We start from the raw sequence: 922,746 nt of genomic DNA on the forward strand, positions 1-922,746 counted from the left end.
GAGATTTTACCAATAATCTCAGGCACACTAGGCAGACACATTAAGAATATAAATATTGCCAAAAACCATTGCTTCAAGATAAGCGTGACAATAATGAAAATACTTAAGAGAATAGCTCCGATAATAAGGTTTACAATAAAATTGCTCTCTGCAAGCACAATCCCTGGATGATTTCGGATAATAAATTGTCCGCCGACCAGAGCAGCCATGTAAGGAGCATAAAATAAAAACAGTCCGATGTAGGTTTTTTTACTGTCTCCATATTTTTGAACGATTTTTTTTAAGGAAATGATAGTAGCCGCTGTTCCGATAATCAGCACTGCAAGGTTATACAGGATAACACTTGTATTTAATTCAAAGTCTCCGCTGATTAGGTCAGGAATGATAAATACCCCCAGCAAATAGACAAGTAATAAAATACTATATTTAATAAAACCTTTGTTTCGCGGAAGTTCTTCGGAAATAGACCGGATATACGCCTTCACAGAATTTCCGGTAATACTTCCTACACTTTGCCCATTTGCTTCCGCTTCTATTAAATGATCTCGCAGTTCTGCTTCAATTTCTTGAATATCTTTTTCTCTTTTACCGCGGCTTATTAGCTCTAAACGTAAATTCAGCAAAAATTTTTCTGCTTCTTTACTTAGCATCCTCCACACTCCTCATCAAGTTATTCATCCCTTTATTCAGATAGGACCATTTATTCCGAAATACGGCTAATTCTTCCAAGCCTTTATCTGTGATTGTGTAGTATTTTCGTTTTGGCCCGCCTGTATCGGATTTTTTCAGTTCGGTTTGGACATATCCTTTTTTACTTAAGCGCAGAAGTACAGGATAAATACTTCCGTCACTGATTTCCGGGAAATCCCGTTCTTTTAATTTCTCTAAAATTTCATATCCATAAGTTTCACCTTGAGAAATTAGTCCTAAAATTGCTCCATCTAATAATCCCTTCATCATCTGATCAGATACTGACATGCCGTACCTCCTTGACTATCTTGTAATATACTATAGTTGATTAAAAGGTAATTGTCAACTATCTTATATAAAAAGATAGTTGAGTTTTTTCTTTTACTTTAGGGATAGGTAAAGACGATAATAATGGTGTAATTCAAAGTAGCTGAAATTTTTATTTATAGATTTGAAGTGAAGGGGAAATGATAAATCCATTTACATAAGAAAAACCAAGAAAATCACTTGTTCTTTAAAACACTGGTGTTCTTGCCAAGGAGATGTCCGCTACGGGAAGCGTAGTGTATTTCTGGAGCGGCTATCTCCAGCATTTTTTATACTTTCTTACTCTTTAAAAAAAAGAAACCCGGGCATGCCCGGATTTCCTTTTAACAATTTACTTCAATTTATTCTGCAAATACCTTATGCCATTCTGCTTTATGTTCCAGTAATTCTTTTGCTAATTCTTTGGCACCTTCTAAGCTGTGGCTCGCAGCCCAGCCGCATTGAACTTCATTACATGCGGGAACTTCTTCAGCATTTAATACATCTTCTAAAGTTTTTTCTACTGTTTCCAGAAGTCCATCATAGTTGTCATCGTTTAAAATAGTTAAATAGAATCCAGTTTGGCAGCCCATTGGACTAAAATCTACTACCGTATCATGATGGTTTCTAATTAATTCAGCCATTAGATGCTCCAGTGAATGAAGTGCAGGCATATCCATATGTCCTTTATTCGGCTGTTTTAAACGCAGGTCATACTTATAGATAACATCTCCATTTGCACCTTTTGTTGTTCCAGCCAAACGGATATAGGGTGCTGCCACTTTTGTGTGATCCAGATTAAAACTTTCTACATTCATTGCTTTTACCATAATTGATACGCTCCTTCTTTTTTCTTTAGTTTAACATGTTATTCTTTATTTTTTTAGTTTCCAGCTTTTTTAAATCTGGGAAAGCCTATTAATATAGCAATGATACCACAAATTCCTAATGTCATTGGGTAAATAGAATAAGGTATGATGCTTACTGGTGAAATAGCTGCAAGACCGGCAGCCGCCAGCATTTGCCCTCCATAAGGAACGAGCCCTTGCCAGCAGCTTGAAAAGATATCCAGCAGACTGGCAGACTTTCGCGGGTCAACGTTATATTCATCGGCAATATTTTTTGCTAGTGGTCCAGTCATAATAATCGAAATGGTATTGTTTGCTGTTGCGATGTCGGCGGCACTTACTAACCCGGCAATACCAAATTCCGCTCCTTTTTTCGTTCTTATTCTGCTGGTTACAGTATTGAGCAGCCACTGAATACCACCATTATATTGGATGATGCCAATCATTCCGCCAATGAAAATAGCAACTAGTGCAATATCCTGCATGTTTAAGACCCCTTGAGAAACGGCTTGGATAAGTCCCGTTCCGGTAAAAGAACCATTGAGCAATCCAATAATACCGGCTAGAATAGTTCCTCCGAATAGAACAATGAGTACATTGATTCCGATAAGCGCACAAACTAATACAGCAATATAAGGCAAAACTTGAATAAATTCATAAGGATATTCACCAGCTAATTCAACGGAGCTCCCACGAGTGATAAACCAAAGAATAATAGATGTAACTATTGCTCCCGGTAAAATAATAAAAAAGTTTGTCTTAAATTTATCACTCATTTTTGTATGCTGTGTCCGTACGGCAGCGATGGTTGTATCTGAAATCATAGATAAATTGTCTCCGAACATTGCTCCACTGATTACTGTCCCCATTGCTAGTGCCAGTGGAATGCCGGTTTGCTCAGCAATACCTATGCCGATAGGGGTAAGTGCAGCAACAGTTCCCATAGAAGTCCCCATGGAAAGAGAGATAAAACAACCGACAATAAACAGGCCGACCATCAAATAATTACTTGGAATGAACGACAGCCCCATATTAACTGTTGATTCAACGGCACCCATTTCTGAAGCGGTCTGGGCAAATGCCCCAGCCAAAATAAAAATAACTACCATTAACATGATATTTGGATGTCCTGCACCTTTGGTGAATATCTCCAGCTTTGCAGTAAGTTTTTCTTTTCGATTCATTGCTAGTGCCGCAGCTGATGCAATAATGATAGCAACATTAATTGGCATGTTGGAAAAGTCGCCTGTGATTAATCCAGTGCCAATAAATAAAAGTACAAAAATAAGTAATGGTAAAAGCGCCAATAAGCTTCCTTTATTTTCTTGATTAGCCATTGAAATCCTCCTGATTTTTTATCTGTTTAAGATAATGGAATATAAAAAACGATTAGTTCATGGTCATACCGCCGGTAACATTTACTCCTTGCCCTGTCATATAATCCGAATAAGTGGACGCCAAAAAGATAACAACATTTGCAATATCCTGCGGAACCCCTGTTCTTCCTAAAGGGACCTGAGAATTATCCTCGAGTTCAATTGCCTCCGCATTAACTTTTCGAAGCTCACCGCCAATCGTTCTTTCTGTCCTCTTCATATCTGTTTCAACGATACCTGGGCAGACGGCGTTCACATTGATTTTATCCTTAGCCAGCTCTAGAGCAGCAACCTTGGTCATACCAAGAACAGCATGCTTTGAAGCGACATAGCTCCCCATAAGCCGGTATCCGTTTTTGCCGGCCTGTGAAGAAATATTGATAATTTTTCCGCCTTCTCCCTGCTGTTTAAGGGCATTAGCCGCCGCCTGCATACAGAGGTAGACTCCTTTTGCATTAACATCCATTGTTTTATCCCAATCATTTTCCTTTATATCAACAAAATAATCCATTGTAGAAATTCCAGCATTATTTACTAAGATATCTAATCTGCCAAAATGATCTATCACATGCTTGACCATATTGTCTATCTGATCACTTTTTGATACATCGGTGGCAATATATAAAACATTAGCTGCTGCATTTGCAGGCGCATCTATTTTGTCAGCTACAGCAACCTTTGCCCCGCAATCCAGAAGTGCCTCTACAATTGCCTTGCCAATTCCGTTAGCTCCACCAGTTACAATCGCAACCTTACCTGTTAAATCCATTGTGTACATCACGAACATTCCTTCCCTTCATTGCTGGAATAAAAAGCAAAATAAAAACCCCTTCTTAAATCAAAAGAAGAGGTAAAAATGAAATAAATTATTTTTCTCTTCCTATCTCTAAGCTTTGATGCTACTGGAATTGGCACAGTACTAATATAGTCCGCTGCCGAGGCTTCGAAGGGCCAGTCCCTCCACCTCTCTAGATAAGAAATTATATACTTATAGAATATGAATTTTGTAATTAATAGTAATAAGATACAAGAAATAAATTTGAAAGTCAATATTTGTTGTGGAATTACCTTTCCAATTTTGTTCTTTTCGAATACCCTGTTTAACTGTAGTTTAGAAGCAAATAGACCTTAAGGCTTAGACAAAGATATTTCTCAGGCTCATTACGGGGAAGTGCCAAAACCGATAAGATAAAGATACGATAACGAAAGGGGAAAAACAAAATGAAAAAATTCATGTTGTTTGTCGGAGGACTGATCGCGGTGCTTGTCCTTCTAGCAAATTTAGGTCCAATGGTATTACTGGCATTAAGCGTATGGCTACTATATATATGCTTTAAAAAATTTATGAGCACAGATTCAACTGCTGCAAAAGTAGGTTGGGCGATACTCGGATTAGTTGTAGTGAGCATTACATTCTCTAATATTTATGCTGTTTTAGGTGTTGCAGCGGCATATGCGCTTTACCTTATCTATAAAAATTGGAACACACCGGAAAGCTCTGTTGTCCACGAAATAAAAGAAGATGAAGACCCATTTACGAATTTTGAAAAACAGTGGGCGGAGTTAAACAAATAAAAATCATAAAAGGAGAGATTGATTATGTCAACAAATATTTTCACTCGAATGAAGGATACGATTTCAGCAGATTTACACACAATGATGGATAGAAAGGAGCAAAAGAATCCAATTGCTGCGCTTAATCATTATTTACGCCAAAGTGAACAGGAAAAAGAAAAAGTAAGAAAGCTGATTGACCGCCAATATAAATTAAAAGAAGAGTTTGCACGTGAGTATATGAAAGCACAGGAACTTGCGGATAAACGCTTAAATCAAGCACAAATCGCAGATCGTGCTCAGGAAGAGGAAATGCATGAATTTGCTCTAAAAGAGCATGAAGAATATCAAAACCGTGCAGATCGTATGAAAGCATCCAGAGAAGTAGCTATTACCGAGCTTGAAAACCTGGAGCAGAAATACGAAGAGATGAAGCACCGCTTAAAGGATATGCACCTGCGCCGTATGGAACTGATGGGACGTGAAAATATCGCAAAAGCGAATCATCAAATTAATCGGGTAGTGGAAGAGTCACCAGAAAAACCATTCTCTAAGTTTGCAGAAATGGAGCAGTATATTGAAAACCTGGAGTACAAAGTAAACAGCTCATACTATCGAAGCACGTTTGACAACAAAATTGCAGCAATTGAGAAGAATTTAGATGAAAAGGAAACAAACTAGAGCGCATAGACAGAAGCGAAAAAATTAAAAAGTGTTCTTAGCAGCTCAAACAGCACTCCCCTCATTGCCAATTGGTAATGAGGGGAGTGCCTATTTTGAAAACCAAAATAATTGCAGTATAAAAATTAATTAATAAAATTAGTATGGCGTACTTTCCAATCTTCCAGTTTAATAAACACCCAGAATCCATAGATACCTAATGTGATAATCGTTAAAAGCCACCATTTGATCCAGTTGCCGAAAAGGCCAACAGCTGAACCTGAAAAATGCATCCGTTTGCCATCAATAACTGTATGATTTATTCTCCAACCATAAATCATTGTAATTGACCACGGATAACAAATTCCTAGTGTAAAGACCGTCACTAATGTCCCAAGAATAACCCAGCCAATGAATTGAAGTAATCCACCATCAAAGAAGCTGGTTCTTCCTTTAAATGTTTCTACTCTCTCATTCTCCACCATTAACTCCCTGCTCTCTATGTAAATGATGCTGTATATTCTACCAGAAAATAGAAGGGATTATCGATACTTAATTGTATTGTAGTAGATTTTCTGTGGGAGTATTTGTAAAATAAAGACAATTCAAATGAAGGGAGTGTGCCATTGTTTACAACGCCCATCATTTTAGAAGAAAAAACAGACTACATGAAGCATGATCGGCTGACGAAAAAGCTCATACAAGAGTTTTTTGAGGAGTTCATCGAAGGCTTTTCCCCCGAACTTTACCCCTATATTGATTTCTCCAAGGTGACATTCCTTGAACAGGAAGTATACTTGGACTACATCAATGGCCGCAGGAAGGAAATAGATATTCTCGCTGAAGTAAAGCTGAATCACCAGGACAAAATCCTCCATATTCACACCGAAGCACAGTCAATTCATGAAGATGATTTCCCCGAAAGAATGTATCTCTATTTTTCTTACCTCTACGCCAAACACCGCAAACCGATTCAACCCATCGCCGTTTTGAGTTATACTAGAGAAAAAGAAGAACCGACTCAATTCCAAATTAATACACCTACACAAAACGTACTTCAATTTAATTTTTTACAATTACATTTAACCAAGAAAAAGTGGAAGGAATATATTCAATCAGACAACCCGGCGGTGGCAGCGTTACTCAGTCAAATGGGCTATGAAGAGCATGAACGTGCTTAGGTAAAGCTAGAATTTCTGCGCATGATTACCCGAATGAAAATAGATCCAGCCAAAACAACATTTTTATATGGATTTTTTGAGACTTATTTGAAGCTAAATAAAGAGGAGGAAGCGCAAATGATGGAGAAAATCGAAAACTTGCCGGAAGAGGAAAAAGAAATGGTACTTCATCTTCCTAATTCATATTTTGAGAAGGGGTTGGAAGAAGGAAAACAAGAAGGAAAGCGGGAAGGGATAGCAGAAGGCAGGAAAGAAGGTATACAAAAACGGAATCAGGAAGTAGCGTTGAAAATGATTGCAAGAGGAATGCCGATCAATGAGATAGCAGAAATCACAGAGCTGAGCAAAGAGGAAATTAAAAATCTTGCTGATAAATAGACGGGTATAGCTGAGCTAAAAAGTGAGCGACTCTAATAAGGAGTAATGCTTGCTTTTTCTTTTCTTATCTAAAAAAGTTAAACCGGCTAATTTCTTCAAAAGCTTTTATCAGATCGTCATAAGAGTGTTTAAAGTCACTATCCACCCATTTCATCAGAATATTCCACATTCCGCCCGCATTAAAAGCTAAAGCAAACTCCATATACGCTTCATTCATGGAGTAGGAAAATTTGTCTTTAGTCAGTCTGTGGATAGATGGTAAATGCTTATTAAAAGCCTTTAATAGCAAGCTGTCTAAATCATTTTTTCTAGTCAGCCGAATAAAGTCTATATGCTCTATCCAAAATGCGACAAAAATTTTGGATACTTTCCCCATGTCCATATTTTCTCCGGCTTCCAGTCTTCGCAGGTACTCCTGAGCCAAGGAATCAAGGTATTGTTCCAGTAAAGCTTGTTTGGAATCGAAATGACGATAAAAGGTACTTCGATCTAAATTTGCTTTTTCAGCAATTTCCTTAATAGAGATTTTATGATATGGCTTTTCTTCCAAAAGAGACAAAAGCGCCTCTATCAGCCATTTCTGGGATCTGATGGCAGAGGGGTTGTTACTTGTATGCGTCATCTTGGCTCACTCCTCTTTGTAAATCCAACAAATAAAGGCGGTTTGTAGGACTTATCGAGATTGTATTGCTAATTCGCTAATGCTAGTATACGATAACCTTAAAAATGCAACAAATGTTGCACTTATTTCAGGAAAAAAGAAGAAGGTTTTCATGGAGACAGGCAGATTTTACAAATATCTAAAAAAGGAGAAAGGGTATGGCAAAACTGATCAGTAAAGGTATTGTAAAAGCAGCGGGAATGATGAAAATGGATAACCGAATCAACTATTTTAAAGTGGACCCGGCAGCATTGGAAACGATTATGGATGCTGAGAAATATGTACGGAAAACCTCCATTGACAGGAAGCTGAAGGAGCTTATTAAAATCAGGGTTTCACAAATTAATGGATGCTCTTATTGCTTGAATATGCATACGAGGGCAGCCAAAAAGTTAAAAGTCTCTGATGAAAAGATAGATATTTTGAAGAATTGGAGAGAAGCAGAGACCTTTACAAAAGAGGAAAAGGCGGCATTGGCATTGGCCGAAAATATGACACTGGTTTCGGAAAACGGTGTCAGTGATGAACTATATGGACAGGTGAGAGAACATTTCAGTGAAAAAGAATATGTGGAACTGGTAATGGTTATTATTCAAATTAATACGTGGAACAGGTTGTCCATTGCGATGGGGAATCATGCTGAGGTATAAGGAAATGAATACAGCATGTAGTACAAGAGGCTAAATGATGAAGAATCTCAGTTCCACTTACTTGATATTTCAATTTATCAGCTGTTTCGTATAAAATGAAATGTAAAAAGGGAGGAAGACAAATGCATTTTCAGTTTGACCACCTTGTTCATTTTGTTGATAGTCCGGAAGAAGCCAGAGAGGCGTTGAAGGAGCTTGGCCTCCATGCTGTTGATGGCGGAAAGCATGATAATGGCGGAACATACAACGCGCTCAGTTATTTTGATTTAAGCTATATCGAGCTGATTGGAGTGTTTGATAAGCATTTAGCTGATCAGCCTGCTGAAAAATACAGCCTGGGGTATACCTTTCAAAAAGATAATTATGCATCAGGTTTATCACGAATTGCATTAAGGTCCCGCAATCTTGAGAAGGAAGCTGAACGATTGAAATCACTTGGTCTGGAGGTAATTGGTCCTGTTCCTCTTGGCAGAAAAAGACCCGACGGCAGTATGATAAGCTGGAAGCTGCTATTTGCCGGGGATCCGGAGGAAGAGCTGGCCTGGCCATTCTTTATTGAATGGGAAGAAGCAGACGAAGAACGCAGGCAAGGCTTAAAAGAGCAAGGAACGATTTTCGTTCATAAAAGGGGAGCTCTTTCGCTGGCATCTGTCGGAATTGCTGTGAAAGAGGCGAAATCTATAATAGAAAAATGGTCAGCTTATTTAAATTTGGAGCAGGGAGAATCCTTTATCGATGAAGCTTTATGTGCAACAGGATACCGTTTGAAGCTGAAAGGCGGAGATATTATATTTTATGAACCCAATGGAGTGGGAATGGTTGCTGATACATTGAAGCGGAGAGGAGAGAAACCTTTTCTTGTCAATTTTTCAGGAGGAAGCACTCAAGAACAATTTGAAGTAAAGAATGCTTTGTACCGATTTATTTAAATTGCTGCTCAGCTGGCTTAATCTAATATACAGATTAATGTGTTTAACGAAGTATAACCTCTCATATTCTGGGGTTATTTTTTTTGGAACGGAGAGTGTGAGGATTTGATTTCTAATTTAATTATATAAACAAAAAATTTTTTGATTAGTCTTAAATCAGGTACGGTTTACTGTCTTTTGGCTATTGAAAAGGTTCTGTTACATAATATTTTAGCATTTTCTTATCTGAAATATGGTACAGTAATATAAATGGTATTTCTAAGAAAAATTAATGTTTACAATTCCTAGAGGTAAAGTTATAATTGAGTCGTTATTCATTATATAAACAGATTTTATAGTTTCTAAATTATACATATATAGAAAGGATGTACTCTAATTTTTCAGGATTTTAACTGGATTTGAAAAATCTGTTTCCATTTTTTTATGAGTCAAAATGAAACAGAGACAGCGAAGAATAGATGTGGGATGGGGAAGCTTGTTGAAAAGAATAAGATACATATAAGGGGGCACGATCAGTGAAAAAGAATCAATGGTACAATAACCAGATATTTCCTTGGTTATTGCCGATTGTTATTGTGATTTTATGGCAGGTGCTTGGCCAGCTAAATCTAATTAAATCCACTATGCTGCCGACGCCATTTGAGGTGGTTGAAGCAGGAATCCGCTTATTTCAAACAGGAGAACTGCAGGAGAATGTGTACATTAGTACGAAGCGTGCTGTAATCGGCTTTGCGATAGGCGGTGCAATCGGCTTTCTGCTCGGTTTATTTAATGGAACGATTCTGTTTTTTGAAAAATTGACGGATACCTCTATTCAAATGATACGGACTATTCCGCATTTAGCGCTTATTCCGCTAGTAATTTTATGGTTTGGAATTGGAGAGAGTGCTAAAATATTTCTTGTTGCGGCTGGGGTTATGTTTCCCATCTATATCAATACGTTTAGCGGTATCAAAAATGTAGATCGTAAATTAATTGAGATGGGAAAAGTATATGGTATGTCGAAATGGCAATTGTTCACCAATATCATTTTGCCTGGTGCGATGCCCAATATTCTGGTCGGGATTCGCTATGCGCTCGGAGTAACATGGATTTCTTTAATTGTGGCGGAAACCATTGGCGCTGAAGGAGGAATAGGATATATGGCGACAACAGCCCGTGAATTTATGCAGATGGATGTTGTTGTGCTGACGATTGTGCTTTATGCGATTTTAGGAAAGCTGTCCGACTTTATTGCGAAACTCTGTGAACAGCGTTTGCTGAAATGGAACCCAGCTTACCGGAAGAATTAACTGACAGGGACAGTTTGGAGGGGTTAGATGTTTGGTATTGAGTTACAAAGTGTAGGGAAAAGTTTTGGTAATAACGTGGTTCTGAGAGACATTAATTTATCCATACCCAAACGAAGTTTCACAGCGATAGTAGGAAAAAGCGGCTGCGGGAAAAGTACATTGTTAAGAGTGATTGCCGGATTAGAAAATGTGACAAGCGGTTCTTTAGCTTATACGGGTGAAGAAGCAAAGAAATCAAATATACGTATTATGTTTCAGGACGACCGTCTTCTCCCCTGGAAAAGTATTTTAAAGAATGTCGCTATTGGCGGCGTGGGTATGAAGGAAGCAGAAGAAGCATTAGAAAAAGTAGGATTAGACGGTAAAAAAGATGCCTGGCCGGATGAATTATCCGGCGGACAGAAGCAGCGTGTAGCCCTTGCAAGAGCGTTAGCCAGTAAACCCGATGTTTTATTATTTGATGAACCCTTGGGGGCGCTGGATGCGTTAACACGGATGGAGATGCAGCATTTAATTGAAGGACTGTGGCAGGAACAAAAATTCACTTCTATTTTGGTGACACATGATGTATCCGAGGCAGTACACTTAGCGGATCGTGTTATTGTGCTGGATGAGGGCGGCATTCAAATGGATAAGCAGATAGATTTACCGAGGCAGCGGGAACGGGATGAAAAGTTTACAAGCTATGAAAAAAATATACTGGATAAAATCGTAGGGGGATAAAGAATGAAGAAATTACTCTTTGCACTTATTATATTTAGTTTAGCAGCTGTAACGGCAGCTTGTGGCAATGATCCGGCTTCAGATGCGGCTGAAGATGTTGAGACGATTCGGTTAGGTTATCAAAAAGGGAATACAATGAATCTGTTAAAAGCGCGTGGAACCTTAGATGAAGCACTAAATGAAGCCGGATACAATGTGGAATGGAGAGAATTTTCGATGGGCGCACCGCTTATCGAAGCATTAAATACAAATAATATTGATTTTGGTCATTCTTCAGATGTACATAGTGTTCTCATGCAATCCGGAGGGCATAATGTTAATTATGTGGCCTCTGAGTCACCTTACCCAGAAGGTGTTGCATTATTGGCACGGGAAGGCTCTGACATTGAAACGTTAGAAGATTTAAAAGGGAAAGTAGTCGGTGTAACCAATGGCGGGAATCAGCACTATCTTCTATTAGAATCCTTAAAGCAGGCCGGCATCGGCTGGGACGAAGTAGATATGAAGTTTTATAAGGATGCATCAGAAGGTTTAATTGCATTTTCAAATGATGAATTTGATGTTTTTGGAATCTGGGATCCATTCTATGCGATTGTAGAGGATCAAAATGAAACACATATGATTCTTGATGGAACAGACTTAATCGAAAATCGTACTTTCTATTTAGCAAGAGATAATTTTGCTGAAGAACAGCCAGAAGCACTTACCATCATTTTAGAGGAATTAGAAAATATGGATCAGTGGGCAAATGAAGAAAAAAGAGAAGCAGCTGAAATATTGGCAGATGAGTTAGGATTAGAGCCTGAACCGCTGGAGGTTGCGAATGAACGCCGTCATTTCGGTGTGCAAAGGATGACAGAAGAGGTTATTGCGAATCAGCAGCAGCTGGCAGATACATTTTATGAAGCCGGATTGATTGATAATGAAATCAGTGTGCAGGAAGCGGTAGATGCATATGGTTTAGATGAATCTGTTTTTCCTGATAATATTGAATAGTTTAGAGAAATAAAAAAGAGGCTGTCAGGGCCTCTTTTTCAATACTTGAAGAAGAATATAGTTATTTATCTTGAAGCGGGCGCAAATAGAGTTGCTTGTTCAAAAATACTGATGGAGCAGGACTTAAGCGCAGTTTTAAGATAAAAGACAATGACATCAGCTGTTAGATTTGCAGCGTGCATCGTTTTACAGATATGATGCAAATGATTTACATATTTCTACAAATTTTATCGCTGCCGGAGATGGGGAGGTATTTCGTTTATAGGCAATCCCGACTGATCGTGCATAGTGCTCTGAAAAATTCTTTTGAACAAGATCTGCCGGTGCATGGCGAAGAATAGACTTTGGAACAATCGAAATGCCCAGGTTTTCCTTTACCATAGTTAAAATAGCTTGATCGACAGATAATTCATATATTACATTCGGATTGATTTTATGCTCTGATAAGATGCGCAGTACATCCCGGTCAATATTCTGTTTCGGCATAATCCAGCGTTCATCCTTTAATTGATGAAGTGTCAGATTCTTTTCATCAGCCAGAGGATGATTTTTTGCCATAATGCATAGAAGCTCATCATCAAAAATAAAATCAAATACTAAATTTTCAGGTGCTGGCTGCGCAATAAATCCAATATCTATTACACCGTGCTGTAGCCAATTTTCAATTTGGTCATAATCTCCCTCCATCAGACGGATAGTAACATCTGGATACTGCTGTTCGAAATAGGATAATACCTTTGGAAGCAAGACTAAAGATATGCTCGGAAGTACGCCGACTGTTATTGTTCCGCTGATCAGATTTTTTAAATTGGCTACGGTATTTTCAAGCTTCTGCTGTTCCTGCAGTATTTTCAAGATGTGTTCGTAGACGATTTTTCCATTGCTTGTTAAAATAATGTTATTTCTATTCCGGATGATTAAAGGGATATCCAGCTCTGCTTCTAAATTATTCATCGCATGCGTAATCGATGATTGGGTCAGGTTTAGCTTCAACCCGGTTTCGGTAAAGCTTCCTGTTTCAATTAACATATGAAAAGCGAGATATTGGGATAATGTAGGCATAATACACTTCCTTTTATTAATTTTTTTCATAGTTACAAATAAAAATATTCATTAGATTTATAGTTTGTTTTATTTTATAATAGAATGAAAACCAAGTAAATTAATAAGAATTTAAGGGAGATAGATAGGATGAGTGAAGAAAAGCTAATGATGAAAGCTTTGTCAATGGATATTATTACAGCGAAAATGTTTACTGAACTTCATCTCTCAATAACAGAAGCATATGGTGAAGATGAAGGACGGAAGCTTGTGCACAAAGGTTTGGAAGCATTTGGACTGAGAGATGCAGAAACAATGGCGAAAAAAGCTACAGCAGAAGGGCAAAATCACGCCTTTTATGAATATTTACCACAGGTTGTTGAGGGCGAAGAAAAATATGCAGACCTGACGACCTTTGCGCGTTTTTCAAAAATGTTTGCCCAGATCTCCAAACAGGTAGTTGATAAATATGAGGAAGAGGGCGAAGATGTTATTAGACGTGCTGTAGAGCGATACGGCAGAAAGCGCGGAGAGGGTATTGCCCAGCGTGCCCGTTCAAATGGTTTAGAAAATAACTCTGATAATTATTTGAAAAACTATGATATGGCCCGCAGTGAATTATTTGAAGTAGATACGGTGTATAAAGAGAATGAAGTGGAACAAACCTTTACGTATTGCCCATTTGGCCAGCAATGGGCAGACGATGATATGGGGAAATATGGCATTCTTTATTGCCAGGTTATTGATCCTTCTGTAGCGAAAGGCTATAACGAAAATTTTGAAGTAGTACATGATCAATATGTACTGCGTGAAGGGCAATGTCACTTCCAGTTTCAAATGAAGAAGTAAGTTAGGAATAGATGAAGAGAGGCTGAAATAAAGTCTCATCTCAAATGAAAAATAGTGATTTTCCAACGGTGGAGAATCACTATTTTTCTGTAATTGACCTTTGGAAGAAAGCTGATCTCTCTGCTTCTGCTACGAAGCCAAACTTGATACTGATAGAGAGTCCGCCTTAGATGTGACGGGCTTTTTTGCGTGTTTCCCTTTTTATACATCCAAATGATTATGTTACCTCACGATAAAAACTGTGATCAAATGTTCTTTATTATAGAAAGCGATTACAATAAACTGATATTAATATAACATCCCGGTGAATATGGCTACACAGATTTTGTATTTAGCTGAAGACTGAGCAAGACAAAATCTTTTGCTGAGAAATAGTAAGTCAGCAGCATACAATTCTATGCTGGATGTTGGAAAGGAGGGTATTGGGATAGTGAAAGAAAATGAAATAAATACACTATTTAAAAAAGAACTGATTCGTCTCAATGAAAAGTTTACTTCCCAAGAAGATTTTTTTAAGAAAGTAAGCAAATGGCTGACAAAGAAAGGCTATGTAAAAGATACATTTTATCAGGCTATCTATCATCGTGAACAGGAATCACCTACCGGGTTACATACACCGACTTTCGATGTAGCAATTCCGCACACAGATCCGGAGTATGTTTATGAAGCCTTTATAGCTGTTATTCGGCCAGAACAGCCTATCTCCTTTCGGGAAATGGGAAATTTGCAGGGAGCAACAGAGCCACAGCTATTATTTGTTATCGGCTTTAAAGAAAGCAAAGATCAATTGTCAATTTTACAGAACCTGATGAAGATGTTTCAGGATCAGAAGGTAATGGATTTCTATCTGCGTTCCAATGATACAGAAGAAATTTATACAACAATAAATGAATATTTAAGAACAGCAGCTTACAAGGCTTAAATAAGATGGAAAAGTAAGTTCATCATTAAAAATTAATTTATAGAGGAAGTTCAAATAGAACGCATATCTCAAGGAGGAAGAAAAATGAAGAAATCAATTAACGTATTGTCCGTATGTGGATCAGGAACAGTAACAAGCTCAATGATTGCAGGTAAGGTGACAGATATTTTGAAGGAAAACGGGTATAACGCGAAAACAACAGAAACCAATCCAAATGGTGTGGAATCTGAGCTTTCCAATGGCAGCTGGGATATTATCGTTCATACGAGTCCGCTGAAGTCAACCTACAATGTTCCTTCTATTAATGCAGTCGGCCTTTTAACAGGAATGGATGAGGAAGGATTTATTGAAGAGCTTTTAGACGCTGTATCAAAATTAGAGTAAAAAATATAAAACTGAAAAGGGGAAATGAACATGCAAAATGTTTTGGATACGTTATCGAATATTATGGACGCATTTGGTGCATCCATTGTCGTACCTGTAGTACTTTTTATTATCTGTTTGTTTATGAGACTTCCTGTTAAGAAAGCTTTTCAGTCCGCTTTGAATGCGGGTATTGGTTTAATTGGCTTTAATCTTTTGATTGGTGCATACACTCCGATTGTGACACCTACTGTAGAAAGAATGGTAGAAACAACAGGGATTAATTTAAACATTCTTGATACAGGATGGCAGGCAACCAGTGTTGTTGCATACTCCACAGAAGTAGGAATGATTTTCTTAGGGCTTGGAATCATTCTGCAGACATTATTATTTGTAACCAAATATACGAACATTTTTATGCCATCCGATTTATGGAATAACTATTCCTTTATGCTTTGGGGGTCAATGTTATTTATTGCAACAGGAAATCTGTGGCTGGCTATTCTGTTGATGGTAGTAACAAACCTTTACACATTAGTTTTTGCGGAGCTATTATCAAAAAGATGGTCAACCTACTATGGGTATCCCAGAACAACTATCGTAGCTTCTCACGATGTAGGAGCTCTTCCGCTGGGGCTGGCAATGGATTGGATTTTAACCAAGCTTGGAGCTAATAAGGTGAGATGGAGTCCGGAAAACCTTCAAAATAAATTAGGATTTCTAGGTGAAGCAACAACGTTGGGCTTGGTAATCGGCTTGATTTTAGGTCTTGTTGGTAACTTTACTAATCTGAATACATTGGAAGGCTGGGGAGAAGCCACTATGGTTGGGTTGCAACAGCAGCAATTATGGCAATTTTCCCACGAATTGCCGGTATTTTTGCATCAGCATTTACCAGTATTACAGATGCTTCTAAGAAAACGGCAAAATCAGCTGGAGGCAAAGGGCGGGTCTGGTATTTGGGAATTAATGACGCTGCGGGGTATGGAGAATCTGCAACCCTATTAACAGGAATGCTGTTAATTCCGACAATTATTATACTATCCGTAGTTTTACCGGGGAACCAGGCTTTGCCGATGGTCGATTTGATTGCTATACCGTATATGCTGCAGGCAATAGTACCACTATCTAATGGGAATATTTTAAAAGCATTTATTTCAGGTACTGTTTACTTATCTATTGGTCTATATCTTGTTACTGCTGTAGCTCCAATATTTACAGAAGTAGCAACAAGTGTCGGCGTATCTTTACCTGCCGGAGCAGTAATGATTTTCAGTTTAGCAGTAATGACGAATCATTTGGCAGGATTATTATTCCTGCTCTTTCTGACACAAAATCCAGTCTGGATTATTTTATCGATTGCTGTTTATGTTGTTTTATATATTGTAGTCCGCCTGAAAAAAGAAGCTATTCAAACCTATATGGAACGTCAAGCATTGGGAGATGAATTTGAGGAGCAGAAGGCAATTAATTCATAGAGGTGATCAAAGTGAAAAAAATAATTGTTGTTGGTGATGCGCTTGTCAGCAGTGAGACACTGGAAGATGCAGCATATCAACTAGATTTAGATGAACCTGTCGAAGTAAAGCGATTTGAATGGTACTCCAATTTACAAAAAGAGCAGTTTCAGGAAAAGATACTTCAGATTGAGACAGGAGGGTCAGAAGCTGTCGATATACCTGAAGGCATCCTGGAGGAGATACCGACAGCTGATTATCTTTTAGTCCATATTGCGCCAATATCTGAGGAAATGATTCAAGCAGCTGAAAAACTAAAATTTATTGGAACCTGCCGCGGAGGATTAGAGCATATCCATTTAGAAGCATGCGACCGCAAGCAAATACCGGTAATCCATGTTATTCGCAATGCAGAGCCTGTTGCCGATTTCACTCTCGGTCTGATGCTGGCAGAAACCAGAAATATTGCCCGTTCCCATCATTATATAAAACAAGGGAAGTGGGTCAAGGCTTTTGCGAATGATCCTTATAAAAAAACACTCAGCCAGCATACAGTAGGATTGTTAGGGCTGGGATATATAGGGAAGCTGGTATTAAAAAGGTTAAATGGGTTAGGGGTAAATGTGATAGCTTACGATCCTTATGTTGATGCAGAGAAATTAAAGAGAGAAGATTTGCAGGCGGAATTAGTAGGGTTAGAGGATTTATTCCGTCAATCAGATATCCTCTCCATACACGCCAGGCTGACAGATGAAACCGAAAATCTTGTTAACAAATCTTACCTGCAGTTAATGAAGCCAAGCAGTTATATAATTAATAGTGCCAGGGCGGGTCTGGTTAATAGAGAAGACTTGCTGAATGTGTTGAAAGAGGGAGCAATTGCCGGAGCTGCATTGGACGTGGCCTGGACGGAGCCCCTTGAAGAAAACGATGATTTCTTAAGTCTGGAAAATGTAACGATGACTTCGCATATTGCTGGAGATACAGTGGATGCAATTCCAAGATCTCCTTATTTATTAAGGGATGTATTAAATGATTACTTGAAAAAAGGAATGAGTGACATGCTGGTCAATTTAAAGGAATAAATCTGTTGGAAGACTGCTTAAGAATGAAATGAAGTGCGATAGATAAAGGAGCATATAAAATGGATAAAAGAGTAAGGAAACTACTCAACGATATTGTATATCAACCAGGGGTTTCAATGAAGGAGCTTTCGATTAAACATCATCTCAGTCTTGCCCAAATTGAATACGCTATAAAAAAAGCAAACCAATTGTTAAAAGAATATCAATTTAAAGAAATACAACGAATAAATAACCATTTGTATGCTGCTATATCACAAGAAGAATATGCAAAAATGATGAAGCAGAAAAGTGAGAGCTTAAACGACTATTTTTATGAAGTAGACAGACAAAATATGATTTTACTGATGCTGCTCCTGGAAAGAGATATTTCATTAATATCTCTTTCGCTTGAATTGGGAGTAAGCAAAAATACCATTCTCAAGGATTTAAAAGAGGTTGAATTAACACTGAAGCCTTATCGGTTATCACTGATTTATACACGAAAAGCAGGATACGTGATTAAAGGGCCAGAAATAAGAATACGTCAGTTTATGTTGGAGTTAATTAACCATTATGATTTTAATGATGGATGGTTTCACAAATTTATTAATCTGACTAACGATAAGAAATCCTTTTTTGCTGCCCTTTTTGAGGGAATAGAAAGAGAATTAAAAGTCCGCTTTTCCGATGAAACGATAGAAAAGCTTCCTATTATCATCACATTGATGCGAAGGCGTGTATTAAATGATTCTCCGTTATCTATGAGAGATATGCCGGATTTAGAAATGCTGTGGAAAGAAAATGCCTATAAATCTGTAAGTAATATATTGCATGAAAACGGGCTTACTGAATCACTGAATAAGTATGATATTTCTTTCATGGTGATACAGATCCTGGGTGGGAATCTATTATTAAGTAATAGCAAACTGCAGGAAAACAGCTTGTATTTTCAAGCTATCCAAAAAATGGTACATCGTTTTGAGAGTATGATGACAGCTACTTTGGCGGAGAAAGAGGACTTATACCAGAAGCTTTATCAGCATCTTATTCCAGCGATGTACCGGATAAAATACGGTGTCCCTTTGACAAATCCAATTGCAGATCAAGTTAAAGAGAAATATGGATTTATTCACAGCATTATACAGAAAGCAATTGAACCTGTGGAAGAAGTAATGGGATGCAGATACAGTCAAGATGAATTAGTTTATATCACCATGCTGTTTGTAGGTGCTTTTTCTCATTCTAATCAGAAGCAGGGAGAAAGGTTAAGAGCAATTGTCCTTTGCGAAAACGGTGTTTCTATCTCTTATTTACTTACCAATGAATTAAAGAAGCTATTTCCCGAGATAACATTTGAACGCTATATGTCAAAAAGGGCATTTTTAGAAGAAAACATAAAGGTAGACTTGATTTTTTCAACAATTTATATGCCTTTGGATATCCCCTGCTTTCAGGTCACACCATTCTTAAGCGATGAGCAAAAGCAATACCTTCGCCATCGGGTCTTCTATCAAATGGAAGGAATGACGAATAAGCAGATTACAACATCGACGCTTATGAATATTATTAAGCAGCACGCAGATATCAGGGATTATGACAAATTAAAACAAGATATACAGAAATATATTTTAGAGGTGGAGACAAATCCGGTAAATGACATGCCGTTTTCTTATTCTTCGGATCCACAGCTGTGTGATTTGATTACAGAGAACACGATACAAATTGCAACAGAGCCGCTTCAATTTGAAGAAGCTATCCGGAAGACTGCAGAACCATTAATTGATCAGCAATTAATCAGCCCCAAATATGTTGACCGGGTGTTAACGAATTATAAAAATGCAGAATCTTATTTTGTTATTAGTCAGAATGTTGCGATTCCCCATGTAGCAAATGAAGGAGATGTTTTTAAACTAGGAATGAGTTTACTGAAGCTGGATGAGCCTATTTATTTTGCGAATGAAGGACACTGGATTCAAATTGTTATTCTCATTGCTCCCTTTGATAAAGAGCAGCATATGGATGCGATAGCGGAGCTGCACCAGCTGGTTTTAAATCAGTCAAATGTAGAAAGAATCATTGCAGCCGAAACGAAAAGTGAAATCATCGATTGTTTATATAAATTACCTCACTAAATTTTACGAAGAAAGGAAGGTTATTGTATGCTATTAAAAGAAGAAAGAGAGCAGATTGTAGCGTATGGAAAGAAGTTGATAGAAAGTGGATTGACGACAGGAACAGGCGGTAATATCAGTATTTATCATCCAGAGGAAGATTTAATGGCGATCAGTCCAAGCGGAATTGATTATTTTCAAACAAAGCCTGAAGACATTGTGGTGACAAAATTATCAGGAGAGACCGTTGATGGAGACCGGAAACCATCCAGTGAATTGGATATGCATCGGATCTTTTATCAAAGAAGAAAAGATATTCGGGCAGTTGTCCACACGCATTCCACATATAGTACAACATTAGCAACCCTGCGCTGGGATTTGCCGGCCTCTAATTATTATCTGGCTATTGCTGGTGGTAACAATGTTAAATGTGCTGATTATGCATCATTTGGAACCTGGGATCTTGCGGAGAAGGCTTATGAAGCAATGCAAAGCAGATATGCCTGTTTTTTAGCAAATCATGGTCTATTAACTGGAGCTATCGATCTGCCTAATGCTTTTTCCATTGCGGAAGAGATTGAGCGTTGTGCGGAAACCTATTATCGTGCAAAATCGATTGGAGAACCAGTGCTGTTAAGTGATGAAGAGATGGAATTTATGCTGGAAAAGTTTCAGACTTATGGTCAGGTGAAAGCTTAAATTATAAAAAAAGATAAGCTGATAAAATGAAAAATAATAATCTCTTTCATGCTTTATATAATAGGTAATGAAAGGGGTTATTTTTTCTTAGCGATGGTAGAGAGGAGTGCTATTTAAAAGCAGAGAATAAATATGTAGTAAAATAAGATTGATTTTTATTTTAGTTCACAGGACTTTTGATGTGTTATTTCGAAGTATAAAACTTACGGCCTGTTTTTTGTCATATACCTTCTTTTCTTCCCTTTTCGCCTGTTTTTGGGTTTGAAAATTTTTAATTTATGCTAAGGTAATCTTATATACTGTAATAACAATCATGATAAAGGATTAAAGGCTTTTTCATCATGATTTATTTAATAGTATAAATTAAAAACATGAGGTGATAGGATGGAGAAAGATGATAAGAAGCAGGACAAAAAGGTAGAAGAGGAAAATGCTCAGCCAACGCCTAATGAAGAAAAGGTGAATGAGGAAATTGATCAGGCAGAAGTTTTTAATGAGGGTGCCCCTAATCAAGCCGAAACAAATGATATACATGCAGACCAGAGTCAGCAGGGAGAAGAACAGAGCAGCGCAACTGTAACTGAACAACCCAAAAAAGAAAAAACTTCCCAATTTGATTTTCAGGAAAGCTTTAGTGAAACAAAAGGTATTGCATTAGGCGCGATATTAAGGCCGGGTGCTCTTATTCACTCCAGTCGGGCAATCAAAGTAGAAACAAGTGTCATTATCTTCGCTCTATTAGCTGTACTTATCAGTGTTTGTCATTATTTATTTTATAAATATGGATTTGACGGAGCTCTCTCTTATTTTAGCGATATTAATTTCACATTTTTTCTAAAAACGTTTGTATCCTGGCTTATTACATTTGCTATCGGTTATTTCTCACTTTACATTTTACTGAAACATTTTGGAAACCGGTCGATGGAGCATAAAGATTTACTGACGAAGTATGCGATTGTCAATATTCCATATGTTCTTGTCTTTTGTTTAGTAACATTATTTTTCGGGTTAGTACTTATCGATGTATTTATCGTGACATACGTGTTCTCATTATTATTATTTGGATTTATACATGTTTATTTATTTTTAGCACTAATGGAAAAATCCCGTTATGATATTTTCTGGACGCTGGCAGTGTATCAGCTGGTGCTTATCGCAGCGTCGTATTACTTAGTTGGTATGGACTTTTGAAGGATTTTAATAAATTATCGTGCAAATACCAGAGCAGTCTCAGGATTGCTCTGGTATTTTGTTTGTCTATGAATAAAGTCTTTATCTAAGAAGGCTTCCTTTTCACAAGAATTTTTCTTTATTCATTGCTGTTGTTTCTTTCTATATAAGTAGTAAATATTCCTTGATTTCTATTATCGTAAAGCAGGGCAGCAGCCATTATTGGCCAATGACTGGGTAAATTATTAAAAATAGACTATCATCTCAAATTTTAAAATATTTATCAGAATTTTACATAAAAGTATTGTCACAGAATGTTCAATGTTGTAATATTGTATTACAAGTTAACTTGAAAGCGCATACAAAGAGGTGTTTGAATGAAGGGCAGTAAGATATTTTTATTTGCAGTACTTATTTTTACCTTTGTTTTATCCGGATGTAATTTTGAGAAGAAAGAAATTTACAACATAGCAACAGGAACTACTGGAGGTACATATTATCCGATTGGTGTTGGAATGGGGCAGCTTTGGACAGAACATTACCGGGATGAGAACATAAAATTTAATGGGCAGGCATCGGCGGGTTCTGTAGAGAATATTGATTTACTCCGAAACGGAGAAGCTGATTTTGCTATACTCCAGGGGTTGCTCTCTACACAGGCGGCAGAAGGAAGCGGTATTTATGAAGGAAATCAGTATGAGGAGCTTCGTGCTGTAGGGATGATTTGGCCAAATGTAGAACACTTTGTATTAATGGAGAATTTCGTAGAGTCAGGTGATATCTCTGATATCGATGGGAGGTCATTCTCTGTCGGCCCTCAGGCAAGTGGAACAGAGCAGTCTACAGTAACAATGATGGAGGGTATAGGACTTGATAAAAGTGATATTAGAACAGAATACCTTGGATATGACGATACCATTTCTTCAATGAGAGATGGCAGGCTAAATGGCGGCTCTCTTCCGGCAGGTGTGCCGGTGTCTGCAATTACAGATATGTATGCAAGTGGATTGAATGCAGCCATTTTAGATGTTACTGATGAACAAATGGCTGATATTAATGGCATCGTCAATACCTGGTACCGCTATACAATTGAAGCAGGTACCTATCCAAGGCAGGAAGAAGATATAGAAACAATTGCCCAGCCTAATGTATTAGTGACAACCTCGGACATGGATGAAGAATTAGTTTATAACTTAACAAAAATACTATTTGAAAATCGTGAATACATGATTAACATTCATAATTCAGCCCGGGAAATGCAGGTGGAGACAGCATTGGAAGGTTTGAATACTCCGCTTCATCCTGGTACTTACCGCTATTTTGAAGAACAGGGTGTAGAGATTGAAGATCATCTTAAGCCAGAAGAGTTAAGGGAGGAGGGGAATTAATGGGGAACGCGCAGGCAAAAAAGGTAGATGTAGAAAAAAGCTTAAAAGAAGAGCCGGTTATAGACCGTAAATCATTGCGTAACAAAATCATTGCTATTGTCGGGATTATATTGTCTATCTTTGTTTTGCTGACATCCAGCTATTTAAACATTCAGGAGTTTTATAGAAATACCATATTTTTAATTTTAATTTTTGTCATGGGTTTTTTACTGCATCCATCAAACAAAAATAAGACCGGGAAAATATCATCGATTGATGTTATTATGATTTTCCTTTCAATTATTTCAATTGGCTACATTACCGTAACATACACAAATCTCCATGTAGACCGGCTTTCGCAGGCGAATACAATAGATTACCTATTTGCAGTTTTATGTATTTTGATATTGTTTGAGATAACACGGCGATCTATTGGCTGGTTTATTCCGATTTTAAGTGTCTTAGCTTTGCTTTATGGGGTCTATGGTGCATATTTCCCTATTGATTTTGCTCATTCAGGCTTTACATTCGAAAGGCTGCTATACCGGATTTACATGACATCTGACGGGATTTTTGGCAGTACGTTATCCATTGCTTCTACTTATATAGTATTGTTTATCTTATTTGGTTCATTCCTTACAGTGAGCGGTGCAAGTAATTTGTTTAATGATTTGGCGCTGGCGATTGCCGGGCAGCGTCGGGGCGGTCCTGCACAGGTTGCTGTTATTACAAGTGCGCTGACAGGATCATTAAACGGAAGTGCTGTAGCCAATGTGGCAACAACGGGTGCGTTTACCATCCCGTTAATGAAAAGTATCGGGCTAAAGCCAAGATTTGCTGGTGGAGTAGAAGCTGCTGCTTCTACTGGGGGCATGCTGATGCCGCCTATTATGGGAGCTGCTGCATTTATTATGGCAGGGTTTTTGGGGATTCCTTATACAGCAATTGTTTTAGCCAGTATTCTGCCATCCCTGCTATATTTTATTGCCTTAGTATTTGCAATTGACACAGAGGCGAAGAAGCTTGGGTTGAAAGGTATCAGCAAAGACAATATTCCAGATATCAAGAAAGTGTTATTGGAAAGAGGAGCATTACTTCTGCCTATTGTTGTTGTCATGGGAGTGCTTCTATTAGGAAGAACAGCAATTTTTGCCGGGTTTGCCGGAATTATTGCTACAATTGTTACTTCTTATTTAACCAAGGATAAAACGAACAGAATTACTATCTCTAGGTTTTTTGAAGCACTTGTCGACGGAGCTAAAAACTCGGTCCAAGTTGCTATCGCTTGTGCTTCTGTAGGTATTATTATCGCCGTTGTATCCATGAGTGGTGTAGGTTCCATGCTTGCTTATAATGTAGCAGACCTTGCAGGAGGAAATCTGTTTATTATATTAATGCTGGTTATGATTACTTGTATTGTACTCAGCTTGGGATTACCATCGACGGCTTTATACATTGTGGTAGCAGTAACAGCTGCTCCAGCACTTGTTCAGGTAGGAGTCAATCCGTTAGCAGCTCACTTTTTTGTGTTTTATTATGGTGCAATGTCTAATGTGACTCCTCCTGTAGCTTTGGCTGCATATACCGGGGCTGGAATTGCGAAAGCGAATCCGATGCAAACAGCCTGGACAGCCTTACGTTTGGCATTACCTGGTTTTATTATTCCAATTATTATTGCGTATGATCCAATCCTGCTGTTACAGACGGATGACGGCCCAATTAATTACTTTGTATTAGCACAGGCATTTATATCTGCTGTTATTGGTGTCTATGCACTCGCGGTTGGATTCGGCAACTATATTCGAGTAAAATTAAATATAGTAGAAAGAATCTTATTAATTGGAGTAGCCTTCTTATTGATTTCAACGAATCAATTATTAGACATTATTGGATTAGCATTATTTGCATTAGTTCTTACTTTCCATTTTATAAGAAGCAGGCGGCTCTTGGAGGCAGGATGATGGAATGAAACCGTTTAAAAAAGAAAAGTTATCTGATATTATTTTTTCCCAGTTAGAAAATATGATCAAAACCGGCGAATACTCAGAAGGACAAAAGCTGCCTTCTGAGAATGAACTGGCAAAATATTTTGATGTCAGCAGAGTCCCAATTCGTGAAGCAATCAGTAAGCTGGTCTCTGTAGGATATGTAGAGTCTATGCAGGGAAAAGGGAGCTATGTCAAGCGTCTGGATGCAGCAGATGAATTTAAGGCGTATACGTATGGCGAATTTACAAAAAAAGAGTTATTTGATCTTTTGGAAATGAGAGCACTGCTGGAAGTAGAAGCAACGGGATTCAGTGCAGCGAGACGGACGCCAAAAGCACTTCTGGAAATTGAGCTGGCGCTGAAGGATTTTGAAGAAATTACAAGTAATGAATATTCGATTGGGTTAAAGGCCGATTATAATTTTCATAAAGCAATTATTCAATCGACAGAAAATAATTATATTATCCAAACCTTTCAAAACTTAGAGCGTGTGCACAGAAATGCTTTGGAGTATTCACTGAAGCTTAATGTAGGTAAACCCAGAAAAAGAGAAGAAGTTTATAGTGAGCATGAGCGTATCTATCTGGCAATAAAATCTCAAAATGCAGCCGAAGCAAAAGAAGCAATGAGATTACATCTGCAAAACATGCGCAGGAAATTAGGTGACGACAGAATATAGGTGGGTTTAGTGATGAAAGAAAAAATAATAGAAAAATTATCGGAAATCGTAGGAGACCGGCTGCTGACAGATATTGATGAGCGTGTGTCCTATGGGTATGATGCATCCTTTGGCCAATATATGCCTGACTATGTTGTTCAGGTGATGTCGGCGGAAGAAGTGCGGGAAATCATCCAATTGGCTAATACTTATGAAATCCCTATTTATCCTAGAGGAGCGAGTACAAGTCTTTCTGGAGGGCCGTTGCCTGTACATGCCGGGATTGTGATGGATTTTTCACAATGGAATCAATATCTGGAAATATTCCCGGATGATTTATTAATTAAAGCAAGTCCTGGTGTGAAAACAGGAGATATTCATCAACTAGCGGAGGAGCATAATTTAATGTACCCTCCCGATCCTTCCTCTTCTTCTATTTGTACAATTGGAGGGAATTTAGCAGAAAATGCAGGTGGCCCCCGCGGTGTAAAGTATGGTGTGACAAAGGACTTTGTATTAGGTCTGGAAGTTGTTACTGCTGAGGGAGAGATCATTCGCACAGGGGGGAACACTGTAAAAAATGTAACTGGCTATGACTTAACGAAGCTGTTAATAGGCTCAGAGGGGACGCTTGGCATTATTACAGAAGCAACATTAAGACTGATTCCGAAGCCTATGGATACGAAAACAGCAATGGTTATATTTGATGACTTATATACAGCAGGGAAATCTATTTCCAAGATATTAACATCTGGTGTAAGACCATCTAAAATGGAAATCCTTGATCAGAATGCGATAAATAAAGTGGAAGACTACGCCAGGCTTCATTTACCTAGAACAGCTGCAGCAATCCTGCTTGTGGAAGTGGACGGAGATCCAGATGCGCTGACAAAGGAATTAAATGTTATTCAGCGTGCACTCTTAGAAATTGAAGTAGATAATGTGCAGATTGCGAAAACCAAAGAGGAAGAAGCAAGGCTATGGCAAGTGAGGAAACTAGTTTCACCTGCAATTGTCCAAAGCGGTTATACCAAAATATCAGAGGATGCCACTGTTCCCCTTAGCAAGATTCCGGACATGTTTCGGAAAATTGATGAAGTGAAGAAAAAGTATAATCTGAATATTGTTGTATTTGGACATGCGGGAGACGGCAACCTTCATCCAACAATTAATACCAATATGCGGGATGCAGAAGAAGTTTCCAAGGTGGAAGATGCAGTAGAAGAAATTTTTCGTTATGCGATTGAATTAGGCGGAACGTTATCGGGTGAGCATGGAATCGGGACGATGAAAAAACCTTTCTTCCCTGTAGAAGTTGGAGAAGCAGGTATGCTGTTTCAAAAGGCAATTAAACAAGCGCTTGATCCGAAGAATATCTTGAATCCAGGAAAAATATTCCCGGAAGCGGGAGAGAAAAGGTTAGTGTTAAAAAATGACTGAAACATTGATTGAAAAGTTAGATTATCAGGCGACTTTTGACTGTGTGCAATGCGGCTATTGCCTGCCTGCATGTCCTACTTATCTGGCTTTCAAAAAGGAAAAGCATTCTCCAAGAGGCCGTATCAATTTGGTGAAGATGGCTGCCGAGGGGAAGATTGGTATAGAGGATATGCGGGAAGGTATCGATTTATGTCTGGGCTGCCGGGCCTGTGAGACAGTCTGCCCAACGAATGTCCGCTATGGAGACATCCTGATGTCAGCAGTCGAGGTATTGAAAGATAATAAAAAAATGGGGATCTTTGAAAAGGGTGTAAGAAGGGCTGCATTTAAAGTGGTTCTTAAGAACAAACAGATTCTGAGACTGGTAAACAAAGGATTATATGCCTATCAAATTTCAGGAGTGAAACGTCTGATTAATCGTCGTAATCTTCTGAAGCCAATGGAGAAATATCGTGATCTAAATAAAGCAATGCCAGATGTACGGTTGAGCAGACGTTTGAAGAATCCGCCCAATCCATTTAGAAAATCGGCAATTCAGGTCGGTTTCTTTCAAGGCTGTATTATGGATGTATTTTTCAATCGTATTAATGATTTGGCTGTCAAAATATTGAGCAGACACGGAATGGAAGTGACGAACATTCCATCGCAAGCATGCTGTGGTGCCCTGCAGCATCATGCAGGCGAGCATAATCAGACAGTAGAGCTGGCGAAGAAAAATATTGAAGCGTATGAAGCATATGACTTTGATTATATTGTAAATACGATTGGTGGATGCGGAGCGACGTTAAAAGAATATCCTAAGCTATTCAAGGAAGGTACAGAGTGGCACCGACGGGCGGTAAATTTTACGGCAAAGATTAGAGACATTTCCGAGATGATGGCAATAGTGGATTTGAATTTTCAATATGAAGTTTCTAAGAATGCCATATTTCAGCCGTCATGTCATTTGGAAAATGTTCAGCAGGTGTTTGAGGATCCGTTAAAAATAATTAAAAGCATTCCTGGCTTAAACTATATAGAGCTAAAGGATAAAGCGCTCTGTTGCGGATCAGCAGGAATTTATAATATCCTGCACTTCGAGGAATCCATGCAAATTTTAGATATGAAGATGAAAAATGTCAAAGTGGCAAGGCCCGAATTAATTATTACTTCCAATCCCGGCTGTCATATTCAAATGCAGTTAGGTGTAGAACGAGAGGGCTTATCTGATGAAATTTCCGTAAAGCATATTGTGGAAGTGGTTGCGGAGGCTTGTGGTATTTAAAAATTGGCAAAAGACAGGAGGGGGTAAAATGAAGGTAGATGTCCTAATTGTTGGAGCAGGAATTATTGGCTTAAGCACTGCTTATCAGCTATCAAAAATCCATCAGGATAAAAAAATTGTTGTTGTAGATAAAGAAACAGAGGTGGCGAAGCATCAGACGGGACATAATAGCGGTGTGATTCATTCAGGAATCTATTACAAACCGGGGTCCTATAAAGCAAGATTTGCCCGGAATGGCTCCAAGTCGATGGTAGAATTCTGCGATACACATGATATAAAGTACAATCAATGCGGCAAGGTGATTGTGGCTACCGACGAGTCTCAGATCGCAAATATGAATAAGTTATATGAAAGAGGAATAGAAAATGGTTTAGATGTAGAGCTCTTAAACAGTGATGAGGTTAAAGAAATAGAACCATTTGTAAATACAGTCGGCGGAATACATGTTAAAAATACAGGAATCGTTGATTTTAAAAAGGTTACTGAGAAGTATGGAGAGCTTTTCGTAGAGAATGGCGGGGAACTGCGTTTACATAATGAAGTAAAAGATATACAAATTGAGAAAGAGATAATAACTGTAGTAACCAGCCAGGAGAAGTATGAAGCAGATTATTTGATTAATTGTGCCGGGTTATATAGTGATAAACTGGCACGTATGGCTAATATCAAGACAGATGTTCAAATTATTCCATTTCGAGGCGAGTATTTTGAATTAGATGAACGTATTGAACATTATGTAGAGACACTTATTTATCCGGTACCCAATCCTGATTTACCATTTTTAGGCGTGCATTTTACAAATATGATTAGCGGCGGGGTAGACGTCGGACCTAATGCAGTGCTTGGGTTTAAAAAAGAAGCGTATCAAAAAATCGGTTTTAATTTAAAAGAAACATCGCAAATCCTCACCTTCCCCGGTCTTTATCGAATGGGCTTAAAAAATATCAGGGAAGCTGTCGGTGAATACTATCGTTCATTTAGTAAAAAAGCATTTGTAAAGGAAGCGCAAAAATTAATACCTTCATTAAATGCAGAGGATATCAGGCCGATGGAAGCTGGAGTCCGCGCACAAGCAATGAAGCCTGACGGGACTATGCTGGATGATTTTTATTTTGAAGAAAATGCGTACAGTCTGCATGTATTGAATGCTCCATCTCCTGCTGCTACATGCTCAATTGAAATTGGAAAAGAAATAGCTAAACGATTTAATCAAAAAATGGAATCAGTAATATGAAATCAATTTTCTTGAACAATTATTTAAGGGCTGCCTTCTCGTGTACAAGAGGAGGCAGCCTTTTTTAGGTTTAAATAATTATTTATTTTTTGGATGTGTACGAGTCCAGGAAATAATCACCATCAGTATAAGAACAGCTGTGGAGCTGATAAAAGCAGCCAGACTTATATCACCTATAAGAGATTCCTCTCTTCCCTCAAAGAAATAACTGAGGAATATACAAATCAAACTGAGTGAGCTGACAACCATTGGCGGTACGATTCGCTTCTCTTTTAAAAATATACTTATTAGAAATAGAATAGCACCAATACCAATCATGATTGGTAAGTATCCTGTTAAAAATTCCATTCTTATCACTCCAGTAACTGACTAAATTTTAACCTTCCTTGTATATAGTTTCCCAAGTGTGAATGTAATTAATCTAATTTCTTTTGTTCTGCTTTATTTACTTTCTAATTAAGGCAGTTATTTTACAGGATTGGAACTTGTTAAACCAGACTCCGGTTTTTTTGTTTAAGTTGGAAATAAAAAAGGAACGATAATATTAAGAGATATTATTTATGGAGGGTGAATTAAAATGTCGGAGACACATATGCCAAAAGACAAAGGTCTGGATCATACGCTGAAGCTTTTAGATGAAGGGTATCGTTTTGTAACCAATCGCTCGGATAAATTTGAATCACGTATATTTGAAACAAGACTTCTAGGTGAAAAAACCATTTGTATGGTAGGTGAGAAAGAGGCAGAGCTTTTTTATGATAATACCAGGTTCTCCCGGAAAGATGCCACCCCTGGCCGGATTCAAAAGACATTATTTGGAGAAGGGGGAGTTCAAGGATTAGACGGTGCAGAACATCACCATCGAAAAGCTATGTTTATGTCGCTTATGACAAAGGCAGGTCTGGAAGAGATGTCTGCTATTATTCGGGAAGAATGGGAGAGGGAAATAAAACAACATTCCAATACGGAAATACAAATTTATCAAGCGGCAAAACATATATTAACGCAAGCCGCCTTACGCTGGACGGGAGTACCTTATCAAGAAGCGGATGTGCCGGAATGGGCTGATCAATTAAGTGACATGTTTGAAGAAGCCGGGACAGTTGGATGGAATCATTGGCAGGCAAGAAGCTCGAGGGCCAAAGCAGAGGAACGGATAGCGGGCTTGTTAGAGAGAATACGCAAAAAATCTGCAGAGGTCAGTAAGGATAGCCCGGTATACCATTTTGCAATGCATCGTGATTTAGATGGTGAATTACTTGATGTTCAAATCGCTGCAGTCGAATTATTAAATTTATTGCGCCCAATTACAGCAATTGCTGTGTATATTGATTTTGTTCTTCTGGCTGTTCATGATTACCCGGAGGAAGTGGAAAAATTGGCTTCAGATGAAGACATACAGCATTTTATTCAGGAAGTAAGACGATTCTATCCATTTTTCCCTGTTGCTCCTGCGCGAGTTAAAGAAGATTTCAACTGGAATGGATATACTTTTGAAGAAGGAACATTAACCTTATTAGATTTATACGGTACAAATCACGACCCGGATATTTGGGATAGACCGGATAGCTTTCAACCAGAACGATTTCAAGCATGGAAGGAATCGCCGTTTAACTTTATTCCACAAGGTGGAGGAGAATTTAATATCGGTCATCGTTGTGCCGGTGAGTGGATGACAATAGATGTATTAAAAACAACACTGGATTTTTTCGTGAACAACCTTTCTTTTGAATTTACAGAGCAGGATTTAAGCTATGAAATGAATGATATTCCGCCGGTTCCGAAAAGTGGAGTAATTATCAAAGAGGCACAGTTGAAAAAGTGATGAGATTAAATAGTATTTGAATAACCTTAAAGGCTCCTTGTTAAAAATAATGCTTTAAGGTAAGTTTGTATTTTAAAAAAGCTGCCCATCAAAAATACCCTGGCAATCGGGTTACCGTCTGTCAGGGACTTTTTGATGGATAAGAATAGAGGAGAAATTCCTGAAAAATAGGTCTTTATATCAAACCGACTATGATGAGTGTACATAGTCTATAGAGAAAGATTAAAGAAATGGAAAGGAGGTCCTTTACGGTGAGAGGTAGTAAACATCATCAAGGACAATTCAATCAAGGCTGGGGGAACCAACAGGTACAAGGAGCTTCTATGAAAGGGAATTGCAATAATATGTCACAGCAAATGCCAATGCAGCAAATGCCGCAGCAACAAATGCAACCGGAATTTTGTGCTCCACAAGTATCACCTACGCAACAAGGTCCGACACAAGTGTCTCCAACAAAGCAATACGTAAAAACAAACGTTTCTAATACTGAGGTAAAGCATATCCATCCTAGTCATACTACAAATGTTAACAAACATATGACAACACACAAACACTATTTTCCTCATACAGAATCTGTTGTAAATGATATTAAAGAACAGCATGTTATGTGCGGAAAACCGCATCATCCTTGCCCACCCCAAGGCCCTTGTGGATGCTGAAGGATTAGGATCTGAATAAAAAATCATCAATTCGCAGTCTGATGTGATGCTGCGGATTGGTGATTTTTTTATGAATTTTGAGCAACCTAGTATAGTCTGAATTGGCATGTTGATTCGTCTGACTTATCTCATTATTAAGAAAAGAAAACGTGAGGGTTGGTTTCTACAGAAGAAATCCGTTATAATAAGAAAAGATTCAATTTAAATTTTTTAGGCAGAGAGGAAAGAGTATATATGAAGCAGGAAATTGGTGTTATCGGTCTAGCCGTGATGGGAAAAAATATTGCATTAAATATAGAGAGCCGAGGCTTTGCGGTTTCTGTTTTTAACCGCACCTATGAAAAGACAGAACACTTTATGGAAAACGAAGCAAAAGGAAAAAACTTCTATGGTGCAAAAACAATTGAAGATTTCGTTCAATCACTTGAGAAGCCCCGCAGAATTATGCTTATGGTGAAAGCTGGCCCTGCAACAGATGCAACTATCGCATCCCTGCAGCCATATTTAGAGGATGGCGATGTCTTAATTGATGGTGGAAACACCCTCTATGAAGATACAATGCGCCGTAACGAAGAATTAGATAAAACGGGTATTCATTTCATTGGAACTGGTGTATCCGGCGGGGAAGAAGGAGCTCTCAAGGGGCCTTCTATGATGCCTGGCGGACAAAAAGAAGCTTATGATCTGGTTGCACCAATCTTTGAAGCTATTTCTGCCAAAGTAGATGGTGAGCCATGTGTTACTTACATTGGACCAAATGGTGCAGGCCATTTTGTGAAAATGGTTCATAATGGTATTGAATATGGAGATATGCAGTTGATCGCTGAGGCATATGATCTAATGAAGAATGTTGCCGGTTTAGATGCAAAAGAGCTGCATGAAGTATTTAAAGAATGGAATAAAGGAGAGCTGGACAGCTTCCTGATTGAAATTACTGCAGATATTTTCACGAAAGTCGATGATGAAACCGGGAAGCCGTTGGTTGAAGTGATTCTTGATAAAGCAGGACAAAAAGGTACTGGAAAATGGACAAGCAAAAACGCACTGGACTTAGGTGTACCACTTCCATTAATTACAGAGTCCGTGTTTGCCCGTTTTATTTCTTCCTTAAAAGAAGAACGTGTAAATGCAAGCAAATTACTCTCCGGCCCTGCTAAAGCAGAAGTATCAGAGAGCAAGGAAGAGCTTATCGAAGCAATCCGGCAGGCACTTTACATGAGTAAAATTGTTTCTTACGCACAAGGCTTTGCACAAATGCGTGCGGCTTCTGAAGCAAATAACTGGAACTTGAAATATGGTGATATCGCAATGATTTGGCGCGGCGGATGTATTATCCGTGCAAACTTCCTGCAAAAAATCAAAGATGCCTATGATCGTGAGGAGGATTTACCAAACCTTATGCTTGATCCTTATTTCAAAGAAATTGTAGAAGGATACCAAGCTTCTCTTCGTAAGGTTGTTTCTTTAGCAGTTCAGCATGGGGTGGCAGTACCGACATTTGCAAGTGCAATTGCTTATTATGACAGCTATCGTTCAGAGAATCTGCCTGCTAACTTAATCCAGGCACAGCGTGATTACTTTGGTGCGCATACGTATGAACGTAAAGATAAAGATGGTGTCTTCCACTCTCAATGGTTTTAATGGCCATGTAAAAAAAGTTTCTTGTGTTTGATAATGAAAGAATGTCCTGGAATCAAATAGCTTTGATTCTGGGATTTTTTTATAAGTGAGAAAGAAGTTTGTAAGCTATATTTAAAGTATCTGTTGGGGATGGGGTAAATTTGAGAAAAAGATTAGGCTGCTTACATGCTCATTATTCAAATATAGGATATATAGATGAGGCATTTTCCGCGTATGATATTGAATTGATTCATTTTACTGATCCAGGATTAATGCATCGAGTTACTTCAGATGAAAAATTTCAAGAAGCAGATGCTCAAAATAGAGTGAATGAACAAATAGAGTGGATTGCTCAATGTGATGTTGATGCTATCCTTATCACCTGTACAAACTATATTGCTGTTTTAAAGGAAGATCAGCTTTCTATCTCTGTTCCAATTATTAAAATCGACGAGCCTTTCTTTGCTTTTATCTCTAATATAGAGCAGCCCCAGAAAATTCTTTTTACAAATCCGGCAACAATTCAAGGAACAATAGATCGGCTTAAACAGTATGCTGATTACCATCAAAAATCTTTAGATTTAGAAGTTGCGGTTATCGGCAATTCGTTTGACTTGATCATGCGGGGGCTAAAGGGAAAATACAATCAAAAAATTTACAAATATTTAGACCAGGCTGTGAAGGAAGAAAATAAAATTATTTCCATTGCTCAATTATCCATGGTTGATGCAGCTAAGCAAGTTGAAGAAAAAACATCGAAGACAATTATTAACCCGATGAATACACTGGTACCGTTTATTGTGAATCATTTAGTATTAGAGAAGAACGAATAGGCATTATTTAATTAAAAGGAATAAAAAAAGCTTTTTTAGGATTAACGGGCCTTCTTGGTAAAAAGTGATGCACAATGATATATTTGGATGAAGCAGGGAGTGAATATAGTGGCGATTATAGATAAATTAAATCTCAATAAGTACAAAAACATGGCTGTCATCAATCAGCCAAAAGATTATGATATATTTACAGGACAAAACCAGACACTTGAGCAAGAGCATGATGCTATTTTTATTTTTGTAGAAACCCTGGATGAGATGGTTGTACATACAAAGGAAGTTATAGAACGCCAGTTACTGCTTCCAAAGGGTTACTTATTTTTTGCCTACCCCAAAAAGGGGAATAAGCGCTATAACATGTCTATCCACAGGGATGAGATTTTTCCGGCAATGAAGGTGGACGAGGAAGGTTATGTACCTCATAGTGATTTGAAATTTTCCCGTATGGTGCGTATGGATGATGTATTTACTGTTATTGGCTTAAAACGCGAGCAGCGAACAAAGAAGAAAACAGTCTCTGCAAGTCAGCGTGTGGCGGATTACGCTGAAAATATAAAAGATATTGAAGCATTATTAGCTGATGATCCAGATATACTTTCATTTTATCAAAGTTTGACACCAGGTTATCAAAAAGACTGGGCTCGTTTTTTATTTTCTGCAAAACAGCAAAAGACACGTGCTAAGCGTAAACAGCAGATGTTTGATATTTTGTCTCAAGGGTATAAATCGATTGATCTGTACCGGCAACAGAAGAAGTAAGTCAGTTTTATCGAAAAGAGGAGGATGGTTATGATTCAACAGATTCCAATCACAAATGATGAAATTTATGAGTTATCCGCTTTTGCCTTTCAATTTACACCTGCACCGGAAGAAATAGAAAAGAAAAAGGAAGCAAAAAAACATGAAACGGTATGGGGATGGCTGGAGGGAGAAAATCTGGCTGCCAAGGTTCATCTTATTCCATTAGAAACACGTATTCATGGAAAAATCATAAAAACTGGGGGCATTTCTTCAGTTGCCACATGGCCTGAATATCGAAGGAAAGGTGCTGTTCGTCAACTGCTTATCCATGCTATTAGAGAAATGAAGAAAGAAGGCTATCTTGTTTCTTACCTGGCACCATTCAGTGTTCCATTCTACAGAAAATTCGGCTGGGAAATGACAATCAATGAAATGCAGTTTACAATTCCGATGGAGCGCGTACCAAAGTTTAAGGGCATAAATGGTAATGTACAACGCATGAAGGCAGGAGAAGAATCCGTTTTAAAGGAAGCTTATCAGGAATATACGAAGCAGTATACAGGTATGCTCGCCCGCGATGATCATTGGTGGGAGCATAAAATCTTCAGCAAGAAAGAGCTGAATACAGCGATTAGTTATGATGATAAGGGAAACGTTGACGGCTATATACGCTATAAAGTAAAAGATAGCAAGATGAATATTGATGAATGGGTTGCGATTACTCCAGACAGCAAAAAAAGGCTGCTTCAGTTTATTTCCAATCATGATTCTATGGCAAAGGAAGTACACTTGACGCTCCCAGATGATGATTTACTTCCGCTTTTTATGGAAGAGCCAAGAGCAAAGCAGGAGCAAAAACCATATTTTATGACGAGAATTGTAGATGTAGAGTCTTTTCTAAAGGTATATCCATTTTTAAAGCAGGGGGACAGGGAAGAGACTTATACCATTAAAGTGAAAGATGAAATTTGTGAGGAAAATAGCGGTTTTTATCAGATTCATTTTCAAAATGGAACTCACCACATAGAAAAAACAGAAAATCCGGCAGAACAGAATTTGACTGCATCGTTGAGTATTCAGCAATTAGCAATGCTTTTATTAGGGAAAATAACGCTGGAGCAGCTATATCAGCAAGCGTTTATTTCTGGTGACTTGGATAATATAGTAAAGCTGGACACGTATTTACCTAAAAAACAGCATCCATACCTGGCCGACTTTTTCTAGAGAGACGCAGAAACATTCCTATAAGTGAAAACAAAGCCCTGACTTCATTATAAAAAGACAGGGCTTTGTTTAATTATTCTTCCTTACCAGCTGCAGTTTCTTCTCTAGCTTCCGTGGAATCATCTACTTTTTTCTGGTGATACATACTATTTAGCAAGGCCCCTACCAAGAGGATAACACCTGTTAAGAAGAACCAGATCATCAGGATGATAATTCCCCCAAGACTTCCGTAAGTAGCTGAGTAGTTGCCAAAATTAGATACATAAATAGAAAAAGCAAATGAGCTTACTAACCATAGAATACTTGCTGTTAATGTACCTGGAAGAATATGCTTGAAAGAAAGCTTCTTATTTGGAGCAAAACGATACAATCCCAATAAGATAGCAGTAACAATTACAATTACCATGATTAAACGTGATATTTGCAGAATAAGTCCTGTTCCTTCACTGATGCCGACAAAGGAGATTAAGAAATTAACAATAACATCACCGAAAACAAGCAGAGTGATAGATGAAATTGCTGCTAAAAGTAATCCGATAGTCAACAGGACAGCTGTTCCGCGCACCTTAATGAACGGTCTTGTCTCTTCCACTTCAAACGCCTGGTTTGAGACTTGAATAAATGCATTAATTCCATTTGATGCAGACCAGATAGTACCTAAAATCCCCACGGTTAACAATCCGCCACGGGGTGTTTCCACCAGACTGACGATATTTTCTTCGAAGGTTGAAGCTAATTCTTGCGGTAAGATGGATCCAATAAATCCAACAGCGTCGTCCGGGCTTATGTTAAAATAGGGAATAATTGCAAAGCCAACGATAAGAAGCGGGAAGACGGCTAATAGAAAATAATAAGCAAGTGCAGCTGCAAGTAGTGTCGTATTATTCTCAGAAAAACGTTTCATAAATTCTTTACCAAATTGTTTTATATCCATAGTCGCCTCCAATGATAAATTTTTATACCTTTTCCATTCTAGTGCTATTCCCTGAAAAATGGAATAAATATATTCATAAAGTTTAGGAAAAGATAATGGTATATGAACTCTATACCCGAAAATGAAAAGAAATAATCTTGGTGGATGGGAGAAATGATAAAATTCCTGTTTGTACGGTGAATAGAACGTCCTAATATTCGCATTCGCCCTAAGGGTTTTCTATGAAATGAGCAATCGGAGTATTGACAGGGTTGTATGGAATTAACCGCTGCATTCGCTTTGAAACATAAGTCTGATTGCGTTTTTGTAATATTATAGAGAAGAAACGTTTTATTTATTTTGGCAGGTGGTATAATATTGACTATAGAGGCTGTTCAAAAAGTCCGGTAAAAAATGAATGTATAAAAGAAATGCGGGCAAGTGCCTGGAAGAAACGGCAAGTTCATTATATCCTTTTGAACATGCAATGAAAAAGGAGGGGATTTTTACATATGCCTATTATTTCTGTAGGACTTTTACTTATTGCCATCGCGTTCGCTGTCGTTTGCTGTTATATAGCATTTACATTAAATCGACTTTCCTATAATATTCGTTCGCTCGGCAGGTCAGTTGTAAAAATGGAAGAGGAAATGAATCATATTACACCTGAAATTTCGACATCTTTGCAAGAGGTGAATCATTTAATTGATGATACGCACAAAAAACTGCAGGCAACAGACAGTGTCTTTGGATCTTTAGAGGATGTAGGCACTTCTGTTCAGAGCTTAAACGAGGCTTATAAAGTGAAGCGGCAGGCATTGGATGATGGTAAACTCGAAGAAAAATTAAACCTGGCGATGAAAGGTATCACTTGGAGCGAAGCAGCGATACAAATTTATAAGAGCTATCAGGCAAGTAAAATGAATAAAGTCAATCAGCAGAGGGAGGAAGTAAAATGACATTGATAGGGATTGGCGTCATTATTATTGGAGTCGCATGTGTTATTTTAGCTATTTTTATTGGTCATTTATTAAATAACTTAGCAAGTGTATTAAGTGGCGTTGACAAGACGGTTCAGCAATTACCAGAACAATTGGATGGCATTTTAAAAGAGACAACAAGTATTATTCATGAAAGTAATCAGGCTTTAGCGGATATAAATGATAAGATGGAGCAATTAAGCCCTCTATTTTATATTGTTGGCGATGTTGGAAGTGCTACAAGAAAACTTTCTTCTTCTCTAGTAGATGTAACCAGCTCTGTGAAAACAAAAACAGAGGTAGGTCAGGAAGTTTCAGGTAAAAATAACTTAGGCGGTGTATATGGTGGAGTTGCTCTTGGTTATTATTGGTTAAAGAAAAAAAGAGATTTAAAACGCGAGAAGCGGGCATATACACATGAGCAGTAAAGCGTATAAAGCCGGGATTGTTGCCACTACAGTTGTTGGAGCTGCGTTAGGCTGGACTGCAGGTGCATATGTGAAAAAGAAGCGGTCTTTAGAAGAAAACCCATCATTATTAACCCGTCTCCGTGATTTCGAACAGCGTCTTTATCATGACGGCTTTCAAAAATCAACAGAGCTTCAGGAGATACGGCAGGAAGTTGAAAATAGAATTGCAGAAGAGAAATAAGAAATCCGCTTGGAACCTCGGTTCCAAGCGGATTTCTTATTTTATGACATTATTTCTTGTTCAGCTTTACAAGGAAATAACCGATAGTTGCTAAGCCGTAAATTCCCTGCAAATTTTTATTTGCTATTGTCAGATTAGCTTCTTCTGTTTTTTCCTGTAATTGATTTGCCGTTTTAAGTACAGATGATGTCATATTATGTGTAGCTCGTCCAGCGTCACCAACCAGATAGAACAAAGGAGATAATTCCTTGATTTGTTGATTGACCTGCTGCAATGTTTCGTTACCTGTTTTAAGGACATCCGTTATTTGCGAGGTAATTCCCTCTACCTGCTCTGGTAACTGATCCGTAGTTTTTTGAGCACTGGCAATGAGCTTGCCGGCTCCTCCAAGCTTTAGGAATAGAAAACCAGCTACTGCCATTAAGCCCAATCCAATCAGAACAGCTCCAATACCTAATAAAATTAATATCCAATCAGCCATAATTATACCTCCGAATCATTATTCCTATATATACAATATCACATGAGGAATAGTTTAAAACATTTATTTTTATTTTAGCATACAAGAAAAGATAAGTCATAAACCTAGCAATAAGCCCATAAATTTTAAATAAAAGGAGTTTGCTGTTTAATTTTTATAAAGTTGTACATGCTGTATCAAACAGTATTGAAATAACGGTATTCTTTGAAGTTTGCATTTCCAATCGCGGTAAGCAATACAAATTTATGCCAGAAAGGAACGAAGCGATATGTCAAAAAAGAAGAAGCTGGCTTTTTGGTTTCTAGGTTTATTTTTACTTATTTTCTTATTACAGTATCCCACAAGGGAAGCAATTAATTCTTCTAATTCCACCTGGGCATTGCCATTAAACGGAAAAGTTATTGTGATTGATCCCGGGCACGGCGGCCCGGATGGAGGAGCCGTGGGCTCAGACGGGACAGTGGAAAAAGATATTGCATTGTCAGTATCCAAGATGGTTCAATCCTACCTTATGCAGCACGGCGCGCTGGTTTATTTAACACGCGAGGAGGATGTTGATTTAGCTTCTGAGGGGACAAGCGGTCTAGCTAACCGGAAGTCGGAGGACATACGGAATCGATTAGCATTTATTCATGAAAAAGAGCCGGAATTCTTTATTTCCATCCATTTAAACGCATTGCCTTCCAGTCAGTGGCATGGCGCCCAGACCTTCTATTATCCAAAATATGAAGAGGGGGAGCATCTGGCAACGATGATTCAGGATGAAATTATCCGTAATTTGGAAAACACGGATAGACAGCCGCTTGCTATTGATCATATGTACTTATTAAAGCATGCAGAGGTACCCGGTGCATTAGTAGAAATCGGGTTTTTATCAAATGTGACGGAACGTGAGCAGTTAAAGGATGAAACATATCAGCGTCAAATGGCAGCCAGCATTTATGAAGGGATTTTGCGATATGTTACGGAAGAAATGCAGACAGAAGAGAGTGAGTAAGGTATTATCTTTTTGTTTTAAAACTTTTAATAAGTGTAGAGATGAAGAGGCTGATATTAAGCCTCTTTATTTGCTTAAGCTGTATTGCCTAAAGACGTCTTCTGATTGTATTGCTGCTGACTTATATCCTTTCAATATGAAGCAGGCAAACCGCCTGAATGAAGTTTTGTTTTATCACAGCATGAGCGTCCGTAATTTCTCCGGCTGGGAAGGGAGAAGAAAAGGTAATATAAATGGAGAAAAACGGACACTACATCTCCTGATTAACTCAACTACCATTCAGCCGGTTGAAGAGCAAACCGCCTGAATGAAGTTTTGTTTTATGTTATACTAGCTCATGGATAGATTCATATAAGGATGGTGAAGACATGTTAATACAAGAAGAGGTTATAGAGTTGCTTAACTCTGTAAAGGATCCTTTTTTACATAGAAGCTTAGAGGAATTAAATGCTATACAATCCGTTACGATTAAGGAAGAGAAAAAGCATGTCAGTGTGAAAATTGGAATTTCCAAAATGAATACTGGCGAACAAATGCAGTTGCAGCAAGAGATTGTAGGTATTTTAAAACGTAATGGTGCCAATACAGTAGGGCTGCGATTTGAACAGCTGCCAGAAGAAACGATAAAGAAATATCAGTCTGAAGCGGAAAAAGCAAAAGAAGAAACGTTAATCAGTGGTGCTTCCAATACACAATTTGTTGCTGTAGCAAGTGGAAAAGGGGGCGTTGGTAAATCAACTGTAACCGTTAACTTAGCGGTTTCCCTAATGCGTTTAGGTAAAAAAGTAGGAATTATCGATGCGGATATTTATGGTTTTAGTGTACCGGATATGATGGGTATAGAAGAAAGACCGGTTGTTCGCGGGGAAAAGATCATTCCTGTTGAGCGTTTTGGTGTCAAAGTTGTCTCCATGGGCTTTTTTGTGGAAGATAATTCACCGATTATCTGGCGTGGCCCAATGCTTGGCAAGATGTTAAACAGCTTTTTCACAGAAGTGGAGTGGGGAGAATTAGATTATCTATTGCTTGATTTACCACCTGGAACAGGGGATATTGCAATGGATGTCCACGAGCTCTTACCATCTTGTAAAGAGGTTATTGTTACTACACCGCATCCAACAGCAGCTTTTGTAGCAGCACGTGCGGGACAAATGGCTTTGAAAACAGATCATGAGATTCTTGGTGTTGTTGAAAATATGGCGTACTTTGAAAGCAAGAAAACAGGTGAGAAGGAATACGTTTTTGGAGAAGGCGGCGGCAAGAAGCTTGCTGACGTACTGAAAACAAAGGTTCTTGGCCAGTTGTCACTCCAACAGCCTTATGAAGAAGAGGATGAGTTTGCTCCATCTGTTTACCAGGAGGATCATCCTAATGGAAAAGAATATCATAAAATTGCCGCAAAAATTATTGCGAAATTAGAGGGGTAAGATAGAAAAAGATAGGACACTTGTTTTGACAGCAGCGTTCTATCTTTTTCGTGTTTTAAAGAGGAAATACATATGCAGGAAAGTTTATTCAAGTACTAACTGGATGAATCATCACTATTTTCATCGCCGTTAGATGAATTTTGGTTACTTTCCTCACTGCTGCCACCGGATGAATCTTTCTTTGCAGCTTCTTCTAGAGCCTTGTTTATCTTTTCCTGGAATAGCGGAGATTGAAGTGTTTCTTGTATGGTTTTTTCAAGATGGGCGCGAAATGCCTGGCTTGTCAAAATAGAAAGCATCTGCTTATCGACCTCAGGGTTTTTCAATATTTCAATCATTTGTTCCTGGAATTGGCTGTCATGCATGAGATCCTTCATAAGGTTTTTTTGCTCACCGGAGATGGACTTCGCATAAGTTTGTATGAATTCAGGATCTTGGAACATTTTCTTCCAATTTTCTTTACTTTCTTCAGATGATATAGCCTTTGTTACAGTTTCTTTTACTTCATCAGATTCTATAACCAAAAGCTCCTGTAATTCTTTATCGGCTAGTAAATCCTTTAATGCTTCCTTACCTTCCTCTGTCTGAAGAATATCAATGACCATCTTTTTAGTGGTTTCATACTCTGCTTCATGAGAATCATCATTGTTTCCGCAAGCAGAGATAAAGAAAATGGATAAGACTAGGAATAAAATGGATATGTGACGTTTCATAAAATACGCTCCTTTCTTTATGAAATAAGAAAGTAAAAACTTTTTTCATGCATGTATTCTTTCATTAAGGATAGGGCTGTTTTAATTTTCAGCGCCTGCTCAAGCAATAAAGACAGGTACAATTCCAGTGTCGATTTGATGAGAAGGTCTGTAATGAGAACATAATCTATATACTCTTAATATGTTTGATAATTTAACAAAATATACACAAGCAATGAAGAAAAATCGGACACTTCATGATAAAATACGAGTGGTTACTTCTTTAGGAGGTGAAAAATTGAACACAAGAATATTAGTTAATTTCTTTTGGAAAGCATTCTGGTTTGGTGGGCTTGCCGGATTAATTGCAAGCTTTTTTATACGACCAGAGGAATATCTTACATATATGTCTCCATTTGATGCATTGGAGTTACTCGGGGTATTTCTTTTCTTCTTAGCGCTTGGTCTGACATTTGCGGCAGTAAGTATGACTGGTTTTTTTGCATATTTATTTGTGAATCGGATGGGGCTGAATTTATTTAAAGGGTATTGGCCAACAGTACAGGTTGGTCTGATTGTCTTTGTTTTATTTGATCTTATCTACTTCCCGTATCGTGCTGCAGAGGGAAATGCAGCGATATATTGGTTTATACTGATTGCAGCAGCGATGCTGGTGATTGGATGGAGTGTTGCAAAGATAAAAGCAAAAGAAACCAATTCGACAGCTTTTGTTCCTGCACTTTTTTTCATGATTGTTTTTACAACGGTCGAATGGGTACCCGGATTAATGGTGGACAGTATAGATTATGCCTGGTTGATGGTTGTACCATTATTAGTTTGTAACACTTATCAGATCTTAACACTTCATCGGTTGCCTTTCGTGGAAAAAGAACCGAAAAAAGGGCAAACATCTATATCAAAATCTAAAAAAAATTCAACTAAAAAAGCGTAAAGCAACTTCATATAAATAATTATATGGCCTTTCCTTTGCTCTGCCGTATTGTGATTTCTTTCTTCTATTATGATAATTAAACAGGCAGCTCCTTTCTATATAGAAAGGAGCTGCCTGTTTAATGTTTACAAACTAATCTATATTCAAAAGACCGGCATATTGCCTAGATCTAAATTTGTGAATAAAACTTTATCTTTTAAGAAACAGCATTCAGAAATGACAGAATGAGTTAATCAATCAGCTCCGCGTCTGCTTTTGCCTGGTTAATCATCTCAGATATAGTAATCAGTCCAAACCCTTTATTTTTTAAGCCCGGTAGAACTGTTTCCAGAGCTTCAGCCGTTTGTTTAGCGCTGTCAGAAGCATGTAAAAGTATGATATCACCGTTTTCTGTTTGTTTCATAACCTCATCAATAATTACTTCTACTCCAGGGTTTTCCCAGTCATCCGGATTCACATTCCAATGAACAACCTGAAATTGCATACCCTCTGCGAGTTCAATAATTTCCTCGTTTAAATGGCCGTGTGGTGTACGAAGAAGCTGAATATCCTCATACCCTAATTTATTCATTACTTCCTGTGCTTTTATCAAATCCTTTCTTATTTGTTCCGGCTCTTGGTCTAAATAACTTTTGTAACGATAGCCGAGCAGGCCGATTTCATGTGCTCCTTCAGAAATAGCTTCCAATAAATCTGGATGACGCTCAGCCCATTCACCGCTGACAAAAAACGTAGCCTGTACATCTTCATTTTCTAATACTTCAAGGATGCTTTCTACTTTTTCTTCTCCCCAGCTAATGTTAAAGGTGACGGCAACATCTTCTAAATCTTCATTTCCTTTTGATAGAGCTGCAGGTTCATCCTTAGTAAAAATAGCCATGATAGAGGAGGTTTGCGTCCAAATAAGAATTGCTGCTGCGAAAACAATAGCTGTTATTAATAATATTTTCTTCCGGTTCAAGCGAATTGTATAGAAGTGATTCAATTTTGTTCCTCCTTTTTTTGTTGTATTAAATTAAGAATTAGTTGAAGTAGTGCGAAATAGTTTGTTCTAGTCTATATATATGTTGTATATTTTGAGATATGTACAAGCATGCATTATTCTATAGAGAAAATTATGATAGAAGTGTGGGGGAAAGGAATGAATCAGTTGATATGGTGTACTCTTGGTGAAATAGATAACAGGAGACAAGAGAAGGGGGCATGAGAGAGCAGCATTCATTGTATAAATGGTTGTAAAAGGTATAATTTCTTGGTGAAAAGGGAATAGAGTATCTATATGTAGAGAGTTCTATAATGCTTTATCAAGAAGAAAATGAAAAAAGTAATTTGTTTAGTTTTTTTGTGGAAAAGTATTGCCCTTCTCCATTTTCTATGGTATATTAATTTCTGTTGTCAGAAGCGAACGAATCAAAACGAAATTACTTCGACAAAACACTTCAAAAAAAGTGTTGACAACAAAAACGAAACATGATAAATTATATCTTGTCGCGAAAAACGACAGATTAAAAATTGCTCTTTGAAAACTGAACAAAACAACCAGTACGAAAGAAGAAAAACACCTCGTTTTTCTTGAATATTTAAGTCAGAAGTTGACTTCTGAAAGCTAAAGAAACAAACACTTTTATGGAGAGTTTGATCTTGGCTCAGGACGAACGCTGGCGGCGTGCCTAATACATGCAAGTCGAGCGCGGGAAGCGGACAGAACTCTTCGGAGGGACGTTCGTGGAACGAGCGGCGGACGGGTGAGTAACACGTAGGCAACCTGCCTGTAAGACTGGGATAACTCGCGGAAACGCGAGCTAATACCGGATAATACTTATCATCTCCTGATGGTAAGTTGAAAGGCGGCTTTTGCTGTCACTTACAGATGGGCCTGCGGCGCATTAGCTAGTTGGTGGGGTAATGGCTCACCAAGGCGACGATGCGTAGCCGACCTGAGAGGGTGATCGGCCACACTGGGACTGAGACACGGCCCAGACTCCTACGGGAGGCAGCAGTAGGGAATCTTCCGCAATGGACGAAAGTCTGACGGAGCAACGCCGCGTGAGTGATGAAGGTTTTCGGATCGTAAAACTCTGTTGTCGGGGAAGAACAAGTATGATAGTAACTGATCGTACCTTGACGGTACCCGACCAGAAAGCCACGGCTAACTACGTGCCAGCAGCCGCGGTAATACGTAGGTGGCAAGCGTTGTCCGGAATTATTGGGCGTAAAGCGCTCGCAGGCGGTTCTTTAAGTCTGATGTGAAATCTTGCGGCTCAACCGTAAACGTGCATTGGAAACTGGAGGACTTGAGTGCAGAAGAGGAGAGTGGAATTCCACGTGTAGCGGTGAAATGCGTAGAGATGTGGAGGAACACCAGTGGCGAAGGCGACTCTCTGGTCTGTAACTGACGCTGAGGAGCGAAAGCGTGGGGAGCGAACAGGATTAGATACCCTGGTAGTCCACGCCGTAAACGATGAGTGCTAGGTGTTAGGGGGTTTCCGCCCCTTAGTGCTGAAGTTAACGCATTAAGCACTCCGCCTGGGGAGTACGGCCGCAAGGCTGAAACTCAAAAGAATTGACGGGGACCCGCACAAGCGGTGGAGCATGTGGTTTAATTCGAAGCAACGCGAAGAACCTTACCAGGTCTTGACATCCTTTGACCGCTCTGGAGACAGAGTTTTCCCTTCGGGGACAAAGTGACAGGTGGTGCATGGTTGTCGTCAGCTCGTGTCGTGAGATGTTGGGTTAAGTCCCGCAACGAGCGCAACCCTTGATCTTAGTTGCCAGCATTTAGTTGGGCACTCTAAGGTGACTGCCGGTGACAAACCGGAGGAAGGTGGGGATGACGTCAAATCATCATGCCCCTTATGACCTGGGCTACACACGTGCTACAATGGACGGAACAAAGGGAAGCAAGCCCGCGAGGTCAAGCAAATCCCATAAAACCGTTCTCAGTTCGGATTGTAGGCTGCAACTCGCCTACATGAAGCCGGAATCGCTAGTAATCGCGGATCAGCATGCCGCGGTGAATACGTTCCCGGGTCTTGTACACACCGCCCGTCACACCACGAGAGTTCGTAACACCCGAAGTCGGTGAGGTAACCTTTTTGGAGCCAGCCGCCGAAGGTGGGACGAATGATTGGGGTGAAGTCGTAACAAGGTAGCCGTATCGGAAGGTGCGGCTGGATCACCTCCTTTCTAAGGATTAAAAAGGAACGTCGATGAAGTTCGCCACGTCGTGTGGCAACATCGACATAACCCACATCGTGTGGGCCATCGTACTTGGTTGTTTGGTTCAGTTTTGAGAGAGTAATTCTCTTTTAAAAATTAGATGGGCCTGTAGCTCAGCCGGTTAGAGCGCACGCCTGATAAGCGTGAGGTCGGTGGTTCGAGTCCACTCAGGCCCACCATCTAAATTATATATTATTATGGGGCCTTAGCTCAGCTGGGAGAGCGCCTGCCTTGCACGCAGGAGGTCAGCGGTTCGATCCCGCTAGGCTCCATTTTGTACCTTGAAAACTAAATAAGAGTAACAACGACATCAAACTTTAGAAATAAGGCAAAAAAAGCTATTGATATAGCAACACAACTGATTACGAAGTAATCAGCAAACTTATTCCAAAACTTTAGTTAAGTGAATAAGGGCGCACGGTGGATGCCTTGGCACTAGGAGCCGATGAAGGACGGGACTAACACCGATATGCCTCGGGGAGTTGTAAGTAAACTTTGATCCGGGGATTTCCGAATGGGGGAACCCACTGTTCGTAATGGGACAGGACATCTATCTGAATACATAGGGTAGATGAGGCAGACCCGGGGAACTGAAACATCTCAGTACCTGGAGGAAGAGAAAGAAAAATCGATTTCCTGAGTAGCGGCGAGCGAAACGGAAAGAGCCCAAACCAAGAAGCTTGCTTCTTGGGGTTGTAGGACACTCCATTGGAGTTACAAAGAAATTCTTTAAACGAATCGACTTGGAAAGGTCAGCCGAAGAAGGTAACAGCCCTGTAGTTGAAAAGGAATTTCCTCCGGAGTGTATCCTGAGTACGGCGGAACACGTGGAATTCCGTCGGAATCCGGGAGGACCATCTCCCAAGGCTAAATACTACCTAGTGACCGATAGTGAACCAGTACCGTGAGGGAAAGGTGAAAAGCACCCCGGAAGGGGAGTGAAATAGAACCTGAAACCGTGTGCCTACAAGTAGTCGGAGCCCGTTAATGGGTGACGGCGTACCTTTTGTAGAATGGACCGGCGAGTTACGATTGTATGCAAGGTTAAGTGGAAGACACGGAGCCGTAGCGAAAGCGAGTCTGAATAGGGCGAATGAGTATGCGGTCGTAGACCCGAAACCGTGTGATCTACCCATGTCCAGGGTGAAGGTCAGGTAACACTGACTGGAGGCCCGAACCCACGTATGTTGAAAAATGCGGGGATGAGGTGTGGGTAGCGGTGAAATTCCAATCGAACACGGAGATAGCTGGTTCTCTCCGAAATAGCTTTAGGGCTAGCCTCAAGATCGTGAGTACTGGAGGTAGAGCACTGATTGGACTAGGGGCCCCTACCGGGTTACCGAATTCAGTCAAACTCCGAATGCCAGTTACTTCAACTTGGGAGTCAGACTATGGGTGATAAGGTTCATAGTCGAAAGGGAAACAGCCCAGACCGCCAGCTAAGGTCCCAAAGTATACGTTAAGTGGAAAAGGATGTGGCGTTGCACAGACAACCAGGATGTTGGCTTAGAAGCAGCCATCATTGAAAGAGTGCGTAATAGCTCACTGGTCGAGTGACGCTGCGCCGAAAATGTACCGGGGCTAAACGTATCACCGAAGCTGCGGATTGTTCTTACGAACAATGGTAGGAGAGCGTTCAAAGTGCAGAGAAGTCAGACCGTGAGGACTGGTGGAGCGCTTTGAAGTGAGAATGCCGGTATGAGTAGCGAAAAAAGAGTGAGAATCTCTTTCACCGAATGCCTAAGGTTTCCTGAGGAAGGCTCGTCCTCTCAGGGTTAGTCGGGACCTAAGCCGAGGCCGACAGGCGTAGGCGATGGACAACAGGTTGATATTCCTGTACCACCTCATGATTGTTTGAACAATGGGGGGACGCAGGAGGATAAGGAGTGCGCACTGATGGATGTGCGTCCAAGCATGCGAGGAAGTCAGATAGGCAAATCCGTCTGACATATTTCTGAGCTGTGATGGGGAGGGAAATATAGTACCGAAGTTCCTGATTTCACACTGCCAAGAAAAGCCTCTAGTTAGATCATAGGTGCCCGTACCGCAAACCGACACAGGTAGGCGAGGAGAGAATCCTAAGGTGAGCGGGAGAACTCTCGTTAAGGAACTCGGCAAAATGACCCCGTAACTTCGGGAGAAGGGGTGCTCACTTGTGAGTGAGCCGCAGTGAATAGGCCCAAGCGACTGTTTAGCAAAAACACAGGTCTCTGCGAAGCCGAAAGGCGAAGTATAGGGGCTGACACCTGCCCGGTGCTGGAAGGTTAAGGGGAAGAGTTAGCTCTTCGGAGCGAAGCTTTGAACCGAAGCCCCAGTAAACGGCGGCCGTAACTATAACGGTCCTAAGGTAGCGAAATTCCTTGTCGGGTAAGTTCCGACCCGCACGAAAGGTGCAACGACTTGGGCACTGTCTCAACGAGAGACCCGGTGAAATTATACTATGCGTGAAGATGCGCATTACCCGCGACAGGACGGAAAGACCCCGTGGAGCTTTACTGTAGCCTGATATGGAATGTTTGTGCAGTTTGTACAGGATAGGTGGGAGCCTTTGAAGCGTGAGCGCCAGCTTACGTGGAGGCACCCGTGGGATACCACCCTAACTGTATGACCATTCTAACCCAGGACCGTAATCCGGTTCGGAGACAGTGTCAGGCGGGCAGTTTGACTGGGGCGGTCGCCTCCTAAAAGGTAACGGAGGCGCCCAAAGGTTCCCTCAGAATGGTTGGAAATCATTCGTAGAGTGTAAAGGCAGAAGGGAGCTTGACTGCGAGACCTACAAGTCGAGCAGGGACGAAAGTCGGGCTTAGTGATCCGGTGGTTCCGCATGGAAGGGCCATCGCTCAACGGATAAAAGCTACCCCGGGGATAACAGGCTTATCTCCCCCAAGAGTTCACATCGACGGGGAGGTTTGGCACCTCGATGTCGGCTCATCGCATCCTGGGGCTGTAGTCGGTCCCAAGGGTTGGGCTGTTCGCCCATTAAAGCGGTACGCGAGCTGGGTTCAGAACGTCGTGAGACAGTTCGGTCCCTATCCGTCGTGGGCGTTGGAAGTTTGAGAGGAGCTGTCCTTAGTACGAGAGGACCGGGATGGACACACCGCTGGTGTACCAGTTGTTCCGCCAGGAGCATAGCTGGGTAGCTACGTGTGGAAAGGATAAGTGCTGAAAGCATCTAAGCATGAAGCCCCCCTCAAGATGAAACTTCCCATCACTTCAAGTGAGTAAAATCCCTCAGAGACGATGAGGTTGATAGGTCCGAGGTGGAAGCGTGGCGACACGTGCAGCTGACGGATACTAATCGATTGAGGACTTATCTAAGTTTTTTGATGTCACGTTACTCTTATTTAGTTTTCAGGGTGCAAATCCTAAATAAATAAGTCTGGTAGCGATAGCGAAGAGGTCACACCTGTTTCCATGCCGAACACAGAAGTTAAGTTCTTCAGCGCCAATGGTAGTTGGGGGCTTCCCCCTGCAAGAGTAGGACGCCGCCAGGCTTATTTTTTTACCTAAATTTAATTTGTATTCCACAGTAGCTCAGTGGTAGAGCAATCGGCTGTTAACCGATCGGTCGTAGGTTCGAATCCTACCTGTGGAGCCATTTGCTTCCATAGCTCAGCCGGTAGAGCACTTCCATGGTAAGGAAGGGGTCAGCGGTTCAAGTCCGCTTGGAAGCTTTACTAAAAACGCTGATATAAAAGGGCGTGCTTCAATTTGAAGCACGCCCTTTTATATCTATGTATCAATCCTGCCAATCAAAATAATAGTTTTAAGGAATTTTAAGGGTTTTAACTGATTTATTAAAATGGAAAATATCCACCATTTCAGCTTCATGAAGTAATCAAAGAAGAGCATTCCCATTTAGATTTGGGAATGCTCTATTAAAATTGACCACAATTAGGAATAATTAGTGTATTTAAGTGCAAATATAAGATCTTCAGGTCTTTTATATACTCAATAGCGCTCATATTATAATGATTGAACATTTGAAAAGTCTGCTTTATTTAGCATCGTGCATATTGTTTTTTATAGCTTAGAAAGTACTATTCTTTTGGTTCTAAATCTTCGAGAGAATCAATATCCATATAAGCTGGTACAGCTAAGCCGGTCTTGGCACCCTCTAAATTAGGTCCCAAATCTTCAAAATTACTTTCGTATTGCTCATATAATTCGGCATGTGTCACTGGCATCCAGACTGCTAATGACGCATCAGCGCTCCCTGTTGCTATCGATTCAAACATAATAGCTGGATCAACCTGTGTCAGTGTCACATTAAAGCCTTGTTGTTCTAGTGCAATTTTAGCAACGTTTGCTGTGAAAATGGCATCATCCCAAGGTAAAAGAGCCAGTTCTATAGAAGTTCCATCCACAGAGCTTACCCCTTCCGTCCATTCTGCAACAATATCCTGATTAGCATCTGCCCAATCTTGTGCTACTTCAGCAAAGTCCTTTTCCTGGGATTCTAATAATGCTTCTTCTAAATCTGGAAGCTCTAATTGTATACGATCAAGAACGGTATAAGCTTCAGGCATATCATTCTCCAAGCCTTCTCTTATAATCGTTGTGATCTGTTCTTCATCTCCATGAATACCCTGTGGATCATCTAAATATTTTATATCCCACTTGGCAAACATATAGTGCGGAGACCATGCACTAAAGACGATTGGTTCTTCATTGTCAATCGCATCACTTAATTGTGTTAACATTGCTCCTGCTGAAGACAGTTCCTGTTCCCAGCCGGCAAGGTTATCGTATGAAGCTAAAACTTCTTCATTTTTTTGAGTTTGTCCAGCGCCGGGTTCGGTACCAGTAATTGTATAATCCAGTTCTTCACTAATACTAGATTCAGATTGTGCGCTCTCATCATCGGAACCGCAACCTGCGACAATTAGAGATAAGGATAGACCAGCTATTATCCCCAGCCTTTTCCATGTAAAGTTCATCATATGTAAAAATATCCTCCTATTATATATTACTTTTTTAATAGCTTCATCAACTGCGGCACAACTATGATATTTATTACGAGCAAGCAAACTTAATGCTATACTTATTAGTCTTTTAACTCAAACGTTAAAACCAGTTATTTCTGTGCAAATAATTTGCTAAAACATGGTTAGACATAGTTTTCTAGAAAAGAACAGCTTTTTACTCCGATTATCTCTGTATTACACATTTTTAGCGTATTTTAGTTAAAAGCTTATGCTGTAACAGGTATGATTTGTCGGAAATACAGCAAATAGACAGGGAGAAGGTGTAAGATTTAGTATGTTGTTAATAAAAGCATTTTACTATAAATGATTTTATAAAAAGAAGTATAGGTTATGCTATCTTACATGAAGGAAAAGCAGCTTCTGCAGCAACCCCATTGAGTATAAATGACGATGATATTGAGATTGCCACACATCCTCAATATAGAAAAAAAGGTTTGGCGACTATAGCAGCCTCTGAGCTTGACTTGATAATGAATAAGTACCCAAGCCAGGATAGGTCAAATCGAGAATCCTTAGAACCAGCTAAAAAGCTGGGCTATAAATTTAAGAATAAGATCTTTTCAGACCAGGATGTATCATGAGTATTGAGGATAATGATATATACCTGTTACCAGTCAAAAGAAAGTATTATATATACAAAAAAGCAAAACCTTTAACATGTAAGGAATTGCTTTTTTATTTAGAAATTTCTATTTCCGTATTCCAGATAAATGAACATATACATGAGATTTTCTCAAAATTTATCTTAGCTAAAACATATTAAGGTGCAACCAATTCTACTTTCACTCTATCCGGATCCTCAAAATAAACAGCATAATGATTCTCTCCTCCCGCAAATGGGTGGCGGTCAGAGTATAGAATAGTAACTCCTCTTTGCTGAAGCTTTTTCGTCATTTCATCTACAAATTCCCGTGAGCTTGCATGAAAGGCTAAATGATTTAGACCGGTCCGGCATCGATGATAGGGAATGTCTAAAAACCTTTCTTCTGTCTGCACAAATACAAGATAAGTATCTTCAAGCTTCCAGCTCTGACCACCTTCCCATTTTTGGAAAGACGTGTATCCGAGTTCTCTTAAGAACCAGCCCCAAAAGGCAGTGGATTTACTCAAATCAGAAACATAAAGCTCAATATGATGGATTAAACCATGAGTCAAAAAATCTTCCCCCTATTCATTCCAGATATCTTTACAGCTTGTTGTAGCTCCAAAGAATCCTAATTTCTCTGCTTTGTCAAAGTCTTCTTTCTCACTCATAAAACCACTTAAAATATAGGGGACATCACGCGTTTGATGGAATTCTTGAAAAAACTTCATACCAAAAAGGCCCGGTCTTAGCTCAACCATATCAGCTTTTGATTCTTGGACAATTTTCAGAGCTGCATCCAATGCAATGGAATCCTCCAAAACGATACGCTGGATAGTCATTAAACCGGCAGTTTTTGCCATACTTATTTTAGAGGTCCCTTTTGCAATGATAAGGTCCACCTTGAAATGTTGTTTTAATAATTTAATTCCGATAGAATCTGCGTTAAATCCACTAAGCAATTCAAGATTAACAATTACTTTTTTATTTGCCTGATGACATAAATCAACTAAATTTTTCAAATTACCAATATGTGCATTTGTAAGAGCAATATACTTATGTGGGCTTTTTAATGCATCAGAAAGATATTTTAAATCTTTAACAGAAGGTATAACTTCTAATGATTGATAAGTGCTCATAAAAGTTTATCCAACTCCAATCCTGCTTCAGTACTATAATGTTATAGAATACCTGTGACAATGTCAAAAATTTAAATGAAATAAAAATTTATATCGAAATATACCATTATTTTGTTGGAGGAAATTTACATCTGATAATAATTTTTGTTTTCTGACAAATTTAATGACGTATATCTTGACAGATAGATTATGTCTCATGTAATATAAATTTAAATAAAGTGTAAGCACTTTCTTTTACAACAAAATATATTGAAGTTGAATAGTGAGATGAATTCAGCTAAAGACCCACATCTTGTCAGGCGGTATTATAGTGGGGTCTTTAGCTTTTTTATTTTTAAATTGTAAGGGTTTTCAAAAGGGGGAGAAAAAGAATGTATTTAATTGGTATTGATGCGGGAAATACATCTATTAAGACAAATCTTTTTGATACAAAGGGGAAGGTTATTGCTTCATATGCAACGAGCAGTATGCGTTTACGACCACGGGGGAAAGGCTTTGAAGAGTTTGATGTAGATGCTTTAGGTGATTCTACTTATGAAAGTATTAGAGAAACAATTAAACAGGCCAACATAAATCCTGCTGAGATTAAAGGTGTCGGGATTACATCTTTTGGAAATGGTCTAGTAGTTCTAGATAAAGATGGAAGTACGATAGCACCGGGCGCTTTCTCACAGGATTACCGTGCAACGGACATTGTTGAACAGATGATAGCAGAAGGCAAAGCAGCTCAGGTTAATAAAATTACAAAGGCCTCTTTATTTGCTGGACAGCCTGGTCCATTATTAAGATGGTTTAAAGATAATGAACCACATGTTTATAGTAAAATAGGAACTATCCTTATGTTTAAAGACTATCTTGTTTATAAACTGACCAATCAATTTGCTGCAGATGCTAATAACTTCGGGGGATCCAATTTATTAAATATGGAAACACTAGATTACTCTAAAGAGTTGATGGATATTTTTGGTGTTCCTGAAATGTACGAAGTATTACCAAGGTTAGCAAAGAAGCCGGAAGAAATTATTGGAGAAGTAACCGATGAAGCAGCAGCAAAAACGGGTCTGTTAGCCGGTACCCCTGTTGCTGCTGGTATGATGGATGTATTTGCTTCTCTTGTCGGAGCTGGTGCTACGGATGAGGGGACATTTACTGCTGTAGCAGGAACATGGTCCATTAACCTGGCACATACCGACAAAATGGTAGAGGGGGCTTCAGCAATCATGCCTTACTTAAATAGTGAAGAATACCTGGTCGGTTCCTGGTCAGGTGCATCAGGTGCAAATTATGAGTGGTTTACCAGAATTCTTGGCGGGAATGCAAAATTAGAAGCACAGGAAAGAGGTATTTCTTATTATGAGGTGCTTGATGAGCTGATCGATCTTGTTCCCATTGAAAGAACAAAAGTTATCTATCACCCATTCGTGGCGCAGCCAAGTCTGCATACAGAAGCAAAAGCAAACTTCTTTAATGTTGATCAGAACACGACGTATGCTGAATTTGCTTATGCAGTAGCAGAAGGAGTGTCCTTCGTGCATAAGTACCATATCGATATTTTACGCAATGCAGGTATTAAAGCAGATAAATTACGATTAACTGGAGGTATTGCACGCAGTAAAGTATGGGCTAGGATATTTGCTAATGTACTTGAGCTGCCTATTGAAGTAGTAGATTGTGAGGAGGTCGGCGCATTAGGAGCTGCTATTGTTGCGGGTGTAGCAACAGGCGTTTACGAAAGCTATGAGGATGCTTTTGCAAATGCAGTTAATGTTCTTCCTGCTGTTAATCCAGATGCTTCAACCTATCCTTTATATGAAGCGCGTTATAAAGAGTGGTATACATTAACTGAAATTATGAAATTATACTGGGATAAAAAACGTGACAACGAAATTTAAGTAAACTATTAGAAAAAATATAAAAATATCCATTTTATAAAGGAGGATGACAATGGTTGAACGCACTGTAAAGCTGGAGAAGATTAATGATGTAAAAGAATTTGTAGAGACGATGACAAAATTTGATTATCAGGTGGATATTATCTCCGGCAGATATGTAATGAATGCAAAATCTATACTGGGAATATTTAGTTTGGATCTTACACAGCCTTTAACATTAAAGATACATGCTGATGAATGTGATGATTTATTGGCAGCAATTAAACCGTATTTAGTTGATTAATAAAATGAAATAATAGCAGCTATTAAAAGAATCAATATTACTTGTGTATCTGGTGTTTTGAAAAGTTTACAAAGTACTAGAGGAATGAGAAAATAAAGATAACTATTGTCCAAGTATGATAGCAAGGATACATAGTTTGGACACAATAATAGCTGCTCCTGTAAGCTATGATAAAGGAGGCAACAGGAGGTATAAAGGAGGAATTTGATGGTTGAGCGTTATGTCAGCTTAGAAAAGATTAATGATGTAAAGGATTTTGTAGAAATTGTATCACGTTATGATTATAAGGTAGATATTATTTCAGATACGTATGTATTGAGTGCTAAATCAATCATGGGTATATTTAGCCTGGACTTGACGAAGCCACTAAAGTTAAGAATCCATGCAGACAGCTGTGATGATTTATTAGCAGATATTGCACCTTATCTCAGTGAACAGATATAAAGCAAAGCAATGAATAAGGATGTTCATCAGCAGTTATCAGAATAAAATAAAGAGATGCGTCACCCTGCAAAGAAGACTTGCATTATTATTCGGCTAATGTCGATCCTCTCTCAAAGGACGGGGCGCAATCTCTATGTTTTTGGTGTACATGACATTACGGTGCAGATATTGTGACAAATATTTTCGGTGGAGCGAGTAACCGCACAGCGCCAGTCTTGGCACTAATTCTGGGATGGAACATTCTCAATCTGTAAAGACGTTTTGCTTTTCGAATTTTCTTGGCTGCAATAATGCAGTAAATGCAAAGATATTCTTAGTAAATCGAATTGAAATAAAAACAAATAAAAAAATATGCAGATTTCGAAAAAAAGTGATATGATATTACTATAAATATATGTTCAAAAAACTTGGATAAACAAAAGACTTTTTGCCGGGTATTTTGAATAGCTGTAAATGTTAAGTATAAGTTTATCACTTTGATAAAGGAGAAATAAACGATGGCAAATAACGCTCAATCATCCGTAGGTATTGTTTTGGTATCACACAGTCAAAAGGTAACAGAAGGATTGAAGGATCTTATCCTCGAGATGAATGGTGATAATGTAAACGTTCACTCGGCCGGAGGTACAGATGATGGCCGTCTGGGAACCAGCGCTACAATCATCATGAGTAAAATTGAGGAGCTTCAGGATTGTGAAAACATCTTGGTTTTCTATGATATGGGAAGTGCGTTGTTAAGCGCAGAGACTGCAATTGATTTATTAGATGAAGATTTACAGGCAAAATGTAAAATTGTAGAAGGACCAATTGTAGAAGGCGCGTTTGTTGCTTCTGTACAATCAACCATTACAAATGATATTGACGCAATTATTGAAGAAGTGTCCAAGCTGTAACAGCTTGCCTTCTTATACGCCATACTGAAAGGGTTTTCAATTCGTTTTGAAATAGGTTATAAAAATATATATCTAGGAATTGGAGGAAAATAAAATGAAACGTTTAGTCAATGATGGTTATGAGGTTGTTGAGGAGCTGCTGGAAGGGTTTACTAAAGCAAATAGTGATTATGTAGAGCTATTAGAACATGATAAACGTGTTGTTGTCAGCAAGAAACGCGGTGATAAAAGCAAAGTAGGAATTATCATTGGCGGTGGATCAGGACACGAGCCATTGTTCATTAACTATGTAGGTGAAAACTTTGCAGACGCTTCTGTAGTCGGTAACGTAAATACTTCTCCCTCTCCAGAGCCTTGCTACAATGCTGTAAAAGCAGTAGATACTGGAAAAGGCTGCCTTTACATGTACGGTAACTATGCCGGTGACGTGATGAATTTTGATATGGGTGCTGAAATGGCTGCTGATGAAGGCATTCAGGTAGAAACAGTAACAATAACGGATGATGTATATTCTTCTGAAAATATAGAAGACCGCCGTGGTGTTGCCGGCGATATCTTTGTATTTAAAGCTGCAGCTGCCGCGGCTGCAAAAGGATTAGAACTTCCAGAGGTAAAGGCTGCAGCTGAAAAGGCAAATGCTGCTACCAGATCAATGGGGGTTGCATTATCCTCTTGTACATTACCTGCTACTGGTAAAAATATCTTTGAAATGGAAGAAGGAGATATGGAAATCGGTATGGGTATCCATGGTGAGCCTGGAGTAAGAAGAGATAAGATTCGTCCCGCTGACGAAGTGGTTGATGAACTTTTAGGATATATTTTAGAAGACCACAGCTTAGACAGCGGCGATGAAACTTATGTGCTTGTTAACGGACTTGGCGGATTGCCGTTAATGGATCAATATATCGTATATCGCCGTGTAGAGCAAGTATTAAGTGAAAAAGGCATTAAAGTTTATAAAAACCTCGTAGGGAACTACGCAACATCCATGGACATGGTAGGGATGTCTATCACACTGGTAAAATTAGATGATGAATTAAAAGAATTATTGGACTATCCAACGGATATTCCAAACATCAAATTCTAAGCAATAATTAGCATATATTCTTCAATTTGAGAATATGATGGAGGGAAATTCTATGTCAACACTTGTATTAGATAGAGAATATTTTATAAATGTTTTTCGTGATATGCTCCCGTTTGTAGACAAAGAGTCAGAGCATTTGCAGCAGTTGGATTCTGCAATTGGAGATGGCGATCATGGTATTAATTTAACAATCGGTTTTCGGGAAGTAACAAAGCAGTTAGACACGATTAATGAGAATGCAGCAGACATCTCAACCATCTTTAAAAAGGTAGGTATGCTTCTTCTCGGTAAAGTCGGGGGTTCTTCTGGTCCGCTTTACGGCAGCTTTTTCATGAAGGCTGGCAAGGATGTTACCGGTAAAAATGAAGTTACCTTCGATGAATTTTGCGGCATGCTTTTAAATGGTATCGAATCTATTCAGCTTAGAGGGAAAGCTGAACTTGGTGATAAAACAATGATTGATGCTTTTCTTCCTGGAGCTGAGGTGCTGAAGCAAGATTCTCCAGAGGATCCTGTTGAGAAATTTACTGCTTTTGTAGAAGCGATGAAAGAAGGCGCTGAATCAACGATACCCCTTATTGCTAAAAAAGGCCGCGCTATGCGTTTAGGCGAGCGTGCTATCGGTCATAAAGATCCAGGGGCGGAATCCGCCTGGATGATGATGGAAGTGTTCTTAAAACGTTTGAAAGAGGCGGCTTCTGCATGATGAGGAAGCCAGTCGTTGGAATCAGCTATAAAACATATGTCAATACGGTCGATAAGGCAACGGAATTGGTGAAGGCTCTTGCCGAGGTTACCACAAACGAAAAAGATGTAGAAAAATTCGTCTTTCCGTCCCTGGGAGTTATATATCCTGTGGCACAAGCGTTAAAAGGATCTGAAATTGCTTTTGGAGCACAAAATATTTCCCCTTATGAAAATGGAGCTTATACAGGAGAGGTTTCTATTGAGTCCATTATCGATTTGGGCGGGACGCATGTTGAAATTGGACATGCAGAGAGACAGCGTATTTTTCATGAAACACTTGATATGATTCATTTAAAAACAAAACTCACCCTGGAAAAAGGGCTGACTCCGGTATTATGTATTGGGGAAGGAGTGCGTCTGGATAACAGGGCAGAGCGGAAACAAGAACTAAAGAAACAAATTCTTGCTTCTTTTGGTGAAGTGAATGAAGCCCTTATTGAAAAGGTTATTTTAGCCTATGAGCCGGTGTGGGCAATCGGGAAGGCAGAAGCAGCTGATGCAGCATATGTACATCAGACCCATGAATTAATCCGGGAGATTGTTAAAGAATCATACAGCACAGAATTAGCAGAATCTGTCCGCATTATCTATGGCGGATCAGTAAGCAAGGATAATGTTTATGAGATTACTTCTCATGATGATGTGGATGGAGTATTTATTGGACGGTTCGGACATGATCCGGCCAACTATAAACAAATTCTTGATACTGTGAAGCAAGTGAAATTGAAGGGTTAATTACTTCATATATTTTATATGAAGAACATATAAAAGGAGATGGTAATTAATGAGTAAGAAATATATTCTATCCATTGACCAGGGCACTACAAGTTCACGCGCTATTTTATTTGATCATGACGGCTCCATTGTTGAGGTTGCTCAAAAGGAATTCGAACAATTCTTCCCGCATCCAGGCTGGGTAGAACACGATGCGAATGAAATCTGGACATCTGTACTAGCCTGTATTGCTGAGGTTTTACGAAAATCGGATATAGATCCCGATCAGGTTGCAGGTATTGGTATCACCAATCAAAGGGAAACAGCAGTAGTTTGGGATAAAAATACAGGCAGACCGGTTTATAAAGCGATTGTCTGGCAATCACGGCAAACAGAAGGCATTTGTAAAGAGCTTAGAGAAGCAGGCCATAATGATTTATTCAGAGAAAAAACAGGGCTGTTACTGGATCCTTATTTCTCCGGAACAAAAGTAAAATGGATTCTTGATAATGTAGAAGGCGCCAGAGAAAAAGCGGACAAGGGCGACTTGTTATTCGGCACAATCGATACATGGTTAGTTTATAAACTATCAGGTGGAAAATCTCATATTACCGATTACTCCAATGCATCCCGCACACTCATGTTCAATATCTATGATTTGAAATGGGATGATGAGCTATTAGATATTTTAGGCGTACCGAAAAGTATGCTCCCAGAGGTAAGGCAATCCTCTGAAGTTTACGCTAATACAGTGGATTATCATTTCTATGGACAGGAAGTTCCGATTGCAGGAATCGCAGGAGACCAGCAGGCTGCATTGTTTGGTCAGGCATGCTTTGAAAGAGGGATGGCGAAGAACACGTATGGTACAGGCTGTTTCATGTTAATGAATACAGGTGAAAAAGGTGTTGCATCTAAAAACGGTCTTTTAACAACACTTGCTTGGGGGATTGACGGCAAGGTAGAATATGCACTTGAAGGAAGTATTTTCGTAGCTGGTTCTGCAATTCAATGGCTGCGCGATGGTCTGAAAATCATTGAAAATGCTCCAGCAAGTGAAGATTTTGCTAAAAAAGTTGATTCTACAGACGGTGTTTATATGGTCCCGGCATTTGTCGGTCTAGGTACACCTTATTGGGATAGTGATGCACGCGGTGCTGTGTTCGGCTTAACACGCGGTACTTCGAAAGAGCATTTTATCCGTGCAACATTAGAGTCTCTTGCTTATCAGACAAAAGATGTGCTGGATGCAATGATTACTGACTCTGAAATTGATTTGAAGGCTTTACGTGTTGATGGAGGAGCAGTAAAGAATGATTTCTTAATGCAATTCCAAAGCGATATTCTGAATGTTCCAGTGGAACGTCCTGTTGTACAGGAAACAACAGCACTAGGATCTGCTTATCTGGCAGGGTTGGCTGTAGGGTATTGGAAGGATAAGGATGAAATCGCAAAACAATGGCAAAATGAAAAGACATATGAAGCAGAAATGGATAAGGCAGAGAGTGATAAGCTTTATAAAGGATGGCAGAAAGCTGTAGAAGCTACCCGGGTATTTAAATAATAGTTGGTTAAAAGAGAGCACCTTTCCTTCCGTAGAATAAAAGTCCGTAAAATGGATTCTGATTCGAAAGAGGAAGGGTTTCTTTCATTTATTGTTGAATTGATTAAAAACAATAAAAAAAGTTGATAAAAGAAAAGCTAAGGTATATAATGAAAATAGATAAAATAAATGAGAGGAGCTTTCATAATGAAAATTGGTATTGGTGGAGATCACAACGGATATGGATTAAAAGAAACGTTAAAGAAATTTATTGAAGAATCCACAGATCATGAAGTAGTAGATTTTGGAGCTCATTCCAGTGAAGCTGTTGACTACCCGGGAGTTGCTTTTGAAGTAGCCGAGGCAGTCAGTGAGAAGAAGGTAGACCGCGGTGTACTTGTTTGTGGTACAGGTCTTGGCGTTGCTATTGCAGCTAACAAATACCCAGGAATCCGTGCAGCAACAACACATGACACTTATTCTGCAGAACGTGCTCAATTAAGTAATAACGCTCAAATCATTACACTTGGCGCTCAGGTTATTGGGCCGGAATCAGCGAAAAAAGTAGTTGAGGCATATTTAAATGTAGAATGGGCTGGCGGCTCTCAGCGTAAAGTAGATCAGATTGTAGACAGAGAAAGCCAATTTCTTGATCAAAACTTTAAAGATGCGGCAAAAGGCTCCTGCTAATGGCTTTTGCGTAAATAATAGAAGCACTGTATGAATGTTGATACAGTGCTTTTTTATCGTTCAGGATTGTCTGTAACAAAATTCCCGTTGAATCGGATTTTGTTTTTATGTGCCGCAACTTTATAATCAATGCTGATAATTATAATGCAGAAACGACTTGAATATTATGCTTGGCAAGCACCTGTTCGATATCTGGATCAATTGCATTATTCGTAATAAGCACATCTACCTGTTCTGTACTTGCAAATGGAGCACTGGAAGTAATTCCGATTTTAGAATGATCAATGACAGCAACAATTTTCTGTGCTCTATTAACCATCTGTTTTTTTAATTCTACCTCATATAAATTAAAATCAGTCAGACCATTTTCTACTGAAAAACCATTGGCAGATGTGAAGAGAATATCGATATGAAGCTTGTCTAACAACTCTACACCTAATGTACCTTCAATAGTTGAAGACCCTTTTGTCACTACACCACCAATTAAAATAACCGTAATATTTGGGTTGTCCTTTAGCTCTAACGCTGTCTGAATTCCGCTTGTTACAACTGTCAAGCGAATCATTTTCTGGTTAAGATACCGTGCTAATTCAAGAGCAGTTGAACTGGCATCGAGCAAAATGCATTGCTTTTCCTCAATAAGATGGAAAGCTTCCTTTGCAATTAATGATTTTTCTTTCCGGTTTTGCTTTTCACGCACAGAAAAACTTGTGTCAAAGTCGGGCTGGTTTTGTTGGGTTAACATCGCACCGCCATGAGTACGCGTCAGAAGGCCATCCTTCTCCATTTTGTTTAGATCCGTACGCAGGGTTGCTTCAGATACACCAATTTGCTCTGATAATTCTTTAACAGTCAGCCGCTGCTTATCATGCAGGAGCTCCATTATCTTATTTCTTCTTTCCGTCACAAACATTTTCATTATCCGTCATCCTCGTATAAAATTATCTATTCTTAACTCCTAATTTATCACTTAATAACCATTCGTCAAATTCTTACTACTCAAATAAAGAAGAATAAATTAATTTTCAGAATCACTCTATAAGTAAACGCTCTAAGTGGGACGAATAAACGCAGCTCTGGCCCCAGTCCCAGCTTAGTTCTGATCAGTAAAAAAACCTTTGAGTAAATCCTCCTTTTAGCGGTAACTATATATTGTATTGTATCACAAAATGAACAAATAAAATAATAAATGAAAATGTTTGACAAGTTTTTGATAAGTGATAAAATTAAATTGTAAGCGCTACATCAAGGTTTATCAGCTATAAAAGTTTTTAGTCATAAATTAAAAAGGGAGTGTTCATTAATGAGTTTCCAAGGTTATGACAAGGATTTCAAAATTACAGACAAAGTAGCTATTATTACAGGCGGAGCGAGCGGAATTGGACAGGCAATTGCAGAGTTCTATATTGAAAAAGGTGCAAAGGTAGCGGTTTTTGATGTAAAAGAAGATGTTGCGGACGCTGCTAAAGAAATTGGCGGAGAGAATGCTATTGGGGTAAGAGTAGACATTACAGACGGTGAAAGCATTCAGGGAGCAATTGATCAAACCGTAGAACATTTTGGAAAAGTAGATATCCTGGTAAACTGTGCAGGTGTAGCTTTACTGGATGATGCAGAGAACATTTCTGATGACTATTGGCAAAAAACAATTGATTTAAACTTAACAGGTACATTTAAAATGTCACAGCTTGTTGGTAAGCAGATGATTGCACAGGGACATGGCGGAAAGATTATTAACATGGCTTCTCAGGCAGCAATTATTGCACTCGATAACCACGTAGCATATTGTGCAAGTAAAGCCGGGGTTGTTAGTGTAACGAAGGTATTAGCTTATGAGTGGGCACAATTTAATATTACTGTAAACGCTATTTCTCCAACAGTTATTTTAACAGAACTGGGTAAGAAAGCCTGGGCTGGTGAAGTAGGGGAGCAGGCAAAACGTGAAATTCCACTTGGCCGTTTCGGTTATCCGGAGGAAGTTGCGGGTATCGCATTATTCTTAGCAAGTGATGCTGCAAATCTGATCACAGGTGAGAATATTGTAATTGATGGTGGAAATACAATTAAGTAAATAAAATATATACTAAAACAAAAGCAACAGCTTCGTTACAGTAACGGAGCTGTTGCTTTTGTTTATACAGTTTCCTGCTTTTCCTGTATTTCTTTTAAATCTTTCATGACATGGAATAAATGTTTAAATCCAAATTCATCATGAAGCTTGTTATAAATTTTAAAAAGCTCTTGATATTTTTCTACATTTTCAGGGATGGGCTCTACTGTTTTCAGGAATGGCTGCTTCATTTTTGAAATGGTTGTATCCATATCCTTATGAGCGTCCCCTGCAACAGCCCCTAGAATAGCTGCACCAACGCCAGATGCGTAATCACTTGCTGAAACTGTGATTGGGCGGTTTAGCACATCTGCATAGATTTGCATGAGCAGATCAGATTTTTGAGGGAGACCGCCTGATGCGAAAACGTCGTCAACCTCCATGCCCCAGTCCTCATAGGATGCCATAATAATTTTTGTTCCAAAGGCCGTTGCCTCCATATAAGCGCGGTAGATATCTTCCGCTTTTGTATGAAGTGTCAGTCCGATTAAAAGCCCGCTTAAATTACTGTCACTGAGTACAGAACGGTTTCCATTATGCCAATCTAATGCAAGAAGACCAGATTCTCCAACTTCTTTTTTACTTGCCTTTTCTTCTAGCAATTCATAGATACTGATACCGCGTTCTTCGGCTTCATCAGTGTACTCTTTAGGAGCCTGCTTTACCGCGTATCCAAATAAATCACCAACAGCTGACTGACCTGCTTCATAAGCATATAAACCAGGGATAATAGAGTCTTTTACACTGCCGGATATTCCAGGGATTTTTACATGCTTCTCATGGAGCATAATATGACATGTGCTTGTTCCCATAACGAGTGTTAATTGATTTTTCTTTTTGGAGCCGATGCCTAATAACCCGGAATGCGCATCAATGATAGCTGGTGCTACAGGAAGTTTTTCTGGAAGGCCCAGCATCTTACTGAATTCATCGGTAAGTACCCCAGCCTGCTCACCAATTTTTACAAGGCGTCCTTCTAATTTTTCTCGGACGATCGCTGGTAATTCGGGATCCAGTTTTTCATAAAAATCATAATAGAAGCCTTCTTCTTCATTCCAAAATGTCTTAAATCCCCGGCCGCAATTACTGCGGACATTCTCATCGATAAGGTTGGAAATAACCCAATCCCCGGCTTCCATCACATAAGCGGTCTGCTCAAGCATGTCTGGAGCATGATTTTTTACTTCCAGCAGCTTTGGAATCAGCCACTCACTGCTGACATTAAAACCATAATAACCAAGCCAGCGGTCTTTATCCTTTACGGCGGTATTAAAGATGTATTTTGCTTCCTCTTCCGCACCGTGATGTTTCCATAGCTTTGTATAAGCATGGGGATTATTTTTATTTTCTTCTTTTTCATTTAAAGGTGTTAAATTTTTATCTGCAAATACGACAGTGGAGGCTGTAAAGTCAATTCCTAAACCAACAATTTCATCAGGATTTATATTTGCTTCTTTTAAAGCTGCGGGTACTCCGCGTTTAAGAACATCGATATAGTCAGTTGCATCTTGTAATGAGAATGAGGATGGGACAGGGTTCCCGTTTAAGTTTTCTTCTATCGTTCCGGAACGGTAATCTATAACACTCATAGCTGCAATTTCCCCGCTGTTTGTATCAACAATCATTACTCTGCCGGAGCCGGTTCCAAAATCGACACCAATGGAATAGGTCATTTAAAAAATCCTCCCTTTTTGTAAGCGTTCTCTAATTTGATTATACTTTAATAGTGTGAAATTTGCTAGTAAATGAATGTAAATGAGAGAAAATAAAAAAGAAAAAATTGACGTGTCTCCATAATCGATTTACTATTAAGATAGAAAGATTTTATCCATAATAAAATGCCTATCAGGCTTTTATATGAAATGTACAAAACTGGGAATTTCGATTTTATTTAAAAAACCAAAATAAAGGAATGAGGTATGCTACATGTCACTAAATGTTATTTCGAATGTCTACCGTTTAACAGCTCCAGGAACTTTTGAAGCAGTAGAGGTGGAACGCACGGTAAGTGGTAATGATGTTGTTGTTCGTCCACATATTGTAAGCGTTTGTCATGCGGATCTTCGTTATTATACTGGTAACCGCAGGAAAGAAGCGTTAGAGGCTAAACTGCCAATGGCTTTATTTCATGAAGGTATTGGAACGGTGACTAATTCAAAACATCCTTCTTTTAAGGAGGGGGATCGTGTTGTTATCGTACCAAGCATTCCAGGTTTTGTTTTAAATAATATATCAAAAGAAGAATGCTGTCGAAATTGCCGTGATGGTGGAGATGATAACTATTGCTTAAATGGTGAATTTCTTGGAAGCGGATACGACGGAATAGGTCAAAGTGATTTAGTTATCAGCGGTGAAAATCTTGTACTTGTTCCAGATGAATTAGAGGACGATACAGCCATTCTGGCAGAATTATGCTCTGTATCGCTTTATGCAATTAATAGAGTGGGAAAATCTTTAACAACAGCAAATTCTCCAAAAGTTGCTGTATTTGGTGATGGCCCTGTAGGTTATTTAACAGCTGCTGCACTACATTTTGTCTGTGGAATCGAGAAGGAGAATTTACTTGTGTTCGGCGCAATTGAAGATAAAATTGCTCAATTTGAAAGCTTCGCAACAACAGCACTTGTTCATGACTATGATTTTAAAGCTGTCGAAGGAGTAAATACCGTATTTGAATGTACCGGCGGCAAATTTAGCTCATCTGCTATTAATCAATCTATCGATTTATTAGATTATGATAGCAATCTTGTGTTAATGGGGGTAACGGAAGACTTAGTACCAATTAATACAAGAGATATTCTTGAAAAAGGAATTACTGTAAAGGGAAGCTCTCGCAGTACAGGGAAGGAATTCAGGCAGCTGATGGAGGCATTTAAAAATCCGGGCTACCGTGAAGTTTTAAGTAAATTAATTCCGGAAGAGCATTTTATTGTAGAATCTCCAGAGGATATGCGAAAAGCGATGGAGCATGATGCAAATTATCGCGGCTGGATTAAAACATATCTTACATTAAAATGGTAGAAGCTGAAATAATAACAGCCTTCATTCAATCTGAGAATGAAGGCTGTTATTATTATTTTATTAAACTAAAGTATATCCGCCATCTACTATAAAGTCAGATCCAGTTGCATAGGAGCTGACGTCGCTTGCCAGGAACAGAGCTATTGCCTGCAGCTCTTCTGGTTTTCCAAGACGTTTTTGTGGTGTTGCAGCTTCCCATTCAGCAATTAACGGTTTTAGCTTTTCATTTTTATATAGTAAATCTGTGCCGATATATCCCGGGCTGATTGTATTTACACGAATATTATGATCCGCCCACTCTACTGCCAGTGATTTAGATAAGTGAATAACAGCCGCTTTAGAAGCGTTGTAAGAGCTTTGAGGCTGTGGAATATTAACAATACTTCCTGACATAGAGCCTGTGTTGATAATAGATCCGCCATCGCCTTGTTTAATCATCTGTCTGCCGGCTGCTCTGTTTGTTAAGAAAACAGCGTTTAGATTTAGATTAATGACTTTATTCCAGTCTTCAAAAGACATTTCTTCAGCTGGGATATTCATTGTAATGCCTGCATTGGCAAAAGCAATGTCGATTCTGCCGAATTCGCTTACAATAGTTTCAATCATTGTGTTAACAGCATCTTCATTTGTTACGTCAGCTTGTACAGCAATAACCTTTGGGCCGATAGAAGAAAGCTCTTCAGCTGCTGCCTGGGCAGTTTCTAAATTAATATCGACAATAGCAACATCAGCACCTGCTTCTAATAGTCCTTTTGAAATCGCTTTCCCAATTCCGCCTGCTCCACCAGTGATAAATGCTTTCTTGCCATCTAAACGAAACTTTTCAATAATTCCCATGAAATACAGCTCCTTTTTAAGTGTCAGTCCTGTTTAATCTATTCTATTTTACCATTTTAACTGGTAATTTCCAATTAAAGTACTTTGAATAGACTAAATTATCACTCAAAAGGTAGAGACTTTTTACTCTAAATTATAAAAGAATTTTAAATTAATGGCGCAACAATCCCTAGAATAACAAAGCTCCATATTGCGATTACAATTGCCGGCATATCGACGTGCGTATCAACATGTGTATTGAACAGCCGCTGTACATATTCTCCTGTGATAACGGCAAATAGACCGAATAGGGCTGCCAGCCACGGACTTCCCAGTGCAATTGCTGCAAAACCCGCAACCATGGATACGTGGTGGGAGACAGGAAATTTTAATCCAAAATATAAGAAAATCAGAGACGCTGCACTAATGGTGAAACCGATGTTGTTTATATCTAAGGCAATTGCTGCATAACCTACCAGACCTGCAAATGAAAATCCCCAAATAGCGTTGAAAAGTAACATTTTTCCTGAGAACGGAAAGCGTTTTTCATTCGCAGGGAAGATACCTGTTAAACCGGAATGACCGAATAAGAAACGCGTAATAATAGCAAAAGTAACAACGGTTAAAGCAATGGTATCAATCGGAATATCTAAAACAGGTCCATATAAATATTGAACTAAATAACCTAAAATACCAAATATTCCCCCAACGATAAGCACCATTGGATCTGTTGTTTTAAACAATGGAACAGTTGTATCTGCACCGTCAACATGTCTGTCATCTTCAGCAAAAATTTTCTCTTTATCCTCATGATCTCCAAGAACAGTCTTTGCATCGACTGGATTAGTAAGAAATGCAGCATTCTCTAAACGTTTTTTACTGATTCTGCCTGCATATGCAGCCGCTGCCACAGCGCCGACAAAGGCTACATGTGGACCGAAAAACGGACCGAAAGCAACATGATCTAAGATCAGTGTACTGCCGGCTGCTACAGCTGCAGCAACGCCGGCCATTCCTAGGAACCCGGTAAAGATAAAGGCTGTCGTACCCCCGATAAGTGCACCAAATACACCGCCGCCAAAAGCAGCTAAAATCGCAACTAAAGTCATTCTAATTCCTCCCTAAATGCATGTTTTTGATAAAAATGGATATTTACTAGGTTTTTATAAATGGTAGTAAATCAAGTTATTTACGTCCAATACAGCTTAAGGATTTAAAAGTTATATTTCTCCATAATTTGGATAAGGGAAAATATTGTGGACGCTTACAACGCGATAAATTAATTATATAACTTGGTAAGAATCTTGTCTACATCTAATTGAAAGCACTTTCATTAATGGTTTAACAGTACAAAATTCTTAATGAAAACTTTCTTATTTATCTAAGAAAGTTACTGCTTTATGATGTGTATATAACGTTTTTCTTTTTTGTTCGTCCATAGTATTTTTGTCCCAATTAAGCAGTTCGGCCATTTCCTCAGCTGCTGCATTCAAGGTTTCTAATACTTTATTTGGTTTAAATAAGACATAGCTTGTACGACGATCATAGAAATCTGTTAACGTAGCAGCCATTTCGTTCTCGACAGTGTATTTAACTTCTGCACGTATATTGCGGGATTTTTTATCAAAATCTTTTTTGTCATAGTCTGCTACCTCTTTTAGAAACACCTCTGTATTAGAACCATAACGTTCAACATAGTCTGATATTTCTTGTTTAGAGAAACCGAGCTGCCGGTAGCTTCCATAAAGCTTTTGAATGAGCTGCTCTATTTCCTCAGAAGATGAAAACTTTCCGCCGGTTAAGTGGACAGATTCTGTGATAGAAGCAGTCTTTTTCTCTTTATTCTTTTTTTCTATATATTGCATGATACGCTCAGCCATTTTTCGGTAGCCGGTTAATTTTCCTCCGGCGATGGTAATAAGCCCAGTGTCTGATTCAAATATCTCGTCATGTCTGGAGAGCTCAGCTGAAGATTTTCCTTCTTCGCCAATTAATGGCCGAACCCCGGCCCAACTGGAGATAACATCTGAAATATTTAAGTTTACAGCTGGGAACATGTCTTTGAGGCAGTCTAATAGATAAGTAACCTCAGATTTATTAACATGAATATCCTCGATATCTTCTGTATAAATAGATTCTGTCGAACCGACATAGGTAGTGTCTCCTCTTGGAATAACTGCAATCAACCGGCCCTTATGCTGAAAATACGTGGACGATTGTACAGGCAATTTATTTCTATCGAAGACAATGTGAATTCCTTTAGCAAGAACCATATATTTTCCTTTGATTGGCCGATCCTTTTTCCTGACAAAATCTACCCAAGGGCCGGCTGCGTTGACGATATAATTTGCTGTGATTTTCAGTGTTCTTCCGCTTAATTCATCCTTAGCGACAATTCCTTTCACCTGGTTGTCAGGATTTTGGATGAAGTCTGTCATTCTTACGTAATTAAGCAGCTTTGCCCCGCGTTCTTGGGCCGTCTTTGCAACTTCCAGCGTGAGACGGCTGTCATCAGTGCGATATTCTACATAGACACCACTTCCTTGAACAATTTTCTTGTTGAAAAGAGGCTCGTTTTTCATGGTTTTGCGTTTTCCATAAATGGTATGACGTTCATCTTTTCTTACACCAGCCAAACGATCATATAAAGTCAGCCCTGCTTTTAAGGTTGCCAGATTATAAGATTCCTTTTTGATAAGCGGAAAATTCATCCAGATAGGGTGCACAAGATGTCTGGCATTATTAAATACAATTTCGCGCTCGCTTCCGGTCTCTTTTACTACCGGGAAGTCAAAATTTTGCAGGTATTTTAATCCACCATGAATTAATTTAGTAGACCTGCTGCTTGTACCTGAAGCGAAGTCATTCTTCTCAATGAGGGCTACCTTGAGACCCCGTGTAGCAGCATCAAGTGCAATTCCAGCTCCTGTAATACCGCCCCCGATAATTAATACATCAAATTGCTCCTGCTCCATTTCTTGGATGACGGAGGGACGTGATAAAGTTGAGAAAGCTTTTTGTTCCATATATATGCTCCTTTACAGATCAAATATTTCTTTATTTTAATGATTAAATAAATCAGATTCCTTTAATAAACGGGTCATTAATAAATCAGGTGTATTTTTAAAGGCATCATTAGTGCTTCCAGCAAGATGTGTTGTCACTGTTACATTATCTAATTGCAGGAACGGGCTGCTTAAAGGAAGCGGCTCGTCATCAAATGTATCAATCGCAGCGCCCATAATTTCTTTTTTTTGTAATGCTTGAATGAGGTCTTGCTCATTTACAAGGCCAGATCGTGCGGAATTAACAAAGATTGCGGTCTTTTTCATTTTTTCAAAATGCTCGTAACGAATCATATGCTTCGTATCTTCTGTTAATCTGCCATGCAGCGTAACAACATCTGCTGTTTCAAGTAACGTATCGAGCTTGTCCACTTGCTGGAAATTTGTTTCTCCTTTGAAATATGGATCATAAAAGACGACGTTCATATCAAAAGCTGCTAAAAACCTCCCTACAAGCTGTCCAATATTTCCATATCCGATAATACCTGCAGTCCGACCGCCTAACTCAGGGATTGTCTCACTATTTGGGAAATTCTTACGCCAGTGTCCATTCCTTAAAGCTGTATGTGCGCGTGTAATATTTCGAATTTCAGAAAGGATTAACCCAACTGCGAATTCAGCAACACTGCGGGCGTTTCTTCCAGGTGTGTTGAAGACAGATATATTTAAATCATTTGCTACGTTATGATTGATATTTTCTGTGCCGCCACGAAGAACCCCGACCAGCTTTAGATTCGTAGCAGCTCTTAATACTTTTTCATTAATTGGAGCAAATTGTGTAATGATGATATCAAATGTATCAATATCACCAAGCAGCGAATCAGGGAGGGAAATGACTTCACTGCCGCCTTGTTCCACGGCTAAGTTATCCTCCTGCAGTGCCTCAATATTTTTATGTGTCCATTCACGGACAGTTACTTCAACACCTTGATTTTCTAATTTTTTAAGTCCGGCCTGCATCATTTCTTTTGGAATGAATAAGTCGGCAAATGCTAAACACTTCATTTACTGGGCATGTTTCTCTTGTTGTCAGGCTCCAAGTGAAACGCCCTTCACCTCTTTTCTTTTTTACATTTTCATCTATTTTTTAATAAGAATCATCGCATCAGCATCCCGCCAGTAGCATCAATTGTTGCTCCGGTGATATAACCGGCTCTTTTTGAAACTAAGAAGGCAGCAATATCAGCAATATCACCAGGCTGTGCAACTCTGCCAAGCGGAATCCGATTCACATAATAAGAAGCGTCCTTTTCTAATTTTTCACGAATCATATCTGTTTCTACAATGCCAAGCGCAAGGTTATTGACGCGGATACCATCCTTTGCATGTTCGCGTGCCATGGATTTTGTGAAAGCTATCATTCCCGCTTTGCTTGCGGCGTAATGTGAATGACCGGTGGTTGAGCCGTGGAAAGCTGCCTGGGATGTTATATTAAGAATTTCTCCTGGCTGTTCTATTTCTAAACAATGGTTTAAGAACGCCTGGGATGTCAGAAATACAGAAGTGAGATTCACATCTAAGGTTGTATTCCAATCTTCTAATTTAATAGATTTCACATAGCCTGTAGGCCAGATTGCTGCATTATTTACCAGAATATCTAATGTTCCGAATGCTTTGATGCTTTGGGAAATAATAGAAACTGCATCATCTGCATTTGCCAGGTTTGCATGAATAGCAAGCCCTTTTTGTCCGGTAGCCTCAATAGCTTTTACCACTTCATCGGCTTTTTCCCGATTGCTTTGATAAGTAACAACAACATTTGCACCTTCATTTGCAAGAGTTAAGGCGATTTCTTTTCCAACACCTCTGGACCCGCCAGTGACAATCGCTGTTTTATTTTTAATTCCTAAATCCATCTTTTTCATTCCTCCTCACTTTTTAAATAACCTCTTGGAAGAAGCTATTATGATGAGTAGTCGTTATACACTTTATTTGCTTCTTCGGCTGTCGCTTCATGATGGATGATCTGGTTTAATGCGGCTACGACAGCTGCAGGGTTTGGGTTCTGAATAATATTACGTCCTACTGCGACACCGCTTGCTCCAACATCCATACAATGGCGGACAAAAGCAAAATAATCAATGATGTTCTCTGTTTTTGGGCCTCCCAGAGCAACTACCGGTGCATTTGCTGATTCTACAATTTCACTATCCTCCGGCTTTCCTGAAAAGCGGGTTTTGATAATATCCGCACCAAGCTCTGTTCCTACGCGGGCTCCAGCAGCAATATAGGGAGCCTGATTAGATTCCTCATTCGTTACTGGATAACCAAAAGGTAATGTTTCGCACATAAATACAGTGTTCCAAGTTTCAGAATCTCTTGCTAATTCACGGGCGATGTTATGAGAGCTTGCTTCATTATCAGCCCCCGGGAAGGTCATGTTAATAACTCCATCCGCACCAAGCTTTAACGCATCTTCAACGGATGCAACATAAATTGTATCAGGAACAGAAGGGTCAAGCAGGCTGGAAGACATATCAGCACGGATCAACATCCCCACATCAGCAAAGGCATACGCGTGCTTTTTCGCCATTCCGGGTGTAACCAATACTGCATCAAGGCCGTTTTCAACAAGTTCCGGCATTTGAGCAATGGTTTTGTCGATTCCTTGTGTTTGATTTGTAAAGTAGTAACCGTCTAACGCTAAAGTAAGCGTTTTCTTATCTTTTGAAAAAATACGTGCTAATCTTCTGCTTTTAGACATATTATCGCTCCATTCTTACCTTATTTAGTACAGATAATAAAAAAATCCCCCACAAAAAAGACAGATGACTGTCGTTCTTCGTGGGGAATCTTCTCGTTATCCCGTACTTCTATTTTGTTATATCTTCATATTAACGAATGAATAAGATTCTGTCAATTTAAATCTAAATATGTACGTTCGTGGAAATTATGGGAGAGGTCATATACCTATTTTTTCCTTCTGCTCTTTTTGAAAAGTATATAATCATATATATCCTGAAATTCCTCCGTAGTGAGGCCCGCTAAATCGCGAAACATAGCATCTGCATCCGGGAATTTTTTCTGAATGCTTGTAACAGAATCGTTTTGCTGATTTGAAACACTGGAGGCCGCACCCTCTGTTCGGCCTAGTAAGTAGTCTGCTGTAACCTTCAGAACATCTGCAATCGCTGTTAATTCACTTCCTTTGATGGGGCGGTCACCGGACTCGATTCTATTCATGACACTAACATTAATATTGACACGTTTAGCCAATTCTTTTTGCGTCCAATTATTTTGAAGGCGTAATTGTATAATTCGTTGACCGGTATTCATGGTGCACCTCTTAATTTCTGTTTTAGAAATTAATTATAACATATGGGAAGCATGAAATTTAATTATAAAGAATTTTTGGATAGATGAGCAAAAATATAGTATAATCAACTTACCTTTAGATGAAAGAATTTATATATTGATTGATCCAGAACGATAAATAACTTTTCAGAAAAATAATAAAGTCTACAGGACTTGTGGTACATAAGTTTTTGAAAATCCTTCTGGAAAAAGTTTCGTTCTATTTTAATTTGAATTAATTTACCAAGGGAGAGACTTCAATGAGAAGAATAGGAATCCTCTTTATTACCATAGGTGTTGTCTGTTTAGGCGTTTTCGGATATCAAATTATAGGGCACGAACAATCACAGAAACAATCTTTAATTCAGGCGGAGGAAAGAATAGAGCAGGGAGCCAACACGCAGGGTGAAGCCGATCAGGACATAGAAGAAACAATAGAACAATTTGAAGCGGAGACGGACGAAGCGTTCGCTACTTTAGAAATACCAAAACTGGGGAAAATACTGCCTATCGTTGAAGGGACTGACCCGGATTCATTAGACAAAGGAGTCGGGCATCTTTCTAACTCTGTTTTACCTGGACAGGGTGAGCAAATTCTTTTATCAGGACATCGTGATACCGTATTTCGTGATTTTGGTGATCTGGAAATAGGGGATACGTTTGTCGTACAGATGCCGTATGGAGAGTATACGTATGAAATAAGAGAAACAGAAATTGTTCCAGAGGACGATACTTCTGTTATCCGGGAAATGGGAGAAGAGGTGTTAGTGGTTACGACATGCTATCCATTTCACTTTGTAGGCAGTGCGCCGGAACGTTTCGTCGCCTATGCTTATCCAGTTTCTGAATAATAATGAAACAGCTTTCTTCCAGAGAAATACCATTTCATTGGAAGAAAGCTGCTTTTTAATCGTTTAGCACTGTTTCTAAAGTTTCAATATTTTTTTGCATTAAGCTGAAGTAATCCTCACCATTTTCTATATCTTCTTCAGTAATGGTCTCCATATTACTGAGAACAGCACTTTCGGCACCAATTTCATCCTGGATAATCTCGCTTATTCTGCTGCTGATATTTCTTTCGAATACAACATACTTCAAATCATATTCACGGGCTTTATCAACAATTTCTACTAATGCAGCTTGGGAAGGCTCCTGTGATGATGATAAGCCATGGATACTGATTTGTTCTAATCCATATCGATCTTCCCAATAGCCATAGGCAGCGTGTGATACAATCATTTGCGGATGGTCTGCGTCACCGATGGTTTGTGCTAATTCTTCATCCACTTGTTCTAGCTGTCCTTTTAATTCCTCAAAATTCTCAGTGAAATAGTCTTCATGCTCCGGCATTTTTTCAACAAGAAGGTCTTTAATATTTTCAGCTAATTGAATGCTTATTACTGGATCAAGAAAAACATGTGGATCGCCAATGCCGCTCTCGCCATCATGATTATCAATGAGTAAGTCAACGACACCGGATTCCGTAATTACTTCTCCATTAGCATCTGTGAGCTCCAGCTTCACTTCTAAGGTATCATTAATTTGTGTTTCAAATGAAGGACCGTCTGCATCTTCATTCAGCTGCCAGTCCTCTGAACCCTCTGTACGGAAATACCAGTTCCATTCTTCAATGTCTTCATCGATCGTTGTTTCCGCTTCTAATGAAGCTGTATCGCCACTGTGATAATGGTCATTTATACCGTTAATAATAATATCTCCATTATCTTCTGCTTTTTCCTCGTGATGATGTTCTTCACCTTCATGGTCATGATCATGTTCTGCTTCTCCGCGAAGGTGGATATCCTCGCCAATTGCGGCGACTTCTACCTTTTCACCTTCCAGAATATCCTTTGCTTTTGATGCGAAAGGTTCCATGCCAACGCCGGAATAAATGAATAAATCCTTCTTGGCTAGATCAACCATCTCACGTGAGCTCGGTTCGTATGTGTGCGCGTCTGCATTTGGCGGGTAGATGCTTTCTACATCAACAAATTCTCCGCCAACTTTTGAAATAAAATCTTCTAAAGCAAAAATAGTTGTAGAGATCTCCAGCGTTTCTTTATTTTCTTCCTGACTATTATCAGCTGATTGGCAGCCAGCAAGGAAAAGTATGAGAAAGCTGGCAAAAATAATTGTCCGTTTTATCATGAAATGTACCTCCGTTGTTTAATATTAGAATAACCAATTTAGTTCTTTAAAAAATAAAAAAGCAATGCTGCATAGAATTGCTTCGTTTTGAGGCGCTTTGTGATTGTAGTTTACCCAGTAAAAGTAAAGTAGATTAAATTAAGTTGTGTTGTGAAGATTATTCGTAATCGTTACGATTTAAAATTTACAGGTTTTTAGAACGGATGTCAAGCAATTTTTATACTTTTAACATTAAAAGTTTACTACGCTGAAATGATTTATTTGAAGTTGTGGTTATGCAATATCAAAGAGGCATGCTGAAATTCAATACTTTTGAACACAAAAAAATCAGCAGCATAAGAGCTGCTGAAAATAAGATCAGTATTTAAGAGGGTAAGCCTGTAATTGTTTTTACTTCTAAGAATTCCTCAATACCGTAGTCTCCCCACTCACGTCCAACTCCGGATTGCTTGTAGCCGCCGAATGGAGCAGTGAAGTCAGATTGTCCATCATTGACAGTGATTCTGCCAGAGCGGATACTTTTTGCGACATGGGTTAAGGTGTCCGGGTTATTTCCGATAACATAACCTGCTAAACCATAAACAGTACCATTGGCTATATCGATTGCCTCATCTAAATCCTTATAGGTGATAACAGAGAGTACAGGTCCGAAAATCTCTTCCTGAGCAATCTTGTCTTCAGGCTTTACATTGGTAAATACAGTCAGCTTGGAATAATAACCTGTCTCCAAGCCTTCAGGTTTACCGGTTCCGCCGGCAACGAGTGTCGCATCGCTGTCTATTCCAGTCTGGATATAATCCTGTACAGTGTTCCATTGCTTCTCCGATACCTGTGGGCCAGTAAAGGTGGATTCATCTTTTGGATCACCTATAGGAAATTCAGATAGATGACGTTTGATTGCTTCGATAAAATCATCATGAATAGATTCAGGGACAATTGCACGTGTTCCTGCTGTACAAACCTGACCTGTATTGCCGGCAATATTGGAAATCGCCTTTTTAGCAGCATAATCGATGTCTGTATCATCTAATACAATGATTGGAGATTTACCGCCAAGTTCCAGCGCTACTTTTTTAATATCTGGTGCTGCATTTTCCATAATTTTAGTTCCAACTTTACCGGATCCGGTGAAAGATACGAAATCAATATCCGGGTGAGAGCTGATACCATTACCAATTGTATCGCCTGTTCCGGTTACAAGGTTGAATACTCCTTCAGGAACGCCGGCAGCTTCCATCGCTTCGGTAAGCAGCATTGCCGCAAATGGCGTTTCTTCAGACGGTTTTAATACCACTGTGCTGCCAGCTGCAAACGCGGAAGCTAACTTCGTAGAAACTTGGTTTGTAGGGAAATTCCATGGTGTGATTAAACCGGCAACGCCAATAGCATCTTTTTGGACCAAAGAGTTTTCCCGTTTTTCGGTAAACTCAAAATCGCGTACTAGCTTTGCTGCTGTGCGGAAATGGTTTAATCCCATTTGATATTGTACATTTGTGGTAAAAGTTACTGGAGAGCCAAGCTCTGCTATGATTATTTCAATAAACTTGTTTTTCCGTTTCTCATATTCATCTGCAATGCGGTCTAACAATGCAGCGCGTTCTTCTTTGGTTGTTTGTGAAAAAGCCGGGAATGCAGCTCGCGCAGCTTTTACTGCTTTATCGAGATCCTCTTTCGTCCCAGAGCTGATTTCACCAATTTTTTCTTCCGTTGCAGGGTTGATCACATCAATTTTCTCGTTTCCAGTGGAATCAACCCACTGACCGTTAATATAATGCTGTATATAGTTATACATTTTATTACACCCCTTTATATATTTTCCATTAATACTGATTCCCGCTATAAATAGTTATTAAACATAGAAGAAAACTTTGTTTTCAGCCAAAAAAAAACTGCCTTCTCTTTTTAAGAGAGGCAGTTTTGTATATTTTGTAGGAATCAGCCGCCGATAATGTTAAAACCGGCATCCACATGCAATACTTCCCCAGTGATTCCGCGAGAGAGTTCACTAAGGAAGAATAAAGTTGCATCTCCAACTTCATCCTGATCAATGTTACGGCGCAGTGGAGCTTTTTCTTCCACAACATGTGATTTTTCATTAAAATTAGCAACTCCCTTTGCAGAGAGTGTGCGGATTGGGCCTGCTGATACAGCGTTCACGCGAATTCCGCGTTTACCTACATCTTCAGCTAAATAGCGGACGCTTGCTTCCAAAGATGCTTTAGCAACACCCATAACGTTGTAGCCTGGAACAACCTGCTCCGCTCCAATATAAGTTTGTGTGACAATTGAGCCGCCTTCAGTCATTAATTCCTGTGCAGCCTTTGTAACAGATACCAGCGAATAAGCGCTGATTTCTTGTGCCAATAAAAAGCCGTCGCGAGAAGTATTTACATATTCACCTTGCAGTTCTTCACGTTTGGCAAAAGCAACGGAGTGAACTAACCCGTGAATTACACCGACTTTTTCTTTTATTTCATTAAAAGCCTCCTGTACACTCTCATCTGATGCTACATCGCAGGAAACAACTGCTTTTGGTTCAATTTCATGCTTATCTAAAAGTTTGGCTAGTTTTTTATAGGATCTTTCTTGTCTATTCGTAAAAATAAGGTTGGCTCCAGCATTATGTAGAGATTTTGTGATACCCCAGGCGATACTTCTTTCATTAGCAACACCCATTACAACAATATTTTTACCTTCTAATAGTTTTGTCATTTTCATCCTCCATTCAACATTTAACTTAGCACCTATTATAACTGATTAGTACCAGGTGATAAAGTGATAATCTGTTTTTCCTTTTAGATAGAAGAGCATATGTAAATAAAAATTCAGCCTGGGCAAGACTATTACGGAAATATATTTTACTTTCCCGGGAGGACTATCGGTGTATTTTTTAACTGGTTACATGTTTCATTTTATTTTTGTTGAAAAATTAAAGGGTATTATTTAGTAATTTAGCTTATAAAAAAATTTCATTCAGCAGGGAATCATGGTTATTAGTCATAAATAGAGAAATCACTCAAAAGTTGTTTATATTATAGAAGGAAATATTCAAAAGCATGGAATATGTGATGGAATTAAAGCCTCTAAAAACAGCATTGGAATAAGGGACAGGAGGTAATCGAGGAGCTTTTAAAAAATAAAATAAAGTTTTTTTCATTTTTCTCTTTACAAACGGTTGGTTACTCGATATAATAAAATTCGTCAGTTTGCGAGAGATACTTACATAAAGCTTCTCAGACAACGCATCATGGCCCGTTGGTCAAGCGGTTAAGACACCGCCCTTTCACGGCGGTAACACGGGTTCGAATCCCGTACGGGTCACCAATAATGGAGGATTAGCTCAGCTGGGAGAGCACCTGCCTTACAAGCAGGGGGTCGCAGGTTCGAGCCCTGCATCCTCCACCATTATGCCGGCCTAGCTCAACTGGTAGAGCAACTGACTTGTAATCAGTAGGTTGGGGGTTCAAGTCCTCTGGCCGGCACCATTTTTTGTGTATATATTTGAAAGTATGGTTAACAATAATATGGAGGGGTAGCGAAGTGGCTAAACGCGGCGGACTGTAAATCCGCTCCCTCAGGGTTCGGCAGTTCGAATCTGCCCCCCTCCACCATGTTTTTTGTTGGGCCATAGCCAAGCGGTAAGGCATCGGGTTTTGATCCCGTGTACCCTAGGTTCGAATCCTAGTGGCCCAGCCTTTTTTTTATGTCTTTTTTAGGCGGATAGCTTAAATAACAGGAGTCATTAGCTCAGTCGGTAGAGCATCTGACTTTTAATCAGAGGGTCGAAGGTTCGAATCCTTCATGGCTCATTACAAGAATGACAAGTATAAAACACTTTAGGAAAACGGGATAATATTATCTCGTTTTTTTCTTTATAAATAAGTAAACTGTTTTATCCTTATATATATGTATTCAGGTCACTGAGGATTAAAATATATGAAGCGGGAAACAAATCATTAAAGCTCTTGCTTTTTGATATTACGCATAAGAAATAAATCATGAGAAAGTATATATTATAGAAGCATTGTAAGCATATAGACTGGTGTTGTGCATTTTTTTACTTTTAATAAAGTAAAAATTCTTATTTTATTACGATAAAATGATTAACATAATTCCAGTAACGAAATAAGTATCTTCTAAATGAAAAAACGGTAGAATTCGTGTTATAATCAAATATAGTTTAATTTAGTACTTAGTAATAAAAAACATATTTAGATATGATAAATAAAAAGGATGAGCTAGGCATGACCTCTTCAAGAATACCCGGTTTTTATAATATGACGGTAGAAGACAGGCGCGCATTATTACGTGAAGCCTTTTCTTTAACGGATGCAGAAACGCAAAATTTGTCTAACGCAGACGCGCTTACTATTGAAACAGCAGATAATATGATTGAGAATGTCATTGGTACCTATCAATTACCATTTGGATTAGGATTAAATTTTTTGATAAACGGGAAAGGATATGTAGTACCAATGGCTATTGAAGAAGCTTCTGTCGTTGCTTCTGCAAGCCATATTGCAAAAATAGTCAGAGAAGCTGGCGGATTTCAGACAGAGTCAAAGGAAAGACTGATGATTGGACAGATTCAAGTTGTTGGATGTCCTGATTTTCAAGAAGCAAAGCAAAAAATTTTTCAACAAAAAGATATATTAATGCGTGCCGCTGATGATGCTTATCCAAGTATTGTCAATCGCGGCGGCGGTGTGAAGGATTTGGATGTCCGGATTCTGAATGAAGAGGATTCTTCGTCATATAGTAAAATGCTGGTTATGCATATCTACGTAGATACCTGTGACGCAATGGGTGCTAATATGATTAATACCATGGTAGAATCTATTGCTCCAATCGTGGAAGAAATAACCAGGGGAAAGGTTTATTTGCGTATTTTATCAAATTATGCAGACCGCAGCCTTGTAACAGCGAAATGCTTTATACCTCCACATCTGCTGAAAACAGGTTCGTTTTCTGGGGAAGAGGTAAGAGACGGTGTTATTCATGCCTATGAATTTGCTGCTTCTGACCCCTATCGTGCTGTAACGCATAACAAAGGGATTATGAACGGGATTGATCCTGTTGTGATAGCGACAGGAAATGATTGGCGGGCAGTAGAAGCTGGAGCACATGCTTATGCTGCGAGAAATGGTCATTATGGATCTATGACTACATGGTCAAAGGATGAAGAAGGTAATCTTGTTGGTGAAATTGAATTACCAATGTCTATAGGAACAGTCGGAGGAGCAACACGTGTGCATCCGCTCGCTGATTTTTCTTTATCCATTATGCATATTGAATCAGCAGAAGAGCTTGCGCAAGTAATTGTGGCAGTTGGTCTCGCTCAAAATCTTGGAGCGCTCAAAGCGTTGGCAACAGACGGTATTCAGAAAGGTCACATGGCACTTCATTCACGTTCTGTTGCGATTGCCGGAGGAGCAACTGGGGAGATGATTGATGTGATAGCAAAACAATTAGTAGAACAACAAGAAATCCGTGTGGGAAAAGCTAAAGAATTGGTGGAACAGTATAAACAATGAGTGCAGAAAAAGTAACAGCGTCGGAAAAAACAGCTATTGGTATAGCTCATAGTAAGGTCATTTTAATTGGAGAGCATGCGGTTGTACACGGACAGCCGGCAATTGCTATCCCATTTCCTTTAATTGGTGTAGAGACGGTGATTGAGTATGTTCCTGGGGCGGTGAAAATGGACAGTACTTTTTATCACGGTCCCCTGAAGCATGCCCCGAAAGAGCTGGAAGGAATTGTTGAATGTGTATCCAGTTCCTGTGAATACCTTGGGATCCCTTATAAAGACTTATTAATACGAATTAATTCTTCTGTCCCTCCTGGGAAAGGCCTTGGATCCAGTGCATCTGTAGCTATTTCTGTCATTCGCTCTATATTCAACTACTGTGATAAGGAATGCTCAGTAGAGGAATTGCTTCAATTAGCAAATGTTGCAGAAACTTATGCGCATGGAGCTCCCAGCGGGTTAGACACATTGACCATTACCTCAGATAAACCAGTCTGGTATAAAAAGGGAAATCCTGTAGAGCACATCGAATTAGGAGAAGATCTTCATTTTATTGTTGCAGACTCCGGCAGGATTGGTGATACCCGTACATCGGTTGAATCTGTAGCAAATCTGCTAAAAACAGCTCCACAACGTATTCATTCAAAAATAGAACGAATCGGAGAACTGACGCATAATGCGAAAGAAGCCTTAGAAAAGGCGAGTAAACACATTCTTGGGCAGCTGTTAAATGAAGCACAAAAAGAATTGGAAGTATTAGGTGTAAGTGATGCCGGTTTAAATAAATTAATTCACTTTGCCCGTGAAGAAGGTGCTTTGGGGGCAAAACTGACAGGTGGAGGAAATGGCGGCTGTATTATTGCGCTTGCTCAAAATGAAGTGCATTCGAAACAGTTAGCTGAAAAATTACGCCGATTTGGTGCTGCGGCAGTGTGGCCATTTGTATTAAAGAAATAAAGTGAAACTTTATTCAGTAGAAGGTTCTTTTTCACTGCAGTAAATGAATGTTTTGACAGGTATGTAGAAAAGGGGGTTCAAATATGAAGGCGACAGCAAGGGCGCATACGAATATCGCTTTAATTAAGTACTGGGGAAAGCGGAATGAATCATTAATTCTCCCTACCAACAGTAATCTTTCTGTTACATTAGACGGCTTTTCTACAGAGACAACAGTGCATTTTCAAGAGGACTTAAAGAAAGATATCTTTCTCTTAAATGAACAGAATGTAGAAGGGAATGCTCTTGAAAAGGTAGCAGTATTTTTAGATAAGGTGCGGGCTCTTTCTGGAAAAGAACTATATGCACAGATTCAATCAGTAAATCATGTCCCTACTGCTGCCGGATTTGCTTCCTCTGCATCCGGTCTTGCAGCATTGGCTGCTGCAAGTGCGAAAGCAATAGGGATCTCCTTGGATGACACAGAATTATCAAAATTAGCCCGGCAAGGCTCTGGTTCTGCTTGCCGCTCTATTTATGGCGGTTTTGTTGAATGGCAGATGGGGGAGCGTGAAGATGGAGCTGATTCCTTTGCAGTACAAGTTGCAGGCAAGTCTCATTGGGATATTCGAATTGCGGCTGTTGTTTTATCAAAAACAACGAAAAAGGTCTCGAGCCGAGAAGGGATGCGCCGTACGGTAGAAACCTCTCCTTTTTATGCAGGCTGGCTGGAGCAGACACCCAAGGATTTACAAGAAATAAAACAAGCAATTGCTGAAAAAGACTTTGAAAAAATGGGAAGCATTGCAGAAGCAAACTGTCTGCGGATGCATGCGACAACATTAGGAGCTAATCCGCCTTTTACATATTGGCAGGACACAACAATGCGAGTGATGCAGACTGTGCAGAATTTAAGAGAAAAAGGGATTCCTGTGTTTTTTACAATTGATGCAGGTCCGAACGTAAAAGTATTATATTTATCAGAAGATGAGGATAAAGTAAAAAAACGTCTGCAATCCATTGAAGGCGTAGAAGATATTATTGTTAGCAAGCCCGGAAGCGGAATCAGCTATCTATAGGAGGAATATACGGTGGCAAAATCAATTACAGTCAAAGTACCAGGAAAATTAATGATTGCAGGAGAGTTTGCCGTATTAGAGCCTTATCAGGATTTGGCGGTGATGGCTGTTAATCGTTTTGTGTATGCTAACGTTTCTGATGCGGACAGTCACCAGCTGACTTTATCCGATTTTTCACTTCATAAAGTCCCGTGGTCATGGCGGGAAACAGATATACATATTGAATCTGGCGACCCCCGGCTGTCTTTTGTGAAGGAAGCACTCCGGGTTACTTATCGTTATTTGGAAGAACAGGGATTACCTATTCGTCCGATGCATGTATCAACACGCAGTGAATTAGATGATACCTCTGGTGTAAAATATGGTTTGGGTTCAAGCGCGGCGATTGTTACTTCAATTGTAGCAGGAGTATTACATTTCCAGGCCCCAAAACTGGCAGAAAAAGATACCATTTTTCGTTTGGCTGCGTTATCTCATGTAATTACGCAGGGGAATGGTTCGGGTGCAGATGTAGCTGCATCCACGTATGGCGGACTGCTGCAATTTTCATCCTTCCAGGCAGATTGGCTTCTTGAGGCATACAAAGAGACAAATTCTATCACTGAGATGCTAAAGAAGGATTGGAAATACTATAAATCCAAGCCGATCGCCTTACCGGATAATGTTTACTTCTGTGTGGGATGGACGGGCAGCGCAGCCTCTACGAAGGATTTAGTGAATCAGGTCCGTTTATTGAAGGTGAATAATGCAGAAGCTTATAATAAATTTTTAGAAGACAGTAAAAATGCAGTCTCCAAATTCTTAACAGGAGCAGAGAATGGCGACCTGCTCCAATTATTTCAGGGGATAAAAGCAAACCGAAAAGCTTTGGATCAAGTAGGAAAAGCAGCTGATACAAGTATTGAAACGCCTGACTTGGCAGTATTGTGTAAGCTTGCAGAGCATCTTGGAGGCGCCGGGAAACCTTCGGGAGCCGGGGGCGGGGATTGTGGAATTGCTTTTATGCCTTCAGAAGAAACAGCAAAAGAATTAGCGCTCGCCTGGGAAAAAGAAGGAATTAAAGTTTTGACGATATCACCTTCTATTGGTGGAGAAATGGTGATTGAAGAGAATGATTCTATATAAAGTGAGAGCCGTTTTGCAATGTATATATTGTAAATCGGTTCTTTTGTTTATGATTTTAAATCACTATTATCTTTAGATTGATTTTGAAGGATTTTATAAAAATAAAAAAAGACTAATGATATGAAGGGAAAAATAGGATATTATTATTCGTAGAGATATACTCGGTTAAAAAAGGATACATTTGGATATATGCAGCTAAAAAGAAGCACAAAAAAAGACATACCTAATACATGTCTTTGAAAAGAAGAGCAGACTCTCAAGAAGATCTTTTTAAATAGGCATAGATTAATGCATCAAGTTTTTCGCTTGTGGCTAAGACGGCTTCGGAGCTTAAGCCTTGCTCTTTAGATAAGGTCATCATTTCTTCTCTGTATTGTTCAATTTTTATGAATAATGTTTTCTTATCCACAAAAGTCACTCCTTTTTTAGTATACTTATCGTTAGGTATACCCTGCCTGAAAAAAAATAAACATTCTTTTGAAAAAGTGAAACCTTACAAGCGGTTGTTTCGTATAGAGAGTACCGCATAATGCGGAGGTAATTAGATGGAACAATTTATAAAGAAAAAAATTATACAAGTAAAAAAAGGAGATCAGTCTGCTTTTTCAGATGTAGTAGCCTTTTATCAGGATAAAATATACCAGCATTGCTACCGCATGCTTGGCAATAAGCATGAAGCGGAGGATATGGCACAGGAAGCATTTATACGTGCTTTTGTGAATATTGATTCATTCGATGAGAATAGAAAGTTTTCTACATGGTTATACCGGATTGCTACAAATTTAACCATCGACCGTATGCGCAAGCGCAAGCCGGATTATCATCTCGATGCGGAAGTAAAAGGAACAGATGGACTTGATATGTATTCCCAGCTTGCCAGCACGGAACGTCTTCCTGGAGAAGAAGTAGAGAGCAGGGAACTGCAGCGGTATATTCATCAAGAGATTTCACAGTTGCCTTCTAAATATCGAAGTATTATCATGCTCAGATATTTAGAAGAATTTTCTCTAAAAGAAATCAGTGAGATTCTTGATGTCCCTCTTGGTACGGTAAAGACGCGGATTCATCGGGGGAGAGAGGCCCTTAGAAAGAGGCTTCGACATGTGTAAAGGAGCGTGCTTGATGTGAGTTGTAATGAAAAATATATAAAAAGAATGCATGACTATTTAGACGGGGATATTTCTGCAGAAGATGAAAGCCTACTAAGAAGGCATCTTGAAGATTGTGAGGACTGTCAGAAGCATTTTCATGAACTTAATCGGACGATTACTTTAATTCGAAGTGCGGAGCGGATGGAAGCGCCGGCAGGGTTCACCGAGAATGTTATGAGTAAACTGCCGACAGAGAAGAAATCCATGAAGTACAAGCGCTGGTTTAAACGTCATCCAATTCTTGTGGCGGCCGCAATCTTTTTTCTGCTGATGATAGGCAGTCTGTCGTCTACTTTTAATCAAGGAACAGATCAACTTGTGGTTTCAACGCAGGAAGAGCTTGTTATTGACGGAGATACAGTTATTGTACCGGCAGGGGTAACTGTTCCAGGTGATGTCTACGTGAAGAACGGTGATTTGTTAGTGCTTGGAACCGTTGATGGTAATGTCACCTTATTTAACGGAGAGCTCCTGGATAGTGATTCCCAGCTCGATGGAGGCAACCTAATGGCGTCTGCCGGAGGTGTGAATGGGGATCTAGAGACTGTTGATCAAACGTTTGAATGGATTTGGTACCATGTAAAGAATTTTTTTAAAGGATTATTCTCGTTCTAATTAAAAATAGATAAGTATTGAAGAAGAGAGCATTTATATCGCTCTCTTTTTTAAAAGGACACGAACCCTCATGTACTTTGACTGGAAAGAACATCCTTACATTGTTATACAAGTATAAAAAATATGAAGCAGAAAAATGATAATAAACGAAACTACAGACAGGTCTGTTTTTACAAATTTATGATATAATAATTACCGACTGCAATTTCATATAGTCAATGGTAATATAAATAATTTTAAAAAATAAACAGGTAATTCTATTGGGTAAAGGATGTGTGAACATGCTTGATGGGGGATTTGACATTTTAAATCTGCTGCGGATAGGCGTTGATATCGCTCTCGTCTGGTATGTATTATATAAATTAATCATGCTGATCAGAGGAACAAAAGCTATTCAGCTTTTAAAAGGGATAGCGGTTGTATTAGTTGTGTGGGGAATAAGTGTACTGTTAAACTTACAAACCATACAATTTATCACGGGCCAAGTTATTAATTGGGGTGTTGTTGTCATTGTTATTTTATTCCAGCCGGAGCTGCGGAGAGCACTGGAGCAGCTGGGAAGAGGTAATATTTTCGTCAGGTCTGGAAGCACAGCTGAAGAAATTATACAAAATGAAATTGAGGCAATTGTTACATCCTGTAATTACATGGCAAAAAGAAGAATTGGTGCTCTTATTTCCATTGAAAGAGAAACTGGAATTGGAGAATATGCGGAGACAGGAATTCCGATTAACGGAAAGCTTACCCACCAGCTTCTGACAAATATATTTACACCGAATACACCATTGCATGATGGGGCGGTAATCATAAAAAATGAAGAGATTACAGCTGCAGCTTGCTACCTGCCTTTATCCGAGAGTCCATTTATCTCAAAAGAATTAGGCACCAGGCACCGCGCAGCGATGGGGATTAGTGAAGTGACAGATGCCCTGACAATTGTTGTTTCTGAGGAAACTGGATCCATCTCTTGTACAAAAAATGGTGAATTACATCGTGATATTAATGAAGAAAAATTAAGAGAAATGCTTTTAACACATTTATCAATTGTGCCGAAAACCTCTGACAAAAAATTATGGAAACGGGGGAATGGTAAACGTGGATAATTGGTTTAAGAGTAAATGGTTTGTTCGTGTCCTTTCTTTGGCTTTTGCCGTAACACTTTATGCATTTGTCAATGTATCAGAAAATCCAAATTCAGATGCTACGTTCTCCGGTTCAAGCGATGCTACAGAAACCCTGGATAATGTACCGGTCGATATAAGAATTGATCGCGATAAATATGTTGTCAGCGATGTTCCAGAAGAGGTTCAGGTTACTTTACAAGGGAACCGGGGCAGTTTGACGCCGTATTTACTTCAGCGTAATTTTGATGTATACGTTGACTTAGAAGGTCTGGGAGAAGGACCGCATGATGTAGAGCTGGAGCATAATATACCGGGTGATGTGGAAGTATTTATTGAGCCGAAGACGGTTCAGGTCAACATAGAAGAAAGGGCATCTCAAGAGTTTACTGTAACTGCCGATCTTATTAATCAGGACAAAATGGCAGATGGTTATGAGGTAGTTGACTACAGCATCAATCCGGAGACGATAACAATAACGAGTTCCCGGAATGTCATTAACTCTATTGGTTCCGTAAAGGTTTATGTAAATATGGAAGATGTAGATGAGTCGATTAATAATCGCGAGCTTCCAGTGAATGTATATGATGTCCAGGGTAATGAATTGAATGTCAGAATGGAGCCGGAAAGTATTCAGGTTTCCGTGGAAGTAGATAATCCGAGCAAGTCTGTACCACTCTCTGTAGAGACAACAGGCGAATTAGAAGAGGACCTTGAGCTTGGTTCTATTTCTGCGAACACAGATGAAGTAGAAATTTACTCACAAAGTGATGTTCTTGATGATATTTCTGAAGTTAATACAGAACCGGTAGACCTGTCAGAAGTTGAAGAATCTGGCACAGTAGAAGTTCCACTTGATTTGCCGGAAAACGTACAATCACCTGAAACAAATGAGGTGGAAGTAACGATTGAGGTAGAAGGAACAAAAACGATTGAAGATGTACCTATAGAAGAAGAAGGTTTAGGAAATGGACTGGAAGTCTCGTACCCCGACTCTTCACTTGATGTGGAGCTAAAGGGAGATTCTTCACTGGTGAATGATTTAACCGCAGATGATATTCGAGCAGTGCTGGATTTCTCTGATTTGGAACCGGGGGAGCATGAAGTCCCTGTTACGATTGAGACACCTGATGATGTGACTGCTACAGGAAGTGTAGAAGAAATAACGGTTGAAATAATTGATCCAGCTGAAACGGCAGAAGACTAGTTGTATATTGGATGGTCAAAGGAGAGGTATAATAATGGGTAAATATTTTGGAACAGATGGTGTCAGAGGAGTAGCGAATGAAGGCTTAACTCCTGAACTGGCATTTAAGCTCGGCCGCTTTGGCGGTTACGCGTTAACAAAAGGCAGTGAAAAACCGCGAGTCTTAATTGGCAGAGACACACGTATTTCCGGACATATGCTGGAAGGTGCATTGATTGCCGGTTTATTATCCACAGGCGCTGAAGCTATGAGACTTGGTGTTATCTCAACTCCTGGAGTCGCTTATTTAACAAAAGTGATGAGTGCACAGGCCGGGGTTATGATTTCTGCATCCCATAATCCAGTGGAAGATAACGGGATTAAGTTCTTTGGACCGGACGGATTTAAGCTGACAGATGAACAAGAAGCAGAAATTGAAGCTTTATTAGAAAAAGAAGAGGATGATTTACCTCGTCCGACAGGCCCTGCTATTGGGTCCGTAAGTGATTATTTTGAAGGTGGACAAAAATACCTATCCTTCTTAAAAGACACGATTGATAATGATTTTGATGGAATACGCATTGCAGTCGATTGTGCGCATGGAGCAACTTCCAGTCTGGCTACTCACCTGTTTGCAGATTTAGAAGCAGATATTCATTCTATGGGCTCCACTCCAAATGGTCTGAATATCAATGACGGTGTTGGATCGACACATCCTGAAGGCTTGCAGCAATTTGTGCTGGATAAAGAGGCTGATATTGGACTGGCTTTTGATGGAGACGGAGATCGTCTTATTGCTGTTGATGAAAAAGGAAGAATCGTGGACGGCGATAAAATCATGTTTATCTGCGCGAAATATATGAAAGAAATTGGAATGCTTCGCAAGGATACAGTAGTATCCACTGTTATGAGTAATTTAGGCTTTTATAAAGCATTGGAAGAAGCGGGTCTGAAAAGTGATAAGACTGCAGTAGGTGACCGCTACGTTATGGAAGAAATGCGTAACAATGGTTATAACTTAGGCGGAGAACAATCTGGCCATATTATCTTCCTGGATTATATTACAACAGGAGACGGGCTGTTATCCGCATTGCAGCTTGTAAATGTTATGCGCGAATCAGGCAAGCTTTTGTCAGAGCTGGCAGATGAGATGACTATTTTTCCTCAGACATTAATTAATGTTCGGGTAACAGACAAAAATGAAGCTTTGACAAGCCCGATCATCTTAGATGAGGTACAGGCTGTGGAGGAAGAACTGGGAGAGAACGGACGTGTTTTAGTTCGGCCATCAGGAACAGAACCGCTTGTTCGTGTCATGGTAGAAGCGAAGACAGAAGAGGACTGCAAAACATATGCAGAGCGAATTGTAAAAGTGATTGAAAATCATTTAGGTGCTTAAGATAGTAAAAAAATCGTATGAATGCTGCTCATTCATACGATTTTTTTATTGTTTTCGATTAGAAGCCGTAAGAATCCTCTTTCCTTTTTCTAACACATTCGACTGCCTCAAAAGTATCTAAGGTATCCTCCACTAAACGCTCTAAACGAAAAGATACATCATCATCGATTAATTCCTTTTGCTGAAAACTTTTTTCCTCTATATAGACATAAGTTTGGACGATCTGCGCTTTCATATAGGCCAATGTAGGCTTTAATTGATAGTCAGCTACTAAGTAATGCTTGGAAGAACCAGCTGTGATAAAGAAGCTAACCACCTTATCACGAAATGCACCTGCAGGAAGCAAATCAAAAATATTCTTTAAGCTTGCCGGAATAGATGCCTGGAATACAGGTGTGCCGATAATAATTACGTCTGCCTCCATAATCTTCCTGGTTACCGAGGCTGTATCTCCTGAATAGTCCAGATAGTTACGGCCGTCACTGAATTGCAAATCATAATCTTTTAAATCAATCAGTTGAAATTCTGCTTCTGGATACTTTTCATTGATTTCTTTTGCAACTACATCCATTGCTGTCCGTGTTTTGGATCCGACAATGGATCCAGATAAACCAATAACATTCATTTGTTATTCCCCCTGATTCTTTCCTGTGTACTTGCGAATAGCTGGAAGGATTTCTTCGGCAATGACTTCGATATTTTTTGCCAATTGTTCGAAGGGGACACCGCCAAAGTCCATTTGGGCAAGGTAACGCTGATGTCCAAAAAGCTCATACTGATAAAGGATTTTTTCAATAATCTCCTGTGGACTGCCGACATTGATAACACTCCGTTTATCCTTGGCCTGTGCAAATGCCTGCTTTGGAAAACCTTGACCATTGGTCAGCTTCATTCCTTCATTAATATAAGGGTATATCTGCTTCAGGGCATCCTGGCTTGTTTCTGCCACATGGAAAAAACCAGTAACACCAACCGGAAGCTCTGCTGTATCATGACCGCTCCTTTTTGCTGTTTCCCGATATGCATCAATAACATTTTTAAAAGCACTTGCAGGACCGCCGAGTGTTGCCAGCATCATGGGAACACCGGTATAACCTGCCTTCATCGCGCTGGCAGGAGTTCCCCCGACTGCACGCCAGATTGGCAGTGTGTTATCTTTCGGACGGGGCAGCACTTTCGCATCTTTTAACGGTGCCCGATATTGACCTTCCCAGCTGAGCTTTTCATTTTCATTGATTTGCAGCAGCAGATTAAATTTTTCTTCAAATAATGCTTCATAATCTTGCACGTCATAGCCTAATAAATCAAAAAGTCCAATCCGGGAAGCTCTTCCCGCGATAATCTCAGCACGTCCATCAGAAATTAAATCAATCGCGGCAAAATCTTCATAAACCCGAACGGGGTCAGAGGTGCTGATAATGGTAGACGAGCTGCCAATCTTAATATTATTTGTTGCCTGCGCGATAGCAGCTAACACAACACTGTGCGCCTGTGTGGTGAAATAATCCTGATGACTTTCCCCGACACTGAAAAAATCCAGCCCGGCTTGCTCGGCTAATTTTGCTAATTCAATAATTTCCTGAATACGCTGCTGTGCAGAAATTCGTTTTCCAGTGAAAGGATTGGCTATATGATCTCCCAGGGTGTAAAGTCCGAACTCCATTCCTTTCTTTTGATCAATACGGTATTTTTCCATCATATTTGCTCCTCTAGTGTTTTTAGGTTTTATTTTCTATGCGTTGTTCTGTCCAGCTTAAGTGACAGTGGACTATTTATTATGAAAATACAATTGAAAGTAAGCGGATTGCTGAGTGAAGTATATGGATTGAAAGCAGATGAATAACCAAATCTCCTTCCACAGCTTCTCTTGTTCCGCAATCTGTTATACCTATCACTTTACTATTCAATTGATGAAAATGCAATTAAAGTAGCTTGAATTAAAGATAGTTTATTTTCCACATATCCGCCTTAAGATGGAGAGGAGAAAAGACCGGAGTCGCTGGTTCATTTCACAAATGATGGTATAATATAGAAAATACAGAAAAAAGGAGTGTAAATAGAATGATCAAATTTCCTAATCCGAAAGTAGAACAGTTCTTTTATACGTATAGTATTTATCACTTTCAATTAAGCAAAGATGAAAAAAAGCTGGTATTCTCAACTAACTTGAGTGGAAAACGTAATCTATGGGCATTAGACTTAAGTAAAGAGCATACATATCCGTTTCAATTTGCCCAAAAGGATGAAGCCTCCTTATTTGTTCAATTTGATCCGAATGGGCAGTACGTGTTAACAAGCTTTGATTCGGATGGAGACGAAAATTATCAAATTTATGCATTGCCTCCAGAGGGAGGCTTGCCGCAGTCGCTGATTACCGGAGCAGAGAATGAAAAGTATTTATTTGCGCATTTGAGTAGAGACGGAAAACGTATTTATTATAATACATCCGAGAACAATCCGAGCTTCTTAAACACACGTGTACGTCATCTGGATACAGATAAAGATGAACTCCTGATAGAAGGAGAAACAGCGCCGACCACGCTTGCGGCTGTATCTGAAGATGAGAAGACCTTGGTATATGAAAGCATGTTTGCGAATACCTATAATAATATTTTCATTCAAAAGGAAGACGAAAAAATTTATCTTACTCCTGATCCAAAAAAAGTGCATGTATCCTATGAACCGGTTTTCACGGATAATAACACAATTTATTTCCCGACGGATTATGAAAGTGAATATACGTATTTAGCAAAGTATGATATCAAGCAAGGGGAATTTTCCAAGGTTCTTGAAATCGAAGAAGAGTCGATAGAGATAGTAAAATACGATAAAGCATCAAATTCACTATATTTGGTAACGGAAAAAGGTGTTGTAGATAAGCTTTATCAGTATAAAGTGAAGTCCGGAGAGCTGAAAGAAATCAGAAAGCCATTTGATATGATCGATCAAGTGACAGTAACAGAATCAGGGGCAGTTTATCTTCTTGGACGTTCAGCGGTAAAACCGGATAATATCTACCGCCTGACGAACAGTGAAAAATGGGAACAGCTCACAGATAATCGTGTTTTAGGAGTTTCCGAAGAGGAGCTTGTTGACCCTGAAATTGTAACCTATAGTTCTTTTGACGGGATGGAAATGGAATCATTGCTATTCAGAGCGAAGCCAGAAAATGCCAATGGCTATACAGTATTTTGGCCACACGGCGGACCGCAGGCAGCTGAGCGGAAATTTTTCCGTGCCATGTTCCAAAGTATTCTAAATCGCGGTTATCATATTTTTGCGCCGAACTTCCGGGGAAGTACAGGTTATGGCTCTTCCTTTGTTAAACTCGTTGAGCAGGATTGGGGACATGGACCACGGCTTGACAATGTAGAAGGTATCAAATGGCTGTTCGACCAGAAAATTACGGATCCAGACCATCTATTCCTGGTAGGGGGAAGCTATGGCGGTTACATGGCACTGCTCTTACATGGACGTCATCCGGAATATTTTAAAGCAGTAATTGATATCTTTGGACCATCTGATTTATTTACTTTTGTCAATTCTGTACCGCCACATTGGAAGCCAATTATGGAAAGATGGCTCGGCGATCCGGAGCGGGATAAGGAACGATTTGTGAAGGATTCGCCAGTTACTTATTTAGAAACAATGACAAAACCAATGCTAGTTATCCAAGGTGCAAAAGACCCTCGTGTCGTGAAGGAAGAGTCGGATCAAATTGTTCAGAAGCTCCAGGATAAAGGCCGGGATGTCGAGTATCTTGTGCTGGAGGATGAAGGACATGGATTCTCAAAAAAAGAGAATGAAATTAAAGTTTATAAGCGGATGTTAGATTTTATGGAGAAGCATAAGTAAGAATAAAACATCAGCAGAGCTCCGGGCAAGGCAAGGAAGGATAGCCTGGAGAGCTGCTGATGATTTTTTGAATCAATAAATTTTTTCAAGTTATCTAATGTGCTTTATCTGTGTTTTTATGCGGTCTATTCTTCTTTTTAGATGGGAGCGATTGTCTTCTTTTAATACTAAATTTGCTTTTGCTGCAATGATTTCTACAACGCCATCGATGGATAAATAATCTGTCTCTATTTTTTCTCCAAAGGCTTCATCAGCCAGGCTTGTGATACATCTGTCGATTTGCTTAAAGCCCCATGAATTTTTTCTCTCAAGACGTTTCTTTAGCCTGCTTTCAATGACTTCTTTGGAAGCAGATAAAACAAATTTATGCAGCTCGATTTTTTCAGATTCGAGATTTCCAGTGATTTCTTCAAAGTAAGATATATCTGTGATTGTCATAGGAACAATAATTGTTCCATCATGGTTTTCAACGATATATTTTATAGTTTTGCGGTTAAATTCTCTCCACATTTCGTAATCTTGAAAGTCTTTCTTTTTTAACTCGCTAGGCAAATTTTGATTGAAGAAGAAGCCGATATTTTCCGGATCATAAACGAAGGAATTTTCTAATCTTCTATGTAATTCATAGGCTGTCTGTGTTTTACCTGCTCCAAAAGCTCCGTTAAGCCAGATTATTTTTGTCATGGGGAGGCTCCTTTTTGGTGTGGTTTATGTAGAGGTAGATGGAAAGAGATGAGCTTGGTTCTTCTTATCTACCTCATATTTATATTCTGTTTTTTTGAGCATTTCTTTGTTGTAGCACCATTTCAATTCGCATAATCGTATAGGATGCGAAACTTTACAGAAGTACCGTCACTAGCTGGCACGATTATTTCAATCCACTCACCCATATAAGGTGAGAATTGGAGATAGCAAAAAAGCAATCGCTTATGCAGAATTTCAATCCACTCACCCATATAAGGTGAGAAGAGATTTTGGCATAATAAAAACGTTGCAAATCCTATATTTCAATCCACTCACCCATATAAGGTGAGAACAATGCCAGTACTTCCGTTATGCGGTGACAATATTTCAATCCACTCACCCATATAAGGTGAGAACCTCCCTTAGTATTATTATATTCGACAAATAGGGATTTCAATCCACTCACCCATATAAGGTGAGAAAAGCCATGACAGCTATTGGTGTTATATCCAACTGATTTCAATCCACTCACCCATATAAGGTGAGAATTAAAGCTTTTGCTTTATCTATAACACCAGTAAAGATTTCAATCCACTCACCCATATAAGGTGAGAATAAAATGTTGATCTATGCAAAGCCTGGTACTGGATTTCAATCCACTCACCCATATAAGGTGAGAAGAAAAACTAGGAATCACTCCTGGTTTACTCGAATGATTTCAATCCACTCACCCATATAAGGTGAGAAGGATAAACAGATTCAATCTAACGATTATAATAAAATTTCAATCCACTCACCCATATAAGGTGAGAACTTCAGATGGTAAAATATCATCTGAAATGTTGATATTTCAATCCACTCACCCATATAAGGTGAGAATGCAAAGATTTTAAAACTTGCTTTAGCATCGACTATTTCAATCCACTCACCCATATAAGGTGAGAAGCGTGATAAAAATAGTAAGTGGTTAGATAAATTGATTTCAATCCACTCACCCATATAAGGTGAGAAAAAACGCAAGAGGGTGGCTCTTACGGGCTTATCGATTTCAATCCACTCACCCATATAAGGTGAGAATAACCTAGGAAAGGCGGTTCCTGCTGACGTATTAATTTCAATCCACTCACCCATATAAGGTGAGAAGTTAAATGGGTGCGGCTGCACGAAGGTAATTGCGATTTCAATCCACTCACCCATATAAGGTGAGAAGATATAACGGTAAATAAAGATAGAAATACATAAAATTTCAATCCACTCACCCATATAAGGTGAGAAAAGTACGTTAAAAAGGGGAAGGGTGAGGGAGAATATTTCAATCCACTCACCCATATAAGGTGAGAAATCTATCCTTGCAGTATGGTATTCTGCTTGTGATATTTCAATCCACTCACCCATATAAGGTGAGAAAGCGGACAACATAACCCCTTGTCCAGCAAGCTTTCAAATAATAAAAAGTGCTAACCTTTTATAAAAAGGAACATAAAGAAGCATTATCCTTAACAAATCCCGTTAGAACCTTATACACATTGAGGTGCTAACCTCCTTAGTAATTCATGTTTGCTTAAGGTTAGCACTAATTTATCCATCCAACTAAAAATTTTCCTGAATCCTTCTTAATATTTTTAATTATACCATTCTGTTCTAATCCTCTTCAAACATTCTTCTGGTCATACTAACCTGCACCTATCCAGTCATTTGTGTATATTCTGCAACATTTCTAAAAGGATTTCATAAACTATTTTAATCGGAAAGGAAGAAAAAGGTTGACCTATAATATGACTTTCCGATAGAATATAGAAAGTTCTTGTTTTCCAAATGTAAAAGTCCGTTTGACAAGAGCAAATAAAAATGGAGAGGAGCAGAAAGAATACAAAACGGAATCTATAATAACAAGCGCCAGGACTATTCTACGGACGGTAAGGAAGAATAGTTGACGAGGTCGGGGGTTATCGAATTATTCGGCGGGTGCCTCCCAGCTGTACATCGCAGCTGCTGCTTTATCTTTAAACCATCAGGGTGACTTGGTGAACAAAGAGATAAAGAATGATGTCTTATAAAAAAACAAACACGAGAAAGGGGCAGAACAAGGCCCCTTCGCTTCGAATCGGTCTTTTGTTCCTGCCCCTTCAAACAAGGAGGACATCGACATGTGCGGAATCGTCGGTTATATTGGACAAAATGATACGAAAGAAATTTTATTAACAGGCTTGGAAAAATTAGAATATCGCGGTTATGACTCTGCAGGTATTGCAACTTTAGGTGAAGAAGGTGTACACGTAACAAAGGTAAAAGGACGTATTGCAGTGTTACGTGAAGAAGTAGATAGCAGTGTGGAAGCTACAATTGGTATTGGTCATACTCGCTGGGCTACGCATGGTGTGCCAAGTGTGCAAAATGCACATCCACATCAAAGCTCATCAGAACGATTTACTATTGTGCATAATGGTGTTATTGAAAACTATATCGATCTAAAGAAAGAATTCCTGGCAGATGTTGACTTTGTGAGTGAAACAGACACAGAGGTTATCGTACAGCTTATTGAAAAACTTTATGAAAAGCATAAAAATACCAAAAAAGCATTTGGTGAAGCAATGAGCCTGCTAAAGGGTTCTTATGCTATTGGTCTGATTGATGCAGAAGATCATGATACTTTATATGTATCCAAAAATAAAAGTCCGTTATTGGTTGGGTTAGGAGAAGGATTTAACCTGATTGCCAGTGACGCAATGGCAACGTTGAAGGAAACTAACGAGTACTTGGAAATCTATGACAAAGAAATTGTTCTTGTCAATCGCAGCTTTGTAGAAGTGCAGACATTAGATGGAGAAGTCATCCAACGTGAACCATTTATCGCAGAAATTGATGCAAGTGATACAGAAAAAGGAACATATCCTCATTTCATGCTGAAAGAAATTGATGAGCAGCCAATTGTTATGCGTAATATTATTCGTGAATATCAGAATGAAAAAGGCGAATTAAAGTTAGACAAAGATATTCGTAAAGCCATGGAAAAAGCAGATCGCATTTATATCATTGCAGCAGGAACAAGCTATCATGCCGGATTAGTTGGAAAAGAATTTCTTGAAAAGCTTTCTAACATCCCCGTAGAAGTACACGTTGCAAGTGAATTTTCATATAACATGCCGCTGTTGTCTGAGAAACCATTGTTTATCTTTATTTCTCAAAGTGGTGAAACAGCAGACAGCCGTGCTGTATTAGTTAAGATAAAAGAATTAGGACATCCAGCACTTACATTAACAAACGTGCCCGGATCAACCCTTTCTCGTGAAGCAAATTATACTTTACCTTTACATGCTGGACCAGAAATTGCTGTGGCTTCCACAAAAGCATACACAGCACAAATTGCTGTTTTAGCAGTTCTTGCAGTAGATACAGCGAGAGTAAAAGGTATTAAATTAGATTTTGATCCATTACAAGAGCTTGCCATTGTAGCGAATGCAATGGAGGTTATTACAAACCAAAAAGAAGAGCTTGAACAGTTAGCAAGAGATTATTTTGCTACAACACGCAATGCTTTCTATATTGGCCGCAGTACAGACTATCATGTTGCTCAAGAAGCAGCATTGAAGCTGAAAGAAATCTCTTATATCCAGGCAGAAGGTTTTGCTGGAGGAGAATTGAAGCATGGAACTATTGCTTTAATTGAAGATGGTACACCGGTAATTGCTTTAACAACACAGGAAAATGTAAACTACTCTATTCGTGGAAACGTGCAGGAAGTAGTTGCCCGTGGAGCACATGCACTTATTATCAGCTCAAAAGGCTTAGAACAGGATGAGGATGCTTTTGTATTGCCTCCGGTTCATGAGCTGTTAACTCCATTAGTAAGTGTTATTCCAATGCAGCTTCTGGCTTATTATGCAGCACTTCATCGTGATTGTGACGTGGATAAACCACGTAACCTGGCGAAGAGTGTTACAGTGGAATAGGTATAGAAAAAAATATTAATGTATATGTTGAGTGACAATAAAGTCGTTTAATTACAAATAAAGTTGTTTAATTTACAATAAAGATGTTTAAAAAACACGCGTTATCGATTATAATTAATGTAATCGAACGTGTGTTTTTTATTGCATTAAAATATGAGGTGATAAATACGTGGCTAATGCTAAATACAGGATCAAAAGAAGAAAAAATGCTTTGAAGGAGCTAAATGAGCTAGTAGAAAGACACTCTAATCTATTAATTATCCATTACTCTTGCGAAAGTTTTTATAATATTAAAGATGGGAGAACGCCACGTATTACATCTATTGCAGTAAGGTATTTCAATACAGGACAAACTATTTCCTTTTCAATTCATAAAGTGGCGGAGAAACAAGGTAAATTGAATAGCATTGAAGATCACTATAATGAATTAGAAAAATCCATGTTAGATGAATTTTATCAATTTGTTTCAACTCATATCAACTTTAAATGGATCCATTGGAATATGAGAGATATTAATTTTGGATTTGAGGCCATTAACCATCGGTATAGCGTTCTTGGTGGAACGCCTTCTATTATCCATGACAATAATAAGTATGACTTGGCTAGAAAAATGGTTGATATTTATGGAACCTACATTAAAGAACATCCAAGATTTGAAAAATTAATTGAAAAAAATAACATAACCAAGAAGGATTTTCTCAGTGGTGCAGCTGAGGCGGAAGCATTTGAAAATAAGGAGTTCGTAAAGCTTCACCAATCAACATTAAGAAAGGTGGATATACTGCATATTATTGTTGAAAGAATTATTGAAAATAACTTAGAAACCGATGCTACTTTAAGAGAAATCTATGGTTTTACTCCACAAGGGTTGTATGAATTAATGAAGGAAAATTGGGGGTATAATCTTTTGATATTCCTTTTAGGAGCTGTACTCTCGGGAGTAGTTGGATATATAATTACCTTTTTATTAATGTAGAAGGAGGTTGCTAATATGCCTAAACGCCAAACAGGTTGGACTGAAAAGAAAATAGCTCGTTATTATAAAGAAGGTCGTGGCCAAGGAGAATTAGGAAATTATAAGCCTTGGATAACGATTCAAGATGTTCCGTCCAGTGGTCGCGCTCATCGAGACATCGGTTGGAAAACAGAACGTGAGCATCATCTTTTATCTGATCTTGAATACAACTATTTTTGCTTACTTGATTGGTCAGATAATGTAATAGATATTAGAGAGCAGTTTCCCATCAATAGGGAAATCACCACAAAAATTGCTGAAGACATGAACATTACGCACCCCATAGAATCTACAACACAGACCCCGATCGTAATGACAACAGATTTTCTTATTACATTACGGTATGATTCAAAAGTTAAGTATATTGCCAGAACTATTAAACCAGAAAAAGAGCTTAATAGTTCTGGAGTTATTGAAAAATTTGAAATTGAACGTGCATATTGGGAAAATCAAGATGTTGATTGGGCTATTGTAACAGAAAAAGATCTTCCCAAAACAATAATTGAAAATATAAAATGGCTGCGATCTTCTTATATACTCGCTGACACTACAGATAGTAGCTTTATATCTATCCTTTTAGAAAGACTAAAAACAGGTAACGGAACAATTTTAAATGCTTTAAAAGAGTTTGATGAACACTATCACCTTGAAAAGGGAACAGCTTTAGCCCTTTACCGTCACTCTATTGCGAAAAAGTTAGTCAAACTAGATATGACACAAAAGTTTGATTTAACTTCTGACCTATCAACTATTAAGGTATTATCTCTGATCCCGAAGAAGAGAGGTGGGCTACATGAATTTCTTTATTAATGAAATTCTACAGGATGTTACGAATGATAAAATATCCCGTATTTTGTGGATAGATGATAACAATACGATAGCTTATATCATTGATTTAAACGACGATAAGGCACTTCCTGTTAAACGAATGATCTTAGAAATAAGGGAAGAGATTGTTACTGGAAGTCTAATTAAACTTAAAGAGGATCCCTTCATCGTTAATACCATTGAAGAATACACGCAGAAGCACATTGATTCTCGTGATCAAGCATGGCAAATCATTAAAGAAATGGTTCTAGACGAGCCTGGGATTTATGAAAAAAATATAAGAGCTACCTATATAAAAAAAACAAGAGAGACCTATGGTGTTTCTTACCCTACTGTAAGAAAGTATTTGTGCAAATACTGGCAAAGGGGGAAAACAATTAATGCTCTTTTACCAGACTATCAAAACTCAGGAGCTAAAGGTAAGGAAAGAACTTCTGGAACAAAAAAGAGAGGTAGACCTCCGAAATATGCGGCGACAGGTGTTAATGTAGATGAAAAAACAAAGAAATTGTTTCGTGTTGCCCTTGAAAAATATTATTTAACCTCCAAAGAAAATAGATTAACTGATGCTTATAAAATGATGGTAAAAGAATTTTATGCAAAGGATATTTACTATGAAAATGGTATTGAGAAGGTGATTATTCAAGACGAAGAAAAAATGCCTAGTATTCGCCAATTCCGTTACTGGTATGAGAAAGAATATACTGTACCGGAATCACTGAATGCTCGAAAAGGAAGGAAAAAATACAATAAAGATCACCGAGCTGTGTTAGGCTCCTCACTTTCAGAAGTGTTTGGACCTGGATCCCGTTATCAGATTGACGCAACGATTGGGGACGTGTACTTAATTTCAAAACACAATCCAAACTGGATAATTGGACGTCCTGTGATCTACTTAGTGATGGATGTTTTCAGTCGTATGGTTGTAGGTAATTATATAGGCTTGGAAGGCCCATCTTGGATTGGCGCTATGATGGCTTTAGCAAATACAGTAATGGATAAACAGGAATTTTGCGCCCAGTATGGCATTGAAATATCGAAAGATGATTGGCCTTGTGAGCACTTACCTGAAATACTATTGGCAGATAGGGGTGAATTTGAAGGTTTTAATGTAGAACGTTTAATCGAGGCATTTAATCTTCATGTTGAGAATGCTGCACCATATCGTGCTGACTGGAAAGGAGTAGTTGAAAAGCATTTTGATTTGATTCAGATGAAAGTTAAGCCAATGCTTCCTGGTTATGTAGATAAAGATTTTCAAGAGCGTGGTACAAGGGATTATCGTTTAGATGCAGTTTTGACATTAGATGAATTTACAAAAATTATTATAAAGCAAATTTTATACTACAATCAAAAGCACTATTTGAAAGATTACGTACGTGATGAGGATTTAGTTCATGATGATGTATTGCCTATTCCACTTAAACTTTGGAATTGGGGAATGGAAAATCGGACGGGCAAACTCAAGTATTTTCCAGAGGACATTGTAAAGTTACATTTAATGCCAAGAGAAACCGCAACTGTTACGTATAAAGGTATCCGAATGAAGGGGATTTATTACAGTTGTGAACGGGCAGTAAAAGGGTTATGGTTTGAAACTGCTAGACAAAAAGGATCATGGAAAGTTGAGATTGCATATGACCCAAGGGATATGTCTATTGCCTATTGGATTGATAGTTATTCCAATGAATATGATAAATGCTTTATGCTTGAACCATCTAAACGATATGAACATTCAAGTTTAGAGGAAGTAATGTATCTAGTGGAAAAAGAAAAACAATTAGCCCAAAGTGTGAGTCACCAGCAACTGCAAAAAGACGTTGATTATATAGCTGAGGTAGAATCGATCGTAGCTAATGCTTCTAAAAGAAAAGAGAAATTAAAAGATCAAACATTAAGCAAAGCGGAGAAAGTAGGGAGTATAAAGGAGCACCGCAGAAATGAAAAGCGAAGTCTGAAATCTGAAGAGGCTTTTCAACTGGAAAAAGACAAAGAAGAACAAATGAAAGAAACGGAAATACTCTCTTTTCAATCCAATAAAGAAAACAATCAAGACTTTTCAAGGCCGAATGTAAGGGAGTTATTTAATAGAAGAAAGGAAGAAAGGGATGAGTGAAGAACAGCGGTTAGTCAGTGCTGAAGTAGCTAATTATAGACAGCAGCAAGTAATTGATTTCAAGGGTAATCAACTAATCGAAGCATTGCCTAATATTTTATCTCCGGAAGAATCCTTTGATGCACTCAGTTATTATCCTAATTATGATGAACAAGAGAGGTTCCTACCTACTCATATTCGTTACCATGCTATACCGAGACTTAACCGTTTCTTTCAACCGGTTATGCAGCATTTAGACTTAGAGCAACGCTTTTCTCGTCTATTAAGGCATGGGTATATAAGTCGAAACCCGTTAACTCCTGAATTTACTAAAAGCCTTGCGACTGGGCATCAACAGTTACACGGATTAGAAACAAAAAACGATATACGTTCTACTGCATCAAGTATGACATTAATGGGGTTTTCAGGAATAGGGAAAACAACAGCGATTGAGCGAGTCCTATCATTATATCCACAATTAATTATACACAAGCACCCTTTAAATATTACCCAGGTTGTCTGGTTGAAGTTAAATTGTCCTCACGACGGTTCACTGAAATCATTGTGTATGGACTTTTTCTTGAAAATGGATCAACTTCTAGGATCAAATTATTATGAACGATTCGGAAGTAGAAGAAACTCCATCAGTTCGATGGTAACAAGGATGGGGCAAATTGCTAGATTGCATTGTGTAGGAGCCCTTGTAATAGATGAGATTCAACATTTACTGGCAACTCGGGATAATAACTCGGAAAAAATGATGAATTTCTTTGTAACCCTTGTTAACGAAATTGGAATACCTGTCATGATGATTGGAACGATGCGTGCTAAAAGCGTTCTACAGCAGGACTTTAGGCAAGCCAGAAGAGGCAGTGGTCAGGGTGATATGGTGTGGCAGCAAATGGAGAAAAATGATGATTGGGATTTGCTGATTGAAAGCATGTGGGAGTATCAAGGGCTTCAAAACAAAGTCGAGTTGACAGATGAACTTAATAAAGCGATTTATGAAGAGAGCCAAGGCATTATTGATATTGCCGAAAACTTTTTGCTTTATCGCAAGGGAGAGCTATTGAAACGGGGGTAGAAACAATAACACCTTTACTTATAAGTAAAGTAGCTAAAGATGACCTTAAGCTAGTACAGCCAATGTTAAAGGCACTAAAAGATGGTCAATTGTCTGAACTGGAGAGGTATGAAGATATTATGCCAATGGACATTGCTGATTATTTGAAACATCACGAGTCTAAAATTGATTTGCGTGCGTCCATTCAAAAGAAAAAGGAACAAATAGCGAATAATCGAAAAGAGCAAAAAACGTCATTGATTAAAAAAGTGATACTAACGTTAATCAACCTAAATATCGAACCTTCACTTGCCGAAAAATATGCAGTCAAAGCCATCAATGAATTGCCCGGCAGTGCTGAAGCTGAAGTTACTGGACGAGCATTACAAATGTTCACAGAGAAGAAAGAGACAAAGAAAACCAAAAGAGATAACCCTAAGAAGAACGAATTACAATTGATAATAGATAAAGGAAAAAGGAATCAGAAATCAGTTTATGAATCTTTAAAAGAAGCTGGTTTCATCAAATCGCCACTGGATGATTTTGCAATCTAAGGGGGAAAACAAATGCATGCCTATTTTCCAACACTTTATGAAGATGAGTTGTTGTACAGCTGGTTTGCTCGTTATCATGTTCATTCCGCAAATGTCAGTCCAAAACAAACGATGAAGGAATTGTTTGGAACGACCAGTGCTGTGGCTGTTCCAGATTTACCAACACAATTAAAGCAGGTTTATGACCGCATCAGGCACTTTGACATACAGTCATTAGACAACCTTATTTTGAATCATACGCTGTTTCGTTATTATACAGCTTTTCAACCGGAGTCCGTAAGAGAGAAAGTATATCAGGCAATGGTTGAAGGAAATCAACCGGGTGCTATTCATACGATGACGGGAATAGCAGCGAGTGTGGTACAGGAGTGGACGTTTCTCCGGTTTTGTCCGACATGCCTTCAAGAAGACATGCAAAAGAAGGGGGAACCTTACTGGCATGTATCACATCAATTTCCAGGTGTTTTCACTTGTTTGAAACACGGTGATTATTTATGTGATTCAACAGTAAGATACAGAAACACTGAAAAACATAAATTTGTTGCTGCCACAAAAGATAACTGTCCAAGTATTTTTCTACAGGCTTCATATTCGGACAAGACTAAAGCTTTTTTAAACATGATTGCTAGACAAAGTCAGGAACTTATATCGTCTGATTTCCTGTTTACATTTGAAGGCATCCAAAAAGCCTATCAATATCTTTTAAAAGAGAAAGGTTTTTCAAATATTAACGGAAAAGTCGATCAAAAAAGGTTAGCTGAGCAGTTTCAGTTGTTTTATGGCGAGGAGCTTTTGAGTGTCGTCCAATCTTCAGTCAGTTATGAAAATTCATTTTGCTGGCTTAAAAACATCACTCGAAAGCACCGTAAATCCTTTCATCCTTTGCGTCATATTTTATTTATTCATTTTCTTGGTGAGTCAATAGAGACATTTTATAAATTTGCATCTAAAGAGTATCAGCCATTCGGAGAAGCCCCCTATTATTGTTTAAACCCTGCTGCGGGTCACTTTAAGGAAAGATTCATTACAGATTTGCGAATGAGTTTATGCACAGATACAAGACGCCCTGTGGCTACATTTAGTTGTTCCTGTGGTTTTGTTTATTCAAGACGAGGACCTGATAAAGTTAAAGAAGATAAATTAAAGGTTGGTCGTATTAAACAATTTGGAGATGTATGGGAATCAAAATTAAATAAGCTAGTTCATATAGAAAAGAAAAGTTTGAATTCAGCTGCAAAGGAATTGCAGTGTGATATAGGGACGGTTAAGAAATACACAACTAGTCCCACTTTTAAAGATGTAAGCATTTTTGAAGAATCTACTGAGGATATGACTTCAACTAAGCAAAAGAAATGGCTGGATTTGATACAAATGCATCCAGAAAAATCAGTTACTCAATTAAGAAAAATAGTACCTGCCTTATATGCTTGGCATTATCGAAACAATAGAAAATGGCTTAAAGAGCATTCACCGAAACAAGAAAGAAAAGCTGACACTTTAAGAAGAGTGGACTGGACAGAAAGGGATGAAGAAATATTACTTCAAGTACAGCAGACAATCAATAAGTTGTACGCTTATGATAAACCAATTTATGTGAATAAAACTCGTATTGGCAAAGAAATCAATCAGTTATCGTTCATTGAAAAGCATTTAGCAAAATTACCAAAGACGAAAAAGTATATAGAAGATCATATTGAATCAAGATATCAGTTTCAAATAAGGAGAATTAAATGGGCATGCGGACAATTGGAAGTTAAAGGGGAAGAAATTATAGAGTGGAAAGTAAGACGTTTAGCCGGAATCCGTAATGACGTAAGCGAGGAAGTACAAATTGCATTGCAAACAGAAATATTGAACTACAAAGCAGGTGATCAAGATTCTAAAAATCAGACCATGGCCTTTTAAAAAAGAAGTAGCAACATTGCATTGGATTGGAAATGTAAAATTGGAAAATAAACAATGGCGCATACAAGCTGCGTTTGTTTATAGAAATGATTGCATAATTATTTCTCTACCTATTGCAGCCCTACCTTTGTTAAGAATAGGTACTCCTTATCACGATGGATTGCCAATACAAACACAAAAGATAGGTACATTATACGAAATTCAAGTGGATAACTTGAAAAATGGATTCATTTCGAAAGCGATTAATGTTTGTAGGAACTTTAATTATTTTCTTTATAAGAAACCAGTGTTAATGAATCAACATATGTGGTCATTTCAATCAGGTGGTATAACGTATCATATTCCACAAACAGAATTGATAAGAGCATTGTTTGCAATTAATAAGATCCTTACAAATGCATTGTTGCGACCAAACGGGCTAGATCTTTTAGTAAATAAAGTATCTATCAATCAAAACCGAAAAGCAGCGATTAATTTTTCCGATGAAATTCCTGGCACAATAATGACAGATGATTTTGCACGTTATTTTGGATGGCTATATTTACATCCTGAAATGAAACAATCGTATTCTTCCATTCAAAGTAATGCTTATGCAATGATAATAAATGGTCCAAATTTAAAAGGAACTCCAATGGAAATGACAATGCCAGATACAGAAGAATTCAACCTAACCGTTAGAGGATTACGAAAAAATGACGAAATACTAATATTAGAATGGCTGGCATCAGACCTTGCTGATCCACCATTTAAAGAATTAAATATAAAACATAAATCAATAAAAAGACGTTTGTATACACCAGATAAAAGAAAAAAGCGACTGTCAAAACAAAATCAGCCGCAGGAACATGTATTAAATGAAAACAGCGGAGAGCGATCACGAGAGGATGCAAATCAACCGGTCATTGATATAGAACTCACTCAGATAGCTTTCCGTCAATCAACTATAGTAAATAGAATACCAAAACAAGAACAAAATGTGAACCAAGGAGATGAATATATTTCAAACTCTGGCCGTGGGGGAGGAATGAACCAGAGTGTTGCTGGATTAGACGAATCAATATTTGGCGGTAAAATAACGCCTATAGAGTTTAAATCCATGGAAATCGCAGATACACATATGAACTATGGATTGGATAAATTCATTGCGATGATTAAGTATCTTGCTGCTAATTATAGCCATTTGAGTGTATCCATAAATTTTGTTTACCTTCCTTTAGGACGGAAGTTTTCGTATTTGCCAGACGGGAGAAGAAGAATTTGTGCTATTGTTAAAGTAAATAATGGAATGAAGGAGTCCTTTATAGTTGAAGTGGCTGTGCCAGATAATCGTTCCTTATCAACGTTAATTATACCCTCATCGGGATCAGTCCATAAAAGTGAAATTCATATTCAAGGATTATTAACAAAGTTGGTTTTTAATAGTGGAAGTTGGAGTAATTCATTCTTAAAAAATCAGGTACACAACAAGATCAGACATTATAATGAGACCGTGAAGAATTGGACCCAAAGGATAATATGCTACCTATAGTTGTTGATTTAAAATAAAGTCGCGGCCATTCTTAAAAAAGATACGAATTTGTATCCCCTTGATGTATGCCTTTGTCAAAAGCGTCTTTTTGTGGTAAAAATAACTTAATATTCTTTAGCAACCGGACCAGTTCGTAGTATAAGGTCAATCAGATCTTTATTTTCAGGTTGGCCATTTTTAATGGTTTAATCGAGGTAGCCGGAGGGGAACGAAGGAGCCGGTGGGACTTTAATTGATCCCGTCCACAAAAATGTTACCCTCTACTTACAGGAACATGGGTGAGGCTGATTGGGGGATTATCAGATGATCTCGTATAACAAGAGAGTAGAAGACAAACCCCATAAAGTTGTGATGGGGGCCTGCATGAATAAGCTGATTCATTGATTTTTTTACATGCTTAAGCGTATAGAAGCCTTTGTAGAGGTATAAACAACGGGAACTTCTATTCCCTAGTGTACCTTCCTATCCGGAAGGCTCTTGTATCATAGTAGAACTTTTTTACCCTTATGGTGTAAATATCCACATTATTTCAGTTTCACATTAGCACAGTAATTCAGATTGAAGAATGCTAAGAAAAATCGGTGACACGGCTTTACATAGAGAAGTGGGCATGGTAGGCTATACGCCTTGTGAAATCGGTGTTTTGCAGTTATCTGCTTTCACAACGACCCATGGTCACAGAGGCTATATGTCAAGCCGGCAACACATAATTGCAATTAAATGGTAATCTATTTGTGTATTACGCCAGATTTTTGCCGAAATAACATGAAAATATCCGTTCTAATTTGCAAAAAATCACCCGTTTCTGGCTGGAATAGTGTGCAACTTTACACTTATGGGTTGACTTCTTATTAGCTGGTATTATGGAATAAATCATCAATCATGAAAGTGAAGATTATTGGGTAAAACCACCCTTAATGATGTGGAAAGGATATGTTCAAAATGGAAATTAAGAATTTGATTGGAGTTAAGACAAGACGGGAATTAAGAAGTTAGCTTGAGGAAAATTCAAATACAGATAGATTTGCTCAAGAAGTGTGGTTGGATGAAAATAAAAGAAGGTATTTATTAATGGGATCACAGGATATCCCTGTAAGCCAGTGGCAAGATACCTCAAATTCTTAAATAACACTGGAAAGAGTAGCGATACTCAAAAGACGTACTGCTGTTATGCCTTGAAACAGCATTTTGATTACTTAGGGGAAATTGACAAGGATTATATGGATATCATCTTCATAGGTTCGAGATTTATTTGGTGTTCTAATATATCTATAAGTATAGAGCAGGCCTGCTTGGGCTTTCCATTGATTATTATTGAACAAGCTCCACACACTTCTTCTAGTCAGCTCATGTCCCCACAACGGGGGCGTTTCCTTTCCCTTTTTATTTATAGGGTTCATCCGGGTGTCTATTAAGGCGGCAATTACTTACACCTTTGGCCGATGATTAATAGAGAACGATTCTAAAAAAAGTCTTGACCCAGAGGATTATCTTGTCTAAAAATATCGATTTGAATATCTTCCGCCATTTCTACACCCCAAGCGCTCTCGTCGGATTGGGACGAAGTGCGCTATTCTCGTGGTGTCACCCAAATTGATCGAACAGCATAACTGTCTAATATCTTTAGTTCCGCAGTAACAGGCGGGTCCGATTAACTTAGGAAGAACGACTTTCCCTTGACGAAAACGCCTCCGAGTTGGATTCTCTTCATCGTTCTGATGTCATTATTTTTTATAGTATATTTTAGACTGCTCAATGTATTCAAGGTTGAGATCTACCGGTACCCTTTAGCATCTGCAGGCTTGCCTACATCCTGAACTTCGACGATGTAGCGCCATGCATCCGGTCGAGATCCGTCGAGATCCGTTATTCCGTATTCGTTTGCAAGCTCACCGCTTGAGGTGGATTGTCCGCTCCAGCGCGCGACGTCAGGATCATTAGCCAATGCTGCGATCCCGCGACCAATGAAGCGAGGCGTTTCGGAAATGATGAAATGCGGTTCGCGGACGAGCGCATCTCTCCAGTTTGCTTCGGTTACGCCGTATTCCTCCAGCATGATTTCGGAGCGCAGCCAGCCTGGCGATACGGATAGGACAGTTCCTTGGTAGGGGGCGAGTTCATGTGCCAAAGACTTGGCCATTCGTATGACGGAGTTCTTCGCCAAATCGTAGAATAACGACAATCGGTAGTTTGTTTCATTATAGGTTTTCGTGCCGTCCGTGACTTCCACAACGAGTCCGTTGGGCTTGCGGATTAGCAGCGGCAGCGCGTAGTGGCTTGTAATGATATGGGTATCAATGGCCAAATGCAGCATGTGCAAACCGTTTTCCAACGAATGCTCCCATACAGGAACATTCCACTCCACCATATATTCGCCGCCCCAGATATCATTAACCAAAATGTCCAGTTGACCTTGTTCGCGTTCGATTCTTGCGATTAAAGCTTGAACCTGAACGGGATCGAGATGATCGACTTGTACCGCAATCCCGATGCCGCCCGCCTGATCAACTAGTTCAGCAGTTTCTTCAATGGTTTCTGGACGATTATATTCAGAGGGACTCATCCGTGTTGTACGGCCAGTCACGTAGACAGTTGCTCCTGCTGCCCCCAACTCAATTGCGATGCCTCTGCCTGCTCCCCGGGTCCCTCCAGCAACCAACGCCACTTTTCCTGATAAAGGTTTCATAATTAGCGACCTCCCTTCCTCTAATAATCGATTTTATCATAGTGCTAACTCTTTTTTAAATTTAAGTAGTAATCCTTTGTATTTTTATCAAACTTCTCGATAGCGTATCTTAATGTGACTCTAGGCATGGTGCGAGTGTGCTTATTCAGGAAAGATTTCAGCTTGTCCTCGTCTTTTTTACCTGCTTCACGAATGAAACTGCCAACGGCCTTATTGATCAATTCCTCCGGATCGTTTATTAGTATCTCAGCGATAGCAAATGTGTCCTTCGTGTTTCCGGCTTTGATAAAGCTATACGTACTTACCATAGCTGTTCTTCGTTCCCAAATATTAGAAGAGTGTGCCATTTCGTATAGTTTATCCTTCGGTTTATCCAGCAAATAAGTTCCGATTACAGAAGGAGCGGCACGATCAACGAAATCCCAGTTGTTGATTCGATCATGTCTCCGTATATACAGCTCGTACAAAGCTTGCCTGTTTTCCTCCGGTAGTTTCTTGGCTTTGGCTTGAAAATCCATAATGCTCACGGCGCCCATTCTCACTTCATAATAATCGCTTTCCAGCAGCCGTTCGACTTCGGTTAAAGGCATATCCGTAAATTGCTTAGCAATTTGGAATACCGTACGCATGTTAAGACCTAAGCACTTCGTGTTTTCATCTGAACCTTTAAAAAACTTTTTCATTTTTTCTATTTCTGCTTCATTTTGATGCTGCTTCAATTCCTGAATAAAACCATCAGCGGTATGATTTGTCATTTGGTTAACCTCTTTTCATTTAATAATAAAGTTTTAAGCCCCAGTAAAAGGTTGACAACTTACTTTCCATTTTTGCTTGATTCCCTCAGGCTGTTCGTTTTTTGCAAGAATACGCCAATAAAAAAGAGGCGAAATGTTAATTTTATAAAAACGTCCATCTGGCGTGCTGCTTGCCATCCTGCGTTGACTGTATAAAGAGCATATTAGTCTTTAAATAACATTTAAATCACCTCACAATCAAAATTCCGAATCCACTCATGATTATTATAACAGTAGTTTGAGGGTGAAATTTCTTTTATATTGCTAAATCACACATCAAGTAAAACATTTTCGATCTCTTCAACGGAACTGTAAACAGTGATAGAAAAATATTAAAATGATTCCAGTTGCAGCTTTGCAAAACGCCTTGCAAACTTGGATTTTTGCAGAAAAATACAAGCATTCATTTTTGAAAAAGACTGATTTTCTTTCACTTAAGCTCTTCCATTAAAATATCATTGACTTAAGCCCCTAAATATTTTTTTCAGTTTATCTGTAAAATCCAAATACTTGTACGTGACATTGGCACTATCTACGGAAGCATATTCTGTAATTCAAAAAAGTTAAGTGTGCTCAATGTAACAGAGATGATCAACAATATGAACGCTGGTATGGATTTACTGTACGAGTCTTTTACTCTGATGTGTACGATGACTCCAATCAACATAGTAATTGCAAACCATAGTCCTGCGATGACCACAACCCACGGTAACCAAAAACCAATAATCAATCCCACAACACCAGCTACCTCTACCCAACCGGTTACTACCCGAAACCACTGAGGAAGTTTTAGATGCTTAAAAATGGAAATCTGTTGTTCATGCCCCAATATTTTTTGTATGCCAACACTTACAAATATAACAATCAGTATAAACTGCAAAACAAAAGAAATAACCAAAATAATCCCTCCATACATTTAATTTTTGAATCTTATTTAGTAATATTAGCAAATTATATCTCTCCGGTTTTTTCCGCTGTAACAATAGAAAGAAAGACACTAAGACTTCCTAACAGACACAGCACCACAAGAACTAGGTTAAAATTAAGGTTTAACATTGATGAGAGGTATGATGATTGCATCGTAACAATAGCAACAATTACAGTTGGAACTGTCGCTCTTTTCCAAACTCCCAAATAAAAGAGCGGAATAAAACTAATCAAGGTAATCATCAATGAGCGAAAAATCATCTGACTAAAAAAAGTGATGATATCTGAAAATGTCGGATCACCGTTTATAATTGAATGGACTTGATCATAAAAATAAGTGACAATACCTGTTAATAAATAAGAGGCCATAGTAAGGAGAAATACAAACATTGCAATAAAAAGTATTTTCGCTGCAAACAGTTTTTTTCGGCTGAACGGATAACTAAAGGATAAAGAAATCGTTTTATTTTTATATTCATCAATAAAAACTTGGTTGATTAAAGAGGCTCCAAATAAGATAAATCCCATTTGAATGAAGAAATTCAACTCAATAACTGCAGCATAACTCTGACCAAAATCATAGTTAAGGACTTCTATAAAGAAAATGGGCAAAAACATTATTATAAGTGGATAGACTATCACTTCCCCAATCACCGATTTTTGTTTTAGCTTTCTCCACTCTAATCGCATTAATTTAATCATCGCCATTTCCTCCATTTATTTGTTGGTAAAAATAATCTTCCAATGAATTGGAATGTTTCTTTATTTCTTCAATTTCAATATTATGAAGAATAAGTGTTTTTGAAATTTCGTTTGGAGTAAAGGCCGTATCATAAATGCGAATTTTACGATCCTGAATAATTTTCATATTCGAAAGGTGGAGATCGTTTTCAAGTAAATAAACAGCCTGTTTAACATCCGTCACCACAAGCTCGATATAATCAGAACGTTCATTTCGAATATCTGCCAAAGTGATCTCATTTAATAATTTTCCATGATGAATCACACCAACTCTGTCAACAATTTGCTCTAATTCTCCTAATATGTGACTTGAAAGAACAAAAGTCATCCCATATTCTTGATTGAGCATTCCAATTAAATGACGCATATCTTTAATCCCAATTGGATCTAGGCCATTTGTCGGTTCGTCTAAAACGATTAGTTCAGGTTTTGTGATAATCGCTCTCGCAATCCCAAGCCGTTGCTTCATTCCAAGAGAAAAATCTTTTACAGTTTTTTCTTCAATTCCTTTTAAATTTACCAGTTGTAACGCTTGTTTCATCTCATGTTCGTCAAAAAACCCTAAATACTCACAATGCAGCTTTAAGTTTTCAAATGCAGTTAAATGTTCAAAAAAGACCGGATATTCAATAATACTGCCCACTCTTGCCAATACGGATTTTGTTTGTTCCGCCAATCTCTTATTCAAAATTAAAATTTCTCCCTTTGTAGGTCTTGTTATACCCGTAAGCATCTTCAAAATGGTTGTTTTACCTGCCCCATTCGAACCGAGTAACCCATAAATTTCACCTTTTTTAATATGAATGCTTATATCGGATATAAGCTCTTTCTCTTTAATTTTTTTCGTTAAACGATTCATTTGAACGATATATTCCATGATTTAGCCCCTCCTTAACTATATCTTATTGTAATAATTGAAATTAATTTTTTTCTTTCTCATTCCTTACAAATTTCTTAAGTTTGCGTTAATTACAAAAAAGAGGCTGTTCCTGATGAACACCCCTTTGGAAGTCTCTAATACGTTATTCTCTTAAAAATACATGTAAACACTGTTTTTTTATACGGTCGGCTGATTAGTTTAATCTCACCATTCATTGCTTCAGTTAAACGTTTAGTAATACTTAAGCCAAGGCCGCTCCCTTGAAATTCTGGATTTCTTGCATCATCCATCGTATACAATCTTTCGAATACACAATCTTGATGTGGTTCTGCAATCCCTTTACCTTCATCCCAAATATCAATAGCAATATTCTCACCTACTTCTCGAATCGTTAAGCCAATTACACCGCCATCACTTCCATAATGAATCGCATTTGAAATTAAATTGCTCAAAATACGATTCAACGAGTTCTCATTACCTAGAATAAAATAATCCTGTTCTGGAATGTCTACCTCTACACGGAGACCTTTTTCTTGTAACAAGTGATAAAACTCCAATACATTCTTCCGGCAGATTTCGTTGACTGATAATCGACCGATTGGAAAATCATCGTCACCTGACTCTAGCTTAGCAAGGTCAAAAAATTTGTTCATCAATCCGATGACATTTAGTATTTTTTCATGAAGGCGCGTCATTATCTCATATCGCTCTTCTTCCGAAACTGTCTCATCCTTGTTTAACTTCTCTATGTATACAAGAATAACGGTTAGTGGTGTTTTTAAATCATGCGACATATTGGAGAGCATTTTTTTCATACTTGCTTTTGTTCTGACGTTATCAGCAACCACCTTTTGGTTATGGCTTAAAAGACGATTCACTTGAATAAGCATTTGCTGAATAGATGTCCGATTCGTTTGCATTAACACTTTATTAGCTGATTCCTGTTCGATAATATTAGATAATTTATCATGCATTTCGTTAAGTTCACGTTTCAATTTTTGCATGGACACATATTTCCATCCGATGACGAGTAGCAAAAAAATAATTATTACTATTAGAAAAAAACTCATACCTTACTCCCCTAATTTATAGCCAATCCCCCAAATTGTCCGTATATATTGCGGATTTGATGGATCTTTTTCAATCTTTTCACGCAACCTTCGAATATGAACATTAATGGCATTCTCATTACCAAAGTAATCCTCTTCCCATATTAATTGATATATTTGTTCTTTCGTAAAAACTCTGCTTTGATTCTGCATAAAAAGCTTTAAAATATGGAATTCCTTTGACGTGAGTTGGATATTTTTCTCGTTTAATTTTGCTGAAAACGCATCCAAGTCAAGCGTCAGTGCTTTAAATTGAATGATATGTGAAGAAGATTCCCTTGCTCCAGGAAGATACTGCGTAGCTCTGCGAATAGCAGCATGAATCCTTGCCGTTAATTCAACAATGGAAAATGGTTTGCTGATATAATCATCCGCACCTAAACCAAGACCTAACGTTTTATCAACATCACTTTCTTTGGCTGAAATAATCAGTACTGGAACAAAGCTTCTCTCTCTCATTCTCTTTAACAACTCTATTCCATTCAGCCTTGGAAGCATTAAATCGAGTAATACAAGGTCAACTGGCGTATTTTCAAAGAGTTCAAGTGCCTCTTCACCGTCAAAAGCTGTCAGCACTGTGAAATTTTCCTGTACTAAGTGCCCTTTAACCACTTCACTTATTTCCATGTCATCTTCTACAATTAATATCTTCTTTTGCATAATCAAACATCCATTCTTTTATGATTAAAACTACACGATACTTTAGCGAAAAGTACAAGGACACGCTTTTTACTATATGCAATTAAATCATTCTATCCTAAAAAGTTTGGTTATTCTGTATGTTCTCTTCTATAATAATTGGTCTGATCGCATAATATGCTTTCTCTAGAAAAACGTCCTTTTAGATTATCATATCTAAGGAGGTTAAACTTCGCAACTTTATTTTCAGCTTTTAGGAGGTGCATGTGAATGAATACCTAGAATAATGTAGAATAGAGATATATATACGTTTGGCTGTAAAAATCAAAAAAGATTTTTGGAGCAGGACATGCGATTATTTATTTTTGTATCCGTAATATTTTTATCGGACCAGCAAAAAAACAAAAAATAGCATTAAAAGAGGATTTCACGGACGAAAAAAGTCGTTAAGTTTGATAAAATCAAACAGTAGTATTGATAACTGAAATGTTTAAAAAGATGCCTATACATCATTCCATTTTTTTTGCTTTTTAAACAAATCATAGAATCTAAGCCATGTAAGGCCAAAATACATGTAAAGGGGGAGAAAAGTGGTAGACAAGAAGAAAAAGAAAAAACGGGCCCAGCTTCCTGTGCGTATGAATATCCTTTTCTTTGCCATCTTCTTATTATTTTCTGCACTCATACTCCAATTAGGTGTTGTTCAAATTTTAAACGGAGAATCTTATCAGGAAGAAATTGAGAGAACGAATTTAGACACAACAAGTGTGCCGGTGCCCCGGGGGAAAATCTATGACAGAAATGGGAACATCATAGTCGATAATGAAGCTATGTATTCCATTACATATACGCCCCCTAAGGACGTTCAGGCAAAGGACCGATTAGAGGTAGCTGAAGCTTTAGTTAAATACATCGATATGAGTGACGAGAAAAAAATCGATCGAATCACAGATAGAGATAAAAGAGAGTATTATTTACTGCTTCATCAAGAGGAGATAGAGGATCGGCTGAAAAAAATTGATACAGAGGAGATGGATGCTTCAGAGGAATATGCTGCCACATTGGAATTAATTACCGATGAAGAAATTGCAGATTTTACCGATGAAGAATTAGAAATTATTGCTACAAAAAAAGAACTGGATAAAGCATATGCACTGACGCCGCAGATAGTTAAAAATGAGGGCGTAACAGCAGAGGAATATGCTTCTGTTGCTGAGCATCTGGATGAACTTCCCGGAATCAATGCAACAACAGACTGGAATCGCGTTTATCCGAACGGAGATACATTATCAACTATTTTAGGGAACATTTCCAGCCAGGAACAGGGAATTCCGGCAGAGGATATGAGCACTTATCTGACGAAAGGCTACAGCCGGAATGACCGCGTCGGCAGAAACGGTCTGGAAGAACAATATGAAGACTTTCTGCGCGGACGTAAAGAGCAGATTCAGTATACGACGCGTCAGAATGGGACCATTATCGGTTCAGAGACTATTGTTGAGGGCCAGCGTGGAAAGGATTTAGTTTTAACAACTGACTTAGAATTCCAACAGGAAGTTGATAAAATTGTCCTGGAGGAGCTGAAATCAGCAAAAGCGAGTAATCCTTATGATAACCGGTATTTAACAAATGCTTATGCGGTTGTGATGAATCCCAAAACAGGAGAACTCCTGGCTATTTCCGGTGTGAATTATGATAAAGAAAAAGACGAATATACCGATGCTTCCTTTATGGCTTTATCCAATGCTACGGAACCTGGTTCAAGTATTAAAGGAGCCACCGTTCTTGCCGGATATGATTCGGAAGTTATTTCACCTGAAACATTTTTCTATGATGCACCAATAACACTGGCAGGAGGAGTAACGAAAAAATCTTTTCAAAATATGGGAAGTGTAACTGACCTGGATGCATTGAAACGATCTTCAAACGTTTATATGTTTTATGTTGCCTTGCGTCTGGGCGGAGATTACCGCCATCCATTACCTGGGAATGCCAATTTAAATATAAATAAGGCTGAAACCTTGCAGAGCTTACAAAATTATTTCAATCAATTTGGTTTAGGTGCATCGACAGGAATTGATTTCCCATATGAAAGTACCGGAGTAAGAGGCCAGACACCGGAAAATCCAGGAAATATTCTTGACTTTGCCATCGGACAGTATGATACGTATACAACACTGCAGCTGGCGCAATATGTATCCACCATTGCCAACGACGGTTACCGTGTCCAGCCGCACTTTTTAAAAGAAGCCCGTGATCCAATTGCCTCTTTAGACGAGCTTGGACCATTGTATTATACAAAAAATACAACGGTAATGAATCGGATTAAAATGACTAACGATGAAATCAGCAGGGTGCAGGAAGGGTTCCGCCGTGTGTTTCAAGAAAATGGAGGAACAGGATATAGCTATTTTAATGGTAAATCATACAACCCGGCTGGAAAAACAGGTACAGCACAGACTTCAATTTATGAAGATGGACAGAAGTTGGCAGATCTCAATAACCTGACATTAGTCGGCTATGCGCCGTTTGATGAGCCGGAGGTTGCTTTCGCAGTAGTTGTGCCAAGTGTAGGAATAGATACAGGAGACGGGATTAACAGTAAAATTGGTTCGCGAATTTTAGATACGTACTTTGACATAAAAGAAGATCATGATGAAGAAGCAGAAGTTAGTGAAGAGGAATAATAAAAAACTTCCGTCCAATTAATTGGGACGGAAGTTTTTTCGATATGCCAGGTTATGCTGAAGCGGTTTCAACTAGGTGTCCCACCATTAATGCTCACTTAACGAGTGCTTGCAACGAGAAAAATCGCGATGCTACGCAAAAAAAGAAGGTGCAACCGTAAAATGGCAAGGTTGCAACCTCTGATAGGTAGAAGGATAATGGCCGTCGGTTTACTATAAGAGTGAGGTGAAGAGGATGAAATTTTATCAAAAACTAAAAAAACTGAGAGCACAAAAAGGGTGGTCCCAAGAGGAATTTGCCGAAAAGCTTCAAGTCTCCAGACAAGCGGTAAGTAAATGGGAGAACGGTCAAGGCTTTCCGGAAACAGAAAAACTGGTGAAAATGAGCAGGCTATTCAAGGTTTCGCTCGATTACCTATTAAAGGATGAGGATCAGCCCTTTGGGGAACAAGGAACGACTGAGGAAGGCTATTATGCCAGTCAGGAAGTTGTGGAAGCCTATCTGTTAAATAAGAAGCAGGGCGCAAAAAATATCGCAGCTGGAGTAGCTATTCTTATAGCCTCGATCTTATTACCTATGTATTTTCAAGAAACGTTTAGCTATGTGTTGTTTATGATGGTTGTTGCTGTTGGAGTGGCTATCTTGGTGTGGCAAGGCTTAAGCGTAAAAGCGTACAAGGAACTTGAAACACAGCCATTAATTTTTGATGATTCTTTTATTCAAGATTTTAGACAGAAAAGCTTGGCCAACCGTAAAAGGTATGGAATATTAATCGTCACCGGAATTGTGATCATTATATTAAGTTTTGGGATACCTTTTTTGACTAACGACACAGGTCATGCAGACAGAGATCCCCTCTTAGCACTAATGCCGCTAACATGGGCATTTGCTGTGTACTTGTTCATTATTGCAGGGTCGGCAATAGAGGGCGAGCGATTGGTTACCAACAATGAAGAATATGTAAAGGAATATGAGAAATATGAGAAATCGAGCAAACATGACTGGATTCATGCGGTAATTTGGCCATTGGCGACTGTTATTTTTCTGGCAATCGGTTTTATTTGGAATGCCTGGCATCCTGGGTGGTTGGTGTTTCTGGGTGCCGTCGTTTTTACAATCGCTTATACGGCCTGGAAAAGTAGCAAAGATTGAAGCAAGAGGCTGGGACAAGACTAGCCAAAAAATAGCGTCAGAAAGGCACACATCTAAAAAACGCTATCACCGACCCGTTGGTCATGAAGCCAAAGACATCTAATAGGGTCAGCAAACCTGCAATTTGGGTAAGTAGAACGGCGTCAATGCAGCTACCCTGACCTATGGTTTAAATATATTTGTTCTTGTATCTAGGCTTTTTTAGTCTCATTAAAAAATAAGTAGGTAAACAAAAGGTATGAGATACCTATAGAAGCCAATTGTTAGAAATTTAACTGTCAAAAAGGACAAATAAACTTGGCGAAATTTGAAGGTAGAGAGTTCATCAGATCTTCCTCAAACAGGCGCGATTGTAGAATAACTTTAAACAACTTTTTTACCACAAATTCTGTCCATAATTATGAATCGAACATGAAAATTAAACAACTATTTTTTGAGAAAGTCGAACCTTTCAACGGAAGAATGCGGTTTTTGACTTTCAAGATTAAACGACTTTATTTTCATTGAACAAATTGGGCAACTGTAACAGAGGAAGAAATTCATAAGACAATGGCTAGAAATATTAGTTATATCCATGATTATTTTGATATTCGTAGCTATGATGTTTATCAAGAAATGGATGACCAACATATTGAGGATTTATCCATGTCTCTTATGAATCGCCTATTGAATAATTCACGAAGTATCCGTGAAATTACTAATGGGTTTGATGCAGATACACACTTGCCTTTTGGAAGTGGTGTTACACTATTTTATCACTTGCTTGCTAGAAAAATTGTAGTCATTGATATGCAAAAGCCGATTGATTTAGAGCAAACAATTGATATTAAGTGTATTGATGAAGGTAATTTAGAGAAGGTGAAATACGGATGATTTATATTAATCAAGTATTTCAATATGTAATCGATTCGAAAAGGATTCGGGTAATTTATATTAAAGAACCACATGTCTATATTGTTAATATTGACACGAGTAGTGCTATGCCGCAGAGGGAGCTATATTCCAACCTAATTACAGATATGAATCAAGGAGAGCTACTTGCGATTAGTGATCCTTATGCAAAAGTGATTTATGAAAATGATTTAACAGAAGTGCAAATTCGTAAGCGTGAAGAAGATTGGGAAACTATACAAAAATACTGTGTTCCGAATATGCAAGATTTGCTCTACAAAAGAGGAAGAGAAAATAAAATTCGCGAAATCGTTCGGGACAGCAACTTAGGCAAGACAAAGGTTAAAAAGTTACTAACTCGCTATTGGCAACGAGGTATGACCAAAAATGCCATGTTACCTGACTACTCTAATTCGGGTGGTAAAGGAAGAGCGAAGGCTCTAACAAATGCGAAAGTGGGTCGTCCTAGAAAGATAAACATAAATAATGAATATCAAACCGGTATTAACATTACTGACGAGGTAAAGGTCCAAATTGAGCACGTTATCAACAAGTACTACAGGAAAAAGAATAATTACTCTTTAAGAGATGTTTATAATTTCATGCTGCGTGACTTTTACTCTGATCGCTATAAGGAAAATGGTGAGCTAAAGTACCGTATTTGGGAGGCCACTCGAATTCCCTCGTACCATCAGTTTTACTACTGGTTTAAAAAGCTTGAAGACCCGAAAAAGGATATTCAGTTCCGTAAAAGTACAAAGGAATATGAATTGAAACATCGTCCGATTTTAAGTGATTCCAAATCAGAAACAAATGGTCCGGGTACAAGATTTCAATTTGACGCAACCATTGCAGATATTTATTTAGTTAGTTCACTTGACGTAAATAAAGTAATTGGGCGACCAGTTATTTATGCAGTACTTGATGTGTATTCACGTATTATTACAGGTCTTTATGTTGGACTAGAAGGTCCATCATGGATCGATGCAATGATGGCTTTAGATAATATGGTTGCTGACAAAGTAGGGTTCTGTAAGCAATATGGAATTAATATTACACCTGAGCAATGGCCAACACATCATTTGCCTGAAATTATTATCGCCGACCGGGGTGAGTTTGAAGGCTATTCTGTAGAGAATTTAATTAACAATCTTAATATTAAAATTGAGAATACTACAGCTTATCGTGGAGATTTGAAAGGGATTGTTGAAAGGAAATTCCGTACGTTTAATGGGAAGGTAAAGCAAAAAGCTCCCGGAGCAATTCAAAAGGAATATAGAGAACGTGGAGATCAGGATTATCGCTTAAATGCTACGCTGAATTTAAGGGAATTTACATCTCTAATTATTACAATGGCGCTTCATCATAACCAAAAGGTCATTGATAAATATCCTGTTGAAAAAGAAATGGTGGCTGATGGACTAGTGCCAACTCCGATTAACTTATGGAATTGGGGTATTCAAAATCGTAAAGGAAGGTTAAGAACAGTTGATCGAAATATTCTTCGTCTGAACGTGCTTCCACGTGGGAAAGCGACAATTTCAAGAGCTGGAATTAAGTTTAAAAATCTTCTTTATGGTTCTCGTCAAGCTATTGAAGAGCAATGGTATTTAAAGTTGAAAAATAGAAGTCTAGAAATCGTTTATGATCCACGACATATTGAAAAAATCTATATTCCCCACGATAACGGAATAGATTTTGAGACGTGTATTTTATTAGAGCCTAGTCAGCAATATAAAGGTGACTTCTTGGAGGAAATTGTCTTTCAGCAACATCTTCGGAATGAACTAGAAGAAATGGAACGAACAAATCAAATTCAGCTTACGGTAAATACTGATGCAGCATTGGAAGAGATTATAAAAAAAGCCGTGAAGAACAAAAAAGAATCTTTCAATCAGCCAACTAGTAAGAAAGCTAAAATAGCAGCTATTCGTGAAAATAAGGATGTTGAAAAACAGTTAAATCGTGAAGCTGAAAAGTTTGATTTATTACCTAATAAGGCTAGTGAATCAGCTGACGTAATCGACTTTGTTACAAAAGAGAAGATTGATGAAACACCACCTAAGAAACCAGGCTCACGTCTTATGGAAAAACTAAAGAAGAAGCGAGATGAGGAATTTGGGAAAGACAAATGACATGGTTGTCTTAAAAGGGGATTTTGAGAAAGCTGTCTATAAGGAGCAACTTTTAAATGAATATACCAATAATCCTTTCATCGAAGCTCTTCCACCTATATTTAATGAGGATGATGTGCTAGAGCGATTTATGGTGACTCCACGAATTAGTGAGCAAGATAAGTTAAGTGAAACGAATATTCGTTATCACGTCTTAAAACGTGTAAGGAATTTTATCCAGCCGTTACCGATTCATTTCGAGGTAGAACGTCGATTGTCTACATTGATTCGAAGAGGTTACTTGGCGCGAAATCCATTAGATAGAACATTTCTAGAGCGTGTTCGGGTGTTGCATGAATTGCGTGAAGAAGAGGAAACAGCTCACAAATATATAGATGAACGACTAAATTATATTCGTTCAACTGCCGATAGCTTATCCATTATCGGTATTTCAGGAATTGGTAAAACAACAGCAATTGAACGTCTTTTGCTTATGTATCCACAAGTGATCAAGCATGAAGAATACAAAGGACAACCGTTTAATCGAACTCAAATTGTTTGGCTTAAAATTGACTGCCCGTATGATGGAAGTTTATCTACACTTTGCAAAAGCTTTTTCAAAGCAATTGATGATTTACTAGGCACTCGATATTTAGAAAAGTACGGTTATTTGAACCGTGTGACATCGACAATGTTATTGCACATGACATCGTTAGCAAGTATGTACGGCATCGGTGTTCTAGTAATTGATGAAATCCAGCACTTACTACATTCCAAAAATGAACAGGAAGAAATGTTGAATTTTTTTGTAACACTGTCTAATACAGTTGGTATTCCTACGGTTTTAATCGGAACTTCTAAAGCACAAAAACTATTCAAAGGAAACTTCAGACAAGCAAGACGGGCAGCGAGTGATGGAGCTATTATTTGGGATCGTATGGACGAAAATAGTGAAGAGTGGGAGTTTTTCCTAGAGACACTTTGGGAATTACAGTGTTTAAAAACCCATTCTGAGCTTACAGAGGAGACAAAGAAGGCATTTTATTATGAATGCCAAGGGATTACTGCTGTTGCCGTGAACCTATTTATTCTAGCGCAAGAACGAGTATTATTTGATGAGGACAACCCGGCTGAAATCATTACACCACAAGTATTAAAAAAGACTGCTAGGGAAGATATGCAAACGATTCAACCAATGATGACAGCTATTCGGACGAACAATTTTGCCGATATGATGAAATATGAAGATATTATGATTAACTTGGATGAAGTCATGCTGAATCACAAGCGAAATACTGAAATGACAGGACGTATTCAAGAAGCATTTAAAGAGCGCCAAAATACAATCGAGTATAAACGTCAAGACATGATTGGGAACTTAAGTGTTGAAGTGGCAGCCCTTGGTATTTTTGATAGTTTGAAAGAAAACGATATTAAAAAGCTCGCACAAAAAATAGTTGAGGAAAATCCACTTGATACTGAATTTCATCAACTTAAATCAGATGTGATTCAGCAGGCGATTGCATTAAATCAACAAAAGAAAGATCAAAAAGCAAAGGCAAAAGCAAAAAATGCAGAGATTCTACCATTGCTAAAGCTAAGAAAGCAAGCGTTAGACAAAAAGAAACACCCCTATGAATTATTAAAAGCAAATGGATACATTAAAAATCCTTTGGAGGAATTCTACTAGGAGGGAACGCATGCTGCCATTCTTTACGGATCCATATCCAGATGAATTGATATATTCGGCGATTGCGCGATATCACTTTTACAGTGGAAATATTGATTACAAAGATACATTGGAAGAAGTGTTTCAAAGTCGTTCTGTAATACCGAGTGTAGAGATTGGTAGTCATTTTTCTATATTAGCTGAGCAATTAGGCTCCAACTATTCTGTTGAAAGCTTATTAGCTAAGCATACGATCTACCCTTACTATGCTTCGTTTCTTTCCAAGCAACGCCAGAAAGAACTTCTACAAGATGTTCAAGTAGATGGAAAAGGACTTTATACAAGACTTGGCATAGTTGCAGGAAGCATTTGCAGAAAGAATGGACTCTTTTATTGCCCAGAGTGTGCAACTAATGATATTGAGCAACATGGAGAACCCTATTTTCATCGTGAGCACCAGCTACAAGGGATTGATTTCTGTGCACATCATGAACTGAAATTAATGAAGTATCCTATCGATTTTTCAAAGCAAAGTCGAATTGAGTTTATTCGATTTGATAAAAAGCTATTGAACTTATCAATGATTCAAGAAGTTGAACTAAAAGAGTTTATAGCCATTCAAATTGCTTTAGCAAAGATGGCTTATCAACTGCTGCAAGTTCCAATACATCAATTTTCAAGAGAATCTATTAATCTTAAATATCGTGTTCTTTTACGGGAGCGTAATTTAATAACAACGTCTAATCGAATTCGGCAAAAGGAGCTATACAAAGCATTTCAATCAAAGTTCCCAAAAGGCTTTTTAGATGAGTACGAATCAGCAATCAATGTAAATGATGAATACAATTGGCTGAAGGTCATTACACGCAATCTAAAACGTCATGTACATCCTTTCCGTCATTTGCTTATTCTTTATTTCTTAGAACAAGATTTGGAGTCCTTTTTACAAATTGAAGCTGATACAGGTCCTTTCGGTAGTGGCCCATGGCCCTGTTTAAATAAAGCAGCTAATCATTATAAGGAATTTGTGATTCATGAAGTAAATGTTACAAGGGATTTTAAATCAAATGCACCCATTGGCACGTTTGAATGCTCTTGTGGCTTTATTTACGCTAGAAAGGGTCCTGATAGATTATCTGAAGATAAATATCGTATTGGACGTACAAAAGCGTATGGAGATGTCTGGAAGGCTAAATTACATGAATTAGCAGTTGATGGAACCTACAGTATAAGAGCATTAGCTAGAATGCTTGGCGTGGATTCGAAAACAGTTAAAGGACATCTTGCCTCAGTTGAGAAAATAGAGAAATTACCTGATAAAGTTTTTCCACCAATGTTACATATGTATCGAAAGCAATTATTAAAAGGAATGCAGCAATATCCAAGTTACTCGAGAACACAAATTCGTCAATGTTTACCGAAAGAATATATTTACTTATATCGAAATGATAAAGAATGGCTGTTTGAACAGTTACCTATAATTCAGGCGAAGGAAAAGCCAAAATCAATTGTCAATTGGGACGTACGTGATCGAGAATATCTTTCTAAAATTAAACAGCTTTACAAAGAATTAATTGAACTGGAAAAGCCCGTACGTATCACGATTTCGATAATTGGGAAACGTCTAGGAATCTTATCAAATTTGGAGAAACATCTTGATAAGCTGCCACAAACTGAAAAATATCTAAATAAAATTACGGAATCTATACAACAGTTTCAGATTCGACGATGCTGTAAAATTATTGATCGTATGTTGCTGGAGCAAGAACCAGTTTTATTATGGAAAGTACAGCGTATTGGCGCTGTTAAGTCACATCATTTTCACGAAATAAAACCGTATTTGGAAGAGTATTTACGAACAAAACAGGAAGTGAAAAGTTATGAGCAAACAACAGGTTAAACTAGCTTGGCCTTTTGCTAAAGGTGAAAAAGCACAACTAATATGGATTGGTGAGCCATTTCGATATGATCATAAAATGATAATCAAAGCTTATTTTCGCTCACAAGGTCGTACAGAAGGTATATTAATGGATTGGGGTACATTACCATGCTTAGCAATCCAACATTATTATACTGATGGCATCATAACGGCTAGTCAAGTTTCTGAAAGTGTACAAGAAATCGATATGACTATTTATCCTAATAAAGTTAAATTTCACGAACGCCCTTGGTCTATTCAAGGAAGCAGTGATCCTGCAACTTCCCGTAGTTTCGTGTTCTCTTTTGATGGAAAGAATGTGATTTTACCAGTCATTGAAGTATTGCGTAGCATTTTAGCTCCGAACGGCTTCCTTTTATATCGCTTGTTTGAATCGAATTCATTTCCTCAGTTCTTCACAGAAACATATGAACCTAATAAAATCCATCTTAGCTTTTCATCACAATATGAATTGAAATACACAAAGACAACGTTCATTTATCAATTGGTGTGGTTGCTAACGAATCGAGACCTACGACAAGCCTATGAAAATATAGCATTTACTTGGTTGCAGGAAAAGACTTTGAAGTTCGAATGGAACTTTACACAACCGATTACAATAACAGCTCGTGTAAAGGAGAAGAATAACACGTGTACAGTATTACAAATTGTTAATGTGAAAAATAAAGATATTCCGTACCAACATATTTCGATTTCGCATCCAGAAATACAAAATCAAGAGAAATCCAATGAGGCAAAGAAATACACTTATCGTTTTCTAAATAGACAGGGTGATGAAGAGGGCTTTACATTAGATGAACAAGTAGATGGTTCTACAGAAGACTTTGATCTTGTACAAATGAATCAGTTGAAACATGAATATACATCGGTACCCAAAATCAAACGAATTAAAAGTAGTTCCTCAAAGCAGCGAACGAAAGAAGATGAAAATACTAAGAAATACTATGGCAGCAATGATTCAATTCGATCTACAGCAGACACTGGAGGTCAAAAACTAGCAAGAGGAATAGAACATCAAATGTTATCTGAAATTCAAGTACAAGGTGAATTGCAAGATTTCATTAATGTCCTTAGAATAATGGAGCAATATCCAGAAGTAAGTGCGATACGAGCATTTATAGATGTGTTACCAGAGGGAATTGGAGACCGCAGATTTACGAAATTGAGTGATAATATCACGAAACGACGTTATGTGATTGCAGAAGTATATATGATAAGTGGGAAGAAATTCAATATTATTGAAGTTGAGCGAGAAGATCGCTCTTTATCAATGCTAATTTTATCATCACTTGCAATAAATGATTGGAAATCGATTTATGATAGATTGTTAGTAAACCTTGTGAATGATAGTGGTACGTGGACAAGTAAGTCGCTGAAAAGTATTGAGGAGAGTAGGGTTACAGTGATGAAAGCTAAACACAGTTCTAAAGGGGTTAAGCATAAGGCTGAAATTCTATTAAATAAGTTAGAATAGCAGTGAAGATTTGAGTAAAGGAATAAATGAAATACCTCTTCCCTCAAAGAATAATCCAAATATTTCCCCGAATTAATTCACGCTATATACACTTACAATAACTAATTCGAGAGCTATCACCAATACTTCGTAATCAAAACGGTGCGACTTCTTTAACTTACATAAAACAATTACGCTAAGAGTGACTAAGTATATTATTTACTTTCTTTGTTAACAATAGTTAAGAGTGTTAACAGTATTAGAAATAGGAGGGTGCATTTATGAAGGCTGTAACTTATCAAGGACCAAATCATGTACAGGTTAATCAAGTAGAGGATGCAAAATTAGAAAAAAAAGACGATATTATAGTTAAGATTACTTCTACTGCTATTTGCGGATCTGATTTGCATTTATATCAAGGTAACATGCCATTACCCCCAGGATATATTATTGGCCACGAACCAATGGGTATTGTGGAAGAAGTTGGACCTGAAGTCACAAAAGTAAAAAAGGGAGACCGTGTTGTCGTTCCCTTTAATGTTTCATGTGGACATTGCTTTTATTGCCAACATGAAATGGAAAGCCAATGTGATAACTCAAACCCTCATTATGATTCTGGCGGATACTTTGGTTATACTGAGAAGTTCGGTAACCATCCGGGTGGTCAGGCTGAATATTTAAAAGTCCCTTTTGGAAACTTCACTCCCTTTGTTATCCCGGAGTCATGCGAATTGGAGGATGAGTCACTGCTCTTTTTATCGGATGTTCTGCCAACAGCTTATTGGAGTGTAAAAAATGCAGGTGTAAAATCAGGCGATACAGTTATTGTTCTTGGATGCGGACCTGTTGGGTTGATGGTACAAAAATTTGCCTGGATGGAAGGTGCAAAGCGTGTAATAGCAGTTGATTACTTGGATTACCGGATCAATCATGCGAAAAAGATGAACAATGTTGAGGTATTTGAGTTCACAAAATACCCTGATATGGGCGAACATTTAAAAGAGATCACACATGGTGGGGCAGATGTCGTCATCGATTGTGTAGGTATGGACGGAAAGAAATCACCCCTAGAGTTTCTGGAACAAAAATTCAAACTGCAGGGCGGAACCCTTGGACCTATTCAAATTTCTACTAAAGCTGTCCGAAAGTATGGGACAGTGCAAATGACTGGTGTTTACGGGGGTAACTATAATCTATTTCCATTAGGTGCATTTTGGATTAGAAATATTAATCTTAAAATGGGACAGGCTCCAGTCATTCATTTTATGCCAGAATTGTTTAAAAAAATAACAAATAACGAATTTGACCCAAGAGATATTATCACACACAAGATGTCCCTTGAAGAAGCAAGTCATGGTTATCGAATTTTTAATAATCGTGAGGATGAATGTATAAAAGTCGTTTTAAAACCGTAATCCTCTTCTCTTTCCAAAAAGACTTCATACTTTGTATAGAAGTCTTTTTATTCGACCATTTAGCCAAGAAGGTCAAAAAGTAATTGATAGATACAATGAATAAACTCGCATACAGTAAAGACGAACCTGCTGACCTAGTCAATGTAGCAATTGAAGAGCTAATACATCAAAAATATGAACTTCCCATCTACAATACTTAAAAAGATGCAGCCAATGATGTTCGAAAAAGGTCTTATCGTATGATTTATCATAACTTACTTAATGAAAATCAAAAAGAGAGCGTGAATCAACTTTTCGAGGTATCAGAAGGTTCTACAAACAGTCCATGGAATCAATTGAAAGAGGATGCAAAAAGAGCGACTTTATCACATTTAGAACTCTCGTTGCTCGCCGAGATTGGTTAATGGAAACTGAACATCTCTACAGAATTACTTCATGATATTAAGAATTTGTGGAACAACAAAACGTATTTTTTGTTATTCAGCAATAGGGTCAAATCGTATTATGTGGTTAGCCGGTTTTTTCTGGTTGACCTATTTTTTTAGGTACTATTCTTGAGGTAGCCGGGATTAAAGAACTGTTAAGTAAAAATAAGTTGATCCGTTAAAGGGGTAGAATATTGAGTAAAGCTCCTTGTCCTAAAGGTCAGTTCAATAAAGAAAAAAGGTGTCTCTTTTGAGGAAGAATAAGCTTCTGTGTTGAAAGTAAACCACTTTTTTCAAACTTTTTTAATTTATTTGTAGTGAACAACATAAACATTCTATAGAAGAAAATTATTTCTATAGGAGGTTTCCATGGATCAAAAGGATCAAAGTCGTCAATTAGACCAAATAAAGCAAATGCAACAAATGTTTAAAGCGAACATGAAAACTCAACCTTATCCCATGTACCCTAACTATGGGAAAATCACACGTTACGAAGAAATTCCGATAAGTTTACCTGAACAGCGCCAGCTGCGCCATCCCGGAGTGGAAAAATTTATGGTACCCCTTCCAATTATCGAAAACCCGAACTATAAAGGGAGTGAAAAGTTAACAGGAAAAGTAGCACTTATTACAGGGGGGGACAGTGGTATTGGTGCAGCAGTAGCAATTGCGTTTGCTAAAGAAGGCGCAGATGTTGCTATTTCATACTTAGATGAACATGAGGATGCAAATAGAACAAAAACGAGGATTGAACAACTCGGACAACGTTGTTTTCTAATGCCTGGGGACTTGCGAGACAAACAACAGTGTATCTCCATTGTAGAACAAACAGTAAATACGTTTGGACGTCTCGATATTCTTTGTAACCACGTTGGTATCCAATTCCAACAACTAAGTCTGCTTGACATTACAGATGAGCAATTCGATGACACCTTCAAAGTTAATATATACTCTCATTTTTACACAACAAGGGCAGCGCTTCCTCATTTAAAACCAGGCAGCTCAATCATTGGCACTTCTTCAGTGGTGACGTATGTAGGTGAGCAGCAAATGATTGATTATACGGCCACAAAAGGCGCAATAGTTGGTTGGACACGTGCCTTGGCTAAAAATGTCGTGAAACAAGGGATCCGAGTCAATGCCGTCGCCCCCGGCCGAATTTGGACCCCACTTATTTCAGCAAGTTTCTCGTCAGACCAAGTCGCTGTATATGGAGCATTTAATCCAATGGAACGAGTTGCCCATCCATTTGAACTCGCACCAACCTTTGTCTATCTTGCTTCTGATGATTCTCGTTTTGTTACTGGTCAAGTTCTTCATGTTGATGGGGGAGAATCCACACATTCCTAATGGAAGGGGGTTACCATTTTGAGATATGAATTTAATCCAGAAGTAAAGCTATTGCTAGTAAACCATTCAAATGAAAAAGTAAGGATGGTCTATATGGAGGATTCCTGGCCCATGCCAAAAATAGGACTGAGACCACCATATTATTGCTACCCAAGTTACGAGCTGAATTATCCAATAATCTAAATAATAACAGACAAAAAGACTTCTATACACAGTGTGGAAGTCCATTCAACATTTCGCTTAGGGTTCGCAATTATGCTAACTTTCAATTCATCCATTTAAACTAATAGGATAACGGTTTTAAAACGACTTTTATACAGTCGTCCTCACGATTATTAAACATTTGATAACCATGACTTGCTTATCCAAGGGCCACTTTGTATGTGGGTCAAACTCGTTATTCGTTATTTTTTCAAAAAATTCAGGCATAAAATGTATGACTGATGCCAGTCCCATTCTCAGATTGATATTCCTAACTCAACCCAATGGAAACACATTATAGTTGCCCCCATAAACATCTATTAATTGGACCGTTCCATATTTTTGCACAGCTTTTGTAGAAATTTGAATAGGTCCAAGGGTTCCACCTTGGCAACTTTAATTTTTGTTCAAGAATCTCCAAAGATGATTTATTCCCGTCAATACCTACACAATTGTGGATTTGAAATAAAGTCGTACCGTTTATAAAAAAGATGTACCGTTTTAAAGAAAGTTATACCGTTTACAAAAAAGTTGCACCGTTTTATTCCTTTTCGATTAAAGGATTCTATGTGAGTTTTAATTAAACTTTTTTATAAAAAGGAATGTTCATTCAAAAAGAAAAGAACCCATTTTGATCAATCTTTTTTCAAAATGGATTCTTTTCTTTTACCGTAAAATATGGATTTGTCGAACGTTTTTGATCAAACTTTATTTTAAAGTTACAAATTTGTGTGCTGTAGAAATTTAAAGCTGCTTAAATAAAATTAACGTTCCTTATAAAAAATAACGTTCCCAAACCCGAAGGTCATCCTGTGCCGATAGAAAATTAAAACGGCTTAAATAATAAAAGCGTACCTTATAAAAAAATAATGTTCCCAAACCCGAAGGTCATGCCGGTATATTCCCACCGAACCTTCGGGTTTTTTACGTTCAAAATTAGTAGAAAATCCAAAAATAGATCCCGCTCCATTTCATCCGTTCTCCCGCTGCTACAGTCCCAAATAATCACTCAATATCCCTTCAATATTTTTTCAATAAGATTTTTCCAATACCAATCCAATATATAATCCGCTTCTATTTTAACCCGCTTCAATCCCTTGTCAGGCATGTGTTCAATATGATTTCCAATATCTTTTCTGCTGTCTTTTTCATACATAAATCCGAAGGATTGTTCCGTCTTTTTCCTCTGTTTTTCTGTTCAATATTCTTCAATACGAATCCAATATTATTCCAATATTTTCGAAAGACCAACACCTTTTCTTTGTTCATTTTCGGATGAAAAGCGGGTGGATAATACCGGAGGTATTCCAGTAGAAAAACCACCAGAAGGAACGTAATTTTTTTATACAAAAGGGTGAAAATTTGGTACACAAGTGGCTGAAAAGCGGCCAAAATGGAGGAACGTAATTATTCTATTGAAGAATTTGGAAATGAGGGGTGAGAGCTTGGGGGAGAAGCGGTTGAGGGGGATTTTGGTGGGGTGTTGGGTGGTAACGTTAATTTTCGATGGGGACATCTCTTAACGTCTCTCGCTTTTTATAGTCCAATTTGAACTTGAATAATTATATCCGTTATTAAGCTACAATTCATAGCGAGAAGGTGAAAAGGAATATTAAAAATAATTTCTTTTAGTATGTTTGTTAGTTGACAAAGTCAATTATTGATAATATCATTTGAATTGAGGTGACAATAATGAATACAGAAACAATTGAAATAAGAGAAATTCTTCAACAATTAGTTCGGGATTTTGGTTTGTTACAGCGTGAGGGGTCTGAATGTTGTGGGATAACAGTTCAGCAAAGTCATATTATTTATGAGTTAGATAAATATCCTCGTATCTCTTTGATGGACTTAGCTGAGAAATTATCAATGGATACTGGAATGCTTAGCAGACAAATTAACAAATTGGTGGAATTAGATTATGCATCTCGAATGTCTGACCCAAATGATAGACGCTATATAGTCTTGTCACTTACTGAAAAGGGACAAATGAAGGCAAATGAAATTTCTGATCAAATGAATCAATATATTGAGCAGATACTAGGGCAAGTTCCAACTGATAAAAGAGATCAAGTTATAGATAGTTTGCAAATTCTGCAAGTTGCTATGAAAAAGAATGAAGGTTCAGGGTGTTGTGCCACTATATAAATAGTGGTTTCTTTATTGATATATAATTGACTTTATCAAATATTGACATAAACAAATATGTCTAGGTGATACATAATGAACCATAAAAAGCTATAAGCAGAGATTTAATTCAATGCTTAGATATTTAATTAAGAAGACGTGTGACCATGAAAAATAATAAGTAAAAATTTAGGAGGATGATGAACATGAAACAATATATAGAAATTAAAACAAATTGTTGCCAACCGCCGCAAGAAGAAAGACAACAAGTAAACAGTAATCAAAATAACTTGCATCTACCTATTGCAGTTATTGGTGCTGGTCCAGTAGGTCTTGCCGCAGCATCCCATTTGGCCAGTTACGAACAACCTTTTATTTTATTGGAATCTGGTTCTCAGGTGGGAGATAATATCTTAACATGGGGACATATTCAAGTCTTTTCACCTTGGAAATATAATATGGATAAGTCGGCATTAAAACTTCTTAAAAAGCAAGATTGGAATGTACCGAATCAAGATGAATTGCCTACTGGTAAAGAGTTAGTTGAACAATATTTAAAACCGTTAGCGAATACACCGGAAATCAATAATTCCTTGTTTATGAATACAAAGGTTATTTCCATTAGCCGCAAAAATACAGATAAAATGAAAACAGCTAATCGAGCTCAACAACCTTTTGTAATTTATGCAGAACAAGGTAACGAACTGGTACAATTTGAAGCAAAAGCGGTCATAGATGCGACCGGAACCTGGGGAAACCCTAATCCTGCAAATTCAAATGGAATATGGTTAAAAGAAGAGAAAGTTATAAAAAATCAAATTTTCTATGGCATTCCAGATATTCTTGGTAAAGATAAGGACTGTTATCTAAACAAGCGTGTTGCTGTTGTTGGAAGTGGTCATTCTGCTATTAATTCGTTATTGGAATTAGCAAAATTAAAAGAAGAACATCCTGCAACGGAAATTATATGGGTGTTAAGAAAAAATAGCGTAAAAGAGGCATTTGGAGGAGAAGAACTGGATGCACTTGAAGCAAGAGGAGCATTAGGAAGTCGTATACACAACTTAGTAGATGCAAATATATTTGAAGTAGTTACTCCTTTTAGAATTCAACGTATACATGGAAAAGAAGGCAAAATAGAGCTGACAGGAGAATCACATGGAGAGTTAAAAACTATTTCAGATATAGATGAGATGATTGTTAACACTGGCAATCGTCCAGACTTCTCATATTTGAGTGAGCTGAGAACCAGTTTTGATACAGCAACAGAAAGTGTTAAAGACCTTGCGCCTTTGATTGATCCTAATCTCCATAGTTGCGGAACAGTACGCCCGCATGGAGAAAAAGAGTTGCGACAACCTGAAAGGGATTTTTATATTGTGGGAGCAAAAAGCTATGGGCGGGCACCAACATTCCTAATGGCAACTGGACATGAACAGGTTCGATCCATTGTAGCTTATTTATCGGGGGATTATGAAGCCTCTGAGAAAGTCGAACTGGAATTACCTGAAACGGGTGTATGTAGTACGAATTTAAATGCAGCTCATTCGTGTTGCTGAAATAAAAGAAAAAAGGGAAAGTATCATTTACTTTCCCTTTTTGGAGGTGGTCTGAATGATTATTAATAAAGGCGGAGATTTAAGCAAAGAATACTTTATGGCATATTTTTCTTTGCTTATGAACAGCAGACAATGTACCTTAGAGAAGGCAAAGGAAATAACGTTTGATCGTCTATTTCGCAATGATGAAAATACGTTTGGAAATATTTCTTTTCAACATTTTATGGAAGCCTATGAGGAATTAAAAGAATAGGGAATAAAAATTGCACTAAATTTTTTTATTTGAATATATAAGTGTATAGTTATATACTTATATTATTATTTAATAAAAAGGAGGAAATCAAATGCTGCAAACTACAATCGAATTGGAGAAAGCTGCCAGTATTTTAAAACTACTGGGCGATAAAACAAGGCTCACTATGCTGAAATTAATTGATGAACAAACTTGTTGTGTTTGTGAGTTCGTTGAAATATTTCAGTCCAGTCAACCATCCATTAGCCAACATTTACGAAAACTGAAAGATTTGGGGTTAGTGAAGGAAGAAAGAAAAGGACAATGGATATTTTATACGGTTAATAGTAAGAGTGAGTATTATTCATTTATCAAACCGATTTTGGATCAATTACCAGATCAAGATGATAAATTAAAAGAACTGGAAGAGAAAGGTACACGCATTTCCTGTTGTTAGGTTTGGAGGTCTTATTTTGTCAGCAACACTTATACTCGCCATTATAATTTTTGTTTTAACCCTAGTTCTGGTCATTTGGCAGCCAAAGAATTTAAATATCGGCTGGTCTGCCATGGGAGGAGCTGTTATTGCTTTACTCGTAGGAGTAGTGGGATTTAGTGATGTATTGGAAGTCATTGGTATCACATGGAATGCAACATTATCATTTGTAGCCATCATTCTTATTTCATTAGTATTAGATGAAATTGGATTGTTCGAATGGGCGGCATTACATATGGCACGAATTGCAAAAGGGCATGGAATCAAAATGTTTGTCTATATTAGCATTTTGGGTGCGATTGTCGCAGCTTTATTTGCGAATGATGGTGCAGCACTTATTCTAACACCGATTGTACTTGCAATGGTACGTCATTTGAATTTTAAAGAAAAAATGATTTTTCCATTTATCATGGCAAGTGGGTTTATCGCTGATACAACATCCCTGCCGTTTATTGTTAGTAACTTAGTGAATATCGTTTCAGCCGATTTCTTTGGTATTGGATTTGTCGAATATGCTTCAAGAATGATTATTCCAAACTTATTTTCTTTAATCGCAACGATTTCGGTATTATTAATTTATTTTAGAAAAAACATACCTAAAAATTATGATGTATCAAAATTAAGAACACCTAGTGAAGCGATTCAGGACTTAAAAATGTTTCGTTTATCATGGTTTGTACTTGGTGTATTAGTAATTGGGTACTTTACGAGTGAGTTTATCCATGTACCTGTTTCCATTATTGCTGGGATCATTGCGATTTTCTTTATTATGATGGCAAGACGCAGTACCGCTGTTAATACAAAAGAAGTAATTAAAGGTGCACCATGGAATATAGTATTCTTCTCCATTGGAATGTATGTAGTGGTCTATGGACTCGGTAATGCTGGATTAACATCTGCGTTAGCAGGTATAATTCAAACCGTAGCCGATCAAGGCCTATTTGTTGGAACAGTTGGTATGGGATTTATTGCAGCGTTTCTATCCTCCATCATGAATAATATGCCCACAGTCATGATTGACGCGTTAGCCATTGCGGAAACCAATACATCTGGTGTGTTACGGGAAGCTCTTATTTATGCGAATGTAGTCGGTTCAGATTTAGGACCAAAAATCACACCCATTGGTTCTTTGGCAACATTAGTATGGCTGTATGTACTATCACAAAAAGGCGTTAAAATATCATGGGGGACTTATTTTAAAACAGGTATAATTTTAACCCTTCCTATCTTATTAATTACATTAGTAGGATTATATTTAACACTGATTCTATTTTAACAAGGAGCATGATTATGTCTAAAAAAACAATTTATTTCTTATGTACTGGGAATTCTTGCAGAAGCCAAATGGCTGAAGGTTGGGCGAAAAAACACCTTGGAGATACTTGGGAAGTGAAAAGTGCAGGTATTGAAGCACATGGTTTAAATCCAAATGCAGTAAAGGCAATGCAAGAGGTCAATATTGATATTTCTAAACAAACCTCCGATATTATTGATCAGGAAATCTTAAATAATGCAGACTTTGTTGTCACTTTGTGTGGGGATGCTGCGGATAAGTGCCCAATGACACCACCACAGGTAAAACGTGACCATTGGGGATTTGATGACCCAGCAAAAGCTCAGGGGAATGAAGAAGAAAAATGGGGAGTATTCCAACGGGTTCGTGATCAAATAGGAGAAAGAATCAAGCGTTTTGCGGAAACAGGAGAATAATAAAAGTATATGTTTATTTTATATTAAATGGAGGGATTTAGTTGAAAAAAGTTGAGATATTTGATCCGGCAATGTGTTGTTCAACAGGTGTATGTGGTCCATCGGTTGATCCTGAGTTAACGAGAATAGCCTCTGCGGTATATTCTTTAGAAAACAAAGGATTTAATGTGAAACGGTATCAATTAACGAATAATCCTGATAAGTTTGCTCAAACACAATCAGTAAATAGCGTTTTGCATGAAAAAGGCCCGGACGCATTACCTGTTGTTTTAGTAGATGATCAGGTTGCGAAGGTTGGGACCTATCCAACGAATGAAGAACTTGCAGATTGGCTGGGTGTAGCAGCGGAAGAATTAACTGAAAAAACCAAAGTCCGACTTTCATTAAATCTAAAAAAACAATAAACAGAAAGAAGTGAAAATATGTTTCCGTCTTTCAAACCTCAAGATGTTGTACAGACACCGTTTTTATTTTTAACTGGAAAAGGTGGAGTTGGAAAAACGTCAACTGCATGTGCAACAGCTGTAGAATTAGCGGATAGTGGAAAAAAAGTTTTACTAATCAGTACCGATCCAGCATCTAATTTACAAGATATTTTTGGGATTGAATTAACAAACTCCCCAAAATCCGTTCCTTTGGTAGAAAATTTATATGCCAGTAATCTAGATCCTGAAGCATCAGCCAAAGCATATCGTGAAAAAGTAGTTGGTCCATATCGCGGCGTATTGCCTGACACCGTTGTAGCTACAATGGAAGAGCAGCTATCAGGAGCGTGTACGGTTGAGATAGCTGCATTTGATGAATTTACAACGTTACTAACAAATACAGAAGTGATAAATCAATATGACCATATCATCTTTGATACTGCACCAACAGGGCACACATTACGTCTTCTGCAACTACCGACTGCCTGGAACGGGTTCTTAGAAGAAAGTACACATGGTGCTTCTTGTTTAGGGCCTTTATCCGGGCTTGCAGATAAGAAGAATCTTTATTCCAATACTGTTGATGTTCTTTCAGATGCTGATAAAACCAACCTTATATTAGTAACAAGACCGGATACTTCCTCTTTAATAGAAGCAGATCGGGCATCGAAGGAACTTAAAGAGATTGGTATAAAAAATCAAACGCTTATTGTTAATGGGCTTCTTCAAAGCTATATGAAAGGTGATGAAATATCATCAGCTTTTTATCAGAGGCAAAGAGATGCTTTAAATCAGATGTCTGTTAATCTAAAACAGATAACAAGTTATTCGTTGCCGTTTGTCTCTTATTCTTTAACAGGAATTGAGAATTTACGTTATTTATTTAAAGAACACGTCATTTCTGTAACAGAAGAAAATCAGGAGAATAAAATAGGGGAGCTACCAAATCTAAATGATGTTATAACGGATTTTTCATCTAGTAACACCAGAATAATTTTTACGATGGGCAAAGGAGGTGTAGGTAAAACTACCGTTGCTTCTGCCATTGCCGTTGGTTTGGTAGAAAAAGGGCATCGTGTTCACTTAACAACAACCGACCCTGCGGCTCATTTGCAATACCAATTCCAAAACTACGAATTAAATCAGAACCTAACAATTAGTAGTATTAATCCTAAAGATGAAGTAGAAAAATATAAAACAGAAGTATTGACTAATGCTGGTAAAGATTTAGATGAAGAAGGTCTGGCTTATTTACAAGAGGATTTAAATTCACCATGTACCGAGGAAATTGCAGTCTTTCGTGCATTTGCTGATGTAGTAGCTCAATCGGAGAATGAAATTGTTGTCATTGATACTGCCCCGACTGGTCATACCTTGCTTTTATTAGACGCAGCACAATCATATAGTAAAGAAATAGCAAGATCTACTGGTGAAGTACCAGAAAGCGTAACAAAACTGCTTCCTAAAATTCGGAATCCTAAAGAAACTTCGGTTGTCATTACTACTTTAGCTGAAGCTACTCCTGTGTTGGAGGCTTCAAGATTACAAGCTGATCTAAGACGGGCAAATATCCATCCAAAGTGGTGGGTAATTAATCAAAGTTTATTTGCCACTGATACAATGGATCCTATTTTAAAAGGTAAAGCGGCCTCAGAGAGTGAATGGATTCATGAAGTTAATCAAAATTTAGCTGATAGATGTGCTGTTATTCCTTGGCTTAGTGAAGAAAAAGTAGGTTATGAGAAGCTAAAAGATTTCATTAAGTAGCATACTAAGAAGTACTGTGAAAAAAATTTAAAGAATAGGAGTGGATTTTTCATGAAGATTACTGATACTGCCAAGCAATTATTGGAAAATGTATTAACAGAGAATAATGCGGAGGGTATACGCTTATCTTCAGTAGCCGGCTGTTGTGGACCGCAATTTGAATTATCTTTAGATACACCTCAAGCGGATGATAAGCTGGAAACGATTAATGGCATACAGGTAGCCATTGATGCACAAATTTCAGGTACAGAGGAATTAACTTTAGATAAAGAAGAAAGTCAGAATGGTGAAGGATTGGTACTAATAGGTGCCAGTAACTGTTGTTAAAACATAAGGTGAGGTAGTATTTTCTAGCTGTTTCTCTTCTACACTGTCCCTATATAAAATTAACATTCCTTAAATATTAAAAGCGTACTTTATAAAAAAATAAAGTTCTCAAACCCGAATATCTTCCCGGTATATTCCCACCGAACCTTCGGGTTTTTTCACGCCCAATTTCAGTAGAAAATCCACAAATAATCCCCGCTTCAAATCGTCCGTTTTTCCCGCTACTACAGCCCAAAATAACCACTCAATATCTTTCCAATATTATTTCGATAAAATCTGTCCAATACCAACCCAATAATCAATCCGCTTTTGTTCCAAACTGCTTCAATCCCTCGTCATGCATGTGTTCAATATCACTTCCAATATTTTTGAAAGATCAATACCTTTCTTTGTTCATTTTCGGGTGAAAAACGAGTGGAAAATACCGGAGGTATTCCAATTGAAAAACCATCAGAAGGAACGTAATTTTTTTATACAAAAGGGTGAAAATTTGGTACACAAGTGGCTGAAAAGTGGCTAAAATGGAGAATGTAATTATTATATTGAAAAATTTGGAAATGAGAGGCGAGATCATGGGGGAGAAGCGGTTGAGAGGGATTTGGGAAGGGTGCTGGGTGGTAACGTTAATTTTCGATGGGTACAGTAGCTTTAAAAAAAGTTGCACTGTTTTCCCCCTTTGGATATGCTTATTTAAAGGGGCGTTTTTATGGTGAAAAGGAAGAGAAAATGAATTTTTATCAGACCTTGAGAAAAACCGCTTTATTTATCTGAATTTTCCAATCGCATTATAGATATTAGAGAGCAATTCCCTTTGTTGCCCATAGGAGAAACAATTTTAATTGCAGAAGAGTTGGGTATTGAACATCCGAATCACCCTCAAACCTGTGAAGATATTGTCACGACTACCGATTTTCTTCTTACTGTGAATAATGGGAACCAAGTTGTTGATGTAGCAAGCACCGTAAAAGCAAAGATGCCTTGATGGATAAACGTATTATTGAAATAGAAGATGATGCAGTGTTTTTAGTAGACATTGATGCGGCAAGCTCTATGCCGAAAAAAGAGCTAATTATGAATTTAATGTCGGAAATCCAACAATTTTATTCTGATCATTATAAATAGGACGGATTAGTAAAATACCGGATTTGGGATACAAATCGTGTACCTTCATAGTAACCAGTTTTACTATTGATTTTAAAAAATAGAATATTCAAAAAAGTATATTCAGTTCAGAAAAAGTGCTAAGGAATATGATTTAAAGTATCGCCCTTTGGTTAGTGATTCGAAGATGGAAACAAACGGGCCAGATTGTTGGGGAAATAAGGGCTGTATTTGGAGGGGATTTTAATGTATAACGTTGGAATAAGAAGACCACGAATTGAGGACAGTGAAGAGCTGAACCAACTTTTTAGTACAGTGATAAGGGATACATTTGCTAGAGAAGGTTTATCGGAATGGCATGATGATATAGAAAATGAAATAGAAGCCAAGAAGCAATACTTGAAGTATGACCTTGATAGCAACGGGAAGAGTCGCTATTTTTTAATTGCGTGTGATAAAAAAAGTAATAAGGTTATCGGTACAATTGAATACGGTCAAGCCAGTGAACTGATTAATATTTGTACAAATGGAGCTTTAAAAGGGATGTTTGAAATCGGGACTGTGTTTGTGCTCCCTGGTTATCAAAGCCGTGGTATAGGAACTTTGCTTTTAAATACAATGTTTTTGACCTTTCTTGGGAACGGGGTCCAAGAATTTTGTCTAGACAGTGGATATACCAATTCACAAAAAATATGGGAAAGGAAATTTGGCAAACCTGATTATTTACTAAAGGATTATTGGTCACAGGGAACAGACCATATGATTTGGAGGAGAAGTACTAAGGATATGACTATAATATTTAAGTAACACAATACATTAGTTAAGCCTATACAACAAACGAGCGATTGTGGTGCAAAGATTTGTCTTTTAAACGACCTTATTGATACTTCCATAAGCTCCCAGTTAGTAATTATACAAGAAATTAGACAACATTATTTTTACACCGTCCGAAAGTGTGTACGGCGCAATGCGTCTTTTTAGCTTCAAAATAAACAACTTAATTGTGACTCAACAGTAATTTAAAAAAGTAGCGAAGCTTTGCCCCTTTAGATGTAATTTTGTCTATAGGGGTTTTTTATGGTAAAAGTAAAATAAAGATTATACCGAAATCGGAACAAATTGTGTAGTATAATTATGTTAAAGTAGATGAAATTAAAACTTAAAGGGGAATGACCTATGAGTACTTATTTTGTGAAAGTAACTCAACCAACTTCAAAACTTGTAGATATTTTTAATCGCTGGGAGAATGATCCTGATTTGATTCCCCTGACACGGCGCAACTCAAACCAATCTGAATTGGAAAGTCGGCAAATCGTTACGTTGGAGAATCTGGCGCAGCGCTTAAAACGTCAATATCTATATCTTATATACGATGATAACCATTTAATTGGCGAAATGAACTACATGATTGATCCAAACCACCTTTACAAAAAGGAATCGGGAACTGCATGGATAGGGATAACGATTGGCGATTCTGAAGGTCGAGGCAGAGGAATAGGTTACGAAGGACTGCAATATTTGGAGGCAAAGATTAAGGAGAGCGGACTTAAGCGTATTGAATTAGGCGTGTTTGAGTTTAATATAGCAGGACAGAAGTTGTATCAGAAGCTTGGTTATAAAGAAATTGGAGGTATAAAAGATTTTACCTATTATCAAAATAAAATGTGGTCTGATATCCGTATGGAAAAGTATTTATAAAATAAACGCTTTCCCTGATGTAAAACGATCTGTCATTAACGGGCGTGTTTGCGGAAGATCAACAATAGAAAATGATCAATTTTTTTCAAAAACAGGCGCTTCCTTTGTAGTCAAATCAGGTTTTAAAGGCTCTTTTTGATTAAAAATTATTATAAATTAACAACTGTCGTTAAAAGGAAATAAAGTTATTCGAATAGCACTTATTTGTTAAAATGACAATAGGTGCTATTCAATTTGAAAAATAAAGTAAACGGTTACATCGGCTGATAAAAATGCACACTGTTAAGAATCAGAAATTATGATTTATGTTTTTTCAGTAAAGACAAAAGCCTATGTACAGGAGATAGGTTAGGTTAATTAATGGAATATTTTCCCACTTTTGACATTGAAGAGGCACTCCAACTCTTTTATGATAGGATGCAATAGGATTTATTAAGAAACCCAAACGGATAGGAAACGGTAAAATTGAACTATGTGGAAGAGAATTAGCTGGGGCGTTGCTTTATCATAAACTCATTGATCAATTAGTACCAAAGGTTAAACCCATTAGAGTCGGTGAAGATATTTCTCTATTGGAAAGCGTAAAGCCACGCCTTAATTTGAAATTAATGGATATGAAATAATACTCTAATGGAATTTTCAAACCAGCTTCCAATATTATTATTTACATTTAGGGATATCATGGAAAATCCTCTGTCTTTAATTAATTTTCAACAATAAAATTTCAATCAATTGTTCAATAAAAGGGTGCAGTACTGGAACAAAGGATCAGCGCCCAATATCCAAGAATCGGGTCATTTTGTGGAATAAAGAAGTTTAGCAACCAAGAAGAAATTGCTGACGGTTATGTGTGCTAAACTTTACTTTGACAATAACGTTAATAATTTTAATGAAAGGAGCAATCATGTATTTAGAAATTTATCTTTATCCAGTACTGGAAGAAAACAAGGAACAATTTTTAAAAATTAATCGAGAAGCTGAACGTATTTACAAAGAATATGGAGCAATCGACAGTGAAACATATACTGCTGCATCAATTTATCCGGAATATGGTTGTGCAGGGATGATATCGGCAGTTGAACTACGCGAAAGCGAGATTCTAATGTTAGAAGTTAATTGTTATTATAATAAGGATCATCATAATCAGGTTTTGGAGAAAGTTGATAATGATGAACAAATTGAAAGGTTATATAATCAAATGACAAAGGTAATCGATGTTAGTCGTACTGTCCGCGGTGAATTTGAATAGCTATAGCAGAAAATGAATTTGGACATAATACGATATGGCGCAATCGCGGAGAAATCGTAAGAAGTATACGGTGTTACGCCCCAGGGGGACCATAACAATAACATTTACCCAGGAAAGGAGACAGAACGATGTCGGAAAAGAATGTACCATCACCAAAAATTGTATCATGGGATGAGTGGCACGTTGAGCGTGAAAAACTGCTCGTTAAGGAGAAGGAGCAAACTCGTGCATTAGACGCATTAGCTGCCGAACGCCGCAGGCTTCCAATGGTTCAGATCGATAAAGAATATATTTTTGAATGGTCAAATGGAACAGCAAGTCTAATTGATTTATTCGATGGACGCCGTCAGCTCATTGTTTACCATTTTATGTTTGATCCTGATTGGTCAGAGGGATGTGATGGCTGTTCAATGGTAGTTGATAATATAGGGCATCCGGCTCATTTACATGCACGAGACACATCCTTAGCTTTGATTTCTCGTGCACCACTTAAGAAGATTGAACCGTTTAAGAAACGAATGGGATGGACAATACCCTGGTACTCCTCATTTGAAAATGATTTTAATTTTGATTTCGGGGCAACGACAAAAGATGGAGAAACACACCTCTGCAGTGTTTTTTTACGCGACGATGAGGATCGGATTTTTCTTACGTACTCCACTGGTGCCCGAGGGGTTGAATATTTGGGAACTAACTGGAGTTATCTTGATATAACACTGTTCGGGAGACAGGAAGATTGGGAAGATTCACCTGCATGGGTGCCGCAAACACAACCTTATCTGTGGATTCGTCTCCATGACAAATATGATAAATCTGAGGGAGAGAGCTCCTGTTGCAATTCTTAAGTTAACAGCTTGATAAACGATTTAAAGGGACGTTTTGCTTTCCAATAAAAGAATTAACATTTCCAACTCCGAAGGTTATTATATTATTGCTTTTGAGAAAATTGCTATCTACAGAAGTAAGACAGAATAAAATGTTTTAGTGTGGTGATGGAGGGTAACCTGGTAAAGGAAGATGCACAAATGAAAAATATATTTAACCCAGTTTTTATGCAGGAAATCTTAGAGCGTATCGATGAATTAAGCCCAGAGTCAAGAGGCCAATGGGGAAAGATGGATGTTGCTCAAATGTTAGCTCATTGCTCAGCGTTCCAAGACATTGCAATGGGGGATTCTTTCCCAAAGAGAGGATGGTTAGGAATAGTGGTAGGACGGTTTGCCAAACCAATTTTTTATAATGATAAACCGGTAGCTCACAATATGTCCACTATACCGACCATTTTGATTACAGAGGAAAAAGAATTTGAAACAGAAAGAGAAAAGCTGAAACAAAAAATTATAACGTTCCAAAAGAATGGACCCGAAAAGTGTACCACTCACCCGCATGCTTTTTTCGGTAAATTCACCCCGAGCAATGGGGGAAAGGAATTTACAAGCATCTTGACCATCATTTAACCCAGTTTGGAGTTTAGTTAGTATTTATATATATAAATAAAAAAGTTGACCAAAGAGAAAAGTAATAAATTGCATTATCGACTTAGAAATAAATAAATAACATAGACAAACCCGAAGGTCTTCCAAGTATATTTCCGCTGGACCTTCGGGTTTTCTATTGAAGTTACATTTGTTTAAATTTTCAAATCAAATAACATTCAAGATAGGATACAGCTAGCACTTTACTGGTCAGTGTAATCAAGAACTCGCAGGAATAGCCGACAGTTCCAGTTAGTGTAGGATTTTTAAAATTTGGGTATAGTAATTATGGACAACTTAATAAAAGATGAAAATATGAAATACTGGTAAAGTGACCTGAGTTTGATGATTGACCGGCATTTTTTTGCCGGAACCACTGTTAGACGAAGACGACCTGTTGATTTCATATTGGAAGACAGAAATTAACTTTTCTATCAAACTCAACTTACCTTATAAAGGTTTTAAAGGAGATGAGATTGTGACTGTTAATAATAATGGTTTTACTCTAAATGACGGTTCCGTGCTTCCTGCTGTAGGATTAGGCACGATTGGTATCGATGGTGACCAGGGAACATTTGAAATTTTAAATGCCTTAAACCTGGGCTACCGTTTAATCGATACGTCAACAAACTATAACAATGAAGGTATTGTCGGTGAGGCTGTGCGCCGATCCGCGCTTCCTAGAGAAGAAATTTTAATCAGTGCGAAATTGCCCGGCTCTCACCATGAATATGACAAGGCGTTTATCTTTATTCAAGAATCTTTACGCCGCACCGGACTAAAATATTTTGACAAGTATTTAATTCATTGGCCGAATCCCAAAGACGGCAAATATGTAGAAGCTTGGAAGGCTTTAGTGGATGCTCAAAAACAGGGATTAATCAGAACCATCGGTGTTTCGAATTTTGAACCAGAACATCTGGACAATATTATCGAAGAAACAGGTGTGACTCCTGCTACAAACCAGGTGGAGCGTCAGCCGTATTTTAATAATAACCGTATGGTTGAAGAAAATAAAAAACGGGGGATTCTTACGGAAGCTTGGAGTCCTTTTGGCCGGGGTTATCTGAATGATGTGCTGGAAAATGCCACAATTAAAGAAATTGCAGATAAATATGATAAGACTCCGGCACAGATTATTTTAAACTGGAATTATCAGCCCGGCGTATTTGCTATTCCTAAATCAAGTAATCCAATGCATCAAAAAGATAATATCAATAGTACCAGCTTTGAATTAGGTCCTGAGGATATGGAAAAAATGGATTCATTGGATAAAGGGGAAGCCGGCCGTGTAGAAGGGCAGGATCCCTATGAATATCACGAATATGTATAGACTGGAGACCGTATGAACATCGTATTGTGTTCGGTTTGAAGCTGAAAAATACACTACCTGAGTTAACTATTCTTGGGTAATAGATAAAAGGCAGATCTGTTTTAAGCAGACCTGTCTTTTATTTTTAAAATTTTTCCGTTCTTTTTGACCGTTCACACGTAATAAAAATTTTAAGGATTATTTCTTTAACAAATCCAATACTTCTTTCATAGTGGATTCTTTTTTTAGATTTTTTTGAGTGAATATATAAATATGATGAGCAGGCATTTCAAATTCACTTTCTAGGTAATACAGCTTTTTATTATTAATAAATGGCTGAACTATCTTAGAAGGCAGCAAAGTAAAATAATCTTGTTCTTCTATCATTTTTAACAAGATTGCAGTTTGATTCATTGATAGGGCAGGTAAGTGATTAATGCCGGTAAGCTCCATGAACCATTCAAAGAAAGCATCTCCCCAATTGTTTAATATAAACTTTTTACTGCTTAAATCATCAACTGTAATCGGTCTATGCAGCTGGAATCTGGAAACAAATTTAAAACGATCCTCAATGTGTTCATGTATCAGTAAATTTGGATGTGTTGGTTTTGTATAAGATATTCCAAGGTCTATAATGCCGTCTAACACTTTGCTAATGGTATTCTCTGATGAATGTGTTTTAAGTTCTAAGGATACATTTCTATTTTCCATGGCAAAAGTGGATAAGGCGTCTCTATAGATGTAGTTCCATGCTGACGAAGGCCCTCCCAATACTAATCGATCGATATACTGTCCATCTAAAGCAAGCTCTTTTTTACTTTCTGCAAATAATTCAATGATTCTTTTGGCGTAGGGTAAAAATATTAATCCTGAGGGAGTAAGCTCTACGCCTTTGTTTGTTCGTCTTAGCAGTGTTTTTCCCAATTCAAGCTCAAGACTTTTTAGCCTGGCTGAAACAGTTGATTGGGCCACATGTAACATTTCAGCACTTTTTGTAAAGTTTTTATAGTTTACTAATGATAAGAATGTGTCTAATTGTTCTTTATCCATGTCTCTCATTCTCCCGTCTACAATCGAAAAATACGATTATAGCAATCTAATATATTCGTTAAACAAATAATACTATATAGGATACAATTTAAACAAAGATATTATTTTACAGGAGTGATATAGTATGTTCCATTATTTAATTTTTGATGTGGACGGAACGATTTTAGATACCGAAGCAGCAATATTAAAATCTCTGCAAAAAGTGTTGGCGCGTGAAGGTGAAGAATATCAAATGGAGGAATTGAGATTTGCTTTAGGAATACCAGGGAAAGAAACACTACGAAGACTAAAATTGACTGATGTAGAACGCATTCATTTAGAGTGGGCGAAGGAAGTATTAGAATTTTCCGGAGAAGTAAAGGTATTTAAAGGGCTAAAAGAGATACTAAAAGTTCTAGCTGATAAATCTGTTAAAATGGGTATTGTTACTTCCAAAACACACCAAGAATTAAAGGATGAATTTGATCCATTCGGATTAAGCTCTTATTTTCAATACACAATTAATGCGAATGACACCGAGAAGCACAAACCACATCCCGATCCCTTGTTAGCTTGTTTAGAAGGTTTAGGTGCTACTCAACAAGATGCCATTTACATTGGGGACTCCATCTATGATATGCAATGTGCAAAGAGCGCCGGGGTGAAATTTGCTCTTGCCTTATGGGGAGCTAAGACGGTAGAACGATTTGAATCCGCAGACTATATATTAAAAGAGCCGAAAGATATTTTAACTTTAATAAATCATTAAAACTATAAAATATCAAAATTAATTAGAAGGGGAGAAAACTTTCCATGAAATATATATTGGATAGAGAGTATGCAAAAGAGCTAATGGAATGGGCATATGCACAGAACCCGGGGCCCTGGTATAAGCATTCGGTCAATGTTGCAAAAGCAACGGAAAATATCATAATGGAATTAAATAAAAATGGATATGAACTTGATGTTGATTTGGGTTATAATGCTGCTCTCTTGCACGATATCGGAAGGTACAAAGGATTTACTAAATCTGTTATTCATTCATATGACGGCTACATTTATTTTGAAAAATTAGGTTTCCCTAGTAATGCAAATGTTTGTGTCACATATTCATTTCCCAACAAAAATAAACATATAGAAATAGCAGCTGATTGGAGCCTTGTTCCTGAACATATGAAGTTGAAATTGGTTGAAATCCTGGATAAAAACAGGACATACGATATTTACAATAAAGTAATCACTTTATGTGATGCTCTTGCTGATTCGGAAGGATTTACTACGCTTGAAAGAAGATTGATATCAGTTGGTTTACGTCATGGAACCAATTCACATACTTCCCTTCATTGGAAGGGTTTTTATACAATTAAAAATGAGCTGGAAGAACTGCTCGATATGAGCATATACAAACTACTGCCCGGTGTAGAAGATTCAATTTATACTAAAGTAAATTATTAAAGATTTAGGACGTTTATAAAAATTTTAATAAAGGATGTGTAATTATGAAAGCAATTATTTTTGATTTTGATGGTACTCTTGCCGACACTTTGCCAATTTGTTTTTATGCATTTCAAGCTGTATTTAAGGAATTTGATAACATGGAAGTTACTTCAGATCAGATTAAGACGATGTTCGGTCCATCAGAGACGGGAATTATCAGAGAAAATCTTAAAAATTCCAATCATGAAAAAGCAATCGAATTATATTATGAGAAATATAGTGAAAAGCACAGAGAACTTGTTTTGGATAACAAGAAAATGAATGACTTACTTCTGCAATTAAAAAGCGAGGGTTATAAATTAGGAATTGTGACAGGGAAAGCAAGAAGAAGTCTGCTTATTTCTTTAGAATGCCTTTATATGAATGACCTATTTGATGTAATTATTACTGGTGATGATGTTGCTATACCTAAGCCTCATCCAGAGGGAGTAAATAAGGCTTTGGAACAGCTTAACATAAAAAATACTGAGGCTGTTTTCCTGGGAGATAGTGATGCTGACATTTTGGCTGGGAAACAAGCCAATGTACACACAATCGGAGTCCAATGGCTGCCAAACTACCAGACACCAGAGTTTCGTATGCAGCCTGACCAAATGTTTAGTAGTATAGACGATTTCATACAATACTTACAAACTATAGATAGGAACAACTGTGAATGTGAGTAAAGTTATGGACCTGGCTTTTTAGTTGTATTGACAAGGTCTTTAATGGGATATTCTTTCATGACCGGAAAGATTGGACTTGAGTATGCTGCACTGATTGTGTTGGTTGCGCTATAATCCCGTTGGGCAGGCTGATTTTAATTTTTTACAAACAGGTATTGCTGGCAAGACAAGTGCATAGCTTCATTTTTCATTGTACGCATGGGTTGGATATTATTTTGGATCAGATAATTGATGGAGATGCTTTATTTTTACTTTTGCTCATCCTATTTAACGGCATCCAATGTGCCGCTAGAATATCTATAGTTAGCTTTTTTACCTTGGTAATTTGATAATGTTTGCGGTTCTAATAGAACTCCGATTTTTAGCGCTGCTTTCGTACCATGAAAAAAGGCCCTTCACCTAAGGTTTCTTTATTATCATTCATACAGATACACCTCTTATATTTTTAGATTTGTATATAACAGTATAGTCGGAATTGTAGAAAGGATGGTCTATAAACGGTTTATAAATAATGGTATAATTTACTTAATTTAAATGAAAGGTGTGATGGCTTATGGTATATAAACCAAATTTTATTAACGTAGCGATTGATACATTGGCCACTGGAAAAAACTATGCTAAGGAGGCATCACACATTGGAAACAGAAGGGAAAAAACTTCAATCAGAAACGGAAAGATTGGTATTAAGACCTTTACAAAATGAGGATTATAATCGTTGGTTTGAGGGTTGTCGTGACAGGCTTCCTTCCCAGTATAAATACGACAATAATAAAATAGATTTGAGCGGATGGACGCAACAGAAATTCAATGAGGAAGTAGTTTCAAAGTTTAAAGGGTATGCTGATCGGGACAAAGTGTATGTATTTGGTGTATTTCGAAAGTCAGATCAAAAACAAGTTGGTAAGGTTGAAATCGAGACGATTATAAGAGATGAATTTCAGTGGGGGCTTTTAGGATATACTATTCACAACCAATTTTGGCGGAATGGTTATGGAAAAGAAGCGGTAAAAGAGGCGCTTAATATCGCTTTTAAAAACCTTGAATTCCATCGCGTTGAGGCTCATATCAATATTGACAACGAACCTTCCTTAAAACTTGCAAAGAGCGTAGGTATGGAATTTGAATGTATTAGAAAAGGGTTTATATTTGAATTTGACGAATGGACCGATAATATCGTGTATTTTATGAATTCCAAATAAGCGGTTAGTACAGACGTAATTCAATTTATTTGAATTACGTCTGTTTTATGCTTGGAGAGGGATACAAGTAAATAACTCCATCAATATATTCTAAAATTTCATCGGTTTGCTGTTGTTTCTCTTCGAATTCTTCATAGGTGTTGAAATTTTATTTGTTAAACACAATTCAATCACTATCTTTATTAAAAATAAACTGATACACCTATTAGTTTACCCCCGAATAAAAGAATTTATTTTGAACCTTACTTTCCAGGCATTTTTTTAATCAATAGCCACAACAGAAAGAACAACCCCATATAGCCAAACAATGGATACAATACCGACAGTAATTTTCCGTATCCCACCTGACTGATTAAAAAGATGGCAGACAGGATCAGCAAGACAGCATGCTGATAACGAAGATGGAATGCCGACTGCAGCTGCCGTGTTATGCCAAACACATTTCCGACAACCGTATTGAAAATCTCACCGTAAATAACAATTAAGAACAGAACGTGAATAAGCGTTCCAAAATGCTGAACGATCTCCGCCATTGGAATTTCATAAAGAAATGTTTCCGGGAAGACAGATAATAAAAAATGAATTGCTACCAGGAGAAAAAATAAAACCAATCCACCCAAAAATCCGCCCCAGCGCAGGATATGCTCATCCTGGATTTCCTTCCCAAGCGGTACAAGGACAACTTGAGCTGTCATCAGATTAAATGCTGCATAGGCAAAAGGGGAGCCTGCCCACGAAAGGTTGTCCGATAACTGAACAGGGAGAAGCTTTTCTGCCAGCAGATGTGGATGCTCGCCCGCAATGGAACCAGCTACAAACAGGACGAAAAGAATCATTAATGGCACAATGTAGGAGTTGATGGCAAATAATCCATTCAATCCTTTCATTACAACGATATAAGAAAGAATGAGTGTAAGGATAATTCCCATTTGAAACGGAAGGCCAAGCTGTTCATGAAATACAGCGCCTGCTCCTGAAAGCATGACAGAAGTGACGCCAATAACGACGATGAAAATAAAAAGATTAACCACCCTGGCAATGCTTTTTCCGAATAAATATTCATTTAGTTCTTGATAAGAATAGGCCTGGATTCGGGCAGATATAATCATTATTTTGGTTCCAATCAGAATAAATAACAACCCGCTGACTGCAATGCCAATGGTCCCTAAAGCTCCATAGACACTGAAAAAAGTGACAATTTCTTTTCCAGATGAAAAGCCTGCTCCAATAACCGTTCCAACATATGTTGCAGCTAACAGTAATATAGAAATTCTTCGATTTCGCATCACGCCACCTCCTCATCATTTCTATGATAATGGATGCGGGTAAAGACCAGCTTTTCAAATTTTAACCTGGAAAAAGCGGAAAATGCTCCGGATGATGACGAGAAACAGCAAATACCCAAAAAAAGAATAAGCATGATTCCAGTCTGGATGATGGACAAACCATCCCAGCTGTTCCGAGGCTTTTTCGATAAAAACCACAGCTATACCAATACCAAGAATCATGATGCACCGTGAAAGAAATCTCATCCGGTCAGCCATATACAAAAATAGAACGGCAGAGACAGGAAGAACCAGCAGGGTAAATACAATATTAACCGAAAATATTTCTGGAAAGAGCCTCATAGGAAAATGATACATGCCGATGCCAACAAAAAATAAGTCTAAGTAAGTTCCAATAAGGGAAGAAAAGAGAGCAGCTATGATATACGCCTGCCGTTCTTTATTCCTGTCTGAGAAAGATTGCTTTTTTTGCAAGGATGACAAGCTCGATTTTTTCCATTGCTTTGCAGTATTTTTCATGAATTTCCCCACCTGTATTTTTTTCGTCCTTTACTAAATAATCAATCACACTTAGATCGTTAAACCAGTCACCTTTTTCAGCCGGTGTGTGATCAACATTTTTCCAGGCATATTTCAACCGAGGACTGTAGATTCGGGGCATCCCCTTTTTACGTTCACAATGCTTTGTTTTTCGCTGGTATACCGCACCTGGAGCAGATTCATTCACAGAATGGAACAAATCCTCCCAATAATCTGCTCTGGAGCCTGTATGAGGATGCTTTCCTGCCCATAACAGAACATCTTTTAAGACAGATGTTTGTTGAAAAAGGATGGCATATAAACGCTTCCCTAACATGATCCGCTCATAGAGAGAGCCGAAATGGTACAGCGTATCGCCAATCAATGCGGGTTTCTTTTCTATTTTTTCATGCTGATAAAGTGGGAAAATAATATGGTTAAAGCGCAAAAAATCATACAGTTTAAAACCTAATGTATCTAATACCGTTTCTTTAAAATGGGGATGATGCACCACTCTTTCTTCTAAATAGCTTTGTTCATTAATAATGGTTGCGATGGCTAACAGATAGCGGTCACCATACTCCCAGAAATGGTTCCATATCACTTCCATAAATACAGAGACGTTCAAAAAAGGAAGAAGATGAAAAAGATTTCGATTTATTTTTACACTTTGCTGATACAACAATAATTGTGGATAAACATCCTGGAATATTAACCAATTACCCCGCTCTAAAAATAAATAGAAGTTATTTTGTTCTTTTTCAGACAACAATCGCGCCAGGAGATCACCCTTCAAATCAGTCATATTCCAGCCGCCGTTTCTTGATACCATATGTCCTAATAAAGCCCAATGGATTTCAGGATGCTGTATATAAAAATCGAAGTAAGCCTGTGTTCGGGTTACGTTATTTTTATTCCATTTATTTGTTATTTGATGAATGCTGTGAATTAACATTCTTTCACCTTTTGGCAGCATGTATAAGGATAGGCCGTTTGCTTTTTGGTTCCTTTTCTTTTTCAGCTCTTTTTTTATATCAAGAATGGATCTTCCGAACGCTTTCTTCTTTTTGAAACAGCCAATCGTCATCCAGTCGCCTCCTTATCTAAGGAATATGCTTACGCCGTGTGGCATATGTATAGAAAAATAGTTTCTATAAGAGAGGTTTTCTGATGAAAGAAAAGGTGGATGCAGAAATAAATCAACTGGTTGACAGGCTTACAGAAGAACAGACACTTGACGGATCCTGGACGTATCCCTTTGAAACGGGGATATCAACAGATTGTTATATGATTATTCTCCTATGTACACTGGAAATGGATGATGAAGACCTCATCGATGCGCTGGTAAGCAGAATTCTTCGTAAACAAGGTAAAAATGGTGCGTGGAAAATATTCCACGATGAAGCGGAAGGGAGTCTCACGGCGACGGTGGAGGCCTGTTATGCGCTCCTATACTCCGGCCGACGAAAAAAGGAAGACAAGGAGATTCGTTTAGCAACAAGATTTATCCAGCGGCACGGCGGCTTAAAAGAAATTAATATGTTTGCAAAAGTTATGCTGGCTCTGACAGGGCAGTACAAATGGCCGCGTTATATTCCTGTTCCGGTTAAAATCATTCTTTTTCCGGTTTTCTTTCCTCTCAATATATTTGACTTATCTCTGTACGCAAGGTCAAATTTGATCCCTATATTAATTACAGCAGATTATAAATTCAGCCGGAAAACAAAGCGTTCGCCCGATTTGTCTGATTTATTCCTACAGCGGGGAGATGATGGCGATTGGGAAAAGGAGTTAAACAGCTGGCGCTCCTTTGAAACTCCATTTCAACGGGGGATTAGCAGTCTGATAGGGTTGCCGGAACAACTCCATGAATTGGCCTTGCAGCGTGCGGAGGAGTATATGCTAAATCGGACAGAGTCAGACGGCACGTTTTACAGCTATTTCAGTTCGACGTTTTTGATGATATTTGCTTTGATGGCCAGAGGTTATTCGAAACAGAATCCTATTATTATCAAAGCTGTAGAGGGCCTGAAGTCGTTTAAAACCAACATTGGAAAACAAACGCATATGCAGTATACGACCGCAAACGTCTGGAATACTGCTTTGATTAGTCATGCTTTGCAAAAGGCTGGCTTATCCCCGTCCACAAAGGTAATTGACAAAGCAAATCAATATTTGCTGAAGAGACAACAGATGAAATACGGCGATTGGTCGATCCATAATCAAGACGTGATACCTGGCGGATGGGGGTTCTCCGATATTAATACGATTAACCCTGATTTAGATGATACAACAGCTGCATTAAGATCTATTCGTTCTTTCGCCGGTGAAAATACCGTTTATCGCCAAGCTTGGGACCGTGGGACCCATTGGGCAGTTTCTATGCAGAATGATGATGGAGGCTGGCCTGCCTTTGAGAAAAATGTAGATAATACATTGCTTTCCTGGCTGCCGATTGAAGGAGGAGGCTCGATGCTGCTGGATCCTTCAACGGCGGATTTAACGGGGAGGACATTGGAGTTTTTCGGAAATAATACCCATACAGATACGTATCAGCCCTTTATTAAACGAGGAGTGAAGTGGCTGCTGCAAAATCAGGAAAAGGACGGCTCCTGGTATGGCAGATGGGGAATCTGCTATATATACGGAACTTGGGCAGCTGTTACAGGGTTAGCGGCAGTTAAAACAAATAGCGATCACCCGCAGATTCAAAAAGCAATTAAATGGTTGTATGCCATTCAAAATCAGGATGGCGGCTGGGGAGAATCTTGTAAAAGTGATATAGAGAAAAAGTATGTTCCACTAAAGGTGAGTACGCGTACACACACAGCCTGGGCAATAGATACATTGATCGCTGCAGAAGAAAAAGCAACGCCTGAGATTGAGCGGGGGATTTCGTATTTGCTGGAGACTTCTGAGAAAGATGATTGGACGACAGCCTATCCGAAGGGGCAAGGGCTGCCGGGAGGATTTTATATTCACTACCATAGCTATGAATTTCTGTTTCCGTTGCTTGCTTTGGCAAATTATCGGGAGAAGTTTTGTTGAAGTAAGCATGCGGATGTGCAATAACGATAGAAATGTGTGAGGTGCTGGATATGATTCATACAGTTAAAACAGGGGAAACACTCCACCAAATAGCAAGGGATTATCGTATATCAATACAGGCAATCATAAACGCTAATCCAACCGTAAATCTAAATGTCATTTATCCGGGACAGTCTATCATCATACCAGGCTTTCCTCCTGCCAATACACTTCCATATCAGATCGATATATCTGTCAATAATCGGAAACTGGTTTTATTAAGAGAGGGTGTGCAGCAAAAGGAATATCCTATTGCAGTGGGAAGAATGCTGCATGGTACACCGATAGGGAATTATATTGTGATTAATAAAGCGCCCAATCCAGGCGGTCCATTCGGTACAATGTGGATGAGCTTGTCAAAGGAACACTACGGTATTCATGGAACGAACGATCCAAGTTCAATTGGCAAAGCCGTATCACATGGTTGTATTCGAATGTACAATCAGGATGTGGAGGAATTGGCGAGGATTATTCCAATTGGAACGCCGGTTTTTATACATCCGTAATCTGTATAATCAATAAAAACGCCATCTGATATAGTAGGATGGCATTTTTGTATCCATTTTTAATAGCCAAATAGGTTATAGTTTTAGCCTGCAAAAATTTTACCCCGGGTTTAATGGGGGGATTATTGCTGGCATATGTATTCTCCTTTAATGTAAAACAATTGATACAGCGCTATATACCAATGCTAATGCTATAATAATATTAAACGTTTTTCTCATTATTTTCTATCTACTGAATTTAATTATGATATCGTCCAGGATAGGAGAGCTGTCAAATGACAAATTACTATTACTTAGCATCAGATCAAAAGATGGGACAAGGTAATGGCACGCTTGATTTTATAGAAATCAATGAAGTTATTCCAGGGTTTGATTATCCAGTTCAAATCGAAATATATAATGGTTTGGAAAAAGAGTGGGAGCTCCGGGCGTTATTACAATATATCCGCAATCACACAGAATCTTATAAAGTTTGTACAGTGCAAATAGCACATTTAATCAGCTCAAATCATTTTGAACTGAAGGCGCGGAGAAAATCAAAAGTACTGTTACATGAGATTGTTGATCCGATGCAATTGTTGCTGCAGGAAGGGGAGTTATTGACGATCAAAAAAGTCCCGGCAGAAAGATCACTATCCATAAGTTATTGTTGTGAAAATAAAGAACCCGACGATTTAAAGATAGAAGGAGATATGGGTGCAGATCCATTTTGGTGTAACAGGTGCGGCAGTAATCTCGATATAAAAGATATTCCAATTTCAAGTCAATTAGAAGAAGAATTACTATCTTGGGCAGCGAAGTATGGAGAATGGATAGATTGGGATACTGATAAATTACTTCCTGACGGGATTGAAATGGAAGATAAATTCAACCGCAGAGGCTTCGCTTTAATGAAAAAAGTGAAGCAAGAAATGGGAAGCAGTTATACGATAAACTTTATACCATCTGTCAGTGCCAGATTTTATAATCAACGAAAATGATTTTTCAAAATAAGGGGACAGCTTTGGATAAAGATTATAAAAAGGAGTATTAAAATGATAGTATTGCAAAAAGACGCAATGGGAACAACTTATCAAGATTTAATAGATGTATGCTTTGATATATGTGATCAATTTCATCTTGTTTTAAGAAAGGATATGGGTCCTTTAAAGAGCTTTGATACGTTTTTAAAAACAATTGATTCTGCTTTAATTACCATGAAAGAAGAGTCCGAGTGGGCAAGTACGATTTTAGGCGATGGGCAAACAGCTAAGGTGTATTACTACCATACAAAGGATGAAAAGGTTAAAAAAATTATTAAAGAAAAAGTTACATCTCTATATGAGTGGGAGATGCCAGAGCATCCTGAAGACTTATCGTTTTTCAAAGATGGGGAAGTCTGGCTGGCGACAACCAGTCATGAAGAAGAGTGTTATATTTTCCCTGGCAGTGAAGAAGAGACTAATAGAATAATGAATATAAAAGGAATAGCTGCTGCGATTGAAGAAGATGAATGATGAAAAGATAGGCCAGACATTCGGACATTAAGAAAAAGGAGCTGCCGTCAAAAGTATATCATTCGTTTTGCGGAGCTCCTGTAATTTTATTTTTTAACTTCCGGATGCTGTTAAGTGAAATTATATGTAAAAATATAGATGAAATGAATATATTTACAAATGAGGTGTGGCATTTCAACATCAAACCCTATGGCGAATAGCGTGTTCTAATATCGGTGTTGGCTGAGTGCGGAGGCCTTTCTTAGTTAAAGAACCCATTTTGATTATTGTTTCAAAATGGGTTCTTTTCATTGGAAGTATAATACGACTTTGCGAAAAGAATTTGATCAATACCTTAACCAGCGTTATTTCCCGCAGCTTCCAGCACACGTTTCTCCTTCTCGCTCTCAAGCCCTGCTTTCCAGTTTCCATTCCGCTCATGTAAGCTCCATTCGAGTGTATCCAAAATCGTTTCCTGCATTGGACGAAAGCTTAATCCTGCTTCTATAGCCCTCTCATTGTTCACATCCATCATCCCATTCATATTTAAAGAGTCAGGAAGCCAAAAAGGAAGTTCTACCCAGGGCTGCACCTGATTTTCTTGTAAAACAGATTCCTCTGCCCAGCAAAGCTCTGTATTTGCTGGTGAAACTAATTTTTTGCAAGTTAAAATAAAGGCTTTATACCCCAAATTCTCTCTCGGACCAGTTGCATTAAATGTTCCTTTTACTCCTTGTTCAATAGCCTTAATAATCCATGATGCCAAATCACGCACATCAATAAACTGAACTTTTTTATTATCACTGACATTTGGGACGAGTATTCTCCCGCCCTGATTTATTCTCCATGGCCAATAGGTAAAGCGATCTGTCGGGTCGTCTGGTCCAACAATAAGACCTGACCGGACAATAAGTGAGTTATCATAAAACTCCCTGTTTACAATGACCTCGCAAGTAACCTTATTGCTGCCGTAGTCGCCTTTATCCAGTTCATTGAGTGCATCGGTTTCACACACAGGTCCTTTATTCAGATACTTATATGCGTTGATGCTGGAGATGTAAATATAAGTATTGCAACGATCCTTTAATTGATTTACCGAGCGTTCTACATCATTTGGATCTGTACCTGGATCAATCACCACGTCCCAGTGATCTGTAAGTTTTTCGATATCGTCTGTACTGCGATCACCAGCAAGATGCGTGACACCTGGTACATCTTTTAGAAATTCCGGGTTTGTTTTTCCACGATTGAATAATGTGATATCCATTCCTTTATTCAAAGCCTGTTCTGCGATATGTTTTCCTAAAAATAACGTGCCGCCCAGAAGTAGTACCCTCATTCGTCTAATTCCTCCCCCTTAAAGACAGTGTCTGTAACCAGCTGTTTTTCAGTAATTAAGCCGTCATTTGGCAATCTAAAGTATTAGTGACTTGCTGCTGTTGAACATATAAGGCTGGAATGCACGCATTGTCAGTAAGAAGATTGGCAATAAGCTGGGTATCCCCATTTTGCAAAGCTTGGCTGTACAGTTGTACGCGAAGTGCTTCTTCTTCATCTACAGAGTGGAGCTCTTCTATATTGTCGCGAACTTCATTTATTACCTTCTGTCTTGCCCGAAAAAGAGCTGCCTTCACAGCTCCAACACTCATATTCGTCAAAAATGCTATTTCTTTCAGACTGCATCTGCATACATCAGATAAAAGAAATAATACTTGCTGGTTTATGGTTAGTCTGGTGACAAGTATATTTAAAACATGTGTGAAATTTAAGGAAGTTTCTAATTCAGTAGAGTCTCCGAACTGCTGATAGTTGTCTTCATATGGAATGGTTGGCAGTTTCCGTTTGCGAGTCTCATCAATCCATGTATTTTTTGCAATGGTGGTAAAGTATGCCCTTGATAGTGACTTAGGCTTCTTTCGCCAACTTATGTAGGCTTTTATCCAGGTTGTCTGCATAAGGTCCTCTGCATCGTGGGGATTGCTGGTAAAATGCAGACAAGCCTTCCATATCGAAGAAGCATAGTCTTCCCAAGCCTGATTAAACTTTTGATTCATGATTTACACTCCTTTTCAAGCGCTCCTTTCAATCCTTTTAACGATAAACAGAAAGAAAAGGATACGATTTGGGGTAAAATATTTGAATACGAAAAAGTTCTGGTGATTATTAATTATATTATCAATATTATTGCGGATATATGTAACATTCACAAGTGATATAGAGCAAGGATGTAAATTTAGTCTGTTACGCTCTTTTATTCGTTACATTTTGTTAAAGTCTGAGAAACTTGAATCATTTTAAAATCTGTGTATAATGATAAGAAATTAAAGGAATAGAGTTAAGCAAATGTTTTCTAGGGTTCCGCAATTCTAATATTGGTCTGGACCGAGAGAAAACACACAGTGAACTGCTGTGTCACGGAGGGATAAAAGCCCGGGAGAAACTGTATCTACAGTTATCTCTCAGGGCTTTTTTGTTTTTTTAGTCTTTTTTGGTAAGAATAAAATTGGAGGTGTTTTCGTTGAGTCGAAACTGGATTAAAGTGTTTATTGCCGCCTTTTTGGAGATTTTTTGGGTGATTGGATTGACCCATTCTTATGATTTTTGGACCTGGACTGGAACAATAATCGCTATTATTGTCAGCAATTATTTAATGATTACAGCAGCACAGGTGCTTCCGGCTGGAACGGTATATGCCGTTTTTGTAGGATTAGGAACAGCAGGTACTGTTATTGCGGGGATTCTTTTCTTTGGAGAAGCATTCCAATGGATGAAAATTCTTTTGATAGCAGTACTATTATCTGGAGTGATGGGCTTGAAATTAGTTACACCTGATAAGGAAAAGAAAGGAGCTGAATCCTGATGGCCTGGTTTACTTTGATTATAGCGGGATTACTGGAGACATTTGGTGTTGCAATGATCAATCAGCTTTCTGTAAAGCGAAACTTGCAAACCGTTGTTTTACTCATTTTAGGGTTTGGTTCTAGTCTTGCTTTACTCAGTTATTCATTGCAATTCATTCCTATGGGAACTGGTTATGCCATTTGGACAGGAATTGGTGTAGTCGGTGGGGCGCTTATTGGTATGATATTTTATGGCGAATCAAAGGATTGGAAGAGGCTGGTTTTTATAACAATGGTTTTATGCTCAGTGATTGGGCTTAAACTTATTTCGTAATATTATGAGAGATATAAACAAAAGATTCGTTTTTTGAGGATCTGAAATAGAAGAAACTGGGGTTATATGTTCGTGAGCCTGTTTTGAATGATTTTTTCAAATACAGGCTCTTATTTTTGGAATGATACCTTGATAAGTTCATTTTTGATTAAACTTTATTTTAAGCAGACAGCTGTTTAGTGTAAACTGAATTTATAGAAATATTAGAAACAATATATGGATGAGTAAGTAACTAGGTGTTGGAAAGAGGTTGAGGATAACATATCGTTCTTTTTAAATTAGGGAATGAGATAGAGAGGGGGAATTGATTTATGTATAATAATCAGGATAAAAATTTTCATTGTGACCATTGCGATAAGATTATAGAAACAGGTGAAAAGTGCTGGATAAAATGGAATTTTCCTCCCAGCCATTTGAAGACCCAGACTATGCCCAGGAAGAGCTTTGAATGGGAGAATGTTCCTGTAATCTGCAGCCAATGCTCGAATAAGGATATTAAAATGTCTGATTATTAAACTGTATCTTTTAGTAAGTTTTTATTGATCACATAGCATGGCTGAAATTAATTAACATGATATTGCAGTCGCCGTAACATTTTGCATTGGATTGTTACGTGGACTGGTGGAATTATTGAAGAGGGCAATCTTTTTCAGTACAACAAGAAGTTTTTTCGATAAAGCTGAAACTAAATGGGACTGCATTCGTCTATTTAATTAAAAAGGAGGGCGATTCATGAAAAAACGATTACTTTTTATTTTACTCTTACTTTTTCTAAATGCATGCAGCCAATCTGATGAAACAAATGAAAACAAGCCGACTCAAGTTGATCCTTCTGTAAGAATGCCAGAGAATATGCCGGATGACTTTGATTTCTCTATTCAATTTGGTGTAGGAAAAAATAATGAAATTAACACTTTTGAAGGTACAGTGACAAAGGATTTAATAGCAGATGGAACAGCAACTGCAGAGGTGACCTTAACAGAGGAAGAAATGAAAGCTATTTATGGGAAAATGAAAGAAATCAATATTGTTGAAACGAAAGAATTTATACCTGAGCCTGTAAACGAAACGATGTGCAATATAGAGCCACACGAAGATGACAAGTGGGAAATTATTATTAATGGTGAAACAATAACACATTCTGTTTCAGGAGCCTACTGTGAACCAACTGACGATACAGAGCAGCTAATTGGATTACGCAATTATGTATTTAGCATTATCAGAGGGAAGGAAGCGTATAAAGAGCTGCCGGAATCCAGCGGAGGTTATGAGTAAAAATTATTCCTGTAACTGATTCAATGATGAAAGAACAAGAGTCTGAAGTCAATTATATAATAAAATGAATAACATCTATCAGTTTCAGATTTTTTATAAGGGTATAATTTTTGGGGGAATGGAATGAAGCAAATAAGACTAATGAAGTGGTTGTTAGAAGTTGACCTGTATAAAACAGAGAAATTCTATACAAAGGATATAGAGATATGTGATTGTTTATATTGCAGGAATTTTATAGAAGCAAGTAAACATTTTAACCCAGCAATAATAGAAGTATTTACTGGACTAGGAATTAATCTTTCCAAACCAAGCCATTTATCTGAGTTTGGTGAACAGGAGGATGGTTTACGGCTTATACTCGGGGAGCTATCATCTAAGTGGGAAATTAGTAGAAGGAGAATATTGTGCTGATTCAGACTGGAATGATACTAATACAGTTAGCGCTGGGAATTTCACCATTGGTTTTGGGAAAGAATTAACGTTTTTAAAGTATGAATCTCCTCGGCCAAGCTCTGCAATTAGAATTTGAAGCTCGTATGCCCTGGGTGTTAACTGAAAACCCTGAGGATTAAATATAATTGCAAAAGGTAAAGGACTATTAAAGTTTCAGAAATATATACTGCCAGCTCTGAATTTAGTATAATTGCTTCAAAAAGATGTAAATTATCTAAAAACAAAAGTATATATTACTATAGAGCGTAACTATTATCCTGCTAGATCGCAGAATACGAACAGGGGGAAGAAATAGACGTATGTCAGAAAATGAAAATGATTCCTTTCGTGATAAGAACGTAAAGGAAAAAATAATAGCAATTATAGGAATAACACTGCTTATTGTTTTGGCAGTGGGCTTTGTATTTGGGCTTTATTTTTTTGGCCTGGCAGGAGTTTTTAAAATGCTCGGCGTTCAGTATGACTCAATTTGGTCCTTGGTTATTTTTGTTATCTGCATGTTTGGCGTAGGTCTCATACTTGAATTGGTTACTAAATCAATTTTCGTGTTGTTTACCCGAAATATGACGGAAAAAACAAAGATACTTTTTATCCGGATTATTATTGAATTCACATCGAATTGGCTTGTCCTGTTTACCGTGGACGAGTTGATGAATAGTATTACGCTTTCTGTGCAAACAGAGGTTGTGATTGCAGCATTGCTTACCGCAATCGAAATTATTTTTGATGATGACGACAAAGAGAATGAAGAAACAATAAATGAAACGAGGAACTAAATATGATCGGTTTACTTAATATTGGCAGTCTCATGCTTGGACTGATTGCGTGGATACTTCCTGCTCTTGGCTGCTTATTATTTATGCTGACTAAGTTATTTAAAAAATTTGATGACATTACAGTTAAAAACAAAATAATATAATCCATTCCTGCTTTTATTATAACGGTATTCTTTCTGGGGATTATATTATCGAGTTTTGATATACAATGATTTTCTAAACTGGAGGAGCATTCGAATGAACTATAAAAAAAGAATCTAGTTTATTAATGTATTTATAAGTCTATACAAGAAATATGTAGTCTTTAATTAATCGAGATTCAAGATAATGCCAGCATACATTCGAATAAGGAAATTCAAAGCCAATTAAAGCAATGGGTGGCTGATTCCTCTAATTTTATATACCTGTTTTAATGTGCGAAAGTAAGTTGTTATATGTTATTTAATTAAGCTGCAAACTATACTGGTACCATTATCTGCGTAATATTAACAGAGTGAAAAAGGAATTTAATTAGTTATAAAAGAATGCTGCGATAATTGGCTATTTGATAGAGTGGATTAAAAAAATTAAAAAAATGATTGCTTTTTAGTTTGATAGTGTGGTATGATTCTTTTTGTGCTTTTGAAAAGGCGATAACAACTAAAGAAAACTTTAAAAAAGTTATTGACAATAAATCCAATGCATGATATATTAATTTGGTCGCTGTTTTTAAAAGCGACAAAGAAATTGCTCTTTGAAAACTGAACAAAACAACCAGTACGAAAGAAGAAAAACACCTCGTTTTTCTTGAATATTTAAGTCAGAAGTTGACTTCTGAAAGCTAAAGAAACAAACACTTTTATGGAGAGTTTGATCTTGGCTCAGGACGAACGCTGGCGGCGTGCCTAATACATGCAAGTCGAGCGCGGGAAGCGGACAGAACTCTTCGGAGGGACGTTCGTGGAACGAGCGGCGGACGGGTGAGTAACACGTAGGCAACCTGCCTGTAAGACTGGGATAACTCGCGGAAACGCGAGCTAATACCGGATAATACTTATCATCTCCTGATGGTAAGTTGAAAGGCGGCTTTTGCTGTCACTTACAGATGGGCCTGCGGCGCATTAGCTAGTTGGTGGGGTAATGGCTCACCAAGGCGACGATGCGTAGCCGACCTGAGAGGGTGATCGGCCACACTGGGACTGAGACACGGCCCAGACTCCTACGGGAGGCAGCAGTAGGGAATCTTCCGCAATGGACGAAAGTCTGACGGAGCAACGCCGCGTGAGTGATGAAGGTTTTCGGATCGTAAAACTCTGTTGTCGGGGAAGAACAAGTATGATAGTAACTGATCGTACCTTGACGGTACCCGACCAGAAAGCCACGGCTAACTACGTGCCAGCAGCCGCGGTAATACGTAGGTGGCAAGCGTTGTCCGGAATTATTGGGCGTAAAGCGCTCGCAGGCGGTTCTTTAAGTCTGATGTGAAATCTTGCGGCTCAACCGTAAACGTGCATTGGAAACTGGAGGACTTGAGTGCAGAAGAGGAGAGTGGAATTCCACGTGTAGCGGTGAAATGCGTAGAGATGTGGAGGAACACCAGTGGCGAAGGCGACTCTCTGGTCTGTAACTGACGCTGAGGAGCGAAAGCGTGGGGAGCGAACAGGATTAGATACCCTGGTAGTCCACGCCGTAAACGATGAGTGCTAGGTGTTAGGGGGTTTCCGCCCCTTAGTGCTGAAGTTAACGCATTAAGCACTCCGCCTGGGGAGTACGGCCGCAAGGCTGAAACTCAAAAGAATTGACGGGGACCCGCACAAGCGGTGGAGCATGTGGTTTAATTCGAAGCAACGCGAAGAACCTTACCAGGTCTTGACATCCTTTGACCGCTCTGGAGACAGAGTTTTCCCTTCGGGGACAAAGTGACAGGTGGTGCATGGTTGTCGTCAGCTCGTGTCGTGAGATGTTGGGTTAAGTCCCGCAACGAGCGCAACCCTTGATCTTAGTTGCCAGCATTTAGTTGGGCACTCTAAGGTGACTGCCGGTGACAAACCGGAGGAAGGTGGGGATGACGTCAAATCATCATGCCCCTTATGACCTGGGCTACACACGTGCTACAATGGACGGAACAAAGGGAAGCAAGCCCGCGAGGTCAAGCAAATCCCATAAAACCGTTCTCAGTTCGGATTGTAGGCTGCAACTCGCCTACATGAAGCCGGAATCGCTAGTAATCGCGGATCAGCATGCCGCGGTGAATACGTTCCCGGGTCTTGTACACACCGCCCGTCACACCACGAGAGTTCGTAACACCCGAAGTCGGTGAGGTAACCTTTTTGGAGCCAGCCGCCGAAGGTGGGACGAATGATTGGGGTGAAGTCGTAACAAGGTAGCCGTATCGGAAGGTGCGGCTGGATCACCTCCTTTCTAAGGATATATAACGGAATTTTGTACTTGGTTGTTTGGTTCAGTTTTGAGAGAGCAATCTCTCAAGGAACTTCTGTTAAAACCGTCACGTCCATGTGACAACACAGAAGTCACCACATCCGTGTGGAAGCTTGTACCTTGAAAACTAAATAAGAGTAACAACGACATCAAACTTTAGAAATAAGGCAAAAAAGCTATTGATATAGCAACACAACTGATTACGAAGTAATCAGCAAACTTATTCCAAAACTTTAGTTAAGTGAATAAGGGCGCACGGTGGATGCCTTGGCACTAGGAGCCGATGAAGGACGGGACTAACACCGATATGCCTCGGGGAGTTGTAAGTAAACTTTGATCCGGGGATTTCCGAATGGGGGAACCCACTGTTCGTAATGGGACAGGACATCTATCTGAATACATAGGGTAGATGAGGCAGACCCGGGGAACTGAAACATCTCAGTACCTGGAGGAAGAGAAAGAAAAATCGATTTCCTGAGTAGCGGCGAGCGAAACGGAAAGAGCCCAAACCAAGAAGCTTGCTTCTTGGGGTTGTAGGACACTCCATTGGAGTTACAAAGAAATTCTTTAAACGAATCGACTTGGAAAGGTCAGCCGAAGAAGGTAACAGCCCTGTAGTTGAAAAGGAATTTCCTCCGGAGTGTATCCTGAGTACGGCGGAACACGTGGAATTCCGTCGGAATCCGGGAGGACCATCTCCCAAGGCTAAATACTACCTAGTGACCGATAGTGAACCAGTACCGTGAGGGAAAGGTGAAAAGCACCCCGGAAGGGGAGTGAAATAGAACCTGAAACCGTGTGCCTACAAGTAGTCGGAGCCCGTTAATGGGTGACGGCGTACCTTTTGTAGAATGGACCGGCGAGTTACGATTGTATGCAAGGTTAAGTGGAAGACACGGAGCCGTAGCGAAAGCGAGTCTGAATAGGGCGAATGAGTATGCGGTCGTAGACCCGAAACCGTGTGATCTACCCATGTCCAGGGTGAAGGTCAGGTAACACTGACTGGAGGCCCGAACCCACGTATGTTGAAAAATGCGGGGATGAGGTGTGGGTAGCGGTGAAATTCCAATCGAACACGGAGATAGCTGGTTCTCTCCGAAATAGCTTTAGGGCTAGCCTCAAGATCGTGAGTACTGGAGGTAGAGCACTGATTGGACTAGGGGCCCCTACCGGGTTACCGAATTCAGTCAAACTCCGAATGCCAGTTACTTCAACTTGGGAGTCAGACTATGGGTGATAAGGTTCATAGTCGAAAGGGAAACAGCCCAGACCGCCAGCTAAGGTCCCAAAGTATACGTTAAGTGGAAAAGGATGTGGCGTTGCACAGACAACCAGGATGTTGGCTTAGAAGCAGCCATCATTGAAAGAGTGCGTAATAGCTCACTGGTCGAGTGACGCTGCGCCGAAAATGTACCGGGGCTAAACGTATCACCGAAGCTGCGGATTGTTCTTACGAACAATGGTAGGAGAGCGTTCAAAGTGCAGAGAAGTCAGACCGTGAGGACTGGTGGAGCGCTTTGAAGTGAGAATGCCGGTATGAGTAGCGAAAAAAGAGTGAGAATCTCTTTCACCGAATGCCTAAGGTTTCCTGAGGAAGGCTCGTCCTCTCAGGGTTAGTCGGGACCTAAGCCGAGGCCGACAGGCGTAGGCGATGGACAACAGGTTGATATTCCTGTACCACCTCATGATTGTTTGAACAATGGGGGGACGCAGGAGGATAAGGAGTGCGCACTGATGGATGTGCGTCCAAGCATGCGAGGAAGTCAGATAGGCAAATCCGTCTGACATATTTCTGAGCTGTGATGGGGAGGGAAATAGAGTACCGAAGTTCCTGATTTCACACTGCCAAGAAAAGCCTCTAGTTAGATCATAGGTGCCCGTACCGCAAACCGACACAGGTAGGCGAGGAGAGAATCCTAAGGTGAGCGGGAGAACTCTCGTTAAGGAACTCGGCAAAATGACCCCGTAACTTCGGGAGAAGGGGTGCTCACTTGTGAGTGAGCCGCAGTGAATAGGCCCAAGCGACTGTTTAGCAAAAACACAGGTCTCTGCGAAGCCGAAAGGCGAAGTATAGGGGCTGACACCTGCCCGGTGCTGGAAGGTTAAGGGGAAGAGTTAGCTCTTCGGAGCGAAGCTTTGAACCGAAGCCCCAGTAAACGGCGGCCGTAACTATAACGGTCCTAAGGTAGCGAAATTCCTTGTCGGGTAAGTTCCGACCCGCACGAAAGGTGCAACGACTTGGGCACTGTCTCAACGAGAGACCCGGTGAAATTATACTATGCGTGAAGATGCGCATTACCCGCGACAGGACGGAAAGACCCCGTGGAGCTTTACTGTAGCCTGATATGGAATGTTTGTGCAGTTTGTACAGGATAGGTGGGAGCCTTTGAAGCGTGAGCGCCAGCTTACGTGGAGGCACCCGTGGGATACCACCCTAACTGTATGACCATTCTAACCCAGGACCGTAATCCGGTTCGGAGACAGTGTCAGGCGGGCAGTTTGACTGGGGCGGTCGCCTCCTAAAAGGTAACGGAGGCGCCCAAAGGTTCCCTCAGAATGGTTGGAAATCATTCGTAGAGTGTAAAGGCAGAAGGGAGCTTGACTGCGAGACCTACAAGTCGAGCAGGGACGAAAGTCGGGCTTAGTGATCCGGTGGTTCCGCATGGAAGGGCCATCGCTCAACGGATAAAAGCTACCCCGGGGATAACAGGCTTATCTCCCCCAAGAGTTCACATCGACGGGGAGGTTTGGCACCTCGATGTCGGCTCATCGCATCCTGGGGCTGTAGTCGGTCCCAAGGGTTGGGCTGTTCGCCCATTAAAGCGGTACGCGAGCTGGGTTCAGAACGTCGTGAGACAGTTCGGTCCCTATCCGTCGTGGGCGTTGGAAGTTTGAGAGGAGCTGTCCTTAGTACGAGAGGACCGGGATGGACACACCGCTGGTGTACCAGTTGTTCCGCCAGGAGCATAGCTGGGTAGCTACGTGTGGAAAGGATAAGTGCTGAAAGCATCTAAGCATGAAGCCCCCCTCAAGATGAAACTTCCCATCACTTCAAGTGAGTAAAATCCCTCAGAGACGATGAGGTTGATAGGTCCGAGGTGGAAGCGTGGCGACACGTGCAGCTGACGGATACTAATCGATTGAGGACTTATCTAAGTTTTTTGATGTCACGTTACTCTTATTTAGTTTTCAGGGTGCAAATCCTAAATAAATAAGTCTGGTAGCGATAGCGAAGAGGTCACACCTGTTTCCATGCCGAACACAGAAGTTAAGTTCTTCAGCGCCAATGGTAGTTGGGGGATTCCCCCTGCAAGAGTAGGACGCCGCCAGGCAATCCTTATTTCACAGTACCTTAATGGTAGAACTTCGGTTAATAACCGACTGGTCGTAGATTTGAAGTTTAACTTTTAAAATCTGCCTGTGAAATTATTTATTTTCCTATTAACTGGAAAATAATACCTGGCCCGTTGGTCAAGCGGTTAAGACACCGCCCTTTCACGGCGGTAACACGGGTTCGAATCCCGTACGGGTCACCAATAATGGAGGATTAGCTCAGCTGGGAGAGCACCTGCCTTACAAGCAGGGGGTCGCAGGTTCGAGCCCTGCATCCTCCACCATATAAGACTTATAAATTCATATCGCGGGGTGGAGCAGTCTGGCAGCTCGTTGGGCTCATAACCCAAAGGTCGCAGGTTCAAATCCTGCCCCCGCAACCAAAATGGTCCGGTAGTTCAGCTGGTTAGAATGCCTGCCTGTCACGCAGGAGGTCGCGGGTTCGAGTCCCGTCCGGACCGCCATATACCACCTTGGATCAACTGATAGAACCGCTGACTTGTAATTAGAGAGTCACAGGTTCGAATCCCTTTAATTCTTCCATACATAATAGTTAATTGGCTTGGTAGCTCAGTCGGTAGAGCAGAGGACTGAAAATCCTTGTGTCGGCGGTTCGATTCCGTCCCGAGCCACCATCTTAAATATGCGGGTGTAGTTTAGTGGTAAAACCTCAGCCTTCCAAGCTGATGATGAGGGTTCGATTCCCTTCACCCGCTCCATTATTAAAGTGGGCCTGTAGCTCAGCTGGTTAGAGCGCACGCCTGATAAGCGTGAGGTCGGTGGTTCGAGTCCACTCAGGCCCATTACTTATATATATTTATGATGCAAATCTCATACATTTGTATGTTAATATAAGAATTATCATGATGACCTTAACTCATGCCCAACAGCCTTCTAAGCTGCGGGTCAATGATTTAAACCCTCTCTATGAGGTCTTTTTTTAGGAAAATTACTCGATGACTGGAAGCTACTCCCGTAAAGAAGACAAGTTGTGAGAGAGTTTTTTTTTTGCATACATATTTATAACTTTCCCTCTTTGTTTGCTCCATTTTTCTCTTCAAAATCCTTTTTGCCGTATATAGCACATTCAATCGAAATTTATTTCAAAATAAAATTAGCCCTCAGCTTCAAACTAAATTATGAGGATGCTATAATTGGTTTTTCAAACTATCTTTAAAGGGAGAAATATACATGCAATTATACGACAAACCAATGAGAGCGTATTTACATAATGATTTAGCAGCCTTTGAATCAGAGGAAAATGACAAACATCTTATTTATTTTTTTGAAAAGGGTTACGTAACAGTTCTTGGTGAGTTTGATTCTGATAAGCATGCTGGAGGAAAAGCCTGTATTATTTTTAATCAGGATGATGTGATATCTGTTGAAAAAGGAATGCTGCGTTTTATTGATGTTAAGAGTTAATGAAAATAATAATAGAGCTAATGTTGAAAAATGAGCTTATTTGTGCTGTTAAAACTGCATTGCAGCTAGATGGGATGATCAAGTAGCCATTAGAAGAAACATCTTTTAGTTCGGCATTCAAAAATGTGACAGATAAGTTTATCGTGCCCCTTTCAATAGTAACGGAAGACCAAAATAAATGTTAAACTGGAATAATATATTTATTTCCCGGAAGGAGTTTAGTTACCCATGAGTAGTCCACTTCCTAAAATCGGTAAGCCTGCAATGAATGCCCTTCATCATATAAATATTAAAACAATTGAAGATGCTGCTAGGCTTGATGAAACAACACTGCTTAAAATTCATGGTGTCGGACCAAAAGCAGTCAGCATATTAAGGGATACACTAACAGAAAAAGGATTAAAGTTTGCGGAGAGTAATCAGCTCTCATTCACTCCTGACTTTGCAGTTCTTGGTGATTTAAAATGTGACAATGCCCCCAAAAGAAGAATTATTCGTGATTTTATTATAGGGCGTGCCGCCGGCAAGGAAGAAATATTAAAAGATGTCTTAACGGAGGACGTTATATGGTGTGTGATTAATAGGGAGGAGATTCATGGATTTCTGAACTTTTCTCAAAAAGTATCTGAAACAGATTACCCTGTCAGCAGCGTGGAAATAGCTATGAATCTTACCCATGGTAAAGAAGGAGCTTCACATACAACCATGACGTTAAATGATGGCAGACAGATTTATATTGCAGATTTTTTTGGGTTTGCCAGCAATAAAAAAGACGCTAAGATTAAAATGATTACAACTTATTTTGCGGGCCAATATTAATTCGGTTTCATGATCGACAATGCTTTTTGGATTAATTTGTGTGGAAGTCAAGAAAACCGGTGTTTCGTATAAAAATCCGGTTTTCTTGACTATTAAAAAGTTATTTGTATCGTTTAATTGACAAAGAGCATCTAAAGTTTTTTAAGATAGACTCTTGCCCTAATTTGTAATAGTAATCTAAAAGAATAAACAGCTACCTTTTATCTGACCAAGCCTCTGCAACTGCTAACAAATCTTTACCGGATTTATTGTCAATTGCCAGCAATAATAATCCAGTGGAGACACACTGAAGGAAGCCCCATTCCCAAATGGCTTGTTTGTCCACACCTGTTAGCATACTCAAATGGGCACACCGTTCCATACCTTTTTCTACAGGATGGTGCTTGTATTCTTCAGTCCATTCTCTCATCAAAACACCTAAATCATAAGCTTTTTCGTAGATTATGCCATCTGGATCAATCAATTTAAACTGATTTTCTTTGGATGTATCTTGTAAAATATTCGTGTTATGGGCATCCCCGTGAACGAGTACATGATTTTTCGGATTCTCTTCCTTATGTCTTGAGTGGAGAAAACGATAGGCAAATGCAATCGTCCCCTCTGAGCATGGGTAATTTAACGATTTCCAGGTGCTTTCAATAAACCCGCTAAACCAAGAAAAAACCTCTTTGTTGCTTTGCAATGTGGAATGCTGGAAAGGAACAGTCCATGTTTTTTGTAAGGTTGAGCAAATAATGTTAATCTGCTCAAGAACTGGTTTGCCAGTCTCTTTTAAAGGTTTCCCGAGGCGTCCTAATAAAGAAGCCTTTTTATCGTAATCATAGGCAAATAATTTTACATATCCATTGCCGTTTGCCAGCTCTAAAGCTTTTATCGCATTAGAAAAATCAACTTGCCAGACACTATCAGGCATTTCCATTTTTATTACATACTCGTTTCCTTGCCCGTTTACTGCATTTGCTACAAAAGCAGTTGAACCGCCAAATAAGGTTTGTCCAACTTTAATTTTCCATTGGTTTTCAAGTTCTAAAATAACATCGTTCAGTTTCTCCAGCCATTTTTTCCCGGCTTCACCATTGGCAGTGGCTCTGCTGATTACAAGTGGTGGAATTTCTCTTTCATACTTCATATAACTTTATTTAATGTAGATAATAAGATGTGGTAGAAAGCTTCTTTATCTACCGTTCTTGCAATGTCTACATTTCCATTTTTATTTGTTGTAAAGAATGTGGAACCCATCGATGATTCCTCATTTGTTTCAACGGCGACAAAGCCTTTTTCAAATTGGCATATTTCCGGGTGGAAAATGGAAACGGCCACTAAAGGGTCATGTAACGTTAATTGATTGGAGCTTTCTAACCAGGCATTCCCAAAGTCGAGAACTGCTTTGGTTAAACTTGAATTTGTGTGAAACAATTCATTTGCCCGTGCTGCTTCAATAGTAAGCCTCCCCGTAACCTCAAGTGGAATAGCTTTATGGGCTTTTACGTTGGAAGCAAACACGATTTTTGATGCCAGTGGATCTGCCCAGGAGTTCCAATTATACCAAGGCTCAGGCAATGGTTCTTTTGCAAAATATCCATTCATCAGATATAGACCTTTTAATAGACCGGGAGCGTCCGGATAGTCACGAAATAGAGCAGCAATATTCGTCATATTGCCAATACCGATTAGAGTAATGTCATGTGGATGGTCTTTAATCTGTTGATACATGAACGCTGGAGCATCCGCTTTTTTATAGGTATTATGCTTCCAATTAGATAATGCCGAAGCACCGTCCGGCGTTGGATATACCGGTACAGGTTGCAGTGTTGTATCCAGGCCTGCAACAATTGAGATTTCCCGGCCAGCTGCTTTGCAGATCGCATCAGCAACAGCGGCTCTTTTTTCTGGTTCACCGCATACGGTTGTAATCCCCATTAAACTGCATTGAGGTTCATTTAATAAGTATGCCAGGCACACTGCATCGTCAATATCGCCGCCAATATCTGTATCAAGTAATATTTTTTTCATAATAAATACCTCCTGTAATAATAGAAATTCTTAATACAAGAGTTCTTTGCAAATCCCCATGCTGCACCTCCTTTTTCATGATTGTATCATACGTAACAAATGATGTTTAGAGCCAGTGAGGTTAATTTTAGGCATTCTTTGGGATACAAAATTCATAAACGTTCAGTTGGTGGAGGTATTTTTATATGAAAACTTATATTATTTGCTAACAGATGTAATAATAGCTTGATTTTTATAAACCACTATGTTTAAACTTAAAGCAGATAAACGTTGAAAGGGTGAAAAGAGTACATGATTTATTAATCCTATTTATAAGAAAAACATTCGTTATAGGTCACGAAACGTTTTCTGGATAGGATAAGTCTGTGCTTTTTTACTCCAATAATACGAAACAGAAAAATATTGGTACATCATCCTCCTATTCAGAAACCTGACATTTATAACATTGCATTTTCCGAATAGGATTCATCATGTACTTCATAATAATCAAAAGGTATTTTCTTTTTGTTATTTATGATTACCTCCTGTTCAGAATATGAATTGGGGGTTTTTAATATGTCTATCTCTATAATAGCTGGATAATACGTTTAAGAAGCTCGTTAAAAAATCTAATGGTTAAATGGAGGAATAGGATGAAAATGAATATAACAGAATTTACAATCGCTAAAGCTGATTCCGGTCCTTATGGTATTGCTGCAGCAAAAGACGGAAATATTTGGTTTACCCAATATAAAGCAAACCAAATAAGCTGCATCAATAAGAATGGGGAAATAAAAGAGTATGAAGTACCCACTCCAAACGCAAAGCTGATGTGCTTAACTGTCTCATCCAGCGGTGATATCTGGTTTACAGAAAATGCTGCCAATAAAATAGGGAAACTGACAACAGCAGGTAATTTTACAGAATACTTATTGCCGTATCCTGATTCAGAACCGTATGGAATAGCAGAGGGACTAAATGGTGATATATGGTTTACGCAAATGAAGGGAGCCCGTATAGGAAAGCTGAACGCTGATGGTATGATTCATGAATATGATTTGCCCAATAAGGAATCCTATCCTGCTTTCATTACTTTGGGTTCAGACAACGCACTTTGGTTCACTGAAAATTAAAATAATGTCATTGGAAGGATTACAGATGCAGGGGAGCTAACAGAGTATCCTATACCAACAGCATCATCAGGCCCGGTCGGTATTACTACTGGTTCAGATGATGCTGTCTGGTTTGTCGAAATCATTGGAAATAAAATAGGGCGAATCACGACAGATGGGAAAATTACAGAATTTGATATACCAGCTTCAAATGCACGTCCGCATACGATTGCTCCAGGAACAAATAATGATATATGGTTTACGGAGTGGGGACAAATAAAATTGGTCAGATTTCGCTTACAAATGGAAAGATAAATGAATATGACATTCCAACATCAACCTCAGAACCTCATGGCATCACATGCAATGAAGATGGAGAGATATGGTTTGCGTTAGAGTGTAATAAAATAGGCTGTATTAGAAAAAATTCATAAAAAGGGCGTGAATATATGACAGAAATAATAAAAGGGCCGGATCCAAATCAAATATATCCGATAGCTGGAAATAAAAATGTTCAGTTTATCAAACCATTGCTGACAAAAAAGAATATCGAAGCTGGTGAATACACGTATTATGACAGTAAGAATGGAGAGTCTTTTGAAGATCAAGTTTTATATCTTTATGAATTAATAGGGGATAGATTGATTATCGGAAAGTTTTCTTCGATAGGGCCTGGAGTTACTTTTATCATGAATGGAGCGAATCATCGCATGGATGGTTCTACTTACCCTTTTAATATATTCGGAAATGGCTGGGAAAAGCATACACCCTCGCTGGATATGCTGCCTCTAAAGGGAGATACAATTATTGGTAATGATGTCTGGATCGGTATGGATGCTATGATTATGCCTGGTGTAACCATAGGGGATGGAGCGATTATTGGAGCCGGCTCAATCGTAGCAAAAGATGTTGAACCATATACCATTGTGGGAGGAAATCCTGCTAATCAAATCAAAAAAAGATTTTCTGAATCTAAAATAAAAGAGTTGTTACAGATAAGGTGGTGGGATTTAGATATTCAGGTTATTAACAATCATATGGATGCTATTCTTGGTTTAGATATGGAAGTGCTTAGGAAGGTTTCTAAGGGCGGTTATTAAATAAATTTATGTTCATTTTATAATTCCGAAAGATGTATATGATTTACAGGAGAGATCAACCCTGTAACGGCTTTGGAAACAATTCTGTTTTCAATACCATGTTAAAAGTATCTAAAGCGGTTTTTTAAAGTTAAACAATTATATATGGTAAGTGAAAAAAGGAGATGATTCCAGTGAGTTCGAGAGTTCCAATGATTGGTATGGTACTTGTTAAACTCCACGCAAAGTCTATATTATGAACAATAGTGGTACTTTGTGTGGAGTAAAATAATAACCGCCTAACTGGCCTGATAGGAACAGTTTATAGTATAAACTTTGCTGCTTTAAAATTAATTACATTTTTAAGAGGCGGAGTTAGAATGAGATATATAAAAGCTGATTATGTTTTCCCAGAAGAGTTACTTAAAGAAATACAGAGATATGTACACGGCGAGTTAATTTATATTCCGAAAATGCGGGAGGAAAGAAAAAATGGGGAGAAAAAACAGGGGCCAGAGAATATCTGGATCAAAGAAACGCTGAAATTAGCAGGAAATTCAGTGCTGGAATATCTATTGATAAACTCTCAGAAACTTTTTGTCTTTCCTATGATAGTATTAAAAAAATTGTTTACTCAAAAAATACAAAATAACAAAGGGCTTGAGGAGAAAATCATCCTCAGGTCTTTTTTGTGCATACTTGATTATAAATTATTTTATATATAGATGAAGTATAAAAGCTGTTATACAGCTCACCCCTCGCCCTTATTAGTATGGGAGCCAGTTATTTTATCATTGCATTTGAATGATCTTTCCTCCATTTTATGTGCCCAGACTAAGTACAGATAAGCTATAGACGAGGATAACATTGTCAACAGCAGGAAATACAAGATAGCTATTTTAGATTCGAAAAAATGTAACATGATAGAAACAATCATAATCCCGATAATACTGCCCATTTGACGAAGTAGATTAACCAAAGAAGAAATTTCATTGTGGTACATTTTGCTCGTCGTCAAAAATGCTGTATTCATTAGTACCGGTGCTATTGCCCCGGAGAAACCTAAAAGAATGAAACTAATTAAAATGAAACTGGGCACACCCGAAATTCCAAAATAAATGCACAATATGGAACTGCCGCAAATAATTGCAAATAAACACAGCTGTTGTGTAAATGTTTGCCCAATCCTGTTAACTAATATTAGTGATAAAAATGAGGATATCAACATGGCTGATACGGTTAAGGGCAGAAATTTAATACCTGTCTCCAGTGAAGATAGATATAGGTTATCTTGGAAATAAATAGACAGAAAATACATTATCCCATATATCGAAAAATTGTATGTGAATCCATTTAATAAACTGGAAATGTTTAGCCTTGAAAACATTTGTCGTTGTATAACATGCGTAAGGTTTTGTTGAAACTTCCTGCTATAAATACTTCCCAAAATCAGCAGCAAAAGAATTCCTGCTATCAATAAAAACGGGGTCTCATACATTCTTTTGTATTCATGAGTAATATATACAAATGTCAACATCAACAGAACAATCATTATCTGTTCCTTCATAAATAGCGATGTTTGTTCCTTTTTTACGTCTTTGATAGCTATGATGCGGTTAAAATAACGATCAAAGAAAAAGGAATATTGATTAAAAAGACACTCTGCCATCCCCACAGCTCATTTAAAAATCCGCCGACCATTGGTGAAAATGCGAATACCATACCTGAAGTACCTGACCATACGCCAAAAGCAATAGCTCGTTTTTTAGGCTCTGTTACGGTAGATGATAAAAGCTTTGTTGCGATAGGTGCGAACAAAGCAGCACCAATTCCTTGAATAATACGAGCAATGACTAGCTCTACATAGACATCTGATAAACCACATAATATGGAGCCAATCATAAAAATAGTAATTCCAAAAATAAATGCATTTTTTGCACCTATTCGCTTACTGATTCTGGCGAATAATAATATCAACGAAGCGAATGCCAGAACATAGCTATTGACGATCCATGATGTTTGGGAGATTGTTAAATCCATTTCTCTTCGTAATTCAGGAATAAGAATGTTTACAATGTTTGTATCCAAGATAATTAAAAAAGTGCCAATACAAATACTTACTAAACTAATCAGCTCTTGCTGTGAATATTTCATAGAAATCAACTCATTTCAAATATATTTGAAATGTCAAGAGAAAAAGATTATAATAAAGCTATGAATAATATTAAAGTAACAGACGTCTTTAAAGTACTTCAGGATCCAATACGTGTTCGGATAATTGAGATGTTGCGATTTGATCAGGAAAGGAGAGTTTTTTTACCGGATACACTCGAATCAAAAGATGGGTTTTGTCCAGAGGATATATTGAATATTTTACAAGCAGAGGAGGTCCAAATTTCAAATACTAAATTGTCTTATCATCTCAAAGAACTGAGAAAAAATGAAATAATTTTTTTAGCCAAGGAGGGAAAAAGGAATTTTTATCTTTTTAACCAAAATGGGTTAAGACCAATTCTAAATTGGATGAATCTTATCCATAAATAAATGTAAAATCAAAGTAATTAAATAATGATTTATCGCCTTATAGGAGGTTATTGTGAAAAGATATCAAATTTATCAAGTAGATGTTTTTACGCAAGAAAAGTTTCAGGGAAACCCTGCTGGAGTAGTTCTGGACGCAGAAGGTTTAGATGTTAATCAAATGCAAAATATCGCCCGGGAAATTAATTGTTCGGAGACGGCTTTTATTTTTCCTCCAGAATCATCTAATCATGATTTTAGGGTACGGTATTTTACGCCAACTACCGAAGTTCCTGTTTGTGGACATGCCACCATAGCTGCTCTCTATGTATGGGCGCATCACAATAATATGACTGATTTTTCAAGAATCAAAATTAAAACGGAAGCCGGAATATTACCTATAGAGATTACAGAAAAAAATAATGATTATCAAATCGTTATAACGCAAGAGAAAATTGAATTTGGACCGATCATTAAAGGAATTGATAAAGAACGACTGCTTTCTGCCTTTGATCTTACACCGGATGCACTTCATAATCAGTGTCCGATTCAAATCGTTTCGACTGGACACTCGAAAGTACTGATTGGTATTAAATCAAGAGATAAGCTTAATCAATTATCTCCTAATATGAATTTGCTTGTTAAGCTTAGTAAACATATTCAGTGTAATGGATACTTTGTTTTTACACTTGATTCAAAAGATACCAATATATTAACTTACGGAAGAATGTTTGCACCGGCTATCGGAATAAATGAAGATCCTGTTACCGGAAATGCCCATGGTCCTGCAGGTGCTTATCTAGTTCAACATCAGTTGATGCCATTAAAAGGGAGAATGTTTCATTTCTCAGGAGTACAAGGTGAAGCAATAAAACGTACAGGGATAGTGGATGTTACCGTTCATTGTAATAATCAAAAACCGGTACAAGTTCAAATTGGAGGTTATGCAGTTATCGTTTTTCAAGCAGAAATCACGATTGGAAATTAGTTCTGCAGCCAATTCATATAATATATTATTGTGTAGAGGAGCAATCCAAAAGAAGTGGAGAGAACCAGCAAATGGTATAGTAAAGAAAAATAACGGAGGTATCCTGTATGAAAATGACAAAAGGAGAATTTGGTGGTGGAAATAACATAGCTTTAAAAATTCCTAAATTTAAATACAACGAGACAGTGCATTTTTATAAGGAGGTAATAAAACTGCCGTACTTGGGTTTCATGTCGGATTCACATGCCTTTCAGTTAGGCGAAGCTACATTGTGGCTGGATTGTATGGATAATTATTCTCAACAGGATGTATGGCTAGAGCTTCAGACAGACGATGTTAAGCACGCAGCAGAGTACTTACAGGAGAATCATGTTGATAGAAGAGATGAAGTGGAATTATACGAGAACTCAGATGGTTATTGGATTTCGGATCCTTGTGGAACAATCCTTAGAGTCAATTTACGAAAACAGAATTAAAATAATCCAGGTATGTAAGTTTATGCGGCCGCAATTGAGCTGATTGAATCGGGTGTTATAAGCTTAATTTTTTGATTTTTATAATAAAATTGCACTGTTTTGCCTCTTTGGTTATGATTTTACCTAAAGGGGGATGAAAAAATATCTAAAATTGATATGTTGGTTAAAGAAGGAAGAGCATCTGGAAGTAAGGTAGACGGTTATTTATGGCCGAGAATTCAAAATGTTTCCCAGCTTGAAAGGAGAAGCCTCTTATGATGAAACTCAGAGAACATAAAAGCTTTGTTCGTTTTTGGGTAGCTTCGGCCAGTTCGACCTTTGGTATGTTTATTTTGACTCTGGCTCTTCAGGTATTGGTAGTGGTTAATATGGGAGGAAGCGCTGTAGATGTTGGCTGGGTATCAGCATCCAGGTGGATTCCTTATATACTACTTGGATTACTGGCAGGGGTTTTGATTGACCGTTTCCATCGAAAGACTGTGCTGGTAGTCACTAATATTGGGCGTGGCATGCTGCTGGTTATGATTTGCCTGCTGGCAGTCACGGAGGTAATCAATATTGGCTGGTTAATGATCATGCTGATTCTATTTGGTGTCATGTCGCTATTTAATGATGCTGCGTACCAGTCCTTTGTGCCACAATTAGTTCCTCGTCCCTTGCTAATACGGGCTAATGCACGGCTGGAGCAAGTTTCAGCTGTTGCCGAAACGAGCGGGCCAGCAATTGCCGGTGGACTCGTCTCTTGGATTGGTGCTCCGTTTACTATTCTAGTAAACGCTGTTTCGTATTTATTTTCAGGAGTTCTAATGGCAACAATAAAGCATAAGCCTTTAGAAAAGTCTGCAACGGATGGCCGAATTGGCAAACAAATTAAAGAAGGTCTGCAATGGATGTACCGGCACCAATACCTTCGAACGCTTGCTTTAAATACGCATGCTTGGTTCTTATTTCATAGCATGATGATTACCATATTCGTGACATTTATTTTAATCGAACTGGGTTTTAAGGAATCCCTTCTTGGATTTTTACTTGCAGCAGGAGGAGTTGGTGCTGTAATTGGTACCTCCTTATCCAATCGAGCTGGCATGCGCTTCGGTGTTGGAAAGTCTATGGCTTTTTCCCGGATTCTTTATGGGCCGGCAGTGATTCTGATGGTACTTTCCCCGGCAGCGAATGACTCTGATACGCAGATTATTGCACTTATATTTGTGATCTTAGGTCAGCTTTTTTATGGTTTTGCTATGGGAATTGAAGGACCGCTTGAAATGGGATATCGCCAATCTGTTACTCCTTTGCACTTACAAGGCCGTATGAATGCCACTTTAAGATCGATCAATCGTAGTATGGTGGTAATTGGTGCACCATTAGGTGGTGCAATTGCTGACGGGATAGGTTTTCGACAGGCTTTGTGGATTTCGATTGTTGGACTTATATTATGTGGGCTATGGTTCGCGCTATCATCAATGCGGAAAGCTCAGTTTAAAGAAGATGATGAGTAATATTTTCGATTTATGATATGATATTTGTAAAGTATTCGTGGAAAGGAATGATTATAATGCCCATTCCAAATAAAAAAAATATTCGTATGCTGATTATCTGACCTGGGATGAAGGGGGAAGACTTGAATTAATTGATGGCGATATTTCAATATGTCACCTGCCCCTTCACGCAGGCGTCAGCAGGTTCTCAGAGAGCTATCTACTGCTTTTTCTGTTTTCTTAAGAGAAAAGGAATGTGAAGTATTTTTTGCTCCTTTTGATGTGCGGTTATTAGTGGATAATAAGCAAGACAATGATATAAATAATGTTGTTCAACCTGATTTATCTATTGTATGTGATCAAGAAAAACTGGATGACAAGAGGTGTAACGGATCACTAGATATTTTTATGTGATAAGCTTTAGGGGAAAAATAGGAGGAAAATATATGAAGGTTCAACGAATAGATCATATAGGTATCATTGTAAATGATCTTCCTGCTGCTAAAGCCTTTTTTCTTGAGCTTGGACTTAGAGAGCTTGGGGAGGCGGAAGTGGAAGGAGAATGGGTGGAACAGATTATTGGGCTTCCTGATGTGAAAGAAACGGTAGCTATGTTAGAAGCACCCGGTGGGGAAGCAAAGATAGAACTGGTTAAATTCCATTCACCATTAGACGAATATGATGTTCAGCATCCACTGCCAAATACACTGGGACTCAGGCATATTGCTTTTGCTGTTGAGAATATAGAAGCTATTGTTGCCAAATTGGAAAAGGCAGGCGCAGAAATCTTTGGTGAGATACAAAACTATGAAAATGTTTATAAATTATGCTACATTCGCGGGCCGGAGGGAATTATATTAGAATTGGTGGAGGAAATTGGATAAAATAATGAAAGATAATAGAACAACAGGTGACCAGCTGAGCAGGATATATTTCTGAAAATAAGGAAAAGCCTTTTTCACGAATATATCCTGCTTCTTTTTAGGAGTAAAGTGAATGAATTTTCATAGTTGCAAAATCCACAAATATGGATTTCTACCTTCATCAGGTTAGCTTTTAAATGCCTGAAATTCTATCACACGTTTCATTTCTTCTATTTTTCCGATATGAATGGCCTCATGAACATTTACAAAACCAGCTAACTCTCCAAAGGTTTCCAGGCCAAAGAAAGGTTTTTCAATTCTTTCCTGTAATTGTCTGGGAGGAATTTGTTTGAGACGCTGTAATTGATCCTTCAGCTGAGCAATCAGTGTATTTACATCCGGTATATCTCCATTCCAATCAGCGGGCTTTGTACCTGTTTCAAATAATGCAACATAGTTGTCAGGAAGGTTGTTCATTTTTTCGGGAAAGTCAAATATTAATTGTTCACAGGCCGTTAAAACATGACCTATATGCCAATGGATATTATTATTAAAAACATCTGGCTGTATATTTGCTATTTCTTGAGGAATGGATTCTGCAACCTTAATAAACCAGCCTCTGGTCATTTCAAATTTCTTAAAAACTAATTCAGTCATATGATTATCTCCTCTTTAAAAAATATCGACCTTATCGCAATCTTCCCGAAGATATCAGGTAATAAAAATCATATAATCCATTTTGGAGTATGCCTATTAATTATCATATTTATGATGAAGGCGCCACCACTGATATGGCTTTGTTTTTGGCCATCCATCCGGTGAGTTTTCCCAGGTTTCCTGGCGTCCAAAAGGTGTCAGGTCCAGGAATGTCCAGTTACTGCCGAGCGTCTCGATACCGCGCCAGGATGTAAAGTAGGTTTGGTAAATACTGCTGCCGGCACGAAGGAAAACACTCAGACCGAAGCCTGATCCAGCACCGCTATCTGTGTTAAAATCCTTATGACCAAACGTGGAGTACCATGGAATTGTCCACTCCATTTGCTTCTTTACCTGGCCAATTTCAGCATATGGTGCGCGAGATATAAGCGCGAAGGAAGTGTCACGGGCATGCAGGTGGGCAAGGTGGCCAATATTGTCTACAAACATCGAGCATCCAGAACAGGGTGCTTCATCTCCTGGTTCCAACATAAAGTGATAGGTGAGAAGCTGACGACGTCCTGCAAATAGATCTAATAAACGGATTGTACCGTTCGGACCTTCAAGCATGTATTCTTTCTCCAAAGGGACCATTGGCAGCCTGCGGCGTTCTGCAGCTAACGCATCTCGAGCACGAGTGGCTTCCTTTTCTTTTTTTAGCAATTCCTTGCGTGCAGTATGCCATTCATCACGGGAGACAATCTCGGGCAATGCTGTGTTCTTTTCTGGCATGACGAATCTCTCCTTTCATAAGTAAATGATATGTTGCTTTGTATAGATATGGACTGTTTTGATGCTTCTTCTTTATCTTAGCATTCTTCGTTTTTATATAATTCTTCTCAATTGCTATGTTCCTGCTTGTTTTGGATCAAATCATTGTTATTCAGTGCGGTGACTGCTAAGACGATGTCCCATTTAATTTTTTCCACATACATAATGAATGGAAGATGGAATGCGTTTGCCAAAAAAATTCTAAAACAAAAAAATCGCTATTAATTTCCTGTTAATAGCGATTTTTTTATTTCAAAATAAGTTATATTCATAAAACTTACTAAAAAACACATGTAGCATTTTTTCTGACCATTTAAAAAAATATTAATCTGTACTGGATGTTTCCAAATACATCCTCCTGTAATATCCATGGTTTTTCATCAATTGTTCATGCGTGCCAATTTCCTCAATCCCTTTATTAGAAAAAACGTATATCCTATCCGCATTTCTAATCGTTGAAAGGCGATGAGCAATGACAATCGTCGTGCGGTTCTCAGACAATCGTTCTAATGAATTTTGTACGATTCTCTCACTCCTATTATCCAATGAACTCGTAGCCTCATCAAAGATGACTATTTTTGGGTTCTTTAAAAAGACTCTAGCAATACTAAGTCTTTGCTTTTGCCCACCGGATAATTTAGCTCCTTTTTCACCAATTAATGTTTGATAGCCATGGGGCAGCTGCATTATAAAATCATGTGCATTGGCTTGTTTTGCTGCCTCTATAACACTTTTCTCATCTGCATTTGGTTTCCCGTATTTTATATTATCTATTATTGTACCGGAATACATATAAACATCTTGCTGAACGATACCAACCTGCTTCCTTAATGCAGTTAATTCCAAATCTTTGATATCCATACCATCTATTTGTATCTGCCCATATTGTATATCATAAAATCTTGGTATTAACGAGGCTATCGTCGATTTCCCTATTCCGGACGGTCCAACGAAAGCAATGTACTCACCCGCATTGATTTTGAGATTTAAATGATTAATTATATTTTTCTCGTTATAACGGAAGGTAACATTTTTAAATTCTATATTGCCACGTATATTGTCTAATTGTTGTGGTTTCGCTGAGTTTTTAATAGCTGGATCGATTTGTAAAATCTCATAAAATCGATTAAAACCGGATATTCCTTCTCTATATTGAACAGTCAGCTTAACAAACACTTGAATTGGTGTTGTGATATAAGTTATATATAAAATAAACGTTAATAAGTCAGTAATTGTAATGTCGTCCTGTAAAATTAATAAGGAACCGGTTACGATTATGATGATCGGAAGTGCTTGTGTGAGCGAATTTATTGATTCACTATAAAATGCTTCATTTTTGTGAACCAGCTTTTTAATTTCAATAAGCTGTTTATTATAAACTTTATACTGTTCCAATTCACTTTTTTCATTTGTAAATGCCTTTGTAACCTTGCTTCCGTTTAATGAATTCTCCAGAAAACCGCTAATTTCTCCCGTCATTTCTTTGTCAGACTTATAAACATGGAAAAGCTTTCTTTGGAAATACCATGTGATGCCCAAAAAAATGGGGACGAAGAGAAGCAGTACGAGTGTCAGCTTCATACTTATAAAGGAAAGTATGATAATAGCCCCGAAAAATCTTAATATATACATTAACAAATCTTCCGGACCATGATGATATAATTCGGATAAATTATATAAGTCATGCGTTAATCTGGATAATAAATTACCTGTACTGTTAGTATCAAAAAACGAATGTGGCTGCCGGTGTATATGGTGAAACAGTTCTTCACTCATATCCTTTTCCATTCTGTTCCCCATAACATGCCCATAATAATCAACAAAAATATGAGCAAGAAATTGGATCAGGATTAGCGCAATCATGGATGCCCCTAACAAATAGATAAAAGATACATTTTCCTGAGAAAAGTTATTTATCAGGTTATCCGTCATATATTTTATGATTAGCGGAATCGAGAGCGTAATAATTGTGACTAATAATGACGCAAACAAAGTACCAGCAAAAATCTTCTTATATGGCCTGTAATAAGATATAAATTTTTTAATTTTCATTAATGTCTCCTTAATATGTTTGGTAATGATTTACCAATAAATTAAGGATGTTTATTTTATTGGTAAATCAACATCGTAAACACTCCAAAAAAGTTCCGTATATGCGATCAATCACTGTGTTTGTTTTATTTAGCCTCATTTTATTTCCTCCCAACTCTTATTAATTGCATTTATTATAACAGGGTAAAAATAATAGTCAATTCCGTAAATTCTTATAATTATTATGGCTAGGTACTGTGAAAAGGATTGCTCTGAAAGGTGAAATACAATAAATTTAACTTAATAGATAAAAAGATACTGTAAAAAAGATTGAACCCTTCAAGAATTACGATTGAGATTACATAAAAAGACTTGAATAAAAAAGAATTGAGGGATGATATGGATCGCAAAGCACTCATTAAAAAGTTTGATAAGCAGGCCGGAAAATATGATAAAAGACGAAAGAATGACCAATGGTCCAGGTTTCGCCAACGAATTTTTCAGGAAGCAGAGGGAAAAGTGCTGGAGGTTGCTATTGGATCAGGTCTTAATTTCCCTTTTTATCGCAGTGATATTGAATTGACAGGGGTGGACTTTAGTTATGAAATGTTGATAATGGCAGAGCGTGCGGCAACAGATTACCCTTTTCCATCTACATTTATACAAAAAGATGTTGAAACGATGGCGTTTAACGATAATAGCTTTGATACAATTATATCCTCCACCAGCTTTTGTGCTTACCAGAAGCCTGTCGATGTCCTGAATCGGTTTCAAAAGTGGTGTAAACCAGAAGGTAAAATACTGATGCTGGAGCATGGTATTAGTACAAATAAAATCCTGGCAGGGATACAAAAACTGATAGATCCTTTGGCGGTAAAGGTTGAAGGATGTCATCAGAACAGAAATATTTCTGATATTGTAGATAGCTCTGACGTAAAGCTTATCAAGGAAGAGCGTTACTTGGCAGGTGCTTTATATCTGATATGGGCAAAACCAAGTTGATAAATAAAAACACATTTTTTTAGCATCATGACTGGAAACCTTGTTGTGCAGCGCGCATAGTTTTGACTGCAAATGTGATTCGGTTTAGAAAAGCAAGAAGAGATACGAGGAGTGTTTAATGTATGCCATTGGACAAGTAGCTAAATTTTTAGGTGGACCCAGAGATACCTTAAAGTTTTATGAAGAAAAGGAGTTAGTAAATCTTGAGCAGGATACATGAGATGAGTTTGCTTATAGTTGCAACACGTACTAGGCTAATCACTAACCCGCATATATTTTATGCGGGTAATTCAACATGTCATACATATAACTCTGCATGTTATACCATACTCTTCCGCACCATCCCGTTCCTTTGTCATAATAGAGTTGAAAGGAGATGGTGACCATGCTGACAATTAATAACGTAACAAAGCATTACGATAAAACAGAGGCTTTAAAACATGTTTCCATTACCATTCCTGGAGGAGCCTGCTATGGGCTGGTCGGCCCCAACGGTGCAGGTAAATCCACATTAATTAAAATGATTACATCTATTATTCGCGACTACGAAGGAAAAATCGAATTTAATGAAAAACGAATCACTGACAAAACAAAGCAGAAATTAGGCTATGTTCCACAGGATATTATTTTAGAAGAGGACATCTCAGCATTCAGTAATTTACAGCTGTTTGGCAGGTTATACAATTTAAAAGGAAACAGTCTGAATCAGCGGATAAAAGAAGTGCTGGCACTAATTGGCCTCAGTGAGAGGGGGAAAGATAAAGTATTTGCGTTTTCAGGAGGGATGAAGCGCAGGCTAAATATTGGGTGTGCACTGATGCATAACCCAGATCTGATTATCATGGATGAACCGACTGTCGGCATAGATCCTCAATCAAGAAAATATATTTTTAAAATGATTGAAGATCTGAAAACAGCTGGAAAGACAGTAATCTATGCCAGTCATTATATGGAAGAGGTTGAAAAGCTCTGTGATTACGTAGCATTTCTTGATCGCGGAGAAATGATTGAAAACGGCGCAATAAGTGAATTACTCCAGCAATATGCTGTTCCCTCCATTTATGTAAAAGGAAGCGGCATTCCTCAGGACAAATTAGAACAATATGGAACCGTATCGCAGGAAGATGGGGCATTTATACTTTATACAGAAAAAGCCCTGGAGGCAATGGAGCATATTATTTCCTACTGCAGGGAGAATCGTCTGGATGTAGAAAGAATGGAGCTTGTTCATCCCCGGCTGGAAGATGTTTTTTTCAGATTAACTGGAAGTAACTTGAGAGACTAAATAAGGAGGTGTTACAATGAATGCAATTATGATCGTTGAATTAAAGAAGCATTTGCAGGATAAAGGGCTTGCTTTTTGGATGCTGATTCTGCCTATTTTATTTACTGTTTTATTTATTTCTGTATTTACAACAGGTGATAATGAAGTAGTCAATCAGGAAATTATTCAGTCCATTGTGCCGGGATATATCGTGATGTTTGTATTTTTTATTATGATTTCGATGGTGCAGGTGTTTATTAAAGATAGGAATAGAGGGATGACAGCCAGGCTTGCAAGCACACCGCTCAAAAGCTATTATTATCTGCTTGGAAAATGGCTTCCATTTACTTTTATTGTGATTATTCAGATTGTTGTGTTATTTTTATTCGGAAAAGTAGTTTATGATGTTTCATTGGGGCAGCCAATCATTTTGTTGATTTTGTCCTTGTTCATTACGTTTACAGTGACAGCAATTGGGCTCGCAATGGCGCTTACTGTAAATACAGAAAATATGGGAATTGCACTCACACAAATCATTGCTCTGGGTGGAGCGATGCTGAGCGGATTATGGATGCCGCTTGAAATGATGCCGGACTTTATGCAGACAATCGCTCACTTTCTGCCTCAGTACTGGGCACACCAGTCTTTTCAGGATGCTATGGCAGGAACGACTCAGGTACCGGAGCTTCTCCAGACTTTGGTTGTATTATTTGCAATCGGGGCAGCAGCATTTATTATTGCCATCATCCGCTATCCCTATTTTCTGAAAAGAGCCGTAAAATAGCGGGAGATATGGGGGAGATGGAATGAAAATAAACATCGATATCGATGATAGCCATGAAGAGACGCGGATAACCATTCAAGCGAAGGAATGGACACAGGAGCTGCAGGAGCTCGTAAATATGATCAATAAGAAAAAACAGCAGCGTTTACCAGGTGTAAATCAGGAACAAACGGTGCTTTTGGAGCCAAAGGAAATTGATTACATTTATGCCGAGAAAAGAAAAATATATGCTGTGTCCAAGAGTTCGCATATTGAAGTGAAAATGAAGCTCTATGAAGTGGAGGAATTCCTGATTTCCTATGATTTTATGCGCTTTTCAAAGTCTGTTATCGGAAATATTCATCGTATTGAAAAATTTGAAGCCTCCTTTAACGGAAATTTATGTGTTTATTTTCAGTCCGGAAGCAAGGAATATATTACACGGAAATATGTAAATGCCATTAAAGAAAAATTAATTCAAGGAGGGCAGTAAAATGATACTCGAAGCTTTAAAGCGGTCTGTTGTTGGAATAGCTTTTGGAGGTATATTAACGTTTATTGCCCTCACTATTATGAAATTTAATGAATACGAAGCCAACGTTTCAGAAATTTGGATGCATATGGGAGCCAGTATGCTATTAGGAGTATACTTTGGTGTCTCCTCGCTTATTTTTGGAGACAGCGGCAGCAATCTCGTTAAAAAGTCCATTATTCATTTTATTCTCTCTTATAGTGTCTGGCTTATTATTGCCAGTATAGTTGGCTGGATACCTCTTAATGCACCAGTTATCTTAGGAAGCAGTCTGTCATTTAGCTTATTATATCTGCTAAACTGGTTTGGATGGTTCCTTTACTTTAAGAAAGTGGAAACAACTTTAAATAATTATCTGACAAAAAATAAATAAACAGAGTTACACTTCTTATGAAAGAACTCATCCTGAAAAAACATTTTCAGAAAGGGTTCTTTTTATTTTCTGGTGTGTTAATATAAGAATATACGTTCTGATTAGCCGGTTGTTTAAATATGAGGGAGGATAAGTATGACTGAAACAAAGTATAAAAAAGTGTGGAATCTGGATAATTTGTTTCCAGGTGGAAGTGAGTCGCCATCATTTAATAACTATGTAAAACAATTAGAATTGGAAATCACTAAAATGGAAGAAAAATTAAGTCTCTTTGATAATCTCTTAGAGATAAATCAATCACTAGGAATTGAATCAGTCATAAAGAACATAGGAGATATTCAGGAAAAGTTATCTCAAGCTAATTCTTTTATAACCTGTCTTACCGCGCAAAATACAAAAGACCAGGGTGCTGTAGTACTTAGAGGGGTTACCTCTGCGATGAATGCCCGTTTTGAATCAGTTATCAAAAAATTTCAACATATTATTTTGGAAACAAATGAAGATCTGTGGATCGAAATAATAGAAACAAAAGCTTTAAATGAATATAAATTTATTCTTACAATGTGGCGGGAAAAAGCAAAGATGTTACTTTCCGAGAAGGAGGAAAGACTGGTTTCAGACCTGATGATGGATGGGTACCATGCTTGGCGGCAGTTTTACAATTCACTGATAGGAAGAATAAAGATTAACGTGCCATTCGGAGAAGAATCCAGGGAGCTATCTATCGGTCAAACCTTTAATTTACGGTCTCATCCCGACGAGGATATCCGTAAAGCAGCTCATATTGCTTTAGAGGATGCTTTGCAGGAAAAAGAAGAGCTGTTTGCACAAATATTAAATAACATAGCAGGTTTCCGGCTACAGGTGTATAAAAACAGAAAACTCCCTCATATATTAACAGAGCCTTTAATAGAAAATCGTTTGAAAGCGGAAACATTAAATGCGATGTGGTCGGCTATAAATAAATATAAAAAACCATTTACCAATTATTTAGAGGGAAAGGCAAAAATGTTCGGTGATACAAAAATGCAATCGTATAACTTTTGGGCACCGGTTGGAGAGAGTAAGCAAAGGATGAGCTATGGTGAAGCAGTGAGTTTTATTTTGGAAAGCTTCAGCCATTTTGGAAATGAGTTGGGGGACTTTGCCTGGAAAGCCTTTGAAAAGGAGTGGGTAGAGGCCGAAAACCGTGCAAATAAATCGACTGCAGGATTTTGCGCGAGCTTTCCACGTACTGGTGAATCAAGGATTTTTTTGACATATGAAGAAGGGATTACAAGTGTACTAACTTTGGCACATGAATTGGGTCATGCTTTCCATAACGATGCGATGAAAACAGTGGATGGAAGCAATAGACAATATCCATTAAGTATTGCGGAAACGGCTTCCTTTTTTGCAGAACAGGTCATACTAGATGCCGTATTAGAAAAGGCAGAATCGAAGGAAGAAAAATTGTTTTTACTTGATGAAAAATTAAAACGAAGCGTGATGAATTTTATGAATATCCATTCCCGCTTTCTGTTTGAAAAGAATTTTTATGAAGAGCGCAAAAAAGGAAGGCTTTCGGTCGAGCGTTTAAATGAACTTATGAAGGAAGCCTTTAATATGGCTTATGACAGGTCATTTGATAATCCTTCATTGCGCTCTTGGATATGGACACCGCATTATTATATTACAACATCGCCGTTTTACAATTTCCCCTATACATTTGGATATTTATTCGCACTCAGTCTCTATGCAAAATCGAAAGAAATAGGAAAGTCATTTGAAAAGGAGTATATCGCATTACTTCGGGATTCGGGAAGTATGTCATTAGAAAATTTAGCTATGAAGCATTTGGGAGAGGATATTACTACTGAGGATTTTTGGGGAAAGGGGATAAAGTTATGTGTGAAGGATGTTGAGGAGTTTATGAGCCTTATATCCTGATGAACGATATCGTGTGAGTGGTTAATGAAAGTTCAGGTTTAAAAGCAAATATTATAATACAAAATGATTCTGAAATGGAGGACTTTATCATGTTAAAACTGTTTCAATATAACTGGCAGGTTCGTGACGATTGGTTTAAGTGGTGTGAGAGTGTCTCTGAAGAAGAATTATTAAAGGAGCGGGCGGGAGGAGTGGGAAGTATCCTCTACACGTTGTTTCATATTATAGACGTGGAATACAGCTGGATTTTAGAATTAAAAGGTGAGCCCTGTCCTGAGGAGCCGCCGTTTGAATCTTATGCAAGTCTAGCAAAAGTGAAGGAATTTTCAAGGATGTGTCATCAGGAGATTGAACCTTTTGTTATTTCCTGGACCAGCGAAATGGAGCATCAAATCCTTTCAGAAACGGATTCCAGCGGGAAGACAATTTGTTTTAAGTATGGAGAAATTATGCGTCATGTCATTGCACATGAAATACATCATATTGGTCAGCTGTCTGTATGGTCACGTGAACTGGGGAGATCACCGGTAACAGCGAATTTGATAAGAAGAGGGTTATTTGATGAGTAGGATTCCTTTATATTAATTATCCGGCATGAATCATTACCCAGAATAATATGTTTTTGACAGGAGAGAAAATGCGATGAAGGAAGAACAATTATTTCAACAAATGAAATTATGGCGTAACTGGACTGTGGAGTTTCTTCTTACCATTCCTGAAAAATTAGCTGATCAGGTGCCGGAGGGGCATAATAATAGTATTCGATGGAATGCCGGCCATATTTTAACAGGATGGGATAATACAATGTTTCCAGGCGTTAATAAGGAGAGACAGCTCCACCTGTCTTATCATTTGCTGTTTCCGAGAGGCAGTAAACCAGCGCATTGGACAGAACAGCCTCCGTCAATGAAGGAGATAATAATGCAGCTTGAAAAGCAGCCGGCTGTTATTGAACAGGCATGTAAAGGGCACCTGAATGATCCATTGAAAGAGCCTTTTCTGGGCATGGAAACATTAGGTGAGATGTTTGTTTTTCATATGAATCACGAAAATCTGCACATGGGTATTATAAAAAGTATGAAGCAATTACTTTTAGAAGGATAACTATCTGCCGGATCCAGTGTTAATACCTTATTTGATATTAAAAAAAGTAAATGAAATAAATATCAGGAGTGAGAAAGGGGATTTTAAATGAGCGAACAATTATTAAGAGTTGGAACTGCTTATATTCCGGTAACAAATGTAGAGAAATCATCTGAATGGTATGTGGATAAATTAGGTGCAGATGTATCATATAAAGATGAGGATAAAGCTATATTAAACCTGGCAAATCAAAGTATTTTTCTGGTGAAATCAGCCAAAGATCAAACCTCGAATTTTACTGATATTTATGGTGAAGAACGCTTTTTCTTAACATTTGAAGTAGACGGGTTGGAATCTTTGCAAGCATTGCATGAAGAGTTGACAGCCAGTGAGGTTAGAATTGGAGAGGTTGAAAACAGAGGACATGCAGGAAGGAATTTTGTTTTCTATGATTTAGATGGTAATAAATTTGATGTGTGGAGCGAGCTTAGTCCGCAGTTCAAGGAAAAATATTTAGAAGAAAGATAGCAATGATTTAACGGGAACGCGTAGAAAAGAGTATTCAAAAAGATTGGCTTTAAAGCTCCAAAGCTCTTTTTTGATTGAATGCGTGCAAATCGTAATCAAGTCTTTTTGTACACACCAACCCTCTTGTGATAATATAATCATGGACAAAATAAAAAAGAAGCAGAGTCTATTACTGCTTTACCACATTGGATAAGTGCATAATTTATTATCCAATGATAAATGAGAGGATTGAAATTAAGAAATGGCAAATAATTTTTGGCGTGATTTACCACGACCGTTTTTTATATTGGCGCCGATGGAAGATGTAACAGATGTTGTTTTCCGTCATGTTGTAGCTGAAGCAGGCCGCCCAGATGTATTTTTTACAGAGTTTACGAATACGGAGAGTTATTGTCACCCTGAAGGAATTTATAGTATGCGGGGACGTTTGACCTTTACGGAGGATGAACAGCCGATGGTAGCCCATATTTGGGGAGACAAACCAGATAATTTTCGGGAAATGAGTATTGGTATGGCGGAAATGGGGTACAAAGGGATAGATCTTAATATGGGATGTCCTGTTCCTAATGTTGCTTCCAAAGGAAAGGGAAGTGGCCTGATCCTTCGTCCGGAAGTGGCAGCAGAAATTATTCAGGCCGCAAAAGCCGGCGGAATTCCTGTCAGTGTTAAGACAAGGCTGGGTTATTCGAATATAGACGAATGGCGTGACTGGCTGCAGCATGTATTTAAGCAGGACATAGCGAATCTTTCCATTCATTTGCGTACGAGAAGAGAAATGAGTAAAGTCGATGCGCATTGGGAACTAATCGGAGAGATTAAAAAGCTCCGTGATGAGATTGCTCCTGATACGATGTTAACGATCAATGGAGATATTCCGGATCGGGAAACAGGACTGAAGCTTGTAGAAGAGTTTGGTGTAGATGGTGTGATGATTGGACGCGGTATTTTTAAGAATCCATTCGCATTTGAAAAAGAGCCGCGGGAGCACAGCAGTGAGGAGCTGTTAGACCTGTTAAGATTACAGCTAGATCTCCATGATAAGTATTCAGAGCTGGAGCCTCGTGCTTTCAAGCCATTACGGCGATTCTTTAAAATTTATGTCCGCGGGTTCCGAGGAGCTAGTGAATTAAGACATCAATTGATGAGTACAGAAACTACGGATGAAGTTCGCGAGTTATTGGATACATTTCATTTGGAAACAGAAGATGTAGTAACTGAACCGTAAAAGGAGGCTATGCCATGGTAAAACATCGTATTTACACAATGACTTTCGCTAGCGTTTATCCTCATTATGTGAACAAAGCGGAGAGGAAAGACCGTACAAAAGAAGAAGTCGATGAAATCATCACTTGGCTGACAGGTTATAGCCAGGAAGAACTGGAAACTCAAATTGAAAATGAAGTGACCTTTGAGTCATTTTTTGATGAGGCTCCCCAGATGAATGATTCACGCTCCTTGGTTAAAGGTGTGGTTTGCGGGGTGCGGGTAGAAGATATTGAAGCCCCGCTGATGAGGGAGATTCGTTATTTGGATAAGCTGATTGATGAGTTGGCGAAGGGTAAGGCGATGGAGAAGATATTAAGGAAATAATTATGAACGTAAAGAGATACTGGTTCGGTATAAAAGAATCAGTGTCTCTTTATTCATAGAATCAAAAATCATTTGATATAGCTTGAAGCTATGATAACAGATAGATTTTTAGTGTTAGGATATATCAAAGCATCCTTGTATACTTACTTATAATTAAGAAAACGAATTTGAAGGAGGAGCGTATATTATGACAAGTAAATTACCTTTAAAAGCAGATCATGTGGGGAGTTTTTTAAGAACTGATCCTGTCAAACAGGCGAGAGCAAGCTATGCGAACGGAGAAATTAATCGAGCGGCGTTAAGAGAGGTAGAGGATCAGGAGATTGAAAAGCTTGTTAAGAAGCAGATTGATGTAGGGTTAAAAGCAATTACAGATGGAGATTTTAGACGAAGCTTTTGGCACCTGGATTTCTTTGTCAGTTTAAAAGGAATAGAAAAGGTAGAAATAGATCGTGGCTTACAGTTTGCTGATGGTATTGAAGTTCGCAGAGTGAGCTATGAAATTAAGGATAAAATTGAATTTGATGAAAATAATGCCCTTATTAATGATTTCTTATATCTTAATGACCTAGTGAAGAAATATGGTGATGGGACACAAGTTGCTAAAGTCACTATTCCGGCTCCGGGTGTTATATTTTACCGGAATGTAACTGAAGATGAGAAGAAAGTATATGCTGATGCACGTGCATTATTCCGTGACTTAGGGAAAGCATATCGTGAGGTTATTCGGCAATTATATAATGCTGGCTGCAGATACATTCAATTCGATGAAACAACATTGACTACTTTTGCTGATGAGAACTTTGTATCTTTGATGACAGGAATTACTGATTTATCAAAAGAAGAAGTACTTCAACTGATTATTGATGCAACTAATTATGCTTTAGAGGATAAACCGGCAGACCTTCTTGTTTCCGTTCATATGTGCCGGGGCAACTTTAAATCAAAGCATATTCACGCTGATGGCGGCTATGATTATGTTGCACCATCCTTTGATAAACTGAAGTATGATGCATTTTTCTTAGAGTATGATAATGAGCGGAGTGGTGATTTTAAACCATTGGAGAATATTCAACGCCGTAATGCTGAAGTAGTGCTTGGCGTGTTTACATCTAAGTTTCCAGAGCTGGAGGATGAGGATGTAATTAATAGAAGAATTAAAGAAGCTAGTCAATATATTCCTTTGGAAAATATAGCATTAAGCCCGCAATGTGGATTTGCCAGTACGGAGGAAGGGAATATTTTAACGGAAGAAGAGCAGTGGAACAAGGTGAAGCATATTATTCAAATAGCTGAGAATGTTTGGGATAAAGCATCTATTGATAAATGAACGCAAGCTTAACACGTTGTCCTTATAGTTATTGTTTGCAGGTTACCTCTTTAAAATTAAAATAAAACTGCATCTTTTAACCCTTTGGATAGGATGAATCCAAAGGGTATTTTTATGGAAAAGAATAATATAATTCCAGTTTCTTTGTAGTTAGGTGAAGAATATGTGGGATAAATGTTGAAGTGGGGAATTAGATATTCAGTTTATCAGTATAAAAGAAAAGTGAGCGAAGGAAGCATTATGAGGAACCTCGTAAAAAATCCGAACGAGTCCAGATTTTGATGGAACGTTCGGATGTGAAGAAGAAAGATAACTCATGTTTACATATTAATTTTTCGTACCCTCAAGACAACGCTCAATTGTCTCGACAATTGCCTGGCGGATATCTGCTTTATTATATTTTAAGAGCGGCATTGTATCATTTGGATCTATATATGCATCACGATTTTGAATTTCCGCAGCAACAGCTTGATGAATTCCGTGTTCTTTTCCTTCAGCAGCTGTTTTTTTATCATATTGTGCCATAGCAGGCTTCATTTGTTCGAGTGGAACGACTTGGATTACGGTATCGTTTTGTCCGAGTTCATCAGCAATCATTTGGAAGAAATCTTTATGTTTCATATTTGTATCTGAGATGGCATAGTGCTCGCCGTGCCTGCCGTATTCTAAAGCTCCGATAGTTGCTTCAGCCACCTGCTGTACAGTAACCATAGCTGTTCCTCCGCCAAGTACCGGTACAACTTCTTTTCCTTGAATTTGCGGGAGAAACATTGCCCACAGCGGAGTGCGTCCCGGCATTGTTCCAAAAATATATGGAAGGCGTAGAGACATAACATCCATTTGGCCTTCTCCTTCCATGAAGGCTATTTCTTCCTGCAATAGTCTTGTTCTTGGATAGGCCTGTTTTTTCAGATTAAGCTCTGGCCATTCTTCCGCAAAATGCGCAAAGTAAGAACCGTAAATGACGAGTTTTTTTACTCCGGCAGTTCTTGCGAGACGAGCTAAACGCTGTGTTGGAAGCACGTTTGCTTCGTAGAAAAAATGAGTCGCTGGTATTTCAGGAACCATTCGTTCATCTGCTCCTGCAGCGTAAATAAACATATCCTTACCAGCTAATATATCTAAAATTTGTTCATCGGTCATTTCGTTGATATCTCCAAGATGACACTCAACTTCTGGCGGTAACAATTCTGGCGCCGGCATTGGAGGCAGTGCGACCGTAGATACTTTGTACTCCCGTTTCAGTAATTCCCGGACGGTATGGTACCCGAGTAATCCTGTACCTCCTAAAATAAAAACGTTTTTCATATGTGAACTCCTCCTTGTTTGTGAATGTTTGATCAATGTTTCTATCTTTAGTATAGCAGGTATAAATGGGTGTGAATGTGCAGGTTATGGCATATTTGTGAAATTATTCACAAATACATGTAGGAATATAATTTAGAAGTGAAACCTCAACTGAATGAGGTTTCACTTTACGTAAAGTATTTTGCTATATCTAACTTACCTATCCATCTGTATTTTCTATATAAGTAATGGACACTTTTAAATTAGCATTTTTTTCGCGAATATGATCCAGCAATTCTTTATCAGCGACTTCATTTTTCATGCGGATAGCATAAGTGTACAAAATCATTGTTCCAAGGTTAGTAGTTTCTACCTGGCGCAAAGAAGAACTTAGTGTATATTCAGCAAGCACGTCATGCATCAAATTTTCATAATTCAAGTTTTCCGGTACAGTTACCTTCAAAATTTGTGTATCTTTCCCTTTTCCATATTCAAATTTATAAAGCAAATAAAGAACTAAACAAGCAAATAAAGTGAGTATGATTGCTAAATCGAATCGAAAAAGTCCGCATGTCATGCCGGCACAAAGACCAAAGAAAATATACGCAATATCTTTAACATTGGTGACAGCGCTTCTGAATCGAATCAGTGAAAAAATAGCAAATAAGCCAAATGCAACGCCGGCATTGTCACTAACTACATTCATAATCACAGAGACAATAATACTCAAAATAATAATGGTGTGTACGAATGATTGTGCATAACGTTCGCCTGTAAATGTGATTATGTATATCTTCGTAATAATCAAACTCAATAAGGTTGCCATGACTAATGCAAGTAATATCATATAAACGCTAGATGGCTCACTAGCTTGTAAATCGAATATTTTATTAATAAAATCCATTTTATATACCTCCTATTGATACGTATTCTCTTTCAACATCACCCGGGAGCTGATTTCTCTGTAACAATTCCATGCTGGTACAGTATTTAGAGGCACTTCGCTGTTCGCATTGAAGCGCCTGCAAAATGCGGGTTAACCATAATGGAACACTATCATTTACTTTTACTTCCAATACAATTAGATTGCGATTAATAAAATACTCTCCTTCAGAACCATGTTCCAGGAGCAGATCATCGTTGCGGCAGCACAGGTCAAAATCAAATGTAATACGCAGATCAGGATCATCTATTCCGTGAAGTGCATGTCGGTCATAACTAACAATCATTTCTGGTTTTAATTCGTATAATGTTCGAAAATGATCGATTTCACGAAGTACTTGTAAATTAGATGTATGAAAGCTGTTTAAATGCTGCTCATCCCTTTTTTCCATATAGAGGTATGCTTCTTGTAATGGAAGTAACATCCTGCGTTTGTTGACTACTTTGTTATGTTTTTGTTTCACCTCAAAAAAAGCGGTTCCATCAATGCCTGTTTCATTATAGGTGCGCAGGCGCAGTTTTTGCCTGAAAGCCAATTTATTCTTTGTTTCAAAATAAATTTTGTAATCATTGCTATCAAAATATAAGCTGCTAACAATATATTTTCCATCTGTTCCAAATGTATCTGATCGCATATAAGGCATTATTTGTTCCAGTAAGAGAGAATATTGTTCTAACGTAATCAGATATTTTTGCTCTTTCCTTTTGAAAATTTCTATTGCCAATTTTTTCACCTCCCTTTTATATAACAGCTTAAGTGAACTGGGTAAGAAGGCGATTAAAATTTGGTTAGAACTCTATGAGAAAATAAATGTAGCTCATTCGTTACTGGGCAGCCTAATATACTCAAGCGGTGTTCTCCGGTTTTTAAAAGATTGAAATTTAGAGCTTTTGATCCAAATGCCTTCAGTGTAAAAATGAACATTATTATTTAAAAATTAATTAATGAAGAGAATTGTTAGAAAAGACAATATGAGTGGATAAATAAGTGGGCGGAAATGGCGAGGGAAAGAGCGAATAAATGCCCAAACAAACCATCCATTGTTTATAAAAAAATGGATGGTTTGTAAAACCGTATATAAACAGGAAAAAATGTTTTTTTAAACAAAAGGAAGATATGAATCAACAATCTCCTATTTTACCAATATTGAAAGCCTGCAAAAATAATAAACGCACGATTGAATTATCTTTCATTCAATCATGCGTCAATAGCGAGCATTTATTTTTTTCGTGACTTTATAAATCCATCCACAGCATCCCACACTAAACCGACAATAAATAGAATAAGAATCCAAAATGTAGATTGATTCCAAATCGTGGTTACTGTATCAAATGCTTCAGAACCAGCCGTAACCACACCAGCTTCTACTAATTGGTTCATAAATTCAGGGTTCCAAAAATCTGGTCCGCTAATCATAAATAGTATTGCTGCCATCGATATGACATTTACAACTGTTGTATAAGCAGCTAACCTATACGTCCATTTCCCGGCAACGAGCTTAAGGCATTCTTTGATAATTCCAGCTCCGAATATGAGAAAAATAAACAATAAGTAGGAGCCATAGGTTTGTTCATTTAAAAATGGAACAACACCATTAAATTCATCCTGAAACACCCAAATTCCAAAGTACTCATTCGAAAAGGCAAGAAATACAATGATAATCGTGTAGAAAATAATACCGACAATTGACTCGCTGCGTTTGATTTGTTTCTTTTCATCTGGAATGGGCGGTAAGTCAGCAGGCTTCCATTCCTTTCCGATTAAATCTTTTTGCTTTGTTCCACCGTATAGCTCACCGATAGCAAACCAAAATGTTGCCCAGCCGAAAGCCTGAGGAAGTTCTGTAACGGCAGAAACAATCATATCAATAAAATGATCTAAAATAGACATAGGCTCTAAAATAGTTTGGATGATAAATCCAATACCTATTAAAGAACTCATAACAATGAGAACAATCTTCACCACTAAAATATAGGTGTCAAAAAGCTCCGGGCCAATGATATATTTCTTTTTCCCCCGATATTTATCAGCTAATGACCTTGGACTGCCCAGCTCCAGCAGGACCTCTTCTACATCATTTTCTTTACCGTTCCCTTGCTCTGCCCGCTCCTCCAGCATATCTTCAATTAACCCGCGCAGTTCAATTGCAATATCCTCCCGCTGGGATTGAGGAAGCTTTTGAGTAACCGCATAAATATACCGATTAACCATCTCCATTTTCGTCACCTCTCTTATTTTCTATGATCTGATCCAGACTTGCAGCAATACTTTTCCATTCTGTAACCAGTAAATCAAAAACTTCTTTTCCGGTTTTACTCAGTAAATAATATTTCCTCGGCCTTGATTCGTTTGTATCCCATTTACTCTCCAGGAGTCCCTGTTTTTCCAATCTTCTCAGCAAGGGATATAACGTTCCGGGCTCAACATGTATTCCTTTATCACTGAGCATTGTTACGAGGGAATATCCGTATTGTGGCTCTGAAAGCTGGCTTAGTGCGCCAATTGTAATGGTTCCTCTACGCAATTCCTGCATGATTTTATCTAAATGTTCCTTTGCATCAATCATGTAATCAACTCCTATATTCATTATAGTGTATGCCACACAGTATTGTAAAGTGCATATTAAAGTTTGATACAAAATATTTTATTAGATAAGCATTTGTTCTCATAAAAATCGGAAAGTTATCAAATAATTTGATACAATGATGTAGACAGATTTGGCTTCAAATATTGAAAGAGGAGTATTCTAAGGAGGGATTTCTTTGGAATTTAAAACGGAAAGATTATTAATCAGACCATTCAATGAAGAAGATTTAGAGGATGTATTTCATATTTATAATAACGATGCTACCTGTAAATATCTCTTGAATGATAAGTGGACGCATGAAAATAAACAGAAGGAGTTTCAGAGAAAGCTGGAGAATAATGTATTAACTAAAGAAATTCCTTTAAGCCTGGCGGTACTAAGCGGTACAAAAGTAATCGGTGATTTGGCTGTATGGTATACAGAGATGAAAGATACAGTTGAAATTGGCTACACCTTCTCTCCAGAAGCTTCGGGAAAAGGCTATGCAACAGAAGCTGTGAGCAGTTTAGTGAATAAGCTGTTTAGTGAATTTAAGGTACATCGTATACAGGCTAATCTGGATGCAAGAAACGAAGCATCGCAAAAATTATGTGAGCGTATAGGTATGCGAAAGGAAGCACATTTTATACAGGATTACTGGAGTAAAGGGGAATGGACAGACAGCTTAGTGTATGGAATGTTATCCTCGGATTTGAAATAAGGTTACGTATTTATTATTTTTTAAGGAGAACTAATCATGGAATTAGAAACGGAAAGACTTAAGGTTATACCATGTACGGAAGAAACGGTTGAAATCGCTATTAATCAAAAATATGATAGCGGACCGCAGATCTCAACTCACTTGAAAAAGTTAAATGAAGATCCCTCTTTACTGTATTGGGGGCCGTGGTTTGTTGTCCGGAAATCAGACGGGTCTATCCTTGGTGATATAGGATTTAAAGGGAAGCCGGATAAGAACAGAGTAGTAGAAGCAGGGTACGGTTTCCTGGAAAGCTATTGGGGAAATGGTTATGCAACTGAAGCTATGGAAGTGCTGATTCAGTGGGCTTTCAAAACATCAAAAGTAGACAGAGTAATAGCTGAAACACTTCAGGATAACTACGGTTCTATTCGTGTGCTGCAAAAATTAGGTATGAAAAAAATAAGTTCAACAGAAACAATGATTCATTGGGAAATAGGAAATTCTGATTGATTTTCAAACGGTTTTATAGCTTCCATAAACATACTCAAATTAAATGAATTACAGAAATGCTGCTTTTAGTTTTTTCTATTGGTAGCATGTTTATTTAGGTATCAAAAATTTATTGTTTCCAATTAGGTGTTGATTAAAAATGAAATTATCTTATGAATGATAAATTTATGACTCTGTTGGGATTTCATTAATTTTATCATTCATCTATTCCTCTTTTATTTAATTTTCTCAGTACATCATTTACAGATTCCTAAACATAAAAGGATTCTTCCAAAACCTTACCGTCAATTTTTTATTTTTACATTTTTTATAAACTTCGCATCAAAGTATTCATAGAAATGACGTGTACTGTTTTCTTTTAGAACATCTATTTTAAATTTCACTTTATAATGGTTGTAATTTGTTTCATCAAAAATAATAAAATATGTTTGTATCAAATGAAAGTTTTTATTTAAAAGGTCGAGGGGCGTTATGTTTTCATACAATTTAAGGTAATTTATCTTCAAATTTCCCGTCTAAATTACTATCTGTATAATAACAGTATGATAGAATTTGAATGTAAGGGCATACAATTATAAGGAGGTAATGCTGTTTTTTTGTTGATACCAGTTCAAATTAGGAAAGGAAGGATAGACATGAGAGATTTAATTGCAAAGCAAAATTTTACGGATGAGGAATTAAAGACATTTAAAAATAACTCCTCATGGAGCTGTGATACCTTTGTTATTATGCCAGATGTTTCAGAAGAAGAGGCTACAATTCTTTCAAAAAATAGTGATAGAGTTGAGTATGATGCGCAACCATTAATGTATTATCCGAAAAAGACATATGGCCCTAATGAAAAATTAAAATTAGGAAATGTCACGATTGGTCAAGTAGAAGAAACTTATGAACATATAGGCTCTTCCCCTTATTGGTGCTGGGGTTATGAGGAAGGTATAAATGTCCATGGTGTAGCGATTGGAAATGAAGCTATTTTTACAAAAGATGTCGCTGAGAAAATGCAAGCAGTTAAAGATGGAGAGAATGTAGAATATGGAATTATTGGGATGGAATTTATCCGCTTAGGACTGGAAAGAGCTAAAAGTGCTCGTGAAGCAGTAAACGTAATCACTAGTTTGCTTGCAGAATATGGTCAATTTTCTTCTGGAAATCCGGCCGTCCAGCCGGAAGATGGAGCTTACGATAACTCTTTTATTATCGCTGATAAAGACGAGTCCTATGTTTTAGAAACTGTTGGTAAGCACTTTATGGCTAAAAGGATCTCTAAGGGAACTAAAGCAATTTCTAATGAACCTAGTATTCGGACAGAATGGGATCTAGCATCTGATGGCATTATTGATTATGCGATTGAAAAGAGATGGTGGAAAGAAGAACGTCGGTCGGAATTCGATTTTGCGAAGGCTTTTCTAGATTTTGAAAAACCATTACAACTGTCTCATATCCGTGTGCAACGAATGAAGCAGCTATTGAAAGAAGGCTTAGATAATAATCAGGGCCGAATCGGTTTACCTTGGTCAAGACGGATTATGCGTGACCATTATGAAGATACTTTTTTAGAAGGGCCATATATGAATGCTGCGTTACCCGATTTTTTAACTGTCTGTATGCACCATTCACCAGCAGAATTTACTTGGGGGAATACAGCGTCATCATCCCAATTTATTTTACCTAAGGAAAAGGATCGTTTTCCTGTAATGTGGTGGTTGGCAGGAGTGCCATGTACTGGTGTTTATATCCCGTTTTATCCTGAAGCAGGTCCAATAAATCCAATATTATCTAAAGCTGGTGCTTATGGTAAACATGCTATGGCGCCTCAAGATGCTGAAATAGACACTTATAAGGATGATTCTTTCTGGTGGATTATGCGTGATTTACTAGAGACTGCTAAAGGTGATGCCTATGGCGGGAAATTCAATATACGCCAGCCAATTATTCGAGAAGTATATAATGATTTGGAAAGAAAATGGCTCTTAGAAGCTAAAATTATAGAAGAAAAAGCGATGAACTTAAAGCGGGAAAATGGTGAAGGCTATAAACAGGTTTTGAGTGAGTTTACAAATAAATGTGTTACAGAAGCACTTAAGACAACAAAAAAACTAAAGACTATTATCCAAGAAGTGTAAATTTTTAGATGGGAAAATATAATAACAAACAACTAATAACCATAAATTTTTGCAGTTATCAGCTGTTTGACCATGAGCATATTAGGTATCTTGTCTATATTCATGGGGGTAATCTGTATTATTATTTTCCTTATTAAAAAAACTGATGCGGACATTTAGTAGCAATGGGAATAAGCGAACCGTAACAATTCATTTAAAAATTATAGAAGAGAGGTACTTTAATGAGCAATCCTATTTTAAACCAAATTGGAACAGTATTTATCCCGGTCAGCGATATTGAAAAAGCAAGAGATTGGTATTGTGATATTTTAGGATTAAAATCAGATGGGGAAATACTTTTCGACCATTTATATGTTATCCCTATGGAAGGCACAGGAATTGTATTGGATAGTAAGATTTACGCAAAGGATAAAATTTTTAAAGCACCGGCATTTCACCTGAATACCAAAAACATTGAAGAAGCATTTCAATATATGAAAAATAAAGGCGTTCATTTGATGACAGAGATTGAACATAATCATTATTTTAATTTTCAAGATCCGGACGGGAATATGTTAATGATTAGTGAATGTTAGCTTCAAAAGGTAAAAAAACGAAGCAGGAATGGAGTGGTGAAAATAGAAAAATTAACATTGCAAAAACACATCAATTACTCCTCAGAACTCCATTTTACAGGCGGTCAAATAACGAGAGATGGAGATTTATTACTGATTGAAAGAAATGTAAATGAGGAGGAGCTGGATCCATTTGACCGTCCAGTACTAAAACGGGATTGGACAATCCGGATTATTAAGAACGAAAAAATAAAAACCGTTCAATTAACAAACGTACCGCTGATTCCTGAGCACATTGATTTATTTTCAGATGGAACTCTATTAATTGTCCAGGCCCGTTGTTTAAAAGATGGTGAATATGCAGAGCGGAATGCCAGAAGATACAATATGAATGGTCAATTGATTGAAGCCTTTACACTTGGCGATGGAATAGAAAATATGCAAATTGATGAAAAGGATACTATTTGGGTAAATTATTTTGATGAAGGGATATTTGGAAATTTTGGCTGGGAACAGACGATGGGGAGAGACGGCCTTGTTGCATATACCATAAATGGAGATAAATTATGGGGAGCAAGGGAGTATGACATTATTGATGGCTGCGCTTTAAATGTTGTCGATTCCAGTGAAATTTATTTTTATTACTATGATGATTACTTCCTGGTTCAACTGGATAATATGAAAGAAAAAAATCGATACAGGATGGAAGGACATCATTGGCTGAATCAATTTTTGTTTGCGCAAGGTAATTTAATTGCACAGATGGATATGAACAAGTTGACACGCTTTAAGATAAGAAATCAGACGATAACAAAAGGGGAAGGGCTGGAACTTGTTGATGAACATGGAAAGCATATAGCCGGTCCGGTATTTTTGAGAGGGAAATTCCTTTATGTATATGGAAGGAAAGGAATTTATAAGAGGGAATTTTAATTATTTTTTAAGATTGATTATATTGAAAAGCCGGGTTTAGTTGTTAAAAATCGGAACGAGCTAAAATCTCATTCCGATTTTTAGTCTTAAGACTGTTGTATAAATCTTCATTATTTAATTCAGCTCTAAAGATAAAAAAGCATAATCTCCATCTCTAAGAATCGCTCCTTTACGAACAGAAACAGGATATTTAAAGATAGGGCCGTCTAATACAGTTGTATGGAACTCTCCACCTTCTCCGCAGGGATCAATACCGCGATTTTGAAGCTCTCTCACGTATTCATGGTCTAATGTTCTTCCTAAATCTTCTTCCTGCATACCAAGTGATAGATTAACAGTTACAACTATCGCAATAAATCCCAGGTCAATGAATTCTCTGACAGCTTGGCGGTGATCCATTTCCCATAGAGGCATGGCCAGCTTTAATTCAGCTTTTTTTGTGACCTCATCGTGCCAGCAGCCATTTGCAGGCATATCCAAGTCGCCGGTAACCAGCACTTCTGCATGCTGCTTTTTCGCTTTTTTTAAAAGATTAATAAATACCTTTTCATATTCTGCCCAGCTTGCAGCGGCAGTGTATACCGGCAATCCAATCGAGTCAGCCTGGGCTTGTATAATCGCTGGAGGCATGCCATGAGACCGGGAGCGATTTCCTTCTTCCTCCATCATGACAATGAGCCCAAGAGCTTCTCCAGCCTTCATTGATTTATAAAGAGCCAGAGAGCCGTCCTTTCCTCCGCTGAAGGAAGCGATAAATTTATGACCATGAGCATTATTTTTCCAGTTTCCTAAGTCCGTCATTTATATCCTTCTCCTTTATATGAGCAACATTTACAAGCCTTCTATCTTCATTTTATCAGCTCTGCTTATTTTTCGTCATTTTTGTTCTTAATCACCTGTTTATCTCGATGTAAAACTATTCTTAATAAAATTCACAAGAGAACCGGCTGCTCCTGTAATTGCACCTATTACGATACCGGTTGTTACGCTGCTGAGAAACGCAAATATACGGGCAATGAGGTTTACTGCGGTTTGTGGCAGATTACTTAAGTTGCCCCCAAATTGAATAGGCGTATCTAAGGCAGTGCTCCATAAAATTTGATGAACGGCTGCTAAAAATATCCCGTAGAAAAAACCGATTAATAGCAGTGATAAAAAGGTTTTCTTTATATTTTTCAAATTGGTATACATAATCCATATAATAATTGGGGCAAAGACCAATATGCTGTTTACCAGGCTGCCCTCCTCAATAATAGATAGATCATGGGCAATGACACGAGGAACACCTAGCAGGGAAAGCATGATTAAAGTAAATAAAGGCACACCTAAATAATTATTTATCCTTTGAATAGACAATAAGAAAACTCCTCTCTTTTTTTGAATATAACTATTATTTCTAGTGCTGCTTCATATAATAGGATGAAGAGCTTAAAGAAATCTAAAGGATTTATTAAATATTTATTAAATTGTGTTTGTGATTAATAAATGGACTTCAACTATTTTTAAGTTAGAATATACAGATATTTTCAAAAAAAGATGAATACAGTATTGATTCAGGTTACAATAATGATATATATACTCCATTATTTTAATAGGGGAGGGATGGTATGGTTATCGGTGGTTTTATGTGCTTGGGAATAGGTATCGGTTTTTATACAGGGAATATTCCGGCGGGGACAATGATAGGAATAGGGATAGGTCTGGTTGGAGAAGCAATATATCAAAAAATGGGAAAGCACTCTCCGGAAGAGGAATAAGGTTTGGGTGAGCGTTTTTCAAAAGCTGTGAGGTTGAAATAAAGTATTGAAAGCAGTTAAATAAAAAGAATAATTCACGTTTCTTAAAAGGAATAAGATAAACGTATTGGATGGATTGAGGTTAAACTTGATTCCATTCAATGCGTTTTTTTATGGTGAAGAAATAAATTTTGGGGCAGACAGTTTAAAAACAGTATGTTAAAATTAAATTGATTAACCGATCAAAAAATTATATATTTAATCAATTTCGTGTGAAGGAGATCATAAATTGGACATACAAAGAGAAACTCAAACTTCTAAAAAAAGAGCAATTTCCTTAGATTTAGCCAGAGGATGGATGCTGTTATTAATTGTTCTTGCTCATGCTCCCTTATTTTTATATAATGCTGAGCCTGGTGTGATGAGCCGTCCGGAAAACATTACTTTTATCGATACAATCGTCAATACGTTTGGAGAATTATTTATAGACAATCGTGCGCGTCCTCTGTTTGCGGTTTTGTTTGGCTATGGACTGATGATGATTTTTGAGAAACAGATTTTAAGAGGGAATTCCCAAAAAGCAGCGCTTAAAACAATCCGGCGAAGATGTTGGTATTTAATATTATTCGGAATTATATTTGCCGTAGTAATCGGCGGGCAGGATATATTGATGGCTTATGGGATTGCTGGTCTTTTAACAGCTTGGCTGCTGCCACGGAATAACAAGGCCTTAATCAAAGTTACCAATTTTATCACTTTGATTATTTTGCTCTATCTTCCTTTATTATGGGGCGGTTTTTTGAAAGAAATGGGCAGTTATGGATTCGGAGTGGAAGTTACACCGGATATTGGGTATCTGCAATTCTTTATAGAAGCCGCTCTTTCTTTTCCAATCATCCCGATATTTATTCACTTTCTTTTTCCCGTTCTTCCTTCTGTTCTTATAGGCATGTGGGCCGGCAAAAAACATTTGCTGGTTAATTCCCAGCAGCATCATAAGACATTAAAGAAAATTGCTGTGATAGGAATAATGACATCCATTATCGGAGCATTCCCCTTATTGATGATCGATAAAGTATGGTGGCCAAGCCTTCAAACAGCAGGGATTATATGGGGGCTTCATATCATAACAGGGATGGCTGCTGGAATAGGCTATGCAGCTCTGTTTGGAGTAATAGCTAACTATATTAAAAATCCTGGCTGGCTAACCTATTCATTGGCTGCTCTAGGGAAGCGTTCACTCACTTTTTTCATTTTTAACGAAGCCTTGCTAGTTATCCTGTTATCTCCGGTATTTTTTGATTTAGGCGGGACATTAGACAATATTGGAGTCACGATTATTGCTATAGCCATATGGATAGTAGCTGTGGTTTTGGCAGCCGTTTTAGAAAAGCTTTGTATGAATGGACCTTTGGAAAGCGCTATGCGTTATTTAGCTTATCAAAAGTATAAAGAAAATCCGGAAAAACAAAAAGGAGTCAAATACTAGAAGATATTTGGCTCCTTTCCACATTTTACAGCCTTCTGCAGTTTCAAAATTAATTATAGATTTGGCCTCCTGCGCAATTGACAGTAGATCCGTTTAAAGTCTTAGCTCTGTTCATAGCAAAAATAACAACATCGGCAATTTCTTCCGCAGTTGCCGGAATATTAGGCCCTGTAGAGGCAGCGATTCCCGCACCAATTACTTCTGTATAAGTAGTTGATGCGGCAGCGGAAATATTCGTCTGCATCGTATTAGGTGCAACCCCCACTGCGAAAATATTCAAGTCCTGATAGTCTTGGCCGATAGATTTAGTTAATCCGGCAAGTGCATGCTTGGAAGCAGCATAGACACCGTTAAAGGCTGTCGGTTTAAAGGAATTGGATGAAACAGTATTGATGATGGTACCGCCGTTATTTTCTATCATTACAGGAATAACATATTTGATTCCTAAGAATGCCCCTTTTACATTAATATTCATTAAGCGGTCATACTCTTCACTTGAGTACTCATGAAGCAGACGGAATGGAATCATAATTCCGGCGTTATTATGGAAATAATCTATGGTTCCGAAAGCCTCAACCGTTTGTGCTACATAATTTTTAACGTCTTCTTCATTGGAAACGTCAGCCTTTACAAAAATAACTTCGGCACCCAGCTTTTTAGCGCCTTCAGCAGTAGCCTGTCCGTCCTTTTCGTTATAATCCACCAGGCTTAAACGATGCCCCTGTTCTGCCAATTTTAATGCAATAGCCCGCCCGAGACCGGTTGCTGCCCCGGTGATTAAGTAAACCTTGCTCATAAGAGCTCCCCCTTTTAATAGCTTACAATGTTCAACAGCTGTCCATGTATTCTCTCTCTATTTACCTTAAATAAAACGCTTACAAACTTTAGTATAAACTAAAAATATTGTTTTAATGTACAACTGTCTATTATGATAGTAGCATAGGATAAAATTCTAATTCAATAACCAAAAAAATGGAGAATGTTGCTTAATGAACGATTTTTGTGAAAAATGTCTATTAAGAGGTGAAGCAGCTTGAATTTAAATGATTTAAGAGTTATTAAAACGAAGAAGACATTTCATGAGGCATTAGTGAAGCTTTTGATGGATAAACCGATGGAGTCTATTTCTGTCTCTGAAATTTGTAAACTGGCAAAAGTAAACAGAGGGACATTTTATTTGCATTATGATCAGAAAGAGTGCTTATTTGAAGAATATTTTAAGGTAGTTATGGAAGATTTGGAGGACTCCTATCAGGGGGCTTATCGTGATTTGCAGGTCCAGCCGCATGAAGTAGATCCATCTTCTTTACGTATCTTTCATCATGTAAAGAAATACGGTGATTTTTATAAAATTGTTTTTACAAATAAGGCATCGCTTTCCTATTACTATTTATTTTATGAAAAGATAAAGCTGCTGCTTGGTGAGGTTTTAAAGCTGTATAAGAATGAGGATATTGATATTCAGCTCTACACTGCCTATCAGGCAAATGCACTTGTTGGTATGATTATGTACTGGGTTGCTGATGATTTTTCTTACAGTTTGGATTATATGAATGAGCAATATGCGCTGTTTTATAGAATGAGTATTTAAATATATATAAGGGAGAAATATTTTATTAATAAATCAGATTATTAAACTCTAGGAAAAAGCAGGTGTGGGAATAATCTTGTGAAAAAAACTATAGGCAGGAAAGATGTTATAAAAGAAGCAAAGGAAGCCGCAATCAAAGCTCCTTTACTTTTTTTATTAACAAACACTTATCTGATATACGAGTCTACCAAAGATTCCATGGGTATTTATCCGGCGGCTGAGACTTAACCTTAATCTCTTCTTTTTTCGTTGGATGCTCTATTACGAGCGTTTCTGACCATAATGCAATCTGTTCTCCGGTTTGGTTAACCTTTTCTCCGTATTTTTGATCTCCATAAAGCGGTAAATCACGGGAGGAGAGCTGAACACGAATTTGATGCGGCCGACCGGTATGCAGTTTGATAGAGAGCAGGCTCAAATTTTCTTTACTGCCGATAACTTCATATTCTAGCTTGGCTTCTTTAGCATTCTTATTCTCCGGATGTGCTGTATACACTTTGTTTTCACGTTTATCCTTTACCAGGTAATCTTTTAATAACCCATACTTTTTCTTAGGCTTTCCTCTTACCACAGCTAAATATTTCTTTTCTACTGCCTGTCTTCGAATTGCGTCAGATAAGCGGGAAGCAGCTTTGGATGTTTTTGAAAAGACCATTGCTCCTCCTACAGGGCGGTCCAGGCGATGAACCATTCCCAAATATACATTTCCCGGTTTTTGATAGCGGATTTTTAAATCTTCCTTCAAAAGATTAAGTAAATCCTGGTCCTTTGATCTATCCTCCTGTACGGGAATGTTGACAGGCTTTTCTACAAAAAGTAAATGATTGTCCTCATAAAGTATTGGAACATTCACGGGTAAAACTCCTTTATTTCATACTGAGGCAATGATAACATAGCAGATTTTTTAATCAAGGGAGCATCTTCTTAATAGCATCTCAGCAGTAAATCAATCGTTTGTTTGAATTATAAAATGAAGTCTACGTAAAACTGCTTCTGCGATGATATTTAATTAGAAGGTTATGCTTTCTTGCTTATTTCTTGTTTATATATGGAATTATGGTATATTAAAAAACCAATGAAATTCTATAAAAAGGCGAAAGACATTTAGTTGGAGGGGAAAGATGGAAGAGAACGTATTCAATCAAATGGCAAAAAAATATGATACAGAAGATCGAATAAAGTTGGCAAATATTATTGCCGGAGAGATAAAGAAAGTCTTGGCCGGCAAGCAATATCATTCCATCCTGGATTATGGGGGAGGGACAGGTTTGGTGACATTTCAGCTTGCTGATCAATTTGAAAAGGGATGGCTGATAGATGCTTCTCAGGAAATGATTCAGGTTGCCCAAGGTAAAATAGAGAAGCAGCAATTAACTCATTTTGAAGCAGTAGAATTTAATTTAGTGGAAGATGACGGTTTGGACTTGAATGCAGATGTCATTATCTTATCGCTTGTTCTGCTGCATGTTCCAGATATAGAGCCACTTCTGCAAAAATTAAGTACAATGCTAAATCCAAACGGCATGCTTATTATCGTCGATTTTGATAAAAATGAAAGAATCCAGCATCCAAAAGTGCATAATGGTTTTACTAAAGAGGAAATAAGCAATGTATTAAACGATGCTGGTTTCCAAAATATTGAAATGAATACTTTTCATCATGGGAATCATATCTTCATGAAGCAAGATGCCTCTCTGTTTATAGCGACAAGTACAAAATAGTTAAAAGGCAAGGAGATGTTCCCCTTGCCTTTTAACTATTTTAAGAGACTCGTGTGCCATTTGGAACGTGTTCATCTGGACTCAGAAGAACGACATCTCCATCTTCTGGAGTACCGCCGATAACAAGAACCTCTGATTTGAACCCCGCAATACGCATTGGCGGGAAATTAACGACTGCTGCAACCTGACGCCCATTGAGCTGTTCGGGAGTATATCTGCGTGTGATTTGAGCAGAAGAATACTTTGTTCCAATCTCTTCTCCAAAATCGATTTCTAATTGGATTGCCGGCTTTTTTGCTTCCGGAAAAGGTGCAGCGTATCGAATGGTGCCAATTCGAATATCCAGTTTTAAAAAATCCTCTATCGTTGCCATTTTTATGTTGTCTCCTTTAATCAATTTATTTAGGCTGAGGTCATCGTTGTAGATTTATTTTTACGATTCATCGCGTTGGATGATCCAATTAATAATACAATCCCGATAATTAAAAGTGAGATACCTAGCCAGGCGGTTGTATTTAAGCTTTCTCCTAATAGGAGCACTCCTAATAATGCCGCTGTTAAAGGCTCTGCCAAGGCAAGCGTTACCGCAGTTGAGGAAGAAACTTTAGTCAGCCCTTTGGCAAAAAGAAAGTAGGCTATCCCAGTAGCTATAACTCCAAGCTGAATACTTACACCAATCCCCTGCAAGCTCTTCACCCAAGATATATCGAAGATAAATAAAAACGGAGCTAAGAAAATCGCACTGAGCGTAAAAATAACCGCAACAACATTTAAGGATGGGAATTTTTGAACCATATCTCTGCTGGCAAGTGTGTAAATGGCAAAGGAAAGTCCTGCTCCCAAAGACATGATGACACCGACAGGATCTACATAGGCTGCCTCTCTGTTTACAAACAAAAGAATACAGCCGGAAATGGAAAGAACAGTGGAGCACCACCAGATTTTTGATGGGCGGGATTTAAAAAATATCCATTCCAGCAGCCCTGATAAAATCGGTGCACTTCCTATTGCTGCTACTGTTCCGATAGCCACTCCGGTGATAGTAACGGCAGAGAAAAACAATGGCTGGTATAGAGCCATGCTCAAAGCTGCCAAAATAGTTGCTTTCTTTGGCCAATTTTTTAACTCTAATTTGCCAAACAAAAAAACCAGAGATAATAAAAAGAGCCCTCCGATAGCTAAGCGGATTGTTCCAATCGCTATAGGGTGCGCACTTTCAGGTGCAAAAGCCTGCGTGGTGCCTGTTGTTCCCCAGAGGACAGCTGCCAGCAGGATTAGCAAAGCGGAAAGTTTTCCTTGCATTTGACCCACTCCAAAAAAGAATATTAAATTCATCATAAAAAATTGTTGATGCATTTTCTATACCTGATTTAACATTCTTTTATCTGTTTTAAAGAAATCTATATTTTTTTGGAGCTGTTCCCTTGTGCCTGACAAACCATCTTGTAAAGGAAGAAGCATTCTCAAAGCCCAATTCTTCACTGATCCGGGACATGGACCATCCGGTTGAAAGCAATAAATGCTCTGCTTCTTGTAAACGAAGCTCTAAAATATAAGCTTTTGGACTTTTACCGGTTCTTTTCTTAAACCATTCCGAATAATAAACTGGATGATAATGTTCTATTTTTGCCAGAGTTTCTATTCGAATCGGCTCTTTGAAATGCCTGTGAATATAATCAATAGAAGGGGGATTGGAAGTCTGCAGTTTTTTTGCAATGTACCTGGTTAAATCTGACAAGGGAGATAAATCATTTTTCGAAGCTGCCTCTTCCAGCAATAAGTAACGGATAGAAGTCCAGTGTTCATCTAATCGGATATGTATGCTTTCAGAGCCATCTGATAAATAATGTAAGGGAATATCCAATATTAAAAATTCATTTCTGTCTACAGAGCGGTAGTGGTGTTGAAAGTTTGGTGGAAGATAGAAACAGTAATCTGGTCCGAGGTTTATTTTCTGCTGCTGTGTCCGGATATCCAAAGAACCGTGCAGCGGGAAGAGAAACTGTCCAAATTCATGCTGGTGTGAATGGAATTCTCTAGAGTAGGATCTTTTTTCACAAACAATTTGCTGGCTTCTTTCCATTATGTTTTCTCCCTTCAAGGTTAAATTTAAAATATCGTATCATTAATTTGCAGTAAGGTAAATGAATTGAAAGAAATTTTTATTAACTCTTTGCTTATTCTATTGCTGGAAATTCGGTATCAAACCAGTTAATTTTCTTTAACAATTGATCCGCGTCATTTTGCTTGTTTAGAAACACGATACATGAAATCGTTTTAGCAATAAAGTATAAGGTTTTAAAAATTAAATATGATTCTATAATTAATCATATTTACATACATACTGTATGTATGTTAAAGTGAATATAAATTACAATAAGGAGTGAAAAAAATGAAGCTTAGCGGTTTTTATCCAGTATTAATGACGAAGAATGTAAGTGAAACCAGTACATTTTATTTACAACATTTTGGATTCTCCATCGTTTTCGAAGCGGATTGGTATATAAGTTTGAAGCAGGAAGAGACAGGAGGGGAGTTAGCAATCCTTCAGGCAGATCATGAAACAGTACCTTCTTCCTTTGGAAACACTGTCCAGGGTTTAATCCTTAATTTTGAGGTAGAAAATGTCGATGAAATCTATGAGCGATTAGTTAAGAAACATAAGTTGCCTTTGCATCTCGATTTACGTGATGAGGCATTTGGTCAAAGGCATTTTATTACGAGTGACCCGAGTGGTGTATTGATTGATGTGATTACAGTTATTCCTCCTGATAAATCCTTTCAAGATTATTATAAAGAAACGGAAACAGGAGAACAGGGATTATCATGAGCGAGTATATAGCTTTAAAATATTATTTTGATAAAGAACTGGCTCTCAGGCTGGCTGATTTAATTGAGCCGCATTATCCTCCTTTTTCTAAATATGATTTTGTAGATGCGGTGAGGGCAGAAGTAGAGGATAAAGAGTTGAAGGCACGTGTAGAAGTAATAACGGACAATTTAAAGCAATATCTTCCTGCAGATTACGAAGAAGCTTTAGCTATCTTATTAAACATTCTGGGACCAGAGAATGAAACAGAAGAAGGGATGTTTACCAAAGGTTATTTCCTGATGCCTGTTGCCCTTTTTGTAGAAAAATATGGATTAGATTATTTTGATTTATCCTTTCAAGCCATGTATGAAATTACGAAACGCCATACATCGGAGTTTGCTGTCAGAGCCTATTTAATGGCAGATGTTGATCGTTGCATGAATTATTTTCAAAATTGGATAGGAGATTCTAACCCGCATATTAGACGCTTAGTAAGCGAAGGAACCCGGCCGCGTCTTCCATGGGCTAAAAAGATGCCTCCATTAAAAAACGATATACGAAATAATTTATATCTGTTAGAAAAATTAATGTGTGACAGGTCTCGTTATGTTCAAAAATCTGTGGCTAATCACATAAATGATTTAACAAAAGAGAATCCTGCAGCAGTTCTCGAATGGATGGAGCAATATGTATCAAATAAGGAGAATATAAATTCTAAAATAATTAAAAATGGATTCAGAACATTAATAAAATCAAAGAATGAACATGCAGTGGAATTATTGCATCAAGCTGAGCAGAAAGGAGAGCCGACATGAAGAAAAATAAAGCAGAAACAGAGCAAACGATACAGAATTTAATAAACATAGCACGGCACCACTTTACAGCATATGGATATGCGAATGCTTCTTTAGAAGAAATCGTCAAAGAAGCAGGCTTAACAAGAGGTGCTTTATATCATCATTTTAAGAATAAAAAAGGACTTTTTCTTGCCGTATTTGAAGCAGTTCAAGAAGAAGTAGGAGGCTATGTAGAGGCAGCTGCAGCGCAAAGTAAGGATAGCTGGGAGCAATTAGTCAATGGATGTCAGGCTTTTCTGGAAGGAGCCGTAGAATCACATAACCAGCGTATCCTCTTAATTGATGGACCAGCAGTATTAGGCTGGGATACATTTCGGAAAATGGACGAAAAATATTCAATGAATTCTTTAAAAGAACAATTACAATCAATGCAGGAGCAAAACCAAATAAAGTCTCTTTCTGTAGAAGCGATGACACATTGTCTTTCCGGAGCAATGAATGAAGCGGTATTATGGATTGCTAACCATCTTGACCGGAACATGGATGTAATAGAAGAAGCGATGATTGTTTTACGGCATTTGTTAGAAGGATTAAGAGAAGAACAAAACAAATGAAAACCTGACAATTAGAAGTGGAAAATGTATAATAACCTTGCAAAATAGCGAAGGGGACAGTTATGGCATGACTAACAAATTTAAAGAGCTTTAAAGCCCCTTAAAGCTTGTATCCTCTTTTTTATGTAAAAGATTAATAAAAATGAAGTATAGTAAATATTAAATGAACGGTTAATAAATCAAAGCCGTAAGAAAATGAATAGACTTCTGTTTGCTATAAAATAACACAAATTTTTAACTTTATATGTTAATTTTCAGACCCATTTAATAGCCTTAACTGTTGTACCTTTTCCACTTCCTGATTGGATTTCAAATTCATCCATCAATCGCTTAACACCTGGAAGTCCTGCCCCGAGACCTCCCGAAGTAGTATAGCCATCCTGCAATACTAACTTGATATCGCTGATCCCCGGGCCAGAGTCAGCAGCGATCATAATTATGCCTTTTTGATTAAACGCGTCAATGACTTCAAAGGAAATCTGTCCTTTACCTGCATATAGATAAATGTTGCGGGCCAATTCAGATATTGCCGTGGTAATACGTGCCTGATTAACCGTACTGAAGCCAATCTGTTTTGCTATATTCCTGCCTACCTGTCTGGCCTGAACAATATCTAATTCCTTATTGATGTTCACAGTTGATTGAGTTTTCATAGTCTAGTCCTCCAGTTCTTGATAAAGTTTTATATTCCTTGCTTCAGATTAAGAACGATTGGAAATCGCTGGAGATGTATACCTGAATCAATCAGTATTATTGCGAATGAAAGCCAAATACCAGTTTGCCCCTTTTAATGAATAGTGTATCTATAATCATTGTTCTCACTGTCTGAATTCCTTTTTATTATTTAATTTAATTTTAAAAAAAGCCGAAAAGGATACGATACCCTTTTCGGCTTATGTCTTAGCTCTATTGTCTAGACATTTCCACCATATTATTTTTTGGTTTAAGTATAAAGATAACAAAGCCTGTATCATTTTCAAAATCCCAGTCTACGAATACATCTTGTATTTCCTGATGAAGTACAGACTCTAAGAATTTTTTATCAATTAAACTCTTTTCCAGCTTCCGTTTTGACAGCCTGAGCTGATTTTCAAAGCCGGAACGGATAAGCTCCTGTTCAATCAGGACAAAAATGTCCTCCCGTCTGGAGACTAATGTGCGAGAGTTGAGCATACATGATGTAAGCTTTCTTGGAGACTTTTGCGCTTTTTGTGTAAAACGGCTAATCTCCGCGTGAACCTGTTCTTTTGCTGGATAACTAAGATAGTTCCCGGTTGTTTCATCTAAGTTGGAATTAAGTTCTGCAAAGAGAATTCCGTTTCTATTTTCTGTTGACCAGTCATAGTAGATTTTGTCTACTTGTACTCCTGCCTGTGAGGAAATAATAGATTGTATTTCCGGCGTCAGTTCCTTCATTAACAGGTCACGGGTTTCCTGAAATTTTAATTCGTTTTCCTGCTTCAGCAGAATTCTTTCCATTGGAGCTAAAAAGTTTCGTAAATAAATAGTGATGTATGGTTTTGCTATAGATACAAAAATTGCCTCCGGTCCTTTTCCGAAATTATCTCGAAATAGTTTACCGATTGCACTGGATATTCCAGATTCTACTGTTTTTTCCACTTGTTTTCTCCTTTTGGGTATAATCAATTTATATCTATATTCGCCGCGAAAATAGGAGTATGCTTCGATTTCTATTAGTATGATTGATAGAGCATGAAAAAACATTTTAAGGACCGTACATTATTTTACAATCCCTGTGATAACTATACCATTAATTTTGTGTGTTGGAAAATTATTTTGATTCAAAAAATATAGCGGTATCTTTTATGTGATAGAAATTTTGGTGCATTATTCCCTTGGGGAAATTCCTTTTTTTGGTACCATATGAATATATGATGAAAAAATTGAAAAAATAACCACTTGTCAATTAATTTACATTAAACTTTCATAGTGTTATCATATTCAGTATTCGACTTTTACGCATGGAAATAAACGGGAGAAGCAGTACCACCTGACGAGCCAAAAGCAAGTATGCGAAAAAGGTTTTATTTTCAAAGCAGGGAGTAGAAATCCATTTGAAAATAGAAGCAGTGCAATTAAAGAAAAACAATGTCATTGCTGCATGACATAAATATTTATATATGTTTATTTTTTAAAGTTGATTTTATTTCATTTTAGCATTTGCTTATATGGTCATCAATCAAGGGTACCTCTTCTATTTGGCAGTTTTACGATTTCAGTAAACGAAAACCAGACGGTGAGGTATTTTTAAATTGTTAGAATATTTATTTAAGAGTATCAATTTCTCTAATTTGATGCTGGAGTAATATTTGAGGCTATATTATGAATTGCGAAGGGTGAATCAATTTAAATAGAAAGGGACAGGAAATATTATGACAACAAAAAATTCAGAAGATATCCTTAAGAGTATTCCGCAAAAAGGTTTTTTCGGACATCCTAAAGGTTTGTTTACATTATTCTTCACAGAGTTTTGGGAGAGATTTTCATACTATGGTATGAGAGCAATCTTACTTTACTATATGTATTATGCAATAAAAGATGGCGGGCTGAATCTGGATAAAGGAACAGCTGCTTCCATTATGGCTATTTATGGCTCACTTGTATATATGTCAGGAATTATTGGCGGTTGGATTGCTGACCGCTTGCTTGGTACAAAGAGAACTGTCTTCTATGGCGGAATATTGATTATGGCAGGTCATATTGCCTTATCTTTCCCAGGAGGAGTCACAGCTCTGTTTGTATCCATGGGCTTAATTGTTATTGGTACAGGACTGTTAAAACCGAATGTATCTAATATCGTCGGAGATTTATATGATAAAGAAGATCCACGTACCGATGCCGGTTTTAGTATATTCTATATGGGTATTAACCTTGGCGGTTTAATTGCACCATTTATTGTCGGAACACTCGGGCAAAAATATAATTTCCATCTTGGATTTGGGGTAGCAGCCCTGGGTATGCTTGTTGGGCTTATTATTTTCTTGGCTACCAGAAAGAAATATTTAGGGATTGCCGGTTCTTATGTGCCTAACCCATTATCACCTGAAGAAAAGAAATCTGTATTTCTGAAATTTGGAATCAGTGCCATCGTAATTGTTATTGTTGGTGCTATTCTGATTTCTAACGGTATTTTAACCATTGATGGATTTATCATGTTAGTAAGTATACTAGGGATAATTATTCCTATTATTTACTTTTTAGTGATGTATTTCAGCAAAAAAACAACAAGTCAGGAACAAAAGAGTTTACTTGCTTATATTCCATTATTCCTTGCAGCAATGGTGTTCTGGGCAATCCAGGAGCAAGGGGCAGTTATCCTGGCACAATACGCTGATGAACGGACAAGGTTATCATTTGCCGGTTTTTCCTTGCAATCATCTTGGTTCCAATCATTCAACCCATTATTTATTGTATTGTTAGCACCAGTATTTGCAGCGCTATGGATGAAGCTTGGCAAAAGACAGCCATCTACACACAAAAAATTCTCATTAGGTTTGATTTTTGCTGGCCTTTCTTTCTTGATTATGATCATTCCTGCAATTTATGCAGGGCCTGATGCGCTTGTCAGCCCAATATGGTTAGTGCTCAGCTTTTTAATTGTTGTCTTTGGTGAATTATGCTTGTCACCTGTTGGTTTAGCAGCCACAACGAGGATGGCTCCTGCGGCATTCTCCGCACAGACAATGAGTCTATGGTTCTTATCTAATGCTTCAGCACAGGCAATTAACGCACAAATCGTTAAATTATATAGCCCTGAAACAGAGATTATGTACTTTGGAATCATTGGCGGAATTGCTGTATTGCTTGGTGCTGTTCTATTCTTATTCTCCTCTTTCTATAAAAAAAGAGCGTAGCATGATTGAATCGAGCATATCCAAAAAATAGTCAGGTCACGGCTTACCAGACAGTTAGGTGACAGCTCTTAAAAAGGGGCAGGTCATTATATATTTCTTAAAAAAACCGCTTCTGCTTATCAAGTATGGAGCGGTTTTTTGGGGTTAACGAATAGTAATGTAATAATTGAATGATGGAGAAAATGAAATTCTATGTATTACTATATTTGACAGAGCTCCTTTTTTAACGTAAAACAAAGAAGAGCTTGGACATTATTGCTTAAACTTTATTTAAAAGTAATATTTGATTTGTTTATGATTTCAGAAAGAGGTGTACATATGTCGGTATATATCATGCCAATCCAAACAGCGGCTATCATATTTCTCCTATTGTCCGTATTTCTAACAATCCCTTGGCTGATCTATGTTTATAGAAAATATGGTTACTTAAGTATTTGGGCTTCTATCGTAGCTTTTTCTTTTATTTTTTACCTGTTATCCGCTTTATTTTTAGTGCTGCTGCCTTTACCGGATACTCGAAATACCTGTGCTTTGCAGCCGCCCGACACAGTACATTATTCGCTTACACCATTTTCTTTTATAACAGATACAATAAATAGCAGCAAAATTATTTGGACACAACCTGCAACCTATATGCAGATATTTAAACAGAGTGCATTTTTGCAGGCAGCCTTTAATATTCTGTTACTATTGCCGTTGGGAGTCTATTTAAGATACTTTTTCCAGAATAAACATTATTGGAAGCGTGCGTTAGGGTTGGGGTTTGGTTTGTCTCTTTTCTTTGAGATTACACAGGTAACAGGAATTTACGGAATATATAATTGTCCTTACCGTATATTCGATGTGGATGATCTGATTTTAAATAGTGCAGGGGCATTATTTGGGTTTCTTATTGCTCCAATGATACTTGCTTTATTCCCGTCTAAAAAAAATCTTCTTGCCAAGAGGGATAAAATACAGGAGAGCCAAGTAGTCCGCCCATTAGCTCAGCTGCTAGCAGTTTTCATCGATTTTATGCTTGTTCATATCAGCTGGAGTCTGACATTAGGGCTATTTATATCGAATGAGATGGTTGAATTTATTTATAAAACAGCCGGCTTTCTTGTTGTTTATTTTATTGTGCCTCTTTTATGGGATGGGAAAACAGCAGGGACAGGTATTCTGAGATTTGAACTTACTGACTCAGAAGGCGATGTACCTAAATGGCAGGCTATGTTTAAAAGGATGTTTGCCCTTTTTGTACCTTGGGTATTATCCGCATTTTTAAATATATTGACGGCAATTGAACTGGATATGAATTCGGAGATGTATGTTTATCATGTATGGCTTACAGTGGCTGTGTTCGGTTTTCTCGTTATAATGTGGATGGTTTTAGTTATTCATGCTATTTACATCATTTCTAAAAAAGGAAAGCGTACCTTTTATTACGACTACGCCTCTGGTATAACACCGAGAAAAGACTTGGATTAAGGACTCACATAGCAGGCTGAGAAAATGAAATTATCCAGCTTGGTTGCAAAGCTTTCCATGCAAAATCAATACAGATTAGGACTAAACTCTATCGGGGTTTAGTCTTTTTGTGTGAAAAAAACAGAGCAGCAGTACAAAGCCTGAGGCAAAAGAGATTCCTTTATAGTACAGGACAAATAAATTTATTCTGATATAATAGTAAAAAAGTAAGCCGTTAAATAAGCTGATTTTCCATTAACAGCCCAGATATTCTCAAAGAAAATGATTGAAAACGATAAATCAATATGATATAGTAATCCAAAATCAGAGGTGGACATTATGGATTTCGTCAACACACTATATTCATTCTCACTATTACATCATATCAGATAGCCTTGCTAACGATTTTAATTTTGAAAAAATCGAATTAGGAAGGCTATTATTCATGAAATCGCATTTGAATTAAGTTTAATACTTAACTCAAATGCGATTTTTGTCTATAAAACAGGAGGCCGGGGAAATGAAGAAAATGAATTATCAAAATGTAAAAGGAACACAGGATTATTTACCAGAGTCGGAAAGCATACGGAGAAATATCAGGAGGACATTAGAGGATGTATTCGTCCAATATGGCTGTCAGCCGTTAGAAACACCTATCTTAAATTATACGGAATTACTTGCTTCTAAATATGGCGGCGGAGCGGAAATATTAGAGGAGATGTATACCTTAACGGACAGAGGAGAAAGAGATTTAGCATTACGGTATGACCTCACTATCCCATTTACAAAAGTCGCAGCAATGAACCCGACATTGAAGATGCCCTTCAAGCGGTATGAAATTGGCAAGGTATTTCGGGATGGCCCAATAAAAACAGGAAGGCTTCGGGAATTTACACAGTGTGATGTTGATATTGTCGGGGTAGATTCACAAATAGCAGAAGCGGAATTAATGACGATGGCACTGGATGCTTTTGATAAACTTGGACTAAAAGTGAAAATCCAATTCAATAACAGGAAACTATTAACCGGGGTGCTTGAACTGTTTGGTGTGGAAGCGGCAAAAATAAACAAAGTAGTACTGATATTGGATAAGCTTGAAAAAGTAGGAGTAGATGCTGTTATAGGTGAGCTTGATAAGCAGGGACTGTCAGGTGCATCCATCCGCTCGATTAAACAGTTTTTGACAGATGGAAATAATACTAGTTTCGGCTATTTTGAAACTCTCTTTGCCCCAAATGAACAGATTAAACAGGGGCTCCAGGAGCTGAAAGAGCTAAAGTCGTATGTGGACTATCTTGATATCAATGAGCAATGTGAGTTTAATCCATTTTTAGCAAGGGGATTAGATATATATACAGGTACCGTTTATGAAGTATTCTTAGCCGATCAATCTATTACATCCAGCATAGGAAGCGGTGGAAGATATGATAATGCAATCGGCGGACTGATGGGGGCGGATGAAACCTTCTCTACCGTTGGAATCTCTTTTGGGCTGGACGTGATTTATACAGCTATGTCAGCATCTGGTGCAAGCCGAAAGCCTGGCAAAGAGATAGATTATTATATTATCCCGTTAGGCACACAAAAAGAAGCTTTATTAGTGGCCAAACACATAAGAAATAAAGGGTATAAAGCAGAGGTGGAGATGGGAAATAAAAAGATAAGCAAAGCGTTGGAAAGAGCGAATAAGGAAAAAATCCGCAATGTTATCATTATTGGAGAAAACGAAGTGAAAAATAACCAGTTTAAGGTGAAGAATATGCTGTTGGGAGAAGAAATTATAGAGCCATTTCCGTTTCTTTGAATAAGCTGCCAGCTGTAATATATTTAAATTTATGAAGGCAGGAAACCATTTTGAGGATTTCTTTAAAATAGATTCCTGCCAACTGTTTTGAATCAAATCTTATTTCATTCTGTTCTAACAGATTTTTTACCCATTCTTTATACCAACGACACGGAGTCTCTTATAATCCGCAATCCATTGGCCATCTTGGTTTAGAGTTTCCTTTAGGTTATTTTCTACGTGTATCATTACATGCTCTTGTATAGCTTCCGGCTGGTTTTCGAAGATATTTCCACAGAACATTTTCATCCAATTCCGCAATCCCGTCTCGCCTTCTAAAGGTGTCGGCCGGTCGAAATGCTGGGCAAATGCCACGTGGAATCCGGTTTTCTCCATCAAGGTTGTGTACTCGCCGATGCTTGGGAAGTACCAGGGGAATTGGTCTGGTGTATAGGGAATTCCTGCTTTTTTTATCTGAAGGATAATTTCATTTGTAATGATTTGAACATTATCTTTACCTCCAAATTCTGCAACAAACCTCCCGCCGGATTTCAGGCTGTTATAGATGTGTTGAAGTGCCTCCTCAGGCTGTTTTACCCAATGAAGTGTTGCATTTGAGAAAACGGCATCAAAAGAATTATTGTATTCAAGCTCTAGAACATCTTTCGCTATAAACGTTACATCAGGATATTTAATGTTTGCCTGATGAACCATGTTCTCTGATTTATCAACCCCTGTTACACGGGCACCATGCTGATAGATTTTATGGGCCAGGTCTCCTGTACCGCACCCTATATCGAGAATCTGCTCTTCTTCTACAGGGGATAAAAGCTCTAATAAATGACTGCCAAACTTTGATACAAACGAATGATTTCCGTCGTACAAATCTGCATTCCAAATATCTTTTACATGATGATGTTCCATAACCGCTCCTCCTTAAATTGTAACCATGGACTAAATTTGCAAGTATTAATTGTATTATAGTGAATTTAGCTTATAATGAAAAATAAAATAATTTATATATTTTAATAACGGATTGTTATAAGTGTTCGGGAGGAGAAGTATTAAAGTGGATATTAAATGGCTAAAGACCTTCGTTGTTGCAGCGGGATTTGAGAATTTTAGAAAAGCCTCTGAGGAATTATATCTGACCCAGCCTGCCATTTCAAAGCATATAAAACGTCTGGAAGAGCATCTTCAAATCGATTTATTTGAACGAAGCGGGAAAAAAGTGATACTGACAGATGCAGGACACCACTTTCTCCCATTTGCCGAAGAGCTGATTTTAAGCTATGAAGAGGGAATGGAGCGTTTTGATTCATGGAAGCAAGGCTATCATCGTAAATTAACCATTGCAGCTGCTCCGCAAATCGCATCCTCCTTTTTACCTCCGCTATTACGGACATTTATGGATGAAAATGATGATATAGAAGTACTGATAAATGTTGTAAATTCCTTTGAAATAGGTGATGAAGTGAATACAGGAAGAGCTGAACTCGGTTTAACCAGAGTAATTCCAATCCAAACGAATTTAAATGCTGAAGCAGTGCATAATGAACCTGTTATTCTAGTAGGGACTAACGTAGAAGGAAAAATAAACAGCATAAAGGAAAGCCAAGTTTTATCCGATTATCGGCTGATCACCAATAATCATCCGGATTACTGGGATACTTTGTTAAAAGATGTTAAGAAACATTATCCAAACGTCCGGACGATGGCAGTCAATCAGATAGAAGTAACAAAAAAATTTATCGAAAATGGTCTTGGTGTTTCCTACTTACCGGTTTCTATGGTGAAGGATGAAATAGAAGCGAATAAATTAATAGAAATAAAACCGGAAAAAATAGCTGCGCCCAATTCAGAAACGTACGTTTTAACAAAGATAGAGACAGAGGAAGCCAGAAGTTTTATTGCTTTTTTAAAGGAATCATTATAAAAGATTTAAAGCCGCTAATGGTATTCTGGTTAATATCATAACAGTAACAACAGCATTTTAGTTAACAGAAAATATTGTTGACATAACACCTTTTAGCGTTATATCATAAAACGAAACCAAAAGGTGTTACATTAAATGTGAAGTGAGGAATATAAGCATGGAGAAACTTAGAGATATAAAACAAACAACTATTTTTAATGCTCCTATCGAGAGGGTTTGGGATAAAGTATCCACATCAGAAGGGATGGCTGCCTGGTTTATGCCAAATGATTTTAAAGCGGTAGTGGGGCATGAATTTACTATTCAATCACCATTTGGCCCATCCCCCTGCAAAGTGTTGGAGGTAGATAAGCCTAACAAAATATCTTTTGCATGGGATATAGATGGATGGGTTGTTTCGTTTATCTTAAAGGATTTAGGTGATAACACAGAATTTACGGTTATTCACGGTGGCTGGAAAGAAGCAGAGACAGTGATCACCAAACCAAATGAGAAGAGCGGTGTTATCAGAGAGAGAATGAACAATGGATGGGAAAGCATTGTTGCTGAAAGACTGAAAAAGGTGGTTGAGGCCTAAATGTCAGCTTTAAAAAAACATGATGTGTTCCAAGCTGTTGCTGATCCGACTAGAAGAGAAATTCTGCATTTGCTTTCCAAGCAGAACTTAGCTATTTCAGAGATTACATCTCATTTTTCAATTACCCGGACAGCAGTAGTAAAGCATCTTACTATATTATCTGAGGCAAATCTTGTTTCCGGGAAAAAGAGCGGCAGAGAAAAAATTTATCATCTACATCCAGAGCCTTTAATGGACATAAAAGACTGGGTTTCTTATTTTGAACAGTTCTGGGATAATAAGTTGTCCATGCTGAAGTATTTAGTAGAGAACGAGGAAGATAAGAAAGAATAGCAAATTCTAAAGGATGTGCTGGTACCGATGGAACAATAGCTCATACTTTTATAAATAAGTCCCTGAAAAGCAGGAATTATTGCATGAAACCGCGAATGGATGATTAAGCCCTAAAAAATATAACTCCTGGGAGGATTATAAAATGGACTTTCATCAAGCCTTGGAACAGCATATGCAGGCCATGAAACAAAAAGATATGGAGAGCTTCACGGACACGATTCATCAGAAAGATATTACCCTTATTCTGCCGAACGGGAAGCTTATTCAAAATCGGAAAGAATTCATCCAGTTTAATCAGGACTGGTTTTCAGATCCAGATTGGAAAATAACATATGATGTCATTAAAACAAAAGAAAAAAAGAGTGTAGGTTACGCGTTACTGTTTATTCATTACGACGATTTAGATGAAGATGGGAATCCTTATCATCAGGATTATTATCTCCATCTCGTGTTTGAAAAGGAAAACGAGGATTGGCTGCTGACTTATGATCAAAATACTTTTATACGATAAAAAGTAAGATATCATTATTTTCAGCATATGAAATATAAGATGAAAGAAAAAATCTCCGAAGCTTAAGGAGATTTTTTTGCTGTTATTACCAATAAAAATGACCTGTTCCATCAATTTGATAATTGTCTTTTTAAACTTGCTCACTATATGTTTTAAAATTATCTAATATCGCCTGCCAGCCACTTTTTTGCATCTCTATCGGGTTTTCAGGTTCCGCTTCAAAAACTTCAGTAATCTTTGTCACGTTTCCTTGCCTGGTAAAAGTAATGCTGACTTTCCGGCCATCCCCAAGTGTATAAGAAATAAATTCATTTGTACTTACCTCATCATATACACCACTAAAGTCAAATCCAAAACTTCCATCCTTTGCTTCCATTCTTGTGGTGAATTTTCCATCAGCCCTGAGATCATTTTCAGCACTTGGTGCATGCCATTCATCTGAAGCAAAAGACCACTTAGTTATATGCTTTGGTTCAGTCCAATGAATCCATACTTTCTCAACAGGTGTAAGGACTGTTACTTCAATGGTTATCATTTCTGGTTTATCAGCTTCCATTACATAACCTCCGTTTTTAAAATTTATTTATATCTATAATAATAACACTCTGTTCTTAGATAGGTTCTCTTAAATGCTATTTTAATCAGGAAGATATGTGATAATATAATTATTTATAAAAGCTTCGTCGAATACTGGCTGGAACTATCAAAATCCCGCCGCACTCTATATTTTGAAGTACAATAATGTTAGGAGAGGAAGAAAAAATATGATACGAGAAGCAACGGCGAAAGATTTAACGGATATTTTAGATATATATAATGATGCCACCCTTCATACTGCTGCTGTATATACTTATAAACCGCAGACACTTGTAAACAGGCAAGTTTGGTATAAACAAAAAATGGATGCGGGCTATCCAATCCTCGTAAGTGAACAAGATGGCAAAGTAGCAGGATTTGCAACATTTGGTCCTTTTAGAGACTGGCCAGCTTATAAATATTCTATTGAGCATTCTGTTTATGTAGATAAAGGGTATCGCAAAAAAGGAATTGCAAGTTCTTTAATGAAAGAAATTATTGCTGTTGCGAGAGAAAGGGAATACAAAATGATGGTTGCCGGGATTGATGCAGAAAATGAGAAAAGTATTGCCATGCATGAAAAATTCGGCTTCGTGCATGCAGGGACTATAAAAAATATCGGCTTTAAATTTAATCAATGGAGAGATCTAGCTTTTTATCAATTAGAATTAAATGGTCCGGAGAAACCTACGGAAGAATAATGTTATTTGCTATTTGTTAAAGGTTTGGGTTTGTCAGGAAAATCAGGAAAAGGAGTTTTTATCTTGGTACGATTAGAATACTTTTCAAAAAAAGATTTTCAGCAATTAATCGATTGGATGCCAGATGCTTCATTTGTTTTACAGTGGAGCGGGCCGACATTCAGCTATCCTTTGACAAACGGGCAGCTGGAAAAATATATGGAAGGTGCAAATAAACCAGATGCTACTACATATATATTTAAGGTGATGGATGATACAATTAATGAGGTTATTGGGCATGTTTCTCTGGGGAAAGTGGATAGAAATAATTCTTCAGCAAGGATTGGCAAAGTATTAGTTGGTGCTGCTGATAGCAGAGGAAAAGGCTACGGAAGTCAGATAATACATGCAGCGTTAGCATTTGCGTTTGAAGAATTAAAATTGTATAAAGTAAATCTGGGTGTGTTTGATTTTAATATGTCAGCTATAAAGTGTTATGAAGCAGCCGGGTTTCGAAGAGAAAGGTCTATAAAAGATGCTGCAAAAATAGGAGACGAGTATTGGACTTTGATTGAGATGGGAATTTTATATAATGATTGGGAAAATAGAATATCTTAGAAAAAGCAAAATAGATAAAAAAGCTCCGTCCATAAAGAATGAAGCTTTTTTACCTTGTCAGTTATGGAATGGGTGTCAAATACCTTTTACAGCGCTTGCCTATTTTATTGATTATCAATGTTATATACCTGCTGCAGAATAATATAATGTGTTACCCTAAGCAAAACCAGTAATGAAAAAGGAGCTGGAAGTATTGGAATTAAAATCCGGATATGGCCTGGATCCTGATGGGTATATTATAAGTGATGTAAGTATGGACAAAATTGACTTAAGATATATGCCTTGTATAGAAGAAACTGTGGATTGGCTTAAAAATTTATACCAACAGCAATTGCATAGTGTCTATCTTTACGGCAGCGTTCCAAGAGGAGACGCTGTTCTTATAAAATCAGATTTAGATATTATAGCTATGTTTCGCACTAAATTGACCGCTTCTCAATTGGATGAATTAAAGAAATTGGCCGGTAAACTAACAAAAAAATATCAATCTTTGGTACGTGAGGTTGGGATAGCTATTGCTGATTATGACTATACCTTTGATACCTCCAACTACTATGAAAATGCTTTTTTGAAGGAAATCTGTGTTTGTGCATATGGAGAGGACGTAAGGGAATATTTTGGTCCATACAAACTGACACCGGAGATACCAATTTCTTTCAACGGGGATATTTGTGAGGTCCGCAATCGGGTTTTAAAAAGGATGAAAGCAGCTTCTGATGAAGATTTTAAAATACTCCTACAAGGTTTTTGCCGTAAGCTTATCCGGACATATTATTCTATGACAATGGTACGATCTCAAATCTGGACGACACGCCTGTATGAACAATCCAAGGTGGTTGTGCAGTACTTCCCTGAAAAAGAGGATGTTATCCATACTTTGTTAAATTGGATAGAAGAACCTCCTGCAGACCGGAACCCTGCATATAAATTGCTTCACAAGGAAGGGGAGTGGACTTGCAGGAACTTTATAAAGGAAGCAGGTAAATTCTGTTAAATGCACGGAAGCGACATAACGCTAATCTGTTTTAAATGATGTGTGTAAATATACAGCAATCAAGAAGAAATACAGCATATTTTTACGTGATAAACTGGCATTAAGAAGGTTTTGCAATGAGCAAGGTGACTCTAAATATCTCTATGCCATTAGACAGGTTTATAGCAGGGGCCAATGATAATCCTCATCAACCTTTGGGAGATCAGGGTGATATTTTGCAGGCCTGGAGTTTTCCGGGGAAGAAACGAGCGAAACAAATTCCTTTTTCAAGCTTTCCGGCAGTTTATGCGCATCATTTTTCATTAAAAATTATATCAACATGCTTGCATTGAGTAAAAAAAAGAGTTAAGCTATTTTTGTAATTGATTAATCACTAAATTTGGGCAGGTGCACTGATATGGCAAAATCAACAAAGGAAAATCGTAAGGAAGAGATCCTGGAGGCAGGATTGGAAGTATTTGCAGAAAAAGGCTATTATAATGCAACTACCGCTCAGGTTGCGGAAAAAGCAGCTATCTCCCAGCCTTATGTGTTTAGATTCTTCAAAACAAAGGAAGAATTATTTATCGCTGCTTTAGATCGGGCATTTGAAAGAATCCTTCAAACATTTAAAAATGTGGAAGCAAAACCGTATCAGCTTGTTGCGAAAATGATTGAAGCTTACGAGGAGCTGTCCGAATTGCATCCTAATGAGATTGCTGTACAGGTAATAGGTGTTTCTGTAACAGAAAAGCCTATACAGGACATTGCCAAAAAAGGATTATCTCAAATTAGAAGATATACTTTGGAAAGATTCAAGGCTGCTGGAGTAAAGGATGCAGAAAGAGAAGCCAGTACGTTTTTAGCGAGAGGAATGCTCTGTAATATATCTTATTTCTTAGACCTTCCTGAGCTTATTGATGGGAAAGGAAAATAAATAATCAATAAAGTTGATTATTTATTTTTTATAACAGTTAGTAATTGATCAATCAATAAATATAATGATTTGGAGGTGGAAAAGTGAAATTAAGCAAGGTTGATTATGTTTTTATTGGAGTTATTGCCGTCTGTATTATCAGCTGGCTGGATTAATTATTTACTAATCAATGATGAAAAGGAGGCAGAGAAAACGTTGAAGAAGAATAAAATAGAAAACACAGTTTCCGGATTATCTGTAGAGTTAGGAATTACTGCTCTTGTCATTGTATTGTTCACATATTGGGATTAACCCCGGCATTTATCAGGAATAAGTTAAATCTGGCCTTACCATATAAATAACAAATATATTTTTTATCATTTAGTTATTGATTAATCAATAACTAAATAGAAGGGAGTTTTGAAGATGAAAAAAGCAATCGTATTAGGTGCCACTGGAGGAACTGGTCAAGTAATTGTTTCGGAACTATTAAACAGAGGAATAGAAGTCATTGCTTTCGGGCGTTCACAAAATAAATTGGAAGCATTGTTAGCTGAATACAATCATCATTTGAGTCTTACCTATAAGCTGGGAGATATATTTGATTACCAAACAATTGTAGACGCTGCTAAAGATGCAGATGTTATCTTTCAATGTGCGAATGTTAAATATCAGGAAATGGCAGAAAAACTGATGCCATTGGGAGAAAGTGTAATGAAAGCGGCAGACGCTTTGGGAAAAAGAATCGTGATTGTTGATGGGATTTATGTATATGGACATCAGGTAGCGAAAGGAGACGAAAATCATCCTCAAAATCCGCATACGAAAAAAGGTAAACTTAGAGTAGTATTCGAGCAGCTGATATTTAGCGAGAAATGGAAGAGAGCAGAGGCTTTAATTGTCAGATTACCGGATTATTATGGACCAACATCACAAAATTCTTATTTACAGCCTACACTCGATGGGGTGGCTGCAGGTAAAGCATCCATTTTTATTGGGAATTTAAAAACACCCCGGGAATATGTTTATTTACCAGATGCGGCTAAAATGATTGTAAATATAGCAGAAAAAGATGATTCCTATGGTGAAAATTGGAATATACCAGGAGCTGGATTGATTTCAGGTAAAGAGATTATCCGAATCGCCCGGAAAGTAACAGGAAACCAAAAGGCTGTTATTCCTTTGACTAAAAATGTTATCCGTCTGGTTGGCTTGTTCGATGAATTCATGAGAGAAATAGTTGAAATCATGTATCTTACCAAAGAAGGATTCATTTTAAGTGGAGAAAAATATGAAAAGAGGATTGGTGCTATTCCGGCAACTCCTTTTCAAAAAGGTCTGGAAAAAACATTACAAGCTTTAATGGACAAAAATAATTAATGTTTCGCAGTTGATAGAAGCTGACGATGCTGAAGCAAGGCTATGAAGTAGAATTGTATATTATAACTGTTAATGCGTCACATATCATGTGACGCATTATTTTTTTGTCTGGAATGATTTTTATTTTTCACTTTATGAGATCCTGCTAATGGTTCGCCATAAGGCTGCTTTGGACTTTGGGGTAAATCAGGCTGTTCCTGCTGCTTTGGTCCTTTTCGATTTTTAGTCATCTATATCCATCCTCCATAGTTGTAATTATTGCGCATTTGTATTTGCAAAAGTATTTTCATCCTCAATTAAACCGCATGCTCCGCACTGTATCCTTTTATCCGGACCGTTGTAAGCAATATGAAAAACCTCTAATGGATCCTGCTCATAATCATTTAACACTGCACCGGTGTTGGCATCCAATTTGACCGGATTTGCTATTTGTTCAATGATATTAAATCGGGAACGGTTTGTTTTACATCTGGGGCATTGGTAAGGCTGGTTCATATATAACACCTCAATTTTTAATCATTTTGCTCGAAGCTTAGCCTTATTTTCTCTGATTTACGCTAATTTATACGGGAATTTTAAATGGAGTCTGTGCTTTGCAGGTTTAATTTAGACTGATTCTTTATCTTCCATACAAAAGTTTAGTTAATAATTTGTTGACAAATAGAAATATAAAGCCTATAATTATATTTAATTCAATATAAATTAATTAAATAAGATTGAATTAAATGCAATTAAGGAAAAAATTATCTTTAAAACGAATTATTGCTTTAATTTGGTCCATGTTTTCTGAGAATCTTCGGCAAAGCTTATAAAACCTTATGATTAAACCCGGTACCTTTGTATGCTGATTTATTTAGCAAAATAAATTGTATTTGGTATAAAAATTAATGAATGAGGGATAAAAAGAATGATGTCAGATATCGGAGGACAGGGCTTGCGTTGAAAGAGGTGCAGCAAATGGGATTTTTAGATAAATTATTTGGAAAATCAAATGAATCGAAGGAGATGGAAAGTATGTCAAATACAAAAGTAGCAGTTATTTTTTACAGTATGGGTGGTACCAACTACCAAATGGCAAAATGGGCAGCAGAAGCGGCTGAAGCTAAAGGTGCTGAAGTAAGAGTATTAAAAGTACAGGAATTAGCTCCAGAATCAGTTATTGAAGGAAATCCGGTATGGAAAGCTACAGTGGAAGCAACAAAAGATGTTCCGGTTGCAGCTTCAGAAGATCTTGAGTGGGCAGATGCAATTATTTTCAGCACACCAACACGTTTCGGAAACATGCCTTCGCAAATGAAACAGTTTTTAGATATCCAAGGCGGGCTTTGGGCAAGCGGAAAAACCGTTAACAAAGTGGTCAGTGCGATGTCTTCTGCACAGAACCCGCATGGCGGTCAGGAAGCAACTATTCTGTCACTATATACCAGCATGATGCACTGGGGAGCAATCATCGTTCCTCCAGGTTACTCTGATGAATCTGTATTTGCAGCTGGTGGAAATCCATATGGAACTAGTGTTACTGTCGATCAGGATGGAAAAATGGTTGAAGATGTACAAGCTGCTGTGAAACATCAGGCAGAGCGCACAGTTACAGCTGCTGAATGGGTTAAAAAAGGAAATCAGTAATTAATGACATTAAAAAAGATGGTACCTCTTTCTATTTGGGGTATTGTCTTTTTTATTAGTATCAACATAGCTTGGTGAGTGTCGGTAATTACTTACATAAAAAATGAATCCTTTCTTGGTGCTTTATCGTAAATATAGATACAGCAATAAGAGAGGAAGAGCAGAAGATGGGAATTTTATTAGCAACTTTAATAAGTATGATTTTATACGTGATTGTAGCAGTTGTAGTAGCTTTTGCTTCATCGGTACAAACAGGGCGGGCGCTGAAATTTGCTTTTGGATTATTTGTTTTTGGTTTTATTGTTTTAGCCGTCATTAACTATTTTATGATGCCGGCAATTACTATTCCGAATATGCTATTGATTAATTTAATTACTGCTATTGTCCTTGCACCGGCTTTGACGGCAATATTAAAGCCGAATAATTTTATGGAGAAAAAGCTGTTTATACCATTGTTCAGCATTTTTGGATTAGGACTGTTATTATTTATCGCTGTAATCATTACCGGTTTTACAGTATTGGACAATGCACATAATACGATCACAGTAAATGAAGAGTCCGAGGCAAAGCCGTTATCTAAGGATGAAACACCGATTACAGTGGCCCCTGAATTTGCACGTAACAAGATTCAAAAGGCAATGAGTGTTGTGCCAAACGCCCAATTCTATGACTTAGGCAAGCTACAGGTACAGCAGGTGAGAGATGAAATTGTTTACGTTGCTCCTGTTGAATTCGCCGACTTTTGGAAGTTTGTCCGTGGAAAAGAAACAGCTGGGTACTTTACGATTTCTGCAACAGATGTAAACGCACAGCCAACGTTTGAAGAGGAGCCTATGGAATATACAAATTCCAGCTATTTTCATAAATATGTGCAGCGTGTAATTTATAATAAGTTTCCGCAATATATACAAGGTGGAGAAGCACAAATAGAAGTGGATGATGATGGAAAGCCATGGTATGTTCAAACCATTTATAAGCCGATGAATATTACAAATAAACCAAACCTGGATAAGCTTCAGGTTGTGGTGATTGATCCGGTCACTGGTGAAATGAATGCTTATCAAACAGACGAGGCTCCAGACTTTATTGAAGGATCTGTAAGCTCAGAAATGGCTACGTTAACGAATGATTATTATGGGAAATATGTTCATGGCTGGTTAAACAGCGTCTTTGGCAAGAGAGATGTGAAGCTGCCTAACCAATCTGGCACGGAATCTGGGGTTACACCAATGTTTGATGAGAATGGAGATATGTTTTATTTTACCGATATGACCTCCCCGAAGGAAAATATCGATTCTGCATTAGGCTATACATTAGTTAATGCACGAACCGGAGAGCTGACCTATTATGGCGGTAAGAAGAACAACGGTATTATGGACAGTGAAGGAGCAAAGCAAATCGTTAATAAGGAATTCCCGGAGAAGAAATGGGAAGGGTATATGCCTGTTCTATACAATGTTGACGGAAATCCAACCTGGGTTGTCAATGTACTGGATCCGAATGGATTGCATAAGCAGTATGCCTACATTAAAGCGAATGATTCAGACTTTGTCGTGTTTGGCGATACCGCAAATGCTGCTTTGGATGCCTATCGGATGGCTCTGTTACAGGATCCTGGAAACACGGGAGCTACTGGTGATACTGTCACTGAGACTGTTCAAGGAACCGTCAGTCGTGTAGTTGTGAACTCGACAGAGCAGGGGCAGATTATCCAATTTTTACTTGAAAACGATACAACGATCTATACTGTAAATGCCAGCAAGGCTCCATTAGCAATCTTTCTGGAACAGGGAGATAATATCGAGGCAGAAGCACAGCTGATGGATAATGGTACTGCAACCATTGAAGTGATGGAGATTGATGGTTTAACAGAATAGCAGCTAGATATACGCGTACCAATCCCTTATTGTTAAAAACGGCAATAGGGGATTTTTTTGATTTGTTGAAAGATGACTTTTCCATGTAGTTTAAGTATTGAGATTAGAATAATAAGAAATATTTTTTTTAGAATATCAAAATGGTTGTTGACTCTTGCCTTAGGTAGGAGTCTATTGTTTATTTATGAGGAGGTGAGTTTCATATGCTGACGGTTAAGCAAGTAGCTGATTTAACCGGAATAACGATCAAAACACTTTATCATTATCATAAGATTGGACTGTTAGAGCCGAGGGAAATCACAGAAGCTGGATATCGTTTATATGGGAAAAAGGAATTAGAAAAATTACAGCATATTTTGTTTTATCGTGAATTAGATTTTTCATTAGAGTCTATTCAGAAAATATTGTATGAGAAAAAAAGCCGTTACGATATGTTAATGGAACAAAAGAGACTGATAGAAGACAAGAGAGAACGAATGAATCTGATATTAAATACTCTTAACGAAACTATATATTTTGAGGAGCGTGGAGAAGTGATGGATAATCAAAATATGTTTAAAGGGTTAAATCAAGAACAATGGCAGGAACAGTTAAAAGAGCAAAATGAATATCTGCAGGAAACTTATCAATACGAAATCCCTGTAGATAATATTGAAGCGGAGGAATTAAATGAATCAGCCAGAGAATCGAAAGCGTTTATGGATAAAATGGCTTTTGCTTTAAAAAAGGGATGGACAGTAAATGATGAAAGGGTCAAGCAGCTTATCTCTGAGCATATTAAGTATATCAATGACAACATTATGAAGGTAGACTCACAAGGGTTTGTTGAATCAACGTGGTTTTTTATTACTGATGAATTTCACAAAAATATGTTAGAGAATCAACAAACAGGATTAACTTATTATTTGTATGCTGCTTCTGTTAACTATGCAAAGCAAGGCTAGACAAATTATTCATAAGCAGAAAAAAGAGAGACTGTAAAAATAACTTTGAAAATAAAAAATTATATGTTATCCTTTAATTGTAATTCGAAAATTAAATAGTCAACACTAGGGGAGCTTTTGGCTGAGACGAATATTCGGACCCTTTGAACCTGATCTGGTTAGCACTAGCGTAGGGAAGTGGCAGGAACATGACGATATATAATTCGATCGCTGAATTTTTATATAATCAGGGCCACTTATCCAATGGATGAGTGGCCTTTTTCGTTTCTTCCGCTGATTCTCGGGAAATGAAAGAAAGGAGCAATGGCATGGGCAAACAATTACATCTTATCAGTGATGGAAATTTTACTAAACAGCATTTGCAAATAATTAAGCGGATTCATAGAGATATTGATTTTCTGCATATCCGGGAGAAAAAGAAGACAGCAAAGGAAATCATGGAAATAATTGAAGCATTAGAAAGCATCGAATTTCCATTAGCGAAAGTAATTGTAAATGACCGGGCTGATATCGCTGTGATGAAACAGTGTGCAGGTGTCCAGCTGGCACATCACAGTCCTTCCATGCCGCTTGTGAAAAAGTGCTTCTCTGCGCTCTTAACAGGGAAGTCTGTTCATTCCTTACTGGAAGCAGAACAGGCTCAACGGGAAGGGGCAGATTATGTGCTGTATGGTCATCTCTATCCCAGCAGGTCCAAGCCTGGCCAGCAGCCGAGAGGATTAGCTGACCTTCGGGAAATCACCAATGTATTATCTGTTCCGGTCTACGCTATTGGCGGGATTACTCCGGAACGAACGAAAGAAGTAATGAAGGCAGGGGCAGCCGGGGCAGCGATAATGTCCGGTATTTGGAAGGCGGATAATCCGGTGCAAACTGTCGAGGCTTACCGGGAAGTGTTGGATACTTGGGAAGGTGGGTGAAGGTGAAAAAACAGTTTGATCAAATTATTGTAGGCGGTGGGGTAATTGGCTGTTCTATTGCTTATCAGCTGGCTAAAAGAGGCTATCGGGTGCTGATAGTAGAAAGGGATCAAATCGGATGTGAGGCATCAAGTGCTGCAGCTGGAATGTTAGGAGCTCAAGGAGAATTTGCAGAGAAGAGCCCTCTTTTCCAATTTGCACAAGAGAGCAGAGCATTATTTAAAGATTTATCCGAAGAGCTGTATGAAAAATCAGGGATTGATATTCAGTATATTCATAAGGGGATTATGAAGCTTGCTTTTCATCAGCATCAGTACAACAAGCTGAAAACAATCGCTGCATTTCAGAGAGAAGAGGATAATCCTGCTTATTTGCTGTCCGTAGAAGAAGCAAGGAAGATGGAACCAGGCTTAACAGAGAATCTTCATGCTGTTCTTTATCTGCCCAATGATGGTCAGGTTTCTGCCCGTCATCTTACGGAGGCATTCACCCTGGCTGCCTATCATCATGGTGCAGCTTTGCGTGAACAGGAAAAAGTAATTGAGCTGTTGATAGAAAATGGAGCAGTTCATGGAGTCCGGACAACAAAGGGAGCTTATTATGCTGATCAAATCGTTATTGCAACAGGTGCCTTTGGAGATGAACTGCTGCCTGAAGATTATGGCACAATTCCGGTGAAGGGGGAATGTCTGCTGCTGGAATTAGAAGAGAATTTATTTCAAACTACGCTTTGGATGGATGGCTGTTATCTCGTTCCAAAGCAAGGGGAAAAAGTGATTGTTGGAGCATCTTCCATCCCCGATAAAACAGATAAGCATGTTCATGCTGCGAGCGTTCACAAGCTATTGTCACGAGCACAGAAAATGGTTCCGCGGCTGGGAGAAGCGAGGATAAGCAGTTTTTGGGCGGGAGTCAGACCTGCCACAGCTGATGAACTTCCATACTTGGGAGAGGTTCCAGATGTTGCTGGTTTATATACGGCAAAGGGACATTACCGGAATGGCATACTGCTATCGCCAATTACGGGAATCTATATGGCAGATTTAATAGAGAATAAACCGGTTAATCCATTTTATTACGATAGCTTTAGCTTGAATCGTCAAGGCAATAAACTGGAAAAGGCAGGTGAGTCACAATGAAAATAACAGTGAACGGCAATGGATTAGAAATTCAGGATGAGGTAAAGCACATCAAAGGTCTAATTGATTTTCTGGAATTGGAAGATAAACCTTTGATCATTGAGCATAATCAGCAGATATTGCAAAAGGAAGAGCATGAAAAAGCTGTACTGGAAAATGGAGATAAGGTTGAGATCGTTCATTTTGTTGGAGGGGGTTAAGAAATGCTTAAAGTTGGAAACTATCAATTTAAATCTCGTTTATTTTTAGGAACAGGAAAATATCCTGATTTCGATATTCAAAAGCAGGCGGTAGATAAATCAGGGACAGAGGTACTCACCTTTTCTGTAAGAAGGATGAATATTTACGATCCCTCACTGCCAAATTTTTTAGAAAAAATTGATGTGGATCGATATACGTTTTTACCAAATACGGCAGGTGCGAAGGACGCAAAAGAGGCCGTGCGCATTGCTAAACTAGCTGCTGCTTCGGGACGATGTGATATGGTGAAAGTGGAAATTATTGGATGTAATAAAACATTGCTCCCAGATCCTGTTGAGACATTAAAAGCTACAGAAGAGCTGGTGGCAGAAGGCTTTACCGTACTTCCATATACATCAGATGATGTTGTGCTGGCCAAAAAACTGGAGGAAGCAGGTGCGCATGCAGTGATGCCCGGAGCTTCACCAATTGGAAGTGGTCAAGGGATTATCAATCCTTTAAATCTCTCTTTTATTATCGAGCAGTCATCAGTACCTGTTATTGTTGACGCAGGTATCGGATCGCCGGCTGATACAGCTTATGCCATGGAACTGGGAGCAGATGGCGTTTTATTGAATACAGCAGTTTCTGGAGCGGATAATCCTGTGAAAATGGCTGAAGCGATGAAATACGCAGTGGAGGCAGGACGGCTGGGATATGAAGCAGGAAGAATTCCAAAGAAAGACTATGCTGTAGCCAGCAGCCCTGAGGAAGGGATCAGCGTTGGAAACTAATCGTTATCACCGCCAAATATTATTTGCTCCAATTGGTGAAGCCGGTCAGGAAAAACTGATCCGGAGTCATGTGCTGATTGTCGGTGCAGGCGCGCTGGGATCAAGCAGTGCAGAAGCGTTAACCCGTGCCGGTGTTGGTCAACTAACAATAATTGACCGGGATTATGTAGAAGAAAGTAACCTGCAGCGGCAACAGCTGTTCAGTGAAGCGGATATGAAGCAGAAGATGCCAAAAGCGGTTGCCGCCAAACAAAGGCTTTCTGAAGTGAATAGCCACGTTAAAATAGACGCAATTGTTGGAGATGCCGAGATAGATATACTAAGGGAAATCGTACCTGAGACAGATTTGATCATCGATGCTACGGATAATTTTGAGACGAGGCTTTTACTGAATGATATCGCGCAAAAGTATCAAAAGCCCTGGATTTACGGAGCAGTTGTAGCCAGCTATGGAGTTACCTTTACTGTTCTACCTGATAAAACGCCTTGTTTACAATGTCTGCAGGAATATATTCCTGCTAACGGTGCTACCTGTGACAGTGTCGGAATTATTCAGCCTGTTGTGCAAAAAGTTGTTTCCCAGCAAATAACAGAGGCGCTAAAGCTATTAACAGGTAACGAAGCAGCTTTATCAGGAAAGTTTATATCTTTTGACCTTTGGAAAAATGAGCATACGGAAATGGAGGCAGAAGCATTACGCAAACCAGATTGCCCATCATGCTCATCGAAAAGAAGCTATCCCAATTTAGCCTATGATTCCCGGCTGAAAACAGCTGTGTTATGCGGAAGAAATACAGTCCAGCTACGCCCGCAGCGTAAACAGACGGATTTGGATGAAGTGGCAAAAGAGCTGAAGAAAAATAAACAAATTAAATTGTTTCAAAATCCTTATTTGCTTTCGTTTGAAGTTGATTCTTTCCGGATTGTTCTTTTTCAGGACGGAAGAGTATTGGTTCATGGGACAATGGATTCGATAGAAGCAAAAAATATTTATCACCGCTATTTGGGGTGAGAGTACTAAAATAAGAAGATGCTGGTGTTTCTTAGAAAAAAAGCCATATTTTATTCCGTCCTTATTATCATCGCCTCTTGTCTTTACAGGGGCGATTTTTTCTCGTCAATAATAATGAAAACTGTATGTGGATTAAACAAAAAAATCTATTTATAAGAATGAAATTATTATTCGATATGGATATAATGGATAATACATAAACAGGATGCAATTGTCTTAATAAAAATTGAAGGAGAATAGATATGACAAAAGAAAATAAAAAAGTACTTTTTCAAGAGGAACAGGAAGAACTACTGAACAAATTAAAGACACGCTTTGAGAAAAATATGAATCGTCATGAAGGTCTTGACTGGAAGCAAATCCAAACAAAGCTGGAAGGCAATCCAGAAAAATTAGCTTCTCTATATAAAATGGAGAAAACGGAAGGGGAGCCTGATTTAGTCGGCTATGATAAGGAACAGGATGAATATATCTTTGTTGACTGCTCCAAAGAAAGCCCTAAAGGACGAAGAAGTATCTGTTACGACCGTGCGGCACTGGAATCGAGAAAAAAGCATAAGCCAGAAAATAATGCGATAGATATGGCGGCAGAAATAGGTATTGAGATGTTAACAGAAGAGCAATATCGGGAGCTTCAAAAGCTAGGAACATTTGATACAAAAACATCGACCTGGGTGAAGACACCTGATGATATTCGAAAACTTGGCGGGGCAGTCTTTTGCGATTTTCGTTTTGGACGTGTTTTCTTATATCATAACGGTGCGGATTCTTATTATGGTTCCAGAGGATTCCGGGGCATGTTAAGAGTGTAGTTGTAAGCAGGAGAAGAGTATGGAGAATCAGGAATGTATAGAGATTATAAATTCTTGGTTCTTTTTTATTTGATAGTAACTCAACTTTCGCACTTTAAAAAATAACTTTCTTTCCATAGGAACAGATGTTGAACGTTTCTTCCATATATTTGTTGACAAAGATTAGAAAGTAAAGTGTAAGGTGACCGCTGCGGCGGGCCGTTTTGCTTTCCTAGGTGCGAAAGTTGAGATAGTAAGTTTGAAAATTCAGACGGAAACAAGTGATGGTATGATGGACACTATTATGGAAAATGTAAGAACAGCAGGAGCTTACGTTTTATATAATGATCTGTTTGTTTTTCAGGTCGGCCCGACGAAAAAAGGAAATAACCTCGGTATAGTGCGGTTAGGAGGACATAGAGAAGCAGGAGAAAGGCCTTTGGAGACAGCTGAAAGAGAAGTGATAGAGGAAGCGGCAATAAAAATCAATCCAATAGATTCTCCGATCACATACCTTTTAAAGAATTGGGATGAAAAGGGAAGTACGATCCAGCCAGAAGAGGAAATCAATCCATTTCTGATTAAAGGAAATCAAAAAGCAGGATTTACTGTTATGTATATGTCTTTTGCGGAGAATAAGCCCAAACCGTCTTCTGAGTCAAAAGGGATTTTAATGCTGTCTCCAAAAGAGATTGAATTTATTTGTAATCACAAAGTTACGTTAAATGAACTGGTACAGCAAAAAGGGAAGGCAATATTAACAGAAGGATTTAACAAAGATTTAGTTTTGGAGCCTTTTCCGCAGCTATTATTCTTATCAAAAATATTAAAGCAGAAGCTTGGCTATATGAATACGTTCTTTCAAAATTTAAGGAAAGAATAACTATATAGGGAGGAGCATTTATTTGCGAGTTCACAAATGGTGGCTTACCTTAGGTGTTGTTTGGTCGATTACTTTTGCAGGTATGAGCTTTTATTGGGCAATGGGCGGATTGTTTGGTGTCAGGTCTCTGGGGGGAGTAATTTATGAAATGTCACTTAATCCTGAGCCTTCCTTTATTCTGATTGTATGGCTGACGGGCTTTGCAAAATTATTAGGAGCAGTGTTATTATTGCTTCTACTTGTTCCATGGAGAAACGCCGCAGTCTCCAAAGTGCTTTACTACATTTCAAAAATTGCAGGAGTATTCTTATTTGTATATGGTTTCTTAAATTTTATTACTATTTCGATGAGTGCCTTTGCTATTTTAGATATGGATTTAGAAGCTCACGCAATCTTTTGGAGATTAGTATTCTGGGAGCCATTTTGGATGGCTGGTGGCATTTGTTATTTTTTCTCAGTCAAAAAACAACGTTCTATTTAGGTTTTTAATTTTGCATCAGGTATACTTTGATAAAGTTATTAGAAAAACGAAAACTATATTATATAAAGAGGTGATTCTATGCAACTAAATCATTTAAATTTAACGGTAAATGATGTGGAAGCTTCACGGGAGTTTCTGGAGAAATATTTCGATATGAAATGTGTGAACAGTCGCGGAAAAGGGTTTGCAGCTATGTTTGACGATAATCAATTTGTTTTGACGCTTATGAAAGGAAAAGATGTTCAATACCCGAAGACCTTTCATATTGGTTTTCCTCAAGTAAACAGAGAGAAGGTGGATCAAATAAATAAACAGTTGAAGGAGGATGGCTATGAAGTAGATCCCCCTATTGAATCTCATGGATATACATTCTATGTAAAAGCACCTGGTGGATTTACTGTGGAGGTTTTGTCTGATTAGAATAAAAATTGAATTTTATCCTCATAGATTTAAACTATCCAAAAATCCCGGTGAATGCGAGTTTTATAACACACTCAGCTATTCACAGGGATTTTTTTAAGAGTATAAGAATTGTAGCAATTCTTATACTGAATCCTTACTTGAAATATACTTCGTCCCCGGGATAAATCAAATGCGGATTTGGAAATTGATTGATTTCCTGCAGCGTAGTCCATAAATAATTGTATTTCAGGCCAATTTCAAACAATGTATCCCCAGACTTTATCGTATACTTCATATCGTCCGGCTGATTTTGGCTGATTTCTCCGCCCAGTTCAATTCCTGCAGCTTCAGCGATGATTTTTGGTAAATCTGTATTATCAAGAGAACCTGAAAATTGGTCAGATCCTGGACCATATGCGTAGACTGGGATATCGACTCCTGTGTGGTTCGTGCTTGTCCATCCGACATTGGCCTTCGCGCTGATTACTGCATTGATTGCCGATTTTGGGTCTTCAGCTTCCTGAATGGATTGAATTTCTTCTTCTGAGAATTCCATATCTGTATATTCACTTACTACTTCGCTTGTGTTGGAACGGTCATCATTCAACTCTGCAGCGATGTTCTCACCAGTTGCTGTTACACTATGAAGCAGCTCCGGGTTTGCAGTTCCTGAACCATTGGCACCTGCAGTCATACCGCCTGTTTCATGGTCTCCACCAACAACGACTAGTGTATTACCATCTTCTTTAGCAAAATTAATTGCTTCCTGGACCGCTGCTTCAAAGGCACCAACATCTGTCATCGCCCATGCCGCATCATTATCGTGACCTGCCCAGTCAATTTGGCTTCCTTCTACCATAAGGAAAAAGCCGTCTTCATCATTTTTTAGTGTATCAATAGCAGTTTGTGTCATTTCTGCAAGACTTGGTTCTTCCTCTGTGTTACGGTGCATTTCTGGTGCCAAAGCATCATCTGCGAATAAGCCTAATAAATTTTCGCTGTCTAAATCAATATCAGCTTCCAACAATTGATTGCGATTTTCTACGAGCTGGTACCCTTGCTCTTCTGCTTGCTGGAGGACATTGACTTCTGTCTGATTTCCGCCTTCTGATTCTGGAATAAAGTTATTTTTACCGCCGCCAAGTAGAACATCAATCTCGTTGTCTATTAATTGTCGGGCAATTTCTGTTTCGTTGTTGCGGTCTTCTACATGTGCACCAAAAGCAGCTGGAGTTGCATGTGTGATAGTGGAAGTAGCAACGAGTCCTGTTGACATGTCCTTATCTTTTGAGGCTTCTAAAATAGTCTGCTGTGGATTACCTTCTGGATCCAATCCAATGATGCCATTATTCGTTTTTACTCCTGTTGACATTGCCGTACCTGCCGCCGCGGAGTCTGTAATATTGGAATCAGCGGAATATGTAGAATACATGCCCTTCAAATGATTATCCCACACTGCGTCTTCTCCCTTAAAATGCCGATAATTCGTTGCGTAATCCGCATTAAAACCGTCTGGAATCATATAAATGATATTTTTCGTTTTGTCCCCATTGTTACTGCTGTTATTCATCTGATTATTTCCATCTGCACTTGCCGCTGTAACACTAATTCCTGAAAAAATAAGTCCCGCACTTAACGCAGCCACTCCGAGCTTTTTTATCATTCCATCATCCTCCTAAATTTAACCTAATCTCATTGTAGGTGAGAATCATTAATTGAGGATGAATAGAATGTAAATAGTTTGTAATTTTCTGTTTTTACTAAGTTGCATTTTAATATATGAGAGAAGGATAAAACTAATATTTAATGACTAAATTTGTCCAAATTGTATCCCATTTTTTATGTTGTATTCTCTCAGTATAAATAGTATGGAGCTCAGTGTCTTTTAAATAATACGGTGTCGGTTTGACAATCCCATTAAATAAATCCTCCAAACCATAGGGAGCCATTATTTTTATCTCCTGTTGACACAGCTGTGCAGCAACAGCAGTAGTTGTTTCAGGAAAGTGAGAAACACCATCGAAAGAAGATGTGTAAGGGAGATTATTATTTTTTAAATGCATTCTCGCCTGATTTTTTACAGACCATGGTTGTTCAGGCATCCACTTTTCTAATTTTGATTCTAGTTTTTTCTCTGTATCTTTAGAAAGGTCTGTTTGATCAAAATAAATGACATCAATATCGTTTATTTTTGTATGGCAGTTTTGTAAAGTATCCCAAACTTTATTTCTGATTAATCCGGCAGCAACCCAGCAATCGTTTAGCTCCAATTTCTCCACTGTTTGTAAAACTGATAAAATGTAGCTATCTTCTTTGAGAAAATTTATTAATCTTTCTTCGTGTGCTGTCATATATGTATCATCTCCCTCTATCTAGTTTTATTGTATAGCAAAATCTGGTTGAATGAAATTCTGCATAAACGGTTTTGGAGGGAATTTTAACATCAAATAAATGATAGAATAGAGAAGTATAGAAAGTTAACTTATGAAATAGAAAGGAAGCACCTATGAGTAAATATAAAGTAATTTTATTCGATTTAGACGGGACACTCTCTGATCCAAAAGAAGGTATAACAAAATCGGTTCAATATGCATTAGATAAAATGGGAAGTGTAGAACCTGATTTGGATAAGCTGGAATGCTTTATTGGTCCTCCTTTACAAGTATCATTTACTGAATATTACCATTTTAATGAACAAGAAACGCAAAAAGCTATCCAGTTTTACAGAGAAAGATTTAAAGAAAAAGGGATGTATGAAAATACGTTATATCCTGATACACCTTGGTTATTACAATCACTGCAGGGGCAAGGATTTATTTTAGCAGTCGCAACGTCAAAGCCGACTGTTTTTGCAGAGCAAATACTGGAGTATTTCCAAATCAGCAATTACTTTGAAATGATAACAGGGAGCAATTTGGATGGGACAAGATCGGCAAAAGCAGAAATTATCCAATATATTATAGATAACTATCCCAAATATAAGTTGGAAGAATTTATCATGATTGGTGACAGAAAACATGATTTGATTGGAGCCAATAAAACTGGAATAGATTCCATCGGGGTGACATACGGATATGGTTCAGTGGAAGAGCTGAACGATGAAAAGCCTGCATATATTGCAGATAGTCTTAATCAAGTAAATATGATTCTGATGTAGAAAACTTTCTCTTAATCAATCTCTATCTTTCAGGCAAATGGAGGCAGCACTATGTCCAAAACAAAACGTTTAATCGAAATAATGATAACAGTGAACGCAAAACGCAAATTTACAGCACGAGAACTGGCAGAAGAATTTAATGTCTCCTATCGTACAATTCTTAGAGACTTGGATGAATTAAGTGAGCTGGGGGTTCCGCTTTATTCAGAAGTCGGTGCGGACGGCGGTTACTATGTATTGAATGAGCGGATGTTGCCTCCGGTTTTATTAAAAGAGTCTGAGGCGATTGCGCTTTATTTTGCTTTTCATTCCCTGCAATTTCTAGGAGCTCTCCCATTTGAAACGGAAGTGGGCTATGTTTTAAAGAAACTATATAACTATCTGCCTGGAGACGCTAAGCTGCGTATTAATACAATGAAAGACCGGATTGTTTTTTGGAATCCCAGCCGTGTTCAGACAGCAAATGAGCTGGATATAATATTAAATGCAGCGGTAGACCAATCCATCGTGACTATCCAATACGACAGTCAAAAGGGAATAAAAGAGAGAATGATTCAGCCAATCGGTTTGTATAGTCATAATGGTTTCTGGTATTGTCCGGCTTATTGTTTTCTGCGCGAGGAAATTCGTTTGTTTCGTGCGGATCGAATAAAAAAAGCAGTACATACAGATAAAAAGAGGCGTAAATTGCCTTATCAATCTATTATGGAATGGATTGAGCTGTCAGAATCCGAAGTTTCTAATCCGGTTACTTTTTTGGTAGATTTGACAAGAGAAGGAGTACGGCGTGCAATGTCAGAGTTAGATTTGGAGAGGCATGTTCAAAGACGTGAGGATGGGACAGGCTGGATAAAAATGAGTATACCTGAGTCAGAGTTAACATATTTTGTTGATTTGGTCTGGAATTTTGGCAGTGAAGCACATGTGTTGGGACCAAAAGAAGCGATAACCTCTATGAAAAGAAAGCTGGAAACCCTGCTGGAGAAGTACAAATAAATTTTAAAATATCTTTATTAATGATGACATCATCTGTCATGATTCCATGGTACGTTAAGGTAGAAAAAAGAATGAAAGGGTGAATGTAATGCATGCTGTATCTGTGTTAAGAAACGAGTTATTAGCTGAGCTGGAGCTTGGTATCAGGTCCATGGAAGGGTTATTGAAGAAGGTGGAGAACAAGGAATGGAGCTACCGCCCGGCAGAAAATATGCGTAATCTCGGGGAGCTTGCCAGACATACTGTTTCTATACCGGAAGTAGACTTGAACCTTTGGCTGGAGAAGGATGAGAGGACGATTCGGGATCTGGAGTCAAAGTATGAGAAGCTGGAATCTGCTGAGGAATTGATTGAAGCAATGAACCAAGGCTTTCAATTGTTTAAAACGTATATGCTGTCTTTATCGGATGAGGATTTTTTAACTAAAAAGACAAAGCCGTTTTATTTAGAAGAGGGTGAAACACAGGCACATTGGCTTGTAGAGGAGGTTTCTCATCTGTTCCATCACCGGGCACAGTTCTTTAATTATTTAAAGCAGCTTGGTTACGATATAAATATGTTTGATCTTTATGTTTAACAGAGAAGAAAGAGAACTAGGAGGTGAATCATATTTGAATAAAGAAAAAATAATTTGTGAGCGTTTGCATAGACAGGGATTAATGGCGCAGCTTGAGGATATCCATGATATAAAATCCTATAAACAGTTATTTCAGAGATTACAGCCGGTAGCTCCAGTTTTTAACAGTCGTCCAGGTGAGGCCTCAAAGCTGGTGCATAGGACAGTTTTTAATGATGCACTCCTGGCAGAAGAATTACGAAAAAAACATCAGCTGGTAAAAGGGCGTTTTCAGGGCGGACGCATCGGATATGTTCTGGAAGAAGATCTGGGGCTATACAGCACTATTTTTCGAAAGCCTGTTCAAAAAATAACAGAGCTTCATGAAGAGGTTTTATCCATGATTCAATCGTCAGGCGGTATATCCAAAGAGCAGTTAAAAGAGGAGCTGCCTTTTAAAGCAAAAGAAATCACTGCTGCTTTAAAAAGACTCCAGGAAGCTTTTTTAGTATATGAATCACAGATTGATACGGATTGGAATACAGGCTGGTTTGACTTTAAAACTGAATGGTCGGAAATCAAATGGGCAGAGGATCCGGTTTCTGCTGTAGCAGAAATGCTGCTGCATTTTTTGGATGCTGCTGTATTTGCTACTTTAGATCAAATTAAAAGCTGGTCGCAGTTAAAGCATACAACAATACAAAGTGCTTTAAATGCATTAATGGAAAGAGAAGCAATTGTAAAAATAAAAGTGGATGGACTTGGCGAAGGGTTTATGCAGAAAAAAGATTTATATTTAACCAATGAAGAAATTACTCCATCTGTGTTTATGCTGGATAACTCAGATTTTCTGGTCAGAGCAGAAATTGTTGAATTGAAAGAGAAATTTAAAGGGAAAGAAGTTCTTCAGTATCTCTTAATAGATGGCGAATTTAAAGGAGCGGTGCTTGGACATTGGAGAATTGGTCCGCACGATATTGAAGATATTGCACTGTGTCTTGGAGAAGAAGAAATAGAAACGAGGAAAGAAGAAATCATTTCTGCCGTCAAATCTGGATACTCAGTGAAGACAACCCATATTTTGCGTTTCAATGGAGAGAATCTCTGATGAGAAGGGGAGGATGATAGAGTGGGGCTGATAAGAAATAACATTGTGGTGGAATATAATGATAAAGGATATTTAATGTACGCTGAAAGTTTTCCGGGAGCATATACAAGGGGCAGAGAGCGTGAAGAAGCGCTCTCTAAGTTTCCTGCTGAGATTAAAAGGTATTGCAGGTGGACTGGGATAGATTATGCTGAAATAGATGTTGTTGAATCTGTCGTTGTTCAATCAAAAGAAAGCAATCTCGAAATACACGAAGCAGATTCCGACATCATCTTTTTATCGGAACAGGATCCATTATTGGTGGAGGAATATGAGCTGATAAAAAAGCTGGTATTAAAATCTGCACATGATTTTCAGCTTCTTTACGACTCTATTCCAGTTAAGACATATACTTCTTTACCGAAAAGAAAATCTTTTTATGGTGCTGTGCCGATTACTCCTGAAGAGATGTATGAGCATACAAATGGTGTTACGAATTATTATGTAGGAGAAATTGGTGTGAAGATAGATAATATAGATCTAATCTACCAAAACAGAATGCAAGCATTAAAAGCGATAGAAGAAGCTGATGACTTTTTGCAAAATAAAACGCTCCATGGCAATTATGGAGAACAGTGGTCGCTGCGGAAGGTATTAAGAAGATTTATTTGGCATGACCATATTCATGCGAAAGGTATGTACCGTATGGCTGTGAAAAGATGGGGAGATAGTGAAATTGAAAATCCGTATTATTTTTGATGATGAAGGATAGGCAAATAAAATCATAAGTTAATAGAATATAAAATTAATAATTGCACCTTTCTAAAAAATAATCTAATGATTTATCGAAAGTGTAAAAGAAAGTGGGGGAAGGTGGATGAGAAAGCATTTTATAGAAATTATTAATGAGTACCCAATACAAGAAATTATACAAATAGAAGCTTTAGATAAGGGAAATACTTCTGAAGCAAATATAGTAATAAGCACAGAAGGTAAATACATATTAAGAAAATTAAAAAGTAATCAGCAAGCAAGAACAGAATACTTTATATCTAACATCTTATCGGATGCTCATGTTTCCCCTAAAGTCCTGTTGACAAAGAAAAACAAGTCTTTTGTAGAAAAAAATGGAGGAATTTATAATCTCCAGCAATATATAAATAATAAAAGCGTATTAAATAAAAATATTCATTTTCAGAATTTAGGTAAAGCTATTGCTCTTTTCCATCATAAGATGAATACTGTAAATGAAATAGAAGAACAAGAGGACAGATTTTCACTGGAACAATTATGGGGCAAAGTAATGGAGCAGCCACACCTTTATAGATTGATTAAGTTACATGGGGTTACACAGCTTGTTCATCAAATATTAAACTATCAGCATAAAGATAATTGTTACATTCATGCGGACTTGGGAAAATGGAATTTATTATTTAATGAAGACGATGTATATATTATTGACTTTGGTGAGGCGAGAAGAGGGAACTATCATTTTGATGTAGCTGCAGTAATTGCTTCTACTATAGATTTAAACCAGACCAGTGAATCTATTTTAAAAAATCTAGTGCAGCTGGAAAAAGGGTATGTGGAAAATCATAATAAGATAAATTGGACATCAGTCATTGAAAATCTCTATTTATGGAATATTAGAGGTATGCTTGCCTTTCTGTGCTTTCAAGGGAAAAATAATCAGCAAAATAGTCTTATAATAAAACAGGTGCTTGATAGGAATGAGAGGCTAACAAGTTTGATTGAGCGCTTTTTTATTAAGGATGAAGATTGAGAAGGAAAATAAAACGTTTTAGCAGATAATAACAAAAAGAATGAACGGAGAGAGTTGTTGTGGGAATGGATCAGAAAAAATATCATGTCCGAAACGTACATTATCTAATAAGAACTGCTGAAGAAAAAGATGCAAAAAGGTTATCTGCTATCAGATTACAAATTGATGGAGAAACAGAAAATATGGATAGAGAGAAAGGTGAGGCCTACATAGATGAAGAGGGATTTAAACATATCATTAAAAATGCTGCTGAGAGTCCCAATAAATTATTTTTAGTAGCTGAAGTAGATGGAGAAGTAACAGGATTCTCAAGATGCGAAGGTAATACATTAAAAAGAACCTCTCATCAGGTAGAGTTCGGAGTCTGTGTACTAAAGGAATATTGGGGGTATGCTATTGGACAAAATCTTTTAAAAGAATCGATTCATTGGGCCGAACTCAATGGGCTAAAGAAAATAAATTTGAGTGTCCTTGAAACGAATGATAAAGCGATAAAGTTATATGAAAAGTATGGTTTTGAAACAGAAGGTGTATTGAAGAAAGATAAAAGATTATCGGATGGGAATTACTATAATACAGTGCTGATGGGGAGATTCATAGATTAATAAATAGTAAACGGGATTTAAATGATATAAATACAAAATGATTGCATTGGACAAACAATCATCTTGTATTTATATTGAAATTTTTATTTATCTAATCAGGAAAATGAGAGGTGTCATTAAACTTATGTATAACTCTTTGATGATAATGATTTTGACCAAGAACAGTAATACCGCCAGCTGATGAAGAGAAGTAGGCATTTATAATCATTTCGGGGGTAAATTTCATCCACCAGGCTGTGATATATCCCAGTGTACCACCATGCGTGACGATAAAGATATTTTTCTTTTTTTCTCGATCATAGATATTATTCATACAGTGACAAACACGGGCATAAAATTCTCTCTTTGTTTCTCCATGTTGAAATGCTCGATAATCCAAATCAATACCGTTGCTTTTTCGTGGCTGTCTGTGAGCATTTGCCCAATCCTTTGTTTTTCCAGCCGCAACGCCAGTATTTATTTCCCGGAGCTCTTTATCTTGAATGACTTCAAGATTGAGCTTCTTGCTAATGATTTCTGCTGTTTGTGCTGCTCTTAGTAAATCCGATGAATAAAGAACATATTCTGCATCATTAGCTGCTGCTTTTTGTAATTTGTCGCCTATCGATTTTGCTTGTTTTCTTCCTAGATCTGTTAAAGGGGTATTTGTCCATCCGCCTGACATGTTATTTACATGATGCTCCGATTGACAATGCTGTATTAAGGTAATATTGCTCATGCATTTTTCCTCCCAATTAGTGAATAGAATCTATTTTATTATAAACTTTATTCCCATTAGAAGGAATTATCATTATATTTGTGGAAGAATGATAGAAGATAATAATAAATGGAGCGTGAATATATTTTTAAGTGATGTATGGAGGTGACAGCATGGATTTGAATATATTGGCAGCCAAAGCTGCAAAAGTTTATCAATTAAACCCCAAAATAGAAGCGGTTATATTAGGTGGCTCCGTGTCAAGAAACTGGCATGATTGTTATTCAGATATTGAGCTGTTTATTTTTTGGAATGAACCTCCGACAGATGAGGATAGAAAATTTCCTATTACCAAGCTGGAAGGGGAAGTCATTGATTTTTACCCTTACGAAGAAGAGGAATGGTCAGAAAGCTATATTGCTGAGGGAATAAAATTAGAAATAAGTAATTTTCTAACAGCCAGCATAGAAGGCATCATAGATGACGTTGTTGTATCTTTTAGTCCGGATGTATATAAGCAATGTCTTGCAGCGGCTGTATATGATGGCGTGCCCTTAAGCGGCGAAACACTTATTAAACAGCTGAAGGAAAAGATAGAACAGTATCCGGATGAATTAAGTATCGCAATGATAAAAGAATATATGTATTTAGGGAATGACTGGACGAATCGGGAAGCTTTACTAAATCGTGAAGATTGGCTGATGCTGTATAAGGTAATAACAGATGTACAAACAAATATCATGGGAATGCTGTCCGGGTTAAATAAGCAATATGTGCATCATCCTGCTTTTAAATGGCAGAAGCAGACATTGGAATCAATGGCTATAGCTCCTAAAAATATATCCAGTCGTCTAGAATCTGTTTTTCTGGGTGGTCCTCAAACTTCCTTACGTGAATTAGAAGGTATCGTTCTTGAGGTTTACCAGCTTATACAACGTGAGTATCCGGAAATGGTTCTATCATCGGTCATTGGCAAATCACTATTTTTGCGACCCGAGCATGGAAAATAATAGAAATTGACTGTGTAGAGATGATACTCTGTAATGAATATTGGATGAGGAGGAAGCTTGATGGGGCAAAATAAATCAGAAACCTTTACACCGCCAAAGCATATTGTATCTGCAGCAACGATTGTACTTAATGACAATAATGAGCTTTTGTTAATTAAAGGACCCAGGAGAGGATGGGAAATGCCCGGCGGCCAAGTAGAAGAAGGCGAATCCCTGAAAGAAGCTGCTATTAGAGAAACAAAGGAAGAATCAGGAATTGATGTAGAAGTTTTAAAGTTCTGTGGAATATTTCAAAATGTGGATCGATCCATTTGTAATACATTATTCTTAGCTAAACCAATTGGAGGAGAATTTACAACCTCATCAGAAAGCTTAGACGTTGGATTCTTTCCCGTTGAGCAGGCTTTGGAAATGGTGAAGAATGGAAACTTTAGAGAAAGGATTGAGCTTTGCCTGGATGAAAGCAAGCATCCAATCTATGTGGAATTTTAAAAAGGGGATAATAGAAAATAAAAAGGAGTCAAGCTATGTATGATAAAGAAAAGCTTGGCTCCTTAAGTTTATAGTATGCAGCCAAGTCATGCTAACAAATGGCTTAAAAACTTGTCAGCTGCCAATGATAAAGAAGTATCTTTTTTTGTTGCCAATCCAATCTTTCTCTTTTCAATAATTTCATCTATGTCCACTTCAAATAATTGTTGTTCAGCCAGTTCCTTTAACACAAGCTCTTTTGTCACAAATGCAATACCCATGCCAATTTTGGCGCATTCGATTAATAATTCCACGCTGCCAATTTCAATATCCGGTTTGATCTCCAGATTTTGCTTTAGAAAAAGCTGATTAAGGAACTTTCTGGAGCTGCTTGCTTCTGAAAAAGAAATAATCGGATATGCTTGTATGTCCGACAAAGAAAGTTGTTCTCCTGTCAGGTGCTGAAACCTTTTCCCGACAACAAATGTGCTGTTAATACTTAAAAAATCCGTTATGGAAGCATTGCTTTGATTAGCTGGCAAGTGAATGATCCCAATATCAATTAACCCAGCTTCCAATTTATCTAAAATCTGTGGTGTAGAGCCATGCTGTAACTTAATTTCGATTTCAGGATACAACTTCTGGAAGCTTTGGACATAGGGCAGCAAATAGTGTTTGCAGGTTGAATCACTTCCTCCGATTGTAACAGAGCCCCTCTGTAAGTTTTTCATTTCCATTATTTTCTGTTCTGCATTATCAATTAAATCAAACGCTTGTTTGAGATAATCAAATAGTACCTCACCCTCCTTTGTAAGCAAAACTCCCTTGGACGTTCTGGTGAAAAGCTGGATTCCGAGCTCATTCTCTAATTGCTTTATAGAATGACTGACACTCGGCTGTGTAATAAAAAGCCGTTTTGCTGCTTTACTAAAATTCTTTTCGATTGCTGTTATATAAAATACACGGTACAAGTCTGTATTCATGATATAGATACCACCTATAGCTACTGTTGGAAATATTAATTTCATTTATATCATAACCTTGATTATAATGAATAACAAACAGCATCAACTGAAGAGGGGGATAAAGATGAGAGAAGATTATAAATTTGATATCAAAGCCAGAAGCCCCTGGTCGTCTTTAAATGGGATAAATAAGATCACAATTTCACCTGCCAAGCAAGGAATAGAGGCTGCTATCACCATTCCAGGAAGCAAAAGTCTGACGAACAGAGCACTTATAATGAGTGCTTTGGCAGATGGAAATTCCAAAGTGAGCGGTATTTTAAAAAGTGATGATTCGTACTGGTGTATCGAGGCTTTAAAACAATTAGGAGCGGAGATTGAGCTGCAGGATGATATAGTGTACATCAAGGGAAGCGGCGGTCATCTGAGGTCAAATGATTTATATATTGGTGCAGCAGGAACAATTGCAAGATTTCTGCCGGGAGTATTGGCGGCCTCCCGGGAAGGCGAGTGGAATCTGGAGGCAAGTGAAAGTATGAGCAAAAGACCAATTGCGCCGCTTATCCATGCCCTGAGACAGCTCGGTGCTGAAATCGACTATTTGGCAAAAAAGGATTATTATCCGTTACGTATCAAAGGGAAATATGTAAAAGGCGGAGAAGTAAGTCTTTCAGGCTCGATATCCAGTCAATTTATCAGTGGGGTGTTAATTGCAGCACCATATTTCAATGAAACAACAAGAGTAACTATCAAGGATGGAATTGTCCAACATGCTTACGTCTTTTTAACCCTTGATTTAATGAAAGAGTTTGGTGCAGATGTGCAGTATGACAATGCACTCCAGCAAATTGTTATAAATCCTTCTCCCTACAAAGCGAAAGATATTCTGCTGGAGTCAGATGCTTCTGCAGCCTGCTACTTTTTGGCACTGGCTGCGGTAACAAATGGGAGAATACGGATAAATGGCTTAACAGAGAAGACAAAACAGCCAGATATTCAGATGCTGGATGTTTTTGAAAAGATGGGATGTAAGGTTATAAAAGGTGCTTCCTTTATTGAAGTGGAAGGCGCTCCTCAATTAAAAGGCGGTTTTGAAATATCCATGAAGGAGATATCTGATCAGGCATTAACTTTAGCAGCAATTGCACCATTCGCTGATAGTCCGATTACTATTAAGGACGTCGCCCATATCCGTCATCATGAATCTGACAGAATAAGTGTTATTTGTGAAGCTTTAAAGGAATTGGAAATTCGGACAGAGGAATTTGAGGAGGGGTTAATAGTCTATCCGGGATCTCCGAAACCAGCTAGTCTAAACACCTATGATGATCATCGGGTTGCGATGGCGTTGGCGCTGATCGGGTCAAAGGTTGAAGGGATTCAATTAAATGACCCAGGTTGTGTATCTAAAACATTTCCGGAATATTTTTCATTTTTGGAGGAGTTGGGGTTGGGGGTAAAAAGGCAAGAAGCTATATAATAGAATCAATTATTATAAAATAACGATAGTAAAGAGGGGCTGCTGTGACTAAATGTGAAAATCATTATACTGGGAGCAATGCCAATATAACAATAATCAAAGCAGGTGGTTATACTAAACCGGAATTAATTCAAAAAATGAAAGAAAATAAGATATTGTTAAATGTGCTTGCTGAGAAGCTGATAGCCAGCGATTATTTTGAAGTGTCCAAGGAATGCTATCAAGCTAAAATTGTAGAGCTCGCTGTAAAGGATCTTGATTTTGTTGATGGAGCTACGACATCCCAACTTTTTAGCAAAGCTGCTAATCTTAAATTACAGCTCTGCCCGCTTGAGTTGGCTCCCTATATAAGACTGGCGTATTTTAATCAAGGAGAAGGATATGATGCACACCAGCTGAAAAATCAGGCTCCTAATGGTTCAATAACAATAGCATCAGAAATTCTAAGTGAGGATCTGGATGTTCCAAAAGGCTTTTATCTTCGCCGAATCCAAGGGAATTTATGGCTGCGCGGGTATATTGCGGATGAAGAACATGTTTGGAATCCGAATGATCATTTTATATTTTGTATTGCTGAAAAATAATAGGATACCTATACGATAAAAACAGCCTTTCCCCAAAATACAGAGAAAGGCTGTTTGCAATTTGGTTTATAACGTTTCTTTTTTATGATTATTATATAAATCTTTAGCTGCTTTTGGTGCTGTCCAGAATGTCGTAATCAGCAGGAATACAACAGGTACAGCGGTCACCACAATAAAGGATTGCAGGGCGTCCACGCTTCCTTCACCGATGGTAACTAATACAATAGCAACAAGACCCATGACCAATGCATAAAAAGCTCTTAACCAGCTTGGAGGATTCCCTTCTCCGGTAATAGCCATTGAAATAGACAGGGCCATAGAGTCTGCCGTAGTTAATACGAAAATAACGGTAGCCAGCAAGAACAAGGCTCCGAAAATCATAGGAAATGGCAATTGCTCTGTAATGGCTATCATCGCAGCAGGAGGACCTGCTTCATTTAGGGCAGTTGATATCGAGCCAGAATCATTTAGTTCATAAAAGATTCCTGTTCCGCCAACGACAGTAAACCAAAAAGTTGTAATAATAGGCGCGATAACAGCAACTGCAATAATTAGCTCACGAATGGTTCTTCCGCGTGAAATTCGTGCTGTAAATAGCGCCATAATCGGGCCATAGCCAATAAACCAAGCAAAGAAAAATACAGTCCATAAGCCAAGCCATTCTTCATCACCGCGGAAGGTACTGGAAGAAATAAAATCATTTACGTAAAGACCAAAAGCTTCAAAATAATTGTTAAAGATAAAGAAACCTTGTCCGAGTAATAAGATTCCAATGATTAATCCAAGTGCCAAGAGAACATTAAAGCTGGTTAACAGCTGAATTCCCCGATGGATTCCTGTTACAGCGGAGATTGCTGCACCAATAACGATAACGATAATAATGATAATTTGAATAACTAAGGTATTTGGTAAACCAGTTAATGCATTTAATCCATAACCTGTCTGTAAACCCAAGAACCCAATCGGTCCAATCGTTCCAGCAGCAACAGCAAGAATAGAAAAAGAATCAACAAGTGTTCCTAATACACTTTTTTCATGATTTTTTCGCCGGAAATTGGATATAGTAAAGATCTTGGCTTCAACGGCATGCCTTTATGATAGTGGGCATACATTAATACGATAGTGCCTAATGTACCTAAAATTGCCCATGACAGAAAACCCCAGTCTACAAAACTGGATGCCAGAGCAGGTACAACTGCTTCCAGTGTGCCATTCTCAATCCCTGAGAAGCGGGGAGGTACGGATATAAAATGGGATAATGGTTCTGCAGCAGCCCAAAATATTCCTCCTCCTGCTAATAAAGTACACATAATAATACAAATCCATTTAAATGTACTCATTTCTGGTTTTTCCATATTACCTAAACGGATTTTTCCGTATTTAGAAAAAGCTAACCCTAACGCAATAAAAAATGTGACTAATACAGTCATTTGGTAAACTACACCAAAATAAGTAGCAGACCAGCCAAATAAGGTATCAACCATATCAGCGACAAAGTCAGCATTAATAAATGCGGCTATGACAAATAGTACGAGTGCGCCGCCACTTATAATAAATGTTGGCAGATCTAGCGAAGTCTTTTTTCTATTTGAACCTTTCATTATTTCTTTTCCTCCATCTTGTTAAGTTTAATCATAGTTGTTTGATTTCCTTTTAGTCTTTCTCTGAACCCCGTTTTTTATCTAATGGATAATATCTTTTAACCACATTGAAACGCCTGTAAGTATCCTGACTGAAAAAACTTGGCCAGGGATAAGCGAATAAATTGTTACAATAGGGTGCTTGCAAACAACAAACATTCCGAGGGGGGAAATATGAAAAGCTCCTCGGAATGTTTGTTGTTTTATTATCATGCAAATACAAAACGGAAATGCAGTAAAAAACAAAATAGTGGAATCATACTCCAGCAGTTGAAGTATAATTCCACCGTTCTATACCCTAAAACAATTTTAATACGTTGTCAATCATACGTACTTAATTTAAAATAATCTCTCTTTTCCAAAAAAAGTTAGCGGGTAATATAGTGACCAAATACGACTAATTATTAAAGCATTATAAAAATGATAGCTTGCATTTTATTTTTTAAACTGATATTATCAGTTTTAACATATTAGCATATGTAACTAGATTTTTTTGGCAGGGTTTATGAAGATATAACAGGATACTGACACTTCAGTTGAGAGGCTGTAAACACTTATAGAATGCTAAGTTAGATTATGTAAGGTAAGAAAGAGTAATATAAAAATTTAATATCGTTTCTTCGGGGCAGGGTGTAATTCCCGACCGGCGGTGACAAATCCTTGAGATTTGAAGTCCGTGACCCGCGTATCGCGGTGGATCCAGTGAGATTCTGGAGCCGACAGTTAAAGTCTGGATGGGAGAAGAAAACTTACGTCAGCACATGAATGGGTGAAGTGTATTCTTTTAAGGTACATGAAAATCTGTTTCAGTGTATAGACATGGTTTATTTAAGTACGCCCCGTGGAGATCATTCACGGGGCTTTTTGGTGTTTTAAGAAAGGAGGAAGCACATGGACACACTGTATATGGAGCGGGCAATAGAGCTCGCAAAACTGGGGCAGGGAAACACACATACCAATCCTTTAGTCGGTACAGTAATTGTGAAAGATGACACTGTTTTAGCTACTGGGTTTCATCAGAGATATGGCGAAAAGCATGCAGAAAAAATGGCTATCGACCAATGTGAAGCTCCCGAAGATTTAATTGGTGCAACAATGTATGTGACGCTGGAGCCGTGTAATCATACAGGAAAACAGCCTCCCTGTACCCAAATGATTATAAAAAGCGGCATTTTCAAAGTTGTGATTGCACAGCTTGACCCTAATCCCGTTGTAGCTGGTAAAGGAAAAGCCTATCTAGAATCACAGGGAGTACAAGTGATTTCCGGTGTGTTGCAGGAGAAGGCAGAGGCATTGAATAAGCATTATAACTATTTTCATAGGAGACAGCACCCTTATATCGTATTAAAGCAGGCCGTCAGTCTGGATGGGAAAATTTCTGTCCATTCGAAGCAGCGGACGTATCTTACTGGAGAAGAAACATATAAAAGAGTACATGAGGAAAGGCAATATTTTCAGGCTATTATGGTAGGAAGCGGGACAATTTTAGCGGATAATCCAAAACTGCTGCCGAATGTAATTACTGATTTTCCACCTATTCGGATTATCCTGGATCGGAGAGGGAAAACAATGGATTTTGCGAAATATCAGATTTATAGAGAAACTGTTCCTGTATGGGTGTTTACAACATCAAGTGCTATAGAGGATGTACCTGAGCATGTACGATTGATACCGGACATGCATTGGACAATCTCAAAAGTAATGGAGTATTTACAGAAGGAGGGGATTCAATCCGTTTATGTAGAAGGGGGAAGCAGAATTCATGATGCTTTCCTGGCAGAAAATTTGTTTGAAGAGGTAATTACGTATATCTCTCCCAAGCTGATTGGCGGTAATGGAGTATCTGCCTTTTCCAGTGATAGAAATGTTTTATCTGCAGTACCTTTAACATTACAAAGCGCGGAAGCAGTTGGTGAGGATATACGAATAGTCAGCGGGAGGGGAAAGAAGGATGTTTACAGGATTGATTCAGGAAACAGGAACAGTCAAACGAATCAAAAAAGTGAGTCAGCATATTGAGTTAACATGCTCTGCCTCCAGAGAGCTCTTGCAGGATTATAACATTGGCGACAGTATGGCAATCAACGGTGTCTGTTTAACTGCTATAGAAGTAACTGATTCAGATTTTACAGTGGACATTATGCCGGAAACATTTCAAAAATCGATATTCTCTGATTTGCGGGTGAATGCGGTGGTGAATCTGGAACGGGCAATGTCTGCAAGAGGACGCTTGGAAGGGCATATTGTATCAGGTCATGTAGATACAACGACGCGGTTAATTAAAAAGGTGAAAAAAGAGAATTCCATTATTCTCACATTCTATTATCCGCCACAAGTACAAGGAGAGATTGTAGCCCAAGGATCTGTGGCGATTAATGGAACAAGCTTGACCGTATCAGCTGTTACGGCAGGATCATTTAGTGTGTCACTCATTCCTTATTCCATGAATCATACAAATCTGGGTCAATTAAAACAAGGTGAATTTGTAAATATAGAAACCGATATACTCGGAAAATATATTAAAGCTATAATGGGCACGGAAAAGACTCAGATTTTAAGCAAATACACAGGAGAATAGAGGGGAAAATATGACTGTACAAAATATAGAAGCAGCTGTTACAGCTTTGAAGCAAGGACGATTGATTATTGTTGCTGATGACGAGAACCGGGAGGCAGAAGGTGATTTAGTCGGTCTTTCCAGTAAAGCTGCGGCAGAAACAATAAATTTTATGACAAAACATGCCCGGGGTTTGATTTGCGCTCCTGTCTCCGAACAGATTGCTAAAAATCTAAACTTGTGGGAAATGACCAAAGAAAACACAGACGAATATCAAACAGCTTTCACCATCAGTGTCGACCATAAAGAGACAACCACAGGGATTTCCGCATTTGAACGGGCAAAGACAATTCAAGAGCTGGCAAATATTCATAGTCAAGCAGCTGATTTCAATAGGCCGGGGCATATTTTCCCGTTAATAGCGAAGAACGGAGGGGTGTTGGAGAGAAGAGGTCATACAGAGGCAGCAGTAGATTTAGCAAAGCTGGCAGGAGATACTGAAACAGCCTATATTTGCGAAATTTTAAAGGAAGATGGAACGATGGCCCGGTTCCAGGATTTAAAACAGATTGCGGCAGAATGGAATATGCCTTTGGTTACTATAGAAGAGCTTGCTGATTATTTGGTTTATTCCAGTATCAAGGTAAATGCAAAAGTGAAGCTGCCCACGAAGTACGGAGACTTCGATTTGTCCCTTTATAAGGATAAAGAAGGAAAAGACCAACTTGTATTATCCATGGGGCAAATGAAAGATACTGAAGAGCCTGTCTTAGTTCGAGTACATTCGGAATGCCTGACTGGAGATATTTTTGGTTCCCATCGCTGTGATTGCGGTGAGCAGCTGGAGAAAGCAATGCAAATGATTGCAGCTGAAGGTCGAGGCGCCATTCTGTATTTGAGACAGGAAGGAAGAGGGATAGGACTGCTCAATAAATTAAAAACGTATGAACTGCAGGAACAAGGTGCAGACACCTATGAAGCTAATGTTTCTCTTGGTTTTTTACCTGATGAACGCCGCTATGATATCGCTGCATGGTTGCTGAAAAAGGAAGGAATATCGAAAGTCCGATTACTGACGAATAATCCAGATAAAGTAAAGGATTTACAGCAATATGGTATTGAGGTAGCTGAACGAATTTCGATAGAAACAACCATTTATCATGAAAATAAACATTATTTAAAAGTAAAGAAAGATAAGTTTCATCATTTATTATCTATAGAAGGAGAATGATTATGACTGTATATGAAGGAATGTTTCAAGGAGAACAGTTAAAAGTAGCAATAACCGTTTCACGATTTAATGAGCTGATCACTTCTAAATTACTGGAAGGAGCCAAGGATATTTTAAAAAGACATGGAGTAAAAGAAGAGGATATTGATGTTTATTGGGTCCCGGGCGCTTTTGAGCTTCCATATATCACAAAGCAGGTAGAAAAAACAAAAAAGTATGATGGTATTATTACACTTGGAGCGGTTATTCGCGGGGCAACCACACATTATGAGCTGGTCAGTAATGAAGCAGCTAAGGGTATTGCGCAAATTGGTCTGAATGCAGAAATTCCAATTATTTTTGGTGTGCTGACAACAGAAACAATTGAACAGGCATTGGAGAGAGCAGGTACAAAAGCAGGTAATAAAGGTGGAGAGGCAGCTCTTGGGTTATTAGAAATGATGTCTTTAAATAAATTGATTTATTCTTAAATAGTAATTAATGAAGATTGAGGGAAGAAGGTTATCTGTATAAAGGATAGCCTTCATCTGGTTACTAGTATCATCTTGAAAAATATCATATCTAAGCTACCTTTTTTACTTAATTAATAAGTAGAAATTACGTGTAATGAGAAAATCTGCTTGCATATTTGATGAGTTAAGATGAATAAGAAAATTATAAGAAATATAAACTATATTTATAAGAAGGGAGTTAGAAAAAAGTGAATGATCAAAATAATATATCATTAATGGATAAACTATCAAATTTTTATATGGATATTAAATTTATTATATTTGCATTTAGTCTAATATCATCAGTACTGGGGTTTTTAGCAGTATATATGTTTTTATATGGATTTTATTTTGGGGGAGATACTGAATTTAAGCTTTCTAATTTTTATATAATATCAAATTTTATTCCATTCGATTTTCGTACTTTGAGTATGTTATCAATTTACTTTATATGTATTTTTAACATCATTTTAGGTGTACTATCTTTATTAAAGAAAAGACCTGATAATAAGGCAGGTGGGATAGTGATAATATCTTTTGCGATTGTTTTAACTCTTATGCTGACACTTTTTTTCGCAAATGATTTTGCAATAGAGAATGTAGTGAGTTTTTCATTATTATGGTTATTTATTGGTATAATTGTATGGTTTACATATATATTAATTAAAATTATGTTAAAACCCAATCTTCTTTTCACTTTTTCATATGGAATTATATTATTTATATGTATTTTTATAATATCAAGTATGTTATTAAAAGAATTAATACTTAATGATGTATTGTATAAGCAGATATCATTTTTTGCTTATATATTACTATGGATGGTAGTATTTACTTTACTAATCCATTTTAATGATAAAAAGTGGATGTTTTATTTAAAATGTTTACCGGCTTCCTTTACTCTTTACGCAGGAATTATATTAATTTTAGTAGATATTAATCTTAACAATTTTCTGCATGTCATATTTATTTTAATCATCAATATATGGGCTTATTTAGTCGGATTACATGTGAAGTCGAAGGAATACTTCAAAAAAATAAAATTAAAAGAAAAATTGGACAACATAGAAGCTAAAGTTCTGGAACCAAGAAAAGATGTTAATACAGAGGATATCAGAATTGATAAGGAAAGAGGTATTTTGTACAATATGATATTTGGTATATATCAAGTAATGGTTAGTAAAAAAGACCTCAAAGTGCTTTTCGTAGTAGTGCTATTAATAGCGTTTATTTTCATACCTCAATTTTCTATGTCTTTTGGTCAAATTATAAGAGAGTTAGCTATATTGGACAATCCAGGGTTAGAAATAGTGTACACGAATTCAAATAGTGAGGAGAAGAGTATACTTGTTAATTACTATATTGAGGATGGTTCCACACTATATATATCTAATGAAGAATGGAAACTAGAAGTAATTAAGCCTGCGAATTATCATATTAAACCGAATGAATGATTTAGGATAGCCTATAGTTAATTCTATTTTGTATAATAAAGGTTATAGAATCATAAGCTGCTATATATGGAATTAGGAGAAAGGTTGGGACATCAGAGATTTAGTTTTTTTCTATTATTAAATTGAATAAAATTATTTAGAAACAATTTATTATAACGCTAAACTAAAATATATTTAATTAAATATATTTTAGTTGCGCTTTTATCACTTGAGGTGTAAAATGAGATTAACGAAAGGGGATGAGGCTAATGAAAAAAAATACACTTGGCTCATTAATTTGGCTGCGTATTGCCCGTTTTATGCATCAGAGCAATCTGCTGTCCAATGACTTTCTAAAGCAATTTGATATTACCGTTGCCCAATTTGATGTATTAAACCAGATCTGGTCTTATCAGCCTCTCACACAAAGTGAGCTTGCTGCCCGGGTGACAGTGTCAGAGGGCGGCATTTCACGTATGCTTAGCAGACTGGAACAGGAAGGATATATCCAGCGTAAGCAGGATTGGAAAACAAAATGGATCAGCCTGACGTCAAAAGGAGAAGCTAAGATAGAGGAAGTTTTTGAACATCAGCTGGCTTTTCAAACTTCTGTTGTCAATGATTGTTTAACAGAAGAAGAGCAAAGAACATTATATATGCTTATGTCGAAGCTGCAGAAGAATACAGAAAGCAAATTAAAAAAATAATAGCTCTATTATTTTTTTAATCATAACTTGATTAGTAAACTGATAAAGGAGGAATGGTTTATGTATACTATTCCAGGACATCATCATATTTCGATGGTTACAAAAAATGCAAATGAAAATAATAGATTTTATCGTGAGGTACTTGGTTTACGTCGTGTGAAAATGACGGTGAATCAGGACGATCCTTCCATGTACCATCTATTTTACGGTGATAAAACAGGAAGTCCCGGTACAGAGTTAACCTTTTTCGAGATTCCGATGGTTGGCCATACGCATAGAGGCACAAATGCAATTACCCGAATTGGATTATTGGTTCCATCAGAAGAGAGTCTGCATTATTGGGAAGAGCGATTTGATAAGAACAATGTGCTGCATAGCGGAATAACAACCTATGCCAATCGCATTGCGATGAAATTTGAAGATCCAGAAGGACTGCAAATGGCATTGCTCGTGGCTGATGGAGAAAAAATAGATCACTGGGAAACATGGGAAAAGTCAGATGTTCCAGCTAAACACCAGATTCAAGGGATGGGTTCAGTGGAAATAACAGTAAGGAGACTGGATAAGCTGGCGTCTACATTAACAGATATGCTTGACTATACAGAAGTGAGTCGGAACGAGCGGGAAGCGATTTTCCAATCAGTCCCGGGGCAGGTTTTTGGAGAAATCGTTGTGAAGTATTTAGAAGGTCCATCCGAAAGACCGGGGCGTGGCAGTATCCATCACTTAGCTATTCGTGTGAAAAATGAGGAAGAGCTAAGATTTTGGGACGAACAAGTAAAAGAACGTGGTTTCCATTCGTCTGGTATCGTCGACCGCTTCTATTTTAAAAGTTTATATTTCCGTGAATCCAATGGTATTTTATTCGAAATTGCAACAGACGGACCAGGATTTACCGTTGATGGGGATGTGGAGCATTTAGGAGAAAAACTAGATTTACCGCCATTTTTAGAAGAGCGCCGGACAGAAATTAAAGCAAAATTAACTCCAATAGAATAAAGAAAATATAAAAACGATTTCCAGGAGGCAAAATAATATGAATCATTTAAAAGGAATCCACCACGTAACAGCAATTACAAGCAGTGCAGAAAAGAACTATGAATTTTTCACTTATGTTTTAGGCATGCGTTTAGTGAAAAAAACAGTGAATCAAGACGATATTCAAACGTACCATCTATTCTTTGCAGATGATAAAGGCAGCGCCGGTACAGATATGACTTTCTTTGATTTTCCGGGTATCCCAAAAGGAGTACATGGTACAAATGAAATTTCTAAAACTTCCTTTCGCGTACCAAGTGATGCCGCATTAGATTATTGGGTGAAACGCTTTGAGCGTTTGGAAGTTAAGCATAAAGGAATCCAAAAGCAATTTGGCAAGAAAACACTTTCCTTTGTTGATTTTGATGATCAGCAATATCAATTGATTTCAGATGAATTAGATGAAGGTGTAGAAGCAGGAACACCTTGGCAAAAAGGCCCGGTTCCATTGGAATATGCAATTACCGGGCTGGGTCCTGTCTTCGTTCGAATTGCAAATTTTGATTACTTTAAAGAAATGATGGAAAAAGTATTAATGTTTAAAGAAAAGGCGAAAGAAGGTTCCTTCCATCTGTTTGAAGTTGGAGAAGGAGGAAACGGGGCCTCTGTGATTGCAGAGTATAATAATATCCTTCCTCAAGCCCGCCAAGGGTATGGAACAGTGCATCACACTGCTTTTCGTGTAGAAGATCGTTCTGTATTGGATGAGTGGATTAACCGGATGAATGATTTTGGGTTCAATACATCCGGCTATGTGAATCGTCATTTCTTCGAGTCTTTATACGCAAGAGTAGCTCCACAAATTTTATTTGAATTTGCAACAGAAGGTCCCGGATTTATGGGAGACGAACCTTATGAAACACTTGGAGAAAAGTTGTCTCTTCCTCCATTTCTGGAAGCCAAACGTGAACAAATTGAAAAAGCAGTACGGCCAATTGATACCGTGAGAAGTACAAAAGAATTTGTTAAAGAATAAAGCAGCTTACTAAATAGTATTGAAAATTACTTTATTCAATGAAGAAGCAAGGATAAAAAAATCTATCCCTGCTTCTTTTTTATTTTGCAATTGTAATAAGCTCCGTTAAATGATTAATTTCGTACGTTGGCTGGATACCAATCCCGTTTTCTTTATGTTCAGGGTTAAACCAGCATGTATCCATTCCGAAATTTATTCCGCCCTGTATATCGGACGTCAAAGAATCACCAACCATTAATGCATTAGCATCTTCTGTAAGTCCAAGCTTGGAAAGAGCATAATCAAAAATTCGGCTGTCAGGCTTCTGAAAACCCGTTTCCTCTGAAATAATGATTGCTTCAAAAACATTCTGAAGTGGAGAATTTTCCAGCTTAGATAATTGTACATGCTTAAAACCGTTTGTGATAATTGCTGAGCGCTGTTCGGAAAGAGAATCAAATAATTTCACAGCACCGTCTACTAAATAGATTTCTTTTCCTAAATTTTCAAGATATGCATGATTAAAATCTGCTCCATCCATTTGTAGATCATATGCTGCAAATAACCTTCTAAAACGCTCTACACCCAATTTCGTTATTGGCAGTTTTCCCTGCTCTAATTCTCTCCATAGCACATTACTGATTTCGCGGTAGCTTGCCTGGTAATCTGCAAGCCCATCAGGTAATCCAAATGCTTCAAATGTTTTATGTAAAGCAGCTTTTTCTGATTTACCAAAGTCAAATAACGTATCATCTATATCAAAAAAGATCACATCGTATTTCATTTTTATATACTTCCTTTCATCTCATCGTTGAAAACGTTGCTTATCCATTATAGCAATAATGAGAAAAAGTTACGATTGTAGGAGATGGATAATGATGATTAGTTTCAAATAATTTAAATGGGAACTTTATCATAATTAAAACCGTATATAAGATAATTCAAATGGTGGTTACCCCTGAAAGTTAGATTTTCACTCTAACTTTCAGGGGTAGGTACCAATCAAAATGGAACTATACTAAAATGGAGAGGAGCTTGAACATGGGGAAATCAAGGTTTCGCACCTTAGGAATTGTTCTAGGGATTGCAATTGGTGCGAGTATAGGAACTGCTGTTGAACAGATTGCAATCGGCGTTGCTGTTGGCGTTGTCTGTGGTTTTATTCTTGGTTTCATTTTGGATAATAGACGGTCATAATAAGGTTAAAGTGAATGAGAAAGGAGTATATATGGAGCAGATGAATGAATTGACAACATTGGAGCAGTGGAATAAGATCTGGGAGCGTTCAATGAACATGCCAATATTTGTCTTTAAGCATAGTACTTCTTGTCTGATCAGTGCAAGAGCATTTAAGCAAGACAAAGCTTTACCAGAGCGTGGTAAAGCAGATTGTTATCTGGTGAAAGTCATTGAAAGCAGAGAGGTGTCTAACCAGATAGCTGAAGATACAAGTATTACGCATAAATCTCCCCAAATTTTTCTTATCTACAAAAAGAAAGTGCTATGGAATACATCCCATTGGAAAATAACGAAGTCTAATATGGAGAAAGAAGTCAGCAGGGTATTCGAATAGAGCATACAGCCAAAAATTATCAAATGTTCGATAAATATTTATAATCGTAAAATAAAAAAGCTATATAAAAATAACTCCTGTAGAAGTATACAACTTCCTGCAGGAGTTATTTTAACAGTCTATATTTTAGTTTCGTTACTGATTTTATTTAAAACGACAGCTTTCAATTTATCTGGATCATCCGATTTAATGGCTACCTTAGAGTATTCCTTTTGGATGCCCATAAATATAGTTGCTTGTACAGGCTTTTTCATTTTTAAAATCATATCCGGATAAACCTGCTCAAAGTTCTTTGCAATAAAATCAATTGTGTCCTTTGAAATTTTACTTTTCAAAGCGGTGTCATCCTCTATCATCCTCTCAATATCCTGGAAATCTATTTTTACACGCTTTAGTATTCCAAATGAAACATATATAGCTTTCTCATCCGTATATATTGGATTTAAGCGGATGGATTGAATACAGGCTATCAAGAAAATCACCGAGTAAATATTAAGTATCAATAGAACAATGGAAATAACAATCGATTTGCTATGGAGCCACCAGTGAATGGCAAATGTTTCAACGATAATTGCATGAATCATCATTATTTGAAAGGCGATAAAGTTAGATTTTTTATGCAGAGTTATTCCATCGGGAGGTGTTTTCTTCCAGCTGCAAAGTGCATAATAAAGCGCTAAAGACTCCGAACAAATCACATGAATAATCGGGTTGTTCTTTACATATTTGTCCACTGCGCTTGGAAAAGAAAAAATAACAGGCAATGTGCTTGCTTTCACTTTTTGTATAATCCTGGGCAGATACCGGAAAAAAGCAATAACAAATAAAAGCTCAAAGATAATCAAGACAGCTTCTGCGGCTATTCCGGCCCAAGTGATGGTGGCAAAATGTCCTAACAAATGAGTGGGGATAAAAAACCTTGCTAATATACATCCAGCTGCAGCTAGCAGAATAGCGGTTTTAATGGAGAATTTCTTTCTGTACAGCATAAAAAATACTGGCCCCATAATAACCAAATCAATTAGCGAGCCTAATACGACAAGGTTTGCCTCAGGCGGTAGAATAGTTGCACCTATTGATGTCTGATACAGCATATAATTACTGCTTAAAATAAGAACGATCATCAGCAGCCAAAAGTACTTTCCTTTCTGAATTATGTACATTTGACGAACCTCCTTTATTAAAATAAATTCTTAATATTTGGATATTTCAATTATAAAATGAATTTTAATAGAAGTATATTAGGAATAGGTTGTTTTACTTTATTTCTTATTAGATGTTACAAATTTCTGAATTTACGGCTGTTTTTGATTAGAAAGTTGATTTATTTCTACGGTTCTTTACCATATCAATATCCTTATTGTGAGTTCTCTCTTTATCCTTTAGATTGCTTATGGCAGTTATCTGCTTTTCTCGAAAGATAAAGAAATCTGAAAGGATAAGGAATGGATTTAGTAGGGGAGAAATAATTTTGCAGGTGTGGGTAAAGCAGGTTATATCTAAAAAAATAGAAAAACCCAATTCATCCTGCAGAAAGATGAATTGGGTTTTAAATTGACTGTTCCCAACAATTAATTCTATTTTCCTTTCTTCTATCTGAAAAGAAAAAATAATTAGAAACTGACTAAAATAATTGGTATAATAATTAAATCGACATTTAGGCAAAAGGATATAAATAACTTTTATAAAACGTATATTGCAGGACAAGTTTAACGATTAAAATTGCATGGCTTAGGCAATTGGCAGAATAAAATCTGCCATGTAAACAGTCTTTACAAAGATATTGGAGGAATACAAATGATTTTTGGTGTATTAAAGGATAAGAAAATAGGAGAATATCGTGTGGTATTAACTCCTGTCGAGGCAGCAACTATTAAAGAAGATGGACATACTGTTTTGGTTCAAAAAGATGCAGGGTTGGCAGCTGGTTTTACCAATGAACAATATAAACAGGAAGGTGCGGAAATAGTAGAGTCCACTGAGGAAATGTACAAACGATGTGATTTTCTTGCCAAGGTGAAAGAAATTGAAGAAAGTGAATATGGATTATTAAGAGAAAACCAAATTGTATATACGTGTATCCATCCGGCAGCGCATCCAGAGCAAGTACAGGCTATTCTTGATAGCAAGAGTATAGCCTTCACAGCAGAGGATTCGCATCGTTTTGGCTCCGTTAACTGTGAAGCGGCAGGAAAACAGGGGGCATTAATGGGATTAAATGCCATGTTGACCATTAATGGCGGAAAAGGAAAGTTTGTGAGCGGGCTTGCTGGTGCTCCTGGTATGAAAGTATTAATTCTGGGTGGCGGATTGGTAGGACGCTCTGCATTGCAGGTGCTGCAATCCTTAGGTGCCTGGTGCACAGTAATGGACGTTAACTACGGTGTACTTAGAGATATCGGCAAGACTTATAATGAAAAAGTAAACACTCAGCTGTCTACAAAGCAAAATATAAGAAAACTGCTGCCAGAAATTGATATGGTCATTAACTGTGTGAAATGGCCAAAGGAAAATAAAGATTTCTTAATTGATCGTGATATGCTTCATTTAATGGAAAAGGGCTCTGTACTTGTCGATATCAGTAATGATGCAGATGGTGCGATCGAGTCCTTCTGTGAAACAACACATGAGGATCCGACCTATATTGAAAATGGTGTTGTTCATTATTGTGTAAGTAATATCCCGGGAGCAATTGCTAATTCTACATCTGTTGCTTATGCGGCTTCGATATTGCCTCATTTACGTTCTATTTTAAATAATGGTGTTAAAGAGGCTTGTATCCGTGATGGCTTTTTAAGAAGAAGCTTAACGGCTTATAGAGGATATCTCACACACGAGGAAACTAGTGCGATTCAAGATCGTCCTTGGGCTCGACCTGAAGATGTATTGCATATACAAGAGGAAAAACTTGACTTTGCACCGCCGGCAACTCCAACAAGATCGACAAATTTTTTAGAGCTTTAATGCAACCAGGAAAAGGGGAAACTAGATGACGATAAACACATTATTAGTAGATTTTGCCTGTGCAAGTATTCTTATTCTAATAGGAATGTTTCTCAGAGCAAAATTTAAATTTATCCAAAGAAGCTTTATTCCGGCGAGTCTGCTGGCAGGGTTTCTGGGGCTGGCCCTGGGGCCCAGCTTTTTAGATGTTTTGCCACTTTCTGAAAATATTGGTTCTTATGCGGGTGTTATTACCATATTAGTATTTGCGGCGGTAGGGATTAACGGTTTTTCCTTTTCTCCGGGCAACATGAAGAAAGATCTTAACCGGATGGGTGCATACGCGATTTATAAGATTCTCGGTATCGCACTTCAGATGTCTATTCCAATTATTTTTGCAATAATTGTTATTTCAAAATTTATCCCGGAGATTAATTATGGGTTTGGATTACTGCTGGCTGCCGGGTTCTATGGAGGGCATGGAACGGCAGCAGCAATAGGGACAACATTTGAAAACTTAGGCTGGGAAAATGCAACTGATTTAGGTATGACAGCAGCAACCGGTGGTATGCTTATTGGTATTTTTGGAGGGCTTATTTTTATTAAATGGGCGACAAGGAAAGGCTATACGCAGTATGTAAAGGATTTCTCAGAGATATCAGAGGATTTGAAAACCGGCTTAGTAAAGCCTGAAAATCGAACATCTATGGGGGATGATACAGTATCGCCTATTGCACTTGATCCGCTGGCTTTTCATGTAGCATTATTAGTGGTTCCTGCCGGCTTAGGTTATTTATTAAATAATTACATTGCAGAGACCTGGAATTTAGAATTTCCGACATTCACAATTGCATTTATTATTGCATTGCTGATGTATGTTGTCCTAGGAAGAGGGAAAAAAGGTATCTATAAATATGTGGACAGTAAAATAGTAGATCGGATCGGCAGCTCTGCAACTGACTATCTTGTATTCTTCGGGGTGGCGTCAATTCAACTTCCAGTTGTTAGAGAATACTGGCTTCCATTAACGTTATTAATGATTTCAGGTCTTGTTGTCGTTGTGCTGACACTTGTGTTTATTGGACCTGGTATGAATTATGAAAGCTGGTTTGAACGTTCTATCTTTGTATATGGCTACTCCACAGGTGTTTTTGCAATTGGACTTACATTATTAAGAGTTATTGACCCGAATAATAAATCAAAAACACTGACAGATACAGCGATTGTTGGTCCGTTAAACACTCCCTTGGAGCTATTTGCGTGGTCAGCAGGGCCAATTATGCTGATGACAGGTCAGCATTGGGCATTTGTTGGAATCTATTTAGCAATTTCGATTGCCTGTATTATCATAGCAAGAATATTTAAATGGTGGTATTGGAAGATACCGCTGGGAGATCGGCCGCCGGTTCCTTTGGATAAGGATGAGTAATATATTTGAAAATAGAATAGTAGAAAAGAAAAGGCCGGGGTGACACTTTCTAAGGAGATCCCCAGCTTTTTTGTAAATTATCAATAGAAGTTTAAGAAGTGCTTATAAGGATTTTTAGAATCTAAAGGAGAATGTTCGACAAATTGAATGAGAGGATATAACCGGTTATTCTACTTATAATTTAATAGATATAAAAAAACTAGCATATCACCATTTGGTTGCGTGCTAGTTTTTCATATCTGCTATTTCTTCTTCCGCAAATTTCTTTTCTCCTGTCGGCTAAGTCCGGCAGTCAACTGTTCAAATAAGCTATCCCATTGGTTCTGATAAGATTTATAAATGAACGGATATTTTTTCTTTAATTGCAGGATACCTGCAGCATAGCTCTCTTTGTCACTCTCAAGCTGTTGTCTGACATAGGCAGGTAATTCATTCATAACTGCAATTACTTTTGCTGCCGCCATTTTCCCAGTATAAAACCATTCATATGCTCTATAGTAAAGCAGCTGATAGGCATTTTCATCATGGGACAGCTTGCTGATTTCTTTTTGTAGACGAGCTTGTTTTTTTGTTTCGTTATGAGCTTTTCTTATGTCATTATTATTCTTCTGTGTGATAACGTCAGCTAAGCTGATGTAAATCTCTGCTTCCTGAAATAATGCTCCTTTATGGAAATACATATATTGTTCCATTAGCTCATCCTGCAATCTTTTAAAATCTTGTTCATCCGAGATAGTTTTTATATGCTTTTTAAATTTTGATAGTACCTTGGATAATACAGACCATTTTTCTGTAGTAATGATAATATTAATCCAGGATAGATAGAATGCTGTAGCAGTTTTTGCATCGTCCGCTTCTGTCGGCTGGGATTGCTCCATTAAATTGGTAACTTTATCTGAATATGCTGTATTTATATAAAGATGTGCTAAACCAGGGGCGAACATTGCTTTTTGTTCAGGAAATTTCTCCAATAAATCTTCATATGTTTCGATAGCTTTGTCGGGATAGCCGTTATTCTGATAAATATCAGCTTTTAAAGTATAAATAATTTGCAGCTCTTCATCACTTGCAGTAAGAGGGATGATTTCTGAAAAAATCTTTTCCATCTCATCAACATCGCCATTCAGACTCGCCAGCTTTAATAGCTTGAACTTAATTTCGCCGCTGTCGGGTACGAGTTGGTTTAATTTTTTATAGACTTCAAAGGCTTTTTGATTATCTCCACGATCTATTAATTTCTTCGCATCAATGATTAATTGTTCCGCCTCATCAAATTGTTTAACTTCATTTGCTATTGAGTCTGCTTCAGATGTATTATTTTGCTCAGCTTTTACAGACATTGCTTTATCGGCTTTTTTTTGTTGCTTGTCTGCCTTCTTGCCATGTTTACGGGCATCGTCATAAGCAGCTCTTTTCTCTGGATCATTCAAAACTTCATAAGCTTCCTGTACTTTGGCATAACCTTCTGGATCTGTTTCCTGCGGATGCTTCTCTAGAGCCTCCAGATATTTTTCCTCGATTCTTGCCTGGCCAATATTTGCTGTTGTACCAAGAATCTTATAATAGCTTTCATTCTTTACTTTACTCATATTGATAACTCCTCATTATTTACGGTCAAAAAAGGATAAAGTTAGTACTGTATCCTTGTCGGTATTTGAACATATAAGTTCAACTTATATAGATTATTAAAAAAAGCAGCTTTACTTGTAAAATGATAACTTCACTAACCAGAACCTTGCATAACTCCGCTTCTCATTGTAGCTTTTCTTTTCGAATCTCGCAAGAACATGATTGAAATAAGCAGAAGGAATAAATAGGTATATTGGCTAATAAAAGTTAACTTGTATAGAATGAGATCCGATAAAAATGATTTAATTAAATGGGAGTATCAATAGGATTTTAAACTGGTAGAATGGAGATACATTATAGAACACACACTCCGCATTATTAGAAATTTAATCTTATAAAAGCTGCAAGCACAATAACGGTTAAAATAATATTTAATATTGTAAGCAGCCTGCACTGGACTGCTCCGTTTTGAGAACTTTGATCCGATTGAAGTGCTTTTGTTTTGAATCTGGTAATAACTGTAAAGATTACTCCAACAATATTTCCGATAAATAATTGTGAAATTGCCATATATGTTAGATAAGAGGGGAGAGTATGAAACTGATTTAATTCTTTTAGCTTCCAAAGTATATAAGCCCAAATTAAACATATCATGGAAGACAATAATAAGACGGAATTGATTGAATCACTGTTAAAAAAAGCATAGTAGCTGCTATTGGTCTGACTCATTGAAAACGTAACATACCCGAGATAAGCGAAAGGGACAAGAAGATAGAAAATGATTAACGTGTTTATATATTTTCGTGGATGCCGGTAAGTGCTTTTTTGTCTTAACATGCTGATGCCTCCTGTTATTTTAAAGTAAAGGGAAGAAGGAACAGACGAATCCTTCTTCCTTTATATTGTGAAACTCATACAATTAAGTTGATTGTTCTTCATCAATCAATTGTTCAAATTCTTCTCTGACGTTGGGAACAGAGAGACCGACAATGACTTGGATAGCATTCTTGTTTTTCACCAGACCCATGCCTCCAGCCTCTTTAAAGAAAGTATCTTCTGCTACAAGTGAGCCATCCTTTACATGCACTCTTAATCGGGTGGCACAATTGGTAACTGATTCAATATTTGCAGCACCGCCCAGCCCTTGCAGGAATAAGGCTGCCTTATCTTTATTCTCATTTCCTGAAGAGGCGGGCTGAGGATCTGTCTCTTCTCCTTTTTTCTTTTTATAGTCTTGTTTCGTGTATAATTTAATATTTCCAGTGTCTTCGCGTCCGGGAGTCTTCAAGTTCATCTTTAAGATAAGTATTTTAAAGACGTAGTAATAGATAAAGACAAAAGCAATTCCAATTATAATTTGGATAGCATAAGTTCCCCAGTGGTTACTAAATAGCGGAATCCAGTTCCTTGCTGCGCTGTTGATGAGCCCGCTGCTAAAGTCTCCGTTGACACCAAATTGGTACATGACTACAGCCATAACTGCCCCCAAGAAGGAATAAACAACAAAGAGAATTGGAGCTATGAAAAGAAAAGTAAATTCTATTGGTTCTGTTATACCGGCGACAACAGCTGTTATTGCTGCTGGAATTACTAAGGCTAATACTTTTTTTCTGTTTTCCGGCTTGGCTGTTTTATAAAATGCAGCGGCAATTCCGGGAGGAGCGAATATTTTTACACATCCATATAGGGAAAAACCGCCGGCAGGGAACAACGCTTTTAATGATTCTTTTGACTGGGCAAATTCAGAAAGATGATTTAACCAATTGACCTGAATACCTTCTTTTACAATTGCCGGTCCTAACATAAAAGGCGCATAAACAAAATGATGCAGTCCTGTCGGGATTAGTATTCTGACAAGGAAGCTGTACACAAAAATACCAACTGAGCCAGAACTGATGAAAAATGCCTGTAAAGAAGTTATTCTATCCTGGACCAGCGGCCATATCCAGCATGTCAGAAAAGCCAAAGGCAAAGTACAAATAAATCCAAGGATTACTACATAAGCTGAGCCTTGGAAAATCCCCAGCCACTCCGGAAGCTTTTTATCAAAATATTTATTATGAAGCCATACCACCAAAGCGGCTATAGCTATAGATCCAATGATATTCGTATCTAATGTTTTAATTCCTGCTATTAATTTGAGACCTGTTGTTTTACTTGTCTCTAGGTCTGCAAAGAAATCAACCCCGAATGAACCTCCAAAGTATTTTAAAATAGAAGATATAAAGTAATTAAAGGTTAAGTAGATTACCAGAGATTCCATGACCGCTCTGGCATGTGCTTTCTTTGCTAAACCAATGGGAAGACCAATGACAAATAATAGCTCCATTTGTCTGAAGACTGTCCAGGCGCCTGATGCGACAATGTCCCATAATTTAAACCATAATGTATCTTCATTGGCCAATGAACCCATAATCAGTGGATTCTGAAAGACGGAAGCTAATGCAACCATGATACCGGCAAATGCAAATAACAGAACAGGAGTAAACATGGCACCTCCGAACCGTTGTATTTTTTGTAACATTTATAACTCCTCCTTATTATGTTTTAAGCGTTTTCAAAGCTGTTAAAGGAAAGGTGATTAATCCGATTCGTTTTTTTATTAGTCTTTCCTTTGACGGGAATATAAACAACGATTCTGTATGATAAATCAAAGGAGGCTCCAAACCTTGGTTATTCAAAGTAATGTTTGGAGCCTGCTGATTAATAAAGAGTGAACTCCGATAATTTTTAATGCAATGTCGGCCAATAATCTTTATTTGCTTCAATCAGTTCATCTAATAGTTTTTTGGCAATGTCTGCTCCCGGGATGGTCTTACTTAAAGCAAATGCCTGATACAGTTTTTGCTTAGAACCTTCCGTATAGGCTTCCACTGCTAATTTTTCAACAGCTACCTGCTGCTCCATTAACCCTTTTTGGAATGTCGGTATTGGTCCAATTGATAACGGCTCTGCTCCTTTTGAACCTACCAGACAAGGGATTTCAACCATAGCAGTAGCATCAAAGTTGCTGATCGCTCCATTATTTTCGACCATAATAAGCATTCTTTCATGCGTATTGTAGCTTAAAGCACAAGCCAGGTCGACGATATACGTAGCGTGGGCTCCAATTTCTAATGTTGTTCCTTTAGATGTACCTTTTTCAATAATATTACGGCATTCTCCAAATACACGTTTTTCTCTGCCATCTATTACTTCATTTGCCCGTGTATAATTTGCGTCCGCAATCTCTACTTCTTTATTTGGGAACAAATAATATTTTAAATATGTGTTCGGTATTGTGTCTGGATCAAGCTCATAAACAAATTTTGCCATATCATACGTATGAATCCAGCTGGGATCTGAATTTCTTGATTCTTTTCCAATTGCATTAAGATTAAACCCGTTTTCCCCAATATATGATTTTATTTGTGGCATCAGGTCGTTTCCATTTTTGTCCTGAACATCTGTATACCAGCCAAAGTGATTCAGGCCATAATAACGGATTGATAGATCTTTTCTGGATTCTAAACCGACTATTTTAGCCATGCGGTCCTCTAATCCGATAGGATGATCACAAATATTCAATACTTTGGAGTCCGGTCTTAATTTTCTGCAAGCTTCTGCAACGATAGAAGCTGGATTTGAATAGTTTAACATCCAGGCATTTGGTGAATACATTTCCATATAATCAATGATTTCAACAACACCTTTAATAGACCGTAACCCATATGCCATTCCGCCGGGGCCACAAGTTTCCTGACCGATGACATTATATTTTAATGGAACCTTTTCATCTTTTTCCCGCATTTCATATTTACCCACGCGAATATGTGCCATTACAAAATCCACATCTGTAAATCCTGCCTCAGGGCTATCTGTTGCGACAAACTCAATATGAGGAGCTTGTTCCTTAATAATAATTTCACAGGCTTTCGCAATTATGCTTTGTCTCTCTGGATCATTATCATACAGCTTTAACTGTCTAATTGGAAATTTATCCAGATTGTCCAAGAGCATTAATACGATTTCCGGTGTATATGTGCTTCCTCCACCAGCAATTACAATTGAATGTTGTTTACCCATTATTACCATCTCCAAGTTTTGTATTTGATGCTTGAGTAATTTATAACACAGAGATTTTGGGTAAAACAATGGAATCCAGAGGTTTAGGTTTTTGTTTAACAGCCTGATTAAAATTTCATTTCATGAAAAAAATTTACTCTGGACTAAGAAATGAAAATGGTTTCTAAGAAGTAATTCATTTTGTTATAATAAATCAATGTACAATTTTTCAGGTAAGGTTTTTTATCCGGAAAGTTCAGCATGTATAAGTTTGTTTATTATGGAGGGGATTCAGATGGCTGATAATTTGAGTAAACAAATTAATCAAAATTTTAATCAATTAAGTGAAAATGATAAATTCATTTTAAATTATATACTTCAAAATAAAGAAATTTGCCAATATATGAATGTCTCTGAGTTAGCGCAAAGAAGTACGTCTTCGCCAGCTTCTATTGTCCGGCTGTCAAAGAAATTAGGTTATTCCGGTTTTAGTGAACTGAAGTATCAACTAAAAAGCGAGATAGATGAGGAGAGTCAAATTAACTTTGATACATCTACTTATTTAGATGAATTACAAAATGACATCAATATAACAGTAAAATTATTTAAACAGACAGACCTGTCTGAGCAATTCGCTCTTATCCATAAATCGAATAATGTATATGCCTATGCAACAGGTACAGCACAAAAGAATATGTTAAATGAATTAAATAGATATATGCTGTCTATTAATAAGAATTTAATTATCATTCCGAGCTATAGTGAACTGGAAATGGTATCTAGTCTTTCGTCGGATGTCGATTTACTAATCATCGTATCCTTAAGCGGAGATACAAATGATTTAGAGCACCCACTTCGAATGCTTAAAATGAAAAATATACCAATTTTATCGATTACAGATATTAAAAATAATAAATTAGCTAATTATTCACCTAATAATTTGTATTATCATCCAACAGGTATAGCGAAGAAAGGGAATATCTCAAAATTATCCTTTGTCACGTTAAATGTGTTAATAGATCTCTTTTTCCAGGAGTATGTCTCCTATGTATCCAAAAAAGAATCATAGATTTTTCAATGTATGGTAAAATTTTATAAGGAGCCTGAATTTGTCAGGCTATTACGCAAGCACGTTTTAAACGTGTTTTTTTCTTTCTTGTTCATTTATTCAGTATTAGGCTGCTGTTTTTAGCCCTTCTCGGACAATGAACAAGGCCGGATAGAACGATTAAATATTTAAAAGTATCATGGATAGAGCAAGGAGCCACTTCACTTTATGGAAACAGTTAAACACGAACTAAAAACAAATGGGACATTCTTCTCCCTGGTTTGCAAGAAAAATAATTATAAAACAGAAGAAATAAATGTGATGCAGAATACAGTCAATCAGTTATTAAAAATCTCTACAACATCCAAAAAGCCAGGAATGCTGCTGGGGCATATTCAATCGGGGAAAACGCGTTCTTTTCTTGGTTCTGTGGGATTAGGATTTGATAATGGTTTTGATGCTGCGATTATTTTAACAAAGAATTCGAATGCACTTGTTAAGCAGACCTTTGAAAGGATAGAGGGAGAGTTTTCAGAATGCATAGAAGAGGATAAATTAGCTGTCTATAACATTATGAAAATGCCGGTAAAGCTCCGCAAATTTGAGTTAAAGAAAAAGCTCGTTATTGTTCTAAAAAAAGAAAAGAAAAATATGCAGCGCTTAGAAAGTCTCTTATTTGAAATGTATCCAGATCTGGCCACACAAAAAATCTTATTTATTGATGATGAAGCGGATTTCGCTTCGGTTGCGTATGACAATGTGAAAGATAAAAATATTATTGATCTGAAGGTAATTGCCGGGCAGATTGATGGTATTCGTGCCAGGTTAAGTGATGCTGCTTATCTGCAGGTAACAGCCACACCATATTCCTTATATCTTCAGCCGGATGATATGACGGTTCATGAGCATAAAGCATTTCAGCCGAAGCGGCCGGCTTTTACAGAATTAGTGCCGGTGCATGACAAGTATGTTGGCGGGGAGATGTATTTTGATAAAGCCAAAGAGGATGGACATATGGCAAGTTACCTCTATCATGAAATTCAGGAAGAGGAGCTTGAAATTTTAAGGAAAAGTGATAAGCGCAAGGTAAAAGTGAATTATTTGCTTACCGGTGAACGTTATGACGGCATCCGCAGTGCTTTGATTCACTTTATTGTTGGGAGTAAAATCCGCAATATTCAACAGGAGAAGATGAATCAGCGTCTTGAAAAATATGCGTTTATTATGCATACCATCACCACTAAGGCTGCTCATCAATGGCAGGAAGAGGTGATGCTCCATATGGAGGAGCAGCTCCGCGAAGCAATAGAGAAGGAGGATCCCGTCTTTGACCAGTTAGTTCGTGCAGCTTATCAGGATTTTGTACGATCACAAATGAAGGGTATATATTTTCCAGCCTTTGATGAAGTTCTTTCTAACGTTCGTGAAGCTTTGATAGAGGAAGAGCTGTTAATTGAAATTGTAAACTCTGAGCAAGATGTAGATAATTTATTAGACAAATCGGGAGAGCTGAAATTACGGACCCCGCTTAATTTCTTTATTGGCGGACAAATTCTTGACCGCGGTATTACGATAAAAAATTTAATTGGCTTTTACTATGGAAGAAACCCGCAAAAGTTCCAGCAGGACACGGTATTACAGCATTCCCGGATGTATGGAGCCCGCCCGTTTGCAGATATTGCAGTTACCCGTTTTTATACAACAAAACGTATCTATGATGTGATGGAGCAGATGCATGAATTTGATGCAGAGCTGCGCAGAGCCTTTGAATCCGGGGCAAACAGCGGAGAAGTGACCTTTATTCAAAAGGATATCAATAATACGATTTTGCCATGTAATCCAAATAAAATTTTATTATCAAGCGTGCAAATGTTGAAGCCGGGAAAACGAATGCTGCCAACAGGTTTTCAAACAATTGCGAAGAGCTATCTGGAGCGGCAAATGAAGAAAATAGATAAGTATATGGAAGCGATGAAGCATACGGCAAAAGCAGTACATCCAAAAGACGCCCGCTGTTTCCTGATTAAAAAAGAAAAAATTCAAGAGCTGTTGGCAATGATTTACCAGACCTATGAATTCGAAGATGGATACGAATGGGACCTGGAAACATATTGTGCTGTGATGAATTATTTGTCAGAGGAAACGGACACGAATCGAAAGGGATACGTCTGGATAATTTTACGCCAGAATCGTAATATGGCGCGTATTCGAAAAAGTACGGATAGGTTTGAAGATGCTCCCGATACAAAACAGGATGAATTAAAAATAGCACGAAACTTAGCAAGAGTTGTTCCAGCTCTAATTTTAATAAGACAGAATGGAGCAGAGGAGCAGGGCTGGCGCGGCGGTGCTTTTTATTGGCCGGTGCTGGTTACGCCTGAGGAGACGAAAACGACAGTGTTTGCCGGAAAAGGGGTTAAAGAGAGGTGAAACAGGTGAATAATTATTTTCACAAAGATGATGCCCAGTTAAACCAACAATTACAGCAGGCTATTGAATTAAGAGAAAAAGGCGATGCGAACCAATCCAGAATTATTATATTAAAGCTGTTAGAACAAAATCCGGACCATGCCTTTCTCAACTATCAATGTGCCTGGAGCCATGACGTTTTAGGAGAAGAAAGAACTGCTGTGCCATACTATGAAAAAGCAATTCAGCTGGGCTTAGAAGAAAGAAATTTAGAAGATGCTTTATTAGGGCTTGGAAGTACTTATCGGACATTGGGAGAGTATGAAAAATCGAAGAGCACATTTTTAAAGGGAATAGAACTATTTCCAGATAATAAAGCAATTCAAGTGTTTTATGCGATGACATTATATAATTTAAAAGAGCACCATCAAGTAATGGAGATATTGTTAAAAAATCTTGCTGAGACGACGAATGATGCCGACATCCAAAAATTCTCCAGGGCAATTACTTATTATGCAGATAAATTGGATACAAGCTGGGAGTAATTAGTGAGAAATATAAATTTATAATCGCTTCATAAGTAAATGCCAGTGCTGTTCGATGCGTGAACAGCACTGGCATTATTTTAATAACAATCCCAATTATAAAGCACCTTACTAAAATCTCTATTTTTCAAATCCTCTTCGGAGATAAAGAAATTTCCAACACCGGAATCTCCCCACATAATGTTATCACCGGCACTATCAATTTGCAGCAGCAGTATATCTTTTTCTTGATAATCTCCATAAGCCCGCGGATCTTCCTGGGTAAAGAAAGGATAGCCGCCCAATTTATGGCCTGTACCACTAAACAGCTGGAAAAATTCTTCTTCCAAATCTTCATCATTTCTTATTTTATCAAATATATCTGCGTAAACCTCTTCACGGCGGTAATCACTTACTGTGAGAGCTTCGGAACCTATTTCAAAGGATAATCCCATCTCCTGTTCAACAGGGAAAAATAACTCATCATCCGGCAGGGTTACAAAAGAAAAATCCTGCACTAATTGTGATTCATCCTGAATAATATCTTTATGATAGATAACGCGAAAACCAGCTTGATTCTGACCATCATCAAAATCCATTCCGATAACATCATCATAGCCATCAATGTAAAATTGCAAAATCCCTTTATGCGGAAAATGCGGCAAATGAACAGGAACCTCATTAAAATTAATCTGTGCGAGCAGTTTTAAAGGGTTACTCTCTTCATTTTTAGGATACTCCATGGAAACAGGGAAGTACGGATTTCCTGCAAATTTACTTTCGAATAAAGATGTTTCCCGCTCTGTAGCAGAAACCTTTACAACTGGAATCAGTGTATCTTGAATGATAGAGCGGTATTGCTCAAAAGCCTCTGATAATTGTAATGATGTTTTATCTGGCATAAGAAACCTCCTGAAATTCAGTTTATTCTGTATAATGATTACTATAGCAAATATTAAGATGAGGAGAAAATGAGAGAGCAGATAATTTACAAAAGATAAGAAAGGCTGCTTTATCAGTGGAGATGTTTACAGACTATTACATAATCTGGAGGGATTTCGTTGCACAGAGTAGAGTATATAAGAAATAAAGAAAAAGAATACCATGATGCCTGTTATGATAATTATAAGCTGTTCGAGAAAGGCTCCTGGCTGTACAAGCCTGTTAAAACAGTAATGGAGCAATTGCCATATTTTAAAGAAAAAACGAATATTCGTGTTCTGGATTTAGGTTCCGGGGTCGGCCGGAACAGTATTCCCATAGCAAAAGAAATAAAAGGCAGAGGAAAGATTGTCTGCGTAGATTTGCTGCCCTCAGCAACGGAAAATTTAAGACAGTACAGTAAAGAATATAATGTGGAGGAAGTCCTTAAGCTGGAAACCAGGGATATAGAGGATTATCCAATCGTAAAAGAGGGATTTGACTATATTATTGCAGTCTCTGCTTTAGAGCATGTTGCTTCTGAAGATGTTTTTGAAAGAGTAATAGAAAATATGGCAAAGGGAACTCGAAAGAATGGCATCAACTGTATTATTGTTAATTCTGAGGTGGAAGAAATAGATATTGCAGAAAATAAAAAGTTAGATGTCATGATGGAAGTAAATATTAAAACAGAAGAAATGCTCCATAAATTAGACAGGCTGTATGAGAGCTGGGAAGTACTGAAACGGCTCGTGAAACCATTAAAGTATACAATAACACGTGATAAAAGAGACGTTTTGCTGCAAACAAATGCAATAACTTATGTGGCGAGGAAATGCGATAATTATTGATAGAGGATGCCCGAAACAGAAGGTGATTTCTAAGAATGAATACCGTTACTCAAACCGCACATCCTCAGAAATCTCTTTCAATTTATCCCGTTGCAAAACTCGTATTTGATCATTTTCCCGCTCTACAATCTCTTGAGCTATCCATTGTTTTAAAATTCGATTGACATGCCTTTTTGTAGTCCCTATTAAAGCAGCTGTTTCCTCCATATTTTTGGTTGTAATATAAGATGCCTTCGAATTAGAACCAGAAGCAATGGTACATAAAAAAGCAGCAAGCCGGACATTGGCAGGAGACAGTGCATTCACTCTGGATGAGATGGTACATGTCCGAAGCTTATATGCTAATTCTTTTAATAATATTTGCGTGAATGCTGCATCGTATTTCAGCTCCTTTTCATACGCCTGTTTGGGAATAAAGACGAATGAACATGGTTCTGCCGCAACGCAATTAGATTGAATCACACAGTCTTCCAGAATTTCAATGTCTCCCATAACAGCAGGAGCCTGACAGTAACGCAGCAACAGCTCCTTGCCTGTGATTTCCTGACTGGAAACAAAGTATTTTCCACTTATTAAAAAATAAAATCCATCAATTTCTTCTCCGGCAGTTAATATGTATTCATTGGATATGTATGTGCGGATGGTGACTTCTTTTTCCACTGTATTTGGAATCAAATAATTGTAAATGGCAGCGAATTGGCTTAGCTCCACGTTATTTCCTCCTTGGGACATCTGTCCTTTCGTATATTTTTAATCATAGTATACTTGAAAAAGAGGTGATTCACATGAATTTTGTTTTTGATATAGATGGCACAATTTGCTTTGATGGAAAAACAATAGATGCGTCCATTATACAGGCACTGGATGAAATAAAAGCGGCAGGGCATCAGGTGATTTTTGCATCCGCAAGACCAATCCGGGATTTACTGCCGGTTCTGCCTGAGGCTTTTCAACAAGGGAAGCTGGTTGGTGGAAATGGATCATATACTTCAAATGGCGGAAAGGTTGACGTCATTCATTTTCAAGATAGTTTACTTACAAAGCTTCAAACACTGGTAGAAGATAATCAGTTAACCTACTTAGGAGATAGTGATTGGGATTATGCTTTTACTGGAGAGAAGACACATCCTATCTATAAGAATATTAATCAGGCTTCAGCAAAGAATCGAGAGCTGAGAAGCCTGCATAAGCTGTGTAAGCTGGTCCTGTTTCAGCCTTCACGGCACGTAATAGATGAGCTATCCACTCTGCCTGTAAGTATAACCTGTTACAAGGATGAAAATGCGATAGATATCAGTCCGGTTGGAATCAATAAAGTAAGAGGGCTGCATGCTTTACAGGTGCAGGATTTTATTGCATTTGGTAATGACAGTAATGATCAGTGCTTGTTTGAAAATGCTTTGTACAGCGTCTGTATTGGCGGACATGAGGTTAAACAATATGCATCTGCATCAATAGAAAAGGAAAATGTTCCAGCGATGATAGGTGAAGTATTGCGTGCGTATGAAGATCAAGAAATACAAAGCATCTATGTTTAAATATTTACTATAAAAGGAGAGATAACATGAATGAAGAGATTATCTCGCAATTTCCTACACTGACAAATCGGAATTATCTTGCCAGCTGTTCTCAAGGACTATTGCCGGCAAGTACTTCTCGTGCAATCACAGCGTATCACGAAGAATTACTGGCTAATGGAACAAATTGGGATGCAGCAATGGGAATGCTGGAAAGAGCCCGGGAATCCTTTGCTGCACTAATTGGGGCTGACCCGGATGAAATAGCGGTTGTGTCCTCGGTGTCACATGCTATCTCTGCAATAGCGACAGCTTTTCCAAATGCTTTAACAAGAGATGAAGTTATTTTCACAGACCTTGATTTTCCCACGGTTGCAGATATATGGACTGCCCAGACAAAATTTCAGAAGAAGCTTCATGTGATTCCATCTGAGCATGGGAAGATTTCTCCGGCATCTTTTGAGAACCATATCAATGAAAAAACACTGCTTACATCTATTCCTCATGTCCATTATAAAAGCGGGTTGAAGCTGGATATCAAAGAAATAGCGGAAGTTGCACATCGAAAAGGTTCGTTATTATTTGTTGATGCCTATCAATCTGCAGGACATTGCCCTATTCATGTAAAAGAGATGGGAATTGATTTTCTGGCAACGGGAACAAGGAAGTATTTATTAGGGATTCCTGGCATTGCTTTTCTGTATATTAATCAAGAAATTGCCGATAAGCTTCATCCGGTCGTGACAGGATGGCTGGGAAAAGGGAAGGAAGGCGTAAGAAAATTTGATTCAGGTACACCTTCCTTTATCAGTGCGTATGCTGCCAAAGCGTCTTTGGATTTTATTCAATCTATTGGAGTTCCTCATATTGCAGCTTATCTTGAAGGGTTGGGAGCATTCACAGTGCAGTATGGAAGTGAAAAAGGATTAAGGATATATGGAACTGAGGAGCCGAAAAACAGAACAAGTTTAGTTGCATTTGTTCATCCACAGGCTGCTGAGGTCGTTAATAAGCTTCAAGAAAAGGGAATTGTATTAACTGCAAAGGAAAATATCATCCGAATCTCACCGCATGTTTATAATACCAGGCAGGATATTAAAAGAGCGATTGATGAAATTGTACTATTAACGGAACGACGAGACTATGAAAATCTGCATTTTTAAAATCACTTGCATCTATTTTTGAACGCCCTGCTCATTATTGCTCTTTTTCCTTATAAAGTTAACTATATTGTGTCAGTTACCTGGACTATATAGGAAATATCACTGCATTCCCGTATAATACAAGACAAGAAATCCTATTTGGAGTGTGAATTTCATGACGAAGACGAAAAAATTGAGCCTGATCTTGTTCGGGCTGTTAGTTTTATTAGCTGCCTGCGGTGGAGAGGATAATAATCAGCAAGAAGATGCGCTGGAAGAAACGGGCGGTATCAAAGAATTAGTTCATCACTATAGTACCGAAGATATTGTTGATGAGAATGCATCCATTACTTCTGAACAGCTGATTGTTACGGATAATGAGGGAAATGAAGAAGCTGTCTATGATTTACCGGAGGATGAATTTTTTGTTTCAATTGCACCCTTTGTTCAACAGACACATCCTTGTGAAATTCATAGTTTAACAGGCTGTCAGGGAGAAATGGTTCAAGAAGAATTTGATGTATATATTGAAACAGCAGAAGGCGATGTTGTCATAGATGAGACAATGCAGACGGAGGAAAATGGCTTTATTGACCTGTGGCTTCCAAAAGATGAGACATATACCGTCGAAATCAAGCATGACGGAAAAGAAGTAACCTCGGAGATCAGCACGTTTGAGGATGATTTTACCTGTATCACTACAATGCAATTAATCTAGTGAAGAACAGTACCCCTATGCAGAGTGTCTGGGATAACCCGGCAGTCTACATTTGAAATAACAATATTATTTTTGTTGTCCTACATAATTGATTCTCCTTGTACATACGCTAAAGCAAGGAGGATGATAGGATGGATAAAACAGATGAGCCAATGAAAAGAATGGCTAATTTGCGATTATCACATGCGGGATTTGCCCAGTATTATAAGGAGCTATTAAACAGAAACCAATATCTGCTCAAGGGAAACAGTAAAAATAAATCTCACAAGCATTTTTTTCAAAAGGTTCATAGGGCGAATTCTTTCCGTATTACATAGAATTTGCTTTATGTAAATATAAAACGAAACTTCAATCAATGGAAGTTTTACGAAAATTACTCCGTGATAAGACAGGATTAACATTGTCCGAGCCGTTTGATATTCTTATATCAAGCGGTTTTTTTTCGATAATTAAGGAATATTTTTAATCCGTGTTAGAACTAGTGAAATAGCTTTAGTACTTCATGGAGAGAAAATATGTAGTGACAAGGACGTATTCTCTTTTTATCAAATGATAAACAATGCTACAATAAAACAATGTAATCTTAAAATAAAGACAGGGCAGCAGGTGGTATGAATAATGCCGCAACAGCTGTCTGTTATAAATATAAAATATATAGTTTCAGATAGAGCAGCAGGAGGAGTAATCATGGTCAGAACGAAACAGGACGTGGAGAGGTTAGAAGCGGAGTTAAACCGAATTCACGAGAGCATCGATATGAGCTCAGAGGAGTTATTTAATTATCGGATTAAAGGAATATGGCAGAGGCTGAAAACAAGTTCGGGAAAAGAACAATTAAAAACAATGCCGATGGACACGATTTTAACATTGGAAAATGAGCTCCCCGTAGATAGTTTAATGAAGAACGGCTTTAAAACAATGGAAGATATAGCTGATCATAAGCCTGAAGACTTCATACAGCTTGAAGGGATGGATGAAAAAACAGCAGAGGAGCTTTATCAAGCTGTTTCAAAGATAAAAGCATCTGTCTATGAACAGGCAATTCCCCGTGTAAACCCAGATGATATTTCCAATGATGATGTAAGCTTACTGGAATCTATTTATAAGAAGTGGCATCTGTTGAAGATTCTGGAGAAGCTGCAGGCGGAATTTCAGGAGTACTATGAAGAAACAATTCCTGATATTGAAATTGCAAAGAAGCAGAAGAGCTTTTTTGGGGCATTATTCCAGCCGAAAGAGGAGAAGGAGAAAATTAGGTCTGCCTTTGCTAATTTAAATAAAAGCAAGCATCAAAAGGAATTAAATAAAATCAAGAAGCGCTTAGATTATATGCTTGATTTTGAGGTGAGCAAAGAAGAACTTAAAAAGCATTTTGAAACAGAAAATGCTTTCTACTATACAGAAATTGAGAAAGCAACGGACTTTGACTCAAAAAATATCTCAGAAAGCTTGCCGCAAGAGGCAGTAGAAGCAGTGAACAGTTATCCGCTTGATACAACAGGGCTGAATATTACCTTAAGAAATTATCAAATTTTCGGCGCGAAGTATGCATTGCTGTATAAAAAGACGCTGTTAGGTGACGAAATGGGCTTAGGAAAGACTATTCAGGCGCTCGCTATTATTAATCATCTTACGCAAAACAATCAGGGACATGCTGTTATTATTTGTCCCTTAAGTGTTGTTGCTAATTGGAAAAGGGAGATTGAACAGCGATCTGATTTACAGACATTTGTCTTTCATGGCAGTAATCGGGAGGAACAGTTTAAAGCTTGGAAAGAAGAGCGTGGAGTCTTAATTACAACGTTTGAACTGGCTGGTGATATGCAGCTGGAAAAAGAGTCTCACCTTGATGCCTTGATTGTTGACGAAGCACATTATGTGAAAAATCCGAGTGCGAAGCGTTCACAAAGCGTTTATCATTTAGCTGATCTGGCAGAGTATGTCTTATTTATGAGCGGAACGCCACTGGAAAATAGTGTGGAAGAGATGAAGCAATTAATCTCGGTTTTACAGCCGGAAATTGCGGAAAGCCTAACCAAAGAGATGCACCTGCATCAACCCAAGGCATTTCGTAAAGCAATTGCTCCCGTTTATTTAAGGAGAAATCGAAAGGATGTCTTAAATGAACTTCCAGATTTAGAAATTATTCCAGAGTGGGTTCGTTTTGGAGACGAAGAGGAGAAGTTCTATCAGCAGGCTGTGAAGGATGAACAAGTTATGGCAATGCGCCGTGCGGGCTGGCAGGGGGAAATCCCAGATAAATCGCCGAAGCTGGAGAAGCTGCTGGAAATCTGTGAGAATGCCAAAGAAAATGGACATAAAGTGCTGGTGTTTTCTTATTTTAAAGATGTTATCCAAACCATCAGCAAAAATTTAGAAGACAGAACACATCGGGCAATTACAGGGGATGTTCCTAATCATAAAAGGCAGGAAATTATTGATGCATTTACAGGAGATGAAGCTGGGTCTGTACTGGTCAGTCAGATTACTGCCGGTGGTGTCGGGGTTAATATTCAGGCAGCGAGCGTTGTTATTTTATGTGAACCGCAATGGAAGCCGTCGATGGAGGAGCAGGCAATCAGCCGTGCTTATCGTATGGGACAATCCCGGAACGTTGTTGTCTATCGTTTATTAACAGAGGAAAGCATTGACGTAGCGATGCTGGATGTATTGGGAGAGAAAGCAGATCTCTTTAATCTGTTTGTCAGAGAATCTGATACAGCATCTCGTATATTGGATGAGCAGGAGCAAGAAGAGGAAGAAGCTTCGATTCAGAAGAAGGTATTGAGGCTGGAGAAAGAGCGATTTATGGAGGCTGTGCGTTAACAGACGCTTTGAGCTGTTTTAAGGGACTAGGGAGGAGACAGTCTGGATGTATCAATATTTAAGATCACAATTTGGTATAGAAAATTTGCAGCATCAAACGCTCTGTCAGCATAAAATGACAATCCCTATTGTTTTTCAGAAAGAAACCTCTCCATTTAAAAACAATGGTTACAGTTATAACGAAAGCTATTTTCATCATGCGAACTGTGAAGCACAGGCTGTGTTTAATACTTTATTTTCCAAATCAGACGAAATAGAAGTAATAGTGAGTGTTTATCATCCTCCTGATATACATCCCAAAGTGGATTTTATCAGAAAATATTTCAAAGAGACTAATAAGTATCAAATCAAGCACAGGCAATTCATGCAGAGTTTAGAAGAGGGTGAGGAGCTGGTAAGTCAATATGCTATCCAGACAGGAAGGCATCAGCTCTGTTATCCCGAATTAATTCAGGCGATTTGTAATCAGGATTTTCCGCCACGGCTGCCGAGACTGAAGAATCGTAATGTTTCTTCTGTAAGGTTTTATTTAATTAATAGGACAAAGCATGTACTTTATTATATTTACGATGATAGAGGAGCACTGGTTGCGATTCAGGATCAAGTACAATTAAAAAAATTTAAAAAAGAATTTAACAGTATTTTAGAACAGGCTGAGAAGTGTATCGAAGAACCAATCATTAATAATAAGTCCCTCAAATAACAGTTTACGACGTTATTTGAGAGGCTTATTTCTTTCTACATATGAACCCAGATCTGAACAATACTTATCACGATGCCCAAAGCTAAAGGAACAATTCTTGTTAAATTTAATCCTGTGAATGTGACAGTAGTCTTTTCTAAAGGATCTTTTGCAGGAGAAGCTAAATAACGTATAAATCGCTGCCAGGCCGTTTGTTTTTGTACCAGCTTTCGTTCAGGAACAATCACATGAAATTGATCCAGTTCTTCCTTTAATTTATCTTCTTTATTAAATTCATCCTTCAGCATGAAAATCCTCCTTCAGGTCGTGTTTTAGTGTGCTCATTGCCTTATGTAGTCTTGATTTAACGGTACCTATCGGAATATCTAATATCGATGCAATTTCATTTTGGGGGAGGTCCTCATAGTAAACAAGTAAAATAATCGCCCGCTGTTTATCAGGTAATGCGGCGATTGCCTGCTGTATCCACATTTTTTCATCCATGCTTATTGAGTGGTCAGCCTGTGGAACCAAAAAGGGAAGCAGAGAGCGCCATTTTTTTCTTCTATTTAACTTATTTATTAATAATCGGTAAGCAATTTGGAACAAATAAGCTTTGACAGTTCCTTTATCAGGGTTAAATGTGTGCTTTTTTATCTGCAGGATTTCAAAGGTATCATGTACAATGTCGACACTAAGCTGCTCTTCCTGTGTGTACCGGTATAAAAAGCAGTAGAGCGGCTGATGCAGAATGGTATATAATTCAGTAAAACCTGTTTCATCTCCATTCTGATAAATCTCCATCCATTCTTCGTTACGCTTCATCTTCTTTATCCTCTAGATGGCTTTGATGGATTTTAAAGTCATGGAAATACGGCTGATAAAATAGCAAACCGTTACGATTACCCAAGCTTGGGCCTGATTGGATAAAAATTGCACCCAGGAGTTTTCAATATTTTCTCCGGAAGCTAATAAGAAAAATAATATTACCGTACAAAGAATGGTATAAACTGCCACAGCTATTGTGACTGTATCAAATATATTCCATCTTAAATAGACCGTTGTCTTTTTGTAATTTATTTTCCCATCTTCTTTGACAATATATTTACGATTAAATGGTATGCTTATTGCCAAAATCAGTATAATTTGTATTCCTACTACAATCAAAGAAACAATATATCCTATCCCCATATCATTCTCCCTATCTGTATATTTTTTGAGCATAGTCTGATGAAACTTGTTAAAATCAGTACAATGCGATGATGTTTTTTCTATTACATTTCATTGTGCATGCAATGTATCAAATAAGTAAAGCATGGTTTTATTTTTCAATATTACTATGGCCGGGTTTCTCCGAATGTTTTTGGTTGAATATTTGTATATGCTTGCTGTTCTTAGCGGTAAACGCAATTATTATATTAAGAAAAACGGGATATAAGCACCATAAAAAGAACCCCCAACGATTTGTTATTAAAGAAATAACTTACAAGAGAACAAGAATCACGGTTGAAATGTAAATAGTACGTTTTTGATATGTATTCATTTTTTATACCCCTTTCGAAAAAATAAATTATTAATCAGCTTTGATTCATTGCAGCGTTGTTTTTTATTTTAATTTGCCACTGTTACTGACTATACAAACAAGGGAGGAAAAAGGTTCGAAAAAATAATGAAAATCAGAAATATATCCTAAAACCATGTTAGGCTAAGAGTATAGATCAAATTTTTCAATGAAGGAGTTGTTGATTAATATGAATAAAACAATTTATATCATCCGGCATTGTGAAGCAGAAGGACAGGCTCCCGATGCTCCCTTAACAGAAAAGGGGAAAGAGCAGGCGGAAAAGCTGGCTGCATTTTTGTATGACAAGAAAGTGGATCGTATTATTTCCAGTCCATTTTTACGTGCAATACAAACGGTAGAGCCGCTTGCTGAAGAAAATAATTTGAAAATAAAAGTGGATAACCGTTTGCGGGAAAGAGTGCTCAGCTCTGCTTCAATGCCTGACTGGATGACTAAACTTGAAGCAACCTATAAAGATTTAGATTTAAAATATGAAGGCGGCGAAAGCAGTAACGAGGCAACAGGGAGAATTGTTGAGGCAGTGAACGAAATACGCGAAAGTGATGCCGATAACAGCATCATTGTTGCACATGGAGGAATTATATCCCTGCTTCTGTATTATTATGATAAAAACGCAGGATTCGAGGCGTGGAGAAAACTTAGTAATCCAGATGTTTATGCATTACAGATTTCAGACGATAATTATCAGCTTGAACGGCTATGGACAGAAGAATAAAATACAAAAAGAGCTGATTGAATATATTTCTCATCATACATCAATCAGCTTTAATGTTTCAAAATCGAAATTCATTCCTGCCAGCTGGAGAACAATTTCAAGATGTATCTGATTCTCCTGTACATCTGCGGTAGAATAGTACACCTCTTTTTGCACATAGAAAAAACAGAACATATGAAGATGCTCTGTCTATTAAATCTCAAAGCTGTATTTCATTTAGTCATCCCACCAGCTCGTTTCCATGTCAATCAGCCAATGATTTTTTAGTGTTAAGGCACGCTCAATAGCTGCTATAGTTCCAGCAACCAGCAATGTCGTATTCATCCAGGCTGGAAGAATTATCGGTGATGTGAAGGAGCCCCATCTTTCCTCAATGATAGGAAGCTGCGAAATCATGGCAGCCAGCTGCGGTAATCCCAATATGATAGAAATTAGAAGAATGATAACCGCAAGCTTTCCAATGATGGAGCTGATTTCAGGGAACTTGGCATCGAGGCGCACCCGCAAGCCTTCAGCTGAACGACGATCTGGAGATAATACAAACTCCTGTTCATCCTCTGTCACATAATGAATTCGTTTCAAACCATATGTTGTTGTTGCGACCTCAATAATTCCTCCGGGAACCGGGAAAAAAGCTGGATTAGCAGCTTTTGCATGATGCTTTCCATCACGGTATAAATCAATGGATTCATTTTCATCAAAATAGTCAACATGAACTGCATAGGTGTGCATTTCCCCGTCATCTTCACGAAGCTTTATATAAAAAAGGGAACGATAAAATACTTCGTAAAAACGAAACGGCTTCAATGCATGTCCATCCCCGTCTTTTACTTTTTTTATTGCTTTTTGTCTGCGCTTGCTCTTAAAAAAACGCAACATATTATCCTGCCTCCGAATGGTACCTCTTTAATAGATAATACGGAACAAACAAGAAAAGGTTTCTTATATTATTTTTTTAGTTCGTGGAAAAATGTAGACTCCCGAATGAAATAAACCTGATGACTTTTTTGTATGAAAATGTGCTTGCTGGTTCATAACTAAAAGATAGGAGAAGAGAGAGGGTGCGGACAATGGATTTCATGAATGAGATAGAGAACTTGAAACAGAAAAATAAAGATTTACAAATGAAATCCATCATGATTAATGATACTGCTTATGATGTGATTGGTTTTGAAAGCCTGGTGGATTTTTCAGCAACGTGGGAAATAGTGGAGGCATTAATTGGTAATAAAGAAAATAAGCCACAAGAGTCAAAAAGTGTTCAATCGACAAATACCACATGGAGTAAAGCGGAAATAAACAAACAAATGCAAGCATTGTATGAGGGGAAATTGATTATTTGGAATCGTGCTGAAGAAGCTTCTTTAATCGTGGATCCTGTTTCTCAGCCCCTTTATCGAAGTATAGAAGTACCAGTTAATGAATCGGTTATTTATGGAGCAAAGGATGCTTTTACAGAGAATAGCCAGCAAAATATAGGATTGTTACGCAGTAAATATCAATCCAAGGATGTTGAAGTACTGACAACGCAGCACGGGAAAAGAAACCGCCGATTTTCATTTCTTATTTTGAAGGGTACTACAGACCAGCAAATGGTAGAAATGATTAAAAAGAAAATTGAGGATTATCCAAATGAAATTAAGCAGGTGAAGGATATTCACGTTGCCTTTGGTTTTTCTAAATTTTCCCTGATTACCCGTGTATCCTCCACAGAGCTTCCGGAAAATGCGATGGAATACATAGAACAAGGAAAAATTGTCTTCTTTATGGATGGTTATCCATTCGCACTGGTACTGTTTAATACTGTTTTTGATGTATTTAAACAGCCGAGTGACAGTAATTATCTGAGTGTATTTGTATATTCTTTATATATGCTGCGTATTGTTGGAATTATGATTGCAGTATTATTACCAGGACTTTATGTAGCACTGATTACAATAAATCCTGAAATGCTAAAGGTGCAGCTTGCCCTGTCTATCACGGAAAGTCGGCAGTTTGTACCTTATCCCGCCTTTGTGGAAATAATTATTATGCTGCTCTTGATTGAATTAATTACCGAAGCGGCAGTACGTCTGCCTATTTCTATTTCCAATACGATTGGTGTTGTAGGCGGTATTATTTTGGGGCAGGCAATTGTAGAAGCAAGTTTGGTCAGTGGTGTATTAATTATTATTATTGCTGCTACGACAATTGCCAATGGTATTGTAATTAATTTTGAAAATGGAATTACGTTACGGCTGATGAAGTATATCATTGTTATTTTCTCTGCTTTATTTGGAATTCTAGGGAATGTTATCGGTCTGTTGGTTTTATGCTCCTATATAGCCCGGATTACGAGTTTTGGAGTTCCTTATGTCCGGTGGAAAAAGGAAGGGATCCAAAGTGAAAATCAATAACTTATTGATTATTATCTTTTTTTTATTAACGAATATAGGGGTAATGTTTCTTCTCTATCCGACATTGATTTTGGATACGGTAGATAACGGACATTGGCTGATTGTTTTGATTCACGGATTTACACATATCGCCCTCGTAGGAGTTTTATTATTTGGGATGTCTAAGCTTGAAAACCCTAATGTCCTGCAATATTTACCTGAGAAACGCTGGTTCATCTCTATCGTATTTATGATTCCTTTATCACTGTTTATTATTGGTACAGTTATCGTTTCTATCCGGACCTATGCTGAATTTACTACGGTATTATTTCTAAATCAGACACCAATTTTATATGTGATGATTATTTTTGTCACGACGGCTACCTATATCGGCCTTGGATCAATGGAGAGTATTTTCCGGACAACGCTTTTAATTGCAGGAGCTTCATCCTATATTATTGTGGTTATTTTCATACTATCCTTCTTCAATGCAAGATGGTATAACTTATTTCCGATGAAGGTAAGCAATATTGATTTCGTATTTGAAATGCCATTTATTACTGGTTTTCTTATTCTCTCTCCTACCTTTTTATTTTTTGCTTTTCTGCCCAAAAGAAAGAAGCTCAATTATAAAACAATTTTCTGGTTTTCATGGTGTTTAATTCCTTTTATTTTTATGGCTGCTTATTCGCCCATGCTGGTCTTTGGGTTTGAAGTAGCGCGGAATTTTACATTTCCCTATATCGAAATGTTAGCCACTGTGGATATTCAATGGTCCATCTTTGAAACACTGACCAGTCTTTTTGGTTTAAGTCTGCTTATTTATGCAACGATTTTTTTAGGAATGTTATTGCATATTTTGCGGATGCTATATCAAAACATGTTTCAGGTCGGCAGCCTGCATGCATCTATTGCTCTTGTAGTTATAGTTATCACCATTGCAGTGGCAGCCAATATGATTTCTACATGGGAGCAAGTGCAGACACATATCATATGGATTATACCACTTCGTTTTTATTCAATTATCAGTCTGCTGATTTTTATCTTTTGGATAGGAAGAAGGCAAAAGCATGAAACGTAATCATTGGAAAAAAATATTCATTCTTTTAGTATCGTTAATTTTATTAAGCGGCTGCTGGGATTCCAGAGATATTAATTATCGTTCCACGCCTATTTTGATGGGGCTGACGAAAGATGAAGAGCTGTTTCATGTATATTTAATAATTCCAGTTTCAGTGATATCAGAACAGCGGAATTTGGCCAAAGTGGAAGGCAAGGGTGTTACGATTTTAGATGCAGTTGAGCAGCTTAAGAAAAAAATTGAAACAACAATTGATTTGGAACATATCGGGTTTATTGTTTTAGATGAAGAGTTAGGCAAAGAGGGGATAGAGAAAATAATAAATACCTTTATGAGAATGCGTGATGTACCTGCAACTCCAGCGATTGCATTTACAAAAGAGGATATGGATACCTATATTGACCAGATGATTAATACATTTCAAAAAGTAGGGGTACCTATATTCGGTTTCCTGGAAAAACAGACTGGCTGGGAAATATATGCTCCTGAAGTCATTTTATGGAAGGTATATAGAGGTATTCATTCGTATACATCGGATATCTCCATACCGCTTATCAGTTCAAATAAAAACTTGGAAATGGATTACTTTGGCGCATCCGTCCTCAAAGATGGAAAAATTGTTGAAACATTAGATTCTATAGAAGTCATGCTGATGAATTTGTTAAATAATGAAGAAAATGTTATTAAAACATTTGTGACGATTGACGATACAACCAATGTGGAGCTCGTTGAAAGAGATGTAGAATACGATTACAATTTTAAAGGAGAGGAAATTGATCTGACTATACGGTTAGAATTCGTATTGATCGTTTCCGAAGCAGAGGATCATTTAAATGATAAGGATATTCAGAAAATGTTTGAAGAAAAGATGAGAAAAGATACCCTTAAACTGGTGAAAAAAGTTCAGGACAAACATGCAGATGTATTAGGAATAAGCAACCGGATCAGAAAAAATTATACTAATGCAGAGCTGAAAAACTTTCTTGAAGAAATATATCCAAACATAAATGTTGATGTAGATGTGGAAGCAGTAATCGAAAATAATGGTAAGTTAAGAAACTTAAATAATGACGATTTTGAAGACTGGGATAAGGAAAAGCAGGAACAGGACTAGTTTTAAAGATGAATCCAGTTACCATGAGAATGGCAGCTGGATTTTTTAATCATTTCTAAATTGCTATTAATTCAATGGATTATCGAAATTTAATGTGAAAAACAGGTAGAGGGAGGTTCAAATCGGAGAAATTGTAGAAAAGATTACACAATGAGAAGAGTTAATCAAAATCTGTCTGCAGAGATTTTCTGATGGGCTTATTAAAGTAATTCTCTGGAACATGTGATAAAATCGATATATATAAATCTTGGAGGGATAGCTATGTTTGGGAAGCTTTTTAAAAAGAAAGAGAATCAGGAAATTGAATTATTTGCTCCAGTTGATGGAGAAGTAATCCCTTTGGAAGAAGTGCCTGATCCAGTATTCGCTGAAAAAATGATGGGAGACGGAATTGCTATTAAACCATCTAATGGAAAAGTTGTATCACCAGTTGATGGGGATATTGTACAAGCGTTCCCGACAAAGCATGCAGTAGGGATTAAAGCTGATAATGGAGCGGAAATTTTAATTCATATTGGTTTAGAAACAGTTGCTTTGAATGGAGAAGGATTCACAATCCATGTCAAAGAAGGAGATAAAGTGAAAAAAGGTGATGTACTTGTTGATGTGGATTTGGCAATTGTAGGTGAAAAAGCTGTAAGTACTGTAACACCAATGCTTGTTACGAATATGAGTGATATCGAAGCTTTAAATAAACAAGATGTGAAGCAAGTTCAAGCAGGAGAAGATGTTGTTATTACTGTTAAATAAAAGGAATTCGCAGTAAAAATAATTTTACCAGTCCTGCTGGAAAGAAAACAGGAGATTTATAAAGAAGCAGCAGTCCGCTTTGAAGTGAAAGGCTGTTGCTTTTTTATATCTTTTCCGATACGACGGAAAAATGTAAAATACAGCTTAATTATTACGCAAAAACGAAGACAATTAGCAGCTAAAATAACAGTAAAATAGTAAACAAAAACGCATGATGATTAATATCTGCGCGATTTTGTTTTTTGTCTACTTCATTTTTTTACCGTAAGAAAAAGCTTATTCTTCTTTCGTTTTCCTATATCCGTAAAAGGTACGAAACCCAATTCCTTCATAAAATAAGCGAGACGAACTGGTAGCAAGTAATTCAATTCTTACGTTTGGATATATATTATGCAGATAGTGAATAATTCTTTTTCCTAATCCTAAGCTCCTATACTGTTTGTCAATTAACAATTCACAAATAAATAGACTAACACGAGTGTCGGTTAATCCTCTTAGATAACCAACTATTCCTTGTCCCTGTATTTCAATAATGAGGGTTACATTGGAGTTTTTCCATGCTTCTTTTGTACTCAAATGATTTTCAACTAAATTAGACCAACCTTCTCTTTTATTTAAATCTTGTATTTTAATGAAGTCTTTTTCTTCATATGGTCGAATAAATGCTTTTTCGTTGTTTTTTAAATCTATTTCCATAATAGAATTCCTTCCTTAAAGATATTCTTTTTTTAATTTCTTCATCATTTCTTTTATCTTTTCCTCTATTATTTATTTTGCGAGTATATAATGATCTTACTTAAAAATTGATATACCAGCAATCAAAGACATCTAATCATTTGTAAGGAACATTTAAAATAACGAAAGCATAGGCTGAAAAGTAGGGAATTTACCTAAAAAGATTCGTTTTATAAGTGAAGTGTCTAATTTGAATAATCCATTTAACCCAAATCAACATATGAATTCTTATAAACAGCAACATCCCCGGAATTATCAGCAGCCGAATATGGGACAGAATTCGATAGAGCAGCAGGTTTTATCGGCGATTAATCCGGTAATCAATCACGGAATGCGAGAAGCGCAGCATCTTGGCTATCCACACGCATTAAGAGAAGCTGTAGCAATTTCCTATCTGATGGGGCAGGGGCAGGACTTTCAATTAGCTTGGCAAATGGTAGAGTCCTGGTGGAGACCGCAAACTCCTACACAGCCTGGGACTTTTTATTAAGATTAATATAAATAATGATAGAGGCTGGGACATAACTAGCCAAAAATAATGAAAAGATGGATTTCACATTGGGTTTTGATGTGAAATCCATCTTTTTTGAAATCATTTATAAGTAGATACATAAAAAAGCAGCTAGAGGCAGTGTATCTTCTCAGATTCACTGCCATTAAGGCGAATCCCAATTCATTATCCACTTTGGATTTTCCTCGTACAGAGAAACGAGTGAAACCCAAATTAGCCTTCAAAAATCCAAAGAAAGGCTCCACATCTATCTTACGTTTTCCGTAAAGCTTGCCCATTTCTTCATTTGAAAGCTGTTCTCGTATCATTTTCTTTTGTGCTTCCCATTTTTCATTATAAAATATTTTCCGATGGTTACCTTCCTTTGCCTTGGTACATTGCTCTCGCAAAGGACAGCCTGTACAATCTTCACATTCATAGACCTTAAATTGTCGCTGGTAACCATACTTGTCTGTGCGTTTGGAGTTATAGCGATAAGTAACAGCTTGACCATTTGGACAAGTAAAGGCATCTATTTCGGCATCATAATCCCAGTTAGCGGTGTTAAAGGGATTATTTTTATATTTTTTCTTCTTCTCTTTGCGGTACATACTATAGGTAATCAAGGCAGTTCGTAACCGGTTCAGGGTGACATCTTCTATATTCTGTTCACTTCCATAAGCCGCATCAGCTACGAGGACATCAGGCAACGCAAAATAATCCTTTTCAATACGATCTAAAAAAGGAATCAGCGTTCGTGTATCGGTAGGGTTCGGAAAAATATCATAGGCTAATGCGTAACGTCCTTCTGTTGCCAATTGCACATTATAAGCAGCTTTCAACTGTCCGTTCTTCATATGGTCATCTTTCAATCGCATAAAGGTTGCGTCGTGATCCGTCTTGGAATAGCTGTTACGTTCTTCTAAAATCTCCAAGGCTTCTTCATATTTTTCTTGACGACAGATGAAATCGTGCACCTGTTTTAAGGCTTGTTTTGGCTGCTTTCGTTCCGAACGCAGGGCTTTTCGGTCTTGTGCTTTTTCAATCGATTCGATTTGTTTCGTATACGTTTGGACTGACTTATCCAAATTCGCTGCCATCTGTTGAAGTTCTTGCGTCGATAGAGCTTCCGGGTTTTCCCGGTTGATTTCTGGAATAATTTCTTTTTCCACTAATTCTTCATAGAGGGCATGGGACTTCTCTACAAGTTTCGTTTGATAACGCTCGATCGATTTTCGCCAGACAAAGGTGAATTTATTGGCATTGGCTTCAATTTTGGTCCCGTCAATAAAGATAGCCTCCGCATCGATCAACTCTTTTTCCACCAGCTGACAACGAAATTGGACGAAGCACTGACGCAATAGTTCTTTTACTTCTGGATTCACACGAAAACGGTTGATAGTACGGTAACTCGGCTCATATCCTTGCGCAAGCCACATCATTCGCACACTATCTTTTAATAATGCTTCGATTTTTCGGCCAGAGAACACCGACTGGGTATAAGCACATAAAATAATTTTCATCATCATACGCGGGTGATAGGCGGGACAGCCTGTTTGACGGGTAAAACCGGTGAAAGCTTCTTCTGGAATCTGTTCGATAAATTCATGGATGGTATAAGCAATATCATTTTCTTGTAATTTCATCTCGAAATCTAATGGCAAAACGACTTGATTTACGTTATAATATTTAAACATAAGGATACCTCGATTCTGTTTTTGTAGTGGTACTTTAACTTTATCAGAAGGTATCCTTTTTTTGTACGTTTATTTCATTTTTTAATCAAATTAAAAAAGTGACTTCCTACTTAAAATCATAGTAGAAAGTCACTTTTTCTATTTTTACTGGCTTTTGTCCCAGCCTCTTATTTATTTTGTAACGTTGCGGTATTTTTCAATGGGACAAATTTCATTCATTTATTTGGAAATGGAGATAATCCCCTCATGAAAATGAATTTTCTATGTATGGGCTAATATCAATCTTATTAAAGAATAATATTAGCTGAAATAAAAATATGGAAGTGTTTCTATTCTCTTGAGGGTGAATTAAATAAGCATTAAATAACCGGATAAAACTGCTCGTAAACAGGGTTTATAAAATACGGTGGTCTGGGTCCAATTTTCGGTAATTGATACGTATGTTGATTTGCTGTGTACAATACATCTACTTTTTCATTGGAATGGTTTACTAATAAGAGCGTCGCTTCCGGGTTGTAATAATATTGCTGCATAACAAATTCCTCCTTGATTTGCCTCTTCTTCATACCTTATTCAGATTTCAATGATATGGAACTCTTCCTTGCACCTTTTCACTATCTCCGCCCAAGTTTCATAAAGTAATCTATCCAGTTGATTTCAAGGAGGATGATCATGACACAGGGTAAATCAAATAAACCAGCAGATCAAATATACCCAATATATCCGAACTACGGAAAAATAACACAATATCAAGAGGTTGCGATGACAGTACCGGAGCAGCGTCAATATCGACAACCGGGACTGGAAAAATGGATGATGCCTAGACCAATTATTGAGAATATAAATGAAAAAGGAAGTAATAGGCTTGCTGGTAAGGCTGTACTTATCACTGGAGGAGACAGTGGGATGGGAGCTGCTGCAGCAATAGCTTTTGCTAAAGAAGGTGCAGATGTAGCAATTGCTTATCTGGATGAACATGAGGATGCGAACCGGACAAAAAATCGGATTGAAGAGCTTGGAAAGCGTTGTTTATTGCTTCCAGGCGACTTAAGGGAGAAACGGCAGTGCTGTTATATAGTAGAGAAAACGGTTGAAACATTTGGTAAACTGGATGTTCTCTGTAATCATGTCGGTATCCAGTTTCAGCAATTAAGCTTATTAGATATTACGGATGAGCAATTCGACGATACGTTTAAAGTAAATGTATACTCTCATTTCTATACGACCCGTGCTGCACTTCCATACATGAAGGCAGGCAGCTCGATTATCAACACGGCATCTGTAGTAGCTTATGAGGGATATAAACAATTGATGGACTACACTGCCACAAAAGGAGCGATCGTCAGCTTCTCAAGAGCATTAGCAAATAATTTAGTGGATCAGGGTATTCGCGTCAATGCTATTGCTCCGGGGCGTATATGGACACCGCTGATTCCAGCCAGTTTCTCTGCAGATGAAGTGACATTGGCAGGAAATCCGATGCAGCGGCAAGGTCAGCCTTTTGAGGTAGCACCTACCTTTGTTTATCTGGCTTCAGATGATTCTCGTTTTGTTACGGGGCAGACATTACATGTGAATGGGGGACAATGGACGTCATCTTAACAGAAAAATAAATGGAGAACCTCTGTTCAAACAAATGTTTGATTAAAGCGATTGCTGAATTAAAGTCATATATCTTTAGCGGAGTCAGTTGTGATAGTAATCATAGGTATACTGTTACTGTTCGTTCTGCGTTATAAAATGCTGGAAAGAGACTCCTTTTTTATCAATTTTTTATTTTATATATTATCAGCCCACCTCCCACTTGCATATAGTATTAACGACTAATTTTAGGGAGGATTTTTCGTTGTCACAATACCTTAATTCAATAAAACAATGGTGTGAAGAAATTTTGCAAACCTATCAGGAAGCAGGTAATCTTCTTCAAGAGCGTGTTCATGCAGAAGCATTAACTAAGTGGGAGGAAGAATTAACTCAATTTCAAAAGGAGCTTTTCAATAATCAAATTGCAGACGAAGAGGAGGCATATGAGAGGGCAAATGTTTTATATACAAAGTTAAATTCTTATATAGAAGAGAGCAGAGAGGAGAGCCGTACAGAAGTAAATCGTGAAAGAGTTGTTCCGATTGGCGGGCATACACTTCCACCGCTGCCATACAGCTATGATGCTTTAGAGCCTTATATCGAACAAAGAATTATGGAACTGCATCATGATAAGCATCATCAGAGCTATGTTGATGGTTTAAATAAAGCAGAAATGGAAATGCAGCAGGCTCGTTGGGATAATAATTTTGATCTGATTAAACATTGGGAAAGAGAGGCAGCGTTTAATGGTGCGGGACATTATCTGCACACGATATTCTGGAAGGTGATGAGCCCGGACGGAGGCGGTGAGCCAACAGGAGATTTAATGAATGAAATCGAACAGTCCTTTGGCAGCTATGATCAGTTTAAAGCACATTTTACTGGAGCAGCAAACAATGTAGAGGGTGGAGGCTGGGCTATCTTAGTATGGTCACCGCGGGCAAGACGTCTGGAAATTCTGCAGGCGGAGAAGCATCAAAACTTAAGTCAATGGGATGTTGTTCCTCTGCTCGTCCTCGATGTGTGGGAGCACGCCTATTATCTGCAATATGAGAATGTGAAAGCAGACTATATAGACAATTGGTGGAATATCGTTAATTGGAACGAGGTGGAAAACCGCTTTAATAAGGCAAAACAATTGAAATGGCAGCCTTTTTGATCAAGAAAGTGTTTTAGCATTCTCTTAAAAGGGAACTGCATCTTCAAACATAAATTAATGGGAGGATACTGCTTATATGAGAACACAGTAATTTTTAGCAGCTATGGTATCTTTTTACTAGAATTTTCAGCTTGCAGTAATGACTCCGATGAAAATGGCGCAGATGATAATGAGGCAGGCTAATACAAGTTATTCTTCTTGTATTAGCCTTTTCCCACGTAAAAAAAAGTTATTAACTCATCATTTTTATTGCAAACTTTATATTAGAGATATAAATAATTCGAGTTTTTCTAAAAAAGATTCTGGCTCAAAAATAGTCATTGACTGAAACGTAAAGGCAAAGGGCATCAAATTTTTATAGCTCTGTTGACATGATTTTTATAATCATATATGATATATCCTATATCATATATGATGTATACGTTTACAAAAATGAGGTGGCAAATATGAATGTTTACAGTACCAAGAAAGAGATTATCTATCACGAGTTGAAGAAGGAAATACAAGAGGGAAAATATGAATTTGGTGAAAAGCTGGTCATTAGCCGGTTGGCAAAAAGATTTGGAACGAGTGAAATTCCAGTCAGAGAGGCAATAAACCAATTAAACTCTGATAATTTAATTGAATTCACTCCACATGTAGGGGCAGTTGTCAGTACGTTATCATCAAAAGATATCCAAGAAATATTTGAAGTAAGAATTGAATTGGAAGGGCTAGCATCGAGATTGGCGGCTGAGAACATCAATGAAGAAATTATAAATAAATTAAGATCTATTATTACAGCGTCTGAGGACTGTTTAGAGAAAAATGATTTTGAAGAAATAGAAAAACTTAATATGAAGTTTCATTTAACAATATATGAGGCCAGTGATAACCTACTTCTTATTGGTATGATCAGGGATTTATGGAATAACACGAAACGATATCCTTCCCTATTTTCAAATAACAGGGGTCATGCGATGCATTCCATTAAAGAACACAAGTTTATAGTAGAGGCTTTGGAAATGAAAGATCCTGTTCTGGTTGAAAATGCAATGATGAAACATAAAGCAAACGCAGCTAAGGAAGTTTTAAGAATAACACAGCAGGATTACTATAATAATTTAGATATTGTAAATTAAAAAAAAGTATTTTGGGAGGAAAAGTAATGAAATTCGTCAGATTTAAGAATAATAACGAGGTATCTTACGGTTACTTAGAAGGAGATAAAATTATTCAATTAGAAAGTGATTTTATTATCGATAATCGTTTTATAAAAACAGGAAAGGAGTTTGAGAGGTCAGAAGTGACATTATTATCTCCTGTCCAACCCGGCCAAGTGATAGCCATCGGTTTGAACTATGTAAAACATGCTGAAGAAAGCGGAAAAGAAGTTCCAGAAGAGCCAATGATGTTCATGGTATCACCAACTGCTGTCATCGGAGATGGAGAGACGATTCAATTACCTACGGAAAAACATAGAATTGATTTCGAAGCTGAATTAGCAATTGTTATTGGAAAAGAAGCTTATAAACTATCGGAGAAAGAAGCATTAGATTATGTATTTGGTTACACCATTAATAATGATGTTTCAGACCGAGACCTGCAAAAAAAAGATGGCCAATTCACACGAGCAAAATCATTCAAGACATTTAAGCCGCTTGGTCCATCGATAGAAACAAATATTGATCCCAATAACGTAGCTATTAAATTAACAGTTAATGGAGAAATAAAGCAAGATTCTAACACAAATGACCTGATTCATAATATTGAAAAGGTACTGGCTCATGTAACGGATGTTATATCCCTGCAGCCGGGGGATGTTATTTTAACAGGTACACCATCTGGAGTAGGGCCGCTGCAGGATGGAGATTTAGTAGAAATTGAAATAGAAGGAATTGGTAAGTTAAGCAACAAAGTAATCAGCTGATTTAGAAAGGGAGAGAATATGTATATTGATCAGAATAAAATCATGAATTTTTCAAATAACTGCTTCATCAAGCTGGGTATGCCAGAAGAAGAAGCCAATATAATAACAGAAGTAATGCTGGAAGCTGATTTAAGAGGAATCCATAGTCATGGTTTCCTCAGACTTCCTATATATGTTGAACGTATACAAAAGGGGCTAATTAAAAACAAAGCAGAGATTACAGAAGAGAATAATAGCACTTCATCACTTGTTGTGAATGGTAATTATTCGGCTGGACAAGTGGCAGGGAAATATGCAATGGAAAAATCAATTGAAATAGCTGAGGAAAATGGTGTTGGTTTAGTAGCTGTAAAAAACAGCAACCACTTTGGGATTACTGCATTTTACCCTCTCTTAGCGGCACAAAAAGATAAAATTGGGATTGTTATCAGTAATGTTGCACCGTTAATGCCGGCTATAGGAGGGAAAGAAAAAGTTATTGGAAATAACCCGATATCGATCGCAGCCCCTTCCAAAGAGAAACCAATTGTTCTGGATATGGCATTAAGTAACACAGCTTTGGGAAAAGTAATTTTTCATAAAGAAAATAATATGAAAATTCCAAAAGAATGGGGAGTAGATGCTGAAGGAGTGCCTACAGACGAACCGGAGAAAATTCTTAATGGGGGACTGCTTTCAGCTGTAGGCGGACCTAAAGGCTTTGGTTTGGCGGTTATGGCAGAAATCTTAACAGGTGTTTTATCTGGCGGTGATTTTTCCAAGATGATTCCTTCGATGTATGATACGGAGAGAAAGCAATCAATTTCGCACTTCATGCTGACTATTGATATAAAAAAATTAATACCTTTGGAAACATATTATTCGAATATAGACCAGCTGATTAGCTTCATAAAACATTCATCCAAGGCAGAAGGAGTAGAAGAAATATATATGCCGGGGGAAATTGAATTTATGAAGGAAGAAAATAATAGATTAAAAGGAATTCCTATGGAACACAATATATTTAACCAATTGAATGAATTAGCTGTTGAACTCAACGTAGAAGGACTATAGGAGGAAAAGAATGAAGAAGGATAAAAAACCTGGTGTAAGATATTCCATTTTTACATTGCTTCTTGTGATAGTCATTATTGTTACCGGGATGTTGGTATACGATGCTAGTTTACAAATTATGCTATTCATTGGTTTTATGCTTGTGATTCCACTAACGATGGCAGTTGGATTTAGTTTTGGTGAGGTCGAGACATTTGCCTATGATATGATTAGAAAAGCTTTATCACCGGCACTAATACTATTGGCGGTAGGAGCTTTAATAGGAGCGTGGATGTATTCAGGGACGGTTCCGACAATTATCTATGCCGGACTTGAATTAATAACTCCTAATTATTTTCTTGTTACTACAGTTATCCTATGTATTTTTGTTTCGATGGCAACAGGTACATCATGGGGAACAGTGGGGACTGCTGGTGCAGCAATGATGGGAATCGGAGCCGGTCTTGGTATTCCACCAGGATTAACGGCAGGTGCCATTATTAGTGGAGCATGGTTTGGGGACAAGATGTCTCCTTTGTCAGATAGTACGAATATGCTGCCGGCACTGACAGGCGGCGAGGTCTATACACATATTAAACATATGTTTAAAACTACGGGGCCTGCACTTGTTTTATCTATTATTACCTTTCATATTTTTGGACTCAGGTACAGAGATTCAGAAATTAATCAAGGACAGATAGATTCTATTAATAGTTCTTTGAGTGAAATCTTTCATATTGGCTGGATTGCTTTTATTCCGGCAGCTGTAGTACTTACTTTGCTGTTAATGCGAAAACCGCCTGTTACATCTATATTTACCGGTGCTATTATAGGCGTTATCGTTGGGGTCGTTTATCAGGGGTTCAGTATTGAAAGTGGATTTGATGCTCTTTATAATGGATTTTCAATTGAAACTGGAAATGATTTTATAGATGGCCTGTTAAACAGGGGTGGAGTAGTGAGCATGCTGGATATCATTGCATTATTTATCTTTGCTATGGGTCTCGGCGGGGTGTTGTCAGGATCAGGTATGCTAGGAGCTATATTAACTTCGTTTGCTTATAAAATTAAGACAAATAGAGGTTTACTGCTAATGACTATTGTTGTTACTTATATTACTAATATGGTTGGTGCAACAATTACCTTTGCCCATGTTATGACAGCAACAATAATGAAACCGCTTTATGAAAAGAAGCGTTTAAAACCGGAGAATTTATCCAGAGTGATAGAAGATTCGGGAACCTTAGCATCACCGATCATCCCATGGAATACAAGTTCCATATTTGCTGCAAGTGCACTTGGCATCAGTGCAGTAGAGTTCATACCATATAGTTTCTTAACATACTTTACTTTAGCAATTACGATAATATACTCAATTACTGGATTTACAATTACGTCCTATGATGATAATAAAAATGATGAAAGTACAGAACTGGATAAAAAAGCTGCGAACAATTAAACGGAAGAATCTTTATAAAAAAAGGGTGTTTACAAAATGAAAGTGATCGTAACTACTCCAAGTTTTGGTAAATTCCATGACGATATAAAAGCAACCTTGAATAAAAAAGGGATTGAATTAACTTATCTGATACCGTACAGTAGAAACCGGATGATAAAAGAAATAGGTAATGCAGATGTGCTTATCGTGGGACTGGAACAAATTGATAGGGAAATAATTAACTGCTCTAATTCTTTAAAGCTGATTGCCAAACATGGTGTTGGAACGGATAATATTGACCTTAAGGCAGCCGGGGGGAAGGGGATTATCGTTGCAAATACGCCTGGTACGAATAATGATGCGGTTGCTGATTTGGCTTTTGGACTGATGTTATCTGCTGCGAGGTCAATTGTTGCTGCAAATAATAAGGTAAAGGATGGAGAGTGGCCGAGGTTCGACGGACATTCTGTATGGGGAAAGACATTAGGTATTATTGGATTAGGAGCTATTGGCAAAGGAGTTGCCAGGAGAGCGAATGGGTTTTCCATGGAGGTTCTTGGATATGACATCACAGATAAAAGTCCTGATGAAGAAGCGTTAAATATTAACCGGGTATCATTTCATGAATTACTCTCCCGTTCTGACTACATTTCCTTACATGTTCCATTAAATAAACATACAAAAGGAATGATTGGGAAAGAACAATTGAAGCGTATGAAGGAGACTTCTATTTTAATAAATACAGCCCGCGGCGGTTTAATTGATGAGGAAGAGCTTTATAAAGCCTTGACAAACAGTTCAATACAGAGCTGTGCGCTGGATGTTTTTGAAACAGAACCAGTGAAGGATAAAAAACTTTTGTCTTTAGATAGCCTGACTGTAACACCTCATATGGCGGCGTATACTGTAGAAGCAGGATATTTAACCAGTCAAATGATTATAAGTAACCTGTATAATCTGTTAGAAGGAAATGAATTGAAAAATATTGTTAATAAATCAAATAATGTAAGCGTTTAAACGGAAGTGTTATAAACATAAATTACGTCTGAGCCTGTTATAATAATATAGGCAGGGCAGGTTTTCTAGAAAATGAAGACGATAAAACATTTTAAAAAGGGCTTATACAATTTATTTATCTGATTGTATAAGCCTTTTTTTTAACGGTAATTACATATAATAATCTTAATGGAATGCAGTTTCAGTTATTTTAATCCTTTCTTTTTTTCAAAGCCTTCTGAATATATCTATACAATGCACTATCCAAGCCATAATGCAGCGCAGGCTGAGGATTCTCAGCATAGAATTTTTCGGCATTTTTGGTGATTTCACTGTCTCCATCTGAAAAAATACGCGTTAACTCCTGCCATTTTATCGCTAATTCCTGCACTGATGCATCCTGTGAAGAAATCTCTTTTTCCATGCTGTCTTTTAATGCTTTTAGAAGGTCCTTAAATTGTTTCTCCTCTTGTTTTAGCACTTTATCATTTGTATTTAGGTAGCGCTCTCTAAGCTTTTGAAGCTGTTCCTCTGTAAAATAATTGGAATGATTTAATCGGATTAGTTCAAATAGTGAAGTTAGTCCTTCAAAGGAAATACGGTCTGATTTAGCCGCTTCTACTCTGGTTTGTTCCAGCTGATGTAACAGCTTTTGCTGCATAGCTACCTCTGTTTTAATCCGATTAATCTGTTGATCCAGTGTATCCAGCAAATTCTGGCTGCTTGTACGAATAATCTCCTTTATCTCCTCCAAAGGCAAATGCATTTTTTTCAGTACAAGAATTTGTAACAACAGCTGCATATCCTCACTGGTATAGCGCCGATGACCTGCCTTTGTATAGAGGGAAGGTGAAAATAATCCGATTTGATCGTAATACCTCAGTGTCCGGATGGACAGACCTGTGAGGGCAGCTAATTGGCCGGTGGTCCAGTAATTAGACATGTGCTCACCTCGTTTGTAAAAGTATTTTTATCTCAGAAGGACTGAAAACATATTGTCTGCCGCAAATATGACATTTTGTATCGACAGAAGTGTTCGATTCGGTAGCTTTTTGCAATTCTTCATCAGATAACGAAAATAGAAAGCCATAAAACATTTCTTTCGAGCAGTGACAGGCAAATTGTATCAATTTTCGTTCCATTACTTTTGAGTTATGAAAGTGATGATTTAATTCTTTTTCTATCTCTGCATCATTCATCCCGAGCAGCATAGGAGCAAGATTCTCTGCTTCAAATTGTTCCCGGATATACTCTAATGAGCCTTCTTTTGTCCCTGGAAGTACCTGAGCATAGATTCCATAGCTTTTAGCAAGGCCATGGTTATTGTCAAATTCTATATTTGTCTGAATTATAGTATTTGTCTGCTCACTCTGTTTAAAATAATATGCAAAATCATCATCTATATTTTGATAAGGCATATCAGTAATCCCGGTAAATTGATTCATTTCAAACCCCTTCATCATTCGTATAGAAGCATTTGGACCGATAAATTCCTTAAGAGATTGAACTGAATCTTGCTGCTGGTGCTCTTCTAACAGTGCTTGATTGACATAACCGCGTACATTTCCATCTGCGTCTGTATCTGCATAAATTTTATGTTTTTTATTAGTCACTGTAATAACAGCACTGATTCTCTGAGTAGTTTTTAAGGTTACGGAAAGGAGGCTCATTATGGAAACAGCTTTAGCTAATGCCAAATAACAGGCCTTATCCTTTATTTTACTTAACTTCATGATTTCTTGGAGAACTTTTGTATTGTCGGTAAAATATAAACGGATACTTTTATCTAAAACAAGCGCTTTGATAATTTCAATCGTCATTTTATCTGCTCCCTTCTAATAATAGGATAAAACATTACGTGACGTAAGGTTCAAGTTTAAATTTATAAATAATTATTAGTAGGGAAAATGTACATTCGTCTTTTTCAATTTCAGCAGCTGATTTTTAAGATATAATAATTACGAATAGGGACTGAAGAATAATTTTGAGTAATTTCTTAAATGTAACAAATAGCAATGGAGGTGACAAAAAGAGATGAAGCCTGCAGATTATTCTGTGCGGGAATCCGATACGCTTTATTGTGTAAAAGCGTGGCTGCCGGAAGATACAGAGAGTGTTACTATCGGCAAACTAGGGAAATTTAATTTTTCGAAGGGTTATTATGTTTATGTAGGAAGCGCAAAGCGGAATATTCGTGCGCGAGTGGACAGACATATTCAGATTGAGAAAAAGAAGCGCTGGCATATAGACTATTTACGTCCTTATCTGCAGATTCAAGCTGTGCAAACTTATCCTGGTGAAGAAGTGGAGTGTGGGCTTTTTGAAAGGCTGAGGCAGGAAAACGAAGGGAGTATGCCGGTAAAAGGATTTGGCTCATCCGATTGCAGATGCTTTTCGCATTTATTTTATTCGAAGAAAGAGATTGTATTAGTACATAGTACATAAATCAAAAGGCTGATATAAGCAGTTAAATACTTAAATCAGCCTTCTTCTAATGCTCTCTTCTAGCAAAATCAACAAATCGGAACTTATCAGGACGGTGTCTCGATTCGGTATATTGAAATAATGTTGCATCATCTAAATAAACGTAGTTTTTAATAACCACTACATTATAAAAGCCTTCTAAATCCAGCAGCTCATGATCCTCTGCTGTTGGTTCCTCAACAATAATTTCTTTTTTTGCAAAGCTGATGATAAGACCTAAATTATTTTCAAGATAGTCATAAATAGAAGCTTCTGCAATATCCTTAGAGATGTGCTGAACGGTTCTTGTTATTAAATAATCCTTGTCCAAAATGACGCGCTGTCCAGAGAAGGAACGGGTCCGGATAATTTCCCAAACCTCCTGATTATCTGCAAGCTTTAATTGCTTCTGGATAAACTCATTTGCGCTGACTTTTGCACATTGATGAACCGTGGTAATCGGCTTTTCTCCCATTTTATCAGCTAATTCTTTAAAGCTGACCAGGCCGGATACTGGAAAATCGAATTTATTCCGTTCAATCACCGTTGATCCTTTGCCGCGGATTTTTTGAATGTATCCGTTTTGGGCAAGCAGATTTAAAGCTTTTCGAATCGTTTCCCGTGATGTCTGATACTGCTCAGCTAATTCATTTTCCGACGGAAGGAATTCATTTGCTTTAAATGTTTCTTTTTCTATTTTTTGAGCCATTTCCTGATAAATAATTAAATACTTATTTCGCATCGCAACTAACTCCATTTATTTCTTTAGATAATAAACAATCGACTCATATGGGCGCAGTGAAATCGTATCTGAAGCTAAAGATGGAGAATCTGCGTAATTAGATAATAAAATCCTGCTATCCTTACAATCACTGCGGATCGCTTCAGGTAAATTCAGCTCTGCTTCTTTTGCATAAAAATTGTTTACTACTAATAGTTTTGTATCTTTATTTTCTCTTATATACGCAAAAATTGCAAAGTCATTGGGTGAAATCAGCTGATATTTTCCGTCTGTAATGACTTGATACTCTTTTCGAAGCTGAATTAATCTTTGATAATGGTAAAAAATAGACGTTTTATCAGCAATTGCTGCTTCTGCATTGATTATCTGATAATTATCAGGAAGCCCGATCCAAGGACTTCCTTCCGTAAAACCGGCATTGACTGTATTATTCCATTGCATTGGTGTACGAGCGTTATCCCGGGATTTTTCCTGAAGTATTTCAATAATTTCCTGGTCAGAGAGGCCCTCTGCTTTTTTAATTTTGTACATATTCAGCGATTCTACATCCCTGTACTGGCTAATATCATTAAAGCCGGCATTGGTCATTCCGAACTCTTCACCCTGATAGATATAAGGAGTACCCTGCATCATATGAATTGTTGTTGCCAGCATTTTTGCCGACTCCTTGTGATAGATTGTATCATCTCCAAAGCGGGATACTATTCTTGGCTGATCATGATTACACCAGAATAGCGCATTCCAGCCGCCGCCTTCCTGCATCCCTGTCTGCCAATCAGATAGCAGCTGCTTTAGATAAAGAAAATCAAATGGAGCTTTTGTCCATTTTTCACCATTTGGATAGTCAACCTTTAAATGATGGAAGTTAAAGGTCATATCCAGCTCCTCACGTTCTGGATTGGAATACTTAATACAATCCTCCATAGAAGTGGATGACATTTCTCCAACGGTAATCGTTTCACGACCTTTAAATACTTCCTGATTCATTTCATGAAGAAATTCATGTACCCGAGGTCCGTCTGTATAGAATTTACGTCCATCTCCCGGAGCGATACTGCCGTCATCATTTGGGAAACGCTGGTCTTTGGAAATTAAATTGATAACATCCATCCGGAAGCCATCTACCCCTTTATCCAGCCAAAAGTTCATCATTTGATAGACATCATCACGGACTTTTTCATTTTCCCAGTTAAGATCAGCCTGGGTAACATCAAAGAGATGTAAATAATAAGAACCAGTTGTTTCATCGTACTCCCAAGTGTTGCCGCCGAATTTGGATTCCCAGTTTGTCGGCAGTTCACCTGGCTTGCCATCCTTCCAGATATAATAGTTTCTATAAGGGTTATCCTTCGACTTTTTAGCTTCCTTAAACCATTTATGTTCTGTCGATGTATGGTTAACAACGATATCCATAATAATTTTTAAACCGATTTGGTGTGCTTTTTCCAGCATTTTTTCGAACTCTTCCATCGTTCCATAATCGGGTTGAATGGTATAGTAATCTGCAATATCATATCCGTTATCATTTTGGGGAGAAACATAAATAGGGGTTAGCCAAATCACATCTACCCCCAATTCTTTGATATAATCCAATTTTTCTGTGATTCCATTAATATCTCCCATTCCGTTCCCAGTTGTATCGTTAAAGCTTTTCGGATAAATTTGATAAACGACGGATTTTTGCCACCATTTTTCTTGCATAATCAACCTCCTAAATACTGCTGCGTTTCAAATACTTTTGACTCTATATGAATTAGAGGAGGGATAGACTCCCTCCTTATTTACCTAAACGCTTATATGCGTCTACACCCATTTTTGTTTTGGATAGAACAACTGTTAAGATGAATGGGATAACGATAGCTGCCACCATTGCTACAGCGAACATCAGCATATGCGGTAATTGAATAGATAAGATCCCTGGTATACCGCCGACACCGATCGAGTTAGCCATAACACCAGATCCGACAGATATAACTGCTGCAACAGCAGAGCCTGTCATTCCGGCGATAAATGGGAATAAGTAGCGTAAATTAATCCCGAATAATGCCGGTTCTGTAACTCCTAAATAACAGGAGATAGCGGCTGGAATAGATACCTGTTGTTCCTTTTTATCCTTGCGATTCAGATAAATCATTGCTACAACGGCAGAGCCTTGTGCGATATTAGATAGAGCAATCATAGGCCAGAGATTTGTGCCGTTAAATTCGCTCATTAATTGTAAGTCAATGGCATTTGTCATATGATGCAATCCCGTAATAACCAGTGGTGCATATGCAAATCCAAATACTGCTGCAAATAGCCAGCCGAATGCGGAAGTTAATCCATCATAGACAACCGTTGAAATCCATGAACCGATTGTCCAGCCGATGGGGCCTAACACAACATGGGCTATGATAACAGCTGGAAGTAATGCAAAGAATGGCACAAAAATCATAGATACCACTTGTGGGATGATTTTACGAAGCCATATTTCTAAATAAGCTAATACGAAACCAGCTAAAATAGCCGGGATAACCTGTGCTTGATAACCAATCATCTCAATTTGGAAAAATCCAAAATCCCAGACTGGTATTTCTGTTGCTTCTGCAACGCCATAAGCATTTAAAAGCTGGGGTGAAACAAGTGTAAGACCTAAAATAATTCCAAGTACTTGCGTTGTTCCCATCTTCCTGGAAATAGACCAGGTAATAGCAACAGGGAGAAAATGAAAGATAGCTTCAGCAATTAACCAGAGAAAATCATATAACCCTGACCAAAATTGCGAGGATGCCGCTAATGTCATAGTTCCGTTTTCCAGCATTTCAATTTCACCAATGACATTTCGGAAACCTAAAATCAGACCTCCGACAACAAGTGCTGGGATAATCGGCGTAAAAATATCTGCTAAGTGCGCCATTAACCGCTGGATGAAATTCATATTTTGTTTCGCTGCTTCTTTGACATCTTCTTTAGAAGTGTCACCAACACCAGCAATACGCGTAAATTCATTATAAAAGGAAGCGACTTCATTCCCGATAATAACCTGGAATTGTCCAGCCTGTGTAAAGGTTCCCTTTACAATATCGATATCTTCAATGGCTTTTACATCTGCTTTTTCCGGATCATTTAAGACAAATCGCATTCTGGTAGCACAATGCGTAACGACAGAGATGTTGTCACTTCCACCGACTTTTTCCAATAATTCTTTTGATGGAGCTGTATATTTACTCAATGACTTTCCTCCTTTTCATATCTTGTATATACAAGTGTTAACGTTTTCAGTTTAACTTGTATATACAAGTTTGTCAATAAAAAATTTAAGCTGTTTTTATGAATTGTTGTTATAATTGTATGAATATTATATTTTCAAAAAAATGAGTGGGGTAGAGGGGAGTAGATATATGAAATTGGCGGTTAATTATTCATCGGAAGCTTATCACTTGGTAAATGAAGGTAAAATAGATGTTGATGTTTTCAAATGCCCTGATTTAAATGATAAATTAATAGAAACAGCTCAAAGCTTCAGGCCAGCGTACGTCCATTTTAATTTAGATGCCGGTACTGGAAATATGGATAAAGTCGATTGGATAAAAATAGAAAATTTTTTGTGGGAAACAGAAACACCTTATATTAAATTACATTTAACAGCATTATCAAAGGACTATCCTGCTTTTGACATAAACACGAATGATCCCAAAGAAATAGAATTTATTATTAAGAATGTTACAGATGATATAAATATCGTTTCAGAACGATTTGGAGCCGATAGGGTAATCGTTGAGAATGTTATATATCGCAGCTATGAAGGGAATATGCTGAAACCGATAATCGATCCAAATATTATTACACAAATAATAGAGGAAACGAAATGTGGGCTGCTGCTGGATACAGCACATGCACAAATGACTTGCAGGTATTTAAATAAAGATGTGTTCGATTATGTAAGTCAGCTGCCATTACAGAATTTAAAGGAGCTGCATATTACCGGAATCCAGCATGATGGTAACCGCTACCGTGACAGCATGCCTATGACCAGAGCTGACTGGGAACTGGCGGAGTGGGCACTGGAAAATATACATAATGGTATATGGTCTGCACCTTGGGCTGTATCTTTTGAATATGGAGGAGTAGGGCCTGCTTTTGAATGGAGAACTGAATCACATGTCTTAGCTGAACAGGTGCCCCGCTTACAACGTTTAGTAAACAGGAAATAGTACATGCTCAGATATATAATGTTGAGAAGATAATCCCAATATGAAAGAGGGATTATCTTTTGGCATCTGAAATATCTTCTACAAAATGTTCAGCGTACATATTCCAATATTTTTTAAAGACACGGTCTTTTTTATCATCTAAATTAAGCTGATACATTCGGAAAATGACGAGAATATCCTTTGGCTGCCATTGTTCCTCATAGGAATATTGATAGGTCATTCCGAGCTTCTGCATAATTCTCCCGCTGGCGATGTTATAAATATCATGTGTTGCAGTAATATACTTGAGTCCAGTATTTTTTAGCTCTGCAATGACAGCATGGCCTGCTTCTGTCACAAAGCCATTTCCCCAGAATTCTTTTTTTAACGCATATCCAAAATCATGTCCTTCTTCCAGGCTGACAGTTACATAACCAATCGGCAGATTAATTTCTTTTAGACAAATTGCAAGGTAATACCCTGTTTTTTTCTGATACTGAGGGAGAATTCTTTCTGCATAATAAGTTTCTGCCTCCTGCTTATTTTGCAGAGTAAATAGAGGCAAATATTGATTAACAACCCTATCGCCCAGGATTTCGTATAGCGCCTGAATATCTCTGTCTACTGCTGTAAATGGCCGCAGAATCAGCCGTTCCATTTGGATTTTCAAAATGATATCACCCCTCTAATGACGCTCTTTACTCGCAATAAATGTTATTAAGGAAGGATCATTTTCCTGTCCATAGCCAATTTCATAACTAACGGTGCCGAATCCAATATTTTTTAATAATAACTCTAATTCCTTCAGTCCATACCAGTATAGGATAAAATGAGAGATTTCTGTTTTCTCTATCGCACCTTTACGCAGGAGCTCATATTTATGGATATAGGAAACTTTTTGCTCCAGCCAATCTATCGCTTCACTCGTGCTTGTGAATAATATCCCCGAGTCCTCTGTCAAAGAGTGAGTGCTTATATCCATGTCTCCAGCATGAAAGTCTATTGGCAACAAAGTATCAAAAATAAATTGCCCGCCTTCTTTCAGATGATTATACAGTCTTTGAAGAAAAGCATTGATATGATTTCCTGGAAGCAGACAAAAGCTTCCTGTTGGCATAATAATAGTTTGATATGTCTGCTTTAAATCAAGCTGCAGCAAATCCTGGTTAAATAAATTTGTATTTACCTGATGCTCCCGCATATTGACTTTGCATTGCTCCAACATCTCAGCTGAGATATCCACGCCATCAATAGTAATTCCTTCTTTTAAAAATGGAATCAGCATTCTTCCAGTGCCGACACCAGCCTCCAGTACAGGACCCTGACGGTTTTTCAACTTCTCATAATAATACTCTATATCACCGCCCATAGAGTATCCGACAGGCTTCGTAATTTCATATAATTTTGTACTTAATTCTCCATATTCTTTGAACACACCTATCCCTCTATTCTATAAATATTCAAATCTGGAAGTACACCATTCGTGTAAAGGTTGTGAATGATATATTTCCATTCTATAATAAAGTGAGAGAATAATCTAAAATTGGAAAGAGAGAGGCGGAGTTATTTGCATATTACATTATGGAAGCTTCAACGTCCTTAATTGGGGATGATGCCAATGTCAGTGATTAGGGAAGAACACTTACTAATGGAAGATGGCGTTGGCTGTCTTACAGTGGTTGATATAAATGCACAAAATCAATCGTGGTCCGGATCAGGAGATGGAACAGGCTCTTGTGAAGCTGGAACTAGAAGTAATCGTTTTGCAGAACAAGACGGTGAATTTGTCCCTTCTCCTTAAAAGCCTGAAACTGCGAATAGCAGGAAAAAAAACAGAACCCATTCTCCAAAGATAAAAAAATTATCTTGGAGGATGAGGACGTTGAGCAAAATAACAGAAAATACAGCTTTTCAATGTGAGCATTGCGGAGCGAACGTAGCAGCGGTAACAAATGGGAGCTTTCGCAATCATTGCCCTTTCTGCCTATATTCAAAGCATTTGGATAATGAGCCGGGAGACAGACTTAGCACTTGTAGAGGAGTCATGCGGCCAATTCAGATAGACTATTCTGGAAAGAAGGGCTATCAAATTATTCACGAATGTAACAAATGTGGAAAAAGACAACGTAATAAAGCAGCAATAAATACGATTCAGGAAGATGATATTCTCCGTTTCGTGAAAGCATTTAATCAGTATTAGATTATTCTTTGCCTCCCTGCTCTTCAGCGGCAGGGAGGCAATTCATCTTTGAAACAGAAAGCAGGTAACGCATTGCAGAAAAAAATAAAGAAAATACATATTATCGGCGGTGCGGGAAGCGGGAAAACCTATCTGGCAAGAGTACTATCAGATAAACTTGCTATTCCGGCTGCTGATCTGGATAACTTATTCTGGAATAAAAGCTATGGAACAAAAAAAGATCTTGTAATAAGAGACAAGGAGCTGGAGGCTGTCCTTTCAAAAGATGCCTGGATTATGGAGGGTGTCTATTATGGCTGGCTGGATACCAGCTTTGAAAAAGCGGATCAAATTATTGTTTTACATACAAATATGCATTTAAGACAAATGCGGATAATTCTCCGGTTTTTAAAAAGAAAGCTTCGTATTTTGCCAACCAAAAAGGAAAGCCTGAAGGATCTTATGCAGTTATTAAAATGGAATACGAAATATGATACAAATAATTTAGCAAAGGCATTGAGGAAAATAGAAGCGTATGAAGAAAAAGTAGTTCATATTTATAATAAGAGGGAACTGAATCAATTTCTGAAAAAGTATCAGGTGAAAATAAATAATGTGAGCCGAAAATAATTTTATTGGACTACATGAAAAGACTTGCCTCTATATAACAAAGGCAAGTCTTTTAAGTCTAAGATTCGCTTTCAACAGCAATTTGCAATGCATCTATTGGATTGTCAGTGCTCTCATCAATTTCATAGACAGTACTGCCTTGCTGCCAACGGATAACTGTTCCGGGATGTTCGTCAAAATCGTCAATTTCAATTACTCCACGCTCATCAGGCGCAGGTAGATAATTTGTTTCCAAATAATCTACGACAGCCCGGGCGAGCTCCTCGCCATCCCCATAATTCCCGGCTGCATATTCAGGGTCAGTTGGAGCATTTACCCGAATCAGCCATTTCCCTTCATTCCACGAAATATAGTTGTGGCCGGTAGCTCCTTCTGAGAGAGCTTTGACGCCATGACCAAGATCTATATTTGTCTGCTCAACTTCTTCATAGTTTTCAATTGCGTTAATTGCTTCCTGTTTACTGGAATAATCCGTTTCTTCTATATCACTGCTGGGAGCTTCTTTACTGTCTGTGTTTTCTTCCTCAGCAGCTGTATCTGTGCTATTGGAATCATCGGATTCTGTCTGTTGTTCTTCGTTATTGCTGTTCTCCAGTTCTGTTGCTTCGTCTTCCTGATTCTTTTCTGTTGATTCTACTTCATTATCTTTTGTGCTATCTGTCTCAGAAACTATTTTTTCATCCGATTCCTGCTGTGACATATCTGATTCTGCTTGCGAAGCGCCCTGGCATGCCCCCAGAATAAGTAAGAGTGCCATACCTGGTACTGTGAAATATGATTTTTTCAGTCTCATGGTGCATCACCCCTTCTACTGTATATATTTCCCTTCTTTTCCTGAAATGAATCCTGAAGTTCCAGATTATTTTTTAAGAATTATTCAAATCGTAAAACTTTATTTTGAAAAAGTGCTATACTGGCAATAGCTTTCTTTTTAAGGAGGAATCGAAATGGCAGCATTCTTTGGTAATGCTTACTCTAGACTGGGCGCCCTTTTGGTCTGAGAGGTCTGAAGTAAAGCAGCATTAATAATGAATGATCTCTTTAGGCCGTACATTTTAATAAAAAGCCTAATATAATGGAGTGAATTCAAATGGAAAAACAATTAATTAAGCCGTTTTTAACGGTAGCAAACTATCGTTTTATGGAGCAGCAGACAGATAAAATTATACGGGCGTTGGCCACAACAAAAGATAAAAATGTTATTCTGGCTGTACGCGGAATTGTGAAAAGCGAGTTGATAGATTCCTTTACATGGTCTGATGAGGAAGAAAAAATAGTTCAATCGTTGATAGATATAAATGACCGGGCAGAGGGAGAGGTCTTTTTAGAACAGCTGAAAACCTATATTATTCCATTTAAAGCAGTGGAAACAAGTAAGTTAAAAAGCTTATTTAAAAAGGAAAAAAAGCTGAAGCTTCCTAATCTGGAGGAGATCGACTTTCAGCAAATTTCTTATTTAGCCTGGGACGATCCTGGGAAACTCCGCAGATATTTGGTAATGGAACAAGATAAAGGTTTTAAAGCACTAAAGGGTACTTTTAAACTTCCTGCAACACAAGGTATTTGTGCGCTTTGCAACCAGCATACGGAAGTTGTCCGTCTCACCACTTCTGTAAAAGGAGAGGTTCCCGGAACTTTTACCAAACACTACAATTATGTCTGTGCTGACAGTCAATTATGTAATCAGCATGTAACGGATATAGAGAAGGTAAGTGCATTTTTTGATAGAGTTACCAAATAACTTAATTAAAGAAATTTAATAGGAAGCAGATAAAGAAAGTACGTACTTTCTTTATCTGCTTTTTGAAATGAAAAACTCTAAAGAAAAACCGCTCCAAATTCTGAAACAGATCTGGAACGGCTTCCATATAATTAATCATTTTTTAAAAGGGAATAGATATGCATATCAACAAAATTACCCTTCACCTTCTCATATTGCCGTAATGTTCCTTCAAAGGTAAATCCTAGTTTTTGCAATACTTTAATCGAATTTATATTTGCCGGTTCCACTTTCGCTTCAATCCGGTTAATTGCTAAATTCTCAAAAGCTTCATCAATTAATGCCTGGATGGATTCAGGAGCATATCCATTTCCCCAATGTGCTTTTGCAATATCATAGCCAATCTCAACCCGGGCATTTTCTGTGTCGATAGCATTAAATCCACAGCTGCCGATAATATCCTTCGACTTTAAATCAAACAAGGTGTAGCGGATAGCCTGATTTGTTTCAGCTAATTCATTGAGCAGGTTAATCATTTCTATTGCTTGAGATTCATGTATAAAAGCAGAAATATTCATAAATGCCGCAACAGCCGGGTCTGACCAGACATTAAATAGCGCAGTGGCATCAGATATCCGAATTTTTCGTAAGGCTAATCTTTTTGTAAAAAGTTCTTCTTTCAATACTTCACCCTCCAATATTTTTTAGAAATCTGTCTGGAAAGTATTGTTATCTGCGCATCATTCAGTCCCTTCATCAAGTCTCTGTTCAGGTTATTTTTTCTTTTTTGGTTTTTCATCCAAAATCGATTTTAATTCCTCAATATCCTCCTCGGACAATGAATCTTCTTCCATAAATTGAACAAGCATCGATTTCACTGTGCCGCCATATATACGTTTAATGAAGGATTCTGCTTCTGCACGCTGGCAGTCATCCTGAGAATAGAGCGGATAAAAAGTGTACACGCGCTGGTCTTTATTTACACCAACAACATCTTTGTGCACTAATCGGTCTAAAAGCGTCCGTACTGTTTTTGATTTCCAATCTTTTTGCCCCTGCAGATTGGAAATCACATCATTTGCTGTCTGCGGTGCTTTTTCCCACAGGACATTCATTACTTCCCATTCTGCTTCAGAGATGCTTGGTACTTTTTCTGACATATATATCACCCCGGTTCTATTCATCAAAAATTTGTTTATCCTTTAAAATAGCTAAGGTTATTTCCGTTGCTATGCTTCCAGAAGCTTTGTCCTCATCCTGTATATTGGTTGCAAAGAAATAAGTATTTGTCTCTGTTTCTACAAATCCAATAAACCAGCCATTTATATCCTTGCCATTCACATTACCTGTGCCTGTTTTTCCGTAGAGTACAGAACTATTCTTTTCATCCATTTGCAATGCGTTTTTAACAGCTTCAATATGCTCTTCCTGAAAATCGAAGCTATTGTTATAGAATGAATGTAACAGCTCAACTTGTTCAACTGGCGAAATTTTTAAAGTAGATTCCAGCCAGTATTGTTCCAGCCCTCCAGAAGTATCCTGATTTCCATAATGGATTTGATTTAGGTAGGATTGAACACTGTCCAGACCTATTTCTTGATCGATTTGCTGGAAATACCAGTTAACAGAACGGTTTAAAGCCGTCTCTAGGTTTTGATCTCCATTCCATTGTTCATAAGGTTGTTCGACACCACCCCATTCAATCATGCTTTGTGCCGGTGTTATGACGTTCTCCTCTAATCCAAATAAGGCACTATAGATTTTATAAGTAGAATCAGGAGAAATCCGTGATGTGCTCTGATCCTCATTATAGATATGGTAAGCATCCTTTTGCATATCGTAAAGAACAAAACTGCCCTCATCATTTTTGAAATAGTCACTGAGATCTTCTTCGTATATCTGATCATGATTAAAAGACGTATAGCGATTGTTATCGTTGGCCATTACAGAAGCAAGTGGAATCTGCGTAACTATAAACAGGCCGGTGAGCAGGAAGATGCCGATGCTTTTGACATGCTGTAATTTAGAGTCTGCTTGAAATGATGCAATTTCTATAATTCGTTTCTTTATCTGCTTTTTTGAGCCATTTAATTGATTTGCCAGCTTATTATACTGAGGGCTGGGAGATTTATCGATAAAATGAATAATTGTGTTTCCATATTTTTTATAGTTCTTATCATCTAAAGATGTTAGTACGGCGTGATCACATGCAATTTCACGATCCAGACGCATTTCTTTAAAAGCAAGCCAAATTAAAGGGTTGAACCAATATATGATTTGGAAGAAAACCATTAGATAGTTGGTAGGAATGTCCTTATATTTATAATGGTTTAATTCATGCAGAAGGATATGTTTGATATCATCCTTAGATAACCATTCTTCAAAATTGGCCGGTAATACAACAAAGGTTTTACGCAGTCCAAATGTCAGAGGTGACCGTACTTTATCTGAGACACCTAATACTATATTTTTTGAGATATTTAATTGTTGTTTAGATGTTTGGAATAGGTCAAGAATTTCTTTATCTTCCACATGAGAAATCGACTTTTTAATACTCCTTAAATTCAGCCACGCGTGTATAGAAAGCCCTGTGAAAACAAGAGCTCCAGTAATCCATATTCCAGCAGCAATCCCATTTAACAGTTCTGTATTTGTCTGCGTCACCGTTACGGAAAAATCCTGCATCCAGTTTGAATTTGTTCCTCCGTTTCCAGACGCTGCGCCATTAATAGCAGCAGAATTCCCATCTGCAGAATGACCGCCTGTAAATGTACGGAATAAATTACCGGCGGGAATGAAGCGGCCGGGAATAAATGGAATAATCAAAGCAAAAAGTAATAAGTACCATAGATTATATTGCCATTTGGCGGATAACTGCTTTTGGAATAACTTTTTAATAAGAAAAATAAACCCGATTGTAATGGAAGAAATGATGAGGCCTGTAATAAGCGTTGTGATATACATGCTTTTCGTCTCCATTCTTCATTTGCGGTAATTATATAAGAACGATTTACCGAAATTTATTTTAAATTACATTTGTAATACATTAAATTTTAGCACTATCAAGTACATTTATCAATCTATCAGTTAAGAAATTGTAAAGGATAAAAATAGAAATTGACAAAACAAGACTACGTGTGTAGTATTATATTACAGTTGTAGTCAAACTAATTTAAGGAGGACTTTAAATGAAACATTTTCAAGATATTTTTAATAAAAAAGGCTTCATCTTATTGTTGTCGATTGCCGCAATTGGATTAGCAGGCTGTTCCAATGATGTGGAGAGCAGCGAAGAAAGTTCTGAAGCTCCAGAACAGACTTCTCAAGGCGAGGAAGTTTTTAAAGAGCTGGAAGATGAATTTGATGCAAGACTTGGTGTATATGCTATTGATACTGGATCTGAACAGACAGTTGCCTATCGTTCAGATGAAAGATTTGCTTATGCTTCTACTTTTAAGCCTTTAGCAGCGGGAGCTATTTTACAAACAAATTCAATAGAGGATTTAGAGAAAGTAATTACTTATTCTGAAGAAGATTTAGTAACCTATTCTCCTGTGACAGAGAAACATGCAGATGATGGAATGAAGCTGGAAGAAATTATAGAGGCTGCTGTCCGTTACAGTGATAACACAGCAGGAAATCTGATGTTAGAAGAACTTGGAGGGCCAAACGGGCTGGAAGAAATATTAAGAGAAAACGGTGATGAAACTACAGAAATGGATCGAATGGAGACAGAATTAAATGAAGCCGCTCCAGGAGATACAAGGGATACCAGCACGCCTCAGGCCCTTGCTGAAAGCCTGCAAAAATATGTGTTAAGTGATTTACTTCCTGAAGACAAGCGTGAATTGCTGATTGATTGGATAACAGGGAATGAAACTGGAGATTCGTTGATTCGGGCAGGTGTTCCAGAAGGATGGGAAGTAGGAGATAAGAGCGGGGCAGGAAACTACGGTACAAGAAATGATATAGCTGTTGTATGGCCGCCTGACAATAAAGCTCCAATTGTTATCGCCGTTCTTTCCAGCCAAGATACCGCAGACGCAGATTATAATGATGAATTAATCGAAAAAGCTGCTGAGCGCGTCATTGAACAGCTGCAGAATGAAGAATAACAGGAAGGTGGAAAAATGAAAGGATACCGGACGATTATCCTGATTGTAATGGTGTTTTTGCTAGCAGTTGGATGTTCCAAAAAAGAGGAGCCGTCAGAAGTATTAAACGGTTATATTTCCAACTGGGAGAATAGGGATTTTCATGCTATGTATGAGCAGCTTTCCGAAGAAGTAAAAAGTAAAATAACAGAAGAAGCGTTTATTGAACGCTATGATGCTATATATGATGGAATAGGAGCTGAAAATTTACAGATAACATTGAGGGTAGATACAGAAGAGGAGTTGAAGTCTGAGGGAGATCTCATTACTATTCCGTATAGTGTAGAGATGGATACCACTGCTGGTTCTATTGAATATAGTCATCGGGTGACATTAGAGCAGGATGATGAAGGAGCCTGGCTGGTCAAATGGAATTCCTCGCAGATATTTCCCCAGTTAAGTAAAGGGGACAAAGTAAAGGTAAAAACAATAGAAGCAGAAAGAGGAGAACTGACGGACAAGAATGGAACCGGGCTTGCAATCAACGAAGAGGCGAATGTTATTGGTGTCATACCAGGTATGCTTGAAGAAGATGCAGATCAGACTAAAGAAAAGCTGGCTGAGTTATTGGGTGTTTCTGTTGAAGAAATAGACAAAGCGCTGGATGCGTCCTGGGTTACTCCAGAAGTATTTGTGCCGATAAAAACACTGCCGATGGAAGAAGATGATATAGAAGCTTATGAGGAGCTCCCGGGGGTAAGCTCCCGGGTGGAAAAGGTCCGTACCTATCCATTGGGAGCCTCGGCTGCCCATTTAACCGGCTATGTGCGGGAAATATCTGCAGAACAGCTGGAAGAGCTGGACGAGTATACTGCTGGAGATGTAATTGGAAACGCAGGTCTGGAGAAGATATTTGAAGAGAAATTACGGGGAGAAAATGGAACCCATATTTATATAAGTAATGCAGACGGTGATTTGAAAGAAACGCTGGCCAAAAAAGAACCTGTCGATGGAGAAGATATACAATTAACTATTGATGCTGCACTGCAGCAGGAAATATATGAACAGTTTGAAGGTGATGCAGGAACTTCAGTTGCTTTAGACCCGAATACCGGAGCTGTTTTATCGTTAGTCAGCTCGCCTGCCTATAATCCCAATGCTTTTGTCCGGGGATTATCAGGAGAACAATGGGAAAAATGGAGTGAAGATCCAGATGAGCCATTCTTAAATCGTTTTACAAGCCGTTATGCTCCGGGTTCCGTGTTTAAAACGATAACAGCTTCAATAGGATTAGAAACAGGTGTAACTAATCCTGAAAAAGTAAGACAGATTAATGGACTTCATTGGACAAAGGATGATTCATGGGGAGATTATTATGTCACCCGTGTACATGATAAAGCGAATGTCAATCTGCGTGATGCCTTTGTTCATTCGGATAATATTTATTTTGCGCAGGAAGCTCTGGAGATGGGGAAGGATACCTTTTTAGAAGAAGCGGCCGGTTTTGGATTTGGGGAAGAGATTCCATTTCCATTTGTGATTCCAGCCTCTAATTTGACGAACAATGGAGAAATTGACAGTGAGGCACAGCTTGCTGATACAGCTTATGGACAAGGTCAGGTAATGATGAGCCCGCTGCATCTTGCTTTAACCTATACACCTTATCTCAACGAAGGAAATATGCTGTACCCATCTCTGGTGGAAGAGGATGAACCTGAAGTATGGAAGGAAAATCTTATCGGTAAGGAAACAGCAAATCTGGTCAAAGAGAATTTGATTCAGGTTGTTGAGAGCCCAGAGGGTACGGCACATACTACCTATATTCCTGGCACGGTCATCGGCGGGAAATCTGGAACAGCAGAAATTAAACAGAGCAAAGAAGATGATAATGGAAATGAAAATGGCTGGTTTGTCGGTTTCGAGGAAACGGATCCAGAAATATTATTGGTGATGATGGTAGAAGATGTGAAGGATCGCGGGGGCAGCGGTTATGTGATTTCTAAGGCGAAAAATATTTTTGAGTATATACAGCAGGGAAGCAATTAGCGAGCTGCTTTCTATAAAATAGGGTGAAGTACACATGCTTCCCCCTATTTCAAATTTATTCATCACAGCGGGCCGCCAAGCAGTATTGTTATGGGGAGATTTCAATTAGTGAATTATAATAGGAAATTATTTGGGAATAAATATTTCAGAATCCTTAACTTGTGTAGTGTGGTAATGATTCTTAATGGTTTAAAGAACCTTAAAAGAAATTTGCACTAAAAAGACTTGCCGGTCAAACAAGTCTTTTTATAAAGTAATATTTTGCAGTAATTTCAAACCAGATGAAGCATTTAAATATATTTTATTCTCCACCCTCAAAAATATCCTCAACCTTGTCTTCATCTGCTCCATCCTCGTTATTATCTTCCTCTGTATCTTCAGGTTCATTTCCATCTTCATTACCGTTTTCTTCTTGAGTCGGTTCTTGATTATCCGGTTCTTCATTTTCATCACTCTGACATGCTCCGAGAATAAGTATCAATGAGACCCCAAAGGCTGCAAGAAAAGATTTTTTCAACCTCATGATGTATCACTCCTTCTAATGTATGCTCATACCCGATTTTAACAAAGAAAATCAGAAAAGTTCATTTTGTTAATAAATTGTAAAGTGATTCAGGCACAAGGCGCAGTTTTCCATTTTGAAAATCAGATAAAGGCTTCCACGTGGCTTTATGTGTTTGTCCATTATCTTCTTTTATTAGCAGCTTGGACTGATCATATAAGGACTTGTCAACAAACTCACCATCATAGATCTGAACAATTTCATGGGCTGTATCTCCATTAAAGGTAAATATATTTTCAATCGTACTGAGAAACTGAAGATTAGAAATATCTGCATCTAATTCTTCTTTTACTTCTCTTATCAAGGTATCTGAACTTTTTTCTCCAAATTCAATTCCACCGCCAATTGGTCTGTAATAGAATTCTTCTTTTACATAATCATAACCTTCAGAAACTAGTATTGTATTTTCTTTTTGAAACAGACAAATAGCAATTGGACGTATGATCTCTTTTTCATAAAGACACCGCCTTCATTTTTTATAGATGATTTTCATATTGATACAAGCATTTTTTCTCAATGAATATAGATAATGAAACGTGCTTGTTGTATGGTATAATCGATATATCAATAGTATTCGGATAACTCAAGGGTGGTTGGCACACTCCCATAAGACAGGGGGTGGTAAAGTGTCTATTACTCATTGTAAAAGCGTTTTTGAAAACAAGCAATATAGTGTATATATCGTTTTCGGAATAATAAATTGATTTTTTCTGAAATATATATGATACATTTAAAGAAGAAAGAGAGTGCAGGAATAGAATTTGAAGAAATATTAAAAATGAAACAGCAATATTAATATTCATTACTGTATATTGGATAGCTCACTGGCTGCTGGTAAATGTCAAGGAGAATTAGTCTTACACAGTTAAATAGTATAATATGTCTTCAACAAAATATGATTCAGATAAAAGGAGATTTTCAATGAGTATTTTAATAGAAAGAGCAAATGACCTCGAATTTCTGTCTGCTTTTCTTGCTGATATAAATAATCAAAAATCCAATCATATTGGTTTTTGTGGAACAGATCAAGCAGATATTTTGAGAGTGCTTAAAGAGGATTTCATTGATGAAAAGGGAGAGGCTTCCTTTTTTATAGCAAAAACCAACACTGGTGAGATTATAGCTGCATGCGGAATCGATATTGAAAATGGAGAAGCAGAGGTCTGGGGGCCTTTTAATAAAACAGAAAGTATGGAGATATCCGCTAAGCTATGGGGATGTTTAAAAGAAAATTATCCTGAGGTTCGGCAATTTTCTTTCTTGATTAACGAAAAAAATACAAAACAGCAATTATTTATGAAGCAGATAAATGCTGAAGAAAAAGGTCATCATTTAAGTTTAATCATCCATCGGAGCTGTTTTGATATGCTTGGGGAAATAAAGAGCAGTTCAATAAAAGAAGAAGATTTTTCTGCATTTCAAGCACTGCATGATATCACTTTTCCAGGTACATATTATGATGCTGAGACAATTTGGAGCAGACTCAACAAGGATAATATACTGAAGGTTCTAAAGGATGATAATGGAGGGCTTATTGGTTATGCTTATTTTGAAGTAGACAAAGAGCTTTCAGAAGCTTCGCTGGAATATTTTGCTGTATCGAACAATTACCAAAATAAAGGTTTTGGGAGGCTTTTATTAAAAGAAGCGTTAACTGCAATGTTTTCCTATTCCGAAATAAATGAAATATATCTTACGGTAGATGCTGGAAACCATTATGCGAATCATGTTTATGAGAAAGCTGGATTTGAAAAAGAGAATACATTGATTCACTATAAAAGTAAGGATTAGTGAAGCTGCGGTTAATAAAACAGATAGTATTACTTCTTGTAAAAGAGTAAATTATTTTGATACAACAAATGCAATATACAGGGCATAAAAAGGTGATTGAATTTTATCGCAGTGTAACTGGCTGGGACTGGGACTGCGATTACTCGCCCCATCGAAAAGCTTTTGTAAGACTCCCTCATCAATAAATGAAGGAAACACGTTATTTCTAAGTGGGAGAGCAGGCAGCCAGTAACGGCCCGATTAGTTCGGGCCTACAGGATGTAGGTCACAAAGGTGTTGCGACACGATGTCGCGAACTTAGCCTTTGTTCCTTGGACATTGGGTCCCTCTGTCCAAGGAATGTTCACTTCATGACAACCGCTTGACATATGTAAGCGTTTACCTTATGATGATTTTGTATTTGTTCATTTATTTTAGGTTTTTATGTCAACCGGTTGATATAAAGGTGGAATTACAAATTGATGTTCTTTGCAGTTAATAAAAGGGGGAGATTACTATTGGGTGGAGACTGAAATGCAAACGTTCTATATGGGTTATATTGTTTATACTAGTTGTTATATTTTTGTGTGATTCAGATATTGAGGCTGCTGATAAGGAGGGGAAAGTGATGAGTAAAGCTAATACGAATCTACAGAACTGGAGCGTGGGAGGTTCAGGGGAACTGAAGGATACTGTCCAAGGAATCCAGCTAACTTCCGAGGAGAATGAGCAGGCTGCAGCATTTTCTGATACAACTGCTGATGACTTTACCTACGAGGCAGATATTAAAACAGTTGATAAAAAGACCAAAGCAGGGCTTGTTTTCCAGGCAAACACGACAGAGAACGAGGGTTATATGATTCAAATAGATCAAGAGGAAGGCAAGCTTCAGCTTTTAGATCTGCGGAATCCAGATAAGCCCTTAGAGGAAGCGGAAATAGATTTGGAAGCGGGAGAGATATATCATCTCAAAGTAAAAGCAGTTAATCAGAAGCTTCAAGTATACTGGAATAATCAGTATAACGATATATTGGGAACGAAATTAGAAAATGATGCAGCTGGAGTTTTGGGACTCCATGTGGAGGACGGAACAGGATATTTTGAGAATGTATATGTAAGTGATTTTACTCATAACTTAGGTGAGATTATTATGACAGAAGGACAATGGCAACCAGATATCCAGGGGTTAAAAACTATTGGAGAAGGGCAACAGACCTTTGATAGACAAGTAAATGATTTTGTTCTGGAAGGGGATCTTTCATTTGCAGAAGAAGAAGGAGCGGCTGGATTTACTTTCCGGAAAAATCATGAGACTGCGGCTGGTTACCAAGTGATATTAGTAAAGCAGGATGACCAGTTAAGGGTGCAATTGCAGTTACTGGATGGTACTGTGCTGGCAAGCTCAGAGCAGTCATATTCCTCCATCAGCGGGACGAGGCATCATATGGAGCTTATAGTGAAGGATAACCAAGTAACAGCCTATCTGGATGGTTATCGTGAGCCAGCAATAGAATATATTGATAATCAATATCAGGAAGGTCAGATCGGGCTGGTTAATTTGTCTGGAACAGCTTATTTTGAAAATGTCTATGCGGCACAGACTGATGAATATTACAAAGAAAATTATCGTCCAAACTACCACTATACACCGGCAAGAGGATCGGCAAGTGATCCGAATGGCCTTGTTTATTTTGAAGGGGAATACCATCTCTTTCATCAGGATGGAGGCACATGGTCACATGCTGTAAGTGAAGACCTTATCCATTGGAAGCATTTACCTACTGCTCTTCCTTGGAATGATCATGGGCATGTCTGGTCGGGTGCAGCTGTTGCAGATGAAGATAATGCATCTGGGCTTTTTTCAGATACAGGCGGGAAGGGTTTAATTGCTTATTATACCTCTTTTAATCCTGATCAAGAGAATGGAAACCAAAGAATTGGGCTTGCTTATAGTCATGACAAAGGACGTACATGGGAATATTCCGAGGAGCATCCTATTGTAATTGAAAACCCGGGTAAGGCAGAAGATGATCCGGGAAGCTGGGATTTTAGAGATCCTAAAGTAGTACGTGATGAAGAAAATAATCGTTGGGTAATGGTAGTTTCAGGAGGTGATCACATTCGCTTTTTTACCTCTGAAAATCTGATTGATTGGGAGCATACCGACAGCTTTGGTTATGATAGTTATGTTCGTGGCGGTGTTTGGGAATGTCCAGACCTGTTTGAATTGCCGGTAGAAGGAACAGACGAGACTAAATGGGTGCTAATGATTAGTACAGGCGCCAACCCTGATACAGAGGGCTCTGATGCTGAATATTTTATTGGCGATTTAACAGAAGAAGGAACATTTATTAATGATAATGAAGCGGGAGATGTATTGAAAACTGATTTTGGCAAGGAATTCTATGCCTCTATGTCTTTTACTGATATGCCGGATAATCGTCGTATTACCATTGCATGGATGACAAATTGGGATTATCCATTTGATTTCCCGACAGAAGGCTGGAAAGGCCAATTGACAATACCAAGGGAATTAAGTCTGATAGATACAGAGCAAGGGGTCAGGCTCGTCCAATCTCCGGTTGAAGAATTGGCTTCGATTAGTGAGACAATTTTTGAAATAAGCAATCAACAAGTAAGTGAAGACGAAGCGGGGACCCTTTTGGAACAGATTGACGGCGAATCCTATCAGATTGAAGCGGAAATTGAAATTCCAGCTGACAGCGAAGCTTCAGAATTTGGTTTTCAAGTTCGTCAGGGAACCGAAGAAAAAAGTGTGATTGGGTATCGCCCGGCTGATGAGCAAATATACATTGATCGTTCGGAATCTGGACAAACAGATTTCTCCAATCAATTTAGCACGCGGCAAGAAGCGGATCTGGCACCTGATAATCAGCGTGTGAAATTAAATATATTCGTAGACAATGGTTCAATAGAGGTGTTTGCGAATGATGGGCAAGTGGTTTTCTCTGATGTTATTTTTCCAAAGGCAACAAGCAGAGGAATGAGTTTTTATACAGAAAATGGGCCTGTTGAGATTATCTCATTAAAAGTAAATCAGCTGGAAGATATTTGGAATCGTCATCATGAAGATGCAGCTGAAATTATAATTGATACAAGTAAAAGAGAGCTGAATGTTGGCGATACAATTTCTCTTCAGGCGGCTTTAAAGAATGGTAATGACTCCAAATCACTGGAATGGTCTGTCTCTGATTCGGGTGTGATTAATATTAAGTCATCTAATCACCAACAAGCTGAATTAGAAGCTGTTAGCGATGGTGAAGCAGTGGTTACTGTTTCTACACCTGATGAGAAAGTCATGAAAACAGTAGAAATACAGGTGCATGATGGAACATTTAATACGAATCTGACAGGCTGGCAATCTGATATTGAAACAGTAAAATGGCTGAAAACAGAAGCTGGAATTCGCGGTGCCCATACAAGTGATGCTAATTATATGGCAGAAGATACAGGTGGGAATTTTATTTATGAAGCTGATATGACACTGAGCCCCGATGGCGGTGCCGGAGCCGTCGTGTTTCGGGCGAATGAAGATGGCAGCAGCGGGTACTATTTTAATTTAGACCCTAATATGAAGGCGTTCCGTTTGTTTTATAAGGTAAATGGTCAGATAGAAGATCATATGGTGATTGACAATGTTCCGGCATTTATCGAGCCCGACAAAACATATGCTGTCAAAATTGAAGCAGAAGGACCGCATATTCGTATTGATGTTGATGGCGAGAATATCATCGATCTTAAGGATGGCACATTTGCTCAAGGTCACTTTGGATTAAATGTTTTTGATGGGAAAGTGACGTATCAAAATGTAGAAATAAACCAGGTATCTGATGCTGAATTAGTGCAGACTGCCTTTACGAATACTGAAATAGGTCAATCATTATATGCAGTTAATTTACAAAATGGAGAGCCTGTGAAATTGGGAGAGGAACAAATGAAATGGTCTCTTATGCCGACAGGAGACGAACAGGGGTCCTATTCAATTAGAACAGAACAGGACCAGGCATTTGACTTGGATACCAATCAGCAAAAAATTCAGTTATACGATTATCTTGGCTATGACAACCAGCGTTGGCTAATTGAGCAGCTGGATAATGAAACTGTAGTCATCCGTTCTATTCATAATGAACAAGTATTGACGGTAACAGAAGATGGAAAACTTACGCTTGCAGAATTGCAGGAAGAGCAGGCAAATCCAAGCCAGCAGTGGCAGGTATCAGCAGATGTATTTTCAGATACCAAGAATGAATAATACAGTGTTTATTTCCTGTAGATTCTTTTCTTTTTCATGATGATATAATGAGAAAGCGGATTGGCAGCTTAGAGACTTGTTATGGAGGATTTGATATGTTTTTGTCGTTGCGAAATAAATTATTTCTTGTTTTTTCCTGTGTATTAACTATTCCTTTTTTAATCTTGTCTCTAATTATGCCAAGTTTATTTACAAATTATATAAAGGAACAAACGCAAGAGCTGACAATTGGTATGATGGATCAATTCTCTCTCTATATTGACTCCGTTACGATGCAGGCGACTGACGTGGGACAGCAGGTATTAGCGAATTCTATTACACAGGATTGGCTGCGGGTGGAGAATAGCAAAAATAATGATGATGAAACATTGGAAACGGCCAGATTAATGGTGAGAAATGAGCTTAATGCCATGCTCAGTTCCATGATGGTCAATAATTCTAATAATATTTCTGTTTCCATTTTTACACATGATGGGGAAGGAATTTGGGGTGACTATCCGGAACTGGATAAAACGGAATGGTATCAGGATTTTATGGAAAATGATCAGACTTTTACCCATTCTCACATAGATACAAACCAGCAATCAGCATTAATGCGAGAAATGCCTATTAACAGCCATCTTATCCCTTTAGTTGATTTAAATACCCTTCAGGATAGCGGGGTTATCAAGGTGAATTTTTCAACAGAAATGATAGAAAATTCCCTGGATAAAATTAAAATAGGTGAACATGGCTATGCATTTATTATAGATTCCCAAGGTGAAAATGTTTTAACAGAGGAGGTCGATACCCCTCAGTCTATTATTGAAGAGTCTTTGAAACAGATTGCACATAAGGAAGAGGATCAGGGATTGCTTGAAATAGAAAATGAACAGGAAACCTATTTATTGTTTTATCAGCAATTATCCGTAGGGGATTGGATTTTGATTAGTGAAGTAACGGAGGATGATTTATTTTCTCATTCCAATCAATTACAGAAAAGCCTGTTGTTACTAAGTGCAGGTTTGTTTTTAATTACTATTATTGCTTCCTTTCTTTTCTCATCTTCGATTACAGATCCTTTACGGGGATTGATGAAGGCAATGCATTATTTGGAGAAAGGGGACTTTAAAAAGGCGCAGAAGATTATACCGACAATCCGGTCAGAGAATAATGAAATCCGCTATTTAGTAGAAGTATTTGATCAGACAGTGGTTCGTTTAAAACAGCTGATTGATAGTGAATATAAAACCAATATTCGGAGGCGTAATGCTGAATATAAGGCTTTGTTATTGCAAATTAACCCTCATTTTCTTAATAATACCCTTGAAATTATTGGCGGCTTAGCAGCCCAGGGAAAGAACAAAGAGGTGGTAAATGTAAGTGTTTATTTAGGAAAGATGCTTCGCTATGCCTTAAACACAAAATCAGACCTGGTAACATTGACAGAGGAGATACAATATATCCGTAACTATGCCAAAATTCTTGAGCTTCGTTATGAAGGGGACCTTCAAATAACAATTGAGGAAGATCCGCAAGCAAAGGAATTTCCGATTATTAAATTTATTATTCAGCCATTAGTGGAAAATGCAGTGAAATATAGTTTGATTTCTAAAGAACATGCTAGTGTGGAAATAAAGTCCAAATATCAAGATAACCAGTTAACATTGCAGATTGCAGATGACGGTGTCGGGATACCGGATGAAGTAATTCAAAGTTTATCAATGAGTAGTCAGGCAGATACTCTGGAGAGTAGTGGCAACAGTATCGGACTTAAGAATGTGTTGGATCGCTTGCATTTATATTATGGAGATCGATTCAATTATCGAATTGAGACAGAATTAAACAAAGGTACGATAATCATCCTGCAAATAGCAGAAGAAGGGAAGATGATGGATGAGGAACGTCTTAATCGTTGATGATGAAATCCAAATTCGCAAGGGTTTACGATGGAAAGTGGATTGGGAGGAATTAGGGTTCCATATTGTAGCAGAGGCTGCGAATGGGGGAGGAGCATTGACAAAACTGGAGGAAGAAAAGGTAGACTTGGTGATGACCGATATCCGGATGCCGATCATGGATGGAATAGAGCTGGCAAGACATTGCCGGGAAAAATATCCAAATACTAAAGTAATCGTACTGTCTGGTTATTCCGATTTTGAATATGTGAAAAGTCTGATGAAAAAAGGGGTAAGGGATTATCTGCTAAAACCGGTGGATCCAGTTGAATTGGCAGAGGTATTAAGGCAAATGAAGAATGAAATTGACCACGATCGCTTGAGGCAGCTTGAACTGGATCGTGTTAAGCGGCAGGCACGGACACAGTTTCAGGAGGTACAAGAACAATATCTGCTGTCGCTGGTCAAGGAAGAGTGGTTTCAATATAGCCTGGTAAAAGAGAGACTTGAACAACTGAAGCTGGATATGCTGCTTAAGGAGGACTTAAAGGTACAATTTATCAGTGTTGGAGTGAGAGACTTTAGTGGTCAGGCGAATCGGGTGAACGAATTACGAATGGCTTTTCAAATGCTGTGCAAAGAATTAGTCGAACCAAGACCGGGCATGTTCGCCTTTTATGATCTGGGTTATACAAATATGATGCACTTTCTTATCATATTAGATCAGAATTTTGATAATCATCCTACCCAATTAACGAAAACGATTCAGCATCAGATAAAAAAACTTTTGAAGCTAGAGACCGTGATTGGAATCGGAAATCCTGTCAATGGCTTGTCGGAATTGAAGACAGGCTATATTTCCAGTTTGCTCTCATGGAGTCAGAATCAGTTAAACCATCATTCACAGGTAATTGATGAGCATGTCAGAAGAGAAGAGCTGATGGATTTTTCACCAGACCTGGAGAAGCATATTATTAATGCAATTGAACAGATGGATATGTCCAGATTTCACAAAGAGCTGGAATCTCTGCTGGGTGAAACAACAACTCAATCGGTACTGTCTTCTTCGATTGTTGCGAACCGGATTTTGTTTTGTCTCGGTTCCATTGCCAAAAAATATAATGTTGAGAACAACAATGCACAGCGATTGATTTGGGAATGCCAGCAAGTCATTTGGCAATTAAATGACCAGAGCAAGGTCATCGCTTATCTTACTGAGCTTGCTAAATTAATTGTTGCCCAAATTCATGATACAAGAACAACGGATGGGAAACAGATTGTTGACGGGGTCCGCCGTTATATTGATCAGTATTACGGGAATGATATTTCGCTGACCATTTTGTCTGAGCTTTTTCATATTAACAGCGCTTATTTGTCAGAGATTTTTAAAGTACAAATCGGCAAAAACTTTAGTGAATATTTAACTGAAGTCCGGGTGAAGGAGGCAAAGAAATTCTTAAAAGACCCGCACTTAAAAATAATTGATGTAGCTAATCTTGTCGGGTTTTCCAGCTCTGCTTATTTTAGTATCGTCTTTAAAAAGCATGTAAACGAAACTCCAGCTAATTATCGAAAGTCATTCGATCCGGTATAAAAGGGTGTTGTATCATGAGAAGAAGAATAATTTATTACAGCTTATTTGTGATATTAGTCAGTATTGTCATTGGTTACTTGATTATATTGGTACAACCTTTGTCTATACAAGATGAAAAGGAAGACTCTGAGCAGAAAGAAGAGATGGAGGACGTTGTTGAATTAACATTTTGGCGTAATTACGGAAATGCAGCAGAAAACAAGGCTTATAACGAGATTCTGGAAGATTTTCACCAATCCCATCCTCATATTCATGTCACCATGCAAAATATAGAGTATGCCAATTATGAAGTAGAGCTGCGGACAGAACTAGTTACTGGTACGGGACCGGATATAATGGCAATTGACAGTCCTTATTTAGCTCTATATGCGGAGGCAGACCTCCTGATGCCGTTAAATGAATATTTAACAGAGGAAGACAGACTGGAGGAAGATTTCCCGGAGACAATTACCCAAGGATTAACTTACAATGATCAATTATATCTGATGCCATTAATCGAATCGAGTATCGCCCTGTACTACAATATGAATCTATTGGAAGAAGCAAATCTTCCCTTTCCGGATAGCAATCCTGCTAACCCGATGACATGGGAAGAAATTGTTACGTTATTGAAAGCAGTTCAGAGACCGGAAGAAGGAATTTACGGTATCGATCCAGCCCAAGGATTTGGGAGTGGCGAGGCGCCTGCTTATTTCAAACTTCCGATTATCTGGCAATTTGGCGGGGAAGTGATTAGTCCTGATGCAACAACAGCCAGCGGATACTTAGATTCAGCAGAAACGATGGAGGCTTTGCAATTTTATCAGGATTTATACCATAAAGATAAAGTGGCTGTCAGGGAGTTTCCAGCGAATGCTTTTGAGGAGGGCCAATTAGTAATGACGGTACTTGGCGCGTGGGCAATAACGGATTTAGAGAAAAATGGATTGAAGCTGGGAGAGGACTTTGGAGTTGCCCCGCTTCCAAAATCAAAATATCAGGTTGTTCCGAATGGAAGTTGGGCGCTTGGCATACTTTCCACTACCAGTCATCCTGAGGAGGCATGGGAATTTATCCGCTATGTAACGAGCTATGAGCCTATGAAGAAATATAGCTCTATCACGGGAGAGGTTCCAGCACGTTATTCAGTAGCCGAAGATCTTCCTGAATTTAATACCTACCCTTATAACATCTTTGCAGAGCAAGCATATTCTTATTCCAGAAATCGTCCGGTTACACCGGTCTATCCTGATATAAGTATAGCGATAAAAAAATTATTTGAAGATGTTGGCCTGGCGAATAAGGATGTAGAAGCTTCTGTGGAGGAAGCGGTAGAAGCTATTAATCAGCGTCTGAGACAAGCCGATTAATTTTTTTGACTCTAAGCCAAAGATTTTATAATATCTATTCCAAAAATATTACAATCGAGAGCCTTGCTTTTTTGATACAGTGATTATAAAGAGATTTCTTCCCTATAGGATAAATTGGGCCTTTACTGGCTGTTAATCTGTAATAAAAAAGGAGCAGAGCACAATATGATTGAAAAAAGATGGTATATGCGGATGGGTACGCTTGGCTTCAATTTAATATATTTAAATCTATTATGGGCAGCATTTACTTTATTGGGAGGCATTGTTCTTGGTATCTTTCCGGCAACAGCAGCTCTGTTTGCCGTTGTAAGGAAAATGATTCTTGAAGATGAAGATGCAGCGGTATTTCCGGAGTTTATTACTCATTTTAAAGCCTCATTTAAGACATCTAATATACTCGGATATATCGTTTCTTTTATCGGTTTATTCCTGTTAATAGATTTTCGTATTGTACAGAATATCAGTCAGGAAAGTATGCAGGTGCTGCTCTTTAATCTTATTCTTATCATTGGTATATTTTATCTGGTAGCAATGCTTTATATCTTTCCGGTATATGTTCACTTTGACCTGAAGTGGAATGAATATTTCCGATATGCTTGTATATTAACGATTGCCCGTCCTTTACAAACAATTATGTTAGCAGCTTTTGTTGCGGCGGTTATCTACTTATATATACTCGTTCCAGCATTAGTTTTTGTAATCGGCGCCAGCTTTATGAGTTTTGTGATGATGAAGATTGCCTCATTATCATTTCCTAAGAAGCAAGTTTTACATGAATCCACATAATTAGATAAACCTGTGAAGTAAAGGAACACTTTTACTCCACAGGTTTTTAATTTCTTGTCAGCCTGTGATTATCCTTTTTTTTCCTCAGAGTAATATTTCGGAATCGAAATTATGAACCGAAAATTTTATAATTCATCGCCCTAAAATATTGAAATAAAACGCATACAAACTTTGCTATATTTAGATTACGAGAAGATTACAGCAAAGAGTAGAGCTTAAGCAAGGGAGGGTTTAGATGGCAACATCAAAGTCAGATACATTATACGGCAACACACCGCCAGTAAAGAAAAAGAAAAGCGGTGCGCTGGCATATATCCGAAAAAATTATATTCTTTATTTGTTTTTGTTACCAGCTATTGTGTTAGTTTTTATTTTTAATTATGTTCCAATGTATGGAGTAACCATTGCTTTTAAAGATTTCAGCCCTATAAAAGGGGTGTGGGAGAGCGAATGGGTAGGATTTGAGCATTTTCGTAACTTCTTAGAATCTCCTAACTTTCAGCAAATTTTTATGAACACTATTAAATTGAGTGCCTTTGACCTTTTACTAGGGTTTCCAGTTCCAATTATTCTGGCACTGATGCTGAATCAATTGAGAAAGGCGAGAGTGAAAAAAAATATTCAATTAATCATTTATGCACCACATTTTATCTCAGTGGTAGTTATTGCGGGAATGATTTTTATTTTCTTATCCCCGGCAGGTCCTCTAAATACCATTCTCGGTTTGGTATTTGATCAGCCAATTTCATTTATGTCTGAACCAGGATATTTTCGAACGATTTTCATTGCTTCAGGTATTTGGCAAGGGGCAGGATTTGCTTCCATTATTTATGTGGCAGCACTTTCCAATGTGGATCCGCAGCTGCATGATGCAGCCACAATGGATGGTGCAACATTGTTGCAGAGAATCCGACATATTGATCTACAGGCATTGAAGCCGACGATGACTGTGTTGTTTATATTAGCGGTTGGAGGAATTATGGCGATTGGTTTTGAAAAGGCTTACTTACTCCAAACTTCTATGAACATACCGGCTTCAGAGATTATTGATACGTACGTTTACAAGCGGGGGCTGCAAGCAGCAGACTGGTCTTTTGGTGCGGCGATGGGATTATTTAATTCAATTATAAGTCTAGTCTTATTAGTTACCGTTAACTTTATTGTGAAAAAAGTAAATGGAGAAACATTGTATTAGAGAGGAGGCAGTTTCATGGATAATAAATTAATTAATAATTCTAAGTCTGATAAATTTATCTTATTTCTTAACAAAATTATGTTAGGTCTGATTGTACTAATCGTAACTGTCCCTCTTTTGTATGTTCTGCTGGGTTCCTTCCTGCAGCCTGATGTATTACTGACAAAAGGAATCTCTTTTAATCCCAGTCATTGGACAATAGATGGCTATGTCCGTATTTTTCAGGATGGCACAATTATGAGAGGCTTTTTAAATTCTATTCTCTATGCGACTGGTTTTACATTGGTATCCGTCATCTTTACGATTATGGCAGGCTATTCTTTATCTGTTGATGGCTTAGTTGGTAAGAAAGCCCTTATGCTCTATTTCATTATTACGATGTTTTTTAACGGCGGGATGGTACCAACTTATCTGTTAGTAAGAGAACTGGGGATGCTCAATACACCGTGGGCAATTATCTTGCCAGGCGCAATTACTGTTTGGAATATTATCTTGGCAAGAACGTATTTTAGAGGATTACCAAAGGGACTGATAGAAGCTGCAATGATTGACGGGGCTTCCGATGCGAGAATATTTTTAAGCATTATTCTGCCGTTATCGAAACCGATTATCTTTGTACTAGCCCTGTACTCTTTCATTGGCCAATGGAATGCCTATTTTGACGCAATGATTTATTTGGAAGATCGAAGCCTGTATCCATTGCAGTTAATCTTACGTGATATTTTGATACAAAATGAAGTGCAGCCGGGGATGATTGGAGACCAGATGGCAAGAGCAGAATTGCAGCGTCTGGCAGAAATGATTAAATACTCGGCAATTGTAATAGCAAGTTTACCATTGATGATAATGTATCCATTCTTCCAAAAGTACTTTGAAAAAGGTGTTATGGTCGGATCATTAAAATAATATAAAAAAGTGAGGGATAAAAGTATGAAAGGTTTATATCGTTATTTAGCGGCAGCTATGTTTGCAGGTCTGCTACTCATGGCGGGCTGCGGGAAAAGTGATCAAGCATCGTCAGAGGATTATGAATTAAGTGACATCACCTTTCCGATAGAGGAAGAGGATATCAGCTTGAAGTTTATTACAGAAAGCTCGCCAATGGCGCCGGAAGACCCTAATGATAAGTTAATCCTGCAACGTTTAGAAGAACAGACAGGGGTTCATATTGACTGGAAGAGTTTCTCGGGCGAATCCTTTACTGAGCAGCGTAACCTGGCAGTCGCAAGTGGTGACTTACCAGATGCTATCATGAATACACATTATAGTGATTATGAATTATTGGATTTAGCCTCTGATGAAGCAATTATTCCTGTAGAGGATTTAATTGATCAGTATATGCCGAATCTGCAGGCTGTGTTAGAAGAAGCACCGGAATATCGTGCTATGATGACAGCACCAGACGGCCATATCTATGCTTTTCCGTGGATTGAGGAATTAGGATCTGGCAAAGAAAGTATCCATTCTTTAGACGCTACAGGATGGATTAATGTAAAGTGGTTAGATGAACTGGGCTTAGAAATGCCTTCAACGACAGAAGAGTTAAAAGAGGCATTGATTGCTTTCAAGGAGAATGATATGGCTGGAGATGGTCAAACGATTCCATTATCGTTTATGATCAGCAATGGCGGGGAAGATGTATCCTTCTTATTCTCACCATTTGGTGAAGGAGAGAACTGGGATCATACCGTTGTTACCAATGAAGATGAAGTCTTGTTCACCTCTGCGCAGGACGGTTATAAAGATGCTATTAACTATTTAAATGAATTATATGAATTAGATTTGATTGATGTAGAAGCCTTTGAGCAGGAATGGAATACGTACTTAGCTAAAGGACAGGAAGGACGTTACGGTTTATACTTTACGTGGGATATGGCAAATATTTCCGGCACCGAAGATTATGCAATGCTTCCTCCGTTAGAAGGACCTGATGGACGTAAGCATGTCGCCCGATCCAATGGAATGGGATTTGACCGTTCACGTATGGTTATTACATCTGCAAATGAGAATTTAGAGCTGACAGCTAAGTGGATTGACCAGCTGTATGATCCGCTGCAATCCGTACAGGATAACTGGGGAACTTATGGAGATGAAGAGAAGCAAAATATCTTTGAATATGATGAGAATGAAGGTATGTTGAAACATTTACCGTTGGAAGGTACAGCACCGGTAGAACTGCGTGAAGAGACATCTATTGGCGGACCGTTAGCTGTTTTGGATAGTTATTATGGGAATGTAACGACGATGCCAGATGATGCAGCATGGAGATTGGATCAGCTGCATGAAACATTAGTGCCTTACATGAATAATGATAATATTTACCCAAAAGTATTTATGTCTTTAGACGAATTAAAGCAGCTTAGTGATATTGAAAATGATTTATTCCCATATGTGGAACGCAAGAAGTCTGAGTGGATTACCAATGGTAAAGCAGATGAGGAGTGGGAGGACTACCTTGCCGAATTGGATCGTTTAGGTTATCAGGAATGGTTAGAAATCAAGCAAGGTGCCTATGATCGAAATGCAGAAGTAGAGGCAGAGGCTGTAGAATAGTTCTATATAGAAATTAACTCGACCTTATACAGGAAAGATAATCCTGTATAAGGTTTTTTAAGTAGAATAGAAGATTTTATGAGTTAGTTTAAATTAATGAAGCATTTGAAAAAAAGGAGTAACAATGAAGCTGATGGTAAAAATGGATTAATAGTCAGCTTGAAAATGTATTAAAATAAACCGCAAAAAATCAAAGGTAAGTTTAGTAGGCAGGATTTGGTTTCTGTGATTTTTGTTTTATAGAAGAACGAACCAAATTTTTCCATGGTAATATACTTGCGATTTGAATAATTATGTTAAAATTCAAATAAGGGAGGTTTTAAAATGTGGGAACAAGAAATTGTGAAAACAGCAAGGGGAAATTTCGAAATTTTTCGTAAAGGAGAAGGAGAACCTTTATGTTCAACACATTTATACAGTGCGTTCAATGAGCTGGGGGACTATTTTTCCAGTGAGTTTACCGACTATTTCTCGGTGATTCTCGTAAATTTAAGAGAAGCCGGAAATTCCTGTGAAGCAGAGGAAGAATACCAATTAAGCATGGCGGAATCAGTGTATGATTTGGAAGCAATCCGGGAAGCTCTAGGTTATGAAAAATGGGCTTTTGCCGGACATTCAACTGGCGGCATGCTGGGATTGAAATATGCGATTTTAAAACCGGATTCTTTAACAAAAGTAATTGTAGGCGGAGCAGCTGCATCGAAGCAGTATATGAAGCACCCGGAGAGTATTTACTGTAAGGAGTCTCCTCATAATAAACGTTTATTAGAAATTCTTAACATCTTAAAAACGTCAACGAATAAGGCCGAGCGACAACAGGCGAATAAGGAATGGTCAGATATGTCCTTATATTATCCAGAGAAAAGAGAAGAATATTTCCAAAAGCCGAGCAGCGGGAAAACCATAGGAAGCAGGCTGGATTATTATTCATATACGGAGTTACCAGAGTACGACATTACGCAGGAATTGCCAGGTGTAAAAGTACCTGTATTTGTATACTGCGGTGTACATGATGCGCAGTGTCCATATGTGTTTTCAGAGGAAATCGCGATGAAGCTGGCTAATTCCAGATTATATGCTTATTCTTACAGCAACCATTTTCCGTATATTGAGGAGAAGAAGAAATTCAGCGAGATGGTCCACGCATTTGTAAAAATAGAGGACGGGGAAGACTTAAACAAGAATAAAGCACATTCCTGAAAATAAATAATTGCTTTAAAGAGATGTTCTTGTATCACTGTCTTATAAATAACATCATGATAAATTGCAGGAGCATCTGCCTGTATTAACTTTTCATCCCCATCAGTTCCTTCAGTTCTTCCTCATTCTGTATCAAATCTTCCAGCGTATACTCCTCCAGCACTTTAAAAAATTGAAATAATGCCTTGTTTAAAACATGCTTCAGGGAGCAGCCTGGTGAAATTACACAATGATTTGTCTCTTTATCAAAGCATTCGAGTAAATTAAAATCACTCTCCAGTGAGCGGATTAATAATCCAATATTTATGTCAGAAGCAGGCTTAGCAAGACGGAAACCGCCATTTCTGCCTCGTACTGATGTCAGTAATCCTCTTTTCGTTAAATCATGGACAACCTTTCTCAGGTGCTCTGGTGAGATGGAATATACGTCGGATACTTCTTTGATTGTTGAAAGTTCGTTCTCTTCCTTTAACCCTGTAAAAATCAAAACGCGTAAGGAGAAGTCTGTATATTTTTTTAAGTTCATAGTATCTCTCCGTTTGTTAATTATTTCACATAATTGTAACATAAATTTGCTTTAGACACATTGAATTCACATTTTAACAGGAATAGAATAAAAGATGTATTCGAAATACATCTTTTAATGATAGAAGCACTATATAATAAAGGAGCGGTTTTTAAATGAGCACTGAAGCAGGGTTAGATCAAAAAACAATTGAAATTATTAAATCAACAGTTCCCGTATTACAGGAGCACGGGGAAGCTATTACAAAACATTTTTATAAAATTATGTTAGAGAATGAACCAGAATTAAAGAATGTTTTTAATCAGACGAATCAGCGGAAAGGGGCACAATCAAAAGCATTAGCCGGGGCTGTATATGCAGCGGCAGCAAATATCGAGCATTTGGAGAATATCCTGCCTAATGTGAAACAAATAGCGCATAAACATACGAGCTTAAATATCAAGCCAGAACAATATCCTATCGTTGGGAAGTATCTGTTAATTGCGATTAAGGAAGTGCTTGGAGATGCTGCTACAGATGAGATTATCGAGGCATGGGGAAAAGCTTACGGTGTGATTGCAGATGTTTTTATCAGCGTTGAAAAAGAAATGTATGATGAAAAACAAAATGCACCTGGAGACTGGGTTGGATTTCGTGACTTCACTGTCGCAGAGAAAATCCCGGAAAGTGAAGTCATCACATCCTTTTATCTAAAACCTGCTGATAATGGAGAAATTCCATCTTATCAGCCGGGACAATATATCACCATAAAAGCACAAATTGATGGTGAACCTTATGATCATTTGCGCCAGTATAGTTTATCAGCGGCTCCCGGCCAGAATTTTTTACGAATCAGTGTGAAGCGGGAGAATGAACACAACCCTGAAGGCATTGTATCGAATTATTTACACAATCAGGTACAAGAAGGATCCGTTGTTTCCATCACTTCGCCGTCTGGAGACTTTGTATTGAATGAAACAGAACAAAAACCATTAGTGTTAATTAGTGGAGGAGTCGGCTTAACCCCATTAGTAAGTATGCTGGAAGCTGTCGTAAAAGAACAGCCTGAAAGAAAGGTTATCTTCATCCATGCTGCTAGATCTAGGGCGTATCATGCAATGAAAGACAATGTAGCTTCTATTGCAGAAGCAAATAAGCAAGTAACGCATTATGCGGTTTATGAGGATAATCCTAATGCGGATGTTTGTGATAAACAAGGTTTTATTGATTACGATTGGTTAAAAACCGTTATTCCAACTACGGATGCATCCTTTTACATGTGCGGCCCTAAAGGATTTATGAGTGCAATAAATGGACATTTAAGAAAATTAAATGTTGCCGATAATGATATTCATTTCGAATTCTTTGGTCCAATGGATGAGCTTGCGAATTAAATAATAATACTGGTGAGACTGGTTTAAGAAGAGAGTCTATTTGAAGAGTTATGGTTAACTTTTGAGTAGGCAAACATTTTCTTGAGCCAGTTTTTTGTTTTAGAATGTAAATAAAAAAATTCTGAACAAATGCTTAGCTAATAATTATTTAATTTGTATTTAGAAGCTGGATGATAATTCAAAATTTTAATTAATTGATTTGTCATATCCTCCACTGGTGTCTGAAAATCACTTTTTATCCAATTTATAATTAACCCCCAAACACCATAGGCCCGATAAGTGATGAATAATTCATTATCCATATCGGTTTTTTGGTTTGCGTAGTTAGAGATATCATTTTTATGCAGCTGAATAAGTGTATTGATAAATTGTGACTGGAATCCGGGGATACCTTCTGAATCCTTCCACAACTGGTAGAAAGCCATATTATTCAATATGTGATAAAAAATAATCACATTTGAAGTGGATAAACTATCAACCGTCAGCTACTTTTTATTTTTGTAGGGAAAACGAAAAGATGTCGTTAAATCTTCTAAGATAGAATGAATTAAATCTTGGGCTAATGCTTCTTTATCCTGGTAATGCCATAAATGAAATAATAAAACCAAATAATAGGCTCCATTTATAAAAGTGAAAAAAGTTATTTATAAATGGAGCCCACCTATAAAGACTTATCCTCTTCCGTTTTATTCTGGCACGCAAAGCAGACCAGTGTATGATTCTCCTGTACAACACCTTCTAAAAAGCCGTTATGACAGTAAACGCTTTTCCCGCATAAAGTGCATGTGCCTACGAATTCCTTCTCCATGGTCAGATTTTCCTTCCCTTTTTTATTTATAGTATAATAGATAGCATTATTATATATATTTATACTAGCTAATTATATCAGTACATACCAAAAAATATTAATATTATTATAGGATTTAAATGTAAGAGGAGGATGAACAGGTGAACTTAAAAGAACTGGTTCATTTACTGGCAATAAAAGAAACGGAAGGCAGCACAGATATTCCTGTCACCGGTATTCAAATGGATTCCAGAAAAATAGAAAAAGGAAATATTTTTATTTGTGTACCAGGCATTGATGGCTTTTTAACAGACAGGCATGATTATATTGAGGAAGCTGTTTCAGCTGGAGCAGCGGCAATTGTTGTTGAAAAAGAGGTGGATAACTATCCGGGTGTTACCAAAATTCAGGTGAAGGATGCCAGGTATGCAATGGCAGTAATGGCCACTCATTTTTATAATTATCCCTCCAGCCAGCTTAAACTCTATGGGGTTACAGGAACAAACGGCAAAACAACAACATCTTACATAATAGATACGATATTTTCTAATCATAAATTAAATATGGGATTGATGGGGAATAACGGAGTGAAAATCAAGGATAAATTAAATCCTGTCCAAATTAATACGCATGAACCGCCTGCTTTACAGAAAAACTTAAGAGAAATGGCTGACCAGGGAGTAGACTGCTGTGTGATGGAAGTAAGCTCCCAGGGACTGGATATGGGCAGAGTGATAGGATGTCATTTTAAAATTGGTATATTTACAAACCTAACCCAGGATCACTTAGATTATCATAAAGATTTTGAGAAATACAAAGCAGCAAAGGGACTCTTGTTTTCCAGATTAGGGAATAACAGCTCGGGTAAAAATAAATCTTATGCCGTGTTAAATGCTGATGAGTCTGCCTCTGCATATTTTAGCAAGATAACATCAGCTGAAGTCATAACCTATGGTATTGATAATAAAGCAGATGTTTCTGCAAAAAATATTACTATGGGAGCCGGCGGTATTTCCTTTAAAGCAGAAACCTTCAAGGGAGAAATAGATATTCAATTAAAGCTGATTGGCCGTTTTAATATTTATAATACACTAGCTGCCATTACAGCAGCTCTACTGGAAGGTATCCCTCTGGAAAGTATTCGGGACAGCTTGAAACAATTAGATAGTGTTCAAGGAAGAATGGAATCAGTTGATGCCGGCCAGCCTTTTTCGGTACTTGTTGATTACGCGCATACACCAGATGCTTTACAAAATGTATTGACCACCTTAAAGGAATTTGCCGAAGGGCGTGTTATTACCGTGTTTGGCTGTGGCGGGGATCGTGATCCTGATAAACGGCCAATAATGGGAAGCATTGCAGGTGCTTTCAGTGATTATGTAGTAATTACTTCAGATAATCCAAGAACAGAAGAACCATCAAAAATAGTAGCACAGATAGCGGAAGGGATAGGTGATAGCAAATATCAATGTAATGTTGATCGTAAAGCTGCTATTGAAACAGCTATAAAAATGGCTCAGCCAAAAGATATTGTACTTATTGCCGGAAAAGGACATGAGACATACCAAATCGTCGGCGACCAAACCACCCATTTCGATGATAAAGAAACAGCTGCTGCCATTTTAAAAAATCTATCATAATTTAAGACTCTATTTGGCAGAAAGCGTGCAGTTTTTGCTGAATAGAGTTTTTATTTATCCTGATAAACGCTGTGAGCACCAATTTTCAAATTTCTAGGAAACTGCTATAATAATGAGAGCGTTTTCGAGAGAGTAAAAAGGAAAGGAGCATTACGATGTTCGAATTATTAATTACGTTAGTAGAACGGGTTGGAATTATTGTAACGATAGCCTTTGTTTTGACAAGGCTTCGCTTCTTCCGGAAAATGTTTTATCAGGATCAGCTGAATCGCCAGCAGACTCTTACTGCAGTTATGTTTTTTGCCTTTTTCGGGATTATTGGAACATACACAGGGCTGAATGTAAACACAGAAAGCCTGCAATTTAATCGCTGGGCATCAGATTTGATGACAGAAGAAGCCATTGCGAATTCGAGAGTCATTGGAATTGTTATTGCAGGGTTACTTGGCGGCCCAAAGGTCGGTATTGGGGCTGGAGTGATTGCTGGTGCTCATCGTTTTACTCTGGGAGGATTTACAGGAATTGCATGTGGCGTGGCAACCATGATTGCAGGAGTTATCTCAAGTTTGTTTTACAGGAAAAATAAACGAATTAAGCTGAAAACAGCTTTTTTTGTAGGAGCCTTTGCTGAAGCTGTACAAATGCTGGTGATAGTTGCTTTAGCCCGTCCGATAGAGCAGGCGTGGGCTTTGGTCAATTTAATAGGATTACCGATGATTCTGGCAAATGGCATTGGCTCTGTACTGGTTCTGCTGGTTATTAAAAGTGTATTAAAGGAAGAGGAGAAGGCTGGTGCGGTTCAGGCCCAAAAAACATTAAGAATCGCTGATCAGACACTCGCGCATTTACGGAATGGTTTACATATGGAAGGTGCAGAGGCAGTTTGCCGTATTATTCATAAAGAATTGAATACAAGCGCAGTATCGATTACTAATAAAACAGAGATTCTTGCGCATATCGGTCTTGGACATGACCATCATCAGCAGGAAAATCCGATTCAGACAAAGATTACATTAGACGCAATAGACAGCGGGAAAATCCAAATGGCAACAGCAGAATCGATTCATTGCACAAATGCAGATTGCCCACTGGAAGCTGTTATTATTGCTCCTCTTAAAGAACGGGGAGAAATAATTGGCACACTGAAGTTCTATTTTCAATCAGAAAATGATTTAACCAATGTGAATATGGAGCTTATTTCTGGGTTAAGCTCCATGATTAGTCATCAACTGGAAATTGGCCAGGCCGAGCGAGTATATCAATTAGCGAAAGAGGCAGAAATCAAAGCGCTTCAGGCACAAATTCATCCACATTTTTTATTTAATACACTAAATACGATTGTATCACTAATCCGTCTTCATCCGGTGAAGGCCAGAAAAATGCTTATTTCTCTGTCTCATTTTATTAGGCAGAATTTATCTGCAGCTACTCAAAAAATAACAACCTTAGAACAGGAGCTGAAGCAGGTTCAAGCCTATTTATCCCTGTATGAGGAACGATTTAAAGGTAGGCTGCTGGTCAAATATGTGATTGATGAAGAGGTATTATCAGAAATCATTCCTCCTTTAACCTTACAGCCAATTGTTGAGAATGCAATCATGCATGGATTTAAAGATAAGGATAGTGACTGTATTTTAGAGGTTATGATTAATAAGCAGCAAAAGGGTGTTTATATTGGAATCAAGGATAATGGTAAAGGAATAGAGAAGGAAGTAGCCAATCAAATACGACGTAAACCAATTGATTCAAAAACTGGAAGCGGGTTAGCGCTATACAATGTCAATCGGCGCTTAAATATTCTTTTTGGAGAAGAGGCTTTGCTTCAGATTGAAACAGGGCAGGATGAAGGAACAAATATATATTTTGTCTTATCGCATAAGGAGGGGAAAGAGCAATGGGTCAGCTGATGAATGTACTAATCGTTGATGATGAACCGTATAATCGAGAGGAGTTAAAGCATTTATTGAATGATTTCCCGCAGATACAATCCATTAAAGAGGCAGAATCAGGAGAAGAGGCTATTATGAAAACGATGCAGCATCAGCCTGATGTTATCTTCTTAGATGTGGAAATGCCAAAGGTGAGCGGGATGGAGGTAGCAAAGGCAATCAAAAAATTAAAAAAACCTCCGTTTGTGGTATTTGCAACTGCGTACCCGCAATTTGCTGTGGAAGCTTTTCGATATGACGCAGTAGATTATTTGTTAAAACCATATGATGAAGAACAGCTTGGGGAAACAATCCAAAGGCTTGAGAAAAAAATTGGTGTGGAAGAACAGGGGAATTCGGGAAAGATGCTTGGGAAGCTGGCAGTAGATGTGGAGGGAGATATTCATTATTTAGAACTCAATGATATTTTATATATGTCACGAATAGAGAAACGCACAAAATTAGTTACCAGGCAGGGTGAATTTGATACAAAAATGCCTCTGAAGCAGTTGGAAAACCGCTTGCTGGCATATGGGTTTTTCCGGATTCATAAGAGTTTCTTAGTTAACCTGGAGCATATTCAGCGGTTAACACCATGGTTTAACGGAGCGTATCACTTACAGCTGGAGGGAAGCAAAGACACGTTATCTGTCAGCAGAAACTATGTAAAGGCATTACGGACAAAATTAGAGATTTAATTTTTCTTTCGGTTGCATCTTAATAACTTAAAAGAACATGATAAATCTAAAAAACAACCTTTTGTTCCTGATTTCTCCTCTTTTGATCTTGTATATTTTATACTTTATGAAAGCGTGTTCACTGTAAAACTTATAAAGGGGGAGAAAATTTGTATACATTTCTGGCGGGAATTGTTTTATTAATTATTGGATATTTTACGTATGGGAAATTTATTGAGAAAATGTTTGGGGTAAAGGAAGATCGTCCAACTCCTGCTTATGTTAATGGAGACGGTGTGGACTATATTCCAATGAGCACGCCGAAAAATTCACTGATTCAGCTTTTGAATATTGCAGGGACGGGTCCGGTATTTGGTCCGATTATGGGAGCGTTATATGGGCCGGCTGCATTCATCTGGATTGTAGTAGGCTGTATTTTTGCAGGGGCAGTGCATGATTATTTAACAGGAATGATCTCCATTCGTAATCGAGGAGCACATTTACCGGAGCTTGCGAGTAAGTTTCTGGGGAAGGTTATGAAGCATGTTGTAAATGGGTTTGCAGTATTACTGTTATTATTAGTTGGGACCGTATTTGTTTCTACTCCGGCAAGTCTGCTTCATTTACTTTCAGATGGACGTGTAGCATTATGGATTTTTATTGCATTTATTTTTGTTTACTATATTTTAGCTACATTACTTCCTGTTGATAAAATTATTGGCAGACTTTATCCTTATTTTGGAGCTTTGCTTTTAATCAGTGCACTTGGTGTAGGAATTGGTCTGGTTGTTACAGGAGCTCCAATTCCAGAGCTTTCCTTCCAGAATTTCCATCCTGAGGGAGCTGCAATTTTTCCATTATTATTCTTTACCATTTCCTGTGGTGCTTTATCCGGCTTTCATGCCACACAAACACCAATTATTTCACGTACCACAAGAAGAGAAAAAGAAGGACGCAAAATTTTCTACGGTATGATGATTGCCGAAGGGATTATTGCAATGATCTGGGCTGCAGCTGCTATGAGTATGTTCAGCGGTTATAATGGATTAAACGAAATTTTAGCAGCGGGCGGACCTGGGGCTATTGTAAGTGAAGCTTCGACAACATTACTGGGAGCCATCGGTGGAACACTTGCTGTGCTTGGTGTCATTGTACTGCCAATAACTTCCGGAGATACAGCTTTTCGAAGTGCGCGTATGATTATTGCAGACTATTTAAAAGTTGCGCAGAAAAAGTTTTCTAGCCGCTTGTGGATTGCATTGCCGTTATTCGCAGTATCTGTTGTTTTAACGCAAATTGATTTTAATTTATTGTGGCGTTATTTTAACTGGGCAAACCAATCGACGGCAGTAATTGCTCTCTTTGTAGCATCTATGTACCTCTATATTGCCAGAAAGAATTATTTTGTCGCGCTGATACCGGGAACTTTTATGCTGATTATGGTGATTACCTATATTTTATCACAGCCAATCGGATTTAATTTACCTATGAATATATCATGGGGCGGTGGATTCGTGGGTGCAGCGATCCTGGTTGTTCTATTCTTTAAAGCTGCTGTTAAAGCACGCGCTAATAATATTCCGCTTGAAGTGGATGTTTCGGATTGGAAGAAAGCTTCTTAAAACAAAGGAAAAGATGCCTGGAGATAGGCATCTTTTCCTTTGTTTGTATTCAATTCGTTGAAAAAGCTTTCAACGTAAAGGTCTTATGCCGGTGAGAATCCTGTTTGCACTCAATTCGTTTTTCCTTTGAAGCTTAACGGGTTGATTATCCTCCATCGTAGCACGGTATAATGTAATATTCTCATCCAAAGAGATAGTCCAGGCAGCTGCGTTATCCTTTTTTAAAACAATGGCCAGAGTTCCAAATTGTTGTGTGTTTCCCCGATCAAAATGTTCTGTTTCGCCATTAGCTGTGATTGTAATCCCCTCTGGATCGCTGGTTAAATCTACATTTTTACCTTGCCATGCACCATGTGTCTGTGCTCCTATGTAATAGTAGCTTGTTCCATTCCATCACCTCTGTCTCCGTAAGTAGCAATAAATTGCTGGATAGAATTACCGATTGTTTGATAAGTGACAGCAGCAATAACGTTTTCGCCAGCCATTCTACTTTCACCTCACCCGCAACTGTAGAAGGAAGTCTCTCCTGTGCGCGGGCAAAAAATGCCGAAGTAAGGACGATAATAGATCATCTCATTTGTTTGCATATTCTCTTTGATAGATAAAACATGCTGTTTATCAGGCGAAAGGACTGTCACGCTTTTAACAAGCTCATTGCTGCTGGAGAGCATGGTTAACTGACCTGCTATCAAAAGAACCGTAATGCCGATACTGATTAGCTTGAATCTTTTGGTGGTAAAGAGCAAAAGAAGAATAGCCAGTAACTGGAGAGGCCATAAAAAAAGCCGGTTTTTGGTAAACAATAAAACTGGTAATTGTAAATATAATAATCTTTAAACCGGATATACTCAGTAAAAGTGGTTTCATAAAATGTGCTCCCAACGTATTTGCTTTTAGACTGATCAACCAGCCTGTAGTCTATAGTGATCGATAATGCAACTTAATAAATCATAACATGAATAAGAATCAGGATGAAAGAAGGCAAATTTAAAATAGACACTGTTTTCAGTTATTCAAAGTTTATACTTTGAGTGCCTGAGCTGTTTTTAAGCAGGCATTCAAATTGTAAAAATTTACATCTTTCCTAATAATGGGTAAGGTAGTTTGGAAGGAGGGAAAACAGTATGTCGTTTAATAAGTATAACAGGGAACTGGATTTGCATCTGGAGCGGGTGGAATTAAAAGTAACCTCGATTTATAAGCTGCTCTATCAGATTAATGATGTGATTCTTGGATTAGTTTTCCTGATGGGAAGCATTATGTTACAATGTTTGCAGGAACTGTCTTATTCGTAATCGGTAGTATTCAAATGCTGATTCGTCCTGTTATTTCGATTGTACATGATTTCCATTTGTCGGTTCGGAGGAAAATACTTCTCATAATAAAGAATCTAATAAATCCTGCAGCCGTTAAGTTAATTTGAACGGCTGCAGGATTTTTCAGAATCTGTTCGTGAAAGAAGTTTTGTTTTATAAAGGAATATCTTTTTTTCGGATTTCTACATCTATCTTTTCTTCACAATAGGTTACAAATTCAGCGATATTGGCAATCATAGTATCATGATAGATTTTTCCTTTTACTGCGTCTGCTTTTGTAGCATCCCCCATGATACCGATTCCTTTTGTTGCCTGCCTGTATGTGCCGACATCACTGGCAGTAATCATTTTATCACCGGAGACATGAGGGTCATGCTGCATAAAACGATGGTGCTTCGGGATATTAATTTCAGCTTTTTCTGGTGAACAAAGGTCAAGGAAGAAATGGTACATTTGAGAGGCTTCGAGTTCTTCTGCATGACCAATACCTCCCTCTGCAACTTCACTGAGCTCCTTTCCTTTTTCAGCATTAATATAGAAAGGATCAGCTATTGCCAGGAAAGCACCTGTCCGGTTTCGTACTTTTGTCATACCAATTTTAATTGGAGGTAAGTTGGCCTCACGATGTCCATTGATTAAAATAATTTTACTGAATCCATGATATATGAGACTTTCACACATATCTTCAACAATGCTTGTTAATGTTTCAGGGCGTAATGTAATAGTTCCTTTATAAGCCATATGATGAGGCGCCCAGCCTGTCCATACTGGCGGAGCAATCAATGTGCCAGTTTCCTTGGCAACATCTTCGGCAATTTGCTGGGATAGATAAGCATCCGTTCCCAACGGAAGATGCTTGGCATGCTGTTCTACACTTCCAAATGGCATCAGTATCGTACTTTTTTGCTTTAAATAATTTTCTACATCTTCCCATTTATTTTCCTGTAACCATAATTTTTTCATTTAATTCGACTCCTTTTCTGTATTACGTGTTAATTCTTTCATCTGCTCTTCATCTAACAAATCCCAGCGGTCTTTGGAATAGACGAAATACCAAATAGTTAATAGAACAATCCATGAAAAGCCGATCAGCAAAGGCAACGGTTCAATATATGTGAGAATCCATATACAGGCAATAGCTGCTAATATCGCTAATATTGGAATGTTCCTAATATTTATAGGATAACGAAAGCTGGGAGTGAGTTCTTTTCGGGTCACCCGGACTATCACCAGAGCTATATTCATAAGTGCCATCATAAACCAGTTTGCAAATACGGCTGCACTTACTAATAAATTGATTGCTTTGGCATATCCCAGTACAGTCGTCATTGTTGCTAGGAGGGCGATAATACCAGTAAAGATAATAGCCGTATATGGTGCTCCTGATTTTTCTCCCACCTTTGCAAAAATACGGGGGAATGCATTTTCACGTGCGCCGGCATAAAGCATTCGTGAAGATCCGAGTAAGCAGCCGAGTGTAGAAGTCCCTGTTGCCGTTAATGCAGCAATGGCAATTAATACTGCGCCGATACCCGGCAGTACATTTTCAATTGCTAGAGATAAAGGAGCACTGGAGGCCGCCAACTCTGCCGGGTCTGCTGATGATACCACACCATACCCCGTTACAATATATAAAATAACAACAGTGATGAGAGCAGAAACTTGTGCCAGCGGCAGATTTCTTCTCGGATTTTTGGCCTCTTCACCAAGTGTTAAAACGGCTTCAACCTGCATTTGTCCAAATGCGATCAAAGCAGTAGCTGCAAAAACACCGCTCCACCCATTAGGTAAAAAATTATTGTGTTCAAATGGTCCCAATGGGTTAGCTGAAATGGCAATAACAGCAATAGCAAACAATGCAACTACTTGAATAATAGAGAAAAATGTGTTTACCTTTCCGGTGGCTTTGATTCCCACTAAAAGCAGTCCGGTGATAACGATGGAAATAACTGGTGCAACAATTGTTGGGGGCAGGTTCGGAAAAATGAAATTAAAATACCCCGCAAAGCCCAGATTTACTGCACCAGCAGCAAAAGAAAATGATAAGAAGTATAATCCTGCACACCATAAAGCAACTAATTTTCCTAAGTGAGAGGATATTGGTGCAAAAGCAAACTTAGAATAGGCATACGAAGCCCCTTGATAAGGCCAGATAGAAGCTAATTCCGCATAGCTCATAGAGGAGAGTGTCGCAACTACTCCTGCAATAATAAAGGCAATAAATAAACCAGGACCAGCTTCGGCCACTGCGGGTCCAATAACCGTGAATATTCCTCCGCCAATGAGAGCACCTACTCCGACACTCCATAAATCAACAAATCCCAAGCCGCGTTTCAGATTGCTTGTCGTGCTGTTATTTGCAACGGCCATATAATTTAACCTCCATCTCATATAATGATATTTGAAATCCATTATATAAGAATCAGAAAAATAAATCTATTGAATATATTAAAATTTTCACTTTTTTATTGAATCCTGGATTTCTTTTGCTGTTTCTTTCAGTATCTTAATATAATAAAGTTCATCTTTTTCAAAATCTGTATCTAATCCAGCTATACTTAGAGCAGCCAGAATATTATTAGTTACCGGTTCAAAAATGGGGACGGCGATCCCAGTTGTTCCTTCGATAAGCTCTCCTCTGCTGATACTATAACCTGTCTCTATAATTTGCTGAATTGCTTTTTCCGTCTCCTCTATACCAGCTGGTGTTGCTGGTGTGAACTTTGTCCATTTTGCTTTATGGAGGATAGCGATTCGCTCGCTTTCCCCCATATAAGCTAAAAGTGTTCTTGGGCATGAAGCTGCGTAAAGAGGAGCCCTTCTGCCAATAGCAGGATATAGTTGTATAGGCCGCCAGGATGGGACTTGTTCTATGTATAAAGCATCATGCCCATCCTGGACAGCTAATTGTATATTCAGGTTCCACTCATTACGAAGCTCTTCCATTCTGCTTCTTGCATAATCCCTAATATTAAATTGGCGATGTACCATCATTCCTTTTTCAAATAAAGAGAAACCAAGACTATACCATGTTTTATGGGCAGTTTTGGTTCGTTTAATATAGTTGTAATCTTCTAATGTAGCAAGCATACGGAATACTGATGACTTTGGGATTCCGGTAGTTCTCGCCAAATCTTCAGCGGTCATCTGAAACTTTTTTTCTGAGAAGCAGTTAAGGAGCTGCAGTGCTTTTTCAATGCTGCTTAGTGATTTTTTGTCATTCATAGAGATCCCCCATTTGATTGAATTTTCTTATTTAGATAAAGTATATCATTCGTATTTATTGGAAGGGTAGAGAAAGAAGGGGATTCAAAATAAAAAAAGAAAGACATAAAAATTGTCTCCCTTCTATTAAAACCATTTCTTAAATTTAAAATAAATAATAAGTATAACACTGATAAACAGCATAACAGCAAGAACTGCAAAATAGCCAAAATCCCATTGTAATTCTGGCATATTCCGAAAGTTCATGCCATAAATTCCAGTAATTAATGTCAGAGGAAGAAAGATAACAGAAACCAGCGTTAATATTTTCATAACATTATTTAAGCGGTAGGAGTTTAAAGAATCATAGTTATCCCGAATATCTCCAGTCATTTCCTGTGCGGACTTAATGATATGCATCTGTTTAATAATATGGTCCTCAATATGGTGTATATACATTTTCTGCTTCTTTGTTTTTATGAAGGATGTTTCGTCTTTTACATGCTGAATAAGCTCCTGCATCGGTACGGTGACGCGTTTGAGTTTAATAATAAGCGAACGGATCTGGAATACATCCTCCATCAGCTTGTTATCTGTAGCATCATTAACATGCCGGTCTTCAAAAGAAAAAACTTCGTCTTCGATATGGTACACGTATTCAAAATAACTATCGACGATAAGATCTAAAATAATAAAAGCGATATCTGCGGGTGTAACAAGCTGGGAAGGGGAGCGCCTCTGAATAGCTTTTTCTATATTGCCCAGCTTTTTCAGCCTGTCCTGATGATAGGTTACAAGGATATTATCTTTCATAAAGAGATTAATAGCTTGTGCACGGTAATCTTTTGGATTTATCAGGTGTAAGACTAAGAATTGGTATTCTTGATATTCTTTAAATTTTGGACGTGAAACAGTCTTTATCGTATCTTCTATGGCCAGCGTATTAAAATGAAATTTGGAAGCAAGCAGTTCGCTTTCCTCTGAGGTTGCATTAATAAAATCGTACCATATAAAAAGCGCATCGTCTGGTACAGCATTGGTATTTTCTGTTTGCTCCCATTCTTTTGAAGCTGTTTGATAATGTATGAAGATTGGCATAGTAAGCTCCTTATTTGTGGAATGAAATAGCTCTCAGTAATTAGTAGTCTTTATTATATAACAAAAAATAATTACATTGGAAGAAGGTGAACAAATCAATTTTTAAATGGTATGCTGAAAAAGCCCTTAATTATAATAATAAAGAAGCAGGGCTATGTTAAGTAAATTGACATTTGGAGTTGTGTTCATTAGACTTAAAACAGAAATTTCCAAATATATAAAGAGGAGTGATGTTATGTCAGTTCGCACTGATATTGTCGGAGATGTTATTAAATTTCGCCGTTTATTACATGAAAATCCAGAATTAAGTGATAAAGAATTTGAAACATCCAAAATAATACAAGAAGAGTTAGATAGATATGGAATACCTTATACAGCTGGATATGCGGGAACAGGTGTATTAGGAGTAATTGAAGGATCTCATCCGGGTAAGACAGTTGGGCTGAGAGCAGATATAGATGCTTTGCCAATTGATGAAATATCTGGAGAATCCTTCAGCTCTAAAAATCCGGGGGTTATGCATGCTTGTGGTCATGATGCTCATACAGCAATGCTTATTGGTGCGGCTCGTTCACTATTGGCCAGGAAGGACGAGATTTTTGGGAAGGTCTTATTGATTTTTCAACCTGCTGAAGAGAAGTCGCCGACCGGCGGTTCCCAAAAGATGATGGATGATGGTGTTTTTGATGTGCATGAGCCGGATGTATTAATCGCCCAGCATGTATGGCCAGGCTTGCCGGTAGGTACATTTGGCGTGATGGCTGGACCAATTATGGGTAACTCTGACCGATTTAAATTAACTATTAAAGGTTCTGGCGGACATGCCTCGATGCCACATGATACAGTTGATGCTATTATTGTGGCTAATCAGGTGATCAATGCATTGCAGACAATTACAAGCAGGAATGCAGATCCCTTTGAACCAGCTGTGGTGACAGTCGGAAAGATTACAGCGGGGACACAGCATAATGTTATAGCCGAAACAGCAGAAATTCTTGGGACGGTCAGAACACAATCTGATAAAACGAAACAAATGATTAAGCAAAGATTCATTGAGATAGTAAAAAATGTTACAGCGGCTATGGGAGCAGAAGTCGAAATTGAATACCTGGACGGTTACCCGGCCACAATAAATACCCCAGAGTGGGCTGAACAAATACGAAAGACCGTAACCGGTCTGTATGGGGAAGAAGCTGCTCCAGTACTGAATCCGAGTCTGGCAGGAGAAGATTTCAGCCGCTTCCTGCAAAAATATCCTGGTGTCTATTATTGGCTGGGGAGCTCTGTCGGTGAAGGCCAGAAGCCATTACACAACCCGGCGTTCCGCTTCAATGAAGATGCTGTAGAATACGGTGTTACGACAATGACACAAGCAGCTATCGATACACTACAGACACTCAAGGGGGATAAATAATGCATAAAGAACTGCAGGAGTTTGCTGTTGATGTACGCAGGAAGTTTCACACCTTTCCAGAGGTTGGATTTACGGAGTTTATCACTACTTATGAAATTTATCAATTATTGCAAAGTCTGTCTTTTGATTTATATATTGGAAGAGAAATATTAGAAAGCGATGAACGCTATGGAGTTCCAACAGCGGGAGAAATCGAAGCAAGTAAAGAAAGGGCAATAGCATATGGTGTTCCAGAAGCTTTTGCTGAAAAGCTTGATGGCGGTCATACAGGAGTAGTGGCAGTATTAGATACTGGAAGAAAAGGCCCGCACATTGCGATGAGATATGATATTGATGGCTTGCCTATCACTGAGTCCGATGAAAAAGGACATGTGCCATTTGATAAAGGCTTTCTCTCACAGCATCCAAAGGAAATGCATGCATGTGGACATGATGGGCATATTAGCATTGGTCTTGCTGTCGCAAAATACCTGGATGCACATAAGGATGATCTGACAGGGAAATTCACGATTATCTTTCAGCCGGCTGAGGAAGGCTTAAGAGGAGCAAACAGTATTGTTCAAAAAGGCTGGCTGGATAAGGTAGATTATTTTATGAGTGGTCATCTGGGCATTAATTCTTTACAGGCAGGCAGTATAGCAGCAACAGCTGATCAATTACTGGCAAGCACAAAATTTGATGTAACCTTCACAGGAAAATCTGCACATGCAGGTGTAGAGCCCAATGAAGGGAAAAATGCCTTAACTGCAGCGGCAACAGCATTGCTTCAATTAAATGCTATCCCCCGGCATAGAGATGGGACAACAAGAATTAATGTAGGTCGTTTATCTGGGGGCAGCGGACGGAATGTGATTGCAGATGAAGCTGTAATGCTGGTGGAAACACGGGGAGAAACGACAGAGTTAAATCAATATATGTACGATGAAGCAGTGAGAATTATTCAGGCAGCAGCTGCCATGCACGATGTCAAAGCCAGTATCCGGTTTATGGGGCAGGGATTGGGATCTAAGTGTGACGCAGAATGGATTCAAATTGTAAAAGATGCATGTGAAAAAAATTTAGATGTAAAAGAAATTTATGATGTGCTGCCATTGAAAGCTTCTGAAGACGCGTCATATATGATTGACCATGTTCAGAAAAATGGCGGGCTTGCCACATACATGGTTTTCCCTAGTTTGTTACCGGCCGGGCATCATCATCCGAATTTTGATATAGATGAAGACGCTGTTCGGACAGCTGTATCAGTATATATTGATATCATAAATTATTTGCAGCATAAGTGAGGTGACAGTATGTCCGAAGAAAACAAAAATGGAAATAATACAGATAACGGAGAACAGCAAAGCAAAGGCCTTTTAAATGTTATTGAAAAAATAGGTAATAAGCTGCCTGAACCGTTTTTTATATTTATTTATCTAGCTGGAATTGTAATGATTTTATCGATGATTTTTCATTGGTTCGGAGCAACGGTTGAGCACCCGGGGACGGGAGAAATGCTCGAAATTAAAAGCCTGCTGTCTTTTGAGGGGTTAGAATTTATACTATCCTCTATGATAAGCAACTTTACAGGGTTTGCTCCTTTAGGGCTTGTGTTGGTAATGATGTTTGGTATCGGCCTTGCTGATAAAGTTGGATTGTTGGAAACGGCAATTAAAAGTTCGATTCTAAAGGCTCCGAAGTCTTTAATAACCTATGCAGTAGTATTTGTTGGTATTCTAGGGAACATTGCTTCTGATGCGGCATTTGTCCTTATTCCACCGTTGGCAGCAATGGTCTTCTATACCATTGGCAGGCACCCTCTTGCTGGATTGGCGGCAGGTTTTGCGGGTGCCGGCTCCGGATTCACGGCAAATATCCTTGTGACAGGTACAGATGCACTCTTATCCGGAATTACAACAGAAGCAGCAAAATCTATTGATGAAAGCTTTATTGTGACACCTGTCGATAACTACTTCTTCATGGCAGCCTCTGTTTTTATCATGACAATTGTCGGAGGATTAATAACTGATAAATTGGTGGAGCCAAGACTTGGAGAATACAAAGGAAATGTTGAGAAAGAAGTCAATGAAGTGACAGCGCTGGAATTAAGAGGCTTACGGAATGCTGTTATAGCTGCTCTGATTTATATAGCTGTTGTACTGCTTTTAATTTTCCTTCCCGGCTCCAGCCTGACAAATGAAGATGGCGGACTTATACCATCCCCGCTTTTAAGTAATATCGTGCCAATCATCCTCTTGTTATTTATTACGGTAGGTTCAGCATACGGAATAACCACCAAAAAAATTAAATCACAAAATGATGTTGTAACCTATATGGCAGAATCCATTAAAGGGATGGCAGGCTATATTGTATTAATATTTGCTGCAGCTCAATTTATTGCTTATTTCAATTGGAGTAACCTGGGAACATGGATTGCTGTAAATAGTGCAGACGCATTGATTTCTATTAATTTAACAGGGCTGCCTATTGTTATTGCATTCTCAGTGCTAATGACCTTACTGAATTTAATTATATTTTCCGGCTCTGCACAATGGGCTTTAATGGCACCAATATTTGTACCAATGTTTATGCTGCTGGATTATAATCCGGCATTTATCCAGGCGGCGTATCGTATTGCTGATTCATCAACGAGTGTTATTACACCGCTGAACCCATATATTCTGCTCGTACTTGCAGTGATGAGGAATTATCAGAAGAATACAGGTCTGGGTACACTTATTTCCATGATGCTCCCATACGCACTTTCATTCTTTGGAATATGGGTGGTTATGCTGATTATCTTTGCGCTTTTAGGAATTCCGTTTGGGCCGGGAGTCGGCGTAAACATGTAATGGTAAATTGTAAAATGAAAATATAAAAATATTAGTCGTAGGAAACCCGGTCTGCTGTCGAAGTTGTGAAGCAGACCGGGTTTTGTTTTATGCTCTTGTAAGGCAGGAAGCTTTTGCATGTTGTAATAACAAATTTTCAAAAATATAAAATCTGCATTTATATGTGATGAAATACTATATTTGAAATTTAATTTTAATATTATAAAAATATTGACATTAAATTTCAACTGTAATATACTCCATATAAATCATATGTGAAAGGGTTTACAAAACTATGAATAATGATGGTCTAATTCGAATAAGAGAAGCGATGAATCACATAAAACCGGCTGAAAAAAATGCTGCAGTTTATATATTAGAAAACCCTGAGGAGATTGTACGGTTATCGATTAAAGAGCTTTCGAACCGGAGTGGCTCAAGTCAGGCTGCAATTACACGTCTTTGCAAGAATATAGGAGTTTCCGGTTTTCAGGATTTAAAGCTGCGAATTGCTGGAGACCTGCAGACCAGTGAATTAAATATCTATAACGGTAATGAAATTATATCTGATGAAAATGTCAATTCATTGATTGAGAAAGTTTCACAAAAAAATATTGAGTCAATCAGACAGACATTAAAAATTTTAGAAATAAATAGTGTAGAGAGAGCGATTGAAGCTTTAAATAAAGCAAACAGAATTGATTTTTATGGAGCGGCAGCATCACAGGTTATTGCTCAGGATGCACAGCAGAAGTTCCTGAGAATTAATAAATACTGTACCGCATACGAGGATGCACATTTACAATTAACTTCGTCGGTGACACTTAGAGAGAATGATGTTGCTGTCGGAATTTCTTATTCAGGAGAGACCAAGCATGTACTCTCAGCAATCAGGAATGCGAAACAAAATAATGCTGTAACAGTGGCAATTACAAGATATGGAAAAAATACGTTATCTGAATTAGTGGATATTCATCTATGTGTTTCATCCGTAGAGTCCGATCTGGTTCGAAGTGCAGCAACAGCATCAAGAATTGCACAGCTTAATATCATTGATATTTTGTTTACGGGTGTTGCTTCAAGGAATTATGATGCCACAATCCATTACCTGAATCAGACGAGAGAAGCTTTACAAAGAGAATTTCGAAATCCTAAAAAAGGGTGAAGAGAGATGTATATTTTAGGAATTGATGGCGGCGGTACAAAAACCAAAGCAAGTTTATTTCATGAGGAGAAAGGATTCATATGGGAAGAGGAGGAAGAGGCTGCAAATCCGCATAGCACCAGCTATGCGCATTCTGTGGAGGTAGTTAATCGTCTTATAAACAAAGCATATGAAGCTCATTTTTTATCTGAAAATACGGAATTATCAATCGGTCTGGGGGTTGCAGGACTGGGAAGAAAAGCAGATCAGATTAAATGGTTAAAGTACTTTCAAGAATCCTCTCTGTGTTTACATAAAATAAAAGAATTCGTAGTTGAAAATGATGGAAAAATAGCCCTTTATTCAGAAACACTTGGCAGGGATGGCATCGTATCTATTTGTGGAACAGGGGCAATCACCATTGGCGTCCATCAAGCAAAAACAGTCCGTGTCGGAGGATGGGGACATTTAGTAGGCGGTGATCCAGGCAGTGGTTATCATATAGGCTCCCAGGCTTTGATAGCTGTATTTGATGAATTAGATGGATTAGGGCCTGAAACAATGCTGACAAGTCTCATCCTAGAAGGGGAGACTATTAACAGAATGGAAGATTTGGTTCCTATTCTTTATCAGGATTTTGAGAAGCAGCGGATAGCAGCGTTCGCAAGTTATGTCTTTCAGGCAGCAAATCAAAAAGATGAAGTTGCTATAAATATTATCAGAGAGACTGCTAAGGGGATAGCCCGGCGCGGGGGGATTTTATTTCAAAAATTGTTCCAGACAGATGTAAAGAATATTCCATTTGTACTGGCCGGAGGAATTTTTCAAAATGATTTTATAGTCAAAGAAGTAACAGCTGAATTAGCTGCGATTTCATCAGTAAAGGTAATCAAAGCACAAAGGCATCCCGTTGTCGGAAGTATTGTGCTCGTTCTTAAACAGCAGGGTTATTCTGCAGAACAAATTGAAACAATGCTTACAAATACAAGTGGCCGGCAGAAAAGAGGTTTGTAAATGAATGCTTATGAACAGTATTTGGAGGAATTGATAGCGAAAGATGAAATTCCTGGAGCAGTTTATCTTATTCAGCACGGGAAGCAGAGAAAGACATTAAGCAGTGCAGGCTCATTTTTAAACAATCAGGGGGAACGTATTCCAGTTACAGCAGATACTTATTTTGATTTAGCTTCCTTAACAAAAGTCATGTGTACACTGCCTAGTATTTTATTTTTATATGAACAAGGGGAATTGCATATAGATGATACGGTGAGTAAATATCTTTCCGAATTTCCTCTGGAAGACATTACTATCCGCCATTTCCTGCAGCATATATCAGGCGTTTCTGCAGATTTAGCCTTTAAAAACCGCTATCAACAAAGAGATGTATGGAAGGAAGTTCTGAATTGCAAAGCAGTTCAACCTCCTGATACCCAAGTATTATACAGTGATATCGGCATGATTATACTGGGAAAATTAATAGAAACAATAACGAAGCAGAAGCTGAATGTATTTGCCCAAAAAGAGTTATATCAACCATGGAGCATGACAGATACGGACTTCCTGCCTGAACAGGTTGAGAAAAATAAAATTGCAGCCACTGAGAAAGTTAATGAGAAATATGTGCATGGTGAGGTTCATGATGAAAAAGCATTCCATCTGGGAGGGGTCAGCGGTTCGGCAGGTTTATTTTCAACTGTTAAGGATGTAGCAGCCTATGCAAATTACTGGCTGTATCCGGAAACACAGTCGGTTTTAAAACCCGAGACAATGGCTTTAATCAAAGAAAATGTGATTCAAAATCGGGGTCTGGGCTTTGAAGTATTATGTGAAAAATCTATTGGAGCAACTTGCGGTTCAGCCTGGTCCAACGGTTCTTTTGGCCATACCGGGTTTACTGGAACAAGCCTATGGATTGATCCAAAAGAAGAAATTATTACCGTCTTGCTAACTAACATGGTCCATTACGGGAGGGAGCATCGATTACCTGAAATCAGAAGAAAGTTTCACACGCTGGTTTATGAAACATTAATCAGCCAGTAAGCTGCCAGGATATTTCAGAAGAGAAGGGATGTATGTGTATGCAGACAGAGATGAGAAATAAAGAATCGAACCGCCTACATGAAAAGTCAACTTATGAAATTTTACAGATGATGAATAAACAGGATAAAACAGTTCCTGGTGTTGTAGAGAAAGCTTTGCCGCAAATAGAGAAGGCTGTAGAAGCTATGGTAGAAGCAATTGAGAAAAAGCATAAAGTAATCTATTTAGGATCAGGAACAAGCGGCAGGCTGGGTGTTTTGGATGCATCTGAATGCCCGCCAACTTTTGGTGTAGCTCCTGATGTTATTCAAGGGATTATCGCTGGTGGAGATAAAGCACTGCGTATTGCTATCGAAAATGCAGAAGATGATGATCAGCTTGGTGAGCAGGATGTAAGGGAAGGTGCCAACCTGGGTGATGTAGTTGTAGGGATTGCGTCAAGCGGGCAGACTCCTTATGTGCTGGGAGCAGTAAAGAAGGCAAAAGCATTAGGATTAAAAACAATTGGAATTTCCTGTAACGAGAATACTAGATTATCAGAGGAAGTGGATATTGCTATTGAGCTTCCTGTAGGCCCGGAAATTTTAACCGGATCAACAAGGTTAAAGGCGGGAACAGCTCAAAAACTGGTGTTGAATATGCTGTCTACAGTAACCATGGTGCGGACGGGAAAAGTATATGAAAATCTGATGATTAATTTACAAGCCAAAAACAAGAAGCTGCGAAATAGAGCTATATCTATTATTAAAGAATTGACTCAGGCAAGCGATAAAGAGGCCGGCCAGGTCTATGACAAAGCAGATGGAGATACGAAAGCAGCTATACTGATGCTGATGTTTGATGTTGATGCAAAAATAGCTCAAGAAAGATTGAAGAAGCATCAGGGGAACTTTGTTAAAGCGTTGAGTGAATGGAGCAAAGAGTAGACATACATGGGAGGATAAGCATATTGCTGCTCCGGATAATTTAGGAATTATACAAATCTTAATAATTAATAGGAGGTTTTAGTAATGAAGAAGAGTCTATTGCTTGGAATGTTTTTAATTATATGCAGCGGAATACTTGCTGCATGTGGAAACGGAGACAGCTCCGGCAGCTCGAATGAAAATGCAGTAGAACTGGAAATGTACAGCTGGAGAACAGAAGACAGGTCTGCATATGAGGAGATAATTGCTGCTTTTGAAGAAGAGAATCCGGATATTAAAATTAAATTCAATCCGTTTGATTCTACGGAATATAATACGATTTTAACCAACGCACTGGTTTCGGGAACAGGACCTGATATTGTGCAGCTGAGACCATATTCAGGTGCCCAGACAATTGCCGATAATGGATATTTAGTGGCTTTAGATGATATAGAAGGCATTGAAAACTTCGATGATTCTTATTTAGAGGCAGCACAGGGAAGTGACGGAAGTACTTATGGAATACCATTGTCTTTAAATGTAGGTGTCATTTTTTATAATCAGAATATTTTTGAAGAGTATGGTTTAGATGTTCCAGAGACATGGGAGGACTTTGTAAGCGTTAGTGAGGAATTATTGGCTAATGATATTATTCCTGTAGCTCAAGGGGGAAGAGACGCATATTTATTATCGATGCTTCACGGTGTTATTTCGCCGACAGCATACGGAGGTAACGAAATTGTAGATGAATTAACAGAAGGAAATACTGATTTAACGGACGAGCGCATGCTGGCATCCCTGGATCGAATGGAAGAAATTACAGCATTTTTGCCGGAGGATTTTATTGCTTTAGATGATAATGACGCACAAGCTCTATTTTATGCGGAAGAAGCAGCGATGTATATTAATGGAGACTATCGATTAGAAACCTTTGAAAATAACATTCCGGATATCCCGATTGGTGTTATTCCCGGATTCAAGGAGGAAGACGGAGAAGAACCGCTGGCGATGGACTGGGTGGACAGCTCTTACGGAGTTGTTGAAGGGACAGAGCATGAGGAAGAGGCTCTGAAATTCATGGAATTTATGGCATCGCAGGAATTCGGACAAACGTTCAGTGACAGCTTGAGTCGTGTTAGTGCTGTAGATGGGGTAACAGCTACAAACGAAATTGTTCAGCAGGTGACAGAGGCTTCCGAAGCAAATTCTACACCTTACCTTATGCTTGTCCATTATGGAGAGGGCTCACCTACATCAAAAACTATCTTTGAAGACGGACTGCAGGGAATGTATCTGGGAGAAATTACGAAAGAAGACCTGCTCGAACAAACACAGGAAAACGCTGAAAGAGCTGCAGAAGAGGGAGTAGAAGAGTTAGAGATGATTGAAGAAGATGAGTAAAGGTAATTGGAGAACTTTGGGTCTTCCGTTATTGAGAATAAGCAGTCAATAAATTTTCTTTAATATTTTGGCAGCGCTTCTAAAAAAGCGTCCTGCAGCGTTTATTCATCTCAGAAGAAAGAGTCGCGCTGTGATAAAACACAGAGGAGGTTTTCAATAATGAAGAAAAAGCTGTTTATTGGAATATTCTTTATCTTATTCAGCGGGATAGCTGCTGGATGCGGAAGCGAGGATAGTTCCGGTAATTCAAATGAAGATGCCGTAGAACTGGAAATGTATAGCTGGAGAACAGAGGACAGATCTGCATATGAGGAGATAATCGCTGCTTTTGAGGAAGAAAATCCAAATATTAAAATTAAATTTAATCCATTTGAAGCTACGGAATATAATACTATCTTAACCAATGCCTTAGTATCAGGAACAGGACCTGACATTGTGCAGCTCAGACCTTATACTGGTGCCCGGACAATTGCAGACAATGGATATTTAGTGGCTTTAGATGATATAGAAGGTATTGATAACTTTGACGAATCATATTTAGAAGCTGCGCAGGGAAGTGACGGAAATACCTATGGAATACCTTTGTCTTTAAATATTGGTCTGATCTATTACAATATAGATATTTTTAATGAACATGGGCTGGATCCCCCTGAAACATGGGATGATTTTATAGAAGTCAGTCAGGAATTAAAGAATAATGGCGTTACACCATTATCTGTAGGCGGGAGAGAAGCATGGCTGTTATCTATGCTGCACGGGGTTATAACTCCAACGGCATATGGAGGTAATGAATTTGTATCAGATATAACAGAGGGAGCAGCCGATTTAACAGATTCTCGAATGATGGAATCCTTAGATAGAATGGAAGAGCTTACAGAATATATAGCTGACGGCTTTATGGCTTTAGATGATGCTGATTCACAAGCATTATTTTATACAGAAGAAGCAGCAATGTATGTAAATGGAGATTTTCAATTAGAAGTATTGGAAAATAGTAACCCTGATCTTTCCATAGGCGTAATTCCCGGATTTAAGGAGGAAGGTTCAGATGATCCATTAGTCATGAATTGGGTGGATGGTTCATATGGCGTTGTAAAAGGTACAGAACATGAAGAAGAAGCCCTGCAGTTTATGGAATTTATGGCCAGCCCGGAATTCGGGCAATTATTTACTGATAATTTAAGCCGGGTTAGTGCTGTAGAGGGCGTAACTGCATCACATGATATTGTCAAACAAATTATGGAGGCTTCGGAGGCTAATTCAACTCCTTATCTTATGCTTGTTGAGTATGGTTTAGGTTCCCCATCAACAAAAGGTATTTTTGAGGACGGATTACAGGGGATGTATTTAGGGGAGGTCACAAAGGAAGAATTGCTTGAACAATCACAGGAAAATGCAGAGAGAGCTGCAGAAGAGGGAGTAGAGGAGTTAGAGATGATTGAGGAAGATGAGTAACGTAAATAGGATGTTCAAAAAGTCCAATAAAGATGACACGGCGATAAGAGGATCTTCTACTAAGAGCGCCCACGTCGTGTGGGCAACGTAGAAGCCACCACAACACGTGAGAAGTGCGTTGACTAACTTTTTCCGATGGGACTGCGATTACTCGTCCCATCGAAGAGCTTTTGCGATTACTCGCTCCACCGAGAACATTTGTGGACAATACAGAAGTCACCACATCCTGTGGAAGTCCGTTCGTAAAAAATTAGTCGCCTTGAACTTCTTAATCCTAGTTACAGGACTTTTTGAACACACACTTAAATAAAAAACGAATACACAATCAGCTTTGGTTGTGTATTCACCTTTTGGGAGGGTGGACTCCATGGCTAAAAATAAGCAGAAAAATAGATATAAAAAGCATCTTGTTCATTTATTCATACTTCCTGCTGCACTGATTTATGGTGTTTTTCAGTTATATCCATTAATTTCGGCTGCCTTGAACAGCTTTTATTCGTTTAATGGATTTGAACGGATGGATTTTATAGGGTTTCAAAATTTTATAACGTTATTTACAGAAAAACCGTACAAGGATTTTTTCCTGAATGCATTTAGTCATAACTGGATTTATTTTTTCGTTACAGTACTTACCCAACTAGTTATCTCACTTATATTAGCTTTAATTATACATAGTAAAATTAAAGGTAAAGAGTTTTTTAAAAGCATGTTCTTCTTGCCGAAGCTATTGTCTGTTATTGTCATTGGGTTTTTATTCAGCCTAATTTTAAACCCGACCAGAGGTGCGCTTAACACACTGCTGGAAGCAATCGGCCTGGAGGCATTCACAAGACCCTGGCTGGGGGATATGAGTACTGCACTCTTAAGTGTTATCTTTGTTGACAGCTGGGCGTCCATCGGATTTTCTATGCTGATATTTTTAGCTGGTCTGCAGGCGATTGATAAGGAAATTTTTGAAGCGGCAAGAATTGATGGAGCTAATTCATTTACTGTTTTATTTAGAATTACGCTTCCTATGATTGGACCGGCCCTAATGATTATGACAGTGCTGACATTTATAGGATCATTTGAAACATTCGAATATGTATTTGCTATGCAGGGATCTTCGGGAGGGCCATATTATTCAACGGATGTACTGACAACCTTCTTTTACCGTTTAGCTTTCGGAACAGTTGATGGAGGGCAGGCAATTGGACTCGGTTCAGCAGTTGCAGTCGTTCTATTTATTATTATCGGCATGGCGACAAGTATCATTTTATTTGTCTTCAAGCGGAAAGACTTCGAAAGGTAAAACAGTGAAGGAGGAGAGAAGATGAAAACTAATCCGTTATTACAAATCATAAAGTACGCCGTCTTAGCATTATTTACGTTTGTTTTTGGCTATCCGATTTTTTTAATGATTGTTTCTTCATTTAAAGAAAATGCAGAGATTTTTACAAATCCTTTAAGTTTGCCAACTTCCTTCAATTTAGATAACTATATAGAGGTTTGGGAAGTCGTCAATTTTTCCAATTATATTGTTAATAGTATCATTGTCAGTTCAGCTTCTGTATTTATTGTACTATTTGTATCGTCTTTGGCTGGATATTATCTTTCAAGATATAGATTTAAATGGAATCCTTATTTGTTAGCGTTTTTCATGATAGGGCTTATGCTTCCGATGAAGCTGGCTGTTATACCGCTTTATATGACGATGCTGAAATTAGGTTTAGTAGATACCCTATTTGCTTTAATTTTTATCTATGTTGCCGGTGGAATTCCATTCGCAGTATTTTTGTTCTATGGTTTTTTCCGTACAGTTCCAAGAGCCTTGGAGGATTCTGCGAGATTAGATGGCTGTAATGATTTTCAAGTGTATTACCGGATTGTACTGCCGATAATGAAACCTGCTATTTCAATTGTGGGTATTGTAAACCTGATTAATGTCTGGAATGACTTTTTCTATCCGTTAATATTTATTCGAACCGATTCATTATCAACTATTCCTCTGGGGATGTTAACATTATTCGGTGAGTATGATACACAATGGAATCTGCTGTTTGCGGGTTTAACTTTGTCGTCATTACCGATGATTATCGCATTTTTATTCGCCTCCAGGCAGTTTATGGATAGCTTAACGGAAGGAGCCGTGAAATAAGTGGGAACAAAATGGATTACATTTGATCTTGATGAAACAATAATGCAAAATCCCTTCGGAAAATGGGTTTTTCCGGAGATTGTGAATATGTTGAAAAAGGAAACAGATACGGAAGAGGATATTCTGGATTTGATTGTCAGCGAGCACTTACAAAGAATGAGTGAAGAGCGATTTTTAGAAGCATATGATTGGGATGATATTATAACTGGCGTAGCAGGGAATTTAGGAGCAGGTTCAGTTATAGATATAGAAAGGATGGTTATCAAGCATTCTGAGTCTCCGAAGATTTATTTGCTGGAAGATAATATGCTGGACTATCTGAAACGAATCAAAGAAAAAGGCTTCCATCTTGCAGCTGCAACAAATGGTTATTCAAAGTATCAGCTCCCGGTATTGCAGAAACTGGGTCTCGATAGAGTATTTGATGAAGTGATTACATCCGATTCGGCAGGATTTGCCAAGCCGAATCCTGCCGTTTTGAAAAAACTGTCGGATGACGGAGAAATAACAGCGCACGTTGGTGATCGAATTGACCATGATGTATTATTGGCCAATAAATTAGGAGTTTTTTCTGTTTTTATTCACAGGGCCCTGCCAGCTGAAGTTTTAGCATACCCGATTGATGAAAGGGCAACACACCCAAGTTTTATTAAAATATGTGAAGAAAAATGGCATAAAGAAAACAGATTAAGAGAGATGCCGTTTCTTGAGAATGAATGCATTCCAAAAGTGGTGGTGCAATCTGTTGAAGAACTGGCGGAGAAAATCGGCTTTATTCTTAAATAATTAATTCCTGATAAAGAAATAAAAAGATGTTTGGAACAAAAGCAAATTGTATAGATATAAGGTATGAGAGGATATTAATGTATTAAAGTGTTTAAAAATAGAATACGGATTGAATGAATAAACTGCTGTTGTCAGAGAGCAGTTTATTTCTTTTTGCTTTAAAAATAGAAAAATAATGTAATAAATAAGGAGAAATTGAGAATTTGTGCTGAAAAATGAATAATATTGTCGTTTCGAGTTAAATTTTATACTTTTCTGAATGTAATTTGTTATTATTGTTATATAGACAAATTTTAATTTTAGCAATATACTTCTAATTTTTATTAGAAATATGTTACATTTAGAATAGGAGAAATTTCATACAGAGGAGAGAGAATGTTGGATTTAGGGCAAAAACTTAAATTTTTACGAAACAAACAAAAATCCAAGCAGCAAGAGATTGTTGAAGGTATTTGTTCTGTATCCTATTACAGCAAGATTGAAAACGGCAATGTCGTTCCTAATGAAGAGATCCTACAGCTGCTGGCCCGAAGATTTGGAATAAGTGTCCAAGAATTAGTTCAAACAGATGAAGCAATGAGTGATGAAGTAGTTCAGGAAGCAGAAGAAATTTATAATTTAATTAAAGAAAACCGGAAAGCCGCAGAAGAAGCCTATCAATTGTTTTTAGAAAAATACAAGAACTCACTGGATCCCGGTATGAAATTACTGATCAGTTTAATTCAATTACGGTTTACTTTGAGATTTTCAACACAGACAGAAGCGGAAGAAAAATTCCAGGAAGTTGAAGCTTTACAGGAGTATGGTAATCTGAAAATCATGCCGTTATTTAATAGAGTTTGTGGCTTATACCATTATGTATCCGGCAATTATGACGTAGCGCTTGAGCTATATCTGGGATTGGCAAATTCGCTGAATTATCCTTATAAAGCAGATATTCATTATGAACTCTCCCTGGTTTACAACAGGAAGGGCAACATATACAAATCGATTCAGCATTTAGAAACCGCTTTAAATAAATACTTACAGGAAATGAACTATAACCAATGTACAGTTTGTTATTTTTTGTTAGGTATTAACTACTATCAAATGAAAAATTTTGATGAAGCAATCGACTATTATTACCGTATAGAGAAGGTCGTAAAAGATGATACAAACCTGCTTCGCAAAGTTTATCATAATATGGGACTTGCATTTGAAGATAAGAAGGATATCGAAAAAGCAATTGTTTACTATCAGAGAAGTCTCTCTGTCTCTAAAGATGAGCAATATAATATAAATACGATAGAGGCATTAGCCGATTTATATCTAAATATAAAGGATAAAGAAAAAGCAGCACAGTATATTTCCAAAGGAGAAACGATTGCCGATAAGTCTGATTTGAAGGAGCATGTTATTAAGTTTCAAGTGCTTCGATTACAATTGGAAGAAGAGGATATAAAAGAATATTTGGAAACTGTTGCTATTCCATTTTTTGAGAAGAGAAATGATACAGAAATTCTCATTCGATATAATGTATTACTATCAAATTATTATTCTCAAAATAAGCAGTATAAACAAGCTTATTTTAAGATAAAAAACGCTCTGGATATGAAAGGAGGGATTTGATGAAGAAATTATTAATTGCTGTATTAGTAGTTTTCTCACTTTTCAGCGTAACAATGACTGTAAGTGCAGGCGGTAGTGTTGAGTATCCTGATTCAACGCATAGTTTTAATCCTAATGATGATTTTTAAGTTCTGTTTATTGTAAATGAAGAAAAAGCTATCTGGGGCTATTAAATTAGCGTATGATAGCTTTTTTGTATTGTAAAATAAAATTTGATTCATTTTATGGAAGTAGGATAAAATAAAAATGTTTAAAGTTCATAACTAATTATAAAAGAATATGTTGTCTTTATTTATATTTCGTGGTAAAGTAATAATATTTCCGTTGCAAATCGTAATTATTACGTTTTGTGACGAGTTGGTTTTCAGTGAGGTGCTTAAAATGGATAATTACTTAGATAAAAAGCTTTTGGAAAAGGTGATTAGCCGCTTCCTCTCAAAAGAGGAACGATTATTATATGGGAAAGTTATAAATATGGAAAATGTAATTTCTGAGAGAGCTTTGACACCGGAACATTTTGTTGATTTACTCCGGGCTGAAACGCCACACAAGCAAGTAGCTGTAGAATTTAACTTATCCTTACCTGAACTTTTAGAAGTATTAAAAGAGATTGAAGAGAAAATAGAGAACAGAATAGAAAAGGTAAACACAGAAACGCGTTGGATTGACTGTACAAACGCTGTTTCAGATGCTTTTGAGACAAATGAAAACAGGAAATATTTTTATACAGAAGGATTGTAAACAAAAAGAGACAGTGAAATGAGAGCTTAGAAAGAAAAATAGACATTTAGAGGCTGACAGAATAATTGATTAAGTATGTATGCCATACTAAAAAATTTTAATTATCAAATCGTAATGATTACGTTTATGATTAGTGTGAAAAGGAAGAGAGGGATAGGCATGTATAAATGGGTAGTAATTGGTGGAGGAATTCAAGGAAGCTGCGTAGCTTCCCGTCTGCTTGAGGAGAAAAAAGCAGAGAGAAAAGATTTATTAATTATCGATTCTCATAAACAGCCGCTGGAAAGATGGAGAACAGTTACAGATAAGATTGAAATGGAATATTTACGCTCCCCTTTAGTTCATCATTTACATACCGATCCATACAGTTTAAAAAAATATTCTTCCGTAAACAATTATGCCTCGGGCTTTAAGGGGCGGTATCAGCGGCCGCGTTTAGACATGTTTAATCAGCATTGCCTAGATTTACTGGAAGAAACAGGTGTGATGGAATGTTGGCTGCAGGGAGAGGTAAATGGACTTAAATGGACAGAGCAGGGGTGGAAAGTTGGTATTAAGGATGGACGTTGTTTCTTTAGTGAGAGGGTGGTGCTCGCTATGGGTGTTAACCATACGCCGCATTATCCATCATGGGCTGAGAAGTATAGAGATAATAAAGCGCTGGAGCATATATTTGAAATGAACAGCAGGCTCCCGGATACAGGAGATGTAATTGTTATTGGCGGCGGCATGACTGCAGGACACCTTGCTTATGCACTTACTCAAAAAGAATCCATTCATTCTGTTACCATGGTGAAACGGCATCCGTTACGTATTCATCATTTTGACAGCGATCCTGGCTGGCTTGGACCTAAATATTTGAATAAGTACCATAAACTGACCAGCTATAAAGAAAGACGAAAAACTATACAAAAAGCAAGGAACCGTGGTTCTATCACCAGGGATTTATATTTAAAACTGTTGAAGCAGGAGAGATTGGGAAGACTAGATATTCATACAGGCTGTATTGAGGACATAAGAGAAGATACTGATGGGAAAATGCAGCTTTTTATGGAAAATCAAGAAAAGCTGAAGGGAAGCTCTATTATGCTGGCAACGGGTCCAGCAATTGCAATGCCAGGCAAGGAATGGCTAGATCCAATAATTAAGCAAATGGGATTGCCTTGCGCGCCATGCGGATTTCCGGTTGTTCCTAAGTCACTTGAATGGAAAAATGGACTTTTTGTAGCTGGAGCATTAGCCGAGCTGGAGATTGGGCCGGTTTCTAGAAATATTGCTGGTGCAAGAAAGGCTGCAGAGCGGATATTGCGTTATGGTTAGGAAAAAAGAATAAAAATATTAAGTCCATCCTCATTATTAGTTTATTGTATGAGGATGGTTTTTTAATGGAATTATTTTATCTTGAGTTGGAAGTTTTGATTGTGTTATATAGGGTGTATTTCAATTTATGCACTTACACAAAGTGCTAAGAAATATTCTCTATCTCTATGTCATGCGCTTTTATTTCAATCCACGCACCCACATAAGATGCGAACATCGCTGTAGATAACGGATTTGAAGGTACGGAAATTTCAATCCACGCACCCACATAAGATGCGAACGCATCTTTTAAAGGTTGCTTTACTTCACCTTATTTCAATCCACGCACCCACATAAGATGCGAATTGTTTTACATCAAAAGTGAACACTGTTCCTTCTGATTTCAATCCACGCACCCACATAAGATGCGAAAGCGTACATAATAAAGCTATGTACAGCAAGTCTTTATAAACAATAAAGTGCTAACCAGAATCTAACTTCCCGCCTTTTGATTCATTTTTATTTGAAACCTCATGAAATCCTTATAAATTAAGAGGTGCTAACCTCCCTAGTAATTCATGTTTGCTTCAGGTTAGCACCTCTTAAAGAATAATTTGCTTGAAATATATTCATAAAATGTTTTTCTCTATTTTGATAAGTTCTGCATAACCAATTAATATAATTCTACTTTATCATAAATACAAATGATAATCATAACTAATTACCCCACATACATACCTTGAACGACTTACCAATTTTATTTCCATCTACGCATCTATGTAGAATTTGAAAGCATATTAACTGCTTAAAAAATAAGATACCATCATACATTTTTGTCCATTTAAAGTAAGAAAGGTCATTGCAGAGAAAGAAGAATAAAGTATAGACAAGCTAAGTGTATTATTTAAATTTTGTTTAAAAATGAAGGATTTTCGTCCGTTTCCTAATAACTCTTGTTATGATTATTAAATAGGGATTACAACACTTTATGAAATTCTTTTAAAATAATCCAGCAAACAAATGAAATAGAAGCAATAATACTAATAAAAATTAGAGGCCAATGGGGTGGGAAAATGGCAAAAATCCTATACATCGAAGACGAAAAAGAAATCGGACAATGGGTGACAGAAGATTTAACAGGAAGAGGTCATGATGTAACTTGGCTAACATCCGGAAACCAATTAGAACAATATTTAAATAATATAGACCTTGCTATTTTAGATATTATGCTGCCGGGACTTGATGGTTTCTCAATCGGAAAACGGATCAAAAAAGCAAACCAGGATACGCCAATAGTGATGTTATCCGCACGCTCTGCAGTGGAGGACAAACTGGAGGGGTTAAGTTTTGCGGATGATTATGTTACAAAACCATTCCATCCCGACGAATTGGCTGCACGTGTGGATGCCTTGCTCCGCCGTTTTCAAAAAGAAGAAGGTATTCTCGAAATTAGACATCTGCAAATAGATACGAAATCGTTGATTATTATCAATAAGCAGACAGAGAAAGAAATTTTACTGACCGGGAAGCAGTATCAGCTATTTCAATACTTCCTTCGTCATCTGAATCAGATTTTAACGAAGGAACAGCTTTATGAAGGTGTATGGGGAGAGCGTTTTATGGAAGGGGATAAAACATTGATGGTGCATATCCGTTATTTGCGTGAGAAAATTGAAGAAAATCCAGCGAAACCGACTATTATTGAAACCATTCGCGGGATTGGTTATCGGGTGAAAAAATGAAACGGTTTTTGAAGTCCTTATTAGCGAAATATATATTGATTATTCTCATTGCACTTTTTTTATTTCAAGCCGCCTATATTACTATTGTTATTGTTTTCTTTAATCTGATGGGAGATCCGGATTCGCCCGGAAATGGCCAGGAGTCGTATGACGAAATAGAAGAAAACTGGCATCAGGAAGCCAGTCAAATAATATCAGAAGATACCATTGCTCATGTATTTGGGGAATGGCAGGAAGTGTATCCGAATGCTTCTATGTTTTGGGTAGATGGAGACGGAGTTTTGAATCTACAAAGCAATCTTCAGGAAAATTTACCGGATGAATGGAACGTTACCTATACCGCACAATTTTTAAAAAATCATTATGATGAAGATCCATTTACTGTCGTTGCTTTTGTAGGAGGCCATGAGGAAGAGGGGTTTATTGTTTTCCAGCTGCCTCGGGACATGCTTAAGTCCGAGGGGCAACGACTGAACGAAGAATATGGATGGACAATTGTTATATTGACAATTGGCGTTGTATTTTTATTTATATTTCTTTCCTTATGGTTTTTCAGAGGGATCCGTAAACGTCTTGTCCATCTGCAAGAAGCAATGGAAATTCGGGATACGGATGGACTGCCGATTCTTATTGAAGAGAAGAAGCAGGATGAGATTGGTGATTTGGAGAAGTCCTTTAATCGAATGGTGCAGGAATTAAGAGAAAGCAGGGAGCGCGAACAGGAGGAGGAGCAGCTGCGTAAAGAGCTGATAGCCAACTTATCGCATGATTTACGTACACCTTTAACCAAAATAAACGCACAGGCCTACACATTGCAGAAAATGGATTTACCAACAGAAGCAAAGCGTTCTCTTAAGCTGACGTCCACATCTATTGAAGACGTGGATAGATTAATCGAAAATCTAATGTCTTATACATTGCTGATGGCGAGTAAGTATAGGAAGGATTTAAAAGAAATAAATATTATCCGATTTCTCCGTCAATACCTGGCAGCCTGGTATCCAGTTTTTGAAAAGGAAGAATTTGAAGTTGATATTGACATAGAAGCCTTTGAACAGAATAAATGGGAAATTGATCCATTATGGTTCAGCCGGATTTTGGATAATCTCCTGCAAAATGTTCTTCGTCATGCAACAGATGGAAAATATATTGCTGTGTGGACAGAATCAACAGAACATTATGATGCCATTGTGATTACAGATAAAGGGAAGGGTATGCAGGTGGATACAGAGCAAAAAGGAGCAGGAATCGGTCTTTCCATTGTTGATATGATGGTAAAGGGGATGCATCTGGATTGGGAAATTGATTCGACAGAAAAAGGAACAACGATAAAGATTATCAGGATGAAAAGAGCAGGCAATTAGTCTTTTTATTTTCAGCTAAAAAATTAAGGAAGGGAGGAATCTCGGTGACAAGTATTTACACCTATTGGGGAAATGGTGAAGTAAAACTAACCTGGATACAAGATAACAATCTGCCTGAAAGTAAGCTTATAACAAGTGTACATGGTTTATGCTTCAAAAACGATAAGCTGCTCCTTGTAAATTTAAATGATAGAGGCTGGGATATACCCGGGGGACATATTGAAAAGAGAGAGGCACCTGAAGCGTGTTTTAAACGTGAAGCATATGAAGAAGGCTATATTACAGGGAGTTGTTCTCTCTTAGGATATATCGAAGTAAATCATACCGGAAATATCGAATGGAATTCGGATAGACCATATCCGAAAGTCGGTTATCAGGTGTTTTACTGTATGGATGTTCAGCGAGTTTATGAGTTTAAGGGTGCTTATGAATCAGGAAAAAGAATCTGGATAGATCCGGGAGAAGTAGAAAATTACAATAATAATTGGAGTACGTTGCATCAAAATATTTTAGATAAAGCCACACAAAGTAATTAATATACGATTCTTTTACAATAGAATAGTAAAAAGCAGTGAAATCCTTACAAGGTGGAGGTCACCGCTTTTTACTGTTTAAAGTATTCAGATATATTTCCGATAATAGTCTATTTTGGTATTTCAATTATAATAGGTTCAAATTCAACATCTTTAAAAGAATCTTTTTTTTCTATTTTAATCTCTTCCCCGTTTTTATCAAACTCCACGCCTCTAAATAAGTAAGGAATAATTGTCAACTCTGTAACATTGGAATCAATTGGACCAAACAGTTCAATATTTTTAAATCCCGGATTATTATCAAAAAACCAGCTTTCTCCACTTCCGGAAAAGGACGTAATTTCATTGCCATCCTGATCAAACAAATTTATTCCAATACGACCTACCCGGTTAATACCAAAATTTGTTTTTTCATCAAGGCTTTCATAAGATATGCTGACGCCTAGTTCGCTGAGAGACAGATCTGTAATAGTAAGGTTAATTCCGTCAGCACTTTGGGAATGCTGGACAGGAATGGTTTGAATGTTCTCCATTTTTTCTACAGGAGTTGAAAAATTCCAAGCTTCTTCATTCTCCCCATGTAAAATCACTCCCAGTTCAAATTTATCCGGCATTTCTTCTGTTACCTTTATTTCCTGAACTGCTGTCCGGGTTGTTGCTGATTGACTAGATTCCATATACATTAATGAACCCATACTTGGTGATTCTCCATTAATGGTAAACTCCATACCAGCACTAGTATAATTCTCTTCAAGTGGTTTTTTTGATTCAATAATATAACTAACGCTAATATTATTCTGGTCATACAAGACTTCATCGAGTGTTACAGAGATTCCGTTAACGGTCTGGGTTTCGCCAATTTGGCTGGTTAATCCCTGCTTATGGGCTTTTTCGAGGTTAGCTAGGTTCGAATTTTCAAATACAGAACCGATAATAGGAATCTGAGACAGGCTGCTTGCCAGCGCTGGTGAATAGTATGATGAACCAACTAATATGACAAAAATAACTGCCACACTGCCAAAAGCATAGAATATTTTTTGTTTAATCTTGTTTCTTCGGCGCTGCTGAGGATTCACTGTCCCTTTCCTGCGTTGTTTTTCTGCTTGTTCTATACCCATTTGAATAGCTGAACGTACTTGCTCTTTAGGGAAAGGTTCTAATTGCTTATGTCGATTGTTCATTTAACTTATAACTCCTTTCTATTTCGATTCTTAATTTTTTCTTTGCTCTGCGTAAATATGTTTTTATTGTTCCTGCAGGCTTCTCCATAACCTCTGCAATATCCTGAATCGACAGGTTGTGGTAATAAAATAAGATAATAGAAGTCTGATAGGATGCTTTCAGCTTGGATAACGCTTCACTCAGATGAAATGATTCTATTTCTTGCTCCTGCTTGCTCTCTAATCGAAATAACAATTCATTTTCTTCAAAAGGAATAATTTGATTCCGTTCTTTTAAAAGCTGGTAACACTCGCGTATCAGGATGCGGAATAGCCATGTTGAAAAATATTCCGGATTTCGTAATTGACCAATGGATAGAAATGCTTTACAGGATGTTTCCTGAATAGCGTCCAAAGCATCCTGTTTATTGTTAACGTAAGAGAGCGCTTTGTAATACAGCATTTGTTCTTCCAGGAAGAGCAGTTCTTCAAAAGCCGCAGCATCTCCATTAATAGCTTTTTTCACGGTATGTATATTGTGCTTCACTGTATAATTCCTCCCCTCATTCATTAGAGTCATTTAGGGATATAAAAAGTTTCACTTTCTTTATTTTCTTGAAATATTTTTTGTCTTATAGTACCCGGCTTTTTAACCAAACTTTAAACAAAGTCCATACTTCATTTTAACCTTGCACCCCTATCCTTGAAAGTAGAGGTGATAAGGATGGAATATATCGTAGAAACGAAGCATTTAACAAAATCATTTGGAAAAGAAAAAGCAGTATCAAATTTGGAAATGAAGATACCTAAGGGAGAGATATATGGATTTCTTGGTCCAAATGGAGCTGGAAAAACAACAACCATCCGCATGCTGTTGGGGCTAATGCGTCCGACTTCCGGATCTGTACAGCTATTTGGAAAAGATATGAAAAACAATCGGATAGAAATTTTGAAAAATGTCGGCTCGCTGGTAGAAAATCCTTCCTACTACCCGCATTTAACTGCCAAGGAAAATTTAGAAGCAAGCAGAAAAATTCTTAACGTGCCAAAGAAGAGAATTGATGAAGTACTTCAACAGGTTCGCCTGCATGAGGTTGCCAATAAAAAAGTAAAAGGATTTTCGCTTGGAATGAAGCAGCGACTCGGGATTGCCGCTGCCATGCTGCACCAGCCGGAGCTGTTGATTTTGGATGAACCTACAAATGGTTTAGACCCGTCTGGCATTATTGAAATGAGGCAGTTGATTCAGAGTCTTCCGGAAGAATATGGTATGACAGTGCTGATATCCAGTCATCTACTGTCTGAGATTGATCAGATGGCTACCAGAGTAGGTGTTGTATCTAAGGGGAAAATGATCTTTCAGGACTCGATCGAGACCATGCGTAAATTTGCTCAAGCTTCTATCCAGGTGAAGGTGAATGATAACGAAGCAGCGTGGCGTTCTTTGCTTGCCAATGGACAAAAAGCGGATTTAGAGAAAGAAAGTGTGACCTTGCAGGCGGAAGATGATGAGCAGGTAGCAGCTTCCATTCGCTATCTTGTTCAGCTGGGGTTCTCTATTTATCGGGTACAGGAGGAAAAAAGGTCTCTGGAGAATATATTCTTAGAGATGACAAAGGAGGGGCAGGCAGGATGATCCTTTCACTGGTAAAGGCGGATTTTTTAAAGATAAAGCGTAAAGGAATGTGGCTGTTGTGTCTGATTGGTCCTTTTGGTGTTGTAGCTTTACAGATGGTCAATTACGGCGTGAGAAAGGATTATTTGTTTGATCAGATGGATGATCGCTGGCTGTATTATATTTTGAACATCAATTCATTTACGCCGCTTGCAATTGTTTTAGGAATTGTGATTTTGACATCCTTTATGGCAAGCATTGAAGATGAAACAAACGCCTGGAAGCAGTTAGTTGCTTTACCTGTTTCCAAACGGGAGGTGTATTTATCTAAATTTACGGTAGTCAGCTGTGTCTTATTTTTATCCTCTGTTCTCTTATTCCTTTTTATGTCCGGTTATGGACTGACGCTGGGGCTAGGGGCTGATATACCATACTTGCGGTTAATGGAGTATAGCTTCTTGCCTTTCTTTGCTGCATTTCCCGTATTGGGACTGCAGCTTTGGGTAGCTACTGTCAGTAAGAATCAGGCTATCCCTGTCACACTAGGGGTAGCAGGAGTGATTTTAGCATATTCTGCCCCGTTGTTACCTGATTGGGTGATTTGGAAATGGCCGGCACTATCTAATGATTGGGATCATTCATATATCAATGCCCTGTTAGGAATCGGCTTTGGATTGGTACTGTATTTGCTGGGGATGATTGATTTTAAAAGAAGGGACGTTAAATAAATGTTTTCCGTGATAAATTCTGAGTGGTATAAGCTGCGAAAATCAAAAGTACTATTTCTTCTATTAGTCGCTCCGCTGATTGGATTATTTATTGGGTTAGCCAATTCCTCCATCGAAATAGAAGAAATCAATGCTTGGCATGAAAAGCTGGTTATGATGAATTTTACTTATGCTATCTTATTCCTGCCCTTGATTTCAGGTGTCTTAGCCAGTGTGATTTGCAAGTACGAGCATCAGGAAGGAGGCTGGAAACAGCTGATGGCGCTGCCGGTAACGAGGGGGAAGGTCTTTCTTTCTAAATACCTGTTGCTGATTCTTCTGATGCTTGCTATGCAATTAATGTACTTGGTTTCTATTTATTTAGTGGGTGTGATAGAAGGGATTACAGATCCTTTTCCAATGGATATTGTTTGGAAGTCTATTTTCGGAGGCTGGGTGGCTACCTTGCCGTTAATTGCTTTACAGTTATGGGTTTCGATTGCATTCAAAAGCTTTGCCGCACCATTTGCGATAAATGTTATTTTTACATTACCAACGATTTTAGTCATTAATTCGGAGCGGTTTGGGCCATATTATCCTTGGGGACAGCCATTTTTAATGATGAATATTGGCGGAAGTACAGAGGATGTATTTTTTGTACCTTGGGATCAGATTCTAACCGTTGTTGGCAGCAGTTTTCTAATATTTTTTATTGGAGGCTATCTATACTTCCAGAAAAAGGCTATTTGATAGGGAAATATTTAATAATTGTATTTGAAAAAAGGAATGGCACTCACGCTGTTATTCCTTTTTTCGTTATAATAAAAGAAAAAGTCATACAGGAGAGGACATTTTAAAGTGCGAAACAGGTATATTTATTGTGATAAATTTGGTAATCCTAATGAAGTATTAGAGATGGGAGAAAAAGAAATTTGCCCGCCAAAAGGAGATGAAGTGCTGGTTAGGATGTTAGCCAGACCAATTAATCCATCCGATTTAATCCCGGTAAGAGGAAGCTATTCACACAGAATTTCTCTTCCATATATACCTGGTTATGAAGGTGTTGGAATTGTAGAGGATGTTGGAGCTTCAGTAAGTACAGATCTCATTGGAAAACGAGTTCTGTCGTTACGAGGCGAGGGGACATGGCAGGATTTTGTCATAGCTCCGGCAAGGTTTGTTGTATCTGTGCCAGAATCTATGGATAATATAATTGCTGCACAGCTGTATATTAACCCTGTTACTGCATGGGTTACGCTGACAGAAATATTGAAATTACAGCCTGGTAGTGTGCTGCTAATAAATGCTTGCGGGTCAGCGATAGGACACTTGTATGTACAGTTTGCCAGAATTTTAGGTTTGCGTTTAATTGCAGTTACGAGAAATAGTAAGCATACACAGACACTTTTAAATCTTGGTGCTTCTGAAGTGGTGGATATATCCAATCAATCACTTTTTGATATTGTGATGGAAAAAACAAATGGAAAAGGAGCAGATGCAGCGATTGATTCGTTGGGGGGAAGCGCGGGTACGGATTTAGCCAGCTGCTTGCGGTGTCAGGGGCAATTCTTAAGTATCGGGTTGTTATCTGGGGAGCAGATGGACTGGGGAGCTTTTGCGGGGAAAGTTAAAATGAATATTTTTCATTTGAGGCATTGGAACAAGAAGGCAGGTCATGAGGAATGGCAGAGAACCTTCCAGCAAATCATAAACCTTGTGGAGAAACAGGAGCTATTGCTTAGCTTTGAGAAAGCAAAATATAAATTAGCAGATATAAAACAGGCTGTTGATGCAGTTGCTGACGGCAGAAAAGGAAAAGTGATTTTATCCAGCAGCTGATGCTTCGTAACCGATAAAACTCGTTCCTTTTTTATCGAGTGATTTATGCAAGCAGCCTCTATACTTGAATTAATGGAAGGAGGAGAAGGAAATGCAAAGCAGAATGAATGAGGCGTTACAGTATATTGAGGAGAACCTGGATGTGGAAATCGACGAGAAAGAAATTGAGAAAATTACCGGTACATCGATTTACCACTTCCGGCGAATGTTTTCTTTTTTAGCAGGGATGACATTGACTGCTTATATCCGTAACCGAAAGCTTTCCAATGCAATGTTTGATTTGTTACGGGATGATGTTAATGTGACAGATACTGCTTTTAAATATGGATATAATTCTGTTGACGGTTTTTCTAGGGCATTTCGCGAATGGGCTGGATTTAACCCTTCTGAAGTGAAAAATCAGCAAAAAAAGCGTCTTAAAGCCTTTCCGAAGCTCACCTTTCAATTAACGATTCAAGGAGGAGCAGAAATGAATTATCGAATTGTTGAAAAAGAAGCATTTAAAATTATTGGTATAAGTAAAAAGGTGCCCATGCAGTTTGAAGGAGTTAATCCGGAAATTGAAAAACTGGCGAATAGTATTACAAATCAGCAGAAAGAAAAGATGCATCAATACGCTAATATAGAGCCTAAGCAAGTAATTAATGCTTCTTATAATTATGATGAAGGCAGCAGATTACGTGAGGGCAAAGAAGTGCATGAGAAAGGCTATTTAGAGCATATGATTGGCGTATTGACAGATGAAGAAGGACCCTTTGAAGGGCTGGATGTGCTGGAAGTGCCTAATCATATTTGGGTCATTTTCTCATCACAAGGGCCATTCCCTGAAACAATGCAGCAAACATGGGCGAAAATTGCTTCAGAATGGCTTCCTTCCTCGGATTATCAGTTAGTTGATGCGCCGGGAATTTCTTTTGTAGAAGATTATAGCGATCTAGAGAATGTATATAGTGAGATTTGGATGGCTGTGCAGAAAAAAGGTTAGCAGCGCCTCTAACATGAAAAGACGAGATACCTTGGCACCTCATCATTTTATGTTGGAGGTGCTGGGTCATGAGCATCTATATAAGATGCGACTACATGGTGTACCTATTTTATAAGCACTACGAAATTTCAATCCACGCATCCATATAAGATGCGACATCGCCGTCAGCATTATTTTCGCGTACATTTTCAATTTCAATCCACGCATCCATATAAGATGCGACAGCACACATAAAACACCTTAATACAGCAAGGCCTAAAGACGAAAAAAATGCTAACCTAATCAAAGTTTGAAATTATTTCCTTTTATTATTAGGGTATTTCTCTAAACCCCTTGCTATAAAAAGGGTGCTAACCTCCTTAGTAAGCTATGTTCGCTTAAGGTTAGCAACCAATGTTAATTTTAAATTCCTTACTTATACCTTATCATTCTAAAAAAATCATATCAAATGATTTTAAAAATTAGAGAAATATATAAATAAGTTATCTATGTGAAGGAAGCAAGACTATGATAAACTTTAACTATAAAATGAACAGGGAGCTGTAAGCCATGATAAAACATATTGTACAATGGAATCATCGTGACAATTTCAGTGAAGCAGAGAAAAAAGTAAATGCAGAGAAAATCAAAAATGAATTAGAAAGTTTAAAAGATAAGATAGATGGTGTTGCTTCTATCAACGTCATTATTAATCCTTTGGCGACAAGCGATCGTGATATTATTCTGGATAGCGAGTTTGAGACGGAGGAGGCATTACAACAATATCAAATACATCCAGAGCATGTGCGTGTGTCAAGCTTTGTGAAAGAGTGTGTGCAGGATCGTGTCTGTGTTGATTACCAGCTATAATCATAGATAAAAGCAGTATAGAAAGTTGTTCTATACTGCTTTTTTACATAGAAATATAGTGTTATTTACAATCAATTAATTAAAAGAAAGGATGCATTTCAAATGAGTGATAAGTGGTTAGAATGGACGAAGCAAATCCAGGCTATTTCTCAGGCGGGATTGACTTTTACAAATGATATGTATGACAGAGAACGGTATGAACAGCTGCGTACGTTAAGCATTGAAATTATGAATGAATATACGGGATTAGATTTCGAGTCCATTCGTGATTTATTTGCTAATGAGGTAGGCTATCAGACTCCTAAAGTCGATGTGCGGGGTGTTGTTTTTAAAGATAATCGTATTTTAATGGTCCGTGAAAAGCATGATAGTGCCTGGGCGTTACCGGGTGGCTTTTGTGATATTGGTGAATCTCCAAAAGAAAATGTTACCAAAGAAATTCAGGAAGAAGCAGGCTTTCACGTACAGCCAATGAAGCTGCTGGCAGTTTTTGATACAAATAAACATCCACACCCGCCACAGCCTTATCAGTATTATAAATTGTTTATCCAATGCGAGATTATGAGCGGGGAAGCCAAATTGGGAATGGAAACAAAAGGAATTGATTTTTTTGCTGAGGATAACCTGCCTGATCTCTCGTTAAATCGGAATACAGAAACACAAATCAAATGTTTGTTTGAATTTTTGAGAGATCCGGAGAAGCCGACCTTGTTTGATTAATATCGTACTGTCTTAAAAATTACTTCTTCAAGTGAGGAGTAATTTTTTTCTGTCCGAATTTCTTGTAAAACAAGGTGAAGTCCTTTAAAATGAGGATGTTTTGTAGGAGATATCTGCTTAGCCAGAGGAAAATAATACAATTTAAAATCTAAATAAGTGATTTTAAAATATCAATGCGTTGATAGATCATAGAAGGGGGCATTGAAATGGACCGGACGAAATTAAGCTCGGAAAGTAATCGATTTATAGAAAAGCTGCGGCTGTATTTATTTTCTCAGGGCATAGAACAATCTGATATTGAGGAAGCTGCAGATAATTTAGCGCAGAAGCTTTATGAGATGGAACAAAATAATGAGTCTATTAAACAAATTACCGACAAATCCCCGCAGGAATATTTAGATGAGCTGAAAGAAGAAGTGAATAAAAAGAAGAACACATCTGTATCCTGGCTGATTCCATATATCCTTATAGGTGCGATTATTTTTATGGTATTTGGTGACGTTTTACGAGGTGTATTATACGGAGAAATTGTAGCATACAGCCTTTTTAGAATCCTAAGTACAATTGTAATTGGACTTTTATTTATTATTGGCTCTGTTTTTGCGGTAAGATACACCTCTAAAACGCAGTTATCTGTATCTAAAGAATATATAATTCTGGCGATTCCAGCAGTTATTGGTATGCTTTTATTTGTAGCAGCTTATTTTATGGATGGTTATGTGGAAACCTCCCTTGTTACAATTCAATTCTTAGGAAATATGATTTTATTGGGGATAGTGACAGCTGCAGCAGTACTAATGTCTGTTTGGGCGAAAACATGGATATTACCTGTTATCTTAATTGCCTGGAATTTTCCGCCGATGATTTTGGAGAATACGCCGCTTGGAGTTGATATGCAGGCTTTCCTGAGTATTATCCTGACCTTTTTAATTGTTGGAGTTTATATCTATTTGGAGTTTCAGAAAGAGCAGCAGTGATAACCAGGCAAGGATAATTCTGTTAAAATATGAAGGAATGAACGTAAGAAATAAGTAAAAGAACTAGACTGGATAAGAGGTGCTTGAAATGAAAGGTTATTTAGCAAATGGATTATTTTCAATAGGTGACCGTTATGTAAATGAACAGCTGGCAAAAGCGATTCGTGAGGCTGTTCCGGAAATAGACTTATATGTACCGCAGGAAAATGCGGCAATTAATGATAAGACTGCATATGCAAATAGTGAGATCATTGCAGAAGCAGATTTATCTAAGCTGGAAGAAAGTGATTTTTTAATTGCAGTACTGGATGGCGTAGAAGTAGATTCTGGTGTAGCGGCTGAAATTGGAGCTTTTTCAATGCTTAAACGCCCAATTGTCGGGGTATTTACCGATACCCGCCAGCAGGGAAGAGATAATCAGAAAAAGATTGACGCGCTTATAGAAGATGGTTTAGAAAATCAATTTGTGTATCGTAATTTATTTTTGGTAGGGTTAATAAAAAGAAATGGCGAGATTACCTCTTCCTTGGAGGAAGCAGTGGAAGCTGTTTTAGAGATAAAGAATAAACGTATATAATGATTGTAAGAGAAAATCTAAATTGTCATTCAGAGCTTTATATGGAGTATGGTAGGTTTTCTCTTTTTTTATATACACATCATGAAAATATTTCAAAAATTCTAAATTGCATAGACCTAAAATAACAAAAAGATGTTAAACTGAAAACTAAGTTACATTTAATAAGGAGAATACATATGGAAAAGACAGAAGCAATAACGTTAAAGCTCCTAACAAAAACGTACATAGATGATTTGAATCAATTCGAGCTTCCGGAAGAGCAGCATCAATTTACTGCACTGCCTCACGAGATTTCAGACCTGACGGAAGGTCAATATGGTGTCATGATTATGAATGGAGAAGAACCGGTAGGTTTTTTCCTGCTGCATCAGACGGATCGTGTAAAAGAATATTCTGCGAATCATAAAGCTATTCTTTTAACTGCTTTATCTATCAATCAGGTTCATCAGCGGAAGGGTTATGCCAGAAAAGGAATGACATTACTTAAGGATTTTATACAAGATGTATTTCCTGAATGTGATGAGATTATATTAGCTGTCAATCATAAAAATATACCAGCACAAAAGCTTTATCATAATGTCGGTTTTGCAGATACGGGTAAGCGGAAGGAAGGTCCAAAGGGCGAGCAATTTATTATGGCTTTACAAGTATTCTAATTTAAGGAGAGGTTCTATGAGCAAAGTATTTACGGAGTACAGGAAGACAATTGATGAGGTTTCCAAGCTAAAAGAAGCGGATGAACAAATACTGATCACACCGATTAAAGAAAATGCCTGGTCGATAAGAGAAATTATTGGTCATATGTATTATTGGGATGATTACAATCTTCAAAACATGGTATCTCAGATGCATCATAGAGCAAATCTGCCGGCATTTCCGGATCATGATGCTCAGAATGAAAAGGCTATTCAATCTCTCGAAGGCCAATCTGTTTACCAAATAGTAGATTTATTTATAAAGCGGAGAGAAGAATTTTTAGATGCAGTAAAAAAAGTAGATAAGCAGGACAGGTTTACTATTGGAACCGGGAAAAGAGCTTTTTCGGCTGAAAGCTTTGTGAAAATATTTGTGAAGCATGATGCACATCACTTAAAGCAAATAGAGAATTTTTTAGCTGTTGGTTGATAGAACATATGAGGAACTTTCTGGAGATGGAGAGTTCTTTTTTACGAAAAAGTATAAGAAGTACTGGTTACAGAACAATTCGTGAAAATAATATGGCAATGGAGTATAATATCTTTATAATAGATGATTATTCAAGGTTGAAAGGACAGACATTCAATGGCTACAATTCGTGATATTTCTGAAAAAGCTGGAGTGGCAAAAAGTACGGTATCCAGATATTTAAATAATGGTTATGTCAGTCAAGCGACAAGAGAAAAAATTGAAAAAACAATTGAAGAATTGGAATACGTTCCGAATTCATACGCACAAAATTTGCGTTTAGAGAGTAATCCGACAATTGGTGTGATTATTCCCAGATTTGACTCTTATTCGGTAATAACGACACTGCAGGGAATTGATAAGGAATTAAAGCAGCTGCAGTATAATATTTTAATTGAAAATACAGACAGAAGTCCTGAAAGAGAAATTGAATATTTAAAGCGTCTGGCAAAGATGAAAGTTTCAGGAATTATATTTCTGGCGACAAAATTAACAGAGGAGCATATTCATACGATTGAATCCATTGAAGTACCTGTTATTGTGATTGGTCAAGAGGATAGACGTCTGAATTGTATTGTTTATAAGGACTATGAGGCAGCTTTTGAGCTGGCAGAGTATTTAACTGCTTACGATTTTAATAAAATTGCTTACCTTGGAGTAGATGAAGAAGATGAAGCAGTTGGTGTTTTAAGGAAAAAGGGATTTGTCGAATGTTTTATGAAAGAGGGGCAGGAAAGGCTCTCTATTTATTATACTGACTTTTCCATCGAGAAATCAGTTCATAAAACAAGGGAGTTATTAAACGAAATCAAGCCGGATTTATTGATTTGCGCAACGGATAATATTGCGATCGGCGCAATGAAATCCATTTATGAAAAAAAACTTCGTATTCCTGAAGATATTTCTGTGACTGGTTTTGGAGATTATCAGATCTCCAGTTATTTAACGCCTGCATTAACAACGGTTCATTATGATTATAATAAAGCCGGACATATCGCTGCAAAAAGTATTGTCAGAATGAAAGGACAGAAATTTCATCCCACAACAACATACGTGGATTATCAGGTATTGCCAAAAAACAGTATTGACAAAGCGAAAAGAAAGCGATAAACTTTCTCCATAACATATATTAAATTTAATCAATGTGGAACCGATTCCCTATAAAGCATGTGGAACCGGTTCCATAAATGAAAATAAGGAGGACTTTCCTCATGGAAACAAAATGGTGGCAGGATGAGGTAGTTTATCAAATTTATCCAAAGAGCTTTTATGATTCTAATGGCGATGGTATCGGAGATTTGAAAGGGATTACAGAAAAATTGGATTACTTGAAAGAGTTAGGGATTACAATGATTTGGATATGTCCGATTTTTTCATCTCCTATGGTTGATAACGGATATGATATCTCTGATTTTGAGGGGATTAACCCAGAGTTTGGAACAATGGATGATTTCAATCAGCTCTTAGAAGAAGCGAAGAAACGCAATATTAAAATTATATTGGATCTTGTAATTAATCATACTTCGGATGAGCACCCATGGTTCCAGGAAGCACTAAAAAATCCAGCCAGCAAGTATAGAGATTACTATATTTTTAAAACAGGTGCAGAAGGCAGCCCGCCGAACAACTGGCGTTCTATTTTCGGAGGATCGGTTTGGGAGAAGCTCCCTGAAGAAGATCTCTATTACTTGCATGTTTTTGATAAAAAACAGCCAGATCTTAATTGGGAAAACAAAGAAATGCGTGAAGAATTATATGGGATGATTAATCGCTGGCTCGATAAAGGTGTAGCAGGATTCCGAATTGATTCTATCACTTTTATTAAAAAGGACAGTGACTATGCAAGTCTTCCGGCAGACGGAGCGGACGGTCTTGTTTCCTGCAAGCATAAAACAAGAAATCGTCCAGGGATCGAAAACTTTCTAAACGAATTGAAAGCGAATACGTTTGAAAAGTATGATGCTGTTACTGTTGGTGAAGCTCCAGGAGTGAAGTATGAAGATTTTAATCAGTTTATAGGGGAAGATGGTTACTTCTCCATGATTTTTGATTTCCATTATGCCGATATTGATGTGGAATCAGGATCAGATTGGTTTAAGCGTACAAATTGGACTGTTCCAGAATTTAAAGAGCTATTATTCAGATCTCAATCCGCACTCCAGGAAGCTGGATGGGGAGCAAACTTCCTGGAAAATCATGATCAGCCGCGTGTGCTGTCCAAGATGGTAAGAGAAGAAGAATGGCAAACACCTGAAACCGCAAAAACATTTGGAATGCTATATTTCTTTTTGCGGGGAACACCATTTATCTACCAGGGACAGGAGCTTGGAATGAAAAACTTTCACCGTTCAACGATAAAGGCTTTTAATGATATTTCCAGCATTGATAATTATCACCGTTCTATGCAGGAGGGATTTTCAGAAGAGGAAGCACTTCAATTTGTTAACCTGCGGAGCCGTGATAATACAAGGACACCATTTCCTTGGAACAACGAGGTGTATGGCGGATTTACTACTGGAAAACCGTGGCTGGACATGACAGAAGAATACCCGGAAATTAATGCAGTAAATAATTCTGTTTATACATTTTATCAGCAGATGATTCAGTTAAGACAGGATAGTGAATTAAGCGGTATATTAACTTTTGGGAATATTAAAGAAGTAAAGGATGTACCGGAGGAAGTAATTGCCTATGAGCGTGTCCATAAAGATAAAAGATTGACGGTACTGGTTAATCTAAGCACAGAGAAGAAAAAAGTTCTATTAGACCGTCCAATGGTGGATATCATTTTATATAGCCAGACGAAGCCTTCGATAACGGGGAATGAAGTTGTTTTAGAACCTTATCAGGGAATCGCCGTCAGCTGAGAAGGAGTGAAATAGCATGTCTAATGATAAATATAAACAAACAGGCGAAAAAATTATAGAGATTATTGGTAAAGATAATATTGAATCCATGACGCATTGTGCAACGAGATTGCGCTTTAGCGTCAAAGATAAGGATTCTATCGATAAAGAAGCAATTGAAGACATTGAAATGGTAAAGGGTGTTTTCTATAATTCAGGACAATTTCAAGTCATTCTTGGGACAGGAATTGTTAATAAAGTGTATAAAGCCGTTGCTGGTGACTCTAATGAAGAAGAAAAACAGTCAGATAGTCAAAATGCGGAAGGTCAGAAACCAAAAAAAGGAAAAATACAGCGTGGAGTAAGAACTCTGGCGGATGTATTTATTCCAATTATTCCGGGGATTGTGGCAACAGGACTATTTCTTGGATTAAAAGGTGTATTGTTGAATGAATCTGTTTTAGGATTCTTTGGAACAACACCGGATGCTATTCCGGAATCAGTATTAGCGCTGATTACTGTGCTGACAGATACTGTATTTGCTTTTCTGCCGGCATTAATCTGCTGGTCGGCCTTTAAGAAGTTTGGCGGAACCCCGATCATAGGATTTGTTATTGGTCTGATGCTTGTTTCGCCTGCTTTGCCGAATGCTTATGCAGTGGCAGATGCAACATCCAATGTAGAGCCCTTGATGGCATTCGGGTTTATTCCGATTGTCGGTTATCAGGGGAGTGTTCTGACCGCACTTGTTGTCGGTATTGTAGCTTCAAAAGTAGAAATAAAACTTAGAGCAAAAATGCCAGATTCACTGGACTTAATGTTTACACCATTCTTCGTTATTATCGTTGGCGTTTTAGGTGGACTATTGGTACTTGGGCCAGTACTTCACATTGTAGAAAATGGTCTTGTTTATGTGGTAACTGGATTAATTCACGTACCATTTGGAATTGGCGGATTTATTATTGGATTAATTTATCCGTTAGCCGTTATTACAGGAATGCACCATCTGTTCTTAATGATTGAAACAACTTTACTTGCTTCTACCGGCTTTAATCCGCTTATTACATTATGTGCAATGTATGGGTTTGCCAACGCAGCGGTTTGTTTTGCTATCAGTTTCAGAAGTAAGAAAAAGAATATGAAAGTAATGGGCACCAGTGCGGGGATTACCCAGCTCTTAGGCGTCAGCGAGCCGGCTCTTTTCGGGGTCATCATCCGCTACGGAACCCGGCCGTTAACAATTATGCTGCTCTCTTCCGCATTAGGGGGAATGGTATTATCCATCCTGGGTGTACAGGCTAATGCATATGGTTTGGCTGTTATTCTGTCACCATTAATGTATATTTACAGCGGGTATCAATTTGTAACGTATATTATTGTCGGGATAGCTACCTTTATTTTAGCGTTTGTCCTTGCTTATCTATTTGCTGTTCCAAAAGAGCTGTTAAAGCCGGATGAAAATACAGCAATAAATCATTCATGAGAGATTTAAAACAGCCTGGATAAAGGATTTGGAAGGGAGCATTTGAGAATAATATGGATTGGACAAGAGAAATGAGGTATCGTCATTACCGTGAAATGACGGATGCAGAGGAAAAAGAATTACTGGAAAAAGTGAACAGCAGCATCTGGAGGCAGCAGTTTCATGTACAGCCTCCTTATGGGCTGTTAAATGATCCGAATGGCTTTGCTTACTATCAGGGAAAGTATCACTTATTCTATCAATGGTTTCCATTTGGGCCTGTTCATGGCATGAAGCATTGGTATCATGTAGAATCAGATGATTTGGTCAATTGGAAAGATAATGGGCTGGCGCTGGCTCCAGAATATGATTATGAGAGTCATGGAATCTTTTCAGGTACAGGTATTGTTAAGGATGAACTATTATATTTATTCTATACAGCGAACAAACGTGATGAGAACTGGAATCGAGAATCTTCCCAAGGCCTAGCTGTTATGGACAAGAATGGCAGGATTGTAAAAAAGGAGAAGCCGGTAATTTCGGCACAGCCGGCAGGATATACAGCTAATTTTCGGGATCCAAAGGTATGGCAGGACAAAGATAGCGGTAAATTTAATATGATTGTCGGTGCAGAAAGAGAGAATCATACAGGCTGCGCGCTGCTCTATAAATCGGATAATTTGTTGAACTGGAGCTTTCAAGGAGAATTAAAAATGGATTTTGAACAGTTTGGTTATATGTGGGAATGTCCGGATATCTTTCAGATTGAAGGAAATGATGTGCTGATACTATCTCCTCAAGGGCTTGAACCAGAAGGAGATTCCTATCATAATGTGCATAATTCCGGATGCTTTATTGGTTATTTTGATAAAGAAAAAGATTATTTTCAAAGTGATGCTTTTCAGGAACTGGATGCAGGATTTGATTTTTATGCGCCACAGACAACGCAGATACAGGATGGACGTCAGATTTTAATTGGCTGGATGGGACTTCCTGATACAGCTTATCCTTCTGATAAAGATATGTGGGCCAATTGCTTAACGATTCCGAGAGAACTGCAAATAAAAAATAATAAAATCTATCAGGTTCCAGTGAGGGAAATGATTAAAAAAAGAGGTTCTCTGACAGCATGGCAGGGAAATCTGATTGACGAAGAAATAACGATGGATGACTTTTCAGGCACTGTTTACGAGTTGAACTGTGATATGAGAACAGAAGACGGTAATGCAGGATTAAAGCTGCGTACTGGAAAAGAAGAAGAAACCTTGCTTTATCTGGATACAAAGCGTCAAAAAATAGTACTTGATCGTACAGCTGCAGGAGTTCCGGCAGCTGTGGATTATGGTACTGTTCGTCAGACTTCCTGTACAGATAATAAAATTTCTTTACGTATTTTTATGGATACGTCTTCCATCGAGGTGTTCGTTAATGAAGGTGAAGTTGTATTTACCGCAAGAATTTTTCCACAGGAAGAAAGCAATGGGATCAAGCTGTTTGCTGAGGATACGACAGCCTCTTTTGATTTGAAAAAATGGGGTTATACTTCTTAATTATAAGTGCAAAGGTTACAGGAGAATAAACTGAAAGAGCTTCAGTGAGCATGCCGGGCCGGTATTGCTCACTGGAGCTTTTTTATAAGCTATGACTGCTTTTGTTCATCAAGCGTAGATTGCAGCATTTCATTTTTAACTTCTAAAATATAATTCTTCAAAACATAATCCTTTCCACCATACTGGTCATACCACTCCCGGACTCGTATTACATGCTCCTTGTCTGCCCGGATAGCCGTTTCAATTCGTAAATAGTCATCGTAGCTGTCATATTCCCAGATAGCAAAAATTTCTGAGATATTGTCTTCATTTTCTATCATCCAGCGTCCAATCAGACGGGATCCATGCTTTAACTGGTTAGGGAGATTTGTTTTCTTGAAATGTGCATTTAGTATTTCTGCGAATTCAGATTTTACCAGGTAGTATTTTCGTCTGTAAAACATTGCTTCAGCTCCTTTGAATCTGTCCTTATGAAAATAAACTTTTGAATGAAGTATACCATCTTGAAAAATCCTAAATCATCTTTTTACCTGGCCTATTCAAAGTTCACAAATACCTTCAACATATCAATCGTATTAAATCCAAGTTTCCGGTAGATATTTTCAGCTTCAGGAGATGCTTGTAAAGTGCAGTACGCTGCACCTTCTTCCTTTGCTGTGCTTAGCAGATGATTCGTTAATTTTGTTCCAAGGCCATTACCTCTTTCACTCTCTAAGGTGGCAATATCGTATAAGCCTGCAATACCGTCTGAAAAGAGTATGGAGCCTATCGCTGCAGGTCTGCCTTGATGATAGCCGATAATATGCTGGAAATTATTAACCTCTAAAAGAGAAGAATGAGCAGCTTTTTCAAAATAGGTTTGAAGTTGTTTTTCTTCATTGGTGCCTGTATATAAACTGGAGAGAATATTACCGAAAGTAACGAATTGTTCAGGACTTGCGGCTTTTTCAAAATGAAAGTCTGCAACTGCATTGGAAACAACGGGCTGGAAGTCTTCAAGATCTGCAATCATACCTAAATAATCTGTTCCATAGTCGTTTAAGCCCGCTTCTCTAAATAAAGAAATAACATCTGTCTGCTGCTCCCAGCACCATACGTTTATGGGGTATTTTCTGCTGTTAAAATAATCAATGATTTCTTTAAAAGTACTATGATTTAGGGGATAACCGGTTTCCGGGAGTGTGACGACATTGAAATTATAGGATGAAAGATGCGCGTCTGTATAAGTAAAACCGTCTTCTGTTTCATGGATTTTTGCTTCCTTTAGGATAGCTGCTCTTGCTTTTATTTTTGCATTCAGGTTGTTGATCATAACTTGCTTTTGTTCAGATTGATTCATGCTTTCTGCTCCCTTATCTTGGAATAAAATGCCACAGTCTTGGATGAATTTCATCTCAACTACTGTGGCATCGGCCAAACTTATTTTTATTAAAATGATGTGATGTTTACTCTAAAGCTTCTTTTACTTTTTCCTCTGCTTCATCTGTCACCCATTCTGTCCAAAGATCTTCATGCTCTCTCAGGAATCTTTCGGCAGCTTCCTCTGTACTTGCGTCTTCCTCTTGAATATACTGCAACGCATCACTGGCAATTTCACTGGAGGTTTCGTAGTGACTTAAAAACTCTACAACTTCGGGTGCCCAATCCTCTAAATCATTACTTACAGTAATATCAATATCCTGTGCACCCATTTCGGAGAATGGTCCATCCGGGTCTTCTTCCAAAATTGGTGTCATATCGTACATACCCATAACCCAATTGGGTTCATAGTTATACCCAATCCAGGGTTCTCCACTTTCATAAGCATCTAACAGAGAAATATTAATTGCTGATTCTGAACCAGGGCGGAAGTAATTATAATATTCATCTAAACCGTATTCATCAATTCCATCTGAGAGCATTTTATCGACCTCCCATCCGGAGATAGCGCCGACAATTCGTCCTTTACTGCTATCATCAGGATCCTGGAAAACCTCCCAATATTCCGGTAAATCGGTAACGTACTCCAGATCTGGAGTCATTGGTTCAATGCCGCGTTCCGGGTCCCCTTCAATCATATAAGTGGGAACATATAAGCCTTGAAAGTTATCGTCAAAATTGACAGAGACCTTTTGATAATCGCCATTTTCCAACCCTTCAGCGTAAGATTCTCCAAGATTTTGCGTCCATACTTCCATATGTATGTTAATTTCCTGATCTTTCAATCCGGTCATTAATGCAGCTGCTGAGCCTGTCATTGTTTCTGTATCATAACCATAACCATTGGAAATAATAAAACCGGCGACTTCATTATGGAATCTTAAACTGTCCCAGCCTTCGTCGGCTAAAACAATTGCTCCTCCTTCATTTGTCTTTTCTCCACATGCGGCAAGCAGAATGAAGGAAAATCCGATGAGCAAATAGCTTAACTTCTTTTTCATAATAAAATTTCTCCTCACTTCTCTATAACTATAATAAAAAAATCTTGCGATAGAATGCGTGTTCAAATTATCGCAGTGTCATTTTTATTGGACTTTTGAACATCCTCTTAAATAGACCTATCTTTAAGAATAGCGGGAACATAGAGGAGGAGCAACCGGACAAGGACCTTCATATAGGTTATAAAATGCCGTTAAGTTACGCATAAACGAGATTTCTTTTAGATAATCATATAATACAGGTTTATTTGTCGGAATATCATGAATTATAAGGAATTTATATATTCATCAAAGGATTCACCTGGTAAATCATACTCAAATCGAGTATAAGAAGATTAAAAAATTAAATTCTTGACAATACCTATGAGGGGTATGTTAAGATGGATATATAAGTTAAGAGGAGGTTAATAAAATGACTAAAGAAACAATTCAAGTTCAAGGTATGTCATGTGGTCACTGTGTCAGCTCTGTCGAAGGAGCAGTTGGTGGATTAGATGGTGTAGATACAGTAAACGTTCATCTTCAGGAAGGAAAAGTAGATGTTTCCTTTGATGAAGGGAAAGTAAAGCTGGGCGACATTACAGAAGCAATTGAAGATCAGGGATACGACGTTGTATAAATAATAAAATATCTCGTTTCGAAAGCTTTTTAGATAAATGATCAAGGATCGTGCAATCTATTTTCTGCACGATCTCCTTTTTAAATAATTACATACCCTATGCAGGTATGGAGGTGGTTTAAATGGAAGCTAAAAAAGAAGTCACATTGCCTATTGAAGGGATGACATGTGCAGCCTGTGCAACCCGAATTGAAAAAGGGTTAAAGCGGGTAGATGGCGTAGAGGATGCTAATGTCAATTTTGCGATTGAAAAATCAACGATCCACTATAATCCCGAACAAACATCGATAGAAGCGTTTGAGAAGAAAATTGAACAGCTGGGCTACCATGTTCAGCATGAAAAGCAGACATTTGATGTTGTGGGAATGACGTGTGCTGCTTGTGCCAACCGGATTGAGAAACGTTTAAATAAAATGGATGGTGTGAGTGAAGCAAATGTCAATTTTGCTCTGGAGAATGTGGCGGTTGAATATAATGAAAATCAAGTAACTGTCCAGGATATGATGGAGGTTGTGAAGAAGCTTGGCTACGCGCTTAAACCCCAGGTATCCAAGGAAGAGACAACAAATCGGAAGGAAGAGGAGATTCGTCATCAAACCGGAAAATTTATTTTCTCTGCTATTTTATCACTTCCATTATTATGGACGATGGTGACGCATTTTTCTTTCACCTCATTTATTTATTCACCGGATATGCTGATGAATCCATGGGTACAGCTGGCACTGGCAACACCTGTGCAGTTTATTGCCGGAAAACAGTTCTATGTTGGAGCTTATAAGGCATTAAGAAATAAAAGTGCAAATATGGATGTTCTTGTCGCATTGGGAACCTCAGTAGCCTATCTCTATAGTATTTTTCTCGGAATAGAATGGCAAATCAACGGTGCAGCTGGAATGCCTGAGCTTTATTTCGAAGCTGCTGCGGTGATTATTACGTTAGTTCTGCTTGGGAAGTTATTTGAGGTTCGTGCGAAAGGACGCACTGGTCAAGCGATTAAAAAGCTGCTGGATATGCAGGCTAAAACTGCCCGTGTTATCCGTGATGGTGAAGAGCTGGAGATCGCTATTGAAGAAGTAGCTGTCGGCGATCAGGTTATTGTCCGTCCGGGAGAAAAAATACCCGTTGATGGGGCAATTGTCAAAGGGAAGTCAGCTATTGATGAGTCAATGATTACTGGTGAAAGTATACCCGTTGATAAAAATATCGGGGATACAGCAATTGGTTCAACCATCAATAAAAATGGTACGCTGACAATTGAAGCAACCAAAATTGGAAAAGATACTGCCCTTGCCCAGATTGTAAAGGTAGTGGAAGAAGCTCAGGGCAGTAAAGCAGATATTCAGCGTGTAGCAGATCGTGTATCTGGAATCTTTGTTCCTGTTGTTGTCGGGCTCGCTGTTGTAACGTTTCTTGCCTGGTACATCTTTGTTTCGCCGGGGGATTTACGTGCAGCTTTAGTTCCTGCGATTACCGTTTTGGTTATTGCCTGCCCTTGTGCACTTGGCTTGGCGACACCGACCTCTGTCATGGCCGGATCAGGCAGAGCTGCAGAATTAGGTGTTCTGTTTAAAGGCGGAGAGTATTTAGAAAACACCCGCTTGATTGAAACAATTGTATTAGATAAAACAGGAACCGTAACAAAGGGTGAACCTGCATTGACTGATGTCGTTCCTCAAGGGGATATGACGGAAGCTGATTTATTAAAAATGGCAGCATCTGCTGAGAAGCACTCAGAGCATCCGCTTGCTGAAGCAATTGTTAAAGGTGCAGAGGCACAGCGTATTGATTTAATAGAAACAACTGACTTTGAATCGGTACCCGGATCCGGTATCCAAGTAACATGGGAGGGAGAGCCTCTCTATATTGGAACGAGAAAATTGATGAAGCAGCAAAACGTTGATATCCGTAGTATCGAAGAAAGAATGACAGAATTGGAAGCTGACGGAAAGACAGCAATGCTCGTCGGTTTTCAAGGCAAGCTTGCAGGAATGATTGCTGTTGCTGATACCGTAAAAGAAACTTCGAAGGCAGCTATTGATCGTTTGCATGAACAAGGATTAGAAGTGATTTTGCTTACTGGCGATAATGAACGGACAGCGCAGGCAATTGCGAAAGAAGTCGGCGTAGATCGTGTTATTGCAGAGGTTTTACCGGACCAAAAAGCAAATGAAATTAAACGGCTGCAGCAGGAAGGTAAAAAAGTTGCCATGGTAGGTGACGGTATCAATGATGCTCCTGCCTTAGCCATTGCAGACATTGGAATGGCAATTGGTACAGGAACAGATGTCGCAATAGAAGCTGCAGATGTTACTCTGATGCGCGGTGATTTACACAGTGTGGCTGACAGTATTGAGCTGAGTGCAAAAACGATGCGAAATATCAAGCAAAATCTATTTTTCGCCTTTGCCTATAATTCTGCATCCATTCCAATTGCTGCGATTGGGCTGTTAGCTCCTTGGGTTGCCGGCGCAGCGATGGCATGCAGCTCTGTATCTGTTGTGCTCAACGCTCTCAGACTCCAGCGCTTGAAGCTGAAAAGGGAGGCGTAATTGATGTCGATTAAAAAATGGGTGAGTATCGGGATTATCTATGTTTGTCTTGTTGTGATTGCATACGGTGTGCTTACAGGAAAGAATCCATTTGAAAGTAAAGATATAGAGCCTCATGATCATGCGGCAGTGCAAATCTTAGAAGTGAAACAGAGTAGTTTCATATAAAATAGAAAATAGCCGGTATTCTGACGGGAGAATACCGGCTATTTTTGCAGGATGCTTAAGACGATGTCCAGCTACCTCCGTTAATATGGATAGCTTGTCCCGTCATATAAGAAGCTTCTTTGGAAGCAAGCATCACATAAGGCCAAGCATGCTCGGAAGGTTGCCCGGGACGGCCCATTAGAGAATCCTGTCCAAATTGCTCTACTTTATTTTCATCAAATGAAGATGGGATAAGTGGCGTCCAAACTGGTCCTGGAGCAACGGTGTTCGCACGAATACCTTTTTTTTCCAGACTTTGTGCGATACTTCTGGTGAAAGCAGTAATAGCGCCTTTGGTTGCTGAATAATCCATTAACGTGGCATTTCCTTTATAAGCATTGATGGATGAAGTACTAATGATGGAATCTCCCTCTCCCATATGGGGAACAGCTGCTTTTGTCAGATAGAATTGCGAGAAGAAATTCACACGGAATACTTCTTCAAACTGTTCAGAAGGAATATCCTCTACATTTTCCTGAACGAATTGGATGGCAGCATTATTAACCAAAATATTGATACCGCCAAATGCTTGTACGGTTTTTTCGACTAAATCAATACAATGGGATTCTTCTTTTATATCTCCGGGTAGAAGAAGGCATTGCACTCCTTCAGCTTCAACTGATTTCTTCGTATCCTTCGCATCCTCATGCTCGTCCAAATAGGAAATCGCTACGTTTGCTCCTTCTTTTGCGTATAAAATGGCTACAGCCCGGCCAATACCGCTGTCACCGCCAGTAATCAACGCATTTTTTCCTCGTAATTTATCCGTTCCTTTATAATCATATGGCTGATGCGGGAGCGGATTCATTTTTGATTCGAGTCCCGGCTGTTTGTCTTGTTTCTGTCTAGGAGTACCATTCTTCTGCATCTCTGTTGGTTCCATTCATGTGTTCCTCCTTTAATTATTTTTTTCTGTGTTTAGCAACATTTTTCCACGTATAGGTAATTTATAAACATATTTATTGGAAAAGAATCTAAAGCAAAGGCTTTTAAAAGAACCACGTGGATTAAACAGATGAACTTTTTCCATTAGCTGTATTCTTCTTGTTTCTTTCAGTGCAATTTAGGGAAAAGATTTTTAAGAGCCCAATGATAGATACTCAGACAATAAGATTATTTTCTTCATAGCAATGTCAAGGAGTTGAACGATTGATATGAGTTCTTTTTTGAAGAAACTGGAAAGACAATTAACGCTGCCCTTTTTTACGCCGACAATTGACAGTTACCTTGCACTGGGATTTGCTTTTGCCGGTTCTATTGCGGTGAGTTTTACCAGGGGAATTATACCTTTTTGGCAGCTGGTGCTGTATGCTGTGATTATCTTAATCATTCTTACGCCGATTCTTAGAATGGCAGGCAATAAATGGAGAGAGAAGAAGGGGATTAAAGAGGAGGATTTGAAGCCTAATAAGCTGGTGGACCGCATCGTACTCAATGTGCTTCTCGGTTTTACGGTGGTTTGTTTTGTTATCGCGCTGATTATAAATGTATTAGCAGAATCTTTTAACTGGGCATGGATAGGATTTCATATATTTGCTATTCTATTTGTCTATTTTGTCCGTTTTATACATTTCAAACGGCTGGAAAAAAGCTGATGGTCAATGATTGTTATATATGCCAGTGGCGAGTTTGCTTTCTGTTCTTCAGTACTGTTATAACTCTGCCTGATAAAAAGCACTTTCGGTTAAGAGAGTGTTTTTTTGTGAAATAAATAATCTTCATAGTGTATGCCTGTAAAGTGCTTGAGAATGAGGTATAGAAAGATTTGGGTAATTAAATTCTATAAATTTGAAATATAATATTCTATATTTGTAGAATATGTGATACGATAAAGTTAATCAAATACAAAGGAGCGATAACATGGATGTTTTGCAACTAACAAGCAGAGAACGGGAGAGCTATGAGATCCAATTGACTTATTCTATATTATGGGAGTGTGCTTTAGGAATCGCAGCAATAACAAACACAAGATTGCTGGATACATTAGAGAAGCCAAAAGAATATTGGATACAGACAAGAGAATCTGTTTCAGCAGAGTTATCGGAGGAATTGGACTATGTTGAACAAAATAATACATGGAAGGCATTGCTCCAAATACTCCACCAGCAGGAATTTTCCAATCTGGATGTGTTTCAGCAATATGTACAGCATTTAACAGATACAGAATTGAAATTTATTTGCCTGCCATTTATCGGAAATCCGTATCAGGCAGATCGGGAGCAGGCTGCGCAAGGGGAGGAAAAAGCAATCAAAGAGCTGATGCGTATTACTGCTAACAATCCCTTTTTTCCATCATATATCGAATTTATCAGCAGTTGTGAAGCGGAGCCTTTAAAAAAACATCTGATAAAGGTGATGAACAGCTGGTACCAAGAAATAGTGAGAAAGAGTGAGCAGGAAACAAAGGTCATTTTGGAAAAGGATTATCAGTCAAAGAAAGAGAAGCAGCAGAAAATGTCTTCGGAGGAATTAGTGCAGTGGGCTACCGGCGGAGTTACCTATACGCCTGAACCAAGTGTACATACCGTCTTATTAATCCCTCAATATATTTATCGTCCATGGAATATTGAGGCAGATATGGAAGGGACAAAAGTATTTTATTATCCTGTTTCCAATGAAAGTGTATCTCCAAGTGACCGTTATATGCCAGATTATTTTCTGGTTCAAAAATATAAGGCATTGGGCGATGAGGTGCGTCTGAAAATGGTTAAAATGCTGTCTGAGCACCCCAGGACATTACAGGATATGACGGAAAAACTGGATATAGGGAAGTCAACCATCCACCATCATTTGAAGATATTAAGAGCAGCGAAATTAGTAGAGATAATTGATTCAAAGTATTGCTTAAAAAATAATGTATTTACTCTGTTAGCAAAGGAATTTGACTGGTATCTGGAAAAATGAAAGGAGGAAGCGGATGGACACATCGATTTTCAGAAATAGATCGTTTCTTTCCATTTGGATTGGCAATGGGATTTCAGAGCTGGGAGGTGCTTTCGGGACTTTTTGTAATTCCATTTTAATCTATCAATTAACAGGTTCGAAATTAGCATTGGGGAGTATGTGGCTATTATATTTTATTCCATCTTTAGTGCTCCAGCTGTTTATTGGTCCATTTATTGATCGGTGGAGCCGGAAATGGATATTGATTTTCTCTCAGATGGCAAGAGGATTTGTCTTTCTTGTACCGTTGTTTGCTTTATTTACAGACAGCCTGCTGCCATGGCATATCTACCTGGTGCAGATAATTGTTGGATTAATTACACCGCTCTATGTTCCGGCAAATCAGGCGATAACTCCTTCTATCGTGGCAAGGAATCAATTAGAAGCGGCTAATGCATACCTGGAAGGCACGGCACGATTAATGACTTTTACAGCTCCTTTTTTAGGGGGAGTAGTGATTGAATATATAGGTGTTATGCCTACAATGACTTTGGTAAGTACGCTGCTCTTATTTAGCGGATTTGCATTACTGTTTATCCAGGAAGACAGAATTCCGCAAAAAACAAGAGAACCATGGATCAAGGAATTTACCGCAGGGATTACTTACTTTTTTACGAAGCGCGTCATTGTCTGGCTGGGAATATTTCTGGGTTTTGTCCAATTTGGAGTCGGGGTAACAATGGTTACGACACTTCCTTATATTACTGAGGAATTGTCGGGAAGCTATGCAGAATACGGTTATTTTATGGCTGGTTTTCCGGTCGGGTTTATTTTAGGTTCTATCCTGGTTGGTAAAATGAAATATAAAAGCCGAAGAAGATTAATGCTCGGAGCCTTATTTACCGGCGGGCTTACATTTGTTTTCTTATTTATTAATACAAGTGTTTTATTGGGAATTCTGGCAGAGGTAGCAGGCGGAATTGCCATGGCTGTTTTTGGAATACATAATACAACAATCTGTCAAAAAATCATACCTAATCATTTAATGGGGAAAATATTCTCTGTACGGCTGTTGATTATTAGATGCATGATGCCATTAGGTATACTGTCAGGAGGATTTTTAAGTGAAATTTGGGGAGTTCGTCCATTGTATTTAATGATAGGGATGGTGATAAGTACTACTTCTTTATTGGGAATACTGCTTTCGTATTTTAAATTTTTGGATGGGGATTTAGAAAAAGCAATATGAATCTATAATTGATGTCATTTATTTGTCCTGTCTTTGTATTTTTGAATAGCCAGTTCATCATCTTTAATGTGTTCAGGAGTGTATTCCATCCAGGGGATTTTTATACTTTGTAGGATGTCTATAAAATTTACCAATGGTATTCCTGCAAGTTCAGCAACACGCTCTAAAGTAACAGTACCTTCTGCAAACATTCCAATAGTTAGTGATAAGCGTACCTTTTCATCAATATTTTTCCCATTAGAGCTCTTATCAAGAATTTGAATAATTTCATGAGGTAAACGAACGTTCTTATCGTTGTTTTCCAGCATACTCCGCCACCCTTTTCTATTTATCATATGTGCTCATAATATCATTTTAACATATTTATGTACAATAACTGAAAAGGCTTACAGAACTGGGTTTTTACTATATATAACACGGCAATCTGTCAAAAAAATCATACCGTATCACTTAATGAGGAAAGTATTCCTTGCCTGATTGTTGATTATCGGATGTATGGTGTATTAGGGATACTGCTTCCGTATTTTAAGTTTATGGATGAGGACATAGAAAAGAAAATCAATAAAAATCTTGCTTGAAAATAAGCTATATGAAAAACTAGTTTCATATAGCTTATTTTCATTAAAAGTGCTTCATTTATTATCATTCGTTTAGTATCTTTAAAAACGTGACAATGAAATACTTTACAGCTCCCGTATGGACTTATCTGCTAACTGCATGATCGTCATATCATCCATTGGCGGATTATGCAGACCGGCCCGGACATCACGGTAATAGCGTTCAAAATTATTTTTTAGCTTGAGGCTTTGTGCACCAACAACACGCATGGCAAGATCTACACCCTGCACGGCTTTATTGGTGACAGACAGCTTCACAGCTCCTAATTCAGGGCCTATAGTATTTCTGGTTTCTTCATCACTGTTATCCCACTTTTCGGCAACTGCATGCAGGAAGTATTGTGATTCCAGCAAAAGAAGCTCCAAGTATCCAAGCTTTTGCTTCACGTTAGGCAGTTCAGAAATGGTTCCCTTGATGCTGTTTGGCGAATAGCTTGTTGCAAAGGCAACAGCATCTTTCTGGGCAGCCTGGGCAATCCCAAGATAGCATGCCGGAATATGCAATAACCAGCCCGCTGGTTTTCTTTTCTGATTCGATGTAATTTCAACAAGATCCTCTTTATCTAAATGAACCTCTTCTAAAACAAGATCATGACTTCCGGAGCCGCGCATTGCGATAGAATCCCATGTTTCTTCCACATTAACACCTTTCAAATCATGCTTCACAAGGAAATTACCGACATCATCTGTTCCATCAATAGATGCACTGACCACAAAATAAGTTAAGATTGGTGACAGTGTGGTAAAGGTTTTCCGGCCGGTAATTACCCAGCCGTTATCTGTTTTTACTGCTGTTGTTTCCGGCTTTCCACCGCGAGTCGGGCTACCTGTTGCCGGTTCGGTAGCAGCATTGTTTAATAATGCGCCATTTGCGATAACATCCTTGATAACTTTTTTATAAACATCTTCATCCCAAGGCCTGCTTTCGCCCAAATGCTTCATAATCCCCATATGCCAGCCGATAGACAATGCAGTTGAACCGTCTGCCTGAGCGATAAGCTGCTGATAGGTAAGTAATTCATCAAGTGAAATACCTGCTCCGCCATCCTTTTTTGGGATAGTGAGTGAAGGATAGCCGATTTTTTGCAGGTCTTTAAAGTTTTCATAGGGAAAAGCGCCATCTGGAAGCTGACGAACACGCTCTCCAAAGGGTTCAATGGTTTTTGATAAAAGCTGGGTTCTATCTTCTTTTGTTTGTAATTCTGCTAAAATAGTCATGCAGGTACTCCTCCTTGAAAAAGACAAAGTATGTTAATCAGATTTGTATTATTTATATTATTTCATTGTTGGAGGAATAGTTCAATTAACATGTAACGCATTTTTTTGTATAATCTAATGATCGAAATATTATAAAATAGGGTAGACTAGAGTAGAGAGAATGTAAGGAGTGTATACATTGAATCAGGATCTAAATTTAACCCCTTTACCAAAAACTTTTTACCAATCCCCCACCTTACAATTAGCAGAGGAACTGCTTGGGTGCGTTTTAGTAAAGCAGACGGAGGAAGGAACGAGCTCTGGATTTATTGTAGAAACAGAAGCATATCTGGGAAGCGCTGATAGAGCAGCACATGGATTTGGAAACCGGCGGACAAAACGGACGGAAATTCTTTATGCTGAAGCTGGTATGACATATACCCATCTCATTCATAATCATTGTCTGATTAATGTCGTCAGCGCGGAAAAAGAAGTGCCGGAAAGTGTATTAATCCGGGCAGTGGAGCCTTATACGGGAGTCGATCAGATGCTGGTCCGCCGACCGGTGAAAAAATTTCAAAACTTAACAAGCGGACCGGGCAAGTTGACGCAGGCATTAGATATTAATATGGGAGATTATGGACGATCTCTCATGGAGCCGCCGCTATTTATTGCAGAAGGAAAGAAACCGGAGAAAATCAGCAGCGGTCCGCGGATTGGCATAGATAATTCTGGTGAGGCAAGGGATTATCCATATCGGTTTTGGGTTGCCGGTAATAAATTTGTTTCTAAATAAGAGCTGAGATCCTCGTTATCATTTGTTGGATAGCGAGGATTTTTTTGTCTGAAAATACGAATGTTGATTTAGATAGTTTGAGGAAAATATGCACTTACTCTATAATGATACTGAGAATTAAAAACTATATGACAGCTTTGAAATTGTAGCTGATTATGTTCATAATATAGACAGAATGCAGGGGAAGATATTGTCTAAAAATATGCAGAGGAGTATGAGTGATGAAGCAGATAGGGATTGCAGTAACAGGAATGGGAGCTGTCTCTCCATTCGGTATGGGGGTTTCAACTTTTTGGGATAATTTAATTGCGAATCGTTCTGCAGTAAGGGAAATAACAGATGAAAATGTAAGCAAATGGACAAAGGTGGGCGCGCGCGTGCCTGCATTTGCAGCTTCCGATTTTCTTTCTAAAAAGATAGTCAGAAATACTGATTATTTTACCCAGCTGGCACTAATTGCAGCAGATGAAGCATTAAGGGATGCAGGATTGTTTAAAAGTGATGGCGAATCCTTTATAGATGATGTAGACAGGAACCGGTTTGGAACAGCAATTGGGACGGCTTTTGGAGGAATTCAGTCCTTGGAGCAGGCTTCTGAAAAATTAGCGACGGGGAAGGCAAAAAGAGTAGGGCCACGTATGATTTCTAAATCAATTCCGAATGCAGCGGCAAGTACGATTTCCATTCAGTATGGATTTAGGGGACCGTCAAATACATATGTAACAGCTTGTGCAGCTTCGGCAAATGCCATTGGAGAATCTGCCTACTGGTTTTTCCGTGATGATGTGGATTATATTCTTGCTGGAGGTGTGGACAGCCTGTGGTCCAATGTCTTTTTATCTGGACTCGGAGATGCAGGTGCATTGGCAGCAAAAGGACCGGAGGATTTTTCAACATGGTCCCGCCCGTTTGATGCTGCAAGGACAGGAATGGTAATGGGTGAAGGGGCAGGCTTGTTTGTCCTTGAACCGCTGGAGCGTGCCAAAGCAAGGGGAGCACATATCTATGCAACCTTAAAAGGATATGGAGCCTCCAATGATGCTTATCATGATACATCACCGGACCCGGAAGGAACAAGCGCCGCATTGGCAATCGAGCGTGCGCTCCGTTCAGCGCAGCTTGATCCGTCAGATATTAATTATATTAATGCGCATGCAACATCTACACCAGCTGGTGATATTGCTGAAACGAAAGCGTTAAAAATGATATTTGGAGAGAGGCTGGATGACATGCCGGTCAGCTCGATAAAAGGCAGTGTTGGACATCTGTTAGGAGCTGCGGGGGCGATTGAAAGTATTGCATGCATTAAGGCTATAGAGACGGGGATTTTACCGGCAACGCTTCATTCCGAAACACGGGACGAGGAGGCGCCAAAGGATATTGTTCCAAATACAAGCCGAAAGCAGCAAATTAAGACAGCGATGAGTAATTCCTTTGGCTTCGGCGGTCAAAACGGAATTGTGATTTGGCAGGCGCCTCAGGCTTAAATGAATAAGGAAAAAGATGAAACGAATAATGAAATGGAGAGATAACCATGCTGGAACAACAACAGGGTCATAAAAGTGTGGAGGATAGACAAGCAGCACTGGAAAAAATGTATCCAAGCTGGGAAAAGCGGACAATTGCGACGCATTTTTATAAGCAATGTCAGCAATATAGCAAGTCCCCATTGATTATGATGCCGGATAAGGTTATGACCTACGGAGAAATGTGGAAGACAGCGCGTAACTATGCAAAGGCTATGCTGCATTTAGGGGTTGCACCGGGCGATCATGTGGCAGTTTTGATGGAAAATGAACCCGAATATACAGCTCTATTTATTGCTTCTTCTATGGTTGGGGCGGTTGTAGTCCCCTTGAATACACAGCTTCAAAAAGAAGAATTGACCTATATGCTTCGTCAATCTGATACCAATTGGCTGATTACCCATCAATTTGCCGGTAAACAAAGTCATGCCGAAGCTTTAAAAGATGTTGTTTCTGAACTCCAAGAGGATGCAGAGAGCCCTTTTAAAAAGGCAGTTTGTATACCGAATAAAGATACAGAGATTCCAAATGTTTATATACAATGGGACGCGTTTTTACAGGGTTCAGAGGCAGTAGAAGAGACGGACTTAAATAAGCGCTGGAAAGAAACAGATGATCCGGACGCTTGTGCGGCAATTATTTATACATCTGGATCAACCGGATTGCCAAAAGGAGTTATGCTGACAGATGATATGCTGCTTCGCTCTGGTTTTGCGACGTGTCTGACAAGAGGATATGAAGTGGGAAGACGGATTTATGCACCATTGCCGATGTACCATGTTTATTTTCTGCAGGAAGGATTCTTTGCAGCTTCCTTTGTAGGAGGAGGTATGGTGACATGTCATGCTTTCCAGCCGCTGCAATCACTCCAGCTGATGGAAAAATATCAGGTACATGATTTTCTGGCAGTACCATCGATGCTTGTCGCCTTATTGAATCGTCCGGAAGTTAAAAATACAAATTTGGATCATCTTTATGCGTTATTATGCTGTGCAGCACCTTCTCCAGTTCCATTATGGAAAAGAGCTGTAGAGGAATTAGGAGTAACAGAAATCGGTACGGGCTGCGGGGCTACAGAGGCCGGCTCTACAACGATGCTTACTGAAATTGATGATCCTTTGGAAATAATCTCGACAACGGTAGGAAAGGTAAAAACAGCAGGGATTGCCGGTCATCCAGAATTTGGAGATAAAAGTGTCATCTACAAAATTATTGATCCAGACACAAGGGAAACATTACCGGAAGGCTCTGTCGGTGAACTGGCAGTACGGGGGAATGTTGTCACGGAGGGCTATTATAAAAAGCCGGAGGAGACAGCTTCTGCAAAGGATAAGGAAGGCTACATCCGCAGCGGGGATTTGGGAACGATCGATGAGCATGGATATATCCGCTTATTAGGCAGAAGTAAAGACCTGTATAAGGTATCCGGAGAAACAGTGGCTCCGAAAGAGGTGGAGGATGTGATTTCCATGCATCCGGCAGTGAATCAGGTCTATATTGTCGGCGTGCCGGATCAATTAACAACAGAAACGGGTGCCGCATTTATTGAGTTAAAGCAGGGCGAAACCTGCACGAAGCAGGAGGTCAGAAAGCTGTGCCGTGAGCATGTGGCACGCTTTAAAATACCTCGTCATATCTGGTTTGTGGAAGCGAAGGACTGGCCGCTGACAGGAACAGGTAAGATTCAGAAATTTAAACTGCAGGATATAGCACGGGGAAAATTGAAGAAATAATAGATGAACCCTCCTGCTGAGTGAGATAAATCTTGCTCGGCAGGAGGGTTTTTAATTCAGGTGGAGGGAGGATGAGGATATCTTTATCAGTTTAAAACAGATTGAAATATTACATGTAATTTATTCAATGCACCTAAATTAGATTTTTTATGAAAAGATATAATAAAAGCGTTTACAAAACAAAAAATACGTGTTAGTATACCTGTATACAAGTATTCATATAAAATATACATACCTTGAAAGCCCTTTATTATAATAAATTAGAGAAGTATAAGTACATTTAATAAATGACAGCAGGATATTTTAAGGAATGTGCGTGTTCCTAAAAAGATTGTGAGGGATAAAAGTGAATCAAAATAAAGTTATGCTCGGCGTAGATATTGGTACAACAAGCACAAAAGCAGTGCTCTATCGGGAAACTGGTGAGATTATTGCGCAAAGCAGCCAGAGTTATGATTTGCATACACCAGATGTTCGGACTGCTGAGCAGAATCCGGAAGAAATTTATCAGGCAGTGCTTTATGTGATCAGGGAAACAATCAAGGACGCAGAGATAGATAAAAAGGATCTTTCCTTTATTTCCTTTAGCAGCGCCATGCACAGCTTAATTGCGATGGACGAAAATAATAAAGCAATTACACCATGTATCACCTGGGCAGATAACCGCAGCTTAAATTGGGCAAATAAAATCAAGAATGAATGGAACGGTAATGATGTTTATATGCGGACAGGTACACCGATTCATCCCATGTCACCACTTAGTAAAATTACATGGCTGGAGCAGGAGCGCCCGGAAGTAGCCGAAAAGACAAAGAAATACGTCGGTATTAAAGAATATGTTTTCTATCAATTATTCGGTGAGTATGTCATGGATTATTCTCTTGGCTCTGCTACAGGCATGATGAACCTGGAGCAGCTATCCTGGGATGAAGGAGCTCTGCAGATTGCCGGGATTTCAGAAGATAAACTGCCAAGACTGGTTCCTACTACGGAAATTTTTACAGATTGCCAGCACGAAATCGCTGCAGATTTAGGGATTGTTCCAGATACTAAGTTTGTTATTGGAGCAAGTGACGGCGTGCTGTCTAATATTGGAGTGAATGCAATTAAAGAAGGAGACGTTGCCATTACAATCGGTACGAGCGGGGCAATCCGCACCGTTATTCCCAAACCTCGCACAGATCAAAAAGGGCGTATCTTTTGTTATGCGCTAACAGAGGATCATTGGGTGATTGGCGGACCGGTAAATAATGGAGGAATGGTGCTGCGCTGGATTCGTGATGAGCTTGCTGCAAGTGAAGTGGAGACAGCAAAACGCTTAAATATTGATGCTTATGAAGTATTAACTGCTATCGCAAAGCAGGTAGAGCCGGGGGCTAACGGCCTTTTATTCCATCCGTTTTTAGCGGGGGAACGTGCACCGCTTTGGAATGCCAATGTCCGTGGATCATTTATCGGCTTAACTCTAAATCATAAAAAAGAGCATATGGTCCGCTCTGCTTTAGAAGGTGTAATTTTTAATCTGTACTCAGTATTCCTGGCATTGGTAGAAGTAATGGATGTACCAGTGAGGTCTATCAAGGCAACAGGAGGATTTTCGAAATCAGAGCTGTGGCGCCAAATGATGTCAGATATTTTTGATCAGAATGTCATCGTTCCAAAAAGCTATGAATCTTCTTGTCTGGGAGCTTGTTTACTCGGGTTGTACGCAGAAGGAAAAATTGATTCCTTTGATGTCGTGGAAGATTTGATTGGTTTTACCCATCAGCATGAACCCAATCCAGAGCATGTTCAAGCTTATCGGGAATTAATGCCAATTTTTATTAATATTTCCCGCTCACTCGAACAGGAATATGAACAGATTGCAGCTTATCAAGAAAGGAAATCATTAGAAAATCAAAAGAAATAGAACGGGAGATGAAGAGAAATGGAAAATATTTATCCGCTTATAATTGTTGCTTTGGCAGTAGCTGCGTTGCTGCTGCTGATTATGAAGTGGAACTTAAATACATTTATTTCATTGGTTGTTGTTGCGCTCCTGACTGCATTGGCATTAGGGATGTCTCTAGGAGAAATTGTTGATACCGTACAGGCGGGGCTTGGTGGCACACTTGGCGATATTGCGCTTATCTTTGTTTTTGGAGCCATGTTAGGGAAATTGATAGCTGATGCCGGCGGTGCACAGCGTATTGCTTTAACACTGATTAATAAATTTGGCGAAAAGCGTATCCAATGGGCGGTGGTTATTGCCTCATTTATCATTGGTATCGCATTGTTCTTTGAGGTGGGACTGGTCTTATTAATTCCGATTGTTTACCAGATTGCAAAAGAAACCAAACTTCCATTGCTCTATCTTGGTTTACCGATGACGGCTGCATTATCTGTAACACATGGGTTCTTGCCGCCTCATCCCGGCCCGACAGTGATTGCCCAGCAGTATGAAGCAAACATTGGTATGGTGCTGTTAATTGGTATTTTCATTGCTGTTCCAACTGTTATTATTGCAGGTCCGGTTTTTACAAAAATATCTCAAAAATTAGTGCCGGAAGCTTTTTCGAGAATTGGTAATATTGGATCTCTTGGTAATACGAAAACCTTTAAAGAAGAAGAAACACCTGGATTTGGTATCAGCGCCTTAACTGCACTTTCTCCAGTGATTTTGATGGCGGTTACAACTATCGTGCAGCTGATTCAGGAAATCGGCAATATAACAGATAATCTATTTTTTGAAATCGTACGTACAATTGGAGATCCGACAATGGCTCTCTTGCTCTCCTTGCTATTTGCTATTTATACAATGGGAATAGCACGCAAGATCCCAATGAAGACGTTAATGAGTTCGGCAGAGGAATCGGTTCGTGGAATTAGTATTATTCTGCTGGTTACTGCAGGCGGCGGTGCTTTGAAGCAGGTATTAATCGACGGTGGTGTCGGTGATGCGGTAGCTAATATCTTTTCTGGCACGAATATGTCTCCAATTTTCCTGGCCTGGTTAATTGCAGCTATTCTCAGAGTGTCATTAGGCTCGGCAACGGTTGCTGCATTAACCACTGCTGGAATGGTTATTCCTTTAATGGAAGGTTCTGACGTGAATCTGGCATTGATGGTATTAGCTACAGGAGCAGGAAGCTTAATTGCTTCCCATGTTAACGACACAGGATTTTGGATTTTCAAGGAATACTTTAATTTATCTATGAAAGAAACCTTTGCAACATGGACATTACTGGAAACAATAATCTCTGTATCAGGTCTTGTATTTACTCTATTATTCAGCTTATTTATTTAAGGAAAATGCGGCAGGACGGGTTTTAAAAGATACTGGCTTGCCGCACTGGAATTGGAGCGGGTACTAATCGTCCGAGTGAAGAAAGAGCTAAAATTTTATACAAAGTATTACATGTGTTCAAATTCCTGCAGTGTCATTTTTATTCATGGGAATTTGAGCATTCTTTTAAGGGAAGGAATGAAGAAAATGAATTCGATTGGCGTTTTTGGACTAGGTGTTATGGGAGCAAATCTTGCTATGAATATGGCAAATCACGAGGAGAAAGTAGCAATCTATAATTATACATCTGATTTAACAGACGCATTTCAAGCCAAGCATCAAAATAGAAATATAGAAGCGCATTATCAGCTGGAGAGTTTTATAAACTCTTTGGAAAAACCGAGAAAAATCTTTCTGATGGTTACTGCCGGGCAAGTAGTGGACTCTGTTATCGCGAGCCTCCTGTCGTTGTTAGATCAAGGAGATATTATAATGGACGGGGGAAACTCTAATTTTCAGGATTCTAACAGGAGAAATAGGTACTTAAAAGAAGAAGGGCTCCATTTTATCAGTGTTGGTGTTTCAGGCGGGGAAAAGGGTGCTTTGAATGGACCGGCATTAATGCCGAGCGGAGATAAAGAAGCCTATCAGCAGGCTGCTCCAATTTTAGAAAAAATTGCTGCGCAGGTAGATGGCAAGCCGTGCTGTTCATATCTTGGGAAAGAAGGCGCCGGCCATTATGTGAAAATGGTTCATAACGGAATTGAATACGCTGATATGCAGCTTATTACAGAAGCCTATCAATTCTTAAGGGAAAGATTAAGCCTTGATGTTAATGAAATTGCAGCTATTTTTGAAGAGTGGAATAGAGGAGAGCTGGAAAGTTATCTGATGGAAATCACGAGTGCTATTTTAACACATGTTGATGAGGAGACGAATCTTCCTATGGTTGATGTGATTTTAGATAAATCAGCGCAAAAAGGGACCGGCAAATGGACAAGTCAAAATGCATTGGATATTGGTGTATCTTTATCCATTATTACGGAATCAGTATTTATGCGCTTTTTATCAACTATAAAGGAAGAACGGATGATTGCAGAGCAAGAGCTGGCCGGCCCTAATCCATTTATGGAAGAAGCTGATAAAAAAGAGTGGATTGAACTGGTTCGTCAGGCTCTATTTATGGGGAAAATCTGCACTTATGCGCAGGGGTTCTATCAATATAAACAAGCATCTGAGCAATATAACTGGGAGCTGCAGCTGGATGAGATTGCGTTGATTTTCCGCGGGGGATGTATTATTCGTGCAGGTATCCTAAATGAAATCAGTGCTGCATTTAAGGAAAACAAGGAGCTGTCAAATCTTTTTCTTTCTCCATACTTCAAAGGCAAGCTTAATAATTATCAGGAAGCTATGCGTAAAGTAGTGATAAAAGGAATGGAAACAGGCCTCGCGCTGCCATGCTTTAATGCTTCATTAGTATATTATGATAGCTATCGTTCTGCGAAAAGCGGTGCAAATATGATTCAGGCGCAACGCGATTATTTTGGAGCGCATACGTACCAGCGTGTCGACAGAGAAGGCGATTTTCATACAATCTGGTAAAAAATTTTTTGACTTTAGTTAATTGGGAGATACAGTAGCTGTTTTTCGCTCATACAATTTTATAAATTCCTATCTTTAAAATAACAAAATGCCCTTTCGATTAATCGGAAAGGGTATTTTTATGGGAATAAAAGGTATTAATTTATTTGTTATGAAACCTAACATTTTATTGACAATAAAACTAACATTAGTGTAATATAAAAAAACAAAGAAAACATGATAAGCTAATCTGTCTATAAAAGGTTGAAAAATAAGTATAAGTTAAAGAGATTTTGCATGCTTCTTTGTAGACACTGATTTCAAATCAAAAAAGAGTTATCGCTGAAAAAAACAGCGCAAGCTTTCTTTTCATAATTACCAAAGATATTTTTAGGAGGGGAACAAATGGCAGAAAAATTAACAAGAGAAAAAATTTTAAAACAGATTAAAGAAGAGAATGTGCGTTTTATCCGTCTTCAATTTACTGATATGCTTGGAACAATAAAAAATGTTGAAATTCCTTTAAGCCAATTAGATAAGGCATTGGATAATAAAATGGCATTTGATGGCTCCAGTATAGAAGGGTTTGTGCGTATTGAAGAATCAGATATGCTTCTATATCCGGATTTAGATACATTCGTGATCTTTCCCTGGACTTCTGAAAAAGGAAAAGTTGCTCGTTTTATTTGTGATATTTATAGTCCGGATGGTACTCCATTCGCAGGCTGTCCGCGTTATAATCTGAAGCGTAATCTGAAAAAAATGGAGGAATTAGGCTTTGATGCCTTTAATATTGGTACGGAGCCGGAGTTCTTCTTATTCAAATTAGATGAAAAAGGAGCGCCGACATTAGAATTAAACGACCAGGGCGGATATTTTGATTTAGCGCCGACGGATTTAGGTGAAAACTGCCGCCGTGATATTGTGCTGGAGCTTGAAGAAATGGGCTTCGAAATTGAAGCATCTCATCATGAGGTTGCGCCGGGACAGCATGAAATTGACTTTAAATACTCTGATGCATTAAAGCATGCGGATGATATTCAAACATTTAAATTAGTAGTAAAAACAATTGCCAGAAAGCATAACCTGCACGCTACATTTATGCCAAAGCCTTTATTTGGTGTAAATGGTTCCGGGATGCATACAAATATGTCTCTGTTTAAAGGAAAGGAAAATGTATTTTTTGATGAGAGTGCAGAGCTGCAGTTAAGTAAAACGGCATATCAATTTACTGCTGGTATTCTTGATCATGCAACAAACTTCACAGCAGTAACAAATCCGACAGTGAACTCCTATAAACGCCTTGTTCCCGGTTATGAAGCGCCTTGTTATGTAGCCTGGTCTGCCTCAAACCGCAGTCCATTAGTCCGTGTTCCTTCTTCCCGTGGATTAAGTACACGTATTGAAGTGCGCAGTGTTGATCCGTCCGCTAATCCGTACATGGCTTTAACAGTTCTATTGGCTGCAGGCTTAGACGGCATCAAGCGAGAATTAAAAATACCGGAATCGGTTGATCGTAATATTTATGTGATGAATAAAAAAGAACGGGAAGAAAACGGGGTAAAAGACCTTCCTGCTACTCTGAAAGAAGCGATGAGCAAACTTGAGGAAGATTCAGTACTCGTGGAATCTTTGGGTGAGCATTTGTTCGAACACTTTATGGAAGCGAAGGATATTGAATGGGATATGTTCCGTACCGCTGTTCATCCTTGGGAGCGGGAGCAATATCTGACAAATTATTAAAGCATGTTGAAAAGGCAGAACCGGCACAAATTTTCAGAGAGCCGGACAAAGAAAGAACACAACGATTTTTAAGACTGATTCGATAGGCTTAGCATATTGTAAAAGGAAGGATATCCCATTGAGAAAATCCTTCCTTTTATGTTTTATGCCAGCCTGATCACTCTATCCATTCTAGTTCCGGCATCCATTGAGTCATATGGGATTTGATTTCGGACAGAACTGCATCCGGGTTTTCAATTTGTTCTTCAGATGCTTTTTCTAACGGAACTACATGGACATCTGTCATCGTATCTCCATCTTCTTCAAATTCTACAAAGGTTGGCAGGAAACGGGGCGTCTTGACCAGTACCTCATCTTCCTCCTTTACCAGATCAAATTCAAAAATCCCGCCAATACGATTGTAAAATTGATATTGCCCTGACAGGAAGTTTCCTAAAGAATACGCAACTAATGTTTTGTTTCCTTCTTTTCCTTCCAGCCATTCGACCGGCTGGAGAACATGTGGATGATTACCGATCACGACATCCACACCAAGATCAGCAGCATACTGTGCTAAATCCTCCTGCTCTTGATTAGGCATTCTCTCTTCTTCTATGCCAAAATGTAAGCTGACAATAGTTACATCTGCAAGCTCATTCGCTTTTTCGACTTCCTTTTTTATCTGCTCACGGTCAATCAAATTAACGAGATAAGGTTTCCCGGCGGGCACCGATATGCCGTTTGTTCCATATGTATAGCTTAGAAAAGCAACAGAAATATCCTGGTCAGTTTTTAAAACCCTAATCTCAGATTGATCTTCTTCACTTTTAAAACTTCCGGTGTAGGGCATGCCGATTTCTTCATAGTAGGCAATTGCATTTTGAATCGCTTCTTCGCCTCTGTCTAAGGTGTGGTTATTTGCCATGGTTACCATATCGATGCCGGCATCCTGCAAATCGTCTCCAATTTCGAATGGACTGTTGAAGCTTGGGTATCCTGATAAACCAATTGATTCGCCACCCATAATGGTCTCCTGATTGGCAACAGTGATTTCGGGTTCTTTTAAATAATCTGCGACCTCAGCCAGCATCGGTTTGAAATCATATTTTTTTCCATCCCAGGCATCGTCATAGACGCGGTCATGAATTAATATATCTCCAATGGCAGCAACGGTAACTTTAGGGTCAATCTCATCCGTTTCTTTAACCGTCTGGGAGTTCTCCCTCGTGGAATGGGGGGTGCCTGTGTTATCTTCAGGAGATTGCGTGCAAGCTGTTAAAAGAAAGAAAAGCATAAAAAAAGATATAAAAAAATTAAATTTATACATGAAAAATCCTCCGTTGCGTATTGGTGTTGACTGGGTCTGTCTGTTTATTCTGTCGGCATCTGCTTTTGTAATTCATGTTAGCTTATCCAACAATAACACGGATTTCGGTATGTCTTTTAGATATCCATCCTACCATAAAAAACACTTTAGACAAATAGTGATTTCATTTGCATAAAAGCTTATAATAAAAGAATCTCATCATTTCAGACAGGGGAGCCGACCAACCTGGAGATTAAAAAGAGGTGAATTTATTTGTTATATTTTATTGCTTCCGTCCCGTTGTTATTTTTAATTCTTTTTCTAATCAGTTATTTACGGGATCCGCGTAAACTAATTAACGGGCTTTTGTTTAATGGATTTTTAATCACATTCTTTTTCTTTTGTGCATTCTTTTATATATACATCGATGGGCCCTATCAATATGTTGTATTAGCTTTTCCGTTAATGCTGTTAATTGTTCTGATACCGTTTGGAGTGCTCGCTTTGATTGCCGGCTTATTTTATAATGCAAAAGTGCTGATGGATAAGGAAGGAAAAAGGTTTAGGAATTCTTTAACGTTAATAATGGCCATCGTCATACTTACTTTAATTATTGTTAATATCGTTAATCCGGAGCAATTTTTCCCGGAGTATTTACAGCCGCTTTTTGGAGGAGCTGGATTGGTTGTTGTCTATGTGTTATTACATATGTTTAATTTTTTGACAGCCTACGGATTGAATCAATGGAATCGGCCGAAGTGGGATCAGGATTTTATTATTGTATTAGGAAGCGGGTTAATCAATGATCGTGTCCCGCCGTTATTGGCAAGCAGAATTGATAAAGCAATTGATTTTTACCATCGCCAGAAAAAGGTTACGGCTCCTCCTAAAATTATTTTTTCCGGCGGACAGGGGCCGGACGAGGGGATTTCTGAGGCTGAAGCAATGCAAAGCTATGCAGTGGAAAAAGGGATACCAATCGAAGATACGATTCAGGAGAATAAATCTGTCAGCACCTATGAAAATATGAAATTTTCCAAAAAAATTATGGATCAGATGAAGGACGAAGGGAAGTATCATAGTATTTTTGCGACAAACAATTTTCATCTGTTCCGTGCCGGGATTTATGCAAGAAAAGCAGGCTTGGACAGCCAGGGAATTGGTTCAAAAACAGCTTTTTATTATTGGCCGAATGCTATGGTCAGAGAATATATCGCTGTGGTCGTTATGGGGCGCCGGCGGCATTTTCTGATTGTGAGCTGTATCATGGGCTTTTCTTTGCTGCTGGCAATCATCAGTTATTTGTTCACATAAGAAATCATCCAAATAATAAAGAAATCCAAACACATCAAATTCTATTGGAAGAATGCTGATAAATGTTTGGATTTCTTTTATTTACTTTGAGTTTACCCACGCGGGTACTTCTATTCTGCTGAGGATTTCTATTTCCTTCTCACGGTCATCCGTATAGGAGCTGACCCTTCTCAAATCTTCATCCACTTGTCCAGGATGCGTCATTACTTCAATGGATAATACGTTTTCTTTTTGAAGGACATCGAATAAATTATCGGTGACACCTTCTTTGTAAAAGCTTGTCCATAGCGTATCTGTCCAGCATACTTCCGGGTGGTCTGCTAAGGAATCAACGTATCGTACAGGAACATTGTATTCTTCAGCAAGCTTCATAACCAGATTTTTTAAAGGAGGCCAGCCATGAATATGATGGTGGCTGTCGATATGATCCAGGGTTAACCCTGTAGCTGCATAAGCATCCAGCTGTGCACGCCACTCTGATTCTACCTCAGAAAGATTCGGAGGCTCCATATCACGAAAACTGCTGGTGAATTTAAAGGTTCCATCTGATTTCACCAGATTTGGAACAGCTGGATGGAGGGGCCTGCCCCAGGTTAATACAAGGTGAATGCCAATTTTTAAATCGGGATTTTCTGCTGCCTTTTCTACAGCATAATCGGTGGCAAGTCCATTCATCATTAATGTTGTTGATGTGACACAGCCGTTTTGATGTGCCTGGATGATTCCGTCTGTAACGCCTTTTGTCAGTCCGAAATCATCTGCATTAATTTCTATTCTCATAAAAAACACCCCTGATAGATTTTTAGTTAAATAGGAAAATATAATAGTTTTTATGATTGAATTCTTATTCAGGAATAACTATGTCCAGCTTTAAACACCGAACGTTAAATCACTCCTGAATAGAGTCAGTTTAGGAATATATGTTTCGGAACAGGTGTATTACGCTTTTGGTTCTTCCTTGTTATAGGAACGTTCAATAGAAAAGTTAGTCTTATCACCCCGAAAGAAGGATCTGGAAAATTCGACTTTCTTCCCTTGTTCATCCTCAGCCAATGTTTCAATATAAAAGCAGGGAAGCCCTTGTTCACATTCTAAAAATTTGCATATCTGCTCATCTGCAAAGGCTATTTCAATATTTTCTGAGGTTTTCGAAACCCATACATCAAAGAACTCATCTAATGATTTGTATAAAGAATTACCAGCATGTTCTATTGTAATTCCAGGGGCAACAGACCAGGGAACATAAGCTACTTCATACTGTGTCGGCTCTCCATTTGCTTTGCGGATACGTTCGATACGTTGAATTGGATCCTGCAGATTTACATTTAGTTGATTAGATAATAATTCATTTGCGGCGACGACAGAAATATCTGATACTTCAATTTCCGGATGTTTTCCCTGATCGGCTAATTGATCACTATACCGTCTGACGGTTTGTGATAAGGCCTGGTTTACTTTCTTGTCGGCTACAAAAGTACCTCGTCCTTGCTGACGTAATAAATATCCCTCTAGTGTAAGCTGATTTAATGCAGTACGAACGGTAGTGCGGCTTACATTAAAACTTTTACATAATTCCAATTCAGGAGGAATTTTTTCACCAGGCTGGTATTGGTTTGTTTTAATTCGATGTAACAATTCTTCCTTGATATAAGTGTGTAGTGATTGGTTTCTCTCCATAGGTTCCGTACTCCTTTAACGACACTTTTAAAAAATCATACCCTTTTAAGTGTAAAAGCACAAGGGATAAAACATTGAATAGGACTAAAGACTTGTAATTGCTTTCATATACATCTGATTATTGTTGAAAACAGAAAATAAAAGATTCCGTTATAAGGATAGTTTACAAGATAATAACTAAAAAAACAATTGTAGTAACAAATTTATTTTATTTTGTGTAGACAAATAAAAATTTGTATGATACATTTAAATCGAATTAATTCAAAAACAATTAAAGCGATTACAAAAATAGCAATAAAGGAGTAATAAATCATGTCTTTAAAAGTAGTAATTATCGGTGGAGGATCCAGTTATACTCCAGAAATTTTAGAAGGACTTATTCAAAGGCAACCTACATTTCCAGTCTCAGAAATTGTTCTGGTTGATGTTGAAGAAGGAGTGGAAAAGGTAGAGACAATTTGCCAACTGGGAAACAGAATGATTAAAGAAGCCAAAGTAAATATTAAATTAACCTGGACTTTGGATAGGAGAGCAGCTTTACAAGGAGCGGATTTTGTTTCCACACAGATTCGGGTTGGCGGATTAGCTGCTAGAGCTCAAGATGAACGCATTCCTCTGAAACATGGTTTGATTGGTCAGGAGACAAATGGTGCTGGCGGGATAATGAAAGCGTTTCGAACGATTCCGGTCTTAATGGAGGTGGCTGAGGAAGTACATGAAATCTGTCCGGATGCCTGGATGATTAACTTTACAAATCCGGCAGGTATGGTTACAGAAGCACTGCTAAACCACTCAGCACATAAAAAGGTTATTGGTGTCTGTAATATACCATTTAATATGCGTCATTCTACAGCGGAATTATTACAAGTGCCTCCAGAGGATGTATTAATTCGATTTATCGGGTTAAATCATTTTGTATTTGGAGATCGTGTCTATGTCGGCGGAGAGGATCGAACAGAGGATGTATTCCAGAAGCTGATTCAAAAAGAGTTTGATTACAGCCCGGCGAATATTATGCCATTAGATTGGTCAGAAACATTTATTAAATCCACCAAGCTGTTGCCAAATCCATATCATCAATACTATTTCCAATCAGAAACCGTATTGGAGAAGGATTTAAAAGCTTATGAAGAAAATGGTACACGTGCTGAAATTGTTCAAGAATTAGAAGCATCCCTTTTCGAACTGTACAAGCAGGAGAGTCTTCGGGAAAAACCGGAAGAATTAGAAAAGCGGGGCGGTGCTTTTTACAGTCAGGTTGCCTGCAGTTTGATGGATTCCATATATAATAATAAAGAAGACATCCAAACGGTAAATACATGGAATCACGGCACCATCCCTGAATTACCTTATGATGCAGTAATTGAAGCAAATTGTGTCATTACAAAGAATGGTCCAAAACCAATCACAATTGGTGAAATTCCTGCACCGATGCGAGGAATGATCCAGAATATGAAAGCAATGGAAGAACTGGTTATTAAAGCGAGTATTTCAGGGGAGTATGAGGATGCTTATAATGCATTTTTAGTAAATCCGTTGATTCAGGATGAGAAAAAAGCAAAAATTGTTTTAGATGAACTTATAGAAGCACATAAAGATTATTTACCACAATTTAACCGGTAGGGGGAAGAAAGATGAATAATAAATTTATGCAAAAATTTATTGAAATTGCTGGTCGTATTGGTTCACAACGTCATTTAGTCGCTATTCGTGATGGTTTTGTAGCAACAATGCCTTTGATTATTATTGGGTCATTAGCTGTTTTAATTAATAATTTTCCTGCGTTTGGCAGCTTTAGTATTGTGGATATTTTAAACAATATTTTTGGAGAAGGGAACTGGCAGACAGTTGGGGGAAGCATTTGGAATGCCACGTTCGCAGTTATTGGACTACTCATTTCGTTTACGATAGCTTATAATTTAGCTAAGTCCTATGAAGTAGATGGATTATCTGCCGGTTTAATATCGATAGCTTCATATATTATGCTCGTACCGGTTACAGAGGATTTTGGTCTGAATATGAACTGGTTGGGAACGCAGGGACTTTTTGTAGCAATTATTGTAGCGCTTATTGTAACAGAACTATTTCGTCTTCTTATTAAGGCAAATATCACAATTAAAATGCCTGAAGGAGTGCCTGAGGGTGTAACCCGCTCATTTGCTGCGTTAATCCCAGCAATGATTATTCTTGCATTTGTAGGTTTATTCCAGGCAATTGTAAGCGTATTTGTAGAAATAAGTGTTTTTGAAGTTATTTTTAATCTTATTCAAGAGCCGTTGCAGGGACTCGGAAATACACTGCCGGCAGCATTGGTCGTTGCATTCTTAAATCATTTACTATGGTTCTTTGGTCTACATGGTACAAATATTATTGGATCTGTTATTGAGCCGGTTTATCTGCCGCTTATTGAACAAAATGCAAACCTGTTCCAGCAGGGGATGTCCGCATTCGATGTGCCGAACATTGTTACAAAACCATTCTTGGATTCCTTTGTCTTCATGGGTGGATCAGGAACTACACTGGCATTATTAATAGCAATATTTATCGTGATTCGCCGGGAAAAGAACCATCCGTATCGTGAGGTGGCAAAATTATCTGCACCTGCAGGAATATTTAACATTAATGAGCCAGTAATATTTGGTTTACCAATTGTGCTTAATCCAGTATTCTTAATCCCGTTTATTATCGTACCTGTAACCTTGACTATTATTTCATACTTTGCTTTATCGTGGGGACTCGTACCAAAAACAGTAGCAATTGTTCCATGGAATATCCCGCCGATATTGAGCGGTTACTTAGTAACTGGCGGCAGTGTTAAAGGAATTATCCTTCAGCTGGTCAACTTAACAGTCGCTATACTGCTATACGTTCCATTTGTAATGGCAGGTGTACGTGCAATGAAAGAGAAAATGGGAGAGAGGTAATGACAATGACAAAAGAAGAAGTGCAAATGCTTTCGTTTCAAATTATCTTACATGCCGGGAATGCAAAATCAGACGCAATGGAGGCTCTGATTCTGGCTAAAAAAGGAAAATTTGAAGAAGCAGCTAAAAAGATGGAATCAGCAGATGAAGCATTTGCAGAGGCCCATCATATACAAACAGATCTTTTACATGATGAGGCAAATGGGAAAACAACGGAGCTTTCCGTTATTCTGATTCATGCGCAGGATCATTTAATGAATGCTTTAACGGTAAAAGATTTAGCCGTTGAAATGATAGATATGCATAAAAAAATAAATCGTCTGGAGGAGAAGTAATATGAAGATACGTTTAGTTTGTTCAGCGGGAATGTCTACGTCAATGCTTGTGAAGAAGATGAAGGAAGCTGCAGAAAAACAGGGCTTTGAAGCGGATATCGAAGCAGTAGCAGAGTCGCAGCTGAAGAATCATCTCGAATCCTTACAGGTTGTTCTTATTGGTCCGCAAGTCCGTTATCTGGAAGGTAAAATTAAAGAAAGCCTGGAGCCGCAGGGTGTAAAGGTTGCTGTCATTGATCAGATGGCTTATGGAATGATGCAGGGTGATAAAGTTCTGAAGCAGGCAATTGATTTAAATGAAGGAAATTAAAATAAGCATCAAAAACTCGTATCTGCGGATGCGGGTTTTTTAGTCTAAAGATATTTTTATAGAAATCTTTCAGCTTATCAATGGTTATTTACTGGTTTGGACTGATCCATATAAATCAAAATGAGATACTGTTCTATAGGATGTGGTGCTTTTTGAGTGCATCCTTATTGGCCGGGTAGTATAATAGAATTGTAGACAGAGTGTATTCGCCAGAAGGATCAAGTAAATATAGAATAGTCAGACCCTTCCATTTAGGGAAAGTAAACTCTGCCTTTCATAATTTATTTGTAGAATGGGAGAGAGATTTTTTATGAAAGCAGCACGAATTTATGCTGAAAAAGATGTTCGCGTGGAGGACGTCGAAGTAAAAGAAGTCGGGGCAAAAGATGTGAAAGTGGAAGTAGCATGGACAGGAATTTGTGGTTCAGATCTACATGCTTATTCTCATTTTATTGGTATTCCGACAGAGGAGCATCCAATATCAAAAAGACAAGCTCCACTGACATTGGGCCATGAGTTCAGTGGAACAGTAACGGAAGTAGGCAGCGATGTAACAGCATTCCAGCCTGGTGACCGTGTTTGTATCGAACCGAATCTTCGCTGTGGGGAATGTAAGGAATGCCGTGAAGGAAATTATCATTTATGCAGAAACAGTAATGCAGCATTTATCGGACTTGCCGATGATGGCGGATTTGCAGAATACTGCGTCATGGATGAACAATATTGTCACCAAATCCCGGATAATATGACATTAGAGCAGGCAGCACTTGTCGAACCGACTGCCGTAACCTATCATGGTGTCGATTTGGCAGGCGTGAAAGCGGGAGACGCTGTACTGGTTACCGGCGCAGGCCCAATTGGTCTATTAACTGTTCTCTCAGCTCGTGCAGCCGGTGCAAGTAAAGTATTCGTCAGTGATGTTTCAAAAGAGCGTTTAGCATTAGCTGAGTCTTTTGGATTTGTAAAAGCCTTAAATCCAATGGAAGATGATGTAATTGGTATAATTATGGAAGATACCAATGGAGACGGCGTTGATGTGGCATTAGAATGTGCAGGTGTTCAGCCGACATTTGATACATGTCTAGAAGCCATCAAACGTACAGGTACCGTTTGTGTGGTTGCCATCTTTGGACAAAATCCGGAAATCAATGCATTTGCTTCTACAGTTAAAGAAGCAAACATTAAATTCTCCCTGGCCTATGCCAATATATACGATCGTGTGATCAATCTGATTGCCAGCGGACAAATTCCTGCTGAAAAAGTAGTGACTAATAAAATTAAATTAGATGATGTTGTAAAAGAAGGATTTGAATTATTGCTTAATGACAAGAGCCAATCCAAAATTCTTGTGAGTGCCAAATAAAGATTATTATCTATTTTTGAAAGCCTGCAGAACTGTCTGCAGGCTTTTTCTATAAAAATTAGTGATAAATTCCCTTTATTATAAAAAAATCAGCAAATATCGTAAGGAGCATGTCTATACGGGCAAGCTCTTTTTTCAATATTTTAAAATAGAGGGGGTATATTTTTATGGTGAAAATCTACTTAGATCCTGGACATGGAGGAAGTGATACAGGAGCTGTAGGACAAGAATTGCAAGAAAAGCATGTAACGTTAGCAATTGCTTTAAAAATACGAAATATCTTGAACAACAGTTATCAAGGGCATCAAATTCGGATGAGCCGTTCGACAGATAGTACTGTATCGCTGGCAGCACGGACGAATGAAGCGAACCAGTGGGGTGCAGATTATTTTGTTTCTATTCATATTAACGCCGGAGGAGGGGCAGGCTATGAGGATTATATTCATTCAGGTCTTTCCAATCAAGGAACAACAGGAAAATACCGGCAAATCATGCATGAAGAAATAATAAAGCAGGTAAACCTTCAAAACCGCGGCAGAAAGCAGGCTAATTTTCATGTACTGCGGGAATCAGTCATGCCGGCTATTTTAACAGAGAATGGTTTTATTGATCATGCAGGAGATGCAGCAAAACTGAAATCAGATGCATTTTTGGAACAAATTGCTTTAGGCCATGCAAGAGGGATTGCGAGAGTATTCCAATTATCCGCTAAAAGCAGTCCGGGGGCTTCGAGCAGCTCCAACAATCAAGGAAAAACATCCACATCTAAAAAACAAATCCATTCCATTGTAGACTATTTGAAATCAATTGGAGAGGATTCGAGCTTTGCGAATCGCGCTAAGTTAGCGAAATCTTACGGTATTTCAAATTATACAGGAACAGCTGCACAGAATACACGTCTGCTAAAAGCAGTCAGCTCTGGAAAACCTTCGAATAATTCCTCCAAATCATCAGCAAAGCGTGTGCATTTGCCGGCATCTGCGTCTACCTGGCGCACATATCCGCTAAATGTTAAACCTGTAAAGAAAAATAGTGATTGGAGTCTTACTCCTGCAGCTTTTGGCGGCTTAACTTATGATATCTTAGCAGAGCCGTATCCAAATGTCGTGACAATACAAACTGGAAGAGGCAAACGTAATATATATATTGGACCAGATACCAGCGCACGCAGATTGTAATAAAAAACGACATTCAGCAGAGATAGAGCTACTGCTGAATGTCATTTTTTATTTATTCTTCCTGATCTATAAAATATTTTGAAACAGGTACTAAATTGTCATCTAATTCATAAACAAGCGGAACACCAGTAGGGATGGATACATTTACGATATCTTCATCACTGATATCTTCAAGGTATTTCATTAAGCCTCTTAGACTGTTTCCATGTGCTGCGATAATCACACTTTTTCCTGCTTTTACTGCCGGCTTAATTTCTTCCTCCCAATAAGGAATAACGCGTGCAATGGTTGTTTCCAGGCTTTCACCAAGAGGAATTTTCTCTTCAGGTATTTCTTTATACTTTTCCTCATGTCCGGGATAACGTTCATCTTCTTTTTCTAAAAATGGTGGAGCTACATCGAAGCTGCGGCGCCAGATATGTACCTGATCGGCTCCGTATTTTTCAGCAACTTCCTGTTTATTCAATCCCTGTAATGCACCATAATGTCTTTCGTTCAGCTTCCAGGATTTATGCACGGGAATCCATAAATTGTCTGTTTCCTCTAATACATAATTAAGTGTTTTAATGGCTCTCTTTAAATAAGATGTATATGCTACATCGAAATGGAATCCATGCTGCTTCAATGCCTGTCCTGCATGCTTTGCATCCGCAGCACCATGGTCAGTTAAGTCTACATCTGTCCATCCGGTAAAAAGGTTGGCCAGATTCCATTCACTCTGACCATGTCTAATCAGTACAAGCTTCATATATAATCCCTCACAATCATTTTATTTATAACATACCACTGTGCGGCATGATTTACACGTCATGCGCAGTTATATTTTATAAAAAAGATGGGGAGGCAGGAGGATTATATTATCAATGTATGATTTAAAAGCATTTAAAAATAACCTGCTGGCCGAATGAATTTGCAGAACTAATAAAATACGGTAAGCTAGTATATAAAATGAACGGAGGCTGCAGAGAATGACAAAAATAAATCCAATTGATCCATTGCTGAATCAATTTGAAACGTTAATTTTAGACGGGGCATTGGCCACAGAATTAGAAAAGCTGGGTTGTAATCTGGACGATCCTTTATGGTCTGCCCGGGTTTTGTTAGATGAGCCTGAAAAAATCAGAAAGGTTCATTATGCTTATTTTGAAGCTGGTGCGGATATTGCTATCACAGCAAGCTATCAAGCGAGTATAGAAGGATTTAAAAAGCACGGTATAAACGAAAAGGAAGCAAAAGCATTAATCAGAAAAACAGTAGAGCTGGCAAAACAGGCGCGGGAGGAGTACTGGCAGGAGGAAAGAAGATCCGATCGACCTTATCCATTGGTGGCCGGGTCTGTCGGGCCATATGGAGCTTATCTGGCTGATGGTTCAGAGTATATTGGTAATTATGGAGTCAGCGATCAGATTTTATATGATTTTCATAAACCGCGTATAGAAGCTTTGGTTGAAGCCGGTGCAGATTTATTGGCAGCTGAAACAATCCCCTCGCTGCAGGAAGCAAAAGTTATTTGTGATTTGTTAAAAGAATTTCCTGATATATCAGCATGGATGACATTTACGCTGAAGGATGCGGTACATATCAGTGAAGGAACAATGTTAAGAGAATGTGCAGAATTCTTAAATACATGCAGTCAGATTGTTGCTATAGGCGTGAATTGTGTCACCACAGAGTTTATCAGTGATGCTGTCCAAGAATTGAATGCCTGTACACGAAAGCCTATTATCATTTATCCGAACTCTGGTGAAAACTATGATCCGGAGACCAAAACATGGTATGGAGAGGAACATGTACATGTTAACACAGCTGCTGCAGGCTGGGCTGAAAAAGGAGCAAGGATTATCGGGGGCTGCTGCCGGACGGGCCCTGAGGATATCAGGGGAATCAGCAGGGTGTTGAGAGAAGTAGATAATGACAGTACACCTGATAGATGAAAACAGTTTAGCGTTTCTGTTTTTATCTTAAGCTAATATTTTATAAAGGTTTATATTAAAGAACAAAATGAATATTTCAGAATGAGGTTTTCTGTTTTTACCACAGCTGTTTAGCTGTGGTATTTTAGGTGGAGTCATTTTGCTTATAAAAGTATGGTTTTTATAAGGAATAAATTTTAGGATGTTTTTTAGTTTTTTTAGGATTCAATTATAAAATAACATCGCTTAAGATAAAGTTGAAAATACATTACAGGAGGTAAATTTATGAAAGCGCTTAAATTAATGGCTTTATTTACAGTTATAAGTTTTTTATTATTAGGTTGTTCAAATAACAGCTCGGGAGATGGAGAGGAATTAGTTGTTTATACAGCAAGAAGTGAAAGCTTAAATGAATTAGTTATCCCAAGTTTTGAAAATGAAACAGGTATTAAAGTAAAAACCGTTACAGCAGGTACCGGAGAGCTGGTGACAAGAGTCGAATCTGAAAGAAACAATCCCCAAGGAGATATCTTATGGGCTGCAGATGTAACAATGTTACATGATAAAACAGATTTATTTGCAGAATATGTGTCTCCTGAAGACGAGAATATGATGGAGGAATTCAGAAATGAAACAGGATATTTTTCCCCGGCTTTTGCAGATCCAACTGTTTTTATAGTCAATACAGATTTAACTGGAGGGGAAGGGCAGATTACTAGCTTTGAAGATTTGTTGGACCCTGAATTAAAAGGAAAAATAGCATTTGGAGATCCCGTTAATTCCAGCTCTGCTTTTCAATCTTTAATGGCGATGCTATATGCAGCAGGTGACGGAGATCCTTTATCTGATGAAGCATGGGATTTCGTTGAAAAATTTATAGCTAATTTGGATGGAAAAATTCAAGGAAGCTCTGGTCAGGTTCATAAAGGTGTTGCAGATGGAGAATACGTTGTTGGATTAACATGGGAAGATCCAGTAGTCCATTATATCAGAAATGGTGAATCAGTTGAGGTTGTTTTCCCGGAAGAAGGAGCTATTTTCCCTGGCCAGGCAGTCCAGATTATAGAAGGGGCAGAAAACATGGAGAATGCTCAAAAATTTGTAGATTATCTTCTATCTGAAGAAATTCAGACGCAGGCAGGCCAGGAATTAACGGTAAGACCTTTAAGGGAAGATATTGAGCTGGCGGATTATATGATACCTCAGGATGAAATCAACTTATTTGAAGAATATGATGAAATGTGGGTTATCGAGAATACAGATGAGATAACTGCAAGATATGTTGATTTACTGGAAAAATCATTAGACTAGGCTTAATGAAAATAATTATCGAGTAACTTGTGGTAACTGCAGATTATCACAAGTTACCGTTCATGCTTTTAAGGGAGGTAATATGGAGTGAGTGTTTCCGTTAATATAGATAAAGTCGTAAAAAAATTTGGAGAGGATAAAGTTATTGATAAGCTTTCTCTGGACATTCAAAAAGGGGAGCTTTTTACTTTACTGGGGCCATCTGGCTGTGGAAAGACAACTTTATTACGAATGATTATAGGGTTTCATTCCATTGATGATGGTCAAATTAAAATTGATGACAAGGTAATTAATCATATTCCAGTGAATAAAAGAAAAATGGGAATGGTTTTTCAGAACTATGCTATCTTTCCACATATGACAGTAGAAGAAAATATTGCTTTTGGATTAAAAGTCAATAAAATTGGAAAAGAGGAAATGACCGAAAGAATTGATAATATTTTAAAAACAGTTCGGATCGAGGAGCATAAAACGAAGAAACCTGAAAACTTATCAGGCGGCCAACAGCAAAGAATTGCATTAGCAAGAGCGCTTGTTATCCACCCTAAAGTATTATTAATGGATGAGCCGTTATCCAATTTAGATGCAAAATTAAGAATTGAAATGCGGAATGCTATTAAAAATATTCAACAAGAGGTTGGAATAACGACTGTGTATGTTACACATGATCAAGAAGAAGCGCTGGCTATTTCTGATAGAATCGCAGTAATGAATAAAGGCATTATTCAGCAAATAGGAAAACCTGAAGAAATCTACAGCCGTCCTGCTAACGTCTTTGTATCTCAATTTATAGGTACTTCTAATATAATAAAAGGTATAATTAAGAAGAAAGAGGATGGTTTATACGTCCATTTAAATGATATGTATGCAGTAAAAATGAATAACTTGAAGCAGGATGAAATAGTGGATAAACAAGAAGTATTAGTATCTGTAAGACCTCAGGAGTTTATCATTACCAATGAAGAAAGCGGTATCAAAGGTAAGATTGACAGTACCATGTTTCTTGGGCTAAATACGCATTACTTTGTAAATCTTGATTCAGGAGAGCGGGTTGAGGTTATTCAAGATAGTGAAGAAGAAGAAATTTTACCAGAAGGAAAAGATATTAACTTAAATATAAAAAGTAAAAAAATTAATATCTACCATGCCGATACGAAGGAAACGTTAATCAAGGCAGGTGGTCATGATGAACAAAAATAAGTTTAATTTATGGAATATCAGTTCTGTTATTATCCTTCTGCTAATGTTAATCTTTATCATTTATCCTCTTTTTTTAATATTAGGTAAAGGTATATTTAATAGTGAAACAGGAGCGTTTACATTTAGTCATTTTATCCATTTCTTTGAGAGGAAATTTTATTATATAACGATATTAAACAGTTTTAAGGTTACGATTGTAAGTACCATATTGGCAGTTATAATTGGACTGCCTTTAGCTTATATGTTAAGAAAGATAAAAATATTCGGCAGTAGATTTATTCAGATTATCGTTATTGTATCTTATATATCACCGCCGTTTATTGGAGCCTACGCTTGGATTCAACTATTGGGAAGAAGTGGGGTTATCACCAAGTTTATCAATGATACATTTCAGTTGAATTTTGATGGGATCTATGGGTTTGCAGGAATTGTTCTTGTATTGACATTACAATCATTTCCTCTTGTGTTTATTTATATCATGGGAGCATTGAAAAATCTTGATAATTCTTTAGTAGAAGCAGCAGAAAGTCTTGGGTATTCAAATTTTCAAAGAATGACAAAAATTATAATCCCCTTAATAATGCCGACAATTTTAGCAAGTTCATTACTTGTATTTATGCGTGTTATCGCAGATTTTGGCACGCCAATGTTAATTGGTGAAGGGTATCGGACCATGCCAGTATTAATTTATCAGCAATTTTTAAGTGAGGTTGGCGGTGATGCTGGTTTTGCTGCTGCAATTGCAACTATTTTTGTAATAATTACAGTTACTTTATTTTTATTACAAAGAATTCTGTCCAGGCAGTATTCTTATTCTATGTCAGCGCTAAAGCCGATGCAGGCAGAAACTCTTTCGGGAACCAAAAATATTTTAAGTCATATCGCTGTTTATTTTATTACCTTTATCGGGATATTGCCTCAGCTGGTTGTCATCTTTACATCATTTTTAGAGACATCAGGCGGTCAGGTCTATACAGGCAGGTTCTCACTTGAAAACTATAAAAATATTCTTTTTGACAGAGATTTAAATGCGATTATAAATACTTATAAAATGGGATTCTATGCGATTATTATCATTATTATTATCGGGATTTTTATTTCTTATTTAACAGTTCGAAAAAGGAATTTAATGAATTCTGTTATAGATACATTATCAATGTTCCCGTTTGTCATTCCGGGATCTGTACTGGGTATAGCTCTAGTTTTTGCATTTAGTGATGAACCGATATTTATTACGGGGACAGTTTTGATTATGGTTATTGCATTTGTTATTAGAAGGATGCCATATACGATTCGCTCCAGCACTGCTATCATCAGTCAAATTAGTCCCAGCATAGAAGAAGCAGCTATCAGTCTCGGAGCATCTGAAACAAAAACATTCTATCGGATAATTGTTCCGATGATGCTGCCAGGAGTATTGGCCGGTGCAATTATGAGTTGGGTTACCATACTCGGAGAATTAAGCGCATCTATCATCCTGTATTCAACAGAGACACAAACATTAGCTGTGTCTATTTATACAGAAGTAATAAGAGGGAATTTTGGCAACGCTTCTGCATATTCGGCTGTTTTAACCGTTACTTCTATTTTATCTCTGTTAATATTCTTTAAGCTTACTGGTAAAAAAGAGGTAGATTTATAGAAATGATATTTAAAGGTTGTTCCAATTTTCCAATTATTGGAGCAATCTTTATATCTAATCATGATTAGCAGGAGTTATTAACCATGAAACAGAGTAAATCGATAAAGGACTATTTGAAAAAAACATTTTTAAAATATACAGTGATTATTATTCTCTTATTATTATTCGTATTTTTAATCTCGCTGTATGTTGTCTTTAATTATTCGGTTATGAAGGTTAACAGAGAAGCAGGAAAAGCGTTAAAGAATGAATTAATAGAGGAATTTGAAGGATATAGGGAAGGTATTAAAGAACTGTCGCTAAATAAGAAGATTGTTCAAGCTCTGGAAAACAACGAGGTAGATTCGCATGTGAATAAATTGTTATATGAATTTAAAAACAGCCGAAATATCTCATCGAATTTTGTTTTGATAAATGGTAATGAAGAAATTGTGTCAACAAGCTTTCATCAGGATGATGAAGAAATTCTTTCCGGTCATGTATTTCTTAGATTACTGGCGAATGAATTAAATCAAATACATTATAAGGAGCAGACGATTCATAACCGGATTTTCGGCGAATCAAGAAGCTATTCCTATTATTTTTCAACTGCTATATCAAACGGCAGTGAGAATATAGGCTATATTATCTTTTTCATAGATGATTTTATTGATAGCAGTGTTGATAATCAACTGGTTTATATAACAGACCAATACGATAATGTTATTGCTAAAACGAACAATTATCATATTGATTCGCTCGGCAAATTCTTTGTGGATAATAATCAAAGACTGGTAAAAATAGATGAAAATTACTTCTATATGAATAAACAGCCTGCAATGAATAATCAGCTAAATATCATCACCTTATCTATTATCAATGTATATAGAAATATCTTGATATTTGGTATGGCAACCATGTTAATTAGCAGCTTTATTATCTTTTTGATAGCCAGAGTGATTATACCTAAAATATTTAAAAAGACTTTACAGCCATTGAATGCCTTAATCACTATTATTTCTAACGGAAATCATAAAGATATATTTAATAAATCAACTGAGGTAGTCGAGTTAAATGTGATTTATAAGGAGTATACAAGCAAAATAGAGAAAATAAGAGATCTCATTCAAAAAAATGAAGAAATAACCGAAAAGAAAAGGATATTGGAAATTAAACATTTAGAAGCTAAGTTTAATCCGCATTTTTTATATAACGCATTGGAAATGATTAAATATGAAATTACTTTAAACCCAGAAAATGCATCTGATATTGTTGTTAAAATAGCAAAACTAATGAGATATAATACCAATTTCGGAAATACGTTAGTTCCGTTAAAGGTAGATCTGGAATACCTTATAAATTACTGTGAAATACAAAAGCTGCGTTATGGAAGAAGACTAGAATTCGAGATTGACATTCCTGGCGATTTGTTAGAGATACCTATCCCAAAGCTTATTCTACAGCCTTTAATAGAGAATGCAATAAAACATAACATCGATTATAAAAACAGTTTAAAAATAATATTAACTGCTCAGAAGTCAGGTGATCATTTAGTCATAAAAGTGATTGATAATGGTTTAGGAATCAAAGAAATTGAATTAGAAAACCTGAAAAAGAAAATTTATGATAAAGCTGAGGATGTTGATGAAGTCAGGCAAATTGGTTTGAAAAGTACGCAAAGTATACTTCAACTGCTCTATGGTGAAAAATATGGACTAAAAATTGAAAGCTCTTACAATGAAGGAAGTGAATTTTCTTTAGACATTCCATTAAAAGGAGCGAATAATATTGAATAAGGTATTAATAGTTGAAGATGAACCTATTATTCAAAAAGGTCTCCAATATAAAATGAACTGGTTACAATTAAATTGTGTGGTGGTGGGATGTGCAGATAACGGAGATATGGGAAAGGAAATGATAGATAAATTAAAACCAGATATAGTCATAACCGATATAAGAATGCCTTTTAAAGATGGAATAGAAATGTTGAAGGAAACAGTAGAAAATAATAAATTTGAAGCTATTATATTGACTGGTTATGACGAATTTAATTATGCGAAGCAGGCAATCAGACTGGGTGTTCATGATTATTTATTAAAACCGGTAGATATGGAGGAATTGGCAGAGGTAATTAAAGATCTGATTTTTAAAATTGAGGAGAAAAAAGCGAAGGATAATTATAAAGTTAATTCATTATTATATAAAGAACTGCTGAATATTAATCTTAATGTTGCTGAAACCTCAAGTTATGTGATAGACACAATTGATTTTATTAAAAAAATTATGCAACTAAGATAAACTTTAAAGATTTATGTGATAATTTAGGGGTTTCAAATGTATTTTTAAGCGCCAAATTTAAAAGTGAAACAAACTATAGTCTAAATGATTTTTTAAATAGATACAGGCTGCTGAAAGCTGTAGAATTGCTTCAAAATGATAAGGTTTTAGTTTATGAGGTAGCAGAAGAGGTAGGCTTTAGTGAGTATAAATATTTCAGTCAGGTATTCAAAAAGTATATTGGAATGCCTCCAAAGCAGTTTTTACATCAAGAATTTTAAATAAGGATATGTAAAAAGAGACACAACATCAGGGAGTAGGGACCTATCCTGATGTTGTGTCTCTTTTAAGATGTTATTTATCTAGGCCTATGATTACAACTCACCAGCAACCACGTTTCCTTTAAACATTGTTGCTACATGTTCGGACCGCCTTGCAACAGCCTCTGCAGAACAAGAAGCCTTAACAAATACCATATTTGCTTCATCACCGGCTTTTGGCCAGGCTTGTTTTCCAGCTTTCGTTAATGTTGTTTTCCCGCCGGTAATGTAGCCTAATGACTGTGTCAGTGAGGGCTGGTCAACCCAGCGGTATATTTCTGCCAGCTGACCTAAACGTTCTAAAATATCTCCATTTCCAAAAGGAGACCAGACATCAAAGATATTGTCACAGCCGACTGCTGTCTCAACTCCTTTATTTTTTAACAATTCGAGCGGAGGAAACTTCCGGTTGTTTGGAACACTGCTGATAATGCCGACACCGGCATCAGCAAGTATCTCTGCTAACTCCTCCGCCTGATTCAGAGAAACATCGCCAAGGCCGAATGCATGGCTGATGTACACTTTTCCTTGTAATCCAGCTTCCATGGTCAACTCTGCCAATCGTTTCATGGTAAAGGTTCCTAAATGATCTGCATCATGTAAATGTAAGTCAATGCCGGCTTCTGCTTCCACAGCCAGCTCAATCATTGTTTGCAGGGAAGCTTCAATATTTCCGTCTACATTTGCAGGGTCAACACCGCCAACATAGCCGGCTCCCTGTCTGAGAGCTTCTTTTACTAGATGCTTCGAATCGGAACGCAGTAATCCATGCTGTGGAAAAGCGACTATTTCTGAAGCCAGCTTGTTTTCATAGCTGTGCAGAGCTTTTTTTACCTCATCCAAATTCTTCAATCCTGCTTCTGGATACAGATCAACATGTGTCCGGACTTTTGTTACACCGGCGTGAGAATAAATATCCAGCAATTTTTCCGCTCTTTCCCGGGTTGTTGTTGCCAATGTAGGCAGTACTCTTTTCTCTACTTCGAAACGTTCGAAAATATTTTTGGTCGGAATCACAGGGCGCCATTCATCACCCAATAAAGTTTTATCTAAATGGCAATGCTTTTCGATAAAGGAAGGGAGAGCCAGTAATCCTTTTGCGTCTATTTGGGGAATATTATCGGTAATTGCTTGGTCAGCAGAAATAATCTGCTCTATTTTCCCGCTTTTTATGAGAAGGTGAGATAATTCTGTTTCTGCCCCGGTAATATATCCATCTTCTTCTTTATAGTTTTTTTCTAGCTGTACATTTTTAATCCACTGGCTTGTATGCATTCTGTTCATTTCCTTTCATGATAGATTTATCAACGTAAACTGCCTGTGATCTGCTTTCCTTGATAAAACACTGCTTTTCTTGGTGCTCTTCTGGCTACAGCTTCAGCAGAGCAGCTTGCATCTGCTAATACAAAGCTGGCAGTATCTCCATGTTTTGGCCATACCTGTTCACCGTCTTTGCCAAGAGGTGTAATACCGCCAGTAATATATTGAAGGGTTTGTCCAAGAGCGCGTTCATCGCTTAAGCCGAAACGTTCTGCAAGCAGACCCGTCTTTTCTAAGCTGTCGCCTTTTCCGAATGGCGACCAATGATCGATAATACTATCATCACCTAAGAATACCTCAACACCTTTTTGATGTAAGAAAGGGATAGGAATCGTTTTTGATAATGAAACAGAAGAAGCAATAGATATACCTTGCTGTGCAAGGATTTCTGCCATTTCATCAAGTTCATTTCCGTGAATATCGGCCAGTGCAAATGCGTGACTGAGTGTTACTCTTCCCTGCCAGCCAGCTTCCTCTGTCAGCGCCGCTAATCGTTTCATTGTAAAAATACCTAATTGTCCAGTTTCATGCAGATGAATATCAATTTTCGCGTCTCCTTCTACAGCAAGTTCCATAACTGTTTGTAAGGATTTTTCTATATCGTCGTCAATGCTGGCTGGATCAACGCCTCCCACATAACCGGCACCATTTCGCAATGCGTCCCGGACAAAGCTGGCTGCATTGCTTCTGAGCATACCTTGCTGCGGAAAAGCAACAATTTCTACAAAGGCTTTATCCTGATAGTCCTCTGCAGCACGCAGAAGTGCTTCCAAATGATGCAGTCCTTCAATTGGTCCTACATTACAGTGAGAACGGATATGTGTCGTCCCCGCAGATAGAAGTAAATCCATTAATTTCTTTGCTCTGTCAGCTGCTTGAGGAAGTAGTTCAGGAATCAGCTTCTCTTCCTCCTGCAGCCTTGTCCAAATGCCATTTTTAGGAATAGAAGGAGCCTTCCACTTTCCGCCATAATAGGTTTTATCCAGATGGATATGCATGTCTCTAAATGATGGGAGCATCAGATATTGCTTTGCATCGTATTTGGGCAGGTCAGATGCAATTGATACTTTAGCTGGTAAAATTTCTTTTATTTTTCCATTCTCAATCTGTATATGAAATGTATCTGTCTGTGTACCGGAAATTATTCCATGCTGCACCTGATATCCTGTTTCCAGTGTAGCATTTGTTAACCAATAAGCTTTCGCACGCAATAGGAAACCCTCCTTTACTCTTTAAAAGAAGAAATTATTCTCTTTCTTACCTTATGCTATCATAGGCATCTGTAAAGAAGAAGAAAATAGGTGTTTTTCATGTGTGCGTTTACATGAAAAGGAGGTCTTGACAAACATAAAAATAAGATGTATAGTTACCTAGGTTAATAGTTACCCTAGTTAATTATTTTTCGGAGGGAAATAATATGGAAGGTTTATTCCGGCAATATATAAGAATTTACCGGCCGTTAATGAAAAGCCTGAATGAGCTGCTGGAAAAATATCAGCTCTCTTATTCATTATGGCAGGTTATTGTGTACTTAAAAGATGAAGGAACCTCCACGCTGGTTGATATTTCGAATTATTACCAAGTTGAGAAGCCGAGCATTACAAGACGTGTCCATCGGCTGCAGGAGCTAGGTTTAATTGAAGAAGTTCCGAGTGCCAACCGCAGAGAGAAAATTATGGAGTTGACCACTGAAGGGAAACATATTTATCAAATATGCAGGGAAGAGATCACAGCTTTAGAGCATCATATTTCTAAGGGGCTATCGGAAGAAGAGCAGCAGACTGCTTTTCAATTTTTAATGAAGATTCAAGATAATATATAAAGTAAAGAAGGGTTTTATAGTGAGTAACAAATCGAAGTTATGGACAAAAGATTTTATTATCGTCTCCGCAGTTAATTTTTTATTGACACTTGTTTTTTATCTTCTTGTTGTTGTGATGGGAGTTTATGCAGCAGAAGAATTTAATGCATCTGCAAGTCAATCAGGATTAGTTGTTGGTATATTTATTGTCGGCGCACTGATTGGGCGTCTTTTTATTGGCCGTTATATTGAAAAATTTGGTCAGAAAAGAACATTATTTATCGGAGCTATTATATTTATTTTAGCTACTGCTTTATATTTCTTTAATTTTGGTATCGGCTTTTTACTCCTTAACCGGTTTATTCATGGTATTGGACTCGGTTTTGCAAGCACAGCGACTGGTACCATTGTAGCTCAAATTATTCCGGCCGAAAGAAAGGGCGAAGGGATCGGCTACTACAGTATGAGTGCCACCCTGTCCACTGCTTTAGGACCGTTCGTCGGTTTGTATATGAGCCAGCACACCAGTATGCAAGGGATATTTGGTCTCTGTTTAGCAATAGGTATTATCAGTTTCTTCACTATCTTTTTTGTGAAAATCCCAGTTATTGTGGAGACAGAGGAAGAGAAAAAGATAGAAAAAGAAGAAGAAGGACGTTTTATTGCTCAATTTGTAGAGCCAAGAGCTGTGCCGATTGCAATTATCACTCTTATTTTAGCTCTTTGCTATTCCAGTGTTCTGTCCTTCCTTAATTCCTATGCGATAGAGCTGGATCTAGTAAGTACAGCAAGTGTATTCTTCCTTGTTTATTCCATTGCTGTATTACTTTCACGTCCATTTACCGGCCGTTTAATAGATTTAAAAGGAGCCAATATCGTGATGTATCCTGCGTTTGTTCTGTTTACAATCGGTATGATTGTGCTGGGATTTGCGCATAGCGGATTCACATTATTACTGGCTGGTGTATTAATTGGGCTGGGTTTTGGTAATATGCAATCCTGTACACAGGCTATTGCGGTCAAATTGACACCGCCGCATCGTATGGGGCTGGCTACATCCACCTTCTTTATCTTCTTAGATGGAGGATTAGGTTTTGGACCATACTTGCTTGGTCTTATTGCGCCGGCTATTGGACACAGCACACTTTACATCGTGTTAGGTATCGTTGTTCTGGCAACTGCAGGATTATACGCTGCTCTGCATGGCAAAAAAGCCTCCTCTGCGCATTCACAAGCGTTGGCACAATAATATAGAAGAAACCTGTATTTTCTGTATTTGCACAGAGAATGCAGGTTTTTTCTATTTGAATTTTTTAACTGTCTTCTAATGATAGAAAATACTGTATTTTATTTCTTAGCGGTTCCGGTAAAGGCTGCCTTAATGCTTTTATGAGCAGATCGGGGTGGTTAATTCCTTTTTCTTTAAAGTGCTGTTCAATGAGATGAACCTTTTCTTCTCTGTTCGGCATTAAACTATATAATACATACCAGTCTTCCAAAGATGACAAGTATATGGTTTTCCCATTAAAGCTTGTGCTATCTGCAATATTATTTTTCTCAAACGCAAGTTTATAAGTACCTTCCTCATGTATGATAGAATAACCGCCCATTAAATCAACTGGTGTATTTTCTACTCTATATTTAGCAAAGAATGCTGTTTTAAAAGGCGGGGAGTGAACCGTTTCTTTTCTTTCCCCCAGGTTATCCAGCACTTTTCCGGCAAGAGGAGCATGATTTTCCGAAACTAAGAGATCAATATCATTTGGATTATCTATTATCCCGTGCATATGAAGCATTAATGAGCCGCCAAGTCCCCAGATTATATTATTTTCATTTAATATATCGGCTGTCTTTGCCAGAGCATGTAACAATATGCAAATCTCCTTTCTTTCTGTTATTTATTTTAATCATAACAGAGTTTTAACTGAAAAATAATGAGGGATTATCTGATTGTTCGCATCTTCAGGGACCATATTTAAATAGAAAGTTATTCTATTATAAGAGTTTATATTTTTTATAGATAACTCAACTTTCGCACCTAAGAATAAATACACTAACCTTGCTATTCCAGGCTGTACATGGTCTCTATTATCATGCTTGTTTTTAGTTAATTCATCTTTTTATTTTTTGAACAGATTATTGTGTATAGCTTCCGCTCCGGCCAACCACTCCGCTTTCCATGGGGACGGCTTCAGCTAACTTGAAAAGAAACCCGCTTTTCAAGTGGATCTTCAGCTCGCCCTGTTCCCATAGGAGTCTACGTGGTTGGCCTGCGCTCTAATAGGATTCTACAGCACAAGGAAGAAATAATATCCTGATAAAGTAAAATGAAATCATCGTTTTTTAGCCTAAATAAACAATCATGCTGATGTTTCAAATGGTTTTTAACAGTTCAAATCATGACAGCATGAATAATTCATATCGAGAATAGCTTTCATGCATCAGAAATAAGGATTACTAGGCATGTTTACCATTTAACACAAAAAATTTGTTCTGTTAGATCTGCCTTTTATTTGTCCAGTTATTTCAGTATAGAACCCACCCTGCTAGCGGAGGCGGACCGTTTTGACTCCTGAGGGATTAAGCACCATCTGAAGATCCACTTTTGCCAAGTGCTCTTCTTGGCAAAAGTTAGCTGAAGAGCGTGCCCCTAGGAAAGCAAAACGGTCCGCCGTAGCGGTCGCTTTACAGCTTTACACCTTACCTTCTATCTTTATCAATAGATATACGGAAGAAATGATCAACCCCTATTCCTATGGATAGGAAGTTTCTTTTTAAAGTGCGAAAGTTGAGTAGATAAGCAATAAAAATAACTTCATTTATATTTATCTGAATAAATTATGAAATTAATCTCTTTTTCTTAAATTCAATGTATAATTCTGTAAGGATTTATAGTATAATGAACTCAAATAACCTTCTTACTGTTAAATAGAAATGAGTGCTATTTGGCTGTGCAGGAAATTTGTCTACATCTCCAAAATTTAGAATATTTTGTCATTTTTGGACAGCTTGAAAAACGGCCGGAGAACAAAATAGAATATATTTCAAGGGAATATTTTTAAACAAAACGTAAACATCGCAATCATGTTATCATGTATAACATAGGACCATTCCATATATTAACAATATATAATAATGGGGAAAAGCGATGTTTTTTTGTACCAATTTCTAGTATTTTCTGGAAAATATAAAGTTATTTCTAAATAGCAGTGAGATAGTGCATTGTTTTTAATGTTGAAGGGGGAATGTTTATGTCATATCAAAGCACCTATGAACAATGGAAGAATGAAGAAGCTCTTGATAGAGAGCTCAAAACAGAATTAGAAAGTCTCTTAAAAAATGAAACAGAATTAGAAGATGCTTTCTCACATCCCTTAGAATTTGGTACTGCCGGCATGCGTGGAATATTAGGTCCGGGAATTAATCGAATGAACATTTATACAGTGAGACAGGCTACAGAAGGCCTTGCCCGATTTATGGAAAGTCAGACAGAAGAGAATAAATCCAGAGGAGTAGCGATAGCTTACGATTCCAGGCATAAATCTCCTGAATTTGCTTTAGAAGCTGCAAGGACACTTGCGCGTCACGGGATTCCGGCTTATGTATTTGAATCATTGCGCCCGACTCCTGAATTATCCTTTGCTGTAAGACATTTAAATACATTTACCGGAATTATGATTACTGCATCACATAATCCCGCAAATTATAATGGCTATAAAATCTATGGGGAAAGCGGAGGACAAATGCCGCCGAAAGATGCAGATGCGTTAACAGAATATGTCCGTTCAGTGGAGAACCCTCTGCAAATAGAAGTGTTATCTGAAGAAGAGGCAAAAGAGAAAGGCCTTCTGAAAATAATCGGTAAGGAAGTAGATGATGCTTATTTGCAGGAAGTAGACACAGTAACCATTGACAGAGAACTGGTATCAGGAGAAGGAAAGGATTTAAAGCTTGTTTTTACACCGCTGCATGGTGCGGGGAAAATGCTTGGAGAAAAAGCATTAGAGCAAGCCGGATTTAAAGGATTTTCACTTGTCCCTGAGCAAAGTGTCGCTGATCCTGACTTTACTACTGTCAAATCACCTAATCCGGAAGAGCATTCCGCGTTCGAATATGCTATTTCTTTAGGTGAAAAAGAGGGTGCGGATTTGCTGGTGGCAACAGATCCGGATGCCGACCGTCTTGGTGTCGCTGTTAAGCTTCCGGATGAAACATATAAAGTGTTAAGCGGCAATCAAATTGGAGCGCTGATGCTGGATTATATTTTAAAGGCGCGGAAAGAAGCAGGCACACTGCCGGATAATGCTGTAGCATTAAAATCAATTGTTTCGAGTGAACTCTCTACAGCAATAGCTGAAAAATACCAGACTAAAATGGTCAATGTGCTTACAGGCTTTAAATTTATCGCTGAAAAAATTCAGCAATATCAGGAGGATGGAACGCAGACATTTATGTTTGGTTTTGAAGAGAGCTATGGCTATCTGGTGAAACCATTTGTCAGGGATAAAGATGCGATTCAGGCACTGGTATTGATTGCTGAAGTAGCTACCTACTATAAGCAGAAAGATGAAAATTTATATGATGCCCTGCAGAAAATATTTGCTGAATATGGCTGCTACCAGGAAAAAACAATTTCTATTACTATGAGCGGTTTAGAAGGATCAGCGAAAATTGCCTCTTTAATGCGGCAGCTGCGGGAAGAATCTCCGGAATCTTTCGGAGGAATAAAGGTAGTCAGTACAGAAGATTATAAAACACAGAAAAAAGTACATGCAGACGGCTCAGTAACCTCATTGAATACACCGGCTTCAGATGTATTGAAATACTTTTTGGAGGATGAGAGCTGGATAGCGGCACGACCGTCGGGGACGGAGCCTAAAATCAAGTTCTATATCGGTGTAAAAGCAGGGAGTGAAGAGGCGGCAGAGGAAAAAATAAAAGCTTTTTCAGCAGCTATTTCTGAAGTAACTAATGTAACCCCAGCTAAAAGTCTCCTCAAGAATAAGCTTTAATGAGTGGCGGGGTGAAGAAATGCATACAAATGAGTATTTGAAATTGGAAACAGAAGATGCGATAAAAAGGTTTCACACTGGCGAAAATTTTTACAGTCAGCACGTTTTCGGTTATCACCAAGAAGAGCGGGAAGAGGGGACAGGCTTTGTTTTCCGTGTCTGGGCTCCTCATGCACAACAGATATGGCTGGTAGGAACATTTAATGATTGGGATGAATCTCTGCCAATGCATAAAAATGAAGAATACGGTTTTTGGGAGGTATTCACCACAAAGCCTGCAGAAAATGATTTATATAAGTATAAGGTGCGCCAGGAGGATGGCAGAGAGGTTTATAAAATTGATCCATTTGCATTTGCCTTTGAAAAACGTCCTGACAATGCTGCTGTCATTCATCATGTTCCGCAGAAAAAATGGAAGGATGGCTTATGGTACGGGAGAAAGAAGCGTTCTAATTTCTTCAGACGCCCCATAAATATCTATGAGGTACATGCCAGCTCCTGGAAGCATCATGAAGATGGGACCCCTTATTCTTTTGCGGACTTAAAGGAAGAATTAATTCCTTATGCAAAAGAAATGGGGTATACCCATATCGAGTTCATGCCATTAATGGAGCATCCATTGGGTGCATCATGGGGGTATCAGCTGATAGGCTATTTTGCTTTAAGCTCTTATTATGGTAAACCGGAGGAGTTTCAGGACTTTGTAGAGGAGTGCCATCGGAATAATATAGGTGTTTTTGTGGATTGGGTTCCAGGTCATTTCTGTGTCAATGATGATGCGCTTGCAAAGTATGATGGTACTCCTCAATTTGAATATCAGGACCCGGACCGGGCAGCGAATGTCCGCTGGGGTTCTGTCAATTTTGATTTAGGCAAACCGGAAGTGCAATCCTTCCTCATTTCAAGTGCAATGTTTTGGCTGGAGATGTACCATATTGACGGGATTCGTGTTGATGCAGTTTCCAGCATGCTTTATTTAGATTATGATGATGGTCCTTGGGAACCGAATCATGAAGGTGGAAACAGAAACTTTGAAGGGTATTATTTTCTGCAGAAGCTGAATGCAGTTATCAAACTAGCTCATCCGGAAGCTATTATGGTTGCGGAGGAGAGTTCTTCTGATACCCAGATTACTGGACTGGCTGAGACAGGTGCACTTGGCTTTGATTATAAGTGGAATATGGGCTGGATGAATGATGTGCTTAAATTTTATGAAATGGACCCGGCATTTCGGAAGGATCACTTTAACTTAATCACCTTCTCCTTTATGTATATGATGCAGGAAAATTATATTCTGCCGCTCTCCCATGATGAGGTTGTTCATGGAAAGAAGAGCTTAATGCATAAGATGTGGGGAGACAGGTATAAACAATTTGCTCAATTGCGTAATATGTATACGTATATGATGACCCACCCCGGAAAGAAACTCTTGTTTATGGGAAGTGAGTGGGGACAATTTTTAGAGTGGAAATATGATGAAGGATTGGAATGGCTGGATTTAGAGGATGCCTTTAACAAAAATATGCAGCATTTTACCTCCAGTCTGAATCAGTTCTATAAAGAACAGCCGGCGCTATGGGAGCTGGAAGAGAGCTACGATACAATTTCAATTATCGATGCCGATAACCATAACGATTCTGTTCTTAGTTTTATTCGGAAAAGTAAGAAGAAAAAAGATTTTCTGATTATTGTTTTAAATATGACCCCTGTAGAGCGTCAGGATTTTCATATCGGCGTTCCCTATCAAGGAAGCTACAAAGAAATATGGAATACGGAAATGAAAGAATTTGGCGGTACATGGGAAGAACATAACCCTGATCAATTGACAGAGGATGTTCCTTTTAAGGAGTATCCTTATCGTATAAAAACTGTTGTCCCGGCGCTGGGAGCGTTAATTCTGCGCCCTGAGAGTATTAAAATATCGAGAAAACGACCAGCTGCTAAGTAATTTTCCAACATATATAAGCTGAATTACATGCTTCATTTTTTACAATAAATTTAGAAGAGTAGTTGAAAGGGGGACAGGTGAAAGGCTGCTTTCACCGCGTATATGAAAAATGAGATGCTAGCAATGATTCTTGCAGGAGGAAAAGGGTCACGATTGGGGAAATTAACAAAAAATATTGCTAAACCTGCTGTTCCGTTTGGAGGAAGATACCGCATAATTGATTTCACTCTAAGTAATTGTGCTAACTCCGGAATAAAAAATGTGGGGGTTGTGACGCAGTATCAGCCGCTTGCTTTAAATAATCACGTAGATAATGGGACAAGTTGGGGGCTTGATGGAATTAATTCCGGTGTGACAATTCTTCAGCCTTATGCCGGTTCAGAGGGCGGTAAATGGTTTGAAGGGACAGCACATGCGATTTATCAGAATATTTCTTATATCGATGAGATGAATCCGGAATATCTGCTTGTATTATCTGGAGATCATATTTATAAAATGGACTATGAAGAGATGCTGGAAACACATAAAGCAAATGACGCTTCTTTAACTGTTGCAGTACTCGAAGTCCCTGAAAAAGAAGCTTCCCGTTTTGGAATTATGAACACAGATGAAAATGACCGGATTATTGAATTTGAAGAAAAGCCTGAGAATCCAAAGAGTAATCTGGCATCGATGGGAATCTATATTTTTAATTGGAGCAGATTGAGAGAAGTTCTATTAAGCAGTTATTCCAAAGACGATCACATGCTGGATTTTGGAAAACATGTTATTCCTTCTTACTTAGAAGGAGGAGAAAATGTGTTTGTTTACCGCTTTGCCGGTTATTGGAAGGATGTTGGAACGATTGACTCTCTATGGGAAGCAAATATGGAATTTATTAACCCGGAGATGAATCTGGATATCCGTGATAAATCATGGCGTGTATATTCCAAAAATACCATTTCACCACCAAACTTTTTAACAGACACCGCGTCTGTGACAGATTCTTTAATTGTTGATGGATGTTACGTTGCAGGAAATATTAAAAATAGTATTCTATCAAATGATGTTCAGGTAAAAGAAGGCTCGCAAATTACAGACAGCTTTATTATGCCGGGAGCAAGTATTGGCAGGAATGTAAGTATTCACCGGGCAATTATCGGGGAAGATGCGGTTGTTGGCGATAATACAGTAATTGATGGAACGGAAGATATAGGAGTAGTAGGTTATTCTGAAGTGATTGGAGTGACGATGGATGAGGGCTAATAAAATTTGTGCTGTTTTAGGGAATATTCAACGCTATAACGCTTTACTTCCATTAACCAATGAGAGGCCATTAGCAACATTACCGTTTGCCTGCAAATACAGACTGATTGATTTTCCGCTTTCCAGTATTGTTAATGCCAATATAAATACAGTTTATATGATTTTTAATGAAGGTGAAACACAATCTGTATTCGATCATATCGGCGGGGGAAAAGAATGGAATTTAGATGGCGTGCATAACCGTTTCTTTATTCATCTTTACCAGGACTTTTTGAAATTAAAAGCACATAATCAAAGCTATTACCGTCCACTGATTGATTATCTGGAAAAATCTAAATCAGAGTATACGGTTTATATGAGCAGTAAAATGATTTGTAATATTGACTTACGTGCCGTTTTAAAAATTCATCAGCAGCAAAATAATGAAATGACAGTTGTTTATAAAAAGGTTGAATCTGAAAAAATATGTCAGACAGATGCCGTATTATCTTTGACTGAAAATGGGCAGATTACAGAAGTGCGTCCGTATATGGAGCATTTGCAGACTGCGGATCAGGAGAATCTCTGCATGGATATTTATATTGTTCAGACAAATTGGCTGATCCGGCAGTTGAAGGAAGGCCAGCAGGAGGGAACTCCAGCCGACATCCAAGATTTTCTTCGCAAAAAAATTCATACTGTAAAAAGCTCAACTTATGAACACACGGGTTATCTAAGTAATATTTTTGACATTAACTCGTACTATAATGCATCACTTGATATGCTTAATCAACAAAAATTCAGTTCTCTCCTCTATTCTAATCAAAAAATATATACCAAATTAAAAAATGAAGTTCCAACATATTATTCAGACTCATCAGAAGTAAATAACAGCCATTTTGCCACAGGATGTATTATTGAAGGTAAGGTAGAAGGATCCTCCATATCCCGTGGTACAGTGTTGGATAAAGGAACAGAAGTCATCGACTCTATCATTATGCCGAATGCAAAAATATGTGCTGGCGCGAGGGTCCAGAACGCTATTCTGGATAAAGAGGTGGTCGTGGATCCGGGTGTACAGATAATTGGAACAAGAGAAAACCCGGTTGTTATTGAAAAATACCAGCATGTAACCAATGATATCCTCGCAAATGGAGTAGCAGTCAGCGATATAGAGAGATAGGGGGAAAAATATACATGAAATTATTATTTGCTAGTGCGGAATGTGCACCGTTTTTTAAGACAGGCGGTCTCGGAGATGTGATTGGTGCGCTACCAAAGGAATTAGCAAAGAAAGATATAGAAGTGGCAGTCGTACTGCCACTTCACAAAAAGATGCCGGCTGCGTACAGGGAACGCTGTGAGCACGTAGGCGCTTTATCCATAGATGTAGGCTGGAGAAATCAATATTGTGGTATTGAACGTTTAGAAATGGACAATGTCACCTATTATTTTATTGATAACCTGTATTATTTTAACCGGGATGATTTATATGGTTTTTATGATGATGGAGAACGCTTTGCTTTCTTTCAGCTTGCCCTGATTGAGATGATGGAAGCAGTCGATTATATTCCTGATATTATCCATGTAAATGACTTCCATACAGCTATGGTGCCATTTCTCCTGAAAGAAAAATATCATTGGGTGGAAGCTTATCAATCTATTCGAACAGTGTTGACAATTCATAATATTGAATTTCAGGGACGATACAACCCGGAAGTGCTATCTGATTTGTTTGGAGTTGGCGATAGGAAATACCATGATGGAACAATTCGTTTTGAAAATGATATTAACTTTCTGAAGTCGGGTATTGTGTATGCGGACAAGGTAAATACTGTCAGCCATTCTTATGCGGCGGAAATTCAAACCGCGGAATTTGGTAACGGCTTAGAGGGAATTCTCAGACAGGAGCAAGGAAAACTGTCCGGCATTGTTAATGGAATAGATTATGAGATTAATAATCCGGAAACAGATCCGGCGTTGAAATCTAACTATTCTTTAACCAGCTTAGAAGGCAAAAAAGATTGTAAGAAAGAATTACAGGAGTTAATGGGGCTGCCTGTACGGGAGGAGGTCCCGGTGATTGCGGTTGTCAGCCGTCTGACACACCAGAAAGGTTTTCATCTTGTCCTGGAAGAACTGGAAAATCTGCTGCAATATGATGTTCAGTTTGTTCTGCTGGGGACCGGCGATCCATCATTTGAACACCATTTTCGATTGATTTCGGAATGGTACCCAAATAAGTGTGCAGTAAATATTACATTTGATGTGACACTTGCGCAAAAGATTTATGCCGGAGCTGACATGTTCCTGATGCCATCTAAATTTGAACCGTGCGGGTTATCACAGCTGATTTCTATGCGTTACGGAACCCTGCCGGTGGTTCATGAAATAGGCGGATTGAAGGATACAGTAGAACCGTATAATCCAATTGAAAAAACAGGCACCGGGTTTGGTTTTTCCTTATTTACTCCATACTACATGATGGACGCATTGAAAAAAGCAGTGCATGTTTATCAGGATGAGCAGGATGTTTGGAGAAATCTTATGCATACAGCAATGTCACAGGATTTCAGCTGGGAAACATCCAGCGGACAGTACCATGCGCTTTACAAAGAAATATTATAGAGGATGTTCAAAAAGTCCAATAAAAATGACACGGCGATAAGAGGATCTTCTACTAAGAACGCCCACGTCGTGTGGGCAACGTAGAAGTCACCGCATCCTGCGGAAGTGCGTTGACGAGCTTTTTCCGATACTCACGTATTATAAAGCATAGAGGAACTTCTGTTAAGACCGTCCACGTCCTGGGACTGCGATTACTCGTCCCACCGAAAACATTTGTGGACAACACAGAAGTCACCACATCCTGTGGAAGCCCGTTCGTAAAAAGCTCGTCGCCTTGAACTTCTTGGTCCTATTTATCGGACTTTTTGAACACCTTCTTATAAATTGAAAAAAACACATAGCAGCATCAGTTTAAGTGGAATAAGCAGCTTTTTTAAGAAAAAAGGTGATATGCTTGTTTGGAATTTGATTTCTTAAAAGCAGTGCTTGCAGCTGAACTTAGATAATGCAGAAAAGAGGCTTAATACATGGCTTTAGATAAAGAAGTATTCAAAGAAGAATTAAAGCAGAGACTGAGAGAGAATTATGCAAGAGAGCTGGAGGACGCGAGTAAGCAAGAGATTTTCTATACATTAGGAGCTTTGGTGAAGGCGCGTTACTCTGATGCTTGGAGAGATACATGGAAGTATTATGTGGATAAACATAAAAAGCAGGTTTACTATTTTTCAATTGAATTTTTACCTGGCAGAATGCTGAAAAGTAATTTATTGAATCTGGGATTGCTGGATACGGCAAGAGAAGCCTTAACAGATCTCGGGATTGATTTAGACAGTCTGGCCGAAGTGGAAAAGGATATGGCTTTAGGAAACGGAGGTCTTGGACGATTAGCATCCTGTTTTATGGATTCGATAGCTTCCTGTGGTCTTCCGGGAAATGGAAATGGCATCCGCTATGATTACGGACTTTTTAAGCAGCGTTTCGTGGACGGCTATCAGGTAGAGCTTCCAGATGAATGGCTGCAGGGCGGGAATATTTGGGAAATACGCAGAGAAAGTAAAGCTGTCGATGTCCGTGTCGGCGGGCATGTGTACTTAGCAGAAACAATGGAAGGAAAATTAAAGCCGGTGTACGAGAATGAACGTATACTTCGGGCAGTTCCTTATGATACAGGAATGGTAGGCTATGAGAATAATGTGGTGAATACACTGCGGCTATGGTCTGTAGAAATCCCTGATTCTGAGGAGGGTAAATATCAAAGTATCCAAGGACGCAGAGAACTGGAGGATTTAACAGCGGTTCTTTATCCAGATGATTCCAATGAACATGGACGTTTAATCCGTTTAACGCAGGAATATTTCTTTGTATCAGCAGGAATTCAAAGTATTATCCGCCACTATAAAAATCGGGTTCAGAAGCCAATCTCTAATCTCAGTGAATATATTTCTATCCATATTAACGATACGCATCCTGCCTTATGTGTGCCGGAAATGATGCGCATCTTAATTGATGAAGAAGATTTATCCTGGGAGCAGGCTTGGGATGTCACCGTAAAAGTAATGAGTTATACAAACCATACAATTATGGCTGAAGCATTAGAAAAATGGACGATTGATTTAATGCAGCGCACATTACCACGAATGTATCAAATTATTGAAGAGATTGATGCGCGTTATGTACAGACTATGCAGGAGCTGCATCCGCATGATTTGGTAGAACGCACCCGGATTATTCGTAATGGACAGGTTCATATGGCGCATTTGTCTATTATCGGCAGTCACAGTACCAATGGCGTGGCAAAATTACATTCGGATTTATTAAAATCTGTTGTTTTACATGATTTTTATATTATTTATCCAGACCGTTTTAATAATAAAACGAATGGAATTGCGCAGCGCAGATGGTCGCAGATTGTGAATGAACCAATGTCAAGCGTATTAGATGAAACGATTGGAAAGACATGGAGACAGGATTCAGGAGATTTAAAATTGCTGATGAACTATCAATCGGACCAAGCAGTTTTAGAAAAATTAGCTGAAGCAAAGAAAATAAACAAACAGGTACTTGCTGATTATATTTTGGAAACAACGGAAATTAAAGTTTCCACAGATGCTATCTTTGATGTTCAAATTAAAAGGCTGCATGCATATAAACGCCAGCTGTTAAATCTATTGCATATTATCAAGCTTTATCAGGATTTAAAGGAAAACCCGGATTTAGATATGCAAAAGCGTGTATTTATCTTTGGAGCAAAAGCAGCACCAAGCTATCATTATGCAAAAGTAATTATTAAGTGTATTAATGAAGCAGCTAATTTAATTAATAATGATCCGGATATCAAAGATCGTATAAAGATCGTTTTCTTACCGAATTATAATGTCAGCCTGGCAGAGAAGATTATTCCTGCTGCAGATGTCAGTGAACAAATTTCGCTTGCTTCTAAGGAAGCTTCCGGTACAAGTAATATGAAGCTGATGCTGAATGGAGCTATTACGCTTGCTACGTTGGATGGTGCCAATGTAGAAATCAGGGATGCAGTCGGTGATGATAATATTTATATCTTCGGTCTCACAGAGAAAGAGGTCTATGAATATTATGAGAATCAGGAATATTCTGCGCAACAGCTGTATGATGAAAATCCAATTATCCGCCGTGTTTTAAATGCGTTTATTGATGGAACCATTCCAAATATCGTTTATGAAGGACGGGAGATTTTTGATTCACTCATTAAGTATAATGATGAGTATTTCTTACTGCGTGATTTTGATTCCTATGTAAAAGCACAGGAGGAAATTGATAAAGCTTATGGAGATCAAACCTTCTGGCAAAAAATGAGCTTAATCAATATTGCCAATGGAGGCAGATTTTCTTCTGATGAGACGGTCCGTCGTTACGCTGAGGATATTTGGAAAATAGAGCCGAAAGATTCATTTGTTACTGAGAAAGGATAGTATTATGCCACATGTTTATTATAATTCATGGATAAGTGAATATAAAAAGCCATTTGGAGCTGTACAGATTGAAGAAAAGGTTACATTCTCTATGGATATCCATGAAAATCAAGTGATAGAAGCACAATTTATTATTCGAAAAGAAAATGGAAGTCGTGAGGAAGAAAAATATCAGATGGAGGATATAGGGGACAATCGGTTCTCCTGTATCTATTCACCTCATGAAGGAAAGGGTCTGTATTTTTATTATTTCTCTGTGAAGTGGAAGGATGATCATGGCGGGGAATTAACAGCGTATTGGGGTGCGTCAGCTGTAAAAGGAGAAGGACGGCTGTATCAAGAGCAGCATGAAGTCATTCCATACCAGTTAACCTGCTTTGAAAAGGAAGAACAGACACCGGATTGGTATCGGGAAGCTGTATTTTATCAGATTTTCCCGGACCGTTTTTATAACGGAAATCAAGACGGGAAGGTAAATAAACCGAAGCGGAACAGTTTTATCTATGGTGATAAGCGTGATACTCCGATGTATGTACGCGGGTCTAATGGTGAAATTCTGCGCTGGGATTTTTATGGCGGGAATTTAGAAGGAATCAGACAGAAGATACCTTATCTGAAGGATTTAGGCATCAATGCGATTTATCTGAACCCGATTTTTCAGGCAGCAAGTAATCATCGTTATGATACAGCGGATTATATGAAGATTGATCCAATGCTCGGTGATGAAGCGTTATTTCAGGAAATTATAGAAGACCTTCATGCAGAAGGAATCCATGTTATTTTAGATGGCGTATTCAGTCATGTCGGGAGAAACAGTATCTATTTCAATTATGACGGCACTTTTGGAGAAGACAAGGGAGCATACCGAAGCAAGGATAGTCCATACTATCCTTGGTTCAGCTTCAGTGAATATCCTGATAAGTATGCATCCTGGTGGGGAATTGATGACCTCCCGGAAGTAGATAAATCAAACAAAGAATTTCAAGACTATATCTACCAGGATGACAGCAGTGTCATTGATAAATGGAGCAAGCTGGGTGTGGATGGATGGCGATTAGATGTTGCAGATGAGCTTCCAGATGAATTTATTGCAGGCATTCGCCATAAGCTGGACCAATATCCGGAAAAAGTACTTATTGGTGAAGTCTGGGAGGATGCTTCCAATAAAATTGCCTATGAAAAGCGGCGTCAATATATTTTAGGAAATCATCTGCACGGTGTGATGAATTATCCATTCCGAAATACAGTGTTAGACCTGCTGCAATTGGAAAAATCTCCACAGGAGCTTTGTCAAAGGCTGACACAGCTTCATGAAAATTATCCGAAGGATGTCCTGTTCAATAATCTAAATAATATTGGTACACATGATACGAAACGAATTTATACTTTTTTAGGAGAGGATAAGGAAAGGCTGAAGCTAGCGCTGAGCTTTTTACTGATTGCTCCGGGAATTCCTTGTATTTATTATGGAGACGAAGCTGGCCTTACAGGAGAACAGGATCCGGATAATCGCAAATTCTTCCCGTGGGAGGATATCGATCAGGATATTTTCAATCATTGTCAAAAATGGATAGCTGAAAGAAAACAAAATAACACATTAAAATATGGTGATTTTGTTCTTTTCCATACGGATGAGGTATTAGGAATGCTTCGTTTCACAGATGATGAATATACCATCTATATGATCAATCCCCATGATGCAGAAAAATCCTGTCATTTTGATGACCTGCATTTCTTGAGCGAGGTGCCATTAACGGATGAAGTGTTAAGGGAAATTTTCAATAATTTAACGATGGATGGGAAAAGTGATTTTTTTGTAACGGGAAAGATATAGATGAGCATTAAAAAAGCAGGGTGTATAGATATGGAGCTATGCACCCTGCTTCCATATTTACTATTCCCCTACCTTTTAAAACGGGAAAGTCAAAAGAGTTTCCCATGAGTAATAGAATGGTAGGATAGTATTAGAGTGTTACTGGAAGAAAACATAAGAAAAACCGCACCACGCACGGTACGGTTATATGTTACGTGAGTAATTATATTATTCTACTACTTCCAATCCTGCATCTTCTAATTCTTTAACTGTTTCTTCTAAGCTAATATACTCATCGTCTTCAATAGCTGGAAGGCTGGCACCAGGGATGCTGTTTAATTCCTCCATATCAACAGCTGTTAAATCTACAGAAATGGTTTGTGTAAGTGCGTCATCTCCATATTTAATCTCAAATTCGATGCCTTCTATATCCTCAAATGGTTTGAATTCTGAACGAATTTGTTCATCCAATTCTTCAGCTTCTTCCTTTGATTCAAGCATCATCGTAGAATAAGGTATATCTGTTTTGACGGTTTGATGTGTTACTTCATCATCTTTAGCATCGAGTGTAACTTCCATGCTCATTCCCATTTGATCACCTTGAAGGGTAACTGTTTCTTCAGATCCGCAAGCCGCCAATCCTAAAGTAGCAATCAATAAAAATAATAATCCGGTAATTCTAAAAGCTGTTTTTTTCATTATAGTCTTTACTCCTATCCATATTTTACTATAGTTAGCTTATCGAATTAAAACATTAAAGTCAAAGTAAAGTTGAGAAAAAATAAAGAATTGGACTATTATCCTGTGTTGTAAGTAGTGGTAATTTGCTTTTTTTTTGATGTTCATTATGAAATTCAGGTTATGTTGGATATTATTTAGATGTAAGGTTTAAAATAAAGCTTATAAAGGCAATCACTAAGTAAAGATTGTCTTATCAGATTCTTATATAAGAAAAGGGGTACAGTAATGGAAGCAAAAGAACGAAGAGAAAAAATTAAACATTTATTGAAAAAGAGATTTCTTGGGCAGATACCAATACTGCCTGAAATCTCTTTTCTGATTTCTGCTTTTGATTTTTAGTAAATATGAATTTTATTAAGACATTGTAAAGTATTTGAGTGGAAAGCAAAGTATAGGTGTTGATTTGGTAAATTTCAACGTCTCACGAAATAGGTATGCTTTAATGGAATTAGAGGGAGGGGGGAATAGATAATCAGTTAATTGTTCAGGTTAAAGGAAAAAACATTTAAAACAGAATAGCTGAAGTTCAGAGGATTTATGTTTTAATAAACAAACAGCTCTTCTATGTATCTAAGATTAGTTTAATTCCAAGGAGGGATTACTTTGACAAAAGTATATGGACACCGGGGAATGATGGGACTATACCCGGAAAATACACTGCTTAGTTTTGAGAAAGCTCTTGAAGCAGGTGCAGACGGCTTGGAAATAGATGTACACATGACAAAAGATGGAGAGTTTGTTGTGATGCATGATGCTACGCTAAACCGGACAACGAATGGAATTGGACCGGTATCAGAATATACCTTTTCAGAGATTCGAGAATTACAATTGAATCATGCCTACTTTTCATCATTCACGACCTATGACAAGAGCTGGGAGGAAGAAAAAATCCCCTCCTTAACAGAAGTACTTCATTTAATCAGTTCATATCCAGAAGCCGCATTAAATATTGAATTAAAAACAGACGAATATTTATACGAAAATATGGAACAAAGGCTGATAGACTATGTAAACAGATTTTCTGATATGAAGGATCGTGTAATTTATTCCAGCTTTCACTTGCCTACATTGATTCGTTTGAGACATTATGACCGTGATGCACGTCTGGCATGGATTATTAACCAGCCGATTTCCCACCCGGAGGATTATATCGATATTCTTGGACTGGAGGCTTTGCACATTGGAGTGGATACTTTCTTAAAGCATATTTATCATTGGAGCAAATGGAAGAGATTACTGCGTGTGTGGACCGTGAATGATAAGGATACATTAAAACAATTGCTCGATATAAAAGTGAGAGCAATTATTACAGATTATCCGGACCGGGCTGTCTTTTACAGGTGTGAGCGCTATGCCATGGCGTAGAATATTACTCAGTTTTGTGATTGCAATCTTTATCATATCAGGATTTTTTGAAGCGAAGCCGCCAGCACCTCATACAACAGCATTATATGGAGCGGAAGCATTGTATGCAAAGGCAGCGGAGAACACAGAAGTAGCTACTGCTGATATAGAAATTATTGCTAATCCCGGGGCGGACAGTATGATCAAAGAGCATATGATGAAAGCTTACAAAAATACTTCGGATGCTCATACAGACTCGATAAAGATAGATTTAGGGATGACAGAGGATAATGAATTAATTGCGCTTCATAATGCTGTCTTAGACCGTATAACGTCGGGATCAAAAACTCCGGAAGAGCTGCCGTTAGAAGAAATAGCTGTGACATTTGAACAGAATGAACATTATTATATCGAGGCACATCTCGTGAATGGAGATACAAAAATGGAAGAGCCATTAATCAAGCTGCTGCAGGAATATGATTTATTAGATCCCAAATATGTCAGCTTTCAGTCATTCTCAAAGAAAAGTCTCCAAAAATTGCAGGAATTAGCACCAGAAATCCGTTCGACGCTTTTATATGGAACAGATAAATTTGATTTAGAGGACGCACTAGCAGCAGACGTGGATGCTATCGGGATAGATTCAGGAAATGTTACAAGGGATATTGTTGACAAACTGCATCAGCAAGAGAAAGAGATTCATGTGTTTTTTACGGATGAACGGACAGAGCTTGTTGAACAGCAGCGTGTTATTATGTATGGAGTGGATGGTGTTTTTACAGATGACATTGAATTTACAAAGCAGGTTATCATGCAGTAAAAATAAATTATTAAGAAATGCTTTATTTGATATAAAGCCATTAGCCTTGAAATTGAAAAAATCGTGGTTAATGGCTTTTGTGTTTTTCTTTGGACAGCAGCGTGTTTTGACTGTGTGTTTTTAATACCCCGTTCAAATCAGCATCTTATATTCCTCAACGATATTTTATTTCAACAGCTAAATACTCAGTAATATAGTTGATAGCAGCATTTGTTATTCAGAAAAGGCTTCCGAATATTGAACAACACCAATGACATTTTTGAAAGCATCCTTTTCCAATTCCAACGCCATAAATGCTTCATCAGGAACATCGAACGGTGCTTCAATTCCCCACAAACTGGCTAGCTTAAATCCAAAGTGAGGATAGTAATCCGGATGACCAAGAACAATGACGGAATTATACCCGGCTTCTTTTGCTTTCTTTAATCCTTTATTCATCAGCATAGACCCAATACCTTGTTTTTGATAATCTGAATGTACAGATATTGGTGCAAGGGCAAGCGATTCTGTTGTTTGTTCCTGGTTTTTAATCGATATTTTTGAAAAAAGAATTTGACCAATAATTTCATCCTGCTGATTAACTGCGACAATAGATAACTCAGGAATGAAGGCATCAGACCTGCGGATACGCTGCACAAGAAAATGCTCCTGCTTATCGCTCATTTCTTCGTTTCGAAAAGCCTGTTCAATGAGTATTTCAGTGTGATGGTAATCTTCTGGTTGTTCTTGTCTAAGACTTATATTCAAAAGGAATCCTACTTTCTCATACGATAGTTTGCGGTAACTGTTTATTTTTATTCTACTAAACAAACAAGAAATAATAAATGATGGGGAAGGCAAAGAGAAATGGAGAGAAAAAATAAATTTATCGAACATATCCAATCCTTTTTAGATAATCTTCTAAATGGGATAAAGCAAATAACAGGTAATCAATTTGTCGGCGGTTATCTGCACGGTTCTTTAGCAATGGGATGCTTTCAACCTGCAAATAGTGATATTGATTTACTGGTGGTCTTAAATAAAACATTGAGTAAACAGCAAAAACAGGAGCTGGCTGAGCTATTCCTTTCTCAATCCAATCATCCTTATCCGGTTGAAATCAGTTTTTTATTAGAAAGTGACTTAAAGCAATGGAAGTATCCCCTTCCATATATTTTCCATTATAGTGAATACTGGCGGGAGTGTATGGAAGTAAGTAAAGAGCAAGTGATAGAGAAGGGTGAGGGGAAGGATGCAGATTTGGCTGCACATATTGCTGTTCTTTTGGGGAGAGGAATTACGCTGGAAGGTCCTCCGGCAGCTAGTGTATTTCCTGCAATTCCAAAAGCGGATTATATTTCAGCGGTACGGGCGGATTATGAAGAATGCCTGGTAACATATTTGGATACACCTGTGTATGCGATGCTGAATATGCTGCATTTCTACTGGTATTTAAAAGAAGAATGTATTTTATCGAAAAAGGAAGCGGGAGAGAGAGCGTATGAGGACTTTCCAGAGAAGGTCCACCCGACCATAAAAAGCCTGCTGCATAATTATCAGGTGAAAGAAGCAGATAAACAGATGATAGATAAGCAGGAATTAACAGCTTTAAAAAATTTGATTGATAAAAAGATTACAGAGCTTTTGGGGCAATAGAAATTGTTTTACACAAAAAAAGAAAGCGTTGTCACTTGTGGGTTTTTCTAATTCGTTTTATGCTTAAAATATGTAAGAACGCGAATAAAAATCAGTTTCAGGAGGAGGAACAACAGATGAATGAGCAGTATCCAGTACTAAAAGATGCAGAGCCATTTTACTTCGAAGGAAATCGTATAGGTGTTCTCGTATCACATGGTTTTACGGGTACGACACAAAGTATGTATCCAATTGGGAAAGCCTTTGCGGATGCAGGCTATACTGTTTATGGTCCAAGATTACAAGGTCACGGGACAGCTCCTGAAGATATGGAAAAATGTTCATATCAGGATTGGGTAAACTCTATTGAAGAGGCATATTCCTGCCTTGATGAAAGATGTGATACGATTTTCATGTGCGGTTTATCGATGGGTGGAACATTAACACTTGATGCAGCTGCAAAGCACCCTTTGTCAGGGATTATTTTAATCAACGCAGCTGTAGATATTCCTGCAATGGAAGCAGATCAAAAAGTAAGATTTATTGATGCAATCGGGTCAGATATTAAAAAAGCAGGTGTAGTGGAGCTGGCTTATGATAAAACACCGGTAAAATCAATTGGAGAAATAAAGAAACTGATGAAGGAAACAAAAGCAAATTTAGAGAAAGTAACCTGTCCGGCACTTATTTTTGTTTCAGATGAAGATCATGTTGTTCCGCCGGAAAATGCTCAAATGATATTGGAAGGAATAGCTTCTGAGCGAAAAGAAATTATTTCTATGAAAGAAAGCTATCATGTAGCGACATTGGATAATGATCAGGGAATGATTATCGAAAAATCTCTGAATGCATTGCAATCATGGATATAAAAGGTAAATAAAGTCAGACTGTTTTACAGCGATTGAAGCTGAACTGGCTTATTACTGAATAAGAAAGAAAACATTACAAATTCCATCAGCCGTTAAAAAGGGATGACGCCAAAATGGAGCCATCCCTTTTTGTTATCTTAAATAGTAAATGCTCCTGCATTCACATTTTAAGATGATTGTGTTTGATTCTGGCCACCACTATTACCTTGATTCATTGCCTGACCGCCGCCCGAAAGCATATCCTGGAGCGGTTTTGCAATATCCTGCATGGTGGAGCTATTCATGGAATTGGAAAGCTTTTGTGACATGTTTTGAAATGATCCATTTTGCATACTCATGCTTATACCATAGGCTGCAGCGCCTGCTACACCTGCAGCAATCAGTGACGTGGTCATTCCTTTTTTATTATTCATCATTAATTATCATCCCTATCCATTTAGAATGTGAATCAACAACGATACTTAGTTTGGGGTTAAATTTGAAAAATATACAGTGGATTTAATTATTTATGGATATTCTTATTATAATTTTTGTTAAAAAGCAGGATTATAGCTGTGATGTACATAGTAAAATATAAAAACAGAACTTTTGTTCTTGTTGTGGAAATGTGTTAATATGAAAGAGAACTATCATTCGAAGCAAACATTACATTTAATTAATGCAAGGACTTGATAAGCTTGCAGATTCAAAATCCGCATGACAAAATTTTTAAAGAAACATTTTCAAATGTGGATGTTGCTAAAGATTTTATTACCCATTTCTTACCACTCTCCGTTCGCAACACCGTTGATGTAACATCCATTCAGCCCCAAAAAGACAGCTTTGTCAGTCGTGATCTTCAAGAATATTTCTCCGATTTGTTATTCCAGACAAAAATCCATCAAAAACCCGCTTATGTATATTTTCTGTTTGAGCATAAAAGCTACAATGATTACTATACCTCTCTGCAGTTACTGCGATATATGGTTGAGATTTGGGAAACCAAACGAGATAATAAAGATAAGAAGAAGCTGCCACTCATTATGCCGATTGTTCTGTATCCTGGCAATGCGGATTGGTATGCCGGAGCTTCATTCAGCAATCTTTTGGAAGGGTACCAGGATTTTCCTCAAGAACTGCAGAAATACGTCCCTGATTATGAATTCTTTCTGTACGACGTATCCGATTACGAAGATGAGGATACGCAATTGAATGTATTCCTGCGAATCATACTGATGGTGTTTCGGGATATCCGTAAAAGAGATGTTCAAGTCGTATTGAATACCATTTATCGAGCTGTTGATTATCTGCGGCAATTACAGGATCAAAGAACGGCAACAGAGTACCTTGAGACGTTGTTTTATTATATTTTCCGTGTCCATCGTCATCTAACGAAAAATCAATATTATGATATAATCAATCATATAGGGAATACTTATCAAGAAGGAAGCGAATTGGCAATGACTTTAGCAGAGATTTTTCGGAATGAAGGGAAAGAAGTAGGTAGAGCAGAGGGTAAAGAAGAAGGCAGAGCAGAGGGCAGAGTAGAAGGGCAAGCAGAAGCGTTATCTAATGCCGCAATTCGATTAATCACAAAATTTGTAGCTCCACTTTCAGAAGGTATAAAGACAAAAATACGCGAACAGGAAATCAGTACACTGGAAACCATAATAGATCATATAGATGAATTGGAAACGATAGAGGATGTTAAACAATATTTGAAATAGCAAAACAAAAACACGGAGGTCTCATGTGTTTTTGCTTTGCTTAGAATTGAGAAAAGACTTCTCTTTCTTAAGTTGGGTATACGTTCTGCTTTCGCCGGCAAAGTGAATTATGAGGTTTTTGAACGTTATTGATGCAGATTTGAGCACCATGTTTTTATTGGATTGCACAATGCTAAGCCAGCAACAGCAGGATTTTGGATTCTGCTATTCAAGAAAGCTTATTAAACAAAAGGTTTTATCAATTGCCCTTCGCTGCCGACCATTTTTATTTTAGAAATAACCATTTCAATAGCTGCATCTTTGGCTTTTTGTAAATACTGTCTTGGATCTAATTGGTCAGGATGTTCTTTAAAATGATCTGCAATTGCCTGTGAGTAAGCATTTTTTAACTCTGTAGATACATTTACTTTGGCCATTCCTAGAGAGACACATTTACGAACGTCCTTATCAGGTACAGCTGACCCGCCATGCAATACGAGTGGAACATCGACAAGTTCGGCAATTTTTTGAATGCGGTCAAAATCAATATTTGGATCTCCTTTATAAATTCCATGTGCTGTACCAATGGCTGGAGCGAGTGTAGGGACCCCTGTTTGTTTTACAAAAACAACGCATTCCTCAGGTATTGCTTTTTGGGCATCCTTCTCATCTACAACGATATCATCTTCTACACCGCCCACTTTACCAAGCTCTGCCTCGATATTGACATGTAATGACTTTGCTAAATTCACTACTTCTTTAGTTCTTGCAATATTTTCTTCAAATGGATGCATCGATGCATCGATCATGATGGAAGTATAGCCTGCGCGGACACATTGTTTGATGAGCTCATAATCTGTGCAATGGTCAAGATGTAAGCCGATTGGCACTTCATAATAGTTAGATGCAGCATTGGCAACCTCAACAATATTTTTTGCGCCTAATGATTTCACCGTTCCCGTGGTAGTTTGCAAAATAACAGGTGAATGTAATCGGGCTGCACCTTCCATTACCCAAAAGATACTGTCAAAAGAATGGACATTAAAAGCGACAATCCCATAACCCTCATTTTTAGCTTTCGTCAACATTGGTGTTGTAGAGTATAAAGTCATTATAATCTCTCCTCATTATTTTTTATTGGGCTTTCTGAATAACCTCTTATAATTCTTCCGACGTAATCTGCTCTTTAATCTCATTTACATCATGCATATCAATATGCGGATACCAGTATAAGCAATTCGAAGCGGCAAAACTGCTTGCTTCCACTAAAGCAGTCTTGATTTCGTTATTTGATTGAAGCGCTTAAGATCAGAGCTTTATTAAAGGAAAATAATATTGATGCAGATGTATCACAGTGCCGTGTCAGTGAATTGAGCTCAAAAGTCAGCGGTACCGATTTGATTGTAACAACGGCTAAGGTAGATAAAGATTATGGTGTTCCTGTTATTCATGGATTGGCTTTTATCTCGGGAGTAGGTTTAGACAAAACAAAAAAAGAAATTTTAGAAGTTTTGCAGTAGAACAATCTCTTCATTAGAAGGAGGAAATTCCGTCCATGCAAATCTTACAGTATATATTAGATCTTGGTCCGACAGTAATGCTGCCATTAGTTATTTTTATTTTAGGAGTTTGTTTAAAACAAGGTGTTGGAAAATCCCTTCGTTCCGGGATAACCATTGGTGTCGGATTTGTCGGGATTAATTTGGTAATCGGTCTCTTAACAGATAATTTAGGTCCAGCTGCACAGCAAATGGCGGACCGCTTTAATTTAGGTCTTTCCGTCGTTGATGTCGGCTGGCCAGGTGCCTCTCCGATGGCGTGGTCATCAACGATTGCAATGGTTGCTATTCCTATTGCAATACTTGTCAACGTACTTATGCTTGTAACGAAAATGACGCGTGTTGTAAACGTGGATATTTGGAATATTTGGCATATGACATTTACAGGAGCAATTATTCTGGCAGCTACCGGAAACTTCTGGTTTGCCATTATTGGTGTTGTTGTTCACTCTGCCTTTGTTTATAAGTTAGGTGATTGGTTTGCACCAACAGTCAATAAACATTTTGGTCTGGAAGGAATTGCTATTCCACATGGTTCCGGAACATGGTCTGCACCATTTGCAGTCGTAATTGATGCCATTATTGATAAAATTCCAGGACTTAAGAAAGTAAATATTAATTCAAATAAAATTGAAGAGCGCTTTGGGGTTGTTGGCGAGCCGGTAATTATTGGAGCAGTATTAGGTATCGTTATTGGATTTTTAGCAGGTTATTCGGTATCAGATGTTTTACAGCTGGGTATTCAGATGGCTGCTGTTATGGTGCTGATGCCAACAGTTGTTAAATTTATTATGGAAGGTCTAATGCCGATTGCAGAAGCTGCACAGGCTATATTAGATAAACGCTTCGAAGGACAGCAATACTATATTGGGCTGGACCCGGCATTACTTTTAGGTAATTCGCAAGTAGTAGCAGCAAGTTTAATTTTCGTACCTTTAACATTAGTTATTGCTATTTTAATTCCGGGTAACCAGGTCTTGCCATTTGGTGACTTGGCAACCATTGGATTCTTTGTATCTATGGCAGTAGGAATTCATAAAGGAAACCTATTCCGTACTGTTATTTCCGGAGCATTTATCATGGGTATCACAATATGGATAGCGAATATGATGATAGGTGTGCATACGAAACTGGCAACGGACACAGGAAATCTAACAAGCGGTCAGGTTGCTTCCTTAGACCAAGGCGGAGCACCAATCACATTTATTTTGAAAGAATTATTCCAGCTTCAAAATCTGGTTCCATTGTTAATCATTGGCGGAATTTATGTATTTAGTATTATCTTTACGTATATTCAATTTAAAAGAGAGAAAATATGAGGGAAATTTTAGATAGGAGATGTTATTGAAATGAAGGCGTTAGTGCTGGAAAGTAAAGCAAACTTCTCCGTAAAGGATATAGAAATACCAGTTATTAAATCGAATCAAGTATTAGTAAAAGTATCTTATGTGGGAATCTGCGGTTCCGATTTAGCCCGTTATTTTGATGGGAAAGTTCATAACTACCCAACGGTTCTAGGTCATGAGTTTTCGGGGGTTATTTCAGAAGTGGGAAGCGAGGTACAAGAGTTATCAGAAGGTGACCGTGTAGCGGTTGCTCCATTAGTTCCATGTGGAGAATGTTCAAGCTGTGAAAGCGGCAATCCGGCACTTTGTGAGAATTACAGTTTTATTGGTTCCCGGGAGCAGGGAGCAATGGCTGAATATGTTGCCGTAAATGCGAAAAATATCCTGATCCTGCCAGATGGTATTACAGATCAGGAAGCAGCATTGATTGAGCCGTTAACTGTCGCCATTCATGGTATTGAAAAGCTTGATATCCATGCTGGAGTAAGAGCAGTTGTTTTTGGGGCAGGGACAATTGGTATGATGTCACTGCTTGCACTGCAGGCAAAAGGAGCAGGAGAAATAACAGTTATTGATATCGATCATACGAAGCTGGAAATGGCTAAAACACTAGGTGCTGTAGAAACCGTAAATTCATTAGATATTGATTTAGATAATTACTTTAAAGAAAATCAAAGGCCAGAAATTGTGGTAGAAACAGCTGGTGTTCCGCAGACACAAGTACAGTCACTGAGTGTGGTTGAGAAGCTTGGTCAGGTTGTGTATGTGGGTACAGCTAAGAAGGAGATAACTTTCCCCGCAGATGTATTTGAAAGAATTCTAAGAGCAGAATTAAAGGTATACGGTTCATGGATGTCCTATTCCGTTCCATTTCCGGGATTTGAATGGACTGCGGCCTTACAATATATGAAGGACGGGAAAATTGACGTAAAACCATTAATTCATGAAGTAAATCCGCTGGACGTAAAAGAAGAGCCGTTTAAGAAAATGATTGATCCGGATAATCATTCTATTAAGTTTTTATATGATGTAAGACGGTGATGTGGGAAGTCTTGGAAGGTACAAGTTTGTTTGTGGCTTTCAAGGCTTTTAATAATATAGTATAAAATTCCAGTATGAATTTAATGCTATCTTAAGAATAATCTGATCCAACTTCAAATGACAAGAGTCAAGTGTGTATACATGAGTGCTTTACGGTAAAGAAGACTTGTTGATTATGTACTCAAATCATTACATCTTTAAAGGATATATTCTATGTTATTAGTCTGTATTTTATGGGTTCTCTCTTATATAGATTTACTTGTCGAAAAATGATATACTATCAAGAAAAATGACAAGGGTTACATTCTTGTTTTTTTTATATATAGGGCTACCAATCTAGGTTTTATTTTTTTCTGAATTTTTGAATTAAGGTTAAGAAGACGCTCAATTATATTGAATACGGAGGGAATGAGATGCTTTCATCTAGACAAAAAAAGATTTTAGAACGACTAATTGAAGAAGAGGCATTCGTTTCCTTAGCCGATCTAAATAAATCGTATCAGCTTTCTCCCAGGACGATTCGACAGGATTTACTTGAGATTGAGACATGGTTGATGGATATTGGAGCAGGATTCAGTTTGGAAAGGCATCGCAAGCATGGGGCGAGGCTTCTCTTAGGGGAAAAGCAGAAACAGGCGCTACAGGAAGCAATGTACCAGCAAAAGGACTATTTAAGTGCAGCACAGCGCAGATTGGATATGCAAAAGATTTTATTGCTAAACCCGTTTATACGAGTGGATGAGCTCCTTGAGGATTATGAGATTAGTTTAAATACATTTCAAAATGATTATAATTATTTAAAAGACGAACTGTCGGATTATAAATTACGACTATTGAGGGAAAATAAACAAATTACTTTAGTAGGGGCAGAAAATAATAAGCGGGTGTTATTCTTGGATCTATTAAAGGAACAGTGGACAGAAGAAGAAATTCTGGAGCTATATGTAACAAGAGCGATACCCGCTTCACTTAATGAAAATGATTTAGAGAATATGATAGCAGATGTTGATGTGGATGGTATCATATCTTGGATTGAGCAAGTAGAGGAGCTGAGTGGGGTCGCGTTTATTGATGCAAGTAAATACGAGCTTTTTCTAAATTGTGCTGTTCAATGGAAAAGGATTCAATTAGAAGAATACATAGTTGATTTTGATAAAGACGATGAGTTGAAGATCTTAGAGAGTGAAAGGTATAAAACAGTCAAGCAGGGTTTTATGAAATTAATGGGGTTAAAAGACAATCCTGGTAGGCTTTCAAATGAATTAGCTTATATCTCTATGCATCTGCTTGGAGCGAGGCGTTTAAGCGGCGAAGGAGATCACAGGATTAAATATCAGTCTTTATCCGGGGAGATAGTAGCAACTTTTGAACAGGAGAATCGCTTCCGTTTAAGCAACCGGGAGAATATTATTATTGGCCTTTCTACGCATTTGCAATCAGCGATGTATCGGGTGAAATATAATATTCATATTGATAACCCTTATTTTGATAATTTAGAAAAAGAGTATCACAAATATATTGAACAAGTGAAGAATTTTATTGAGGAGAATCCACATTGGGGCTTAACAAATCTCCATAGACATGAAATCGGCTTTATTGTTGTTCATTTATGTGCCGGAATGGAGCAGGAGCCACTGCTCCCGAGTAAACGGATTGCGATAGTCTGCAGCTCCGGTTTAGGAACATCACGATTGCTCGAACGCACCATGAGAAGGCTATTTCCACAAGTATATATAATAGGGCAATTTTCTGTAAAGGAAGCATATCAGCTTACGGAAAAAGATGTTGACCTAATTGTTACGACTGTTCCGTTTACACAAAAGCTTCAAGTTAATTATGTGAAGGTGAATCCTTTATTATCTTTAACAGATCAGCAAAATTTGGAAAGAATTATTGGAAGAGGAACTTACCAAGCAAGCACAGAGCTGCCGGTTGTGGAAACGGTAATGACAATTTATCAATCTGTAAAAAAACATACCATTGTACTGAATGAGGGAGAATTATTTAATGATTTATACCGCTATTTCAGCGGAAATCAGGGAGCCGCTGGTTCTGAAGTTACTTCGCTGACATCACCTGCATGTATCTATTTAAAAAATCGGGTTCAGGACTGGAGAGAATCGCTGTCCATATTGAGCCGGTCTTTGGTGAATCAAGGTGTCATTGAATCTGCATATGAACAGGAATTGGCTCAAGTAATTAATGAACAGGATCACCATTTTATCGTAGCTCCGGGTGTTGCTTTCCCTCATTTGAACAGTCCATCGATAAAGAAGACTGGTTTTGCGTTTATGACATTAGAAGAGCCGATTGCCTTCGGTGGGGATGGGGAGAAGGTATGGTGGATCATTTTGCTTGCTGCCAAAGATAAGATTCAGCATGTTACCGCTGTGGAGATGATGCTAGACGTAGTGAACTCTAAGGATTTGATGAGCAAATTGCGACATGAGCAAAATATAGATGTAATATGGAATTGGATGTTGGAGTATGAGGAGGGGAGCAGATGAAAAAGGTTTTAGTTGTTTGTTCAGGTGGTTTAGGGACAAGTCTTGTTTTGAAATTACAAGTAAAACAGCATTTTCAGGAATGGAAGTTAGACGATGTCATTGTTGAACAATCGGATGTAAGTGCTGCCTCCTTCATGAAAGCAGATTTGATTATCGGGGCAAAGCAGGTTGTACAGCATTTGCGGGTAAAAGAAACAGAGATCCTTGGGCTCTCCTTTATTGCAGATAGAGCTTTAGTAAAAGAAAGCTTAGAAAATGCAGATACTGTGAAGCGGTGGCGAGAGCGTGTATGAATATATTTGAAAGTTTTACAAGGGGGTTTATCGGAGAACCTGCTATTTTGTTGGGGGCTATTACATGTATTGGTCTATTACTTGCTAGAGCAGGTTTTTTTCGTGTTCTCAGTGGAACAGTGAAAATAATGGTGGGTGTGACATTATTGCAAATAGGGGCTTCTGCCGCCAATGTCTCTCTTTCCAATTTAGCAGTTATGATCCAAGACAGCTTTAACATTATTGGCATGATTCCCCATAATGAAGCGATAACGGCATTGGTACAGATTAATTATGGCAGGGAAATTGCGATAACCATCTCAATTGGAATGGTTGGGCATTTATTAATAGCCCGGTTTACGAGATTAAAGTATGTCTTTTTGTCAGGACACCAAGTACTTTTTATGTCAGCAGTTATTGTGGCTGTTCTACATGCTTCTCAATACAGCTGGTGGGGGTATGTTTTTGGCGGTATCGTGTTAGCACTGATGATGTCCTGTATGCCTGCGCTGGTTCAGCCGTTTGTCAAACGTGTCACAGGCGATGAATCGATTGCGATTGGTCATTTTAACAGTGTGGGCTACTTTATGACAGGTATTTTAAGCATAAATCTTTTTAAAAGAAAAGAAGAAAAAGCAGATTTTCCGAACTTTATTAGAAAACTTGAGCCTTTTATGCATGATCATGTATTGATCATTAGTATATTTTCATTTCTGCTCTTCTTTATTTCTGCTATTTTTGCGCAAAGAGAAGCTATTCAATACTTATTTAATGATCAAAATTTTATCATTTTTGTTATTGTGCAATCTTTGTGGTTTACAGCTGGAATGTACTGTATCCTGACTGGCGTCCGAATGATGATTGCGGAAATTCTACCAGCTTTTGAAGGGGTATCGAGCAGATGGATCAAAGGGTCTATCCCTGCATTAGATGCGCCGGTGTTATTTAATTACGCTCCATTAGCTGCAATGGTTGGGTTTACACTCAGCTTTATCGGCGGACTTGTTGTGATGTTTGGAATGGCTGCCGTTCAATATACCATTATTATTCCAGGCGTTATTCCGCATTTTTTCTCCGGCGGCGCTGCAGGAGTTATTGCTTATAAGTTACGAGGAATCAAGGCGCTGGTTTGCATGAGTATCGTGCATGGAATGGTTATTACTGTTTTGCCGATTCCATTATTAAGTTATTTGCGGGATTTAGGTTATACGCGGACGACGTTTGGAGATACGGATTTGCAGTTGATTGGGATTTTGATTGGATGGCTGGTGCAGTGATAACTGAATTTAATATGTCCTCTTTATTTAAGCAGGGAAAAATGTTGAAAATTTCTAACCTGCATAATAAAAGGGGATTTTTTGTTTTATACATTTTAAAGGATTTATTTTAAATTACATAGTTTATAGTAAATATTCAATATCAATTTACTGCCATTTCAAAAGGAAATAAATTACTATTGATAGTGTAGGCATGCACATATGGAGTTATATACATAATTTAAGAAAGTAATGAGAAACAAAGTGATTAATTTAGCGGCTAGAGTGGAAGAACGTTATAAGAATAAGGGTATGAGATGGCTGAAGCTTTGTTTTTTTAGCGTACCCCTGTTGAATCGGTAACAACCCTTCTAATAGACTACTATTCTAATCAAAAAATATACAAAAAAATACATATTAAAAACAATATTTATAGAAAATATAGGGACACTAGCATTGCATTAATTATGTCGAATAATACAAAATAATCCTAATTTTTGGTTTTTATTGTTTTAAGCCATAAAAAAATCCTTTATAATGAATTGGTCAGGTGAATTTCTGTCCAAATCCAATGTAAAGGAAACCACTTATGGACAAGAATACACGAAAAAATGCATTTGGTAAATGGATTGCACCAATAAATTTCAAAAAACTTTTCGAACAAGTAACGATTCATCAACAAGATACCTATACAAAAAACTGACGACAGAAGCCTATTTGAAGTTGATGCTTTATGCGCAGGAAGTCGGTCAAAAAGCAGGTGCGTTTAATAATTTAACCCATCCAGATGCTGTAGAGCCGGAAGAAGCAGCTGATATAGAGGAAATTGAATTAATCGATTCTGATCCAATTGAGGCAGGGGAGCGGAGAGAAGAAATTTTAGATCGCTGGGATAATGAAGTGAATAACTAAAACAATTAATAATTTTATGCGATAAAAGTCGAATGATTCAATATTCTTACTTTAGAAATTGAATTATTTGACTTTTCTGTGATGTTATTAAATCGTTATAACCAAAACTCATAATAACTATTTATAGAGAAAAGTATATAGAATCGTTTTTTCATCTATTCTATTAGTGGATGAAGTTAGCCAGCATTTATACAAAATCAGTTTACAAAACATATTTTATCTTACCATACCAATTCTATACCACTTCAAAAGGAATTCATTTGGCATTGAACATGGAAACGCATACACATAAACTTAAGACATAAGAAAAAAGGAGGTAGTTACATTGAAGAAATCTATAAAATTATTATTTATATTATTAGCTATTTTTCTGCTAGCCGCATGCGGATCGAATAATTCAGATGGAACAGATGACGGAGATAGTCCAAGTGGAACGTTAACAGTTTATGTTGCATTTCAGGAAGATCATGCGATTGCTGCAATTGACAAGTTCCAACAGGATACAGGAATCGATGTCGATATGGTTCGTATGTCAGCTGGAGAAATCTTAGCAAAGGTCCGTGCGGAAAAAGATAATCCGCAGGCAGATATTTGGTATGGCGGACCAGCAGACACATTTGAAGCTGCTAAAACAGAAGACCTGTTACATGCGTATAATTCCCCCGAAGCAGCAGATATCCCAGAGGAATATAGAGATCCCGATAATTTTTGGACTGGGATTTATGTAGGGGCGATTGGTTTCGCTACAAATCAGAATTTCTTGGATGATAATGGTTTAGAAGCTCCAACAAGTTGGGATGACTTACTAGACCCTGCGTATGAGAAACAAATAGTTATGGCACATCCAAGTTCATCAGGTACAGCTTATACAGCATTATATTCGATTCTTCGTGCAAAAGGTGGAGATGAAGAAGGTTTTGAGTATTTGGAGGAACTTCATCCGCAAGTGCAACAATACACGACTAGCGGTTCAGCGCCGGGAAGAATGGTTGGTATGAATGAAGTAGGAGCAGGAATTTTGTTTGCACATGATATTGTTAAGTATCAAGAAGAAGGATTTGATGACATCGTCCTTTCATTCCCAGAGGATGGTACAGGATTTGAAATTGGAGGAGTCGGTATTATTGAAGGAGCTCCAAATGAAGAACTGGCTCAAGAATTTGTTGATTGGGCTGTAGGACCAGAAGCACAAGAAGTTGGTCAAGAATCATCTAATTTCCAGAGTCTTACGCATCCAGACGCGGTTCCACCTGAAGGGGCTCCAGATTTAGATGAGATCAATCTATTAGATTCAGACCCGAAAGAGGCTGGAGAACGTCGTCAAGAAATTCTTGACCGATGGGATAATGAAGTAAATAACTAGAGATAGAAAATGTTGAGAATGGGGGCTGTCAGCTCCCTTTTCAACATAAAAGGAGTGAAAGCTTTTTATGAAGGAGAACATACGCAGATTAGTCAAACAGCCAATGTTGTTATTACTTGTTGTATTGGTTATGCTGACGCTCATTGTATTTATTGTCTATCCACTTTTCCAAATCTTTTTATCCAGTTTTATATCTAATGGTGAAATAGATTGGCAAGGGTATAAAAGGGTATTTGCTGGCGGACAATTAACCAGTGCTTTAATGAATTCATTGGTTTTAGCAGTCATCGTTTCTATTTTATCAACAGCTATTGCTTATTTCTTTGCTTATACATTAGCTTATATTAAGGTTCCATTTAAGAAATTATTTAACGGAATTGCAATTTTACCAGTAATTTCTCCTCCGTTTGTTATTGCTTTATCAGCAATTCTTCTTTTTGGAAGAGGAGGATTTATTTCTGAGACATTGCTGGGAATAGAAGGAGCAAATATTTATGGATTACATGGTTTGATTCTTGTCCAAACCCTAACCTATTTCCCGGTAGCATTCTTAGTTTTAGCAGGGTTGTTGCAATCCATTAGCCCTTCTCTGGAAGAAGCAAGTGATAATCTTGGTTCTACGAAATGGCAGACATTTAAGAAAGTAACGTTGCCATTATCTGTTCCAGGGATTGGAAATGCTTTTTTACTTGTATTTATTCAGTCGATGGCTGATTTCGGGAACCCAATGACCATTGGGGGAGATTATAATACGGTGGCAAGAGAGATTTATATGCAGGCAGTCGGAAGCTATAATATGCAGGCTGGAGCAGCTCTTGCAATGGTTTTACTTAGTGCAACAGTTATTTTATATGTACTCCAGAATTTTTGGATTGGAAAGAAGAATTATGTCACAGTTACCGGAAAACCAACTGGAGTTCGAAAAATGATTTCCCAAGGTATGTTTCGCCGAGTGATGATTGCCATTTGTTTCGGTTTATCGGGAACTGTTATTTTATTCTATATCTTAGTTCCTATTGGATCGTTTATCCAGCTATGGGGTGTAAATTACAGCTTTACATTAGATCATTATAATTATGTGTTTTCTATCGGTCAAAAAGCAGTTAGAGACACTTTACGACTATCCATTATTGCGACGCCAATTGGAGGACTATTCGCAATGATTCTTGCATTCTTGATTGTTCGTAAAAGATTTGCAGGAAAAAAATTAATGGAAGGGATCAGCATGCTTTCTATGGCTATTCCAGGAACTGTAATCGGTATCTCTTATATCTTGGCGTTTAATCAGGCGCCGTTAGCAATTACTGGGACAGCATTGATTATTATCGCTGCGTTCATTGTACGTGCGATGCCAGTGGGAATTCGGTCCGGGATTACTTCGCTTCAACAGATAGATCCTTCGATAGAAGAAGCGGCAACAAATCTGGGGGCGAGCGGTTCCAAGACCTTCTTTTCCATCGTACTGCCTTTGATTCGACCGGCATTTTTCAGTTCAATCGTATACACTTTCGTAAAAAGTATGACAGCGATGAGCGCTGTAATCTTCCTGGTTTCGGCCAAATATAACCTGATTACTGCTTCTATTTTAGCGCAAGTAGAGTCAGGAAGAATTGGCGTTGCAAGTGCATATTGTACATTATTGATTATCTTAATGATTGTCGCGATGTTAATTTTAAATGGCTTAACTTCTTTATTTACTGGTAAATGGAAGTTAAGAAAAGATCAACAAACAGGTGCAGAAATTTCTTCAAAAGATTCTGTGACGACTTAAATTCTTGGAGGGATAACACATGTCAGCAAAATCCGTAAAGCTAGAGAATGTAACGAAACAATTTACCGATGATGAAGGAAAGACAATGACAGCAGTTAATGATGTCAGTTTGCATATTGAAAAAGGAGAATTTGCAACACTATTAGGTCCTTCCGGATGCGGAAAAACAACTACATTGCGTATGATTGCCGGATTTGAAGAACTATCGAACGGCGTAATCATGTTTGGAGAGGATAATGTTCAACACATCCCTGCAAATAAAAGAGACTGTACAATGGTATTCCAATCTTATGCATTGTTTCCGCATATGTCCGTATATGACAACATTTGTTATGGACTAAAACTGAAAAAGTTAAGTAAAAGTGAAATTGAAAAACGGGTGACACCTGTAATGGATATTATGAACTTACATGTAAATAAAAACAGAATGCCAAACCAATTGTCTGGCGGTCAGCAGCAGCGTGTTGCGCTTGCCCGGGCATTGGTAATGGAGCCTGGAGTACTGCTTTTCGATGAACCGTTATCCAATTTAGATGCCAAACTTCGGATTACGATGCGTGATGAAATTCGCCGTATCCAGAAAAAACTTGGCATTACAGCAATTTATGTAACTCATGATCAAAGTGAAGCAATGAGTTTGAGTGACCGTATTGTTGTTATGAATGAAGGGCGTATTGAACAAGTTGGGCCGCCGATGGAAATTTATCAAAAGCCAAAAACAAAATTTGTTTCCGATTTTATTGGGACAGCTAACTTCTTAGAAGGGGTTGTAGATAAGAAAGAATCGGATCGTCTCTTTGTAAAAACGAAACAAACTACTATCGAAGTTTTACAGCAGAATGCGGATACATTTCATGGAGGGCAATCTGTTTCAGTGGTTGTTCGTCCAGAAGCAATCAATCTAGATAAGGAAGGGACAGAATCTGCGAAGGTTCTTAAAAGTGTGTTTATGGGACAGATACAAGAATACGAGTTAGATTTTAATGGTATTCAATTGCATGCAGTTGTTGCAGATCCGGGCGGGAAAGAAGTTTATTATGACGGCGACAGTGTAAATCTGACATTTTCACAACGTTCATTGCATGTTGTACCAGCATAAGGTTAAATAGAAGGAGAGGAGAGATGCTATGCGAAAAATAACAATGCTGTTGTTCGTAGTTCTTCTCCTTCTTTCTGGTTGCAACAAGGCTTGGCAAAAGGAAGTATTGCAGGTATATACCGGAATGGATACAGCCTACATGATTCGAATTGCAGAGCAGTTTGAACGAGATACTGGTATCCATATTTCATTTCAAAGAAAAAGTAATCTCGAAATTCTTCAATCATTGGAGAATGGAGAAGAAGAATTTGATATTTGGTATGGTGGGTCGTCTTTTTTAATGGAAGATGCGAAACAGCAAGGACTCTTGGAACCATATATTTCGGAATACAGAGAAGAAATCGACGAAATATATAAGGATGAAGAGGGGTATTGGACTGGAATCAGTGTAGGTGTCTTGGCCATTGTGACCAATCGTCAATGGCATGTGGAACAAGGAGTCAGTAATCCGCAGAGATGGAGTGATTTGCAACGGGTAGAGTATAAGAACTGGCTGACACTGCCGAATCCAGAATCAACAGAAGCAGGGTACCTCACCATTGCTCTCTTTGATGAATTATATGGAAATTTGCGAACAAAGAGTGTGGTGCAAAATATCAATCAGAATGTGACCGATTATACTTTGGCAGAAGATTCAACCGGAAGATTTATTGGTTATAAGGAAAGTGCTGCAACGATTATGTTTGCACATGATGCCATGCGTCTGAAAAATGAAGGATTTACTGAGTTGAATATTATTTATCCGACAGAGCCGACAACGTATGAAGTCGAAGCAATCGCTATGACGACAAATGCTCAAAACGAAAAAGCTGCACAGGAGTTTATTGATTGGTCATTAACAAAAGAAGCACAGGAAATAGGTCAAAGAATAGGAAATTATCATATGCTGACCAATGTGAATGCAGTAAATCCACCACAGTCCGTATCATTGGATGAATTATTGATTATACCTGTTGATGAGAAAAAAGCAGTAGAGAATCGGTATGATTTGATTTCCGATTTTAAAGAAGTCATTAAATATAGAGAGTAAAGGAGAAGATACATTGTGACAAATAATATTTTTGATTTACATACTCATCATGATAGATGCGGACATGCAGATGGGAAAATAGAGGATTACATTCAAGCGGCAATAGATCGTGATTTGCATTATATTGGGATCTCAGATCACTCTCCTTACTTTTATTCGAACGAAGATCAGCTGTATCCGGGAATTGCAATGGCCAAGAGTGAGCTGGATGAATATGTAAGTGAAGTGTTGACGCTGAAAGAAAAATATAAGAATAAAATTCACGTGTTACTTGGAATGGAGAGCGATTATTTTCCCGAATATGCAAATATGTACAGTAACATTTATCAAAAATACCCATTTGATTATATCATTGGCTCTGTCCATCATGTTCATGATAAAAATATTTTTCAAAAAGGCAGATGGGATCATTTATCAGAGGAAGAGCGTCTGGAGGAAAAAGAATCCTATTACCATTTGATTCAGCAATCTGCCAGAAGCGGTATGTTTCAAGTCTTGGGACATATTGATGCGATGAAAGGATATTTATTAGATTTTCATGAAGTCCAAACACCAGTAGTAGAAGAAACATTAAAAGTCATTGCTAATGAAGGTGTTGCCATTGAAGTGAATACATCTGGTAAAAATAAAGATTGCGGCGGATGGTATCCATCGCATGAAATATTGGAAAAAGCATGCCATTACGGTGTGGATATATCTTTTGGTTCAGATTCCCATGTACCCTCCAGGGTGGGGGATGATTACTTAGAAGTACAGGAAACCTTAAAACAAATTGGCTTTAAGGAAATAGTCTATTTTGTAAACAAGAAAAGATGTACGGTGTCACTTTAATGTGTGTAGTATGAGAGAAACCTGCATTCGATTCTCTTTTAGCAAATGCATATTTTTCTAACATGATAACAGATACCTTGTATAGCTGCACACACAAAAAAGTTAAAATTTGATTCATATGATGATAGCAAAGGTTTTACAAAGTAGATTTACGGAGGGAAGCGATGGGATGAAAAAGCATCTATTAATCTCTGATTTAGATGGAACGTTACTTAATGGAAAGCAGAATATTAGCATGGAGAATAAAACATCTATTCAGCAATTTATAAAGGATGGCGGATTGTTTACCATTGCAACAGGACGTGTGGAAGATTCTGTAGGTCCTTATGTGCAAGAATTGGGGGTTACACTCCCCGTCATTCTGTATAATGGAGCGGTTATTTACGATTATCAGAATCAGCAGCGTATATATGAGCAAAAGATTACCGACTTCACACCTTTATTTAATCAATTACAAGCATTCAGCGAAAGTGAATCTATTGGTATTAATTACTACCAAAATAAAAAAGCCTATGTTCCAGATTACAACGAATTGATTAAAGCACATCAGAAAAAAGATAGAGTCCAGGTTAGGGAAATAGATGCTGCATTTAATACAAGCTACGTAACAAAAGTGTTGCTTATTTCAGATGCCCCTGTTGTTTTAAAAAAGTGTGAAAAGCTGGTACTAAATAGTGGAGTTTCGTGTGATATGATTTATTCAGAAAAAAACTATTTAGAAATCTTGCCGAAGCATGTTTCAAAAGGAAATGCGGTTAAAGAGCTGCTTAAACATTTAAATCGAACGGACTTACATACGATTTGTGTAGGAGATCATGAAAATGATTTGGCCATGTTACAAACAGCTGATACAGCCTATGTGGTTGAAAATGCCATTGACTTATTGAAGCAGCAGAATTTTCGAGAAACAGTTCATCATGAGCATCACGCTCTTCAAAGCATTATTGAAGATATAAGTCATTCTGTTGATTTAAAGTGATAAAAGTAGATTATTGATACAATCCAAATTCTGAAGAGAAGGTGATGTCATGTTTGAAGAGGTATGTGAAATCGTAATAGTAGCAGGGAGAAATCTGGTAGAAAAGGTGAATTCAAGATTTACCGTTGAAACAAAAGGCAGCGATATGGATTTAGTTACGGAAATGGATAAGAAAACAGAAAAATATATAACCGAGGAAATAAAGAGGGATTTCCCAGAGCATGCTGTTTTTGGAGAAGAAACAGTAGAAGAGATAGGTCACGATAAAATGCTTGAAATGCTAGAAACGCATCCTAATCTATGGATAATTGATCCAATCGATGGAACGACGAATTATGTACATGGATTGCCAGGATATACGATTTCAGTAGCTTTATATTGTAAAGGGGAAGCTGCTTTTGGCATTATTTATGACCCCGTTGCAAATGAATTATTTATTGCTGAGCGTGGAAAAGGAGCGACATTAAATGGAGAAGCAATCCATGTAAGTGAGCAGAGTTCTTTAGCTGAGAGCCTCGTTTCAACAGGAGTTCCAGCTAAATATGAAAGTAACCGTAATCATGTCTTAGAGGGATATGTGAAAATTGCTCCGTTGACTCGGAATGTCCGTACTTTTGGTTCAGCAGCCTTACATTGTGCTTATGTTGCTTCTGGACGTTTGGATGCATTCTGGGAATGGGGAGTAAATATTTGGGATGTTGCTGCTGGCAGATTGATTGTTGAGGAAGCAGGGGGAAGCGTTTATCAATTGGATGGTAATGAAGTTCAATTTGAATTTCCTCATTTTACCTGCACGAATGGAAAGATTGATAAGGAGTGGAAGGAGACATTTGCTTCTATACATGGTTTTAAATAGAATTGGCTTCAGCTAATTTAAGTAATTTATTTCTATAGGATATATAATAATGCTATATATGTTGAATTTAAGTATTATACATTTTTAAATACGCTGTTCTTTTTGGTGAGATTAACGCAAGTAGCCCTAAGCAGATTTGCACGCTCTAGGGGGTAGGTTAGCGCACGATAATCCTACAAACTCGCACACCGCTCTGGAATTGCACACGATAACCGTATGAATTCGCACGACTCCCGAGAATAGCATACGAACGAAGAATGCAACTTATATATATTGAGAAAAGAAGCTTTTGATATTCTCACCTATCAAATTAAAAGTTTCTATAATTAAAAATACCTTCTAATTCTATTAATAGAATTAGAAGGTATTTTTGCCTGCATCCACAGAATATATAATGAAAAAATACGATGAGGTAAGAGGAGGGACTTCTCATCTCGCTTTTTACTTCACTATATACAACTATAAGTAAAGTTATAAATGTACTGCATTGAATAGAAAGATTATTATTAAATAATAATAATTTTGGTTATTTTGTCATGAAATTGATTATGGGTCAAGAGGATGGGTATTGTTTAATAACATTCATTTCTATTAAAAAGTTGCCATAATAAAAATATTAGTAAGTGTTCCTCTCATCAAGATTTTACTTCTGATTAAGTTGTAGATATTCCTTCTTGGGACATATCTCAGAAAATGAATCCATGTGTCAGTATGAGTGAAAGCATCCATAATCGCTTCAACCTGTTGTTGTTCTTGAAATATACATTTAAAATAAAAATCAGATGAAAACCTTTTCATTACCGGTATGAAAAATTTTATAGATAGTGGGGTGATTGCTTTTATACAGATTTGTAAATTATACTCCTTGTAAAGGAATATTTACAGGGGTGATAAGGATGGATTTAATAGAAGAAGCAGTTAACCAATATTACGAAACGTTTAATGCCACAGATAAGTCGATAGCTTCCTATATTCTGAAGCATCGTGGAGCTGTGGAGAAGATGACCATCAGGGAATTGGCTGATGCGTGTCATTCGTCAAAATCAACAGTATCCAGATTTGTTAAGAAGATTGGATTCGCCGGTTTTAGTGAAATGAAATATGCAATAAAGTGGCAGGAAAAAAAGGAGACGCCGGAAAAGTCTTATAAAAAAAGCCTCATCACCGATATTCAAATGAATATTGAGCAGCTGCAGCATTGGAACTTTGAGGAAATATGCAAAGCAATCGAATCGTCTAATCGTTTATTTGTATACGGGACAGGAACAGAACAAAAATTGTGTGCAAATGAACTGAAAAGGTATTTTTGGATACTCAATAAATATGTCCATGTGATTGATGACGAGATGAACTTTCATGTTTTAATGGACGATTTAACCGAGAATGATTTAATAATTATTATTTCACTTTCAGGTAATACGACTACCATGCTTCCTTTTGCACAGCGAATTGCTGCTAAAAAGATTCCATTGATGTCGATTACGGATCTAAAGAATAACAGGCTTGCTCAATTAACTGATTTAAGAATGTATGCGTTTGCTCATCCGCAAAAAAGCCATCTTGCTTTAGAAATTACAACATTTTCTACTTTTTTCGTTATGGTTGAGGCGCTATTCCGGTCATATTTAGATTACTTGGAACAGAAAAAGTAACGACTTTTATCTGTTATTACTTTAGGTTAGGGGGAAATACAGATGATGCAGAAATTTCAACGGTTTGGAAGCGCTATGTTTGTTCCGGTTTTATTTTTCGCATTTTCAGGAATCGTCATAGGCTTTTCCACACTTTTTAATGACCCTCTTATTATGGGCAGTCTTGCAGAAGAAGGCACTGTATGGTCTAAGATTTGGTTCATCATTGAAGAAGGTGCCTGGACAGTGTTTAATCAAATGCCCCTCATTTTTGCAATGGGCATTCCGGTAGCATTGGCTGCTAAAGCAAATGGCAGAGCGTTGATGGAAACAATTATCATTTTTCTGACTTTTAATTATTTCATCAACGCCATGTTAACAAGCTTTCCTGGGTTTTTTAATGTTGATTTCAGCCAAGAGCCAGGCGGTGTCAGCGGCTTAGCTGAGATTGCAGGGATTAAAACATTAGATACCAGTATTCTTGGAGCAATTATTATATCCGCTATTGCGGTATATTTGCACAATAAATACTATGATACGAAACTTCCAGACTATCTTGGTATTTTTCAAGGGTCTGCATTTGTAGTGATTATCGGTTTCTTTGCCATGTTGCCAGTTGCTTTCTTGACTGCTTGGCTTTGGCCTTATATTCAAATAGGGATTGCATCCCTTCAAGGCTTTTTGGCTAACGCGGGTAACTTCGGTGTATGGCTCTATATCTTTTTAGAAAAAATTTTATTACCGACAGGGTTACACCATTTTATTTATGGACCATTTCAATTTGGCCCAGCCATTATTGATGGCGGGACCTATGCCAACTGGGCAGCAAATATGGGTGATTTCGCTCAATCTACTGCTTCGTTGAAAGAATTATTCCCAGAAGGCGGATTCGCCATGCAGGGTAATTCCAATATATTTGGCTTGCCAGCTGCCGCTTTAGCTATCTATGTAACAGCGCAAAAAGGGAAAAGAAAAGTTGTCGCGGGGTTATTAATACCCGCAACCATAACGGCTGTTTTGGCAGGGATTACCGAACCGCTTGAATTTACGTATATTTTTGTTGCACCATTGCTATTTGCTGTAAAAGCTGTTCTAGATGCTTTTCTGGCTACAACGATGTATATATTTGGCGTCACAGGAAATTTCGGCGGCGGATTACTGGAATTCATGTCCATGAACTGGATACCGTTATTTAACAATCACTGGATGACCTATTTGATTCAAATCGCCATTGGTGTCGTCTTTTTCTTTATCTACTTCTTTGTATTCCGTTTTATGATTTTGAAATTCAATATTAAAACACCAGGACGTATGGACGAAGAAGTCAAACTTTATGGGAAAGAGGACTATAAAGAGAAGAAATCAGCAGAATCCACAGAAAAGAATCTAGCTGGCGAATATGTTGACCTTCTAGGTGGAAATGAAAATATCGAGCATGTAACAAATTGTGCTACCCGATTAAGGGTGCTAGTCACAGATCCTGAAAAAATAGCTTCTGATGAGCACTTTAGAAGTCTTGGAGCATCAGGTGTGGTTAAAAACGGGAATGCTATTCAAGTGATCATCGGACTATCTGTGCAGAATCTCAAAGAGGATGTAGATAATTATCTCGGAAAAGAAACAGAATAACGATAAATGCTTTTTAAAATATGAAAAACAAAACATTGCCAAAGAAGAGATTTCTATCTGATATTTCGATGAAACAATTTCTAAATTAAAAAGTTTAATCATGTACTGGAGGAGTAAGAATGAAGGATAATTTAATCATAACCATTGCCGGCGGCGGGAGTACCTACACCCCAGGTATTATTTCTGCGCTACTAAGTAATAGCAGTAAATTTCCTATTACAGAGATACGGTTATATGATATCGACCAAAAAAGAAATGAAGATATGAAGTTGATCATCAATCAGTTATTGATTGATAAGGACAGACAAGATATGAAGTTGATTGTAACAGAAAAACCAGAAGAAGCATTCACAAATGTGGACTTTGTTTTCTCTCAAATCCGTGTCGGCGGTCTTGCTATGCGGGAGCTGGACGAAAAAATCCCGTTAAAATACGATTTGGTAGGCCAGGAAACATGCGGACTGGGCGGTTTTGCATACGGTTTACGCTCAATTAGCGGAATATTGGAGATAGTAGGATATGTACAACAATATGCTCCAAATGCCTGGATCCTTAACTACACGAACCCAGAATCTATCATTTCCGAAGCGATACGGAGAAAATATCCTGATGCCAATATGATAAACGTTTGTGATATGACCATATCTCTGGAAGAGACCATTGCATCTAACTTTGGCTACAACAGGAAAAACTGGATCCCAACTTATTATGGCCTAAATCATTATGGCTGGTATAGCAAAATTTATGATACGTCTTTAAAACGGGATGTTATGCCTGAGATTATTGACAAGCTGCGCCAAGTCAATATGGACGTCGCCGAATTTAATGAAGGAGATCAATACTGGGCGAAGACATATCAATTGATGTCAGCCATGGTAAAGTATTTCCCTGAAGCACTGCCTAATAATTATTTAGAGTATTACTGGTTCTCTGATGTCATGGTTGAAAATGATGATAAAAACTTCACTAGAGCCAATATGGTAATGGAGGGCCGTGAAGCAAATACACGCAAAATGGCAGAACAAATCAGAAATGGAGAAACAGAAGATATTCTGCATTTTAATTTTGGTGAACATGGTAACTATATTGTAGATATAGCTGTGGCTATTTTAAATGATGAACCGAAACGTTTTATGGTTATCACACCTAATAAAGGATCGATCCCAAATTTGAGAGAAGATGCGGTTGTAGAAGTTCCTGCATATATCGGCGCAACTGGTGTAGAACAGCTTGCTTTACATCCCATCAATGACTTTCATAAAGGAATGATGGAAGCACAAGTTGCAGCAGAAAAACTGCTTGTAGATGCATTTTTTGAGCATTCCTATGACAAAGCCTTACAAGCATTTACCTTAAATCAAACCGTACCATCTGCGCGAGCAGCTAAACAAGTCCTTGATGACATGATGGTAGCAAATAAAGATTATTGGCCTGAACTTCAATAGGTTAACTTATCAAAAATAATAGTTTAGAAATATATTTAAAGTAAACCAGAAGCAATCGGTAAATATTCTCTCGCCGAGAACTTCTGATTCTCCTTTAAGAATAAGAACAAATACTAGCCCAGAAACAGATATACAGTTATATCGATCGTATCGAGCCTTGGTGCGGTATTGCGGATTGCATGATACGACGGAAGATTTTAAAGAGAAGTTTGGAGTCAATCGGTTAGAAGCCGGTGAGGTATTCCAGAAGGATTATACGATGACGTTTAAATAATTACTTAAACTTTATCTGTTGTATATAAAAATATTCACGTAATAAAAAACGTGTGAACTTGTGCAAATCAAGTTCATGCGCTTTTTTTATCTCACCCTTAAATTTATCAAGTTTGTATGAAGGTTTCCCTTTATAAAGGGATTATAATACCGGTGACTAAACGGAATATTGTCTCCATAATACAAAAGATAGGCATTAAATTATAAATATTTATCCTCTTCCTTGATTTAGACTTCATTGTAAAATGAAATGCAGCAGCTAAAAAATAGAAAGCCATCGTGAAACCACGTATAGTTAAAGTTGTCCAAAACCATAAACATACAGAGGTAAATCACGATGACTCACTCTCATTCTAACACGAAAAAACGAAGCTTTACACATTTAACTGATATTGAAAGAGGACAAATAGCTGCATACAGGGGGCAAGGTTTGTCTTTTAGAGAAATTGGAGAGAAAATTGGACGCGATTACAGTATCCCGAGAATTAAAACGGGGCACAGTCGAACAAATCGATACCAATCGTAAACCCTACCAGAAATACTTTCCTGACGCTGGTGCACGTGTTTATGAGGAGAACAGAAGAAACGGTGGTGCTCCGACTATCTTGATGGCTTCATGGGAATTTATGTTATTCGCTGAGGAGAAAATATTGAAAGACAACTGGTCACCCGACGCGGTGGTGGGCTATGCAAAAAAACAAAATACATTCGATTCCGTTCCTTGCACGAAAACCCTATATAATCATTGTCGAACGCATACCAGGTAAGAACGCACCAGCAGTAAGGGAAGCTTTAGAAGGTATATTTCAGGAATACCCAAACGTTCAACAGACATTTATAAGCATCACAGCTGATAACGGATCCGAATTTAGTAAACTTAGCGCACAAGGAAAAGAAATGGGAATAGATGTTTATTTTGCGCAATTTGTTGATTGTGTGGCCTAGTCCACACAATCAACAAATTGACATAAAAAACCTTATATAGTGGTTTCACATACAGTGTTGCATTTTAATATTGCAATTAAGGTGCAAGTTAAAAATATATAATCTTCAAAAAATACTATTGACAACTAAAGTTCTCAGTGGTAATATTACCGATAACGTTACCGGGAACGTTCCCAGAAAGGGTGCTTACAATAACTACCATAAAAGATCTTGCAAAATACTTAAATATTTCTGTTTCTACAGTTTCTCGAGCTTTAAATAATCATCATGATGTTAATCAAACTACTCGTGAAAATGTATTACAAGCAGTAGAAAAATTAAACTACCGTCCTAATAGTGTGGCTAGAAGTTTAATTCATAAAAAAACATACACTATTGGATTAATGGTTCCAGATATCGCTGATCCATTTTTTTCGAGCATTGCAGTTGGTGTGGAACAAACTTTGTCCAATAACGGGTATCAAGTGATATACGGAAATACAAGTCGAGATTCGCTTAAGGAAAAGCAATTCTTGGAAAGTATACTTGATCGTAAGGTGGATGGAGTTATTCTTACACCAAATATTTTGGATCAAGAATCTATTTCTACATTAGAAAAATTAGAAATACCCAGGGTATTGCTCCGTAGAAGAACTCCAGCACTGTTAGACATTCCATTTATAGATGTGGACCATTATGGGGGAGCTTGCAAAGCAATAAACCATCTTATTTCTAAGGGACATACCAATATCGGTTTTTTAGGAATGGCCTCAGATTCATTTACAAGCAATGAACGACTTCGCGGTTATTTAGACACAATGAAAAAACATCAACTAAAAGTCAGCGCAAGAAACCAAAAGACTGCGGGGCGAACTATTGAATCCGGAAGCTTTGCCATGGAGGCGTTATATCGTGAAAGTCCTGACATAACAGCAGTATTTGCCAGCAATGATTTAATAGGAATAGGTGCTTTAGAATGGCTTAAAATGGAACAAATAAATGTACCTGAGCAAATGGCTGTTATTGGTTTTGATAACTTAGAAATGTCAGAACTGTATTCTTTTCAGTTAACTACTATTGCTCAGCCAAGAAAACAAATGGGGCAATTAGCAGCTGAACTATTGTTACGAATAATTAATGAGGAAGAGAATAAAGATTCTATTATTTTAGAAACTAATTTAATAGAACGGAAAACATGCTGAGGAGGGAGGAATGTTATGAGCAATGCAAAAAACTTATTGGTTTCAGATTTAGATGGGACATTATTAGATTCTAAACAGCAAATAAGCGCTGAAAATCTGGAAGCCATTTCTACTTTCAAAGAGAATGGTGGCATATTTACTATAGCTACCGGGCGAATGGAAAAAGCTGCTATTCCATATATAGAACAACTTGGAATTAATATACCAGTAATATTATATAACGGTGCAATTATTTATGATCCTATTAATAAAAAAAGGATAGTTGAAAAACATTTAACTTCACCAGGGAACGTCCTAAGAACGATTAATTCCTTAAGTAAATTTGATAATGTAGCTGTTTTAATCTACCAGGGTGATGAAGTCTATACAATTAAAAGAAATCATATTGTTGAAAAATATGAGGAAAAAGAAAAAGTTACTTGTCAGCTTTTTTCCGAGAGACAGTTAAAAAATCATATTATAAAAATAATGCTAATAGCTGAACCAGAAATTTTAAAGAAATTTGAAACAAAGGTAATAGAAGTAGAACATTCATGTGAATTAGTATACTCCGAAAGAAATTATCTTGAAATTCTGCCAATTGGGATATCTAAAGGAGCTGCTCTAAAGAGACTTCGTTTCATGATTGGAATAGAAAAAGTTAATACCATTTGTGTGGGCGATAATTTAAATGATTTGCCTATGTTGGAAATAGCTGATAAAGGATTTTTTGTAGAAAATAGTCATAAATTGTTAGTGAAAAATCACTTTTTTAGCTGTGTACATCATAATAAACATGCTATAGCTGATATTATTCACAATCATATTTTACCTGTTGAAAAAATGTAAGCGCTACCCTTATTGAAGAGAAAGGATAGCTGGGAAATATTAAATCCCTTTGACAAAAATAATTTAAGCTGTTTCAAGCCAACCATATCTAAAAAGAAAAAGAGGAGGTTTATGAATGAAGAGTAAAAATATTTTTTTAGTAATGATAGGCGTGTTTTTGTTGACTGTATTGGGAGCTTGTGGTGGGGATAATGAGAGTTCAAATGCTCAAGGGGCTTGGAAAGAAAACGCAAATTTAGATGCTGAAGAATCAATGGATGATTTATACGAAAAAGCAAAAGAAGAGGGAGAATTAGTCGTATATGCTCAATCTTCTGCAACTGAACAAACAGTAAATAGTTTTAAAGAAGAATACCCAGATATCAACGTATCGGTTACAAAGGTTAGTTCAGTAGATATGTTGGAGAAAATAAGGCTTGAAAATGAAGGAGATGTTCAAGGGGCTGACGTGGTAGTAGGTAAAGATTCGAATGGTTTTTGGAAAAATGAATTATTAGATAACCATATGCTTCACAGTTATCACCCGAATCATATTGCTGATAATTTAATCAGTCCTTATGACCAATATAAGGGACTTCCAATTATTACGGAGGTTATTACAGTTATGTATAACTCGGATGCAAATGATAATCCTCCTATTGAATCATGGTGGGATTTGACCACTCCGGAATGGCAAGGCAGAGTTACCATGAAAAATCCATTAGAGGCTGCCGATATCCAGGATCTATTTTTAACAATGATTCAACATTCGGATGAAATGGAAGCTGATTATGAAGAGACTTTTGGCGAAAAGCTTGAGTTAAATGGAACAGAGAATGCTGGTTATGAATTTGTTAAACGGTTATTAGATAATGATGTGGTCTTAATGAGTTCAATGGGAGATTCTGTAGATGCGGTAGCCAGTTCCACAAGCTCTGAGCCACCTATAGTTATTGCGTCGTCGGTTAAACTGCGTGATGTAGAAAGTGATGGTTTACCAATACAGATGGTTCACGATATTACACCGAAAGTATCCGTTCCGGGTACAACATCAGCTTTTATTATTGACGGTACTCCTAATGTAAATTCTGCTAAGCTTTTTATTCAGTGGATAGCAGGTGGAGATGATGGAACAGGAGCAGGCTTTACACCATTTAATAATCCAGGTACTTTCTCTACTAGAGAGGATATCGAGCAAGATTTTGTTGTACCAGGATTAGAACAATTAGATCTTTGGGAAGAAGATGTTGACTATTATTATCAAAATGTAAATGAACTTAGGGACTTTCTAATCCAAACATTATAAAAAATTCGGTAAGTTCAGTACTAATTATGCTGCGCTTACCGATCCATGATTGATGCCATATAGACTATCTAATTATTAATGATAATGAATTACGGCAATACATTCTAAGAAATGGAGTGAAGTATATGACTTTAGGATTTTCAATAGAAAACCCAGCTTTAACTGACGAGTTTCACCAAAATATACTACTAGGAAATCATGATAGCCTAAAAAAATTTCTGAATAATTTAAAAGAAGAAGGTATAGAATCTATTGAAATTCGCATATTGAGAAGAGAGGACGAAGAAAATTATCAAAATGCAATCCAATTAATTTGGGATCTTGGTATGGAAATTACAATACATGGTGATATTTCCGGACCTTTAACTTATCATAATTTTCGTGAACTGTATCCATCTATGGATTATATTTTAGCACATTTTGAAAAATATCAAGAAAAATTGGTAATGCCTATACACGCATATCAGGCAATATCTGATAATGAGGATAGAGCAGAGTTAAGTGAACAAACTGTTGAAGAGTTTGGGAATTGGATTAATCTTATTGAAAGAGAAGGAATTCCATTATATATTGCGTTAGAAAATAACCGGGCAAAATCCAGTAAGGTTGACCCGGGAGATTCAATAGATGGTGTAATGAAGATGGTAAATCAAATCAATAATCGCCATTTAGGAATTTGCTGGGACATGGGACATTATTATTCCAATCTATTAAAAGAAGCCAATATATCTGATTTACCAAATGAGACAATCAATCAACTTCCTGATTCAAATTTTATAGAAAAAGTTTACCACACACATATTCATGGGTTAAATGAAAAAGGCATTACTCATTTTCCCTTGACTCAAAAGGAAAGTTTACCTTTAGAAACCTATATTTCTGCTTTAAGAAAAACTGGTTACAATAATACTTATAATTTAGAACTCACTCTGTCAAGATGGGACCAGGAAGTAACAGTGCAAAAACAGATTTCAAATACAATTAAAAGATTGAGAGAAGCTGTAATTACTTAATCTAAATAGAGGGTTTAGGGAAGACGTCTTTGGCAAGTCAGAAATATTATCATAGCAATCAATGTAGCCATTTTCGTAATACGAAAAGCTCTCAAATAGAAAGTCTCAACATTATAGGAGGTTATCTAATGAGTGAAAACTCAGAGCAAAATGGAAGGAAGAGTTCTAATAAAATAAAAAATTTATTAAGAAATTTCTTTACTAACCCAGTTTATATTATAAGTTTTTTAATCATTGCTTTACTTTCAATTGCAATTGTATATCCTTTAATAAAGATTGCGATTAATACGTTTCAATGGAGTGCAAGAGATTTTATTCCTAGCGCTGTACCAGGAGAATTTACTTTATATCATTGGATTACAACAATAACAGGGGAAATTTCATCCTCTTTACTGTACCAGCCTATGGCAAATACATTAGCAATAGGAGCTTCTGTTTCTGTATTAGCTCTGACTTTAGGAGCAGTTTTGGCTTGGTTGGTAACCAGAACGGATATCCCATTCAAGAAAACATTGGGATTTATGATGATTCTTCCTTACATGTTTCCTTCTTGGTTTAAAGCTTTTGTATGGTTAATCATATTTAAAAATGATCGAGTTGGCGGGAGCCCAGGCCTTATTCAATATTTGTTTAGTGTTGGTCCTCCTGACTGGTTATCGTATGGATTTGTACCTATTGTATTGACTTTAACATCTCACTATTATGTATTTTCATATTTATTAGTTGGCGCAGCACTTTCAACAATCAGCAGTAGCTTGGAGGAGTCTGCTAATATACTTGGAGCAAGTAAGCTTCAAACTATGAAACGAATTACTTTTCCTTTAGTTTTACCAGCTATTCTATCAGCATTTATATTAATTATTTCAAAAAGTCTCGGCTCTTTTGGTGTACCTGCATTTCTTGGACTGCCAGTTCGATATTATACAATGTCGACAATGATTTACAGCAGTATAGGAAGTGGCCGACCCACGGAAGGGTATATTCTAAGTATTATTCTAATAGTACTTGCAGCCTTGATTATCTACTTTAATCAGAAGATGATTAGTAAAAAGAATTATGAAACAATTGGAGGAAAAGACTCAAAAGCAAAACTTATTACATTAGGTAAGTGGAAAAAATTTGCTATGACAGGTGCAGTTGGCTTTGTATTTATTGTAAGCGTTTTACCGGTTGTTTTATTATTGTGGCAAACATTGATGTTGAAAGATGGAGATTATAGTTTAAGTAATATGACACTACATTATTGGATTGGTGATTCTAATCCGGATATTGCTAATGGTTATAGCGGTGTCTTTAAAAATAGTACGATCTTATCTGCTTTGAAAAACTCTGTAATTATTGCACTTACAGCCTCAGTATTAGCTGCAATGGCAGGATTGATTATAGGATATATTGTGACGCGAAGCAGAAAGATGTTTTCATCTAAATTGATTGATCAATTATCATTTTTGCCCTATTTAATACCTGGAATTGCTCTTTCTGCAATATATTTATCCATGTCTACGACAAAAATTCTTTTCTTACCTGTATTATATGGAACATTGACAATTCTTATATTAATTACAGTTGTCAAGGAATTGCCATTTGCTACAAGAGCTGGAACGAGCACGATGATACAAATTGGCGGAGAATTGGAAGAAGCGGCAAAAGTATCAGGAGCATCATGGTTTAAACGATTTTTTAGAATTATGCTGCCACTAAGTAAGAGTGGATTATTCACAGGTTTTATTATCGTATTTATTAGTGCTATGAAGGAGCTAGATCTAATCATTATGCTGGTAACGCCTTCCACTAATACATTGACTGCTGCTACATTTGGATTACAAGAACAAGGGTATCCGCAAATAGCCAATGCCAGTGTTGCTATCATTATCTTTATTATCGTTGTCGTTTATTTGGTAACAACCATTTTTGGTAAGACTGATATTTCAAAAGGTATAGGAGGAGGTAAATAATGAGTGGAATAGAATTAGCTAATGTTAATAAATATTTTGATAAGAATCATGTGCTAAAAAATGTAAACCTGAAAATTGAAGATGGAGAATTTATGACATTATTAGGGCCGTCTGGGTGTGGAAAAACTACCACATTAAGAATTATTTCTGGTCTCGAAGATCCTGAAATAGGTTTATTAACGATTGGAGGGAAAAATATTGTAAATGGAGAAGATAAGTTCTATACACCTCCTTCTAAAAGAGGATTGAATTTAGTTTTTCAAAGTTATGCATTATGGCCTCATATGACCGTTTTTGAGAATGTATCATTCGGACTAGAGCAAAAAAAGATGAAGAAAGCAGAAATTAGATTGAAAGTAGAAGATTCATTACAACGTATGCAAATAAAAAATTTGATGAATCGATATCCTTCTGAATTATCTGGTGGACAGCAGCAGCGCGTTGCGATAGCACGTGCAATTGTTACCGAACCCAAAGTTTTATTACTGGATGAACCATTATCGAATTTGGATGCAAAGTTACGAATCGAAATGCGTACAGAATTAAAAAGATTGCATCGGGATTTAAAAACAACCATTGTGTATGTTACGCATGATCAGGAAGAAGCACTTACGCTATCTACTAGAATTTCAGTATTTTTTGATGGGGAAATAGTACAGAGCGATACTCCGCAAAAATTATATCGGGCTCCTAACGATTTACGGGTAGCAAAATTTATTGGGAATCCAACTATTAATTTAATTGAAGAAACATGTAGTTATAAAAATAATCAATTAATAATTAATTCTATATTGGGAGACTTCTTTGCGGATGGAGACGAGAACGTGTCTGATAATATTACTTTATCGGTTAAACCAGAAGATATCAAAATATATTCAGAACCAATTGGGAATGGGGTGGAAGCTCAAGTATATTCCGTGTTACCTGCTGGTTCTGAAACATTGATACAATTAAGAATCGGAGATCAGTTATTAACAGCGAAAGAAATAGGTGAAGTTAATTATCCTCTTGATAGCAAGGTATGGATTACATTTTCTTTCAATAAGATAAATGTTTATGACAACAAGACTGGTAAACTTATTGCTAAAGAAGTAGAGGAGCAAACAAAAAAAGCTCAATTTGCTTAATACATTTTAGGGGTGCGATATGGCTGATAAAAAATAAAAGTTCTTCTCCATCTATAGCCATTGTTATCTTGTTATTAAGTTTTTTAGGAGAGAAGTGAATGGATATACAATCAAGCTTGCTTAGATTAGTTCTGGCAGCATTGTTAGGATTAATTATTGGATTAGAACGAGAACTTAAAAATAAACCACTTGGTATAAAAACGTGTATAGTTATCTGTGTATCAAGTAGTTTATTAACAGTTATTTCAATTGAAGCTGCTATTGAATATGGTCAATCTTCACATTTTATGCGTACAGATCCAATGCGACTGGCAGCACAGATAGTAAGTGGGATTGGTTTTATTGGTGCAGGTGTGATTTTAAAAAGAGGAGATAACATCATATCTGGAATTACAACAGCTGCGATAATTTGGGGAGCAGCAGGATTAGGTATCAGTGTAGGTGCAGGTTTTTACTGGGAATCTATCGTTGGAGCTGTTATCATTTTATTTGGTGTCGATATATTGCCATACCTAATAAAGAAATTGGGACCAGTCAGATATAAGACTCAGAGTATTAGGGTAAGTATTTCAACTAGTGAAAATGCAGTATTCCACGAAGTAATTAGGCAACTTGGTTTACAAAATGTAATAGTCAAAAAAGTTAAAATTAAGGACTTAGATGACGGAGAAAGTTTATTACAATTAAGATTGGATATTTTAAAAAATATTAGTCCTAATGATATTTATTCTCTTATTCATGACATATCAAATGTGAATAAAATTGAGGTAGAGACTGTATAAAGTAAGCCCGAACTAAGGAATTTTATAATAGAAGCAACTAAAATTAAAAATAGAAATGCCAAATAACCGTGAATCTGAGATGTTTTAAACATATTTACGGTTATTTTATTTTTTTGCACATGTTGCTTGGATTGTCTTCGACCAAGGCATGTACTGATTTAAAGTTTCTAGCGTTCGATGGATATCCAGGTTTGGTAGTTTCGTTCGTAATTTCACTAAATATTGATAGAAATCCACACCGTTGGCTTTTGCTGTTTCCGCCATGCTCAAACAAATTGCATTAGCCTCGGCACCAGCTTCGCTCACGGAAAACGTCCAATTTTTTCGACCGATCACACTTGGACGAATCGCATTTTCGGCTTGATTATTATCCATTTCAATGCGAACATCATAGAGAAAGGCACGCAGTCCATCGGCCAGGTTAATTGATATTTTTATCTTAGCAGGAGGTGCTTCATTTTTGTATGCGTTGTTTGCTTACGGGTTTACAAATCGTCACTTAGACCATATTGTAAAAGAATACTACAAAGACAAAACAACTATTAAGAATAATGAAACTGATAATTTGCTGAATTATAATGAATTTATTCATCGCTGTAAGACGAGAGGGTACGAGAAATTTGCTTTAGGGAAATTATATGAGATAGATGTTACTTATTATTCAAATGTTAACTATCCTTCATTGATTGCAGAAGTAAAAAAGCAGATAGTAATATGAATTAAAAATGAAAGATAATAAAGGGAACGTCCAAATCGGCAAGCTGCTACCATATCTCATAACAAAATTTGAAGTATAAATTACCTCATCTAAAAAAAAGGTTTGGTTTTGACAAAGATGGCGTTTATATGGAATGAAGCTTGATTGTCATTTGTCAAATAGAAGTGGGGACGTGTTTCACCGGTATTATTCCCGATTGCCGGACGGTTAACAAGAGACCAATATCAATTAGACGGAAAAACATACGACATGTCTCAGCATGGATTATTAAGAGATGCTGAATTTGAACTCAGCTCACATTCAGCAGAGCATGTTTCATTTGAAGTAGCTTTAGAAGGACGTTTAAAAGATGTTTATCCAGGATTATACGATGACGTTTAAATAATTACTTAAACTGTATCTGTTTTATAAAAATCCCACTAAAAAAGCGTGTGATCTTGTGCAAAACCAAGTTCATACGCTTTTTTAATTCTCATAGTTGGAATAAATATTATCTATGAGAATAGCATTATTTCAATTTAGCGAAGCTCACTCAATTCAACCGTCCGATTCTCCTGCCAGGAAAGCTTAGCCGCTTTTGCTAACAGCTCAGCCTGTAAACCATCCTCGAATTTTGCCACGATTGGTTTATCTTCTAAAATAGATTGGGCAAAATCATGGATTTCAGCGATGTATCCTTCATTATAACGCTCAAGGAAGAAATACATCGGTTTATCCTCTGTAACCGCAGCATTTGTGCTTACTTTTACATTGGTTGGCTTCTGATTTTCTACTTGGACCATGCCGTTATTGCCGAATACTTCGATACGCTGGTCATAGCCATATACTGCCTGGCGGCTGTTATCGATCACTCCCAGTGAATCATCTGCAAAGGTAAGGGTGATAATGGCTGTATCTACATCATCATTGCTTGAAAAACGATCATCTATCAGAGAAGATGCTTTTACGGTGATATTTTTTACATCTTGTCCGGATAAGTAACGAATCATATCGAAATCATGGATTGCCATATCGATAAATAGACCGCCGGAGCGTTTCACATATTCTTCTGGTGGAGCTTCCGGATCACGGGAAGTGATTTTAATAACATGTGGTGTACCAATGTCACCATTGCGGACAATATCATGTGCTTTTCTGAAATGTGTATCGAAACGGCGATTAAAACCTACTTGGAATTTTACACCTGTTTCTTTGATTACTTCCAAAGTTTCCTTTGTTTTTTCAATATCAAAGCTGATTGGCTTCTCGCAGAATATATGCTTGTTGTTCTTTGCTGCTTTTGTAATAAAATCAATATGGGTATCCGTGCTTGAGCAGATAAAAACGGCATCAATCTCCGGATCATTGAGAATATCATCCGCATTCTGTGTGATAACAGGAACAGCTTTTAAATAATCGATATCCTTCAAATGATCGGTGTACACATCAGAAATTGCTTTTAGCTGATAATTATCAGATAGCAGAATATTTTTAGCATGCAGCTGTCCGATACGTCCGGCACCGATGATTCCTACAACTACTTTTGTCATTATAATTCCTCCAAGTCTATAACTGTCTATGTGAAGCGACAATTGTTCTTATAATGTGGACTTATGCTTTATTGGAAGAACCAAATAAATGCATTTTTTCTGTTACTACTTTTTCGATTGCGTTCATCCCTGTTGTCATGATTTCCGGGATTTTATGTGAATCAGGGTGCTGCTCCAGGTATTTACTTACTGCTTTTGTCCATGCCTGATTACATTCGGTATTTACATTGATTTTGGCATGACCGTATTCAATTGCTTTTACAATTTGGTGGGCAGGAATACCAGACCCTCCATGCAAAGCCAGTGCAACTTCATTCAGGTTATCAGAAATCTCCTGCATTAAATCAAATGCCAGCTTTGGTTCACCCTGGTAAACGCCGTGAACGGATCCAAGCGCAGCTGCAAGCAGGTCTACTCCGGTTTCTTCTACAAGCCGATAACATTCGTTTGGGTCCGCATATTTAATGCCGGAAGTGATGCCATCCTCTGTACCGCCAACAGAACCGATTTCTGCTTCCACAGAGACATGTTGTCTGTTTGCATAGCCGACGACTTCTTTGGTATTAGCAATATTTTCTTCCAGAGACAGCTTCGAGCCATCATACATGACAGAGCTGTAACCTGCATCAACAGCTTCTTTACAACGTTCTACGGATAATCCATGGTCGAGGTGTAGAACGACAGGTATGGTAATTCCCATTTCTTCCACCATTTTCTTGGTAGTGGCAGCAATCAATTTAAATCCGCCAAGGTAGTCCACGATACGATCCGTGGAGGCTAAAATAACAGGAGATTTTTCTTTTTCTGCTGCGCGCAATGCTGCCTCTGCCCATTGGAACGTATTGATGTTAAATTGGCCGAGAGCATAATGGTTTTTCTTTGCTTCAGGCATCAGCTCTTTTAATGATACAAATGTCATTCTTTCACCTCCATTCTTTTTATATTGGGCATAAACAAGTTTGTTTTTCGTCAGGATGTTCACTTTAAAAAGTTGATTTTAAAGTGAACCTCCCCATTTATTTTGTAATTCTTTCGTTCAATACGTTCTCATCAATGTGCTTGCGGGCCATTAAAGCATATTCAAGCGGGTGAGCAATTTCCGGGTCCTGCTCCGCTTCAATCACAATCCAGCTATGATAGTTATGTTCCAGCAGCTTATCATATACTTTTTTAAAGTCGATGCAGCCATCACCGGGAACGGTAAACATGCCAGCGAGAAAGGCAGAGCGGAATGAGTTGCCATTTTCTTCGCTTGTTTTCATAACATCATCTCGAATATCTTTAAAATGCACATGTTTAATTCGATTGATATGTTTCTCCAATAATGGCATATATTCTTTATCAGAAGCATAAATGTGCCCCGTATCATACAGTAGGTGAACAACGTTTGGATTTGTATTATCCATTAAACGATTGACTTCTTCTAATGTTTGGACAACCGTTCCAAGATGATGGTGATAAACAAGCTTCAAACCATAACTGGCAGCTATTTCACCAAGCACATCAAGACCTTTTGTAAACTGATTCCATTCATCATCTGTAAAAGTTGGTTTATCAGCAAAAACATTTTTGGACAATCCTTGAATGCTGTATGTTTGCTCGGAAACAACAGCAACGGCAGCATCCACTTCTTTTAAATAGGTACAATGCTTGTGAAAAGCTTCAGATGTTTTCTCAATTCCATCCTGAACAATAAAACTGGAGAACCATTGTCCGGCAATTTTTAAGTTGCGAAGATCTATTTCTTTTTTTAAGGTTTTTGCATCAGGGAAGAAGCCGCCGACTTCTGTGCCTTCGAACCCTGCTACAACGATATCGCTTAAAAGATGCGATAGTGTATTATCTTTTCCAATTTCGGGCATATCGTCATTACGCCAGCCGATTGGGGCAATTCCCCATTGGATATCCTGCTTTCCCATAAGTCATCACATCCAGCTTCCATTAATATTGTCTTGCATTATCAAGAATTTGTTGTCTTTCCGCGGCAGCTTTTTGTACACTTTCCTTTTCGGAAACTTCTGCTACCCCAACATTCCACCAGCTGCCATCGTAGCCGTCTGTCATTGTTTTTGGCAGAACTTTTATTTCAATCAGCGTGGACACCGTTTGCTTTTTAGCGTCTTCAACAGCTGCTGTTAAATCTTCCAGGTTATTGACAGAATAGGTTTTTAAGCCATATCCTTCACCGATTTTACGGTAATCAATATTCATGATTTCGTTATTCACATTACGGAATTCTGTTCCTGTACTTCCATTTCCGTGATCCATTTGTAAGTTATTGATACATCCAAACCCGGAGTTATCGAACAGCAGCAGATTGATTTTTTTATCATATTGAAGAGCTGTTACAATTTCAGAATGAAGCATTAAGAAGCTTCCATCTCCTACAACTGCATATGATTCCTGTTTAGGCTTCGCTAATTTTGTTCCCAAAGCTCCGGCAATTTCGTACCCCATACAAGAATAGCCGTACTCTAAATGGAATGTATTTGCTACATTTGCATTCCATATACGCTGCATATCTCCTGGCAGGGATCCTGCTGAAGAGATTACAATGGCGTCACCATCGATAACATTATTGATTTTAATTAAGGCTTCGGTTTGTGTTAATTCTGTTTGAAGCGCATCTGCATAGTCATTTAAAATTTCTTGGTTGAAATGATCCACGATTTCTGGCGTGAAATCATTGCGATTAAATTTAGTTGCAGCTAAGCGATTGCGTTCTTTCTCCCATTCCTGTTTCAATGAGGTTGTTTCTTCTCCATAACTTGATTGATAGTCCCCAATATCTTTATTGATCAATTGTAGTGCTGCTTTGGCATCAGCAACTACTTGAAAACCGTCAAACTTATATGCTTGCCCGCGGTTTACATTGATATTTAAAAAGGTTGTCTTATCAAAGTCAAACAACGTTCTGGATGATGTCGTGAAGTCTGTATATCTTGTACCGATTCCGATAATCAAGTCGGCGTTCATCACTGCTTTGTTCGCAGCGGAAGTACCTAAAATACCATTTCCGCCAAGATTATTTGGATGGGTAAACTCCACCGTTGATTTTCCAGCATGTGTTTCTACGATTGGAATATTTGCTTTTTCGGAAAGCGCTACTAATTCCTCTCTTGCCTCTGAATATTTAGCACCACCGCCGACTAAAAGGACTGGGCGTTTACTTTGTGTAATAGCGGCAATTGCTCCGTCTAATTCGCGCTGCGTCGGTAATTTACGGTCGACATAGTGAACGCGTTTATTGAAAAAGCTGACTGGATAATCATATGCCATCGCTTCTACATCCTGAGGTAAGCAAATCGTTGCTGGTCCAGTTGTTGCCGGATTCGTTAATACTTCAAATGCTCGGATTAACGCACTCATCAACTGTTCCGGACGATCAATACGGTCCCAATATCTTGAAACAGCTTTGAATGCTTCGTTGGTTGTTAAATCTGTACTGTGTTCATGCTCTAATTGCTGCAGTACAGGGTCGGGCTGTCTGGTGGCAAATGTATCTGCTGGTAAGAATAGCACCGGGATATTATTTGCAAAAGCAGTTCCAGCTGCTGTTACCATATTCGCTGAGCCTGGTCCTGCAGATGCGGACACAGCAAAAATCTTTTGACGGAGATTTTGTCTGGCAAAAGCTGTTGCTGCATGTGCCATTCCTTGTTCGTTCTTTCCTTGATAGCTTTTTAGACGTCCAGGATTATTTTCAAGTGCTTCTCCTAAGCCTAAAACATTTCCATGGCCATAAATATGGAAAACACCTTCTACAAAAGGCGTTTCTACGCCGTCTACAGAAATATATTGCTGATTCAAAAACTTTACCAATGCTTGTGCAGTAGTTAAACGGATTTTTTCACCCATTTTATTCAACCTACCTTTCGTATCTAAATTTAAGAACGCTCGCGAATAAGCTGTTCAATTTCTTCTACAGTCGGCATCGCTTCGGAAGAACTGTGCTTGCTGACAACGATGGAAGCAGATGCACTGCCGAATTTCAATGCAGTTTCATAGTCTTTTCCTGTAACAAGTGCATAAAGAAATGCAGATGCATAGGAATCGCCTGCGCCAAATGTTTTTAACACTTTTGTTTTGTATGCCTGTCCGCGGTGAACGGTACCATCTGGCTCATAGGCATAGGAACCGTCGACACCATGCTTGATGACAACAAGCTCGGTATTATGCTGGAATAAGTGCTGGACTGTTTTTTCATTGTCGCCTTCTGAATCCAGGTTTTCCATCACATCGTATTCGTCACGCGTACCGATAACGACATCGGAAAGCTCTGCAACGAGAGAGTAATATACTGCTGTTTCCTCAGCAGATTTCCATGTATATGGACGGTGATCTAATTCAAAGATAACTTTGACATCATTCTTTTTTGCATATTGAACTGCTTGCAATACCGCTTCACGAGAAGGGCTCTGTGCCAGTGCGGTACCGGAAACAAGAAGGATTTTCGCTTTTTTGATATAATCTTCGCTTACTTCGGTGGAATCTAAATAAAGATCTGCTACTTGATCACGATACATTAAAATGCTGCATTCTTCCGGGCTTAGAATTTCTGTGAAAGTAAGTCCGGATTTATGTCCTTCTGTATCGTAAACGATATGAGAGGTGTCAATCCCTTTTTCCTCCATGTATTTTTTGATAAAGTTTCCGTGCTGGTCTTTTGAGATTTTGCCGATAAATCCAGCTTTCAGCCCTAATTTTGAACTGCCAATAGCAATATTTGCCGGAGAACCGCCAACGTATTTTGTGAAAGTCATTGTTTCTTCCATCGGACGGTTGTATTCGTTTGCATTCAAGTCAATCGCAGCGCGGCCAATCGCAATAATATCGTATTCTCTATCTTGATTAAATGTAAGTGCCATGCATTTCGCTCCTTTTTCATTACGGTTTATTTTCATAGGAGAATCGCCCTCGCCTCTTTCTATAAGAATAGAGGAGAGGGGGACGATTCAAAAATGATTAGTCTCGATCAATAATCCATTCATGATCTTTTTCGTTATGGAATTTCCAGATGCGTTCCGGCCCGGCCATGACATTTAAATAGTAAGAGGCATAGCCGTCTGGCACGCCTACTGGATGGTAGCCTTTAGGAACAAGAACAACATTGGCATTTTCTACAGCCATGGTCTCATCTAAAGAACGGTCCTCTGTATAAACACGCTGGAAAACAAACCCTTGTGGAGGGTCCATTTCATGATAATAGCTTTCTTCTAAGAAGGACTCGTTTGGAAGATTGTCCTGATCATGCTTATGCGGAGGATAGCTGGACCAGTTAGCTGTTTCTGTAAACACTTCTACAACAAGCAAGCTGTTTGCGGAAGGGTCAGAGTCCGGTAAAATATTGTGCACTTGCCGTTTGTTATTATACTTACCACGATGCTCTACGCCGTTATCCTCCGCTTTGATCAGCTTGGTCGGCAGTTCCTTATCGGATGGAGCAAAGCATAATGCTACACGAGCTTTCGTGTTAGCTGTAATCGTAACTGTTTTATTATGGGAAACATAAACGCTGTCTGTCGGTTTACGTTCAAATACACTTTCACGGGTACCGATATCAGAGAAGCTTTGATAGCCATCTGTGACGGTAATTTTTCCGGTTAATGCGACAACACAAAGTTCTAAGTTCGTCAGCTTTTCGTCATAGCTGGTATTGGCTTCTAAATCTACTACTTTAAAACCGACATAATGAAGGTCGGAATTTTCTTCTGTCACTTCATGAACAAGTGTTACGCCGTCTGCTAATTTATTATTTTCAGGTTTTCTTAATAAATGACTCATAAAGAACTCCTTTCGATATGGGAGGAGGCTGGAACTGGAATAAAAAGTCCAGCCTCATGTTTTATTTAAAATCTAGTAATCTACTTTAATGAATTATGAAAAATCTGGTTCAGAGTAGCGAGCAGTTACTACTTTTTTACGAGTATAGAAGTCTACACTGTCTTTTCCGTTCGCATGCAATGTACCGTAGAAAGAAGACTTCCATCCAGAGAATGGGAAGAATGCCATCGGAGCTGGTACACCTAAGTTGATTCCTAGCATACCTGCATCGATGTTTTCACGGAAATAACGTACAGATAATGCGCTTGTAGTAAATAGGCAAGCACCGTTAGCGAATTCAGATTGGTTTGCGAACTCAACAGCTTCTTTTAAGTTTTTCACACGTACGATAGATAGTACAGGTGCGAAAATTTCATCCTTCCAAATGGACATGTCTTGAGATACGCCGTCAAAAATAGTTGGTCCGACAAAGTAGCCATCTTCATTTTGTTCGTTACGTCCGTCGCGAACTAATGTAGCACCTTCTTCAATTCCTTTTTCAATATAACCCAGTGTGCGTTGTTTTGCTTCATCGCGGATAACTGGTCCTAAGAAGACACCTTCATCCAGGCCATTACCCATTTTGATGTTGTCAGATGCTTCTTTTAATTTTGCGATAAATTCATCTGCAACGGAATCTTCTACAGTTACAACAGCACAGGCCATGCAGCGTTCTCCAGCTGAACCGAATGCTGCGCTGATTACTTCTTTTGTAGCTAAGTCTAAGTCAGCATCTGCCAATACAGTAGAGTGGTTTTTTGCACCAGTTAATGCTTGAACGCGTTTTAAGTTCTCACTTCCGCGTTTGTATACATATTCTCCAACAGGCTTAGAGCCTACGAAGGATACTGCTTTTACAGCAGGGTGGTCTAAAATGCTGTTCACCACATCATGTGCACCATTTACAATACTGAATACACCTTTAGGAAGACCAGCTTCATCTAGTAATTCCGCAAGTCTGGCTGCAAGAATAGGTGTTTTTTCAGATGGTTTTAAGATAAAGGAGTTGCCTAAAGCGATTGCCATTGGGAACATCCAGCATGGAACCATCATTGGGAAGTTAAATGGCGCAATCCCGCCGACAACTCCTACAGGATAACGATAGTTGGTAGCTTCTACATCGGTTGCGATCGTTGCAAGAGAATCACCCATCATTAATGTCGGTGCACCGGCAGCGAATTCTACGTTTTCAATTCCGCGACCAACTTCGCCTAATGCTTCGCCAACGCTTTTTCCGTTTTCCTGCGTGATTAATTTTGCTAATTCTTCTTTATGCTCTTCTAATAGATTTTGATATTTAAATAGAATGCGGGCACGTTTGGCTACAGATACTTTTTTCCATTTTTCTTGAGCAGCCTGAGCAGCCTGCACAGCATCTTCAAAATCTTCTGGAGTAGAGATTGGCACTTGTGCTAATACTTCTTTTGTTGCTGGATTATAAACATCTTCATACTTATCTGTTTTACTTTCGACCCATTCACCATTGATAAAGTTCTTTAGTTTTTTAGACATTAGGATATGTCCTCCTTTAATATAGTAGATTTATATTTTATTCTCTGAAAAATTTAGAGAAAATAGATAACTTAGTTGAAAAATGCTAGAGGTCACCGGTTAAAAATTGTGCCTTGCCAAATCCAAAGCTCCATTCCCCGGCGCCATTCGTAACAAAGGTAATCATGACATCCCTTGGATCGATCTGACAGTACTGCTCTAACCTTTCTGTCAGAAGCTGATAAAAGTCTTTCTTCATCTTGTCCGTCCGCTGTGTACTGATGACGGTAAAAAGGATGACGTTATCACTTCTCTCAAAGCCGAGCCCGGTGTCCTTCATAATCATTTCATAAGGTTCATGCTGTGTCACAACCTGGTAACGATCACCTTCAGGGACATGAAACGCTTCCAAAACAACCTGATGCGCCACATCCAAAATTTGTTTGATTTCCTCCGGTTCTCGACCTTTGATTAAATCAACTTTAATTAGGGGCATCTCTACACTCCTTCATTTTGATTTGCAATAACAAGCTCGACGTTATAATTCTTACAATAGTCGATATATGCTTGACCAGGGCGCTGGTCTGTAATCAGATAATCCAGCTGGTTCAGATTGCAATAAGTAGTTAAAGCGACTTTATCGAATTTTTGATGATCAACTAACAACAGCTTCTGCTCGATTTGTTCCGCTATATAAGATTTCAATTCGCTTTCCACAGGAATAGAGCTCGTTACGCCATTTTTGATAGAAATCGCAGTAGCAGCTAAAAATGCTTTGTTAATATTATAATTCTTTAGAATTTCCTGTGCCTGAATCGTTGTAAACGACTGCGTTCTGCGGTTAAGCGCGCCTCCCAAACTATAAACAGTAAGGTTTTCATAAGGCATCGTTCTCAGGATGAAATCAATATTATTCGTTACAATCGTGATTTGTTTGTCCTGAATATATTTAATGAGCTCTAATACGGTTGTTCCCGTATCTATAAAAATAATGTCCCCATCTTGAATATAGTTGGCAGCCTGTTCCGCAATCCTTTGTTTATTTGGCAGATTCTTTGTCTGCCGGTAAGTGAAGGAGGTTAAAGGCTTGGTGATATCTTTGTTTTGCTGTTTTTTTTCAGCAGGCTGATTAACAGCTGCTCCGCCATGAACCTTAACAATGTCACCGGTCTTACATAACTCCTGCACATCATTACGGATAGTATTTTTAGAAACTGCAAATTTATCAACGAGTTCATCATAAGAAGCTCTTTGCTTGAACGTAATATATTCTTGTAATGCAGCGATACGCTTCGATTTGATGTTGATCACCTCTTTTCTTACATCGAGTATAACACAAGGAATCCAAAAAGTTAACAAGAAATGACCAAAAGTTTATAATTTATTTGAGCATTTTATTGTTTTGTTGATGTGACGGTGTTTTTGGATGCGTTTTCTTTTAGAAGGATGGGTAAGTTAATGTTTATTGAGATATTTGCTCTGCAGAAGAGCAGTAGATTGTGTTTATGAAATTTGTTAGAACAAAAATGACATACTGAAATAGAAAGATAGACTTTGGTTTGTCTTCTTTTTGGGCATTAGAAGAGCTAATACGAGTTTTTTGCTAATAATAAAGGTGAAAAAAGGGAAAGTGTTTTCCTGTATAGTTTGTTTTATTTCTAATTTATTTTGTATAAATTAATATTGACATGAATTGAAAGCCTGTTTATAATCATCGTCATAAGGAAAACACTTTCCTAAAGAAGGGGTGAATTTTTATGAAAACATTAAATATAGGATTGATAGGTGCTGGAAGAATGGGGGCGTTTCATGGCCAAACAATTGCGCAGCGTATTCCTGGGGCGAAATTGTATGCGATTGCAGACCCATTTCCACAATCTGCTGAAAACGTATTACAACATATTGGAGAAGAAGCTAAAATTTATACAAATCCGTTAGATTTAATTCAAGATTCTGAAGTAGATGCCATTGTGATAGTTTCTCCAGCAAGAACACATTCGGAAAATGTTATTCAAGCGATTGAACATGGAAAGCCCGTTTTCTGTGAAAAGCCAATGGCAGTTTCGATAGAAGAGATGAAAGCGATCAAAAAAGCTGCAAAGAAAAATCCTGTACCGGTCCAAGTTGGTTTTAATCGTCGTTTTGAAAAGGGTTTTGAACAAGCGCATCAAGAAATTGTTGATGGACAGCTAGGGGACGTACAGCTGCTTCGTTCAAATACGAGAGATCCAGAGCTTTCTGGTCCAGAAAAGAAACCGGAATGGACGATATTTTTAGAAACATTGATTCATGATTTTGATACGTTGATGTACTTAAATCCAGGAGCGAAACCGGTAGAAGTATATGCGAAAGCAGATGCGCTTATCCGGCCGGATTTGAAGGAAAACGGATTATTGGATACTTCTGTGGTGACGATAACGTTTGATAATGGATGTATTGCGGTAGCGGATGCCAGCTTTCAGGCTAAATATGGATACGATGTACGTGCGGAAGTATTTGGTTCGGAAGGAATGATTACGTTAGGAGATATCAAAACATCCAGCATGCAAAAATTTAATACAGCTGGAGCAAGCTACCAAACTACCAGATATGATCAGGATCTTTTATTTGATGCATATGTTGATGAATTAAAGCATTTTGTGAAAGCGGTACAAAATGAAGAAGTAACGCCAAAAGTATCTATTGAAAATGCAGAATGGGCATTGTATTTGGCGCTGGCAAGTATTGAGTCTGTGAAAACAGGACTTCCTGTAAAAGTAGAAGATGTTATTTCATTACAGTTAAAGGAGGAAGCAATGTAATGAGAGAATATGGGCTATGCTTATGGACATTTGGAGATGTAGATACACAGAGAAAGATAAAGCTTGCGGAAGAGATTGGTGTAGATGGTGTTGAAGTGCAAGGAAACTTAGAGGATGACCCTGCGGAAATAAAAGAATTACTGAAAGAATATAACTTAAAGGCTTTATCTGTGACACCGGATAATGTTGATATTTCAAGTATTGATGAAAAAGTCAGAGTGGATGCTGTTAATTACTTTCTGGAATTATTAATCTGGGCTAAAGAGCTGGGAGCAGGTAGAATTTGTCTTCATGGTGAAGTTGGGAAAATAACAGGTTCAGGTAACTCGGATAAAGACTGGGAATTGCTTGTGAAAAGTACAAAGCAAATAGTAGAAAAAGCAGAAGAACTCGAAATGCCTATTGTTTATGAGGTGCTTAATCGTTATGAAAATCATCAAATAGTCACGTCAAAAGAAGCAAAAAAATTGATAGATGAGGTTCAAAGTAAATATCTTACTATTTTATTAGATGCTTATCATATGAATATTGAAGAAAGCTCATCTGTTCAAGCGTTGAAGGATGCCGGAGAAAATTTGGGCGTTTATCATATTGCTGACTCCAATAGACAAGCTATTGGTAATGGACATGCAAATTTAAAAGAACAGGTAGCTGTTTTAGGAGAAATCGGTTATACAGGTCCTGTGATTATGGAAATGACAGCTGCCGGACCTAATCCTTTTACTCCTGTGAAAGAAGGAGACTACTTAGGTGTTATTACAGCATATTATCGTGCGTCATTAAAACAGTTAAAAGAATGGGAGAAATACTAAGGTTTCAGCGCTTTTAAGGCGCTGTTTCCTTCATATGAATGACAACGCTTTCCGGGAAGGTATTTAAAAAGGGGAAGAGGGGTAAATACATGAAGAAAAATACAAGATATATTGTTACATTAACATTGATTGCCGCTTTAGGAGGATTATTGTTTGGTTATGACACAGCTGTTATTTCTGGAGCTGAGCAATCCTTGCAAGTGTATTTTATGGAGAGTCTCGGCCTAGGGACATTCGCACATGGATTAACCGTTTCCAGTGCGTTAATTGGTTGTATTGTCGGAGGGTTAATCAGCGGATTTCTTTCTAACAGAATTGGACGCAAAAACTCCCTGTTAGTAGCTGCTGTATTATTCTTCGTTTCTGCTCTGTTATCGGCTTATCCTGAATTTCTATTCTTTACGAAAGATAACCAGACAATGGGACTTTTCATTATGTTTAATTTTTATCGTATTATCGGTGGAATCGGCGTAGGTTTAGCGTCGGGACTTGGACCTTTATACATTAGTGAAACATCTCCCGCGAATATTAGAGGGAAATTGGTAACATTAAATAATTTAGCAATTATATTCGGGATGTCTTTTGTGTATTTCGTTAACTGGAGAATCGCGGCAGGGCAGGAATTAAGCTGGATTCATGATGTAGGCTGGAGATATATGTTTGCTTCAGAGGCAATACCAGCCCTGTTATTCTTTGGATTGTTATTCCTTGTTCCGGAGACACCAAGGTATTTAATCTCTAAAAATAAAGATCAAGAAGCACTGACAATCCTTGAAAAAGTGAATAACTCGAAGGAAAAGGCAAACGCAATTTATCAAGAAATCAAACAAACCGTTGATGTAAAAAATGTTCGAGTGTTTTCTTATGGAAAATTAGTTGTTATTGTCGGTATTTTATTAGCTGCTTTTCAACAATTTGTGGGCATCAATGTTATTTTATATTATGCTCCAAGAATTTTTGCGGAAATGGGTGCGAGTTCAGATGGCTCCATGTTTCAAACGGTGATCATCGGAATCGTTAATTTTATCTTTGTATTGATTGCAATGCTGTTGGTTGACAGAGTCGGAAGAAGATTGTTAATGATTGTAGGCTCTATTGGTATGGCTGTAGGAATGTTCGGTGTTACTGCACTGGCATATCTTGATCAAATGGGGATTGGTGCACTTATCTTTATCTTGATTTTTGTGGCATTCTATAATCTATCATTTGGTCCGTTGATGTGGGTATTAGCCTCAGAGCTGTTCCCTAACAAGGTAAGAGGCCAGGTTATGGCAATCACCGTTGTAGCAAACTGGGGTTCGAATTTATTAATATCTTCCACATTCCCTTCTTTATTAGAATTTGGGGCAGGATTTGCTTATACATTCTATGGCGTTATGTGTGTACTCGCACTATTGTTTGTTCTAAAGCTTGTCCCTGAAACGAAAGGGAAAACATTAGAAGAAATTGAAAAGTATTGGGAAGATAAACAGGCGAACTCGCAGCAGAACAAAGCTGTGTAGGGAAACAAGATAGAATGGAAAAAAAGCTTGGTGTAGTTTGCGACTATATCAGGCTTTTTTAGCAGGTAAGAAAGTATAAACTTTCTTACTGCATAAGTGTAACTAAGGTTGTCACCTAAAGGCCTGTTGACAACCAAGTTTTCTAATGATTTTAAAGAATAGTGAAATAAGAACCGGTTTACATCTATGGCGTACTCAGGTTGTTTACTGTAGAATTAAAGTTACTTATGATAAGAAAACGATACATGATAAGAAAGTAGGGAAATGTTCTTGAAAGAGAAGCGACCGACAATTTATGATGTAGCTAAAGAGGCTGGAGTTTCTATTTCCACCGTTTCTAAAGTAATGAACGGCACGGGCAGTATTGCAGATAAAACGAAGAAAAAAGTAGAGGCAAGTATGCAGAAGCTAAGTTATCAGCCAATTGCTGCACCTGCATTGCAGAAAAGGCTGCAAACAATTGGATTATTAATTCCATCTATCGCTGATCCTTTTTCTGCAGAAATTGCCAGGAAAATTGAAGATAATGGACGCAAATATGGGTTCAGCTTAATTGTTTGCAGTACAGATAATAATCTTGTTAAAGAAAAAGAGTATATTGCTATTCTTCGTAAAAAATATGTAGATGGTATTATTATTGCGACCGGCTTGAAAAATGCGAAGGCGTTACAGGAGTTGAAAAACAGTAATATTCCTATTGCGCTTTTATCCCGGGAAGTTCCTTCGCTGCCTTTGAATACAGTTTTAGTAAATGATTATTTAGGAGCTTATGAAGCAACCTCTTATTTAATAAAAAAAGGTCATCAGCGGATTGCGATGATAACAGAGGATATGTATTTTTCATCTGTAAAGGCAAGGGTAGACGGGTATAAGCAGGCGTTGGAGGATGAGCAAATGGAAGCGAGCAAATCACTTATTTCAATAGATAATTCCAGCTTTATGGATGCTTCGCAGTCAGCTGGGAAGCTGGTTAACATGCAAGAGCCGCCAACGGCAATTTTTGCATCTACAGAACCTTTGGCAATTGGTGCCATGCAAGGAGTTCGGGAAGCAGGTCTGATGATTCCTGATGATGTATCTATTGTTGGTTTTGATAATTCTATTCTGGCTCAAATGTGCTACCCGCAGTTAACAACTGTTGCGCAGCCGACGGAGGAGATGGCTGAAAAAATTGTTCAGCTTTTAGTAGAGGAAATAAACGGAACGGAAAAAGTGAAGCAGCGGATTGTGTTGGCTCCAAAGTTAGTGATTCGGGGGACAGTGGGGGAAGGCCGGCAGTAATAATTTCTTGGAAGGAGAATGCTATATGATGAAAGCGCAGCGGGTAACTGCAATACTTGAATATGTGAAAGAAAAAGAATCTGTATCACTTGATGAACTTGTAGATCGATTTGGTGTTTCTAAAAATACAATCCGACGGGACATTCAGGAGCTTGTAGATGAAGAACAATTGGTGAAGGTTTACGGCGGAGTGTCTATTTCAAAGCCGCTGACCGTTCCGTATCAAGACCGGAAAGTTAAGCAATTCCACGAAAAACAAAAGCTTGCAAAATTAGCAGCGGAGTTTATTGAGGATGGGGATATTATATTTCTTGATTCAGGAACTACTACCGTAGAATTGCTTGATTTTATCAAGTATAAAAATATTACTATTGTCACCAACAATCTCGATTTCACTTTGGATGCCAGCGCTTATCCCAATTTAAACATTTATTCAACAGGCGGGGTTTTCGAGCGTTCTACAAGATCTTACGTCGGAACAGAAAGCGCAGAAGTAATCCAAAAATATAATTTTAATAAAGCTTTTATGGCTTCGACAGGACTTTCACTGGATAAAGGAATAACGAATTCATCTCCTTTAGAAACACAAGTAAAGGCAAAAGTAATCCAAAAAAGTGAGCAAGTATTTATTCTTGTAGACCATACAAAATTTGATAAGTATGCATTGACTACCTATTGTAATTTTGATGACATTGATTATTTAATAACGGATCAGGAACCTCCGAAAGCATATATAACACATAGTGAACAAAATCAATATGAAGTAATTTATCCAAATTGATTTTGTAATACCCTTCATAAAAAATGATTGTATGCAGAAAAATTGCATTCTTAGGGTAAACTCTTTAATATAAAATAAAACTTCACACTGTGAAAGGGTGCACAATCATCAAGAAATTTCTATTTCCATATTTTAATTGCACGAATCAGTGTGACGAATATAACTAAAAAAGAGGTGTAACGGATGGAAAAAGTGATTGTAGTATGTGAAGCAGGGATAACAACCAGTTTATTAGTAAAAAAATTAAATGAACTTGCGCAAGAAAAAGGGCAAGGTATCGATATTCAATCTAAAAGTCTGGAAGAAGGCTTGGATTACGTGAAAGAGCATAATATAGATGTTGTATTATTAGGGCCCCAAATTCATCATAGCGCTGAGAATTACGAAGCATCAACAAATGCAAAAGTCGCTAAAATTTCAGTGAAAGACTATAACAGCATGAATGTTTACAGCATTTTTGAACAGATAAGAGAGGCGTAACAATGGCAATCGATATAGAAGTATTTATGCCTTTGATTACAGAAGCTTCTCAAGCAAAAACGTTAGCTTATCAGGCATTAGGTCTTGCAAAAGAACAAGATATAAAAGGATATGAAGCAGGCATCGCTGATGCTAAAAAGCATTTGATAGCTGCTCATAAAAAACAGACGGAGCTTTTGCAATTGAACAGCCGTGAGCAGCAGACAGATATCAATATTTATGTCATTCATGCGATGGATCATGTGACAAATGCTCAAATGATTTGTGATATGGCGCAGGAATTAGCAGAGCTTCATTTAAAAAAATAAATCATAGAAAAAGATTATCCTGTAATTGGTATATGCCATTACAGGATTTTTTTTATGAAAAAAAGAGGTGTTCAGCGAATTTAGACATGCAGATACTAGTCAAATTGATTACAAAAGATAACAATAAATTAATCATAATTTAATAAAAACTTGACTAAATATTAATTTTTGTAATAGTATATAACATAGTAACAACGTTAGTGAATATATCTATAAGTTTAACAAAGGAGAATTTCAAATGAAAACGCTTAAAATTGGTGTTGCAGGATTAGGAAGACTAGGCCTGATTCATGCAGAAAATATCTATAATCTAAAAGGAGTCGAATTGACAGCGGTTTCTAATTTAGATGAGGAAGTAAATAAACAGGTGAAGGAAAAATATAAAGTCCCAAATGTTTACACAAATTATGAGGAAATGCTGGAACAAGCGGAGTTAGATGCTGTTTGCATTGTTACACCTTCTGGATTCCATACAGAGCATATTCGTTTAGCATTGAAGAAGAATTTGCATATTTTTTGTGAAAAGCCGATTGGTTTAGAAGTAGAAGATATCAAGCAAACGATAGATGAAATTGAGAAAAGTGACCGCATTTTTCACTTAGGATTTATGAGAAGATTTGATGAAGATTATCTATATGCGAAAGAAATGATAGATAGCGGACAAATTGGAGATATTTCGTTAATTCGTTCCTATAGTATTGATCCGATTCAAGGGTTAGACAGTTTTGTCAACTTTGCTAAGAAGAGTCCAAGCGGCGGGCTGTTCCTGGATATGAGCGTCCATGATATTGATGTGATCAGATGGCTGACCAAATCCGAAATTTCAACTGTTTGGGCAACAGGAACGAATAAAGCTGCGCCGGAATTGAATGAGCTGAATGAATTAGAGTTAGGAACAGTTACCATGAAATTGGACAACGATGTAACCGCTTTGCTGGTTGCTGGACGTACAGCTTCCCATGGTTACCATGTAGAAACAGAAATTATTGGAACCAAAGGCATGCTGCGAATTGCTGCATCTCCTGAAAAAAACAAAGTAGCTGTATTTAACGAGCATGGCGCAGTCCGCCCTTCCTCTCAGCATTTTCCTGAACGATTTGCGGAAGCTTATGTAAATGAATTGAAGGACTTTGTCCGCTGCATTCGAGAAAATCAACAGCCTGAAATAACTGCTATTGATGGTTTAAGAGGAACAGAGGTAGCGTTAGCATGCCAAGAATCATTTGATGAAAATAAATTAGTGGATATTCAATATTAAAGGACAATGCACATCATTTTAGGGGGAGAATAAATTGAATTTATTTAGTATTATCAGTTTTGTTGTTGTACTGCTGTTGATCTATCTTTATGCTTTTTATCGGACAAGAAGTATCGATAACAAAGATTCAGAGGGTTACTTTTTAGGCGGGCGTTCTCTTGTCGGAACAACTGTTGGCATGACGATTATTATGACCAACCTGTCAACAGAGCAATTAGTAGGGCAAAACGGTCAAGCCTATGTAGCCGGTATGGAAGTAATGGCTTGGGAAGTAACTGCTTCCGTTGCTATTGTTATGCTAGCATGGGTGTTTTTACCAAAATATTTTAAATATGGTGTAAATACCATTTCTGATTTTATTGAAATCCGCTATGATACATTTACAAAAAGGATTGTATCCGTTCTCTTTATATTCACCTATGTTATCAGCTTTATGCCTGTTGTTTTATATTCTGGAGCGTTGATTTTCAATGATCTATTCGGAATTGAGCAACACTTGGGTGTCAGCAGAATAACAGCTGTCATAATTATCTCGACAGTTATTGGTTTAGTTGGTGTTACTTATTTATTCGTCGGGGGCCTTTCCCTGATAGCGCATAGTGATTCACTATATGGCATTGGCCTATTGCTTGGCGGTATGACGATTACGGTTTTAGGGTTTATCGCGTTAGGCGAGAACAGCTTCTTTACTGGTTTAGACCGATTTTTAACCAATTCGCCTGAAAAACTGAATGCTTGGGGAGCATTGGACTCGCCCATTGTACCTTGGCCGACTTTATTCTTAGGAATGCTCTTTAATAACTTGTATTTTTGGTGTACAAACCAAATGATTGTTCAAAAAGCACTGGCCGCGAAAAACTTAAAAGAAGCACAAAAAGGTGCCATGTTTGTTGGATTCTTTAAAATATCCGGTATGTTTTTCTTAGTAATTCCTGGGGTTATTGCCTACAATATGTTTGGTGAAGGCATGCAAATGGATCTTGCTTACCCTGCATTACTAGCAGAGGTGCTACCTGATTGGGCTGCCGGTCTATTTGGAGCAGTAATATTTGGAGCAATTATCAGTTCTTTTGTTGGAGCACTAAGTGCCACTGTTACTTTATTCAGCTTAGACTTCTATAAACCGGTCATTAATAAACAAGCTACAAACCGTCAAATTGCGAAAGCGGGAAGAGTTTTGACTATTGTTATTGGCGTTATCGTTGTTTTGATTGCACCATTGATTTCTCTATTTCCACAAGGGTTATATGCAGTCATTCAAGAATTTAATGGTCTCTATAGTATGCCGCTCTTAGCTATTATTCTAGTTGGTTTTTACTCTAAAAAGACATCGGCTACAGGTGCAAAGGTTACATTGATCTTCCATATTGTTGTGTACGCATTGTCTAAAGTAGTTATTCCAGATATCCATTATCTATATGTTTGGAGTGTCCTCTTCTTGTTAGATTTAGCTATTCTATATTTCTATAGCGTAAAGAAACCGTCTCAAGAAGGATTCCAATTCGACAAATATCAAAACAAAGTGGATATCACGCCTTGGAAACATGTTAGATGGGTTGGTATTTTAATCTTATTGATTGTAGTAGCATCTTATGTTGTCTTTTCCCCACTTGTATTGGCTAGATAATTGATTTAGAAAGCAAACATCTCTGTTAGAGGTGTTTGCTTTCTTTCATGTTGTGCGCCAGGCATGCAACTATCTAGGTGGTGAAAATCCATCGTGGGGGTACACATCGACCAACCACTAGAGAAGCGCAAGGTATTTATCGCGAGGTAAAGGCTGAAGGAAGCGTGAATCAAAATCTTGGCTTGACGAACAGAAATCTGATATCAAGGCTCTGCAGGCGGACAAGGCTCCAATTCAAGTCAAAATCCAAAAGATGTGCGTAACCCTGCAGAGTAAATTAGGCGAGTAAAAGAGGAAAGATAGTTGTCTTACCCTGGGAGGTCTCACGGACAGCTGAGGAGTCCCCTAAAAAGAAAGCTGGTCGAAAAAGGTTTATCGTGAGAAGTCAGCCGACGCCGTAGTAGTGATGAAAATCATGAAGGGCTGAACAATTTATAGTGTTTCTACGCCATGAATGCATGAAGGATAAACTTCTGAATGTGTTAATGATGAAAGTATGAGCGTATCTCAGAGGATAATCAAAAGAGAAGTGTTCTTCGTCACGTGAAAGGAAAGGAAGAAACGAGTGTGGAACTTTTAGAAAAGATATTAAGTAATCAGAATATGAACGAAGCCTATCTTCGAATGTACCGAAATAAAGGTGCAGGCGGAGTAGACGGCGTAACTGTAAAGGAACTGAAAGCGTACCTGAGGGAACACAAAGAGGAATTGCGAACGCAAATCAGGAAAAGGAAATATAAACCAATGCCGGCACTACGGGTAGAAATACCGAAAGAAAATGGAAAAATGCGCAAATTGGTTATTCCAACGGTGGTTGACAGAGTTATCCAACAAGCGATTAGCCAAGTGCTCAGCCCTATATTTGAGAAGCAATTCAGCGATTACAGCTATGGCTTCAGACCAAGAAGAAGTTGCGAAATGGCAATGATTCAAGCATTGGAATATATCAATGACGGGTACATGTGGCTGGTGGATATTGGCTTAGAACGATTTTTCGATACGCAGACGATAGCCTTATCTTTGTCAAAAGCGAAAAGGCAGCAAATAGAGTCCTTACTTCCATTACAACATTTATCGAAAAGAAACTGGGACTAAAGGTAAATGCAGAGAAAAGTAACATATCACGCCCGACGAAAACCACATTTCTCGGCTTTGGATTTTACTATGACGCAAATAAGAAGAAATTTCAACCGAGACCCAGTAAAGCATCGATTCAAAAATTCCAAAGAAAACTCCGTCGATTGACGAAAAGAAACTGGAGTATCTCCTTGGATGACAGAATCGTTAAATTAAAACAGGTCATTTATGGTTGGGTTAACTACTTTAGGAAAGCTAATATGAAGCGTGTTTTAGAATCCATAGATGCCAAGCTACGCTCCAGAATAAGAGTGACTATCTGGAAACAGTGGAAGAATAACAAGAAGAGAATCAACTCTCTTGTCCAACTTGGTATACCAAAAGAAGAAGCTAAGGGTCTAACTTATTGTAGGAAAGGTTTTCGATTTATTGGTCTATCGAAAGTTTTTCATAGAGCTTTATCTAATAAACGATTAAGGCAAAGAGGTATCCCCTTTGCCTTAGACCATTATCTAAAAGTACACACTGAGATATAAATTGAACCGCCGTATACAGAACCGTATGTACTGGTGGTGTGAGAGGGGCGAAAAGATAGGTAGCTTTTCCCTCTACTCGATTTGATTAATTACAGTGCTGCCTTTTTATCCACACTCTTATTTTCCCAGATCTGCTCTAACTCTCCCAAAGTCTTTCCTTTTGTTTCCGGTACAAACTTCCAAATGAAGATAACGGCAAGCACACTCAATGCACCGTAAATAGAGAATGTCATTCCACCTAGTACATCATTGATTGGCGGAAATGTGGAAGAAATCGTTAAGTTGGCAATCCAGTGTAATGCAGTTGCGATAGATACAGCTTGTCCGCAGATACGGTTCGGAAATATCTCGGATACAAAAATCCATGTGACCGTTCCCCAAGTTAATTGGAAGCGATTCATCTAACAGACCATCTTGGTCATACGTTCCGGAAAATTTAACAATCTTGCCTAGCTTTCCTGATTCCACAAGCTCTTTTACATAAGCGTTCGCAGGATTCATCACGTTATTATAGCCAACATAGTTAACTACGCCTTTTTCTTTGGCAAGCTCTGCTAATTCCACCGATTGTTCTGCTGTCAATGTTAATGGTTTTTCACAGTAAGTATGTTTTCCATTCTCTAAAGCAGCTTTAGCAATATCGTAGTGAAAAGCATTTGGGGTTGCAATGCCAACTAAGTCAACATTTTCATTTGTGACAATATCCTGCCAGTCGGTTGTATATCTTGGAACCTAAGCCGATTACAGGCTACCTGTGCAGCTTCCTCGCTTACGTCTGATACAACTTCAAATACAGGTTTTCCATATTCAGGTCCAAAAGCTATTAAAGCATTTACAAATGAGTTGCTATGAGCCTTTCCCATCCAACCTGCACCGACTAATCCAATTCTTACATCCATATTAAATACCTCCTAGATAACTTTTTGTTAAGTTTTTATTAACTTTGTTTCTAACTAGAATACTATTATAGATTTTTAGACAAGCCATTAGTTAATATTGCTTTAAAATTTAAGAATCTTGCTCTTTGGTATTTTAGCGGTCTATTTGATATACTTTATAAAATAGTTTTCAAAACAGCTGTAATGCTTGAAGATCCGTATTAAATTTACTGAGCCTAAGGAGATATGCATATGCAAATTGAAGATAAAGGAACGGTAGAACCATCGAAAATGTATTTTGCAATGACCAATGAATTTGCAAAAAAAAGCACTTTATTATGTGATCAACTCTGGCAGATTTTATTGCAATACGAATTATCAAATTAGAAGAGAAACACTAGACAGCTTCCTGTTCATTTATGTCAAAGAGGGGAAGCTCGTAATTCAATATGATGGGCACTCTTTTGTTGTTCAATTAACATTCACACCTGACCCTAACAAAGAAGTTATGGAATATGGTTTGGAAAATGTCTTGGTTCATGGGAAAGGGATCCGTAATCATCATCCAGACATTCCTTTGCAACCATACCTATTTGCAAAAGATGCGATGATATATAGTCATATAGATCGTAAGGGTTCTCTCGACCAATTACGATAGAAAAGGGATATTGTAAATAAGGTGATGACATTAAAAATACCAGCTGGATCTATTAATAGATCCAGCTGGTATTTTTTAAATGATAGAAGAATCTTACCTCAATACCTTCCAATTCTGGTTAGTTTGCGGAATAAACTCCTCTGTATTTTCCAGTTCCTCAATCAGCATTTCCGTTACACCAAACGGAAATTCCTTGATAATTTTATCCTCGCCAAACATATCATAGCCGCCTGTACCACTTGCACGGTAACTGCTTGTCGCTACGCAGTATTTTTTGTTTGGATCCAGTGCTTCTCCGTTAAATGTAAGAGAAGTAATCCGTTCACCTTTTGGTTTATGTAGATTAACAGTATACTGAATTCCTTCCCACATATCATAGTTATAGCTGAGTAAACGCGGATATTTCCAAGACTCACTTATCGCAGGAAGGCCGTCTGCGTCCAATGTTAGAAAGGATGCGCTGAACTCAAGAGAGGACCGGATTTCTTCTCCGGTTGCCTCCATCACGACTAATGTATTGGCAAACGGATAGAATGCATGTATATCTCTTCTGGTAAGTGTATTGCTGAATGTCATACCCTGTGTGAGGAAAAAGGCTGTTGAGGCCATTTCCGCTCCAGTGATTTTCAAAAAGGTTTTATTGACCCATTCAATCATAGGATGTTCTTTTATCCATACATCCTTCAGCGGATCTTCAATTTGCATCGTAGACGGGTCAGATATAGTTGTTAATGTTTCATCGAGCCAATCGTCTACTTCTTTTTCTATCTCTTTGATATCTGATAAAATCGTTTCGTCTGCTGGAGCATCTTTTACCGGAAGGAGTGACGTTTCTTTGTGTACCAAAGTAAATTGGTCTTCTTCTTGATCTTTTTCCAGGTCCAAATCAATGCGGCCGACGAATTCTCCTTTTGTTCCAGACTGAATAACCGCTGTGCCCGCTTCTGTAACTGCCTGATAAACCAGGTGCTGGTGACCAGTAATTAATACATCGATTTCAGGCAGACTTGCCAATAACTCATTTCCCTGGTTTTCTCCATTACTGGCGGCAAGATACTGACCTGTTACAGGGTCAGATTCAAAACCTCCATGATAGGCGATAATGACAACATCCACCTGTTTCTCATCTTTTAAATGGCGTATCCAATTTTTTGCAGTTTCCACCGGATCCAGGAAATCGAAGCGGTCAATATGACGGTCCGGCTCCCACACGGGAATATTTTTGGTTGTCAATCCAAGGATACCAACCGTCATTCCATCAAATTTTTTAATCGTATATGGTGTCCCAAAATAAGGATCTGAAGTTCTTTTTTTTACGATATTAGCAGATAACCATGGGAAGCTCGAATCGTTCACGGCTTTTTCCAGCTTCTCCCGGCCATAATTGAATTCATGATTACCGATAACAGCTGCATCATATTGAATGGTATTACAGGCAGAAATTACCGGATGAATTTGACTGTTATCCTCTTTCTCTGCAAGCATGTAATGCGAAAGCGGCGTGCCCTGCAGCATATCTCCATTATCAATGACAATTACATTTTCTTCTTCTTTTCTTACAGTATTTATGACAGAGGATACTTTGGCATAACCTTTGCCATCATAGCTTTTGTCCTGGCTGTTATATGGTGAAATTTTGCCGTGGACATCACTTGTAAATAAAATAACGATTTTTTTCTTTTTCAAAAAAATACACGCTCCTTTCGTTCTTGAATAAGGCTGGTATAAGAAGCCTCCTCCCATAAATCTACTTACGTATGATCTATGGGAGGAGGTTAATTAAATCGTTCTTAAGTAATTCTCTTTCTCAATGCACTGGAAAGCAGGTCGACGATTAATACGACTACAACAATTCCGATGAGAATGATACCAACACGGTCCCAGCTCCGGCCCTGGATGGCAAAAATTAATGCTGTACCGACTCCTCCGGCACCAATGAGCCCTAATGTAGCTGCAGAACGCATATTGATTTCAAAACGATAGAGTGTTGCGGAAATAAAACCTGGCAATACTTGAGGAATGACTCCAAAAGCAAGCTGCTGCAATTTATTCCCTCCAACAGCCGCAATCGATTCAACAGGTCCCGGATCCATAGCTTCTACTTCCTCTGCATATAATTTACCCAGCATCCCCATCGCTCCAATACCAAGTGCCAGCATCCCTGCAAATGCACCAGGTCCGACTACCTTGATAAAAAGAAGGGCGAGAATGATATCCGGAAGTGTACGGAAAAAGCTCAATACCCCTTTTCCACTTTGGGAAGTGATAAAGCTTTTACTTAAATTTTTGGCTGCCCAAAGCCCGACAGGAACCGCAAGAATAATAGACAGGAAAATACCGGCAATGGCAATAGCCAAGGTTTCCAGCAGTCCTCGGATTAAATCTTCACCGTCAGGACTATATACATAGCTCCAATCCGGAGAAATAAAGCCTTTTAATATATTTTTCGTAACAGGTCCTGCTGTTTCTTGAATACCTCTGAACTCAATTCCGGAGATTGCCCAGACGTATATAGCAATCAGGCCGATAAGAATAATTGCGATTTTTCCTCTTTTCCTGGCGCGTGCTTTTTTTAGTTGATCACGTTGACTCATAGCAGTTTCTCCCTTATCTTCAAACTAATTAAATCAATGATAATAACAACGACTAAGGTGTACAGAATCAGCGCCAGAACCTGATCGTAGGCGAAAAAACCAAGTGCGCGGTCATAGAAGACCCCAATACCGCCAGCTCCGACCAAACCAAGAATAGCTGCAGCACGGATATTAATTTCAAACGTATAAAGCACATAGGAAACAAAATGCGGCAGTATTTGCGGGACAACGCCGAAAGCAATCCATTGCAGTTTATTTGCGCCTACCGCAGTCATTGATTCCAAAGGTCCGTTATCAATATTTTCAATTGCTTCAAAGGATAGCTTTGCAATAATACCAATCGAAAAAATAGATAACGCGACAATCCCTGCGAGAGGAGAGAACCCGAGAATTGCTGCAAAAATAGCAGCTAAAAGTAAATCTGGAATGGTACGTAAAACGTTCAAACCAATTCGTGATAATTCCACCAGCCAGCGCAGCCGGAAAATATTACGCGCGCACAGGAACATAATAGGAATGGAAAATACCATCCCAATGGTTGTTCCTAAGAGAGCCATACGGATTGTCTCCAGCATGGCCGGCGTTGTTGTTGCTATATACGACCAGGCAGGCGGAAACATTCTGACAAATAAATCAACCATATTGTCGCTGTTCTGGATAAAAGTAAGCGGATTTGCTCCGATATAAATGGCACTAATTAACACAATTGCAAACAGACCAATGAGAAAAAAATAAAATGGCCACCTTGAAGGCTTCGCCGGGAGGGGTCCATTCAGTTTTGTGTCCATCATAGGTTTTCCTCCCCGAGCAATTCATCTTCTTTAAGTGAGCGACCGTAAATTTCTTCAAAAACCTCTGAGGTAGCCTCTTCCGGTGTGCCATCGAAGACAACTTTCCCTGCCTGAAGACCAATAATCCTTGTGGAATATTCTTTTGCCAGGTCAACAAAATGCAGATTGATAATTACTGTGACATCATCTTCTGTATTGATTTTTTTTAGATCGTCCATTACCTGTTTGGTAGTTACCGGATCAAGTGATGCTGTTGGTTCATCAGCCAGGATTATTTTTGCTTCCTGAGCCAATGTACGTGCAATGGAAACGCGCTGTTGCTGTCCACCGGAAAGTTCACTGGATCTTGTATAAGCTTTATCCAATATATTCACTCTTTCCAATGCTTTTAAGGCAAGATCAACATCCTTTTGCGGAAAAAGGTTTAAAAGCGTCCGCAAAGTATTATTGTAAGCAACACGCCCAGAGAGAACATTGCGCAGCACACTGGAACGCTTTACAAGATTGAAGCTCTGAAAAATCATTCCGATGTCTCTGCGGATCATACGCAGCTGTTTTTCCGATGCAGACGTGATAGATTTTTCATCTATTTTTATATCACCGGAAGAAATATCAATGAGACGGTTGATCGAACGGAGCAATGTAGATTTACCTGCTCCTGATAAACCGACAATCGATACAAATTCGCCTTTATTAATTTTTAGATTAACGTCTTCTAATCCTTTTACACCATTTGAGTAGACTTTAGAAACGTCATTTAATTCAATCATATTTACCCAACTTTCTTATCAGAAATAGCCGGCCATAGGCTGACTGTATACAGATTCCCATATACACAAGATGCGGGAAGATGTTAAAAAATGCTGACAAATTTTAAAAAGGATGAATAAAAAGGATTTACCCTTTTAGACATCCTTTCAGGAATGATACTATAAAGCTTTAATCAGCTTGATAATCAATCACGGAATAAATGAAAGTGAAAGTTCCGTCTGTTGATCATATCTTTATAAAGCTTTTTTTATAAATCTAACTTTCTATAGGAACAGTATGTTGTTTCTACTGTTCTTGAATGCGCTCTGAATATTCACGGACAATATCAAAATTGGAATCCTGGGATTCAACATAGCCTTCGTGTGTGTAAATGTCACGAACAATTTCCCGGCCTTCTTCGGACTCACCGACATTGATAAATGCCTGCTTGATTTTTTCTTTCCATTCTTCATCCATGTTCGTCTGTACAGCGATCGTATCGTTTGGAATAAGCTCTGTATGAGCAATCACCTTTGTATCTTCAAACACGTCAGGGAAATCAGATAAAACAACATTACGTGCATCCTGGAAGATTGCTGCAGCATCTGCTTCTCCATTAAGTACTGCCGTAACAGCTGCATCGTGTCCTTGAAGAGTTAACGGTTTTACATCTGTTAAAGGATCAATTCCCTCATCCATCAAAGCAGCAGCAGGCCAAACATAACCAGCTGAAGAAGTGATGTCCTGGAACGCAATGGTTTTACCTTTCAAGTCAGCTATGCTGTCAATATCGGAATCAGATTTTGCAATAAACATAGAGTAATAAGAGTCTACAAGTTCATCTGTGTTTGTACCGTCGTCATTTACACCGTAACGCTGAGACTGCAGTATTACATCTGCTGCACCGTATTCGTCATGTGCCTGCACATATGCATTCGGCGGCAGGAATCCTACATCAATTTGCTCGGAAGCCAATGCTTCGACAACAGAGTTATAATTTGTTGAAACACTTACAGTAACATCAATATCCAGCTCATTCTCCAGTAAATCTTCTAAAGGTTTTGCTTTTGCCTCTAAAGTTTCCGCATTTTGAGAAGGAACAAATTGTACTGTCAGTGTATCGGGTACGTATGTATCGCCATCTGATGAGTTATCGCCGTCAGCCGAATCATCTGAACTACCGCATGCAGCTAAAAATAATAAGGATACGGCAAACAGAAAAATGCCTGTTTTCTTCCACGTCATTGATAAAACCTCCTAGTAAAAAATATGGGTAATAGATTCGATTACCTATTATTTCGAAATTCTACATAATTATAACATGGAATATGTCAAATAATACATATAATTTTGCTAAAAAAAAGTAAATTATGACATAATGTTTGTTTTAAATGTAAAATATTAAAGTTTTGTAAAAGTAATGTTATTTTTTGACTATTTTGTTATAATAGAACATTATAGAAATCGTTTTCAAAAATTAATTGGGAGGTATGTGTAGAATGAAGTATGCCTTGAGATGGACGATGTCAGCCTTGTCTTTTGTGTTGTTATTAACATTTGGAAGTATTGCTGCGGCAGAAGGTCCCAATGATCCAGCTCCTGTACTGAATCCTGAAGAGCCGAATGGGATGAAAGTTCTGTTTGACAATAGTCATGGTCAAACTGCAGGGCAATCTGACTGGGTAATTGATGGAGCATTTTCTGATTTTGCTGACGCATTGGTTGAAGAAGGATACGTTGTTCAGGAGCATCGAAGTACAGAACCTTTATCACTGGAAAATTTGGAAGATTTCAATGTACTTGTTATTCCAGAAGCACAAATTCCTTTTAAGACGCCTGAACAAGATGCGATTGCAGCATTTGCTGATAATGGTGGAGGTGTCTTCTTTATAGCCGATCATTATAATGCTGATCGAAATTTCAATCGCTGGGACTCGAATGAAATCATGAATGGCTGGCGGCGAGGAGCATATGAAGATCCGACAAAGGGAATGAACATCGGAGAGCAGGAAGCAATGAATGGAGTGGAGAGCACCGATTGGCTGAGTGAAGAATTCGGAGTCCGCTTCCGGTTTAATGCAATTGATAATACGATAGGAGACGACATCGTTCCTTCATCGGAGGCTTTTGGCATAACAGAAGGTATCGGTGAAGTAACTATTCATGCAGGGTCTACGCTGGCTGTAACGAATCCTGAAATTGCCAAAGGTATTGTGTATTTGCCTGAAGGTTTAACAGAAGGTGAAAATAAATGGAACAATGCTGTCGATCAGGGTGTTTATTTTGGCGGTGGAACAGATGAAGGTCCGTTTACAGCTATAGGAAAAAAAGGAGATGGAAAGTCTGCGTTTATTGGAGATTCTTCTCCAGTAGAGGACAGTACACCGAAGTATCGGAACGAAGAGCATGGAGAGACGAAGCGTACCTATGATGGATTTACGGATGCAGATAATGGTCTGTTACTGGTCAATATCGTGAATTGGCTGGCGGATCAAGAGGATTATCAGGCTTTTTCTGAGGTGGATATTCCTTTAGATGAGCCGTCTCCAATTTTAGATATGGAGACACCAGAAAATTCTTCGGAGCCTGAAAATGAACCATGGAGAAAGCCTGCGGAGGGCTACTTATGGTATGAACCGTCGACATTTGCTGATGGTGCTTTTGGATCTGAAGTGAGTCCGCCAAAAGATATCATATATAATATTGAGACACCGGAGGAAGTTCCTGTTGATGGTACGCCATTTGAAGCAACGATAACATTAACGGATATGGAACCTGGTCAAGTTATCGAAAATGCGGAAATGCAAATTTATCTTGACGGCGGGAAAGCTGTTTCACAAATACAGAATGAAGATGGAAGCTGGCCGGGCAACAGCTATGGCTACCAAAGCATTGGTATTTTAGAAGCGGATGAATCGGGAGAAGCTGAGGTCACAGTGACTATGCGGGTCGGTAATGGTGCATCAGAAGGTAACGCAAATATCCGTCTTCGTCTGGGGGCTGGAAATAATGTTTATACGAAGACAATTATGCTTGGCGCTCAGAGTGTTTCTTTAGAATACAGCGAGGTAATCTATCCGATTGCAGGTTAGTCAGACAGATAAACGGATCAGATATTCCGATTCAATAAAGAGGTAGACAGAAAATCATATAACTTACAGTTTGAAAAACGGTAATTTACGAAGAACTATCATCTGTTATGCGGATGGTAGTTTTTTGTTGTGAAATTTTTTTGAAGGCGAAGAAAAAAAGATAAAGCACACTAGTAGCTTAATTGAAATGAATATAACAAAGGAAAGTATTAATAGGATATAATTAAATGAAAAGTATGGAAAGGGAGAGCAAACTATATGACAAATATTATCTTTGATTTACATTCACATCATGACCGCTGTGGACATGCAGAAGGAAAAATAGAAGATTATATTCAAGCAGCTATCGATCGAGGGCTTCATTACATAGGCATTTCTGATCATTCTCCATATTTTTATGCAGATGAAGATCAGCTTCATCCCGGAATAGCTATGGCCAAGAGCGAACTGAACAACTATGTAAAGGAAATATTGTCACTAAAGGAAAAATATCAGGATAAAATTCATGTGCTATTAGGAATGGAAAGTGATTATTTTCCGGAGTATGAAGCGTTGTATAAAGAAAAATATAAGCAGTATCCTTTTGACTATATTATTGGCTCTGTACATTTTGTTCATGGTAAAAGTATTTTTCAAAGAGGCAGATGGGATAATTTATCGAAACAAGAACGTCTGGAGGAAAAAGAATCTTACTACCGTTTGATACAGCAATCTGCAAAGAGCGGTATGTTTCAGGTTCTTGGTCATATTGATGCAATGAAGGGGTTTCTATTAGATTTTCATGATGAAAAGACACCAATTATAGATGAGACATTGAAGGTGATTGCTGATGAAGGAGTTGCCATTGAAGTAAATACATCTGGTAAAAATAAAGATTGTGGCGGCTGGTACCCATCTCATGAAATATTGGAAAGAGCCTATTATTATGGAGTAGATATTTCCTTTGGCTCAGACTCACATGTTCCTTCCAGGATTGGCGATGATTATAAAGAGGTACAAGAAACATTAAGACAAATTGGCTTTAAGGAAATGGTTTATTTCGTAAATAAGAAAAGACATAATGTATTATTATAATTTTGAAGGCAGGAATGATTAGCTTTCATGGTGAAAAGTGGACGACGCATATAAGCTTCGTCCACTTTTTACAATATTATCCCTCTTTCAACATTTCCCGGGAAATAACGACATTATTCAACTAGGGGTATTTAATATTTTAATAAACCTTTTAAATGCTTCTTTCTCTTTAAAAACTCCTGCGTCTTCCAATACCTTTGTAAATTTCTGGCCGAGTTCCCTTTGTATAATCATACCTGCCTGTTCAGAATTTGAGCAGATACCATAATTCTGTCTAATCTGCTCTGCCCATTCTTGATGATAGGCCTCTATATTAGATGGCTCTCCACATAAAAAATGCTGGATTTCGATAAGCTCATCTTTTAAACGCGGAGGTAATACGGCAAGACCCATCACTTCAATTAAACCTATATTTTCCTTCTTAATATGATGAACATCTTTATGAGGATGAAAAATGCCCAGAGGGTGCTCGTCTGAAGTCCGGTTATTACGCAGAACAAGATCAAGCTCATAGCTGTTATCCCGCATTCTTGCAATTGGTGTAATGGTGTTATGAGGTATGTCCTCAGAAAAAGCTCGAATGCCGGCTTGTTTATCATCATAATATTTCCATGTTTGCAGGATGTGATTTGCCAGAGACAGCAGAGCTTTTTTATTTTTGCTATGCAGACGGATAACGGACAATGGCCAGTTTAAAATGGATGCAGTTACATCAGAATAACGCTGCAGATCAATTAAAAAGACAGTCTCGGCATTTGTCATGGTAAATTCATAATTTCCCGCCTGATAATGATCATGGCTTAGAATCGAACCGCCAACAATCGGTAAATCAGCATTGGAGCCAATAAAATAATGTGGGAACTTTTCTGTGAAAGTAACAAGCCTTTCAAATGTATCCTGATTAATTTTCATATCCCGGTGCTTTTCAGATAATACGATACTATGCTCATTGTAATAAACATAGGGGGAGTATTGAAAATACCAGTTTTCATCGCCTAAAGGAACCTTCACTAAACGGTGATTAGCCCGGGCAGGATAACCGACTCTGCCCTTGTAGCCTTCATTTTCCACACATAATAAACATTTTGGATAAGAAATGGATTGCTTCATTTGCCTTTCCCGTTTTAATTGTTCAGGGTCTTTTTCCGGTTTGGACAAATTAATGGTTATATCGAGCTTGCCGTAAGCTGTTTCTGCTTTAAAGTGGATATTTTTCTTAATCCGGTTCATCTGTATATAATTACTGTTCTTACTTAAGTTGTAAAAATAATCGGTTGCTGCTTTCGGAGATGCTTCATATTTTTTATAAAAGGCTGCTTGTATTTCAGAAGGACGGGCAACGAAGCAATTCATTATATTTGCAGCAAATATCTCTTTTTCATCAAAAATGTCTTCAATCAGCTGCTGTTCTACAGCGTAGGCTAGGACTTCTTCTAATAGATTAGGGATAGTATCCTGTAACGCTTCTGGCATTTCTTCGGGTATGGATTCTAGATTTAATAAAGCAATAACCTGATTACGCACATAAATTTGATCAGCGGATTCGATTAACCCATTTTTTGTGGATTGCTGGATAAGCCCTTCGATGATGGAGTAAATCATTTTATATTTCCTCTTCCACTGTATCCATGTGGATTTGCACTATGCCAATTCCATGCATCCCGTATCATTTTTTCAATAGATGTGCGGGATGGATTCCATTCGAGTATGCTTTTTGCTTTTTCAGAGCTGGCAATAAGCATGGCAGGATCACCTGCCCGGCGTCCACTCATTTTTTCAGTGATATCGATCCCTGTGACAGATCTTGCTGCGGCAATCACTTCTTTTACTGAAAATCCTTGACTGCTCCCTAAGTTAAAGATATCGCTCTTTTCATGATTGTCTAAGTACTCCAAGGCTAGCAAATGCGCCTCGATAAGGTCCTCCACATGGATATAATCTCGGATACATGTACCATCCGCTGTTTCATAATCATCACCAAAAATAGAAATATGTTCTCTCTGCCCCAGAGCCGTTTGTAAAATAATAGGTATCAAATGTGTCTCTGGAGTATGGTCCTCACCAATCTCAGCTGTTTCTCTGGCGCCGGCAACATTAAAATAGCGAAGAGAAATATAATTTAAATCATGCGCCTGTGCTGTCCACTTCATGAGCTTCTCCATGATGAGCTTAGTTTCACCGTAGGTATTTGCAGGAAGACAGTCCATTTCTTCTGTAATTGGCATGGATGCTGCTTCACCGTAGGTTGCAGCACTGGAAGAGAAGACGATTTTTTTCACGTTATGCTCTATCATCACCTTCAATAAGATTTGTGTACCGTACACATTATTATCAAAATACTTTAGCGGATTTTCCATCGATTCTCCAACTAAGGAGTTTGCAGCAAAATGAAGGACAGCATCAATCGATTCCTTGGCAAATACTTCACGAAGAAAAGAGATATTGCGTATATCTCCTTGATAAAAGATAGCCTTTGGGTGAACAGCTTCGGGATGACCGGTTTCCAAATTATCGACAACAATAACCTGTTTTCCTTGGTCAATTAACTGATACACTGCATGGGAACCAATATAACCAGCTCCGCCTAAAACTAAAATACTCATAGGATTTCTCCTTCCATAATTTCTTTCGCTCCATCCGCAATGGAAGCAAGATAGAATGTAGCGTCATAGCCAATGATGTTTTGATAGATTTGATTAACGTCCTGCTTAAAATTATCAACAAAATCCTGATGGATAATCGCAATAGCACAGCCGCCAAAACCGGCCCCTGTCATACGGGCGCCGATAACACCTTCCTGCTCCCAGGCAGCATGCACAATTGTATCCAGTTCAAGACCAGTCACTTCATAATCATTCTGCAGAGAACGATGTGACTCATTCATCAATGCTCCAAAAGCGGGCAAATCACCTTTATGCAGCTCTTCGAAAGCCTGCAGGGTGCGTGCGTTTTCATAGACAGCATGCTTGGCTCGTTTTTGATGGATTTTATTCGTAATAGCGTATTTGTTATCTTCAAACTGTTCTGGCGATAATTCGCCGAAACTCTGGATAGGGAGCCTTTTTTGAAGCTCTGCTAATGCTTCTCTGCATTCAGCGAATCGTTCATTATACTTAGAGCCTGCCAGGGTCCGCTGTTTATTCGTGTTGATAATGATAATAGTATAATCCTGTAATGTAATAGGTGCATACTGATAATTCAGGGTCTGACAGTCTAACAGCATTGCATTATCTTTTTTTCCCATGCCAATAGCAAATTGATCCATGATTCCGCTGTTGACACCAATGTATTTATTTTCGACTCTCTGGCCGATTTGAATCATTTCTATGCGGTCAATCTCTAAATGAAAAAGCCCTTCTAATAAAACACCGGTTGCTAATTCAATAGATGCTGAAGAGGAGAGGCCTGCACCATTAGGGATATTGCCATAAAATAAAATATCCGCACCAGTGTCAACTGCATATCCTTGATCCATAATATATTGAATCATTCCCTTGGGATAATTTGCCCAGGCATGTTTCTGTTGAAAAGAAAGCTCATTCCGTGTGCATTCAATGATACCATTTTCTGAGAAATTTAATGAGTAAAATCGAAATGTATTATCTGTGCGTTTTCTTCCGAGAGCATACGTACCAAGTGAGATAGATGCCGGGAATACATGCCCGCCATTGTAATCAGTATGCTCACCAATAAGATTGATACGTCCTGGAGCAAAGAATTTTCTCGGTACATCCGATGTATTAAACGTTTTTTGGAATAGTTTTGTTAAATTTGTCATCGGGACCTCCTTATTATTTAAAGTAAGCGGTTTATATCTATTCATATTTTATTGATGTGACAACAAAAGATATAAAATACTACAAAATTCTAAAAATAAATTATGTTATTTTATTAATTTAATTAATTAAGTTTTATTTTACAATTGATTGATTATTTCTGCAAGAGGATTTTGTTAAAACTGGCAGGTGATAATTAAATGAAGGAAATAAGCAATATGACCAATCAAATAATAACGGAAAGTCAGACTAGACAGCCTGTATTCTGCACATTAAGATGAAGGATAGAGATACTTTTCGATCAAGTCTTTATATTAGAAGGGATGAAGCAAAGTGAAGCAAATAATTGAAAATGATTGGTTAAAAGTTGAAATAGACAGTCAAGGTGCGGAAATACGGGCGGTAGAGCATAAGAAGAATAAAATGAATTATATGTGGACAGGTGACAGCGCATATTGGGGACGCGTTTCACCAGTACTATTTCCGATTGTCGGCCGCTTGAAAGGGGATCGATATCAGCTTGACGGAAACACCTATGAGATGTCACAGCATGGTTTCTTAAGAGATGCTGATTTTGAGCTGAGCACACATTCTGCGGAGCACGCTTCATTTGAAACAGCTTCTAATGGACGCTTTAAGAATATCTATCCATATGAATTTAGAGCGTTTATCACCTATACACTGAATCAGAATTCTCTTTCCGTTGACTGAAAAATTGAAAATCAAAATAATGAAGAGATGTACTTCTCTATTGGCGCACATCCTGCTTTTCGAATTCCGCTTTTAGAAGATGAAGAGTTAGAGGACTACCACTTGAAATTTACACCTGCGCCACATAAAGAAGTCATGGAATATGAATTGGAAAATGCACTGGTTCATGAGAAGGGAATCCGCACTAATTTGCCGGATATCCAGGTGCAGCCGGAGCTGTTCGCAAAGGATGCGATGATTTACAGTCATATAGATCGAATCGAACTTGTTTCTGCAAAATCAAAGCATGGTATAGAGATAGGGTTTGCTGACTTTCCTTTTGTAGGAATCTGGTCTAAATATAATGAAGAAAACAATAGTATGGCACCATTTGTTTGTATCGAGCCTTGGTACGGTGTTGCTGATACACATGATACAACAGGAAATTTAAAAGAAAAGTATGGCATTAATCAATTAGAAGCAGGCGGTATTTTCCAAAAGCTATATACAATGACGTTTAAATGATTATGAAGGACAGTACTCTTCTGATAATTACTGCAATTCCAGTCTGAAAGTGTTATACTATTTAGAAATAATATGGCATAATTAAAAGGGGGATTTGGAAATTGAATACAAAATACCTTGATTTATTAGCGGAGAAATATGATAGCGAAGAGAAGGTAGTTACAGAGATTATCAATTTAGAGTCAATTTTAGATTTGCCAAAGGGAACGGAGCATTTTGTAAGTGATTTACACGGGGAGTACCAAGCTTTTCAGCATGTACTCCGAAATGGCTCCGGCAAGGTGAGAGAAAAGATAAATGATATTTTTAAAGACATCTTATCAGAAGAAGATATTAATGACTTTGCAGCGCTTGTTTATTATCCGGAAGATAAACTGAAGCTTATTAAACATCAATTTAATTCCAAGCAGGCGTTAGATGAATGGTACGCAGAGAAAATTCATCATATGATTCATTTAATTTCCTATGCTTCCTCCAAGTATACACGTTCAAAGCTGCGTAAAGCCCTGCCGGAGCAGTTTGTCTATATTATTGAAGAGCTTCTGTATAAGACGGATGAATATACGAATAAAAAGCCATATTATGAAAAAATTGTTCAAAAAATTATCTCGCTTGGTCAGGCAGAGAAGCTGATTATTGGCTTATCCTATACAACACAGCAACTTGTCGTCGATCATCTGCATGTTGTTGGAGATATCTATGACCGTGGACCGGAGCCGGATAAAATTATGGAAACGCTGATCAGGTATCATTCAATCGATATTCAATGGGGCAACCATGATGTGCTGTGGATTGGTGCGTATGCAGGCTCCAAGGTTTGCCTTGCCAATATAATTCGAATCTGTGCCCGCTATGATAATTTAGATATTATAGAAGATGCTTATGGAATTAATTTACGCCCATTACTTAACCTGGCAGAAAAATATTATGGAGATAATCCTGCCTTCCGTCCTAAAAAACATTCCGATCAGAATATTACGGATCAGGAAAAACTGCAGATTACAAAGATACATCAGGCAATAGCCATGATCCAATTTAAGCTGGAAAGTCCAATTATTAAACGGCGTTCCTTCTTTAATATGGAAGAAAGACTGGTATTAGAGAAAACAGATTACGAGAAACAGGAAATCACGGTATACGGGAAAACGTATACGCTGGAAAACACATGTTTTTCTACTGTTGACCCGGCTGATCCAGCAAAGCTGTTACCGGAGGAAGAGGAAGTTATTGACAAGCTTCTGCTCTCCGTACAGCAATCAGAGAAGCTGAAAAGGCATATGAACTTCTTAATGAAAAAAGGGAGTCTGTATCTGAAATATAATGGAAATCTATTAATTCATGGCTGCATTCCTGTTGATGAAAATGGGAATATGGAGCAAATGGAGATTGAAGGACAAGCATACAAAGGGAGAGAATTGCTTGATAAATTTGAGTCCTATTTGCGTCATGCTTTTGCGCATAAAGAATTGACTGATGATTTAGCAACGGATATGGTGTGGTATTTATGGACAGGGGAATATTCCTCACTCTTTGGGAAACGGGCTATGACCACTTTTGAGCGTTATTTTATTTCGGATAAGGTATCTCATAAAGAAGAAAAGAATCCCTACTATTATTTACGTGAAAATGAGGAAATGTGCCGGAAGATGCTGGAGGAATTTGAACTGGACCCAAGCCAGGGACATATTATTAATGGACATACTCCGGTAAAAGAAATAGATGGTGAGAATCCAATCAAAGCAAATGGGAAAATGATTGTTATTGACGGCGGGTTTTCAAAAGCCTATCAATCTACAACTGGTATTGCCGGCTACACCTTACTATATAATTCATTTGGAATGCAGCTCGTTGCCCATCAGCATTTTAATTCAAAAGAAGATGTTGTATTAAACGGGGCGGATGTTTTATCTGTGCGGCGAGTGGTAGATAAAGAGCTGGAACGGAAAAAGGTCAGGGAAACCAATATCGGAGCTAAGCTGCAGGAAGAAATTGAAATGCTGAATCAGCTGATGGAATATCGTTATATGAATTGAACTGGGTTAAGACCGGGCTGTCTGAATGGATTCATTTAGATTGCCTGGTCTTTGTGTTAAAAAGAGTCAGGATAATTTTTTCCTTTGAAAAAGGATGAAACTGATATATAATAAACCTAACAAACTTATATGGAATTTATTTTGGTTCATTTACAATGCTGTGAATGATTAAAAAGGAATCAGGTGAAAATCCTGAACGGTCCGGCCACTGTAAATGGTAGGTTCACTCTATATTGCCACTGGGTATTTCCGGGAAGGCAGAGTGGATAACAGCCATGAGTCAGGAGACTTGCCAAAGTAATATGCACAGCTGCCTTCTGGGAAAAGGAGATGCATACTGGTAATTCAATGAACATAAATTGAATTCTATTTGCTGCTCTCAACTTAAGACAGGTGAGGGTTTTTTAATGTGTATAGAGCGAGAAGTGCTATGTACAGCATTTATTGCCGCTACTTACTTTGGTTTGTGCGAAACCAAAAGTTTGTTAAGCATTCGGGAGCCTTGCAATGCAGCAGGCTGAAAAAGCCTTACATGGATCGTGGGGCTGCATCGTTACGCAGAAGTAACCAGCTCGGACAGAGGTAATTACAAAGAGGTAATACCTTCCATGCTGGAAGATTCGCTCCAAAGAAGTGGTGAACCTTCCAGCTTCTAAATTAAAATTGACAAGGTTAACAGATTAATAGTACACTACAGGTAACACAAAGACGTGTAGTTTTAAAAGCAGAGGAGCTTTGCAGAATGATAAATTCTGTAGAGCTTCTCTGCCTTTTTTATGCCAAAAAATGAGGAGGAGTTTTCTTGAAAAAGGTGGCTTTTCAAACGGATATTTACTACGGGAAGAACGCTTTGGATTATTTGAAAACAGTTAGTGCTAAACGGATTTTCATTGTTGTGGATCCCTTTTTAAAAGAAACAGAGATTTTGGAGAAAATAGAAGGGTATCTTTCAGAAGGAGATAATGTGTGGCGGTTATTTACGGATGTTGTGCCTGATCCGCCGATAGAGAATGTTACTGCCGGTGTAGAGGCAATGAAGGATTTTGAGCCTGATTTTGTCATTGCCATTGGCGGAGGATCGGCAATGGATGCGGCAAAAGCGATGAAGGATATCGCCAGGAAGGTATATTCTATTGACCAGCTCCCGCTTCTTGCTATTCCAACAACAAGCGGCACAGGGTCGGAAGTAACCTCCTATTCTGTTATAACGGATCAAAATAAAGGAGTAAAGTACCCGTTAACAGCAGATTCTCTTATTCCGGAGACGACTATTTTAGATGTAGAGCTTGTGAAAACTGTCCCTAAACCGATTGTGGCTGATACAGGGATGGATGCCTTAACACATGCTGTAGAGGCTTATGTTGCGAAAAATGCCAATGATTTTTCAGATGCCATGGCGGAGAAGGCCATTCGTCTGTTGTTTGATTATTTGCCAAAATCCTATCAAAATGAACAGGACGAAGAAGCAAAGGAAAAAGTTCATCATGCTTCTACATTGGCTGGTTTTGCATTTAATACGGCCGGTTTAGGGATCAATCATAGTATTGCTCATGCCAGCGGGGCAAGGTTTCATGTTCCACATGGCCGTCTGAATGCTATTTTACTCCCGCACGTCATTGCTTTTAATGCAGGTATCCATCAAAATCACCATCAGTATATAACTCCGGCAGCAGAAAGATATGCAATGCTTGCCCGGTTATTGAACCTTCCTGCAGCAAATCATGCCAGCGGAGTAAGAAGCCTTATTAAAGAAATAGAGAAGCTCCGGAAAAAGTTAGACATTCCTGCCAATTTAAAAGAATATCAATTGGAATACAATGATGAGATAGAAAGAGAAATTGCAGAGGCTTCATTAAACGACAGCTGCACAAATATGAACCCTGTTAAACCGGCCCCTCAGGATATCACAGCTATTTTAAAAAAGATAAGATAATTATGCGGATTGACTTCAGTGTAAAAGAGGCTTGCAAGAAAGTGCTTTCAAATATATAATGGTTGTAGAAGCACAATGGCGTGCATAATTAATCAAATGAATGAAGTTAGTTGATGATAAAAGCAAAGGGGCTTTGGAAAAGAATGTATCTTTTTCATGTCCCTTTTTTGCATTTTTTACGGCTGAAGTCTTATTAAATTCTTCAATAATCAATAATCAACAATGAATTATACTGTTTAAGGAGTATGGATATGAATGAAAAAATTGTGATAGTCGATGATGAACCTATTACAAAGATGGATTTGCAGGAGCTTTTGGAAGAAGCCGGGTACAATGTAGTAGGACAGGCTTCCGATGGATTTGAAGCAATTGATGTTTGTCAGGAACAACGTCCAGATCTCGTTATCATGGATATAAAAATGCCTGTACTGGATGGACTCAAGGCCAGTAAGAAGATCATGTATGACAAGATTGCCGGAGGTATATTGCTGCTTACTGCTTTTTACGATGAAGCATTTGTGAAAAAAGCAAGAGAAATGGGGGCTCTTGGATATTTAGTGAAGCCGCTGGATGAAAAATCATTTATTCCGACAGTGGAAATGTGCTTATCACGGGCAGAAAAGATCCAGTCCCTGGAAAAGCAGGTGCAGGAAGTATCTCAAAAGCTGGAAGACCGGAAGATTATTGATATAGCAAAGGGTTTATTAATGAAAGAGAGAAATCTGGATGAGCAGGAGGCTTATAAGCTTCTCCGGAAAATGAGTATGGATGGAAGGAAGTCCATCAGTGAAGTTGCAAGGACGATAGCTATTGTTTATGAATAAACAAATAGATAAAATTATGGAATTATGCAAGAAGTATACAGAAATGACAGATAAAGAGATTGAAATTATTTATCAGAAAGCGCATGCTCTGGATGAACTGGCAACTATTTTTGATTGTGATATTTTTATAGATGTTCCTCTGAAGAACAGTACTGCCTCCATCGTTATTTATCATGTTCTTCCTGTATCGAAGGAATCACTCTATGAGCAATCTCCTGTAGGCCAGCCGGCGATGAAGATGAATGAACCGGGGGTCTGGAAGGTTTCACGGGCTGGTGGAAAGCTGAAAGGATATAAAGCGTTCACACAGGAAAATGTGTTTATCCGGCAAAATATATATGCCATTGAATATCAGGACAAGATTCTTGGAACATATATTATGGAAACGCCTTTTCATGAAGTGCAGAAGGATGGAACAGAAGAACAAAATGATTATATGGTTATGACTGCCCGATTAAACAACTATATTGATGATGCTATCTATTTTTTTGACTCATCCAGCAGGCTAATTTTTCAAAATGAGAAAGCAGATAGTATTTTAAAAGACAGTTTACAGGAGGAAGTTTATTATAATCAATTGTTTGGCAATCAAATTCCTTATAGTGATCTGGTCTTAAATGATAAAAAAGCATTTATGAAGGAAATTGAGCTCGATGATAAATTTTATATGATGAAGCGGATTATTCTCGAGGATGATAAGCTGGAATTTGCGATTATTCTAAGGGATATTACGCAATTGAAAAACAAAGAAGCTGAAATTATTTCCAAGACAGAGGCAATTCGGGAAACGCATCACCGCATAAAAAATAATTTGCAGACAATGGCTTCTCTTTTGCGGATGGAGAAAAGAAGAAGTGAGAATGAAGAAATTAAGCATATTTTATCAGACAATATGAATCGGGTAATGTCTATTGCTGCTACGCACGATATTTTAGCAAGACAGCTCGGTGATAAAGTAGAGTTAAGCGAAGTAATTAAATTTATTGTGAATAATATGCATCGGAGCTATATGCTTTTAAACAACCTTGAATTAAGTCTTGATGCAGAGGAATCTATTATTGTCAGAAGTGAAATCGCCACATCTGTTTCTCTTATTGTGAATGAACTCGTACAAAACAGTTATAACCATGCTTTCATAGGGAAAAGCAATGGGAAGCTGAAGGTTTCTTTGAAAAAACAAGATGACACAGTATTTATCACCGTTGCAGATAATGGTATAGGCTTTTCAATCGATGAAATTAAAAAGAATAGCCTGGGGTTAGTTATCGTTCAAAATTATGTGAAAGACAAGTTGAAAGGAACGATTCAATTTAATCGCCAGAAAAAGGGTATGGAAGTTACCTTTCAATTTAAACAGACACTGTACAATGATGTATAAGTGAATCCGAAAGCAAAGAAGCTTAAGGTATAAATGGGATTGCTATGTGCAATTTTTTATACTTTAAGCTTCTTTGCTTTTTTATATCCTTTAAAAGCTTAACAGAAGGGAGGAGGAGAAAATGGCTGAAAATGTTTTAAGTGTCGGGATTGATATTGGGACTTCGACCACACAGCTTGTATTCTCGCATCTGAAGATTGAGAACACAGCTTCTGCTTTTAATGTCCCACGCATTGTGATTGTTGATAAGAAGGTTGTATATAAGAGTGACATTATCGATACCCCGCTTTTGGAAGGAAAGCGGATTGATCAATCCCGCATCGAGCAGTTTGTAGCGAGTGAGTATCAAAAAGCAGGTATTGCCAAAGAAAGCATTCAAACGGGCGCTGTCATTATTACTGGAGAGACTGCCAGAAAAGAAAATGCAGAAGAGGTTTTACAGGGCTTGAGCGGATATGCTGGAGATTTTGTTGTTGCAACTGCCGGGCCGGACTTAGAAAGTGTTATTGCAGCGAAAGGAGCCGGACTTCACCGGTATTCCAAAGAACACGCCGGGAAGCTCGTCAATCTGGATGTCGGCGGCGGAACAAGCAATATGGCTGTGATGCAACGGGGAGAAATAGTAGAAACCGGCTGCTTAGATATCGGTGGCAGACTTGTCAAGGTAAATAAGGAAACAAAAAAAATTGAATATATTTCAGAAAAAATCCAGGCCTTAATTAAAGAAAATGGATGGCCCATTTATGTAGGAGAAAAAGCAACAGAAAATTTATTTAAACCGCTGATTGAGCGTATGGTACATCTGTTGGAGGAGAGCGTAGGCATCCGGCCGCAGACAGAGGCCTTTAGCAAAATAGTGACACATAGAGGAATTCAATACAAAGAGGATATTTCACATATTTCATTTACGGGAGGTGTTGCAGAGGCAATCTATTGGCCAGTTGAAGGCGATGTGTTCAAGTTTGGGGATATTGGCATTTTACTGGGAGCAGCAATCAGTGAATCTGCATTAACGAAGCGCTTAACGCTGGTAGAACCAAAAGAATTAATTCGGGCAACAGTTGTTGGAGCTGGATCACATACGACAGAAATTAGCGGAAGCACTATTCATTATTCTCAAAACCAATTTCCGATTAAAAATATCCCGGTTGTAAAAATTCCTGATAAAGAGATGGCCCAATTTCATTCCATCGCAGCTTATACAGATGAAAACTTAAGCAGATTCCAATTGGAGGAAGAGAAACAGCGTGTGGCAATATCTTTTTCAGGCAGGGAAATATCGAGTTTTAAAAATATCACAAGAGCGGCAGAAGAAATTATAAAGGGTTCCAGAAGTTATCTGAATTTAGGACTTCCGCTCATTGTTATTGTAGAGAAGGATATTGGAAAAGTGCTTGGCCAGACGCTCTATACAATGCTTGGGCAAGATATTGAAATCATTTGTATTGATAGTGTTTTTGTAGAAGATGGCGATTATATTGACATTGGCCATCCGCTTGCAGAAGGGAGTGTATTGCCGGTAGTAATTAAAACACTCGTATTTAATTAAGCTATTTTGCAAATTTCGAGAGGAGGATATGCATGATTTTGAGTACAGTATTATTCGGAAGAACCTATCAATTTAAATCAATCAACGAAGTAATGGCGAAAGCAAACGAAGAAAAATCAGGGGATGTGATGGCCGGGATTGCAGCAGAATCCGCAGAAGAGCGTGTCGCTGCCAAAGTCGTTTTAGCAAATTTAACATTGGAGGATTTGCGGAACAACCCTGCTATCCCTTATGAGCAGGATGAGGTTACAAGGATTATTCAAGATAGTTTGAATGAGAAAATCTATGATTCTATTAAGCGTTGGACTGTACAGGAGCTCCGTGAGAAAATTCTTGATTATAATACATCAGGAAATGATATCAGGAGAATTTCAAGAGGGCTGACCTCAGAAATGGTGGCAGCAGTAACCAAGCTGATGTCCAATTTAGATTTGATTACAGCAGGAAATAAAATAACTGTTACAGCACATTGTAATACGACAATTGGATTAGAAGGAACCTTATCAGCGAGATTACAGCCAAACCATCCATCTGATAATGAAGACGGAATTGTAGCATCCATTTTAGAAGGCCTTGCATATGGATCTGGCGACGCTGTGGTTGGATTGAATCCGGTCGATGATACGCTTGAAAGTGTGAAGCGGATGTTCCATCGTCTGGAAGAAGTGAAAAATAAGTATGCAATTCCTACTCAGAATAGTGTGCTTGCCCATGTAACAACACAGATGCAGGCTATTCGGGAGGGCGCACCTGCTGATTTAATCTTCCAATCTATTGCCGGCTCTGAAAAAGGAAATACAGCTTTTGGAATAAGCGGCGAACTAATTGCGGAGGCAAGAGAGCTTGCTTTGCGTGAAGGAACAGCAGCCGGACCAAATGTCATGTATTTTGAAACTGGACAGGGAGCTGAACTATCCTCTAACGCCCACCATGGTGTGGACCAGCTCACTTTGGAAGCCAGATGCTATGGGTTTGGCAAAACCTATGAGCCTTTCCTGGTGAATACAGTTGTAGGATTCATTGGACCGGAATATTTATACGATTCTAAGCAGGTTATCCGGGCTGGATTAGAGGACCATTTTATGGGTAAGCTTTCCGGGCTTCCGATGGGCGTGGATGTTTGTTATACCAACCATATGAAAGCAGATCAGGATGATATGGAGATTTTAAGTACACTGCTTGCCCAGGCTGGAGTTAATTTCTTAATCACTGCTCCTCATGGCGATGATGTCATGTTGAACTATCAAAGTCTTGGCTATCATGAAATTCAGACATTGCGGGAATTGCTGCAGCTGAAACCAATTAAGGAATTTGAAGAGTGGCTTCGAAAAATGGATGTTATTGATTTATCCGGCAGATTAACGAAGCAGGCAGGAGACGCATCATTATTCTTAGTGTAAGGAGGAGAAAGGATGGTTACAGATACAGAATTAAAAACGCTGATTGAAAAGATTGTCCTGGAAATGGCGGGAGAAAGCAAAGCTTCTGAGGAGCATACACCAAAATCAAAGCAAACAGATAGTACAAATCATGCTGTCAGTGAGGAAGTGCTGCCTGATATATCAGAAATACTGATTAAGAAAGAACTTCTTGTACCGAATCCGGCAGATGAAGAAGGATATTTGGATATGAAGGATAAAACGCCTGCACGATTGGGAGTATGGCGGAGCGGCGCACGCTATATGACCTCCAGCGCATTAAGATTTAAAGCAGATCACGCTGCTGCTCAGGATGCTGTGTTCTCTTATGTCAGTGAGGATTTTGTCAAAGAAAATAATCTATTTCCTGTTGCAACTGTCTGTCAGGATAAGGATGAGTACGTAACCCGGCCTGACTTAGGAAGGCAATTCTCTGATGAGGAGAAAGAAAAAATAAAAGCGCATTGCGGTAACCCTAAAGTACAAATTGTTGTAGGAGACGGCTTGAGCTCGGCTTCCATCGAAGCAAATCTGGAAAATACTTTGCCAGCTATCAAACAGGGCCTGAATCTGCATGGTATTGACGCCACGAATGATTTATTTATAAAGCATTGCCGTGTGCCGGCGATGGATGTCATTGGTGAATTAACAGGAGCTGACGTTGTCTGTCTGCTTGTCGGTGAGCGTCCCGGTCTGGTTACAGCAGAATCAATGAGTGCTTACATCGCATATAAACCGACTGTCGACATGCCGGAAGCAAGACGTACTGTTATATCGAATATCCACGAGGGCGGTACACCTCCAGTTGAAGCGGGAGCACATATCGCGGAATTAATTAAAAAAATGATTGATAAAAAGGCTTCAGGTCTTGATTTGAATAAGGCCTAAGAGATTTTAAAGAAATAATGAATATGTTGCTGGACGATAAAGCTTAGAAAGGGAGGGTTTACCATGAAGGATGATGCAATTTATGCACAGGTTCTGGGCGTGAAGCTGATTTCAAATGTGGATGCGCATTTAGCAGAAGAATTAAAACTACTGCCCAACCAGCGGAGCATCGGGATTCTGACAGGAGATATTGATGATGTTGTCTACACAGCATTAGATGAAGCGACAAAGAAAGCAGATGTAGAGGTGGTTTATGCAGAATCAATGTATGCCGGTGCGGACAATGCAACCACAAAATTAACCGGAGAGGTTATTGGTATTCTGGCAGGCTATAATCCGGAAGAAGTAAGAAGCGGATTAGATGCAGCAATTTCCTATATTGAGAATGATGCTTATTTTGTCAGCGCCAATGAGGATGATTCTATTCCTTATTTTGCGCACTTAGTATCAAGGACTGGAACATTTCTTTCCAAGCAGGCAAATATAACGGAAGGGGAAGCAATCGCTTATTTAATTGCTCCGCCATTGGAAGCTGTTTATGCGTTGGATATGGCGTTGAAGTCAGCAGATGTGAGGCTGGCTGCATTCTTTGGTCCACCATCTGAAACAAACTTTGGAGGGGCCTTACTAACCGGAAGTCAATCTGCCTGTCATGCTGCCTGTGAAGCATTTGCACGCGCAGTAAATGATGTGGCAGATAATCCAAAAGGATATTAGGTGAGATAAATGGAAGCATTAGGATTAATTGAAACGAGAGGATTATTGAGCTCTATTGTAGCAGCAGACGCAGCGGTAAAGGCGGCAAATGTGAAGCTCCTGGATGCAGAAATTATCAAGGGCGGGCTTGTTACAGTTCAGCTGCTTGGAGATGTTGCGGCTGTTCAGGCGGCAGTGGAAGCTGGTGAAAATGCAATTACATCACTTCAAACATTGATTTCCGTCCATGTTATTCCGAGAATGCATCATGAAACCAGCGTTTTGCTAAAAAAGCTTCCATTACAGGAAGCAGCCCCTGCCAAGCTGGAAGTTGAGATACAGCCCAGCCCTGAAGCTGAAAACAAACCAGGTATAGATACAAAACCTGATTATTCCACCCCGGGATGGAAACTGGAAAATCTGGAAAAAATGACAGTGCTTCAATTAAGGCAGCTGGCCAGAGCAAATGATATCACCCTGCTGGATCAAGCAAAAAATATAAAATATGCAAGAAAGAGTGAGTTAGTCCAGGCAATACTTGCAAAAGACAGTAATGAAAAGAAAGAAAAATAGGTTAATTACTTAAAGGAGGAATTTATAATGCAAAATGCAAATGCGTTAGGAATGGTAGAAACAAAAGGATTAGTCGGGGCTATTGAAGCAGCTGATGCAATGGTAAAGGCAGCAAATGTTACGTTAGTTGGCAAAGAACAGATTGGTGCAGGGCTGGTAACTGTACTTGTCAGAGGAGATGTGGGAGCAGTAAAAGCAGCAACAGATGCTGGAGCAGCAGCTGCTGACCGTGTAGGGGAGTTATTATCCGTCCATGTTATTCCACGTCCGCATACTGAGGTTAGTGCAATCCTTCCAAAGCAATTTGATGAAGCTTAAAATCTGGAAGTAGCGGAGCTTTAGAATTGAGGTGATTGATTTGGACGAGCTACTTGTAAAAACGATCGAAGAAGCAGTAAAGAAGGAAATGCTGAACCAGTCTTTAGTTGAAATAGAAGCCTCTGGCAGGCATGTACATTTAAGCAGAGAAGCTGTCGATTATTTATTTGGTGCAGACTATCAATTAACAAAGGCTAAAGAATTATCACAGCCGGGTCAGTACGCATGTAAGGAAAGAATTACAATCAAAGGACCTAAGGGAAATCTTGAAAATGTAGTGATTTTAGGACCTGAAAGAAGCTCCTCCCAGGTTGAAGTGTCTAAAACAGATGCAGTTGTTTTAGGAGGGAATATCCCGGTGAGAGAAAGCGGGGATATTGACGGAACACCAGGGGTAACACTTGTCTATGGAGATAAGGAATTGCAGCTGGATAAAGGGCTTATCGTCGCTAAACGGCATATTCATGTAGCTTTGCATGATGCTGCGAAACTCCAGGTAGAGCATAAAGAAATCGTACAGGTAAAGGTGTTTGGGGAACGGTCACTTATATTTGATGATGTTGTTATACGTGTTCATCCCAACTATCAGACTTATATGCATATTGATTTTGATGAAGCAAATTCCTGTGGGTTCCAGCAGGGAGCACTCGGCAAGATTATTAAAAAGAATGCGGAGGAAGCATCTTCAAATATAGAAAAGGCTGATAAACCTCTAGAAAGCTGTCATGCATCTGGAAATGACACGGAATTTATAGAGAAGCGGGTCATTACAGAAAGAGATTTACAAAAGCTGCTGATGCAGAAAAAGAAGAAGGTTCTGATTCCGCAAAATAGTATTGCTACGCCGCTGGCTATGGACTACGCAAAAAAGCATAAATTAAAAATTCAACGATGTGAGGAGAATGAGGAATGATCATCGGCGATGTGATGGGCTCTGTATGGGCAACACGAAAAGATGAAAAGCTGAACGGGCTGAAGCTGTTAATTGTCAAACCAACATATAATGATGATTTATCCTCTACCTTTGTTGCTGCGGATTTAGCGGGTGCTGGTGTTGGAGATACCGTATTAGTAACGAGAGGAAGCAGTGCGAGGTCTGCTTTTGGAAAAGAAAGACTGCCCATCGATTCCGTAATTGTAGGCGTGGTTGATTCAATTGATATGGTTCAAAAAGAATAGAAAATCACATGAGTTGAGGGGGAAGAGGTATGGGCATAAATGAGATTGTAATTTATATTATGGTCATTTTCATGGTAGTCGGTGCCATAGATAAGATATTTAAAAATAAACTCGGACTCGGAGATAAATTTGATGAGGGTATTATGGCAATGGGTGCCTTGGCACTTGCGATGGTCGGTATTATTGTCATGGCTCCTGTCCTTGCGAATGTGCTGAGCCCTGTTATTGTTCCAATTTATACGGCGCTTGGTGCAGATCCGGCTATGTTTGCCGGAAGTTTATTAGCTATTGATATGGGAGGCCTGCAGTTGGCTCAAGAGCTGGGACAGAGTCAGGATGCAGCTATGTTCTCTGGTATTATTCTTGGAGCAATGATGGGGGCGACAATTGTATTCTCTATCCCTGTATCCTTAGGAATTATTAAAAAGGAAGATCAGCGTTATCTTGCTACCGGTATGCTGGCAGGCTTTATTGCAATTCCTTTTGGAGCAATTGTTGGTGGATTAGTAGCAGGGTATTCCTTTTCCATGGTTATTATGAATTTAATTCCTATCTTTATCCTGGCAGCCCTCGTTATTTTGGGACTTTGGAAAATACCAAATCAGATGATTAAAGGCTTTACGATTTTTGGTTATGGCGTGGTAGTAGTTGCAACAGCAGGCTTGGCAATCGGTATTATTGATGTTCTGACAGGTTTTACCGTTATACCTGGAATTGCTCCTTTAGGAGAAGGGATAGAGGTAGTTGGAAGTATTGCGATTGTGCTGGCCGGAGCCTTTGTTATGGTAGAAGTAATCACCCGTGTGTTTAAGAAGCCGCTGATGAACATGGGAAAAATGCTCGGTATGAATGATGTTGCTGCAGCTGGTATGGTTGCAACACTGGCTAATAATATTGCCATGTTTAATTTGATGAAGGATATGGATAATCGTGGAAAAGTAATTAACGTAGCATTCTCTGTACCAGCAGCCTTCGTACTCGGAGACCATCTGGGATTTGCTGCAGGAGTAGCACGAGAAATGATTTTTCCAATGATTATTGGAAAGTTCGCCGGAGGGATTATCGCAATTGTAATCGCAATTGTGATTGCAAATGCTATTTTAGGAAAAAGCGAAGAGAAAGAAACCAAGCTTACAAAAGCTACCTGAGAAATATGAAAAGCAGCTTTCCTATTCCGGGAAATGTAAAAAAGGGAAGGAAAGAAGGAGTGCATATGGAAGAGAAAAAAAGGTTTATTCAAGAATTTGTACCTGGAAAACAAGTAACTCTGAGCCATTTAATAGCTAATCCTGTTGAGGATATGTTCGATAAATTAGGCGTGCAGCAGGCTGGAGCATTAGGGATACTAACGCTGACACCGAGCGAGACAGTTATTATAGCCGGCGATCGTGCCACGAAAGCTGCAAATGTGGATATCGGGTTTCTTGACCGGTTTACTGGGAGCCTAGTGATTGTAGGCAGTGTTTCCGAGGTGGAGACAGCACTGCATGATGTAAATCAATTTTTGGCAGATATTTTAAGCTACACACCTGCAGAAATTACTAAATCTTAAAAAGGGAGGGGGGTAAATGCCATTGAAAAATCGAGCCATGATTCTTGGCGGAATAGATGCTGGAAAGACGACGTTAAAGGAAGTGCTTTTTGGTAGAGAGAGACAGCCGAAAAAAATAAAAACACAGTCTTTGATTTATGAGGATTGGATTGTCGATACTCCCGGGGAATATACAGAAAACCCCTTGCATTACCGGAGTATTATGGCAACCTCCCTTGAGATTACACTTGTGTTATTTGTGCAGGATGCAACCAATGAAAAAACAATTTTTGCACCCGGGTTCAGTCTAGGAATTAATAAACTGCCGATCGGTGTTGTTACAAAAGCAGATGCAAGTGAAGCCAATATAGAACAAGCAATCAGCTTATTAAAAAAGGCAATTGTCAAAGGGCCGATTGTTATCACATCTGCCTATACAGGGGAAGGTATAGATATCATTCCTGCTCTTGTCAGATGTCAGTCATTGGACGAAATGAAAGCATATGCTGCCAGCCATCAATCTGAGAATCTTATCTTCCATGAAAATGCTAAAGTCCGGAGACAGCAGAGCAGGAAGGAGGAATGAGATGGATAGAGAGCTTGTAGAAAGAGTAACGAAAATGGTTATCACCGTTTTAGAAGAAATGAAGGAAGAGGATGTCAGCAAGAATACAACTATTAAAATATGGCCTCATGAAAGTCCGCTTCCAGATCCTGTTGAACAGCAGGCTGAGGTGGTGGATCAAAAGATAGGTGAGGTAATTACTCTCAAACCATATACAAAAGGAAATTAGGCGGGGAAGGAGTGTTACTGTTGACACTAGATAAGGATTTATCCTCTATTCAAGAAATGCGGGATGCAGTAAAGAAGGCCAAAAAAGCACAGCAGGAATTTATGCAATTCTCGCAGTGGAAAATTGATTCCATTGTAAAAGCAATCGCTGCAGCAGCCTTCAACCAATCAAAAGAATTAGCACGAATGGCTGTAGAAGAAACAGGAATGGGTGTTGTAGAGCATAAACTTATAAAAAACCAAGTAGGTTCAAGAGATGTCTATGAATCTATTAAAGATGAGAAAACCATCGGGGTTATTCATGAAGATACAGAAAATAAAGTAACAGAAATTGCTTATCCATATGGTGTGATAGCTGCCATTATCCCGACAACCAATCCTACTTCTACAGCAATGTTTAAAACAATAGCAGCTCTGAAGTCAGGAAACGCGATTGTAGTCAGCCCACATCCGCGAGCTAAAAAATGCACCGTAGAAACACTGAAAATCTGCATGGAGGCTGCGCTGGAAGAAGGGGCACCAGAAGGATTAATTGGCTGGATTTCGGAGCCCGGTATGGAAGCAACCAATCAATTAATGACTCACCCAGACGTGAATTTAATTCTTTCCACTGGCGGTGGAGGCCTTGTTAAAGCGGCCTATAGTTCAGGAAAGCCTGCGTATGGGGTAGGCCCTGGAAACGTGCCGGTGTATATTGAAAAATCAGCCGATATTGAGAAAAGTGTAAAAATGATTGTTGATAGTAAAACCTTTGATAACGGTACAATTTGCGCTACAGAGCAAGCGATTGTTGTAGATAAGGCTATTCAAGAACAAGTGAAAAGAGAGCTCGAAAAAAACGGTTCTTACTTTTGTAACCCAGAAGAGAAAAAGAAAATGGAAGAAATTATATCGATTGGACCTGGTAAGGTCAATCCGGATATTGTCGGGAAGTCAGCTCTGAAAATTGCAGAATTAGCAGGTATAAACGTTCCAAGTAATACCAGACTTTTAATAGCAGAAGAAGATCAGGTAGGCAAGCATATTCCTTTTTCTCTGGAAAAGCTGGCTCCCGTGTTTGCATTATATACAGCAAAAAATTCTAATGAAGCAAAAGAAAGATGCTTAGAGCTGCTGAATTTAGGGGGAAGAGGTCATTCCTTCTCTATTCATACCATGGATGATCACCTGGTCCGCGAGTTTGGAAAGGCAATGCCGGTATCCAGAGTGCTGGTAAACACACTGTCATCCATAGGGGCAGTAGGAGCAACAACCGCACTAGCTCCTTCTCTAACTTTGGGATGTGGTGCATATGGCGGGAATATCAGCTCCGATAATATTACTGCACGTCACCTTTATAATGTAAAACGCATTGCTTACGGCTTGAAGGAAGCAGATATTCCACAGCCTGGAGAAAGTAAATCAGAAGCAGTATCAAGTAAACAAGTAGAGCACTTAATGAAGGAAGCAGTTGAAAAATCCAGTGCAGCAAGTGAAGAAATTGATAAAGTGAAAATAGAGGAGCTTGTGAGGCAGGTTTTAAAGGAATATCAAAATCAATAATATTTTAAGGAGGTTCAAAAAGGCCAATAAAAATGACACGGCGATGAGAGGATCTTCTGCTAAGAACGCCCACGTCGTGTGGGCAACGTAGAAGCCACCGCATCCTGCGGAAGTACGTTGACGAGCTTTTTACGATACTCACGTATTATAAAGTATAGAGGAACTTCTGTTAAAGTCGTCCACGTCCTGTGGACAACACAGAAGTCATCACATCCTGTGAAAGTCCGTTCGTAAAAAGCTAGTCGCCTTGAACTTCTTGGTCCTATTTATCGGCCTTTTTGAACACATATTTTAAGGAGGAATTTAAAATGGGTAAAGTAAATGGAGCTTTAGGAATGGTGGAAACAAAAGGATTAGTAGGGGCAATTGAAGCGGCGGACGCAATGGTAAAGGCAGCAAATGTACATTTAATCGGGAAAGAACAAATCGGCGCGGGCTTAGTAACTGTACTTGTAAGCGGAGACGTAGGGGCTGTAAAAGCAGCTACAGATGCAGGGAGCGAAGCAGCAAGCCGTGTTGGAGAATTATTATCTGTTCATGTAATCCCTCGTCCGCATAACGAGTTATCTGATATTCTTCCAGATTAATAGAGAAAATAGGTGCTCTTATTTTGGAGCACCTATCTCTTTTAATACATAAAAGAGATATTCTTTGAAAATGCTGGAAGACTGGATGAAACTTATTAGAAATAGTGATGTTAAGCAATAAAGGAGTGATTTACATTGACATTTAAACGAAGGAAATTTGCAGTGATCGGAGCTGGGTTTACTGGAGCAACAACCGCTTTTTTACTTGCTCAAAAGGAGCTTGGAGATGTTGTTTTAGTAGATATTCCTGATCAGGAGAATCCGACAAAAGGAAAAGCTCTGGATATGCTGGAATCGGGACCTGTAGAAAAGTTTAATGGAAAAGTAACCGGTACATCAGATTATGAACAAATTAAAGATGCAGATATGGTTATTATTACTGCAGGAATTGCAAGAAAACCGGGGATGAGCCGGGATGATCTTGTTGCGATCAACGCAGATATTATGATTGACATCTCAAAGAAAATTGCTCACTATGCACCAGAAAGCTACATTCTTGTTTTAAGCAATCCAGTAGATGCTATGACCTACACCTGCTTTAAAACAACCGGTTTTTCAAAGAATCGGGTAATCGGTCAATCTGGAGTTTTAGATACCGCACGTTTTAATACTTTTGTTGCGGAAGCACTGGAACTTTCTGTGGAGGATGTGACTGGATTTGTACTTGGCGGCCATGGAGACAGCATGGTTCCATTAATACGCTACTCCAATGTAGGAGGTATACCAATCAGTAATCTGCTTCCAAAAGACAAGCTGGAGGCAATTGTAGAGCGGACAAGAAAAGGCGGAGGAGAAATTGTAAATCTTCTTGGCAATGGCAGTGCCTATTACGCACCTGCTGCATCCCTTGTTGAAATGGCAGAAGCAATTGTGAAGGATAAAAAACGTATATTACCATCGATTGCATACCTTGAGGGAGAGTACGGCTATCATGATATTTATTTAGGGGTACCGACAGTTCTGGGAGGAAAAGGAATTGAAAGTGTTATCGAACTGCCGTTGACAAAAGAAGAAAAACAGCAGCTAAATCAGTCTGCAGATGATGTGAAGAAGGTTATTTCTTCACTGCCGTTAGATAAATAAAAATAAGGCTGGGAAACTCTCCGGCCTTATTTTTATTTTGCTGCTGATTCTTCTGTCGATTCAAAGGAAATCTTTTGATTTTTACCCGCAATTGTCCCGAGGAAGGCAATACATAATGCTACAGCCATTAAAATAATAAATGGAACGGTCCAGCCTCCTGCCATTTCTGAGATTGTTCCAAGAAAAAGAGGACCGGTAGAAGCAACGATATACCCAATCGATTGAGCCATGCTGGATAATTGCGCTGATTCTATAACCGTATTGGTACGGAGAACAAAGAACATCATCGCTAAACTGAATGCAGTTCCTGCTCCAACACCGGTTAATATAAGAAAGATAATAATCAAATGCGATGAAGTAAAAGCAACTCCCAACAGACCGAGGAAAAATAATAATCCTGAGCTGCAGCCGATCAGACGCTGGCTTTTCATTCTTCCCGCAAGGATTGGAGCGATAAATGTTGTTGGAATAAGCCCGAGTTGATAAATGGCAATTAACCATCCGGCTTCACTTTCATCAAATCCTTTTGTGATTAAAATATCAGGCAGCCAAGTAAATAAACTGTAGGGTATAAGTGATTGCAGCCCCATAAAAAATGTAACAGCCCAGGCAATTTTTGATTTGAAGATAGCTCTGGATGGCTGGCTTTTTACATTCATAAACACTTTTTTTCCGCCTGAACGCGTAACTGGAAGTCGCAGTAATAAAACAATGACAGCTGCTAAAGAGATTATGCTCCAAATTTGCATAGCATTCCGCCAATCGAACGCATCTATGGAAGCAATCGGTACGGAAATACCGGAGGCAATCGCGCCGAATAAATTCATCGAGACAGAATAAAGCCCTGTCATCAGCCCAATCCGATAAGGAAAGGTTGATTTAATTAATCCCGGCATCAGGATATTACCGACAGCAATAGCCATTCCAGTCAGGAGTGTACCGAATAATAACAGCTCTATTCCTCCGCTCGCCCGGATAAATACACCAATAGATAGAAAAACCATAGCAATCAGCAGAGTAAATTCCATTCCAAATTTGCTGGATAGTCTCGGTACAAACGGAGAGAATAAGCCGAAAGCAAGCAATGGAAGTGTGTTGACTAATCCAATCATAGCATTGGAGGCTTCTAATTCTCCCCGAAAAAAAGGAATAAGCGGCCCGACAGATGAAATTGGAGAACGGAGTGTTGCTGCAATAAGTAAAATAGCTAAAAGTAATAGAACGATATAATATCTATTTAAAAAATCTTTCTTTGAGAAGTACATAAAAACAATTCCTTTACAACGTATTTTTAAATACACAAGAAATCATTCTATCAAAGAAGACATGGGAATGTAAAGCTATTTTTAATATCAAAGTAAATCAAGCAGTTCTAATGCGGGATTTAAATTTGATAGTTTTAAGTAAACTGTTTTTTCATTTTTCTTATATAAACAATTTGTCCAATATGATAGGCATTATGTGTTGCTGCATTACTGATTAAATTCCACCATTCAGCTTCTACGGGAAATCCGGGAACGATGGAGTCCAACTTTTGATTACTATTAATAAGCTTTTGCCAATTTAAAATGGTGTTTAATAAGTCGTTTTTTAAATCAGAAAATGACCGTCCATTAGAGACTTGGAAGGTATCTGCGTTATCTTCTATTGCTTTAACAGCTTGAACATCAGATTGTTCATATCTGGTTTGCCATACTCTATTCCAATAAATGAGATGGTATGTAATTTCGGCAATACAGTGGCTGTCTTTATCAGGTTTCCAAAATGCTTCTTTCTCTGTAACTCCTTCAACAGCCTGCTCAAAAGAAAGATACCAGCTTTGGTCATTCGCATTTGCTAACAACTGGTCCAGTAAAACACTTTTAGCATGAGTCATTGATATCAAATCCCTTCGTTTGTATTAAATAACATTTCTATATATACATTCAAAGCCTTTAAATCTGACACTATATTTTATACAAAGTAATAGATAAAGATAAATAAAATTCCACATAAAAAATTTAGAAATATTTGTTATAATTATATATTAACTTAGAATGACTTAATAATAAATGTGTGTTATTTATGATGTTGAATTGAATGAAACCATTTTAAATAAGGAGTGAAAAAATGCTGAGAGAAGCGAACAGAGAAGATATAGATCATGTTGCCTGTTTAGCAAAAATGTTATGGTCAAAAAATGAGCTTGGCACATTAAAAGAGGAATTCAAGAGTCATTTAGACGATAAACATGCATGTATTTTGTTAGCTTTTGATAAGGAGAAGGCTATCGGGTTCGCGCAATGCCAGCTGAGATTTGATTATGTCGAAGGAACAAAAACATCACCAGTCGGCTATTTAGAAGGAATTTTCGTCAAGGAATCACATAGAAATAATGGATATGCAAGAGAATTAGTAAAGGCTTGTGAGCGCTGGGCAGAAGAGCAGGGCTGCATTGAATTTGCAAGTGATTGTTCCATAGATAATGAAGAAAGCCTCGCCATGCACCTCCGTCTTGGTTTTATGGAAGCCGGGAGAATAATTTGTTTTAAGAAATCATTATAAAGTGAAACTTGATTTAACGGGCGATTTTTCCCGTTAAATCGTAGTTGAACCAATCAGGAGATGAAGCCTCCGTTTTTCTCCATGCTACACTCTAATTACTCCCCAATTTCAGCAGGAGAAATTACGGAGGGTCATGCTGTGATAAAGTGAAACTTGATTTAACGGGCGATTTTTCCCGTTAAATCGTAGTTGAACCAATCAGGAGATGAAGCCTCCGTTTTTCTCCATGCTACACTCTAATTACTCCCCAATTTCAGCAGGAGAAATTACGGAGGGTCATGCTGTGATAAAGTGAAGCTTGATTTAACGGGCGATTTTTCCCGTTAAATCGTAGTTGAACCAATCAGGAGATGAAGCCTCCGTTTTTCTCCATGCTACACTCTAATTACTCCCCAATTTCAGCAGGAGAAATTACGGAGGGTCATGCTGTGATAAAGTGAAGCTTGATTTAACGGGCGATTTTTCCCGATAAATCTTGAAAGGAGCAGATGCAGATGGTTTTAATTAGAGAAGCGAGAACCTCCGATGCCGGTGGAATGGGGAAAGTGAATGTGGAAAGCTGGCAAACCAGTTACCAGGGGATTATAGATAATCGATTTTTACAGCAGCTTTCTGTAGAAGATAAAAAGCAGAAATGGAAAAACATTATTCAAGCTGGTGATAGTATTATATTAGTTGCTGTGGATACGGATGATAAAGTTGTTGGGTATATAACTATTTCTACTAAGGAATCCGAAGCTTCTGCCGGAACTGATCAAGTAACAGCTCTTTATCTATTGGAAGACTGGCAGGGAAAGGGCATAGGCAAGGCTTTGTTGTTGGAAGGTTTTAAACGTTTTTTAGACCTATCCGTTCACACTGTTCAAGTAGAAGTTTTGGCGGAAAACCGCAGCCGTTTGTTTTATGAACGGTTAGGAGCGGAGCTTGTTGAAAAGAAGGAAATTCAGATTGCTGGTGATGTGCTGGATCTGCTTGTGTATGAATGGAAGGATATCAGCAAAATTGTTTCAGTTTAAAATGAAAAGACCTCTTTTTTGACAGAAGCTTGTGCGAAAATTAATTTTAAGAAGAAAGAATGGAAAGTTTCACAAAAATAATCGTCCAAACGATTTACGCTTCATCGTTTGGACGAAAGAATTTAACTTGATTCAAGCTTTAAGTAGAATGAGTAACCACAGTCTTGCTGTAGAGAAGGGTGATAACTCCTGTGAAATGAATCTCTTTTTATACTAATTGAAAAAGCTCACTTTTCTCTTTAACAATTTCTTTAATATGCTGATTTGCAGGAATAAATAGCTTACGAAGTGATGTTAAAGGTGTTGCTTGAGAAAAAGCACTATTTATATTATCTATATAAGATTTGTTTAACTCTGTCCCTACATTTACCTTCTTCATGCCAAGAGCTACACATTTTCTCATATCCGGCTCGGACACTCCTGTACCGCCATGCAATACCAGCCCTGCATTGGTCAAATTCTTTGCCAATTCCTCCAGCAGCTCAAAATTCAACTTAGCTTTTGATTTATACAACCCATGTGTTGTACCAATAGCTACTGCGATAGCATCAACATTCGTTTCCTGGACAAATTGATAAGCGTCCTTGGGATCTGTATAAATAGCATCTTCTTCACTGACAACAACACCGTCTTCAGCGCCTCCTATGGAACCGACTTCTCCTTCCACAGAGACATTTCTTTTTTTGGCATAGGAAACCACTTCTTTTGTGTTTTTGATGTTCTCTTCTAATGGCAGACTTGACCCGTCGTACATTACAGAAGTATAACCGGTATCAATAGCCTGTTTGATTACATCAATATCCGTGCAATGGTCCATGTGCAGACAAACATCTACGTTATTTCTCTCACTTAATGTCTGGATAGATGAAACAAGTAAGTCTAATCCGATATATTCTGCTGTCCCGGGTGAAGTTTGAATGATAATTGGTACATTCAATTCTTTTGCACCTTCAATCATGGCCGGGAGCATTTCTAAACAATGGACATTAAAGGAGCCGATCGCTCTTTTTCCTTCATTCTCTTTAAATAATTCCGTCAGGTTTTTCATTATAAATCTCCTCCTTACATATTTCCCCGAATAGTATCTTTGGTCAGTTGCATTAATTCATCTGATTTGGCAAGGTAATACTGTACTTTTTCTTTATCATTTTGTTCAGAAGCCTCTTTGCGTTTGATATTGTAAAGCTTTGTCAGGTCAGTAAATGCTTTTCCCATTTCCTGTTTTTCAGAAATACTGGTTTCGTAATAAGTGATTGCTTGGTCATAATCTTCTATTTCTAAATAAAGACTTCCAATTTGATTTAAATATGAAATTTTATCTTCAGCGTCAGCTTCTTCAAGCCCTTGCTTTGCCTGCTCAATTCTTGTAAGAATTTCTTCCTTATTTATCATTCTTTCTTCTTTTTGGGGAGCAGCTTTCTTCTTTTTTCTTTTGAAGAACGCCATTGTATTTCCTCCTTTCTAGTTGAATATATTTATAATTGGTTCAACAAACCATTTAATAAGTAAACCGGCAGAAACGGTATCAACATCAGTTGCAGTTGCATTGATGAAGCCTAGATCATTAAAATACGGTACGAGCAGTGCAGGCAACAGAGTAATGAATATCCCGTGAGCAATACCGCCTATGAGTACACCTCTCCGGCCGCCGACTGCGTTCATAAATATTCCTGCTGTACCACCTGCGAAGAAGTTAGTCAGCATTCCTGGAAGAATCATAGCTAACCCGAACAGCGGCAGTATGAACATGGCGATTACTGTACCGATAGTGGTAGTAACAAAACCAGCTGTGACAGCATTAGGTGCATATGGGAATAGTACTGGGCAATCTAATGCCGGTTTTGCATTTGGAACAATTTTTAATGCAATTCCCCGGAAAGCTGGAACAATTTCTGCCAGCAGTAAACGGACTCCGGAAAGCAGTACATAAACACCAACAACAAACTGAACCGCTTGCAAAAATGCATGAACAATAAAGTTGACATCACCAGATAATTGAGAAGCAAATTCTGCTCCCGCAAAAGCTGCAGTAATAACGTAAAGTGGGACCATTACAAAAGCAACAGACAGATACGTGTCAGATAGAAAACTCAGTCCTTTAGGGAATTTGATATCTTCTATAGACTTAGAGCCTTTTCCTATTAATTTTGCAACTCCTGCTCCAAAAAGGTAACCTATAGTACAAAAGTGACCTAATGCAATATCGTCTGATCCAGTAATTTTACGGACAATCGGCTGAGCAATAGCAGGCATCGCTACTGCGAAGATACCACCAATCAATCCCCCGAATAAAATGAGTGTAATTCCGGAGAACCCGGCGGCACTCCCGAAAATAATCGTCATCGTAGCCATCCATAAAATGGCTTGTCCTGTCAGGAATATATATTTCCATTTTGTAATCCTTGCAATAATAATATTGAAGATAAAAATCGCCAGGAACGTTAATGCTATTTGGTTCCCGAGCCCAAGATTACTCATGGCCTGCCCATTAATTGCTTCGATGGAAGGTACAATTCCCTGCATACCGAATGCTTCCGTGAAAATTTCACCAAAATAGGTCAGAGAATCTACAATAATGGCAGATCCGGCTGATAGAACCATAAATCCAAGCATTGTTTTAAAGCTGCCAGACATTACTTCGCCAAACTGTTTGCGTTGCAGCAATAGTCCGATAAATGCAATTAATCCTATTGTGATAGCTGCTTGTGTGAGAATACTTTCGATTATAAAGTTAAGAACGGACATCTTAGCTCATCCCTTTCTATAATTCTCCTTTTTCTTGTAAAACTGGTGTTAATTTCGCTTTAATTTCTTCTTTATCTACTAATCTTTCAAGAAAAATAAGGTCCTGTGTTAAATCATATCTGGAGAATTGCTCCTCAAAATTTTTCCCTGAAATAATAATATCTGCACTTGTACCGGCTGCGGAGGCAATGTCGGAATGATCCACCTTAGCCTCGACATTTAAATCCTTCAATACAGTCTCTACACTCATCTGACAGGCAAAGCTGCTTCCTAATCCAGCGCCGCATACGACTAAAATTTGTAACATAACATAACACTCCTTATGAATTTAATAAGTTTAAATTTTTTGCTATTGTTAAAAGCTCTTGTTTCGTTGTGCTGGCTGAGAAATCCAAATCATTATAATCAACTGTAGTTACAGCGCCGTTATTCATAGCTATCATTTTTCCGAAGTCTTCATTTAAAATAGCAGCTGCAGTAAAATAACCAAACTTGGAAGCAATTATTGCGTCCTGATTAGAGGGATGCCCAGCGCGGATGTAAAAACCAACCACCGTTTTTCGTACGCGGACACCAGTTAACTGTTCAATGGACTCTGCTATAGAAAAGGAAACTCCCTGATCTCCTGCTTTGTAGTTTTTACTGTCATAAGCTGATTCCGAGCAGGTGATAATTAAAGATTGTTTTTCAGCCAGCTTGGCTTGTACTTTTTTGGCAATTTCCTCTCTGTCTGTGGAATATTCAGGTATGATAGCTAAATCACATCCTCCTGCTAATGCACTTTCTAAAGCGAGATTCCCTACATTTCCACCCAAAACCTCTATCATAAACATCCTTCCAGGCATATTTGCAGCTGTACTTTGAGTATTTGCGATGATATTTAATATTTGATTGAGTGCTGTATCATAGCCGATTGTATAGTCTGTTCCAATCACATCGTTATCGACGGTCATAGGAATAAACAGTGTATTCATCCCTTCTTCATGAATTTGTTTTGCGGCAATTTGAGATCCGCTACCGCCGCATATGACAAGACATTCAAAATCCTGCTCAAGGAGGGTTTGAATAATTTGTTGTCTGCCATTTTTTGTGTAGGGCAGCTTACTGCGTGCAGTTCTTAGAAAATGTGTGCCGTCTAAGGAATGATTTTCACAATTTGCCTGTGTTAAATGAATAGGCTGATTTGCCAGAATACCGTCATAGCCATCATGAAAACCGTATAAATCAATTTCTTTGTTTCTGGAAAGCATTTCAATCATAGAATTAATACCTGCACCATCACCGCCGCTGGTAATTAAAGCAACTCGACGCATTATTTATCACCTCCGATTAAATCGTTCAATTTCTGAATAGATGATATATCAGCTATTTCTTGGATCAGCCCATCTTCAATAATTTTTACAATTAATTTAATGATATTTAGATGTTGATTATTATCTTGAGCAGAAAAACTGATAAGCACCCGTACCGGAGTTTCTACGTTATGAAAACGCACAGGCTGTTTTAATGTTATAATACTGACTCCAATACCAATGGCTCCGTCTTCCGGTCTGGCATGCGGAATAGCAATTCCTGGAGATATAACAATATAAGGTCCATATTCATCAATATTGCGGATAATATGGGACGCATATTTATCTGTAACCAGCCCATTGTGTTCAAGTAAGGCAACTCCCTGATGTATGGCATCCTTCCAATCATCTGCCTGAACATTTAAGCGGACATTTTCTTTTGTAAATTTGATTTCTTTCATAAATGAAACTCCTCATATTGATACAATTTTCTGATGAAATCGTCATAATTGTAATCAGAAATAAGTTTTGTAATCCCGTAATCTTCAATTAAAAAATGGTATAATTTTTTAAAAATAATTTCCCATTGCTCTTGCTGATGTTTAGGAATACATAGTATTACTACAACTTGAACCTGTTCTTTTCCCCATGAAATCGGTTTGGTAAGGATACCTACTGCAATGCATGCACGCCCATCCGTATAGACAAGGGGATGTGGAATAGCCAGCAGGTTACATAGCTCTGAGGAAGCCATTTTTTCTCTTTCAAAAATAGATTCAATTGTAGTGTTATTAATGTAATTGTTGTCTTTCATTTGTTTTGTTAAATAATGTAATACCTCGTCTTTTGTTTGTAAGTCCAGGTTCTTTATGAACAGGTCTTTTTTAAATAAATTTTGATATGTTTCTATACTAAAAGTTTGATTTGCTGTATTTATTTTTTTTCGTATAGTGAATAAATCTTGATTGTTAATGATAGGGTTTACTTTTAATAGCTTCTGTGAATCAATATTTGGAATATCTATTGTAGTGATAATGAGATCGACATTGTCTGCCTTGTCTTTTTTGAATTCAGATAAACTCATTGTATTAACGATATTTACCTGATCTCCGTAAGACCGTAATATTTTTTCTTTAATTAAAGCAGCGGTTGCCATTCCTGAACCACAAACAATAAGTATATTCTTCATCGTCGCCTGATTTAGCCCTTTTCTTTCCAGTGCCACTCCAAAGTGAATGGCGATATATCCAATTTCATCTTCATGAATATTTAATTTCATTGATTTGGTTAGATAATTACTCGTTTTCATAGCAAGCTGAAATGCTAAAGGGTAATTATTTTTTATGCTGTTTAATGCATCATTTCGAATATTCATTTGGTAGACAATGCGTTTGAATGCAACAATAAGATGCGTAATTAATCCGTTAATCAGCTGCTGGTCTTCTGTTAAATCAATCGCCGTAGCATCTTTTATTTCGTGCAGTGCTTCGATGAGTATTTGTTTTATCTGGTCGTAATCCTTTGTGTCAATATTCTGACTGGATAATCTGCTGCTGGCACTTAAATGCTGCGTCAGATAGTAAACCTCATCTTTTAGATTAATTCCCATTTTTTTATAAATGGTTTCAATGATATCAGCAGCTGCTGCAAATTCCTTTGTATGCTCCATTGCTGATTGCATCTCTTTACTTACAATAGATTCCTGATGGTTTTGTATTCTCCAGATTGTAATGACTATGTGAATGATGATATTTTTAATAGCATCATCTGTAAGACGTAATTGATGCTGCATTAGAAAGTCCAGGATGATATCTTTTAAATTGTCTACATCAAGAAATTTATTCGGAAATAAATCATCCAGCAATTCAAATTTTTCATTTTGAAATAGAAAGTCAGATATACAAAACCGGATTTTTTCCTCCTTTCCTTGAATGACAAATCCTTTCCGCTTGTCAGACACTAAGGTAAGATTGTATTCCTTGAAAGCAGAGCGAACGAGTGGAAGATATTTCTTTAGAGAAGTGGTACTGATAAATAGACTCTCAGCGAGTTCTTCCTGAAAAATAACTTCTCCGTGCAGACAGTTCATCAGTATTTTTCTAATAATTTCTTCAACATACTGTTTATTTTCTGAATCCCCAGCATGTCCACGGCTCACTGCATACTCAGATTTTGGTAACAGCTCCCGAAATTTATTTTCTTCCCTGATAATTAATTCGTATCCTCTTCCTTTTTGAGAAATAATTTCTGCACGGTATTTAGGCAATAATACATTTAAGTTTTTAATATCATTACGAACAGTTCTTGATGATACATTAAGAAGTAATGCTATTTCTTGACCTGTATGCATTTCCTTGCTATTCGAGAGAAGGTGAAGTATTTTTATTTCCCGTTTATTTAGTAATTCCACTGTTCAACGATCTCCTTTCTGATTCTATATTACGAAAACGCATTCATTGTATTAAGACAGGCTTTTTCCTCTCCGTAGGAAATAGACTTCTATTTTGTTACCCGGTTAAGATATAATAGTTGCGGAGGTGGTCCTATGGATAGTATCATACAGGATTTAAAAAAATGGATAAATGCACAAAAAAAGCATATTATTATTGGAATTACTGGACATGGTGGAGCCGGAAAAACAACATTTGCCAAACGTTTGAAGCAGGCTTTGAACCAAGAGGTAAATTTAATTTGTACCGATCCATATATCGTCAAATCTGCATTAAGGAACAACACGGAAATTACATATACTTATCAAAACGAACTCCGTACTGCTCAAATGACTGCTTGTCATCCTTTAGCTCATTATGTGGAAGCTTTGGAGCGTGATATTCAAATGACTCAAGTGGGTATGGCATGGAATACAATTGATACAGATTATTTACCAAGTGAAAGGGTAGAACCTGATAAAAAAATTACTATTGTGGAAGGAATGAGTGTTGCATTTATAAACCCCGATTATTTGGATTTACAAATTTATCTTTATACAGATGGTGAGACAGAATTAAATCGGCGTTCCAGTCGGGATACCGTTGAACGAAATCGGAATCTGGAAAATATACAGAGATCACACCATGAAAGAAGAATTCAATATAGACATTTTATGAGCCCGTATAAATGTAAGGCAGATATTATTCTTTTTACAGATGAGAAAGGACTGCATATTGAGAAATTGCAATTATGGAGAAATTAGGGCCAGTCTGTCTGTTCAGAAAGGAAGGATAATCCATGAAAATAAAAGAATTAACAACAGAAAAAGAGTGGCAGGAAGCTTATAAGGTAATGTGCCAGCTGCGCACACATCTTGACGAAGCTGCTTATATAGATTTGGTAAAAGAAGCGGTGAAGGTAGAGCGTTATCATTTAATCGCTATATATAAAGAGGGAGAAATTATTGCCGTGGCAGGATTTAAGCCAATGATTACCTTGTACTATGGCAGATTTGTCTGGGTGTGTGATTTAGTGACTGATAAACAAAAACGCTCAAAGGGGTATGGAGAACATCTTTTATCTTATATCCATCAGTGGGCAGAGAGGTATCAGTTTGAATCTGTTGCATTATCATCAGGTTTGCAGCGCTATAGTACTCATCGATTCTATGAAGAAAAAATGGATTACACTAAAGTAAGCTTTGTTTTTAGGAAAAAAATTTGATTTAGGATATATGTTGAGCAGAATTATCCATTTTTTTACTTCAAATCATTTGTGTTTGAAGTGGAGAAGCGTATAATAAATAATGTCGAAAAATCAATTTTTTTGGCAGTATAAGATAGTAAAAAGTATCTTGCTGCACAAATAAGGCGGTTTTATGGGATAGGTGGTAAACCTGGCGTAAGTAATTACAAAAACTCTGCAGTGGGGCAGGTAATCACCACTCTAGTCCCGGCATGGGCTCCAATTCGGGCTAACATCTGGAAGTTTGATAACAACCAGGTTCTATAATGGTTATTTTGTGTGAAATAAGGAATCCTAAGCTAAGAAAGGATATTAATCAGAACATTTAATCGAAATATCAAGTTACGCAATTTTCTGTTTTATTCAAACAGTGGAATAAGGGCTAAACTGACACAAATTAAAAGCAGGGTATGTTGTTTCATGCGCCGTTAAGAATAAATATAAAGAAAGGAAAGTTGGATGAGCAAAGCACAAACGAAAAAATCAAGAAAAGCCATGTTTTTTGCAAGAGGATTAATTATTATTATTGGCGGATTTATTACAGCGTATGGATTGGAAGCAGTATTGATACCGAATAGTGTTTCTGATGGCGGGGTAACTGGGTTAAGTATCGTAGGGTCAGAGTGGACCGGGTTACCATTGGGACTTTTAATTGCTGTTATAAATATTCCGTTTATTTACTTAGGGTATAAACAAATCGGCAAGAATTTTGCAATCCTCTCTACTTTAGGGATTGCTTCACTTGCAATAAGTACAAGCCTGATGCATCATATTCCAACTATTATTGAAATTGAAGGAGATACATTGCTGGTCACCGCTGTAGGCGGGATAATTATTGGAACTGGCATGGGGCTGGCGCTTCGTAATGGGGGTGCGCTGGACGGGATTGACATGCTGGCTGTATTATTATCCCGTAAGCTGCCTTTTGGAACAAGTGACTTAATTTTATTCTTGAATTTATTTGTATTTATCGTAGTATCCACTGTGTTTGGAATCAAAGGGGCGTTAATGTCTGGTATTGCTTATTACATTGCTTCAAAGGTCATTCACATTATTGAAGAAGGATTAAGCAGTACAAAAGCAGTTTATATTATTACGGAGCATGCTGATGAAATGATGAAAGAAATCAGCGACCGGCTTGAACGCGGCTGTACTTTGCAGCATGTTGAAGGCGGCTACTCTAAAAAGAAATTTAAGCAAATTAAATGTGTTATTACCCGTCTGGAAGAAAGTAAAATGAAAGAAACGATTCAAGATGTTGACCCAACGGCATTTGTAACTGTCTACGATGTAACAGAAGTACGTGGAGGGAATTTTTAATAAAGTATAAATAATTTAGATCAAAAAAAGGGAGTCCATGAATTTATATCATAGACTCCCTTTTTTGTATCATGGGATGAAAAACCTTTACCGTATAAATGGTTACAATTTATGATCTTGCTCTGAATATATCGGCAACTGCATGAAACACCTCAACACCTTGATAAGTGAATACAGACAATGCAGTCAATGAAAAGAATCCGATAACGATTAATCTAAAAATCATCATTTTATTAGCCTCCTCTTTTAATTTTATATTTTGCTCAAAAGAGGATTAAACAACGAAATTGGATTGATAGAAAACAGGGTTCAGCAGCTGTTTTGTACGGACAGCTCTGACAACTGTTGTAAATAAACATTGACTGCCCAATAAGAATAAGGTAATGACTAAAGCTGGATTTGTTATAAATGATTTATCCGGCTGATCGCTTCCGCTGCCCAATCCTAAGTCATGTGAAGCCTGATGGTCAACCAGTATATCCTGTTCGGCGAGAACGTAGCTGTGATGTGCGTCTATGAATAAGTGTGTCATTGGCAAACTGACAATCATTAAAGCGATAATCAAATATCTATTCAACATCTACGCCCCCCTTCCGTATATTATATTTATAGATTTGAATTTTTTGAAGTGAAAAATTTAATTATACCAATATTGATAAGAAAATTCAATATGATTTATAATTTTTTTAAGAACTAATGTGTATTATATGCTTATTTTCCAAACGTGTCTATACTTTTTGAACAATTTATGAATTTTTTTGTATAAAAATAATATACCCCTTTTATTAATAAGGTTAAACATATACTTTGATCTAAATAGAAAACCGAATGTGTATGAAATGTGTCTATCCAGTATATGAAGTATTCAATAGAATAATTCAACGCAAGGGTAAAACTTGCTGAAATATTTTAAAAATTTCTTATTGACATGGAATTCGAATACATATATAGTTATTTACAACAAATAAATAGCAATACATTTTCTTATCCAGAGAGGTGGAGGGACTGGCCCTTTGAAGCCTCGGCAACAGACTTATAAAAGAACTGTGCCAATTCCAGTAGCATTTAGCTAGCAGATAAGAGGAGACATTGATGACGTACTCAAAAACCTCTTCTTACTGATAAGAAGAGGTTTTTTTCGATTCAATAACAGCTTATCGGCAGTTAAATAATACAAGTAAATAAGTTTAGGAGGAATTTAAAGATGACGAAAAGAAGTTTGGAAGAACGTTTAAAGCAGGGAACAGTAATTGCAGGGGAGGGATATTTATTTGAATTAGAGCGTAGAGGATACCTGCAGGCTGGATCTTTTGTGCCGGAGGTAGCACTGGATAATCCAGAGACATTAAAAGCAGTCTACCGTGATTACATGAAAGCAGGATCTGATGTGGTGCTGGCATTTACATATAACGCGCATCGTGAAAAAATGCGTATCATTGGTAAAGAAGATCTGCTGGAGCCTTTAAACAGAAATGCGATTAAATTAGCGAAGGAAGTGGCAAAAGAGCATCCGGTTGAAGAAGCTCTGGTTGCTGGAAATATCTCTAATACAAATATCTTTAATCCAGAGGATCAGGAATCAAAGGATAAAGTGAGAGCGATGTTTAATGAAATGGTTTCATGGTGTAAGGATGAAGATGTTGACTATATTAACGGGGAGACCTTTTACTATCATGAAGAAGCACTGATTGCTTTAGAGGAAATAAAAAAATATGATTTACCGGCAGTAATTACACTAGGATTAATGGGTGAAAATATTTTACGTGACGGTTACACAGTTGAAGAGTCATGTAAAATTTTAGAAGATAACGGAGCACTGGTTGTCGGAATGAACTGTTTCCGCGGACCGGATACCATGCAGCCATATTTAGAGAAAATCCGTGAAAGTGTGGATGGATATGTAGGAGCACTGCCAATTCCTTATCGGACAACAGAAGAAAATCCTACTTTCTTTAACCTGCCGGACGGAGGATGCAGCTGCCATTTACCGACAGAAACAACATTCCCGACTTCTCTGGACCCGCTTTATCATAATCGTTATGAACTGGCAGAATGGGCAAAAAAAGCCCATAGCATCGGTGTTAGTTATATTGGATTATGCTGTGGAGCTTCCCCGGCAATGCTGCGTGCTGTTGCAGAGGCTGTAGGAATAGAAACTATTAATTCGAAATATTCTCCAGATATGCATAAGCATTTCTTATTTGGAGAAGACGAAACGTTGCAGGAGCATATTACAGAATATAAAACAAAAGCTTAAAATATGTTTTTGGGGGTTGGTTATAGTGACGGTGATAAAAGAAAATGAATTATTGCAGGCATTAGAAATACTTAAATCCAAAAAATGGGTGGATTTAACACATACATTTGGTCCTGAATCTCCTCATTTTTCAGCATTTAAAGATGCTGAGTTTGAAACATTATATACACACGATGATGGGTTTTTGGCACAACAGTTCAGTTTTTCAGGACAATATGGCACGCATATTGATGCACCAATTCATTTTGTCCGTGATCAGCGCTTTTTAGAGGAATTGGAACTGAAAGAGGTTGTCCTTTCGCTAGTTGTAATTGATAAGTCAGAAGCAGCTTTGAAAAACCATGATTATATTTTGACAGTGGAAGATATTTTAGAATTTGAAGAGCTCCATGGGAAAATTGAAGAAGGTACTTTTGTAGCATTGCGGACAGATTGGAGTAAACGCTGGCCCGACAAAAAGGCTTTCGAGAATAAGGATGAACACGGAAATAATCACCTGCCCGGATGGGGGCTGGATGCTTTAAAATTCTTATTTGAGGAAAGGAAGATTAAAGCAGTAGGTCATGAAACATTTGATACCGATGCGGCAATTGATGCCCAGAAAAACGGCTCTTTAATCGGTGAGTATTATGTGCTGGAGCAGGATACCTTTCAGGTCGAGCTGTTAACAAATCTGGATCAATTGCCTGCAAAAGGAGCGGTAATTTTTAATATTAGTCCGAAACCTGAAAAAGCAAGCGGTTTTCCAGTCCGCGCCTTTGCAATTTTGCCATAATAAATAATAATATATGAAAAAGTAAAAAAGGAGAAGAGATAAAATGACAAAAACTGCAGTAAAAGCACCATTTCGCGCAGATCATGTAGGAAGTTTATTACGCCCGGAGCGTATCCATCAGGCAAGAAAGAATTTTCAAGAAGGAACTGTTTCTAAAGAAGAGCTTCATCAAATTGAAACGGAAGAAATCAAGCGTATAGTTGATAAACAGATTGAAGTCGGTTTACAGGCTGTTACGGATGGGGAATTCAGACGCCGCTTCTGGCATACAGATTTCCAGGAGCATTTAAATGGGGTTGAAGGATATGTGCCAGAGACGGGATTTAAATTTGTTGGAGAGGAAACAGAACGCTATAATGTGCGTGTAACAGGAAAGGTTTCCTTTAACCCAGATCATCCACATGTGAAGGAATTTGTGGAATTTAAAGAAATCGTCGGTGATCGCGCTATTGCTAAACAAACGATTCCAAGCCCGAATCAATTATTTGGAAAAGGAATACTAAATCCAGAAGTTTATCCTAACCTGGCAGAATATGCAGAAGATGTGATTCAAACTTACCGTGATGCAATAAAAGCTTTTTATGATGCAGGCTGCCGCTATCTGCAGCTGGATGATGTTTATATTGCAGGATTAAATGTAGAGAACTTCCCGACAACAGAAGACGGGAAGGATCGTCAGTATTTTATTGATTTAGCTCTGTATGTATTAAACAGTGTACTGGAGGATAAACCGGAAGACTTAACAATTACAACACATTTATGCCGCGGAAACTATCGTTCGAAATGGGCGTTTGAAGGAAGCTATGCGAAAATAGCTCCAACCTTATTTGCAAAAGAAAAAGTAGATGGATTCTTCTTAGAATATGACGATGACCGTTCAGGCGGCTTTGAGCCGCTTGATTACATTCCAAATGGGGGACCTCGCGTAGTGCTGGGTGTGTTTACTTCCAAGCATGGTGAGCTGGAGAATAAAGAAAATATTAAAGCAAGAGTAGAAGAAGCATCCAAATATGTTCCGTTTAATCAATTATGCATCAGTCCTCAATGCGGATTTGCTTCGACCCATCATGGGAATCTTTTAACGGAGGAAGAGCAGTGGAACAAACTGAAATATATCGTGGATGTGGCAAAAGAGATTTGGGGAGAATAAACAAACGTATAGAAAATGAACAGCAGGCGTTATCACATTGTATGGAAAAATAGATGAAATTGGAAAAAGGCCGAGGGGGATTGGAACCCTTGAGCCTTTTTCTTTGTGAAGAAGAAAGACCTGTCTGAAGTGAATACATGTTAATAGATATAAAGATAGAAATAGTGCTAGAATAAGTACAAGAAGAAAAATAGTTCGAAAGTGGGGAAATGGATTTGACGGAGATTTGTATGATACGGCATGGAGAAACAAATTGGAATAAAGAGAAAAGAATTCAGGGAAAGACAGATATCCCTTTAAATGAAACTGGGAAATTACAAGCTGGAGTTTGCTGCACGGCCGCAAAACTATTTGAACCGACAGTATTAATTACCAGTCCTTTAGCGCGTGCAAAGGTAACAGCAGAAATCATTAATCAGGAATTGCAGCTTCCCCTGCATGAAATGAAGGCTTTTGTTGAGCGCGCTTATGGAGATGCCGAGGGCATGACAATAGAGGACAGAAACCGTTACTTCCCTAATCGTGATCATATTCCGAATGTCGAGTCCTTTGAACATTTAAAAGCCAGAGGAATGAAGGGATTAGAGGAGGTTTGCGAGAGCTATCCGGATGAACGTGTTTTAATTGTTTCTCATGGTGCATTAATCAATAGCCTCTTAGCTGTGATTTCAGAAGGAAAGCTGGGCACAGGGATTACATTTCTGAAGAATACATCAGTCACAAAATTTTCCTGTGAAAACGGCAAATGGCGTGTTATTGACTATAATAATACAGACCATCTGGCCACAGTTAATGAGTAATTATATAAATGACGTGCAAGCTCCATATGAAACGTTTTAAAGATAAACAGAATTTGAACAAAGGGGGGTGTTATGGATGAAGCTTAATTATGTAAAGGTAGAGGTGTTGATTGCAGAGGAATATATCAGCAGTTTGCGGGAGCAGCTCCATGAGCATGGATTCCTGCACCACGGTAATCAGGATAATGTTCTTTCATATACAAAATGCAGACATTATTCCCGGCCATTGGAATTTGCTCCATTGGAAATGTCGCTACAGCCGGAAAATGTATTCCTGCAAACGGATTGTAAGGTGGAATTCCGATGTATGATTCACCAAATTGAGAAAGTGAAGAAAATCATCCATGATATCCACCCAAGTAATCATCCTGTCATGTATTTTATTCCTTTACTTGATTAAATAAAAGCAGCCGTGTTTCGTTGGACACGACTGCTTTTTAGCAGTATAGCATATAGACAATTATTTACTTCATACGATGCTGCATTGTAGCTTTTTTCCATTTCTTTTTCTCTTCTGCAGCAAGCCGTGCATTTTGTCTGCGTTCCAGGTAAGCGAGCTCCTTTTGCAATTTAACATAGCTGTCCCAGCGTTCTTTTTCTAATTCACCGGCTGCCAGTGCTTCTTTCACCGCACAATCTGGCTCGGTATCATGCAGGCAATCATTGAAGCGGCATTTCTCAATCAGCATTTGAATATCAGAAAAGGTATGCGATAAGCCGGATTCTTCCCCAGCCCAAAGCAAAAAACTTCGCATCCCGGGAGTATCAATAATCACACCGCCCTCCGGCAACCTGAACAGTTCCCGGTGCGTTGTTGTATGTCTGCCGCGTTTATCCGAATCGCGAACAGCTTGGGTTTTAAGCATTTCTTTGCCTAACAAATGGTTGATCAAGGTTGATTTTCCAACACCGGAGTTCCCTATTAATACAATCGTATCATCTACATGGATAGTATTCCTGATTTCTTCCTTTCCAATTTTATTAACAGCATCCCAAGCCAATACAGGGATACCGAGGGCAACCTGATCAATTTTTTGTTTGGTTGCTTCCAAATCTTCCACTAAATCAGCTTTTGAAAGAATAATAATTGGACTGGCGCCGCTTTCCCACACAGTTACTAAAAACCGCTCCAGCTTCCGCTCATTAATTTTTTCCTCCAGGCTCAGAACAATAAATACTTTGGTAACATTACTGGCGAGAATTTGTGCATTTGTTTCTAATTCATCTGCTTTACGGACAATACTGCTGAAACGGGGAAGCAGTTCGTCAATGATAAGAACATCATGAGGATTATTTTGTTTTAGAACGACCCAGTCCCCAACAGATGGAAAATCTTCTCTGGATGAAGCATCATGTCGGAGCTTGCCTTTTACAACTGCCGGGCGTGCCCCGTAGATGGTTTGAACGGTATATCTTTCCTTTTGTTCATTGATGACACGGGCTAACAGCTTGATAGAACCTCGATAATTTATTTCTGGACGATAAGCATAGGTTTTTTGAAATTCGTGCAAGTGGATTTCCTCCTAATATTTTTGAATAAAAAAAACGGATTGGTACAAACCAACCCGGACACGTCAAAAATATAGGAGCTCTTTTAGAAGTCCAAATAATTATATATCACGTATGGGAAGGTGAGTACCTGTGAAAAATAGCTGCCGACATGTTTACATATACTTTTTTCATAAGACATCACCTTCTCCCTTTTTTGTAATTGCTTACATCATAACGGATTATTGACAGAAAGTAAATAGGCAAAAAATAAATAAGCATCTAAACCTGATATTTAAGATCCAGATGCTTATATTGTTAAACAGGTGCTCCATCAGCCTTACCGCTATTATCTGTACACGATTCCGCCATCTGTGATGATAGCTTGTCCGGTAATATAATCAGAATCATCAGAAGCCAGGAAGGAGACTAGGTTTGCAACATCCTCAGGTTCTTGAGAACGACCCAGTGAGATACCTTCAACAAATTGTTTATAAGCATCTCCGCGTTCCAAATCATAATATTTTACCATTTCTTCATCAATACGATCCCACATCGCTGTTCCTGCAACACCAGGGCAATATGCGTTAACACGGATTTTATATGGTGCCAGCTCCTTAGACGCAGAGTGGGTGAAAGAACGGACAGCATGTTTGGTAGCAGAGTAAGTACCCAGCATTTCAAAGGATTCATGCCCTGCGATACTGCAAGCATTAATGACCTTGCCTTTTGTATCCTGTTTAATAAATTGTTCAGCAGCTGCCTGTGTACCGAACACTGTACCATTTACGTTTACTGCAAATGTTTTATTTAATTGATTTTCATCAATATCAAGGAATGGGGAAACAACGTCGATTCCGGCGTTGTTTACAAATACATCTAATTGCCCAAAGGCATCAACCGCTTCTTTAACAAGATTAAACTGATCTTCACGTTTAGATACATCACCAACAACGGCAACGGAATCAACACCAGCATCTTTAAACTCTTTTAAGGTATTGTCCAGCATTTCTTTATTTATGTCGTGCAGTACGATTTTGAAGCCGTCTTTACCTAGACGTTTCGCAATACCTTTTCCTAAACCGCCTGCAGAACCTGTAATAATTGCTACTTTTGACATGAAAAAGACCTCCAAATATTTTAATGTAAATAATTAGATGTAGTATTTGCATCTCTTTTGTAATATTCCTCTTTTCAAGGAAAGCAAAACATCAATATTAGAAAAAGTTTATCAAGGTTTTTTCTTTCATTTTATAATCTGGATCCTGAAAGCTGCCCATAATAAAAGTTTGTGCAATGTAAATACTTTGTATGCAGGTTTTCCATATTTTCGAGGATATGTTGTTCAGTAATTGCTCATCCTTATAAATATGGTACACATTGACTGTGAAGAGTTACAACTTTTGACATCGATAAAAATAAAAGCGTATGCTTTAGATAGTAGAAAAAGGAGGAAATAAAAATGGCAGCATTAGAAGGTAAAGTTGCAATTGTAACAGGAGGAGCTTCAGGGATTGGTTATGCTATGGTACAGAATTTACTGGAAGCTGGAGCGAAAGTAGGCGTCGCAGATTTAAACGAAGAAAAATTGAAAGAGCTGGAACAGCAGCATAAAGGGAATTTGCTGGGTGTCGTAACAAATGTAACCAAAGAGGATGATATTAAAAATCTTGTTAAGAAAACGACAGAAGCATTTGGCGGATTAGATATTGCCTTTAATGTGGCTGGTGCATCTAAATCGGGAGCAATCATCGATCAGCCGGAAGAAGATTGGGACTTCACCGTTGATTTATGTTTAAAAGGAGTTTTCCTATCTTTAAAACATGAAGCCAAATACATGAAAGAGCATGGTGGAGGAGCAATTGTCAACGTTGCTTCCTTAAATGCGCATGTTCCAATGCATTACGGAGCAGCATATTCTTCAGCAAAAGCGGGGGTGGAGATGCTTACAAAAAATGCAGCGCTTGAAATGGCTAAGTATGATATTCGGGTCAATGCCATCTTGCCAGGACTTGTCTCAACACCGCTAACTTCCAGCTTAACAGATGTCGATGCCATTAATGATGCGTATCTGGAGCGTATTCCAATGGAGAGAGCCGGAGATCCAAAAGAGATAGCAGGACCGGCATTATTCCTTGTCAGCGATGAAGCGTCCTATGTTAATGGAGTCAGCCTGATTGTAGATGGTGGATGGGCAGTAACAGGTTATCCAGATTTAAGTAAGTTCATGTAACATTTTTTAATAAGGGATTATTTAAAAAAATTAGCTGGCACTGGCCTTTAGTTAGGAATTCCAGATGACACCTGTGATGAGCCGGTATATTAAAACTGTTGCACTTATGCAGGAAGAAATTTGAATTTTCTTCCTGCATAAAAAACGGGAGGATTTACTCCTTGCTTCAGATATTAATTTTTAAATGATTTTCGAAGCATGCTTACTTCTTCAGGTTCGAAGCAGGTTAATCCAAATATTTCTTCGTCTGTATAATTCTTGTCTAAAAGCTTTTTCACAAAATTCCGTTCTGCTTCTTTCATTCCTTGCTCGATGCCTTTCTTTATCCCTTTCTCCATCCCTCTTTTGGTCGCTTCTTCCTCGATCTCTCTAAACAATCTTCCAAACGTCGGGGTGTCTCTTAACTTTTCCATTCCCATTATTTTTCCTTCCTCCTTTTCGTTTTGTGCGATTGGTAATGATTCATACAGTTTTTCCTGAAATTCCGGTGGTATCTGCAGAATATAATCGATAAAGTACAACAAGGCTGAAAGATAGGTCCCGCGATGTGAATATTTTTCGAATGCCAGCCTGATGAGTTTCTGCTTAAAGTGGAACTTTTCTTCATTATCTTTATCTGTCTTTCCATTGTTTTTACTGTTATAGATTCCCGCGAGAACAGCTAAAGCGAATGGGTTATCAGATCTTTTCAGCTCTTCCTCATCTTTTCCATAAAATCGATAGGTACTATAGGCATAGGTCAACTCTGTGCCGTAAAAAGAATAATGAAACGTATCTTCATGGTGCTGATGCCTGGCATCAGTCAAAAGGGCGATAGAATAAATCGGATGATTGTATTTATCATAGATGCGGTAAAAATATTTAAACATGCGTTCAGCAAAGATTTCTTCTCCAATAGCCTGCACTTCGATATGGACGAAGACGTATTTTTCTTCTCCGTTCTTCAGCAGCACTTTGACTAATTTATCCGTATAGTTTCTCCTTTTTTTTGAATCAATAACAAACTGAAAAAGTTCCAGATTCAAGAAGTCTGCTCCTTTTTCAAAATCAATTTCCGGATATAAATCCTGTGCAAAATATTCCATAAATTCTTGAAATAATTCTTCAATTAAATTTTTCCAAAGCCCATCGTAATCCGTATTTTTTCACGATAAGTTTTTTTATTTTCTTTTACGGTTGTCAGCATTATTTTACCACATCCCCAAGTAATAATAAATTTGTTTTAATCGTATAGACTTTGTGGGGAAAAAGCAAAATGGCAAAATAGTATTTCTATTGTGAAATTACCAGTATAAATGAAAATTTAGCCCATTCTTTTAAGTTTTTTCAAACATAAAATTACATTTATATTTAAATTTTAAATGTTTTTTTAACAGAACAGAAATTAGGGGTTAGCTCATTTTTACTGGCATAAGAATGTGTCGTTCGGGGTTAACTATATAATGAAAGAAGCTTAATTGAAGCTTTTAAATCATCATTTTTCTTTGATTTTGTATCATGTGAAAATACTACAACATACGATTAAACCAGGTATCTGATTATTTGGCTGGTGAAAGACACATACAATAAAATATAAGCTGCATGTTGTAAATAGTAGAAAAATAAGGGATAATAGATTGATTTTTCAATCTATTTAATTAAATTTTATGTTATAATAACTATATAATTGTAAATATCAAAGAATGGGTAAGTGAAAATGCATTTTATAAAAGCGTAGAAAAGGTTCAGGGAGGTGCCATATTGAAGAAGGTTCAAGGAAGTACTATAGTAAATAAGAAAACTTTATCTGTTGTGGGCTTTTGGATGACTATAATTTTTTTCTGCGACTTACTGCGACTAATTGATGATGATATTCAGCTCCTGCCGACGGCTGTAATTTGGCCAGTTGGAATTATTGGTATCACTTTATCAATCTTTAGTAACTTTGTAAAAGAAAAAAAGCCAGACTAATAGTTTGAATTTGCTCTTGTAATAAAGAAAATGTCAGTAAAAAATACCTGCTCCACCTAAACATTAAACTGAAACTGCAAATGCTCTAAAATCAATGGATTCGGTAAAGCAGATAAGCTTCCCGGTTCCTTATTTTATTTCGTCAGCGCCCCTCAATAGTAATAAGATCAGCCACATTAATTCCTTCCATTCAAACATACTCGTCACATTTTGATAAATAATTTTCCTCAACTATTCTTAACATGGTTTACTTATTTCCGTAATAATCTTAGCCATTTCATCCGCCGATTCTTTCATCCCATTTTCCAGCCAGTATTCAATCACTGTAATACTTCCACTGACGGAATAAATCGTCAGATATTTTGCAGCTATTTCGCTCATTCTATGTTCAGGTTCATTGAAGTCATTCATAATATGCGTTTGTGCAGCATACATAACCTTGTGCGTAAATCTTTTATTACCATGTTCACTGAGAAGGATTCGGAAATGCTCGTGACGGCTGTAGACATATTCGAGCAGATATTTCAACATCGCAAGTGCTTCTTTTTCTTGTGTATAGTCGTATTGAAGCAGTGCTTGATTGAGCTCATCGATAATTTCGTCCTCAACATGGGTCAATAAATCATATTGATCCGCATAATGGCTATAGAAGGTAGAGCGGTTGATATCGGCATGCTCACAAATTTCTTTAATAGTAATTGAAGAAACAGGTTTTTCTTTTAAAAGCTCCATCAGGCTATTTTTAAGAGCCATTCTTGTATAACGTTTTCTTCGGTCTAGTTTCTGCACCATAATATATGACCATCCTTTTATGAACAAATTATGAAATTATATCTGTTATCCAACAGATATTTGGTTTTTGTTGTGAAACGTACAAAATTTAAACAACTGTTTGTTGTCTAACTGACATTGTGTATTTATAATAATAAATTATATGAATGAAATCAGCAAGGTAATGGGGAATGATAGTGGCAAATTTAATTATTCGTTTTAAAAAGACAATTGTAACAATTTTTACGATACTCATGATTCTTTCTTTAGCAGGGATTTTGTTTGTTGATGTGAATTACAATATGCAGGATTATTTACCGGATAAAGCAGAGTCTACACAGGCTTTAGAAGTGATGGAGGAAGAGTTTGACAGTGGTATTCCAAATGCCAGAGTAATGGTAGGAGATGTCTCGATTCAGGAAGCGATGGAATATAAACATGCTCTGGAAGAAATAAATGGTGTTACAGAGGTTCTCTGGCTGGACGATGTTATGGATATCCGGACACCGGTTGAAGTTTCTGACACGAGTACAGTGGAGACGTACTATAAGAATGAAAATGCGCTTTTTTCTGTGACAATTGCTAATGAAAAAGAAGTAGAGGCGACCAATGCCATTTATGATTTGATTGGTGAGGATAATGCTATTTCCGGTGAGGCAGTTAATACGGCAACGGAGCAGGAAATGACAGGGAAAGAAAGCATGTACGCTGCAGCACTCCTTGTACCGATTATTGTAATTATTCTTATTCTTTCCACAAGCTCATGGGTAGAACCAGTATTTTTCCTGACTGCAATTGGCGTGTCTGTATTAATTAATCTGGGAACGAACATATTCATAGGAGAAATCTCGTTTGTTACACAAGCAGTTGCTCCGATATTACAGCTGGCGGTTTCGTTGGACTATGCTATCTTCCTTCTACATAGTTTTCAGGATTACCGGAATAAAAACTATAAACCGGAAGATGCAATGAAGTCAGCTATTAAAGAGTCGTGGCCAGTTATCAGTACAAGTGCTTTTACAACTATTTTCGGTTTTATGGCATTATTATTTATGCGTTTTGAAATTGGTTCTGATTTAGGATTAAACCTGGTAAAAGGAATTATTTTAAGCTTTATCAGCGTTATTATCTTCCTGCCTGCCTTTACATTGGTCTTTTATCGCTGGATTGACCGGACGCAGCACCGTGTATTTGTTCCGACCCGTTTTGAAGGAGTTGGGAAGAAGCTGTTAAAATTAAGGCTTCCGGTTCTTATCCTGGTTTTATTGCTCCTTGTTCCAAGCTTTCTGGCACAGAGCAGTACAACATTCACCTATGGAATGGGAGAACCTCCAGAGGATACCCGGTTGGGAACGGACGTAAGGCAAATTGAAGAGAGCTTCGGAGATTCTACTTCTACTGTTCTGCTTGTTCCTAATAATGATATAGGGAAAGAACAGGAAATGGTTCAAGTCATTGAAAACACAGATTACGTTTCCTCCGTTATCAGCTATGCAACGATGGTTGGAAGTGTTATCCCGCAGGACTTTTTAGAGGAAGAGACAACAGAGCAATTTCTTTCCGAGCATTACAGTCGGATTATTATTAATACGGAAGCAGGAACAGAGGGAGACCTTCCCTTTACGATTGTAGAAGATATCAGGGAAATTGCTTCCTCGTATTATGGAGAAGATGCGCTGACATTAGGAGAAAGTGCATCATTATATGATATGAAGGAGATTGTTTCTCAGGATAATCAGCTTGTTAATATCTTAACGATTCTCGGCGTAGGAATTGTAATTTTAATTAATTTCCGGTCGATTTCCTTCCCGGTTATCTTATTATTAGTTATTCAGGCAGCGGTATGGATTAACTTGGCCATCCCTTATTTTACGGGGACACCACTGGTCTTTATCGGCTATTTAATTGTTAGTACTGTCCAACTGGCAGCAACAGTGGATTATGCAATATTATTGACGGAGACATATAAAAATTATAGAAGATATATGCCAAAATGGAAGGCAATGAAAATGACATTGGACGATAAGCTCTTCTCCATTGCCGTTTCTGCATCCATTTTATCCATAGTCGGATTTGTTTTATGGATGACTTCTTCTAACCCTGTTGTCGGATCAATCGGCCTGCTGTTAGGAAGAGGAGCACTGTTAGCATTTATTCTTGTTATCACCTTGCTGCCTGCATTACTTGTCTATGGTGATACATTACTTCAAAAAACATCGTTAGGGATGAAGTTTCAAAAGGAGGATGAATATGAGGAAGACAATTAAATGGGTCTGGCTCGCTCTGGCTTTATTCTTTATTCCTTTTACCAATACAGGCGTTTTGGCAGAGTCTTCAGAGGAGAAGGATGATACAGGAAAAGTTGAGGAGAAAAATGAGGTTGTTTATGCGAATTTAGAAGCGGGCGGCTCGTTGGAAAATATATATGTTGTAAATGCTTTTGAATTAAAGGAACCAGGAGTTATTGAGGATTTCGGTAATTATGAATCTGTTAAAAATTTAACAGATACCAGTAAAATCGAACAAGACGGAGATACTATCCGAATGGAGGCTGCGTCAGATACATTTTATTATCAGGGAAATCTCTCAAAAGAACTGCCATGGAAATTTACAATTAATTATTATTTAGACGGAGAAGAAGTAGATCCGAAAACGATTATTGGTGAATCTGGTCAAGTAGAGATAGAAATAAAGGTAGAAGAGAATGAAGAAGCAGAAACACCCTTCTTTGATAACTATATGCTGCAAATTTCGCAGTCATTGAATACCGATTACTTTTATAATATTGAAGCCGAGGATGCAACCATAGCGAATGCCGGAAAAAATAAACAGATTGCATTTACGGTGATGCCTGGTGAAGAAGAGACACTGATGCTTCAAGCGGATACAGATCAATTTGAATTAGCTGGAATGGAGATTTCAGCTTTACCATCATCTGTTTCTGTAGATAGTCCAGATACAGATGCACTCACAGAGGAGTTTCAAAGCTTAACAGACGCTATTGGTGAAATTAATCAGGGAGTAAGTGAGCTTGGAGACGGAATCAGAGGGCTTGGAGGAGGATTAACAGAATTAGAGAATGGCTCCTCCCAATTCCAAAATGGTTTAAACGAGTTAAGTAATTCCAGCGGCGAATTGACTGGTGCATCATCTGAGATTAACAATGCCTTTCAGAGTATCCAGGAAGAAGTTGGTCAGATTACTGGTATTGATGGGATAGACCAATTGGGCAGTATGACAGAAGCTGCTTCAGATATGGCTGCCGGAATGGAAGCATTAGCAGATGAGATAGATGCTTTGACTACAGGCTATGGAGATGCCAGGGAAGCATTGAAAACCGCTATGGATCAAATACCAGAAGCAACATTAACAGAAGAAGATTTCCAGGTTTTATATGATAGTGAGATAGATTCTGAGATTATCGACGAGCTGACAGGAACTTATGAAGCTGCACAAAGCGCATTAGCTGTCTATAATGAATCAATAGAATCATTTGAGGCTGTCGAGCCGGCACTATCTGAATTTCAAACCTCTGCCAGTGAAATTGCCGGTTCTATCCGCAGTTTCGCAGATGAGATAGAACAGTCCGTCGGGCAAATAGATATTGATGAAGGGTTGGATGAATTTATTACAAGCGTGAACACAATGGCAGACAATTATAATCAATTTCATGAAGGTCTGCTGAGCTATACAAATGGAGTGAATGAACTCAGCACTTCCTATGCAGATATTCATGGTGGAATTAGTGGAGCAGCAACAGGAGCAAATGAACTTGCTGCGGGAACGGATGAATTACAGGATGGAACCAGCCAGCTGTATGATGCAACACAAAATATTCCTGATGAAATGCAGGAGGAAATCGATAAAATGATTTCTCAATATGATAAATCAGATTTTGATCCAGTATCTTTCGTATCTGAAGAAAATAATGATATGACAAACTCTGTTCAATTTGTTATTCAAACAGATAGTATTCAGCCGGAAGAAGATACTGCTGAAGTAGAAGAGGAAGAAGAAAGTGAAGGATTTTGGGAAAGGTTAATGAATTTATTTTAGTAGGGAACAAAAAATGATCCAGAGCGCAAACTCTATGTTTAAAACATAAAGTTTGCGCTCTTCTTATATGAAATAGTAGTGGTTAATAAATGAAAAAAGTAAAATAAATAGATAGATCTGGAGATTTTTCCGAGGAGGGGTAGTTTTAAATGATGCAGGTAGAAATCATAAATTTTGTACCAAAGTTTATTTCTTTTTATGAAGCAGTCAGGCACGAGAAAGAGGAGGAAGTTATTTGGCAGATCTGGAAGGAGAGGTATGGCTTTGCAGCAGTTCCTCCAGGTGAAGAAGGACAAATTATTGCCAGGGATATGCTAAGAAAAGCCTGGCCAAAGTATGAAGCAGATATAGAGCAAATAAAGCGATTTGATCCAGAGAAAATTCAAATGGAGAAAGCGTTAGAAGAAGTGAAAAGGCTATTGGGGTGCACTATCCTTGTACCATTCAATGTGTACTTATTTATAGGTTTTTTCGAGGGGAACCCATTTGCGGCACCATTAAAAGACGGAAAAGCAGCTCTTGCCTGGCCGGTTGAAGTGGAATTTTCAGAAATACTGCTCAGGCATGAGTTGACACATCTTGTTCATAACAAAATGGATTCTACAATTAGATGAAGATCCTCCATCACATATCGTAACTCCTGCTTTGCATAAAAATAGAGAGCAAATCAGAGATACCTTTCGAGATAAAAAAGGCTATGCTAAGTCAGATACACCGGAAGAATTAGCTTCATTTGCAAGAGAACAGCTGAGACAGGATTTCTTATCGGCAGATGTAGGTATCACTGGTTGTAACTTTGCGATTGCTGAATCTGGTTCTGTAACGTTAGTAACGAATGAAGGAAATGCAGAGATGATTACTTCCCTTCCGGATACACAAATCAGTGTAATGGGAATGGAGCGCCTTGTTCCAACCTGGGAGGATATGGAAGTATTAGTCAGTTTATTGACGAGAGCAGCAGTCGGGCAAAAGCTGACCAGCTATATTACAACAATCACAGGAACCCGCATAGAGGAAGAAATAGATGGGCCGGACGATTATCACCTGGTTATTGTTGATAATGGGCGCTCTAAAATTTTGGGAACAGAATTTCAATCCGCACTGCATTGTATTCGTTGTGCTGCTTGTATTAATGTCTGCCCAGTTTACCGCCATATCGGCGGACATGCTTATAACTCTATCTACCCAGGGCCGATTGGAGCTGTATTGACACCGCTGCTGGATGGCTATGAGGATCATAAAGAAATGCCATATGCTTCCTCCTTATGTGCAGCCTGTATAGAAGCCTGTCCGGTAAAAATCCCATTACACGAGCATTTAATCCGTCATCGCGAAATTATTGTAGAAGAAGAAAAGAAATCACCTGTTTCAGAAAAAATCATGATGAAGGGCTTTGCACAATGGGCATCGAATCCGGCTGCATATAAATTAAGCACAAAAGTAGCGAGAACAGCATTAAAGCCATGGACAAAGGACGAGTATGTTGAAAACGGTCCTGGTCCATTAAAAGGATGGACAGATGTCCGTGACTTCCCTGCACCTGCCAAGCAATCCTTCCGTAGGTGGTGGAATAAACGTCAAAAAGGAGGAGAAGCATAATGGCTATTCAAAATCGTGACTCCTTTTTAAGTAATTTGGCTGCAAACCTTGGCCGTCCGCAAAAAAGAGAAGCTGTGATAAGACCGGAATATAGTGTTCAGCCACAGCGTGAGGTTTTTAAAGATTATTCTACAGAACAGCTTATCGAAGTGTTAAAAGAGCATTGTAAAGTCATTCATACAGATTTTGTACGTACAGATAAAAGTGATTTGCAGGCGGCTTTGGTAAAGGTTTTGGAAGGATACGAGGCAACTTCTATTATTGCATCGAATGATAAGCGTAATCAGGAATACGGGTTGGACAAGACTTATGAAGAACTCTCAAAAGAAATGGATATCCATTTGTGGGATGCGAGACTTGGTAAGGAAAACCAGGTTATTGCGGAAAGAACAGATGTAGGAATTTCTTTTAGCGATATTACCCTTGCAGAATCAGGAACTGTTGCATTAATGACAAATAAGGATAATGGCAGATCCATCAGTCTGATGCCGAAATGTTATATTGCTATTATTCCTAAAGAAACCATTGTGCCTAGAATGACGCAGGCAGCAAGTAAGATTCACAAGGACAATGAAAATGGTACTATTCCTCCTTCCAGTATTTGTTTTGTTACAGGACCGAGTAATAGTGCTGATATTGAAATGAATCTGATTGTTGGTGTCCACGGACCGGTTAAAGTAACATATATTGTAGTAAATTAATAAGGTTGGATTTTCATAGACAAAAGCTTCCCCACGACTTGGCTGGAGAAGCTTTTTTCGTTCTAATTACAGCTCTTTATAAGAAATTAAATCAATATGCTTTTCGTTTAATTGTTCCTTGACACGAATATCCGTCAGCATAGCAGCCTCCTGTGTCCGGGGAATCAACAGTGAAGAATGATTTAAAATATAATCATCTAAATAACCAGGATGAAAAATGAGCATGTCCACGCCATCTTCATGCAGGTTATCCAGCATTTTTTGCAAAGAATGATAAGGGTTATAATCTGCCTGCATACTTTCCATCATCAGATATACCTTCGTATCATTTACCATAATAAAGGAATCATTACTAGTAAGATCATTTGGGTTGGATCCTGCCGGTAACCCAGAATAAGTTAATCCATGTACCTCCGCAAAATGCTCTAATGCTTTAAAAAAGTTATCGCTTGCAATAGCATGACCTTCAAAATAATCCGGTTTCTTGCCGAATAATTCGATGAACTTATCATATTGTGCTTCAATTTCAATCAGTGCTTCTTCGAATACAACAAAATCTTCTTTGGCAGTACGATATTCTTTAGAGGATCTAAAATAACCATTTTCCGATACTAAAGACGGAATTTTTTCCGGATCAGCCAAAGGTCTGCCGGCGCAGATATTTGTATGCTGGCCGAAAGCAACAGGCTCCGCCTGGATTAAAGCTACTCCATGCTGTGTGGCAGGCATATTCACCATGACACCGACACTGGAAATTAAGCCATCCTTGACAGATTTTTCAATACCGTAATTTACTGCTTCCGAATACCCTAAATCATCAGCTCTAAACAGTACTTTTTTCTTCATAATTATCACTACCAATCTTTTTATCAATTCTTTTATCTTTAGTATATACGTTACGATAGCCATGACAACAAATCCAATTAAACAGCTGATATTTTATATCTAAATTAATAATAAAAATTAGAATTATCATTACAAAAATTCTAAAAAAACGTTATAATTAGGAAAAAGTGGTCCTGTCTAAAGACCTAATTTGAAACATGGATCGTAGTATAAATTAACTTTTTATTTATTTTGAGAAATTTATTTTTTTACAGGTTCTATAAAAAATACAGAAATTGGTTTTTTTTATGACTTGAAATTTTTCTCGGATAAATTACATAAAATGAATGGATGGACAGTTAAGCATATGAAGAAAAGGGGCTAATTCTTATGAATGAACAAATTTATACGGAATTTTGGGATGGTCAGATGCTGGAGATTTTAACATCAGATAAAAAAATTTATTTTACTCAGCTTATACGGCATGAAACTGAATTGCTGATTCAAAGACCTGCAAATAAACAGAATGTACCCATGCTTATTGAAAATGACATGGATGTTACCGTTTATTTTCATGATGATGAAAAAGGACTGTGCAGTTTTGGCTCAAGAATAAATCGTCACGATAATGGGAAAATAATAATGACGAAACCATCGAGGGATTCAATAAAAGTAGTACAAAGAAGGCAATTTTTCCGAGTGAAGGCAGCTGTAGAAATGACTTTGATATTACCTTCTGCTGAAGGTTCAGATGAAGAAGGCGATAAGCTGAATGTTACTACCCATGATATCAGCGGGGGCGGAGCAGCTTTTCTTTCCGATTCTAAAATATTGGAAGAAGGAGACGCGGTGAAAGGTGTATTATACTTGAAGACAGATACTGAACAGAATAAAGTAGAATTTAAAGGGAAAATTGTTAACGTTATGAAACAGCATAATCAATTTTACAAAACTGCTTTACAGTTTATCAATATGAGAGAAGGAGCAAGGTCAAAGATTGTAAAGTTTTGTATCGTTAAACAAATTGAATTTCGTAATAAAGTCAAGGAATAGTCAGCAGATTAATGAGAAATAAACAAAAAAATTAGAATAGAAATATTAAATTTTTATATGAAAAGAAGGAATTTCTTAATTTTATGTCGAATATATAGCAAAGGATATAAGGAGGTAGATTTATGTCAGAAAAAGTTGGATCAATTAACCAAGACTTGGATGTGTATGTTGCGCAAAAAGAAGATATGAAGTCCATACTCCGGCTGTTAAAGGGTGTCACCACATGGTTAAAGAAAAGCCGTTTAAAACAGTGGGAGTTCCTTGATCAGGACGAGGAAGATCCAGAAGTAAGACAGTCTATTGAAGACGGGTCTACCTTTGTTGTGAAAGAAGGAGACAATATTATTGCTACATTTACATTAAACGAAATGCAGACTCCTTGGGATAAGAATATTTGGGGGCAATCCAGTGAGGATGCATTTTATATGCATCGCCTGTCAGTAGATCATGATCATATTGGACGGGGGCTCGGAAAACCGATTGTCGAATGGATGGAAGCTTATACAAAAACGCAGGGAATGCGCCGGATTCGTTTAGACTGTGTGGAAAGCAATAAAAAACTTAATCAAATTTATAGGGGTTTTGGCTATGATTATAAAGGAACCAATCATGACCATTGCAGGTATGAAAAAATTTTATAATTTGTGATAGCTGCTCTTTATCCTCTATATAATCATCTTCAGTGATTCGATTTAAATTATCTTCAAAAGGATTTTTTCAAGATATTAATTCTGACGGTATACCTTATCATATTTTAAATTTGAATAAGGTTGCTGTCAGGAACTACATAGTTTTGCCAATAACAAGCATGTTTTCAATAGATATGCTTTTTTATGTTTTAAAGGGTCTATTTGAACATGAATTTAGAGTAGCACTATATGTTGGAGAGGAAGTAAAGCAATGAAACAAAATAAATACGATGATAATCATTTTTTTCAAGCATACTCAGAAATGGACCGGTCTAAGAAAGGGCTGGAAGCAGCCGGAGAGTGGCATATATTAAAAGAAATGCTGCCAGACTTCAAAGGGAAAAATGTTTTAGATTTAGGCTGCGGATTTGGCTGGCACAGCCGCTATGCCAGAGAACAGGGAGCAGAATCTGTAATAGGAACTGATATATCTGAACGAATGCTCACACATGCAAAAGAACTGACCAATGATCCCGGTATTACGTATCTGCATCAGGCTATCGAGGATGTGGATTTCCCTGAAGAATCTATGGATATTGTTATCAGTTCACTCGCGCTTCATTATATCGAATCATTTGATAGTGTTTGTGAAAAGGTATATGCGATTTTAAAGCCGGGTGGAAGCTTTGTCTTTTCTGTAGAGCATCCTATTTTTACCGCAAGAAAAGAACAGGACTGGATTTATGATAAAACGGGTAAGGAGCCTTTACATTGGCCGGTGGATAATTACCAGATAGAAGGGAAACGGGAAGCGTCCTTTTTAAATGAAACGGTGACAAAGTATCATCGTACTGTGTCTACATTTATGAATGGTTTATCGCAGGCTGGATTTGAGATCTTGCGAGTGGAAGAATCCGTGCCTTCTGAGGAGATGCTTAAGAAGATACCTGAAATGAAGCATGAATTGCGCCGGCCGATGTTTTTAATGATTGCAGCAGAGAAAAAGGAGAAAAGCTAGAAAGCACTTTTGGCTTTTACTTAATGGAAAATGACAGTAAAGAAGTTACGGTGAGGCTCTTTTGGAAAAGTTATTTTAAATCTATTAAATAATAATGAAAGACTGGTCTACTATAGGTCAATGCTTAGAATAATATCTTAGCATTGGCCTATTTTAATGCAGGGGAAATTAAATTAATCTTTAAGCAAGGACTTTTCTATCTATAAAGTGGGGAAGATATTGGTGCACTTCCTTAGCTGCACTGCAGGCAGCCATAACATTAAAAATTTCAAAAGTTTAAAAATAAGGATTGACATTCCCAAAAATAGTATGTAAACTAATAAACACAATTAAACCACTCGGAATAATATCTTATCTAGAGAGGCGGAGGGACTGGCCCGAAGAAGCCTCGGCAACAGACTTACGCAAGTACTGTGCCAATTCCTGCAAGTGTTTAGCTTGATAGATAAGAAGAGTAAGTGAACCATATTGTTTCAACCCTTTTCTTATTTAGAGGTGGGATTTTTGTTTTTTTAATTGCTGATTGGGCTACCAAAGGCATGTGTGTTTGAGCTCATGATTTGAGAGATTTCGCAATGTGGAAAACAGAAGTTTAATGAATTTATTTATTTTTCATGACATTTCTTAAATAGGGGGGAGCTGGCTTGGGAAAGATTGATGATGTAAAATTGAACCATATTTTAAAAGCATTGAAAGAACTGGAATATGGTTCAGTAGTTATTACCGTGCATGACGGAAAAATTACGCAAATAGATACGACCGAGAAGAAGCGTTTTTCCTTAGTGAAAAATCATTCTTAAAAAATTAATATTATGTATGCCCATTAGACAACTAAAGGCATCTTCCATTTCGATAATATATGTTATCGGATGAAAGATGCCTTTTTATTTTTATAAAACTGTTTAAGGGTGTTCCTGTAAAAGTACCATGAAGTTCAGGTTTCTAAAATTATACTAAATACGAATATACAAAAATGAATGGAAAGGATGAAATAGATGAGTGAGATTGTCGTACTATCAGGAAGTCCCTCTGAAGTATCACGTTCAAATGCAGTTTTAAGGTATATCGGATCCACACTTGAGGAAAAGGGTTTTTCAGTAACACATATATCTGTCAGAGATGTACCCCAGGACGTATTATTTAATGGGGAATTTAACAGTCTTGTTATTCAAAGAATAACTTCTCTTATCAAAGAAGCAAAAGGAGTTATCGTTGGAACACCTGTTTATAAATCTTCTTATTCCGGGATTTTAAAGGCTTTAGTAGACTTATTGCCGCAGGATGTATTGGAGGATAAGACGGTCTTGCCATTAATGACAGGAGGGAGCTCCTCTCACTTACTGGCGATGGAATATACATTAAAACCGTTGCTGGCTTCTTTAAAGGGAATGAATTTAAAAGGTGTGTATTTTGTTGATAGTCAGATTGATAAAAGAAATACTGCTAATCCTATTGTACACACAAATGCGCTGGAGCGATTAACGAAGCAGGTAGAGTATTTTACAAAATCAATTAGTAAAAAACAGATGAAAATCTTACTATAAAAATATTTTTAAAAATTATGAATTATAGGATGTGTAAACAGAAAGGAGAAGAGCAATGAGTTTTGAAGAGCAAGATACACCGAATTTTAATACAGTTGCACAGCATGGAGGCCAGGAATCAGATTCATTAACGCATGCAAGGGCAGTGCCGATTTACCAGACAACATCTTATGAGTTTGAAAGTCCGGATCATGCTGCTTCTCTTTTTCAGATGCAGAAAGAAGGATATATCTATTCTCGTAACGCGAATCCAACCAATCGTGTTTTAGAAAAAAGATTAGCCGGTTTAGAAGGCGGGGTTGATGCCTTTGCTGTTTCTTCCGGACAATCCGCCATCACAATAGCTTTATTAACACTTGCCAAAGCAGGGGAGGAGATTGTAACAACAAATGCATTATACGGTGGAACATATAATCTTTTCTCAGAAACATTTTCACGCTTTGGAGTAAAGGCTCGTTTTGTAGATGGCACAGATATTGAGGAAGTAAGAGGTGCAATAAATGAAAAGACAAAAGCTGTTTTTACAGAGTCAATCGGTAATCCGGGCTTACAGATTGCTGATATAAAAGCACTTAGCAAGGCTGCTCATGACCATGGCATTCCACTAGTTGTTGATGCCACTTTCACTACGCCATACTTACAAAAGCCAATCGATTACGGAGCAGATATTGTCATTCATTCTGTCACGAAATTTATTGGCGGAAACGGAACAGCGATTGGCGGAATTATAATTGATGCCGGAAGCTTTGATTGGGGTAATGGAAACTTCCCTGAATTTACAACTCCAAACAGAGCTTTAAATAATCAATCGTATGTTGAACTGCCCAGCGCAAGTCCGTTTATTGCGAAGGCCCGCTTTGAACTCGGGCATAACCTTGGGACGGCGTTATCCCCTTTTCATGGCTGGTTATTTATTCAGGGATTACAGTCATTATCTGTTCGAATGAGACAGCATGTTGAAAATGCTCAGGAGGTTGCTGAATATTTAGCGAATCATCATCTCATTGCATGGGTGAATTATCCAACGTTAGAAGGGGATTCACAGTATGAACTTGCGAAAATCTATTTGCCAAAAGGGGCAGGATCTATTTTTACATTTGGAGTAATAGGTGGATATGAATCTGCGAAAATCTTTATCAACTCTGTGAAATTACTTTCTCATGTGGCGAACGTTGGTGATTCCAAAACACTTGTAATTCATCCGGCGAGTACAACACATGCAAGGTTATCACCTGAAGAAAAGCTCACAGCAGGAGTTGAAGAAGAACAAATTCGATTATCAATAGGGCTGGAAGATGTTGAGGATATCAAAGCGGATATCGACCAAGCATTACAGAAAAGCGTTGAAGCCAGTTTCGTAGAGGAAGTAAATCCATTTAATTAAACAAGGAGAGGAAAACATGCTTATTGCTGTTGTACTAAACGAAATAAAATTAATTGTACCCATTGTTGAAGGGGAAACGATCCGTATCTTTGACTCTGAGAAAAGCACATATAAAGATTTTGAAAATCCGGCAATTCATCTAAAAGAAGGAAGACGAGGGGCAGCTTTAAAATTTGCTGAAGAAAAAGGTGCAACAGCATTTGTCTCGCCTCCACAAACATTCTGTGAATTATCCTATGAGAAGGCGAAACATGATGGAATCCGATTTTTTCAATTGGAGCAAACCATTTCATATGAACAATTTGTAAAAAAGCTTACATCTAATCAATTGGGCAGTCAAACAGAATTACCGGAAAATGAGATTGCTCCAAGCTTTTAATAAGAGGGATACAAAGGAGGAAACGCAGTGGCTCAAAATGCAGGTGTTGAGTTACACATTAATCAACTGGAGAAATCATACGGTCACTTAGCGGTTTTACGAAAGATTGATTTAAATATCAAGTCTGGTGAATTTGTGGCCATTGTTGGAAAGAGCGGATGCGGCAAAAGTACATTGCTTAGACATATTTCTGGGCTTGAAAAGGCAACTGCGGGAGGAATTAAACAGAACCAGCATGCATTAAAAGGGTTAAATGACCAGGCACGTATCATGTTTCAGGATGCAAGATTACTGCCATGGCTGTCGGTTCTGGAAAATACAGGTGTAGGATTAGGGTTAGAAAAAGGCTGGAAGAATCGCGCATACTGGGCTCTACAGCAGGTTGGCCTGGAGCAAAGAGCACAGGATTGGCCGGCTATTTTATCAGGCGGACAAAAACAACGCATTGCTCTGGCGAGAGCGTTGGCATCAAATCCGAAGTTAATGCTTTTAGATGAACCATTAGGGGCACTCGATGCGCTGACAAGAATGGAAATGCAGTCGCTTATAGAAGACCTTTGGCTGGAGCAGCAATTTACGGCAATTCTTGTTACCCATGATATGAATGAAGCCATTACACTTGCAGATCGCGTTATTTTAATTGAGGAGGGCGCGGTAAAGCTGGATTTACTTGTGGATTTACAGCGGCCAAGAAATCGATTAAATCCGGCTTTTGCGGAATTGGAAGAAGAATTACTGGCGAATGTTCTTGGAAAAGAACGACTTCATCAGTATGAACCCAGATTAAGAAAAGTGGAGAGTAAGTAACTGTATTAGTAAGGAACAGGGCTACGTCCCTTAAAAATACAATTGGAGGGTTTAAAATGGTTGAATTTATCACAATGGCGCCTACTTCCGGTGATGGGGAATACGTAGGAGCGGTAAACAACAATTCATCACGGAGAAAAGTTGATGCATGGTCAGGAACGGATGAAGCTGCAGAACGGCAGCCGACATTTGAATATATTAGAGATATTGCTCAGGCGGCAGAGAAAGGCGGTTTTTCAACACTGTTATTGCCTACTGGAGGCTCCTGCTTAGATTCCTTAGCTGTTGCTGCAAACCTTATTGGACAAACGAATCGTTTGAAATTTCTTTTTGCAATCCGTCCGGGATCTATACAGCCAACCATATTTGCCAAGCAATTTGCAACGGTTGATTATTGGTCAGGAGGAAGAGCTTTGGTCAATGTAGTAACTGGAGGATCACCGACAGATTTAGCGGCAGATGGGGACTTTCTGGATCATGGAACTAGATATAAGAGAACCCGTGAATATATTCAAATACTAAAACGGCTATTTACGGAGGAACATTTTGATCATGATGGTGAATTTTATCAACTGAAGGGAGCATCCTTATTTCCAAGACCTAAAGAAATACCGAAAATATACTTTGGTGGTGCCTCAAATGTAGGAAAAGATGTGGCAGCAGCCGAATCGGATGTTTATATGCTTTGGGGAGAAACATTGGAAAATACCAAAGAACGAATTGAAGAAATGAAAAAACGTACTGCAGATTATAATCGTGAATTAAACTATAGTGTTTCATTTCAAGTTGTGCTGGGAGAGACAGAAGATGAAGCTTTTAATAATGCAGAAAAACTTCTGAGCAAAACAGAAGAAAATCTGCTGAATGAAAAAAATGCTGCCACGGCAAAGGGTGAATCCATTGGTGTGAAAAGACTTCATCAATTAATGGAGGATGGAAGGGAAAATAACTTTAAAATTGGTCCCAATTTATGGGCTGGATTAACCCAAGTATTATCGGGAAACTCCATTGCGCTTGTCGGCACCCCTGATCAGGTAGCAGAACGAATTGTAGAATATGCTGATTTAGGGTTTGATAAAGTGTTGTTACGAGGTTTTCCGCATTTGGAAACCATTCAGGAAATTGGAGAAAACGTTATTCCTAAAGTCCATGAAATTATTTCGTCCAGGCAGACTGTGTAAAGAAAGGGGAAAATCTATTGAATCATCATAAGAATAGACACATACTTGTTTTATTTTTAATAATCATGCTTTCACTCATTCTTGCAGCGTGCGGCAGTTCAGCCTCTGGAGCAAATGGTGAGATTAATATCGGCTACCAAAAAGGGGGGCCGACATTAACCTTAAAAAATAGCGGAGAATTTCAAGAGGAGCTGGAGGAGTTAGGCTATACGGTTACCTGGTCGGAATTTAATACGGGAAGCTCTATTTTGGAAGCATTAAACGCAGGAAGTATTGATTTAGCAAATGCAGGAGATATTCCGTCTATTTTTGCCCTCGATAAAGGGAGTGACTTTCAGTATATTGCCAGCGAGCCGTCTGCTCCAGAAACAGAAGGGATATTAGTCAGTGAAGATTCTTCCATTCAATCATTGGAGGATTTAAAAGGGAAAAGGGTTGCGTATAACAATGCTTCCATTGCCCAATACCTGTTAATCAAGCTCTTGGATTCAGCAAATTTATCCATTGATGATATTGAAACAGTTAATCTAAATCCTCCTGATGCCAGTCTGGCATTTGAAAAAGGTGAGGTGGATGCCTGGGTCGTCTGGGACCCGTATTTCGCAGATGCTGAGGCTAGAGGAAACAAAATCCTGCATACGGCAGAAGACGTTGTCCCATACAGATCCTTTTATTTTGCGACATCAGAATTAATTGATAAGGATCCGGAAGTAGTTGAATTATATGTTAAACACTTAGCGAAAGTTGGTAAGGAGATTAATGAAGACCCATCTGAAGCATCAGAATTGCTGGAAGGGGAGACACAAATTCCCGCGGCTACATGGGAAACGGTATTAAATAAAAAAGAGTCAGATGCTCAATTTATGGATGATCAGGCAATAGTGGATTTAGAAATCGAAGCAGCAGATTTATTGGATATCGGTTTAATTGAAAATGAAATCGACTTTTCTGATTATATTTGGAATCCAGACAGTGAATAGAATGCCAATAAATAAGGCTAAATTTAGTATATAAGGAAGTGAAACAGTTGAAAGAGACATCCAGCAATATTTATAACCGTTTAGCTCCGTGGATCATCCCTATACTTCTTTTAGCGGGATGGCAGCTATTTGCAATGAATGAATCTATTTCGGGGAACATTCTGCCGCCACCGCTGGAAGTGGTTCAAACAGGTATCTCTATGGCTGTTAGCGGAGATCTCTGGACACATATCTATATCAGCTTCAGTCGGGCTATTATAGGCTTTGTCATTGGTGGAGGGTTAGGCATCATCATTGGTATGTTAAATGGAGTTTATCCGTTTGCAGAAAAGCATTTGGATACAACCGTCCAAATGCTTCGTAATATTCCACATTTAGCTTTGATTCCGCTGATTATATTATGGTTTGGTGTCGGAGAAGAATCCAAAATTGTTTTAGTAGCCATCGGTGTATTTTTTCCTGTTTATATCAACACGTACCATGGAATTAGATCAGTGGATAAAGGACTGATTGAAATGGGAAAAGTGTATCGATTATCGAGATGGCAGCTATTTTTCAAAATTATTTTACCTGGAGCACTTTCCTCTATATTGGTAGGTATTCGATATGCACTTGGAACCATGTGGGTGACATTAATCGTTGCGGAAACCATCGCAGCTTCATCCGGTATCGGCTATATGTCAAATAACGCCCGTGAATTTATGCAGCTTGATATTGTTGTTTTAGCAATACTTTTATATGCGATTTTGGGAAAGGTGGCAGATTCTTTAGCAAAACTATTAGAGAGCAGATTGCTTAAATGGAATCCGGTTTATCAAAAGAATTAATAAGGGGAGCTGAAAAAAATGTCTAAGAAGCAAATAAACTTAGGTGTCTTCCTGATGGGGACGGGGCACCATATGGCTTCATGGAGGCATCCTGAAGTGCCTGCTGATGGCTTTGAGGATTTTAAATATTATCAGGAAATTGCGGAAATAGCAGAAAAGGGAAAACTGGATATGCTTTTTTTAAGTGATGGATTGTCTTTTAACCGCTTATCACATCCGGCGGAAATCGTCCGGTTTGATCCACTTACGCTGCTCCCGGCTCTAGCTGCAGTCACATCCCAAATAGGGCTTGCTGCAACAGCATCTACGACCTATAATGAACCGTTCCATATTGCCAGAAAATTTTCTTCTATGGATCACTTAAGTAAAGGAAGATCAGCGTGGAATGTGGTAACGTCCTATTACGAGCATGAGGCGAATAACTTTACCAAAGAGAAGCATTTAGCGCATGATCTTCGTTATGAACGTGCGGATGAATTTGTAGAAGTGGTGAAGGGGCTATGGGATAGTTGGGAATCAGATGCTTTTATCCGGGATAAAGACGCAGGGGTTTATTTTGATTCCAGGAAATTACACACACTGAATCATGAAGGAAAGCATTTTTATGTAAAGGGACCATTGAACTCCTCGCGCTCCCCGCAGGGTCGCCCTGTGATTGTTCAGGCTGGCTCATCAGAAGCAGGTACAACACTGGCGGCAAAAACTGCCGATGTAATTTTTACTGCTCAGCAGACACTGGAGGATGCTCAGAGTTTTTATCAAAAAGTGAAAAGAAAGGTTCTTGAATCCGGCAGAAATCCGGATGAAGTGAAAATAATGCCTGGCGTCTCCCCCTTCATTGGTAAAACAGAAGCAGAGGCAAGAGAGAAATATAAGCAATTACAGGATTTGATTGTACCTGAAGTCGGACTTGATTTTTTATCTGATTATCTTGGGGGAATGGATTTCTCTAATTATTCACTGGATGACCCGCTTCCTGCAGATATTCCAAAAACTAACGGAAACCAGAGTCGAAGAGAATTAATTATAGACTTGGCCAGAAGAGAAGATTTAACAATCAGACAGCTTTATAAACGGGTTGCCGGCTCAAGGGGACATTGGACAATTTTCGGTACTCCGGAACAAATCGCCGATCAGCTGGAGGAGTGGATTATAAAGGAGGGAGCAGACGGCTTTAATTTAATGTTTCAAACCTTGCCAGGGGGCTTAACGGAGTTTATAGATGAGGTTATTCCAGTGCTTCAGCAACGTGGATTATTTAGAGAGAAATACAATGGTGTTACATTGCGGGGGCATTTAGGTTTATCGATACCAGAATCTAGGTATGCTGAGGTTAAGGTGAAATAATTTGAAAGAGAAAGGTTTAGCAATTTCTACGTGCGTATAATAGGAAGTACTGTATAAATAATATTTAAACAGAATAAAAAAGGAATGAGAAGATATTTGCAGATGTCTTCTTTTTTTTGATGTCTTGATTATTCAATTTTTTTGGGTTCCATTTTTAATTTATAGTCATATGCTGATAAGAGATTAAGGAAAGGAAGGTAACAAACCAAAATGTATTATAATCCTTTGTATCAGCAGCAAATGAATCGAATGAATCCAAATTTAAATCAGGGAAATGCCTATGATGAACAGACAGCTAATATGGTAGAAGAGACCTTACAGCGTGAAGCTTCGTTAATTCCTATGTATTTTCAAGTGCTGGACCAATTCAGGCAGGGAGTCTCCGGACAGGGAATCATGTATGCAGTGCAATCTAAAAATCAAATAGCAGCAGGACTGGAGCAGGTTTATCAATATTTCACCGGACAACAGATAGATACACGACAGTCAGAGTATAAGCAAGCAGAAAATGGAAGTATTGAATCTGTTTATGAACATGCTCTGCAGGGCTATGAAGAAAATTATCGTAAAAGTGAACAAATAAATGAACCTCACTCCCGGCAGCTACTTTATCAGCTTGCAATGACAGATTATCAAATTGCGAATTATTTAGCAGGGTATTTAGAACCTCATCAGGACGCCCAAATATATTCCCGGGTTACTGATTATGGTGGAAATCCGTTCATTATTGATATTGAAAATGCTGCAGAGGCAAATACAAATTACCGTACTGCTTTGTGGACAGGAGAGCATCTGCAGGTTACATTGATGAGTATCCCGGTGGGAAGTGATATTGGTTTAGAGGTACACCCGGATACAGACCAATTTTTACGCATTGAAGAAGGAGAAGGAACTGTACAAATGGGGAACCGGCAAGATAATCTGACCATTCAGCAGCATGTGGAAGAAGACAGTGCTATTATGGTTCCAGCTGGTACCTGGCATAATATAACAAATACAGGAGATGAAGCTTTAAAGCTGTATACAATTTATGCACCTCCTCATCATCCCTTTGGGACGGTTGAGCGTACGAAAGAAGAAGCGATGCAAAAAGAAGGCTAAGAGTTATATTTTGTGCAGATAAGTAATCACTGCAGCAGTTTGTTTTCTTTTCACATAACAGGAAGCTGTTCTTTGAGCTGGGCGGCTTTCTGTTTCTTGATAAAACGAAAAATCAGTTCAAATGTACCTGTTCTGCCAGCCCTTTCTGTGTTACCATACTTTGATATATTCTAGCTGAATAAAAATGATGGAAGGGGTACATAGATGGAGGTTCATGTTAATAGAAATACAGGTCCACTTGGTGGATTGTCCAGTATAAAGGTCAATGTTAATGGAGAAGCACAAGGGAAGCTGAAAAATAATGATGTATTTATTGCAGCTGCTCCTGAAGATACAGCTGAGATAACAGTTAATCAGAGCTTTTTCTACAGCAACTCTTTGACTGTTAACGACGGAGATCAGGTTGAAGTGACTCTAAATAAAAAATACTCCCCGCTTTTTGTGGTGGGTTTGTTAGGTATTATACTCGGGGGATTGACAAAAGCCATATTGTTTCACGCTGTTGGATTAATTTGTTTATTAATTGTTCTTACCATTGGTGCGAAAAATTGGTTTATCATTAAGAAACGATAGAATAAAAGCAGACGCACATAAGTGAAATATGCGTCTGCTTTTATTACATTATTAGTCTATGACTTAGCCAATCCAAAAAGTAGACAGCCAGGCGATAAAAGGAATCGTCCCTAATGCAAGCAGGGTGGAAAATACAGATGTAACAACTGCATCTTGTTCTTTATCCGTATAACGGGAAAATAAAACAGCGGAGAGCATAAAGGTAGGCATACAGGTAAGAATCACCAATATATGCTTCAACATGGTCTCTATAGGCATAAAAGAAAGAATAATCATTACTATCACTGGAAGAATAAGTAATTTCCACACTAGTGGCATCCACAATTCACGGAAAAATAAAGGCTGCTTACTTCGGAAAAGGTCTGGCAGACTAAAACCGACATAAAGCATAGCCATCGGAGCAGCCAATGCGGAGAGCATGCTAGCTAAATCTTTCATTAAAACGGTAGCATCCCAGCCGCTGAATGCAAAAATCAGTCCAAAGCTGATAGCAATTAAAGGCATGTTTATAAGTGCTTTTAAATGTCTCCATTCAAAGCGGTCTTCACTTTGCAAAAGATAGATTCCCAGAGAGAAAACTACTACATCCAGCCCTGCATCAAAAATAGCGGCAAGCAAACCACCGATGGGGCCGAAGATAGCAGCACATAATGGAATGCCGATAAATCCAGAATTCCCTATAGCAGCAAGTAAAGCAAGCTGTTTTGATTTTGTTATAGAGAAGCCAATGATTTTTCCGAATAAAAAACAAATACCAACAGCTGAAATATTAAAACTGACACTGAAGATAAACATCAGAACAACTTGATGTAACACATCATCTGTTAACTCAGTATTGAACACACCATTTAAAATAATAAATGGAACGGCAACATTAATAATAACGCTCATAAACAGCTGTTTTGCTTCATATGTAATTGTATTTTTCAGGGCGACCAACGCACCGGTGAATAAAATAAACCCCATCATAATGACTGTTAGGGCGACAGTAATAACATCCATTTTAAACTCCTTTGAAGTTGAAAAAGTTGGTATACTATATTCAATATATAATTCCTAATGTTAGAAGAATTACAGTAAAGAAACAAGTCTATTTAATAAAAAAGGAGCAGAAAATATGATTCGTCAGTTGCTTGCGGAAGAAACATTGCCTATGAATCTGTTATTACTCGCAGATCCATCAGAAAGATTAGTCCGTGATTATACTTCAAGAGGAACCTGCCATGTACTGGAGAAGGAAGAAAAGATTATCGGAGTATATGTCCTTCTGCCGACAAGACCGGATACAGTGGAGCTCGTAAATATTGCTGTTGATGAAGGTTATCAGGGACAAGGCTGGGGAAAACAGTTGGTATTACACGCTATTCAGGAGGCGAAGAAGCAAAATTACCGTACGATAGAAATTGGAACAGGTAATTCAGGAGTTACTCAGCTGGCACTGTATCAAAAATGCGGTTTTCGGATGGTTTCCATTGATCGTGACTTCTTTTTGCGTCATTATGATGAACCGATCTTTGAAAACGGAATACAGGTTGTAGATATGGTACGGTTGGAAATGGATTTGATGTAGAGAAAAGATGCTAAATGTGTATGAAACACATCTGGCATCTTTTTTTGTAATTATGATTTTTTCATTTCAAATTGCTGGAAGACTGCCTGATTTGGTGTGGTATAGATTTCCTTGCCAGCAATGGAATTAATAATTTTTTGATTGCGTAATACTGACAATCCAAGGTTTGTGGCACTGGATCCATGAGAATGCTCAATATTTGTTAAGGTATAAATCTGATTCTCGCGAGAGTCTTTAAAAACAAGCCGATAATCTGCTGTCACGCGGAATCTTTTTTCATCCTCCCATTCTATTTTCTCATGAAAATTATTCAGCCATTCTGGGAGATGCGGTTTATACCCGGTTGCAAGAATAACTTTGTCTGCAGGATAAGTAAATTTTTCTCCTTTTTGCCATTGCTTACATTGCAGGCTGTAGCTTTCTCTGTTTGAATTAGTCCCCGCTTCAATTGCATTTACCGCAGTATTGGTCTGGATAGTGATCTGGTCCAAAGGAGACTCAATGGAGCGGTTATAGAGCAGCTCATAAATTTTTTCCAGCAGCTTAGGATCTATCCCATTTCGGATAGTGCTTAAATTTTCAAGCGATTCCATCCGGTCTTCCATTGCCAGATTGTGAAAGTAATCAACATACTCGGGAGAAAATACTTCTCTGCCCAGTCCGGTATCCTCCTTCTGGAAAATCCCGCTGGAACGCGTAAACCAGGTTAAAGCATAGCCACGTTCTTTTTGATCCTTTAATAAATCATAAAATACCTCTGATGCACTTTGTCCTGAGCCAACGACAGTAATGGAGCTTCCTTGCTTTAAAGTATCCTGAAAATAAGTATAGCGGCTGGTGTGCGTAATATCCTCCTCTGGAAATCCTTGTAACGCTTCTGGAATGTTTGGGATGCTGCCTGTTCCTAAAATAATATGTTTTCCATAATATATTTCTTCACTGCCATCCTCTATGGAATGAACAGTAACTGCATAACAGGATTTACCCGATACCTCTTTCACATCTGTTACACATTGTCCAAACTGGCAATTATTTAATTTTGAAGCAACCCATTTACAATAAGCATTGTATTCCTCTCTGGGAATGGTGAAGCGGTTAAAAAAGAAAAAGGAATACATCCGATTATGCTTGTGAAGATAATTTAAATAAGAAAAACGATTTGTAGGATCTGCAAATGTTACAAGGTCTGCGATAAATGGTGTTTGGAGGTCCATGCCTTCTAACAGCATTCCCGGATGCCAATCAAAAGAAGCCTCCTGCTCAAAAAATAAAATTTCTGATTCCTGCAAATCATTTGTTAAAGCAGCAAGACTTAAATTAAAAGGGCCGATTCCAATACCGATAGCATCATATATTTTGTTCATTTTCGTTCCTCCGCCTGTGTTGGTAGTATGAATTGTTTACTGCAATTTTTAGTACGTAAATAATAAAGCTTTGTGGAGCTTTATTTTGACAGAAGTTTTGTTAAAGAAAATAAGTATAGTATCTTTTTCCCTATCCCCGGGAAAATAAACGCCAGGCTTTCTCAGCAAATTCTCATTTTTCTCTAAGGACATTATAAGAAGCAGTCATGTAAACTGGTAATTGTTAATATATCAAGGAGGTTTTTACCAATGAAGACAATTTTACTATCGACAGCAGCAGGAGCATTATTACTAACAGGAATCTATGCCAACACAGGAGAAGCAGAAGATAATGAAGTAATGGCTTTTGAAGAAGAAACAGGAGAAAGTACACAGAAAGAAATGGAAGTTATTCAAAATCAAATTCCATCAGGAAATGATTCTGTTCAAGTTGTGGAGGATAATCCGCATAAACGAATTTTATTTATTGGTGATGAAGCTAACCAGAAAAAATACAAAACGATTTTTATTAAAGATACGAATCGTTTAAAGATTATTGATTTAAATGGTGGACAAATTTTTAATGATATTATTTAAAATAAGGTAAGATAAACCCATCTTAGACTAATTTAAGATGGGTTTTATTATAAATTAAAAAAATCCTTGACCTTTACGCTGCGTAAATCTCTATATTAGGAACTGAAGGGAGGTAAAAGGAATGAAATATTCCATCAAACAAGTAGCTGATATATCGGGTATCAGTACACGTACACTCCGGTATTATGACCAAATTGATTTATTAAAGCCTGCAGGGCTTTCCGATTCAGGATACCGTCTATATGAAGAGAAGGAATTAAATCGGCTGCAGCAAATTCTTCTCTATCGTTCTTTAGGAATGAAGCTGGAGCAGATTCATTCAGTACTGGATGATCCTGATTTTCATACGCTCACTGCATTAGAAGAGCATCAGCGAAAGCTCGAAGCAGAGAAAGAAAAGTTAAATCAATTGTTAGCCACTGTGAGAAAAACAATTCAATATACAAAGGGAGAGATTATAATGACAGCGGAAGAAAAATTTGAAGGATTTAAGAAAGAACGTCTGGAAGAGAACGAAAGACTGTATGGGGAAGAAATCAGAGAAAAATATGGTAAGGAAACAGTTGGAAAATCGAATGAAAAATTTATGAATCTTAGCGAAGCAGATTTTCAGGAAATGCAGAGAATAGAAGATGAATTATTTACGAAACTGGAGCAATTAACAAAGACAAAGAATTTAGACACACCAGAAGCAAAAGAAGTGTATGAGCTTCATAAAAAATGGCTGATGTATTCATGGCCAAATTATTCCGCAGAAGCGCATAAAGGCTTGGTACAAATGTATTTAGCGGATGAAAGATTTGCGAAATATTATAATGACCGTGCAGGAAGGGAAATTGTTTCTCTCTTACATGATGCAGTTATTAAATACGCTGAGGATTAATTACGATAAAACGGGAGGTAAAGGTGCTTCCCGTTTTTTATTCTTAATTGTTTGACATTCTTTTTCTTTTGATTATAATAATTAGTAATTATTAAATTACAAATTACTAATTATGAAATTCGGTGGAGGTGAAAAACACTAGATGAAGGATAAATCAAAATACGTTACACCAGATGGTTATACGAGTGATATTGCTGTATTTACCATTGTATCGGAAAATACTGAAGCAAAAGAACAGCGTAAAAAAGAACCACCGAAGAAAATATTGAAGCTTTTGTTGATTAAAAGGGCTAAAATAGATGCAGAAGGCAACCCTAATATGGAAGCTGGTAAATGGGCTTTGCCTGGCGGGTTTGTCGACGCCAAAAGAAGGGAAACAGCTTTACAGGCAGCAGCAAGAGAGCTAAAAGAAGAAACGGGAATTGATCAAGTTTTTCTAAAGCATTTTGGAACATATGATGCATGGGGAAGAGACCCTCGCGGTTGGATTATATCAAATGCGCATTATGCAATTGTGCCAGAATTTCAGCTTGAGAAAAGAGAGGCGGCGGATGATGCAGAGGAAGTCGATTTGTTCTCATTGGAAGAAATAAAGCAGCTTTCTTTAGCATTCGACCATCAAAAAATAATTGCAGATGCTGTGTCATTGATTGAATGGGATATGCATCATTCAACGGTTGCAAGAAACTTTTTACCTGAAGAATTTACTTTATCTGAATTACAGCGTGTACTGATGACTGTATCTGATCATTCCAGAATTACAAATACATCTGTATTTTTTGGCAAAGCACCTAAGTTACCTTTTCTGGAAAAGGTTGCCGATACGAATGGGAACTTAAAGAAAACAGAACGGAATTCGTTCAGGCCGTCTCAGTTATATCGATTTAATGATAATATTGTTTTCTCATCTATTTGGTAATAGAATTGGAAACATATAAACCCACAGGAGGAAATCGGAAATGAATTATATAGATGACAGCTTAATGCTGCACACAGATCTTTATCAAATAAATATGGCTGAAACGTATTGGCATGATGGAATACATAATCGCAATGCAGTGTTTGATTTATATTTTCGCAAGCTGCCGTTTGGAAACGGCTATGGAGTATATGCGGGATTAGAACGAATTATTGAGTATTTACACAACTTTCGATTTAGTGAATCAGATTTAACCTATCTAAAGGACCTTGGCTATAAAGAAGATTTTATTGATCATTTACGCGATCTCCGGTTTACAGGTTCTTTGAAATCAATGCGTGAAGGGGAAATTGTTTTTGCAAATGAGCCGATTGTCCGGGTAGAAGCTCCTTTAGAAGAAGCACAGCTGCTGGAAACAGCTTTATTAAACATTGTGAATTACCAAACACTTATTGCTACCAAAGCATCACGTATCAGACAACTGGTCAGAGATAACCCTGTAATGGAATTTGGTACAAGAAGAGCACAGGAAATGGATGCTGCAGTATGGGGGACAAGAGCGGCTTATATCGGCGGTTTCAGCGCAACAAGCAATGTCCGGGCTGGTAAATTGTTTGGCATTCCTGTATCTGGTACACATGCACATTCGATGGTTCAAGCATATCGTGATGAATATGTTGCCTTTAAAAAATACGCAGAGCGTCATCGTGAGTGTGTCTTTTTAGTGGATACCTACGATACACTTTATTCTGGTGTTCCTAATGCTATTAAAGTAGCTAAAGAATTAGGAGATAAAATTGATTTTAAAGGTATTCGGATTGATAGCGGCGACCTGGCATATCTGTCGAAGGAAGCCAGAAGAATGATGGATGAAGCTGGATTTACCGATGCAAAAATTTATGTCTCTAATGATTTGGATGAATACACGATAGCAAGTCTTCAGGCCCAGCATGCGCAAATTGATGTTTGGGGAATCGGAACAAAGCTGATTACAGCATATGATCAGCCCGCACTTGGAGCAGTTTATAAGCTGGTATCTATTGAGGATGAACAGGGAGAAATGGTAGATACGATTAAATTATCTGGCAACCCTGAAAAAATGACAACACCAGGGAAGAAAAAAGTTTATCGGATTATTAATAAAGGGAATCATCATACAGAAGGTGATTATCTGACACTAGAGGATGAAGATCCTAATCAAGAAGCGGAAATTATGCTTTTCCATCCAATCCATACGTACTATAAGAAAATGGTTTCTAATTTTGAGGCAGTTGATCTGCATCATGATATTGCAGTAAATGGTCAAATCGTCTACGAATGCCCAAGTTTGCTGCATGTACAAAATTATGCGAAAAACCAGCTTCAGCTGTTCTGGGATGAATATAAGCGGACAAACTATCCTGCTGAATATCCTGTTGATTTAAGTATAAAACTATGGAATAACAAAATGGAGCATATTGAAAATGTGAAGAAAAAAGTAAAGCAGGACCAAAATCTTTAGTTCCATGTTAGAAAAGTATCATTTGCAGCAGAAGTTCCCGGTTGTGCGAGTAAATCGTCACCAACTGCAAAACAGATAAAAATTCAGTAAGCCAAGTGAAAAAACTGCTGATTCGCTAAGACAGGTGAATAGGCAGTTTCTAATAAAGGAGTGTCTATAAATGAGTGAATTACAACAATCCGTTATTAAAGCATTACATGTAAAACCGGAAATTGAGCCAAAAGAAGAAATCCGTAAACGTATTGATTTTATGAAGGACTATTTGCGGAAATTTAGTTTTGCAAAAGGCTTTGTTCTTGGAATATCAGGCGGCCAGGATTCTACACTACTTTCAAAATTAGCCCAATTGGCGATTGACGAATTAAACGAGGAGCATGAAGAGGAATCTTATCAATTTATTGGCGTAAAGCTCCCATATGGAAAACAGGGTGATGCTGATGATGTAGAAGATGCAATTCAGTTTGTACAGCCTTCGAAGATATTCACAGTAAATATTAAAAAAGCTGTGGATGCCAGTGATAAAGCATTACATGAAGCAGGTATAACTATCAGTGACTTTCTAAAAGGAAATGAAAAAGCAAGAGAGCGCATGAAGGCACAATATAGTATTGCCGGTATGCATAATTGCTTTGTATTAGGTACAGACCATGCAGCAGAAGCAATTACCGGGTTCTTTACAAAGCATGGAGATGGAGCCTGCGATCTTGTGCCGCTCGAGGGTTTAAATAAACGACAGGGAAAGCAGTTATTAAAAGAGTTGGGCTGTCCTGAGCATCTTTATATGAAAAAGCCTACTGCTGATTTGGAAGATGAACGTCCAGCCTTAGCTGATGAAGAAGCATTAGGTGTGACCTATGAAGAAGTGGATGATTATTTAGAAGGTAAAGAAGTGTCTCAGGAAGCAAAAGAAGTTATTGAGGCTCACTATATCAAAACGATGCATAAGCGTGAGCCGATTGCGTCCATTTATAATGATTGGTGGAAATAAAAGCAGCAGAGGACGGGTGAATCATTCGTCCTTTTTTGCAAGCTCTTTTCGTTCTTAAATAATGATCAAGAGGGTGTAACATACATCTTCTAAATAAAATATAAAAAAAGTAAATAAACCAGAGGAATGCTGATAGCCGAAAGAAGGGTGGAGAAAAAGACAACCACCGCAGAAAATTCCACGTCTCCCCCATATACTTGTGCATACATACTTATCGTGGCAGGACTTGGAGTCGCAGAAAGCAGACATGCTATCATAAACCACTCAAAAGGAAGATGAAATAACAGTAATGGCAGAAAAAAGAGGATTGGATAAATAAATAACCGGCTTATGACGGCGATATAAACAAAAATATCCTTCATATATGCAATAACATCAGAAAAAGTAATCGTTGAAATCATCATACCGATCATAATCATGGATAAAGGTACTGTCATCTGCCCGATGGTCGCTATCGGCTCCATAATAAAAGCAGGAATTTGAACAGGAAAGATAAATAAAATAAAACCGAACACTGTTGCTAAAAAGCCGGGATTTTTCAAGATAAACACAGCTTTGGAATCTGGAAGCATACCAGGGTTCATAATATAAATGGCATATGTCCACATCAAAACGTAATAAATCAGGTTAAATACAGAAGCAAGCAGAATTCCCTCCTGGCCGAACAGCTGCAGAATAATGACCATGCCGATAAACCCTTGATTACCAAATAAAATAATATTTTCAAATACCGCTTTACGTTCTCTCGGCAATGTCAGCCTTCTCGTAATAAACCGGCTTAAAAAAAGGGTCCCTCCCATAATATAGATGGAAAGGACAAACATAATGAAGGCGCCATAAGCTTGTTCGTACTGGAAAGGTATATGCATGGAGCTGATAATCAGACAGGGTAGAGCCACATATAATAATAAAGTTGTCATAGCACGCTGCCCTTGTTCAGAGATCAGTTTCTTCCGTCTGATGATCCAGCCAATTGCAACAATAATATATAGAGAACCAATCTGATATGCCAGTGTAAACAATGAATCCATGCTCCTCCACCTCTCGCTTTAGCGTACCACTACAGGTTATTCATAAGGTGAGAAACATGTGATACATGACTACACTTCATTCCCGTTTCGATATTTCATTAAATCCTTATTGATTTGCTTTGTTGATGCATAAACAGATTTATACAATGTAAAGAGCTCCTTGTATTTTTCTACATTTTCACGTATAGGCTCCACCGTTTGTGCATCCTTCAGGAAAACAGAAGCGCATTCCGGAAGCGTTTCAAACCAGCCTGATCCGTAAGCAGCCAGCATAGCAGCCCCCATTCCCGGACCTTGCTCACTGCCTGGTTTTATTACCGTGGTATTAAAAATATCTGCCTGCATTTGCAGCCACATTGTACTTTTTGCCCCGCCGCCAATAGATATAACGGTATCGACTGACTTTCCATTCTCCCTGAAAATTTCTAAAGATTCATTTAATGAAAAAGTGATTCCTTCCATAACTGCTCTTGTAAAATGCTTGCGTTTATGAGAGCTGTCCATGCCAATAAAGCTGCCCCGGATAGATGCATCAACGTGAGGGGTACGTTCTCCGGCAATATAAGGCGTAAACAGGAGACCATTTGCCCCGACAGGAACGTCTGCTGCTTCTTGTAAAAGATCATCGAATGTCATTTCTTTGGCAAAAGTATTTTTAAACCAGGATAAGCTATAACCTGCAGCAAGCGTAACTCCCATGGTGTAAAAAGCATCGGGAGCAGCATGGTTAAGGTAATGTACCTTTCCTGCAAATGATTTATTACCGGCATCCTCATAAGATAAAACAACTCCAGAAGTACCGATACTGGCCATCGTTCTTCCTTCCTCCAAAATACCTGCTCCAATCGCTCCGCAGGCATTATCAGCACCGCCGGCAAATACGCTGATTTTTTCAGAAAGTCCCGTTTTCTCCGCTATAATTTCATCGATATTTCCAACCATTTCATGAGAGGGAACAAGCGGCGGGCACAGCTCAGGATCAATATCTAACGCTGTGCAAATTTCATCGCTCCACGAACGCTTCTCTATATCTAACAAAAGTGTCCCTGCAGCATCCGAATAATCCATATGTAACCGGCCGGTTAATCGGAAGCGCAAATAATCCTTTGGTAATAAAAACAGCTTTGCTTTCGAATAATTTTCAGGTTCATATTTTTTTACCCATATTATTTTAGGCAGTGTAAAGCCTTCCAGTGCTATGTTTTTTGATATATGGAGAAGTTTTTCTCTGCCAACCTGTTCTGTAATTTCCTGACATTCTTTTGTAGTACGTGTATCATTCCATAGGATAGCCGGTCGAATAGCATCATGGTTCTCATCCAATAATACAAGACCATGCATTTGTCCGGAAAAGCTGATTCCTTCAATATCAGATACATCTCCAGGAAAGCTGTCTGTAAGCTCAGTCAGTCCAGCTATTGTCTGCTCTACCCAATCTTCCGGGTTTTGCTCGCTATACCCGGCTTTTTCTTGCATTAAAGGGTATTCTTTTGATATTTCTTGAATCACTTTTCCATTCATGTTTACTAATAAAAGTTTGACTGCACTAGTCCCTAAGTCTATTCCAATGACATATTTCATCTCTTTTTATTTCCTTTCTGTTATTGTAATTTGGAGAATATATTTTTTTACCAATTTTTGTCTAGAGAACGCTGTTAGCAGCATATCTTCCAATTTTTGGTGCGAGCCGATATAATGTGTTTGCATAGATGGTATACTATTCAAAGAATACTGTCTTAAACTCGAAGTGAAAGCAGTACCTGATATGAATGTAGTAAAATTAAAAGAGGTCCATGAAAAGCGTATCATTTTTGAAATTACTATTAAGAAATAATTATTTATTCAGAGCTAACGTGATAATCATTTTCAAAAAAGTGTGTTAATGCAATAGCAATGGCGCCAATAATGGTTGAATCAGAACCTAATTCAGAAAATAAAATATCTAAGTTTTTATTGTGATCAGGTAATACATTTGAGCGAAGTGTTTCAATCAGAGAAGGTTCAACCCACTTTTTGAGTTTGGTAATATCTCCTCCTATTAAAACGTTTTTAGGGTTTAAAACATTTACAAGACTGATGAGACCTATACCTAGAAAACGCCCTATTTCTTCTATCTCTTTTATCACTAACGGATTATTTTGACCAGCCAGTGTTTCCAGGAATTCAACAGAAAGCTGTGAAAAAGGGCTGGCATCTAATTGTTCTGCTACCTTGGGCACACTCGAAAGTTTCTTTAGCAGGGTATTCGTGGAAGCATACATTTGCCAGCAGCCTTTACTTCCACAAGAGCATCTTTTACCATTGTATTTAACGATAAGATGCCCTGCTTCTCCAGATAATCCATTATAGCCGCGAAATAATTCATTTTTTATAGTAGCGGCACTTCCTATGACGTTGCCGACACTTATATACAAGGTATCGGTTAAAAGGTTATTCTTATCAAATTGCTTTTCTCCAATCAAGCCAACCCGTGCCTGATTATCTACAACGCAAGGAATTCGAAATGTATCGACAATAGTTTGTCTTAAGTCCACAGAGTTCCATTTTAAAGATGGTGCTTTTAAAACTGTACCGTTCTCATCAATCATACCTGGAAAACCAATACCAATACACGTAATTTGAAAGAGGCTTTCTTTAGCATGATCCTGCATTTCTTTAATGGATTCAATGATATTTTTTATAACAAACTTTGGTGTGTTACTTCTTAACTCCTTTGTAAAACGCTTGACTATTTGTCCATTTAGATCAGCTAAGGCAACTTCTAATAGTTTGGACTTAACAGTAATCCCAATAACAAACCCGGAATCCCCATTTATGGAATACATAGTTGGTTTTCTGCCTCCTGAGGATACCCCTTCGCCTAATTGTTTAATAATCGAATCTGATTCAAGCTCATTAACTAATCGAGATACTGTTCCACGATTAAGCCCGGATTTAGTGACAATTTCAGGCTTTGAAAGAGGAGAGTGGTCTCTTATTATACTTAAAATTAGTGCTTTATTAATTTTTTTGACCAAGTACTGGTCTGCAGTAATCGTTTCCACTTTAAATATCATTCCTTCCGCTATGTTTAGAGCATAAAAATGTAATGAAAGTAATTAAAGAGAACTTTGCATTACCTAAGAACAAACAAAGGTATTAAGGAGTAAAAATTTTAACCTTTGGCATAAACTTTTTGCCCTGCGACAAATGTCTGTATATCACTATGAGGATATAAGATTAAGATCTATTCAAACTGTATTTTGTAGCTTTACTTTATAGAAAAAATGCTTATTATCTCATTTTATATAATAATTATATGCATTTTTAAACCATATTTACAGTGATATACTTCATTTGCTTTGAAAAAACGATTTATTTAAGTATATTTTAACACCTTAAAACATTATTATATAAGCATTTTTGGAAAATAATAAAAAAAAATTTATATAAATTTAGTTCTTCCTATGGAAAAACAAAGTTTAGTGTGTTAATATAAATCCACTGAACGATTTTGTTCCATAATGAAAGCCCTTTCTTTTGCTAGCAATAAAAGGAAATAAGGCAATTACGTCGTGTTAAAGAAAATGAAAACGCTATCGGATTCTAATAGACACAGGAGGATTGCAAATGCGTATTAAATTTGGGTGTCATACTTCTACTTGGGAATTGGACTACGATAAAGAAACGGATTACCTTGATGAAGTAATGGATACGGTAAGTAATGCAGGTTTTAAAGGGGTAGATGTTCAGGTTGCCATGCTGGGAAGGTATCAAAATGACCCTGAAAAGTTAAAACGGTCATTAGATGAAAGAGGAATTTCGCTGGCTTCATTAACAGTTCCATTTACATGGGAGAACGATGAAGAAACAAAAAGCGAAAGAGAACGTGCAGATTATTACATTGATTATTTAACAAATTTTCCTGGAGCAGTAATGAATCTTCCGTCACGAGTAGGAGCTAATAGAGACAATTTGCTGAAACGCCAAAAGCAAATTATTGGTTGTGCAAACGCCGTTGGAAAACGAGCATATGAAAAAGGCGTGCAAGCTTCTTTTCACCCGGCTTCTCCAGAAACATCCTATTTTAGAACGAAAGAAGATTACGATGTTTTATTTGACCTTTTAGATATATCCTATATGAGCTATACACCGGATGCAGGTCATATAAAAGCTGGAGGGATGCGTCCAGAAGAAATTATTAAAGATAATCTTTCTATTATTAAGCATGTTCATTTTAAAGATTGCTCTAACAATAATGAATGGAGAGAAATGGGGACAGGAGATATTGATTTCCCTTATATCGTACAGACGCTCAAAGATAGTGGTTATCAAGGGTGGATCATGATTGAAGAAGAAACAGAAGAAGCTGGGGCAGATCCAGATAAAGTTATTTTAAATGTTGGAAAATATGTTGAAAAGAACTTGAAAACGATTGTAAATAAGGAGAGAAGAAAATGACAAATCGATTTATACCATCCTTATTAGTGCCAGAAATTTTCTTTCCAGTAAAAGATAAAGATAACATTACAGCAAATATTATCGAACAATTATCGGAAGAAGGATTTTATCGCTCTTATGAGATTGGAGATATCTCTCAATCTTCTGAGAGAAAGAGAATTTTAAACCTGGCAAAAGAAAATAATTATGAGCTGACACAATGGTTGACTTTTATCATCGATAGGAATGGACTGGATGTTTCATCACTTGATTCAAAATTAAGAAAAGAAACAGTAAAACAATTGAAAGAAAGCCTTTATGGTGCAGCGGAGTGTGGTGTATCCAATATCGCATTTGTAACTGGGGCGGATCCAGGTGGTGCAAGACGTATGGATGCTATAGAAGGATTATATGAAAGTATATGTGAACTTTGTGAAGAAGCCGCTACTTATAATATGGATGTTTTAGTTGAACCATTAGATCGGGAAGCGCATAAAAAACGGATAATTGGTCCGACAAAAGATGCTGTTGAATTGATTCGTCGAGTAAAAAAACAATTTAGTAATATTGGCTTAGCTTTTGATACGGCACATGCAGCGTTAAATGGAGAAGATATTAACGAAGCTTTAGAAAAAGCAAAATGTGAGACGCATCAAATTCATTTTTCTAACGCAGTTCTGAACGATAAAGATAGTTTATATGGTGATAATCATATGCCGATTGGAGAGCCAGGATTTCTAACAGTGGATAAAATGGCATCTATTTTAAGGAAAGCGGATGAACTTGGTATAAGAAAAGAGAACGGCTTACGTGTGGCAGCAGAAGTAAGAGGAAGAGATGCGGAGAACTATCTAAATAATGAAAAAGAAACCAGGAATATATTGGAAAAAACTCTTGATATCGTCAGTAATCAAATATAATAAATAAGATTTTTAACATTTCTATTTAAGAGTAATTTCCTAAGAAAACTAGTATAAAAGAGGTGAAATATATGGAGATTAAAAGATTTTTAGAGAGAATTCCTGGCGGGATGATGGTAGTCCCTCTTTTACTGGGGGCAATAGTTAATACTGTGGCTCCAAATGCATTAAGAATTGACGGGTTTACCCAAGCGTTATTTGTAGATGCTGTTCCAGTTTTAGCTGCATTATATCTTGTCTGTGCCGGAGCCCAGTTAAATCTTCGAAGCTTTGGTACAAGTGTTGCAAAAGGGGTAACACTTTTAACAGTAAAATGGTTTGTAGCGGTAATATTTACATTACTGGCTATTTGGTTCGGTGGAGAGTCTGGTCTCTGGTTAGGACTTGCACCTTTAGCTATTATGGCTGCGATGTCGAATAGTAACGGTGCTATGTATATGGCTGTAGCATCACAATATGGTAAACAGGATGATAAGGCAGCTTACTCTATACTGGTTTTAAATGATGGCCCTTTATTAACAATGCTGGCTTTTACAATATTGGGATTCATGGGATTTGTAGAAGGCATGTTCTCTATCATGCCATTCATATCTGTATTAATACCATTGCTAGTCGGTGTTGTCCTGGGGAATTTAGATGGGAAAATGAGAGACTTTTTTGTTAGTGGCAGCGATATGATTATACCATTTTTGGCTTTTGCTTTAGGAATGGGAATCGATTTAACAGCAATACTGGAAGGAGGATTAAGTGGAGTACTTTTAGGTGTATTTACTTTAATATTTACTGGGGGCGCTGCATTTTTCGTATTTAAATTATTTAAATGGAATCCAATTGTCGGTGCTGCTGAGGGAACAACAGCAGGTAATGCAGTCATGGTTCCAGCTGTAATAGCTGCGGCTAATCCTGCTTTCGCATCTGTTGAAGCTGTATCAACTGTGCAAGTAGCAGCATCAGCTGTGACCACAGCGATATTATTACCAATTGCTTTATCTTTATTAGTTAAGCTGACTGGTGCTCAAAAGAATACATTAACAGAGAATGTAACATCAAATGATGTTACTTCTGAAAAGGTTAATTAGCAGCAGAAGAAAACAAATTAAATCTTAAGAGCAAAAGGCTCTTAAAATATATAAGATGAGGGAGAAATATAAATGTATACAATGAAATTATCCAACGTAGAAACTTTTACTTTAGACGCTTTACAAGCTGTAGGTGTAGATAAAAAAGAAGCTGAAATTTGTGCGAAGAATATCAGTTTTGCAGATAAGCAAGGAACAGATACACATGGTATTATGCGAGTTCCTGTTTATATTGAACGGTTGCAGTCTGGAGCATTTAATGCAAAACCAAATACAAAATGGGTGAAGGAAACAGATACAATGGCTGTGCTGGATGCAGATGATGGAATGGGCCACTACCCAGCCCAGTTAGCAATGGAAAAAGCGATCGAAAAAGCAAGGGAAAAAGGTATTGGTTTTGCCACTTTATATAACGGCAATCATATAGGTGCCGGGGCCTGTTATGCTCAAATGGCTGCTGAACAAGGAATGATTGGGTTTTTAACTACGAATGCAGGTTCGTTGATGGCACCTTCGGGAGGGAAAGAAAGAGTTTTAGGAAATAATCCTTTATGCTTCTCTATTCCACGAAAAGGTAAAGATCCTATTACACTAGATATCGCAAACAGTGTCGTTGCCGGCGGGAAGCTTCAGTTGGCAAGCTCAAAGGGTGAAGAGATTCCATTGGGCTGGGCATTAGATGCAGAAGGGAATCCAACAACAGATCCAGATAAAGGGCTGGAAGGAACATTAGTACCTATCGGCGGTCATAAAGGATATGGATTGACTCTGATTATGGATATTTTAGCAGGGGTATTATCAGGTGCAAATTATAGCAAAAATATATCCTTATTAGACTATGATAAGCCTAATAAAGTAGGCTGCACGATGATTGTAATAGATATTGATAAAATTATGCCTTTAGACAGATTTTATGATAGGTTAGATGATTTTACAGCTATTATTGTAAACTCTGAAAAAATTGATAAAAATGGACATATTTATCTGCCAGGTGAGATTGAAGCTCAAACAAAACAAAAAAGGTTAGAAGCGGGAGTGGATATTGCGGATAGCCTTCATGAAGAATTAGTTGAGCTTTGTAAAGAGCTGAACTTAGATAAAGAAAAGTACGGGTTATAAGCTGATTAAACGAGTCCTTCATTCATGCTTTCATAGAAAGCATGAATGAAGGACTTAACTTATAGCTATTGCAAGAGGTATGCTTAATGATCCCTGTTGGAGTTTGCGCGCAGAGAAGAGACTGGCTCATAAGATAAACCTTCCATTTCAATATGTAAGAGGAATAAGAAATAAAAGAGCTGATGTACAACTAAACGATTGTGCATCAGTTCCTTCCATATAAATGTTTTCTGAAATGAAAGGTGGAGACTTTTCTTTTTTTTATATCTATTAAAACTCTTCATAAACAGCCGGATCCTGATCTTTCAAACGTCCATCAGCTTTTGTAAGACTGTTGATTATTGTCATCTCTTCATTGCTTAATTCAAAGTCAAAGATAGAGATATTTTCCTTCTGGCGGACTGGTGATGCTGATTTTGGAATAGCAATCGCTCCCAGCTGATAATGCCAGCGGAGAATAATCTGTGAAATAGTTCTGTTGTGCTGATCAGCAACCTTTTGTAATGTTTCATCCTGGAGTAAATCACTTGCTCTTGATAAAGGACTCCATGATTCTGTTGCGATATGATGCTCTTCATGGAATTTCAATTGTTCTTCCTGATTAAACAACGGATGTAATTCAATCTGGTTCACCGTCGGCAAAATACCTGTTTCTTTTTTGAGACGTTCTAAATGTTCTGGTAAAAAGTTGCATACACCGATGGAACGAATATAACCAAATTTTTTGGCATCGATTAATGCCTGCCAGGCTTCGACGTAGTTATCTTGAATAGGATTTGGCCAGTGAATCAGGTATAGATCGTAATAATCTAAGTTTGCCCGAAGCAATGATTCTTGAATGGTAACAATCGCATCATCATAGTGATGGTAACGTCCAGGAAGCTTAGATGTTACAAGCAATTCTTCACGTGGCACAGAGGATCTGCGTATTGCTTCTCCGACAGTAGCTTCATTTTCATAATTGTATGCGGAATCCAGCAGACGATAGCCGTTCGTAATAGCGTGATTAATTGCCTGCGCACCGCTTTCTCCTTTCAGCTTGTACGTACCAAAGCCGACAGAAGGAATTTGAAGTCCATCATGTAATGTGATTTCTGGAATTTGATTTGTCATCTGTATATACTCTCCCTTCGCTTATATTTAAAATCCTACCTTTCCAATGAGGAAAATTCAAACAATTTGTTTATAGTGTCTGTTTGACAGGTTCTGTAGATGTATTTACCATTAGTTGTTTTGAATAATCAGAGCTATATCAATGACAATTGTTAAAGCTCCTGCTAAAAATAAAAAGAAAGCAAGTCATTCCGTTTTATGAAAACCTTTTAGGGTTACTCTTTCATCCGGATAATCTGAGTTGAAGTAGACCTTACAATACATTCCTAAATTTTTATTTGGTACTACTTCGTTCGAAGTAGTGAATCCATCCATTGACGTTACATAATAAATCTCATCATTTTATTCTAATAAGAGTCTGTAATTATACCCGACTATTCCCTGGTGGCCTTTTGCTCCGTGCACATAGCCTATGATTTTTCCTTCTATTACTTCGCCGGTTAAAACAATCTTTAGCTTTAAAATAAAAATAGCGATAGCAATAATACAAAATAATAAACAAATAAAAGTCAACGTTTTCTCCCCCCCTTCTGTTAGCGATTTTATGGAAATATTTATCTTATATTATTGCATTTTTTTTACTCGTTTTGATAATGAAGGGGTATAGAGCTTATACCATTCGTCAGCCATTTCACGGAATCACTACTTACTTTAAACCATGGAATTCATTCTACTTTTTGAGTTGAAAGCAGGATTTAAAACAAAAACTCTCACCAGGCCTGGTAAGAGTAGAATAAAACATATTTGCTTTCATCTATATAGGAAAATGAACTTACATGCATTCTTGAAGATTCGTTGAGATTTGCCAGGTGATGCCGAATTTATCCTTCACCTGTCCATAAGACGGGCTCCAGTGTGTTTCCTGGAGCGGCATAATTACTTTACCGTCCACTTTCAGCTTTTCAAATACCGATTCGGATTTCTCGAGGTTCTCTAAAGTCACACAGACGTTCACTTGTGAACCTTTGTCTAGAGGCTGGCCCGGAAATGTATCGGACAGCATAAAATACGTATTTCCTACTTGTACCTGGGCATGCAGTACGCGATTCTTTGCTTCATCCGGGAGAGCAAACTCCGGATTCTCAGGTAAATCGCCAAAAGTCTGAACTCCTGACACCTCAGCATCTAGTGCATTTTTATAAAAATCAATCGCTTCTTTCCCTGTGCCATCCATTGTGATATATGCATATACTCCTGTCGACATCGCATTTCTCCTCCTATTTCTCCTGCGTTTGTTTAATCAAGTATGCAGTCAGATTTGTTATTTTCTCATTCTTAAAAGTATACCAATCATTGAAATAGTAGGTTGCTAAGCCGTCTTCATCTGTAAACTGCATTTCACCTTCTACCACAGCAGTATCACCATCAATTAACGTCCGGTAAACTTTATAGACATCTGCCTTATAATTACGCATAGGCTCCATTTTTTCAATAAATGCAGCTTTCCCTTCAGCGATACCGTGACCAATCTCATTCATGACAATATCTTCTGCAGCTGCTTCAAAGATAAAATCAACATCACCATTGGCAAAAGCGATATTAAACTTCTCCATAAGCTCTCTTGAAACCGTCAACTTATCTCACTCCTTTTCTTCTTTTTTACAGTATAGCAGCAGCTGTTTTCGCAGATTTCTTCTCGATTGCTCTAATCTAAAATTTAATGAGAAATAGGCGAACGCTGCAGGAAATGCTTCATTAATAAAGGTAAAGAAATAAGGATGGGCGGGTCTGTAATTTCAGGTTTTCTCATGATAAGATGTGTCTCAGGTAAAGGGCGTTTTCCATCAATGCAAATTGGATAGGGGTGACGTGCCCGTAATGTTTCATGCGGGATAAGAATTGATTTAGAATCCATTCCCCACGATACAGCTGTTGCCATCAGAAAGTAGGTGCCAACAGGAATATTCGTTATATGGAAAGAATCTGAATGCATTAATAAGGTTCCACGGACGGGTAATCCTTCTGGAATCGGTTTAGGAAACAGCCCGGCAAAAATAATACCATTAAAGGGTTCTTCTGTATGAATAGACCCAGATAATTGTTGAAAAGAAGAAGAATTCATTACTGTATTTTGCAAGCTGCTTTGTTTCAAATGTGTCATATATTCTTCGGAATGTTTACGGGTAGCACGAAATGAGGCGGGCGTCATCCCAATTCTGTTTGTAAATCGTGTGGTAAAGGTTCCCAGACTCTGCTGCCCGACTTCAAGACCAATATCCCGGATTGGAAATGCAGTTTCAAGCAACAATTTCTTAGCAAGCTGCAGCCGTAAACTAGAAATAAAGTACATTGGAGACACACCAACCTGACGTTTGAACAGGCGGGAAAAGTGGTACGGACTGTAAGCTGCTTCATCAGCAAGCACGCTGAGCGAAAGATCTTTATCCAAATTTTGTTGAATAAATAAAATAGAATCTTGAACTGTTTTATCTTGTGTCAGCATTATTTTAGCCTCCTTGTTATGAGTATAACGCAAAATAAAAGAATATCTATTATAATATTAGAATTTTAAGTTATTTTCAGAGGGGATTAGTTTTTTAGTCAGTAAAAAGAATAATAAACATCAGGTGATTAGGAAGCAGACTAGGAAAAGTTGCATACAGAACAAAATTTTTATATAATGAATATAATTTACTAATGGAATGGAGGTGTAGAGATGTTTTTACAAGCCGAGAAATCGTGCGGAGACTGGATGGAATTCTTATATTACTGCCGTGCGAAATTTGCGCTATTTGCTGTTGACGGGACACGTCTGTCCTTTTTTAGTAATTTAATAGCAAATACGAAAGCAAAAAAGCATCTCTGCATCTGATATAGTACGGTTTATTAACGAAATGAAATGACCATACAAGCACACAGGGAGGATAGCTCTTTGTGTGTTTTTTTGTTGCCTTATCTTCATGCAGAGAGGATAAAGGAGAATAAAAATGATTTGCCAAATGAATCAAGTAAAGAAAATGTACGGCGGGAATATTATATTTGAAAATTTATCCTTAGAGGTAAAAGAGAAAGAACGTATCGGTATTGTCGGAAGAAACGGTGGCGGCAAGAGTACCCTGCTACGATTAATGGCGGGCATCACGAAACAGGATGAAGGAAATATTCATTGGAAAAAAGCGATAAGCATCGGCTTTTTAGAACAAATCCCTAATCCAGACGAAGGTGTATGTGTATTTGATATCTTAAAACAATCAAGCGGAGAAATTACAGCATTGGAAAAACAAATGAAAAAAATGGAGCAGGCTATGCAGAACCCTGGCTCAGAACAGGAGCTGGCTGCAAATATCAGCGCATACGGAGAAGCTCAGGAGCGTTTTACGGTACTGGGCGGATATGAATTAGAAGCAAATATTGACCGAATTTCGGCAGGTTTACAAATTCATGATCTGCTGCAGATGCCTTTTGACCAAATTAGTGGCGGAGAAAAAACAAAAGTCGGTTTAGCAAAAATACTCCTCCAGGACCCGGATTTACTTTTATTAGACGAACCGACAAACCATCTGGATCTGCAGGCTGTTGAATGGCTTGGTGAATTTCTGAATAATTATGGGGGAACAGTTGTCGTTATCTCGCATGATCGCTATTTTTTGGATGAGGTAGCGGGAAGAATTTTAGATTTAGAAGATGGAGAGCTTGCTGTTTATCATACGAATTTCTCTGGATACGTGAAAGAAAAGGAAGAAAGGCTGATCCGGGAGTTCCAGGATTATGAAGAGCAGCAGAAGAAAATAAAGAAGATGAAAGAAGCAATTAAACGTTTGAGAGAGTGGGCAAACCGGGCCAATCCGCCAAACGAGGGACTGCATAAGCGTGCAAAAAATATGGAGCGCGCATTGGAGCGGATGAACAAGCTGGATAAACCGCAGTTAAACCGGAAAAAGATGCAAATGGAATTGGATAGTTCAGGAAGGAGCGGCAAGGACGTTATTATGATGACAGATGTACGAAAGCAATTTGGAGAAAAATTGCTTTTTGAAAATGCAGAGATGCATATCCGTTATCAGGATCGCGTTGCTATTATCGGAGAGAATGGAACAGGCAAATCAACCCTTATCCAGCTCATGCTCGGTAATTTAGAGCCGGATCAAGGAGAGGTTATTATTGGCAGTAATGTAAAGTATGGATACCTGTCTCAGCATGTGTTTCATGATATTGCTCCTGATCAGACAGTGCTTGAAACCTTTCGTGAAGCCATTTCAGTGACAGAAGGTAAGGCGAGGCATATTCTGGCAAAGTTTCTCTTTTACGGGGAACATGTTTTTCGGAAAGTAACGCAATTAAGCGGCGGAGAAAAAATGCGTCTCCGATTAGCGCAGCTGATGCATCAGGATATCAATACACTTATACTGGATGAACCGACAAACCATTTAGATATTGATTCAAGAGAAGTATTGGAAGAAACCTTGGAAGGGTTTGAAGGAAGTCTGATTGCCGTGAGCCACGATCGTTACTTTTTAGATAAACAGTTTGACTATTTATATTGGATAGAAGATAAACGAATAACGAAATATCTGGGGAACTACTCGTGGGCAAAGGAAAAACGGAAAGAGCAGCTGTCAGAAAAACAGGCAGCACAATCTTCTGCTGTTAAAATATCAAGCAAAAATATGAATAAATCGTATAAAAGCATAGAGAATTCGTCAATAATGATAGAGAAGCTGGAGAAGCACATTGAAGAGTTGGAAGCAGAAATTTATGTGATAGAGCTGAGAATGGCGGAGACGAAAGAAGTAGAAGAGCTGCAAAAGCTGCAGGAGCAAAAGGAAATTCTTGATAAAAAAAGACAAAATGCCTATGAAAAGCTGCTAGTTTTAGAAAATGAAATATAGAAAATGAAGGCATTCATCGAGCTGTCAGGTGAATGTCTTTCATAAGACTTAGGCTGAGATTGGGATTACGATTACTCGCCCCACCGAAAATATTTCCTGAAATCTTTAACATTTTTAATATGAAAAAATTGATGAGCTGGATAGAGATTCCTGTCGTTTTTTGCGATATAATAGTAGTAACATAGAAATACGAGGAGAAGAGAAGGTGCTGCATTGAAATCCGTTAACGATAAAATAGATTTATTTAAACGTTTTTTCTTAAATAACCGCTTTGTTGTATTTTTAGTCATCTTATTGTTAATTGGCTTAAACATACTTATTTTTACGCATATTTCATTTGTGTTCACACCATTTGTTGTGCTTTTGAAAACAGTATTGCTGCCAATTATTCTATCTGCGATTCTATATTATTTATTGAATCCAATTGTGAATTACCTGGAAAAGAAAAAGGTGAAGCGGATCTATTCTATCTTTGGATTGTACCTAGTTATTATCGGAATTTTAACTATTTTAATCAGCTCTGTTTTTCCTTTTTTAAGAGATCAGATTACGAGTTTCATAACCAGTCTGCCGCCGTTTATTTCAGATATTGAGAAAATGGTAAATGATTTTATCGGCGGGAATTTTATTAATCAGTTTCAATTAGTAGAATATATTGACCTGCAGGGATTTGCTACGCAATTATCTGATCGTTCGCTTGATATAGTGAATAGTGCCTTTTCCAATATTGGCAATGTTATTGGAGCAGTGACAGAGATTGTTCTGGCAATTATAACGCTGCCTTTTATCTTATTCTATTTATTGAAGGATGGAGAAAAGCTGCCAGGATACTTCATTAAATTTCTGCCAGTAACTATGAGGAAGCCAACCCTTGATATTTTGAAGGAAATGAATCATCAAATCAGCAGCTTTATTCGCGGGCAAATTATTGTTGCTTTCTGTATAGGTGTACTGATGTATATCGGGTTTACCATTATTGGGCTGGAATATGCTCCAGTATTAGCACTGATTGCTGCTTTTACAAATGTTGTTCCTTATCTTGGACCGGCGATTGCGATTACCCCTGCTCTAATCGTTGCAATTGTTACTTCTCCATTTATGGTTATCAAGCTGATTATTGTTTGGACTATTGTACAGCTTGTTGAAGGAAAGTTTATTTCTCCGCAGATTATGGGAAGAAACCTTCGCGTGCATCCAATTACGATTATCTTTATTATCCTGACATCCGGAAATTTATTTGGAGTTGTCGGTATCTTATTAGCAGTCCCGGGTTACGCTCTATTGAAAGTATTTGTGACACACGCCTTCGAGTTCTTTAAAATTCGCAGTAATTTATATGAAGATGATTTGGAAGAAGAAAATGGCAATACTGGTCAAAAAAAGTAATTTACAAAAGTTGAATGACTTGCTGGAAATTGCATTTGTAAATAGCCGGATAGTGAGAATATAAAAAGTTCCAAACCTCCCTTTTGGCAGGAGATTTGGAGCTTTTTTATTCAAAGGCATAAGTTTCAAATTATAAAAAGTGCTTGCATAGCTGTAAAATTGAAATTATTGACAGCGTTTTAATTCTGGTGTAAGGTGTTAAAAGACAAGTTAAGGATTGTGTAGGAGATGAAGTTCACACAGTAGGCCGCCTTCTCAGCAAGGAGAATGCGGTTACATCTGTGTGAGCTTTTTTCCTATTTCCCGAACTTGTAAAGTTCAAGTAGAACTATCTATTTAGCAAAGGGGAGATAAACATGTCTGAATTTATGGCAGAGTTAATCGGGACAATGATTCTGATTATATTAGGGGCAGGCGTTGTCGCTGGTGTAGAGTTAAAAAAATCAAAAGCAGCTGGCGCCGGCTGGGTACTTGTTACACTAGGCTGGGGGTTAGGTGTAACGATGGGGGTCTATGCAGTAGGTAATATATCTGATGCTCATCTAAATCCTGCCGTAACATTAGGCTTTGCAGCGATTGGAGAATTTCCTTGGGCAAAAGTGCCGGCATATATATCTGGTCAATTAATTGGCGCTATCATCGGCGCAATTATTGTTTACTTTCAGTATCTCCCGCATTGGAGAGAAACAAAGGATAAAGGAGCAAAACTGGGAGTATTTGCAACAGGTCCGGCTGTGAGGAGCTATCCGGCCAATTTAGTAAGTGAGATAATCGGAACTTTTGTATTGGTTATGGGCTTATTATTTATTGGTGCAAACGAATTCACAGAGGGGTTAAATCCAGCTATCGTTGGTTTATTAATTGTTGCGATTGGTATGTCCTTGGGTGGACCGACGGGCTATGCGATTAATCCGGCCCGGGATTTAGGCCCAAGAATTGCACATGCTATTTTACCAATTATAGGTAAGGGCGGTTCGGATTGGAGCTATGCGCCGATACCTGTTATTGGCACAATAATCGGCGGTGTATACGGTGCCTTTTTCTACCATGCATTTTTTGATGGAAGTATGGGTGCAGGATTTAGGATTATGACTATTGTGGTAGTTGTCATATTTGCATCAGCTTTTGTAAATGAACAAAAGCGGACGCAGCATTCTGTTTCATAAAATGAAACTTCAATCGGCGGGGGCTTTCCTTCCTCCGCTGTCTAAAGGACAAAGGCTAAGTTTGCGACGTCGTGTTACATCCTGTAGGCCCGAACCAATCGGGCCGTTACTGGCTATTTGATCTCCTAATTAGAATTTTCGAACTTCCTCTATTCTCGAAGAGGGAGTTTTATAGCCAGTTACAATGCGAAAGACAGGAATAGAAAAAAGAATTAAGGGAATGCAATATAAGAGGGCGTACTAAACGTGATAAGTAAATCTGAGCTTTTAAATCAGGTAACTTTCTAAATTTAAAAATGGAGGAATCAGGGATGGCAGAGAAATATATTCTTTCAATCGATCAAGGAACAACCAGTTCACGGGCGATTGTATTTGATAATAAAGGGGAAATTATTGATACAGCTCAAAAGGAATTTAAGCAATATTTTGAGAAACCGGGCTGGGTAGAGCATGATGCAAATGAAATTTGGACATCTGTGCTTGGCTGTATCGCAGAAGTGTTAAATAAAACTGGAATTGAAGCGAGTCAGATAGAAGGGATTGGAATTACCAATCAGCGCGAAACGGCAATTGTATGGGACAAGAATACTGGCAGACCAATTTATAAGGCAATTGTCTGGCAGTCCCGTCAAACAGAGCCTATTTGTAAGGAGTTAAGAGAACAAGGATACGAGGATACATTCCGTAGTAAAACAGGTCTCTTAATTGACCCGTATTTCTCAGGAACTAAGGTGAAATGGGTTCTGGATAATGTAGAGGGAGCAAGAGAGAAAGCAGAAGCTGGTGACCTGTTATTCGGTACAGTTGATTCATGGCTTATTTATAAGTTTTCAGGCGGGAAAACCCATATTACTGATTATTCTAATGCTGCCAGAACATTGATGTTTAATATTTACGACTTAGAATGGGATGAAGAGCTGTTAGACATTTTGGGCGTACCGAAGTCGATGCTTCCAGAGGTTCGTCCGTCTTCTGAAGAATATACAAAAACGGTATCTTACCATTTCTTTGGTGAGGAAGTTCCGATTGCAGGTATTGCAGGTGACCAGCAGGCTGCTTTATTTGGGCAGGCATGCTTTGAGCAGGGAATGGCGAAAAACACATATGGCACAGGTGGCTTCTTATTAATGAATACAGGATAAAAACCTGTAGAATCCAAGAGTGGGTTATTAACTACGATCGCATGGGGAGTTGATGGAAAAGTAACCTATGCACTCGAAGGAAGTATTTTTGTAGCCGGCTCTGCTATTCAGTGGCTGCGCGACGGTTTAAGAATGATTGAATCCAGTCCTGAAAGTGAAGATTTTGCGACACGTGTAGATTCAACAGATGGTGTGTATGTAGTACCAGCTTTTGTCGGTTTAGGAACGCCATATTGGGATAGTGATGCACGAGGTTCTGTATTTGGATTGACAAGAGGAACTAAAAAAGAGCACTTCATCCGTGCGACATTAGAATCACTGGCATATCAGACCAGAGATGTAATCGAATCAATGGCAACAGACTCTGATATGGAATTAAAAACGCTTCGTGTTGATGGTGGAGCAGTGAAAAATGATTTCCTAATGCAGTTCCAAAGTGACATTATGGATGTAACCGTTGAACGTCCTGTGATTCAGGAGACAACAGCACTTGGATCTGCATACCTGGCCGGATTGGCTATCGGCTTCTGGGAGAGCCAGGAGGAAATAGCTAAGCAATGGAAGGTAGAGAAAACATTCGAGGACAAAATGGATAATGAAGAAAGTGAAAAATTATATAAAGGCTGGCAAAAAGCTGTCGAGGCAACTCGTGTGTTTAAGCTGGAAGAATAATATTGCTTTATCATGTATATGACTTGGGCAGGTTACTTAATTTTAAATAATAAGTTGATAATATTGTCCAATAAGAGTAAACTAAAACAAATAGTTAAACAGGCAATGAGAAGGAAAAGTAAATTGGGAAGCGCTAAAAGAGAGTCTCTGCTGGTGGAAATGAGGCAGCAAACCCCCAATTGAACAATGACCTTTGAGCTGCGCACTGAACTCCAAAACGGATAGTAGGCTGCGACGAGAGGCACTCGTTACAATAGCAACTGTATAATCTGCTGAAATTAACTCACCAGACGTACAGAAGGAGGCAGACTGTGTGAGCAGTCTGTGAAAATTAGGTGGTAACACGGGAATACTCGTCCTAAGCTTTCTTTGACATAAGAAGCTTAGGGCGTTTTTTATTGCTTAAAGTGCGTGTTCAAAAAATCCGATAAATAGGACCAAGAAGTTCAAGGCGACAAATTTTTACGGACGGAGCGTATGCTTCATAATACGTGAGTATCGGAAAAAATTGTCAACGTAGAAATTCGCCGTGTCATTTTTATTGGACTTTTTGAACATCCTCTTAATATCCTTATCTCATAACTGTATCTATTGAATTAATAAAAATGAGGAGTGTTGGAAATGGCTGTATTTATTGGCGGCGCATGGCCGTATGCAAATGGTTCCCTTCATTTAGGGCATATTGCCAGCTTATTGCCGGGGGATATTTTAGCAAGGTATTATCGTTTAAAGGGAGAAGAGGTTCTGTATGTTTCTGGTAGTGATTGTAATGGAACACCGATTTCTATCCGTGCATCACAGGAAGGGACGACAACTGAGATCATTGCTGAAAAATACCATCAGGAGTTTGTGGACATCTTTGAAAAACTAGGCTTCTCCTACGATTATTACACGAGAACAGATAGCACATTCCACCATCAGGCAGTACAGAAAATCTTTTTAGACCTGCTTGATAAAGGGTATTTAGAGGAGAAAACAACAGAACAGGCATATTGTGAAAAGGATAAGCGCTTTTTACCAGATCGTTTTGTAGAAGGACGATGTCCAGTCTGTGGAGAAAATGCACGGGGAGATCAGTGTGATCATTGCTCTGCTGTTCTTGATCCGCTTGAACTGCAGGATAAAAAATGTAAGCTTTGCGGCGAAGAGCCGGCGATACGTGAAACAGCACATTATTACTTTTCCTTTGGCAATTTTTCAAATGAGCTTACTTCCTCAGTCAATCAAGCAGAGAAGAAAGAACGCTGGCGTGATAATGCCCTTCAATTTTCAAAGCGTTATTTGCGGGAAGGGCTGAAGGAAAGAGCAATGACAAGAGACCTTCCTAATGGGATTGATGTTCCTGTAGAAGGATTCGAAGGGAAGAAAATTTATGTATGGCTGGAGGCTGTTGCGGGTTATTTAACCGCGAGTCAGGCATGGGGAGAAGAGCATCAGCAAGATATAGATAAATGGTGGCAACCTGATAATTCCACAAAAGCTTACTATGTACATGGAAAGGATAATATTCCGTTTCATACCATTATCTGGCCAGCTCTATTATTGGCACTTGGGGAGAAACAGCTTCCTACCCATATTGTTTCCAATGAATATGTTACTTTGGAAAAAAGAAAGATTTCTACCAGCAATAACTGGGCTGTCTGGATAAAGGATGTGTTGGATACCTACCACCCGGATTCACTGCGTTATTTCCTGACCATTAATGCTCCTGAAAACCGGGATGCGGATTTTTCCTGGCAGGAATTTATCCTTAGTCATAACGGTGAATTATTAGGGGCGTATGGAAACTTTATCAATCGTACACTGAAGCTTATTGAGAAAAATAATGATTCGAATATCCCTCAGGCAGATCCAGAAGCAGAGATAGTGGATAAAGTAAAAAAACTTTATCCAGTCATTGGAGAGCTTGTGGAAACAGGGAAATTGAAGCAGGCATTGAGCGAGATATTTGACTTTATACGGGAAGCAAATAAGTATTTTGATTTTCAGGCACCTTGGAAGCAGGTAAAAGAAAATCCTGAGGAAGCTGATAAAACTTTAGCAACCTGTGTGTATATTATTGTAAATACGACGCAGCTGTTGTATCCATTTCTGCCTTATTCTACAAAACAGGTTCAAGAAATGCTGTCAATCAAAGAGCTGGTATGGGAGGAAATAAGTAATCTTCCGCAGCAGGTGAACAAAGTTGTGGCGCTTTTTGAAAGGATAGATAAAGGAAAGATTGAAGAGGAGAAACAGAAGCTGGTGCAGCAATCTGCTTTAAATTGAATGACTCAACAACTGTTAAAAGATCTTGGAATTTATTCAAGGTCTTTTTCGATTTTATAATTTATGGTTGAAAAAAATACTTTATTTTGTATATACTGTTAATATAGTATATATACAATAGTTTAAGTGAAGAGAATGCAAATGAAAGCATGGGTAATTCAGATTGGTTTTTTTATAAGTCTCAATTTAATATTGATGATTGTTGATGGCACGCCTTTGGTTATGGATTTTGAATTTGGTAAGTTTGGGAATGAAATGCTGCAGAAAGATATTTTTACAAGATGGTTTAATTTTTACGAAATACCATTTTTTAATGTGATTTTACTGTTTGCCACCATTCATATAATATTATTTCCTTTTTATCAAATTATCTTTAAAGTACGTGCCAGGAAATAAGTTTCTGATTGAGAATTTTTATAAGCAGATTGACTATGTAAGAGGAAAGAATATATATGAATGAATTTTGCTCCAGTCAATATTTCAGAATGGACAAAACGGGATGATGCATGATGAATGTCTGAAACAATTGAGAACGTTACTGGATACAAAATTTACGAAGTCTGTTCATTTTCTTAAATCTACTTTATTTGTCTTCTTAATTTTAATAGTCCTAATTTTTTATTACGCAGACGATAGTTACTCTTTTTTTACTTCTCGAATTGGATCAAATATTTTCATTATAGCTGGATGAGTTTATTCAATACTTCATACTGTGTATAATGTAGATATACAATCAGAAAAAGAGGTATGGACATGCAAATTATCATATCAAACAGCTCCAAAGAGCCAATTTATGAGCAGATCTTAAAACAAATTCAAACAGCAATTCTTTCAGGCGAGCTGGCGGAAGGAGATGCACTGCCTTCCATCAGACAGCTGGCAAAGGATTTGAAAATAAGTGTGATCACAACAAAACGGGCCTATGAAGAATTGGAGAAAGCGGGATTTATCTATTCCATTGTCGGAAAAGGCTCGTTTATAGCGGAACAAAATTTAGATGTGATTCGGGAGAAGAAATTAAGAGTAATTGAAGAGCAGCTGAGCGCGGTTATTTCTAATAGTAAAGAAATCGGTCTGCCTTATGAAGAACTGCAGGAATTATTAAAGCTGTTGTACGAGGAGTGATGGGAATGGAAAATGTGATAGAACTCCGTGGTGTATCGAAAGCATTGAAGGCATTCACGATAGATAATATGGATTTACAAATAAAACAGGGCTTTGTAACTGGATTTATTGGAGCAAATGGTGCCGGCAAGTCGACGACAATGAAGCTTATTATGAATCTGCTGCAGCCGGATAATGGAGAAGTAAGTGTATTCGGGCTGGATTATGCCAGTCATGAAAAAGAAATTAAAGATCGTATCGGCTTTGTTTATGACAGTAATATATTTTATGAATCTTTGAATCTGAAGGATATCAGCAGGATTGTGGCGCCTGCTTATAAACGTTGGAATCATCAGCAATTCAAAGCTTATGTGAACCAATTTGAGCTGCCTTTAAATAAGCCGATTAAGAAATTCTCTAAGGGGATGCAGATGAAAGCTTCTATTGCAATTGCTCTTTCCCATGATGCGGAGTTAATTATTATGGATGAACCCACTGCAGGCCTGGATCCGACATCTCGCAGGGAGCTTTTAGATATTTTTCAGGAAGTAATGGTAGACGGAAAAAGAACGATTCTCTTCTCCACACATATAACAAGCGATCTCGACCGGATTGCCGATTATATTGTACTGATTGACGAAGGGAAAATCCTCTTTGATAAACCTATTTATGAGCTGCAGGAGCAGTATGCATTAGTAAAAGGAAGTACGGAATTACTTGATCCAGACACGGAAGCTTATTTTATAAAAATAGATCGTTCTCCAAATGGTTTTCAGGCTTTAACAAAGGATGCGACGAAAGTGAAAGAAGTCTTCGGAAATCATGTTGTGATTGAAGAAGCCAGTTTAGAAGAGATTATGTTCTATATGAAAGGAGCAGATAGTCATTATGATTAATTTAATCAGGAGAGATTTGATTATACAGAAATTTCAGTTGTATTTATTCATTCCATGTATTCTTTTCTTTATTATCTTTGGTTCACATCTTTCTGCCTTTTTTATTATTGTGTTTGCTGGATTCTTTATTCCAATAAATGCATATTCGTATGATGAAAAGGCAGAAACAAATATTTTATTGAATTCTTTACCTTATACACGTACGCAAATTATTGCTTCTAGATATATTGGCGCTATTTTTTATATGGCGGTATCTATCGGTATCACCATTGTTCTTTTTTCTTTGTTTAATAGAGCTTTCACTTGGACAGATATAGCAATTGGAGCAGGAATTACGCTTGCGATGTTTGCGTTTGCTTTTCCGTTGTTCTATCTATTGAAGCCGGGATATATTGGAACAGCAATTGTGATAGGATTTATTCTGTTAGTTATCTTAAGTCAGCCGGCAATAACATTTTTGGGCGAGTATCTAACCCCAATCGTTCAGTTTTTCGCAAGTGCATCCACTACTATACTTTATTTAAGCAGTGCAGGTATTCTCATTGTGTTGTATGCAGCTTCCTGGCTGATTAGCCAAATGATTTATCAAAGGAAAGCCTTTTAAAAGATATGAATATTTCATATTTGAATAAATATTTGTCAGAGATCTTGAGCATAAAGCCAGGGTCTTTTTTTTACGAAAAAATCATTTTTGTAGTTGCAAAGAAAATAAAAAGATGTTTTAATAATGTATATAGTGTTAATATAGTATATATACAATAGTCAGTTTAGATGCAAAATAATGAGGGGAGTAATACGTATGAAAAATATAGTTGAATTTAAAAATGTAACCAAATGTTTTAAAGATTTTTCCTTGGAAAATATCAATTTACAAATAAAACAAGGGTATGTAACAGGCTTTGTCGGTGCTAATGGAGCCGGTAAATCAACGACAATGAAGCTGATGATGAATCTTTTACAGGCTGATACAGGGGAAGTAAAAATCTTTGGGATGGATTATGCCAGTAATGAGAAAGAAATCAAGGAGCGTATGGGCTTTGTCTACGACAGCAATGTGTTTTATGAAAGTTTAAATTTAAAAGATATACGGCGAATTATAGCGCCAGCTTATAAAAATTGGGATGATAAGACATTCTATAACTATATCAAGATATTTGAATTACCTTTAAATAAAGCAATTAAAACTTTTTCAAAAGGGATGCAGATGAAAGCTTCCTTGGCAATGGCTTTATCCCATGATGCAGAATTTATTATGATGGATGAGCCGACTGCGGGATTAGACCCGGTTTTTCGGAGAGAACTTTTAGACATCCTGCAGGAAATTATGGAGGATGGCAGAAGAACGCTATTCTTTTCCACGCATATTACCAGCGATTTAGAGCGGATTGCAGATTATATTACGTTTATTCAAAAGGGAAAAATTCTTTTTAATGACTCAATGCAGAATGTACAGGATCGTTATGCTTTGGTAAAAGGAAGTATTGATTTACTTAATCAAGATACAGAAAAATTGTTTATAAAGACAGAGCGTTCTTCTTATGGATTCCAAGCTTTAACAAATGATGCGGCTGAGGTAAAGATTTTGTTGGGAGATCGTGTTGTGGTTGAGGAAGCTACATTAGAGGATATTATGTTTTATGCGAAAGGAGCGAAACACCAAAATGTTTAATTTGATAAAAAAAGATTTAATTATACAAAAGACACAGATTATCCTATTTATTCCATTAATTATTTTTCTTATCCTCTTTGCAAGAGATATTAGCCCGATTTTTATTTTTCTGGTAGCCGGTGCTTATATATCGGCAAATGCTTATGTATATGATGGCATGGTAGAATCAAATATTCTTCTTAATTCTTTGCCATATACACGCAAGCTGATTGTTACTTCCAGATATATTGGAGCTATGGTATATATGGTTTTATCGATGGCGATGGCTGGGGCTGTTCTCTATTTATTTGATTATAGTTATGACATGATGGATATGGCTATAGCGGCTGGATTGTTCTTCATTTTCGCAGCTATCGCGTTCCCGTTATTTTATATTTTAAAGCCTGCTTATATCGGAGTAGTGATGTTTATCGGGATGATTGCTTTAGCAATAGGTTTTCAGCCCGCTGCCCGTTTCTTGGAGCGAAACCTTATAACAATTACTGATTTTATTACAAGCTTATCAACAACAATGCTCTATCTTAGCGGAGCAGCTATAGCAATTGGTTTATATCTCATATCCTGGATAATCAGCCAATTTATTTATCAAAGTAAAGTTTTTTAACGCTGCAATATTAAAAATAGAAACTGAAAAGGAGGGGAAAACATGCTTTTATTAGCTGAGCAACTTTTCTTATTATCCATTAGTCCCAAAACCAATCAACCTTATGGGCGTGCTTCCTCCGCATTGCCCTATTGTTTAAGCGGCGCTTTACTGGCAGAGCTTATGCTGGAAGATAAAGTTAAGCTGCGTCAATCTAAGATGGAAGTCGTTCATACAGAAGTGGAAGATCCGCTGCTGAAAGAAGCAATAGAGATTATGCGGCTTAAAAATAAGAAAACACCAAAGTATTGGGTTTCTGCTTTGAAACGTTCATACAAAAATCTTCCGCGCAAAATTGCTGATAAATTAGAGCAGGCTGGTGTAGGTAACATGGAAGAAAAGCGGATTCTAGGTATGTTTCCATCTTATACGTACACCTTTAATCAAGCAGATTTTAACAGAACGATGAGAAAAAACTTTCGGACGGTTTTAGGAAAAAGTAAAAAACAAGATCTCTTAGAAAAAGAAGAAGAACGAATCGTTGTATTGATGTCACTTGTTCATATCAGCAGTTTACTTCGCATCGTATTCCCGGAACGGAAAGAAGCTAAGTGGGCAGAAAAACAAATCAAGCAGATGAGTAAGAATCTTCCTGTTTCCAAAGCTGTCAAAGCAACACTTGATTCGATTAATGCAGCTATTTTTGCAGCGTTTTCCTCTGCTTCAAGATCTTAAAAATAGACTGACCTAAATAAAGCAGGCTTAAGCTCAAGGCTTAGCCTGCTTTATTTAAATTTAATCGTCTACTTCCACATGCAGCTGTTCTCCAGACTCTGCATCAATATAAACATCTACTTCCTGAGATCCCATATCTTCAAAATTAATTTCATATATTGGGCTGCCATTTTCAAATTCTAATGACCAGCCTCTAGCGGTAATGCCATCTGTTTCAGGAGCTTCAGAAGCTGTGGACAGTGCTTCTTCTGCAGAAATATAATCTGCCAATACCAATTCATCATATTGTTCATCTGATTCTTTTTGTTCTTTTTCCTCAGATATAACGTCACCAGACTGATTAATCTCAACGGAGTATTCCATCGTATCATCATAGCCGTCTATATCATAGACAAGCTCCCCTTTTTCTTCATCCAGCTGTATGGAAGAAAGGCTCGAACCCGGGAAGTGATCGTGGAAAGCTTCCATGGCATCCTCCACAGTTAAGGATACATTTGTTAAGTCTAGATCGTCATTACCCTCTGTTGAGCCATTATTGCCATTAGTGTTATCTGCTGCATTTGAATCATCATTATTATTATCGTTTGTGTTTTCACTTGTATTTGAATCATTTGCTGCGTCATTTCCTGTGTCGCTGTCATCGCTTGTCCCGCAAGCTGCTAAAGTAATGGAAAGAAGCAGTGTCAGACATAGAAGCAAAAATTTTTTCATGATTGTTCTTCCTTTCCAATCTCTGTTTAAAAGAGGTATTTAAACTCATAATACCCAATAAAAAAAGAATAAAACCAAAAAATAAATATTTATATTTTCGAAAATAGTTTTATTGGACTTTTTGAATATCTTTATAAATTAAACTGTTCTGGGATAACTATTTTATACATAAAGAACACCCAATTCTTTTCAGAATTTGGGTGCAGAAAAACAGATAAAAATATAGTAATGAAGCATGGATATTATTTTGTTGCTGAATTGCGTCTATGCTTTGATATCATACGGTACTCAATTAAGAGCTCTCCCATAATGGCAAACAGAAAGACAGGAAGAGCGTAAAGGATATTAGTCAATATCCAGATAAGAAGAAAGACCCCAATTGCTCCAATCCATAAAGCTCCGGACAGCATTCCACGTTTTGTTACTTCTTCTGTATCTTTATAATAGCCTGCGTAGGCTTCATGATATCGTTCATGCTCCTGCATTAGCCATGGCTTGAATCGCTTCTTTTCTGTAAGGATTAAGAAGGCGATAACCAGAATGCCTGGTAATACAAAAGGAACCAGCACCCCCAGGATAGCAGCTGGATTACTGTTTTCCATAAAATAATGTGAACTGGAGATGGAAATTCCGAATAAAATGACACCAACAGCAAGCGCATAAATAAGTGCCCTTTTCCAGTCCATCGGATATTTGGCAGTTGTTTCTGTTGTTAAACCTAAATAGGTTAATGCTGCTCCTGCAGGTACAACAAATGGCAGGAAGGAGGAAATAGCAATGAATAAATTATTTCCCGCAGAAAAATAAGTGATTAGACTCGTAATAATTCCAAACAATAAAACTCCTGCAGCAAGTGTATACCCAATTGCATATCCTGCAGAAAGTTTAGGCTTTGGATCCACATACATTTTTCCAATAATCTCCTTTCGTTTTTCTCTGCTTAAATCATCGGCAATTGCTGTAATATCACCTAATTCTGAGACAGCTTCTGCAAATGCCTCATCAGATGATTTCCCTGTTTTTTCTAAATCCTGCACGCGGTCTTTTAAATTTATTATGATTTCTTCTTTGAAGTCCTCCAGTTCAGCTGTTGACTTATACCCGTGAAATAAATCATCGACATATTTTTTTATCATCATATTAGTCGTCTTCCTCCTTCAATAATCGATTCAAAATCCGTTGCGTAAATTCCCAATCGGCGATATTCTGTTTGTATTGTACGCGGCCTTTATCAGTAATCCGGTAATACTTTCTCCGGCCGCCCTGACTTTCATCTCCCCAATAGGCGACGATACATGTTTCTTTTTCCAATCGTTTATAGCTGGAATAAAGTGTGGCTTCCTTTAATTGATATAGCCCATCTGTTCGATCCATAATAGATTTGTAAATTTGGTACCCATAGGCATCGTTTTTTAATAGTATTCCCAACACTATCGTATCTGTATGACCGCGCAATAAATCCGCTGAAATTCTTCCTTCCAACAAAACCCCTCCTTGCCTTGCAATGACTCTTCTTATCTATAACAAATAAAATACTGTGACAGACAAAGTAATTGTTTATATAAGTATATTACTATGTCTGTCATAGTATGTCAATGCAGATATTTAACATGGCTGATATATATTACAAATTACTAATCAGAAAAGGACAGTAGGTAGAAAAAGAAGCAGTAAGAACAAGTTTTGACGTAGTTCTTCTTTGTTTGATAGGGATGATTCATTTTTGTTGGGGAGCAATTAGATTTATAAAACCTTCTTCTTCGCATTTTCTTTTTCAAATATTTTACTTACAGATACGAAATAATGGATTTTAGAATTTGCATGAACACGTTATAATAGGGAGAGAAGGAAGGGAATTATATGCTGTTTTTATTCCTGAGAACATTTGCAATTGGCCTCTTAGGAGCTTTTATTTTTTCACTCATCGGCTTGCCGATTCCCTGGCTGCTTGGATCGATGCTAATGACATTGTTGTTCCAGTTAAAGTCGCCCTGGAAAATGGTATGGGATCCAATCTTTCGTAATATCGGCTTAGTGTTTGCCGGATATACGATTGGATTTGCATTTACGTTAGATGCACTTCAGGAGATGGTGCGCTATTTTCCGATGATGTTTTTGATTAACATTATCTTTTTTATTTTATTTATTGGTGTCAGTTACGCAGTTTCGAAATGGGCCCGCCTGGATATTGGAACAGCGATGACATGCTGTGCTCCTGGAGGGTTACAGCAGGTGGTAGTCTTTGCGGAGGAGCAAAAAAATTTAAATATTACAGTCGTGACGTTTTATCATGTTATGCGGCTGCTGGCGATTATTACGATGGTTCCCTTTATTGTTTCCAGTAACAGCGGCGGAGCTACTCCTGATAAATCAACAGAAAGCTATTCCCTGATTTTATTAGGTTTATTGATACTATGTTACATAGCAGGAATTCTTTTTAAATTTATTAAGGTTCCTACGGCTTATTTATTAGGACCTGTATTCCTTATTATGGTATGCAATCTATCGTCCATTCAAGTCCCGGTTATGCCGGATAATTTATTACATATTGCACAGCTTTTTATTGGAATTTATATGGGCTTATTATTAGAACGGGATAAATTAAAGAAAATGAAATCTCATATTGTTTATGCTGTTGGCTCCTGTGTTATTTTAATTGGTGTAGCATTTCTGATCAGCGAATGGATGGCACATTATTTTATGGATTTTGCCACTAGCTTTTTAAGTGTTGTTCCAGGTGGTGTCGATCAAATGGGGATTATTGCTGCATCTATCCAGGCGGATGTCACTGTTGTTACATCATTTCAGCTGTTCCGAATTTTATTTTTATCTATTATAATTATTCCATTCGTAAAATATATGGTACGGAGGGAACAAAGAAGAGGAAGAGAATAAACAGGGGAGGAGTGTGAAAAATGATTCAAATTGGATTGACAGGATGGGGAGATCATGATTCTATTTATGCTGCTGATACCAGAACACACGAGAAGCTGCAGGAATACAGCAGTCATTTTCCGGTTGTGGAATTAGACTCCTCTTTCTATGCGGTACAGCCTATCCGCAATATGGAAAAATGGGTAAAGGAAACACCGGAAAATTTTCAATTTATCGTGAAAGCCTATCAGGGTATGACAGGGCATGATCGAGAAGAAAAGGAAAATCCGTTTGAAACCAAAGAGGAGATGTTCCAGGCTTTCAGGGAATCCGTTGAGCCGCTTCAAAAAGCAGGGAAGCTGGGAGCTGTGCTTTTTCAATTTCCGCCATGGTTCGATTGCAGGCAGGAGCATGTACAATATATTCGTTATTGTAAGCAGCAGATGAAGGGGATTCCTGTTGCCTTAGAGTTCAGACAGCAAACCTGGTATGAGGAAAGGTTTCAACAGCAAACCCTGGATTTTATGAAGCAGGAAGGCTGGATTCATACGATTGCGGATGAGCCTCAGGCTGGTGTAAAATCGGTCCCGTTTGTGCCTGTGTTAACCGTAAAGGAAAAAGCCATTATCCGGCTGCATGGCAGGAATGTTCATGGCTGGAACTATTCAGGGAATGCAAATTGGCGGAAGGTCCGCTATTTATATGAATATAGTGAAAAGGAATTAACTGCTATAGCGAAAGAAGTAAAAAGGCTGGAAAAGCAATGCAAAGAAGTTATCGTTTTGTTTAATAATAACTCCGGCGGACATGCAGCTGGAAATGCTAAGCAGCTGCAGCAGATGTTGGGGATTGAATTTGATGGGCTGGCTTCGCAGCAGCTGGGGTTGTTTTAATACAAATGTGTACGTACCGGCTGTAATGAAAGATAGAGAACTAGTTAGAAAGAATGGGAAATAATATAATAGATTACGAAATCACTTCTAAAAGAAGTGTAATAGAGCTGTAGATATTGTACGCATAAAAAGGATCTTATTAACAAATTGGTTAATAAGGTTCTTTTTAATTAGAGAAAAAAGATTATCCTATTCAGTTTGGATGTCATTTATAAAATAACTTAGAGAAATAAGGGAGGTGTTTATTAAAAAAGAACTTAAAAGCACAGCAGAACGCCAGACGGAATAATCATTTTAATTTAAGTCAACTCAAGGGACAGAGCTGTGAAGTCATCGAAGGTTAAAAAGTTTTACTGTAGACAGCTGGATAAAGGAAAGAATAGCTGCTGCAGTATGGAAAGGAAGTGAAGAAGGGGAATTAAGAACGTATCGTAAGTAAAGAACGGCAGAAGCCTGTTTAAAGATAATGAAGTATTCCGATAGTTATAGCGTCTCCATCATATAAAGGTATTGGTTCTAACAATTTACTTTATTATTCGTTTCAATATTGCTTGAATAAAGCTGCAACAACTTGGTATATTGCTGCGCTATGTTCAGTGATATATTTTAAATTAAGAACATAACTAAATTCTTTAAAGAGGGGAATAAGCCAATGGTTAACTTAACTACGAGGCAAAAAAAATTACTCAGTCTGATGTTAAGCGAAAAAGAATTTAAAACTATAAAAAGTTATGCTTCCGTGATGCGTATTTCCGAGAGAACAATCTATAATGACCTGGAAATAATGAGAAATTTTTTAGAAGAAAATAATGCAAAGCTCCTAAAAAAGCCAGGTACAGGTGTGAAAATTCAAATTAATCATAAAGAAAAGTTCAGAATACTGCATCGTATAAATGTATTTAAAGATAAAATAGTGCCCCTTTCTACCAATGAGAGAAAAATAGACATACTTAAACAACTGTTATTATCAGAAAAAACGACGTCTTTACAAAAGTTGTCTGAAAAGTATTTAGTAAGTAAAAGTTCCATAGTGAATGATTTAGATGAAATAGAAGTATGGGTTCGAAAGTATAGTATTAAGTTAATTCGAGATAGGAAAGGTACTAAAATTATAGGAGATGAAAAAAATAAGAGAAAAGCAATTGCTGAAATAATCATAAGAAGCTTAAATTGCGATTTTACAGATGATGAAGAATTCCCCCAGACCAGGATAGAAATTGGCATATTTAAAGGATTGTCAAGTATGTTTAATACTTCTGAAGTGATTATTGTAGAGGAAATTATCGGTGAAGCAGAAAAGAAATTAAATTACTATATTACGGAACCTTATTATACCAATTTAATAACGCATGTATTAATATCTATCAGTCGTATTAAGAGCGGTTATAAAATAGACAAAATATTAAGTTATGGTAAATGCAGCAATAAAAGCAAAACTTATTTAGCTGCACGCTTTATTGCAAAGAAAACAACGGAAAAACTTTTTATAGATATCCCTGAAAATGAGATTATTTATATCCACCAGTTTATCCTTAGTTGCGGGATAAATAAAGATATGAAACATGCAGACCTTAGTGAATTAATAAGTACGATAGATAAAGATACCCATTTTGTAGTCAAAGAAATGATAGCGCTATCATCAAAGATTGTGAATATAGATTTATCTTCTGATAAAGAATTGTATCTGGGTCTGCTGATGCACGTAAAGCCTATGTTAAATCGGCTCCATTACTCTATTCATATAAGAAATCCATTGTTAAGCGATATTAAAGAACAGTATTCGGGGACTTTTGCAATGACTCTTCTTGCAAGCTCGGCCATTGAAAATAATTTGGGATTAAGAGTGAATGAAGATGAAATAGGATATTTAACTGCTTATTTCCAGGCTGCAATAGAACGGAGAATGACGGTTAAAAATGTCATCGTTGTTTGTCCTGATGGTATAGGCACATCCGAACTGATTGCTAATCGAATAAAAAGATATTTACCTCAATTTAATGTGAAAGCGACAATGTCATTAGCTGCATTAGAAAATTTGGAGAATGGTAATGAAAATATAGATTTTATTATATCTACAGTACCTATTAAATTTGAATCTATACCGGTAATCGTTATATCTGCTTTAGTAAACGAGATAGATTTGAAAAATATTTCAAGCTTTACCGCAAATTTATCTATTTCTCACATGATAAAAGGAAATTCTTCTTACAGTGAATTGTTGGGATTTTTAGAGAAAGATCTTATATTTTGTGATTTAGCTTTTCAAGATAAAAATACTGTTATTAATTTCATGAGTAAACAGCTTAATAGTAAAGGATATGTTAACCAAAATTTTGGAGCATCAATTATTGAACGTGAAGATATTACGCCAACATCTATAGGGAAAATGGTTGCGATGCCACATGGAAATTCGCTTCACGTTAACGAGTCTAAAGTTTCGATAGCTATTTTAAGAAATGCAATAGATTGGGGGAAAGGCGAGAAGATAAAAATGATTTTTATGATTGCAGTCAGAATAGATAAAATAAGTTCAAAAAAAATCATCCGGGATTTTTATCGTCTATTTGAATCAGATAGTATTTTGAAAGAAATTATTTCTTGTAACGCTCCTGAAGAAGTACTCCAGGTTTTAGAAGGAACCAGCAAATATCTTGAAAGTAAAAATTGCTAAGCAAGCAGAGAGGGGTAATTACATTGAGTAAAGTGAAAATTGTTGCCGCAACCGGCTGTCCAACAGGTATAGCACATACTTTTATGGCTGCTGAAGCTTTAATAAGTGCAGCTGAAAAATTAGGAGCAGAGATAAAAGTAGAGACACATGGACAAGTAGGAATAGAGAATCAGCTGACAAAAGAAGAAATTCAGCAGGCAGATGGTGTGATTATAGCGGCTGATAAAGATGTTTTGGCAGATAGATTCTCTGGAAAACCGACTATAGATGTTTCTGTCTCAAAAGCAATAAAAGATCCTGAAACTTTAATACAAGCGATTATAAATGGTGAAGCAAAAATCTATCGGTCTAGTAATCAGGTTAATCGAAATGATGAGGATAATGAAGAGTATGAAAAGAAATCCATAGGCAGAATAATTTATCAGCATTTAATGAACGGTATTTCCCACATGCTTCCTTTTGTAGTTGGAGGAGGAGTACTAATCGCATTGTCTTTCTTATTTGGAATTAACTCTGCTGATCAGAATGATCCGTCATATTCCGCTTTTGCAGCATTTCTTAATAACTCTGGAAGTATAGCGTTCAGCTTAATGCTTCCAATGCTAGCAGGCTATATTGCGTCATCCATTTCACAAAGATCCGGGCTGGTCGCGGGATTTATAGGAGGTATGATAGCTGACCAGGGTGGAGCAGGTTTTTTAGGTGCTCTAATAGCAGGATTTTTGGCTGGATATCTTATGTTGTATTTGTCGAGATTTTTGAAAGGGCTTCCGGAATCATTAAATGGATTAAAAGCAATTTTTATTTTGCCTTTAGTAGGGATCTTTGCGGTTGCTGGAATAATGACTGTACTGGTGGTTCCTATGTCTTCGATTAATACCTGGATGCAAGAATTTGTAACTGGTTTTCAAGGAGCCAGTCCAATCCTTTTAGGGATTATTGTAGGCTGTATGGGGGCATCTGATTTAGGAGGACCGATTAACAAGGCAGCATATGTAACAGCATTGGCATTGCTGGCGGATGGAAACTATTATTTTATGGCTGGAGTTTTCTCGGCAAGTATGACACCACCATTGATTACTGCTTTCGCTGTAATATTTTTTAAAAGATATTTTAATCAATCTGACCGGAGTGCAGGAATTGTAAATTTTGTATTAGGATCTACACAAATTACAGAAGGAGCAATTCCATTTGCCGCAAAAAATCCTGTCGTTATGATTCCTATTTTCATGATAGGCTCTTCTATTTCTACTGCTCTGACTTATTTAATGGCAGTCCAGATACCAGCTCCCCATGGCGGATTTCTGATACTACCTGTTGCAACAAATGGCTTATTATGGATAGCATGCGTTTTAATCGGATCAATCATTGGCTCGATACTATATGGTTTTTACCAAAAAAGAACATTCAATAAAAGAGCAAAAATAAATATATCAGATCAAACAGAAAGGACGGAGGTAAAACATGTCGGATAAAGATCTATTAAAATCAGCATATATTTCTTTACATGAAAACCTTGCATCAAAACAAGCCGTATTTGAGCGAATAGCGGAGATAGCAGTAAATAATCATATAACTGGTTGTAAAAATGAAATAATTAATGGTTTATTTCAAAGAGAAAATCAATCAACAACAGGATTTTTAGATGGGTTTGCTATTCCGCATGTTATATCTGAAACAGTGAATCATGCGAGTGTGTTTATATTAAAAAATGAAGAAGGTATTGATTGGGAGTCATTGGATGGACAAGAGACCATATTTTTTATTGCTTTATTAATACCAGAAAAGAGTCAAAGCCATCACTTAAAATTACTTTCTGCTATTGCTAGATTGCTGATGGATGAGGAGATTAGGCAAAAGCTGCTCCAAGCTACAGACAAGGAAGAAATATCTAATTTATTAACACCGGCAGTATGCAACAGGTAATACTAACAGAAACCTTGTTATAAGTTTGCTGGAAGGATGCTGTAATAAGCTGGTATATTGCTTTTTCAAAGTCTGTGATACGGTCTAAATAAGAAAATTAAGGATGCTATATATAAGCACAAAGGATATTTATGGGATTTTTGTTGCGGTAAATATGTATAAAAAACACTTGTATTCCACTGTTTGCAGATTATTACTTGTTCTGAAAAAAGCAATAGGTATTTGAAAATAGAAATCTCATTATTTATAATTTTATATCTTTATTAAAAGTTTTTGTGTTCTATGAAAGGAGGTGAATGTAATGAACTAAAAAGTATTCCACTGTCCTCTTTAGGAGTTTCATTGAAATAAAAATATAATTATAAGGAGATTAAAAAAATGAGTATTGAATTGCGCATGTCAAAAATCTTCAGACCAGAAACAGGAAATACATTTATATTGCCAGTGGATCATGGACTTTCTTTGGGTTACGTAGAAGGACTTGAGAACCCAGCTCAAGTTTTAAAAAATTTAAAAAGTGATGATGTGGATACAGTTTTAATTGCTGACGGACTGGCAAATCAATGTGACGAAGTTTTTTTTGGAAGGAATGCACCATCAAAAATGTTATGCGCAGATATTTTCTATGAAGAAGATGGGGAGTTATTTCAAAAGCTCGTGTTCACCCCTGAGACTGCTCTGAAAAAAGGATATGATTGTTTAAAACTTATCCTATTCTGGGATAGACCTGCAAAAGAAAGAATTCAGTTTGTTGATCTGATTGCCCAATGCATTGAAGAAGCTCATAAATTGGAATTGCCTGTATTAGTAGAACCACTGACAAGAAATCCGATAGCTGACCAAGAAGAATATGTACAAATTTTATCTGATGGTGTCAGAACAGCTTTTGAATTAGGGGCAGATATTTTGAAAGTTCCTCACCCGGGAGATGCAGGGGTCCTGAAGAATTGGGTAGACTATTATAATGTACCTTTTATTTTATTAGGTGGAGGAAAAAGTGGAACGATTGAAGACTTGAAAACAACTGTCCAAGAAGCTATTGATGTTGGGGTAAGAGGAGTTGCAATTGGCAGAAATATCTGGCAAAGATCACCTGAAGAAGCTAAAGAATTAATGACAAGTTTCTCTGACATTGTACACAAAAGATTAAGTACTTATTAATATGGAAAGGAAGATATAATGGCTAAATTATTAGATATATTAGAAAACTTTCCGTTTAACAAGGATGAAAAGAGGCCATTGCTGATTCGTAAACAAGATTACTCTACAGCATTGTACCCGCCGGATAATGCATTCACTTCTGATAATACTTTTACAATGGTTTCAACAGATACGTTTATGTTGGGAATCTACGAATTAGGACCGGGCGGAGCTTTTGCACCCCTGGATATTCATCCGGGGGATGAGACTTATTATATATTGGACGGGCCTGTCGTTCAACGGAGTGGGAATGGACAGTTTGCTTATTTAGAAACTGGAGAAGGTTTATATATGCCGGAGGGCGCCTGGCACTGTGGTCATAACTTTTCTGGAGGAAAAGCGAGAATCCTTTACTTCATAACGCCAAAGGCCTGGAGCGAAGCAATTCCTCCTGCTGTAATTCCATCAGAAAGTGAAACAAAATTCTACAAAGGGCCTAATAATAATCAGTTACCTGATATGAAAAGCAAAATTAAAGATATATCCAGACAAGGATGTACAGATGATATAGGTGCTTGGCCGGTAGATGCAGAAGAAGCAAGGAAGACCGGGTCTGTATATGCAGTCCGTGAAAATGAAAAATTAAATAATATCCATGGAACAGAACATCCCATGCTTTTAAGGTTTATTACCAGCAATAATTACGGACATATGGGTGAAATGATTCTGCCGGCAGGCGGTTATGGACCGCGTTGTTCGGACCCTGACAGCCATGAAGGAGACGGGGCTTTATATTGTGTGGACGGACCTGTGACCATAAACCTTGTAGATATGGAGGAGAGTTTTGTCTTAGAACCTGAGGATACTTTTTTCTTGCCGGCAGAAACTAAGTACCAATTAGTAAATTTCGAAAGTAATCCTGTAAAGGTCATTTTTTCAATTACAAAACTGTAGTTACTACTTTAACAGGAAGTTTGGCGGTTGATATAAAAATCCTCTATTGAAGTTTATAACCAATAGAGGATTTTTTTGATTATAATGAACAACAACAGCTTGATGAAATATTGTAATTTTCAGTATTTAAACATATAATAATATTAACCTTAAATCAGAACGGAGGAAAATCATATGATTCGTTATATGGTATGAACATCTTAACTGATATCCTTTTTTAAATCATAAAAAAATACTAAAGGATTTCAGGAGGGACAAAAATGAATACAGAAAAGAAGCGGAACAAGCTGATGGAAGTGCAAAAGGAACTCTCTTTTTCAGGTGCTTTCTATGCAAAAAAGCAGGATGAAATAATAACAGGAAGCAGCGGATTCAGAAATCGTGCTGAAAAGCTTGAAAATCAGGTGGATACACGATTTGGCATTGCTTCAGGGTGTAAGTTATTTACCGCAATTGCTATTGCCCAGCTTGTAGAAATTGGGAAACTCTCTTTTGAAACAAAGCTGCAAGATTGTGTGGCAGAGAAATTTCCTTACTTCGACAAGGATATTACTATTCATCATTTATTGACGCATACTTCAGGTGTGCCTGATTATTTTGATGAGGAAGTGATGGATGACTTCGAACTGCTGTGGGAGAAATTCCCGATGTACGGTGTCAGAGCACCAAAACATTTTCTGCCGCTTTTTCAGCATAGAGAAATGCAGGGTAAACCAGGCAGTTCCTTTCAATATAATAATTCCGGCTATATTTTATTAGGTTTGATTGTGGAACAGGCTACCAACCGCAGTTTTCCTTCATTTGTAGAAGAAAATATTTTTAAAGCAGCGGGGATGAATGATTCAGGATATTTTGAAATGGATTGTTTACCGGAACGGACAGCCTTAGGCTATGTAGAAGAGCTTAATGGAAAATGGAAGACAAATATTTATTCTATTCCTGCTAGAGGCGGTTCAGATGGCGGTGCGTATGTTACCGTACGTGATATGGCTAAATTTTGGGATGCTTTGATGGATTACCAGCTGTTATCTGAGGAAATGACCCGGGAGGTACTGCAAGCACGTGAATGTGTAGATGAGGAAGATAATATCTTTTACGGCTACTCCGGTTATATGGAATTAGATGACAATCAAGAAGTAATAAAGTATATTCAGATGGGATATGATCCGGGAGTTAATTATCGTGCAGTTCATTATCCGCACGATAAGAAGACGATGATTGTGTGCTCTAATGAATCTGAAGGTGCTTATGAGCTGTTAAAAGAGATGGAACGTATAATATAAATAAAAAAAGGGATTAACTGGGTTAATCCCTTTTTATCGAAACAATTTATGCCTAATCCTGCTAGCATATTTACGAAAAACACTGCTTTTATCAAGCTTCCGTTCTTTAGTCAATTTTTGAAAAGCCACTTGTTTTTCTGATAGATCGGCTTGCTTTTCTCCATTCGTTGCAATTTGCATTAAGTCGCGGTGCGATATATATTGCTTTTGATTTTCCTGCTCATCTGAAAGGTAGCCTGCCCGTTTTAAAATACGAAAAGATTGTTTAACCTCTTCAGGCAGTCCTGCAAATTCATCACGCAGATCCAAACGCTGTCCTTTACCAGGCAAATTATCAAATTCACCATCGTCCACTGCCTTTTTAATTTGCTCTTCCACAAAGTGATACATAACGCCCCCTCCTTATGAAATCTGAATATAATTCTTATTTTAGTATGCTAGAACGGAGAAGGAAATTCAACTAGAGATTATTATCAATATGATTGATAATCTGCTGTACTGCTTGTTCTCCTGCCAGCTTCCAATCGTTTTGCTGAAAAGAATTTAAATCTGAATGAACAGCATGTTTAATAATAAGAGGTCTTCCAAATTCAATTTGAACAGATGGCTGGCCGTGTTCTTCTTGTATTACTTGGTAAGGAAGAGATAAATAGAGTCTTTTCCCACCCTGACTGGTAAGAATCCCATCAAAACAGCCTTCCCTCTTATTATTTTTTCCTGCTATATGAAATCCAAGTCCTTCTAGGTGAGGCTTCAATTTTTGAAAAAAACCTCTTTTTCCTGGTAAATGAGTTTCTAATACAATCATTTATAATTTCTCCTTTACATTCTTCTATATAAGTTCAACTTATATAGAACTAGTTTTACCTTCAGTTAAGTAAAACATACGGAAATACAGAGGGATAATCTGTGCAGATTATTTTATAAAAACTTCTTGTTTTAAGAACGTTTGTTCTGTATAATGTGTTTAGATAATCTCTCCTCAGAAAAAAGCCTCACTATCATAAAAGGATGTGTTATTATGCCTCAAATTTGCCTCCGTAAAGTATATTCCTCATCAGAAACAGCGACTCTGTGCATACAGGAAGATTACAAATCATACAACAAGTACCAAAAAAGAAAAGGACGAACCAAGAAAGCATTACTTCAAATACCAAATCATCAATTAATGGATTTGAAGGTGGATTATGCTTTCAAGCAATTGTTTGGAAATGAGAAAAATAAGGATATCACTGTCGTTTTTCTCAATGCGATTCTAGCGAAATCAGGAAGAAATCCAAATATTGAAATTGGCGGCGAATATGAAGGAGATAAAAAAATCTAGATTAGATATCTTCGTTGAGACAGAGAATAAAGAACGGGTCAACATAGAAATTCAAATCAATAATAAGTATAATATGATTAATAGAGCACTGTATTACTGGTCGAGGCTTTTTTCAGAGCAGCTAAAAGAAGGGTAAAGCTATAAAGAACTGTATCCTGTTATCAGCATTAACATTATGCATTTTAACCTGTTGCATGATACAGATTCCTACCATAATATCTTCCGCTTGCATGAGATTCACCAAAAATATCCATTAACTGATATGATCGAATTTCATTTTGTGGAAATCCCTAAATTAATCACCGCATGGAAAAAGAATCAGCTGAATCCATGGGAAGATGTATTAACCTGTTGGTTGCTGTTATTAGGAGTCGTGGACAGAAGAATGAATCATTTCTATGACGATATCTTTCAAGAATTGGAGGAGATTGCGATGGAGGATAAATCTTTAAATATTGCAATGCGTGTCTGGGAAGATTTAAGCCGTACAAAGGAAGAGCGCCGGGAATATGAAATACGCCTGAAGCAAATTTTAGATGAACAATCCATGAATCGGGATAGAGAGTTATTGGAGCAGGAAATGCAAGAACTGAAAACTCAGAAGGATGAACTGGAGATACAAAAAGATGAGCTGGAAACCCAGAAAGATGAGCTGAAAACTCAGAAAGATGAGCTGAAAACTCAGAAAGATGAATTGAAGGCGGAGAAAGAAGAAGCGGAAATTAAAAGAAAAAAGGAAGAGACAAAAAGAAGAGAAGAGGAGGGCAGAAGAATTGAAGCTGAGTCAGCATTGGAAGAGTCCACGAAACAGATGGCACTAAAAATGTTAGAACGGGAGATAGATTATATCACAATTACGCAAGTGACTGGGCTTACTTCAGAGCAGTTAGAAATTATTCAGCAAGAAGCGGAGAAAAATGATAAATAGTCTGTAAAATCCCATGATGAAATACGAAACAATAAGGCACATGCTTATAATTGAAAAAAAGCATGTGCCTTTATTTAGAAATGAAATCTCCGTACAATTTCATTCTTCATTGTTTTTTCTGAAAATAGTATCATGCCGATTAATGTCAGCAGAGCATATAAAGCAGTTGCTGCACTCGGCCATAGAACAGTGGACCAGGAGCTTAAGAATAGGATAACGGGTAGAAAGCCGAGAATGACCATCGTTGACATATATCCAATGTATTCCCGCCATTTCATTGGCTTCCGCAGCACAATAATCGTTACAAAAAAGGTTGCCAATGTGACAAGAAACGGGATCACATAATGAATGGACCATTTTGAGCTTCCGGATGCTGCATCTAAAATAAACAGCATGACAGAGAGTGAGATCACTTGAAGGACTACTTTTGATCCGGTATGAGCTCTGGAAAGGAAGGTGTGATTTATAGTCAGTACACCATACAGCACAGGTCCCAATACATATAAAAACCATAGCCTTTCCGGGTTCGTCAGTAAATTAATCAACAAGCTTGTACTAATGCCAAAAATCGCAATAAATAAGACAAGACGCTGAGCAAATCGGCGCCGTTTGACCTTAGTCTCATAAACAGGGTAATATTCATTATCTCCTGTTTTATCAGAAAGCTTACGTTTGCATAACGGGCAATATTTCTGTTTTGTATAGACACTGCAATTTGTGCAATAATGCTGCATTGTTTTCACCTGCTGTCATTGGAGTATACTTCTATCTCCAAATTAAATGTCTTAGAAAGCTCTCTGAAAAAAGTACGAATAATATCCGCTTCTTTAATCATTCTCGAAAATGAAATCACAAGCTCATCTCCAACTGCAATCATCGCTCCATTAATAGGGCTTTTTTTACTAGGATATAAAATAATCTCCATGTGTGAGATATGTGACTTCATTGCTTCTGGCAGCTGTACCTTCCCTACATTCGTCATTGTCATCGCTTTGGTACGTTCACTAAAACTCCTATAACCATAGCGGATTGCATGATATTTAAGAGGAAGCGGAATGAACCTGGCTGTTAGTCTTGTCTGCCATTTTACCCGGTCATTAATACTTTGCTGTAGGCTTTCTTTCCGCACTTTTTCCCGCAGCTGCTTTGATACCTCAGAAATAATTTCTTCTAATGTTGTTGTTTCCGTAACCGCCATGCCAATATTGACAACTCCAAAAAAATTGCGCAGCGTATTTGAAGGGAAAAGATTTCTCAAATTAACAGGAATGGCGATTTTTATTTCCTCCTGGTAAGCTCGGAATTTCAATCTTTCTTTATAAATAGCTGCAATAATAAGTGCTGAAATAAAGGCGGTAATTGTTGTTCCATGCTTTTTAGCAAGCTTGTGTACCTTCTCTGCGCTCATTTTTCCATGGATGACAATTGTCTGATCTATTAACCCGCCGCGGATTTGGTAAGAAGATGCTTCTTTGAATTTTTGCGGTTTTTCATCTGTTACGTAATTTTGGTAACTGTCATCCCGCTCATAATAGCTTGGTTCATCATGAATGTTAATTAGTGTGCTTTCATAACTTACGTCTTCGCCCAGATGAAGGAGATAATGATAAATAAGTGCCTTTATAAATTCTAAAGCGCCTGTACCATCTGTTACAGAGTGAAAAAATTCCACAGCTATTCTTTTCTTATAATAGGTAACACGCATCAAGAAGCCGTTTGTTTCTATAGGATCAATGGGTGCGCATGGATATTGGTTTTCATACTGAACAAAAAGCTTTTCATTATTTTCAACAAGGAAATCCCAAAATAAACCTTTGCTGAGCTTTACTGCAAACATTGGCAGACGCTTGATAACGTCATCAAGTGCAAGCTGTAGCTTATCAGGCTGCACAGTTTCCTTCATTACTGCTGCGAGCCGGAAAACTGAAGAATTTGTCTGTTCAGATACAGCATGAAACATTTTGCCTGCATTATCAAGTTTATACCATTCATCCATCTTTCGAACACCTCTTAAACGTTCTGATTTTGCTTGTGCAATATCTATCTGGATAGAACCAGTTTCAATTATAAGCTTTAACTTTTACTTTAACAGATGGTGCCCTTTTTTTGTACTATAACAAGTATCAAATTTAAAAAAGGTTTATATTTTAAAAGTGGAATGGTATTTCGTGTCTATCATAGAAATTATACACCATCATTTCTGTATAAAAAAAGAGTAACCACACGTATTACCGTAAAGTTACTCCTTATCTAAATAAAGAAAATGATATAAACAGAAAATGCTCCAAACACAATAATATAAAAAAGAATTTTAGCAATCGTCGGCTTCTTCAATATATCGTAAACAGCGGTAGCAGCAATAATAAGCAGTGCAATAATCATGGTTACTGTATTCAGGAAAAAAGTAATTAAAATACCTGAAATCAAAAACAATATACCTATTACTATATTTTCTTTTCTTTTCATAAGTCTCCTCCAAATTATTGAAACCTGAGCTGCTTCATAAAAGAAAAGAGCAGACAGGAACCCGCTCTTTATAACAATTAATAATCAGAGCCTTTTAAAGTAAGCTGCTTCACTTCTTCAACTGTCTTTGCTCCAGATAAAGCCATTGATACAGAAACCTCTTGTGCAAGGTTGGCAAATATCTTTTGAACACCTGATTCACCCTGCAGAGCCAGTGCATATGCATAAGGGCGTCCAAGTAAAATTGCGTCAGCGCCCAGTGCCAGAGCTTTAATTACGTCTGCTCCCCGGCGGATGCCGCTGTCAAAGAGCAGTGGGAAATCTGGACCGACAGCTTTACGGATAGCCGGTAATGCTTCCAGACTTGGAATAATCCCGTCCATTTGTCTGCCACCATGATTAGAAACAATAATCCCGTCAATCCCGGCCTCTATAGCCTGTTTTGCATCTCCCGGATGAAGAATACCTTTTAAAAAGATTGGCAGATTTGTACGCTGATGTAACTCTGCTATGTTGTCCCAGTGAAGATGTGGATGATGCAGATTCTCGATAATTGAATCAATTTCATTCTGGCCTTCTTTCAGTCCTTTTTGAAAAGCTGGATCCTGTACATAGTTGGCTTTTCCATACCCTTTTTTCAAGGGAGAATATTGATAGCGCATATCATCTTCCCGCCATCCAAGCATTACTGTATCCACAGTTACTACAATCGCTTCATAGCCTGCTTTTTCTGCCCGTTCTGCCATGCTGTAGGAAATAGCATCATTACTTGACCAATATAATTGAAACCATTTTGGTCCTTCAGGCACAGCCTCTGAGACCTCTTCGATAGACCTGGCAGTAACGGTGCTTTGAATATATGGAATATTCATAGAGGCAGCCACATTTGCAATGGCAAAGTCGGGCTCCTCATGGACCATTTTTAAATGGCCGATGGGAGCCACCATAAATGGAAAAGCATATTCTTTTCCAAGAATACGAATAGATGTGTCCACCTGAGATACATTACTTAAACATCTTGGAATAATGGAATATTGCTCAAAGGCCGCTCTATTTTTTCTTAATGTTTCTTCACCGCCGGCGCCGGAGCGGATGTGACCAAACACTTCTTCAGGTAAGGTATGCTTTGCTGCAGCTTCAAGCTGTTCGGGTCCGATAGGAAAGGAATCCTGTATAGTTATATGCTCTAGAAAAGAGCCTTTTTGCGATGATACTGACATATTTTTTACCTCCGTTTAATCTTTTTTCATCCGCGCCGCAAGCCGGTTTCCGATAGATTGGATACCTTGGACGATAATAATCAGGAGAATAACAGTGACATACATCACATCTGTTTCATAACGCAGATGTCCAAATCTGTATGCAAGGTCACCTAAGCCCCCGGCACCAACAAGGCCTGCCATAGCTGTTGCCCCGATAAGACTGATTGTTGCAATGGTTAAAGCCAGTACAATTGCCGGTCTGGCTTCACGAAGCATAACATTCCAAATGATGTGATGTGTTTTTACCCCCATTGCACGGTATGCTTCAATAACACCTTGGTTTACCTCCAGCAAGGAAGATTCAATAAGTCTGGCTATATATGGAGCAGCATTAACAACGAGTGGTACAATAGCTCCTTCCACACCAATAGAGGTGCCTACTACGAATTTGGTGAATGGAAGCATAAAAAATAAAAGAATAATAAACGGAATCGAACGAATGACATTTATTAGTAAATTAAAAAACTGATAGACAAATTTATTTTGCAAGGGTTGCCCGGGACGTGTCAAAATTAAGATGATGGCTAAAATGATACCTATAAGTACTGAGAAAGCAAGAGAAATAGCAACCATTAGAAATGTATCTTTTATTGCTTCGTAAAATATTGGCAGCCATTGATCAATAAATGATTGCATATTAGTTTACCCCCAATTCTTCTATCTCTACGCCTTGTTCCTGCAAGAAAGAGAGTGATTGTTCTACTTGATGATCATTACCAATCAAATGAACGACGATATTACCGACAATTCCATTTTTTAATTCGATAATATTTGCTGTCAGAATATTTGGCTCTACATAAAATTGCTGTGTAACCTTGGATAACAGCGGCTGTCCTGTATTTTCGCCCAGGAAGGTCAGACGAACAACTTTTCCTTCCAGCTTCAATTCATTAACCAGACGGTCAGATAATTTCCGCTGTGAAATTGTATTGAGGAATTTTTTTGTTGTCGGTTGTTTTGGCTTTGTAAATAATTCAATCGTAGACCCTTGTTCAATAAGATTTCCATTTTCAATAACATATACATAATCACATATTTTTTGAATAACGTTCATTTCATGCGTGATTAATAGAATTGTAATCCCGAGCTCTGCATTAATTTTTAGTAATAGCTCGAGAATGGAATTGGTTGTTTCGGGGTCTAATGCGCTGGTTGCTTCATCACTCAGGAGCACCTGTGGTTCCTGAGAAAGTGCTCTTGCAATAGCTACACGCTGCTTCTGACCACCGGAAAGCTGAGCAGGGTAAGAATCTTTTTTCTCAACTAAATCAACAATTTCAAGGTATTTAACAACTCGTTCAGCAATCTTTGATTTCGGTACGCCGAGTAATTTTAAAGGGATTGCAATATTGTCGTAGACGGTAGCTGTTTTTAATAAATTAAAATGCTGAAAAATCATGCCGACTTTTTGTCTTGTTTGCCGAAGCTTTTCTTTTGATAGTTTTGTTAAATCAATTCCGTCAATCCATACCTTTCCCTTAGATGGCGTTTCCAGTAAATTGACACAGCGTATTAATGTACTTTTTCCTGCACCACTATAGCCGATCACGCCATGGATTTCTCCTTTATTGACAGAAATCGTTACATTGTCTAATGCAGTAACATCTTTTCCTTTTTTGGACGGAAAAATTTTTGTGACATTCTCTAACTTAATCATTGATGTTCTTCCTGCCTTTCTATTTTTAAGCGGGGGGATGTTATCATCTGTGCGCTTTAATATAATATCTGCACAATTCATAAAAAGAGCCTCTCTGTTGAAAGAGAGGCCCGAAAATATGGTCTTATTTTCTGCTCTCATCTTTCAAGACGAATGTCTTGCTGGAATTAGCACCTTTTTAAGGTTGCCGAGCTTCAACGGGCCAGTCCCTCAGCTACTCTGGATAAGAGATATATTATTTATAGAGGATGTTCAAGAAGTCCCTGAGGTAAAGCGGTCAATCTCATCTGTGACATAGCTTTTTCAGTGGCATTTTTTGAACTCGCAATTATAGAATTGTATTATTTAAAAATAGCCTATTTTATATGTTTCGTCAATGCTTATTTTGAAATAAGTCAAGTTTTTCAATACGGCAAATTGCTTCACGAATACGCTCGTCCTCGACAAGTAATCCGACACGTATATAACCTTCCCCGGTTTTCCCAAAACCATTACCTGCTGCAACGGCTACATTTGCTTCCTTTAATAAATAATCCGCAAATTCTTCACTTGTAAATGCTGCCGGCACTGGAAGCCAGGCAAAGAAGGAGCCTTTTGGAGCTGTTACATCCCAGCCGATGCGTTTGCATTCTTCCAGTAAAACATTTCTGCGCTGTTCATAAAGCTTTACAAGAGAGGAAACGCAGCTTTGGTCACCTGATAATGCTTCGGCAGCAGCCTTTTGGATAGCTGGAAAAAGGCTGACAAATAAATGATCCTGCAGAATATTGATAGCTTCAATCATATCTTTATTTCCGGCAGCAAACCCGACGCGCCAGCCTGCCATATTATATGTTTTGGAGAGGGTATATAGCTCAACGCCAACATCTTTTGCGCCTTCTGTTTGCAGGAAGCTCACCGGCTGATAATCGTCAAACCCGATTGCGCCATATGCAAAATCATGGATGATTCCAATATCATTTTTCTGCGCTAATGCAATGGTATCTTCAAAAAATTCCTTTGTTGCAACTGCTCCGGTCGGGTTATTCGGATAGTTGAGATATAATAGCTTAGCAAGTTTTTTCTGTTCATCTGTTAAGGCAGTATAGTCCGGTAAAAAATCGTTTTCTTCTAATAACGGAAAGGTGTCATAAGTAACATCTGCTAATGGTACACTGGACAGATAATCCGGGTATCCTGGATCAGGTAAGAGCATTAATTCACCGTGATCCATTAGAGCTAAAGGAAGTTCTACTAAGCCGATTTTACTGCCAAATAAAATAGCAATTTCTGAAGCGGGATCTAGATCAACATCATATTCTCTTTTATAAAACTGTGCTGCAGCCAGCTTTAATTCATCTGTACCACGGAAAGGAGAGTATTTATGTGTAACAGGATTTTCAACACTTTCCTGAAGGGCGCGGATAATATGCGGTGGCGTAGGCTGATCTGGATTTCCTTGACCTAAGTTAATAATATCTCTTCCTTCTGCTATTGCAGCAGCTACTTTACCTGCAAGTGCAGCAAAGAATTGGGAAGGAAGCTGTTCTACACGACGGGATAATTTCATAATCTATCGACCTCTTTATACTATAATTTGTAAATGTTTTCTCAGTCTACCTGGCAGAGGATTTCCTGACTGAATGAATTTTCACTTTATAATTATATATAATAGTATAAGTTTGCAGAGAGATTGTCTATCAAAAAAAGATAAGGTGCTGGTAGATGTTTTTGGGGTTTTTTTCCAAATAAACTATTTCACCCTGCTTTCCATTGCATTTCATATTTGAAAGTAGTAACATAGAAATCGTGTCAAATTATGTTAAATAATTAGATAATTCCAAGAATTATAGGTTTGGAAATAGGAGGAATAAAATGAATACCAAACTGCGTATAGGAAATTATTTAGCAATTGCATTTATGTTATTTGCTTTATTTTTTGGAGCGGGGAACTTGATTTTCCCGGCACAGCTGGGACAACTGTCAGGTGATAACCTCACGCCAGCTATAATAGGATTTTTAGCAACCGGAGTAGGGCTGCCTTTTCTCGGTATTATGGCAATGGGCTTCTCTGGAAAAAATAATCTGCAAGAGCTTGCGAGCCGTGTTCATCCTATCTATGGACTTGCGTTTACAGCATTACTTTACTTAACCATTGGCCCATTCTTCGCAGCGCCAAGAACAGGAACAGTTGCTTACGAGGTAGGCATTGCTCCATATGTAAATGATGGAGCGCATTCTACAGTTTTATTAATTTTTACTGGAGTATTTTTCTTGATTACACTGCTTTTTTCATTATTTCCATCGAAAATTGTTGATAATATTGGGAAATTCCTGGCGCCGGCTCTTGTTATTTTACTGCTTGTTCTATTAGCAGTTGCATTCTTCAATCCGATGGGCTCTATCCAATCTCCAGACGAAACGTATCAATCTGCAGCCTTTTTTACCGGGTTTATTGAAGGATATAATACTATGGATGCCTTAGCTGCTCTGGTATTTGGGATCATTATTATTAATGTTATTAAAGGTTTTGGAATTACGAATAATAATCAAATCTTATCTGCTGTTACTAAGATTGGTTTAACATCAACAGCATTACTCGCAATTATCTATGTAGGGATATCCTATTTAGGGGCAACCAGTGTAACAGAGTTAGGTGTATTTGATAATGGAGGGCCTGTGTTAAGTGGTGCAGCATCGCATTACTTTGGTACGTTTGGAGCCATTTTGCTCGCAGCTATTATTATATTGGCATGTCTGACAACAGCAATTGGATTGGTTACAGCAAATGCGGAATATTTTCATTCCTTAATCCCTGCTATTGGCTATAAGCCGTTTGTCTTTTTCTTTTCCATCTTAACATTTGTAGTAGCTAATTTTGGTCTGGAAAATATTATTTCTTACTCTGTACCTGTGCTGATGTTTCTATACCCACTAGCTATGGTATTAGTTTTATTAACATTTGTGTCACCAATTTTCAATCATTCACGCCTTGTTTACATCCCGACCATTGCGGTCACTTTCCTTTTTAGTATCATAGATGGTCTTGTAGCACTTTACGGATCATTAGAATTGGAGCTGCCTGAATGGCTGGATGTTCTTGTTGAAACACTAGGTGATGTTCTTCCGCTTTATGCAGAAGGACTGGGCTGGCTTATCCCGGCAGCTGTTGTAGCGGTGATTATGATTATTATTGCGAAAGTGAAAGATTAAATAGAAATAAAACCTGGCTGTCAGATGAAAAATCTTTCAGTCAGGTTTTTTAATTTCTCCACTGCCTGCAATACCATAGAAGAACAGCTTCATTAATTCTTCCGTTAATGGAACAAGCTGTTCGATAGCGTCACCTTTTTGCAAATAATCGGTAAACATTTGCAAATAGACGAAGATAGCGGTATCGCTGATAGCAGGATCAATGAAGCCTTCATCTCTGCCTTGCTGAACGAGCTGCATCATTGCAGGCAGTGCTTTTTCTTGATAAAGGTGCTCAATAAAATTGCCAGGTATTTTGTATTGGTCCATCATATAGTTGGAAAATTCCTCGTGTAAATCATTTACAGTTTGTGCCTCAGAAAATATAAACTGCTTCATCTTCTCTTCGTATGATATCGGCTCTTCAATCAGTTTATGGTATTTTTCCCATGTTTGATTCACAAAGTAAATAAGTGCTTCATACAATAACTTTTCTTTGCTCTCAAAATAATTATAAATAGTTACCTGTGAAACATTTGCTTCCTTCGCTATCTTTGAGATGGAAACCTTTTTGATACCCTCTTTTTGAAAAAGTGCTGCACTTGTATTTAAAATTTTTTCTTTTTTAACCAATGTTCTTCTTTCAAAACCGTCCATAGCTTGCCACCTCCATTTTTATCATATCATATTTGGAAATGAAATATAAATATAAAAATATTTCAAAACTTATTGACCTAAGATGATTTTATCTATATTATGAAATATATAATGTGTAATATTTCAAAACTTTCGGGGAGGGTTTCTTATGACTGTGCTTCAGCTGGATAGGGTAACGAAAAAATTTGGTGATTTTCAAGCGCTGGATCAAGTGTCGATGGAATTAAATAAAGGGGAAATTTACGGATTTATTGGACCAAATGGAGCGGGAAAGTCAACAACGATACGTATTTTATTGGGAATGTTAAAGGCAACAGACGGACGTGCAACCATATTTGGAAAGGATGCCTGGAAGGATGCTGCAGAGATTCATAAGCGCTGTGCTTATGTTCCAGGAGATGTTTATGTATGGCCAAATTTAACGGGCGGTGAAGTAGTTGATGTTTTATTGAAAATGAATGGCAGTTATTCGGAAAAGAAGCGCGATGAATGGGTGGAACGATTTCAGTTCGATCCGACTAAGAAAGCAAGATCTTACTCAAAAGGAAACCGGCAAAAGATTGCTTTGATTGCTGCATTTGCTTCAGAAGCTGATTTATTTATTTTGGATGAGCCGACATCAGGCCTTGATCCACTAATGGAGCATACCTTTCAGCAGGGACTAAGGGAAGTGAAAGAAGCAGGAAAGACGGTTCTTTTATCAAGTCATATTTTATCGGAGGTCGAGAAGCTTTGTGATCGTGTTGCGATTATTCGTAAAGGGAAAATCATTGAAAGAGGTACACTGAATGATTTGCGTCATTTAACAAGGATGCAGATGCAGGTGGAAACCAGAGAATCTCCAGAAGGGTTAGCAAAGCTTTCCGGCGTGCATCAGCTGGAAGAAGAAAGAGGCCAATTTACTTTTCAGGCAGATACAGACCATATGGAAGAGATTATCGACTATTTAAACAAATATGGTGTGCGGAAAATGGAGAGTACACCGCCAACATTAGAAGATTTATTTATGCGTCATTATGAGGAAAGAAGCAGTGAGGAGAATGCGTAATGAGAAAGCAAATCAAAGGAACTAGGATTCTTTTTCCTATTTTACTTCGGCAGCATCGGCTTCGATTGCTTCTGTGGCTGGCAGGTCTTGTTTTGGTGACTTGTTTCGTAGCTTATGCTTATCCAGAAATGTATCCGGATCAGGCGTCCAGAGAAGCGTATTCTATCACCATGGAAAACCCGGCAATGATTGCGATGCTTGGAATAGGGTATGAGCATTATCAGGAAATCGGCAGCCTGTTTGCACTGGAGATGCTGTTGTTCTCTGCGATTGCAGTGGCTGTTATGAATATTTTACTCATGTCTAAGCTGACAAGAGATGATGAGGAGAATGGCATCTTAGAGCTTGTCCAATCAAGATCTGTCGGGCGTTTAAGTTATTTGACGGCTTCCTTTATGGTTATGCTGTCTGTGAATATTTTATTTGTTATTCTGCTTGCGGCAGCAATGGGGTCTATGCAAATAGAAGGGTTTGGATTTACAGGAGTTGTTCTTTATAGTGGTCTTTTGGGCAGCTTTGGACTGCTGTTTGGCACCATGACCGCATTTTTTGCTAATTTCGTTACCTCCTCAAGGGGAACGAGTGTATTAAGCTTTGCTGCGTTATTTTTCTTCTATCTTTTACGTGCTGTCGGGGATGTGAATGTGGTGTTTTTATCTTGGATCAGTCCGCTTGGCTGGCTGTCAAGAGCATACGTTTTTGTTGAAAATAATGTATTTCCAATTGGTTTATTGCTAGTAAGCAGTCTTGGACTTGGAATCTTGGCATTTATCCTTCGGTCAAAACGTGATATTGGAGATGGATTATTACCTGAACGGGCAGGCTCTGTCCATGCTTCTGCCTTTTTGAAAACAAAGGTCGGGCTGGTCATGCGTTTACAAAAAACAATGATTTTCATGTGGACGATTGGCATTTTGCTGCTTAATATTGTTTTTGCACTTATATTAGGTGATTTAGAAGCCTTCTTTTTAGAAAATGAAGCAATGCAGGCCTTTTTAACGGGGGAAGGCAGTGTAATGGAGCAGTTTATTATTTTATTGATGGGCATTATGGCATTATTTATCACAGCGCCGGTCATCATCAGTTTTTTGAGGCTGCGTGGAGAAGAGAAAGCCAATCGGACAGAGCTTGTATTCAGCAGGGCAGTATCACGGATGCAGCTGCTGAAGGCTTATCTCATACCATCTATCCTGATTGCAGTTCTGCTGCCAATATTGCAGGCGGTGGCATTATGGAGCGCGGGAGCGGCAGTCAGTGAGGATATGATGCCATTTTCAGATGTACTGGGGGCTTCTATGGTTTATATCCCTGCTCTTTTACTTGTATTGGGGATGGCTGTTTTATTCATCGGCTGGCTGCCGAGAGCTGCTTCACTTGTATGGCTATTTCTTGTCTACGGATTTATCGTAATCTATTTAGGAGATATTTTAGAGCTTCCGGATTGGGTACGAAGTCTATCAATCTATGAACATGTTCCGGTTTATCCAAGCGAGGAGCTATCTTATGCAGCATTACTGATTCTATGCGGAATAAGTGTATTCTTGTTATTTATTGGCGCAATGGGATATAAGCGGCGTGATATAGAAGGGTAACAGATGGAGAAAAATAACGTGACTGCAAAAATTTTAAACAAGGGATTTAACCTTTTGTTTGTAAGGAAGGATAGTATATAATTATAAACTAATTGAAAGTAATCTCTTTAACTAGTTTGTTGTAAGAGGTTACTTTTTATGTTCGTAATAATTAGCGTAGAGAGAAGTAGATCAGTATGCATCCGAATGGTGCATATTGTCACGAAAGTGAAAACAAATACCAATACCAATACCATGGCATATCTTCCCCGCCAGATTAGAAAAAGGCCTGGGACACTTTATGGAAGGAAATAGAGATAAAAATGTAAATGGATTTACGATCAATGGTTAGACAAATGCAGCTGGGATTATACAATGATAGTATATTCATAGAAAAGTGACATATTTATCTCTTTCCCTTTATAATAGAATCGTATAAAGATTGAAAAAACTTGAAACAGAAGGATTTGGATAAAGCTGTCGATACACAAGCTTTCTTACAAGTTTTACATAACGAGGAGATTAATAATATGTTTCAATCGTATAAGCCAAATAAAAAGGGGAATTTTGAACCTGAATCAACATGGAGTTTAAAAAGCAAGATGATTCTCCTGATCACCTTGCTGATATTGGGTATTTTTATTCTTTTTACTTGGTTTCTCCATTCATTTATTTCTAACACCATTGAAGACCAGGTTGGGAAACGTGCACTAAGTGTTGCCAAAAGCGTTGCCAATATCCCAGAAATAAGATCAGCTTTCGAGTTAAAAGACCCTGCTTCGGTCATTCAGGAAACGGTAGCTCCTATATTGGAAGAAACTGGTGCGGAATTTATTGTTGTAGGCAACCAGGAGGGAATTCGCTATTCCCATCCAAACTCAGAAAGAATTGGAGAAAAAATGATAGGTGGAGACAATACCCGAGCTTTACAAAATGGAGAAGCTTATATATCTCAGAGCGAGGGGTCACTTGGTTTGTCTATTCGTGGAAAGGTGCCAGTAAGAGATAACGCAGGGAATATTATCGGTGTAGTGTCTGTAGGCTTTCTAAGTGAGGATGTCCAAAGCATTATAGCGAATCAGAGTAAGTCCCTATGGCTTACCATGATAGGAATTATCGTATTAGGAATTGCAGGTGCCATTTTAATTGCGTACCATATAAAAAAGTTATTGTTCAATATGGAACCAAAGGATATTTCTTATTTACTACTGCAAAAGGAAGCAATATTGCAGTCCACGCATGAAGGAATGATAGCAGTTAATCATAATGGAATGATAATCATGATGAACAAAGCAGCAAAACAGATCTTATTTCATGAGGACCAGCAGTTTGATCAATTTTCAGGAAAATCAATTAATCAACTGATTCCCAATACCGGTTTGTCTGAAGTACTGAAAAGCGGGAAGAGCCAGTACGATAAGGAAATGATATTAGGTAACTCTATTGTCATAGTAAATCAAGTACCTGTTTATATGGAAGGGAAAATAGCAGGGGCAGTTTCTACTTTTCGGAAAAAAACAGAAATAGAGCATGTGACGCGGGAACTCCAACAAATTAAACAGTATGCAAATGCCCAACGTGCTCAAACACATGAATTTTCCAATAGTTTATATACCATTCTTGGCTTGCTTCAGTTAGGAGAACACAAAGAAGCTATCGATTTTATTAAAAAGAAAAGAAATATTCAAGAGGAGCAATCGCAAATCTTAACACAACATGCAGCTGATCCAGTTGTTCAAGGACTTTTGCAAGGGAAAATTAATCAGGCGAATGAACTTGGAGTGACCATTTCTATTCACCCGGACAGTCAACTCAATCATGCTTACCATGGGAACAAGCAGGAGGCATTAATTACTGGAATTGGGAACATGCTTGAAAATGCGTTAGAATCCGTAAAAGATAATCAGGAGGGGGAGCAGCAAATCAGTCTATTTTTCACTGACATTGGGGATGATATCGTGGTAGAGGTGGATGATTCTGGCCAGGGTGTATCAGAAGAGGCGGCAGTCCATATCTTTGAACAGGGATACTCTACAAAAGGAGAAGAAAATCGAGGAATAGGGTTGGCCTTGACACAAAATATCGTCCAAAAACAAGGCGGTCAAATCATGTTGGAAGAAGGAGAAATGGGCGGTGCCTGTTTTGTAATGATTATACCTAAGAATGGGGGGGATTCGGATGAATGATAGCATACAGGTTCTTATTATCGAAGACGATTTTCGAATTGCTGAAATAAATCGGAGATATGTAGAGAAGGTAGAAGGCTATATGATTCAGGAAGTAGTAAAAACAGGAGAAGAGGCACTTACCTATCTTAAAAATTGCACTTCTCGTCCACAGCTGATTCTGTTAGATATTTACATCCCCGATGTAAAAGGTTTGGAGCTGCTTTGGCAAATACGCCATTTCTATCATGAAATCGACTTAATCCCCATTACTGCAGCTAACGAGACAGTAACCATTCAAGAAGCATTAAGGGGAGGAGCTTTTGATTATATCGTAAAACCTGTCGATGCGGATCGTTTTGCGCAGTCCCTGGAGCGATATAAGGAATACCGGAAAATTTTTTCTGCTAAAGAGACGTTAAGCCAAAGTGAAATTGACGTTTTCACAGGTATTACAAACGCCGGTTATCCATCTTACTCCAGTAGTACAAATATGAATTTGCCTAAAGGAATTGATCCGATTACATTGAATGATATCAGACAACTTTTAGAAGCGGATAAAGAGAACGGGATTACTGCTGTGGAGCTAAGTAAGAAAATTGGAACGAGCAGGTCAACGGCTCGTCGTTACTTAGAATACCTGGTGTCTGCGAAAGAGGTTCATACGACATTAAAATACGGAACTGTCGGTAGACCAGAACGAGAATATATGTATCGTGAAACTTATGAACAAAATGATTAATATGAGAAATAAACAACTTATGAAAAGAAGGTTCCGCCTTCTTTTTTTTCATGCTATTTTATTTATTAATCGAAAAAAATGTTACCGCTTTCAAAGCGGAATGGAATTATTAGCAATCACGAGGATTAATAAATAGTATGAAATGAGGGGAAATAGGGATGTTAAGTTTAATAGGATTTGCAACAATACTGGCAATTGTTATTTTATTGATTAGAGGTAAGGTTCAACCGATTATTGCCATGGTATTAATACCAATTTTAGGGGCTTTTCTTGCTGGTTTTGGATTGGGGGAAATTGGAACTTTTTTTAATGAAGGAATTGCTACTGTTATCAATGTTGCTGTTATGTTCATTTTTGCAATTCTTTTCTTCGGTGTAATGTCGGATGCCGGATTGTTTGATCCTTTTATCAATAAAATGGTTGCGCTTTCTCGGGGGAATGTTATTGCTGTAAGTGTAGCGACTGTGTTTATTGCAGCTATTGCACATTTGGATGGTTCTGGAGCGTCGACATTTCTTATTACGATTCCAGCACTGCTTCCGCTGTATAAACGTTTGAACATGAATCCATATTTGCTGCTTCTTTTGGTCGCAGGAAGTGCAGCTATCATGAATATGGTTCCGTGGGCTGGGCCTTTAGGACGTACTGCATCTGTTTTAGGTGAGGATGTTACACAATTATGGTACCCTCTCATTCCAATCCAAATCATTGGGATGGTATTGATGATCGGTATAGCGATATTTCTTGGATTTAAAGAAAAAAAGAAAATTGAACAACGCTACGGAAAACTGCAGGGTGCTGCTGCATTGGAGAATACAGCTAAAGATATAGATGGTGAAAGCAATTCTGGAGAGAAAGATTACTCCAATAAAAATCAATATGCGCGTCCAAAATTACTTTGGGTAAATGCAATTATTGCAATAGGTGTTATAGTACTGTTAGTATCAGGAATCATTCCAGCTGGTCTTGCATTTATGATTGGGCTTAGTTTTGCACTGCCGATCAACTATCCGAAAATGAAAGACCAATCAGAAAGAATTAAAGCTCATGCATCAAGTGCATTGACGATGGCAACTATCATTTTGGCAGCTGGAACATTTTTAGGAATTTTAACAGGAACAGGGATGCTGGATGCAATAGCAGAAGATGGTGTGACAATCATGCCTGAAGCCGTTGGGCCATATTTACATCTTATTATTGGTTTCTTAGGAGTACCTCTTGACTTACTAACAAGTACAGACGCATATTACTTTGGATTGCTGCCTGTTGTGGAACAGATTGCTTCAGGTTTTGGCGTAGAGTCAGTATCTACTGCATATGCAATGGTTATTGGAAACATCGTAGGGACATTTGTTAGTCCGCTTGCACCAGCAGTTTGGCTGGCGCTTGGTCTATCAGGCTTAGAAATGGGGCGCCATATCAAATATTCTCTTCCTTGGTTATGGGGACTAAGTATTGTATTAGTAATCATTGCAGCATTAATTGGTGTTATTTAAGAAGGTTTTGTACGGCGCTGAGTATTGCTTGGCCTTCTCTCAATATGTGTAAAAGGAACAGTTGTTATTGTTAGCGACTGTTCCTTTTGTCGTTTTGTAGTACTTATTGTCGAAATATCTTAGGATTTTTCTCTAAATTTGTAATTTAGTATATAAATTTTTGAGTATAAGTAGTAAAATAATAAAATTAGAATGTTTTTTTATAATAAAATCATTTATAAAATTCTAATTCGAAATAGACTGAAAAATAAATCTGTTTTGAAGGTTTTTTAGATGAAATGCGTGTCTGATGCATTCCAGAACAAGCAGCACAGAGGTTTCTTCCTCTAAATGTTACACTTTTAGTAAAAATCTTAGAAAGAAGGTATTGAAATTGGCAGAACTACGCAGCGATATGATTAAAAAGGGTGTTGATCGTGCACCGCATCGAAGCCTGCTACATGCTGCAGGGGTAAAAACAAAGGATTTGGGGAAACCATTTATTCTGGTGGTCAACTCTTATATAGATATTGTTCCTGGACACATCCACTTACAAGAATTCGGAAAAATTGTAAAAGAAGCAATTCGTGAAGCTGGCGGCATACCGTTTGAGATGAATACAATCGGTGTAGATGATGGTATTGCAATGGGGCATATTGGAATGAGATATTCCCTGCCAAGCCGTGAGTTAATTGCCGATTCCGTGGAGACAGTAGCGAATGCGCACTGGTTTGACGGCATGGTTTGTATTCCGAACTGTGACAAAATTACACCGGGAATGCTGATGGGCTCTCTGCGTGTGAATATTCCATCTATTTTTGTCAGCGGCGGTCCAATGAAGGCTGGAACTGATAGTGCCGGCAACCCGCTTTCACTTACTTCTGTTTTTGAAGGCGTAGGAGCTTATCAATCTGGACAAATTGATGAAGCGAGATTACTGGAGTTGGAGCAAAATGCATGTCCGACATGTGGTTCATGCTCTGGGATGTTTACCGCTAACTCAATGAACTGTCTGGCTGAAGGTATTGGCCTGGCGCTCCCTGGAAATGGAACAATTCTTGCTGTTGCTGAAGAACGGAAAGAATTTGTAAGACGCTCTGCAAAACAATTAATGGAATTAATTGAAAAAGATATTAAACCGCGTGATATTGTAACAAAAGAAGCAATTGATAATGCTTTTGCTTTGGATATGGCTATGGGCGGTTCAACAAATACAGTATTGCATACACTTGCTTTAGCCCATGAAGCAGGAGTAGATTATCCGCTTGAACGTATCAATGAAATCGCAAACCGTGTTCCTCATTTAGCAAAAGTTGCACCGGCATCTAATTATCATATTGAAGATGTTGACAGAGCAGGCGGAATCAGTGCGATTATTAATGAATTACTTAAAAAGCCGGGTGCGTTTTATGGAGATAACCTCAGTGTGTCTGCGAAAACAATTCGGGAAAACGTGCAGGACTCGGAAATCCTGGATAAGGATGTTATCCATACGCTGGATAATCCGCATTCTGAACGGGGCGGACTTGCTGTATTGTTTGGAAACTTGGCACCAAATGGCTCTATTGTTAAAGTAGGCGCTATTGATCCAGAGGTTGGCGGGTATTTCAAAGGACCGGCTATCTGCTTTGATTCACAGGAAGAGGCATTAGAAGGAATTGAATCTGGAAAAGTAGAAGAAGGACATGTTGTTGTTATCCGTTATGAAGGACCTAAGGGTGGTCCTGGAATGCCGGAAATGCTTGCTCCGACTTCACAGATTGTAGGACGGGGATTGGGTGCAAAAGTTGGTTTAATCACAGACGGACGTTTCTCTGGTGCATCAAGAGGGATTTCCATTGGACATATTTCTCCAGAAGCTGCAGAAGGCGGTCCAATTGCCTTTGTAGAGGATGGAGATTTAATTGAATTAGATCTTGAAAACCGTGAAATGAATCTGCTCGTTTCTGATGAAGAATTCGAAAAACGCAAAGCAAATTGGAAAGGCTTTGAGCCAAAAGTGAAAAAAGGCTGGCTTGGCCGTTATTCCAAACTTGTAACTTCAGCGAACACTGGCGGAGTTATGGAAATATAAAAGAAAATAGTAATGAAAAAACGTCATAGTATAGTACTGTGGCGTTTTTTCTTCCATATTATATTAACGGCAAGCGTCTAATTTGAATACTATAAATCACGGAACATGATTTGAATCGAGAGGTTGAGGTCAAATGAATGAAAAAAATAATAATGATACTTCGAACCCAGAAGAAATCCAAATTGCTTACAGCTTAAAGCTGGCTTTAGTTGGCGGATTATTAGCTACTTTGGGAGATGCGATAAGCACCTATGCGGGAAGCTTGGCAATTGATGAATACGTACAAGAAGCGAGAGACACAACTGAAAAGGATCGACAATTGGAGGAAAGGCTTGCAGCAATAGAAAGAAAATTAGATTCTTTTCAGAACAAAATGGAATAAACGGAAACGAAACGTTATTCAAAGAACAATAATAAAATGGTTAGAGTTATAAGCTTTTTCTTGTTATAGTTAAAGAAAGGAGTGCAGAAGAGTATCCATGCACATGCTAAACGTTGAATAGACCTAGTGGAAAATATGGACAGCTAAGGTATCCGGCACCTCAAGTATTAGAGTGAATATCTATTATCAGAGGTGTTTTGTATTTTTATGGGTTTTAGATGTTTTATCAGAGGCTGCAATCAGCTACTCGCCCTTTCAAAAATATTTACAGTGAAGAAGAAAATAATGGTTATAATCATAATCTGTATAAAAGATGGGAAAAGCTAGTATGCTAATAAAAAAGAATTCAATGTAAAGGGATTTCTTATAAAAAGGATGATGACAATGCTTCCAGCACAACCAGCTATAACCCGAAAAAATATTATTACGCTATTACGTCTTGTTGCAGTTGTATTTTCCAGTGTGGCAACCATTCTATCGACGGTATTACCGCTTTTATTTTATACGGACTTGTCAGCAGGCACTGTGATGACAATTGCTTCTGTATTATTAATTGGCGCTGTATGTATTCATGGCATGTTGACACATACCCTGAATGATATTGCAGATTATCAATCAGGTACGGATCAACATAGTCCCGGGATTCTTTCGGGAGGCAGCGGTGTATTACAGAATGGTGCAATGTCTGTAGGAATGCTGAAACAATTAGGGACCTGGATGACTCTTTTCTTATTGATAATAGCGGTATTGTTTGCTTTTCTTGGCCTTACAGAATTTGCAGTATTAACCTTGATTGGGATCTGGGGGGCAGTGTCTTATTCATTAAGGCCTTTTCAATTTGCTTACTATCCATTCGCAGGGGAATGGCTCAGTTTATTTCCAACGATGCTGATGCTTGGAATTGCAGCACCTTGGATTTTACTGGAGCAGATTCCCATGTGGGCTTGGCAAAATGGTCTTATTAATGCAATCTGGTGTATGGCTTGGGTGATGGTCCATCATATTCCTGATAGACATGCGGATCGAAAATCAACTCCGCTAAAGCAAACCTCTGTTGTTTGGGCAGAGGATACTTTTGGAATAAGAGGCGCTAAATTACCAGCGATGCTTTATTTTATTTCTGTCGGATTGCTGCTTTTCTGGACAGCCTTCACGCGCCCCATCGGAGCATTCGGAGCTGGTATTCTCTTAGGCTATGCCATCTACCTTGTTATCAAAATGGATATTGACGATGTTGAAAAAGTAACAAATGATGAGAAAAAGCTGCTTTTTCTTGCTTTTGCGACAGCTATATGGCTGGGGATCTTTGTTTGAAAATAAATTTAAAAGAAAGAGCTTTTACAACAGCTTTCAAAAGCTAGAAGGAGAACTAGCTTTTGAAAGCAGGTTTATTAATTTTGGAAGAGTTCCTTCCCAACATTTCAGAGTCATCCGTTCCCTTGCTGTAACGATATATGATAAACAATTTATTCATATCATAAATACTTATTTTACTAGTATAATGGTGTAAATAGGGAGTGGCATGATATGGAAACAAAAAAATATCATAAAACAGATTTTTATTTTTGGAAAATCACTTTATGCTTAGCGTCTGCTTCTTTTTTCGTGTTTGCGAGCCTTTATGTCGTTCAGCCGTTATTGCCTGTGTTTGTCAGGGATTTTGATATATCGGTATCAGAAGCTACTTTAACGTTATCTATAAATATTGTCGGTTTAATTATCGGCTTAATTGTTCTTGGATTTTTTTCGGATCGAATTGGCAGAGTTCCCTTTATCAAATATTCGTTACTGGCTTCGGTTATCCCGTTTCTGTTAATTCCAATGACAGACTCCTTTTATTTTTTTATTCTGATGCGATTTTTGCAAGGATTTGCACTGGCAGGATTACCGGCAGCCTCACTTGCTTATATTAATGAAGAAATCGACCGCTCGAGTATTGGAATTGCCACTGCTTTATACATAGCCAGTAATGCTTTTGGCGGCATGGTTGGAAGAGTGCTGGCAGGCTACTTAGCTGATGATTTTGCCTGGCAGACGATATTCTATATTTTCGCCGGGATAGGAGTAGTTATCGTTGCGATTGTAATGATATTTTTGCCAAAGTCTCGTTTTTTTGAAGCGAGTCATCTGCCGTTTCGGAAGGATATAGAGGGTATGGCCTTTCATGTGAAAAATCCATCAATGCTTTTAATTTTCGGTATGGGAATTATTTTTCAGCTTTCGTTTACATCGGTTTGGACTTATTTACCTTTCCATCTGGAAGGAGAGCCGTTTTTCCTTTCCGCCAAAGCTATTTCATATACATTTTTGGCGTATGGCTTTGGGGTAGTTGGAGCTCCTGTGGCCGGATGGATAGCAGGAATCTTAGGTCTAAACGTTGTCCGGATAGCAGGAATAATTATTCTATCTGCCGGCATCATTATGACGATGATACTTTCTTTACCCTGGATTATCGTCGGTTTATGTATTACCTGCCTCGGCTTTTTTACAGCACATTCTTTGACAGCAACCTTTGTGACCGAGCAGGCAGCACATCATAAAGGAAGCGCATCCAGTCTGTATTTAGTATCCTATTATATTGGTGTTACATTTGGAAGTACTGCTGTGGGTCCTATTTGGGACAAAGCAGGATGGGACGCAGTTGTCTGGATAGCAGGTATATTGCCAATAGGTTATTTAATATTTGTAACGATTATACAAAAGGGAGCAGGAAGGTCATCTTCAGGTTCTGATGGATAAATAAAAATAGATTAGCATACTACTGAAGCCTGAACATAGAAAATGCTAACCCGAAAAACCCGGACAATCAATTTATCCGGACTTTTCTTATGATGCTGATAGTATTTTCTCTGGCTAAAAACGATTATTTAAAACTCTCAGGGTAGCTCCCTAAATCAATACCTAAGAATAAAGGTACTAATACATAGACAGTGAAAGTAACTAAAACAATACCGACTAGATTTAGAACGAATCCGGCCTTTGCCATATCCGGAATCCGAAGATAACCTGATCCGAAAACAACAGCATTCGGAGGTGTTGCTACCGGAAGCATAAATGCACATGAAGCAGCCAGCCCTGCCGCGATCATTAATACGAATGGGTGCATATCCACCGCGATTGCTAATGCAGCCATTATAGGATACATCATTGTAGCCGTTGCAGTATTGGACGTAATCTCAGTTAAGAAGATAACCAGAGTAACTACAGCCAGAACAATTATTAATACGTGAACTCCCTGTAATGCAGTTAATTGTGTTCCAATCCATTCAGATAATCCAGAAGTGGTGAAGCCAGCTGCAATAGCAAGTCCACCGCCAAACAGAAGCAGAATCCCCCAGGGCAGTTTTACAGCACTATTCCAGTCAATTAAATAATCTCCTTTTCTATTTTTGGCAGGTATTAAAAATAGAATAAGGGCAGCAGCTATGGCGATAATGGCATCATCAATATAAGGATTAAATTTATTGAGCACGAATGTACGGGAAATCCATGCAACAGCTGCTAAAATAAAAATAATAAATACTGCTTTTTCTTCATAAGAAGCTTTTCCAAGTTTTCTTTTCTCTTCATCTAGAATCTTTTTGCCTCCGGGAAGAGTTTTCATTTTTAATGGAAAAGCAAATTTTGTTAAATAAAACCAGGCTACAAGAATAAATATCCATGCAAAAGGAACACCAAACATCATCCAGGACGCAAAGGATATCTCGACGTTGTATAATTCCTTGACCGTGCCGGCTAAAATAGCATTTGGAGGCGTACCGATAAGTGTAGCCATTCCACCGAGAGAAGCGGCATAAGCAATTCCAAGCATCAATGATTTTCCAAATGCAAAATTCTCTTTCGGCTGCTCTACACCAGATTCCTCTTTAAGAGCATCAGATACTTGATAAATAATAGCTAACCCGATTGGAACCATCATCATGGCGGTTGCCGTATTTGATATCCACATAGACAAAAATCCTGTCGCAACCATAAACCCAAGAACAATACGATCGATATTCGTCCCCATTACAGAGATAATATTAATGGCAATCCTCCGGTGTAAATTCCATTTCTCCATTGCTAATGCCAGTACAAATCCACCCATAAATAAAAAGATAGTATCATTCCCATAAGCGGAGGTGGTAGCTCCAAGATCCAAACCATTGGTTAAAGGAAATAAAATAATAGGCAAAAGTGCTGTAGCCGGGATCGGTATCGCTTCGGTCATCCACCATACAGCAATCCAGATTGTACTTGCTAAAACTGCCTGGCCTTCATTAGACAAGCCTTCAGGAGATATAAATAATAAAGTAATTAAAAATAATAATGGGCCGGCAATAAGACCAGTGCGTTGTATAGGAGTATAAGAACGTTTCTCCTTATCTCCATTGTCATTTCCATTACTATTGTTTCCTCCAGCCCCATCATCCGGCTTATTCCACTTTTTTCGTTCAACCATCTCTCCAGGCTTGATGAAAAATCGAAACATGTCTTTCACCTGGTCATGTTTTTCCCATAGCCAATTCCAAGTAGCAGTTATCATCGTTTTCCTCCTTTTTTAGCATAGAGCACACCAGGCTTGTAAGTGCGCGTTTATACTAGAAATAACAATAGCTGAAAAAAGCTATCAATATTGCTTTTGATAACCTTTGTCCATTGTTATTTATTTTTATTCTTTGATACAAGTATTTATTCGGATAATACACTAATTTTGAAGATATGCAGGAGATCTTTCAGGGGGGGGAGATTGAAAAAAAGAAAGAGATGCAGGCCGCGAAATCTTCCTCTTATAGATAGTATCTGTTTTGTGATTGAACTGCCGCTCTGTAGCTGGTGAGATTATTTCACCTCCGCTTTCCGGAAGATAAGTAAACTGGCCAGATAGAAAATGAAAATAAATAATAGGCTGATTATCATGCTTTTTACTATAAATTCACCACTCATACCCAGAGTTAATTGGGATAAATCAATCCCATAAGGAGTATAGGCCATCACAGAATGAACCTTGTCATTCAGGCTTGAGATTGGCCCAAGAATCAGACTGGTCATATACGTGGCAGCGATAACGAAAACTGCTTTTTTAAATAGAAACATATAAAAAACGCTGACCATCAGCTGGCTGAAGAAGATAAGCAATGAAAGCCCGCTGATTAATATGATTTTGCCGAGCAAGCCGGCTGTAGCTCCCTGTTCTGCTGCTCCGGCTAAAATGTTTAAGGTCGGTGTCGGGATAAAACCGCTGAATGCAGTATTTGTAAAAGCAAAAATAACTGTGATAATGATATAGGGCAGATATAACAATGCAATTAAAATAAAAAATGAAATAATCTTGTTTATAATAATTGTGTTTCTGCTGTACCCGCCTGAAACAGCATTTTCAATGATTTTATTTTCAAAATCGGCCGTAAGGCAAATGCCTGCAGCAATACTTCCCAGCAATGCCATCATCTGTGTTTCAGAAAACAGGGATAAGGTGCCGGAAGCAGCTTCTAAGCTGAGACTTCCAGTTGAAACATAATGAGAACTGGCAGCAAAAATAATAGCGCTGAGAATGGATAAAATAAATACTGTCCAGGGTGAAATTGACCTGCTTAATTTAAAGAAATCGGCTTTTAACAGCTGCATCAGCTCACACCTCCTATTAATTGAAGATAATAGCTTTCCAGGGTTTCTTCCTGCGTTGTAAAAGTAGTAACAATAATATCATGATTGATGAGGGCTTTTGATAATTCCTCTTTTTTATTAATAAAGTCATATAGTTTGATACTTTTATCAGGCTGTACAATAAAATTCTCTGTTTGAAGCGATTCTCTCAGTACCTTCTGCAGCTTTTCCGGCTCATTACAATCAATGAGAAGGTGTTTATTGATTTGTTCCTCTAATTTGTCATGGCTGAGCGTTTTCAGGATTTTTCCCTCATTAACAATAATAAATTCATCAGCAGTTTGATGAAGCTCTGCTAAATGGTGACTGGATAAAAGAATGGTTATTTGATATTTAGCAGCCAGACTCTTTATTAGCTGTCTAATTTCAGCAATACCGCTCGGATCCAGCCCATTAACAGGTTCATCAAGCATCAGCATTTTCGGATTACCGAGTAAAGTAATAGCAATTCCCAGGCGCTGCCGCATACCTAAGGAGAAATCTTTTGCCTTCTTTTTACCTGTGGCCCCCAGTCCGACGATGTCGAGCACTTTCTGCTCCATATTCTTTTCTTTTATTCCTTTCATCGTTTTGTGGACACGGAGATTATCACGCGCACTCAAATACCCGAGAATACTAGGGTTCTCAATCATACTGCCCATTTGTTTCCGGCCAGCCTGCAATGCTTTTTGATTCGATTGGTTAAATAAATACAGCTCTCCGGAAGTAGGAAAGGATAAGCCGGCAATGATACGCATAAATGTGGTTTTACCAGCTCCGTTTTGACCAATTAGCCCATAAATTTTCCCCTTCTCCAAGGATATTGATACATTATCTAATGCTTGAAAATCATTATAGACTTTGGAAATATTTTTGGCTTCGAGAATATATTCTGTCATTTGTCAGAAACCTTTGTATGATTTAAAATTCCTTGCGTCATCGCCGTGAAAAATTCTACAGGAACTAAGGCAATACCAATACTTTCAGGATTCTCATCACCTAAAACAAGAAACTGATCACCTTCTTGCATATTAATCATATTCACAGCCTTTTCTGGTAATTTTACATAACCATCTTTCTCCAAAGGAGTAGTGTTAAACATATGCTTTCCCTTTGGAGGAATTGGAAAGCCGCTTTCTTTTTGATCATAATGAATTAAATTGTCTAAAGAGACATCAAATAAGGTGGCGAGTGCATCACAATTGATAATATCGGGTAAGGACTCTCCATTTTCCCATTTGGCAATCGATTGGCGGGTGACACCAATTTTTTCTGCTAATTCTTCCTGTGAATAATTATTTTCTCTTCTTAAAAAAGCAAGGTTCCGTGATAAAGTAATTTTGTTCATCTCATGCATCCCTTTCGTTTGGGTATACATTTATTTTAACGGTTAATGGAAAGGAAACAACCAATGCAGGGTAACCATTTATGTTAACTTTAGTTGCGTATTAAAAATATAAATTTTCCACTTGCGCCTGACGTAACGTGAGGTGGTATGATAAAGCTATCAAGCGGGAAGGGAATTGAAGCAGATATGAAAAAAGAAACATTCTCCATCAGTGAGTTTGCTAAATCAACAGGCGTATCTGTAAGGACATTGCATTATTATGATGAGAAGAATATATTGAAGCCAAAACGGGATGACCATACAGGACACCGTGTTTATGAGCAAGAGGATATGATTCAGCTGCATAAGATTATGACCATGAAATTTTTAGGAATGAGCTTAGATGAAATCAAAGATTACATGCAGGCGAATACTTTTGATTTAAGCTTTATTGATACATTAAGGCTCCAGGAGTCAAAGCTGATTAAGGATAGAGAGCAAATTGATATTGCTTTAGATGCTATCCAGCGTACGGTGTATCTTTTAGAAAATGAAAAAGAAGTTGACCATGCTGTACTTATCAGCTTACTGGCAAGTATGCAAAACGAGAAGAAGCAGGAGGAGCTGGCAAAAGGAATTATTAAGGATGATATAATGAAGAAGATGTTTCCGCAGACAGCTAAGGAGAAGATGATTTTTGAACAGGGATTGCTGACATTTTATAAGCGGGTCAGAGCGCATTTTGGAAAATCTGCAGATGATCCGGAGGTTCAACAGATGCTGGATGATTTTTATCGTCTTATCCTGGAGGTAGTGGGGATGGATTCTTTGAAAGAATTAACAGATATTTTTTCTTTGAATATTGAGGACAAAGAGAATGAAGAACGGATAGAAACATATATTCAAGAAATCGAGCGGCTTGTTCCATCTCCAATTACGGAAGAGGAAGAAGCGTGGCTCGAGCAAATCACAACGGATTATATGGGCCCTCTATGGGATGAGAAAGAAGGAGAGAATTAAATGGAAGCACCGAAACAATCATCAAGCAATTTTATAAAGCTTTTACTGTCTACAAGGATACCGAAGCTTGTATTAATATTAGGGTTACTAGGAAGTATCCTGACTACTTTGGTAGGACTGACAATCCCGCTTTTAACAAGGGAGCTTGTTGATGGATTTTCCATCGCAGATTTAGATTGGCGGTTTATTGCTATTATTATTGGCGTATTTATTGTGCATGCATTGGTGGATGGTTTATCAGCTTATGCTCTTGCTTATGTCGGACAAAAGGTAGTAGCGAGGCTTCGGGAAATCTTATGGAAAAAGCTGATCCGCCTCCCGGTTCCTTATTTTCAGAAGCAGCCGAGCGGGGAGTCTGTCAGCCGTGTTATTAATGATACAGGAATAGTAAAGGATTTAGTGTCTCAGCATTTCCCACAGTTTATTTCTGGCTTGATTTCCATTATAGGAGCAGTTATTATCCTGCTGTTTATGGATTGGAAAATGACTTTAATTATGTTTATCGCTGTTCCGATTACATTGGCAGTAATGCTGCCGCTGGGAAATCGGATGGCAAAAGTATCTCGCAGTCTGCAGGATCAGACAGCTAATTTTCAAGGAGAGATTCAGCAGACAGTCAGTGAAATTAGATTAATGAAATCTTCTACAGCAGAACAGAAGGAAGAAAAACGGGGCTTGCAGGGAATTTTCAAGCTATTGCAGACAGGCTTGAAAGAGGCAAAGATTTTCGCTGTGATTGCACCATTTATGTATATGATTGTGATGCTTGTTATCGTCATGATTATTGGCTATGGAGGTATCCGGGTAGAGCAGGGGACCATGACAACCGGATCGCTTGTCGCATTTCTCTTGTATCTATTCCAGATTGTCTTTCCTATTACAACATTTGCGATGTTCTTTACCGAATTACAAAAAGCAAAAGGAGCTACCGAGCGTATTTCAGAAATTTTACAGGAAGAAGAGGAAGAGGTATTGCCCGGCTCTGAAAAACAGATTGGTGAGCTGTCGCTGCAATTTAAAGAAGTCAGTTTTTCTTATGAAGCAGGTGAGCAGGTACTGAATAAGGTATCATTTTCCGCATCTCCTGGAGAAATGGTGGCATTTGCCGGACCAAGCGGTGGAGGGAAGACCACTGTATTCGGTTTAATTGAACGATATTATGAGCCGGATGAAGGAGCAATTCTGCTTGATGGAGAATCGATTCAGGATATTTCTCTTGGCTCCTGGCGTTCCCAGCTCGGATATGTATCACAGGAGAGTTCCATGATGTCCGGAACCATTCGTGATAATTTAACCTACGGGTTGGAAAATGCAGAAAATATAGCTGATGAAAAACTTTGGGCAGTCGCGGAAATGGCCTATGCAGCACAGTTTATACAGAAACTGCCAAATGGAATGGATACACAGGTCGGTGAACGCGGTACAAAGTTGTCAGGCGGACAGCGGCAGCGGATCAATATTGCGAGAGCCTTCCTGCGTAATCCGAAAATTTTATTACTTGATGAAGCAACGGCAAGTCTCGATAGTCAATCGGAACAGGTTGTTCAAAAAGCATTACAGCGATTGATGGAAGGAAGAACAACATTTGTAATTGCCCATCGCTTAGCTACAATTATTGATGCGGATCAGATTATCTTTATTGAAAATGGCGAGGTTACCGGTAAAGGAACACATAAAGCTTTAATTGAATCGCATGAACTGTATCGTTCTTTTGCGGAGCAGCAATTGAAGTAAAATAAAAAAGTAGAGCATTTCCATTGGGAAATGCTCTACTTTTTTATTAAATCAGATTTTTACCGTCACATCTTTAATCAGCCGATAGTTAACGCCAAAAAGGAGAACAATTAATACAAGGCTTAGTGGTGTGGCTATAAAAGCTGGCAAATTGATAATATTTGTAAAAAAAGAAAAATGTGTGACTTCTATTAGAATACCAGTTATTGCTAACAGAAGAATGCTGCATGCGATGGATAAAAGCCCATACAGCCAGCCTAAACGGTAGAAGGTCAAACCAATCATCCACCCGATTAAAAAGTAAATAAGGTGCATAATGGCAAGTCTGATAAAGGTATAAATAAATGCAGAGAAGCTGCTTGTGAAATCAAGCTCTTGTCCATGAATATTCCAGCCTGCCCAACCAGATATAAATTGGAGAATAAAAGTTAACAGTATCAGGATGACTGTTATTGCTATGGCTATCAGGGCGGATGATATTATCGTGCCAAGAAAAAAGTTTTTTCTGGTAGCCCCCTGCTGCATGTAATAATAAAAGAAAGATGATGTTGTCAAAATACCAATAATTAACATGTAAATACCTGAAGATCCGTTTGAAAAGTTTGTCAAGTCTATAAAACTGGAATGCGGACCAGAAGCAAAGGTTACTACGACTATATAAATCACAAACATAAAGGAAAGAAACCACATCGTCCACTTTACTTGTTCCATAAATAAGAGTCTGGCTATTTTTTTGGGTGATAAGATAATGGAACTCATTCATCTTCCTCCTTTGTCAAATGCACAAACAAATCATGGAGAGAGAGGACGCCAATCTCAATTCCGGCTTGATTTGCTGCATTTCTCTGTTGTTCAGAGAGTTCGCCATATACCATGACGGATTTTGTTCCGCCTAGTACCTGACTGTTTAAAATCTCTAAGTCCTTTGAAAAAGCATCTATTTGTTCCATGGAGCCTGTAAGTGAGAACCCTTTGGAAATCACTTGCTCATTTGTGTCCTGCAATAAAACCTTTCCGTTATGAATCATCAGCACCTCATCGAATAGATAATCTGCTTCGGAAACGAGATGAGTGGAAAAGATAATCGTTCTCGGATGCTCTTCCTGATCATTTAAAATCTCTTTATAAAAAATTTCTCTTGTCGGTGCGTCCATTCCTAAATAAGCTTCATCAAAAATAGTTAAAGGAGCTCTGGATGCTAAACCGATAATAGCCTGAAATGCTGATTTCTTACCTTTGGATAGATGATTCACTTTTTTATTTAAAGGCAGCTTGAATTTCTTAGCCAATTCCAGGGCATATGTTTCGTCAAAATTTGGCCGGAAATAAGCCATTTCTTTTAACATTTCTCCAACTTTATCATAGGTGTACTCCAAATCCTTCTGCTGATCAAAAATAAAGATCGTATCCTGCATGATTCTTGGATTTTCAAAAGGATCATCTCCATCAATGATAAGACTTCCGCCATCAGCTTTTCGGAAAGCTGACAGCACTGATAATAAGGTTGTTTTCCCGGCGCCGTTTCTTCCTAATAAGCCATGAATTTTTCCGGCCTCCAGCTGAAAACTGATCTGATCAATAGCCGTGAAATCCTTATATCGTACACTGACATCTATTGCTTCAACCGTGAAACTCATGCTTTATCCCCCTTTCTTGCCTTTTTTATCAGATCAATGATTTCGTTCTCTGTAATACGAAGCTTCTCTGCTTCCTGGACTAAACCGATGACATAATCATCCATAAACGCCTGCTTCCGTTTTTGAACGAGTTTTTGCTTTGCTCCTTCTGCGACAAACATACCAACACCTCGCTTCTTATATAGAATGCCTTCATCTACAAGCTGTGTAACGCCTTTGGAGATGGTGGCGTGATTAATTTTATAAAATTGAACCAGCTGATTGGTAGAGGGAGCCTGCTCGCCTTCCTTTAACTGATTATTGACAATCTGGTCTTCAATCTGTTCCCGGACTTGAATGAAAATAGGTTTATCACTCCGAAATTGTGTGGACATGGTTCGTATAGCCTCCTTTCTGATATGATTTTATAATCGAATGGGTGCGTCTTTCGTTAAGCGGTAGTTACAGACGATTAAAATGGCTATCATGATAAAGAAAATAAGATAAGGCCCAATACTGATAATCTGCGGATTGACGGTGAAAAATTTAATGGTATGTGCAATATCAGCTTTGTCTTGTAATAATGCGGATATCCCGAAAAATGGAAAGGAAATAAGGATAAACAATAATCCAATCTTCCAGCGAAAACGATAAAAACCAAGCCCCATAAACCAGCCAAGTAAAAGATAAAAGAAATGGGCAACGGAATAATCAGCTATGCTTTGAATGAAGGATAATACCCCGCCGCCGATTAATGGATCTGTCCATGGGACAGCAAATCCTAATGCCGGGACGAGTGTCTCAAATAAAACAATCATGGTGATCATTGCCAAAGCTAATATAATAGAAAGCAAAGCAGATGCGAATAAAGCGGCTTTAAAAAACTTTTTCCTGGAAATTCCTAATTTATAATAGTAATCTAAGAACCCATAAGAATAAAGCAATCCGATAATTAACATAAATATAGTAGAAGTGGTATTGCTGATATCAAGGTTATCTAAAAACCCCCAATGGTTCGCGATAGTAGTTCCAATTGTCAAAACAATTATAATGCTATAGAACCAGGAAGCCCATTTAATCTGTTCAATGAAAAATGCCCAGCCTAAATGAAATTGTTTCATGTTCTTTCCTCCTCCTTCGTCAAATGTATAAACAGATTATTTATAGATAGTGAACCGATTTCTAAATCGAGTTCAACTGCTTCTCGCTGCTCTTGTTTCGGTAAAGTTCCGTAAACCATCACAGATTTTGTTCCACCAAGCATCTCTTCGTAAATGACCTCTAATGTTTTTGTGAATGCCTCAACATCTTCTTTAGCTCCTGTAATGGAGAAGCCTTTTTCAAGAAGTTGCTCGCTTGTTTCTTGTAATAGAACTTTTCCGTTATCGATTATAAGCACTTCATCAAAGAGGTACTCCATTTCTGAGACAAGATGTGTAGAAAATAAAATCGTACGCGGATGTCTTTCCTGCTCTAACAAGATTTCTTTGTAAAACAGTTCTCTTGCCGGTGCATCCATTCCCAGATATGCTTCATCAAAAATAGTGAGCGGGGTTCTGCTTGCTAAGCCAATGGCAACCTGCAAAGCGGAATATTGTCCTTTTGATAATTGATCAGCACTTTTATTCGTAGGAATTTTAAATCTTTTTACTAATTCTCTTGCATAAGCCTCATCAAAATATGGGCGGAAATAAAGCATTCCCTTTATAATCTTATCGATTTTATCGTAGTCGTAAGTATTATCTTTTTCATAAATAAAAGACGTCCCCTGCAAAATCCGTTCATTTTCAAAAGGATCTTCTCCGTCAATAACAATCGTTCCGTGCTTTGCTTTGTGAAAGGAAGCAAGGTATGTTAACAGGGTTGTTTTACCGGCACCATTCCTTCCTAATATGCCATGAATCTTGCCTGGAGACAGTTTGAAATTCAACTGATCTAATGCTTTAAAATTCTTATAATGTACCGTTAAACCATTTACTTCAATGGAATAAGACATGTGCATCCTCCTTTAAATATTTATATTTAATCTTATACTGTATTATGGTTATATACTTATGTGTATAACCATAACAGTGTTACAGTTTTTTGTCAATGTAATAAAAATATCTTGGAGAAAAGTGAAATAGAGCGATATGGCTCAAAGAAATATATTCGTTTATTTTTATGGAGCTCATTTATATATTGGAATTTCATATAAGAAATGAATTGAATTTGTGGTATATTGGGGAGTAAGTTGAAAATTAAGAAATAAACGGTAAGTAAGAAGATGGATTAGTTCAACAGATAGACAGGAGAGGTTGATAATGAGAAGAGATACTTATCATTCAAGCTTAAGAGAGTCAACTCCATGAGTGATAAAGGGAAGGTTGTCGGAATTGCGCTGATTACAGCAATAACTGTGATGGGAGATGCCATGCTTTTTATTGTACTCCCTTTATATTGGCAGGATTTCGGATTAACTGCTATTTGGCAGATTGGTGTGCTGTTATCCATTAATCGTTTTGTACGCTTGCCGATTACACCATTAGTAGGATTGTTTTACAGCAAATTCAATATCCGTACAGGTGTATTAATTTCTGTAGCCTGTGCTGCTTTAAGCACCTTATCCTATGGACTGCTTCAGGGCTTTTGGCTGTTACTGTTTGCGAGAATACTGTGGGGTATTGCCTGGTCATTTGTTAAGCTGGGAGGAATGCTCACAGTTGTAACATTCTCCACGGAAAAAACAAGAGGCCATTATATGGGATTGTATAATGGATTATGGGGGTTAGGTGGATTAGTAGGCATGCTGGCAGGGGGTTTTTTGGTCGATCAGTTATCAATACCATTTGTGACAACCCTGTTTGCATTGATAGCTGTTGCAGTCTTTCCTTTTATCGTCAGGCTGGTACCTAAAAATTATAAAGATGGTGGAAAAACAACTGCAAGCAATGATTTATCGGACAAAGGAAAACAAGCAATCCTCAATCCATATATTATTCTTGTTATTCTGACTGGAGGAACGATGGGCTTTATCACAATGGGCATTTTTGCTTCTACACTCAGCCCGCTGATCGAACAAACCTATCATGCTGATTGGTCATTTTTTGGTATTGTCATTGGTGCTGCGACACTGGCCGGAATAATTCAAGCAATCCGTTGGGCGTGGGATCCTGTATTTGCACCGATGATAGGCAGCTTTGTAGACAGGAGAAAGTATAAATATAATTGGATACTTGTCCCGTTAACATTGGGAAGCGTTGCTTTTCTGATTATAGGCCGTGTGGAATCTTTCGTTCTTTTATTAATAACTATTATGTTTTTCCAAATGGTTTCAACCGGACTTTTAACGATAACAGATACCTTGGCGGGCGATGCGGCAGCGAGAAGTAACCCTGTTAAGATGATGACACTGCACACAATAGCTGTAGATTTAGGAGCGGCTATCGGGCCCTTGCTATCATTTATTATTATAGATTTATATGGAATTTCCGCTGTTTTCTATCTATCGAGTCTGGTGATGCTGCTGGTTGCAGGAACATGGGTTGTTTTTCATTTTTCTCAAAGGGAAAGAGGCAGGTATAGTACGTGATGAAAGAGTTTTTAAAGGATAAGTTTCAGTAAAGAATGGAGGACGTATTGATTATGACAGAAGCATTAACAGTTAAAAATATAACTCTGGGAAACGGGAAGCCGAGTATTTGCATTCCTTTAACTTCTTCAAAAAAAGCAGACATCATTGAAGAAGCTAAACGTTATCAAAAAGAGGCGATAGATATTGTTGAATGGCGTGCGGATATATTTGAAGAAGTGGAAAATCATGCAGCAGTACTGGAGGTTCTAAACGATTTAGTGAATGTCTTAAAAGGAATTCCGCTGATTTTTACCTTCCGCAGTCATCAAGAGGGGGGGGAGAAAGAGCTTTCCAAAGAAGCTTATGTATCGTTGAATCAATTTGTCATTCAGACAGGTCTTGCAGATTTCGTGGACGTAGAATTGTATCAGGGAGAAGATACGGTTAAACATCTGACTTCTATTGCGCATTTGCAGCATACATACGTAATCATTTCCAATCATGATTTTCAAAAAACACCACCTAAATCAGAGATTATCAATCGATTAAAAAGGGCAGATGAGCTTGGCGGCGATGTATTAAAAATTGCTGTGATGCCAAATAAAACAGAGGATGTTTTAGAGCTATTAACAGCAACCAATGAAATGAAAAAACATACAAAGAAGCCAATGATTACAATGGCGATGGGCCCCCTTGGAGCTATCACCCGATTATCCGGGCAGGTTTTTGGTTCAGTACTAACCTTTGGAGCCGGAGAAAGAGCTTCGGCGCCGGGACAAATTCCAGTTCAGAATCTGCATCAAGTACTAGATGTTATTGAAAAGTCGATGGGGGAGAAATAAGCAGTTCAACTGGAACTTATTTTTGCAGTATATTCACTTTAAAATGAGGCAAGACGGAGATGATCTCAACCTTAAGCAGGAGGAACTCTTCCATCTGAAGCAGCGATAATTTCATGGGATAAATCAGTCACTGACCCGATGTGTGGGAAGAGATAAGCCGATACAATGAAAGTATCAAATAACTTATTCTCAGGAGCTGATTTACCCCATGTTTTCATCTTATGAAATGTTGAAAAGCCAAATTGATTATCAAATGGAGGATGTAAGGAAGACAATGAAGCAATGTAAAAGTAAACGGAAAAAAAATAAAGAAAAGAGCAGGAAAAAATCGGATTTTCGTTTAGAAGGAGAGGCTTGAATCTAATGGTATGGAATGACAAAAAGAGGATTTCGATTTAGCTGTTGTGACAGCAGCAGTGAATCGAAATCCTCTTTTTTATAGAAATGGAATATTTCATTTCTCTATGCAAATCTCTTTTGGCATTTGTTGCATAGAATTGTCTGCCAATCAAGAAGACAATATGCTTTCATTTTGTTCCTGCATATGAATGCTCTTTACTTATTTATATAAATATGGACGCACTTAAACTGTCATGGTTACCTTTGGACTACGACTGCTTTTCTTTCTGGCGTTTTCAGCGATATCCATTGCAGCTGCATAACCAAACACCATAGATGCTCCAATCGTTGCACCAGGCCCGGGGTATGTCTCTCCCATTACAGAGGCAGTACAATTTCCTGTAGCATATAGGCCTGTTATTGGAGCACCATCCTTTGTAATCACTCTTGCTGATTCATCGATGACCAGCCCGCCTTTTGTTCCAATATCACCTGGATAAATAGGAATCGCATAGTAAGGAGCCTTGTCCAGTGGTGCCAGATTGGGATTATTCAATGTCGGATCGCCATAATATCTATCATAAGCACTTTCTCCGCGCTGAAAATCCTCATCACTTCCTTTAGCTGCAAATGTATTAAACCTGGAAATAGTGGCAGCCAGTTTTTCTGGAGGTACATTGATTTTCCTGGCCAATTCTTCAATGGTATCTGCTTTTTTAGCATAATCAGTTTCAAACCATTCTTTTGGAAGCTGTTGTAATGGCATAATTCCAAATACAAGATAACGGCTCTTTACGCGTTTATCAAATATCATCCATGACGGTATCGTGGAGCTCTGTTCATTATTATTTTCATACATTTGATCTACAAATTCATGGTATGGAACAGATTCGTTGATATAGCGTTCACCATTACTATTTACGATAATTAAGCCGGGTGTAGCCCGCTCAGCGACAGGCATAAATGCGGGAGCTCCAGGTGGTGCTGAGGTAGGAGTTCCCCACACTTTGTCCATTAAATCCAATTGCCCGCCTAATTTTACACCGGCAGCAATTACATCACCTGTCTGCTTTTCCGCTGATAATGTCCACTCTGTATTAGTGGGCTTCGGTAAATATTTTTCCCGCAGCTCCTGATTATGGGAAAAGCCGCCGGAAGCAAAAATGACCCCATGACGGGCCTGAATATTGATTTCCATTCCATCTCTTTCGGCAATAACACCCGTCACTTGATTATTTTCATAAATTAAATCTTTAAATGGTGTCTGGAGCCAAACCTCTCCGCCAGCCTCCTTTAGTGAAGTGTATAGACGGGCAACAGCAGCCTCACCTAAAGTAGTGGGTTTATATCCAGAAATGAGCGTGCGGATCAGCCGCATACCTACTTTCACTGCTTTTGTTTTCCCGATCCATGTCCTCATAATCATGTTCACTTTGTGGAATTCACTTGATTTTAATACCATTCCTTTGGTCGGCAAACCTGAAGTACGTAAATGCTTGATATCATCTCCTAATTTTCTGAGGTCAAACAGCTGGGCTTCAACGGCTCTCCCCGAAGCCAGACCTCCTGGTGATTCAGGGTAATAATCGGAATATCTGGGAGTGTATTCCCATCTGAAATGTTCCGTGTTCTCGTGTAAATACTTTACCATTTCAGGTCCCTTTCTCAGGTAAGCCTTTTTTAAAGCATCTGGAACACGATCTCCCACGGTGGTGTCCAGGTAAGTTTTTGCATGCTCATACGTATCTTTAACCCCGGCTTCTTCTAAATAAAGGTTATTGGGAATCCAGATGGTTCCACCTGATTTTGATGTGGAACCGCCAAATAGAGCAGTCTTTTCAATGACAATTACTGATAAACCCTGTAAGCGTGCTGTTAAAGCAGCTGTTAATCCTCCGGCACCTGAACCTACGACTACCACGTCGTATTGTTCATTCCATTGTTTTTCCAATAGGATGACCCCTTTGATTTTTTGAATTATGTTAAACTATATATGTGAATTAATTTTAGTATAAATTTTAAATAAAACGCTTTCAATCAGTAATAGATTAAGGTCTGTGTACATAAACAACAGATGAATGCAATCTGTTTAAAAATGAAAAGAAGTTTGGGGTGATTTGAGTGGTTACCAAGAATATAATATTGGATAGACGGGTGAGGAGAACAAAAAAATTATTAAAATATGCGCTTCTTGAATTAATGCATAAAAAAGACTATGGGCAAATAACGGTTACGGATATTGTGGAGCACGCTGATTATAATCCCGCTACTTTTTACCGGCACTATAATCAAAAGGCGGATTTAGTCAAGGAAATTATTACGGATCAGACAAACGGACTGATTCAAGCCTTTAAAGTTCCTTATAAGAAGAATAATTATATCCATTTAAACGACTTAGCTCCTTCAGAAGTTGTTATTTTTAATTATATTATCGAAAATAAGCATTTTTATGCACTTTGGAGAGAATTCGAAGCCATACCGGGATTTTATGAAGTTTTTCTGCAATCCATTACCCAATTTTTTGAGAATGAAATTAACTTAATTACCCCATACCATGATGGATTGGATAACAATATGTATACCTCATTCTATGCCTATGGAATTCTAGGTATTATTCTGGATTGGATTAAAAAGGATTTTGAGCAATCTCCTGGTTATATGGCAAAACAGCTCTGCAAAATAATAAATTACTATCCAGCGGAATCATTTATAATTGGTAACTCTTGATAAAGCAGACTTAGAATGTCGTTATCGGCTTAGAAAAGTATATATTATTAATATATGATAAAGATAAATGGAATCAAACAATTCTTATTATTGGAGGAAAACAATATATGCTGGCAGCGGTAGAAAAAACAGAAAATGGCTATATAGCAACTTTTGCACGTAATTTTAATAGCTCTGTTGACGAAGTATGGGGCACATTAATAAAAAATGATAAACTGCAGCAATGGATGCCCAATTTAGAAGTGGTAGACCTGAGAAAAAGTAGGAAAATGAAATTTAATATGAATGATGGAACAGGAAATTCCTTTGAGATTGCTATTTTAGATTTTCAGCCGCAAACCTATTGGCAATTTGAATGGGGAGAAGGCTCTGTCCGGTTTGAACTGGAGCAGGCCGGGGATGCATGTGTTTTAGTATTAAAAGAATATATTCCAGTGCTCAATGACCATGTTCCTAAGGATTTAGCCGGCTGGCATATCTGTTTAGATATGTTTGAGGCAGCTCTGACAGGAAGACCAGTGGGTTTTCCAAAGGAATCATGGAAAATGAAGTATGAAGCATATAAGAAAATCGTTCATCCGTTTTTACAGGAAGATAAATAATTAAAATGGTGCCTCAAAGCTTAACCTTGAGGTACCATTTTTTATATTAATAAGGATCTGCGTCATGTCCAAGCTCTTCAGCGTGCTTTGGAGCCTGTTCCGCATCTGATGCACCTAATGGATTCTGACTGGTGCCATGTTTTTTCGCTTGCTTTAAACCTTCTCTCAGACGACGTCCATACTCTTCGTCAGCTTCTTCTGCAAGTGCAATCATTTTATCCTGAATCCGCTTGTCGCAGGTTGATAAATCTCCAATCATATTAGACAATAATTCATCTTTTTCCCAATCATCAAATTGACGGAAGGTTTCTCCTGCCTGCTTTGTATTATCATTGCGGTCAATGGATTCACGTACAAGGTTGCCCTCTACAAAAGGTGTATATTCCTTGCCAGTTTGTTTCGCTTCCTCCAGTCCGCCAAGCACGGACGGCTCGTAATTAACATGTGGATTTTGACCGGGAGCTTTGTCGTTTTGCTGACGTAACTGTCCACCTTCCTGATTGGTAGCAACCCGTTTTTTGGCTGCATTAATCGGAACCTGCAAATAGTTAGCTCCAACACGGTAGCGCTGTGTATCGGAGTAAGAAAAAGTACGCCCCTGAAGCATTTTGTCATCGGAAAAGTCCAGCCCGTCAACTAATACACCGGTTCCGAATGATGCCTGTTCAACTTCAGTGAAATAATTTTCCGGATTTTTATTAAGTACCATTTTTCCTACCGGAAGCCATGGGAATTTATCCTCCGGCCATAATTTTGTGTCATCTAACGGGTCGAAATCAAGCTCTGGATGATCGTCGTCTGACATAATTTGTACCAGCAGCTCCCATTCTGGATAATCGCCTTTTTCAATCGCATCATATAGATCCTGGGTAGCATGATTAAAATTCTCACCCTGGATTTCAGCAGCTTCTTTGGTGGTTAAATTTTTAATCCCCTGCTTTGGTTCCCAATGGTATTTCACGAGAACAGCTTCTCCATCCTGATTGACCCATTTATAGGTGTTTACGCCTGACCCCTGCATCATCCGATAGTTTGCAGGAATCCCCCATGGTGAGTAGATAAAGGTTACCATATGAAAGGACTCGGGAGAGCTGGAGCAAAAATCAAAGAAGCGCTCGGAATCTTGAATATTTGTTACTGGATCCGGACGGAAAGCATGAATCATATCAGGAAACTTCATTGCATCACGGATAAAGAAAATTTTGATGTTATTGCCGACCAGATCCCAGTTGCCATCCTCTGTGTAAAATTTAACAGCAAAACCGCGCGGGTCACGTACTGTCTCCGGAGAATGGTTTCCATGAACTACTGTTGAGAAACGGACAAATACAGGTGTCTGCTTCCCTTTATCCTGGAAAACCTTTGCTCTTGTGTACTTGGAAACAGGGTCATTACCAACTGTTCCATAGGTTTCAAAATAGCCATGTGCTCCGGCACCGCGTGCATGCACAATACGTTCTGGGATTTTCTCACGATCAAAATGACTTATTTTTTCAATAAAATCATAATTCTCCAATGTAGCAGGGCCACGGTTGCTGACGGTACGGATATTTTGGTTGTTAGTTACGGGATGACCTTGACGGGTGGTTAAAGTATTATCATTTTCAATATTTGTTTGACTGGTGGATTTTTCTTTTTCAGACATGTGTTGAGCCTCATTTCCTTCATAAATTTCTTCTTATTAGCATTGCCAATCCAGATGAAATTAACCGTATCAAAAAAGGATTTTTTATCAATTTCCGTCAGAATCATTCCGTCTTAAGAAATGAAAATGAGCAGGGAATTATCAATGGGGAGATGAGAGCAGTTTAACGGAAGCAGAGGGGTACTATTTGTAAGAAGGCTGTGTTTCTGATCAAAATAAAAACGGATGCAGAAAGGATATCTGAATCCGTAAAAGTACAAACTAAAAAGCTGCTGTCCAGCCGGCATCTGCAGTAATAACAGTTCCATTGACAAAGCTGGATTCATCTGAAGCTAAGAATAACGCTACCTGTGCAATTTCTTCTGGTTGTCCGACTCTAGGCATCATGGCCTGCGCTAACTGTGTCCGGCTCGCTCCAAATTGATTAAAATCGGATACAGAGGAAGTAATATTTGTTGCTACACCGCCTGGAGCAATTGCATTGCAGCGAATACCTTCCTTCGCATACATAAAGCCTGTATTTTTCGTTAAGCCTACAACAGCATGCTTTGATGCGACATATGCAGCACCAGCATGAGCCCCATTTAATCCTCCTGTAGAAGCGGTGTTAATAATGTTGCCTTTCCCTTTTTCAAGGAAAATAGGAATTGCTTTGCGAATGGCACGCATAACTCCTTTCGTATTTACATCAAAAATTAGATCCCATTTTTTATCATCAATATCGCCGGCTGCTTCCATACCATCCATAATACCAGCGTTGTTCACTAAGATATCAAGCGTTCCGAATTCAGAGACTGCTGCATCAATCATATTTTCGATGTCTTCCAGTTCAGCGATGTTTACTTTAATTGCTTTGGCTGTACCTCTATTATTTGTAATGGATTGAACGGTTTCTTCTGCCCCTTGCAGGTTCAAATCTGCAGCAATCACTTTACAGCCTTCCCTGCCATATAATTCTGCAATCGCTTTCCCCATACCGGAAGCTGCTCCGGTTACAATGGCTACTTTGTCTTTTAATTTCATTTTTACCCCTCCTGCAAAAAATTGTATCTGTTTCCTATCCATCTTATAATAGGGATATCTTGTTAACAATATACAAAAAATGATTAAAATGTATGTTTATCAACACTTCCATATGTATTTGTCTAATTACTAAATTTGGGGGTAATCTATCCATGTTAAATTCTGAAGATCGACGAATTAGCAAGTCAAAAAAAGCGATGCGAAATGCGCTTATTCAATTAATAGAGGAAAAGGAGTTTAATAAAATTACGGTAACAGATATCGTGGAACGTGCAGATTTGAATAGAGGAACTTTTTATAAGCATTATAAATCACAAACAGATATCTTATTAGAGTTAACAGAGGATATTATAGAAGATTTAATTCAATCCTATCGTATGCCTTATAAAGAGAAGCGTATATTCAATCTGGATAAACTTACCGCTTCCACGGTTAAAATTTTTGAACATGTGGAAAAATTTCAAGGCTTTTATGCATTAATGCTGCGGACAGATAAACTGACTTATTTTCAGACAAAGATTTTCAAGGTATTAAAGAACTTAACCATTCATGATTTAACGAAAATAAAAAAGGAAGCAAATCAGCCGAATCAGGCTTTGCAGGCTAGCTTCTTTGTGAATGCAATTATTGGTATGATATTTGAATGGGCGGAAAATAATTTTAGCTATAGTACGAATTACATGGCCGAGCAGCTGCTATTAATTTTAAAAAGTATGCGTCAGGTGCAGATTCTTCATCCAAGATTAGAATAAATATTTGCTTATTTTGCTGAAAAGAAGGGTTGAACTTTTTCAGCAAGCCTTTACAATAAGAAATAGACTAATAATTTGGGAGAAAAGCATATCTTTCAAAAAAGATCGTTTGAAATTAATAAAGCAGAAAAGTGGATGGAGGTCAGACAATGCCGATTAAAATTCCAAGAGAGCTGCCAGCAAAAGAGATTTTAGAAGAGGAAAATATCTTTGTGATGGATGAACAGCGCGCGGATTCACAGGAAATTCGTCCGCTGAGTATTCTTATCCTCAATTTGATGCCTGAAAAACAAAAGACTGAAACGCAATTGTTAAGATACCTTGGGAATACCCCATTACAAGTGCGTATTTCTTTTTTGCGAATGGCTTCACATGAATCAAAAACAACAAGTCAGAACCACCTGGATACATTTTATAAGACCTTTGAAGAGGTTCGGGATAAAACATTTGACGGTATGATTATTACAGGGTCCCCGGTAGAGCATCTTTCCTTTACAGATGTTGATTATTGGGAGGAACTGCAAGAAATTATGGAGTGGACGAATGATCATGTTACATCTACACTTCATATTTGCTGGGGAGCGCAGGCAGCTTTATATCATCATTATGGCATTGATAAGCATGCCCTCCCGCAAAAATGTTTTGGAGTTTTTGAACATGAGGTATTAGCACCGAAAGAACGTCTGGTAAGAGGATTTGATGAAATATTCTTAGCACCGCATTCGCGCTATACCACAGTATCTTTGGAAGAAATTGATAATCATCCTGACTTGCAACTATTAGCTGTGTCCGATGATGCAGGGGTGTTTTTACTTGCATCTAAGGATGGGAAGCATATTATGGCAACAGGTCATTTAGAATACACGGCGACAACGTTAAAAGAAGAATATGAAAGAGATCATGCCCGCGGTGTTGACACAGCATTACCAGAAAACTATTATCCAAATAATGATCCGGACAAACTTCCAAAGCATCGCTGGAAGAGTCATTGCAGCTTACTATTTTCCAATTGGTTGAATTATTATGTGTATCAGGAAACACCTTATGTTTGGGGAGAGTGAACTTACACTTAGGCTTGACTTTAAGGGGCCAGATGTGTCTGGTCCTTTTTGATTTGGCAGGAAATAAGGTCAGGAGCACTCCCGGCCTTATTTCCGTAAAAAAGTGATTAATTACGGGCATTTATCCAAATTGTTTCTGCTAAAATTGGAGCATGCTCATAAGCAGCAATTAATCCTTGCTGTTGAATTGCTGCTTTTTGAACACACTTGTATGTTAAAGTGACAGAGAAATCTGATGAAAACGGAAAAGGATCTATAGCAATGGCATCTCTGCCTGTCCAGCCAATGGAATAGTCAGATGGTAATTTAGAAGCACTGTTTGATAAGGATAACCCTTCTTTGAAAAAAGGATGCAGGTCTTTATCCTCTGCTCCGGCCTCGTTCATGCAAACAAACAGGGACAAGTTATCGGAAAACTGTAACAGTGTATAGTCAGCTTCAAAGCTTTGCTTATCAAAATCCTTCATGGTACTGATTAACCATTCCTGACGCTTTGCTTCCTGTTGAACAAATGCTTCCGCTTCAGGGAGAGAGGATTTTATCAGGAAACGTTTATAATGTTCACTGCAAAGTAAAGCAGCGTAGCTATCCTTCTCCTGAACCTGTTCAATACCCTGCGTGTATAATACGGTTTTTGGAATGGTTGGAAAATCAATAAATGAATAAGGCTGATTAGCCTGATCATTCCAAAAGGGCTGCTTGTCAAATGCTTTCCAGCCACAGTCGTGCTGATAAGCAGCATAAATAACAGAATCTTTGTAAGGAGCATGCTCCAAATAACTGGAGTCCAGATGTTTTAAAAATTCTCCTGATAAAAGAGCATGGTCTGGCTGTGCTATAAAAATAAAATGCTCGTCCTGATTTCTGATAATCATATTAATCCTTCCCTTCAAAATGATAATTTACAAAAAATGATATTTATAAAGAGGTGATCTGATTATACTCATTAGTATAGTTAAAAAGGGTTATCTGGATTTCAATTATTAAAAAGACGATGGATGATCCACCGTCTTATTCTCGATTCTATATTATTTTATCAAAATGTATCCGTTTATATAAAGTATAGAAAATCGGGATACCAATCAGCAATACAATTAATTCACTGGCTCCTGTTGTAAGCCATGTAAGCAGGAATGGTAAGTTTAAAGCAATCTTTAGCATAAAAGCGATAATAAACATATTAAAGCTGAAAATCAATGTATTCAGGAATAACAGTGTGAGTGTATTTTTAATATATTTCTTTAAGAAAATAATAATTCCTAACGATATAGCAGTATGTGCTGTCCCGAATAAGAGATCGAGCCCGCCTGCCATTGAAAATAAATTAGATGCAAATACACCAATTGTAATTCCGAAAAAGTAACGTTTATCAAAGATAATTAAATGGTTAAACATCTCTGATATTCGAAATTGAATCGCTCCGAATGCAACGGGAGAGACCAGCAAGGATAGAGCAACATATAGCGCTGCGATAATCCCGTTAACCACAAGTGTTTTTATATTCATATTTTGTTTTCCTCCTAGTTTTTTAGCGTGGGATGGTTACGAACCACGTCATGCAACGCTTATCATATCAGTATTTGAATTGGAAAACAATCGTTTTATACTATTTATAGTGTAAATAGTAGTCGTGTTTATTGTTTTTCTCGTCATTGGTCAAATCTCCACAATATGAATTGCTATTGCAGCAATTTCATCCAATTTTCATTTCAATAGAAGGATGATTTAACAACATGCAAGCAGGATAATGAAGAACATGTTCATAATGGAATAGGAAGGTATAGACGCTTATTCTCAGGTGCGAAAGTTGAGTTATTAATTTAAACAGAAGTTAAATAATCTGAACGAGAAAACATTTTTGACCGCTGGACTTCACTCATTTATAATTAGTTACATAAAGTAAGTTTATTATTTTTAGTGAAATATAAAACCGGAAAGGTGACTATTATAAATGGAAAAGAAATTTTTTGACGAACAGACAATATACGTATCAGATATAACTATACAGGTAACAGATTTACAACGTTCTATTCAATTTTATCAAGATTTTTTGGGCTTTAGAATAATGCGGAAAACAGATAATAAAGCAGTACTTTCGGCAGACAGCAAGAAGGCTTTAATTACTCTGGAGCAGCCTGAAGGAGTTGTGTCAAAACAAAGAAGAACAACAGGGCTCTATCATTTTGCTATTCTTCTGCCGGAACGAAAAGACCTGGCAGTATTTTTAAAATATCTTTTGCAGGAGGGGAGAAGATATACGCTGCAATTAGGTGCTTCTGATCACTTAGTCAGTGAAGCACTCTATTTCTCAGATCCGGATGGAAATGGGATTGAAGTAGCGAGAGACCGATTATCTGAAAGCTGGAGCTGGTCAGAAGAATCTGTACAAATGAGCACAGAACCGCTTGATGCAGATGGACTTCTCGAACTAGCAACAGAGGAGTGGAATGGCATGCCTGAAGAAACCCTTATTGGACATATTCATTTACATGTGAATGATTTGTCAAAAGCAAAGGAGTTCTATGTAGAAGGATTAGGCTTTCAAGAAGTAACCGTTTATCCTGGAGCTTCCTTTTTATCTGATAGCGGTTATCATCATCATATTGCAATAAATACGTGGAATGGAGAAGGGGCGCCGGTACCAGATCAAAATGAAGTCGGATTGAAGTTTTTTACAATAGTATATCCTGTTAAAGAAGAGGCAGACAAAGCAATGGAAAGACTGAAAGCTTTAGGCTATTCAGTTGATGAAGGAATGGTAAAGGACCCTGCAGGAAATCAAATTTTTATATTGGGTTCAGCAAAGTAAGAAATATCTACATGAAAATAGTGGATAGGAAAATACAATTACGGTAGAATAAAAAACACAAATGCAGGGAGAGATGGGGAGTAGACTCATGGAATATGTCTTATTAATTATCGGATTTTCATTGTTAGTGAAAGGAGCAGACTGGTTTGTGGATGGTTCCTCCAATATTGCACAGCTTTTGCGTGTTCCGCCGATTTTAATTGGATTAACGATTGTAGCCTTAGGGACAAGTGCGCCAGAAGCAACGGTGAGTATTATTGCGGCTGTCCAGGGAACAGCCGATGTAGCAGTAGGAAACGTAGTTGGAAGCAATATCTTTAATATTACACTGGTTGTTGGATTGGCAGCAGCTATTTACCCGCTTCAGGTTCAAAATGAAATGATTGTCAAACAGATTCCTTTTGCATTATTGGCGGCAGTAGCTTTGTTTGCACTAGGGAGTGATGTACTGCTTCAGGGATCGACAGAAAATATCCTCAGCAGAAGTGATGGAATCATTTTCTTTCTGTTTCTAGCGATTTTTATGTATTACATTATTGAGGTCGGTTTGAAAAGCAGAAAAGAAACCAAAGCCATTAAAGATTCAAATGTAAAGTGGGGAAAGAGTACCTTTATTACTCTGCTCGGATTGGCAGCAATTATTCTTGGGGGGCAATTTGTTGTGTCCAATGCTACGGAAATTGCTTTGTCATGGGGAATGAGTGAAGCTTTAGTTGGTTTGACTATTGTTGCAATAGGAACCTCATTACCTGAATTAGTTACCTCTATCTCAGCAGCACTAAAAAATGAAAGTGAAATTGCCTTAGGAAATGTTGTTGGCAGCGGGATTTTTAATATCTTATTTGTTCTTGGCGCAGCATCTCTGATTTCTCCTTTAGCCATCAATCCTGTGATCTTCACAGATATCTGGATAATGGTAGTATTGACGATACTTTTGTTAATTTTTTCGCGGACAAGCTTCCGAATTGGGAGAAGAGAAGGAATTATATTAGCCCTCATCTATGTATTGTATACAATCTATATTATTATAAGAAATTAAAAAGAAGGAGAACAAACTCTCCTTCTTTTTAATTCGCGTACCAGCTTGCTGCTGCTTTAACTTCATTCATTGTCAGTTGATGCCCGTTACTCTCCCAGTGAAGATCGACATCAGCCCCGCCGTTTGTCAACAATTGCTGTAATTCCTCTGCTTCTTCCGGAGGACACATCGGATCGTTATCACCAGCGGCAATAAATACTTTTGTTCCAGTTAAATCCGGAAGGTCAATCCCTTTTCTGGGAACCATCGGATGATGCAGGATTGCTTTTTGTAAGGAATCTTTATAATGGAATAAAAGACTCCCGGCAATATTAGCACCGTTCGAATAACCGATTGCCGTAATCTGTTTCCGGTCAAAACCAAGTTTTTGGCTGGCTTCATTTAAAAATTCATGTAATTCCTCTGTGCGTTTAATTAAATCTTCTTCATCAAAAACGCCTTCCTCCAGCCGGCGGAAAAAACGGGGCATGCCATTTTCTAATACATTCCCGCGGACACTTAGGACATTTGCATTCGGATCAATGATGCCTGCTAAAGGTAATAAATCACTTTCTATACCGCCGGTTCCATGGAGGAGAAGCAGTGTAGGACCATTGGGACCTGCTTTTTCTTCATAAATGTATTTCATTGATTTTCATCCTTTCTTGTCTGTTACTCTTTATTACTTGCTTTATGTCCAACCTTCTTTAAGACCTCGATAACGGTCTCTTTATCGCTCTCCGAAATTCCTTCGAATAGTTCTTCAATTACCAGCTGATGTTTTGGAAAAATATCATCCATGGTTTGCTTTCCTCTATCTGTGATTTCTAAATAGACTGCTCTTCTGTCGTCGGGACAATTTGTCCGGATGAGAAGCTCCTTTTTTTCAAGCTTATCAATCACGTATGTTATCGAGCCTGTGCTGATTAATACTGATTCAGAAATTTCACGGATAGTTTGTCTGCCTTTATGGTATAGTGCTTCTAAAATAGCAAAGTCTGATGCACGCATACCATGTTTTTTTATATCCTGTTTGGTAACTTCTTCTAAAGCTTTGGATGCTTTCATGGTAATCACAAAGGTTTTTAGTGATAAATTCTCAGACATTTTTTTGCCTCCTTTTATAAATTAATAATATAAGTGTATATATTTTTAATTAAGATATATTTAATTAAATAATAATGAATTATAACTTATATGTCAAATTGGCGGGAAGCAGTCAATGCTTGTAATAACTAAATTCAATGAATCGCTTCAATTGTTTTTATTAATTTCTCAGCATTTACTCTATGAAATAAATTATCCTTATAGGCAATAGAAAGTTTGTAGCTCCAAACATCAGACCTTCGTGAAAGTAATTATGTAGTAGACAAAGGAGTGCTGTATGCGATTGATTTTTTCGGATGTGGATTCAAAAAAGAATTCATTTTGATTATCCTTTTCAAAATGAATTCTTTTAAATTAGCCTAGAAGCAGGATTAGCTTGAAAGCCTGCAAAAATAGAGCTTCCTGTAAACCTATTCTTCTTCATCTGTCTTAATCTTAAGCATTTGCATCCGTTCATTAAAAAGTGTTGGATAGGATAAAAAGCCGAGCATAATACTGGTTACGGCTGCTGTTGTCAGTAACAGAAAGAGAATTAACAGCTGGAACTGGACGGCCTGAATTGGGTCTGCTCCAGCAATAATCTGTCCGCTCATCATTCCTGGCAATTGAACAAGACCGATTGTTTTTTGGCTTTCAATTGTCGGAATCAAGCTGGCTTTAATAGAATGAATTAGCGGCAGGTGGATGGCCTGTTTCGAGGTGCCGCCTAAAGAAAGCAGAAGCTCCGTTTCTTTTTTCTGCGTCTGAATCTCTGCTGTGAATCGATTGAGAAAAAGAATGGAGAGCACCATCGAATTACCGACAACCATTCCGCTGATTGGAATAATATACTGTGCGGTCGGCGGTGTGATTTGAAATCCTAATAAAATACTTTGCGTCAGTATCTCAATAAATATAAATGTAAGAATCAGCTTCCAAATAATTCCTTTAATAGAAGCTCCTTTTTTCTGTGCATTATGCGTTGCTGCTCCAATCATTAGAGCAACCATCAGGATAATAAAAAGATAACTGCCTGATTCAAATACAAAAGTCAGGACATAGCCGACAGCTATGAGTTGAATAATGGAACGAATAGTCGCGATAAATGTATCTTTTCCTAATCCAAGATTTAATGTTTTGGAAAGGATTAAGGGAATAAGTACAAAAATAAGCGATAAGCTCAAGTTTAGAAAGCTCATTGCCATCCTCCCTTCATAAATTTCTGTACACGGGGATTAGCTGGATTTTTCAATAAATCTGTACTTCCTGATTCAATAAGCTCTCCATTCATCATGACCCATGTATAATCTCCAATATGCAAGGCCTGTTCTAAATTATGCGTAATCCAGGCAATGGTCACTGCAAATTCTTGATTGATATGCTGGATCAAATGCTCAATGTCTGATGTAGATACACGGTCAAGGGATGAGGTAATTTCGTCAAGAAGTAATACCTTCGGACGATTGACAAGTGTACGTGCAATTGATACCTTTTGGAGCTGACCTCCGGATAAATCTGATACATCCCGGTTGAGAAAGGAAGCATCCATTCCTACTTGTGTTAATAAGTGCTCTGCCTCTTCCTTTTCTAATTCCTGATTTTGCAATGTTTTAGGCATAGCCAGATTTTTATAAACAGAGCCGCGCAGCATAGTAGCATCCTGAAGTGCGATGCCAACTGTACGCCGTAATGTGGTCGGTTCTATGGTTTGAATATTTTCACCAAAAAGAAAAAGCTCTCCTTTAGTTGGAGAAATCAGCCCGTTCATCAACCGGAAAATAGTAGTTTTTCCGGCGCCGGAAGGTCCGACAAATGTGGTGATTTTTCCTTCAGGAAGAACCCCTGAAATATCTTTAATAATATCTAGGTTATCATCCGAATAGCTGATATGATTTAATTCTATCGCTGTTTTATCGGTTAAATCGTTTGCTAGCTGCATGTTTGGGTTCCTTTCTGCAATGACGATAATTAGCAGCAGGAGGGAATACCTCCTGCTGAATCAAGCTTTATTCTATCAGAGAGGACTCCCAACCTCAAGGAATGCGCTAGGTTAAGTGCAATGAACAGGCGGGAGTATTCATCCTTTTTTCTGCTGGTTTAAAAGCATACGCTTTTGTTGGAGAAGCTTTTGAAATTCCTGGTCTAATTCATTAGAAGGCTCCAGACTGAGCTTGCTTAATATTTCTGTGATCTTCGTTTCAATAATCATTAGCTGCTGTTCCGTTGGATCTTCTTGCGATTCTTTTTGTGCTGGTTCTTCCTGGAACTGTTGAATGTTTCCCTCAAAAAAAGTAAGCTGCTGATGATTAATTTCAATAACCTTTGTTGCAATATTTTCGATAAACTGCCGATCATGCGATACGAACAAAACAGTACCCTCATAAGCCTGAAGCAGACCTTCCAATGCTTCTACCGCTTCGATATCCAGGTAGTTTGTCGGTTCATCCAGAATAAGCATATTGATATCACTGACAAAAAGCTTAGCAAACGCCACCTTGACCTGCTCTCCGCCGCTGAGAACGTGAACAGGCTTAAATACATCGTCCCGGTAGAAATGCAGTCTGGCTAAAACTGTCCGAATCAGTGTTTCATCCTGCTTGGAGGTTTCTTTGACATTTTCCAGAATTGACTTTTCTGAGTTCAGAGTTGATAAGTCTTGTTTAAAATAACCAATTTTAACAGATGGATTCAGGGTAATACCGGCATCTCCCTGCATTATTTTTTTAACAAGGGTTGTTTTTCCCGCTCCATTTGGGCCGATAATGCCGACCTTATCTCCTCCTTTTATATTTAAACTGGCTTTTTTCCATAATTGCTTTCCGGGAACAGCTCCTTCTAAATCCTCTATCCGTAAAATAATTTTCTGCTGCAATCTTGCTTGATTGGAAAGAGCCATTTTCAGTGGAGCAGCTTCTCTGACCTTTTCCACTTTTTCGAGATTATCTAATCTTGTTTCCAAAGCCTTTGATGTTTTTTGCAGCTTTTTCTGCTTTTTTGCAAAATAGGGTTTAGCCCCTTTTAAAGATTCTTCGGTAGAACCAATCTTACTTTTAGGTGTTTTTGTTGCCCGTTGTGCTTTTTGTTCTTTTTTCTCAATCGCGCGTTCAAGCTGTTGTCTTTTCTGCTGGTAATGTTCATAAGCCAGGCGCTGCTTTTCTATTTCTTTTTCTTTTTGCCGGCGGTAAGCTGTATAATTGCCGGAATAAATTTGAAGACTTTTTTCATCAATTTCCCAAATTACATTACATAGTTTATCTAAAAAGTTACGGTCATGAGAGACAATAATAAGCGCTCCCTGCCAATGAGACAGCTGTTTCTCAAGCCATTCAATATGAGCCGTATCCAGATTTGTTGTCGGTTCGTCTGCAAGGAGAAGGCCAGTCTGCTTTTTCAAAGCCTCAACGATATAAGCCTGTGTCACTTCACCGCCGCTTTTTTGATCACGTTTCTCTTTTAATTGTGGCAATAACTCTACAGAAGTATACATTTGAATTGTACCTTGTTCAGGCTGAATTTTGCCGGCAAGCAGATTGAGCAAGGTTGTTTTTCCTGAGCCGTTTTTACCGACTAAACCAATCCGGTCCTTGGAATGAACGGCTAAGTTTTCTATAGAGAACAATTCCCGGTCTTTAATACTTTGTTTAATATGATGTGCTTCTAAAATAGTCATAAAATCATCTCCGTATCTGTTAGAGTTACAGAGGGGAGAAGACGGTTAAATGTCAAAAACCCCTACTCTGCATTCAGCTCAGAACAGGGGTCGCCAAAAAAGGAAATGGGCATATTTCTCACTCATTCCATATGGGTACCACAAAGGATAAAGGCTAATCCTGTTCCGAAGTCATTCCATAAAAGCACGAAAAATAACACAGCAGGATGAGGACGATAGTTCTGCTGTTAACCATACTTTTATTTGAATTCATTCTTTAAAAAAACAGGATTAGTACTTCATGTTCCCTTTGTTCACCCTTTCGATATTTGTTGATTACAGTATAGCGGAAAAAGAGGTATTTGTCACCAAAAGAAAAAAACGGACAAGCCCCTATTCTGATAAAAGAATATGAAATCATTGTCCGTGTAAATATTATAAAGCTTCAGGTGTTGTCTGGAGTATGGAATTTTCCTGCACAGCATCTTTGATTAAACAATTTCCCCGTCCGTGAGGAATACACATTGGAGTCCCGAATATCGGATCACATGCGATATTACACCGCATCCGGAATACTGCAGATACAAGGTCAGCTGAAATCGTATCCTCCGGTTTTCCCTGCGCATATACTTTTTTATCTTTAATTGCAATAATATGATGGGCGTAACGGCTTGCTAGATTCAAGTCATGCAATACCATAACAATCGTCCGGCCGTCTTTTTCATTTAATTCAAAAAGAAGGTCAAGTACATCGATTTGGTGCGTTAAATCAAGATAAGTAGTCGGCTCATCTAATAAGATTATGTCTGTATCCTGTGCTAACGTTAAAGCGATCCATGCCCGCTGACGCTGCCCGCCTGACAGGGAATCGACAGACTGGTCTTTCAAATCTGACATATTTGTATCCTCTAACGCTTTTTGTACAGCTTCTTCATCCTCTTTGGACCATTGCTTCATAACTTTGCGGTAAGGGTGTCTGCCCTGCTTAACAAGCTCATATACTGTTAATCCTTCCGGACTCGTTGGCGTCTGTGGGAGAATAGCCATGTTTTGTGCTACTTCCCGGGTTCGCATTTTAGCAATATTTTGTCCGTTTAATATAACAGATCCCTGCTTTGGCTTTAATAAACGTGCCAAAGAACGTAGTAAAGTTGATTTCCCACAGCCATTTGGGCCGATAAAAACAGTGATTTCCCCTTTAGGGATGGAAATGTCCAATTCATCTATAATAATCCGGTCTCCGAACCCAAGTGTTAAGTTACTCGCTGTTAATGAGTTCAATGAAAACGCCTCCTGACCTAAAAAAGGTGCGTATTAGCTTCTAATTTCATTTTATTGCTTGGGAGACTAATAGTCAATGATAATAATTTTCAATTAGGTGACAAATAATATTTAATTTTTCTTAGGAACTACTATTTTTGCGTCAGGGTATTACAAACTGTGGCAGTGTAAGGAGTACATTTGCAGTATATATTTTTTTACAGCGCTTAGAATTATTTGGTTTATGGCAGATACGGTGAAATTCAAAATAATGTTGTTATTAGTTTAGTATCATAATATATTTAATAGTAAGATTATTACATTTATTTAAGGGAGGAGGATTACCTTATGAAGAAAGGCTTGATTATTTTTATAGCATTTTTATCTGTATTCTCCATTTCAGCCTGCAGTAATGACAGCAACAGTTTATCCGGGAAGACATTTAAAGTTGCTAATACGCCGGTATTTCAAGAGGATATTGATAAACTTGATAAATATCCGGTTGTTGTAACATTAGAGTTTTTAGATGATAATGCAGTAAGGACGATCGACACAGAAGGAACTTATCAGTTAAATGATGATGAACTTGTAATTAATTTTGAAAATGAAAATGAAAATCTGGAAATTACTTTTAGTGAATTTAAAGAAAGTGAGAAGGATTTTAGTACGTATTCTACGATAATCAGCAATCGGGAATTACAAGTGGAAGATCATAGCAAGTTGAGCCGACTAGAAGTATTAGCTAATAAATTATCTGAAGATATGCCGATTGAATTTATCGAAAAACAGGAGAGATAAGTTAATTTTATTGAGCTGAATCTAAAAAAGAACAAAAGCTGAAAAAAGAGGGGATCAGCTTTTGTTCTTTTGGGACACACTTTTTAAGAAATTACTTAAATAAATCAACAAACATATCAATTGTCTGTTCAGAAGCGACTAAACCACTGTTTGTCCAGTTACTTTCATCTTCAATGTAGTAAACCTGATCATTTTTGACAACATCAGTATTGTTCCATACATTACTGTTTTTCAACGCTTCGATTCCTTCATCGTCTTCGTAGCCTAAAATAATCAGATGATCAGCATCAATCTCAGAAAGCTTTTCTAAAGAAATCGGGTTCCAGGCTTCTTCACCTTGCCCAAGCTCCTTGACAAGCTCAGGAACTTCTACACCCAGTTCATTGTAAATCATGTTTGCAGAGTGACGATTTTCCTCAAATAAGAAGTATTTTCCGCCGACAACCCACATCATTGCTACAGATTCATCACCTAATGTATCATTCAGCTCTTCTTCCGCTGTTGCCACTTTTTCATCATAATCTACTAAAGCCTGTTCAGCTTCTTCTTCTTTTCCAAGGATTTCTCCAATTTTCTGTAAACGTACTTTCCAGTCACTTACTTCTTCCTCGGATAATACATATGTTGGAGCAATCGCAGCATAGTCTTCATAAGAACCTTCATAGTTATCTAAAGTATGATCTAAAATAATAAGATCCGGCTCTATGCTAAGTACTTGCTCTAAAGGTAATGTCCATTCAATTGTTTCTACATCTGCTAAATCTTCTTCCAGATAGTCCTGAACACTTTCGCCAATTGCCCATTTTGCAACTGGTTTTTCACCTAGTGCAATTAATGTATCTTCATTGTAAGAGGCAAGAATTTTTTCCGGATTTGCAGGAACAGTAACTTCTCCCATTTCCGAATCGACGGTGATTTCGGATGCTTCCTCTGGATCGTCAGACGTATTTGAATCATCAGACTTATTTTCATTACTATTGCCGCAAGCAGCAAGAAGTAATAGAGTGGTAAGTATCAGCATAAATAAATAATTTTTTTGCATAAATTTGTTCATCTCTTTTTCTCCTTTTATGTTATAATGAACGTCTAACGATAATGATAATCAGTTTCAATTAGAAAGTCAATAAGTTATTTAAAAGCATGTTTTTATTGAATTTTAATTCTAAAAAACCAAATCATATTACAACCATATTTTATGATGAAATTATAGGAGTATACAAGAAATGAGATTGTTTTCACGTTCTTCTCAGTTGACGAAGGTATTAATTAATATCATAGGGATTTGCCTTGTTATTTTTTCAATTGGTGTGTCTATCTCTTATGGCGCAACAACGATTGATTTACATACTGTCTGGCAGGCTGTGTTCAAATTCAGTCAAGGAGAGCAGGCCCATCAGGTTATTTGGGAGCTGCGTATTCCGCGTGCCTTGGCAGCTGTGCTGGTAGGCGCGTTTTTAGCTATGTCTGGAGCTGTAATGCAGGGAATGACGCGTAATCCGCTCGCATCTCCGTCTATTATGGGAGTAACAGATGGGGCTGCGTTTATGCTTGTGATTATCCTGGCCTTTTACCCGGCGGTTTCCAGTGTTGGCTTAATGTTTGCTTCTTTTCTTGGGGCGGGTATAGCTGTAACTCTGGTGTTTTTAGTGGGATCCTTTTCAAGCAGTGGATTGACACCTGTTAAGCTGGCACTGGCCGGGGTCGCAATAGGGACCTTACTGCGGTCAGTTTCCTCCATTCTTTCACTGCATTTTCAGTTGGAGAAGGATATCGGATTTTGGCTTGCCGGCGGATTAGATGGAGCAGGATGGAATGCGGTAATAATCCTTCTTATTGCTGGAGCAGCCGGGGTGATTTTTGCATTGTCGATTGCGAAGTCCATCACTGTTTTGAGCTTGGGAGACGATTTATCTACGGGATTGGGACAGAATAATACACTTATTAAGATTACCGGTATTGTAGTTGTATTAATATTAACCGGTGCAGCAGTTTCTGTTGCAGGTTCTGTCGGTTTTGTCGGTTTGATTATTCCACATATTACGCGTTTTATTATTGGAACAGATTACCGCTGGATTATTCCTACCTCAGCAGTGTTAGGTGCTTTATTACTTGTGAATGCGGACCTTATTGCACGAATGATTAACGCTCCGTTCGAAACACCGGTAGGAGCAATAACCTCCATTATCGGTGTGCCATTCTTCCTCTATTTGGCCAGAGGCAGCGGGGGTGACAAAAAATGAATATATTAGAAAAACAAAAACGGCTCCGGTTTTGGACGATTATCAGTATATTAGTTATCGGGATTATTGTTTTTTCCTTTCTTAGTTTAAATCTGGGGGCGATTTCCATCTCGCCGAAAGAAGTGGTTCAAACACTGATGGGACAGGGATCAGACAGACAGGAGCTTGTGTTATTTAAATTCCGGATGCCGGGAATTATTTTGGCATTATTAATTGGAGCAGGCTTGGCAGTTTCAGGAACGATTATGCAGGGTATCACACAAAACGGACTTGCTGACCCGGGAATATTAGGAATTAATTCAGGAGCAGGCTTTGCGATTGTTTTATTTCTTTATTTCTTTCAAGGAGTCATCCCGGCAACCAGCGCACTAAGTACCTACATGCTTCCGTTTATTGCTTTAATTGGGGCCTTTACGGCAGCAATTTTAATTTACGCCATTGCCTGGAAAAAAGGGGTATCACCGATTCGTCTTGTTTTAGTGGGTATCGGAGTAAATGCGGCGTTTGGTGCCCTGCTGACAATTTTACAGCTGCGCATGGATCCACAAAATTATCGTCAGGTAACGATTTGGCTGTCTGGAGAGATTTGGAGTGCGAACTGGAATTTTGTATTTGCTTTATTGCCGTGGATGCTGATACTTATTCCAATTGCAATAAATAAAGCGAGAAACTTAAATGTCTTTCACTTAGGAGATGATGTTGCGTCTGGTCTTGGTACACATGTTGAAAGAGAGCGGGGAATCCTGCTTCTAATTGCTGTAGCATTAGCGGGAGCATCAGTTGCAGCTGGCGGAGCGATTGCCTTTTTAGGACTTGTTGTTCCGCATATTGTCCGCAAGCTGGTCGGACCGCTGCATCATTATGTGATTCCGATTTCTGCCTTGCTGGGAGCATTTATTTTAATGGCAGCTGATATGATTGGAAGTAATATTTTAGCGCCGACAACGATACCTGTTGGTATTGTTGTATCGATTGTCAGTACACCTTATTTTGTTTATCTGCTGATGAAAACAAACTAAAAAAGGGAAGGGACTCAGGTAATTATGAACGAAGAAATATATGACGTAACGATAATTGGCGGTGGACCTGCAGGGTTATTTGCTGCCTTCTATAGTGGGATGCGTGAAATGAAGACAAAAATTATTGAATATCTCCCCTATCTCGGCGGGAAGGTACCTTATTTTTACCCGGAAAAAGTAATTCGTGACATTGGTGGTATTGCCCATGCTACCGGAGAAGAAGTAACCGAGCAGCTGGTGGAGCAGGCTATGACCTTCGAGCCGGCGGTTATTCTGGGAGAACAGGTTGTTGATATGCATCGCATGGATGATGGGAACTTTGAACTTGTAAGCAGCAACGGAAATATCCATTATTCTAAAACAATTATGCTGGCAACTGGATTTGGAACATTGCATTCTGTGAAATTAGATCATCCAGAAGCGGTTTATTACGAAGAGAAAAGCTTGCATTATACGGTACGGAAGCTGGCGGATTATCATGATAAGCATGTGCTTATTTCCGGCGGCGGCAACAGCGCTGTTGATTGGGCGCTGGAGCTTGAGAACATTGCAAAAAGTGTAACGCTTATCCATCGCCGTAATGAGTTCAAAGGATTGGAAAGCAGCGTGACGAAGCTGAAAAATTCACGTGTAAATGTAATGACGCCGTATGAATTAAAGGGATTGCATGGAACAGAGGGGCAGATTGAAAAGGTAATATTGGGACATTTAGAGGATGAAACGGATGAGAAAGAGATCCAGATTGACCGGCTAGTAGTCAATCATGGCTTTCAAATTAATCTGGAGCCGATTACTACATGGGGATTGGAAATGAAAGACGGTATGATTGCTGTAGATTCCAGTATGCAGACTTCTGTGGAGGGTGTATTTGCAATTGGTGATATTGCGTATTATCCGGATAAGCTTGGATTAATTGCCGGAGCTTTTAATGAAGGACCAATCGCAGTTAACCACGCGAAAAAAATCGCTGATCCAGGAGATCCTGTAAAGCATTTATTCTCCACAAATTTTGCGGCCTTTGAGGAAGATGAATAAAATAATCTTAAAAAGCACTCTAACGTTTTCAACCTGATAAAGAAAGGCTATAGAAAACAGTAAGAGTGCTTTTTTAATTTTTATCTGATAAATAGTTGCGGAAAAGCTCCGAAAACTTTTGCCGATCTTCTTCCGTTAATGCTTTAGGACCCTTTGAATGCTTTCCACTTCGCCGCTCCTTGGCGCTCAGGTAGCGGGATTGCAGAAGCTGGTCAATATTACCATTGGTATAGGCAAATCCTTTGTGATGAAGTACATAACAGCCCTTTGCAAGTGCGAGAGAAGCAAGTCCATAATCCTGAGTGACCACAATATCCTCTTTTTTGGCGAGCTTCATAATCCGGTAATCTGCCGCGTCCGCACCTGTGTCCACATAAATCGTTTCCACCCAATCAGGATATTCCTTTAAAGAAAAATGTGAGATACTGGTTACCAGAACTACAGGAACAGATTTCTTCCCTGCTTCCTCTATAATAATGTCTTTGACCGGACAGGCATCGGCATCTACATAAACTTTCATCGGTTCACTTCCTTTCCTTCAAAGGTTTTCTCTATATTGTAGCAAATAATTAAGGAACTTGTCTTATTCACTAGAATTTCATATGAAAAACATGTAAGATATTAATCATTATCTATCGTGAAAAAGGAGCTTTAATGCATGGAAATTGTCATTGATCAGATGAAAGCGGAAGATTGGAAGCAGGTTTTGGAAATATATCATTATGGAATGGAAACTCGTAATGCGACCTTTGAAATGGATGAGCCTGATTGGAAATCATGGGAAGACTGGAATCAGGATCATTTACAAGCATGCCGGCTGGTTGTCCGCGAGGGAGAACGTATCCTTGGCTGGGCATCATTATTACCTATATCTGCCAGAGAGGCATATCAGGGAGTTGCAGAGGTAAGCATTTACCTGCATAAAGACAGTGTAGGGAAAGGCATTGGCACAAAGCTTATGCAGGCATTGATTGAGGCAAGTGAAGCAGCTGGGATATGGATGCTGCAATCGGAAATCTTCCCTGAAAACACAGGCAGTCTGAAGCTGCATGAAAAGATGGGCTTCCGCAAGGTCGGATACCGTGAGAAAATTGGACAGATGGAAGACGGCAGATGGCGGGATGTTGTGCTTGTGGAACGCCGCAGCCCACACGTAGGACTAGATTAAGGAGGAGATTATACATGGAAATCAAGATAAACGGACAAATATTTGAAGGAAAACAGGTTGAGCTGGATGAAATAGCTGGTAAGAAACAGATTGCATTTTCATTTGATGTAACCAGTGAAACCTATCATGACGTAACGACATTGCTGTATAAAAATGATTTTCAGGTTAACATTCCTGAAAATTCTTTGTCCTTCCCGGCAGTTATCCAAGAATATTCAACTTCAACGACAAATTTATATGAAAAAGGCAATACAAGTGAATTTTATCTGAAGGTGCGCGAAAAATAAATTCTTAGGTATAGAGAGGGAGTACGATACAATGGAGCCTATACTGTTAACATTTCCAGATCAATTTGAAACCGAAAGGCTGGTCATCCGGGCGCCGAAGCCGGAAGATTGGCAGCCGCTTTATAAGGCAATGCAGGACTCTATCAATGAGTTAAAGCCCTGGCTCCCATTTGCACGGCAGGAGCAGACGGAATCAGATGTAAAAAAGACAACAAAAGAGGCTTATTTGAACTTTTTAGCACGTGAGGATTTACGATTTCATGCTTTTGATAAAGAGAGCGGAGAATTTATTATTTCCAGCGGATTACATCGTATTAATTGGGAAGTACGAAAATTTGAAATTGGTTATTGGATTGATACAAAGCACAGCGGGAAAGGCTATGTTACAGAATTGGTAAAAGGACTGACTGCCTTTGCATTCCGGGAGCTGGATGCAAATCGTGTGGAAATCCGGTGTGATACGAAAAACGGGAAAAGTAAAGCAGTTGCTGAAAGAGCCGGGTATGAGCTGGAAGGGATTTTAAGAAATGATGATAGAGAAGACAATGGGGAACTCAGAGATACCTGTGTTTTTGCAGTGATTGAAGATCCTGAAACAAATTAGGAATAAGGGTGAAATGATGAAGCGAGTAACGGTAAAGCAATCCTATGTAAAAAATATCAAACAGCAAAACCCATTAATTTTGGAAGAAGCTATTGATGAGCCCCATAAGCTTAGCGAAGGAGAGATCATTGCACTGCATACATCCCAGGGCGAATTTTTGGGACAGGCATATGCAGGCCGCCAAAATAAAGGTATGGGCTGGGTATTAACTTTTAAACAGGAAGAAACCATTGATCAAAGTTTCTTTAAACGGAAGCTGCTCAGTGCTATGAATAAACGACGTTCTTATTATCAAGCCGAAGAAACAACAGCCTTTCGCATGTTCAATGGAGAAGGTGATGGTATTGGTGGATTAATTATTGACTATTTCGATGGCTATTACGTTATTCAGTGGTACAGTGAAGGAATCTATGCGTTTAAAGACTGGATTATACAAGTTTTTGACGAGGTGGGTGACTATCAGGGGATTTATGAAAAGAAACGCTTTGATACAAAAGGACAGTATGTAGAAGATGATGATTTTGTAAAAGGAACAAGGGGTGAATTCCCGCTGATAGTGAAAGAAAACGGAATGAACTATGCTGTTTACTTGAATGATGGGGCAATGGTCGGTATTTTCTTGGATCAGCGTGAGGTCCGAAAAGCATTGCGTGACAGATATGCCAAGGATAAGCATGTGTTGAATACCTTTTCCTATACCGGGGCTTTCTCTGTCGCTGCTGCTTTAGGCGACGCAGCGAAGACCACCAGTGTTGATTTGGCGAAACGAAGTAAAAGTAAAACAATTGAGCAGTTTAGCGTAAATGGGATTGATTTTGAGCAGCAGGATATTATTGTGATGGATGTATTTGATTATTTCAAATATGCTAAACGGAAGAATCTGCAATTTGATGTTGTTGTTCTTGATCCGCCAAGCTTTGCACGCTCTAAGAAAAGATCCTTCCGGACAGCAAAGGATTATCCGGAGCTGATAGAGAATTCTATTGAGCTGCTGGAAAAAAACGGAGTGATTATTGCTTCCACTAACACAGCCTCCTTTGGAATGAAGAAATTCAAAGATATGATACATCGGGGATTTGAGGCAAAGCAAAAGAAATATACGATTTTGGAAGAATTCTCATTACCGGGTGATTTTGCGGTGGATAAGCATTTTAAACAGGGGAATTATTTGAAGGTAGCAGTTATTCAAGTAAAGGGATGAATTTTATTGAGGCATTTTTACAACACTACGAGGCTTGTTGTAAAAATGCTTTTTTTGTTGTCTAGGAAATTATAGAATTATTGCCTTGTGGATAACTATTTATAGAAAAGCAGCCGTATCCAGCTCCGAGCGCCAAACTTTAGAGATTTCACGTCGTGCCCTACAATAAGTCAACATCGGTTCGTTACCTCACCGTGTTTCCTTTATCTCAGTTGCGCCGCTCCAATCTCTACGTTTTTAAGCAGGCGCTCTGCGCTTTTGTTCTTGTGGAAGAATGTATACGCTCACCAACAAATTCAATAAAAAGATAATAAAAATCTAAAAACCTATTGAATAAATATTCTTTTTATTGCATAATAATGCATAATAACATTTTGAAGAGGTGTACGTGAATGACAGCAAATCAAATCCAATTTCAGCAACAGGAGTTAAAAGGCAGAGACTTTCTAACACTTGCCGATTATACAAAAGATGAAATTGATTATTTAATCGAATTGGCAGACTATCAAAAGAAACAGCGTAAAGATGGTGTTATTTTTGAACCATTGAAGGGCAAAACACTAGGCATGATTTTTGAAAAAGCTTCGACAAGAACCCGTGTCTCCTTTGAAACAGGTATTTATCAGCTTGGCGGATTGGGAATTTTCTTAAGCTCCAAGGATATTCAAATCGGCAGAGGAGAGACAATCGCAGATACAGCACAGGTGCTGTCCGGCTATTTGGATGGAATCATGATTCGCACCTATAATCAGTCTGATGTGGAGGAACTGGCAAAGTATGCAAGTATTCCTGTAATCAATGGACTGACTGATCTGTATCATCCTTGTCAGGTATTAGCAGATTTGCAGACAATCAAAGAGGTTAAAGGTGTGCTGCAGGGGCAAAAGATTGTTTATATTGGTGACGGAAATAATATGGCGCATTCTTTAATGATTGGCGCTGCAAAAATGGGTATGCATATTGTTACAGTAACACCGGATAATTATAAGCCGGAGGAGCAGGTTACGGAAAGAGCGAAACAATTCGCCGGAGAGCACGGTGCAACCATTGAATGGAGTAACGACCCGGCTGCAGCTGTTAAAGATGCTGATGTTATTTATACAGATGTATGGGCTAGCATGGGACAAGAGGCAGAACAGACACAGCGCGTGCAGGAATTTCAGCAGTATCAGGTAAATGAAGAGCTGCTTGCTGAAGCTAAACTAGATGTAACATTTATGCATTGTCTTCCAGCACATCGCGGGGAAGAGGTTTCAGCAGGAGTTATTGATGGGAAACACTCTGTTGTCTTTCAGCAATCTGAAAATCGTCTGCATGCTCAAAAGGCTTTGATGACAGCGTTAATGAGGTAAATAGGAGAAAAGAAAGAAGCAGAGAGTCGCAACATAAATTCTCCTGCTTCTTTTTGCTGTTTTGATTTAGTCTGTTATTTCTTCACCATTGATAAATACTTGGCACAAGCTAGATTGCGGATGAAACGGATTTCCTTCCCAAAGCAGAAAATCAGCGTCTTTTCCGATTTCAAGCGTTCCTACACGATCCTCGACCCCAAGGTGTTTGGCTGAGTTAGATGTAACTGCTTTTAAAGCCTGCTGTTCAGTCAGTCCATTTTTGATAGCGTGGATTGCACTGGTCAGCAGATATTCGATTCCGACAACAGGATGATCTGTTGTAATAGAGCAGGATATACCGGCATCCATTAATGTTTTAATTGTACTCCAGCTTTTATCCTTCAGCTCTACTTTAGAGCGGGAAGACATTGTTGGACCAACGGAAACCATAACATCATGCTTTGCAATATAATCAGCGATAAAATGGCCTTCTGTACAGTGTTCAATCGTTATATCAATATCAAATTCTCTTTTTAAGCGGAGTACAGTGATAATATCATCTGCACGGTGAGCGTGAACACGTAAAGGTATTTCTTTATTTATCACTTTTGCTAATTGCTCTAAACCAAGATCGCATTTCGGATTCTCATTTTCCGCGTATGCTTTTGCTTCCAGCAGTTTTTTCCTTAATACTGCTGCAACTCCCATCCGGGTAGTCGGCATTTTTCCTTTCGAACCGTGAAATCTCTTAGGGTTTTCACCAGTTGCAGCCTTCATTCCTGATGTCTGACGAATTATCATCTCATCAACAATATGACCGGTTGTTTTTAAAACAGACATTTCTCCGCCAATCACATTGGCACTTCCCGGCATTACCTGAACAGTTGTAATTCCAGATTTTCTGGCTGTTTTCAGACCTTCTTCACGAGGGTTGATACCGTCTATTGCTCTTACTTCAGGTGTAACGGGGTCAGAGGTTTCATTAAAATCAGCGCCCTCCTGCCCGACTCCTTCCTCAGATACTCCCAAATGCGTGTGCACATCAATAAACCCCGGAGTAACAATGTAATTTTTCCCGTCAATTTTACGGTAAGCATCTGACGCATCTAATTCCTCAGAGATTTTTTCAATTTTTCCATCGCGGATAAAAAGGTTAGTATTCTCGAGTATTTCTTCCTTGCCATTCCAAATTGTTGCTCCTGTAATTACAAACATATGTACTCTCCTTTGACAAAATAATATTGATTTCTACAAATCTTTAATCTATAATCAACTTATTATAAAGTCTATTAATTAAATTCAGATAATAGCCAAATTTAAGTAGACTTGTAATAGTTTTACTTTATCGTATAGTAAAATGATTAAATATTCAACATTGGAGGGATTACATGCAAGAGAAAGACGAGACAGCTCTGCTGGAATATTTGACTGCTAAGGGAGCATACAATCCCCAAAAAATTGGCGGGTCGAATGAATTTACTTTCCTGGCTAACCTTACAGGCAGACCTCAGGCCTGGACGCTGAATAAACAAAATGAAGTAGAAGCTTTTACAACGATGTCCGATCGTGTCCTGGAGGTATATCATTCTCCATCGGGGAAGAAATCTATTATCGCTTCTGATTTTGAGGGGAATGAGAAACAGCAGTTTTATATAACAAGGGATAGAGGACAAACGGTAGAAGATTTAGTGATTTCCAAAGATCATTTCCATGAATTTGGCGGATGGTCGCCTGATGAAAAGAAGATCGCCTTTGCAAGTAATCGCAGACATCCGGGTTATTTTGATATTTTTGTTTGTGATGTGGAAACAGGAGAAGAACAAACTGTATATGAAACGGATACGAATTGTACGGCGCTATGCTGGACGAAAAATGGAAATGGTCTCATTATCAGTGTGAAAGTCTCAAATATTGATAACCAATTACATATTTTAGACATAGAGTCAGGAGAGACAACACTAATTGGTAATGCAGACATACCTGCACGATATCATTCTGTCCAGCTTAAAAAGGATGGAACTGCAGGATATTTAGTTACAGACGAAGGTAGAAATACATTAGCCATAGCTTCTTTTTCACTTAATTCACCGCAGCAGATTGATTATCTTTTTAAGGATGATCAATGGGATATTGAAGAAATAAAACTTTCCCCGGATGAAACAAAGCTTGCTTACTCTTTGAACAAAGGAGGAAGTTCCCGATTAGCCGCTTATTATCTGGAAGATAACTCCGTGAAAATAATAGAGAGTATTCCATCAGGTGTTTATCAATCTCTCGGCTGGCTAAATGAGGATGCATTATTGACAGGCGTAACGAGTGCTGTCATTCCGGGTGACATATGGAAGGTCGAAATTACAGCAGATCAATCAACCCGGTTAACACATGTGACACCGGATTCAGATATTGCCAAGCAATGGGTGGAACCAGAGCTCCATCAATTTACATCCTTTGACGGATTGGAAGTTCCTTATTTTCTATATGGCAAGAAGCATGCAAATCAGCCGGTGATGATTCATGTTCATGGCGGACCGGAAAGTCAAATAAGGAATGAATACAATCCGGTTATTCAATTTCTGGCTGCACAAGGCTATGCAGTTGCTACTCCAAATGTACGCGGCAGTATGGGATACGGTAGAGAATATGTACAATTAGATGATGTCCGTAAGCGTATGGATTCTGTTGCTGATTTGAATTACCTTGTTAAAGACCTGATAGAAAATCATCAGGCAGATAAAGACCATGTAGGGATTATGGGAAGAAGCTATGGAGGATTTATGGTGCTGGCAGCAATTACACACTATCCAAAGCTTTGGGCTGCCGCTGTTGATATTGTAGGTATCAGCCATTTCCGTACATTTTTGGAAAATACGGGTCCTTGGAGGAGAAGGCTGCGTGAACAAGAGTATGGTTCATTGGAAAATGATGTGGACTTCTTTGAAGAAATTGCACCATTAAATCATACAGATAAGATAGAAGTGCCGCTTCTTATTTTCCATGGAAGAAACGATACGCGTGTACCAGTATCTGAAGCAGAACAGCTGACAAGTGACTTAGAAAAACAAAATAAGGATGTTGAACTGATTATATTTGATGATGAAGGACATCAGACAGAAAAATTGGAAAATCACATTCTGATGAATACAAAAATTGTTGAGTTTATGAATCAGTATTTAAAATAATACATCGGGAAATTTTGTTAAAATGCTCATTCCGTGAGAGAAAAATCAGGAGTCTTACGGAATGAAGATTTAACATAACAGGAGGAGACAGCATGAAAAAGTTTTACTTAGCATTTTTTATGAGCATTATCATGGCAGCTTTAGTGTTGGCTGGTTGTGCAAGTGAACCAGATGAGTCAGGAGGAAACTCGGGAGATGGTGGACAAGCCCAGGAAGGTGGAGATTTGGTAATTGCCACAATTTCAGATGCAGTTTCTTTAGATCCGGGCGCAGTAAATGATGTACCTTCGTTTGACGTACAGTATAACATTTTTGAAAAGCTGGTAAAGCATGATGAAGACATGAATTTAATTCCGAGTCTGGCAACAGAGTGGAATCAGGTTGATGATACAACTTGGGAATTCAAGCTGCAGGAAGGTGTAACCTTCCATGATGGCGAGCCCTTTAATGCAGAAGCAGTAAAAGTAAATATTGAGAGAATGATGGATCCTGATGTAGGATATCCAACTGCTAACATGGTTGAAATGGTTGAAGATGTTGAGGTGGTTGATGACTATACAGTTCATATTAAAACAGAGTACCCATTCCCAGGTCTTCCGGCTAATTTAGGGCATCCTATGGGAGCTATAATTTCGCCGAAACAGATTGAAGAAGACTATGCGGCAATGGAGGATGGAGAAAATCCTGGATCTGTTATTAATGCACATCCAATTGGTACAGGTTATTTTACATTTGACGAGTGGGCATCTGGTCAATATATTCGCCTTGTAAAAAATGAAGACTATTGGGATGGAGCAGCAAAACTTGATTCTGTAACGTTTAAAGTGGTTCCTGAAGATTTAACAAGATTGGCAGAATTACAGACGGGAGATTCGCATGTTTCTAACCCGTTAAGCTCTTCAGACATCGGTCAGGTCGAACAATCTGAAGATTTGGAAATGTACCAGCAAAGCAGTGTGTCTCTAGACTATATCGGATTTAATACACAAAAAGAACCATTTGATGATAAACGTGTCCGTCAGGCAATATCGATGGCATTAGATAAAGGACAAATTCTTGATGGTGTTGTAAATGGATATGCGTTAGAGGCGGAAGGACCGCTTTCTCCTGGTGTATTTGGTTATGATGAAAGTATAAAAGGATTAGAATATGATGTTGATGCTGCAAAAGAGCTTTTAGCAGAAGCGGGATATCCTGATGGGTTCTCAACAACGCTTTGGACGAATGAAACGCGGGAGCGCGCAGATATTGCTACGAATGCTCAAGCGCAGTTAAAAGAAATCGGGATTGATGTCAGTATTGAAATGATGGAGTGGGGCGCGTATCTTGAACAGATTGGTAACGGCGATCACGATATGTTTATTTTGGGCTGGTCAAACAGTACAGCAGATGCTGATCTTGGTTTAGCACCGTTATTCCATTCGGATAATCTGGGACCTCCCGGCAACCGCACATTCTTACAAAATGACGACTTAGATGAACTATTGGATGCAGGACGCCAGGAAGTAGATGAAGAGAAGCGATTAGAAATCTATAAAGAAGCACAGGAATTACTAATTGATGAAGCACCTATGGTCTACATTATGCATAAGGATTACCTTCTTGCTGAAAGAACAGAGGTTCAAAACTTAAAAATGCTGCCTACAAAAATGCTATTGTTAAAAGATGTGTATTTAGAGCAATAAAGTATATTGAAGGCAACAGAAAATATTTGATTTTAAAATAAGAGCAGCTGCTGATTTATAGCAGCAGCTCTATCTTTTTTAGGTAAGATTTGAGCAAGAGAATTTATATTATAGAGAGGATGAGTATATGAAGAGAAAAAATAATTTGTGGAGCATGCTTATTATTGCACTAAGTATGCTGGTATTAGCTGCCTGTGCCAGTGAACCGGATGAGTCAGAAGGAAATACATCTGGCGATGGCGGAGAGCAGTCAGGAGGAGACCTTGTTATTGCTACAGTTTCTGATGCTGTTTCCTTAGATCCTGCCGGAGCAAATGATGTACCGTCGTTTGATGTGCAATATAATATTTTTGAAAAATTAGTTAAATATGATCAAGAGATGAATTTGCAGCCAAGTTTGGCAACAGAATGGGACACTGTTGATGACACGACGTGGGAGTTCAAGCTTCAGGAAGGTGTCACCTTCCATGATGGAGAGCCTTTCAATGCAGAAGCAGTGAAGGCAAATCTGGAGCGTTCCTTAGACCCTGAGGTTGGAGCTCCAGCTTCTTATTTAATTGAAATGATTGAAGAGATTGAACCGGTGGATGATTATACGGTGCAAATTAAAACTGAATATCCAATTCTTGGTTTACCAGCCCATTTGGCGCACTCCATAGGGGCAATGATCTCACCAAAGCAAATTGAGGAAGATTATGCTGCAATGGAGGATGGTGAGAGTCCAGGATCTGTTATTAATGCAAATCCGATAGGAACAGGTTATTTTAAATTTGATGAATGGCAGACGGGTCAATATATCCGAATAATAAAAAATGAAGACTATTGGGATGGAGAAGCTAAGTTAGATTCGGTGACCTTTAAGGTTGTACCGGAGGATCTGACAAGAATTGCTGAATTACATGCTGGAGAATCACATATTTCAAATCCGCTCAGCTCTTCAGATATTGATCAGATTGAGCAGGAAGAAAATTTAGAGGTATACCAGCAAAGCAGTGTTTCGTTAGACTTTTTAGGATTTAATATGAATAAGGAACCATTTAGTGATAAAAGAGTCCGGCAGGCTATTTCTATGGCTGTAGATAAAGGACAGATTATTGATGGTGTTGCAAATGGCTATGCCCAGGAAGCTGCAGGGCCATTAGCACCGGATGTTGTTGGCTCGGCAGAGGGATTAACAGGGCTGGAATATGATGTTGATGCCGCTAAAGAACTTCTGGAAGAATCTGGGTATCCAGATGGATTTTCAACAACGCTTTGGACCAATGAAACTCGTGAGCGTACTGATATTGCTACTAATATTCAAGCACAGTTAAAAGAAATCGGAATAGAAGTAAGCATTGAAATGTTTGAATGGGGTTCTTATCAGGAAAAAATTAATAACGGGGAGCATGAGATGTTTCTTATGGGCTGGTCAACAGGTACAGGAGATGCTGATGCAGGCTTAAGACCGCTGTTCCATTCAGATAATCATGGCTCTGCCGGCAACCGTTTCTTTATAGAAAATGAAGAACTAGATGAATTATTAGTTGCAGGACTTCAGGAGCTGGATGAGGAAGAACGGTTTAATATCTATGAGGAAGCGCAGGAATTACTTGTTGAGGAAGCGCCAATGCTTTATATAATGCATAAGGATTATTTAATGGCTGTGAATAATTCAGTGAAGAATTTAGAAATGCTTCCTACAAAATACTTGCTGTTAAAAGATGTCTATATAGAACAATAAAAAATTATGCAGAGACAGATGGGAAGCTTGTTTTATCTGTCTCTTTTTTATTTATCATTACATTGAAACCTTGACGTTTTGAATTTTCTCCTGTAGAATCACCTATGTTTATGGAATAAAGGTAATAGCAATATTTGTTATAATTCAGTATGTCGTGATGGAAAGGCAGGTAGGAAAATGAAAAACATTTTAAAAATAGCAGGGCTTCTGATTATTTTACTAATTATCAGTGCTTGTCAATCAGAAACAAATGATGTAGCAACAGAAGAACATCCTTCTAATAGATCTACGGAAGAAGTGCCTGAAGAGTCGCAGGATACTTCAGAGGAAGAGGAAAACAACGATTCAGATCTGGTGGCGGATGAAGATACCTATGAATATGAAGAACAGGAGGTTATCGAGCAGCAGATAGAGGAAGGCGATTATGATGTGCTTGTTGAAACAGACAACAAGGGAGCCCGCGTGATGTTTTATGAAATTGATGGGGAAAAATATTATAAAACCATCTTTGTTAAAAATGATAACCGCTTGAAAATCATAGATATTCGAAATAATAATGGTCAAATCTATAATGAAATTATTTAAAAAATGTGCAAGAGTCTCCCATAAACTCTTGCACATTTTTGTCTTTTATATATCCTAGGAAATAGAAACCCCTTTTGTATCAATCTCTAAAAGCTTTACTTGATAACCCTCAAGCTGCTTTGTCATCTCATTCTTAACTTTTTCCCCATTTCCTTTCGGTAGAAAAGAAAGCATCGTTGGGCCCGCACCGCTTAGGGCTGTGCCATATGCTCCGGCTTCTTTTGCTTTTTTACGGATAATATTAAAATTGGGGATAAGTGATTTACGGAAAGGCTCGTGAAATAAATCATTCTCAAGCATCTTTCCAAACAAAGCATAGTCTTTGGAGTAGAGTGCAGCTACAACCAGATTGCTCATCGCACTGGCTCTTGCTGCGTAATTTCGTTCATATGTATCTGGCAGACAATCTCTGGCAATCTCGGTTTTCAGTTCGATTTCAGGGATATATGCAATTAAATCTAACTCGATGTCATTTAATCGGACAGATGGAATATCATCCTCAAGCATTGTGGAAATTGTTAATCCTCCAAATAAAGCAGGTGCAATATTATCTGGATGCCCTTCTATTTCCGTTCCAAACGCCAGTTTCTGTACATCTGTTAATTGCAAATTGCCAATCTGATTAGCGAGCTCAATTCCTGCGACGATTGCGGAGGCACTGCTTCCGAGTCCCCTGGCCAGTGGAATTTCACTAGTTTCCTGCACTTTACAAGGAGGTAAGCTTACCCCGTATCGTTCAGCCACCTGTTCCGTAATATTCCAGATAAAATGATTTTCCTCTGACTCCTCAGAACCATGTGCAAAAAATGCATGATGATCTGCACTCTCTACGTCTAAATGAATATACAAGCCTAATGCAAGGCCCATGGAATCGAAACCAGGGCCAAGATTAGCACTGCTTGCAGGTACAGAAATGCGGAACGGCATCATGATGTAATCATCTTCTCTAAATATTCAAGAATAGCATCTTCATCATTTGAAAGTGTGACAGGATCAATGGTTAATTGATCAATAGCAGTTTGCGGATCTTTTAATCCATTACCGGTTAACACGGCAACAACTTTGCTGCCTTCAGCGATTTTACCTGCTTTCACCTGCTGGATAACACCTGCAATAGAAGCAGCTGAGCCCGGCTCTGCAAAAACACCTTCTTTGCGTGGTAGGAGTTTGAAAGCAGAAATAATCTCGTCATCTGTGACAGAGCCAATCATTCCACCTGATTCTTCTCTGGCCTGGACAGCTAAATCCCAACTGGCAGGATTTCCGATTCGAATCGCCGTTGCTACTGTTTCCGGCTCTTCAACAACTTTATTTCTGACAATTGCTGCTGCACCTTCTGCTTCAAAACCAAACATTTTTGGAAGAGCTGTTCCTTTTGATGCATTGTATTCTTTAAAGCCTTTCCAGTAGGCACTGATGTTTCCCGCATTGCCAACAGGAATTGCCAGAATATCAGGAGCTTCTCCTAACTGATCACAAACCTCAAATGCTGCTGTTTTTTGACCTTCCAAACGATATGGGTTTACAGAGTTTACTAGAGTAATTGGTGATTTCTCACTGATTTTACGAACGAGCTGGAGCGCCTGATCAAAGTTACCTTCAATCTCAACGATTTCAGCTCCGTACATAACAGCCTGAGCAAGCTTCCCTAGTGCGACTTTTCCTTTTGGAATAACAATAATTGCTCGGATTCCAGCCCGGGCGGCATATGCTGCAGCTGCAGCAGAGGTATTTCCGGTGGACGCACAAATAACAGATCCTGATCCTTCTTCTATTGCTTTGGCAACAGCCATTACCATTCCACGATCTTTAAATGACCCGGTCGGGTTTAAGCCTTCAAACTTCCCATATAATTCAATTCCCAGTTCCTTTGATAGATTTGGAAAATGAAAAAGAGGAGTATTTCCTTCTAATAATGATAAAGCGGGTGTTTTATCTGTAACAGGAAGTAAGTCACGATATTCTTCAATTAACCCTTTCCAAGCCATCTTACGCATCTCCTTCTACTTTATAGTAACTCTTTATCTCATTCACTGCATCAAATGCTTCCAGCTGATTCAGCACTTGTTCAAATTGAGAGTAAGGTGTGTCGTGTGTAACTAATACAATTTCTGCAGAATCTTTCTCATCCACTGGTGTCTGCAGAATCCGCTGGAAACTGATGTCCTGTGAATGAAAAATCGATGAAATTTCTGAGAACACACCAGTCTTGTCTTCCACACATAGGCGGACATAATATTGACCATGCTGCTTATCTTTTGGAAGTAATGTTTTTGGAAATTGCATGTCATTTAACTGCTTTCCTGATACACCAAGACGCATGGCTTTAATTGCTGCAACAACATCGGATAAAATCGCTGTTGCTGTCGGGAGACTGCCGGCACCAGGGCCATAGAACATGGTTTCACCAACTGCTTCACCGTAAACATAAACGGCATTGTATTCATTTTTAACGCTTGCCAGCGGGTGGTTTTTTGCCAGTAAAGTTGGCTGCACACTTATTTCTAACTCCTGGTCAAAAAAGTTGGCGAACCCGATAAGCTTCATCGTATACCCCAGCTGCGAAGCATAACGGAGATCTTTTAATTCAATACCATGAATTCCTTTTACATCAACATCCTGTAAATCGACAGGAGTAGAGAATGCCAAGCGGCCAAGAATAGCCATTTTCCGGGCTGCATCCAAGCCTTCTACATCAGATGTCGGGTCTGCTTCGGCAAAACCAAGACGCTGTGCTTCCGCAAGAGCATCCTCGTAGCTTACACCTTCTTCATCCATTTTTGTTAAAATATAGTTGGTTGTCCCATTGACAATCCCCATTATTTTTTGAATGTGGTCGGAGGATAATCCTTCATTAATACCTCGTAGTATAGGAATACCGCCGGCAACACTTGCTTCATAATAAAAGTCGCATTTATTTTTTACTGCGGCTTCCTGTAACTCAGGACCATGAACCGCTACCAGATCTTTGTTAGCTGATACAACATGTTTTTTATTAGAAAAAGCTTTTAAAATATATTCTCTTGTATGATCAATCCCGCCCATTACTTCAATAACAAGATCAATAGCTGGATTTTCAAGAACATCATCGGGATTTGTTGTTAAAATTTCCTGGTTCACATCAATATTTCTTGCCTTTTCTATATCACGTACAAGCGCTTTAACAACTTTAACTTCACAGCCCAATTGGTGCGCTAATTTTTCCTGGTGATCTTCAATCAGATGAATAACACCTGACCCAACGACACCGAGGCCTAATAATCCTACAGAAACCTTCTCTTCCATCTAACCACCTCTACGCTTCCTAATGTATATTGAATTTATTTAAACATGAAAAGGGAAGTAAGGCAATAGCGAATTTTTAGAATACATCGGGATTCAGAGTTGTAACCGTTATCAAAAATGCAACAATAAAGTAATTATAAAAAATAGCGGAATTTTAAAAGATATTTATATGATGAAGGGAGAAATGGTAGTAAGCCTTTTAAATAGTTACGTACCTTTACATGTTTTCTTCATATAATAGGAAAAAAGGGGATAGAGGATATGCGAATCTATCATCTCGGAGCGTTATTTATTTTCTGTTTAGCATTGGGTATCATCATTGGCTATAGTGTTGACAGGGTAGAAGTTTTTGGTTTGGCAGGTTTCATTCTCGGGATGCTTCCTATTATGATTTACAGGAAATCCTTTACCAAAAAAGAGAAGGTCTCCACTGATAAGAAGAATAAAACGTCGTGTACGTGATTAGAGGACTTTTTGAATCAAGGAATGTTAAGAGGCTGGGACAAAAGCCAGTAAAAATAGAAAAAGTGACTTTCTACTATGATTTTAAGTAGGAAGTCACTTTTTTAATTTGATTAAAAAATGAAATAAACGTACAAAAAAAGGATACCTTCTGATAAAGTTAAAGTACCACTACAAAAACAGAATCGAGGTATCCTTATGTTTAAATATTATAACGTAAATCAAGTCGTTTTGCCATTAGATTTCGAGATGAAATTACAAGAAAATGATATTGCTTATACCATCCATGAATTTATCGAACAGATTCCAGAAGAAGCTTTCACCGGTTTTACCCGTCAAACAGGCTGTCCCGCCTATCACCCGCGTATGATGATGAAAATTATTTTATGTGCTTATACCCAGTCGGTGTTCTCTGGCCGAAAAATCGAAGCATTATTAAAAGATAGTGTGCGAATGATGTGGCTTGCGCAAGGATATGAGCCGAGTTACCGTACTATCAACCGTTTTCGTGTGAATCCAGAAGTAAAAGAACTATTGCGTCAGTGCTTCGTCCAATTTCGTTGTCAGCTGGTGGAAAAAGAGTTGATCGATGCGGAGGCTATCTTTATTGACGGGACCAAAATTGAAGCCAATGCCAATAAATTCACCTTTGTCTGGCGAAAATCGATCGAGCGTTATCAAACGAAACTTGTAGAGAAGTCCCATGCCCTCTATGAAGAATTAGTGGAAAAAGAAATTATTCCAGAAATCAACCGGGAAAGCCCGGAAGCTCTATCGACGCAAGAACTTCAACAGATGGCAGCGAATTTGGATAAGTCTGTCCAAACGTATACGAAACAAATCGAATCGATTGAAAAAGCACAAGACCGAAAAGCCCTGCGTTCGGAACGAAAGCAGCCAAAACAAGCCTTAAAACAGGTGCACGATTTCATCTGTCGTCAAGAAAAATATGAAGAAGCCTTGGAGATTTTAGAAGAACGTAACAGCTATTCCAAGACGGATCACGACGCAACCTTTATGCGATTGAAAGATGACCATATGAAGAACGGACAGTTGAAAGCTGCTTATAATGTGCAATTGGCAACAGAAGGACGTTACGCATTAGCCTATGATATTTTTCCGAACCCTACCGATACACGAACGCTGATTCCTTTTTTAGATCGTATTGAAAAGGATTATTTTGCGTTGCCTGATGTCCTCGTAGCTGATGCGGCTTATGGAAGTGAACAGAATATAGAAGATGTCACCCTGAACCGGTTACGAACTGCCTTGATTACCTATAGTATGTACCGCAAAGAGAAGAAGAAAAAATATAAAAATAATCCCTTTAACACCGCTAACTGGGATTATGATGCCGAAATAGATGCCTTTACTTGTCCAAATGGTCAAGCTGTTACTTATCGCTATAACTCCAAACGCACAGACAAGTATGGTTACCAGCGACAATTTAAGGTCTATGAATGTGAAGATTGTACAGGCTGTCCTTTGCGAGAGCAATGTACCAAGGCAAAGGAAGGTAACCATCGGAAAATATTTTATAATGAAAAATGGGAAGCACAAAAGAAAATGATACGAGAACAGCTTTCAGATGAAGAAATGGGCAAGCTTTACGGAAAACGTAAGATAGATGTGGAGCCTTTCTTTGGATTTTTGAAGGCTAATTTGGGTTTCACTCGTTTCTCTGTACGAGGAAAATCCAAAGTGGATAATGAATTGGGATTCGCCTTAATGGCAGTGAATCTGAGAAGATACACTGCCTCTAGCTGCTTTTTTATGTATCTACTTATAAATGATTTCAAAAAAGATGGATTTCACATCAAAACCCAATGTGAAATCCATCTTTTCATTATTTTTGGCTAGTTATGTCCCAGCCTCTATTATTCAATCAATCAACTGTCACTTTCGGCCGTTTATATCCTTTTAATGCGATCAGGGCTGTAATTAACCCTAAAAAGACAATTGCTCCGCCTACATATGCATTTTTATCTACACTTGACTGCTCAATGACAATACTACCTGCAAATGAACCGACTGCTATACCTAAATGTAAAGCAGAGTTATTTAAGCTGACGAGGATACTTGAATTTTGCGGTGATGTCTCAATTAAATAGCTTTGAACAGGTGGCGAGACCGCCCAGCTGAGCATTCCCCATAGTATAAGTACAACAAGGAATAAGACAACATGGAACGACGAAACAGGAATAATTAATATGGTAGCCACAAACAAGATAATGGCACTGAGAATGGTTCGTTTCGGACCGAATAAATCGGACAATGTTCCGCCTGCCCCGCCTCCGCTTACAGCAGAAATACCAAAAATCAGATAAACTGCACTTAACCAAATGCCATCTAATTCCATAAAGTCTTTTACAAATGGATTCAGGTAGCCATATAATGTTGTGTGACCGGCCAGGACAAAGAAAGTAGTCAATAATATAAAAAGAATCTTTGGGTTCCGGATCATTTTTAACTGTGTTGTCAGTGGCAGAGGCTTTTCCGTAGAAGGAATGCGCTGCATAAAGTAATGAACAAATATAATTGAAGCAACCGTTAAGAAAGAAATAAGTACAAACGGGGCACGCCAGCCAAACGACTCTCCAAGGATTAAGCCAAATGGAATTCCGAAAACAAGAGATCCGCTTACTCCCATACTGACTATGCCGATAGCGCGTCCCCTGTAAGCAGGCTTAACAATGGAGGATGCCATCATTACACAAAGTACAATTAGTAAAGAAGCGCTTGCTGCAGAAATTATTCGACTAATAAAAATCATCGTATAGTTCAAACTAAAAACAGCAAGAATATTTCCAAGCAAAAAGAAGACTAAAGAAATAATGGTCAGTTTTTTTCGTTCAACAGATGCCGTTAAATAAAGCAGAATAGGAGAAGCAATAGCGAAAACAAGAGAGAAAATAGTAATTAATAAACCAGCTTTTCCTAGTGACACACCGAGGTCATCCGCAACTAAATCGAGAATACCGCCAATAATTAATTCAACCATTCCGACAACAAATGAAATGGTCATCAGTAAATATACACTTTTATTCATAAAACAACACGCCTTATCTATAGTTATCCTGTTATTAACATTTGAGTGATAAAAAACACTATCTACCATAGTAGCTTTAAAAAAAGGATAGCACAAGAACTTTATGTGAAAATTAATGAGAATTCAACACTTTTAAAGGAAAAAAAGGCACTTGTTTGTTATACTTGTAATAACGCATGAAATAAGGAGGAGTTTTGGGTGAGTAACAAAGCAACATTAGAAAAAGATGCAATGAAGGTTTTGAAACAGACGAGCAGAACATTTTATATCCCCATTAAACTGTTGAACAAAACGTTGCGGAAAACAGTTGGTTCAGCTTACCTCTGCATGCGCGCTGTTGATGAAATGGAAGACCATGAAGAAATGGATGCAGAAGTAAAACAGCATTTATTGAATGAGACAAGCCATTTATTAAAGGAAGATGTATTTAACCGCGAGGCTTATCATCAGCTCGTAGCACCGTATGAAAAGGAACTTCCGGAAGTGACATTGCGCTTAGCTGACTGGATTGAATTTTGCCCGGAGGATATTCAGCAAAAAGTAAAGGACTCTACAAGTGAAATGGCAGAAGGAATGGCTAAATGGGTTGGGAAAGATTGGGAAGTAAAGACGAAAGAGGATTTAGATGAGTATACATATTATGTAGCAGGTCTCGTCGGTGTAATGCTGTCTGATATTTGGAACTGGTATGATGGCACCGAAACAGACCGCGATCTGGCTATCGGCTATGGACGGGGTTTACAGGCTGTGAATATATTACGAAATATTGACGAAGATGCTGAAAGAGGTGTCGGCTTCTTTCCGAATGACTGGTCTAAGAAGGAAATGTTTGCTTATGCAGAGGCGAATTTGCAAAAAGCTGATGAATATATGACACAAATCTCTACCAAAAATATTCTGCTTTTCTGCCGGATACCGTTAGCACTGGCACATAAAACATTAAATGCTTTGAAGAGCGGTAAGGAAAAAATGTCCAGAGATGAAGTAGAAGAAACAGTTGATAAAATTATTAATTCTTAAGCTTTGAAAAGGTGAATAACATAGACTGAGAAAAAATCTTGCTAAATTGGGCGAGATTTTTTTATTTTCGGGGATGAGAAGGGTTTAGGAATATTTAATAAGGGAAATACTTCTATATTCAAAGCTATTCGTTGAATACATCTCTAAATTATAAGTTGTATTGTATGAAGCATATAACTATAATAAATAAACATGTGCAAATAAAACAAGTGAGAGGATGAAAGTTTGTCAAGCATTTATCTGAAAAATGCTTTCATCCAAAAAAGGTCTGTAAATAACGTTTTATGATATTTTGGACGCTTACATTAATCAGGAGGTAAAGTGTGAAGTCAAAAAAAGGAAAAGGTTTAGATTGGCCAGTTTTTTATATCAGTGGAGGATTTTTAGTTTTATTTATTATCCTGTCGCTGATTAACAGTGATATGGTGGATAATGCAGTAAACACCTTATTTAATTATTCTGCGGATTGGTTTGGAGCTTATTGGCAAATACTCTTATTCCTTAATTTTGCCATCGGCTTAGGTCTGGCATTTTCAAAGTATGGAAAAGTAAAATTAGGAAACCAGGATAAACCAAAATATAGCTATTTTGGCTGGGTATGTATGATATTAGTAACTTTATTGGCTAGTGGGGGAGTCTTCTGGGCTGCAGCAGAGCCAATGTACCATTTTATGTCTACACCGCCTCTTTTTGGTGGAGGAGAATTTAATAATATAGAGGGAGCATTTGCTCAAGCCTTTATGCATTGGGGATTCCTTGCATGGGCAATTCTTGGTACACTTGCAGTTGTTGTAATGATGTATGTGCATTATCAAAAGGGCTATCCTTTAAAGCCGCGGGGATTGTTATATCCTATTTTTGGAGATAAAATATTTGAAAAAAGTGCAATTGGAACGTTGGCTGATTCCTTTTCTATTATTGCAACAGCAGCAGGAACATTGGGGCCGCTTGGGTTTTTAGGTTTGCAGATATCTTATGGATTAAACCATTTGTTTGGCATACCGGATACGTTAACAATAAGCATTATCGTTGTTATTGTTCTGGTTACTGTAGCAGCAATTTCAGCAGCTACCGGAGTGGATAGAGGAATCTACCATTTAAGTAACTGGAATGTTCAATTTACAATTCTTTTAGCTATTATTGTATTTATTATTGGACCTACCGCATTTATTATTGATGGGTTTGTCGGCGGTACAGGAGTCCATATTCAAAATATGTTTGAAATGATGTTCTATCGTGGAGATGGAGAATGGCTGGCAGGATGGACGATTTTCTTTTGGGCTTGGTTTATCGGCTATGCACCGATGCTTATCGTATTTATCAGCCGTATCTCCAGAGGAAGAACCATTCGTGAGCTTGTTATTGCAGTTTCCGTAGTAGCACCGCTTGTAACAAATTTCTGGTTCTCCATTGTCGGTGGAACAGGTGTTTTCTTTGAAATAGAAAAACCGGGTTCTATTTCTGACGCATTAACTGATGGCGGAATGCCAGCTGCAGTTATGGCAATTACTGATCAGCTTCCTTTAGGCACAGTAATGGGAGTTGCTTTCTTGCTTGTATCTATTATCTTTGTTGCAACAACAGCAGATACAATGTCTTATACAGTGGCAGCAACATTAACAGGGCATGATAATCCTACACGCTGGCTGCGTGTAGTATGGGCCGTCCTTTTTGGAGCTTTCACAGCAGTTATTCTTACAATCGGGGAAGATAGTATTACATCGATTCAAAATTCCATTGTTATTACGGCAGTCCCAGTATCGTTATTGATTTTACCGCCGTTATGGAATGCACCGAAGATTGCCAAGAAAATGGCGCTGGAACAAGGGCTTATTTGGCAGCGTGAGATGCGTAAAAAAGAAGATAAGAAATATAATTAATGAAGAAATTTCAAATAAGACGAGCTGCTGAAAAGATTTTGCTTTCAGCAGCTCGTTTTTAATTTCATTTACTTTTTATAGCTACATACATTGGAAGGATTCAATACTATTTAAATCCATTCCAAAATAAACCCAACGAAAACCATTCCAGCGGAATCCGGCAATAGAATTTCTGCCTAGAAATGTCGGAAAGGCCCAAAAACCGTTGCCGCGATTTGGCCAAATATAAGTGAAGCGGAACATGCAATGTCTGATCCCGCCAGGGTCGACAGCAAATGCCTGCACCTGTTGTTTTTGCGGTACAAAGTTTGGCGGCGGTCCCATCGGAGGCTGGCTGTTCATGCCGCCCATTTCTGCTGGTCCTGATTGCTGTCCGGGACCTCCTCCACTTCCTGGAAAGTTTGGAAAAGAGGGTGTAGACGGGGCTGGAGGCCAACTTGGAAAAGCACCTTCATTTCCCCCCTGGTTGCTATTCGGAGGGCCGGGGAACATATTATCTACAAATTGATCTGTATTAAAATCTGGGAAAGGAGATTCATTCCCACCTCCGCCTGGAAAGCCAGGGGGGAAGTTGCTAATTCGATCCTGTGATGGAAGATTATGCTGTCCATGTTGAAACGGCATATTATCAGCAGCAGGATGCTGTTCCTGGTAATAGCCGCCTGGCCCGCCAGTTTCTCCTTCTGGACCCCCTGCAAAGAATCCATTGGAATAATCATGCTGTGGTGCCGGCTGAAAATAATTATTTAGCATCTTTCCGGGCAGGTTATTCTGTTTGTTTTCCTCGCCATTTGGCTGCTGTGGTTGAAAATAACTCATAATTTTCCTCCTCTAATAGGCTAATGTTCCTTAATAGCATATGAGGCATCTGTATTATTTGCGCTTCATAACAAACAGATTGGGCGAAATAACTAGTCTGACGAAGTTCTTTCATTAATTCTAGCTAGACTAAAGCTTATCTACAGCTTCTTTAATATTATCTGCTTCTGTAACAGCAGTAATAAAAGAAACGCCATCAGCACCTGCTTCTATAACAGAGCTTGCGTTATCTGTCTGGATACCGCCGATTGCCACAACAGGTATGTCTGGAAACTGCGAGCGGATAGTATGAATCCATTCTAAGCCTACAGCCTGCTTTGCATCTTCTTTTGTAGCAGTTGCAAAAATTGGTCCAACGCCAATATAATCCACTAAATCGAGCGGACTTTGGTCAAGCTCCTGTGGTGTAGATATCGACAGGCCAATGATTTTATCCGGGAACTTAGCCCGGACTTCCTTGACAGGCATATCATCCTGCCCTACATGTATACCGTCTGCATCCAATTCCTCGGCCAGCTCAATATTATCATTAATAAAAAATGGAATATCATGTTTTCGGCATTGCTCTCGCAAGCTTTTACCCAGCTTAATCTTTTCCTCACCATTTAACGAGCCGGTGCCTTTTTCCCGAAATTGAAATGAAGTAATACCTGCAGTGAGTGCCTCCTCTAAAACAGTGTGAGGATCCCTGTGACAATTTTGGCTTCCCATAATAAAATATTTTCTTAATTGTTCTCTATTAAATTCCATCTTCAGTGCCTCCATTTAGTTGCTTGGGTGTAAAGGATAAAGCATCCATAAAGCTTGGCAAAAAGGTTCCCGGTCCTTGCACATGAGACTGCTCTGCTGCATGCTCTGCGGCCAGTCCGTAGAAACTGAGTGCAGTACGGAGCTGTTCCCCGACTGGATAAGAAGTAGTCAGACATGCTGCTACAACAGATCCTAATAAACATCCCGCCCCGGTAATACTGGAGAGAAGCGGATGCCCAGTCTGGTTATAAATTAATTTCTGATCGGCATAGATAACATCTGTTTTTCCGGTTACTACAATCGCAGTATCAAATTGTTTCCTGGCTTTTTCTGCAATATCATCTATATTTCCTTCCCCAATAGAATCCACTCCCCGTGTTTGAATATCTGCATTAACCAAGGAAGCAATTTCACCTGCATTCCCTTTAATAACTGTTGGGCGTACATCTTGTAAAATTCTTTCTATTACTTCTTTCCGAAAAGAAGTAGCAGCTGCGCCAACAGGATCAAGAACTACAGGAATTCCCTTTTCATTGGCAGCTTTCCCTGCTGCAATCATTGCTTCAATTTCATTTTCTAAAATGGTACCAATATTTAAAACAAGTGCATCTGCAATTTTGGCCATATCTGCTGCTTCTCTTAATTCCTTTGCCATAACAGGACTGCCACCAAAGGCAAGCAGTCCGTTAGCACTAAAGTTCATGACAACCTGATTGGTTAAATGATGAATGAGAGGCGTGTTGTTTCTGACTTGCTGGATAATATCAGGATTCATGTGTGATCTCCCTTCCTGCATTTTCCCGGATTGCCCAGTGGTTCGTCGGGCCATTCCCTTTTCCAAGCTCAAATGATTTGGAAATAGCTGCAGTCACAAAAGCTTTTGCGTGTTTTACCGCCTCTGAAAGTGGATAACCTTTACCTAAATAAGCAGCAATGGCAGCAGCATAGGTACAGCCGGTTCCATGCGTATTCTTTGTATCAATACGATCAGCAGCGTAGCTATGCATCTGTTTGCCGTCATAAAGAAAATCAACAGCCTGTCCTTTTAGATGTCCACCTTTAACTAAGGCAGCATCAACATCATACTCGTGAACGAGATATTCTGCAGCATTTTTCATATCTTCTGTAGACGCAATAGATAAGCCGGTCAGAAATTCTGCTTCTGGAATATTTGGTGTAACAACCGTCGTTAAAGGAAGAAGATACTGCCGCAAAAAGCTGCGGGCCTCTTCATTAATTAAAGCGTCACCGCTGGTCGCAACCATAACAGGGTCCATCACATATGGCGCATCAACCTTTCTTAATTTTTGAGCGATTAATTCCATCATTGGCTTACTTGCAATCATTCCTGTTTTCACTGCATGAATTGGCATGTCCTCAATGACTGCATCCAGTTGATCCTCAATCATAGAAAGAGGCATATGCTCAACAGAACGGACTCCTGTTGTATTTTGGGCCACAACAGAAGTAATTACAGACATACCATAGGTTTTTAACTCTTGAAATGTTTTTAAATCCGCCTGAATACCAGCACCACCGCTCGGGTCTGTGCCGGCAATTGTTAATGCACAACGAACCTGACTCATAATAAAAATCCTCCTTAGGATTGTAAAATAATTTATTTTGTTAAAGAAAACTGCCGTGCTGGCAGACGGCTGACTAACAGCCAACCAATCAAAGCGCCGGAGACGCTGCTGACAATAAACGGCGGGATAAATGCAAGTGCCCCTACTGAGCTTCCCATCAGGAGATTCGCAATAGGAACAGCAAAGAATGAACCAATAATCCCTGTGCCAATTATTTCTCCAAAAGCAGCCATTGAATATTTTTGTGTTTTCTTATATAATACCCCGGCAACAAATGCTCCAATCATTGCTCCGGGGAAAGCAACGAGTGTTCCCAGACCTAAAAGGTTTCTGAGCAGGCTGATCATTAATGCGACAATGACTGCCGGCCCCGGTCCAAGTATGATTGCAGCAATGACATTAATGGCATGCTGTACTGGATAAGCTCTGGCAACCCCTGCGGGAAACCAGAGCAATTGAGAGCCAATTGTTCCAATAGCTATAAAAACAGCCATCAGCGTTAATAAGCGTGTACGGTTTTTCAATCCAATCATCTCCTCTATATGTCTAGCTCCATGCGCCAAACTTTAGAGATTTCACGTCACGCCCTACGATAAAGAAGACTTACTGATTGGCAAGCCGTCAGGCGCAGACAGAAGTATAGTCGCGCTTATGCCCTGCGGGTGAAAGTCAACATCGGTTTAAAGTAAAGGAAGGTCGACTAAAAGCAGGCTGAAGCCTAACGTCGGCATACCCCTAAAGGGGCATGTTTCCTTTATCTCAAGGGTGAAGGAAGTTCGACTAAAGTCGAACCACCCCCAAAGATCGGGAGCGCAATCTCTACGTTTTTAAACAGGCGCTTTTCGCTTTTCTTTTTGGAATGAAAAGTAAACTACTTTGTAAAAATAAAAAATCAGGCTTTATAGAGAAGCCTGATTTGGTATACTGAGAGTAATCATAAGTTGATTGACTACTTCCCTACGCTGGTATTAGCCAGATCAGGTTTGTAAGAGTCGGAAAGTAAGCATGCTTCCCTCTCAGCCCGCAGTTTTGGGCTCCCCTAGTAGTTGCTTTTCATTATTTTCTTTGAATCTACTGTATCAAAGATTTAACTGTTTGTCATGAAATAATAATCAGGCTTAAAAGCTATCAAAATAGAATGGAATGAATTCTTTATGGATAGAGAGGTATAAAGCATGTTAAGAATGAACGAAATTGAATATCGTCAAGGAGATCAAACATTATTTCCGAGGATAGATATAGAAATAAAATCTGGAGAAATCAAAGCAATTCAGTCCACTGTTAATGTGCGTGCAGTCTTACTGCAAATGATTTCCGGAGAAGAAAGTGTACGAAAGGGTTTTATTCAGATACACCATAAAACACTGGAGGAGGATAAGCAGAAATACTTTTCCTCTTTAGGAATTTGCTGGTATGAAGAAGGTATTTATGAACGGTTACAGGTAAAGGAATATTTGACATTTATCGGGTCCTTATATCAAAGCAAGGCTTCTATAAAAGAAGTTCTACAGCTGGTTCAACTGGAGGAAAAAGCAAGATGGAAAATGCATCAGTTGAATCGATCCGAAAAACGCCGGGTCCAATTTGGCAGAATATTAATGCAGGAATCAGAAGTTGTTATTTTTGAAGAGCCTGAGGTAAATGTAGACTTAGAAACGAAACGTGTACTTCATCAATTTGTCGAGATTTTGCAGGAAAAGCAAAAAGCGGTATTGATTTTAACAACAAGTACGGAGAGTGCCATTACAATTGCAGATACGGTCTATCGTTTAGATGAACAGGGCCTGCATCAAATCGAAGTTGAAACGGAGGAGAAAGACAGAGTAAAGTCTTTAGAAATAGATGGGATAGAAACAGCGGAAGAAGAGGCTCAAGTAAAGCAAACTTTTCAGTTAAATAAAATTTCTGCCAAAGTAGAGGATAAAATTATTTTATTTGACCCACAGGAAATCGACTATATTGAAAGCCAGAATGGTCAAACATATCTGTATACGCGTGGAGAAGGATTTCCAACAGGTTTTACCTTAAAAGAATTAGAACAGCGTTTATCTCATCAAGGCTTCTTTCGCTGCCATCGCTCCTATATTGTGAATCTTCAAAAAATAAGAGAGGTTATTACATGGACCAGGAACAGTTACAGCTTGTCTCTTATTGATAAAAAAAGCTCTCAGGTTCCATTATCGAAATCAAAGTTGAACGAGCTGAAGGAATTATTGGGGGTAGAATAAGCACAATTCAGCTTGAAATATACTCCATTCATTGAAGATATACTGCACTATTCCTTAAATAGCGATATTCTGTGATCACAAACAAATAACTGACGCAGGAGGTTTTTGGAGTGGAGAATATGATAGAAGTGAAATCTTTAGAGAAGATTTTTGGTGATAAACAGGCATTACATGATGTATCTTTCCAGGTTAAAAAAGGAGAAACATTTGGTTTTCTGGGGCCAAGTGGTTCTGGAAAGACAACAACAATAAAGATTTTAACAGGTCAAATGAGGCAGAGTTCAGGTACAGCAAATGTATTTGGTGTACCAGTTTCAAAGTTAAACACACCTGAATATCGAAAACGTTTTGGTGTGGTAACAGATAATAGTGGTTTATACGCAAGACTAACCATTTATGATAACTTAAAGCTTTACGCAGATTTATATGGTACATCTTTACAACGAATTGACGAGGCGCTTGAATCAGTTAACTTAGGTTCTGAGAAAAAAACACAAGTCGCCAAGCTGTCTAAAGGAATGACACAGCGGGTATTATTAGCAAGAACGCTTTTGCATAAGCCTGAGCTATTATTTTTAGATGAACCGACATCTGCATTGGATCCTGCTAACTCCAAGCATATCCATAATGGTTTAAAGGAACTGAATCGACAGGGAACGACCATTTTTCTGACAACACATGATATGGAGGAGGCAGATCATCTGTGCAGCCAGGTAGCCTTTTTAAATAAAGGGGTCGTCCAGCTTTTAGATGAGCCGAAACAGCTGAAAAAACAGTATCGGGAAGAAATTATTGGTATTGAATTAAAGAATGGAAGAGAATTAGAGCTTCCCTTGAAAGCATCAAGTGCTGAGGAAATTCAACAATATATTTCCCGGGAAATGGTGGAGCGTATTTATACAAAAGAACCGACATTAGGAGATATCTTTGTTGAAGTGACTGGGAGGGAGTTAGTATGACATTTTCTGTAAAACGGTTTATGGCTATTTTTCAAAAAGACTTAAAAGATTTATATCGAAATTTGTATGTTTCATCAACAGCACTGATGCCACTTGTATTTGCTGTCATATATAGTCGGGTAGGGGAAGTGCCATTGGCGATGTACTTGTTTGTAATTACTTTATCCCTTGCTTTGGTTGGTACCTTTCTGCAATGTGCGATAATAGCAGAAGAAAAGGAGAAAAATACGTTGCGTGGTCTGATGCTTTCTCCAGCAACATTGACAGAAATTTTAGCTGGGAAAAGTGCTGTTACTATTGTAATTACGGTTATTGTAACTGCTGTTAGTATGTTTATCATGGGTTTTTCATTTGACGGAAGAGGCTGGTTAATTGCTGGAATTCTTCTATCTCTGATTTTCTTTATCGCTTTAGGAACTTGGATGGGATTAATCACAAGAAGTGTTTTAGAAGCATCTGTCTATATTCTTCCTGTAATGTTTATATTTGGAATGGCTAACATGTTTATCGGGCTAGCCGATCAGTTCAGCTTCTTACAAGTATTAGAGTATACACCGGGAATTCAGCTGGAAGAAATTGCGAATTTGGGTGAATCAGGGGCAGGTTTTGATGAACTTTGGAAGCCTTTTGCAATTATTGGAGCCTGGGTTGCAGCAACTTTAGTATTAGCTGCTGTTACATTTAAGAAGCGTATGATGGATTAAATAAGGAATAGATTGTTGATTAGAATTAATAGAAGCGAGTTTAATTAAAAGCAAAGCCATTTGAAGAGCAAAAGGAACTCTTCAAATGGCTTTTTTTCTTTTGCAGTAAAGCAATGGTGGTTTATTTTCTCTACAGTATAAGTTAATTAAGTGCCTGTTTCCAAGCCTGATAAATGCTAACTTTGTTAAGATTACTACAATTATTATCCAAATAATAATTTGATTTTATTAATAAAGCGATGTAACATATAATTAACAAAAGTAATTTATATATTGCATTTGTGAGGCGGAGTGAATAATGAGAAATAATGTGAAAATAACACGTGTCAAAACGTCAATGACCCAGCAGCAGTTGGCAAAGAATGTTGGCGTGACGAGACAGACAATTGGATTGATTGAAAAAGGGGAATACAACCCCACACTCTCACTCTGTATTGCAATAGCAAAAGAGCTAGATAAAACATTAGATGAATTATTTTGGGAGGTAGAAGATTAATGAAATCATGGATATCTTTTTTTATGCCGGATGATGAATATAAAGAAAAAAAGATGCTATATTTTTTAGCTGAAGGAGGAGTTCTGCTTTTTCTTTTTCTGGTAATCATGTTTATTAGCGGTAATTTTATAAGCTTAGATACAGCTGTCATTTTGTTAGCAGGTATAGCAATATTCCTTTTTTATAATTTAGGAAGATATACACTGTCGGGAATCGAACATACTGATATTGCAACGGAAAAGGAATATAAAGGAGCGTTAAGAGCTCTTAAAGCCAGAACTGCTTCCTTTGTTGTTGTGTTTGGAATAGGCTATCTGATATATAAAATAACATCTGATCAAGCAAGCTGGTATGATTTTTTTGGAATGGTAATAAGTGTGGGTGTACTATCATTTTTATTGGAATTCATTTCATTAAAAAAATCTTATAAGAAGAATAAAGAGTTATTATAAAGGTTTTTTGATGATATGTAGAAATATATGACTAGGATTATGCTTAGGTAATTTATTCTATCTGTGTATAAGATGGCGATAAAATGGAAAATACACCTGTCTCAATAAAAAGAATTATTATAATCTATCTTGTGGCTGTCGCTATTTTTTTGTCTGAATGAATGGGTGAGCAAAAAAGGGGATACGAAGGTGGATATAACTATTCCGGAAGATGCTTTCGTTATTGAAGGATATGTAGTATCAAAGCGCTGGAATGAGATGTGGATTGGATCAATCAGTAAGCTTCTGGCAGGGAATGTCTGGCTTGATTACTTCTGATTATGGGGATAACGTAATTATTCTATCCCCACATCGTGAGATGGAAGGAAGTTTTCTTTTTGGGCAACCTCAAGTAAATCAAAAAATAAGGGTGTACGGTGACTATCTTAGAGAATCTTTTCCGGGAAGAATTTCTGTTTACGCCATAGAAATTATCGAGTAAGATGAATAATATTATTTGAAATACTTGGAAGTGGAAATGTTTAGAAGATATAGCATTCTATTTTCTTTTATAAAAGGATTATATTATTTCACTATTTGCAAAAGCTATTTTTGAGCCATTATTGCCAGGCTTACTAAGTAGTTTTTTTATGAGGTTGAAATAAAACAAGGGTATTTACAGCTTTTGTGGTTTCAAAAAAATTTTTAGGGGAATATATTATAAAAATCATGAAGCTGTTAATCTCCATACAGCATTCGCAATCGTTTCAGCAAAGGTGTAGACGTCCATAACAAAATTATTTTCTCTATCTTCTGCTTTCTGTTTTTTTACAAAGCCTTCGCATTTTATTCCTTCCTCTAATAATGGTGCTTTCTCCAGTTTTATAGACTTAATGATACAGGAGACTCATTCTTGATCTCTCTGTACATTGGGTAAGGTTTTTACAGACAAAATATCCGTCCACCAGTGCATACATCGCCTTGGATATGAACTTCATGTCTTTATGGTTATATACAGATTTTTTATTATGTCGTTTTTCTATTTTTTAAAAATTCAGTATTGTTGCAGGGGTTATATGGAGATGAGCGGCAGACTGATGCTAATAACAGCTCATTTCGTTATTGAAAAAGGGGGCACTAAAATGAATGAATATCTCGAATATCTGCGTATTAATGCTTCTTACATATGGGGCCTTACAGTTCAACATATAGAACTCGTAGGGATAGCGATAATAATTGCAATTATTATTGGGGTCTCGATTGGCATTTATTTAACAACCAATGAGGATTTGGCAGAAACAGTTTTAGCAGCAGCTTCTGTGCTATTAACCATCCCGAGTATTGCGTTGTTTGGAATAATGATTCCGTTCTTTTCGTTAATCAATCAGGGAATTGGATTTGTTCCGGCGTTAGTAGCATTGGTGCTGTATTCTCAGCTGCCAATTATCCGCAACACCTATTCAGCCATTAAGAATGTGAATCCAGCAGTCATAGATGCAGCGAATGGTATAGGGATGAAGAGAAGCCAAAGACTGGTTCGTGTTGAAATTCCAAACGCACTGCCTGTAATTATGGCAGGTATACGCACCGCAGTGGTTTTAAATATAGGAATTGGAGTTATTGCTGCATTTATTGGTGCGGGGGGTCTTGGGACTTTGATTGTGCAAGGTATTACCCGGACGGATATGTATTCTATTGTTACAGGTTCAATTGTGGTTTCTTTGCTTGCGATTATTGCAGATATGATTCTTCTGTTTATCCAGAAGAGGCTGACACCAAAAGGAATAGCAAACTAACACGGACGAAGGGGTGAACTTATGATTTCATTTAAGCATGTATCTAAATCATATACAGGAACTGAGAAAGCTGTTAACGATGTTAATTTTGAAGTGGAAAAAGGGGAAATTGTTATATTTCTTGGACCATCCGGTTGCGGGAAAACTACACTTCTTCGGATGGTGAACCGTTTGGAGACAATTAGTGAAGGGTCAATCTTGATTAATGGAGAAGATATTGGCAATCTGAATGAAATTGAACTCAGACGAAATATTGGTTATGTCATCCAAAGTAACGGTTTGTTTCCAAACATGGATATTGAAGAGAATGTAACGATTGTTCCTGATTTACTGGGATGGGACAAAAAGAAAAAACATAACCGCTATAAAGAATTGATGCAATTGATTGGTCTGGATCCAATGGAATACAGGAAACGATTTCCTAATGAGCTGTCTGGGGGGCAGCAACAGCGGATTGGTGTAATTAGAGCACTTGCCGCTGATCCACCGGTTATGCTGATGGATGAGCCGTTTGGCGCTCTGGATCCATTAATTCGTGAAAAAATACAGGATGAATTTTTACAGATTCAGCGCGAGGTCAAGAAAACGATATTGTTTGTCAGTCACGATATTGACGAAGCCATTAAAATGGCAGATAAAATTGTACTTATGCGTGATGGAGAGATTATGCAGTATGGAACACCATCAGATATATTAATCCATCCTAAAAATGAATATGTCTCTCAATTCATAGGAAGGGACCGCGCCATTAAGCATCTTAGTTTACGCACAATTGCTCAGCTGCAAGAAGAAATTGGTCTTGTAGAAATTGATCAGTCTATTGTCGATTCCAAACAGGTGAACATTCATGAGAATTTAAAAGATACGCTTGCGATGTTATTAAATCAAGAGGCGGATCAAGTGATCGTGCACGATGATAATGATGAGGTACAGGGAGCTATCACCATTGACCGTGTGCAAAGATATTTGCATTTGGAAATGCGCCAAAAACCGTCTCAGACCGTAGAAAAAGAGAAGGTGATGGAGTGAATCGGAAAAAGCTTATTGCTAATATTGTCCGTATTTTACTGTATGCTTTTGTCATTGGCTTCTTTATTTACGCAGGGGTAAATGGCTATTTTTCGCCGATTTTCGAACAGACGGATACATTTTGGGTATTGGTAGGGCAGCATCTCAATCTTGTCATGCTTTCTTCTATTTTGGCAGTTGTAATTGCTTTGCCTTTGGCGGTTTTATTTACACGCCCGCGTTTTCGTAAATATGAATGGATTGCTTCGAACGTTGCCAATCTGGCACAGACGGTTCCGAGTTTAGCCGTTTTAGCATTGGCAATTGGTATTTTAGGGGTCGGCTTTAAGCCGGCAGTATTTGCTTTATTTATTTACTCTGTTTTACCGATCTTTCGTAATGCGGTTGCAGGATTTAATTCGATAAATCCCGATCTCATTGATGCAGGGAAAGGGATGGGAATGAAAGCAAGCCAGATTTTTTGGAGAGTGGAAGTGCCGAATGCAGCATACGCAATTATCGGCGGACTCAGGACAGCTATTGTCTTAAACGTTGGAACGGCTGCCCTAGCTTATTATATTGGTGGCGGTGGTTTAGGTGTCTGGATTATGACAGGTATTGAACTTTTTGACAATGCTTATTTAATTTCAGGGGCGATTCCTGTTACACTGCTGGCAATTGGACTTGATTACTTATTAAGAGGAGCAGGTTACGTTATTTCGCCAAAATCAGCAAGCCAGACGGCTGATTCTGCCACTTCGACATAAAGGAGGATTACAAAAATGACTATTTTTAGACGTTTCACCATACTCGTCCTCCTCTGCATCTTTTTAAGCGGATGCTCGGTTTTCGGCGGTGGCGGGAAGTCAGTAACAATTGGCGGGAAAAATTTCACCGAGCAGTATTTACTTACACAAATGACATATTTCTTACTTGAGGAGGGAGGGTTCCAGGTGAAAATGATGGAGAATTTGGGAAGTACAGTTCTCCGGACAGCTCTTGAAAATGGACAGGTCACACTTGCTTGGGATTACACAGGAACAGCGATTGTAACTTATTTGGGGATGGATCCAATAACAGACCCGGATGAAGCATATGAAGAGTTGAAACGAGTTGATCAGAAAAATGGCATTGCCTGGGTGAACCCTTCGAAAGTAAACAATACGTATGCACTTGCTATGACTCGTGACAATGCTGAGGAATACGGGATTGAATCTTACTCGGATTTGGCGGATTATGTGAATGAACATCCAGAAGAATTAACAATGGGCACCGATGCTCAGTTCGCTAATCGTGAGGATGGACTTCCTGGGGTAGAGGAAACATACGGTTTTCAATTTGGAGCAGAAAATATTACGCAAATGGATTCAGGACTTATCTACGAAGCGTTGCAAAGCGGGAACCTCGATGTAGGTGTAGCATATGAAACAAATGCCCAAATTGATGCATTTGACTTGGTTTTATTAGAAGATGACGAAAAGTTTTTTGCTCCTTATAATGCAGCACTTGCTGTGAGTGAAGAATTTCTTGAGGAATATCCGGAAGTTGAGTCCATTCTTGCGCCTCTTGCAGAAAGTCTTGACAGTGAAGTAATGCGTCAGCTCAATTACCAGGTAGACATTGAAAGGCAGAGTGTCGCCATAGTTGCGCATAATTATCTGGTTGAGAATGGCTTTTTGGAGGAATAAAGGTAAAGCGGATTGTCAAGTAGACAGGAAATACTTAAAAGTAATGAATGGCATTACTCTTTATGGGTAATGTCATTTTAAATGTGGTATCCCACTTATTACTTGGGGCTTTATAAATACTGAAATTATATTTTAACCTCATTTAAATGAAGCTTATCCATTTTGTTTATTTAAAATTAGAAATATACTTAAGGAAGACATAAAATTTTAAAAGCAGGTGGTATGGTGAATATCGAAATAAGAAACGGAAATTCTGGTGATTTCCATGATATTATGCAAATCATTAATAAGGCGAGACTCAAACTGGCTGAATCCGGATCGCCACAATGGTCAGAAGAAGATTCTCCGAATGAGGAAGACATAAAAAGTGAGATAGAAAAAGGAAATAATTATCTTTTTACAATAAATAATGTGATTGTTGGTACTGCAATTGTTACGGATGAAGAGGAACAAGCTTATTCGACAATAAGCTGCGGGGATTGGGATGCGTCACAAGGGAGCTATGCGACAATTCATAAATTCGCAATTAATCCGGAGATAAACGGAAAAGGCTATGGAAAAACTTTTCTAAAGCTGCTGCTCTTTGTATGCAAAGAAAAAGGGATGTCTGAAGTGCGAATTGATACATATCCAAGAAATCGGGCAATGCAAAATGTTATTTTATCAGCGGGATTTGCGTTCAAAGGGATTATCCAGCTTCCTTTTGTGAATGGTGAGAGGTATGCGTATCAGTTGTTCTTATAGTAATATAGAGCTTGAAAATCAATGATAAAAAAGGAGATAGACTTAATATATGAATAATATAAGTCTATCCCTCATAGCTAACCATGCAAATTTGGTTTCTTTTTAAAAGGGTTTCCTCCAAACCTTCCGATAATTAATCCGGCCGTTGCTGTTAAGGTGTATATTTTCATAGAGGCTATCCTCTGCTTCATAGACTCCATGGCCCCGGTGATTTAAGAACACGATAAAATGCTGCTTCTTTAAATCCTTTTCCAATTGAAAATAAAGCTCCCATTGCTGTTGAGAATTCTCAGACTGCCGTATTTTAGTGAGCTTTTGTTGAACTTCTTTTTGGACACTGTCAGGAAGCAGAGGGTAAAGAGGCATAGACATACTTTCCATAAATGTCAGAGCAGAAAGTAAATAATCATCGGATAAGAAAACCCCTCCAACAAATAAGTCATAATCTAATATTTTATTTGGGTCCTTCAACTCTGCTATTGGAAATAACTCAATTTCTGAATGGATGCCTGCATCCTCTAATTGTTTTTGCAGAATAGCCGCCTCTCGGTAATGATCTGCATTTTTCCTTATTTGCTGCGCAGCAATTTTTAACGATGACTGGCCGGGGCTGCTGGAGGTCTGGTTTATTTTATTGGGAAAGGTCATTGATTTATCTACAATCAAACTATGTGCAATAATTTCTCCCCGTTTTGCCAGACAAAAATCAGCCGGACGAATCGCTTCAATTAAATCTTTTCGATAATTTTTATCCTGTAAAGGTCCTGGCTTTCTACTATTCAGAATAATAAAATCTGCTCCTTGCTCATACGTAAACTTTTCTACCCATGAGCTGTCCGGTGCTTCTAGTAAAAGCGGATGTGTTTGCTTTGATAAAAACTCTTCGGAGGCTGTAATAACTTCAACCTTATCCAGCCAGGGAGCCAGTCCATAATAATTTTCAAATCGATCCAGTTGAATTTTTTCTTCGCTATATATCGTAAGCTGGTAAGGTCCGCATCCTATCGGTTTTGAAGAAAACAGCTTTCCTTTTTCCTTAATAACATCTATAGGAACTATCGAAGCTCGGACATCTGCCAGTAATCTGGGAAACAAATAATCGGACTTATCCAATTGGAAGATAAGTGTTGTCTGATTGATTATTTGTATGTTAAGCAGATTTTTTCTGATGGCACTGTCCTCTGTGAAACGGAGAATTGTAGTCTTTACATCATTTGCATGTAATATTCTGCCATGATGAAACCGCACATTTTTTCGTAAATAAAAAATCCATTGCTTTCCGTCCTTGCTTTCCCAGCAGTGTGCAATTGCAGGTTCAAGAGTCTCCGTTTCTGGATTATATTCTACTAGCCGATCAAAGATTTGCTGAATCATATGACTGTCATGACGTGAGCTTGCATCGAGGGGGTCCATACATAAACGAACAGGATAAAATGGATAACGAAGCACATCTAAGGATGCGTTTTTATCCGCTGAAACTTGAGTAATCCCGATCTGCTGCTGAAACCAGACACGAAACTTTTCCTGATAGGCGGCACTCGCCTGCTGAACTACAGTAAACCCCTTCTGATAAATTTCCTTTTCTATTAATCCCTTCGCCTGCTCCAGCAGAATATCATCTTTTTCAAAATGCAATGTAATTACCGGTTTTTTTCCTCTCCCCTGAGAAACGTGCCATGTTATCCATTGTTTAGCAGCTAAATGATGGATAACCGTTTTAGTATGTCTTTCGGAGCATTGAAAGACACTAGCCAGATCCGCAATGGTTGTTTCCGCCTTATTTTCTGAAGTGAAATAATCCAGCAGCTTAGATGCATATTTGTGATGTTTCACCAGCCATTCTCCTTTCCATTTCAAAAAGGTGAACAATAATAATTTATAATCCTCACTTTTTATTCATCTTTTCACAACTTACACTAAAAGTAAATAGCAGACAGTGAGGGAGAGATGATGGAATGGAAATAAATCAAGTAAAACTAGAGAAAGAAGTGCCGGTTTCTTTATGGAGAAATAAAAATTTCCTGTTTTTATGGGGAGGGTCAACCGTACAAAGTATTGGCTTGCAAATGTATATTCTAGCAGTTCCGCTATTGATTTACAGCATGACAGAGTCTGCTCTGGCAATGAGTACGATGCGGGCTATTGATTTCTTCCCAAATATTTTTCTTGGGATTATTGCCGGAGTGCTGGTTGACCGGGTGAATCGGAAAACGATGATGCGTTGGACAAGTCTGATTTCCATCATTGCTTCGCTGGGGATGATTCTTCTTCTTTTATCAAATACGATGCAGGTGTGGCATCTATATATTCTTGGCTTTATATTATCTTCAGCCGGTTATACATTTGGAAATGCACAACATTCTGCCATGCCGCAGATTGTTTCCAAGGAACAGCTTACTTCAGCAAACGCCAAGCTTTCCTTTGTAGGAACATTTATTCAAACAGTCGGTCCGGGACTTGCCGGAATGTTATTAAGCATACTGACGACTGCATCTGTGTTATCGATTTATTTGGTAAGCTTAATCATTTTATTTATTTGTGTGCAGTTTGTTCAGGTTCCGGAGAAGGAAAGACTGAAAACAAAACAAGCAGGAAGCTGGAGACTGGAAATTAAAGAAGGCTGGAACGAACTATTTCGAAATAAAACCTTGCTTACGCCTACAATTGCAATTATCTTTACTAATCTGGCGATGAGTCTTGTTATCGGCGTGCTTGTTTTTTATGCGGCTGAACAGCTGCATGCGTCGGAAAAAGAAATTGGTTTGATGTTTTCAATTTCTTCGCTGGGCGGTTTGCTGGGAGCGTTGGCCGTGAAACCGCTGCGCAGGAAATTTAACAGAGGGAGAATTTTTACGGGCTTTTTCTTAGTCGATGTTGTTGCAATGGTTCTTCTGTCTCTTGCAAATACATGGTGGTTATTAGGAATCAGCCTGGCTATCCGTACTTTTTCAACTGTTATATCCAATATTATTTATCTGGCTATCCGGCAGGAGGTAACTCCAAACCATATGCTTGGAAGAGTTGCCGGAACTGCTTCTATGTTTATGAAACTGATGCTGCCACTGGGGTTATTTATTGCTGGAATTTGGGCAGAATGGCTACCTGTTCCACCGCTATTTCTATTTTCAGCAGTTATTTTTCTTGCACTATTTATTTGGCTGACCCGGCATCCTTTCCGGAAAGTAGAGTAGATCAGGCAAAATTCTGTTTGGATAAAAGTGTTATCAAATGAGAAGATTAAAAGTTCTATTCTGATTTAGCCATCGATTATAAAAAATAAGGAAATGCTGATAATCAGGATTGGAAATGGTTCTGTCAGACTAAAAACAGTTGAAGGAACATCCTGAATTTGCTATATTGAGTCTACATTAAGTAGAAAAGAGGACGTGTCATTGGAAGAAAAAAATGCAGAAAATCAGCCTGAATTTAGAACAGATTCTTCCTATGCAATTGTAGCTGGATGGCTTATTCTCCCGGCAATTATGATGATTCTTAATATAGTTGCGGCGGTATATATTGTTATAGCTGTCAATCCGGCTTATTTAGATACTTACGATTTAATTATCTACATAACAAACATTATTTTGATATTCTTCTATTTTTTTATTATATATTCATGGATCAAAAGGAAACGAATATTGCCAAAGCTGATGATAACAGCTTATACTATTAATATTTTATCGCATCTGCCTGTCCTGTTTATGGAAGGAGAAACAGGCGGGGGTTCTATTCTGCCCAGTGTCCTTTGGATTTTATATTTCATCAGGTCCCGGCGTGTCAAGGCGACTTTCACCAATTGATGTAGTTTAGATGGGAAAGAATGAAGAAATTGCAGTTATTTTTTTATTGATCTTTTTATAAGGGAGGAAAGAGATGACCTTACAACAATTAAAATATGTCATAGAAGTAGCAAGAAGCCGTTCCATTTCCAAAGCAGCCCAAGTTTTATTTATCAGCCAACCAAGCTTGTCCAATGCATTGAAGGAACTGGAAAAAGAAATTGGCATTAAAATATTTTCACGTACCAATAAGGGAATTCATGTAACCAAGGAAGGATCCGAGTTTCTAGGCTATGCCAGACAGGTTCTGGAGCAGGCAGAGCTGCTGGAAAACCGCTATTCCAACAATGCAGCACCGCAGCATCATTTTGCTGTCTCTGCCCAGCATTATGCCTTTGCTGTCAGCGCCTTTGTCCGCCTGTTAAAGGATTATGACCGGGATGAGTATGATTTTACATTTCGGGAAACAAGGACCTATGAAATTATTGAAGATGTCAAAAATTTAAACAGTGAAATTGGGATTATGTATATCAATGATTTCAATGAACAGGTGATTCGGAAATTTTTAAGGGAAGGGAATTTAGCCTTTCACCGCTTATTTGAGGCAACACCGCATGTGTTTATCAGCGGGGACAACCCATTAGCGGAAAAGGATTACGTTACTCTGGAAGATTTAGAGCCCTACCCCTATCTGCTGTATGAACAGGGAGATTATAATTCATTTTATTTTTCAGAAGAGATATTGAGCACGCTGACCCGCCCGAAAAATATCCATGTCCGGGACCGGGCGACAATGTTTAATCTGCTGATTGGTCTTAATGGCTATACGATATCTACAGGGGTTATCAGCCAAAAGCTGAATGGCGATAATATTATAGCAGTGCCTTTGAAGGTCGATGAAATCATTAATGTCGGCTATATTGTTCATAAGGATATTGAGCTTAGTCCGATGGCGGAAACGTATATTGCATATTTGCAGACCAGTATTGAGGAAGAACGTCAAAGTTTATTATAGCTTAAAGCTATAACAAACGATAGATTTTAGGTGTTATCTGATAATGAATTTACTGTGATAGACTAATCTACAACCAATGAAACGAGGGAGAGATCAGTGATGACAGTAGCAAGTAAAGAAGGCATACGCGCAGAAACACCATTCCGATTTGATAACGTGGGAAGCTTTCTGAGACCGGAAATATTAAAGGAAGCACGCAAAGCTTTTGCAAAGGGGAATATTTCGGAACAGGATTTAAAAGCTGTAGAGGATGAAGCAATTAAAGATTTAATCCAAAAGCAAAAAGAAGTCGGTTTAAAAGCAATTACAGACGGAGAATTTCGCCGTTCCTGGTGGCATCTTGATTTTATGTGGGGGCTGCAAGGTGCAAAAAAGCAGGATATTGCTCAAGGTTATAAATTTCAAGGGGAAGAAACAAGACCAGAAACGGCTGGTTTAACTGGAAAAATCAGTGGAGAAAACCACCCGTTTGTCGAGCACTTCCAATTTGTGCAGCAGTTTGCTGACGAGGAGGTAGTTGCCAGACAAACGATTCCTGCACCGGCGCAATTTTTAGCAGAATTACAACGCCCGGAAAATGTGGAAGTAACGAATAAGATTTATCCGAATCAGGATGAATTAATAGAAGATATTGCAGCAGCATATCGAACAGTTATCAAAGATTTATATGAAGCAGGGTGCAGAAACCTGCAGGTGGATGATTGCACATGGGGAATGCTGGTCGATGAAAAATATTGGGCCAGCCGTCATGATGGTGCGAATGTTGAAGATATCGGTACACTTTATGTAAATTTAAATAATAAAGCAATCGAAAATCATCCAGAGGATCTTATCATTACAACCCATGTGTGTCGTGGGAACTATCATTCAACATGGGCTTCATCAGGTGCTTATGATACTATTGCCAAAATTTTATTTGCACAAGAGAAGGTTAGAGCTTACTACTTAGAGTTTGATACAGAGCGTGCAGGAGGATTTGAATCGCTGGTCAATGTAAGTGACAACAAGCTTGTCGTATTAGGGTTATTTTCTTCTAAGCTTCCAGAGCTGGAGGATAAAGATCAGATCAAGGAGCGCATTGAAGAAGCCGCAAAGTATGTTCCGATTGATCGCTTATGTATTAGTCCGCAATGTGGTTTTGCATCAACAGAAGAGGGAAATATTCTTACGGAAGAACAGCAATGGGATAAATTGCGTCTAGTAAGAGAAGTTGCTGAGGAAGTTTGGGGAGAATAGCATCGTAGGTTTTAACACTCTATTTACCTCCATTTTTACAGCTCTAATTTTTAATAAAAGCATTCATTCAACGGAAATGTAGAAAAAGGAAGCACTACTCCCAGCGCTTCCTTTTTCTACATTTATTGAGTTAATAGGATAGTAACCTTACAATCGAAACGTAGAATGCTAGAAGTTCTTTTCTTCTTGGATATTGTCGTCCTTATCCCTGATTTCCACCTTGCTTGGTGTATTCTCTTTCGCCATTTGCTCTGCAGCAGAAATTGCATCATCTTTTGAGCCATAAACTTCTTCCGGTGCGACGTCCTCCAGTTTTACAATCCAGCTCGTTTCATCTGCATTTGGTACTACACTGAATGTTTTCATTTTGTCCAACTCCTTTATAGCGATGTTAAAGAAAGTTTTCCCTTTGTTTGAGTGAGTAAAACATGATATAAGAAGAAATTTCACGATTCTTAGCGGTGAAGAGCAATTGTGGGATATATGTTGTATTCAAATATTTTATCGGAATATTGATATAGAAACAAAGGTGTCAGGTACCTGTTCATTTCAAATAGTTTTCTAATTTACATCTCCTTGGCATGTAGCAACCAACAAAAGTCAAAAGAAAAATTCCTCTTTATTTGTCAGTTTTAATACAGCAGGGAAGAGACTAAGAACAGCAATACCTCCAAGAATAAGCCAACTGAAAATAAACCATATTGGTATATTAAATAAATTTAAAAGAAGAGCTATCAAAGGAATAAAAGTCAAGAAATAAAATTTTGTTCTTGATTTTTTGGTAGCATATTGCTTCTCCTCACAATAAGGGCAAATATATGCGGTGTCTATGGTTGTGGTTGATTTCATTGTTTGCTTCCAAGTCCATTTATGTTGACAATGCTGACAGGTTGGCATAATAATCACACCTCTCATCAGATAGTTATATGGGTATTGTAACATACAGGAAATTGATATTTCATTTCTTGCATAGAGCAGAAGTAAAAAAAGGCTGGTATCTTTTCAGCTTTTCCTTTAATCTATAGTAAGCCGATTACTATTTCGAAAACAAAAATAAAATTTAACTGCAAGAGGAGACATAGATAGATGAATCAAATACATAGACCGACTGTTGTCGCATTGTTGCTGGCGGGGGCTTTTATTTCTATTTTAAACCAGACATTGATGATTACTGCTATACCGCCAATTATCAATGAAATGGGTGTGACGCCGAACAGCGCACAGTGGCTGACAACCGTATTTATGCTGGTCAATGGGATTATGATCCCTGTCAGTGCTTTTTTAATTGAACGTTTTACAACGAGGCAGCTTTTTTTAACTGCAATGAGTGTATTTGCTGTTGGAACATTCATTGGCGGAATTGCGCCGAATTTTGAGTTTTTAATTATGGCCAGAGTGATCCAATCCCTGGGAGCTGGAGTTATGATGCCATTAATGACGACTGTATTTTTATTAATATTTCCTATTAATAAAAGAGGCTCTGTCATGGGGCTGATTGGACTGGTAATTTCCTTTGCTCCGGCAATTGGACCGGTTATCTCGGGCTGGGTAACAGAGCATTATACATGGCGTGTATTATTCTATATTATTTTGCCGATAGCTATTATTGACATTATTATCGCATTCTTCGCTTTACGCAATGTAACTGAAGTGAAGAAAACCAAGTTTGATGTTCTTTCTGTTATTCTATCTTCATTTGGTTTTGGAGGAATTCTTTATGGTGTTACCAACGCAGGTAACTTCGGCTGGGGAGCGCCAATCACACTGGTTACATTGGCTGTCGGTATTCTTTCTCTGATTCTATTTATTTTGCGTCAGCTTAAATTAAGGCATCCAATGCTTGAATTTAGAGTATTTAAGTATGCTATATTCCCATTCAGTGTATTTATTGGTTCGATTACGTTTATGGGATTGATTGGAACGGAGACATTAATTCCGCTTTTCATGCAAAATATGCGGGACTTTACTGCATTTGAAGCGGGGTTATCCATGCTTCCGGGAGCTTTAATCACAGGTCTATTGGGACCATTTGTCGGCCGGCTGTTTGATAGAATCGGCGGAAAATGGATTGTACTGCCTGGATTAATTATTATTACTTTGGCAACTGTTCCATTTATGTTTCTTGATGTTAACACAACCTTTACCTTTGTCATCGTCATGTATACAGTGAGGATGCTAGGGTTGGCAATGATTATGATGCCTATCCAGACAGCAGCATTGAATCAATTACCGAAAGAGCTTATTCCGCACGGTGCTGCATTAGATGGAACGATGCGTATGGTAGCTGCTTCAGTCGGTACAGCCATCCTTGTAACGATTATGACATCTGTTGCTACGATGACAGAGGGCAGTGAAACAGTTGCCCGTCCTGATATTTTTGGTGTGAATGTAGCCTTTGCAGTGATTGCTGTGTTGGCGTTATGTACATTAATCGCTTATTTCTTTATTAAATTTGACCCGTCTCCGGCTGAACAGGCAAAGTTGGAAAAGGGAAATCGTGTATCATAAAAACATTAAAAATCCTCGTTTGCTTTTTTAGTAAGACGAGGATTTTTGTATAAAGAAGGAGAGGTTGTATGGCTTATATTTCTGAAAAACTAAAGCACTGGATCGTTTCTCATTTTTCAAACAAGTCAGTTATTCACCATGTTCATCCGTTAGAAGGCAGTACGACCGCCGTTATGTATATAATCGGTTTGTATTTATCTACCGGTGAAAGCAGGGAATTGGTACTGCGTCAATATGAAAAGAGCAGCTTTACAGCGAAAGATATTAAACAGGAGGTAGACAGTCTGAAGGCGGCAGCATTATTAGCTGTTGAAACACCGCAATATATTGCTGCTGATCCTGATGGAGAAATTATCGGCAAACCGCTTCTTTTAATGAGCAAAATAGAAGGTAAGATAAATATTTTGCCCGAAAATCAGGTGGTATGGTTAAGCAAGCTGGCAGAAACATTAGCTCAGATTCACGATAATTCAATCATTGATTTCCCATGGCAGCATGAGCGTTATCAAAAAGCGGATGAAATCGAAATTCCAGCCTGGTCTGGTAAACAGGAAGTATGGGAGGCTTTAAAGGAGATAGTGCTGCAGCCGGAGCCAAGCTATACACCAAAATTTATTCATCGGGATTTTCATCCGGTAAATGTACTTTGGAAGAATAATGAGGTGAGTGGTGTTGTAGATTGGGCAAATGGCTGCTTAGGTCATGCCGGTATTGATATAGGACACTGCCGCTGGAACCTTGCTATGCTGTATAGTGTGGAAGCTGCGGATGCTTTTTTATCAGCTTATCAAAAGAAAACTAAGGATGATTTTTCCTATGATGTTTATTGGGATATTGTTTCATTAATGGATGTTTTGGAAGGACAGCCGGATATTTATCCTGGATGGGGAGTCTTTGGAAAAAAGGATATTACTGTGGAAATGATGAAAGAGAGAATGGATTGCTATGCCGTTTCATTGTTGAAGAAAGCAAAGGAAAAATTATAAGAAATAGAAAATATATTATAAGGGGATGCTTAAATGGAGAGAGTAGATGTGGTTTATGCTTTGATTTTAGATGAAAATGAAGAAAAAATTTTAATGGTGAAAAATATAAAGCACGATGATTGGACGATGCCTGGCGGGGCAGTGGAAAAGGGAGAAATCTTATCTGAAGCAGTTGTCCGGGAAGCGAAAGAAGAAACTGGTTTGACGATAGAAGCTGGAGATATACTTTCGGTGAATGAAGCATTTATGGAAAAATATAATCATCATGCAATCTTTTTTACGTTTATGGCAAAGGTCATCAGTGGAGAAATTTCGATACAGGATACAGAAACGATTGCGGATACAGCATGGGTGAGCATAGAAGAAGCGGATAAAAGAATGCCATATCATAAAGAGGGAATTAGAAACTTGTTAGAAAAGGCAGTTCCATATGTGTTTCAGGGAAGAGTAATAGAAAAGGTGTAGAGCAGGCCAATCCTTGGACTTTTTGAACATCCTCTTAAATGAAGTGGAAGGTGTGCCTTGATGAAGAAAAACAATATAATTGTATTAGGGAGTTTTATTTTAGCGGTTATACTTGGTATATTCGGGCAAGACTTTGCTTATCTTTTGAATGGGATTTTCCCAGAATCATACCCGATATATAATTTATCTGTTTTAACATTGATAAGTATATTCTTATTTTAAAATTCTCTAGTTATGATCTATTTTCAGTATAAGAAACAAAGAATAAATAAAGAAAAGCTTGGCATATATATTACGCTGTTTGTAATTACCGGATTACTCACCTCTTGGTGGTCTCTATTTGTTTTAGCCATGTGGTGGGGCTGACTGATTTAAATAGTTTTAAGCGCTCTATTTCTGATTAAAAACACTCCTCTGATTGTCAAAATTAAGAAGAGTGTTTTTATGTTTGTGAAAAAGTGAAATTGAAGACTCATTTTAAATCAGGATGTAAAAGTCTTGTTCCGGCTTTCTAAAGACACAGAATTATGAAATGTCCTCACTAATATATGGTTTAAGAGCTTCCGTATAACAAATCTCACTATCTGTCGTAACGACAATCCCTTCAATATCTTCCAGTTGATTCAACGTATCAATAATTTGCCGGGGTGTCTTTCCAAATAAACGGCTGGTCCATATTTCCCCATCAACGGACTTTTTTGAAACTACTGTTAAACCGGCGATTTCTGATTTAATCGGATATCCGGTTTGAGGGTTCAAAATATGGTGATATGTTTTGTTATTTTTAGTAAAACTTCTTTCATAAATCCCGGATGTAACAACGGATTGATTGAATGCTCTTAAAACAGCGATATACTTTCCACGTGGGAGAAAAGGATGTTGAATCCCTATCCGCCAATAACCATCCTCGTGTTTGGAAGAAGCACCATGTGTTATGACATTCCCGCCTAAATTAATTAAAGCTTCCGATACATTCATCGATTCCAAATCATGAATAAGCAGATCAGCAATAAACCCTTTTGCCAGAGCGCCTAAATCAATAAACATGTCAGCATGCTTTAGAAATACGGTTCGATCCTTGTCATCCAGTATGATGTCACAGGCATTAGTTTTGCTGAGTAAGGATTCAATGGATGTCTGGGAGGGAACATCAGCATCCTCAAATCCAATACGCCAGGCTTGAACAAGGGGACCAATGGCAATGTTCAAGGAACTGTCTGCTGGAGTACTGTGTTTTTTGCCGATTTTGATTAATTTGTATAGGCTTGGCTTTACTTTTACCGGTTTAATCCCGGCATTTTTGTTTACTTCCATTAATTCAGAAGCTGGATCATGCGCACTAAAGCGTTTCTCATATTCTTTCAATCGGAGAATCAGCTCCTCCAAGACAAAATTTGCATAGTCATGCTGAACCGATAATTGAATTACCGTTCCCATCATATGTATTTCACGAGTCTGCATTGCCATATTATCACCCTTTTGTATTCCAATACTTTGAACATCCTCTAATAAATTATTATTCACCTTAACAATTAAATGCTGGAATGAAAGCTAAAAAAGAGGCCATGATGACCTCTTTTTGATTAACTGTTTTTAAGCCTTGGCCGTCGCTCCAGATACAGTGTCGACCTTTGAAGTCGCTCCAGATACAGCATCTACGCCGCCTCCAGTTAACTGTTGACCTGTCTGTTCTAAATACCAGTCAATCACCGGTTGAATATCTTGTACATATTCATTGATTCCAAGATAATTCCCATTGTCATCACGTACAGCCTGGTAGCTGTGGACTACAAATTTATCTGGACCATGTGTTGGCACCTGCGTCCGTACCACATCTTGTTTCCCGCTGCGTAATTGTTGAATAACCCAGGAAACGCCGCTGAACACTCTTTCCGGGTGGCATTCTGCCAGCGGGCTTCCTACTTGTTCCGGTCTGCGTCCTGCCAGCATATCTTCCTTCTCCATATGGTGGTTATAGTATAAGAATTGGTTATTGCTGTCTGCATAAGTCAATTCCGCCGGCATGGAATTCAAGAAATAATTGAGCTGATTGACCGTTAAAAGCCCGCGATTTAATTTAACGTAAGTATTACCTTCCACTGCCTGCGTTGCTTCTGCAGCCTGTTCGAGCCAGTCATCGGCTGACATGTCGATACCTTCAACTGTTGTATCAATAGCTCCGGTAGCATATAAATCCTCTGCATCGGATAGATCCTTCATTCCTTCAGGTGATTGCAGAACATTGACAACGTTGATAAAACGGATAAATTTCTTTATACAAGTTTCTAAGAATTGGGCTGTTTGCGCATCCTTCAGGTTTTCATTTTCATCAAATGCATCATAAACTTCACCCAATAAAAATTCATTTCCGGGCATAACAACAGCGTTTACACCAGGTGCATCTAATATTTGCCGCAGATGCAATTGAGATCGTGAAGATCCTTGAACATCATAAGAAGCCCCCACAACCATTACTGGTTTTCCATCAAGAGGATGTATTTTAAACGATAGCCATTCCAAGACACTTTGTAATGCGGACGGGATGGAATGGTTATATTCCGGCGTAGCAATAATAACACCATCTGCTTCCACAATTTTTTTATTTAAATTTTGGATTACTTCACTATTTGTTTGATCATCCGATTGATTGAACATTGGTACATCTTTAATATCCAGAACTTCAACGTCAATTAATTTCTTGAAGTTTTTTGCAATAAAATTTAATAACAAACGGTTATAAGAAAATTCAGCATTTGATCCTACAATTCCGACAAGTTTCATCTGTATACCTCCTAATAATTATTTGGCTTCCCATGAGTAGCTTGGTGCTTGTTTTTGATGAGATTCATTCGCATTAACTAACTGATTGGTAATATCAACAAAATGTACAAAGTCATTAAAAATCCGCTCAAGAGCTTCTATTTTACGTTGATCCGTTAAATTGCCATTATCATCAAAGGCCTGTAAGGAATAACCGATTAAAAATTCAGAACTTGGCATAATACGTGCCTTCAATTCAGGTGCATCAAGCATCTGCCGTAAATGACTCTGCGCACGGGAAGAGCCTAATTTTCCATAGGAAGCTCCAGTCAGCATAACCGGCTTATCAATTAATGCCTGATTCGTATAGGATAACCATTCTAATGCACTTTTTAATGCCGCCGGTACGGAGTGATTATATTCCGGAGAACTGATGATTACTCCATCTGCTTCCCTTATTTTGTCCGCGAGTTCCTGTACTTCATGAGGTGCTTTCCTGTCCTCCGGCTTATTAAAAGCAGGTAAGTTTTTAATTTCAAAAATTTCAATGTTAGCCTGATCTTTAAAATGCTTTTGAATAAATTGCAGCAAGAGACGATTGGTTGAATAATCTGAATTTGACCCTAGTATACTTATAAAGTTCTTCATTTTATTGCTCCTCTCTTATAATGAAATAGAAAAAGTTTGTGAAGTTTATCACAATTTAATTGTAATACGTTTAGGTGAAAAATACAAGGGTGCTGTGTAAAATAATTTTAAATTGTAAGATTTTTTTAGAAGGATTATAGTAACTGCCATGACAAAATACTGATACCGTTCAGAATTGTCCAGTTTTCTGTTATAAAGTGAAAAAAATGATTTTTCAGTAAGGAATTATTGCTAATTTTTCCGTCATATGTATATAGCAACTCTCTTTATTTTTGATATACCCCTTCCTTCTGTTTTAAAACGTACGGCATTGTTCAATATTAACCTTCATAAATTCAACATTAAATTAACTAATCAAGAGAGAGGTTTGTAAAAGTAAACAGAAAGAAGATAATTTTTAAGAAAGCTACAATTTAAAGAAAGTGATTACGCGTGAAGAGGCTGAGTTATATTCACAGTTGGCAGCCTTTCGAATTAGATTGAAATAGAAGTTATTCAGGATAAAATAAGGTAATCAGGCCTGCAGACCATCAGAAATAACTACAATTGTCATAACTAAAAAAGTGCCAAAAATCTATTATATCAAAGATTCTTGGCACTCAATCAAACTGGCTCAAAACAAAATATATGAAAAATAAATAACGACAGTTACGGTGATGATGCTTAAAAGTGTTGAAAACAAAACAATTTGTGCATGCAGTTCAGGCTTTATTTGATATTCCATAGCAATCGTTGATGTATTTCTGGAGGTAGGAAAAGAGCTTGCAATAAATAATGATTGTGCAACAACGCCATCGATGTTCAGCAGATATATAACAGCAAGCGCTAATAACGGTCCAACGAACAGCCTTCCAATTAAAGACCATGTGATGACTCTATGGAAAAAGTGAAGTTTAATGTTAGATAATTGTGCTCCCAGTAATAAGAGCGCTATGGCAACAAAACCATCCGCAAGCTGGTCAAGAGGTATCATGATAGAATTAGGAATTGGAATGGTAAAAGCTTGAAAGAGAATACCTAATATAAGCGCATGAAATACAGGCAGTCTTAAAAATGATTGAATAATACCTCCGATTGATTTGGTTGCTGATAATAAGTTATAGATTCCATAAGAATACGTTAAAAGATTCTGGAAAATTAAAATAAAAACCTGAATAGAAAAACCTAAGGGATTGTGGCTGAAAACTAATTGACTTACCGGCAAGCCGTAATTACCGGAGTTCATTAACGAAATACTATTCTTTAGGGCTGCACTTTCGCCTTTATCTAATTTTAATATTTTTGAAATAATATTACTGACGACAATAAGGGCTAAACTATAAAGTATCAGATAGTATATTATTTGGAAAAACAAATTTATTTGAATGCTAATATTATAGATGTTCACAAATACAGCAGCCGGCATCAAGCAATAAGTAATCAGTGTAGACAGCTGCTTCAGACTAAATTGGAATTTTCTTTGTAATACTGCGCCGGTCAAGGTTAATATCAATATTGGAAATATCACGTCTAATAGAATATAAATAAACATATCAAACCTCAATCTAAATTTTTCATTGCTGGATTATAAAATTTACTAAATATGGAGATATGTAATTTAAAGATGATTTTATCTTATCATAGCAAGAAAAATAAGGAAAATATCAAAAAGTTATCTTTTTAAATAAGAAAAACTTATATAAGTGAATAGAATTGCGAGATAAATAAAATAATCATTACAAGCTTCCTTATAATGATTATTCAAACATTCTAAGGAAGGGAAATAATTTTTGTATGTTAAAATAAGATTAAAGTAAAGCCGTTTCAAAATTTAATCAGAAAAACTAATGAGGGGTGTAACAATGGCAGACAATCGTTTTGAAGAAGTTTATACTCAGGGAAAGATGAAGGTTACCAAGGTGATTCGGGATAATGAGACGGGTGTACTGTACATGCTGCATCAAGAAGGTTATGGAGCAGGGCTGACTGTTATGGTACCAGGATGGAAAGCCTTTAGTGGACAAGAATTTTTAAAGATTCAATTTGAAATACAACCGGGAGAGGTTATGAAAAAAAACAGGGTAGCATGCAGAGTTTTAAAATGCTATCCTGTTTTTATTAGTAATTAGGATAAGTGAGAAGGTATCATTCGTTGAATATGAATCAATTTAGTAACTACAGCTTTATAATTACTTAGAATTTAATTTTGAGTGTTGTTTAAACGCAAAGAGGAGAGTCAATATGGAAGTAGTCTACTTTGCAGGTGGATGTTTATGGGGAGTGCAGGCTTTTATAAAAACGTTACCTGGAGTTACATTTACAGAAGCGGGAAGAGCTAATGGAACAAGTCATACGCTTGAAGGTGAGTATGATGGGTACGTCGAATGTGTAAAAACAGAATTTGATCCGACGGTTGTAACGATGAAGGAATTCATGGAATATTTATTTGAAATCATTGACCCGTACAGTTTGAATAAACAAGGGCAGGATGTTGGTGAAAAATATAGAACAGGTGTATATAGTGAAAATCCGGAGCATTTAAAAGAAGCAAAGGAGTTCCTTGAGAATAGAGATGATTATGAGCGTATTATGGTTGAAGTATTGCCGCTTACCAATTATGTAAGAAGCGCTGAGGAGCATCAAGACAGGTTAGCCAGATATCCTAATGATTATTGTCATATTCCAGAGGGAATATTAAATAAATATAAATAAGGGAGACATTAAATAATTCCTGCATTAGAGAAAGATAAATTAGTATTGCGCAAATTAACCGGAAAGGAACCACTGGCATTATTGAGACAATTGGCTTCAATGCCTGGCCTACAAAATATAAACGAACTGGAAGCTAAAGAAGTCTAATTGTTTGAAAGGGGGATATCATGAAGCCTTCGATAAAATCGCTAAAAAGATATTTGACCGGTAACATAGTAGTCTTTACGATTTTAACAATAGTGTACTACATTAATTACCAAAGTAATGGTTCCTCTATATTTTCTGTAGTAAATTTTACTCTAGTAATTGGAATTACTATATTGATTGCTTCCATCATTTCATATATTTCAATAAAAATAGGTTCTATGTCAAATGTGGTGGTGGAATAATCATTCCCCACCTCTTTTTTTATGAGCTTATTTTAATACAAGTTTTACCTCTTGTTGCCATAGAATTTTCTTTCTCATTCGCTCAAAATTTTTAATTCCATAAGATAGTCTCTTTAATACTTTAATGGTGTTATTTACTCCTTCTATGTAGCCATTATTATAAGGGTACATAAAAGATTGAAGGATCTCTTGACGCCATCTTTTAAATGTACCCGCGACACGATGAAACCCATCTAATGTGGATGCTTTCAACTTTTTTAAGCATGCTTCTAATCCTGCAGCTACGCTATATTCGTCACTTTCCTTAAACCACATATCCAATGCATGCTTTAAATCATAGGCTTCCTTTAAGCGCGTATCCATTTCTAATAATTGTTGGATTTTCTTCTTCTGGTTATCAGAGCACGCTATCCATGATTTCCAAAGAAGCTTCTTGGAGCGTTTCATTCGAATCCGATCTTTCTTGGGCAGTCCTTTTTGAACTTCACGACGTACTTCATCAAAAGCCCAATAGACCTGTCGCACAAAGTGAAAACGATCTGCGATAATAAGAGGATTTCCCAACGCTTTTCGAATAGCTTGTTTAAAACTTCGGGATAAATCCATCACGACAATCTCTACCTTTCCTGTATCACAAGACTTCAGGTACTCCTCCATTGTTTCTACTTTTCGATCCGGCAAGATATCGATAATTCTTCGATTCTCCACATCTACTACATTCAATTGAAACCTTTTGCCATCCGCATCTCCTTTAAACTCATCAATCGCAATAACACGCGGCAATACCTTCCTAGATGTTAGCTCCTTCTGGTCAAACCATCGTAAAACGCGACTTTCCGTCACTCCAGTTACGAGCGCTGCCGTTCGAAAGGAACTTATCGCTGCATGCATCATCGCTGTCGTCTGAACGCTCGCCATACACCGTTGATACCGTTGAATCATTTGTAAACGTTCATAAAATGTGTGATGGCACGACGTACAAATATAACGTCTCTTTCGCAGGGAAATTTGAATTTCTTTGGTCGTAAACGCTGGTCCTTGAACGCTTTGCCAGCGATAGCCATGCATCCGCTTGGTCCTCTCTCCGCAAAAAGGACACTTCTGCTTGCGCTGTTTCGTGAACAATTCCGCAATAAAATAATTTTCTTCTTCTCTGATATCCCACACATCCACATGCGTATCTTTAATTCCTAACAACTCTGTGATAAAATGATGGTGCACTCTTTTCCTCTCCCATTCCTTTTGTCTCGACAACTCAAGGGTAACAGAGAGAGGAAACTGAGTGTATTTTTTTGTCTCCATTCCATCTGACGATGGAACGGAGGACACCACCACATTCAGTATAGAGCCTAAAAATATATGAAAAAAAAGAAGTTCATTAAAAAACACGCTTCTCATTCTAAATTAGAATAAGCAAGCGTGTTTTTATGTATTACCGGTAGTGGAGCCTACGGGAATCGAACCCGTATTATTTGACTGCCAGTCAAACGTAATCCCATTATACCAAGGCCCCGAAATATTTTAATGGTGTATTAGAAATCAAGCGAACAATAATATTATATACTTTTCGCAGAATTGTATCAAGATTTTTGTTATGAAATCTGAGACTAAAATGGAGCACTAAATGATAAAAAGAGATGCCAGACTACCAAAATAGTAAGTTATAATATTAAATGTTTGTTAACAAAAAAACGAATTAAAAGGGATTCAATCATCGGAATCTATATTAATCCAGTTTTCTTTTGCTTAAAAATCTCACTTAAGTAAAAGTACATCTTCCACTGAACCCAGCATTGTTTTATGATAAAATGGATAGATACTGCTGAGAATCTAACAGCAAAAGTGATAAGCCGATTAAGAATCAGAGGAGAATCCATTTTGAATAAAAAAGATATTGCAGATATAAAAAAACAATTCAAAGTAAATAATGATTTATTAAAAATCCAGGATATTTTTAATGTATATATTATGAAGGAATCAAGTGAAATCTATCATTACGAAAGTACACCGTTTGAACTGCTGGAGGATGAGCAGAAGGACTTGTTTATGGCGAATTTTAAAAAGGTGCTGACAGGCCAGTTAGATCAGAAATTATTCGAGCTTAAGTTTCAGCGTGATGTGGAAGATAGCAGTCAGCTCATACTTCATAAGGCAATGCTCTCAGGAGATACAGAGGAATGGAAGGAGCAGATGCTGGAGCTGGTAGCGAAAATGCTGAAGGATAAGCAATATGAGATGGATATTGTAGTTACATTTATCCACGGGGAATACGCAAAGCCTGCGAAACGGAGTAATGAAGAATCGGAAGAAAGCAGCCGGGACAGAGTTTATTCAAGTCCTTTTATTTTATGCAGCATCAACAAAACGATGGACCCGAAAAAAGAGCTGCTTTTCGATTATGTGGAGAAGGAGTTTAAATACCATTTTGTCGTGGATCCGGTAATTAATTTAAAAGCGCCGATTGGCGGTTTCTTATTCCCATCCTTTACTGGCGGTGCGGCAGATGTGAATCATGTGCTTTATTCCGCCTCTAAACCATATGAGCTGGATTATCATCTTATCGAAGAAGTTCTGAATGCTGAGGAAGCAATGACAGCAGAGGATGATAAGATTGTATTCGAAGAGATTGTAAAGGATGTTGCAGGGGATCAAATTAATACGACAACACTGGCGAATGTATATGATGAGATTCAGCGTGTTGTGGAAGAAAATGAAGAGCCTGATACACCAAAACTGGATTATCGGGATGTAGAAAAGGTATTAACCAGCAGCGGTGTGCAGGATATTGATCCAGAAAAAGTAGAGTCCGCTTTTAAAAAAGTAATTGACGATGAAAAATATGAGCTCAAGGCAACGAGTGTGGTACCGAAATACACCTCGAAGTCCATTAAAATTAAAACAAAAGTTGCTGATATTAAAGTATGTCCGCAGGATTTACGCTATGTACGCCAGACAACGCTTGACGGCAAGCTCTGTTTAATGATTGAAGTGGAAGAAAACACAGTGATTGAAGGTTTTGAAATGATTCCAGAAGCAATATTCAATAGAGTAGAAGATAAAGAATAAAAAATGTTCTTATTATAAAAAGAAAGTGGTCTCTTGGTCAAAATTAGACTGAGAGGCTTTTTCAAAGCTTTTAAATCAAATAATCTATTATTGTTGCATTTACAACAATAATAGATTACCTTATAATGATAGCTACTATATTATTTAATAAAAATGAATCTGGAAAGGGGCACAGTATGACATATAAAATAGTAACAGAAGAGCAGGATTTACAGAAAGTTTTTGAAATTAGAAAAGAAATCTTTGTGAAGGAGCAGGAAGTGGCAGAGGAAGAGGAGTTTGATGAATTTGACTCGCTGGATGCTGACTGCGATCATATTTTAGTATATTACGACAATAAGCCTGTAGGAGTAGGAAGAATTAGAGCAGTAGAGGGAGTAGGGAAGTTAGAGCGGATCTGTATTTTGAAGCCCTATCGTAAATATGGTCTTGGGAAGACTGTCGTAAAGTCCTTAGAGGAAATCGCTTTAGAAAAAGGTCTGACTCAGGCAAAGCTGCATGGACAGTCGCATGCGGAAGCATTTTACCATAAGCTCGGGTATGAAACTGCTTCGGATGAATTTATGGAAGACGGGATTCCACATTATTTGATGATAAAACAATTCAACTGAATTTCACCTGGAATACAAGGTCAGAAGAAATGAGGAGGAGAAATGCAAAATAAATTAGAAAATAAAGGCGTCATTATTGTAACACTGGCTACTGCATTTTTGTTAACGTTTTGTCAGTTTCTATTAATTACGTCTTATCCGACAATTATGAGAGAATTTCAGGTTAATGCTACCGAGGTTCAATGGCTGACGACTATTTACTTATTAACAACGATTGTATTTATTCCGCTGACCGGGTATTTGTCCAATCGATTCTCAACAAAGGCTCTTTTAATTTTTGCCCTTATTTGTATGGCAGCAGGCCTTGTTGTAGGGGCGCTTTCACAAAGCTTTCTGCAATTAATTCTTGCCAGAGCAATACAGGCAGTTGGTACAGGTGTTATATTACCTGTTATCCAAACGATTTTAATTACCGTATTCCCTAAAGAAAGACGGGGATTTGCTCTGGGATTGCTAGGCGGAGTAGTCAATGTAGCACCGGCGAGTGCGCCATCATTGACGGGAATGATTATTGATGTCTTCCAATGGCGTATACTCCATTGGTTTATGCTGCCATTAGTTCTTATTCTGCTGATTATGGCAATTTTCTATATGAAAGATGTTTTGAAAAAGCAGGCAGCGCGTTTGGACATTCTCTCTGTTATTCTGTCAGCAGGGGCTTTTTCTTTGTTTATTTTCAGTATAAGTAATATTAGTATTGTCGGACTCAATTTGATGTTAGTTATCTTGCCATTTTTTATCAGTGCTGTTCTTTTATATCTTTTTGTCAGAAGGCAATTGGCTATTCAAATTCCGGTGCTCAACCTCCGTTTATTTCAAAATAAAACTTTCTTGTTGACTGTAGTACTTATTTTTATGAATATGATGCTGTTATTGTCAGCAGAAACGATCTTGCCGATGTTTGCTCAAAATGTATTAGAAACAAGTGCCTTTTTATCCGGCTTTTTATTAGTTCCAGGTACGGTTCTTCTTTGTATTGTATCTGTTATTTCAGGAAATTTATATGATCGGTTTGGTGGAAGAATGCTATCTATTATTGGTTTTTCCTCTACATTACTTTCCTTAGTTCTAATGATAAGCCTGCATATCGACAGTTCTCCATTCCTGATAATGATTTATTTTTGCTTCTTTATGACAGGCTTTGGACTGACGCTGATGCCTTTAGTTTCTGTCAGTGTAGATGTATTGGATGAGAAGGAGATGGCGCATAATTCGGCCATTATTAACACAGTGCGCCAATTGGGGATGGCTTTTGGTGTTGTTGTATTAACCACTGTTATCAGTGTGACCACTTCTATGATGGATGTCTCGGAGCAAGTAGGAACATATTGGGGCACAACATATGCATTTATTATTATGGCTGTGCTGGCCTTGCTTGGAGTTTTGTTGTCGATGCGCATTAAGGAGAAAACAGAATAGTGGAGTGTTGTTTAAGAAGCATCAATTAGGAGCTTGCGATTACATAGGATAAATGGTTATTGAATGTGGGCAATTGCATTATTGGGAAAGCAGAGTGAGATTCTTGATAAGCCGGACGATCTGGATACCGTTTTAAAAGAAAAAGTCAATGATCTGGAGAAGAATCCGGGTGCTGTTTCTCCTGCCTGGACACAGTACCGGGTCGTTGCCAAGGAAGCAGAATTCTGGCAGGCAGCAGAAAGCATGCCAGGTTAAAATATCAATTAATAAATGGAGTATGGGAAAAATATTTATTATGGCCTTGAAATTTGGTGAAAAGAAGCGCTAAACAACAGTGTTTCTTTTTTTTGGTTAAATGTTACCCTTACCCGAAAAAATAATACAAGATTTAAGAGAATTTATTTTACCTAAAGTAATTAAAAGAATATAAAAAACACTGACCGGCACTGTAGTTCGTTACAGTAAGTCTGAAAAGACCGAATCCGCATATATCGTGGTGGAAAAATATGGATATTACGATTTAAAAATCTCTATAAGAAATCATCCAATTTACACTACTGTAGATAAGGTTTTTTATATGACAGATTATACTGGATTTACGAACTTAGAGGAATCCATTATAGATTATGTAACTACTTTTGATTGGGAAACGAAAAAACAAAAATATCAATTACAAAAGTCTTCTTCAAAAAATTTAGATGCTACAGAGAATAATTTAAAATGCTACAAAAAAGAAAATCAGTATGAAGTTGATATGCTAATCAATATTATTAAAAAGAGGTCCAATATAGATGGAAAGCAAGTTGAATTAAACAGTATTAATACTTTATTGTTGTCTGTTACTCATTTATCGAAAAAAGAAAAATTGAGACTCATAAAAGACAGTTTAACAATGCAAATTAATAAACCGGTACATATTATACCTATCAAGCAACATAAAGGGGTTTTTATAACTAAAATAGAAGATTATAAGGATGTTGTACTTTTTGTAAATAATGGTAAAGCATTTCTAACGGAAATTAATTAAAAGATAAGGGAAGTACTTCCCTTATCTAAATTTAAATAAAAAAAGAAGCAGACTAACCCCGTGAACAAGAGGGAAAATCTGCTTAATATTTTTTCTTATCTAATTTAATGTAAAATTGGCTCTCCAAGTCCATTCATCATATTGACTTGGCAGCCCTGATACAGATACACCGCCTAAAGCAACACTAAGCGAAAGGTTATTTGGTAGATGAGGATGAATATGATGAGCAGAAATGGTTAATTGTTCTCCTGGCTTATATTGATTTTTAGATATATTTATTTGTTCATGCATAGATCCAAATCTACCTTGTACCCTACAAGTTTGATCTGGACAAGGAAACCGATACTCGCCTGTGAATCCATAATTACTGCTTAAATCCATAGGCATTGAAAAGTAAATAGTATCTCCAACAGGGTCAATTGCAGAACCCTCACCATAGGCAGTACCACTAACGGGTTGCCCAAATGCTCCCCAATGAACTCCTATCTTATCTTTAAATGTAAAAAACGGAGTCTGTTCCCAATGAACTCTATATTGAACTATGTATTGATACTGTGAGCTAGTCTCTCCGATTTTAAATAAATTAACACTGCCATTCCAATCACCATCTGAACAATTACCGTTAGTATCACTTGGTTTACAAGAGGCTAACGTGCCAACTTCTTCAGATTCTTCATCATCAATTATAAGTTTATGATCTACTTCTTCACTGTCAGGTTCTACTTTCATGCCGCCTAATTCTACAAATTCTTGTTTTAAATCAATAGGATAATGATTAATATCTTCCATCGAGTGACCTATTTCAATAAGTATTTGATTGAGTTCTTCTTCGTTTAGATTTTTTGCGTTTTCTGCAGGAGCTACTCTACCATCTTCCAAACTCTCAATATTTAATGAGTCATTTGAATCTTTTTCTTTTGCATCAACACTAGAAGAATCAGTATGAGTAAAAAACAAAAATATAATTGAACTTACAAAAACTACTATAGATAATAATGATTTTTTCATTTGTATCCCCTTTCAATTGTTTTCTAATAGGTACATATTTTTCAGGGTATATTTCTCACCATTCAGACTTTTCAAACCATTTTCCTTAATAACATCTACGTGGTAATATTCGTTCACTTTAATAGAATCCCATCCTCTATTAAAAGATACACGATTGGAATTTTCATCAATAAATTCAAAATTACTATCAATTTCTACAGTAACTGTTTCTCCCCAATCAATAATTTGAAAAGTAAGAAAATAGCTTGCGTCAGTATTTTGCACCTCTAAAATTTCAACTAGACCGATATATTCCTTTTTCACACTATAAAATAGTAAAAAGCTTACTATAACAAGTAAAATACTTATTACTAAAATTATCTTTTTCATAGTGTCCCACCTTAACAATCAATTTTATTACATTTAATGACTTTAAAATATACTATAGTACCCTCTCCTTTCCAATTTAGAACCAATTCTACCATAAATAACTATTAAAACAATCCCCACACTAAAAAATATTCAAAAAAGTTTATTTTTACAAACGCAATAATAAACTATTAATCTTAAAGAACAGGGGAAGGAACAATTCAATTGAAAATAAAATAAGATAAGGTTTCACCTTTATCTCAATAAACTTCCACGACGGAATTGTCTTCTTTTATTTGGAAGTACCTTACTTCGCCGTCTCAATGTTCGAATACAATTTCACCGGAAAAATGAGCTACTAAAAAGTAGTAAAATACCTGTTCATCTTCTTCACCAGGATCTAGTAAAAAATAACCTTGTGAAAAATCTTGCTCTGGATTAATACTTCTTTCGTCAAAAATCCATTCCCAATTGCCACCGTCAGGTCTAATATCATCATGCACTATTTCTACCATCGGAGCCTGTCTAGGTATGGCTGCAATGCCATGGAAATGATGAAGTCCCCGGACTACACCATTGATGAATTTAAATAATAGGAATGAAGTTGAATTTCATTGTATGGATTGTAATAACACAGTGTTTGAATGATATCAGGAAGAAAAAAACAATCATTTCGCAAGATATATCAAAAAATTAATGGAGGATTTTGATATTCTATAAATAAAGGAGGGGAGCTTACGTTGAATAACTATGAATTCGTTATAAAACAAACCATTATGTATATTGAGGAGCACTTGCATGAGTCTCTTACATTGGAAGATATTGCGCGGCAATCCAATTTTTCGAAATTCCACTTCCATAGAATATTTCAATCATCGGCAGGTATGACGATTACTGAATACATTCGGATGCGGAGGTTAGCAAATGCTTCTGTCGCCTTACTCTATTCAAACGAACGAATTCTTGACATTGCATTATACTATCAATTTGAATCACAAGAATCCTTTACAAGAGCATTTAAAAAAATATACAAGTTACCCCCCGGTCAATATCGCAGGCTGATGTCTGACGTGATAAAAAATAAGGAGGAATCGTACATGGAAACAAAAATAAAAGGTTGGTTTCTGAGTGGGTCAGATCCGTTTAGTTATGAAATGGGAGTTGATCATGAGATTGTTCACCAAGGAAAGGCATCTGGTTATTTGAAATCCAAAACAGTACTTGATTCAACGAATTTTGCAACGATGATGCAGGCTTTTAAGGCCAATCAGTTTGTCGACAAACGTATTCGGCTTTCATGTTTTATCCGTACAAAAGATGTAGAAACATACGCCGGGATGTGGATGCGGGTGGATGACACAATGGAAGATGTTGTTCAATTTGATAATATGAGTAATCGCCCTATTAAGGGCACTACAAACTGGAATCGTTATTCTATTGTTTTAGATGTACCTGAAAAAAGCGCTGTTATTTCGTTTGGTATCATTTTATCTGGCCAAGGAACGGTGTGGTCAGATCAATTTACCTTTGAAGAAGTAGATGAAAATACTCCGGCAACGAATCTGGAGATACAGGGTGAGCTGCAGGATAAACCAGTAAACCTGTCGTTTGAAGATGAAATATGATGGAAGCCTGAATTTAATACAGCTTCATTTGAGTTTTAGTAAGGAGTATTACAGCATCTCGAGAAGGGATGATCGATGTAATAAAAAGTGGAGGTGAATGAAATGTTAGGTGAGTTATTGAACGTTATTAAATTCTTGCTCGAAATATTTAAAGGGAATGTACCAATAATGCAGTTATACATAATGGTGGGGGTTTTATTGCTGGCAGTTGTTTGTGAAATTATATATGAAATGAAAAATGGGAAACATCGTTTATGGTATCTAATAATAGAACGCACCTTTCTAAATATAGTAGGTCTGTTATTCTATATAAGCTTTTATATGTTTGGTTTAAAAACTTTACTAAATATTTGGCCTTCCTTGATTTTAAATAATTCTATCGAAGCAGTAAGCTGGCTGGCAATAAACTCCTACATGAGTTTTGTTCTATTGATTCCTCTTGGGGTATATACAGTTAAGAGCAGAAACTTCAAATTTAAAGTATTTGGAGTCAGCTCTCATTTAATTCTTACCGGAGTTATTATTACGCTGGTTAATCGCTATTTTGCATTCAATATTGATTTTCCGGTACTATTAGGGATTTTGAATACCCTTGTTAATTCAGGGTTAACATTTTTTCTTATTAAATTTGGATACAATAATGAAGAAAGGCAGAATAATACTCGAAAATTATACAAGGCGACTTCTTCTTGATAGAAAGTCGTCTTTCTTCTTAAGGGGTATAAAGAAAATTTCCTTCATTCCTATTTACTGTTAATTAGTTTACAGTGAATAGAAAGTTGATTATAGTAAAAAAGAAAATAATCTATTCTGGATAGGAGCTTCTTTATGGAAAGAAAAGAATGGACGGATAAACGCTACAAAACTGCTAACCGTGAAGCTTGGCTGGGCGTAGGTCTTGTTATTTTTAATTTTATCTGGTGGTTTGGTTTTGCCTATGGGCTCGGGAATAAATCCCCGGAATCCTATAATTATATATTAGGCTTCCCAGCTTGGTTTTTCTTCAGCTGTATTCTTGGATTTATTGTGATGATGATTTTAACAATCCTTGTTGTTAAGTTCTTTTTTAAAGATATATCCTTAGAAGAGGAAGAGTAGATAAAAGACATTATATCTTATATACCAAAAGGAGTTCACTCATGAATTGGGAAGCAGTTTTACCATTATTTATCTTTATTAGCCTTGTTTTTATAGTGGGTATTTGGGCAGGTAAATTTGTCAGCCGCTCTGACTCGTTTTTACAGGAATATTTTCTTGGCGGAAGAAGTCTCGGCGGATTTATTTTGGCAATGACACTGGTAACTACATATGGAAGTGCGAGCAGCTTCCTGAGCGGGCCGGGAACAGCTTATAATGAAGGGCTTGGCTGGGTATTGTTATCCATGACACAGCTGGCCACAGGATATTTTGTACTGATGGTGCTAGGGAAACGGTTCGCTATCGTTACAAGGAAGTACAAGGCGGTTACGATTGTTGATTTTTTAAAGGAAAGATATCAGTCAAAATGGGTTGTACTTCTTTCGGCAGCCAGTATTTTGATTTTCCTGTTCTCAGCGATGTCTGCACAATGGATTGGCGGTGCACGCCTGGTTCAATCATTGACCGGAATACCTTATTTTACAGCTTTATGTATTTTTTCGTTTGCTGTTTTAGTATATGTTGTCGTTGGCGGATTTCGGGCAGTAGCTATTACAGATGGAATTCAGGGGATTATTATGTTTCTGGGCACGCTTGTTTTACTAGTTGCAGTTATTATTGCAGGTGGCGGCGTATCTCAGATTATGAGTGATCTGGCTGCAGAGAACCCCAATCTTCTTACGCCATTTGGTTCAGATGGAAGCCTGACGCCTGCTTATGTCTCTTCCTTTTGGGTATTAGTCGGAGTCGGAGTCGTTGCTCTGCCGCAGATTGCTGTCCGTGCCATGTCCTATAAAAATGCAAAGGCGCTGCATCGCGGTATTATTATCAGTACCTTTGTTGTCGGTTTTATTATGCTGAATATGCATTTAATCGGTGTGTTTGGCAGGACAGTACTTCCAGGGATTGAAATAGGCGATACAGTTATGCCAGAGCTAGCGCAGGCCGTTTTACCAGGCTGGGCAGCAGGAATTGTTTTGGCTGCTCCGATGGCAGCGATTATGACAACAGTTAACTCGCTGCTGTTAATGGTAAGTTCCACAATTGTAAAAGATGTCTATTTAAATTATGTCCGTCCAGATGCAGGTGATAAAACCATTCGCAGATGGAGTATGGGTGCTACCGCGTTAATAGGAATCATTGTTGTTTTCATGTCGCTGCAGCCGCCAGATTTAATTATCTGGCTGAATTTATTCTCCATGGGCGGTCTGGAGGCTGCTTTTATCTGGCCGATTATTCTCGGGCTTTATTGGAGGAGAGGTACAAAGCACGGAGCCATTGCTTCGATGCTCACCGGTGTCATCAGCTATATTATCTTTGAAACTTTTTATCCACAGCCATTTGGAATGCATTCTGTTGTAACATCTATGCTTTTGGCTTTAGCTGCATATATTTCAGGAAGCGTATTATCTGAAAAAGAAATCATAAAAAAGTGAAATAGTATAAAAGCAGATAGTCTTTGGTTTATACTAAAAAAAAGGGCAAAAAAAGGGCTTTTCTCTATTTTAACCGGGAGAAGCTGATCAGAAAGTGTCGGAGGTGTTTTATTGTGAAAAAGCAGAGGCATGATGGTTTGAAACCATTATCACATCACCATCATCATGCGTTAGTACAAGCGATGGAATTAAAGCAGGCCGGTACAGAAAAGACAGATAAATCATTAGGACAATTTATTCGGGGTCTTATTGATTATTGGGAAAAGGATGCTGTTCATCATTTTCGGGATGAAGAAGAAGTTTTGCTGCCCCTTTATGATGTATTTGCTGAAAAACCAGATACTGAATTAATGAAAGAAATGCTTTATCAGCATCTACAAATTCGCGGACTCATTTATGCTATACGAGAAAACAAGGAAGATCCATATGAAAAGATGAATCGTCTTGGTGAGCTTTTAGAGAACAATGTTCGTTTTGAGGAAAGAGAGATATTTCCAATAATAGAGGAAGCTGTTCCGGATAAATATCTGCATCAAGTATACGGAAAATTCCATCGTGATTCTTATAGCGGTTTTTAAATAATTGAAGAAATGCTGATTGTGGGAAGTTTATCCCTTAATCAGCATTTTTATCTGATGGTTCCCTTTTTATCCTGTCGGGCAGAACAGGAATCACAAATTTTAATCTTTAGAACGTGATAAGTGGTAAATAAATCAAATAATGAACTGGAAAATGTTTAACTAATCGATAGAAGGTGAATATAGTACTAAAGTCGTTAACAGGAGAGGAATTTTTATGGAGTATTTAGAAAGGGACAATTTAAAAAGAATAGCAAAATGGGGGAAATTAGTTGGTGTGACATCCATTATATTCAGCTCATTATCTATTATTGTAAGTTTCTTTGGGAGCCTCGGCGGAATTATCGGTGGTGTGACGGGAATTATAACGGGTTATCTCTTTTATCAGACAGGTGTGGAAGCTTCCAATATTATATCTTCAGATGATTTAACAGCAGGTAACGTGAATGAGCTGTTAAATAAGTACGGGAATTTATTATTAATCATGGGGATTTTAACAATTATTTCATTAGTATTGATTATCCCGTCAATTATTATATTACTATCCATGTGATAAAAAAGAGAATAAGGTATTTCGCTGACTCGATTAAAAATGCTGATGGAAGGGCAGACCGCCCTCCATCAGCTGTAATTCTATATGAGTCAGCAATATAGTTGCGGGTGAGGGAGAGGTTTTTGTGAGTGAAATACATATAACGACTTTTCCGCAAGAAGATATAGCGGAGATTGTTGACTTGTTTTACGCTACAGTAGAGGAAGTAAATCGAGCAGATTACAGTGAGGAGGAAATTGCCGCCTAGGCTCCTGCAGAAGAGAAAGAGAATATATTAAAGGAATGGGGAGCTTCTCTATTGAAAAATCAAACCTTCGTCGCAAAAATAAAGGAGCAGATTGTCGGTTTTGCTGACATTCGAGCTGACGGTTATTTAGACCGCCTGTATGTACATAAGGATAAACAGCGTTTAGGAATTGCTTCCGTTTTATTAATAGAGACAGAGAAGTGGGCAAGGAAGAAAGAAATTACGCTTATTTGGACTTTCTCAAGCATTACAGCAAGGGGATTTTTTGAAAGGTATGGCTTTGAATTAATTGAAGAAGAAAATGTAGAGAGAAAGGGCGTTTTATTAACCCGGTTTAAAATGAAAAAAATGCTGATTGAAGAGTAAGCCTCCTCAATCAGCATTTTTTATATTTTCTTAGCTAAGTCGATAAAATAATCCAGGCTGTCAGGGTTAATCAGAGAGCCTTTATTAATAACTGTCGCAGCATCCTGTCCCATCAGGATTTTTTTAACGGGAATTTCAACTTTCTTTCCATTCAGGGTTTGCGGAAGCTCTTCTACCCTGTAAATATGTGTAGGAACATGTCTTGGCGAGCAATGTGTACGCAGCTGCTGCTTAATTTCCTGTTCCAAGCTTTCGGTAAGCTCTTCTCCATCTTTGAGAACAACAAATAATGGAGTAATGGAATCACCATTTCCTTGAGGAAGGTCAACCATTAAACTGTTCTCAACTGCTGTAACTTGGTCTGCAGCACGGTAAATTTCACTCGTTCCAATTCGGATGCCGCCACGGTTAATAGTAGCATCAGATCTTCCGTAAATAATAGCGGTATTTCTATCTGTTAATTTTATATAGTCTCCATGACACCAAACTCCTGGAAAAGTATCAAAGTAACTATGGTACATTCGAAATCCGGATTCATCATTCCAGAAATAAATTGGCATACTTGGAAATGGAGCAGTCAGAACAAGCTCACCAATCTCATTTGTTAAAGCATTGCCATCCTCATCAAAGCTTTCAATTTTCGCTCCCAAACCTGCACATTGAATTTCACCGGCATATACTGGCAGAATAGGAGAGCCAAGCAAAAAGGCTGTACATACATCTGTACCTCCACTTACAGAAGATAGCCAAATATCATTCTTTACATGTGTATAGCACCACTCGAATCCTTCTGGGGAAAGCGGAGAGCCTGTTGAACTGATATTTCTCAAATGGGATAAATCAAAATTATTCTTCGGCATCATATTTTCATTCATACAAGCAGTTATAAAGCTGGCGCTGGTACCAAATACATTCATTTTTGTCTGTTCTGCAAGCCGCCATAAAACCTGTTTATCCGGATAAGCCGGGCTCCCGTCATAAAGAATAATGGAAGCTCCGGTTAATAATCCGCCAACAAGAAAATTCCACATCATCCAGCCAGTTGTTGTAAACCAGAAGAAGCGTGAACCCGCGCTTAAATCCATATGCAGATGGACCGCCTTTAAATGCTCCAATAAAATTCCGCCCTGGCTATGTACAATGGGTTTCGGTTTACCTGTTGTTCCAGAAGAATATAATATCCAAAGCGGATCATTAAAGGCAACAGGTGTATAAGTCATTTCCAGCTTTTCTTGACAGCCTGTTGCATCCTCCCAGGAAATTGGATGGACACAGGTGCTGAAATCGGCCTGATTATTTAGATAAGGAATAGTTATCGTCGTTTTTAAGGAAGGAAGTGCAGATTGCAGCTTTCTGACAACATCTAATCTATTAAACTTCCTGCCATTATAAGAATAACCGTCGACAGTAATCATTGCTTTTGGCTCAATTTGCTGGAAGCGTTCCATCACACTTTGTGTCCCAAAGTCAGGAGAGGCGCTGGACCAAACAGCACCCAGGCTTGCAGTTGCCAGGAAAGCAACGACAGTTTCATAGATATTTGGTGCATAGCAGGCAACACGATCTCCTTTTTGAATCCCTTGTTTTTCCAGTGTATTTTGAAGCGCAGCAGTATCCTGGTAAAGTTTTTCCCAGGAAACTTCCTGCCGCTGCCGTTTTTCTGATGTATGAATAATAGCCGGGCTATCTAGCGATTTATTTCGGAATACATGCTCTGTATAGTTGATGGTTGCTTCAGGAAACCATTTTGTGCCGATGATCTGCTTGCTTGAACGAACGTTTTGATACGACTCGTGCGACTGGATTTTAAAATATTCCCAAATGGATTCCCAAAATGTATCAAAGTCCTCCACAGACCATTTCCATAAAGTATGGTAATCTTTCGTTTGAATTTGTTTATATTCTTGTAACCAAGTACGATAAGAAGTGATATTTGCCTGTTCCACTTGTGTTTTACTTGGTTCAAAAAGCAAAGTACCCTCTTTTGTATCCATTTATAAAGTCCCCCTTCAAGTACTTCGATACTCTTATTATAAGAAAACGCTTTCTATACGTAAAGAAATTGGAAAGGAAAATATATGTTTTCAGAGGTCACACCAAGGTACAAAATGGTATTTTCTTCATTTACAGTAACTACTGAAAGAGTTGGAATGAAGTACAACGCGTGTGAGAATATATATTAATAATATGTATGGCTGATGTGATGTATTTCTAGATTTATTCATTTTAACTTTTCAATCCAACGATAGAAAAAGCTAATTCAGAAGCAGTTGCTCTGAATTAGCTTCCATCAGTCTTTGAAAATGTCTGTTTTTGATCTTGTTGCCTGTGTCATTTGATGCCAAACAGAGCCTTTTGCCTGTTTGCCGCCTTCAATACGCTCCAGGGCTAATTTTATCTGCATACGGACCTCAAATTCGGGTTCATCATCAGCAGCTTCTTGAAGAGCAGGGACGGCAGATGCATCTCCGACTTCATATAAAAACATTGCTCCACGCCAACGGACAATTCGGCTCTTATCTTTTAATGTTTCCTTCATATTTGGAATAGCCTCTGTAAAACCTAAGTCAGAAATACAATCTCCGGCAGTTCTCCGGACATTGACGGCTTTATCAGCTAATGCTTTATATAGTAATGGCAACGCAGCTTTATCCTCCAGCATTCCTAAATAAGCTGTTGCCAGTCTGCGGATAGATGCTTTTTCATCGTGGACAGCTTTTTCCAAAAGGGCAAGATCGTCCAATGTCGGGTCTAAACGGTCCAGCGCAGCATAGCGTTCACGCCAATCAGGATTATCCAGTTTTTCAATCGGAACATGCTGATAATAGTTTGTTGTGTTGCCTGCACTTTCATCATTTTGCAAAGCCATTTGTACAAGGGTATCCAAGCGGTCCTGGTCATAGCTTGCTTTTAGCTCCTCTACAACATCATATCCTATTTCTTCCAGACTTCCATAGCGTGGATGCTGTTCTTCCCATTTCCGATCCAGAATGATATTGTCAGAGGCAGTGGAAGCCTCCATTACTGCATTGGAAAAGCGCTCTGGCAGCCCGAAGCGTTCTTCTCTATCTCCTTCTTCCAGTTTTACCTGCATAGGAATTCCTAAAAACATCTGAATGAAAACATGAACTTCTCCAAATGCTTCAGAAGGAGCCTGCGGAGCATTAGATAGTTCATCCTGCTGATCGAACGCTTCCTCTGTTCCCAATACGTTTCGGACTTGAGGCAGTAGTTCTTCCCAGGGTGTTTTTGGATTCCTTGCTAAAGCAATAAAATCAATAACACGATAGATATTTTTAACCCCTTCCAGAGCAAAAAGCTCCTGCACATATTCCGGTGCATGAGCTAAATCGTCCTTGTCACTGTAATTATACGTTTCGTCAGGGGGTAAAGTCTCATTCACATTGATTTTCATAGAATGTGGGCTGGGTGTTGGTTCTATAGAAACAATTCTCATATAAAAACTCCCTTAAGTGGATTTTTACAAAGTCTAATAAAAATGACACTGCGAATTTCTTCGTTAGCTTGCTTTTCCGCTGGGGTTGCGATTACTCACCCCAGGAAAACCGCTGCTCATGTATCTAAAAGCATACATTCCACTGGGGACTGCGATTACTCGCCCCATGAAAAGAGCTGCTCAAAGCTGCGCTGCCTCAAATTTCTTGATCCTTTTTATCAAACTTTATAAACACTTATTTTAACGGCTGTATTCTTCCATCACTTTGATTAATTCACGTAAATAATCTGGTAGATCAGGCGGTCTTCTGCTTGAAACAAGGTGCCCATCAGAAACAACCGGCTCATTAACCCAGGTTGCACCAGCATTGGTCATATCGTCTTTAATTCCCGGTGTACTGGTTACAGTTTTGCCTTCTAAAATATTTGCAGAGATTAATACCCATCCGGCATGACAAATTTGTCCGATAGGCTTTTTATTATCATTCATATGCTTAACGAAGCTGATAACTTCAGGGAAACGGCGAAGTTTATCTGGAGCCCATCCTCCAGGAACCAGAATTGCATCATAATCTTCTGGATTCACTTCTGAAAAAGCATAATTAGATTCAGCAGGAACACCATATTTTCCTATATATTTTTGATTAGCAGCCTGTCCGACTAAATCTACCCTGGCGCCTTCTTCACGTAGACGGTGAACGGGATACCATAGTTCTAAATCTTCAAAATCATGATCGACAAGTGCAATAACTTTTTGATTCTGTAAACGCAAAATAATCCCTCCATTCTGTATAAAGTAAGTGTAACAGAATGGTATGAAAATGACGATTAGAAAGGCTTCTATACTATAATCCAGTACATATTGGAATGCTAAAAAGCCATCAGCTCTTTTGTAAGGAGTGATGACTTTTTAGATTTATTGTATTTTTTATAAAATATCTTTTACTGCAACATATTCATAATTTAAATCATTTGCAACAGCTTCATTTGTTACATGACCATTCATTACATTCACACCGCTGGCGATAGGTGCGCTGTTTTGAATGGCGTTCTCTACACCCTGTTTCGCAATATTAACAGCATAAGGTACAGTTACATTTGTCAGGCCGACTGTTGCAGTACGCGGAACGGCTCCCGGAATATTTGCAACGGCATAATGCAGGACATCATGCTTCACATAGATTGGGTCTTCATGGGTTGTCGGATGGTCAACTGTTTCAAAGTTACCTCCCTGGTCAATTGCCACATCGACAATGACACTGCCTGGCTGCATGGATTGAATCATTTCTTCTGTTACAAGCTTCGGTGCTCTTCTGCCTGGAATTAGTACTGAGCCAATAACGAGATCAGAATCTTTCACAGCTTCCCCGATATTTAATGGATTTGACATTAATGTTTGAATGCTTGAGCCGAAAATCTCTTCTAATTCGCGAAGACGCTGCGGATTTAAATCAATAATCGTTACATCAGCTCCAAGGCCGATAGCTACCCGTGCTGCATTTGTACCAACGACACCACCGCCAATAACCGTTACTTTTCCTCGTTTTACTCCAGGAATTCCACCAAGTAAAATGCCTTTTCCGCCTTCTGATTTCTCTAAATACTGTGCGCCGATTTGTGTAGCCATACGTCCGGCTACCTCACTCATTGGTGTCAGAAGTGGAAGTGACCTGCCTACAACGATGGTTTCATAGGCAATAGCTGTTACTTCTTTTTCTACCAGCTCTTCTGTTAGTCTCTTGTCAGCAGCTAGATGAAGATAGGTGAACAATACTAATCCTTTCCGGAAATAGCGATATTCTGATTCAAGCGGTTCTTTTACCTTCATAATCATATCAGAACGATCCCAGACGTCCCTGGCCTCTGCAATAATTTCTGCTCCAGCCTGCTTATATTCATCATCTGTAAAGCCGCTCCCTAAGCCGGCTTCTTTTTCAATAAGGATGGTTTGCCCGGATTGTACAAGGTTAACCACTCCAGCTGGTGTCATAGCAACACGGTTTTCATTATTTTTTATCTCTTTAGGAACCCCGATAATCATGTTTACTCGCCCCTTTGTTTATTGTTTATGCTTATTATGTTAACGCTTTCTTTGTGGGAAAACATTATGAAAATAAATGAATTGGGCCAATACCGTTTGTGTATTTACACAAACGGTACTGTTATTCTAGTTTATCAGCTAATAATTCTAAATAAACCGCTATTTTTTGATGCGGATTTTTTAAATCAAGCTTACTAATCTCATGAATCCTTTTTAAACGGTAATTCATAGTGTTTGGGTGGATAAACAAAGCTTTTGCTGTCTGAAGTACGTTAGAATCATACTCTAAATATGCTTCTAAAGTGTATAATAAGTTACTTTGCTGGCGCTCATCATACTTACGGAGCCGTTGAATGTATTTATTAGTATGATGCCGTTTTTGGCGATGTTCCTTTAATATGTCCACCCACTGAAATATGCCTAAATCTTCGTACAGAAAACAAGAAGACAGCTTATCCGGGAATTGCTTTTGTAAGGAAAGAGTCTGGAGTGCTTCTTCATAGGCCTGTGTCATATCTTTAGCTGAATGATAAATTTGACTTGCTGCGCCGTGCATGGAGGTCAGCTTCAGCTGTATACTTATTTTTTCCTGAAGCTGACTAATAAATTGATAAATCTTATCTGATGTATCGTCATCTTTCCATAAGCGAACTAATAGAATAAAATCCTGATCATCAAACAAACGAAAAATCGTATTGACCTGCATGACTGTTTCTGAAAGGTAGTAAGCATGTTTTTCAATTTGCGGTGTAATCTCATCTTCAAAACGGAAGACAACAATAGCCAAGCCGTCCTGCAATTTTATATTGAATTGTTTTTCATAGGATTGAATGGTGCTTGCGCTGACAAAGTCTGCTGTTAACAGCTGCCAGAAAAAATCTTTATAGGCTTGTTCTGTATTTCTCCTGCCAGGCAGCTTTTGCAGTATAAATTTTTTCACTTGACGGACAGCTTCTTTTAAGATTTCCAAATCATCTGCAGAATATTCCTTTTCTCCTGTGTGCGCCCAAATAAATCCTAATATTTCGTTCTGCTTCCAGATGGAAATGGCTATCCGGTTTCCCAGTCCAATTTCTTTAATTTCAGGTATAATGACAGGCTGATTACTGTCAATAAGCTTAGGCATTGCTCCGTTTTTCCATAATCCATTGATTACCTTATCGGGAACTTTCCGATTCATAATGGTACTTATTCTCGCTTCATCAATATTTTCAGTATGCTTACTATATGCTAGAACATGATGATTGGCATCCTCAATCGTAATTGGACATGCCAACACTTCGCTAATCATATCGGCGAGTGCATCTAAATCAGAAAAAGGCTGTCGAAGAGTTAATAGTTTATTAGTGTTTATGTTAGAATAATCCATAAAACGCACTCCTTTATAAGAGAAGCATTAATATTGATATGAAAAGCCTGCTTACATTATTTTTAATTAATTGAATAATTTGTATACTTGCTTTTTATTGTTAAAAAAACTATCATTTTTCATAAGCAGTCTTTTTGTATACTAAAAAATATATCTATCTCTATTTTAGTATATACATAGAAAGATTTCATCAAATACTTGTGTGACGAAAAAAGGAACAATAGGAGGAAGAACATGAAAAGAATAATGAAAATCTTTGTAATTGCAAGCGCATTCATAGGTGTGATTGTAGGGGCAGGTTTTGCTTCCGGACAGGAGGTGCTGCAGTATTTTACCAGCTTTGGAACATTAGGTATTCTGGCTGCCTTTGTTTCAACCGTGCTTTTTGCATATGTTGGTATGATGCTCGTCTGGCTGGGAAGCAGATCCCAGACATCCTCCTATAATGAAGTAATTTATAAGATCAGTCATTTTAAGTTTATCGAAAAGCTCACCCGTTTTAACCTTATTGGTGTGATTGTAGATGCTGTGCTTGTATTTACTTTATTTGGCGTAGGCGTCGTAATGATTGCAGGAGCTGGAGCAAATCTTAACCAGCAATTTGGATTGCCTCATGTTGTTGGCGCTGTCCTGATGGCAGTATTGGTGCTGCTGACGGGGATGTTAAAAGTAGATAAAGTTGTTGCTGTAATCAGCAGTATTACACCTTTCTTAATTTTATTTGTTATTTTTATTTCCATTTACAGCTTTTTTACGATGGATGGGTCGCTTGCAGAGTTAAATAGTACTGCAAAAAGTCATGGACCGAATTTTCCGAATTGGTTTGTAGCAGGCTTGAACTATGCTACCTTTAATACATCAGTTGGTGCAGCTATGTCTATTGTTATGGGAAGTGCAGAAAAGGATAGAAAAACAGCTGCAATTGGCGGATTAGTAGGGGGACTAGGATTAGGTGTCTTAATTCTGCTTAGTTATTTCGCGATTTTTGCTAAAATTGAAGAGGTTGGTAATTTCGAAATGCCGATGTTGGGCATTGTAAATAATGTCTCACCATTTTTAGGCATTATCATGGCGATTGTTCTATTTGGAATGATTTTTAATACTGCAATTAGTATGTTCTTTGCCTTTGTTGCCAGGTTTGCAGAAGTAGAAACGAAGAAATTTAACATTATTTTAGTTATAACTCTTGTAGCAGGATTTATCCTCAGTTTTGTCGGCTTTACAGATTTAGTTTCTAAATTTTATTCACTGATCGGCTACATGGGACTGGCATTGATTGTCGTATTGATTATCACACCGTTCCGAATGAAAAATATTGATTTTGATAACAAAAAATGAATCATATAATTTGAAATAGTAAGGAATATAAAGTGAAGATAAGTGCCGGCCATCTGGGAATTAGTTTAAATAATCTAAATTCCGATGACTGGCACTTTTTAGCATTTGTTTTATCCATACTGTTTTTATAATAGACCTAAAAATAGTACTAATGGAATAAATTTTTGAGCTTTGAAACGAATCCTTTTGGTGGATTACTGTTTTTTTCTTCTTCTTCTTTTTCATTTGGAGCTGATATGTCTTCTATATCCTTGAGGTAAATATGCTCTATATCTACAGCATAAGAGTATGTGAGTACTAAACCAATCTCTGTATCATTTTCCTGATTACTTACAGTTGTATGAGAAATGGAAAAACGGTCGGCGAGTGACTTTTCTTCTTTTAAAAATTGGTATGAAATATTCCCATTCAACAGCAGCTTTGCCTTTGGATGCTGCTTTAATTGACGCTCTAATTCCACAAGGCCTTTATTAGACATAACCTCTCCAATTGTTAAAACAAAAGCGATACGCTCACGCAATGTTCCAAGATATTTTTTCCGTTCACTTTCATTGGGCAGGCGTGTTCCATACATTCCTTCTTGAAGGTAATCATCCACATTCTTTTTACTCATTTTGTTTCATCCTTTTTATCCATTTTCAATTTACTGTTATATTTTGTACCAGTAAATATTATATTATCTATTCTCCATCTAATGTACCCTATTGTTGAATATCAAGCAAAGAAAATCATTCAAATTTCCTATTTTGGTTTTAACTCAAAATCAAGTGCAAGAAATAATTACTCAATTTTCGCACCTGAGAATTAGCATCTATACCTTCCTATTCCAGGATGAACATGTAGCCTGCTTGCATTTTGTTAAATCATCCTTCTATTTGAAATGGAGATTGTGTATAGCTCCTGTAACCAACCACTACAAATTCTGACGGGGTAAGTAATCCTCAGAACGCCTGAAATTTTAGTCTGCCATGAGGACGGCTTCAGCTAACTTGAAAAGAAAACCGCTTTTCAAGTGGATATTCAGATCGCCCTGTTCCCATAAGAGTCTAACTGGTTGGTCTACGCTCAGTTAAGTTTTTACAGCGAATGAAAGGAATCGTGGCGGGACATTTTTATATGCACCATGAAAAATATGTTCTTTACTGGTCTAATTTCTATTTGCTCCATTGTATTAAACAGTATAGAATCCGCCGCAGCGGTGGCATTGCTCCGTTATCTTATTTCTAGATAGAGTTTCTGAAAAGATGTTAAAATAAGTTTATATTATAGTAGAAAAATTTTGTAGAAATGGGGGATTACTATGAATCTGCATTCCAGAAAGCCAATAAAACTTCATCATGGTATTTCACTTATCGATGGATTTGATTTTGGTGTAAGCGGCAGAACTGGTTCGTATATCATTGAAGGGGACGAACTTACCATTGTTGAAACAGGTCCAAGCCCTGCTGTACCATATATTAAGAAAGGGCTAGAAGAGCTGGGGTATTCATTAGCTGATGTGAAGCATATTATTGTGACACATGTTCATTTAGACCATGCAGGCGGAGCGGGACGTTTATTAGCTTTATGTCCTAACGCTGTTTTATACGTTCATCCGAGAGGGAAAAGGCATCTGGTTGATCCTAAGAAATTAGCAGCTGGAGCACGGGCGATTTATGGAGAGCGTTTTTCCGAGCTATACGATCCGATTGTCCCGGCCGAGGAAGAAAGAATTGTGGAGAAAACAGAAGGAGATAGTTTACAAATTGGGGAAGAGCGGGTATTAGAATTCTGGGACACGCCGGGGCATGCCAAACATCATCTGAGCATCTATGATCCATTAAGTAATGGCATGTTTACGGGAGACACAGCAGGAATCCAATATGAACAATTATTTCCGCATGGAGTGAACTTCTTTTTACCATCTACTTCGCCAAACCACTTTGATCCGGCAGCAATGAAGCAATCTTTGCAGAAATTCCGTGAAAAACAATTGGATTATATCTATTTTGGACATTTTGGAGAAACTGATTTAGTAGAAGAAGCCTTGAAGCAGGCAGAGGCATGGCTGGATGTATTTGTTAAGGAAGCAAAAGCTGCGGTTGCTGAAGGACAGGGCTATGATGAGATTGCTAAACGTTTGTTGAAATATGTGCAATCCGAGCTCAGTGAGCAGGGGATTCAGGATGAGCATGAAGTTTATCAGATGATTAATGTAGATTTACAATTAAGTGCGCTTGGCATGGTTGATTATTTGCAAAAAAAATAAAAGAAATATGGAGGATCTACTTCCATATATGCTTACATACCAGCTGAAAATGGACGAATATATCTTCTGAATAAAAAAGAAGATGAGGAGGCAGCTAAGGTACTTCCTTTTCTTCTTTTATGAAAGAGAGGCCGCCGGGGAATGCGAAAAAAAATAAGAATTATTACTATATTTTTGTTTGGTTTAATTATTGGGCTTTTTTTTATCCCCGAATTATTTCGGGCGTTTGACATCCAGTTTTTTAAATTCTTTGATTAAACCAATGTCTGTATAGATTTAATTTTCCTCCAGATTCATTTCCAAGCATACTGGACAATGATCGCTGCCAAGGGTATATCGATAAACCTCTAAGTTTTTCAGATATTTTTCTAATTGACTGGAAACAATAAAATAATCAATACGCCATCCAATATTTCTTTCGCGGATTGTTTTCATATAAGACCACCAAGTGAAAATGTCATCGCGCTCTGGATAGAAATAGCGTAACGTATCTGTGAATCCATTGGCTAAGATGCGTGTCATTTTATCACGCTCCTCCTGAGTAAAGCCTGAATTACCATGATTTGTTTTATCATTTTTTAAATCGATTTCCTGATGCGCTACATTTAAATCCCCGCAATAAATTACAGGCTTTTCAGCGTCAAGCTCCTTCAAATAATCAAATATCCTGTCTTCCCATTCCAGACGTTCTTCAAGCCTGGTTAAATCCCGTTTTGAGTTTGGTGTATAGACATTGACAAGATAAAATTCTGGGTATTCTAATGTAATTATCCTTCCCTCTGTCTCTGTCTCTCCCTCTTGAAAACCGTAGGAAACACGCAGCGGTTTATGCTTGGTGAAAATAGCCGTCCCAGAGTAACCTTTTCGTTGTGCGTAATTCCAATATTGATAATAACCTTCTAAATCCAATTCAATTTGGCCTGTTTGCACCTTTGTTTCCTGTAAACAGAAAAAATCTGCATCTATTTCATGAAAGAAATCCAAGAAACCTTTGCGGACACAGGCGCGGATTCCATTGACATTCCATGTAACTAGCTTCATCTAAAATACTTCCTTCCTGCTTAATATCATACTGTTAGTAATTCTATCATATCCGCTTGAAAAAGGAATTTCTTTTGTATCAGCTGTTTTTGCAAGAGATGTATTATTAACTCAACTTTCACACCTTAAAAAATAACAAGCTTATCATAGAGACTGGAGTTGATCATTCTTTCCATCTATCCCTTGACAAAGCATAAATTCTATATAGAAAAAAGGTAATGCGTAAGGCACCGCTGCGGCGGACCGTTTTGCTTTCCTAGGGGCATGCTCTTCAGCTAACTTTTGCCAAGAAGAGCACTTGGCAAAAGTGGATCTTCAGATGATGCTAATCCCTCAGGAGTCAAAACGGTCCGCCTCCGCTAGAAGGGGGTTCTATACTGTTTAATACAACGGAGCCAATAGAAATTAGACCAGTAAAGAACATATTTTTCGTGGTGCATATAAAAATGTCCCGTCACGATTTCTTTCTGTTCATAAAAGCTATTCCCGATATTTACTATTCATGCTGTGTGGTGTGTCATAGTTTCAATTGCCACCTTAACCATTTGAAACACTAAAATGATCTTTTCATCAAGTAAAAACAATTATTTCATCCAACTCCATCTGGATATGATTCCTTTCATACGCTGTGGAAGCCTAACTTAGCGCAGATCAACCACGGAGACTCCTAAGTGGTTCGCAGGCTAAACCCGTGACTCCTGTCACAACGCCTGCACTTGCACGTCCTGGGACTGCGATTACTCGCCCCATCGAAAACATTTGTGCATCGCAGGGCGAGCTGAAGATCCACTTGAAAAGCGGTTTTCTTTTCAAGTTAGCTGAAGCCGTCCCCATGGAAAGCGTAGTGGTTGGTTACAGGAGCTATACACAACCTTCATTTCAATAGTAAGATGATTTAACAATATGCAGGCAGGATAATGAAGAACATGTTCATCCTAGAATAGGAAGGTATAGATGCTTATTCTCAGGTGCGAAAGTGGAGTTATTAATAAATAGTAATTTCTCCATTTTAAAAACCTGCTTAGCTTTAAAATATAAAAGATAATCTAATGTGAATTAAGAAATTTAAATTTTAATAAAGAAAATAGTTGTCTTTCTTGTGTATTATACATATAATACACTTACGAGATGTATCAATGTATTAATACAGCAGATATGTATGCACTAGAAGAATGAGGTGAGAAATTGGATGGCTATCCACTTTGATAAGCGAGAGGCTGTGTATATTCAGGTGATTAGGTATTTTAAAGAGCAGATTGCAATTGGAGAATTGAAATCTGGTCAAGAAATCCCTTCACGCAGAGAATTAGCACAGCAATTAAAAATTAATCCGAATACCGTACAGCGAGCTTATAAAGAAATGGAGGAGGAAGGCTTGATTTATACGGATGGAAATAAACCAAGTATCATCACAAAAGAAACGAAGCGTATTAAAGAAATTCGTGAAACTTTAATAACAGAAGCGATTGATCAATTTGTAGATCGTATCACCTCTTTGCAAATTCCAAAGGAACAGGTTTTTGAGCTTGTACAGTCAAAATTAAATGAACTGGGCGGAGAGGGTGAAATAAAGCATGATTAAATTAACCGGTATAGAAAAAAGGTATGGAAGAAAGTCAATTTTAAACGGGATTACTTTTGAAGCAGATAAAGGTCAGATTACTTGTCTTATCGGAATTAATGGTGCCGGCAAAACGACCATTCTTCAATCTATTATGGGTCTGACACCTTATCAAAATGGCGAGATTACGATTGATGGTGAAAAATTATCCCCCGCAGTAATGGAGAAGGTAACATATATTCCGGATGCGATGACGCTTCTGCCTAAAATGCGGATAAAGGATGCTTTTCAATTTATGAGGGATTTCTATCAAAATTGGAATGATGAACGGGCAAAGGAAATATTAAAATTTTTTAAGCTCAAAGAAGAAGAACGTATTTCACAATTGTCTAAAGGAAATACAGCGAAGGTGAATTTATTAATGGGGCTGGCGATGGATGCAGATTACATATTAATGGATGAGCCATTCTCCGGGATAGATATCTTCAGCCGGGAGCAGATTGCAGACGTATTTTCCAGTCATTTGGTAGAGGACCGCGGTGTGATTATAACAACACACGAAATCAGTGATATTGAGCATTTAATTGATAAGGCTGTTTTATTAGCTGATGGAGTTGTGAGAAAAGAATTTATGACGGAGCAAATAAGAGAAGAAGAGGGCAAATCCGTTATCGATGTGATGAGGGAGGTATATCAGGGATGAAGCTTTTTGGAAAGCTGGTAAACTTTGAATTTATGCGTTTTTTACCGATTTATATTACTTTGTTAGTGGTGGTATTTTTGATAGAGGCTGCCAGTGTAATATTTTATGCTTTTATGGTGAAATCTGAAATTACGGAAAGCATCGTTAAACACGGGTTATCCAAAGAGCAGTTCCTTCAAGACAATGGGTATGCTTCGATGATAAATATATTGTCCAGCTTTATATTTAGCTTGCCTGTTGTCATTGCAGCAGTGACTATATTTATTTATATTTTATTTATCTGGTATCGGGATTGGTTGGGAAAGAATACCTTCATTTACCGTCTGCTGATGCTGCCGGTAAAACGTATTCAGTTGTTTTTCTCAAAAGGAGCAGTTATTCTGATGCTAGTATTTGGGCTAGTTGCTTTTCAAGTAGCTATCCTGCCTGTATTGCAAGTCATATTAAAGCTGATTATCCCGGTGGATTACCGGTTAGATTTAACCACCCAGGGCATGGTTAGAAGCTTATATTATTTAAGATTCCTGCTTCCAGAGAATTTTATTGATTTTATTATTAATTACGGTTTCGGTATAGCCTTCGTTATCGTACTGTTTACCATGATTTTAATTGAACGCAGTTACCGTTTCCGTGGTGTATTTATAGCAGTTTTTTATGGAATTGGGACGTTAATTCTGGTGTTCTCACCATATATTTTGCAAATAATCATGAAGGACTATTTTTTTGATAATGAGCTCTTGTGGATGCAATTTGCAATAGCAATTGTCCTTTCCATCATATCGATTTTCCTTAGTAATCATTTATTAAATAGAAAGATAAGGGTGTGATAGAGATGAAACATGTAAAACGTTATTTAACCATATATATTGCATTAATTTTCATCTCCGTTATCATCATCGGCTTTTACTTAATAGATAAGGAAGAGGTTGATTTTAATTGGAAAACAGTATCAGGGGATGAAGAGGCTGTAAAAGATGTTTTAATCTATGGTGATGCACAACGCAGCTACTACTCACCATATTATAATGTAGTACCAGATCCCTTTCGTTTATCTTTAGAAGAATCAAAGCGGATTGAACTTGGAAGAGGAATGCATTATGGCTGGTACTATCAGGATTTGCAGATGGAAAAGTATGTTAAAGAATATAAAAGCTTTATGCGCGGGAAAAACACTTGGAGTGAGAACTTTATAGAAACAGAAAACCAGCTTATTTATGTAGATGTAGACAATTTAGGCTGGGGAATCGATGAATCGAATGATATTCATATAGAAATACTTGATAAAGAAACAGATGAGGTAAACGAATTTGAACTTTCTGTCGAAGAAAATCAACGGATCTATGGTGTGAATTCTATAAGTGTCAATGATAATAAATTATATGCCCAGGTATATATGGAAGGGCAGTATGATGAGATGACTGATATTTATCAGGATGAGGATGCGATTCTTGTCATTGATTTAAATAATCAAACTTTAGAGGATATCAAGTTCCCGGCAAAAGATATTGAGCAAAAAGAAGGGATATATACTACTTTAATCTATCAAGACAGCGGTTTGATTAACGGAGAAATGAATTATCTCTATATCTATGATGAATATAAAGTAGATCAGAACGGCGGTTATATAGGAGATTCTCCGCTCAAATATGAGTTGCGGCTATATAATGTAGGGGAGGATAGTTTCAAATCCGTTGACCTTCTTGGAGACTCATTATATGAAGGAGAATTTCTTCGCATCTATGATGGAGCTGTTTATGTGGGGTTGCTGCAAAGAGATAATTACATTTTAACAAGATTTGATAAGAATTTAGAGGAAAAGGACGTTGTTTTTGAAGAAAATGTGTTAAATGGCGACTTAGAAATCAATCCAGAGGATGTTTATCCATTAACTGCTATCCGGAATGGGTACTTCTATATTGCATTTCCTGCATTTTCTACACTAACTGCGACTGACGTTTCCATAAACGTGTTTGATTTGGGGACAGGGGAAAACGTTTATCAAGGCATCATTCAAGCGGCAGATTCTATGAAGCAATATCAGTATTTTGAATTAAATCAGATGGAATTTGAGGATGAATAAAAATAAAATGCAGAATAGAGGGAGAACCTTTATTCTGCATTTTACTAGTAAAGCTAGGTGGTGAATTTTTGCTATTAAGTATTGTATAGCTCAGTTTTATTTTTATATCAATCCTTATCTTTTACATAGTTTATAAATTAATCAGGAAGAAATTTGATTATCTGTCTACAGAAATTATTCATATGGTATTTCTATTTTATATATTTATATTAGTTACATCGTATGGTTTTATTTGCCCATAGCATTAGGATATATAACTATAAATGCAATTCCTTTTTATACAATCGGTGGATATGTGAAAGCTATTTTTGCTGGTGATATTTCTATTCGGATTGCCGGGGCTAATTTGTTAGGGAACATCTTGCTTACAATACTGATTGGAGCTTATTTGTGCTTTAATCGAATTTCTTTAAAAAAGACAATAACTGCAGCAATTTTGATTCCAGTCGTTATTGAGCTTGGAAAGCTTTTACTCCATTATATAGGATTTGCCACAAGGTCAGTGGATATAGATGATATTATTCTAAACTTTATTGGGGTTCTTCTGGGTTATTATCTGGCAAAGAAATGCGGGTTTGTAAAAAAGTCAAAGTATATAGATTAGGTGCTTACTATGGGGATAGATAAAAAAATAACGCCTCAGTGCTTCCGGATGGAGTGCTGAGGCGTTATTTATAAATTATCTGATGCCAGCGCGAATTGTATCGTATTCAACAGCTAAGCGTTCACGTAGTAAATGCTCTTCATTTTGCATATAAATATCCTGTTGTGCTTTACGCTTACGTCCAAAAAGTTTCTTTAACATATATTTCACCTTCCTTTTTAAAAATGACCGGTCAGTTTCTTAATGTATGTGAAGCAAAAGGAAAAGATGTGTACTTTTATTGAATATATGCCATAAACACGTTTTCCATCTCTCTGATATGAGATTCCAGCTTTTTAACATCATAGCCGATTACTGCATGCAGCCATATTCCATCATGTAAAGACCAAAACATGGCAGTTGCCTGTTCCACATCTAAATCCTGTCTAAACTCGCCTCTTTTTTTACCATCAGTGATGATGGCTATTGTCATATCAACCATTGCGTCAAAGCGTTTTGACAGAATTTCCTTCAGCTTAGGTGAATCAGCGGAGTAGAGCCAAAATTCAATGTGAACACGCATAAATTTCTTTTTATCCAGGCTGTAAGGAATATCTTCATGAATCCAGTGCTGTAATTTTTTCGTCGGACTATCTATTTTATCCAGCTTTTCTTTTAAATGCTCCATAGACTCTGTGCGTTTCTTTTCAAGTAAATGGATAAAGATATCTTCTTTACTTTCAAAGTAGTTATAAACAGAGCCTTTGCTCAGATTAGCGTAACGAACTATATCATCAACAGTTGATGCATAATATCCTTTGGAGGAGAAACATTCGAGTGCTGCTTCCAGCAAATGATCTCTCCTTGCTTTTTTCGCTTCCTCAGAAATTCGCGGCGCCATCTTCTTCACCTTCTTTTCCGCATAGATAATAGACAGCTTTTTATCTGCAAGGAAATTTCCGGGAAGATAAACTGTCTATCCAATACGTCAGATTAGTTAATGAATATTTTATAACCTAAACTTGGTCGGGTTAAAAGTCTGTTTATTAAAACTGACTGGTTAGTCTTTTTAGATGATATAGTATTTTATGCTGAATGACAAGTATTTTGCTTGAAAATATATGAAGGAATTGTGACGGTACAATTTTGAACGGGAAGACAAAAAAACAGGAGCTGTGTATGGCATACAGCTCCCTCAAGGCATGGGTTGTTGTGATGGTTTGAATCAATGACAACGTTGTCTAGATTCTAATATAGTTTATGCAATAAAAAAATGGTTGTCTCGTCACTTATATCAATGCAAACATACATTTATTTAATCGTCTCGCCAATTAATTCCCTAATTTCCGTTTGTTTTCCTTCTGCAAACAAGTGTACAAGCTTACTGCCTACAATAACACCATCACAATAAGCGGATAAGTATTTTGCCTGATCCGGATTAGAAATTCCGAAGCCGGCCAGGACAGGTACAGAGCTCAGTTCAGTTAATTTTTCTAAATAGTGAAGTGTGCTTTCTTCATGCTGTGCACGCTCGCCGGTAGTGCCGCTGACAGAGACGGCGTATAAAAAGCCTTCTGACATTCCTGCGATTTTCTTCAGGCGTTCATCTGGACTTGTCATCGCAGCTAACCGGATAAAGGCGATACCATTAGCGGAAAGCTGTGCTGCAATATCTTCTTCCTCTTCCATTGGGATATCCGGGATAATAATGCCGTCTACTCCTGCAGCATCACAGTCTTTAGCAAATTGTTCATAGCCATAGTTCCAAATAGGATTAATATAGGTCATTAAAATAATTGGGATGCTCCGAGATTCTTTTTGCTTACGCACCTCATCCAGGACAAGCTTTAATGTCGTTCCATTCTGTAATGCACGCAGCCCGGCATCCTGAATGACAGGGCCATCTGCCACTGGATCGGAAAAAGGAATGCCCAGTTCAATCGCAGATGCACCACATTCTGCTAAGAAGTTAATGCGTTCATTGATTTGGTCAATGCCGCCGTCACCTGCCATCATATATGGAATGAAAAGAGGCTTTCCGGTTGCTTTTATCTGATTTAATGTATTTTCTAATTTATGCTTTCCCATTGGAATCCTCCTCCAGTTTTGCTTTGACTTGTTCTACATCCTTATCTCCGCGTCCGGACAGACAGATAACCAATGACTGGTCAGAGGACATTTCTCCAGCCAGCTTGCAGGCATAGGCAACTGCATGTGCACTTTCAAGAGCAGGGATAATTCCTTCTAATTTGGCAAGCAGCTGAAAGGCTTCTAATGCTTCTTCATCTGTAATGGAAGGATAGGTAACCCGGCCGGTATCATACAGGTGGCTGTGTTCTGGCCCAATACCAGGATAATCTAATCCGGCAGATATAGAGGCTGCTTCCTGGATCTGACCGGCTTCATCCTGCAGCAAATAAGTAAATGTACCGTGCAGCATCCCGGGAGACCCGCCAGTTAACGTGGCTGCATGTTCATTGGTGTCAACGCCTTTCCCTGCTGCTTCGACACCATATAAGGCAACTTCTTTATCCTCCACAAAAGGATAGAACATTCCCATTGCATTGCTTCCGCCGCCAACACAGGCTACGATAGCATCTGGCAGCTTCCCTTGCTTTTCCAGACTTTGCTGCTTTGTTTCGGAACCAATAACCGATTGAAAATCCCGGACAATGCGGGGGAAGGGATGAGGCCCGACAACAGAGCCGATGATATAATGGGTGTCGTGAACATTATTAACCCAATAGCGTAGAGCCTCGTTCACGGCGTCCTTTAATGTTGCGCTTCCTTGAGAGACACCGACAACCTTTGCTCCTAAAAGCTCCATTCGAAAGACGTTGAGCTTCTGCCTTCTAATATCCTCGTTGCCCATAAAAACGATACACTCTAAACCAAGCAGAGCGCAGACGGTTGCTGTAGCTACACCGTGCTGACCGGCTCCTGTTTCAGCGACAACTTTCTTTTTGCCCATCCGCAAAGTCAGAAGTGCCTGTCCGATGGTGTTATTAATTTTATGAGCCCCGGTATGATTGAGATCCTCCCGTTTTAAATAAATTTTTGGTCCGCCTAAATGCTTGCTTAATTGCTCTGCCTCATACAACGGAGTCGTTCTGCCAATGTATTCTGTCAGATAGTTATTTAATTCCTTCTGAAAAGAAGGGTCTTTTTTTGCTGCTTCATATGCTTCTTCAAGCTCTAAGACAGCTGGCATAAGTAATTCGGGTATATATCTGCCGCCGAATTTGCCGTATTTTCCTGATTCATCTGGGAATGTGTATGTTTGCATATTATTGATTCCTTTCTACAGTTCTTTTTGCTGCGTGGATAAAGGCTTTTATTTTATCCAGATCTTTTTTTCCGTTTGTTTCTACACCGCTGGAAACATCCACACCAATCGGGTTCACCTGTTTAATGGCTTCAGCAACGTTTTCCGGTGTCAGTCCTCCTGCTAAAATCAGTTTGTCAGAAAAGTCAATTCCATTTAAAATGGACCAGTTGAATGTAGTCCCGTTCCCTCCGTGTGCATGGGGCAGGGGAGGACTATCCATCAGCAGATAAGAAACAGCATCATATTGTGCCGCCTTCTTTAATCCTTCCTCTGTACCGGAAAGGGATTTAATGACCGGATATGTGAGCTGGAAGACGGCTTGAGCAGATTCTTCTCCATGCAGCTGTATAAAATCAAGTCCTGCTTCCTGAGCGATTTCTTCTATTTCCTGTACATCTTTATTTACAAAAACACCAACGCTTTTTACATGGTCAGGTAACGTTGCAATAATTTCTCGTGCTTGATCTATAGAGACTTCACGCTTGCTTTTCGCAAAAACAAATCCTAAAAAATCTGCTCCAGCATGGACTGAGACCTGTGCAATTTCAGGAGATGTGATCCCGCAGATTTTAACAAGCATATCAGGAAGCCCCTTTCGCAGAGGAGAGTGGTACCTGCAGTGCCTGCATATCTTTTTCCACATTATCTGAACGCATCAGCGTTTCACCGACCAGAATGGTATTAGCACCGGCGTCTCTTGCCAGCTCTGCATCTTCTTTCGTGCGCATACCGCTTTCAGATATAATGGTAAGTCCCTTTTCATCTATTTGCTGAACAAGCTCTGCGGTTGTTTGTAAATCCACTTCAAATGTTTTTAAATTGCGGTTATTAATACCGACGATTTTTGGACTGACTGATAGTGCATCTTTTAATTCATCCGCATTATGGACCTCACATAATACTTCGAGGCCCTGCTCTGTCGCATAGCTGTATAGACGCTGAAATCGTTCAAGCGGCAATGCAGCGAGGATTAACAGAATAATGGATGCCCCTGCATTTTTTGCATCATCGATTTGAATCTCATCAATAATAAAATCTTTGCACAGAACTGGCACGGAAACAGCTTCACTGACAACCCTGAGATCTTCTAAGGAACCGTGAAAAAAGCTTTCATCCGTCAAAACAGAAATCGCAGCTGCGCCGGATTGTTCATATTGTTTTGCTTGCTCCAGTATATCTACGTCCATTTGAATCGGCCCTTTGGAAGGGGAGGCCCGTTTGATTTCTGAAATAATGGATATATGATCGGCTGCCTGGACTTTTTCATGCAATGAATAAATTGGATTTGTTCGAGTATAATTCCCGTCTACCTGTAATTTCCGCTGGGCGATCTCCTGTTTTTTCTTATCAATTATTTTTTCTAAAAAAGTCATTTAAACCACCTCACGTTTTATTTCCTGACTGTATTGAACTAATGCATTCAATCTTGCTTTTGCATTTCCGGAGAATACACTGTCTTTAGCAACTTCGACTCCATCTTTAATTGAATCGACATTCCCGGTGGCAAATAAAGCGATTGCTGCATTAAACAGAACTGTATCCAGGTATGCTCCAGGCTCCCCATTTAATACAGAGAGCAGAATTTTTGCATTGACCTTGGCATCGCCGCCTTCAATTTTCTGATTGTCATATACGGATAAACCAACTTCTTCTGGATGGATAGATCCATCTTTTAATTCGTTGTCTTCCAGTAAAATAAATTTATTCTCACCCTGGAGAGAGGCTTCATCCATACCGCCTGCACCATGAATGACCAGTGCCCGTTTTCTGCCAAGCGTTTTTAAAGATTTTGCCACAATTGGCAATGCTTCATTGGAATAAACGCCTATCAGCTGTGAGCTTAAAGCAACAGGATTAGTTAAAGGACCCACTAAATTGAAAATGGTCGGTGTACGAAGCTTCTGACGTACGCCGGCAATTTGTTTCAGGGTTGGATGAACATGCTGTGCGAATAAAAAGGCAATTTGATTCTCCTTCAGCATATATTTGAGCTGTGATTTTGTCAGATTCAGAGAGACTCCCAGTTCTTCTAATACATCTGCACTCCCGGTCTGGCTGGAAATACGGCGGTTTCCATGCTTAGCAACAGTAATACCGGCACCTGCTAAAACAAATGCTGAACAAGTACTGATATTAAAGCTGTTAGAACGATCTCCGCCTGTTCCGCAGTTATCCATTGCTGGAATTCCCAATTCAAATTGGAAAGGGGAGCTGGTATGAATCACTTCCGCCAGACCGGCCAGCTCTTCAGCTGTCGGCTGCTTCATTTTTAAAGCAACTAAGATGGCAGCAAGCTCAGTATCTGAAACATCCTCCTGGAAACAGGCATTAAATAATGCCTTTGTTTCTTCAAATGATAAGTTATTTCCTTCGAGTAATTGACTAAAATGCGGTTTCATTGGGTTACTTCCTCCTTCTGCTTTATCACTTTCTCAACAAAATGAGAAATAATTCGTTTTCCATCCAGTGTTCCGATTGATTCAGGATGGAATTGCAATCCATAAACTGGGTACACTTGATGTGTTACACCCATAATTTCATCATCATCTAAAGCAGTTGCTGTAATACGTAGTTCAGATGGTACCGAGATTTGCTCCGCGGCAAGAGAGTGATAACGCATCACCTCAACTGGATTAGAGAGATCTTGGAACAGTCCAGAGCCATCATGCTGAATCAGCGATGTTTTTCCGTGCTTAATGGTAGAGGCCTGAATAACTCTTCCGCCCAGAGCTTCCATGATCACTTGATGGCCTAAGCAGATTCCAAGTATCGGCAGCTGTTTATAAAAGGACTGCACGATATCAATACAGTTTCCGGCATCCTTTGGAGAACCTGGTCCAGGTGAAATAATAATAGCTTCGGGCTCTAATGATTGGATTGTTTCCAGAGTGACTTCATCATTACGGATTACTTCAACATGTACGCCACATTCGGAAACATATTGATACAGGTTATATGTGAAAGAATCATAATTATCAATTAATAGAATCAAGTTCAGGCACCTCCATAAAAGATCTTCCTTTGTTAATGGTTTCCATATATTCATTGAACGGAACGGAGTCATATACGATACCGGCTCCAGATTGAAAATAAGCTTTGTTCCCCTTCATAACGATGGAGCGGATGGCAAGTGCAATATGCACATCATGTTCAAAGTTAATAAAGCCGATTCCACCGCCGTAAGGACCGCGTTTTATTGTTTCCAGGTCATTAATGATTTGCATCGCCCGAATTTTCGGTGCTCCTGATACTGTTCCAGCGGGGAGACAAGAGATAAGAGCATCAATCCCTGAATAATCGGAACGTAATTCCCCTGTAACCTCTGAAACAATATGCATCACATGCTGATAACGCTCAATTGTCATATAGACTGGAATTTCGATACTGCCTACCTCGCAAACGCGGCCTAAATCATTTCTGCTTAAATCAACAAGCATCCGATGCTCTGCCCGTTCTTTTTCATCGGCAAGCAGCTCTTCAGCGAGTGCCTGATCTTCCAGTTCGTTCTGTCCCCGTTTTCTTGTTCCTGCAATAGGATTGGTGACAACACGGCTTCCATTTGTTTCTATCAAACTTTCCGGGGAAGCACCGAGTACGGTATAGTCCAGAAAGTCAATATAGAACATATATGGGGAAGCGTTATATCTCCGTAATTGCTCGTAGAAGGAAAGTCCGAACTCTCTTTCATTTTCAATCTCTCTTGAAAAACGCTGGGATAAAACAACCTGAAAAATTTCACCTTTTTGTAAGTAATCCTTGGCAATCTGTACGTTCTCTTCGAATTTTCTCTGGTCTGTTTCCGGAGTGAAAGCATATTTTTGTGGTTCAGGAAGTACAGTATATTTGGCCCGCTCCACATATTGCTTCAGTTTTTGAATACGCTGCGCACGTTTTTCTTCTGCATCGCCGTTCCGGTCGATAGCGATAAAATGCAATTTATTTTCTTCATGGTCGAAAATAATCGTATCCTCAAAAAGCATCAAATGAATATCCGGCATATCCCGATCATCAAATGGAGATGGACCAATATCTTCAAAAGATTGAATGGTATCATAGCCGATATACCCGACTGCTCCGCCATAGAAGGGGAGGGGAAGAGATAATTTAATTTTCGGCATAATCTCCTGTAAGAAATGCAGCGCGTGCTGGTGTACAACAAGCGGTTCTACATGAGAATCGCTGATAAGCATAGTTTCTTTCCCACGTCCGATAATTTCCTGATAAGGATGAAGACCAATAAAGGAATAGCGCCCTTTTTCTTCATGTGGAAAGCTGCTTTCCAGCAGGTATTTTTTTGCTTTTGGCAAGACTTGAAAAACTTGAATGGGAATTAATCCATCTATAGAACAGGTTTGATGTGTTATATGTGCAGTCATGATTATCTCTCCTTTATGTTTGAAGATTCTGTGATTAATATTTTGAAATAAAAAAAGCCCTCTATAAACACAGCTATGTGCTTATAGAGGACGATGGAGCCGCGGTGCCACCTCTGTTTAGAAAGAATACTCTTTCTATCTTTATTAGGTACTGAAAAAATTCAGATACCCTATCCGTATAACGTCGGAAATACGTTTTTTCCTACTCAGGTACAGATGCACCATTTAAGAAAAACACTCTGAAGTCCATTCAATAATCCCTGCATACTGATATTCCACCCAGTTATCAGCTCTCTGTTATGCAGTGCAGATTATTTACTACTCTTCATCATCGCTTATCATATAGGAGGTTCAAAAAGTCCAATAAAAATGACGCTGCTAGAAAAGGATCTTCTACTAAGAACGCCCACGTGGTGTGGGCAACATAGAAGTCATCACATCCTGTGGAAGCTCGTTAGCTTGCTTCTCCGTTGAGACCTGGGACTGCGATTACTCGGTCTATTAAAACCGTGGCTCATGTATCTAAAAATATACATTCCGCTACTCAAAGCGGCGCTGCCTCGAACTTCTCGGTCTTTTTCATCGTACTTTTTGAACATTTATTTTTCCTGAAATCAAAAAGGCCCCTCATCCATATATAAAAAGGACGAGGGACCGTGGTACCACCTTTATTAGCTGACATGCAGCTCACTCAAAAAGAAGATTACTATCTTCTAAGTTTCCATAACGGGAAACCATTCCGCCAAAGCCTACTCCGATTATGTTTCGGTTTGGAGCTCCGAAGTCCATTCATTACAAGGATACTCACTGATTCACAGCGGCCATCAGCTCTCTTGAGAGTTCACCTGTAATTACTATTCTTCATCAACGCCACATCATTTAATTATTGAAATTAATACTAAACGAAGAGACGGGCACTTGTCAATAGATTTATAGAAAAAAATAAAATTATCTGATTTTATTATCTTTAAGTGTGTGTTCAAAAAGTCCGATAAATAGGATCAAGAAGTTCAAGGCGACGAGCTTTTTCCAAACGGAGCGTATGCTTTATAATACGTGAGTATTGGAAAAAGCTCGTCAACGTAGAAATTCGCCGTGTCATTTTTATTGGACTTTTTGAACATCCTCTTCAAATACTTCAAATTTATCTGCCAAAGGAATACGTTCTTTCTCCTCAGGTGTTTCATCAAAATAACCCATATGAATAAAAGCGGCGATTTTCTCATTGTCCTTCACATGGAGAATCTCTTTTACTTTCTCATCATAGATATGTGGATTTGTTTTCCAAACGATACCAAGCTTCTCTTCCCATGCCAATAGCCAAAAATTCTGAATCATGGCGGAGACAGCACCAAAGTTTTCATCCCATTGCTTTGGTATATCGGAAGTCTCCATGATGACAACAAGAATGGCATTTGGCTCATTTAAGTAATTTTCACGATTTTCTTGTCTTTCTTCAGGATATGTAGCAGCAACTTTTTTAGCAAAACCGGGAAGGTGATCTTTATCAACAAATACAAAGCGCCATGGCTGCCTCATCCCATGGGTGGGAGCCCAGATGGATTCCTCCAATAATTGCATCACAGTTTCTCTCGTTACTTTCTTATCATTGTATCCTTTTTTGATGGCGCGACGTTCACGAATTAATTTTGCAAGCTCTGTTCGACTCATAAAATAAACCCCTATACAATTTAATTGATAACAGTTATCAATTAAATTGTAACGAATTTATAAAATCTTTGCAAATGTATTTTTAATGCACTTAACTTTCGCACTTAAAAAAGTAACTTCCTATCTACAGGAACATGGGGTGATTATTTCTTAAAGATAGAAGGTAAAGTGTAAGGCTACCGCTGCGGCGGACCGTTTTGCTTTCCTAGGGGCACGCTCTTCAGCTAACTTTTGCCAAGAAGATCACTTGGCAAAAGTGGATCTTCAGATGGTGCTGATCCCTCAGGAGTCAAAACGGTCCGCCTCCGCTAGAAGGGGTGTTCTATACTGAAATAATTGAACAAATAAAAAGCAGATAGCAGATCTGACAGAACAAATTTTTCATGTTGCATGGTAAACATGTTCAGCAATCCTTATTTTTGGTGCATGCAAGCTATTCTCGATATGAATTATTTATGCTGTCATGATTTGAATTGCTAAAAAACGATTATTTCATCCAACTCCATCAGGCTATGATTTCTTTCATTCACTGTAGAATCCTATTAGAGCGCAGGCCAACCAAGTAGACTCCTATGGGAAAGGGCGAGCTGAAGATCCACTTGAAAAGCGGGTTTCTTTTCAAGTTAGCTGAAGTCGTCCCCATGGCAGACTAAGATCGCAACGTCCTGGGGTTGCGATTACTCACCCCATCGAAAAGAGTTGTACGTCGGAAAGCGGAGTGGTTGGTCGGAGCGGGAGCTATACACAATAATTTGTTCAAAAAATGAAAAGATGAGTTAACTAAAAGCAAGCATGATAATAGAGACCATGTACATCCTGGATCAGCAAGGTTAGTATGTTTATTTTAAAGTGCGAAACTTGAGTAATGTAAAAATATCTTGCCAGTGATACAATTCACGTATGAGAGTAAAATCCAATCCATAGAAAAGAGGTGAAGCATGTCAACATTTCAGGATAAAATTGAAATTTACGCAGATATTGCTTTAAAAGTAGGGGTCAACCTTCAGAAAGACCAAACACTCTATATCAGTACCCCGCTATATGCAGCTGAATTTGTTCGTATTATCGCCAAGAAGGCTTATCAAGCGGGAGCAAAGCATGTGCACGTAGAATGGAATGACGAAGAGCTAACCCGTCTCAAATTTGAACTCGCCTCTGAAGCGTCTCTTTCAGAGTTTCCCAACTGGAAGGTGCAAGCACTTGTAGAGGAAGCAGAAAACAATGCGGCATTTCTGCGCATCTCTGAATCCGGAGGGGATCCGGATTTGCTGAAAGATATCGAACCGGATCGTATTTCAACGGAGAATAAAACAAGAAGCAAAGCATTGTCTAAATTTCGTAGCTATACCCAGTTTGATAAAGTCAGCTGGTCCATCGTAGCAGTGCCTTCGGTGAAATGGGCGGAGAAAGTCTTCCCTGACTCAAAAGGGAAAAAAGCGGTAGATAAACTGTGGGAAGCACTTTTTTCAGCAACCCGTGTGAATAAACCCAATCCGATAACAGCATGGCATAACCACCTGCAAACGCTTGATGAAAAAATGCAGTTCTTAAATGCAAAGCACTATCATGCCTTACATTTTCAAGCTAAAGGAACCGACTTGACAATTGAACTTCCAGAAACTCATATTTGGGAAGCGGGAGGAAGTGTAAACAAGGAAGGGGTAAACTTTGTTGCCAACATCCCGACCGAAGAAGTGTTCACAGCCCCGAAAAAAGAAGGAGTAAACGGTACAGTATCAAGTACGAAACCACTCAATTACGGAGGGATATTAATCAACGATTTTAAACTGACTTTCGAGAATGGAAAAGTGGTCTCGTATAACGCTAAAGAAGGAGAAGAAACACTGAGGCGTTTGCTTGAAAGCGATGAAGGAGCTTCTTATATCGGCGAAATTGCACTCGTCCCGTACAGTTCTCATATTTCTGATATGAATCTTATTTTCTTTAATACCCTTCTCGATGAAAATGCCTCCACTCATCTGGCTCTTGGCAGTGCATACCCAATCAATATTGAAGGTGGAAATGGAATGAAAAAGAAAGAGCTGGAAGAGAAAGGCATTAACACAAGCATTACCCACGTCGACTTTATGATTGGCACAGCTGACATGAGTATTGATGGCATACATAAAGATGGGACACGGGAAACAATATTCAGAAATGGTGGCTGGGCATCCTGAAATGTAAAGTGAAACTTCAATCAGAGGGTTTAAGCATACAAGAATAGGATACCACAATGCTTTTCGAACGGACGAGGAATTATTGTACCGCAGTCCCAGGACGTGGCATGTTTGTCGACCAGCCGGTTACATCACGATAAAGGTGAAAATTGGTTACACACTGAAGTTATTATTCAATGCCAATTAATTACCGCTCTCTGTTCATATTCAAACAGAAACCTCGAATCACAAATAAAAAAAGTGGATGAAAGCAGTAGCCATAAGGCATGTGTTACGTACACGTTAAAAAATTATTTAATAGAACTGCGGTGAATAAAAAAAGCTTTTTTAAAAAATGATTAAAATGATTTTTTTAATTGAAAATTGCAAATCATAAAATATTATTTTGGAGGGTAGGGGAAGGATATTCTCTATTCTCCTTTTTTTCGATTTCGCCGTTTTTGCAAAAAAGAAAGTAAAGGGTCAACAAATAAGAAGAGAAGAAGCATATACATGATTGCTAATTCAGGAATTTCCATTACATATAAAGGATTCAGAGATCTAAAAGTGGGCATTTCATATCTATTCAAATAATCAATCCCTAAGGAAACGCCAGTTAGAATGATGAACATGAACAAACAAATACCAATGATTTTCACTTTATTACACTCTCCAATCAATATTTAAATATCTTTCCGTTAATATAGGCACTCTATTCTTTTTTTCTGTTTTTGATAAAGGCGATGATAAGCAGCAAAACAGGAAGAATAATTTGAAAAGGGAGCTGTGCATAGAGCGGAAATATTTTTAACCCTTCTTCAATATGCTCAGAGTAATTACTCGCAATAACCATGGATAAAAATAAAACTGTCATCCCCATCGGATAAGCCAGCTTAGAGGGTTTTTTAATATCAAACAAACTGGAAGCACCGATGACAGCACAGTATGTATATACTGTAACTTTAAAGAACCCCCCAATTACCAGAGCAAGAATAAAGATAACGTCCAGACGTTGTAAAAATCCGCCGACTTGAATAGACTGAATGGTTGTTAATAAGGGAAAAAGAGAGCGTTCAATAAGAGGTACACCGAGAACACTTATATTCAAAACCGTGGTGAAAGCGAGAGCGGCGCCGGTTATACTGATTGCCGCTACACCTGTTTTTCCCATTTTTTTTGCTTGATTTAAATAGGGGAAAATCATTGTAAATACGATGATTTCGCCAAAGGGAACATACAGAGTTTCTGTAAAGACAGTATTTAATACTTTTGATGAATCTTCAAAGGCCGGTCTTAAATTGGAGACATCAATCAAACCTGAGATAGCAATAAGGAGAAACAGAAAGAATGCAAGCATAATCATGATGACAAAAAGCAGTTCCCCTGTTCTGGCAACTACTTCAATGCCTTTAAACACAGTGTAAATAACCACAAGGATCATCATAGCGCACGCAACGAATAGAGGGGTTTCCGGAAAGGCAAAAGACAGCAGCATAACACCAAATTCCCGCAATACTCTCGCAGCACAGTATAAAAAGAAGAGAATATATAAGAATGCCAGGATTCTTCCTAAAAACTTCCCAATCAGTTTCTCTGTATAGTCCGTCAGCAAGAGTGAAGGATAATACAGGTAAAGCGCCCGATAAATAAAAAATAAGAAGATGCTTACCACCGCCGCAATCAGAATTACTAACCAGCTGTCACGCCCCGCTTTCATTCCAAGAGGAATCAGCAGCGAATTGCTTAGCTGAAATAAAATCATAAGGATAAACAATTGACTTGTGCTGATTTTTGCCTTTTCCATACACGAATTCCCTCCTTTTTAGTCGCTTTTCTTGTTCAAATCAAAAAGATACGGGTTGTTTCTCATCCCTGTACGGCGAATAAAGGCTTCCACTGTCACATCGACATCCAATGCAGGAAAATAAACATCCTGCCATTCCTGCTCAAGTTTCTTCCAATTATCTGGTTCAGATTGATGCAGCTTTTCTCCGAAGCCAAAGATATCGGTTTTGGTTTTCTGTGCTTCCTGGATTGTTGCTTCTGCTTCATCCTTAATTTTCTCCTGCAATACTTTCTCAATCCGTAACAATACATGCGGGTCGGTCACATTAACTGGCACCTCTATCGCGCGAAGATCTCCTTCTGCACGAATTTTCACTGAAATTACTGGCTTACCGCCTTTTGTTTTTGCTTCTACATTTGTTTTTTGGCGTATGACTTTATAGGAGATGGCTTCTTTTTGTCCCTCCCAATCAATATCTACAGGTGCCTGCTGGATTTGGTCTAATACCCATAACGTTCCTTCACTCTTTTCGCCCTCAATCCAGTTTACCAGCTTCCCTTCTTTAAAAACGCCAATACCATTTACTTCAATTGTTGCTGCCCCTTCCGATGATTGAAGCTGTTCCATGGTTTTTGCTTTCTCGATATCTCCTGATACAATGAATCCGCTTACTAGCGGCTCTTTTCCTGTTGAAACAGCAGCCTTGATGAATTTCTGCAGATTGGTAGCTATATTTTCTCCGTACAGTTTTTCAGTGAAGTCTAAAGACTTAATTGCTTTTTCTGCAGGGACCTGATCAATAGCCGTTAAAACCTGAACGAAATCACCTGCTTTGATATCCCGGCTGATCACTATATTTGTCGTTGTCCGAAATTCAAGGCCGCGCTCCATTGCATCTAAAATAGAGGAAAGTCCCTCTTCCCTGGCAAGCTCTTCACTGATAACCAACAGGCTGGTATGTGCAAAATAGAGATCTCTTGAAACCTTTGTGGATGCATTATCAGCTACTTCCAGCGGATTTCCTCCTGTTGCAGTATAAGTGGCAATGCTTGGCTTTTGCCCGGATGCTCCCCCTTGAAGCGCCCCGGGCACGTTCATTGGATTGATTAATTGAAAAGTGCCGACATACGTACCGTCTTCCTTTTTATCAAGCGCATAGGCTGAGACAATTGCTAATTCTTTTAATTCGATACTGCTCCAGCACCCGGAAAGGAAAGGGAGACAGACTGCCACGAAAAAAGAAATTATCCATTTACGATTCATTTTTATCTCCTTCTTTCGTATCCGCTCTGACCATTCGCCGTTTTAAAGGCGGCAGAGGTTTTTGGTTCTTACCTTGGCGAACTGGATTTTGGGGATGAAGGGATTCTGGTCTTTCATTGAATGACCAGATTGGACCGCGAATAATGGTATCCTTTAAGCTTTTCCATTCCAATGGTGCCAATGGGGTCAGATAAGGAATCCCAAATGAACGCAAGCTGGCGAGATGGACAATCAGCATAATTAAGCCAAGGATGATACCGTAAAATCCGGCAATCGCTGCGCTTAGCATAAAAGCAAAGCGTAGCAGACGGGCAGAAATAGCGATGTCATAATTGGGAGTGGCCAGACTGGCAATCGCTGTAGTTGCAACGACAATAACCATTGCCGGAGAGACAATCCCGGCCTGAATAACCCCTTGCCCAATGACAAGCGCCCCAACAATCGAGATGGTCGCGCTGATTTTATTCGGCATCCTTAAACCGGCTTCCCGCAAAATCTCAAAAGTGACTTCCATAATCAGCGCTTCTACAATCGCTGGAAAAGGTACGGATTCGGTCTGTGAAGCAATAATAACGAGCAGGTCTGTTGGGATCATTTCCTGATGAAAGGTTGTAACTGCCACGTAAAAAGCAGGACCAATCAAAGAAATCAAAAACATGAAAACGCGCAGCATCCGAATCAAAGTACTAATCGGGAAGCGCACGTAATAGTCTTCCGGCGTTTGGAAGAATTGAATCATGACAGCAGGAACAATTAACACATGAGGAGTTCCGCTGACAAAAATAGCCACCCTGCCTTCCAGTAAATTGCCGGCAACCGCATCAGGCCGTTCAGTATGAGTGATTGTTGGAAACAGCCCGGAACTCTCATCTTCAATTACCTGTTCAATATAACCTGAATCCAGAATGGCATCGAGATTCACCCGTGCCAAGCGTTGGCGGACTTCTTTCACTATGTCGGTATCGACTATGCCATTGATATACATAATGGAAAGGTCTGTGTTCGTCTGTTTTCCGAGATTCATGGATTCTACCCATAAATTCGGATTTTTAATAATTCGGCGCACGAGTGCAGTATTAGTGTTAATGGATTCGGTAAACCCTTCTTTAGATCCGCGTAATGTTATTTCAGAATCAGACTGTTCAACGAGGCGTCTTTCTCCGCCTCGGGTACTTGCAATCAGTGCTTCATTTTTTCCATCTGCGAGAATAACGGTGTTCCCGGAAAGCAGAGCCAAGAATAAGGAATCCCAATCTTTCAGGGTTTCCAAGCTGCTGACGGCAACAACTTTTTCGGAAAAAACCTTGAAAAGATCTTTTTCCTCCAGTTTTTCTTGAACACTATCCTCCATGGATTGCACCAAAAATTCATTAATCGTTGGATTGTCTACCAGCCCGTCTACATGAACAATAGCAGTAGACACCTCGGGATCATGACTAAAAGTAAGCATGCGGATAATGATATCTGGACTATTTCCAGTTTTTTGTTTGATGATATTCAGATTTTCGGTAATCGAAGTGCCAATGCTTTTTTGTTCAACTTTTTCTAAATCTTTCCTTTGCTCTTTAGGTTTCATTTTTTTTAGAAATTTACGATAGGACATAACATCGGACACCTCGTTGTTTTGATTATCCCTAATTTGTTCAGAAAATAACTTTTTATGCACAATCTGGACTTTGTGATGTGGAAGAAAGTTACTTTTTTAGTTGGCTTGTTGAAAAGCCGAAAATACTTTGGAAGCTGTAATAAGTTTCAGCCAGACAGTATAATTTGATAAAATCCCTATAAGAGTGAAACCTTATAGGGAGAATTTTAGTATTAAATAATACCTTATCATTTGAATCTGTATGTAAGACAAACGTATTTAGATTTAAATAAAAGCAGTATATCAAAGGAGGTAAATCATGAAACAATTATATATAAAGCAAAAGGTATTCAGCTTCAATGAAAAGTTTACAGTGAAGGATCAACAGGAAAAAGATGTCTACTTTGTGGCAGGCAGCTTTATGCGAATTCCAAAGACGTTCTCTATTAAGGACGCAAGAGAGGAGGAAGTAGCACACATAACGAAAAAAACATTCAGCTTTTTGCCGAAGTTTTTTGTGGAGGTAAATGGGCAGGAAGTGTTAGCGATTAAGAAGGGAATTTCCTTCTTTAAAGCACGCTATTCAATTGATGCGGCAGGTATTGAGGTACGTGGTAACTGGTGGGATATGCGCTTTCAGGTGTATCAGCATGGCGAACTCGTCGGAGAAGTAAGTAAGGAGTGGTTTACCTGGGGAGACAGCTACAAGGTGCAGGTAGTGAATGAAGAGATGGAAACCACCATTATTGCACTTGTTGTCGCTATTGATTGTGTGAAGGCTGGCGAGAAAGGGGCGGCTTCAGCAACAACGTTCACGAATTAAGCTGTGGATTTAATTCAATACATGAAATAAGCTCTCATCCGACTGATGATTATCATAGGGGATGGGAGCTTATAAAATATCCACTTATAGCTTAATATTTGTATGTTCTTCCTGCCTGATAAAGCTGACAACCGCATTTAGTGCTTCATCAAGATCATTGGCATGGATATGAATTTGTTTGTCCCCCGGATAATGATAGAGAGTGTGCTCATATCTTGGATCGTAATAATATTCCAGTAAAAGTGCTATAGCGGACGAGAAATTACCCTGCTCTATGTCATCGGCAATTTGTTTAGCTACAGGTGTGTGAATATGCTTTTGAATTCTTTGAAAAGCTTCTATTACTTGCGCTTGATGTTCTTCAGGATTGTACTCACGCAATATATTTTGAATTCTTTTTTCCAAAGGCAAATGGATAAACAGCTGCATGCTTGCTTCTTTTTCTTCATGTAAAAATAAAGGCAGTGTTGCCTTGCCAATACGCTTACTTTCTCCTTCGAGCAGAATAAAAGGCATTTGATTATAGCGTTCCATTTCCTGAACCAGTAAAGATTCAAAGGTTTTTTGATTATTCGGATTCAATCCGATTTGACCGAATATAGAGCCCCGATGCTTTGCCATCCCTTCTAAATCAAGGACAGGATAACCCAGTTGTTTTAACCGGTGTAACAAAATAGTTTTACCAGAGCCTGTATAGCCATTTAGCACGTACATTTTTGGAGAGAACTGCTTCTGCTCTAATTTGTTTACCACCCATTTTCTGTATGAGCGGATACCCCCATTCAATCTGGAAATCTGCTGTCCCATTAAATCGACTACTGTTGCCGCAGTTTTACTCCGCATCCCGCCGCGCCAGCAGTAGACAACCTTTTCTTTTCCAAGTGATTGAAACTCGGCAATAAACTGCGGCAGCTTTGCAGAAAAAATCTCTAGCCCTTTCTCCTTCGCCGCTTCTGGACTGATTTGTTTATAAATGGTGCCTACCTCTGCACGCTCTTCATTATTAAAGACAGGAATGTTTATGCTTCCCGGAATACGGAATTCAGCAAATTCCTGTGGAGAACGCACATCAACTAATGCAATGGAGCCTTCCTTTTGCCTCTTCAATAAATCATGTAACTCAATATCCTGAAACATATCTTCACGTCCTAACAAACGAATTATTCTTCCACAGTTATATGACCATTATTCCCATCTGCGACGCTGCCAATAATTGCAGCTTCAATGTTTTTATCACGAAGATCTGCAAGTAATTTTTCAGCATCTGCTTGTTTTACAGCTGCTAATAAACCTCCTGAGGTTACCGCATCACATAATATCCATTGATCAATTTGATTCAGCGGTTCCGCAAAAGTAACATCTTCTTTTAAGTAATTAAAATTATTCTTCGTACCGCCTGGTACAGCTCCGTTTTCAGCAAGCTCCTTCACTCTTGGCAAAACAGGCACCTGTTGATTCGAAATCCGGATTTCGGCATTGCTTCCTTTTGCCATTTCAGAGGCATGTCCAAGTAAACCAAATCCGGTAACATCCGTACAGGCATGTACTTCATAGTTATCCATCGTTTCTGCAGCCGTTTTATTCAGCGTCGCCATTACCTGTGTGACACGTTCTATTTCTACTTCGTTTACCAGGCCTCTTTTAATGGATGTGGTCAGAATTCCAACGCCGATTGGTTTGGTTAAAATAAGAACATCACCTGGCTGTGCACCACTGTTTGTGCGAATTTTATCAGGATGGATTGTTCCGGTAACAGACAATCCAAATTTGGGTTCTTTATCATCGATGGAATGACCGCCGACCAAGGCTACGCCAGCTTCTTTCAGCTTGCTGTCTGCACCTTCTAAGATGCGGGAAAGAATCTGTTTATCTAAATCAGCAATTGGAAAAGCGACAATATTTAAAGCTGTAATCGGCTTTCCTCCCATTGCGTAGACATCACTGATTGCATTGGCAGCAGCAATTTGCCCAAAGGAGTAAGGGTCATCTACAATCGGTGTGAAGAAGTCGAGTGTCTGAACAATCGCCGTGTCATCATTTAATTTATAGACACCTGCATCATCACTGGTATCCAGACCAACTAATAAATTAGGGTTATCTGTTGCAGGAGAAAGGGACTGTAAAACCTGTCGTAAATCTGCCGGCCCGATTTTACAGCCGCATCCACCTTTGGAGGATAAAGCGGTTAGTTTAATAGACTCATTATTATTCATATGATCAACCCTTCTTAATTTAATTTTCAATATCAATTTTAACATATCTCCCGGAGAGGAAAGCCTTGTGGAGATTCTATATAAGTTTTACAGTATAAGAAAATACGCTGGAATGTACAAATATTCCACCGCATTTTCTCCATAAATCTATTTATCAAATTGCTCTATATACTCTTCGAAAGTAATGCCTTTTTCAGTTACATATTTTGCCGTTTTTTCGCCTACATAACGAACATGCCAAGGCTCATATTGATACCCGGTGATATCTTCTTTGCCTTCAGGGAATCGGATAATAAAACCAAATTCCGGTGCATTTTCAGCAAGCCATTTACCTTCCTCTGTTTCACCAAACTCTGTTACTAATTCTAAATTTACTTCTGCACTGGTTACATCCATAGCAAGCCCGGTCTGATGCTCGCTTTCCCCGGGACGTGCGCTGAATGTGTTTGCGTAATCCTCACCATGCTGCGAGGCATTGGCTGAAAATACCTCCACTTGCCGGTCATAAGAACGGTATCCGGATTGGGCAAACAATTCCAGCCCGGCATCTTCAGCAGCATCAAATAAATCTTCAAGTGCATGTGCTGCATTTTCGCGCATGTATTTTTTAGGTAAGTCCTCTGTGAAAGGGAATGGCACATCTGGCACCATCAAGTCTTCCGGGATATAATCCTCAGGAAGTGCAAAGCTTTTGTTTACCAATGCTAATTCATCATATGGGTTGCCGACAACTTCTGTCCCGGCTTCTGTAACTTCCGGTTCCTCAGGGGGATGAGCTAAACCCTCTCCAGGTTCAATATTTTTATCTTCCTTAAAATAAGATAGTAATTCTTCTTTCGTTGCTTCATCATAAATGCCTGAAATAGAAGCATTTTCAGATTGTATCTGGAAGTCTGTAACAGCCCAGGTAAGCTCTTCATCGTAAAAATCAGATAGCTCTAAATCATAGCCGATTTGGTTTAAAGCCGCTTTTAACAGCTGTACATTCTCGTCCTGGTCAAACTTCTGCAGATAGGCATCAGGAGGAGTTGTCTCTTCTTTGACATATGATTCTGCTTGCGTGATAAGCTGTTTAAAAGCTTTCGAATCTGTATTTTCTTTAAGGGATTCATGAGATGGACAGGTGATAAGCATTAAGCAGACGACCGGGAAGATAATCCAGCTAAGTAATTGCATTGAGAAATCTCCTTACTTTAAATAAAGTTTTATAAACTGATAATTTATGTTTTTAACAGTGTTTTGTAGAATAAATTTACCACAGTATGAGTGTTCGTAAACCTCCAGCCAATAGAAGTTTTATTTTATATTAAGTATATGTAAGTTTAGCGTAGAAAGAAAGTGAGAAAGAGATAATTTTTAATGGAAAAACCTGATAAAATCAACGAGCTGATTTTATCAGGTTTCTTTGGTAGGAAAAGTGCATATTATTTTTCAGCTGCAAACAAACGGCTGATTTCCACAATTACTTTCGCTGCTTTTTCCATATTATTTATAGAAATATATTCAAACTTGCCATGGAAGTTCTCGCCTCCAGTAAACAGGTTTGGAGTCGGCAGTCCCATAAACGAGATTTGTGAGCCGTCAGTACCTCCGCGGACAGGCTGGATAACTGGTTCGATATCAAGATTTTTCATCGCTTGACCGGCAATATCCACAATATGCTTTACAGGCTCAATTTTTTCACGCATATTGTAATATTGATCATTCATTTCTAATTGAACTGACTCCTCGCCATATCCGCTTTTTATCTCTTCCACATACTGTGTAAGTGTTTGTTTACGGGCTTCGAACTTATCCCGGTCATGGTCCCGGATGATATAGTATACGGTTGTTTTTTCCACATCTCCTTCTACAGAGATCAGGTGATAGAAGCCTTCGTATTCTTCTGTGTGCTCCGGGGATTCTTCATCAGGAAATTTGCAAATAAATTGTGCAGCCATTTTGCCGGCGTTTACCATTTTATTTTTTGCTGTTCCCGGGTGTACGCTATTTCCATAAAAAGTTACTCTGGCAGCTGCCGCGTTAAAGCTTTCAAACTGCAGCTCGCCTAATGGTCCGCCGTCTACGGTATAGGCATAGTCACAGCCAAAGCGTTCTACATCAAATTTATGCGGACCGCGGCCGATTTCTTCATCTGGTGTAAAAGCAACACGAATTTTTCCATGCTTGATTTCCGGATGATTTATCAAGTATTCCACTGCAGTCATAATTTCAGCAATACCCGCCTTGTCATCTGCACCAAGCAAAGTTGTTCCATCCGTAACCATTAATTGATGTCCTAGATAATTTGAAAGCTCTGGAAATTTATCCGGGGAAAGAATTACTTGTAAAGCTTCATTCAATACAATGTCCCCGCCTTCATAATTGATTACTTTTGGCGATACGCCTTTTCCGGTAAAGTCTGTTGCGGTATCGACATGTGCCAGGAATCCGATCGCTGGAATATCCTTATCTGTGTTAGCCGGAAGCGTAGCCATTAAATAACCATTTTCATCATAGGATACTTCTTCCAGTCCAACCTCCTTCAGTTCCTTTTCCAACAGTTTAATTAAATCCCATTGTCCCGGTGTAGAAGGCGTTGTTTCCGAGTTCATGTCCGATTGGGTATCTATTTTTGCATAGGTTTCCAGACGTTTGATTAGTTTTTCCTTCATTAAAAAGACTCCTTCTAAGTAAATTTTATTTCGTTAAAGTAGTTTTGACGTGAAAATGAATGCAATGCTCATTCCACGTTTCTTTGTATAGTTTACCATAGTCTAAATAAAAATCTGTATTGGAATATTTTTTAATGATTTCAAAAATTCCCTTATTTATAGATCATTGGATTGCCTGTTTTCAAAAGCTTTAATTCTTTCCTTTTCTTTTGTCACCTTCTCCTCTGCAAAACCACTAAATTCTTTTATATCCTGGTTTGCTAAGAATCTTGTATAGACTGCTTTTTCTTTTCCTTTGATAATAAGAGGCGGTAAATTATTTTTTAAAAGCAAATAAGTCATCATTAACCGGTCTATCCGCCCATTTCCATCAGCAAAGGGATGAATACGTTCGAATTCAATATGACTCTCACAAATCACTGTAATCATTTCTTTTTGCGTCTTGGCTAATTCAAGCCTGAAATTTGTATTATCGACCCATTGCTTCATCAATAAAGGAGTATCAGCAGGGGAAGCTGTATCAAAATCAACGGCTAAAATAGCATTATATTGTGATTTAAACTTCCCTTTTCATGATGAAGTTTATCCATCAATATTTCATGCATCTTTAGCAATGTATCAATTGAAAATTTTTCTTCAAGTATATTGGCAGACAGTACATATTCCATAGCATATTGGTGGTTATCAATTTCATAAAATTCTCTTAATGAAACATTATTAGGGATAACGCTGTGTACAATGATAGATACTGTTTCTGGTAATGTAATGGTGTTATTTTCTATTGCATTGGAATAATGAGACATTCTTACAAGCAGATCTGCTATATATTTGTCAGGTAACATCAATGGAATAGCCCCTTCGTATATCAATTAAAGCATATTTTCAAAAACAGCTAAAGCATAACTCAACTTATAAAGGAAATTTAAAAAATCCTCACATGATAAGTGTCGAAGTAATGAGATTCTTGCTTTTAACTTGGCTTTCTTTGAATACGTACTTATCCGATTTCTGTTAAAATAAACAAGAAATGATATGATTAGTAAAAATAGAATTTGGGAGGGTATGATTTTGAAAAACATCATTAGCGTAGAAAGATTGAAGCATCGCTTAACGCAAAATAATATTGTTATTGTTGATGTGCGGTTTGATTTAATGGATGATGATGCTGGACGGAAGGCTTATTTACGAGGCCATTTACCCGGTGCTGTCTATATGGATCTAAATAGAGATTTGTCTGGCAAGGCGGGGAAGCATGGCGGAAATCACCCTTTACCCGAATGGGAGCTGTTTGCACATAAACTTGGGAAACTAGGTATCTCAAACGATACAACGGTTGTGGTATATGACCAGGGAAACGATATGTTTGCACCGCGTTTTTGGTGGCTGCTTGACTACTTAGGTCACGAGAAGGTGTATATTCTGGACGGCGGTTTAGACCGCTGGGTAGAAGAGGGGGGAGAGCTTACCACAGAAGTTCCGAATCTTCAGCCTAAAACCTTTCAGAGAAATGAGAAGAAAAATCGCTATGTTGATATGGAAGAAGTAAAGGAGAAGCTGACCTCTCCTGGGACAACAGTTATTGATTCGAGGGCAAGCGCCAGATATTTAGGAGATGAAGAGCCGATGTATTCCCGCGCGGGTCATATTCCAGGAGCAGTGAACTATTTTTGGAAGGGTGTTTTAAAAGAAGATGGCACCTGGAAAAATGAGAAGCAGCTGCAGGAGCATTTTTCTCAGTTGAATAAAGACGATGAGATTATTGTTTCCTGCGGGTCTGGTGTTTCGGCATGTCCGAATATCCTTGCGCTGGATAGTGTCGGATTTACTAATGTGAAGCTGTATCCAGGCAGCTTCAGTGACTGGATTTCTTATGAAAAAAATGAAGTAACTGTTGGTGAAGAGGATGAGTAAGGAACGCTGTGCCTGGGTGAGTGAGGAGCCTATTTATATTGCTTATCATGATGAAGAATGGGGAACTCCGGTCTTCGGCGACGACCGCTATCTATTTGAAATGCTGACCCTGGAAGGTGCGCAGGCGGGATTAAGCTGGATTACAATTCTAAAACGCCGGGAAAATTACCGCCGGGCTTTTGATAACTTTGAAGTAGATGTGATCGCTGCTTATTCAGATGAGAAAGTAGAAGCATTGATGCAGGATGAGGGAATTATCCGCAACAGACGAAAAATTGAATCTGTAATAAAAAATGCGAAGGCGTTCCAACAGGTTCAGGAAGAGTATGGCTCGTTCGATCAATATATATGGGGATTCGTCGATAGAAAGCCTATTGTAAATCAGTGGAAAAAGCATGAAGATGTGCCTGCTCAGACAGACTTGTCAAAGCAAATAAGCAAGGATTTGAAAAAGAGAGGGTTTTCCTTTGTCGGGCCGGTAATCTGTTACTCATTTATGCAGGCAACCGGCATGGTAAATGACCATACGACAAATTGTTTTTTAAGTGGTAAAAAATAATTTCACAGCTTGCGGATTTTCCATGCAATGAGGATATTCTTTAATAGTACTAAGCACTTTTCTTTGTTTTGTCTGTCTATTATTGTAAAATCAAAATGAATTACTTGAAAAAGACACAATCTAATAGTACCAAACAGAAATAAAATTACTTGCAGGAGGAGATTTGAGAATATGAAATACGTGACACTTAATAATGGATTGGAAATGCCGCAGCTTGGTTTTGGAGTCTGGAAAGTAGAAAATCAAGAAGCGATTCCTGCTGTGGAGCATGCGTTAAAGTCTGGTTACCGTTCGATCGATACAGCGAAGGTTTATGGAAATGAAGAAGGCGTTGGACAAGCAATTGCAAATAGCGGTGTAGCACGTGAAGAAATCTTCCTTACAACCAAAGTATGGAATGCAGACCATGGTTATGATGAAACCTTAAAAGCATTTGATGCAAGCTTAAAAAGACTTGGAACTGATTATGTAGATTTATATCTGATTCACTGGCCGACTCCGGAATATGACCAGTATATTGATACGTACAAAGCTTTGGAGAAAATATACAAGGATGGCAAGGCAAAAGCTATAGGTGTATGCAACTTTGAAGTGGAGCATTTACAACGCTTATTAGATGAATGTGAAGTTGTTCCTGCTGTGAACCAGGTGGAATGCCACCCATATCTTCAGCAAAAAGAATTGCGTGCATTTTGTAAAGAAAAAGGCATTCATGTAGAAGCTTACAGCCCGCTTATGAACGGCAGAGATGTTTTGGAGGATGAAGCTCTTAAGCAAATTGCTGAAGCAAAAGGGAAAACAATTGCGCAAGTGATTCTTCGCTGGCACCTGCAATCGGATTTGATTGTGATACCAAAATCAGTAACACCTTCTCGGATTGAAGAAAATCTGGACGTATTTGATTTTGAGTTAAGTGAAGAAGAACTGAAAACAATTGACGGTCTGGATCGCAATGTCCGAAGCGGAACACATCCAAATGAAATGAACAAACGCTAATCTCGAACGTTATATCTTAAAGAGTAAGAAAGTATAAAATGTTGAGGATAGCCGCTCCAACGGTTTTCATGGGGTGAGTAATCTTAGGCCCCAGAAATACACTACGCTTCTCGTAGGCCCCGAGCTTATCTCCTCGAAAAAAAGTGCTCTTCTTTCGAGGAGGCTGAGGCGTTGCCCGCGGAAAGCGACTTCCCGTAGCGGACATCTCCTTGGCAAGAACACCTTCTCGCTAAGTAAAAGCGAGAAGGTGTTTTCTAATCATTTGAAAAAACGCTTTACAGCCTGTTCAAACTCTTTAAAATAAGGAGGAATTTCATGAGGGGATAAGTGAGCATACATTTGTTTAGCGATTTCTTCATTATACCATTTTTGCTGACTATATCCGGCATTGAAGTTCTTCCAAATGTCATCACCAATCTCTTTATGCTCTTTCTCCAGTTCTAAGAGGTTATCCAGTTTATCCGCAATAATCAGATATTTCACTTCTTTTGGAGCATTCTTCAAATGGTCCACAGTTGCCTTTTTCCTCTCCCACCAGGATTTTGATTTATCCTCTGTATGTGAAGCAACAAGGTCCGCGACCTCTTTCCCAAATTGCTGTTCAATATCTTCAATACTGACTTTGGTATCCTCTACAACATCATGTAAATATCCTGCGCTGATTAAAGCATCTGAACAGCCTTCCTTTTCTAAGCGTTCTCCAACACGAATAGGGTGGGTGATGTATGGCTCACTTGAATTTTTACGTACTTGCCCTTGATGAGCTTTTGTGGCAAAAGCTTTTGCGTGGTTTCTTTTCATTATTTCCTCCCAAAAACATAAATAAGTAGTATTATTATAACAGAAAACACGTGTATAATCTGAATATTATATGATAAAGTGCCTGAAATAAGAGCTGTTTAGAAATCTTTATATTTATTTTGTCAATATGCTGGACTAACGTCATTTATCTTTCATTTATTTCACGAAACAAGTACACTAGATATAGTACTAAATTGAGATAAGCGAGGGACATTTATGGAAAAAGGAATTAACCAACGTAAAACAGAACATATCCGTCTTTGCCTTGAGGGAGAGGTAGAAGGTGTTAATAAATCAACTGGGCTGGAAGGAATTCATTTTCTCCATAATGCTTTGCCGGAGATTGACTTTGCCGAAATTTCACTTGCAACGTCATTCTTAAACAAAGCTTTACAGGCGCCATTTCTTGTCAGTTCCATGACAGGCGGTTCAGAGCTGGCGACAACCATCAATCAAAATTTAGCTTTGGCTGCGGAACAAAAAGGATGGGCTTTAGCAATCGGTTCAACAAGGGCGTTTCTAGAAAGTGATCAGCATAAAGAATCCTTCCTTATCCGTCAACAGGCTCCAACTGTGCCGTTAATTGTGAATATTGGAGCTGTTCAATTAAATTATGGCTACGGAGCAGAAGAATGTCAGCGTATTATAGATAAAACGGAGGCTGATTCTATTGTACTGCATTTAAATTCATTGCAGGAAGCAGTACAGGATGGCGGCGATTTAAATTTTAAAGATTTACTGCCAAAGATTGAACAGGTCTGTAAGCAGGTAAATGCACCGGTCGGCGTGAAAGAAGTTGGCTTTGGAATTGATGGAGAGGCAGCGGAAAGGCTTTATGATGCAGGAATATCCTATATCGATGTTGCCGGAGCCGGAGGAACATCTTGGAGTCAGGTTGAGAAGTTACGTTCTAAGGACCCATTGAAGAAAGCAGCTGCAGAAGCATTTAATAACTGGGGGAATCCAACGAAGGATTGTCTGGTGTCTGTACGCAGCCAGCTTCCTGATGCTCCGCTTGTTGCTAGCGGCGGTATGAAAACAGGGGTAGATGCTGCAAAGGCAATTACAATTGGTGCAGATGTCATCGGTTATGCAAGACATCTGCTTCAGGCAGCGACAGAATCAGCAGAAGCCGTTGTTCAAACAATGGAGCAATTGGAGTTAGAGCTGAAGATGACTATGTTCGGCATTGGAGCTGTCAATCTTGATGAATTGAAAAATACGAAGCGTGTCTCCATTAATGGAAGATCGCTATTAGATACGTAAAGAAGCGTGGGAGTAATCCCGCGTTTTTTTTATAATAGGAAAGTATATAGAAATTGCTTAAGAGTAACCGCTCCAACGGGTTTCATGGGGTGAGTAACCGCAACCCCAGAAATACACTACGCTTTCTGTGGGTCCCGAGCTCATCTCTTCGAAAAAAAGAAGAGCACTTTTTACCTGCGGAGGCATATAGGACGTATGTCAGTTCGGTGCCTGAGACAGGACGTCGCGAACTTAACCGAACTTCCTTTCGTGTTGCGCATTCCCACAGGAGTCTCCGTGTATTTCTTTTGGGACTGCGATTACTCGTCCCATCGAAAACCGTCGCAGTGGACATCTTCTTGGAAAGAACACCAGTATTTTAAAGGCCAAGTGATTTTCTTGGTTTTTCTCATGAGTAAAGATGTTTTATGTAATTAGAAACGGGAAAACTCCATATAAAAAGGAGGAGTTCTTAATGGTCTGGACAATGAATGATTATCCAAGCTCCATGAAAAAACTTGAAAAACCTGTTCGTAAAAAAGCAATTGATATTGCTAATTCTATGCTTGATGACGGCTATCAGGAAGGAAGGGCTATTCCAATAGCTATTGAGCAGGCAAAAGAATGGTATGAAAATGCTGATAAAGAAGAGGTTCGCAGCTATGAAAAAAGCGGAAAGCCAACACAGCGCTCTAAAGAGGGGAAAGAAAAAACAAATAACCCGGAACGTCTGGAAGAGGGAGAAGTGGTCTATAGCCATGATGAAGGATGGGCTATAGCGTCTACAGGCTCCAGTCAGGCAAGTCAAATATTTAATACCAAAGATGAGGCTGTGAAAAGAGCTGCGGAAATCGCCAAAAACAAAGGGACATCCTTGACCATTTACCGGGCAGATGGGGCGATAGAAGATAAAAGAAATTATTGATGTTCTTTCATTATTACCCTGCTGTTTTGAGTGTGAATATACTCATTGACGAGAATGAATGCAGATTACTTTGTTCCCAGGTTTCCTTGTGCTAAAATAAGTGAGGAAATTGAGGTGAACATAAATGAAAGTTGAAATTTGGTCTGACTTTGTATGCCCATTTTGTTATATTGGAAAACGCCGGTTTGAACATGCTTTGAAGAAATTTTTACATCGTGATCAAGTAGCAGTGCAGTTTAGAAGCTATCAGCTTGACCCGACTGCGCAGCATATCCCGGATAAAAACTTTACTGAGACATTTTCTGAGCTGAAGGGTATTCCTTTAGAGCAGGTATCTGTAATGAATAAACAGGTAGCCGATCAAGCTGAAGAAGTTGGTTTAACTTACCATTTTGATACGATGAAGTATAGTAATACCTTTGACGCGCATCGAATTGCTAAGCTGGCTGCTGAAAATAATAAAGAAGCTGAACTGACAGAGCGTTTATTTCAGGCTTATTTCACAGATTCTGAGCTGCTGAGTGATAAAAATACACTGGTCCGCTTAGCAGAAGAAACTGGTTTGAATAAAGAGAATGCAGAAAATGTATTAGACAGCTGTAAATTTCGTAATAAAGTTAATGAAGATATAGATTTAGCAAAACAGCTTGGTGTCCAGGGAGTTCCGTTCTTCGTATTTAATGAAAAATACGCTGTTTCCGGTGCACAGCCGGAAGAGACTTTTACACAAGTACTTGAAAAAGTTTGGCAAGAGGAGCAGGAAAAGCCTGTTTTGCAATCATTAAACCCAAATGAGAATAAAACATCCTATTGTACTGGTGATGGATGTGAGAATAAATAAAGAAGAAACTATTATAAACACCCTTGTAAATTAAAGGGAACTTTCCTTTAATTAGTACCAACGACTATGAATATGACAAAAAATTGAACGAAGATCAGAAAAAACTGCCAATAGGGGCAGTTTTTTTTGTTATTCTCTAATTAATATTAATCTTCCATTGACGATGGCTGAAAATTTGATATACTAGGTATTGGTATCTAATTGATAATGAATATCATTATTGTTTAGAATGATTGGAATTTGATAATGATTATTATCTGGATGAAGTTTGAATGAATTTTAAAAATAAGGAAGTTTGTTGAATTCATGCAGAGAAAGGCTTTGCATATATGGAAGATTTGGCATCTGGTTACATACTAATGCTTTTTCACTTACTTCTATTTTTTAGTTAATACTTAAAGAAAGCAGGGGCTGCGAGATGATCGAAATTAAAGGATTGACAAAGAGGTTTGGAAGTAAACCTATTATAAAAGATGTATCGGTTCAAATTAAGCCTAACAAAATTACGTCGTTTATTGGACCAAATGGTGCAGGGAAATCAACGTTGCTTTCCATGGTAAGCCGACTGCTTGATGCAGATACTGGAGATGTATTACTTGATAAAAATAATATAAAGAATATGAAATCTAATGAATTTGCCAAGCGTATTGCCATTTTAAGACAATCCAACTTTTTTAACGTAAAATTAACGATTCGGCAATTGGTATCGTTTGGCCGTTATCCTTACTCAAAAGGCCGTCTAAATGCTGAGGATAATCGGATTGTCGATCAGGCAATTGAATATCTGAACTTAACAGATATCCAGCATAAGTTCTTAGATGAGCTGTCCGGAGGTCAAAAGCAACGGGCATTTATTTCTATGGTTATTGCCCAAGACACAGAATATATATTACTGGATGAGCCATTAAATAATCTGGATATGAAGCATTCTGTACAAATCATGAAAATATTACGCAAGCTTGTTGATGAGCTGGGTAAAACAGTTGTAATTGTATTGCATGATATTAACTTTGCTTCTGTTTATTCGGATTACATTGTAGCTTTAAAAGATGGACAGCTAATAAAAGATGGTCCAACACACGAAATTATTAATTCAGAGGCTTTAAACGAAGTCTATGATATGCATATTCCAGTCCATATGCAAAACGGCTGCCGTTTTTGTGTATACTTTGATTCGCATATAAGTTAAATACAGCCAATCGTTCGGGGCATCTAAACGCCAACAAGTCGAGCAGGTAGTTGTTTTCTTATAAATGCGCAGACTGACATGGTTTCTCAATAAACACCTGGGAACTCATCTTCTTTGTGGCAGTTAACTGGCATTGATTAATCTAACTCATGCGTGCTTCTTTCATAAGGAGCACGCATGTCTATGATGTGGGACACGTATTTTCCCGGTCTGTTCATGATAAAACAAGAATAAGAAACGTTTGAATTGGTGATTATTGTATAATATATAAATTTCAAAATACTGTTGACAACGCTTCTTAATTTGATATACTTTAAGCAGACTAATTGAGATTGATTATCATTATCAAAAAAGTTATATGTTTGCAAAAACAGAAATAATAATTAGTATTTAAATCATGCGCTAAAATATAACGCAGATATTAATTTGATCAATTCAATAGTCTAATCATTAATAATACATAAAGGAAGAGGTAGGAGAATGAGAAAAACAAAATTTTTTAAGTCAACATTTATTATAGCAATCTTCGCAATCTTCGCATTGACACTGGCAGCTTGTTCAAATTCAAGTGATGAAAATGAAAATGCTGATGATCAGACAAGCGATTCTGCTGAAACAGATGAAGGAGCAGAGGATTCTGCCGAAGATGCAACTGTAGAAATTACGGATGCTCATGGAACTGTTACAGTACCGGTAAACCCGGAGAATGTAGTTTCTTTAGATAGTAGAACTTTTCAAACGTTATCTGACTGGGGCATTGAATTATCTGCTGCTCCAAGGGATTTAATACCTGAAAATATACCGTATGCAACTGATGAATCAATTGAAAACATAGGAAACCACCGTGAACCAAACCTTGAAATTATCGCAGCGGTAGACCCTGAGCTTGTCATTGTTGGTCAAAGATTTGGTAATTATTATGAAGATATAAAAGAATTAGTGCCAAATGCAGCTGTTATTGATCTTAACTTTGATGTTTCCGAAGAAGCTGACACACCTGGAGAAAATTTAGAAAATGGATTTAAGGACGTTACTAACTCTCTTGGACAAATTTTTGATAAAAATGAGGAAGCTGAACAATTGACAGCTGATTTTAATCAAGCGATTGAAGATGCTAAATCAGCTTATAATGGAACAGATACAATAATGAGTGTTATCGTATCTGGTGGAGACATTAATTTTGCAGCTCCTCATTCCGGTCGTGTTTGGGGCCCACTGTATGATATCTTTGATTGGACGCCGTCATTAGAAATTGATCAGTCTTCTTCAGACCACCAGGGTGATGATATTTCTGTTGAAGCTATTGCAGAAACGGATCCGGATTGGATTTTCGTAATGGATCGTGATGCTGCTGTATCATCTGAAGAGGAGGCAACCCCTGCTCAAGATGTAATTGATAATGCACCTGCTCTTCAAAACACAACTGCTGTTACTGAAGGACAGATAGTTTATGCACCAGCAGACACCTATACAAATGAATCCATACAAACATTTACTAAATTATTTGAAGACCTTGCAAATACTTTAGCTGAATAGTATAGAGGAGTATAACTATAGTGCTAAAAAATACAATACAAAAAATGTTCGGGGCTGGGAGTTCTCAGCCCCTGCATTCTAATCATCAAAAAATATGGACAAAGCCTTTTATATTAGCAGTCATCATTGTTATTATTCTAGGTGTTATTTCCATGCTTGTAGGAGTTTACGACATACGTGGACGAGAAGATGGAATGGATATGTTTTTCATTACTCGTATTCCAAGGACAGCTGCACTAATGCTTACCGGAGCCGCAATGGCGATGTCCGGGCTCGTCATGCAGCTTATTACACAGAATCGTTTAGTTGAACCTACCACAACAGGAACGATTGAATGGGCAGGCTTGGGATTAGTTGTTGTTTATTTATTATCTCCTGCGCCAACTTTATTCCAAAGAATGACCGGAGCAATCATTTTTTCCTTTATAGGAACGATGGTTTTCTTTTTGTTTTTAAGAAGAGTGAAGCTTCGATCGTCTTTAATTGTCCCGATTATCGGGATCATGCTTGGAGCGGTTATTTCTGCAGTTTCCACGTTTGTTGGGCTTGTTTTTCAAATGTCGCAAAGTGTTGAAACTTGGTTTGTAGGCTCTTTTGCATCGATTCAGGTCGGAAGATATGAATACCTATGGCTGATTGTTGCCATTACTTTTCTCATTTTTATCTACGCTAATAGACTGACATTAGCTGGACTAGGGGAGGAAGTTACAAAAAGTCTTGGCGTGAGTTATAATCAGATCGTTCTTATTGGTACTGCGCTTATTGCTGTCGCAGTTGGTATTGTTGCGGCTGTGATTGGAAACTTGCCGTTTTTAGGTTTGATTGTCCCAAATATTGTTTCCATGTTTAGAGGAGATGATCTCAGGAGTAATCTGCCTTGGGTTTGTGTGTCCGGAATGGCTGCCTTGACCGCTGCTGATATCATATCCCGGACAGTTATTATGCCATTTGAGGTACCTGTTTCTTTAATACTTGGAACAGTGGGGGCAGTCGTATTTATTGTTATTTTGTTAAGAAGAAGGAGGCTAGGATAACAAATTGGAATATACTAATGAAAAAAAAGTCAAAATGGATTCCAGCCTTCCTAATAAAGATAAACCTTCTAAAGCTTTCCGTTCCAAAAAGGAGGAAAGACGTTATTGGATATTATTGATAACGCTGATTGGTTTGGGTATTCTTTCTTCATATGGACTTTTAGTTTATAATAATCCAGTTCCAGTAGACTCCCCATCCTTTATCCCAGTTGCTAAAAGAAGAATGGTGGCTATTGTTTCCATGATTATTGCCGCAGTATGTCAAAGCTTGGCGACGGTTGCTTTCCAATCGGTTACAAATAATCGGGTTATAACTCCTTCGCTTTTAGGGTTTGAAGCACTTTATTCCACGATTCATACGAGCACCATGTTTTTCTTTGGTGCCACTGCGTTTATAGGTTATATGGGTACTGGATCATTTTTATTTCAAGTGGCTATTATGGTCGCGATGTGTTTAATCCTTTATGGATGGTTACTTTCTGGAAAGTATGGAAATTTACAGCTTATGCTTTTAGTTGGAATCATTATCGGAACGGGACTAAGATCTTTGTCAACTTTTATGAGAAAACTGCTTGCACCTTCTGAGTTTGATATTTTACAGGCAAAGCTGTTTGGATCTGTCAATAATGCAGATGTAGAATATTTTCCTATTGCAATTCCAATAGTAATCGTTGTAGCATTCCTCCTCTTTGCTTATGCGAAGAAATTAAATGTATTGTCACTCGGGAAAGAGATTTCCAGTTCTTTAGGGGTTAATCATAAGTTTAGTATCATTTATGTTCTTGTATTAGTTTCTATTTTGATGTCAATATCAACAGCTTTAGTTGGTCCGCTGACTTTCTTTGGCTTTTTGGTTGCAACGTTGAGTTATCAGCTGGCGCGAACCTATGATCACAGATATATTTTTCCAATGGCTCTTGCTATCGGATTCTTGATACTAACGGGTGCATATTTTATTATGAACCATATTTTTAACGCTCAAGGCGTCGTTTCAATTATTATTGAAATCGTTGGTGGAGTAACATTCTTAATTATAATCTTAAAGAGGAAGACTTTATGATAATTCAAGTTTATCAATATTTTTATATCCTCAAAACTGTTAAAAGTCATGTGTGATTGCTTTCAACAGTTTTGAGGATATTTTTTGTTTTCTGTCTTATGAAATTAACAACATGGAGCCCTTATCTCCCTAAAGTAAAAGAAAATACCTCGAAAGAACCGTTTAAATAATTAATGGAGCTTCAAAGGATGTATTTCATAATTTAATTTTAAGTCATGAGTTTTTTGTTTATGAAAGTGGGGAAGGATATATGGAAGGTCATGTTATCTGTTAAAAATAAATTGCTCGAAAACTTGAAACAAGATAACCATGTATGATTGAATGGAACATGACAAATTTTTAAAGTGAGGGATGTTTAAATGAAGAAATTTACATTAACGATAATGATGATTATAACCATGCTATTAGCAGCATGTGGAAACGATGATAACAATGCAGAAAAAAAGGAAGGAGATCAGCAGCAAGAAAACGCTGGAGAACAACAAGAAGGCGCCCCAGAGCAACAAGAGCAGGCAACACCGGAATTTGAAGATGATGAGTTTCTTGACGAAAAAGAACCTGTTGTTTCTGTAAATGGAGAAGAAGTTCAAGGGGATGCTTATAATAGAGCCTATCCTTTGGTTAAATCAGTAATGTTCCAATCAGGACAAGATGTAGAAGATACAGAGGCATTGCAGGATGAGACAATTCAATTTCTGGTAGAGCAGGAGCTTATTATGCAGGAAGCAACTGAAGCTGGTGTGGAAGTGACAGATGAAGAAGTTCAAACAGAGTTAGATGCAATGAAAGAAGCGGGTGAAGAACAATTTCAAACCACGCTCAATCAATTACATTTAAGCGAAGAACAGTATGCAGAACAATTAGAGTTTGACCTTGCAACCGCAAAATATATGGAAAATGAATTTGATATGGAAGTGACAGATGAAGAAGTTGAAGAGATGTATGATCAAATGGCAGAGCAGGCTGGTGATCAAGAGATAGGAGAGCTGAATGACGAAACCAGAGCTCAGCTTGAAGGAATGATTGTACAGAATAAACAACGGGAGCAATATGCAGAAAAAGTAAATGAACTGAAAGAATCTGCAGAAATTGAAGAGTTAATTTAATTAGAAGATGCAAAAAATCCAGTCATGCTAGCATGACTGGATTTTTTTAGCATCGTTTTAATGGTTTATAAAAAGCTGTTAATTGCATCTACTAAGCTGTAAATACCAAGAAATGCTACTACAGCAGTAACCAACCATCCGATAATATTTAACCAGAGGGCATTAACGTACTTACCCATTGTATTTTTCTTATTAACAACAATCATAATCAAAATTGCAATAAGCGGCAGGATTAAACCATTTAATGCTTGTGCGATAAGCAGCACTTCCAGTGGTTCAAATCCAAGTCCTGAAGTGATGATACCGAAAATAATGACTAAAGCAAAGACGATTTTATATTTTTTATTGGAGAAGCCGCCTTCCCATCTCATAAAGCTGCTGACAGTAACAGCTGCTCCCATTGGGGAGGCGATAGCTGAAGAAAAACCGGCAGCGAATAAACCAACACTGACAAATATTGGGGCTAAATCTCCCATTAAAGGCTGTAATGGAGCTGCAAGCTCAACGATACTTGTCACCTCAGTGCCATGAATTAATGCACCAGCTGTGATTAGAATCGCAGCTGTAATAATACCACCGACAGTAATGGAAACAATAGTATCCCAACGCACTGCTTTTAAGTCATTAACGCTGTTCCATTTTTCTCCAACTGTTGAAGCGTGAATGAAGAAGTTATAAGGAACAACAGTAGTCCCGATTAAAGCAATAACGACTAGTATGGAGCCTTGTGGGATTGTCGGAATAAAAGCTCCTTTTAATACACCAAGAACGTCTGAAGTAGCCACAAACATCGTTGTGATAAAGGTAAGACTCATAATACCGATAAAGACAATCATCAGTTTTTCCATGAATTTGTAGCCGCCGGCGATACCGAGAATCAGGATAATTACACCAACAATTGGTGCTACATAGTTTTCAGGAATTCCAGTTAAATACGAAACACCTAGGGACGTCCCGATTAAATCACCACTTATGTATGCAGCACATCCTACACAGACAGCTATTAAAACAATCCATACTGTTGCAAATTTCAGAATTTGATTTTGAAATAGTTCCCTGATATTTTCTCCTAATCCCTGCTTTGTTACTATTCCTATTCTTGCAACCATCTCCTGTAGGATAATCGTGGCTACAATGGCAAAGATAACGGACCATAATAAAGCAAACCCAAATCCTGCTCCCGCCCGTGTTGCAGTTGTTACAGTACCTGGTCCGATAAAAGAAGCGGTAATGATTGCACCTGGTCCGATGGCTTTAAACTTTTCAACAAATTTTGACTGAGCCAAGTAAACTCCTCCTTTGTTTGTAATTAATAAGGAGAGTTCCCTTATTATTTATTCAGTAAACCGGAAAGTATAAAGCTTTCCGGTTTACTGAAATCCAACGTTTTTCGAGGGCAAGTAATTGCAGCCCCGGTTAAAGTATGTCTTTAAAAGCATAGAAAACGCCAAGTTTTCTATGCATGTCCGCCATGAACATGTCCTGCCAGCACATACAACACTGCTGTGGATACAAAGTGTGATGAATTTTGATTGAAATCCTGCTGAGGATACACTTCCACAAAATCCATTCCACAGAGTCCTCGTTTACCGAATTCATAAATCATTGTAAGAAGCTCATAGGAAGTCAATCCATTGCCGTCAACCGGTCCGCCTGGATTGAATGCAAAATCAAGTACATCACTGCAAATAGTCAGATAGACAACATCTACATCTTTAGAAGCCATTTCGTATATTTCATTAGCATATTTCTTTAAATCTTTTTGCTCCCGGATGTCATTAATCGTTATTGTTACAGCACCGGCATCTTTAGCATGCTTTCCTGTTTCCGGCTTGTTTCTCGGACCTTTAATACCAGTGTGAATTAAGCTTTCATTACGTACTCCTTCTGTTTCATATAAGCGCATAAAAGGAGTACTTCTTGCAAACTTATCTCCATCATGATGCGGCATATTGTCATAGTGAGAATCAAGATGAATAATACCGACTTTCTTACCGATATTAGTCAGACCTTTGACAATAGGGTAAGTCACACCATGGTCTCCGCCAAGTCCTACAAGAAATTTCCCGCTCTTCCACAAGTTTTCTGCAAACTCTTCAATTCGGTTCATTGTTTCCGGAACATCATGAGGGACGATGCTGACATCACCGACATCACCTAAGCTTAAATGATCCTCTACATTAATATGGTTTAATTCCGGCAGATATGTGCTGTATCTGGCAGAAGCCAGTCTAATTTGTTTCGGACCAAGCTCGCAGCCTGTATAATCCCCCCATGTACAAGCACCTTCCCATGGCACGCCATAAATTAATACATCTGTATCATAGTCCTTTGTACTTGTCAGATTTTTTGCGCCAAGTAGCGGCGGTGTATTACCGTAAATATTTGAGTTCATTATGATCCTCCTCATCTAGTATGTTTACGAACTCTTCCTAGTGGAATTCTCAGATAAATAATCTTCTTTATGATTCATTCATTATCCACCATGAAATCTTGTTTATTTCTGCTTTCCTGTAAGAGAATCTATTCTATAATTCAATTACATAAAAATCAGAAAAAAGATAATTCTGTTTTTGACAGAAAAATCTTCTATAGCTAACTCCTAAATAATAATTGAAATAATAGATTCATGTCAAGAAATCTAACATAATAAATCGGCTGATTTTAAATTATATGAGATAGAGTAGTTACAGAGTGAAAATGTAGATATGTTCTAATTTTATACTGCTAAAACCGGGACTTTTTCATTGATTTAGTAGTATGACCGTATTCAAAAAAGTGAGTATGGTCATAGTTTTATTATAGTTATTGCGAAAATTTATACAACTTTTTTATGAATTTTTTCTATATAAAAGTAGTGTTTCGTATAGAAAGCTGTTAGAAAATTAATATCTAACAGCTTTCTGCTAATCTATTTAGTTGGATCAGATAAATTACTTTTTAATAATTCTATCGATTGCATCTAGAAGCTTACTCATCTGTTCTTGCGTTCCAATTGAAATCCGCACATAGTTTTCCAGCTTTGGCTGATTAAAATAACGGATAAGGAAGCCTTCCTGCTTCAATTGAGTAAAGAGTTTCTCTGCCTCCATATCAGAGGGAGAAGCAAGGACAAAATTGGTTTGAGAAGGGAGAACATAGAAATTCCTTTTCTCCAATTCCTGACGAAAATACTCTCTTACTGCAATAATTTCCTGCTTTGTTTTTTCAAAATAAGCTGTATCCTTAAACGCCTCTATTGCTCCAACGATAGCTAACCGATCCATCGTATAGGAGTTAAAGGAATCCTTTGCCCGGTTTAACCCTTCAATCAGATCTGGATGACCCAAGGCTAATCCGACACGTAATCCGGCAAGGGAACGGGATTTGGATAAGGTTTGTACAACAAGCAGATTTGGATAGCTGTCAATCAGCGAAACAGCGGAAGCTTCTGCAAAATCGACATAAGCTTCATCAATAATAACCACTTGATCCGGATTATTTTTTAAGATTTCTTCAATTGCCTCTATCTTTACATAAAGGCTGCTCGGGGCGTTTGGGTTAGGGAAAATAACTCCGCCTTCAGATTGAAAGAAGGCTTCGACAGGCAGACTGAAATCGTCCTCTAAAGCAACTTCTTCCACATCCAGCTGATAAAGCTTTGCAAAAGCCGGGTAGAAGCTATAGGTGATATCTGGATATTTTATTGTTTTTCCAGGTTCAAAAAATGTCATAAAACTGAAGGCAAGCACTTCATCAGATCCGTTACCGACAAAGACCTGCTCCTTTTTCAAGCTAAAGCAGCTGCCGATTTCCTCTCTAAGCTCATCCACGGTAGGGGAAGGGTAAAGCTGTAATTTTACAGACTCTTCTTGAATAGCTTTCAGCACTTTAGGAGATGGCGGAAAGGGATTCTCATTTGTATTTAATTTGATAATGGCAGGGTCATCTAATTGTTCTCCAGGAACATAAGGCTCCAGCTGTTTAATTAATGGATTCCAGAATTTACTCACGATGCTGTCCCTCTTTTTCAATATGACGCTCATTTAGTATTTGTTTAATGTCTTTGGTAGTAACACCTTGGTTTTCCATTAAGACAAGCGAGTGATATAATAAATCAGCTAATTCATTTGTTAATTCCTCTTTATCATTGTTTTTTGCGCCGATAACTACCTCTGTTGATTCTTCCCCGATTTTTTTCAGTATTTTATCTAGCCCTTTATTGAACAGGTAAGTAGTATAAGCACCTTCCTGCGGATTTTCTTTGCGGTCTTTAATCTTGCCGGTAAGCTCATGAATCATAGAGAATAAAGGCTTCTCGTTTTCTAATAATGTATTTTCGAAGCAGGTGGTTGTACCTTTATGGCAGGCTGGACCTAATGGCTGAACCTGGACTACTAAAGCATCCTGATCACAATCAACCTTTATTTTTTTTACCAGCTGTTTATTACCGGAGGTTTCTCCTTTATTCCATAGTTCCTTGCGGCTGCGGGAATAAAACCATGTTTCACCGGTTTCTAATGTTTTTACTAAAGAAACCTCATTCATGTAGGCTAAGGTCAGCACTTCTCCAGTTGTATAGTCTTGAATGATAGCCGGGATCAGTCCATTTTCATCATACTTTATTGAAATTTCCATTATGCTCTCCTCCTCATTGGAATTCCTTGTGAGGATAAATATTCTTTTAATTCCGGAATTGGAATCTCCTCGTAATGAAAGACGGATGCGGCGAGTGCTGCATCAATTCCTTCTGTGAAAACTTTTGAAAAATGTTCATATTTACCTGCACCACCGCTGGCGATAACAGGGATATTTACTACATCTGCAATTTTCTTTGTCAATTCAATTTGATAGCCGTTTTTCTCACCATCAGAATCCATGGCATTTACAACAAGCTCGCCCGCTCCAAGTGCTTCTCCTTGTTTTGCCCATTCAATTGCATCCATTCCGGTGTCTTTTCTTCCGCCATTAATAAATACATGAAAGTCACCATCTGCTGTTTTTTTTGCATCAATCGAAAGAACAATGCATTGACTCCCGAACTTGTCGGAGGATTCTTTAATTAATTCTGGACGCTGTACGGCAGCACTATTCACGGATACTTTATCGGCGCCTGCGTGAAGAACACTGTGAATATCTTCTATTGTGCGAATACCGCCGCCGACCATAAATGGTATTGCGATTTCACGGGCAACCTGTTCTACGACATCTAAGAAGATATTCCGTTCTTCATTGGAGGCTGTAATATCATAAAATACAAGCTCATCTGCACCTTCCCGGTTATAGCGTGCAGCCAATTCGACCGGATTAGCAACATCTTTGATATCTTGAAATTTCTTTCCTTTTACAACACGTCCCTTATCCACATCAAGGCAGGGGATAATTCGTTTAGCGAGCATGATTATCCTCCTTTACAACATCCTCCAGCTGGATGGTTCCGTCATACAGCGCTTTTCCAATAATAGCTCCATAAAGGCCGAGCGACTGAAGATTAACAACATCCTCTTTACGGGAAACACCGCCAGAGGCAATAATATTCATACTGGTAGCTTTCTGCATTGCTTTTAATTCTTCGAGATTTGGTCCGCGCAGCATGCCATCCTTTAAAATATCTGTATATACAATCGTTTCTAAACCGGCTTCCTCTAATTTCTTAGCAAGGTCAGCTGCTTTTGTATCGCTGTTTTTTGTCCAGCCATCGGTTGCAACATAGCCATTACGCGCATCGAGAGACACAGCAATCTTATCACCGTATAACCTGATTGCTTCTGTAAGCATATCCCAATCTGTGATGGCTGAGGTACCGAGGATAACCCTTGCAGCACCGCCTTTTACATATTCTTTAATAATATCCAAAGAACGGATGCCGCCACCGACTTCTACAGGGATTGATAAAGCTTGAATGGTTTCTAAAATGACTTCTTTATTTTTGGCATCACCAGTTTTAGCACCGTCTAAATCAACCATATGAAGGAAAGCCCCGCCAGCCTCCTGCCATTTTTTTGCTGTTTCTACAGGGGAGTTGTTATAAGTAGTCTGCTGATTATAATCCCCTTGTTTTAAACGTACACAGTTTCCGTCCTTTACATCAATTGCTGGAAAAATAATCATGAAATCGACTCCTCATAATTTTTCAATAATGCAATCCCGACATCACCGCTTTTTTCCGGATGAAATTGCATGCCTGTTATATTTTTATTCTGTACAATAGCTGGTACGCGTCCACCATAATCTGCGCTTGCAACAAGTGTATTCTCCTCCAGACCATCCACTGCATAGGAGTGGACAAAATAAACATATGGTTCATCACCAAGATTATTTAACAAGGCACGGGCCTGATCTGCCTGCTGGAGAATATTCCAGCCCATATGTGGGACCTTTACTTTGTCAGAAATACGTTTAGCAGAACCGGACAGGAGACCAAGGCCATGGCAGCCTCCATTTTCTTCACTGTATTCATAGAAAAGCTGCATGCCGAGACAGATTCCTAAAATCGGTTTGCCATTTGCAGCTTCATCTTTCAGAATAGTATCCAGCTGATAGCGTTGTAATGCTTCCATCGCATCCTTGAAGGCGCCGACACCGGGAAGAATAATGGAATCGGCCTGATTAATTTCTTCCGGATCCATTGTCAGCTTGGAGGTTTTCCCTAATTTATCTAATGCAAACTGCAGGCTTTTGATATTTCCTGCACCGTAATCAATAATGGCAATCATATGCTAGGCTCCTTAAAAAAAGATAGATAAGCGTTATTACAGACTCCCTTTGGTAGAAGGTACGCCTTTCATTGTTGGATCGATGGATACTGCCTCGCGGATTGCACGTCCCAATCCTTTGAACATCGATTCAATCATATGATGTGTATTTGACCCATACAAAACCTCGACGTGAAGTGTTACCTTTGCATGGCTGGAAAAACCGATCAGAAATTCTTCAACTAATTCCGTATCAAAACTCCCTACTTTATCCTTCAGACCGTCTACCCGGTAAACTAAAAAGGAACGACCGCTGATATCGATAGAAACAGAAGAGAGAGACTCATCCATCGGTGTTGTTGCTGTAGCATAGCGTTTAATGCTTTCTTTTGTTCCTAATGCTTCATTAAATGCCTGGCCAAGCACAATACCGATATCCTCAACAGTATGGTGCTGATCCACCTCTAAATCTCCATCACATTCAACTTGCAAATCCAGTCCACCATGTTTGGAGAAGAGAGTAAGCATATGGTCTAAAAAGCCGACCCCTGTTTTTAATTCAGATTTTCCTTCTCCATCTAAGTTAAGAGCAAGAGATATGCCCGTTTCTTTCGTTTGCCGTTTTTTTTCAGCTTGACGCATAGTTATTCTCCTTTCGAATTCGAATAGCATTCGCGTGAGCTGTAAGACCTTCCGCGTCTGCAATGGTAATAATCGTATCTGCATAATCAAGCAGCCGTTCTTTTGAATAATGAATAGTGCTTGATTTTTTCATGAAATCATATACACCAAGCGGGGAAGAAAAACGTGCTGTCCCGTTTGTTGGCAAGGTATGGTTAGGGCCTGCAAAATAGTCTCCCAAAGGCTCACTGGAATATGGTCCGATAAAAATAGCTCCAGCATGCTTTACTTTTTCAACCTGCTCCTCGGCTCCTTCTCCCATTAATTGCAGATGCTCTGGAGCAATGGAGTTAATTAGCTCAATAGCCTGTTCCTCGTCATCACAGATAATAATTTTTCCATTTGCCTGAATGGATTCACGGATGATTTCCTCACGCTCCAGTAATGGAATTTGCCGCTCAATCTCTTTTTGCACTTCTTCTGCATAATCAGCATCTGTAGTCACACATATCGAAGTGGCATCTTCAGCATGCTCTGCCTGTGATAATAAATCAGCAGCAACATAGGAAGGAGGGACGGTGTTATCAGCGAAGGCACAGATTTCACTCGGACCAGCAATCATATCAATTGCTACATCGCCGAACACCCATTTCTTCGCACGGGCGACAAAGGCATTCCCTGGTCCGACAATCTTATCCACTTTAGGCAGGCTCTCTGTTCCATAAGCTAAAGCAGCCACAGCTTGGGCCCCGCCGATTTTGTAAATACCGGCAGCGCCTGCAATTTTTGCGGCTGTAAGAACGACGGGGTCCAGGCTTCCATCCGGACGGGGAGGGGTTGTAATGACAACCTGGTCTACACCGGCAACCACAGCTGGAATAACATCCATTAATACAGTTGAAGGATAGCTGGCTTTTCCTCCAGGTACATAGACACCGACACGATCGAGCGGTGTAATTTTTTGTCCCAGCTGAATACCTGGCTGCGGGCTGAATTGAAAGCCTTCTTCTTTTGTTTTTTTCTGATATTGCCGAATATTCTCAGCTGCAGCTGTTAATGCTTTAAAAAGTTTCGGTTGTCCTGTTTTTATACTATTAAAGGCATTATTCCATTCTTCCTCTGAAACAGAGAGAGAGGTAATAGCAGCCTTATCAAATTTTTTAGTATACGCAAGTGCTGCTTCATCGCCACGCTCCTGTACAGCACGGATAATTTCCAAAACCTTTTCATCTAAATTTTGCTGCATCAGCTGTGTTGCTTTTTCTGTATTTGCTACATTTTGTTTATATGTTTCATAACGGAGAATTTGCATTTTCCTCACTCACAACCTGTTCCAATTTTTTTAGTACATCCTGAATTTCTTTTGAACGTGTTACAAAGCTTGCTTTGTTCACAATGAATTTTGTACTGATCGTCTCGATATCTGCTAATATTTCCAATCCATTTTCGTGCAGCGTATTTCCTGTCTCGACAATATCAACGATATAATCTGCGAGACCAATCAATGGCGCCAGCTCAACGGAGCCATTGAGATGCACGGTTTCAATCGTCTGATTGCGTTTATCAAAAAAGTTTTTAGCGATATTCGGATATTTGGTGCCAATCGTCAAAGATTGATTATCAGGAAGAGAGACACCTTTTTTTCCAGCGACAGAGAATTTACATTTTCCAATCCCTAAATCAAGAATTTCGTAAACGTCCGCCTCTGTTTCTATTATATTATCTCTGCCGACAATACCGATATCGGCAGCACCTTTTTCTACATAAATAGGGACATCCATCCCTTTTAAAAATATTAATCGCAGAGTCTTGTCTTTATTGAAAAAAACAAGTTTACGTGTTTTTTCATGAAAATCTTCGAAATGGATTCCTGCTGCTTCTAATAAATCAATGGATTGCTTAGCAGGACGTCCTTTTGCTAAAGCGATCGTTACGGGTTGCATCATTCAACGTCCTTTCTTAAATACCAATCTAGTAATTCCTGTTCGGTTTTAAATTCTCTTTGTTCTTTTTGTTTACTATATACTAATTTTTCAGTATTTACGAATATTCCCGGTGAATCAGAGAGTTGCTCATCCTCTTTAGCAGTTCTGACAATGACCGTATAATTTGCCGTTCTTAACGCTTCTGCAAGCTGAAATGCTCGCTGGCGTTCAGAAGCTTCATAATGAAGCTCAATAATCTCTTCTTCTGTAAAAACACCGGAGAGTAAGTCAACCAGTAAATTCACCTCAAAGGCAAATCCGATGGCAGGCATTTCCCGGTAAAAGGATCGGCTTAAATAATCATAGCGTCCTCCCATCATAATTGGCTGTCCCAAACCTTCTGCGAATCCCTGAAATATAATCCCTGAATAATAATTCATATGGTTAATCAGTCCAAGGTTAATTGAAATGTAGGAATCAACCTGATAGTCTTTAAGAAGCTGATAAACTTTAGACAAATAGTCCAGCTCTTCACGCATGCGTTCTGTTGAGATAATATTCTCTGCTTCATCGATAACAAGACTTGCATCGCCGTAGAGCATAGGAATTTTTCGAAGCTTTTCGATTAAAGAAGCGTCCAAGTCCAAGTCTTTTAAAAAAGGAACAATTTCAGAGATATTTTTGGATTGAATATATTGATCCAGCTGTTTTTGCTGCATAGCGTTAAGATTGGCTTCACGTAATAATTCTTTATAAAAGGTTGCATGGCCGATTTCTATTTTAAAGGAAGGAATGGCTAATTCTTTTAAACTTGTAACAGCTAATGCAATCAGTTCCGCATCTGCTTCAGGTGTGCGCTCTCCGAACAGCTCGACACCTGCCTGAGTACGGGAACGTTCTTCTAAAGTAGAACGAAAAATATCGAGCACATAAGACAGACGGCCGGATGCCACCTTTTCCTGCAAGTGGGTATAGTGCCTGGCGATTGGAATGGTTGCATCTGGACGCAGAACAAGCACTTTTCCAGAGGGATCAATCAGCTTTAGCATGTCAGCTGTATTAACGGTTCCCTGGACATCATTATATAAATCATAATCTTCAAAAACAGGTGTCTCTACCTGCTGATAGCCGAATTTTGTGAACCGATTGGTTAATTTATGGATAACATGACGTTTTTTAGCGTATTGTTTCGGGTAGAACATGGAATGAAGCAATTGTTTATTTCTCATAAAATTCTCCTTCTATTTTTAGAGGATGTTCAAAAAGTCCAATAAAGATGACTCAGCGAATTTCTGCGTTGACGTGCTTTTTCCGATACTCACGTATTATAAAGCATACGCTCCGTTCGTAAAAAGCACGTCGCCTTGAACTTCTTGGTCCTATTTATCGGCCTTTTTGAACACATACTTTTAACGCTTTATTAATTTAGTGCTTTATCTAATTAAAGTTATCTAGTATTATAATAATGTTCAGAAAAAAAGTCAATGAAAGGAGTTTAACTTTTATGTATGATTTTCATATGCACTCAAGCTTCTCGGCAGATTGTGAAGCACCAATGGAGGATATGATTCAGGAAGCGATTAAAAAAGGGCTTAAAGAAATTGCATTTACCGAGCATTTAGATGTAGACTATCCGGATGAGGAATGGGATTTCAGTTTTGATCCGGAAGCTTATCAAAAAAAATTAGAAGGTTTACGGGAGAAATATCAAGATAAAATTGAAATACGCAAAGGGATTGAAGTTGGCGTGCAGCCGCATGTGCTTAAGGAGACATCCGAATTTATTGACCGGGTAAAGCCGGAATTTATCATTTGTTCTATGCATGCAACGAATGGACAGGATTTACATTCTGGTGAATTTTTTGAGGATAGAACCATAGATGAAGCATACCGTGTTTATTTTGAAGAATACTATGCGCGCTTAAAGAATTTTAAAAATTATCATATTCTTGGGCATCTTGATTTAGTCAGCAGATACGCGTCTGGAGGACTGGAGCATTTGCCAACGGATATTATAGAAGAAATATTAAAATTAGTTATCTCGGAAGGCAAAGGAATTGAGTTAAATACATCCGGCTATAAATACGGCATGGATGCTCCGTTGCCAAGTAAAAATATATTGCGCTTATATCGTGAACTTGGCGGAGAGATAATCACGCTTGGTTCTGACGCGCACCGTCCGGGAGAAATTGCTGCTCATTTTAAGGAAGCAAAAGATATATTAACAGAGTGCGGTTTTTCTTATATATGCAGTATGAATGGAGAAGAGATTCATCATCATTCCATTAAATAATGCCTCTTCTTCAGCATAGTTCTATTTTATAAAAGTTTTTTGCAGATGTGTTACGATAATATTAGGAAGAAAATATGAATTAGGGAGGAATAGTAATGAGTTTTAATATTTTAGTAGCTTATGACGGATCCGACCTTAGCAGAAAAGCAGTAGAAGAAGCAAAAAAACAGGTTAAGCTTGCGGAGGACGCCGTCCTGCATATTGTAACCGTTATTTCGAATGGCGGGCCAACTGTAAATGTAGCTCTTGCCCGCAGTTTTATGAACGATTTGGCCGAAGAGGCCCGCCCTGCTATTGAAAGCATTCGTGAGGAGTTAAAGGAAGCAGGGGTTGCGTGTAAAGCAGATATTCTGATGGATTATACCTTCCGTAATCCAGCTTCACAATTAATTGATTATGCGAAAGAAAATGAAATAGAATTGATTGTTCTGGGCAGCCGGGGGCTGGGAGGAGTAGGAAGATTCTTCCTTGGAAGTGTCAGCAGTCAAATTGTTCATCAGGCAGAGTGTAAAGTGCTGGTTGTTAAATAATAGGAGGAAAAAGAAAATCTAAAGCTGACTTTGATAGTTGACCAGGGCTGCTTTAGATTTTCTTTTTCTATATAATAAATTAAAAATCCCTTTTTTGAAATGAAATAATGGCTATAAGAGATGTAATTACTAACCAAAGTAATAATAGACCGATACTTGTGAAAGTTCCCAATGCTTCAAAGGATCCCTCAGCAGCAGTCCCGGATAAACTGTGTATTGCTGACTGAGGCATGATAGGCAGCAGTACTTTTTGAACGGTATCTGAAAACATATTGATAAGCGCCGGAAATGCTATAACAATGATGGAGAAAGCAATGCCTCCCCCGCTACTCTTGAAAAAAATAGTCGCAGCAACGGTAAGCAGGCAATAAAACACCGGCATCACCATGATGCCCAGAACAAATTGTCTGACATCAGTATTTGCAAGATTTGCAGCATCCATATTATTTATCATTAGAATGACTTGGCTGCTTAAATAAATGAGAGCAATAAGAAGGACACTCAGTACAATAGACAGGAAGAAAAAGGTTATATATTTTCCCATAAAAAACTTTTTTCGATCTGGACAGACAGCCAAAGAGGAATAAATCGTTTCTGCAGTAAATTCTCTGGATATAGACAATCCTGTAAAAATAATCAGCAGAATACTGGCTAAATCAATTCCCAACATATTTGCTGAAACTACCTCAAGGACCGATAAATCTGTGATGGCTCTACCTTGTGTAACATGTGTAGTTACGGAAAAGATAAATCCTGCTACCAAACTGATTCCAATTGTAAAAAGTAAATATACTCTTGAAAAGCGGAGAAAGAAAATTTTTTTATGTTCTGCTTGAATAACATTTTTCATTTTAATTCCCTTCCTTCCACAGGAGTAGTGCCGGTCGATACGTAATCCATTTTACCTTCTGTTAATTCTACAAATAATTCTTCTAAGGAAGGCTGTACTTTGGTTAATTCGTATAAAGCCAAATTCTTTTCCTTTGCCAGCAACCCGATTTGTTTCATCTCCAAATGATGAACATGCAATTCTTTATTTTTATTTTGTTTAATATCCGCACCTTTTTCTGTTAGCAGGGATATTAATTCTTCATTATTTTCACATCTTACTTTGACATAAGCGCCGAGGCTTGTTTCTGCCAGTTCAGCTACTGTCATATCTGCAATTAAATTTCCTTGAGCAAGAATAATCATTCTGTCTGCTATCATTTGCATCTCACTCATCAGATGACTGGATATCAGTACTGCTTTTCCATTCTGTGCCAGCTTTTTTGTTAATTCACGTAACCAATGAATGCCATCTACGTCCAATCCATTAAAAGGTTCGTCAAGGATAACTGTTTCCGGATTGCCTAAAAGAGCAGTTGCTATACCTAAGCGTTGTTTCATTCCTAAGGAGAAAGTGTTGACCTGCTTGTGCTTTACATTTTCCAATCCTGTTTCGATTAGCATTTTTTCTGTTTGTTTTTCAGGAATACCACTTGCTGCGGCGATTAATTCTAAATGCTGTTTCGCCGTTAATTTTGGATTTACAGCATCCCCGTTGATTAAGGCCCCTACTTTGGAAATAGGCTGCTTTAGATCTTTATAGCTCTGTCCATCAATTGTTACACTGCCCTCACTCGGATTCGTTAATCCTAAAATCATTTTCATCGTTGTTGATTTGCCTGCGCCATTAGGACCTAAAAAGCCTGTTACAACACCGGGGTGAATAACGAGCGATAATTGATTTACAGAGATTTTATCCTTGAAGGTTTTCGTTAAGTTTTTTATTTCAATCATTTTTATTCCTCCAAACATCAGATTTGCCAGAGGATAAATAGTAGTCTACAGACTTATCGATAAAGGAATCTGTAAATTCCATCAGCCGATAATCCTCCTCCGGCCATTGTTCCCGGTTTTTATAGGAATTCTTATGAGCTGAGAGTAAATCCTGGTTTCCTTCTGAAATACTTACAACCATCTCTATCCATTTTTTTGCAAAAGCTTGCCCTTGCTTACTATCCGGTTCAATATCGTTTAGTATGTGAGCAACAGCTTCTAATATAAGTGCTTTCCAATCCCAATATATTTCTAAAACCTCTTCCCAATTCTGATAATGCTCCATAAAGGTATTTTCTGCTTTTTTATCAAATGCAACATCTTTATATTGATAAATAGTATCCTTGTTTAAAGAGATAATTAATTGCACGAGGTTCCCTAAAGGAAGTGAATCATTTTCATTCATTCCAGCGAGGCTTGTTTCAATCAAAGCAATATTACTTTTGATATCATGCAGCTTATAGTAGAATATCTCCCTTTGTTTTTCCAATACGTTAATAAGCTGCTTTGCTGTTGTGGTTTCTTCCAGCAGCTTGGAAATATCTTTAATTTTTAACCCTAAAGACTTGTAAAACAAAACCTGCTGCAGTCTTGTTAAGTCTGACTCCTTGAAATATCTTCTTCCATTTTCTTCATCTTTTTCCAGTGGAACTAAATTGATATTATCGTAATATTGTAACGTCCGGACGGTGACACCGGTAAGCTTGGAGATTTCACCGATTGAAAATCTGCTTTCTTTTTCCACGATAGCACCTCCTTATTATCATTAAATCACATTACGTTACGTCGTCATCAATACCTTGAATAAAATTCTTAAAAAATAAATCCTCCTTAGCATGTAATAAAGCTTATAAATCTATTAGAAACAAATTTGTATTTTTAAAAAGGTAAAAAATCTCTTGACCATTAATAGGCACCTATGTATAATTTAAATCGTAATCATTACGAAACGTAATCATTACGTATAATGAAAGGAGCATCTATATGAAGAAGTTTTGGCAATTAGGAATTATTTTAGGTTTAATTAGTTTTCTATTTATAGCCGGCTGTCAATCGGGAAATGACGAAGCAGCCAGCCAGGAGGAAGGAACAGATAGCCAAGAAGAGGCAGAAGGGAATCATGAAGAAGAAGAGCATGATCACGATCATGGTGATGAAGCTGTTTCCTTTGATGATGTACCAGAAAATATACAAATTGAAGGTTTATCCGACCATTACCATACAGGCGATGTCTTTAAGTTAGAAGCAGTAACGGAAGAGGACTTGGATCATTGGCATTGGTACATACGTGATTCTTCTGAAGAGGAATGGACTGTGGTAGAAGATCAATTTGAGGACTCTTATATTGGTGACGCAGAAGTAGATGGGCAGGAGGTTATAGCAGTTCTTTACAGTGATGATCACGAGGCTGTTGCTAAGTCTCCTGTAACAGAAATTACAATCGATGACCATGAGCATGGTCATCATCACCATCATGGAGATGATGAGGAGAGCCAGCAAATCTATGAAGGATATTTTGAAGACGAACAGGTAGAAGATCGTCCATTGGCTGATTGGGAAGGTGATTGGCAATCCATCTATCCATATTTAGAAGATGGTTCTTTAGATGAAGTATTCGAGCATAAAGCAGAAGAAAGTGATGATATGACAGCGGATGAATATAAAGATTACTATACAACTGGCTATGAAACAGATATAGAGCGTATCGTCATTGATGGAGACGAAATTACTTTTTACCAAAATGGCGAAGAGCATACAGGAACGTATGCTTATGACAGCTATGAAATTCTTGAATATGAAGCTGGAAACCGCGGTGTCCGTTATATTTTCGAATTAGAAGGAGAAGCGGATGAAAATCTGCCGGGATATATTCAATTTAGTGACCATGGAATTGCTCCTGGTGAATCATGGCATTTCCATTTGTATATGGGAGATGATAATGACGCCTTATTAGAAGAAATGGATAACTGGCCGACATATTATCCATCTGATTTAGATACCGATGAGATTGTTCATGAACTAATTGCTCATTAATGATTAATAGCAAATAGAATGCTGTTTATAAAAGCAGATTCTATTTGCTTTTTTATTGCACTATAAAAAAGAAGTGAAATTGCAGCGTGAGTTTTGGTGAAAAGAGGGGTTCCAGCTCTGGTAAATCTGTATCTTTTAAGGCTTGACCTGCCAATTTTTCTTCATCGGAAAAGATGTCTTAACAGGATAAGGATGTTATAATAGCTATGTATTTTTGTTAATAATGCAAACATAGATTTACAAAAGAAATTGAGGGAAGTAAATACATGAGAAAGAAGATAGCAGGTATTGTTTTGAGTATAGTAATTGTGATTGGTGCTGCTTCAGGTTTTTATTTCTATCAGCAGAATCAAACGCAGGCAGAAGAATATACTGGGGCACCGACTATTTTTATACATGGCTATAAAGGAACGGAAAATTCGTTTGGATATATGCTTGACCGCTTTGAAAATACGTACCAGTGGGGTAATAAAGGTTTTATTTACTATGTTCAAAAAGATGGGAATATAATTGATTATAATTTAAATAAGGGAAGATACGCACCGACGTTTGTACAGATTGTTCTGGAAGACAACCGTGCAAGCTTTCAGAACAGTACAGAATGGATTGCAAATGTGCTCCTGCACTTAAAGGAAAACTATCGTGTAGAGGAGGTTAATCTGGTTGGCCATTCTATGGGCGGCATTCTGGCAGTGAAATATACGATGGAGTATCCGCTGAATGGTTATCCAACAGTAAATAAGCTTGTTGCAATTGGCAGTCCGTTTGATGGTATTTATAATGAAGGTTATTTTGAATTACATCAGGATGAAGCTGCAGACGATTTAAAACCCGATTCCCGCGCTTTAAATGTACTGCGGGAGAATATGTTTCCGGCAGATGTTAATGTGTACAGCATAGCCAGTACAGGAGATACTGTTGCAGTGCCGGAAAGTGTAAAGACTTTAAGGAATATAATACCGGAACAAAATTATAAAGAGACAATCATTGATGATCCGCAGCTGACACACAGTGCTATGCATGAAAGCCCACAAATTGATAAATTGATTTATAGCTTTTTGTGGCAAGATTAATTGGATTCAACTACAATAGTATAGGATTCATCAAAAATAGATTACTCCAGCCTTATTGAAAGTTAAAGCTGGAGAGACTGGGATGTCTGCTTTTAAACAGTGGCAGAAAAAAGAATAACAATGCCAAATGTATATATATCATTTGGCAAATTAAAGGAATGATAGCATGAATAAATACCATCATCTCTACGATCAATTAATTCAACATACAAATAAAGATAATGTATTAATCAATGAGCCGATAAGAGAACATACGTATACAAAATTAGGCGGGGCTGCAGATTTTTATATCACGCCATCGTCTTATGAAGAAGTACAGGCAATTATCCGCTTTGCCAACCAGGAAAATGTACCATTTACAATGCTTGGAAATGGTTCTAATTTAATCGTGAAGGATGGCGGAATCCGGGGAATTGTTATGAACCTTCAACAGCTGGCGTCCATTTGGCGAGAAGGGGATAAGGTCATCTCTCAAAGTGGTGCAAGAATTATTGATGCTTCCCGTTTTGCTTTGAAGGAAGAACTTACGGGGCTGGAGTTTGCATGCGGGATTCCGGGTTCTGTCGGGGGAGCTCTGTATATGAATGCAGGCGCATACGGCGGAGAAATTAAAGATGCGCTGGAAAGCACAGTAGTTGTAACGAAAGATGGAGAGCTGCTGTCATTAACTGCGGATCAGCTGGATCTCAGCTATCGCACAAGTAATATCCCGGACAACGGCTATATTGTTTTAGAAGCAACCTTTGCTCTAAAATCCGGAAGCAAGGAAGAAATTAAAGAAGTAATGGATGATCTTACATATAAGAGAGAATCCAAGCAGCCATTGGAATATCCATCTTGCGGCAGTGTATTTAAGAGGCCGCCCGGTTTTTTTGCCGGCAAGCTGATTCAAGACAGTAATCTTCAAGGACAGCAAATTGGTGGAGCGGAAGTTTCTACAAAACATGCTGGTTTTATTGTCAATAAAAATAATGCAACAGCGTCAGAATATATTTCATTAATTCAATTTGTCCAGGCGACAGTGAAAGAGAAATTTGATGTACAGTTAGAACGTGAAGTGCGCATTATTGGCGAGGATATGGAGAAATAAAATTGTAGAGCAGGCTCCGGGCATGAAAGGTAAGATACGGAACTTTGTAATATAAAAGAAAGATTGACATTCAGAGTCTACATTCTTATAATATGAAGTGTTAATTTTAACCAATAGGCAGAGGTTCTTAGCGTTAACCCTCTATAAAAAACTAAGGACAACTTGTAATTATCAAGCTGTGTTCCTTGGGAGCATGGCTTTTTTGTTTATCTTAAAATATCAAAAGGAGGTGAGCAGCATGGCAGGAAGAAGTGAAAAGGATCTGCAAGGAATTGAATTGCTGGGAAATAAAGAAACGAAATATGCGTTTGATTATACACCAGAGATTTTAGAGGTGTTTGATAATCAGCATCCGAACCGGGATTATTTTGTGAAATTAAACTGTCCGGAATTTACAACACTTTGTCCAATGACAAATCAGCCTGATTTTGGAACAATTTATATCAGCTATATTCCAGATATTAAAATGGTAGAGAGTAAATCTTTAAAATTATATTTATTCAGTTTCCGAAACCATGGTGATTTCCATGAGGACTGTGTCAATATCATTATGAATGATTTAATTGAACTGATGGATCCCCGTTATATTGAAGTGAGAGGAAAATTTACGCCACGCGGAGGAATCTCCATTGATCCATATTGTAATTATGGAAAAACGGGAACGAAATTTGAAAAGATGGCAGAAGACCGGTTAATGCAGCATGATATGTATCCGGAAACTGTAGATAATCGATAGAGGGAAACGTTAGGTCCTTGAACCTTTGGAGAGAAGGGAACAGGATAATGTATATTTACTTAAATGCTGTCTTTGTTGGGCTGTTATTGTTGTCCAATGTTTTGTCGGTCAAATTATTTCAAATGGGAAGCTTTGTGTTGCCGGCTGCAGCGATTGTTTATGTGATTACGTATTTAATGATGGATGTTATTGGCGAGGTTTATGGAAAAAAGGCTGCGAGAAAAACGATTCAAGCCGGATTTTTCACACAGATTATTGCTATGATATTTATTTATATTGCGATTCAGCTTCCACCGGCAGCGGATTTTCAATCACAGGCTGCTTTTGAAGAAATTTTTAATGGGAGTTTCCGCGTGATTTTAGCCAGTCTGGTTTCTTATTTTGTCAGCCAGAACTTAGGTGTTACAATTTTTCATAGATTAAAGCATCGTCATGGCAGGAAAAAGCTATGGCTGCGTAATAGTTTATCAACGATGACCAGCCAGCTCATTGATACGATATTATTTATTATAATTGCTTTTTGGGGGATTGTCCCGACAACAGTTTTACTTGGAATGATTGTATCACAATATATATGGAAGTTTATTGTTGCAGTGATGGACACACCATTTGCGTATCTGCTGGTCCGCTTAGCTAGAAAGCATGAGGAGAAAAACCAGGCGGAGTTATTGGAGGCTTCTTAAACAGGAGAATCTGATAGATTAATTCTTGTATTGATTATAAATACATTGAAAAGACCAGCCAGAGCAAAAAATATCTGGCTGGTCTTTTATAAGCAATGTTCAGCAGTATAATTCTCTTCATTTATCCTCTAAAACGCTGCAGGAACGATTGTACGCGGGGATTCTCGGAATGCTCAATAACTTCACTTGCAGTTCCCTGCTCCGCGATAACCCCTTCATCTAAGAAGAGTACTTTATCTGCTATATCCAGGGCAAAGTCCATTTCATGTGTGACAAGAATCATTGCCATATCATCGTTTTCTGCAATATCACGAATGACATTTAAAACTTCCCCCACAAGCTCAGGGTCAAGTGCTGAGGTAACCTCATCAAACAGCATAATTTTTGGGCGCATAACAAGCGCACGGGCCATAGCTACACGCTGCTTCTGTCCTCCTGAGAGCTGGCTGGGATAGTTATCCAGCTTATCTCCAAGTCCTACACGTTCAAGCATTTCTATGGAACGTTTTTTCACATCACTTTTTTCTTCATTTTTCACATGAACAGGCGCTGTCATACAATTTTCTAAAATAGTCATATGTGGAAACAGATTGAAATGCTGAAATACCATTCCAATATCTCCGCGAATAGAGCGTAAATGATTTTCATTTGCGTGAATCCATTTCCCGTTCTTCTCCATTTTCCACAGATTACGGCCATCCACGATAATATCGCCCGCTGTTGGCTGCTCCAATGTCATCAGCAGACGGATAATGGTTGTTTTTCCAGAACCGCTTGGGCCAATGACAGCTACTTTTTCAGCCGGGTATATATCTAAATCAATTCCTTTCAGCACTTCTACATCGCCGAAGGATTTATGAACATCTTTATAGGTAACGATTGGTTCAGCCATTATTGCATTGCTCCTTTGTCTTTCATGATTTGATTTTTATCGAATCTTTTGTTGAAACGATTCTCTAACTTCTTAATCAGCACTGCAGAAGGGTAGCTTAGTACTAAGAAAATGATTCCTACAATGGTTAACGGTTCAAGGTAGGACCAGTTTTCCGCACCATATGATCTGGCAAGCAGCATAATACCTGCTACCCCGATGGTAGATGCCAGAGGAACCTCTTTAAACATAATAATAAAGTAATTTCCAAGCATTGGAATGGTCGGCGGGATTGCTTGCGGAAGAATAATCCTTCGCCATTTATCCCATGTAGAAATATTCAGTGCAGTAGAAGCCTCCCATTGTCCCTTATCCACATTTTCAATTCCAGAGCGATAAATTTCACCAATATACGTACTAAAGTGTATACCAAGTCCCAACACGGCACAAGCGAATGGGTGAAGTGATATTCCAATATAAGGTATCACCGGTAAGGCGTAATAGATAAAAAATAATTGAACAAGTGGAGGCGTAGAGCGTATAAATTCCATGGTCCAAGTGACAATGAAATGAATAAAACGATTTGGGACGCGGCGTAAGAATGTCCACAAAAAACCAAAAATTAAGGCAAAAAGGTAGCTGGCAAACGTCAGTCCAATCGTAATCCCAAGCCCTTGTAATACCACTGGTAACGCATCGAAAAATGTATCCCAGCTCCAATAATTCAGGTTCATCAGCTAGCTACCCCCTTTTTAGCAATTTTTTCAGCCTTCCTGGTAAGGAAAATTAACGGAAGGGCTAATATGAAATAGAATATAAGTGCAGTTAGATAAATCAATGGTGATAAAGATAAGCTGGTGCTTCGCATTACATCTCCATAATATAAAATATCCGTTAATCCAATTAAAGAGACAAGAGAGGTCCCTTTTAAAATTTGAATGGTATAGTTACCGAATTCAGGAAGCATCATACGTACTGCCTGTGGGAAAATAATAAGGCGCATCCTTTGAAAAGAAGACATATTTAACGCAGTTGCAGCTTCATACTGTCCTTGAGATACAGATAAAATGGAGCTGCGGACGACTTCTGAAAGATATGCGCCATAGTTTAGGCCAATTGCAATGACACCAATCCACCAATTTGAACCCAGATTAATCCCAAATAGCATCGGAACTGCATAATACAGCCAGAATAGCTGAACAATCAACGATGTCCCCCGAAATACCTCTACATAAAATCCAGTCAATTTTCGTAATATAAAATTATTGGAAAGTCGGCATAGTCCTGCTATAAATGACATAGCATATGCAAACAGTGCAGAAGCAAATAAAATAGATACAGTTATTTGAATACCACGCCATAATTGCGGGGCAACCTCTAATATTGCACTAATGGTAAATACCTCCTTAATAATTATTGTGTGTGCATTTTTACTGGGATTTTATTACTCGCCAAAACAAAGATAGGGCGCTCCTTAGTGAAGGAACCGCCCTATGGAGTCTGAAAATATCTGTTTCATCTACTTTCAAGATTAATATTCACCCTGACATACTTGCTCCGTTGTTACAGAGCCGGCTTCAACAAAATTGCTTTCTGGATGAAATCCGTTTTGTTCCAATAATTCAGCAACAGTACCGTCTTCTTTTAACTCTTCTAATTTTTCGTTATATGCATCACGAAGCTCTTCATTTTCCAGGCTGAATGCAGCTGCACCATAGCTTGGTACACCGTCTATTTCTGGCTGTTCAAAACTTTCAACAATTTCTAAATCCTCTGTGTCAGCAGATTCAAAAGCCATTCGAACGGTCATTTCCGTACCAGTTGTTGCATCAGCACGTCCTGCTTGTATAGCAGAGAAGGTTGCAGGAATATCAGATGCAGTGATGATTTGGTCATCGGCAACTCCTTCTGATTTTAAAAATTCAATTTCTGTAGCTCCTTCCATAACAACTACTGTTATATCCGGATTATCTGCAATATCTTTGTAGCTTTCAATAGATAATGGATTACCTGCTTCTACAACAAGCCCTTCGCCATATACCATTTCCGGCTCACCGAAAAGTGCATTTTCACAGCGGTCCGGTTGGATAGCCATACCAGCAGTAACAACATCAAACTGTCCTGCCTGTACTCCTGGAATCAGCTCACTGAAGTCAGATAATTTACCTTCTACATTATCAACACCAAGCTCAGCAAAAACTGCTGTGGCAATATCGACGGCCGCTCCTTTTAATTCACCATCTTCTTCATAAGCATAAGGTGATTCATTTGCAAAACCGACTTCGACCGTACCAGAATCCTGAATGCTTTCTAAACTATTATCTGAACCGCCGCAAGCAGCCAGCAGCAATAGAAATAAAGCAAGACCAATAAGTATTATTTTGTTTCTCAACTAAATGCTCCCCCTTAAAAAATAATAGATAATAAAAAATGTTGATTAACATTGTCGCTATTCTCTAAAAAAAGAATATTACATGAAATCAACATGAGTTAACAAATATGTTACAGAGAAAGAAAAATATTCTCAAACTGTATATTTCAGCAAAAATATGCTTTATATGCTGTTTAATGGAATGATTGGGAAATAACTTAAAAATACCAATATATCCGGTAGTATAGTTGCTTATTCTCTATATAACTCAGGAACAACATTTTTGAGGAAGGATAGAAATTTATTGAAAAGGTATGTATAGTTTAATAGGATAGAAGATAAGAAGGGATAATGGAGGTATATCATGGGTTCTTATATCGCAGTAATTGCTGTTTCAGTCATTGTGGTTGCAATGGTTATTATTTTATCTTTAGTTACTTTATCAAAAGGATACGGCTATAAGCATAAAATAGATCCGCTTCCTGATGAAGAGGAGGAAAAGGATAACGACAGGGATAATGAGAATTAGAAAGAAGAAAAGAAATAAATTTGTTTAGGAGAAAATCATGAAGAAAATCGGATTATTTATAGTATTAGGATGTGCTGCTGGTGTGTTATTTGCTTTCTGCACGCATCTTCCTGCCAATCAGGTAATTTATGTAGCAATGGATGGAGACGATCAAAATGAAGGCACACTGGAAAACCCATTTCGAACAATTGCTAAAGCAAGTTCTGAAGCAGAGGCAGGAACAACAGTAGTTATTCGTGAAGGAACGTACGAGGAGCCGCTGATTGTTCAGCACACCGGTACGAAGCAGAAGCCAATCACTTTTCAGTCGTATGAAGAGGAAGAAGTTACCCTTGATGGCGGCAATATGGATTCTGCAGATGGAGACCGAGCGCTTGTTGTTCTGGAGGATAAGAATTATATAAACATAGAAGGATTAACGATAGAAAATGTAACGACGGATTTGATGGATGAAACAGTAATGGGTATTTTTATTACTGGCTCCAGCAGTCATATTACAGTGGAGGACAATACTGTTAAAGGAATAAAAACCTTGCATGAGGAAGGGAACGGTCATGGAATTGCCGTATATGGAACAGGTTCCATGAAGGATATAAATATCGTACATAACCTTGTTGAGGATTTAAAGCTGGGTGCCAGTGAATCGATTGTATTAAATGGCGATATTGATGGATTTACAGTAGAAGAAAATATGGTACGGTTCAGTGATAATATCGGAATTGATCTGATAGGATACGAAGGAATTGCCGATAATCCTGACGCTGATTATGCCCGGAATGGTAAGGTGCAAAATAATACGGTGCACCATATATCCTCCTTTGCTAATCCGGCGTATGGCGAGGAGTATAATGCAGCGGCTATTTATGTAGATGGAGGGAAAGATATTCTTATTGATAAGAATGAGTTGTATGAGAATGATATTGGAATTGAAGCTACATCAGAACATGCCGGGAAATATGCTGAGGATATTCAAATAACAGATAACCTGGTTTCACATAATTATTATACCGGAATATCTATCGGCGGATATGATGAAGAAAGAGGCGGTACCCGTGATACGTTGATTTCGGGAAATACTCTCTTTCGAAATGACACAAAAGAGTTAGATGGCGGACAGCTTCTGCTGCAGTATAATGTGTATGATAATGAGATAAAAGAAAATAAATTTACTGCCAGTGCATCACGCATTTTTATTGCCAATTTCTTTCAAGAAAATAAAAACAACCTTCTGACTGAGAATATCTATTATAAAGAACATGAACAAGAGGGAATCTGGATTTGGAAGGATGAGTGGTATACTTCTTTTTCTGTGTTTATTGAGGCTTCCGGAAGTGATGAAACTTCGCAATATATTTATGAGGATGAAGAAGAATAGAGTAAGGAAATTTCAAAAAGAATTACTGTTTTTAATGGATGTAATTGAGATTCAGTAAAGGACGTTGTTATGTTAAAAAATATTTTTTCAAAAAGTAAGCTATTGGCAGCATGTATTACTTCTTTCAATATGGGATTTGTATTTACTATGATAACTGAATCTGCAAGCAAGGAATTTAATACAGCATTCTTTACAGTTGCTTCGGAAGTTTTATTATTTTCTTTTTGGTTTTCTCTCTGGTATATAGCTCCAATTGTTTTTCTTGCAGGGATTCCAGCTTCTGCCGGAATTGATAAAATAACATCCGGGATTATGAATACAGAAGCTGGGAATACTTTGAGAGCCGTCCTGCATGTTTTAGCGGGAATAGTAATTGCTTTATTGGCATATTTCGTATTAGGTGGAGGTTTCCCTGATTTTAATAACAGAGAAATGATAATTAATTTTATATTCTTGTCTGTTTATCCGAGTGTCTTTTTTTGGCTGATAGACACATTGGCAAATAAAAAGAATACGAAAGCATAAAGGATAAACGTTGTTGGATGGAATGTTAATCTATTACGTTCAAGAAATGAAAAGCGAGATCATCAAATGATGGTCTTTTTTCTTTGTAATTAATTTTAGAGTACTTATGGTTGGCGGATATTGAACAAGTATAATAATTAAAACTAGGGTTCTAAACGATTTTTTAAGAAATATTACAATTCGGGTATCATTTTCTTATAATCTAAAAGAGAAGTTTTAGCTCGGCTAAAAAGGGAAAAAGCTTTATAAGAAAGGGGAGGTTTCCAATAATGGTACGAAATAAATATTTTGTAACAGTTGATACGGAAGAAATTAGCGAGGTTTCGCTGCCTGACAACGGTATTGAGTATGAGATATATGCAACACCAGAAGAGGTAAAAGAAATCGAAGTTCTGTTTGCGAGAAAAGAAAAAAATGCAAAAGATGCAGTTAAATTCGTGGGGAAACCATTTGATGAACGGCCAGTCGATGAAAAACGGGATAACTATGAGGAGGATTTGATTACTGTTTATCATAAACTATACGAACTCGGAACGGATGAAACAAAGAAAGAAATAAAAGAACTTAAATTGTTTTAATAGCTGCTGGATACTTTGGTAAATAAAAAGAAATTCAGACAATAAAAGCCTCTGCCTGAATTTCTTTTTATGAAAAATATTTGCGTGGAGTATATGTTAATTACCATCCTATTCTTCTTCAACGGAGGGACGATATCCCTGTTGCAGTTCAGAAATGCTCAATCCGAATGTCATCTGCAAATGCGGATAATCTGTAAAGCCATTGAAATCTCCGCCCCATTCAAACTCTAAATCTTTTGCGATTTCTGCAACTTCAAACCAGTCCGGCTCTCCATTGTTATTCCCGTCATAATGAATATCCCAGATAATTTCTCCGTCGTTGTTCCGAATCGCATAATCCACAGCCAAACCATAATTATGATAGCTTTCACCTGCTCTGGCGTGGGTAACAATATCTTCTTCGTTTTCTCTGCCTCTTGCATACAGCGTTTCCTGTTCTTCCTCTGTACGCAGGCCATCTGTAATAACAACCTCTATATCAATATCATCAGCACGATCAATTAACGTATCGACAGCTTCCTGGACAGCGGGATGAAGTTCTGATATCGTTTCTTCTCCATCCACTCTTTCATAAGAAGAATTTGTCTGCTGGTAAAGCCAGAACAGCAAACCTATAAAAAGAATAATAGCAATCCAGGAAAGCGTAAAATGCTTTAAAGCTTTCATTCGTTATTTCTGACTCCTTTAAAAAATTTCTCTCTATTAGTAATCATAACATGAACAAGTTCCTGATGATGCATTGAACAACTAGATAAATATGGTTGTTTTACAAATTGATTTCTTAAGCATTCTGGACATATAATAAGAGAAACTTAACAGAAATGGAGGGAAATCAATGTATTACTTCATTAGCTGTTTAATAGGCTATATTTTTGGCTGTATTCATGGATCGCAAATTATCGGGAAAATAAAGAAGCGGGATATTAAGAGTGAAGGTGTCAAAAATGCCGGAGCATCTAATACAACAATTCTGTTAGGCTGGAAATATGGTATTGTGGTTGCGCTGATTGATATTTTTAAGGCTACACTTGCCATTTTACTCGTCTTATTTATTTTAGGAGAAGCAGGAATCCCGGCTGGAGAGGCTTCCTTATATATTTATTTGACTGCTTTATTTGTTATTATTGGGCATAATTATCCTATAACGATGAACTTCAGCGGCGGGAAAGGTACCGCGTCCCTGATTGGTGCATTAATTGCCATTGACTGGCGGGTTGCTTTAATTGGAATTGCTATTTTATTGTTCTTTACTTTTGCAACAGACTATCTTGTTATCGGCGTCCTGTTTATGTATGTATCTTTTCTTATTACAACCTACTATTTCTTTGGAAATGGGCCTGCGCTGGTGGTTATATTTTTAACACTGCTTTGTATATACAAGCATATGGAGAATTATCGCCGGATTATATTAAAGGAAGAGACAAGGTTATCCAGTATGTTTAAAAAGAGTGCCTAGATAAGGGTTTTTTTGAACTTATATTATAGGGGATACTGAAAAAGTAAGCTTTTTATTAAGGAGTGTGCAAGAATTGGATATTTTATTATGGATAATCATTATCCTGTTATTTATCGCAAGTTTTCTGGGAATTATCTTTCCGATGATCCCGTCTGTTATTGCTATTTGGGGAGGATTTCTAATCTATTACTTCTTTATAAATAGTGAGACCCTGAACTGGTGGTTCTGGGCAGGAATGATTGTGATCACAGTTATTCTCTTTGTTGCGGACATTATTGCCAACAGTTATTTTGTGAAAAAATTTGGAGGCAGTAAAGCAGGAGAAAGAGGCGCTGCGGTAGCTGTTATTATCGGTTCCTTTATTACTCCGCCATTTGGAATTATTTATGTTCCATTTTTAACAGTGCTCGCTATCGAAATGATGCAACGGAGAACAGTGAAAGAAGCAATCCGGGCTTCCATTGGTTCTTTTTTAGGATTTTTAGGAGGTTCTGTTGCAAAAGTTGTCCTGCAGTTGATTATGATTGTCTGGTTCTTTATCGCGGTCTGGTTATAAGCAGGCAGCAAATGCCTTATTCCCATTTTCTTAACTGTAAAAAATCGTCTGCTTCTTGACTTTCATCAGTGAGAACTATATATTAAAAGCATAGTTGAAATATTGACGGAGAATAGTACGTTGTTACTGTCTAATACAGAGAGAAAAAGGATGCTGAGACTTTTTCATAGACATACAAGGGAACCTGCCTCCCGAGTTCGCCATATAAGGAGATACTGCTCTGAAATTGGCGCGGTTTTGGCCGTTATCAAATGAAGTGTATATATTTGCCGGTCCTGTCTGTAAAATAATAGACAGCAGCTTATATATAAACAAGGGTGGTACCACCTGTTTAACCTCGGTCCCTTTCATAAGGATGGAGGATTTTTTGCGTTTATAGAGGATGTTCAAAAAGTCCAATAAAAATGACACGGCGATAAGAGGATCTTCTACTAAGAACGCCCACGTCGTGTGGGCAACGTAGAAGTCACCGCATCCTGCGGAAGTGCGTTGGTTTGCTTTTCCGGTACTCACGTATGTTAAAGCATACGCTCCGTTCCTCAAAGCGGCACCGCCTTGAACTTCTTGGTCCTATTTATCAGACTTTTTGAACACACACTTATATGGAATTTCAAACAATAGAAGAGTTAAATAAGAAAGAGGTGCTTACAATTGGGTAAGAAAAATAAACAATTTGTAGAAAAAATTACAGCGATGGAGGACGATTTCGCACAGTGGTATACAGACGTTGTCAAGCAGGCAGAGCTTGTTGATTATGGTCAAGTGCGCGGAACAATGATTATCAAACCTTATGGTTATGCAATCTGGGAAAATATTAAAGATGAATTAGATCGTATGTTTAAGGAAACAGGTCATACGAACGTTGCTTTTCCGCTGTTTATTCCTGAAAGTCTGCTGCAAAAGGAAAAAGATCATGTAGAGGGATTTGCTCCTGAGGTTGCCTGGGTAACTCATGGCGGAGATGAGGAATTAACAGAACGTATTGCAGTACGCCCAACTTCTGAAGTACTGTTTTGTGATTATTATTCAAATAATATTCACTCTTACCGTGATCTGCCAAAGCTCTATAATCAATGGTCCAATGTGGTCCGCTGGGAAAAAACGACACGTCCGTTCCTGCGTTCTTCTGAATTTCATTGGCAGGAAGGGCATACAGCACATGCAACAGATGAAGAAGCAACCGAAGAAACAAATCGTATGCTTGGAATTTATGCCAAGCTGGTGGAAGAATATTTAGCCATCCCCGTGTTAAAAGGAAAGAAAACAGATAAAGAAAAATTTGCAGGGGCGGAATTTACCTTAACGATTGAAGCATTGATGCATGACGGGAAAGCATTGCAATCTGCTACATCGCATCATTTTGGTTCTGGATTTGCAGAAGCATTTGATATTACCTATCTGGATGAAAATGGGGAAAGCCAGTTTGTTCATCAAACTTCATGGGGCTTGTCTACCCGGATTATGGGAGCTTTAATTATGGTGCACGGTGATAACCGCGGACTAGTAGTGCCTCCAAAGGTTGCGCCGACACAGGCAATGATTGTTCCAATCGCCCAGCATAAAGAAGGCGTACTGGACAAAGCTTATGCTCTACGTGATAAATTAGCAAAAGTTGCCCGTGTCGATATTGACGGCAGTGATAAAATGCCAGGCTGGAAATTTAATGAATATGAAATGAAAGGTATCCCGGTCCGAGTTGAGATGGGGCCAAAGGATATTGAAAAAGAGCAGGTCGTTCTTGTCCGCCGTGATACCGGCGAGAAGGAATTTGTTGCTCTGGCAGATGTGGAAGAGCGTCTTGCTGCATTGCTGGATGAAGTACAGGCAAATCTGTATAATCGTGCATTAGAGCATCGTGAAGAGATGACCCATACAGCTAAAAATATGGATGAATTTAAAACAGAAATTGAAAAGGGCGGCTTTGTCAAAGCAATGTGGTGTGGAGATGTAGCCTGTGAAGAAAAGATTAAAGAAGAAACAACAGCAACCTCCCGCTGTATTCCATTTGAACCGGAAAGCGTATCTGATACATGCGTATGCTGCGGGAAGCAGGCAAAGGAATTAGTTTACTGGGCAAAAGCGTATTAATAACTGAAAAATGGAAGCAGACTGGGTTTTGCAGCTCAGTCTGCTTTTATGTATTAAAGATAATATATAAAGTGCTTAAGGGATTGCCTCTTTCTGATAGTAGAAAAATTTAGACTGAATGGGGTATATCCATTCCAAATGATATGCAAGAATCAGGCTTTAAAGAAATAATTACAGATGAAGATGGATACCGCTATGATGGTTTATTGGGGAATTAAAGTAACCTTTCTTAGTAAAAATACGATCCTGGGTTGAGGGATATACTTCTTGTAAATATCAATATATAAGCTTGAATAATTATCTGAAAATATAATTATTATTTTGCCTATTGCATAAGCATGCAAAATCGTGTTATAAATATACATATTAATTAATAATTATACATTAAATGAGGGAATAAATATGAAGTCAAATTTAAAAAACGAACTAGATAAAGTAATTAATGATTTAACGAACTTGAGCGACACTATTTTTGATAATCCAGAGCTTGGAGATCAAGAATATGAATCTATGAAGCTATTAACAGATTATTTAACGTCACATCAATTTAAAGTAGAAAAAGGGATTGTTGGTCGTGATACGGCCTTTAAAGCAACCTACTCAAGCGGAAAGCCTGGTCCTCAAATTGCATATCTGGCCGAATATGATGCACTTCCAGGTGTAGGTCACGGCTGCGGGCATAATTTAATTGGAACGATGAGTGTCGGTGCAGGAGTTGTATTAAGTAAAGTTATTGATGAAATTGGCGGCACTGTTTATGTATTCGGTACTCCTGCAGAGGAAACAAACGGAGCTAAAGTACCGATGAGTGAGCAGGGAGTGTTTGACGGTATTGATGCTGCGATGATTTTGCATCCAAGTGATACATCACAGGTAAGCGGCGAATCACTGGCTATGGATGCAATCCAATTTGAGTATCATGGAAAAACAGCACATGCTGCAGCAGCTCCGGAAAAAGGGATTAATGCCTTAGATGGTGTGCTTCAATTGTTTAACGGTATTAATGCATTGAGACAGCATGTGAAATCAGATGTCCGTATTCATGGAGTTATTCCTGATGGAGGACAAGCTGCGAACGTGGTTCCTGATAAAGCAGTTGCACAGTTCTATGTCCGGGCAAATAATCGTCCTTACCTTAATGAAGTAGTAGAAAAGGTAAAGCATATTGCTGAAGGAGCAGCTTTAATGACTGGAGCAACATTAAATATATCCAACTATGAATTAAGCTATGACGATATGACAACGAATCAGGTTTTATCTGATTTGTTTACTGCAAATTTAAAAGAGACAAGCCGCCTGCCTGTTTATGGAGCAAAAGAATCTTATGGTTCGATTGATATGGGAAATGTCAGCCAGGTAGTTCCGGCTATTCATCCGTATATCGGCTTAAACAAAGAAGGCTTAATTGCTCATACGAAAGAATTTGCTAATCAGACTATTACTGAGGATGGGCATCTGGCATTGTATGAAGGGGCTCTTTCTTTAGCGAAAACAGGCTATGATTTATTGACAAATGAAGAAGCGGTTCAGGCAATGAAGGAAGAATTTAATAAAAACAAAGAAGAGGTAAACGTCTAATGAAAAAAAAGCTCATTTTACTTTTCAGCACATTACTATTTACAGCTTTACTGGCTGCTTGCGGATCAGATGATAATGAATCTGAATCATCTGGCGGGGATAAAAATGTATTAAAAATGGGAACATCAGCTGATTTCCCTCCATATGAATCACGAAATCCTCAAGGTGAGTTTGAAGGATTTGATATTGAATTAGGAAAGCTTATCGCTGAAGAACTGGATATGGAATTAGAAATTGAAGATATGAAATTTGAAGGTCTGATTGGTTCCTTGCAAGCAAATCGTGTGGACATGGTCATATCAGGAATGAATGCAAGCGAAGACCGTAAAAAGAATGTAGACTTCTCTAATGTTTATAATGATACTGGACAAATGTTTGTTACCAAAGATAAAGCAATGGAATCTTTAGATGAGCTTGAAGGAAAAACACTTGGTGTACAACTGGGCTCCATTCAAGAAAATGGCGCAGATGCTTTAGCGGAAGAGTATAATATTGAGGTGAAAAAGGTAGATGATGCCGGGATTTTAGCTCAGGAATTGAATGCGAACCGTATCGATGTTGTCTATCTGTCTAAGGAAGTTGCTCTGGGATATATGGATTCCCAAGGATTCTTTGGATTTGATGATCCCAATTCTTCAACTGAGGGTATGGCAATCGCATTCCCTAAAGACAGTGATTTAGTGGATGATGTAAATGCCGTTTTAGAAAAATTAGAAGAAGATGGCACTTTAAAGAGCTTAAAAGAAGAATGGATACCAGGCTCTGTTGAATAAAATACAGCATAAAGAAACGAGGTGATAGGGCATGAATTTGGATTTTTCCCAAATCGTGCCTTATATTCCTTTTATACTAGAAGGAATAGGTGCAACATTAAAGTTTGTTAGTGTATCCATTTTGGCAGGGTTTATATTGGGTACTATTTTGGCAATTTTTAAAATAACGGGCTTTTGGCCGTTGAAGGCAATTGCAGATGTATATACATCTATTTTTCGCGGTACACCACTTATTTTGCAATTAATGATTATATACTTAGCAATCCCCCAATTAACTGGCTATGATATATCGGCATTTTTATCCGCTGTATTAGCATTCGGCTTGAACTCAGCCGCGTATGTATCTGAAATTATCCGTGCCGGTATTATGGCAGTGGATAAAGGACAGACCGAAGCAGCCAAAGCGTTAGGTGTTCCTTATCGTTCCATGATGCTAAATATTATTTTACCGCAGGCATTTAAAAATATTCTTCCTGCACTCATGAATGAATTTATTACATTAACAAAAGAGTCGGCATTAGTTTCTACTATTGGCTATCTGGATTTAATGCGCCGTGCACAAATTGCCGGAGCCGATTTATATAGAAACTTCGAACCGCTCTTTTTCGCAGGAGTAATTTATTGGGTGATGGTTACCATACTAACTTTGGCTGGAAGGTATGTTGAACGGAGGATGAGACAGAGTGATTAAAGCAGATAATATAACAAAGGTATTTGGTAAGAATGAAGTGTTAAAAGGTATCAGTACAACAGTTGGAAAAGGTGAGGTTGTGACAATTATCGGCCCTTCCGGATCTGGAAAATCAACCTTTCTGCGCTGTCTTAATCTATTGGAAGAGCCAACCTCTGGACAAATTTATATAAATGATGAGGAAATTACTTCTCCAAGGGTTAACAAAATGGAAATAAGAAAAAATATTGGAATGGTATTCCAGCATTTTCATCTTTTTCCCCATATGACTGCTTTGGAGAACGTAATGTATGCACCACAAAAAGTAAAGGGTTTATCGAAAAAAGAAGCGGAGCAGATTGGGAAAAACCTGCTGGCAAGGGTAGGTATGACCGATAAAGAAAAAGCATACCCCAATCGACTGTCTGGCGGACAGAAGCAGCGTGTTGCCATCGCCAGAGCACTCGCAATGGAACCGGAAATTATGCTTTTTGATGAACCAACTTCCGCACTTGATCCGGAAATGGTAAAAGAGGTACTCGACGTTATGAAAGGCTTGACGGAGACAGGCATGACGATGGTAATTGTTACGCATGAAATGAATTTTGCAAAGGAAGTTGCAGATAAGGTACTCTTTTTAGATGATGGTGTATTGCTGGAAGAAACGGAGCCAAATACATTCTTCACTAATCCAAGCACCGAACGGGCCCAAAGCTTTTTGGAAAAAGTACTCTAAAGATAAAAGCGCGGAAGATAGATTGAACATGGTTTAAACTAAGTCATGTTCTTAATATATCCTCTGCGCTTTTATTGCTTATCCATCTAGAAGTGCTTCCACATCCTTCTCTATTATATCCGGGTTCTTTTGCGGACCAAATCGTTTTACAACTTGTCCATCTTTATCAATAAGAAACTTTGTAAAATTCCATTTAATTTGTTCGCCAAGTATACCTTTTTGCTCGCTTGTTAAAAAAGCAAAAAGAGGATGTGCATTTTTTCCTTTTACATTCACTTTAGAAAACATTTGAAAGGAAACCCCATAATTCTGTTTGCAAAACTGGTTAATCTCTTCATCCGCTCCAGGATCCTGATGTCCAAATTGATTGCATGGAAAGCCAAGCACTTCAAAGCTCTGATCTTTATATTGGTCATACAATTTCTGCAGTCCGTTAAATTGAGGAGTAAAGCCGCATTTACTGGCTGTGTTTACGATGAGCAGCACATCCCCCTTATAATCTGACAGCGGCTTCTCTTCACCCTCAATTGTTTTTGCTGAAAAATCGTATATACTTGTCATATTACTCCTCCTTAAAAAAATGATAAGATGTAAATGCATCTAAAAGTGTGTGTTCAAAAAGTCCGATGAATAGGACCAAGAAACTCCCGTCAACGCAGAAACTCGCCGTGTCATTTTTATTAGACTTTTTGAACATCCTCTAAAAGAATAGCTCTATCTGATTTAATTGTATCATAGCAAGAAAGGACGTTTACCTGTGACAGAAATTGTAAAATATCTCCCATTAAATGGGGAAGATAAAAATACTTATTTACGCTACCTCACTACTACTGATTTACCCGAAATTATAGAGCTGCAAACGGCAGTTTATGAAGCATTGGAGGATAAAAACAGACTTGAGCCCTTAGACGAGGACGAGTTCCTTACAATATTAGAGGGAGATTCGCTGATGGTCGGCATTTTTCATCAGGAGAAGCTGGTTGCATTTCGGGCTTTTCTAAATCCGGCTGCAGATGAAGAGGGGCTGGGAAAAGATATCGGGCTGACAGAAGAAGATTATGCACAAATTATCTATTCGGAGATTTCTAATGTACATCCTGATTTTCGGGGGAATCGATTGCAGACAAGAATGGGAAAATTTATTATGGAGCAGTTGGATTCAACTGCATATCGCTATGTTTTAGCTACAGTTGCCCCGGGAAATATTCCGAGTATGAAAGATAAATTTGCTCTGGGAATGCGGATTTATAAAATGAAGGAAAAGTATGGCGGGAAGCTGCGTTATATTTATTGTAATGATTTACAATTGCACAACGTTGGTGATGGAGAACATAGAGAAATAAAAATGAACGATATTACTGGTCAAGCAAATCTTATGGAGGAAGGGTATATCGGTACTGGAATGAAAAACAAGGATAATGAATGGCTGATTATTTATCAAAAATAATAAACAGGCTGGAGAATCTCCAGCCTGTTTTCGATTATATATTTATTTAAACAGTTGTTGTTTCCGGAAGTGTTTCGCCAATAGCTGCTAAACGCTCTTTAACTTCTTCTGTAGATAAATTATGCTCTTTTACATAAAGATTACGTGGGCTGATACGGCATTCATGTGTGCATCCGCGTAAATATTTATGTTCATTCTCTTCAGAAGCGAGAATTTGATTATTACATTCGGGATTTGCACAGTTTATATAACGTTCACAAGGTTCCCCGTCAAAGTAATCTTTTCCGACAATAACATGCTCTTTGCGGTTAACAGGAACGCTGATACGTTCATCAAATACATATAGCTGTCCATCCCATAATTCGCCCTGAACTTCAGGATCTTTTCCATAGGTAACGATACCGCCATGTAATTGGCTTACGTCCTCAAAGCCTTCATCCTTGAGCCAGCCGCTAAATTTCTCACAGCGAATGCCTCCTGTGCAATACGTTACAATTTTTTTATCTTCAAGCATTTCTTTATTTTCCTGTACCCAATCCGGCAATTCACGGAAGGTTTGAATGTCTGGACGGATTGCTCCGCGGAAATGGCCCAAATCAAATTCGTAATCATTGCGGGCATCCAATACCACTGTATTTTCGTCCTTTAATGCTTCATAGAATTCTTTTGGCTCTAAGTACTTACCAGTAGTTTCCAATGGGTTAATATCATCCTCTAAACGAAGCGTAACTAATTCACCTCTTGGGCGTACATGCATTTTTTTGAAAGCATGTTTATCATGAGCGTCCACCTTGAATACCATATCTTCAAAGCGGGGATCAGCATGCATATGCTCCATATAGGCATTTGTCTGCTCAATAGTACCTGAAACTGTTCCGTTAATACCTTCCTCAGCTACCAGAATACGCCCCTTCAGCCCAAGTTCTTTACAGTACTTAAGGTGCTCTGCAGCGAATGTTTCAGGATCCTCAATGTGTACATAATTGTAATAAAGTAAAACCTGATAATCTTGTTTTGTTTCCATTTGGTATACCACCTGTTCATTTTGTATTTGCAAGATACACAAATGAGTCTGGTTTTGTTTATTCATTTTTCGTCTTGCAATTTTTTATTTTAGCATGTTTCTCTGCTTGATTCCAGTCCATAACAATGAAATATGTCCACCATTATTTAGAAGCCCTTGGACTCGAGCATAGTCAATCCAGTCCTGCCCTCCATAAAATGAAGTATCTATGATGGAAGGAGGAAAAAACAATGAGTGAATCATCTAAAAAAGCAACGATGCCGGATAAACTGGTTGAGGTAATGGTGGACAGTGTTTTTCGTAAAAATGGTATAAAGCCGGAAGAGGTCAAAAATAACCTTTCTGAAAAGCAGCGCGAAATGCTGAAGGAAATGGTTACGGATTTAAAACAGCAAGTGGAGGAGTTTCAGCAAAAAAGGAATGAATCTAAAACGGAAGAGTAGTGATTTTGAAAATGTGGAGAAAATCAATTATTTCTTCACATTTTTATGTGGCAGTAAAAACACCATGATGCTATTCCTATTCTTATAGATTAGAGATGAAAAGAAATTTTCTCTTTATAAGGCTTCTTTTATTGCATATTCCCTAAATTTGGACTAGGTGATTTTGTTATTTTCCGTGTTCTTTGTGCGGGTGTACAGGAAGTATAGTTATCAATACCATAAATTATTTTAGTACTTTTAGAAAGGAGTGTTAATTGATGTCTGTCTACAGAAGTAAAACAGAAGGAACAAATCGTTTTCATGAAGATTTATATGGAGACGATTATGCGTGTCAGCCTAAAGAAACAGACTGCGATACAAATAATTACCAATCTGCACCGGCTTATTTTGAAAATTCCTTTAGTCCGAATTTTGGTGAGGCAAGTGTTGTTCAAACTGGAGATGAATATTCGTATATGGAGCAGGAGTCTGCGGAGGTTATCTGGGTAAAAGAATCATGCAATATCACAGTGAGCTCAACAGACACTCAGATCAGTGCTTCTCTGCAAGCTGCTTTGCAATTAGCTATTTCCATTGTTATTCGTTTATCTATTGCTGGCTCTGCAGATGAAGAAGCAGTCGAACAAGAATTAATGCAAACAATCAGTTCCAGTCAAGTAAATAAACAAAAAATATTTATCTATAATACAAAAGATGCAACTGTTACAACAACGGACACTGATATTTCGGTAAATATTCAGCTGCTTTTACAAATACTCATTGCTTTGGTAATCATGATTGATATTCTGTAATCTCAATATGGTATAGAAAGGAGTGTAAGATAAAATGATGCACAAAAAAGAGTGGAGAGCCTTAGATTACTGTGATGACGACCGTAATAATCAAGCAGATGTAGAGCAGGATGCGAAACAAAAGAACGTAACGAAGCAGTCCTCCGAGGAATGGATTATTATTAAAGATTCCGAGGGAGTTACAGTAACAACGACTGATACACAAGCAGCCATCAGCTTACAGGTAGGTATTGAAGTAGCTATTGCTCTAGTCCTCAGTATTTCATTAGGTGATTCGGATAAGGCAAAGGCTGTATTCCAGGATTTAGAACAAGTGATGAAAACGAAACAAAGCAACCGTCAAAAAACTATTGTCGAAAAATCGAAAAATGTTAATATAACAACAACAGATACAGATATTGCAATTAATATTCAGCTATTAATTCAATTGCTTGTAGCGATTGTAGTAAGTCTAGATATTTTATAAGAATTCTTGGAGTAATCACAATAGAAAAAATTATATTACTTTACCTGGACGAGGCTGGGACAAAAGCCAGTAAAAATAGAAAAAGTGACTTTCTACTATGATTTTAAGTAGGAAGTCACTTTTTTAATTTGATTAAAAAATGAAATAAACGTACAAAAAAAGGATACCTTCTGATAAAGTTAAAGTACCACTACAAAAACAGAATCGAGGTATCCTTATGTTTAAATATTATAACGTAAATCAAGTCGTTTTGCCATTAGATTTCGAGATGAAATTACAAGAAAATGATATTGCTTATACCATCCATGAATTTATCGAACAGATTCCAGAAGAAGCTTTCACCGGTTTTACCCGTCAAACAGGCTGTCCCGCCTATCACCCGCGTATGATGATGAAAATTATTTTATGTGCTTATACCCAGTCGGTGTTCTCTGGCCGAAAAATCGAAGCATTATTAAAAGATAGTGTGCGAATGATGTGGCTTGCGCAAGGATATGAGCCGAGTTACCGTACTATCAACCGTTTTCGTGTGAATCCAGAAGTAAAAGAACTATTGCGTCAGTGCTTCGTCCAATTTCGTTGTCAGCTGGTGGAAAAAGAGTTGATCGATGCGGAGGCTATCTTTATTGACGGGACCAAAATTGAAGCCAATGCCAATAAATTCACCTTTGTCTGGCGAAAATCGATCGAGCGTTATCAAACGAAACTTGTAGAGAAGTCCCATGCCCTCTATGAAGAATTAGTGGAAAAAGAAATTATTCCAGAAATCAACCGGGAAAGCCCGGAAGCTCTATCGACGCAAGAACTTCAACAGATGGCAGCGAATTTGGATAAGTCTGTCCAAACGTATACGAAACAAATCGAATCGATTGAAAAAGCACAAGACCGAAAAGCCCTGCGTTCGGAACGAAAGCAGCCAAAACAAGCCTTAAAACAGGTGCACGATTTCATCTGTCGTCAAGAAAAATATGAAGAAGCCTTGGAGATTTTAGAAGAACGTAACAGCTATTCCAAGACGGATCACGACGCAACCTTTATGCGATTGAAAGATGACCATATGAAGAACGGACAGTTGAAAGCTGCTTATAATGTGCAATTGGCAACAGAAGGACGTTACGCATTAGCCTATGATATTTTTCCGAACCCTACCGATACACGAACGCTGATTCCTTTTTTAGATCGTATTGAAAAGGATTATTTTGCGTTGCCTGATGTCCTCGTAGCTGATGCGGCTTATGGAAGTGAACAGAATATAGAAGATGTCACCCTGAACCGGTTACGAACTGCCTTGATTACCTATAGTATGTACCGCAAAGAGAAGAAGAAAAAATATAAAAATAATCCCTTTAACACCGCTAACTGGGATTATGATGCCGAAATAGATGCCTTTACTTGTCCAAATGGTCAAGCTGTTACTTATCGCTATAACTCCAAACGCACAGACAAGTATGGTTACCAGCGACAATTTAAGGTCTATGAATGTGAAGATTGTACAGGCTGTCCTTTGCGAGAGCAATGTACCAAGGCAAAGGAAGGTAACCATCGGAAAATATTTTATAATGAAAAATGGGAAGCACAAAAGAAAATGATACGAGAACAGCTTTCAGATGAAGAAATGGGCAAGCTTTACGGAAAACGTAAGATAGATGTGGAGCCTTTCTTTGGATTTTTGAAGGCTAATTTGGGTTTCACTCGTTTCTCTGTACGAGGAAAATCCAAAGTGGATAATGAATTGGGATTCGCCTTAATGGCAGTGAATCTGAGAAGATACACTGCCTCTAGCTGCTTTTTTATGTATCTACTTATAAATGATTTCAAAAAAGATGGATTTCACATCAAAACCCAATGTGAAATCCATCTTTTCATTATTTTTGGCTAGTTATGTCCCAGCCTCGTTTAATTTGCCATAATGGAAATGGCTATAAGACTCCCGCTGAATAAAGCTTCCCTTTAACTTATAATTACGTATTTTTCCCCTTTATAAACAGGTGAATAATATCTTATTCCTATTTATGGTAATTATAAAAAATTATGGATTTTATTAAAGCAGTAGCTGCAGTTTTATGAAAACGCTTCTTCCATTGAAAAACGTCGAATTTTGTTTGATAATACTCACCGATATTGACTTGCATTTTTTTATGAAAGGGGTTAAAATAATACTTGCAAAAGGTAATTGGAGTTACAAGAATACTTTACGATCTCTTTTCCAAGACGGTGTAAAAGTATTTAGGTTTCAATGACTTTGCATATCTTGTATAAGGAGGTCATGATAATGACTGGTAAAGTAAAATGGTTTAATGCAGAAAAAGGTTTTGGTTTCATCGAGCGTGAAGACGGAGACGACGTATTTGTACACTTCTCTGCAATTCAAGCTGAAGGATTCAAAACTCTTGAAGAAGGTCAAGATGTTGAATTCGAAATCGTTGAAGGCAACCGTGGCCCACAAGCTGCTAACGTTGTTCGTCTGTAATTCGAATATGAGTAATATAAAAAGCTAGGGTGACCTGGTTAAAAAAACCCGAATGTCTTGAGAGGCATTCGGGGTTTTTTAATGTTGAAAATAAGCTTGCTTATAATGTCAGCTCTGCTTCATGCGCAAGCAATTTAATCAAGGCCTGTGTTCCGCTGTCAGCTTCACCCATATCAGCTAATTCTTTATAGAGCTTTAATGATAGTTCCAGCCCGGGCGCAGGCATTCCCATAGTATGGGCAGATTCTAAGGCGATTTCCATATCCTTGATAAAATGCTTCACATAAAATCCGGGCTCATAATCCTGTTCCAGCATTCTTTTACCCAGATTAGACAGAGAAAAGCTGGCGGCAGCTCCCGAGGAAATAGTTGCTAGTACTTCTTCCGCATTTAATCCTGCTTTCTTTGCATATATAATTGATTCACAAACTCCGATCATATTGGTAGCGATAGCAATTTGATTTGCCATTTTCGTATGCTGACCTGCTCCGGCAGGTCCGAGTAAATGAATTCTTTCACCTAAAACGCGAAATATCGGAGCAATTTCATCATAAGCTTTTTTATCTCCACCGGCCATGATTGCCAATGTACCATTTTTTGCACCGATATCTCCGCCGGAGACTGGCGCGTCTAAAGCAGCCAGCCCTTCTTTTTTTGCTGCTTCATAAATTTCAATTGCCAAGCTGGGCTTAGAGGTTGTCATATCAATAACATAAGTATTTTTTTTCGCATTTTTTAAAATGCCGTTATCACCAAAATAGACTTTTTCTGCATCTGCAGGATAACCAACCATCGTAATAATTACATTACTTGCTTTTGCTAAGCTTGCTGGATCATCGTGCCAGTTTGCACCAATTTCTAACAGTTCTTCCGCTTTCGATTTCGTCCTTGTGTAAACATTCAGGCTATAGCCGGCATCCATTAAATTTTTTACCATGCTTTTCCCCATAACACCTAAACCAATAAAGCCAATTGTTGCAGTTGATGCAGTGATCATTATATCCATCTCCTTTATATAGATGCTTTACCTTGAGTTTGTCACGAAAATTTGCGAAACGCAACTATTTTCAGTTAATATGATTTCAGAATTTTACATAAAAATATTCTCGTTTAACTTGGCAACGATTGCCTTGCATTGAATCATGCAGGATACATATAGTATAAAATGATTTCACAATAAAACAGTAGTTGCTTATGAATGTATAAAGGGGGAGGAGAACAATGACGATTAATATAAATCAGCTGAAGAAGCGTATTCTTGCAAGGCAGGAAGAATTAATCGAAAAAATAAATCAAGAGACAGAGGCAATATATGAATTCAGTCAAGAAGTATCAGGTGAATTATCTAATTACGATAATCATCCCGCTGATACTGGGACTGAGCTCTTTGACAAAGAGAGGGACAGTGCTTTACGAAGGCTTGCAGAATCAGAGCTGGAAGAGATAAACAATTCTCTGCACGCTATGGAGGAAGGAACGTATGGTATCTGTAAGATGTGTGGAGGAAATATTGATCCAGAGCGCTTAGAAGCTTTGCCGACTGCTGATTGCTGTGCGGAGCATGCGGAGAAACCAGCATATCATGGAGATACACCACCCAAAGAGGTATTTAAAGGCAGGGATGATGGTGGAGAAAATAGCTGGGAAGACGTCAAGCAGTATGGAACATCCAGTTCTTCGATAGAGTATGCAGGGAATTTCAATGAATTTGGAGATGAAGAAGAAAGGGAAATTGATGTAGAGGACTTTCTAGCGGCAGATATTGAGGGGAAGTATACAGGTGTGATGCCTAATCATGAGGCATATGAACAGAGAATTGACGATGAAGAATAAGGCAAAAAGTGCTGGAAAACCAACTGGGTTAGATAGCGAACCAAAAACTGCTCCTCAATTTGTATAGTAGAGGAGCAGTTTTTGGTTCACAAAAGATAAAAAAATAAATGATTGCTACTAATAAAAGCAATTTAGAAAAATGGGAAGGAGCTCATCACACCATCAAATATAGCAAAAAATAACGTTTGCAGTAGGAGATAATAGCCTGAAATAAGCTGTATTAAGTAAACAACCATAAGTGCGTATATCTTATCAATTTCTCTTGGAAGAGACTCCATTAATACATAAGCCGGTATAATTAAAATTGGTGCAAGCATAGCCAAAAGCATGACATAAACCATGAAGTCCAGTCCGATAACAGCGAAAAAATACCCTGCAAGAAAAAGCACTGAATAAGGAAAAAGATAGCCGCCTGTTTTTGCAGTTGTACTAAAGAAATTGTCCTGGCTCCCCATAAGCTTTCCTGTGCCGAAAATTACTGCGACAGATATAATAAAGAATAGTAAGAATTTAAGAAAAGGCACCAAAAAAGATTCCACAAACGGTGGTGATGAGGAAGAAATTTCATTAAGTGTAATGTACAATATGATAGTATATAAAAGGGCTGTTAATACAATTGTTATTGCTCCGGAAATCCAGCTTTGTTCTGTAAGGCTTCTTGCTTGCCCGGGGGACTTCAGCTGATTAAGCGCGAACCGGCCAAATCCGCCTGATGCCTTTTTAACTGCTTCTCCAAAGTCATTCATTGTGTAAGGCGTTGTTTCTGGCTGCTGCTGTTGAGCAGTTTGACCAGCTGTTTCTGCAGTTGGCGCTGCCTGTTCTTGACTGGGCTGTGCGTTTGCAGCTTCATATGTCTGTTGTGCCTGAACAGGCTCATTCGCCGGTTTGACAGCTTCTACAGGTTCAGCGGGTTCACTTGGCGTGGTTTCCTGCTGGCTTAAAGGCTGCCCGCATTTCGTACAAAACTTTCCTTCCTCCGTTTCTTGATTACATGATGGACAAATCAAAAAATCACTTCCTTTCAAAATAATTCGACAAGATAAGATAAATCCTGCTTTAATTGTTAATTATATATGAACTTTAGGAGGAAAGGTAGGGGTTATTGGATTGATTTTCTTATTAAAGACGATGTTAAAATAGACTTTTTTGAAGAATAAGAAAGAATATAAAAATGCTGAAGAATAGCCACTCCAACGGTTTTCATGGGATAAATAATCGCAAACTCAGAAATATACTACGCTTTCCGTAGGCCCCGAGCTTATCTCCTCGAAAAAAAAGAAGAGCACTTTTTTCTGTGGAGGCATGCAGGACGTATGTCAGTTCGGTGCCTGAGACAGGACGTCGCGAACTTAACCGAACTTTCTTTTCTGTGTTCTGCGCTTACTCGTCCCATCAGAAAGCGACTTCCCGTAGCGGACATCTCCTTGGTAAGAACACCATCGTTTTAAAGACCAAGTGACTTTCTAGGCTTTTCTTACATAATTCTCTATTCAGCGTATCCTATGCGCGGAAACCAATATTATTCTGAAAAAATGATGCTTTAAAAAAGCGGCATGCAGAGCTCTGATTTGCTCCTGCATGCCGCTTCTAATATTTCTTTAAATATCTATTACGCTTCTTATTCTAACTTTGCATTAAGATTCATTTGTTTGAAGCTCATCCATTTTTAACGTAATGGAATGTACTTCACCATCACGTATAAATTCGATTTCTACATGCTCACCAGCCTGTCCTTGAGCATAAAGCTCTTTTCTGAGATCAATTATAGATTTGACAGGATTTCCATTGATTTTGGTAATGACGTCAAATTGTTGCAGATTAGCATTATCTGCTGGAGAATTTGGCTGTACATTAGCAACAACCATGCCGCCTTCTACATCTTCAGGAAGCTGAATTTCCTGCTGATATTCTGCCGGTACTTGACTTAATGGTGCAGTAGAAATACCAATCAACGGACGGGAAACCTCACCATCTGTTTCGAGTTTTTCAATGATTGGGAGAGCTTCGTCAATTGGAATGGCAAAGCCAATACCTTCTACTTGACTTTGAGCAATTTTCATAGAGTTTATTCCAATAACATCACCGTTTGAATTAACTAATGCTCCACCGCTGTTACCCGGGTTAATTGCTGCGTCTGTTTGCAGAACTTCAGTTACCCAGTCAGCAGCACCGTCTCCATTTGTATCTACCTCTACAGAACGATTTAATCCACTGATTATACCTTTTGTTACACTATTATTAAAGTCCATTCCAAGAGGGTTTCCAATAGCAAGTACTGTTTCTCCCACTTGTGCATCTTCACTGGATCCTAAATTGGCTACCGTATCTACATATTCACCATCAATTTCAAGAACTGCTAAGTCTGTTAAAGCATCAGTTCCTAGCACTGTTGCATCAACCTGATGCTCTTCATCCAGAGCCACTTGGACTTGCTCAGCACCTTCTACAACGTGGTTATTCGTGATAACGTAAGCTTTTCCATCCTCTTTTTTATAAATGATTCCAGAGCCGGTTCCAGCTTCCTGGCTGCCTTCCCACAGGTTTTGCTGCTGCATATTGATGACTCCAACCACTGCTTTTGATACCTCAGAGACATCAGCGGATACATCAGCATCATCAGAAGCCAGGGTAGGGATGACTGAATCCGATGACTGTTCGGATGCTGCGCTTTGTTCTCCCGTCGGGTTTATCGTATCACCAGAAGCTGACAACAATTGATTTCCCAGGAGCATGATAACAAGTATGGCAGAAACAATTCCTCCAAGTGCTCCGCTAAAAAAACCGCGGACCCAGCCTTTAGAAGTTTTTGGTCTTTTTGATTTTTTTTCTGATGAAGCAATATATGTTGTTTGCTGTTCATTTGTCGAATCTTGCTCTGATCTATTTTCTTCAATTGTCGATGCTTCATCATCCGGATGAGTATCTTTATTTTCTATCCCACCCGGTACGTGTTCATTTTTTTCATTTTGATAATCATTATTACTCATTGTAAAGCACCTCCAAGTTATTTGATTTATCTTTATTATAGTGGGTATCGTGGGAAATCTTTTGGTATAATTGTGTAAAAACTGTGTAATCTTGAACTTGATTTGTCATTGGAAGTATATTCATGTAAAAATAGATAGTGTAAAATGAAATTTTATGAAATTTATGCGTTTTTTCAAACTATAACTATATCCAGTATGCAGGCCTTATTTGCAGGAAAAGAACTTCCAGTTTATATTGTATTTGAAGAGGTGAAGAACATATGTCATACCATATCGGTTTGATAGAAGATGATAAAAACATACAAGATATTGTCGTTGCTTATTTGAAAAAAGAAGGATACCAGGTAACCGTATTAGATAATGCAGAAGATGGCTGGACATTATGGGAAAACAACCCTCCTGATATGTGGGTATTAGATATTATGCTCCCGGGGATGGATGGTTATGAATTTTGCAAAAAGATCAGGAATGAAAGTGATGTTCCAATTATTATTATTTCAGCTAAAGATGAAGAAATTGATAAAATCCTGGGCTTAGAGCTCGGAGGCGATGACTATTTAACAAAGCCGTTTAGCCCTAGAGAATTAATTGCCCGTATTAAAAGGCTGTTCAAACGGGTCCAGCCAAAGTCTATCATGGATAAGGAAGCTGATGACCGTGTCAAGGTGGACCAGCTCCTTGTTTATAAGAATGAGCGCAGGGTATTTTTTGAAGGGATAGAGTATGAAACAACTGCTAAGGAATATGATATGCTGCTTCTTTTAGCAGAGAATCCCAACCGTGCTTTTTCCCGTGAGGAATTACTGGTAAAGGTATGGGGTGATGATTATTTTGGCAGTGACCGGGCTGTGGATGATCTAATGAAACGAATCCGTAAAAAGATGGAGAATATTCCTCTTGAGACAGTATGGGGATTCGGCTATCGTCTGAGAAAAGATGAGGAAGCATAGCAATGAAATTACAATCACAATTAAATGCTGCTTTTACAGCATTGCTTCTTGTAATCATGACAGCTGCAGGCTTAGTTATTTATTCGCTTGTTTTAGATGTATTAATTCAAGATGAGCAGCGCCAGCTTGCAGAGACGGGAGAATTATTGATTAATTTTCTTTCAGAATATGATGATGCAAGTGAGTACCGGAATATCAATGACTTTTTACAGGATCAGGATTTACAGCTGTTCTTGTATGACCGGAATTTAGATACGGTTTTATTTTCTACCATGTCAATTTCTGTAGTAAATGAATTTTTCGATGAAAATAACTTTGAAGATAATGAAGAAACATTGTGGCAGCATGGAAATGACCGTTTCGTAACACAAAGAATTATATTTTCCCCGGAGCAATCGGGGCTGGAATTAATCTTATTAACGCCGATCAATGATTTAAGAGCTGTACAGCAAAACTTTTTCTTCCGGCTGGCATGGGTATTTTTAATCGGAGCATTAGCCGCAGTTATTTTAAGCTATTTTATGACGAATAAACTGGTTACGCCATTGTCCCTGCTGAAAAAAGAGCTGAAAAAGGTGGAAAATCGGCAATTTGATCAAATGAAACGAATTCGGGCAAGCGGTGAGATAAAAGAAGTAGAGCAGACTGTCTACGATATGGCACAGACACTGGAGCAATATATGAAATCACAGCAAACCTTCTTCCAAAATGCGAGTCATGAGCTGAAAACCCCCTTGATGACGATTCAAGGCTATGCAGAAGGAATTCGTGACGGTATTTTTGATGAGGAGGATGCAGAAAAAGGCTTAGATGTTATGGTAACGGAGGTCAGTCGGCTGAAGAAAATTATTAATGAGATGATTCTGCTTGCTAAATTAGATTCTCAGCCTGATGTATACGAAGAAACAGAAATTGACGTGCAGACTTTCGTTGATGGAATTTTGAGTAAAGCATTGCCAATCGTCAATGAAAATAAACTGAAGCTTCAGCAGAAGGTGGACGGTTCGATTACGGTCTATGCTGACGAAGAAAAACTTTTGCGAGCTGTTACAAATGTGGTATTTAATGCTATTAGATATGCTCATGAAGAGGTATCTATCCATGTGTATAAGAAAAAGAATTACATCTTCTTTGATATTGAGGACGACGGAAAAGGAGTTTCCGAAGAAGATATGGATAAAATCTTCCATCGATTTATCAAAGGAAAAGGCGGAGAGACTGGATTGGGTCTTGCTATTGCCCGGGCAATTATTGAACAGTCAAATGGAAAAATATACGCTGGAAAATCCAAAAAATTAGGCGGGGCAAAATTTACTATGTGCCTCCCTGTACCTAATAAAACTAAAGGAAATAAAAAATTAAAGTCGTAAAGAATTAAGAAAAGACTTCTTTCTATGCCTAATCACCAGGCGGGAAAGAAGTCTTTTCTATAAAATTATTCAACAGGGAAAAGTTCAAGAATTTGCTTTTTCTTTTTGCCATTTCCTCAAATTATAAAGAATTTCAATAGCAAAAAGAATAATGAAAAAAGCTATAATCATTGTACTATACATTGTTGAAAAGCTTGATAGGAAAAAGATAATGAGTAGTCCAATAACTATAACAGGAATAGACCATAAATTTCTTTTTAATCTGCGTCGATAGCTTAGCCGGTAATAGTTAAATACAAATCCATGGTCTTTTTTTTCTAAGTTTTTACTGGAAAGAAACATGATAAAAGAGACAACTGCTGCAGCAGCTCCGGGTATCAGTATATCTTTCCACATAGAAACCACCCTTTATTATTTATTATTTGAATTATAACACAGGGTAATGCTGTCATAATAATTAATAGGAAACGGACACATATTAAAATAAAAAAATAATTTTACATTATTCTTCAAAATATGATATAATAAATTGGTTTTACATTCGATATGTTAGAGGAGCGTACTATTTATGCAATTAAGAAATGATATTCGTAATATCGCAATTATTGCACACGTTGACCACGGGAAAACAACATTAGTGGATCAGCTATTAAAATATTCTGGGACTTTTCGGGAAAATGAGCACGTAGATGAGCGTGCGATGGACTCTGGAGATATAGAACGTGAGCGCGGGATTACAATCCTGGCTAAAAATACAGCTGTGAAATATGGAGATTCGACAATTAATATCCTTGATACACCGGGTCACGCCGACTTTGGCGGTGAGGTTGAGCGTATTATGAAAATGGTTGACGGTGTTGCCTTAGTCGTTGATGCTTATGAAGGAACTATGCCGCAGACGCGTTTTGTATTGAAAAAAGCTTTAGAACAAAAATTAACGCCAATTGTGGTATTAAATAAAGTAGACAGACCTAATGCACGGCCAGAAGAAGTTATTGATGAAGTATTGGATTTATTTATTGAACTGGGAGCGGATGATAACCAATTAGAATTCCCGGTTGTATATGCTTCTGCATTAAACGGAACGTCTGGTTTAGAGCCGGAAGATCAGCAGGAAACAATGGATCCAGTGTTTAAAACTATTTTGGACCATATCCCGGCTCCAATTGATACTAGAGAAGAACCATTACAATTTCAAGTAACTTTATTGGACTATAATGATTATGTGGGACGTATCGGTGTTGGCCGTGTTGTCCGTGGAACTATTAAAGTAGGACAGCAGGTTGTCGTTTTAAAAGAAGACGGATCACAGAAATCCTTCCGTGTTTCCAAACTATTTGGTTTTATCGGGTTAAAACGGATTGAAATTCAAGAAGCAGTAGCAGGAGATATCGTGGCACTTTCAGGTATGGAAGACTTGAATGTCGGTGAAACAGTTTGTCCGGCAGATCATCCAGATCCACTTCCTTGGCTGCGTATTGATGAGCCGACACTGCAAATGACATTTGTCGTAAACAACAGTCCGTTTGCAGGAAAAGAAGGAAAATATATTACTTCCCGCAGAATTGAAGAGCGTTTGTTAAAACAATTAGAAACCGATGTAAGCTTACGTGTTGATCCAACAAGCTCACCAGATGCCTGGACTGTATCAGGACGCGGAGAACTGCATCTATCTATTCTTATTGAAAACATGCGTCGCGAGGGCTATGAGCTCCAATTGTCTAAACCGGAAGTAATTATTAAAGAGATTGACGGTGTTAAGTGTGAGCCGATGGAGCGTGTGCAAGTGGATGTTCCGGAAGAATACACAGGAGCCGTGATGGAATCTCTGGGAGAACGTAAAGGCGAAATGCTTGATATGTCTAACCAGGGTAATGGACAGGTTCGTATCGAGTTCAAAGTGCCGTCTCGCGGACTTTTAGGATATACAACAGAATTTATGTCACAAACACGCGGTTATGGAATCATTAACCATACGTTTGAAGCATTTGAGCCTGTTATTAAAGGACAGGTTGGCGGACGCCGCGAGGGTGTGCTTGTAGCACTTGAAAATGGAAAAGCTTCTACTTATGGAATTATGAATTTAGAAGATCGTGGGGTTATCTTTATCACTCCAGGTACGGAAGTTTATGCCGGTATGATTGTCGGAGAACACAACCGTGAAAATGACTTAACCGTTAATATCACGAAAGAAAAGCACTTAACTAACGTGCGGTCAGCAACGAAAGACCAGACATCAACAATCCGTAAAACAAGAGATATGTCTCTTGAAGAAGCATTACAATATTTAAGTGATGACGAGTATTGTGAAGTTACACCAGAATCTATTCGTCTTCGCAAAAAAATCTTAAATAAAAATGAACGTGAAAAAGCAGCTAAGAAAAAATAAGCAAAAAGCCGTGCAAATCTCTAACATAAGATTTGCACGGCTTTTTTTATGGATAAAAAACTAGATAGGTTTTCAAAGCATGCTGAATGTGCGTTACATAATAGCTAAGAAAATAGGGACGAGAAAAGAAACAAACACTGCGCTGATCGTCATCGATAAAACACTGATAGCACCCTCTATTTTTCCGTTTTCTAGTGCTTTTGCGGTACCAATGGCGTGGGAAGCAGTTCCGAAACTGAGTCCTCTGGCAATGGGATGCTGGATACGGCAAATTTTCAAAATAACAGGTCCAAACATTGCCCCGCTGACACCAGCTATCATGACGAAAACTGCTGCCAGTGAAACATTCCCTCCTGCTGTATCTGTAATACTGATGGCAATCGGAGCAGTTACAGATTTAGCTGCAACAGATTGGATCAGCCAGCTTTCAAATCCAAAGAGCTTTGCTCCCGCTATTCCGGTAAGAACGCCGGTCAGAGAACCGGCAAATATACCGATACTTATTGCCCCTGCGTATTTTTTTATTAAATGAATCTCCCTATATAAAGGAACTGCCAGAGAAACAACGATTGGACCAAGAAAAATATCTATCCACTGACCGCCAATCATAAAGGTTTCATAAGGAATTCCTGTTAAAATTAAAAAGATGACAATACTGGCTGTTGACAGAAAAATCGGCATCGTAAACGGACTGGGCTTCATACTGTACATCTTCTTTGAAAATTGATAAAGGATAAACGCACCTGCAATAGTAGCTATCCCGGTAAAGAAGCTACTCATAGGATTTCACCTCTTTTTTTAATAGGAAGTTCGTTATTGTTCCACTGACACCGATAACAAAGAAGGTACTTATGACAACTAATAAAATTATAAGACTGCCTTTTCCATAGAAAAAGCTTAAGTATTGAACAACTCCAACCGTAACCGGGATAAAGAAAAAGGGAATATCTTTTAAAAGAAAATCAACTCCAGTTTGAACCCACACTAAAGGAAGGATTTTTAAAAACAGCAGACAAAAAAGCAGCAGCATGCCAATCAGGCTGCCGGGAATGCTGAGAGAGAAGTATCCTTGAATAAGCTGACCAATAAAATTAAAAAGAAATAATACACTAATTTGCAAAATCATTATGAAATACTTCACAATAAACCTCCGTTGTTATTTTACATTTTCAAACCGGCAAAACAAAGCTGCTTAAAAAAGAAACGATACTAATCATTTTATTATAAAACCTGGTATTGTAAAAGAGAGTAAGTCATTTCATTGCATAAAAAACAGCTCGACATTTAAAAAAACTTGTCGAGCTTGTTTTAATTTATTTTTAAAGATTAATCAACCATATTACTTTTCTTAGTTTTTACATATGCTTTATGAACACGAGGTGCAATCCATGGCCGGAATGTATATCCTAACAGAATGAAGATAGCCGGGAAGATGGCGAGTATCAGGAATCTGTTAAATACAACAGACCATACAATTCCTCCGGTTGCTTCCCTGAGAATGTCGATAGCATACGTGAAAGGAAGGAACGGGTGAATTGCCTGGAAAAACTCCGGCGCTACCTGAATAGGAAACATTCCTCCACCTCCTGATAATTGCAGAATCATAAAGATTATCGCAATCGCCTTTCCGACGTTTCCAAATAAGGAAACCATCGTGTAGACAATAATCATAAATGCCAGCGCAATCAGAACACTAAAGAGTGTAAAGAAAGCTGGGTGTGCCATATAAGCATCCAGTATAAAGATATTACCAAGTGAAACAATCACTGCCTGTAAAACAGCCACTATTAAGAATAGAGCCATCCTGCCGAGATAAATATCTCTTAAGCTGAATTCCTCTCTATTTTTATCCTTCAGTTCTGTTGTAACCAGGTTACAAAGTAATAATGCACCAACCCAGAGTGCAAGTACGGTATAAAATGGTGTATTGGCAGAACCATAGTTTGGAATGGGGAAGAGTTTTTCTTCATCCAGCTGTACCGGACGTGAGAAATACTCTGTTTCATCGCTTAAATCATTTTGCAGTGCAGAAATCAATTCTTCAATAATTTGATCATCTTCCATCTGCTTGATCCGGTCATAGGCATTTTGAATATCTTCTTTGTAGCCCGGCCAATCATTGCGGATGAAATCTGCCATTTCAGCAATTGCTTCCTGAGCCTCTGGTAAATTATCTTGAACAAGTGAATTTAAATTTTTATACTGCTCAATTAAATCATCCATATCATTGGTAACAAATCCAGCTAGATTATTTACTTCATCCTCTAAATGCGGCATATCATTTTGGAAAAATGAACTTGCCATATCCACGCCATTTTTAAAGTCGGGGAAGTATTGATTTACGGTATCAGATACATCGCTGAACTGCTCTTCATAGTATGGTAAATTTTCATTTAAAAGATTTAAATAATACTGTGAATCATTAATTATGGTTGAAGCCTGAGATAAATAATCAGAAGCTAAGGCTGTATAATTCAAAGCAGCATCTAATTTTGAATCTGCATCATTTAATTTGTTTTCCAAAGTAGTGAACGCATTGTTCATAAAGGGATTCAATGTATCCTCGTTAAAGGATTGCAATGATTCTAAATTAGTTATCGCATTGTCTTTCATATCTTCTAATTGATTAAGGTCAAAATCATTATTACCCAGAAAATCAATTAACTCATTTAAGTTGGAACCTTTATTTTCAAGCGCATCTTGAATCTTTTCTAATTCCTCTTTGTTTTCAGGAGCCTCGAGTAATGCAAGTGAGTCCTGTGTACTTGTAACGGAAGATTGAAGACCTTTGATACTTTCTTGAACAGCTTTAATCTGTTCATTTGCATATTCCTCCGTCTCCGGATTTTCCTTCATGGCAATTAATGTAGGCAATGCACGGATATTACTTATTGCCAGGTCGATATTTTGATCTAACACGGTTGAAATTTCATCAAAGGCTTTGACAGTATCTTCATGAAGATCATTGATTACATTATCAATTTCCTCATCACGCTGCTGTGTATCCTCTGCAGTATCTTCCGTCTCTTCACCATCCTGCTGCATATCTTCTCCAGAATTGTCATTGCCTTCTTCATTGTTTGATGTGCCTGGGACAAACTCAGCATTTGCTAAATCTTCTTTAGTATTATTGAATGAAGCCTGATAATTGGCTATTGCCTCATTTAAATTATTTATATCCTCCTCTGTAAAATTATCTTCTTCTAATTTTGTAAGCATGTCATCTAGACCGGCAGATAGTTCGCTTCCCTGCTCTCTTGCAGCATCTGCAGAGCTGCCTAATTTTTCAATAGATTCATTTGGCTCTATAGAATTAGAATCACGAAGCTCCTCTAGAATATTCTCAATTGTATTTTGAGAATCACCGACGGAATCCTTTACGTTATTTACAAAGTCTGGTGTAACAGATCCTTCTGTACCAAAATCAAAAGAAGGAAGATCATTAATTATCTTTTCAGCGTCGTTTATTTGATTGTTAATAAGCTCTGCAACATCGTCTTTTGCCTGCTCTGCTTCATCTAATGTATCCTGAGCCTGGTCCACCTGATCCTGATAGTCGTGAATCTGATTATTAATTTCTGGAATACGTGCTTGCACGTTCGATAACGTATCACCGGCAGTAATACTCGCTGCATAGGCATCCTGCAGTCCCTGATTAATTTCAGGGAAGTATTGCTGAATAGAGCTGATTCGAGTTAGCGCATTTTCGATATCAGGCATTGCTTGATTTAACTCAACAACAGCACTTCCCATCCGATTTATATCATCCAAGTGGGATTGAGCAGTCAGAATTTGATCTCCGCCTTCTCTAATGTTTGACTCATACTCTCCAAGACTCTCCAGTTTATCAGCATAGCCCTGAATATTATCATGGTCATCGTCTAACTCGACAATAAGATCGCCGGCTTTATCAATATCTTCAATATGGTCATGAAGATTATACACAGCGTTTTTAATTTTTTGCAGCGTAGGCAGATTTTGTTCAAGCTCAATTCCTGCATTATTAAATTCTTCCAGCAATGTTTTTGCCGTAGTCTGCACAAATTCATCATTAATGGTTTCTGTGATTTGCGTTGCTCCGGCACTGGTCATTTTAGGAGCGATTGCATTGACTTTTTCATTCACCTTATATTGAACGATCGCACTCCGTGGTTCGTCATTAAGTATACTGACTACATCTTCGGAGAAGCTCTCAGGGATATGGATGGTTGCAAAATATTCCCCTTTATAAACCTTTTCGTCTGCTTCTTCAATGGAATCACCGAATTGCCATCCTAATGAATCATTCTCTTTTAAGTTTTCTACCAGTTCGTCTCCCATATTTATAGATCGGCCCTCTACTTCTGTGCCGGCATCGTCACTGACTACGCCAATTTTGATTCCTTGTGTATTGGAGTATGGATCCCAGGATGCTTTTATATTAAACCAAGCATAAAAAGAAGGGAGGATCGCTAATCCGATAATCAAAATAAGAACAGAAGGTACACGAATGATGTTTTTCATATCTTGTTTTGTAATTTTAAAAGCTTTTTTCAAAAAAATTCTCCTCTTTTCTCAAACAAAAATATAGCAACGTTTTTAATAGACCGAGTAATCGCAGGTCTCAACGTTTTTAATAGACCGAGTAATCGCAGGTCTCATTATTTAATGATTAATCAAGAAATAGCTGTGTACAGTTCAGGGTGCCCGAAAACTGTCGCAATTTATTTTTTATGTTCAACTTTTCCTAAAAGTATGGTATCATAAATATAAATGAATGACAATCAGTCAGTTTTAATTTTTTTAAAAGGTGGCGTCGAAATGGCTAAAACGGCGAATAAAAAAGAACTTATTCTGGAAAGTGCTTATGATATTTTTAAAGAAAAAGGCCTGGAGGATACTCGTGTATCTCAGATTGTTAAGAATGCAGGAATTGCTCAAGGTACTTTCTATCTATACTATAATAGTAAAATGGATGTCCTTCCTGATCTAGCCCAGCAAATCATTTCTAATTATACACAATACCTTACAGAGCATGGAGATGTAAAGGCGGGGTTGGATATTAATTTACGATTAGCTATAGATCGTATTTTTGAAGTGAATCAAGAGGATAGAACGATTCCTTCTATTGTTTATGCAGGTATTACAAGAAGCGGAGATGTAGATAAATGGAAGGTTATCTATCGTCCTTTATACGATCTCATTGCTGACTATCTTGAAGCTGCGAAAGAAAATGGGGAGATTCGGGAAGATATCAATTCCAGCTATTACAGTGAATTTGTTATTTCGTTAATTGAATCTACAGCAAGAGGCTTAATTTTATTCCAGCATACTTCAGAGGAAGTGGAAAAATATAAAGAAGAATTATCATCCTTTATATTAAATGCTGTATCCTGGGCGCCGGTGAAAGTAGTTTGAAAGAAAAGACTTCGATTCTATGAGATTAGAATCGAAGTCTTTTTAATAATTATTGAAATATATAGGTGATTGAATTATCAGCTTAATAATACTTCCTTTTCCGCTTCCAACTGAAGTATCTTATTTATTTTCTTATTTAAATCAGCAAATAAGTCAGGATGCTCTGATAAAGAAATACCATAGGATGGAATCATTTCTTTAATTTTCGGCTCCCATTTTTTAAAGTGATGCGGGAAGCAGCGCTGCAGAACATCAAGCATTACATCAACAGAAACAGAAGCACCAGGTGAGGCTCCAAGTAAAGCTGCGATGGATCCGTCTTCTGCAGTAATTACCTCCGTACCGAATTGAAGCGTTCCTTTTCCGCTTGTTTCTGTATCTTTAATGACCTGTACACGCTGGCCGGCTACAATAATATCCCATTCTCCCTGTTTAGCATTAGGGATGAACTCACGCAAATCCTCCATACGTTTTTCATCAGAGAGAAGTACTTGCTGAATAAGATATTTTGTAAGTGCCATCTCTTTTGCTCCAGCTGCAAGCATAGTTGTTACATTGTTAGGCTTAATTGATCCAAACAAATCAAAGTTTGAGCCGGTTTTTAAAAACTTAGGAGAAAAGCCTGCGAAAGGTCCAAATAATAAGGAACGCTTGCCGTTGATAAATCGTGTATCTAAATGGGGCACTGACATTGGCGGAGCTCCAACCTTAGCTTTGCCATAAACCTTAGCGTGATGCTGCTCTGCAACCTCCGGATTATTACAAACCATAAATAATCCGCTCACCGGGAAGCCGCCAATATGCTTCGATTCCGGAATATTTGTTTTTTGCAATAATGGAAGGCTGCCGCCGCCTGCTCCAATAAATACAAATTTTGCTTTGTGATAAGAAACTTTCCCATTGAATAGATTTTTAACCTTTACTTTCCACAAATTATCCTTTGTGCGTCCGATGGATTCTACTTCATGTTTAAAGTAAAGCCGTGTACCCTGTTCTTCTAATTGATTAAACAGCTTACGTGTCAGGCTTCCAAAGTTAATATCTGTCCCCGACTCAATTTTTGAAGCAGCGATAGGTTCACTTTTACTGCGGCCCTCCATCATAAGAGGAATCCATTCTTTTAAGGTTTCTTCATTATCCGTTATTTCCATACCCTCAAATAACGGGTTTTCTACAAGGGCTTCCACACGTTTCTTTAGAAATTCCACATCTTTTTCACCTTCTACAAAGCTTAAATGTGGCACGTTTTGGATGAAATCACTTGGATTATCTAAAATACCCTGCTTAACCAGATAAGACCAGTATTGCTTTGATAATTGGAACTGTTCATTTATTTTTACTGCTTTTGTAATATCGAGTGACCCGTCTGCCTGTTCAGGTGTATAGTTCATCTCGCATAGAGCGGAATGACCCGTCCCGGCATTATTCCATGCATCAGAACTTTCCTGTGCTGTCTGGCCAAGCTTTTCAAAAACATTAATCTGCCATTCAGGCTGTAGTGTTTTTAATAAGGAACCAATCGTGGCACTCATGATTCCACCGCCGATTAAAATGACATCTGTTTGATTCGTATCTTTCCTCATCATTGTCACAAACCTTCCTAATCTAAAATTCTTGTATGTATACTCTTACAAAATAGAATTCTCTAAAAATAATACTTCAGTTATCATTGAATAAATATTTACCCACATTAACTCATTATACTCCTTTTTGATAAAAGAAAAAAGATGTTTGAAGTAATCGAATGGTTATAAGTATAAGAGGAGGGTTAAAAAGCTGCTGTCTCTGCGTGTGTATATTGTGTTTATTTAAAGAGAGCCGGACCTGAATTATCTATCTTGCATCAGGTCCGGCTCTCTTTAAGTAATTTTCTACGAGTGTTTCCGATAAAGAGGGAGTGTACAGCATCTGAAGGATCCACCAGATTTGATAATTTCAGAGAAAGGAACTTCTATAATGTGGTAACCAAGCTTTTTCAATTTATTATTAACCCGTTTATTTTCAGGAAGGCTAATCACTTTTTTGTCACCAATAGATAGTATGTTGGGCGCCATGCTGAATTGCTCCTCTTTCGTTACTTCAACCAATGTATATTGTTCTGTTAATATCTGGTAGGCACTCTCGCTCATTCCATCTGGGTAAATCAGCGCGTGTTTATCCTCCAGAATATTAAATACACAATCCAAATGAAGAATATCTGCCCGTAATGGAACAGCTGTAATCTGTAGATGAGGAAACTGCTCACGGAGATAGTCAATAGCTGTTTGCTTTGTACGTTGACTTAAACCGACCCAAATCTGATTGTTATCAATAATCACATCTCCGCCTTCTATACTTGTGTTTATAAAAGAAGTATAGTCTAATTGCTCTTCATACAGCCAATTTTTAAGAAGTTTTGATTCCTCCTTACGAATATCCCGATCCATGTTAGCTGCGAATAATCTATCATGGAGTGTAAAACCAATATCTCTTGTAAAGACTTGCTCATTTAAGTCAGGCTTTGTTGGGAGGGGGATCACTTCTGCCCCGTGATTCTCCAATGTTTCTATAAAAAATTGATGCTGCTTCGTTGCTCTTTTTATATTAATATTTTCTTTTGCATAATAGGATTGTGTTTCATTAATAACTGTAGTGATTTTCATATAATCTGGTGGAGCAACAATTACTTGCTGTAATGGGTCATATTCATTTTGACAGTGAATCGTATATTTTTCTTTCATATCTTTTATCATGTGTACTTTGAACCCCCAATTCTGCTTTAGGAAACTCTCTCCGTTAATTCATTATATTTATTATTTTAACATGATGCAACGGTCTTGATGGGGCGAGTAATCGCAGTACCAACGCATTTCATGGGGCGAGTAATCGCAGCCCCCAACGATTTTGATAGGCGGGTAACCAACCCCGGTCTTCCGAAAAGACTCCTTGAAATAAAGTCTTACTTTATTATTACGCACTTTTTAAAATAAATCCATTTATCTTACAGTATGATGGGAGTGCCAGATGTACAGATAGGCAGAGAGATAATATACTTAAATGATAAAAACTTGTATGCTTTGCTTAAACGAAATTTAATGTACTTGGGATGGATAGCTGGTTAGCAGCTTAGCAGGACTGGAATAAACTAGTGGACATGGAAAAATCTCCTCGCCGGCAAAATGGGTAGCGGGGAGATTTTTATATTTCTTTCTTTTTCTTTTTAGAAGCTTTTTCATTTGGGATGTACTTCGAATAGTGTACTGCAAAAATAAGACAAACCAATGCGAGTCCCCACGCAAGAATACCGCTCCAATAGATTTGTAATTTAGCCCCAATGTAGATAATAAGGATACTTACTGCAAATAGGATTACTGTTAAATAGCGTTTCATGCTTCTGCCCCCTAAAAAATCGAACACAGTAATACATATGATAATATATGATGATTATTTCGTATTATTTCTTTTCAAGTTTTAATATATACAAATATTATAAAGGATTTGTCAACTATCGTCATGATAGAAGCATCCTGATAATTAAATGTTTCAACGAAAATGTTTGCTCCATTACAAAATTAATCAATAAGAAAGCTTTTCTAAAGTATATTTTTCTAATTACTTTTGATAAAATGATTTGGTAGTAACGAAAGATGAAGGAGAAAAAGAATATATGGAGTGGAAAAATTTTTATCGTGGTTTTATTATGGGATCGATTGAGGTTGTTCCTGGCATAAGTGGTGGAACAATTGCTGTGCTATTAGGAATTTATGAACAGTTAATTGGAGCTATAGGCGGTTTCTTTAGTAAAGATTGGAAAAAACACCTTGTCTTTTTAGCCCCTTTAGGAATAGGTATGGTTATAGCTATATTTTCATTTGCTAAAGTAATTGGCTGGCTTTTTGAAAATTATCCGATTCAGACACAATTTTTCTTTTTAGGGTTAGTAATCGGGGTCATCCCTTACCTGTATCAAAAGGCAGAAGGAAAAACAAAATTTCAAACAAAGCATTATCTTATGCTAATCGTTGGAGTTATTATTGTAAGTGCTTTGGGAATTTTAAACCCGAGTGAAGGACAGGTTATTCAGGATATTGATACAAGCACATATATTTTATTATTTGTCGCAGGTTTTATCGGCAGCAGTGTAATGATTATCCCTGGTATCAGCGGATCAATGATGATGTTACTATTGGGGGTCTATCCAACCATTATTGCTGCAATTAACCATTTTCAATTCTCCATTATTATTGTAACAGGATTAGGGATTGCACTTGGATTTATTATTATGAGTAAAGTTATTGCATACTTTTTAAGGAATTATTTCACCATAACCTATGCTATTATTATCGGATTTGTTATCGGTGCAATCACTGTTGTCTTTCCAGGGATCCCAGTGGGGGCAGGAAATATTATCGTATCCGTACTTTTATTTATAGGCGGATTGATTGCAGCCTTGGCACTAGGAAGATTAGAATATAAATAAAACAAGGATTGGAGAGATAACGATGCAGTCAATTAATACAGAAGCAGAATTTCAAGAAATTATTCAAAGTGAGAAACCCGTAATTATTAAATTCTTTGCAGATTGGTGTCCGGATTGCAAGCGGATGGATATGTTTATCGGGGAAGTAATGGAAGAATTTGAGAACTATGATTGGTATGAAGTAAATAGTGATGAAGTTTCTGGTTTAGCTGAGAAATACGAAGTAATGGGTATTCCAAGTATTCTTCTATTTCAAAACGGTGAGAAAATAGCACATCAGCATAGTGCGTATACCAAAACACCAGATTCTGTTATAGAATTTTTAAAACAACAATTAGGCTAAGCGATTCATACATTGAAATAAACTGTCTCCAAAAGATATTGAACGAATATGCAGTTCTGCTTTATTATGAAGTAGAACTATTTACAAAGGTAATTGTTCAAGCAGCTATTGGTGACAGTTTTTTTGTACAATCATTTATTATCTGGGAGAGAAGGGGGCATGACCAATGTCAGAACGAATCCTAATTGTTGAGGATGAACAAAAAATCAGCCGTGTTTTGCAATTAGAATTAGATTATGAAGGCTACGAAACCACCGTTGCATCAAATGGCAAACAAGCTTTGGAATATTTAGAATCCCAAGAGTGGGGACTTGTTTTATTAGATATTATGATACCTGAATTAAGCGGCTTAGAAGTATTAAGAAGAGTCCGGAGGCAGGGGAATGAAACGCCTGTTATTTTATTGACTGCCCGCGATGAAGTATATGATAAAGTGAATGGTCTCGATCTTGGTGCAAATGACTATATTACGAAGCCTTTTCAAATTGAAGAATTATTGGCCCGTATTCGAGCTAATTTACGAAAAAAAGTCCAGGTTGGACCGGGTAACGAGACATTGCAGATGGGGGATTTACAAGTAGACACAGCAGCACACGAAGTTACCCGTTCAGGAAATATTATTGATTTAACCCCGAGAGAGTATGATTTATTAGTATGTTTATTAGAAAATAAAAATAGAGTACTTACACGTGAACAATTAATTGAAAAGGTCTGGGGCTTTGATTACTTTGGTGAAACGAATGTGGTGGATGTATATATCCGTTACTTGCGCCAAAAGATAGATAAAGGATATGATAAGGCGTTCATTCAAACAATCCGTGGAGTAGGCTACTCTATTAAGGAAGGAAACCAATGACGTTACGTAAAAAGATTATCTTATTTACTTCTGTTTTTATGTTTTTAGTGATTGTTATTTCACATACTGCGATTTATTTTCTCTTTTATCGATCAGCTTCTGATGGAGAGATTGACCAACTTCATATACAGGCTGACGCCTTAGTACAAGCCATTGCAGAAAATAACTCCTTATCGGAAGAAGAAATGGGGGATCTATTAAAAGCTTACCTGCCAGCGAACGGAATCATTCGAATTATAAATGAAACAGGAAACGATGTTCTGCCCGTGCAAGTAAGATCACAGCGTTATGCGGACTTGAGAATAAACTATACAACAACAGAAACAAGCCGTATTGTTCAAGATGATACTGAAAGTCATTTTGCAATTATTGAAAAACCAATTATTTGGAAAAATGGAGACATTGTTACTGTTCAAATAGCGAATGAATTGGTCTATTTAGATGAAACAATAGGATCATTAACATACGTTCTTCTCTTTTCTAGTGCTGTGCTATTGATTCCAACAGTTATAGCAAGTATTGTCCTGAGCCGCTTTTTATTAACGCCTATCCAAAAATTAAAGGATACGATGCGCCGGAATATCCATAATAAAAATTGGCAGAAGATAGACGTTGAAAAACGTTCCCGAGACGAAATTTATGAAATGGAAATCACATTTAATGAAATGATAGATTCATTAAAAGAAAACTTTGAGAAGCAGGAAGCCTTTGTATCCAATGCTTCCCATGAACTGAAAACACCTATTCAGATTATAAAAAGCTACGCACAGCTCATTGAACGTCAGGGGAAGAGCCGGCCTGAATTACTGGATGAATCTGTAGGGGCAATTGATTCAGAAGCTGATCGGATGCAAAAGCTTGTAGAGCAGCTGCTTTTATTAGCAAAGCATAAGAACGAGAATAAGAAGCAGGAAGTAAATATACGAGAGATAGTAGAGCAAGTTATTCAGACCATTCAAAATGCCTATCCCGAGCGGAGAATTCAGCTTGATGCAGAGAAAGGAAATTATAAAATTCATGGAAATCTAGATCAATTAAAGCAAATACCATATATCTTAATCGAAAATGCTTTGAAATATAGTGAAACTGACGTTCTTGTATCAATGTATTCGAATGCAGGGAAGAGCTTCATTCAATTTAAAGACTTTGGAGAAGGTATTGCATCTGAAGAGCAGGAGAAGATTTTTGACCGTTTTTATCGCGTTGACCGGGCGAGAAATAGAGAAACAGGCGGAACTGGTCTGGGACTGGCTATTGCTAAAGAAATTATTGAAACACATAGCGGGAAAATTACCGTGGAAAGTGATGTCGGGAAGGGCTCAACGTTTACTTGGGAGCTGGGAGAAAAACATTAATAATAAATACAAAGAAGGTTTTTCTGCAAAGTTTTGGGAAATATCACGTTTCAATAAGCTTATTAAGTAAAGAAATACTGGTCATTCTCATCAAATTCTAATCTAATTGCCATGCTTTCATAAAAAATGCCGTTTATACTGTAGGAAAGGGGTGATATGACGTGCGTAAGAAAATGATATGGATGATTGGTATGCTGGCTGCTCTAATTATCGTTGGTTTAACTGTATACCAGACAAATGCTACAACCTCCAGTCCGGATCTTAATTCGGAAGAGATTATCGAGCTTGTTAATATCCAATATCCTGGTCAGCACTCGGAACCGGAACTGAGTGTTGAAAATGGGGAGCCGGTATATCAGATGGAAGTCACACAGGATCAGGGCGTGTATTCCTTAAAGCTGAATGGAGATACCGGACAGGTGATTGACTTAACAGCTGTAGAAAAAACAGCAACTAATAATAAAGAAGACGATACAGAAAAACAAGAGAATACTGCTGAGGAAAATCCAGAAGCTGATGATTCAGAGTCTGACGAAGGAAAAACGGAGAATAAATCTAATAAACAAACGACAGAAAATGATGCGATGCTAACACATGAAGAAGCTAAGGAAATTGCTCTCAAGGAATTTCCGGGTAAAATAACAGATCTGGAATTGGATTCGGATGACGGGGTTTATATTTATGAAATTGAAATTGTTAATGGAGAAGATGAGGCATCGATTGAGATTAATGCATATACAGGGAATGTAGTAATGATAGAAATTGATATAGATGATTAATAAATATACTTTTGAAAAGTCTGGATGAATTCAAAATTCTGCGCTTAGAATTTAAATTCATCCAGATTTTTTATTAGCTGTCAGCAATAATATCAAAAAAAGAGTAAAAGCCTGCAGACAACGATAATTGAATTGATAAATGCTTTCATGTAATTCATGATAATCAGCCTGGGACAACTGTTATTATAATGGTGAAATTCACATTTGGCAGGAACAAAACTATATTTAAAACGATAAAAAGCTCAGGCCCTCCATTTTAATTTCCTGATCATACATTTCTCATGAAATTCTAATCTTGCTCAAATGGTGTTGTCATTATTACCGGATAAGATGTAATTAATAAGAAATAAGGAGGAAAAATAAATGAATAAAAAAATTGGAATAATTGCTGGCACGGTTGTATTAGCAGGAGTTGTCGGTACAGGAATTTACCATACAGAAGCATCAAGCTCGAAAGAAGGGGAGCTGCAAATTGCTGCAGTAGAAAACGTAACAATTGAAGATGCAACTAAAAAGTTAGAAGAAGCATATCAAGGAACAGTTAAAGAAATAGAGTTGGATAAAGAAGGAAATAAGTTATATTATGAAGCAGAAGTTATCGTTGATAAACAAGAATATGATGTGGTAATGGATGCTGAATCAGGAGAAGTTGTCTATGAAGAAATTGACGACAATTATAGAAATAATGATGACAGAGATGACGATGATAGAAATTGGGAAGCTGGACAACAGGAAACAAATGGAGAAAATAACAATAAAGATAATAAGAGTAATCTGATAGCACAGGAGAAAGCCATTGAGATTGCGAAGCAGGAATTTGATGGAGAAGTCGTACAAATTGAATTAGATTTTGATGATGGCAGATATGTTTATGAATTGGAGCTTGTTAATGGACAGCAGGAAGCTGATATTGATGTCCATGGAGAAACTGGAGACATTCTTTCTTTAGAAATAGATTATGAAAATGACTGATAATAACTATAAAAACACCAAAGTTCACCACTTTGGTGTTTTTTCTATGGAGCTAGGAAAAGGAGCGCCGGAATCCTTTGGAATACCCAGAAAATGGATTGTCTTTTCAGGCGAAAAAATGTGCTAAGTAAGTTTTATACATAAAAAAATAGGGTAACTAAAAATAAGTGAATATAAAGTAGGAATCGGTAGGAGGATTTTTATGAAGAAGGTTACATTATTTGTCAGCGAAGGCAGCGAGGCATCTGATAGGGTAAAGGCATTTCTAGATAAAAATGATGTTACCTACGAATTAAAAAATGTGACGAAAAATAAAGATTATCTAAAAGAATTGCAGGAAATGAAGGTTTTTGGAACACCGACAATTTTTATCGATGGTAAGAAAATAGAAGGAAATCAGGAAAATAAAATTCTTTATGAATTAGGGTTAAAACAAAATTTAAGTGATGATAATTTTTCTTTTGAGGATGTGTTTAAATATAGATAAATGGTTTGCACTTATAAGCCTTCTATTGCATAAAATGGCAGTAATCTTAAACTTAAAAAGGCAGAAGAAGGTGATAGATGTGCAACAACGACCATTAAATCAAAGGCATACTTTCCCCAACGGATTGAATAGAGATAATCCTTATATACCAGCTTCTTCAAATATAAACCAGCGAAATACGAGGCAAGAGTTTTCTCCATACGAATTATTTTCAAAGCCGGAATTACCCACACAATATTTGATGTCTCAACAGCAAAGTCAGTCACAGCAGAGCATAAACGGCGGAGGAGCAAATGAGAGCAATCCATTGAATTTTGACACAGTGATTAGCAAAGTTGGGCAAATAGCAAGTACTTACCATCAAGTTTCTCCCATTGTAAAGCAGTTTAGCACCTTTGTGAAAGGATTTATGTAGGTATATATCAACAAATTCAAGAGATGATAAGGTTATCCTCCTGAAATAGTTATCTTAGGAGGAAATTCCTTTAAGAAGATGTCCAAAAGTGGCCGAAGGATAAACGGAAATAAAATGATCTTCTACTAAAACCGCCAAGTCGTACGGACAGCGCAGAAGTCATTATAGCCGTTCATGCCTTCATTTTCAGAGTCGAATACATGCCATTTTTTGAACATGCACTTTAAAGTGTAAATTACGAGAAGGAGTAGAAAATCATGATTGGATGTTTAATTATTCACGGGTACACTGGAGGGCCCTATGAAGTGGAGCCATTAGCAAATTATTTAAGAGACAACACGGATTGGCATATTGAGGTGCCAACCCTGCCGGGACATGGCACAGAATTAAATTTGGAGGATGCTTCTTATGAGAGCTGGATTCAAGCAGCTGAAGAAGAGCTCCAAACACTAATCAAACAGTTTGAAACAATTTATGTTATCGGATTTTCTATGGGGGGGATGATTGCCTCTTATTTAGCAGCAAAGTATAAAATTGACAGGCTTGTGCTCCTGGCTACTTCAGGAAAATATCTATGTTTAAAGCAGCTTGGCCTGGATGCTGCTGCAGTAATTGGTGATGGACTGCGAGGTCATTTAAAAGAAAATCAGTTATTTAATCACTATAAGAAAAAAATGGGGGTTGTACCGTTAAAAGCACATTTTGAGTTTATGAAACTTGTCCGTTTTACACGAAAATATCTGGACAAAGTGCAATCGCCGGTATTAATTGCTCAGGGGCAACTTGATGGAATGGTGCCTTATAAAACAGCATACTATTTAGATAAGTTAATTCACTCTGAAAAAAAACAAGTTGTCTTTTTTGAAAGATCCAAACACTTAATTTGCCTGGGTACCGATAAAGACACATTAAACAATATGATTTATGGTTTTCTGACGGAAGCACCTGCATAAAAGAAAGGCCGGGACAAAAATCCCGGCCTTTCTTCAATAATAAAAATATAAAACAGAAACTGGAGTGGACATCTTTTCAGTAAGGAAGTCACTGTATTAAATAACAAGTGATTTTCTCCTGTATTATTTTTTAAAGAATGAAATAACCAGGGCCCCTTCTCCGCCGTATGTTGAAATGAGCGGACCGGATTCCTCTAAAATAACATCATAAAAAGCATATTTGCTGCGAATTTTTTCTAAAACATTCATAGCCCTTTCTTTATCCCGGCAATAGGTCATTGTAATGATTTTATTTTCTGTATCCTCTGCATACTCCCCAATTTGATCAATGAACCGCTGCAATGACTTCTTTTCCCCGCGTACTTTTTCAACGACATCAATAGCACCCTTATCTGTCGCTTTCATAAGCACTTTTATATTTAATGTTTTTGCAATTTTTCCTTTAATTTTCTCTAAACGTCCGCCTAAAACAAGATTATCTAAACTTTTTAATACAAATAAAGTAGTTGTCTGTTCAATGCGTTCTGTTAAATGACTGACAAGTTCGTTAAATTGGTACCCTTCCTTTATTTTTTTATTAGCTTCATGTATAAGCAGGCATATCCCGCAGGAAGCAGTTTTTGTATTAAGCACCTCAATAACACGATCAGGTTCTTCCTCTAATAACATGTTTTTTCCTGCTACTGCATTTGAATAAGTACTGCTTATTTCACTTGATATACTTAACATCAGAATTTTCTTCTCAGGTGAAATCTTTTTATACGCTTCATAGAAATCGGAAGGGCTGGGCGCTGCTGAACGCGGTACCTCTCCCAAATTCTTCACTTTCTGATGAAATAATTCGATATCCATCGTTTGTCCGCAAGTGTACTGACCATCACTAAAATGAAGGTACAAAGGAACAATTTCTACGTGAAGTTTGTTTTTTAAGAATACGGGTAAATCAGCAGAGCTGTCTGTCATTAATTGAATTGTCATTGCTTCACCTACTTTATGAGTATTTATTTATAATTCTTTGTTGAAATGGTAATCTTTTTTTTCCGTGAAGTGCTGAGGATAAACAGAAATAGTCCGATTACAATTATAGTCCCCCCAAGAAACTGGGCCCAGGTCGGTGCTTCATTTAAAATAAGAAAAGCAAGGATACCCGCTCCGACAGGTTCAAATACAATTGCCATAGAAATAGTAGATGTGCTTAACCATTTTAACGACCAGTTAAAAAGAGAATGCCCTAAAAAGGTTGGTATAATCGCCAAAGCGATAAAAATCCACCAATGGCTGGCCGGGTAAGAAAAGAAGTTTTCCTGCTGTATTATATTAAAAAGTGTTAAGGTAACCGCACTGATACTATAGACTATAAATGTGTAGGTAATCAGAGAAACATTTTTCCGCACATGCTGACCTGATAAAAAATAAGTAGTTACAGCAATCGCTCCGAGTAAAGCAAGCATGTCCCCGTATAGTACGTCTCCAGATAATTGAAAATCTCCAGAGCCTATAATCAATCCACCGAGTAAAACAATAAATATGCTGATGACAGCTCCGGATGAAAAACGTTCGCCAAAGATAAAGTATGTTCCGATAAAGGCCAGGATTGGCTGGAGTGATATAAGCACAACGCTGCTGGCAACAGAGGTATGATTTAATGATTCAAACCACAAAATAAAAAATAAAGCAAGAAAGACACCGGCAAGAATAGAGAGGCCCCAATTTTTAGTGGTAATACGTTTAAACTCATGCTTATAATGAAATAAAATAAAAGGCAATAAGAGTAAAGCAGCAAATAAAAGACGATAATTTGCTATGATGGAAGCAGATGCTTCTGAAGCAAGCCGGACGAAAATTGCTGATGTAGATATAGAAAAAACCCCAATAACAACTGCTGCTTTAGGGTTGAACGCGGACTGACGCATGGTGATAACTCCCTTTTCGCATTTTCATCATTATGTATTGTTCTTCTTGATAGAATTACTTGTTCAACGCGAAGAACTGTATGTGAGCGTATATTGTATTTGTAATAAACTTCATTGATAAAAAGAGCAGTCTCTATATAAAATGAAGCTGGAAATTCCTAGTGCACACGCATACATACCCAATTATATTTTATCATGTTACGAAAAAAAAATCATTTTAATCTGTGCACTGGATATCTGACTTATAAGTGTGGTATGATTAAGGGAGCATTTTTATAGAGGCCTCTTACCTTATTAAAATTGGTTATGCCTTTTTTGTACTTTAAACGTTGATAATGAATACGCACATGAAATACGTTATTCGTTTAATTGCTGATGTGGAGTGAAATATTCATTCAATCAGCAATTTTTAGGTAGTAAATCAGTAAATATGATAAAACGAAGCTTCATTCAGTGAAGGAATTAAATTTTTCTTCCACTGAAGATAAGTTGAGTGATTCAGGGAGACTTACCTCCTGTTTAAATTAAGAAGGAACACAAGTTGAGACTTTTACATTCTGGGAACAGGATTACTTGTCCCATCGAAAATATTTGTGATTACTCTGCCATTGAAGACACTTGTGTGACCAACAATCCTAATTGACTCGAGATGGAAACTTTATGGACAATTACCCATAATAAATTTATATAAAAGCAGAATGGTGTAAATAACTCTCTGCTTGTTTGTCCGGGTGACTCAGGAATTTTACTGGTTTGTATAATATGATGAAAAGTATGAGAAACTCTTTATAAGGCCTCTTTTGCAATAAAAAACAAAAAGGAGTCGACGATTACGTGACTAAATTTAATGAACTAGGTGTTTCTGCGCCAATAATGAAAGCTTTAGAAGAAATGGGGTTTGAAGAAGCAACTCCTATTCAGGCAGAGACTATTCCATATGCGCTAGAAGGAAATGATGTAATTGGACAAGCGCAAACTGGTACAGGGAAAACCGCTGCATTTGGTATTCCATTAATTAATAAAGTTAATCCCAAGCTGAGGAAGGTACAAGGCTTAATTGTTGCGCCTACGCGTGAGCTTGCTATTCAGGTAGCTGAAGAGATCAATCGTCTAGCTAAATTCAAACGTATACGGGCACTTGCAATCTTCGGAGGATCTCCAATGGACCGCCAGATTCGTGCATTAAAAGATGGCCCGCAAATTGTGGTTGCAACACCGGGACGTTTAATGGACCACATGCGCCGCAAAACAATTCGCATTGATGAAGTGCATACAGCAGTTCTTGATGAAGCAGATGAAATGCTTAATATGGGCTTTATTGATGATATCCGTGAAATTTTAAAAGGTATTCCTGAAGACAGACAAACATTGCTTTTCTCTGCGACCATGCCTAAAGAAATCCGCGATATTGCCACTACGCTTATGAGAGAACCAAAAGAAGTAAAAGTAAAAGCAAAAGAAATGACAGTGGAGAATATTGATCAGTATTTCATTGAAATTCCTGAGAAATTCAAGTTTGAAACGCTGAATAATCATTTGGATATTAATTCTCCTGAATTAGCTATCGTTTTTGCCAGAACAAAAAAACGTGTAGATGAAATTACAGAAGGGCTTCAAGCAAGAGGCTACCGTGCTGAAGGAATTCATGGAGATTTGACACAGGGTAAACGTATGTCTGTATTGAATAAATTTAAGCAGGGACGTGTAGATGTTCTTGTTGCTACAGACGTTGCAGCCCGCGGATTAGATATTTCCGGTGTAACACATGTGTACAACTTTGATATTCCTCAGGATCCCGAAAGCTATGTTCACCGTATCGGAAGAACTGGAAGAGCAGGAAAAACAGGGGAAGCTATTTCCTTTATTACACCAAGAGAAATGGCTCATCTAAGCTTGATTGAAAAAACAACAAAAAGTAAAATGAAGCGTTTGACCCCGCCTACAAATCAGGATGCACAACGCGGACAGCAACAAGTAACCATTGATAAAATGAAAAAGGCAATTGATCAAAAAGATTTGAAGCCTTACTTTGATGCTGCAAAGGAATTATTAGAGGATCATGATTCTGTTACAGTTGTTGCTGCTGCAATCAGCATGATGACAAAAGAAAGAAGAGATACACCTGTACGTATTTCTTCGGCAGCACCAATCAGCGTGAAAAAAGCTAAAAGCTCAAAAGATAATAACCGTCGTAATAATAACAAACGCTATTATGGAGGCCGTGGACAAGGCGGACGTAATCAAGGCGGCAGAAATCGCAAAGGGAAAGGTAATTTCCAGCGTAAAAGACGGGATGACCGTTAAGAATAAATAATAAAGACAATAAAAAAGCATTGGCCAGTGTATCATACACCAGCCAATGCTTTTTTATATTTTCTTATTGAGAAAGTTCAGCCAATGCCTCGCGGTCAGCAATAATCGTTACATTTGGATGTTTTTGTAAAATGGAAGCCGGAAAATCTTCCGTTACTGGGCCATTTACCAATTTTTCTAATGCTTCTGCTTTTTTTGATCCAGATACTAACAGAATAATTTGTTTGGTCTGCATAATAGAATCAATACCCATCGTGATAGCTTGTAATGGTACTTCATCAATGGAATCAAAGAAGCGGGCATTGGCATTTCGAGTCGACGCATCCAAGTCAACAATATGTGTTTGGATCGAGAAGGGTGTGCCTGGTTCATTAAATCCGATATGCCCATTTAAGCCGATTCCTAAGATTTGAATGTCAATACCGCCGGCTTGTTGAATGGAAGCTTCATATCGGCTGCATTCTTCCTGTAGATCCTCTGCATCCCCATTAGGCAGGTTAGCTTGGTTATCTTTTAAATCAATATGGTCAAATAGAAGCTTATGCATATAATAGTAATAGCTTTGATCATTGTCTTTGGAGAGCCCGACATACTCATCTAAATTGAAGGTTGTAACGTCCTTGAAGGAAACGTTGCCCTCTTTGTGCGCTTTAATAATTTCTTCATATAGCCCTTCTGGTGTTGAGCCAGTTGCCAGACCGAGCACACTGTCTGATTTACTGTTTATCTGTTCTATCAATTTTTTTGCAGCAAGCTCACTCATTTGCTGATAATTTTCTGCTTGGATAATATTCATTATTTTTTCCCCCTCGTCTTTAATGTTGAATAGAAAATATTATTTATCTTCATTGTACAGTTTGTTCAACGCTTCTGCCACTGCTTAGTTATACTCTTTGTTTTTTAATGTGTGTTACATTGCAAGTGCAGCTGCCTGCAGTAATGAAGTCGATAACATGGTTTTTATTAAGATTTTATAATTATCTAAAGATAATTTTAATCTTGTTATGTTTTATTCAATTTTATTATAGACATAAATAACGGTAATTGTACATATGTTTTTGTAAATTTGTAATAACAAATTTTACAAGGGTTTTTCTATTATAAAAAATATTAGATTTATCAGGAAGTAAGCTGGGATATTAATTGTTATATTTGTATTATTTGTTTTGCTTGGAATAAAATATATTTTATGAATCTGGCCAGAAGGTTTACTGATATTTCTATATGGTAAATAAATTCAAATACCACTGGATAATCACCTCTCCAAGAAAATAAGCAAGGATAGCTCCGAAAGCTATGAAAGGTCCAAAAGGGAAGGGTTTATTCCGTTGAATCAGTCCAAAATGTATTAAAATACTGCCGATTAATGCTCCAGAAAAACAAGCCAGCAAAAAGGCTGCAATGACATGAGACGGTCCTAATACAATGCCGAGTACAGCCAATAATTTCATATCTCCACCCCCTATCCCTTGTTTATTCCATAAGATTACAATAAAGATAATCAGGAATCCGGTAAGTCCTCCTGCCACAGAGTTCCACCAGGGATTCAAAGGTTCTATTATACGGAAGAGAATAAAAGCGGGAAGGTAAAAAGCAAGCAGTTTATTAGGAATTAACATATAACATAAATCAGTTATGATAATTATAATCAATAATGACATAAATAAAAGGGAAAGAAGCAGTTCTGGAAGAGAGGCTGCGTGCAGGTAACAGAGGACAAAAAGAAAGCCTGTAAAAACTTCTATCAGCGGATATAATGAGGAAATTTTATAGCGGCATTTCCGGCAGCGGCCTCTTAAAAGGATATAAGATAGAATGGGAATGTTATCATACCACGCAAGCTGACAGCTGCAGGAAGGACATTTAGAGCGCCCGTGAGTAAATGAGATTTTTTGTGGAAGCCGAATGCCTACGACCATAAAAAACGAACCAAAAATGATTCCAAACAGGAAAAAAATCAATGAAATGCAGATTTCCATAAGAAACCTCCTTTATTTAATTTGGGGGAATTACGAGGTGAGATTATTATAGCATAAAGGGTAGGTTTGTTTACATATGTTTCAAGTTTTCAATAAAATAAAAAAAGCTGAGCATGAGAAAATACCATGATCAGCTGAGTGTTTTAATGAAATCCTATAATATATTTGCCTGTCCTAATAACCATAAAACAGCGATAATACCTACAACTATCCATAGCATATTTTTTCGGATAACCTCTGGCATCTTTCGTTTTTTATTCCAACGGTCTGGATCAAACTGCGGTCCATTGTCGTCATCTGCATACTTTCTTTTCCTCGGTCGCGGACGTGCCCATGGAGAATAGCTTTTCACACCAGCGAGGAGAAGCGGAGCGTAGATAAAACCGCTGAATAAACCAAATAAATGTCCTAATATACTAATATTGCTTCTTAAAAATGTCATCACCAGTCCAATGGCTACGATCACTCCGACGATTTGAATGCTGGATTGATCGATTAAATCTTTGCGGAAAATAGACATATAAACGTAAATCCCAAATAAACCAAAAATTGCTCCGGATGCACCTAAATGTGCGTAGTTAGGTGATTCTATCAGGTAGATAATAACATTTGCTGTAACAGCCGTACCAAGATAAGCTAATATAAATTTGATTTTACCAAGCATCTGCTCGAGGGCAGGGCCAAACAATACAAGCGAAAAGGAATTAAACAGCATATGCATAGCTCCGGCATGAAGAAAAACAGGCGTAATCAGCCTCCACCATTCTCCGGCTGCAATAGCGGCATTAATCCCTATCCCGTAAAATCTTATTTCATTGCCAATTCGTAAATTTAAAAAGTCGATAATAAACCAAAATAATATATTGATCCCGACAATAATTGTTACAACGGGATATAATTGAAAAAATTCCTTTACGCTCCGTTCCGTTCTGATAAACATAGAGTGCCCCCTCATAGTCAAAGCTTTCAAAGTGAATAAGATATCCTATATAATATAATAAGAAATAATATAGATTATGACCATTAAAAAGGTGTTTTCATACATGGAATAACTTTTAGGAGCAGTGAAAATGATACTTGGAACAGGGATTGATATCATCGAATTAAAAAGGGTTAAACGGCTGCTGGAGAAAAATGACCGATTTTTAGAGCGAGTGTTAACAAAAGCAGAACAAGAAAAAGCAATGGGTTTAACTGCCCATCGTCGCGTGGAATATGTATCAGGTCGATTTGCTGCAAAAGAAGCCTTTGCAAAAGCAAATGGAACAGGGATAGGGAAAATAGGCTTTCAACAAATCGAAATTAAAAATAACCTCAATGGAGCACCTGAAATGCAGGTAGTGGGCATGGAGGATATACATATCCACTTGTCTATATCCCACAGCAGGGAGCACGCGGTTGCACAGGTTTTATTAGAGAAGAAATAAGCTCTTAAAGAAAATAAATACAAACAGGAAATGCATAAACGCATAGTTTGTCTCATATATTTTATTGCGGTAGGAGGGAACAAAATTGTATATTGTTACCGCGGAAGAAATGTACAGGGTTGACCGGGAAACAATTGGTACGATTGGACTTGATGCAAAAATACTCATGGAGAATGCAGGTAGAGAAGCAAGCAGGGAAATAGAGAAAAGGATATCCAAAGAAAATAAGATCGTTATTTTGATTGGCAGCGGAAATAATGGCGGAGATGGGTTTGTCATTGCCCGTGTACTTTTAGAAGCAGGTTATCCTGTCAAAACAATCCAGGTTGCACCAGATGAAAAAATAACAGGAGATGCAGCTTATCATAAGAAAATTTATCGTCAATTTGGCGGCCGGGTCGAGCAGTATCAAGAAAGTGTATCAGAAACTGCTTTAAAGGAAGCGGATGTTATTATTGATGCAATGCTTGGTATTGGTGTACGCGGTGAATTAAGAGGAGATATACTAACTGCAGTCAGACAAGTGAATGAAAAAAATGCTTATGTTATTTCCATTGATATACCGAGTGGTCTGCCAGCAGAGGAAGGCTCACCGGTTTTTCAAGCAGTCAAAGCAGATGCAACGATTATGATTGGTGCAGTAAAGCAATCAGCAGTCTGTCAGCATATGTCCTCTTATTTTGGAGAATGGATTATAGCTGATATCGGATTTCCTCAAAGTCTTTTTGAGAAGCAAACAAAAAGACGCTTGTGGACCACATCCAGTTTTCAGGAGTCTTTTCCAAAGCGGGAAGAGAATTCACATAAAGGAGATCATGGAAGAGGACTGATTATAGGTGGCAGCCAGTTTATGCCAGGATCTGTTTTAATGACGACGAGGGCAGCACTGAGGACTGGAGCAGGTTTATTAACGACTGCATCAGTAAAAGACGTTATTTCTATGATTGCTGGGAATAATCCGGAGGCTATGTATATCTCTACTACAGAAAAAAATGGCTATATTGCTGGAATCGACAATATTGACTTGTCCAGTTTTGACGCGATTGCTGTTGGAATAGGTATAGGCAGGAGGGAAGAAACCGGAAAAGAAATTCTTCCGGCATTGCTCAGGTATAAAGGGCCAATCGTTGTCGATGCTGACGGTCTTTACCATCTGAAATCGTATTTAACAGATTTTGGAGCAAGACAAGCTCCGCTTATTTTAACACCGCATCCTGGCGAACTTGCAGCATTGATGGATATATCTGTTTCTGATTTATTGTTGGAACCTTTCCGGTACAGCGCTGATTTTGCAAAGAAATTTAACTGCTATCTTGTGTTAAAAGGAAAGCATACGATTATTACTGACCCGGAAGGAAACCAGACAGTCGAATCGAGCGGGAATCCAGGACTTGCCAAAGGCGGCAGCGGGGATGTATTGACCGGAATGATTTTAGCTATGATTATGCAAAGTAAATCTTTTTTTGCAGGGATAAATAATGCTTGCTTCCTGCACGGAAAATCTGCAGACTTACTAGTCCAAGAAAAGCACTCGGAACAGGATTTGCTTGCGGGAGATGTTATTCAAGGTATTCCGAAAGCAATCCGTACATTTTCTTAAACACGGTGTGAATTTTTCATAAAACAAAATGTTCCCTCTGTTAATTGAGACAAGGGAGATATGCTAATGATAAAGAAACGTTTTTTCGGTGTCGTTTTACTATTAAGTGCATTGGGTCTGCTGCTTTCCGCATGTGGAGAAAAAACACAGGAAGATGTTGTGGAAAAATTGCAGAAGGCAGTTGCGGATTTAGACGGTTATAAAGCGACTGCGGATATGACGATGAATACAAGTGATCAAGAACAAACTTTTTTAATTGATATATGGTATCAGGCAGATGATCAATATCGAGTAAAGCTTGAAAATGAAGCGGAGCAGAACGAAAGTCAAGTAATCCTAAAAAATACAGATGGTGTCTTTGTGCTAACGCCGGCATTGGAGAAAAGCTTCAAATTCCAATCAGAATGGCCGGAAAATAGCAGTCAGCCGTATTTATTTCAATCACTTGTTAATGATGTTGTAAGTGATCCAGAGGCGCAATTTGAAACAACAGAAGACCATTATATTTTTAAGACAAAGACAAATTACCAAAGTAACAATAATTTACCAGCTCAAGAAATCTACTTTGATAAATCCAGCTATACTCCAGTGATGGTCAATGTTTTAAATCAAGATGGCGAACCGTTGGTTAATGTGACTTTTCATGGCTTTGATTTAGACGCAGCATTTGAAGAAGATGATTTTTCAATGGAGAAAAATATGGAAAAAGAAGCAGATGATGAAGCATCCGCCTCAGAAGAAGGTGAAGCAGTAGAAACAGCAGCTCAGGAAGTACGGACACTGTACCCGACATTTACAGCTGGAGCAGAGGTGGCGGAGAAGAAAGAGGTAGCTTTAGAGGATGGCGAGCGCATTATCACAACCTTTGAAGGAGAGAAAAACTTTACGCTTGTTCAGGAAATCAGAGAAACCGCACCGGCTAGTGCAGCTCCTGAAGAAGTGGATGGGGATATTGTAAATCTTGGTACTACAGTTGGAGCCTTGGAAGGTAACACATTAAAATGGACTTATCAAGGCGTTGATTATCAACTGGCAAGTACGGAGCTGACTAAAGAAGAAATGATTGAAGTAGCACAATCTGTTCAAGGACAAACAATAAAATGATACGGTTATATATTGGCAGGCTTCGTGTGAACGGGCCTGCTTTTGTTATATTACGGCTTCGTTAAAGCTGGCTTAAAATAAGTGTTTGAAAGTATTCATCAATGAAGAAATCTGCTGCTTGTCAATTGGCTCAATCTCGAACATTGTCTTATAGAGGTATGATTTTAACATATTGGCATATAATTAATAGACAGGTATTTATTTCGTTGAATAGATAAAACGAAGTATTATATCTGCACTATATTTATTTGAATTGTAAAATGATGCGTTTAATTTTAACAAAAACACAAATATTTTCCGTAATTAATCCTTGTAATTAGTATGGATTTTTCTGAAGCAGCTGCTGTAAAGCTTAAAGAAACATAAAATTATATGGTAAATAATGTTTTTTAGCGAAAGGGTAAAATATTATTTTTTTATACTTCAAATATTTTAAATACCACATAAATTAAGGTTTAAAACGACAAATTTACATGATTTTTTTACAAATTCGCCATAACCCCTTTGCAAAAGTAGGCTCACAATGCTATTATGATATTAAATTTAATAATGAACGTTAATTGTTGGCGGGGGTGCTTGATTTTGGCTGAAAATAAAGAAGAAATCATGGTGAAAATACCGAAAAATTTATTGAGTGAGGTGGATGGGTTAATGAAATATGAGAATAGCTCCGACTTAAGCGATTTTATTTGTGAAGCAACTCAAATTTATTTAAACCATAAAAAAGAAGAACACCTCCAGCGTTTTCATGAAACGATGCAACGTGGATATGAAGAAATGGCAAGAATTAATCTGACGATTGCTTCAGAGGCTTTTCAAGCTGAAGAGGAGGCTGAAATAACTCTAGAGCGCTCCGTGATCGGGGTGTAACACTTGTGATCGTTCAAAGAGGCGAGGTTTATTTTGCTGACTTATCCCCTGTGGTTGGTTCGGAACAGGGTGGTGTACGACCAGTTCTTATTCTCCAAAATGATATCGGTAACCGATTTAGTCCGACTGTTATTGTAGCGGCTATTACAGCTCAAATCCAAAAGGCTAAATTACCGACGCATGTTGAGATCGATGCAAAACGTTATGGGTTTGACCGGAATTCAGTCATTCTGTTAGAACAGATCCGCACATTAGATAAGCAGCGATTAACTGACAAAATTACAAAGCTCGATAAAGAAATGATGGAAAAAATCAATCAATCATTAGAAATAAGCCTTGGCTTAAGAGATGTGTACAGTAATAATTAATAATTTCATGATAAATAGATAAAAAAGACGGTTCTTTCACAGAGAACCGTCTTTTTTATTAATCCGAGAAAATGCAAAGCTCAGCATAAATTCATTTTTTAGGAATAGCCGGGCGCAGCTCTTAATTTTAATTCTGAAAAAAGCTTAATCAGTTCCTGTATCAGTAAGTATTTTTCCTCCTTTGAAAAATATAGTAAAATGAAGAAGGAGGTCGATAATTGTGGATACGATTATTTTTGATATGGATGATACTTTGTATGACCAGTCAGCAACATTTAGAACCACATGTAAAAAAATGTTGAATGCATCCTTGGAGGATAGCGAGCTGGACAATCTTTATCTGCTTAGCCGTAAGTATAGTGATGAATTATTTGATGATCAGGTAGCAGGTAAAATAACGCTGGAGGAAATGCATATTCGCCGTATAAAAGATGCTTGTGCAGATACAGGTATAGAGATATCAGCAGAGCAGGCTCTAGAATTTCAGAATACCTATGTTCAGGAGCAGGGGAAAATCGAATTATTTGACGAAGCTGTCCAATTGCTGGATTATCTTACAGCAGGTAAAAAGCAGCTGGCTGTTTTAACAAATGGTGCAGAAGATCACCAGACCATGAAAATAAAGCAATTAAAGCTGAGCAGATGGATACCTGAGGATTATTTATTCATTTCAGGAGCGATTGGACATGCGAAACCTTCTGTAGAAGCATTTCATTTTATTGAAGATAAGCTTGATTTAACAAAATCGAAAACAGTTTATGTTGGAGATTCCTTTGCAAATGATGTTGTTGGAGCAAAGCAAGCCGGGTGGCAGGCTGTCTGGATGAATCATCGCAACAGACAAATGCCGGAAGCTGCTGCAAAACCAGATAAAATTGTCTATAGTGCAAAGGAATTGTTAGACTTTTTTCTGGAGTCTTAATAATGCAGTAAGAAAAGCGGGATATATATCTTTGCAGAACGCTTAAAATATGTTGTGAAAACTATAATGAAAGTTTTATATTCTTAATGCTGAGGTATATAAATTTACCAGCTCTTTTGATAGAAGCATCTATAGCAAGTACATCAATGTTAGATATATTCCATATGTGTTACAATGGAGATGTTGTAAACCTTCTAAAACTATAGGTATATTTTTGTAGTAATTGCAGCAAATAATAGCAGTAATATAATGAAAATGTTAGAAAAAGAAAATATGGAGGGAACGAGTTATGGATGAAAATCTGAAAGAATTAATTATCAATAATAGTGATTCTATTGTTGATAATTGGATGAACGAGGTTGGAAGGATAAAGGCTGGAAATTATACGGCAAGTATATCTGATGAGCTTTATGAAAATACCAACCGTGAATTTGTAAATGTTATTTTCACAAGTATTCAAAATCAAGGATCCTCAAAGGTAGTAGAGGAGTTCTCAGAGAAAATTATTAACCTTGGCTGGCCTCTTAGTTACATCACAGATGGACTGCAGATTTTTCGTCGTGTAACCATTGATTTTTTACTTGCACAAGCAGATCAGGTTGATTCGAATCATTTTTCAAATGTCTTAACTAGTGTGGATGAGTGGATTGAGCCGTTAATCCGTCAGCTTGTTAATGAGTATTCAGGAAGCTGGGAAAATATCCTCTCTCTGCAGCGGGTAGCTCTGCAGGAACTATCAGCACCGTTAATTCCAGTTATGGAAAGAATAACGGTAATGCCGCTGATTGGTACTATTGACACAGATAGAGCTAAATTGATTATGGAAAATTTACTGGAGGGGACAATTAAGCATAACTCCGAAGTTGTATTAATTGATATTACCGGAGTTCCAGTGGTGGATACGATGGTCGCGCATCATATTATCCAGGCTGCAGAAGCGGTCAGACTGATTGGGTCAACATGTATCCTTGTAGGGATTCGTCCGGAAATTGCCCAAACCATTGTAAACATCGGTATTGATTTAAGTAAATTCCCAACAAGAAGCACACTGGAGAAGGGCTTTACAAAAGCACTTGAGATTACCGAGAGAGAAGTTGTTGATTTACATGTTAAAAATCAAGGGATTGAAGATATAATGCATTCACTTAAGGGGGAGTAGAGAAAATGCGGATACCTATTTTAAAACTACATAATTATTTGCTGATTTCTATTCAGACTGAGATTGACGATCAAACAGCTATTCAATTTCAGGAGGACCTATTAGCGAAAATTCATAAAACAGGTGCCACAGGTGTTGTAATTGATTTGACATCTGTAGACATTATTGATTCCTTCATTGCAAAAGTGCTAGGTGATGTTGTATCCATGTCGGATTTAATGGGGGCCCGCGTCGTATTAACAGGAATTCAGCCTGCTGTTGCAATGACATTAATCGATTTAGGAATACACCTGCAAAATGTCCCTACTGCATTAGATTTAGAACAAGGATTAGTGAAGCTGCACCAGGAATTGGGAGGTTAATATATGAACCCAAGATCCTGTGTCAACATTCATAAAGAGTGGGATATTGTTGGAGCAAGACAGCTTGGCCGGGAAATGGCAAAAGAGATTGGATTTGGCACCGTTGATCAGGCAAGAATCGCTACAGCAGTATCTGAATTAGCTCGTAATATATATTTATATGCTGAAAATGGACAGGTTTGTTTTGAATACATCTATACAAACAGTCAAAAGGGAATATTAATGATTGCTGTTGATACTGGCCCAGGAATTAAAGATATAAGCAGCGTTATGCAAGATGGCTATACTACTTCTGGAGGACTCGGTGCGGGTCTGCCTGGAGTGAAGCGTTTAATGGATGATTTTGATATAGAATCCACCGTCGGGGAAGGAACTAAGATTAAAGCGATTAAATGGATCAGATAATCCTTTAATTTTAGTAACTTTCCTTGTTTTATCACAGATAAAACCTTCCGCTAATCTCCATTTTCTATTTTAAAGTGGAGATTGGCGGAAGGTTTACGGGCGCTGACTTTCGGAATCATATAGGTTGAAAAGCCTACTGATGAGACAGGTAATCTTAACTCTGTCAGACTGGAGAATTTAGCTATTAGTTTTTTTTATCGTACCTATTTGAATAGGAATACAGGATAATTAGACAGCTGACGGGTATAACGAAAGAGTTACAAAACCTGAATAAAAGTATTGCATGCATAAGAGCGGTACACACCTGCCGTCAATCTCTGGGAGAGCCTAAAAAGAGAAAAGAAGATTCCGGGGTTCTTTGGAATATAGGGGGAGTAACTATAGTGAAAGAGACCATTGAAAAGAATTCAATTAAATATCAGGAGCTATTAAGAAAATATATAAATACACAAGATGAGAAAGCACTATATGACCTCGAATTAATTAGTAAAGCTTTTATCAAAAAGAACATTTTACCTGAAGAATTAATTAATTTGCATATCCAGGCAATGGAGAATATCTATCCTCAGTTAATGGATGAATATAAGCTTTCAATGGAATTTTTATTAGAAGCTACTGTTTTCTATGGACTCGCATTGCAGGAAGTAGATTATTTGAGACAGGAAAAAAATGTTCTGACCGCTGAAATCTCTGTTGCTGCCAATATGCAGAAGACATTATTAGGGACCCAAAAACCGGAAAGAAACGGTGTAGATATAGGGGTTATTAGTGTACCTGCTCATCAGATGAATGGGGATTATCACCATTTTACAGCAGGCAGTAATGGAACAATTGGAATTGCCATCGCAGATGTTATCGGTAAAGGGATACCGGCGGCATTATGTATGTCTATGATTAAATATGCAATAGACAGCTATCCCGAAGCAACGATGTCACCAAACAAGGTTCTGGAAAACTTGAATCGGGTTGTAGAGAGAAATATTGATTCAAGCATGTTTATCACGATGTGTTATGCACACTATCTGCCAATGGAAAGTAAATTAAGACTATCCTCTGCGGGTCATGAACCGGGATATATTTATCGTGCAGAAACGGAAGAATTTGAAGAAATCCGTACAAAAGGTATTGTTCTCGGTGTGATGCCGGATGCTGAATACCGGGAATATGAATTAAATATTAATAAAGATGATTTGATTATCTTTTTGACAGATGGTGTTTCAGAGTGCCGGGATGGAGACCGTTTTATTGAAACGGAAGAACTTTTAGAAGTAATTCGGAAATATATTGATTTACCTGCACAGGAGCTGGTGGATAATGTATATCAATACTTTGAGAAATTGCAGGATTTTCAGTTGCGGGATGATTTTACATTAATTGTTCTTCGGAAAGAGGTTTAAAGATATAAAAGCCGGGAATATAGTATATTAGTCTGCAAAGTGATTAAATTATTATTTAAGAGCTTGAGAGAGAGTAAAGAAAAGTTTAGAGAAGAACTTTTCATTTACCGTATATAAAATGAAAAACGGGATTAAAATAAATTTAGATTGTATAGTCATCTATCCAGGATTTTGATGACAGAGGGGGTCATTATGAATTTATCAGTGAGAATCAATGAGGATAGTAATTTGAAAGTTTTAGAAGTAAGCGGCGAAATTGATGCCTACACAGCACCTGAGCTTAAGGAATCATTAATGCCGTTAGTGAAAGAAAGCGGCAAACAAATTGAGGTGGATTTAGAAGATGTCCAATATATGGACAGTACTGGATTGGGTGTATTTGTCAGTGCTTTAAAAGCCTCCAAAGAAAGTGGAAGTCATTTTACCTTGAAAAATGTTCAAGAACGTGTTTGCCGTATTTTTGAAATTACCGGTCTTAGTGAAATTATAGATATAAAAGCAGCGATTCGAGGTGGCAACGAGTGATGGAAGCATTTGATTATATCGAAATGAAGGTCCCGGCTAAAGCGGAATATATCGGAGTAATGCGCTTAACCTTATCAGGCATTGCTAATCGGATGAGTTTTTCCTATGATGCTATTGAGGATTTAAAGGTTGCTATATCAGAAGCTGTGACCAATGCTGTAGAGCATGCTTATGGAGAAAATGAGTCCGGTGAAATCACTGTGGGCTTTGGTTTATATGAGGATCGGATTGAAATAATGGTAGCCGATCGCGGTGGAAGCTTTAATTTAGAAGAGGTAAAAAGTGAAACTGGACCATATCGTTCCGATGAACCTGTTGAAAAAATACGGGAAGGAGGGTTTGGTTTATTCCTGATTGAAGCACTAATGGACGAAGTAAAAATCAACAACAAATATGGTGTAATGGTCATTATGACTAAATACAATAGAGAAGAAGAGGTGGACATGGATGACGACCAAGTCTCAACCATTCAATAGAGGGGGAGATGAGGTTTACCAATGGATAAGTACTCTTCAGCAAGATCCGACCAACGAAGAATTACAGGAAAAGATTGTTTTAACCTATCAGAATCTTGTTGGATCTATTGCACGGAAGTATTCCAAAAACAGTGCCATTCATGAAGACCTAGTACAAGTGGGCATGATTGGATTACTTGGTGCAATTAAGAGGTACGACCCATCTTATGGTAAGTCGTTTGAATCATTCGCGATCCCGACAATAATTGGTGAAATAAAACGATTCATACGAGATAAAACATGGAGCGTTCATGTACCTCGTCGTATTAAAGAATTGGGACCAAAAATTCGAAAAAGTGCTGATGAACTGACGACCAAAAATCAAAAATCTCCTACCATTAAAGAAATCGCAGATCATATCGGTGTACCAGAAGAAGAAGTTTTAGAGACGATGGAAATGAGCAAAAGCTACAAAGCTTTATCTGTTGATCATAAAATTGAAGCTGATTCAGATGGCAGTACAGTTGCCATCTTAGATTTAATTGGAAATGAAGATAACAGCTTTAAAAACCTTGAGCAAAAAATGATGCTTGAAAAAATACTTCCGGTTTTATCAGAACGGGAGCAATTAATTTTGGAATGTACGTATTTCAAAAATATGAGTCAAAAAGAAACAGGAGAAAAGCTGGGAATTTCACAAATGCATGTTTCAAGGCTTCAAAGAAGAGCACTCCGTAAATTAAGAGAAACAATGCAAACGGAAAGCACGGAGGTATTCGATTGATTTCCGGCAAATATGTAGATGTTTCTGTTTATCAAAAATCAAAAAAAGGTAACCATTTTTGTGGAGATAGTTACTTTTTTGTGGAAGAAGACCAGATATTTTTAGGAGTGCTCGCAGATGGTCTTGGAAGCGGAGAAATTGCAAAGGAATCCTCACAGGCTGTCATAGATATTGTGAACCAGCATAAGTACAAAACAGTTAAAGAAATCATTGAGCTATGTAACAAACGGCTAATTGGCATGCGTGGAGCAGTTATGGGCATTTTAAAAATAGACTTCATTCAACAGACCTTTACTTTTTCTTCCATAGGAAATATAGGAATAATTGTTTTGGAAAATGGAGTTAAAAAAAAGAGAAATATCCCAAGCTCCGGATATTTGGGCTCCCGTTACCGTGGTGTAAAAGTGATGACAGAAAAATTAAGTGAAGGGACAAACTTCATTGTATTTTCTGACGGGGTAATGGATAAAGAGTTATCTCAGTATTTTTTTAAAGACTATAATGTCGACAGAATTACAGAAGCCTATGCACGTTATAGTGACAATATAAGACAAGATGATACAACATTATTAGCAATCAGGTACAAAGGAGAAAAAGGTTGATTTGTATGCAAATAACATGAACGCTGTTTCAGCTGTTATTGGACTACAAATCAATCTTTTTTTGTGTCAGAAAGCATTGCTCCGCTTAATTTGATACAATAGAAAGCAGAGTAAGGAGGAGAATCACCAGTGAATTTAGATGAAAAATTAATTACAATCGTATCAAAGGATACCAAAGTACAAGATAAAATTGTTTTGAAAGTAATTTCTCTTTTAGATGAGGGGAACACAGTTCCATTTATTGCAAGGTATCGAAAGGAAGCAACAGGTGGGCTGGATGAAGTAAAAATCAAAGAAATACAGGATAGATGGGCATATGTGCTTCACCTGTCTGAGCGAAAACAGGAAGTTCTCCGTATCATTGAAGAACAAGGTAAATTAACAGATGAATTAAGGAATGAAATTGAGAAAGCAACAAAGCTTCAAAAAGTAGAAGACTTATATCGTCCTTATAAGCAAAAACGCCGGACAAGAGCAACTATTGCTAAAGAAAAAGGATTGGAGCCGCTGGCACAAATTATTTGGGAACAGAAGGAATCCGTTGATTTAGAACAGAAGGCAGCAGAGTTTTTCTCAGAAGAACATGAGTTAAACACAGTAGAAGAAGTACTCCAGGGAGTTAATGATATTATCGCTGAATGGATTTCTGATGAACCTGTTTACCGTGAATTTATTCGTGATACAACGATGAAACAGGGGCTGATCAGGTCCCAGGATAAAAATAAAGAAGCTGACGAAAAACAGATTTTTGAAATGTATTATGAATATAATGAAGCAGTACGTTCGCTTGTCTCCCACCGTATTCTTGCACTTAACCGCGGTGAAAAGGAAGGTATTTTAAAAGTTCAGTTGGAGCCTCCAGTGGATAAAATAATCTCCTATTTAGAACAAAAGGTTATTAAGAAAACCTGCCCGCAAAATATAAAGGAATTGCTAACAACAGCGGTGGAAGACAGCTATAAAAGGCTGATTGAGCCATCTGTGGAAAGAGAGATACGAAGTGCACTTACAGAAAAAGCAGAAGCACAGGCAATTGAGGTTTTTTCGGTTAACCTAAGAAATTTATTACTGCAGCCGCCATTAAAAGGAAAGGTTATTCTGGGAGTTGACCCTGCTTTCCGTACTGGCTGTAAGCTTGCTGTTGTGGATGAAACCGGGAAAGTCCATCAAATAAATGTAATCTATCCGACTGCTCCAAGAAAAGATGTGAAGGGAGCAGAAAAGGTTGTTATGGAATTGATTAATCAGTTTGATGTCGAGCTGATTGCGATTGGAAATGGAACGGCATCCAGAGAAACAGAGCAATTTATTTCGGATGTGTTAACAAATAATAAGTTGGATATGCCGTATATTATTGTGAATGAAGCTGGTGCAAGTGTGTACTCTGCATCTGCTCTGGCAAGAGAAGAATTCCCTGATCTGCAGGTAGAGGAAAGAAGTGCTGTTTCTATTGCAAGAAGGGTGCAGGATCCGTTAGCCGAGCTTGTGAAAATTGATCCAAAGTCTATCGGTGTCGGGCAATATCAGCATGATGTCAGTCAAAAAGAACTGTCCAATTCATTAACATTTGTAGTAGAGACAGCTGTTAACCAGGTCGGTGTAAATGTAAATACAGCCTCTTCTTCCCTTTTACAATATGTATCCGGATTAAGTAAAGCTGTTGCGAATAATGTGATTAAACGGCGGGAAGAGGAAGGGAAGTTTACGAATCGGAAGCAGTTAAAGAAGATTCCGCGGCTTGGTGCAAAAACATATGAGCAGGCAATTGGTTTCCTGAGAATTGTAGACGGAGATACACCGCTTGACCGTACACCTATTCACCCGGAAAGCTATCCACATGTAAAAGCTTTACTAAACAAATTTGATTTAGATGAGCAGGCATTGGGCACAGAGCCTTTACAGCAAAAGATTAAAGAAATGAATAAACAAGCTGCAGCAGAAGAACTGGGGATCGGTTTGCCGACTTTGGAGGATATTCTTGAAGCATTAAGCAAGCCGGAACGCGACCTGCGGGATGATTTTCCACAGCCATTATTGAAGAAAAATGTCATGAATATGGAAGATTTAAAGCCTGGTATGGAGCTGCAGGGAACGGTTCGTAATGTGGTTGATTTTGGAGTATTCGTTGATATCGGTGTGAAACAGGACGGGCTTGTGCATATCTCTAAGATGTCAAAGCAGTTCGTTAAGCACCCGATGGATGTTGCATCTGTAGGTGATGTCGTTACTGTCTGGGTGGACGATGTGAATGTCCAAAAAGGCAGAATTGCGCTTTCTATGATTCAATAAACATAGTAGTTAGTAAAAAGGAAAGGAACTTCAGCAACTTGAAGTTCCTTTTCTAATAAAAAAATGAAGACTCTCGCCTTACATAAGGGAGAAATCCTCATTTTTTACTTGTGATTATTTTACAGATGCTTCGTTTGCTGCTTCCACTTCATCAAGAGAGATGCCAATTGCTTCTGCAACACCTTTACCGTAATCTGGATCTGCTTTATAGCAGTTGTTGATGTGGCGAAGTTTTACTGATTTTGATGCAGGAGCAATATCATCTGCTGTATTTTGGAAAAGCAGTTGTTTCTGCTCATCAGACATTAAACGGAATAACTTACCTGGCTGTTCATAGTAAAGACTATCATCTTCATCAAAGTCATAGTAATCAACATCTGCACCCAGCTGTAATGCAGGCTCCTGATGCTCTTTGCTATCTTCCCACTCACCATATTGGTTCGGGCTGTAGCTGACTTGTCCACCTTGGTAAGGCATCACACGCATTGCTCCATCACGGTGATATGGATGGAAGTTTTTCGCGTTTTTAGGGTAGTTAACCGGAATTTGCCAATGGTTAACACCAAGACGGTAACGCTGTGCATCTCCATAAGAGAATAGACGGCCTTGTAACATTTTATCTGGAGAGAACCCGATTCCAGGTACAATGTTAGTTGGAGCAAATGCAGACTGTTCTACCTCTTCATGGTAGTTTTCAGGATTTTTATTAAGCTCTAATTCGCCAACTTCAATAAGCGGGAATTCATCTTTATACCATACTTTCGTTAAATCAAACGGGTTGTAAGGCATATTTGCAGCTTCTTCTTCTGTCATTACTTGAATATACATTTTCCATTTAGGAAAATTGCCTTCTTCAATATTCGTATATAAATCACGTTGGTGACTTTCACGATCTCCACCGACAATTTTTGCAGCTTCTTCGTTTGTAAGGTTTTCAATTCCCTGTTGTGTTCTGAAGTGGAATTTCACCCATACACGCTCGTTATCTGCATTGTATAAGCTGTAAGCATGACTGCCAAATAAATGCATGTTACGATAAGATTTTGGAATACCGCGGTCAGACATAACAATTGTAACTTGGTGAAGTGCTTCTGGTTGATTTGTCCAGAAGTCCCAGTTTGCATCAGCATTTTTCATGTTTGTTTTTGGATCACGTTTTACAACATGGTTTAAGTCCGGGAAACGTTTAGGATCTCTCATAAAGAATACAGGGGTGTTGTTACCAACTAAATCCCAATTACCTTCTTCTGTATAGAATTTCATAGCTGTTCCGCGGATATCACGCTCAGCATCAGCTGCACCACGCTCACCAGCTACTGTGGAGAAACGGATGAACATATCTGTTTTCTTACCAACTTCAGAGAAGATTTTTGCTTTTGTATATTTTGTAATGTCGTTTGTAATTGTTAATGTTCCATAAGCACCAGATCCTTTTGCGTGCATACGACGTTCAGGAATTACTTCACGATCAAAGTGTGCAAGTTTTTCAAGGAACCAAAAGTCTTCCATTAATAATGGACCACGTTTACCGGCCGTTTTGGAATCATCATCATTTGGAACAGGAGCACCAAATGCAGTGGTCATTTTTCTTTTTTCACTCATAAATAGTTTCCCTCCTAAGTATATATTAAATACAATTATTATAATAACATAATAACTAGTAGATTGCTATTAATATTCTGTGTTATTTATATGAATTTTTATTAATAGTATAATTGAGTTCTGTGTTGGCAGTAAAAACGTATCTATTAACAAACAAAAGAAAAGTTTTATATTCTTTTGTTAAGAAATAAGTTTCTAAATGAAAGATTCTATTTATTCTCAATTAGATAAACTAAATGAGAATTGAATTTTGATATAAATCATATTATAATAGAATAGATGTTCTTAAAAATATTTCTGTTTATTAATGAGTGAGCAGGCTCGCTTTTTAGGGGAGACTGCTAAAAGGGTATAATCAATGATATATAGGAAGTAAGTTTTTGAATTTGCGATAAGGCAGAGAAAAATTCTGCAGAATAAAGTGTGATTTTATTTTTCAGGAGATGAAATATATGATGAGTCCCATTTCAGATAAGGAATTGTATGAGCTGGTAAACCAGTTGTCAGAGACTTATTTTAATAAGCCGTTCATTGATAAAGTCCAGTTTAATGCCCGTTTACGGACTACTGGTGGAAGATATATTCCGAGCAGACGGATCATTGAATTAAATCCTAAATATGTCTTGGAATTTGAAAAGGAAGAACTTTACGGTATTATTAAACATGAACTTTGTCATTATCATCTGCATATTGAAGGAAAGGGCTATGGGCACCGCGATAGGGATTTCAGAGAATTGCTTGCAAAAACAGGTTCTCCCCGTCACTGTAAACAACTGCCTTCTGAACAGAAACGTTACCGCTATATATATGAGTGTCAAAAATGTAAAGCTGTTTATAAAAGAGTAAGAAAAGTGGATGTGTCCAGGTATCGATGCGGCAAATGCAGAGGGAAATTAAAGCTGGTTTAAATTTTTTTGAAATAAGTATTGACGAATAATATTTTCCATGATAAATTAATGAAGCTGATACGAAATGACAGTCTTCTTTCTTGAGAATAACCTGTCTTCAGACATTGTCGAATTGCACAGAGTTTTGGTTAACTTTCTAGGCAAAGAAAAACTTTTAAAGTTTTTGTTGACAAAAAACAGGATATATTGTATGATATTTCTTGTTGTTGCGTAATTAAGATATTACATAGCAAGTGACTGTATACTTTTACATTCCACAGTAGCTCAGTGGTAGAGCAATCGGCTGTTAACCGATCGGTCGTAGGTTCGAATCCTACCTGTGGAGCCTTTAATGGAGAAGTACTCAAGTGGCTGAAGAGGCGCCCCTGCTAAGGGTGTAGGTCGTGTAAGCGGCGCGAGGGTTCAAATCCCTCCTTCTCCGCCATTTAAATTTTCATAATGGCCCGTTGGTCAAGCGGTTAAGACACCGCCCTTTCACGGCGGTAACACGGGTTCGAATCCCGTACGGGTCATCTTTCTAAAAAATTAAAATAAATAGTTGGTCCGGTAGTTCAGTTGGTTAGAATGCCTGCCTGTCACGCAGGAGGTCGCGGGTTCGAGTCCCGTCCGGACCGCCATTATAGTTGGGCCATAGCCAAGCGGTAAGGCATCGGGTTTTGATCCCGTGTACCCTAGGTTCGAATCCTAGTGGCCCAGCCATTTTTATTTTTAGAAGGAGTACATGCTAATACTATTCACGTTAATAGTATTTTTTTATTTCAAAAGCAGTATTTTATTTAGGAGCCATTAGTTCAGTCGGTAGAGCAACGAGCAAAGCTTCCACCGAATAAGCTTCGAGTAACCCCGAAGTATATGCTTCAAAGCGAGGGCTTGCAGATGCAGGGGTCCGCCAAAATGAGAAGCACTAAATAAAGCAATACTCCATTTAACATAGGAGCCATTAGCTCAGTCGGTAGAGCATCTGACTTTTAATCAGAGGGTCGAAGGTTCGAATCCTTCATGGCTCACCATTTTATTTTTTGCGGATGTGGCGGAATTGGCAGACGCGCTGGAATCAGGCTCCAGTGTCCGTTAAGGACGTGGGGGTTCGACTCCCTTCATCCGCACCATTTATATTCTATGCGGTCATGGCGGAATGGCAGACGCGCCAGGTTGAGGGCCTGGTGGGTGAATAACCCGTGGAGGTTCAAATCCTCTTGACCGCATTAATAGGTATAATAAAAAATATCAAAGGTTTCAAACCTTTGATATTTTTTTATGCACTCATTTTATGGGCTCTAAAATATAGGTTGGGGTAGAGAAAGAATTCAAACAATAAAAAACACTTCTCGAAAAATTAAGAAGTGTAGAATATGTTGATAAAATAATTATTTAGTTTTTTAGATAACTGTAAAACGTAAATGTTTTAGTATAAATCTAAATTTACTCATTGAACCGTAATAAAGGTTGGGTTGTACAGCGGAAAGAACCGCCAAAACCTCTGGAAATACGGTAATCAGTATACTCGACCATTACGCCTTTTTTGGTTAATTGCTCACCAATGGATTGAAATTCCATGTCCGTTACGTATACATCTTCATTTATAGGTAAACCATTTGTTATTAATTTTTGCGCATCCTCCAAAGAAACAGATATTTTATCCCAATTTTTTAGAATTTCAGGAACACCTTTAAGAAATGCTTCTTCACAAACGATCATTAATCCATCTTTGACTAAGCTTAAAGCACAGTCTAAATGCAATATATTAGGGTGAAGCGGTACTTCGGTAACCGTGTATCCAAAATTTGATAAGAAATTTCTTAACCAAAATATGCCTTCATGATTAGAAGCAAGTCCTGATGTACCAACGAAAATTTCTTTGTTTAGAACTAATACATCCCCGCCTTCAAGAAAAGGACCTTTCATATTAAAAAAATCACTTGATCGATCTGCTTGCGGTACTGACAGATAAAGGCACTTATTTTTTTCAGATTCTTGTTCCAGAATATGTCTTATAGGCATTACTTCTTTTTTTCTATGACCAAGTTTCATACTTCCCTCAATAATCATTTGTCCAATAACAAAGAAAGGATCTCTTGCAAAGAAATTACTGTAGCCATCTTCCTTACCTTCTACTTTTTCTTCTTTGGTAAGCAGTCTAGGACGCAAAATTTCGACTTTATATTTTTGAAGTATTTTCTCAAAATTTTCTTTTTCGGCTTCCCACTTATTTTGTAAAGCTGGGAAAGCATCTGCAATATCTTTCCCCTCAGCACCTTCTAATGCTTTTACCGAGTCTTCAGTCAAAAATTGCTCTGTTTCCTTATTGATTCTAGCTGGTAAAGAAAATTGTGATTGTGCTAAAACTACTCTTTTTAGCGGGGCAAATTCGCTCTCAACGAAAATCTGGTTACTTTTCATCTTAGTTATATTTCCTTTCTTGAATTATTTATTTTCCTTTGCATTAGCATGAATACCGTTCCAAAAAACAGACCATATGGTGTTTAATCTATGTTCATAACCTTCATAAGAAGAACTCATCATATAGAAAAGCATACCGTCCAATAAAGTGGTAAATGAAGTCACTACTGCTTCTTCGTCTATTAAGTTATCCGTTTTATCATTTCTTAAGATAGAAAAAACAAGGTTTCGAATTGCTTGTTCTACTTCTTTGTTTTTAGCTGTTATAAGATCTTTGAAATTTTCCGGAGGGTAAATTCCATATCTTTTTAGAAAGAGACCTTTCTCATTCATATAATAGTATTTATTCAGCTCAACTAAAATATAATATAATTTTTTTTTCAATGGAAAATCTTTAATAACATAGGATTGTTCTTTGATAAAACTTAAATAATCTTCAATCACAAAATTTACAATTTGTTCGAAAAGAGCTTGTTTACTTTCAAAATAAGCATAAATAGAAGGAGGTTTAATTTTTACATTTTTGGCTATATCTTTAAGAGATGTCTCCTCATAACCATAGGAGGAAAACAAGCCTAAACCTTGTTCTAATATCTTTTTTTTTGTTTCTTCCCCTTTTTTCAATGAATTTTTCACCTCATTTTGATAACGTTCATCAAGTTATTAATTTTAAGCTTACTATACAAAAAATAATTCCCGCAACTAAAACAAGCTTTTTCGCATTTTTTGGTTCTTTAAATAAAAACATTCCCAGTAAAACACTTCCTGATGCACCTATGCCTGTCCATATACCATAACCTATACTAATAGGTATTTCGATTAATGAAACCGAAAGAAAGAAAAAACTTAAACACATAAATAAAATAAAAAAGATGGTAGGTTTTAATTTTGAAAAACCTTCCGTTAATTTTAGATTAATAATACCTCCAACTTCAAAAAATCCAGCTAATATTAAAAATAACCAGTACATATTACACCATACCTCCTGTATTTTCCTCTTCTTCGGGTTCATCTGAAATTAGTTTAAGACCAATAATACAGCTGATTAAAAGAACAACCAGCAAAATTTTAGTTAAACTCACTGAGTCTCCTAAAAGTGTCATCCCCACTAGAGCTGTGCCAAAAGCGCCTAAACCAGTGAATACTGCATACGCTGTTGAAACAGGCAGTATTTTTAATGTTTTAGCGAAGAACCACCAACTAAGAATTAATAATATAATTGTCGGGATAACAATTTCTATTCTAGTAAAACCTTCTGAAAAGCCAAGTCCAAGCGCCCAACCAACTTCAAAAATTCCACCAATAATCAAATACAACCAAGCCATAATAAGCTCCCCTTTTTTATATTTTAACTAACTAACTAACTAACTAACGGTCGTTAGATTTTAGTGATAAAAAATGTATAATTATTTTATATAAAGTATATTACCATCTTTATAACAATTCCTTTAACTAAAAACTAACTATCGTACGTTAGATTTTATACAATTTAAATGAACTTTGCAAGTACAATGTTTAAATTATTTTAAATAAAATAGAAGTTTGTTATAGTGATAAATAATGAGTAGAGGGCAACGTGTGATGGACAAAATATTAGTAATGGCTGATACAGAGTCATTTACATCTAATCTATTTCAAAAAACGGCACAATTATCAAAAGGGATGGAGACTCTTTTTGAGGTAGTCCTCTTCAAGTAAATGAAGAAGAAAACTCTAACAAATCAGAATTAGAATATACGATTTCTGAAATACATAAATTAAGCAAACAGTTTGAAGCAAATCAAATTCATATAAAAAAAAGTGAAAATAATCGTGATATATTTCTTAGCCTAAAAGCATTTATTAATAAACATACTTTCACTCAGTTAGAGTTACTATGCATATAGAAGATTCATACTGGAAAGTAATTATTTATGGACCTTTTAAAAATTTCTTAATCAGTAAAATGCCTTATATTAGATTTACATTTTTTTATCTTCGTAACAATTGAAACACTATAATTAATCTAATGAGCAAGGGAAATATGCATATTTACATAAAACGGAAAGTAACAACTCTTATTCATTAACTTTTGAAAGGAAATTGGAAGATGATATCAAGGGCGTATTTTTTAAGAAGGTAGCCACCGATTTTGACAGTGACACACTTATGAGTTGAACAGATGAATTAAAGCAATATAAAATCACTGTTGGCAAAGTAAGCGAAAATAAGAAGTATCCTAAGTTAAAAAGATGAAAATTAAAATCTGCATGATAATTATGTTTATTCAAAAAATATTTGGTTTTGTTTATTGTTGCCGTTTTGTTGACTAAATCAGTTTGAAGATAAGATAAATGAAGTAATGAGAATAAATTAAAGTACAGTATTAACGGTTTTGGTACATATGATACGGTCGAACGAGATGGAGGGTCTGGTGGGTGAATAACCCGTGGAGGTTTAAATCCTCTTGACCGCATCAATAGGTAAATTAAAAAATATCAAAGGTTTCAAACCTTTGATATTTTTTTGAACTCATTTTTCTATTTGAAATGGGTGCTTTTTTGTTAACTAATGCTTCCTTGTATTGAAACACATGTACCTTATAAGGAGGTTCTATTTGTTGTTTTTTTAAATGCAAATTAGCATTAGATTATTAAATTTTAAGTGAATGCAAAGGAAAAAATATCATTAAAATACTTCCAGCTGATTCATAAACTCTATAACATCGGAAGAAACCCAATAATCTTTGATTTTACCATTTTCAATCCGAAAGATGTCGGTCCCGTCAAAAGAAACAAGTGTTCCTTTCTCAGCTTTTGCTTCTACCATATTACCATTATAAGTACCTTTAAAATTCCAGCGGGCAGAGACATAATTCCTTTCTTCAATTGGCTGAATTACCAGCGACATTTGTACATTTTCAAAATAATATTTAGCAGATTCAACAACATCCATTAATGCTTTTACTCCTTTTGTACTGTTCGAATCTTTACCATCTGTTCTCGCTTGGTGAACTGTACAATTATCATCTGTAATATTATGAAGAATAGATATGTCTTTGTTCCAGGCATCCATCCAAGCTTGGTAGATTTCTTTTCCGTTCATATAAAAACTCCTCATTTTATAATAGAATTTTGATATCTACATTCAATTCTAATTATCCTTTAAGTGATGTGCAAGCTGCATAATGAATCCTTCTTTATTATGAATGTTTTCTTTAACTTTAAAAGAAGGAGGATTATTAAATTCCCAAAATATTATTGGATAGTCAGATATTTACAAAGTTATTTTTCCTCCTGATTATGCGGACTCCAACAGGAATCTCTATGCAGCTTTGAAATTAAATTACATAATGTTTGTAAAATTTGATACAACAATGCTGGCAGATTCGATCTTGAAATAATGCAACAAATGGGCTGTTTAATTGAAGTGATGTTTCAACCAGTTACTTTAATATTGCTTAAGATAAAAAGTTCAAAAGGAGTTTTTTAATGAATGTACTTAGGAATTTTCCCGATTTGAAAACAGATAGATTGATCTTGCGAAATATAGGTAAAGAGGATATTGAATTTATTTATCAGCTATTCAGTAACGAAAAAGTATGTGAATTTTTATATGATGAAGAATTATTTACGACCAAAAATGATGCGGCAGCATTCGTTGATTAGAATTCAGAGCCTGAAAGAAAAGATACAACCGGTGGGTATTGGTCACAAAAGATAACAAACATCAACGAATCGGCACGTGTGGTTATGACTGCTGGGATAGAACGAACAATATAGCTGAGATAGGGTATGACTTATGGTATGAATACTGGGGACAGGGCTATATGAAAGAGACATTAATAAGTGCAATTGAAAGTGGTTTTAATAATATGGCATTAAATCGAATTACCGCATATGTTGCTTTAGGAAATATCAATTCTACTAGATTATTAGAAAGGCTCGGATTTAAGAATGAAGGTATTTATAGAGACAAGCATTTATTTAGAGGAAAATATTATGATCATTACTCCTTTTCCTTGTTAAAAAGTGACTGGTACCAACTTCGAAACTGATTTATTTTAAACCATCAGCTGTCTGGTACTTTCACGGAATAACATAAGAGAATATAATCAAATTTTATTGTAAAACGACATCTTTACAATTTTCAAAGAAAAAGAGGTTCTTAAATGACTCCCTTTTCCTTTGGAAATATCCAGGTAAAATGAATCTATTAAATGGTGTGATTAGGAAATATCTGTTATAAATTAATGAATCATAATGATTAAAAAAGCTAACTCTTGATTACTTTTAACATTTGTCGAACAGCTCCAAGATGATATGCTGAATGGGCCAAAGAAGCCAATGCTTCTTTGGAAAGTGATTCATTCCATTCAATAGCATCGACCCTCTCCAAAAATGTTACGTATTCATGACGTAATCCTTCCTGAATTTGATTCCATCTTTTCTCATCAACTAAATTAATCTGCCAGCTTTCTCCCCAATTCATTTCTGGCTGCTTACCATCTTTTAAAATGATATTCGTTCCCCATAAATAAAAACGCGTATGATCAGCATGAGCAGCGATTGTTGAACCATTAACTGCAATGGAAGCTTCATTTGCGGATAACTGTTCCAGGGTCCCGAAGAATCCGCTGTTTGGCCGTGATTCAGTAAACATACTTCCTTCACCTGATGGTCCCTCGAATGTTTCCTTTACCATCGTCTTAATTGCATTTTTTAACACTTCAATCATCTTCATCCCTCCAATAAAATTTGTAATGCATACTCTGAATAGTTATTAGTATTAAACTCTTCATAAGATTATTAATTGCAGTCCGATTACAAAAGAATGCATTTTTATAAGCGTTTTCAGATGATTTTAGATTAAAATATGAAATTGATCTTGTTTGAATATAACCTTCTAAATAAATTTTGATAGTTATATTATAAAAGGATTGATTATAACTGTCAATACCATTTATAATGGTTATAAAAAGGGGTGCAGAAATTGTCTAAGATAAGCACAGATACAGGGAATTTTATCGGGGAACGTTTATGTTTAGATTTTGCCAATACTGTTAGCTGGCATAACAGCGATAACCCAAAGGAACGGTTAATAAATTATGGGAAATTAGTGGAGTGGAGTCGATATGCAGATATTTTAAGCAGTCCTCAACAAAAGAGATTACTTGAAAAGGCAAATCATCATCCAGATCAAGCTGCAAAGGTTTTAGAAGAAGCTATCGAATTAAGGGAAGCTATTTTTCGTTTATTTAGATCAATTGCTGCTGGTTTAGAAACCAATCCACTTGATCGTGCTATTTTAAATACATATTTGACAAAGGCGTATAGTTTGGCAGAAATCGTTCCAAAAGAAAGTAAGTATGCTTTAAGCTTTCAAAAAGGAGAACACGAGCTTGATTATATGCTTTGGCCAATTATGCAGTCAGCAATAGATCTTTTACTTTCGGAAAAATTGGACAGGATAAAGCAGTGTGAAGGAGAACCGTGCGGATGGTTGTTTTTTGATTCAAGCCGAAACAAAAGTCGCCGTTGGTGTTCGATGGCAGATTGCGGGAATCGGGAAAAAGCGCGAAGGCATTACAAGAAGAAAAGCAATCTTAAATAAGAAATTATATTTTATTCAAAAGATACATCATTATTGCAGTGAAGCAGCAGGGGACAATTAATAGCGGATATAGTAAACAAAGGAGCTATTATCATCAAATGTATAACCGTGTATTTGACGATAGCTCCTTTTATTTGTACATTAAGATTTACACTAAGGCTTTTTCTTTTCTAACAGATTTAAGTGCGTTTGACCAAGCAACAACATCATCAATCATTTCACCAAATCTTGGTTTATGAACCTCCATTGGTTTGAAAGTTGCCATGTTTTCAAAGTCATTAAATAAGCTGAATGCACCTTGTGGTTCTACCGTTGCAATTTTTAAGTTTGATAAAGTAGTGCGTAGTGCAAGGGAAGCTGCGATACCTAGAGTGGAGCCGTAGCTTACGATACCTGCTGCTTTATGATGCCATTCTGAACCTAAATAATCTAAATGATCTTTAAGACCTGACGGGAAATTTTTATTATATTCAGGCGTAACAAAAATAAAGCCATCAAACGAATCAATTTTTCTTGACCAGGTACTTTGCTCTTCTGTTGCATATTCTTTATTTGTCATAAGCGGCGGAATTGCTTCATTGAAGCGTCCAAGACCACTTTCTTTAATATCAACAATTTCGAATGTTGCATCCACATCTCTATTATCTGCAAAATCTTTGATCCATTCTGCAACCTGTAAATTAACACGTACGTCACGTGTGCTTCCTGTAATAATACCAATTCTAGTCATGTTGTAACCCTCCGTATAAATTTATATAAAATGAATCAAATAATAAGTTTGTATTAATTTGATTACTAGAGTTATAATAAACCTAAAGTTTCTTTTTGAGAAGAAGGCACTTTAAATAAACCTAGTTTCTTTTAGGAAACCAATTGATATAAAAGGATTTCACGCATATCTTTATAAAGGAGAATTTAAAAATGGCGAATCTAACTGCCGGTGAAAATTGTGGAGAGCTTCAAGTTGCATTAGATATTATTGTTGGTAAATGGAAACCGATTATTTTATTTCATCTTATGGAAAATGAAAAATTACGTTTTAGCGAGCTGCAGCGGGCTATTCCGGAAATCACTAAAAAAATGTTAACCTCACAATTAAGAGAGTTAGAATATAATGACATTGTTCATCGTGAAGTCTACCAACAAGTGCCCCCAAAAGTAGAATATTCGATGACGGAATATGGACACGGGTTAACACCATTGCTAGTATCTATGAGGAGCTGGGGGACGGAGCATCTCAAGCATTTAAAGGAATTGCGTGGGGAAGATAAAGATAATGAGGAGCAGGAAGGAAAAGCAGGCTCAAACTAATTGTAATATTAGGGGAAATGATTTTCTATTTAAAAACATGTATTTAGCTTTGTTATTTAATACGTGCTCATTTCAATGGTGGAAAATAAACGCTTTCTATATGAATATTCCTTCCTGCTCACAAGTTTTCACAATATAAATAGACTGATAAATACTGCTTCTGCTGTTAATTCAAGGATTAATAATCCCATAATATCAATGTCCAAAAAGTAAAAAAAGCCGTTGCCCTTAAGTCAGATATCATGAAAAGATTTCGAAGTATAACAACGATAACGATAACGGTAACAATTTCTCTTGATCTCGTTTTATAAAGAGGGGGAATCAAAATGTTAGATTTAATTATTCGGAATGGTGAAGTAGTATTAGCTGATGGTCCGAAAAAGATTGAAATTGGTATTAAAGACGGGAAAATTACTGTGATTGCCGAGGAAATTACTGAAGCATCTGCAGACATACTAGATGCTTCCGGACAGTATGTGCTGCCAGGTATGGTGGACACGCATGTTCATATTAGTGAGCCCGGGAGAACGGAATGGGAAGGGTTTGAAACCGGATCAAAGGCATTAGCTGCCGGGGGTACGACAAGCTATGTGGAAATGCCTTTAAATGCATTGCCAGCTACAACAAATAAAGCAGCACTTGATTTAAAGCTGGAAGCAGCTAAAACACAAAACTATGTTGATTATGCTTTCTATGGCGGGCTTGTATCAGGAAATATAGATGATCTGGAAGAATTGGATAAGGCTGGAGTTCTTGCATTTAAAGCATTTCTATCTAGTGTTGGCAGGGATATTCCGGGTGATTTTGAAAGCGTTGATGATTTCACCTTGTATAAAGGCATGAAAAAGCTGGCAGAATTAGATCAAATCCTTTGCCTTCATGCAGAAAATTCGGATATAACTTCGAAACTAGAGGCAGAATTCATCCGTGAAGGAAAGGTTTCTGCAATGGATTATCCGGATGCACGTCCAGTATTTACAGAGGTTGAGGCAGTACAGCGCGCATTATTATTTGCAAAAGAAACAGGATGCCGGCTTCATATCGTCCATATTAGTACCTCTGAAGCAGTACAGGAAATTTTAAAAGCTCGCGCAGAAGGTTTAGATGTAACCGTAGAATCATGTCCGCATTACTTTGCAATGTCTGCAGAGGATGTAGAAGAGATTGGCGCATATGCAAAATGTCAGCCGCCAATAAGAAAGAAAGCAGAGCATGACAAGTTATGGGAAGAATTATTAAATGGCAATATTGATTGGTTAACATCTGATCATTCACCGTGTACACAGAACTTAAAAACAGAGGCCAATAATTTTTTTGAAGCATGGGGCGGTATCAGCGGAGCGCAGAATAATGTTGACTTAATGTTCGATCTTGCAGTAAAGCAGCGCGGACTTCCTATTGAAAGATTTGTCGAACTCATCGCAACAACCCCTGCTAAGCGTTTCAATTTAACAAACAAAGGTGAAATTGCAATTGCAAAGGATGCGGATATCATTTTCTTGGATCCGGATGAGTCTTATACTGTAACAAGAGAAAATTTATACTATAAGAACAAGCACAGCGCCTATGAAGGAAGAAAAATCGGCTGCCGTGTAACCAAAACAATCTTACGGGGAAATGTTGTATTTGACCTTGAAAAGGGTATTATTGGTGAACCAAAAGGTGAACTATTGACAAAATAATAGCCATTTTAATTGTTGAGTATTACTTTCTCATAGAACAAAAGATTGATGTGGAAGAGCTGTATAAGAAGGATGGACAATTCTCTGAAACAAACAAGGCTGCAATTATTGCTCTGGTTTTAGCTGCAGGATTAGCATTTATTCAAGTAGATCTGGCCTGGATTATTGGGTTTGTAGCTGCTGTTATCTATGAGAAAAATAATAACTAAATTACTAATATCAAGATAAAGAGAACCCTATAAAACAAAACGGGCAGGTTTGTTTTATAGGGCTTTTAACTGTATATTATCGTTTTTTGCCAATTAATATTTCTAAATCAACGGTTATTTGAGTTGTATCTTCATCCAAGAAGGATTTAACCTGTTCCTTTGGCGCCTCCCACGATAAGGGAGTCATTTCAACCAGCGATTGAATGGATAGTTTATCAAGAAGAAGAGTATAACTTATCCTTGAATTATCCACCATTTGAAAATTTTCATTAAATCTTACAACAGTATCTGTATTAGAATAGGATTGTTTTTCAGGCTGATTGAAAATAATTTCTCTTAGTTCTTTTAAGTAGCTGGTTTGCGGAACAACTTTTATTAATAAACCATCCGCTTTTAGGACTCTGTTAAATTCATTATAATTTGATGGTGACAAGATGTTCAGAATAACATCGAATTGCTCATTCATAAAAGGTGTATTCGCAAGATCACCAACAGTCCAAATCTTATTGGCATAGCTTTTAGAAGCCTCCAGAATCCCTTCTTTAGAAATATCAATCCCTACTCCTGTTACTGTTTTTTGATATTTAGAACGAATACTCTCGCAAATGTTAAAGAGATGCGAACCCTCACCACATCCCGTATCAATTAACGAAAGACTTTCCCTTTCAATCGCAGCATGCTTATATATCATTTCAGCAATTGCTTGAATTAACGGTTCGAAAAAGCCGGCCTCTGTAATCAGTTTCCGCCGTGCCTGGAAAAGACTCCTGTTGTACATACTTTTCACCGGATGGGACATCAGGTTGATATATCCTTGTTTTGAAAAGTCAAAGGTATGATTATTTGAGCAGATTAAATTTTTCAGCTCGAAAACCCTCATCGATGAGTTACAGACAGGGCATTTAAAAATAGCTTCAGAATGGCTTGCATATTCTGCAGCCAATGTTCTTTTATTCATTTAGCCACCTCATTCTTTATTTAGACAGAAAAAAGACATAGACAAATAAACCCTTATCATACATGCAAAAAAAATATGAACTGGGTTTGGAAATAATCTACATCTAGTTATTAGCTATAAAGAAGAGGTTGAAAATACATAAAAAAACTCCTTTAAATTTAAATGAATTATAGAAATCTAATTCATGAATATATTAGCATAACTGGGCTTTTGATTCAAAAGGAAATAATCGTATAAATTTAAATTTTCTGTTATTATTGATAGATAAGCGTACCTTAAATTGTAAAATAATAAACAAGCTAGAATGAATTATTCTGTATTTGGAGGAGGTCGAAGTGAACTTGCGATTTTTATTTATCGTTTTGATATCATTTCCTTCGTTTTTGTATTAATAGGATGTCAACCAAAGAAGGAAATGCTGATGATTGAGACATACGATATAAATGCAATTTCTATTTCGGAATCAACTAGTTTTGGTAAATTTAATAATGATTTTTTTACAACTGAAGAAACCACACAGGAATTAAGAAAGGCTTTAAATCTCTAGGGTAAAAAAGAAGGAGGATACAGATGGAAGGAAAGACTATCTTAATAACAGGAGCTAATTCAGGTATTGGATTTGCAACAGCGCGCATTTTAGCTGAACAAGGCTGTCATATTATTTTAGTGTGCAGGAATGAGAAAAGAGGCGAAGAAGCACGTCAATATATAATGGATGCTACTGGCAACAGGGAAATGGACTTGCTGGTTGCTGATCTGTCCTCACAGCAGGATATCAGAAGGCTGGCAGAGCAGGTTAAGCAGCATTATTCAAAAATAGATGTTCTTATAAACAATGCGGGCGGTGTATTTGGTCAGTATCAAGTCAGTGAGGACGGTTTTGAGATGACCTTTGCCGTCAATTATCTGGCTCCGTTTTTATTAAGTCATCTGCTGCTTGATAAATTAAAGGCATCCGGGTCAGGAAGAATCATTAATATTGCGTCCGTCATGCAGGATAAAAAGTTTAATCCGGATGATGTAATAAACCAGACTTCTTCCAGCTATTCAGGAATGCAGGCGTATAAAACTGCAAAAACAGCCATTCTTATGATGACGTATTATATGGGGAAAAGATTGGCAGAGAGTGGTATAACTGTTAATGCACTGCATCCGGGATTTATATATACACCGCAGGCAACACGAATGTCGCCAAAATTATTTAGACCATTAATGAAGTTATTCTCAAAAGATCCTGATCAGGGCGCAACTTGTCCGGTTTATTTAGCTGTATCCAGTGAGATAGAGGGTGTTACTGGAGAATTTTTTAAAGATAATAAGACAGAGCAGACATCACCCATTTCGTATAATGAAGAGCTTCAAAAGACTTTATATACCAAAAGTATGCAGTGGACAGGCTTGAAGACAGATGATTTCACAGAATACGAATTGATACGATAAGAATTTATGCAAAGCTCCGTTTTGACGGAAGATTTACTAACTTAACTATATGATTAAGAAAATATCAATAGCAGGGAGGCAAGCAAATGGTAAAGAAGGATTTGAATTATTATCAGACGTTTATAACCGTAGCCCCGGATAGCACGGCAACAGCCGGACAGATTCCTGCAGCCCGTGGTAAGAAGCCGACGAAAGCGCAAATCGAATATGAACTATTATCCGCTAATCCTTATACCTATAGCCAGAGTGAGCTGCTCTTTGAGGTACATGTAAGGCATAAAGAGATTTCAAAAGAAAATCTAGCTGCGGAAGAAGAGGTTTTTTTTGCAAAATCCCAAGCTTGTTTACGAAGTTCTACCTTGCCGAAGAAGCTGGGCTGGGGAATTCATTTTAACAAAGAAGGAAAAATTGCGCTTTACGGTATCGGGACACCTGAGTATAAGCAGTTTTCTGAGAATGAGAGTGGAGAGTTAAAAGTATTCCCAGCCATGCGAAGCAGCAGGAAAAAATAATGGACGATCATAGAGAAAGATGAGGAAATATCCCACAAAATGTTTACTTATTAATCGTAAAAAAACAGCTATATCAAGGTTCCTTAGCTCTTGATATTTTTATGTATTTATTTATTATGATTTTTTGCATTGATAAAAAACATCGTTCCAGCTAAGAAAATAAATATAGAGATAAAAATTGCTATACTGGAATACTTATTATCAAATATTGTACTATCGATTAAATGAACTAACATTATCAATACAAGTGATGCATATAAACCATTCACATATTTCATTTATTTGAGACCTCCTTTGTCTTCATCAGTGGATGGAGAGGTTATAGGCGTGCTTTTCTTGTGAAAGAATATTTAAGTCGAGTTAATTTTATATTTCAAATTCTAACATAGCTGTTTTATATAACAAAAGTATGGGCCAGACTATTCAAAATATTGTTAAATACTGAATGGTAATAGTAATTTATGTTGCAGTGATCCAATGACGATTCAAAAGAATCTTTATAAAAGGAGCGGGAGATACTGTGGAAATGAAAGATCCTTCTTTTAACTATGATGAGCATGGACAAAAATATTCGGGTTATAGACAAACAGACCGAAGAATTGCAAAATATGTTTATGAAGCCCTTGGCTCAGCAAAAACGGTATTGAATGTAGGTGCAGGGGCAGGATCATATGAGCCTGAAGACAAGTATGTTATAGCGGTAGAACCATCGGGTGTAATGCGGTCTCAACGTCAAAAGGCACAAAAGGTTCCTGCTATCAATTCCACCGCAGATTCTTTGCCATTTGATGATAATTCCTTTGATGCCGCTATGGCAATGGTAACAGTTCATCATTGGCCAGATATACGTAAAGGATTGCAAGAGTTAATGCGAGTTACAAGAGAGAAAATCTTAATTATGACCTTTGACCCGAAAGCCCTGGATAATTTTTGGAATGCATATTATTTCCCAGAGCTGATTGAAGTAGAAAAAGAACGTTATCCCACGATGGATTTCATTACAGAAGCGCTTGGGGTAGAATGTACCATTCAATCTGTTCCAATTCCTTTTGACTGTGCAGATGGATTTCAAGAGGCATTTTACGGGAGGCCTGAAGCCTTTTTAGAAAAAGAAATCCGGCTGTCGCAGTCAGCATGGGGATTTTTACCTGAAGGAATGGAAGACAAGTTAGTAAAAAGACTCGAGCGTGATCTTAAATCAGGTGAATGGGATAAGAAATTTGGAGAGTTTAGAACAAAACCTGCTTTTACTTGTGCACTTCGACTAATAACAGCTGTGCTGCGATAAAAATAAAATATATGCTGATTTATAAGAAAAAATCCCCTGTAATCACTTTTTATATGAGAAGAAATGAGATTATAAGCCCTGTTTTTTATTTTAAATGTCAAATAAACAAAGGTGTAAATAAATGAACTATGAATACACGCAAATAATTCATGACTTATTATTGAAGTATGCAGACAGTAATGAGGCTGTAAAAATGAAAAGATATATGCGTAACCAATATGAGTTTTACGGTCTTAGAGCTCCGCAAAGAAAAGAATTAGTAAGGTCATTAATTAAAAAGCAAGGCACTCCGCAAGAAGAACATTTTCGAGAAATCATTCAGGAGCTCTGGGAATTCCCGGAAAGAGATTACCAAAGTATCGCCTTAGAATTGCTGGATCGAAAAATAAAACATTTCAAAGAGAAAGACATTGAACTATTGGAGTATCTCGTCATCAATAAATCCTGGTGGGATACAGTAGATTGGATTGCAACGAAACATGTTGGGCATTATTTTATGCAACATCCGCAGAATAAAAAAGCTGTCACTGGTAAATGGATAGATTCGGAAAATATATGGCTGCAAAGAACAGCAATTTTATTTCAATTAAAATATAAAAAACTGACAGATGAGGATCTTCTGTTTAGATATATCAATCAATGTCTGGGATCAGAGGAGTTTTTCATTAATAAGGCTATTGGATGGGCGCTGAGAGAATATTCCAAAACAAATCCACAGTCTGTACTTGAGTTTGTTGATAAAACACCATTGTCTAGGCCAGTAAAACAGAAGCTTTAAAAGGTATTAAGAAAAATAAAGGAAATGAAGTGAAAAAAAGTAGGGGGTATGAAGATGCTTAATATAATAAAGTCATATGTTTATTTGTTTCTAGGTGTTATTGCAGGAATTATGATTGTAAGTGTGCTTCGTAACGGGGAAATAAATTGGGGACTGATTGGGTCGATAACGGCTTTAGCTGTTTTAGGGTTCTTTGCTGTATTATTTATACGGAAAGGAATTGAAGGAGAGAAATCATGAAGCAATAGAAAAAAATTGAAGAAGACTTTGTTTTATGGATATGTAAAACTCTTCGCATAGACAGATGTTAAGTTTTTAGAAAATCAACAACACCATCGGATGGTTTCCCTTTGGTGTTGTTGATTTTCTTGCTTCATAATAGCTAGAAGTTTTGAGTTAATCGTATGATTTTGAGGGTTGATATAAATCTAGTTGATTCCCATACAAATCCTCAAACCCAACTCCTCTGCCTCCGGGAACAGATTTTGGTTCTCCGTGAAATTTCACTCCTCGTGCTTTCATTTCCCGGTAATCCTTGTCAATATCATCTGATTCAAACATTACCAGAATGTGATTTGCGGCTTGCTTGCCGATTAATGCAATGCTTTCTGGAGTGTCGGCTGTCACCAATTCCAATTTGGTTTCATTATTCTTAGAAGGAGCTACAGTAAGGTAGCTCCAACCTGGTAAAAACTCCACATCATCACAAATTACAAAGCCTAGTTTGTCTGTATAAAATGCTTTGGCTTCTTCCTGATCTTTCACAAAAATGCTGATCTGTGCTGCTTTTGTAAACATAAGATTCTCCTTTCGTATTATTTCATCTTGTAAATACGATAATAGCATCACTTCATAGCTGACGTTTCTTTTCCATTGCTGTTTTTTAGATGCTAACATGTCATAAGGCAATAGAAAGTTCAAAATGTTGATTATAAGTTGCTGATTAACAAACAGTGCAATGGAGTTTACATAAATTAGTCCTAACAAAATGATAAAATAACTGTTATCAGAAGAAATTCAACATTTATCATCAACATATATCGATTCGATGTTTAAACCATTTGTTGCAATAGTTTAGCACAACTAAGTAGAAGAACAGCCAGATACTGCATAAAAATTTTTTAGTAGTATTAAACTATCCTGACCTCATCTCCCGTTACTTATTTTGTTCATGAAGCCATAATGCAACCTGTAAAATGAGACTATCATTAAAAGTCCTTGGATTATATCCTGTTTCACTTACTATATTATTTATCCGGTAAAGCAGTGTATTTCGATGTAGAAATAGAGCGTCGGCAGTCTTTTGGATATTTAAATCATTTGCAAAAAATGCTTTTAATGTCTTTGCCTGCGTATCGTCTAAACGTTTTAAAATCCGCTTAGAAAATCTTTGTCTAAGCGTTTGGTCGAGCTGGTAAAGTAATGCTCTTACTTCTATTTGGCTGAATGAAATAATTTCAATTGCCGGTTCGCTTATTTTTAAGGCGAGCTCACAATCAAAGTAAGCCTGGTGAAATTGGTATAATTCATGGAAAGCTAAGCTGTAGGCTATTCTAAATTTGATCCGCTTTTTATGGAATAACTTTTGCAGCAACTTTACTTTTCGTAATGCCTCGGCTTCTTCAATTTCCGATGCAGCAATAAATAGCTGATTAAGATTTATAAAGCCAGCTATGACATAACGGTTACCAAATAAATCCTCTATTTTTTGAATGAACTCTTGTTTTTGGAAGGCAAGGTTATCTAATTGAATAACAAATGCCATGAATGGAGGTTCTAATTTCATTTTTAGCATATCAAGTCCTTGCTGGATTGTTTTGTAAGATGAGCTCCTTTTTAACAGCTGGTCAATAATCATCTCTTTTG

889 protein-coding genes, 26 tRNA genes, 6 rRNA genes, 18 pseudogenes, 1 CRISPR repeat array, 11 riboswitches and 4 other annotated features (2 of these 955 only partly in view) are annotated in these 922,746 nt (G+C 38.0%); of the genes and pseudogenes, 630 read left to right on the forward strand and 309 right to left on the reverse strand.

Annotation, left to right across the window (positions count from 1 at the left end; translation table 11 throughout):
- The 5 genes from MKY30_RS07325 to MKY30_RS07345 all read right to left on the reverse strand — a co-directional run.
- Positions 1-650 carry the 5' portion of a hypothetical protein gene (locus MKY30_RS07325; RefSeq protein WP_341083283.1) on the reverse strand. Its footprint begins 133 nt before the window's first position, so 650 of the gene's 783 nt are visible here — the first part of the coding sequence; the start codon lies at positions 648-650; the stop codon falls past the left edge of the window.
- Positions 640-978: a PadR family transcriptional regulator gene (locus MKY30_RS07330; protein ID WP_042530912.1), complete on the reverse strand. Its 339-nt coding sequence runs from the start codon at positions 976-978 to the stop codon at positions 640-642. The genes MKY30_RS07325 and MKY30_RS07330 overlap by 11 nt, the downstream gene beginning before the upstream one ends.
- A 380-nt stretch (positions 979-1,358) precedes the next feature.
- Positions 1,359-1,826: an S-ribosylhomocysteine lyase gene (locus MKY30_RS07335; RefSeq protein ID WP_147211481.1), complete on the reverse strand. Its 468-nt coding sequence runs from the start codon at positions 1,824-1,826 to the stop codon at positions 1,359-1,361.
- Positions 1,827-1,879: 53 nt separating this feature from the next.
- Complete coding sequence (locus tag MKY30_RS07340; protein ID WP_341083288.1) at positions 1,880-3,181, reverse strand: Na+/H+ antiporter NhaC family protein; 1,302 nt, start codon at positions 3,179-3,181, stop codon at positions 1,880-1,882.
- 52 nt (positions 3,182-3,233) lie between these two features.
- Positions 3,234-3,998, reverse strand: a complete 765-nt coding sequence (locus MKY30_RS07345) for an SDR family NAD(P)-dependent oxidoreductase (RefSeq protein ID WP_341085605.1) — start codon at positions 3,996-3,998, stop codon at positions 3,234-3,236.
- Positions 3,999-4,097: 99 nt separating this feature from the next.
- A riboswitch (SAM riboswitch) is annotated at positions 4,098-4,199 on the reverse strand.
- Positions 4,200-4,441: 242 nt separating this feature from the next.
- Here MKY30_RS07345 and MKY30_RS07350 point away from each other — a divergent pair.
- A complete protein-coding gene (locus MKY30_RS07350) occupies positions 4,442-4,795 on the forward strand; it encodes a lmo0954 family membrane protein (RefSeq protein ID WP_147211479.1) in 354 nt (117 codons plus the stop codon).
- Between the two features lie 24 nt (positions 4,796-4,819).
- Positions 4,820-5,455 carry a PspA/IM30 family protein gene (locus tag MKY30_RS07355; RefSeq protein WP_147211478.1) on the forward strand — a complete coding sequence of 212 codons (636 nt, stop codon included), beginning with the start codon at positions 4,820-4,822 and terminating at the stop codon, positions 5,453-5,455.
- A 125-nt stretch (positions 5,456-5,580) separates the two neighbouring features.
- On the opposite strand, the gene MKY30_RS07360 is transcribed toward MKY30_RS07355, so the two are convergent.
- Positions 5,581-5,919 carry a DUF898 family protein gene (locus tag MKY30_RS07360; RefSeq protein ID WP_147211477.1) on the reverse strand — a complete coding sequence of 113 codons (339 nt, stop codon included), beginning with the start codon at positions 5,917-5,919 and terminating at the stop codon, positions 5,581-5,583.
- Between the two features lie 141 nt (positions 5,920-6,060).
- On the opposite strand from MKY30_RS07360, the gene MKY30_RS07365 reads away from it, so the two are divergent.
- Entirely contained in the window at positions 6,061-6,615 is a 555-nt protein-coding gene (locus tag MKY30_RS07365) for a hypothetical protein (protein ID WP_341083291.1), read from the forward strand.
- 117 nt (positions 6,616-6,732) lie between these two features.
- Positions 6,733-6,993: a helix-turn-helix domain-containing protein gene (locus MKY30_RS07370; protein WP_341083293.1), complete on the forward strand. Its 261-nt coding sequence runs from the start codon at positions 6,733-6,735 to the stop codon at positions 6,991-6,993.
- Positions 6,994-7,057: 64 nt separating this feature from the next.
- Here the strand turns inward: MKY30_RS07370 and MKY30_RS07375 are convergent, their stop codons facing one another.
- Positions 7,058-7,615, reverse strand: coding sequence for a TetR family transcriptional regulator (locus MKY30_RS07375; RefSeq protein WP_156988048.1), 558 nt, complete (start codon positions 7,613-7,615; stop codon positions 7,058-7,060).
- A 248-nt stretch (positions 7,616-7,863) separates the two neighbouring features.
- Between MKY30_RS07375 and MKY30_RS07380 the strand changes: the two genes are divergently transcribed.
- The 5 genes from MKY30_RS07380 to MKY30_RS07400 all read left to right on the forward strand — a co-directional run bounded on the left by MKY30_RS07380 (position 7,864) and on the right by MKY30_RS07400 (position 12,244).
- Positions 7,864-8,304 (forward strand): carboxymuconolactone decarboxylase family protein, encoded by a 441-nt coding sequence (locus tag MKY30_RS07380; protein ID WP_147211561.1) that lies wholly within the window; start codon positions 7,864-7,866, stop codon positions 8,302-8,304.
- Positions 8,305-8,426: 122 nt separating this feature from the next.
- Positions 8,427-9,233, forward strand: coding sequence for a VOC family protein (locus MKY30_RS07385; RefSeq protein ID WP_341083296.1), 807 nt, complete (start codon positions 8,427-8,429; stop codon positions 9,231-9,233).
- A gap of 515 nt (positions 9,234-9,748) precedes the next feature.
- Positions 9,749-10,525 (forward strand): ABC transporter permease subunit, encoded by a 777-nt coding sequence (locus MKY30_RS07390; protein ID WP_339284080.1) that lies wholly within the window; start codon positions 9,749-9,751, stop codon positions 10,523-10,525.
- A 27-nt stretch (positions 10,526-10,552) separates the two neighbouring features.
- The gene (locus MKY30_RS07395) at positions 10,553-11,248 is read left to right on the forward strand and encodes an ABC transporter ATP-binding protein (protein WP_339284082.1); all 696 of its coding nucleotides are present in this window, start codon (positions 10,553-10,555) and stop codon (positions 11,246-11,248) included.
- Between the two features lie 3 nt (positions 11,249-11,251).
- Positions 11,252-12,244 carry an aliphatic sulfonate ABC transporter substrate-binding protein gene (locus MKY30_RS07400; RefSeq protein WP_339284084.1) on the forward strand — a complete coding sequence of 331 codons (993 nt, stop codon included), beginning with the start codon at positions 11,252-11,254 and terminating at the stop codon, positions 12,242-12,244.
- 186 nt (positions 12,245-12,430) lie between these two features.
- On the opposite strand, the gene MKY30_RS07405 is transcribed toward MKY30_RS07400, so the two are convergent.
- A complete protein-coding gene (locus tag MKY30_RS07405) occupies positions 12,431-13,306 on the reverse strand; it encodes a LysR family transcriptional regulator (RefSeq protein WP_341083299.1) in 876 nt (291 codons plus the stop codon).
- A 129-nt stretch (positions 13,307-13,435) separates the two neighbouring features.
- On the opposite strand from MKY30_RS07405, the gene MKY30_RS07410 reads away from it, so the two are divergent.
- The 15 genes and pseudogenes from MKY30_RS07410 to lhgO all read left to right on the forward strand — a co-directional run bounded on the left by MKY30_RS07410 (position 13,436) and on the right by lhgO (position 29,871).
- Complete coding sequence (locus tag MKY30_RS07410; protein WP_147211470.1) at positions 13,436-14,134, forward strand: L-2-amino-thiazoline-4-carboxylic acid hydrolase; 699 nt, start codon at positions 13,436-13,438, stop codon at positions 14,132-14,134.
- A 430-nt stretch (positions 14,135-14,564) separates the two neighbouring features.
- Positions 14,565-15,056, forward strand: coding sequence for a PTS sugar transporter subunit IIA (locus MKY30_RS07415; protein ID WP_186813685.1), 492 nt, complete (start codon positions 14,565-14,567; stop codon positions 15,054-15,056).
- Between the two features lie 84 nt (positions 15,057-15,140).
- The gene (locus tag MKY30_RS07420) at positions 15,141-15,440 is read left to right on the forward strand and encodes a PTS sugar transporter subunit IIB (RefSeq protein WP_147211468.1); all 300 of its coding nucleotides are present in this window, start codon (positions 15,141-15,143) and stop codon (positions 15,438-15,440) included.
- Between the two features lie 63 nt (positions 15,441-15,503).
- A pseudogene (locus tag MKY30_RS24105) lies at positions 15,504-16,157 on the forward strand (PTS transporter subunit IIC); the annotation flags it as partial.
- 110 nt (positions 16,158-16,267) lie between these two features.
- A complete protein-coding gene (locus MKY30_RS24110; RefSeq protein WP_445667713.1) occupies positions 16,268-16,897 on the forward strand; it encodes a PTS transporter subunit IIC in 630 nt (209 codons plus the stop codon).
- Between the two features lie 11 nt (positions 16,898-16,908).
- Positions 16,909-17,961, forward strand: a complete 1,053-nt coding sequence (locus MKY30_RS07430; RefSeq protein ID WP_339284087.1) for a 2-hydroxyacid dehydrogenase — start codon at positions 16,909-16,911, stop codon at positions 17,959-17,961.
- 59 nt (positions 17,962-18,020) lie between these two features.
- Positions 18,021-20,072, forward strand: a complete 2,052-nt coding sequence (locus tag MKY30_RS07435) for a BglG family transcription antiterminator (RefSeq protein ID WP_341083302.1) — start codon at positions 18,021-18,023, stop codon at positions 20,070-20,072.
- 27 nt (positions 20,073-20,099) lie between these two features.
- The gene (locus tag MKY30_RS07440; RefSeq protein WP_147211464.1) at positions 20,100-20,750 is read left to right on the forward strand and encodes an L-fuculose-phosphate aldolase; all 651 of its coding nucleotides are present in this window, start codon (positions 20,100-20,102) and stop codon (positions 20,748-20,750) included.
- Between the two features lie 384 nt (positions 20,751-21,134).
- Positions 21,135-21,941 carry a hypothetical protein gene (locus tag MKY30_RS07445; RefSeq protein WP_341083304.1) on the forward strand — a complete coding sequence of 269 codons (807 nt, stop codon included), beginning with the start codon at positions 21,135-21,137 and terminating at the stop codon, positions 21,939-21,941.
- A 356-nt stretch (positions 21,942-22,297) separates the two neighbouring features.
- Positions 22,298-23,308, forward strand: coding sequence for a TAXI family TRAP transporter solute-binding subunit (locus MKY30_RS07450; RefSeq protein WP_147211462.1), 1,011 nt, complete (start codon positions 22,298-22,300; stop codon positions 23,306-23,308).
- Positions 23,308-25,248: a TRAP transporter permease gene (locus MKY30_RS07455; RefSeq protein WP_341083305.1), complete on the forward strand. Its 1,941-nt coding sequence runs from the start codon at positions 23,308-23,310 to the stop codon at positions 25,246-25,248. The genes MKY30_RS07450 and MKY30_RS07455 overlap by 1 nt, the downstream gene beginning before the upstream one ends.
- 4 nt (positions 25,249-25,252) lie before the next feature.
- On the forward strand, positions 25,253-25,954 hold the full coding sequence (locus MKY30_RS07460) for a FadR/GntR family transcriptional regulator (RefSeq protein WP_147211460.1): 702 nt from the start codon (positions 25,253-25,255) through the stop codon (positions 25,952-25,954).
- A gap of 12 nt (positions 25,955-25,966) precedes the next feature.
- Positions 25,967-27,373: an FAD-binding oxidoreductase gene (locus MKY30_RS07465; RefSeq protein WP_147211459.1), complete on the forward strand. Its 1,407-nt coding sequence runs from the start codon at positions 25,967-25,969 to the stop codon at positions 27,371-27,373.
- The gene (locus MKY30_RS07470) at positions 27,366-28,637 is read left to right on the forward strand and encodes a (Fe-S)-binding protein (protein ID WP_341083307.1); all 1,272 of its coding nucleotides are present in this window, start codon (positions 27,366-27,368) and stop codon (positions 28,635-28,637) included. The genes MKY30_RS07465 and MKY30_RS07470 overlap by 8 nt, the downstream gene beginning before the upstream one ends.
- Positions 28,638-28,665: 28 nt before the next feature.
- A complete protein-coding gene (gene lhgO / locus MKY30_RS07475; protein WP_147211457.1) occupies positions 28,666-29,871 on the forward strand; it encodes an L-2-hydroxyglutarate oxidase in 1,206 nt (401 codons plus the stop codon).
- Positions 29,872-29,949: 78 nt separating this feature from the next.
- Here lhgO and MKY30_RS07480 read toward each other — a convergent pair whose 3' ends face one another.
- Positions 29,950-30,219: a hypothetical protein gene (locus MKY30_RS07480; protein ID WP_147211456.1), complete on the reverse strand. Its 270-nt coding sequence runs from the start codon at positions 30,217-30,219 to the stop codon at positions 29,950-29,952.
- Between the two features lie 229 nt (positions 30,220-30,448).
- On the opposite strand from MKY30_RS07480, the gene MKY30_RS07485 reads away from it, so the two are divergent.
- From MKY30_RS07485 to MKY30_RS07510, 6 genes are all read left to right on the forward strand, one after another.
- Positions 30,449-31,696, forward strand: a complete 1,248-nt coding sequence (locus MKY30_RS07485) for a cytochrome P450 (protein WP_341083309.1) — start codon at positions 30,449-30,451, stop codon at positions 31,694-31,696.
- Between the two features lie 251 nt (positions 31,697-31,947).
- Entirely contained in the window at positions 31,948-32,355 is a 408-nt protein-coding gene (locus tag MKY30_RS07490; RefSeq protein WP_371863307.1) for a CotD family spore coat protein, read from the forward strand.
- A 234-nt stretch (positions 32,356-32,589) separates the two neighbouring features.
- A complete protein-coding gene (gndA, locus tag MKY30_RS07495) occupies positions 32,590-33,996 on the forward strand; it encodes an NADP-dependent phosphogluconate dehydrogenase (protein WP_341083310.1) in 1,407 nt (468 codons plus the stop codon).
- Between the two features lie 140 nt (positions 33,997-34,136).
- Positions 34,137-34,808 carry a hypothetical protein gene (locus tag MKY30_RS07500; RefSeq protein ID WP_339284099.1) on the forward strand — a complete coding sequence of 224 codons (672 nt, stop codon included), beginning with the start codon at positions 34,137-34,139 and terminating at the stop codon, positions 34,806-34,808.
- 108 nt (positions 34,809-34,916) lie between these two features.
- A complete protein-coding gene (locus tag MKY30_RS07505; protein WP_341083312.1) occupies positions 34,917-35,567 on the forward strand; it encodes a YdeI/OmpD-associated family protein in 651 nt (216 codons plus the stop codon).
- Between the two features lie 30 nt (positions 35,568-35,597).
- The gene (locus MKY30_RS07510) at positions 35,598-36,773 is read left to right on the forward strand and encodes a GNAT family N-acetyltransferase (RefSeq protein ID WP_147211451.1); all 1,176 of its coding nucleotides are present in this window, start codon (positions 35,598-35,600) and stop codon (positions 36,771-36,773) included.
- Positions 36,774-36,846: 73 nt separating this feature from the next.
- Here MKY30_RS07510 and MKY30_RS07515 read toward each other — a convergent pair whose 3' ends face one another.
- A complete protein-coding gene (locus MKY30_RS07515) occupies positions 36,847-37,707 on the reverse strand; it encodes a YihY/virulence factor BrkB family protein (protein WP_341083315.1) in 861 nt (286 codons plus the stop codon).
- A 491-nt stretch (positions 37,708-38,198) separates the two neighbouring features.
- Between MKY30_RS07515 and MKY30_RS07520 the strand changes: the two genes are divergently transcribed.
- Genes MKY30_RS07520 through MKY30_RS07530 form a run of 3 tightly spaced genes read left to right on the forward strand, consistent with a single transcriptional unit; the run spans position 38,199 to position 39,317 of the window.
- Positions 38,199-38,645, forward strand: coding sequence for a DUF948 domain-containing protein (locus tag MKY30_RS07520; protein WP_147211449.1), 447 nt, complete (start codon positions 38,199-38,201; stop codon positions 38,643-38,645).
- Positions 38,642-39,094, forward strand: coding sequence for a DUF948 domain-containing protein (locus tag MKY30_RS07525; RefSeq protein WP_147211448.1), 453 nt, complete (start codon positions 38,642-38,644; stop codon positions 39,092-39,094). Before MKY30_RS07520 ends, MKY30_RS07525 begins: the two co-directional genes overlap by 4 nt.
- On the forward strand, positions 39,084-39,317 hold the full coding sequence (locus tag MKY30_RS07530; protein WP_147211447.1) for a hypothetical protein: 234 nt from the start codon (positions 39,084-39,086) through the stop codon (positions 39,315-39,317). Before MKY30_RS07525 ends, MKY30_RS07530 begins: the two co-directional genes overlap by 11 nt.
- Before the next feature lie 49 nt (positions 39,318-39,366).
- On the opposite strand, the gene MKY30_RS07535 is transcribed toward MKY30_RS07530, so the two are convergent.
- Positions 39,367-39,798: a DUF948 domain-containing protein gene (locus tag MKY30_RS07535; protein WP_147211446.1), complete on the reverse strand. Its 432-nt coding sequence runs from the start codon at positions 39,796-39,798 to the stop codon at positions 39,367-39,369.
- A gap of 268 nt (positions 39,799-40,066) precedes the next feature.
- Here MKY30_RS07535 and cwlD point away from each other — a divergent pair, with 268 nt between their 5' ends.
- The 3 genes from cwlD to MKY30_RS07550 all read left to right on the forward strand — a co-directional run bounded on the left by cwlD (position 40,067) and on the right by MKY30_RS07550 (position 42,222).
- Positions 40,067-40,795: an N-acetylmuramoyl-L-alanine amidase CwlD gene (gene cwlD / locus MKY30_RS07540; protein WP_147211445.1), complete on the forward strand. Its 729-nt coding sequence runs from the start codon at positions 40,067-40,069 to the stop codon at positions 40,793-40,795.
- Positions 40,788-41,102, forward strand: a complete 315-nt coding sequence (locus MKY30_RS07545; RefSeq protein ID WP_147211444.1) for a hypothetical protein — start codon at positions 40,788-40,790, stop codon at positions 41,100-41,102. Before cwlD ends, MKY30_RS07545 begins: the two co-directional genes overlap by 8 nt.
- 61 nt (positions 41,103-41,163) lie before the next feature.
- Complete coding sequence (locus MKY30_RS07550) at positions 41,164-42,222, forward strand: Mrp/NBP35 family ATP-binding protein (protein ID WP_339284106.1); 1,059 nt, start codon at positions 41,164-41,166, stop codon at positions 42,220-42,222.
- Positions 42,223-42,317: 95 nt separating this feature from the next.
- Here MKY30_RS07550 and gerD read toward each other — a convergent pair whose 3' ends face one another.
- Positions 42,318-42,935: a spore germination lipoprotein GerD gene (gene gerD / locus MKY30_RS07555; RefSeq protein WP_156988068.1), complete on the reverse strand. Its 618-nt coding sequence runs from the start codon at positions 42,933-42,935 to the stop codon at positions 42,318-42,320.
- Positions 42,936-43,212: 277 nt separating this feature from the next.
- On the opposite strand from gerD, the gene MKY30_RS07560 reads away from it, so the two are divergent.
- Positions 43,213-43,866: a KinB-signaling pathway activation protein gene (locus MKY30_RS07560; protein WP_147211441.1), complete on the forward strand. Its 654-nt coding sequence runs from the start codon at positions 43,213-43,215 to the stop codon at positions 43,864-43,866.
- 229 nt (positions 43,867-44,095) lie between these two features.
- Here the strand turns inward: MKY30_RS07560 and pdaB are convergent, their stop codons facing one another.
- Positions 44,096-44,851, reverse strand: a complete 756-nt coding sequence (gene pdaB / locus MKY30_RS07565; protein WP_147211440.1) for a polysaccharide deacetylase family sporulation protein PdaB — start codon at positions 44,849-44,851, stop codon at positions 44,096-44,098.
- Positions 44,852-45,489: 638 nt separating this feature from the next.
- Between pdaB and MKY30_RS07570 the strand changes: the two genes are divergently transcribed.
- The 7 genes from MKY30_RS07570 (at position 45,490) to MKY30_RS07600 (ending at position 50,759) form a co-directional block, all read left to right on the forward strand.
- Positions 45,490-47,052 (forward strand): 16S ribosomal RNA (locus MKY30_RS07570).
- A 135-nt stretch (positions 47,053-47,187) separates the two neighbouring features.
- Positions 47,188-47,264: transfer RNA gene (locus MKY30_RS07575), tRNA-Ile, on the forward strand.
- 20 nt (positions 47,265-47,284) lie between these two features.
- A tRNA-Ala gene (locus MKY30_RS07580) sits at positions 47,285-47,357 on the forward strand.
- A 125-nt stretch (positions 47,358-47,482) separates the two neighbouring features.
- Positions 47,483-50,403, forward strand: a 23S ribosomal RNA gene (locus MKY30_RS07585).
- Between the two features lie 60 nt (positions 50,404-50,463).
- Positions 50,464-50,579: ribosomal RNA gene (gene rrf, locus MKY30_RS07590) — 5S ribosomal RNA — on the forward strand.
- Together the 16S, 23S and 5S rRNA genes with 4 tRNA genes alongside form the textbook arrangement of a ribosomal RNA operon.
- A gap of 29 nt (positions 50,580-50,608) precedes the next feature.
- Positions 50,609-50,683 (forward strand) — tRNA-Asn (locus MKY30_RS07595).
- A 3-nt stretch (positions 50,684-50,686) separates the two neighbouring features.
- Positions 50,687-50,759, forward strand: a tRNA-Thr gene (locus MKY30_RS07600).
- Between the two features lie 366 nt (positions 50,760-51,125).
- Here MKY30_RS07600 and MKY30_RS07605 read toward each other — a convergent pair.
- Positions 51,126-52,028, reverse strand: coding sequence for a glycine betaine ABC transporter substrate-binding protein (locus MKY30_RS07605; RefSeq protein ID WP_246145299.1), 903 nt, complete (start codon positions 52,026-52,028; stop codon positions 51,126-51,128).
- A 344-nt stretch (positions 52,029-52,372) separates the two neighbouring features.
- Between MKY30_RS07605 and MKY30_RS07610 the strand changes: the two genes are divergently transcribed.
- Positions 52,373-52,654 (forward strand): GNAT family N-acetyltransferase, encoded by a 282-nt coding sequence (locus MKY30_RS07610; protein WP_341085608.1) that lies wholly within the window; start codon positions 52,373-52,375, stop codon positions 52,652-52,654.
- A gap of 178 nt (positions 52,655-52,832) precedes the next feature.
- Here the strand turns inward: MKY30_RS07610 and MKY30_RS07615 are convergent, their stop codons facing one another.
- Positions 52,833-53,228 carry a VOC family protein gene (locus MKY30_RS07615; protein WP_341083320.1) on the reverse strand — a complete coding sequence of 132 codons (396 nt, stop codon included), beginning with the start codon at positions 53,226-53,228 and terminating at the stop codon, positions 52,833-52,835.
- Between the two features lie 12 nt (positions 53,229-53,240).
- A complete protein-coding gene (locus tag MKY30_RS07620) occupies positions 53,241-53,795 on the reverse strand; it encodes a glycerol-3-phosphate responsive antiterminator (protein ID WP_147212777.1) in 555 nt (184 codons plus the stop codon).
- A gap of 371 nt (positions 53,796-54,166) precedes the next feature.
- Here MKY30_RS07620 and MKY30_RS07625 point away from each other — a divergent pair, with 371 nt between their 5' ends.
- From MKY30_RS07625 to rpiB, 9 genes are all read left to right on the forward strand, one after another.
- A complete protein-coding gene (locus MKY30_RS07625) occupies positions 54,167-55,687 on the forward strand; it encodes an FGGY-family carbohydrate kinase (RefSeq protein ID WP_341083322.1) in 1,521 nt (506 codons plus the stop codon).
- Between the two features lie 52 nt (positions 55,688-55,739).
- Positions 55,740-55,970: an HPr family phosphocarrier protein gene (locus MKY30_RS07630; RefSeq protein ID WP_147212775.1), complete on the forward strand. Its 231-nt coding sequence runs from the start codon at positions 55,740-55,742 to the stop codon at positions 55,968-55,970.
- A 207-nt stretch (positions 55,971-56,177) separates the two neighbouring features.
- Positions 56,178-56,414 carry an HPr family phosphocarrier protein gene (locus MKY30_RS07635; RefSeq protein WP_156989187.1) on the forward strand — a complete coding sequence of 79 codons (237 nt, stop codon included), beginning with the start codon at positions 56,178-56,180 and terminating at the stop codon, positions 56,412-56,414.
- 497 nt (positions 56,415-56,911) lie between these two features.
- Positions 56,912-57,307 (forward strand): dihydroxyacetone kinase phosphoryl donor subunit DhaM, encoded by a 396-nt coding sequence (dhaM, locus tag MKY30_RS07640; RefSeq protein ID WP_147212773.1) that lies wholly within the window; start codon positions 56,912-56,914, stop codon positions 57,305-57,307.
- A gap of 94 nt (positions 57,308-57,401) precedes the next feature.
- A complete protein-coding gene (locus MKY30_RS07645; protein WP_147212772.1) occupies positions 57,402-58,394 on the forward strand; it encodes a dihydroxyacetone kinase subunit DhaK in 993 nt (330 codons plus the stop codon).
- A gap of 52 nt (positions 58,395-58,446) precedes the next feature.
- The gene (gene dhaL, locus MKY30_RS07650; protein ID WP_339284113.1) at positions 58,447-59,100 is read left to right on the forward strand and encodes a dihydroxyacetone kinase subunit DhaL; all 654 of its coding nucleotides are present in this window, start codon (positions 58,447-58,449) and stop codon (positions 59,098-59,100) included.
- Entirely contained in the window at positions 59,097-59,876 is a 780-nt protein-coding gene (gene tpiA / locus MKY30_RS07655) for a triose-phosphate isomerase (RefSeq protein ID WP_341083324.1), read from the forward strand. Before dhaL ends, tpiA begins: the two co-directional genes overlap by 4 nt.
- A gap of 49 nt (positions 59,877-59,925) precedes the next feature.
- Positions 59,926-61,419, forward strand: a complete 1,494-nt coding sequence (gene glpK, locus MKY30_RS07660; protein WP_147212770.1) for a glycerol kinase GlpK — start codon at positions 59,926-59,928, stop codon at positions 61,417-61,419.
- Positions 61,420-61,605: 186 nt separating this feature from the next.
- On the forward strand, positions 61,606-62,088 hold the full coding sequence (gene rpiB / locus MKY30_RS07665; protein WP_147212769.1) for a ribose 5-phosphate isomerase B: 483 nt from the start codon (positions 61,606-61,608) through the stop codon (positions 62,086-62,088).
- A gap of 139 nt (positions 62,089-62,227) precedes the next feature.
- Here the strand turns inward: rpiB and MKY30_RS07670 are convergent, their stop codons facing one another.
- Positions 62,228-63,007, reverse strand: coding sequence for a DeoR/GlpR family DNA-binding transcription regulator (locus MKY30_RS07670; RefSeq protein ID WP_147212768.1), 780 nt, complete (start codon positions 63,005-63,007; stop codon positions 62,228-62,230).
- 384 nt (positions 63,008-63,391) lie between these two features.
- Here MKY30_RS07670 and MKY30_RS07675 point away from each other — a divergent pair, with 384 nt between their 5' ends.
- Positions 63,392-64,159, forward strand: coding sequence for an SDR family oxidoreductase (locus tag MKY30_RS07675; protein ID WP_147212767.1), 768 nt, complete (start codon positions 63,392-63,394; stop codon positions 64,157-64,159).
- Between the two features lie 62 nt (positions 64,160-64,221).
- Here MKY30_RS07675 and MKY30_RS07680 read toward each other — a convergent pair whose 3' ends face one another.
- Complete coding sequence (locus tag MKY30_RS07680) at positions 64,222-65,871, reverse strand: ribulokinase (RefSeq protein WP_147212766.1); 1,650 nt, start codon at positions 65,869-65,871, stop codon at positions 64,222-64,224.
- 253 nt (positions 65,872-66,124) lie between these two features.
- Here MKY30_RS07680 and MKY30_RS07685 point away from each other — a divergent pair, with 253 nt between their 5' ends.
- Positions 66,125-67,219, forward strand: a complete 1,095-nt coding sequence (locus MKY30_RS07685) for an alcohol dehydrogenase catalytic domain-containing protein (RefSeq protein ID WP_147212765.1) — start codon at positions 66,125-66,127, stop codon at positions 67,217-67,219.
- A 60-nt stretch (positions 67,220-67,279) separates the two neighbouring features.
- On the opposite strand, the gene MKY30_RS07690 is transcribed toward MKY30_RS07685, so the two are convergent.
- The 7 genes from MKY30_RS07690 to MKY30_RS07720 form a co-directional block, all read right to left on the reverse strand.
- Entirely contained in the window at positions 67,280-68,056 is a 777-nt protein-coding gene (locus MKY30_RS07690; RefSeq protein WP_147212764.1) for an SDR family oxidoreductase, read from the reverse strand.
- Positions 68,057-68,202: 146 nt separating this feature from the next.
- On the reverse strand, positions 68,203-69,144 hold the full coding sequence (locus MKY30_RS07695) for a hypothetical protein (protein ID WP_339284121.1): 942 nt from the start codon (positions 69,142-69,144) through the stop codon (positions 68,203-68,205).
- A 264-nt stretch (positions 69,145-69,408) separates the two neighbouring features.
- On the reverse strand, positions 69,409-71,061 hold the full coding sequence (locus tag MKY30_RS07700) for a glycerol-3-phosphate dehydrogenase/oxidase (protein WP_147212789.1): 1,653 nt from the start codon (positions 71,059-71,061) through the stop codon (positions 69,409-69,411).
- Between the two features lie 36 nt (positions 71,062-71,097).
- The gene (locus MKY30_RS07705; protein WP_341083331.1) at positions 71,098-72,105 is read right to left on the reverse strand and encodes a 2-hydroxyacid dehydrogenase; all 1,008 of its coding nucleotides are present in this window, start codon (positions 72,103-72,105) and stop codon (positions 71,098-71,100) included.
- 92 nt (positions 72,106-72,197) lie between these two features.
- The gene (locus tag MKY30_RS07710) at positions 72,198-72,956 is read right to left on the reverse strand and encodes an SDR family NAD(P)-dependent oxidoreductase (RefSeq protein ID WP_147212791.1); all 759 of its coding nucleotides are present in this window, start codon (positions 72,954-72,956) and stop codon (positions 72,198-72,200) included.
- A gap of 47 nt (positions 72,957-73,003) precedes the next feature.
- Entirely contained in the window at positions 73,004-73,804 is an 801-nt protein-coding gene (locus MKY30_RS07715) for a class I fructose-bisphosphate aldolase (protein WP_147212792.1), read from the reverse strand.
- A gap of 206 nt (positions 73,805-74,010) precedes the next feature.
- A complete protein-coding gene (locus MKY30_RS07720) occupies positions 74,011-74,376 on the reverse strand; it encodes a helix-turn-helix domain-containing protein (RefSeq protein ID WP_147212793.1) in 366 nt (121 codons plus the stop codon).
- Positions 74,377-74,654: 278 nt separating this feature from the next.
- On the opposite strand from MKY30_RS07720, the gene MKY30_RS07725 reads away from it, so the two are divergent.
- Positions 74,655-75,245, forward strand: a complete 591-nt coding sequence (locus MKY30_RS07725) for a class D sortase (protein WP_341083339.1) — start codon at positions 74,655-74,657, stop codon at positions 75,243-75,245.
- 55 nt (positions 75,246-75,300) lie between these two features.
- On the opposite strand, the gene MKY30_RS07730 is transcribed toward MKY30_RS07725, so the two are convergent.
- From MKY30_RS07730 to fabI, 3 genes are all read right to left on the reverse strand, one after another.
- Positions 75,301-76,542 carry a metal ABC transporter solute-binding protein, Zn/Mn family gene (locus MKY30_RS07730; protein WP_339284132.1) on the reverse strand — a complete coding sequence of 414 codons (1,242 nt, stop codon included), beginning with the start codon at positions 76,540-76,542 and terminating at the stop codon, positions 75,301-75,303.
- Positions 76,543-76,906: 364 nt separating this feature from the next.
- The gene (locus tag MKY30_RS07735; RefSeq protein ID WP_341083340.1) at positions 76,907-78,334 is read right to left on the reverse strand and encodes an aldehyde dehydrogenase family protein; all 1,428 of its coding nucleotides are present in this window, start codon (positions 78,332-78,334) and stop codon (positions 76,907-76,909) included.
- Between the two features lie 143 nt (positions 78,335-78,477).
- On the reverse strand, positions 78,478-79,254 hold the full coding sequence (gene fabI, locus MKY30_RS07740) for an enoyl-ACP reductase FabI (protein WP_339284133.1): 777 nt from the start codon (positions 79,252-79,254) through the stop codon (positions 78,478-78,480).
- Between the two features lie 537 nt (positions 79,255-79,791).
- On the opposite strand from fabI, the gene MKY30_RS07745 reads away from it, so the two are divergent.
- From MKY30_RS07745 to MKY30_RS07790, 10 genes are all read left to right on the forward strand, one after another.
- Positions 79,792-79,866, forward strand: a tRNA-Glu gene (locus tag MKY30_RS07745).
- Between the two features lie 5 nt (positions 79,867-79,871).
- Positions 79,872-79,947: transfer RNA gene (locus MKY30_RS07750), tRNA-Val, on the forward strand.
- Between the two features lie 4 nt (positions 79,948-79,951).
- Positions 79,952-80,027, forward strand: a tRNA-Thr gene (locus MKY30_RS07755).
- 41 nt (positions 80,028-80,068) lie between these two features.
- Positions 80,069-80,153, forward strand: a tRNA-Tyr gene (locus MKY30_RS07760).
- 10 nt (positions 80,154-80,163) lie between these two features.
- Positions 80,164-80,235, forward strand: a tRNA-Gln gene (locus MKY30_RS07765).
- 43 nt (positions 80,236-80,278) lie between these two features.
- Positions 80,279-80,351: transfer RNA gene (locus MKY30_RS07770), tRNA-Lys, on the forward strand.
- Between the two features lie 435 nt (positions 80,352-80,786).
- Complete coding sequence (locus MKY30_RS07775) at positions 80,787-82,076, forward strand: hydroxymethylglutaryl-CoA reductase, degradative (protein WP_339284135.1); 1,290 nt, start codon at positions 80,787-80,789, stop codon at positions 82,074-82,076.
- Positions 82,073-83,029, forward strand: a complete 957-nt coding sequence (gene mvk, locus MKY30_RS07780; RefSeq protein ID WP_147212699.1) for a mevalonate kinase — start codon at positions 82,073-82,075, stop codon at positions 83,027-83,029. The genes MKY30_RS07775 and mvk overlap by 4 nt, the downstream gene beginning before the upstream one ends.
- 83 nt (positions 83,030-83,112) lie before the next feature.
- Positions 83,113-84,087 (forward strand): diphosphomevalonate decarboxylase, encoded by a 975-nt coding sequence (gene mvaD, locus MKY30_RS07785; RefSeq protein ID WP_341083341.1) that lies wholly within the window; start codon positions 83,113-83,115, stop codon positions 84,085-84,087.
- A gap of 12 nt (positions 84,088-84,099) precedes the next feature.
- On the forward strand, positions 84,100-85,212 hold the full coding sequence (locus MKY30_RS07790) for a phosphomevalonate kinase (RefSeq protein WP_341083342.1): 1,113 nt from the start codon (positions 84,100-84,102) through the stop codon (positions 85,210-85,212).
- A gap of 256 nt (positions 85,213-85,468) precedes the next feature.
- Here the strand turns inward: MKY30_RS07790 and MKY30_RS07795 are convergent, their stop codons facing one another.
- Complete coding sequence (locus MKY30_RS07795) at positions 85,469-85,621, reverse strand: aspartyl-phosphate phosphatase Spo0E family protein (protein WP_077605006.1); 153 nt, start codon at positions 85,619-85,621, stop codon at positions 85,469-85,471.
- Between the two features lie 136 nt (positions 85,622-85,757).
- On the opposite strand from MKY30_RS07795, the gene sigW reads away from it, so the two are divergent.
- The 5 genes from sigW (at position 85,758) to glmM (ending at position 90,684) form a co-directional block, all read left to right on the forward strand.
- Positions 85,758-86,321, forward strand: a complete 564-nt coding sequence (gene sigW / locus MKY30_RS07800; protein WP_147212697.1) for an RNA polymerase sigma factor SigW — start codon at positions 85,758-85,760, stop codon at positions 86,319-86,321.
- Positions 86,322-86,336: 15 nt separating this feature from the next.
- Positions 86,337-86,978, forward strand: a complete 642-nt coding sequence (rsiW, locus tag MKY30_RS07805; RefSeq protein ID WP_147212696.1) for an anti-sigma-W factor RsiW — start codon at positions 86,337-86,339, stop codon at positions 86,976-86,978.
- Positions 86,979-87,259: 281 nt separating this feature from the next.
- Positions 87,260-88,081 (forward strand): diadenylate cyclase CdaA, encoded by an 822-nt coding sequence (gene cdaA, locus MKY30_RS07810; RefSeq protein WP_147212695.1) that lies wholly within the window; start codon positions 87,260-87,262, stop codon positions 88,079-88,081.
- Positions 88,074-89,306, forward strand: a complete 1,233-nt coding sequence (locus tag MKY30_RS07815) for a CdaR family protein (protein WP_147212694.1) — start codon at positions 88,074-88,076, stop codon at positions 89,304-89,306. The genes cdaA and MKY30_RS07815 overlap by 8 nt, the downstream gene beginning before the upstream one ends.
- A gap of 34 nt (positions 89,307-89,340) precedes the next feature.
- The gene (glmM, locus tag MKY30_RS07820) at positions 89,341-90,684 is read left to right on the forward strand and encodes a phosphoglucosamine mutase (protein WP_147212693.1); all 1,344 of its coding nucleotides are present in this window, start codon (positions 89,341-89,343) and stop codon (positions 90,682-90,684) included.
- Between the two features lie 58 nt (positions 90,685-90,742).
- On the opposite strand, the gene MKY30_RS07825 is transcribed toward glmM, so the two are convergent.
- Together MKY30_RS07825 and MKY30_RS07830 are read right to left on the reverse strand one after the other, a co-directional pair.
- Positions 90,743-91,309, reverse strand: a complete 567-nt coding sequence (locus tag MKY30_RS07825; RefSeq protein ID WP_341083343.1) for an NADPH-dependent FMN reductase — start codon at positions 91,307-91,309, stop codon at positions 90,743-90,745.
- A gap of 3 nt (positions 91,310-91,312) precedes the next feature.
- Positions 91,313-92,380, reverse strand: coding sequence for an LLM class flavin-dependent oxidoreductase (locus MKY30_RS07830; RefSeq protein WP_339284146.1), 1,068 nt, complete (start codon positions 92,378-92,380; stop codon positions 91,313-91,315).
- A gap of 365 nt (positions 92,381-92,745) precedes the next feature.
- On the opposite strand from MKY30_RS07830, the gene MKY30_RS07835 reads away from it, so the two are divergent.
- Positions 92,746-94,539: a S9 family peptidase gene (locus MKY30_RS07835; protein ID WP_341083345.1), complete on the forward strand. Its 1,794-nt coding sequence runs from the start codon at positions 92,746-92,748 to the stop codon at positions 94,537-94,539.
- 90 nt (positions 94,540-94,629) lie between these two features.
- Here MKY30_RS07835 and MKY30_RS07840 read toward each other — a convergent pair whose 3' ends face one another.
- A complete protein-coding gene (locus tag MKY30_RS07840; protein WP_147212690.1) occupies positions 94,630-95,223 on the reverse strand; it encodes an AAA family ATPase in 594 nt (197 codons plus the stop codon).
- A 186-nt stretch (positions 95,224-95,409) separates the two neighbouring features.
- A CRISPR array of direct repeats spans positions 95,410-96,630; the repeat unit is 32 nt; unit sequence ATTTCAATCCACTCACCCATATAAGGTGAGAA.
- A 740-nt stretch (positions 96,631-97,370) separates the two neighbouring features.
- On the opposite strand from MKY30_RS07840, the gene glmS reads away from it, so the two are divergent.
- The 8 genes from glmS to MKY30_RS07880 all read left to right on the forward strand — a co-directional run bounded on the left by glmS (position 97,371) and on the right by MKY30_RS07880 (position 108,161).
- Positions 97,371-99,173: a glutamine--fructose-6-phosphate transaminase (isomerizing) gene (glmS, locus tag MKY30_RS07845; protein WP_147212689.1), complete on the forward strand. Its 1,803-nt coding sequence runs from the start codon at positions 97,371-97,373 to the stop codon at positions 99,171-99,173.
- Positions 99,174-99,342: 169 nt separating this feature from the next.
- Complete coding sequence (locus MKY30_RS07850; protein WP_256708492.1) at positions 99,343-100,149, forward strand: hypothetical protein; 807 nt, start codon at positions 99,343-99,345, stop codon at positions 100,147-100,149.
- Positions 100,150-100,164: 15 nt separating this feature from the next.
- Positions 100,165-100,998 carry a TnsA endonuclease N-terminal domain-containing protein gene (locus tag MKY30_RS07855; protein WP_256708493.1) on the forward strand — a complete coding sequence of 278 codons (834 nt, stop codon included), beginning with the start codon at positions 100,165-100,167 and terminating at the stop codon, positions 100,996-100,998.
- Positions 100,999-101,041: 43 nt separating this feature from the next.
- On the forward strand, positions 101,042-103,132 hold the full coding sequence (locus MKY30_RS07860) for a Mu transposase C-terminal domain-containing protein (protein WP_341083348.1): 2,091 nt from the start codon (positions 101,042-101,044) through the stop codon (positions 103,130-103,132).
- Entirely contained in the window at positions 103,125-104,195 is a 1,071-nt protein-coding gene (locus MKY30_RS07865) for an ATP-binding protein (RefSeq protein ID WP_341083351.1), read from the forward strand. The genes MKY30_RS07860 and MKY30_RS07865 overlap by 8 nt, the downstream gene beginning before the upstream one ends.
- Positions 104,196-104,257: 62 nt before the next feature.
- A complete protein-coding gene (locus MKY30_RS07870; RefSeq protein ID WP_341083353.1) occupies positions 104,258-104,728 on the forward strand; it encodes a hypothetical protein in 471 nt (156 codons plus the stop codon).
- A 12-nt stretch (positions 104,729-104,740) separates the two neighbouring features.
- Positions 104,741-106,633, forward strand: a complete 1,893-nt coding sequence (locus MKY30_RS07875) for a TnsD family transposase (protein WP_341083355.1) — start codon at positions 104,741-104,743, stop codon at positions 106,631-106,633.
- 16 nt (positions 106,634-106,649) lie between these two features.
- Positions 106,650-108,161, forward strand: a complete 1,512-nt coding sequence (locus tag MKY30_RS07880) for a Tn7-like element transposition protein TnsE (protein ID WP_341083356.1) — start codon at positions 106,650-106,652, stop codon at positions 108,159-108,161.
- Between the two features lie 1,216 nt (positions 108,162-109,377).
- Here the strand turns inward: MKY30_RS07880 and MKY30_RS24115 are convergent.
- The 8 genes from MKY30_RS24115 to MKY30_RS07915 all read right to left on the reverse strand — a co-directional run bounded on the left by MKY30_RS24115 (position 109,378) and on the right by MKY30_RS07915 (position 115,958).
- Positions 109,378-109,494, reverse strand: a complete 117-nt coding sequence (locus tag MKY30_RS24115; protein WP_445667714.1) for a 2Fe-2S iron-sulfur cluster-binding protein — start codon at positions 109,492-109,494, stop codon at positions 109,378-109,380.
- Positions 109,495-109,935: 441 nt separating this feature from the next.
- Positions 109,936-110,847, reverse strand: a complete 912-nt coding sequence (locus MKY30_RS07885; RefSeq protein WP_341083357.1) for an SDR family oxidoreductase — start codon at positions 110,845-110,847, stop codon at positions 109,936-109,938.
- Positions 110,848-110,891: 44 nt separating this feature from the next.
- Positions 110,892-111,602 carry a DNA alkylation repair protein gene (locus tag MKY30_RS07890; RefSeq protein WP_341083359.1) on the reverse strand — a complete coding sequence of 237 codons (711 nt, stop codon included), beginning with the start codon at positions 111,600-111,602 and terminating at the stop codon, positions 110,892-110,894.
- A 571-nt stretch (positions 111,603-112,173) separates the two neighbouring features.
- Positions 112,174-112,539, reverse strand: coding sequence for a DoxX family protein (locus MKY30_RS07895; RefSeq protein WP_341083361.1), 366 nt, complete (start codon positions 112,537-112,539; stop codon positions 112,174-112,176).
- 53 nt (positions 112,540-112,592) lie between these two features.
- A complete protein-coding gene (locus MKY30_RS07900; RefSeq protein ID WP_341083363.1) occupies positions 112,593-113,270 on the reverse strand; it encodes an ABC transporter permease in 678 nt (225 codons plus the stop codon).
- Positions 113,263-114,186 (reverse strand): ATP-binding cassette domain-containing protein, encoded by a 924-nt coding sequence (locus MKY30_RS07905; RefSeq protein WP_341083365.1) that lies wholly within the window; start codon positions 114,184-114,186, stop codon positions 113,263-113,265. The genes MKY30_RS07900 and MKY30_RS07905 overlap by 8 nt, the downstream gene beginning before the upstream one ends.
- Positions 114,187-114,323: 137 nt before the next feature.
- Positions 114,324-115,259 (reverse strand): sensor histidine kinase, encoded by a 936-nt coding sequence (locus tag MKY30_RS07910; protein WP_341083367.1) that lies wholly within the window; start codon positions 115,257-115,259, stop codon positions 114,324-114,326.
- A gap of 3 nt (positions 115,260-115,262) precedes the next feature.
- Entirely contained in the window at positions 115,263-115,958 is a 696-nt protein-coding gene (locus MKY30_RS07915; RefSeq protein ID WP_341083368.1) for a response regulator transcription factor, read from the reverse strand.
- A 569-nt stretch (positions 115,959-116,527) separates the two neighbouring features.
- Between MKY30_RS07915 and MKY30_RS07920 the strand changes: the two genes are divergently transcribed.
- The 10 genes and pseudogenes from MKY30_RS07920 to MKY30_RS07965 all read left to right on the forward strand — a co-directional run bounded on the left by MKY30_RS07920 (position 116,528) and on the right by MKY30_RS07965 (position 131,033).
- Positions 116,528-118,624 carry a peptidoglycan D,D-transpeptidase FtsI family protein gene (locus MKY30_RS07920; protein ID WP_341083370.1) on the forward strand — a complete coding sequence of 699 codons (2,097 nt, stop codon included), beginning with the start codon at positions 116,528-116,530 and terminating at the stop codon, positions 118,622-118,624.
- 235 nt (positions 118,625-118,859) lie between these two features.
- On the forward strand, positions 118,860-119,777 hold the full coding sequence (locus tag MKY30_RS07925; RefSeq protein WP_256708504.1) for a helix-turn-helix domain-containing protein: 918 nt from the start codon (positions 118,860-118,862) through the stop codon (positions 119,775-119,777).
- A gap of 510 nt (positions 119,778-120,287) precedes the next feature.
- Positions 120,288-120,650: pseudogene (locus MKY30_RS07930) on the forward strand (TnsA endonuclease C-terminal domain-containing protein); the annotation flags it as partial.
- On the forward strand, positions 120,647-122,803 hold the full coding sequence (locus tag MKY30_RS07935) for a Mu transposase C-terminal domain-containing protein (RefSeq protein ID WP_341083372.1): 2,157 nt from the start codon (positions 120,647-120,649) through the stop codon (positions 122,801-122,803). The pseudogene MKY30_RS07930 and the gene MKY30_RS07935, both read left to right, overlap by 4 nt.
- Positions 122,778-124,472 (forward strand): ATP-binding protein, encoded by a 1,695-nt coding sequence (locus MKY30_RS07940; RefSeq protein ID WP_341083374.1) that lies wholly within the window; start codon positions 122,778-122,780, stop codon positions 124,470-124,472. Before MKY30_RS07935 ends, MKY30_RS07940 begins: the two co-directional genes overlap by 26 nt.
- Positions 124,473-124,482: 10 nt before the next feature.
- Positions 124,483-126,351 (forward strand): TnsD family transposase, encoded by a 1,869-nt coding sequence (locus MKY30_RS07945; protein WP_328005686.1) that lies wholly within the window; start codon positions 124,483-124,485, stop codon positions 126,349-126,351.
- Positions 126,332-127,864: a Tn7-like element transposition protein TnsE gene (locus MKY30_RS07950; RefSeq protein WP_000043576.1), complete on the forward strand. Its 1,533-nt coding sequence runs from the start codon at positions 126,332-126,334 to the stop codon at positions 127,862-127,864. Before MKY30_RS07945 ends, MKY30_RS07950 begins: the two co-directional genes overlap by 20 nt.
- Before the next feature lie 260 nt (positions 127,865-128,124).
- Positions 128,125-129,258 (forward strand): zinc-dependent alcohol dehydrogenase, encoded by a 1,134-nt coding sequence (locus MKY30_RS07955; RefSeq protein WP_000649059.1) that lies wholly within the window; start codon positions 128,125-128,127, stop codon positions 129,256-129,258.
- 239 nt (positions 129,259-129,497) lie between these two features.
- Positions 129,498-129,662 carry a hypothetical protein gene (locus MKY30_RS07960; RefSeq protein WP_002006642.1) on the forward strand — a complete coding sequence of 55 codons (165 nt, stop codon included), beginning with the start codon at positions 129,498-129,500 and terminating at the stop codon, positions 129,660-129,662.
- Between the two features lie 390 nt (positions 129,663-130,052).
- Entirely contained in the window at positions 130,053-131,033 is a 981-nt protein-coding gene (locus MKY30_RS07965) for an SDR family oxidoreductase (RefSeq protein WP_001993829.1), read from the forward strand.
- A gap of 283 nt (positions 131,034-131,316) precedes the next feature.
- On the opposite strand, the pseudogene MKY30_RS07970 reads toward MKY30_RS07965, so the two are convergent.
- Positions 131,317-131,688 (reverse strand): annotated as a pseudogene (locus MKY30_RS07970) (glutathione-dependent formaldehyde dehydrogenase); the annotation flags it as partial.
- A 1,238-nt stretch (positions 131,689-132,926) separates the two neighbouring features.
- On the opposite strand from MKY30_RS07970, the gene MKY30_RS07975 reads away from it, so the two are divergent.
- The 17 genes and pseudogenes from MKY30_RS07975 (at position 132,927) to MKY30_RS08055 (ending at position 146,733) form a co-directional block, all read left to right on the forward strand.
- Entirely contained in the window at positions 132,927-133,382 is a 456-nt protein-coding gene (locus tag MKY30_RS07975; RefSeq protein ID WP_260053291.1) for a MarR family winged helix-turn-helix transcriptional regulator, read from the forward strand.
- 176 nt (positions 133,383-133,558) lie between these two features.
- Positions 133,559-134,920 carry an NAD(P)-binding domain-containing protein gene (locus MKY30_RS07980; RefSeq protein ID WP_379544779.1) on the forward strand — a complete coding sequence of 454 codons (1,362 nt, stop codon included), beginning with the start codon at positions 133,559-133,561 and terminating at the stop codon, positions 134,918-134,920.
- Between the two features lie 55 nt (positions 134,921-134,975).
- Positions 134,976-135,173 carry a hypothetical protein gene (locus MKY30_RS07985; protein ID WP_042533122.1) on the forward strand — a complete coding sequence of 66 codons (198 nt, stop codon included), beginning with the start codon at positions 134,976-134,978 and terminating at the stop codon, positions 135,171-135,173.
- A gap of 91 nt (positions 135,174-135,264) precedes the next feature.
- On the forward strand, positions 135,265-135,609 hold the full coding sequence (locus MKY30_RS07990) for an ArsR/SmtB family transcription factor (RefSeq protein WP_260053294.1): 345 nt from the start codon (positions 135,265-135,267) through the stop codon (positions 135,607-135,609).
- 16 nt (positions 135,610-135,625) lie between these two features.
- Positions 135,626-136,924 (forward strand): arsenic transporter, encoded by a 1,299-nt coding sequence (locus MKY30_RS07995; RefSeq protein ID WP_260053295.1) that lies wholly within the window; start codon positions 135,626-135,628, stop codon positions 136,922-136,924.
- Positions 136,925-136,938: 14 nt separating this feature from the next.
- Positions 136,939-137,358: an arsenate reductase (thioredoxin) gene (gene arsC, locus MKY30_RS08000; protein WP_339284162.1), complete on the forward strand. Its 420-nt coding sequence runs from the start codon at positions 136,939-136,941 to the stop codon at positions 137,356-137,358.
- A 41-nt stretch (positions 137,359-137,399) separates the two neighbouring features.
- Entirely contained in the window at positions 137,400-137,762 is a 363-nt protein-coding gene (arsD, locus tag MKY30_RS08005) for an arsenite efflux transporter metallochaperone ArsD (RefSeq protein ID WP_260053297.1), read from the forward strand.
- 18 nt (positions 137,763-137,780) lie between these two features.
- Positions 137,781-139,550, forward strand: coding sequence for an arsenical pump-driving ATPase (gene arsA / locus MKY30_RS08010; protein WP_260053298.1), 1,770 nt, complete (start codon positions 137,781-137,783; stop codon positions 139,548-139,550).
- Positions 139,551-139,601: 51 nt separating this feature from the next.
- Positions 139,602-139,877 (forward strand): adhesin, encoded by a 276-nt coding sequence (locus tag MKY30_RS08015; RefSeq protein ID WP_260053299.1) that lies wholly within the window; start codon positions 139,602-139,604, stop codon positions 139,875-139,877.
- 811 nt (positions 139,878-140,688) lie between these two features.
- Complete coding sequence (locus MKY30_RS08020) at positions 140,689-140,859, forward strand: TnsA endonuclease N-terminal domain-containing protein (protein ID WP_260053236.1); 171 nt, start codon at positions 140,689-140,691, stop codon at positions 140,857-140,859.
- Positions 140,859-141,183: pseudogene (locus MKY30_RS24120) on the forward strand (hypothetical protein); the annotation flags it as partial. The gene MKY30_RS08020 and the pseudogene MKY30_RS24120, both read left to right, overlap by 1 nt.
- Positions 141,184-141,224: 41 nt before the next feature.
- The gene (locus tag MKY30_RS08030) at positions 141,225-141,785 is read left to right on the forward strand and encodes a GNAT family N-acetyltransferase (protein WP_339284167.1); all 561 of its coding nucleotides are present in this window, start codon (positions 141,225-141,227) and stop codon (positions 141,783-141,785) included.
- Positions 141,786-142,154: 369 nt separating this feature from the next.
- Positions 142,155-142,676 (forward strand): GNAT family N-acetyltransferase, encoded by a 522-nt coding sequence (locus tag MKY30_RS08035; RefSeq protein ID WP_339284169.1) that lies wholly within the window; start codon positions 142,155-142,157, stop codon positions 142,674-142,676.
- A 904-nt stretch (positions 142,677-143,580) separates the two neighbouring features.
- Positions 143,581-143,925 (forward strand): DUF1428 family protein, encoded by a 345-nt coding sequence (locus tag MKY30_RS08040; protein WP_260053240.1) that lies wholly within the window; start codon positions 143,581-143,583, stop codon positions 143,923-143,925.
- Positions 143,926-144,053: 128 nt separating this feature from the next.
- On the forward strand, positions 144,054-144,770 hold the full coding sequence (locus MKY30_RS08045; protein ID WP_339284170.1) for a DUF899 domain-containing protein: 717 nt from the start codon (positions 144,054-144,056) through the stop codon (positions 144,768-144,770).
- Positions 144,771-144,950: 180 nt separating this feature from the next.
- Positions 144,951-145,399, forward strand: a pseudogene (locus MKY30_RS08050) (DUF1569 domain-containing protein).
- Positions 145,400-145,878: 479 nt separating this feature from the next.
- Positions 145,879-146,733 carry an aldo/keto reductase gene (locus MKY30_RS08055; protein ID WP_339284171.1) on the forward strand — a complete coding sequence of 285 codons (855 nt, stop codon included), beginning with the start codon at positions 145,879-145,881 and terminating at the stop codon, positions 146,731-146,733.
- Positions 146,734-146,910: 177 nt separating this feature from the next.
- Here the strand turns inward: MKY30_RS08055 and MKY30_RS08060 are convergent, their stop codons facing one another.
- Positions 146,911-147,762: a LysR family transcriptional regulator gene (locus MKY30_RS08060; protein WP_339284173.1), complete on the reverse strand. Its 852-nt coding sequence runs from the start codon at positions 147,760-147,762 to the stop codon at positions 146,911-146,913.
- A 124-nt stretch (positions 147,763-147,886) separates the two neighbouring features.
- Here MKY30_RS08060 and MKY30_RS08065 point away from each other — a divergent pair, with 124 nt between their 5' ends.
- The 3 genes from MKY30_RS08065 to MKY30_RS08075 are packed head-to-tail and all read left to right on the forward strand — an operon-like array spanning position 147,887 to position 149,903.
- The gene (locus MKY30_RS08065) at positions 147,887-148,510 is read left to right on the forward strand and encodes an HAD family hydrolase (RefSeq protein WP_339284175.1); all 624 of its coding nucleotides are present in this window, start codon (positions 147,887-147,889) and stop codon (positions 148,508-148,510) included.
- A gap of 44 nt (positions 148,511-148,554) precedes the next feature.
- Positions 148,555-149,196, forward strand: coding sequence for an HD domain-containing protein (locus MKY30_RS08070; protein ID WP_339284177.1), 642 nt, complete (start codon positions 148,555-148,557; stop codon positions 149,194-149,196).
- A gap of 44 nt (positions 149,197-149,240) precedes the next feature.
- Complete coding sequence (locus MKY30_RS08075; RefSeq protein ID WP_339284178.1) at positions 149,241-149,903, forward strand: HAD family hydrolase; 663 nt, start codon at positions 149,241-149,243, stop codon at positions 149,901-149,903.
- Positions 149,904-150,166: 263 nt separating this feature from the next.
- Here MKY30_RS08075 and MKY30_RS24125 read toward each other — a convergent pair whose 3' ends face one another.
- A complete protein-coding gene (locus MKY30_RS24125; RefSeq protein WP_371863320.1) occupies positions 150,167-150,262 on the reverse strand; it encodes a hypothetical protein in 96 nt (31 codons plus the stop codon).
- A 255-nt stretch (positions 150,263-150,517) separates the two neighbouring features.
- Between MKY30_RS24125 and MKY30_RS08085 the strand changes: the two genes are divergently transcribed.
- Entirely contained in the window at positions 150,518-151,102 is a 585-nt protein-coding gene (locus MKY30_RS08085) for a GNAT family N-acetyltransferase (RefSeq protein WP_445254567.1), read from the forward strand.
- A 242-nt stretch (positions 151,103-151,344) separates the two neighbouring features.
- On the opposite strand, the gene MKY30_RS08090 is transcribed toward MKY30_RS08085, so the two are convergent.
- From MKY30_RS08090 to MKY30_RS08100, 3 genes are read right to left on the reverse strand one after another with little or no spacing between them, the layout of a single operon-like run.
- The gene (locus tag MKY30_RS08090; protein ID WP_341083404.1) at positions 151,345-152,388 is read right to left on the reverse strand and encodes a YkvI family membrane protein; all 1,044 of its coding nucleotides are present in this window, start codon (positions 152,386-152,388) and stop codon (positions 151,345-151,347) included.
- A 54-nt stretch (positions 152,389-152,442) separates the two neighbouring features.
- Positions 152,443-152,907 (reverse strand): CBO0543 family protein, encoded by a 465-nt coding sequence (locus MKY30_RS08095; RefSeq protein ID WP_341083407.1) that lies wholly within the window; start codon positions 152,905-152,907, stop codon positions 152,443-152,445.
- Positions 152,828-153,994 carry a DUF2515 family protein gene (locus MKY30_RS08100; RefSeq protein ID WP_341083410.1) on the reverse strand — a complete coding sequence of 389 codons (1,167 nt, stop codon included), beginning with the start codon at positions 153,992-153,994 and terminating at the stop codon, positions 152,828-152,830. Before MKY30_RS08100 ends, MKY30_RS08095 begins: the two co-directional genes overlap by 80 nt.
- An 83-nt stretch (positions 153,995-154,077) precedes the next feature.
- Here MKY30_RS08100 and shc point away from each other — a divergent pair, with 83 nt between their 5' ends.
- The 4 genes from shc to MKY30_RS08120 all read left to right on the forward strand — a co-directional run bounded on the left by shc (position 154,078) and on the right by MKY30_RS08120 (position 157,996).
- Positions 154,078-155,955: a squalene--hopene cyclase gene (shc, locus tag MKY30_RS08105; protein WP_341083412.1), complete on the forward strand. Its 1,878-nt coding sequence runs from the start codon at positions 154,078-154,080 to the stop codon at positions 155,953-155,955.
- Positions 155,956-156,005: 50 nt separating this feature from the next.
- Complete coding sequence (locus MKY30_RS08110; RefSeq protein WP_147212679.1) at positions 156,006-156,500, forward strand: L,D-transpeptidase family protein; 495 nt, start codon at positions 156,006-156,008, stop codon at positions 156,498-156,500.
- Between the two features lie 275 nt (positions 156,501-156,775).
- Positions 156,776-157,480 (forward strand): hypothetical protein, encoded by a 705-nt coding sequence (locus MKY30_RS08115; RefSeq protein ID WP_341083414.1) that lies wholly within the window; start codon positions 156,776-156,778, stop codon positions 157,478-157,480.
- A gap of 54 nt (positions 157,481-157,534) precedes the next feature.
- Positions 157,535-157,996: a stage III sporulation protein AH gene (locus tag MKY30_RS08120; protein WP_341083416.1), complete on the forward strand. Its 462-nt coding sequence runs from the start codon at positions 157,535-157,537 to the stop codon at positions 157,994-157,996.
- Positions 157,997-158,330: 334 nt separating this feature from the next.
- On the opposite strand, the gene MKY30_RS08125 is transcribed toward MKY30_RS08120, so the two are convergent.
- Both MKY30_RS08125 and MKY30_RS08130 read right to left on the reverse strand, forming a co-directional pair.
- Entirely contained in the window at positions 158,331-159,314 is a 984-nt protein-coding gene (locus MKY30_RS08125) for an NAD-dependent epimerase/dehydratase family protein (RefSeq protein WP_341083418.1), read from the reverse strand.
- A gap of 55 nt (positions 159,315-159,369) precedes the next feature.
- Positions 159,370-160,029, reverse strand: a complete 660-nt coding sequence (locus tag MKY30_RS08130; RefSeq protein WP_156989093.1) for a sigma-70 family RNA polymerase sigma factor — start codon at positions 160,027-160,029, stop codon at positions 159,370-159,372.
- 285 nt (positions 160,030-160,314) lie between these two features.
- Positions 160,315-160,414: riboswitch (guanidine-I (ykkC/yxkD leader) on the forward strand.
- Positions 160,415-160,493: 79 nt separating this feature from the next.
- On the opposite strand from MKY30_RS08130, the gene MKY30_RS08135 reads away from it, so the two are divergent.
- The 18 genes from MKY30_RS08135 (at position 160,494) to MKY30_RS08220 (ending at position 171,648) form a co-directional block, all read left to right on the forward strand.
- Entirely contained in the window at positions 160,494-160,835 is a 342-nt protein-coding gene (locus MKY30_RS08135) for a DMT family transporter (protein ID WP_147212675.1), read from the forward strand.
- Positions 160,835-161,149, forward strand: a complete 315-nt coding sequence (locus MKY30_RS08140; RefSeq protein ID WP_339284196.1) for a DMT family transporter — start codon at positions 160,835-160,837, stop codon at positions 161,147-161,149. The genes MKY30_RS08135 and MKY30_RS08140 overlap by 1 nt, the downstream gene beginning before the upstream one ends.
- A gap of 732 nt (positions 161,150-161,881) precedes the next feature.
- Complete coding sequence (locus MKY30_RS08145) at positions 161,882-162,424, forward strand: hypothetical protein (RefSeq protein ID WP_147212673.1); 543 nt, start codon at positions 161,882-161,884, stop codon at positions 162,422-162,424.
- Between the two features lie 123 nt (positions 162,425-162,547).
- The gene (locus tag MKY30_RS08150) at positions 162,548-162,835 is read left to right on the forward strand and encodes a hypothetical protein (RefSeq protein ID WP_186813747.1); all 288 of its coding nucleotides are present in this window, start codon (positions 162,548-162,550) and stop codon (positions 162,833-162,835) included.
- Between the two features lie 341 nt (positions 162,836-163,176).
- Positions 163,177-163,653, forward strand: coding sequence for a regulatory YrvL family protein (locus MKY30_RS08155; protein ID WP_341083426.1), 477 nt, complete (start codon positions 163,177-163,179; stop codon positions 163,651-163,653).
- 2 nt (positions 163,654-163,655) lie between these two features.
- A complete protein-coding gene (locus MKY30_RS08160) occupies positions 163,656-163,796 on the forward strand; it encodes a hypothetical protein (RefSeq protein WP_186813746.1) in 141 nt (46 codons plus the stop codon).
- 694 nt (positions 163,797-164,490) lie between these two features.
- Positions 164,491-166,053: ribosomal RNA gene (locus MKY30_RS08165) — 16S ribosomal RNA — on the forward strand.
- 253 nt (positions 166,054-166,306) lie between these two features.
- Positions 166,307-169,227 (forward strand): 23S ribosomal RNA (locus MKY30_RS08170).
- A gap of 60 nt (positions 169,228-169,287) precedes the next feature.
- Positions 169,288-169,403, forward strand: a 5S ribosomal RNA gene (gene rrf, locus MKY30_RS08175).
- A gap of 129 nt (positions 169,404-169,532) precedes the next feature.
- Positions 169,533-169,607: transfer RNA gene (locus MKY30_RS08180), tRNA-Glu, on the forward strand.
- A 5-nt stretch (positions 169,608-169,612) separates the two neighbouring features.
- Positions 169,613-169,688: transfer RNA gene (locus MKY30_RS08185), tRNA-Val, on the forward strand.
- Between the two features lie 22 nt (positions 169,689-169,710).
- Positions 169,711-169,787, forward strand: a tRNA-Met gene (locus tag MKY30_RS08190).
- A gap of 4 nt (positions 169,788-169,791) precedes the next feature.
- Positions 169,792-169,868, forward strand: a tRNA-Asp gene (locus MKY30_RS08195).
- A gap of 95 nt (positions 169,869-169,963) precedes the next feature.
- Positions 169,964-170,039 (forward strand) — tRNA-Phe (locus tag MKY30_RS08200).
- Positions 170,040-170,049: 10 nt separating this feature from the next.
- Positions 170,050-170,123: transfer RNA gene (locus tag MKY30_RS08205), tRNA-Gly, on the forward strand.
- 10 nt (positions 170,124-170,133) lie between these two features.
- Positions 170,134-170,207: transfer RNA gene (locus MKY30_RS08210), tRNA-Ile, on the forward strand.
- 388 nt (positions 170,208-170,595) lie between these two features.
- On the forward strand, positions 170,596-170,829 hold the full coding sequence (locus tag MKY30_RS08215; protein ID WP_339284200.1) for a hypothetical protein: 234 nt from the start codon (positions 170,596-170,598) through the stop codon (positions 170,827-170,829).
- A 228-nt stretch (positions 170,830-171,057) separates the two neighbouring features.
- Complete coding sequence (locus tag MKY30_RS08220) at positions 171,058-171,648, forward strand: DNA-binding protein (protein WP_339284202.1); 591 nt, start codon at positions 171,058-171,060, stop codon at positions 171,646-171,648.
- A gap of 193 nt (positions 171,649-171,841) precedes the next feature.
- Here MKY30_RS08220 and MKY30_RS08225 read toward each other — a convergent pair whose 3' ends face one another.
- Positions 171,842-172,777 (reverse strand): aminoglycoside phosphotransferase family protein, encoded by a 936-nt coding sequence (locus MKY30_RS08225; RefSeq protein ID WP_339284204.1) that lies wholly within the window; start codon positions 172,775-172,777, stop codon positions 171,842-171,844.
- Positions 172,774-173,661: a nucleoside hydrolase gene (locus MKY30_RS08230; RefSeq protein WP_341083429.1), complete on the reverse strand. Its 888-nt coding sequence runs from the start codon at positions 173,659-173,661 to the stop codon at positions 172,774-172,776. Before MKY30_RS08230 ends, MKY30_RS08225 begins: the two co-directional genes overlap by 4 nt.
- Positions 173,662-174,293: 632 nt before the next feature.
- Between MKY30_RS08230 and MKY30_RS08235 the strand changes: the two are divergent.
- From MKY30_RS08235 to MKY30_RS08245, 3 genes and pseudogenes are all read left to right on the forward strand, one after another.
- Positions 174,294-175,186: pseudogene (locus MKY30_RS08235) on the forward strand (Vgb family protein).
- 15 nt (positions 175,187-175,201) lie between these two features.
- Positions 175,202-175,852, forward strand: a complete 651-nt coding sequence (locus MKY30_RS08240; protein WP_339284208.1) for a Vat family streptogramin A O-acetyltransferase — start codon at positions 175,202-175,204, stop codon at positions 175,850-175,852.
- Between the two features lie 359 nt (positions 175,853-176,211).
- A pseudogene (locus MKY30_RS08245) lies at positions 176,212-176,483 on the forward strand (CD3324 family protein).
- 953 nt (positions 176,484-177,436) lie between these two features.
- On the opposite strand, the gene MKY30_RS08250 reads toward MKY30_RS08245, so the two are convergent.
- Entirely contained in the window at positions 177,437-177,985 is a 549-nt protein-coding gene (locus tag MKY30_RS08250) for an MFS transporter (protein ID WP_341083431.1), read from the reverse strand.
- A gap of 442 nt (positions 177,986-178,427) precedes the next feature.
- Here MKY30_RS08250 and MKY30_RS08255 point away from each other — a divergent pair, with 442 nt between their 5' ends.
- The 5 genes from MKY30_RS08255 (at position 178,428) to MKY30_RS08275 (ending at position 182,177) form a co-directional block, all read left to right on the forward strand.
- Positions 178,428-179,339, forward strand: coding sequence for a PhzF family isomerase (locus MKY30_RS08255; RefSeq protein WP_341083435.1), 912 nt, complete (start codon positions 178,428-178,430; stop codon positions 179,337-179,339).
- Between the two features lie 107 nt (positions 179,340-179,446).
- Positions 179,447-179,815, forward strand: a complete 369-nt coding sequence (locus MKY30_RS08260; protein ID WP_339284212.1) for a hypothetical protein — start codon at positions 179,447-179,449, stop codon at positions 179,813-179,815.
- Positions 179,816-180,069: 254 nt separating this feature from the next.
- Positions 180,070-181,314, forward strand: coding sequence for an MFS transporter (locus MKY30_RS08265; RefSeq protein ID WP_246145023.1), 1,245 nt, complete (start codon positions 180,070-180,072; stop codon positions 181,312-181,314).
- Between the two features lie 150 nt (positions 181,315-181,464).
- On the forward strand, positions 181,465-181,707 hold the full coding sequence (locus MKY30_RS08270) for a Uma2 family endonuclease (protein WP_341083438.1): 243 nt from the start codon (positions 181,465-181,467) through the stop codon (positions 181,705-181,707).
- 32 nt (positions 181,708-181,739) lie between these two features.
- Positions 181,740-182,177, forward strand: a complete 438-nt coding sequence (locus tag MKY30_RS08275; RefSeq protein WP_339284214.1) for a VOC family protein — start codon at positions 181,740-181,742, stop codon at positions 182,175-182,177.
- Between the two features lie 165 nt (positions 182,178-182,342).
- Here MKY30_RS08275 and MKY30_RS08280 read toward each other — a convergent pair whose 3' ends face one another.
- From MKY30_RS08280 to MKY30_RS08290, 3 genes are all read right to left on the reverse strand, one after another.
- Positions 182,343-182,813, reverse strand: coding sequence for a DinB family protein (locus tag MKY30_RS08280; RefSeq protein ID WP_339284215.1), 471 nt, complete (start codon positions 182,811-182,813; stop codon positions 182,343-182,345).
- Between the two features lie 96 nt (positions 182,814-182,909).
- Positions 182,910-183,584, reverse strand: coding sequence for a DUF899 domain-containing protein (locus MKY30_RS08285; RefSeq protein ID WP_339284217.1), 675 nt, complete (start codon positions 183,582-183,584; stop codon positions 182,910-182,912).
- Positions 183,585-183,947: 363 nt separating this feature from the next.
- The gene (locus tag MKY30_RS08290; RefSeq protein ID WP_341083445.1) at positions 183,948-185,675 is read right to left on the reverse strand and encodes an ABC transporter ATP-binding protein; all 1,728 of its coding nucleotides are present in this window, start codon (positions 185,673-185,675) and stop codon (positions 183,948-183,950) included.
- A gap of 378 nt (positions 185,676-186,053) precedes the next feature.
- On the opposite strand from MKY30_RS08290, the gene MKY30_RS08295 reads away from it, so the two are divergent.
- The 13 genes and pseudogenes from MKY30_RS08295 to MKY30_RS08355 all read left to right on the forward strand — a co-directional run bounded on the left by MKY30_RS08295 (position 186,054) and on the right by MKY30_RS08355 (position 196,048).
- Entirely contained in the window at positions 186,054-186,656 is a 603-nt protein-coding gene (locus MKY30_RS08295; RefSeq protein WP_156985928.1) for a methyltransferase domain-containing protein, read from the forward strand.
- Positions 186,657-186,774: 118 nt separating this feature from the next.
- A pseudogene (locus tag MKY30_RS08300) lies at positions 186,775-186,870 on the forward strand (MerR family transcriptional regulator); the annotation flags it as partial.
- A 171-nt stretch (positions 186,871-187,041) separates the two neighbouring features.
- Positions 187,042-187,941, forward strand: coding sequence for an ABC transporter ATP-binding protein (locus MKY30_RS08305; RefSeq protein WP_339284220.1), 900 nt, complete (start codon positions 187,042-187,044; stop codon positions 187,939-187,941).
- Between the two features lie 16 nt (positions 187,942-187,957).
- Entirely contained in the window at positions 187,958-188,704 is a 747-nt protein-coding gene (locus tag MKY30_RS08310) for an ABC transporter permease (protein WP_147208851.1), read from the forward strand.
- A gap of 22 nt (positions 188,705-188,726) precedes the next feature.
- Complete coding sequence (locus tag MKY30_RS08315) at positions 188,727-189,176, forward strand: LytTR family DNA-binding domain-containing protein (RefSeq protein ID WP_147208853.1); 450 nt, start codon at positions 188,727-188,729, stop codon at positions 189,174-189,176.
- A 1-nt stretch (position 189,177) separates the two neighbouring features.
- Positions 189,178-189,588, forward strand: coding sequence for a DUF3021 family protein (locus MKY30_RS08320; protein ID WP_341083452.1), 411 nt, complete (start codon positions 189,178-189,180; stop codon positions 189,586-189,588).
- A 135-nt stretch (positions 189,589-189,723) separates the two neighbouring features.
- Entirely contained in the window at positions 189,724-191,517 is a 1,794-nt protein-coding gene (locus MKY30_RS08325; RefSeq protein ID WP_341083454.1) for a M3 family oligoendopeptidase, read from the forward strand.
- A gap of 89 nt (positions 191,518-191,606) precedes the next feature.
- The gene (locus MKY30_RS08330) at positions 191,607-192,086 is read left to right on the forward strand and encodes a DinB family protein (protein WP_147208857.1); all 480 of its coding nucleotides are present in this window, start codon (positions 191,607-191,609) and stop codon (positions 192,084-192,086) included.
- Between the two features lie 73 nt (positions 192,087-192,159).
- Positions 192,160-192,621 (forward strand): DinB family protein, encoded by a 462-nt coding sequence (locus tag MKY30_RS08335; protein ID WP_147208859.1) that lies wholly within the window; start codon positions 192,160-192,162, stop codon positions 192,619-192,621.
- A gap of 87 nt (positions 192,622-192,708) precedes the next feature.
- A complete protein-coding gene (locus MKY30_RS08340; protein ID WP_147208861.1) occupies positions 192,709-193,128 on the forward strand; it encodes a VOC family protein in 420 nt (139 codons plus the stop codon).
- Between the two features lie 241 nt (positions 193,129-193,369).
- Complete coding sequence (locus MKY30_RS08345; protein WP_341083461.1) at positions 193,370-194,353, forward strand: tRNA dihydrouridine synthase; 984 nt, start codon at positions 193,370-193,372, stop codon at positions 194,351-194,353.
- A gap of 14 nt (positions 194,354-194,367) precedes the next feature.
- Complete coding sequence (locus tag MKY30_RS08350) at positions 194,368-194,718, forward strand: DUF2200 domain-containing protein (RefSeq protein WP_339284229.1); 351 nt, start codon at positions 194,368-194,370, stop codon at positions 194,716-194,718.
- Between the two features lie 187 nt (positions 194,719-194,905).
- Positions 194,906-196,048 carry a 5-methyltetrahydropteroyltriglutamate--homocysteine S-methyltransferase gene (locus tag MKY30_RS08355; RefSeq protein ID WP_339284231.1) on the forward strand — a complete coding sequence of 381 codons (1,143 nt, stop codon included), beginning with the start codon at positions 194,906-194,908 and terminating at the stop codon, positions 196,046-196,048.
- A gap of 327 nt (positions 196,049-196,375) precedes the next feature.
- On the opposite strand, the gene MKY30_RS08360 is transcribed toward MKY30_RS08355, so the two are convergent.
- The 5 genes from MKY30_RS08360 to MKY30_RS08380 form a co-directional block, all read right to left on the reverse strand.
- Positions 196,376-197,356 (reverse strand): NAD-dependent epimerase/dehydratase family protein, encoded by a 981-nt coding sequence (locus MKY30_RS08360; RefSeq protein ID WP_339284232.1) that lies wholly within the window; start codon positions 197,354-197,356, stop codon positions 196,376-196,378.
- A 199-nt stretch (positions 197,357-197,555) separates the two neighbouring features.
- The gene (locus MKY30_RS08365; protein WP_339284233.1) at positions 197,556-198,239 is read right to left on the reverse strand and encodes a DUF4956 domain-containing protein; all 684 of its coding nucleotides are present in this window, start codon (positions 198,237-198,239) and stop codon (positions 197,556-197,558) included.
- A gap of 1 nt (position 198,240) precedes the next feature.
- Entirely contained in the window at positions 198,241-199,002 is a 762-nt protein-coding gene (locus tag MKY30_RS08370) for a polyphosphate polymerase domain-containing protein (RefSeq protein WP_341083465.1), read from the reverse strand.
- A 494-nt stretch (positions 199,003-199,496) separates the two neighbouring features.
- Entirely contained in the window at positions 199,497-200,495 is a 999-nt protein-coding gene (locus tag MKY30_RS08375) for an HAAS signaling domain-containing protein (RefSeq protein ID WP_341083468.1), read from the reverse strand.
- Positions 200,482-200,844: a helix-turn-helix transcriptional regulator gene (locus MKY30_RS08380; RefSeq protein ID WP_156985920.1), complete on the reverse strand. Its 363-nt coding sequence runs from the start codon at positions 200,842-200,844 to the stop codon at positions 200,482-200,484. Before MKY30_RS08380 ends, MKY30_RS08375 begins: the two co-directional genes overlap by 14 nt.
- A gap of 196 nt (positions 200,845-201,040) precedes the next feature.
- Between MKY30_RS08380 and MKY30_RS08385 the strand changes: the two genes are divergently transcribed.
- The 5 genes from MKY30_RS08385 (at position 201,041) to MKY30_RS08405 (ending at position 205,670) form a co-directional block, all read left to right on the forward strand.
- Positions 201,041-201,565: a GNAT family N-acetyltransferase gene (locus MKY30_RS08385; protein ID WP_156985919.1), complete on the forward strand. Its 525-nt coding sequence runs from the start codon at positions 201,041-201,043 to the stop codon at positions 201,563-201,565.
- 36 nt (positions 201,566-201,601) lie between these two features.
- Positions 201,602-202,057, forward strand: coding sequence for a GNAT family N-acetyltransferase (locus MKY30_RS08390; protein ID WP_341083473.1), 456 nt, complete (start codon positions 201,602-201,604; stop codon positions 202,055-202,057).
- 635 nt (positions 202,058-202,692) lie between these two features.
- Entirely contained in the window at positions 202,693-204,183 is a 1,491-nt protein-coding gene (locus MKY30_RS08395) for a C69 family dipeptidase (protein WP_147208879.1), read from the forward strand.
- A 221-nt stretch (positions 204,184-204,404) separates the two neighbouring features.
- A complete protein-coding gene (locus MKY30_RS08400) occupies positions 204,405-204,758 on the forward strand; it encodes a VOC family protein (protein ID WP_147208881.1) in 354 nt (117 codons plus the stop codon).
- Between the two features lie 36 nt (positions 204,759-204,794).
- Positions 204,795-205,670, forward strand: coding sequence for a hypothetical protein (locus MKY30_RS08405; RefSeq protein ID WP_341083479.1), 876 nt, complete (start codon positions 204,795-204,797; stop codon positions 205,668-205,670).
- Positions 205,671-205,784: 114 nt separating this feature from the next.
- Here MKY30_RS08405 and MKY30_RS08410 read toward each other — a convergent pair whose 3' ends face one another.
- Together MKY30_RS08410 and MKY30_RS08415 are read right to left on the reverse strand one after the other, a co-directional pair.
- The gene (locus MKY30_RS08410) at positions 205,785-206,471 is read right to left on the reverse strand and encodes a Dph6-related ATP pyrophosphatase (protein WP_147208883.1); all 687 of its coding nucleotides are present in this window, start codon (positions 206,469-206,471) and stop codon (positions 205,785-205,787) included.
- Positions 206,472-206,570: 99 nt separating this feature from the next.
- Positions 206,571-207,026, reverse strand: coding sequence for a hypothetical protein (locus MKY30_RS08415; RefSeq protein ID WP_246145033.1), 456 nt, complete (start codon positions 207,024-207,026; stop codon positions 206,571-206,573).
- 251 nt (positions 207,027-207,277) lie between these two features.
- On the opposite strand from MKY30_RS08415, the gene MKY30_RS08420 reads away from it, so the two are divergent.
- Entirely contained in the window at positions 207,278-207,427 is a 150-nt protein-coding gene (locus MKY30_RS08420; RefSeq protein WP_156985918.1) for a hypothetical protein, read from the forward strand.
- A gap of 268 nt (positions 207,428-207,695) precedes the next feature.
- Positions 207,696-208,895, forward strand: coding sequence for a DUF418 domain-containing protein (locus MKY30_RS08425; protein WP_341083483.1), 1,200 nt, complete (start codon positions 207,696-207,698; stop codon positions 208,893-208,895).
- A 49-nt stretch (positions 208,896-208,944) separates the two neighbouring features.
- Here the strand turns inward: MKY30_RS08425 and MKY30_RS08430 are convergent, their stop codons facing one another.
- Positions 208,945-209,691: an SDR family NAD(P)-dependent oxidoreductase gene (locus tag MKY30_RS08430; protein WP_341083485.1), complete on the reverse strand. Its 747-nt coding sequence runs from the start codon at positions 209,689-209,691 to the stop codon at positions 208,945-208,947.
- A gap of 237 nt (positions 209,692-209,928) precedes the next feature.
- Here MKY30_RS08430 and MKY30_RS08435 point away from each other — a divergent pair, with 237 nt between their 5' ends.
- Positions 209,929-210,486, forward strand: a complete 558-nt coding sequence (locus tag MKY30_RS08435; RefSeq protein WP_147208887.1) for a TetR/AcrR family transcriptional regulator — start codon at positions 209,929-209,931, stop codon at positions 210,484-210,486.
- A 184-nt stretch (positions 210,487-210,670) separates the two neighbouring features.
- Here MKY30_RS08435 and MKY30_RS08440 read toward each other — a convergent pair whose 3' ends face one another.
- Complete coding sequence (locus tag MKY30_RS08440) at positions 210,671-211,339, reverse strand: RluA family pseudouridine synthase (RefSeq protein ID WP_339284251.1); 669 nt, start codon at positions 211,337-211,339, stop codon at positions 210,671-210,673.
- A 268-nt stretch (positions 211,340-211,607) separates the two neighbouring features.
- Here MKY30_RS08440 and MKY30_RS08445 point away from each other — a divergent pair, with 268 nt between their 5' ends.
- Entirely contained in the window at positions 211,608-212,207 is a 600-nt protein-coding gene (locus MKY30_RS08445) for a class I SAM-dependent methyltransferase (RefSeq protein WP_341083487.1), read from the forward strand.
- 40 nt (positions 212,208-212,247) lie between these two features.
- Here the strand turns inward: MKY30_RS08445 and csaA are convergent, their stop codons facing one another.
- The 3 genes from csaA to MKY30_RS08460 form a co-directional block, all read right to left on the reverse strand.
- Entirely contained in the window at positions 212,248-212,580 is a 333-nt protein-coding gene (csaA, locus tag MKY30_RS08450) for a chaperone CsaA (protein WP_339284254.1), read from the reverse strand.
- A 29-nt stretch (positions 212,581-212,609) separates the two neighbouring features.
- Entirely contained in the window at positions 212,610-213,509 is a 900-nt protein-coding gene (locus tag MKY30_RS08455) for an EamA family transporter (protein WP_341083489.1), read from the reverse strand.
- Positions 213,510-213,597: 88 nt separating this feature from the next.
- Positions 213,598-214,290, reverse strand: a complete 693-nt coding sequence (locus MKY30_RS08460) for a helix-turn-helix transcriptional regulator (protein ID WP_341083490.1) — start codon at positions 214,288-214,290, stop codon at positions 213,598-213,600.
- A 309-nt stretch (positions 214,291-214,599) separates the two neighbouring features.
- Here MKY30_RS08460 and MKY30_RS08465 point away from each other — a divergent pair, with 309 nt between their 5' ends.
- From MKY30_RS08465 to MKY30_RS08475, 3 genes are read left to right on the forward strand one after another with little or no spacing between them, the layout of a single operon-like run.
- Positions 214,600-215,037 carry a VOC family protein gene (locus MKY30_RS08465; protein WP_339284259.1) on the forward strand — a complete coding sequence of 146 codons (438 nt, stop codon included), beginning with the start codon at positions 214,600-214,602 and terminating at the stop codon, positions 215,035-215,037.
- Entirely contained in the window at positions 215,034-215,834 is an 801-nt protein-coding gene (locus MKY30_RS08470; protein ID WP_147208901.1) for a DNA alkylation repair protein, read from the forward strand. The genes MKY30_RS08465 and MKY30_RS08470 overlap by 4 nt, the downstream gene beginning before the upstream one ends.
- Positions 215,831-216,430, forward strand: a complete 600-nt coding sequence (locus MKY30_RS08475; protein ID WP_339284261.1) for a TetR/AcrR family transcriptional regulator — start codon at positions 215,831-215,833, stop codon at positions 216,428-216,430. The genes MKY30_RS08470 and MKY30_RS08475 overlap by 4 nt, the downstream gene beginning before the upstream one ends.
- Positions 216,431-216,684: 254 nt before the next feature.
- On the opposite strand, the gene MKY30_RS08480 is transcribed toward MKY30_RS08475, so the two are convergent.
- Both MKY30_RS08480 and MKY30_RS08485 read right to left on the reverse strand, forming a co-directional pair.
- A complete protein-coding gene (locus tag MKY30_RS08480) occupies positions 216,685-217,083 on the reverse strand; it encodes an anti-sigma regulatory factor (protein ID WP_147208905.1) in 399 nt (132 codons plus the stop codon).
- Positions 217,084-217,336: 253 nt separating this feature from the next.
- Entirely contained in the window at positions 217,337-218,050 is a 714-nt protein-coding gene (locus MKY30_RS08485) for a Na-translocating system protein MpsC family protein (RefSeq protein ID WP_246145034.1), read from the reverse strand.
- Positions 218,051-218,823: 773 nt separating this feature from the next.
- Here MKY30_RS08485 and MKY30_RS08490 point away from each other — a divergent pair.
- The 3 genes from MKY30_RS08490 (at position 218,824) to MKY30_RS08500 (ending at position 223,558) form a co-directional block, all read left to right on the forward strand.
- Positions 218,824-220,305 carry a peptide MFS transporter gene (locus MKY30_RS08490; protein WP_339284263.1) on the forward strand — a complete coding sequence of 494 codons (1,482 nt, stop codon included), beginning with the start codon at positions 218,824-218,826 and terminating at the stop codon, positions 220,303-220,305.
- 318 nt (positions 220,306-220,623) lie between these two features.
- On the forward strand, positions 220,624-221,775 hold the full coding sequence (locus tag MKY30_RS08495) for a VanZ family protein (protein ID WP_339284264.1): 1,152 nt from the start codon (positions 220,624-220,626) through the stop codon (positions 221,773-221,775).
- Between the two features lie 499 nt (positions 221,776-222,274).
- Entirely contained in the window at positions 222,275-223,558 is a 1,284-nt protein-coding gene (locus MKY30_RS08500; RefSeq protein WP_339284265.1) for a histidine--tRNA ligase, read from the forward strand.
- Positions 223,559-223,684: 126 nt separating this feature from the next.
- Here MKY30_RS08500 and MKY30_RS08505 read toward each other — a convergent pair whose 3' ends face one another.
- On the reverse strand, positions 223,685-224,461 hold the full coding sequence (locus tag MKY30_RS08505) for a methyltransferase domain-containing protein (RefSeq protein ID WP_339284266.1): 777 nt from the start codon (positions 224,459-224,461) through the stop codon (positions 223,685-223,687).
- A 145-nt stretch (positions 224,462-224,606) separates the two neighbouring features.
- Between MKY30_RS08505 and MKY30_RS08510 the strand changes: the two genes are divergently transcribed.
- From MKY30_RS08510 to MKY30_RS08525, 4 genes are all read left to right on the forward strand, one after another.
- Positions 224,607-225,473 (forward strand): LysR family transcriptional regulator, encoded by an 867-nt coding sequence (locus tag MKY30_RS08510; RefSeq protein ID WP_339284267.1) that lies wholly within the window; start codon positions 224,607-224,609, stop codon positions 225,471-225,473.
- Between the two features lie 157 nt (positions 225,474-225,630).
- Complete coding sequence (locus MKY30_RS08515; protein WP_156985909.1) at positions 225,631-226,050, forward strand: SRPBCC domain-containing protein; 420 nt, start codon at positions 225,631-225,633, stop codon at positions 226,048-226,050.
- Positions 226,051-226,383, forward strand: a complete 333-nt coding sequence (locus tag MKY30_RS08520) for an ArsR/SmtB family transcription factor (protein WP_147208921.1) — start codon at positions 226,051-226,053, stop codon at positions 226,381-226,383. It abuts the gene before it with no gap.
- Between the two features lie 142 nt (positions 226,384-226,525).
- On the forward strand, positions 226,526-226,894 hold the full coding sequence (locus MKY30_RS08525; protein ID WP_339284268.1) for a YybH family protein: 369 nt from the start codon (positions 226,526-226,528) through the stop codon (positions 226,892-226,894).
- Between the two features lie 130 nt (positions 226,895-227,024).
- Here MKY30_RS08525 and MKY30_RS08530 read toward each other — a convergent pair whose 3' ends face one another.
- Positions 227,025-227,450, reverse strand: coding sequence for an SRPBCC family protein (locus tag MKY30_RS08530; RefSeq protein ID WP_147208925.1), 426 nt, complete (start codon positions 227,448-227,450; stop codon positions 227,025-227,027).
- A 208-nt stretch (positions 227,451-227,658) separates the two neighbouring features.
- On the opposite strand from MKY30_RS08530, the gene MKY30_RS08535 reads away from it, so the two are divergent.
- The 7 genes from MKY30_RS08535 to MKY30_RS08565 all read left to right on the forward strand — a co-directional run bounded on the left by MKY30_RS08535 (position 227,659) and on the right by MKY30_RS08565 (position 232,037).
- On the forward strand, positions 227,659-228,171 hold the full coding sequence (locus MKY30_RS08535) for a GNAT family N-acetyltransferase (RefSeq protein ID WP_147208927.1): 513 nt from the start codon (positions 227,659-227,661) through the stop codon (positions 228,169-228,171).
- Positions 228,172-228,234: 63 nt separating this feature from the next.
- Entirely contained in the window at positions 228,235-228,768 is a 534-nt protein-coding gene (locus MKY30_RS08540; protein WP_156985906.1) for a GNAT family N-acetyltransferase, read from the forward strand.
- Between the two features lie 193 nt (positions 228,769-228,961).
- The gene (locus tag MKY30_RS08545; RefSeq protein ID WP_341083495.1) at positions 228,962-229,762 is read left to right on the forward strand and encodes a nucleotidyltransferase domain-containing protein; all 801 of its coding nucleotides are present in this window, start codon (positions 228,962-228,964) and stop codon (positions 229,760-229,762) included.
- A gap of 116 nt (positions 229,763-229,878) precedes the next feature.
- Positions 229,879-230,094 (forward strand): hypothetical protein, encoded by a 216-nt coding sequence (locus tag MKY30_RS08550; RefSeq protein ID WP_341083496.1) that lies wholly within the window; start codon positions 229,879-229,881, stop codon positions 230,092-230,094.
- Positions 230,095-230,159: 65 nt separating this feature from the next.
- Positions 230,160-230,678: a TetR/AcrR family transcriptional regulator gene (locus MKY30_RS08555; RefSeq protein ID WP_147208933.1), complete on the forward strand. Its 519-nt coding sequence runs from the start codon at positions 230,160-230,162 to the stop codon at positions 230,676-230,678.
- A 105-nt stretch (positions 230,679-230,783) separates the two neighbouring features.
- Positions 230,784-230,969 carry a hypothetical protein gene (locus MKY30_RS08560; RefSeq protein WP_341083498.1) on the forward strand — a complete coding sequence of 62 codons (186 nt, stop codon included), beginning with the start codon at positions 230,784-230,786 and terminating at the stop codon, positions 230,967-230,969.
- Between the two features lie 114 nt (positions 230,970-231,083).
- Positions 231,084-232,037 carry an SDR family oxidoreductase gene (locus tag MKY30_RS08565; protein WP_341083499.1) on the forward strand — a complete coding sequence of 318 codons (954 nt, stop codon included), beginning with the start codon at positions 231,084-231,086 and terminating at the stop codon, positions 232,035-232,037.
- 77 nt (positions 232,038-232,114) lie between these two features.
- On the opposite strand, the gene MKY30_RS08570 is transcribed toward MKY30_RS08565, so the two are convergent.
- Positions 232,115-232,267, reverse strand: a complete 153-nt coding sequence (locus MKY30_RS08570) for a small acid-soluble spore protein P (protein ID WP_077604915.1) — start codon at positions 232,265-232,267, stop codon at positions 232,115-232,117.
- A 25-nt stretch (positions 232,268-232,292) separates the two neighbouring features.
- Positions 232,293-232,532 carry a DNA alkylation repair protein gene (locus tag MKY30_RS08575; protein ID WP_339284273.1) on the reverse strand — a complete coding sequence of 80 codons (240 nt, stop codon included), beginning with the start codon at positions 232,530-232,532 and terminating at the stop codon, positions 232,293-232,295.
- A 519-nt stretch (positions 232,533-233,051) separates the two neighbouring features.
- Between MKY30_RS08575 and wrbA the strand changes: the two genes are divergently transcribed.
- The 12 genes from wrbA to MKY30_RS08635 all read left to right on the forward strand — a co-directional run bounded on the left by wrbA (position 233,052) and on the right by MKY30_RS08635 (position 243,104).
- Positions 233,052-233,663, forward strand: coding sequence for an NAD(P)H:quinone oxidoreductase type IV (wrbA, locus tag MKY30_RS08580; protein ID WP_147209387.1), 612 nt, complete (start codon positions 233,052-233,054; stop codon positions 233,661-233,663).
- A 167-nt stretch (positions 233,664-233,830) separates the two neighbouring features.
- On the forward strand, positions 233,831-235,540 hold the full coding sequence (locus MKY30_RS08585) for a DNA-binding protein (protein WP_341083500.1): 1,710 nt from the start codon (positions 233,831-233,833) through the stop codon (positions 235,538-235,540).
- 203 nt (positions 235,541-235,743) lie between these two features.
- Entirely contained in the window at positions 235,744-236,484 is a 741-nt protein-coding gene (locus MKY30_RS08590; protein ID WP_339284277.1) for a MerR family transcriptional regulator, read from the forward strand.
- 97 nt (positions 236,485-236,581) lie between these two features.
- A riboswitch (TPP riboswitch) is annotated at positions 236,582-236,677 on the forward strand.
- Positions 236,678-236,792: 115 nt separating this feature from the next.
- Complete coding sequence (locus MKY30_RS08595; protein ID WP_341083502.1) at positions 236,793-237,404, forward strand: thiamine phosphate synthase; 612 nt, start codon at positions 236,793-236,795, stop codon at positions 237,402-237,404.
- Positions 237,405-237,406: 2 nt separating this feature from the next.
- Positions 237,407-238,543: a glycine oxidase ThiO gene (thiO, locus tag MKY30_RS08600; RefSeq protein ID WP_341083504.1), complete on the forward strand. Its 1,137-nt coding sequence runs from the start codon at positions 237,407-237,409 to the stop codon at positions 238,541-238,543.
- Positions 238,540-238,743: a sulfur carrier protein ThiS gene (gene thiS / locus MKY30_RS08605; RefSeq protein WP_147208951.1), complete on the forward strand. Its 204-nt coding sequence runs from the start codon at positions 238,540-238,542 to the stop codon at positions 238,741-238,743. The genes thiO and thiS overlap by 4 nt, the downstream gene beginning before the upstream one ends.
- Positions 238,744-238,746: 3 nt before the next feature.
- A complete protein-coding gene (locus MKY30_RS08610; protein WP_147208953.1) occupies positions 238,747-239,517 on the forward strand; it encodes a thiazole synthase in 771 nt (256 codons plus the stop codon).
- Positions 239,507-240,529 (forward strand): ThiF family adenylyltransferase, encoded by a 1,023-nt coding sequence (locus MKY30_RS08615; protein ID WP_341083508.1) that lies wholly within the window; start codon positions 239,507-239,509, stop codon positions 240,527-240,529. Before MKY30_RS08610 ends, MKY30_RS08615 begins: the two co-directional genes overlap by 11 nt.
- Positions 240,530-240,771: 242 nt before the next feature.
- A complete protein-coding gene (locus MKY30_RS08620; RefSeq protein ID WP_341083510.1) occupies positions 240,772-241,341 on the forward strand; it encodes a DUF4256 domain-containing protein in 570 nt (189 codons plus the stop codon).
- A 271-nt stretch (positions 241,342-241,612) separates the two neighbouring features.
- Positions 241,613-242,203 carry an NUDIX domain-containing protein gene (locus MKY30_RS08625; protein ID WP_156985947.1) on the forward strand — a complete coding sequence of 197 codons (591 nt, stop codon included), beginning with the start codon at positions 241,613-241,615 and terminating at the stop codon, positions 242,201-242,203.
- 22 nt (positions 242,204-242,225) lie between these two features.
- Entirely contained in the window at positions 242,226-242,684 is a 459-nt protein-coding gene (locus MKY30_RS08630; RefSeq protein WP_339284288.1) for a DUF3995 domain-containing protein, read from the forward strand.
- Positions 242,685-242,762: 78 nt separating this feature from the next.
- Positions 242,763-243,104 carry a VOC family protein gene (locus tag MKY30_RS08635; protein WP_147208959.1) on the forward strand — a complete coding sequence of 114 codons (342 nt, stop codon included), beginning with the start codon at positions 242,763-242,765 and terminating at the stop codon, positions 243,102-243,104.
- Positions 243,105-243,240: 136 nt separating this feature from the next.
- Here MKY30_RS08635 and MKY30_RS08640 read toward each other — a convergent pair whose 3' ends face one another.
- Together MKY30_RS08640 and MKY30_RS08645 are read right to left on the reverse strand one after the other, a co-directional pair.
- Positions 243,241-244,749: an alkaline phosphatase gene (locus MKY30_RS08640; protein ID WP_341083511.1), complete on the reverse strand. Its 1,509-nt coding sequence runs from the start codon at positions 244,747-244,749 to the stop codon at positions 243,241-243,243.
- 133 nt (positions 244,750-244,882) lie between these two features.
- The gene (locus MKY30_RS08645; protein ID WP_339284291.1) at positions 244,883-245,437 is read right to left on the reverse strand and encodes a nucleotidyltransferase family protein; all 555 of its coding nucleotides are present in this window, start codon (positions 245,435-245,437) and stop codon (positions 244,883-244,885) included.
- Positions 245,438-245,592: 155 nt separating this feature from the next.
- Between MKY30_RS08645 and MKY30_RS08650 the strand changes: the two genes are divergently transcribed.
- The 7 genes from MKY30_RS08650 (at position 245,593) to MKY30_RS08680 (ending at position 251,270) form a co-directional block, all read left to right on the forward strand.
- Positions 245,593-246,243, forward strand: a complete 651-nt coding sequence (locus tag MKY30_RS08650; protein ID WP_339284292.1) for an HAD family hydrolase — start codon at positions 245,593-245,595, stop codon at positions 246,241-246,243.
- A gap of 51 nt (positions 246,244-246,294) precedes the next feature.
- Positions 246,295-247,239, forward strand: coding sequence for a helix-turn-helix transcriptional regulator (locus MKY30_RS08655; RefSeq protein ID WP_339284293.1), 945 nt, complete (start codon positions 246,295-246,297; stop codon positions 247,237-247,239).
- An 88-nt stretch (positions 247,240-247,327) separates the two neighbouring features.
- The gene (locus MKY30_RS08660) at positions 247,328-247,816 is read left to right on the forward strand and encodes a DinB family protein (RefSeq protein ID WP_341083512.1); all 489 of its coding nucleotides are present in this window, start codon (positions 247,328-247,330) and stop codon (positions 247,814-247,816) included.
- A gap of 34 nt (positions 247,817-247,850) precedes the next feature.
- Positions 247,851-248,903 (forward strand): DNA glycosylase AlkZ-like family protein, encoded by a 1,053-nt coding sequence (locus MKY30_RS08665; RefSeq protein WP_339284296.1) that lies wholly within the window; start codon positions 247,851-247,853, stop codon positions 248,901-248,903.
- 21 nt (positions 248,904-248,924) lie between these two features.
- Entirely contained in the window at positions 248,925-249,641 is a 717-nt protein-coding gene (locus MKY30_RS08670; RefSeq protein WP_339284297.1) for a hypothetical protein, read from the forward strand.
- 118 nt (positions 249,642-249,759) lie between these two features.
- Positions 249,760-250,665, forward strand: a complete 906-nt coding sequence (locus MKY30_RS08675) for a phosphotransferase (protein WP_339284298.1) — start codon at positions 249,760-249,762, stop codon at positions 250,663-250,665.
- A gap of 65 nt (positions 250,666-250,730) precedes the next feature.
- Positions 250,731-251,270, forward strand: coding sequence for a GNAT family N-acetyltransferase (locus MKY30_RS08680; RefSeq protein ID WP_379546830.1), 540 nt, complete (start codon positions 250,731-250,733; stop codon positions 251,268-251,270).
- Positions 251,271-251,361: 91 nt separating this feature from the next.
- Here MKY30_RS08680 and MKY30_RS08685 read toward each other — a convergent pair whose 3' ends face one another.
- A complete protein-coding gene (locus MKY30_RS08685) occupies positions 251,362-251,988 on the reverse strand; it encodes a histidine phosphatase family protein (RefSeq protein WP_339284301.1) in 627 nt (208 codons plus the stop codon).
- A 152-nt stretch (positions 251,989-252,140) separates the two neighbouring features.
- Between MKY30_RS08685 and MKY30_RS08690 the strand changes: the two genes are divergently transcribed.
- The gene (locus tag MKY30_RS08690) at positions 252,141-252,977 is read left to right on the forward strand and encodes a DUF4037 domain-containing protein (protein ID WP_156985896.1); all 837 of its coding nucleotides are present in this window, start codon (positions 252,141-252,143) and stop codon (positions 252,975-252,977) included.
- A gap of 60 nt (positions 252,978-253,037) precedes the next feature.
- Positions 253,038-253,469, forward strand: a complete 432-nt coding sequence (locus tag MKY30_RS08695) for an NUDIX hydrolase (RefSeq protein ID WP_341083513.1) — start codon at positions 253,038-253,040, stop codon at positions 253,467-253,469.
- A gap of 86 nt (positions 253,470-253,555) precedes the next feature.
- Here MKY30_RS08695 and MKY30_RS08700 read toward each other — a convergent pair whose 3' ends face one another.
- Positions 253,556-254,431 carry a LysR family transcriptional regulator gene (locus tag MKY30_RS08700; protein WP_246145037.1) on the reverse strand — a complete coding sequence of 292 codons (876 nt, stop codon included), beginning with the start codon at positions 254,429-254,431 and terminating at the stop codon, positions 253,556-253,558.
- 106 nt (positions 254,432-254,537) lie between these two features.
- On the opposite strand from MKY30_RS08700, the gene aroA reads away from it, so the two are divergent.
- Both aroA and MKY30_RS08710 read left to right on the forward strand, forming a co-directional pair.
- Positions 254,538-255,893: a 3-phosphoshikimate 1-carboxyvinyltransferase gene (gene aroA / locus MKY30_RS08705; protein ID WP_339284305.1), complete on the forward strand. Its 1,356-nt coding sequence runs from the start codon at positions 254,538-254,540 to the stop codon at positions 255,891-255,893.
- 44 nt (positions 255,894-255,937) lie between these two features.
- Positions 255,938-256,477, forward strand: a complete 540-nt coding sequence (locus MKY30_RS08710) for a helicase (protein ID WP_339284306.1) — start codon at positions 255,938-255,940, stop codon at positions 256,475-256,477.
- 66 nt (positions 256,478-256,543) lie between these two features.
- Here MKY30_RS08710 and MKY30_RS08715 read toward each other — a convergent pair.
- Positions 256,544-258,078 (reverse strand): annotated as a pseudogene (locus tag MKY30_RS08715) (BCCT family transporter).
- 651 nt (positions 258,079-258,729) lie between these two features.
- Positions 258,730-258,867, forward strand: a riboswitch (FMN riboswitch).
- Positions 258,868-259,008: 141 nt separating this feature from the next.
- Between MKY30_RS08715 and ribD the strand changes: the two are divergent.
- The 8 genes from ribD (at position 259,009) to MKY30_RS08755 (ending at position 266,550) form a co-directional block, all read left to right on the forward strand.
- The gene (ribD, locus tag MKY30_RS08720; protein WP_341083514.1) at positions 259,009-260,136 is read left to right on the forward strand and encodes a bifunctional diaminohydroxyphosphoribosylaminopyrimidine deaminase/5-amino-6-(5-phosphoribosylamino)uracil reductase RibD; all 1,128 of its coding nucleotides are present in this window, start codon (positions 259,009-259,011) and stop codon (positions 260,134-260,136) included.
- Positions 260,069-260,695 carry a riboflavin synthase gene (locus tag MKY30_RS08725; RefSeq protein ID WP_341083515.1) on the forward strand — a complete coding sequence of 209 codons (627 nt, stop codon included), beginning with the start codon at positions 260,069-260,071 and terminating at the stop codon, positions 260,693-260,695. Before ribD ends, MKY30_RS08725 begins: the two co-directional genes overlap by 68 nt.
- Positions 260,696-260,705: 10 nt before the next feature.
- Entirely contained in the window at positions 260,706-261,905 is a 1,200-nt protein-coding gene (ribA, locus tag MKY30_RS08730; RefSeq protein WP_339284312.1) for a GTP cyclohydrolase II, read from the forward strand.
- A 2-nt stretch (positions 261,906-261,907) separates the two neighbouring features.
- Entirely contained in the window at positions 261,908-262,375 is a 468-nt protein-coding gene (gene ribH / locus MKY30_RS08735) for a 6,7-dimethyl-8-ribityllumazine synthase (protein WP_339284313.1), read from the forward strand.
- A gap of 230 nt (positions 262,376-262,605) precedes the next feature.
- Complete coding sequence (locus MKY30_RS08740) at positions 262,606-263,850, forward strand: hypothetical protein (protein ID WP_341083516.1); 1,245 nt, start codon at positions 262,606-262,608, stop codon at positions 263,848-263,850.
- A 248-nt stretch (positions 263,851-264,098) separates the two neighbouring features.
- Positions 264,099-264,536, forward strand: a complete 438-nt coding sequence (locus tag MKY30_RS08745) for a MarR family winged helix-turn-helix transcriptional regulator (protein ID WP_341083518.1) — start codon at positions 264,099-264,101, stop codon at positions 264,534-264,536.
- A 60-nt stretch (positions 264,537-264,596) separates the two neighbouring features.
- The gene (locus MKY30_RS08750; RefSeq protein ID WP_341083520.1) at positions 264,597-265,535 is read left to right on the forward strand and encodes a ring-cleaving dioxygenase; all 939 of its coding nucleotides are present in this window, start codon (positions 264,597-264,599) and stop codon (positions 265,533-265,535) included.
- Positions 265,536-265,572: 37 nt separating this feature from the next.
- Positions 265,573-266,550 carry a ring-cleaving dioxygenase gene (locus tag MKY30_RS08755; RefSeq protein WP_341083521.1) on the forward strand — a complete coding sequence of 326 codons (978 nt, stop codon included), beginning with the start codon at positions 265,573-265,575 and terminating at the stop codon, positions 266,548-266,550.
- A gap of 79 nt (positions 266,551-266,629) precedes the next feature.
- Here MKY30_RS08755 and MKY30_RS08760 read toward each other — a convergent pair whose 3' ends face one another.
- Positions 266,630-267,313 carry a YjjG family noncanonical pyrimidine nucleotidase gene (locus MKY30_RS08760; protein WP_341083523.1) on the reverse strand — a complete coding sequence of 228 codons (684 nt, stop codon included), beginning with the start codon at positions 267,311-267,313 and terminating at the stop codon, positions 266,630-266,632.
- A gap of 257 nt (positions 267,314-267,570) precedes the next feature.
- On the opposite strand from MKY30_RS08760, the gene MKY30_RS08765 reads away from it, so the two are divergent.
- The gene (locus tag MKY30_RS08765) at positions 267,571-267,726 is read left to right on the forward strand and encodes a hypothetical protein (protein ID WP_341083525.1); all 156 of its coding nucleotides are present in this window, start codon (positions 267,571-267,573) and stop codon (positions 267,724-267,726) included.
- A 31-nt stretch (positions 267,727-267,757) separates the two neighbouring features.
- Entirely contained in the window at positions 267,758-268,102 is a 345-nt protein-coding gene (gene ytxJ / locus MKY30_RS08770) for a bacillithiol system redox-active protein YtxJ (protein WP_341083527.1), read from the forward strand.
- A gap of 119 nt (positions 268,103-268,221) precedes the next feature.
- Here ytxJ and MKY30_RS08775 read toward each other — a convergent pair whose 3' ends face one another.
- Entirely contained in the window at positions 268,222-269,265 is a 1,044-nt protein-coding gene (locus MKY30_RS08775) for a beta-carotene 15,15'-monooxygenase (protein ID WP_341083532.1), read from the reverse strand.
- Between the two features lie 634 nt (positions 269,266-269,899).
- Here MKY30_RS08775 and MKY30_RS08780 point away from each other — a divergent pair.
- Together MKY30_RS08780 and MKY30_RS08785 are read left to right on the forward strand one after the other, a co-directional pair.
- Positions 269,900-271,066: an alanine dehydrogenase gene (locus MKY30_RS08780; RefSeq protein ID WP_339284322.1), complete on the forward strand. Its 1,167-nt coding sequence runs from the start codon at positions 269,900-269,902 to the stop codon at positions 271,064-271,066.
- A 25-nt stretch (positions 271,067-271,091) separates the two neighbouring features.
- Positions 271,092-272,474 (forward strand): sodium/glutamate symporter, encoded by a 1,383-nt coding sequence (locus MKY30_RS08785; protein ID WP_156985891.1) that lies wholly within the window; start codon positions 271,092-271,094, stop codon positions 272,472-272,474.
- 242 nt (positions 272,475-272,716) lie between these two features.
- Here the strand turns inward: MKY30_RS08785 and MKY30_RS08790 are convergent, their stop codons facing one another.
- The 4 genes from MKY30_RS08790 to MKY30_RS08805 form a co-directional block, all read right to left on the reverse strand.
- Positions 272,717-274,063, reverse strand: coding sequence for a tetratricopeptide repeat protein (locus MKY30_RS08790; RefSeq protein WP_339284324.1), 1,347 nt, complete (start codon positions 274,061-274,063; stop codon positions 272,717-272,719).
- A gap of 358 nt (positions 274,064-274,421) precedes the next feature.
- Positions 274,422-274,880, reverse strand: coding sequence for a hypothetical protein (locus tag MKY30_RS08795; RefSeq protein ID WP_339284325.1), 459 nt, complete (start codon positions 274,878-274,880; stop codon positions 274,422-274,424).
- An 82-nt stretch (positions 274,881-274,962) separates the two neighbouring features.
- Entirely contained in the window at positions 274,963-276,567 is a 1,605-nt protein-coding gene (locus tag MKY30_RS08800; RefSeq protein ID WP_341083535.1) for an alpha-glucoside-specific PTS transporter subunit IIBC, read from the reverse strand.
- Positions 276,568-276,773: 206 nt separating this feature from the next.
- Entirely contained in the window at positions 276,774-278,108 is a 1,335-nt protein-coding gene (locus MKY30_RS08805) for a 6-phospho-alpha-glucosidase (protein WP_147209012.1), read from the reverse strand.
- A 274-nt stretch (positions 278,109-278,382) separates the two neighbouring features.
- Here MKY30_RS08805 and MKY30_RS08810 point away from each other — a divergent pair, with 274 nt between their 5' ends.
- The 3 genes from MKY30_RS08810 to MKY30_RS08820 all read left to right on the forward strand — a co-directional run bounded on the left by MKY30_RS08810 (position 278,383) and on the right by MKY30_RS08820 (position 282,089).
- On the forward strand, positions 278,383-279,156 hold the full coding sequence (locus MKY30_RS08810) for a MurR/RpiR family transcriptional regulator (RefSeq protein ID WP_186813549.1): 774 nt from the start codon (positions 278,383-278,385) through the stop codon (positions 279,154-279,156).
- Between the two features lie 207 nt (positions 279,157-279,363).
- Positions 279,364-281,565: a Z1 domain-containing protein gene (locus MKY30_RS08815; RefSeq protein WP_339284331.1), complete on the forward strand. Its 2,202-nt coding sequence runs from the start codon at positions 279,364-279,366 to the stop codon at positions 281,563-281,565.
- Positions 281,562-282,089: a tetratricopeptide repeat protein gene (locus MKY30_RS08820; protein ID WP_339284333.1), complete on the forward strand. Its 528-nt coding sequence runs from the start codon at positions 281,562-281,564 to the stop codon at positions 282,087-282,089. The genes MKY30_RS08815 and MKY30_RS08820 overlap by 4 nt, the downstream gene beginning before the upstream one ends.
- Positions 282,090-282,169: 80 nt before the next feature.
- On the opposite strand, the gene MKY30_RS08825 is transcribed toward MKY30_RS08820, so the two are convergent.
- Positions 282,170-282,970 (reverse strand): YwqG family protein, encoded by an 801-nt coding sequence (locus MKY30_RS08825; protein ID WP_339284335.1) that lies wholly within the window; start codon positions 282,968-282,970, stop codon positions 282,170-282,172.
- A gap of 159 nt (positions 282,971-283,129) precedes the next feature.
- Between MKY30_RS08825 and MKY30_RS08830 the strand changes: the two genes are divergently transcribed.
- Complete coding sequence (locus tag MKY30_RS08830) at positions 283,130-283,840, forward strand: class I SAM-dependent methyltransferase (protein WP_147209020.1); 711 nt, start codon at positions 283,130-283,132, stop codon at positions 283,838-283,840.
- A 45-nt stretch (positions 283,841-283,885) separates the two neighbouring features.
- Here the strand turns inward: MKY30_RS08830 and MKY30_RS08835 are convergent, their stop codons facing one another.
- Positions 283,886-284,551 (reverse strand): Crp/Fnr family transcriptional regulator, encoded by a 666-nt coding sequence (locus MKY30_RS08835; RefSeq protein ID WP_147209022.1) that lies wholly within the window; start codon positions 284,549-284,551, stop codon positions 283,886-283,888.
- Positions 284,552-284,625: 74 nt separating this feature from the next.
- On the opposite strand from MKY30_RS08835, the gene MKY30_RS08840 reads away from it, so the two are divergent.
- The 6 genes from MKY30_RS08840 (at position 284,626) to MKY30_RS08865 (ending at position 290,746) form a co-directional block, all read left to right on the forward strand.
- The gene (locus tag MKY30_RS08840) at positions 284,626-285,378 is read left to right on the forward strand and encodes an HAD family hydrolase (RefSeq protein WP_339284337.1); all 753 of its coding nucleotides are present in this window, start codon (positions 284,626-284,628) and stop codon (positions 285,376-285,378) included.
- Positions 285,379-285,404: 26 nt separating this feature from the next.
- Entirely contained in the window at positions 285,405-286,520 is a 1,116-nt protein-coding gene (locus MKY30_RS08845) for an aminotransferase class V-fold PLP-dependent enzyme (RefSeq protein WP_341083541.1), read from the forward strand.
- Between the two features lie 154 nt (positions 286,521-286,674).
- A complete protein-coding gene (locus MKY30_RS08850) occupies positions 286,675-287,217 on the forward strand; it encodes a CueP family metal-binding protein (RefSeq protein WP_341083544.1) in 543 nt (180 codons plus the stop codon).
- Positions 287,218-287,348: 131 nt separating this feature from the next.
- Positions 287,349-287,534 (forward strand): hypothetical protein, encoded by a 186-nt coding sequence (locus MKY30_RS08855; RefSeq protein ID WP_147209027.1) that lies wholly within the window; start codon positions 287,349-287,351, stop codon positions 287,532-287,534.
- 370 nt (positions 287,535-287,904) lie between these two features.
- Positions 287,905-290,043 (forward strand): DEAD/DEAH box helicase, encoded by a 2,139-nt coding sequence (locus MKY30_RS08860; RefSeq protein WP_341083546.1) that lies wholly within the window; start codon positions 287,905-287,907, stop codon positions 290,041-290,043.
- A gap of 46 nt (positions 290,044-290,089) precedes the next feature.
- Entirely contained in the window at positions 290,090-290,746 is a 657-nt protein-coding gene (locus MKY30_RS08865; protein WP_341083549.1) for a DUF3885 domain-containing protein, read from the forward strand.
- Between the two features lie 35 nt (positions 290,747-290,781).
- Here the strand turns inward: MKY30_RS08865 and MKY30_RS08870 are convergent, their stop codons facing one another.
- Genes MKY30_RS08870 through MKY30_RS08880 form a run of 3 tightly spaced genes read right to left on the reverse strand, consistent with a single transcriptional unit; the run spans position 290,782 to position 291,916 of the window.
- Positions 290,782-291,033, reverse strand: coding sequence for a hypothetical protein (locus MKY30_RS08870; RefSeq protein WP_156985879.1), 252 nt, complete (start codon positions 291,031-291,033; stop codon positions 290,782-290,784).
- Positions 291,020-291,559 carry an RNA polymerase sigma factor gene (locus MKY30_RS08875; RefSeq protein WP_379546893.1) on the reverse strand — a complete coding sequence of 180 codons (540 nt, stop codon included), beginning with the start codon at positions 291,557-291,559 and terminating at the stop codon, positions 291,020-291,022. The genes MKY30_RS08870 and MKY30_RS08875 overlap by 14 nt, the downstream gene beginning before the upstream one ends.
- A 3-nt stretch (positions 291,560-291,562) precedes the next feature.
- Positions 291,563-291,916 (reverse strand): group-specific protein, encoded by a 354-nt coding sequence (locus tag MKY30_RS08880; RefSeq protein ID WP_341083552.1) that lies wholly within the window; start codon positions 291,914-291,916, stop codon positions 291,563-291,565.
- Between the two features lie 560 nt (positions 291,917-292,476).
- Here MKY30_RS08880 and MKY30_RS08885 point away from each other — a divergent pair.
- Positions 292,477-293,025, forward strand: coding sequence for a histidine phosphatase family protein (locus MKY30_RS08885; protein ID WP_147209039.1), 549 nt, complete (start codon positions 292,477-292,479; stop codon positions 293,023-293,025).
- A 216-nt stretch (positions 293,026-293,241) separates the two neighbouring features.
- Here the strand turns inward: MKY30_RS08885 and MKY30_RS08890 are convergent, their stop codons facing one another.
- A complete protein-coding gene (locus tag MKY30_RS08890; RefSeq protein ID WP_147209041.1) occupies positions 293,242-293,904 on the reverse strand; it encodes a hypothetical protein in 663 nt (220 codons plus the stop codon).
- Positions 293,905-294,095: 191 nt separating this feature from the next.
- Between MKY30_RS08890 and MKY30_RS08895 the strand changes: the two genes are divergently transcribed.
- From MKY30_RS08895 to MKY30_RS08910, 4 genes are all read left to right on the forward strand, one after another.
- Entirely contained in the window at positions 294,096-295,421 is a 1,326-nt protein-coding gene (locus MKY30_RS08895; protein WP_341083556.1) for a spore germination protein, read from the forward strand.
- The gene (locus MKY30_RS08900) at positions 295,408-296,481 is read left to right on the forward strand and encodes a GerAB/ArcD/ProY family transporter (protein WP_156985877.1); all 1,074 of its coding nucleotides are present in this window, start codon (positions 295,408-295,410) and stop codon (positions 296,479-296,481) included. The genes MKY30_RS08895 and MKY30_RS08900 overlap by 14 nt, the downstream gene beginning before the upstream one ends.
- A complete protein-coding gene (locus tag MKY30_RS08905; RefSeq protein ID WP_341083558.1) occupies positions 296,471-297,595 on the forward strand; it encodes a Ger(x)C family spore germination protein in 1,125 nt (374 codons plus the stop codon). Before MKY30_RS08900 ends, MKY30_RS08905 begins: the two co-directional genes overlap by 11 nt.
- Before the next feature lie 261 nt (positions 297,596-297,856).
- On the forward strand, positions 297,857-298,345 hold the full coding sequence (locus MKY30_RS08910; protein ID WP_341083562.1) for a PTS sugar transporter subunit IIA: 489 nt from the start codon (positions 297,857-297,859) through the stop codon (positions 298,343-298,345).
- 276 nt (positions 298,346-298,621) lie between these two features.
- Here MKY30_RS08910 and MKY30_RS08915 read toward each other — a convergent pair whose 3' ends face one another.
- On the reverse strand, positions 298,622-299,041 hold the full coding sequence (locus tag MKY30_RS08915) for a GNAT family N-acetyltransferase (RefSeq protein WP_341083563.1): 420 nt from the start codon (positions 299,039-299,041) through the stop codon (positions 298,622-298,624).
- Positions 299,042-299,270: 229 nt separating this feature from the next.
- On the opposite strand from MKY30_RS08915, the gene MKY30_RS08920 reads away from it, so the two are divergent.
- Positions 299,271-299,570: a hypothetical protein gene (locus MKY30_RS08920; RefSeq protein WP_186813551.1), complete on the forward strand. Its 300-nt coding sequence runs from the start codon at positions 299,271-299,273 to the stop codon at positions 299,568-299,570.
- A 35-nt stretch (positions 299,571-299,605) separates the two neighbouring features.
- Here MKY30_RS08920 and MKY30_RS08925 read toward each other — a convergent pair whose 3' ends face one another.
- Entirely contained in the window at positions 299,606-301,267 is a 1,662-nt protein-coding gene (locus MKY30_RS08925) for an IS1182 family transposase (protein WP_341083566.1), read from the reverse strand.
- 359 nt (positions 301,268-301,626) lie between these two features.
- On the reverse strand, positions 301,627-301,800 hold the full coding sequence (locus MKY30_RS08930) for a hypothetical protein (protein WP_186813552.1): 174 nt from the start codon (positions 301,798-301,800) through the stop codon (positions 301,627-301,629).
- A gap of 139 nt (positions 301,801-301,939) precedes the next feature.
- Here MKY30_RS08930 and MKY30_RS08935 point away from each other — a divergent pair, with 139 nt between their 5' ends.
- The 7 genes from MKY30_RS08935 (at position 301,940) to MKY30_RS08965 (ending at position 309,406) form a co-directional block, all read left to right on the forward strand.
- Positions 301,940-302,869: an SDR family oxidoreductase gene (locus tag MKY30_RS08935; RefSeq protein WP_147209051.1), complete on the forward strand. Its 930-nt coding sequence runs from the start codon at positions 301,940-301,942 to the stop codon at positions 302,867-302,869.
- A gap of 244 nt (positions 302,870-303,113) precedes the next feature.
- The gene (locus tag MKY30_RS08940) at positions 303,114-304,010 is read left to right on the forward strand and encodes a superoxide dismutase (RefSeq protein ID WP_147209053.1); all 897 of its coding nucleotides are present in this window, start codon (positions 303,114-303,116) and stop codon (positions 304,008-304,010) included.
- A gap of 446 nt (positions 304,011-304,456) precedes the next feature.
- Positions 304,457-305,131 (forward strand): GntR family transcriptional regulator, encoded by a 675-nt coding sequence (locus MKY30_RS08945; protein WP_341083571.1) that lies wholly within the window; start codon positions 304,457-304,459, stop codon positions 305,129-305,131.
- Positions 305,132-305,157: 26 nt separating this feature from the next.
- Positions 305,158-305,919, forward strand: coding sequence for a fumarylacetoacetate hydrolase family protein (locus MKY30_RS08950; protein ID WP_341083573.1), 762 nt, complete (start codon positions 305,158-305,160; stop codon positions 305,917-305,919).
- 18 nt (positions 305,920-305,937) lie between these two features.
- Entirely contained in the window at positions 305,938-306,972 is a 1,035-nt protein-coding gene (locus MKY30_RS08955; RefSeq protein WP_341083577.1) for an Ldh family oxidoreductase, read from the forward strand.
- Between the two features lie 10 nt (positions 306,973-306,982).
- Positions 306,983-308,410 carry a Na+/H+ antiporter NhaC gene (gene nhaC, locus MKY30_RS08960; RefSeq protein ID WP_147209060.1) on the forward strand — a complete coding sequence of 476 codons (1,428 nt, stop codon included), beginning with the start codon at positions 306,983-306,985 and terminating at the stop codon, positions 308,408-308,410.
- A gap of 36 nt (positions 308,411-308,446) precedes the next feature.
- Positions 308,447-309,406 carry a phosphoglycerate dehydrogenase gene (locus MKY30_RS08965; RefSeq protein ID WP_341083580.1) on the forward strand — a complete coding sequence of 320 codons (960 nt, stop codon included), beginning with the start codon at positions 308,447-308,449 and terminating at the stop codon, positions 309,404-309,406.
- Positions 309,407-309,596: 190 nt separating this feature from the next.
- Here MKY30_RS08965 and MKY30_RS08970 read toward each other — a convergent pair whose 3' ends face one another.
- Positions 309,597-310,328, reverse strand: a complete 732-nt coding sequence (locus MKY30_RS08970; protein ID WP_341083582.1) for a MerR family transcriptional regulator — start codon at positions 310,326-310,328, stop codon at positions 309,597-309,599.
- Between the two features lie 4 nt (positions 310,329-310,332).
- The gene (locus tag MKY30_RS08975; RefSeq protein WP_341083583.1) at positions 310,333-311,205 is read right to left on the reverse strand and encodes an Hsp33 family molecular chaperone HslO; all 873 of its coding nucleotides are present in this window, start codon (positions 311,203-311,205) and stop codon (positions 310,333-310,335) included.
- A gap of 214 nt (positions 311,206-311,419) precedes the next feature.
- Here MKY30_RS08975 and MKY30_RS08980 point away from each other — a divergent pair, with 214 nt between their 5' ends.
- Positions 311,420-311,830 (forward strand): GIY-YIG nuclease family protein, encoded by a 411-nt coding sequence (locus MKY30_RS08980; RefSeq protein WP_147209068.1) that lies wholly within the window; start codon positions 311,420-311,422, stop codon positions 311,828-311,830.
- Between the two features lie 46 nt (positions 311,831-311,876).
- Here MKY30_RS08980 and treR read toward each other — a convergent pair whose 3' ends face one another.
- The 3 genes from treR to treP all read right to left on the reverse strand — a co-directional run bounded on the left by treR (position 311,877) and on the right by treP (position 315,801).
- The gene (gene treR / locus MKY30_RS08985; RefSeq protein ID WP_147209070.1) at positions 311,877-312,590 is read right to left on the reverse strand and encodes a trehalose operon repressor; all 714 of its coding nucleotides are present in this window, start codon (positions 312,588-312,590) and stop codon (positions 311,877-311,879) included.
- Between the two features lie 15 nt (positions 312,591-312,605).
- Positions 312,606-314,291: an alpha,alpha-phosphotrehalase gene (treC, locus tag MKY30_RS08990; protein ID WP_339284366.1), complete on the reverse strand. Its 1,686-nt coding sequence runs from the start codon at positions 314,289-314,291 to the stop codon at positions 312,606-312,608.
- Between the two features lie 76 nt (positions 314,292-314,367).
- Positions 314,368-315,801 (reverse strand): PTS system trehalose-specific EIIBC component, encoded by a 1,434-nt coding sequence (treP, locus tag MKY30_RS08995; protein WP_156985870.1) that lies wholly within the window; start codon positions 315,799-315,801, stop codon positions 314,368-314,370.
- A 169-nt stretch (positions 315,802-315,970) separates the two neighbouring features.
- Here treP and MKY30_RS09000 point away from each other — a divergent pair, with 169 nt between their 5' ends.
- On the forward strand, positions 315,971-316,783 hold the full coding sequence (locus tag MKY30_RS09000) for a multinuclear nonheme iron-dependent oxidase (RefSeq protein ID WP_341083587.1): 813 nt from the start codon (positions 315,971-315,973) through the stop codon (positions 316,781-316,783).
- 52 nt (positions 316,784-316,835) lie between these two features.
- Here MKY30_RS09000 and MKY30_RS09005 read toward each other — a convergent pair whose 3' ends face one another.
- Together MKY30_RS09005 and MKY30_RS09010 are read right to left on the reverse strand one after the other, a co-directional pair.
- Positions 316,836-317,432, reverse strand: coding sequence for a GNAT family N-acetyltransferase (locus MKY30_RS09005; protein WP_341083589.1), 597 nt, complete (start codon positions 317,430-317,432; stop codon positions 316,836-316,838).
- 15 nt (positions 317,433-317,447) lie between these two features.
- Positions 317,448-318,197, reverse strand: a complete 750-nt coding sequence (locus MKY30_RS09010) for a class I SAM-dependent DNA methyltransferase (protein ID WP_147209080.1) — start codon at positions 318,195-318,197, stop codon at positions 317,448-317,450.
- Positions 318,198-318,380: 183 nt separating this feature from the next.
- On the opposite strand from MKY30_RS09010, the gene MKY30_RS09015 reads away from it, so the two are divergent.
- From MKY30_RS09015 to MKY30_RS09025, 3 genes are all read left to right on the forward strand, one after another.
- On the forward strand, positions 318,381-318,563 hold the full coding sequence (locus MKY30_RS09015) for a hypothetical protein (RefSeq protein WP_339284371.1): 183 nt from the start codon (positions 318,381-318,383) through the stop codon (positions 318,561-318,563).
- An 81-nt stretch (positions 318,564-318,644) separates the two neighbouring features.
- On the forward strand, positions 318,645-318,962 hold the full coding sequence (locus tag MKY30_RS09020; RefSeq protein ID WP_246145048.1) for an RNHCP domain-containing protein: 318 nt from the start codon (positions 318,645-318,647) through the stop codon (positions 318,960-318,962).
- 48 nt (positions 318,963-319,010) lie between these two features.
- On the forward strand, positions 319,011-319,571 hold the full coding sequence (locus MKY30_RS09025; RefSeq protein WP_339284374.1) for a hypothetical protein: 561 nt from the start codon (positions 319,011-319,013) through the stop codon (positions 319,569-319,571).
- Positions 319,572-319,629: 58 nt separating this feature from the next.
- Here the strand turns inward: MKY30_RS09025 and MKY30_RS09030 are convergent, their stop codons facing one another.
- Positions 319,630-320,364, reverse strand: a complete 735-nt coding sequence (locus tag MKY30_RS09030) for a hypothetical protein (RefSeq protein ID WP_147209084.1) — start codon at positions 320,362-320,364, stop codon at positions 319,630-319,632.
- Between the two features lie 297 nt (positions 320,365-320,661).
- On the opposite strand from MKY30_RS09030, the gene MKY30_RS09035 reads away from it, so the two are divergent.
- Positions 320,662-321,312 carry a FusB/FusC family EF-G-binding protein gene (locus tag MKY30_RS09035; protein WP_147209086.1) on the forward strand — a complete coding sequence of 217 codons (651 nt, stop codon included), beginning with the start codon at positions 320,662-320,664 and terminating at the stop codon, positions 321,310-321,312.
- 131 nt (positions 321,313-321,443) lie between these two features.
- On the opposite strand, the gene MKY30_RS09040 is transcribed toward MKY30_RS09035, so the two are convergent.
- From MKY30_RS09040 to MKY30_RS09050, 3 genes are all read right to left on the reverse strand, one after another.
- Positions 321,444-321,974, reverse strand: coding sequence for a GNAT family N-acetyltransferase (locus MKY30_RS09040; protein ID WP_147209088.1), 531 nt, complete (start codon positions 321,972-321,974; stop codon positions 321,444-321,446).
- 90 nt (positions 321,975-322,064) lie between these two features.
- Complete coding sequence (blaI, locus tag MKY30_RS09045) at positions 322,065-322,451, reverse strand: penicillinase repressor BlaI (protein WP_147209090.1); 387 nt, start codon at positions 322,449-322,451, stop codon at positions 322,065-322,067.
- Between the two features lie 16 nt (positions 322,452-322,467).
- Complete coding sequence (locus tag MKY30_RS09050) at positions 322,468-324,255, reverse strand: BlaR1 family beta-lactam sensor/signal transducer (protein ID WP_339284376.1); 1,788 nt, start codon at positions 324,253-324,255, stop codon at positions 322,468-322,470.
- A 224-nt stretch (positions 324,256-324,479) separates the two neighbouring features.
- Here MKY30_RS09050 and bla point away from each other — a divergent pair, with 224 nt between their 5' ends.
- Positions 324,480-325,406, forward strand: coding sequence for a class A beta-lactamase (gene bla / locus MKY30_RS09055; RefSeq protein WP_147209093.1), 927 nt, complete (start codon positions 324,480-324,482; stop codon positions 325,404-325,406).
- Positions 325,407-325,421: 15 nt separating this feature from the next.
- Complete coding sequence (locus MKY30_RS09060) at positions 325,422-327,431, forward strand: penicillin-binding transpeptidase domain-containing protein (RefSeq protein WP_341083590.1); 2,010 nt, start codon at positions 325,422-325,424, stop codon at positions 327,429-327,431.
- Between the two features lie 301 nt (positions 327,432-327,732).
- Here MKY30_RS09060 and MKY30_RS09065 read toward each other — a convergent pair whose 3' ends face one another.
- Positions 327,733-327,954, reverse strand: coding sequence for a hypothetical protein (locus MKY30_RS09065; protein ID WP_147209096.1), 222 nt, complete (start codon positions 327,952-327,954; stop codon positions 327,733-327,735).
- Between the two features lie 61 nt (positions 327,955-328,015).
- Positions 328,016-328,438: an NUDIX hydrolase gene (locus MKY30_RS09070; protein ID WP_341085611.1), complete on the reverse strand. Its 423-nt coding sequence runs from the start codon at positions 328,436-328,438 to the stop codon at positions 328,016-328,018.
- Between the two features lie 476 nt (positions 328,439-328,914).
- Here MKY30_RS09070 and MKY30_RS09075 point away from each other — a divergent pair, with 476 nt between their 5' ends.
- The 10 genes from MKY30_RS09075 (at position 328,915) to MKY30_RS09120 (ending at position 344,590) form a co-directional block, all read left to right on the forward strand.
- Positions 328,915-329,784 (forward strand): GNAT family N-acetyltransferase, encoded by an 870-nt coding sequence (locus MKY30_RS09075; RefSeq protein ID WP_341083591.1) that lies wholly within the window; start codon positions 328,915-328,917, stop codon positions 329,782-329,784.
- Positions 329,785-330,391: 607 nt separating this feature from the next.
- On the forward strand, positions 330,392-334,036 hold the full coding sequence (locus MKY30_RS09080) for a GH32 C-terminal domain-containing protein (protein ID WP_341083592.1): 3,645 nt from the start codon (positions 330,392-330,394) through the stop codon (positions 334,034-334,036).
- A gap of 95 nt (positions 334,037-334,131) precedes the next feature.
- Complete coding sequence (locus MKY30_RS09085) at positions 334,132-335,934, forward strand: cache domain-containing sensor histidine kinase (protein ID WP_339284382.1); 1,803 nt, start codon at positions 334,132-334,134, stop codon at positions 335,932-335,934.
- Positions 335,912-337,507, forward strand: coding sequence for a response regulator (locus MKY30_RS09090; protein ID WP_341083593.1), 1,596 nt, complete (start codon positions 335,912-335,914; stop codon positions 337,505-337,507). Before MKY30_RS09085 ends, MKY30_RS09090 begins: the two co-directional genes overlap by 23 nt.
- Before the next feature lie 14 nt (positions 337,508-337,521).
- The gene (locus MKY30_RS09095; RefSeq protein ID WP_339284385.1) at positions 337,522-338,856 is read left to right on the forward strand and encodes an ABC transporter substrate-binding protein; all 1,335 of its coding nucleotides are present in this window, start codon (positions 337,522-337,524) and stop codon (positions 338,854-338,856) included.
- A 165-nt stretch (positions 338,857-339,021) separates the two neighbouring features.
- Positions 339,022-339,642: a YesL family protein gene (locus MKY30_RS09100; protein ID WP_339284387.1), complete on the forward strand. Its 621-nt coding sequence runs from the start codon at positions 339,022-339,024 to the stop codon at positions 339,640-339,642.
- A 235-nt stretch (positions 339,643-339,877) separates the two neighbouring features.
- On the forward strand, positions 339,878-340,837 hold the full coding sequence (locus tag MKY30_RS09105; protein WP_156985855.1) for an ABC transporter permease subunit: 960 nt from the start codon (positions 339,878-339,880) through the stop codon (positions 340,835-340,837).
- A gap of 15 nt (positions 340,838-340,852) precedes the next feature.
- Positions 340,853-341,743 (forward strand): carbohydrate ABC transporter permease, encoded by an 891-nt coding sequence (locus MKY30_RS09110; protein WP_147209112.1) that lies wholly within the window; start codon positions 340,853-340,855, stop codon positions 341,741-341,743.
- A gap of 24 nt (positions 341,744-341,767) precedes the next feature.
- Positions 341,768-343,390, forward strand: coding sequence for an extracellular solute-binding protein (locus MKY30_RS09115; RefSeq protein WP_147209113.1), 1,623 nt, complete (start codon positions 341,768-341,770; stop codon positions 343,388-343,390).
- Positions 343,391-343,714: 324 nt separating this feature from the next.
- Positions 343,715-344,590, forward strand: coding sequence for an alpha/beta fold hydrolase (locus MKY30_RS09120; protein ID WP_341083595.1), 876 nt, complete (start codon positions 343,715-343,717; stop codon positions 344,588-344,590).
- Positions 344,591-344,675: 85 nt separating this feature from the next.
- Here MKY30_RS09120 and MKY30_RS09125 read toward each other — a convergent pair whose 3' ends face one another.
- Positions 344,676-345,116 carry an RrF2 family transcriptional regulator gene (locus MKY30_RS09125; protein WP_077604821.1) on the reverse strand — a complete coding sequence of 147 codons (441 nt, stop codon included), beginning with the start codon at positions 345,114-345,116 and terminating at the stop codon, positions 344,676-344,678.
- A 155-nt stretch (positions 345,117-345,271) separates the two neighbouring features.
- On the opposite strand from MKY30_RS09125, the gene hmpA reads away from it, so the two are divergent.
- A complete protein-coding gene (hmpA, locus tag MKY30_RS09130; RefSeq protein ID WP_077604820.1) occupies positions 345,272-346,489 on the forward strand; it encodes an NO-inducible flavohemoprotein in 1,218 nt (405 codons plus the stop codon).
- 137 nt (positions 346,490-346,626) lie between these two features.
- On the opposite strand, the gene MKY30_RS09135 is transcribed toward hmpA, so the two are convergent.
- Positions 346,627-346,944 (reverse strand): TetR-like C-terminal domain-containing protein, encoded by a 318-nt coding sequence (locus tag MKY30_RS09135; RefSeq protein ID WP_260051773.1) that lies wholly within the window; start codon positions 346,942-346,944, stop codon positions 346,627-346,629.
- Between the two features lie 206 nt (positions 346,945-347,150).
- Positions 347,151-347,297 (reverse strand): hypothetical protein, encoded by a 147-nt coding sequence (locus MKY30_RS09140; protein ID WP_341083602.1) that lies wholly within the window; start codon positions 347,295-347,297, stop codon positions 347,151-347,153.
- A 140-nt stretch (positions 347,298-347,437) separates the two neighbouring features.
- Here MKY30_RS09140 and MKY30_RS09145 point away from each other — a divergent pair, with 140 nt between their 5' ends.
- From MKY30_RS09145 to MKY30_RS09160, 4 genes are all read left to right on the forward strand, one after another.
- Positions 347,438-348,916: a UDP-N-acetylmuramoyl-L-alanyl-D-glutamate--2,6-diaminopimelate ligase gene (locus MKY30_RS09145; RefSeq protein ID WP_077604818.1), complete on the forward strand. Its 1,479-nt coding sequence runs from the start codon at positions 347,438-347,440 to the stop codon at positions 348,914-348,916.
- Between the two features lie 155 nt (positions 348,917-349,071).
- Entirely contained in the window at positions 349,072-350,823 is a 1,752-nt protein-coding gene (locus tag MKY30_RS09150; RefSeq protein WP_341083604.1) for a sensor histidine kinase, read from the forward strand.
- A complete protein-coding gene (locus MKY30_RS09155) occupies positions 350,811-351,542 on the forward strand; it encodes a LytR/AlgR family response regulator transcription factor (RefSeq protein ID WP_339284392.1) in 732 nt (243 codons plus the stop codon). The genes MKY30_RS09150 and MKY30_RS09155 overlap by 13 nt, the downstream gene beginning before the upstream one ends.
- 149 nt (positions 351,543-351,691) lie before the next feature.
- Entirely contained in the window at positions 351,692-353,143 is a 1,452-nt protein-coding gene (locus MKY30_RS09160; protein WP_147209131.1) for a carbon starvation CstA family protein, read from the forward strand.
- 651 nt (positions 353,144-353,794) lie between these two features.
- Here MKY30_RS09160 and MKY30_RS09165 read toward each other — a convergent pair.
- A complete protein-coding gene (locus MKY30_RS09165) occupies positions 353,795-354,010 on the reverse strand; it encodes a hypothetical protein (protein ID WP_339284393.1) in 216 nt (71 codons plus the stop codon).
- Between the two features lie 257 nt (positions 354,011-354,267).
- Between MKY30_RS09165 and MKY30_RS09170 the strand changes: the two are divergent.
- Positions 354,268-354,566 (forward strand): annotated as a pseudogene (locus tag MKY30_RS09170) (YrhK family protein).
- Positions 354,567-354,612: 46 nt separating this feature from the next.
- Here MKY30_RS09170 and MKY30_RS09175 read toward each other — a convergent pair.
- From MKY30_RS09175 to corA, 4 genes are all read right to left on the reverse strand, one after another.
- Positions 354,613-355,422 carry a creatininase family protein gene (locus MKY30_RS09175; protein ID WP_341083605.1) on the reverse strand — a complete coding sequence of 270 codons (810 nt, stop codon included), beginning with the start codon at positions 355,420-355,422 and terminating at the stop codon, positions 354,613-354,615.
- Entirely contained in the window at positions 355,423-356,829 is a 1,407-nt protein-coding gene (locus MKY30_RS09180) for an APC family permease (protein ID WP_186813556.1), read from the reverse strand.
- A gap of 87 nt (positions 356,830-356,916) precedes the next feature.
- Positions 356,917-357,684: an IclR family transcriptional regulator gene (locus MKY30_RS09185; RefSeq protein WP_147209141.1), complete on the reverse strand. Its 768-nt coding sequence runs from the start codon at positions 357,682-357,684 to the stop codon at positions 356,917-356,919.
- A 126-nt stretch (positions 357,685-357,810) separates the two neighbouring features.
- The gene (gene corA, locus MKY30_RS09190) at positions 357,811-358,761 is read right to left on the reverse strand and encodes a magnesium/cobalt transporter CorA (RefSeq protein ID WP_341083606.1); all 951 of its coding nucleotides are present in this window, start codon (positions 358,759-358,761) and stop codon (positions 357,811-357,813) included.
- Between the two features lie 235 nt (positions 358,762-358,996).
- Between corA and MKY30_RS09195 the strand changes: the two genes are divergently transcribed.
- The 19 genes from MKY30_RS09195 (at position 358,997) to MKY30_RS09285 (ending at position 380,143) form a co-directional block, all read left to right on the forward strand.
- Positions 358,997-360,175 (forward strand): M20 metallopeptidase family protein, encoded by a 1,179-nt coding sequence (locus MKY30_RS09195; RefSeq protein WP_147209144.1) that lies wholly within the window; start codon positions 358,997-358,999, stop codon positions 360,173-360,175.
- Positions 360,175-361,458 (forward strand): amidohydrolase, encoded by a 1,284-nt coding sequence (locus tag MKY30_RS09200; protein ID WP_339284395.1) that lies wholly within the window; start codon positions 360,175-360,177, stop codon positions 361,456-361,458. Before MKY30_RS09195 ends, MKY30_RS09200 begins: the two co-directional genes overlap by 1 nt.
- Positions 361,459-361,467: 9 nt before the next feature.
- Positions 361,468-363,006 carry an AbgT family transporter gene (locus tag MKY30_RS09205; RefSeq protein ID WP_147209148.1) on the forward strand — a complete coding sequence of 513 codons (1,539 nt, stop codon included), beginning with the start codon at positions 361,468-361,470 and terminating at the stop codon, positions 363,004-363,006.
- Between the two features lie 274 nt (positions 363,007-363,280).
- Positions 363,281-364,150 (forward strand): MurR/RpiR family transcriptional regulator, encoded by an 870-nt coding sequence (locus MKY30_RS09210; protein WP_147209150.1) that lies wholly within the window; start codon positions 363,281-363,283, stop codon positions 364,148-364,150.
- Between the two features lie 6 nt (positions 364,151-364,156).
- On the forward strand, positions 364,157-365,143 hold the full coding sequence (locus tag MKY30_RS09215) for an N-acetylglucosamine kinase (protein WP_341083608.1): 987 nt from the start codon (positions 364,157-364,159) through the stop codon (positions 365,141-365,143).
- Positions 365,144-366,169 carry a serine hydrolase domain-containing protein gene (locus MKY30_RS09220; RefSeq protein WP_341083609.1) on the forward strand — a complete coding sequence of 342 codons (1,026 nt, stop codon included), beginning with the start codon at positions 365,144-365,146 and terminating at the stop codon, positions 366,167-366,169.
- 38 nt (positions 366,170-366,207) lie between these two features.
- Positions 366,208-367,095 (forward strand): N-acetylmuramic acid 6-phosphate etherase, encoded by an 888-nt coding sequence (gene murQ / locus MKY30_RS09225; RefSeq protein WP_341083611.1) that lies wholly within the window; start codon positions 366,208-366,210, stop codon positions 367,093-367,095.
- Between the two features lie 84 nt (positions 367,096-367,179).
- Positions 367,180-368,475, forward strand: a complete 1,296-nt coding sequence (locus tag MKY30_RS09230; RefSeq protein ID WP_341083613.1) for an ABC transporter substrate-binding protein — start codon at positions 367,180-367,182, stop codon at positions 368,473-368,475.
- A gap of 159 nt (positions 368,476-368,634) precedes the next feature.
- Positions 368,635-369,930, forward strand: coding sequence for an ABC transporter substrate-binding protein (locus MKY30_RS09235; protein ID WP_147209160.1), 1,296 nt, complete (start codon positions 368,635-368,637; stop codon positions 369,928-369,930).
- Between the two features lie 367 nt (positions 369,931-370,297).
- Complete coding sequence (locus tag MKY30_RS09240) at positions 370,298-371,221, forward strand: carbohydrate ABC transporter permease (RefSeq protein WP_147209162.1); 924 nt, start codon at positions 370,298-370,300, stop codon at positions 371,219-371,221.
- A gap of 21 nt (positions 371,222-371,242) precedes the next feature.
- On the forward strand, positions 371,243-372,067 hold the full coding sequence (locus tag MKY30_RS09245; RefSeq protein WP_156985839.1) for an ABC transporter permease subunit: 825 nt from the start codon (positions 371,243-371,245) through the stop codon (positions 372,065-372,067).
- Positions 372,068-372,853, forward strand: coding sequence for an HAD family hydrolase (locus MKY30_RS09250; protein ID WP_147209167.1), 786 nt, complete (start codon positions 372,068-372,070; stop codon positions 372,851-372,853).
- Positions 372,854-373,231: 378 nt separating this feature from the next.
- Positions 373,232-374,461 (forward strand): helix-turn-helix domain-containing protein, encoded by a 1,230-nt coding sequence (locus MKY30_RS09255; protein ID WP_186813558.1) that lies wholly within the window; start codon positions 373,232-373,234, stop codon positions 374,459-374,461.
- Positions 374,461-374,589, forward strand: coding sequence for a hypothetical protein (locus tag MKY30_RS09260; RefSeq protein WP_339284404.1), 129 nt, complete (start codon positions 374,461-374,463; stop codon positions 374,587-374,589). Before MKY30_RS09255 ends, MKY30_RS09260 begins: the two co-directional genes overlap by 1 nt.
- A 253-nt stretch (positions 374,590-374,842) precedes the next feature.
- Positions 374,843-375,202, forward strand: coding sequence for a hypothetical protein (locus tag MKY30_RS09265; protein WP_147209171.1), 360 nt, complete (start codon positions 374,843-374,845; stop codon positions 375,200-375,202).
- Positions 375,203-375,361: 159 nt separating this feature from the next.
- The gene (locus tag MKY30_RS09270; protein WP_341083616.1) at positions 375,362-376,522 is read left to right on the forward strand and encodes an FAD/NAD(P)-binding protein; all 1,161 of its coding nucleotides are present in this window, start codon (positions 375,362-375,364) and stop codon (positions 376,520-376,522) included.
- Between the two features lie 1,052 nt (positions 376,523-377,574).
- Positions 377,575-378,243 carry a winged helix-turn-helix domain-containing protein gene (locus MKY30_RS09275; protein WP_156985837.1) on the forward strand — a complete coding sequence of 223 codons (669 nt, stop codon included), beginning with the start codon at positions 377,575-377,577 and terminating at the stop codon, positions 378,241-378,243.
- Positions 378,240-379,607, forward strand: a complete 1,368-nt coding sequence (locus MKY30_RS09280; RefSeq protein WP_341083618.1) for a sensor histidine kinase — start codon at positions 378,240-378,242, stop codon at positions 379,605-379,607. Before MKY30_RS09275 ends, MKY30_RS09280 begins: the two co-directional genes overlap by 4 nt.
- Before the next feature lie 44 nt (positions 379,608-379,651).
- The gene (locus tag MKY30_RS09285; RefSeq protein ID WP_341083619.1) at positions 379,652-380,143 is read left to right on the forward strand and encodes an NUDIX hydrolase; all 492 of its coding nucleotides are present in this window, start codon (positions 379,652-379,654) and stop codon (positions 380,141-380,143) included.
- 107 nt (positions 380,144-380,250) lie between these two features.
- Here MKY30_RS09285 and MKY30_RS09290 read toward each other — a convergent pair whose 3' ends face one another.
- Complete coding sequence (locus tag MKY30_RS09290) at positions 380,251-381,321, reverse strand: DUF4179 domain-containing protein (protein ID WP_341083621.1); 1,071 nt, start codon at positions 381,319-381,321, stop codon at positions 380,251-380,253.
- A complete protein-coding gene (locus MKY30_RS09295) occupies positions 381,305-381,847 on the reverse strand; it encodes a sigma-70 family RNA polymerase sigma factor (RefSeq protein WP_246145050.1) in 543 nt (180 codons plus the stop codon). Before MKY30_RS09295 ends, MKY30_RS09290 begins: the two co-directional genes overlap by 17 nt.
- 177 nt (positions 381,848-382,024) lie before the next feature.
- Here MKY30_RS09295 and MKY30_RS09300 point away from each other — a divergent pair, with 177 nt between their 5' ends.
- From MKY30_RS09300 to MKY30_RS09370, 15 genes are all read left to right on the forward strand, one after another.
- On the forward strand, positions 382,025-382,936 hold the full coding sequence (locus tag MKY30_RS09300; protein WP_341083623.1) for an ABC transporter ATP-binding protein: 912 nt from the start codon (positions 382,025-382,027) through the stop codon (positions 382,934-382,936).
- The gene (locus tag MKY30_RS09305; protein ID WP_341083624.1) at positions 382,933-383,643 is read left to right on the forward strand and encodes an ABC transporter permease; all 711 of its coding nucleotides are present in this window, start codon (positions 382,933-382,935) and stop codon (positions 383,641-383,643) included. Before MKY30_RS09300 ends, MKY30_RS09305 begins: the two co-directional genes overlap by 4 nt.
- Positions 383,644-384,372 carry an ABC transporter permease gene (locus MKY30_RS09310; RefSeq protein WP_339284415.1) on the forward strand — a complete coding sequence of 243 codons (729 nt, stop codon included), beginning with the start codon at positions 383,644-383,646 and terminating at the stop codon, positions 384,370-384,372.
- A gap of 108 nt (positions 384,373-384,480) precedes the next feature.
- Entirely contained in the window at positions 384,481-385,461 is a 981-nt protein-coding gene (locus tag MKY30_RS09315; RefSeq protein ID WP_341083625.1) for a zinc-dependent alcohol dehydrogenase family protein, read from the forward strand.
- Between the two features lie 91 nt (positions 385,462-385,552).
- On the forward strand, positions 385,553-386,446 hold the full coding sequence (locus MKY30_RS09320; RefSeq protein ID WP_339284419.1) for an AraC family transcriptional regulator: 894 nt from the start codon (positions 385,553-385,555) through the stop codon (positions 386,444-386,446).
- A gap of 549 nt (positions 386,447-386,995) precedes the next feature.
- Positions 386,996-387,295, forward strand: coding sequence for a Dabb family protein (locus MKY30_RS09325; protein WP_147209195.1), 300 nt, complete (start codon positions 386,996-386,998; stop codon positions 387,293-387,295).
- Between the two features lie 102 nt (positions 387,296-387,397).
- Positions 387,398-388,015 carry an NUDIX hydrolase gene (locus MKY30_RS09330; RefSeq protein WP_339284421.1) on the forward strand — a complete coding sequence of 206 codons (618 nt, stop codon included), beginning with the start codon at positions 387,398-387,400 and terminating at the stop codon, positions 388,013-388,015.
- A gap of 206 nt (positions 388,016-388,221) precedes the next feature.
- On the forward strand, positions 388,222-388,992 hold the full coding sequence (locus tag MKY30_RS09335; RefSeq protein ID WP_339284422.1) for an HAAS domain-containing protein: 771 nt from the start codon (positions 388,222-388,224) through the stop codon (positions 388,990-388,992).
- A gap of 88 nt (positions 388,993-389,080) precedes the next feature.
- On the forward strand, positions 389,081-389,569 hold the full coding sequence (locus tag MKY30_RS09340) for a nucleoside 2-deoxyribosyltransferase (RefSeq protein WP_147209201.1): 489 nt from the start codon (positions 389,081-389,083) through the stop codon (positions 389,567-389,569).
- 176 nt (positions 389,570-389,745) lie between these two features.
- Positions 389,746-390,225, forward strand: coding sequence for a GNAT family N-acetyltransferase (locus tag MKY30_RS09345; protein ID WP_147209203.1), 480 nt, complete (start codon positions 389,746-389,748; stop codon positions 390,223-390,225).
- A gap of 16 nt (positions 390,226-390,241) precedes the next feature.
- Positions 390,242-390,694 carry a DinB family protein gene (locus MKY30_RS09350; protein ID WP_339284426.1) on the forward strand — a complete coding sequence of 151 codons (453 nt, stop codon included), beginning with the start codon at positions 390,242-390,244 and terminating at the stop codon, positions 390,692-390,694.
- A gap of 156 nt (positions 390,695-390,850) precedes the next feature.
- Positions 390,851-391,843: a LacI family DNA-binding transcriptional regulator gene (locus tag MKY30_RS09355; protein WP_339284427.1), complete on the forward strand. Its 993-nt coding sequence runs from the start codon at positions 390,851-390,853 to the stop codon at positions 391,841-391,843.
- 101 nt (positions 391,844-391,944) lie between these two features.
- Positions 391,945-393,600, forward strand: a complete 1,656-nt coding sequence (locus MKY30_RS09360; protein ID WP_341083629.1) for a glycoside hydrolase family 13 protein — start codon at positions 391,945-391,947, stop codon at positions 393,598-393,600.
- A 16-nt stretch (positions 393,601-393,616) separates the two neighbouring features.
- Positions 393,617-395,062 carry a PTS transporter subunit EIIC gene (locus MKY30_RS09365; RefSeq protein ID WP_147209209.1) on the forward strand — a complete coding sequence of 482 codons (1,446 nt, stop codon included), beginning with the start codon at positions 393,617-393,619 and terminating at the stop codon, positions 395,060-395,062.
- A gap of 53 nt (positions 395,063-395,115) precedes the next feature.
- Complete coding sequence (locus MKY30_RS09370) at positions 395,116-396,591, forward strand: glycoside hydrolase family 32 protein (RefSeq protein WP_339284431.1); 1,476 nt, start codon at positions 395,116-395,118, stop codon at positions 396,589-396,591.
- A gap of 89 nt (positions 396,592-396,680) precedes the next feature.
- Here the strand turns inward: MKY30_RS09370 and MKY30_RS09375 are convergent, their stop codons facing one another.
- The 3 genes from MKY30_RS09375 to MKY30_RS09385 all read right to left on the reverse strand — a co-directional run bounded on the left by MKY30_RS09375 (position 396,681) and on the right by MKY30_RS09385 (position 399,011).
- Positions 396,681-397,034 (reverse strand): NIPSNAP family protein, encoded by a 354-nt coding sequence (locus MKY30_RS09375; RefSeq protein ID WP_339284433.1) that lies wholly within the window; start codon positions 397,032-397,034, stop codon positions 396,681-396,683.
- A gap of 92 nt (positions 397,035-397,126) precedes the next feature.
- The gene (locus MKY30_RS09380) at positions 397,127-397,930 is read right to left on the reverse strand and encodes a GNAT family N-acetyltransferase (protein ID WP_339284435.1); all 804 of its coding nucleotides are present in this window, start codon (positions 397,928-397,930) and stop codon (positions 397,127-397,129) included.
- Between the two features lie 106 nt (positions 397,931-398,036).
- The gene (locus MKY30_RS09385; RefSeq protein ID WP_077604776.1) at positions 398,037-399,011 is read right to left on the reverse strand and encodes a glycine betaine ABC transporter substrate-binding protein; all 975 of its coding nucleotides are present in this window, start codon (positions 399,009-399,011) and stop codon (positions 398,037-398,039) included.
- A gap of 409 nt (positions 399,012-399,420) precedes the next feature.
- Here MKY30_RS09385 and copZ point away from each other — a divergent pair, with 409 nt between their 5' ends.
- The 3 genes from copZ to MKY30_RS09400 all read left to right on the forward strand — a co-directional run bounded on the left by copZ (position 399,421) and on the right by MKY30_RS09400 (position 402,344).
- On the forward strand, positions 399,421-399,627 hold the full coding sequence (gene copZ / locus MKY30_RS09390; RefSeq protein WP_077604775.1) for a copper chaperone CopZ: 207 nt from the start codon (positions 399,421-399,423) through the stop codon (positions 399,625-399,627).
- 122 nt (positions 399,628-399,749) lie between these two features.
- Positions 399,750-402,176 (forward strand): heavy metal translocating P-type ATPase, encoded by a 2,427-nt coding sequence (locus MKY30_RS09395; protein ID WP_077604774.1) that lies wholly within the window; start codon positions 399,750-399,752, stop codon positions 402,174-402,176.
- Between the two features lie 3 nt (positions 402,177-402,179).
- Entirely contained in the window at positions 402,180-402,344 is a 165-nt protein-coding gene (locus MKY30_RS09400) for a hypothetical protein (RefSeq protein WP_175637217.1), read from the forward strand.
- Between the two features lie 55 nt (positions 402,345-402,399).
- Here MKY30_RS09400 and MKY30_RS09405 read toward each other — a convergent pair whose 3' ends face one another.
- Positions 402,400-403,266 carry an SDR family oxidoreductase gene (locus MKY30_RS09405; RefSeq protein ID WP_077604773.1) on the reverse strand — a complete coding sequence of 289 codons (867 nt, stop codon included), beginning with the start codon at positions 403,264-403,266 and terminating at the stop codon, positions 402,400-402,402.
- A gap of 271 nt (positions 403,267-403,537) precedes the next feature.
- Here MKY30_RS09405 and MKY30_RS09410 point away from each other — a divergent pair, with 271 nt between their 5' ends.
- The 3 genes from MKY30_RS09410 to MKY30_RS09420 all read left to right on the forward strand — a co-directional run bounded on the left by MKY30_RS09410 (position 403,538) and on the right by MKY30_RS09420 (position 406,515).
- Complete coding sequence (locus MKY30_RS09410) at positions 403,538-403,978, forward strand: hypothetical protein (protein ID WP_077604772.1); 441 nt, start codon at positions 403,538-403,540, stop codon at positions 403,976-403,978.
- A 265-nt stretch (positions 403,979-404,243) separates the two neighbouring features.
- Positions 404,244-405,287 (forward strand): ArsR/SmtB family transcription factor, encoded by a 1,044-nt coding sequence (locus tag MKY30_RS09415; protein ID WP_077604771.1) that lies wholly within the window; start codon positions 404,244-404,246, stop codon positions 405,285-405,287.
- Between the two features lie 13 nt (positions 405,288-405,300).
- Positions 405,301-406,515 (forward strand): MFS transporter, encoded by a 1,215-nt coding sequence (locus MKY30_RS09420; protein ID WP_260051790.1) that lies wholly within the window; start codon positions 405,301-405,303, stop codon positions 406,513-406,515.
- Positions 406,516-406,529: 14 nt separating this feature from the next.
- Here the strand turns inward: MKY30_RS09420 and MKY30_RS09425 are convergent, their stop codons facing one another.
- Both MKY30_RS09425 and MKY30_RS09430 read right to left on the reverse strand, forming a co-directional pair.
- A complete protein-coding gene (locus MKY30_RS09425) occupies positions 406,530-406,823 on the reverse strand; it encodes a UPF0175 family protein (protein ID WP_175637216.1) in 294 nt (97 codons plus the stop codon).
- A 375-nt stretch (positions 406,824-407,198) separates the two neighbouring features.
- Positions 407,199-408,350 (reverse strand): acyl-CoA dehydrogenase family protein, encoded by a 1,152-nt coding sequence (locus tag MKY30_RS09430; protein WP_260051791.1) that lies wholly within the window; start codon positions 408,348-408,350, stop codon positions 407,199-407,201.
- Between the two features lie 178 nt (positions 408,351-408,528).
- Here MKY30_RS09430 and MKY30_RS09435 point away from each other — a divergent pair, with 178 nt between their 5' ends.
- The 7 genes from MKY30_RS09435 to glnA all read left to right on the forward strand — a co-directional run bounded on the left by MKY30_RS09435 (position 408,529) and on the right by glnA (position 418,976).
- Positions 408,529-409,125, forward strand: coding sequence for a DNA-3-methyladenine glycosylase (locus MKY30_RS09435; protein WP_077604767.1), 597 nt, complete (start codon positions 408,529-408,531; stop codon positions 409,123-409,125).
- 221 nt (positions 409,126-409,346) lie between these two features.
- Complete coding sequence (locus tag MKY30_RS09440) at positions 409,347-410,612, forward strand: beta-ketoacyl-[acyl-carrier-protein] synthase family protein (RefSeq protein ID WP_260051792.1); 1,266 nt, start codon at positions 409,347-409,349, stop codon at positions 410,610-410,612.
- Positions 410,613-410,659: 47 nt separating this feature from the next.
- Positions 410,660-412,384 carry a class I adenylate-forming enzyme family protein gene (locus tag MKY30_RS09445; protein WP_260051793.1) on the forward strand — a complete coding sequence of 575 codons (1,725 nt, stop codon included), beginning with the start codon at positions 410,660-410,662 and terminating at the stop codon, positions 412,382-412,384.
- 364 nt (positions 412,385-412,748) lie between these two features.
- The gene (gene gntK, locus MKY30_RS09450) at positions 412,749-414,293 is read left to right on the forward strand and encodes a gluconokinase (protein ID WP_260051966.1); all 1,545 of its coding nucleotides are present in this window, start codon (positions 412,749-412,751) and stop codon (positions 414,291-414,293) included.
- 18 nt (positions 414,294-414,311) lie between these two features.
- Positions 414,312-415,670 carry a gluconate:H+ symporter gene (locus MKY30_RS09455; protein ID WP_260051794.1) on the forward strand — a complete coding sequence of 453 codons (1,359 nt, stop codon included), beginning with the start codon at positions 414,312-414,314 and terminating at the stop codon, positions 415,668-415,670.
- A gap of 186 nt (positions 415,671-415,856) precedes the next feature.
- On the forward strand, positions 415,857-417,254 hold the full coding sequence (gene gndA / locus MKY30_RS09460; RefSeq protein ID WP_077604763.1) for an NADP-dependent phosphogluconate dehydrogenase: 1,398 nt from the start codon (positions 415,857-415,859) through the stop codon (positions 417,252-417,254).
- Positions 417,255-417,638: 384 nt separating this feature from the next.
- A complete protein-coding gene (glnA, locus tag MKY30_RS09465) occupies positions 417,639-418,976 on the forward strand; it encodes a type I glutamate--ammonia ligase (RefSeq protein ID WP_077604762.1) in 1,338 nt (445 codons plus the stop codon).
- 157 nt (positions 418,977-419,133) lie between these two features.
- Here the strand turns inward: glnA and MKY30_RS09470 are convergent, their stop codons facing one another.
- Positions 419,134-420,282 (reverse strand): CapA family protein, encoded by a 1,149-nt coding sequence (locus MKY30_RS09470; RefSeq protein ID WP_260051795.1) that lies wholly within the window; start codon positions 420,280-420,282, stop codon positions 419,134-419,136.
- Positions 420,283-420,534: 252 nt separating this feature from the next.
- Here MKY30_RS09470 and MKY30_RS09475 point away from each other — a divergent pair, with 252 nt between their 5' ends.
- Positions 420,535-421,575: a YdcF family protein gene (locus MKY30_RS09475; protein ID WP_077604760.1), complete on the forward strand. Its 1,041-nt coding sequence runs from the start codon at positions 420,535-420,537 to the stop codon at positions 421,573-421,575.
- Between the two features lie 81 nt (positions 421,576-421,656).
- On the opposite strand, the gene chbG is transcribed toward MKY30_RS09475, so the two are convergent.
- Both chbG and MKY30_RS09485 read right to left on the reverse strand, forming a co-directional pair.
- On the reverse strand, positions 421,657-422,355 hold the full coding sequence (gene chbG, locus MKY30_RS09480) for a chitin disaccharide deacetylase (protein WP_077604759.1): 699 nt from the start codon (positions 422,353-422,355) through the stop codon (positions 421,657-421,659).
- A gap of 159 nt (positions 422,356-422,514) precedes the next feature.
- Positions 422,515-423,252 carry a GntR family transcriptional regulator gene (locus MKY30_RS09485; protein ID WP_077604758.1) on the reverse strand — a complete coding sequence of 246 codons (738 nt, stop codon included), beginning with the start codon at positions 423,250-423,252 and terminating at the stop codon, positions 422,515-422,517.
- 312 nt (positions 423,253-423,564) lie between these two features.
- Between MKY30_RS09485 and MKY30_RS09490 the strand changes: the two genes are divergently transcribed.
- From MKY30_RS09490 to MKY30_RS09515, 6 genes and pseudogenes are all read left to right on the forward strand, one after another.
- Entirely contained in the window at positions 423,565-424,875 is a 1,311-nt protein-coding gene (locus MKY30_RS09490) for a 6-phospho-beta-glucosidase (protein WP_147209246.1), read from the forward strand.
- A gap of 11 nt (positions 424,876-424,886) precedes the next feature.
- Positions 424,887-426,176, forward strand: a complete 1,290-nt coding sequence (locus tag MKY30_RS09495; protein ID WP_341083648.1) for a PTS sugar transporter subunit IIC — start codon at positions 424,887-424,889, stop codon at positions 426,174-426,176.
- Entirely contained in the window at positions 426,176-426,511 is a 336-nt protein-coding gene (locus tag MKY30_RS09500) for a PTS lactose/cellobiose transporter subunit IIA (protein WP_077604755.1), read from the forward strand. Before MKY30_RS09495 ends, MKY30_RS09500 begins: the two co-directional genes overlap by 1 nt.
- Before the next feature lies 1 nt (position 426,512).
- Positions 426,513-426,821 carry a PTS sugar transporter subunit IIB gene (locus tag MKY30_RS09505; RefSeq protein WP_077604754.1) on the forward strand — a complete coding sequence of 103 codons (309 nt, stop codon included), beginning with the start codon at positions 426,513-426,515 and terminating at the stop codon, positions 426,819-426,821.
- A gap of 310 nt (positions 426,822-427,131) precedes the next feature.
- Entirely contained in the window at positions 427,132-428,184 is a 1,053-nt protein-coding gene (locus MKY30_RS09510; protein ID WP_077604753.1) for a 2,3-butanediol dehydrogenase, read from the forward strand.
- 167 nt (positions 428,185-428,351) lie between these two features.
- Positions 428,352-429,104: pseudogene (locus MKY30_RS09515) on the forward strand (N-acetylmuramoyl-L-alanine amidase); the annotation flags it as partial.
- A gap of 310 nt (positions 429,105-429,414) precedes the next feature.
- On the opposite strand, the gene gpmA reads toward MKY30_RS09515, so the two are convergent.
- Positions 429,415-430,110: a 2,3-diphosphoglycerate-dependent phosphoglycerate mutase gene (gpmA, locus tag MKY30_RS09520; RefSeq protein ID WP_077604751.1), complete on the reverse strand. Its 696-nt coding sequence runs from the start codon at positions 430,108-430,110 to the stop codon at positions 429,415-429,417.
- A 220-nt stretch (positions 430,111-430,330) separates the two neighbouring features.
- Between gpmA and mmuM the strand changes: the two genes are divergently transcribed.
- The 7 genes from mmuM (at position 430,331) to MKY30_RS09555 (ending at position 437,965) form a co-directional block, all read left to right on the forward strand.
- On the forward strand, positions 430,331-431,296 hold the full coding sequence (gene mmuM / locus MKY30_RS09525) for a homocysteine S-methyltransferase (protein ID WP_077604750.1): 966 nt from the start codon (positions 430,331-430,333) through the stop codon (positions 431,294-431,296).
- 264 nt (positions 431,297-431,560) lie between these two features.
- A complete protein-coding gene (locus tag MKY30_RS09530) occupies positions 431,561-432,586 on the forward strand; it encodes an extracellular solute-binding protein (RefSeq protein ID WP_077604749.1) in 1,026 nt (341 codons plus the stop codon).
- A gap of 87 nt (positions 432,587-432,673) precedes the next feature.
- Positions 432,674-433,786 (forward strand): ABC transporter ATP-binding protein, encoded by a 1,113-nt coding sequence (locus tag MKY30_RS09535; protein WP_077604748.1) that lies wholly within the window; start codon positions 432,674-432,676, stop codon positions 433,784-433,786.
- Positions 433,773-435,428 (forward strand): ABC transporter permease, encoded by a 1,656-nt coding sequence (locus MKY30_RS09540; RefSeq protein ID WP_077604747.1) that lies wholly within the window; start codon positions 433,773-433,775, stop codon positions 435,426-435,428. Before MKY30_RS09535 ends, MKY30_RS09540 begins: the two co-directional genes overlap by 14 nt.
- Before the next feature lie 83 nt (positions 435,429-435,511).
- Positions 435,512-437,203, forward strand: a complete 1,692-nt coding sequence (locus MKY30_RS09545) for a sensor histidine kinase (RefSeq protein WP_077604746.1) — start codon at positions 435,512-435,514, stop codon at positions 437,201-437,203.
- The gene (locus tag MKY30_RS09550; RefSeq protein WP_341083655.1) at positions 437,196-437,705 is read left to right on the forward strand and encodes a response regulator; all 510 of its coding nucleotides are present in this window, start codon (positions 437,196-437,198) and stop codon (positions 437,703-437,705) included. The genes MKY30_RS09545 and MKY30_RS09550 overlap by 8 nt, the downstream gene beginning before the upstream one ends.
- Positions 437,702-437,965 (forward strand): helix-turn-helix transcriptional regulator, encoded by a 264-nt coding sequence (locus MKY30_RS09555; protein WP_341085612.1) that lies wholly within the window; start codon positions 437,702-437,704, stop codon positions 437,963-437,965. The genes MKY30_RS09550 and MKY30_RS09555 overlap by 4 nt, the downstream gene beginning before the upstream one ends.
- A gap of 93 nt (positions 437,966-438,058) precedes the next feature.
- Here the strand turns inward: MKY30_RS09555 and MKY30_RS09560 are convergent, their stop codons facing one another.
- Positions 438,059-439,279 carry an amidohydrolase gene (locus tag MKY30_RS09560; protein WP_341083656.1) on the reverse strand — a complete coding sequence of 407 codons (1,221 nt, stop codon included), beginning with the start codon at positions 439,277-439,279 and terminating at the stop codon, positions 438,059-438,061.
- A gap of 29 nt (positions 439,280-439,308) precedes the next feature.
- The gene (locus MKY30_RS09565) at positions 439,309-440,535 is read right to left on the reverse strand and encodes an amidohydrolase (protein ID WP_077604741.1); all 1,227 of its coding nucleotides are present in this window, start codon (positions 440,533-440,535) and stop codon (positions 439,309-439,311) included.
- Between the two features lie 206 nt (positions 440,536-440,741).
- Here MKY30_RS09565 and MKY30_RS09570 point away from each other — a divergent pair, with 206 nt between their 5' ends.
- Both MKY30_RS09570 and MKY30_RS09575 read left to right on the forward strand, forming a co-directional pair.
- Positions 440,742-441,146 carry a MarR family winged helix-turn-helix transcriptional regulator gene (locus MKY30_RS09570; protein WP_077604740.1) on the forward strand — a complete coding sequence of 135 codons (405 nt, stop codon included), beginning with the start codon at positions 440,742-440,744 and terminating at the stop codon, positions 441,144-441,146.
- A gap of 16 nt (positions 441,147-441,162) precedes the next feature.
- Positions 441,163-442,374: an MFS transporter gene (locus MKY30_RS09575; protein ID WP_077604739.1), complete on the forward strand. Its 1,212-nt coding sequence runs from the start codon at positions 441,163-441,165 to the stop codon at positions 442,372-442,374.
- Between the two features lie 64 nt (positions 442,375-442,438).
- On the opposite strand, the gene MKY30_RS09580 is transcribed toward MKY30_RS09575, so the two are convergent.
- Positions 442,439-442,996: a hypothetical protein gene (locus tag MKY30_RS09580; RefSeq protein WP_077604737.1), complete on the reverse strand. Its 558-nt coding sequence runs from the start codon at positions 442,994-442,996 to the stop codon at positions 442,439-442,441.
- A gap of 1,380 nt (positions 442,997-444,376) precedes the next feature.
- Between MKY30_RS09580 and MKY30_RS09585 the strand changes: the two genes are divergently transcribed.
- The 7 genes from MKY30_RS09585 (at position 444,377) to MKY30_RS09615 (ending at position 456,659) form a co-directional block, all read left to right on the forward strand.
- Complete coding sequence (locus MKY30_RS09585; RefSeq protein WP_341083660.1) at positions 444,377-446,137, forward strand: phospho-sugar mutase; 1,761 nt, start codon at positions 444,377-444,379, stop codon at positions 446,135-446,137.
- A 19-nt stretch (positions 446,138-446,156) separates the two neighbouring features.
- Positions 446,157-448,085, forward strand: coding sequence for a 1,4-alpha-glucan branching protein GlgB (gene glgB, locus MKY30_RS09590; RefSeq protein WP_341083661.1), 1,929 nt, complete (start codon positions 446,157-446,159; stop codon positions 448,083-448,085).
- Positions 448,086-448,187: 102 nt separating this feature from the next.
- Positions 448,188-449,330, forward strand: a complete 1,143-nt coding sequence (locus MKY30_RS09595) for a glucose-1-phosphate adenylyltransferase (protein WP_341083662.1) — start codon at positions 448,188-448,190, stop codon at positions 449,328-449,330.
- Positions 449,320-450,492 (forward strand): glucose-1-phosphate adenylyltransferase subunit GlgD, encoded by a 1,173-nt coding sequence (glgD, locus tag MKY30_RS09600; protein ID WP_077604733.1) that lies wholly within the window; start codon positions 449,320-449,322, stop codon positions 450,490-450,492. Before MKY30_RS09595 ends, glgD begins: the two co-directional genes overlap by 11 nt.
- A gap of 14 nt (positions 450,493-450,506) precedes the next feature.
- Complete coding sequence (glgA, locus tag MKY30_RS09605; RefSeq protein ID WP_077604732.1) at positions 450,507-451,937, forward strand: glycogen synthase GlgA; 1,431 nt, start codon at positions 450,507-450,509, stop codon at positions 451,935-451,937.
- A gap of 467 nt (positions 451,938-452,404) precedes the next feature.
- Entirely contained in the window at positions 452,405-454,825 is a 2,421-nt protein-coding gene (locus MKY30_RS09610) for a glycogen/starch/alpha-glucan phosphorylase (protein ID WP_341083667.1), read from the forward strand.
- A gap of 4 nt (positions 454,826-454,829) precedes the next feature.
- The gene (locus MKY30_RS09615; protein ID WP_077604730.1) at positions 454,830-456,659 is read left to right on the forward strand and encodes a glycoside hydrolase family 13 protein; all 1,830 of its coding nucleotides are present in this window, start codon (positions 454,830-454,832) and stop codon (positions 456,657-456,659) included.
- A gap of 207 nt (positions 456,660-456,866) precedes the next feature.
- On the opposite strand, the gene MKY30_RS09620 is transcribed toward MKY30_RS09615, so the two are convergent.
- Positions 456,867-457,337, reverse strand: a complete 471-nt coding sequence (locus MKY30_RS09620; RefSeq protein ID WP_077604729.1) for a DUF1307 domain-containing protein — start codon at positions 457,335-457,337, stop codon at positions 456,867-456,869.
- A gap of 645 nt (positions 457,338-457,982) precedes the next feature.
- Between MKY30_RS09620 and MKY30_RS09625 the strand changes: the two genes are divergently transcribed.
- Together MKY30_RS09625 and MKY30_RS09630 are read left to right on the forward strand one after the other, a co-directional pair.
- On the forward strand, positions 457,983-458,744 hold the full coding sequence (locus MKY30_RS09625; protein ID WP_341083670.1) for a glycerophosphodiester phosphodiesterase family protein: 762 nt from the start codon (positions 457,983-457,985) through the stop codon (positions 458,742-458,744).
- A complete protein-coding gene (locus MKY30_RS09630) occupies positions 458,731-459,543 on the forward strand; it encodes a glycerophosphodiester phosphodiesterase (RefSeq protein ID WP_341083671.1) in 813 nt (270 codons plus the stop codon). The genes MKY30_RS09625 and MKY30_RS09630 overlap by 14 nt, the downstream gene beginning before the upstream one ends.
- A gap of 213 nt (positions 459,544-459,756) precedes the next feature.
- On the opposite strand, the gene MKY30_RS09635 is transcribed toward MKY30_RS09630, so the two are convergent.
- Positions 459,757-460,290 carry a GNAT family N-acetyltransferase gene (locus MKY30_RS09635; protein WP_341083673.1) on the reverse strand — a complete coding sequence of 178 codons (534 nt, stop codon included), beginning with the start codon at positions 460,288-460,290 and terminating at the stop codon, positions 459,757-459,759.
- 99 nt (positions 460,291-460,389) lie between these two features.
- Between MKY30_RS09635 and MKY30_RS09640 the strand changes: the two genes are divergently transcribed.
- Positions 460,390-461,178 (forward strand): aminoglycoside adenylyltransferase domain-containing protein, encoded by a 789-nt coding sequence (locus MKY30_RS09640; protein ID WP_341083674.1) that lies wholly within the window; start codon positions 460,390-460,392, stop codon positions 461,176-461,178.
- A gap of 116 nt (positions 461,179-461,294) precedes the next feature.
- The gene (locus MKY30_RS09645) at positions 461,295-462,026 is read left to right on the forward strand and encodes an alpha/beta hydrolase (RefSeq protein ID WP_341083676.1); all 732 of its coding nucleotides are present in this window, start codon (positions 461,295-461,297) and stop codon (positions 462,024-462,026) included.
- Positions 462,027-462,193: 167 nt separating this feature from the next.
- Here the strand turns inward: MKY30_RS09645 and MKY30_RS09650 are convergent, their stop codons facing one another.
- The gene (locus MKY30_RS09650; protein ID WP_341083678.1) at positions 462,194-462,442 is read right to left on the reverse strand and encodes a hypothetical protein; all 249 of its coding nucleotides are present in this window, start codon (positions 462,440-462,442) and stop codon (positions 462,194-462,196) included.
- 261 nt (positions 462,443-462,703) lie between these two features.
- Between MKY30_RS09650 and MKY30_RS09655 the strand changes: the two genes are divergently transcribed.
- On the forward strand, positions 462,704-463,732 hold the full coding sequence (locus MKY30_RS09655; RefSeq protein ID WP_341083680.1) for an Rpn family recombination-promoting nuclease/putative transposase: 1,029 nt from the start codon (positions 462,704-462,706) through the stop codon (positions 463,730-463,732).
- Positions 463,733-463,953: 221 nt separating this feature from the next.
- On the opposite strand, the gene MKY30_RS09660 is transcribed toward MKY30_RS09655, so the two are convergent.
- Complete coding sequence (locus MKY30_RS09660) at positions 463,954-464,823, reverse strand: class II fructose-bisphosphate aldolase (RefSeq protein ID WP_341083683.1); 870 nt, start codon at positions 464,821-464,823, stop codon at positions 463,954-463,956.
- A gap of 177 nt (positions 464,824-465,000) precedes the next feature.
- Here MKY30_RS09660 and MKY30_RS09665 point away from each other — a divergent pair, with 177 nt between their 5' ends.
- The 26 genes from MKY30_RS09665 (at position 465,001) to MKY30_RS09785 (ending at position 494,627) form a co-directional block, all read left to right on the forward strand.
- Positions 465,001-465,231, forward strand: coding sequence for a PTS sugar transporter subunit IIB (locus MKY30_RS09665; protein ID WP_341083686.1), 231 nt, complete (start codon positions 465,001-465,003; stop codon positions 465,229-465,231).
- Between the two features lie 35 nt (positions 465,232-465,266).
- The gene (locus MKY30_RS09670; RefSeq protein ID WP_341083687.1) at positions 465,267-466,589 is read left to right on the forward strand and encodes a PTS galactitol transporter subunit IIC; all 1,323 of its coding nucleotides are present in this window, start codon (positions 465,267-465,269) and stop codon (positions 466,587-466,589) included.
- Positions 466,590-466,619: 30 nt separating this feature from the next.
- Entirely contained in the window at positions 466,620-467,657 is a 1,038-nt protein-coding gene (locus tag MKY30_RS09675) for a galactitol-1-phosphate 5-dehydrogenase (RefSeq protein WP_341083689.1), read from the forward strand.
- A gap of 413 nt (positions 467,658-468,070) precedes the next feature.
- Positions 468,071-470,164, forward strand: coding sequence for a BglG family transcription antiterminator (locus MKY30_RS09680; protein ID WP_341083690.1), 2,094 nt, complete (start codon positions 468,071-468,073; stop codon positions 470,162-470,164).
- Positions 470,161-470,457, forward strand: coding sequence for a PTS sugar transporter subunit IIB (locus tag MKY30_RS09685; RefSeq protein ID WP_341083692.1), 297 nt, complete (start codon positions 470,161-470,163; stop codon positions 470,455-470,457). The genes MKY30_RS09680 and MKY30_RS09685 overlap by 4 nt, the downstream gene beginning before the upstream one ends.
- Positions 470,454-471,713, forward strand: a complete 1,260-nt coding sequence (locus MKY30_RS09690; RefSeq protein ID WP_341083694.1) for a PTS ascorbate transporter subunit IIC — start codon at positions 470,454-470,456, stop codon at positions 471,711-471,713. The genes MKY30_RS09685 and MKY30_RS09690 overlap by 4 nt, the downstream gene beginning before the upstream one ends.
- A 702-nt stretch (positions 471,714-472,415) precedes the next feature.
- Positions 472,416-472,604, forward strand: a complete 189-nt coding sequence (locus MKY30_RS09695) for a hypothetical protein (RefSeq protein ID WP_341083695.1) — start codon at positions 472,416-472,418, stop codon at positions 472,602-472,604.
- A 325-nt stretch (positions 472,605-472,929) separates the two neighbouring features.
- Positions 472,930-473,967 (forward strand): ABC transporter substrate-binding protein, encoded by a 1,038-nt coding sequence (locus MKY30_RS09700; protein ID WP_341083697.1) that lies wholly within the window; start codon positions 472,930-472,932, stop codon positions 473,965-473,967.
- Between the two features lie 67 nt (positions 473,968-474,034).
- A complete protein-coding gene (locus MKY30_RS09705; RefSeq protein WP_341083698.1) occupies positions 474,035-475,738 on the forward strand; it encodes an ABC transporter permease in 1,704 nt (567 codons plus the stop codon).
- Between the two features lie 19 nt (positions 475,739-475,757).
- Entirely contained in the window at positions 475,758-476,837 is a 1,080-nt protein-coding gene (locus MKY30_RS09710; RefSeq protein ID WP_341083700.1) for an ABC transporter ATP-binding protein, read from the forward strand.
- A 28-nt stretch (positions 476,838-476,865) separates the two neighbouring features.
- Positions 476,866-477,867, forward strand: coding sequence for an extracellular solute-binding protein (locus tag MKY30_RS09715; RefSeq protein ID WP_341083701.1), 1,002 nt, complete (start codon positions 476,866-476,868; stop codon positions 477,865-477,867).
- A 15-nt stretch (positions 477,868-477,882) separates the two neighbouring features.
- On the forward strand, positions 477,883-478,698 hold the full coding sequence (locus tag MKY30_RS09720; RefSeq protein WP_341083704.1) for a histidinol-phosphatase: 816 nt from the start codon (positions 477,883-477,885) through the stop codon (positions 478,696-478,698).
- 169 nt (positions 478,699-478,867) lie between these two features.
- Positions 478,868-479,677: a Cof-type HAD-IIB family hydrolase gene (locus tag MKY30_RS09725; protein WP_341083707.1), complete on the forward strand. Its 810-nt coding sequence runs from the start codon at positions 478,868-478,870 to the stop codon at positions 479,675-479,677.
- Positions 479,678-479,726: 49 nt separating this feature from the next.
- Entirely contained in the window at positions 479,727-480,533 is an 807-nt protein-coding gene (locus MKY30_RS09730; protein ID WP_341083710.1) for an inositol monophosphatase family protein, read from the forward strand.
- A gap of 896 nt (positions 480,534-481,429) precedes the next feature.
- Entirely contained in the window at positions 481,430-482,185 is a 756-nt protein-coding gene (locus MKY30_RS09735; protein ID WP_188857564.1) for a MurR/RpiR family transcriptional regulator, read from the forward strand.
- A gap of 42 nt (positions 482,186-482,227) precedes the next feature.
- Positions 482,228-483,793, forward strand: coding sequence for an alpha-glucoside-specific PTS transporter subunit IIBC (locus MKY30_RS09740; RefSeq protein ID WP_188857566.1), 1,566 nt, complete (start codon positions 482,228-482,230; stop codon positions 483,791-483,793).
- A gap of 119 nt (positions 483,794-483,912) precedes the next feature.
- On the forward strand, positions 483,913-485,238 hold the full coding sequence (locus MKY30_RS09745) for a family 4 glycosyl hydrolase (protein ID WP_188857568.1): 1,326 nt from the start codon (positions 483,913-483,915) through the stop codon (positions 485,236-485,238).
- 610 nt (positions 485,239-485,848) lie between these two features.
- The gene (locus MKY30_RS24130; RefSeq protein ID WP_188857571.1) at positions 485,849-486,037 is read left to right on the forward strand and encodes a helix-turn-helix domain-containing protein; all 189 of its coding nucleotides are present in this window, start codon (positions 485,849-485,851) and stop codon (positions 486,035-486,037) included.
- A gap of 161 nt (positions 486,038-486,198) precedes the next feature.
- Positions 486,199-486,456: a hypothetical protein gene (locus tag MKY30_RS09750; RefSeq protein ID WP_341083714.1), complete on the forward strand. Its 258-nt coding sequence runs from the start codon at positions 486,199-486,201 to the stop codon at positions 486,454-486,456.
- A 182-nt stretch (positions 486,457-486,638) separates the two neighbouring features.
- A complete protein-coding gene (locus MKY30_RS09755) occupies positions 486,639-487,637 on the forward strand; it encodes a LacI family DNA-binding transcriptional regulator (RefSeq protein ID WP_341083716.1) in 999 nt (332 codons plus the stop codon).
- A gap of 15 nt (positions 487,638-487,652) precedes the next feature.
- Complete coding sequence (locus MKY30_RS09760; protein ID WP_188857577.1) at positions 487,653-488,465, forward strand: Cof-type HAD-IIB family hydrolase; 813 nt, start codon at positions 487,653-487,655, stop codon at positions 488,463-488,465.
- A 115-nt stretch (positions 488,466-488,580) separates the two neighbouring features.
- The gene (locus tag MKY30_RS09765) at positions 488,581-489,750 is read left to right on the forward strand and encodes an ABC transporter substrate-binding protein (protein WP_341083718.1); all 1,170 of its coding nucleotides are present in this window, start codon (positions 488,581-488,583) and stop codon (positions 489,748-489,750) included.
- Between the two features lie 125 nt (positions 489,751-489,875).
- On the forward strand, positions 489,876-490,763 hold the full coding sequence (locus MKY30_RS09770) for a sugar phosphate isomerase/epimerase family protein (RefSeq protein WP_188857582.1): 888 nt from the start codon (positions 489,876-489,878) through the stop codon (positions 490,761-490,763).
- Positions 490,764-490,891: 128 nt separating this feature from the next.
- A complete protein-coding gene (locus MKY30_RS09775) occupies positions 490,892-492,718 on the forward strand; it encodes an ABC transporter permease (RefSeq protein WP_188857585.1) in 1,827 nt (608 codons plus the stop codon).
- On the forward strand, positions 492,718-493,845 hold the full coding sequence (locus MKY30_RS09780) for an ABC transporter ATP-binding protein (RefSeq protein WP_188857588.1): 1,128 nt from the start codon (positions 492,718-492,720) through the stop codon (positions 493,843-493,845). The genes MKY30_RS09775 and MKY30_RS09780 overlap by 1 nt, the downstream gene beginning before the upstream one ends.
- Positions 493,846-493,943: 98 nt before the next feature.
- Entirely contained in the window at positions 493,944-494,627 is a 684-nt protein-coding gene (locus MKY30_RS09785; protein WP_188857591.1) for an MgtC/SapB family protein, read from the forward strand.
- 105 nt (positions 494,628-494,732) lie between these two features.
- On the opposite strand, the pseudogene MKY30_RS09790 reads toward MKY30_RS09785, so the two are convergent.
- Positions 494,733-495,056 (reverse strand): annotated as a pseudogene (locus tag MKY30_RS09790) (IS66 family transposase); the annotation flags it as partial.
- A 31-nt stretch (positions 495,057-495,087) separates the two neighbouring features.
- On the opposite strand from MKY30_RS09790, the gene MKY30_RS09795 reads away from it, so the two are divergent.
- Together MKY30_RS09795 and MKY30_RS09800 are read left to right on the forward strand one after the other, a co-directional pair.
- Positions 495,088-495,345 carry a hypothetical protein gene (locus tag MKY30_RS09795; RefSeq protein ID WP_341083721.1) on the forward strand — a complete coding sequence of 86 codons (258 nt, stop codon included), beginning with the start codon at positions 495,088-495,090 and terminating at the stop codon, positions 495,343-495,345.
- Positions 495,346-495,534: 189 nt separating this feature from the next.
- Positions 495,535-495,726, forward strand: a pseudogene (locus MKY30_RS09800) (aldose 1-epimerase family protein); the annotation flags it as partial.
- Positions 495,727-495,863: 137 nt separating this feature from the next.
- On the opposite strand, the gene iolG reads toward MKY30_RS09800, so the two are convergent.
- The 9 genes from iolG to MKY30_RS09845 form a co-directional block, all read right to left on the reverse strand.
- Positions 495,864-496,874: an inositol 2-dehydrogenase gene (iolG, locus tag MKY30_RS09805; protein WP_341083722.1), complete on the reverse strand. Its 1,011-nt coding sequence runs from the start codon at positions 496,872-496,874 to the stop codon at positions 495,864-495,866.
- A 61-nt stretch (positions 496,875-496,935) separates the two neighbouring features.
- Positions 496,936-497,793, reverse strand: coding sequence for a class II fructose-1,6-bisphosphate aldolase (fba, locus tag MKY30_RS09810; RefSeq protein ID WP_341083723.1), 858 nt, complete (start codon positions 497,791-497,793; stop codon positions 496,936-496,938).
- A 97-nt stretch (positions 497,794-497,890) separates the two neighbouring features.
- Positions 497,891-498,793, reverse strand: coding sequence for a myo-inosose-2 dehydratase (iolE, locus tag MKY30_RS09815; RefSeq protein ID WP_341083725.1), 903 nt, complete (start codon positions 498,791-498,793; stop codon positions 497,891-497,893).
- Positions 498,794-498,815: 22 nt separating this feature from the next.
- A complete protein-coding gene (gene iolD / locus MKY30_RS09820; RefSeq protein WP_341083727.1) occupies positions 498,816-500,732 on the reverse strand; it encodes a 3D-(3,5/4)-trihydroxycyclohexane-1,2-dione acylhydrolase (decyclizing) in 1,917 nt (638 codons plus the stop codon).
- 29 nt (positions 500,733-500,761) lie between these two features.
- Positions 500,762-501,742, reverse strand: a complete 981-nt coding sequence (iolC, locus tag MKY30_RS09825; protein WP_341083728.1) for a 5-dehydro-2-deoxygluconokinase — start codon at positions 501,740-501,742, stop codon at positions 500,762-500,764.
- 97 nt (positions 501,743-501,839) lie between these two features.
- Complete coding sequence (gene iolB / locus MKY30_RS09830) at positions 501,840-502,658, reverse strand: 5-deoxy-glucuronate isomerase (RefSeq protein ID WP_341083729.1); 819 nt, start codon at positions 502,656-502,658, stop codon at positions 501,840-501,842.
- A gap of 93 nt (positions 502,659-502,751) precedes the next feature.
- Positions 502,752-504,209 (reverse strand): CoA-acylating methylmalonate-semialdehyde dehydrogenase, encoded by a 1,458-nt coding sequence (locus MKY30_RS09835; RefSeq protein WP_445667715.1) that lies wholly within the window; start codon positions 504,207-504,209, stop codon positions 502,752-502,754.
- Between the two features lie 85 nt (positions 504,210-504,294).
- A complete protein-coding gene (locus tag MKY30_RS09840; protein WP_341083730.1) occupies positions 504,295-504,684 on the reverse strand; it encodes a tautomerase family protein in 390 nt (129 codons plus the stop codon).
- Between the two features lie 2 nt (positions 504,685-504,686).
- Entirely contained in the window at positions 504,687-505,499 is an 813-nt protein-coding gene (locus MKY30_RS09845) for a DeoR/GlpR family DNA-binding transcription regulator (protein WP_256705664.1), read from the reverse strand.
- Positions 505,500-505,945: 446 nt separating this feature from the next.
- Between MKY30_RS09845 and MKY30_RS09850 the strand changes: the two genes are divergently transcribed.
- The 11 genes from MKY30_RS09850 (at position 505,946) to MKY30_RS09900 (ending at position 516,651) form a co-directional block, all read left to right on the forward strand.
- Complete coding sequence (locus tag MKY30_RS09850) at positions 505,946-506,989, forward strand: Gfo/Idh/MocA family oxidoreductase (protein WP_042531762.1); 1,044 nt, start codon at positions 505,946-505,948, stop codon at positions 506,987-506,989.
- Positions 506,989-507,801 (forward strand): sugar phosphate isomerase/epimerase family protein, encoded by an 813-nt coding sequence (locus tag MKY30_RS09855; protein WP_256705666.1) that lies wholly within the window; start codon positions 506,989-506,991, stop codon positions 507,799-507,801. The genes MKY30_RS09850 and MKY30_RS09855 overlap by 1 nt, the downstream gene beginning before the upstream one ends.
- An 89-nt stretch (positions 507,802-507,890) precedes the next feature.
- Complete coding sequence (gene xylE, locus MKY30_RS09860; protein WP_341083741.1) at positions 507,891-509,303, forward strand: D-xylose transporter XylE; 1,413 nt, start codon at positions 507,891-507,893, stop codon at positions 509,301-509,303.
- Positions 509,304-509,573: 270 nt separating this feature from the next.
- Positions 509,574-510,584, forward strand: coding sequence for a LacI family DNA-binding transcriptional regulator (locus tag MKY30_RS09865; protein ID WP_246528990.1), 1,011 nt, complete (start codon positions 509,574-509,576; stop codon positions 510,582-510,584).
- A gap of 25 nt (positions 510,585-510,609) precedes the next feature.
- Positions 510,610-511,365 carry a DeoR/GlpR family DNA-binding transcription regulator gene (locus tag MKY30_RS09870; RefSeq protein ID WP_193062874.1) on the forward strand — a complete coding sequence of 252 codons (756 nt, stop codon included), beginning with the start codon at positions 510,610-510,612 and terminating at the stop codon, positions 511,363-511,365.
- Between the two features lie 183 nt (positions 511,366-511,548).
- Positions 511,549-511,845 carry a PTS sugar transporter subunit IIB gene (locus tag MKY30_RS09875; RefSeq protein WP_193062876.1) on the forward strand — a complete coding sequence of 99 codons (297 nt, stop codon included), beginning with the start codon at positions 511,549-511,551 and terminating at the stop codon, positions 511,843-511,845.
- Positions 511,846-511,847: 2 nt separating this feature from the next.
- Positions 511,848-512,153 carry a PTS lactose/cellobiose transporter subunit IIA gene (locus MKY30_RS09880; protein WP_193062877.1) on the forward strand — a complete coding sequence of 102 codons (306 nt, stop codon included), beginning with the start codon at positions 511,848-511,850 and terminating at the stop codon, positions 512,151-512,153.
- Positions 512,154-512,391: 238 nt separating this feature from the next.
- Positions 512,392-513,411 carry a Gfo/Idh/MocA family oxidoreductase gene (locus tag MKY30_RS09885; protein ID WP_341083750.1) on the forward strand — a complete coding sequence of 340 codons (1,020 nt, stop codon included), beginning with the start codon at positions 512,392-512,394 and terminating at the stop codon, positions 513,409-513,411.
- A 34-nt stretch (positions 513,412-513,445) separates the two neighbouring features.
- The gene (locus MKY30_RS09890) at positions 513,446-515,038 is read left to right on the forward strand and encodes a solute:sodium symporter family transporter (RefSeq protein WP_341083751.1); all 1,593 of its coding nucleotides are present in this window, start codon (positions 513,446-513,448) and stop codon (positions 515,036-515,038) included.
- 567 nt (positions 515,039-515,605) lie between these two features.
- Positions 515,606-516,133, forward strand: a complete 528-nt coding sequence (locus MKY30_RS09895) for a reverse transcriptase domain-containing protein (protein WP_341083752.1) — start codon at positions 515,606-515,608, stop codon at positions 516,131-516,133.
- Entirely contained in the window at positions 516,055-516,651 is a 597-nt protein-coding gene (locus tag MKY30_RS09900) for a group II intron maturase-specific domain-containing protein (protein ID WP_341085616.1), read from the forward strand. Before MKY30_RS09895 ends, MKY30_RS09900 begins: the two co-directional genes overlap by 79 nt.
- Before the next feature lie 89 nt (positions 516,652-516,740).
- Here MKY30_RS09900 and MKY30_RS09905 read toward each other — a convergent pair whose 3' ends face one another.
- The 3 genes and pseudogenes from MKY30_RS09905 to MKY30_RS09910 form a co-directional block, all read right to left on the reverse strand.
- Positions 516,741-517,052: an MFS transporter gene (locus tag MKY30_RS09905; RefSeq protein WP_341083753.1), complete on the reverse strand. Its 312-nt coding sequence runs from the start codon at positions 517,050-517,052 to the stop codon at positions 516,741-516,743.
- Between the two features lie 169 nt (positions 517,053-517,221).
- A pseudogene (locus MKY30_RS24135) lies at positions 517,222-517,353 on the reverse strand (Gfo/Idh/MocA family oxidoreductase); the annotation flags it as partial.
- Positions 517,326-517,550 carry a hypothetical protein gene (locus tag MKY30_RS09910; RefSeq protein WP_341083754.1) on the reverse strand — a complete coding sequence of 75 codons (225 nt, stop codon included), beginning with the start codon at positions 517,548-517,550 and terminating at the stop codon, positions 517,326-517,328. The pseudogene MKY30_RS24135 and the gene MKY30_RS09910, both read right to left, overlap by 28 nt.
- Positions 517,551-517,781: 231 nt before the next feature.
- On the opposite strand from MKY30_RS09910, the gene MKY30_RS09915 reads away from it, so the two are divergent.
- Positions 517,782-517,916: a hypothetical protein gene (locus MKY30_RS09915; protein ID WP_341083755.1), complete on the forward strand. Its 135-nt coding sequence runs from the start codon at positions 517,782-517,784 to the stop codon at positions 517,914-517,916.
- A gap of 364 nt (positions 517,917-518,280) precedes the next feature.
- Here the strand turns inward: MKY30_RS09915 and MKY30_RS09920 are convergent, their stop codons facing one another.
- From MKY30_RS09920 to MKY30_RS09940, 5 genes are all read right to left on the reverse strand, one after another.
- Positions 518,281-519,873, reverse strand: a complete 1,593-nt coding sequence (locus MKY30_RS09920) for a bifunctional metallophosphatase/5'-nucleotidase (protein WP_341083757.1) — start codon at positions 519,871-519,873, stop codon at positions 518,281-518,283.
- A gap of 104 nt (positions 519,874-519,977) precedes the next feature.
- Positions 519,978-520,781 carry a phosphonate ABC transporter, permease protein PhnE gene (gene phnE / locus MKY30_RS09925; RefSeq protein ID WP_147209339.1) on the reverse strand — a complete coding sequence of 268 codons (804 nt, stop codon included), beginning with the start codon at positions 520,779-520,781 and terminating at the stop codon, positions 519,978-519,980.
- The gene (gene phnE, locus MKY30_RS09930; protein ID WP_147209415.1) at positions 520,778-521,569 is read right to left on the reverse strand and encodes a phosphonate ABC transporter, permease protein PhnE; all 792 of its coding nucleotides are present in this window, start codon (positions 521,567-521,569) and stop codon (positions 520,778-520,780) included. Before phnE (MKY30_RS09930) ends, phnE (MKY30_RS09925) begins: the two co-directional genes overlap by 4 nt.
- Entirely contained in the window at positions 521,569-522,342 is a 774-nt protein-coding gene (gene phnC, locus MKY30_RS09935) for a phosphonate ABC transporter ATP-binding protein (protein WP_147209340.1), read from the reverse strand. Before phnC ends, phnE (MKY30_RS09930) begins: the two co-directional genes overlap by 1 nt.
- 286 nt (positions 522,343-522,628) lie before the next feature.
- Positions 522,629-523,567 (reverse strand): phosphate/phosphite/phosphonate ABC transporter substrate-binding protein, encoded by a 939-nt coding sequence (locus MKY30_RS09940; RefSeq protein WP_341083760.1) that lies wholly within the window; start codon positions 523,565-523,567, stop codon positions 522,629-522,631.
- 254 nt (positions 523,568-523,821) lie between these two features.
- Here MKY30_RS09940 and MKY30_RS09945 point away from each other — a divergent pair, with 254 nt between their 5' ends.
- The gene (locus MKY30_RS09945) at positions 523,822-525,414 is read left to right on the forward strand and encodes a DNA-binding protein (protein WP_341083761.1); all 1,593 of its coding nucleotides are present in this window, start codon (positions 523,822-523,824) and stop codon (positions 525,412-525,414) included.
- Between the two features lie 267 nt (positions 525,415-525,681).
- Positions 525,682-526,488 (forward strand): histidinol-phosphatase, encoded by an 807-nt coding sequence (locus MKY30_RS09950; protein WP_341085618.1) that lies wholly within the window; start codon positions 525,682-525,684, stop codon positions 526,486-526,488.
- 117 nt (positions 526,489-526,605) lie between these two features.
- Here MKY30_RS09950 and galT read toward each other — a convergent pair whose 3' ends face one another.
- From galT to MKY30_RS09965, 3 genes are read right to left on the reverse strand one after another with little or no spacing between them, the layout of a single operon-like run.
- The gene (gene galT / locus MKY30_RS09955; protein ID WP_341083763.1) at positions 526,606-528,090 is read right to left on the reverse strand and encodes a UDP-glucose--hexose-1-phosphate uridylyltransferase; all 1,485 of its coding nucleotides are present in this window, start codon (positions 528,088-528,090) and stop codon (positions 526,606-526,608) included.
- Positions 528,087-529,091 carry a UDP-glucose 4-epimerase GalE gene (gene galE, locus MKY30_RS09960; RefSeq protein WP_341083764.1) on the reverse strand — a complete coding sequence of 335 codons (1,005 nt, stop codon included), beginning with the start codon at positions 529,089-529,091 and terminating at the stop codon, positions 528,087-528,089. Before galE ends, galT begins: the two co-directional genes overlap by 4 nt.
- Complete coding sequence (locus MKY30_RS09965; protein ID WP_077604713.1) at positions 529,088-530,266, reverse strand: galactokinase; 1,179 nt, start codon at positions 530,264-530,266, stop codon at positions 529,088-529,090. The genes galE and MKY30_RS09965 overlap by 4 nt, the downstream gene beginning before the upstream one ends.
- Before the next feature lie 331 nt (positions 530,267-530,597).
- On the opposite strand from MKY30_RS09965, the gene MKY30_RS09970 reads away from it, so the two are divergent.
- From MKY30_RS09970 to mdh, 21 genes and pseudogenes are all read left to right on the forward strand, one after another.
- Positions 530,598-530,975, forward strand: coding sequence for an aldose epimerase family protein (locus MKY30_RS09970; protein WP_341083766.1), 378 nt, complete (start codon positions 530,598-530,600; stop codon positions 530,973-530,975).
- A 27-nt stretch (positions 530,976-531,002) separates the two neighbouring features.
- Positions 531,003-531,479 (forward strand): hypothetical protein, encoded by a 477-nt coding sequence (locus tag MKY30_RS09975; protein ID WP_341083767.1) that lies wholly within the window; start codon positions 531,003-531,005, stop codon positions 531,477-531,479.
- Between the two features lie 101 nt (positions 531,480-531,580).
- Positions 531,581-533,512, forward strand: a complete 1,932-nt coding sequence (locus MKY30_RS09980; RefSeq protein WP_260051826.1) for a fructose-1,6-bisphosphatase — start codon at positions 531,581-531,583, stop codon at positions 533,510-533,512.
- 125 nt (positions 533,513-533,637) lie between these two features.
- A riboswitch (cobalamin riboswitch) is annotated at positions 533,638-533,823 on the forward strand.
- Positions 533,824-534,314: 491 nt separating this feature from the next.
- A complete protein-coding gene (locus MKY30_RS09985; protein ID WP_341083769.1) occupies positions 534,315-535,445 on the forward strand; it encodes a 1-propanol dehydrogenase PduQ in 1,131 nt (376 codons plus the stop codon).
- Positions 535,446-535,696: 251 nt separating this feature from the next.
- Entirely contained in the window at positions 535,697-536,269 is a 573-nt protein-coding gene (locus tag MKY30_RS09990; RefSeq protein ID WP_156985787.1) for a response regulator, read from the forward strand.
- Positions 536,262-537,647, forward strand: coding sequence for a histidine kinase N-terminal domain-containing protein (locus MKY30_RS09995; RefSeq protein ID WP_147209354.1), 1,386 nt, complete (start codon positions 536,262-536,264; stop codon positions 537,645-537,647). Before MKY30_RS09990 ends, MKY30_RS09995 begins: the two co-directional genes overlap by 8 nt.
- A gap of 121 nt (positions 537,648-537,768) precedes the next feature.
- A complete protein-coding gene (gene eutA / locus MKY30_RS10000) occupies positions 537,769-539,196 on the forward strand; it encodes an ethanolamine ammonia-lyase reactivating factor EutA (protein WP_341083770.1) in 1,428 nt (475 codons plus the stop codon).
- A 32-nt stretch (positions 539,197-539,228) separates the two neighbouring features.
- Positions 539,229-540,596: an ethanolamine ammonia-lyase subunit EutB gene (locus tag MKY30_RS10005; RefSeq protein WP_147209357.1), complete on the forward strand. Its 1,368-nt coding sequence runs from the start codon at positions 539,229-539,231 to the stop codon at positions 540,594-540,596.
- Between the two features lie 12 nt (positions 540,597-540,608).
- Positions 540,609-541,502: an ethanolamine ammonia-lyase subunit EutC gene (gene eutC / locus MKY30_RS10010; protein WP_341083772.1), complete on the forward strand. Its 894-nt coding sequence runs from the start codon at positions 540,609-540,611 to the stop codon at positions 541,500-541,502.
- 63 nt (positions 541,503-541,565) lie between these two features.
- Positions 541,566-542,219: an ethanolamine utilization microcompartment protein EutL gene (eutL, locus tag MKY30_RS10015; protein WP_339284531.1), complete on the forward strand. Its 654-nt coding sequence runs from the start codon at positions 541,566-541,568 to the stop codon at positions 542,217-542,219.
- A gap of 9 nt (positions 542,220-542,228) precedes the next feature.
- Positions 542,229-542,771, forward strand: a complete 543-nt coding sequence (locus MKY30_RS10020) for a BMC domain-containing protein (RefSeq protein ID WP_341083773.1) — start codon at positions 542,229-542,231, stop codon at positions 542,769-542,771.
- A gap of 27 nt (positions 542,772-542,798) precedes the next feature.
- Entirely contained in the window at positions 542,799-543,089 is a 291-nt protein-coding gene (gene pduA, locus MKY30_RS10025; protein ID WP_077604702.1) for a propanediol utilization microcompartment protein PduA, read from the forward strand.
- A gap of 40 nt (positions 543,090-543,129) precedes the next feature.
- Positions 543,130-543,756: pseudogene (eutD, locus tag MKY30_RS10030) on the forward strand (ethanolamine utilization phosphate acetyltransferase EutD); the annotation flags it as partial.
- Positions 543,757-543,998: 242 nt separating this feature from the next.
- Positions 543,999-544,268, forward strand: a complete 270-nt coding sequence (locus MKY30_RS10035; RefSeq protein ID WP_077604700.1) for a EutN/CcmL family microcompartment protein — start codon at positions 543,999-544,001, stop codon at positions 544,266-544,268.
- 29 nt (positions 544,269-544,297) lie between these two features.
- Positions 544,298-545,416 (forward strand): ethanolamine utilization protein EutH, encoded by a 1,119-nt coding sequence (eutH, locus tag MKY30_RS10040; protein WP_339284534.1) that lies wholly within the window; start codon positions 544,298-544,300, stop codon positions 545,414-545,416.
- Positions 545,417-545,481: 65 nt separating this feature from the next.
- Positions 545,482-545,820: an ethanolamine utilization microcompartment protein EutS gene (eutS, locus tag MKY30_RS10045; RefSeq protein WP_077605184.1), complete on the forward strand. Its 339-nt coding sequence runs from the start codon at positions 545,482-545,484 to the stop codon at positions 545,818-545,820.
- 16 nt (positions 545,821-545,836) lie between these two features.
- Positions 545,837-546,385: a EutP/PduV family microcompartment system protein gene (locus MKY30_RS10050; RefSeq protein ID WP_341083779.1), complete on the forward strand. Its 549-nt coding sequence runs from the start codon at positions 545,837-545,839 to the stop codon at positions 546,383-546,385.
- A 1-nt stretch (position 546,386) separates the two neighbouring features.
- The gene (locus MKY30_RS10055) at positions 546,387-546,593 is read left to right on the forward strand and encodes a hypothetical protein (RefSeq protein WP_339284537.1); all 207 of its coding nucleotides are present in this window, start codon (positions 546,387-546,389) and stop codon (positions 546,591-546,593) included.
- Between the two features lie 20 nt (positions 546,594-546,613).
- The gene (locus tag MKY30_RS10060; RefSeq protein WP_339284539.1) at positions 546,614-548,134 is read left to right on the forward strand and encodes an acetaldehyde dehydrogenase (acetylating); all 1,521 of its coding nucleotides are present in this window, start codon (positions 546,614-546,616) and stop codon (positions 548,132-548,134) included.
- A gap of 308 nt (positions 548,135-548,442) precedes the next feature.
- Positions 548,443-548,721, forward strand: coding sequence for a BMC domain-containing protein (locus tag MKY30_RS10065; RefSeq protein ID WP_077604696.1), 279 nt, complete (start codon positions 548,443-548,445; stop codon positions 548,719-548,721).
- Positions 548,722-548,856: 135 nt separating this feature from the next.
- Positions 548,857-549,804, forward strand: a complete 948-nt coding sequence (gene mdh, locus MKY30_RS10070; protein ID WP_339284541.1) for a malate dehydrogenase — start codon at positions 548,857-548,859, stop codon at positions 549,802-549,804.
- Positions 549,805-549,836: 32 nt separating this feature from the next.
- Here mdh and MKY30_RS10075 read toward each other — a convergent pair whose 3' ends face one another.
- On the reverse strand, positions 549,837-551,105 hold the full coding sequence (locus MKY30_RS10075) for a CynX/NimT family MFS transporter (protein ID WP_339284543.1): 1,269 nt from the start codon (positions 551,103-551,105) through the stop codon (positions 549,837-549,839).
- A 98-nt stretch (positions 551,106-551,203) separates the two neighbouring features.
- Positions 551,204-551,680, reverse strand: coding sequence for a DinB family protein (locus MKY30_RS10080; RefSeq protein ID WP_341083782.1), 477 nt, complete (start codon positions 551,678-551,680; stop codon positions 551,204-551,206).
- 233 nt (positions 551,681-551,913) lie between these two features.
- Between MKY30_RS10080 and aac(6') the strand changes: the two genes are divergently transcribed.
- Both aac(6') and MKY30_RS10090 read left to right on the forward strand, forming a co-directional pair.
- Positions 551,914-552,348, forward strand: coding sequence for an aminoglycoside 6'-N-acetyltransferase (gene aac(6') / locus MKY30_RS10085; protein WP_339284547.1), 435 nt, complete (start codon positions 551,914-551,916; stop codon positions 552,346-552,348).
- 494 nt (positions 552,349-552,842) lie between these two features.
- Positions 552,843-553,364 carry a GNAT family N-acetyltransferase gene (locus tag MKY30_RS10090; RefSeq protein WP_198048598.1) on the forward strand — a complete coding sequence of 174 codons (522 nt, stop codon included), beginning with the start codon at positions 552,843-552,845 and terminating at the stop codon, positions 553,362-553,364.
- 208 nt (positions 553,365-553,572) lie between these two features.
- On the opposite strand, the gene MKY30_RS10095 is transcribed toward MKY30_RS10090, so the two are convergent.
- The 7 genes from MKY30_RS10095 to MKY30_RS10125 are packed head-to-tail and all read right to left on the reverse strand — an operon-like array spanning position 553,573 to position 559,811.
- Positions 553,573-554,412: a class II fructose-bisphosphate aldolase gene (locus tag MKY30_RS10095; protein ID WP_341083784.1), complete on the reverse strand. Its 840-nt coding sequence runs from the start codon at positions 554,410-554,412 to the stop codon at positions 553,573-553,575.
- 14 nt (positions 554,413-554,426) lie between these two features.
- Positions 554,427-554,810, reverse strand: a complete 384-nt coding sequence (locus MKY30_RS10100; protein ID WP_341083786.1) for a hypothetical protein — start codon at positions 554,808-554,810, stop codon at positions 554,427-554,429.
- A gap of 15 nt (positions 554,811-554,825) precedes the next feature.
- The gene (locus MKY30_RS10105; protein WP_156985773.1) at positions 554,826-556,109 is read right to left on the reverse strand and encodes a PTS sugar transporter subunit IIC; all 1,284 of its coding nucleotides are present in this window, start codon (positions 556,107-556,109) and stop codon (positions 554,826-554,828) included.
- Between the two features lie 16 nt (positions 556,110-556,125).
- Complete coding sequence (locus MKY30_RS10110) at positions 556,126-556,416, reverse strand: PTS sugar transporter subunit IIB (RefSeq protein ID WP_156985772.1); 291 nt, start codon at positions 556,414-556,416, stop codon at positions 556,126-556,128.
- 13 nt (positions 556,417-556,429) lie between these two features.
- Positions 556,430-557,422: a 6-phosphofructokinase gene (locus tag MKY30_RS10115; RefSeq protein ID WP_156985771.1), complete on the reverse strand. Its 993-nt coding sequence runs from the start codon at positions 557,420-557,422 to the stop codon at positions 556,430-556,432.
- A complete protein-coding gene (locus MKY30_RS10120; protein ID WP_339284555.1) occupies positions 557,422-557,862 on the reverse strand; it encodes a PTS sugar transporter subunit IIA in 441 nt (146 codons plus the stop codon). The genes MKY30_RS10115 and MKY30_RS10120 overlap by 1 nt, the downstream gene beginning before the upstream one ends.
- Complete coding sequence (locus MKY30_RS10125) at positions 557,859-559,811, reverse strand: BglG family transcription antiterminator (protein ID WP_339284556.1); 1,953 nt, start codon at positions 559,809-559,811, stop codon at positions 557,859-557,861. Before MKY30_RS10125 ends, MKY30_RS10120 begins: the two co-directional genes overlap by 4 nt.
- Before the next feature lie 135 nt (positions 559,812-559,946).
- Between MKY30_RS10125 and MKY30_RS10130 the strand changes: the two genes are divergently transcribed.
- The 3 genes from MKY30_RS10130 (at position 559,947) to MKY30_RS10140 (ending at position 562,396) form a co-directional block, all read left to right on the forward strand.
- A complete protein-coding gene (locus MKY30_RS10130) occupies positions 559,947-560,594 on the forward strand; it encodes a uridine kinase family protein (protein ID WP_339284557.1) in 648 nt (215 codons plus the stop codon).
- Positions 560,595-560,629: 35 nt separating this feature from the next.
- On the forward strand, positions 560,630-561,055 hold the full coding sequence (locus tag MKY30_RS10135) for a GNAT family N-acetyltransferase (RefSeq protein WP_341083791.1): 426 nt from the start codon (positions 560,630-560,632) through the stop codon (positions 561,053-561,055).
- Positions 561,056-561,535: 480 nt separating this feature from the next.
- Positions 561,536-562,396: a YitT family protein gene (locus MKY30_RS10140; RefSeq protein ID WP_147212754.1), complete on the forward strand. Its 861-nt coding sequence runs from the start codon at positions 561,536-561,538 to the stop codon at positions 562,394-562,396.
- A gap of 274 nt (positions 562,397-562,670) precedes the next feature.
- Here MKY30_RS10140 and MKY30_RS10145 read toward each other — a convergent pair whose 3' ends face one another.
- Positions 562,671-562,976, reverse strand: coding sequence for a hypothetical protein (locus tag MKY30_RS10145; RefSeq protein ID WP_156985767.1), 306 nt, complete (start codon positions 562,974-562,976; stop codon positions 562,671-562,673).
- A 401-nt stretch (positions 562,977-563,377) separates the two neighbouring features.
- A riboswitch (SAM riboswitch) is annotated at positions 563,378-563,479 on the forward strand.
- Between the two features lie 121 nt (positions 563,480-563,600).
- On the opposite strand from MKY30_RS10145, the gene MKY30_RS10150 reads away from it, so the two are divergent.
- The 5 genes from MKY30_RS10150 to MKY30_RS10170 all read left to right on the forward strand — a co-directional run bounded on the left by MKY30_RS10150 (position 563,601) and on the right by MKY30_RS10170 (position 567,778).
- Positions 563,601-564,653, forward strand: coding sequence for a homocysteine S-methyltransferase family protein (locus tag MKY30_RS10150; RefSeq protein ID WP_341083793.1), 1,053 nt, complete (start codon positions 563,601-563,603; stop codon positions 564,651-564,653).
- 22 nt (positions 564,654-564,675) lie between these two features.
- Positions 564,676-565,428, forward strand: coding sequence for a cyclase family protein (locus MKY30_RS10155; RefSeq protein ID WP_341085620.1), 753 nt, complete (start codon positions 564,676-564,678; stop codon positions 565,426-565,428).
- Positions 565,429-565,471: 43 nt separating this feature from the next.
- Positions 565,472-566,578, forward strand: a complete 1,107-nt coding sequence (locus tag MKY30_RS10160; protein ID WP_156985765.1) for a 5-methyltetrahydropteroyltriglutamate--homocysteine S-methyltransferase — start codon at positions 565,472-565,474, stop codon at positions 566,576-566,578.
- Positions 566,579-566,787: 209 nt separating this feature from the next.
- Complete coding sequence (locus MKY30_RS10165) at positions 566,788-567,378, forward strand: histidine phosphatase family protein (protein ID WP_246145296.1); 591 nt, start codon at positions 566,788-566,790, stop codon at positions 567,376-567,378.
- A gap of 76 nt (positions 567,379-567,454) precedes the next feature.
- Positions 567,455-567,778, forward strand: coding sequence for a cytochrome C biogenesis protein (locus MKY30_RS10170; protein WP_156985763.1), 324 nt, complete (start codon positions 567,455-567,457; stop codon positions 567,776-567,778).
- A 64-nt stretch (positions 567,779-567,842) separates the two neighbouring features.
- On the opposite strand, the gene rsgA is transcribed toward MKY30_RS10170, so the two are convergent.
- Both rsgA and MKY30_RS10180 read right to left on the reverse strand, forming a co-directional pair.
- Complete coding sequence (gene rsgA, locus MKY30_RS10175; RefSeq protein WP_339284565.1) at positions 567,843-568,889, reverse strand: ribosome small subunit-dependent GTPase A; 1,047 nt, start codon at positions 568,887-568,889, stop codon at positions 567,843-567,845.
- 326 nt (positions 568,890-569,215) lie between these two features.
- Positions 569,216-569,986, reverse strand: a complete 771-nt coding sequence (locus MKY30_RS10180; RefSeq protein WP_341083798.1) for an acetoin reductase — start codon at positions 569,984-569,986, stop codon at positions 569,216-569,218.
- A 342-nt stretch (positions 569,987-570,328) separates the two neighbouring features.
- Between MKY30_RS10180 and MKY30_RS10185 the strand changes: the two genes are divergently transcribed.
- A complete protein-coding gene (locus MKY30_RS10185; protein ID WP_147212762.1) occupies positions 570,329-571,099 on the forward strand; it encodes an SDR family NAD(P)-dependent oxidoreductase in 771 nt (256 codons plus the stop codon).
- Positions 571,100-571,272: 173 nt separating this feature from the next.
- On the opposite strand, the gene MKY30_RS10190 is transcribed toward MKY30_RS10185, so the two are convergent.
- Positions 571,273-572,184 (reverse strand): Rpn family recombination-promoting nuclease/putative transposase, encoded by a 912-nt coding sequence (locus MKY30_RS10190; RefSeq protein ID WP_341083801.1) that lies wholly within the window; start codon positions 572,182-572,184, stop codon positions 571,273-571,275.
- Between the two features lie 655 nt (positions 572,185-572,839).
- Between MKY30_RS10190 and MKY30_RS10195 the strand changes: the two genes are divergently transcribed.
- Complete coding sequence (locus MKY30_RS10195; RefSeq protein WP_147210720.1) at positions 572,840-573,049, forward strand: hypothetical protein; 210 nt, start codon at positions 572,840-572,842, stop codon at positions 573,047-573,049.
- Between the two features lie 237 nt (positions 573,050-573,286).
- Here the strand turns inward: MKY30_RS10195 and MKY30_RS10200 are convergent, their stop codons facing one another.
- Entirely contained in the window at positions 573,287-573,841 is a 555-nt protein-coding gene (locus MKY30_RS10200; protein WP_341083805.1) for a TetR/AcrR family transcriptional regulator, read from the reverse strand.
- A 170-nt stretch (positions 573,842-574,011) separates the two neighbouring features.
- On the opposite strand from MKY30_RS10200, the gene MKY30_RS10205 reads away from it, so the two are divergent.
- The 5 genes and pseudogenes from MKY30_RS10205 to MKY30_RS10225 all read left to right on the forward strand — a co-directional run bounded on the left by MKY30_RS10205 (position 574,012) and on the right by MKY30_RS10225 (position 580,176).
- The gene (locus MKY30_RS10205; protein ID WP_339284573.1) at positions 574,012-576,087 is read left to right on the forward strand and encodes an efflux RND transporter permease subunit; all 2,076 of its coding nucleotides are present in this window, start codon (positions 574,012-574,014) and stop codon (positions 576,085-576,087) included.
- Positions 576,071-577,876, forward strand: a complete 1,806-nt coding sequence (locus MKY30_RS10210) for a YhgE/Pip domain-containing protein (protein WP_341083806.1) — start codon at positions 576,071-576,073, stop codon at positions 577,874-577,876. Before MKY30_RS10205 ends, MKY30_RS10210 begins: the two co-directional genes overlap by 17 nt.
- A gap of 149 nt (positions 577,877-578,025) precedes the next feature.
- A complete protein-coding gene (locus MKY30_RS10215; protein ID WP_147210724.1) occupies positions 578,026-578,490 on the forward strand; it encodes a hypothetical protein in 465 nt (154 codons plus the stop codon).
- Positions 578,468-579,475 (forward strand): annotated as a pseudogene (locus MKY30_RS10220) (LutB/LldF family L-lactate oxidation iron-sulfur protein); the annotation flags it as partial. The gene MKY30_RS10215 and the pseudogene MKY30_RS10220, both read left to right, overlap by 23 nt.
- The gene (locus MKY30_RS10225) at positions 579,475-580,176 is read left to right on the forward strand and encodes an LUD domain-containing protein (RefSeq protein ID WP_156985756.1); all 702 of its coding nucleotides are present in this window, start codon (positions 579,475-579,477) and stop codon (positions 580,174-580,176) included. The pseudogene MKY30_RS10220 and the gene MKY30_RS10225, both read left to right, overlap by 1 nt.
- A 66-nt stretch (positions 580,177-580,242) precedes the next feature.
- On the opposite strand, the gene MKY30_RS10230 is transcribed toward MKY30_RS10225, so the two are convergent.
- Positions 580,243-581,085 carry a ChbG/HpnK family deacetylase gene (locus MKY30_RS10230; RefSeq protein ID WP_246145153.1) on the reverse strand — a complete coding sequence of 281 codons (843 nt, stop codon included), beginning with the start codon at positions 581,083-581,085 and terminating at the stop codon, positions 580,243-580,245.
- Between the two features lie 306 nt (positions 581,086-581,391).
- Between MKY30_RS10230 and MKY30_RS10235 the strand changes: the two genes are divergently transcribed.
- From MKY30_RS10235 to MKY30_RS10300, 14 genes are all read left to right on the forward strand, one after another.
- Positions 581,392-582,054: a flagellar brake protein gene (locus MKY30_RS10235; protein WP_341083808.1), complete on the forward strand. Its 663-nt coding sequence runs from the start codon at positions 581,392-581,394 to the stop codon at positions 582,052-582,054.
- 122 nt (positions 582,055-582,176) lie between these two features.
- On the forward strand, positions 582,177-582,695 hold the full coding sequence (locus MKY30_RS10240) for a GNAT family N-acetyltransferase (RefSeq protein WP_147210727.1): 519 nt from the start codon (positions 582,177-582,179) through the stop codon (positions 582,693-582,695).
- 259 nt (positions 582,696-582,954) lie between these two features.
- Positions 582,955-583,701: a class I SAM-dependent methyltransferase gene (locus tag MKY30_RS10245; RefSeq protein ID WP_147210728.1), complete on the forward strand. Its 747-nt coding sequence runs from the start codon at positions 582,955-582,957 to the stop codon at positions 583,699-583,701.
- A gap of 348 nt (positions 583,702-584,049) precedes the next feature.
- Positions 584,050-584,153, forward strand: a riboswitch (SAM riboswitch).
- Positions 584,154-584,354: 201 nt separating this feature from the next.
- Positions 584,355-584,501 carry a YezD family protein gene (locus MKY30_RS10250; RefSeq protein WP_147210897.1) on the forward strand — a complete coding sequence of 49 codons (147 nt, stop codon included), beginning with the start codon at positions 584,355-584,357 and terminating at the stop codon, positions 584,499-584,501.
- A 195-nt stretch (positions 584,502-584,696) separates the two neighbouring features.
- On the forward strand, positions 584,697-585,245 hold the full coding sequence (gene ssuE / locus MKY30_RS10255) for an NADPH-dependent FMN reductase (protein ID WP_147210729.1): 549 nt from the start codon (positions 584,697-584,699) through the stop codon (positions 585,243-585,245).
- 55 nt (positions 585,246-585,300) lie between these two features.
- Positions 585,301-586,629, forward strand: coding sequence for an O-acetylhomoserine aminocarboxypropyltransferase/cysteine synthase family protein (locus MKY30_RS10260; RefSeq protein WP_147210730.1), 1,329 nt, complete (start codon positions 585,301-585,303; stop codon positions 586,627-586,629).
- 16 nt (positions 586,630-586,645) lie between these two features.
- Positions 586,646-587,008: a hypothetical protein gene (locus MKY30_RS10265; protein WP_147210731.1), complete on the forward strand. Its 363-nt coding sequence runs from the start codon at positions 586,646-586,648 to the stop codon at positions 587,006-587,008.
- A gap of 27 nt (positions 587,009-587,035) precedes the next feature.
- Positions 587,036-587,815 (forward strand): ATP-binding cassette domain-containing protein, encoded by a 780-nt coding sequence (locus MKY30_RS10270; protein WP_147210732.1) that lies wholly within the window; start codon positions 587,036-587,038, stop codon positions 587,813-587,815.
- Positions 587,816-587,871: 56 nt separating this feature from the next.
- Entirely contained in the window at positions 587,872-588,996 is a 1,125-nt protein-coding gene (locus MKY30_RS10275; RefSeq protein WP_147210733.1) for an LLM class flavin-dependent oxidoreductase, read from the forward strand.
- 17 nt (positions 588,997-589,013) lie between these two features.
- Positions 589,014-589,976, forward strand: a complete 963-nt coding sequence (locus MKY30_RS10280; RefSeq protein ID WP_246145155.1) for an aliphatic sulfonate ABC transporter substrate-binding protein — start codon at positions 589,014-589,016, stop codon at positions 589,974-589,976.
- A 47-nt stretch (positions 589,977-590,023) separates the two neighbouring features.
- Positions 590,024-590,803: an ABC transporter permease subunit gene (locus MKY30_RS10285; RefSeq protein ID WP_371863297.1), complete on the forward strand. Its 780-nt coding sequence runs from the start codon at positions 590,024-590,026 to the stop codon at positions 590,801-590,803.
- Between the two features lie 18 nt (positions 590,804-590,821).
- A complete protein-coding gene (locus MKY30_RS10290) occupies positions 590,822-592,150 on the forward strand; it encodes an LLM class flavin-dependent oxidoreductase (RefSeq protein ID WP_147210735.1) in 1,329 nt (442 codons plus the stop codon).
- A 210-nt stretch (positions 592,151-592,360) separates the two neighbouring features.
- The gene (locus tag MKY30_RS10295) at positions 592,361-593,251 is read left to right on the forward strand and encodes a cupin domain-containing protein (protein WP_246145157.1); all 891 of its coding nucleotides are present in this window, start codon (positions 592,361-592,363) and stop codon (positions 593,249-593,251) included.
- 204 nt (positions 593,252-593,455) lie between these two features.
- Positions 593,456-593,824: a hypothetical protein gene (locus tag MKY30_RS10300; protein WP_147210736.1), complete on the forward strand. Its 369-nt coding sequence runs from the start codon at positions 593,456-593,458 to the stop codon at positions 593,822-593,824.
- Between the two features lie 63 nt (positions 593,825-593,887).
- Here the strand turns inward: MKY30_RS10300 and MKY30_RS10305 are convergent, their stop codons facing one another.
- A complete protein-coding gene (locus MKY30_RS10305; protein WP_147210737.1) occupies positions 593,888-594,826 on the reverse strand; it encodes an AEC family transporter in 939 nt (312 codons plus the stop codon).
- Between the two features lie 115 nt (positions 594,827-594,941).
- On the opposite strand from MKY30_RS10305, the gene MKY30_RS10310 reads away from it, so the two are divergent.
- Positions 594,942-595,394, forward strand: a complete 453-nt coding sequence (locus MKY30_RS10310) for a GNAT family N-acetyltransferase (protein WP_147210738.1) — start codon at positions 594,942-594,944, stop codon at positions 595,392-595,394.
- Between the two features lie 50 nt (positions 595,395-595,444).
- Here MKY30_RS10310 and MKY30_RS10315 read toward each other — a convergent pair whose 3' ends face one another.
- Entirely contained in the window at positions 595,445-596,758 is a 1,314-nt protein-coding gene (locus tag MKY30_RS10315; RefSeq protein WP_341083812.1) for a lysine N(6)-hydroxylase/L-ornithine N(5)-oxygenase family protein, read from the reverse strand.
- A gap of 249 nt (positions 596,759-597,007) precedes the next feature.
- Between MKY30_RS10315 and MKY30_RS10320 the strand changes: the two genes are divergently transcribed.
- The 5 genes from MKY30_RS10320 (at position 597,008) to nadE (ending at position 601,625) form a co-directional block, all read left to right on the forward strand.
- Positions 597,008-597,334, forward strand: coding sequence for a hypothetical protein (locus MKY30_RS10320; protein ID WP_156985751.1), 327 nt, complete (start codon positions 597,008-597,010; stop codon positions 597,332-597,334).
- Between the two features lie 121 nt (positions 597,335-597,455).
- Positions 597,456-598,217 (forward strand): TipAS antibiotic-recognition domain-containing protein, encoded by a 762-nt coding sequence (locus MKY30_RS10325; protein ID WP_156985750.1) that lies wholly within the window; start codon positions 597,456-597,458, stop codon positions 598,215-598,217.
- Positions 598,218-598,359: 142 nt separating this feature from the next.
- Positions 598,360-599,136 (forward strand): NUDIX hydrolase, encoded by a 777-nt coding sequence (locus tag MKY30_RS10330; protein WP_147210742.1) that lies wholly within the window; start codon positions 598,360-598,362, stop codon positions 599,134-599,136.
- 40 nt (positions 599,137-599,176) lie between these two features.
- Positions 599,177-600,637, forward strand: a complete 1,461-nt coding sequence (locus MKY30_RS10335) for a nicotinate phosphoribosyltransferase (RefSeq protein WP_341083814.1) — start codon at positions 599,177-599,179, stop codon at positions 600,635-600,637.
- 160 nt (positions 600,638-600,797) lie between these two features.
- Positions 600,798-601,625, forward strand: coding sequence for an ammonia-dependent NAD(+) synthetase (gene nadE, locus MKY30_RS10340; protein WP_341083816.1), 828 nt, complete (start codon positions 600,798-600,800; stop codon positions 601,623-601,625).
- 89 nt (positions 601,626-601,714) lie between these two features.
- Here nadE and MKY30_RS10345 read toward each other — a convergent pair whose 3' ends face one another.
- From MKY30_RS10345 to MKY30_RS10355, 3 genes are all read right to left on the reverse strand, one after another.
- Positions 601,715-602,656, reverse strand: a complete 942-nt coding sequence (locus MKY30_RS10345; protein WP_341083817.1) for an AEC family transporter — start codon at positions 602,654-602,656, stop codon at positions 601,715-601,717.
- A gap of 69 nt (positions 602,657-602,725) precedes the next feature.
- The gene (gene xylB, locus MKY30_RS10350) at positions 602,726-604,237 is read right to left on the reverse strand and encodes a xylulokinase (RefSeq protein WP_147210746.1); all 1,512 of its coding nucleotides are present in this window, start codon (positions 604,235-604,237) and stop codon (positions 602,726-602,728) included.
- A 257-nt stretch (positions 604,238-604,494) separates the two neighbouring features.
- The gene (locus MKY30_RS10355; protein WP_147210747.1) at positions 604,495-605,712 is read right to left on the reverse strand and encodes an ROK family protein; all 1,218 of its coding nucleotides are present in this window, start codon (positions 605,710-605,712) and stop codon (positions 604,495-604,497) included.
- 553 nt (positions 605,713-606,265) lie between these two features.
- On the opposite strand from MKY30_RS10355, the gene MKY30_RS10360 reads away from it, so the two are divergent.
- From MKY30_RS10360 to MKY30_RS10375, 4 genes are all read left to right on the forward strand, one after another.
- Positions 606,266-607,096: a sugar phosphate isomerase/epimerase family protein gene (locus MKY30_RS10360; RefSeq protein WP_147210748.1), complete on the forward strand. Its 831-nt coding sequence runs from the start codon at positions 606,266-606,268 to the stop codon at positions 607,094-607,096.
- Positions 607,093-607,995, forward strand: a complete 903-nt coding sequence (locus MKY30_RS10365) for a sugar phosphate isomerase/epimerase family protein (RefSeq protein ID WP_147210749.1) — start codon at positions 607,093-607,095, stop codon at positions 607,993-607,995. The genes MKY30_RS10360 and MKY30_RS10365 overlap by 4 nt, the downstream gene beginning before the upstream one ends.
- A 71-nt stretch (positions 607,996-608,066) precedes the next feature.
- On the forward strand, positions 608,067-609,074 hold the full coding sequence (locus MKY30_RS10370; RefSeq protein ID WP_341083822.1) for a 2-keto-3-deoxygluconate permease: 1,008 nt from the start codon (positions 608,067-608,069) through the stop codon (positions 609,072-609,074).
- 72 nt (positions 609,075-609,146) lie between these two features.
- Positions 609,147-610,193, forward strand: coding sequence for an Ldh family oxidoreductase (locus MKY30_RS10375; protein ID WP_147210751.1), 1,047 nt, complete (start codon positions 609,147-609,149; stop codon positions 610,191-610,193).
- Positions 610,194-610,463: 270 nt separating this feature from the next.
- Here the strand turns inward: MKY30_RS10375 and MKY30_RS10380 are convergent, their stop codons facing one another.
- From MKY30_RS10380 to MKY30_RS10400, 5 genes are all read right to left on the reverse strand, one after another.
- Entirely contained in the window at positions 610,464-611,306 is an 843-nt protein-coding gene (locus tag MKY30_RS10380; RefSeq protein WP_147210752.1) for an aldo/keto reductase, read from the reverse strand.
- A 342-nt stretch (positions 611,307-611,648) separates the two neighbouring features.
- The gene (locus MKY30_RS10385; protein WP_341083824.1) at positions 611,649-611,819 is read right to left on the reverse strand and encodes a hypothetical protein; all 171 of its coding nucleotides are present in this window, start codon (positions 611,817-611,819) and stop codon (positions 611,649-611,651) included.
- A 259-nt stretch (positions 611,820-612,078) separates the two neighbouring features.
- Complete coding sequence (locus MKY30_RS10390; protein WP_341083826.1) at positions 612,079-612,510, reverse strand: VOC family protein; 432 nt, start codon at positions 612,508-612,510, stop codon at positions 612,079-612,081.
- 13 nt (positions 612,511-612,523) lie between these two features.
- Positions 612,524-612,880: a nuclear transport factor 2 family protein gene (locus MKY30_RS10395; RefSeq protein WP_341083827.1), complete on the reverse strand. Its 357-nt coding sequence runs from the start codon at positions 612,878-612,880 to the stop codon at positions 612,524-612,526.
- 83 nt (positions 612,881-612,963) lie between these two features.
- Positions 612,964-613,749: a helix-turn-helix transcriptional regulator gene (locus MKY30_RS10400; RefSeq protein ID WP_341083829.1), complete on the reverse strand. Its 786-nt coding sequence runs from the start codon at positions 613,747-613,749 to the stop codon at positions 612,964-612,966.
- Between the two features lie 213 nt (positions 613,750-613,962).
- On the opposite strand from MKY30_RS10400, the gene MKY30_RS10405 reads away from it, so the two are divergent.
- From MKY30_RS10405 to MKY30_RS10465, 13 genes and pseudogenes are all read left to right on the forward strand, one after another.
- Positions 613,963-614,118, forward strand: a complete 156-nt coding sequence (locus MKY30_RS10405) for an RAxF-45 family protein (protein ID WP_341083831.1) — start codon at positions 613,963-613,965, stop codon at positions 614,116-614,118.
- Positions 614,119-614,233: 115 nt separating this feature from the next.
- Positions 614,234-616,135 carry a ribosomal protection-like ABC-F family protein gene (abc-f, locus tag MKY30_RS10410; protein ID WP_341083832.1) on the forward strand — a complete coding sequence of 634 codons (1,902 nt, stop codon included), beginning with the start codon at positions 614,234-614,236 and terminating at the stop codon, positions 616,133-616,135.
- Between the two features lie 213 nt (positions 616,136-616,348).
- A complete protein-coding gene (locus MKY30_RS10415; protein ID WP_156985743.1) occupies positions 616,349-617,521 on the forward strand; it encodes an AI-2E family transporter in 1,173 nt (390 codons plus the stop codon).
- 356 nt (positions 617,522-617,877) lie between these two features.
- The gene (locus tag MKY30_RS10420) at positions 617,878-618,687 is read left to right on the forward strand and encodes an MIP/aquaporin family protein (protein WP_341083834.1); all 810 of its coding nucleotides are present in this window, start codon (positions 617,878-617,880) and stop codon (positions 618,685-618,687) included.
- Between the two features lie 311 nt (positions 618,688-618,998).
- Positions 618,999-620,501 (forward strand): annotated as a pseudogene (gene glpK / locus MKY30_RS10425) (glycerol kinase GlpK).
- 96 nt (positions 620,502-620,597) lie between these two features.
- Positions 620,598-620,865: a binding site (T-box leader), on the forward strand.
- 257 nt (positions 620,866-621,122) lie between these two features.
- Positions 621,123-622,769, forward strand: a complete 1,647-nt coding sequence (gene metG, locus MKY30_RS10430) for a methionine--tRNA ligase (RefSeq protein WP_147210760.1) — start codon at positions 621,123-621,125, stop codon at positions 622,767-622,769.
- A 141-nt stretch (positions 622,770-622,910) separates the two neighbouring features.
- On the forward strand, positions 622,911-623,165 hold the full coding sequence (locus tag MKY30_RS10435; RefSeq protein ID WP_186813658.1) for a YfzA family protein: 255 nt from the start codon (positions 622,911-622,913) through the stop codon (positions 623,163-623,165).
- Positions 623,166-623,522: 357 nt separating this feature from the next.
- Entirely contained in the window at positions 623,523-623,894 is a 372-nt protein-coding gene (locus tag MKY30_RS10440) for a GntR family transcriptional regulator (RefSeq protein WP_077604639.1), read from the forward strand.
- A gap of 5 nt (positions 623,895-623,899) precedes the next feature.
- Entirely contained in the window at positions 623,900-624,769 is an 870-nt protein-coding gene (locus MKY30_RS10445) for an ABC transporter ATP-binding protein (RefSeq protein WP_147210762.1), read from the forward strand.
- Complete coding sequence (locus tag MKY30_RS10450) at positions 624,762-625,373, forward strand: ABC-2 transporter permease (RefSeq protein ID WP_147210763.1); 612 nt, start codon at positions 624,762-624,764, stop codon at positions 625,371-625,373. The genes MKY30_RS10445 and MKY30_RS10450 overlap by 8 nt, the downstream gene beginning before the upstream one ends.
- A 195-nt stretch (positions 625,374-625,568) precedes the next feature.
- Positions 625,569-626,438: an ABC transporter ATP-binding protein gene (locus tag MKY30_RS10455; protein ID WP_341083836.1), complete on the forward strand. Its 870-nt coding sequence runs from the start codon at positions 625,569-625,571 to the stop codon at positions 626,436-626,438.
- A complete protein-coding gene (locus tag MKY30_RS10460; RefSeq protein WP_341083837.1) occupies positions 626,431-627,042 on the forward strand; it encodes an ABC-2 transporter permease in 612 nt (203 codons plus the stop codon). The genes MKY30_RS10455 and MKY30_RS10460 overlap by 8 nt, the downstream gene beginning before the upstream one ends.
- A 42-nt stretch (positions 627,043-627,084) precedes the next feature.
- On the forward strand, positions 627,085-627,756 hold the full coding sequence (locus tag MKY30_RS10465) for a GOLPH3/VPS74 family protein (protein ID WP_147210766.1): 672 nt from the start codon (positions 627,085-627,087) through the stop codon (positions 627,754-627,756).
- Between the two features lie 60 nt (positions 627,757-627,816).
- On the opposite strand, the gene MKY30_RS10470 is transcribed toward MKY30_RS10465, so the two are convergent.
- The 3 genes from MKY30_RS10470 to MKY30_RS10480 form a co-directional block, all read right to left on the reverse strand.
- Positions 627,817-628,467, reverse strand: coding sequence for a PepSY domain-containing protein (locus tag MKY30_RS10470; RefSeq protein WP_156985738.1), 651 nt, complete (start codon positions 628,465-628,467; stop codon positions 627,817-627,819).
- Positions 628,468-628,709: 242 nt separating this feature from the next.
- On the reverse strand, positions 628,710-629,606 hold the full coding sequence (locus MKY30_RS10475; protein WP_341083840.1) for a permease prefix domain 1-containing protein: 897 nt from the start codon (positions 629,604-629,606) through the stop codon (positions 628,710-628,712).
- Between the two features lies 1 nt (position 629,607).
- Positions 629,608-629,952, reverse strand: a complete 345-nt coding sequence (locus MKY30_RS10480) for a PadR family transcriptional regulator (protein ID WP_371863298.1) — start codon at positions 629,950-629,952, stop codon at positions 629,608-629,610.
- 375 nt (positions 629,953-630,327) lie between these two features.
- On the opposite strand from MKY30_RS10480, the gene MKY30_RS10485 reads away from it, so the two are divergent.
- The 8 genes from MKY30_RS10485 (at position 630,328) to MKY30_RS10520 (ending at position 640,208) form a co-directional block, all read left to right on the forward strand.
- Complete coding sequence (locus MKY30_RS10485; protein ID WP_147210770.1) at positions 630,328-631,362, forward strand: AbrB family transcriptional regulator; 1,035 nt, start codon at positions 630,328-630,330, stop codon at positions 631,360-631,362.
- A gap of 20 nt (positions 631,363-631,382) precedes the next feature.
- Positions 631,383-632,234, forward strand: a complete 852-nt coding sequence (locus tag MKY30_RS10490) for a DUF72 domain-containing protein (protein ID WP_341083842.1) — start codon at positions 631,383-631,385, stop codon at positions 632,232-632,234.
- A 652-nt stretch (positions 632,235-632,886) separates the two neighbouring features.
- Entirely contained in the window at positions 632,887-634,905 is a 2,019-nt protein-coding gene (locus MKY30_RS10495; RefSeq protein WP_156985735.1) for a PRD domain-containing protein, read from the forward strand.
- Positions 634,906-634,928: 23 nt separating this feature from the next.
- On the forward strand, positions 634,929-636,380 hold the full coding sequence (locus tag MKY30_RS10500) for a PTS fructose transporter subunit IIC (protein ID WP_147210773.1): 1,452 nt from the start codon (positions 634,929-634,931) through the stop codon (positions 636,378-636,380).
- A complete protein-coding gene (locus MKY30_RS10505; RefSeq protein ID WP_147210774.1) occupies positions 636,370-636,831 on the forward strand; it encodes a PTS sugar transporter subunit IIA in 462 nt (153 codons plus the stop codon). Before MKY30_RS10500 ends, MKY30_RS10505 begins: the two co-directional genes overlap by 11 nt.
- A 378-nt stretch (positions 636,832-637,209) precedes the next feature.
- Entirely contained in the window at positions 637,210-637,992 is a 783-nt protein-coding gene (locus MKY30_RS10510) for a class I fructose-bisphosphate aldolase (RefSeq protein WP_147210775.1), read from the forward strand.
- Positions 637,993-638,010: 18 nt separating this feature from the next.
- Entirely contained in the window at positions 638,011-638,925 is a 915-nt protein-coding gene (locus tag MKY30_RS10515) for a cupin domain-containing protein (RefSeq protein ID WP_147210776.1), read from the forward strand.
- 260 nt (positions 638,926-639,185) lie between these two features.
- Positions 639,186-640,208 carry a serine hydrolase domain-containing protein gene (locus tag MKY30_RS10520; RefSeq protein ID WP_341083848.1) on the forward strand — a complete coding sequence of 341 codons (1,023 nt, stop codon included), beginning with the start codon at positions 639,186-639,188 and terminating at the stop codon, positions 640,206-640,208.
- A gap of 33 nt (positions 640,209-640,241) precedes the next feature.
- Here MKY30_RS10520 and MKY30_RS10525 read toward each other — a convergent pair whose 3' ends face one another.
- Complete coding sequence (locus tag MKY30_RS10525) at positions 640,242-640,598, reverse strand: DnaJ family domain-containing protein (protein ID WP_339284638.1); 357 nt, start codon at positions 640,596-640,598, stop codon at positions 640,242-640,244.
- A 70-nt stretch (positions 640,599-640,668) separates the two neighbouring features.
- A complete protein-coding gene (locus MKY30_RS10530) occupies positions 640,669-641,016 on the reverse strand; it encodes a YugN family protein (RefSeq protein ID WP_341083850.1) in 348 nt (115 codons plus the stop codon).
- A gap of 213 nt (positions 641,017-641,229) precedes the next feature.
- Here MKY30_RS10530 and MKY30_RS10535 point away from each other — a divergent pair, with 213 nt between their 5' ends.
- Positions 641,230-641,532 carry a PD-(D/E)XK nuclease family transposase gene (locus tag MKY30_RS10535; protein ID WP_339284641.1) on the forward strand — a complete coding sequence of 101 codons (303 nt, stop codon included), beginning with the start codon at positions 641,230-641,232 and terminating at the stop codon, positions 641,530-641,532.
- Positions 641,510-642,460, forward strand: a pseudogene (locus tag MKY30_RS10540) (Rpn family recombination-promoting nuclease/putative transposase). Before MKY30_RS10535 ends, MKY30_RS10540 begins: the two are co-directional and overlap by 23 nt.
- A gap of 74 nt (positions 642,461-642,534) precedes the next feature.
- Here MKY30_RS10540 and MKY30_RS10545 read toward each other — a convergent pair.
- The 7 genes from MKY30_RS10545 to MKY30_RS10575 form a co-directional block, all read right to left on the reverse strand.
- The gene (locus MKY30_RS10545) at positions 642,535-643,194 is read right to left on the reverse strand and encodes a DUF6320 domain-containing protein (RefSeq protein ID WP_339284642.1); all 660 of its coding nucleotides are present in this window, start codon (positions 643,192-643,194) and stop codon (positions 642,535-642,537) included.
- Between the two features lie 5 nt (positions 643,195-643,199).
- Positions 643,200-644,456, reverse strand: coding sequence for a phthiocerol/phthiodiolone dimycocerosyl transferase family protein (locus MKY30_RS10550; protein WP_156985731.1), 1,257 nt, complete (start codon positions 644,454-644,456; stop codon positions 643,200-643,202).
- A gap of 254 nt (positions 644,457-644,710) precedes the next feature.
- The gene (locus MKY30_RS10555) at positions 644,711-644,926 is read right to left on the reverse strand and encodes a hypothetical protein (RefSeq protein ID WP_339284644.1); all 216 of its coding nucleotides are present in this window, start codon (positions 644,924-644,926) and stop codon (positions 644,711-644,713) included.
- A 77-nt stretch (positions 644,927-645,003) separates the two neighbouring features.
- On the reverse strand, positions 645,004-646,146 hold the full coding sequence (locus MKY30_RS10560) for an alpha-hydroxy-acid oxidizing protein (protein WP_339284645.1): 1,143 nt from the start codon (positions 646,144-646,146) through the stop codon (positions 645,004-645,006).
- A gap of 15 nt (positions 646,147-646,161) precedes the next feature.
- The gene (locus tag MKY30_RS10565) at positions 646,162-646,824 is read right to left on the reverse strand and encodes a methionine ABC transporter permease (protein WP_339284647.1); all 663 of its coding nucleotides are present in this window, start codon (positions 646,822-646,824) and stop codon (positions 646,162-646,164) included.
- Position 646,825: 1 nt separating this feature from the next.
- Entirely contained in the window at positions 646,826-647,845 is a 1,020-nt protein-coding gene (locus MKY30_RS10570; protein WP_147210786.1) for a methionine ABC transporter ATP-binding protein, read from the reverse strand.
- 134 nt (positions 647,846-647,979) lie between these two features.
- A riboswitch (SAM riboswitch) is annotated at positions 647,980-648,075 on the reverse strand.
- Between the two features lie 143 nt (positions 648,076-648,218).
- Complete coding sequence (locus tag MKY30_RS10575; protein ID WP_341083853.1) at positions 648,219-649,394, reverse strand: pyridoxal phosphate-dependent aminotransferase; 1,176 nt, start codon at positions 649,392-649,394, stop codon at positions 648,219-648,221.
- 305 nt (positions 649,395-649,699) lie between these two features.
- Here MKY30_RS10575 and brnQ point away from each other — a divergent pair, with 305 nt between their 5' ends.
- Complete coding sequence (gene brnQ / locus MKY30_RS10580) at positions 649,700-651,037, forward strand: branched-chain amino acid transport system II carrier protein (RefSeq protein ID WP_341083854.1); 1,338 nt, start codon at positions 649,700-649,702, stop codon at positions 651,035-651,037.
- Positions 651,038-651,073: 36 nt separating this feature from the next.
- Here the strand turns inward: brnQ and MKY30_RS10585 are convergent, their stop codons facing one another.
- Positions 651,074-651,673, reverse strand: coding sequence for a TetR/AcrR family transcriptional regulator (locus MKY30_RS10585; protein WP_339284651.1), 600 nt, complete (start codon positions 651,671-651,673; stop codon positions 651,074-651,076).
- Between the two features lie 148 nt (positions 651,674-651,821).
- Between MKY30_RS10585 and MKY30_RS10590 the strand changes: the two genes are divergently transcribed.
- From MKY30_RS10590 to MKY30_RS10630, 9 genes are all read left to right on the forward strand, one after another.
- Positions 651,822-652,721: an ABC transporter ATP-binding protein gene (locus tag MKY30_RS10590; RefSeq protein WP_341083856.1), complete on the forward strand. Its 900-nt coding sequence runs from the start codon at positions 651,822-651,824 to the stop codon at positions 652,719-652,721.
- On the forward strand, positions 652,721-654,313 hold the full coding sequence (locus MKY30_RS10595; protein ID WP_341083857.1) for an ABC transporter permease: 1,593 nt from the start codon (positions 652,721-652,723) through the stop codon (positions 654,311-654,313). Before MKY30_RS10590 ends, MKY30_RS10595 begins: the two co-directional genes overlap by 1 nt.
- A gap of 509 nt (positions 654,314-654,822) precedes the next feature.
- Positions 654,823-656,478, forward strand: coding sequence for a sensor histidine kinase (locus MKY30_RS10600; RefSeq protein ID WP_341083858.1), 1,656 nt, complete (start codon positions 654,823-654,825; stop codon positions 656,476-656,478).
- Positions 656,471-657,199 (forward strand): response regulator, encoded by a 729-nt coding sequence (locus tag MKY30_RS10605; protein WP_341083859.1) that lies wholly within the window; start codon positions 656,471-656,473, stop codon positions 657,197-657,199. Before MKY30_RS10600 ends, MKY30_RS10605 begins: the two co-directional genes overlap by 8 nt.
- A 158-nt stretch (positions 657,200-657,357) precedes the next feature.
- Entirely contained in the window at positions 657,358-658,695 is a 1,338-nt protein-coding gene (locus MKY30_RS10610) for a CitMHS family transporter (protein ID WP_341083861.1), read from the forward strand.
- 373 nt (positions 658,696-659,068) lie between these two features.
- A complete protein-coding gene (gene ilvD / locus MKY30_RS10615) occupies positions 659,069-660,748 on the forward strand; it encodes a dihydroxy-acid dehydratase (protein WP_371863299.1) in 1,680 nt (559 codons plus the stop codon).
- 133 nt (positions 660,749-660,881) lie between these two features.
- Complete coding sequence (locus tag MKY30_RS10620) at positions 660,882-661,130, forward strand: hypothetical protein (RefSeq protein WP_147210794.1); 249 nt, start codon at positions 660,882-660,884, stop codon at positions 661,128-661,130.
- Between the two features lie 384 nt (positions 661,131-661,514).
- Positions 661,515-662,444 (forward strand): prenyltransferase, encoded by a 930-nt coding sequence (locus MKY30_RS10625; protein ID WP_341083863.1) that lies wholly within the window; start codon positions 661,515-661,517, stop codon positions 662,442-662,444.
- A gap of 213 nt (positions 662,445-662,657) precedes the next feature.
- On the forward strand, positions 662,658-663,869 hold the full coding sequence (locus MKY30_RS10630; RefSeq protein ID WP_339284658.1) for an MFS transporter: 1,212 nt from the start codon (positions 662,658-662,660) through the stop codon (positions 663,867-663,869).
- Between the two features lie 124 nt (positions 663,870-663,993).
- Here MKY30_RS10630 and MKY30_RS10635 read toward each other — a convergent pair whose 3' ends face one another.
- The 4 genes from MKY30_RS10635 to MKY30_RS10650 all read right to left on the reverse strand — a co-directional run bounded on the left by MKY30_RS10635 (position 663,994) and on the right by MKY30_RS10650 (position 668,103).
- Positions 663,994-665,655, reverse strand: a complete 1,662-nt coding sequence (locus MKY30_RS10635; protein ID WP_156985725.1) for a DASS family sodium-coupled anion symporter — start codon at positions 665,653-665,655, stop codon at positions 663,994-663,996.
- 296 nt (positions 665,656-665,951) lie between these two features.
- Positions 665,952-666,737: a hypothetical protein gene (locus MKY30_RS10640; RefSeq protein WP_147210798.1), complete on the reverse strand. Its 786-nt coding sequence runs from the start codon at positions 666,735-666,737 to the stop codon at positions 665,952-665,954.
- A complete protein-coding gene (locus MKY30_RS10645; protein WP_147210799.1) occupies positions 666,737-667,654 on the reverse strand; it encodes an ATP-binding cassette domain-containing protein in 918 nt (305 codons plus the stop codon). Before MKY30_RS10645 ends, MKY30_RS10640 begins: the two co-directional genes overlap by 1 nt.
- Positions 667,651-668,103 carry a helix-turn-helix transcriptional regulator gene (locus tag MKY30_RS10650; RefSeq protein WP_198048592.1) on the reverse strand — a complete coding sequence of 151 codons (453 nt, stop codon included), beginning with the start codon at positions 668,101-668,103 and terminating at the stop codon, positions 667,651-667,653. Before MKY30_RS10650 ends, MKY30_RS10645 begins: the two co-directional genes overlap by 4 nt.
- 147 nt (positions 668,104-668,250) lie before the next feature.
- On the opposite strand from MKY30_RS10650, the gene MKY30_RS10655 reads away from it, so the two are divergent.
- Entirely contained in the window at positions 668,251-669,102 is an 852-nt protein-coding gene (locus MKY30_RS10655; RefSeq protein WP_341083866.1) for a MerR family transcriptional regulator, read from the forward strand.
- Positions 669,103-670,836, forward strand: a complete 1,734-nt coding sequence (locus tag MKY30_RS10660) for an ABC transporter ATP-binding protein (protein WP_341083867.1) — start codon at positions 669,103-669,105, stop codon at positions 670,834-670,836.
- Between the two features lie 51 nt (positions 670,837-670,887).
- Here the strand turns inward: MKY30_RS10660 and MKY30_RS10665 are convergent, their stop codons facing one another.
- From MKY30_RS10665 to MKY30_RS10685, 5 genes are read right to left on the reverse strand one after another with little or no spacing between them, the layout of a single operon-like run.
- The gene (locus MKY30_RS10665) at positions 670,888-671,595 is read right to left on the reverse strand and encodes a hypothetical protein (protein ID WP_341083869.1); all 708 of its coding nucleotides are present in this window, start codon (positions 671,593-671,595) and stop codon (positions 670,888-670,890) included.
- Positions 671,592-672,473 carry an ABC transporter ATP-binding protein gene (locus tag MKY30_RS10670; protein ID WP_341083870.1) on the reverse strand — a complete coding sequence of 294 codons (882 nt, stop codon included), beginning with the start codon at positions 672,471-672,473 and terminating at the stop codon, positions 671,592-671,594. Before MKY30_RS10670 ends, MKY30_RS10665 begins: the two co-directional genes overlap by 4 nt.
- Entirely contained in the window at positions 672,470-672,847 is a 378-nt protein-coding gene (locus MKY30_RS10675) for a GntR family transcriptional regulator (protein ID WP_147210805.1), read from the reverse strand. Before MKY30_RS10675 ends, MKY30_RS10670 begins: the two co-directional genes overlap by 4 nt.
- Before the next feature lie 30 nt (positions 672,848-672,877).
- Positions 672,878-673,573, reverse strand: a complete 696-nt coding sequence (locus MKY30_RS10680; protein ID WP_339284667.1) for a hypothetical protein — start codon at positions 673,571-673,573, stop codon at positions 672,878-672,880.
- A complete protein-coding gene (locus MKY30_RS10685) occupies positions 673,570-674,448 on the reverse strand; it encodes an ATP-binding cassette domain-containing protein (protein WP_147210807.1) in 879 nt (292 codons plus the stop codon). Before MKY30_RS10685 ends, MKY30_RS10680 begins: the two co-directional genes overlap by 4 nt.
- A gap of 351 nt (positions 674,449-674,799) precedes the next feature.
- Between MKY30_RS10685 and MKY30_RS10690 the strand changes: the two genes are divergently transcribed.
- The 3 genes from MKY30_RS10690 (at position 674,800) to MKY30_RS10700 (ending at position 677,205) form a co-directional block, all read left to right on the forward strand.
- Positions 674,800-676,023, forward strand: a complete 1,224-nt coding sequence (locus tag MKY30_RS10690) for an MFS transporter (RefSeq protein WP_339284668.1) — start codon at positions 674,800-674,802, stop codon at positions 676,021-676,023.
- A 53-nt stretch (positions 676,024-676,076) separates the two neighbouring features.
- Positions 676,077-676,847: a type I 3-dehydroquinate dehydratase gene (gene aroD, locus MKY30_RS10695; RefSeq protein WP_339284669.1), complete on the forward strand. Its 771-nt coding sequence runs from the start codon at positions 676,077-676,079 to the stop codon at positions 676,845-676,847.
- Between the two features lie 208 nt (positions 676,848-677,055).
- A complete protein-coding gene (locus MKY30_RS10700) occupies positions 677,056-677,205 on the forward strand; it encodes a hypothetical protein (protein ID WP_339284671.1) in 150 nt (49 codons plus the stop codon).
- A 225-nt stretch (positions 677,206-677,430) separates the two neighbouring features.
- On the opposite strand, the gene MKY30_RS10705 is transcribed toward MKY30_RS10700, so the two are convergent.
- On the reverse strand, positions 677,431-679,137 hold the full coding sequence (locus MKY30_RS10705) for an FAD-dependent oxidoreductase (protein WP_339284673.1): 1,707 nt from the start codon (positions 679,135-679,137) through the stop codon (positions 677,431-677,433).
- A gap of 170 nt (positions 679,138-679,307) precedes the next feature.
- On the opposite strand from MKY30_RS10705, the gene MKY30_RS10710 reads away from it, so the two are divergent.
- Positions 679,308-679,913, forward strand: coding sequence for a TetR/AcrR family transcriptional regulator (locus MKY30_RS10710; RefSeq protein WP_339284675.1), 606 nt, complete (start codon positions 679,308-679,310; stop codon positions 679,911-679,913).
- A 107-nt stretch (positions 679,914-680,020) separates the two neighbouring features.
- On the forward strand, positions 680,021-680,515 hold the full coding sequence (locus MKY30_RS10715) for an SRPBCC family protein (RefSeq protein WP_339284676.1): 495 nt from the start codon (positions 680,021-680,023) through the stop codon (positions 680,513-680,515).
- Between the two features lie 46 nt (positions 680,516-680,561).
- On the opposite strand, the gene MKY30_RS10720 is transcribed toward MKY30_RS10715, so the two are convergent.
- A complete protein-coding gene (locus MKY30_RS10720) occupies positions 680,562-682,160 on the reverse strand; it encodes a catalase (RefSeq protein WP_147210814.1) in 1,599 nt (532 codons plus the stop codon).
- A 261-nt stretch (positions 682,161-682,421) separates the two neighbouring features.
- Complete coding sequence (locus MKY30_RS10725) at positions 682,422-683,183, reverse strand: SDR family oxidoreductase (RefSeq protein ID WP_339284677.1); 762 nt, start codon at positions 683,181-683,183, stop codon at positions 682,422-682,424.
- A gap of 152 nt (positions 683,184-683,335) precedes the next feature.
- Here MKY30_RS10725 and MKY30_RS10730 point away from each other — a divergent pair, with 152 nt between their 5' ends.
- Both MKY30_RS10730 and metA read left to right on the forward strand, forming a co-directional pair.
- The gene (locus tag MKY30_RS10730) at positions 683,336-683,935 is read left to right on the forward strand and encodes a TetR/AcrR family transcriptional regulator (protein ID WP_339284679.1); all 600 of its coding nucleotides are present in this window, start codon (positions 683,336-683,338) and stop codon (positions 683,933-683,935) included.
- 149 nt (positions 683,936-684,084) lie between these two features.
- On the forward strand, positions 684,085-684,996 hold the full coding sequence (gene metA, locus MKY30_RS10735; protein WP_147210817.1) for a homoserine O-acetyltransferase MetA: 912 nt from the start codon (positions 684,085-684,087) through the stop codon (positions 684,994-684,996).
- A gap of 107 nt (positions 684,997-685,103) precedes the next feature.
- Here metA and MKY30_RS10740 read toward each other — a convergent pair whose 3' ends face one another.
- Positions 685,104-685,871: a DUF3891 family protein gene (locus tag MKY30_RS10740; protein WP_339284682.1), complete on the reverse strand. Its 768-nt coding sequence runs from the start codon at positions 685,869-685,871 to the stop codon at positions 685,104-685,106.
- 148 nt (positions 685,872-686,019) lie between these two features.
- Entirely contained in the window at positions 686,020-686,502 is a 483-nt protein-coding gene (locus MKY30_RS10745) for a QueT transporter family protein (protein ID WP_147210819.1), read from the reverse strand.
- 8 nt (positions 686,503-686,510) lie between these two features.
- A riboswitch (PreQ1 riboswitch) is annotated at positions 686,511-686,555 on the reverse strand.
- 392 nt (positions 686,556-686,947) lie between these two features.
- Between MKY30_RS10745 and MKY30_RS10750 the strand changes: the two genes are divergently transcribed.
- Complete coding sequence (locus MKY30_RS10750; RefSeq protein WP_339284684.1) at positions 686,948-687,805, forward strand: VOC family protein; 858 nt, start codon at positions 686,948-686,950, stop codon at positions 687,803-687,805.
- Positions 687,806-687,893: 88 nt separating this feature from the next.
- The gene (locus MKY30_RS10755) at positions 687,894-688,844 is read left to right on the forward strand and encodes a calcium/sodium antiporter (RefSeq protein ID WP_147210821.1); all 951 of its coding nucleotides are present in this window, start codon (positions 687,894-687,896) and stop codon (positions 688,842-688,844) included.
- A gap of 28 nt (positions 688,845-688,872) precedes the next feature.
- Here MKY30_RS10755 and MKY30_RS10760 read toward each other — a convergent pair whose 3' ends face one another.
- The 6 genes from MKY30_RS10760 to MKY30_RS10785 all read right to left on the reverse strand — a co-directional run bounded on the left by MKY30_RS10760 (position 688,873) and on the right by MKY30_RS10785 (position 694,839).
- Positions 688,873-689,472: an alpha/beta hydrolase gene (locus tag MKY30_RS10760; RefSeq protein ID WP_147210822.1), complete on the reverse strand. Its 600-nt coding sequence runs from the start codon at positions 689,470-689,472 to the stop codon at positions 688,873-688,875.
- Between the two features lie 23 nt (positions 689,473-689,495).
- Entirely contained in the window at positions 689,496-689,930 is a 435-nt protein-coding gene (locus tag MKY30_RS10765; protein ID WP_147210823.1) for a MarR family winged helix-turn-helix transcriptional regulator, read from the reverse strand.
- A gap of 410 nt (positions 689,931-690,340) precedes the next feature.
- A complete protein-coding gene (locus MKY30_RS10770) occupies positions 690,341-691,108 on the reverse strand; it encodes an ABC transporter permease (RefSeq protein WP_341083876.1) in 768 nt (255 codons plus the stop codon).
- Positions 691,105-691,848, reverse strand: coding sequence for an ABC transporter ATP-binding protein (locus MKY30_RS10775; protein ID WP_341083878.1), 744 nt, complete (start codon positions 691,846-691,848; stop codon positions 691,105-691,107). The genes MKY30_RS10770 and MKY30_RS10775 overlap by 4 nt, the downstream gene beginning before the upstream one ends.
- Positions 691,849-691,986: 138 nt before the next feature.
- A complete protein-coding gene (locus MKY30_RS10780) occupies positions 691,987-693,579 on the reverse strand; it encodes a Vga family ABC-F type ribosomal protection protein (RefSeq protein ID WP_341083880.1) in 1,593 nt (530 codons plus the stop codon).
- A 414-nt stretch (positions 693,580-693,993) separates the two neighbouring features.
- Positions 693,994-694,839: an ABC transporter ATP-binding protein gene (locus tag MKY30_RS10785; RefSeq protein WP_341083882.1), complete on the reverse strand. Its 846-nt coding sequence runs from the start codon at positions 694,837-694,839 to the stop codon at positions 693,994-693,996.
- A gap of 327 nt (positions 694,840-695,166) precedes the next feature.
- Between MKY30_RS10785 and MKY30_RS10790 the strand changes: the two genes are divergently transcribed.
- On the forward strand, positions 695,167-695,616 hold the full coding sequence (locus tag MKY30_RS10790) for a hypothetical protein (protein ID WP_341083884.1): 450 nt from the start codon (positions 695,167-695,169) through the stop codon (positions 695,614-695,616).
- 91 nt (positions 695,617-695,707) lie between these two features.
- On the opposite strand, the gene MKY30_RS10795 is transcribed toward MKY30_RS10790, so the two are convergent.
- The gene (locus MKY30_RS10795) at positions 695,708-696,670 is read right to left on the reverse strand and encodes an iron-hydroxamate ABC transporter substrate-binding protein (RefSeq protein ID WP_341083885.1); all 963 of its coding nucleotides are present in this window, start codon (positions 696,668-696,670) and stop codon (positions 695,708-695,710) included.
- 169 nt (positions 696,671-696,839) lie between these two features.
- On the opposite strand from MKY30_RS10795, the gene MKY30_RS10800 reads away from it, so the two are divergent.
- Genes MKY30_RS10800 through MKY30_RS10810 form a run of 3 tightly spaced genes read left to right on the forward strand, consistent with a single transcriptional unit; the run spans position 696,840 to position 699,910 of the window.
- A complete protein-coding gene (locus MKY30_RS10800; RefSeq protein ID WP_341083886.1) occupies positions 696,840-697,856 on the forward strand; it encodes a FecCD family ABC transporter permease in 1,017 nt (338 codons plus the stop codon).
- Complete coding sequence (locus MKY30_RS10805; RefSeq protein WP_341083887.1) at positions 697,853-698,875, forward strand: FecCD family ABC transporter permease; 1,023 nt, start codon at positions 697,853-697,855, stop codon at positions 698,873-698,875. The genes MKY30_RS10800 and MKY30_RS10805 overlap by 4 nt, the downstream gene beginning before the upstream one ends.
- Before the next feature lie 24 nt (positions 698,876-698,899).
- Complete coding sequence (locus MKY30_RS10810) at positions 698,900-699,910, forward strand: NAD(P)/FAD-dependent oxidoreductase (RefSeq protein WP_341083888.1); 1,011 nt, start codon at positions 698,900-698,902, stop codon at positions 699,908-699,910.
- Positions 699,911-699,983: 73 nt separating this feature from the next.
- Here the strand turns inward: MKY30_RS10810 and MKY30_RS10815 are convergent, their stop codons facing one another.
- Positions 699,984-700,430 carry a YaiI/YqxD family protein gene (locus MKY30_RS10815; RefSeq protein WP_341083889.1) on the reverse strand — a complete coding sequence of 149 codons (447 nt, stop codon included), beginning with the start codon at positions 700,428-700,430 and terminating at the stop codon, positions 699,984-699,986.
- A 138-nt stretch (positions 700,431-700,568) separates the two neighbouring features.
- Between MKY30_RS10815 and MKY30_RS10820 the strand changes: the two genes are divergently transcribed.
- The 5 genes from MKY30_RS10820 to argF all read left to right on the forward strand — a co-directional run bounded on the left by MKY30_RS10820 (position 700,569) and on the right by argF (position 704,522).
- A complete protein-coding gene (locus tag MKY30_RS10820; RefSeq protein ID WP_147210834.1) occupies positions 700,569-701,078 on the forward strand; it encodes a GNAT family N-acetyltransferase in 510 nt (169 codons plus the stop codon).
- Between the two features lie 14 nt (positions 701,079-701,092).
- Complete coding sequence (locus MKY30_RS10825) at positions 701,093-701,365, forward strand: DUF3219 family protein (RefSeq protein ID WP_341083891.1); 273 nt, start codon at positions 701,093-701,095, stop codon at positions 701,363-701,365.
- A 31-nt stretch (positions 701,366-701,396) separates the two neighbouring features.
- Positions 701,397-701,969, forward strand: a complete 573-nt coding sequence (locus tag MKY30_RS10830; RefSeq protein ID WP_147210836.1) for a GNAT family N-acetyltransferase — start codon at positions 701,397-701,399, stop codon at positions 701,967-701,969.
- Between the two features lie 16 nt (positions 701,970-701,985).
- On the forward strand, positions 701,986-703,170 hold the full coding sequence (locus tag MKY30_RS10835; protein ID WP_445667733.1) for a class I SAM-dependent rRNA methyltransferase: 1,185 nt from the start codon (positions 701,986-701,988) through the stop codon (positions 703,168-703,170).
- 392 nt (positions 703,171-703,562) lie between these two features.
- A complete protein-coding gene (gene argF, locus MKY30_RS10840; RefSeq protein WP_341083895.1) occupies positions 703,563-704,522 on the forward strand; it encodes an ornithine carbamoyltransferase in 960 nt (319 codons plus the stop codon).
- Positions 704,523-704,588: 66 nt separating this feature from the next.
- Here argF and MKY30_RS10845 read toward each other — a convergent pair whose 3' ends face one another.
- A complete protein-coding gene (locus MKY30_RS10845) occupies positions 704,589-705,716 on the reverse strand; it encodes an amidohydrolase (protein ID WP_341083896.1) in 1,128 nt (375 codons plus the stop codon).
- Positions 705,717-705,889: 173 nt separating this feature from the next.
- Here MKY30_RS10845 and MKY30_RS10850 point away from each other — a divergent pair, with 173 nt between their 5' ends.
- The 4 genes from MKY30_RS10850 to MKY30_RS10865 all read left to right on the forward strand — a co-directional run bounded on the left by MKY30_RS10850 (position 705,890) and on the right by MKY30_RS10865 (position 711,673).
- Entirely contained in the window at positions 705,890-707,680 is a 1,791-nt protein-coding gene (locus MKY30_RS10850) for a S9 family peptidase (protein WP_341083897.1), read from the forward strand.
- 92 nt (positions 707,681-707,772) lie between these two features.
- Positions 707,773-709,365 carry a glutathione ABC transporter substrate-binding protein gene (locus MKY30_RS10855; protein WP_339284702.1) on the forward strand — a complete coding sequence of 531 codons (1,593 nt, stop codon included), beginning with the start codon at positions 707,773-707,775 and terminating at the stop codon, positions 709,363-709,365.
- Between the two features lie 127 nt (positions 709,366-709,492).
- The gene (locus tag MKY30_RS10860; RefSeq protein ID WP_147210842.1) at positions 709,493-711,088 is read left to right on the forward strand and encodes a glutathione ABC transporter substrate-binding protein; all 1,596 of its coding nucleotides are present in this window, start codon (positions 709,493-709,495) and stop codon (positions 711,086-711,088) included.
- 177 nt (positions 711,089-711,265) lie between these two features.
- Positions 711,266-711,673 (forward strand): hypothetical protein, encoded by a 408-nt coding sequence (locus MKY30_RS10865; protein WP_341083898.1) that lies wholly within the window; start codon positions 711,266-711,268, stop codon positions 711,671-711,673.
- Between the two features lie 54 nt (positions 711,674-711,727).
- Here MKY30_RS10865 and thrB read toward each other — a convergent pair whose 3' ends face one another.
- Genes thrB through MKY30_RS10880 form a run of 3 tightly spaced genes read right to left on the reverse strand, consistent with a single transcriptional unit; the run spans position 711,728 to position 714,958 of the window.
- On the reverse strand, positions 711,728-712,603 hold the full coding sequence (gene thrB / locus MKY30_RS10870) for a homoserine kinase (protein ID WP_147210844.1): 876 nt from the start codon (positions 712,601-712,603) through the stop codon (positions 711,728-711,730).
- Complete coding sequence (gene thrC, locus MKY30_RS10875; RefSeq protein WP_339284706.1) at positions 712,600-713,661, reverse strand: threonine synthase; 1,062 nt, start codon at positions 713,659-713,661, stop codon at positions 712,600-712,602. The genes thrB and thrC overlap by 4 nt, the downstream gene beginning before the upstream one ends.
- Position 713,662: 1 nt before the next feature.
- Entirely contained in the window at positions 713,663-714,958 is a 1,296-nt protein-coding gene (locus MKY30_RS10880) for a homoserine dehydrogenase (protein WP_147210846.1), read from the reverse strand.
- A gap of 261 nt (positions 714,959-715,219) precedes the next feature.
- On the opposite strand from MKY30_RS10880, the gene MKY30_RS10885 reads away from it, so the two are divergent.
- A complete protein-coding gene (locus tag MKY30_RS10885) occupies positions 715,220-715,420 on the forward strand; it encodes a hypothetical protein (RefSeq protein ID WP_339284708.1) in 201 nt (66 codons plus the stop codon).
- Between the two features lie 198 nt (positions 715,421-715,618).
- Positions 715,619-717,280 carry an IS1182 family transposase gene (locus tag MKY30_RS10890; RefSeq protein ID WP_341083900.1) on the forward strand — a complete coding sequence of 554 codons (1,662 nt, stop codon included), beginning with the start codon at positions 715,619-715,621 and terminating at the stop codon, positions 717,278-717,280.
- A 25-nt stretch (positions 717,281-717,305) separates the two neighbouring features.
- Here MKY30_RS10890 and MKY30_RS10895 read toward each other — a convergent pair whose 3' ends face one another.
- Positions 717,306-718,469, reverse strand: a complete 1,164-nt coding sequence (locus MKY30_RS10895; protein WP_147210848.1) for an MFS transporter — start codon at positions 718,467-718,469, stop codon at positions 717,306-717,308.
- 198 nt (positions 718,470-718,667) lie between these two features.
- On the opposite strand from MKY30_RS10895, the gene MKY30_RS10900 reads away from it, so the two are divergent.
- Together MKY30_RS10900 and MKY30_RS10905 are read left to right on the forward strand one after the other, a co-directional pair.
- Positions 718,668-719,489 (forward strand): squalene/phytoene synthase family protein, encoded by an 822-nt coding sequence (locus MKY30_RS10900; protein WP_147210849.1) that lies wholly within the window; start codon positions 718,668-718,670, stop codon positions 719,487-719,489.
- A gap of 323 nt (positions 719,490-719,812) precedes the next feature.
- Positions 719,813-721,369, forward strand: coding sequence for a BCCT family transporter (locus MKY30_RS10905; RefSeq protein ID WP_341083901.1), 1,557 nt, complete (start codon positions 719,813-719,815; stop codon positions 721,367-721,369).
- A gap of 81 nt (positions 721,370-721,450) precedes the next feature.
- On the opposite strand, the gene MKY30_RS10910 is transcribed toward MKY30_RS10905, so the two are convergent.
- The 5 genes from MKY30_RS10910 to thiW form a co-directional block, all read right to left on the reverse strand.
- Positions 721,451-722,188 (reverse strand): hypothetical protein, encoded by a 738-nt coding sequence (locus MKY30_RS10910; RefSeq protein ID WP_341083902.1) that lies wholly within the window; start codon positions 722,186-722,188, stop codon positions 721,451-721,453.
- 129 nt (positions 722,189-722,317) lie between these two features.
- On the reverse strand, positions 722,318-722,938 hold the full coding sequence (gene thiE / locus MKY30_RS10915; RefSeq protein ID WP_339284711.1) for a thiamine phosphate synthase: 621 nt from the start codon (positions 722,936-722,938) through the stop codon (positions 722,318-722,320).
- Positions 722,928-723,713 (reverse strand): hydroxyethylthiazole kinase, encoded by a 786-nt coding sequence (gene thiM / locus MKY30_RS10920; RefSeq protein ID WP_147210853.1) that lies wholly within the window; start codon positions 723,711-723,713, stop codon positions 722,928-722,930. Before thiM ends, thiE begins: the two co-directional genes overlap by 11 nt.
- Positions 723,703-724,524 carry a bifunctional hydroxymethylpyrimidine kinase/phosphomethylpyrimidine kinase gene (thiD, locus tag MKY30_RS10925; RefSeq protein WP_156985712.1) on the reverse strand — a complete coding sequence of 274 codons (822 nt, stop codon included), beginning with the start codon at positions 724,522-724,524 and terminating at the stop codon, positions 723,703-723,705. The genes thiM and thiD overlap by 11 nt, the downstream gene beginning before the upstream one ends.
- A 32-nt stretch (positions 724,525-724,556) precedes the next feature.
- Complete coding sequence (thiW, locus tag MKY30_RS10930) at positions 724,557-725,048, reverse strand: energy coupling factor transporter S component ThiW (RefSeq protein ID WP_341083903.1); 492 nt, start codon at positions 725,046-725,048, stop codon at positions 724,557-724,559.
- Between the two features lie 413 nt (positions 725,049-725,461).
- Positions 725,462-725,575: riboswitch (TPP riboswitch) on the reverse strand.
- A 124-nt stretch (positions 725,576-725,699) separates the two neighbouring features.
- Here thiW and MKY30_RS10935 point away from each other — a divergent pair.
- From MKY30_RS10935 to MKY30_RS10985, 11 genes are all read left to right on the forward strand, one after another.
- Positions 725,700-726,752 carry a LytTR family transcriptional regulator DNA-binding domain-containing protein gene (locus MKY30_RS10935; protein ID WP_341083904.1) on the forward strand — a complete coding sequence of 351 codons (1,053 nt, stop codon included), beginning with the start codon at positions 725,700-725,702 and terminating at the stop codon, positions 726,750-726,752.
- A 110-nt stretch (positions 726,753-726,862) separates the two neighbouring features.
- Positions 726,863-727,711 carry an ABC transporter ATP-binding protein gene (locus tag MKY30_RS10940; RefSeq protein WP_341083906.1) on the forward strand — a complete coding sequence of 283 codons (849 nt, stop codon included), beginning with the start codon at positions 726,863-726,865 and terminating at the stop codon, positions 727,709-727,711.
- Positions 727,708-728,415, forward strand: a complete 708-nt coding sequence (locus MKY30_RS10945; RefSeq protein ID WP_156985709.1) for an ABC transporter permease — start codon at positions 727,708-727,710, stop codon at positions 728,413-728,415. The genes MKY30_RS10940 and MKY30_RS10945 overlap by 4 nt, the downstream gene beginning before the upstream one ends.
- A 298-nt stretch (positions 728,416-728,713) precedes the next feature.
- Entirely contained in the window at positions 728,714-728,911 is a 198-nt protein-coding gene (locus tag MKY30_RS10950) for a helix-turn-helix domain-containing protein (protein WP_156985708.1), read from the forward strand.
- The gene (locus MKY30_RS10955; protein ID WP_341083907.1) at positions 728,911-729,363 is read left to right on the forward strand and encodes a hypothetical protein; all 453 of its coding nucleotides are present in this window, start codon (positions 728,911-728,913) and stop codon (positions 729,361-729,363) included. Before MKY30_RS10950 ends, MKY30_RS10955 begins: the two co-directional genes overlap by 1 nt.
- Before the next feature lie 189 nt (positions 729,364-729,552).
- A complete protein-coding gene (locus MKY30_RS10960; RefSeq protein WP_341083910.1) occupies positions 729,553-729,681 on the forward strand; it encodes a hypothetical protein in 129 nt (42 codons plus the stop codon).
- Between the two features lie 803 nt (positions 729,682-730,484).
- Entirely contained in the window at positions 730,485-731,138 is a 654-nt protein-coding gene (locus MKY30_RS10965; protein WP_147210859.1) for an ABC transporter permease, read from the forward strand.
- Between the two features lie 21 nt (positions 731,139-731,159).
- A complete protein-coding gene (locus MKY30_RS10970) occupies positions 731,160-732,167 on the forward strand; it encodes a betaine/proline/choline family ABC transporter ATP-binding protein (protein ID WP_156985706.1) in 1,008 nt (335 codons plus the stop codon).
- Complete coding sequence (locus MKY30_RS10975; protein ID WP_147210861.1) at positions 732,164-732,913, forward strand: ABC transporter permease; 750 nt, start codon at positions 732,164-732,166, stop codon at positions 732,911-732,913. The genes MKY30_RS10970 and MKY30_RS10975 overlap by 4 nt, the downstream gene beginning before the upstream one ends.
- 15 nt (positions 732,914-732,928) lie before the next feature.
- On the forward strand, positions 732,929-733,834 hold the full coding sequence (locus MKY30_RS10980; RefSeq protein ID WP_339284723.1) for an ABC transporter substrate-binding protein: 906 nt from the start codon (positions 732,929-732,931) through the stop codon (positions 733,832-733,834).
- 225 nt (positions 733,835-734,059) lie between these two features.
- Positions 734,060-734,578 carry a GNAT family N-acetyltransferase gene (locus MKY30_RS10985; RefSeq protein ID WP_339284724.1) on the forward strand — a complete coding sequence of 173 codons (519 nt, stop codon included), beginning with the start codon at positions 734,060-734,062 and terminating at the stop codon, positions 734,576-734,578.
- Between the two features lie 102 nt (positions 734,579-734,680).
- On the opposite strand, the gene MKY30_RS10990 is transcribed toward MKY30_RS10985, so the two are convergent.
- Positions 734,681-736,411, reverse strand: coding sequence for an ABC transporter substrate-binding protein (locus MKY30_RS10990; RefSeq protein ID WP_341083915.1), 1,731 nt, complete (start codon positions 736,409-736,411; stop codon positions 734,681-734,683).
- Between the two features lie 122 nt (positions 736,412-736,533).
- On the opposite strand from MKY30_RS10990, the gene MKY30_RS10995 reads away from it, so the two are divergent.
- The 4 genes from MKY30_RS10995 (at position 736,534) to MKY30_RS11010 (ending at position 740,608) form a co-directional block, all read left to right on the forward strand.
- Positions 736,534-737,769: an MFS transporter gene (locus MKY30_RS10995; protein WP_341083917.1), complete on the forward strand. Its 1,236-nt coding sequence runs from the start codon at positions 736,534-736,536 to the stop codon at positions 737,767-737,769.
- Between the two features lie 195 nt (positions 737,770-737,964).
- Positions 737,965-738,378 carry a DUF2569 family protein gene (locus MKY30_RS11000; protein WP_341083918.1) on the forward strand — a complete coding sequence of 138 codons (414 nt, stop codon included), beginning with the start codon at positions 737,965-737,967 and terminating at the stop codon, positions 738,376-738,378.
- A gap of 73 nt (positions 738,379-738,451) precedes the next feature.
- Positions 738,452-739,372: a LysR family transcriptional regulator gene (locus MKY30_RS11005; protein ID WP_077604529.1), complete on the forward strand. Its 921-nt coding sequence runs from the start codon at positions 738,452-738,454 to the stop codon at positions 739,370-739,372.
- 96 nt (positions 739,373-739,468) lie between these two features.
- The gene (locus tag MKY30_RS11010; protein ID WP_379547820.1) at positions 739,469-740,608 is read left to right on the forward strand and encodes a 5-methyltetrahydropteroyltriglutamate--homocysteine S-methyltransferase; all 1,140 of its coding nucleotides are present in this window, start codon (positions 739,469-739,471) and stop codon (positions 740,606-740,608) included.
- 168 nt (positions 740,609-740,776) lie between these two features.
- Here the strand turns inward: MKY30_RS11010 and MKY30_RS11015 are convergent, their stop codons facing one another.
- Positions 740,777-740,974 carry a DUF2188 domain-containing protein gene (locus tag MKY30_RS11015; RefSeq protein ID WP_147210868.1) on the reverse strand — a complete coding sequence of 66 codons (198 nt, stop codon included), beginning with the start codon at positions 740,972-740,974 and terminating at the stop codon, positions 740,777-740,779.
- A gap of 234 nt (positions 740,975-741,208) precedes the next feature.
- Positions 741,209-741,550: a TIGR04104 family putative zinc finger protein gene (locus MKY30_RS24140; protein WP_379547818.1), complete on the reverse strand. Its 342-nt coding sequence runs from the start codon at positions 741,548-741,550 to the stop codon at positions 741,209-741,211.
- 144 nt (positions 741,551-741,694) lie between these two features.
- Between MKY30_RS24140 and MKY30_RS11020 the strand changes: the two genes are divergently transcribed.
- From MKY30_RS11020 to MKY30_RS11030, 3 genes are all read left to right on the forward strand, one after another.
- Complete coding sequence (locus MKY30_RS11020) at positions 741,695-743,116, forward strand: DHA2 family efflux MFS transporter permease subunit (RefSeq protein ID WP_156985699.1); 1,422 nt, start codon at positions 741,695-741,697, stop codon at positions 743,114-743,116.
- Positions 743,117-743,184: 68 nt separating this feature from the next.
- Positions 743,185-744,102, forward strand: a complete 918-nt coding sequence (locus MKY30_RS11025; protein ID WP_341083921.1) for a phosphotransferase family protein — start codon at positions 743,185-743,187, stop codon at positions 744,100-744,102.
- 33 nt (positions 744,103-744,135) lie between these two features.
- Positions 744,136-744,567 carry an NUDIX hydrolase gene (locus MKY30_RS11030; protein ID WP_147210872.1) on the forward strand — a complete coding sequence of 144 codons (432 nt, stop codon included), beginning with the start codon at positions 744,136-744,138 and terminating at the stop codon, positions 744,565-744,567.
- Positions 744,568-745,092: 525 nt separating this feature from the next.
- On the opposite strand, the gene MKY30_RS11035 is transcribed toward MKY30_RS11030, so the two are convergent.
- The 4 genes from MKY30_RS11035 to MKY30_RS11050 all read right to left on the reverse strand — a co-directional run bounded on the left by MKY30_RS11035 (position 745,093) and on the right by MKY30_RS11050 (position 749,506).
- Positions 745,093-746,034 (reverse strand): FAD:protein FMN transferase, encoded by a 942-nt coding sequence (locus MKY30_RS11035; RefSeq protein ID WP_156985697.1) that lies wholly within the window; start codon positions 746,032-746,034, stop codon positions 745,093-745,095.
- A gap of 126 nt (positions 746,035-746,160) precedes the next feature.
- Complete coding sequence (locus MKY30_RS11040; protein WP_156985696.1) at positions 746,161-747,348, reverse strand: NAD(P)H-dependent oxidoreductase; 1,188 nt, start codon at positions 747,346-747,348, stop codon at positions 746,161-746,163.
- Between the two features lie 18 nt (positions 747,349-747,366).
- Positions 747,367-747,975, reverse strand: coding sequence for an NAD(P)H-dependent oxidoreductase (locus tag MKY30_RS11045; RefSeq protein ID WP_156985695.1), 609 nt, complete (start codon positions 747,973-747,975; stop codon positions 747,367-747,369).
- Between the two features lie 613 nt (positions 747,976-748,588).
- A complete protein-coding gene (locus MKY30_RS11050; RefSeq protein ID WP_147210875.1) occupies positions 748,589-749,506 on the reverse strand; it encodes an AEC family transporter in 918 nt (305 codons plus the stop codon).
- Positions 749,507-749,816: 310 nt separating this feature from the next.
- On the opposite strand from MKY30_RS11050, the gene MKY30_RS11055 reads away from it, so the two are divergent.
- Together MKY30_RS11055 and MKY30_RS11060 are read left to right on the forward strand one after the other, a co-directional pair.
- The gene (locus MKY30_RS11055; RefSeq protein ID WP_341083924.1) at positions 749,817-750,083 is read left to right on the forward strand and encodes a DUF6440 family protein; all 267 of its coding nucleotides are present in this window, start codon (positions 749,817-749,819) and stop codon (positions 750,081-750,083) included.
- A gap of 112 nt (positions 750,084-750,195) precedes the next feature.
- A complete protein-coding gene (locus MKY30_RS11060; protein WP_147210876.1) occupies positions 750,196-750,666 on the forward strand; it encodes a peptide-methionine (S)-S-oxide reductase in 471 nt (156 codons plus the stop codon).
- A gap of 416 nt (positions 750,667-751,082) precedes the next feature.
- Here MKY30_RS11060 and MKY30_RS11065 read toward each other — a convergent pair whose 3' ends face one another.
- Both MKY30_RS11065 and MKY30_RS11070 read right to left on the reverse strand, forming a co-directional pair.
- Complete coding sequence (locus tag MKY30_RS11065) at positions 751,083-752,276, reverse strand: ISL3 family transposase (RefSeq protein ID WP_341083926.1); 1,194 nt, start codon at positions 752,274-752,276, stop codon at positions 751,083-751,085.
- 221 nt (positions 752,277-752,497) lie between these two features.
- Positions 752,498-752,568, reverse strand: a tRNA-Ala gene (locus MKY30_RS11070).
- 365 nt (positions 752,569-752,933) lie between these two features.
- On the opposite strand from MKY30_RS11070, the gene MKY30_RS11075 reads away from it, so the two are divergent.
- The 5 genes from MKY30_RS11075 to MKY30_RS11095 all read left to right on the forward strand — a co-directional run bounded on the left by MKY30_RS11075 (position 752,934) and on the right by MKY30_RS11095 (position 757,178).
- The gene (locus MKY30_RS11075; protein ID WP_147210877.1) at positions 752,934-754,121 is read left to right on the forward strand and encodes a DUF4317 domain-containing protein; all 1,188 of its coding nucleotides are present in this window, start codon (positions 752,934-752,936) and stop codon (positions 754,119-754,121) included.
- Between the two features lie 176 nt (positions 754,122-754,297).
- Positions 754,298-754,732 carry a GNAT family N-acetyltransferase gene (locus MKY30_RS11080; protein WP_339284747.1) on the forward strand — a complete coding sequence of 145 codons (435 nt, stop codon included), beginning with the start codon at positions 754,298-754,300 and terminating at the stop codon, positions 754,730-754,732.
- A 42-nt stretch (positions 754,733-754,774) separates the two neighbouring features.
- Positions 754,775-756,151, forward strand: a complete 1,377-nt coding sequence (locus MKY30_RS11085) for an MFS transporter (protein WP_341083928.1) — start codon at positions 754,775-754,777, stop codon at positions 756,149-756,151.
- Positions 756,152-756,214: 63 nt separating this feature from the next.
- Entirely contained in the window at positions 756,215-756,406 is a 192-nt protein-coding gene (locus tag MKY30_RS11090; RefSeq protein WP_147210880.1) for an FMN-binding protein, read from the forward strand.
- A gap of 322 nt (positions 756,407-756,728) precedes the next feature.
- Positions 756,729-757,178 carry a hypothetical protein gene (locus MKY30_RS11095; protein ID WP_341083930.1) on the forward strand — a complete coding sequence of 150 codons (450 nt, stop codon included), beginning with the start codon at positions 756,729-756,731 and terminating at the stop codon, positions 757,176-757,178.
- Between the two features lie 99 nt (positions 757,179-757,277).
- Here the strand turns inward: MKY30_RS11095 and MKY30_RS11100 are convergent, their stop codons facing one another.
- The 3 genes from MKY30_RS11100 to MKY30_RS11110 all read right to left on the reverse strand — a co-directional run bounded on the left by MKY30_RS11100 (position 757,278) and on the right by MKY30_RS11110 (position 759,049).
- Positions 757,278-758,186 carry a hypothetical protein gene (locus MKY30_RS11100; RefSeq protein ID WP_156985690.1) on the reverse strand — a complete coding sequence of 303 codons (909 nt, stop codon included), beginning with the start codon at positions 758,184-758,186 and terminating at the stop codon, positions 757,278-757,280.
- 12 nt (positions 758,187-758,198) lie between these two features.
- Complete coding sequence (locus MKY30_RS11105) at positions 758,199-758,555, reverse strand: hypothetical protein (RefSeq protein WP_156985689.1); 357 nt, start codon at positions 758,553-758,555, stop codon at positions 758,199-758,201.
- Between the two features lie 299 nt (positions 758,556-758,854).
- Positions 758,855-759,049, reverse strand: coding sequence for a hypothetical protein (locus MKY30_RS11110; RefSeq protein ID WP_147210883.1), 195 nt, complete (start codon positions 759,047-759,049; stop codon positions 758,855-758,857).
- Positions 759,050-759,310: 261 nt separating this feature from the next.
- Between MKY30_RS11110 and MKY30_RS11115 the strand changes: the two genes are divergently transcribed.
- From MKY30_RS11115 to MKY30_RS11150, 8 genes are all read left to right on the forward strand, one after another.
- The gene (locus MKY30_RS11115) at positions 759,311-760,159 is read left to right on the forward strand and encodes an AraC family transcriptional regulator (RefSeq protein WP_341085622.1); all 849 of its coding nucleotides are present in this window, start codon (positions 759,311-759,313) and stop codon (positions 760,157-760,159) included.
- Between the two features lie 102 nt (positions 760,160-760,261).
- Positions 760,262-760,852 (forward strand): hypothetical protein, encoded by a 591-nt coding sequence (locus tag MKY30_RS11120; RefSeq protein WP_341083931.1) that lies wholly within the window; start codon positions 760,262-760,264, stop codon positions 760,850-760,852.
- Between the two features lie 135 nt (positions 760,853-760,987).
- Complete coding sequence (locus MKY30_RS11125; RefSeq protein WP_147210885.1) at positions 760,988-761,257, forward strand: YhdT family protein; 270 nt, start codon at positions 760,988-760,990, stop codon at positions 761,255-761,257.
- Positions 761,258-761,298: 41 nt separating this feature from the next.
- Complete coding sequence (panF, locus tag MKY30_RS11130) at positions 761,299-762,732, forward strand: sodium/pantothenate symporter (protein ID WP_156985687.1); 1,434 nt, start codon at positions 761,299-761,301, stop codon at positions 762,730-762,732.
- Positions 762,733-762,845: 113 nt separating this feature from the next.
- A complete protein-coding gene (locus MKY30_RS11135) occupies positions 762,846-763,310 on the forward strand; it encodes a hemerythrin domain-containing protein (RefSeq protein WP_246145160.1) in 465 nt (154 codons plus the stop codon).
- A gap of 217 nt (positions 763,311-763,527) precedes the next feature.
- Positions 763,528-763,863: a DUF5362 family protein gene (locus MKY30_RS11140; protein WP_147210887.1), complete on the forward strand. Its 336-nt coding sequence runs from the start codon at positions 763,528-763,530 to the stop codon at positions 763,861-763,863.
- A gap of 124 nt (positions 763,864-763,987) precedes the next feature.
- On the forward strand, positions 763,988-764,110 hold the full coding sequence (locus MKY30_RS11145; RefSeq protein WP_341083935.1) for a hypothetical protein: 123 nt from the start codon (positions 763,988-763,990) through the stop codon (positions 764,108-764,110).
- 24 nt (positions 764,111-764,134) lie between these two features.
- Positions 764,135-764,476, forward strand: a complete 342-nt coding sequence (locus MKY30_RS11150) for a GNAT family N-acetyltransferase (RefSeq protein WP_281289852.1) — start codon at positions 764,135-764,137, stop codon at positions 764,474-764,476.
- Positions 764,477-764,496: 20 nt separating this feature from the next.
- Here the strand turns inward: MKY30_RS11150 and MKY30_RS11155 are convergent, their stop codons facing one another.
- From MKY30_RS11155 to MKY30_RS11175, 5 genes are all read right to left on the reverse strand, one after another.
- The gene (locus tag MKY30_RS11155; protein WP_147210888.1) at positions 764,497-766,470 is read right to left on the reverse strand and encodes an acetoacetate--CoA ligase; all 1,974 of its coding nucleotides are present in this window, start codon (positions 766,468-766,470) and stop codon (positions 764,497-764,499) included.
- A 296-nt stretch (positions 766,471-766,766) separates the two neighbouring features.
- Entirely contained in the window at positions 766,767-767,933 is a 1,167-nt protein-coding gene (locus MKY30_RS11160) for a virulence factor (RefSeq protein WP_156985685.1), read from the reverse strand.
- Between the two features lie 240 nt (positions 767,934-768,173).
- Positions 768,174-768,704 (reverse strand): DJ-1/PfpI/YhbO family deglycase/protease, encoded by a 531-nt coding sequence (locus MKY30_RS11165; RefSeq protein ID WP_156985684.1) that lies wholly within the window; start codon positions 768,702-768,704, stop codon positions 768,174-768,176.
- A gap of 156 nt (positions 768,705-768,860) precedes the next feature.
- A complete protein-coding gene (ald, locus tag MKY30_RS11170) occupies positions 768,861-769,973 on the reverse strand; it encodes an alanine dehydrogenase (RefSeq protein ID WP_339284764.1) in 1,113 nt (370 codons plus the stop codon).
- A 121-nt stretch (positions 769,974-770,094) separates the two neighbouring features.
- The gene (locus MKY30_RS11175; RefSeq protein ID WP_339284765.1) at positions 770,095-771,342 is read right to left on the reverse strand and encodes a PucR family transcriptional regulator; all 1,248 of its coding nucleotides are present in this window, start codon (positions 771,340-771,342) and stop codon (positions 770,095-770,097) included.
- 243 nt (positions 771,343-771,585) lie between these two features.
- Between MKY30_RS11175 and MKY30_RS11180 the strand changes: the two genes are divergently transcribed.
- Positions 771,586-772,680 (forward strand): YkvI family membrane protein, encoded by a 1,095-nt coding sequence (locus MKY30_RS11180; protein WP_371863301.1) that lies wholly within the window; start codon positions 771,586-771,588, stop codon positions 772,678-772,680.
- Between the two features lie 148 nt (positions 772,681-772,828).
- Here MKY30_RS11180 and MKY30_RS11185 read toward each other — a convergent pair whose 3' ends face one another.
- Complete coding sequence (locus MKY30_RS11185) at positions 772,829-773,293, reverse strand: YueI family protein (RefSeq protein ID WP_147210894.1); 465 nt, start codon at positions 773,291-773,293, stop codon at positions 772,829-772,831.
- Positions 773,294-773,986: 693 nt separating this feature from the next.
- On the opposite strand from MKY30_RS11185, the gene MKY30_RS11190 reads away from it, so the two are divergent.
- Positions 773,987-774,928, forward strand: coding sequence for an MBL fold metallo-hydrolase (locus tag MKY30_RS11190; RefSeq protein WP_339286253.1), 942 nt, complete (start codon positions 773,987-773,989; stop codon positions 774,926-774,928).
- A 276-nt stretch (positions 774,929-775,204) separates the two neighbouring features.
- On the opposite strand, the gene MKY30_RS11195 is transcribed toward MKY30_RS11190, so the two are convergent.
- Positions 775,205-775,969, reverse strand: a complete 765-nt coding sequence (locus MKY30_RS11195) for an exodeoxyribonuclease III (protein ID WP_341083936.1) — start codon at positions 775,967-775,969, stop codon at positions 775,205-775,207.
- Between the two features lie 1,189 nt (positions 775,970-777,158).
- On the opposite strand from MKY30_RS11195, the gene MKY30_RS11200 reads away from it, so the two are divergent.
- From MKY30_RS11200 to MKY30_RS11220, 5 genes are all read left to right on the forward strand, one after another.
- Positions 777,159-777,551 carry a GntR family transcriptional regulator gene (locus MKY30_RS11200; protein ID WP_147211278.1) on the forward strand — a complete coding sequence of 131 codons (393 nt, stop codon included), beginning with the start codon at positions 777,159-777,161 and terminating at the stop codon, positions 777,549-777,551.
- Complete coding sequence (locus MKY30_RS11205) at positions 777,544-778,233, forward strand: ABC transporter ATP-binding protein (RefSeq protein ID WP_339284767.1); 690 nt, start codon at positions 777,544-777,546, stop codon at positions 778,231-778,233. The genes MKY30_RS11200 and MKY30_RS11205 overlap by 8 nt, the downstream gene beginning before the upstream one ends.
- Positions 778,230-779,060, forward strand: coding sequence for a hypothetical protein (locus tag MKY30_RS11210; RefSeq protein ID WP_156985679.1), 831 nt, complete (start codon positions 778,230-778,232; stop codon positions 779,058-779,060). The genes MKY30_RS11205 and MKY30_RS11210 overlap by 4 nt, the downstream gene beginning before the upstream one ends.
- Before the next feature lie 5 nt (positions 779,061-779,065).
- Positions 779,066-780,313 (forward strand): hypothetical protein, encoded by a 1,248-nt coding sequence (locus tag MKY30_RS11215; RefSeq protein WP_341083938.1) that lies wholly within the window; start codon positions 779,066-779,068, stop codon positions 780,311-780,313.
- 208 nt (positions 780,314-780,521) lie between these two features.
- On the forward strand, positions 780,522-780,917 hold the full coding sequence (locus MKY30_RS11220) for a VanZ family protein (protein WP_445254570.1): 396 nt from the start codon (positions 780,522-780,524) through the stop codon (positions 780,915-780,917).
- A 75-nt stretch (positions 780,918-780,992) separates the two neighbouring features.
- On the opposite strand, the gene MKY30_RS11225 is transcribed toward MKY30_RS11220, so the two are convergent.
- The 10 genes from MKY30_RS11225 to MKY30_RS11270 form a co-directional block, all read right to left on the reverse strand.
- A complete protein-coding gene (locus MKY30_RS11225; protein WP_255473818.1) occupies positions 780,993-781,118 on the reverse strand; it encodes a hypothetical protein in 126 nt (41 codons plus the stop codon).
- A gap of 76 nt (positions 781,119-781,194) precedes the next feature.
- Positions 781,195-781,797 carry a TetR family transcriptional regulator gene (locus tag MKY30_RS11230; RefSeq protein WP_156985676.1) on the reverse strand — a complete coding sequence of 201 codons (603 nt, stop codon included), beginning with the start codon at positions 781,795-781,797 and terminating at the stop codon, positions 781,195-781,197.
- Between the two features lie 410 nt (positions 781,798-782,207).
- A complete protein-coding gene (gene trpA / locus MKY30_RS11235) occupies positions 782,208-782,984 on the reverse strand; it encodes a tryptophan synthase subunit alpha (RefSeq protein WP_341083941.1) in 777 nt (258 codons plus the stop codon).
- Positions 782,971-784,182, reverse strand: coding sequence for a tryptophan synthase subunit beta (gene trpB, locus MKY30_RS11240; protein ID WP_341083943.1), 1,212 nt, complete (start codon positions 784,180-784,182; stop codon positions 782,971-782,973). The genes trpA and trpB overlap by 14 nt, the downstream gene beginning before the upstream one ends.
- A gap of 1 nt (position 784,183) precedes the next feature.
- The gene (locus tag MKY30_RS11245) at positions 784,184-784,804 is read right to left on the reverse strand and encodes a phosphoribosylanthranilate isomerase (protein ID WP_341083944.1); all 621 of its coding nucleotides are present in this window, start codon (positions 784,802-784,804) and stop codon (positions 784,184-784,186) included.
- Between the two features lies 1 nt (position 784,805).
- A complete protein-coding gene (gene trpC, locus MKY30_RS11250; protein WP_341083945.1) occupies positions 784,806-785,597 on the reverse strand; it encodes an indole-3-glycerol phosphate synthase TrpC in 792 nt (263 codons plus the stop codon).
- A complete protein-coding gene (trpD, locus tag MKY30_RS11255) occupies positions 785,598-786,623 on the reverse strand; it encodes an anthranilate phosphoribosyltransferase (RefSeq protein ID WP_156985671.1) in 1,026 nt (341 codons plus the stop codon).
- A complete protein-coding gene (locus MKY30_RS11260) occupies positions 786,620-787,216 on the reverse strand; it encodes an anthranilate synthase component II (protein WP_147211267.1) in 597 nt (198 codons plus the stop codon). The genes trpD and MKY30_RS11260 overlap by 4 nt, the downstream gene beginning before the upstream one ends.
- Positions 787,200-788,600 (reverse strand): anthranilate synthase component I, encoded by a 1,401-nt coding sequence (trpE, locus tag MKY30_RS11265; protein WP_341083949.1) that lies wholly within the window; start codon positions 788,598-788,600, stop codon positions 787,200-787,202. Before trpE ends, MKY30_RS11260 begins: the two co-directional genes overlap by 17 nt.
- An 83-nt stretch (positions 788,601-788,683) precedes the next feature.
- Positions 788,684-788,941: a binding site (T-box leader), on the reverse strand.
- A gap of 298 nt (positions 788,942-789,239) precedes the next feature.
- Positions 789,240-789,477: a binding site (T-box leader), on the reverse strand.
- Between the two features lie 227 nt (positions 789,478-789,704).
- Positions 789,705-790,271: a nitroreductase family protein gene (locus MKY30_RS11270; RefSeq protein WP_147211265.1), complete on the reverse strand. Its 567-nt coding sequence runs from the start codon at positions 790,269-790,271 to the stop codon at positions 789,705-789,707.
- 938 nt (positions 790,272-791,209) lie between these two features.
- On the opposite strand from MKY30_RS11270, the gene MKY30_RS11275 reads away from it, so the two are divergent.
- The gene (locus MKY30_RS11275; RefSeq protein ID WP_341083950.1) at positions 791,210-792,448 is read left to right on the forward strand and encodes an aminopeptidase; all 1,239 of its coding nucleotides are present in this window, start codon (positions 791,210-791,212) and stop codon (positions 792,446-792,448) included.
- A 691-nt stretch (positions 792,449-793,139) separates the two neighbouring features.
- On the opposite strand, the gene MKY30_RS11280 is transcribed toward MKY30_RS11275, so the two are convergent.
- From MKY30_RS11280 to MKY30_RS11290, 3 genes are read right to left on the reverse strand one after another with little or no spacing between them, the layout of a single operon-like run.
- On the reverse strand, positions 793,140-794,231 hold the full coding sequence (locus tag MKY30_RS11280) for a GerAB/ArcD/ProY family transporter (RefSeq protein ID WP_339284784.1): 1,092 nt from the start codon (positions 794,229-794,231) through the stop codon (positions 793,140-793,142).
- A gap of 18 nt (positions 794,232-794,249) precedes the next feature.
- A complete protein-coding gene (locus tag MKY30_RS11285) occupies positions 794,250-795,476 on the reverse strand; it encodes a Ger(x)C family spore germination protein (RefSeq protein WP_147211263.1) in 1,227 nt (408 codons plus the stop codon).
- Positions 795,466-797,079, reverse strand: coding sequence for a spore germination protein (locus MKY30_RS11290; RefSeq protein WP_341083952.1), 1,614 nt, complete (start codon positions 797,077-797,079; stop codon positions 795,466-795,468). The genes MKY30_RS11285 and MKY30_RS11290 overlap by 11 nt, the downstream gene beginning before the upstream one ends.
- Positions 797,080-797,380: 301 nt before the next feature.
- Here MKY30_RS11290 and MKY30_RS11295 point away from each other — a divergent pair, with 301 nt between their 5' ends.
- Entirely contained in the window at positions 797,381-797,884 is a 504-nt protein-coding gene (locus tag MKY30_RS11295; protein WP_341083953.1) for an LURP-one-related/scramblase family protein, read from the forward strand.
- 84 nt (positions 797,885-797,968) lie between these two features.
- On the opposite strand, the gene mnmH is transcribed toward MKY30_RS11295, so the two are convergent.
- The 6 genes from mnmH to MKY30_RS11325 all read right to left on the reverse strand — a co-directional run bounded on the left by mnmH (position 797,969) and on the right by MKY30_RS11325 (position 803,596).
- On the reverse strand, positions 797,969-799,021 hold the full coding sequence (mnmH, locus tag MKY30_RS11300; RefSeq protein ID WP_341083955.1) for a tRNA 2-selenouridine(34) synthase MnmH: 1,053 nt from the start codon (positions 799,019-799,021) through the stop codon (positions 797,969-797,971).
- Between the two features lie 23 nt (positions 799,022-799,044).
- Positions 799,045-800,097, reverse strand: a complete 1,053-nt coding sequence (gene selD, locus MKY30_RS11305; protein WP_341083957.1) for a selenide, water dikinase SelD — start codon at positions 800,095-800,097, stop codon at positions 799,045-799,047.
- Between the two features lie 147 nt (positions 800,098-800,244).
- On the reverse strand, positions 800,245-801,273 hold the full coding sequence (locus MKY30_RS11310; protein ID WP_341083959.1) for a D-alanyl-D-alanine carboxypeptidase family protein: 1,029 nt from the start codon (positions 801,271-801,273) through the stop codon (positions 800,245-800,247).
- A 248-nt stretch (positions 801,274-801,521) separates the two neighbouring features.
- Positions 801,522-802,751: a peptidase T gene (gene pepT, locus MKY30_RS11315; RefSeq protein WP_147211257.1), complete on the reverse strand. Its 1,230-nt coding sequence runs from the start codon at positions 802,749-802,751 to the stop codon at positions 801,522-801,524.
- 156 nt (positions 802,752-802,907) lie between these two features.
- Positions 802,908-803,240 carry a Fic family protein gene (locus tag MKY30_RS11320; RefSeq protein ID WP_339286256.1) on the reverse strand — a complete coding sequence of 111 codons (333 nt, stop codon included), beginning with the start codon at positions 803,238-803,240 and terminating at the stop codon, positions 802,908-802,910.
- Positions 803,241-803,284: 44 nt separating this feature from the next.
- Positions 803,285-803,596, reverse strand: coding sequence for a hypothetical protein (locus tag MKY30_RS11325; protein WP_156985665.1), 312 nt, complete (start codon positions 803,594-803,596; stop codon positions 803,285-803,287).
- 223 nt (positions 803,597-803,819) lie between these two features.
- On the opposite strand from MKY30_RS11325, the gene MKY30_RS11330 reads away from it, so the two are divergent.
- The 3 genes from MKY30_RS11330 (at position 803,820) to MKY30_RS11340 (ending at position 806,217) form a co-directional block, all read left to right on the forward strand.
- Complete coding sequence (locus MKY30_RS11330; RefSeq protein ID WP_147211254.1) at positions 803,820-804,662, forward strand: sulfurtransferase; 843 nt, start codon at positions 803,820-803,822, stop codon at positions 804,660-804,662.
- Positions 804,655-805,221 carry a DNA-3-methyladenine glycosylase I gene (locus tag MKY30_RS11335; protein WP_339284797.1) on the forward strand — a complete coding sequence of 189 codons (567 nt, stop codon included), beginning with the start codon at positions 804,655-804,657 and terminating at the stop codon, positions 805,219-805,221. The genes MKY30_RS11330 and MKY30_RS11335 overlap by 8 nt, the downstream gene beginning before the upstream one ends.
- A gap of 171 nt (positions 805,222-805,392) precedes the next feature.
- Entirely contained in the window at positions 805,393-806,217 is an 825-nt protein-coding gene (locus MKY30_RS11340) for an aldo/keto reductase (protein WP_339284799.1), read from the forward strand.
- A 258-nt stretch (positions 806,218-806,475) separates the two neighbouring features.
- Here MKY30_RS11340 and MKY30_RS11345 read toward each other — a convergent pair whose 3' ends face one another.
- Complete coding sequence (locus MKY30_RS11345; RefSeq protein ID WP_147211251.1) at positions 806,476-807,018, reverse strand: HD domain-containing protein; 543 nt, start codon at positions 807,016-807,018, stop codon at positions 806,476-806,478.
- A gap of 216 nt (positions 807,019-807,234) precedes the next feature.
- Here MKY30_RS11345 and fni point away from each other — a divergent pair, with 216 nt between their 5' ends.
- From fni to MKY30_RS11385, 8 genes are all read left to right on the forward strand, one after another.
- On the forward strand, positions 807,235-808,284 hold the full coding sequence (gene fni, locus MKY30_RS11350) for a type 2 isopentenyl-diphosphate Delta-isomerase (protein ID WP_147211250.1): 1,050 nt from the start codon (positions 807,235-807,237) through the stop codon (positions 808,282-808,284).
- Positions 808,285-808,738: 454 nt separating this feature from the next.
- Positions 808,739-809,188 carry a DUF2188 domain-containing protein gene (locus tag MKY30_RS11355; RefSeq protein WP_339284803.1) on the forward strand — a complete coding sequence of 150 codons (450 nt, stop codon included), beginning with the start codon at positions 808,739-808,741 and terminating at the stop codon, positions 809,186-809,188.
- Positions 809,189-809,312: 124 nt separating this feature from the next.
- Positions 809,313-810,029: a DsbA family oxidoreductase gene (locus MKY30_RS11360; protein ID WP_339284804.1), complete on the forward strand. Its 717-nt coding sequence runs from the start codon at positions 809,313-809,315 to the stop codon at positions 810,027-810,029.
- A 418-nt stretch (positions 810,030-810,447) separates the two neighbouring features.
- On the forward strand, positions 810,448-811,218 hold the full coding sequence (locus tag MKY30_RS11365; RefSeq protein ID WP_147211247.1) for an iron ABC transporter ATP-binding protein: 771 nt from the start codon (positions 810,448-810,450) through the stop codon (positions 811,216-811,218).
- Positions 811,219-811,698: 480 nt separating this feature from the next.
- Entirely contained in the window at positions 811,699-812,754 is a 1,056-nt protein-coding gene (locus MKY30_RS11370; protein ID WP_341083967.1) for a siderophore ABC transporter substrate-binding protein, read from the forward strand.
- A 44-nt stretch (positions 812,755-812,798) separates the two neighbouring features.
- Positions 812,799-813,788 (forward strand): ABC transporter permease, encoded by a 990-nt coding sequence (locus tag MKY30_RS11375; RefSeq protein ID WP_147211288.1) that lies wholly within the window; start codon positions 812,799-812,801, stop codon positions 813,786-813,788.
- A 34-nt stretch (positions 813,789-813,822) separates the two neighbouring features.
- A complete protein-coding gene (locus MKY30_RS11380) occupies positions 813,823-814,848 on the forward strand; it encodes an iron chelate uptake ABC transporter family permease subunit (RefSeq protein WP_147211287.1) in 1,026 nt (341 codons plus the stop codon).
- 359 nt (positions 814,849-815,207) lie between these two features.
- Positions 815,208-815,954 carry a SurA N-terminal domain-containing protein gene (locus MKY30_RS11385; protein WP_341083968.1) on the forward strand — a complete coding sequence of 249 codons (747 nt, stop codon included), beginning with the start codon at positions 815,208-815,210 and terminating at the stop codon, positions 815,952-815,954.
- A 65-nt stretch (positions 815,955-816,019) separates the two neighbouring features.
- Here MKY30_RS11385 and MKY30_RS11390 read toward each other — a convergent pair whose 3' ends face one another.
- The 11 genes from MKY30_RS11390 to hisZ all read right to left on the reverse strand — a co-directional run bounded on the left by MKY30_RS11390 (position 816,020) and on the right by hisZ (position 826,403).
- Entirely contained in the window at positions 816,020-817,240 is a 1,221-nt protein-coding gene (locus MKY30_RS11390) for an Nramp family divalent metal transporter (protein ID WP_147211242.1), read from the reverse strand.
- A 170-nt stretch (positions 817,241-817,410) separates the two neighbouring features.
- Positions 817,411-818,349, reverse strand: a complete 939-nt coding sequence (locus MKY30_RS11395) for an agmatinase family protein (protein WP_147211241.1) — start codon at positions 818,347-818,349, stop codon at positions 817,411-817,413.
- Positions 818,350-818,887: 538 nt separating this feature from the next.
- A complete protein-coding gene (hisC, locus tag MKY30_RS11400; RefSeq protein ID WP_339284809.1) occupies positions 818,888-819,946 on the reverse strand; it encodes a histidinol-phosphate transaminase in 1,059 nt (352 codons plus the stop codon).
- The gene (gene hisIE, locus MKY30_RS11405) at positions 819,939-820,571 is read right to left on the reverse strand and encodes a bifunctional phosphoribosyl-AMP cyclohydrolase/phosphoribosyl-ATP diphosphatase HisIE (RefSeq protein WP_246145178.1); all 633 of its coding nucleotides are present in this window, start codon (positions 820,569-820,571) and stop codon (positions 819,939-819,941) included. The genes hisC and hisIE overlap by 8 nt, the downstream gene beginning before the upstream one ends.
- A complete protein-coding gene (gene hisF / locus MKY30_RS11410) occupies positions 820,571-821,332 on the reverse strand; it encodes an imidazole glycerol phosphate synthase subunit HisF (RefSeq protein ID WP_339284811.1) in 762 nt (253 codons plus the stop codon). Before hisF ends, hisIE begins: the two co-directional genes overlap by 1 nt.
- Complete coding sequence (gene hisA, locus MKY30_RS11415; protein ID WP_147211234.1) at positions 821,322-822,044, reverse strand: 1-(5-phosphoribosyl)-5-[(5-phosphoribosylamino)methylideneamino]imidazole-4-carboxamide isomerase; 723 nt, start codon at positions 822,042-822,044, stop codon at positions 821,322-821,324. Before hisA ends, hisF begins: the two co-directional genes overlap by 11 nt.
- Positions 822,041-822,649 (reverse strand): imidazole glycerol phosphate synthase subunit HisH, encoded by a 609-nt coding sequence (gene hisH, locus MKY30_RS11420; RefSeq protein ID WP_147211231.1) that lies wholly within the window; start codon positions 822,647-822,649, stop codon positions 822,041-822,043. The genes hisA and hisH overlap by 4 nt, the downstream gene beginning before the upstream one ends.
- Before the next feature lie 36 nt (positions 822,650-822,685).
- A complete protein-coding gene (gene hisB / locus MKY30_RS11425; protein ID WP_341083973.1) occupies positions 822,686-823,270 on the reverse strand; it encodes an imidazoleglycerol-phosphate dehydratase HisB in 585 nt (194 codons plus the stop codon).
- A complete protein-coding gene (gene hisD, locus MKY30_RS11430) occupies positions 823,257-824,561 on the reverse strand; it encodes a histidinol dehydrogenase (protein WP_341083974.1) in 1,305 nt (434 codons plus the stop codon). The genes hisB and hisD overlap by 14 nt, the downstream gene beginning before the upstream one ends.
- Positions 824,542-825,195 carry an ATP phosphoribosyltransferase gene (gene hisG, locus MKY30_RS11435; protein WP_339284818.1) on the reverse strand — a complete coding sequence of 218 codons (654 nt, stop codon included), beginning with the start codon at positions 825,193-825,195 and terminating at the stop codon, positions 824,542-824,544. The genes hisD and hisG overlap by 20 nt, the downstream gene beginning before the upstream one ends.
- Positions 825,192-826,403 (reverse strand): ATP phosphoribosyltransferase regulatory subunit, encoded by a 1,212-nt coding sequence (hisZ, locus tag MKY30_RS11440; RefSeq protein ID WP_339284820.1) that lies wholly within the window; start codon positions 826,401-826,403, stop codon positions 825,192-825,194. Before hisZ ends, hisG begins: the two co-directional genes overlap by 4 nt.
- Before the next feature lie 275 nt (positions 826,404-826,678).
- On the opposite strand from hisZ, the gene MKY30_RS11445 reads away from it, so the two are divergent.
- Positions 826,679-827,467: a histidinol-phosphatase HisJ family protein gene (locus tag MKY30_RS11445; RefSeq protein ID WP_341083977.1), complete on the forward strand. Its 789-nt coding sequence runs from the start codon at positions 826,679-826,681 to the stop codon at positions 827,465-827,467.
- A 95-nt stretch (positions 827,468-827,562) separates the two neighbouring features.
- Complete coding sequence (locus MKY30_RS11450) at positions 827,563-827,997, forward strand: universal stress protein (RefSeq protein ID WP_341083978.1); 435 nt, start codon at positions 827,563-827,565, stop codon at positions 827,995-827,997.
- 79 nt (positions 827,998-828,076) lie between these two features.
- Here MKY30_RS11450 and MKY30_RS11455 read toward each other — a convergent pair whose 3' ends face one another.
- The 3 genes from MKY30_RS11455 to MKY30_RS11465 are packed head-to-tail and all read right to left on the reverse strand — an operon-like array spanning position 828,077 to position 830,563.
- Entirely contained in the window at positions 828,077-828,847 is a 771-nt protein-coding gene (locus MKY30_RS11455) for an ABC transporter permease (RefSeq protein WP_341083980.1), read from the reverse strand.
- Complete coding sequence (locus tag MKY30_RS11460; protein ID WP_339284825.1) at positions 828,844-829,779, reverse strand: ABC transporter ATP-binding protein; 936 nt, start codon at positions 829,777-829,779, stop codon at positions 828,844-828,846. Before MKY30_RS11460 ends, MKY30_RS11455 begins: the two co-directional genes overlap by 4 nt.
- Complete coding sequence (locus MKY30_RS11465; protein WP_186813671.1) at positions 829,772-830,563, reverse strand: MerR family transcriptional regulator; 792 nt, start codon at positions 830,561-830,563, stop codon at positions 829,772-829,774. Before MKY30_RS11465 ends, MKY30_RS11460 begins: the two co-directional genes overlap by 8 nt.
- A 239-nt stretch (positions 830,564-830,802) precedes the next feature.
- Here MKY30_RS11465 and MKY30_RS11470 point away from each other — a divergent pair, with 239 nt between their 5' ends.
- The 5 genes from MKY30_RS11470 (at position 830,803) to MKY30_RS11490 (ending at position 835,434) form a co-directional block, all read left to right on the forward strand.
- Entirely contained in the window at positions 830,803-831,852 is a 1,050-nt protein-coding gene (locus tag MKY30_RS11470) for a metal-binding protein ZinT (protein WP_147211218.1), read from the forward strand.
- Between the two features lie 266 nt (positions 831,853-832,118).
- Entirely contained in the window at positions 832,119-832,925 is an 807-nt protein-coding gene (locus MKY30_RS11475; protein ID WP_147211216.1) for an alpha/beta fold hydrolase, read from the forward strand.
- Positions 832,926-833,091: 166 nt separating this feature from the next.
- Entirely contained in the window at positions 833,092-834,015 is a 924-nt protein-coding gene (gene murB / locus MKY30_RS11480) for a UDP-N-acetylmuramate dehydrogenase (protein ID WP_339284831.1), read from the forward strand.
- A gap of 114 nt (positions 834,016-834,129) precedes the next feature.
- A riboswitch (PreQ1 riboswitch) is annotated at positions 834,130-834,176 on the forward strand.
- 77 nt (positions 834,177-834,253) lie between these two features.
- Positions 834,254-834,751: a preQ(1) synthase gene (gene queF / locus MKY30_RS11485; protein ID WP_339284833.1), complete on the forward strand. Its 498-nt coding sequence runs from the start codon at positions 834,254-834,256 to the stop codon at positions 834,749-834,751.
- A gap of 47 nt (positions 834,752-834,798) precedes the next feature.
- Positions 834,799-835,434, forward strand: coding sequence for a queuosine precursor transporter (locus MKY30_RS11490; protein WP_341083983.1), 636 nt, complete (start codon positions 834,799-834,801; stop codon positions 835,432-835,434).
- Positions 835,435-835,555: 121 nt separating this feature from the next.
- Here MKY30_RS11490 and ehuA read toward each other — a convergent pair whose 3' ends face one another.
- The 4 genes from ehuA to ehuB form a co-directional block, all read right to left on the reverse strand.
- A complete protein-coding gene (ehuA, locus tag MKY30_RS11495; RefSeq protein ID WP_147211210.1) occupies positions 835,556-836,326 on the reverse strand; it encodes an ectoine/hydroxyectoine ABC transporter ATP-binding protein EhuA in 771 nt (256 codons plus the stop codon).
- Positions 836,326-837,039, reverse strand: a complete 714-nt coding sequence (ehuD, locus tag MKY30_RS11500; RefSeq protein ID WP_147211208.1) for an ectoine/hydroxyectoine ABC transporter permease subunit EhuD — start codon at positions 837,037-837,039, stop codon at positions 836,326-836,328. The genes ehuA and ehuD overlap by 1 nt, the downstream gene beginning before the upstream one ends.
- Positions 837,039-837,698 (reverse strand): amino acid ABC transporter permease, encoded by a 660-nt coding sequence (locus MKY30_RS11505; protein ID WP_147211206.1) that lies wholly within the window; start codon positions 837,696-837,698, stop codon positions 837,039-837,041. The genes ehuD and MKY30_RS11505 overlap by 1 nt, the downstream gene beginning before the upstream one ends.
- 138 nt (positions 837,699-837,836) lie before the next feature.
- Positions 837,837-838,697 (reverse strand): ectoine/hydroxyectoine ABC transporter substrate-binding protein EhuB, encoded by an 861-nt coding sequence (gene ehuB / locus MKY30_RS11510; protein ID WP_147211205.1) that lies wholly within the window; start codon positions 838,695-838,697, stop codon positions 837,837-837,839.
- 343 nt (positions 838,698-839,040) lie between these two features.
- On the opposite strand from ehuB, the gene ytzI reads away from it, so the two are divergent.
- From ytzI to MKY30_RS11530, 4 genes are all read left to right on the forward strand, one after another.
- The gene (gene ytzI / locus MKY30_RS11515; RefSeq protein ID WP_147211203.1) at positions 839,041-839,205 is read left to right on the forward strand and encodes a YtzI protein; all 165 of its coding nucleotides are present in this window, start codon (positions 839,041-839,043) and stop codon (positions 839,203-839,205) included.
- 37 nt (positions 839,206-839,242) lie between these two features.
- Positions 839,243-840,580, forward strand: a complete 1,338-nt coding sequence (locus MKY30_RS11520) for a right-handed parallel beta-helix repeat-containing protein (RefSeq protein ID WP_341083986.1) — start codon at positions 839,243-839,245, stop codon at positions 840,578-840,580.
- Between the two features lie 69 nt (positions 840,581-840,649).
- Entirely contained in the window at positions 840,650-841,105 is a 456-nt protein-coding gene (locus MKY30_RS11525) for a hypothetical protein (RefSeq protein ID WP_339284839.1), read from the forward strand.
- Positions 841,106-841,374: 269 nt separating this feature from the next.
- Complete coding sequence (locus tag MKY30_RS11530) at positions 841,375-841,683, forward strand: hypothetical protein (RefSeq protein WP_339284841.1); 309 nt, start codon at positions 841,375-841,377, stop codon at positions 841,681-841,683.
- Positions 841,684-841,791: 108 nt separating this feature from the next.
- Here MKY30_RS11530 and MKY30_RS11535 read toward each other — a convergent pair whose 3' ends face one another.
- Complete coding sequence (locus MKY30_RS11535) at positions 841,792-842,349, reverse strand: M15 family metallopeptidase (protein ID WP_339284843.1); 558 nt, start codon at positions 842,347-842,349, stop codon at positions 841,792-841,794.
- A gap of 169 nt (positions 842,350-842,518) precedes the next feature.
- On the opposite strand from MKY30_RS11535, the gene MKY30_RS11540 reads away from it, so the two are divergent.
- From MKY30_RS11540 to MKY30_RS11570, 7 genes are all read left to right on the forward strand, one after another.
- Positions 842,519-843,139, forward strand: a complete 621-nt coding sequence (locus tag MKY30_RS11540) for a glycerol-3-phosphate acyltransferase (protein ID WP_147211196.1) — start codon at positions 842,519-842,521, stop codon at positions 843,137-843,139.
- Positions 843,140-843,212: 73 nt separating this feature from the next.
- Positions 843,213-843,695: a DUF456 domain-containing protein gene (locus MKY30_RS11545; RefSeq protein WP_339284846.1), complete on the forward strand. Its 483-nt coding sequence runs from the start codon at positions 843,213-843,215 to the stop codon at positions 843,693-843,695.
- Positions 843,696-843,788: 93 nt separating this feature from the next.
- Positions 843,789-844,044 (forward strand) — a binding site (T-box leader).
- Positions 844,045-844,346: 302 nt separating this feature from the next.
- The gene (proS, locus tag MKY30_RS11550) at positions 844,347-845,783 is read left to right on the forward strand and encodes a proline--tRNA ligase (RefSeq protein ID WP_147211195.1); all 1,437 of its coding nucleotides are present in this window, start codon (positions 844,347-844,349) and stop codon (positions 845,781-845,783) included.
- A 402-nt stretch (positions 845,784-846,185) separates the two neighbouring features.
- Positions 846,186-847,361 (forward strand): M20 family metallopeptidase, encoded by a 1,176-nt coding sequence (locus tag MKY30_RS11555; protein WP_147211194.1) that lies wholly within the window; start codon positions 846,186-846,188, stop codon positions 847,359-847,361.
- Complete coding sequence (locus tag MKY30_RS11560) at positions 847,361-848,134, forward strand: substrate-binding periplasmic protein (protein WP_147211193.1); 774 nt, start codon at positions 847,361-847,363, stop codon at positions 848,132-848,134. Before MKY30_RS11555 ends, MKY30_RS11560 begins: the two co-directional genes overlap by 1 nt.
- A 31-nt stretch (positions 848,135-848,165) precedes the next feature.
- Positions 848,166-848,825, forward strand: a complete 660-nt coding sequence (locus MKY30_RS11565; protein WP_147211191.1) for an amino acid ABC transporter permease — start codon at positions 848,166-848,168, stop codon at positions 848,823-848,825.
- Positions 848,818-849,540: an amino acid ABC transporter ATP-binding protein gene (locus tag MKY30_RS11570; protein WP_147211189.1), complete on the forward strand. Its 723-nt coding sequence runs from the start codon at positions 848,818-848,820 to the stop codon at positions 849,538-849,540. Before MKY30_RS11565 ends, MKY30_RS11570 begins: the two co-directional genes overlap by 8 nt.
- Before the next feature lie 78 nt (positions 849,541-849,618).
- On the opposite strand, the gene MKY30_RS11575 is transcribed toward MKY30_RS11570, so the two are convergent.
- Positions 849,619-850,101 (reverse strand): glutathione peroxidase, encoded by a 483-nt coding sequence (locus MKY30_RS11575; RefSeq protein WP_147211187.1) that lies wholly within the window; start codon positions 850,099-850,101, stop codon positions 849,619-849,621.
- Between the two features lie 196 nt (positions 850,102-850,297).
- On the opposite strand from MKY30_RS11575, the gene MKY30_RS11580 reads away from it, so the two are divergent.
- On the forward strand, positions 850,298-850,987 hold the full coding sequence (locus MKY30_RS11580) for a hypothetical protein (RefSeq protein WP_341083990.1): 690 nt from the start codon (positions 850,298-850,300) through the stop codon (positions 850,985-850,987).
- Positions 850,988-851,033: 46 nt separating this feature from the next.
- Here MKY30_RS11580 and trhO read toward each other — a convergent pair whose 3' ends face one another.
- Complete coding sequence (gene trhO / locus MKY30_RS11585) at positions 851,034-852,011, reverse strand: oxygen-dependent tRNA uridine(34) hydroxylase TrhO (protein WP_156985650.1); 978 nt, start codon at positions 852,009-852,011, stop codon at positions 851,034-851,036.
- A 230-nt stretch (positions 852,012-852,241) separates the two neighbouring features.
- Here trhO and MKY30_RS11590 point away from each other — a divergent pair, with 230 nt between their 5' ends.
- The 5 genes from MKY30_RS11590 to MKY30_RS11610 all read left to right on the forward strand — a co-directional run bounded on the left by MKY30_RS11590 (position 852,242) and on the right by MKY30_RS11610 (position 856,181).
- Positions 852,242-852,454, forward strand: coding sequence for a spore coat protein (locus tag MKY30_RS11590; RefSeq protein ID WP_147211184.1), 213 nt, complete (start codon positions 852,242-852,244; stop codon positions 852,452-852,454).
- Between the two features lie 257 nt (positions 852,455-852,711).
- Complete coding sequence (locus tag MKY30_RS11595; RefSeq protein WP_156985649.1) at positions 852,712-853,245, forward strand: spore coat protein; 534 nt, start codon at positions 852,712-852,714, stop codon at positions 853,243-853,245.
- A gap of 34 nt (positions 853,246-853,279) precedes the next feature.
- Positions 853,280-853,711 carry a spore coat protein gene (locus MKY30_RS11600; protein ID WP_147211182.1) on the forward strand — a complete coding sequence of 144 codons (432 nt, stop codon included), beginning with the start codon at positions 853,280-853,282 and terminating at the stop codon, positions 853,709-853,711.
- 217 nt (positions 853,712-853,928) lie between these two features.
- Positions 853,929-855,590 (forward strand): IS1182 family transposase, encoded by a 1,662-nt coding sequence (locus MKY30_RS11605; protein ID WP_341083900.1) that lies wholly within the window; start codon positions 853,929-853,931, stop codon positions 855,588-855,590.
- A gap of 390 nt (positions 855,591-855,980) precedes the next feature.
- Positions 855,981-856,181 carry a cold shock domain-containing protein gene (locus MKY30_RS11610; RefSeq protein ID WP_198048619.1) on the forward strand — a complete coding sequence of 67 codons (201 nt, stop codon included), beginning with the start codon at positions 855,981-855,983 and terminating at the stop codon, positions 856,179-856,181.
- A gap of 100 nt (positions 856,182-856,281) precedes the next feature.
- On the opposite strand, the gene MKY30_RS11615 is transcribed toward MKY30_RS11610, so the two are convergent.
- Positions 856,282-857,178: an NAD(P)-dependent oxidoreductase gene (locus MKY30_RS11615; RefSeq protein ID WP_341083993.1), complete on the reverse strand. Its 897-nt coding sequence runs from the start codon at positions 857,176-857,178 to the stop codon at positions 856,282-856,284.
- A 224-nt stretch (positions 857,179-857,402) separates the two neighbouring features.
- On the opposite strand from MKY30_RS11615, the gene MKY30_RS11620 reads away from it, so the two are divergent.
- Entirely contained in the window at positions 857,403-858,014 is a 612-nt protein-coding gene (locus tag MKY30_RS11620; protein WP_147211179.1) for a TraR/DksA C4-type zinc finger protein, read from the forward strand.
- 131 nt (positions 858,015-858,145) lie between these two features.
- Here the strand turns inward: MKY30_RS11620 and MKY30_RS11625 are convergent, their stop codons facing one another.
- The gene (locus MKY30_RS11625) at positions 858,146-859,021 is read right to left on the reverse strand and encodes a hypothetical protein (protein WP_339284859.1); all 876 of its coding nucleotides are present in this window, start codon (positions 859,019-859,021) and stop codon (positions 858,146-858,148) included.
- Positions 859,022-859,648: 627 nt separating this feature from the next.
- The gene (locus tag MKY30_RS11630; protein WP_147211176.1) at positions 859,649-861,001 is read right to left on the reverse strand and encodes a S1C family serine protease; all 1,353 of its coding nucleotides are present in this window, start codon (positions 860,999-861,001) and stop codon (positions 859,649-859,651) included.
- Between the two features lie 260 nt (positions 861,002-861,261).
- On the opposite strand from MKY30_RS11630, the gene MKY30_RS11635 reads away from it, so the two are divergent.
- Together MKY30_RS11635 and MKY30_RS11640 are read left to right on the forward strand one after the other, a co-directional pair.
- The gene (locus tag MKY30_RS11635; RefSeq protein ID WP_147211175.1) at positions 861,262-861,951 is read left to right on the forward strand and encodes a response regulator transcription factor; all 690 of its coding nucleotides are present in this window, start codon (positions 861,262-861,264) and stop codon (positions 861,949-861,951) included.
- Between the two features lie 2 nt (positions 861,952-861,953).
- On the forward strand, positions 861,954-863,321 hold the full coding sequence (locus MKY30_RS11640) for a sensor histidine kinase (protein WP_147211173.1): 1,368 nt from the start codon (positions 861,954-861,956) through the stop codon (positions 863,319-863,321).
- A gap of 84 nt (positions 863,322-863,405) precedes the next feature.
- On the opposite strand, the gene MKY30_RS11645 is transcribed toward MKY30_RS11640, so the two are convergent.
- Positions 863,406-863,717, reverse strand: coding sequence for a hypothetical protein (locus tag MKY30_RS11645; protein WP_339284862.1), 312 nt, complete (start codon positions 863,715-863,717; stop codon positions 863,406-863,408).
- A gap of 172 nt (positions 863,718-863,889) precedes the next feature.
- On the opposite strand from MKY30_RS11645, the gene typA reads away from it, so the two are divergent.
- Complete coding sequence (gene typA, locus MKY30_RS11650) at positions 863,890-865,710, forward strand: translational GTPase TypA (RefSeq protein WP_147211171.1); 1,821 nt, start codon at positions 863,890-863,892, stop codon at positions 865,708-865,710.
- Between the two features lie 93 nt (positions 865,711-865,803).
- Here typA and MKY30_RS11655 read toward each other — a convergent pair whose 3' ends face one another.
- The 3 genes from MKY30_RS11655 to MKY30_RS11665 form a co-directional block, all read right to left on the reverse strand.
- Positions 865,804-866,490 (reverse strand): LrgB family protein, encoded by a 687-nt coding sequence (locus MKY30_RS11655; protein ID WP_147211169.1) that lies wholly within the window; start codon positions 866,488-866,490, stop codon positions 865,804-865,806.
- Positions 866,483-866,851: a CidA/LrgA family protein gene (locus tag MKY30_RS11660; RefSeq protein WP_147211168.1), complete on the reverse strand. Its 369-nt coding sequence runs from the start codon at positions 866,849-866,851 to the stop codon at positions 866,483-866,485. Before MKY30_RS11660 ends, MKY30_RS11655 begins: the two co-directional genes overlap by 8 nt.
- A gap of 185 nt (positions 866,852-867,036) precedes the next feature.
- Positions 867,037-870,246: a YhgE/Pip domain-containing protein gene (locus tag MKY30_RS11665; protein WP_339284865.1), complete on the reverse strand. Its 3,210-nt coding sequence runs from the start codon at positions 870,244-870,246 to the stop codon at positions 867,037-867,039.
- 264 nt (positions 870,247-870,510) lie between these two features.
- On the opposite strand from MKY30_RS11665, the gene MKY30_RS11670 reads away from it, so the two are divergent.
- On the forward strand, positions 870,511-871,107 hold the full coding sequence (locus MKY30_RS11670) for a TetR family transcriptional regulator (RefSeq protein ID WP_186813670.1): 597 nt from the start codon (positions 870,511-870,513) through the stop codon (positions 871,105-871,107).
- 77 nt (positions 871,108-871,184) lie between these two features.
- Here the strand turns inward: MKY30_RS11670 and mqo are convergent, their stop codons facing one another.
- The 3 genes from mqo to MKY30_RS11685 all read right to left on the reverse strand — a co-directional run bounded on the left by mqo (position 871,185) and on the right by MKY30_RS11685 (position 874,476).
- On the reverse strand, positions 871,185-872,690 hold the full coding sequence (gene mqo, locus MKY30_RS11675) for a malate dehydrogenase (quinone) (RefSeq protein ID WP_147211283.1): 1,506 nt from the start codon (positions 872,688-872,690) through the stop codon (positions 871,185-871,187).
- Positions 872,691-872,978: 288 nt separating this feature from the next.
- Complete coding sequence (locus tag MKY30_RS11680) at positions 872,979-873,839, reverse strand: dimethylarginine dimethylaminohydrolase family protein (protein ID WP_246145174.1); 861 nt, start codon at positions 873,837-873,839, stop codon at positions 872,979-872,981.
- A gap of 445 nt (positions 873,840-874,284) precedes the next feature.
- A complete protein-coding gene (locus tag MKY30_RS11685; protein ID WP_147211162.1) occupies positions 874,285-874,476 on the reverse strand; it encodes a hypothetical protein in 192 nt (63 codons plus the stop codon).
- A gap of 277 nt (positions 874,477-874,753) precedes the next feature.
- On the opposite strand from MKY30_RS11685, the gene MKY30_RS11690 reads away from it, so the two are divergent.
- From MKY30_RS11690 to MKY30_RS11730, 9 genes are all read left to right on the forward strand, one after another.
- Positions 874,754-875,566: a DUF368 domain-containing protein gene (locus MKY30_RS11690; RefSeq protein WP_147211161.1), complete on the forward strand. Its 813-nt coding sequence runs from the start codon at positions 874,754-874,756 to the stop codon at positions 875,564-875,566.
- A 22-nt stretch (positions 875,567-875,588) separates the two neighbouring features.
- Positions 875,589-875,909, forward strand: a complete 321-nt coding sequence (locus MKY30_RS11695) for a thioredoxin family protein (protein ID WP_147211160.1) — start codon at positions 875,589-875,591, stop codon at positions 875,907-875,909.
- Positions 875,910-876,075: 166 nt separating this feature from the next.
- The gene (locus MKY30_RS11700; RefSeq protein ID WP_147211159.1) at positions 876,076-876,765 is read left to right on the forward strand and encodes a response regulator transcription factor; all 690 of its coding nucleotides are present in this window, start codon (positions 876,076-876,078) and stop codon (positions 876,763-876,765) included.
- Positions 876,762-878,120, forward strand: coding sequence for a sensor histidine kinase (locus MKY30_RS11705; RefSeq protein WP_341083995.1), 1,359 nt, complete (start codon positions 876,762-876,764; stop codon positions 878,118-878,120). Before MKY30_RS11700 ends, MKY30_RS11705 begins: the two co-directional genes overlap by 4 nt.
- 161 nt (positions 878,121-878,281) lie before the next feature.
- Positions 878,282-878,899 (forward strand): PepSY domain-containing protein, encoded by a 618-nt coding sequence (locus MKY30_RS11710; protein WP_341083996.1) that lies wholly within the window; start codon positions 878,282-878,284, stop codon positions 878,897-878,899.
- A gap of 363 nt (positions 878,900-879,262) precedes the next feature.
- Entirely contained in the window at positions 879,263-879,871 is a 609-nt protein-coding gene (locus tag MKY30_RS11715; protein WP_339284874.1) for a PepSY domain-containing protein, read from the forward strand.
- A 202-nt stretch (positions 879,872-880,073) separates the two neighbouring features.
- Entirely contained in the window at positions 880,074-880,358 is a 285-nt protein-coding gene (locus MKY30_RS11720) for a glutaredoxin family protein (protein ID WP_339284876.1), read from the forward strand.
- Between the two features lie 79 nt (positions 880,359-880,437).
- Entirely contained in the window at positions 880,438-880,773 is a 336-nt protein-coding gene (locus MKY30_RS11725) for a YppG family protein (RefSeq protein WP_246145173.1), read from the forward strand.
- A 257-nt stretch (positions 880,774-881,030) separates the two neighbouring features.
- Positions 881,031-881,726, forward strand: a complete 696-nt coding sequence (locus tag MKY30_RS11730) for an alpha/beta hydrolase (protein ID WP_147211153.1) — start codon at positions 881,031-881,033, stop codon at positions 881,724-881,726.
- A 123-nt stretch (positions 881,727-881,849) separates the two neighbouring features.
- On the opposite strand, the gene MKY30_RS11735 is transcribed toward MKY30_RS11730, so the two are convergent.
- Together MKY30_RS11735 and MKY30_RS11740 are read right to left on the reverse strand one after the other, a co-directional pair.
- Positions 881,850-882,704: a DegV family protein gene (locus MKY30_RS11735; protein ID WP_147211152.1), complete on the reverse strand. Its 855-nt coding sequence runs from the start codon at positions 882,702-882,704 to the stop codon at positions 881,850-881,852.
- A 23-nt stretch (positions 882,705-882,727) separates the two neighbouring features.
- Positions 882,728-883,639 carry a DMT family transporter gene (locus MKY30_RS11740; protein WP_147211151.1) on the reverse strand — a complete coding sequence of 304 codons (912 nt, stop codon included), beginning with the start codon at positions 883,637-883,639 and terminating at the stop codon, positions 882,728-882,730.
- A gap of 834 nt (positions 883,640-884,473) precedes the next feature.
- On the opposite strand from MKY30_RS11740, the gene MKY30_RS11745 reads away from it, so the two are divergent.
- On the forward strand, positions 884,474-885,943 hold the full coding sequence (locus MKY30_RS11745; protein WP_147211150.1) for a DEAD/DEAH box helicase: 1,470 nt from the start codon (positions 884,474-884,476) through the stop codon (positions 885,941-885,943).
- Between the two features lie 73 nt (positions 885,944-886,016).
- Here MKY30_RS11745 and nagB read toward each other — a convergent pair whose 3' ends face one another.
- The 3 genes from nagB to MKY30_RS11760 form a co-directional block, all read right to left on the reverse strand.
- Positions 886,017-886,748: a glucosamine-6-phosphate deaminase gene (gene nagB, locus MKY30_RS11750; RefSeq protein ID WP_147211149.1), complete on the reverse strand. Its 732-nt coding sequence runs from the start codon at positions 886,746-886,748 to the stop codon at positions 886,017-886,019.
- A gap of 424 nt (positions 886,749-887,172) precedes the next feature.
- Positions 887,173-887,931 carry a prepilin peptidase gene (locus tag MKY30_RS11755; RefSeq protein WP_147211148.1) on the reverse strand — a complete coding sequence of 253 codons (759 nt, stop codon included), beginning with the start codon at positions 887,929-887,931 and terminating at the stop codon, positions 887,173-887,175.
- A gap of 154 nt (positions 887,932-888,085) precedes the next feature.
- Complete coding sequence (locus tag MKY30_RS11760; RefSeq protein WP_147211147.1) at positions 888,086-888,871, reverse strand: rhomboid family intramembrane serine protease; 786 nt, start codon at positions 888,869-888,871, stop codon at positions 888,086-888,088.
- A 130-nt stretch (positions 888,872-889,001) separates the two neighbouring features.
- Between MKY30_RS11760 and acpS the strand changes: the two genes are divergently transcribed.
- The 15 genes from acpS (at position 889,002) to MKY30_RS11835 (ending at position 902,200) form a co-directional block, all read left to right on the forward strand.
- Positions 889,002-889,358: a holo-ACP synthase gene (acpS, locus tag MKY30_RS11765; RefSeq protein ID WP_147211146.1), complete on the forward strand. Its 357-nt coding sequence runs from the start codon at positions 889,002-889,004 to the stop codon at positions 889,356-889,358.
- A gap of 85 nt (positions 889,359-889,443) precedes the next feature.
- Complete coding sequence (locus tag MKY30_RS11770; RefSeq protein WP_147211145.1) at positions 889,444-890,958, forward strand: NAD(P)H-hydrate dehydratase; 1,515 nt, start codon at positions 889,444-889,446, stop codon at positions 890,956-890,958.
- A 66-nt stretch (positions 890,959-891,024) separates the two neighbouring features.
- Positions 891,025-892,062, forward strand: a complete 1,038-nt coding sequence (locus MKY30_RS11775; RefSeq protein ID WP_147211144.1) for a LolA family protein — start codon at positions 891,025-891,027, stop codon at positions 892,060-892,062.
- Positions 892,063-892,611: 549 nt separating this feature from the next.
- A complete protein-coding gene (locus tag MKY30_RS11780; RefSeq protein WP_397334283.1) occupies positions 892,612-892,932 on the forward strand; it encodes a CopG family ribbon-helix-helix protein in 321 nt (106 codons plus the stop codon).
- A gap of 5 nt (positions 892,933-892,937) precedes the next feature.
- Positions 892,938-893,300, forward strand: coding sequence for a type II toxin-antitoxin system PemK/MazF family toxin (locus MKY30_RS11785; protein ID WP_042532419.1), 363 nt, complete (start codon positions 892,938-892,940; stop codon positions 893,298-893,300).
- Between the two features lie 220 nt (positions 893,301-893,520).
- A complete protein-coding gene (locus MKY30_RS11790) occupies positions 893,521-894,222 on the forward strand; it encodes an HAD family hydrolase (RefSeq protein ID WP_147211143.1) in 702 nt (233 codons plus the stop codon).
- A gap of 289 nt (positions 894,223-894,511) precedes the next feature.
- Positions 894,512-895,381: an RsbT co-antagonist protein RsbRA gene (locus MKY30_RS11795; RefSeq protein WP_147211142.1), complete on the forward strand. Its 870-nt coding sequence runs from the start codon at positions 894,512-894,514 to the stop codon at positions 895,379-895,381.
- 5 nt (positions 895,382-895,386) lie between these two features.
- Positions 895,387-895,743, forward strand: a complete 357-nt coding sequence (locus MKY30_RS11800; RefSeq protein WP_156985641.1) for an STAS domain-containing protein — start codon at positions 895,387-895,389, stop codon at positions 895,741-895,743.
- Between the two features lie 3 nt (positions 895,744-895,746).
- Positions 895,747-896,148, forward strand: a complete 402-nt coding sequence (locus tag MKY30_RS11805) for an anti-sigma regulatory factor (RefSeq protein ID WP_147211140.1) — start codon at positions 895,747-895,749, stop codon at positions 896,146-896,148.
- A gap of 383 nt (positions 896,149-896,531) precedes the next feature.
- Complete coding sequence (locus MKY30_RS11810) at positions 896,532-897,545, forward strand: PP2C family protein-serine/threonine phosphatase (RefSeq protein ID WP_147211139.1); 1,014 nt, start codon at positions 896,532-896,534, stop codon at positions 897,543-897,545.
- Between the two features lie 192 nt (positions 897,546-897,737).
- Entirely contained in the window at positions 897,738-898,070 is a 333-nt protein-coding gene (locus tag MKY30_RS11815) for an STAS domain-containing protein (protein WP_147211138.1), read from the forward strand.
- Complete coding sequence (rsbW, locus tag MKY30_RS11820) at positions 898,070-898,546, forward strand: anti-sigma B factor RsbW (RefSeq protein WP_147211137.1); 477 nt, start codon at positions 898,070-898,072, stop codon at positions 898,544-898,546. The genes MKY30_RS11815 and rsbW overlap by 1 nt, the downstream gene beginning before the upstream one ends.
- Positions 898,518-899,309 (forward strand): RNA polymerase sigma factor SigB, encoded by a 792-nt coding sequence (sigB, locus tag MKY30_RS11825; protein ID WP_147211136.1) that lies wholly within the window; start codon positions 898,518-898,520, stop codon positions 899,307-899,309. The genes rsbW and sigB overlap by 29 nt, the downstream gene beginning before the upstream one ends.
- Positions 899,306-899,911 (forward strand): SpoIIE family protein phosphatase, encoded by a 606-nt coding sequence (locus tag MKY30_RS11830; protein ID WP_147211135.1) that lies wholly within the window; start codon positions 899,306-899,308, stop codon positions 899,909-899,911. Before sigB ends, MKY30_RS11830 begins: the two co-directional genes overlap by 4 nt.
- Positions 899,912-900,040: 129 nt before the next feature.
- Entirely contained in the window at positions 900,041-902,200 is a 2,160-nt protein-coding gene (locus tag MKY30_RS11835; RefSeq protein WP_147211134.1) for a Tex family protein, read from the forward strand.
- 114 nt (positions 902,201-902,314) lie between these two features.
- On the opposite strand, the gene MKY30_RS11840 is transcribed toward MKY30_RS11835, so the two are convergent.
- Positions 902,315-903,802, reverse strand: coding sequence for a catalase (locus MKY30_RS11840; RefSeq protein ID WP_147211133.1), 1,488 nt, complete (start codon positions 903,800-903,802; stop codon positions 902,315-902,317).
- Between the two features lie 455 nt (positions 903,803-904,257).
- Here MKY30_RS11840 and MKY30_RS11845 point away from each other — a divergent pair, with 455 nt between their 5' ends.
- From MKY30_RS11845 to MKY30_RS11885, 9 genes are all read left to right on the forward strand, one after another.
- Positions 904,258-904,710: a SprT family protein gene (locus MKY30_RS11845; RefSeq protein WP_147211281.1), complete on the forward strand. Its 453-nt coding sequence runs from the start codon at positions 904,258-904,260 to the stop codon at positions 904,708-904,710.
- Between the two features lie 253 nt (positions 904,711-904,963).
- Positions 904,964-905,035 (forward strand) — tRNA-Asn (locus tag MKY30_RS11850).
- Between the two features lie 8 nt (positions 905,036-905,043).
- Positions 905,044-905,134 (forward strand) — tRNA-Ser (locus MKY30_RS11855).
- 16 nt (positions 905,135-905,150) lie between these two features.
- Positions 905,151-905,222: transfer RNA gene (locus MKY30_RS11860), tRNA-Glu, on the forward strand.
- Between the two features lie 28 nt (positions 905,223-905,250).
- Positions 905,251-905,327, forward strand: a tRNA-Asp gene (locus MKY30_RS11865).
- Positions 905,328-905,334: 7 nt separating this feature from the next.
- Positions 905,335-905,409, forward strand: a tRNA-Gln gene (locus tag MKY30_RS11870).
- Positions 905,410-905,644: 235 nt separating this feature from the next.
- Positions 905,645-905,720, forward strand: a tRNA-Lys gene (locus MKY30_RS11875).
- Positions 905,721-905,731: 11 nt separating this feature from the next.
- A tRNA-Leu gene (locus tag MKY30_RS11880) sits at positions 905,732-905,819 on the forward strand.
- A 12-nt stretch (positions 905,820-905,831) separates the two neighbouring features.
- A tRNA-Leu gene (locus MKY30_RS11885) sits at positions 905,832-905,915 on the forward strand.
- Between the two features lie 217 nt (positions 905,916-906,132).
- Here the strand turns inward: MKY30_RS11885 and MKY30_RS11890 are convergent.
- The 5 genes from MKY30_RS11890 to MKY30_RS11910 all read right to left on the reverse strand — a co-directional run bounded on the left by MKY30_RS11890 (position 906,133) and on the right by MKY30_RS11910 (position 910,194).
- Positions 906,133-907,110, reverse strand: coding sequence for an arginine deiminase family protein (locus tag MKY30_RS11890; RefSeq protein WP_156985638.1), 978 nt, complete (start codon positions 907,108-907,110; stop codon positions 906,133-906,135).
- A 24-nt stretch (positions 907,111-907,134) separates the two neighbouring features.
- Positions 907,135-907,734 (reverse strand): TetR family transcriptional regulator, encoded by a 600-nt coding sequence (locus MKY30_RS11895; RefSeq protein ID WP_198048589.1) that lies wholly within the window; start codon positions 907,732-907,734, stop codon positions 907,135-907,137.
- 31 nt (positions 907,735-907,765) lie between these two features.
- Positions 907,766-908,080 (reverse strand): SMR family transporter, encoded by a 315-nt coding sequence (locus MKY30_RS11900; RefSeq protein WP_156985636.1) that lies wholly within the window; start codon positions 908,078-908,080, stop codon positions 907,766-907,768.
- Position 908,081: 1 nt separating this feature from the next.
- Positions 908,082-908,435 (reverse strand): SMR family transporter, encoded by a 354-nt coding sequence (locus MKY30_RS11905; protein WP_156985635.1) that lies wholly within the window; start codon positions 908,433-908,435, stop codon positions 908,082-908,084.
- 1,342 nt (positions 908,436-909,777) lie between these two features.
- Complete coding sequence (locus tag MKY30_RS11910; protein ID WP_147211128.1) at positions 909,778-910,194, reverse strand: ester cyclase; 417 nt, start codon at positions 910,192-910,194, stop codon at positions 909,778-909,780.
- Positions 910,195-910,580: 386 nt separating this feature from the next.
- Here MKY30_RS11910 and MKY30_RS11915 point away from each other — a divergent pair, with 386 nt between their 5' ends.
- Both MKY30_RS11915 and MKY30_RS11920 read left to right on the forward strand, forming a co-directional pair.
- Entirely contained in the window at positions 910,581-910,757 is a 177-nt protein-coding gene (locus MKY30_RS11915; protein ID WP_341084012.1) for a hypothetical protein, read from the forward strand.
- A gap of 38 nt (positions 910,758-910,795) precedes the next feature.
- The gene (locus tag MKY30_RS11920) at positions 910,796-911,146 is read left to right on the forward strand and encodes a GNAT family N-acetyltransferase (RefSeq protein WP_341084013.1); all 351 of its coding nucleotides are present in this window, start codon (positions 910,796-910,798) and stop codon (positions 911,144-911,146) included.
- A 218-nt stretch (positions 911,147-911,364) separates the two neighbouring features.
- On the opposite strand, the gene MKY30_RS11925 is transcribed toward MKY30_RS11920, so the two are convergent.
- Entirely contained in the window at positions 911,365-911,826 is a 462-nt protein-coding gene (locus MKY30_RS11925; RefSeq protein WP_147211127.1) for a hypothetical protein, read from the reverse strand.
- A gap of 255 nt (positions 911,827-912,081) precedes the next feature.
- On the opposite strand from MKY30_RS11925, the gene MKY30_RS11930 reads away from it, so the two are divergent.
- A complete protein-coding gene (locus MKY30_RS11930) occupies positions 912,082-912,702 on the forward strand; it encodes a CGNR zinc finger domain-containing protein (protein ID WP_341084014.1) in 621 nt (206 codons plus the stop codon).
- A 148-nt stretch (positions 912,703-912,850) separates the two neighbouring features.
- Here MKY30_RS11930 and MKY30_RS11935 read toward each other — a convergent pair whose 3' ends face one another.
- Positions 912,851-913,432, reverse strand: coding sequence for an NADPH-dependent FMN reductase (locus tag MKY30_RS11935; RefSeq protein ID WP_147211125.1), 582 nt, complete (start codon positions 913,430-913,432; stop codon positions 912,851-912,853).
- Positions 913,433-913,623: 191 nt separating this feature from the next.
- Between MKY30_RS11935 and MKY30_RS11940 the strand changes: the two genes are divergently transcribed.
- The 3 genes from MKY30_RS11940 to MKY30_RS11950 all read left to right on the forward strand — a co-directional run bounded on the left by MKY30_RS11940 (position 913,624) and on the right by MKY30_RS11950 (position 915,904).
- Positions 913,624-914,013 carry a winged helix-turn-helix transcriptional regulator gene (locus MKY30_RS11940; protein ID WP_147211124.1) on the forward strand — a complete coding sequence of 130 codons (390 nt, stop codon included), beginning with the start codon at positions 913,624-913,626 and terminating at the stop codon, positions 914,011-914,013.
- A gap of 326 nt (positions 914,014-914,339) precedes the next feature.
- The gene (gene allB / locus MKY30_RS11945; RefSeq protein WP_341084015.1) at positions 914,340-915,695 is read left to right on the forward strand and encodes an allantoinase AllB; all 1,356 of its coding nucleotides are present in this window, start codon (positions 914,340-914,342) and stop codon (positions 915,693-915,695) included.
- A 50-nt stretch (positions 915,696-915,745) separates the two neighbouring features.
- Positions 915,746-915,904 (forward strand): hypothetical protein, encoded by a 159-nt coding sequence (locus MKY30_RS11950; protein WP_156985633.1) that lies wholly within the window; start codon positions 915,746-915,748, stop codon positions 915,902-915,904.
- A 76-nt stretch (positions 915,905-915,980) separates the two neighbouring features.
- Here the strand turns inward: MKY30_RS11950 and MKY30_RS11955 are convergent, their stop codons facing one another.
- The gene (locus MKY30_RS11955; protein WP_147211122.1) at positions 915,981-916,862 is read right to left on the reverse strand and encodes a putative RNA methyltransferase; all 882 of its coding nucleotides are present in this window, start codon (positions 916,860-916,862) and stop codon (positions 915,981-915,983) included.
- A 570-nt stretch (positions 916,863-917,432) separates the two neighbouring features.
- On the opposite strand from MKY30_RS11955, the gene MKY30_RS11960 reads away from it, so the two are divergent.
- The 5 genes from MKY30_RS11960 to MKY30_RS11980 all read left to right on the forward strand — a co-directional run bounded on the left by MKY30_RS11960 (position 917,433) and on the right by MKY30_RS11980 (position 921,120).
- The gene (locus MKY30_RS11960) at positions 917,433-918,302 is read left to right on the forward strand and encodes an SDR family oxidoreductase (RefSeq protein WP_341084016.1); all 870 of its coding nucleotides are present in this window, start codon (positions 917,433-917,435) and stop codon (positions 918,300-918,302) included.
- 86 nt (positions 918,303-918,388) lie between these two features.
- Positions 918,389-918,814 (forward strand): DUF6157 family protein, encoded by a 426-nt coding sequence (locus MKY30_RS11965; RefSeq protein ID WP_341084017.1) that lies wholly within the window; start codon positions 918,389-918,391, stop codon positions 918,812-918,814.
- Between the two features lie 526 nt (positions 918,815-919,340).
- A complete protein-coding gene (locus MKY30_RS11970; protein WP_341085625.1) occupies positions 919,341-920,102 on the forward strand; it encodes a class I SAM-dependent methyltransferase in 762 nt (253 codons plus the stop codon).
- 121 nt (positions 920,103-920,223) lie between these two features.
- On the forward strand, positions 920,224-920,880 hold the full coding sequence (locus MKY30_RS11975; RefSeq protein WP_341084018.1) for a DNA alkylation repair protein: 657 nt from the start codon (positions 920,224-920,226) through the stop codon (positions 920,878-920,880).
- 54 nt (positions 920,881-920,934) lie between these two features.
- Positions 920,935-921,120, forward strand: coding sequence for a hypothetical protein (locus MKY30_RS11980; protein WP_341084020.1), 186 nt, complete (start codon positions 920,935-920,937; stop codon positions 921,118-921,120).
- 156 nt (positions 921,121-921,276) lie between these two features.
- On the opposite strand, the gene MKY30_RS11985 is transcribed toward MKY30_RS11980, so the two are convergent.
- Entirely contained in the window at positions 921,277-921,678 is a 402-nt protein-coding gene (locus MKY30_RS11985; protein WP_341084021.1) for a VOC family protein, read from the reverse strand.
- Between the two features lie 358 nt (positions 921,679-922,036).
- Positions 922,037-922,746, reverse strand: partial view of a CdaR family transcriptional regulator gene (locus MKY30_RS11990; protein ID WP_341084022.1) — the 3' portion only. It continues 385 nt past the right edge of the window; the window shows 710 of its 1,095 coding nt (coding positions 386-1,095); its start codon lies off the right edge, out of view — the gene reads right to left on this strand; the stop codon is at positions 922,037-922,039.

The sequence above is a fragment of the Oceanobacillus sp. FSL W8-0428 genome (genome assembly GCF_038004405.1).
Lineage (GTDB): Bacteria > Bacillota > Bacilli > Bacillales > Amphibacillaceae > Oceanobacillus > Oceanobacillus sojae.

Coding starts and splice junctions, on each gene's coding strand:
- MKY30_RS11005 (WP_077604529.1), top strand. CDS start 738,452: ATGACCTTACAACAATTAAAATATGTCATAGAAGTAGCAAGAAGCCGT.
- MKY30_RS08325 (WP_341083454.1), top strand. CDS start 189,724: ATGACTGAAACAAAGTATAAAAAAGTGTGGAATCTGGATAATTTGTTT.
- sigB (WP_147211136.1), top strand. CDS start 898,518: ATGACGACCAAGTCTCAACCATTCAATAGAGGGGGAGATGAGGTTTAC.
- abc-f (WP_341083832.1), top strand. CDS start 614,234: ATGATTTGCCAAATGAATCAAGTAAAGAAAATGTACGGCGGGAATATT.
- MKY30_RS10720 (WP_147210814.1), bottom strand. CDS start 682,160: ATGTCTGAAAAAGAAAAATCCACCAGTCAAACAAATATTGAAAATGAT.
- arsC (WP_339284162.1), top strand. CDS start 136,939: ATGTCTAAAAAAACAATTTATTTCTTATGTACTGGGAATTCTTGCAGA.
- MKY30_RS07440 (WP_147211464.1), top strand. CDS start 20,100: ATGCTATTAAAAGAAGAAAGAGAGCAGATTGTAGCGTATGGAAAGAAG.
- MKY30_RS09035 (WP_147209086.1), top strand. CDS start 320,662: ATGGAAAAACAATTAATTAAGCCGTTTTTAACGGTAGCAAACTATCGT.
- MKY30_RS10300 (WP_147210736.1), top strand. CDS start 593,456: ATGGAGGTTCATGTTAATAGAAATACAGGTCCACTTGGTGGATTGTCC.
- MKY30_RS11645 (WP_339284862.1), bottom strand. CDS start 863,717: ATGTGGAAAGATATACTGATACCCGGAGCTGCTGCAGCAGTTGTCTCT.
- fabI (WP_339284133.1), bottom strand. CDS start 79,254: ATGACAAAACTATTAGAAGGTAAAAATATTGTTGTAATGGGTGTTGCT.
- MKY30_RS08815 (WP_339284331.1), top strand. CDS start 279,364: ATGGAAACAGTTAAACACGAACTAAAAACAAATGGGACATTCTTCTCC.
- MKY30_RS10455 (WP_341083836.1), top strand. CDS start 625,569: ATGAAAAATATAGTTGAATTTAAAAATGTAACCAAATGTTTTAAAGAT.
- MKY30_RS11940 (WP_147211124.1), top strand. CDS start 913,624: ATGGCGAATCTAACTGCCGGTGAAAATTGTGGAGAGCTTCAAGTTGCA.
- MKY30_RS07730 (WP_339284132.1), bottom strand. CDS start 76,542: ATGATAAAACGGACAATTATTTTTGCCAGCTTTCTCATACTTTTCCTT.
- MKY30_RS10510 (WP_147210775.1), top strand. CDS start 637,210: ATGAGTATTGAATTGCGCATGTCAAAAATCTTCAGACCAGAAACAGGA.
- treC (WP_339284366.1), bottom strand. CDS start 314,291: ATGCAAGAAAAATGGTGGCAAAAATCCGTCGTTTATCAAATTTATCCG.
- MKY30_RS07335 (WP_147211481.1), bottom strand. CDS start 1,826: ATGGTAAAAGCAATGAATGTAGAAAGTTTTAATCTGGATCACACAAAA.
- MKY30_RS08610 (WP_147208953.1), top strand. CDS start 238,747: ATGCTTAAAGTTGGAAACTATCAATTTAAATCTCGTTTATTTTTAGGA.
- MKY30_RS09965 (WP_077604713.1), bottom strand. CDS start 530,266: ATGACAAATTTAACAAAACTATTCCAAAAAACGTTTAATACATCGGAT.
- MKY30_RS08635 (WP_147208959.1), top strand. CDS start 242,763: ATGCAACTAAATCATTTAAATTTAACGGTAAATGATGTGGAAGCTTCA.
- MKY30_RS09710 (WP_341083700.1), top strand. CDS start 475,758: ATGTCAGCAAAATCCGTAAAGCTAGAGAATGTAACGAAACAATTTACC.
- MKY30_RS24130 (WP_188857571.1), top strand. CDS start 485,849: ATGACTCACTCTCATTCTAACACGAAAAAACGAAGCTTTACACATTTA.
- MKY30_RS10550 (WP_156985731.1), bottom strand. CDS start 644,456: ATGGATGAATGGTATAAACTTGATAATGCAGGCAAAATGTTTCATGCT.
- MKY30_RS11020 (WP_156985699.1), top strand. CDS start 741,695: ATGAATCAAATACATAGACCGACTGTTGTCGCATTGTTGCTGGCGGGG.
- fba (WP_341083723.1), bottom strand. CDS start 497,793: ATGACATTTGTATCATTAAAAGAGCTGATGCCTGAAGCAAAGAAAAAC.
- MKY30_RS07685 (WP_147212765.1), top strand. CDS start 66,125: ATGTCACTAAATGTTATTTCGAATGTCTACCGTTTAACAGCTCCAGGA.
- MKY30_RS08350 (WP_339284229.1), top strand. CDS start 194,368: ATGGTAAAACATCGTATTTACACAATGACTTTCGCTAGCGTTTATCCT.
- MKY30_RS09875 (WP_193062876.1), top strand. CDS start 511,549: ATGGAAAAAGTGATTGTAGTATGTGAAGCAGGGATAACAACCAGTTTA.
- arsA (WP_260053298.1), top strand. CDS start 137,781: ATGTTTCCGTCTTTCAAACCTCAAGATGTTGTACAGACACCGTTTTTA.
- MKY30_RS09610 (WP_341083667.1), top strand. CDS start 452,405: ATGGCTTTAGATAAAGAAGTATTCAAAGAAGAATTAAAGCAGAGACTG.
- MKY30_RS09240 (WP_147209162.1), top strand. CDS start 370,298: ATGGCTAAAAATAAGCAGAAAAATAGATATAAAAAGCATCTTGTTCAT.
- MKY30_RS11295 (WP_341083953.1), top strand. CDS start 797,381: ATGAAACAATTATATATAAAGCAAAAGGTATTCAGCTTCAATGAAAAG.
- MKY30_RS08755 (WP_341083521.1), top strand. CDS start 265,573: ATGAATCATTTAAAAGGAATCCACCACGTAACAGCAATTACAAGCAGT.
- MKY30_RS08585 (WP_341083500.1), top strand. CDS start 233,831: ATGGGAATTTTATTAGCAACTTTAATAAGTATGATTTTATACGTGATT.
- MKY30_RS11780 (WP_397334283.1), top strand. CDS start 892,612: ATGAACGTTAATTGTTGGCGGGGGTGCTTGATTTTGGCTGAAAATAAA.
- MKY30_RS07985 (WP_042533122.1), top strand. CDS start 134,976: ATGATTATTAATAAAGGCGGAGATTTAAGCAAAGAATACTTTATGGCA.
- MKY30_RS11355 (WP_339284803.1), top strand. CDS start 808,739: ATGGTCTGGACAATGAATGATTATCCAAGCTCCATGAAAAAACTTGAA.
- MKY30_RS07670 (WP_147212768.1), bottom strand. CDS start 63,007: ATGAAAATGTTTGTGACGGAAAGAAGAAATAAGATAATGGAGCTCCTG.
- MKY30_RS11050 (WP_147210875.1), bottom strand. CDS start 749,506: ATGTTTATTTATATTCTATTAGACGTGATATTTCCAATATTGATATTA.
- shc (WP_341083412.1), top strand. CDS start 154,078: ATGAAAGAAAAGGTGGATGCAGAAATAAATCAACTGGTTGACAGGCTT.
- MKY30_RS08110 (WP_147212679.1), top strand. CDS start 156,006: ATGATTCATACAGTTAAAACAGGGGAAACACTCCACCAAATAGCAAGG.
- MKY30_RS09995 (WP_147209354.1), top strand. CDS start 536,262: ATGAATAAACAAATAGATAAAATTATGGAATTATGCAAGAAGTATACA.
- MKY30_RS08390 (WP_341083473.1), top strand. CDS start 201,602: ATGGAATTAGAAACGGAAAGACTTAAGGTTATACCATGTACGGAAGAA.
- MKY30_RS08090 (WP_341083404.1), bottom strand. CDS start 152,388: ATGCGAAATCGAAGAATTTCTATATTACTGTTAGCTGCAACATATGTT.
- MKY30_RS08975 (WP_341083583.1), bottom strand. CDS start 311,205: ATGACGATTGAAATTATCAAAGCGCTTGTTTTAGATAAAAGTATCCGT.
- MKY30_RS08320 (WP_341083452.1), top strand. CDS start 189,178: ATGATACTCGAAGCTTTAAAGCGGTCTGTTGTTGGAATAGCTTTTGGA.
- MKY30_RS07525 (WP_147211448.1), top strand. CDS start 38,642: ATGACATTGATAGGGATTGGCGTCATTATTATTGGAGTCGCATGTGTT.
- MKY30_RS09455 (WP_260051794.1), top strand. CDS start 414,312: ATGGAAAATATTTATCCGCTTATAATTGTTGCTTTGGCAGTAGCTGCG.
- MKY30_RS09205 (WP_147209148.1), top strand. CDS start 361,468: ATGTCCGAAGAAAACAAAAATGGAAATAATACAGATAACGGAGAACAG.
- MKY30_RS11720 (WP_339284876.1), top strand. CDS start 880,074: ATGAAGAAGGTTACATTATTTGTCAGCGAAGGCAGCGAGGCATCTGAT.
- MKY30_RS09360 (WP_341083629.1), top strand. CDS start 391,945: ATGGAAACAAAATGGTGGCAGGATGAGGTAGTTTATCAAATTTATCCA.
- MKY30_RS08015 (WP_260053299.1), top strand. CDS start 139,602: ATGAAGATTACTGATACTGCCAAGCAATTATTGGAAAATGTATTAACA.
- MKY30_RS11370 (WP_341083967.1), top strand. CDS start 811,699: ATGAGAAAAACAAAATTTTTTAAGTCAACATTTATTATAGCAATCTTC.
- MKY30_RS08465 (WP_339284259.1), top strand. CDS start 214,600: ATGAAGCTTAGCGGTTTTTATCCAGTATTAATGACGAAGAATGTAAGT.
- MKY30_RS07375 (WP_156988048.1), bottom strand. CDS start 7,615: ATGACGCATACAAGTAACAACCCCTCTGCCATCAGATCCCAGAAATGG.
- MKY30_RS08620 (WP_341083510.1), top strand. CDS start 240,772: ATGACAAAAGAAAATAAAAAAGTACTTTTTCAAGAGGAACAGGAAGAA.
- MKY30_RS08555 (WP_147208933.1), top strand. CDS start 230,160: ATGGCAAAATCAACAAAGGAAAATCGTAAGGAAGAGATCCTGGAGGCA.
- MKY30_RS08785 (WP_156985891.1), top strand. CDS start 271,092: ATGACGATAAACACATTATTAGTAGATTTTGCCTGTGCAAGTATTCTT.
- MKY30_RS07635 (WP_156989187.1), top strand. CDS start 56,178: ATGGTTGAGCGTTATGTCAGCTTAGAAAAGATTAATGATGTAAAGGAT.
- MKY30_RS11985 (WP_341084021.1), bottom strand. CDS start 921,678: ATGTTTACAAAAGCAGCACAGATCAGCATTTTTGTGAAAGATCAGGAA.
- mvaD (WP_341083341.1), top strand. CDS start 83,113: ATGAAGGCGACAGCAAGGGCGCATACGAATATCGCTTTAATTAAGTAC.
- MKY30_RS10805 (WP_341083887.1), top strand. CDS start 697,853: ATGAATATATTAGAAAAACAAAAACGGCTCCGGTTTTGGACGATTATC.
- MKY30_RS11635 (WP_147211175.1), top strand. CDS start 861,262: ATGTCATACCATATCGGTTTGATAGAAGATGATAAAAACATACAAGAT.
- MKY30_RS09640 (WP_341083674.1), top strand. CDS start 460,390: ATGGAGAGAAAAAATAAATTTATCGAACATATCCAATCCTTTTTAGAT.
- MKY30_RS07630 (WP_147212775.1), top strand. CDS start 55,740: ATGGTTGAACGCACTGTAAAGCTGGAGAAGATTAATGATGTAAAAGAA.
- MKY30_RS11360 (WP_339284804.1), top strand. CDS start 809,313: ATGAAAGTTGAAATTTGGTCTGACTTTGTATGCCCATTTTGTTATATT.
- MKY30_RS10205 (WP_339284573.1), top strand. CDS start 574,012: ATGATAGTGGCAAATTTAATTATTCGTTTTAAAAAGACAATTGTAACA.
- MKY30_RS09340 (WP_147209201.1), top strand. CDS start 389,081: ATGAAAGGTTATTTAGCAAATGGATTATTTTCAATAGGTGACCGTTAT.
- MKY30_RS11800 (WP_156985641.1), top strand. CDS start 895,387: ATGCGGATACCTATTTTAAAACTACATAATTATTTGCTGATTTCTATT.
- eutL (WP_339284531.1), top strand. CDS start 541,566: ATGAAGGATGATGCAATTTATGCACAGGTTCTGGGCGTGAAGCTGATT.
- MKY30_RS07935 (WP_341083372.1), top strand. CDS start 120,647: ATGATTTATATTAATCAAGTATTTCAATATGTAATCGATTCGAAAAGG.
- MKY30_RS07680 (WP_147212766.1), bottom strand. CDS start 65,871: ATGACCTATTCCATTGGTGTCGATTTTGGAACCGGCTCCGGCAGAGTA.
- MKY30_RS07345 (WP_341085605.1), bottom strand. CDS start 3,998: ATGTACACAATGGATTTAACAGGTAAGGTTGCGATTGTAACTGGTGGA.
- MKY30_RS08495 (WP_339284264.1), top strand. CDS start 220,624: ATGTCGGTATATATCATGCCAATCCAAACAGCGGCTATCATATTTCTC.
- MKY30_RS08305 (WP_339284220.1), top strand. CDS start 187,042: ATGCTGACAATTAATAACGTAACAAAGCATTACGATAAAACAGAGGCT.
- MKY30_RS08240 (WP_339284208.1), top strand. CDS start 175,202: ATGACAGAAATAATAAAAGGGCCGGATCCAAATCAAATATATCCGATA.
- MKY30_RS07950 (WP_000043576.1), top strand. CDS start 126,332: ATGAGCAAACAACAGGTTAAACTAGCTTGGCCTTTTGCTAAAGGTGAA.
- MKY30_RS11600 (WP_147211182.1), top strand. CDS start 853,280: ATGATGCACAAAAAAGAGTGGAGAGCCTTAGATTACTGTGATGACGAC.
- MKY30_RS08530 (WP_147208925.1), bottom strand. CDS start 227,450: ATGGAAGCTGATAAACCAGAAATGATAACCATTGAAGTAACAGTCCTT.
- MKY30_RS08330 (WP_147208857.1), top strand. CDS start 191,607: ATGTTAAAACTGTTTCAATATAACTGGCAGGTTCGTGACGATTGGTTT.
- MKY30_RS09365 (WP_147209209.1), top strand. CDS start 393,617: ATGTCTAATGATAAATATAAACAAACAGGCGAAAAAATTATAGAGATT.
- MKY30_RS10495 (WP_156985735.1), top strand. CDS start 632,887: ATGGTTAACTTAACTACGAGGCAAAAAAAATTACTCAGTCTGATGTTA.
- MKY30_RS11630 (WP_147211176.1), bottom strand. CDS start 861,001: ATGAGTAATAATGATTATCAAAATGAAAAAAATGAACACGTACCGGGT.
- MKY30_RS09595 (WP_341083662.1), top strand. CDS start 448,188: ATGAAAAATGAGATGCTAGCAATGATTCTTGCAGGAGGAAAAGGGTCA.
- MKY30_RS07900 (WP_341083363.1), bottom strand. CDS start 113,270: ATGATTAAATTAATGCGATTAGAGTGGAGAAAGCTAAAACAAAAATCG.
- selD (WP_341083957.1), bottom strand. CDS start 800,097: ATGAATAATAATGAGTCTATTAAACTAACCGCTTTATCCTCCAAAGGT.
- MKY30_RS11285 (WP_147211263.1), bottom strand. CDS start 795,476: ATGAATCGTAAATGGATAATTTCTTTTTTCGTGGCAGTCTGTCTCCCT.
- MKY30_RS08070 (WP_339284177.1), top strand. CDS start 148,555: ATGAAATATATATTGGATAGAGAGTATGCAAAAGAGCTAATGGAATGG.
- MKY30_RS07340 (WP_341083288.1), bottom strand. CDS start 3,181: ATGGCTAATCAAGAAAATAAAGGAAGCTTATTGGCGCTTTTACCATTA.
- MKY30_RS07910 (WP_341083367.1), bottom strand. CDS start 115,259: ATGAGTTTTTTTCTAATAGTAATAATTATTTTTTTGCTACTCGTCATC.
- MKY30_RS09345 (WP_147209203.1), top strand. CDS start 389,746: ATGGAAAAGACAGAAGCAATAACGTTAAAGCTCCTAACAAAAACGTAC.
- MKY30_RS08680 (WP_379546830.1), top strand. CDS start 250,731: ATGGATCAGAAAAAATATCATGTCCGAAACGTACATTATCTAATAAGA.
- MKY30_RS08795 (WP_339284325.1), bottom strand. CDS start 274,880: ATGTTAAGACAAAAAAGCACTTACCGGCATCCACGAAAATATATAAAC.
- MKY30_RS08895 (WP_341083556.1), top strand. CDS start 294,096: ATGGATTTCATGAATGAGATAGAGAACTTGAAACAGAAAAATAAAGAT.
- MKY30_RS10470 (WP_156985738.1), bottom strand. CDS start 628,467: ATGAAAAAATTTTTGCTTCTATGTCTGACACTGCTTCTTTCCATTACT.
- MKY30_RS08490 (WP_339284263.1), top strand. CDS start 218,824: ATGACAACAAAAAATTCAGAAGATATCCTTAAGAGTATTCCGCAAAAA.
- MKY30_RS10305 (WP_147210737.1), bottom strand. CDS start 594,826: ATGGATGTTATTACTGTCGCCCTAACAGTCATTATGATGGGGTTTATT.
- MKY30_RS09740 (WP_188857566.1), top strand. CDS start 482,228: ATGATGCAGAAATTTCAACGGTTTGGAAGCGCTATGTTTGTTCCGGTT.
- MKY30_RS07735 (WP_341083340.1), bottom strand. CDS start 78,334: ATGTATAACTATATACAGCATTATATTAACGGTCAGTGGGTTGATTCC.
- MKY30_RS11035 (WP_156985697.1), bottom strand. CDS start 746,034: ATGGCAATGCAGACTCGTGAAATACATATGATGGGAACGGTAATTCAA.
- MKY30_RS09085 (WP_339284382.1), top strand. CDS start 334,132: ATGTTTTTGTCGTTGCGAAATAAATTATTTCTTGTTTTTTCCTGTGTA.
- MKY30_RS10560 (WP_339284645.1), bottom strand. CDS start 646,146: ATGTCAGTATCATCGCAAAAAGGCTCTTTTCTAGAGCATATAACTATA.
- MKY30_RS10755 (WP_147210821.1), top strand. CDS start 687,894: ATGGAATATGTCTTATTAATTATCGGATTTTCATTGTTAGTGAAAGGA.
- MKY30_RS10360 (WP_147210748.1), top strand. CDS start 606,266: ATGCGTATTAAATTTGGGTGTCATACTTCTACTTGGGAATTGGACTAC.
- MKY30_RS08745 (WP_341083518.1), top strand. CDS start 264,099: ATGAAAAAAAATACACTTGGCTCATTAATTTGGCTGCGTATTGCCCGT.
- MKY30_RS11490 (WP_341083983.1), top strand. CDS start 834,799: ATGTATATTTACTTAAATGCTGTCTTTGTTGGGCTGTTATTGTTGTCC.
- MKY30_RS09760 (WP_188857577.1), top strand. CDS start 487,653: ATGAGCAATGCAAAAAACTTATTGGTTTCAGATTTAGATGGGACATTA.
- MKY30_RS11640 (WP_147211173.1), top strand. CDS start 861,954: ATGAAATTACAATCACAATTAAATGCTGCTTTTACAGCATTGCTTCTT.
- MKY30_RS11140 (WP_147210887.1), top strand. CDS start 763,528: ATGGAGTATTTAGAAAGGGACAATTTAAAAAGAATAGCAAAATGGGGG.
- MKY30_RS11375 (WP_147211288.1), top strand. CDS start 812,799: ATGTTCGGGGCTGGGAGTTCTCAGCCCCTGCATTCTAATCATCAAAAA.
- MKY30_RS10945 (WP_156985709.1), top strand. CDS start 727,708: ATGACATTTTCTGTAAAACGGTTTATGGCTATTTTTCAAAAAGACTTA.
- MKY30_RS11345 (WP_147211251.1), bottom strand. CDS start 807,018: ATGAAAAGAAACCACGCAAAAGCTTTTGCCACAAAAGCTCATCAAGGG.
- trpD (WP_156985671.1), bottom strand. CDS start 786,623: ATGAAACCGCATTTTAGTCAATTACTCGAAGGAAATAACTTATCATTT.
- MKY30_RS11775 (WP_147211144.1), top strand. CDS start 891,025: ATGATAAAGAAACGTTTTTTCGGTGTCGTTTTACTATTAAGTGCATTG.
- MKY30_RS07925 (WP_256708504.1), top strand. CDS start 118,860: ATGAAATTTTATCAAAAACTAAAAAAACTGAGAGCACAAAAAGGGTGG.
- MKY30_RS11205 (WP_339284767.1), top strand. CDS start 777,544: ATGATTAAATTAACCGGTATAGAAAAAAGGTATGGAAGAAAGTCAATT.
- MKY30_RS10745 (WP_147210819.1), bottom strand. CDS start 686,502: ATGAATATAAAAACACTTGTGGTTAACGGGATTATCGCAGCGCTATAT.
- MKY30_RS11025 (WP_341083921.1), top strand. CDS start 743,185: ATGGCTTATATTTCTGAAAAACTAAAGCACTGGATCGTTTCTCATTTT.
- gntK (WP_260051966.1), top strand. CDS start 412,749: ATGCTCGGCGTAGATATTGGTACAACAAGCACAAAAGCAGTGCTCTAT.
- MKY30_RS09780 (WP_188857588.1), top strand. CDS start 492,718: ATGAGTGGAATAGAATTAGCTAATGTTAATAAATATTTTGATAAGAAT.
- MKY30_RS10725 (WP_339284677.1), bottom strand. CDS start 683,183: ATGAAATTAAAAGACAAAGTAGCCATTGTAACCGGAGCAGCTTCCGGT.
- MKY30_RS10530 (WP_341083850.1), bottom strand. CDS start 641,016: ATGATTGTATTAGAAACTCATTTACCAGGAAAAAGAGGTTTTTTTCAA.
- MKY30_RS10170 (WP_156985763.1), top strand. CDS start 567,455: ATGAAGCTTAATTATGTAAAGGTAGAGGTGTTGATTGCAGAGGAATAT.
- MKY30_RS07625 (WP_341083322.1), top strand. CDS start 54,167: ATGTATTTAATTGGTATTGATGCGGGAAATACATCTATTAAGACAAAT.
- MKY30_RS09885 (WP_341083750.1), top strand. CDS start 512,392: ATGAAAACGCTTAAAATTGGTGTTGCAGGATTAGGAAGACTAGGCCTG.
- MKY30_RS07915 (WP_341083368.1), bottom strand. CDS start 115,958: ATGCAAAAGAAGATATTAATTGTAGAAGATGACATGGAAATAAGTGAA.
- MKY30_RS07535 (WP_147211446.1), bottom strand. CDS start 39,798: ATGGCTGATTGGATATTAATTTTATTAGGTATTGGAGCTGTTCTGATT.
- MKY30_RS08535 (WP_147208927.1), top strand. CDS start 227,659: ATGATACGAGAAGCAACGGCGAAAGATTTAACGGATATTTTAGATATA.
- MKY30_RS08640 (WP_341083511.1), bottom strand. CDS start 244,749: ATGATAAAAAAGCTCGGAGTGGCTGCGTTAAGTGCGGGACTTATTTTT.
- hmpA (WP_077604820.1), top strand. CDS start 345,272: ATGAGCACTGAAGCAGGGTTAGATCAAAAAACAATTGAAATTATTAAA.
- MKY30_RS11455 (WP_341083980.1), bottom strand. CDS start 828,847: ATGAAAAATGTTATTCAAGCAGAACATAAAAAAATTTTCTTTCTCCGC.
- MKY30_RS09140 (WP_341083602.1), bottom strand. CDS start 347,297: ATGGAGAAGGAATTCGTAGGCACATGCACTTTATGCGGGAAAAGCGTT.
- MKY30_RS07855 (WP_256708493.1), top strand. CDS start 100,165: ATGCCTAAACGCCAAACAGGTTGGACTGAAAAGAAAATAGCTCGTTAT.
- MKY30_RS08765 (WP_341083525.1), top strand. CDS start 267,571: ATGGGGAAATCAAGGTTTCGCACCTTAGGAATTGTTCTAGGGATTGCA.
- MKY30_RS10995 (WP_341083917.1), top strand. CDS start 736,534: ATGGAAATAAATCAAGTAAAACTAGAGAAAGAAGTGCCGGTTTCTTTA.
- ald (WP_339284764.1), bottom strand. CDS start 769,973: ATGATTATCGGGGTTCCTAAAGAGATAAAAAATAATGAAAACCGTGTT.
- MKY30_RS11155 (WP_147210888.1), bottom strand. CDS start 766,470: ATGGATACAAAAGAGGGTACTTTGCTTTTTGAACCAAGTAAAACACAA.
- MKY30_RS11230 (WP_156985676.1), bottom strand. CDS start 781,797: ATGGCGCCGCGAATTTCTGAGGAAGCGAAAAAAGCAAGGAGAGATCAT.
- MKY30_RS07870 (WP_341083353.1), top strand. CDS start 104,258: ATGTTAAAGGCACTAAAAGATGGTCAATTGTCTGAACTGGAGAGGTAT.
- MKY30_RS07420 (WP_147211468.1), top strand. CDS start 15,141: ATGAAGAAATCAATTAACGTATTGTCCGTATGTGGATCAGGAACAGTA.
- MKY30_RS10180 (WP_341083798.1), bottom strand. CDS start 569,986: ATGTCAAAAGTAGCAATTATTACAGGTTCTGCAGGCGGTTTAGGAAAA.
- MKY30_RS09715 (WP_341083701.1), top strand. CDS start 476,866: ATGCGAAAAATAACAATGCTGTTGTTCGTAGTTCTTCTCCTTCTTTCT.
- MKY30_RS08550 (WP_341083496.1), top strand. CDS start 229,879: ATGAGCAAGGTGACTCTAAATATCTCTATGCCATTAGACAGGTTTATA.
- fni (WP_147211250.1), top strand. CDS start 807,235: ATGGAAAAAGGAATTAACCAACGTAAAACAGAACATATCCGTCTTTGC.
- argF (WP_341083895.1), top strand. CDS start 703,563: ATGACAGCAAATCAAATCCAATTTCAGCAACAGGAGTTAAAAGGCAGA.
- MKY30_RS11245 (WP_341083944.1), bottom strand. CDS start 784,804: ATGCTTGTTAAAATCTGCGGGATCACATCTCCTGAAATTGCACAGGTC.
- MKY30_RS10700 (WP_339284671.1), top strand. CDS start 677,056: ATGTTTTCATCTTATGAAATGTTGAAAAGCCAAATTGATTATCAAATG.
- aroD (WP_339284669.1), top strand. CDS start 676,077: ATGACAGAAGCATTAACAGTTAAAAATATAACTCTGGGAAACGGGAAG.
- MKY30_RS10235 (WP_341083808.1), top strand. CDS start 581,392: ATGAATGAACAAATTTATACGGAATTTTGGGATGGTCAGATGCTGGAG.
- iolG (WP_341083722.1), bottom strand. CDS start 496,874: ATGACAAAAGTAGTTGTAGGAATCATCGGTGCCGGACGTATCGGACAG.
- MKY30_RS11200 (WP_147211278.1), top strand. CDS start 777,159: ATGGCTATCCACTTTGATAAGCGAGAGGCTGTGTATATTCAGGTGATT.
- MKY30_RS08315 (WP_147208853.1), top strand. CDS start 188,727: ATGAAAATAAACATCGATATCGATGATAGCCATGAAGAGACGCGGATA.
- MKY30_RS10750 (WP_339284684.1), top strand. CDS start 686,948: ATGGAAAAGAAATTTTTTGACGAACAGACAATATACGTATCAGATATA.
- MKY30_RS09215 (WP_341083608.1), top strand. CDS start 364,157: ATGTATATTTTAGGAATTGATGGCGGCGGTACAAAAACCAAAGCAAGT.
- MKY30_RS10885 (WP_339284708.1), top strand. CDS start 715,220: ATGCGAATCTATCATCTCGGAGCGTTATTTATTTTCTGTTTAGCATTG.
- MKY30_RS08455 (WP_341083489.1), bottom strand. CDS start 213,509: ATGCAAGGAAAACTTTCCGCTTTGCTAATCCTGCTGGCAGCTGTCCTC.
- treR (WP_147209070.1), bottom strand. CDS start 312,590: ATGCGAAATAAGTATTTAATTATTTATCAGGAAATGGCTCAAAAAATA.
- MKY30_RS09415 (WP_077604771.1), top strand. CDS start 404,244: ATGGATGTTTTGCAACTAACAAGCAGAGAACGGGAGAGCTATGAGATC.
- MKY30_RS09735 (WP_188857564.1), top strand. CDS start 481,430: ATGGATTTAATAGAAGAAGCAGTTAACCAATATTACGAAACGTTTAAT.
- MKY30_RS11805 (WP_147211140.1), top strand. CDS start 895,747: ATGAACCCAAGATCCTGTGTCAACATTCATAAAGAGTGGGATATTGTT.
- MKY30_RS08505 (WP_339284266.1), bottom strand. CDS start 224,461: ATGGAACATCATCATGTAAAAGATATTTGGAATGCAGATTTGTACGAC.
- MKY30_RS08910 (WP_341083562.1), top strand. CDS start 297,857: ATGTTTGGGAAGCTTTTTAAAAAGAAAGAGAATCAGGAAATTGAATTA.
- glgD (WP_077604733.1), top strand. CDS start 449,320: ATGAGGGCTAATAAAATTTGTGCTGTTTTAGGGAATATTCAACGCTAT.
- MKY30_RS09470 (WP_260051795.1), bottom strand. CDS start 420,282: ATGTATAAATTTAATTTTTTTATATCTTTTTTTATGCTTTTCTTTCTT.
- MKY30_RS09585 (WP_341083660.1), top strand. CDS start 444,377: ATGTCATATCAAAGCACCTATGAACAATGGAAGAATGAAGAAGCTCTT.
- MKY30_RS08855 (WP_147209027.1), top strand. CDS start 287,349: ATGGATAAAACAGATGAGCCAATGAAAAGAATGGCTAATTTGCGATTA.
- MKY30_RS09975 (WP_341083767.1), top strand. CDS start 531,003: ATGTACTTCTCTATTGGCGCACATCCTGCTTTTCGAATTCCGCTTTTA.
- acpS (WP_147211146.1), top strand. CDS start 889,002: ATGATACTTGGAACAGGGATTGATATCATCGAATTAAAAAGGGTTAAA.
- MKY30_RS10570 (WP_147210786.1), bottom strand. CDS start 647,845: ATGATTAAGTTAGAGAATGTCACAAAAATTTTTCCGTCCAAAAAAGGA.
- MKY30_RS09370 (WP_339284431.1), top strand. CDS start 395,116: ATGGATTGGACAAGAGAAATGAGGTATCGTCATTACCGTGAAATGACG.
- MKY30_RS09910 (WP_341083754.1), bottom strand. CDS start 517,550: ATGGATGTAAGAATTGGATTAGTCGGTGCAGGTTGGATGGGAAAGGCT.
- wrbA (WP_147209387.1), top strand. CDS start 233,052: ATGTCAAATACAAAAGTAGCAGTTATTTTTTACAGTATGGGTGGTACC.
- MKY30_RS09660 (WP_341083683.1), bottom strand. CDS start 464,823: ATGACTTTATACTCTACAACACCAATGTTGACGAAAGCTAAAAATGAG.
- MKY30_RS10765 (WP_147210823.1), bottom strand. CDS start 689,930: ATGTCTGAGAATTTATCACTAAAAACCTTTGTGATTACCATGAAAGCA.
- xylE (WP_341083741.1), top strand. CDS start 507,891: ATGAAGAAAAATACAAGATATATTGTTACATTAACATTGATTGCCGCT.
- MKY30_RS11575 (WP_147211187.1), bottom strand. CDS start 850,101: ATGACAAGTATATACGATTTTTCAGCAAAAACAATTGAGGGTGAAGAG.
- MKY30_RS10585 (WP_339284651.1), bottom strand. CDS start 651,673: ATGGACGGTTTTGAAAGAAGAACATTGGTTAAAAAAGAAAAAATTTTA.
- MKY30_RS08475 (WP_339284261.1), top strand. CDS start 215,831: ATGAAGAAAAATAAAGCAGAAACAGAGCAAACGATACAGAATTTAATA.
- ytzI (WP_147211203.1), top strand. CDS start 839,041: ATGGGTTCTTATATCGCAGTAATTGCTGTTTCAGTCATTGTGGTTGCA.
- MKY30_RS07830 (WP_339284146.1), bottom strand. CDS start 92,380: ATGGAAAAATACCGTATTGATCAAAAGAAAGGAATGGAGTTCGGACTT.
- MKY30_RS11275 (WP_341083950.1), top strand. CDS start 791,210: ATGTCAACATTTCAGGATAAAATTGAAATTTACGCAGATATTGCTTTA.
- MKY30_RS07825 (WP_341083343.1), bottom strand. CDS start 91,309: ATGAATGTTATTGGTTTATCTGGATCCATTGTCGGATCCAAAACACGG.
- MKY30_RS11120 (WP_341083931.1), top strand. CDS start 760,262: ATGTTAGGTGAGTTATTGAACGTTATTAAATTCTTGCTCGAAATATTT.
- MKY30_RS10315 (WP_341083812.1), bottom strand. CDS start 596,758: ATGAACAAAATATATGATGCTATCGGTATTGGAATCGGCCCTTTTAAT.
- MKY30_RS08655 (WP_339284293.1), top strand. CDS start 246,295: ATGTCCAAAACAAAACGTTTAATCGAAATAATGATAACAGTGAACGCA.
- MKY30_RS09620 (WP_077604729.1), bottom strand. CDS start 457,337: ATGAAAAAAACAGCTTTTAGAATTACCGGATTATTATTTTTATTGATT.
- MKY30_RS10335 (WP_341083814.1), top strand. CDS start 599,177: ATGAATTATATAGATGACAGCTTAATGCTGCACACAGATCTTTATCAA.
- MKY30_RS11195 (WP_341083936.1), bottom strand. CDS start 775,969: ATGAAGCTAGTTACATGGAATGTCAATGGAATCCGCGCCTGTGTCCGC.
- MKY30_RS07775 (WP_339284135.1), top strand. CDS start 80,787: ATGACCTCTTCAAGAATACCCGGTTTTTATAATATGACGGTAGAAGAC.
- MKY30_RS08800 (WP_341083535.1), bottom strand. CDS start 276,567: ATGTTACAAAAAATACAACGGTTCGGAGGTGCCATGTTTACTCCTGTT.
- MKY30_RS07705 (WP_341083331.1), bottom strand. CDS start 72,105: ATGAAGTGTTTAGCATTTGCCGACTTATTCATTCCAAAAGAAATGATG.
- MKY30_RS09745 (WP_188857568.1), top strand. CDS start 483,913: ATGAAGGATAATTTAATCATAACCATTGCCGGCGGCGGGAGTACCTAC.
- trhO (WP_156985650.1), bottom strand. CDS start 852,011: ATGGAAACAAAACAAGATTATCAGGTTTTACTTTATTACAATTATGTA.
- MKY30_RS11015 (WP_147210868.1), bottom strand. CDS start 740,974: ATGAAAACATTCAGTGTAGTACCAAATGCAGATGAAACGAGCTGGATT.
- MKY30_RS08250 (WP_341083431.1), bottom strand. CDS start 177,985: ATGAAATATTCACAGCAAGAGCTGATTAGTTTAGTAAGTATTTGTATT.
- glnA (WP_077604762.1), top strand. CDS start 417,639: ATGGCAGAAAAATTAACAAGAGAAAAAATTTTAAAACAGATTAAAGAA.
- MKY30_RS11715 (WP_339284874.1), top strand. CDS start 879,263: ATGAATAAAAAAATTGGAATAATTGCTGGCACGGTTGTATTAGCAGGA.
- MKY30_RS08955 (WP_341083577.1), top strand. CDS start 305,938: ATGTATATTGATCAGAATAAAATCATGAATTTTTCAAATAACTGCTTC.
- ytxJ (WP_341083527.1), top strand. CDS start 267,758: ATGGAGCAGATGAATGAATTGACAACATTGGAGCAGTGGAATAAGATC.
- MKY30_RS09765 (WP_341083718.1), top strand. CDS start 488,581: ATGAAGAGTAAAAATATTTTTTTAGTAATGATAGGCGTGTTTTTGTTG.
- MKY30_RS08400 (WP_147208881.1), top strand. CDS start 204,405: ATGAGCAATCCTATTTTAAACCAAATTGGAACAGTATTTATCCCGGTC.
- MKY30_RS09545 (WP_077604746.1), top strand. CDS start 435,512: ATGAAACAGAGTAAATCGATAAAGGACTATTTGAAAAAAACATTTTTA.
- MKY30_RS08295 (WP_156985928.1), top strand. CDS start 186,054: ATGGATCGCAAAGCACTCATTAAAAAGTTTGATAAGCAGGCCGGAAAA.
- MKY30_RS09115 (WP_147209113.1), top strand. CDS start 341,768: ATGAAAGGTTTATATCGTTATTTAGCGGCAGCTATGTTTGCAGGTCTG.
- hisH (WP_147211231.1), bottom strand. CDS start 822,649: ATGATTGCCATTATTGATTACGGTGCAGGAAATATCAAAAGCCTGCAG.
- MKY30_RS07460 (WP_147211460.1), top strand. CDS start 25,253: ATGAAACCGTTTAAAAAAGAAAAGTTATCTGATATTATTTTTTCCCAG.
- MKY30_RS10200 (WP_341083805.1), bottom strand. CDS start 573,841: ATGGTGCAGAAACTAGACCGAAGAAAACGTTATACAAGAATGGCTCTT.
- MKY30_RS07435 (WP_341083302.1), top strand. CDS start 18,021: ATGGATAAAAGAGTAAGGAAACTACTCAACGATATTGTATATCAACCA.
- MKY30_RS10290 (WP_147210735.1), top strand. CDS start 590,822: ATGTCTAAGAAGCAAATAAACTTAGGTGTCTTCCTGATGGGGACGGGG.
- MKY30_RS11915 (WP_341084012.1), top strand. CDS start 910,581: ATGAATGTACTTAGGAATTTTCCCGATTTGAAAACAGATAGATTGATC.
- MKY30_RS07380 (WP_147211561.1), top strand. CDS start 7,864: ATGGATAACCGAATCAACTATTTTAAAGTGGACCCGGCAGCATTGGAA.
- thiS (WP_147208951.1), top strand. CDS start 238,540: ATGAAAATAACAGTGAACGGCAATGGATTAGAAATTCAGGATGAGGTA.
- MKY30_RS08480 (WP_147208905.1), bottom strand. CDS start 217,083: ATGAAAACTCAATCAACTGTGAACATCAATAAGGAATTAGATATTGTT.
- MKY30_RS08950 (WP_341083573.1), top strand. CDS start 305,158: ATGAAATTCGTCAGATTTAAGAATAATAACGAGGTATCTTACGGTTAC.
- MKY30_RS07835 (WP_341083345.1), top strand. CDS start 92,746: ATGATCAAATTTCCTAATCCGAAAGTAGAACAGTTCTTTTATACGTAT.
- MKY30_RS10780 (WP_341083880.1), bottom strand. CDS start 693,579: ATGACTATTTTAGAAGCACATCATATTAAACAAAGTATTAAAGACCGG.
- thrC (WP_339284706.1), bottom strand. CDS start 713,661: ATGGCTTGGAAAGGGTTAATTGAAGAATATCGTGACTTACTTCCTGTT.
- eutC (WP_341083772.1), top strand. CDS start 540,609: ATGGTTACAGATACAGAATTAAAAACGCTGATTGAAAAGATTGTCCTG.
- MKY30_RS09375 (WP_339284433.1), bottom strand. CDS start 397,034: ATGTTTTACAGACGAAAATACTACCTGGTAAAATCTGAATTCGCAGAA.
- MKY30_RS11685 (WP_147211162.1), bottom strand. CDS start 874,476: ATGAAACGCTATTTAACAGTAATCCTATTTGCAGTAAGTATCCTTATT.
- MKY30_RS08060 (WP_339284173.1), bottom strand. CDS start 147,762: ATGGATAAAGAACAATTAGACACATTCTTATCATTAGTAAACTATAAA.
- MKY30_RS10265 (WP_147210731.1), top strand. CDS start 586,646: ATGCTTATTGCTGTTGTACTAAACGAAATAAAATTAATTGTACCCATT.
- MKY30_RS11965 (WP_341084017.1), top strand. CDS start 918,389: ATGGTAAAGAAGGATTTGAATTATTATCAGACGTTTATAACCGTAGCC.
- MKY30_RS10680 (WP_339284667.1), bottom strand. CDS start 673,573: ATGAAACAATTTCATTTAGGCTGGGCATTTTTCATTGAACAGATTAAA.
- MKY30_RS10140 (WP_147212754.1), top strand. CDS start 561,536: ATGAGCAAAGCACAAACGAAAAAATCAAGAAAAGCCATGTTTTTTGCA.
- MKY30_RS07455 (WP_341083305.1), top strand. CDS start 23,308: ATGGGGAACGCGCAGGCAAAAAAGGTAGATGTAGAAAAAAGCTTAAAA.
- MKY30_RS10230 (WP_246145153.1), bottom strand. CDS start 581,085: ATGGCTATCGTAACGTATATACTAAAGATAAAAGAATTGATAAAAAGA.
- MKY30_RS10490 (WP_341083842.1), top strand. CDS start 631,383: ATGATTCAAATTGGATTGACAGGATGGGGAGATCATGATTCTATTTAT.
- MKY30_RS08945 (WP_341083571.1), top strand. CDS start 304,457: ATGAATGTTTACAGTACCAAGAAAGAGATTATCTATCACGAGTTGAAG.
- MKY30_RS10815 (WP_341083889.1), bottom strand. CDS start 700,430: ATGAAAGTTTATGTAGATGCCGATGCCTGTCCGGTCAAAGACATTATT.
- MKY30_RS11605 (WP_341083900.1), top strand. CDS start 853,929: ATGTTTAAATATTATAACGTAAATCAAGTCGTTTTGCCATTAGATTTC.
- MKY30_RS10005 (WP_147209357.1), top strand. CDS start 539,229: ATGATTTTGAGTACAGTATTATTCGGAAGAACCTATCAATTTAAATCA.
- MKY30_RS10435 (WP_186813658.1), top strand. CDS start 622,911: ATGAAAGCATGGGTAATTCAGATTGGTTTTTTTATAAGTCTCAATTTA.
- dhaM (WP_147212773.1), top strand. CDS start 56,912: ATGGCAAATAACGCTCAATCATCCGTAGGTATTGTTTTGGTATCACAC.
- MKY30_RS07400 (WP_339284084.1), top strand. CDS start 11,252: ATGAAGAAATTACTCTTTGCACTTATTATATTTAGTTTAGCAGCTGTA.
- MKY30_RS08885 (WP_147209039.1), top strand. CDS start 292,477: ATGAATAAAACAATTTATATCATCCGGCATTGTGAAGCAGAAGGACAG.
- hisA (WP_147211234.1), bottom strand. CDS start 822,044: ATGATTATTTTTCCAGCAATTGATGTAAAGGACGGAAACTGTGTACGT.
- queF (WP_339284833.1), top strand. CDS start 834,254: ATGGCAGGAAGAAGTGAAAAGGATCTGCAAGGAATTGAATTGCTGGGA.
- MKY30_RS11115 (WP_341085622.1), top strand. CDS start 759,311: ATGTATATTGAGGAGCACTTGCATGAGTCTCTTACATTGGAAGATATT.
- MKY30_RS11055 (WP_341083924.1), top strand. CDS start 749,817: ATGGCAGACAATCGTTTTGAAGAAGTTTATACTCAGGGAAAGATGAAG.
- MKY30_RS08870 (WP_156985879.1), bottom strand. CDS start 291,033: ATGCTGAAGGATGAATTTAATAAAGAAGATAAATTAAAGGAAGAACTG.
- MKY30_RS11320 (WP_339286256.1), bottom strand. CDS start 803,240: ATGAAGCAATGGGTCGATAATACAAATTTCAGGCTTGAATTAGCCAAG.
- iolD (WP_341083727.1), bottom strand. CDS start 500,732: ATGGGTGAAAAAATCCGTTTAACTACTGCACAAGCATTGGTAAAGTTT.
- MKY30_RS10365 (WP_147210749.1), top strand. CDS start 607,093: ATGACAAATCGATTTATACCATCCTTATTAGTGCCAGAAATTTTCTTT.
- MKY30_RS10190 (WP_341083801.1), bottom strand. CDS start 572,184: ATGGAATATTTTGCACAGGATTTATATCCGGAAATTGATTTTGAAAAA.
- MKY30_RS10110 (WP_156985772.1), bottom strand. CDS start 556,416: ATGTTACAAATTTTAGTCGTATGCGGCGCTGGATTAGGAAGCAGCTTT.
- MKY30_RS11470 (WP_147211218.1), top strand. CDS start 830,803: ATGAAGAAGTTTTGGCAATTAGGAATTATTTTAGGTTTAATTAGTTTT.
- MKY30_RS09400 (WP_175637217.1), top strand. CDS start 402,180: ATGTCGATTAAAAAATGGGTGAGTATCGGGATTATCTATGTTTGTCTT.
- MKY30_RS09300 (WP_341083623.1), top strand. CDS start 382,025: ATGGAATATATCGTAGAAACGAAGCATTTAACAAAATCATTTGGAAAA.
- MKY30_RS10420 (WP_341083834.1), top strand. CDS start 617,878: ATGTCTGAATTTATGGCAGAGTTAATCGGGACAATGATTCTGATTATA.
- eutS (WP_077605184.1), top strand. CDS start 545,482: ATGGAAGAGAAAAAAAGGTTTATTCAAGAATTTGTACCTGGAAAACAA.
- MKY30_RS10950 (WP_156985708.1), top strand. CDS start 728,714: ATGAGAAATAATGTGAAAATAACACGTGTCAAAACGTCAATGACCCAG.
- MKY30_RS11450 (WP_341083978.1), top strand. CDS start 827,563: ATGAGTTTTAATATTTTAGTAGCTTATGACGGATCCGACCTTAGCAGA.
- galT (WP_341083763.1), bottom strand. CDS start 528,090: ATGATTTACTCCATCATCGAAGGGCTTATCCAGCAATCCACAAAAAAT.
- MKY30_RS07550 (WP_339284106.1), top strand. CDS start 41,164: ATGTTAATACAAGAAGAGGTTATAGAGTTGCTTAACTCTGTAAAGGAT.
- MKY30_RS09405 (WP_077604773.1), bottom strand. CDS start 403,266: ATGGAACCAACAGAGATGCAGAAGAATGGTACTCCTAGACAGAAACAA.
- MKY30_RS09570 (WP_077604740.1), top strand. CDS start 440,742: ATGGAAGGTTTATTCCGGCAATATATAAGAATTTACCGGCCGTTAATG.
- MKY30_RS11270 (WP_147211265.1), bottom strand. CDS start 790,271: ATGAGTCGAACAGAGCTTGCAAAATTAATTCGTGAACGTCGCGCCATC.
- mvk (WP_147212699.1), top strand. CDS start 82,073: ATGAGTGCAGAAAAAGTAACAGCGTCGGAAAAAACAGCTATTGGTATA.
- MKY30_RS07480 (WP_147211456.1), bottom strand. CDS start 30,219: ATGGAATTTTTAACAGGATACTTACCAATCATGATTGGTATTGGTGCT.
- MKY30_RS09690 (WP_341083694.1), top strand. CDS start 470,454: ATGAATATATTTGAAAGTTTTACAAGGGGGTTTATCGGAGAACCTGCT.
- MKY30_RS11525 (WP_339284839.1), top strand. CDS start 840,650: ATGTTAAAAAATATTTTTTCAAAAAGTAAGCTATTGGCAGCATGTATT.
- MKY30_RS10845 (WP_341083896.1), bottom strand. CDS start 705,716: ATGTTTGTAATTACAGGAGCAACAATTTGGAATGGCAAGGAAGAAATA.
- ehuA (WP_147211210.1), bottom strand. CDS start 836,326: ATGGCTGAACCAATCGTTACCTATAAAGATGTTCATAAATCCTTCGGC.
- MKY30_RS08065 (WP_339284175.1), top strand. CDS start 147,887: ATGTTCCATTATTTAATTTTTGATGTGGACGGAACGATTTTAGATACC.
- MKY30_RS09495 (WP_341083648.1), top strand. CDS start 424,887: ATGAATAATAAATTTATGCAAAAATTTATTGAAATTGCTGGTCGTATT.
- MKY30_RS09880 (WP_193062877.1), top strand. CDS start 511,848: ATGGCAATCGATATAGAAGTATTTATGCCTTTGATTACAGAAGCTTCT.
- MKY30_RS10575 (WP_341083853.1), bottom strand. CDS start 649,394: ATGAAATTATCCCGTCGTGTAGAACAGCTTCCTTCCCAATTCTTTGCT.
- MKY30_RS08650 (WP_339284292.1), top strand. CDS start 245,593: ATGAGTAAATATAAAGTAATTTTATTCGATTTAGACGGGACACTCTCT.
- MKY30_RS08120 (WP_341083416.1), top strand. CDS start 157,535: ATGATAGTATTGCAAAAAGACGCAATGGGAACAACTTATCAAGATTTA.
- MKY30_RS10610 (WP_341083861.1), top strand. CDS start 657,358: ATGTTAAGTTTAATAGGATTTGCAACAATACTGGCAATTGTTATTTTA.
- gerD (WP_156988068.1), bottom strand. CDS start 42,935: ATGAAACGTCACATATCCATTTTATTCCTAGTCTTATCCATTTTCTTT.
- glgB (WP_341083661.1), top strand. CDS start 446,157: ATGCATACAAATGAGTATTTGAAATTGGAAACAGAAGATGCGATAAAA.
- MKY30_RS11185 (WP_147210894.1), bottom strand. CDS start 773,293: ATGAGTAAAAAGAATGTGGATGATTACCTTCAAGAAGGAATGTATGGA.
- MKY30_RS09175 (WP_341083605.1), bottom strand. CDS start 355,422: ATGAAAAAATTATGGTTACAGGAAAATAAATGGGAAGATGTAGAAAAT.
- MKY30_RS11520 (WP_341083986.1), top strand. CDS start 839,243: ATGAAGAAAATCGGATTATTTATAGTATTAGGATGTGCTGCTGGTGTG.
- hisIE (WP_246145178.1), bottom strand. CDS start 820,571: ATGGAAATTTCAATAAAGTATGATGAAAATGGACTGATCCCGGCTATC.
- MKY30_RS07905 (WP_341083365.1), bottom strand. CDS start 114,186: ATGGAATATATCGTTCAAATGAATCGTTTAACGAAAAAAATTAAAGAG.
- pduA (WP_077604702.1), top strand. CDS start 542,799: ATGCAAAATGCAAATGCGTTAGGAATGGTAGAAACAAAAGGATTAGTC.
- MKY30_RS08365 (WP_339284233.1), bottom strand. CDS start 198,239: ATGGATTTTATTAATAAAATATTCGATTTACAAGCTAGTGAGCCATCT.
- MKY30_RS11555 (WP_147211194.1), top strand. CDS start 846,186: ATGAAGTCAAATTTAAAAAACGAACTAGATAAAGTAATTAATGATTTA.
- MKY30_RS09230 (WP_341083613.1), top strand. CDS start 367,180: ATGAAGAAGAGTCTATTGCTTGGAATGTTTTTAATTATATGCAGCGGA.
- MKY30_RS09990 (WP_156985787.1), top strand. CDS start 535,697: ATGAATGAAAAAATTGTGATAGTCGATGATGAACCTATTACAAAGATG.
- MKY30_RS11980 (WP_341084020.1), top strand. CDS start 920,935: ATGCTTAATATAATAAAGTCATATGTTTATTTGTTTCTAGGTGTTATT.
- MKY30_RS07890 (WP_341083359.1), bottom strand. CDS start 111,602: ATGACAAATCATACCGCTGATGGTTTTATTCAGGAATTGAAGCAGCAT.
- MKY30_RS11365 (WP_147211247.1), top strand. CDS start 810,448: ATGATCGAAATTAAAGGATTGACAAAGAGGTTTGGAAGTAAACCTATT.
- MKY30_RS10450 (WP_147210763.1), top strand. CDS start 624,762: ATGATTAATTTAATCAGGAGAGATTTGATTATACAGAAATTTCAGTTG.
- MKY30_RS07445 (WP_341083304.1), top strand. CDS start 21,135: ATGGAGAAAGATGATAAGAAGCAGGACAAAAAGGTAGAAGAGGAAAAT.
- MKY30_RS08285 (WP_339284217.1), bottom strand. CDS start 183,584: ATGCCAGAAAAGAACACAGCATTGCCCGAGATTGTCTCCCGTGATGAA.
- MKY30_RS08575 (WP_339284273.1), bottom strand. CDS start 232,532: ATGAACCAGCCTTACCAATGCCCCAGATGTAAAACAAACCGTTCCCGA.
- nhaC (WP_147209060.1), top strand. CDS start 306,983: ATGAAGAAGGATAAAAAACCTGGTGTAAGATATTCCATTTTTACATTG.
- MKY30_RS09410 (WP_077604772.1), top strand. CDS start 403,538: ATGAGTTCTTTTTTGAAGAAACTGGAAAGACAATTAACGCTGCCCTTT.
- MKY30_RS10295 (WP_246145157.1), top strand. CDS start 592,361: ATGTATTATAATCCTTTGTATCAGCAGCAAATGAATCGAATGAATCCA.
- MKY30_RS09305 (WP_341083624.1), top strand. CDS start 382,933: ATGATCCTTTCACTGGTAAAGGCGGATTTTTTAAAGATAAAGCGTAAA.
- MKY30_RS08590 (WP_339284277.1), top strand. CDS start 235,744: ATGCTGACGGTTAAGCAAGTAGCTGATTTAACCGGAATAACGATCAAA.
- MKY30_RS09080 (WP_341083592.1), top strand. CDS start 330,392: ATGAGTAAAGCTAATACGAATCTACAGAACTGGAGCGTGGGAGGTTCA.
- ehuD (WP_147211208.1), bottom strand. CDS start 837,039: ATGAACCTGAATTATTGGAGCTGGGATACATTTTTCGATGCGTTACCA.
- MKY30_RS10115 (WP_156985771.1), bottom strand. CDS start 557,422: ATGCGTCGAGTTGCTTTAATTACCAGCGGCGGTGATGGTGCAGGTATT.
- MKY30_RS09320 (WP_339284419.1), top strand. CDS start 385,553: ATGCAAAGCAGAATGAATGAGGCGTTACAGTATATTGAGGAGAACCTG.
- MKY30_RS09220 (WP_341083609.1), top strand. CDS start 365,144: ATGAATGCTTATGAACAGTATTTGGAGGAATTGATAGCGAAAGATGAA.
- MKY30_RS10620 (WP_147210794.1), top strand. CDS start 660,882: ATGAATGAAAAAAATAATAATGATACTTCGAACCCAGAAGAAATCCAA.
- MKY30_RS10020 (WP_341083773.1), top strand. CDS start 542,229: ATGGAAGCATTAGGATTAATTGAAACGAGAGGATTATTGAGCTCTATT.
- MKY30_RS10460 (WP_341083837.1), top strand. CDS start 626,431: ATGTTTAATTTGATAAAAAAAGATTTAATTATACAAAAGACACAGATT.
- MKY30_RS08280 (WP_339284215.1), bottom strand. CDS start 182,813: ATGACTGAATTAGTTTTTAAGAAATTTGAAATGACCAGAGGCTGGTTT.
- MKY30_RS09150 (WP_341083604.1), top strand. CDS start 349,072: ATGTTCGAATTATTAATTACGTTAGTAGAACGGGTTGGAATTATTGTA.
- MKY30_RS09425 (WP_175637216.1), bottom strand. CDS start 406,823: ATGCTGGAAAACAACGATAAGAACGTTCGTTTACCTCATGAAATTATT.
- MKY30_RS07690 (WP_147212764.1), bottom strand. CDS start 68,056: ATGGGAATTATTGAAAAGTTTCGTTTAGATGGCAAGAAAGCATTTATC.
- MKY30_RS10100 (WP_341083786.1), bottom strand. CDS start 554,810: ATGGCGTTCTTCAAAAGAAAAAAGAAGAAAGCTGCTCCCCAAAAAGAA.
- MKY30_RS08565 (WP_341083499.1), top strand. CDS start 231,084: ATGAAAAAAGCAATCGTATTAGGTGCCACTGGAGGAACTGGTCAAGTA.
- MKY30_RS10380 (WP_147210752.1), bottom strand. CDS start 611,306: ATGACAAATCAAATTCCAGAAATCACATTACATGATGGACTTCAAATT.
- MKY30_RS08145 (WP_147212673.1), top strand. CDS start 161,882: ATGAAAAAACGATTACTTTTTATTTTACTCTTACTTTTTCTAAATGCA.
- eutH (WP_339284534.1), top strand. CDS start 544,298: ATGGGCATAAATGAGATTGTAATTTATATTATGGTCATTTTCATGGTA.
- MKY30_RS08410 (WP_147208883.1), bottom strand. CDS start 206,471: ATGACGGACTTAGGAAACTGGAAAAATAATGCTCATGGTCATAAATTT.
- MKY30_RS10665 (WP_341083869.1), bottom strand. CDS start 671,595: ATGAGTTCCATTATCTTATCACCCAAAAAAATAGCCAGACTCTTATTT.
- MKY30_RS08220 (WP_339284202.1), top strand. CDS start 171,058: ATGAGTAGTCCACTTCCTAAAATCGGTAAGCCTGCAATGAATGCCCTT.
- MKY30_RS08825 (WP_339284335.1), bottom strand. CDS start 282,970: ATGCCAGATAAAACATCATTACAATTATCAGAGGCTTTTGAGCAATAC.
- MKY30_RS10800 (WP_341083886.1), top strand. CDS start 696,840: ATGAGATTGTTTTCACGTTCTTCTCAGTTGACGAAGGTATTAATTAAT.
- MKY30_RS10185 (WP_147212762.1), top strand. CDS start 570,329: ATGGCAGCATTAGAAGGTAAAGTTGCAATTGTAACAGGAGGAGCTTCA.
- MKY30_RS08355 (WP_339284231.1), top strand. CDS start 194,906: ATGACAAGTAAATTACCTTTAAAAGCAGATCATGTGGGGAGTTTTTTA.
- MKY30_RS11395 (WP_147211241.1), bottom strand. CDS start 818,349: ATGAACTCAAATATTTACGGTAATACACCGCCGCTACTTGGCGCAAAA.
- MKY30_RS09075 (WP_341083591.1), top strand. CDS start 328,915: ATGAGTATTTTAATAGAAAGAGCAAATGACCTCGAATTTCTGTCTGCT.
- MKY30_RS08040 (WP_260053240.1), top strand. CDS start 143,581: ATGTATTTAGAAATTTATCTTTATCCAGTACTGGAAGAAAACAAGGAA.
- MKY30_RS08290 (WP_341083445.1), bottom strand. CDS start 185,675: ATGAAAATTAAAAAATTTATATCTTATTACAGGCCATATAAGAAGATT.
- MKY30_RS10210 (WP_341083806.1), top strand. CDS start 576,071: ATGAGGAAGACAATTAAATGGGTCTGGCTCGCTCTGGCTTTATTCTTT.
- MKY30_RS10590 (WP_341083856.1), top strand. CDS start 651,822: ATGACTGTGCTTCAGCTGGATAGGGTAACGAAAAAATTTGGTGATTTT.
- MKY30_RS10775 (WP_341083878.1), bottom strand. CDS start 691,848: ATGCAGCTAGCAAACGATTTAACCGATAAAACAGCGATAGAATTAAAT.
- MKY30_RS08125 (WP_341083418.1), bottom strand. CDS start 159,314: ATGAGGGTACTACTTCTGGGCGGCACGTTATTTTTAGGAAAACATATC.
- nadE (WP_341083816.1), top strand. CDS start 600,798: ATGAGTGAATTACAACAATCCGTTATTAAAGCATTACATGTAAAACCG.
- mnmH (WP_341083955.1), bottom strand. CDS start 799,021: ATGTTTCAGGATATTGAGTTACATGATTTATTGAAGAGGCAAAAGGAA.
- MKY30_RS07955 (WP_000649059.1), top strand. CDS start 128,125: ATGAAGGCTGTAACTTATCAAGGACCAAATCATGTACAGGTTAATCAA.
- chbG (WP_077604759.1), bottom strand. CDS start 422,355: ATGAGAATAGAAATTAATGCAGATGATTTCGGACTGACAAAAGGCGTT.
- hisG (WP_339284818.1), bottom strand. CDS start 825,195: ATGATGCAACCCGTAACGATCGCTTTAGCAAAAGGACGTCCTGCTAAG.
- MKY30_RS11590 (WP_147211184.1), top strand. CDS start 852,242: ATGAGTGAATCATCTAAAAAAGCAACGATGCCGGATAAACTGGTTGAG.
- MKY30_RS10505 (WP_147210774.1), top strand. CDS start 636,370: ATGTCGGATAAAGATCTATTAAAATCAGCATATATTTCTTTACATGAA.
- MKY30_RS08270 (WP_341083438.1), top strand. CDS start 181,465: ATGTCACCTGCCCCTTCACGCAGGCGTCAGCAGGTTCTCAGAGAGCTA.
- MKY30_RS07395 (WP_339284082.1), top strand. CDS start 10,553: ATGTTTGGTATTGAGTTACAAAGTGTAGGGAAAAGTTTTGGTAATAAC.
- MKY30_RS10855 (WP_339284702.1), top strand. CDS start 707,773: ATGAAAAAGTTTTACTTAGCATTTTTTATGAGCATTATCATGGCAGCT.
- MKY30_RS08760 (WP_341083523.1), bottom strand. CDS start 267,313: ATGAAATACGATGTGATCTTTTTTGATATAGATGATACGTTATTTGAC.
- MKY30_RS09855 (WP_256705666.1), top strand. CDS start 506,989: ATGAGAGAATATGGGCTATGCTTATGGACATTTGGAGATGTAGATACA.
- ribD (WP_341083514.1), top strand. CDS start 259,009: ATGGACACACTGTATATGGAGCGGGCAATAGAGCTCGCAAAACTGGGG.
- MKY30_RS24110 (WP_445667713.1), top strand. CDS start 16,268: ATGGCAATTTTCCCACGAATTGCCGGTATTTTTGCATCAGCATTTACC.
- MKY30_RS09095 (WP_339284385.1), top strand. CDS start 337,522: ATGAGAAGAAGAATAATTTATTACAGCTTATTTGTGATATTAGTCAGT.
- aroA (WP_339284305.1), top strand. CDS start 254,538: ATGAGAGAAGATTATAAATTTGATATCAAAGCCAGAAGCCCCTGGTCG.
- thrB (WP_147210844.1), bottom strand. CDS start 712,603: ATGATGCCGTTCCGCATTTCTGTACCTGCAAGCAGTGCTAATCTTGGC.
- MKY30_RS10645 (WP_147210799.1), bottom strand. CDS start 667,654: ATGACAGAATATATTCTCGAAGCCAAAAATATTTCCAAAGTCTATAAT.
- MKY30_RS07405 (WP_341083299.1), bottom strand. CDS start 13,306: ATGCCTACATTATCCCAATATCTCGCTTTTCATATGTTAATTGAAACA.
- MKY30_RS08115 (WP_341083414.1), top strand. CDS start 156,776: ATGACAAATTACTATTACTTAGCATCAGATCAAAAGATGGGACAAGGT.
- MKY30_RS07945 (WP_328005686.1), top strand. CDS start 124,483: ATGCTGCCATTCTTTACGGATCCATATCCAGATGAATTGATATATTCG.
- MKY30_RS09275 (WP_156985837.1), top strand. CDS start 377,575: ATGGCAAAAATCCTATACATCGAAGACGAAAAAGAAATCGGACAATGG.
- MKY30_RS09775 (WP_188857585.1), top strand. CDS start 490,892: ATGAGTGAAAACTCAGAGCAAAATGGAAGGAAGAGTTCTAATAAAATA.
- MKY30_RS09500 (WP_077604755.1), top strand. CDS start 426,176: ATGACAATGACAAAAGAAGAAGTGCAAATGCTTTCGTTTCAAATTATC.
- MKY30_RS09180 (WP_186813556.1), bottom strand. CDS start 356,829: ATGGCCGTTGCAAATAACAGCACGACAAGCAATCTGAAACGCGGCTTG.
- MKY30_RS11935 (WP_147211125.1), bottom strand. CDS start 913,432: ATGACTAGAATTGGTATTATTACAGGAAGCACACGTGACGTACGTGTT.
- MKY30_RS08980 (WP_147209068.1), top strand. CDS start 311,420: ATGAAGCCTGCAGATTATTCTGTGCGGGAATCCGATACGCTTTATTGT.
- MKY30_RS10050 (WP_341083779.1), top strand. CDS start 545,837: ATGCCATTGAAAAATCGAGCCATGATTCTTGGCGGAATAGATGCTGGA.
- MKY30_RS08310 (WP_147208851.1), top strand. CDS start 187,958: ATGAATGCAATTATGATCGTTGAATTAAAGAAGCATTTGCAGGATAAA.
- MKY30_RS11175 (WP_339284765.1), bottom strand. CDS start 771,342: ATGGATTATTCTAACATAAACACTAATAAACTATTAACTCTTCGACAG.
- MKY30_RS11060 (WP_147210876.1), top strand. CDS start 750,196: ATGGAAGTAGTCTACTTTGCAGGTGGATGTTTATGGGGAGTGCAGGCT.
- MKY30_RS09870 (WP_193062874.1), top strand. CDS start 510,610: ATGATGAAAGCGCAGCGGGTAACTGCAATACTTGAATATGTGAAAGAA.
- MKY30_RS11290 (WP_341083952.1), bottom strand. CDS start 797,079: ATGTCCTATCGTAAATTTCTAAAAAAAATGAAACCTAAAGAGCAAAGG.
- MKY30_RS07605 (WP_246145299.1), bottom strand. CDS start 52,028: ATGATGAACTTTACATGGAAAAGGCTGGGGATAATAGCTGGTCTATCC.
- MKY30_RS08805 (WP_147209012.1), bottom strand. CDS start 278,108: ATGGGTAAACAACATTCAATTGTAATTGCTGGTGGAGGAAGCACATAT.
- MKY30_RS08700 (WP_246145037.1), bottom strand. CDS start 254,431: ATGAATACAGACTTGTACCGTGTATTTTATATAACAGCAATCGAAAAG.
- glmS (WP_147212689.1), top strand. CDS start 97,371: ATGTGCGGAATCGTCGGTTATATTGGACAAAATGATACGAAAGAAATT.
- MKY30_RS10150 (WP_341083793.1), top strand. CDS start 563,601: ATGACGAAAAGAAGTTTGGAAGAACGTTTAAAGCAGGGAACAGTAATT.
- MKY30_RS09015 (WP_339284371.1), top strand. CDS start 318,381: ATGTCAGTGATTAGGGAAGAACACTTACTAATGGAAGATGGCGTTGGC.
- MKY30_RS11080 (WP_339284747.1), top strand. CDS start 754,298: ATGACATATAAAATAGTAACAGAAGAGCAGGATTTACAGAAAGTTTTT.
- dhaL (WP_339284113.1), top strand. CDS start 58,447: ATGTCAACACTTGTATTAGATAGAGAATATTTTATAAATGTTTTTCGT.
- MKY30_RS08045 (WP_339284170.1), top strand. CDS start 144,054: ATGTCGGAAAAGAATGTACCATCACCAAAAATTGTATCATGGGATGAG.
- MKY30_RS11560 (WP_147211193.1), top strand. CDS start 847,361: ATGAAAAAAAAGCTCATTTTACTTTTCAGCACATTACTATTTACAGCT.
- MKY30_RS07470 (WP_341083307.1), top strand. CDS start 27,366: ATGACTGAAACATTGATTGAAAAGTTAGATTATCAGGCGACTTTTGAC.
- MKY30_RS11755 (WP_147211148.1), bottom strand. CDS start 887,931: ATGGAAATCTGCATTTCATTGATTTTTTTCCTGTTTGGAATCATTTTT.
- MKY30_RS10640 (WP_147210798.1), bottom strand. CDS start 666,737: ATGCAGCTGTTAAAAGCCGATTTCTTTAAATTAAGCAGGTCAATTTCA.
- MKY30_RS08685 (WP_339284301.1), bottom strand. CDS start 251,988: ATGAGCAATATTACCTTAATACAGCATTGTCAATCGGAGCATCATGTA.
- ribA (WP_339284312.1), top strand. CDS start 260,706: ATGACTGTACAAAATATAGAAGCAGCTGTTACAGCTTTGAAGCAAGGA.
- MKY30_RS10740 (WP_339284682.1), bottom strand. CDS start 685,871: ATGATTATCAGAAATCAGGACGAGCATTTTATTTTTATAGCACAGCCA.
- MKY30_RS09730 (WP_341083710.1), top strand. CDS start 479,727: ATGTTTGAAGAGGTATGTGAAATCGTAATAGTAGCAGGGAGAAATCTG.
- MKY30_RS10635 (WP_156985725.1), bottom strand. CDS start 665,655: ATGATAACTGCTACTTGGAATTGGCTATGGGAAAAACATGACCAGGTG.
- MKY30_RS10630 (WP_339284658.1), top strand. CDS start 662,658: ATGGAAACAAAAAAATATCATAAAACAGATTTTTATTTTTGGAAAATC.
- MKY30_RS10145 (WP_156985767.1), bottom strand. CDS start 562,976: ATGTTGAATAGATATTTGATTATCGCTTTAATGATTGTCAGTTTGCCA.
- MKY30_RS08140 (WP_339284196.1), top strand. CDS start 160,835: ATGGCCTGGTTTACTTTGATTATAGCGGGATTACTGGAGACATTTGGT.
- MKY30_RS08075 (WP_339284178.1), top strand. CDS start 149,241: ATGAAAGCAATTATTTTTGATTTTGATGGTACTCTTGCCGACACTTTG.
- MKY30_RS11670 (WP_186813670.1), top strand. CDS start 870,511: ATGGCTAAAACGGCGAATAAAAAAGAACTTATTCTGGAAAGTGCTTAT.
- MKY30_RS08970 (WP_341083582.1), bottom strand. CDS start 310,328: ATGTCTAATTACTGGACCACCGGCCAATTAGCTGCCCTCACAGGTCTG.
- murQ (WP_341083611.1), top strand. CDS start 366,208: ATGCAGACAGAGATGAGAAATAAAGAATCGAACCGCCTACATGAAAAG.
- hisF (WP_339284811.1), bottom strand. CDS start 821,332: ATGCTCGCTAAACGAATTATCCCCTGCCTTGATGTGGATAAGGGACGT.
- MKY30_RS07410 (WP_147211470.1), top strand. CDS start 13,436: ATGAGTGAAGAAAAGCTAATGATGAAAGCTTTGTCAATGGATATTATT.
- MKY30_RS09280 (WP_341083618.1), top strand. CDS start 378,240: ATGAAACGGTTTTTGAAGTCCTTATTAGCGAAATATATATTGATTATT.
- MKY30_RS08445 (WP_341083487.1), top strand. CDS start 211,608: ATGGAAGAGAACGTATTCAATCAAATGGCAAAAAAATATGATACAGAA.
- MKY30_RS07990 (WP_260053294.1), top strand. CDS start 135,265: ATGCTGCAAACTACAATCGAATTGGAGAAAGCTGCCAGTATTTTAAAA.
- MKY30_RS11105 (WP_156985689.1), bottom strand. CDS start 758,555: ATGAAAAAGATAATTTTAGTAATAAGTATTTTACTTGTTATAGTAAGC.
- MKY30_RS10685 (WP_147210807.1), bottom strand. CDS start 674,448: ATGTCTTATTCCATTGAAGTAAATGGTTTAACGGTACATTATAAGAAT.
- gpmA (WP_077604751.1), bottom strand. CDS start 430,110: ATGAAGCTTGTACTGATTAGACATGGTCAGAGTGAATGGAATCTGGCC.
- MKY30_RS09705 (WP_341083698.1), top strand. CDS start 474,035: ATGAAGGAGAACATACGCAGATTAGTCAAACAGCCAATGTTGTTATTA.
- MKY30_RS09540 (WP_077604747.1), top strand. CDS start 433,773: ATGAACAAAAATAAGTTTAATTTATGGAATATCAGTTCTGTTATTATC.
- MKY30_RS08840 (WP_339284337.1), top strand. CDS start 284,626: ATGAATTTTGTTTTTGATATAGATGGCACAATTTGCTTTGATGGAAAA.
- MKY30_RS11595 (WP_156985649.1), top strand. CDS start 852,712: ATGTCTGTCTACAGAAGTAAAACAGAAGGAACAAATCGTTTTCATGAA.
- MKY30_RS09490 (WP_147209246.1), top strand. CDS start 423,565: ATGTCTTTAAAAGTAGTAATTATCGGTGGAGGATCCAGTTATACTCCA.
- MKY30_RS10320 (WP_156985751.1), top strand. CDS start 597,008: ATGAAGACAATTTTACTATCGACAGCAGCAGGAGCATTATTACTAACA.
- MKY30_RS07960 (WP_002006642.1), top strand. CDS start 129,498: ATGATTTATCATAACTTACTTAATGAAAATCAAAAAGAGAGCGTGAAT.
- MKY30_RS08660 (WP_341083512.1), top strand. CDS start 247,328: ATGCATGCTGTATCTGTGTTAAGAAACGAGTTATTAGCTGAGCTGGAG.
- phnE (WP_147209339.1), bottom strand. CDS start 520,781: ATGAGTCAACGTGATCAACTAAAAAAAGCACGCGCCAGGAAAAGAGGA.
- MKY30_RS11970 (WP_341085625.1), top strand. CDS start 919,341: ATGAAAGATCCTTCTTTTAACTATGATGAGCATGGACAAAAATATTCG.
- MKY30_RS09100 (WP_339284387.1), top strand. CDS start 339,022: ATGATTGAAAAAAGATGGTATATGCGGATGGGTACGCTTGGCTTCAAT.
- MKY30_RS11760 (WP_147211147.1), bottom strand. CDS start 888,871: ATGTTTATCAGAACGGAACGGAGCGTAAAGGAATTTTTTCAATTATAT.
- MKY30_RS09310 (WP_339284415.1), top strand. CDS start 383,644: ATGTTTTCCGTGATAAATTCTGAGTGGTATAAGCTGCGAAAATCAAAA.
- MKY30_RS11705 (WP_341083995.1), top strand. CDS start 876,762: ATGACGTTACGTAAAAAGATTATCTTATTTACTTCTGTTTTTATGTTT.
- MKY30_RS09670 (WP_341083687.1), top strand. CDS start 465,267: ATGCAAATCTTACAGTATATATTAGATCTTGGTCCGACAGTAATGCTG.
- MKY30_RS09915 (WP_341083755.1), top strand. CDS start 517,782: ATGCAAATTGAAGATAAAGGAACGGTAGAACCATCGAAAATGTATTTT.
- MKY30_RS07645 (WP_147212772.1), top strand. CDS start 57,402: ATGAAACGTTTAGTCAATGATGGTTATGAGGTTGTTGAGGAGCTGCTG.
- csaA (WP_339284254.1), bottom strand. CDS start 212,580: ATGGCAACGATAGAGGATTTTTTAAAACTGGATATTCGAATTGGCACC.
- MKY30_RS07975 (WP_260053291.1), top strand. CDS start 132,927: ATGAATACAGAAACAATTGAAATAAGAGAAATTCTTCAACAATTAGTT.
- MKY30_RS11565 (WP_147211191.1), top strand. CDS start 848,166: ATGAATTTGGATTTTTCCCAAATCGTGCCTTATATTCCTTTTATACTA.
- MKY30_RS11815 (WP_147211138.1), top strand. CDS start 897,738: ATGAATTTATCAGTGAGAATCAATGAGGATAGTAATTTGAAAGTTTTA.
- MKY30_RS09395 (WP_077604774.1), top strand. CDS start 399,750: ATGGAAGCTAAAAAAGAAGTCACATTGCCTATTGAAGGGATGACATGT.
- MKY30_RS08625 (WP_156985947.1), top strand. CDS start 241,613: ATGGACACTATTATGGAAAATGTAAGAACAGCAGGAGCTTACGTTTTA.
- thiM (WP_147210853.1), bottom strand. CDS start 723,713: ATGAATCCTGATATTATCCAGCAAGTCAGAAACAACACGCCTCTCATT.
- MKY30_RS11215 (WP_341083938.1), top strand. CDS start 779,066: ATGAAACATGTAAAACGTTATTTAACCATATATATTGCATTAATTTTC.
- glmM (WP_147212693.1), top strand. CDS start 89,341: ATGGGTAAATATTTTGGAACAGATGGTGTCAGAGGAGTAGCGAATGAA.
- MKY30_RS09430 (WP_260051791.1), bottom strand. CDS start 408,350: ATGACTATTTTAGCAGAATTACAAACAAAAGAAGATAGAACCCAGCTT.
- MKY30_RS08395 (WP_147208879.1), top strand. CDS start 202,693: ATGAGAGATTTAATTGCAAAGCAAAATTTTACGGATGAGGAATTAAAG.
- MKY30_RS09090 (WP_341083593.1), top strand. CDS start 335,912: ATGAGGAACGTCTTAATCGTTGATGATGAAATCCAAATTCGCAAGGGT.
- trpE (WP_341083949.1), bottom strand. CDS start 788,600: ATGACTGCACATATAACACATCAAACCTGTTCTATAGATGGATTAATT.
- MKY30_RS08965 (WP_341083580.1), top strand. CDS start 308,447: ATGAAAGTGATCGTAACTACTCCAAGTTTTGGTAAATTCCATGACGAT.
- MKY30_RS08230 (WP_341083429.1), bottom strand. CDS start 173,661: ATGAAAAAAATATTACTTGATACAGATATTGGCGGCGATATTGACGAT.
- MKY30_RS08525 (WP_339284268.1), top strand. CDS start 226,526: ATGGACTTTCATCAAGCCTTGGAACAGCATATGCAGGCCATGAAACAA.
- MKY30_RS10895 (WP_147210848.1), bottom strand. CDS start 718,469: ATGAATAAAAGTGTATATTTACTGATGACCATTTCATTTGTTGTCGGA.
- MKY30_RS11095 (WP_341083930.1), top strand. CDS start 756,729: ATGACAGATTATACTGGATTTACGAACTTAGAGGAATCCATTATAGAT.
- rsbW (WP_147211137.1), top strand. CDS start 898,070: ATGGAAGCATTTGATTATATCGAAATGAAGGTCCCGGCTAAAGCGGAA.
- MKY30_RS11740 (WP_147211151.1), bottom strand. CDS start 883,639: ATGCGTCAGTCCGCGTTCAACCCTAAAGCAGCAGTTGTTATTGGGGTT.
- MKY30_RS08130 (WP_156989093.1), bottom strand. CDS start 160,029: ATGAATCAAAAGTTTAATCAGGCTTGGGAAGACTATGCTTCTTCGATA.
- MKY30_RS08500 (WP_339284265.1), top strand. CDS start 222,275: ATGAAGAAAATGAATTATCAAAATGTAAAAGGAACACAGGATTATTTA.
- MKY30_RS11680 (WP_246145174.1), bottom strand. CDS start 873,839: ATGATAAAAGATATGAAAGAAAAATATACGATTCACTGTCAAAATGAA.
- MKY30_RS11960 (WP_341084016.1), top strand. CDS start 917,433: ATGGAAGGAAAGACTATCTTAATAACAGGAGCTAATTCAGGTATTGGA.
- MKY30_RS10770 (WP_341083876.1), bottom strand. CDS start 691,108: ATGAGCTTTCTAAACTTGAGCTTATCGCTTATTTTTGTACTTATTCCC.
- cdaA (WP_147212695.1), top strand. CDS start 87,260: ATGCTTGATGGGGGATTTGACATTTTAAATCTGCTGCGGATAGGCGTT.
- metA (WP_147210817.1), top strand. CDS start 684,085: ATGCCGATTAAAATTCCAAGAGAGCTGCCAGCAAAAGAGATTTTAGAA.
- MKY30_RS09380 (WP_339284435.1), bottom strand. CDS start 397,930: ATGAATCAATCTGAACAAAAGCAAGTTATGATCAACAACCTGAATGCA.
- corA (WP_341083606.1), bottom strand. CDS start 358,761: ATGCCAATCTTCATACATTATCAAACAGCTTCAAAAGAATGGGAGCAA.
- MKY30_RS10475 (WP_341083840.1), bottom strand. CDS start 629,606: ATGATGATAAAAAAATATGTCGATGATTTATTTCACGGGTATAAGTCA.
- MKY30_RS11380 (WP_147211287.1), top strand. CDS start 813,823: ATGGATTCCAGCCTTCCTAATAAAGATAAACCTTCTAAAGCTTTCCGT.
- MKY30_RS09195 (WP_147209144.1), top strand. CDS start 358,997: ATGTCAGTTCGCACTGATATTGTCGGAGATGTTATTAAATTTCGCCGT.
- MKY30_RS09265 (WP_147209171.1), top strand. CDS start 374,843: ATGGATAATTACTTAGATAAAAAGCTTTTGGAAAAGGTGATTAGCCGC.
- MKY30_RS08560 (WP_341083498.1), top strand. CDS start 230,784: ATGTTTTTATTGGAGTTATTGCCGTCTGTATTATCAGCTGGCTGGATT.
- MKY30_RS09440 (WP_260051792.1), top strand. CDS start 409,347: ATGAAGCAGATAGGGATTGCAGTAACAGGAATGGGAGCTGTCTCTCCA.
- MKY30_RS07875 (WP_341083355.1), top strand. CDS start 104,741: ATGCATGCCTATTTTCCAACACTTTATGAAGATGAGTTGTTGTACAGC.
- MKY30_RS10655 (WP_341083866.1), top strand. CDS start 668,251: ATGATAAAGCTATCAAGCGGGAAGGGAATTGAAGCAGATATGAAAAAA.
- blaI (WP_147209090.1), bottom strand. CDS start 322,451: ATGTCAGAAAAAGTACCAAGCATCTCTGAAGCAGAATGGGAAGTAATG.
- MKY30_RS09645 (WP_341083676.1), top strand. CDS start 461,295: ATGAATGAGCAGTATCCAGTACTAAAAGATGCAGAGCCATTTTACTTC.
- ribH (WP_339284313.1), top strand. CDS start 261,908: ATGACTGTATATGAAGGAATGTTTCAAGGAGAACAGTTAAAAGTAGCA.
- MKY30_RS10850 (WP_341083897.1), top strand. CDS start 705,890: ATGCAAGAGAAAGACGAGACAGCTCTGCTGGAATATTTGACTGCTAAG.
- MKY30_RS10795 (WP_341083885.1), bottom strand. CDS start 696,670: ATGAACAAATTTATGCAAAAAAATTATTTATTTATGCTGATACTTACC.
- MKY30_RS10760 (WP_147210822.1), bottom strand. CDS start 689,472: ATGAAATACATTTATGAAGAAAAAGCAGGTCCCAATGGTCCTACACTG.
- MKY30_RS10260 (WP_147210730.1), top strand. CDS start 585,301: ATGAGTTTTGAAGAGCAAGATACACCGAATTTTAATACAGTTGCACAG.
- MKY30_RS09615 (WP_077604730.1), top strand. CDS start 454,830: ATGCCACATGTTTATTATAATTCATGGATAAGTGAATATAAAAAGCCA.
- MKY30_RS11925 (WP_147211127.1), bottom strand. CDS start 911,826: ATGATTGAAGTGTTAAAAAATGCAATTAAGACGATGGTAAAGGAAACA.
- MKY30_RS10890 (WP_341083900.1), top strand. CDS start 715,619: ATGTTTAAATATTATAACGTAAATCAAGTCGTTTTGCCATTAGATTTC.
- MKY30_RS11030 (WP_147210872.1), top strand. CDS start 744,136: ATGGAGAGAGTAGATGTGGTTTATGCTTTGATTTTAGATGAAAATGAA.
- MKY30_RS10690 (WP_339284668.1), top strand. CDS start 674,800: ATGAGTGATAAAGGGAAGGTTGTCGGAATTGCGCTGATTACAGCAATA.
- MKY30_RS09940 (WP_341083760.1), bottom strand. CDS start 523,567: ATGACGTGGAAGAAAACAGGCATTTTTCTGTTTGCCGTATCCTTATTA.
- MKY30_RS09680 (WP_341083690.1), top strand. CDS start 468,071: ATGCTTTCATCTAGACAAAAAAAGATTTTAGAACGACTAATTGAAGAA.
- MKY30_RS10880 (WP_147210846.1), bottom strand. CDS start 714,958: ATGGAAGAGAAGGTTTCTGTAGGATTATTAGGCCTCGGTGTCGTTGGG.
- MKY30_RS07385 (WP_341083296.1), top strand. CDS start 8,427: ATGCATTTTCAGTTTGACCACCTTGTTCATTTTGTTGATAGTCCGGAA.
- thiE (WP_339284711.1), bottom strand. CDS start 722,938: ATGGAATTTAATAGAGAACAATTAAGAAAATATTTTATTATGGGAAGC.
- MKY30_RS10730 (WP_339284679.1), top strand. CDS start 683,336: ATGTTAAATTCTGAAGATCGACGAATTAGCAAGTCAAAAAAAGCGATG.
- MKY30_RS10375 (WP_147210751.1), top strand. CDS start 609,147: ATGTATACAATGAAATTATCCAACGTAGAAACTTTTACTTTAGACGCT.
- MKY30_RS09065 (WP_147209096.1), bottom strand. CDS start 327,954: ATGAGGTTGAAAAAATCTTTTCTTGCAGCCTTTGGGGTCTCATTGATA.
- tpiA (WP_341083324.1), top strand. CDS start 59,097: ATGATGAGGAAGCCAGTCGTTGGAATCAGCTATAAAACATATGTCAAT.
- MKY30_RS11690 (WP_147211161.1), top strand. CDS start 874,754: ATGGAGTGGAAAAATTTTTATCGTGGTTTTATTATGGGATCGATTGAG.
- MKY30_RS11045 (WP_156985695.1), bottom strand. CDS start 747,975: ATGAAGAACTTTATAAGTATACTAGGGTCAAATTCAGATTATTCAACC.
- MKY30_RS08690 (WP_156985896.1), top strand. CDS start 252,141: ATGGATTTGAATATATTGGCAGCCAAAGCTGCAAAAGTTTATCAATTA.
- MKY30_RS10545 (WP_339284642.1), bottom strand. CDS start 643,194: ATGCAGCATTATTGCACAAATTGCAGTGTCTATACAAAACAGAAATAT.
- MKY30_RS09325 (WP_147209195.1), top strand. CDS start 386,996: ATGATAAAACATATTGTACAATGGAATCATCGTGACAATTTCAGTGAA.
- MKY30_RS10485 (WP_147210770.1), top strand. CDS start 630,328: ATGCTGTTTTTATTCCTGAGAACATTTGCAATTGGCCTCTTAGGAGCT.
- MKY30_RS07965 (WP_001993829.1), top strand. CDS start 130,053: ATGGATCAAAAGGATCAAAGTCGTCAATTAGACCAAATAAAGCAAATG.
- MKY30_RS08225 (WP_339284204.1), bottom strand. CDS start 172,777: ATGAAGTATGAAAGAGAAATTCCACCACTTGTAATCAGCAGAGCCACT.
- MKY30_RS10790 (WP_341083884.1), top strand. CDS start 695,167: ATGAAGAAAGGCTTGATTATTTTTATAGCATTTTTATCTGTATTCTCC.
- MKY30_RS08930 (WP_186813552.1), bottom strand. CDS start 301,800: ATGCAGCAATATTATTACAACCCGGAAGCGACGCTCTTATTAGTAAAC.
- MKY30_RS10965 (WP_147210859.1), top strand. CDS start 730,485: ATGAATGAATATCTCGAATATCTGCGTATTAATGCTTCTTACATATGG.
- MKY30_RS10325 (WP_156985750.1), top strand. CDS start 597,456: ATGAAATATTCCATCAAACAAGTAGCTGATATATCGGGTATCAGTACA.
- MKY30_RS09355 (WP_339284427.1), top strand. CDS start 390,851: ATGGCTACAATTCGTGATATTTCTGAAAAAGCTGGAGTGGCAAAAAGT.
- MKY30_RS08260 (WP_339284212.1), top strand. CDS start 179,447: ATGAAAATGACAAAAGGAGAATTTGGTGGTGGAAATAACATAGCTTTA.
- MKY30_RS10535 (WP_339284641.1), top strand. CDS start 641,230: ATGCCTCAAATTTGCCTCCGTAAAGTATATTCCTCATCAGAAACAGCG.
- lhgO (WP_147211457.1), top strand. CDS start 28,666: ATGAAGGTAGATGTCCTAATTGTTGGAGCAGGAATTATTGGCTTAAGC.
- MKY30_RS11100 (WP_156985690.1), bottom strand. CDS start 758,186: ATGAAAAAATCATTATTATCTATAGTAGTTTTTGTAAGTTCAATTATA.
- MKY30_RS07465 (WP_147211459.1), top strand. CDS start 25,967: ATGAAAGAAAAAATAATAGAAAAATTATCGGAAATCGTAGGAGACCGG.
- MKY30_RS08860 (WP_341083546.1), top strand. CDS start 287,905: ATGGTCAGAACGAAACAGGACGTGGAGAGGTTAGAAGCGGAGTTAAAC.
- MKY30_RS07675 (WP_147212767.1), top strand. CDS start 63,392: ATGAGTTTCCAAGGTTATGACAAGGATTTCAAAATTACAGACAAAGTA.
- MKY30_RS08160 (WP_186813746.1), top strand. CDS start 163,656: ATGATCGGTTTACTTAATATTGGCAGTCTCATGCTTGGACTGATTGCG.
- MKY30_RS08925 (WP_341083566.1), bottom strand. CDS start 301,267: ATGTTTAAATATTATAACGTAAATCAAGTCGTTTTGCCATTAGATTTC.
- MKY30_RS08515 (WP_156985909.1), top strand. CDS start 225,631: ATGGAGAAACTTAGAGATATAAAACAAACAACTATTTTTAATGCTCCT.
- MKY30_RS09770 (WP_188857582.1), top strand. CDS start 489,876: ATGACTTTAGGATTTTCAATAGAAAACCCAGCTTTAACTGACGAGTTT.
- MKY30_RS11340 (WP_339284799.1), top strand. CDS start 805,393: ATGAAATACGTGACACTTAATAATGGATTGGAAATGCCGCAGCTTGGT.
- MKY30_RS08935 (WP_147209051.1), top strand. CDS start 301,940: ATGACACAGGGTAAATCAAATAAACCAGCAGATCAAATATACCCAATA.
- MKY30_RS11110 (WP_147210883.1), bottom strand. CDS start 759,049: ATGGTAGAAATAGTGCATGATGATATTAGACCTGACGGTGGCAATTGG.
- MKY30_RS10090 (WP_198048598.1), top strand. CDS start 552,843: ATGGTTTTAATTAGAGAAGCGAGAACCTCCGATGCCGGTGGAATGGGG.
- MKY30_RS10130 (WP_339284557.1), top strand. CDS start 559,947: ATGGATAGTATCATACAGGATTTAAAAAAATGGATAAATGCACAAAAA.
- MKY30_RS10865 (WP_341083898.1), top strand. CDS start 711,266: ATGAAAAACATTTTAAAAATAGCAGGGCTTCTGATTATTTTACTAATT.
- MKY30_RS10215 (WP_147210724.1), top strand. CDS start 578,026: ATGATGCAGGTAGAAATCATAAATTTTGTACCAAAGTTTATTTCTTTT.
- MKY30_RS07940 (WP_341083374.1), top strand. CDS start 122,778: ATGAGGAATTTGGGAAAGACAAATGACATGGTTGTCTTAAAAGGGGAT.
- MKY30_RS09000 (WP_341083587.1), top strand. CDS start 315,971: ATGAAATTGGCGGTTAATTATTCATCGGAAGCTTATCACTTGGTAAAT.
- MKY30_RS07530 (WP_147211447.1), top strand. CDS start 39,084: ATGAGCAGTAAAGCGTATAAAGCCGGGATTGTTGCCACTACAGTTGTT.
- phnE (WP_147209415.1), bottom strand. CDS start 521,569: ATGGACACAAAACTGAATGGACCCCTCCCGGCGAAGCCTTCAAGGTGG.
- MKY30_RS08810 (WP_186813549.1), top strand. CDS start 278,383: ATGGCTGATAATTTGAGTAAACAAATTAATCAAAATTTTAATCAATTA.
- MKY30_RS07520 (WP_147211449.1), top strand. CDS start 38,199: ATGCCTATTATTTCTGTAGGACTTTTACTTATTGCCATCGCGTTCGCT.
- MKY30_RS10355 (WP_147210747.1), bottom strand. CDS start 605,712: ATGATATTTAAAGTGGAAACGATTACTGCAGACCAGTACTTGGTCAAA.
- metG (WP_147210760.1), top strand. CDS start 621,123: ATGGCTGTATTTATTGGCGGCGCATGGCCGTATGCAAATGGTTCCCTT.
- MKY30_RS10105 (WP_156985773.1), bottom strand. CDS start 556,109: ATGTCCGTTCTTAACTTTATAATCGAAAGTATTCTCACACAAGCAGCT.
- hisB (WP_341083973.1), bottom strand. CDS start 823,270: ATGCGTCAAGCTGAAAAAAAACGGCAAACGAAAGAAACGGGCATATCT.
- MKY30_RS07720 (WP_147212793.1), bottom strand. CDS start 74,376: ATGAATACCGGTCAACGAATTATACAATTACGCCTTCAAAATAATTGG.
- MKY30_RS11730 (WP_147211153.1), top strand. CDS start 881,031: ATGATTGGATGTTTAATTATTCACGGGTACACTGGAGGGCCCTATGAA.
- thiD (WP_156985712.1), bottom strand. CDS start 724,524: ATGAGTCAGGTTCGTTGTGCATTAACAATTGCCGGCACAGACCCGAGC.
- MKY30_RS07725 (WP_341083339.1), top strand. CDS start 74,655: ATGAGAAGAATAGGAATCCTCTTTATTACCATAGGTGTTGTCTGTTTA.
- MKY30_RS07865 (WP_341083351.1), top strand. CDS start 103,125: ATGAGTGAAGAACAGCGGTTAGTCAGTGCTGAAGTAGCTAATTATAGA.
- MKY30_RS10160 (WP_156985765.1), top strand. CDS start 565,472: ATGACAAAAACTGCAGTAAAAGCACCATTTCGCGCAGATCATGTAGGA.
- MKY30_RS11700 (WP_147211159.1), top strand. CDS start 876,076: ATGTCAGAACGAATCCTAATTGTTGAGGATGAACAAAAAATCAGCCGT.
- MKY30_RS08150 (WP_186813747.1), top strand. CDS start 162,548: ATGAAGCAAATAAGACTAATGAAGTGGTTGTTAGAAGTTGACCTGTAT.
- MKY30_RS07980 (WP_379544779.1), top strand. CDS start 133,559: ATGATGAACATGAAACAATATATAGAAATTAAAACAAATTGTTGCCAA.
- MKY30_RS07510 (WP_147211451.1), top strand. CDS start 35,598: ATGATTCAACAGATTCCAATCACAAATGATGAAATTTATGAGTTATCC.
- MKY30_RS11335 (WP_339284797.1), top strand. CDS start 804,655: ATGAGTAAGGAACGCTGTGCCTGGGTGAGTGAGGAGCCTATTTATATT.
- MKY30_RS10715 (WP_339284676.1), top strand. CDS start 680,021: ATGCTGGCAGCGGTAGAAAAAACAGAAAATGGCTATATAGCAACTTTT.
- MKY30_RS09945 (WP_341083761.1), top strand. CDS start 523,822: ATGAAGTATGCCTTGAGATGGACGATGTCAGCCTTGTCTTTTGTGTTG.
- MKY30_RS09485 (WP_077604758.1), bottom strand. CDS start 423,252: ATGGAGAGAAACCAATCACTACACACTTATATCAAGGAAGAATTGTTA.
- MKY30_RS07715 (WP_147212792.1), bottom strand. CDS start 73,804: ATGTCTAAAAGCAGAAGATTAGCACGTATTTTTTCAAAAGATAAGAAA.
- MKY30_RS08215 (WP_339284200.1), top strand. CDS start 170,596: ATGCAATTATACGACAAACCAATGAGAGCGTATTTACATAATGATTTA.
- MKY30_RS07370 (WP_341083293.1), top strand. CDS start 6,733: ATGATGGAGAAAATCGAAAACTTGCCGGAAGAGGAAAAAGAAATGGTA.
- MKY30_RS10650 (WP_198048592.1), bottom strand. CDS start 668,103: ATGAACAAAATTACTTTATCACGGAACCTTGCTTTTTTAAGAAGAGAA.
- MKY30_RS08460 (WP_341083490.1), bottom strand. CDS start 214,290: ATGGAAAGAAGCCAGCAAATTGTTTGTGAAAAAAGATCCTACTCTAGA.
- MKY30_RS10440 (WP_077604639.1), top strand. CDS start 623,523: ATGCAAATTATCATATCAAACAGCTCCAAAGAGCCAATTTATGAGCAG.
- MKY30_RS11905 (WP_156985635.1), bottom strand. CDS start 908,435: ATGGCTTGGTTGTATTTGATTATTGGTGGAATTTTTGAAGTTGGTTGG.
- MKY30_RS08380 (WP_156985920.1), bottom strand. CDS start 200,844: ATGATTGATGCAAAGGAACATTTAGATAAAATCATGCAGGAATTGCGT.
- MKY30_RS10825 (WP_341083891.1), top strand. CDS start 701,093: ATGGAAATCAAGATAAACGGACAAATATTTGAAGGAAAACAGGTTGAG.
- MKY30_RS11620 (WP_147211179.1), top strand. CDS start 857,403: ATGACGATTAATATAAATCAGCTGAAGAAGCGTATTCTTGCAAGGCAG.
- ssuE (WP_147210729.1), top strand. CDS start 584,697: ATGAGTGAGATTGTCGTACTATCAGGAAGTCCCTCTGAAGTATCACGT.
- MKY30_RS08645 (WP_339284291.1), bottom strand. CDS start 245,437: ATGACAGCACACGAAGAAAGATTAATAAATTTTCTCAAAGAAGATAGC.
- iolE (WP_341083725.1), bottom strand. CDS start 498,793: ATGGGAAAGCAGGATATCCAATGGGGAATTGCCCCAATCGGCTGGCGT.
- MKY30_RS09245 (WP_156985839.1), top strand. CDS start 371,243: ATGAAAACTAATCCGTTATTACAAATCATAAAGTACGCCGTCTTAGCA.
- MKY30_RS08725 (WP_341083515.1), top strand. CDS start 260,069: ATGTTTACAGGATTGATTCAGGAAACAGGAACAGTCAAACGAATCAAA.
- phnC (WP_147209340.1), bottom strand. CDS start 522,342: ATGATTGAATTAAATGACGTTTCTAAAGTCTACTCAAATGGTGTAAAA.
- trpA (WP_341083941.1), bottom strand. CDS start 782,984: ATGGGAAAGCATAAATTAGAAAATACATTAAATCAGATAAAAGCAACC.
- MKY30_RS08275 (WP_339284214.1), top strand. CDS start 181,740: ATGAAGGTTCAACGAATAGATCATATAGGTATCATTGTAAATGATCTT.
- MKY30_RS09110 (WP_147209112.1), top strand. CDS start 340,853: ATGGATAATAAATTAATTAATAATTCTAAGTCTGATAAATTTATCTTA.
- MKY30_RS07355 (WP_147211478.1), top strand. CDS start 4,820: ATGTCAACAAATATTTTCACTCGAATGAAGGATACGATTTCAGCAGAT.
- hisZ (WP_339284820.1), bottom strand. CDS start 826,403: ATGAGAAATAAACAATTGCTTCATTCCATGTTCTACCCGAAACAATAC.
- iolB (WP_341083729.1), bottom strand. CDS start 502,658: ATGAGTCATTTATTAAGAAAACCTGAAAATAATAAATTAGCAGACGGC.
- MKY30_RS10860 (WP_147210842.1), top strand. CDS start 709,493: ATGAAGAGAAAAAATAATTTGTGGAGCATGCTTATTATTGCACTAAGT.
- MKY30_RS09210 (WP_147209150.1), top strand. CDS start 363,281: ATGAATAATGATGGTCTAATTCGAATAAGAGAAGCGATGAATCACATA.
- murB (WP_339284831.1), top strand. CDS start 833,092: ATGAATAAATACCATCATCTCTACGATCAATTAATTCAACATACAAAT.
- MKY30_RS10670 (WP_341083870.1), bottom strand. CDS start 672,473: ATGAGTTTCACGGTTGAAGCAATAGATGTCAGTGTACGATATAAGGAT.
- copZ (WP_077604775.1), top strand. CDS start 399,421: ATGACTAAAGAAACAATTCAAGTTCAAGGTATGTCATGTGGTCACTGT.
- MKY30_RS09050 (WP_339284376.1), bottom strand. CDS start 324,255: ATGTATATCACAACGCTTATTACAGGCCTCATCATTTCTTCCATTACA.
- MKY30_RS09330 (WP_339284421.1), top strand. CDS start 387,398: ATGAGTGATAAGTGGTTAGAATGGACGAAGCAAATCCAGGCTATTTCT.
- MKY30_RS10370 (WP_341083822.1), top strand. CDS start 608,067: ATGGAGATTAAAAGATTTTTAGAGAGAATTCCTGGCGGGATGATGGTA.
- MKY30_RS10935 (WP_341083904.1), top strand. CDS start 725,700: ATGTTAAGAATGAACGAAATTGAATATCGTCAAGGAGATCAAACATTA.
- gndA (WP_077604763.1), top strand. CDS start 415,857: ATGAATTCGATTGGCGTTTTTGGACTAGGTGTTATGGGAGCAAATCTT.
- MKY30_RS10565 (WP_339284647.1), bottom strand. CDS start 646,824: ATGCAATCATTTATTGATCAATGGCTGCCAATATTTTACGAAGCAATA.
- mmuM (WP_077604750.1), top strand. CDS start 430,331: ATGACAAAAATAAATCCAATTGATCCATTGCTGAATCAATTTGAAACG.
- MKY30_RS10405 (WP_341083831.1), top strand. CDS start 613,963: ATGTTTTTACAAGCCGAGAAATCGTGCGGAGACTGGATGGAATTCTTA.
- MKY30_RS10820 (WP_147210834.1), top strand. CDS start 700,569: ATGGAAATTGTCATTGATCAGATGAAAGCGGAAGATTGGAAGCAGGTT.
- MKY30_RS09120 (WP_341083595.1), top strand. CDS start 343,715: ATGTGGGAACAAGAAATTGTGAAAACAGCAAGGGGAAATTTCGAAATT.
- MKY30_RS11280 (WP_339284784.1), bottom strand. CDS start 794,231: ATGGAAAAGGCAAAAATCAGCACAAGTCAATTGTTTATCCTTATGATT.
- MKY30_RS07700 (WP_147212789.1), bottom strand. CDS start 71,061: ATGGAACAAAAAGCTTTCTCAACTTTATCACGTCCCTCCGTCATCCAA.
- MKY30_RS08880 (WP_341083552.1), bottom strand. CDS start 291,916: ATGGGGATAGGATATATTGTTTCTTTGATTGTAGTAGGAATACAAATT.
- MKY30_RS09675 (WP_341083689.1), top strand. CDS start 466,620: ATGAAGGCGTTAGTGCTGGAAAGTAAAGCAAACTTCTCCGTAAAGGAT.
- MKY30_RS10095 (WP_341083784.1), bottom strand. CDS start 554,412: ATGAAAAACCTGACGGAATTATTTAAAGAGAATGAAGGAAAAAGAGCG.
- panF (WP_156985687.1), top strand. CDS start 761,299: ATGAATTGGGAAGCAGTTTTACCATTATTTATCTTTATTAGCCTTGTT.
- MKY30_RS10445 (WP_147210762.1), top strand. CDS start 623,900: ATGGAAAATGTGATAGAACTCCGTGGTGTATCGAAAGCATTGAAGGCA.
- gndA (WP_341083310.1), top strand. CDS start 32,590: ATGAAGCAGGAAATTGGTGTTATCGGTCTAGCCGTGATGGGAAAAAAT.
- pepT (WP_147211257.1), bottom strand. CDS start 802,751: ATGAAGGAAAAACTAATCAAACGTCTGGAAACCTATGCAAAAATAGAT.
- MKY30_RS10835 (WP_445667733.1), top strand. CDS start 701,986: ATGAAGCGAGTAACGGTAAAGCAATCCTATGTAAAAAATATCAAACAG.
- MKY30_RS11540 (WP_147211196.1), top strand. CDS start 842,519: ATGTATTACTTCATTAGCTGTTTAATAGGCTATATTTTTGGCTGTATT.
- MKY30_RS09445 (WP_260051793.1), top strand. CDS start 410,660: ATGCTGGAACAACAACAGGGTCATAAAAGTGTGGAGGATAGACAAGCA.
- brnQ (WP_341083854.1), top strand. CDS start 649,700: ATGAATACCAAACTGCGTATAGGAAATTATTTAGCAATTGCATTTATG.
- MKY30_RS09335 (WP_339284422.1), top strand. CDS start 388,222: ATGGACCGGACGAAATTAAGCTCGGAAAGTAATCGATTTATAGAAAAG.
- MKY30_RS08780 (WP_339284322.1), top strand. CDS start 269,900: ATGATTTTTGGTGTATTAAAGGATAAGAAAATAGGAGAATATCGTGTG.
- MKY30_RS10465 (WP_147210766.1), top strand. CDS start 627,085: ATGCTTTTATTAGCTGAGCAACTTTTCTTATTATCCATTAGTCCCAAA.
- MKY30_RS11890 (WP_156985638.1), bottom strand. CDS start 907,110: ATGAAAAGTAACCAGATTTTCGTTGAGAGCGAATTTGCCCCGCTAAAA.
- MKY30_RS08675 (WP_339284298.1), top strand. CDS start 249,760: ATGAGAAAGCATTTTATAGAAATTATTAATGAGTACCCAATACAAGAA.
- MKY30_RS10660 (WP_341083867.1), top strand. CDS start 669,103: ATGGAAGCACCGAAACAATCATCAAGCAATTTTATAAAGCTTTTACTG.
- MKY30_RS07330 (WP_042530912.1), bottom strand. CDS start 978: ATGTCAGTATCTGATCAGATGATGAAGGGATTATTAGATGGAGCAATT.
- MKY30_RS09725 (WP_341083707.1), top strand. CDS start 478,868: ATGAAAAAGCATCTATTAATCTCTGATTTAGATGGAACGTTACTTAAT.
- MKY30_RS08750 (WP_341083520.1), top strand. CDS start 264,597: ATGTATACTATTCCAGGACATCATCATATTTCGATGGTTACAAAAAAT.
- MKY30_RS09905 (WP_341083753.1), bottom strand. CDS start 517,052: ATGAATCGCTTCCAATTAACTTGGGGAACGGTCACATGGATTTTTGTA.
- MKY30_RS09030 (WP_147209084.1), bottom strand. CDS start 320,364: ATGAGACTGAAAAAATCATATTTCACAGTACCAGGTATGGCACTCTTA.
- MKY30_RS11695 (WP_147211160.1), top strand. CDS start 875,589: ATGCAGTCAATTAATACAGAAGCAGAATTTCAAGAAATTATTCAAAGT.
- MKY30_RS09505 (WP_077604754.1), top strand. CDS start 426,513: ATGAAGATACGTTTAGTTTGTTCAGCGGGAATGTCTACGTCAATGCTT.
- MKY30_RS10555 (WP_339284644.1), bottom strand. CDS start 644,926: ATGAAAAGAAAAGAAAATATAGTAATAGGTATATTGTTTTTGATTTCA.
- MKY30_RS09530 (WP_077604749.1), top strand. CDS start 431,561: ATGAAAGCGCTTAAATTAATGGCTTTATTTACAGTTATAAGTTTTTTA.
- MKY30_RS10275 (WP_147210733.1), top strand. CDS start 587,872: ATGGTTGAATTTATCACAATGGCGCCTACTTCCGGTGATGGGGAATAC.
- MKY30_RS11225 (WP_255473818.1), bottom strand. CDS start 781,118: ATGTTAAAGAAACTTTTTGGACGTAAGCGTAAAGCACAACAGGATATT.
- MKY30_RS10345 (WP_341083817.1), bottom strand. CDS start 602,656: ATGGATTCATTGTTTACACTGGCATATCAGATTGGTTCTCTATATATT.
- MKY30_RS10165 (WP_246145296.1), top strand. CDS start 566,788: ATGGATTTGACGGAGATTTGTATGATACGGCATGGAGAAACAAATTGG.
- MKY30_RS08595 (WP_341083502.1), top strand. CDS start 236,793: ATGGGCAAACAATTACATCTTATCAGTGATGGAAATTTTACTAAACAG.
- MKY30_RS11475 (WP_147211216.1), top strand. CDS start 832,119: ATGAGAAAGAAGATAGCAGGTATTGTTTTGAGTATAGTAATTGTGATT.
- MKY30_RS10080 (WP_341083782.1), bottom strand. CDS start 551,680: ATGACTCATGCTAAAAGTGTTTTACTGGACCAGTTGTTAGCAAATGCG.
- MKY30_RS07360 (WP_147211477.1), bottom strand. CDS start 5,919: ATGGTGGAGAATGAGAGAGTAGAAACATTTAAAGGAAGAACCAGCTTC.
- MKY30_RS10810 (WP_341083888.1), top strand. CDS start 698,900: ATGAACGAAGAAATATATGACGTAACGATAATTGGCGGTGGACCTGCA.
- MKY30_RS11845 (WP_147211281.1), top strand. CDS start 904,258: ATGAGTCCCATTTCAGATAAGGAATTGTATGAGCTGGTAAACCAGTTG.
- MKY30_RS10970 (WP_156985706.1), top strand. CDS start 731,160: ATGATTTCATTTAAGCATGTATCTAAATCATATACAGGAACTGAGAAA.
- MKY30_RS08420 (WP_156985918.1), top strand. CDS start 207,278: ATGGTTATCGGTGGTTTTATGTGCTTGGGAATAGGTATCGGTTTTTAT.
- MKY30_RS10035 (WP_077604700.1), top strand. CDS start 543,999: ATGATCATCGGCGATGTGATGGGCTCTGTATGGGCAACACGAAAAGAT.
- MKY30_RS08345 (WP_341083461.1), top strand. CDS start 193,370: ATGGCAAATAATTTTTGGCGTGATTTACCACGACCGTTTTTTATATTG.
- MKY30_RS08155 (WP_341083426.1), top strand. CDS start 163,177: ATGTCAGAAAATGAAAATGATTCCTTTCGTGATAAGAACGTAAAGGAA.
- MKY30_RS10955 (WP_341083907.1), top strand. CDS start 728,911: ATGAAATCATGGATATCTTTTTTTATGCCGGATGATGAATATAAAGAA.
- MKY30_RS08695 (WP_341083513.1), top strand. CDS start 253,038: ATGGGGCAAAATAAATCAGAAACCTTTACACCGCCAAAGCATATTGTA.
- MKY30_RS08845 (WP_341083541.1), top strand. CDS start 285,405: ATGAATGAAGAGATTATCTCGCAATTTCCTACACTGACAAATCGGAAT.
- MKY30_RS09840 (WP_341083730.1), bottom strand. CDS start 504,684: ATGCCCCTAATTAAAGTTGATTTAATCAAAGGTCGAGAACCGGAGGAA.
- MKY30_RS11460 (WP_339284825.1), bottom strand. CDS start 829,779: ATGATTGAAATAAAAAACTTAACGAAAACCTTCAAGGATAAAATCTCT.
- MKY30_RS11125 (WP_147210885.1), top strand. CDS start 760,988: ATGGAAAGAAAAGAATGGACGGATAAACGCTACAAAACTGCTAACCGT.
- MKY30_RS09420 (WP_260051790.1), top strand. CDS start 405,301: ATGGACACATCGATTTTCAGAAATAGATCGTTTCTTTCCATTTGGATT.
- MKY30_RS09785 (WP_188857591.1), top strand. CDS start 493,944: ATGGATATACAATCAAGCTTGCTTAGATTAGTTCTGGCAGCATTGTTA.
- MKY30_RS11385 (WP_341083968.1), top strand. CDS start 815,208: ATGAAGAAATTTACATTAACGATAATGATGATTATAACCATGCTATTA.
- MKY30_RS09350 (WP_339284426.1), top strand. CDS start 390,242: ATGAGCAAAGTATTTACGGAGTACAGGAAGACAATTGATGAGGTTTCC.
- MKY30_RS10980 (WP_339284723.1), top strand. CDS start 732,929: ATGACTATTTTTAGACGTTTCACCATACTCGTCCTCCTCTGCATCTTT.
- MKY30_RS09510 (WP_077604753.1), top strand. CDS start 427,132: ATGAAAGCAGCACGAATTTATGCTGAAAAAGATGTTCGCGTGGAGGAC.
- MKY30_RS09125 (WP_077604821.1), bottom strand. CDS start 345,116: ATGAACTTAAAAAAATATACAGACTTCTCCTTACGCGTTTTGATTTTT.
- MKY30_RS08470 (WP_147208901.1), top strand. CDS start 215,034: ATGAGCGAGTATATAGCTTTAAAATATTATTTTGATAAAGAACTGGCT.
- MKY30_RS08430 (WP_341083485.1), bottom strand. CDS start 209,691: ATGAGCAAGGTTTACTTAATCACCGGGGCAGCAACCGGTCTCGGGCGG.
- iolC (WP_341083728.1), bottom strand. CDS start 501,742: ATGGCACTTACATTTAATCAAGATAGAGAATACGATATTATTGCGATT.
- MKY30_RS07620 (WP_147212777.1), bottom strand. CDS start 53,795: ATGAGCACTTATCAATCATTAGAAGTTATACCTTCTGTTAAAGATTTA.
- MKY30_RS10520 (WP_341083848.1), top strand. CDS start 639,186: ATGAATACAGAAAAGAAGCGGAACAAGCTGATGGAAGTGCAAAAGGAA.
- MKY30_RS09200 (WP_339284395.1), top strand. CDS start 360,175: ATGCATAAAGAACTGCAGGAGTTTGCTGTTGATGTACGCAGGAAGTTT.
- MKY30_RS10600 (WP_341083858.1), top strand. CDS start 654,823: ATGTTTCAATCGTATAAGCCAAATAAAAAGGGGAATTTTGAACCTGAA.
- MKY30_RS11210 (WP_156985679.1), top strand. CDS start 778,230: ATGAAGCTTTTTGGAAAGCTGGTAAACTTTGAATTTATGCGTTTTTTA.
- MKY30_RS10245 (WP_147210728.1), top strand. CDS start 582,955: ATGAAACAAAATAAATACGATGATAATCATTTTTTTCAAGCATACTCA.
- MKY30_RS11310 (WP_341083959.1), bottom strand. CDS start 801,273: ATGCAATTACTTAGCTGGATTATCTTCCCGGTCGTCTGCTTAATGCTT.
- eutA (WP_341083770.1), top strand. CDS start 537,769: ATGGCTGAAAATGTTTTAAGTGTCGGGATTGATATTGGGACTTCGACC.
- MKY30_RS08095 (WP_341083407.1), bottom strand. CDS start 152,907: ATGAAAAATACTGCAAAGCAATGGAAAAAATCGAGCTTGTCATCCTTG.
- allB (WP_341084015.1), top strand. CDS start 914,340: ATGTTAGATTTAATTATTCGGAATGGTGAAGTAGTATTAGCTGATGGT.
- xylB (WP_147210746.1), bottom strand. CDS start 604,237: ATGAAATATGTCATTGGAATAGACTTAGGGACTAGTGCAGTCAAACTT.
- MKY30_RS09850 (WP_042531762.1), top strand. CDS start 505,946: ATGAAAACATTAAATATAGGATTGATAGGTGCTGGAAGAATGGGGGCG.
- MKY30_RS11085 (WP_341083928.1), top strand. CDS start 754,775: ATGCAAAATAAATTAGAAAATAAAGGCGTCATTATTGTAACACTGGCT.
- MKY30_RS07885 (WP_341083357.1), bottom strand. CDS start 110,847: ATGAAACCTTTATCAGGAAAAGTGGCGTTGGTTGCTGGAGGGACCCGG.
- MKY30_RS08035 (WP_339284169.1), top strand. CDS start 142,155: ATGAGTACTTATTTTGTGAAAGTAACTCAACCAACTTCAAAACTTGTA.
- MKY30_RS11535 (WP_339284843.1), bottom strand. CDS start 842,349: ATGAAAGCTTTAAAGCATTTTACGCTTTCCTGGATTGCTATTATTCTT.
- MKY30_RS10515 (WP_147210776.1), top strand. CDS start 638,011: ATGGCTAAATTATTAGATATATTAGAAAACTTTCCGTTTAACAAGGAT.
- MKY30_RS09270 (WP_341083616.1), top strand. CDS start 375,362: ATGTATAAATGGGTAGTAATTGGTGGAGGAATTCAAGGAAGCTGCGTA.
- MKY30_RS08100 (WP_341083410.1), bottom strand. CDS start 153,994: ATGACGATTGGCTGTTTCAAAAAGAAGAAAGCGTTCGGAAGATCCATT.
- MKY30_RS09290 (WP_341083621.1), bottom strand. CDS start 381,321: ATGAACAATCGACATAAGCAATTAGAACCTTTCCCTAAAGAGCAAGTA.
- MKY30_RS11795 (WP_147211142.1), top strand. CDS start 894,512: ATGGATGAAAATCTGAAAGAATTAATTATCAATAATAGTGATTCTATT.
- mqo (WP_147211283.1), bottom strand. CDS start 872,690: ATGAGGAAAGATACGAATCAAACAGATGTCATTTTAATCGGCGGTGGA.
- MKY30_RS11975 (WP_341084018.1), top strand. CDS start 920,224: ATGAACTATGAATACACGCAAATAATTCATGACTTATTATTGAAGTAT.
- MKY30_RS09185 (WP_147209141.1), bottom strand. CDS start 357,684: ATGAATGACAAAAAATCACTAAGCAGCATTGAAAAAGCACTGCAGCTC.
- MKY30_RS11910 (WP_147211128.1), bottom strand. CDS start 910,194: ATGAACGGAAAAGAAATCTACCAAGCTTGGATGGATGCCTGGAACAAA.
- MKY30_RS11040 (WP_156985696.1), bottom strand. CDS start 747,348: ATGAAACTTGTCGGAATTGTAGGATCAAATGCTGAATTTTCTTATAAC.
- MKY30_RS11900 (WP_156985636.1), bottom strand. CDS start 908,080: ATGTACTGGTTATTTTTAATATTAGCTGGATTTTTTGAAGTTGGAGGT.
- MKY30_RS10120 (WP_339284555.1), bottom strand. CDS start 557,862: ATGAAAGAAATCAAATTTACAAAAGAAAATGTCCGCTTAAATGTTCAG.
- MKY30_RS09835 (WP_445667715.1), bottom strand. CDS start 504,209: ATGTCTAAAAAACTAAAGAACTTTATCAATGGTGAATGGGTCGAAAGT.
- MKY30_RS08775 (WP_341083532.1), bottom strand. CDS start 269,265: ATGTACATAATTCAGAAAGGAAAGTACTTTTGGCTGCTGATGATCGTT.
- MKY30_RS08335 (WP_147208859.1), top strand. CDS start 192,160: ATGAAGGAAGAACAATTATTTCAACAAATGAAATTATGGCGTAACTGG.
- MKY30_RS24140 (WP_379547818.1), bottom strand. CDS start 741,550: ATGTTACAATACCCATATAACTATCTGATGAGAGGTGTGATTATTATG.
- MKY30_RS11090 (WP_147210880.1), top strand. CDS start 756,215: ATGTGGGCAATTGCATTATTGGGAAAGCAGAGTGAGATTCTTGATAAG.
- MKY30_RS11655 (WP_147211169.1), bottom strand. CDS start 866,490: ATGAGTAGCTTCTTTACCGGGATAGCTACTATTGCAGGTGCGTTTATC.
- MKY30_RS09560 (WP_341083656.1), bottom strand. CDS start 439,279: ATGCATACAAGCCAGTGGATTAAAAATGTACAGCTAGAAAAAAACTAT.
- MKY30_RS10065 (WP_077604696.1), top strand. CDS start 548,443: ATGGGTAAAGTAAATGGAGCTTTAGGAATGGTGGAAACAAAAGGATTA.
- MKY30_RS10310 (WP_147210738.1), top strand. CDS start 594,942: ATGATTCGTCAGTTGCTTGCGGAAGAAACATTGCCTATGAATCTGTTA.
- MKY30_RS09630 (WP_341083671.1), top strand. CDS start 458,731: ATGCCATGGCGTAGAATATTACTCAGTTTTGTGATTGCAATCTTTATC.
- MKY30_RS09165 (WP_339284393.1), bottom strand. CDS start 354,010: ATGAAACCACTTTTACTGAGTATATCCGGTTTAAAGATTATTATATTT.
- MKY30_RS10625 (WP_341083863.1), top strand. CDS start 661,515: ATGCTTCCAGCACAACCAGCTATAACCCGAAAAAATATTATTACGCTA.
- MKY30_RS07485 (WP_341083309.1), top strand. CDS start 30,449: ATGTCGGAGACACATATGCCAAAAGACAAAGGTCTGGATCATACGCTG.
- MKY30_RS11160 (WP_156985685.1), bottom strand. CDS start 767,933: ATGAGAATTGTTTCTATAGAACCAACACCCAGCCCACATTCTATGAAA.
- MKY30_RS10605 (WP_341083859.1), top strand. CDS start 656,471: ATGAATGATAGCATACAGGTTCTTATTATCGAAGACGATTTTCGAATT.
- MKY30_RS10055 (WP_339284537.1), top strand. CDS start 546,387: ATGGATAGAGAGCTTGTAGAAAGAGTAACGAAAATGGTTATCACCGTT.
- MKY30_RS08570 (WP_077604915.1), bottom strand. CDS start 232,267: ATGACTAAAAATCGAAAAGGACCAAAGCAGCAGGAACAGCCTGATTTA.
- MKY30_RS09260 (WP_339284404.1), top strand. CDS start 374,461: ATGAAGAAATTATTAATTGCTGTATTAGTAGTTTTCTCACTTTTCAGC.
- MKY30_RS08520 (WP_147208921.1), top strand. CDS start 226,051: ATGTCAGCTTTAAAAAAACATGATGTGTTCCAAGCTGTTGCTGATCCG.
- MKY30_RS07515 (WP_341083315.1), bottom strand. CDS start 37,707: ATGGATATAAAACAATTTGGTAAAGAATTTATGAAACGTTTTTCTGAG.
- MKY30_RS11615 (WP_341083993.1), bottom strand. CDS start 857,178: ATGATCACTGCATCAACTGCAACAATTGGCTTTATTGGTTTAGGTGTT.
- MKY30_RS08865 (WP_341083549.1), top strand. CDS start 290,090: ATGTATCAATATTTAAGATCACAATTTGGTATAGAAAATTTGCAGCAT.
- MKY30_RS09105 (WP_156985855.1), top strand. CDS start 339,878: ATGGCAACATCAAAGTCAGATACATTATACGGCAACACACCGCCAGTA.
- galE (WP_341083764.1), bottom strand. CDS start 529,091: ATGAGTATTTTAGTTTTAGGCGGAGCTGGTTATATTGGTTCCCATGCA.
- cwlD (WP_147211445.1), top strand. CDS start 40,067: ATGTCAAAAAAGAAGAAGCTGGCTTTTTGGTTTCTAGGTTTATTTTTA.
- MKY30_RS08915 (WP_341083563.1), bottom strand. CDS start 299,041: ATGGAAATAGATTTAAAAAACAACGAAAAAGCATTTATTCGACCATAT.
- MKY30_RS08340 (WP_147208861.1), top strand. CDS start 192,709: ATGAGCGAACAATTATTAAGAGTTGGAACTGCTTATATTCCGGTAACA.
- MKY30_RS10675 (WP_147210805.1), bottom strand. CDS start 672,847: ATGTCCACACAATTTCGGAGTGATAAACCTATTTTCATTCAAGTCCGG.
- MKY30_RS08905 (WP_341083558.1), top strand. CDS start 296,471: ATGAAACGTAATCATTGGAAAAAAATATTCATTCTTTTAGTATCGTTA.
- MKY30_RS10390 (WP_341083826.1), bottom strand. CDS start 612,510: ATGTCGACAGGAGTATATGCATATATCACAATGGATGGCACAGGGAAA.
- MKY30_RS09650 (WP_341083678.1), bottom strand. CDS start 462,442: ATGATGAATAATAAAAAAGGAATGACCACGTCACTGATTGCTGCAGGT.
- trpC (WP_341083945.1), bottom strand. CDS start 785,597: ATGACTTTTTTAGAAAAAATAATTGATAAGAAAAAACAGGAGATCGCC.
- MKY30_RS09235 (WP_147209160.1), top strand. CDS start 368,635: ATGAAGAAAAAGCTGTTTATTGGAATATTCTTTATCTTATTCAGCGGG.
- MKY30_RS10830 (WP_147210836.1), top strand. CDS start 701,397: ATGGAGCCTATACTGTTAACATTTCCAGATCAATTTGAAACCGAAAGG.
- trpB (WP_341083943.1), bottom strand. CDS start 784,182: ATGCAAACATACACATTCCCAGATGAATCAGGAAAATACGGCAAATTC.
- MKY30_RS07450 (WP_147211462.1), top strand. CDS start 22,298: ATGAAGGGCAGTAAGATATTTTTATTTGCAGTACTTATTTTTACCTTT.
- MKY30_RS11530 (WP_339284841.1), top strand. CDS start 841,375: ATGGTACGAAATAAATATTTTGTAACAGTTGATACGGAAGAAATTAGC.
- bla (WP_147209093.1), top strand. CDS start 324,480: ATGAAACATTTTCAAGATATTTTTAATAAAAAAGGCTTCATCTTATTG.
- rpiB (WP_147212769.1), top strand. CDS start 61,606: ATGAAAATTGGTATTGGTGGAGATCACAACGGATATGGATTAAAAGAA.
- MKY30_RS07350 (WP_147211479.1), top strand. CDS start 4,442: ATGAAAAAATTCATGTTGTTTGTCGGAGGACTGATCGCGGTGCTTGTC.
- MKY30_RS08030 (WP_339284167.1), top strand. CDS start 141,225: ATGTATAACGTTGGAATAAGAAGACCACGAATTGAGGACAGTGAAGAG.
- MKY30_RS10225 (WP_156985756.1), top strand. CDS start 579,475: ATGGCTATTCAAAATCGTGACTCCTTTTTAAGTAATTTGGCTGCAAAC.
- MKY30_RS10595 (WP_341083857.1), top strand. CDS start 652,721: ATGAGAAAGCAAATCAAAGGAACTAGGATTCTTTTTCCTATTTTACTT.
- MKY30_RS07840 (WP_147212690.1), bottom strand. CDS start 95,223: ATGACAAAAATAATCTGGCTTAACGGAGCTTTTGGAGCAGGTAAAACA.
- glpK (WP_147212770.1), top strand. CDS start 59,926: ATGAGTAAGAAATATATTCTATCCATTGACCAGGGCACTACAAGTTCA.
- MKY30_RS10240 (WP_147210727.1), top strand. CDS start 582,177: ATGTCAGAAAAAGTTGGATCAATTAACCAAGACTTGGATGTGTATGTT.
- MKY30_RS08265 (WP_246145023.1), top strand. CDS start 180,070: ATGATGAAACTCAGAGAACATAAAAGCTTTGTTCGTTTTTGGGTAGCT.
- MKY30_RS09155 (WP_339284392.1), top strand. CDS start 350,811: ATGGGTCAGCTGATGAATGTACTAATCGTTGATGATGAACCGTATAAT.
- MKY30_RS07710 (WP_147212791.1), bottom strand. CDS start 72,956: ATGGATTTAGGAATTAAAAATAAAACAGCGATTGTCACTGGCGGGTCC.
- sigW (WP_147212697.1), top strand. CDS start 85,758: ATGGAACAATTTATAAAGAAAAAAATTATACAAGTAAAAAAAGGAGAT.
- MKY30_RS10910 (WP_341083902.1), bottom strand. CDS start 722,188: ATGAGTTATTTTCAACCACAGCAGCCAAATGGCGAGGAAAACAAACAG.
- MKY30_RS09060 (WP_341083590.1), top strand. CDS start 325,422: ATGAAAGGATACCGGACGATTATCCTGATTGTAATGGTGTTTTTGCTA.
- MKY30_RS11445 (WP_341083977.1), top strand. CDS start 826,679: ATGTATGATTTTCATATGCACTCAAGCTTCTCGGCAGATTGTGAAGCA.
- MKY30_RS08890 (WP_147209041.1), bottom strand. CDS start 293,904: ATGTTGCGTTTTTTTAAGAGCAAGCGCAGACAAAAAGCAATAAAAAAA.
- MKY30_RS11840 (WP_147211133.1), bottom strand. CDS start 903,802: ATGAGTGAAAAAAGAAAAATGACCACTGCATTTGGTGCTCCTGTTCCA.
- MKY30_RS07695 (WP_339284121.1), bottom strand. CDS start 69,144: ATGACTTTAGTTGCGATTTTAGCTGCTTTTGGCGGCGGTGTATTTGGT.
- MKY30_RS08085 (WP_445254567.1), top strand. CDS start 150,518: ATGCTAAGGAGGCATCACACATTGGAAACAGAAGGGAAAAAACTTCAA.
- MKY30_RS09750 (WP_341083714.1), top strand. CDS start 486,199: ATGCAAAAAAACAAAATACATTCGATTCCGTTCCTTGCACGAAAACCC.
- glgA (WP_077604732.1), top strand. CDS start 450,507: ATGAAATTATTATTTGCTAGTGCGGAATGTGCACCGTTTTTTAAGACA.
- MKY30_RS08850 (WP_341083544.1), top strand. CDS start 286,675: ATGACGAAGACGAAAAAATTGAGCCTGATCTTGTTCGGGCTGTTAGTT.
- MKY30_RS09685 (WP_341083692.1), top strand. CDS start 470,161: ATGAAAAAGGTTTTAGTTGTTTGTTCAGGTGGTTTAGGGACAAGTCTT.
- MKY30_RS08360 (WP_339284232.1), bottom strand. CDS start 197,356: ATGAAAAACGTTTTTATTTTAGGAGGTACAGGATTACTCGGGTACCAT.
- MKY30_RS11735 (WP_147211152.1), bottom strand. CDS start 882,704: ATGACAATTCAATTAATGACAGACAGCTCTGCTGATTTACCCGTATTC.
- MKY30_RS10330 (WP_147210742.1), top strand. CDS start 598,360: ATGAAGGATAAATCAAAATACGTTACACCAGATGGTTATACGAGTGAT.
- typA (WP_147211171.1), top strand. CDS start 863,890: ATGCAATTAAGAAATGATATTCGTAATATCGCAATTATTGCACACGTT.
- nagB (WP_147211149.1), bottom strand. CDS start 886,748: ATGAATATTATCCAAGCAGAAAATTATCAGCAAATGAGTGAGCTTGCT.
- hisD (WP_341083974.1), bottom strand. CDS start 824,561: ATGCAAATTCTCCGTTATGAAACATATAAACAAAATGTAGCAAATACA.
- MKY30_RS08375 (WP_341083468.1), bottom strand. CDS start 200,495: ATGGAGATGGTTAATCGGTATATTTATGCGGTTACTCAAAAGCTTCCT.
- MKY30_RS08790 (WP_339284324.1), bottom strand. CDS start 274,063: ATGAGTAAAGTAAAGAATGAAAGCTATTATAAGATTCTTGGTACAACA.
- MKY30_RS10135 (WP_341083791.1), top strand. CDS start 560,630: ATGAAAATAAAAGAATTAACAACAGAAAAAGAGTGGCAGGAAGCTTAT.
- MKY30_RS09385 (WP_077604776.1), bottom strand. CDS start 399,011: ATGAAAAAGAAGTTAAGCTATTTGCTCATCGGATTTTCCTTCATTCTG.
- MKY30_RS10525 (WP_339284638.1), bottom strand. CDS start 640,598: ATGTATCACTTTGTGGAAGAGCAAATTAAAAAGGCAGTGGACGATGGT.
- MKY30_RS11955 (WP_147211122.1), bottom strand. CDS start 916,862: ATGAATAAAAGAACATTGGCTGCAGAATATGCAAGCCATTCTGAAGCT.
- MKY30_RS10400 (WP_341083829.1), bottom strand. CDS start 613,749: ATGCTGACACAAGATAAAACAGTTCAAGATTCTATTTTATTTATTCAA.